We start from the raw sequence: 896966 nt of genomic DNA, 5'->3' as shown, positions 1-896966 counted from the left end.
GGCCCTGACCGTAGATCCAGCTGTTGGCGGCTTCCAGTGCCCGCGCGGCGCGGCGGCGTACGCCGAGAGTCTCGGGCAGCGAATAATAGGCGTCGATGAAGCTGCGGACCGCGACCTCCGCGGCCTCGCGTCCGCCCTTGTGGCCGCCGACGCCGTCGGCGACCGCGGCCACGACATCGCGGCGAAGCGTGCCCGGCTGGCCCAGACAGGCCGCGACATAATCCTCATTGGCGGCGCGCTTGCCGGTCTCGCTGGCGAAGCCTAAGCGAACGCCCAGATCCCTTTGCAGGTCCCGCTGCAAATGCCGTTGCGCGCCGTTCGCCACGTCCGAGCTATCCTCTCCCGAGGGAGCGGGCCGTCAGACGCGCGCTCCCGACACCGCGCCCCAGGTGGTGCGCCAGCGGACCTTGACCATGGCAAGTCCGATGAAGCCAAGCAACGCCAGCGCGCCGAAGAACAGGAAGCCGGCGCCGAAGCCGCCGGTCATGCCCTTGGCATAGCCGAGCGTCTGGGCGAGGAAGAAGCCGCCGATGCCGCCGGCGCAGCCGACCAGCCCGGTCATCAGGCCGATCTCGTGGCGGAAGCGCAGCGGGATCAGCTGGAACACCGCGCCGTTGCCCATGCCGAGCGCCAGCACGCCGATCGAGAACAGCAGCACCGAGACCCACGCGATGTGCGGCAGCTCAGTCAGCGCCCAGCCGCCCGGCGTCGCCGCCGCCGGTCCTTCGGGCATGAAGGCGATCACGACATAGGCGGCGACGACGACGCCGAACAGGATCGAGAGCGAACGGATGCCGCCGATGCGATCGGCGATCATGCCGCCGACCGGGCGGAATCCCGAGCCGAATGCCACGATCAGCGCGACCAGCATGCCGGCCGCGACGCCCGAGACATGATACTGCACCGTGAAATAGAGCGGCAGCGCGTTGGCGAGGCCGACGAAGCCGCCGAAGGTGATGAAGTAGAAGAACATGAACCATCGGCTGTCGGAATCCCTCAGCAGCGCGCCGTAGGCTTTCAGCGAAATCGGCTTGCGCTCGCCCGGTGCGTCCTTGGCCGCGAACGCATAATAGGCAAGCACCATCAGCATCGGAATCAGCAGGCATCCGAACACGGCCTGCCAGCCCCAATGCTCGGCAATCGTGGGCGCCAGCAGCGTGTCGAGCACGACGCCCATATTGCCGGCACCGGCGATGCCCATCACCACGCCCTGATATTGCGGCGGGTACCAGCGGCTCGCTTGGGGCAGGGCGACCGCGAACGAAGCGCCGCCGACACCGAGCGCCAGCCCGAACAGTTCGATCGCGAGCTTGCTGGTCAGTCCGAAATGCCACACCGCCGCGGTTGCCGCGATCACGACGAGCTGGGCGATGATGCCGGTGCGCTTGGCGCCGATGAGGTCGGCGAGAATGCCCATCGGCACGCGCAACAGCGCGCCTGCGAGCACGGGAATGGCGACCAGGGTGAACTTCTCGTTCACGGCCAGGTTCATGTCGCGCGCGATGTAGACGATCAGCGGCCCGAGCGCGACCCACGCCATGAAGCTGATGTCGAAGTAGAGGAACGCGGCAAGCAGTGTCGGCCAGTGACCTGCCTTCTTGAACTCGGCTAGCTTCATCGCAAGCGTCTCGCGTTGATGCGACGGAGGCAGCCGCTGAAGTGCGACGATCTCGGGCGCAGATAAATCGAATGTGGGTGAATGTGTGAGCGCGCTCGTCGTTGAGACGCACTCCGACAAGAAGTCAGGTCAGCAATTTGCGTGCCATCGAATCGATCGCGTCGCTTTGCCTTGCAGTCGCAAGACGTTGCCGCGAGATCGCGAGCCGTGTTCGGCGATCGGAATTGGCGTGGCTTGCAGCAGGCGGCGGCGCGCAAACGCGCACGCTGATGCTTTCTTGTGCGATGCGCCATCAGCGCGCGGTTACGCGTCGACAGCGGGTTCGCGATCGTCGTCGCGGCAGTTGATGCTGTGCTGCACAAGAGATCATCGGCGTGGCTAAAAAATCGGCCAGCCGTCTCGGTGGCGCGTCATCGGGCTGATTCGATGTCGCCGGAAACTGATTGATTTTGCTGACAGATTCGTTCGCGCCGAGTTGGCACGCGTTTTGAATATCAAGTCGTTAACGGAACATCGATCGTCATTGAGGACGGTCTGCGCCCGCGGCTGGGCTTCCTACAAATCCAAACCTTATCGGTGTCGATCAACGACGCGTGTCGCGTCGCTGGGCAGCGCCGTCGGAATTGAAAGGCAGACCATGCTCGACAAGGTGATCAAGCAGAAGCTCGTCGTGATCGGCAACGGAATGGCCGGCATCCGGACGGTCGAGGCGCTGCTGGAGCGCGCGCCCGATCTCTACGACATCACGGTGTTCGGCTCCGAGCCCTACGGCAATTACAATCGCATCCTGCTGTCGCCGGTGCTGGCCGGCGAGAAGACCGTCGACGACATCATGCTCAACACCGTCGACTGGTACGACGACAACAACATCACCCTGCGCAAGGGCGAGACGATCGCCATGATCGATCGCCGGACTTGCGAGGTGGTCACCGAGGCCGGCGATCGCGTTCCCTACGACCGCTTGCTGATCGCGACCGGCTCGAACCCGATCATGCTGCCGCTGCCGGGCAAGGAGCTGCCGGGCGTGATCGGCTTCCGCGACATCTATGACGTCGATCGCATGATCAAGGCCTCGACCGACTACCGCAATGCCGTCGTGATCGGCGGCGGCCTGCTCGGTCTCGAAGCGGCCAACGGGCTGATGAAGCGCGGCATGAATGTCACCGTCGTGCATCTGCTCGACACCCTGATGGAGCGTCAGCTCGATCCGGTGGCCGGCGGATTGCTGCGCAAGTCGCTGGAAGAGCGCGGCATGGTGTTCAAGATGCCGGCGCAGACCCAGGCCATCCTGGGCGAGGACCGCGTCACCGGCGTGCGTTTCGGCGACGGCACCGAGCTGCCGGCCGACTTGGTGGTGATGGCGGTCGGCATCCGCCCCAACTTCGAGCTCGCCAAGAAGGCCGGGCTCTACTGCGAGCGGGGCATCGTCGTCTCCGACACCATGCAGACCTATGACGGCCGCATCTACGCGGTCGGCGAATGCGTACAGCACCGCCGCCAGACCTATGGTCTCGTCGCGCCGCTGTTCGACCAGGCCAAGGTCTGCGCCAACCACCTCGCGATGAAGGGCTTTGCCACCTATGACGGCTCAGTCACCTCGACCAAGCTGAAGGTCACCGGCATCGACCTGTTCTCGGCCGGCGACTTCGCGCCGGGGCCGGACAAGGAGGAGATCGTGCTGCAGGACGCCAATCGCGGCGTCTACAAGCGCATCATCCTGAAGGACAAGAAGATCGTCGGCGCCGTGCTCTACGGCGACACCATCGACGGCCCCTGGTACTTCCAGCATCTGCGCGACGGCACCGACGTCTCGCATATGCGCGAGCGCCTGGTGTTCGGCGCTGCCAATCTCGGCGATGGCGGCGTCAGCGGCCAGAGCTCGGTTGCCGCGATGAGCGACGAGACCGAGATCTGCGGCTGCAACGGCGTCTGCAAGGGCGCGATCGTCAAGGCGATCAGCGAGAAGAAGCTGTTCACGCTCGACGACGTCCGCGCCCATACCAAGGCGTCGTCGTCCTGCGGCTCGTGCACCGGCCTGGTCGAGCAGGTGCTGGCGTTCACGCTCGGCGGCGACTATTCGGCGGCGCCGAAGGTCAAGCCGCTGTGCAAGTGCACCGATCACAGCCACGACGACGTCCGCCGCGTCATCGTCGAGCAGCAGCTCAAGACCATTCCGGCGGTGATGCGCTTCATGGAGTGGAAGACGCTCAACGGCTGCCATTCCTGCCGTCCGGCGCTGAACTACTATCTGCTCGCGACCTGGCCCGGCGAATATCGCGACGACCAGCAGTCGCGCTTCATCAATGAGCGCGTCCACGCCAACATCCAGAAGGACGGCACCTATTCGGTGGTGCCACGGATGTGGGGCGGCGTCACCACGCCGAGCGAGCTGCGCGCCATCGCCGATGTTGCCGAGAAGTTCAACATCCCGACGGTGAAGGTCACCGGCGGCCAGCGCATCGACCTGCTCGGCGTCAAGAAGGAGGACCTGCCGGCGGTGTGGGCCGATCTCAACGACGCCGGCATGGTGTCGGGCCATGCCTACGCCAAGGGCCTGCGCACGGTGAAGACCTGCGTCGGTTCCGAATGGTGCCGCTTCGGCACCCAGGATTCCACCGGCCTCGGCGTCAAGCTCGAGAAGTTCATGTGGGGCTCCTGGACGCCGGCCAAGGTCAAGCTCGGCGTCTCCGGCTGCCCGCGCAACTGCGCGGAGGCGACCTGCAAGGACGTCGGCGTGGTCTGCGTCGATTCCGGCTACGAGATTCATTTCGCCGGCGCCGCCGGCCTGCACATCAAGGGCACCGAGTTCCTGACCAAGGTCGAGACCGAGGACGAGACGCTCGAGGTGATCGTGGCGCTGACCCAGCTCTATCGCGAGGAGGGCTGGTATCTCGAGCGCATGTACAAATGGTGCGACCGCGTCGGTCTCGAGCAGATCAGGAAGCGGGTGGTCGATGACATCGCGAACCGCAAGGCGCTGTTCGCCCGCTTTGCCTATTCGCAGCAGTTCGCGCAGACCGACCCGTGGGCCGAGCGCGCCAGCCGCGGCGTCGACCGCAACGAGTTCGCGCCTCTCGCCGAATTGGAGCTCGCATGACCCAGTGGATCGAGATCGGCGCATTGACCGACATTCCGCGGCTCGGCTCGCGCGTGGTGCGCACGCCCGGCGGCAACATCGCGGTGTTCCGCACCGAGAGCGACGAGGTGTTCGCGCTCGACGACCGCTGCCCGCACAAGGGCGGGCCGCTGTCGCAGGGCATCGTGCACAACAAGCGCGTGACTTGTCCGCTGCATAATTTCGTCATCGAGCTTGCGAGCGGGCAGGCGGTCGCGCCCGACGAAGGCTGCACGCATACCCATCCGGCCAAGGTCGAGAACGGCGTTGTCTGGCTGTCGGTACGGCAGGCGGCTGCGGTGAGCTGAGCGGTCAGGCAATGCCCGTCAAGACCACGTGTCCCTATTGCGGTGTCGGCTGTGGCGTCATCGCGTCGAAGGACGCGGCGGGCGCGGTCCGGGTCGAAGGCGACAAGCAGCATCCGGCCAATTTCGGCCGGCTGTGCAGCAAGGGCTCGGCGCTCGCCGAGACCATCGATCTCGACGGACGTCTGCTCGAACCTGTCGTCGATGGTGCGCCGGCCACGTGGGACGACGCGCTCGGTCGCGTTGCCGACGGCTTTAATCGGATTATCAGGGAGCACGGGCCCGATGCGGTCGCGTTCTATGTCTCCGGCCAGCTCCTGACCGAGGACTATTACGTCATCAACAAGCTCGCCAAGGGCTTTGTCGGCACCGCCAACATCGACACCAATTCGCGGCTGTGCATGGCCTCCAGCGTCGCCGGGCACAAGCGCGCGTTCGGCAGCGATACCGTGCCGGGCTGCTACGAGGATCTCGAGCAGGCGGACCTTCTGGTGCTGGTCGGCTCCAACGCCGCCTGGTGTCATCCGATCCTGCACCAGCGCATGCTGGCGGCAAAGGAGAAGAACCCGGCGTGCAAGATCGTGGTGATCGATCCGCGCCGCACCGCGACCTGCGAGGGCGCCGATCTGCATCTTCCGCTGCGCTCGGGCAGCGACAGCGTGCTGTTCAACGGGCTGTTCGCATTCCTCGCCGGCAGCAACGCGGTCGACCGTGCCTTTGTCGGCAATTGCACGACGGGGGTCGTCGACGCGCTCAAGCAGGTGGGCGGCCAGACCGTGGCGCAGACCGCGGCAACCTGCGGCCTGACCGAAGGCGCGGTCGGACTGTTCTTCGACTGGTTCACCCGGACCGAGCGCGTCGTCACGCTGTATTCGCAAGGCATCAACCAGTCGTCGAGCGGCGTCGACAAGGTCAACGCCATCATCAATTGCCATCTCCTGACCGGACGCATCGGCCGTCCCGGCATGGGGCCGTTCTCGCTGACCGGCCAGCCCAACGCGATGGGCGGCCGCGAGGTCGGCGGGCTTGCCAACCAGCTTGCCGCGCATATGGAGATCGAGAATCCCGCGCATCGCGAGCTGGTGCAGCGGTTCTGGCGCGCGCCTGTGATCGCGGAGAAAAGCGGGTTGAAGGCGGTCGACATGTTCGACGCCATCGCTGACGGCCGCATCAAGGCGGTGTGGATCATCTCGACCAATCCGGTGGTGAGCCTGCCCGATGCCGACCGCGCGCGGGCCGCGCTCGAGGCCTGCGAGCTCGTCGTGGTGACGGATTGCATGCGCGACACCGACACCACGCGCCATGCCGACGTGCTGCTGCCGGCGCTGGCCTGGGGCGAGAAGGACGGCACCGTCACCAATTCCGAGCGCCGGATCTCGCGGCAGCGGCCGTTCCTGTCAGCGCCGGGCGAGGCGCGCGCCGACTGGCGCATCATCTGCGACGTCGCCACCCGGATGGGATATGCCGGCTTCGACTATACCTCGGCGGCCGAGGTGTTCCGCGAGCACGCCGAACTGTCGGGCTTTGAAAATCGTGGCCAGCGCGATTTCGACATCTCGGCGCTGGCTGCGCTAGACGACGGCGCCTATGACGCGCTGGCGCCGGTGCAGTGGCCGGTGACGTCAGAGCATCCGGCCGGCACGCCGCGGATGTTCGAGAGCCAGACATTCTTCACGCCCGACCGCAAGGCGCGCTTCGTGCCGGTCGCGCCGCGCGCGGCGCGCCACGCCACCAGCCGGGACTATCCGCTGGTGCTCAACACCGGCCGCGTCCGCGATCAGTGGCACACCATGACGCGGACCGGGAAGACCGGGCGGCTGCTGTCGCATGTCTTCGAGCCCTATGCCGAATTCCACCCCGAGGACGCGCGGCAGGCCGGCCTGCAAAACGAGGGACTGGCGCGGCTGACGAGCAACTGGGGCGAGATGATCGCGCGCGTCGTGGTCAGCGCCGACCAGCGTCGCGGCTGCGTGTTCGTGCCGATGCACTGGAACGAGGAGTTCGCCGGCGAGGGGCGCGTCAACGCGCTGGTCAATCCGGTGGTCGATCCGCTGTCCGGCCAGCCGGAATCCAAGCACACGCCGGTCAAGGCCGATCCCTACGCGCCGAAATGGCACGCCTTTGTCCTGAGCCGCGACGCGATCAAGCGGCCGGCAAGCGGCTATTGGGTTTACGGCAAGGCCGGCGATTGCATGCGGCTCGAACTCGCGCTCGACGTCCGCCCGGAGAGCTGGCGCGACTGGGCGCGGGCGCAGCTCGGCCTCGACGGCGTCGAGATCGAATGGATCGCCTACCGCGATCCGGCCGCCGGACGCTTCCGTTACGCGGCGGTGCGCGACGGCCGGCTCGCGGGCTGCGTGTTCATCGCGCCCGACCACACCCTGCCGTCGCGGGCCTGGCTGACCGGGCTGTTCGCCGAACAGCAATTGTCGGCCAATGCGCGGATGGCGCTGCTGGCAGGGCGGCCGTTCGGCGCGGGCGAGGACATCGGCCCGATCGTCTGCTCCTGCTTCAGCATCGGCCAGCATCAGATCACCGCCGAGATCAAAAAGGGCGCCGCCAGCATTGAGGCGATCGGCCGCTGCCTGAAGGCCGGCACCAATTGCGGTGGCTGCAAGCCCGAGATCGGCAAGCTGATCGGCGCCACCGCGCAGCCGCGGCAGGCGGCGATCGCGTCCTGACTCTCGAACGAGTCAGCAACCTCTGCAGATGCTCTTCAGCTTGCTGTTGAGCAGGCGGTCCTCCTCGTCGGAGGCTGCCTTGGCATAGGCGTCGTCGCCGTGGCGCTTGTCGGAAGCAAAGCCGCCGTGGACTGCGCCGCCGGCGTGCATGCCGTGACTGTGCCCGCCGCCGTGGCCGTGGCCGCCGCCGCGTGCATCCGCCGGCGGCATTGCGGCCGCAAGCAGGGTGAGCAGCAGCCCGGCCGTCGTGAACGTCCGCATGGTTTCCTCCTCGTCGCGTCAGAATAGCGTGGGCGCCGAGACAAATCGGTGTCGGCCGTCTTCACAATTTCGCGTGGCGGCAAGCGGCCCGATTCTGGTGACCGGTTCCCCCCGGCGGTCACCGGCGCGCCGCACATAGGCCGTCCGGGGATGGCTTCATGCCGACAATGCAGTGCTCACGGCACCAAAATGGTGTATCGGCAGGCTCTGGCGTGTCCAGGACACGGGCAAGACACCCGTCCCGCGCCGGACAATCAAGATTTGCAAAATATCGGAGGAAGGTTCATGTCGGCTCTGCCACTCTCGGGCATCAAGATCCTCGATTTGACGCGGGTGCTCGCGGGCCCGCTGTCGGCCCAGATGCTGGCGGATCTCGGCGCCGAGGTGATCAAGATCGAGCGGCCCGGCGGCGGCGACGATGCGCGCGCCTTTGGCCCGCCCTACCTTCCCGATCCCGAAGGCAAGGCGAACAACAACAACTCGTTCTACCTCTGCGCCAACCGCAACAAGAAGTCGGTCACCGTCAATATCGCCAAGCCCGAGGGGCAGGAGATCATCCGCGAGCTCGCCAAGTCGGCCGACGTGATGATGGAGAACTACAAGGTCGGCGACCTCAAGCGCTACGGCCTCGATTACGAGACCATCAAGAAGATCAACCCCGGCATCATCTATTGCTCGGTGACCGGTTTCGGCCAGACCGGACCTTACGCGCCGCGCGCCGGTTATGACGCGATCCTGCAGGCAATGGGCGGCCTGATGAGCGTCACCGGCCATATCGACGGCGAGCCCGGCGAGGGCCCGATGAAGGTCGGCCCCTCGATTGTCGACTACATGACCGGCATGAACACCTCGATCGGCATCCTCTCCGCGCTCTACCATCGCGATGCCAACAACGGGGAAGGGCAGCATATCGACGTCTGCCTGTTCGACACCGTGATCGCCTCGCTGTCGCACTGGCTGCAGATCTACCTCGTCAACGGCAAGATGCCGCCGCGCCGCGGCACCTGGGGCAATGGCGGCATGCCGGCCGGCGTGTTCCGCTGCACCGACGGCGAATTGATGCTGGTGGTCGGCAATGACGGCCAGTTCCAGCGCACCTGCGCGGTGCTCGGCGAGCCCGAGCTCGCCAACGACAAGCGCTTCGTCAAGAACAACGACCGCGTGGTGCACGGCAAGGAGATCATGGCGATCTTCGCCGGGCTGTTCCTGAAGCATCCAGTCGCCTACTGGCTGGAGAAGCTTGAGGAGGCCGGCGTGCCGTCCGGCCCGATCAACAATTTCGAGCAGGTGTTCAGCGATCCGCACGTGCAGTCGCGCGGCATGCGGGTCAAGGTCGATCACCCCTTCGAGCCGAACCTGTCGCTGATCCGCAACGCGCTGACCTTCTCGGGCACGCCGATCACCGAGTACCGCGCCCCGCCGCTGTTAGGGGCCGACACCAAGGATGTGCTGGCGAGCATCGGCTATGACGACGCCAAGGTCGAAGGGCTGAAGGCGCAGGGGATTCTGTAGACGCGCTCGACCCGGACAGGAGAGGGCGGCACGAGTCCAACCCCACGTCATTGCGAGCGAAGCGAAGCAATCCATCGCCCCGCATATGCGGAGGCATGGATTGCTTCGTCGCTATCGCTCCTCGCAATGACAAGGCGAACACACTTCGATCCATGTCGAATCATCATTGACACCAGCCCGCTAGATTGGCGCCATCGATCCCTCATCGAAGGTGCCAATCATGAAACGGGAAGTGGTCCGCGTCGAACCGATCTCGAGCTGGCTGGAGCGCTGGAAGGCGCCGGCGTCCGCAGTCACCCGCGCCGGCAACATGGTGTTCGTCTCCGGCCTGCCGCCGTTCGATCCCGCAACTGGCGAGATCGCTACCGGCGCCCCGATCGAGCAGCAAAGCGAATTGGTCATGGAGCAGTTGAAGCGGTGCTTGGAGGCCGCCGGCGCCTCGTTCGACAACGTGATGAAGTGCAACATCTTCTGCACCTCGGCAAAACACTTCGCGACCTTCAATACGATCTACCGGAAATACTTCGCGGATGACCTGCCGGCGCGGATCTTCGTCTGCATCCCGGAATGGACTGGCCCGTTCGACATCGAGATCGACTGCATCGCGATGGTGTAAGGGCAGGGCCCTTCACAAATCCTGGCGCGTCAGCCGGCCGTGCACCAGGACCGGCCGCGCGGCCGGCTTGTTCGGCACATCGCCCATCGTCAGCGCCATCACCGAGACCGTGACCACGCGATCGATGATGGCGCGGACGTCGTCGAGGTCGCACTTGCCTTCCGACAGCCGCAGCAGGCGTTCCTTCTCGCGGATGGTGTGGTGCGCCATCGCGAGCGCGAAGTGCAGGCCCCAATACAGTTCGGTGTCGTCCCGGCCGGGCATCGCGCGGCGCATCGCGGCGGCGAATTTGCGCAGATGGTCGACTTCGCGGTTCTTGATGCGGCGGATCGGCGGCACGGATTCGATCGAGGCGCGGATCATGAAGCGCGCCGCGGTCGAGCCCTCGCGGTCGGGTCCGAGGCAGCCGCGCAGAGTGGGGCCGACGAGGGCGCGCATGATGTCTTCGATCGCGGCGCGTCCGCCGCCTTTTTCTTCCGCCGCCCGCAATTCATTGAGACGCTCGCGGTTGGTCTGGATGCTGCGGGTGACGAACAGCTCCGCGATCAATTCGTCCTTGGAGCCGAAATGATAATTCACCGCGGCGAGGTTGACGTTCGCCTCCGCGACGATGTCGCGCAGCGTGACGTCGCCGAAGCCGCGGTCGGCATAGAGCCGCTCGGCGGCGGCGAGAATGGCGGATCGGGTCTGGTCGCTGGCCATGGCTTCGAACCTCCGGTCATTCCGGGGCGATGCGCAGCATCGAACCCGGAATCTCGCGCCACAACTCCTGGATTTCGGGTTCGGCGCTGACGTGCCGCCCCGGAATGACGACGACGCCCGGGAGTTGCTTTTCAAACATTTGTATGAAACTATCGTTTGAAGAGCCGGAAATGTCAATCCGCTGATCGCGGGCGGCGTTCTGGCACACCACCGCCGCCTGTCCCGCGAACGCCCTTGCGAGCCGCGGAGGCGGGGTCAACAATGTTGTCCAAACGGCCAAGGCCCTGAAGGCAAGGTCCAGAAGGCAAAGGCCCAAGTCTAGGAAACGAGGAGCGTCCCATGGATTTCACGATGTCGCCGAAGCAGAAGGAGTGGCTGGAGCGCGTTCAGGCTTTCATGAAAACGCATGTCCGCCCGGCGGTGCCGATCTACGAGAAGCAGGACGCCGAAGGCCCGCGCTGGAAGGTGATCCCGGTCCTCGAGGACCTGAAGAAGAAGGCGAAGGCCGAAGGCCTCTGGAACATGTTCATGCCGCCGTCCTCGCATGAGGACGACGAATTCCACGGCGCGGGATTGACCAACCTCGAATACGCGCTGCTGTCGGAAGAGATGGGCCACATCTCCTGGGCGTCGGAAGTATTCAACTGCTCCGCTCCCGATACCGGCAACATGGAAGTGTTCATCCGCTACGGCACCAAGGAGCAGAAGCGCAAATGGCTGCGCCCGCTGATGGACGGTGAGATCCGCTCCGCCTTCCTGATGACCGAGCCTGCGGTCGCGTCGTCCGACGCCACCAACATCGAGACGCGGATCGAGAAGGACGGCGATCACTACGTCATCAACGGCCGCAAATGGTGGTCGTCGGGCGTCGGCGATCCCCGCTGCAAGATCGCGATCCTGATGGGCAAGACCGACTTCAACGCCGCCAAGCATCAGCAGCAGTCGCAGATCCTGGTGCCGCTCGACACCCCCGGCATCAAGGTCGAGAAGATGCTGCCGGTGTTCGGCTTCGACGATGCACCGCACGGCCACGCCCAGGTGCTGCTCGAGAACGTCCGCGTGCCGAAGGAAAACATCCTGCTCGGCGAGGGCCGCGGCTTCGAGATCGCGCAGGGCCGTCTCGGCCCGGGCCGCATCCATCACTGCATGCGCACCATCGGCCAGGCCGAGGAAGCGCTGGAGAAGATGGTGAAGCGGCTCGCCTCGCGCACCGCGTTCGGCAAGAAGATCATCGAGCACTCGGTCTGGGAGCAGCGCATCGGCGAGGCCCGCACCGACATCGAGATGAATCGCCTGCTGTGCCTCAAGGCCGCCGACATGATGGACAAGGTCGGCAACAAGACCGCGCAGGCCGAGATCGCGATGATCAAGGTCGCAGCGCCCAACATGGCGCTGAAGATCATCGACCAGGCGATCCAGGCGTTTGGCGGCGGTGGTGTTTCCGACGACGCCGGGCTCGCCAAGGCCTATGCCCACATCCGCACGCTGCGCCTGGCCGACGGTCCGGACGAGGTGCACAATCGCGCCATTGCCAGGCTTGAACTTCGGAAGTATGCAAACACGTCGCACTGAGCATGATGCGGAACGCATGGCGTTCCCGCGTACATCGTGCTCAGAATGAAAAAGAGAAATGGGAGCGCCGGGCGGCGCTCCCGACAAAACTGAGTTGAGGGAGCGTCATCGTGGCGGACGGCGTCAGGAAAGACGAGGAATTTTCCGGGACAAGGGAAGTCGAGGAGCGCCATCGTATCAACGAGGCCAATCTCGCCGCCTGGATGAAGGAACACGTCGAGGGCTATCAGGGCCCGCTCAAGGTCCTGCAGTTCAAGGGCGGCCAGTCCAATCCGACCTACAAGCTCGAGACCCCCGGCCGCAATTACGTGATGCGCCGCCGTCCGTTCGGTAAATTGTTGCCGTCGGCCCATGCGGTGGATCGCGAGTTCCGCGTGATCGCGGCGCTCGGCAAGCAGAATTTCCCGGTCGCAAAAGCCTACGCGCTGTGCACCGACGACGCGGTGATCGGCTCGGCCTTCTACATCATGTCGATGGAGGAGGGGCGGGTGTTCTGGGATCCGACGCTGCCGAGCCAGGAGCCGGACGCGCGGCGGAAAATCTTCACCAGCAAGATCGAGACGCTGGCCAAGCTGCACATCCTCGATCCCGAAACAATCGGCCTCGGCGATTTCGGCAAGCCCGGCAACTATTTTGCGCGCCAGGTCGACCGCTGGACCAAGCAGTATCGCGCGTCCGAGACGCAGCACATTCCCGAATTCGAGAAGCTCGCCGAGTGGCTGCCGAAGACGGTGCCGGAGCAGAGGCGCGTCTCGGTCGTGCATGGCGACTATCGCCTCGACAACATGATCTTCCACGCCACCGAGCCGCGGGTGCAGGCGGTGCTCGACTGGGAATTGTCGACGCTCGGCGATCCCATGGCCGACTTCACCTATCTGTTGATGCAGTGGACCATGCCGGGCCTCGCCAACGCCGACCTCAAGGCGTTGAACATTCCGAGCCAGGACGAGGCCGCACAGATCTACTGCAACGTCACCGGCATGGCTGTGCCGGACCTGAACTGGTACTTCTCCTACAATCTGTTCCGCCTCGCCGGCATCACGCAGGGCATTGCGGGCCGGGTCCGCGACGGCACCGCCGCGAACGCCAAGGCCCTCGAGTCGGCCGCGCGCACCGTGCCGCTGTCGAAGGCGTCATGGGAATACGCGCAGAAGGCCGGCGCGATCTGACACGAAACGCGGCGCGATCCTCATGGTTCGCGCCGCTTCCGCGAGGTGCGGCATGTTTCCGCATTGTAGCCATCTGTGACTTGAGTTCGCAGCGCCGCTTTGGCAAGTCAGTCCAGTCAACGCTCGCGCCCTGGTCCTGATCGGACACTTTCATTTTGCCCCTTTCCTCGAATCTTCGCGGTAGCCTGTTCATGGCTGCGGCCATGGCCAGCTTCACGGTCAACGATACCATCACCAAGGCGGTGTCGGCGGAACTCAATATCGGGGAGGTCCTGCTGGTTCGCGGCCTGGTCGCGATCGTGCTGGTCGCGGCACTCGCGTGGTACCGCGATGCGCTGCGCAGTTTCAGCGCTCTCCTGATCTGGCCGGTCGGACTGCGCGTCGTCGGCGAGATCGGCGGCACACTGACTTATCTCTCAGCGATCTCGCAGATCCCGCTCGCCAACGCGTCGGCGATCTTCCAGGCGCTGCCGCTGGTCATCACGCTCGGTGCGGCGCTGGTGTTCGGCGAGCCGGTCGGCTGGCGGCGCTGGCTTGCGATCGCGGCCGGCTTCATCGGCGTGCTGGTCATCGTCCGGCCCGGCGCGGAAGGATTTAGCCAGGCCGCGCTGTTGGCGCTGGCGTCGGTCGGCTTCTGCGCGGTCCGCGACCTCGCAACCCGCCGCATCCCGAAGCACTTGCCGACCGTGTTCATCACGCTGCTCACGACCGTGACGGTGACGACGGCCGGCGCTGCCGTACTGGTCCCGCTCGGCGGCTGGAAGGCGCCGTCCGGCCATGCGCTCGGCCTGCTCGCATTCGCCGCCGTGCTGATCCTGATCGGCTATCAATGTATCATCGTGTCGCTCCGCACCGGCGACATCTCGGCGGTGGCGCCGTTCCGCTACACCGCGCTGCCATGGGCGATGCTGACCGGCTATCTCGCCTTCGGCCACAAGCCCGACGGCCCAATGCTCGCCGGCGCCGCAATCATCGTGGCGTCAGGTCTCTACGCCTTCTACCGCGAGCGCAAGCGCGACAAGCTCCGCCCGGCGGCGACGGGTCCCGGCCTGCCGCCGGACGGGTTGTAACGCATAACGGTCCGCAGGATAGGTGGAGCCAACGGGTCCGCGCAAGGCGCGGCCCGATGATAAACTCCGCGATACCCATCGATCCGAGTCCGCGGCCCGATGATGGGTTTCGCTTCGCTCTACCCATCCTTGCTACGCAACCATTTGCGGCATCACTTCGCGCAATGCGCGATCAGCCGTGCGACGAAATCTCCGCACGCCTCGAGCTGCGACATCTCGACGAACTCATCCGGCGTGTGCGCCTGCGCGATCGCGCCGGGGCCGACCACGACCGAGGGCACGTCCGCCATGCTGACGAACAGCCCAGCCTCGGTGCCGAAGGCGACCTTGGCGTGATCGTTGCGGCCGGCGAGCTGCTTGGCCAGCGTGACGACTGGATCGTCTGCCGCCGTATCGAGCGCGGGGTAGTCGAGGATCTCCTCGAAATCGATGCCGCAGTTCGCGTCGCGTTCGCGCATCCTGGGCTCGATCTCGGCCTTTGCCCAGGCGATGATCGCGTCCGTCACTTGCCTGGACTCGGTGATCCCGATGCCGCGGCATTCGAACTCCACGGTGCAATGGTCGGGCACGATGTTCAGCGCCGCGCCGCCATGCACGATGCTGGTGAGCAGCGTGGAATGCGGCACGTCGTAGAGACTGTCGCGCTCGCGTTTCGCCGCGAGCTGTTCGGCGCGGCAGCGGATTTCCGTGATAAGCTCGGCCGCATATTCGATCGCGTTCACCCCGTCGGGCGCGATCGAGGAGTGGCGCGCGAGCCCGCGGAACGTGGCGCGCACACCGTGCTTGCCCTTGTGGCCGGTGATCACCTGCATCTGGGTCGGCTCGCCGACGAAGCAGCCGAGCGGCTTCACCGGCTTGCGCGCGACCTCGCGCAGCATCGGCCGCACGCCGACGCAACCGATCTCCTCGTCATAGGAGATCGCGAGATTGATCGGCGTCTTGAGACCGGCTGCGAGCATCTCGGGAACCATCGCGAGGCAGACCGCGACGAAGCCCTTCATGTCGGTGGTGCCGCGGCCATAGAGCCGGCCGTCGCGCTCGACGAGTTCGAACGGGTTGTGGGTCCAGTTCTGTCCGGCGACCGGCACGACATCCGTATGCCCCGACAGCACGAGCCCGGCTCTGTCCTCGGGGCCGACCGTGACCCACAACGAGGCCTTCTGTCCGGTATCATCGACGATGCGCTGTGCGCCGACGCCGAGCGAGGCGAGATAGCGCTCGATGTAGTCGATCAGGGGCAGGTTGCTGCGGTCGCTGACGGTATCGAAGGCGACGAGGTCGGCCAGAAGTCTGCGGATGCGGTCGGGACGTGGGCTTTGCATGGATAGGGTCACTGGTGGGTATGGATCCCTGAACCATAACAATGAAAGCATGAAAGGGAAAAGAACTCGCCGCCCCGGCTGAGTGGGTTGTCCGGCCTGGACGACTCACAAGCCGCGCCAAAAGAGTGTGCGTCGTCCCGGCGAAGGCCGGGACCCATAACCACCGATGGGTATTGTTGAACGATGCTGGAACGACGAGTGCCTTTCACCATGCGTGCCGCGGCGTATGGGTCCCGGCCTGCGCCGGGACGACAGTGGTGAATGTGGCGCCGTTATCACGTCATCCGGACCTCGCCGGCACGGCGAACGGCGAGATAGCCCGTGCTAAATCGGCTTGCCCGTATACGGCATCGACGCCGTGAGGCCGCCGTCGACCGGGATGGCCTGGCCGTTGACGTAGGAGGCCTCGTCGCTCGCCAGGAACAATCCCATCGCGGCGAGTTCGTGCGGCTGACCGGGGCGCTTCAGCGGATTGAGCTGGCCAATCTTGTCCTGGGTGCCGCGCTCCTTGGCGCGATCGAACACCGGCTTGGTCATGCCGGTCTCGATCAGGCCCGGGCAGATCGCATTGATGCGCACACCGGTGCCGGAAAGCGAGTAGGCGGTGGTCTGCACCAGGCTGATGACGCCGGCCTTGCTCGCACCGTAGGGATGACCGCTGGCGCCGGACTTCAGGCCCGCGACGGATGCGGTGCAGACGATCGAGCCGGAACCTTGCTTCGTCATGTGCGGGATCGAATGCTTGATCGCGAGGAACGGGCCGATCAGATTGACGCGCAGCACTTCCTGCCAATGTTCGACGGTCTGGTCGGCGAGCGGCACGAGACCGCCGCTGACGCCGGCGTTGGCCCAGATCGCATCGAGCTTACCGTATTTCGCGACGGCCTTGTCGATGAACGCCTTCACGTCGCTCTCCGAGCCTGCGTCAGCTGTGACGGCTTCGACGGTACCGCCGGCATCGCGCACCAGCTTGGCGGTGTCGTTCACGGCATCGGTGCGATCGACCGCGATCAGCCTGGCGCCTTCCCTGGCGAACAGCAGCGACGCTGCGCGGCCGATGCCGCTGCCCGCGCCGGTGATGATGACGGATTTGCCTTCGAGGCGGCCCATAGGTTTCTCCCTGTTCACGTGATCCGCAACGCGTCTGCCGCGCGACGGAATTCAAACAAAATTTCAAACGTCAGAAGCACTTGAGACGATGTGCGGTGTGACGTACAGCGTGACGGGACACTATTGAAGGGCTCATCCGATGTCCAATCCAGAGAAGCCTAACGTGACGGTGACGCGCTGGTGGTGGGTTCGCCACGCGCCGGTGCGCAGCGATGGCGGCAACATCTACGGGCAGGAGGACATCGACTGTGACATCGGCGACGTCGAAGTGTTCGAGGCGGTCGCCAAGATGCTGCCGCGCAACGCGGTGTGGTATTCGAGCAATCTGAAGCGCACGCACAAGACCGCGGAAGCGATCTGGGCCGCCGGTTATCCGAGGCCGGCCGGCATGACGCATGAGCGCGACTTCGCCGAGCAGCATCTCGGCCGGTGGCAGGGCATGAACCGTGCGGCGATTCTCGCCAGCCGTCCGCCGGGCAGCGCCTGGTTCTCCGACGTCAACGAGCCCGCGCCGGGCGGCGAAAGCTTCATGGATCTCTACACCCGCGTTTGCCGCACCATCGTGCGGATCACGGCGGCGGAGGCGGGTAACGACATCATCGCCGCCGGCCATGGCGGCGTGATCAAGGCCGCGGTCGGACTTGCGCTCGGCGGCCAGCCGGATCGGGGCCTGTCCTTCGACATCGACAACGTCTCGGTGACGCGGCTCGATCATATCGCAAGCAATGGTCTGTCGACCTGGCGGCTGCCGATGGTGAACCAGCAGCCCTGGATCGCCGATCCCCGCCACGCCGCGATGCATCAGCCGGCCGGGCCTGAGGTACGGCCGGCCAGCAAGCTTGCGTGATTGCTGCTATCGCAACGCCGGACCACTGCTTAAGCTGATCGCAGAATTCAAACACCTTTAAACTCAAAACTCAGACTCGGGAGAGAAGCATGACCTTGTTCGACATGAAGGGAAAAGTCGCCGTCATTACCGGCTCGACGCGCGGCATCGGACGCGCGATCGCCGAGCGGATGGCCGAGCACGGCGCCAATGTCGTGATCTCCTCGCGCAAGGCCGATGTCTGCGAGCAGGTCGCGAAGGAGATCAATGACAGCTACGGCAAGGGCACTGCGGTCGCGATCGCGGCGAACATCTCCTCGAAGGAAAATCTGCAGAACCTGGTCGACGAGAGCAACCGCGCCTTCGGCAAGATCGATGTGCTGGTCTGCAACGCCGCGTCGAACCCGTATTACGGTCCGCTCGCCGGCATCTCCGACGATCAGTTCAGGAAAATCCTCGACAACAACATCGTCGCCAACAACTGGCTGATCTCGATGGTGGTGCCGCAGATGATCGAGCGCAAGGACGGCTCCATCATCATCGTGTCCTCGATCGGCGGCCTGAAGGGCTCGACCATCCTCGGCGCCTACGCGATCTCGAAGGCTGCCGACATGCAACTCGCGCGCAACCTCGCCTGCGAATACGGCAAGCACAATATCCGCGTGAACTGCATCGCGCCGGGCCTGATCAAGACCGACTTCGCCAAGGCGCTGTGGGACAACCCGGACAATCTGAAGGCCTCGACCGCGCGCTCGCCGCTGCTGCGGATCGGCGTGCCGGACGAGATCGCGGGCGCCGCCGTGATGATGGGCTCGCGCGCCGGCGACTTCATGACCGGCCAGACCATCGTGATCGATGGCGGCGCGACGATCAGCTGACCCGAAGCGTCATCCCGGGGCGCGCGTAGCGCGAACCTCAGATGTGCAACTGCACATCGGGGGATCTCGACATTGTTGCGCAAGATTCCGGGTTTAGCCCTGCGGGCTGCCCTGGAATGACAGCTTACTCCACCGCCGCGTAAACCCCGTTCCTCACCAGCGAGCGGGTATATTCACGTTGGCCCGGGCCCTGCATCATGAAGACCGTGATCAGGTCTTCGCTCGGATCGATCCAGAAGAACGTGCCGGCCATGCCGCTCCAGAAATATTGGCCGACCGAGCCGGAGAACGGCGCGATGCCCTGCTGCGTGCGTACGGCGAAGCCGAGGCCGAAACTGTGGCCGGGCGACACCAGCGTACCCTGGATCTTGACGCCGGCGCCGAGGTGGTCCGAGGCCATGAATTCGAGCGTCTTGCGGCCGATGATCCTGGTGCCGTCGAGCGAGCCGCCGTTGAGCAGCATTTGCGCGAAGCGGGCATAGTCCATCGTGGTCGACACCAGACCGCCACCGCCGGATTCCATCGCCGGTTTCTCCAGCATGTTGAACAGCTGCACCTTCTCATTGGTCCAGGGATCGTTGGCAAAGGCCTCGGCGAGCCGACCGGCATTGGCTTCGGGAGTGTGGAAGGCGGTCTCGTTCATCTGTAGCGGGGAGAGGATGTGGTCGGTGAGGTACGCGCCGAGCGTCTTGCCGCTGACGACCTCGATGATGCGGCCGAGGATGTCGGTGGAGCGGCTGTAGTTCCACTCGGCGCCGGGCTGGCAGACTAGCGGCATGCCCGCGAGCATGGTGGCGTGCTCGGCATTGGTGATCTTGCGGCTGCGCAGCCGCGACTGCTTGTAGAGCTCCTGCACCGGGCCGTTGCCGGTGTGGTCATACGTCAAACCCGACGTGTGCCGCAGCAGGTCCTGGATCGTCATCTGCCGCTGCACGGGGACCAGCTCGAGCTTGCCGTCGCGCTCGACGCCGACCTTGGTCTCGGCGAATTCGGGGATGAACTTGGCGACGGGATCGCTCAGCAGGAAGTGGCCGTCCTCCAGCAGCTGCATGATGCCGACCGAGACAATCGGCTTGGTCATCGAGAAGATGCGGAAGATCGTGTCATGCGTCATCGGCGCGGCGGCCGCCGGGCTTTGCCGGCCGATCGCGTCGAACCAGCCGACCTGGCCGCGCCGCGCCACCAGCACCGTGAAGCCGGGCGCGGTTCCCTTGTCGACCTCGCGGCGGAAGGTGTCGGACAACGCCTGCAGCCGCGCGCTCGACAGCCCGATCGATTCGGGCTTGGCGAGGGGGAGGGACGGGGTGGTCTGGCTGGCGGCGTGCTTGGTGGCAGTCTGGGCGTTCATGGTCTCTCCCTGGTTCTTGATTCTTGCGGCGAGGGCGCCGGCATGGGTGATGATGGAAGTCTGGCGCAGAAGTTTTGCAATGAACAGAAGCTTCGCTGCTTCGCCCTTGCAAACCGGCCATGCCCTGTGCTTGAAACGGCGCGAACCGGCGGCGACGCGGGTTCCCTGCAGGAGTGTAGCTCAATTGGTAGAGCACCGGTCTCCAAAACCGGGGGTCGCAGGTTCGAGCCCTGCCACTCCTGCCAGCTTTTACCCAATCATTTGAATGTGTTGGCCGAGGTCCTGGACCCCGGCCATGATCATATTCGGCTACTTGACGAGCGGGCAGCCGCCGTCCTTGAGCGGCCGGAACGCCTGGTCGCCGGGCACCTCGGCGAGCACCTTGTAGTAATCCCACGGCGCCTTCGATTCCTCCGGCTTCTTGACCTCGAACAGGAACATCGAGTGCACCATGCGGCCGTCCTCGCGCACCACGCCATTGTCGGTGAAGGCGTCGCGGACCGGCGTAGAGCGCATCTTCGCCAGCACCGGCTTGGTCTCCTTGGTGCTGGCCGCCTTCACGGCATTGAGGTAGTGCAGGGTGGCGCTGTAGGTCGCGGCCTGGTTCATGGTAGGCATTCGCTTCATCCGCTCGAAGAAGCGCTTGCCGAAGGCGCGGGTGCGGTCGTTGAGATCCCAGTAGTAGGCCTCGGTGATGATCAGGCCCTGCGCGAGCTTCAGCCCGAGGCTGTGGATGTCCGAGATGAACATCACGATGCCCGCCAGATTCTGCCCGCCCGCGACGATGCCGAATTCGGAGGCCTGCTTGATGGTGTTGATGGTGTCGGCACCGCCATTGGCCATGCCGATGATCTTGGCCTTCGAGGCCTGGGCCTGCAGCAGGAAGGACGAGAAGTCCGGCGTGTTGAGCGGATGCCGGGCGCTGCCGATCACCTTGCCGCCGGCCGCGCGGACCACGTCGCCGGTATCGCGCTCGATCGAGTGGCCGAACAGATAGTCGGCGGTGATGAAGAACCAGCTGTCGCCGCCGTTCTTCACGATCGCGCTGCCGACGGTGTGGGCGTTGGCGTAGGTGTCGTAGGTCCAGTGCAGCGTGTAGGGCGAGCAGGATTTGCCCGTGATGTCGGAGCTCGCCGCATCCGTCACGATCATGATCTTCTCGAACTGCTTCGACATCTCCATGCCGGCGAGCGCGGTCGCCGAGGTCGGCATGTCGATGATCATGTCGACGCCTTCGGCCTCGTACCATTTGCGGGTGATGGTGGCGGCGACGTCGGCCTTGTTGAGGGGATCGGCGGTGACGAGCTCGATCGGCTTGCCGAACATCGACCCGCCGAACTCCTCGATCGCCATCTTGGTGGCTTCGACATTCCCGGCGCCGCCGATGTCCGAATAGACCGACTGGAAATCGGTCAGCACGCCGATCTTGAGCGGCGTCTGCTGCGCGAGCGCAGGGCCCGCCAGCACTGCGGCGAAGAGGCCAGCGGCGGACAGACTCGTGGCGACGGATTTCATGGTGACGTGCCTCCCCAGGTGTTCTTATCAGTTTGTCCGACAAAGCTAGATTTGCCCAGTTCCGGTGTCAATTCTGTCAGTAGCTCGTGATCTGTCGCCTGTTTGTAGCTCGTGAAGTGTCGTGTTTTCGGTGCCCCGGAACGAGGGGGGCACGATGGGCACGGCATCCATTCACGAGGGTGTACGACGGATGCGGTTTTCAGATTTGCTGGAACGGACGGAGGCGAGGGAACTGACGCAGGAGGCTGCTGCGGAGGTTCTCGGGATCAGTGTTCGGACCTTCCAACGCTGGGCGGAGCGTTATGAGGCGGAGGGCGATGAGGGGCTGGTCGACCGACGCATGGGACGGCGATCGCCGCGGCGGGCTCCAGAGGAAGAACTGGAGCGGATGCTGGGACTGTTCCGGGACAAGTACGCGGACTTCACGGTGAAGCACTTCCACGAGCAGCTGCAAAAGCGGCATGACTATATGCTGGGCTATACGGTGACGAAGCTCGCCCTGCAGGCGGCGGGCCTGGTACGGAAGGCGCCGAAGCGTTCGGCGCACCGCAAGAAGCGCCCACGCCGGCCGCTGCCGGGGATGCTGTTGCACCAGGACGGGTCGCGCCACGTCTGGATCGAGGATCTGCCGGCGATGGACCTGATCGTGACGATGGACGATGCGACCAGTGAGGTCTACTCGATGCTGCTGGTCGAGGAAGAAGGCACGACCTCGACGTTCCAGGCCTTGCGCGAAGTGATTGGCGAGCGTGGCTTGTTCTGTGCGCTCTACACCGATCGCGGCAGCCATTATTTCCTTACCCCAAAAGCTGGCGAGAAGGTCTCGAAGACGCAACAAACCCAGGTGGGACGGGCTTTATCGCATCTTGGGATCGAGCATATTGCGGCCTATTCGCCGCAGGCGCGCGGGCGCTCCGAGCGGCTGTTTGGTACGCTGCAGGACCGCCTGCCAAAGGAGCTGCGGCTCGCCGGGATCAGGACGGTCGAAGCCGCCAATGCGTGGTTGAAGGCGCATTACATCGCCGAGCACAACGCCGCATTTGCGATCAAGGCCGAACAGCAAGGCACCGCCTTCGTGGCCGACCGCCACGAGGCCTGGCGCGAGGCGCTGTGCGTGATCGAGGAGCGAACCGTCGCCAACGACAATACCGTTGCATGGAACGGTCGGCGGCTGCAGCTGCCGCAGAGCCGGCTCAGGCCTCACTTCGTCAGGGCCTTGGTGCGAGTGCATGAGTATCCCGATGGCACCCTCAGCGTGTTCTTTGGCCCGCATCGATTGGCAAGGTTTGCGCCTGACGGACAGCAGCTCAGCCCCGACGCGCCTCAGCCTGGCAGCGTGCTCGGAGCCGTCAAGGACAAGCCCTGGCGGGCGCGCAAGCGCGCGTCCTTGACCGCTCCTGCGCGCGCCGCCGTCGAGAAAGCGCGGGTCGGGACGGAGAAACGGGCTTCAAATCGAACAAAGAAACCGACCCGCAGGGCTGACCAGACCCCTCTATCCATGGCATGACAAACTCGGCGCACCCGTCCACGCCTTCCGGGGGCGCCTAAAACTCCAAAACGAAGGCGACAGATCACGAGCTACAAAAACACGACATCTTCACCCGCTACGGACAGTTCCGGTGTCAATTCTTGGCCGGATGGGTGCGACAATCCGGCCGTAGAAGGTCGATTTGACGCTCCAAAAGGCTTCACCTACACTTTGTCGGACAAACGACAACCGGGAGTTCAGGGTGCCTGCCACGCCGCTGTTCCGGCGCATCGATGTCGCGCCGGCCTACCAGAAGGTCGCGGACGCGATCGAACGCGAGATCATCAACGGCCGGATCAAGCCGGGCGAGCCGATCGGCACCGAGCAGCAGCTCGTCGCGCAGTTCGGCGTCAATCGCTCGACGGTGCGCGAAGGCATTCGCGTGCTCGAGGAGGGCGGGCTGATCCGCCGCGATTCCAGCCGCCGCCTGCAGGCCTGCCTGCCGCGCTACAACAAGCTCGCCACGCGGCTGTCGCGCGCGCTGATCCTGCATGAGGTGACGTTCCGCGAATTGTTCGAGACCTCGATGACGCTGGAGGTCGCGAGCGTCGAGGGTGCGGTCGAGCGCGCCACCGAGGAGAACGTCGCTGAGCTTGCCGACAATGTCGTGCGCAGCGCTGATGTCGTCGGCAATCCTGCCGGGCTCGCCGAGCTCGACGCGGAATTCCACGTGCTGATGGCCAAGGCCTCGCAGAACCGCGTGCTGCAACTCGCCCGCGAGCCCGCCGCGCAACTGTTCTTTCCGACCACCGAGATGATCGTCGGCGGCGTGCCCGAGGGCGGCGCGCGCCTCGTCGAGGCGCATCGCCACATCCTCAATGCGATCAAGCGGCGCGACAGGGAAGCCGGCGTGCTGTGGACGCGGCGGCATCTGCAGGACTGGCGGCGCGGCTTCGAGAAGATCGCCTCGCTCGATCGCTCGGTCGAGCACACCTACATGGAACACGCCTACGCCGCCCGCCAATAGGGGACGGAGCGGCGAAGACAGACAAAAAGCACATTCGGGAGGGACTTCATGAGCGACAACATCGCAGCGACCATCCAGCGCGCCCGCGAGCACAGCATCGGCGACCTGTTGCGCCGGTCGGCCAAGCGCTATCCAGCCAAGACCGCGCTGATCTGCGGCGAGGTGAGCTGGAGCTTCGCGGAGATGGACGCGATCTGCAACCGGCTCGGGCGCGGCTTGCTTGGCCTTGGCGTTGCGAAGGGCGACCGCGTCGCGGTGCTGTCGCGCAACTCGCACGGCTTCGCCGCGCTGCGCTTCGCGGTGGGGCGGATCGGCGCGATCCTGGTGCCGATCAACTTCATGCTCAATCCGGACGAGATCAACTTCATCCTCGCCAATTCCGGCGCGAAGCTGCTCGCGGTCGGCCCCGATTTCGTGGAGACCGCACATGACGCTGCGGCCAAGGACTCGGCGGTCGAGACCCTGATCTGGCTGCCGAGCGAGGATCCGGCCACCGCGCCCGACGGCATCACCACGTTCGACAGCCTGCTGCATAGCGACGCCTCGGCGCCGGACGCCTCGGTCGACAGCCGCGATCCCGCGCAGATCATCTACACCAGCGGCACGGAGTCGCTGCCGAAGGGCGCGATCCTCACCCATGAGGCCGTGATGTGGCAGTATGTCAGCTGCATCATCGATGGCGGCATGGCGACCGACGACACCGTGCTGCACGCGCTGCCGCTCTATCATTGCGCGCAGCTCGACGTCTTCCTCGGGCCCGCGATCTATCTCGGCGCCACCAGTCTCGTTACCGGCAAGCCGGTGCCCGACAACGTCCTGGCGCTGATTGCAGCCCACAAGATCAACTCGTTCTTCGCGCCGCCGACGATCTGGATCGCGATGCTGCGCTCAGGCGCGTTCGATCGCACCGATTTGTCGACCCTGCGCAAGGGCTACTACGGGGCTTCGATCATGCCGGTCGAGGTGCTGCTCGAATTGCAGCGCCGGCTGCCCGACGTGAAGTTCTGGAACTTCTACGGCCAGACCGAGATCGCGCCGCTCGCGACCGTGCTGACGCCGGAGGACCAGCTGCCGAAGGCAGGCTCGGCGGGCAAGCCCGCGATCAATGTCGAGACCCGGGTGGTCAAGCCCGACATGACCGACGTTGGGGTCGGGGAGGTCGGCGAGATCGTGCATCGCTCGCCGCATCTGTTGTCCGGCTACTACAACGATCCGGTCAAGACCGCGGCCGCGTTTGCCGGCGGCTGGTTTCATTCCGGCGATCTCGCTGTTGTCGATGTCGACGGCTACATCACCGTCGTCGACCGCGTGAAGGACATGATCAAGAGCGGCGGCGAGAATGTCGCGAGCCGCGAGGTCGAGGAGATGATCTACCGGCTGCCGGCGGTGTCCGAGGTCGCGGTGGTCGGGCTGCCCGATCCGCGCTGGATCGAGGCGGTGACGGCGATCGTCGTGGTCAAGGCCGGCGAGAGCCTCGATGCCGACGCCGTCATCAGGCATTGTGCGGCGTCGATGGCCCATTTCAAGGTGCCGAAGCGCGTGATTTTCGTCGACAGCCTGCCGAAGAACCCGAGCGGCAAGCTGCTCAAGCGCGAGCTGCGGCAGCGCTATGTCGGCGGCGCCACGCTGGATCAGGCGGTGCAAAAGAGCTTTGCTGGCTAGGCCAGCTATTGACCGGCTGCCGCCGGCGCCTTGTCCGACCATTCCGGCGGCAAGCCAAGCCTGCCGGCAGCCATGCCGACCAGGCCGGGACTGCGGCCGAACGCCTCGCAGGCTGCATATTTCGGCTTGCCGCCAAGCGACGCCGCCATCTTGTCGAACGATGGCAACTCCGGCGCCTTTCCGAACGGTGTGCTGCCGGTGACGACAAGCTTGCTGAAGTCGTCGCTGAAGGAGGCGGCGAGATCGTACGGGTCGCCGGCGCTGGAGACCATCGGCGAGTTGGTGAATGAATTCGCGCCGCGGGCCCACACCATCGCCGCCTGCTGGCGGCTGGCCGGATCGCGCACCTCGGCTTCGACGGTCAGGCTGCCGAGCCCGATCGGCAAGCGCGGCACCGGTACGGGGGCACCGGCGCCGAGCGCGGTCGGCAGGATGCCGACCACCTTGGAGGCGCCCGCGGCGACTTCGTCGGTCGGCGCCGCCTGGGTGACGAGCGCATGCGCGGTCAGGTCCGCGGGCTGATCGGAGCCGACGACCTGAAGCCGCTCGCTCAGGCCCATGCAGAGCGAACGGTTGATCGCATTTGCCACCAGACTTCGCTGCTCTTGCGACAGCGTCGGCGACGCTGCTTGGGGGAAGGTCGTCGGTACGATCCGTACCGTCTTCGCGGCAAGCACGTCGTCCTTGTTGACGCGCACCAGCGATTTCGCCAGCAGCCCGTCGGACCGCGTCAGGTTGTCATAGGAGGCCAGTGATCCACCTCTGGTCAACGGCGCGCTGGCACAACCCGACAGCAACGTGACCGCGACCACAGCTCCGGCAAGCGAGCATGACCGGTTGCACCGGCTATCACGCCATGCCCGTCCCGTGCTCTGCGCATCTGCCGCAGCGCCGGGTCGAAACTCCACTTTCATGTCAGCCCTCGAACGACCGCTCACCCCGAGAACGATCGCGTCCCAACGATAGAGCGGGGCCGCCGAGATCGGGATTAAGAGATATTAAGTCAGATGTAGCGCGCGAAACCGTGCGACCTATTTGTGCCGCATTTGGCCGCGCACGCTTAACAAAACGCTATATTTGCACGCTGCGCATCCGCGGCAGACGCCTCTAAAATGCCGTGATGCAAATCCTGGAATACGACCTCGTGGCTTTCCCCGTCACCAACGCGCGCATCCTCTGCGTCGAGGACGATGGCGATATCGCGCGCATGCTGGCCGAGGTGCTTGACGATAGCGGCTTCAGGCCGGTGCTGGTCGGCTCTGCCGTGGAGATGGATGCGCTGCTCAAGCGCGAAAGTTTTGACGTCATCGTGCTCGACGTGATGCTGCCGGGCGAGGATGGACTGAGCATCTGCCGGCGCCTGCGCATGTCGTCGTCGATTCCGATCATCATGGTCACCGCGCGCGGCGAGGACATCGACCGTATCCTCGGCCTCGAGCTCGGCGCCGACGACTATGTCACCAAGCCGTTCAATTCGCGCGAGCTGGTGGCCCGCATCCGCGCGCTGTTGCGCCGGGTCGAGAGCGGCGCTGCGTCGCGCTCCCGGCCGCGCCCTTTGACCTTCGCCGGCTGGCGGATCAATCCCACCACCCGCGAACTGCATGATCCCGCAGGTGTCCGCATCACGCTGACCGGGGCCGAGTTCGATCTGCTGCTGGCATTCTGCCGCAATCCGGGACAGGTGCTGTCGCGCGAGCAACTGATCGAGCAGGCCTTCGGCGGCCTGATCGCATCGGTCGAGCGCAGCGTCGACGTCCATATCAGCCGCATCAGGCAGAAGATCGAGCCGGATCCAAAGGACCGCTCGATGATCAAGACGGTGCGGCTCGGCGGCTACTTGTTCACGCCTGCGGTCGAGCAGATCTGATGGGATGGGCGCAGCGGCTGATGCCGCGCAGCATCGCCGCGCAACTCATAAGCCTCGTCGCGCTCTCGGAGTTGATCGGCATCACGCTCGCCGCTGCGATCATCATCCTTTTGTTCGATTCTCCCTCGATCAATGACACACAGAAGTTTGTTGCGGGCCGGGTCGCGGAGCTCACGCAACTTCTGCGTTTTGCGAAGACGCCAACCGATGCGGATGAACTGCTGGCGGCAGCCAGGCGCGGCGGTCTCGACGTCAGGCGCGTCGCCCTTGGCGAACTCGTGCCCCGAACGGCCGGAGAGATGCGAACGTTTTCCATGAGAGGGTATCGGCAGCTGGCGGCCGAGCCTGGAATCGAGTTGCTGGAGGAGCTCCGCCATCCGGCAGGCTCGTCGTCACAGGTGGTCGTGAAGCTCGACGACGGCCATGCATTGATGGCCGACGTTGTGGTCAAGGGAGGCTTCTGGTCCTTTGTGCTCCGCCCGGCGGCCGCCGGCGCGATCATCGTGCTGATCTCCATGCTGTTGCTGTCGGTCTATGCGGTGCGCTGGATGATCGCACCGCTGGCGGACGTCGCGCGGGCCGCGACTTCGTTCGGCCGCTCGCCGCGGGCTCCCGAGGTGCTGCGCCGGCGCGGTCCGCTCGAAATCGCCCAGGTCGCCGACGCGCTGAACGACATGCGCACCCGCATCGCTGCGTTGCTCGACGACCGCACCCGCATGCTGGCTGCCATCAGCCATGACCTGCGGACACCGCTGACGCGGCTCCGCTTGCGCTCCGAGCGCGTCGGCGACGACACCCTGCGCCCGGCGATGCTGGGCGATATCGCCAAGATGACGCGCATGATCAACGAGACGCTGGAGTATCTTCGCGAGGATGCGCGCTCGGAGGCGGCCTCGTGCATCGACCTGCCGAGCTTCCTGCAGACCATCTGTTCAGAGTTCGCCGATACGGGCCACGCGGTTTCCTATGCCGGGCCGGCGCGGTTGCCTTACGCCTGCCGGCCTCGCGCGCTGTCGCGTGCCGTCACCAATATCGTGGAGAACGCGGTCAAGCATGGCAGCACGATCACGGTGGCGCTGCGGCCAGCGGCGTCCGATCACATTGCGATCGAGGTGGTAGACGACGGACCCGGCATCCCGCTGGCGCTGCGCGACAAGGTGTTCGAGCCCTTCTTCAAGGCCGACAGCGCGCGGCAGGATAGCGGCGGCTTCGGATTGGGGCTGTCGATTGCGCAGGATATTGCCAAGCGCCATGGGGGACGCATCGAGTTGAGTGCGGGGGAGCCGGGCGGATTGCGGGTCTCGATGCTGCTCCCGCCGCAGCCCGCGCTGGCCTAGGCGGGGCGGCGCGGCAACGAGCGACCTGCGGGGCTTCCGGCGCCGATGGCCAATTAACCCCCATCGCCGTAAAGGCTCGGGTTTAGCTTGCCTCGGCTTTCGCCCGTATCCTTGGCTAAGTCCTTGATTTCAGGTGGCCCGTTCCGGCCGGGCCGGGGCGGGGCGCGACGGCGCCGACCTTGACGTTTGGCCGCTCTCGCAGTAGATACCCGACACTCGCAGCCGGCCCGCTTTGATGGCGGATATCCGGCGCGGCCTAATTCCCCGAACATTCGAGCTCGTTTATCGGCTCAACCTTCCAAACGAGGGCTGGGTCCGCAAGGTCGGCTGTTCGGTTTCCTTGAAACGTTGCAATCGTCCGGAGACGGACGCGGATCTCACGATGGCTTTCAGCCCGTTCAAATTCCTGCAGGAAGTGCGCTCGGAGACCGCCAAGGTCACCTGGCCGACGCGCCGCGAGACGACCATCACCACCATCATGGTGTTCGTGATGGTGGCGCTGGCCTCGATCTTCTTCTTCGCCGCGGATCAGATCATCCGCTACCTCATCACCCTGATACTGGGCATCCACTGATGAGCATGGGAACTCAATTGATGGACAAGCGCTGGTACATCGTCCACGCCTATTCGAACTTCGAGAAGAAGGTCGCGGAATCGATCCGCGAGCAGGCCAAGCAGCGCGGCCTGGAAGAGCTGTTCGAGCAAGTGCTGGTGCCGACCGAGAAGGTCACCGAAGTGCGCCGCGGCCGCAAGATCGACGCCGAGCGCAAGTTCTTCCCGGGCTACGTGCTGGTGAAGATGAAGCTGACCGACGAGGCGTTCCATCTGATCAAGAACACCCCGAAGGTGACCGGCTTCCTCGGCGCGGAAAACAAGCCGATGCCGATCTCGGAAAACGAGGCGATGCGGATCCTGCACCAGGTGCAGGAGGGCGTGGAGCGTCCGAAGGCGTCGGTGTCGTTCGAAATCGGCGAGAACGTGCGCGTGGCCGACGGCCCGTTCGCCTCGTTCTCCGGCGTGGTGGAAGAAATCGACGAGGCGCGCTCGCGCGTGAAGGTCGCGGTGTCGATCTTCGGCCGCGCGACCCCCGTGGAACTGGAATTCGGTCAGGTCGAAAAGGTGGTCTGACCGGACGACGCGGGGTATATCCCCCGCGTCAAGTGAGGCCGTGGGAGGGAGGAGGCGGTCGCCAGCCCCTTCAACCGAACCACGGAACCTGAAACCGCCGGCACCGTCCGGCACAACAGGAGTGATAAATGGCAAAGAAAGTGACCGGATACCTGAAGCTTCAGGTCCCGGCCGGCGCGGCGAATCCTTCGCCCCCGATCGGTCCCGCGCTTGGTCAGCGCGGTCTCAACATCATGGAGTTCTGCAAGGCGTTCAACGCGCAGACCCAGAAGGAAGAGAAGAACACCCCGATCCCGGTGGTGATCACGATCTACGCAGATCGTTCGTTCACCTTCGAGATGAAGACCCCCCCGATGTCGTTCTTCCTCAAGCAGGCTGCCAAGATCCAGTCCGGCTCGAAGGCGCCGGGCCGCGACAAGGCCGGCCAGGTGACCAAGGCGCAGGTGCGCGAGATCGCCGAGAAGAAGATGAAGGACTTGAATTGCGACACCATTGAATCGGCCATGAAGATGGTCGAGGGCTCTGCCCGTTCGATGGGTCTGGAAGTTGCGGGGTAACGGGCCATGGCAATCGGAAAGCGTTTGAAGAAGGCCCGCGAGGGCGTCGATCGCGAGCACCTCTATCCGCTCGCGGACGCCATCAAGATGGTCAAGGAGCGCGCCAAGTCGAAGTTCGACGAGACGATCGAGATCGCGATCAATCTCGGCGTCGACCCGCGCCACGCCGACCAGATGGTCCGCGGCGTCGTCAACCTGCCGAACGGCACCGGCCGCACGCTGCGCGTCGGCGTGTTCGCGCGCGGCGCCAAGGCCGAGGAAGCCAAGGCCGCCGGTGCCGACGTCGTCGGTGCTGAAGACCTGGTCGAGAAGGTGCAGGGCGGTGCGATCGATTTCGACCGCTGCATCGCCACCCCCGACATGATGCCGCTGGTCGGCCGCCTCGGTAAGGTGCTCGGTCCGCGCGGCATGATGCCGAACCCGAAGATCGGCACCGTGACCATGGACGTCACCAGCGCCGTGAAGGGCGCCAAGGGCGGTTCGGTCGAGTTCCGCGTCGAGAAGGCCGGCATCGTGCAGGCCGGCATCGGCAAGGCCTCGTTCTCCGAGGACAAGCTGGTCGAGAACGTCAAGGCGCTGGCCGACGCGGTCTCCAAGGCGAAGCCGGCGGGTTCCAAGGGCACCTACATCCAGCGCGTGGCGGTTTCCTCCACCATGGGCCCGGGCGTGAAGGTCGAGCCGGGCACGATCCTCGGCTGAGGTCTTAAGGCCGTGACGAGATAAAGAGGGGCGGGATCGGGCAACCGGTTCCGCCCTTCTGTTTTTGTGCGTGAAGCCTCTCGTGGGAAACAATAACGATGCCCGATAAGGTTCTGGTCTATTCGCGCTTTCCCAAGGCCCAGCTGATCCGCTTCGGCGAGCGCTATGAGCTGTTGAACGCCGCAGGCAAACGGCTGGACGAAGCGTTTCCGGCGGCCGAGCTCGCCGCCATCCGCGCCATGATCACCGCGGGCGGCACGGCGCTCGGCGCCGATGCGATGGACAGGCTGCCGAAGCTCGGCGCGATCGTCTGCTACGGCACCGGCTATGACGGCGTCGATCTCACCGCTGCCGCCAAGCGCGGCATCGCGGTCGGCCACAGTCCGGGCGCCAATGCGGCGTCGGTTGCCGACACGGCGGTGACCTTGATGCTGGCGTCGGTACGGCGCCTGCTGGTGGCCGACAATTATGTCCGGAGCGGCGACTGGGCCGGAGCAAAACCGTCACCGATGATGCGGCCGCAGGCCGGCATGCGCGGCCGCAAGGTCGGCGTCTACGGCATGGGCGAGATCGGCCGCAAGATCGCGAGCCGCGTTGCCGCGTTCGAAACCGAGGTCGGCTATTTCAGCCGCACCAGATACGACCTGCCATATCAGTACCTGCCGAGCCTCGAGGCGCTCGCCGACTGGTGCAGCGTGCTGGTGATCGCAGTCCGTGCCGGCGCCGACAATACTCATGTGATCAACGCCGACATCCTGCGCCGGCTCGGCAGCGACGGCTTCGTCGTCAACATTTCGCGCGGCTCGGTGATCGATCAAACCGCGCTGGTCGCGGCGCTGACCGAGGGCGTGATTGCCGGTGCCGGCCTCGACGTCTTCGCCAGGGAGCCGCATGCGCCGGATGCGCTGACCGCGCTGCCGAACGTGGTGCTGTCGCCGCATCTCGGCGGCCATACGCTGGAATCGCACGTCGCGATGCAGGACTGCGTGTTCGCCAATCTCGACGCATTCTTTGCCGGCAAACCGCTCGCCTATCCAGTGGCAGCGGCCTGACCGGATCCTCAGTTCGGGCGCGGTGCGTGGCGCAGCTTGTCCGGGTTGCGGACGACGTAGATCGCCGCGATCCGGTTGGTCTCGCCGTCGATCGCCATGCTCAGCGTGTGGTCGACCTCGCCATCGAGGAAGATCAGCGCGCCGGCGCTGCCATTGACCATCATCGGTTCGATGCGAACCTCGCTGCCGGCGTTCTTGCCGGCAATGCTGATCACGAAGCGGACGATCTTCTCGGCCCCCTTGATCGGGTTCAGCGCCGCGAGCTTGCGGCCGCCGCCATCGGTGATGGCGATGGCGTCCTCACGCAGCAGCTCGGTCAGCGCGGAGACATCGCCGCCGGCGGCAGCCTTGCAGAACTCCGCCAGCAACCTCGCATGGCCTTCGGGCGGCTCGACCAGAGCCGGGCGGCTGTCGCGGACGGATTTGCGGGCGCGGGCGGCAAGCTGCCGGCAGGCCGCTTCGCTGCGCTCAAGCGTGCGCGCAACTTCCGCAAACGGCCGGTCGAACACGTCGTGCAGCAGGAACGCGGCGCGCTCGAGCGGCGTCAATGCGTCGAGCACCAGCATCAGCGCAAAGGAGAGGTCGTCGGCAAGCTCGGTCGCCGCCTCGGCCGACAGGCTCTCGTCGAAGACCGGCTCGGGCAGCCAGGCGCCAACATAGAGCTCGCGCTGGGCGCGGGCGCTCTTCAGCCGGTCGAGGCAGAGCCGGGTCACGACCGTGACCAGGAACGCCTCGGGATTGCGCACGTCGTCGGCTGCGGCGAAGCGCAGATAGGCGTCCTGCACCACGTCGTCAGCGTCGCCGCGGCTGCCGAGCATGCGGTAGGCGAGCCCGGTCAGCCGCGCCCGATACGGCCCCAGCGGGTCGCTCTCAGGCGGCCTGCTTGATGACATCGATCTGATGGCCGGCCACGGTCACGCGGCGACACTCCCTGGCATATCCCAGCGCCAGCTTGATCATGGGGAAGATGCGGCCGATTTGTAGGGCCATGGCGAGGTCGATCACGCCTTTTTCGCCCCAGCGTGCGCGAACCGCGTCGCGGCAGGCATCATCGTCGGCCGAGCGCTGCAGAACCGCGTCGGCGAAGTGGAAGCCGAGCGCGGTGTCCGCGGTCATCGCGGCAACATCGCGCCGTAGCACCGCCGCGACCTGCTGCTCCGCCATTCCGGCCTCGACCGCCATGTCGGCGACCAGTTGCGCGCAGGGACCGCAATCTTCCGCCAGCGCGCCGGTCAGCTTGGCGGCGTAGAAGGCCTCGACCGGTGCGACCTCGCGGCAGGCGGCCGCCTTCATCGCGCCTGCGAACTTGAAGAAGGTTGCGGGAGACTCTTTCAACATCATCTCGAGATAACTGGTGTCGTAACCGTAGCGCCTGGAGTAGGCGCGCAGCATGCTGCGCGCGATGAAACTACGCATGTTGTTCTCCTTGACTGGGCAGGGCGGAATAAAGCGCGAGCGCCGCGGGCAGGATGACCGCGACCAGGTCCGATGCGGCGTGGCGGTTATGGCCGCCGGCGATCATCAAGAGATGCAGCAGGGCGTGGCTGGCCAGAAACGCGGCACCCGCGATCGCCGCGGGCCACCAGGCCGGCCGCAAGGCTCGCGCCAGCAGGCCGAGCCCCGCCGCCATGAAGGCAATGCCGACGTCCTCGACGAAGTGCGGGTTGAATGGCCCGGTATCGGCGGCACCGGGAACCAGTGACCACCAGATGGAACCGGCTGTGAGCATCAACAGCCCGTTGCCGAGGTTGAATAGACCGAGAATTCCTGCAATCCATCGTTTCATGCGAGCCTCCAGCGCCCAGACGAGCGACGCGGCCGTCGCGTGACGTGCGCTCGCGAGAAATTTTTTGCAGGCTTCGGCCGGTCACCGAATTGGTCTGAAATTTGCTCTTGGCAAGTGAGGCAGGACCAGCTACATAGCGCCTTCCGGGCGTGCTGGCACTTGCTGGCATGTCCGTGCTCGCATTCCGAAAACCTGAGATGATAGGAGATCATTCCTTTCCGCATGCCCGCAAGGATGCTCGAAAGGAAGGGGACCCGTCGCCTCTGAACGGAGTGAGAGCAGGGGCCTTCAGCATGCTGAAGTGCCTCGATCCTGTCCAAGACTGCAGGCGCCCGCGAGAACTTCGTGTTTTCAACGGCTTAATCGCATGGCCTGCATAGACGGGTGAAGACCGGATTTTGCACTCCACGCTGCGGACTGTTCGCGGCTTGCGAGGCTGGTTTGGTTCGAACCTCGACAGCCCATGGCCGCAAGGCTCTGGGAGGGCAGGCTTCTAGATGTCGTCTTGCCCGGCATGTCCGAAGGGCCTTGCGCCCGACGGATCAGGTTTAGGGCGGGACGATGGGTGCAACCCGGCGGTCCTGCCTTCGCGGAAAGGCCGCCAACCGGAAAGAGCTTGCTGTGGAACGAGCGGCAAAAAAAGAGTCGGTCGAGCAACTTAACGAGGTCTTCAAGACCACGTCGGTTGCGATCGTTGCTCACTATTCCGGCCTCACCGTGGCCCAGATGCAGAAGCTGCGCATGCAGATGAAGCAGGCGGGCGCGTCGGTGAAGGTCTCGAAGAACCGTCTCGCCAAAATTGCTCTTGAAGGCACTGACGTCGCTGCCATCGGCTCCCTGCTGAAGGGACCGACCGTGATCGCTACTTCGAACGATCCGGTTGCGGCGCCAAAGGTTGCCATCGAATTCGCCAAAGCGAACGAGAAGTTCGTCATCCTCGGCGGTTCGATGGGTAAAACCGTCCTGAATGTCGACAGCGTGAAGGCGCTTGCCTCACTGCCGTCGCTCGACGAACTGCGCGGCAAGATCGTTGGCCTCCTCGTGGCGCCGGCGACCAAGCTTGCTCAGCTGTCCAACGCGCCCGCGGCCAAGCTCGCACGCGTCATTCAGGCTCATGCCTCTAAGGGCGAAGCGGCCTGACCCTTCGCTAATCTCAAACCTGGTTCGAACCAAACGTTTAAGGAAACAGATCAATGGCTGACTTGCAGAAAATCGTCGACGACCTCTCGAGCCTGACCGTGCTCGAAGCGGCCGAACTCGCCAAGCTCCTCGAAGAAAAGTGGGGCGTGTCCGCCGCTGCCGCCGTTGCGGTGGCCGGCCCGGCTGCTGGTGGTGGCGGTGCCGCTGCTCCGGCTGAAGAGAAGACCGACTTCACCGTCGTGCTGGCTGCCGCCGGCGACAAGAAGATCGAAGTCATCAAGGAAGTCCGCGCCATCACCGGCCTGGGCCTGAAGGAAGCCAAGGACCTCGTCGAAGGCGCTCCGAAGCCCGTCAAGGAAGGCGTCAACAAGGACGAAGCCGACAAGCTCAAGGCCCAGCTCGAGAAGGCTGGCGCCAAGGTCGAGCTCAAGTAATGCGCGATCCGGGAGCGCCACGCGGCGCTCCCGGGCCATGCACACGGCGTGCGACAGATTGTCGCGTAACGCGCCGGACACAAAAAAGTGTGGGGATCCGTGGACTTAACCCTCGAATCTCCTTTATTGCCGTCCCATATCGGGTTGGCAGCGGAAAAACACGGTAGGCGGCGGGGGCGGCAGGGCACCCGGCGGAAGCCGTTGGGAGACAGTCAGATTTCGGGGCTTTTTCAGTCCGTAGAGCGGAGCGTTTGGACGAGCGGGTGCAGTGATGCGCCCCGCGCGTCGTTTTGCGTTTTGGAGGCAATCGGGGCCGGGCCGGGGATTTAATTCCTGACTTTGCGCTTCGTTCCTTCGGGACGATTCGAAATTCAACCCGGGGCCGATGGCAGTCGCGTCCCGGAAGGTTCGCCCCACAAAGGCGACGAAAATGAGAGGCCACGATGGCGCAGCAGACATTCACCGGTCGCAAACGCGTACGCAAGTTTTTCGGTCACATCAAGGAAGTTGCCGAGATGCCGAACCTCATCGAGGTTCAGAAGGCGTCTTATGACCAGTTCCTGATGGTCGACGAGCCGGCCGGAGGCCGCCTCGACGAGGGTCTGCAGGCGGTGTTCCGCTCGGTGTTCCCGATCTCGGATTTCTCCGGCACCTCGATGCTTGAATTCGTGCGCTACGAGTTCGAGCAGCCGAAATATGACGTCGACGAGTGCCGCCAGCGCGGCATGACCTTCGCTGCGCCGCTCAAGGTGACGCTGCGCCTCATCGTGTTCGATATCGACGAGGAAACCGGCGCCAAGTCGGTGAAGGACATCAAGGAGCAGGACGTCTACATGGGCGACATCCCGCTCATGACGATGAACGGCACCTTCGTCGTCAACGGCACCGAGCGCGTCATCGTCTCGCAGATGCACCGTTCGCCCGGCGTGTTCTTCGACCACGACAAGGGCAAGACCCATTCGTCCGGCAAGCTGTTGTTTGCCGCGCGCGTGATTCCGTATCGCGGTTCCTGGCTCGACATCGAATTCGACGCCAAGGACATCGTGTTCGCGCGCATCGACCGCCGCCGCAAGCTGCCCGTGACCTCGCTGATGTACGCGCTCGGTCTCGACGGCGAGCAGATCCTGTCGACCTTCTACAAGAAGATCACCTACAAGCGGACCAAGGACGGATGGCGCGTGCCGTTCGACGCCAACCGCTTCCGCGGCTATTCGACCGTCAACGACCTGATCGACGCCGACACCGGCAAGGTGGTGCTCGAGGCCGGCAAGAAGCTGACCGTGCGCCAGGCCCGCCAACTGCAGGAGAAGGGCCTCAAGGCGCTGCGCATGTCGGACGACGAGCTCGTCGGCAACTATCTCGCCGAGGATCTGGTCAACCCGAAGACCGGTGAGATCTACGCCGAAGCCGGCGAGGAGATCACCGAGAAGTCGCTCAAGGTGCTGAACGAGCAGGGCTACAAGGACCTGCCGCTGCTCGACATCGACCACGTCAACGTCGGCGCCTACATCCGCAACACGCTCTCGGCGGACAAGAACATGACGCGTGAGGACGCGCTGTTCGACATCTACCGCGTGATGCGTCCGGGCGAGCCGCCGACGCTGGATTCGGCGCAGGCCATGTTCCAGTCGCTGTTCTTCGATGCCGAGCGCTACGACCTCTCCGCGGTCGGCCGCGTCAAGATGAACATGCGCCTCGAGCTCGATGCGCCCGACACCCATCGCACGCTGCGCAAGGAAGACATCCTGGCGGTCATCAAGACGCTGGTCGACCTGCGCGACGGCAAGGGCGAGATCGACGACATCGACCACCTCGGCAACCGCCGGGTGCGCTCGGTCGGCGAGCTCATGGAGAACCAGTACCGGATCGGCCTGCTCCGCATGGAGCGCGCCATCAAGGAGCGCATGTCGAGCGTCGATATCGACACCGTGATGCCGCAGGACCTGATCAACGCCAAGCCCGCCGCCGCCGCGGTGCGCGAGTTCTTCGGTTCCTCGCAGCTCTCGCAGTTCATGGACCAGACCAACCCGCTGTCGGAGATCACCCACAAGCGGCGCCTGTCGGCGCTTGGCCCGGGCGGTCTGACGCGCGAGCGCGCCGGCTTCGAAGTCCGCGACGTGCATCCGACGCATTACGGCCGCATCTGCCCGATCGAAACGCCGGAAGGTCCGAACATCGGCCTGATCAACTCGCTGGCGACGTTCGCGCGCGTCAACAAGTACGGCTTCGTCGAGACGCCCTATCGCAAGATCAAGGACGGCCGGGTCACCGATGAGGTGGTCTACCTGTCGGCGATGGAAGAGGGCCGCTACCGCGTCGCCCAGGCCAACGTGCCGCTCGATGCCAAGGGCCGCTTCACCGACGATCTGGTGGTCTGCCGTCACGCCGGCGAAGTGCTGCCGGTGACGCCGGACAAGGTCGACTACATGGACGTGTCGCCGAAGCAGCTGGTCTCGGTCGCCGCGGCGCTGATCCCGTTCCTCGAGAACGACGACGCCAACCGCGCGCTGATGGGCTCGAACATGCAGCGCCAGGCGGTGCCGCTGGTTCGCGCCGAGGCGCCGTTCGTCGGCACCGGCATGGAGGGCGTGGTCGCCCGTGACTCGGGCGCGGCGATCGCCGCGCGCCGCTCGGGCGTGATCGATCAGATCGACGCCACCCGCGTCGTGATCCGCGCCACCGAGGATCTCGATCCGACCAAGTCGGGCGTCGATATCTACCGGCTGATGAAGTACCAGCGCTCGAACCAGTCGACCTGCATCAACCAGCGTCCGCTGGTGAAGGTCGGCGACATCGTCAAGAAGGGCGACATCATCGCCGACGGCCCGTCGACCGATCTCGGCGAGCTCGCGCTCGGCCGCAACGTGCTGGTCGCGTTCATGCCGTGGAACGGCTACAACTTCGAAGACTCGATCCTGCTCTCCGAGCGGATCGTGAAGGACGACGTCTTCACCTCGATTCACATCGAGGAGTTCGAGGTGATGGCCCGCGACACCAAGCTTGGCCCTGAGGAAATCACCCGCGACATTCCGAACGTGTCGGAAGAAGCGCTGAAGAACCTCGACGAAGCCGGTATCGTCTACATCGGCGCGGAAGTCCGCGCCGGCGACATCCTGGTCGGCAAGATCACGCCGAAGGGCGAGAGCCCGATGACGCCGGAAGAGAAGCTGCTGCGCGCCATCTTCGGCGAGAAGGCCTCCGACGTCCGCGATACCTCGCTGCGCGTGCCTCCGGGCGTGCAGGGCACCATCGTGGAAGTCCGCGTGTTCAACCGCCACGGCGTCGACAAGGACGAGCGTGCTCTGGCGATCGAGCGCGAGGAGATCGAGCGCCTGGCCAAGGACCGCGACGACGAGCAGGCGATCCTGGACCGCAACGTCTACAACCGCCTCGCCGAGCTCCTGGAGAACCGCCAGGGCATCGCGGGTCCGAAGGGCTTCAAGAAGGATACCAAGATCACCCGCGCGGTGCTCGACGAGTATCCGAAGTCGCAGTGGTGGCTGTTCGCCTCGCCGAACGACAAGCTGATGGCCGAGATCGAGGCCATGCGGAAGCAGTACGACGAGTCGAAGAAGGGTCTCGAGCAGCGCTTCCTCGACAAGGTCGAGAAGCTGCAGCGTGGCGACGAGCTGCCGCCCGGCGTGATGAAGATGGTCAAGGTCTTCGTCGCGGTGAAGCGCAAGATCCAGCCCGGCGACAAGATGGCCGGCCGTCACGGCAACAAGGGTGTGGTGTCGAAGATCGTGCCGATCGAGGACATGCCGTTCCTCGAGGACGGTACCCACGCCGACATCGTGCTCAACCCGCTCGGCGTGCCTTCGCGCATGAACGTCGGTCAGATCCTCGAGACCCATCTCGGCTGGGCCTGCGCCGGTCTCGGCAAGCGCATCGGCCAGACCATCGACGCCTATTATCAGAAGCAGGATCTCAAGCCGCTGCGCGAGACCCTGAAGAAGATCTACGGCGAGGATGAAACCATCAGGTCGCTGAACGACAACGAGCTGGTGGAGCTTGGCCGCAACCTGAGCCACGGCGTGCCGATCGCGACGCCGGTGTTCGACGGCGCCAAGGAAGCCGACATCGAGGAGATGCTGAAGCTCGCGGGCTTCGACGCCTCCGGCCAGTCGACCGTCTATGACGGTCGCACCGGCGATGCGTTCGATCGCAAGGTGACGATGGGCTACATCTACATGCTCAAGCTGCACCATCTCGTGGACGACAAGATCCACGCGCGTTCGATCGGTCCGTACTCGCTCGTCACCCAGCAGCCGCTGGGCGGCAAGGCGCAGTTCGGCGGCCAGCGCTTCGGCGAAATGGAGGTCTGGGCGCTGGAAGCCTACGGCGCCGCCTACACGCTGCAGGAGATGCTGACCGTGAAGTCGGACGACGTCGCCGGCCGTACCAAGGTGTACGAGGCGATCGTGCGCGGCGACGACACCTTCGAGGCCGGTATTCCGGAATCGTTCAACGTGCTGGTCAAGGAAATGCGCTCGCTCGGCCTCAACGTCGACCTGCACAATTCCAAGGTGGGACCGGCGCCGACGTCGGAAGCGGCCGAGTAACGCTGTGATTGATGCCCGGCGCCAAAAGCGCGAAGCGCGTCTTCGCGTAGAGGCGCCGGGCCTTCGCGCTCCGTTCGGACGTTGAGCAGGGCGCGCGCTGACTAAAAGTTTCGAATTTGCTGCCGGTGACGATCGGCACGCGAGGAGAAGACCATGAATCAAGAGATTATGAATCTTTTCAATCCGACGACCCCGGCCCAGGTCTTCGACCAGATCCGGATTTCGATCGCGTCTCCGGAGAAGATTCTGTCCTGGTCGTACGGCGAGATCAAGAAGCCGGAGACCATCAACTACCGCACCTTCAAGCCGGAGCGTGACGGCCTGTTCTGCGCGCGCATCTTCGGGCCGATCAAGGACTACGAGTGCTTGTGCGGCAAGTACAAGCGGATGAAGTACAAGGGCATCATCTGCGAAAAGTGCTCGGTCGAGGTGACGCTGTCGCGCGTCCGGCGCGAGCGCATGGGCCATATCGAGCTGGCGGCGCCGGTCGCCCACATCTGGTTCCTGAAGTCGCTGCCGTCGCGCATCGGACTTCTGCTCGACATGACGCTGAAGGATCTCGAGCGGATCCTGTACTTTGAATACTACGTCGTGCTCGAGCCGGGTCTCACCGCGCTGAAGGACCGACAGCTGCTGTCGGAAGACGAGTATCTGAAGGCGCAGGACGAGTACGGCCAGGATTCCTTTACCGCCATGATCGGCGCCGAGGCGATCCGCGAGCTGCTCAAGGGTCTCGAGCTCGAGAAGCTCGAGGCGACGCTGCGTGCCGACATGGCGGAGACCGACTCCGACATCAAGCACAAGAAGCTCGCCAAGCGTCTGAAGATCGTCGAGGCCTTCCGCGTCTCCGGCAACAAGCCGGAATGGATGATCATGACGGTCGTGCCGGTGATTCCGCCGGACCTGCGTCCGCTGGTGCCGCTCGACGGCGGCCGGTTCGCGACCTCGGACCTCAACGACCTCTATCGCCGCGTCATCAACCGCAACAACCGCCTGAAGCGGCTGATGGAGCTGCGTGCGCCTGACATCATCATCCGCAACGAAAAGCGCATGCTGCAGGAGGCCGTCGACGCGCTGTTCGACAACGGCCGCCGCGGCCGCGTCATCACCGGCGCCAACAAGCGGCCCTTGAAGTCGCTCGCCGACATGCTGAAGGGCAAGCAGGGCCGGTTCCGCCAGAACCTGCTCGGCAAGCGCGTCGACTATTCGGGCCGTTCGGTAATCGTGGTCGGTCCCGAGCTGCGCCTGCATCAGTGCGGCCTGCCGAAGAAGATGGCGCTCGAGCTGTTCAAGCCGTTCATCTACTCGCGGCTCGACGCCAAGGGCCTGTCCACCACGGTGAAGCAGGCCAAGAAGCTGGTCGAGAAGGAGCGTCCGGAGGTCTGGGATATCCTCGATGAGGTGATCCGCGAGCATCCGGTGCTGCTCAACCGCGCGCCGACGCTGCACAGGCTGGGCATCCAGGCGTTCGAGCCGGTGCTGATCGAGGGCAAGGCGATCCAGCTGCATCCGCTGGTCTGCGCCGCCTTCAACGCCGACTTCGACGGCGACCAGATGGCCGTGCACGTTCCGCTGTCGCTCGAAGCGCAGTTGGAAGCGCGCGTCCTGATGATGTCGACCAACAACATCCTGCATCCGGCGAACGGCCAGCCGATCATCGTGCCGTCGCAGGACATCGTGCTCGGCCTCTACTACGTCTCGATCATGCGCGAAGGCCTGCCCGGCGAGGGCAAGATCTTCGGCGACATGGCCGAGCTCGAGCACGCCCTGCATTCGAAGGTCATCCACCTCCACACCAAGATCAAGTACCGGTGGGAAGGCATGGACGAGGAAGGCAAGCAGTCCAAGCGCTGGATCGAGACCACCGCCGGCCGCGTCATGCTCGGCAATTTGCTGCCGAAGAACCCGAAGATCTCCTACGAGATCATCAACAAGCTGATGACCAAGCGCGAGATCTCAGGCGTGATCGACCAGGTCTACCGGCACTGCGGTCAGAAGGAGACGGTGATCTTCTGCGACCGCATCATGGCGCTCGGCTTCTACAACGCCTTCAAGGCGGGCATCTCGTTCGGCAAGGACGACATGGTCGTGCCGGCGTCGAAGTGGAAGATCGTGGACCAGACCCGTACGCTGGCGAAGGATTTCGAGCAGCAGTACAATGACGGCCTGATCACCCACGGCGAGAAGTACAACAAGGTCGTCGACGCCTGGTCGAAGGCCGGTGAAGAAGTCGCCAAGGCGATGATGAAGGAGATCTCGTCGACCAAGAAGACGGCGGCGGGCGCGGATGCCGACATCAACTCGATCTACATGATGGCGCACTCCGGTGCGCGTGGTTCGCCGGCGCAGATGCGCCAGCTCGCCGGCATGCGCGGCCTGATGGCCAAGCCGTCGGGCGAGATCATCGAGACGCCGATCATTTCCAACTTCAAGGAAGGTCTGTCGGTGCTCGAGTACTTCAACTCGACCCACGGCGCCCGCAAGGGCCTCGCGGACACCGCGTTGAAGACCGCGAACTCGGGCTACCTGACCCGCCGTCTGGTCGACGTCGCGCAGGACTGCATCATCACGCAGACCGATTGCGGCACCACGCTCGGCATCAAGATGCGCGCCATCGTCGATGCCGGCACCGTGGTGGCCTCGCTCGGCTCGCGCATCCTGGGCCGCGTGGCCTGCGATGACGTGCGCGATCCCGCCACCAACGAGGTCATCATCAAGCGTGACACGTTGATGGAGGAGAGCCACGTCGACGCGATCCAGCAGGCCGGCATCCAGGAAGTGAAGATCCGCTCGGCACTGACCTGCGAGCTGATCAACGGCATCTGCGCCAAGTGCTACGGCCGCGACCTGGCCCGCGGCACTCCGGTCAACCACGGTGAGGCCGTCGGCGTCATCGCGGCGCAGTCGATCGGTGAGCCCGGCACGCAGCTGACGATGCGCACGTTCCACATCGGCGGCGCCGCCCAGCTCAACGAGCAGTCGTTCGTCGAATCGAACTTCGACGGCAAGATCGTGATCAAGAACAAGGCCATCGCCCGCAACAGCGAAGGCAGCCTGGTCGCGATGGTGCGCAACATGGTCGTTGCGATCGTCGATGCCGACGGCACCGAGCGTGCAACCCACCGTATTCAGTACGGTTCGAAGATGCATGTCGACGAAGGCGACATGGTCAAGCGCGGCCAGCGCATCGCCGAGTGGGACCCTTATACCCGCCCGGTTCTCACCGAAGTCGAGGGCACGATCGGGTTCGAGGATCTGGTCGAAGGCCAGTCGATCTCGGAAACGCTCGACGAATCGACCGGTATCGCCAAGCGCGTGGTCATCGACTGGCGCACGACGCGCGGCGGTTCGGACCTGCGCCCGGCCATCGTGGTCAAGGGCAAGGACGGCAAGGTGCTGAAGCTCGCGCGTGGCGGCGATGCCCGCTACATGCTTTCGGTCGACGGCATTCTGTCGGTCGACGTCGGCGCGAAGGTGATGCCCGGCGACATCCTGGCGCGTATCTCGACCGAGAGCGCCAAGACGCGTGACATCACCGGCGGTCTGCCGCGGGTGGCGGAACTGTTCGAGGCTCGCAAGCCGAAGGACGCGGCGATCATCGCGGAGACCGCGGGCACGATCCGCTTCGGCCGCGACTACAAGAACAAGCGCCGCATCTCGATCGAGCCGATGGACAAGACCGAGGAGCCGCGCGAGTACCTGATCCCGAAGGGCAAGCACATCCACCTTCAGGACGGCGACATCGTCGAAAAGGGCGATTTCATCGTCGAAGGCAATCCGGCGCCGCACGACATCCTGGCGATCAAGGGCATCGAGGAACTCGCTGCCTATCTGGTCAACGAAATCCAGGAGGTCTACCGGTTGCAGGGCGTGCTCATCAACGACAAGCACATCGAGGTGATTGTCCGTCAGATGCTGCAGAAGGTCGAGGTCACCGACCAGGGCGACACCGACATGATCTCGGGCGAGCAGGTCGACAAGATCGAGTTCGACGCGCTCAACACCAAGGCCAAGGAGGAGGGCAAGAAGCCCGCCACGGGGACGCCGGTTCTGCTCGGCATCACCAAGGCGAGCCTGCAGACCCGCTCCTTCTTCTCGGCGGCGTCGTTCCAGGAGACCACGCGCGTGCTCACCGAAGCTGCCGTCAACGGCAAGGTGGACCCGCTCGAAGGCCTCAAGGAGAACGTCATCGTCGGCCGCCTGATCCCGGCCGGCACCGGCGCCTCGATGGCGCGGATCCGCGAGGTCGCGGTCAAGCGCGACAAGCTGATCCTCGACGAGCGCGAGAAGCAGGCGGCGATCGTGCCGACGGCTCCGGAAGCGGAGCCGCTGGCGCTGCCGCCCGCGGAATAGGCCTCCGCAAGACTACGGTAATGGCGAGAAGGCCGGCGTTTTGCCGGCCTTTTTGCTGCATTCTTTCCCTGCTGCGGTGCAGGGACGCAGTTTGTTCATCTTCCCTTCAGGCAAAAAAGTGCTTTTGCTAGGGCGGCTTAGACCGGCTGTTTGGCTCGCGCCGGAGACGACGGAATCCATATGCTCGACTTGGCTATTGTAGGCGGCGGCCCCGGGGGGCTGATGAGCGCCTGGTATTTGAAGCGCAAACTCGGCGACCTCTGCCGCATCACCATCTTCGAGGCCTCGAACCGCCTCGGCGGCAAGATCGTCACGCGCAAATTCGACACCGCGCCCGCGATGTACGAGGCGGGCGTGGCCGAGATCTACGATTACTCGATGACGGGACCCGACCCGTTGCGTGAGCTGATCCAGCATTTCGGCCTGCAGACGATCCCGATGGACGCCGAACAGGTGCAGCTCGACGGCGAGCTGCTTGCCGACGTCCCGGGCATGCGCCGCAAATACGGCGCGAAGACCGCGGCCGCGATCGAGGCGTTCCGCAAGCGCTGCAGCGACCTGGTGTCGCCGATCGAGTATTACGAGGGCGTCGGCGCCCACGACAACGAACACCCCTGGGCCTACAAGACCGCCGAGCAGGTCCTTGACGAGGAGGTCGAGGACGAGACCGCCAAGCGTTTCTTCAAGGTGATGGCGCGCTCCGACATCGCGACCGAGAGCCACAACACCAACGGCCTCAACGCGCTGAAGAACTACGTGATGGACGTCGACGGCTATATCGGCCTGTATTCGATCCAGAACGGCAACGAGCAGCTGATCGACTGTCTGCGCTCGGAGGTCAACGCCGACATCCAGCTCAACCATCGCGTCCTCAAGGTCGGCAAGACCGAGAGCGGCCGCTATCAGCTCAACATGATGAACGGCAAGGGACCGGAGACGCGCGACTTCGACCTCGTCCTGGTCTGCCTGCCGCACTCCTGGCTCGCGACCATGCGCTGGGACGGCGAGACGCTGCGCAAGTCGATGGTCAAGCACGTCGCCTATTTCGACCGGCCGGCGCACTATCTGCGCGTCTCGATCCTGTTCGACGAGCCGTTCTGGGGCGAGAAGATCCCGGGCGCCTGGTTCATGTCGGAAGCGTTCGGCGGCTGCTGCGTCTACAACGAGGGCGCGCGCCACGATGTCGGCAAGCATGGCGTGCTGAACTGGCTGATCGCGGGCTCGGATGCGCTCGCCTTCGCCAATCTCAGCGACCAGGAATTGTTCGACGCCGCGCTGAAGTCGCTGCCGGCCTCGCTCGGCGATGCTCCGCGAGCACTTCCTTGAAGGCAAGATCCATCGCTGGCTGTCGTCCGTCAACGCGCTGCCGGGCGGCCTGCCGGTGCGCGACGTCATGACCAATCACCGCCCCGAGCCGAAGCAGCACCCCGGCATCGTGGTGGTCGGCGACTATCTGTTCGATTCGACGCTGAACGGACTGCTCGATTCCTCCGATGCCGCGACCGACATCATCGTCACCGAGATGATGCGGCTGCGCCGTGCCCGCGCCCAGGACGAGGGCGCGCTGTCGGACAAGATCGACCGCAGCTATTTCGAGAATTACCGCGGCGCCGGCCCCTACAGCGAGGTCTGGCGCGACTTCACCGACCCGGCCTACCTGACCGACCTGATCAAGACGGTCTGGGGCAGGGCGAAGGGCTACAAGCTGCTGATCGCCGGCTCGGCCAGCGGCGAATTGGTCGGCGCGCTGCGCGACCGGGGCATCGATGCCTGGGGCATCGAGAACAACCGCTACATCCACGGCAAGACGCCGAAGGCGCTCAGGAAGTACAACAAGCTCGGCTCGATCGCCGACATGCCGTTCAAGGACGAGGAGTTCGACTTCGTGTTCGAGACCTCGCTGTGCCATCTCGGCGAGAAGCAGGTGGTGCGCGGCGTGCGCGAGCTCAACCGCGTGGTCAAGACCGGCGTCGTGTTCGCGTCGGTCACCTCGGACATGGCGCCGGCGGTGATCGATCGCTACGACCTGCTGCGCGGGGTGAAGAAGCTCGGCACCTGGTGGGAGTGGTCGGAACTGTTCTTCGGCAACGGCTTCGACCTGTCGATGCACCGCCGCGACTGCACCGATGCGCTGTGGACGCTGACGCTGGCCGCCAACAAGGGGCCGGGACAGTGGTACGCCGACTCCGACAGCCTGCGTTATTCCTTCTTCGACAAGGTCGACGCCGACCTCGACGACTAGCGGCAACGATCAGGCACTTTGCGCAAGGCGATCCGCCTTGCGTCAACCAAACGTCAAGCGGCCGCGACGCCGTGATCCCTAGTCAACCGGATCGTGTGGCGCCGCGCCGCCCGTTCCAAACGCTTTGCCGAATTGATCCTGATCGCATAGGATCGCCGCCGCAGTGCTATCGGCTGCGGTTTCGATTTGCGGTCATGCCGGCCGTGGAGCATCGGTTGGTTTCATGGCGCCAAGACCTCCTGCATCAAGACCTCCTGCATCAGACGATCCGACGAGAGCGGCGGCCGACGAACTCGAGCTGAAGAAGAAGTCCGCGCCTGTTGCCGGCCCGCCTGCGGCGAAGCCAGCCGCGGTTCCTGCTGACGACGACGACGACGAAGAGGACGACGAGTTCGAGCTCGACGACGATGATGACGAGGACCTCGTCGTCTTCACCGCCAAGGAAGCCGCCGGCGCGCTGTCCACGATCTTCGGCTTCGTCAAGCCGATCCTGGCGAACTACAAGCGGCCATTGGCCTGTGTCGCCTTCGGTGTGCTGGTCGAGACGTTGTTCAACGTCATCATGCCGCTCAGCCTGAAATTCCTGATCGACGACGCGCTCGGCGAGGAGGACTTCGGGGCGCTCTACAAGATCCTCGGCGTGCTCGCGGTCGCCGGCATCGTCACCTCGATCATCGCGGTCTGGTACGAGCGCTGGGATGCGCGGCTTGGCGCCGGCATCATCGCCGACGTCCGGACGCGCATCTTCGAGCACGTCCAGAACCTGCCGTCGGCCTATTTCGCGCGCACCAAGCGCGGCGAGATCCTGTCGCGCTTCTCGATCGATCTCTCGGCCTTCGAGGGCTCGGTCAAGACCTTCGCCAACAGCGCAGCGTTGCCGGGCCTCGAGTTGATCGCCGGCATCATCCTGATGCTGTTCCTGAACTGGCAGCTCGCCGTGGTCGCCTTGCTGGTGTTTCCGATCACGCTGATCGGGCCGCGTATCCTGACGCCGAAGGCGGTGGAGGCCAACTACCAGCAGAAGCAGAACGAGGCCGCGCTGCTCGGAACCGTGCAGGAGAATGTCGCTGCGCAGGCAGTGGTGAAGGCGTTCAACCTGCAGCGCCGGGCGCTCGGCTGGTTCACGCTGCGCAACCGCGACGTCCGGACCAAGGCCGCATCGGCCATGTTCCTGTCGACCATGGTGGAGCGCACCGTCACCATCGCGGTGCTGCTGCTCCACCTCGTCGTGCTGGCGATCGGCGCCTATCTCGCCACCAAGGGGCAGATCACGGTCGGCACCTTCGTGACCTTCGAGAGCGCATTCTGGGAGGTGTCGTACAACATCGCCCACCTGATGCACTTCATTCCGGTATCGATCCAGTCGGCGGCGGCGGTGCGGCACATCCAGGAGCTGCTCGACGAGCCGACCCGCGGCGCCGACCGTCCCGGCGCGCCGGATCTGCCGCGCATCACCAACGACATCGCCTTCGAGCGCGTCACCTTCCAGTATGACGGGGCGCAGACGCCGGTGCTCGACAATCTCAGCCTCAAGCTCAATGCCGGCAAGAGCATTGCGATCGTCGGCCCCAGCGGCTCCGGCAAGAGCACGCTGATCAACCTGATCCTGCGGCTCTACGTGCCGGACGAGGGCCGGGTCGCCATCGACGGCGTCGACATCCGCCGGGTGACGCGCGAGTCGCTGCGGGCGAACATGGCGGTCGTGTTCCAGGAGAACATGCTGTTCAACATGTCGATCCGCGAGAACATCCGGCTCGGCAAGGAAGGCGCGACCGATGCCGAGGTCGAGGATGCCGCGAGGAAGGCCGAGATCCATCGCTACATCATGAGCCTGCCGCAGCGATACGACACGCCGGTCGGCGAGCGCGGCGATACCTTGTCCGGCGGCCAGCGCCAGCGCATCGCGATCGCGCGCGCGATCATCCGTAACCCGTCGGTGCTGCTGCTCGACGAGGCGACCTCGGCGCTCGACCAGACCACGGAGGCGGCGATCAATCGCACGCTGCTCAAGGTCGCCGCGGGCCGCACCATGATCTGGTCGACGCACCGTCTGACCTCGGTGGTCGAGATGGACGAGATCATCGTGATCTCCGGCGGCAGGGCGATCGAACGCGGCTCGCACGATGAGCTGCTGGCCAAGAATGGCGTCTACCGCAAGCTGTGGGACGACCAGGGACACCTGCATCACGACGCCGACGCCGAGGATGACGACGACGCGGACGACGATGAAGGCGATGAGGATGAGGACGAAGACGAGGATGAGGAGGCGTGAGGCGCCGCGGGCGATAGCCGCGCGCAAGCCTCGCCTGATCTCGCCTTACGCCCTGTCGGCCGCCTGCGGACGCTGCCGGAAGTGACCGGCCGGCCGCGTCGTTGACGGCGTCGCCGGCGAGCGGTGTGGCCGGCGCAGCCAGCCCCGGCCGAGATAGCCGAGGAAGCGCGCCCAGCGCTGGGCTTGCCAATAGGGCCCGCTGCCGATCGAGACCATGCGGAAGTTGAAGGCCTTGGCGTTCGACCAGGCGTCGCATTCGGTCTTGACCGGATCGTCGTAAAACGCGGCGATCTTCTCTTCGCCCATGCCGTCGGTCGCAAGCCAGGCCGGGATGTGGACATTGCAGAGCTGGGCCACGTCGGTGAACACCTTGTCGGTCCCGGTGCCGGTGACCGGGCAGGTGCTCGCGAAGGCATCACCGACCAGCACGACGCCGGCCTGCCGATAGCCGGTGCTGACATAGACGTCGGCGGGCCTGATCTTGATGTCGCCGGCGACGTCGAATTCGCCGGTCAGCCGGCGCAGCCGCGGCAGCGCGGCATTCAGCGTCTCGACCGGATTGCGGCGCATCGTCCGCAGCCAGGGATCGTCGGCCTGGCGGTAGGTGAAGAGGTTGGCGCGCATCCGATTCTCGACCGGAAACAGCGTGATGTAGGGGATGCGGTCGCTCGGCCGCTCCGAGAAATAGGTCATGGCCGCAAACGGGAAGGCGGGGCGGCCGACGGGGACGAAATCGAAGCCGATCGAGATCGAGTGGCAGACGCTGGTGACCAGCCGCTCGATGCCGAGCATCCGGCGCAGCCCGACATTCAGGCCGTTGGCGAGCACGATGAGGCGCGCCGAGATCTCCTCGCCGCCGGAGAGCACGAGCCGCTGCCGCTCGGAGCTGGTCGCGACATTGACCACCTTGTCGCAGATGAACTCCGCCGGTCCCACGATTTCGTTTCGAATCGCGGTGATCAGGGCGTCGTACATGATGCCGTACTGCCGGCTGGGCTGCCGGTCGAGCAGATGGCCGAATCGCGCGATCCAGTTCTCGCCGTCCAGCGTCGCCGAACGGAGCACGGATTCGGCAAGACCGGTCCGGGCGAATCGCTCGAGCTGGAGGTCGCCGCCGATCTTTTCGACGCGGAAATCGAACGGATAGACCCGGTGGGGATCGATCAGGACGCTCGGTATCCCGGCACGACCGAGCATGGCGGCCGCGGTCGAACCCGCAAGACCTCCGCCGATGATCGCTATATCGGTGTACCGCATGAAGGATTTCCGTGGCCGTAGACCCCGATTTTTGCGCTGCGAATGGCAAATAAAGGCTTAGTTTCGAAGTTTGCCTTCAGGACTAAGTTGGGGAGAGTTGTTTCTATTCTTATTTTACCCGGGTACAAAATGATCTCACCGCCGCGCCGGAGATTCGGGTATGGGCGAGGGGAGGTCCGGCGGCTGTCATATTTCGCCGCGTGATGGGCGTTGGCGAAATGCGAATTACGCAACTGCCAGAGGCGTTTCTTGGCTTGTCGTTTTGCTTGACTTCACTATCTCTCGATTATACAAGGCGCCCACTTAACGACAGGCGGTGAGCTACGCCAGCGTCGGAACGGAACACCCGAAGGTCCTTTTTCAGGAGCCGGACGGGCACCAACCTCGACGAATGCCGCTCAAACGCTGTCGATGATAGCTAGGCAATGCCAGGACGATACTAGTTCTCTTGAGCACGTCCTCTTGAGAGTGAATTCGGATGCATGACCTCGGTGGCGGACCGAACAGCGAACGCTGATCGGCTCGGGATCGCGGTCCTCTGTGGCGTCGAAGCGCTTTCCGCTCAGCGATGAGTGGTTGGCGCGATTTCGCTTTGCGCGGGTATTTCTCCCGTGTCGAGCGGGCCGTACGGGACGGCTGTTCCCGCGAAGAATTGGCGGAGCCATTCAAGGTTCCGCGCGAACTAAAGGGTGAAGGCTGCATGCCGACGATCAACCAGCTGATCGCGAATCCGCGTGAAGTACAGAAGTCGCGTAAGAAGGTGCCGGCGCTGCAGCAGTCGCCGCAGAAGCGCGGCGTGTGCACGCGCGTCTACACCACGACCCCGAAGAAGCCGAACTCGGCGCTTCGTAAGGTCGCCAAGGTGCGCCTGACCAACGGCTTCGAGGTGATCGGCTACATCCCGGGTGAGGGCCATAACCTTCAGGAGCACTCGGTGGTCATGATCCGCGGCGGTCGCGTCAAGGACTTGCCCGGCGTGCGCTACCACATCCTCCGCGGCGTGCTGGATACCCAGGGCGTCAAGAACCGTAAGCAGCGTCGTTCGAAGTACGGCGCGAAGCGTCCGAAGTAAGCGGGAAACGATCAGATGTCGCGTCGCCATTCTGCCGAGAAGCGTGAAGTTCTTCCGGACCCGAAGTTCGGGAACATCATCATTACGAAGTTCATGAACTCGGTGATGTACGCCGGGAAGAAGTCGGTTGCCGAAAACATCGTCTACGGTGCGCTCGGCATGATCGAGGCCAAGACCAAGCAGAACCCGCTCGGCGTGTTCGAGCAGGCGCTCGAGAACGTGATGCCGACCATCGAAGTTCGTTCCCGCCGCGTCGGCGGCGCGACCTACCAGGTTCCGGTGGAAGTGCGTTCGGTGCGCCGTCAGGCGCTCGGCATCCGCTGGCTGATCTCGGCCGCCCGTGAGCGCAACGAGAAGACCATGACGGAGCGCCTCTCGGCGGAGCTGCTCGATGCCTCGAACAACCGCGGCAACGCCGTCAAGAAGCGTGAAGACGTGCACCGGATGGCGGAAGCCAACCGCGCGTTCTCGCACTATCGCTGGTAAGGCGAACAACGGAATTTAAGGAACAGTCTGATGCCCCGCCAACATGCCATCGAGGACTACCGCAACTTCGGTATCATGGCGCATATCGACGCCGGCAAGACCACGACCACCGAGCGCATCCTGTATTACACCGGCAAGAGCCACAAGATCGGCGAAGTGCACGAAGGTGCCGCGACGATGGACTGGATGGAGCAGGAGCAGGAGCGTGGCATCACGATCACCTCGGCTGCGACCACCGCGTTCTGGAACGGCAAGCGCCTGAACATCATCGACACCCCCGGCCACGTCGACTTCACCATTGAAGTCGAGCGTTCGCTGCGCGTGCTCGACGGCGCCGTTTGCGTGCTCGACTCCAACCAGGGGGTCGAGCCGCAGACCGAGACCGTCTGGCGCCAGGGCGACAAGTACAAGGTTCCGCGCATCGTCTTCGCCAACAAGATGGACAAGACCGGCGCCGACTTCTTCAAGTGCCTGGCCGACATCGTCGACCGCCTCGGCGCCAAGCCGATCGCGATCCAGCTTCCGATCGGCGCCGAGAACAACTTCAAGGGTCTCGTCGACCTCGTGAAGATGAAGGGCGTCATCTGGAACGATGAATCGCTCGGCGCGAAGTTCGACTATGTCGACATCCCGGAAGATCTGGTCGAGCAGGCCAAGGAATATCGCGAGAAGATGGTGGAAGCCGCCGTCGAGCTCGACGACGACGCCATGGCCGCCTACCTCGACGGCAAGGAGCCGGACGAGGCGACCCTGAAGCGCCTGATCCGCAAGGCCGTGTTGACCGGCGCGTTCTATCCGGTGCTGTGCGGCTCCGCGTTCAAGAACAAGGGCGTGCAGCCGCTGCTCGACGCCGTCGTCGACTATCTGCCGTCGCCGATCGACGTGCCCGCGATCAAGGGCACCGATGAGGACGGCAACGAGGTCGTGCGCAAGGCGGACGACAAGGAGCCGCTGGCGCTGCTCGCGTTCAAGATCATGGACGACCCCTTCGTCGGCACCATCACCTTCTGCCGCATCTACTCCGGCATCCTGCAGTCGGGTACCGGCGTGGTGAACTCGACCCGCGAAAAGAAAGAGCGGATCGGCCGCATGCTGCTGATGCATGCGAACAACCGCGAAGACATCAAGGAAGCCTATGCCGGCGACATCGTCGCGCTGGCTGGCCTGAAGGAAGCGCGCACCGGTGACACGCTGTGCGATCCCGACAAGCCTGTCATCCTCGAGAAGATGGAATTCCCGGAGCCGGTGATCGAGATCGCGATCGAGCCGAAGTCGAAGGCCGACCAGGAAAAGCTGGGCGTCGCGCTGGCCAAGCTCGCCGCGGAGGATCCGTCCTTCCGCGTGTCGACCGACCAGGAGTCCGGCCAGACCATCCTCAAGGGCATGGGCGAACTCCATCTCGACATCAAGGTCGACATCCTGAAGCGCACCTACAAGGTCGACGCCAACATCGGCGCGCCGCAGGTGGCGTTCCGCGAGCGCGTGACCAAGAAGGCCGAAGTCAAGTACACGCACAAGAAGCAGACCGGCGGTACCGGTCAGTTCGCCGAAGTGTCGATCGTGGTCGAGCCGAATGAGCCCGGCAAGGGCTACGAGTTTGAATCCAAGATCGTCGGCGGCGCGGTGCCGAAGGAATACATCCCAGGCGTCGAAAAGGGTCTCAACAGCGTGATGGGTTCCGGTGTCGTCGCCGGCTTTCCGGTGGTGGACGTCAAGGTGCAGCTGGTCGACGGCAAGTACCACGACGTCGACTCGTCGGCGCTGGCGTTCGAAATCGCATCGCGGGCTGCGTTCCGCGAAGCGCTGACGAAGGGCAAGTCCGTTCTGCTCGAACCGATCATGAAGGTCGAGGTGGTGACCCCGGAGGACTACACCGGTTCGGTCATCGGCGACCTGAACTCCCGGCGCGGCCAGATCCAGGGCCAAGACATGCGCGGCAACGCCAACGTCATCAATGCGATGGTGCCGCTCATGAACATGTTCGGTTACGTGAACAACCTGCGCTCGATGAGCCAGGGTCGCGCGACCTTCACCATGCAGTTCGATCACTACGCCGAAGCTCCGGCGAACGTGTCGGCTGAAGTCCAGAAAAAGTTTGCTTGATTGTCGTTGGTTAGCAGCTAACGACTGAACGGAGAGTCAAATGGCCAAAGCAAAATTCGAGCGTAACAAGCCCCACTGCAACATCGGCACCATCGGTCACGTCGACCATGGCAAGACCTCGCTGACCGCAGCGATCACCAAGGTGCTTGCAGAAACCGGCGGCGCGACGTTCACCGCCTACGACCAGATCGACAAGGCGCCGGAAGAGAAGGCGCGCGGCATCACGATCTCGACCGCTCACGTCGAGTACGAGACGACCAACCGTCACTATGCCCACGTCGACTGCCCCGGCCACGCCGACTACGTGAAGAACATGATCACCGGCGCCGCCCAGATGGACGGCGCGATCCTGGTCGTGTCGGCTGCTGACGGCCCCGATGCCGCAGACCCGCGAGCACATCCTGCTCGCCCGCCAGGTCGGCGTGCCCGCGCTCGTCGTGTTCCTCAACAAGTGCGACATGGTCGACGATCCGGAGCTGCTCGAGCTCGTCGAGATGGAAGTCCGCGAACTGCTCTCGAAGTACGAATTCCCGGGCGATGACATTCCGATCATCAAGGGTTCGGCGCTCGCCGCCCTCGAAGACAAGGACAAGAAGCTCGGCCACGACGCGATCCTCGAGCTGATGCGCAATGTCGACGAGTACATCCCGCAGCCGGAGCGTCCGATCGACCAGCCGTTCCTGATGCCGGTCGAAGACGTATTCTCGATCTCGGGCCGCGGCACCGTCGTCACCGGCCGTGTCGAGCGCGGCGTGATCAAGGTCGGCGAGGAAATCGAAATCGTCGGTATCCGCGACACCCAGAAGACCATCGTCACCGGCGTCGAAATGTTCCGCAAGCTGCTCGATCAGGGCCAGGCCGGCGACAACATCGGTGCGCTGCTCCGCGGCACCAAGCGCGAGGAAGTCGAGCGTGGCCAGGTGCTGTGCAAGCCCGGTTCGGTCAAGCCGCACACCAAGTTCAAGGCTGAGGCCTACATCCTGACCAAGGAAGAGGGCGGTCGTCACACCCCGTTCTTCACCAACTACCGTCCGCAGTTCTACTTCCGCACCACCGACGTGACCGGTGTCGTGCATCTGCCGGAAGGCACCGAGATGGTGATGCCGGGCGACAACATCGCGATGGAAGTGCACCTGATCGTGCCGATCGCGATGGAAGAGAAGCTGCGCTTCGCGATCCGCGAAGGCGGCCGCACCGTCGGTGCCGGCGTCGTCGCCGCCATCATCGAGTAACTACGCGAATAGGGAATGGCGAGTAGCGGGTGGATCGATCCATTCGCTATTCGCTACTCGCCACTCACTAAAGAAAGAATACGGCAATGAACGGCCAAAATATTCGCATCCGTCTCAAGGCGTTCGACCATCGAATCCTCGATACGTCGACCCGTGAGATCGTGAACACGGCGAAGCGCACCGGTGCGCAGGTTCGCGGACCGATTCCGCTGCCGACCCGCATCGAGAAGTTCACCGTCAACCGTTCGCCGCACGTTGACAAGAAGAGCCGCGAGCAATTCGAGATGCGCACTCACAAGCGCCTCCTCGACATTGTCGACCCGACCCCGCAGACCGTCGATGCGTTGATGAAGCTCGACCTGGCCGCCGGTGTCGATGTCGAGATCAAGCTCTAAGGTTTTGGATTTTTACGTCCGCCGCTTGCGGACAGAAAGACAGGAAGCACGCCGATGCGCTCCGGAGTGATCGCACAAAAGGTCGGGATGACGCGGGTCTTTACGGAGACCGGCGAGCATATCCCTGTGACCGTGCTGAAGTTGGGCAATTGCCAGGTGCTGGGCCACCGCACGACCGAGAAGAACGGCTATGTCGCTCTGCAGCTCGGTTCGGGCGCCCGCAAGACCGTGTACATGCCCAAGGCCGAACGCGGCCAGTTCGCGGTCGCCAAGGTCGAGCCGAAGCGCAAGGTCGCCGAGTTCCGCGTGTCCGAGGACGCGCTGATCCCGGTCGGCGCGGAAATCCAGGCGGACCATTTCGTGGTCGGCCAGTTTGTCGACGTGACCGGCACCTCGATCGGTAAGGGCTTCGCCGGCGGCATGAAGCGCTGGAATTTCGGCGGTCTGCGCGCCACCCACGGTGTCTCGATCTCGCACCGCTCGATCGGTTCGACCGGTGGTCGTCAGGACCCCGGCAAGACCTTCAAGAACAAGAAGATGCCCGGCCACATGGGTGTCGACCGCATCACCACGCTCAATCTGCGCGTGGTTTCGACTGACGTCGAGCGCGGCCTGATCCTCGTCGAAGGCGCCGTTCCCGGCTCCAAGGGCGGCTGGATCTCGGTGCGCGACGCCGTCAAGAAGCCGCTGCCGAAGGAAGCCCCGAAGCCCGGCAAGTTCAAGGTTGCCGGCGGCGAGGCTGCCGAGCCTGTGGCCGAGAAGGAGGGTGTGTGAGATGGAACTGAAAGTCACCACCCTTGAAGGCAAGGACGCCGGATCCGTCGAGCTCTCGGACGCGATCTTCGGTCTCGAGCCGCGCGCCGACATCATTCAGCGCTGCGTGCAGTGGCAGCTGAACAAGCGTCAGGCCGGCACGCACAAGGCCCAGGGCCGCGCCGACGTCTGGCGCACTGGCAAGAAGATGTACAAGCAGAAGGGCACCGGCGGCGCCCGTCACGGCTCGGCCCGCGTGCCGCAGTTCCGCGGCGGTGGTCGTGCGTTCGGTCCGGTCGTTCGCTCCCATGCGACCGACCTGCCAAAGAAGGTGCGTGCGCTCGCGCTGAAGCATGCGCTGTCGGCCAAGGCCAAGGACGGCGGGCTCGTCGTGATCGACTCCGCTGCCGTCAAGGAAGCCAAGACCAAGGCGCTGCTCGGTCACTTCTCCGGCCTCGGGCTCACCAACGCGCTGATCATCGACGGTGCCGAGTTGAACGCCGGTTTCGCGACCGCGGCCCGCAACATTCCGAACATCGACGTGCTGCCGATCCAGGGCATCAACGTCTACGACATTCTCCGCCGCCACAAGCTGGTGCTGACCAAGGCTGCGGTTGATGCGCTGGAGGCGCGCTTCAAATGAAGAACATCGATCCGCGCCACTACGACGTCATCATCTCGCCTGTCGTGACGGAAAAGGCGACGCTCGCCTCCGAGCACAACAAGGTGCTGTTCAAGGTCGCCGGCAAGGCGACCAAGCCGCAGATCAAGGAAGCGGTCGAGAAGCTGTTCGACGTCAAGGTGAAGAGCGTCAACACTCTCGTTCGCAAGGGCAAGACCAAGGTGTTCCGCGGCAATCTCGGTTCGCAGTCGGACACCAAGCGCGCGATCGTGACCCTGGAAGAGGGTCACCGCATCGACGTGACTACCGGACTATAAGGCGCAACGACGATGGCATTGAAAACCTTTAATCCCACGACGCCGGGCCAGCGCCAGCTGGTCATGGTCGATCGTTCGGCGCTCTACAAGGGCAAGCCGGTGAAGACCCTGACCGAGGGCAAGCTCGGCAATGGCGGTCGCAACAACACCGGCCGCATCACCGTGCGTTTCCGCGGCGGCGGCCACAAGAAGGCATACCGTACCGTCGACTTCCGCCGCGACAAGGTGGACATGCCGGCGGTCGTGGAGCGGCTGGAGTACGATCCGAACCGCACCGCGTTCATCGCGCTGATCAAGTACCAGGACGGTGAGCTCGCCTACATTCTGGCGCCGCAGCGTCTGGCGGCGGGCGACACCGTCGTCGCCGGCAACTATGTCGACGTGAAGCCGGGCAACGTCATGCCGCTCGGCAACATGCCGGTCGGCACGATCGTGCACAACATCGAGCTGAAGATCGGCAAGGGCGGCCAGCTGGCGCGCTCCGCCGGCACCTATGCGCAGATCGTCGGCCGCGACCAGGACTATGTGATCATGCGCCTGAACTCGGGCGAGCAGCGTCTCGTGCACGGCCGTTGCCGCGGCACGATCGGCGCGGTTTCGAACCCGGATCACATGAACATCTCGATCGGCAAGGCCGGTCGTACCCGCTGGCTCGGCTGGCGTCCGCACAACCGCGGCGTCGTCATGAACCCGATCGATCACCCGCACGGCGGTGGTGAAGGTCGTACCTCGGGCGGTCGTCACCCGGTCACTCCGTGGGGCAAGCCGACCAAGGGCAAGAAGACCCGCACCAACAAGTCGACCAACAAATTCATTCTCCTCAGCCGCCACAAGCGGAAGAAGTAAGGAACGCCGGACATGGTTCGTTCAGTCTGGAAAGGCCCGTTCGTCGAGGGTTCTCTGCTCAAGAAGGCAGATGCCGCCCGCGCGTCCGGCCGTCACGACGTCATCAAGATCTGGAGCCGCCGCTCGACCATCCTGCCGCAGTTCGTCGGCCTGACGTTCGGCGTCTACAACGGCCACAAGCATGTGCCGGTGGCTATCAACGAGGAAATGGTGGGTCACAAGTTCGGCGAGTTCTCGCCGACCCGTACCTTCCACGGCCATTCGGGCGACAAGAAAGCCAAGAAGGCTTGAGGATTAACCGATGAGCAAACCAAAGCGCGAACGTAGCCTCGCGGACAATGAGGCCAAGGCCGTCGCCCGCATGCTGCGCGTCAGCCCGCAGAAGCTCAACCTGGTGGCGCAGCTGATCCGCGGCCGCAAGGCGTCTGCTGCGCTCGCCGACCTGCAGTTCTCGCGCAAGCGGATCGCGGTCGACGTCAAGAAGTGCCTGGAATCGGCGATCGCCAACGCCGAGAACAACCACGACCTCGATGTCGACGATCTCGTCGTTGCCGAGGCGCATGTCGGCAACGGCATCGTGATGAAGCGTTTTGCTCCGCGCGGCCGTGGCCGTTCGGGCCGTGTGTTCAAACCGTTCTCGCACCTGACCATCGTGGTTCGTCAGGTCGAGGCCGAGGCAAGCGCTTAAGAAGGGCGCAGGAGAAGACGATGGGTCAAAAGATCAATCCAATCGGGCTGCGTCTCGGCATCAACCGGACCTGGGACTCCCGTTGGTTCGCCGGCAAGCAGGAATACGGCAAGCTCCTGCACGAGGACGTCAAGATCCGCGAGATCCTGCACAAGGAGCTCAAGCAGGCGGCCGTCGCCCGCATCGTGATCGAGCGTCCGCACAAGAAGTGCCGCGTGACGATTCATTCGGCCCGTCCGGGCGTCGTGATCGGCAAGAAGGGCGCCGACATCGACAAGCTGCGCAAGAAGGTCGCCGACATCACCTCGTCGGACGTCGTGATCAACATCGTCGAAATCCGCAAGCCGGAGCTCGACGCGACCCTGGTCGCTGAATCGATCGCCCAGCAGCTCGAGCGCCGCGTCGCGTTCCGCCGCGCCATGAAGCGCGCCGTGCAGTCGGCGATGCGTCTCGGCGCCGAGGGCATCCGCATCAACTGCTCGGGCCGTCTCGGCGGCGCCGAAATCGCGCGCATGGAGTGGTACCGCGAAGGTCGCGTGCCGCTGCACACGCTGCGCGCCGACGTCGACTACGGCGTTGCTACCGCGTTCACGACCTTCGGCACCTGCGGCGTCAAGGTCTGGATCTTCAAGGGCGAGATCCTCGAGCACGATCCGATGGCCCAGGACAAGAAGATGGCCGAGGGCGACAACACGCCGCGTTCGCGCCGCGACGCCGCTTGAGGCAAAGCAGGAATTTGAGGGCTTAAAGCCATGATGCAACCTAAGAAAACGAAGTTCCGGAAGGCGCATAAGGGCCGTATCCACGGCGTTGCGACCTCTGGCGCGACGTTGGCGTTCGGCCAGTTCGGCCTGAAGGCGATGGAGCCTGAGCGCGTCACCGCCCGTCAGATCGAAGCCGCCCGCCGCGCGCTGACCCGTCACATGAAGCGCGCCGGCCGCGTCTGGATCCGAGTGTTCCCGGACGTGCCGGTGTCGAAGAAGCCCGCCGAAGTCCGCATGGGCTCCGGCAAGGGTGCGCCGGAATTGTGGGTGGTCCGGATCAAGCCCGGCCGCATGATGTTCGAGATCGACGGCGTGCCGGTGCAGACCGCGAAGGAAGCGCTGTCGCTCGCCGCCGCCAAGCTGCCGATCAAGACGCGCTTCGTTGCGCGCATTGCGGAGTAATCGCCATGGCCGAGATGAAAGTTGAAGACATTCGCGCGATGAGCGACGACCAGCGGGACGACGCGGTCCTGAACCTGAAGAAGGAACGCTTCAACCTGCGTTTCCAGCGCGCCACCGGGCAGCTGGAGAACACCTCGCGGATGCGGGAAGCTCGCCGCGATATCGCTCGTATCAAGACCATCGCCGCGCAGCTGCGCGCGAAGAAGAAGTAAGGGGCCTGCTATGCCGAAACGTACTCTGCAGGGCGTGGTCGTCAGCGACAAGCAAGCCAAGACCATCGTGGTGCGCGTCGATCGCCGCTTCACCCACCCGATCTACAAGAAGACGATCCGCCGTTCCAAGAACTACCACGCGCACGACGAGAACAACCAGTTCAAGCCGGGCGACATGGTCTGGATCGAGGAATCGAAGCCGATCTCGAAGCTGAAGCGCTGGACCGTGGTCCGGGGCGAACACAAGAAAACGGCCTGATTACCTCGGCCTGGCCGAAGTCATTCAGGGAAATTTTGAGCGCGCTAAAGCGCAGAAAGAGGACGAGGTGCATCAATGATTCAGATGCAGACCAACCTCGACGTGGCCGATAATTCTGGCGCACGCCGTGTCATGTGCATCAAGGTTCTTGGAGGTTCCAAGCGCCGCTATGCCACCGTGGGCGACGTTATCGTTGTGTCGATCAAGGAAGCCATTCCGCGTGGCAAGGTGAAGAAGGGCGACGTGATGAAGGCCGTCGTGGTCCGGGTCCGCAAGGACATCCGCCGCGCCGACGGTTCGGTCATCCGCTTCGACCGCAACGCCGCCGTGCTGATCAACAATCAGTCCGAGCCGGTTGGCACCCGCATCTTCGGGCCGGTGCCGCGCGAGCTGCGCGCCAAGAACCACATGAAGATCATTTCGCTCGCGCCGGAGGTGCTGTGATGGCTGCCAAGATCCGCAAGGGCGACAAGGTGATGGTGCTCACCGGCCGCGACAAGGGTCGCACCGGCGAGGTGTTCGAGGTGCGTCCGGACGAGAACAAGGCTCTCGTTCGCGGCATCAACATGGTGAAGCGTCACCAGAAGCAGACCCAGACCCAGGAAGGCGGCATCATCTCCAAGGAGATGCCGATCGACCTGTCCAACATCGCGTATGTCGGCAAGGACGGAAAGCCGACCCGCGTTGGGTTCAAGATTCAGGCCGATGGCAAGAAGGTTCGCGTTGCCAAGAGCTCGGGAGCAGAGATCGATGGCTGATACAGCTTACATTCCGCGTCTGCGCACGGAATACGACAAGAAGATCCGCGGCATGATGACCGAGAAGTTCGGTTATGCCAACGTGATGCAGGTGCCGCGCCTCGACAAGGTCGTGCTCAACATGGGCGTGGGCGATTCCGTCAACGACCGCAAGAAGGCCGAGACCGCCGCCGCCGAGCTGACCCAGATCGCCGGCCAGAAGGCGATCGTGACCTATTCGCGGATCGCGATCGCGACCTTCAAGCTGCGTGAGAACCAGCCGATCGGCTGCAAGGTCACGCTGCGCAAGACCCATATGTACGAGTTCATCGACCGCCTGGTGAACGTGGCGCTGCCCCGCGTCCGCGACTTCCGCGGCCTGAACCCGAAGAGCTTCGACGGCCGCGGCAACTACTCGCTCGGCATCAAGGAGCACATCATTTTCCCCGAGATCGACTTCGACAAGGTCTCGGAAGCGCGTGGCATGGACATCACGGTCTGCACCACCGCCAAGACCGACGACGAGGCGCGCGCCTTGTTGACCGCTTTCAATTTCCCGTTCCGGCAGTGAGTAGCTGAGCCAAAGCCACTCAAACGCGGATACCCAGGAGCCAAGCATGGCAAAGAAGAGTTCAGTCGAGAAGAACAACCGGCGCAAGCGGATGGCGAAGAACGCCGGCCCGCGCCGCGAGAAGCTGAAGGCGATCATCGCCGACAAGACCAAGCCGATGGAAGAGCGCTTCGCGGCGACGCTGAAGCTCGCCGAGATGCCGCGCAACTCGTCGCCGACGCGCATCCGCAATCGTTGCGAGCTGACCGGGCGTCCGCGCTCGAACTATCGCAAGAACAAGCTGTCGCGCATCGCGCTGCGTGAACTCGGCTCCAAGGGCCTGGTTCCCGGCCTCGTGAAGTCGAGCTGGTAAGGGAGGGTCGGAACAATGTCTACGCACGATCCGATCAGCGATCTCATCACCCGCATCCGCAACGCGCAGATGCGTTCGAAGTCCAAGGTCTCGAGCCCCGGCTCGAAGATGCGCGCCAACGTGCTCGAGGTCCTGAAGACCGAGGGCTACATCCGCGGCTACGCCAGCGTCGAGCACGCCTCGGGCCGCAGCGAGCTCGAGATCGAGTTGAAGTATTTCGACGGCGAGCCCGTCATCCGCGAGATCGAGCGGGTGTCGAAGCCCGGCCGCCGCGTTTACGCCTCGGTGAAGAACCTGCCGCGCGTGAACAACGGTCTCGGCATTTCGGTGTTGTCGACGCCGAAGGGAATCATGGCTGACCACGAGGCGCGCGACGCCAACGTGGGCGGCGAAGTTCTCTTCACGGTGTTCTGAGGAAGGATATTGCGATGTCACGTATCGGCAAAAGGCCGGTGGCGATCCCGTCGGGTGTGACGGCGACCGTCGAGGGCCAGACGGTGAAGGTGAAGGGGCCGAAGGGCGCGCTTCAGTTCGTCGTGCATGACGACGTCGAGGTGAAGTTCGAGAACGGCCAGGTCAAGGTCGCTCCGCGCGTCAAGACCAACCGCGCGCAGGCGATGTACGGCACCGCGCGCGCGCAGGTCGCCAACCTCGTCGAGGGCGTCACCAAGGGCTTCGAGAAGAAGCTCGAGATCACCGGCGTCGGCTATCGCGCCGCGATGCAGGGCAAGAACCTGCAGCTCGCGCTCGGCTACAGCCACGACGTGGTCTACGCGATCCCGGAAGGCATCACCATCGCGGTGCCGAAGCCGACCGAGATCACGATCACCGGCAACGATCCGCAGCGCGTCGGCCAGGTCGCCGCCGAGATCCGCGCCTACCGTCCGCCGGAGCCCTACAAGGGCAAGGGCGTGAAGTACGCCAACGAATTCATCTTCCGCAAGGAAGGCAAGAAGAAGTAACGGAGCCGGTCATGTCACTCAAGGTTACGAATGCCCGGCGCAAGCAGCGCGTGCGCCTTGCGCTTCGTCGCTCGGCTGGCGGCCGTCCGCGGCTGTCGGTGTTCCGCTCGTCCAAGCACATCTACGCCCAGGTCATCGACGACCAGAAGGGCGAGACGCTCGCTTCCGCCTCGTCGCTGGAGAAGACCATGCGCGACGCCGGCAAGACCGGCGCCGACATCGATGCGGCGAAGGCCGTCGGCAAGCTGCTCGCCGAGCGCGCGGCGCAGAAGGGTGTCAAGGAAGTCGTGTTCGATCGCGGCGCCTACATCTATCACGGGCGCGTCAAGGCGCTCGCCGATGCGGCGCGCGAAGGCGGGCTCAGCTTCTAAACGAATTTGAACGATTACGAGGAAAGAGGCGCTAGCCTCCTAGAGATTGGAAAACACCATGGCAGGTGAACGCGGACGCGAACGGAGCAGGGAGCGCGAGGAGCGCGACAGCGAGTTCGTCGACAAGCTGGTCCACATCAATCGCGTGGCGAAGGTCGTCAAGGGCGGCAAGCGCTTCGGCTTTGCGGCGCTGGTCGTGATCGGCGATCAGAAGGGCCGGGCCGGTTTCGGTCACGGCAAGGCGCGCGAAGTGCCGGAAGCGATCCGCAAGGCGACAGAGTCGGCGAAGCGCAATCTGACCCGCGTCGCGCTGCGCGAAGGCCGCACGCTGCATCACGACATCGCCGGCCGTCACGGCGCCGGTCGCGTCTATCTGCGCGCCGCTCCGGCCGGTACCGGCATCATCGCCGGCGGCCCGATGCGCGCCGTGTTCGAGACGCTTGGTGTCCAGGACGTGGTGGCTAAGTCGATCGGCTCGTCGAACCCCTACAACATGGTTCGCGCGACCTTCGACGCGCTGAAGCATCAGGATTCGCCGCGCTCGGTGGCCGCCCGCCGCAACATCAAGGTCTCCACCCTGCAGTCGCGCCGCGTCGGCGGCGACGCCGAAGTGGTGGCGGAATAACAACGCGCGCCTCTCGAAGCGCTATTCGGAGTTACTGTCATGGCCAAGGCCAACAATCAGGCCAGCAAGACCATCAAGGTCGAGCAGATCGGCAGCGCAATCCGCCGCCATCACTCGCAGCGTTCGACGCTGATCGGCCTCAAGCTCAACAAGATCGGCCGGGTTGCCGAGCTGCAGGACACCCCTGAAGTTCGCGGCATGATCAGCAAGGTTCAGCATCTCGTCCGCGTCGTCGGCGAGTAAGCAGAGATAAGGAGAAGGGCGATGAAGCTCAGCGATATCGCCGACAACGCCGGCTCGCGCAAGAAGCGCATGCGTGTCGGCCGTGGCATCGGTTCCGGCAAGGGCAAGACCTCGGGCCGCGGCGGCAAGGGCCAGACCGCGCGTTCGGGCGTCCGCATCAAGGGTTTCGAAGGCGGCCAGATGCCGATGCATCGCCGTCTGCCGAAGCGCGGCTTCAACAACATCTTCCGGCTCGACTTCGCCGAGATCAATCTCGACCGTCTGCAGGAAGCGATCGACAACAAGCTGGTCAACGCCAGCGAGACCGTGACCGTCGAGTCGCTGGTCAAGGCCGGCGTGCTGCGCCGCGCCAAGGACGGCCTGCGGCTGCTCGGCCGCGGCGAGATCAAGACCAAGCTGACAATCGAAGCGCACGGCGCTTCCAAGCCGGCCATTGCCGCGGTCGAGAAGGCCGGCGGCTCGGTCAAGATCCTGGCCCCCGCCAAGGACGAAGGCGAGGCGGCGTAACATCTGCGTCATTGCCCGCTGGCCACGCGGGCAATCCGCCGATCGAATGATGGACTTATCGAGGCCGAGCACCAGATAATGGCTGGTGTCTGCCGGCTGCCCAAACGGGGGCGCCGGCGAAAGGGGCTCCGGGAAGAAAGCCGAAACATGGTCTCAGCAGCCGAACAACTTGCCGCCAATCTCAATTTCGGATCGCTGGCGAAGGCCGACGAGCTCAAGAAGCGCATCTGGTTCACCCTGGGTGCGCTGCTTGTTTATCGGCTCGGCACCTACATCCCGCTGCCCGGCATCGACCCCAACATCTGGGAGCAGGTGTTCCGCAGCCAGTCCGGCGGGATCCTCGGCATGTTCAACATGTTCGCCGGCGGCGGCATCCACCGCATGGCGATCTTCGCGCTGAACATCATGCCGTACATCTCGGCATCGATCATCGTGCAGCTCTTGACCACCGTGTCGCCGCAGCTCGAGGCGCTCAAGAAGGAAGGCGAGGCGGGCCGCAAGACGCTGAACCAGTACACACCCGCTATCTGACGGTGATCCTGGCGCTGTTCCAGTCCTACGGCATCGCGATCGGCCTCGAAGGCGCCGGCAATGTCGTCAGCGACCCCGGCATGTTCTTCCGGATTTCGACCGCGATCACGCTGACCGGCGGCACCATGTTCCTGATGTGGCTCGGCGAGCAGATCACCTCGCGCGGCATCGGCAACGGTATCTCGCTGATCATCCTGTCCGGCATCGTCGCCGAGCTGCCGTCGGCGCTCGCCAACATGCTGGAACTCGGCCGGCAGGGCGCGATGTCGACCGGCCTGATCCTGATCGTCATCGTGATGGCGGTCGCCGTGATCGCCTTCATCGTGTTCATGGAGCGTGCCCAGCGCCGGCTGCTGATCCAGTATCCGAAGCGGCAGGTCGGCAACAAGATGTTCGAGGGCCAGTCCTCGCATCTGCCGCTCAAGCTCAACACCTCGGGCGTGATTCCGCCGATCTTCGCCTCGTCGCTGCTGCTGCTGCCGACCACGGTTGCGAACTTCAACGCCGGCAAGGGGCCGGAATGGTTCCAGTGGCTCACCACCCAGCTCAGCCACGGCCGCCCGCTGTTCCTGCTGCTCTATCTGGCGCTGATCGTGTTCTTCGCCTTCTTCTACACCGCGATCGTGTTCAACCCGACCGAGACCGCGGACAATCTGAAGAAGCATGGCGGCTTCATCCCGGGCATCCGGCCCGGCGAGCGCACCGCCGAGTACATCGACTATGTGCTGTCGCGCATCACGGTGCTCGGCGCGATCTATCTGGCGATCGTCTGCCTGATTCCGGAAATTCTGATTTCTTATGCCTCGGTCCCGTTCTACTTTGGTGGCACCTCGCTTCTGATCGTCGTCAGCGTGACGATGGATACGGTGTCGCAGGTGCAGGGCTATCTGCTCGCTCATCAGTATGAAGGGCTGATCAGGAAGTCGAAGCTCAGGGGAGGCCGCCGCCGCTGATCGCGGCGCGGCTTCGAACTCAAAACACAGGTGTGCGGACGTCGCCCACCTAGCCGGGGGGCGAAACAGATATGAGATTGATCCTTTTGGGGCCGCCGGGCTCGGGCAAGGGAACCCAGGCGCAGCGGCTGGTGCATCGGCACGGCATCGTTCAGCTCTCGACCGGCGAGATGCTGCGCGCGGCGGTTGCTGCGGGCACCCCGGTCGGCCTGCAGGCCAAGGAGATCATGGCCAATGGCGGCCTGGTTCCCGACGAGGTCGTGGTGGGAATCATCGCCGACCGGATCGAGGAACCGGACGCCAAGAAGGGCTTCATTCTCGACGGCTTCCCGCGCACCGTGCCGCAGGCCGAGGCACTGGACGAACTGCTCCGGAAAAAACACCTCAAGCTCGACGCCGTCGTCGAACTGCGCGTCAACGAGAGCGCGCTGCTCGCCCGCGTCGAGAAGCGCGCCGAGGAAACCCGCGCGCGCGGCGAGGAAGTGCGCCTCGACGACACGCCGGAGGTGCTGACCAAGCGCCTGGCGCAGTACCGTTCCCTGACGGAACCGCTGATTCACTACTATTCGGAGCGGCGGAAGCTGCTGACGGTCGACGGCATGATGACCATCGAGCACGTCACCCGCGAGATCAACCGGATCCTGACCGCGCTCGGCGCGCTGGAACCGAAGGAGCACGAGGAAGCCAAGATCGTCGCCAAGGCGGCCAAAAAGACCACCAAGTCGACGAAGAAGACCACCAGGAAACCGGCCAAGAAGGCAACCAAAGCGGCCAAAAAGCCCGCCAAACCCGCCCGGAAGGCCGCCAAGGCACCCGCCAGGGCCAAAGGGGCCCGGAAGGCTGTCAAGAAGGCCGCCCGCGCCGTGAGTGCCCGCAAGGGAGCCAAGACCACCAAAAAGGCCGCAAAAAAGCTCACGAAAAAGCGAGCTAAACGCTAGGAGCGGTTGACGAAACCGACATGAATCCTTTAATAAGCCCCGCATCCAAGTTGGATAGTTTTATGACGATGCCGGGCCCCAAAGGACACGAGGGGTGGGCGTCGTGTTCGCGTTTGTGGACACAAGCCCGCAAGTAGCAAGAACTTGAGAAGCCCGTATCCGTGATGGAGCGGCGACAGGAGAGAAGTCCGTGGCCCGTATTGCCGGCGTCAACATTCCGACCAACAAGCGCGTCCTGATCGCGCTTCAGTACATCCATGGCATCGGCCAGAAGAACGCGGCCGACATCATGGAGAAGGTGAAGATCCCGGTGGATCGTCGCGTCAACCAGTTGACCGACCAGGAGGTCCTCCAGATCCGCGAAGTCATCGACCGCGACTATCTGGTCGAGGGCGACCTCCGTCGCGAGGTCGGCATCAACATCAAGCGGCTGATGGACCTCGGCTGCTATCGCGGCCTGCGTCATCGCCGCGGACTGCCGGTGCGCGGCCAGCGCACCCACACCAATGCGCGCACGCGCAAGGGGCCGGCCAAGGCGATCGCCGGCAAGAAGAAGTAAGTTTTGCGAATTGCAGGTGGGGAGTAGCGAATCGAAATTCGCTACTCGCCATTTGCGTTTTGAGGTGTAGCCGCTGGCACTACGGCGGCGTTGAGATCACAGGAAAGGTTTGAAATGGGCAAGGAAGCCACCCGCGTACGCCGCCGCGAACGCAAGAACATCGCCTCCGGCATCGCGCACGTGAATTCGTCGTTCAACAACACGACCATCACCATCACCGACGCGCAGGGCAACACCATCGCCTGGTCGTCGGCCGGCACGATGGGTTTCAAGGGCTCGCGCAAGTCGACCCCCTATGCCGCGCAGGTCGCGGCCGAAGACGTCTCCAAGAAGGCGCAGGAACACGGCATGCGCACGCTGGAGGTTGAAGTGGCCGGCCCGGGTTCGGGCCGTGAGTCGGCGCTTCGCGCGCTGCAGGCTGCGGGCTTCACCGTCACCTCGATCCGCGACGTGACCACGATCCCGCACAATGGCTGCCGTCCGCGCAAGCGTCGGCGCGTTTGATCTGTAAGTCGCGGGCGGCCTCTGGCCGCCTGCGATGGTTTTTGGAATTGACCGCGCGGACTGTTCCGCGATCTCCAACGCCAGGCTCGGCCACTCGCGTGGCCCGAACGACCGGCAAAGGGTGAAAAAGTGACGATCCAGAAAAATTGGCAAGAACTCATTCGACCGAACAAGCTGCAGGTGACGCCGGGCTCGGACGCGAGCCGGTTCGCCACCGTGGTCGCCGAACCGCTCGAGCGCGGCTTCGGCCAGACGCTCGGCAATGCGCTGCGCCGCATCCTGCTGTCCTCGCTGCAGGGCGCGGCGGTGCAGTCGGTGCACATCGACGGCGTGCTGCACGAGTTCTCCTCGATCGCCGGTGTCCGTGAAGACGTCACCGACATCGTGCTCAACATCAAGGACATCTCGATCAAGATGCAGGGCGAAGGCCCGAAGCGCATGGTCGTGAAGAAGCAGGGCCCGGGCGCCGTCACCGCCGGCGACATCCAGACCGTCGGCGACGTCACCGTGCTCAACCCCGACCTGCAGCTCTGCACGCTGGACGACGGCGCCGAGATCCGCATGGAGTTCACGGTCACGACCGGCAAGGGCTATGTCGCCGCCGAGCGCAACCGGCCCGAGGATGCGCCGATCGGCCTGATCCCGGTCGACAGCCTGTTCTCGCCGGTCCGCAAGGTCTCCTACAAGGTCGAGAACACCCGTGAGGGCCAGATCCTCGACTACGACAAGCTGACCATGACGATCGAGACCAACGGCGCGATCACGCCGGAGGACGCGGTGGCCTACGCCGCGCGCATCCTGCAGGATCAGCTCAACGTGTTCGTCAACTTCGAAGAGCCGCGCAAGGAAGTCACGCAGGAGATCATCCCCGATCTCGCGTTCAACCCGGCGTTCCTCAAGAAGGTCGACGAGCTCGAGCTGTCGGTGCGTTCGGCAAACTGCCTGAAGAACGACAACATCGTCTACATCGGCGACCTCGTGCAGAAGTCGGAAGCGGAAATGCTCCGCACCCCGAACTTCGGCCGCAAGTCGCTGAACGAGATCAAGGAAGTGCTGGCCCAGATGGGTCTGCACCTCGGCATGGAAGTGCCGGGCTGGCCGCCGGAGAACATCGACGAGCTCGCCAAGCGCTTCGAGGATCACTACTGATCCGTTTCAATCATCATGGCCGGGCTGTCCCGGCCATGATTCTACCGGGCGAACGCAGGATGCCCACCTGCACTTGTCGCTGAACCACCGCGACAGAATGAAGAAGGAAGAAGTCAATGCGTCACGGCAAGGTTCATCGGAAGCTCAACCGCACCGCCGAGCACCGGCGTGCGATGTTCGCCAACATGGCGGCAGCGCTGATCAAGCACGAGCAGATCGTCACCACGCTGCCGAAGGCCAAGGAGCTGCGGCCGATCGTCGAGAAGCTCGTTACCCTCGGCAAGAAGGGTGGGCTGGCCTTGCGCCGCCAGGCTATCTCCGAGCTGCGCGACGTCGATCAGGTCAAGAAGCTGTTCGACACGCTGGCGACCCGCTACAAGGACCGCCAGGGCGGCTACACCCGCATCATCAAGGCCGGCTTCCGCTACGGCGACAACGCGGCGATGGCCGTGATCGAGTTCGTCGACCGCGACGTCGACGCCAAGGGCCAGGACTCCGGTCCCGCCCAGGGCAACGAAGCCGAGGCGGCGTAAGCCGGTCTCGAGCGAAAGTTTTGAAAGCGGCGCCCTCGGGCGCCGTTTTTGTTTGCGCCGTGGAACGGCATTCAGTGCGCACCGCTCTATCCACGTCATTGCGAGCGAAGCGAAGCAATCCATCGCGCCGCAAGCGGAGACATGGATTGCTTCGTCGCTATCGCTCCTCGCAATGACGATCGAGTGGGGGTGTTACATCCTGCGGGCCAAGGGGCTGGGTCAAGCAATCACCCGGCGCGGATGGTGGCGATGAAATTGTCGAGCTCCTGCTTCAGGCGGCTGTTGCCGTCCGACAGCAGCCGCGAGGAGCTCAGCACCTGCGACGAGGCGCTGCCGGTCCGCGAGGCGCCGCTCGCCACCTGTCCGATGCTGACGGCCACCTGCGAGGTCCGCTCCGAGGCGATCTGAACGTTTTCCGCGATGCTCCGCGTCGCGCTGCCTTGCGCGTCGATGGCCTTGGCCACGTCGGAGGCGATCTGCGCGATCCGCCGGATGATGCCGGCTATATCGCCGATCGCGCCGGCGGACTGCCGCGTCGCGGCCTGGATATCCGCGATCTGGCTGCGAATGTCCTCGGTGGCGTCAGCGGTCTGCCTGGCGAGCGTTTTCACCTCCTGCGCGACCACGGCGAAGCCCGAGCCTGCCGCGCCGGCGCGCGCGGCCTCGATCGTCGCGTTGAGCGCGAGCAGGTTGGTCTGCCGTGCGATTGCAGCGATCAGCTGCACCACGTTGCCGATGCGGTCGGCGGCGGAGGCGAGCTGCGCCATCCGCTCGTCGGTCTGCTGCGCCTGGGCGACGGCGCCGCTGGCGAAGCCGGCGGATTCGCCGACCTGGCGTCCGATCTCGGCAGCCGACGCGATCATCCGTTCGGTCGCCGCCGCAACCAGCCTGACATTGTCGGAGGCCTCCTCGGAGGCGGCCGCGACATTGGCGGACAGGTCCTGGGTGTGATGGGCCGTGTCGCTCAGGTCGCGGGCCGAAGCCGCAAGCTCCTCGGAGGCCGCCGATACCGTCGCGATGACGTTGCCGGCGCTGGCTTCGAATGCCGCCGCGAGCCGCGCCAGCTCGGCCTTGTGCCGGTCGGCCGCGCGGCGGTCTTCCTCCAGCCGGGCGTCGAGCTCGGCGCGCGCCTTGTCCTGCGCCCTGGTCTTGAAGCTCTCGACCGCGCGCGCCATGCCGCCGATCTCGTCGCTGCGCTCGAGGCCGGGCAGGACGACGTCGAAATGTCCGTCGGCGAGCTGGCGCATCGCCGCGCTCATCCGGCTGATCAGGCCCGCGACGCGCCGGCCGAACAGGATGGCGAACAGCGTCAGCACGACGGCGACGATCCCGATCAGCCAGGTGAAGGTCTGCCGGAAGGCGTCGGCCTTTTGCTGCGCGAGCTCGGCGCGGGCGTTGGCGGCATCGGCGACTTTAACCAGCGCCGGCCGGGTGCGGTCGAAAATCTGCGACAGGTCGTCGAGCTGATCGTCGAGCGTCTGGCGCGAGACGAGGAAGCCGGCGAAGGCGAGCTTGTAGGCGCGGGCGAGGCCGACGATCTCGGCCTTCGCGTCCGTCGACAGCGAGGTGGCCGCCAGCGCGGTCTCGAATTCGTCCTCGCGTTCGTTGAGCTGGTCGCCGAACCGTTCCTCGCCGCTCAGTGCAAAATCCTTCTCGAGCCGGCGCATCGTCAGCAGCAGGACAGTCAAACGCGGCTGATCGATCTGTCCGACCTTGGTCTCGAATTGCTGGACCGCATTGCGCAGCTTGCCCTGCAAGCCGTCATTCGGGTTCATGCCGAGGATGCGCTGGGCGCCGACGATATTCTGGAAGCGCGTCGCATAGAGGTTGATTCCGCTCCGCAGCGAGCCGACCTGCCGGATCGAATCGCCGTCCGGCGCGGTCGCAGCGAAGGCTTCGAGCTTGTCGAGCAAAGCGAGCTCGTCCGCAACGCGCCCGGACAGCTTCTTCGCCAGCCCCTCATCGCGCGACTTCAGGAAACGCGCCGCGATCTGCTGCGTCTCCAGGAATCCGTCCGAGAGCTCGGACAGCTGCGCCCTGAAGCGCATGCTGTCGTCGGATTCGCGCTGAACATTGGCGGCGTAGTCGAGGCCGCCGAGGCAGGTGACGCTGACGATGGCGACGCCGCCAATCCCGAGCATCGCGATCTGGCTTTTGAGGCTGGGACGAAATCGCTTCAGGACAGCAGCGGCGAACGGCTTGATCCTGGACACAACGAACATCTGATGCATTCCTGTCAGTCGCAGAGCTCCGGACGTCGTTATCGAAGAGAGGGGCGCGTCCGGTTGCCAACACAACAGCCCGGGCTGTTTGCGGCGACGCTTAGCGGCGGCCAATTGACAATGTGTGAAAGCAATCGGCGTGCGCGCGATGTTTCATATGAAGATTGGATGAAGGCCGGAGAGACGATGCATCAACCAAGATTGCGCGTGGCAATTCGGCTCGCTGCGAACATATGTAGCGTTCTTGCAGCGTCATCCGCGCGACATGGCTGGCGTCGGCCGCGGCCGGCGGTGTTAGGATGCTACCCGGCGCTTGCCGTGAATTTGCGCATCTGCCGTACGCGAACCCCGGTTGCATCGGCGCGCGCGCATTCCAAATATGCCTGACAGGCTGACAGGAGACCTCGCATGAAAATCGACCTTTCCGGAAAGACCGCGCTCGTGACCGGCTCGACCGCGGGCATCGGCAACGCCATAGCCAAGGGGCTGGCCGGGACCGGCGCCGAAGTCGTGGTCAATGGCCGCGGTCAGGCCAAGGTCGATGCGGCCGTTGCGGCGATCGGGAAGGCGGTATCGGGCGCGAAGGTTCGCGGCATCGCTGCCGACGTCTCGACCGCGACCGGCTGCAAGGCGCTGCTCGCGGCGCTGCCCGAGGTCGACATCCTCGTCAACAATGCAGGGATCTTCGAACCGAAGCCGTTCTTCGACATTCCCGACGAGGACTGGAGCCGCTTCTATGAAGTCAACGTGATGTCGGGCGTTCGACTGTCGCGCGGCTACATGCAGGGCATGCTGAAGCGCAACTGGGGCCGCATCGTCTTCATCTCCTCGGAATCCGGCCTCAACATCCCGACCGAGATGATCCATTACGGCATGACCAAGACCGCGCAGCTTGCGATCGCGCGCGGGCTCGCCGAGCTGACCCGCGGCACCGCGGTAACCGTCAACTCCGTGCTGCCCGGACCGACGATGTCCGAAGGCGTCGAGACCTTCGTCAAGGATCTCGCCAAGCAGAACGGCCAGTCGGTCGAGGAGGCGGCCGCCAACTTCGTCAAGCAGCACCGGCCGACCTCGCTGCTGCAGCGCTTTGCCAGCACCGGGGAGATCGCCAACATGGTTGTCTATGCCTGCTCGAAGGAAGCGTCTGCGACCAATGGCGCCGCGCTGCGCGCCGAGGGCGGCATCGTCAATACGATCGCGTGAGGCCGCATGGCGGCCTACGTGATTTCAGAGGTCGAGGTGCGGGAGGCTGCCGCGTTCGATGCCTATCGAACGCTGGCGGCGAAAACCATCGAACAGTATGGCGGGCGCTACATCGTGCGTGGCGGCGCCGTGGAAGTGGTGGAGGGCGGTCCGCCGTCCGACGCGATCGTCATCGTCGAATTTCCGACGATGGCGCGCCTGCGCGAATGGTACGCGTCAGCGGAATACGCAGAAGCGTTGAAGCTTCGCGCGACCGCGCTGGAGCGGCGGCTGTTGTTCGTCGAGGGCGTGCCACCGATCTAGCTATCCCTTCGCGCCATCAAGGAACTCGCTGAAACCGGCCGGACGGTAGGGGCCGAAGCATATCTGCTCCAGAACGCCGATGCCCGTTCGGTCACCCTGGCGGGCACGGACCACCTGCTGCACATGCACGTTCTCGCGGGCGAGCGGATCGAGCGTGGCGGGATCGAACGACTCGCCGCCGATTTCCAGCTCTCCCTTCCACATGCCCTGACCCCATTGCGGATGGCCGTAGCCGAGGCCCTTCATCTGGAATTTGAGGATCGGGTCGAGCGCGATGGTTGAGGTGTGGCCGTCGATATCGACAAGGTCGATCTCGGCCGACCGCGCCAGCCGGCTGTTCGGCACGTATTTGACACGATGCCGCGCGGTCGCCATGCGGCGGTCGAGCCCGTCGACGACGCCGGGAATTTCGGCCTCGCTCCGGTAGAGCGGGGCGGTGATGCCCTCGCGGACCAGCGCCTCGCCATGCGTGCCGTCGAAGAAGATGGCGTGCGAGATGTGGTCGTCCCACACCAGCGGCGCCCAGAGGAAGAACACGCTCGGCGGCGGCATCGGCGCGCCGCCGACATCGCGTTCGCCGACATTGCGCACGCCCCAGGAGCGGTCCTTGGTACCGTAGCAGGTGCGATCGTCGACCTTGATCTCGCCATCGGGGTGACGAACTACGCCGCTCCAGCGGCCGAACTGGTCGAATCGGGTTGCATCCATGGCGCGGCGATCGCCCGACCACAGCGTCTGCCGCGCTTCCTGGATCGCGGCCGTGCGCGCCGAGAAGGTGAGGTCGCAGGCGAGGCCCGTCGCATTGTCGTCGAGCATGACACGGGTGCGTAGCATCGGCTCGATGATCTCGAGCCTGAACGGGCCGACCTGCATCTCGGTGCGCTCGATCGGCGCCCGCCGCGACCCGTAGAAGCAGTGCTGCCGTCCGCCGCGCTCCACGACGCTGAAGGCACAGTCGAGGATCTTGCGGTGCGGGTAGATCGCGATGCCGATCCCGAAATAATACGCGCCGTCGGCGGTGTAGCCGTTGAACCAGGTCCGGTCATAGACGTTGCGGTCGCTGGTCGAGGGAACCGCGATCGGCTCCGGCGTCTGGTGGATGGGGAAGTCGTCAAGCTTGTTGAGCACGCAAATCCCTTTCGCTGCTAGTCCTGCCAGTATGAGAAACTGTCGTGATCCAGGGCTTGCGCGCAGGCGCCGCGGGTCATTTTCAGGAACAGCGCATCGCCGCGCTCGGAGCGCTGGACGCTCAGTGCGGAGACGACGCCCATCATGATGCCATGCAGCGTGTAGCGCCGGTAATCCCGCCAGCAGTCATCCCAGCCATAGCCCCGCACCCCGCGGCGGATCAGCTCGGAATGATAGAACCGCACCAGGTCGATTTCATGTAATCGCCGTTCGGACGGGTCGATGCCGGCCGACAGGAAGTAGGCCACGTCGACGATACCTGGCCCGATCGTCAGCGTCTGCCAGTCCAGCGTCGCCATCGGACGGGTGTTGCCGCGGACCTCGAACAGCAGGTTGTCGAGCCGGAAGTCCGCATGCTGCAGCGTTCGCGGCGTCGATCGATCGGACTGGTAGCGCAATATCGCGTCCGGAAGCCGGTCGATCAAATCAAGGAATTCCGGCTCGATCACGCCGCGATAACGCTCCTTGTAGGCATCGATGATGGCGGGCAGCACCGCGCGCAAATCCCTGCGCCGGCTCGCGGCAACCAGGAAGCATTGGACGGCGTCGAGCGTCGGATCGTTCCATCGCGGCGCATGCAACGCGGCGGCCTCGGTCATGGCTGTCAGGCAATCCTCGATCGCGCATCCGGCGAGCTGGTCGCCCGGGCGTGCGGGGGCCAGGTCTTCCAGGATCAGCGTGAAGTCGTCGGTCGCCGGATCGATCTCGGCGAGGATCGGCCGCGGGGTGTGAATGGCGACGGTCGCCGCCAGCTCGCGATAGAACGCGACCTCGCGGACATAGAGCGTGTGCGCGGAACCGGAACGGCGGCTGTCGGGATCTGCGGCCGGGAATTTGCCGACGACGCTCGCGGGTGCGCTCGGCTCGTCGCCGTCATAGCTCAAACGAAAGCGATAGCTGTCGCCGACGAGGCCGTTGCCGACCGGCGTGCAGGCGAGATCGGTGACCCTGGCCTGGTCGATCAGGCCGGCTTCGCGTAGCGCCCGCGTCATCCACTCCGGATCGATCCGCGACGGATCGGCCGTGAGCAAACTCATCGGTTTCCTCCCATCCCCGTGCACGTCACCACCGCTCCAGCCGCGTCTTGCGCAACCGGATTGAGGACGGGGCGATCGTTGCGCAAATCATACAGGCGATGGTGGTTTTGGCAAAAGCCACCGGCCGGCCTGTGGGGATATCTTGGGAGGTGCGTCGGGAAGGTTACGACCTTACGGCTTTGGTTAATACTACTGCGTCACAGGCCCCTCATGGTGAGGAGCGCGAAGCGCGTCTCGAACCATGAGGCCCGCTCTGTGGCCTACATCCTTCGAGACGCCCGCTCTGCGGGCTCCTCAGGATGAGGGGACAGGGCGCCTTCTGACGCAGTCGCGCCCGCCCTACGCATTCATCCGAATCTTCCTACCACCCCTCCAGCACGATCTTGCCCCGCGACTTGCCGCTTTCCAGCAGCGCGTGGGCGCGCTTGAGGTTCGCGGCGTTGATGGTGCCGAAAGTCTGGTCGAGCGTGGTGCGCAGCACGCCCTTGTCGATCAGGTCGGCCACGTCGTTCAGCAGATGATGCTGCGCGATCATGTCGGGCGTCTGGAACGACGACCGCGTGAACATCGATTCCCAGTGCACCGACACCGCCTTGCCCTTGAACGCGGCGACGTTGAATTCCGGCGGATCGTCGATCAGGCCGAACTTGCCCTGCGGCGCGATGAAGTCGGCGATCGACTTGTAGTGCTGGTCGGTGAAGGTGAGGCTGGCGACGAGGCCGACCGGCGGCAGCTTCAACTTTTCGATCTGCTCCTTCATCGGCTGCGAGTGATCGATCACCGCATGCGCGCCGAGGTCGCGGCACCATTTCTGCGACTCCGGCCGCGTCGCGGTCGCAACCACGGTCAGGCCGGTGAGGCGGCGCGCAAGCTGGATCAGGATCGAACCGACGCCGCCGGCGCCACCGGTGATCAGAAGCGTGCGCGGATCGAGGCTCTTGCCCGGCACCGCGCCGAGCCGGTCGAACAACAGCTCCCATGCGGTGATCGAGGTCAGGGGCAGCGCGGCGGCCTGCGCGAACGACAGCGAGGTGGGCTTGTTGCCGACGATGCGCTCGTCGACCAGATGAAACTCCGAATTGGTGCCCTGGCGCAGGATGGAGCCTGCGTAGAACACCTCGTCGCCGGGCTTGAACAGCGACACCTCGGGCCCGACGGCATCGACCACGCCGGCCGCGTCGAAGCCGAGGATCTTGTAGCCGCCGTCCGTCGGTGCCGCGCGCTTGCGCACCTTGTAGTCGACCGGGTTGGCCGAGATGGCCTTCACCGCGACGCGGATGTCGCGCCCCTTCGGTTCGGGCTTGGCGATCTCGAAATCGACGAGTGAATCTGCCGCCTCGATCGGCAGCGACTTTTGGTATCCGACGGCCTTCATGGCTGGTCTCCGTGGTGGGCGATTGCCTGCCGTTTAACTGTCGCGCTGGCGTCCTTTTGGCAAGTACTGTACAAACAGGGAACTAGTCCCTGTTTGTATACTATTGGGAAAAATCCCATGAAACGGAAGAACTTTGCGCGCCGTCCGGGCTGTGCGGTCGAGGCCGCGCTGGACCTGATCGACGGCAAATGGAAGGGCGTGATCCTGTACCATTTGCAGGCCGGCACCCAGCGCTTCGGCGAGTTGCGGCGGCGGATGCCCGGCATCACCCAGCGCATGCTGACCAAGCAGCTGCGCGCGCTCGAGGACGACGGCCTCGTGATCCGCAAGGTCTATGCCGAAGTGCCGCCGCGGGTCGAATACACGCTGTCCGAACTCGGCGAGAGCCTGCGCCCGGTGATCGATATCCTGAAAGCCTGGGGCGAGGGCCATCAGGAGCGGCTGTCCTGCGCGCCCGCGCCGGAGGTTGTCGTGAAAAAGCCGAAGCGCGCGGCGTAGCTCAAGATCAGTTTGAATTGAATCGGGCCGGATCCAATTCACCTCTCCCCGATGGAAAGATCGATAGTCCCGCATTCGCGGGCGTTTGCACAATTTCGGAATATTGGAAATCTACCTTTGAGTTGCCCGACGTGTCAAGTCGCTCTGTCGAGCGCCGCGGCCGCCGGCTCCTTTGCATGGGGTTGTTTTCGATATTTCGGCGGCGCGTACCTGCCGGGAGCGGTGTCGCTCCCGGCCGTTGCTCTTGGCGGCTGCGCAGATCAGCTCAGAACGCCACCTGCGTGCGCAGCGCGACCGCGTCGAACTTCGAGCCGACATCCGCAGGCGAGGTCGCCGAGGCCTGCTTGGCGATGTCGCCGTGCAGATAGTTCAGCATGAAGCGGACGTTGTTGTTGACGTACCAGTTCAGCGCGGCGGTGTAGACGGTCTGCCGTCCACCCGCGACGCCGACCGCCTGCGCGATCTGATCGTTCAGATCCATCGTGCTGACGCGGCCGGCGATTTCCCAGGCGCCCCAGCCGCCGCCGGCGAGCGAGAACGGATCATGCGGCTTGATCCCGCTATAGGAGGCCGTCGCCGGATTGTAGGCGTGGTTCTCGCCGGTCAGCACGTAGCCGACCTGCGCGTAACCGCCGTCGAATTTCAGGCTCGGCGCGCCGAACGGCGGCAGCCCGGTATTCGCGGAGCGGTCGACATTGAACCAGTAATATTCGCCCTGCGCGATGAACGGCCCGTAGGTCGCTGCGGCCTCGACGCCGTAGACCTGCGCGCTGGAGACGTTGGCGATCGCGCCGGTCGAGATCAGCGTGGTCGGATCGATGCGCAGCTCGGGCCGGTCGCTGAGCGTGAGCGTCTGCGCCTGCGTCAGCTGGTTGCGCGGCGGCTGCACCAGCCATTCCGCATCGGCACCGATATGCACCGAGTAGTTCTTGCCGCTGATCGGATTGCCGGCGATGCGGACGACACCGCCATATTGCTCCGACGTCCCGGCCGGCGCGGTCGAGGAGGCGGAGTGGATCGCGCCCGTCGTCGGTCCGGTGACGTAGCCGCCGATCCAGAGCTGGTCGTTCCACCAGCGCGTGCCGGCGCCCGAACGGAAGTCACCGGCCGCGATGTTCTGCGCGATGATGCCGACCGAGGCGCGCTCCATGAACAGGATGTCGTTGGAGCTGGTCGCTTCGTCCAGCGTCCACGGGATGTCCATGATGCCGCCTTCGATCGCCATCTTGCCGCCGAATGGCTTGAAACCGGTGTAGCTCAGATAGGCATTCTCGACGCCGGAAGTGCCGCCGCCGGGCAGCGAGCCCGGGGCCGCGCCGCCGAAGCCGTCGGACGAGCCGCCGAAGTCGTAGATCAGCGCGTAATTCCAGTCGCCGAAGAACTTGCCGACGATGCCGATGCGCGCGCGGCGGAGATTCTCGCCGCTGTCGAGCTTCTGCGGCGAGGTGCCGGCCGTGTTCGGACGATAGTCGTAGCCGCCGACGTCCCAGTGGATGCGACTCGTGATCGCGACGCAGTTCTGTTCGTCCGCGGTGCAGATCGTCGGCCGGTTGTTCGGCATCGTCACCACGACGCCCGACGGCGCGACCGGGCCCTTGACCGGGATCGCGGCGTTGGCGCTTGCGACGCGCGAGGCTCTGGCGTCCGCCGCCTTCGCATTGGCGTTTGCGCTGGCCGCAGATGCGGTATTGGCGTTGGTCTGCTTCTGCAACTTGTCGAGCTTCTGCTCGAGCATCTTGAGCTGCTGCTTCAGCAGCGCGATCTCCGCGTCGCTGCCGCCTCCGGCCGATTGCGAATAGGCCGGCGAGGCGGCGAGCGCCCCTGCAAGTCCTATGGCGATTGCACCAACTTTTGTCGCACCCATTGTGCACCCCTGTTGTGTTTGAAGTCCTCACTCACTCACTGAACGGTCCTAGGAGCTGAACGTGACTGACGCACGACAGCGCTTTCTGGCATCGCAGTTCCGCTTGTTGTCCGCAGGCAACAAGCGGAGCGGCGCAGTGAGATGACAGGCATCATAGAAGCTTGGCGGCGCGCTTCAACGCGACTGCTGCGGGTTTTGCACCGGTCCGGCGGGGGCCAGTTATCCGGCCGGGCGCCCTTCAATTGCCCCGCGAACGCGCCTATATTCCGGCGTTTTCCACGAGAGGTGAGAATGCTCCGACCTGTCCGCTTTGCTGCTCTATCCGCGCTGTGCACGTTGGTTTTGATGGGGAATCTCGGCCCGGCCGCGGCCCAGGACCGCCGGGTGCCGTCCTCGCAGGCCGAGCTGCAGCTGTCCTATGCGCCGATAGTGCAGCGGGTGCAGCCGGCGGTGGTCAATGTCTATGCCGCCAAGACGGTGCAGAACCGCAATCCGTTCCTGGACGACCCGATCTTCCGCCGCTTCTTCGGCGTGCCGGGGCAGCAGCCCGAGCAGATGCAGCGCTCGCTCGGCTCCGGCGTGATGGTCGACGGCTCCGGCCTCGTGGTCACAAACAATCACGTGATCGAGGGCGCCGACCAGGTGAAGGTCTCGCTCGCCGACAAGCGCGAATACGAGGCGGAGATCGTGCTGAAGGACAGCCGTACCGACCTCGCCGTGCTGCGGCTGAAGAATACCAGCAAGGAGAAATTCGCCACGCTCGACTTCGCCAATTCCGACCAGCTGCAGGTCGGTGACGTCGTGCTCGCGATCGGCAATCCGTTCGGCGTCGGCCAGACCGTGACGCACGGCATCATCTCGGCGCTGGCGCGCACTCAAGTCGGGATCACGGATTATCAATTCTTCATTCAGACCGATGCCGCGATCAATCCCGGCAATTCGGGTGGCGCGCTGGTCGACATGACCGGGCGGCTCGCAGGCATCAACACCGCGATCTTCTCGCGCTCCGGCGGCTCGCAGGGTATCGGCTTTGCGATCCCTGCCAACATGGTGCGCGTGGTGGTGGCCTCCGCCAAGAGCGGCGGCAAGGCGGTGAAGCGGCCGTGGCTCGGCGCGCGCTTGCAGGCGGTCACGCCGGAGATTGCGGAGACGCTCGGGCTGAAGCTGCCGACCGGCGCGCTGGTCGCCAATGTTGCGCCGAACAGCCCCGCAGCGAAGGCCGGGCTGAAGCTGTCCGACCTGATCGTCGGGATCGACGGCACGCCGATCGACGATCCCAACGCGTTCGACTACCGCTTCGCGACCCGTCCGCTCGGCGGCAATGCGGAGATCGAGGTGCAGCGCGGCGGCAAGCCGGTGAAGCTCACCGTGCCGCTGGAGACTGCGCCCGATAGCAACCGCGACGAGATCGTGCTGACCGCGCGTTCGCCGTTCCAGGGCGCCAGGGTCGCCAACATCTCGCCAGCGCTGGCCGATGAGCTGCATCTCGATGCCGGCGCCGAGGGCGTCGTCGTGACTGAGCTCGCCGATGACGGCACGGCGGCCAATGTCGGCTTCCAGAAGGGCGACATCATCCTGGCGGTCAACAACGAGAAGATCGCGCGCACCGGCGACCTCGAGAAAGCGTCGAAGTCGGGGACGCGGGTCTGGCGCATCACGCTGGTGCGCGGCGGCCAGCAGATCAACGTGACGCTCGGCGGATGAGCCCCAAACAACCGAGGGAGGCCGGCAATCTGTTCGCTGCGGCGGGGATGGAGCAGGATGCGCCACACCCGCTGCCGGACCGGCTGCGTCCGCGCACGCTGGCCGACGTGGTCGGGCAGGACCACATCCTCGGACCCGACGGCGCGCTGACCCGCATGCTGGAAACGCGCACGCTGGGCTCGCTGGTGTTCTGGGGACCGCCCGGCACCGGCAAGACCACGGTGGCGCGGCTTCTGGCCGACGCCACCGAGCTGCATTTCGAGCAGATCTCCGCGGTGTTCTCCGGCGTCGCCGATCTCAAGAAGGCGTTCGACGCCGCCCGTGCCCGCCGTGAGACCGGCAAGGGCACGCTGCTGTTCGTCGACGAGGTGCACAGGTTCAACCGCGCGCAGCAGGATTCCTTCCTGCCCGTGATGGAGGACGGCACGGTGGTGCTGGTCGGCGCCACCACGGAGAACCCGTCCTTCGAGCTCAACGCCGCGCTGCTGTCGCGCGCCCGCGTGCTGGTGTTTCACTCGCTCGATACGGCCGCGATCGAGAAGCTGTTTGCCAATGCCGAGAAGATCGAGGGCAAGAACCTGCCGCTCGATGCGGAAGCGCGCGCCGTGCTGGTGCGGATGGCCGACGGCGACGGCCGTGCCTCGCTGACATTGGCCGAGGAGGTCTGGCGCGCCGCGCGCAAGGGCGAGGTGTTCAACGCGGAGCAGTTGCAGGCGATCCTGCAGCGCCGTGCGCCGATCTACGACAAGTCGGCCGACGGCCACTACAACCTGATCTCGGCGCTGCACAAGTCCGTGCGGGGCTCCGATCCGGATGCGGCGCTGTATTATCTCGCGCGCATGTTCGACGCCGGCGAGGACCCGCTGTTCCTGGCGCGGCGCGTGGTGCGCATGGCGGTCGAGGACATCGGGCTGGCCGATCCGCAGGCGCTGGCGGTCTGCAACGCCGCCAAGGATGCCTATGATTTCCTGGGTTCGCCCGAGGGCGAACTCGCGATCGCGCAGGCCGTGGTCTATCTCGCCACCGCGCCGAAATCGAACGCGGTCTACACCGCGTTCGGCGCTGCGATGCAGACCGCAAAGCAGGGCGGCTCGCTGCTGCCGCCGAAGCACATCCTGAACTCGCCGACCAGGCTGATGAAGTCGGAGGGCTATGGCTCCGGCTATCAGTACGATCACGACATGCCGGACGCGTTCTCCGGCCAGGACTATTTCCCGGAAGCGCTGGGCCGCCAGACCTTCTACGATCCGCCTGATCGCGGCTTCGAGCGCGAGATCCGCAAGCGGCTGGATTACTGGAACAGGCTGCGCAAGGAGCGGGGCGGCTAAAAGAGCCTGTCATTGCGAGCGAAGCGAAGCAATCCAACTAGCCGCATATGCGGAACGATGGATTGCTTCGTCGCTTCAGCGCAAAATTGCTTCGCAATTCTGTCGCGAGCTCCTCGCAATGACGGCGATGGCGCTCTTCGACCAAGCCCCGTCATTTCACGCTTTTCGTAAACTCCAGGATCTCATCCGTCAGCCGCGTGTCCGGCGTGTTGATCGCATAGACCTCCGACATGTGGCTGTGCTGCGGCAGCATGAAGCTGCGGGCGCAGCCGCTTGGCCGCTTGCAGGTGGCCTGCTTCAACAGCTCGAACTGCTCGACGAAGCGCGGCGGATCGAGCTCGGCCGCGGTGATCAGGAACGGGATCGGGCTCGCGACCAGGCCTTGCAGCGAGGAGCGTTCGGCGTAGCGCGACGGGTCGGAGCCGAAATAGGCGAGCTCGGCGTCACCGGCCGGCGACGCCGTCAGATCGTAGATGCCCGACACCATGATCGCGGCGGCAAGGCCGCCGCCCTTCACCTTGTGGAATTCGCCATGCGAGACATAGCTCGCGACATGGACCGCGCCGGCCGACTGGCCCATCAGGAAGATGCGCTTGGGGTCGCCGCCGCGCGGCGCGATATTCTCCGTGACCCACTGCACGACCGCGCCGATGTCTTCGGCGCCTGCCGGCCACGGAAAGGCCGGCGCGAGGCGGTAGGTGGCATTGACGCCGACAAAGCCGCTCTTGGCGGCCCACAGCATGATGTTGTCGTAGAACGGGCTGCCGGGAGCGCGCTTGTTGCCGGCGACGAAGCCGCCGCCATGGATGTAGATCAACACCGGCCGCGGCGGCGCCGCGGTGTCCGGCGTGAAGACGTCGAGCAGATGGCGGTCGGCGGAGCCGTATTTGACGTCGCGCTCGACCTTGACGCCCTGATAGGGCTCCTTCTGTTGCAGCGGTGCGTAGAGCGCAGCGGTCTTCGGCGGGTCGACGACGCGGCCGAGTTCCAGCAGCTTCCAGGCCAAATCTTCGGGCATAGGGGCTGCCGGGCTCTGCTGGGCCAGCGCGGGGCCTGACAGCATCAGGGCCGTGGCCAAAGCCGATATCGCCAGTCTCATTCCCACGCTCCTTCCAAGCCTTCCCGCCGCCTGCCGAATGCGGCCGAACATGGCCGATGCTGCGCCGGATTCACACCGATTTCGCCGTGACGATTCGCGGCATTTGCGCTAGGCACAATGCAGGTCTGGAGCCGAAACACCGCCATGAGCCGCCGCATCAAGAGAACCACATCGCCGGGCGATCGCGCCAAAGGGCGCGACAAGGGCCGTGACAGGGACCGCGCCAACGATCGTGGCAAAGGCGGATCGGCGCAACGCGGCCACAAGCCGGACGATCGCAAGTTTGATGACCGCAAGTCCGGTGATCGCAAGACCGGCGATCGTCCGTTCGCGCACCGTGCGGCCGCCAAGCCCCCGCGCTTCGCCGAGCCACGCCGCGACCGGCCGGAGCCCGCCGCGGCGAAGCCAGCGGCCGAGCAGCCATTGCCGACCAAGGTGCAGACCGTCGTCGTCAGCGCCGACGAGAACGGCATGCGCGTCGACCGCTTCCTCGAGGCGCGGTTTCCCGGCCTGTCGTTCTCCCATATCCAGCGCATCGTCCGAAAGGGCGAGCTCAGGGTCAACGGCAAGCGCGCCGATTCCAAGGACCGGCTGGAGGAAGGCCAGAGCGTGCGCATCCCGCCGCTGCGGCTCGACACGCCGAAGACGGCCGGTGCGCTCTCGGATGCCGAGGCGAAGACGCTGCAGGCGCTGAAGGACATGACGCTGTACGAGGACGACGACGTGCTGGTGCTGAACAAGCCGGCCGGCCTTGCCGTGCAGGGCGGCTCCGGCATGACGCGCCATGTCGACCAGATGCTCGAGGTGATGCGCGACGCCAAGGGGCAGAAACCGCGGCTGGTGCACAGGCTCGATCGCGAGACCTCGGGCTGCCTGCTGGTCGCCAAGACGCGGTTTGCCGCCACGCATCTCACCGGCGCATTCCGCCATCGTTCCGCGCGCAAGATCTACTGGGCGCTGGTCGCCGGCGTGCCGAAGCCGAAGCAGGGCCGCATCTCGACCTATCTCGCCAAGGAGGAGAGCGAGGAGGACAGCATCATGCGGATCGCGGAGCATGGCGACGAGGGCGCGAGCCACGCCGTGACCTATTATGCGGTGGTCGAGACCTCCGCGACCAAGCTCGCCTGGGTCTCGCTCAAGCCGGTGACCGGCCGCACCCATCAATTGCGCGCCCACATGGCGCATATCGATCACGCGATCGTCGGCGATCCCAAATATTTCAACAAGGAGAACTGGCAGCTGCCGGGCGGCCTGCAGAACCGGCTGCATCTGCTCGCCCGCCGCATCGTGATTCCGCATCCGCGCGGCGGCGTGATCGATGCGACCGCGCCGCTGCCGCCGCACATGCTGCAATCCTGGAATCTGCTCGGGCTCGAGGCCGACCGGTTCGACCCGATCGAGAACGCGCCCGAGGAGTGACGGGCGGACGCTGCCTGGCGATATCCGTCGCGGACAGCAAGAACGATCAAAGCGACCTCATGCGCTGCGGCTATGTTGCCGCGCGCCGGGCAGCGCCGGCATGCAATCGTCAAGGAGGTTGTCCATGGCCGGGATCTGGCTGCGCTTAGCGCTTTTCCTCATTGGATCGGCTATCGCTTCGGTGGCGGCACATGCCGAGACCGTGGTGCTCCGTGGTGGTACGCTGTACGCATCGGCGGATGCGGCGGCGCTGCCGGATGCGGTGATCGTGATGACCGACGGCGTCATCAGCGCGGTCGGCAAGTCAGGCGATGTTCACCTGCCCACGGATGCGCGCGTGATCGATTGCACCGGCAAGACCGTGGTTGCCGGGTTCTGGAACAGCCACGTGCATTTCACCGAGAGTGCCTGGCACAACGCCGGCGAGGCGCCGGCGGCGCCGTTGACAGAGCATATGCAGGAGATGTTGACGCGCTGGGGCTTCACGACGGTGTGGGATCTGGGCTCGGATCCGAGGGACACACTGCCGCTGCGCAAGCGCATTGCCGCCGGCGAAGTCGCCGGTCCCAACATCTTCCTCGCCGGCAGTATTTTCCCGAAGGACGGCCATCCGGCCTATCTGCCCGCCGACATGCAGTTGCCCGAGGCATCGACGCCGGACGAGGCCACCCAACTGGCGCGCAGCTACATGGACCTCCACCTCGATGGCGTGAAGCTGTTCACCGGTGTCTTCAAGGGAAGCAAGCCGGTCGTGAACATGGACCCGGCGATCGCCGGGGCCGCGGTCGACGTGGCGCATGCGCAGGGAAAGCCGGTGTTTGCCCACCCGCAAAACAAGACCGGCGTCGAGACGGTGATTGCGGCCGGCGTCGATATCATGGCGCATACCGACCCGAGCGAAAGCGGCTATACGCCGGAGCAGCTGGCGCGGTTCAAGGCGCAGGGCATTGCACTGATCCCGACGCTGTCGCTGTTCACGACCGTCGTCCTCGACCCCGCCGTGACAAGCCGGCTGCTGACCGCAACCGTCAACCAGCTCAAGCAGTTCGCGGACAATGGCGGGCCGGTGCTGTTCGGCACCGATGTCGGCTTCACCAAGCTGTACGACACCATGCAGGAATTTCAGCTGATGCACCGCGCGCTGTCGGAGCGCCAGGTGCTGGCCTCGCTGACGACCAACCCGGCGCGCTTCTTCAAGGCGGTGAAGAAGGGCAGAGTGGAGCAGGGTTTCGACGCCGATCTCGTGGTGCTCGACGGCGATCCGCTCAGCGACGTCGCCAATCTCGCGAAGGTGAATACCACCATCCGGGCGGGTCACGTGATCTATCAGAAGCCGTGACGGCCGGCAGGCTTGTCCTCAAGGCCCGTGCTGACGCATGCTGTAATCACTTGAACCATGGACATCGCGTCACGAAATAGAGGCCATGAAGCGATCCCTGATTGTTGCCTGCACCTTGCTCTGGGCCGCGGGCGCGCCGATCGCCTCCGCGCAGATCATCCTGCCCGGCGGCTCGATCAACAATGCGCCGTTGCCGCCGCCGCTGCCGCAGCCGAAGATCGAGGTGCCGCCGATTCCGAAGATGGACGCGCCGCCGCAGCCGAGCCTCCGGTCCCCGCCGCGGACATCGTTCGGCGACCGCATCAGCCGATGCCTGGACGAGGCTGCGGCCGCCGGCCTGACTCAGTCCCAGCGCTCGGCCTATTCGCGCTCCTGCGCCAACACCCGCGACTGACGGGCGAAAGTCCCGGGATGCAGGCTTCGGTCTATTTGGCGGGAATGCGCAATGTGGCGAGGTCGGAGCCAACGATCGTCGCGCCCGTGAAGCCGCCTGCCTCGGCGGCGGTGCGATAATCCGCTTCGGTCAGCGCACCGCCGGGCACCTTGTACGGGCCGTGATGCGTCGCCCCGACCTGGGGCGCAAGGTGGGTCAGCATCAGGTATTTGGCGCCGGTGCGCTTCGCCATGGCGCCGAGGTCCGGCGTCAGGCTCTGGCGGTGGAAGAGCGGAAGCGGCATGCCGCTGTCGCGGTCCGGACCCATGATGGGATGCATGGTCGAGTGCACGATCACCTCGGCGCCTTGCGCCAGCAGGAGCCAGATGGCGGTGAGCAAGGCCGTCGGAAGAAGGAAGCGCCGCATGCGTCGGCTCCGGTGTCGTTCCGATCATCGCGGAGATTGGTGAAGTTCGCGCCGCACCACAAGCGTCCGGCCACATCGCATCGAGACCTTGTGATCACGCGACACGCACCGTTCCGGTGTTTGCGCAAACGAAATCCGCCGGCCTTTCGGGCCGGCGGATCGTTGCGTGATGAAAAGCGGGCGTCAGTTGTTCCAGTTGCCGCCCTGGTCGTTATCATCACCATGGTGATGGCCGCCGCCGTCGAAATCGAAGAAGTCGAACAGGTCGCTGAGCGCCGGGCTGTTGACCGGAACATAGGGATTGCCGGGCGCGGCAACCGGGTTCGGGTAGTTGTCGCGGCTGCGATGGGTGATCGGCTCGAGGCGCCAATTCCGCTCGATGAATTTGATGATCGAGACGTGATCGGCATATTCATGCGAGATGTGGCCCTGGCGCGCCAGCGGCGACACCACGATCAGCGGAATGCGGGTGCCGTCGCCGAAATAGTCGAGCGGCTGCACATAGCCCGAGTCGAAGTAGCCGCCGCCTTCATCGAAAGTGATGAAGATCGCGGTGTCCTTGGCGTAGTCGGAGCCCTCGACCTGGTCGACGATCTTCTTGGTGAAGCCTTCGAACAGGTTGAGCTTGGACGACGACGGATGGCCGTCGGTGAAGCCGCTCGGCTTGACGATCGAGACTGCCGGCAGCGTGTGCTTGGAGAGGTCGGAGTACAGATCAGCCGAGTCCTTGATATGGGCTGCGACCTGCTCGGGGTGCGACATGATCGAGGTGTCGTACTGGAACGGATTGCAGATGTTGCAGTACTCGTCGGCGGTCGGACCAGCCACGCCCCAGTTCAGCTGATAGGGATCGTTGACGTAGTTGTTCCACTGGTCGCCGTAATACTTCCAGGAGATGTTGCGCTCGTTCAGGCTGTCGCCGATGCTCTTGCGGGTCGACGGCGGGATCGTGAACGGCGTGTTGGAGGGATTGGTGTCGGTGTAGGCGTTCTTGCCGTTGCCGAAATAACCGGGATTGTAGTTGTTCAACAGATAATAGTGGCCCGGTTCGCAATTCGCGTTGATCCGGATGTTCTTCAGATAGTCCAGGATCGGCTTGACGCCGGGCTGGGTCGCATCCGAGCAGTCGCTGTAGGAGCCGCCGCCGGACACCGGGCTCGTCTGGTAGGGCGGCGCGAAGCCGCCATTGCCGCCGGCGCCGTAGCCGTCCTCGGTGTACCAGTTGTTGGTGCCCGTGGCCGGGTTCGGATTCTCGATCATATGGACGATGCCGGCGTCGGGCGTGCCGCCGAACACCTGGGTGCCGTTCGGCGGCACCGCGGCGTTGCCGTAGGCGTCGCTGAAGTAGAGCATGTCGGCATGACCGAACATGATGTGGTTGGCACCGGTGCCGCCGTTGACGGACTGGTGGAAGTTGTCGCTCATCGCGTATTTCTGCGCGAGCGAGGTGAAGTAGGGCACGTCGCCCTTCTGCACGTTGTAGAAGCCGAGCGCGGTCGAACCTTCACCCGTGGTCGTGGCGGTCGGCGAGTACTCAGTGGAGAAGTTGGAGGGTTGCGCTGCGCCGTTGGCGCCGGCGCCGACGGTCACTTCGACCCAGGCGAACAGATTGCCGCCGCAGCCCGACGGATTGTCGCGGCTGGCCGCCGAGTGGTTGCAGTTCAGCTGCTGCCACATCTGGTAGAAGCGATGCACCGGGCTCGCCGAATACGAGTCGTAGGGCATCGCATCGCTGTTGGTGAGCTGGAACGGACCGGCCGGCAGCGCGCTGACATTGGTGATGCGCTGGTCGGGGGTCTGCGAGGTCTGACCGGTGCCGCCTGAGAGCAGGTACTGGTAGTACTCGGACGGCAGGCCGGATTCCGACTGCTGCGCCAGCGCAAGCGACGCCTCGCAGGTGGTGATCGGCGAGCTGCCGCACTTGTTCGGGATGTAGGAGACCTTGGGGCCGCCGACCAGCGGAGACGGCAGCTGATCCTTCGGGAAGTTCTGCTTCGGCGGGCTCAGCAGGAAGGCATCGTTCGGGCCGTTATCCATGGCCGCCTGTTGATGCGCCTTTTCGAAGTTGGGCCCGGGGATCGCGTTCTTGTTGGCGTCGAGCTTGACGATGCCCTGCGACAGCAGGTTGAACACGCTTTCGCCGGAACGCTGCGGCACGTAGGTCGCGAACACGTGGTCGAAGCTGCGGTTTTCGCCGATGATGACGATCACGTGCTTGATCGGCGACCGGGTCTCGTGTCCACCGTGGTGATTCCAATCCTCCGCGAGCACCGGGCCGGCGGTGAATTGACCTAGCGCAAGCGCGCTGAGGGTGAGGCGGCAACCCTGCAGCCAACGTGACTTGTGCCTGTCGCGCATTAAAGCTCTCCTTTTTGCTGATTGAGCGGCTTGGTGGAACTTGCGGTGTCGCGCGGCACGACCTTGATCCGCCCCATCATGCCGCCGTCCTCATGCTCCAGGACGTGGCAGTGGTAGACGAAGGTGCCGACGATGTTGGGATCGCGGAAATCCATGCGCAGGCGCACGCTCGGATATTTCAGCATCCGTCCGTTGTAGTAGGGCACGTTGACGGTATCGCGCAGGAACGGCTCGTTGACTGCGACGCCGGACCAGTCGAGCAGCTGGAAGTGAAGCTGGTGGATGTGGAAGTCATGCAGCTCCATCGAGCGGTTCTCGATGATCCAGTCCTCGACGTCGCCTTGCCGCACGGTGATGTCGGGCACGTCCGACTGCGGATCGAACGGCTTCGGGGTCTCGCCGTCGAGGGTCATGAAGAACTTGGTCGGGCTGTTCGGATCGTTCGGATTCTCCGGCTGCTCGGAGAAGAACAGTTTCCTGACGCGCACCGGTGCGACGTTGCCGACCCACGGCCGCTCGGCGCGTGGCAGCGGCTCGGCGCGCGCGGGCAGCGCGGCCTGCGGTTCGCTTGCATCGGCTGAGGCAGTGATCGCGACCAGGGCGCGGTTGGGGTCGTTCTCGCCGGCGGGTCCGGCGTCGACCGCGCGCGTCACCAGCAGGGCCGAGGCGCCGGGGGGCGGGCCTTCGACGATGAACTCGGCGCGGGAGCCCGGCGGCAGGCCGATATGGTTGACCCATTGCACCGACGGCGACGGGCTGCCCTGGAACTGCAACGGCACGCCGTCGAGCCCGACGATGCCGATCTGCTGCGGCGCGCGGCCGACCAGCAAAGCGAGGTTGAGATAGGTGATCGCGGACGCGTTCAGCACGCGCCACAGCTGTCGCTCGCCGGGCTTCATCGTCAGCCTCGCCGGCGGATAGTTCGGGTAGGGCACCGGCACGAAGTTGACGGAGAGATCCTTCGACGGCTTGCCGAAGCCGGTGCCGGAATTGGCGACGTCGCCATCATTGTCGAGCTGGCTCTTGGTCATGACCGGCTCGAATTTCGACGGCGGTGCGTCGGGATTGACGAGGTCCTGGTCGCGGATCACCAGCACACGCTCGGGCAGGCCGGCGAGCTGTGGATCGGTGCGCTCGATGCCCTCGATGATGATGGCGCCGGAAGCGCCGCCGAGCACTTGCGTCTTGCTCAGGCCGTGCAGATGCGGGTGATACCAATAGAGCCCGGGCGGCGCGTCGTCGGGAATGCGTAGACGATATTCGAACGGCGCGTCGTCGGGCTGGATCGAGGTCTTCAGCACTTCATCCTGGTGGCAGACCGGCGGCACGGTCAGCCCGTGGAAGTGCAGATTGGTCGAGACCGGCGTCATCGCGCCGCTCGCGCAAGCGTCGACTTTCGGTCTCGTTGTGCAGATCGGTGCACCGGCGAGGGGGCGGTCGATCGCAGGCGTTGCCGTGTCGAGGTCGACGAGGTCGTTCTTGAAATGGATGACGAGCTGATCGCCCGGCTTCAGCCGCAGGGTCGGCGAGGGCTTGCCGTCGGGTGTCGAATAGCAATAGCGGCTCGTTCCATCCGGCAGTTTCTCGTCGTGGATGCTGAGGTCGGTTTCGAGCACGCCGTCGCGGCTGCGTAATTCGCCGGGCTCCGCGATCGGGCTTCCGGGCTCGGGTCTCGCACAAACGTCCTGTTGCGTTCGCGGCGCATCCTGCACGCCCGCTGCGGCGAGCCAGGCCGTCGCGCCGCTCGCGGCAAGCCCGAGGCAAGCCGCGGCGATGACACAACATGCGGTCGAAAGTCGTCGTGCCACGCCGCCCTGCCAATACGTCGCCATCGGCGCGCAAACGCGCTACCGGCGCCATGCGTGACGCCAGTCCACGTCTTGCGACCGCAATGGTCGACAAATGCTTCTGTTTGGTATGGGAAGGCTAGCGGCGCGTTGTTGCCGAAATCTGGCAGGTTTTTAACACGCAGATGACAGAAACTTGCGGCACTTCGACGCAGAACTGCGCGCGACGTTCAAACCTGTTGAGCGATCAATCGGATGAAGCATTCACGGACTCAATTGCGGAGATACGGAGACGCGCAGGCAATCGGCAGAAATTTTTTCGGTGTCGCTGTTCCTGTCATGTGAAGTCGATCGCGGCCGTTTGGTTCCAGCGAATTGTTTCGCGGCCGACACGATCGTGGCACGCGATTCGCAGATTGCTTGCTACCCCGCGACGGCGCTCGGAAGGAACTTGGCGTCCGCTTCGGCAGGCTCGCCCAGTTCGTTCTCCCATTTTGCAACCACGGCGGTTGCGACGCCGTTGCCGATGACATTGGTCATCGTCCGTCCCATGTCGAGGAAGGCGTCGATTCCGATCAGCAACACGAGGCCGCCGGCCGGCAGACCGAAGGTGGGCAGGGTCGCGGCGGCGACCACAAGCGACGCGCGCGGCACGCCGGCGATACCCTTGCTGGTGATCATCAGAAGCAGCAGCATCGCGATCTGGGTCGTGATCGGCATCTCGATGTTGAAGGCCTGGGCGACGAACAGCGCGGCGAAGGTCTGATACATCATCGAGCCGTCGAGATTGAATGAGTAGCCGAGCGGCAGGACGAAGCCGGTGATGCGCTCCGATACGCCGAACTTCATCAACTGCTCGATCATCTTCGGGAAGGCTGCCTCGCTGCTGGACGTCGAGAAGGCGATCATCATCGGTTGCCGGAGCAGGCGCAGCAGGTTCCTGATCGAGCCGCCGAGCACGACGCTGCCTGCGCCGATGATAATCACCCAAAGCACCAGCAGCCCGAAATAGAACGCGCTGACGAACTTTCCATAGGTGACGAGGACCCCAAGCCCCTGCGTGGTGATGACGGCGGCCATGGCCGCGAACACGCCAACCGGCGCAAAGCGCATGACGTAGTCGGTGAGCTTCAGCATGACCGGAACGATCTGATCGATCGACCGCGCGATGTCGGGGGCAAGCGTGCCTTTGACCGCGCTCAGCGCAAAGCCGAAGAACATCGCGAAGACGAGGATTTGCAGCACCTCGTTGCCGGCCATCGCCTGCACGACGCTGATCGGGAAGACGTGGGCGGCGAAATCCTTGACGTTCAGGCTGCTGGTTTGAACGTTGGCCGAGGCATTGGCGTCGGGAAGCGCGAGACCGAGACCGTGCCCCGGTTGCAGCAGGTTTGCGAGCACGAGCCCGACCGCGAGCGATATCACCGACGCGGTGATGAACCAGGCCAGCGACTTGACGGCAATGCGCGCGACGGCACCGCCGCTTGCGCCGAGACTGGAAATCCCCGACACGATGGTGGCGAACACCAGCGGCGCGATGATCATCTTGATCATGCGAAGGAAGATATCCGACAGGATGGCGAAATAGCCCGCGATCGCCTTGGCTTGTTCCGGGCTCGCAAGTGTGTTGCACGCGTAACCCACGGCGATGCCGAGAAACAGGCTCACCATGATGTAGGTAGTGAGCTTGCTCGAAGTCTGGACTCTGCTGCCTGCCTGCATGACGTGATCCTTCGCCACCGGAGAGTTGCGGCATCCGAGCTGTGGCGCGCCTGACTGGCGTCTCGGAGTGCCGCTAGAGCATGATCCGGAAAAGCGGATACCGGTTTTCCGACAACATCATGCTCAAAAAAGAGAGTTCGAACGGTGAGCCACTCCGGCTAACCGAGCTTGGACAGGACCGCCGTACGAGCCTGTATTGACGGCGCGTTGCGGGCGCGGATCGCCTCGACGAGGCGGTCGATATCGTCGGTGGTGTTGAACATGCCGAGCGAAACGCGGATGCCGTCGCGCTCCGGCGAGACACGGATGCCGTTCTGCGTGAAGTAATCCAGCCACTCGGTAGCCGGCAGCGCGATGACATAGATGTGCGGCGCGCGGTGCTGCCGCTCGCGCGGTCCGACCAGTCCGACATCGAGCCGGTCGAGGCGCTCGATCAGGTAATCGCCGAGGTCGAAGCAATGCTGCTGGATGTTCTCGATTCCGATCTGGTTGATGAGATCGATCGCCGCGCCCAAGGCCTGGACTGCCGGAAGGTTGAAATTGCCGAGCTCGAAGCGGCCTGCGGTCGCGGGCAGGGCCATGTTGTCCGGCCTCGCGATGAAGTCGTGCGGCGGTTCGGCAAGGCTGGCGGCCGCGAGGTAGGCCGGCTCCAGCTCGGTGCGCGTCGCGTCCCAGTAGAGCAGGCCGAGCCCTTGCGGCACCAGAAGGCCCTTGTGCGTGCCCGAGCCGATGAACGTGGCCTTGATGGCTTTGGCGTCGATCGGGACCACGCCGATGCCCTGCATCACGTCGACGACGAAGTAGAGCGAATGCTGTGCACAGAGTTCGCCCACGCTTTCCACGTCGAAGCGATGGCCGGCGTGGAAGGTGACCTGCGACATCGAGATCGCGCGCGTTCGCTCGTCGATATGCGGCCGGAAGCTCTCCGCATCGACCACTTCGGTCATCGGGATGAAGACGATCTCGACGCCCTTCTTGCGCAGATTGAGGAAGGCGTAGGCGTTGTTGGGATGATCGCCATGGATCATCAGAACCTTGTCGCCTGCACGGAGCGGCAGCGCGTTGGCCGCGATGTTCATGCTCTCGGAGGTGTTCTTGGTGAAGGCGATCTCGTGCGGCTTGACCCCGAGGAAATCAGCGACCTTGGCGCGGGTCTCTTCGAGGCGGTTGAGCCAGATCTGCTTGGGGCCGGCGTTTTCGAAGCCTTCCCAGAGAAAGCGTTCGAAGGCCTCCTTCACCGGGCGGGAGAGCGGCGTCTGAAAACCGCTGTCGAGGTAGACCACGTGCTCGGCGGCGGGAAAGTCCTTGCGGACGGCTGATACGTCGTAGTGCTGGCGCATGATCACTCCGGTGGCTCGGGCACGGCAAGGCGTCCCGCCGGACGGACCGGCGGTGGTCAGTTCTGGTGACGTCGAAGTGGACTTGAAGTTGACTTGGAAAGAACTGCCTAGATCGTGGTCAGCCCAATCATCTGCCGCAAGGATACACAGGATTGGCGTTAGATCGAGATTTCATTCATAAAATGAGAGTATTTATTCCGAAAAATGAGAATCTAACAAATCCTCTTCATGATCCTGTAAAATGGTCTCGGACAGCAGCGTCGCTGCCTCCTGCAAGGGGGCAATGAAGGCGTCGAGGCCTGCGAAGCCGACCCGCGCCGCGGGCACCGAAACGCCCAGGCATGCGATCAGATCGCCGGCCGGCGAGACGATCGGCACGGCGCAACCGACAACGCCGCGAACGAATTCCTCGTTGGTCTTCGCCCAGCCCCGGCGCCGCGTCTCCTCGAGCAAGGCCAGCAACGCGTCGGGGTCGGCGATCGTGGTCGGGGTGTAGCGGACGAGGCGGAGCGAATGGACCAGCCGCTGGCGGACCTTGGCGGGCAGACGGCTCATGTAGATCTTGCCGGTCGACGTGCAGTGGAGCGGTGCCGCTTCGCCCGGATTGAACTGCAGCGCCTGCTGCTGCTTGGAGCGAACGCTGTCGACATAGACCACGACGTTGTCGCGGACGACGCCGATCTCGCACTGTTCGCCGATACGGTCGGCCACCGCGCTCAGCACGGCGTGCCGGCGCACGGTCCGGAACGCCGCGCCGATGGTCTTGGCCGCGAGCGTGACGAGCTTGCTTCCCACCACATAGCGCTTGGTGCCGAGCGCCTTCTGGATCAGGCCCCGGGCTTCGAGATTGCCGATGAGGCGATGCGCGGTCGGAAGCGGCAAGGAAAGCGCGGCGGCGATCTCGGCGACCGACAGGGCCTTCTTCTGCTCGGCAACGAAGGTCAGGATCGCGATCGCCCGATCCAGCGGTCCGTCGTTGGAACTGTCAGCTTCGTTGGCCACGACCCAATCCTCTGCGTCGATCTCGTCCAATGCTTTTTACAGCAACACAAACGGAAAGGCTCCTTCCGGTTCGCGACCCGGTCGCGGATCGCTTCGGCCTACCGTCTGAACTGCGCGAGAAACATCCGCAAGGAATCGTGCGGGCTCTCGACATCCGCAATCACCCAGCCGTCGGGGCCGTTGACGACGATGAAGTTGAGCGTGACCGCGCGGCCCTCATTGTCGAAAGTGACCGTGACATCGGTCTTGTCGAACTGCCGGCGCGGGACTGCGATCGAGATCGGGCCGAGCCGCCAGCTCGGGCTCTGCACCAGGAAATCGTAGGGTGCGTCATGCAGGGCGGTCCAGGCGCCGCGCAGGGTGGGATCGAAGAACCGCCGGGCCGTCTCCTCGTCACGCGGCAGGCCATTCGAGAATTCGGCGCTGCCTCGCCCATAATGGGCGTAGACATTGCGGATCAGGGATTCCGGTGTACGGAACCCGGCACAGGCTGTGGCGGCTGCGAGAACCGCCGCAACCAGCGAAAAACCCGCGAGGAATTTGCCGCGTCCCATCAGCTTTATTTGCCGTTGCCGCTGACATATCTTGCAGGGAAATCCTTCGAAACGAAAGCCGGCCGGCGCGATGCGCGAACTCTTCGACGATATCCCTGAACAAGCTCCGCTCGATCCGCAGGAGGCGGTGCGGCGCCACATCCGCACACCCCAGCGCAAGCGCTTCTACACCAGCGCCGGCGTCGCTGACGCCGATGGCGGATTTGCGATCACGCTCGACGGCAAGCAGGTCCGTTCGCCCTCCGGCAAGCCGATCGTGGTGCCGACGCGCGCCATTGCGGATGCGGTCGCGGCGGAATGGAATGCGCAGGGCGAGACCATCGACCCTGTGACCATGCCGCTGACGCGGCTCGCCAACAGCGTGATCGAGGGGGTGATCGATCGCGTCGACGAGGTCGCCGACGACGCGGCAAAGTTCCTCGGCAGCGATCTGTTGTTCTACCGCGCCGGCCATCCCGAGACGCTGGTGGCGCGCGAGGCCCAGCATTGGGATCCGATCCTGTTCTGGGCGGCGGACGCGCTAGGAGCTCATTTCGTGATGGCCGAGGGGGTCATGCATGTCGGCCAACCCGAGCCCGCGATCAAGGCGGCGCGCGCCGCGTTCCCGGCCGATCCCTGGTCGGTCGCGGCGCTCCATGTGGTGACGACGCTGACCGGTTCGGCGCTGCTGGCGCTGGCACTGGCGCATGGTGTTCGCGATGCGGACCAGGTCTGGGCCGCCGCGCATGTCGACGAGGACTGGAACATCGAGAAATGGGGCGTCGACGAGGAGGTCGCCGCGCGCCGCGCCGCCCGGCAGGCCGATTTCAAGGCCGCCGCCGGCGTCCTCAGGGAGTTCAGGCCGGGTTAACGAGACCTTTACGGCGCCGGGCTAGCCTGCGGCACATCCCTCGTGCCTGGCCGAGATCTCCGACATGGCTATCGCCGTCAATCCCGTGCTGCCGGTGCTCGCCTCGAAGGAGGCGGACAGCGTCGCGCCGGACCTCACGCTCGAGGCGGGCAGCGTCGTCAATGCGCAGGTGCTGAAGGTGCTGTCCGCCGATCTGGTACGGATCGCGATCGCGAGCTTGTCGATCGATGTCCAGACCGAGGTGCCGCTGCAGCAAGGCCAGAACCTGCAGCTTGCGGTCTCGCAGAGCAATGACGGCATCCGCCTGCAACTGGTTGGATCGGGCGCGGACAGCGGCGATGCCGTGCGGCTGTCGCCGGCCGCCGCCAACGTCACCGATGCTGCGCAGCCGGTCGATGCGGCACCGAAGGCCGTGCTGACGCCGCTGGAGCGCGTCACCATCACGGCGACGGCGCAGCATGCGGCGGCGGTGCAGGGCAGCCAGGCGCCGCTGTTTGCCAATCTTGCGGCGATCGCCTCCGCCAATCTGCCGCCAAAGCTGCAGGCCGCGATCGCGCAGGTGCTGGCGCAGCAGACCGGCCTCGACGAGAATTTGAGCGGCGATGCGGTCAAGAGCGGCTTCCAGAAGTCCGGCCTGCTGTTCGAGGCGACGCTCGCAGCGGGCGTCACGCCCGCGAGCGGAGGCGCGCCCGATCTGAAGGCCGCGCTGATCGTGCTGCGCCAGGCGCTGACCTCGCTCGGCGCCGGAGATGCCGCAGGGTCTGCGTCCACGCCGCCGCAGCAACCGTCGCTGCCGGGCGCCGGCACGGCGCCGGGCCTCGTGCCGTCAGGCACGCAAGATCTCGAAGTTCTGGAGATCCTGCTGCCGCAGGCCCGCGTGCCGGTCGCCGAAGACGTGACCCGCGGCGCCACCGGGCTTGCCGGGGCGCTCGCGGAAGCGCTCGATGCCGGGCCGTCCTCGGGCGGTGCGCTCAATCTCATTCAGGAAGCGTTGCACGAACTCGGCAACCCCGCACGGCAGGGCGCCGCGCCGAGGGAGATGCTGCCCGGCGACGTGACCGTGCGCAGCAACACGCCGCCGCCGCCGTTCCACGGCGCGCTGCCATCGGCCCAGGCCATTGCGGAACCGTCGATTGCGCAGGGAGCACCGCTCGCAACCGCTGCGCATCGTCTCTTGGAAAACACCGACGCGGCGCTGGCGCGGCAGACGCTGCTGCAAGTCGCCTCGCTGCCAGACCGCGCCGATGCTGCGCGTCCGCAGCTCGATGCGATGGTGCCGCGCTGGAATTTCGAGATCCCGTTCCTGACCCAGCAGGGCACGGCGATGGCGCAGTTCGAGATCTCCCGCGACGGTAGCGGGGGGAGCGAAGTCGAAGCGGCCAAGCGGGTGTGGCGGGCGCGCTTCACGCTCGACGTCGAGCCGGCCGGTCCGGTGCACGCGCTGGTCTCGCTGAACGGCGAACGCACCTCGGTGCGGATGTGGGCCGAGCGTCCCTCGACCGCCACGCAATTGCGCGCCGGCGCCTCCGAGCTGAGCCAGGCGCTGAGCAGGGCCGAGCTCGTGCCTGGCGAGATCGAGATCCGCGACGGCAGCCCGCCCCAACCGGTACCCGCACGCGCCGGTCATTTCCTGGACCGCGCATCATGAGCGACGCGAAGAACCAGCTTGCGGTCGCCTTGCATTACGACCACGTCGGCGCGCCGCGCGTGGTGGCGAAAGGCAAGGGCGCGATCGGTGCCAAGATCATTGAGGTCGCCAAGGCCAACGACATCCCGATCGAGGAGAACGAGGTCTTGGCCGGCGCGCTCTCCAATGTCGAACTCGGCGACGAGATCCCGGCCGGGCTCTACAAGGCGGTCGCCGAGGTCTTGGTGTTCGTGCTGCGGATGTCGGGTCGGGCGCGGTAGCGTTTTCAATCGAAGACGCTTGTTGCCATCCTTTCACCAAGATGCCATCCACCATCGTCGTTACCCGAACCAACCCAAGGTCCCCCGTGATCCATCGCCGCCATGCGCTCGGTCTGTTTGCTGCCGCTTGCATCCTGCCACAGCGCAGCTTTGCCAACGTATCCTACCAGCGCAGCGAGTTTCGCGACGGCCTGCAAAAGCGGTTCTTCGATCTCGGCACCGAGGGTACCTTCGTCGGCTACAAGGTCGACGACTATCTGATCATCGCGAGCGACAAGGTGCGCTCCGGCGAGGGCAGGCTGCCGGCCTCGACCTTCAAGATCCCGAACGCGCTGATCGCGCTCGAGACCGGCGTGGTGCAGGGCCCGGACAAGGACGTCTTCAAATGGGACGGCGTTACCCGCAGCATCGAGGCCTGGAACAAGAATCACACGCTGCGCTCGGCGATTGCGGTGTCGGCCTTTCCGGTGTTCCAGGAGATCGCGCGCCGGATCGGCGAAGAGCGGATGAAGAAGTATCTCGACATCATCGACTACGGCAACCGCGACATCGGCGGCGGCATCGATCAGTTCTGGGTTTCCGGGAACTTGCGGATCGATCCGGTACAGCAGATCGATTTCCTCGACCGGCTGCGCCGCGGCGTGCTGCCGGTCGGTAAGCGCAGCCAGCAGTTGGTGTGCGACATCCTTCCGGTGACCAAGGTCGGGGACGCCGTCATTCGCGCCAAGACCGGATTGACCGACAAGGAGCACGGCTCGCTCGGCTGGCTGGTCGGCTGGTCGGAGAAGGGCAGCGATATCACGGTGTTCGCGATGAACATGGACTGCAAGACCCCGGCGCAGATCGACGCGCGGATGAGCGTCACGCAGCAATGCCTCACCGATATCGTCGCGCTGTGATGACCTGACTTCCGCGCATACGCTTTGCGTTTGCCGCGCGCGCGTAGCGGCTGGTGACCGCCGCGCCGCTCGACTAGCATGCCTGCGTCAAAAGCAAGAAACGGAGGAATCATGCATTCAGCAACAGTCTGGCTCTCGTCGCTCACGCTGGCCGCGGCCGGCGGCTGGCTCGCCGCCACGGTGTTTTCGGCGCCGGCCACCAGCAAGGAGCCGCGCTTCCCGCAGCTCACCATGGAGCAGCTCAACGACCTGCAGAAGCCGCTCGGCGAGCAGATCATGAGGGTGTCGAGCGTCGGCATCGGCGGTCCCTATAATCCGATGATTCGCAGCCCGGTGCTCGGCCAGCGCCTCTACGATCTGTTCTATTACCTGCGCTGGCAGACCTCGGTGCCGACCAGGCTCAACGAATTCGCGATCCTGATCATCGGACGGCAGTGGCGGTCGCAGGTCGAGTGGTTCGCGCATGCGCCGCTCGCGGCCAAGGCCGGGCTGTCGGCTGACGTCATCGCCGATCTCAAGGCCGGCAACCGTCCGTCGAAAATGGCCGACGACGAGGCCGTCGTCTACGACTTCGTCACCGAGCTGACCACGACGAGGAAGGTCTCCGACGAGACCTATGCGCGGGCCAAGAAGATCTTCAACGATCAGCAGATCGTCGATCTCACGGCGGTTGCCGGCAATTACGTGATGGTCGCGATGATCCTGGCGATGGCGGAGGAGACCGTGCCGCCGGGCAAGGAGGAGCCGTTCAAGGTCGGCGAGAAGTAGCATGATCCGGAAAAGTGCGAAGCGGGTTTCCGAGTAAGATCATGCTCAAAAAACAAGGTCAGGGCGCGATGACAACCTGATGTCATCGCGCCTCAGCGCCCGATCGCCCGCTGCAACGCCGGCATCAGCTTCGGGTCCCGGCATTGCGCGACGTTGAAGCGCATGAAGGCGGCGACTGTCTGCGAGGCGCTGAACACATTCCCCGGCGCCAGCACGACATTGTCCGCGAGCGCCAGGCGCGCCACGTCGGCGGAGTCGCACCCGTCGGGCAGTTGGCACCACAGATAGAAGCCGCCGCGCGGCATCAGCCAGGGCTCGATGCCGATACGCTGCAGCCTGTCGCCGACATCGCGGCGGGCGCGGGCGAGGCGTCGGCGCAGCTCCTCGACATGCTTGCGATAGAAACCGCTCGACAGCACGCTCGCGATGATTTCGGTCGCGACCGCGCTGGGGCCGCCGAAACCGGTCGCGACCTGGAGATCGACGAGATCCTCGATCCAGTCGGCGCGCGCGGCGATGAAGCCGCAGCGCACCGAGGCCGACAGCGTCTTGGAGAAGCTGCCGATCCGGATCACGCGGTTGAGCCCGTCGAGCGCGGCAAGCCGCGCCGACGCCTCCGGCTCGAAGTCGGCGAAGATGTCGTCCTCGACGATGGTGAGGTCATGCGCTGCGGCGGCGTTCAGCACGCGATGCGCGGTCTGCGGCGACAGCGTCGCGCCGGTCGGATTATGCAGCGCCGAATTGGTGACGTAGAGCCGCGGCCGCTCGGCGGCCAGCACCGCCTCGAAGCTTGCGACGTCGGGCCCCGACGCCGTGTACGGTACGCTCACAATGCGAACCTGATGCGCGCGCAGCAGTGCCCGGAAATTGAAGTAGCAGGGATCATCGACCAGCACGGTGTCGCCGGGCCGCAGCAGGAAGCGGCAGATCAGGTCGATCGCCTGGGTGCCGGACGCGGTCAGCAGCAGCTGCTCGGGTGGCACCTCGAGGCCCTCGTCGGCGAACCGCGCCATCAGGATCCGGCGCAGCGCGAGCGAGCCGCGCGTCGCGCCATAGTCCGAGAGCACGGCATCATCGGCGCGCGCCAGGCCACGCAACGCGCGCCGCAGCGCCTCGGTCGGCATCCACTCGGCCGGCAGCCAGCCGCAGCCCGGCTTCAGCGCGCCGGCCTCGGCATCGAGTGATTGCCGCGACACCCAGAACGGATCGACGGCGCGATCGCGCTGCGGCTGGTCTTTTGCCAGCGCGAGCGGCGGCAGCGCGGTCGAAGAGACATAGAAGCCGGAGCCGGGGCGGGGGCGGATCAGGCCCTCGGCCACCAGCCGGTCATAGGCTTCGACGACGGTGGAGGGCGAGACGCCCATGGTGGCGGCAAGGCCGCGGATCGAGGGCAGGCGGTCGTCGGCCACCAGCGCACGGCTCGCAACCTTGGCGCGGATCGCGTTCATCACGTCCGCGGTCCGCTTGGCTTTCGGCGGATCGGATTGCTGTTGCAAGTGTATGCCTACCTTTGCCCATACAGTTTGGCAGTATTGTACTGATCTGTAGCTGCCTTGGCGAGCCTCCGATCGCTATGCTCCGCGTTCGGAAGGCAAGGTACGGTGCAATGGACAAGGCTTCGATCGACGGCTGGGGCAGCGGCCTGCTCGGCGTGATTATCTTCAGCGGCTCGCTGCCGGCGACACGGGTGGCCGTGGCCGGGTTCTCGCCGCTGTTCCTGACCTCGGCGCGGGCGGCGATCGCGGCGCTGCTTGGTGCTGCACTGCTTGCGGTGCTGCGGCAGCCCTGGCCGCAGCGCAGGGACCTGGTGTCACTGACCATCGTGGCGCTCGGCGTCGTGATCGGCTTTCCGCTGCTGACCGCGCTGGCGCTCCAGCACATCACCTCGGCGCATTCGATCGTGTTCATCGGGCTGTTGCCGCTGTCGACCGCTATATTCGGCGTGCTGCGCGGCGGCGAGCGGCCGAAGCCGCTGTTCTGGCTGTTCTCCTGCATCGGCAGCGCGACGGTCGGGGCATTCGCCTTGTCGGGCGACGGATCGGCGTCGCTGACCGGCGACCTCCTGATGGTCGCCGCCATCATCGTCTGCGGCCTCGGCTATGCCGAGGGTGCAGCGCTGTCGCGCCGGCTCGGCGGCTGGCAGGTGATCTCCTGGGCTCTGGTGCTCTCGGCGCCGGTGGTGCTGCTGATGACGATCATGACGCTGCCGCCGAGCTGGCAGGGCATCGGCGCGCCGGCCTGGCTCGGGCTCGCCTATGTCTCTGTCTTCAGCATGCTGGTCGGCCTTCGTGTTCTGGTATCGCGGCCTTGCGATCGGCGGCATCGCGAGCGTCGGCCAGTTGCAGCTGCTGCAACCGTTCTTCGGCCTGGCGCTGGCCGGGCTGTTGCTGCATGAGCCGGTCGCCTGGTCGATGATCGCGGCGACCATGCTCGTCGTCGCCTGCGTCGTGTTCGCACGCCGCTTCGCTTGACCGCGGCTAGCCCAGCTTGAACAGCGCCTGCAGGAAATCGCTGACCGCCTTGCGGGCTTCGATCGCGGTGGTCGGGTTGCCGCCGACATGCGGACCGAACTCGACGCAGGCATCCTTGTAGCTGAACGGCGCCTGCGTCGACGCGTTCATCAGCACGCCGCCTTCGCCTTCCTTGATGGTGCAGTGGCGTACGGTCTGCGATCCCGTCGCCTCCACCACGGTGTTGTTGCCGATCAGGCCGGCGTCGAAGCCATGCGCGGAGTCGGGATATTCGGTCAGCACCACGTCGCGCTTGGCCTCTTGCAGGCGCGCGACATAGGCCTTGCAACTCGCCACCGGGTTATAATCATCAGGCGTGCCGTGGAAGATCCGGATCGGCTGTGCCGCGACCTGGGTATCGGTGAGGTAGCTGGTCGAGCAATCCGGGTAGAACGGGATGTAGGCCGCGAACTGTACGCCGGACTTGTTCCACAGCTTGTTGAAGCGATCGAGGCTCGCATAGAGCGTGGCCTGGCCGCCGCGCGAGAATCCCATCAGCACGATGCGCTCGGGATCGACCCTTGGATGTTTGGCGAGGATCTCCAGCGAATGGTAGATGTCGACGATGAAATTGAGCCGGCCGAGCAGGGCCTGGTTCGGCCCGGTCGCGGTCAGGCCGCGGCCGGAGAAGCCGTCGATCACGAAGGTCGAGATGCCCATGCCGTTGAAGTGGCGCACCCAGCCGTCCATGCCGGCGCCGACGCCGCTCGAGCCGTGCATCAGCACCACGACCGGCAGCCGGCCGGTGCCTTGCGCGATCCGGAATTCGCCGCCGACCGTCACCGCCTTGCCGTTGGGATCGCCGGTCAGGAACTGGTGGTCGGAGATCGTCAGCGAGGGGATGCCGTAGATTTCGGTGCGCGCCGCGATCTCCTTCGGGATCTGCTGCGCGCTGGTCTCGATACAGGCGAACAGGAGGGCGCTGAGAAGCACCGCGCCAATGGCGGCCAGGCGACCGTAGCTGAGCATGATTTCCCCCTGTGACCTCGCCGAAGTGTAAAGCGCGCGCTAACCATGCCAAGTGGTAATTCATGGCGCCGGCCGCGCGGCCCCGCATTGTTGCGGATCGGGTTTCAGTGATCCTTAAGCCGAACCGCCCACCTTGCGCGCTGACGCGACATCAGAGGGGCAGATGACCTTCAGGTTCATTGCGCCTGACGCGATCAGGTCGGCAAGCCAGCGTGCACTGTTGGTGCAGTGGGATCAACTGGCCGCCGGCCGGCCATTTCCCGCCTTCGCCGAACTGAAGCCGGATCCGGCGATCCATGATCCCCGGCAACTCGTTGCATGGGCGGTCGAAGGCGAAGGCCGCCTGCGCAAGTTTCGCGCGATGTATCAGGGCGAGAATGTCGCCGAGGCGTTCAATTCGGCCTGGGCCGGGAAGACCATGGAGCAGGTGGTCCCGATGTCGCTCCGGCGTATCACGCTGACGCCGGCGAAGGATTGCGCCGCAAGCGGCTGCGCGGTCTACATGGTGTTCTCCACCATCGACGCCAACGATCAGCAGGTCGATTGCGAGCGGCTGCTGCTGCCGTTCGGCAACGGCGCGAAGGTCCAGCATCTGCTCGCCTCCCTGCAATTGACGGCGGTCGCAAGCCGGCCTCGCATCGTCAAGCATTTCGACATGCAGGCGGACCTGCGGCTGCGGGGAAGGATCCGTTCCGGCTTCTCCGCGGTCGTGACAGAAGCTGCCGCCGGCGACCAGCGCAGGGCTTCCCGGCGCAATGTCGCGCGGGCGGCGCGGATCAGCTTCGCCCGGCGCAGCATGACCTGCATCGTCCGCAACCTCTCCGCGACGGGCGCTGCGGTCGAGGCAAGCAATCCGGCTGAGATCCCCGACAGTTTCCGTCTCGTGCTGGAGATGGAAGCGACCGAACGGCGCTGCCGCGTGGTCTGGCGCAGGAAAGGCCGGATCGGGGTCGCGTTCAGCTGAGCTCGCCGATCCGCCCGAGATGGGTGTAGCCGAACCCCTTCGCGTATTTCAGCCCGTAGCCGAGCGCGCGGTCGATCCCGATATGGGCAAGCCAGATCATCGCGATCGAGAGCACCAGCGGTCCTTCGCCGGCAAAACCCAGCGTCATCAGCGCGACCGGCGCCAGATAGGTGTGGGCGGCGTTGTAGGTGATGGCGCCGGCCCGCGGGCTGATCAGGTAGGCGGCAAAGCTCAAGTCCGGCACCAGGAACAGCAGGGCATAGACCAGCCAGGAGCCCTCCCACTTGTAATAGAGCACGGTCATCCCGAGGAACAGCACCAGCCCCTCCAGCCGGAGCAGGGTGCGCACCCCGCCGGTCGCGGCGCCGGTCTCGGCCGTGTTGGTGTCGGTCATCGTTGTCTCCCCCCAGATGTTGGAAAATCCTACCGTTTTTGCGCCCGAACCCGCCTACAAGCGGCTTTCCGGTTCCGAAATGGCCGTGCTAAAGCCATTCCGAACGAAGCGGATACCGGTTCGCGCCGGGACGCGGACTGTAGCTAACATGGGCGGAAACAAATGAAAGATATCCTCGACACCCTCGAAGAGCGGCGCGCCGGCGCCAAGCTGGGCGGCGGCGAAAAGCGCATCGAGGCGCAGCACGCGCGCGGCAAGCTGACCGCCCGCGAGCGGATCGAGCTTTTGCTGGACAAGGGCTCGTTCGAGGAATTCGACATGTTCGTCGAGCATCGCTCGATCGAATTCGGCATGGAGAAGAGCAAGATCCCCGGCGACGGCGTCGTCACCGGCTGGGGCACGGTCAACGGCCGCAAAACGTTCGTCTTTGCCAAGGACTTCACCGTGTTCGGCGGCTCGCTGTCGGAAACCCATGCGCTGAAAATCACAAAACTTCAGGACATGGCGATGAAGGCGAGGGCGCCGATCATCGGCCTCTATGACGCCGGCGGCGCGCGCATCCAGGAGGGCGTGGCGGCGCTCGCGGGCTATTCCTATGTGTTCCGCCGCAACGTCATTGCGTCCGGCGTGATCCCGCAGATCTCCGTCATCATGGGCCCCTGCGCCGGCGGCGACGTCTATTCGCCCGCGATGACCGATTTCATCTTCATGGTGAAGAACACGAGCTACATGTTCGTCACCGGTCCCGACGTGGTCAAGACCGTCACCAACGAGGTGGTGACCGCCGAGGAACTCGGCGGCGCCTCGGTGCACGCGACGCGCTCGTCGATCGCCGACGGCGCGTTCGAGAACGACGTCGATGCGCTGCTGCAGATGCGCCGCCTGATCGACTTCCTGCCGTCGAACAACACCGACGGCGTGCCGGAATGGCCGAGCTTCGACGACATCGGGCGGGTCGACATGTCGTTGGATACGCTGATCCCCGACAACCCGAACAAGCCCTACGACATGAAGGAGCTGATCCTGAAGGTCGTCGACGAGGGCGATTTCTTCGAGATCTCGGAGACCTTCGCCAGGAACATCGTCACCGGCTTCGGCCGCATTGCCGGCCGCACCGTGGGCTTCGTCGCCAACCAGCCGATGGTGCTGGCGGGCGTGCTCGACTCGGATGCCTCGCGCAAGGCCGCGCGTTTCGTGCGGTTTTGTGATGCCTTCAACATCCCGATCGTGACCTTCGTCGACGTGCCGGGCTTCCTGCCGGGCACGAGCCAGGAATATGGCGGCCTGATCAAGCACGGCGCAAAGCTGCTGTTCGCCTATTCGCAGTGCACGGTGCCGCTCGTCACCATCATCACCCGCAAGGCCTATGGCGGCGCCTTCGACGTCATGGCCTCGAAGGAAATCGGCGCCGACATGAACTACGCCTGGCCGACCGCCCAGATCGCCGTGATGGGCGCCAAGGGCGCGGTGGAGATCATCTTCCGCAGTGACATCGGTGATCCCGACAAGATCGCGGCGCGAACCAAGGAATACGAAGACCGCTTCCTGTCCCCCTTCATCGCCGCCGAGCGCGGCTACATCGACGACGTCATCATGCCGCATTCGACCAGGCGGCGGATCGCGCGGGCACTCGCGATGCTGAAGGACAAGAAGGTCGAGATCCCCGCGAAGAAGCACGACAATCTGCCGTTGTGATGGGAGCGTAGGGTGGGTTAGCGCAAGCGTAGCCCACCATCTTCGTTCGGCATGATCGGCGGCGGGTTACGGCTTCCACTTTCGCTCGCCGAGCTACGGCGGACGCAGTCGTCCAACCCGCCCTACAGGTTTCAGTCTCATGACCGAAGACGAGCCGATCGACGAGATCTCCGAGATCGAGGCGCAGATCGAGGAGCTTGCCGAGAGCGCCGAGCGATCGCGGCGGATCATTCTCGGCTCGAAGGTCGCAATCGCAGGTGGCTTCGCGTTGCTGATCATCGCGCTGCTCGGCCTGTTCGGATCGGGGCAGGTCGCGGCACTCGGATCGATTGCGCTGGTGCTCGGCGGCATCGTGTCGCTTGGATCGAATGTCAGCACGCTGCGGCAGACCGAGGCCGCCATCAGCACCGCCGAGGCGCGCCGCGCGCGGCTGATCGGCAACATCGACCTGCGCCTGGTGCACGATGCGCCACTGAAGCTGATGTGAAGGTTCAGCCGTGCGCTGATTGGGGGGCGGGCGGCCTCTCGGCTCAAGCACGGCCGCCTCTGGAATACTGGATCGCCTGCTTTCGCCGGTGATGGCACCGCGCTGTTTGACAACTTGAATCGAGAACCATCCTCCTCGTCGTCCTGGCGAAAGCCAGGACCCATCACCCCAATTGCCGATTGTTGCACGACGCTGGAGCGACGATCCTGCCTTCGCAGGGACGACGAGCGGAGAAATCGGCGCGCGCGCTTACTTCGACGCCAGCGGCACGTAGTCGTATTCCCCGACGCCTTGCAGGATCAGGAAGGTGAGCGACGTCGTGCCGGCGTTGGTGACGAGGTGAGGGCGGGTCGGCCTCACGGCATAGACCTCGCCGACCTTCAGGTTCACTTCCTCTTTCGGCTCCTGCAGGAACAAGCGCATCTGGCCTTCCAGCACATAGAACGTGTCGGAGATGTTGCTGTGGGTGTGCCATGGCACCTTCTGGGTCGGCGACAGCTGCAACTCCATGATGCGGAAGCCGGGGCGGGCGGCGTGCTGGGCGCGGCGCTCGACTTCGTAGAGGTGGCTGGCGTCCTTGAGCGGTTGTCCTGACTTCATGGCGGCCTCCGGCGATGTCGTTGTTGTGGCGCGATGCTAGTCCTGTCCGGGCATTCGTGAAACGGCCGGAATGGGCATGGCGGGTAGGACGCGATAGCGTGCGTAGGGCGGGTAACGCCAGCGCTAACCCGCCCGACAAGAAGACCTGGAGGAACCAATGCCGGCAGCCTATTTCATCGTTCGCGCCACCGTCGCCGATGCCACGAAGCGCGCCGCCTTCGACGCGTGGTATTCGCGCGAGCATCTGCCCGACGCAATGAAATCGTTCGGCGCGGAGCGGGTATGGCGATGCTGGAGCCTGAGCGATCCGTCGCTGCATCAGGCGACCTATCGGTTTGCCGACCAGGCGGCGCTCGAGCGCGCGGTGAACAGCGATGACATGAAGCGGCTGGCCGCCGATTTCAACCGCGACTGGCCGGAGGTGACGGCAGGATGATTGTGTGACGTCACAACGCGGCGAACATCGTCGCAACGCATCCAGTTCCATGAATGCGCGGTTCAGCGGCCATTCAGGTCGCGGCGAAAAAGATCGCGCATGCAGTTGATCCAATTCAGCAACAAAGGGAAACCATCATGGAACGCCGGGATATTCTGAAGATGGCCTTCGGTGTCGCCGTTGCAGCCGCGACGTTTACGGCGACGGCCCAAGCGGCGCCGCTGGCACCGCTCCCTCTCAACCAGGATGCACGTCCGGCCGCTGGCGGCGATGCGCATCCGGCCGTCTCCACGGGTGACGAGGTCGGTCGCCTGAAGCCCGAGCAGGTGCGCTGGCATCATGGCCATCGCGGTTGGCATCATCGGCATTGGCACCACGGGCATTGGCACCACAGGCACTGGGGCTGGCGCCACCATCACTGGCACCATCATCACTGGCGCCGCTGGTGATTGAACCGTCTGCCGTTCGAGTAAGACCTACTGTCGAGTGCGATCTGTTCAACGGAAAGGACTGTTCATGAAAATCATTGCTGCTTCCGTGCTCGCGTTCGGTCTCGCTCTGACGGCGATGTCGCCATCGCACGCGATGCCGGTGGCGCCGCTCGACCAGGCCGAGGCTGCGTCCGACACCATTCGCGTTGCCGGCGGCTGCGGGGCGCGTTGGCATCGCGGTCCCTATGGCGGCTGTCGCCCGATGTATAATTGCCCACCCGGCTGGCATTCGGGCCCGTTCGGCCGCCGCTGTTTCCGCAACTGGTAGGCGTTTGATCGCGGGCAGGATTGGCGGCGCGTGCCGCGCTCATCACAAAAGAAAAACCCCGCGCGAGGCGGGGTTTTGTTTGCGCAGGTCTGCCGCGATCAGATCGGGCGGCAACGGCCGTAGCGCCAGACGAAACCGTAGGGGCAGGCGCGGACACGCGGCGCCACCACGACGGGGCCGGGCGCGACGACGACGGCGCCCGGAGCGACGACGACGCCGCGATTGCGGACGCAGCCGCCGTAGGGACCGCGGTGCCAGCCGGGTCCACAGCCGCCGGCCGCTTCAGCGGCGCTGATGCCGGCGAATGCGGTCGTCACCAAAACTGCTGCTGCAAAAAGATACTTCATGTCTTCTCCTTTTTATGTGGGCCGCGCTGCGGCACCGCAACAAACTTTTCGCCTACCGATTCGCCCGGCCGGATCATTGCAGAAGCCGTGCCCGATGTCGCCGACCATAATGTTGTGGGCTGAATGCGACATGAATGTTGCAGGTCAAAACTGCGTCAGGGCGCCGCAACCACGCCAGCATCAATGCGAAACAATTTGCAGGCGCGGGCGCAATGGCGCGCAGAACGGCGAGGCCGCGAATGTATCGGAGAGCGAGACAAACGCGACGTTACTCGCCCGCGCCGAACAGCGCCGCGAAGCGCTTCTCGCCGTTCCGCGAAAAATTGACCACGCGGCTGCCCGGCGCCGTGTCGCGCGCGGCCCACTTCAGTTCCGTGAATCGGTCCATCATCGCAGCGCCCAGCGTGCCGGCGAGATGGTGCCGCCGCTCGCTCCAGTCGAGGCAGGCCTTGCACACCGGACGGCGCGGGTGCGTCAGCGCGTCGGCGTCGATCTGCAGCTCCTCGGCCATGAAGCGCCTCCCTTCGCCGGTGAGCTCGATCGCCTGCTTGCTCTGGCGGACCAGCTTCTGCCGCTTCATGCTGTCGAGCATCTGCACGCCGAGATCGCCGGCGAGATGGTCGTAGCAGATGCGGGCGCGGCGCAACGCCGGATCCTTCGGCCCGGTGCGCACGCGCATGTGGCCGGCGCGGGCGGCGATGCCCTGCAGGCCTTCGAGCACGTCGGCGACATCGGGATCGCTGAGGCGATAATAGCGGTGGCGCCCTTGCTTCTCGGGCTCGATCAGCCCGCCGGCCTCGAGCTTGGCGAGATGCGAGCTCGCCGTCTGCGGGGTGATGCCGGCCTCCTGCGCCAGTTCGCTCGCGGTCAGCGCGCGGCCGGTCATCAGCGCGGTCAACATGTTGCAGCGTGCGGGGTCGCCGACCAGAGCGGCGATCCGGGAAATGTCGGGTCCTGCTTTCATAGTTCGATGATAGCCGAAGCATCGCGGCCGGGCAAGGCGGTAGTCTTCACCGTGCCGTCATTGCGATCGCCCGCACTGACGGAACCACCGGGAGACCATCAATGACCATCACCGTCTTCATCCGCTACCAGCTCGATCCGTTCAAGCGGGCGATGTTCGAGGAGTATGCGCGGAACTGGCTCACGATCATCCCGCGCTGCGGCGGCGATCTCGTCGGCTACTGGATGCCGCACGAGGGCACCAACAACGTCGCCTCGGCGCTGATCTCGTTCGAAAACCTCGCCGCCTACGAGGCCTATCGTGCGCGGCTGCGCCAGGAAAGGGAGGGCGTGGCGAACTTCAACTTCGCGGAAGAAAACCGCTTCATCCTCGCCGAGGAGCGAACATTTCTGCGCAAGGTCGAGCTATAGTGGTGCGGCAACAACAAATGCGGAGGCGCCCATGATCGCCGTGATCTTCGAAGTCTGGCCGAAGCCGGAACAGCGGAATCGCTATTTCGACCTCGCTGCCGAATTGAAGCCGATCCTGCAGGAGATCGACGGCTTCATCTCGGTCGAGCGATTCGAGAGCATCACCGAGCCCGGCAAGTTCGTGTCGCTGTCATTCTTCCGCGACGAGGCTGCGGTGGAAGCCTGGCGCAACACCATCGAGCACCGCCGCACCCAGGCAAAGGGCCGCGCGCGGATCTTTGACAATTATCGTCTGCGCGTCGCGAGCGTGATGCGCGACTACGGCTTGAACGAACGCGACGAGGCGCCGACGGACAGCCGCGCGGCACATGGAGCGCACTAGCAGCGCGAACGCCGCATGCCTATCTGTGCGCGGCCAACGACTCCAGGGAGCGACCAATGCCACTGACAACTGCTGACAAACGCGCCGCCTTCAAGAAGCTGCACGAGAGCGGCTGCTTCATCATCCCGAATCCGTTCGATGCCGGCAGCGCCCGCGCATTGCAACATCTCGGCTTCAAGGCGCTGGCGTCGACCAGCGCGGGCTTTGCCTGGACCATCGCCAAGGCCGACAACCGCGTCACCATCGACGACGTCTGCAATCACCTGACCGCGGTGTGCGCGGCCGTCGATATTCCCGTCAATGCCGACTTCGAGGGCGGCTTCGCCGTCGAGCCCGAGAAGGTTGCGGTCAACGTCGCGCGCGGCGTCAAGACCGGCGTCGCCGGGCTCTCGATCGAGGACTCCACGGGCGACGCCGCCAACGTGTTGTACGAGCACAAGCTCGCGGTCGAGCGCATCAGGGCGGCGCGCAAGGCGATCGATACCGACAACAGCGGCGTGCTGCTCACCGGCCGCTGCGAGGCGTTCCTGTGGGGCAAGAAGGATCTCAATCTGGTGATCGAGCGGCTGCAGGCCTATTCGGAGGCCGGCGCGGACGTCTTGTATGCGCCGGGCATCTCGACCAAGGAGGAGATTACCGCGGTCGTGAAGGCGGTGGCGCCGAAGCCGGTCAACCTGCTGATCGGCGGCGCGTCCGACCTTTCGCTGCAAGCGGTTGCCGATCTCGGCGTGCGCCGGATCAGCGTCGGCGGGGCGCTGGCGCGGATGGCGTGGACCGGCGTGATGAAGGCCGCCAAGGAGATGGCCGAGAAGGGTACCTTCACCGAATTCGCCAACGGCTATCCCGGCGGCGAGCTCAACAAGATGTTCAAGTAGCCTCGCGCAAAAAAGCGGCGGGCCGTTTGGGCCCGCCGCTCGCGCCTGGTCATTGTCGTCAGTCGTTATTTCGAAGTCCCGGCCGGCGGAGCAGCCGGCTTGCTCATGTCAGACTTGTTCATGTCAGACTTGTTCATGTCAGACTTGTTCATGTCGGACGGCGGGCTGGCCGGTGCAGCGGGGCTTGCCGGCGCAGCGCCCGTGGTCGTGCCGGGCTGCGTGTTCGGCTTCGGCGTCACGTCGCGCATGCCGGGAGGCGGCGCGGCCGGATTGGCCGGCTGTTGCTGCGCGGTCTGCGTCGACGGCGTCGTGCCTGCCTCGTGCACCGACGTATTGTTCAACCCGTAGAACAGCGCGCCGAGCACCACGGCCACCGCAACTGCGAACATTGCGATCTTGGTGCTGCTGGCCGGTCCCTCCCGGAGTTCCGGATCCGGCTGCAACTCGTTGTCCAGGCTGTTGAAGCGCGCCTGACGGCGGATTTCGTCATCGGTCAGGTTGGCGCGATACGGATCGTCAGGGTTGTAAGCCATTGCAAAGTTCCTCCGTTAGCACCTCTAAGCTAGACGCAGAGGACAATGGCTGGCGCGTGAGGATGTTCCGCGCCAATGTTGCAACCTGTTCATGCAGGAACCGTCGATTCCTTGGGTTCCAAATTCGTTCCATGAGGCCTTTTCAATGTGGACCATGCCGCCCACCGATTCGGTGCTGCACGTGCTCTCGTTCATTGCGGTTGCGGCGCAGTCGATGACGGCGGCGCTCGCGGCCGGCAGGCGCAGCATGGATTGGGCGGGCGTCTGCATGCTGGGCGCGATCACTGCGCTCGGCGGCGGCACCATTCGCGACGTACTGCTCGGGCATTATCCGCTGGTCTGGGTCGCGCACCCGATCTACCTGGCGGTGGCGGCGGCCGGCGCCTTCGCCACCATCCTGCTGGCGCGGCTGGTGCACCGGCTCAATCTCGCGTTCCTGGTGCTCGATGCGATCGGGCTCGTGGTGTTCACCATGGCCGGCTGCGACGTGGCCTGGCAGGTCGACGCCTCGCTGCCGATCGTGATCGTTTCCGGCATGATCACCGGCTGTGCCGGCGGCGTGCTGCGCGACATCCTCTGCAACGAGGTGCCGCTGCTGTTTCGCAGCGAGCTCTACGCCAGCGTCTCCGTGGTGACGGGGCTGTTCTATGCGACCGCGTTCGGACTGAACCTCAACCCGCCGGCCTGGACCGTGCTGACCTTCGCGCTCGGCCTGAGCTTCCGGCTGCTCGCGATCCGCTACAAATGGGAGATGCCGAAATTCGTCTTCAGCGACGAGGAGCGGTGAGCCGCTATTTCGCCGTCCGCGCCTTCGCGACGTCGTTGGCCGTCACCGCCGGCGCCGCGTTGCCCCAGGAATTGCGGATGTAGGTCGCGACGTCCGCGACCTCCTGGTCGCTGAGCTTCGGATAGGCCGGCATCGAGCCTGAGTTGGGCGCGCGCGGCGTGGTCATGGTTTGCGCGCCGTCGAGAATGATGCGCAGCGTGCTCGCCGGATTGGCCGATTGCAGATTGGCGTTGCCGGGCAGCGGCGGATAGATCCGCGGGGCGCCGGAGCCGTCGAACTCATGACAGGCGACGCAGGCGCCACGGTAGATGCGCTCGCCGTTGCTCATCTGCACCGGCGAGGGCGGCGTGACCTGCGGCTCCGGCGCGCCGGCGGGCAGGCTCTTCAAATAGACCGCGATCGCCCGCACATCGGCGTCGCTCATCTTCGAGGTCGAATTGGCCACCACCTCGGACATCAGGGGGCCGGCATGGCTGTGCCCGTTGCGGCCGCTCTGCAGATATTCGGCGATGTCGGCCGCGCTCCACGACTTCAGCCCGCTGCGCTCGGCGCCGTCGAGCCTCGGTGCGAACATGCCCTGGACCATGCCGCCACTGAGCGCCTGGTCGCGCTTGTCGGCGCCGAAGGCATTCTTCGGCGTGTGGCAGGCGCCGCAATGGGCGAGGGCCTCGACCAGATAGCGGCCGCGATTCCAGTCGACACCCTTGCTCTGGTCCGGCTGGATGATGCCCGGCGTGAAGAACAGCGCGTTCCAGGCCCGCATCAGGACGCGGTAGCAATACGGCCAGCGCAACTGAGGCGATGGCGCCCTGTTGCTGACCGGCGCGAGCGTCGCGAGATAGGCGCGGATCGCCAGGATGTCGTCGCGAATCAGTTTCGTGAAATACGGGTAGGGGAAGGCGGGATAATAATGCTTCCCGTTCGGCGCGACGCCGGTGCGCAGCGCGCGGAGGAAATCGTCGTCGCTCCAGCCGCCGATGCCGGTATCGCGATCGGGGGTGAGATTCGCAGAGAATACCGCACCGAACGGCGTGTCGATCCGCTTGCCACCGGCGAACGGCTTTGCCGGGTCCGCCGTGTGGCAGCTCGCGCAGTTGCCGGCAATCGCAAGCGCCTTGCCGCGGGCGACGACGTCATCGGTCGGAGCGGCGGCAACTTCGCGGGCCGTGAACGCACTGCACAACAGCGCACCGGCCAGAATCGCACCCGTCGTTCGACGCTGTCGCCGCATCCAATCACCTTCCGGTCCACAAGACGCGTTACGCCATTTCGCCGCGGGCCTGTCCAGTGACAGAAACCGAAACGGCCCTCCGATATTCCCGGCACGAAATTGCGATTTTTGCGCAGCGGGCTTTGGCGCCCAGAATTGTGCTGCGCGGGCCGGAAAATCCGACATAGACTGGTTCTAACAAGCTCGGATGACTAGCTAAAAAGCAGTCGTCGCGACCAGCGCAAAGAGGGCTAAATGGGAATCAACCAAGGGCCTATCAGCCTCGACCAGAAATACACCCAAGGTACCGGCCACGTCTTCATGACCGGGATCCAGGCGCTGGTCCGCCTGCCGATGGCGCAGATCAGACGCGACCGCGCCGCAGGTCTCAATACGGCAGGCTTCATCTCCGGCTATCGCGGTTCCCCCCTCGGCGGCTACGACCAGCAGCTGTTCGCTGCCGGCAAGCATCTCGAACAGTACAACATCAAATTCCAGCCTGGCGTGAACGAGGACCTCGCGGCCACCGCGATCTGGGGCTCGCAGCAGCTCGGCCTGTCGTCCGGCGCCAAATATGATGGCGCGGTCGGCATCTGGTACGGCAAGGGCCCTGGCGTCGACCGCTGCGGCGACGTGTTCCGCCACGGCAATGCGGCGGGCTCCGCCAAGCATGGCGGCGTGCTCTGCCTTGCCGGCGACGACCATGGCGCAAAGTCCTCCACCGTTCCGCATCAGTCCGACCACGCCTTCATCTCCGCGCTGATGCCCTACCTCTACCCCTCCAGCATCCACGAAATGATCGAGATGGGCCTGCTGGGTATCGCGATGTCGCGCTACTCGGGCTGCTGGGTCGGCATGAAGGTGATCACCGAGACGGTCGAGACCACGGCCGAGATCGACCTCACCGACGAGATGACGCCGTTCATCATCCCGACCGATTTCGAGCTGCCGCCGGGCGGGCTGAACATCCGCTGGCCCGACGACCGCTTCGAGCAGGACCGCAGGTTGCAGGACTACAAGGGCTTTGCCGCGATCGCCTTTGCCCGTGCCAACAAGGTCAACCGCATCACCATGGATTCGCCGAACGCGCGCTACGGCATCATGGCCTCGGGCAAGAGCTACGAGGACATCCGCCAGGCGCTGCGCGAGCTCGGCATCACGCCCGAGATCGCCGCCAAGATCGGCATCCGCCTCTACAAGATCGGCATGCCGTGGCCGCTGGAGCCGGAAGGCGTGCGCAATTTCGCCGTCGGCCTCGAGGAGATCTTCATCGTCGAGGAGCGCCGCGAGATCGTCGAGAACCAGGTCAAGCAGGAGCTGTTCAACTGGCGCGACGACGTGCGTCCGCGCATCGTCGGCAAGATGGACGATCACGACAAACGCTTCCTGACCTTCGCCGCCGAGCTTTCCGTGGCGTCGCTTGCGAGCTCGCTGACCGAACGGCTGCTTCGACTTAATCTCAATCCTGAAATCGCCGAGATGCTGCGCGCCAAGGCCGACTGGTTCAACGGCCGCCAGTCGACGCAAATGCAGGCGACCGCACCGGTCAGCCGCACGCCGTATTTCTGCTCGGGCTGCCCGCACAACACGTCGACCAAGGTGCCGGAAGGCAGCCGTGCGCTCGGCGGCATCGGCTGCCACTTCATGGCGCTGTGGATGAACCGCTCGACCGAGACCTTCACCCATATGGGCGGCGAGGGCGTGCCGTGGGTCGGCATCGCGCCGTTCACCAACGAGAACCACATCTTCGCCAATCTCGGCGACGGCACCTATTTCCATTCCGGCATTCTCGCGATCCGCCAGTCGATCGCCTCCAAGGCCAACATCACCTACAAGATCCTGTACAACGACGCGGTCGCGATGACCGGCGGCCAGCGCCATGACGGCGACCTGTCGCCGCAACAGATCACCTTCCAGCTGCACGCCGAAGGCATCCGCGAAATCTACCTGGTCTCGGAAAATCCCGACGCCTATCCGGCCGATACCATCGCGCCCGGCGTCAAGCTGTTCCACCGCGACGAGCTCGAGAACGTCCAGAAGATGTGCCGCGACACCAAGGGCACCTCGGCGATCGTGTTCGTGCAGACCTGTGCCGCCGAAAAGCGCCGCCGCCGCAAGCGCGGCACGATGGAGGATCCGGCGCGCCGCGTGCTGATCAATCCGGAGGTCTGCGAAGGCTGCGGCGACTGCTCGGTGCAGTCGAACTGCATCTCGGTCGAACCGCTGGAGACGGAGCTGGGGCGCAAGCGCGCCATCAACCAGTCGACCTGCAACAAGGATTATTCCTGCGTGAAGGGTTTTTGCCCGTCCTTCGTCACGGTCGATGGCGGCACTCTGAAGCGGCGCGCGCCCACCGAGCTTGGCGATATCGGCGCCCTGCCGGAGCCGGCCTCGAAGCCCGCGCTCGATCGGCCCTACAACATCGCGGTCGGCGGGGTCGGCGGCACCGGCGTCTTGACCATCGGTGCGCTGCTCGGCATGGCCGCCCACATCGAGGGCAAGGCCTCGATGATCCTCGACATGTCCGGTCTTGCCCAGAAGGGCGGCGCGGTGCTGAGCCACGTGCGGCTCTCCGAGCACACCGCCGACGTGACCTGCTCGCGGATCGTGACCGGCACGGCCGACCTGGTGCTCGCGGCCGATGAAGTCGTGGCGGTGTCGAAGGACACCATCACGCTGTGCGAGCCGAGCCGCACGGTGGGCATCATCAACAGCCACATCATCCCGACCGCGGATTTCATCCTCAACCGCGACTTCAATTTCCAGAGCCGCAAGGTCACCGGCGTGCTGGAGACCGAGCTGCGCAAGGACTCCGCCTTCTTCGACTTCACCAAGCCGGCCGAGGCGTTGCTCGGCGACTCCATCGCCACCAACATCATGATGATGGGCTTTGCCTATCAGCGCGGGCTGCTGCCGCTGTCGGCGGAATCGATCCTGCAGGCGATCGAGGTCAACGGCGTCTCGATCAAGATGAACACCCAGGCGTTCCAGCTCGGTCGCCTGGCTGCGGCCGATCCGGCACGGCTCGCCGCGATGATGAAGGGGCAGGACGACGACGCAGCCCCGGTCAAGACGCTGGATGCGATGTCGCTCGACGAGATCATCGCCCATCGCACGGCGCTGCTGACCGACTACCAGAACGCGCGTCTGGCAAAGCGCTACCGCAAGCTGGTCGACCAGGTCCGCGACGCCGCCAGCAAGGGCGGCTATGGCGAGGTGCTGCCGCGCGCGGTCGCGATCAACTACGCCAAGCTGCTCGCCTACAAGGACGAGTATGAGGTGGCGCGGCTGTTCACCGACGGCCGCTTCGAGAAGCAGCTCCGCGAGCAGTTCGAGGGCGATTTCAAGTTCAACTTCAATCTGGCGCCGCCGATCCTCGGCGGCGGGCTCGACGCGCAGGGCCGCCCGAAGAAGCGCGCGTTCGGCTCGTGGATGATGTCGGCCTTCAGGGTGCTGGCGCGCTTCCGCTTCCTGCGCGGCACGCCGCTCGACATCTTCGGCTACAACGCCGACCGCAAGCTCGAGCGCGATCTGATCGCGGGCTACGAAAAGGATGTCGCCACCGTGCTCAACCTGCTGTCGCCGCTCAATCACGACATCGCGGTCGAACTGCTGTCGCTGCCCGATCGCATTCGCGGTTACGGCCCGGTGAAGGAGAAGGCGATCAGGGAGGCAAAGGTTCGCTACGCGCAACTCGCCGCCGACCTCGCCAACCCGCCACCCGCGCCGCGGCAGATGGCGGCGGAGTAGGGGTGGTCGCAAATTCGACGTCGTCCCGGCGAAAGCCGGGACCCATAATCATCGCACTTCGTTGTGGCGCGACGTTGAGGCCACAGCTCACTCCCACCACACACACCTGTGGTTATGGGTCCCGGCTTTCGCCGGGACGACGATTGAGTTGCAGATACAGTCTCGCCTGACGGAATATTTCCGCGCTTGCCAACGCCGCTACGTCGGTTCAGAAAAACGCTGAAGATGAAAAACGCCAGCGGAGAGCGATTTGACCATCAAGGGCAAGGCCTACATTGCCGGGATCTATGAACATCCCACCCGGCACGCACCCGATAAATCAACAGCACAGCTACACGCCGAGGTCGCCAAGGGCGCGATCGAGGATGCCGGGCTCACCAAGGACGACATCGACGGCTATTTCTGCGCCGGTGACGCGCCGGGCGGGCTGTGGCCGATGGTCGATTACCTTGGCCTCAACACCAGGAAGCTGCGTCACGTCGATTCCACCGAGACCGGCGGCTGTTCCTATCTGATCCATCTCGGCCACGCCGCTGAGGCGATCGCCGCGGGCAAGTGCTCGGTCGCGCTCGTCACGCTGGCGGGCAAGCCGCGCACCGGTCCGATGCCGCCGCGCGCCTCCGGCGCCGAGGCCGATTTCGAGTTGGCCTACGGGGCTACCACGCACAATGCCTATGGCATGTGTGCCATGCGCCATATGCACGACTATGGCACCACCTCCGAGCAACTCGCCTGGATCAAGGTCGCGGCCTCGCATCACGCGCAATACAATCCGCATGCGATGCTGAAGGAGGTCGTCACCGTCGAGGACGTGCTGAACTCGCCGATGATCTCGGATCCGCTGCACCGGATGGATTGCTGCGTCGTCACCGACGGCGGCGGCGCGATGATCGTCACCACGCCGGAGATCGCGAAGGGCCTGAAGAAGCCGCTGGTGCGGCTGATCGGCCATGGCGAGGCGATGAAGGGACCGCGCGGCGGCAAGGATCTCGACCTGACTTATTCCGCCGGCGTGTGGTCCGGTCCGCGCGCCTTCGAGGAGGCGGGCGTGACGCCGAACGATATCAAGTACGCCTCGATCTATGACAGCTTCACCATCACGGTGCTGATGCAGCTCGAGGACCTCGGCTTCTGCAAGAAGGGCGAGGGCGGCAAGTTCGTCGCCGACGGCAACTTGATCTCGGGCGTCGGCAAGCTGCCGTTCAACACCGATGGCGGCGGCCTGTGCAGCAACCATCCCGTCAATCGCGGCGGCATGACCAAGATTCTCGAGGCTGTGCGCCAGCTGCGCGGCGAGGCGCATCCGAAGGTGCAGGTGAAGAACTGCGACCTCGCGATCGCCCACGGCACCGGCGGTCTGCTCGGCGTTCGCCACGCCGCCTCAACCTGCATTCTGGAGCGTGCGTGATGTCTGAAGCGAAGAAGTACAATGCCCCGGTGACCAATCCGGAGACCGCGCCGTTCTGGGAAGCGGCGAAGGCAGGCAAGTTCATGATCAAGCGCTGCAACACCTGCGGCGAGGCGCATTACTTCCCGCGCGCGATCTGCCCGTTCTGCTTCTCCGACAAGACGGTGTGGGAAGAGTCGAGCGGCGAGGCCACGGTCTACACCTACAGCCTGATGCGGAAGTCGCCGACCGGTCCCTATGCGATCGCCTATGTGACGCTGAAGGAAGGTCCATCGCTGCAGACCAATATCGTCGATTGCGATCTGGAGCAGGTGAAGATCGGCCAGAAGGTCAAGGTGGTGTGGAAGCCGACCGACGGCGCCCCGCTGCCGTTCTTCACGCCGGCCTAAAAGGTACCTTCCCCCCTTGCGGGGGAAGGTGGCAGCGAAGCTGCCGGAAGAGGGGTCCTCTCCACGTGAGAAATGAATCCGTGGAGGCAACCCCTCTCCTAAACGAGTTTGCGTTTGATGCCGGTGCGGCCCTCTCCCGCAAGGGGAGAGGGCGCAATAATGGGCAGCGCTGAAGCAAGAAGAGTTCGGGGAGAAGACAACAATGCCAATCGTGTACGAACAGCTGATGGCCCTGAAGAATCTCGGCCAGAAATACAGCTACAGCGATCGCGACGTGATGCTTTACGCCTACGGCATCGGTCTCGGTGCCGATCCGATGGACGAGAAGGAACTCGCCTTCGTCAATGAGGGCGTGCTGACGCCGCGTCCCTTGAAGGTGGTGCCGACCTTCGCGTCGGTCGCAGCCTGGGGCGCCGGTCCCGGCGAGATGAACCTCAATCGCGTAATGGTGGTCGACGGCGAGCGCGACATCACCTTCCACAAGCCGTTCGCGACCGCAGCCCACATCACGGCCGACTCGACCGTGCTCGACGTGTTCGACAAGGGCAAGGACAAGGGTGCGGTGATCCGCCACCAGACCGTGCTGAAGGACGAGAAGGGCGAGAAGCTCGCCACGCTGGTGGCCTCGCGCTTCGCCCGCGGCGACGGCGGCTTCGGCGGCCCGTCCGACGGCCAGCCCGAGCCGCACAAGGTGCCGGAGCGCGCGCCGGACAAGGTCGTCGACATCGCGACACGGCCGGACCAGGCGCTGGTCTACCGTCTCTGCGGCGACCGCAACCCGCTGCACTCAGATCCCGAGTTCGCGAAGAAGGCCGGCTTCCCGCGGCCGATCCTGCACGGCATGTGCACCTACGGCATCACCTGCCGCGGCGTGCTGCAGACCTATGCCGACTATGATCCGTCGGCCTTCAAGCAGCACGCGGCGCGGTTCTCCTCGCCGGTGTTTCCCGGCGAGACCGTGACCATGGAGCTGTGGAAGGACGGCAACGTGGTGTCGTTCGAGGCCAAGGTGAAATCGCGCGGCGTCACCGTGATCAGGAGCGGCAGGACGGTGCTGGGTTAGCTCTCGTGCCCCGGACGCAGCGCAGCGCGCAAGCGGTGCGATGCAGAGCCGGGGCCTACGCGGGCCGGGCATGGGTCCCGGCACTGCGAAGCAGCGTTTCACGCTGCATCGCGTCCGGGACACGATAGAAAACAAGGGAGAAGAAACCATGGGATTACTCGACGGCAAGGTGGCGCTGATCACGGGCGCGGGCGGCGGACTTGGTGAAGCCTACGCAAAACTGTTTGCGCGCGAGGGCGCGGCCGTCGTGGTCAACGATCTCGGCGGCCCCCGCGACGGCTCGGGCTCCGACAAGTCGATGGCCGACAAGGTGGTCGACGCGATCAAGGCCGAGGGCGGCCACGCGGTCGCCAACGGGGCCGACATCTCGACGCTCGCCGGCGGCCAATCGGTGTTCGACGACGCCATCAAGCATTTCGGCCGCGCCGACATCCTGGTCAACAACGCCGGCATCCTGCTCGACGAGACCTTCCACAAGGCCAAGGAAGCGAACTGGGACAAGGTGATGAAGGTGCATCTGAAGGGCACTTTCTGCTGCACCCAGCCGGTGTTCAAATGGATGCGCGACAATGGCGGCGGCGTCATCGTCAACACGTCCTCGACCTCGGGCCTGATCGGTAATTTCGGTCAGACCAATTACGGCGCCGCCAAGGGCGGCATCTGGGGCCTTTCCAACGTGCTGGCGATCGAGGGCCGCAAGTACAACATCCGGATCTGGACGCTGGCGCCGGGCGCCTTGACCCGAATGACCGCAGACCTGCCCCGCTACAAGGAGAACCCGGGTGCGGCGCTCGGTCCTGACGGCATCGCGCCGGCGGTGCTTTACATGGTCAGCGATCTGTCGGGCGACCAGACCGGCAAGGTGCTCGGCGTTTCGGGCCCGCGCGGGGTCCGCGAGATGCGGATGATGGAAATGGAGGGCTGGAAGCCGCCCTTTACGGGCTGGAAGGCCGAAGACATCGCCACCCATGCCAAGGAGATCTTCTTCTCCGAGGAGCAGATCAAGATGGGCGCGCGGCGGTTCTGATGCTACCTGTCGTTCCGGGGCGTCCGCAGGACGAACCCGGAACGACGAGATTCCCCGGTGCGCAATTGCGCACCTGAGGTTCGATGCTGACGCATCGTCCCGGAATGACGGATAAGAGGATAGCCATGACCAAACTCACCGCCCAGGCCGCAGGAACCTTTGCGATCGCGCCGACCCCGTTCCATGACGACGGCCGCATCGACGAGGCATCGATCGACCGGCTGACCGATTTCTACACCGAGGTCGGCTGCGACGGCGTCACGGTGCTGGGTATCCTGGGCGAGGCGCCGAAGCTCGATGCCGCCGAGGCGGAGCAGGTCGCGCTGCGCTTCGTCAAGCGCGCCAAGAAGCTGCAGGTGATCGTCGGCGTCTCGGCGCCGGGGTTCGCGACGATGCGCTCGCTGGCGAAGAAGTCGATGGACGCGGGGGCCGCCGGCGTCATGATCGCACCGCCGCCGCATCTGCGCACTGACGACCAGATCATTGGCTATTTCAAGCAGGCGCAGGAAGCGATCGGCGACGATATTCCCTGGGTGCTGCAGGACTATCCGTTGACGCTGACCGTCGTGTTCACCCCCGCGGTGATCCGCAAGATCGTGATGGATTCGCCGTCCTGCGTGATGCTCAAGCACGAGGACTGGCCGGGTCTGGAGAAGATCTCGACGCTGCGCAACTTCCAGAAGGACGGTTCGCTGCGGCCGCTGTCGATCCTGGTCGGCAATGGCGGCCTGTTCCTCGATTTCGAGATGGAGCGCGGCGCCGACGGCGCGATGACGGGCTATGCCTTCCCGGAACTCCTGATCGATGTCGTCAATCTGTCGAAGGCCGGCAAGCGCGACGCCGCGCATGACCTGTTCGACGCACACCTGCCGCTGATCCGCTACGAGCAGCAGCCCGGCGTCGGCCTCACCGTGCGCAAATACGTGCTGCAGAAGCGCGGCATCATCTCGTCCAGCGCGCAGCGCAAGCCGGGTGCGGTGATCACGGCGCAGGCGAGGGCAGAAGTCGACTATCTCCTGTCCCGCGTGGCGCGGGTCGACCGCCGCGCCAATCTGCAACCGCAATCCAGTGCCGCGGGTTAGTCTGTCACTCCTCATGGTGAGGAGGCGCGAAGCGCCGTCTCTGGACGATGCTTCGCTCGCCAGGTGAACCATGAGGCCCGATCCTGCCGTCCATCCTTCGAGACGCGGCCTGCGGCCGCTCCTCAGGATGAGGTCCTGAGGAGTAAAATTCGTGACCGAAATCGTTGCCCCGCGCTTTGCCTCGACCGTGCTGCTGCTCCGTGACGGCGGCAGCAGCGAGATCGAAGTCTTCATGATGGTCCGCCATCACCAGATCGAGTTCAACTCGGGCGCGCTGGTCTTTCCCGGCGGCAGCGTCGACAAGAACGACAAGGAGATCGCCGCCAATCCGGCGCTCTACTCGGGCGCGGAAGGGCTCGACGGCGACGCGCTCGGCTTCCGGATCGCGGCGATCCGCGAAACCTTCGAGGAGAGCGGCATCCTGCTGGCGCGGCCGCAGGGGTCGAAGGACCTGGTCGATGCGAAGCGTGCGAACGAGATCGCGGCCGCGCATCGCGCGGCGTTGAACGAAGGCAAGATCAGCTTCCTCAAGGTGCTGACTGACAATGGCATGGTGCTCGCGCTCGACGAGCTCGTGCCGTATGCGCACTGGATCACGCCGGAGGGCATGCCGAAGCGCTTCGACACCTGGTTTTTCCTCGCCGCCGCGCCGCCCGAGCAGCTCGGCGCCCATGACGGCAAGGAATCGACCGACTCGATCTGGGTGTCGACGCGCGAGGCGCTGGAGGGCGGCGAGACCGGCCGCTTCAAGCTGCCGTTCCCGACCACGCGCAATCTGATCCGGCTCGGCAAGCAGCCGAATGTCGGCGCCGCGCTCGCCGACAGCCGTGGCAAGTCGATCGTCACGGTGACGCCCGTGATGACCAAGACCGCCACCGGCCGCCAGCTCCGCATCCCCAAGGAAGCGGGTTACGACGGCGAGGTGTTCGACGTCGGCGCGCTGGGGTAGGCTTTCACGAGCGGCGCAACACATTCGGTGTCGTCCCGGCGAACGCCGGGACCCATAGCCACAGGGTTGTGTTGTTGGAAAAGCGTGTAGCCGCAGCGTCGCGTAACAATGAAGATCGGTGGTTATGGGTCCCGGCTTTCGCCGGGACGATGATGGGATTCACACTTCGGTCTGAACCGAAGGATTGTCACCTCGCATCACTGTAGATTCCGTCTCCACCATCGAGTCGGAATCCTCAGCCCATGACCTCCATCCCACGACAGTCTCAGATGGGCCTCGAGCTGGGTCTGCTGCTCGCGCTCGCCACCCTCTGGGGCGGTTCCTATACCTTCATCAAGCTCGGCGTCGCGACCATCCCGCCGATCACGCTGATCGCGGCGCGCACCGCGATCGCGGGGCTGTTGCTCGTCGTCATCATGCGGATGCGCGGCGTGGCGATGCCGACCGATGGCGCGACCTGGCGCCGCTTCATCTTCCAGGCCTGCCTCAACAGCGTGATCCCGTGGACGCTGATCGCCTGGGGCGAGCGCTTCGTCGATGCCGGGCTCGCCACCATCCTCAATTCGGCCTCGCCGATCTTCACCTTCCTGTTCACCGCCGCGATCACCCGCCACGAGGCCGCGAGCCCGCGCAAGCTGTTCGGGGTGGTCGCCGGCATGGCCGGCATCTGCCTGATCGTCGGCGTCGACGCGTTCCGCGATCTCGGGCAGGGGATCGTGGCCGAGATCGCGATCGTGGCCGCCACCATCTGCTACGCTTGCGCCGCGATCTTCAGCCGCGGCTTCAAGGGGCTCGATCCGATGGCGCCGGCGGCCGGCTCGCTGCTCGCGGGCGCCGCGATCCTGATTCCGCTCGGCCTCGCCGTCGAACGGCCCTGGACGCTGACGCCGTCGACCAGCTCGCTCGGCGCACTGCTGGCGCTTGCGGTGTTCTCGACCGCGATCGCCTTCGCGATCTACTTCCGCCTGATCCAGACCCTCGGCTCGGTCGGCACCACCGCGCAGGCCTATCTGCGGGTGCCGATCGGGGTTGCGCTGAGCGTCGTATTTTTGGGCGAACGGCTGAGCCCGACGGCCTGGATCGGGCTCGCCTGCGTCGTCGTCGGCGTCGCCGCGATGACGATTCCTGCACGAAGGATCGCCACTGCATGAGGTCATCGCCGCGATGACGATCCCGGCGCGGAAAACAGCAACGTCCTGAAGTTTCGTCTTCCGAAACCGGCGGCTTGCTGCCGCCGGCCAATCCCTGCATCCTGTCCCCAACAAAGTCACAGGGCGGGAACAGGACGATGCTGCGGCGGATCAGCCTCATTGCCGGTGCGTGCATGGTGTTGCTGGCGATGGCGGGCGCGGTGCGAGCGCAGGACTTTCCGAGCCGGCCGATCCGCATCGTGATTCCCTATGCGCCCGGCAGCGTCGCCGACGTGTTCGCGCGCATCATGGCGCAGGACGTGCAGGAGCAGTGGAAGGGCACGATCGTCGTCGAGGCCAAATCCGGCGCCAACGGCTCGATCGCCGCCGAGGAGGTCGCGCGCGCCGCTCCCGACGGCTACACGTGGCTGCTGGTGACGACCTTCTTCACCGCCAGCCCGGCGCTGAACAAAGAGCTGCGCTGGGATCCGGTCAGGGATTTCGCACCGGTCGGCCAGATCTGTCTTGCCCCGAACTTTTTCATCGTGCCGACGTCGCTGCCGGTGAAGTCCGTCGCCGACTATGTCGCGCTCGCCAAGGCCAAGCCGGGCACGCTGAACTACAGCCATCCCGGCAAAGGCTCGACCGGCCATCTCGGCTTCGAACTGTTCAAGCGGCTCGCCGGGATCGACGTCACCGCGATCGGCTATCGCGGCTATCCGCAGATGGTGCCCGATATCGCGAGCGGGCTGATCACCTCGAGCTTCCTGTCGGCCAACCAGGCGCTGGCCCAGGTGCAGTCCGGCAGCATCCGGATCATCGCCGCGATCAGCGACGGCCGCTCGAAATACTTCCCCGAGGTGCCGACCATGGGCGAACAGGGCTTTGCCGAGGCGCAGGTGACGCCTTGGTTCGGCTTCGTGGTCCCGTCAGGCACGCCCCAGCCGGTGGTCGAACGCATCAGCGCGGCGCTGGAGAAGGCGCTCGCCTCCGCCGAGGTGCGGACGAAGCTCGACGTCGCCGGCTGCGACGCCAGGAGCGCGCCGCTCGGGCACTTCGCCGACATCATCAAGGCGGACGTCGCGCTCTGGGCCAGGGTGGTCAAGGAGGCCGGCATCCCGCCGGACTGAGCCCGCTTCCCTGTACCGGAAGCAGCCGCCGGCGGCCCCGTCCGGGTGATTCAGGTCACACCGCCGGCCGCCAAGTCATTCAGCATGTCCTTCAGCATGTTTCCCCAAAGCCCGTAATTTCCCGTATATTGGGGCGCATTGGACCCCGGCCTTGATGACATGACCGCTGAATTGCCGCCGAATTCGCAAGCGCCGCGTGCGTTCTCCCTGTCGATTGGCCAGCTCACGTTCGGCAGCTTCCTGCTGGTGCTGGCTGTGATCATCATCACATCCACGGCCAGCGTGATCGCGATCCGCCACATCGATACGACCTTCGCCGAGCTGCAGCGGCTGCAAAGCGTCGGCGACATCGCCGAGGACATCGACCGCCGGACCAACGAACTGCGGCTGGCGGCGCGGGACTTCGTCACCGAGCCCGGCAACCAGTCGGCCCAAGTCGCCCAGGCGGCCCAGTCGCTGAGCGAAATCCTGAAAAAGACCCGGATCGAGCTGGCGCCCGAGCAGCAGGACATGATCGACGGCGTCACCCAGCGGCTGGCGACCTATCGCGGCGGGATCGAGCGCATCTCGGCGTTGCTCAGCCGCCGCGCCGAGATCGTCGCCGGGCTGCCGCCGCTGCGCGAGGCCTTCGACAAGGCGGTCGTCGACAGCAATGACGCGGCGCTGGCCAATACGCTGTCGCAGATCCAGAGCCGCATTGCGACCGCGCTGCTGGCGCACAACACCTCCGCCGCCGAGCACGCCGCGCAAGGCATGCGGACGATGAACATCACCGATCCCGCGCTGCGCAGCGCGGTCGACAATTATGCCGAGGCGATCAGCGCGATCTCGGTGCGCGAGGGCCAGATCGCCGACATCGACCGCGAGGTGCTCGGCGCCGAAGGCCGCCTGATCCAGAAGGTCACCGAGCTGCTGCGCGAGCTCAGCTCGCGTCGCGGCCATGTGCTGTCGCGCGATTTCGCGCGGACGCTGGCTGAAGCCAAGTGGCAGAGCATCGTGCTTGGGACGGCCGGTGTGCTGATCGGCCTGTTTGCTTCGGTGCTGGTGGTTCGCCGCACCGTCCGGCCGCTCGCCAGGATCGCCGGCTCGATCCGCAAGGTCGCGGGCGGCGAAAAGAGCGCGTTCATTCCCGGCGCCGATCTCGACAACGAAATCGGCGACATTGCGCGCGCCGCCGAAGTGTTCCGCCAGACCCTGGTCGACGCCGACAGCGCGCGCGAGGCCGCGCTGCGCGCGCTCGCCGAGCAGCGTCTCGCCGAGGAAAGCTACCACAAGCTGTTCGAGGCGTCGGTGGAGGGCATCTATGTCACGACGCCGGGCGGCACGCTGCTCAACGCCAATCCGGCGCTGGCGCGGATGATGGGCTACGCCACGCCGCAGGACCTGATCAACGGCATCGACGACATCGCCACCACCGTCTATGTCGATCCGGCGGCACGCGAGCAGTATCAGCGGCTGATGCAGCGCGACGGCACGGTGCGCGATTACGAATACCAGGTGCGTTCAAGCGACGGCACCGTGCTGTGGCTCTCGGATTCGGCGACCGTCGTGCGCAACGACGAGGGCGAGGTGATCCGCTACGAGGGCACGGTGCGCGATATCACCGACCAGAAGCGCGCCGAAGATGCGATCGCCGAAGGCCGCCGCATGCTGCAGATGGTCATCGACACGGTGCCCGCGGTCATCAACGTCAAGGAGCGCAACCTGCGCTACGTGCTGATGAACCGCTACATGGCGGGAATCTTCGGCATCGAGCCGCAGGATGCGATCGGCCAGACCACCGCCGAGCTGATGTCGCGCTATGGCGCGGCCAAGACCGATGAGAACGACAAGCGGGTGCTGTCGGCGCGCCGCGAGCTTGGCTTTTATGAGGAAGAATACAAGGATGCCGCCGGCAACATGCGGCAATGGCTGGTCAACAAGCTGCCGATCCTCGATGCGCATGGTGAGATCGAGAACATCGTCACGGTTGCGCTCGATATCGGCGAGCGCAAGCGCTCCGAGCAGGAGATGCGCAAGGCGAGGGATTCCGCGGAGGCCGCGCTGCGCAATCTGCGGGAAACCCAGAATTCGCTGATCGAGGCCGAGAAGCTCGCCGCGCTCGGCCGGCTGGTGGCCGGCGTCGCCCACGAGGTCAACAACCCCGTCGGCATCAGCCTGACGGTGGCCTCCGCGCTGGAGCGCAAGACGGCGAATTTCGCGACCCAGATCGAGCGCGGCGACCTGCGCCGCTCCAGCCTCAACGATTTCCTGAACACGGCGCGGGATGCGTCGTCGCAGCTCGTCGCCAATCTCAACCGCGCCGCCGAGCTGATCCAGTCGTTCAAGCAGGTCGCCGCCGACCGCAATTACTCCGACCAGCGCACCTTCGATCTCGGCGATCTCACCGAGCAGGTGGTGATGAGTTTGCGGCCCGGGCTGCGCAAGCACAATCTGACGCTCAACATCGATTGCGAACCGAACCTGATCATGAATTCCTATCCTGGACCGTATGGCCAGGTGCTGACCAATCTGTTCCTCAACGCGGTCGCGCATGCGTTTCCGGACGGCAAGGCCGGCGAGGTCGAGGTCCGGGTCCAGGCGTCCGGCGGCGACAATGTCGAGGTGATCTTCGCCGACAATGGCTGCGGCATGAGCCTCGACGTGCGCCGCCGCGCCTTCGATCCGTTCTTCACGACACGGCGCGATCAGGGCGGCACCGGGCTCGGCCTGCACATCGTCTACAGCATCGTCACCACGCGCCTCGGCGGGCGGCTCTCGCTGGATTCCGCGCCGGGCAACGGCACCCGGATCCAGATGATCCTGCCGCGCGTTGCGCCGCTGGAGCAGGCCGCCGAGTAGGCGGCTCCGGCTCCAACTGCGTCATGCGTCAGCGTGCGGACAGCCGCTATTTCTTTGTCTCGCCGCCGGCCAGCAGGTTCTTGTAGACCTTGCCGTTCTTCATAATGACCAGGAAGTTCTTTGCGGGATCTTCAACTAGCCTGATGTTGTCGATCGGATTGCCGTCGACCAGCAGCAGGTCGGCCAGCGCGCCTTCCTGGACCACGCCAAGCTTACCGGGATATGGATTTCGCAGCCCGGACAGGCTGAGTAGTTCAGCGTTGGTCGATGTCGCCATCGTCAGCGCCTCGGCCGGCGTGTACCAGCGGGTGAGGTCGGCCAGCATGGTGCCTTGCCGGTCGGCCAACGCCTTCGAGAACAGGACATCGGTACCGAATGCCGTCTTGATCCGGTACTTCTTTGCCAGCGCATAGACCCGTTCGGTCCCGGCAACCACTTGCCGCATCTTGTCCTGCTCAGCAGGCCCCAATGCGGCGGCGCCCGCCAGATCGAGGAAGGGCTGCGTGCTCAGCCAAATTCCCTTCTCGGCCATCAGGCGAGCGGTCGCGTCGTCCATGAGGTGACCGTGCTCGATACACTTGACGCCCGCCGCGATCGACCGCTGGATCGCAACCGGCGTATAAGCGTGCACGGCAACGTAGGTACCCCAGTTCGCGGCGGCTTCGACCGAGGCACGCAGCTCCGGTTCGGTGAATGTCGATACGTCGAGCGGACTGAACGGCGATGCGACGCCGCCACCCGCGGTGAGCTTGACCTGCGAGGCCCCTTGCATGAGCTGCTCGCGCGCGCGCACGCGGACCTCATCCGGGCTGTCCGCGATCATGCTGCCGCCGATTCTTTCCATGCGGCTGAGCATGCCGCCGATCGTTCGCGGCAGATCGGACAGCTGCCGGAAATCGCCATGGCCGCCCGTGATGGTGATTATCGCGCCTGACGGGTAGATGCGCGGCCCGGCCACGAGCTCGTCGTCGATGGCACGCTTGAGCCCGAAGGTCGGCCCGCCCATGTCGCGAACGGTGGTGAAGCCCCGCATCAATGTGTCGGTCGCTTCCGCCGCAGCAAGCAGATTGTTGTAGCCGACGTCGCCCGCGATCGCTGCCGCCGGCGTCGGGCGCACCAGCATCGCATGCCAATGTGCGTCGATCAGCCCTGGCATCAGGACGCGCTCGCCGCCGTTGATCACCTGGGCATCGGCCGTGATCGCCGAGATCGAGATCTTCTCGATCTTGTTGTTGCGGACCAGCACATTCGATGGCGCGGAGAGTGTGGCATTGTTGCCGTCGAAGATGCGGACGTTCTGGAACAGGACCGCGGAATTCTGCGCCTGCGCGGCCGGAAGGGCGCCGAGGCTGATGCCGATCGCCGCCAGCAGCACGGAAACGCGGGCAATCCCGCTCTGCATTCTCACACCTGACACGATCGACCTCCGCCGGAATGATGCTAAGCCGGTCGGCCGGCGGGCCGCAAGGCATAGGTCAACCAGCCGATGCCGTGAGACATCAGATCGATGCCCAGTAACAATCCAAGCACCCAGAGCCCGGTTGCCGGAAATCCGCTCAGGATGATGAGGCCCGCAATGATGCCGAACACCCCGGAGGCCGCCAGGACCCAGCCGGACTGCCGCCAATGGCCGATGCCGATCGTCACGCGGACGAACCCGGAGACCAGGAGTATCAGGCCGAGGACGTAGGTCAGGATCAGCGCGCCGGTCACCGGCTGGCTCAGCAGCACGATCCCGGATGCAACATAGAGAGCTCCGAGCAGCAGCTGCCACAGGAAGCCTCCCCAACCCTTGGTCCAGAAAGCGTGCACGATCTCGAAGCCGCCTGCGAAAATCGCCGTCCAGCCGATGAAGATCGCGCTGACCACGGTGAAGAGCGCGACATCGCCGAGGACGAGGAGGCCCGCGACGATCATGGCGATCCCGAGCAGGACGCACATCCACATGGGCGGTGGCGCGATGCCAGTGAGACCCAACGCGGAACTGTTGTCAGTGGTCGCCATGTCATCCTCCTCAATTCCTGGGCAAAGAAGTGCGTCGCGGATTGCCGGTGGGCAATCCGCGCGTTCGAGCGGAGCAGGGAGCCGCGCCTGGGATCACCAGCGCCATCCGCAGCGACGTCGGCCGCGGTGCCACCAGCACGACCAGCGTCGCCGGCGATGCCAATGGCGGCGCGGTCGTCGCGGGGGTGGCCGTGGCCGCCGGCTGGTGGTGGCAACCGCATGAACCGGCGGACCGGCATCGTCCGCCTTGGCGCCGAAATCCTTTTCCAGCGCGAGCGGCAGCGCCTCCGCGGTTTCCGCCAACAGGATTGTACCAATGCCCGCGGCAACGACACCGCCGAGCATGCACCGCAGTGCCGTCCTGCGATCGATGTCATTCATGGTCTGCACCTTCCGTTGTTGCCGAGACGTCATTGTCTTGCTCCACCGGATGGTGTGCACGGGTCTGCCGGTCAGGCCGGATCAGCTGGCTCGTTCGCGGTTGTCCGCCGCGTTGTCATCCGGAATCTCTCCCGGCCGGTAGTTCGGCAACTGCCCCGCCGGAATGATTGCGAGGAGGGCGAGGCCCGCCATGATCAAAAGCCCGATCTTCAACGCCCGCAGCCGTGCTTCGGTGTTGACCCGGACCGCTTCCTCGACTTGCTGTGGCGTGCCGCTCGTCGCTTCGAGCACGCTGCGCAGCCGGTCATTGCTGACGAAGGTGATGTTGTTGAGGTCAACCTGGCTTTGAAGCTCCTTCGTCAGTACCGGACTGGCCGTGATCTTGCCGAGCGCGATCGTGCTCAGCAGACCAACGAGAAGCGCGCCGGCGACCGCCGTACCCACCGCGGCCGCGAGGTTTTGCGTGGTTCCGCGCAAGGACCCGACGTCTCCCGCCAGTGCCTTGGGCGAGGCTGTCACCAGGACGTTGAACAGCAGTGTCACCAGGGAGCCCTGGCCGATGCCGAACAGGACGAGACCAAGCAGAACGGGAATCTCGCTCCAGTCGTTGCGCACGACGAATGCGAGCCAGAGCAAGGCGATGGTGCAGAGCGCAAAGCCGAAACGTCCGATCTGGCGCGGTGTCAATCTGTCGTAGAGATTGACGATCAGCATCGCCGAGAAGAAGACCGTAAGGTTGAACGGCATCATCGCGATCGCGGTGGCGATCGGCGAACGTCCCTGCACGATCTGGATATAAAGCGGCACCGTGAAGTTCAGTGAAGCCTCCAGCGCGACCACCGCGAACAATGCATAGACCGCGCAGCGCTCCTCGGGCGAGTCGATCACCTCCAGCGCCAGCAGCGGGGTTTTACCCGCGGCCTGCTGCCGGTGCGTCCAGCTCAGAAATGCCTGCCCGAGCACGATGCCGATCACGATCATGATCGGCGCCGGCGAGACGCCCAGCACATCGAACGGCGCGTTGGGACGGGCGAGCGCCAGCCCCCAGCCGTTGAGATTGTTGAATCCGAAGCTGATCAGAATGATCGCGCTTGCAGCAAGAGCGACGCCAACCAGATCGATTTCGACGTCGGGGCGGCCGCGGTCGGGCTTCAAGCGGAAGCTCAGCAGGAAGACAATCGCCGACGCCGCGATCAGGATTCCAAACGTCGGCCGCCAGCCGATATAAGTTCCGAGCACGCCGCCGATCACGAATGCGAGTACGCCGGCGGCCGCACGCGCCGAGCCAAGCGCGCCGAGGGCGGTGGCCTGCTGGCGCCCTGCATAATTCTCGGCGATCAGGGCGACCAGCGAAGGCACGATCACCGCTCCGGCGGCACCGCAAAGCGCCTGTGCCGAGATCATGGTGGTGGCCGTGGGGCTGAACGTCATCAGGAGCTGCGATACGCAGAACAGGACGACCGCGATGCGGAACACCTGCAGCGCGCCAAATCTTTGCGCGAGTTTCGCGCCAAGCATGACGAAGCCGGCCACAAGCATGGAATAGGCCACGATTCCGGTCGCCACCGTGGTTGGGGGCACGCCGAAGCTTGCCACCATGCCGCCCATAGCAACCGGGAGCGATGCGACGTTGTACGACATGATCATCTGGCCGAGCGCAATCGCGATCATCGGAACCCATGATGCGCGCTCTTCCTGGTGGATGCCGCCGATCGATATTGTCTGCGCCATGGCGTCCTCCGATCTTCTCGGCTTCTGCGATCAGCCCGACCGTGGGAATGCCGATGTTGTGACGACTGCTCAGCCGTCCGGTTGCGACACGAGCAGATCCATCCCGAGTCGCTGCGACAGGAATTTTGCGGCGAGCTGGCCCCTCACGCTGTTGCCGGCCGCATCCAGCGGCGGGGCGAACGTGCCGAAGCCGCCTTTGCCGGGGGAGACCGCGACGATGCCGCCGCCGATGCCGCTCTTTCCGGGCAGGCCGATATCGTAGAGCCAATCGCCCGACGTCTCGTACAATCCGGCGGTGACCATCACTGCCAGGGCGTAGTGGCATACGGCTGCGTCGACCACGCGTTGCCTGGTCACCGGGTTCACTCCGCCGTCGGCCAGGGTCGCGCCCATCACGGCCAGATCCCTGGCGCTGACGTTTAGCGAACATTGCCTGGTATAGAGATCGGTCGCCTGCCTGGCGTCGCTGTAGATCCGCTCGTAGCTCTCGAGCAAACGCGCGATGCTTCGATTGCGGAAATTGGTCTCGGAGGCGGACGCATAGACCTCCTCGTTGAGCGAGAGAGGCCGGCCGGCGAAGCGCGACAACCCGTCCTGGATGAACTGCCAGCGTTCCTCGACGGACTTTCCCGGCGCGAGGCTGGTCGTCGCGATGGCGCCGGCGTTGACCATCGGGTTGGTGCGCCCGTTTCCCTGCTCGATCGCAGCGAGCGAGTTGAAGGGAAGACCGGTGGCGTTGGCACCGAGCTTGTCGCGTGCCGCTTCGGGCCCGATCGTCTCGCAGATCAGCGCAAACAGGAACGGCTTCGAGACGCTCATGATGGAGAATTCGTGGTCGACGTCTCCAGCGCCGTAGACACGACCGCCGGTTCCAACCACACAAACACCGAACAGCTCAGCCGGAACCCGGGCGAGTGCCGGGTAGACCTGCGACGTGGTTCCATCGGTGTTTGACTTGAAGCGCCGGTGCGCGTCTTCCACAAGCGTCTGCACCATCTCGGGCCCCGGCAAATGACCGGTGGAGATGTAGGCCTGCTCTCGTTGATCAACAGAAAGCGCCGCCATCGCATCACTCCGTCCGAACGGATCCAACCGTGACCGGTTCCATTCTGGAACACGATGCGTTCGGGCAGTGAGCGCCGAAGTTTTAGTCGAGTCAACGTACAACCATGGCCCGGTTCTGCAACGCAGCCATCAACATTTGCCAAGATTCCACTTGAGGTAATGTTCAAGTCAGTGAGGTTGACGCAATTGCTTTGCAACCGCCGACGCATTCGCGGTCGCTTCAGTTTGAATCAAACGGCGGACATCGGTGCGGTGCGCAATCAACGACCGATTGCAACGTTTTCGTTTGAGGGAGTACGATTGCGGTGCGCGTGCGTGCGAGCCGAGTGTGGGAGGCGCGGGGCAACAACCGTAGAAATGAGATCTACCATGGTGGCGCAAACGAGTGACGGACATCTGTTCCTGTTCAAGAAGCTTGGCGGCCTGTTCGCGATCATTGCCGGATGCCTACTGACAGCCATCGGTGTGACGTTTGAGTCCACCGATACGACGGTTGTCGGCATCCTGCTTCTGGTGCTTGGTGCCGTCTTGCTGGTGCTCAAGATCGTGAGACGGAACCAGCAGCCCGGATAGCCGGGCGGCATCAGCGTCTGCTGCGGCGCTGGCGAAGCGAGCCTCGAGGGATCAATGGCCCCGACGGCGGCTGTCGATCCCTCGAGACGGTGGTGTTGCGGCCGCCAGGCGCGCCTCATTGTGGTGAAGTCCGACGACACGATCTGGTTCACCGATCCGGTGTTCGGCATCGCCAGCGAGTGGGAAGGCTTCAAGGCCAAGCGTGAGCAGGACAACACCAACGTGTTCCGGATCGGCGCCGGTGTGATGGTGTTCAGCGCGCAGGGCAAGCCGCTCGCCTTCATCCGCCTGCCGGAGCGCTGCGAGAACCTGACCTTCGGTGGCCCCAAGAACAACCGCCTCTACATGGCGGCCTGCCATTCGATCTACGCGCTCCATGTCGAGGCGCACGGCGCGACGTGAGGGAGAGCTAGCGAGAAGAGCTACTGGCACGTACCTCTGTCCCCGTCATCCTGAGAGCTTGAGAAGCTATTCACCCCGTCATTGCGAGGAGCGATAGCGACGAAGCAATCCATGCTTCCGCGTATGCCGCGCGATGGATTGCTTCGCTTCGCTCGCAATGACGCGGATGGAGCTGCGCGCCCCGTCATCCCCGCGCAAAGGCTTCGCCTTTGTCGCTGGAGGTGCGAGCCTTGCGGCGCAATTGCGCCGCTGGGCGAGCCTCGAAGGATGCGCGGCCCCACTGTGGCCGATTCATCCTTCGAGACTCGCTGCGCTCGCACCTTGTACTGGATGACGGGTCTGATAGCCCCTAATTGATGTCTGCGAGCTTGTGCAGCGTGGCGCCGAAGATCAGGCTCGCCTTGCCGACCAGCGCGGTCCCGCTCATGTTGCCGCGGGTGTCGGTGAAGGTGCCGGAGACGCCGATGCCGACCGGTGCGGGCCCGCCGAACAGCGGGTTGTCGGTGTCGCGCGGCGTCGTGTGGCGCTGGACCAGCACCTCGCCCTTGAAGCTGTCGCCCTTCACCGTGTAGCTGCCGGTGTAATAGAGATAGGCGTCGCCGCCGAGAATCTGCCCGTCGCGGAAGAGAATCACACCGCTGCCCTTGCCGACGCGTCCGTCCAGCAGGGTGACGTGGATTGAGTACAGCCCGTTCTTCATAACGTCCCATGTACGGGCTGCTGCGCCCGCAGCAATCCAGATTGGTTTTTTATGCCAAAGCGCGCAACCTCGTGCAATGCGGCAGGTTGATTCCGGGTGTCCGGAGTGGCCGTGAACCCTCGGTTCCTGCCAGGCGGTGTGACGGCGCGATGACAGCGGACCGTGCGCGCGAATCGAACTGGCCCGCGAAATGCATGGCTCTGGTTGCACTGGCCGGCGAGTGCTGGAGCAACATACATGACAGACTGGTTGGAAGCCGGCGGCCGTTCGGCACGCCCCGATGACGATCCCGGAACCTTGGCCCGTCGTCGCGGCCGGATACGGGTGTCTCTGCCGCTTGGTCTCGTCGCGCTCTTGTCGGTGGCGGCTGTGCAGCTTGCGCAGGCGCGCGACCCCGACGGTCGCTACGCCAATTCGCCGCTCAAGGAATGGTTCGACGGTCTGCGCAGCGGCAAGGGGCCGTGCTGCTCGGATGCCGACGGCAGCGCGGTCAGCGACGTCGATTGGGAATCGAAGGACGGGCACTATCGCGTGCGCCTCGACGGGACGTGGATCGACGTGCCCGACGAGGCCGTGGTCACCGAGCCCAACCGGGCCGGCCGCGCGATGGTGTGGCCGATCCGCAGCTACATGGGTGTGACGATCCGCTGCTTCATGCCCGGCAGCATGACGTAGCGCCGTCGTCAGGCGCACGCGTACTTCTTGTCGCGCTCGAGCAATTCGATCGAGATGCCCTGCGGGCCGCGGATGAAGCAGATCCGCACGCCGGGGCGGATCGTGGTCGGCTCCTTGATGAACTCGACGCCCTTGGCCTTGATCTCGGCTGCGACCGCGTCGATGTCCTTCACCGTCAGCCCGAAATGATCGAGCCCCTGATATGGCGTCACCGGCGGGGCGTTGACGCCGTCGCCTTGCGTCACCTCCGCGATGAACACCTTGGCACCGCCGAGCTGGACGTCGATGCGGCCGGGGCCGCGGATGATCTCGCCGCCGAGAATGTCGCGCAGCCAGGTCGCGGTGGCCTCGGGATCGGGACTGCGCAGATGAACGTGGTCCCAGGTGACGACAGGCATGGCGATCTCCTTGTTGGTCTCGCGCCGCTCGGGTGTGCGACGCTCGCTCTCGGGCGGCGCGAACTTAGCGAGCGGTCGGCTGGGATGCCATCCCTCCGCGAATGTCAGCCGCAAGATTGTCGTCGCGGAATGAAACCATTCCGGCCGTCAGTGATTGTTTTCGCGTGGCCGCTCGACCTGCGGCCGTCCCCGGCTGCCGCATGGTGCGATGCCCGCGTGGCTTGTGGGGCGGCTTGATCGGGCGTCGAGGGTGAGGGCACGACGATGCGGATCGGCTTGGCGTCGTTTCGAAAGGTTGCCGCCGGGCGTCTCGTTGAGGGCGGCTTCTACGCCAGCCTGCTATTGTCGATGATCGCGATCGTCGGGATCGGCGCGTGGTTCATGCTCCCCGAGCCCAGCGATGCCGGCGACCAGGACGTCTGGCCGGTGTCCACCGTCGTGACCCGCGCCGCCCAGAACGCCACCGTGGAGCAACCCGCCCAGACGGCAAAGGATGCGCCGGCCGTACCGGCAGACGAGCCGGCTACCGTCGCGATGGCCACCGCCCCGCAGGTGTCGGACGAGGCCAGGCCGTCGGAGGCGGGCTCGGAAAGGTTGCCGCCGGACAAGCTGCGGATCGCCTCGCAATCGTGGCAGCGCGGCGGGCTCGGATCGAAGGCGCTGGTCACCCTGACGCTGCGCAATGCCAATGATTTCGCGGTGAAGGACATCGAGATCGCCTGCGCCTTCATCCGCCGCGACGGTAGCCCGGTGACCGAGCGCAAGCGCCTGCTTCCCGACACCATCGCCATGAAGAGCCGCAAGACCTATTCGCGGATGCTCATCGGGTTTGTAAATGTTAACGCAAACAAGGCGAAATGTACGGTCGTGACCGCCAGCCGCGTCTGAACGCGGCATCCCGTAAACCCTGCATCTCGAAAAAGTGAGCGGGAATTGACTTGCCGGGTGAACCGTAACGGCAGGGCAGGAACTAACTAATAAGCGGACCGTTAGAGAACGACCCGGGAGCGCGGATGGCGACTCTCCGGGTGATCATGCGCAGACGATGAATTCGCCGCGCGATGACTGATGTCGTCGTGCTGAGATGAACCGCGCCCGTAGCGCGGGGGGAGCTAACAGAATGCCTGTAGCGCGTTATTTTCTGTTCGTTGGTGGAGTGCTGCTCGCGCTGCTCTTCGTCGTCAACGTCATCGTCCCGCAGGAGACCGTGGTCCCTGGCCAAGGCCAGAGCGCCATCTCGTCGCCGGGTGTCGACAAGACCATGGTGCGCATCAGGTCGACCCAGAAATTGCCGGAGCGCGTGGTGTACGACACCAGCCTGCCGACCATCGTTCCGGCGCAGGTGAACGCCGTTGCCGCGGCGACGCCGCTGGCTCCCCGCGAATCGGCACAGTCCCGCGTCCGCGATACCTTCGCCCAGTTCATTCCGCCGGAGAAGGCTGACGCGCGCAAGGCTGCGGTCGTGGCCGAGGCTAAACCGGCTGAGCCGCCGGCCCCTGCACCGAAGAAGCGTAAGGTTGCGCGCTACCATCCCCATGCCCAGCAGCCGATGCGGTTCGCCCAGCCCGGAATGTATCAGCCCTACCGGGTCGCCCAGCAGCAGCCGCGGATGGGCTTCTGGGGTGGCTTCGGCACCTGGTAGGCAGGGCGCCGCCGCCGCCGCCGCCGACAATCGATCCGCCGCCGCAAGCACTTGCGGCGGCATTTTCATGTCCGGGATGACGAGCGGGCGACCGGATTCAGATCGGCATCCGGGCCGGCCGGTGTGATTAGCGCGGCAGGCGCGGAATCTTGTCGGCGAAGCCGTTGTAGCAGGTCAGCCGCTCGTCCTCTTCCTTCACGAACCGGCATTCGTTGACGCCCTTGGCCGGGGCGGCCTTCGGCTTGGGCTGCGGCTTGAATATCTCGTCGTAGCAGGTCAGCCGCTCCTTGGTGGCGTCGTCGATGTCCTGACAGGCCTGAAGCTTCTGGGCGACCGACTGCGGCTTGCCCGGCGCGGCTGCCTTCTCGCCCTTCTTGGCCGCCGACTTCTTGCCGACCTGGACCAGCGGCTTGTCGCCGACCATCGGTTGCGGGGTCGCCGCCGGCTTGTCGGCGGGGGTTGGGGGAGGAGGGGTGGTGGTGCCTTGAGCAAGCGCCGCGGCCGGGCACAGGAGCGCCAGCGCGAGGATGATATGTCTCATGTCGAAAATGTCCGAAATGGCGTGATGACCGGAAGGATGGCGCCGGGGATCGGAAAAGCCCGGCAAGCGCCGAGGCTTATCGCAACTCTGGCCCGAATCCTACCCCTCGGTTGGGCTACCCGGCACCGATCCACCGGCAAAAGGGAGGGCAATTCCTCGCCGCTTGACCGCCCGGCGGAGCGTGATTTGCCTTTGCCAGACCGGGCGGCTATGACGACGGCATCTGCGCGACTGGCGCTTGGATGGATCACCATCGGGGAGCGCAGAGACTGAACGCCGCGCGCCTGGGCACCGCTTCGAAACGGAGGTGCCATGACGGCGAACATTCTCGATGGGCATGCGCATGCCCAGATTGTCATCGACAACGTTGCATACGAACTGGACCGGCTGCGCCGCGCGCCCGGGCTCGCGGTCGTGCTGGTCGGCTGCGACCCGGCAAGCCGGATCTATGTCCAGAGCAAGGTCAGAATGGCCGAGCGGCTCGGCCTGCGCGGCGAGGTCGAACGCCTGCCGGATGATGCCGGCGAGGCCGATCTGCTAGCGACGGTCGAGGCGCTCAACGCGCGCGACGATATCGACGGCATCCTGGTCCAGCTGCCGCTGCCGGCGCATATCGACGCCTTGCGCGTGATGGCGGCGGTCGATCCCGCGAAGGATGTCGACGGCCTGCACGCGCTCAATGCCGGCCGGCTGTTTCACGGCGACGATGCGCTGGTGCCGTGCACGCCGCTCGGCTGTCTCAGGCTGATCAAGTCGATCCGGCCTGATCTCACCGGCGCTCATGCCGTGGTGATCGGCAACTCCAACATCGTCGGCAAGCCGATGGCCGCGCTGCTGCTGCAGGAGCAGGCGACCGTGACGCAGACCCACATCCACACCCGCGGCATCAACAACATCTGCCGCCAGGCCGATATCCTGGTGAGCGCGGTGGGCAAGGCCGGCCTCGTGCGCGGCGACTGGATCAAGCCGCAGGCCATCGTCATCGACGTCGGCACCACGCGCGTCGAGAAGCCGGACGGCGGCTACGCGGTGTGCGGCGACGTCTCCTTCGACGAGGCGGTGCAGGTCGCGGGCGCGATCACGCCGGTGCCGCGCGGTGTCGGCCCGATGACGATCGCCTGCCTGATGGAGAACACGGTGAAGGCCGCAAAGGCGAGAGCGGCGCGGCTGCAATAGCGCGGGGTGCGAGGGCGAGGCGCGAGCGGCGGTGTCGCTCGCGTGCCGTGCGCGAAGTTGATGACCTCAGAGGTAATGGAAAGCCCGCAGCGTTCGGCTATCGTCGCAAGACAGATGGAGGCGCGCGATGCTGTATGCGGAAGATCTCACCGAGGGCCAGACCTTCAAGCTCGGCAGCTACACGATCGGCGAGGCCGAGATCCTGGAGTTTGCCGGGAAATATGATCCGGTGCCGATCCATACCGATCCGGTCGCGGCGGCGGCCGGCCCGTTCGGTGGCCTGATCGCGAGCGGCTTCAACACCATCGCGATCTATCAGCGGCTCGTCGTGGAGGCGATCTGGAGCAAGGTGGCGGGCATCGTCGGGCGTAGCTTCGAGATCCGTCTGCCGAGCCCGGTCCGCCCGGGCGCCACGCTGACCGGCCAATCGGAGATCCAGAAGATCACTATCCGGCCGGAGCGGCGCGACGCCGTCGTGATCTTCAAGACCGAACTCGTCAACGACGAGCAGCGCCCGGTGCTGGTCCTCGTGCTCGACGCGCTGATCCACATGCGGCCAGGGGAGCAACAGCGGAGATAGGCTCGCGCGGGGCTCGATCTGGTCGCCGCGCATTGCTCCGGCTACTATGGCAAGCCTGCGGCCGAACTGCAGCGTATCGATGACGGCGGTCGTGCTGCCCAGCATTTGGTTCAGCCATGCGCCGAAAGGCGTTGGCCCGGCGGGTGTGCGGACGTGAAGCGCAGCAAGCAGACGCGTGGCGAGATCGAAGCCAGGCGGCGCGAGGCCGACGAATGGCGTCGCCTGCAAACCGATAAGGCTGCCGAAAAGCAACGGCTCCGCGACTACAAGATCGCGCTGGCGCGCGACGAGGTTGCCGTGGTGACGAGCGAACTCGCGCCATCCAACAGCTATTCGACTCCCGATTTCGTCGAACGCGGAACCTATCGACCCGAGCCGTTCGTCTGCAGGGACTGCGGCGTCGCCGACGTCTGGACGCCGTTACAGCAGAAATGGTGGTACGAGACCGCCAAGGGCGACGTATTCACCAAGGCGGTGCGTTGCCGGGCCTGCCGCAGCAGGGAGCGCGCACGCAAATCCGCCGTGCGCCGCGTGCATCAGGAAGGTCTCGGCAGCAAGAAGCCTTCCGCGTCGTAAGCGGCGGGTGGCGTGACGTCGCGCCGCACTTCGCACATTGATGGGCAAGGAACCCGCGCGCGTGCGGTCAATGCGTCGCGCGTGCGGAACGTTTCGTGGCCTGATCGGTTCGAGACTTCGAAGCCCCCGATGAGGGGTGCGGGCGGGGGAGGAACCAGCCAAGGAAACCCGTCAAGGAAACCTGTCACGGAAACACAGGCCGGAACCAATGAGAAGGAGCAGCGGATGAAGCTTAATGCCACGCAGGTCAAACAGACCATGACGCAATTGAATGCCCAGGTGCTTCCGGACGATCATCCGGCGGTGGCGCAACTGAACAGCGTGTTCGGCGAGCACACATTCTTCGTCGACACCAGCGGACTCAAGGTCCTCGAACCCGCCCAGACCTCCGACATGCCGGGGCAGACGGGCGAGGTGGTGAGCCTCGCCGAATGGAGCGATCCGGAGCTGACGTCGCTTCGGCCGCACGAGCCCGAGCCGACCGGCGTGCTCATCGCGCTTGAGCCCAGCAAGCACTGAAGCGTTTTCGAGCGAAGTGGGTACCAGTTCGCTCGGGGAATGCGACCAGACAAGGGGATCAAGAGCATGATCCGGCTCGATCGGATCATGCCCTGATTGCCGTATCGCTCAGTAAGGCGATCGGCCTCTCTCGATGGCGATGGCCCCCAACGTCGCATCAAGAGGTGCCGAAAGTCACATGGCAAATCAGCGCCGCCTGCGTATGCATCTGCTTGAGGTGGGTATCCAGGCGGTGAGGAGCAGATGGGGATCGTGCGGCGCTGGAGCTCTGACGAGGACGAGAAGCTCAGAGAACTCGCCAGGGCCGGCAAGAACGCTCTCGAGATCAGCAACGAATTGACCCGCAGCGCGTCCGCCGTGCGCCGGCGCGCCGAGGTCCTGTCGGTCCTCATCATGGCGAAGGCGTTTCGCGCGCGCCCGTCGCATGTCGCTACCCATCTCGAAAGGGTCGCGATCGATGCGATCCGCGGCCGCCGTCCGTTTCCCGCCGGTGTCGGCCCGAGCACCATTGCCGGAATGATCGAGAAGGGCTGGATCATCCCGGAAATGGGACGCAGATATCGCGTCACCGACGCCGGCGTGGAAGCGGTGCGGCGCAAGATCCCGAGCAGCTAGGCGGGCGGACGAAGGATGTGCCGCGGACAGACGCGATCAGCGGCGGGATGCAAGATTCTCCGCCCGAGACGGGCGCTTGCGCCGTTGAAGGAGCGGGGACACTGAGAGCCGGCGGTCTCCTGCGTGTCCAACCCACCGGCTGATTGCACCGATGCTCAACGTCCAGCAGGCTCCAGCCGACCGATACCAGCGTTTCGCCGATCTTGCGCCGTTCGTTCGAGACGCGATCGACATCATTGCCGCATTGACCCCGGCTCAGCGGCTGGATGTCGACTTCCTCGAACGGGAGTTCATCCCGGCGCTCGGGCTCAATGACGAACTGCTGCATGAGCAGCCGCCGGAACTGGCGCCGAGTTTCGGTAGGGGCCTTCACCTCTGGCAGTATCCGAACCAGCTTGCGCCGTATCTGGCCTGGCTGTCGCGCAACGCGTCCGGCATCACTTCCTACATGGAGATCGGCTGCCGCTGGGGCGGCATGTTCATCCTGGTCGCGGAATGGCTCAGGAACAGCGGTGCCGAGCTCAAGACCGTGATCGCGCTCGATCCGATCGCGCCGACGCCGTTCATCTCGACCTATTTCGATCTGCTCCAGCAGCAGGCCGATATCGAGCCGATTTACATGCAGGACTATTCGACGTCACCGCTGGTCGGCGCGCATGTCGACCGGCTGAAGCCCGACTTCGTCTTTATCGACGGCGATCACAGTCTGCGCGGCGCGATGCAGGACCATCTCCTGGTGCGTGCCCACGCCAGCATCATCGTGCATCACGACATCCACTCCCAGGCCTGTCCGGATACGACCTTCCTCTGGAAGGCGCTCAGGGAATTCGAGGCGCCGAGCTTCGACACGTTCGAATTCACCCGCCAGTATCCCTCCGTCAACGGCGCGTTTCTCGGCATCGGCGCGATGAAGCGGCGGTCGGTGCGGACGTAGGACGTGGAGCCGGTCGACCTGCGCAATCACGTCGTCGCTAGCCGGTCCCCCAGGTTCAGCTTGCTCTTGTCGCCGCCAGCCCAGGCCAGCGTCTTCGGATCCATCACGCGGAACCAGAGCGGTGGGATCGCAGCCAGCCCGAACATGCCGGTATAGCCGTTCGGCAGCCGCGGAATGTCGTCGAAATCGCGCAGCGACTGGTAGGGGCGCATCGGGTTGGCATGGTGGTCCGAATGACGTTGCAGATGGAACGTCATCAGGTTCGAGACGATGTGGTTGGTGTTCCAGGAGTGGCGCGGCTCAACTGCCTGGTAGCGGCCGTTCGGCAGCTTCTCGCGCAACAGGCCGTAGTGCTCGACATAGTTGGCCTGGGTCAGTGCGTACCAGCCGAGGAAATGATGCGCGACGATGAACGGCGCGACCTTCCAGCCGAACAGCGCAATCAGGATGGCGGCGACGACGAGCGTCAGCGCAAAACCCTGCAAGATCTCGTTGTTGACCGACCAGACCGGCTCGCCGCGCCGGGTCAGTCGTTCGGCCTCGTTGCGCCAGCCGCGCTTGAACGCGCCAGGCAGTTCGCGCGCTGCGAACGCATAGATCGATTCACCGAACCGTGCGCTGGCAGGGTCTTCGGGCGTTGCGACCCAAGTGTGGTGACCGCGATTGTGCTCGATGCGGAAATGCGCGTAGCCCACCGCGCAATTGGCGAGCATGCCGAACAAGATGTTGAGCCGGTCAGGCTTGTGGCCGAGTTCGTGCCCGATCAGCAGCGCGCCGCCATTGATGGTGCCGACGCCGAGCAGCAGGGCGACATAAGACCACCATGGCAGCTCCTGGGTGCCGAAGAAGGCGATCAGCGCGACGTAGTTGATCCAGGGAAACACCACGGTGATGCGCGCGAGCCGTAGGTAATAGGGATCGGCCTCCATCGCCTCGACCACTTCCGCCGGCGGATTGTGGGTGTCCTCACCGATCAGCATATCGAGCACCGGGATCAGGACGAAGATGAAGACGAAGGGGATCAGCGTCACCAGCGGATTGTGCGTCTGCAGGAACCACCAGTAGGACAACAGCGGGATCAGCGGCGGAATGAACGAGAGCATCCACAGATAGCGTTTGCCGTCCTTGTAGGTGATCGTTTCGCCAGCGGCATCGGTGCCCGTGAAGATCATCGTATTCCCTCCAGCATCTCTCTCGAGTCGGCATTCGCCGTTGTTGAGGTAAGCATGCCGCGAGGCGGGGTTGCGCCGCCAGTTCACAACAGGCCAATTTTGTGGCATTTTGCGCCAACCTGTTCGGCTGGACGTTCGCGGAGGGAGGGGCGCCAACGCAATGCAGGGATCGCAGGCGGATGCCCTTCGCACCCCGGTGTCCGCGAGCTATGCGCGGGCGCTGGTGCGGGCGTTCGGCAAGACGCGGGGCGAGCGCGACGAGCTGTTGAAGGGCACCGGCGTCGAGCAGGAGCTGCTCGACCAGCCGGGTGCCCACATGCCGGTCTCCGCGCTGGTGATCCTCGCCGCCAACATCACCCGCAGGCATGGCGAACTGTGGCCGCTGTCGGCCGCGGCGGTCTGGTCGACATCGCTGCAAGGGGCGCTCGACGTCGCGACCAGAACGGCGCCGACCATCGCGGATGCGTTGGGCACCGGCGCCCGCTTCGGGTCGACCCGCGCGCCGTTTCTCCGCAACCGGCTGCGCAAGACCGCGCGCTCGGTGCAGATTGAAATCTCTCCTGCGGTGCAGATGGATGGCCCGCTCTGGCGCGCCGTGGCGCTGGCCGTCAGCCTCAACATCCACGCGGCCTATGAGCAGTTGCTCGAGGATGCGATCGGGCAGGCGACGTTGCAATTTCCCTGGCCGCCGCCCGCGGGCGCGGAGCGGCTCATGCAGCATTATTCCTGCGCGGTGAAATTCAACGCGGCTGCCTTCATCTTCGACGTGCCGACAGAGCTGTGCGCGCGGCCGTCGCCGTTTGCCGATCCGGAGCTGCACGCCAAGGCCATCGAAGCCTTGGAAGCGACCGAGCAGCCGCGCCCGGACACCGCGGCGCTGGCGCGGATGGTCGTGAGTCTGATCGCGGCGCGCCTGCCGCAGCGTCTGGCAGAGGAGGAAGCCGCACGCCTGGTCGGCACCTCGCGGCGGACATTGGTGCGGCGGCTGGCGGAGGCGGGCATCGCCTTTCGCCCGCTGCTCGACGGCGTGTTGCGCGAGCGCGCGCGGACGATGCTCGCGGCGGGCAAGCAATCGCGCGATGAGATGGCGGCTGCGCTGGGCTATACCGATGCAACGAGCTTCAGCCGCGCTTGCAGGCGCTGGTTTGGGGAGAAGAGCGGACGGGGTTGAGCGGGTGTTGGCCGGTTCGGCTGACGACCAGAACGAGCCCGTTACCCAAGATATGCTGGCTTGGGTTGGCTTCGATGCTTTCGATAGCGATCGATGATGCGCCACGTGGTGCCATCAAACTCCAACAGATCGATGTCGATCCAATCCCCCTGATAGCCGATGATTTGTTCTCGTCGGAACGGCTGCGTCGGAGGAGGCGGTGGTTTGCTCCCTTTTTCGGCATCGTCACCTCGAAATGTCTTCACGAGCTGTCCGATCCCCGCGAGCAGGCCCGTTATCGCGCCAATCGCGGCTGTAAGCTTTCCGAGCGCATCGGCGGGACTGGAGACGGCGGCACCAGGACCTGCACGAAGATGCGGTCCGCTGCTCCCGACAATCGTGAACAAGACAAATAGACCAGCGCAGATCAGCGCGGTGACAAACAGCTTGCCGCGATGATTTGAGAGGGCATCGGTAACCGCCATGGCTGTACCTCTCGAAACGCTGCGTCTTTGTAGCGTAGAGATTACAATATATTGCAACTGAGGATTGTACAACTGTGCACCGGCTCGTTCAAGCCGGAAAGCAGGCTGCCGTAGTCAGCGTAAGTGGCGCCAGGTTGAGCAATTGGGGAAACTGAACTGATAGGTTACGCTCACCTGGTTGCCGCAGGCGGGTGCTGCGTAAGTGAACGTTGAGGCCGGGAGATTCAGGCCAAACGCCTGCCGGCTGGCATCGGTGGCGATCATGTCCGGTTTGGACGTCGCTCAATTTTGCGTTGTCGCCCGCGATATTGTCACGAGGGCGCTCGTGCTCATGCCATCAATGCGTATGCAGGGCGTCGTAGGCGTGGGCCGCAAAGACGATGGCACTGACGCACAGCAACGCGACGATCATCGCTTCCATCATGACACTTCCCCTTGTTAATTGGGTAGATGCTACCGCCCAAATGTTTCGGCAGGGTTTCGTGCGCTGAGGAAAATGGTTTCGTCGCTGCCCCTGGGCGTCTCGCTCTGGCGGGCCCTTTCGGGGCTTTGAGCGGTGCAGGGAGCCGGAGAGAGGCGGCTAAACGCTGGCGCGCCGCGGCCGATGAAGATGGGCACTTACTGCTTCGCCGTGGCGCTATTATGTCGAACCCTGCTCTCGGCTCCAATACGAAGGACCGCGATTGCCTGCGATCTTGTGCTACGTCAGCCAAGCTAGCCAGCCTCGGCTGTCGGTCTGCTCGAATAGCGCTCGCGGCGTCATTCCCGGGAGCCAAGACCGTGTGCAGATTTTCAACTACCGCTTCACTTGCACGGCGGCCGCCATTCGCCTGACAGCGTCAATCACGGTCTCCGGACGGTCCAGCTGAACATCGTGGCCGCTGCCTTGCGCGACAATCAAACTGCCCTGCGGAGAAAGGGTGGCGAGTTGCTGCTGAAGCCGCATCAAGGTCGGCTCCCATTCCCTGAAGTGGGGGCCATGATCGGTCGCAGCGATCACGGCGAGCGGCACATCCGGAAACGGACCGGCATTCCTGACCTGCTGGTTGCTCTCGGCAACACCCTCCTCCTCCAAATAGGCCGCTGTTCCCGGCACAAGCTTCGCACGCGTCTTCAACTCGCTGGGTGCCTCGGTGCTGGAGGATTCCAGCAAGACGACGCCAGACACTTCGGTCGGGTACTTTCGCGCGAACATCTGCATATAGAGACCGCCCAGCGAATGCCCGACCAGAATATAGGGCGGGCGGGTGTCGGCCGCAGCGAGCAGCGTATGCAGCCTACGAGCGACCGCGTCGGCGGTAATTGCGGCGCTGGTGTCCGTGAGCTGCGAGCTCTGACCGAGCCCGACGCGATCGTAGAGCACGACACGCGCGAAGGCTGAGATCGGGTCGGCGACCGATTTCCAGGTCGTGGAATCGTTGCCAAGGCCCGCTTCGAAGACGGCTGTGGGGCCGGACTCGCCGATCACGTCAACGTGGAGCCTGTCGCTGCCGACGGAGACGAGCGAATCGTGGGCCGATGCCACCACCGAAGCGAGAAAAACGAAAGTGGACGCCAGCCATGGGGCGACCAGTGCCATTTGTCGCTTGGTCAAAACCGGCTCCGATCTAACCCGCGCCTGCCCCGCCGAAGGTTGGGCCAATTGGGAGGTCGAGGTCAGTATAGGCGATTTCTTCAATCAGAACAGCCGGGCCGCGGGCGCGTCATCCCGCAAGTCGCGGATCATGCGACCATTGGCGGCCTGATGCGGCGGATGCGAACGGTGGGTGGGGACATCGTGCGAGATCGAAATGGCGCGCTCGGAGAGATTCGAACTCCCGACCCTCGGAATCGAAATCCGATGCTCTATCCAGCTGAGCTACGAGCGCGTTGCGGGTCGATTATCAGACTTGGGCTTTCGGGGCCAGCCGGGACGGCGCGGTGTCCGCGCGTGCCGGCCATCCGCCGACCTCAGAAGCAGGGATGCCGGCGGTGGTCCTGGCCGATATAGGCGGCCGCGCTCTGGTAGCACTTGTTGCGCGCCGAGCCGTCGTAATAGGCGAAAGTGCCCGGGGACAGGCCGGGGCCGTAATTGTGCAGATAGCTGATGTGATAGGGCAGGCCCCAATAAGCGTGCCGGTGATGGTGATGCCGGTGGTGCGGGTAGGCCGTCATGTCAGCCGCGGCCGCCGGGGTCAGGGCCGGAACGGCGAGGGAAACAGTCAAGGCTAACGCGGCGAAAAGCTTGGTCTTGGTCATCGGCGGCCTCCGGGCATTCATGCTGGAATCGGCCTCGTTGGCCGGTCCAGAATCCACTTAGCGGTTCATTTAACCCGGAATCCGGCCAAAAGCTGCGGGAAATCAGCCACAGCGCGCCAAATTTTGCCTCTTTGCGGATGCTTAACGGATTGCCAACACAGTCCGGCCAGAGTCTTGCGGTCAGGTCCGCCCCGGCCGTGTTTCCCTCGGTTTAGAACATTTTATGCGCATCACGCCCCTTGTCGCCTTGCTGCTCTCGGTTCTGGCGGTCACGCCAGCGCGAGCCGTTCTGCACATCACGCGTGATCACGGCGGCTATGTCGAGGAGTACAAGGCCAAGTACAAGCTGATCCGCGAGCGCCGCGAGCGGGTCGTCATCGACGGCATCTGCAACTCGGCCTGCACGCTGGTGTTCGGCATCGTGCCGCTGAACAAGATCTGCGTGACGCCGAGGGCCAGCATCGGCTTCCACCAAGCCTATTACGACAAGGCCTTCACCTTCGGCATCAAGGTCACCAGCCTCGAGGGCACCTCGGACCTGATGTCCTACTACCCCGATACGGTGAAGGACTGGATCCGCCGCAATGGCGGGCTCACCACCGAGATGAAGAAGATCAAGAACGGGATCGATCTCTGGAAGATCGTCGATCCCTGTCCGGAAGAGTGGTAGGCGAGTCGCTTCCGCTTCGGGTCTTGTCTTCAGGTCTTGGGCCTGACGTCACCATCCGACACCAGCAGCACTGATGCCTTCGACTTGCCGAGCACGGCGGCCGCGACGCTGCCGAAATTCAGCCGGTCGCCCTGGATGCGGTCGACGCCGATCACGACGAGGTCGGCCCGGCTTGCCGTGATCTCCTGCAGGATCGCGACCTCGGGCGCGGTGCTGGCGCGCAGCCGTGTTGCGACGTTGATGTCGTAGCGCGCAGCGGTCGCCGCGATCTCCTTCAGGATCGCTTCCTCCGGGGCCAGCGACATGCTCGGGCTGGTGCGGCGGGCGCCCTTGTCGCGCGTGGTCGAGACATAGACCACCTGCAGCGGCTCGGCGCTGAGGCGGGCCAGCGCGATCGCGACCTCGGCACCGCGCCGCGAGACGTTGCTGCCCGACACGGGCACCAGGATTTTCCGCGCATTGGCCGTCGGCTCGGTCTCGTGCAGGCCTCTGGCGGCTGCGATCGCCAGCGGGCCGTCGAAGCCGGAGGCGAGGTCGTCGATCCGCCGGTCGAAGGAGCCGTGGGGGCCTGCGACCTCGTCCATGCCGACCACCAGCAGGTCAAAGCCCTTCTTGGCTTCCTCGGCGATCGCCTCCGCTGTGGTCTCCTCGCGGGCGCGGCTGATGACGTCGAGATTGCCGCCGCCGCCATCGCCCTCGGCACCGGCCTCGGCGCTGGCCTTGGCCGCATTGATGACCGCCGCCTCCGGGCTCGCCTCGTCGTCACGGTTCTTCTCCTGCAGCTTGGCATGGGCGCCGACATGCAGCACCGTGATCGGCAGGCCGCGCCCGCCGGCGAGCAGGCCTGCGAGATGCGCTGCGAATTTCGCATTGCTGCTTTCGTCGACCGCGAGCAGCAGCCGCTCCAGATTGGCGACGAAGCCGCGCTGCTCATATTCCTCGCGCTCCAGCCGTTCCTTCTCGTCCTTGCCGAGCGGCAGCCGCGCCAGCGCGCTGCGCAGCATCGGCGGCATCGCCATCGTGGTCAGGATCGCCATGGTCACGATCATCGAGAACATGGTCTGGCTCAGCACGCCCATCGACAGGCCGATGGTGGCGATGATCACCTCGGTCGAGCCGCGCGCGTTCATGCCACTCGCCAGCGCGTAGGATTCCTGCCGCGTCAGCCCGCCCAGCGCGCCGCCGACGAAGGCGCCGCCGAACTTGCCGATGCTCGCGATCAGGATCAGGGCGGCGGTCAGCAGCAGGAGCGAAGGGTCCTTCAGCACGGTGAGGTCGGCGCTGAGGCCAGCGAGGCCGAAGAACACCGGCATGAACAGGCTCGAGATCAGCCCGCGCAGCCGCTCGTCGATCTGCTTGGTCAGGATCGGGGATTCCCCGACCAGCACGCCGGCGATGAAGGCGCCGAGCACGGTATGCACGCCGATCAGATGCGTGATCATCGCCATCACGCTCATCAGCAGCAGGATCACGGTGATGACCGCCGCCGATGAGACCAGATTGTCGTTGGCCCAGCGGATCAGCCGGAACACCAGCCGGCGGCCGATCGTGAAGCTGACGGCGAGGAAGGCCAGCGTGCCGAAGACCGCCTGCGCAATCGACGGCAGATCGAGGCTGCCGTGCGAGGCGAGGCTGAAGATCATGGCGATGATGATCCAGCCGATGGTGTCGTCGATGATTGTGCTCGCGACGATGATCTGACCGACATTGCGGCGCATGAAGTTCATCTCGCGCACCACGACGGCGACGATCTTCACCGACGAGATCGACAGCGCAGTGCCGAGGAACAGCGAGGCGATCAGCCGTGCCTCGGGATGCGGCAACAGGCTGTCCGGGAGAAATTCGCCGAGCACGAAGCCGCAGACGAACGGCACCGTGATGCCCGCGACCGAGATCGTCGTCGCGGCGCGGCCGACCTTGCGCACCAGCTTGAGGTCAGTCTCCATGCCGGTCAGCAGGAGCAGCAGCAGGATGCCGAACTGCGCGATGCCGTCGATCAGCGCCTTCTGCTCGCCGGACGGCGGAAACACGACGTCATGCGCCGACGGCCACAGCCAGCCGAACAGCGAAGGGCCGAGCACCAGGCCGCCGAGCAGTTCGCCGATCACGGAGGGCTGGCCGATCCGCTGCATCAGTTCGCCGAGGCCGCGCCCGACCGCAATCAGCAGCGTGATCTGGGCGAGCAGGATGAATTCGGAAGGTTTGTTCGCTCTGTCGCCGGCGGCATCGGCCGCCGTGACGGTCGCAAGCAGGATGATCGCCGCCCAGATCGTCGGTTGAAGCCGCCCCCGGCGGATCACCATCGCGTCTCCGATTCCTAAATTCCCGCGCGGCTCGGTCCGTTTGCCGCAGGCGGTCAACGCCCGGGTTCCGAAAGCGATCCACGGCGGTCAGATTTTGGAACCGCGGCCCGCGCCGTTCGTTTCCACTCATGCTGCGTTCATGCGCATGATGCGATTGTCTCCAGCGAGACTGACATGAGCGAGCCTGACCCCCGGAGCGGTTGCGTCATGGCTCACCCTCGGCTCGCGCGCACAGGAGGCTGCGATGGCAACCAGAAATCTTTCGAAGGCCGAGCTCGCGCGCAACGTTGCCGGCGCCACGTCAGCGTTGGTGCTGAGCGCGCTCGCCCTGTTCGTCGCCGCCCACCATCTGAGCGGAGGCTAGGGCAGGTGGGGCGCCAGCCCCGACGGTACGTTCATAGCAGGAAGGTGCCGATCAGCAGGCCGGCCGCAAATGCCCAGAGCCCAAGGGTACAGGCCGAGATGACCCGGACGAGATTGCGCAGATCCACGTCCTGCCAGCTGCTGTGGGATCGATACGTCAATGCAGGCACCCCCTGCGGCGGCCGCCTTTGCTTTTCCAGCCTGGCAGCCTGTTCCCGATAGGTGCCCAAATGAAGGCAACCGTGGTGACGCCCGATCACGCATTTGCGAGGCGCAGCGTCCGGTATTCCTTCCAGCAGGCATATGACGGTGCGCGCGGACCTCCCTGGCTACTTCGATCAGGGTGGTTGACCCTCCGCCTCGTCATCGTTCGGCTCGACGACCTCGAATCTGGACCGGCTGAAGCGGCCCAATCCGCTGAGCTCGTAATAGCCGTCACGTTCGCTTTCCCGCGTCACTTCGTAGACGCGCCCGAGCGAGAGCGTGTCCCGCTGCAACGTATTGTCGACGCAGCGAACGCGAAAAATCCTGCCGGTTTCGGCCATGCGCTCATCCTGAATTGTTGGTCTGGTTGGGCGTTACTTATCGCGCGACGTCGTGATCGCAATCGGTCAGCCCGCCGTCGGCCGATCACGAAATTTCGTTCGGCAGTTTCCGCCTGGATGCCGGTTCGAAGACGTCGCCGGGAATTTCCTTCATGTGATACCCGGCCGGGAGCTGCTGGCCCGGCGCCTCGCCGGAGACCGGTGCGTCGAAGATCAACCCGGAGACCAGCCCGTGTTCCCAGGCCTGCTTCTCCGTCGGAAAGTCCCCGCCGATCTGTTGGTCGCGATCAAACAGCGCGTAGGGCATCTCTCGTCCTTGAGCACGGGCTGGGTGCGGGCGGCTTGCATCCGGCGCGCCCGACAGCTCGAAAACGCCTGTGCCTGGCAGGCGTTCCTAATTTCGGCGGCGCCGCGCCGCCGTCGTCACGGAGCAGGGGAATTTGACGGGGCAGTGCTTGGCCGGAAACGATAACGTCACGTGCCGGCCGTAGAGGTGAGCCAAGGCTGTCCGGAGTACCGGGAGCCGCGTTCAAGGCGGGTTGGAAATTCTCGCGCTCTCCACGAGGATGCCGCATTGGTTCGAATAGATGCAGCTCCTCGGCAACGGGCGCCGCGCGGGGGGACGTCTATCGATCTGCTCAACCGCTACGCAAGTTGACGATCCATGTCGTCATAGTTATTGGCGTCCCCCATGCTGACCGCGCTCCTCATCGCTTCAGGTTTGATTCTGCTGTTTGCCTTGTGCGGGCGCGTGTTCTATCAGATCGGCTTTCGTGACGGACACGAGCAAGGCTTGACCGATTCCTACCAGCTCTACGCGACGAAGCCGCGCCCCTCGCAGGAAGCGGGGCCCGGTAAGCAAGACTCCGGGAAAGCCTCGTCCAGGATATTTGGCAATCCGCGTATTGTAGTCGGATCGACGCTGTTTGCCCTGGCGGCGAGCGCTCTCCTCTATGTGCTTCCTCCGAGCCCGATCGACAGAAACCTGGTCCGCGGTACCTTCTACTTCTTCAAGGGGCATGCGTACCAAATTCCCGTCAAGTATCTGAACGGCGAGCTCAGCGCCGCCCAATTGTATGAAGATGACAAGCTTCTCGGCCCGGCAAACAGCGATCGGGAAGAGATCATCACCAAGGGCGCCGGCCGCTTCCAATTTTTCCGAGACAACACCAACTTTTTCGGCCCGGTCCTGCTGCTCTCGACAAGCGATAATTCCGACCCGAATACCAACGGCAGAAAGTATCACCTCAGATGACCGTCTGATGGTGCGCGACGCCGGTAAAGGCGCCGGGCCGGTCGTCGGACCCGGTTCCAGGCGAGCTGCCAGCTTCCCGGCCGTTGACGGCGCCAACATTCTCGTCCGCCCCCATGCCGATACGCGGTCATCCGAAAGGATGACAGAAATTCGTCCGCACGAGCGCGCGGGTGCGCGCAGCGCTTTTGCGGAGGAAGCCCAGTCTCGCCGGAGAGAGCGCGTATATGCCGTAGCCCATCGCGCAGGGAAAGCCGGATTGCTCCGGTTACACCTGCGGGCTTTCGCGGGTGATGATACCGCCGATGCGATTGCTCCGACAACATTGCCTTGCGCAGGACGACGGTGTGCACGGGCCCGGGGCCACCAACCCCCGTTGAAAATTCGCGATTGCCGGTTGCCTCATCTTCAGGCAATGACGGCCTGCAATGAACAAGAGCTTCGAGGAAACTGCCGCTCGTCTGGCGCCGGCGATCTTTGTCGTGCTGTGGAGCACCGGATTTATCGGCACCAAATACGTCATCAACAATGCGGAGCCGCTGACCTATCTGGCGATCCGGATGGCGTTCGTGGTGGTGGTGATGGCTGTGATCGCCGCGATCGCGCGGCCGAAATGGCCGGACCGCACAGGCGTCTTCCACAGCGCGGTCGCCGGCATCCTGGTGCACGGCTTCTATCTCGGCGGCACCGCGATTGCGATCGCGCATGCGATTCCGGCCGGCCTTTCGGCATTGATCCCGGGGCTGCAACCGATCCTGACCTCGACGATCGCCAACCGTTGGTTAGGGGAGCGTGTCACGCCGCTGCAATGGGGCGGGCTGGTGCTCGGTCTCGCCGGCGTCGTGCTGATCCTGCACAACCGGCCGATGACCGGCGAAGCGGGGTGGGGCTGGCTCGCCTCCGGCGTCTCGCTGATCAGCATCACGCTCGGCACGCTCTATCAGCGCCGCTACTGCAACCGGATCGACTGGCGCGCCGGCAATCTGGTGCAGTACATCGCGGTCACGATCTTCTTCGGCATCGGCGCCTATCTGTTCGAGACCAATGTCGTGCACTGGACCACCGAGTTCGTGCTGGCGATCGCCTGGCTGGTGTTCGCGCTGTCGATCGGCTCGATCGGGCTGCTGTACTGGCTGATCCGTCACCATGCAGCGACCTCGGTCGCGAGCCTGTTCTATCTGGTGCCGGCGGTGACCGCGCTGATGGCCTATATTCTGTTCGGCGAGCGGCTGGATTATGTCGCGATCGCCGGCATGGCCGCCTGCGCCGCGGCCGTGCTGCTGGTCAATCGCCGCGCTTAATCCTTGCCACGGACTCTCGCATAGGCCGCAAGCGCGCGTTCGCGGCCCTGCTTGTGATCGATGATCGGTTGCGGATAGCTCTTGCCGAGCTCGACGCCGGCGCTGGCGAGTTCGATCGGCGTTGCGGTCCACGGCTGATGGATCAGGTCGTCGGGCAGGCGCGCCAGTTCCGGCACCCAGCGCCGGACATAGGCGCCATCAGGATCGAACTTCTCGCCCTGGAGGATCGGATTGAACACGCGGAAATAGGGCGCGGCATCGGCGCCGCAGCCGGCGACCCATTGCCAGTTCGCCGGGTTGGAGCCGGCATCGGCGTCGACCAGCGTATCCCAGAACCATTGTTCGCCGGCGCGCCAGCCGATCAGGAGATGCTTCACCAGGAACGAGGCGACGACCATGCGCACCCGGTTGTGCATCACGCCGGTGTGCCAGAGCTCGCGCATGCCGGCATCGACGATCGGATAGCCGGTCAGGCCGCGCTGCCAGGCCTTCAACGCGCGCGCGTCGCGTTTCCACGGAAAGGCATCGAACTGCTGCTGCAAATTCTGCTCTGCGAGGGCGGGGACGTCGAACAGCAGATGGCGGCAGAACTCGCGCCAGCCGAGTTCGCTCAGGAACTTGTCGATGTCGCCGGCCAGGCGCGGGTGCTCGGCGGCGGCGAAGCGGGCCGCGTACCAGAACTGCCGCGGGCTGATCTCGCCGAAGCGCAGATGCGGCGACAGGCGCGAGGTGCCGTCGCGGTCGGGGCGGTCGCGGTCTCCGGCGTAGCCCTTGATGCGGTCGTCGAGGAACGCCCTCAGCCGCGCCCGCGCGCCTGCTTCGCCCGGTGTCCAGCTCTCGCGCAGGCCGCCGGCCCAGTCCGGCTTGCTTGGCTCGAGCTTCCAGCCGTCAAGGGACTCACTCGCGATACCGCCAACCGAGGTGAGCTTGTACGGTGCCGGCAACGGCCCTGGCGGATCGCCGAGCGCTTGCACGAACCGCCAGAATGGCGTGAAGACGCGCAGCCCGCGGTTATCCTTGTTGCGGATCGCCTTGGGGTCGACCAGCAGGTCGCCCGGGAAAATTTGCGAGTCGATGCCGTCACTTGCGAGCGCGGATTCAACGTCCCCGGCAATCGCTTGATGCGGCGCCTGCGCAATGTCGTTCCAGAGCACGCGCTCGCATCGGTTTCGCGCGCTAGCGTGGCGATCACGTCAGCGGCCGGTCCCGACCGCAGCACCAGCCTTCCGCCGATCGCCTCAAGGCTCTTGCGAAGCGCGCGCAGTGATTGCGCCAGCCACCAGCGCGTCGCGCCCCCGAGGGGGCGCGCGGCTGGAGGTTTCAGGGCAAGGCTTGCTTCGTCGCGAACATAGAGGCCAACCACGGGCGCGCCGCGGCTGGCTGCTTCGTGCAGGGTCGTCGCGGAACCAGACGATAACAGGCTGTGCGCAGGCCACCCGGACGTTGCGTACCAACAGTTACTTCGGCTGCGGCACGATGCGGATGTAGGGCTTCGGCGCCTTCCAGCCTTGCGGGTAGATCGTCTTGGCCTCGTCGTCGCTGACCGAGCCCGCGATGATCACGTCCTCACCCTGCTTCCAGTCGGCGGGGGTGGCGACGCGATGCTTGGCGGTCATCTGCAACGAGTCGATCGAGCGCAGGATCTCCTGAAAATTCCGGCCCGTGGTCATCGGATAGACCATCACGAGCTTGATCTTCTTGTCCGGCCCGATCACGAACACGTTGCGGACGGTCTGGTTGTCGGCGGCGGTGCGGGTGAGGGGATCGCCCGAGGTCGAGGCCGGCAGCATGTCGTAGAGCTTCGACACGTTGAAGTCGGTGTCGCCGATCATCGGATAGTTCGGCGCCGCGCCCTGGGTCTCCTTGATGTCCTCCGACCATTTGGCGTGGCGGTCGACCGGGTCGACCGACAGGCCCATCAGCTTGACGCCGCGCTTGTCGAATTCCGGCTTCAGGCGGGCGAGCGCGCCGAGCTCGGTGGTGCAGACCGGGGTGAAGTCCTTGGGATGGGAGAATAAAAGCGCCCAGCTGCTGCCGATCCAATCGTGGAACTTGATCTTCCCTTCGGTGGTCTCGGCTTCGAAGTCGGGGGCGACGGCGCCAATCTGAAGTGCCATGATTTTACCTCATCTCTTTGAAGTTGCGGCCAAATTTGTATTTGAGGTGGTCTGTTCCAGTATAGGACGCAGAACGGCTTAAGTGAACGGGTTCTGAAAAAAGGTGAAACATTTCTCCTTGAGGGTGGAATTCCAAGCAACTTGTTTTGATCCGTATCCCTGCGGCGAAATATCAGCTGCGGCACAAAAGCCTGGAAATGCCCAGATAATGCCGCTTATCGCCGTCATCACGCCGGCCCCGGCTGCTATAGGACTGAACCATAACGGCTTCCAAGGCGACCAAATAGCAACCATCTAAAAATCTCGGAACCCAAGTTCCGAATCGGTAACCACTCGTTTACGCCGGCATGGAAAAGCTGGCCTGAGATAGGAATTGAAAGCTCCAACAATGTCTGCCCCAAGTACCAAGACCGCTGAGGATCTCAGCGGTGCGTTGTCCCCATCCTGCCGCAAGACCGCCGCCCATGCGCTGACCATCGTGCGCGACGGCGTCATCACCGGCGAAGGCCCGACCACCAAGGGCCGTATCCATTTCTCCCGGTCACTCGATGCCGATGACGCTGCCTGGTGCGCGCGCATCCTGACGGCGGCCGCGGTCGAGCATCAGCCGGTCAGCCGAGCCGAGATCGAGGCGCTGTTCGCGATCAACGAGGCCGCTGCCGAGCGCAGCGATGGCGGCCGGTTCGACGATCTACTCGCCAAGGCGATCGCCCATCATGCCGCGTCCGAGTCCGGCCTGCCGGTGCCGCCGCGCACCGTGGCGCTGTCGCCCGACACCGAGATCGATCGCTGGGCGCCGACGCAGGGTACGAAGATCGACACCAAGGTTCTGGAGTGGATCGCGGGTCAGATGCGCGGCAAACGCCGCTCCGGCCGCGCGCTCGCGGCGATGGTGGCGACGCTGGTCGGCGCCGCCGCGCTGCCGCTCGCGACGCAGCTGCCCAACGTGTTCGACATCGGGATGATGTGATCGTTCGGGATGATGCTTGCATCATCCCGAATGAACGGGTTTTCAAGCGACAGCGGCGGGGATCATTTCCCCGCCGTTTTCTGTTTGCCGCTGGTCTCCTCGAGCCCGAGCGTCCGCCCCGGGAACCCGGCGACGTCGAAATACCGGGTCGAGAGCACGCGCTGGAATTTCAGCACGGTGCGCAGACCGTTGGCCGACGGCTTCTTCGACATGATGGTGCCTTCGGCCATCTTCGGCACGATGCCGTTCGGCAGCGCCTCCGACGTCACCCGGCCGATCAGCCCGCCATTGTTCGGGGTGCGCAGGCCGAGCAGCTGGGCCGCGGTCATGCCGACATCGGCGTTGCTGACCGGCAGCGCATCGACATAGCCCGCCTTGAAGTCGGGGCCGATCGCTGCGGTGAAGTTGAAGGTGTCGCCGCGGCTGAAGCTGCCGTGCATGCCTTGGCCCTGGCGCAGCACGGTGTCGGCGATCTGCACCGAGCAGTTGGTCGGGATCGCGCAGCCGCTCGACCAGGAGCGGAAGTTGACGACGATCGACGGGTTCGGCGTCACCGCCTTGCCCTTCAGGTTGAGGTTCGACATCGGTAGCGTGCCGGGGAAATTGCCGAGCTTGTCATCGACGAATAGCCCGCTGACATAGTCCTGCTCGAGCAGCGCCTTGACGACGCGGTCGGCGAGCTTCTTGTCGCGGTTCGGCAGATAGACCAGGTCCGAGCCGCCATTGGTCGCGATCACGACGTCGGGCTTGGCCGGGTCCTGGCCGAGCACGCCGTTGCCGGCCTTCGGGTGGGCGTTGTCGGCGACCTTGGCGTTCTTGTCGTTGGGGTCGAACAGCGGCAGGTTGAGCGCCTTGGCGAGATCGATCGCCAAAAAGCCCATCGGCAGGAAATCCTTCGGCGTGTCGTCGTAGGCGATCTTGGCCGAGGGGCTGGTCTTGCTCTCCTTCGAGATCGTCGAGAAGCCGTGGTCGGAGGAGACCATGATGTTGGTGTTGGCGGACAGGCCGAGCTCGTCGAGCGCCTTGCGGAGCTGGGCGAGGTTGTTGTCGGCATTTTTGATGCCGGCCATCGAGGTCGGGCCGTTGATGCCGGGGGTGATGGTGTTGAGGCTGTCGCCGGTGTTGTGCTGGCTGCCGTCCGGATCGCGCGACCAGAACACCAGCACGAACGGCTTGTTGCGCGCCTTGAACATCGGCAGCACGACTTTGGTCGCGACGTCCGCCATGTAGGCCTGCTGCGCGATGTTGGCGACCGTGGTGCCGGGCGTCTTGGCGTCACCCGCCTTGGCGTTGTCGCCGCGGCTCGGGGTGGCGAGCGGCAGGCCCGCCTTTGTCAGCGCCTCCTTCATCTCGTCGGAGAGCGGCACGCCGGTTTTGCCGCCAGTGGAGTCGTCGACCACGATCGTGTTCTTGCCGCGATCGGTGTGGTCGAACAGCAGGGTCGGACCGACCTTGCCGATGGCGGCGGTGCTGAAACCCTGGCCGCGGGCCATCTTCAGCAGCGTCTCCTCGTTGAGGTAGTCGCCGTTAAAGTGATCGTCGACATCGGCGAGCACGGCGTCGTTCTCGATGAACGGCACCACGGTGTCGCCGGCCGGCACCGAGGTGTAGCCGGTATAGATGGTGTTGGAGAAGGTGCCGGTGTCGCCGAGATAATGGCCGGTCGACAGCGCCGAGCTGTTTGCCATCGTGAAGGTCGGGAACAGCGAGTGCGAATTCTTGAAGTTGACGCCCTTGTCGCGGATCTCGGCCATCGCCGGAGCCGTCTCCGGCGTCACGATCCCGCCGCGCAGACCATCGGGCACGAAGAGGATCAGGTTGCGGGGTTTTGCGTTCTGCGCGGAAGCGGCGCCCGCCGAAAGCGCGATCATGCTCGCGGACAACAGTGTGATGGCTCGACGCATTTCTTATTCCCCCTGATGAAGCCCCGCGGCAGCCCGCCGCCTGCCTTCGTTTAGTTTTGTCATATGACAGAATTGTTACAGTGATTTCTCCCAGTCAATACAGTCAGGCTCTGCCGCGGAATGCCGGTCAACAGGCCGTCATTCCGCGGGCTGAATCGCGGTCGCCTCATTGCGCGCAGCGCTGCCGGCATGCCCGTACCGTGCATAGAGCGCGGGCAGCACAGCCAATGTCAGCAGGGTCGCGCTGATCAGGCCGCCGATCACGACGGTGGCGAGCGGCTTTTGCACCTCGGCGCCGGTGCCGGTGGCGAACGCCATCGGCACGAAGCCGAGCGAGGCCACCAGCGCGGTCATCACCACGGGCCGGAAACGGGTGAGGGCGCCTTGCTCGATGGCCTCGCCCATCGGCACCCCGCGTTCGCGCAATTGGCGGACGAAGCTCAGCATCACCAGTCCGTTCAATACCGCAACGCCCGACAGCGCGATGAAGCCGACCGCCGCCGAGATCGAGAACGGCATGCCGCGCAGCCACAGCGCCGCGATGCCGCCGGTGAGCGCCAGCGGCACCGCGCTGAACACCAGCAGCGCATCGCGTGCCGATCCCATCGCCGCGAGCAGCAGCAGGAAGATCATCGCAAAACAGGCCGGTACGACGACGGCAAGGCGCTGGCGCGCCGCAGCGAGATTCTCCGACTGGCCGCCCCAGGTCATCCAGTAGCCGGGCGGCAGCCGCACCGATTGCGCGACCTTTGTCTGCGCTTCCTCGACCACCGAACCGAGATCGCGGCCGCGGACATTGGCCGTCACCACGATGCGGCGCTTGCCGTTTTCGCGGCTGATCTGGTTCGGCCCTTCGGTGAAGGAGAACTGCGCGACGCGGTTGAGCGGCAGGCTCTGCACCGGCGAGCTCGGCGTTGCCTTCGGCAATGCGACCGGCAGATTGCTCAGCGCCTCGAGATCGGAGCGCACGCTCTCCGGCAAACGCACCACGATGTCGAAGCTGCGATCGCCTTCGTAGACGACACCGGCATCCTGACCGCCGACCGCGGCGCCGATCACGTCCTGGACCGCGGAGACGCTGAGGCCGCGCCGGGCGATCGCCGCCTTGTCGACCTTGATCTCGAGCACGGGCAGGCCGCCGGCCTGTTCGACCTTGACGTCGGTCGCACCGCGCACGCCGCGCAGCGCGGCAGCGATCTGGTTGGCGGCCTTCTGCATCGGCCCGAACTCGTCGCCGAACACCTTGACCGCGATGTTGCCGCGAACGCCGGCCAGCAGTTCGTTGAAGCGCATCTGGATCGGCTGGGTGAATTCGTAGACGTTGCCGGGCAGCCGGCCGACCGCCTTCGAGATCTCCTCGATCAACTGCTCCTTGGTCAGCGACGGATCCGGCCACTGCGCGCGCGGCTTCAGGATGATGAAGGTGTCGGACGCGTTCGGCGGCATCGGATCGCTCGCCACCTCCGCGGTGCCGGTCTTGGAGAAGACGAACGACACCTGCGGGAAGCGACTGACGGCCTTTTCGACCGAGAGCTGCATCGCCTGCGACTGCGACAGCGCCGTGCTCGGAATCCTGAGCGCATGCATGGCGATGTTCTTCTCGTCGAGCGAGGGGATGAACTCCTGGCCGAGCCGGAAGAACCCGAACAGCGCGGTTGCGAACAGCAGGACCGCCGCGGCGATGACGAGAACGGGCGTCGCAATCGCACGCCGCAGCAGCGGGCTATACCAGCGCTTCAGTGTGGCGACGAGCCAGTTTTCCTTCTCCTGTACGCGGCCGGTGATGCCGATCGCGATCAGCGCCGGCACCAGCGTCAGCGACAGCACGAAGGCGGCAGCGAGTGCGAGGATCACGGTCAGCGCCATCGGCTCGAACATCTTGCCTTCGACGCCGGTGAAGGCAAGCAGCGGGACATAGACCAGCAGGATGATCGCCTGGCCGTACAGGCTCGGTTGAACCATTTCCACGGCGGAAGCACGCACAGTCGCCAGCCGTTCGTCGCGCGTCAGCACGCGGCCGAGCGCGTGCTGTTTCTCGGCGAGGTGACGCAGGCTGTTGTCGGTGATGATGACGGCGCCGTCGACGATCAGGCCGAAATCCAGCGCACCGAGGCTCATCAGATTGGCGCTGATGCGGCCCTGCCACATGCCGATGGCCGTCATCAGCATCGCGATCGGGATCACCAGCGCCGTGATCAGCGCCGCCCGGAAATTGCCGAGCAGCACGAACAGCACCGCGATCACCAGCAGCGCGCCTTCGGAGAGGTTGCGCGCCACGGTGCCGATCGTCGCGTCGACCAGCTGGGTGCGATCGAGCACCGTCTCGACCTCGACGCCCGCCGGCAGCGACGGCGTGATCGCCCGCAGCTTGGCGTCGACCGCGGCCGACACCGTGCGGCTGTTGGCGCCGATCAGCATCAGCGCCGTGCCGACCACGACCTCGCGGCCGTTCTCGCTGGCGCTGCCGGTGCGCGTCTCGCCGCCGATCGAGAGCGTCGCGAGGTCGCGGATCCGGACCGGGACACCGCCGCGCGTGGTGACGACGACGGCGCCAAGCTCCTCGATGTTATCGAGGCGACCGCCGGACCGCACTACGAATCCTTCGCCATTGCGCTCGATATAGCGCGCCCCGCGGCTGACATTGTTGCTTTCGATCGCCTTGGCGACGTCGGCAAAGGTGAGGCCGAGCGCGATCAGCTTCGCCGCATCGGGGTGGACCTGGTACTGCTTGAGGTAGCCGCCGATCGAATCGACGCCGGCGACACCCGGCACCATCTTGATCTGCGGCTTGATGATCCAGTCCTGCACCGTGCGCAGATAGGCGTCCTTCTCGACCTCGCTTTGCAGCACCTGGCCGTCCGCCGTGAGGAAGCGGCCGTCGCTCTGCAGGCCGGGCGCGCCGTCGGTCACCTTCTGTCCGGAGTAATGGACGGTCCACATGTAGATCTCGCCAAGGCCGGTCGAGGTCGGGCCGATCCGCGGCTCGATGCCTTGGGGCAGGCGCGCGCGCACTTCGGTCAGGCGCTCGCCGACTTGCTGGCGGGCGAAATAGATGTCGGTGGCTTCGCTGAACACCGCCGTGATCTGTGAGAAGCCGTTGCGGGACAGCGAGCGCGTGCTCTCCAGTCCCGGCGCGCCGGCCAGCGCCGTCTCGATCGGGAAGGTGATCTGCTTCTCGATCTCCGCAGGCGACAGCGCCGGAGCCACGGTGTTGATCTGCACCTGCTTGTTGGTGATGTCGGGCACCGCGTCGATCGGCAGTTTTGTCAGCGCGACGCCGCCGAGGACCATCAGGATCGCCGCGAGGGTGACGACGACCCAGCGCCGCTGGATCGCGAGACCGATGATGCGCTCAATCATGGCCGTGCTCCGCCTCGTCCTTTTCGACCTCCGCCTTCAGCGTGAAGGTGTTCTGCACCGCGATGGTCTCGCCCGCTGAAAGACCCGCGACGATCTCGATATCGTCGTCGTCCTCGCGGCCGGTGCGCACGGATCGTGCCTCGAATCCGTCGGCATCGCGCACGAACACGGTCGGCGTCCCCTTGATGGTTTGAATGGCCTTCTTCGAGACTATGACGGTCGACGGCGCGCCTGAGAGCGGGACCTCCGCGGTGACGAAGGTGCCCGGCTTCCAGCGGTGATCCTTGTTGGGCATGGTCGCGATCACCCGGGCGTTGCGGGTCTCGCGGTCGAGCAGGGGGCTGACGAAGATCACGCCGGCGCTGGCTTCGTCCTCAGTGCCGATCGCGCGGATCTTCACCGAAACACCCTCGCGGACTGCGCCGATGTCCTCCGGCGAGACTGCGAGGTCGACCCAGATATCGTCGAGATTGACGATGACGTAGAGCTCGCTTTCCTGGCCCTCGCGCCCGATCAATCCGCCGAGATCGACGCGCCGCTCGGAGACCCGGCCGCTGATCGGCGCCCGTAGGAACTGGGTCCGCAGGCTCTCCGGGGGCTTGTTGGGCAGGTCGGCGATCTCGCTCTCCGACAGGCCCAGCGCGAACAGCTTCTGCCGTGCGCCGTCGAGCTTGATCTGGGCGTCGTTCGCCGTGAGCCGCGTGCGCAGGAATTCGTTTTCCGACACGATGCGGGTCTCGACCAGCGTCTTCTGTCGCGCATAGAGGGTCTGTTGCAGATCGTTGGTCAGCCGGGCGGCGAGGTATTCGCTCTTCGCATCAGCGACCTCGCGGCTTTCGATCGCGGCGACGATCTCGCCCTTCTCGACGACGTCGCCGAGACGCTTGCGCAGTTCGGTGACAGTTGCGAGCACGCGCACCGAGACGCGGCCGATATGGTCGGCATCCGGGATCAACGATCCCGGCGCGAGGAAGTGCCGCTTCAGCATGCCGCCGCCGGTTTGCGCGAGGGTGATGCCGGCTTCGCGAATCTGGTCCTCGCTCAGTTCGACATGTCCGGGGGCCTCATGCTTGGCCTCGGCTTTGTGTTGGCTCGCGGACGCAGCTTCCGGCGCCGCGTCCGGGAGCTTGACCGGCCAGCCGATCCATCCGGCCGCGAGAACAACCAGTGCAATGCCGGCGGCCACGCCGGCGAAGAATAGAACAACCCGTTTCATATGCGCTTCTCCGCGGCGCAGGCCGGTGGCCATGCGTCGTCGCGACGTCGATCTGTGCGGAAGCGTGCGCGCGGCCGAACGGCAGCGGCACACGGCCGGTCATGTCGACCGGATCAGGCGCGGGGTGGTTTGAAGGGAGAGAGGCGGTCGGCCGATGCCGGCAGCTCGATGCTGCTGTCGCCGTAGCTATGCGGCGCGTAGGCAATCGGGAACGCCGTCTCCTGCGGAGCGACGGAGGCGACGTGCGTCAGGCAGTGATCGCCATGCAGGGAGGCCGGATGCGCAGGAGCCTTGCCGCCGGTGTCGTTGATCGACTGTGCGATCGCGAAGCCGGGAACAGCATCGTCATCGCCGTCGAAGGCCCAGCCGTGGAAGAACGACAGCACCAGCGCAAGCGAAATCAGTCCCGCAAGCAGGCTGCGCCAGCGGCGCGATCCCGTTGCACGAGAAGAGGACTGAATCATGGTGCCCGTCGCGTCCATGCGCCCTCATTAGCGCCGTGACCGCGCGCATTCAAGTTCAAGCCCGCGACAGATTGGCCGTGGATACTATAACGTTACACGCCTTCTGCGGCTCGGCGCAGCAGCCATCGACGCGCCGCGACGACGGCCCAGATCGCTTCGACGAGGCCGAACGGCCAGGCGCCCTGCAGGAAGCCGTAGGCCGAGCCGAGCGCGCAGGAGACGGCGAAGGCCAGGATGAACCAGGGGCTGCGATCTTCGGCCGCATAGCAGACGAGCATCATGGTCACGGCGAACAATCCGAACAGCGTCAGCGCATCCATTCCGCAGCAGAACTCCTGTTGTAACGCGGTTGATATCTGAGCATGCTTGGGATGGAATATCCATCCAGCGTCGCCGCCCGAAAGGACTGCCCCATGAAGCGCATGCATGTTCACGTCGCCGTCAAGGACATCCCGCATTCGGTCGGCTTCTACTCGGCGCTGTTCGGGGCCGAGCCGACGGTCGTGAAATCCGACTATGCCAAATGGATGCTCGACGATCCCCGCGTCAACTTCGCGATCTCGACCCGAGGCCGCGAGCCGGGCCTCGATCATCTCGGCATTCAGGTCGAAAGCGCTGAAGAGCTCGGCGAGGTCTACGGACGGCTGCGCAAGGCAGGCGGCGAGATCATCGAGCAAGGCCAGACGGTGTGCTGCCATGCCAAGTCCGAGAAGTCGTGGATCGACGATCCCGCGAGGATTGCGTGGGAGACCTTCCATACGACCGGTGAGAGCATCGTCTATGGCGACGGCACCGGCGAGCGGACCGCGCGCGTCGCGCACGAGAAGCAGGACGGAAAGCAAAGTGCATATTGCGCTCCACAGGCACAGGCGGCAACGCCGGAGGCTTCGGCTTGCTGCAGATCGTGAGCTCGGGGCGATCGCGCGTACCAAGGGTCGAAGCCCTTGTAGCCCGGATGAAGCGAAGCAAAATCCGGGAGCGCGCCTGGAGTGCACCCCAAAAGTGAGACACGGGAAATTAGGGACAGTTCTCTAACGGAGAACGGATGCCCAACAAATCACCCCGTGTTTTCAGCCGCGAGTTCAAGCTCGAGGCAGTCCGCCGCATTCTGGCGGGGGAGCGCATCAGGGCGCTTTCGCAAGAGCTGAAGGTGCTGCGCAAGGATCTGTACGCGTGGCGCGATCTGTTTCGTGCGGGCGGGGCGGAAGCCCTGCGACCGATCGGTCGGCCGCGCAAGAGCGATGCCGTTGCGCCGAGAGTGAGGGTGCGGGCGCGCGAAGTCGCGGCTGCTGACCCTGGTGCGCCGGAGCGGATTGCGGAACTTGAGCGCAAGATCGGCCAGCAGCAGATTGAACTGGATTTTTTTCGGCAAGCCTTGCGGCGGGTCAAGGAAGCACGCCGGCCGAGCAGCGAGCCTGGCGTGACGGGGTCTACGCGGTCATCCAAGCGATGACGGTCCCCTCGCAGCAAGGCGAACTGACGATCGAACGGATGTGCCGGTTGGCTGGTGTCAGCCGGGCCGGCTATTACCGGCACTGGGCGGCTTCCGCGCCACGTGCCGAAGAGGTTGGCGTGCGGGACGCGATCCAGCGGCTGGCGCTTTCTTACAGGCATTACGGCTATCGGCGGATCGCCGCGCAGTTGCGCCGCGAGGGCTTTGCGGTGAACCACAAACGCGTGCTGCGCCTGATGCGCGAGGATAATCTGCTGTGTTTGCGGCAGCGGCCGTTCGTGCCGGTTACGACGGACTCGCGCCATCCGTGGCGGGTGGTCCCGAACCTGGCCCGCGGCATGGTGCCTGATGGCCTCGACCAGCTCTGGGTGGCGGACATCACTTACATTCGTCTGCGGGAGGAGTTCGCCTATCTCGCCATCGTGCTCGATGCCTTCAGCCGGCGCGTGGTCGGCTGGGCCCTGGAGACGCATCTGGAAGCTCGTCTGGCGGTTGCCGCGCTCTCGATGGCGCTGGCGGCGCGCCAACCGACGCCCGGCAGCCTGATCCACCACTCCGACCGCGGGATCCAATACGCCTGCGGCAACTACACCGAACTGCTCCAGCAGCGCGACATTGCTCCCAGCATGAGCCGGGTCGGCAATCCCTATGACAACGCCAGGGCGGAGAGCTTCATGAAGACCCTCAAACAGGAGGAGGTCAACGGTCAGACCTACCGCGATGCGCAGCATGCCAGAAATGCGATCGGCGCCTTCATCGAAGACGTGTACAATCGTCAACGGCTGCACTCGGCCCTGGCCTACCGGCCGCCGGCCGAGTTCGAAGCAAACCTACCGCGACGCGGGGCTGCTGCGCAGCAGCCCCGCGTCGCGGCCCTAACCCATCAACCCGCCCAGCCGCACCAGGCGGTTGGCACCTGTCCCTGATTATCGTGTCTCACATCAGGGGTGCAGTTCACGCCGACCGCTGATACTGGTCCCCGGATTGCGCTTCGCTTCATCCGGGCTACTCCATCGCCGCGGCAGCTATCGCGCCGACGCAGCCGGTTACCGCCGTAAGCAAAGGCTTAATGCCTGCGACATATGATCCAGGCGACTATTCCCCTCCGTGCTAGCAGCCCCTCAACCATGCGGCTTTTGCCACTCAAGGATCCTGAGCGGTCCTGGCGTCATATCAAGGCACAATGGAAGAAGGACGCTGAAGGCGTCGGCGAGGATTTGGCCACCTTCGGCGGGATCGGGGCCTTTGAAGCGTTGACGGCCAGGGAAGGTGACGGTCAGGGACTGTATCACCTGACCGACGGGGAACGGGTTCATGCGGTCTGCCAGGTCAGGCGTCTCCTGATGAGCCGGTATTCGGCGCCGGCCCTCAGCGCGCGTTTCGTCAATGTGTCTCCGATCTACGATCTCGGCGTCGCGGGTAGCGGCGATTATGCGCAGATGCTTGTGGCGCTGTTCTCCGGCGTCGTCTGGCTGTCGCGTGACGCGCTGTCGGCCAACCACATCCGGTTTCTCCTGAAGAGCCCGGGCGACTCGCAATTCTTCGCGGCACTCAAGGCCGTGACGCCGCTCTCACCATTCTCGAAATTCACCATCGAAGGCGCGCTGATCGAGTGCAGCCTGAAGGAGGCGGCGGCTGCGGCCGCGTCCTGACGAATTTCCCGCCGATCGCCTCATGTCGGCATCCGCCTTAACCGTCCGATAACTGATTTTCCTAACGACCCCTTGGGTTGTGTTCCCGTAGAAGGGCACCCGCAGGGGCAGGAAAAATGTCGGTTATCTCAACCAACAGCATGATGCCGGAACACCGGCTGCTGTCGATCAAAGGTGTGTTGCGCGCTATCAGGCTGGGCGCCCTTCAGTGGCTCGTCTTGAGTGCCGCGCTGCTGGTGCTCGCGATCACGGTTGGCACCGGCTATCTGGCGCTGCAGTTTCGCGAGCGCACGCTGGAGATGTCCGAGCGCGAGCTCAACAACACCGCGCTGCTGCTGTCGCGGCATTTCGACCAGCAGCTCAGCGACCTCCAGCATGTCCACGACGACATCGTGAACTATCTGCGGTCGGAGCAGGTCGAGACCGCCGATCAGTTCGAAAAGAACATGTCGCTCCTGAGTGCGCACGAGATGCTGCGCACGCGGCTCGCGGCGCTGCCGCATGTCGGCGGGCTCAATCTGTTCAACGCCAAGGGATGGCTGATCAACTCGTCCGAGATGTGGCCGGTGCCCGACATCAGCATCGCGGACCGGCGTTATTTCCAGGAGTTTACGTCGGGACGGCCGACGTCGCCGGTCATTGTCGAGCCGGCGATGAGCAAGGTGAGCGGCAACTGGACCACGATCTTCGCGCGCAAGATCACCGGGCGCAATGGCGAGATTATCGGCTTTGCCAGCCGTGGCGTCGAGCCCAGCCATTTCGAGGACTTCGTGGCCTCGCTGGCGCTGAACGGCGACACCGTGATTTCGATGATCCACCGCGACGGTACCGTCATCGCACGCTATCCGCAGGATGCCGGCATGGTCGGCCGCAACATCAGTGACCAGTCGCTGTTCCGGAAGGTCATCGGCCTGGGTGGCAACACGTCGGGGCGGTTCGTCGGCGCGTCCGGCGAGGAGAATGTCGGCGCGGTGAGATCGCTGTCGCATTTTCCGATCCTGATCCTTGCCACCACCAGGACCGCCAGCGTGCTGGAGGACTGGCGCGCCCAGACCAAGCTGCAATTCTGCGCCGCGGTGCTCGCGGTGCTGATCGTCGTCATGACGATCTTCCTGATCGTTCGCCAGTTGCAGCGGCAGCACGATGCCGCACAACGCCGGCTGTCCGAGAAGAGCCAGCATCTCGACACCGCGATCAACACCATGACCCAGGGGCTCTTGCTGTTCGATGCCTCGGCGCGGCTCGTGATCTGCAACCAGCAATATCTCGACATGTTCGGCCTGTCGCCCGAAATCGTGAGGCCCGGCTGCCATCTGCGCGACCTGATCCTGCATCGCCAGGCGATCGGTTCGTTCGTCGGCGACGTCGATGAGTATTGCGCCCGCTTCACCAATCCCAGGGGTGACGAGGTCCGGGACTCCGTGATCATGACGCCCGACGGCCGCAGCATCCGCCTGATCTACAAGCGCGCACCGGACGGCGGCTGGGCCACCACGCTCGAGGATGTCACCGACGGACGGCGCGCGCAGGCGCGGATCGAGTATCTCGCGCACTACGACGCGCTGACCAGCCTGCCGAACCGGACGCTGTTCCAGCGTCACGCCGAAGGGCTGCTGCTCGAGCCTGCCGCGCGCGAGTTCGCGATCCACTACATCGATATCGACGAGTTCAAGCGGATCAACGACACGCTCGGCCATCTGATCGGTGACGAATTCCTCCGCCGCGTGGCCGAGAAGCTGCGCCAGTCGGTCGGGTCGAACGACTTCATCGCGCGGCTGGGCGGCGACGAGTTCGCGATCGTCCAGCACGACGTCACCTCGGACGACGATGTCAGCGGCCTGGTGGCACGCATCTATCAGTCGCTGCGCACGCCGTTCGACTGCCTCGGGCATCATTTGGCGAGCGATGCCAGCATCGGCATTGCGATTGCGCCGCGCCACGGCTCCGATCTGTTCGGCCTGCTCAAATGCGCCGATCTTGCGATGTACGCCGCCAAGGCGGCCGGCCGCAGGACCTATCGCTTCTTCGATCCGGCGATGGAGAAGCACGCCAATCTGCGCCGCGCGCTGGAGGCCGACCTGCGAACGGCTCTGGCGGAGGGCAGCTTCGAGCTGCACTATCAGCCGCTGGTCGACCTGCGCAGCGACGAGGTGACCGGCTGCGAAGCGCTGCTGCGCTGGCGCCATCCGGTGCGCGGCATGATCTCGCCTGTGGAGTTCATCCCGGTCGCCGAGGAGACCGGACTGATCGAGGAGATCGGGCAGTGGGTGTTGCGCACCGCCTGCATCGAGGCGGCGGCGTGGCCGGCGCATGTCCGCGTCGCGGTCAACGTCTCGCCGATCCAGTTCAAGTCGGAGACGCTGGCGCTGAAGGTTGCGAATGCGCTTGCCGAGAGCGGGCTCGACCCGCGCCGGCTCGAGCTCGAGATCACCGAGGCCGTGCTGATCGCCGATGACGATGCTGCGCTGGTGACGCTCGGCCAGCTCCGCGCGCTCGGGGTCCACATCGCGCTCGACGATTTCGGCACCGGATACTCGTCGCTGCAATATCTGCAACGCTTCCCGTTCGACAAGATCAAGATCGATCGCAGCTTCGTCAAGGAAGTGACCCGCAACTCAGGCTCGGCCTCGATCATCCGCGCGGTGGTCTCGATTGCCGCCGACCGCAACATGATCACGACCGCCGAGGGCGTCGAGACCGATCAGCAGCGCGACACCGTGCAAATGCTCGGCTGCACCCAGATGCAGGGCTATCTCTTCAGCAAGCCGGTTCCTGCGCAGGACGTCCGGACGCTGCTGGCGGCCGACAGCGTCGAGGACGCCGCCTGAGCGGACGGCGGTTCCGCTGCAGGGAAATCGACCGCCATACGCTTGCCGCCGAAAAGTTCCAAAAAATCGATCTGCCGGCACGCCGGACGCGGAACCGAAACCGTGGAACTGCGTTCCCTTGCGGGGCTCGACCGGCAGGCAATCAATGAAAACCGCAGCAACGTCCGCGGCCATGCTGCTTTTTGCCTCGTGCATGGCAAACGCAGAGAGTGGCCTTGCGTCCTATTATCATGGCATCGGCAAGAGTGGCGAGATGACCTGCGCGCATCGCAGGCGGCCGTTCGGCAGCATGGTCACCGTGTCCTATCGCGGGAAGGCGATCCGCTGCCGGGTCAACGACCGCGGCCCGTTCATTCGCGGACGGATCATCGATGTCTCGACCACCGCGGCCCGCGCGCTCGGTATCCTTCAGCTCGGCGTCGCGCATGTGGAGGTCCAGTAGGGCGTAGCCGGCGCGGTCAGGAGTTCGGAGCGGTCGCCCGTTGCTCGGCGATCGCCTTGCGGAGCGTGCGCGACAACGCTTCGACCGAATAGGGCTTCTGGATCAGCTCGAAGCCGCTGTGCGCATTCTCGGCGAGCACGTTGCTGTAGCCGCTGGTCAGCACCACCGGCAGGCCGGGAAAGCGGTCGCGGATGACGCCGGCGAGCTCGACCCCGTTCATGCCCGGCATGATCACGTCGGAGAACACGAGGTCTGCGGCGAACTCGTTCTCCGAGAGGATCGCGAGCGCAGCGCTGGCATTCGCCGCGCGCTTGACCGAGTAGCCGAGATCCTCGAGCAGTTCGGTGGAGAACTGGCCGACATCATCATTGTCCTCCACCACGAGGACGCGATAGCCGCGGCCGATCGAGGTCTGCTCGGTGCCCGCGCTGGTCGCAACCTTGGTGTCCACGGGGCGCATCGCCTGCGGCAGATAGATGGTGAAGGTCGCGCCGTGCCCGAGAGTGCTGGTGACCTCGATGTCGCCATCGGATTGCTTGACGAAGCCGAAAGCCTGGCTCAATCCGAGACCCGTTCCCTTGCCGACCTCCTTGGTCGTGAAGAATGGCTCGAAGATCGCGTCGAGATTTTCCGGCGAGATGCCGGTGCCGGTGTCTTGGATCGAAACCGTGACGAAATCGCCGCTGCGCGAAGCCTGGGCGCGCAGGGCAGGGATGTGCTTGACCTTCCTGACGCCGATCGTCAGCTGGCCTTCGCCGTTCATGGCGTCGCGGGCGTTGACCGCTAGATTGATCAGCGCGGTCTCGAACTGGCCGATATCGGCGATCGCAAAGCAGTCGGGGTCCTCGATCCTGACCTCGATGTGGATCCGTGCGCCGACCAGCGGACGGATCAGCTGCGTCACGCTATCGACCTGGGTTCCGACATTGAACACTTCGGGATTGAGCGGTTGCCGGCGCGCGAATGCCAATAGCTGCGCGGTGAGCTTGGAGGCGCGCTCCACGGTCTCGGAGATCGCGTCGATGTAGCGGCGGCGCCGTTCATCCGGCAGGTCGCGGCGGCGCAGGAAGTCGGTCGCGGAGCGGATGATGGTGAGCAGATTGTTGAAGTCGTGCGCGACGCCGCCGGTGAGCTGGCCGACGGCTTCCATCTTCTGCGATTGCCGCAACGCTTCCTCGCCGCGGCGCCGCTCGGTAATGTCGACGGCCTCCGGCACCGCGCCGACGATCGTGCCGTGCTGGTCCCGCAGCGGCCGCATCGCGAAATCGAAATAGCGCTCGCCGATCGGCAGCTGCAGTTGCAGCTCGATCTTGACGTCTTCGCCGCGCATCGCGTCCGCGAAGGCATTCTTGATCACGCGCGGCATGCCGTCGGTTACCGCGAACCACGGCGTGTCCCAGAACGGCTTGCCGACGACATCGGCGGCTTCGGTGCGGATACCGGCGAGCGCGGTCTGGTTGGTGTAGAGCAGGTCGCCGTCGCGGTTGAGCAGCATCTGGTATTGATGGCTGGTTTCGAGGATCGCGCGCGTCTGGGCCTCGCGGGATTCGAGCTGCGCGGTGCGCTCCAGGATGCGCCGCTCCAGCGACTCGTTGAGCTTGCGCAGCTCGATCTCGGCTTCCTTGGCCGCCGTGACGTCGTGGGCGACCCCGATGAAGCCGATATGCTTGCCGTTCGGGTCCCAGCGCGGTTGCGACTCCGAGCGCAGCCAGCGCCAATCGCCCTTGGCGTTCCGGTAGCGCGCCTCGAGCACGAACGGCTTGAGCGAGAGCTCGCCGGTGATCTGCTCCTGCAGGATCTGGGGCAGATCGTCCGGATGCAGCGCCTTGCGCCAGTCGAACACGATCGCTTCCTCGAACGGCAGCCCGAGGAAGTCGAGATAGGCTTGGTTGGCGAAGGAGCGGGTGCGGTCGAGCTTGGTCACCCAGATCGGGACCGGTGCGCTGTCGGCGATCAGGCGGAAGCGTTCCTCGCTCTCGCGCAGGGTCTCCTGCGCCAGCATCTGGTCGGTGACGTCGAGATCGGCGCCGACCAGCCGCAGCGCACGGCCGTTGCGATCGCGCTCGATCTTGGCGACGACGCGGATCCAGCGGCTCTCGCCGTCATTCGGACGGATGATGCGGTATTCGGCCGTGTAGTCCTCGCCGCCGGCCTTGAGCACGCCGAATAGATGCCTGATGGTCCGTTCGCGGTCGTCGGGATGGATGCGCGCGACCCAGTTCTCGTAGGTCTCGTTGACCTCCTCGGCCGGGAGGCCGTGCACCAGCAGATATTCGGGAGAGCGGCGGTTGCGCACGCCGTCGCGGAAGTCGATCTCGAGCCCGCCGACCCGCGCGATGCGCTGGATCCGCGCCAGCTCCGCCTCGCGCTCCTGAAGCTCACGATGGGCGCGATCGCGTTCGCGCGCGATCTCCTCAAGGTGCTGCCGCAGCCGTTCGGCTGCCGCAGTTTCGGGGAGCACATCAGAGGGATCGGGTGGGGTCATACGCGCCGGCAACCTCTTGGCGCAGTCTCACACAGGACGAGGCGGCTTTGCCAGCTAGATTTGCGGCGGTCGCTTGCCCTTCACTGATCTTCACTTGCTGTTCACTTGCTCTTGGGCGGACGGCAATTATAGGCCCGGCGGAACCCGGCGGCCTGGGCGTCGTCCTCGGAGCAGAACCAGCGATCCGGATTGCCGAGGCCCGGGTAACTGCGGCATGCCTGCAAATGATAGATGCCGATATTGCCCGTGACGCGGGCGCGCACGGCGTACTTGCCCTTGATGTTGCAGCTTGCCGGCATCGGCAGGTCGGCGGGGAAGAGCGCGTCGCGGATCTGCGTGTCGCGACCGGCCGGGCAGGCGTTGCCGAGCAGGGCGCCATCCTTCTTGGCGGTGCGAAAATCGCGCGGCGCCACGAAACAGCCCTTCCACAGCCCGGTGCGATTGTCCTTGGCGGTGGCTTCATCCGGCTTGAATCGGCCAGTGGCCGACCCCTCGACATTGAGGGCGTAGCCGTTCTGGACCAGCACCTGGCTGAGACTGGTCGGATCGCCCTCGATCTTGCAGACGCCGAGGCGGCGCTTCTTGAAGGTCGGATCGACGCCGATGTCGTCGCAATGAATCGGCTTGCCGCCGATCAGCTTGGTCAGCTGGTCGCGCGCTTCGACCCCGCAGGTCCAGACGTCGGCATGCTCGTCGATGCACAGCTGATCGAGCGCCGGCGCGTCGATGCCGTCGAGCCGATAGGTCGCGTTGCCGAGCTGAATGGTGCCGGCGTCCTTGATGATCGCCGTGGCGGAGGCGCCGGCGGTCGCGGACAGAGCAGGGCTCGTGGACAGGCAGGTCAGGAGAAGCGTCGTGATGACCGGATTTCGAAACCACATTTTCTCACTTCAGATCTTTGGCGGGCAGCTGGACTTCTAGCACACGCAGGTACGATCCAACCAAGGGCTGCTCGCGTCGCGTGCGCGCCGTCACATCCCGATCGGCATTCCGCGACGTAGAACGGCCGGACATTGCCATTGAAGGGATGCTGGTATGGCCGAGTTCATCATCAACGTGCTGGTCGACGTCGTCACCGACATCTGGACCCTGCAATGCCTCGCACGCTGGCGGCAGAAGAAAAAGCCGGCGCAGGAAGCAGCTTCCGATCAAAGATCCGATTGACTTGGCGAGAACAAAATAGGAACATGATGCGTCACCCGAATTCCGGATACCCATGATGTCTGCACGGCCCGAATCTGACGACGATGACGGGCTGGAAGCGGCTGTCGATCAGGCCATTTCCGCCTGCGGAGGCAACATGCGGGCGACCATCCGGGCGCTGATCGTGGCCAATGAATTCCTGGAGAATGAGGTCAGCGAGCTGATGAAAGCCGTCGCGAAGGCCCATGCCCGCGGCCGCTTCAAGACCTATTCGGGCTGAAATACCGCTCGGCGACCGTCAGGGTCGGGGCAGGGGTCTGCATTAGACCGTTGCCTCCGGGGCAATTTGCTGTACCAACGGAGTGGTTACGCCCAATCGCCCGTGCCGGATTGCGCGGGGAGGAATCCTGCCAAAAGCCCAAGTGCTAAAAAGCCCAAGAAGAGCATGTTCAAACGAATTCTGATCGCCAACCGCGGCGAGATCGCCTGCCGGGTCATCAAGACTGCGCGCCGTATGGGGATTGAGACGGTCGCCGTCTACTCCGAGGCCGACCGCGACGCGCTGCATGTCGAGATGGCGGACGAGGCCGTGCTGATCGGGCCGCCCGCCGCGGCCGAGAGCTATCTCTTGATCGACAAGATCGTCGAGGCCTGCCGCAAGACCGGCGCGCAGGCGGTGCATCCCGGCTACGGCTTCCTGTCCGAGCGCGAGGCGTTTCCGCGCGCGCTTCAAGCCGCCGGCATCGTCTTCATCGGCCCGAACCCCGGCGCCATCGCCGCGATGGGCGACAAGATCGAATCCAAGAAGGCCGCCGCGAAGGCGAAGGTCTCGACCGTGCCGGGTCATCTCGGCGTCATCGAGGACGACAAGCATGCCGTCCAGATCGCCGATGAGATCGGCTACCCCGTGATGATCAAGGCCTCCGCCGGCGGTGGCGGCAAGGGCATGCGCATCGCCCATTCGAGGGCGGAGGTCGCCGAGGGCTTCAACCTTGCCAAGGCCGAGGCGAAGTCGTCGTTCGGCGACGACCGCGTCTTCATCGAGAAGTTCATCGTCGATCCCCGGCACATCGAGATCCAGGTGCTCGGCGACAAGCATGGCAATGTGATCTATCTCGGCGAGCGCGAATGTTCGATCCAGCGCCGCAACCAGAAGGTCATCGAGGAGGCGCCATCGCCGCTGCTCGACGAGCAAACCCGCCGCAAGATGGGCGAGCAGGCCGTCGCGCTGGCCAAGGCCGTGAACTACGATTCCGCCGGCACCGTGGAATTCGTCGCCGGCCAGGACAAGAGCTTCTACTTCCTGGAGATGAACACCCGTCTGCAGGTCGAGCATCCCGTCACCGAGCTGATCACCGGCATCGACCTCGTCGAGCAGATGATCCGCGTCGCCGCCGGCGAGAAGCTTGCGATCGCGCAGAAGGACGTGACGCTGACCGGCTGGGCGGTGGAATCTCGCGTCTATGCCGAGGATCCGTTCCGCAACTTCCTGCCCTCGATCGGCCGCCTGGTGAAATACCGTCCGCCGGCCGAAGCCAGCCATGACGGCATCACGATCCGCAACGACACCGGCGTGCAGGAGGGCGGTGAGATCTCGATCCACTACGATCCGATGATCGCCAAGCTCGTCACCCACGCGCCGTCGCGCGCCGCCGCCATCGAGGCGCAGGCGACCGCGCTCGATGCGTTCTATGTCGACGGCATCAGGCACAACATCCCGTTTCTGTCGGCGCTGATGAATCATCCGCGCTGGCGCGAGGGCAGGCTTTCGACCGGCTTCATTGCGGAAGAATTCCCCAAGGGATTCTCCGCGCGTGCCCCTGAGGGCGAGATCGCGCGGCGGCTCGCGGCAGTGGGCGCCGCCATCGATCACGTACTGGGCGAGCGCAAGCGGCAGATCTCCGGCCAGATGGGCGGGCGCGTGGTGCTGCGCGAGCGCCGCCGCGCGGTGTGGCTCGACCGCGCCGAGATCGCGCTCGACGTCGCGCGCGAGGCCGACGCCATCACGGTGCGCTTCATCGGCGACGACGGGCTGCCCGGCAATCCGCACAATCTGGTGTCGAGCTGGGCGCCGGGCGAGCCGGTCTGGCAGGGCACCATCGACGGCAATTTCGTCGCCGTGCAGGTGCGCGCGATCAACAACGGCTTCCGCCTCGCGCATCAGGGCTTTGAGGTGCCGGTCTATGTCTTCACCGAGACCGAGGCGATCTCGGCGCGGCTGATGCCGGTGGTCTCGGCCGCCGACACCGGCAAGAAGCTGCTGTGCCCGATGCCCGGTCTCGTGGTGTCGATCGCGGTGACCGAAGGCCAGGAGGTCAAGGCCGGCGAGACCTTGGCGGTCGTCGAAGCCATGAAGATGCAGAACGTACTGCGCGCCGAGCGTGACGGCATGGTCAAGAAGATCCACGCCGCCGCCGGTGCCACGCTCGCGGTCGACGCGCTGATCCTGGAGTTTGCTTGAAGCTGTCATTCCGGGGCGATGCGAAGCATCGAACCCTCAGGTGCGCAATTGCGCACCGAGAATCTCGAGATTCCGGGTCGGGTGCTTCGCACCATCCCGGAATGACGAAGAAGTGGGACAAAGCACATGGCCTTCCGCAAACGCCGCGAAGCACTGCGATCGATCCTCACCGGATCAACCTGCATTCGCCCGGGCTCGGTCTATGACGCGACCTCGGTCCGGATCGCGGAAGATCTCGGCTTCGAGCTCGGCATGTTCGGCGGCTCGGTCGCCTCGCTCGCCGTGCTCGGCGATCCCGACATTGCGCTGATCACGCTGACGGAGTTTGCCGAGCAGATCCGCCGGATGTCGCGGGCCTCGACCCTGCCGGTACTCGTTGATGCGGATCATGGTTACGGCAATGCGCTCAATGTCCGCCGCACGGTTCAGGAAGTGGAAGCCGCCGGTGCCGCCGGTCTCACCATCGAGGATACGCTACTGCCGCAGGCGTTCGGCCAGGCCAAGACGCAGCTGATCTCGCTGGAGGAGGGCGTCGGTAAGATGAAGGCCGCGCTCGACGGGCGCAGCGATCCTTCGCTTGTCATCCTCGGCCGGACCGGTGCCGTCTCGATCACTGATCTCGACGATGCGATCGTGCGCGCCAGGGCCTATGAGGCGGTCGGCGTCGATGGGCTGTTCTTCACCGGCATCAAATCGCGCGGCGAGCTGGAGGCGCTTTCGGCCGCGACGACGCTGCCGATCGTGCTCGGCGGCGCGCCGGAGGAGATGACCGCGCTGGACTATCTGGCAAGCCAACGCGTCAGGATCGCGTTGCAAGGTCACGCGCCGTTCGCGGCCGCAACCCAGGCCGTCTACGAGACGCTGAAGGCGTTGCGCGAAGGTACTTCGCCGAGGAACCTGAAAGGTATCGCCTCGTCCGAACTGACCGGCCGCGTGATGCGCGAGGCGGAGACCAAGGCGCGCAGCGGCGAATTCCTCGGCCTGAAAAAGTGAGCGGCGTGATCTGCCACGTCACCATCAAAGGCCGCGTCCAGGGCGTCGGCTATCGCGCCTGGGTCGACGAGCAGGCCAACGCGCGCGGCCTCGAAGGCTGGGTCCGCAACCGTCGCGACGGCAGTGTCGAGGCGGTGTTCGCCGGAGCGGACGACGTCGTCGCCGACATGATTGCAGCCTGCCGCCGCGGTCCGATCTCGGCGCGCGTCGACAGCGTGCAGGCAGACGCCGGCACATCCGACCAGCTGAACCTGCGCGGGGCAGGGGAGCGGTTCGCGTTCCTGCCAACGCTCTGACCTGCGTCGTCACGCGACCGCCGAGATCACCAGCGCCTGAATACGGCCTTCGATGGCCCCGTTGCCGAAGCGGCGCGCGAGAGCCGCTGCGGCGTGCTCCGTCGCCGCGTCGAGGCCGATGCCGCCGCGCGCCTCGATCTCGCCGCGCAGCGGCGAGCCCTGGCAAAAGCCGATCGCGGGATCATGAGGCGCCTTCGCCCGGCTCTGCAGCCGGACGTCGTCGATCTCGATCTTGCTGAAGCCGGCGGCTTGAAGATCGGCCCGGATCGGGCCGGCCGCGTGGTGCCCATAAGGAGTGCGCGCCAGGAATCGCGGCGGATCGGCTGGAAAGACCTCTGCCAATGCCTGGGTCACCACGTCGGCAAATTCGTTGTCCTCGATGCGACCCCACATGTTGAACAGGAAACGGCCGCCGGGCTTCAGGACACGGCGAGCCTCCGAGTAACCCTTGGCCTTGTCGGGGAAGAACATCGCGCCGAATTGGCAGGCGACGACGTCGAAGCTCGCATTGTCGAACGGCAGGTTGAGTGCATCGGCTTGCCGCCAGGTGATGTCGGTGCCGCCCGGCATCTGCGACTTCGCGCGGTCGAGCATCGGTTCATTCAGGTCGGTCGCCACGATCCTTGTGTCGCGGCCGAGCGCTGACGACAACGCGCGGGTGACGGCGCCGGTGCCTGTGGCCGTCTCAAGCAGGTCGCGCGGGCCAAGTGCCTTGGCGCGTTGCGCCAGATCGCGTGCGTAGGGTTCAAAGATCATCGGCACGAGGAGCCGGTCGTATAGTTCTGGAATAGAACCGACGAACTCCTTGTCGGACGCTGTCATCGCTGATCCTCCTCACGGCAATGGACTATGCGTCCCACACTTCGGAGCGCAGCCCTAGAGTTTTCTGTCCCATCAGGCGGGTCGAAGGTTCGCTCTTTGCGAAGAAAAAGCTGCCTGCGATGGGTCGAGCTCAAACTCTCGTCACACAGGTCACCGGCGTGACCGCCGTATCGCGAGGCTCGAAAGCGGTCTTCTGCGGCCTTGACTTTCGCTCCGAATGGTCTGATATTTCTGTCATGACAGAAATAACCGCCAAGAAAAAACTCCCCGCTATCGTCGAGCGCTTCATCCTGCACTGGGGCGACATGGGCGACGAATGGGGCGTCAACCGCTCGGTCAGCCAGATCCACGGGCTGCTCTATCTCGCCGAAGCCCCGATGACGGCGGAGGACATCGCCGACACGCTCGGCATGGCGCGCTCCAACGTCTCCAACTCGATCAAGGAGCTCTTGTCCTGGGGGTTGATCCGGCGGGTGCCGATCCTCGGCGACCGCCGCGACCACTTCGAGGCCGAGACCGACATCTGGGAGGTCGCGGCCAAGATCGCGGCAGGTCGCAAGGAGCGCGAGATCGATCCCGCGCTGGCGGCGCTGCGCGCCTGCGTCTCCGACGCGGCCGACGATCCGGCCATCAGCCCGCTCGCCAGCAAGCGGCTGAAGGAGATGCTGACATTCACCGAGCTGGTCGACCGCTGGTACTCGCAGATGCTGAACGTGCCGCGGCCGCGCTTGGTCGCGCTGATCAAGCTCGGCGAGAAGATCGTGAGTTTCCTGCCCGCAGGCAGAGCCAAATAGGGGCGGCGGCGTAACGGGAGTGTGCGATGGCGTCAGCAAGGATATCGACCTTAAAGACAGCGCCGGCTTCCGATACGAAACTGCTCGACGATCACCGCTTCCGCGCATTGCTGTCGGATAAGGATTGGGGCCGGCTGCCGGTTGCGATCTGGCGGCGCTTCTCGAAGCGGTTCGAGGACGGCAACACCGTCGTCTATGTCGGCGAGGTCGAGGAGGCCTCGAGCAGCCGCGCCGGCTGGTGGCTGGCGCAGGTCGCACGGCTGATCGGCGGGCCGCTGCCGACCGGCACCGAGACGCGGGTGCCGATGATCGTCACCGTCACCGAGGACGCCGCGAGCGGCGGCCAGGTCTGGACCCGCATCTGCGCGCGCCGCGACGGTTTTCCGCAGGTGATCCATTCCGCCAAGCGCTTTGCTGGCCCGACCGGGCTCGAGGAGTATGTCGGTTTCGGCGTCAGCATGGCGCTCAAGATCGCGGTCGAGCACGAGACGCTGGTGTTTCGCAGCGTCGGCTATTCGCTGCAACTCGGTCCGTTTCGCCTGCCGTTGCCCGAATGGCTTACACCCGGCGCTCTCACCGTGACCCATTCCGATCTCGGCTGCGGCGACTTCCGTTTCACGCTGGAGATCATCCACCCGCGTTTCGGCCGGCTGATCCGTCAGTCCGCCGTGTTCAGGGAGGCCTCGTCATGACGCCGCTGCTGTGGACCCTGGTCGCCATCCAGATCGCGATGGGCGCATTCGACACCTTCTATCACCACGAGTTCACCGAACGGCTGGCCTGGCGTCCATCGCAACGTCATGAGCTTCAGCTGCACAGCGTGCGCAACATGCTCTATGCGCTGCTGTTCCTGGTGCTCGGTTGGCTGGAGGTGCACGGCATTCTTGCGATTGCCATCCTAGCGGTGCTGGTCGTCGAAATCGTCATCACGTTGATGGACTTCGTCGAGGAGGATCTGAGCCGCAAGCTGCCGGCGAGCGAGCGGATCAATCACACGCTGCTGGCGATCAACTACGGCGCCATCCTCGTGCTGCTGGTGCCGGTGCTGATCGACTGGGCGATGCTGCCGACCGCTGTTGCACCAGCCTATGCGGGCCTCCTCAGCGTCTTCGCGACCGCCGCAGCCCTCGGTGCCGCGCTGTTCGGCGCGCGGGACTTTGCCGCCGCAAGACGCCTCGGGCGGATAGCGAGCGTGCCGGCCGCGACCCTGGTCGAGAAATTGCCCGCGCGGCAGACCGTGCTGGTCACCGGCGCGACCGGCTTCATCGGCAGCCGCCTGGTCGCGAGCCTCACTGCATCGGGCCATCAGGTGATCGCGCTGATCCGCAATCCGGCGAAGGCCGAGATGCTGCCGCCGCCGGTGATGCTGATCACGAGCCTCGACCAGTTGCCCGCCGACACCGCGATCGACGCTATCGTCAATCTCGCGGGCGAGCCGATCGGCAACGGCCTGTGGACCGAGGCCAAGCGTCGCAGGATCATCGCCTCCCGCATCGACATGACGGCAGAGGTGGTCAAGCTGATCGCGCGGCTCGAGTGCAAGCCGTCGGTGCTGGTGAGTGGCTCCGCGATCGGCTGGTACGGGCTCTGGCAGGACCAGGTGCTGACGGAATCGGCAAAATCCCACGCCTGCTTCAGTCATGAACTGTGCGAGGCCTGGGAGAATGCGGCCAAGCCCGCCGCCGATCACGGCGTGCGCGTAGCGTATTTGCGGATCGGTCTCGTGGTCGGCACCGATGGCGGCTTCATCACGCGGATGCTGACCCCGTTCGAATTCGGTCTCGGCGGCCCGCTCGGCTCGGGCAAGCAGTGGATGTCATGGATCGAGCGCGACGACCTCGTGCGCCTGATCGCGCACGTGATCGCGAAGCCCGAACTGTCCGGTCCCGTCAACGCGACCGCGCCGATACCGGTGACCAACACCAAATTCACCGAGGAGCTGGGCCGCCGCCTGCACCGGCCGGCGATCTTCCGCGTGCCCGCCGCGCTGCTCCGCGCGGTCGGCGGCGACTTCGCCGAGGAGCTGCTGCTCGGCGGTCAGCGCGTGCTGCCGAACAAGGCGCTGAGCAACGGCTTCGTGTTCCGGCATGAAACCCTGCGCAGCGCGTTCGACGCGATCTTGTGAGGAGGCGTATATGTCCAGCACGTGTTGTCGTGCGTTCGGTGGCTGGCTCGCGGGCTGCGGCGCCGCGACCGCGGTTCTCGCGAGCGTTGTCCAGACTTTCCTGATGATTGGGTCCGGCGGCGACATCGCACGGCTCGCAGGAACGATCGTTGCCCTTCTGCCGCTCTCGTTCCTGACTTTCATCACCATGTGCTTCCTGACCGCAATTCCGGCTCTGATAGTCATTCGGCTCGCCGAACTGCTTCATGCGCAATCCGTCGTGTTCTTTGGCTGTGCCGGCGCCGCGGTCGGCGCGTTGTGCATCAGCCTGCTGGCACCGTCCGGCGCGATCTGGATGGCCGGCCTGGGAGAACTCTTCGTCGTGGCCGGGTTCGTCGCGGGCGCGACTTACTGGGCCGTTACGAGAGAAGATCTCGGTTACGCCCGCTCTCGCTAAGCTGCCGCGGCCACGCTGCGAAACGTCGCCGCCAGCGTCCGCAAGGCCGCCAGCTTCGTGGGATCGCTGACCTTCGAATGCAGCATCACCTTTGATGAGCCGAGCCGCGGCAGTCTGTGCGCGGGTCCGATATCGATCAGGCCCGGCGGCGCGATGCGGCGGACGAGGGGCGCGACCGCAAGGCCGGCAAGTGCGGCAGCGGCTACCGCGGTGACGCCGCCACCGACGAAGCTTTCGGTCCAGGCGATGCCTGCCTTGTCGAGCGCGCGCACGGCAAGGGCGCGCACCCCGCAGGGCGGCGCGAGTGTCGCGAGCGGCAAGGCATCGCCGCGCGGCCAGACGAAGCGCTTCGCCGCGAACCAGCCGAATTCGTCCTCGGTCAATTTCTCGCCGCCGCGCCGGCTGCCCTCCTGGCGCACGATCACGGCGTCGAGCTCGCCGGCATCGTAGGCATCGAGCATCTCGCGCGAGAAGCCGATGGTGACGGAGAGCGCGAGCTGGGAGGCCATCGCGTGCAGCCGCTCCAGCAGTGGCACCAGCTCGGGGCCGGCGGCATGATCGCTGATCCCGAGCGTGAGCTGCTGCCGCGCAGGCTTTTCACCGGACAGCGCGCGGTCATGCACCTCGATCAGTGCGCGCGCGTGGTGCAGGAACGCCGCGCCGTCGGCGGTGAGCCGCACCGCGCGCGGTGAGCGCTCGACCAGCCGCTTGCCGAGCACGGTTTCGAGCCGCTGCAACTTCATGCTGATCGCGGCCTGCGTGGTGCCGAGCGCCTCGGCGGCGCGAGTGAAGCCCTGCAGCCCGGCGACCAGGAGGAAGGCCTGCACCGTATCGATATCCAGCGTGGCGGTCATCATCAACAATAGTTATCATTGCTATCAATATGCATAAGATACCAAGATGATGCGGAAAGGTCTAGCTAGGGGAGGCGCGATTGACCCGCGCCAACCGAATTCAAGGAGACAGATCATGCCGCTCGTCACCGTCACCTACGCGACCTCGCGCGAGAAGCCGTCGCTGAAGTCCGACATCGCTGCTGCAGTGTCGGACCTGACCGCACGGATTCTGCACAAGGACCCCAAGGTCACCGCCATCATCGTGAAGTCCGCCGACGCCGCTGACTGGTTCGCCGGCGGCAGATCGCTCGCCGAGCAGGGGCTCGCGAGCTACTGGCTCGACGTCCATGTCAGCGAAGGCACCAACACCAAGGACGAGAAGGCGGCCTATCTCGCCGCGCTGTTCAAGCGGATGGCCGAACTGCTCGGGCCGCTGCACACCGAGAGCTATGCCCATGTCGACGAGGTGAAGGGCGATGCCTACGGCTTCGGCGGCCTGACCCAGGAGCGTCGCTATATCGCGGGCAAGCTCGAGGTGGCGCCGCAGAAGGCGGCGTAAATCCTACGCCGTCGTTTCCGGCAGGTGTGCCGCGGTGTCGCCGAACACCTCGGCAAAGGCCTGCCGGAGCGCGATGTCGACGTCGGCCATCGTGACAGGCAATCCGAGATCGACCAGCGAGGTGACGCCGTAGCGCGGATCGACCACGCCGCAGGGCACGATCGCCTGGAAGTGCGCGAGCTCGGGCTCGACATTGATCGCGATGCCGTGGAACGAGACCCAGCGGCGCAGCCGCACGCCGATCGCGGCGATCTTGTCCTCGAAGCCCGGGCCCTTGTCCGGGCGTTTCACCCAGACCCCGACGCGGTCCTCGCGGCGCTCGCCGCGGACATTGAAGGCCGCAAGGGTGCGGATGATCCATTCTTCCAGCGAGGCGACATAGGCGCGCACATCCGGCCGGCGCCGCTTGAGGTCCAGCATCACATAGGCCACGCGCTGGCCCGGGCCGTGATAGGTGACCTGGCCGCCGCGGCCGCTCTGGAAGGTCGGGAAGCGCGGGTCGAGCAGGTCGTCGGCCTTGCCGCTGGTGCCGGAGGTATAGAGCGGCGGGTGCTCCAGCAGCCACACCAGCTCCGCGGCCTCGCCCGCAGCGATCGCCGCCACCCGGGTATCCATCGCGGCGAGAGAATCGGGGTAGGGCACCGGACGATCCGAAATCCGCCATTCGACTGCTTCGCCGCCTGAAGGGCAGGCAAAGGTCGTCAAATCGAGGCTTTGGCGGTCGTTAACCATTAGCTAACCCTAACGTGGTCAGGTGATCCCACAATTTAGTTCCCGTTCGGCGGTTCAGAAGTGCCCACTCTCGATAAAGTCAGCGTCGATCTCATGGTGGTGCTCGGCACCACCACCATGCCGATTCACCAGGTCATGCGGCTATCCCGTGGCGCCATCATCGAACTGGATGCCACCGAGGCCGACGAGGTCAAGATCCTCGCCAACAACCTGCCGGTGGCCAGCGGCGTGGTTCTGGTCGACCGCAACCGGATTGCGGTCGAGGTCAAGCAGATGCTGCCGAAATCTCCCGGCGTTCGCAGTTAATTCGCGCATTAATCGCCTTGTCCCTGCATCCGTGATTTGTTACATGGCCCCGTCGATGCGGCGGCGCCTTAGGGTTCCATCCGACATCCTTAGCGCTCGTGGCGGAATTGGTAGACGCGCTGCCTTGAGGTGGCAGTGGGTAACACCGTGGGGGTTCGAGTCCCTCCGAGCGCACCACCTCTCATAAGTCGTTGATGCGACAAGACCTTTCGTGGTCCCCCATTGTCGAACTTGGCTTGATCAGGAGCGAACGGCTGCGCGCCGTCAAACGGTCAGACCCGCCTTGCGCAATCCATCGAGGAAGTGCTCGCGGTCCGCGGGATCGCGATATCGTTCGGCCCTGACCCGGGCGAGGTCGAGGGTCTTCGCGGGCACGGCCTCGCCATTCGCGTCGAGTTCGCGGCGTCGCTGGCTGACGAACGCGTCAGCCTCGGACTGCGCCTCGCCGAGCCGCCCCATCTGCGCATAGCAGGCCGCGAGCAGGCCATGCGACCACCTGTCAAACGATCGCGCCTCCATCACCGCTTTGACCGCCAGTTCGTATTCGCGCCCCGAATAAAGGGCGAGCGCGTGATACCAATGGTACAAATTGGGCGGAAAGGGATTGAGCCGCTTGGCTGTGCCGATCCAAATCAGCGCCTCGCGCCAGCGTCCCCAGTAGACCAGGATGTTGGCGAAGACGGCGGCGACATCGGCATCGTTCGGATTGAGCGCCAGCGCGCGGCTGAAATGGATTTCAGCCTTCGCGTCATCCTGCCGCAGAAACAGCAGCTGGGCGAAGACGCCATGAGTCCAGGCGTCGCCGTCCTCGATATCGAGCGCGGTCTCGATCTCGTGCAGCGCCTCGTCCAACGTCGCAGTGGTAGGCGATTCGAGAAACACGTCACACACGATGGTCCAGGCGATGTTGACGTGGGCGCGGGCATATTGCGGGTCGAGCGCGACGGCGCTTCGAAAATAGTCCCTGGCCTGCGCCATGGCCTTCGCGGTCAGCTGACGCCAGCGCTCGTTTCCGAGCAGCACCAGATCGTAGGCGGTAATGCTGGAGGTCGGCTTGCGCCTGGCGATCTCGCGACCGGCGTCCTCCAGACGGCCCGGCAGGGCCGCAACGATCGCCCGGACAATCTCGTCCTGCAGCGCGAAGATGTCCTCGAGGTCGCGGTCGTAGCGCTCGGTCCAGAGATTGTAGCCGCTCGCGGCATCGAGCAGCTGGATCGTCACCCGCACGCGGCTCCCGATCGTGCGCACACTGCCTTCGGCAACGTAGCGGACGCCTAGCTCGCGGCCGACGCGTTTGATTTCGGCCGTCTTGCCGCGGTAGGCGAAACTGGAGTGACGGGCGACGACGAACAATGACTTGAACCGCGACAGTTCGGCGATGATGTCTCCCGTGATCCCGTCGGAGAAATAATCCTGCGCGGGATCGCCGCTCAGATTCGACAGCGGAAGCACCGCGAGCGACGGCTTGTCGGACATCGCCGGCGCGGGTGATGCGGGCGAGCCCGACTCGGATAAGGTCGCAACCGGCGGGCCGACATAGCGATAGCCGCGGCGCGGCAGCGTCTCGATCCAGCTCGCGCCGCCGTCGGTGTCGGCGAATGCCCGCCGCAGCGCGGCGATCTGCACCGTCAGATTGCTCTCCTCGATCGCAAGTCCGGGCCAGGCCGCTTCCACCAACGCGTCCTTGGACACCGGCGCTCCGGCTCGCTCGACGAGCAGCCGAAGCAGCAACACCGCGCGCCGTCCGAGCGCGACCGGCTCGGACGCTCGAAACAGCATCTCGGCCTTTGCGTCGAGGCGGTAGGGACCGAATTCGTGGATCGTCGCCATGGCCCGCAGACTACATTTTTCGCAACTTTTTCGGAACGGATTCAGGACCTCCGGGAGGCCGGCGAACATGCTGCGGGCTGACAAACCGGAGGACTGCCCGATGCGCGATCCATACCATGCGGCGGAGACGAACGATCCGAGGGCTCCGGCGGTAATCTCCGATGCGCCGAACCGGCTTTGCCAGCTGCTCGAGACCGTCGAGGCGCTGGCCCCGCTGGTCGCCGAACAGCGCGACGAATTCGACGGTGGCCGGCGATTGCCGGATGCGGTTTTTGCGGCGATGGCCGATGCGGGTCTGTTCCGCCTGTGGCTGCCGCAAGCGCTCGGCGGGCCCGAGCTGTCTCCGTTCGACTTCATGCGCGTCGTCGAAGCCGCCTCGGCGCTCGACGGCTCGGTCGGCTGGCTGGTTGGCAACGGCGCCGGCATGAGCCGGATCGGGGGCTATCTCGACGAGGCCGTCGCGCGTGAGTGGTATGCCGACCCGCACGCCTTTGTCGCAAGCGCGACCGGTGCGGTCGGCACGGCGACCGTCGTCGCAGGCGGCTATCGCGTTTCCGGGCGTTGGCCGTTCGGCAGCGGCGCGCATCACGCCACGCGCTTTATGGCGCTGGCGAGCGTCAGGCCCGACGATCCGGCGTCTCCGCTGCTGTGCTGCTATCTCGACCGGGCAGATGTGACCATCATCGACAACTGGCATGTGTCCGGACTGCGCGGCACCGGCAGTTGCGATTTCGAGGTGCGGGACGTTTTCGTGCCGGCCGCTCACGTCCATCGGTTTCTCGGATTGCAGCCGACCCAACCGGGACTGCTCTACCGCATGCCGCCTTCGTCGGTGTTCGCGTGGAGCATCTGCGGGATGCCGCTCGGCATCGCGTCCGGCGCCATTGCCTCGTTCGCGGAGCTTGCCTGCGGGAAGGGCCGTCCGGGCACCCGGGCGCTGCTGCGTGATCGCGAGACCGTTCAGGCGATGGTCGGGCGGACGAGGGCGATGCTTCGCGCGGCCCGCGCCTTCCTGGTCGACGCCATGAGCGGATTGATGGCCGCCACCGATGTCGGCGGCCAACTGCTGGTGCAGGCACGCGCCGACATTCGGATCGCCAACGCACATGCGGCGGAGACTGCGATATCCGTCACCGACATGCTGGCCGCAAGCGCCGGCGCGGCCGCGATCTTCGAGACCTGCGCGCTGGAGCGTGCGGTCCGCGATGTCCGCGCCGCGGCGAAGCATGTCGCGATGAGTCCGAACAACTACGTCATCGCCGGCCGGCTCGCACTCGGGCTCGAACCCGGCGCGAGATTCTGACGTAACGCGACCGTCCAAGGGAGTTGTCCGATGTCTGTGATCTGCCGGCCAGCGCGTGCGCGGGATCTGGAAGTTGCCGACAGCCTCGTCGTTGCCAGCATCAACGATCTCACACAGCGGCATGGCTTCGGGCCCATGGCCGTCCGCTCGCCTCCCAAATTTCAGCTATTTTCCTTGCAGGACGATGCCCGCGGTCTCTGGGTCGCGGAGGAGGGCGAGCGGATGCTCGGCTTCGCCTGGAGTTGGGTCTGCGACGACATGTGGTTCCTGGCGCAGCTGTTCGTATCACCCGATCAGCAGGGGCGGAGCGTCGGCAACGAGCTGATCAAGCGGACGCTCGATCACGCCGAGATATCGGGCGCCTCCAACAGGGTGCTCATCACCTTCAGCTTCAACACGGTCTCGCAGGGGCTCTACATCCGCCACGGACTGCTGCCGCGATTTCCGATCTACAGCGTCAGCGTATCGCGCGAGCAATTGATCGGCAATTTGCGCGGATCGCGATACGACGTCACGCCGATCAAAGATGATGCTTCAACCCTGCGCCGCCTCGCGCAGGCGGACCAGCGCGTCCTTGGCGCCTCGCGCGAGAAGCACCATCGCTATCTGATCAATGAGGGCGGGGCGAGAGGGTTCAATCTCCATGACGGAATCGATTGGGTCGGTTACGCCTATGTGGACGCCGGCGGACATATCGGACCGCTCGCGGTCATGGAGCCCGCCGCCGTCGCTCCCGCCTTGCGAACCGCGCTGCACGTTGCGGCCGAGAGCGGCTCGTCGCAGGTCTCGGCGTTCCTGCCTGGCGCAGCCGAGGCGGCGCTCAACGTCGCGATGGCGCACGGCATGCGGATCAGGTTTCCGATGCTGCTGATGTCGTCGCGGGAATTCGGCAACTGGGCCCAGTACCTGCCGCGCAATCCGGGCTTCATGTGATCGCAACCGGTTGAGGCGCAGGGTGGGCCTCCTTCGTGATGCACATTGCCTGTTGCCAATCCAGGCAAATTGTTGAAGTGGAGGTGCCGGACGCTGCGATCCTGTAACACGGCTCGCGTAGTTTCGCGGGAGGCATCGCCCTGCCGGTTCGGAACTGCCGTCCGGAGGCCGCTGCTTCTCCCGGTCGCGCGGCCGCAAGCCTGCCCCACCGGAGCGCCTGATGATCCTTGCCAGCTACGTCTACCGTGCCGTTTCCAATTTCGTCTTCCTGGGGCTGGTCTATTTCACGCTGAACCTTCTGGAGAAATACGAGCAGCGCGCGACGGTCGCGATCCTGATCCTGGTCTATGCGGCGATGCATGCCGTGTCCGGGCTGCGCTCGTTCTATTTCTTCCAGCGCATCGAGCGCCTGGAAGGTGAGGCGCGGCGGCTCGCGGCTGCGGCCGGCGAGGGGCCCAATGCAGCTGCCTCGCGCAAGCAGATCGTCGCCGACGTCACCGAGCTCAGGCATGCCGGCGAGATCAAATCCTATATCGACATCTTCTTCCTGGCGCTGGTGATCCTGCTCTGCGTCGCCAAGATCGTGACGAGCTAGATCGCCTCAATCCGGCACGCGCTTGCTTGCTGCCGAGGCTTCGGCGCGAGGGGTGCGTTTGGCGACGTGGACCGTAGCATTGCTCGCATTGGGCGGCATGGCATGCGGGCCTCGGCCGTGAGTTGCGGCCGGCACCTGATGCGCGGCCTGCTTCGGATGCCTGGCCTGGCGCGCGGAGATCGCCTGCACCCGCGGCGCGCCGGCACCGATCGCCCGCTGTGCGAGGCGGCGATTGGCCGCCGAGCGGGCGGCGATCAGGGTCAGGTCCAGCGCTTCGGGCATGCGAAACACGTCGGCCGCCGGAACAGGCAATATTGGGACGGATGCGAGCTGCATGAGCTGCGGCTGCGGCCACAGCGTGCGGACGGGCGCGCCGACGCGCGCGCGTTGCGCGTGGTCGACGATGTCGGCATCGCGCCAGTCCATGTCGGCAAAGACAGGCGCCGGTAATGTCCGCGTTGCGGTGTAGACGAAGCTCGGAATTTTCGGCCAGCGCGAGATCGCCACCGTCTCGGTCGGCGGGTGCAGGAACCATTGCTGCGGCTGGGTCGGCGTCGCCGGGCGATCCGGCGTCGCGGGCACCACATGGACGATGCGATAGCCGCGCTCCTTCAGCGTGTTGAGGATGCGCGGCAACGCCGCGACGGTGCGCGGTTGGATGTCGTGCAGCAGCAGGATGCCCTTGTGCCTGGCCTCGATGCGCTGGATCGCGAGATCGTAGACCCGCTGCGGCGAGATGTGGCGCCAGTCGTCGGCCGGGAAGTCGGCGCTCCAGACCTGGATGCCCTGCGACGCCAGATAGGCTTCAGGGATCTCGGCGCGCATCAGGCCGGGAATCCGGAAGAACGGCGCCAGCTTGCTCTTGTCGCCGTTGAGGGCTGCGAGCGTCGAGGCGATGCCGTCGTCGACCTCCTTTTGCACCTTCTCGAGCGGCATCTTGTTCATCGTCAGCGGATGGTTCTGGCTGTGCGTGCCGACGGTATGCCCGGCCGCGACCAGCTTGCGCACGCCCTCCGGATTGAACCGGGCCTGCGAGCCGATGGTGAAGAAGGTCGCCTTGACGCACTGGCTGGCGAGGATGGCCAGCACCTGGTTGCTGTATTTCGGCAGCGGCCCGTCGTCGAAGGTCAGCACCACCTCGTGGTCGGCGAGGGGCAAGGTCTCCGGATACTGCATGGTGCCGATCCGCGGATGCTCCCTGGGATCGACGACGAGGGTCCGCGAGGTGCCGAGCGCATTGGGGTTAGGGCAATCGGCGGCGAGGGCTGCGTGCGGCGTCATGGAGCAGCAGCCCAGCAGCGCCGCGCCGACCACGGTCCGCGACCGCTTCCGGATCATCACCAGGACGTTTGCAATCATCGAATCTCGGCTGCAGTCCAAACGCACTGGCGAATCCTTAGGTGCGGCGCCATGAACGCCGCCTTAACAGTCTGTAGTCCAGCCAGGACGCCGGGTTCAATTTGTCCGGTCGGACATGGTCTTCATCGCCGCCGGGACGATGTGAACGACGCGGAAATTATGCTCCTGCATATACCTTAAAAAGGCCGGCAGCATCTCGGCTGTTCGCATTTGCGGGTCATGCAGCAGGATAATTCCCTTGCGGTGGCCTTCGAGCCGTCCGGTGAGCAGCTTGAGTTCCTCCTCAGGCGTCATCTTGTTCCAATCGCTGGCCCAGAAATCGGCTCCGAACACCGCGATACCGCGCTTTTCCAGATGGCCCAGCAGGGTGGGCGTCGACTCGAAATAAGGGAACCGGAAGAAGGGCGTGCTCGGGATTGTGCTCACGGTTCCCCGCAAGGCCTTCTGGACCGCTTCGATCCCCAGATTGATGTTGGCCTCGGCCTGATCCGTCGGGACCTTGTTGAGATGCGCGTGGTCCCAGCTGTGATAGCCGATGGTGTGACCGAGGCGCGCGATCTTGCGGACCATGTCGGGATGGTCCGCCGCGTTGCGGCCGACCATGAAGAAGGTGGCCTGCACGCATTCGGTCGCGAGCGCCGTCAGCACCTTGTCGGTAACGCCGGGCGTCGGCCCGTCGTCGAAGGTCAGCACGAACTCGCCATCCCGTAGCGGCAGGGTTTGCGGAAAGCTCTTGAGCCCGACGCGCGGATAGGTCGCGGGATCGACCTCGAGCACACGCGATGTGCCGAGCGCGTCCTTGCGCGGACACTCGGCGGCCTGCGCCGAGCCGATCAGCGCAAGAGGCGCGAGCGCAGCAAGCGGCGCGATCGAGATCAGCGTCGCGACGACGCGCAGGATCGGTCGCGGCGCGCTCGACATATTTCTCATTGCACTGGCCCCCGCCGATTAGGTAATCCGTTCCGCACTCATCCAACCAGTTTTTCCCCTTCTGTGAAACCGGCGAATCACGGCATGGCCGAGAATTTCGACGTTGCCGAACCTGCCCAGGCGGACCCGCTTGCCCGGATGCCGATGCGGGATGAGGAGGGCCAGCTCCGCCCCGAATTCGTCGCTGGCATCACCCGCGCCATCCACGCCGCCGACCGGCCGCTGCTGTGCGAGGTGGTGGCGGAACTGCACGAGGCCGATCTCGGCGACCTGATCGCGGCGCTGGAGCCGGATGACCGCGTCACCCTGGTCGAGATCACCGGCGCGGATTTCGACTTCTCGGCGCTCAATGAGGTCGACGAGACGGTCCGCGAGGAGATCCTCGAGGAACTCGAGCCGGAGACGGTGGCGGAGGGCGTCCGCGAGCTCGAATCCGACGACGCCGTCGAACTGTTGGAAAGCCTCGACGAGGAGGACCAGGACGAGATCCTCGAGAAGCTGCCGGCCGCCGAGCGCGAGGACATCGAGCGCAGCCTGCTGTATCCGGAGAATTCCGCCGGCCGGCGGATGCAGACCGAGTTCATCGCGGTGACGCCGGACTGGAATGTCGGGCAGGCGATCGACTACATGCGCGACACGCCCGATCTGCCGGACCGATTCTACGAGATCTACGTGGTCGACGCCGACAGGCACTTGCTGGGCGCGGTGCCGCTCGACGTGCTGCTGCGTACGCGCCGCCTGGTTCCGATCATGGATCTGATCAACGAGGACCGCCGCCGGGTCTCCGCGCTGGAGGACCAGGAACAGGTCGCGCGGATGTTCGGCAAGTACAACCTGGTCGCAGCTCCCGTGGTCGACACCATCGACCGGCTGGTCGGCGTGATCACCATCGACGACGTCGTCGACGTGATCGAGGAGGAGGCCGACGAGGATCTCAAGGCGCTGGGCGGCGTCACCCATCCCGAAGAGCTGTCCGACACGGTCTGGACCATCGCCCGCGGCCGCTTCAACTGGCTCCTGGTCAATCTCGCGACTGCGTTCCTGGCCTCGTCGGTGCTCGGCCTGTTCGAGGGCCAGCTCGAGAAGATGGTGGCGCTCGCGGTGCTGGCGCCGATCGTGGCGAGCCAGGGCGGCAATGCCGCGACCCAGACCATGACGGTCGCAGTCCGCGCGCTCGCCACCCGCGAGCTCGGCGCGTTCAACGCGATGCGGGTGGTGCTGCGCGAGACCATGGTCGGGCTCGTCAACGGCATCGCCTTTGCCATCATCACCGGTATCGCCGCGGTGGCCTGGTTCAAGATCCCCGGCCTCGGCATCGTGATCGGGCTTGCGATCATCTGCAATCTGGTCGCCGGCGCGCTCGGCGGCATCCTGATCCCGATGGTGCTGGAGCGGGTGCGGGCCGATCCCGCGGTTGCCTCGGGCACCTTCGTGACGACCGTCACCGACGTGGTCGGCTTCTTCTCGTTCCTTGGTATCGCCACGCTGTGGTTTGGGCTGAAGTAGCCCCACACCTGCGCGCCGGTTTATCGTTAATCGCGCCTTAACGGGGTTGGCGGATGATGCTGCCATCTCCAAAGGGGAGTCGATGGGGGCCATCATGCAGCGCTTGCGGCTCAAGGCGGACGGACGGATCGTCGAATTGCGCGACGGGCAGGAAATCCCGCTCGTGCCCGCGCATCCGGCGGCGCTGGCGCCTCCGGCCACGCAGCCGGCCGTGCGCGATCTGCGCCGCCGCGCCCAACTCACCCAGCTCGAATTCGCCGCCAAGCTCGGCGTGCCCGTGGAAACCATCCGCAACTGGGAGCAGGGCAAGCGCGCGCCGCGCGGACCCGCCCGCGCGCTGCTCGCGGTGATCGCCCATTCGCCGGAGACGGTGTTTGCCGCGCTGTCGAGCGAGCCGACGGCGGCGTGAGCTGATACGGCGGTCTTCGCCGGCACTGTCCACCGATGGATCAAGCTTTCACGCTGTATCCGCTGCCGTCGTCCTGGCGAAAGCCAGGACCCATAACCACCGCAGTTGCTGATGAGCGGGACGGCGGCCCCAGCGTCGCTCGACAACCGACATTTGGGGTAATGGGTCCTGGCTTTCGCCGGGACGACGATGGGGATGGTTCTCGCACGATACGACGCGCCATCACTGCCTCCCCAACTCCGGCGTCATCGCCCGGCTCGACCGGGCGATGGCAGATGTGGGTGGGGCGCAGCTTCGCCTTCTCGCGACATGAATCGTCAGAGTTTTCGTTCCGCCCTCTCTTGAACAGAGGGCGCTGGGAGAGCCGGCCGCAGCCTTGGCGCTCCCGGGACAGCACCATAGGGCTTGCCAGGAAGGCGGTTCGGCCGCTTTAATCGGACCATTGCAGTAATTTTTTATTTCCAAGCGTGGATTTTTCCCATGAATGCCATCGAGCAGATCATTGCCGGCTATGTGTCGCTGAAGGACCGTCACAGGCTGGAAGAACTCAGGGACCATCGCCAACGGCTGTTGGACGGTGTTCGAGCATACAGCGTCCCCGGTTTCAAACCGTCGGTCGTGAATGACATCCTCCGCGAGGAGATCGAGCTCATCGAGGCAGCCTTGGCTCGCTTCGATGAGGACGCTTAGCTGCGACCGCGGCGTGAGGCTGGCCGGTTATCGTTTTTTGGCGCGCCGGCCCGCGGTGACATTTTAAATCGGAGGACATTGCCATGCTGCGTATTGCCGTACTGCTTTTGCTCGCTTCCGCCACCACAGCTCACGCTGAGATCGTCCGCAAGGAATTGAAGCGCGCCGACGTGGCCGGGACCAACATGGAAGCCATCGAGGTCTATCTTGAGGTCCCGCCGGGGGAAAGTCTCCCGCGCCACACGCATCATGGCGAAGAGATCGTCTACGTCATTCAGGGGGCGACCTTGCTGCTGCCGGATGGTTCGCAAAGAGAATTGCCCACCGGCGCCGGCGTGATCAACCAGCGCGGCGTGCCGCATGCGGGCTTCAAGATCGGCGGCGACAAGACGCTGAAGCTGATCAACGTCTTCGTGGTCGACAAGGGCAAGCCTTTGACCGAAGTCGTTCAGTAGCAATCAGCCGCAGCAGGGCTGCTTGGCTTTCGGCGCGCAGCAGGATTGCTGTTCCTGCAGCCAGCGGTCGCGCGGCTTGCAACTCGACGGACGCGCCGAGAGGTAGACCCGGATCGCGGCGTCGCCGGCATCCATGCGCTCCGCACGATAGATTTGCATCGGCCGTACGCCGTCGCTCACCTCGAAGGTCAGCCTGGCCTGCCGATCGAAGCCGACCGCCTCCTCGACCTTACGGATGATTGCGAGGAATTTGCCTGCAGGCATGTGGCCGCGGTTTTCCTCCTCGATGTCCCAGAGCTGAATGAAGGTCTCGCTCCAGCTCTCGGGGTTTGCGCCGCAATCGAGCCCTCTGAATGAACCGGTTTTGACTTCGGTCACGTGGTAGCTGGGGCGGACGTCCCGGCCTTCGTAGCTGAAGATCAGCGGCTTCTCCTTGTGCGCCTCAAGGCTGGAAAGGAGCGCTGCGGACGACAGTTCTTCCACCGGGAGCAGGGCGCCGACGAGCGAACGGGTATTGGCAAGCGTGTTCACGGCTGCTATCCTTATTTCAATGATTATTGAATTGTAGGATTATCGAAAGATGGACGAGCGTCAAGCCCGAACCGCCTTCGGCGCGCTGTCTCAGGAGACGCGGCTGCGCATTGTGCGGTTGCTGGTACAGGCCGGTCCCGATGGAATGGCAGCGGGGGCGATCGCCGAGGCGGTTGAAGTCTCGCCGTCCAACGTGTCCTTCCATCTGAAGGACCTCGAGCACGCGCGCATGGTCGTGCCGCGTCGCGAAGCGCGTTCGATCATCTACTCGGCGGATTTCACCGGCCTGAGTGATCTCATCGCCTTCCTGATGAAGGATTGCTGCGCGGGCCACCCGGAAATCTGTGCGCCGGCGCTCGCCGATGCACAGTGCAGGCCCTCTGCGGCCAAGAAGAAGGTGCGTGCCTGATGCGCGGCTTCGATCTGCCGAGGCGCCTTGTGGCCGAGGGTTTTGGTACGCTGCTTCTGGTGGCGACTGTCGTCGGCTCCGGCATCATGGCCGAGACCTTGACCAAGGACGTGGCGCTGGCGCTGCTTGGCAACACGCTGCCGACCGGCGCCATTCTGGTCGTCCTGATCACGATCATCGGACCCATTTCCGGCGCGCATTTCAATCCGGCGGTCACGCTGGTATTCACGCTCAACGGCGAACTCCGACCGCCGCATGCCGCGCAGTACATCGCAGCGCAGGTGGTTGGGGGAATCCTGGGTGCAATGGTTGCGCATGCGATGTTTGGCTTGCCGCTTCTGGAGTTCTCCGCAAAGGCAAGGACCGGACTGCCGCAGTGGTTTGCGGAATTCGTTGCCGCGTTCGGACTGGTCGCAACGATCATCGGCGGCCTCCGGTTTCGTGAGGCTGCGATTCCGTGGCTGGTCGGGCTCTACATCACGGCCGCGTACTGGTTCACCGCATCGACATCTTTCGCCAATCCGGCGGTCGCCATCGCGCGATCATTCACCGACACGTTTTCCGGCATCCGCGCGCAGGATCTGCCGGGATTCATCGTCGCCGAAATTTTGGGAGCCATTGTCGCATTGGCATTCATGACCTGGCTGCTGCGGGGCGCGGAAACCACAAAGGAGGCGATCCGATGACGATCACGATCTATCACAATCCCGGTTGCGGGACCTCGCGTAACACTCTGGCGATGATCCGCCAGAGCGGGGAGGAGCCCGAGATCGTTGAATATCTCAAGAATCCTCCCTCGCGTGACACGCTTGTCTCGCTGATCGCTGCCATGGGCATCGCGCCGCGCGCGTTGCTCCGCGAGAAGGGCACGCCTTATGCGGCGCTCGACCTTGCCAACCCGAAATGGAGCGACGACGAGCTGATCGATTTCATGATGGCGCATCCGATCCTGATCAACCGGCCGATCGTGGTCTCGCCAAAGGGCGTCAAACTGTGCCGGCCGTCCGAGGCTGTGCTTGACCTGCTTGCCACCGACATCGGCCCATTCGTCAAGGAAGACGGCGAAGTGATTTCGCCCCGGACGGCGGGTTCGCGCGCTGAATGAGCCGCCGTGCTGACAACGCCCTGATCGTCGCGCTCGGCACCACGCAAACCCTTGCCTGGGCGTCGAGCTATTATCTGCCCGCCATTCTCGCGGACCCGATTGCGCGGGACCTCGGCATATCGACGAACTGGCTGTTCGCCGCTTTTTCGATGGCGCTGGTGATTTCCGGATTGCTCGGCCCACGCGTCGGCCGCCAGATCGACCGAATGGGCGGGCGCGAGGTGCTGTGCGCGTCCAATCTCATTCTGGCGTCGGGTCTGATCCTGCTCGGGCTTGCGCAGGGGGGCGGCCTGATGGCGGTGAGCTGGCTATTGCTCGGCGCCGGCATGGGCCTTGGCCTTTATGATGCTGCCTTTGCGGCACTCGGGCGCATCTATGGCGACGCCGCCCGGCGCTCCATCACCGGCATTACCTTGATCGCCGGGTTTGCCAGCACGATCGGCTGGCCGCTCAGTGCGTGGGGACTGTCAACCATCGGTTGGCGCTGGACCTGCTTCGGCTGGGCCGCCGCGCATATTCTGATCTGCCTGCCGCTCAACGGCTTGCTAATCCCCAAGCTGAAGCGCGAGCACCGGATCACGGCTGACGCGCCGAAGCCGCATATTCCGATCGACCGCGCGATGGTGTTGCTCGCCTTTGCCTTCGCGGCCGCCTGGAGCGTCACGTCGGCGATGGCGGTTCATTTGCCGCGAATCCTGGAGGCGCTCGGTGCGACGCAAACGCAGGCGATCGCCGCCGGCGCTCTGATCGGCCCGGCACAGGTGGCGGCGCGAATTGTCGAGGCGAGCCTGCTGAAGCGTTTCCATCCGCTATGGTCGGCGCGATTGGCCTGCATCACGCACCCTCTTGGCGCCTGCATCATCGGCCTGTTTGGCGGTAGCTTCGCCGGCATCTTCGCGCTGTTGCACGGAGCGGGAAACGGCATCCTGACGATTGCGCGCGGCACGCTGCCGCTGGCGATATTCGGTCCAAAGGATTTCGGCTATCGCCTGGGACTGCTCGGCGCACCGTCGCGGCTGTCTCAAGCCATCGCGCCCTTGGTATTCGGATTCCTGATTTCACCGCTCGGCGGCTATACGCTCGCGGTCACGTCGGCACTCAGTCTGGCCGCGCTTTTTGCGCTGCTTGCACTCAGGGCCGACCCGAAGACCCCCGTGCAGTAGCATCACGGCCCTTCATCCGCCGAACCGTCTCGATGAACGCCTTGATGATCGGGGAGTGGCCGCGGCCGCTGTGATGGGCGATGCTGTACTGGGTCTTGATGGTGCAGTCGCTGATCTCGAGCGCGCGCAGGTTCGGGTGCGGCACGAATTCGAAATCGGCGACGACGCTGATGCCGAGCCCGCGCTCCACCGCCTTCCAGACGCCCTCGCGGCTTTCGATCTCGAATACCGGCTCGATCCGGATGCCCTCGGCCTGCATCGTCGCCTCGAAGGCGCGCCGCGTGGTCGAGCCGCGCTCGCGCAGCACGATCGGCTGGTCAGCCAGCTCGCGCAGCCTGACCGACTTGCGCTTGAACCAGGGATGATCGCGGTTGACGAACACGATCACGCGATGGGTGCGGTAGGGGATCATGGTGACGCGCGGATCTTCCGGCACCTCCGCCAGGATCGCGACGTCGGCCTCGAAGTCGACGATGTGACGGAAGGTGCGTTCGGAATTGCCGAGCAGGGTCGAGATCTGCACCTGGGGATGATCGCGCTTGAAGGCGGCAATGATCTCGGTGGCATGAAACGGCCCCACCGTCGCCACCCGCAGATGGCCCTTGGTGGCCTTGCCGTGCGCGGCCAACAGCTCGTGCGCCTCGTCGCAGAATGTCATGATGCCGCGGGTGATCTCGAACAGCGCGGCGCCGGCTTCGGTCAGCTCGGTGTGCCTGGGCTTCCGGATCAGCAGCTCGACGCCGTAGGTCTCCTCCAGCTCCTTGACCTGGATGGTCAGCGTCGGCTGTCCGACATTGAGCACGCGCGACGCCGCGGTGAAGCCGCCATGGGCGGCGACCGCGTGGAAGGCGCGCAGCTGGCTGAAAACTATTGACATAATCAATAGAACGCATCCTTAGAATGAATTTGTCAATAGCAGCCGACGCCGTACCTTCGCGTCAAACGGAGGACGCGTGGATGGCCTGGACTTATTCCAACCCGGTGAGAATCGAATTCGGAGCCGACAGCTTCGAAAAGCTGCCGGCGCTTATCGGCAAGCGCGCCTATGCGCTCGTGACCTATGGCGAGCCGGTCTTTGCCGAACTGGAGCGGCGGCTGCGCGCTGCCGCGGGTCCGTCCGTCCTGACCATCCGCGACGTCGCGCCCAATCCGGACTACCGGCTGCTCACCGAGCAGACCGCGCGCTTTGCCGGGCTCGCAAAGCAGCCCGAGGTGATCGTCGCGCTCGGCGGCGGCTCGGTGATCGACTCCGCAAAGGTGTTCGCGGCGGCCGGCGGCGACTTCGCGACCGTCCAAACCTATCTGGAGACCCAGCAGGGCGCCGAGCGCCTCGCGGCGATCCCGATCATCGCGGTGCCCACCACCGCCGGTACCGGCAGCGAGGTGACATGCTGGGGCACGGTGTGGGACGAGGCCAACGGCAAGAAATACTCGCTGGCGCGGCCGTCACTCTATCCGACCCATGCGGTGATCGATCCGCGCCTGATGCTCGGCAAGCCGCGGCTGCTCACCATCAGCACCGGGCTCGATGCGCTGTCGCATGCGCTGGAGAGCATCTGGAACGTCAACAACAACCCGGTGTCCGCCAACCACGCGATTGCAGCGGCGCGCAGCATCCTCGACGTGCTGCCGCAGCTTGCGAGCGATCTCGGCAATCTCGAGCTGCGCAGCCGCATGGCGCAGGCGGCGCTGTTCGCCGGACTGGCATTCTCCAACACCAAGACCGCGATCGCACATTCGCTGTCCTATCCGATCACGCTGCGGCACGGCGTGCAGCACGGCATTGCCTGCTCGTTCTCGCTGCCGATGGTGTTGCGCAGCGTGAAGGGGGCGGGCGGGCTCTGCGAGGACAGCCTCGGGCAGATCTTTGGCGCCGACCTGGCGCGCGCGGCCGATGATCTCGAAGACTTCATGGCGCGGCTCGGCATCGCCTGCAATCCGGCCGCCTACAGGATCGAGCGCGCCGAATGGCACGCGCTGATCGCGGATTCGCTCGAAGGCGAGCGCGGCCGCAACTTCCTGGGGTCGAAGGAGCGGCTGATCGAGGCTTCGCAGACCCAGCGCATGCCGAGCGCGGTGAGCGCGTGACGGCGGCGCGGTGACAAGGAGAGACATCATGCAAGAGAACGACCAAGACAATCGCAAGACCATCACCGTCAACGGGCGCGATTACGCCGCGCCGACGCGGCCGACCGTCGTGATCTGCCTGGACGGATCGGAGCCCGGCTATATCGAGCAGGCGATCGAGGCCGGCGTCGCGCCGACCTTCGCGCGCTTCATGAATGAGGGCGCGCATGTCCATGCCGCCAGTGTGATCCCGAGCTTCACCAATCCGAACAACCTTTCGATCATCACCGGGCGGCCGCCCGCGGTGCACGGCATTGCCGGCAACTACTTCTATGACACGGCAAACAACGCCGAAGTCATGATGAACGATCCGAAATTCTTGCGCGCACCGACCATCCTCGCTGGGGTCCATGACGCCGGCTACAAGGTTGCCGCCGTCACCGCCAAGGACAAGCTGCGTACCTTGCTTGCGTACGGTCTGGACTATTCCAGCGGCCGCGCCATCGCCTTCTCGTCGGAGAAGGCCGACCAGGCCACCAAGGCCGCCAACGGCATCGACAATGTGCTCGACTTCGTCGGCCTGCCGCTGCCCGAGGTCTACTCAGCCGATCTGTCGCGCTTCGTGTTCGCGGCCGGCGTCAAGCTGGTCGAACGGCACCGTCCCGATCTGATGTACCTGTCGACCACCGACTACATCCAGCACAAGGTCGGGCTCGGCACCAAGATCGCCAACGACTTCTACGCGATGATCGACGATTATCTTGCGAAGCTCGATGCGCTCGGTTGCAACATCGTGGCGACCGCCGACCACGGCATGAACGACAAGTTCTTGCCTGACGGCAAGCCCGACGTGATCTACCTCCAGGACGTCATGGACGACTGGACGGGTACGGGCGCCGCACGCGTGATCCTGCCGATCACCGATCCCTATGTTGCCCATCACGGCTCGCTCGGCTCGTTCGCGACCATCTACACGCCGGAGGGCGCCGACGTCGACGCGCTGCTGTCGCGGCTGCGTGCGACCGGAGGCATCGAGGTGGCGCTGACGCGCAACGAGGCCTGCGCCAGGTTCGAGCTGCCGCCGGACCGGATCGGCGACATCGTCGTGATCTCGACCAGGCACAAGGTGCTCGGCACCAGCGAGTCGCGTCACGATCTGTCGGGCCTGACCGAGCCGCTGCGCTCGCATGGCGGGCTGACCGAGGAGCGGGTGCCGCTGATCGCCAACCGCAGGATCGCGCTGCCCGCCGGTCGCGCCCTGCGCAATTTCGACGCCTTCGACGTCGCGCTCAATCGCATCCAGTAACGCGCTGGTTAAGGACATTGCCATGAACATCCAGAGTCCCGCCGTTCGCCACGAGCAGATGCGGATCGCAGGCAGCCTCGTCGACACCGACGAGCATGTCGAGGTCTTCAATCCCTACACCAACAAGGTGGTGGGTACGGTGCCGGCGGCACGGCCGGAGCATGTGCGCAGCGCGTTCGCCAAGGCGGCTGCGTTCAAGCCGAAGCTGACCCGCTACGAGCGCCAGCGCATCCTGCTGCGCACTGCGGAGATCCTCGCCGGCCGCAAGGAGGAATTCGCGCGGCTGATCACCGCCGAGTCCGGGCTGTGCTGGAAGGACTCGCTCTACGAGGCCGGCCGCGCCTACGACGTCTATTCCTTTGCCGGCCAGCTCGCGATCAAGGACGACGGGGAGACCTTCTCCTGCGACATCAGCCCGCAGGGCAAGGCGCGCAAGATCTTCACGACGCGCACGCCGCTGCTTGGCGCGATCTCGGCGATCACGCCGTTCAATCATCCGCTCAACATGGTGAGCCACAAGATCGCGCCCGCGATCGCGAGCAACAACCGCGTGGTGCTGAAGCCGACCGAGCTGACGCCGCTGACCGCGCTCGCGCTCGCCGATGTGCTGTATGAAGCCGGGCTGCCGCCCGAAATGCTGTCGGTAGTCACGGGCAATCCGCATTCGATGGGCGATGCGATGATCACCGATCCGGAGGCCGATCTCGTCACCTTCACGGGGTCGGTCAGGGTCGGCAAGCACATCGCCGCCAAGGCTGGCTACAAGCGCCTGGTGCTCGAGCTCGGCGGCAACGACCCCCTGATCGTGATGGAGGACGCCGATCTCGAGAAGGCGGCGGAGCTTGCGGTCACCGGCGCCACCAAGAACTCCGGCCAGCGCTGCACGGCGGTCAAGCGCATCCTCTGCGTCGAAGCGGTGGCCGACGATTTCGCTGATCTGGTGCTGAAGAAGGCGCGCAAGCTGAAGTGCGGCGATCCGATGGACCCGACGGTCGACGTCGGCACCGTCATCCATGAGGGCGCGGCGAAGGAGTTCGAGCGCCGCGTCAATGCCGCCGTCGCCGACGGCGCCGAGCTCCTGCACGGCAACGGTCGCGAGGGCGCGCTGTATCCGCCGACGGTGGTCGACCGGATTCCCTACACCAGCGAGCTCGTGATGCAGGAGACCTTCGGGCCGGTCATCCCGATCGTCCGCGTGCCCAACGACATCGACAGCGTGATCCGGATTTCGAATTCGACCGCATTCGGTCTGTCGTCCGGCGTCTGCACCAACCGGCTCGACTACATCACCCGGTTCGTCAACGAGCTCGATGTCGGCACCGTGAATGTGTGGGAAGTGCCGGGCTACCGGATCGAGATGTCGCCGTTCGGCGGGATCAAGGATTCCGGCCTCGGCTACAAGGAAGGCGTGCAGGAGGCGATCAAGAGCTTCACCAACGTCAAGACCTACTCGCTGCCCTGGCCGGTCTAGAGCAGCGCCGACGAGGGGCCGCACGCGCAGAACAACAACATCGCGGCGGCCGGCAGAATCAATCAAACAAAGGGGAGGCCTCAATGTCGATCACGTTCAGTCCGTCGAGCGTCGGCTCGGTCGGAGTGCAGAATCCGGAGCTTGCGACATCGTTCCGCCGCGCGCAGTGGCGGATGCTGTTCGCGGCGATGTTCTGCTATCTGTTCTTCTACACCGGGCGGCAAACCTTCGGCTTCGCGATTCCCGGCATCCAGGCCGAGTTCGGCGTCACCAAGGAGGCTCTGGGCTGGGCCAGCGCGGCGCTGCTGTGGTGCTACGCGGTCGGGCAGGCCATCAACGGCAATCTCGGCGACAAGTTCGGCGGCCGCCGCGTGATGAGCGCGGGCGCGATCCTCTCCTTCATCATGAACTGGGCGACCAGCCTTTCGACCGGGATCGTCAGCCTGACCGCGTTCTGGGGCATCAACGGCTATTTCCAGTCGATGGGATGGGCGCCGGGCAGCCGGCTGCTGTCGAACTGGTGGGGCCGGCACGAGCGCGGCACGGTCTACGGGCTCTATACGTTCGCGGCCGGGCTCGCCTCGGTGCTGTCGTTCGTCACCTCGCTGGTCGTGGTCGGCTATTTCCAGCTCGACTGGCGCTGGATCTTCCGCATCCCGGTGGTGCTGCTGCTGCTCGGCGGCATCGCATTCTATCTGATCGCGCGCGAGAAACCCGAGGACATGGGCTTTGCCTCGCCGCATGACGAGGCCGACGACGTCGCGGTAACGGACGCCGCGGTCAGCGCCAATGAGGGCTCGCTGGCGCGCTACAAGGCGGTGCTGTCGAACTGGCGGCTGCTGGTCGCCGGCGTCTCGATCGGCTTCCAGAACGCGGCGCGCTATGGCTTGCTGGTGTGGGTCCCTGTGCACTTCCTCGGCAGCAACTGGGCCAAGGCGGGCGCGAGCTCGGTGGTCGATCCGCGCTGGATCAGCATCGCGCTGCCGGTCGGCATGGCGGTGGGTGCGTTCAGTAATGGCTGGATCTCGGACAAGGTGTTCGGCTCACGCCGCTACCTCGCGATCGTGCTCTACATGGTGCTCGCCGCGGTCACCGCGCTCTGCATGTATGCGATCCCGACTACCGACGTCTATCTCGGCATGACGGTACTGTTCCTGTGCGGCTTCTTCACCTACGGCCCGCAATCCTCGTTCTGGGCATTGTGCCCGGATCTGGTCGGGCACAAGCGGGCAGGGACTGCAACCGGCGTGATGAACTTCTTCGCCTATCTGTTCGCCGGTCTCGGCGAGCCGATGATCGGCCACTTCATGGACAAGCATAACCAGACGTCGCTTGTGTTCCTGGTGGTCGCGGTCTGCGCGACGTCGAGCGCGGTGGTGGCAGCGTTCATCCGCCGCTGACCAGCGGTCGAAATCACTGCTCGCGATCGGTCCGCGCTTCCCTGGAAGCGCGGACCGACTGCTTTCGGGGTGAGCAAAACGCCGCTGCACGCAATCGCCGCAGCCGCCGGCGACTTGCCGAGATCGCCGGCTCCAGGCGGTGACCTGACGCCCAATCGCTCATCACGGCTGACTAATAACGATGCTGCACCAGAAAAATATGACGTAATATCAATAGTATGCAATAAGTTGCATGCAGAATACAAAATGTGCTTGTCGCCTCGCGCCGGTTGAAGCAGACTTTGCGCCGGGCAGGAGAGGCCGATGATCTTCGATGACGAGGGTCGCGCCAGGGACAAAAATCTGCCGGGAGAGGAGCGTGCAATGAGCGATCAGGTGTCCACCATCGCAATGGCAGATGCGGCGAAGCCTTCCGGCGTACGCTGGAAGATCTTCCTGCTGATGCTGTTCCTGATCTCGATCAACTATATCGATCGCGCCTCGCTGTCGGTCGCGATGCCCGTCATCGCCAAGGAGTTCGACATCGACCCGGCGATGCAGGGGCTGATCCTGAGCTCGTTCTTCTGGACCTATGCGCTGATGCAGGTGCCGGGCGGCATGCTCGCCGACCGCTTCAAGCCGCGCATCGTGATCGCGCTGGCGACGCTGTTCTGGGGCTTCTTCCAGGCGCTGGCGGCGCTGTCCACCAGCTGGATGCTGCTGCTGATGACCCGGCTCGGGCTCGGCGCGTCGGAAGCGCCGATCTATCCGGCCGGCGGCAAGCTCAATGCGATCTGGATGACGCAGACCGAACGCGGCCGCGGCGCCACGCTGCTGGACGGCGGCGCGCCGCTTGGTGCCGCGCTCGGCTCGATCGTGATCGCCTGGCTGATGGCGGCGTTCAGCTCCTGGCGCGTCGCCTTCGTCGTCGCCGGCGTCGGCACCATGCTGTGCGGGCTGTGGGCCTGGTATTACATCCGCAACGTGCCGCGCGAGCATCCGTCGGTCAACGAGGCCGAGGCGCGCTATCTCGAGGAGGCGCATGCGATCGAGGACGCGGCGACGCCGCCGTCCTCGGGCGCAAGCTGGATGGCCTATTTCCGCTTTCGCTCGGTGTGGTGCATGTGCCTGGGGTGGATGTTCTTCAACACCACGTTCTATGGCCTGTTGACCTGGATGCCGACCTATTTGTTCAAGGTGCACGGCTTCGACATCAAGGCGCTCGGCGGCGCATCCTTCATCATCTTCTTCGCGGGCTTCGTCGGCGAACTGGTCGGCGGCTGGATCGGCGATAGCTGGCGCGAGCGGGGCGGGGCGCCGAACACCGTGTTCCGTACCCTGTTCGGCATCGCGGCGATCATGGCGACGATCTCGATCTTCCTCGTCGCCTATGTCACCAATGCGGTTGCGGTCGTGGTGCTGCTGTCGACGACGCTGTTCTTCCTGCGCTGGTGTGGCATGTATTGGGCGATCCCCTCGGCGCTGGCGGGCCGCGGCAAGTCCGGCTTCCTCGGCGGCTGCATGAATCTCGGCGGCAATATCGCAGGCATCACGACGCCCCTGATCGTCGGCTTCATCGTGCAGGCCACCGGCTCCTATTTCCTGGCCCTGATGTATTTCGCCGCCGCAGGCATTGCGCTGTTGATCTGCTCGACCCTGATCGATTACAGCCGCAAGCTCCCGGTCTAGAACGGAAGCGGCCAATGACACGTCCCGTCCGGCTCGGCATGCTGACGCCGTCGTCGAATACCGCACTCGAGCCGATCACCTGCGCGATGCTGGCAGGCGTCGACGGCGTCTCGGCGCATTTCTCGCGCTTCAAGGTGACGGAGATCGCGCTGTCGGAGCAGGCGCTGCGCCAGTTCGACGCCAGCGAGATCTTGCGCGCAGCTGAATTGCTCGCCCATGCCAAGGTCGACGTGATCGCCTGGAACGGCACCTCGGCGAGCTGGCTCGGCTTCGATCGCGACGAGAGCCTTTGCGAGCAGATCACGGCGGCGACCGGGATCAAGGCCTGCACCACGGTGTTGGCCTATCGCGACCTGCTGCGGCGGATCGGGGCCAAACGGATCGGGCTGGTGACGCCGTATCGTGAGGACGTGCAGGAGCGGATCATCGCCAACTGGAATTCGGAAGGGCTCCATTGTTTTGCCGAGCGGCATCTCGCGCTGCAGGACAATTTCTCCTTTGCCGAGGTCAGCGAGGCCGAGGTCGCAGGGATGATCGAGGACGTCGTGCGCGAGGGCTGCGATGCCGCCGTCGTGCTCTGCACCAACATGCGCGGCGCGGGCGCGGCCGAACGGCTGGAGCGGCAATTTGCCGTGCCGGTGCTGGATTCGATTGCGGTGACGCTGTGGGCGTGCCTGGTCGCGGCCGGCTGCGATCCGTCGCGCGTGCACGGCTGGGGCAACCTGTTCACGAACCCCGATCTGCGCGCGGCTGCCGCGATCCAATCATGACAAAGAGGGCGAGCCGTGACTGAAGCCCGAGCGACCAGACGCAGCAAGGACCCCAAGCGCGCGATGACAGCGCTGCAACGGCGTCGTTTGCGCGTGCCCCGGGTCGGGCTGCACGAGCAGGCGGCTGCGCGGCTGCGCACCATGATCGTGCGCGGCGATCTGGCGCCCGGACAATCGCTGGGCGAGGCGGATCTGTCCGACGCGCTCGGCATTTCGCGCACCCCGCTGCGCGAGGCGCTGAAGCAATTGGCGAGCGAAGGCCTGATCGAGCTCAGGCTGAACCATAGCGCCGTGGTGGCGCCGTTCCGCCGCGCCGAGCTCACCGAATTGTTCGAGGCGGTCAGCGGCATCGAGCGCTGCGCCGCCGAGCTTGCCGCGCTCCGCATGGAGGATGCCGACTTCGAGCGGCTCGAGGCGCTGCAAGACAAGATCGAATGGCACCACGGCCGCGGCGAGCTGCGCGACTATTTTCAAGTTAACCAGCTGATCCACTCGGCGATCGTGGGCTTTGCGCGCAACGCGGTGCTGAAGGCGACGCATGAGGCGCTGCTGGCGCGGGCCGAGCGCGCGCGCTTCTTCGCGCTCTCGGTGCTCGGGCGCTGGGATGAATCGGTGCGCGAGCACCAGGACATTCTGGCCGCGCTCAAGCGCCGGGATGCAGCCCGTGCCGGTCAAATGCTGGCCCAGCATGTGCGCCGCACCGGCGAGATCGTCGCCGAGACGCTGGATGCCAGGACGCCGGATGCCGATGCGGATGACGCCGCGGCAGCGCAGCTGAACGCCACGCCGCGCGGTCGCAAGACGAGGAAAGTTGCGCCATGAAGATCCTGCTGCTCAATCCCAACACGACGGCTGATGTGACGGATCTGCTGCATGCCGCCGGCAGCAAGGTGGCGTCGTCCGGCACCGAACTGGTGCCAGCGACGGCGACGCGCGGCGTGCCCTATATTGCGACCCGCGCCGAGGCGCAGATCGGGGGCGCGATCGCACTCGAGATGCTGGCCGAGGCCGGCTCCGGCATCGATGCCGCCATCATCGCCGCGTTCGGCGATCCCGGCCTGTTCGGCGCGCGCGAGCTGTTCGCGTATCCCGTCGTGGGATTGGCCGAGGCCGCCATGCTGACCGCCTGCATGCTTGGGCGACGGTTTTCGATCGTGACCTTCGCCGGCGCGCTGGCGCCCTGGTACGAGGAATGCGTCGCGATGCACGGGCTGAGTTCGCGCTGCGCCGGCATCCGCACGCTCGACGGCAGCTTCCGGTCGATCTCGGAGGTGCAGGCCGAGAAGGAGGAGCTGTTGGTCGCGCTCGCCAACCGCGCGGTCGAGCAGGATGGCGCCGACATCGTCATCCTGTCCGGCGCGCCGCTCGCCGGGCTCGCCGCAAAAGTCCGCGACCGCATTCCGGTGCCGGTGGTCGATCCGGTCGCGGCGGCGGTGCGCCAGGCGGAGACGCTTGCCGTGCTCAAGCCGCGCAAGGCGGTCGCCGGCACTTTCCGCCGTCCCGATCCGAAGCCGACAAGCGGGCTCGCCGAGCCGCTTGCCGCCATCATCGAACATCGCTCACCGAAGCAGGAGACCCGCTGATGTCGTTCGACACCATCATCCGTGGCGGCACCGTCGTCACCGCTGCCGATACCTTTGCCTGCGACGTCGGGATCCGCGACGGCAAGATCACGGCGCTCGGCCACGATCTCGGCAGCGCGACCACGATCATCGACGCCACCGGCCGGCTGGTGCTGCCCGGCGGCATCGACAGCCACGTTCATTTCGCCCAGCCGTCGGGCGACGGCATCGTGATGGCCGACGGCTTTGCCTCCGGCACCCGCTCGGCGGCGTTCGGCGGCAACACCACCGTGCTGCCGTTCTGCCTGCAGGAGAAGGGCCAGACGCTGCGCGAGGCGCTCAAGCATTACCATTCGCTGGCCGAAGGCGAGTGCCATGTCGACGTCGCCTTCCATCTCATCGTCACCGATCCGACCGAGCATGTGCTGGGCCAGGAGCTGCCAGCGCTGGTCGAGGACGGCTACACATCGCTGAAGGTCTTCATGACCTATGAGGGGCTCGCGCTGTCGGACCGCGAACTGCTCGAGACCATGTCGGTCGCGCGCGAGACCGGCGCGATGCTGATGGTGCATGCGGAGAATTTCGACGCCATCCGTTTCCTCACCGATCGGTTGGAACGTGCCGGCAATACGGCGCCGCGCTTTCACGCGACCTCGCGGCCGATCCCGGTCGAGCGTGAGGCCACCCATCGCGCCATTTCGCTGTCGGAACTCGTCGACGTGCCGATCATGATCGTGCATGTCTCGAACCGCGAGGCGATGGAGGAGATCCGGCGCGCCCAGCAGCGCGGGCTCCGCGTGATGGGCGAGACCTGCCCGCAGTATCTGATGCTGACCGAGAAGGATCTCGATCAGCTCAACATGGAAGGCGCCAAATACGTCTGCTCGCCGCCGCCGCGCGACGTCGCCAGCCAGCAGGCGTGCTGGGAGGGGCTGCAACAGAAGGTGTTTTCGGTGTTCTCGTCGGACCATTGCCCGTTCCGCTACGACGACCCGCAGGGCAAGCTCGCGTCCAGGGGCCGCACCAGCTTCCGCTGGGTGCCGAACGGCATCCCTGGCGTCGCGACGCGGCTGCCGATCCTGTTCTCGGAGGGCGTTGTTAAGGGGCGCATCGACCTCAACAGCTTCGTTGCCTTCAGCGCCACCAACCACGCCAAGATCTACGGCCTCTATCCGCGCAAGGGCACCATCGCGGTCGGCTCCGATGCCGACATCGCGCTGTGGGACCCGAAGCGCAAGGTGACGATCCGCCACGAGCTGATCCATGACGGCTCCGACTACACGCCCTATGAAGGCCTCGAGGTGACGGGCTGGCCGGTGCTGACGATGGTGCGCGGCAAGGTGGTCGTCGACGACGGCACCCTGGTCGGCAGCAAGGAGCACGGCACGTACCTTGCGCGCGCCAAGCCGCCAATAGGGGCGACCATCCCGTAACCCGTGCAACAAGAAGGCAGGAGACCACCATGCCCTATGCGACAACAGATGACGGCGTACGGCTCTATTTCGAGGAAACCGGGTCGGGTCATCCGGTGATTTTGGTGCACGAATTCGCCGGCGACCTGCGCAGCTACGAGCCGCAGATGCGGCATTTCGGCAAGCGCTTCCGCACCATCGCCTACAATGCGCGCGGTTTCCCGCCGTCCGATGTGCCGGATCAGGTGTCGTCCTATTCGCAGGCGCGCGCCGCCGACGACATCCTGGCGGTGCTCGATCACATCGGCGCACCGAAGGCGCATATCGTCGGCCTGTCGATGGGCGGCTTCGCGACGCTGCATTTCGGGCTCCGTCACCCGGCGCGGGCGCTGTCGCTGTGCATCGGCGGCTGCGGCTACGGCGCCGAGCTCGACAAGCGCGAGACGTTCCGCGCCGAGGCCGACGTGATCGCCGGCATGATCCGCAAGGAGGGCATGCCGGCCTTCGCCGAACGCTATGCCTACGGGCCAACCCGCGTGCAGTATGAGAACAAGGATCCGCGCGGCCATTCCGAGTTCAAGCGCATGCTGGCCGAGCATTCGGCGGTGGGATCGGCCAACACCCAGCAGGGCGTGCAGAAGGAGCGGCCCTCGCTCTACACCCTGGTCGACGAGATGAAGCGCATCGATGTGCCGACCTTGATCATCACCGGCGACGAGGATTGGCCGTGCCTGCTGCCGGGCATCCTGATGAAGCAGAGCATCCCGTCGGCCGCGCTCGCGGTGATGCCGAACTGCGGCCACGCCATCAACATCGAGGAGCCCGACGAATACAACCGGATCGTCGGCAATTTCCTGGCCCAGGTCGAAAGCGGCCGCTGGCCGCAGCGTGATCCCCGCGCCGTCAGTGCGTCGATCACGGGAATGAAGGACTAGGGCAGGCTGTCACCGGTCCGTTCGCGCGCACGGCAATGATCCCGGACACGCAGGGGCGCGTTCGCGATCTCACGATCCGGGAGAAAGCCCAACATGCGCGAGCATGCCGCGACCGCGACGCGCGTATATGCAGATCGTGCCAGAGTGCGTACATCCCTGAAATACCGGAACGAGGACCGTTGCTGAGGAATTGATCCGAACACCCTTGCAAGGAGCTCGGACATGCGACCAACCAAAGCCTTCCTGGTGCTCAGCTTCGTCGCTGCTGCAGCAACGATGCTTCCCTATGACGTACAGGCTCGCCGCTTCGGTGGCGGAGCGGCTCACTTTCACGGCGGCGGAATGCGGCCTGGCTGGCATGGTGGCGGCACGCGATGGCATGCCGGCGGAGGTGCGCGCTGGCACGGAGGAGGCGCGCGCTGGGCCGGCGGCGGCCGTTATTACCGTGGCGGTGGTTACTATCGTGGCGGTGGTTATTATGGAGGAGGTTGGGGCGCTGCCGCAGCCGGCCTGGCAACGGGCGCGGCGATCGGCGCCGCAACGGCTTATAACTCCTGCTATCAGACCAGAACCGTGTGGAACGGCAGCGCATACGTTCAGCAAAGCGTGAGGGTCTGCTAGGTCATCCGGAATGTCTGCATTGCCGGACTAACTCTCCTTTCGCCAATTCGAGATCACGGGCGGCCGGACCAACCTGGTCCGGCTTGCGCTCGCGCTGCTGGGGCGACGAGATCGTCGCAGTGTCGCGTCGTCGTGCGCAACACACGTCGGCTACGGCCCCGCAAGCGCGTTCAGCGGCGCGTTCACCTGCCATGTCGGACTGTCGCCGGCGCAATATGCGCGGCAGCAGATCGACTCATGACGCACGCGACCGCGTCATCGAGATAGCGATCAATCCAACATCGTTCGCATCTGCTGCAACCGGCGCGGGAATCAAAACGCGCGATGATGAATCGTTGTGACGATGTGTTGCTCGCACAAAACTTACACAGGGCTGTCATCGGCGATGGATAACTTGTCGCACGTCGACGTCATAAATCTGTAAAATCAAGGGGCACTACGGTGAAAGCCAAATTTCTTTCGACGGTCGGAGTCTGTCTGGTCGCCGCTGCTGCGATTGCGTGCAGCGCCGCCGCTCAGGACGACAAGGATCACGATCATCGTCATCCGCACGACATCCACACGGCAACGCCGATCAAGCATCTTGTCGTGATCTTCAACGAGAACCGCTCGTTCGATCATTATTTCGCGACCTACCCGAACGCAGCCAATCCGACCGGCTCGATCCCATTCAATCCGAAGCCGCATACGCCGAAGGTGAACAACCTGGCCAACGCCAATCTGCTGACCAACAACCCGAACCTCAATCCGGCCAACGGCACCGGCGCGACCAATCCGTTCCGTCTCGACCGCACGCAGGCCAACACCAAGTCGCAGAACCACGCCTACACGCCCGAGCAGCAGGCGGTCGACAACGGCAAGGAAGACCTGTTTCCGGAATTCACCGGTCGCGGCACCGCGGGCGGCGTCGGCGCCTTCGGCACCAACGGGCAGGTGATGGGCTATTTCGACGGCAACACCGTCACCGCGTTCTGGAATTACGCCCAGAACTTCGCGATGAGCGACAATAGCTGGACCGACACCTTCGGTCCGTCGACGCCCGGCGCGATCGAGGTGGTTTCCGGCCAGACCAACGGTGCGCAGAACATCGTCGGCACGTCGTCGTCGATCGCCGACGGCCAGGGCGGGCTGACGCTGATCGGCGATACCGACCCTGCCTACGACTCCTGCTCGAGCACGACCAGCCAGGTCCTGATGACCAGCAAGAACATCGGCGATCTGCTCAACGCCGAGCAGATCAGCTGGGGCAGCTTCATGGGCGGCTTCGACCTGACGCTCAAGAACAGCAACGGCACCACCAATTGCGGCCGCAGCACGTTCTCGAGCAACGTCAACGGCACCATCGTGGACTACATTCCGCACCACGCCTGGTTCCAATACTACAAGTCGACCGCCAACCCGACCCATGCGCGTCCGAGCTCGGTGAATGCGATCGGCCACACCTACCTGCCCGGCAGCAAGACGGTCGATCCGGCCAATCATGCCTACGACCTCGAGGACTTCTACGCTTCGGTGAAGGCCGGCAACTTCCCGGCCGTGTCCTACATCAAGATGCCGGCCTATCAGGACGGTCATCCCGGCAACTCCGATCCGCTCGACGAGCAGGCGGGCAATGTCGAGCTGATCAACTTCCTGCAGAAGCAGAAGGAGTGGGGCGAGACCGCCGTCATCGTCACCTATGACGACTCCGACGGCTGGTACGACCACCAGTACCTCGCACCGATCACCGCCTCGTATGATCCCACCGCTGACCAGGTCAACGGTCCCGGCCAGTGCGGCCGCGGCATCGGCAAGCAGACGCAGCCGAAGGGCCTCGAAGGCAAGCCGGTGAACGGCCGCTGCGGTCCCGGCACGCGCACGCCGTTCCTGGTGATCTCGCCCTTCGCGAAGCGGAACTACGTCAGCCACACGATGATTTCGCAGGCCTCCGTGGTGCGCTTCATCGAGGACAACTGGCTGCACGGCCAGCGTCTCGGCGGCGGCTCGTTCGACGAGAAGGTCGAATCGATCGCTGACATGTTCGACTTCGAACGCGGCCATGGTCAGGACCACGAGTACCGTCAGGACACGCTGTTCCTCGATCCGACCGCCGGCACGGTGATTGTCAGCCCGCCGGACGAGCATCACCACCACTAACGCTCTGGGATCACTGGACGTCATATGATCCGCCGCACTCTGTGGCTTCTCGGCGCCGGCCTGCTCTGCATGGCCGGCGCCGTTGCGGCAGTCGAAACGCAGCAGCTTCCGGATGTAAGGCAGCTTCCGGGAACCAATCCGAACCCGGTGCATCTCAGGCGTCCGCCTGTCGCTCCGCTGTCCGCGATGGCCCAGCTCGGCCAGAAGATCTTCTTCGATGCGTCGCTGTCGTCGTCGGGCGCATTGTCATGCGCATCCTGTCACAGTCCGGACCACGCCTATGGCCCGCCCAATGACGGGCCGGTGATGCTCGGCGGGCGCACGCAGTCCCGGCAAGGGACGCGCGCCGTACCTGGCCTGACCTATCTCGAGCGGCAGCCGAATTTCAGCATCGGGCCCGAGAAGGACGAGGACGACAACGTCGTCGACTTCGCGCAACTGGCCGCGGCAGGCCAGCAGGCGGTGCGGGCGAAGAAGGTCGCGACCGGCACGGCCGCGTCCGCGGTCAACATCGTGCCGCAGGGCGGCCTGTTCTGGGACGGCCGCGCCGATACGCTGCAGGACCAGGCGATCTTCCCGCTGCTCGATCCCAATGAGATGGATGGCGGTAGCATCGAGGTGGTGGCGCAGAAGCTGCGCCAGGCGAGCTATGCCCCGCGCTTTGCCGAACTGTTCGGCGCTGGTGTCTTCGACAATACGCGGCTGCTGGTCGCGGAAGCGATGTTCGCGGTCGCGCGCTATCAGGTGGAGGAGCCGAGCTTCCATCCCTACAACAGCAAGTTCGACTACTGGCTGGAGGGCAGGGCGCGGCTGAACGAGAGCGAGTTGCGCGGCCTGCAATTGTTCAATGATCCGGAGAAGGCCAATTGCGGCGGTTGTCATACCTCGCAGCCGACCCGCGACGGCCTGCCGCCACTGTTCACCGACCATCAGTATGAGGCGCTCGGTGCGCCGCGCAACACCGCGCTCGCCGGCAACGGCGATCCCGATCATTTCGATCTCGGGGTCTGTGGGCCGTATCGCACCGACATTGCCGAGCAGACGCAATATTGCGGGATGTTTCTGACACCGACCTTGCGCAACACGGCCACACGCCGCGTGTTCTTCCACAACGGCGTCTTCACCAGCCTCGAGCAGGTGCTCGATTTCTATAATTTCCGCGATACCAATCCGGAGAAGGTGTTCCCGCGTGCCGCCGACGGAACGGTGCGGAAATACGACGACCTGCCGGAAAGGTATCACGGCAATGTCGACGTCGCCGATCCGCCCTTCGAGCGCCATCGGGGCGACACGCCGGCGATGACGGCGCAGGACAAGGCCGACATCATCGCGTTCCTGAAGACGCTGACCGACGGTTACCAGCCGGAGCGGTGAGCCGTCGCGGCGGCCCATCGCGGAACCGATAGGTGAGTTGGCAGGTCCTCGTCATGCGCGCATAATGGACGCATGAATGTCGTCGAAGGCAACGGCGCCAAGATCCCCGCGATCGGGCTCGGGACATGGGAGTTGCGCGGGCGGACCTGCGCGCGCATCGTCGAGCAGGCGTTGCGGCTCGGTTACCGGCACATCGACACCGCCCAGATCTACGACAATGAGCGCGAGGTCGGCGAGGGGCTGCGCGCCTCCGGCATCAAGCGTGACGACGTGTTCGTCACCACCAAGGTCTGGACCACGCATTTCATGGCGAAGGATCTCGAACGGTCCGCCAAGGAAAGCCTGGCACGGCTCCGTCTCACCGAGGTCGATCTGCTGCTGCTGCACTGGCCCAATCCGCAGGTGCCGCTGGCCGAGACGCTCGGCGCGCTGGCGCGCGTCAGGCAAGCCGGCCTGGCGCGGCACATCGGCGTCTCGAACTTCAACGTGGCACTGATCGAGGAGGCGGTGGCGGAATGCCCCGAACCGCTCGCCTGCGACCAGGTCGAGTACCATCCTTATCTGGACCAGACCGATGTGATCGCGGCCTGCGCGCGCCATGGCATGGCGTTCGTCGCCTACAGCCCGATCGCGAAAGGGCGGGTCAAGAACGACCGCGCGCTGGCGCGGATCGGCGACCGCTATCGCAAGACGGCTGCCCAAATCTGCCTGCGCTGGCTGGTGCAACAGAACGTCTCCGCGATCCCGCGCACCTCGAAGCTCGAGCGGCTCCAGGAAAACATCGATATCTTCGATTTCGAGCTGTCGGATGAGGACATGCGCGAGATTTCGGCGCTCGGCAGCGCCGGGGCGCGATGATCGGCCCGGTGGCGCATCGGGGCGTCGCCTAAGGGGCAAGTCCAGGAAAAATGGCTGGGCGCCGATCCGGATCATGCTATTGCCCGCTGGCCGGTTGCGGCCTTGGCCCGAATGGGGATTGAGGCAGGCGGGTTCCGGCCGGTATTATTGCCGGCGGGGGAGACATCACTGATGTGATCGGGTGGGATGAAGTTTCGGCCAAACGCGGATCTGCTGGCATCGGTGTTCGTGCACCTGATGCTGCTCGCGCTGATTTTCCTTTATTCGGAGGTGCATCAGTTCGATCCCGTCGCCGCTGACACGGTGCCGGTCGAGATTGTGACGCCGCAGGAGGTCGCCAAGTCGGAGGTAACGCCCGACCCGGCGCCGAGTCCGTCGCCGACCCCCGAACTGCAATTGCCGTCGCTCGACAAGCCGGTGGACTCAGCCAAGCCCGAACCGTCAGCGCAGGCGCCCGCGCCAGAGAAGCAGCAGGCGGCACCACAGCCGGCACAGAAGCAGGCGACGCCGCCGGCGCCCAAGCCCAGCCCAACACCCCAACAGGCCGCGGCCGCGCAGCCGGCGGCTCAGACGCCGCCGATGCCCCAGCCGATGCCGCAGCAACAGGCACAGGCGGCGGCGCCTGCCTATACACAGCCGGAGCCTGACCTGTCGGTCAAATACAATGTCATGCTTGGCCTGCCGCCGGACATCTCCGTGAAGCCGCCCGCCGACGCGCCGTCCGGTCCCGGTCCCGGCAAGGACAATTTCGACGCCGCGGCCACCGAACAGGCCGACGTCGGCTCCAGCGTGGCGGCCGAATTCCGCCGCCATCTGAAGACCTGCCTGAAGCTGCCGCCGACGGTGAGCACGAGCGATGACGTCAAGATCAAGCTCAGGGTGTTCATGAAGCCCGACGGCAAGCTCGCTTCATCGCCCCAGCTGATCGAAGCCACTGCATCCGAAAAGGGGCCGCTGCTGCTCAAGAGCGCCACCGAAGCGCTGCAGGCCTGCCAGCCCTATGCGATGCTGCCGCGGGATCGTTACGGCGAATGGAAGGTGCTCGACCTCGACTTCAGCCCTCGCGATTTCGCGTCGTGAGGCGTGGCAAACGTCAACTTCCCATTGCCTGCCAGGCGTTCGAGGCGAACTGCCGGCGCCAGATCACGATCACGACCGCGGCTGTCGTGGCGAACAGCACCCAGGGGCTGACGAACCAGCCGAGATAGCCGAGCGCAAAGAAGAACGCGCGCTGGCCGCGGTTGAAGTGCCGGCCCGCGGTCTCGAACAGGCGGGTGGTGCGGATCACATGGGCTTCCGCCTCGGGCGTATCGCGCTGGCCGGCCGGCGGCATCGCGCCGAACAGGATCGCGACATAGTTGAACAGGCGATAGGCCCAGGCGAATTTGAAGAAGGTGTAGATGAAAATCAGGATCAGCCCGATGCACTTGACCTCCCACAGCGCGGGCGAGGGCGTCAGGTTGACCGGTAGCGCACCGAGCACGGCGAGCGCGTCATTGGTCGCGCGCAACAGCGCCAGCGCACCGCCGATCGCGATCAGGCTGGTGGAGGCGAAGAACGCGGTGCCGTTCTGCAAGCTCGCCATGATCTGCATGTCGACCATCCGCGCATCGCGGTGGAGCAGGTTCCTGACCCAGATCTCGCGATAGACATGCATCCGCGCCGACAGGCTGTCGCGGCCGTAGGCCGTGTGCTCCAGCGTGATGGCGTAGATCAGCCATTCCAGCGCGAAGAAGCTGACGGCTAGGATGTCGACCCAATAGCCGGTCATGGTGCCTTCCTTCGTGAATGCGCGGCTGCTGGTCCGCGCCGCATCCTGCGTCATGTACAGGTTGAACGCGTGCAATGCACTATGGCAAACTGGCGTGGCAACAGGATTCCCCGACCAATGCTCAAGCTCGTCATCGGCAACAAGAACTATTCGTCATGGTCGATGCGGCCGTGGCTGGCGCTGCGTGCCAACGACATCCCGTTCGAAGAGGTCTTCATTCCGCTCTATACGGACCAGGCCGACAAGGACCGCATCCTCGCCTTCAGCAAGGCCGGCAAGGTGCCGACGCTGATCGACGGCGACGTCACCGTGTGGGACTCGCTTGCGATCATCGAATATCTCGCCGAGAAATTTCCCGAGGCGAAGCTGTGGCCGTCGGATCGTGCCGCGCGCGCACACGCCCGCGCGATCTCGGCGGAGATGCACTCTGGCTTCGTGCCGCTGCGCAGCGAATGCGGCATGAACCTGCACCGGCCGATCCGCGCCATCGCGCTGTCGGACGATGCGCGGGCCAATGTCGCGCGCATCGAGGAGATCTGGGCCGCCTGCTACGCGCGTTACGGCAAGCAGGGGCCGTTCCTGTTCGGGACATTCTCCGCGGCGGACGCGATGTATGCCCCGGTGGTGCATCGATTCCGCACCTACGCGATCCCGGTGAAGCCCGAGGCGAAGCATTATTTCGATGCCATGATGGGGCTGCCGGCATTTCAGGAATGGACCCGGGACGGCGTCGCCGAGACGCTGCGGATCGAGCGGTTCGAGGACGTCTGACCGAGCTTCTTGTTTTGACGCGTTTTCTTCACGTGAACCGGTGTCCGCTTCGCTCGAAAACACTTCTTGCACTTCCGAACTGTGACAGCAGCCGCAAAGATCGCAGCTTGACGCCGCGGGGCCGAAGGCGTCGAATCCGAACGGCTGGTTTTGCAAGTCGTGAAAGGACTTACACCATGGGCATTCTCGATTCCCTGGAGAATTCGCCGGAGCTGAAAGGCATGCTTGGGCAGCTCGGGGCGGCGGTGATCCCCGTCGTGCTCGGCGAGGTGATGGGCAATGGCGGGCAGGGCGGCCTGTCCGCGATCGTCGCCAAGCTCGAGCAGGCAGGGCTCGGCGAGCAGGTCAAATCCTGGATCGGCACCGGCCAGAACCTGCCGATCACGGCCGACCAGCTCCAGCAGGTACTGGGCAGCGACACGGTCAAGCAGCTCGCCGCCAGGTTCAACATTCCGGTGGACCAGCTGTCCCAGGTGCTCGCCCAGCAACTTCCGGGTGCGGTCGATAGCGCGAGCCCGAACGGCAAGCTGCCGCATACCGCCTGAGCGCATGGAACCGGGTTCCGGAGGAGCCTGGCGGGCATTTTCCAGTTGGCACGCAAATTGCTGCCTATCGCCCTGAAAAACCTGCAAAAATCGCACCTTCGCCATGCCCCAATCCTGCTGGATTTGGGGCAGGGCGATGTGCTAGCTTGCCGCAGGGTTCTCAAAATGCCGGCTTGAGCTATCGGGACTGTCAGCTCAGCCAGCAATCTCTAAGAAAATGGAGAGGGCGTTGAAGCACAAGTACTCGATTGGCGAGACCGTCTATTTCACGGCCAGCAACGTGGCGCGCCCCGCCGCGAGCGGCACCTATCAAGTGATCCGCCTGCTGCCGACCGAAGGTGACGACTGCCAGTATCGCATCAAGAGCTCGACCGAAGCTTTCGAACGGGTGGCCAAGGAGAGTCAGCTGGCGCTGACCTGAACGAGTTATGCGCAAGCCGGTGGCTGGAGCGGGTTCCGCACCGCCGCCGTCAAAAGGCCCTGTTCGCAGAACCATTGTGCTGAAGGTTGGACGCCGGGGTGGCGGCGTTCGCCGCCGCCGATTGTGCTTACGCTGCGTTGAGGGACATCGCGCATGAACTGGGCTTCCTCGCTGGATCAGATCTGGCGCTCACCGACCTTCCCGATGTGGCTGACCTTGGCCGCGGCGGGGTTCTTTGGGATCGTCGTTCTGGTCACGCTGCTGCGTGCGGAAAAATCCGTCGCCAACGGCGCACTGACCGTCATCACGCTGTTGTCGATCGCGGTTGCGGTCGCTGCGACGATCCGCGGCTTTGGGCCGGCCGGGCAGGCGGCGCCGGCCGAAACGCGCACGGCGCAATCGACCGGCCAGTCGGCGCCGGCGCTGGCCTGCGTCGATGACCTCGCCGGAGATGCCGTTCTCAACGCCTGCGAGAAGGTGCTGTTCGGTTCATCTGATACCGCAGCAGCCGCGGTCAGCTATGCGGCGGCGCAGATCTCGCGCCTGACCGCGCTCGGCGACCTCGCGACCGCGGAGCGCAATTCGACCACCGAGGTGCAGGCGCTGCGCCGCGCCATCGAGCATGACCGCTACGGCCTGATGGCCTATGCGCTGATGGCGCGCGATCACTGCACGCCGACCGCGTGCCCGGCGTTCCGCTCGCTCGGCGACAACCATCAGATCATCGCCAACATGAACGAGCGGACCTACGAGAACCTGATCACGCGCTACGCAGCGTCGTGGAATGCGCCGGCCGGCGCTGCCCAGCCGTCGGCCGTCGGTCTGGTTGCAGGGCTGCCGCCGTCGATGCCGACCGGCAAGCCGACCAATGCGGAGTTTCCGAGTTCAGCGAACACGCCGCCGGTCAGCATCATGACGCCCGAACCGGCGAAGCCGGCCGCAGCGGCGCCGCCGCCCGCGCGCGCTGCCGCGCCCGCCGCGGCGCCGAAACGGGCTCCTGCCGCGAAACGTCCGGTCCAGATCGCGCCGGCCCCCGCGCCGGCTGCGGCGCCGCCGCCTGCCGCGAGTGCACCGGCGGCCGCGAACCAGGAATGAGCGCGATGACGGCGGCGTGAGCCGTCGTCATCGCACCCGTTCCGCGCGGTAATCCCGATATCCACTGCCGCTTTCATCGCTCCCTTTTCAAAGCCCGCGCCGGCCGCTACATCCGCGGTATGCCGCTTCATCTCATCAAGCTCGCCGTCGGTTGCGACTCCGTCAAGGAACTCAAGGGCTGGGTCGCCGAACGGATGGCGACCGCGAAGAAAAAGGGCCTGCCGCTCCGCCACGTCCACATCACGCGGATGACGCCGAAGCGCGACGAGGAGATCCTTGCCGGCGGCTCGCTGTATTGGGTGATCCGTGGCGAGATCGCCGCGCGCGAGAAGATCGTCGCGATCGAACCGTTCCGCGACAAGGACGGCATCGGGCGCTGCCGCATCGTGATGCAGCCCAAGGTGATCGCCGTCTCGCCGCGCCCGATGCGGCCGTTCCAGGGCTGGCGCTACCTGACCGCGGATTCCGCGCCGGCCGATCTCACCAAATCGAGCGCGGCCAGCGTCGCGTCGATGCCCGAGCCGATGCGCCGCGAGTTGCGCGACCTCGGATTGCTGTGAGCAATCGGACTGCCGCGATCGATCGCGCGGCCGTTGCCGCCGATCACTGGGTGACGAGATGCAGCCGGCCCCATTCGGACGCCGGGATCTCGACATAGCGGCCGCCCGCCTTGTTGACGGTGACGTCGAGCAGCTCGTGGTCGATCCCCATCTCGCCGAGATAGCGGCGGAACTGATCGGTGAAGATCGAGGTCAGGCTGTCGCGGTGCTCGGTCGAGACGTTGGGCGCGAGCCGGTTGTAGATCTCCATGCTGGCGGTCAGGACGACGCGATTGCCGGGCGGCAGGCTGCGTTGGACACCGCCCGCCAGCATCAGCACACAGGCAAGCTCGCAGGGAACATCGGAGGGCTTTTCCTTCGCGTCCAGCGGGCCCGATCGCCTCTGAAGGCCGCGATCATCCGTGCGTCACGGGCGCGGCGCAAGCACGACCCGGCCGCATGGATGAGGCCGGGCCCTCATTACCCGCTCGCATCGCATCTGCGCATGAACGGCATCACACTTTCCGGATGCCGCTCAGACCGCGATGTTATCGATCAGCCGCGTGGTGCCGATCCGTGCCGCCACCAGCATTCGCATCGGGCCGTCCTTGGGCGAGCCGATCGGCGCCAGGGAGGCGGCGTGGCGAACCTCGAGATAGTCGAGCACGAAGCCGGCCTTGGTGATGTCAGCGGCGCCCGCGGCCATGACGGTTGCGGTGTCCTCGCCGGCACGCAGGCGGCCGGCCGCTTCCTTCATCACGCGGTTGAGTTCGGGGGCGGCGCGCCGTTCCTCAGGCGAGAGGTAGACGTTGCGCGAGGACATCGCGAGGCCATCGCGTTCGCGCACCGTCCTGGATCCGATCACCTTGACGCCGAGGTCGAGGTCCGCGGCCATCTGGGTCACGACCCGGAGCTGCTGAAAGTCCTTTTCGCCGAAGATCGCGACATCGGGCCGGACCTGCGTGAACAGCTTGCCGACTACGGTGGCGACGCCGCCGAAGAAATGCGGCCGGAAGCGATCCTCGAGCCCGGCGGTGGCCGGCCCTTCCGGCACGATCCGGGTGGCGAAGCCGTCCGGATACATCGCCTTCACCTCGGGGTGCCAGACCAGGTCGACGCCTTCGGCGGCGAGCTTGGCGATGTCGGCCTTCCAGGTGCGCGGATACGAACCGAAATCTTCGGTCGGTGCAAACTGAGTCGGGTTGACGAAGATCGAGACGACGACCCGCTTCGCCCGGCGCTTGGCGAGCCGCACCAGCGACACATGGCCGTCATGGAGGGCACCCATGGTCGGGACCAGCGCGATGGTCGCCTTCTTGGCGCGCAAGGTGTCGACGGCGCGACGAAGGGCAGGGACGGTGCGGACGACGGCGGGATTTCTCGGCATCTGGTCTTTGATCTCTTGGTGCGGATTTTCGGCTGAGGCGAGTTGGTGAAGTGGTTCGGGCGAGGTGACTGGCATTCGGCGGGTCGTCCGAGCTTACCAAGACTGAAGCGCGGTCGGCAAACTGCTGCGACGGTACGACTGAGCGTCAGTTGCGCGCGGACCTGCGCCAAGTTGCCCCGATTGACGCAGCCGTGCTGGTTCGACGATTCATGATTAAGCGACATCGCGCTCGATTTCTGCTTTCTGTCATGCATTTCACTTGACCGCAGCCGTGCTCGATTTGAAGATCATTGCCGGGGTTTGAATCATGTTGGTGCAGGCTAGTCAGGGTCAATCCGGCTCCGCACATGTCGTTGTGCTGGGCAACGAGAAGGGTGGTTCGGGCAAGTCGACCACCGCCCTGCATATCGCCGTCGCGCTCATGAAGGCCGGACAGCGCGTCGCCAGCATCGATCTCGACTGCCGCCAGCAAAGCTTCACCCGCTATATCGGCAATCGCCGGGCCTGGGCACGGCGCACCGGACTCGACCTCGAACTCCCCACGCACCACTGCATCAGGTACGGCGAGACGATGCAGATCGAGGAGAACGAGAACGCCGAGTTCCAGCAGTTCATGGAAGCGGTGAGCGCGGTGGAACGCGCCTATGATTTCATCGTCATCGATACCCCGGGCTCGGACAGCTACCTGATGCGGCTCGCGCATTCGATGGCCGACACGCTGGTGACGCCGATCAACGACAGCTTCCTCGATTTCGACGTGCTGGGCACCGTCGATCCCGCGACCTATTCGGTGACCGGCGAGAGCCATTACGCGGAGATGGTGCGCGACGTCAGACGCAAGCGCCGCCAGCTCGACGGCGCCTCGACCGACTGGATCGTGGTGCGCAACCGGCTGTCGATGCTCGGCTCGCGCAACAAGCAGCTGGTCGCCGACGGCTTGAAGCAGCTGTCGCTGCGGCTCGGGTTCCGAGCGGTCGACGGCTTTGCCGAGCGGGTGGTCTATCGCGAATTCTTCCCGCGCGGGCTGACCGCGCTCGACGACATCGACGAGGCGACGCTCGGCACCCGCCCGAGCCTTGGGCACGTCACCGCGCGCGAGGAGGTGACGAGCCTGCTGCGCCAGCTCAAGCTGCCGCTCGACGAGCGCGGCCGCCGCCGGGCCGCCAACCGGGCCGAATGGTTCAGCCAGGTCGACAAGCCGCTCGAAGTCGACGACATCATCGGCAGCTAGCCGTCGTGAATTCATAGGGTCCGCTTCCAGGATCGCTCGCGCGAGAGGCGCGTGGCCAAAATATCGAAAACAACCCCATGCAAAGCAGCCGGTGGTGGCCAGCGTTCGACCAGGCTACTTGACACGTCGGGCAACTCACCGGTATTTTTCCAATATTCCGAAATTGCGCGCTCGTCCCGAGCGCTGATTGTGCGGGCCCTTGATGCACGGAACTGTTCCCCTGTAAGCCTCCACCCTAGAAGCCGGAGGGAGCGGTCCCGATCGTGAGCAGCAGTGCGTTGACGGCGATCGAGCTGGGGTGTCGGGGCGCCGTCGTCGGCCTGTCGTTGCTGATCGCAGCCGTGCTGCTGCGCGACCGCCGCGACACGTCGGCGCGTCTTGGCGTCGCTCTGTTGGTTGCGGTGGCGGCCTCCGCGATCTCGGATACGCCGGGATTTCCTCGGCCTTGGCCGTATTGGGCCCTGATCCTGCTGGCGTTGTCGAGCAGCGGGGCGGTCCTGTTCTGGTTCTGGGCGCGCGCGACGTTCGATGACGATTTCGAGCTCCGGCCCTGGCACGGCGCCGTGCTGGCCGCCGTCGTCGGCACGCAATTGTTCGACGTCTGGCCGACACGCGGCGAGCGCAGGGGCGATCTCGATCAAACCATGGCATTTATCTATCTCGGCCTCGCTGTGCTGGCGGCGGCGCAGACGCTCGCGACATGGCGGGCGGACCTGATGGCGGGACGGCGGCGGTTACGGGTACTCGTTCTGCTCGGCGCGGTGGCCTGGAGCGTCGCGGTTTTCTTCCACCAGGTTTGGCCGGCCTCGGTTGCCGGTCTCTCTGTCTGGAACGTTGCCAGCCCGGTTGTGACGTGCCTGCTGCTTGGGCTCACCGCATGGAGCCGGTTTCGGGCGGCCGAAATGCAGCAAGCCTCCGGAGCGCTGCCTGCCGCGCGTCACATTCCGGGCAATATCAATGACGCGCCGCCTGCACCGGAGGACAGGCCGCTCGCGGTCGACCCGGGACTGCTGCGCCGGTTGCAGCAACTGATGACCGTGCAACGCGCCTATCGGCGCGAGGGATTGACGATCGGCTCGCTGTCCGCCGAGCTCGGCGTTCAGGAGTATCGGTTGCGGCAGTTGATCAACGAGGGCTTGGGGTACCGCAATTTCAATGCCTTCCTCAATCACTACCGGCTCGAGGACGCCAGGAGCGCCCTGGCCGATCCCACCCAGAAGCAAGTGCCTGTGCTGACCATCGCCATGGACGCCGGCTTCCAATCGATCGGCCCGTTCAACCGGGCCTTCAGGGCGGCAACCGACCTGACGCCGACCGAATTCAGGCGGCTTGCACTGGCAGGGTACGCGCGCGCTTCGCTCAAACCGGGTGACGACCAAGCAATCGGCCAGCCGGACTGAGGATTCGGCCAGCCGAGTTCTGAATCCGGCAAGCGCTTGCCGAAAATTTCGGACAGTTTCTCCGAGCGATCGGTTCGGGTGGTCGCAAAGCCGGAGGATCGAATGGAACGGCGCCAGTTTATTTCGCTTCTCGGGGGGGCCGCGTTGGCACCGCTCGCCACATCGCCGGTGCGCGCGGACCCATCCGACGGCTGTGGTGTTCCGGTTGGTCGGGACGACGGCTGGTCCATAGCCTCCGTGACCGAGGACAAGCTCATCGACCGCCCTGCGCTGTGCAGCATGGCCGATCGGCTCGCCGCCTCGAGCGAGGCCAACTTCCATTCCGTGCTGGCCGTCCGCGGCGGCAGGCTGGTGTTCGAGCGGTACTTCAAGGGGGCCGATGAGGTACCCGGCCGCTTTTACGGCAGCCGGGTCGAAGACGTGACGTTCAATGCCGATACGTTGCACAATTTGAAGTCGGTCTCGAAGAGCGTTGCGTCGCTCGCCGTCGGGATCGCGATCGACCGCGGGCTGATACGCAGCATCAACGAGCCGATCCTCAGCTTCTTCCCCGAATTGTCCGACCTGCGATCCTCCGGAAAGGACCGCATCCAGCTCGTGCACGCCCTCACCATGTCGATGGGATTGAGGTGGGTGGAGGCAACACCCGCGACCGGAGACGACAACGACGAGGTGCGCATGCATCTGGCGCCGGATGCGTGCCGTTACGTCCTCGGTCTTCCGGCAACGGCCGCGCCGGGCGAAACGTTCTTCTACAACACCGGCGCGCTCGCGCTGGTGTCGGCCATCGTCCGCAAGGCGACCGGACATCCGCTCGACGAATTTGCGCGCACCGCGTTGTTCGAGCCTTTTGGGCATCACGGCGTTCGAATGGAGCCGGTTCAAAGGGGATAGCGACGCCGGTGGCGGATTGCGCCTGCGCCCGCGCGACATGGCAAAGATCGGCCAGCTTGTCCTCGCGGGCGGCCGCTGGAACGGCCGCCAGATCGTCCCAAAGGCATGGATCGAGAGCTCGACGGCAGCGAAGCTCAAGACGACGGACAACCAGTCGTATGGATACCTCTGGTGGCTCGGCCGCTCCCAGTTCAACGGGCGTGCCATCCAGTGGGTTGGCGCGCTGGGGCGCGGCGGGCAGTCGATCCGCATCGTCCCGGAGCTCGACCTCGTCGTCGTGGTGACTGCGGGATACTATCAAGACTACAGCCCGCAAGCGTTCAAAGCGCAGTATGGCGTCTTCAGGGACGTCTTGCGGGCGATCTCGCCTCCGGCCTGAGACCGGAGGCGCTAGCTCGACGTCAGCACCGTCATCCTGAACGGCCCGGAATTGGCCGCCGCGTGCGTGACTGCATCGTTGGCGTGATCGAGATCGAAGGTCGTGATCTCGAACTGATCGAGCCGCAGCAGCCCGGCACGGGCCAGATTGACGAGGCCGAATGCGGCTTCCGGCGGATACATCCAGACGCCGTGAATGCTGATGCATTGGCGCATGATCCAGGGGTAGGGCAGGTCGAGCCCCGGTCCGCCCAGCATCCCGACGCCGCCCATCAGCACGACCCGGCCATAGGGACGCACCGACATGATCGCGGCGCGCACGGTCGGGGTCGTCACCGATGGCGGCATCAGGTCGAGCATGCAGTCGATCGGACCGGGCGCGGCGCGCCGCATCCGCTCGCGATCGTCGTCCTCGTTGCCGCTGAGCGTCACGGTGCGCACGCGCGGTCCGAACCTGCGGACCAGATCGGACAGCACCTTTTCGTTGCGGCCGGGGGCGACCACGCAGGCCGCGCCCATTGCGAGCGCGACCGCGACCGCGGCGCTGCCGAAATTGCCGGTCGCGCCGCTCACCAGCACGGTCTCGCCCGGCTGCAGGCGCGCCGCCAGGAATCCGCCATAGGGCACGAGGCAGGTGCCGAGCGCGCACCATGACGGCGCATCGGCCGGATCGATCGCGCCAATCCGCTTGGCGTTCTCGGTCGGCACCAGCGTCTGCTCCGCAAACGTGCCGTGACGGAAATGCCGCTGCAGGCGCAGCCCGCCTTCGCCGCGCGCGCTCCAGCCCTGCAAGGTGATGTCCGGCGAGATGCTGTCGTCGCGCGAGCGGAAGGTCGGATCGCAGTACACCCAATCGCCGGCGGCGAGGTGGGTCGCGTCCGGCCCGACCGCGCGAACCCGTCCGATGGCGCCGAGTCCCGGAACGGCCGGCAACTCGAGCAGGTAGTTGCGCGCGCCGCTGAAGACCTCGTTGGCGCAGGACAGCACGCGCGTCGCGACCACGTCGACGAGGACTTCACCCGTGCCCATCACCGGTGCGGGGATCTCCTCGATCGCGAGCGGCGAGCCGAACGATTTCAGGATTGCTGCTTTCATCTGGTCGTGTCTCTGGTTGAGACCGGGATGATCAGCGCGCTCGCTGCGGCCAACAAGACCTGGTATTATCCTAGGATTATCAGACCCCCTCAGGAGGCCCGGTGATGGCCAGTCCGCGGCAAAGCGAGCTTGGAGATTTCCTGCGATCGCGTCGGCAGAAGCTCACGCCAAAACTGGTCGGCATCCCGGCCGGGCGGCGTCGACGGACGCCCGGCCTGCGCCGCGAGGAGGTGGCCGAACTCGCCGGCATCGGGGTCGACTGGTATGTGCGCCTCGAGCAGGGCCGCTCGGTGAGCCCGTCAACGGCGACGATCGATGCGCTGGCGCGAGCCCTGCGGCTGAGCAAGGCCGAGCACACGCATTTGCGCGCGCTCGCCAAGGACGGAGACCGGCGGCTGTTCGTGCCGGAGACCGTCCCGCCGGAGATCCGGCGCGCGGTCGAAGGCCTGAACCTGCCGGCCTATGTGACGGGACGGCGATGGGACGTGCTGGCGTGGAATGCTGCGGCCGAGGACATCTTCGCGTTCGGCCGGCTGCCCGAGGGCGAGCGCAACACCCTGATCTGCGTGCTGACCAATCCCGAGACCCGTGGGCTGTTCGGCGCCGGCTGGGCCGTGGAGGCGCAGAGAATGGTGGCGCAGTTCCGCAGGACACACGACCTCTGGGCTGGCGATCCCGCCTTCGTCGACCTGCTGGCCAGGCTCCGCCAGGGCTGTCCCGAATTCGACGCCTGGTGGGGAACCCATGACGTCGGCAGCAGCGTCGCCGGACGGAAGGTGCTCAGACACCCCAAGCGCGGCCGGCTCAGTTTTGAGTACGCCAGCTTCCAGGCCAACGACGATCCGGGCCTGAAGCTGAGCATTTACACCGAAATCGGTTGAATTCCGTGTTTTTCCGGAGGTTTTCGTCACAGCACGGCCAAAAAGCCGGAACAAAGGAGCCGGCATCCGGTTTCCCTAAACATCTGTCCAAAGCTCGAGCGGAACTTTGGCAATGCAACGTCTTAGGGTAACAGGAGTGCACGAGCCGTCGCGTGGGTCCTGTGCACCTGCACAAACTATAGGTGCGGCGCACAACGTTATGCCACTGAAGCCACAACATTTGGACTTCCTGTCACGGCGCTGTGACATATATTCTTAAAACGAGGCCGAAGAGCCTCCGGCCAAAAATCGCCTGTAAAAGGCGGGCACCTCGAGGACGTCATGAAGCGTGGAATTCTCGTTCTGCTTTCGCTCTCCGTGGTGATCACGGGCGCTTACTTTACTGCGAGCAAGTGGGCCATCCGTCACGAAACCCTCATGTTCAAGGATCCGACGCGCGATGAGCGGCCGGTCGCGGTCGACGTTGCCGTGCGCTTCGACAAGGAGATGCAGGCCGACGCTGGCATGATCACGCTGCCGGTTGCGATCCTCAATCATGGCAATACCGTCAAATTCACCGAATATTCCTTCCTCGCGAACGTGTTCGCGGCGCGCGGCTATCTGACCATCAGCATTCAGAACGACCTGCCGTCGGACGGACCGATGGTGACCAAGGTCGGCGAGCTCTATGTCGGACGGCTACCGCAGTATCAGCGCGGCATCACCAACATCAAATTCGCGATCGAGGAGATGAAGAAGCGTCAGCCGAACGCGGACTACAGCAAGCTGACGATGGTCGGCCATTCCAATGGCGGCGACATCGCGATGTATTTCGCCAAGCAGTATCCGGACGAGATCAAGAAGGTCGTCACGCTGGATAATCTGCGCGTGCCGTTCATGACCGACGGCAAGTTCAAGATTCTGTCGTTCCGCTCGCATGATCAGCAGTTCAAGCCCGATCCCGGCGTGGTGCCGGACGAGGAGCAGTGCGAGAAGGCCGGCATCACCGTCGTGAACACCAACTTCCAGCACAACGACATGCGCGACACCGGACCCGAGAAGGCCAAGGACTCGATCCAGGCCATGCTCGATAAATTCCTGGCCGATACCGACAGCGCTGTCGCGCCGGTCGACACCAGGAATGCGCCGCCGAAGATCCTGGAGCCCGGTCCGGTCTCCCTCTACGTGCCGGTCGAGAAGCCCTCTCAGACGTTCACCGAGAAGCTCAGGAAGTCGCTCTCGCTGACCAGGACCGAGACCAAGAAGGATCCGTCGATCACGAATTGACGGAGCTGCCCGGGATCCAGCCGGGCCGGTCACGTTGACCAATCCGACACGGCGGCCCACATAGTGTTTGCTGTACGAGGCAAGCGCTGATGGCCGGCAAGACGATCAAACCGACATCCGGAGGCGACGTACGTCGGGCCGATACGCCCGACGTACCGACGTCGAGCGCGAACGACATCGCCGCGTTCGTGGCGAAGGCGCGCGCGATGTCGCCGCATCGCGCCGGCGCGCGCGGCAGGCTGGTGTTCGCGCTCGATGCCACGATGAGCCGCCAGCCGACCTGGGACATGGCGTGCACGCTGCAGGCGGACATGTTCCGCGAAGCCGGCGCTCTCGGCAGCCTCGATATCCGCCTGGTCTATTATCGCGGCTTCCATGAGTGCCGGGCCACGGGCTGGATCTCCGACAGCGCGCAGCTCGCGCGGTTGATGAGCAAGATCGATTGCCAGGGCGGCAATACCCAGATCGCCAAGGTGCTGTCGGAGACGCGCCGCGAGGCGGTCGCCTCCGGCGTGCGTGCGCTGGTGTTCGTCGGCGACGCGATGGAGGAGAGCGCCGACGAGCTCTGCGCCAAGGCCGGCGAGCTCGGCCTGCTCAAGGTTCCGGTCTTCATGTTCCAGGAGGGCGCGGATGCAACTGCCGAGCAGACGTTTCGCGAGATCGCGCGGCTGACCGGCGGCGCATGGTGCAGGTTCGATCCCGGCGCGGCCGCGCAGCTCCGCGAGTTGCTGCGTGCCGCCGCGGCCTACGCGGCCGGCGGCCGCGAGGCGCTGCTGCAATTGGCGAAGACCACGAGCGGCGCGGCGCGGCTGATCGGCCAGATGAAATAGCGCGGCGACGCGTCAGGCTTTGCCCGACGTCGCGACTTTGGCAATTGTGCCGAGCAGCGTCGACATGTTGGCCGTGACCTGCCTGGTCGCTTCCGCAATGCCGTGCCGTTCCGCGAGCCAGGCCGGATCGTTGTAGGAGAGCCAGCAGTCGCCGGCCTCGTCCTGCCAGACCAGCGCCTTGAGCGGCAGATCGATCCCGATCGTCTGCGCCGCCTGCATCAGGGGCGTGCCGCCCTTGGCATTGCCGAAGACGAAGAGTTCGGTCGGGCGGAGCGCAAGACCGGCGGCGGCGGCACCCGCGGCATGATCGATCTGGGCAAACAGTGTCAGGCCGCTCGCCTGAAGTTCGGCCTTGAGCCGGTCGGCGGTTTCCTTCGGTCCGACATTGCTGCGCAGGCTGATCAGTCCGTCACTCGCCATCAAGTTTCCTTCGGTGCGGTTGCCGCAAGTTACCCAATCGCGGAAAGCAGCGCCACGCGGGTGCGCTTCACGCTCCGGTGAGATGAAGCTTTGCATGCTTTTTGCTTCGGGGCCGCTTATATTCCGCGCATGCCAACCCTGATCGCCGGCATCGTTGCCGTTGTCGTCCTTTATTCCGCGCTGCAGATGTTCCGTGCGGCCAATCCCGCCGTGCTCGCGCGCGCGATCAAGATCGGGGGCGGGGTGCTCGCGCTTGCGGTTGCGGCCTTCACCGGCGTGCGGGGCGAACTGGCGGTCGCCATTCCGCTCGGCATTTTCGGCGCCGGACTGCTCGGCTGGTCGCCGTTCGGAACGACCGGCCTTCCCAATTTCGGCGGCATGTTCGGCGGTGCGCGCACGCGGGGACAAAGCTCGCGGGTGCGCTCGCAATATCTCGATATGAGCCTCGATCACGGCAGCGGCGTGCTCACGGGACGGATCGTGGCCGGACCGCAGGCCGGCCGCATGCTCGACGAGTTCGACCTGTCGCAGCTGCTGGCGATGGTTCCGAGCTTCGACGCCGAAAGCGTCGCGCTACTTGAAAGCTATCTGGACCGCCGCTTTCCCGCCTGGCGTCAGGACGCACAGGGCGACCGGGCAGGGGGGCAGGGCCGCGCGGCGGCGGGCGGCAAAATGACGAACGAGGAGGCCTACCAGATCCTTGGCCTGCAGCCGGGAGCGTCGCGTGACGATATCGGCCGGGCTCACCGCAGCCTGATGAAGAAACTCCATCCCGACCAGGGGGGCTCGACGTACCTCGCTGCCCGTGTGAACGAGGCCAAGGATACTCTGCTTCGCACGCATCTCTGAACTCCGGCTACGCAACTGACGCCACGGCCGAGAGCTGTCTTCCGCTTCTGATTGATGCGCCCCGTCTGGCCCGCCGCTGTCCGGCGTGGCCGATCGTTCTTTCGGAAAAACTTAACCGTAAAATCTTGACGAGAAGTTTCATGGTTGCGCTGAGCGCGGCCATTCGTTCTCGCGGCCGCAGGCAAAAGCAAAAAGGGCCGGCGCTTGCGGCGCCGGCCCTTTGCGATCAGCAGATGCATGGACCGGAAAAGTGCGAAGCGGTTTTCCGATCAGACCATGCTCAGATAACAAGGCTGAAGCGCGCTTCAGCGTCGATCAGTTGCGAACGGTGATGCAGGAGATCTCGGCGCGCTTCAGCGTCTTGCAGGCCGCTTCGGCCTGATCGCGCTCCAGACCGGCAAAGCGGGCGCGATAGAGCTTGCGATTGTCCTTGGCGACGACCTCGGTGAAAGGATCCGCCTTGCTCAGCAGGCCGCGGGCCGAGCTGCGCGCGAGATCGATGCGCTTGTTGGCCTCGCCCTCGGACTCCAGCGCGCCGACCTGGATGATCCAGCCGGTGTGCGCGGCGCCCGGCTTGACCGCGCTGGTCTGCGGGGCGGCCTGCAGGCTGCGGGTGGGTTCGGTCGATGCCACGGCCTGCGGCGCCGCAGGAGCGGGCGCATGGACGGCCGAAGCCGGCAGCACGCCGAGGATGCCGTTGCCGGTGCCGAAATTGGCCGGCTGCGGCGGCATTTCGGGGCGGCCGGTCTCGGCGGCCCGCGCCATCATGGCATTCGAGGTCTCGGGGATCTCGCCACGCGAGGGGATCGTGCTGGTGATCGGGGGCGCCGACTGCGCCGGGCCGGCGGCGGCGAGCTTGATCTGGCCTGCCTTGACCTGCACGGTCTTCACCTTGACCGGCTTCATCGGTTCAGCCGAGCCCGGGATCGCGGCGAGCTGCTGGGTCTGGATCACGCCTGAGGTGAGCGGCGCCGGCTCGGGCTTGGCCTGCGGCTCCGGCTTTGCCGGGGGCGGCGGCAGCGCGGCGGCGGCCGCAGCGATCAGCGAAGGCTTGCTGGCCGGGCGCGGCGCCTGCATCGCGGCAGCCGCGGCGGGCTCCGATGCCGTAACCGGCGAGCTGTCCGCCGCTGCGCGCGCATTGTCGGCATCGGCAACCTCGACATTGGCTTCGGCCGGGTTGCGCTCGGTGATCGCTGCAGCGGTGCGGGTGGTGGCGCCCCTGCCGATGTTCTCGGCCAGCAGGTTGCGCATGATGGCGTCGCGGGAGCCGCCGCTGCGGCCGCCGAGCACTACGCCGACCAGGAAGCGATTGCCGCGGTGGATCGAGGTCACGAGGTTGAAGCCGGAGGCGCGGGTGTAGCCGGTCTTGATGCCGTCGACGCCCTCGACGCTGCCGAGCAGCCGATTGTGACCGGTGATGGTGTGGCCGCGGAAATTGAACGCCGTCGTCGAGAAGTAGCGATAGTAGCGCGGGAAGCGATCCTGGATGGCGCGGCCGAGGGTCGATTGATCGCGCGCCGTGGTGACCTGCTCGTCGTTGGGCAGGCCGGAGGCGTTGCGATAGACGGTCCGGCTCATGCCGAGCGCACGGGCCTTGCGGGTCATCATCCGCGCGAAGTCCTCTTCGCTGCCGCCGATCGCCTCGGCGATCACGACTGCGGCGTCATTGGCGGAGCGGGTGACGAGGCCCTTGATGGCGTCTTCGACCCTGATGGTCTGGCCGGGCCGCAGGCCGAGCTTGGTCGGGTCCTGTTCGGAGGCGTGCTCGGACACCGGCATTTCGGTGTCGAGCTTCATCCTCCCGGAATCGAGGCGCTCGAACAGCAGATAGAGCGTCATGATCTTGGTGAGCGAGGCGGGGTGGCGCAGGCCGTCCGGGCTGTTGGATGTCAGCACCGAACCGGTATTGCCGTCGACGATGATCGATGCGAATTGCGGGCTGTAGCTTTCGCGCGCTTCCTCGCTGTGGTGGTGACGAGCGACATGGCGACGGTGACGGCGCGCCTCGGCGCTGTCGCTGGTGATCAGGATCGCCGTCGTGACGGTTACGAGCCCAAGAACGCCAACTCGCAGCGCCCGCGAGGAGGCAAAGGTTGTACGAAGCATCTACTTCCCCGTCCCAATTTCTATCTAGATCACCGGCTCGTGAGGCGAAATTGTGCCCGGCGGCCATCGATCCTTGCCTGCGCAACAGACCACTTCGGGCAGAACCATCGGCCCGCGTGGCGGCTCAGGTCGCTCTTCTAGCTAAGGTGTTGTTCACAAACAGCTTTCGAGGCTGCCTGTCGGAAGGCGAACAAAGTCCGGGAATCAAGTTAGGCGGCCCGAGTTTCCAAAAGATTAAGCAACCGTTGCGTAGTCCCCCGGGCTTTATCGCAAATGCTGCAGATTCGCTCTGTGTGATCGGTGCGTGATTGTGCGTTGCACAATATTCGTTGACTCTATTGTGCGATGCGGTATTCTAATCAAGTCAGGGGGCCGGGAGCTTCCCGGCAATGGGAATTTGCGCCTTCAAGTCTGGGAAAAGGAATTCCAACCTATGGTCAAGATCGAAGACATTCAGAACTACGGCAAAGAGCACTTCGAGTCGGTCACTGCGTCTGCGAACAACCTGCAGAGCGGCGTCCAGGCGATCGCCACCGCCTATGGCGATTATGCCAAGAAGTCCTTCGAGGACACCAAGTCGTTCGTCGAGAAGCTGTCGGGCGTGAAGTCGCTGGACAAGGCGCTCGAGGCGCAGACCGAGTACCTGCGCTCGTCCTACGAGACCTTCGTTGCGGAATCGCAGAAGATCGCCGGCCTGTACAGCGACTGCGCCAAGCAGACCTTCAAGCCCTATGAGGGCCTGGTCTCCAAGTTCGCGCCCGCTGCTCAGTAAGCGCCGCCGACCAAGGCAATGAGCCAAACGAAAAGCCCGGCCGCTTCGGCCGGGCTTTTTTGTTGGGTCCGAAGCGGGCGGTTATTTCGCCAGCCGCAGCTTGCTCAGGGCCGTTCCGATCGTGTTGAACGTCGTCAGGATCTGGGTCGAGCTCGTCAGCATGAAGAACTTGTCGGGGCTGCTGGCGCAGTTCTTCAGCACGGTCGAGGTCGGATCGGCGGGCGAGCTGGTGTTCACCTGGATCGTGTAGATGGTGAACATCGGTGCGCCGTTGGAATCCTTCGCCGCCTGCAGGTTCTGGCACTGCAGCGCCTGCCTGGCATCGATCGGATTGCCGGAGGCCTGCGAGCTGCCGTCACCGTAGACCGGCCAGCGGTCCTCGGTGTTCAGACCGTCGGACAGCAGGATGATGACCCGGTTGTAGGTCGTGTTGGAGTCCTCTGCCGGCGTGTCCAGCGGGCCGCCCACCAGCAGCGACTGCCACGCCCAGGCCAGGCCGACCGACTGGTTGGTACCACCGGTCGGCTGCATGGCGTTGACCGCCGTCTTGAGCGCGCTCCAGTCGTAGCTGAGCGGAATGATCGGCTCCAGCGGTGTCGAGACAGCGCTGTTGCAGTAGTACGTGCTGTTCTCGTAGTACTCGTTGGCCGGGAACATCGTCGTCACATCGGACGTCGCCGGCAGCACGCCGCTCGCATCGTTCGGCTGCGTACGGTCGGTGATGCAGCCGGTCCAATTGCCGATCGGATTGGTGGATGCCTGCTGCCAGTTGTTCTGGACCGTCGGGGTCTGATTGGTCGAGGTCCACTTGTTGCTGGTCCAGCCCACCACGGCGCTCACGCGAGGCTGCATCAAGTTGTGAGTAAGGTCGTTGGGGCCCGGCTGGGTCCAGTCGTGGGTGTACAGATTGCCGGTGCACGACTTGGAGCTACCGCTGCCGGAGCAACTGCAGCCTGACACAGCGCCGCCGGTGGAGTCCGTAGGACAAGCGCAGGACGACGACCCCGAGCAAAATACGCCGGTGCCTGCCGCCGTGCTCACCCAGCAGCCGTTGTAACGCGAGTGGGAATTGTAGTCGACACTCGGGCAAATGTAGCCCGAATACGTTCCGCTTGACGGGATGTATGTGGTGTTCGACGTGCTGGTCGGGTTCTTCACGCAGGTAAAGCCGCCGTTGCTGTTGGTCCAGGGGCATCGTGCACCTGGTCCCACCGCATGCCAGTTCATGGGCAGCGTCGCCTGCAAGCTCGGGCTGCCCGTTCCCATGCTGCCGTTGTTGGGCTGCGTGGTCGGCGGATTGAGCCAGTCGGTCCAGTCGATCCAGTTCTTGGTGAGATTGCTGGTGCCGACATTGACGACCTTGGCGAACGGGATGACGGAGATGTAGACGTCGCCGTTGTTCTTGCTCAGCGCGCTGAGCTGGTCGATCAGGCCGCCGGTTCCCGCCACCGCGTTGCGCAACGCCGTGATCTTGCCGTCCTGGGCCATCGATCCGGTGTTATCGAGCGCGAGCGCGACGCGCATCTTGACGTTGCCCCAGGTGGTCGTCGTCGAGGCGCCGAAATTCAGCGTGGTCGGCGCGTTGCCGCCACCAGGAAGGAGCCTCACGAGTTGCATAAAATCATATTTGATGTAGCCGGACCCGGTCAGGAGAATGGTCGCCGCAGAGTTGGTGGTCGGGGTCGTGTAGGTGGCCGAGACGGAAACGCCTTGGCCGTCCTTGTTGGTGTAGAGGGCGCTGAAATAGCTCTGTGCCTTGCTTGGGATCTGCGCGGCCGTGATGCTGCCCATGGTCAGGTCCTTGGACAGCATCAGCGCCGTCGAATCGAGCGCCGACTGCATCGCGGTGCGGGCGTTGCTGGCGCGCGTGTAGTCGACTGCAGCGCCCACGAAGAGGAGCACCGGAATCGCCGCGAGCGTGAAGATCACCGCGATATTGCCGTCGGTTGCCCGGGAAAATCGGCGGGCAGCCGCGCGGCCGCGATTGAAAATGGCTGAACCAAGCATGGCGCTCTCATCGAAATGGATTGCGCGGCCATCTCGACGTGCACGGCTAAACAGATGGTGAATCGGGCCAGGGAAACCCGGCAGGTGGCCCGGCGGACGGATCAAAAGCAGGGCAAAAGTGTGCGCTATCCTGAATGTCCTCTAAATTGGGTGCCCTGATCCTTTGTCAAAGCGGGCAGAAATGATTAACCTTCCAAGGGTTGCCGCGCCGGGAGTCGGACCGGTGGACCGCGACGGGTCTGCGCTTGCGGCAGGGCCTCGCGAGGCCCATATTCGGGAGGTCGATCCGGCCGCCGGATCGGACCGGGAGCGGCAATCTGGAAAGCATTGCTGGGGTTCCGCGATTGGTCTTGCGGCAATCGCGACCACCTTCCAATTGCCATCCGGTTTCCCGCCGGCCTCCCATGGGGAATTCGAACGCCTGAGCCATGTTGCGATCCACGTTGACAGCCCTGATCTCCGAGCCGGTTTTGTCCATGCCGGCGGTGCCCGCCGTGCCGGCGCCGAAAATGAGCAATGATGACAACCGCAATGGTACGGGCAGCGGCCCGTCGACCTCGGTCATCACCAAGGTCAAGCCGAAGACCAAGCGTCCGAACCTGTATCGCGTCCTGATCCTGAACGACGATTACACGCCGATGGAATTCGTCGTTCACGTGCTGGAACGATTTTTCAACAAGGACGCCGAAGCGGCGACCAAGATCATGCTGCACGTCCACCATCACGGGATCGGCGAGTGCGGCGTGTTTACCTACGAGATCGCCGAGACCAAGGTGACGCAAGTCATGGACTTCGCGCGAAAGCACCAGCATCCACTGCAATGTGTGATGGAAAAGAAATAGTTCGCGGGAACGGTTGACCCGCCGCGGGAGCGGAACGGGTCTTGCATCGCGTTTTGTGACGGCAGCGAACGGCGTTCCCGTATGATCACGGGGCGCCGCTGCGCGACGTTCCGGCGCCCCGAATTTAGAAGAAAACCATCACCGCGGGACCGGCCTTTCGCCACGATCCGTCGTAACTATATCAATGGCGATCACGAAGGTTGTTATTGCCTGACCCGGTAATGGCGATCATGATGGCAGGGGGCCATAGAGGACGCGAATGCCAACTTTTTCTCAAAGCCTTGAACAATCGCTGCACCGTGCATTGGCGATCGCGAACGAGCGTCATCATCAGTACGCGACGCTCGAACATCTGTTGCTGTCGCTGATCGATGACTCGGATGCGGCGGCTGTGATGCGGGCCTGCAGCGTCGACCTCGACAAGCTGAGGACGAGCCTCGTCAACTATCTCGAGACCGAATTCGAAAACCTGGTGACTGATGGCGCGGATGACGCGAAGCCGACCGCCGGGTTCCAGCGCGTGATCCAGCGCGCGGTGATTCACGTCCAGTCGTCCGGTCGCGAGGAGGTGACCGGCGCCAACGTCCTGATCGCGATCTTCGCCGAGCGCGAGAGCCACGCCGCGTATTTCCTGCAGGAGCAGGACATGACGCGCTACGATGCCGTCAACTACATCAGCCACGGCATCGCCAAGCGGCCCGGCGTCTCCGAGGCGCGGCCGGTGCGCGGCGTCGACGAGGAAACCGAGACCAAGGGCAACGAGGACGCCAAGAAGAAGGGCGAGGCGCTCGAGACCTACTGCGTCAACCTCAACAAGAAGGCGCGTGACGGCAAGATCGATCCGGTGATCGGCCGCAATGCCGAGATCAACCGTGCGATCCAGGTGCTGTGCCGCCGCCAGAAGAACAACCCGCTGTTCGTCGGCGAAGCCGGCGTCGGAAAGACCGCGATCGCCGAGGGCCTCGCCAAGCGCATCGTCGACAGCGACGTGCCAGACGTGCTGGCGGCTGCGACCGTGTTCTCGCTCGACATGGGCACGCTGCTGGCGGGCACCCGCTACCGCGGCGATTTCGAGGAGCGGTTGAAGCAGGTCCTGAAGGAGCTGGAGGCGCATCCGAACGCCATTCTGTTCATCGACGAGATCCACACCGTGATCGGCGCCGGCGCCACCTCGGGCGGCGCGATGGACGCGTCCAACCTGCTGAAGCCGGCACTGGCTTCGGGCACGATCCGCTGCATGGGCTCGACCACCTACAAGGAATACCGTCAGCACTTCGAGAAGGACCGCGCGCTGGTGCGGCGCTTCCAGAAGATCGACGTCAACGAGCCGACGGTGGAAGACGCTATCGCGATCCTCAAGGGCCTGAAGCCCTATTTCGAGGATTACCATCGGCTGAAATACACCAATGAGGCGATCGAGGCGGCGGTTCAGCTGTCGTCGCGCTACATCCACGACCGCAAGCTGCCGGACAAGGCGATCGACGTGATCGACGAGTCCGGCGCGGCGCAGATGCTGGTCGCCGAGAGCAAGCGCAAGAAGACGATCGGCATCAAGGAGATCGAGACCACGATCGCGACCATGGCGCGGATCCCACCGAAGAGCGTGTCGAAGGACGATGCCGAGGTGCTGAAGCATCTCGAGCAGACCCTGAAGCGCACGGTGTTCGGCCAGGACAAGGCGATCGAGTCGCTGTCGGCGTCGATCAAGCTGGCACGCGCCGGCTTGCGCGAGCCGGAGAAGCCGATCGGCTGCTACCTGTTCTCGGGCCCGACCGGCGTCGGCAAGACCGAGGTGGCGAAGCAACTCGCGGCCTCGCTCGGCGTCGAGTTGCTGCGCTTCGACATGTCCGAATACATGGAGCGGCACACCGTGTCGCGTCTGATCGGCGCGCCTCCCGGCTATGTCGGCTTCGACCAGGGTGGTCTGCTCACCGATGGCGTCGACCAGCATCCGCATTGCGTGGTGCTGCTCGATGAGATCGAGAAGGCGCATCCGGATCTGTACAACGTGCTGCTGCAGATCATGGATCATGGCCGGCTCACCGACCACAACGGCAAGCAGGTCAACTTCCGCAATGTGATCCTGATCATGACCACGAATGCGGGCGCGCAGGATCTCGCTCGCCAGGCGTTCGGCTTCACCCGCTCGAAGCGGGAAGGCGACGATCACGAGGCGATCAACCGGCAGTTCGCGCCGGAATTCCGCAACCGGCTGGATGCGATCGTCTCCTTCGCACACCTCAATGGCGACGTGATCGGCATGGTGGTCGAGAAGTTCGTGCTGCAGCTCGAGGCGCAACTCGCCGACCGCGACGTCACGATCGAATTGTCCGAGCCCGCCAAGGCCTGGCTGATCGAGCACGGCTATGACGAGCAGATGGGCGCGCGTCCGATGGCGCGCATCATCCAGGAGCACATCAAGAAGCCGCTCGCGGATGAGGTGCTGTTCGGCCAGCTCAAGGGCGGCGGACATGTCCGCGTCATCCTGGTCAAGGACGAGGCGACCGCCAAGGACAAGATCGGCTTCGAATATGTCGAGGGCCCGGTCACGCCGAAGCCCGAGAACCTGCCGCCGCGCAAGCGCAAGCCACCGAAGGGTGGCCCGAACAACGGCGGCGGAGGCGGCACCAAGGGGCCGGTCTCGAAGGGACCGATGGTCAAGGTCTGAGGCGCGAGCGAACACAAATTGAAAAGGCCGGCTCAAACAGCCGGCCTTTTTGTTTTTGCGATGGTGAGGACGCGTCGCGGCGTCACTCGCCCTTCAGCCGCTGGCCCTCATGGACCCGCACCTGGTCGGCGCCACGGCTGCCGGCCGAGGATAGCCTCAGTGTGCTCAGCAGCGCGCCCACGACGGCGAAGCCGACGCCGACCATCAGCGCGATCCGCGTGCCGTCGGCCGGATAGCGCGCCAGCAGCAGCGCCACCAGCGCGGCGCCGATAGTCTGTCCGAGCAGGCGCGCGGTGCCCAGCATGCCGCTGGCGCCGCCCGAGCGCTCGCGCGGGGCGGCGGCGATCATGGTGCGGTTGTTCGGCGTCTGGAACAGGCCGAAGCCGGCGCCGGCGAGCGCCATGCGCCAGATCACGTCGATCGGTGCCGCATGGGCCGGCATCAGCGCCAGCGAGCCCAGTCCCGTCGCGAAAATCAGCAGGCCGATGCCGCCGAGCAGCCCGGCCGGATAGCGCTCGACCAGCCAGCCGGCGAGCGGGGCGGCGAACGCGACCGCGATCGGCCACGGCGTGATCAACAGGCCGATCTGCACCGCCGAATAGCCGAAATGGTTTTCCAGATAAAACGGCATCGCGACGAAGGCCAGCATCTGGCCGCAGAACGAGGCGATCGAGGTGCCGATCGAGAGCGCGAAGATCGGAATCCGCAAGAGGTCGACCGGCAGCAGCGGCGAGGGCAGATGCTGCTGCCGCCGGTACAGCAAATGCGATGCGACCGCAGCTACCGCGAATTCCAATGCGCAGACATACAGCGCCTCGCCATGGCCAGCGCTGTCGATTGCGCTGATGCCGAATCCGAACGCGATCGCGCTCATCCCTGCGCTCTGCCAGTCGAAGGCGTGAACCGCGGGCCTGGTGTGCGGCAGGAAGCGCCAGCCCAATGCCAGCGTGACGATGCCGAGCGGGACGTTGATCGCGAACAGATAGGGCCAGGTGCCGACCGCCAGGATGAACGAGGCGATGGTCGGGCCGACCGCGGCCGAGATCGCGACCACCAGCGCGTTGACGCCGATGCCGCGGCCGAGCTGCGAATGCGGATAGATGAAGCGCACCAGCGCGGTGTTGACGCTGAGGATTCCGGCGGCGCCAAACCCTTGCAGGATACGGGCGATCGTCAGCAGCGGCAGCGTATGCGAAAGCGCGCAGAACAGCGACGCCAGCGTGAACAGCAACAGGCCTGCCAGATAGACGCGGCGATAGCCGATAATCTCGCCGAGCGAGGCTAGCGGCAGCAGCGAGATCGTGATCGCCAGCTGATAGCCGTTGACGATCCAGATCGAGAATGCCGGGCTGGCGTCAAGATCCCGGGCGATGGTCGGCAGCGCCACGTTGGCGATCGAGCCGTCGACGACGGCCATCACAAGGCCGAGCGCGATCGTGAGAATGGCCCAATTGCGCTGCGGCTGCGGCAGCCCGTCGGGATGCTCAGTAATCGCGGACGACATGTCGTGAGGTTGCTTTCGGTTCCAGCTTGGCGGGCTTACCGGATGCTGGATTAACCTGACCTTTGCAACCCCCGAAATGTCCGCCCCGGGGTACACCGAAACGAGGCTGGCGAACGCGAAAAAGCTCAACCTTGGCCGAGCAGTTCCTTGATGCGACGCTGCAATTGCCACTTCTTGATCTCGCTGCGGCGGACCCGCTCGTCGAGATCGCTGACCGGCGTGTCCGAGGTCATGATCCGGAAGGCGAGGCCGACCCTGTTGGCTTGGCGCCAGATCAGGCGCGCCAGGAACGAGCGGCCCTTGCGCGCGATGTTAAGATTCACCTCTTCGGGTAAACGGGTGGCGTCGCCGAATTCAACGCAGGCGCCGCCTTCGCTGATATTGCGGACGACGCAATCCATCGTCGAGCCGCGTTCATTGATCTCCGCAACCGCACCGTAAAACACCTTGTCGCGTGGGCTCTGGCGCCGGTCCTGCACGGGAAATCCTCCTCAAATGAACGGCAGGACTGTACCGGTCGGCATCAGCGAAAAGAAGGGCGCCGGGGGAACCCGTTGGAGTTAGTGTAAATTGTTTGCATCTGTGATGGTCCGGATTCACGGCTACTTTTTGCGCCGCAAAGGGGCTCCCGGCGCCCAATCCTTCTTTTGACACGCTCTCCTTGCGCGAACCGGCATCCATCCCGCATCGAGTGCGGGACAGGCTTGGCTCGAAAACGCTTTAGTTCGGCAGCCGGCTGTGCCGCCAATCGCGCGGCGACAGGCCGTAATGGTCGCGGAACACGCGGCCGAAATGCGAAAGATCGTTGAAGCCCCAGGCGAACGCGATCTCGCTGACGTGGCGATGCGCGTGTGCCGGCGAGGCGAGGTCGCGCTTGCAGCGCTCCAGCCGCTGCGCCAGCACGAAGCGCTGGAACGAGGTGTCCTCGTCGGCGAGCAGGCTGTTGACATAGCGCGGCGAGATGCCGAGCGCGGCCGCGGTTTCGGTGAGGCTAAGCTCGGGGTTCGGCAGATGGGCGAGCACATGCGCCTTCAGCCGGTAGAGCAGGGCCGAGCGATGGGTCGAGGCCGGCAGCGCGCCGCCGCCGATGCGCTCGCTCATCGCCATCGCCAGCAGATCGGCGGCCTGATCGGCGAGGCGGATCGCGTTGTCAGAATCGAGCTTGTCGGCGATATCAGAAAGCCCGGTGACGAACTGCCAGGCGAGCCGCTGTACCGGACGATCCGATGTGAACGTCGTCGCCGTCAGGCCCTGGGTGCCGGCAAAGCGCCGGTGCAGCATCGCGCGCGGCACCTGGAAGATGGTCTGCGTGAAGTCGTCGTCGAAGCGCAGCTCGTAGGGCCTCGTTGTGTCGTAGAACGCGAACTCGCCCGGCTGGATCACGGTCTCGCGGTCGTCCTGCAGCACGGCGCCACAGCCACGCTGGCCGAGCGCGAACAGAACAAAATCCTCGCTGGTGCGCGCGATCCGCGACGGCGTGCGCAGCACGCGCTGCTGGCTCGACGAGACGACGGAGCATTTCACCGCGCCGAGTTGCGTGCTGGTGATGGCGCCGTGGAAGGCGGTGCCGAGGTCGGACTTGCAGTCGAGCTGCACGAACACGTCGCAGACGATATCGCGCCAGAGCGCCAGGCGCCGATGCGTGGGCGCGTCTTCCGTGGTGAACAGGGCCGGCATGATTTCCTCCCTTCACGAGTGCAAACGCTGGCCACGCAAACAAGCAAGCTCCGTACCGAGGGCCGCTGGGAGAATCTCCTCCGCAGTCGAATTTTCCTTCCGTCCTGGTCGAACGGTGGTCCCGGTTCCGGGGCAGCATGATGTCAGAAGCCGCTAGCGCCGATCAAGCACGAACCGGCCGGCAGCGCCGGCCGCGAGGAGGACATCATGGGCATCGAACATCCGAAATATCGCGTTGCGGTGGTGCAGGCGGCCCCTAGCTGGCTGGATCTCGACGCCTCCATCGACAAGTCCATCGCCTTGATCGAGGAGGCCGCCGCCAAGGGGGCAAAACTGATCGCGTTCCCTGAGGCCTTCATCCCGGGCTATCCCTGGTACATCTGGCTGGACTCGCCGGCCTGGGCGATCGGGCGCGGCTTCGTGCAGCGCTACTTCGACAACTCCTTGAGCTATGACAGCCCGCAGGCCGAGAAGCTGCGGCTCGCGGTGAAGAAGGCCGGCATGACCGCGGTGCTCGGCCTGTCCGAGCGCGACGGCGGCAGCCTCTATCTCGCGCAATGGCTGATCGGGCCCGACGGTGAGACCATTGCGAAGCGGCGCAAGCTGCGGCCGACCCATGCCGAGCGCACCGTCTATGGCGAGGGCGACGGCAGCGACCTCGCGGTGCATGACCGCCCCGGCATCGGCCGGCTCGGCGCGCTGTGCTGCTGGGAGCACCTGCAGCCGCTGTCGAAATACGCGATGTATGCCCAGAACGAGCAGGTGCATGTCGCGGCCTGGCCGAGCTTCTCGCTGTACGACCCGTTCGCGCCGGCGCTCGGCTGGGAGGTCAACAACGCGGCCTCGCGCGTCTATGCGGTCGAGGGCTCCTGTTTCGTGCTGGCGCCCTGCGCCACGGTCTCGCAGGCGATGGTCGACGAGATGTGCGACCGCGACGACAAGCACGCGCTGCTGCATGTCGGCGGCGGACACGCCGCAATCTACGGGCCGGACGGCAGCTCGATCGCCGAGAAACTGCCGCCCGATCAGGAAGGTCTGTTGCTCGCCGACATCGATCTCGGCGCGATCGGGATCGCCAAGAATGCCGCCGATCCGGCCGGGCACTATTCGCGGCCCGATGTCACGCGCCTGCTGCTGAACAGGAAGCCCTCGAAGCGCGTCGAGCATTTCGCGCTGCCGCTCGACATCGAGGAGATCGACGCAGCCGCAAGCTGAGGCAACACCAACCGGAGGCGACTGCCATGGAATCCGCGATTCCCCCTCATTTGCAGACAGAGCGGTCCCGTCATCGTCGCGTGCCCGACGACTATGCGCCGCCTTATCCGTCCTTCGTCGCGCGCCACAAGCCCGCGGTCGCAAGTGTCATCATGGCCTATTTCGGGGTGCAGCATCGTGGCGATCCGAGCGCCGCCGCGAACGAGGCGCTGACGCAGATCGCAGAGCGCTTCGCCACGGAGAACGGGCCGACGCATTGGGACCGCGCGCAATATGTCGACCAGGCCGGTTTCACCAACGTCGTCTCGGTCGCCTATTGGGACGATGCCGGGCGTTTCGACGCCTGGTTCGACCGCGCGCGCGAGGCCTGGACCGGCGGCAGCGCCGGGGACGGCGTCGGCCGTTTCATCGAGGTGCTGCGGCCGCATGTTGCGCGCTACGAGACGCTGTTCTCGTCCGTCGGCCGTCCCGAGGGCGTCGCTGTGCTCGCCGACGGCATGAGCGGAGAGGTGCAGGAGCACGCCTATTGGGGCGGCATGCGCGACCGCATTCCGCTGTCGCAGACCGACGCGATGACGCCGGGCGGCGAGCCGCGCATGATCCGCGACGGCACGCGCATCCGCGTGGTCGCGCATGACAATCTCTGCCTGATCCGCTCCGGTCAGGACTGGAGCGACACCGAGGCGTCTGAGCGCAAGATGTATCTCGACGACGTCGAGCCGGTGCTGCGCGAGGGCATGGATTTCCTGCGCGACGACGGCGTGCCGATCGGCTGCTACGCCAACCGCTACATGCGCGTGGTCGATGCCGAGGGACGGCCGACAGAAAAATCCTACGGCCAGAGCTGGTGGAAGAGTCTGGCGGCGCTGGAGCGCTGGGCGGAATCGCATCCGACCCATGTCAGGATCTTCGGTGCGGCGATGAAGTACCTCTCGACCCTGGGGCCGAGCGCGAAGCTCCGGCTGTATCACGAGGTCACGGTCGCGGCCGCCGACGAGCAGTTCTTCGAATATCTCGGCTGCCACGAGCGGACCGGCATGCTCAACGCGGTCGAGGTCGCGGCGGCGCCAGTCGCCTGACGCGCGAGCTACGGGCGCAGTCGGCCGGCATGCGTCGTGATGGCCTGCGCCAGCTCTGTGGCCGGACCGCGTCTGGTCCGGCGCGCGGTGCGGACCACGAACTCGACGCTACCGAGCGGCGGCAGTCCCGACGCCGGCATCGCTTCCAGTCCGTCCGGGATCAGGCCCTGCGCCTGCGGCGTGATGCCGAGACCGGCGAGCGCGGCGGCGCGCAGCCCGCTGAGGCTGCCGCTGGAGCAGACGATGCGCCAGGGCCGTCCGAACCGCTCCATCGCCTCCAGCACCACGCTGCGGCTGACGCTCGGCGGTGCATAGAGGATCAATGGCAGCGGCTGCCCGGGATCGAGCCGCATGCCGGGTGCGCCGGCCCACACCAGGCGGTCCTGCCATACCAATTGCCCCGGCGCATCGCCGGGCCGGCGCTTGCCGAGCACCAGGTCGAGCTCGCCGGCGTCGAGCTGCTGGTACAGCACGGCGCTGAGGCCGATGGTCAGCTCGAGATCGACCTGCGGGTGGCGGCGGACGAAGTCGCGCAGCAGATCGGGCAGGCGGGAACTGGCAAAATCCTCCGCGGCGCCGAACCGGACCTTGCCGCGCACCTGCGATCCCGCGAAGTAATCGCGGGCGCGCGCATTGGCGTCGAGGATCGGGCGCGCGAAGCCGGTCATGGCCTCGCCGTCGGCGGTGAGCACGACCGAATGGGTGTCGCGCACGAACAGGCGGCGGCCGGCGGCGGCCTCGAGCTTGCGGATGTGCTGGCTCACCGTCGACTGCTTCAGGCCGAGCCGGCGGCCGGCCTCGGTGAAGTTCTGGGTTTGCACGACGGTCAGGAAGGTTTCGAGCTGGGTCGGGTCGAGCATGCGCGATGATCCGTCATTACATACCGTAATGACAATAACATCGGTAAGTGCGGTTCACAATCGGCATGGGAAGGCGCACCTTCCAGTCAAGGAAAGGACGCCACCATGACCACCAGCCGCCTGCGATCATTCGTGCCTGTCGACCCCTACATCGCCGCCATCGTCGGGATGGTCGGCCTCGCCACGCTGCTGCCGCTGCACGGGCAGGGCACCGTGATCGGCGGCTACGCCACCGATGCCGCGATCGCGCTGCTGTTCTTCCTGCACGGCGCCCGGCTGTCGACCACGGAGGCGCTGGTCGGCGCCCGGCACTGGAAGCTGCATCTCGTGATCTTTCTGTCGACCTTTGCCCTGTTCCCGCTGCTCGGGCTCGCGGCGCATGCGCTGGCGCCGCATCTGCTGACGCCGGCGCTGTGGACGGGAGTGATCCTGATCTGCATCCTGCCGTCGACCGTGCAGTCGTCGGTCGCCTTCACCTCGATCGCGCACGGCAACGTGTCTGCAGCGCTGTGCTCGGCGACCGCCTCCAATCTGCTCGGCATCGTCGCGACGCCGCTGCTCGCGGGCGTGCTGCTCTCCAGCCATGGCGGGTTCTCCGGCAATGCCGCGCTCGACATCGTCGTGCAGCTCTTGCTGCCGTTCGTGGCGGGACAGTTGTCGCGGCCGCTGATCGGCGGCTGGGTTGCGAGGCACCATGCGATGCTCGGCCTGGTCGACCGCGGCTCGATCCTCCTGATCGTCTACACCGCGTTCAGCGATGGTGTCAGTCACGGCATCTGGCACCAGGTCAACGCGACGCAGATGGCCATCGTGCTCGGCCTCGATGCGGTGCTGCTGGCGACCGTGCTGCTGATCACCAGTTTCGGCAGCCGGCTGCTCGGCTTCTCGCGCGCCGACCGCATAGCGATCATGTTCTGTGGCTCGAAGAAGAGCCTTGCGAGCGGGCTGCCGATGGCGAGCGTGCTGCTTGCCGGACAGTCGGTCGGCCTGATCGTGCTGCCGCTGATGCTGTTTCATCAGATCCAGCTGATGACCTGCGCAGCGCTGGCGCGGCGTTATGCAAGCAACGAGGAGGGGACGTCAAACGACGCCGTCCCGGCGCACGCGTAGGCATTTCGCCCTCTGCTGTCGTCCCCCGGCTTGCCGCCTCCGCTAAAGCCTCGGCGCGCCCGCGACTCTTGGCCTTGTCGCAGCCGTGGCGAAGACGGGACCGGGACCCGGTACGCCGCGGCCTTTCCGCTACCGGCTGGTGTCTCTGAACTCTCGGCCTGACGCTACGCGACCCGCAGCCCCTTCGCGATTTCCTTCTGCGCGTCGAACTCGCGGCGCAGGCGCGCCAGCTCCTCGGCACTCAGCGCATCGGCGTTGCTGTAGTCGCGCTTCCAGGAATGATCCTCGCTCCAGCGCAGCGGCGACTGCACGGTGGTCTGCGGACCGGGGGCGGACTCCAGCACGCGCAGCGCGAGCTCCAGCGTGAGGGCCTGCGAGGCCTCGTCATGCGGCTTGCCGGCGGAGTTGCCGAGCGGGAAGTCGGAGAACAGGAAGCGCGGCACCGCGGCGTGCTCGACGATGTCCTTGGCGCAGCCCATCACGACGGTCGGGATGCCGTTGGCCTCGAGATGCCGCGCGACCAGGCTGACGGTCTGGTGGCAGACCGGGCAGTTCGGCACCAGCACCGCGGCATCGACATTGTCGTCACGGCAGCGCCGGAGGATTTCAGGCGCGTCGGTCTCGATGGTGGCGCGATGGCTGCGGTTGGTCGGGGCGCCGAAGAAGCGCGGCGCGACGTCGCCGATCGCGCCTGATGGGGCGAGGCGCTTGAGCTGCGCCAGCGGGAACCAGGTGCGGCTGTCGGTCGCCGCGGTGTGGGTACGGTCATAGGCGATGTGCGAAATCCGCAGATCGTGCTGCGCTGACGTGTCGCCGTCATAGACCGAATAGAACTTGGCCCCGCCATTGTATTTCGCGCCCGGACCCTGGTCGCCTCGGGCGGGATCGAATGGCGCCCGCCGTCGTGATGATGGCGATGCGGGACTGGTTCAGCGGCTTCTTCAGCGGCTGGAACGGGGCGGAGGTGTAGTGCGCCCAGCGGTAGGGGGTGGTGTAGCCGATGGCCGCGTAATAGTCGCGGGTCCGCTTCATGTAGCCGATCGGGGCGTCGTCGTCGGGGGCAAAGCCTGTTTGATCGTCCGACGCTGCGGCCATTTTGCGCTCCCTTTTGCGCGCCATCATTTCAGTCCATAGCTAGACCACGAGCTTGCGGTGTCAAGCCGCGTTCCGCGGGAACAGATTTGCCATGCGAACAGGTCTTTGCGCCGCATTGGTCCTGCTTGTGATGCTGGTACCGACGCCCGGCGCCGGCGCGGAGGACGCGCCTGCCGCAGCCCCAGCGACGCCGCCGGCCGCCGAGCCGCCGGCAACACCGCCTGCGGACAAGCCCGCTGCGCCGGCCGAAGAGCCCGCGGCACCGCCTGCGGAGCAGCCCGCGACGCCTCCGGGTACGCAGGCCGAGAAACCTGCTGCACCCCCAGCGGATACCCCCGCGGCGCCTGCCGACAAGCCTGCTGCGGCACCGGGCGATACGCCCGAGAAGCCGGCGGCCGCGACCGACAAGCCCGCCGACGACGCGCGCGAGACCGACACCCGCGAGGCGATGTGCCTGATGATCGAGTCGGCGGCGCGGGCGAACGATCTGCCGCTCGAATTCTTCGCGCGCGTGATCTGGCAGGAGAGCCGCTTTCAGGCCGACGCGATTGGCCCGATGACCCGCAACGGCCAGCGCGCACAGGGCATCGCGCAGTTCATGCCGGGCACCGCCAACGCGCGTGGGCTGCTTGATCCCTTCAATCCGGTGCAGGCGCTGCCGAAGTCGGCCGAATTCCTCAGCGAGCTGCGCAACCAGTTCGGCAATCTCGGCCTCGCGGCCGCCGCCTACAATGCCGGCCCGCGCCGGGTGCAGGACTGGCTCGCCGGCTCCGGTTACATGCCGCAGGAGACGCGCAACTACGTCTCGGCGATCACCGGCTCAAGCGTCGACGACTGGGCCGCGGCCGGCCGCAACGGCAAGATGCCGGAGCGCGCGCCGGCCAAGAGCTGCCGCGAGCTGATGGCGCTGTTGAAGCGTGCGCCCAATCCGTTCGTGGCCGGGCTCGAGCAGCACATCACGCTGTCGGCGGCGAAGGTCTGGGGCGTGCAGCTCGCCGCCGGCTTCAGCCGCGACAAGGCGCTCGCGATGTATGCCCGCGCGATGAAGCGGCTGTCGAACGTGATCGGCGACCAGGACCCGAGCCTGCTCAGCTCGCGGCTGCGCACTCGCGGCAGCGCGACGTTCTACCAGGTGCGGATCGGCGCCGACACGCGCTCCGAGGCCGACGGCCTCTGCAACCGCATCCGCAAGGCGGGCGGGGCGTGCTTCGTGCTGAAGAACCGAGCGTGAATTTGTAGCCCGGACGGAGCGAAGCGAAATCCGGGATGTGCGCGTCGCGATGGTCCCCGGATTGCGCTTCGCTCCATCCGGGCTACTGCATACCGGCCCTGTGTCGTCACTTGCTTGACCCTGCGTTGTCATCGCCCTAATCCGCCGCGATTGCAAAACCATCCGGTTCACCGTGGCGCTTCCTCCGCTCGAATCCCCGCAATGGCAGACCTCGTTCCGCGCCTTCCTGTGGGGCGCGCGGTCGATCGGCGCCACCGTGCTGACGCTGGTGCTGTTTGCGACCTATCTCGGCATCGGCGCGCTGGCGCATGATTCAGGCTTCTCGCTCGGTTGGACCCTGGCGAGCACCGCGTTCGTCTGGGCGGGACCTGCGCAGATCATCGTGATCACGACGCTCGGCTCCGGGGCCACCGTGCTGCAATCGGCGATCGCGGTCACGGTCAGCGCGATCAGGCTGTTCCCGATGGTGGTCTCGGTGTTGCCGTTGATGCGCACCGAACGGACCAAGCGCCAGCATCTGATCCTGGTGGCGCATCTCACGGCCGTGACGCTGTGGGTCGAATGCTACCGCTTCCTGCCGCATGTGCCGCGCAACCGCCGGATCGCCTTCATCCACGGGCTCGGCCTGGGGCTGGTCTCGGTCTGCCTGGTCGCCAACACGATCGGCTACACGCTCGCGGCCAATCTCACGCCGCTATTGGCCGCGGGCATGCTGATGCTGACGCCGCTGGCCTTCCTGTTCTCCACCGCGCGCAACTGCCGCGAGCTTGCCGACGTCATCGCGCTGGTGCTTGGGCTCTTGCTGTTCCCGCTGGCGGCGATGCTGAACAGCGGCGTCGACATCCTGGTCAGCGGAGTCGTCGCGGGAACCATCGCCTATGGCGTGCACCGCGTGCGGGCGGGCACGGTGAAAGCACGGGCATGAGCACCTTCATCGGCGATTGGCACGCGCTCGCGATCCTGTTCGTGGCAGGCGTGATCCCCAACCAGATCTGGCGCATGCTCGGCCTGTGGTTCGGCGGCGGTATCGACGAGAATTCCGAACTCCTGGTCTGGGTGAGGGCGGTCGCCACCGCGATCCTCGCCGGGATCATCGCGCAGATCGTGGTACAGCCGCCGGGCGCGCTCGCCAGCGTGCCGGACTGGCTGCGTTACGGTTCGGTCGCCGCCGGCTTTGTCGCGTTCATGCTGGCGCGGAAATCGATCTTCGCCGGCGTCATCGTAGGCGAACTCGTCATGATCGCGGGCAAATACTGGCTCGGCTGATTGCGGCGACCGCATTATCCGCTACTCTCGCTCCCCAACAACAAGACAACGGGGGAAACGGCATGCAGCGGCGCGCATCATCGCTATTCATTGTTGCTCTGACGGCGCTGCTGGCGGCGCTGCCGGCGCGCGCGGCCGACTATCCGACGCGTCCGATCAAACTCGTGGTGCCCTATGCCGCGGGCGGGCCGACCGATGTGCTCGGCCGCATCGTCGGCGAATATCTCGGGCGCGATCTCAAGCAGGTGGTGGTGGTCGAGAACAAGGCCGGCGCGCAGGGCGCGATCGGCGCCGAGGCGGTGGCGCGCTCCGATCCCGACGGCTACACGCTGTTCGTGACAGCGGCCTCGATCTTCGTGCTCAATCCGCTGCTCTACAAGAAGCTGCCCTACGATCCGGCCAGGGATTTCCGCCTGCTGTCGGTGGTCACGGATGCGCCGATGATCATGGAGGTGCATCCGTCGGTGCCGGCAAAGACGATCGCGGAGTTCGTCGCCTACGCGAAGAAGAATCCCGGCAAGCTCAATTTCGGATCGGCCGGCACCGGCGGCACGGTGCATCTCGCCGGAGAGATGTTCAAGCAGATGGCAGGCGTCGAGATGACCCACGTGCCCTACAAGGGCGCCGGACCCGCGCTGCAGGATTTGCTGTCAGGCAATATCCAGCTGATGTTCGATACGCTCGGCACCGCGCTGCCGCCGGTCAAATCTGGCATGCTGCGCGCGCTCGGCGTCAGCTCGACCGAGCGCATCGCGGATTTGCCCGATCTGCCGACGATCGCCGAGAGCGGCTATCCGGATTATGCGGTCAGCGTCTGGTATGGTATTGCAGCGCCGTCGAAAGTGCCTGACGAGATCGCCGGCAAGATCAAGGCGAGCCTCGACCGGGCCTTGAACGACGAGGCGTTCCGCGCTTCGCTGGTCAAGATCGGTTTTCCGCCGCTGCGCGCGAAGAGCCAGGCCGAGATCGACAAATTCGTGGACACCGATCGCGCGCGGTGGGCCGGCGTGGTCAAGGCGCTGAACATATCGCTGGATTGACACATGGTACGTGAAATGGAATTGCGCCAGGGCGAGGTCGCGGTCGACATGCCTTCGGCGCGCGATGCCGGGCTCGTCTTCATCGGCCGCATCCGCACGCCCTGGACCTCGCGGCTGGCGACGCCGCGGCAGGGGCGGCATGACGGCCCGGTGTGCCGGCTCGAGATCTTCGAGCCCTGGGTCGCCGCGATCAAGGGCGTCGATTTCTACAGCAATCTCGAAGTGCTGTACTGGCTGCATCGGTCGCGCCGCGACATCGTGCTGCAAAGCCCGAAGAACAACGGCAACACCCGCGGCACCTTCTCGCTGCGCTCGCCGGTACGTCCCAACCCGATCGGCACCTCGATCGTCAAGCTGGTCGGTGTTGAGGGCAACGTCATCCTGGTGCGCGGCCTCGACTGCCTCGACGAGACGCCGCTGATCGACGTCAAGCCCGACCGCTGCGAGTTCACCCCGCTGGCCCCGCCGCAGGCCGGGGATTTCGAGACGGAGTGAGAGCCGCGATGCCGTAGCCCGGATGAAGCGAAGCGAAATCCGGGGCGGTCTTGCCACGCGGCAAAGAGTCCTGGATTGCGCTACGCTTCATCCGGGCTACACAGTCTCGCGTGTGCGTCGCTATTTCAACGCCGCAACCAACTTCGCGGCATGCGCCTCGAGCACCTTGCCGTCTTCCTTGCGGCTCGCGGGCGGCAACAGGGCGACACCGTCCTTGCGCGGCATCACGTGCATGTGGAGATGGAAGACGACCTGGCCGCCGGCGGGCTCGATTGAATTGCTGCACGGTGATGCCGTCGGCTTCAAACGCCTTCATTCCGGCGGCGGCGATCTTGTGGGCGGCGCGCGCGACGTGAGCGTAGTCATCCGGCGAGATGTCGAGGATGTTGCGGGCAGGGGCCTTCGGGATGACAAGCGTATGGCCGGGCGAGCGCGGCATGATGTCGAGGAAGGCGAGCACGTGCTCGTTCTCGTAGACCTTGTAGGACGGAAACTCGCCGCGCAGGATTTTTGCGAAGGGGTTGTTGTTGTCGTAGGCGGACATGGCGGCGGCTCCTCAAACTTTGCAGCGGTAATTTCGCGGTCGTGGCGAAAACGTCAAGCGTCGTCGTCGGCGGTCTTCCGGAACGGCCCGGCCTCGCTGAGCTCGCGGCCGACTTCGGCGACGTAATCGCGCTCGCGCTTGAGGTAATCGGCGATGGCGCGGCGCAGTCCGGGATCGGCGATGAAATGCGCCGAGTATGTCGTCTGCGGCAGGTAGCCGCGCGCCAGCTTGTGCTCGCCCTGGGCACCGGCCTCGACCACCTTGAGGCCGCGCTGAACCGCGAAGTCGATCGCCTGGTAGTAGCAGACCTCGAAATGCAGGAACGGGTGGTGCTCGATCGCGCCCCAGTTTCGGCCGAACAGCGTGTCCGAGCCGATGAAGTTGATGGCGCCCGCGATCCAGCGCCCGTTGCGCTTGGCCATGACGAGCAGCACGTCGCGGCTCATGGTCTCGCCGATCAGCGAGAAGAACTGCCGGGTCAGATACGGCCGGCCCCATTTGCGCGAGCCGGTCTCCATGTAGAACTCGAAGAACGCGTCCCATGCATCCTCGGTGATGTCGGAGCCGGTCAGCCTGTGGATGGTGATCCCAGCGGCAACAGCCTCGCGCCGCTCGCGCTTGATGCCCTTGCGGTGGCGCGAGTTCAGCGATCCCAGGAAATCGTCGAAGGTCTTGTAGCCCTCATTGTGCCAGTGGAATTGCTGGTCGGTCCGCTGCAGGAAACCGTGCGCGCCGAGGAATTTTGCCTCGTCCTCGCGAGCGAATGTCACGTGCACGGAGGAGGCCTCGGTGGCGTTGCAGAGCGCGCGCAGGCCCCGTGCCAGCGCGGAGCCGATGACCTCGCGGTCGACGCCATCGCGGATCAGCAGCCGCGGCCCGGTCGCGGGCGTGAAGGGAACTGAAACCTGGAGCTTCGGATAGTAGCTGCCGCCGGCGCGGTGATAGGCCTCGGCCCAGCCGCGGTCGAACACGTATTCGCCCTGCGAGTGCGATTTCAGATAGCAGGGCACGACGCCGACGATCCGGCCATCGAGCTTCGCAATCAGATGCCTCGGTCCCCAACCGGTCCGCGGGCAGGCCGAATTGGAGGCTTCGGCGGCGGCAAAAAAGGCGTGGGAAACGAAGGGGTTATAGCTCGAACCTGCGGCGGTCTGGCAATCGCCTGCGGAACCGGGCGAGGCCAGAATCTCGAGGTCATGGACGCTGTCCGCGCCCGCCTTCGGATTGGCGCAGGCATCCCATTCGGCCGCCGGAATGGCGCCGATGTCCGCTACAGCCTCTAGGGTGATTTCAGAAGACGCCATCGAGAATGAAGACCGGTGCCTCGTTTGAGCATGATCTTTCCGGAACAGCTGGCTCCACTTCCGGATCATGCTCCGCATTCCGCCATCGCCGATGACGACCAAACGCTTGACCAACCCTTGACCAGCCCCTGTCAACATCGTGCGTCGCAGCGACGAGTTCAAGACTGCCGGTCACATGTCAGGTTCCCGGCACAAACCCTTCGAAAATGATCTGGTCGGCGTAGCGCGCCGCGCGTTCGCGCTGTTCCGCTGTCCGCACCGTCCAGGCCAGCAGCGGGCAGCCGAACACGTTGCGGGCGATCCAGGGCGCCGGCGCCGGTAGCTGGTTGACCCAGAAGGCGACGAAATGCGGCTCGGTCGTGAAGCCGTGGCGCAGATACAGCATGCCGTCGCGCTTTGCCGGGGGCAGCTTGTCCCAATAGCCGTCGTCATAGCTGCGCTGGGCGGTGATGCCGCGCGGCAGGTTCGGCATGATCTCGCGCAGCGCCAGCACCTGGTCGGGATCAAAGGACATGCCGACCACCGGGCCGGAATAGGACGACAGCACCTCGGCCATCCGGGCTACCAGTCTGCGGTCGCCGTCGAAATGGCTCTTCACCTCGACCACCAGCGGGACGCGGCCGGCGACCAGCGTGCAGAGATCGCCGAGCGTCATCATCTGCTCGGCGGTGTCCTTGAACTTGACCGCCTTCAGCTCGGCGGCCGTCTTGGTCGCCAGCAGGCCCGAGCCCTCGGTGAGGCGGCCGAGGGCATCATCGTGATGCACCATCGCCTCGCCGTCGGCGGTGAGCTGGATATCGCACTCGATCGCGAAATTGCCTGATACCGCGGCGCTGGCCGCGGCCGGCATGTTCTCGATGATGCCGCGTGCGGCATCGTGCAGGCCGCGATGGGCGACCGGCCGTTTCGTCAGCCAATCGGGGGCGCGCATCGATCAGGAGACTTCGAAGATGCCTTCGACTTCGACTGCGGCGTCGGCGGGCAGCGAGGCGACGCCGACGGTGGTGCGGGCATGGCGGCCCTTGTCACCGAAGGCAGCGACCATCAGGTCGGAAGCGCCGTTCAGGACCTTCGGCCCGTCGAAGAAATCAGGCGCGGAATTGATGAAGCCGCCCAATCGCACCACGCGCACGACCTTGTCGAGATCGCCGAGCGCGGCCTTGATCTGGGCCAGCAGGTTGATCGCACAGCCTTGCGCGGCGGCGACGCCTTGTTCGACCGTGACGCCGGCGCCGAGCTTGCCCTTGGCGATCAGCTTGCCTTCGGCGTTGAAGCAGACCTGGCCCGAGACGAACAGCAGGTTCCCGCTGCGGACGAAGGGGACATAGTTTGCGACCGGGGAGGTCGGCTCGGGAAGTGTGATGCCCTGTGACGCCAGTTTTTGTTCGACGGTACCCGCCATCTTTTATCCCCCAATTGGATTGCACGAAGCCTGAAACGCGGTCAGGGCCAAGTTTGTTTCGATTGTTTCGCGCATCGTGCCGCCGGTTGCAAGCGACTGTAAGGGGACGTGTAACGCTGCCGTGACGTACGGAATCGCAGGGAATATTGCCGAAAATGACGGCGATTTCGCTCGGCACATTGCCATTTTGTCAGACTTGCCCCAGTTGCGGCGCAATACCACCGTCACTATTGTGGCGAATCCCTGCCTGCTCGAGGACAACACATGAACCTTCCGTTTCGGAATCCGTCGCGTGCCCTGGTGCTGACGATCGCCGTTGCCGCAGGATCCGGTCTGGTTCAAGGGCCCGCCGCCGCTGCGGCCGGCGGGCCGTTTCTCGCGCATCAGGCGCTGTACGATCTCAGCCTGGTGAAATCGCGCGGCTCCAATTCGGTCAGCGATGCGCGCGGGCGCATCCTCTACAATTTCTCCGGCAGCTCCTGCGAAGGCTACACCTCCGAATTCCGCCAGGTGTCCGAACTCGACAGCGGCGAGGGCAAGGTGACGCTGTCGGACCTCCGTTCCAGCTCCTGGGAGGACGCGGCGGGCAAGAGCTACCGCTTCAAGATCGACACGCGGATGAACGACAGTGAATCGTCGCCGGTCGACGGCATCGCCGAACGCGTGGGCGATCATATCACGGTGAAATTGACCCAGCCGGTGAAGAAGACGTTCAACATCGACGGCAAGATCGTGTTCCCGACCGAGCAGATCCAGCACATCATCGCCGCCGCCCGCGATGGCAAATCGGTGCTCGAGCAGACCGTCTATGACGGCTCCGACAATGGCGAGAAGGTCTACAACACGCTGACCGTGATCGGCCGGCCGATCGCGGGCGACCGCGCGCCGTCATCGCCCGATCCGTCGACCGCGAGCGGTGCGATGAAGACTATGACGCGCTGGCCGGTGACGGTGAGCTATTACGACAGCGACGCGCGCGCGAAGGACGGCGAGCAGACGCCGGTCTATGCGATGTCGTTCGAGCTCTACGAGAACGGCGTCTCCCGCGCGCTGGTACTTGATTACAACGATTTCGTGATCTCCGGCGCGCTTGACAAGTTCGACGTCCGGGATTCCAAGCCTTGTAAGTGAGGGGCTGGCGATAGCCCACATTCAGTGTCGTCCCGGCGAAAGCCGGGACCCATAACCACCGAAGGTGGGTTTTGCGCGACGCTGGGGCCACAGCTTCCCTCAACAGCTGAACCCTGTGGTTATGGATCCCGGCTTTCGCCGGGACGCATTGGAAGGAGCCGGTGGACCGCTCTGGTCGAATGCGCCGGACCCGAGTACGCTTCCCAAAACATGCGTGTCAGGGAGGCACATCATGAGCAAGATCGATCATCTTCGCCCCAGCGGCCTGCATCACAATCCGGCTTACTCGCACGTCGTCGTCGCCTCGGGCGCGCGCACGATCTACATTTCGGGACAGGTGTCGGTCGATGAGGAGGGCCGCGTGGTCGGAGCCGGCGATCTCGCTGCGCAGACGACGCAGGTGATGCAGAACCTCGGCATGGCGCTGAAGGCCGCCGGCGCGAGCTACCGCGACATCGTCAAGATCACGACCTTCGTGGTCGGCTACAAGCCGGAGCTGCGCCCGATCATCGGCAAGGCGCGCTCGGCGTTCTTCGAGGGCATGGAGCCGCCGGCCTCTACGCTCGTCGGCGTGACGGCGCTGGCGGCGCCGGAATGGATGATCGAGATCGAGGCGGTTGCGGTCGCTGATTGAGGGCAGTCTTTCTCCGTCATTGCGAGGAGCGCAGCGACGAAGCAATCCATCGTTCCACATACGCTGAAGCATGGATTGCTTCGCTTGCAATGACGAATGCCGGGCCTGGCCAAGCGGCCATCACGACCTGCTACTCTTCCGCGCTCTTCTGCGGCCCCTCATAGGCAATGCCCCGGATCACGGCGGCATTGCCGAACTTCTTGCGCAGATTGTCCATCGCGCGTTCGGCGTGCGCCGAGCGGCGGTCGAGCATGTCGGAATCGCCCGCTTGCGCGCCCGGGCGCAGCGCGCTGACGCCGGTGCCCATCAGGCGGAAGGCGGTGCCGTCGATCTCTTTCGCCAGCATCTCGCGCGAGACCGCAAAGATCTTGGCGGCAAGCTGGGTCGGGGTCTGGATCGATTGCGAGCGGGTGCGCTGGCGGAAGTCCGCGGTCTTCAGCTTCAGCGTGATGGTGCAGCCGGAGAGCTCGCTGGTCTTCAGCCGCGCCGAGACCTTCTCGGACAGTTTCCAGAGCAGTTTTTCCAGCGTTGCGAAGTCACGGATGTCGGTCTCGAAGGTGGTCTCGCTCGAGATCGTCTTGGCGCCGCGATCGGCCACCACGGTCCGGTCGTCGATGCCGCGCGCCAGCCGCCACAGCCTGCGGCCTTCGCTGGCGAACTGCTTCATCAGTTCGTTCTCGTCGGCGCGCTGCAAATCGGCGATGATTCGGAAGCCGCGCTGCACGAGCTTTTCCTGCGTCGCAGGGCCAACGCCGTAGATGAACCCGACCGGCTTGCTGGCCAGCATCTCGCGCGCCTCGTCCTGGTCGAGCGTGGCAAAACCCCTGGGCTTGTCGAGGTCGGAGGCGATCTTGGCGAGGAACTTGTTGCAGGACAGCCCGACCGACACCGTGATGCCGATGTCGCGCTCGACCTCGCGGGCGAATTTGGCGAGCACCTTGGCAGGGATCATGCCGTGGACGCGCTGCGTGCCGGCGAGATCGAGGAACGCCTCGTCGATCGACAGCGGCTCGACCAGCGGCGTCAGCGCCTGCATCGCGTGGCGCACCTCGCGCCCGACCCGGACATATTTCGCCATGTCGGGCGGGATCACGGTCGCATCCGGGCAGAGTTCCAGCGCCTTGAACATCGGCATCGCCGAGCGGACGCCGTAGGTGCGGGCGATGTAGCAGGCGGCCGACACCACGCCGCGCTTGCCGCCGCCGATGATGACGGGGCGGTCGGCGATCTCAGGATTGTCGCGCTTCTCGACGGTTGCATAGAACGCGTCGCAGTCGATATGCGCCAGCGAAAGCGCGGTCAGGGCGCGATGACGCACCAGCCGCGGCGAGCCGCAATGGCTGCATCGCTTCACCTTGATATCGAGATCGCCGAGGCAGTCTCGGCAGAAACTGAGGGGGTCGTCGGGAGCTGCCGCCGCCGTCGTCACGGCACGTCGCGCTCCCATTTCGGGTCGCCAAGCACCTGACGCGCGGCTGCAATGTTGGTCGGATGCAGCTCGGAGGCGGCGGCGAATGCCTTCACTGTGGCATCGTCACGCATCACGAAATCGAGCACGCTCGCAAGAAATTGAGGATCGGATGCAGCGTTCCGCAGCGTCTCCGGGCCGATTCCGGTTTCGGCCAGGAACAGACCCAGCCGTTCGGGATCGCCGGCAATGAAGCCGAGCGCCTGAATCGCAACGATTTCAGCAACTTCCCGAGGGTTGTGAACAGGCTTTTTCAACGCGCCGGTTTGCCTTTCCGTTAACTTATGGTCTCTATTGAGAGGCCCATCATGCCCGAGTCTTCCGCGAGTGTTCAAGCAACGGAAACCACGCCGCGGGAGTTGGACTTCGGGTTAACGGGTTAGAGCGATTCTGGCGCTAGTTTGAATTCACATTTTCGACGCGTCCCGAGCGCGGCGCGTGAGGTGCCGCAGCCGGGCCCGTCTCCTGGGTTTGGGAGGGACGGGATGGCCAAAACCGTCCTGATCGTGGAGGACAATGAGCTCAACATGAAGCTCTTTCGCGATCTGTTGGAAGCGCATGGCTATCAGACTTCGGGCACCAGCAATGGCTTCGAAGCGCTCGACCTCGCCCGCAAACTGCGCCCCGACCTCATCTTGATGGATATTCAACTGCCCCAGGTTTCCGGCCTCGAGGTCACGCGCTGGATCAAGGACGATCCCGATCTGCGCACGATCCCGGTGGTGGCGGTCACTGCCTTCGCAATGAAGGGCGACGAAGAACGCATCCGCGAGGGCGGCTGCGAAGCCTATTTGTCCAAGCCGATCTCGGTCGGAAAATTCATTGAGACTGTCCGACGCTTTATCGGATAGGGGAGTTGTGGTGCAATGTCCGCGCGTATCCTCGTCGTCGACGACGTTCCGGCGAACGTCAAGCTGTTGGAAGCCCGTCTGTCAGCCGAATATTTCGATGTGCTGACCGCTTCCAACGGGACCGAGGCGCTGGAAATCTGCGCGCGCGCCGAGTGCGACATCATCCTGCTCGACGTCATGATGCCTGACATGGATGGCTTCGAAGTCTGCCGCCGGTTGAAGTCGAATCCGGCGACCCATTTCATTCCCGTGGTCATCGTCACCGCGCTCGACAGCCCGGCCGACCGCGTGCGCGGGCTCGAAGCCGGCGCCGATGACTTCCTGACCAAGCCGGTGTCCGACGTCGTGCTGATCGCGCGCGTGCGCTCGCTGACGCGGCTGAAGATGATGACCGATGAGCTGCGGATGCGCGCCATCACCTCGCTCGAGATCGGCATGCAGGCGCCCGAGCGCAGTGCGATCGCGGATCGCGGCACCGGCGGCCGCATCCTCCTGGTCGACGACCGGCCGTCGTCGTACGAGAAGCTGGCGCCGATCCTGTCCGCCGAGCACACCGTCGATGTCGAGACCAATCCGTCGGAAGCGTTGTTCCATGCCGCCGAGGGCAATTACGATCTCCTGATCGTGTCGCTCAGCCTCGATAATTTCGACGGCCTGCGGCTGTGCAGCCAGGCCCGCTCGCTGGAGCGCACGCGTCAGGTGCCGATCCTCGCGATCTCCGATGCCGACAACAACACGCGGCTGATGCGCGGGCTTGAGATCGGCGTCAACGACTATCTGCTGCGTCCGGTCGACAAGAACGAGCTCTTGGCACGTGCGCGCACCCAGATCCGCCGCCGCCGCTACACCGATCACCTGCGCGACAATGTGCAGAACTCGATCGAGATGGCGATCACGGATGCGCTGACCGGCCTCAATAACCGGCGCTACATGGAGAGCCACCTCGCGACCCTCGCCGAACAGGCTTCGATCCGCGGCAAGCCGCTGGCGCTGATGATCCTCGACATCGACTACTTCAAGGCGATCAACGACACCTACGGCCACGATGCGGGCGACGACGTGCTGCGCGAATTCGCCGTTCGCATCCGCAAGTCGATCCGCGGCATCGATCTCGCCTGCCGCTATGGCGGCGAGGAGTTCGTGATCGTGATGCCGGAGACTGATTTGCACGTCGCCGGCATGGTCGCCGAGCGGCTGCGCCGCTCGATCGCGGGCGAGCCGTTTGCCGTCGACAAGGGCGGCAAGCGGATCACGGTCACGATCTCGATCGGGCTCACCACGCTCGAGCGCAAGGGCGAGCAGGTCGCCGACGTGCTCAAGCGCGCCGACACCGCGCTCTATCGCGCCAAGCACGACGGCCGCAACCGCGTGGTTTCGGCGGCGGCTTAATCAGATTCTCGTAGCCCGGATGGGGCGAAGCGCAATCCGGGCTCTCTTGCCACTTGTACAACCGTCCCGGATTTCGCTGCGCTCCATCCGGGCTACGAAGCACCGTTAGCGCCCGCGCTTCACCGCGTCATAGGCCAGCCGCTTGAACTCGAACGAGAACGGGTGGACGAACGCCATCTGGCGCTGTGCCATCATCACGCCGGCGACGCCCGTTTTGGGCGAGATCCACCACTGCGTGCCCGCGACGCCGCCCCAGTAGAATTCGCCGGCCGCATCGGGATGATCGATCGGTGAGGGGTTGAGGATCAGGCCGCCGGCGAGCCCATGCGCCTTGCCGGGCTGCTCGCCCAGCATCGCGAAGCGGATCCATTGGCCTTCGGGCAACTGGTTGGACGTCATCGCCGCGATCGTGTCCGGCTTCAGCAGTGTCGGTCCGCCCGGCAGCAGGCTGCGGATCAGCGCCACCATGTCAGGCAGCGTCGATACCAGGCCGCCGCCGCCATTGAGCCTCGCCACCGGGCGCAGATAGGCGCCGGGGAAGGGCGCGTTGTCGGTGCGGGTGAGGCCTGGCTTCATCGGGTCCATCAGATCGGCACCGGCGTAGTAGGCGACGAGGCGACCCTGATCCTGTTGCGGAACGACGAAGCCGGTATCGACCATGCCGAGCGGATCGAGGATGCGCGCTTTGATGAACGCGTCGAAGCTCTGGCCGCTGACGACTTCCACCAGGCGCGCGACCACGTCGATCGCGAGCGAGTATTCCCACGAGGTGCCCGGCTGATAGATCAGCGGCAGGCCGGCCAGCACATCGGCCATCTGGGCCAAGGTCGTATTGGGATTGTGCACGCCGCGCTCGTTGAGCGCCTTGAAGATGACGGTGCCGGGATCGAAGAAGCCGTAGCTCAAACCGGCGCTGTGGCTCAGCAATTGGCGGATGGTGATCGAGCTCTGCGCGGGTTCGGTGTCGTCGATCGAGGTCGCGCCCGGCCGCAGCACTTTCCGGTTTCCGAGTTGCGGGATGAAGGTCTCGATCGGATCATCGAGCCGGAATCGGCCGTCCTCGAACAGCAGCAGCGCGGCGCAGGAGGTGATCAGCTTGGTGTTGGAGAACACCCGGAAGATATGGTCGGTGCGCAGCGGGATCTGCGTTTCCTTGTCGGCCCAACCGACGCAGCCCGTGTCAGCGATGTCGCGTCCAACCAGAACCGTCCAGGAGATGCCGGACAGGAGGTCATTGTCGATGTAGCGCTGCATGGCGGCGCGCGCCGGCGCGAAATCGTAGCCGGTGGCCGTTACCTTCAGATCTTCCATGGTCGCTCCCCAGTTGTGCCGCGCTGTTCGCGCGGTCGTCGACAATGTCGCGCGACGGAATATCCCGTCGGGCCATCGCGCGTGGTCGACGCTACCAACCAAACGGAACCCGTTTGCGCAACCGGATTTATCCGCCGCGTTTCTTGTCCGCGGGCGCGGCGCATGCGACCTTGACCCCGGCATTCGCCAGCAGCACGCGGGCGGCCTCCCTGGCCGCGCGCGCCATCGCCGGATCGTCCCGCACCAGGTCCTGCGCGATCGAGCCGTCGACCAGGAGCGTGAGCTGGGTCGCAAGCCCCTCGGCATCGGCGACGCCGAGCTGCCGCAGCAGATCGCGAAACCAGATCCGGCGGCTTTCCTTGAAGGCAATTGCGATGTTTCTGAAGGTGCGGTCCTCGTCATCAGGGCCAAGCTCGGCCACCGCATTCACGAACGGGCAGCCGCGGAAATCCTTCGCCGAGAAGCGCCGCTCCAGCGAATCGAAGGTCGCGAGAATCTGCTCGGCCGGCGGCTTGTCGGAGGGGCGGGGCTGCACGAAGCGGCGCTGCAGATAGGCCTCGATCAGCGCGTCCTTCGACGGGAAGTGATTGTAGAGCGTGCGCTTGCTGATGCCGATCTCGGCCGCGATGGTGTCGACGCCGATGGCGCGAATGCCCTGCAGGTAGAACAGTTTGTCGGCGGTCTCGAGGATCCGCTCTTTCATGGTCTGTTTTGGAGGCGGGGAAGCCATGCGCCGGCCGTGATCCTCGTCGCTTGACAGCAGCGCCTCTGTATAGCCTAATTACACAGGTCTGTGTACCTAAAATAAGCGGGAATCGCAGGCTGCGGCTATCGTGCCGCGCCCATTTGGGAGAACAAGAACAATGCCCCTGTTGCAGGTCCTGCGTCCCACGCTTCCCATTCTGATCGGTGCCTCCATCATGCTCACGCTGAGCATGGGGCTGCGGCAGAGCCTCGGCATCTTCATGCAGCCGCTGACGCACGACATCGGCATGTCGGTGTCCCACTTCACGCTGGCGCTGGCGGTGCAGAACCTCGCCTGGGGCTTCCTGCAGCCGGTCGCGGGCGCGATGACCGTGCGTTACGGCTTCCGCCCGATCATGGTGGTCGGCGCGCTGGCCTATATCGCGGGCCTCGTGCTGATGACGACGGCGCATGGGCTCGTCAGCATCATGATCGGTGCCGGTGTGCTGATCGGCATTTCGCTTGCCTGCACCGCGAATGCGATCGCGATGTCGGTCGCGGCGCGCGCGGTGTCCGAGACGGTTCGCTCGACCGTGCTCGGCATGGTCTCGGCCGCGGGCTCGCTCGGCGCGCTGCTGTCGGCGCCGATCGGCCAGATGCTCAATGAAGGTTTTGGCTGGCGCGTCGGGCTTGCCGGTTTTGTCATCCTGTCGATCGGGATGATCCCGGCCGCATTGTATGCCGGGCGCGTCGACAAAATTCCGCTGCCGAAGCCAACGGCCGATGATATCGGCAACGCCACGGCGGCGACCGCGGCGAAGACCGCGTTCGGCAACGCCTCCTTTGTGGTGATGACCTGCGCCTACATGGTCTGCGGCATGCAGCTCGTCTTCCTCACCACGCATCTGCCGTCGTATCTGGCGATCTGCGGGCTTGATCCGATGCTGAGCGCGCAGACGCTCGGCATGATCGGCGGCTTCAACGTGCTGGGCTCGCTGTTCTTCGGCTGGGCCGGCCAGCGCTGGAACAAGCTCGCGCTGCTCGGCGGGATCTACATCCTGCGTTCGCTGGCGCTTGCCTGGTACTTCATGCTGCCGGCGACGCCTGCCTCGACGCTGCTGTTCGGTGCCATCATGGGCTTCCTCTGGATGGGCGTCGGCCCGCTGGTCGCGGGCGCGGTGGCCGAGATGTTCGGGCTGCGCTGGCAGGCGATGATCCAGGGCCTCGCCTTCATGAGCCACCAGGTCGGCAGCTTCCTCGGCGCCTATGGCGGAGGGCTGATCTACGACTCGCTCGGCTCCTACACGATGGCGTGGCGCATCGGCGTGGCGCTGGGCCTTGCTGGCGGCATCATCCAGCTCGCATTCGCGCTGATCCGGCCGGCGCAACCGCCGCTGTTGAGAACCGCCTAGAAGACGCTCTAGAAATGCAAAACGGGGCCCAAGGGGCCCCGTTTGAACGTTGGAAGCAGGCGATCTTACTTGATCTTGGCTTCCTTGAACTCGACGTGCTTGCGCGCGACCGGGTCGTACTTCTTCTTGACCAGCTTGTCGGTCATGGTGCGCGAATTCTTCTTGGCGACGTAATAGAAGCCGGTATCGGCCGTCGACACGAGCTTGACCTTGATGGTGACCGCCTTGGCCATGTGCAAAACCTCGAAAATGCAGGGATATCGGGAGCCGGCCAAATCGGCCCGCGTTTGGCCGGGAAACTAGCCACAAACCGCCCAAAGTCAAGGATTTCTGACCCCAAACCATCCCGATTCCGGCCGATTACCCCTCGAAGAACTGATTTTTGGGCCGTGGCAGGCCCAAATTCTCCCGCAAGGTCCGTCCTTCGTACTCGGTCCGGAAGATTCCGCGCTTTTGCAGTTCCGGGACGACCTTGTCGACGAACTCGAACAAGCCCTGCGGCAGATAGGGGAACATGATGTTGAAGCCGTCGCTGCCGCGGCCGGTCAACCATTCCTCCATCTGGTCGGCGATGGTCTGCGGCGTGCCGACGAAGGCGAGCCCGCCATAGCCGCCGACGCGCTGGGCGAGCTGGCGCACGGTGAGCTTGTCGCGCGCCGCGACATCGACGAGGCGCTGCCGGCCGCTCTTGCTGGCATTGGTTTCCGGGATCGGCGGCAACTGCCCGTCGGGATCGAAGCCGGACGCATCGGTGCCGAGGATCACCGACAGCGAAGCGATCGCGCTGTCGTAATGCACGCGGCTGTCGAGCAGCGCGCGCTTCTCCTTGGCTTCCTCGACGCTGTCGCCGACCACCACGAAGGCGCCGGGCAGGATCTTCAGATGCTCGGGATCGCGGCCGACCTTCTCCATGCGACCCTTGATGTCGGCATACAGCTTCTGTCCATCGGCAAGGCTGCCGCCGCCGGTGAACACGGCTTCCGCCGTCTCGGCGGCAAGCTGCCGGCCGTCGTCGGACGCGCCGGCCTGCACGATCACCGGCCAGCCCTGCACGGGACGGGCGATGTTGAGGGGCCCACGCACCGAGAGATATTTGCCCTTGTGATTGAGCACATGCATCTTGTCGGGATCGACGAACAGGCCGGACTCGACATCGCGCACGAACGCATCGTCAGCGAAGGAATCCCAGAGGCCGGTGACGACGTCGTAGAACTCGCGGGCGCGCTTGTAGCGCTCGCCGTGCTCCATGTGATCGTCGAGGCCGAAATTGAGCGCCGCGTCCGGATTGGACGTGGTGACGATATTCCACCCCGCCCGGCCGCCGGAGATATGATCGAGTGATGCGAAGCGGCGGGCGACGTGATAGGGTTCGTCGAAGGTGGTCGAGCCGGTCGCGATCAGGCCGATATTCTCGGTGACCGCCGCGAGTGCCGACAGCAGCGTGAACGGCTCGAACGAGGTCACGGTGTGGCTGCGCTTCAGCGCGTTGATCGGCATGTTCAGCACGGCCAGATGGTCGGCCATGAAGAAGGCGTCGAACTTGCCGGCCTCGAGCTTGCGGATCAGCGTCTTGATGTGGTCGAAGTTGAAATTGGCGTCGGGCCAGGCCCCGGGGTAGCGCCAGGCGCCGGTGTGGATGCTGATCGGCCGCATGAACGCGCCGAGCTTGAGTTGATGCTTCGCCATAGCCCCGTTCCGTCCTTGATGTCGTTAGCGGAACAGATAGGGAGGCGTTTTGCGGCGCGCCATCCCGACGGCAGCAGAAGAATTTAACAATTTGAGCGATGGCAGGAGGATATTTCGACCGTCGCTCAACGGTCGTCATTGCGAGGAGCGATAGCGACGAAGCAATCCACGGTTCAGCATGTGGAGAAATGGATTGCTTCGCTGCGCTCGCAATGACTGCAGGCAGGGCTATGCGCCCAACACGTCCTTCTGCATCTTGCCGCCGTAGAAGTGGAAGAACGGCACCGGCGCGTCATGACGGAGCGGGCCGGTGGCGAGGCGGCGGTCGAGCTCGGCGAGCACGTTCTTGGTCATGGCATGCGCGTCGGCGAGCGGCTCGGAGCCGATCTCGACCCACACCAGCTCGACCAGTTCGGCATCGGCATGCACCACGCCTTCCACGCGATGCGCGATCGTCGAGGCATCGGCGGTGAAGAAGCGCGTGTCGAAGCGGCGGACGCGGCCGGGCGGGGTGATCGCGCGCGCGATCAGGAACAGGCCGGACGGATCGGGCAAGAGACCCGCGTCGGCGAAAGGCGCCCAGGGGCCGTCGAGCCTTGCTGTCTTCTCGACCTTGCGGCCGAGGCAGAGCCCGGTCTCTTCGCAGGCTTCGCGGATCGCCGCGTTGGCGAGTGCGCGCGCGCGGCCGGGCGTGATCTTCGGGCTGCCTTTCAGGAGATTGGCTTCGAGCTCCGGCGTGATCGGTGCTGCGACCGGCACGCGATTGTCGGCCTTGTCGACGCGGCCGCCGGGGAAGACGAATTTGCCCGGCATGAACACCACCTTGTCGTGGCGCTTGCCGACCAGCACTTTCGGCTTGGTGCCGGAGCGATCGATCAGGATCAGCGTCGCCGCATCCTTGGGCCGGAAATACGCATGATGATCGGCTTCTTTCTCGCCCTGGTGGACCACAGCGGCGGGTGCGGCAGCGTCAGTCATTTCATCCCTTCCATTTCTTCTTTGCGGCCCGGTTTAGCTAGACCGGCGGGATGTCGCTAGGGGGATTCTCGTCAAAGCCATGCATGCGCAGGGCCCATTGCAATCCGATCACGGCTCCCTTCACCGGCTGCAACAGTGCCAGCGATGCGAACAGCGTGAGCGGCAGATAGATCGCAAGCTGCAGCCACGCCGGCGGCGAATAGTTGGTCTCGATCCACAGAGCGGTCGGTACCACGATATGGCCGACAATGACGATGACGAGATAGGCGGGGAGATCGTCGGCGCGATGCGGTGAGAAATCGAGATCGCAGACCGGGCAATGGCCATCGCATTTCAGAAACTTGCGGAACAGTCTGCCTTTTCCGCAGCGCGGACAACGACTGCGGAACCCGCGCTTCATCGCGCTCCACACGTCGCGCTTCTCGGGATCGGCTGCGTCGCGAGTCCAGACCACTGTCGGCGGTGTCACTTCCATGACTTGCCTCGCTTCGATTTGCCGGACTTTTGTTTCGCCGGCTTGCGGTCCTTCTTGCTGCGCGCTTTCCGTTCCTTGTGCGCCTTCTTGCCGGATCCCTTCGGGCCCTTGCTAAATCCTGCGGAGCGGCGCTCGGTTCTCTTGCCGTCACGTTTTCTGTCACGCGGAATCGTTTGGCCGTCGGACATTAGCTCAAAGCGCAGTGCGCCCGCCACCGGCGCGGCTTCGACCAGCCGCACGTCGACGACGTCGCCGAGCCGATACATGGTTCCGCTGCGCGAGCCGATCAGGGCGTGGCGGGTTTCGTCGTAGTTGAAATATTCGCTGCCGATGGTGCGGATCGGGATCAGGCCGTCGGCGCCGGTGTCGTCGAGCTTCACGAACAGGCCGGACCGTGTCACGCCGGAAATGCGGCCCTGGAACGAGGCGCCGACCTTATCGGCGAGGAAATGCGCGATCAGCCGGTCGGTGGTCTCGCGCTCCGCCTTCATTGCGCGGCGCTCGGTGACGGAGATCTGCGCGGCGATTTCGGCCAGCGTCTCCACGCTCTCATCCGTCGGCAGCGCGCCTTCGCCAAGGCCGAGCGCACGGATCAGCGCGCGATGCACGATCAGATCGGCGTAGCGGCGGATCGGCGAGGTGAAGTGCGCATAGCGGCGCAGGTTCAAGCCGAAATGGCCGTAGTTCTCGGCGGAATATTCGGCCTGCGCCTGCGAGCGCAGCACCACCTCGTTGACCAGCGGCTCGTAATCCTCGCCCGCAACCTGCGCCAGCACGCGGTTGAATTGCGCGGGACGCAGCGCGCCCTGCTTGGTGAAGGGCAGGTCGAGCGTCTTGAGGAATTCCTGGAGGTTGTGCACCTTCTCCTGGCTGGGCTCGTCATGCACGCGATAGATCAGCGGCAGCGCCTTCTTCTCCAGCATCTCGGCCGCGGCGACGTTGGCCAGGATCATGAACTCCTCGATCAGCCGATGTGCGTCGAGCCGCTGCGGCACGATCACCCGATCGACGGTGCCGTCCGGCTTCAGCAGGATCTTGCGCTCGGGCAGATCGAGATCGAGCGGGTCCCGCTCGTTGCGCGCGAGCTTGACCAGTTCATAGGCCGCCCACAGCGGCTTCAGGATCGGATCGAGGATGGGGCCCGTCGTGTCATCCGGCCTGCCGTCGATCGCGGCCTGCGCCTGCGCGTAAGCGAGCTTTGCGGCCGAGCGCATCAGCACGCGGTGGAAGGTATGCGAGCGCTTGCGGCCGTCGGCGCCGATCACCATGCGCACCGCGAGCGCGCCGCGCGGCTCGCCCGGCACCAGCGAGCAGAGATTGTTGGAGATTTGCTCGGGCAGCATCGGCACCACGCGATCGGGGAAATACACCGAGTTACCGCGCTGGAGCGCGTCGCGGTCGAGCGCCGAGCCGGGCCGCACATAGAAGGCGACGTCGGCGATTGCGACATGGACGATGAAGCCGCCCGCATTGTTCGGATCGGTGTCGACCTCCGCATGCACGGCGTCGTCGTGATCTTTCGCGTCGGGCGGATCGATGGTGACGAGCGGCACGTCGCGCCAGTCCTCGCGGCCCTGCAGGGTCGCAGGTTTTGCCTCTTCGGCCTCGCGGAGCGCAGAAGATGAAAACACCTGCGGGATGTCGTGGGTGTTGATCGCGATCAGGCTGATCGCCTTTTCGCTCGCGATCGAGCCGAGCCGCTCCTTGACGCGGGCGGAGGCGAGCCCAAAGCTGCGGGTGCGGATCAGGTCGACGCTGATGAGGTCGCCGTCCTCGGCGCCGCCGGTATCTGGCTTGGCGATGTTGAGCTCGCGGCCGGCTTGCTTCTTGTCGACCGGGATCAGGCGGCCGCCGCCATCGGGATTGCGGCGGAAGATGCCGAGGATCCGAGTGCGGCCGCGATCGATCACCTTGATGACGCGGCCGCGATAGGGCGTGCCGTCTTGCTCGTCGGTCACCTCGACCCGCAGCAGCGCGCGGTCGCCGACGCCGGCGGTAGTACCGGGCTTCGGCCGCCGCGGCGTCTCGATGCGGATTTTCGGGGCGGTGCCGTTCTCTTCGCTGTCCCACTCGGCGGGCGTGGCGAGCAATTCGCCGTCGCTGTCACGGCCGGTGATGTCGGCAAGCACGGTCGGCGGCAGCGCCGCCGGCTCGTGGATCTTGCGGCCGCGTTTTGCAATTGTGCCGTCGTCGGCGAGATCGCGGAGCATCCGCTTCAGCTCGATGCGGTCGGCGTTCTTCAGGCCGAACTCGCGCGCGATCTCGCGGGTGCCGACCTTGCCTGGATTGGCGCGGATGAAGGCGACGATGGCGTCCCGGCCCGGAAAGCCATGGTCGGGTTTTCGTTTCACTTATCCTCGTGCCTTGCCGGCGCTTTTCTTCGCGGGCGCTTTCGCTGACGTCGATGACTTTGCAGGCGATGTCTTAGCCCCTGATGCGACCGGCGCGCGCGCCTTGCTGGTCGCATCCAATTTCGGTTTCGCGGCGGCCTTCTTCGCTGCCTTCTTGGCGGGCTTGGCCTCGGCGTCGTCAGTGTCGGCCGCTTCGGCCTTGGCCTTTTCAGATCTTGTTTTGGCTGCCTTGCCAGGCTTTTCCGCCTTCGCCTTCTTGACCTTCTTGCCGCCGCCCTTGGCCGCGCGCTCGTCGATCAGCGCGATCGCCTCGGCAAGCGTGACCTCGTCGGGCGTGCGGTCGCTCGGGATCGTCGCGTTGACGCCGCCGGCTGCGACATAGGCGCCGTAACGGCCATTCTTCAGCGCGACCGCGCCGAGCGTCGGGTGATCGCCGAGCGGCTTGCCGGGATCGGCGCCGAAGCGGCGGCCGCTCGGGCCCTTCGCGATCTTCTCCGCGATCAGCGTGACGGCGCGGTTCAGCCCGATGTCGAATACCTCGTCGCCGGCCTCCAGGCTGGCATAGGTCTTCTCGTGCTTCACGAACGGCCCGAACCGGCCGAGGCCGGCGGTGATCGGCTGCCCGGTTTCCGGATGCTTGCCGATCTCGCGCGGCAGCGACAACAGCTTCAGCGCCAGTTCGAGATCGACATCGGCAGGCGAGGTGGCCTTCGGAATGCCCGCGCGCTTCGGCTTCTCGCCTTCGGCGTAGTCCTTCTGCTCGCCGAGCTGGATGTAGGGGCCGAAGCGGCCGGCCTTCACCGTGACGTCGAACCCGGTGTCGGGATCGGTGCCGAGCACACGATCGGCGCTCTCGGCGCTGTCGGCCGCGAGCGGGCGGGTGTAGCGGCATTCCGGATAGTTCGAGCAGCCGACGAACGCGCCGAACTTGCCGGCCTTCAGGTTGAGCCGGCCGGTGCCGCAGGTCGGGCATTGCCTGACGTCGCCGCCATCGGCGCGCGGCGGATAGATGTGCGGGCCGAGCATCTCGTCGAGCGCATCGAGCACCTCGGCGACCCGCAGGTCCTTGATGTCGTTGACCGCGCCGATGAAGCCGCGCCAGAAATCCTGCAACACCTGCTGCCAGGCGATCTCGTTGTTGGAGATGCGGTCGAGCTGTTCCTCGAGATCGGCGGTGAAGTCGTATTCGACGTAGCGTGAGAAGAAGTTCTCCAGGAACGCGACCACGACGCGGCCCTTGTCCTCGCCGTGCAGCCGCTTCTTCTCCAGCTTGACGTAGCCGCGGTCCTTCAGCACCTGCAGGATCGAGGCGTAGGTCGAGGGACGGCCGATGCCGAGCTCTTCCATCCGCTTCACCAACGATGCTTCGGAGAAGCGCGGCGGCGGCTCAGTGAAATGCTGGGTGACGGCGAGGCTCTGGCGCTTCACGGCCTCGCCCTCGCTCATCGCGGGCAGGCGGCGCGAATCCTCGTCCTCCTCGTCGTCGCGACTCTCCTGGTAGAGCGCGAGGAAGCCGTCGAACTTGATGACCTGGCCGGAGGCGCGCAGCTCGAGTACGCGGGCGCCGGCCTTGGCTTCGATGTCGACCGTGGTGCGCTCGAGCTCGGCCGATTCCATCTGGCTCGCGATGGTGCGCTTCCAGATCAGTTCATAGAGCCGCGCCTGGTCGGCATCGAGCCTGCGGCCGATCGTTGCGGGACGACGGGAGAGATCGGTCGGGCGGATGGCTTCGTGCGCTTCCTGCGCGTTCTTGGCCTTGGCCTGATACTGCCGCGCATTGTCGGGCACATAGGCGTTGCCGTAATCCTCGCCGATCACCTTGCGCGCCTGGGTAATCGCCTCGGGCGCGATCTGCACGCCGTCGGTTCGCATATAGGTGATGAGGCCGGTGGTCTCGCCGCCGATGTCGATGCCTTCATAAAGCCGCTGCGCGATGCGCATGGTGTGAGCGGGTGCAAAGCCGAGCTTGCGGCTTGCTTCCTGCTGCAGGGTCGAGGTGGTGAAGGGCGCCTGCGGATTGCGCCGCGCCGGCTTGGCCTCGACGGTCGCGACCTTGAACAGCGCGGCCTCGATCGCCTTCTTGAAGTCCTCGGCTTCCGCGCCGGAGCCGATGTCGAGCCGCGCGATCTTCTTGCCGTCGGCGCCGACCAGCCGCGCCTCGAAGGCTTCGCCGCGCGGCGTCAGCAGGGTGGCGACCAGCGACCAGTACTCTCGGGGGACGAACTTCTCGATCTCGAGCTCGCGGTCGCACACCAGCCGCAGCGCGACCGACTGCACGCGGCCGGCCGAGCGGGCGCCGGGCAGCTTGCGCCACAGCACGGGAGAGAGGGTGAAGCCGACCAGATAATCCAGCGCACGGCGCGCCATATAGGCGTCGACCAGCGCGCCATCGATCTGGCGCGGTGCCTTCATGGCATCGGAGACGGCCTGCTTGGTGATGGCGTTGAACACCACGCGCTCGACCTTCTGGTCCTTCAGCGCGCGCTTCTCCTTCATCACTTCGAGCACGTGCCAGGAGATCGCCTCGCCCTCGCGATCAGGGTCGGTTGCGAGGATCAGGCGGTCGGCCCCCTTGAGCGCCTTGGCAATGTCGTTCAGCCGGCTCGCCGCCTTGGCATCGACCTCCCAAATCATCTGGAAATTGGCGTCCGGATCGACCGAACCGTTCTTGGCCGGGAGGTCGCGGACATGGCCGAACGACGCCAGGACCTCGTAGGAGGACCCCAGATACTTATTGATCGTCTTGGCCTTGGCCGGCGACTCCACAATGACGATATTCATGTCATTCCAATAGCTTACGGGAAAACTTGAAGGTGGGTTCCGCTAGACTCGCGGCCCGCCATGTCGGGGCGAACATGGGTGTTGGGGCGGTCGGTGTCAAATCGCCTGATATTGAAGGGAGAGCCGCAGCTGTGGAGTTCCTATCCCAAAGGTTGAAAAATGCGTCCTAGAGTTGCGGCCGGAAAGGGCGTACCTCTTTATATATAGGGCGGGAATCGGATTGGGCCTTGAGCACGACAGGGGGCGGCCGGAAGCCCGGATGACGCCTTGCTCCTGATCGCAGCGGCCGCGACCGAACTCGCCAAACTTGCCCAGCGCCACAAACTCGACGTCCTCGACCGTCTGCTCGCGATGACCCGGCTGGAGGCCGACTAGCAGCTGCGGGCGCGCAGCCGGCGGAAGCTGTCGTGAGGTCCACTCGTCGTCCTGGCTCTCGCCAGGACGACATCGAATATGTGTGTGGCGCTGCCTGCGCGGCGGCCCTCTCTCCATCCGTCATTCCGGGGCAGCCCGAAGGGCTGAGCCCGGAATCCATTGAGCTGTGCAACAAGTGGATGAATGGATTCCAGGCGCGTGCTTCGCACGCCCCGGAATGACGATTAGGCCGACACGCGCCGGGCCGTCTTCTTCACCGGCCGCGGCTTCAGCGTGGTGTCCGCCGCACCCAGCACGCGTCCGTCCTGCGAATAGAGTGCGAGATTCTTCACCGGCTTGCCCTTGTCGCGGTCGACCATGATGGTCGCGATTTCGTCCGGATGCTCGTCGAATTCCTCGCTCCATTGCCGGAGCGCGACCAGGATCGGAAAGATGCCGTGGCCCTTCGGCGTCAGCACATATTCCTGGTAGGCGCTGCCGTCGGAGGCGGGGATCGTCTTCAGAATGCCGCGGTCGACCAGCGTGCGCAGCCGTGTGGCGAGGATGTTCTTGGCGAGCCCGAGGCTTGCCTGGAATTCGCCGAAGCGGCGCCGGCCGAGGCTGGCGTCGCGGATGATCAGGAGCGACCACCAGTCGCCAAACACGTCGAGCGCGCGCGCCACCGGGCAGCTATCGCCTGCAAGGCTGGTTCGTTTCACGGCTGTCTCCGGGAATTTCGGCCATCACGATCTTGTGTGGTTGCAATATTAAACCTGATGCTCTAGCTAGGCAACGAAGTTTAATAATGCAACCACATTGGAGGCGGACCATGAGACTGGCAAACAAGACGGCATTGATCACCGGCGGCAACAGCGGCATCGGGCTTGCGACGGCAAAGCTGTTCATGGCGGAGGGCGCCAAGGTCGTCATCACCGGGCGCAACAAGGAGACGCTTGCGGCGGCGGCCAGGGAGTTCGGGCCGAACGCGCTCGCGGTGGTGGCCGATGCCACCGACGTCGCGGCGCTGGAAGCCGCAGTGAAGCAGGGCGCCGAGAAGTTCGGCAAATACGACGTGCTGTTTGCCAACGCCGGCATTCCCGGCCAGACGCCGGTTGGCGGCACAACACTCGCCGCATTCGAGAATGTGATCCGCACCAATCTCACCGGCGTGTTCTTCACCGTGCAGGCGGCCGCGCCCTATCTCAACGATGGCGCCTCGATCATTCTCAACGGCTCGGTGATTTCGGTGCTCGGTAATCCCGGCTACTCGGCCTATGCCGCGAGCAAGGCCGGCGTGCGCGCGATGGCACGCGTGATGGCGTCAGAATTGTCGCCGCGCAACATCCGCGTCAACGTGGTGGCGCCGGGCGCGGTGCGTACCCCGATCTGGGGCGCGGCGATCGCAACGCCGGAAGCCGAGAAGGCCTTCGAAAAGCGGATCGGCATGACGACCCCACTCGGGCGAATCGGCGAGCCTGATCACATCTCGAAGACCGTGCTGTTCCTGGCCTCCGACGACGCTGCGCATGTGCAGGGCCAGGAACTGTTCATCGATGGCGGTTCGACGGCGTCGCCCGCCGGCGCGCCGATCTATCGCGGCTAATTTGTTTCTCATTGTCGCGATCGGCCGGTGTGAAGCGCTTCACACCGGCCGATGTCGTACGCGACTATCATCGCTTCGTTGTCGAAGCATGATCTCCTCGGAAAACCGCTTCGCACTTTTCCGGACCATGCTTGAACCTTTGACGTATTCCCGGGACTCCTGAAAAGGGCGGGGAATTTTTTCACCACGGAATCATTTGGAGTGCCGTCATGCCGAAAGCAGCAGCCCGCATTTCGACGCCGATCCCGGTTTCGTCCGCATCCGAAAGTTCAGATACGACGCAGCTCGTGACGGTCGCGCTGTTTTCCGGCATTGGCCTGCTGATTTCGCTGGTCGCCGTCATCCTCGGCATTCAGGGCGTCTGGTTCTGAGTTCCATCCACTGAATGGCCTGCCGCCGCCAGGGGCGACGGCAGTTGCTCCATCACATCAGGCCGCGTTCAGGCTGCCCGCGGCCTGTAGCGCGCCCGCGACTGCCTTCTCGCGATGCTCGGGGCCAACCTGGATGCCGTCGGCGGGGATGAACTCAACATTCCTGACGCCGATGAAGCCGAACACCGCGCGCAGATAGGTCTCGAGGTGCTCGAGCGCCGCCATCGGCGTGTCGGCGCCGTAATAGCCGCCGCGCGAGATCGCGATGATGACGCGCTTGTTGCCCGCCAGTCCCTCGACGCCGCCGGCGCCGTACTTGAAGGTCTTGCCCGCGACCAGGATGCGATCGATCCAGGCCTTGAGCTGGGAGGGAATGGTGAAATTGTACATGGGCGCACCGATCACGACGATGTCGGCGGCGAGGAATTCGTCCAGAACCGTCTGGCCGGTTGCGATGTCGTCGCGCACCGACGGGTCCGGCGCCGCGCCATGGCTGGCAGCGAGGTGCAGGCCGGAGAGGTGGGCGAGCGGGGTCTGGGTGAGGTCGCGGTAGCTCACGACGAGGCCGGGATTGGCCTGGCGCAGCCGCTCGACGGCGGCGGAGGAGACCTGGCGGCTGACCGAATGGGGGCCGAGGACCGAGGAATCGAGGTGCAGAAGTTTCATGGCTGAGGTCACCTTTGGTATAGGTTTGTAACTGGCGCTATATGAGTGACCGCCCTAAATGTGCGCAAGAACGCACATTTTTGAAACCCGAGCACACCGATGAGACCCGAGCACATGCATGTAACCGACCCGCCGCTCAATCCGGCGGAGCATCAGGACTGCCGCGGCGTGGCCTCCGTGCTGTCGCGCGTCGGCGACAAATGGAGCGTGCTGGTCATCATGCTGCTGCGCGACGGACCGCGGCGTTTCAACGAGCTGAAGCGGATGATCAACGGCATCTCGCAGCGGATGCTGACGTTGACCCTGCGCGGGCTGGAGCGCGATGGGCTGGTGACGCGCACGGTGTTCCCGACCATTCCGCCGCGGGTCGACTACGAGCTGACCGATCTTGGCCGCGGGCTCGCCGTGCCTGTCATGGCGCTCGGCGAATGGGCCTTTGCGCATCTGCCGGAAATCGAGGGCGCACGCAGCAGATTCGACGCGCGGAATAGCGACGATTGAGTACTCAGTTCCTTCCACGTCATTGCGAGCGGAGCGAAACAATCCATCGCGCCGCAACGGGAGGAATGGATTGCTTCGTCGCCATCGCTCCTCGCAATGACGACGGGTAAAGCCCGCCCTAAATCATCGACACCAGTCCGCCGCCGTGACGCTCGAGCCTGCCGGCGAGCTCGAGCTCCAGCAGCACCGCACGGACGACAGCGGGCGAGACATCGGCCATCCGGATCAGATCGTCGAGGCTGATCGGGCTCGGGCCGAGCAGATTGATGATGCGGGCGCGATCGCCGCTATCTGTGGCGAAATCCAGCGGCTCATCTTCCTCGCGTACGCCGAGCATGATCGGCCGCTCCATGATCGGCGTGACCGCGCTGATGATGTCGGCGGCCTCGGTGACCAGCGTGGCGCCTTGCTTGATCAAATCGTTGGCGCCGGCGGCGCGCGGATCGATCGGCGAACCCGGCACCGCGAATACCTCGCGACCCTGTTCGGCCGCCATCCGCGCAGTGATCAGCGAGCCCGAGCGGTGCGCGGCTTCCACCACCACGACGCCGAGCGATGCCCCCGAGATCAGCCGGTTGCGGCGGGGGAAGTCGCGTGCCCGCGGCACGTGGCCGAGCGGCATCTCCGAAATCGCCGCGCCCCGCTCGAGCAGGGCGGCCAGCAGATCCTCATGCTCCGGCGGGTAGATCTTGTCGTGGCCGCCGGCGAGCACAGCGACCGTGCCGCTTGCGACAGTCGCGCGATGCGCCGCCGCATCGATGCCGCGGGCAAGGCCGGAGATCACGACAAAACCGGCATCACCGAGATCGCGCGCGAGTTGACCTGCGAATTTCAGCCCGGCGCCGGAGGCATTGCGCGAGCCGACGATCGCGATCATCGGCCGCATCATTGTGTCGCGCGCGCCGCGCACGCCGAGCAGCGGCGGCGCGTCGTCGATGGTGGCAAGCCGCGCCGGATAATGGGCCTCTTCCGGCGCGACGAGGTCGACGCCGAACTTGCGGCAGGCGGCGAGCTCGGCTGTGGCGTCGGCCGCGCTGCAGATCCGCCCGGGGCCCGCTGCGCCGCCGCGGCGGGCGAGATCGGGCAGGCGCTCCAGCGCGTGCGTCGCATCGCCAAAATGGCGGAGCAGCGATGCAAAGGTGCGCGGGCCGACATTGTCGGAGCGGATCAGCCGCAGCCGGTTGAGCCGCTCGGTGTCGGTGAGTTTTGCTGCGTCAGGGGACCGGTCATGCATGCGGGGTGCAGCTTCGCCCAACCTGAGATTGCGATCAACTGCGACATTGGCGCAGCGGCGCGTGACGCGCTAAAAGCGGCCGCCAAAGCCAGGGAAGCCGCCATGATCTCACTTGCCGACCTCAAAGCGCGTATCGAGCAGGGCGCGCTGTCGCCCGATGCCGCCATCGGCCAATCGCTGCAGGCGATCGCAGCGCTGGACAAGGCGATCGGCGCCTTCGTCCGCCATGACGCTGCGGCGCGCGCGCAAAGCGCCGGGCCACTGCGCGGCATTGCGGTCGGCATCAAGGACATCATCGATACCGCCGATTTCCCGACCGAGATGGGCGCTGCGATCTACCGCGGGCATCAGCCGCGCGCCGATGCGCCGGTCGTGATGGCGCTGAAGCAGGCCGGCGCCACCGTCATCGGCAAGACCACGACGACCGCGTTTGCGGCCAACGATCCGACCGCAACGCTCAATCCGCATAATCACGCGCATACGCCGGGCGGCTCGTCGTCGGGCTCGGCGGCCGCGGTCGCGGCCGGGATGATCCCGCTGGCGCTCGGCACCCAGACCGGCGGTTCGGTGATCCGGCCGGCGTCGTTTTGCGGCGTCGCCGCGATCAAGCCGAGCTACCGGCTGCTGCCGACCGTCGGCGTGAAGTGCTTTTCGTGGACGCTCGATACCGTCGGGCTGTTCGGCGCCGGCGTGCGCGACGTCGCGTTGGGGCTGGCGGCGATGACCAAGCGGGCAGAGCTGGTGGTGCCGTCGAAAACGGCCGCGCCCCGCATCGGCGTGGTGACGCAGGCCTTCGCCGGCGCGCCTGAACCTTCCGGCGCGGAGGCGTTGCAGACGGCCGCACGGGCCGCGGAGCAGGCGGGCGCAACCGTGCGCGAGCTCGCGATGCCCGAGATCGTTGCGGACGCCTGGCGGATCCATCCGGTGGTGCAGGAGTTCGAGGCGCATCAATCGTTCGCCTGGGAATACGGGCAGAACTACGATGCGATGCCGCCGCTGCTGCGCGGCCGGCTCGACGAGAGCAAGGGCGGTACGCCGGCGGAATATGACGCCGCGATGGACGTCACGCTCCGCGCGCGGCAGGCGCTGGCCGCGATCCTCGGCGAAGTCGACGTGCTGCTGACGCTGTCGGCACCGGGGGCTGCGCCGAGCGGCCTGGCATCGACCGGCGACCCCCGTTACAACCGACTGTGGACCTTGATGGGCGTGCCCTGCGTCAATGTGCCGACGCTGACGGCTGAGGGCGGATTGCCGGTCGGTGTGACCGTGATCGCGGGCTTCGGTGATGACGCGCGGGCGCTGGCGGCGGCGAGCTTCGTCGAGGACGCGCTGAGGAAATGATCACCGTCGTTCCGGGGCGCGAAGCGAACCCGGAACCTCGAGATTCCCCGATGCGCAATTGCGCATCTGAGGTTCGCGCTTCGCGCGCCCCGGAATGACGCTGTCCTACCTCTTCTCGCCGATCTTGCCTTCGGTGCCGGCCTGCAGGCGCTTGATGTTCTCGCGGTGCATGTAGAACAGCAGAAGCGTCAGCACGACGAACAGCGAGGCGAGCGCGTTGTGGCCGAACCACCACAGGAACAGCGGCGTTACGAACGCGGCGATCAGCGCCGAGAGCGACGAGTAGCGCGTGGTGTAGGCGGTGCCGAGCCAGATCGCGGCGAAGATCAGCGCCGCCGGCCAGAACAGGCCGAGCAGCACGCCGAGATAGGTCGCGACGCCCTTGCCGCCGCGAAAATTGAGCCAGACCGGGAAGAGGTGGCCGAGGAACGCGCCCAGCGCGGCCAGCATCGCGGCGTTCGGGCCGTCGATCGAACCCGCGATGATCACGGCGACCGTGCCCTTCAGCATGTCGCCGAGCAGCGTCGCCGCGGCGAGGCCCTTGCGGCCGGTGCGCAGCACGTTGGTGGCGCCGATATTGCCCGAGCCGATGGTGCGCAGATCCTGCGTGCCGGCGAGCCTGGTGAGGATCATGCCGAACGGGATCGAGCCCAGGAGATAGCCGATCAGAATGGCGACCAGCAGGAACGCGTCAGCAGCCATCGCGGTGGTCCCCTGGAGGGTTGGTTCGGTCCATTTCGGTCAATTCCGTCAATGAAATATTAACCATCAATCCGCACCATGGCGCCGGTAATGAAGGAGCTTATCATGGCTTCCGTTCGCAGGCGGCTGGAGCAGCTTTTCTTTGTGTTTTACGTCGCGGCCATCGTCGTCGGGACGACGATGGAAGCGATGTCACAATTTGCGGCGCACTGAGTTCCACTCCGATCGGGCATGATCTCCGCGCAAACGCCTTTGGCGTTTGTCGCGAGGGAAAACCGGTTTCCACTTTTCCGGATCATGCTTTAGACGTGCTCGTACACCGTCCGTCCGCCGACGATCGTCCGCGTCACGCGGCCCGAGAAGCGGGCGTCATCGAACGGCGTATTCTTGCACAGCGATTTGAGCTCGTCGCGGTCGAGCACCCAGGGCGTGTCGGCGTCGATCACGATCACGTCGGCCGGAGCGCCCGCGCGCAGCGTGCCGCCGGGCAGGCCGAGCAGTTCCGCAGGCCGTGTCGACATTGCCCGGATCAGCGTCTTGAAGTCCATCTCGCCATTGTGGATCAGCCGTAGCGCCGCCGGCAGCATGGTCTGCAGGCCGACCGCGCCGCTCGCCGCCTCCGCGAACGGCAGCCGCTTGACCTCGACGTCCTGCGGATTGTGATCGCTCATCACGACGTCGATCAGCCCGGACGCAAGTGCGGCGACCAGCGCCTTGCGGTCTTCCTCGGTGCGCAGCGGCGGCGCGAGCTTCAGGAAGGTGCGGTAGGGCCCGATGTCGTTCTCGTTCAAGGTCACGTGGTTGATCGAGACCGAGGCCGAGACGGTGTGGCCGGCATCGCGGGCCCGCTTGAGGATTTCCAGCGACTCCATCGAGGTCAGCGAGGCCGCGTGATAGCGCCCGCCGGTCAGGCCCGCGAGCCGCATATCGCGCTCGAGCATGATCGACTCGGCGGCGGTCGGAATTCCGGCCAGGCCGAGCCTTGTGGCGAATTCGCCTTCATTCATCACGCCTTCGCCGACCAGGTTCGGATCCTCGGTGTGATGCACGATCAGGGCGTCGAAATCCCGGGCATAGGTCAGCGCGCGCCGCATCACCTGGGCATTGGTGACGCTGCGGTCGCCATCGGTGAAGGCGACCGCGCCGGCGGCCTTCAACAGGCCGATCTCGGTCATCTCCTGGCCCTGCATGCCCTTGGTCAGAGCGGCCATCGGATGGATGTTAACGATCGCGGTGTCGCGGGCGCGGCGCAGCACGAAGTCGACGGTCGCCGAATTGTCGATCACCGGCGAGGTGTCGGGCTGGCAGACGATGGTGGTGATGCCGCCGGCGGCCGCGGCCTGGCTGGCGGAGGCGAAGGTCTCGCGGTGGCTGGCGCCGGGTTCGCCGACGAAGGCGCGCATGTCGATCAGGCCGGGGGCGACGATCTTGCCGGCGCAATTGACGATGTCGGTGCCTTCGGGGACGCCGGCGGCGCCGATGCCGCGCTTGGCGTCACGGATCACGCCGTCGGCGATCAGGACATCGCCCGGACCGTCGAAATCACGCGAGGGATCGATGACGCGGGCGTTGGCGAGCAGGATGGGGCGGCGATCGGTCAGCATTGGTCTCACGCGTTCGGCAGGTTGCGGGCGAGCGCTTCGAGCACCGCCATGCGCACCGCCACACCCATTTCAACTTGTTCACGGATCAGCGACTGCGCGCCGTCGGCGACGAAGGTGTCGATCTCGACCCCGCGGTTCATCGGGCCCGGATGCATCACAAGCGCGTCCGGCTTGGCGTAGCCGAGCTTCTTCTGGTCGAGGCCGAAATAGTGGAAATATTCGCCTGTCGACGGCACGAACGAGCCGTTCATGCGTTCGCGCTGCAGCCGCAGCATCATCACGATGTCGGCGCCGTTCAGCCCCTCGCGCATGTCGCGTGCGACCTCGACGCCCATCCGCTCGATGCCGGGCGGCAGCAGCGTGGAGGGGGCCACCACGCGGACGCGGGCACCCATCGTGTTGAGCAGGAAGATGTTGGAACGCGCGACGCGCGAATGCAGCACGTCGCCGCAAATCGCGATCGTGAGCCCCTCGAGTCGTCCCTTGTTGCGGCGGATGGTCAGCGCGTCGAGCAGCGCCTGGGTCGGGTGCTCGTGGCTGCCGTCGCCGGCATTGATCACGGAACCGTCAACCTTGCGCGCGAGCAGCTCGACCGCACCGGAGGCGTGGTGGCGCACCACCAGGATGTCGGGGTGCATCGCGTTCAGCGTCACTGCGGTGTCCATCAAGGTCTCGCCCTTGCGGGTCGACATCGACGACACCGACATGTTCATGACGTCGGCGCCCAGGCGTTTTCCGGCGATCTCGAACGAGGACTGGGTCCGGGTCGAGGCCTCGAAGAACAGGTTGACCTGGGTGCGGCCGCGCAGACTTGCGCGTTTCTTGTCGACCTGGCGGTTGAGCTCGACATACTCCTCGGAGAGGTCGAGCAGGCCCGTGATGTCGTCAGCGGAAAGGCCCTCGATGCCCAGCAGATGCCGGTGACCGAGGACAAAAGTCGATTTCAATGATGGGGTCATTAAAGCCAGAGCTATAGGCGCGGATGGCCGGTGGGGCAAGCGCGAAGAGGGCCCGGAGGAGTTTTCCCCGAGTAAGATGCGGCCGGGTTTCTCCGCTGTCATACTGGGGCTTCCACCGGGGCATCCGCGCCTTGCTTTTGCAGGTGTTTCCGGAACAAGACGTCGACGGTCGGGCTCAGGCCGAGCGGAGGCGGGGCCGTCCCTCGGACGGCCGTGCAGCCAGGACAGCGGAGCGAGAACTCGTGAAACTTGCCGTGATCGCATTGCTGGCCGTCGAGTTGGTCTCGGGGGCGATCTCGCCTGCCTTCGCTCAAAACCTCCCCGGCGACTTCGCGTTCCTCCGCGACATCGATCCCACCATCATCCAGGACATCCGCTACGCGACGTCCAATAACTTCCTGGGCCGGCCGATCGCGGGCTATGGCGCGGCGGAATGCGTGGTGAAGCGGGCGGTCGGGCTTCGCCTCAAGGCCGTGCAGCAGGAACTGGCCCGGCAAAAGCTGTCGCTGAAGATGTTCGATTGCTACCGGCCGGCCCGCGCGGTCGCCGATATGGTGGCGTGGTCGAAGAACGGCACAGAGACCGTCGCCGAGCGGCGCTACAACCCGGCCTTCTCGAAAGCGGACCTGTTCCGCCTCGGCTATATCGCCACCCATTCCGGCCATTCGACCGGTGCCGCGGTCGATCTCACGCTGGTCGATCTGACCGCGGACAATTCGGCAAAATTCGATCCGGCGCGTGCCTACGCTGACTGCACCGCGCCGGTCGGCGCCCGCGCGCCGGAAGGCAGTGTCGACATGGGTACCGGCTACGACTGTTCCGATGCGAAGGGCCATACCGCGGCGGCCGCGATCACGCCTGCGCAACGGCGCTGGCGGACCACGCTGGTCACGGCGATGGCCCGGCAGGGGTTCGTGAACTATTCAAAGGAATGGTGGCACTTCTCGCTGCCCGGAGTGGGCGGGACCGCCTACGACTTCCCGATCACGCGGATGCGCTAGGTGGTGTGGACACTTATCGTGTCCATAGGACGATTGCAGCGAGAGTGACGACGGCTCGGTAATTTCGGGCTGTCTTTTCGAAGCGCGTTGCGACGCGGCGGAACTGCTTGAGTTTGCTGAAGCAGCATTCGACGAGATGCCGCTGGGCATAGAGATGCTTGTCGAGCGGATGCTTGAGTGCACGTGACGGGTTGTTGGGGATGACGGCGAGCGCGCCCTTGGCCGCGATGGCTTGGCGCAAGTGATCGGCGTCATAGGCCGTATCGGCCATGACCACCTCGGCGGGCAATCCCTCAATCAAGGTGGCGGCTTGCGGTGCATCGCCCTTCTGGCCCGCGGTGAGCGTGAACCGCACGGGGCATCCCAAACCTCGGACGGCCATATGTATCTTGGTGCTCAAGCCGCCGCGCGAGCGGCCGATCGCCTGATCTTCAGACCCCCTTTTTTCGCCCCGGCGGCGTGCTGATGCGCCCGGACGATGGTGGAATCGACGATCAGATATTCGAAGTCCGGATCATCGGACATCGCCTCGAAGATCCGCAACCAGACACCCTTGGTGCTCCATCGACTGAAGCGCCGGAACACGCTGTTCCAATCCCCAAACGCCTCCGGAAGATCACGCCAGGGAGAGCCGGTGCGAACGATCCAGAGCACCCCTTCCACGAACATCCGGTTGTCGCGTCCGGTCGAACCCTTCTGGTCAGGCCGGCCGATGATGAGCGGCGCCATGCGCTCCCAAGCCGCGTCGCTCAACACCAAACGATCCATCACACCCAAGGCCGCCTCCCAAAAGAAGCCTTGAATCTGATTTGCCCTCAAAAGGGAATCCTTAGAGTCCACACCGCCTAGCGCGGGATTTTCCTTCAAATTCGAAGCACCTCGGCAACACAAAACTTGCCATCGCAAAAGTAGCGAAGCGCGTGTTCAACACTCCTTAATTGCGACCGGATGAAGTGCGGGCATTGCGGGAGCACGACACATGCGTCTAGCAGCCATTGCAATCGTTGCGGTCGGTGCAGCCGGCATCGCGATTTACGATCAGTACGACAAGAGCGCGAATTATCAGCGCGTCGATGCACGCATCAGCGGCGTCAGCGATCAATGCTATCTGGAAAAGGTCGAGCGCGGCGTCATCACCAAGACCACGTGGACCTCCGACCTGACCCGCTGCGAAGTGGCCGAGCTGCTGCGCAAGGAGCATCCGAAGTGGCAGGGCTATGACCTCAGGCACAAGATCGAGGTGCGCGTGGTCTACGTCTCGCCGGTCGACGGGGTCTCGCACCAGTCGAGCCTGCAGATGTCTTATTTCCCGAACGGCAAGCCGCTGCGCGCCGGCGACCTGTTTCCGGTGCTCGCGTCCAAGACCAAGGCGGACAAGACGCGCTCGATCTGACCGTCACGGCGGTTCGGCAGGATGGGAGTCCAACCATGCGTCTCGGCCTCTACGGGGTGATCGCAGTCGGCGTCGTCGGCTTCTATGCCTACAATGAGTTCGACAAGCGGGTGAACTTCCGGCCGATCGACGCGCGCGTCAGCAGCGTCAAGGAGCAGTGCTACATGGAAAAGACGGAAGGCAATCGGAGCTCGAGCTCCGATCTCCTGCCTTGCGAACTGACCGAGCTTCTGACCCGCAGCCATCCGAAATGGCAGGGCTACGACATCAGGCACAAGATCGAGATCCGGTTTGCCTACATCTCGCCGGTCGACGGGGCTGCGCACGAGTCGAACCTGCAGATGGCGGCATATCCCGACGACCGGCCGCTGCACGCGGGCGACATCTTTCCTGTCCAAGCGTCCCGGAAGGAAGCCAACAAGACCCGGGCCAGCGACTGGCTGGACCGGCGGCTCGGCCGCCATGCGCCGCGGCATGGAAGCATTTGACGGCGCATTTTTCGCTGCCCGGCACCGGCTCGCAGGCTTATGATCCCTCGATTCCACTGCGCCACGGTTGGCCCGGCCGTCCGGGCCGCATGCGCGCAGAATGACCGATCCCCGAGGAGACCATGACGCAGGCACCGTTCGCCACCCACGACGTGCTGAACCAGTCGCCGCCGTTCGAAAATGTCGACCTGTTCACGGTGGACGCGCCGCTCGCTGCGGCCGTTGCCGCCAATGGCGGGGCAGGCGCGACCGTCGAGCTGTCCGATTTCGGCAAGCATTGGGGATCGGAAGCGATGGCGGAGCGTGGCCGCGTCGCCAACGAGAATACGCCGAAGCTGCGTTTGTTCGATGCCAGGGGCAATCGCCGCGACGAGGTCGAGTTTCATCCAGCCTATCACGAATTGATGGCGCACTCGGCGCATGCCGGCGTGCACAACTCAACCTGGAATGCCCAAGGCAGGCCGACCGGCGGCGCGGCCGAAGTGGTGCGCGCGGCAAGGTTCTATATCGCGTCCCAGGTCGAGACCGGCCATCTCTGCCCGATCACGATGACGCGCGCCTCGGTGGCGGCGCTGGCCTCGCAGCTGGACATCCTGGCGAAGACGATGCCCGTCATCGGCACGCGCGCCTATGACCCGAGCTTTGCGCCGTGGTGGACCAAGCGCGGCATGACGCTCGGCATGGGCATGACGGAGAAGCAGGGCGGCACCGATGTGCGCGCCAACATGACGCGTGCCGAGCGTGCTGGCGACGCCTGGCGCATCACCGGGCACAAATGGTTCATGTCGGCGCCTATGTGCGACGCGTTCCTGGTGTTGGCGCAGACGGACGGCGGCCTGAGCTGCTTCTTCATGCCGCGCTTTGCGCCCGACGGCGCTGTCAACGCCATCCACTTCCAGCGCCTGAAGGACAAGCTCGGCAACCGCTCCAATGCCTCGTCGGAGGTGGAATTCCACGGCGCTCATGCCGAACTGATCGGCGAGGAGGGCAAGGGCATCCGCACCATCATCCAGATGGTGCAGCTGACGCGGCAGGACTGCGCGATCGCATCCGCAGGCCTGATGCGCTCGGGGCTGGCGCATGCGCTCAATCACGCGCGGCATCGCAGCGTGTTCCAGAAGCATCTCGCCGATCAGCCGCTGATGCAGGCGGTGCTCTCGGACATGGCGCTGCATGTCGAAGCGTCGGTGGCGCTGGTGATGCGGCTGTGCCGCGCCTTCGATCGCGCGCCAACCGATGCGGACGAGGCGGCGTACATGCGGCTGCTGACGCCGGCGATCAAATACTGGACCTGCAAGAGTGCACCCGGCTTCCTTTACGAGGCGATGGAGTGCCTCGGCGGCAACGGCTATGTCGAGGAAGGCATTCTGGCGCGTCACTACCGGGAATCGCCCGTGAATGCGATCTGGGAGGGCTCAGGCAACGTGATGTGCCTCGACGTGCTGCGCGCGCTCGGCCGCGAAGCCGATGCCGCGCTTGCCGTGCTGCGCGCTCTCGCCGACGAGACCAAGGGCCTGCCGGGCGCAGCAGAGGCTGTCGCATCGATCGGACGATCGTTCCGCCGGCCGGATAGCGAACGTGTCGCGCGGCTTGCGGTCGAGCAGCTGGCGCTGCTGGCGGCAGCCGCCGCGCTCAACCAGGTCTCCCCGAAAAAATGCCGAACTGTTCGCGGCGACCCGGCTTGCCGAACGCCACGCCGGCATGTACGGCGCGGTGGACCTCTCCGATACCGATCAGCGCGCGCTGCTGTCGCGGGCGCTGCCATGAAGGTTTGCTGATGGACGCTCTCAATCCCGATACATCGCCTGCCTCGATCGATCCTGCGCCACGCCCCCCGCGGGTCTGGAAGTTCTGGGGCACCGCGCTGTGGGGCCTTTTGATCTTCGCCGCGATGTTCCTCGGCCAGCTCGGGGTCATCATCTGGCGCATCATCGCGCAGGGCGGGGAGTTGTCGGCGGCCGGGATCACACATGTGGTGGCCGACGGTCTGACGATCTCGCTCTCGGTCCTCGCCGGCCTGCCGATGGTGCTCCTGGTGCTGTGGTTCGCGATCCGCCGGACCCGGATCCCGTTCGCCGATTATCTCGGGCTGCACTGGACGTCGTGGAAGAACGTCATCATCGGCGTGGTCGCGCTCATCATGCTGGTCGGGGTCTGGGACATGGTGTCCCGCGCCGCCGGCCGCGAGGTGACGCCGGGCTTCATGGGCGACGTGCTGAAATCGGCGCAGGAGCACAGCGCGCTGTGGCTGCTGGTGATCGCGTTCGCGGTGGCCGCACCGCTCTGGGAGGAACTGTTCGCGCGCGGCTGGCTCTATCGCGGCTGGTCGGAATCGAGGCTCGGTCCCGCCGGCGCGATCCTGCTGTCGTCGATCGTCTGGACCGTGATGCACCTGCAATACGACTGGTTCTTCCTCTGCCAGGTGCTGACGATCGGGCTTCTGTTCGGCTATTTGCGCTTTCGCACCGGTTCGACCTGGCTGACCATCCTGCTGCACGGGCTGAACAATTTTGCGGCGACGATCCAGACCTGGTGGCTGGCGGGGTGAGCTACATCGCAGGCATTCCATGAACTTATCCTTTAACGGGATCGACTCTGAAGTTGGCTCTGTCGAGCAACTCGGTCTTGAGCTAGATCGGTTCCACGAGCAGCAGCAGTTCGAATTGTGGCTATCAACCCCAATCGGCCAAGCCATCGCGATGCTTCGCAATGGAGAGCATGCTTGGCTCATGTATCTTCGCTTCAACGGTGACGACGGTTTTGTCACCAAAGGCGAAGACAATAGCGGGCAGATGGTCGGATATTGCTTGGCAAACGGAGAGCTTAATGAGCATCCGCTCTCTTGGTGCATCGATCTGGAGCAGTGTTATAAGGCGATCGCATACTTCTTTCAACATTGGCGAACGACTTGAATTCGTCTGCTGGCAAAAGGCTTGATGCACGCTGTGTGCCTTGAAGCGCCCGTTGCAATCACGATCGCCACGGTGATAGCGGCCAAGGCCGTCTGCAGCGCGATGAACTTGCGCGCGTCCTAATTTGCGGCAGCGAGCGTCCTGATCTGGGCGAGCAGCGGCGCGTCACCGCTCGTCGGAACCTGACAGAGGGGATGCCAGCACCCCCATCACAGTGCTATGATCTGGATCAATGAACGAGCGCGGGCTGGATCGAAACCAGGCAGCGGCGGCTGCCGTCGTGCGAGCTCTTCCCATGGCTACGTTGATCCGAATTCTTCTGGCCAGCGTCGTCGCGCTGGCATCCTTGGGCGCCATCACGCAGCGGGTGCGCGACCTCGGCGTTACCGATACCGAAATCCGGATTGGCAACGTCATGCCATATAGCGGCACGCTGGACGTTTTCGGCCAGATCGGCAAGGCGGAAGCCGCCTATTTCGAGATGATCAACGAGCGCGGCGGCATCAACGGCCGCAAGATCCGCTTCATGTCCTACGATGATCTGTCCGACGCTTCCAACGCCACGGACCTCACGCGGATTCTCGTCGAGACCGACAATGTGCTCCTGATGTTCGGTTCGTTCGGATCGCCGGGCAATCTCGCCGTGCGGAAGTATCTCAACGAACGGCAGGTCCCCCAGCTTTTTGTGGCCTCCGGCGATCAGAACCTCAGCGAGCCGTCGATCTATCCCTGGACCATGGGCTGGCAGCCCTCATACCGCGAGGAAGGGCGCATCTACGCCAATTACATCCAGGCGGTTTATCCCGGAAAGAAGATCGTGGCGCTCTGGGAGAATGACCAGTTCGGGCGGGAATTGTTCAAGGGATTGGAGCAAGGGCTGGGGAATGTCGCCCAGAACCTCAGGGTCGACATCGCCTATGATGTCGACGATCAGCATCTCGATGGTCACATATCGATCCTGAAGCAATCGGGCGCCGAGGTCTTCGTGTTTGCCGGGGTGCCGGAAAATGCCGCGAAGGTAATCCGGGCTGCGGCCGAGCACGACTGGCGGCCGGTGTTCATCGTGAACCAGATGGCGTCATCGATTGAGACGGTGCTCAAGCCGGCCGGCACGGAGAATGCGACGGGGGTCGTCACCGCGGCTTTCCTGAAGGATGCGAATGATCCGGCCTGGAAGGAAGAGCAGGGTGCCTGGCGCAGTTTTCTCGACAAGTATACCAAGGCCGGCGGCACTGATGACGCTGCCGCAGTCTATGGCTATGCGGCTGCCGAGACGCTGGTCCAGGTGCTCAGGCAATGCGGCAACGATCTGTCGCGAGAAAACGTCATGAAGCAGGCTGCGGCGCTCAGGGACTATCAGGCATCCGGCTTGCTCCCGGGCATCACGATCAACACCGGTCGCTTCCGACCGGTCGAGCAGTTGCGGTTGCTTCAGTTCGATGGCCGCGGCTGGCAGCCGATCGGCGATGTGCTCGATACGGCGTTCACCGGTTCGTCCGGAAAATAGCGGCGATCAGCGCACGAGCATGGACCACGCGCCTTACGGCCCAACCGCGGCGATCACGACCGGCATCGTGATCGCGGCCAGGATGGTCTGCAGCGTGATGATCTGGGCGAGCAGGGGCGCGTCGCCGCCCATCTGGCGGGCCAGCACATAGGCGGACGGCGAGGTCGGCACCGCGGCGCAGGCCGCGACGATGGCGAGATTGGCGCCGGTGACACCGAACCACACCGCGAGCGCGACCGTCAGCACAGGCATCAGGATTAGCTTCAGGACCAGCCCGACACTCGCGGCGAGGCTCGGGCGGAAGATGCCTTCCAGATGCAGCCCGGCCCCGGTCACGAGCAGGCCGATCGCCAGCGACGACCCGCCGAGCGCGTCGGCGACGTCGTACCAGATCTGCGGCAGCGGGATGTGCGCGACATTGATGGCGAGCCCGATTACGCAGGCCCAGATCAGCGGATTCTTGACGATCGTCATCACGATGGCGCCCGCCGAACGCTTCTCGGACGAGGCATATTTCGCCAGCACCGCGACGCTGAACACGTTGACCAGCGGGATGATCGCGACCATGGCAACGGATGCGAGCGCAAGCCCCATGCTGCCGTAGAGATTGCGCGACACCGACAGCGCGACATAGGTCTGCCAGCGGGTCGCCCCCTGGAAGATCGAGGTGAAGGCGGGACCGTCGACACCGGCACGGGCAAGCGGGGAGCGCAGCGCCAGACAAAGCAGCGACATCACCAGCGCCGCCAGCAGCAGCGCGCCACCGACGCCCGCGACCGGCACCGTGGTCAGGTCGGCCTTCACCAGCGTCTGCACCAGCAACACCGGGAACAGCACGTAGTAAGTGAGCTGCTCCAGCCCGTGCCATTGGCTATCGAGCCGCATCAGCGTGCGCTTCAGGACGAAGCCGAGCACGATCAGCAGGAACACCGGCAGCAGCGCCGCGATCACCACGGCCATCGTCAGCGCTCTCCGCGCAGTGTCGCGAGCCGGTCGAGCGCGCCTTGCAGGATGAAGATCGCGGCGTGCTCGTCGATCACCTCGGCGCGGCGGGCGCGGCTGACGTCCATCCCGATCAGCTCGCGCTCGACCGCCGCGGTCGACAGCCGCTCGTCCCACAGCCCGATCGCGAGCGCGGTGAGGCCAGCGAGATTGCGCGCAAAGGCCCGGGTCGATTGCGCGCGCGGGCCCTCGCTGCCGTCCATGTTGATCGGCAGGCCCAGCACGAAGCCTGCGGCATTGCGCTCGGCCGCGATCGCGAGCAGCCGCGCTGCGTCCACCTTGAACTGCTTGCGCTGGATGGTCTCGACGCCGGTCGCGAGCCGCCGGTCCGGATCGGAGACGGCGACGCCGATGGTCTTGGTGCCGAGGTCGAGGCCGATAAGCGCGCCGCGTTCGGGCCAGTGTGGCGCGGCTTCGATCAGGGGAAGGATGAGGGCGGGCATGGCGCTAGCGCTTAGCATGCGGCCGCGCGCCGAGGCAAAGGCCCGCGGCGGGCGGGCCTCCATGCGAAAACGCCACAGCGCGGAGAGCGGGCGGCCCGCGTAAGTCGGCGGCCGGCTCGGGCCACGGTCCCATCAACCGGCTTGGCCGCATACACCCAAAGCGTTCGTGCTGCGGCAAATTGTCGTTGTGATTGTGGTTCAGTTTGTGAGGGCAGTCACATGATACGCGTGAATTTCTGTTACGATATGACTTCAAATTGTGATCCGGGGGCAGCAATCGACCCGTTTCGGCCGGTCGTTTCATTAACTCGACCGCAGGCTCGGTGATGGTCCGATCAAGCGATTGACGCCAGATCTGCGATCGCGCCAAGTTCAAGTCATGTGCTGAAGCAATCGCAACCTTGCACGTAATTTTGCAGGAGTGAAAATGATTGAGAACCGCAAATCCTCTGAATTGAAGAAAACCTTCCGATCAGCGCAAGCCTCAAAGTTTCTCTCTAAGCATCATCTAACGCCAGAAGGCATCGATCGCTATCTAGACGCGCGCGATACGTTCGATACAGCGACGATTGTCAGCACTCCGCCAAACGTCAAAGAACCAGACTTTCCGATCATCGGAGCTAACACCGATCCGAAGACTCGGCGCACCGTCAACGATAGCAATTTCGAGGCCGACATGAGCACGGCTCTGAGCGGCTTGGGCGTTGCCGGGTACTCCATGCGCGTGCGTCGCCGCGGACAAACTGTATTCACCCTGAATGGCGGGTCAGCGAGGATTTCGCCTGACTCAGATGCAAAGAACTGGGACACGACTATCAAAATGCACGTAGCCAGCGTCAGCAAGCTTGTTACGTCGATGGCGGTTACGAAGCTCCTGCTCGACAAGGGTATCGATGTCGACACCTCGATAACAAATTTTCTGCCACGCCATTTTCGGGTTGCTCCGACCTCGCGGCAGATCACCCTCCGCCATCTGCTCACCATGACTTCAGGCTTTCGTCAGGTCCAATATGGAGGACTAAACGACGGCTATACTTATTACGATTTCAAGCAGTACGTCGAACGCGGCGTCGATCCGGCAAATTTCGGTCAGTGGAGCTATCATAACGGCAACTTCATCGGTCTTCGGATCGCAATGGCCGTCATGTCAGGCATGATCGATCCTAATGCTGAGTTTGGCGTTCCAGAAGACCCCGATGCACATGATACGCTTTGGGACGCCCTCTCGGTTGATGATTACGTCAAGTACGTGAGCCGCAATATTCTGAGGCCCGCCTCCGTCACTGCAAAAATCCATCCCGGCGACGAGGACAGCCTAGCCTATTCCGCATCACTTCGAGCGCCAGGCTGGAAAGCCGACCCCTGGTTGGGTGCCGGTACCGACGCCTGGTGGTTCTCTGTCGATGAAATTCTTAACATCATGTCGGCTTATTGGGACGGTGACGGGATTGTTCGCAAGTCCGCATCGCATCAAGCTCTTCGCTATAATTTCGGCCTTGACGACACGAAAGAGTGGCAGCTCTCGGACGGCGTACAGGACTGCTTCATGAAGAGCGGTTACTGGTCAGATGGCATGAGTCGAACGCAACAATGTTCGGTCACCTTCGCGCCAAATGATACTTTAATCGCTGTCTTCGTGAATTCACCCATCGCCTCGACGAACATCCCAAGCATCGTCGAAAGGCATCTGCAGGCCAACATTAGTTAGCGACCCAACGAACAAGAGCGCGCCACCGCAGCCGGCTGCGAGCGGAGCGGCTGGTGCCCGTCGCCTTTCAGGCGCTCATCCACAGAGACAACGGATTCTCCCCTCAATGGGACTTCCAGTAGTTCTGTTTGTGTGAAGACCGGTCGCGGAACGAGCGGCAAATCTCCAAGGTCAACAGATGTCTGCCTCGGTTAGGACCAGCCCGGGCATGACGAGTTTGTGGAGGCGCTGATCGTGCCGATCGCCCAAATGCGATTGCCCCGCCGATCAGGCAGCGATCACCCGATCGTTGCCGCCAAGGCACGCCGTAAGTCCCTGCAACGGACTGTACTGATGCGCGGTGCGGCGCTGGATGAACAGCGTCTCGACCAGCGCGTGCTGCGGGCCGAGCTTGTGGATATTGACGTCGCGCTGCACGTGATCGCGCTCGACCACCGCACGCGGCAGCAGCGTCACGCCCATGTCGGCGGCGACGCAGCCGACCATGCCGTCGAGCGTGCCGAACTCGAAGCGGACGGCCGATGGCCACCCGAACTCGGTGAACACCTGTTCGAGGCGCTGCCGGTAGGTGCAGCCGGTGCGGAACACCAGCGCGGTCGGGCCGGATTGCGGCGTGCCGGCGCGCAAGGCCGCGAGCGATGTCCAGCGCTGCGCGCTGACGAGCACCAGTTCCTCCGTGAAGGCTGATGTCGCGATGAGCTCGCCGTGCTCGATCGGACCGGCGACAAAGGCGCCGTCGAGCGAGCCGTCGAGCACGGCGGCGACGAGATCGGCGGTCGGCGCGGTGCGCAGTGTCAGGCGCACCGCCGGATAGCGGCGATGAAACTCGGCCAGCAGCGCCGGCAGCCGCACCGCGGCGGTGGTCTCCATCGAGCCGATCGACAGCGGTCCCTTCGGCTCGCCGTCGTCGCGCGCTGCAAGCACGGCCTCGCGCGACAGCGCCGCCATGCGCTGCGCATAGGGCAGCAGGCGGCGGCCGGCGCCGGTCAGCGACATGCCGCGGCTGTGACGCTCGAACAGCGCGGTGCCGATCTCGGCCTCCAGCGCCTTGATGCGCTGGGTGACGTTGGACTGCACGGTATTCAGCTCGTCCGCAGCGCGGGTGATGCCGCCGAGCCGGGCGACCGTGGAAAAGGTGAGCAGGTCGGTCAATTCCATCTGAGACCACCGTTTCAATTTAGAGATGGCTGCGTTCTCTAGTATTCATTATCCGAGAATGGTAGTCCCGCTTAGGCTGGAAGTCCAGCAAGGTCCGCAATAGGGAGCGAGCGCATGTCGGTCAGCACCGAATTGACGGCGCGTCTGGGCGTCGACCATCCGATCCTCGCGGCGCCGATGGCGATGATCACCGGCAGCCGGCTCGTCAAGGCGGTGAGCGACGCCGGCGGCTTCGGTATCTTGGGCGGTGGTTACGGCGACAGAGCGTGGCTCGAGGCGGAAGTTGCCGAGCTCAGGAAGTATGGCCGTCCGTTCGGCATCGGCTTCATCACCTGGAGTCTCGCCAAGCAGCCCGAGCTGATCGATATCGCGCTGCAGGCGAGGCCGCGCGCGGTGATGCTGTCGTTCGGCGATCCCGCGCCGTTCGCGCCCAAGATCAAGACGGCGGGCGCGCTGCTGATCTGCCAGGTGCAGAATGAAGAGCTCGCGCAGCAGGCGCTCGATTGCGGCGCCGATATCCTGATTGCGCAGGGCACCGAGGCGGGCGGTCACGGCGCGTCGCGCACCACGATGGACATCGTTCCGGCGATCATCGATTTCGCGGCCGGGCGCGTGCCTGTCGTCGCGGCCGGCGGCATCGCTGACGGACGCGGCCTGGCTGCGATGATGATGCTCGGCGCATCCGGTGTGCTGCTCGGAACACGGTTCTATGCCAGCGTCGAGGCCGACGCGCCCGAGCAGGCCAAGCAGCTGATCTGTGCAGCGAAGAGCGGCGAGACGGTGCGCGGCGTGGTGATGGACTGGTCGCGCAAGTTGATGTGGCCGGCACCATTCACCGCGCGTTCGCTTGCCAACGATCATCTGCGGCGCTGGTCTGGCCGCGAGATCGAACTGATGCAGCGTGTGGACGAGATCGCGGTGGAATACGCCGCCGCGAAGGCCGCGGGCAATTTCGACATTGCCGCGGTGTTCGCCGGCGAGTCCGTCGGCCTGATCCATGATATCGTTCCTGCGGCCGAGATCGTCGGCCGCATCGTCGCCGAGGCCGAGCAGTCGCTGCAGGGCCGGCGCAACTTTTCACCTTCTCCCCTTGTGGGAGAAGGTGGTGCGGATGCAATCCGCACCGGATGAGGGTCTGTCTCCGCGGAGGGAAACCCCTCACCCGACTTCGATGCTTCCGCATCGAAGCCACCCTCTCCCACAAGGGGAGAGGGTAATTCCGAGCAAGCAGGAAAGAGGCGCGCCATGTGGCCAGACCGTCGATTGATCGATCGCTTCAAGACCGAATTCCCGATCGTGCTGGCGCCGATGGCCGGCGTGATGGATGCGGAGCTGGTGATTGCGGTGGCGCAGGGCGGCGGGCTCGGCTCGCTGCCATGCGCGATGCTGTCGGCCGAGAAGGCGCGCGAGCAGGTCAACATCATCCGCCAGCGCGTCTCTGCGCCGATCAACCTCAACTTCTTCTGCCACAAGGCGGTCGATGCCGATCCGGCGCGCGAGGCGATCTGGCGGCAGCGGTTGGCGCCCTATTATCGTGAGCACGGCCTCGATCCGAATGCGCCGATCAACGCGGCGAACCGCGCGCCGTTCGACGCAGCGTTCTGCGCGGTGGTCGAGGAATTGAAGCCCGAGGTCGTCAGTTTCCACTTCGGCCTGCCGGAGCCGCAACTGTTGCAGCGGGTGAAGGGCACGGGTGCCACCGTGATGTCGTCGGCGACGACGGTGAAGGAGGCGATCTGGCTGGAGGAGAACGGCGCCGACGTCATTATCGCGCAAGGCGCCGACGCCGGCGGCCATCGCGCCATGTTCCTGACCAACACCATCGCCGAGCAGCCCGGCACGTTCTCGCTGCTGCCGCAGGTGGTGGATGCGGTGAAGGTGCCGGTCGTCGCAGCCGGCGGCATCGCCGATGGGCGCGGGATCGCGGCGGCGTTCGCGCTCGGCGCCTCCGGCGTGCAGGTCGGCACCGCCTATCTGCGCTGCCCGGAATCCAAGGTAAGCCCGCAGGGCCGGATCGCGCTGGCGCAGGCGAGCGACGAATCGACCGTCATCACCAATGTCATGACCGGCCGCCCGGCGCGCGGCGTCGCCAACCGCGTGATGCGCGAGGTCGGCCCGGTCTCGCCCGATGCACCGGCATTCCCGCATGCCGCAACCGCCCTCGGGCCGCTGAAGGCGGCTGCCGAAAAGCACGGCAAGGTCGATTTCACCAACCTGTGGGCCGGGCAGGCGGTGCGGATGGGCAAGGAAATGCCCGCCGCCGAGCTGACCCGGGCGCTGGCCGGCGCCGCGCTGGCGCGGATGGGGCAGCTCGGGGGCTGATTTCGCCCCGTTTTGCAGCGCGGTTGCGGCGCAAAACCGGCCTCTGCTATACGGCAAGCTGATCTTTCAGCCTGTCCACCCCGAGGCCATATATAATGTCCGTAGACGCCACGACCGTCCGCCGCATCGCGCATCTGGCGCGGATCGCGGTCAGCGACGCCGAAGTTCCCCATCTCCAGGGCGAGCTGAACGCGATGCTGGCCTTCGTCGAGCAGCTGTCGGAGGTGAATATCGACGGCGTCGAGCCGATGACCTCGGTGACGCCGATGGAGATGAAGAAGCGCAAGGACGTGGTCAATGACGGCGAGATCGCCGATGTCATCGTCCGCAATGCGCCCGACACCGTGAACGACTTCTTCCTGGTGCCGAAGGTGGTCGAGTAACGGATACCGGTTCGCCTGAACGAAACGCGTCAAACAAAAGCGACAAGGTCCAATGTGTCTGCTCTGCGACGATGAGAAGGCCTACAAGGCCTACATGGATTTCCTCGATGTGATGGAGCGCAAGGGGAAGGTCGCCGATCCCAACGAGGCGATCGACGCCGTGCTCGACCAGCTCGAAGCGCTCGACGCGGCGCGCGCCCAAGAAAACTCCAGGGTAAACAAAGCCCGCCTGGACGATCCCGCCAACGACAAGACCTTGTCTCCGTTCTTCTGCAGCCCGATCAATAAATGACCGATTTGACATCGCTGACGATCGCCGAGGCCCGCGAGGGCCTTGCGAGCAAGTCTTTCACCGCCCGCGAACTGACCGACGCGCATCTCGCCGCCATCGAAGCGGCGCGCGTGCTCAACGCCTATGTGCTCGAAGCGCCCGATCGCGCGCGCGAGATGGCCAAGGCCGCCGACGAGAAGATTGCAAAGGGCGAGGGCGGACCGCTCGCCGGCATTCCGCTCGGCATCAAGGACCTGTTCGCAACGCGCGACATCAGGACCACGGCGTGCTCGAAGATCCTCGGCAACTTCATTCCGCCCTACGAGTCGACGGTGACCTCGCAGCTGTGGCGCGACGGCGCGGTGTTGCTCGGCAAGCTCAACAATGACGAGTTCGCGATGGGCTCGTCGAACGAGACCTCCTGCTTCGGCCCGGTCACCAATCCGTGGCGGCGCGACGGCAGCAACACCACGCTGGTGCCGGGCGGCTCGTCCGGCGGCTCGGCCTCGGCGGTGGCGGCGCAGCTCTGCATGGGCGCGACCGCGACCGACACCGGCGGCTCGATCCGCCAGCCCGCCGCGTTCACCGCGACCGTCGGCATCAAGCCGACCTATGGCCGCTGCTCGCGCTGGGGCATCGTGGCGTTTGCCTCCTCGCTCGACCAGGCCGGCCCGATCGCGCGCTCGACGCGCGACGCCGCCATCCTGATGCGTTCGATGGCGGGGCACGATCCCAAGGACACCACCTCGGTCGACATCGCAGTGCCCGACTATGAAGCCGCGATCGGCAAGTCCGTGAAGGGCATGAAGATCGGCATCCCCCGGGAGTATCGGCTCGACGGCATGCCGGCCGAGATCGAGAAGCTCTGGAGCGAGGGCGCGCAGTGGCTGAAGGCCGCCGGCGCCGAGCTTGTCGAAGTGTCGCTGCCGCACACCAAATACGCGCTGCCGGCCTATTACATCGTGGCGCCGGCGGAAGCTTCGTCGAACCTCGCGCGCTATGACGGCGTGCGCTACGGCCTGCGCGATCCGGGCAAAAGCATCATCGAGATGTACGAGAACACCCGCGCCGACGGCTTTGGCGCCGAGGTGCGCCGCCGCGTGCTGATCGGCACCTATGTGCTCTCGGCCGGCTACTACGATGCCTATTATCTGCGTGCGCAAAAGGTGCGGACGCTGATCAAGAAGGATTTCGAGGACTGCTTCGCCAAGGGCGTGAACGCGATCCTCACGCCGGCGACGCCGTCGGCAGCGTTCGGCATCGGCGAGAAGGGCGGCGCCGATCCGGTCGAGATGTATCTCAACGACATCTTCACGGTGACCGTGAACATGGCGGGCTTGCCGGGCATCGCCGTACCCGCTGGCAAGGACGCGCAGGGCCTGCCGCTCGGCCTGCAACTGATCGGCCGCCCGTTCGACGAGGAGACACTGTTCTCGCTCGGCGAGGTGATCGAGCAGGCGGCCGGCCGGTTCACGGCGCCGAAATGGTGGTGAGCGATGGCGGATTTCCGCGCCAGTCTCGCTGACGCAGCGCCTGATGCGGCGCTGTCGCCGCCGCTCGCCGCATTGTGGTGGGCGAGGAAGGGCGATTGGGACCAGGCGCATCGTATCGTGCAGGACGAGAGCGACGCCAATTCGGCTTGGGTGCATGCCTATCTGCATCGCGTCGAGGGCGATCTCGGCAATGCCGGCTACTGGTATCGCCGCGCCGGCCAGCCGGTTGCTACGGACACCGTCGAGGCCGAGTGGGAGCGGATCGTCTCGGCGCTTTTGGCCTGAAGGAACGGTGCAGGATGCCGGTGTCTTGCCGGTGTCTTGGCACCGCGATGATTAACCGTGTTTCGGCCGCCATGCCGACGCCCAGATTGGCCGTGATAGGCTAATGGAACCGGGGCGGGGGCCAGCGGCAAAAGAGAGTGGTCGTGCGTGGGTCGGGCATAGGGGGATGGCTGTCAGCGCTGCTGGTGGCCGTGGTGGGAGCGGGCCTTGCCGGCTGCGCGTCCGTCTACAATCTCCCCGGCAATTTGCCGCTCGGTGCTGCGCTCGCCGACAACAACAGCGCCCGCGACTATCCGACCTACGAGGATGATCTGCTGCTCGCGCTGTCGTTCTCCGGCGGCGGCACCCGCGCTGCGGCGTTTTCGTTCGGCGTGCTGGAGGAGCTCGACCACACGCGATCGACTGTGGCCGGCACCAAGACGCTGCTCGACCGCGTCGACTTCGTCTCCGGCGTCTCCGGCGGCTCGATCACCGCGGCCTATTTCGGATTGAAGCGGCGTGCCGCGCTCGATGATTTCCGCCAGCGCTTCCTGCTGCGCAATGCCGAGGAGGGACTGAAGACCCGGATCTCGCTCGGCAATATCGGGCGCGCGCTGGGCGGCGGCGTCAACGACAGCCAGTTCACCGACTGGCTCGATCAGAACCTGTTCGACGGCGCGCGGTTCGAGGCATTGCCCGACGACCACCGGCCGCGGGTCTGGATCAACGCGTCCGACATCTACAACCGCACGCCCTTCGTGTTCGGCAAGACGTCGTTCGACGCGCTATGCAGCGACATCCGCTCCTATCGTGTCGCCGAAGCGGTGGCGGCGTCCGCCGCGGTGCCGCTCGCGTTCGCCCCGATCGTGCTGCAAACCTATCCCGGCGGCTGCGCGGCGCCGCTGCCGCCCTGGCTCGAGCGGGTGCGCAACGATCCGAACGCGCAGCCGCTGCTGCGCTCCTATGCCGAGGCCCAGGCGCACTACCGCGACGGCTCGATGCGCTACGTCAAGCTGCTCGATGGCGGCCTCGTCGACAATTACGGGCTGTCGGGGCTCACCATCGGCTTGCTCGCCGCGCAGCGTCCCTACGAGCCGCTGAACGAGCGGCAGGCGGCCAAGCTCAAGCGTATCCTGTTCCTGGTGGTCGATGCCGGCCGCGGCATCTCCGGCGACTTCGTGCAGACACTCGAGGGGCCGAATGGTGTCGAACTGGTGTCGGCCGCCGCCGACACCGCGATCGATGCCAGCGTGCGATCGAGCTACGCGGCCTTCACGGCGCTCGCCGAAGACTGGGCGGGCAAGCTGAAGCGCTGGCGTTGCGGCCTGTCGGCGGCGGATCGCTCCCGGCTCGGCGTCGGGACGGGGTGGAAATGCGGCGACGTCGCGATCTATGTCGAGCGGCTCGGCTTCGACCGGCTCGGACCGGACCGTGCCGGCATCCTGAACGCGATCCCGACGCGGCTTTCGCTGCCGCCGGAGCAGGTCGACCAGTTGATCGCGGGCGGCGCGGACGCGCTGCGTTCGAGCAAGGCCTATCAGCAGTTCCGGCGCGGGCTGTGATCTTGTTAGCCCTCATGGTGAGGAGCGCGGAACGCGCGTCTCGAACCATGCGGCCCGTCTGTGGCCTACATCCTTCGAGACGCCCGCTTTGCGGGCTCCTCAGGATGAGGCGTTAGGGCGTTTCGTGGGCTCACGCGCCGGCGCGGGCTGCAACGCGGCTTGACTGGCGCGATTGGTTGCGCGAAGCCCAAGCGACCCCAGATATAGCCTTATCCGGAAACCGAGACCCATGACTGCATCTGCCGCCCCGCACAAACTGATCAAGAGCGCCACCGGCGATTGGGAGGTCGTGATCGGCATGGAGATCCATGCCCAGGTCACTTCGAACGCAAAGCTGTTCTCGGGTGCATCGACCGCGTTCGGCGGTGAGCCGAACTCCCATGTCTCGCTGGTCGATGCCGCGATGCCGGGAATGCTGCCCGTCATCAACGAGGAGTGCGTCCGCCAGGCGGTGCGCACCGGTCTCGGGCTGAATGCGAAGATCAACCTGCGCTCGGTGTTCGACCGCAAGAACTATTTCTATCCGGATCTGCCGCAAGGCTACCAGATCAGCCAGTACAAGTCGCCGATCGTGGGCGAGGGCGAGGTGTCGCTCGAGCTCGACGGCGGCCGCAGCGTGACGATCGGGATCGAGCGGCTGCATCTGGAGCAGGACGCCGGCAAGTTGCTGCACGATCAGTCGCCGACGATGTCCTATGTCGATCTCAACCGTTCCGGCGTCGCGCTGATGGAGATCGTCTCCAAGCCGGATATCCGTGATGCCGAGCAGGCCAAGGCCTATGTGACCAAGCTGCGCTCGATCCTGCGCTACCTCGGCACCTGCGACGGCGACATGGAGAAGGGCAATTTGCGCGCCGATGTCAACGTCTCGGTGCGCCGCTACGGCGAGACCGCGTTCGGCACCCGCTGTGAAATCAAGAACATGAACTCGGTCAACTTCATCGGCCAGGCGATCGAGTACGAGGCACGGCGTCAGATCGAGATCATCGAGGACGGCGGCTCGATCGACCAGGAGACCCGGCTGTTCGACCCGAACAAGGGCGAGACGCGCTCGATGCGCTCCAAGGAAGAAGCGCACGACTACCGTTACTTCCCGGATCCCGATCTCCTGCCGCTCGAGTTCAGCCAGGCCTTCGTCGACGATCTTAAGGCGCAGCTGCCGGAACTGCCGGACGAGAAGAAGTCCCGTTTTATTACGGGCTTTGGTCTGTCGTCCTATGATGCGAGCGTGCTGGTCGCCGAGCGCGAGAGCGCGGAGTTCTACGAGACGGTGCTGTCAGGTCTTGCCGACAAGGCGCGCGACGGCAAGCTTGCCGCGAATTGGGTGATCAACGAACTGTTCGGCCGTCTCAACAAGGAGGGCGTCGAGATCGCGGCCTCGCCGGTGTCGGCACAGCAGCTCGCGGCGATCGTCGACCTGATCGGCGAGGGAACGATTTCCGGCAAGATCGCCAAGGACTTGTTCGAGATCGTATGGCAGGAAGGCGGCGATCCGCGCGCGCTCGTCGAGGCGCGCGGCATGAAGCAGGTCACCGACCTCGGCGCGATCGAGAAGGTGGTCGACGACATCATCGCGGCCAATCCTGACAAGGTCGAGCAAGCAAAGGCGAAGCCGCAAATGGTCGGCTGGTTCGTCGGTCAGGTGATGAAGTCGTCGGGCGGCAAGGCGAACCCACAGGCGGTCAACGACCTCCTGAAGTCGAAGCTCGGCATCTGAACCCGACAGGACAATGATGTTGTCCTTGGCGCGTGATCGAGCCGGATCATGCTCTCGCGCGGTCGCCTCTCGCGTCGTCGCGCGTGCGTGAACGCGGCGTGATCCTGGCTCACACCCTCCGTCGACGGGCGCGCTGACGCCCATTGGCTCCGAATCGCCGAAGCTGCGATTCGTTCGCGAATCCGGTCTTGGTGAGCTCAAACGAGGCAAAAGCCACCTTACCCACGAAAATTTTTTCGTTGCCAAAAATTACGACTCGGCGTCAGCGGCGCGCCGCTTTTTGTCTTCGCTCGCGACTCAACGCAGTCACGATCGCGCGTCGAACGATTGAATGCGAATTCAAGAAGTGCCTGCAATACGGGCGTTTCCTGCAACGTTGACAAATGCCGATGTCGGCCGCTGTTGCACTTCTTGCATCGGCACGCGAATGGATTGGCGATTTGAACCGCGTCGCGCGCTGTGCGCACTGCCACCGCTGCGTCAACACTTCCTTAAGCGGGACACTGTTTTTTTCGGTCTGTTGGTGTATTCGGGAAGTAGTGCATATCGATTCCCGAGTGCACGCAGCGAAGTAGAGCCATCTCACATACTGGAGGGCAACATGGCTAAGAAGGCTAAGAAGGCGAAGAAGGTTAAGAAGGCGAAGAGCGCAGTGAAGAAGACTGCGAAGAAGACCCGCAAGGTCGCCAAGAAGAAGTAAGCCTCTCGCCTTGAGAGGATTGTCGGCGGCTTGACGCCGGCACGTCGCGAGAGCCACGGACGGACTGCTGAGAGGCACATCCCATCCCAAGGCTCTGGCTGACGAAAGAGGGTGTCGGCGAGACATCAGGTCAAACGGCTGGATCGAATTTCGGAGAGGGCAACCTTGCCAAAACCGGTCCGGCAGAAGAAACAGAGATTTCTTCGTTCGGTGCGGAGCCCGCTTGGTTCCGCAATTTCACCGGCGAGAATGCCGAGTTGAAATCTGGTCCTGACGTGTTCGCCGACCCCCTCGTTCCGGCGGCCCGCGCAGTCCGCGCCCCGGCAGCCATTTTCCCCATCCCAGCTCTGGACCGACGTTAGGCCTGACGGCCTCGCGTTGCATTGGTCTATCGACCCGCCAACACGCCGTTCCGCGGAACGGCCGCCGGACGTGCCACCCCTCCATCAATTCGAGACTGATGGCTGCCGAGACCGGCGGGCGGCCCGCGGCATTGTCCGCCATGGTTATCGTTGTCCGAAATACCAGGGTAAACCGGCGTTCACGAATGCACAGAAGTGCTTGCGGCACAGGCACTTCTGCGATTCCGCGAAACGCCATCGGCGGCGCCGGTTTACATCCCGTTCATCGCGATACTTAAACCGCTCTTCAAATTTGATGGGCCATGATCATCCCAACAAGCCGGCAAACGGCGAGCGCATGATCCAAAGGATCAGCGCGGCGCATGATCCAAAAGATCGGCGCGGGGCATGATCAAGAGATCAGCCCGGGAATGACAGGGTAGTTCAACAGTGGACGGGGGCCGCGCTCGGGGGAGGGCGGCCAACAACAAAAAGGGGAATGACGACAATGTTTCAGGGGGTCATCGATCAAGAAAGCGCGGTCCCGGTTGCTGCGACTGCGATCCAGGACGTGCTGTTCGAACGCGGCATGTACTGGGCGAGCGGCCGCTCCGGCGTGGTCAATCTCGTCGCGGCGCACAAATGGTTCAATTTGGCGGCGCTCAAGGGACGTACCGACGCGATCGCGCACCGCCGCGAAGTCGCCGAGCAGATGTCCGATGTCGAGATCGCGGCCGCCCAGCGCGAAGCCCGCGCCTGGATCACGACGCACTAAATTATCGAGCTGGGAGCTCCGGCTCCCTCGCTCCATCTAGAACCAGTATCGCACGGCGTAGATCACGGTCATCACCGCTCCGGCCACGATGACGAATTGCCGGACGATGCGAGCGGGAAGAATCCGGATCAGATGGCCGCCGGCATAGCCGCCGACCATCGCGCCGAGCAGCATCGCCAACGTCTCCGGCCACCGCACCGCTCCCTGCACGACGAAGATCAAGGTGGCGGCGAGTGACACGCAGGTCGCGAGCAGGTTCTTCAACGCCTTGATCGCCCTGAGGTCGTTGGGCTCGGTGATCGACAGCACCGCGGTCAGGATGACGCCGAGTCCGGCGCCGAAAAAGCCTCCATAGACGCACGCCAACCCCAGGGCGGCACTGCTCGCACCGGTCGAGGGCAGCGCCGCGCCCGTTTGCCGCCCGTGGGTCCGTCCCTGGATCTGCGGCCCGAAGGCAAACAGCAGCGTTGCGAATGCGATCAGGCCCGGCACCGGCAGCACGAACAGCCGCTCGGGAAGCAGCAGCAGGACGCCGGCGCCGATTGCGCCGCCCAGCGTGGAGACGGCGCCGAAGCTGATCGTGCGGCGTGTCGGCCGCGGCAGCTTGCCGCGGTCGGCGAGCGCCGCGATCAGATGGCCGGGCGAGATCGCCACCGCATTCGACGCATTGGCGATGACGGCTGGCAAGCCTGCCGCGAGCATCGCCGGAAACGTGATCAGCGTCGCGCCACCCGCCAATGCGTTGATGATGCCTCCCGCGACACCGGCCGCGAGCAGCAAAAGACCAATCTGAGCATCCATGCTTCACCCCTTGCGCTGGGTGAGCAAGCTAGCGGGCCGAGCGCCGGCCGGTCTGGAACGCCTGTGACACCACTTCAATCGCGCCAGTAGACGCCCGGCGTCGTGCCAAAGGTACGGCGGAACAGGCGGGTGAGGTGGCTCTGGTCGGCAAACCCAGCATCGGCCGCAACGGCTGCGATCGGCTCACCGGCGCGCAGCAATGTCCGGGCAAGGTTGAGCCGGGCGAGCAGCCGGAAGGCATGCGGCGCGACGCCGAGCTCACGCCTCACCATGCGGCTGAAGCCCTCGCGGCTTCGCCCGAAGCCTGCGGCAATCTCGCCGATCGGCTGCACGCTCTCCGTCAGGGCGGTGCCGAGCTTCGTCCGATCGGTGCGCCCGGCCGATGGAGACGGCTCGCGCGCCAGGGTGTCGTCGGCGATCTCGAGGATGTGCTCGGGCGATATCTCGTCGTCGTTTCGCCAGCGAGCCCCGACGTTGGGGATCCGAAGCGATGAGCATGCTCGGTTCGCGGGAACATAGGCATTCAGGCAAATCGTTTCCTCGTCCCGGGTCGGCATCGGTGCATGCAGCATCCCAGCCGGAATGAGCGCGGCGTGGCCTGCCGGCACGGTGACGGTCGCGTCATCGATGCGAAAGGCGCGGGACCCCGAGAGCACCAGCACGATCTGGCTCTCGTCATGGAAGTGCGGCCTGAGGCCGAGCGAGCCGGCACCGCGCCACGATGCCAACTCGACGATGTCGTCGCGGCCGGTTCGCCGATATGTCCAGGCATTGGTCATGGCGAACCGGGTGATCGCGGAGCTCTCGAGCGGATGGGGTCGGTGATCCCCGAGCGTAGCACGGGAGATCACCGACCGTCATGAGGCCTCACGGCCGCGCGACCGAGGCGATCGGCGAGGCGGTTCGCATCGTCGCGACAGCGATGAGGGCGGCGACGAGGTTGGCGGCGGCGCTGATCGCGACCGGAATGAAGTAGCTGTGACTGACGTCGAACGCGAAGCCGGCGGCGCTCGGGCCGAGCAGCGTGCCAAACGCGACGCTGGTGTAGAGGATGCCGATGATGCCGCCGACATTGCGGCCGCCGAAATGATCGGTGACCACGGCGGGCAGGATCGCGACCCAGCCGCCATAGAACACGCCGAACAGCAGCGCGAACACCGTGAGCGACCAGAAGGTGCCCGCGATTGCCCAGATCGCCAGCGAGACGGCCATGCCGATATACATCGCGATCAGGAACGCATCGCGGCCGACCCGGTCGGCGATCCCGCCGAGGAAGAACCGGCCGGCGGTGCTGCCGACGCCGATCATCCCGAGCAGCAGCACGGCAAGCGCCGGCGCCACCTGATGGTCGACGGCAAACGGCACCAGGTGCACGAAGGGCACGAACACCCCGAACGCGCTGATCAGGCAGGCCGCATAGAGCCCGGCGAAGCGGGCGCTCCGCACCGCGGCGTGGATCGAGACGCCCTGGCGCAGCGGCGTGCCTGAAACCGCGTCAAGCGGATCGCCGTCCGGTCCGGTGCCGTAGCGGCGCGGATCGTCCGCGATCAGGAGCGATGCTCCGATCCCGGCGACGGCGGCGACGACGCCCAGCACGACATAGGCATCGCGCCAGCCGAGGCTCGTGATCAGCCACGTTGCGAGCGGCGGCATCACCAATGTTCCGACCCCGATGCCGCTGACGGCAAGGCCCGACGCAAAGCCGCGCCGCCGGACGAACCAGCGTTGCACCGCGCCCAAGGTCGGCACGTAAGCGCAACCGACGCCGGCGCCGATGCCGATGCTGTAGGCGGCGTAAACCTGAAGGATGGTCTGCGCTTGTCCGGCCAGCACCATGCCGAGACCGACCAGCGCCATTCCGATCGCGGCGAGCCTGCGCGCGCCAAAGCGATCGGCCAGCGGGCCGGAGATGATGCCGAGACCGAAATACAGGAAGCCCGCGAAGGAGAACACCAGCGACACCGAGCCGCGCGAGGCGCCGAACTCCCGCTGCAACGACTCGACGAAGGATGAGAATGTATAGGCGCTGCCGAAACCGATGAACGTCACGACGAAGGCCGCCGCGACGACATACCAGCCGTAGAACGGCTTTGCGCGTTGATAACCGGCGTGCATCACGGCGTTCCTCATGTTCGTTCTCCCTGTGTCGCGCGCGCGCCGGCCTTGGCCGGCGGATAGAGCAGCATCTGCGTGCAGCGAAACAGTGCGATGGTCTTGCCCGTCACGTCGCTGCGGATCTCGGCATCCCACACCTGGGTGGTGCGGCCGGCGTGCACGAGGCGCGCCGCGCAGCTCACGCCGCCTTCGCGCGCGGCGCCGATGAAATTCGTCTTCAACTCGCCGGTGGCGAAGCCGATCGCGCCGTCCGGCAAGGAGGCGAGGCAGCCGAACCCGCATGCGGTATCCGCCAGCGCGACGATGCTGGCGCCGTGCAACAGCCCATGCGGCGAGAAGTGTTTCGCGGCAATCTCGAAGCGGCCGCGGATGAGACCGCGTCCGGCTTCGAGCCATTGAAAGTCCAGCAAGCCGGGCAGGCTGCCGGCCTGCGATGCGTTGATGCAATCGACGAGTTGGTTGGCATCGCCGTCTGCGCCGATCGCGTGCAGGGCGAGTTTATTTGGCACCTCGGTCATGTCTGTCTTGGCTCCATCAGGGAACCGGAAACCGTCATTTGGGGCTGTCAAGTAAGATTAGAAAATCTAACTTTTCTGGCTTCGCTTTCTCTGCGTTGACGCGGCTTCCGGCATTGAGTTAGGCTGATAGGGCGCCCGGAGTGCCGGATTGGCAAACCAGATTTGCTGCGCAAATTGACTTAGAAAATCTAAATCATGGAAAGCAGGCTTCCACCCCTGAACGCGCTCAAGGCGTTCGAATCCGCCGCCCGCCATCTCTCGGTGAAACTCGCGGCCGAGGAGCTGTATGTGACGCCGGGCGCGGTCAGCCAGATGCTCAAGACGCTGGAAGCCCATCTCGGCGTGAAACTGTTCGAGCGGGTGCCGCGCGGCATCTATCTCACCGACGCCGGCCGCGACTATCTGCCGTCGATCCGCAACGCGTTCCGTCAGATCGCGGAAGCCTCGCGCCGCGTCGCTGCATCGGTTGATGTCGGCTCGCTGACGGTGAGCGTCACGCCGTTCTTTGCGTCGGCCTGGCTGGTGCCGCGCATGGCGTCGTTTCAGAACGCGCACCCCGAGATCGATCTGCAGATCGTCACCAGCAACACGCTGGTCGACTTCTCGCGCAGCGGCATCGACGTCGCGGTGCGCCATGGCCTTGGCCGCTATCCGGGGCTGCGCAGCGACCGCGTCGTCACGGTCGAGATGGTGGCGGTCGCAGCGCCATCGCTCGTCACGCGTCTCGGGCGGCCGATTTCACCCGGCGAACTCGCAGGTTGGCCGCAGGTGCATGACGCCGATCGCAAGGGCTGGAGCCTGTGGTTTCAAGCCAACGGCATCGCCGAGGTTCGCACGCCGCGCGGCCCGTCATTCGATGACAGCGGCCTGCTCCTGAAAGCCGTTCTGACCGGGCAGGGCGCGGGGCTGCTGCCGGCGGCGATGGTCGCAAACGAGATCGAGAACGGCGAGCTGATCCAGCTCTTGGACACCGCGCATATGGAGGAGTTCGCCTACTATCTCGTCTGCCCCGACAACCGGCAGGGGCTTCCGAAGATCGCAGCGTTCAGGGAATGGATTTTGGGACCGGCGGCCCAGTCGGCGCCTGATGAGCGCTAGGTCTTGGCCACGACCGCCTAGCGATAGAACGCGTTGGGCGGCACGCCAAAATGCCTGCGGAACATCGCGGTGAAGGCGCTCTGGCTGGCATAGCCGGCGTCGAGCGCGAGGTCGACCACCCGCGCGCCACGCGCGAGGCGTTCGAGCGCGAACAGCAGGCGCGCCTGCTGGCGCCATTCGCCGAATGTCATGCCGGTTTCCCTGGCGAACAGACGATGGATCGTCTTCGACGTCAGCTTCAGCCTTCGCGCCCATTGCTCGGCGGTGGAGGCATCGTCCGGGCGGGCCACCAGCGCCTCGCAGATCCGCGCGAGCCGTTCGTCGCGCGGCATCGGCAGATGCAGCGGCAGCACGTCGACCTCGTGCAACTGGTCGAGCAGCACGTGCATCAGGCGCTCGTCGGAGGTTGCGGGCGCATAATCCAGCGGGACGCGCATCGCGGCGACGAACAATTCGCGCAGCAGCGGCGACACCGCGAACACGCAGCTGGCCTGCGGGAGATCGGGCGCCGCGCCGGCATCGACGAACACGGTGCGGATTTTGACCGCGCCGCACATGCGGACCTCGTGCGCGAGATCGGCCACCAGCCACACCGCACGATTGGGCGGCACCACCCACGTGCCCTCGGCGCAGCGCACGATCATCACGCCTTCGATCGCGTAGAGCAGCTGACCGCGCGGATGCGTATGCATGCCGGTCGACGCGCCGCTCGGATAGTCGATCTCCATCGCCGCCGTCGGCCGTGCTGTGGCGTGATAGCCGAGGTGCCGTGTGATCAGCTCGTCCAGCACGTCTTCATCTCGAATGTCCCAATCTCGCTAGGTGAGGTCATTCTAGCGTGAGACGGACTTCTGCGCGACTGGTAGTTGCTGGTGTGTCCTCCACCAACGCGCTGCCAGGTCATGTTCAAGCCAAAAGCCGCACTGCTCTATCCCTTCGTTGCCATCGTGCTGTGGGCCGGCAACGTCATCGTCTCCCGCCTCTCGGCGCATGCGATCGGTCCGCAGGCGATCACCTTCTATCGCCTGCTGGTCGCGGTCTTGCTGATGTCGCCGTTCGTGGCGCGCGGCGCTTGGCGCAATCGTCGCGCGATCTGGCCGCATCTCGGGCCGCTCGCAATCCTCGGTTTCCTTGCGATGTGCCTGTTCCAGAGCCTGTCGTATCTGGCGGCCGAGACCACGACTGCGACCAACATGGCGGTGTTCACCGCGCTGACGCCGCTCTTGACGGTTGCGCTCAGCGCCGCGCTGCTTGGCGAGCAGCCGACGCTTGGCATGATTTGCGGCGCGCCGCTGTCGTTCGCGGGCCTCGTCTATCTCGTCAGCGGCGGCGATCTGTCGTCGCTGCTGCACAGTGGCGTTCATGCGGGCGACGCGCTGATGCTGCTGGCCGCGATGGTCTACGCGCTCTACGGCGTGCTGCTGAAGCGCTGGAATCTGCCGATCAGCGGATGGCAATCCACCTACATGCAGGCGCTGTGCGCGCTCGCCGTGATGTTTCCCGCGTACCTCGCGACGCCGGCGCCGCTGCGTCAGGTCAACGCCGAAACCTGGCCGCTGATCGTCTATGCCGGCGCGCTGGCCTCGGTGGTGTTGCCGTTCCTCTGGATCCGCGGAGTCGCCCAGCTCGGCCCGAACCGCTGCGCGATCTTCATGAACCTGCTGCCGGTGCTGACGGCCGCGGCCGCGATCGTGATGCTGGGCGAGCCTGTCAGGCCATTCCACGTCATCGGCGGCGGTCTCGCGCTGCTCGGCGTCGCCTGCGCCCAGGCCTTTCCGCGGCCGCTGAGGGCCGTGCGCGTTGCGCCGTAGCTCGCATGCCAAGGATTGCGATCTCGCCGTTTTGATCGCATGTGAGAGGCCAAGGCAGAATAGAGCGCTACGGTCGGGGATCACCTGTTCGGTGAAACGGAGTGATTGCGATGCGTGTTTGCCAGCGTACTTTCTTGCGCATTTCCTTGCGTATTTCCTTGGCCCTGACGTTGCCCCTCGCGGTCCTGTGGGGCGCGCCAGCGGACGCTGCAACGGCACATCACCGGCGCGTGCGGCAGCACCTCATCATCGGACCAAGCGAACAGGTGGCTCCCCCGACCTGGTACAGATATCCGGGCTTCGGGCCGATCCCGCCCGGCGAGAACCGGAATCTCGATCCATCAACGCGCGGCAGCGGCTGAGGTCGGTCACCGACGCAGGGCGGGGGGCCTGCTTCTGGCGAGCCCCTTTGCGTCCCAGGGACCGCGTTATGCTGCGCCGGTGACCAACTGCTGAGATCTCTCGGAGACCCGGTTTTCGAGGGTGGCGATGGTTCCCTTGAGATTGGCGTACCGCTCATTGAGCGACCTTGCCAGGATCGGATACCTTGCGTCCGATCGGTCATAAACTCCCGCGCGCTTTTCCTCGGTCGCGATGTCGGCTTCGATCTGCTGGCAGGCCAGGACAAGATCGGACAGCATCTTGCTGATCGTCGACTCTCGTCCGGTGCGTCCGCGAGCTGTCTCAAAACGATGATGCATGTTCATTTGCGTGCTCCGAATGTCTGAGTTCGGCACACCGAGAACAGCTGGCGCCGAACTATTCACTGGTACATGGCAAATTGCCTGCCAGGAGCGGGTCCGTAAGAATACTGTCGGGGTGGTCTGGCGCGGGATATGCCAACGGGTGATGTGTCCGGCTGACTATTCTCGCTGCCACGCCGGTATGCATGCGCCCAGCGTGACGCGCTTGTAGTCTCGAGCGGCGCCCTGATCCCCAACTTGTTCAGCAAACCTGACCGCTGCCTCCATGTCCTGGGCGGCGGACGCGCCGTCGCAGAACAGGCTGCGAATTTCAGCCCGGTATCGATAGGCCCTGTAGTTCATCGGGTTGTATGAAAGCGCCAGATTGTAATTGTCCTGCTCCTCAGTGGCTATCCGGCGCGCTTCGTCCGACTGGCTGTTGAAGTTGCTGAGGCGATTGAGCGACTGGAGTGAGCCGAGCTCCATGTAACGCAGCGACATCGCGCCAAGACTTGCAGGAAGTGCTTCGCCCGACGAAGGCTGCTTCGCCGCGGTGTTTGCGCGTTCGATTTCGATCTTCTTATACTTGATGGCGTTGTCGTAGTCCCGCAGGCCCTGGAACGTGCTGGATATTTCGCCATTGATCGGCGCAGTGGAGGCGGTCGAGAGCCGCCGATCGCTCAGCAGCTTGAGGCATGCCCGTATCTTTGCCTGCGGCGGCAAGACATCGCGACATTCCTTGTCAACCACACGCCGATCGTCCTGCGAATGCACTGTCGGCGGCGTCTGCGCGGCAGGCAGAACAAGAACCAGTGCGAAGCAGATCGCTAACCTGAGACCGCGACTTGGGCTATCCATCTCATTTCTTCGCCTTCAGCCCGATCTCGACCGGCCGGCGGCTCCTTCGTGCGGGGGCTTCATGATGATTTGATGCCAAATAATCAAGCCGAAGGGAAGTTCATGGATAAAAGTGAGGCCGTTCGTGACTGGGAAAGACCGAACGGCCCCAGCCGACCCGTAGTGCCAAAACGGAAGAAAGGGGCCGGCGCTCCAGCTACGGAGTCGCCGGGCAAATGGTTTCACCGGTCCATTGACGTCGCGACGTCCGACCCCTCGGGCTGCTGGATCAGATCACCTTGGCTTCCTTGGTGATGGCCGCAATCGAGGGACCCGATTTCCGGACTATTGAAGCAAACTGTTGATCAGAGACTCTTAGCCGTTTCTTCAATACCTTGACCTGGACCTTGTCGCGCAGATCCAGCGAATTGCGAAAATAGGCTTGCCTGCGTTTGTTCATGGGACCTTGGCTCACAAAGGAATATTGCTCGCGATGTTGCGGCATTGCGTCGGCATCAATCGCTCGACGACGGGACCGGTTGGTCTAGCGAGCGTGCCGTTGCCGCCTACGCAACGCCGGGCCGGCGGCAACGTTCCTTCAAGGGATGCGGCCGCCTGCTATGAGTGCGCAGGGTCGGCGTGACGGCAGGTCGTCAACACGAGCGCCGCCTTGCTGCATTGCCACTCGCTGCCAAGCGCCGCGCTCGAGACGGGCCGCGGGGCAGCAATCACCGCCAGCACAACAACCGCGCAAGCCAACGACGTTGCGATGACGAGCCGGCCTGCTTTGGCTGAGAAGCGCTGCCGTAACCAGGCCCCCAGGTCGGCGGATCGGCGAAGTTGCGCGTTACGCAAAACCTGGTCGAGATCCTGGAATTGAACGCCATCGTTGTGCTGCATGGCCTTACCCCGGAAATGTTCAGGTGAAAGAAAACAATGCGGGGATGCTGGGCGCAGTTTGTTTCGCGCTCGCTTCGAGGCGCCGGCAATGATGTTTCGTTCACGCGGAGGTGACTGCCGGTTCACACCGGGCGGGCCGAAGTCCAAATTTCTCCGCGGAGATACTTAGGGACCATCGTTGGGCAGCCGGTCGTGCGGCTGGCGGAGAGGGAGGGATTCGAACCCTCGATACAGCTTGAGACCGTATGACGCTTTAGCAAAGCGTTGCCTTCAGCCACTCGGCCACCTCTCCAATGGCGCCGATATGCCCGAGTGGGCGCTGAGCCGCAAGCGGCAGATTCAGATTGCGACAAGGTGATTTGGTGGCAGCTCGGGCGCCGGCCGCGCGGGAACGGCTGCCGAGCCTTTATACACCGCGCCGATCGGCAAACGCCGGCTCGCGCGAATGCTAAAAATATAAGCTATAACAACGAATTAGGCCGGGGCCGGAGGCGGCCGGTCCGAAGATCGTTGAAAACCGGCCGCGCCGGCTCATTCCACGCTGGCGCCGCGCCGCAGGTCGGCCTCGATCTGCAATCTCATCCCGCCACCGAAGCGGGCGCGATAGACCTGCAGGTTCTCCATGATCCGCTGAACGTAGTTCCGCGTCTCCGAGAACGGAATCAGCTCGACCCAGTCGACCGCGTCGACCTTGGGGTCGCGCGGGTCGCCATAGCGCTCGATCCACTTCCTCACGCTGCCGCGGCCGGCATTGTAGGCGGCGAAGGTCAGGATGTAGGAGCCGCGATAGTCCTCGAGCAGGCCGCCGAGCTCGGCCGCGCCCAGCGTCGCATTATAGACCGGGTCGGTCTTCATCCGGTTGAGGTCGAAGCCGATGCCGGCGCGCTTGCAGACATAGCGTCCGGCGTCCGGCGTCACCTGCATCAGGCCGTAGGCCTGGGCCGGCGACACCACCGCGGGATTGAACGCGCTCTCCTGGCGCGCGATCGCGTAGACGACGCTCTGCTCGACTTCCGGCCCGACCTGGCGGAACGACGGGATGCCGTTCACCGGATAGGCGTAGTGGTCGAACGGCAGGCCGCGATTGAGCGCGGCCTTGCCCATCAGCAGCATGCCGCGGGCATCGCCGTGGCGCGCGGTGAGCTCGCCGAGGCCGGCCAGCGCTTCGGGATCGCCATTGTCGCCGAGATCGCCGAAGATCGGGATCGCAAGTTCGCGCGCGTCGATCTCATAGAGCAGCGCCACCGCGCGCACGATCTCCAGCCGGTCGGCGCCGCGGCCGCGCGGCGCGCTGTTCAGCTCGATCTGCGGCAGGCCGAGCTTGGCGCGCGCGAGCTGGCCGTAATAGCTGGTCGACTGCTCGGCCGCGCGGGCATAGGCAGCGCGCGCTTCCTGGACGCGGCCGGCGGCCTCCGCGGCGCGGCCCTGCCAATAGCCGGCACGCGCCAGCGCAGTCGGGTTGGCGCTGCCGACGCCGATCCGCGCGAAATGCTGGGCGGCGAGGGAGGGATCGTCGAGAAAGCGCAGCGCGATCCAGCCCGAGGTGAATTCCTGCTCGGTCTTGTAGATGTCGCGCGCGGGCAGCGCCGCGTCGCGCGCGATCAGATAGGCGGTGCGAAACTCGTTGGTGTCGATCATCTTGCGCGCCAGCAGGCGGCGCTCGACCCACCATTCGTCGACGTTGTAGAGCCGCGCGGGGTCCTTCGGCGCGCTCAGCATCAGCCGCGCGGCTTCAGCGAACTTCTCCTCGCGGCGGAGCAGCTGGATCTTGGCGAACAGATAACCGGTGTCGCCGGTCAGTTCGCTCGGCACCGCCTCGAGCAGCGCGCGCAGGTTCGAGCCCTTGCGGTTGGCGGCGATCCGCGCCTTCGCCAGCGCCACATAGCCGGAGCCGAGACGCTTGGCCTCGCGGATGCCGGCAGCCTCGTTGTCGGTGCCGTAGAGCATGGCGTCCATGCGCGCCTTGTGGTCGCCGGCGGTCAGGAACGAGCCGAACAGGTCGAGCGCGGTGGTTTCGGTATCCTCGCTCATCCCGTCGTTGCGCCAGGCCTCGCGCACCAGGCGTTCGGCATTGCCGCGGTCGCCTCGCGCGATCATCACCTTGGCGAGCGCGAGCCGGCCCTTGGCCGAGACCGGCGATTCATTCTGGAACCAGGCCCAGACAGTGGTGTCGTCACGATGGTCGTCCCACAGCGAGGCCTCGATGCGGCGGCGCAGGAAGGTCTGCGACGGCCAGCTCGGGTTGGCGTCGAGGAAGGCGCGGTAGCGCTCGACCGAGGCGCCGTTGTCCTCGCTGCGCAGGATCAGCCATTCGGCCAGCTTGCGCGCGACCGGATCGGAGATCGCAGCTTCTGCCTCGGTGGCGTCGGACGGCCTGCGCTTGCGCAGCAGCTCGACGACGCTTGCGAGTGCCTCCTTGTCCGACTGCGACGTCGACGATGTCGCGGCCACTGCCGCCGGCACCACCGGCTTGCGCACGACCGGTGCGGCATGCTGGCGGGTCGCCGGAACCAGCGCGGGTGCCGCGGCGCGGGCGGGTGCCGGCTTGTTCGTCGGCAGGCCTCCCGTTGCAGCCGGCGAGGCGTGCTTGGACGTCGTGGACGTGGTGGTCTTGGATTCGGTGGTCTTCGGCGCCGCTGCTTTGTGACCCTCGGTCTTGGCAGGAGCGGTCTTGGCAGGAGCGGCCTTGGCTCCGTCGGTCTTGGCCGAACTGGACTTGGACGCGGTTGGCTTCGCTGCGTCGGTCTTGGCAGCGCTGGGCTTGGTCGCCGTTGATCTTGAAGCCGCCGCCTTGGGAGCAGTGGATTTGGGAGTATTGGATTTGGGCGTGGCGGTCTTCGAAGCAGCAGGCTTTGAGGAGGTGTCCTGGGCAGCCGGCTTGGCGGCTGGAACATCCTCGGCGGCCCATGCATCGGCCGTGATGGCGGCAAGACCGACAACGAGCGCCAGGCTCGTCGCCAGCGCCGTCGATCGCAATGTGCCTGCGCGGGCGGAACGGATCACAGAAGTCCTCTGCGGCCCCGAATCATCTGGTCGTTTGGGCCATGGGTTCTTATTTGATTGAAAACGTAGACAAAATACTAAGAAGCCTGCCGGTGCGGCTGTTTGCGCCGGCACAACGGCAAAATCGCGGCTGGAAGCGGTTTTGCGCGCCGCAGATTACCGTTGGGAATAGGTACGGTACGGCCCTTTCACCTGTCCGCCAGACCCGATATGAATTGCCTTTCATGGCGTTTCGCATCAACCGGGTGCCGGTTGCACGGACGTGAGCACGACAACAACAAGGTCCGTCGACCTAGCCTTTAGCCCGAAGCGTTTGGAGGAAGTCCATGGCAGCCAAGACAAAATTCCGGGGATCATTCACTGCCTTGGTGACGCCCTTCAAAAACGGCGCGGTCGATGAGGCGGCGTTCCGCGGGCTCGTGAGCTGGCAGATCGCCGAGGGAACGCACGGCCTGGTGCCGGTCGGCACGACCGGCGAAAGCCCGACGCTCAGCCATGACGAGCACAAGCGGGTGGTCGAGTGGTGCATCGAGGAGGCCAAGGGCCGGGTGCCCGTGATCGCCGGCGCCGGCTCGAATTCGACCAAGGAGGCGATCGAACTCGCCGAGCACGCCGAGAAGGCGGGCGCCAATGCGGTGCTGGTGGTGACGCCATACTACAACAAGCCGACCCAGGAAGGCATGTATCAGCACTTCAAGGCGATCAACGACGCGATCGGCATTCCGATCATCATCTACAACATCCCGCCGCGCTCGGTGATCGACATGTCGGTCGACACCATGAAGCGGCTGTTCGAGCTGAAGAACATCGCCGGCGTCAAGGACGCGACCGCGAGCATGGTGCGGGTTTCGCAGCAGCGCGCCGCGATGGGCGAGGACTTCAACCAGCTGTCCGGCGAGGACGCCACCATCATCGGCTACATGGCGCATGGCGGCCATGGCTGCATCTCGGTGACCTCGAACGTCGCGCCGCGGCTGTGCTCGGAGTTCCAGACCGCCTGGCAGAAGGGCGACGTCACCACCGCGTTGAAGATCCATGACAAGCTGATGCCGCTGCACACCAACCTGTTCATCGAGAGCAATCCGGCGCCGGTGAAATACGCGATGTCGCTGCTCGGCAAGCTCGACGAGAAGCTGCGTCTGCCGATGGTCCCGGTGACCGAAGCCACCCGCCAGGCCGTCCGCAGCGCCATGGTGCATGCCGGCCTGATCAACTAACGCGGTTTCGCCGCTCGCTCGCGCGCGATCCAGTAGGTAACGTCGAACCGAAGGGGATGGTATGCTGAAGGAATTCCGCGAATTCGCCATGAAGGGCAATGTCGTCGACCTCGCCGTCGGCGTCATCATCGGCGCAGCCTTCGGCGGCATCGTCACCTCGCTTGTGAACGACATCATCATGCCGATCATCGGCATGCTGGGCGGCCTCGACTTCTCCAACTACTTCGTCCCGCTTGCCAAGAACGTGACGGCCACCAACCTTGCCGATGCCAAGAAGCAGGGCGCGGTGCTGGCCTACGGCAGCTTCATCACGCTGATCGTGAATTTCCTCATCGTGGCCTTCGTGCTGTTCCTGGTCATTCGCGCTATGAACCAGTTCAAGCGCAAGGAAGAGGCCAAACCCGCCGAGCCGCCGAAGCCGTCCGACGAGGTCGTGCTGCTGACGGAAATCCGCGACCTCCTCAAGAAGAGCTAAAGTGGCCGAGAAGAACGAACGCCCGATCAAGGTTGTCGCCGAAAACCGAAAGGCCCGCTTCAACTACGCCATCGAGGACACGATCGAGGCCGGCATTTCGCTGACCGGCACCGAGGTGAAATCAATCCGCAGCGGCAAGAGCACGATCGCGGAATCCTATGCGGATTCCAAGAACGGCGAGCTGTGGCTGATCAACGCCAATATCCCTGAATATCTCCAGGCCAATCGCTTCAACCACGAGCCGAAGCGGCCGCGGAAGCTGCTGCTGCACCGCAAGCAGATCAACAAGCTGCTCGGTGCGGTCGACCGCGAGGGCATGACGCTCATTCCGCTAAAACTTTACTTCAACGAGCGCGGCCGTGCCAAACTGCTGCTCGCGGTCGCCAAGGGCAAGAAGCTGCACGACAAGCGCGAGACCGTGAAGAAGCGCGACTGGGGCCGCGAGAAGGGCCGCCTGATGCGGGCGCGGGGATAGCGCGCGGTGTGCGGAGCGCCGTCATGGCGACGGCGGCGGATGGAGATTGGTCCGATGACCCAGAGCAGCCTCACCGATGTCGACTGGAGCAAGATCCCGGCGCCCACCGATGATGGCGGCGCAGCGCATCTGACCGGCATGACGATCTCGCCGGTGACCTTGCGGGCCACCAACGACACCTCGGTGGCGCTGTCGGCGCTGACGGGCCGCACCGTGGTGTTCGCCTATCCGCGAACCGGCGAGCCCGGCAAGATCGGGCTGGTCGATGATTGGGACATGATCCCGGGAGCCCGCGGGTGTACGCCGCAGACCTGCGCGTTCCGCGACCTGTTCGCCGTACTGAAGGCGGCCGGTGCTGCCCAGGTGTTCGGGCTGTCGACGCAAAGCAACGCCTACCAGACCGAGATGGCGTCGCGGCTGCATTTGCCGTTTCCGGTGCTGTCCGACGAAGCGCTGGAGCTGACCCACACGCTGAGATTGCCGACGATGTCGGTGGCCGGCCTGACGCTGATCAAGCGGCTCGCGCTCGTGATCGACGATGCGCGCATCACCCACGTGTTCTATCCGGTGTTCCCGCCTGACCGGAACGCCGGTGAGGTGCTGGAATGGCTGAAGGACAATCCTCGACGGAACTAGCTGGAGCGCCGTCGCAGGGGGCGCTGCCAAAATATCGAAAACAACCCCATGCAAAGCAGCCGGCGGCGCCGGCGTTCGGCCAAGCGACTTGACACGTCGGGCAACTCAGGGATATTTTTCTTTTATTCAGAAATGATGCGGGCTTGCTGTGGCACTGCGGGCTTCGGATAGCGGCTCGCAAAGTGGATACCGCGAGCGCGCGCACTAGCCGAGCTCCTTGCGTACGGTCGCGAACACCTTGCGGAACATGTCGGTCGTCAGCACGCCGGTGTTCGTGTTGTAGCGCGAGCAGTGGTAGCTGTCGTAGAGCTTGAATTTGCCTGCGCTATGCACTGCGCCGTGCACAAAGGGTGCCGCGGCCAGGCGAACATCCAACGCCTTCAAGGTTGATTCGTGGGCGATTCGCCCGAGCAACACGACCGCGCGCAGCTTCGGCATCGTGGCGATGGTGGCGCGGAGGAATTGCCGGCAGGTGTTGATCTCGGCCGGCAGCGGCTTGTTCTGTGGCGGCACGCAGCGCACCGCGTTGCTGATCCGGGCGTCGACCAGCTTCATGCCGTCGTCCGGCCGCGCCTGATAGACGCCGCGGGCGAAGCCATATTCGAGCAGGGTCGCGTAGAGCAGGTCGCCGGCGTAGTCGCCGGTGAAGGGACGGCCGGTGCGGTTGGCGCCCTGCATGCCCGGCGCGAGGCCAACGATCAGCAACCGCGCATTCGGGTCGCCGAACGATTCCACCGGAGAGTTGAACCAGTCCGGGTTGCGCGCCCGGGCTTCTGCGCGGAAGTCGGCCAGCCTTGGACAGAGCTGACAGTTGCTGTCGGGACGCGTCGCAGCAGTGACGAGATTACTCGTCGAAATCGTCATCGGCTCCCCGTGGGGCCATCGTGGTCGCGCGCTGCAGGAATTGCGGGGAGTGGTGACGCGGTTCGCGGGGTTCGCGCGGGGCCGGACGTTCGGACGGATCGCGGCCAAGTTTGGATTGCAGCTCGACGAGGTCGGTGAAGACGTCGGCCTGGCGGCGCAGCTCGTCGGCGATCATCGGCGGCTGGCTGGCAATGGTGGAGATGACGGTGACGCGAACACCGCGGCGCTGCACGGCCTCGACCAGCGAGCGGAAGTCGCCATCGCCTGAAAACAGAATCATCTGGTCGATGTGCTCGGCCAGTTCCATGGCATCGACGGCGAGCTCGATGTCCATGTTGCCCTTCACCTTGCGGCGGCCGCTGGCGTCGATGAATTCCTTGGTCGCCTTGGTGACGACGGTGTAGCCGTTGTAGTCGAGCCAGTCGATCAGCGGACGGATCGACGAGTACTCCTGATCCTCGATGATCGCCGTGTAGTAGAACGCACGGAGCAGCGTACCGCGACTCTGGAATTCCTTGAGAAGGCGCTTGTAGTCGATGTCGAAGCCCAGCGTCTTTGCGGTTGCATAAAGATTGGCTCCGTCGATGAAGAGCGCGATCTTGTTGGAAACAGGTGACGACATCAAAGTGTTCTCGCGTGTTTGTTAGTGTTCTTAGCGCAGCGGCGATCGACCGCGCGCAATTTCCAGCGTTGCTGCCTAAAGTTCTGTGAATCTTTCCCCACGACAGTCACCACCGCAATTATGGTGAGGCGAGGGCAAAAAGCCTAGACTTTTGACATTGCAATGAAGAGATTTACTTGTCTGGGACAGCAACCTAGCCATGTCGTCAGACGCTCCGGCCCTTCTGGCCCCCGGTCTCCCGGGTTATCAGAGCCTGTCGGGAAGGCAAATCACAAATTTTACCTTGCGAAACCGGGGCTAGCCCTATAACTAACCCTCATAACCTACATGTTCGGTCCCTTGTACCACGGAGCGCCTCGAGATGGCTCGCGTCACCGTCGAAGATTGCATTGATAAGGTCGACAATCGCTTCGACCTCGTCCTGTTGGCCGCGCATCGCGCCCGGATGATCTCGTCGGGTTCGCAACTCACGGTTGATCGCGACAACGACAAGAACCCGGTCGTCTCGCTGCGCGAGATCGCCGATTCGACGATCTCGCCGGAAGACCTCAAAGAGGAACTCGTGCACTCCCTGCAGAAGTTCGTCGAGGTCGACGAGCCCGAGCCCGACACCGTGCCGCTGATCGGTTCCGCCGGTGCCAGCGTCGACGCCGACGACACCGAGGTCGCGGTCGAGCGGATGACCGAGGAAGAACTGCTGAAGGGCCTCGAGGGCCTCGCGCCCCCGGAAGAGCAGCCCGAGGAAGACGAGTAAGCGCGTCGCGCAGCTCCCCGTTTCGACTGGATTTGACGAAGGCCCGGACATCGCTCCGGGCCTTTGCTTTTGTTGACAATTTTGCTGTTACGGTGCGTCCTATGCGGACGCGGGAAATTGAATGGTTCCGGAGCCCGCGCGGGGTGCTGCTTCATTCGAAAGCGCACTAGATTGAGGAAAGCGGGACGTTCCGGTCCCGCGCGAGAGGCAACGAGTTCATGGCGTATCGACGCCGCAGTTCCATGCAGATGCAGGCTGCAACCGAAACGGTCGCGGTGGCGCCGGCGTCGTCCACCGCGGAGAGGCCGGCCAAGCCGCGGACGCGCATGATGCGACAATATGACCTCGTCGAGCGGGTCCGTTCCTATAACCCCGACACCAACGAGGACCTGCTCAACCGCGCCTATGTCTACGCCATGAAGGCGCATGGAACGCAGACGCGTGCCTCCGGCGATCCCTACTTCTCGCACCCGCTCGAGGTCGCCGCGATCCTCACCAACCTCAAGCTCGACGATGCCACCATCGTGGCGGCACTGCTGCACGACACGATCGAGGACACCGAGGCGACGCGGGCCGAGATCGACACCGTGTTCGGCCACGAGATCGGCGCGCTGGTCGAAGGCCTGACCAAGCTGAAGCGGCTGGAACTGGTGTCGCGCGAGGCCAAGCAGGCCGAGAATTTGCGCAAGCTGCTGCTGGCGATCGCCGACGACGTCCGCGTGCTGCTGATCAAGCTCGCCGACCGGCTGCACAACATGCGCACGCTGGAGTTCGTGCCGCCGGCCTCGCGCCGCCGCATCGCCGAGGAGACGCTGGATATCTATGCGCCGCTGGCCGGCCGCATGGGTATGCACGAGATGCGCGAGGAACTGGAAGACCTGTCGTTCTTCGTGCTCGATCCAGAGGCCTATGCCGTGGTCAAGCAGCGGCTCGATTCGCTGGCCGAGCGCAACCGCAATTTGATCGGCGAGATCGAAACCCAGCTCTCCAAGAATTTGCAGAAGAACGGCATCACCGCGCGGGTGTTCGGCCGCCGCAAGCAGCCGTTTTCGATCTGGACCAAGATGGAGCGCAAGTCGGTCGGCTTCGAGCAGCTGTCCGACATCTACGGGTTCCGCATCATCCTCGACGATGTCGGCGCCTGCTACCGTGCGCTCGGCATCGTCCACACCACCTGGCCGGTCGTGCCGGGCCGCTTCAAGGACTACATCTCGACCCCGAAGCAGAACGATTATCGCTCGATCCACACCACGGTGATCGGGCCGGGCAAGCAGCGCGTCGAGCTGCAGATCCGCACCGAGGACATGAACCAGATCGCCGAATTCGGTATCGCCGCGCATGCCTTCTACAAGGAGGGCGCGGGCTCGCCGCACGAGCGGCTGAAGCACGAGTCCAACGCCTTCGCCTGGCTGCGCCACACCATCGGCATCCTCTCGGAAAGCGCCAATCCGGAAGAATTCCTCGAGCACACCAAGCTCGAGCTGTTCCACGACCAGGTGTTCTGCTTCACGCCGAAAGGCAAGCTGATCGCGCTGCCGCGCAACGCCAACGTGATCGATTTCGCCTATGCCGTCCACACCGGCGTCGGCAACAGCGCGGTCGGCTGCAAGATCAACGGCAAGTTCGCGCCGCTGTCCTCCGAACTGCAGAACGGCGACGAGGTCGAGGTGCTGACCTCGAAGGCGCAGTCGGCGCCGCCGTCGGCCTGGGAAGCGCTCGCCCGCACCGGCAAGGCGCGTGCCGCGATCCGGCGTGCCACCCGCGATGCCGTGCGCGACCAGTATGCCGGGCTCGGCCGCCGCATCGTCGACCGCCTGTTTGCCCGCGCCAAGATCGAATATGCCGACGACAAGCTGAAGGGTGCACTACCGCGGCTCGCGCGCACCTCGATCGAGGACGTGATGGCCTCGGTCGGACGCGGCGAGATCAAGGCCTCCGACGTCGCGCGCGCGATGTATCCCGACTACAAGGAAGAGCGGATGGTGCGCTATGGCGCCAAGAAGGGGCTCGCCGCCAAGCTGAAGACGCAGGCGCCGCCGCACCCGGCGCGCGCCACCTCGGTGATCCCGGTGCGCGGCATCAATTCCGACCTGCCGGTGAAGTTCGCGCCGAACGGCGGCGCGGTGCCGGGCGACCGGATCGTCGGCATCGTCACGCCGGGCGAGGGGATCACGATCTACCCGATCCAGTCGCCGGCACTGAAGGATTTCGAGGAGGAGCCGGAGCGCTGGCTCGACGTGCGCTGGGACATCGACGAGACCATGCCCCAGCGCTTCCCGGCGCGCATCCTGGTCCACAATGTCAACGAGCCGGGCAGCCTTGCCCAGATCGCGACCGTGATCGCCGAGCACGACGGCAATATCGACAACATCCACATGTCGCGCCAGTCGCCTGATTTCACGGAGCTGACCATCGATCTTGAGGTCTATGACCTCAAGCATCTCAGCGCTATCATCGCGCAGTTGCGCGCCAAGGCCGTCGTCGCACGGGTCGAGCGCGTCAATGGGTAGACGCGCATACGCTGCCGACTCTCATGGTGAGGAGGCGCGCTTCGCGCCGTCTCGAACCATGTGGCCCGAGACGGGGCCACATCCTTCGAGACGCGGCGAAGGCGCCGCTCCTCAGGATGAGGGGATCATTCAACCGGTTTGTCAGAGAGTGATTTGATGTCCGCTCCTCCGCTGCGTCTCGGTATCAATGTCGATCACGTCGCGACGCTGCGCAATGCGCGGGGCGGGGCGCGGCCCGATCCGGTGCGGCTGGCGCTTGCCGCGATCGAAGCCGGCGCCGACGGCATCACCGCGCATCTACGCGAGGATCGCCGCCACATCCGCGACGAGGACATGGCGCGGCTCAAGGCCGAGATCTCCAAGCCCTTGAATTTCGAGATGGCGGCAACCGACGACATGCTGCGGATCTCGCTGGCCACCAAACCGCACGCGGTTTGCCTGGTGCCCGAGCGGCGCCAGGAGCTCACCACCGAAGGCGGCCTCGACGTGGTCGGCCAACACAATGCGCTGGCGCCGTTCATTGCGCGGCTCAACGATGCCGGCATCCGGGTCTCGCTGTTCATCGCCGCCGATCCCAGGCAGATCGAGATGGCCGCGCAGCTGAAGGCGCCGGTGATCGAGATCCATACCGGCGGATGGTGCGACGCCGTGGTCGACGGCCACAAGGACAAGGCGGACGCCGAATGGACGCGCATCGTCGCCGGCGCAAAGCTCGCGCACGCGGCCGGGCTCGAGGTCCATGCCGGCCACGGGCTCGACTATGAGACGGCGGAGGCGATTTCCGCGCTGCCCGATATCCGCGAGCTCAACATCGGCTATTTCATGATGGGCGAGGCGCTGTTCGTCGGCATCGCCGGGACGGTGCGCGAGATGCGTGCGGCGATGGACCGCGGCCGCGCCAAGGTCAGCGCATGATCATCGGCATCGGCTCCGATCTGATCGACATCACCCGGGTCGCGAAGGTGATCGAGCGCCACGGCGAGCGATTCCTCGATCGCATCTTCACCGACGCCGAGCGCGCCAAGGCGATGCGCCGCGCCAATAACGAGAGGATGGTGGTCGCCACCTACGCCAAGCGATTCGCCGCGAAGGAGGCCTGCTCCAAGGCGCTCGGCACCGGTATCCGGCGCGGGGTGTGGTGGAAGGACATGGGCGTGGTGAACCTGCCGGGCGGGCGGCCGTCGATGCGGCTGACCGGCGGGGCGCTGGCGAGGCTCCAGGAATTGACGCCCGAGGGCATGCAGGCGCAGATCGACCTTTCAATAACCGACGATTGGCCGCTGGCGCAGGCCTTCGTCATAATTTCGGCGGTTGCCCCGGCCAGATGAGCGCGCGGCGCCGGAATCCGCCGGAAAACTTCAGCAAACTAAAAAATCATTGATATTTCAATGAATTGCGAAGTTTTGAGGCGGCGATTGATTGCGCCCCTGCGAACAACCGTCTAAAACGCCGCAGGTTTATATCGAGCGAGACGCGGATTCCGGGTTCAGGCCGGAATTTGCCCTCAAGATCAGAATCAAGGCCATTTTCCTCACGCGAGGGTCGAACGCTTCGCGCGAAGAGAACGTTCTGCCACCGCGTGGACTTCAGTCCACGGGAATTGGGAAAGCAATGAGCGTGACCACCGGGACCAAATCTGAGAGCGGCTTGGGCGAGACCATCCGCGTCGTCATCCATGCTCTCCTCATCGCGCTCGTGATCCGCACCTTCCTGTTCCAGCCTTTCAACATCCCGTCGGGGTCGATGAAGGCGACGCTGCTGGTCGGCGACTATCTGTTCGTCTCGAAATATTCCTACGGCTACAGCCACTACTCGATCCCGTTCTCGCCGAACATCTTCTCGGGACGCATCTTCGGCTCGGAGCCGAGCCGCGGCGACATCGTGGTGTTTCGCCTGCCGCGCGACGACTCCACCGACTACATCAAGCGCGTCATCGGGCTGCCCGGCGACCGCATCGAGGTCAAGAGCGGGCTCCTCTACATCAACGATGAGCCGATCAAGCGCGAGCGCCTGAGCGATTTCGTCGGCGAGGATCCCTGCGGCTCGGCGGATGCCACCGCCCGCGTCAAGCGCTGGAAGGAGACGCTGCCGAACGGCGTCAGCTATGAGACGCTGGACTGCCAAGACAACAGCTACATGGACAACACCATCGTCTACACCGTTCCGCCCGGTCATTTCTTCATGATGGGCGACAACCGCGACAATTCCACCGACAGCCGCTTCCTGTCGCAGGTCGGCTACGTTCCGTTCGAGAACATCATCGGGCGAGCCCAGATGATCTTCTTCTCGATCGCGGAGGGTGAGCAGGCCTGGATGATCTGGCGCTGGCCGTTCGCGGTGCGGTGGAATCGCCTATTCTCCATCGTGCGATGATCGACGACACCGCAGCCATCAACGATCAGGCGCCCAACGGCGAGCCAAGCCAGACGCCTGCCGCCGAGAGCACGGCCGCGCCGAAGAAGCGGCGCAGCAAGGCGGCCAAGGCCGCCGAAGCGAAGGCTGCGATCGCGGGCACCGAGGCTCGTATCGGCTACACATTCTCCGACGCCGCGCTGCTGACCACCGCGTTCACCCACGTGTCGGCGCTGAAGCCCGCCACCCGCAACCGCGCCGACAGCTATCAGCGGCTGGAATTCCTCGGCGACCACGTGCTCGGGCTGATCGTCTCCGACATGCTGTTCCGGGCGTTTCCGAAGGCCGACGAGGGCGAGTTGTCGAAGCGGCTCGCCGACCTCGTGCGCAAGGAGAGCTGCGCCGACGTTGCCAAGTCGCTCGGACTGCTCGAGGACATCAAGCTCGGCATGGTCAAGGCGGTGGAGGGCGCGCGGCTGCGCAAGTCCGTGCTCGGCGACATCTGCGAGGCGGTGATCGGCGCGATCTTCCTCGACGGCGGCTACGAGGCCGCGCGTCAGTTCGTCGAGCGCAACTGGACCGAGCGGATGCACAAGCTGCGCCGGCCGCTGCGCGATCCCAAGACCGTGTTGCAGGAATGGGCGCAGGGCAAGGGATTGCCGACGCCGGTCTATCGCGAGGTCGAGCGCACCGGCCCGCACCACGATCCGCAATTCCGCGTTGCGGTTGATCTGCCGGGCCTGGCCTCCGCCGAAGGCCTCGGCGGCAACAAGCGCGCGGCCGAGAAAGCAGCAGCATCCGCGATGATCGAGCGTGAAGGCGTCGGCACCAATGACTGACGAGGCCAAAGGGCAGGGGGACGCGACGCGCTGTGGCTTCGTCGCGCTGATCGGTGCGCCCAATGTCGGCAAGTCGACGCTGGTCAACGCGCTGGTGGGCTCCAAGGTCACCATCGTGTCGCGCAAGGTGCAGACCACGCGCGCGCTGATCCGCGGCATCGTCATCGAAGGCAACGCGCAGATCATCCTGGTCGACACGCCCGGCATCTTCGCGCCGCGGCGCCGGCTCGACCGCGCCATGGTGTCGACCGCCTGGAGCGGCGCCCACGACGCCGATCTGGTCTGCGTGCTGCTCGACGCCAAGTCGGGGCTCGACGAGGAGGCCAGTGCGATCCTGGCCAAGCTGGAGTCGGTCGCCCATCCGAAGATCCTGGTGCTGAACAAGGTCGACCTCGTGCAGCGCGAGAAGCTGCTGGCGCTGGCGCAGGCCGCCAACGAGCGGATGCGCTTCGAGCACACCTTCATGATCTCGGCGCTGTCGGGCGACGGCGTCGCCGATTTGCGCGAGATGCTGGCGAAGATGGTGCCGGCGGGACCGTTCCTCTATCCCGAGGACCAGATGTCGGATGCGCCGATGCGGCATCTGGCGGCCGAGATCACCCGCGAGAAGATCTACAGCCACCTGCATCAGGAATTGCCGTACCAGTCGACGGTCGAGACCGACAGCTGGACCGACCGCAAGGACAAGTCGATCCGGATCGAGCAGACGATCTTTGTCGAGCGCGAGAGCCAGCGCAAGATCGTGCTCGGCAAGGGCGGCGCCACCATCAAGTCGATCGGCGCGCAGGCCCGCGCCGAGATCGCCGAGATCATGGGCGTGCCGGTGCATCTGTTCCTGTTCGTCAAGGTGCGCGAGAACTGGGGCGACGATCCCGACCGCTACAAGGAAATGGGACTGGACTTCCCCAAGGAATAAGAACCGGCGTTTGCATGAACGTGCCCAGAAACGTGCTGTGGTTTGAGGTGCTGCTCTATCTGTCGCTGACGCTCGATGCGTTGTCGGTGGCGTTCCAGGACCGCACGCCGACCTTCGAGAAGACCGAGCAGATGATCATGGGCGAAACCTTGACGGCTGGCTGCATGATCCTGCTCCTATTGTATTTCGTCCGGCTCGCCGCGCAGCACCGCAAGAACTGGCCGCGCTGGGCGCTGCTTGCGATGCTGGTGTTGTCGGTGCTGTCGCTGGTGCAGGTGATCGGCGAAAAGGGCCTGGAGATCGACAGCGCCATCGAGGTGGTGTCCTGCATCCTGACCTCGGCCGGGCTGTATTATTCCTTCACCGGCGATGCGCAGGGCTGGTTCAACGCGTAGGTACATCCCCCGCGCGTCATTCCGGGGCGATGCGAAGCATCGAACCCTCAGGTGCGCAATTGCGCACCGAGAATCTCGAGATTTCGGGTTCGCATCTTCGACGCGCCCCGGAATGACGTGTCTAGATCGCTGCGTTCATTCTCGGAATCCTGATAGACTTGGACCATGGAATGGACCGACGAAGGCATCGTGCTGGGGGTGCGGCGGCATGGCGAATCCTCCGCCATCGTCGAGCTGCTGACGCGCGAGCACGGCCGCCATCTCGGCCTGGTGCGCGGCGGCGCCAGCTCGCGGATGCGGCCGCTGCTGCAGCCCGGCAACAGCGTCACCGCGGTGTGGAGGGCGCGGCTCGACGAGCATCTCGGGATGTACGCGCTGGAGGGCACGCGGCTGCGCGCGGCGACGCTGCTCGCCTCGTCGCATGCGGTCTACGGCGTCACGCATCTGGCCGCGTTGGCCCGGCTGCTGCCGGAGCGCGATCCGCATGAAGACATCTACGAGATGCTGCAGGGGACGCTCGACGATTTCGACGACGCCGGCGTCGCCGCCGTGCACATGGTCCGGTTCGAGCTCGCGATGCTGACCGAGCTCGGTTTCGGGCTCGATCTGGAAAACTGCGCGGCCACCGGCGAGACCACCGACCTGGTCTATGTGTCGCCGAAATCCGGCGGCGCCGTGTCCCGCTCGGCCGGCGAGCCGTGGCGTGAACGGCTGTTGCCGCTGCCGGCGTTCCTGCGCGAAGGCGAGGGTGGCGCCAACAGCTGGTCGGACCAGGACCTGCTCGACGGCTTCCAGATCACCGGCCTGTTCCTGCTTCGCCACGTGCTGGAGCCGCGCGGCCAGGGCCATTCCGACGCCCGCGACGGATTTATCAACGCCGTAACCAGGCGGCGGAGCCGGACCGCCATTCCGTAAGGCCGATTCGGGACCTAAATTGCCGCTGATTCGCGGCTTGCCCGATTCACCGCCAAGGTTTAACGCGTCCCCATGGGAAAACGACAGATACCGCCGGAAAAGCCGGCCGAAATTCACGAGGTGCCGCTGCGTGACGCGCTCGAGGAGCGTTATCTCGCCTATGCGCTCTCGACCATCATGCATCGCGCGCTGCCGGACGCCCGCGATGGGCTGAAGCCGGTGCACCGGCGCATCCTCTACGGCATGGACCTGCTCGGGCTCGACCCGCGCGCCGCATTCAAGAAGTCGGCCAAGATCGTCGGCGACGTGATGGGCTCGTTCCATCCGCATGGCGACCAGGCGATCTACGACGCCATGGTGCGTCTGGCGCAGGACTTCTCCTCGCGCTACCCGCTGGTCGACGGCCAGGGCAATTTCGGCAATATCGACGGCGATAATCCGGCCGCCTACCGCTACACCGAAGCGCGCATGACCGAGGTCGCGCGACTGCTGCTCGACGGCATCGACGAGGACGGCGTCGAATTCCGCCTCAACTATGACGGCCAGTCGAAGGAGCCTGTCGTGCTGCCGGGCGGCTTCCCGAACCTGCTCGCCAATGGCGCGCAAGGCATCGCGGTCGGCATGGCGACCTCGATCCCGCCGCACAATGCCGCCGAGCTCTGCGACGCCGCGCTGCATCTGATCGAGAAGCCCGACGCCAAGTCGAAGGCGCTGCTGAAATGGGTCAAAGGCCCGGACTTCCCGACCGGCGGCATCGTCGTCGATTCCAAGGAATCGATCATCGAGGCCTACACCACGGGGCGCGGCTCGTTCCGCACCCGCGCGCGCTGGACGGTGGAAGAGGGCGCCCGCGGCAGCTGGGTGGTCGTCGTCACCGAGATCCCGTGGCTGGTGCAGAAGTCGCGCCTGCACGAGAAGATCTCGGAGCTTCTCGACCAGAAGAAGCTGCCGATGGTCGGCGACGTCCGCGATGAATCGACCGAAGACATTCGCTTCGTCATCGAACCGAAGTCGCGCACGGTCGATCCCAGCGTCATGATGGAATCGCTGTTCCGGCTGACCGAGCTGGAAAGCAAGATCTCGTTGAACCTCAACGTGCTGATCAAGGGCCGGATCCCGAAGGTCGTCGGCCTTGCCGAGTGCCTGCGCGAATGGCTCGACCATCTGCGCGACGTGCTGATCCGCCGCTCCAACTTCCGCAAGGCGAAGATCGAGCTCCGCCTGGAAGTGCTCGGCGGCCACCTCGTCGCCTATCTGAACCTCGACAAGGTGATCAAGATCATCCGCACCGAGGACGAGCCGAAGCCGGTCTTGATGAAGACCTTCAAGCTGTCAGAGATCCAGGCCGACGCCATCCTCAACATGCGGCTGCGCAATCTGCGCCGGCTCGAGGAGATGGAGATCCGCACCGAGGACAAGGACCTCCGCAAGGAGCTGAAGGGCATCGAGGGCCTGCTCGGCTCCGAGACCGAGCAGTGGGCCAAGGTCGGCGAGCAGGTGCGCAAGGTCCGCGACATCTTCGGGCCCAAGACGCCGCTCGGCAAGCGCCGTACCACCTTCGCCGATGCGCCCGAGCACGACCTCGCCGCGATCGAGGAAGCCCTCGTCGAGCGCGAGCCGTGCACCGTCGTGATCTCGGAGAAGGGCTGGGTGCGGACGCTGAAGGGGCATGTCGAGGATCTCTCGGGGCTGGCCTTCAAGACCGACGACAAGCTCGAGCACTCGTTCTTTGCCGAGACCACCTCGAAGCTGCTGCTGTTCGCCACCAACGGCAAGTTCTACTCGCTCGACGTGGCCAAGCTGCCGGGCGGCCGCGGCCATGGCGAGCCGATCCGCATGTTCATCGATCTCGAGCAGGACGCCGCGATCATCTCGCTGTTCGTCAACAAGGGCGAGCGCAAGTTCCTGATCGCGAGCAGCGAGGGGCAGGGCTTCGTCGTCAAGGAAGAGGACTGCGTCGGCAACACCCGCAAAGGCAAGCAGGTGCTCAATGTCGAGATGCCGAACGAGGCCCGCGCGATCACGACCGTGAACGGCGACACCGTCGCCGTCATCGGCACCAACCACAAGATGGTGCTGTTCGGTCTCGACCAGGTGCCGGAGATGGCGCGCGGCCGCGGCGTGCGGTTGCAGAAATATACCAGCGCGTCGCTCTCGGACGTCGCGGTGTTCGATGCCAAGGCCGGCCTGACCTGGAAGGATTCCGCCGGCCGCGAGCACAGCATGACCATGAAGGAACTGGCCGATTGGCGCGGCAACCGCGCCGATGCCGGCCGGCTCGCCCACGGCCTGCCGAAGTCGAACAAGTTCAATCGCGGCGTGGAGTAGTTGAACTGTAGCCCGGATGGAGCGAAGCGAAATCCGGGATTTCACGCCAAATGACCGAGTGGTCCCGGATTACGCTGCGCTCCATCCGGGCTACGGGTCTGCTCCGCGCGGTGTGATAGTATCCACATCTCGCCGCGCTATAACCGTCGCCGACACCAGCGGGCGACGGTTGCCATGGCGCACGATCACGACCACGATCACAGCGGTCATTCTCACGGACATTCCGACGCGGGGCATTCCCATGCCGGGCACAGCCATGCGCCCGACAGTTTTGGTACCGCCTTTGCGGTCGGCGCGTCGCTGAACACGGCCTTCGTCGTCGCGGAGCTGATCTTCGGCTATTCCGCCAACTCGCTGGCCCTGGTCTCCGACGCCGTTCACAATCTCTCCGACGTCATCGCGCTGCTGCTGGCCTGGTGCGGCGCGTGGCTGGCCGGCCGGCGCCCGACCGACACCCACACCTATGGCTACCGCCGTGCCTCGATCCTGGCGGCGCTGTTCAATGCCGGGCTGCTCCTGATCGCGGTCGGCGGCATCGCGGTCGAGGCGATCAACCGCTTCCGCGAGCCGGCGGAAGTTGCGAGCTGGACGGTGGTCTGGGTCGCGGCGCTCGGCATCCTGATCAATGGCGGCACGGCGCTGTTGTTCATGCGCGGCCGCGACAGCGACCTCAACGTGCGCGGCGCCTATTTGCACATGGCGGCGGATGCCGGCGTCTCGCTCGGCGTCGTGGTCGCCGCGCTGCTGATCATGGCGACCGGCTGGCAGTGGCTCGATCCGGCGATCAGCCTGGTCATCGCGGTGGTGGTGCTGCTGAGCGGCTGGGAGCTTGCCCGCGACAGCGTCAACCTCGCGCTCGACGCGGTGCCGAAGGGGATCGATCTCAAGCGGGTGCGGGACTATCTCGCCGCGCTCGACGGCGTCACCGAGGTGCACGATCTGCATATCTGGGCGATGAGCACCAGTGAGACCGCGTTGACCGCGCATCTGGTGCGGCCGGGCGGCCATGACGATGCCTTCCTGCATCACGTCTGCGCCGAACTGTCGGAGCGGTTCAGCATTCACCACGCGACGCTGCAGGTCGAGATCAGCAGCGAGACCTGCCGGCTGGCACCCGCGGAAATGGTCTAGCCCGCGGCGCCGCGCGCTTCCGACCAGCTTCGAAACAGCCGCGCGGTCTCCTCATTCATCGGAAAGAAGCTCTCGATGCGCAGCTCCTGCAAGGTGACGTCTTGCGGCGTTCCCAACGTCGCGATCGTGGTGAATAGCTGCAATCGGACGTCGCCCTTGCGGAACAGCATCGGCAGCACCGGACCGGATGTCGGAGGCGGCGCCGCCAAGGCGGCCTCGACGCCGTCATAGGCCAGCAGGCGCTTGAGCAATTCCGCCGTCGCTGTGGTGCCGTCGGCCGCGGCATCGGCCTCGACGCTGCGGATGAAATAGCCGGCCACCTCGGTCCAGTTGGTGAGGTAGGGCCGCAGCACGCCGGGCGCGACCAGCGCGTCGGCGAGATTGACCGGCGTGCCTGATACCAGCGGCCCGACCAGGAATTCCACCAGCCGCCCGGCGCCTGAATTCGCGAGCAGCAGATTCCAGTGCCGGTCGACCACGACCGCGGGGAAGGGCTCCTGCTGCGCCAATATGAAATCGAGCGCGTGACGGATTTGCGCGAGCTCGGGCGCGGCAAGATCGGTTTGCCGCCACACCGGCGCGAAGCCGGCCGCGACCAAGAGCGCGTTCTGCTGGCGCAGCGGCACGTCGAGTGCCGTGGCGAGCCGGATCACCATGTCACGGCTCGGTGTGGCCCGCCCGAGCTCGAGGAAGCTCAGATGGCGCTGCGAGATATCCGCACGTCCGGCGAGCTCGAGTTGCGAGTGGCCCTTGCGTTGCCGCCACCAGCGCAGGCTGGCTGCAAAATCGCGCTGCTGCGACATGAATACCTACCAGGTAGTTGCCGGAATGATCGCGCTCGGCAAGATGCCACAAACGAACGCGAAACGCATGAGGACCGGGATGGGCGAGTGGATCGGCGTTGCGATTGCCTTGGTCTCGAGCTGCCTCGGCGGCACGGCGGCCGCGATCACGCGCTACCTGGCCGGTAACGCCGATCCGATCACGCTTGCGATCCTGCGCTGGGCGATCGGCTTCCTCTGCGTGCTCCCCGCCGCGGTCCTGCTCGGCGCCAAATGGCCGCGGCGCGAGGATCTGCCGGCGGTCGTCGCGCTTGGCATCGCCTTCTTCGGCGTGTTCTTCGTGCTCTACAACATTGCGATGTCCTACACGACGGCGGCGCGCGCCAGCCTGGCGCTGGCAACGCTGCCGCTCTCCACCATGGTGGTCGGCGCCGTGCTCGGGGTCGAACCGTTGACGATGCGCAAATCGGCCGGGGTCTCGATTGCAGTGCTCGGCGTGGCGGCCGCGTTGGCATCCGGGCTGTCGGCGGCGCCATCGGGCGCGTGGCGCGGCGAGCTGATCATGGCCGCCGCAGTCCTCTGCATGGCGTTCTACAACGTGCTGTCGCGACCGTTCATCCGCCGCTCCAGCGCGCTCGGCTTCCTCGCTGTGGGCATGGGCGCGGGCGCGGCGGCCCTGGTGGCGGTCGGGACCTTCACCGGCAGTCTGGCGACGCTGCGCGATTTCGGCGCATCGCAGTGGATCGCCGGGCTCTATCTCGGAATAGCCGGCGGCGCGCTGGCCTTCATCCTGTGGGTGCTGGCGCTGGAGCGGGCCTCACCGACCCGCGTCGCCAATACCATGACGGTCAATCCGATCGCCGCCGGGCTGCTCGCGAAGCAGCTGATCGGGGAGCCGATCACGACCAATCTGGTCGTCGGCCTGATCGCGGTCTTCGCCGGGATCTGGATCGCGACATCGGAGAGCAGATCGGCCTGATCAGCTGCGCGGGGCGGCCGGCGTGGTCACCGATGGGGCAGGCGAGTGCGTCTGCTTCAGCGTGCCGGCGTAGAACGACAGAACAAACACCAGGATAAGACCGACAAGATAGACCCCATAGGATTGCGGCGGGGTGATCGCCCATTGCATGAGGCGTCGGATCGGGTTTGGCGGGCCAGCGTCGTTGTCCATGCGCTGTTGTGCGCGAAGGGGTGGACAAAAGGAAGCGGAATCGGCGTCTTTCGGCGACCGTGTTCCGCGCGATATGGTGAGGCGGGCGGCCTTGCAATGCCGCATTGGCATCCGCATCTGTGACGCGACAACCAGCCCTTCCTCCCGCACCAATTGCCCGGCATAATCCGTTGATGGAACTGACGCCCCGTTTGCGCCTCATGAATTGGCTGGTCCGCCAGGGTCTGACCGGCCTGCCGGAAAACGACCTGTTGCGCGGCTTCTGCGAGCGCTGCCGGGCCGCCGGCATGCCGCTGTCGCGTGCGATCGTCTTCATCGACACCCTGCATCCGATCTTCGAAGGGCGCGGCTTCCGCTGGAATGATGGCGAGAGCAACGAGGCCGACATCTTCGAATACGGTTCGACCAGCACGGGCGAGGCCAACCAGAACTGGCGGCGGTCGGCGTTCCACTACATGCTCGAAAACGGTCATGACGAGATGGTGATCGATCTCGCCGGGACGCACGATTTCTCGATGATCGGCGAACTGGCCGAAAAGGGTCACAAGCATTTCGCCGCCTTCGTGCATCGTTTCGGCGAGGCCGGCACGATCGGCGAGATGGACTGCTTCTATTCCTACTACACCACGCGGCATTCGGACGGGTTCGGCGAACATCACATGGCGGCGCTGCGCGATCTGGTGCCGGTGCTCGGGCTTGCGATCAAATCGGCCGCGCAGGTCGAGATCGCCCGCACGCTCGGGCGGGTCTATCTCGGCCGCGAGACGGCGGAGCAGGTGCTGCGCGGGCGCATGCAGCGCGGCATCACCGAGAAGATCAAGGCCGTGCTGTGGTACTCCGACGTCCGCGGGTCGACTGCGATCAGCGAACGCATCGGTCCGGACGAGATCATCCCGTTCCTCAACGACTATGCGCAGGCCTCGATCGACGCGATCCATGATGCCGGCGGCGAGGTGCTGAAGCTGATCGGCGACGGCGTGCTGGCGATGTTCACCGGCGAGAATTTGGCGGGCGCCAAGCGCGCGGCGCTGCGGGCCGAGCACAAATTCCGCAGCAACATGGATGCGTTGAACGAGCGCCGCGCCGCCGACGGCCAGCCGACGACGACAGCCTATGTCGGCCTTCATGTCGGTGAAGTGTTTTACGGCAATATCGGCAGCGAGGATCGGCTGGACTTCACGGTGGTCGGGCCTGCCGTCAACGAGGTCAGCCGGATCGCCTCGATGTGCGCCTCGGTCGATCGCGAATTGCTGACCTCGACCGCGTTCCGCGCCGGGCTCGACGCCGCCGGCCGCAACTACCTGGTCTCCACCGGCCGCTTCGTGCTGCGCGGCATCGGCCATGCGCAGGATCTCTACACGCTGGATCCGGCCGTTGCCGCCGACGAGGTCGTTGGCGGCAAATATGAGCGCTACCTGGCCGGGTAGGGCCTTCTTTGTCATTGCGAGGAGCTCGCGACAAAATTGCAAGGCAATTTTGCGCTGAAGCGACGGAGCAATCCATCGTCCCGCATATGCGGAAAAATGGATTGCTTCACTCCGCTCGCAATGACGGCTGAGAAACCCCAGGATCAGCAGCGCGCGGGCTCGCCGACCATGTCGGGCTGCCGCGTCAACGACACCGCGGGCGACAGCAGGATCACCAGCGCCTGGGCGGCGAAGATCGCGGCCGCGAGATAGAGGCAGGCTTCGGCGCCGTAGAGCCCGCCGACGACGGCGCCGAGCGCGGAGCCGAGCGGGCGGGCGCCGTAGCTCATGATGTTGATCGCCGAGACGCGGCCGAGCAGCGACGGCGGCGTCACCGATTGCCGCAGCGTGGTGGTCGAGATCACCCACAGGATCGGGCCGACGCCGAGCAGGAAGAAGCCGAGGCCGGCGAGCAACGGCGTCGCGAGCCAGGTCGTCAGCGCCATCACGATGGAAGCGACCAGACCGGTGACCGGGCCGAGCCCGATCACGGTGCCGAACGCCAGCCGCTTCATCACGCGGGTTGCGAACAGCGCGCCGACCACCATGCCGACGCCGTACATTGCGAGCGTGGTGCCGACACCGGTCGCGCTGAGCCCGAGATGGCGCACCGCATAGGGTACGAACACGGCGAGCAGCAGGAACGACGCGGTGTTGAAGATGAACTGGGTGATGAACACCGGCCGCAGCAAGGCGTGGTGCATCACGAAGGCCGCGCCTTCCTTGATGTCCTGCAACGGGTGACGCCGCGGCGCGGGCGCGCGCGCCGGTTCGTAGAGGCCGGCGAGCAGCACGACCGCGATCGCCGACAGCGCTGCGGCGAAGCCGAACGCGGGCGCGGCGCCGACCCAGCCGACCAGCACGCCGCCGAGCGCGGGCCCGCTGGCGAAAGCGACGGTACGCGCCAACTCGATGCGGGCGTTCGCGGCCGGCAATTGCTGTGACGTCACCAGCGAGGGGACCAGCGCGGGTGCGGCGACGCTATAGGCAACCGTGCCGCAAACCGCGATGAAGCCGAGCAGCGCGAGCAACGGCAGCGTCATTGCGCCGAGCCACAGCAGCAGCAGGATGGCGGCAAGCGCGGCGGCGCGCAACGCTTCGGAGCCTGCCATCACCCAGCGCCGTGACACGCGGTCGGCGAGCAGGCCCGCCGGGATCGCAAACAGGATGAAGGGCAGCGTCAGCGCAGTCTGCAACAGGCCGGTCTGGCCTTCGCCGACACCAAGCACCAGCACGGCGACGATGGGCGCAGCCGCAAGCGCGATCTGCTCGGCCGATTGCGCGGCGAGGTTGGACCAGGCCAGGCGATTGAAAGTGGCCGGCAGGCGAGGCGTATCGGCGGACATGGCAAAATCCTTGGGAGATTCGATCTGGCCATAGTGTGTGGTTGGATGACGTTTGATCCCACCCGTTTCCCGACAACGCGCTGTGCGTCCTCGCCGTGCGAATGTTGTCGCGTGTGAAATTGGAGCTCATGCTGCCGGATATCTCTCACGGCAAATGTTCTGCAAATGGCTCCGGGACGAACACGGCATCGATACCGACGCTCTCCCTGCCTATCTTATGAGGATGGCAGGCGCGTCTGGCCCAAGGCTCCCCCCGATCAGTTGCTCGCTGACTTCCGGCGCCAGTTCAGGAAGAGTAGCTGCCAAACCGCGCCATCGAATACTTTAGGCCCCGCGACAGCGAAGCACCCAATTCCTGCCCAAGTTGATTGCGGCCAACAAGCCGAAGAAGCTCAACTGATCCATGCAATGACGCGCCTTCGCACGGTACACACCTGCGAGGCCCCGAAAGAAACGGCCCCAGCGAGTGGGCACAGACTGGGGCCGCAAGTTTACACTTTGGTCGTCCCGATGCTGCCGGCAGGGACAGCATCCGAACGTGTGACAAGCAAGCGCGCGTCGCGCTCGTTCCTATTCCGGACGGCCCGCATAGCCCGCAAACGGGGCCGTAGTCTTGCGGGCAAGGGAACCCGGTTTAGGGCATGCATCTCTATGCAATTTGTGCCAGATTTTACCCATCAGGATTTTGCACTCCTTCCTGGGGCTAGAACTCGACGCCGTCCGCCGAATTTCAATGCGGGCGGCGTTGTGTTGTGAGGTGTCTACCTCCGGCCCGCAAGGCTGATGTCAGCGGCTTCGCGGTTGTCGGGCGCCGGTGTTCTACCCCTTCAGAGGTATTAAACCTTCTAATGCTTCGTGCAGACCAACTCTTGCCAGGATTTTGCAAATCCTTCCTGGGGCTAGAGCGAACGCCGCCCGCGTGTATTTTAAGCGGGCGGCGTTTGTGCATTCTGAGTTTGTTGCAAACAGCAAGAAGCCCCGACGGGGGCTAGCGCGTCAGGGCCTCTTTCAGGGTAGTGGTCACACTCCAGAGCGCATACTTAACGCACGATCTGGCCGCGGCATTGTACCGGGAACATCAGCAATCGTGACTGCCCTCCCGGATTACCTCACTTTACAAGTGGCCTAATTCCCACTCGACAGTGTCCGAATTGGGACAGCACCGAGGGTAGCGGGCTTGCGGCGGCACGCCCGCTAGCAACGCAGGCAGTGGTCGCGCCATCGTGAGGCTAGATGCAGTTGCAAATGAGTTGCAATAACGGGAGAGATCAGCCATCCTGCCGGCATGGATGCCCGGACCCCTGAAATGTCTTCCGTTTCCGTTCCCCACGCCGTGCCAGGCGGCTGGCGGGACGATGCCGGGCATGCCCGCAGCCTCCCGGAGGTGAACGCGACCGTCGCCGTGCCCTCCGGCGGCCTGTGGTGGCGCCGGCTGCTGGCCTTCGCAGGACCCGGCTATCTGGTCTCGGTCGGCTACATGGACCCCGGCAACTGGGCCACCGACCTCGCGGGCGGATCGAAGTTTGGCTACACGCTGCTGTCGGTCATCCTGCTCTCGAACCTGATGGCGATCCTGTTGCAGGCGCTCGCCGCGCGGCTCGGCATCGCCACCGACCGGGACCTGGCGCAGGCCTGCCGCGCGACCTATTCGCGGCCGGTCAATCTGCTGCTCTGGCTCGCCTGCGAGGCGGCGATCATCGCCTGCGACCTCGCCGAGGTGATCGGCACCGCGATTGCGCTGAAGCTCCTGTTCGGCATTCCCCTGATCGGCGGCGCGCTGCTCGCGGCGCTCGATGCCTTCCTGCTGCTGTTCCTGATGAACCGCGGCTTCCGCTTCCTCGAAGCCTTCGTGATCGCGCTGTTGATCGTCATCGCGGTCTGCTTCGTGGTCCAGATCGCCGCCGCCGCGCCGCCGATTGCCGGCGTGCTCGGCGGCTTCATGCCCTCGCGCGAGATCGTCACCAATCCGGAGATGCTCTACATCGCGATCGGCATCATCGGCGCGACCGTGATGCCGCATAACCTCTACCTGCACTCCTCGATCGTGCAGACCCGCGCCTATCCGCGCACCGAGGAGGGCCGGCGCGACGCGATCAAATGGGCGACGACGGATTCCACCATCGCGCTGATGCTGGCACTGTTCGTCAACGCCGCGATCCTGGTACTGGCCGCTGCGACCTTTCACAAGAGCGGCCATTCCGACGTCGCGGAGATCGATCAGGCCTTCGAACTGTTGTCGCCGCTGCTCGGCCTCGGCATCGCCTCGACGCTGTTTGCGGTGGCGCTGCTGGCATCGGGCCTCAACTCGACGGTGACGGCGACGCTGGCGGGGCAGATCGTGATGCAGGGCTTCCTCGATCTGCGGCTGCCCGACTGGCTGCAGCGGCTGGTGACGCGCGGCATCGCGATCGTCCCGGTCGTCGTGGTTGCGGCGCTCTATGGCGAGAGCGGCACCGCGCAACTGCTGGTGTTCAGCCAGGTCGTGCTGTCGATGCAGCTGCCGTTCGCGGTGATCCCGCTGGTGCGCTTCGTGTCCGACAAGCGCAAGATGGGCGCCTTCGCGATCTCGGTGCCGGTCGCGGTGGCGGCGTGGATCGTCGCCGGCCTGATCGTGATCCTGAACGTGAAGCTGTTGATCGATACGTTCTTCGGGACCTAAATCGTAATGCGTTTCCACGGAAACGCATCACGATCTCGTCTCTTTGTTTGAGCATGATCTTTTTGTTTGAGCATGATCTTTTCGGAAAACCGGTTTCCGCTTTTCCGGATCATGCTCTAGAGCGCGCGCCTTAGTCCTGCGGCTCGGCCGGCACTTCGCCGGTGGCATCGACGCGCAGCCAGCCCGACGGCGCGAGCCGCTGCTGCGGCAGGAAGCGGCCCTTGTAGTCCATCTTCTTGGAGCCCTCGATCCAGTAGCCGAGATAGACGTAAGGCAGGCCCAGCCGGCGGGCGCGGGCGATGTGATCGAGGATCATGAAGGTGCCGAGCGAGCGGGCCTCCAGCCCCGGCTCGAAGAAGGAATAGACCATCGACAGCCCGTCGCTGAGCACGTCGGTCAGCGCCACCGCCATCAGCTCGTCGCCGCGACCGGTGATGGCGCTGTCGGCGTTGCGCTTGCGGTACTCGATGATCCGGGTCTCGACATGGCTGTCCTCGACCATCATCGCGTAGTCCAGCACGGTCATGTCGGCCATGCCGCCGTTGCGGTGGCGGCGGTCGAGATAGGCCCGGAAGACCGAATATTGCTCAGAGGTCGGCACCGCCGTGCGCTGCTCGCCGATGATGTCGGCGTTGCGGGCCAGCACCTTGCGGAAGTTGCGGGAGGGACGGAATTCGTTGGCGACCACCCGGACCGAGACGCAGGCCCGGCACTGGTCGCAGGCCGGGCGGTAGGCGATCGACTGGCTGCGGCGGAAGCCGCCATGGGTTAGCAAGTCGTTGAGATCGCCCGCTTTGTCGCCGACCAGATGCGTGAACACTTTCCGCTCGTGGCGGCCCGGGAGGTACGGGCAGGGCGAGGGTGCCGTCAGATAAAACTGCGGGGTATCACGCGAGTGTTGGGTCACGTCAGGTCGTCGGGCTCCACAAACAATACAGGCAGCCGAGCTAGCATCGCCCCCCGGAGGCTAACGGTCAATTGGTTTAGGCGGGCCTAATAAGAGGCCCGCGCGGCCGGGGATACCTGGGTCCGGACCGAGCTATTGATAATAACGGTTCCGAGGATCACGTCGTGCAGCAGCCGGCGACGGCCGTTCAGAAGCCCAACCAGCAGCACCAGCGGCGACAGGAACGAGATCGTCACCCAGAACAGCACCGCGTGGGTGGCGCCGAGCACGAAATAGCCGCGCGCGCCGTACCAGGTGCGCAGTTCCAGATCCATCATGCGCATACCAATGGTGGCCGAGTGCTGGCCGCCGATCGAGGCGCCGTAATAGACGATGGCCCAGACGATCGACGCCGGCGACACCAGCCAGAACAGGGCCCAGCCGAGGCCGAGCGTGACGACACCGAAGATCGCAATGAAGATCACTGCCAGGATCACCGGTACCGACAGCACGAAGAGGTCGATCAGGAATGCAAACACGCGCCGCGTCAGCACGCCGCGGAACAGCTCCGGCTGCATCATTGGATCGAACGCATGCGGAGGAACGCCGCCATCGTTGCGCCAGGCATCGTTATGCCTAGTGCCGCCGTCATTGCCGTAGGACATGACCAACCTCCGATGAAAGTCCCGCGCAGGACATGGGAACAGGAGACGCGTCTGCCAAGCCTGCGCGAACATTAACTAGCCGAAATATTCCGGCGATTCGGCGGCCATAGGCGGTCGCGGAACGTGTATGTTACGTCCGGCAAGCCGAGAGGAACCCATGAGCACACGGATCGGGCTGCGCTGCAGGTGCGGAGAGGTTTTCGGTGTCGTCTCGAACCCGTCGCCCCAATCGGCCAATCGCGTGACCTGTTACTGCGACGACTGCCAGGCGTTTCTTCATCAACTCGGCCGCGCCGATCTGCTCGATGCACACGGCGGCACCGACATCGTCCAGGTCGCGCCGTCGTCGCTCGGCTTCTTGCAAGGGCAAGACAAGATCGCAGGCGTTCGGCTGACGCCGAAGGGGCTGTTCCGCTGGCACACGACCTGCTGCAAAACGCCGGTCGGCAATACGCTGACGCCGCGGGTCCCGTTCGTCGGAATTGTCGCGCAGGCGTTCGACGGCGGCGCGCCGCGAGCCGACGAAACGTTCGGCAAGCCGGTCGGCGCGATCCTCGGGAAATACGCGGTTGGCGAGGCGCCGAAGGGCTCGACCGGATTGAACCTGTCGCTGATCGCCCGCGCCATCGGCAAGGTGCTGGGCTGGCGCTTGCGCGGAAAGGCGTGGCCGCATCCGTTCTTCCAGCGCGAGACCGGCGAGCCGATCTATCCGCTGACCGTGCTGACGCAACAGCAGCGCGACGCATTGCGTCCGCTGTGCGGCCCGCATCCGACCGCGCAGGCCACCGGCCAGACCTAGTCTACGATTCCGCCTTGATCTTCTCGGCGGCCTTCGGCGCGAAATAGGTCAGGATGCCGTCGGCGCCGGCACGCTTGAAGCCGACCAGGCTTTCCATCATCGCTCGCTCGCCATCGATCCAGCCATTGGCGGCAGCGCCCGCGATCATCGCGTATTCGCCGGACACCTGGTACACAAAGGTCGGCATCGCGAAATGGTCCTTCACGCGGCGCACGATGTCGAGATAGGGCATGCCCGGCTTCACCATCACCATGTCGGCGCCCTCGGCGATGTCGAGTTCGACCTCGCGCAGCGCCTCGTCGGAATTGGCGCTGTCCATCTGGTAGGTGCGCTTGTCGCCGGTCAGCGTCTTGGCCGAGCCGATCGCGTCGCGGAACGGGCCGTAGAACGCGGAGGCGTATTTCGCCGCATAGGACATGATCTGCACGTCGCCGAAGCCGTTGTCGTCCAGCGCCTCGCGGATCGCGCCGATCCGGCCGTCCATCATGTCCGACGGCGCGATCACGTCGCAGCCGGCTTCGGCCTGGGTTAGCGCCTGCTTGACCAGCACCGCAACCGTTTCGTCGTTGAGGATCTTGCCGCCTTCGATCAGCCCGTCATGGCCGTGGCTGGTGAAGGGATCGAGCGCGACGTCGCAGAGCACGCCGATGTCGGGAAATTCCTTCTTGATCGCGCGCACCGCCTGGCAGACCAGGTTGTCGGGATTGAGCGCCTCCGATCCCTGCTCGTCGCGGAGGCCCGGCTCGGTGAAGGGGAACAGCGCGATGCAGGGGATGTTGAGTTTTGCCGCGCGCTCGGCGTCGCGGACGATCTGGTCGACGGTGAGCCGCTCCACGCCGGGCATCGAGGCGACCGGCGTGCGGGCGTTGTGACCATCGACCACGAACATCGGCCAGATCAGATCATTGGTGGTCAGCACGTTCTCGCGCACCAGGCGGCGGGCCCATTCCGTCTTGCGGTTGCGGCGCATCCGGATCGAGAGGTCGAGCGAGGGGGAGGCGAGGGCATCGGTCTGGCGCCGCGGTGTGTCGCGCAATTCGATCGGGCGCCCGAATTTGATCGCCATGTCTTGTTCTCCTCGACGGCCGGCTGGTCTGGACCTGATATAAGTCGAGTTCTAGCACCTAGCAGGGGCGCCGTCATTGCGCCGCCATTGCGTCCTGTGCGCCCTTGATTTGCCGCAACGGCAATTGATTTTGCGTCCCCGGCGGGCCAAGACTGCGCCATGAACCCCATTTTGCAGCCGTTGCGCGGCGATTCGGATGTCTGACTCCTCTGCACGCGATCAGGCGCGGGACAACGCCATCTCGGTGAACGCGATCTCGTCCGACCGGATCGAGCCGGACGACAATGCGTGGACGCGGCGCCTCGTCATCTTCCTGCGCATCATGGCCGTCGTCTCGGTCGCCAAGGGCCTCTATCACTGGGCCCAGGTGACGGGCTTCGTTGGCGGCGAGGAGGAGGCCTTCGAGAACCAGTCGATGGCCTGGCAGACCGCCACGATCTATTTCGCCGTCATCGAACTCGTCGCCGCCGTCGGGCTCTGGCTCGCGACGCCGTGGGGCGCCGTGGTCTGGCTGACCACCGTGGTGTCGATGGCGGTCATCGAGCTGATGTTTCCGGGCATCTACGGCGGCAGCCTCACGGTGGTCGGGCTCGAGGCCGTGATGCTTGCCGCCTATCTGGCGCTCGCCTGGATGTCGGCGCGCGAACGCCCACCATAGGCTCGCGCGCAGCGATGGCCTGCTGCAGTGTTGCCCGGCTGCGACAGCGTGACGAATAGCCGACGGCGCCTGCCGATATTTGACAGCGGTGCGCGCAACGAGAAGACAGCGGCGCTGGTTCTGCTAGGTGGATGCCGACAGATCGGATCCCCTTCGAGGCGCCCCGTTTCCGGAGCATCTCCACGGGACCTGCCGTCGGGATCCATTTCACCGGATCTCGGTGCGTGTGCCGGCCGGCTTTGCGCGGGCCGACGGCGGAACCGGTCTGGCTGCCGCAATATCCGGCTGCCGCAATGAATGAGCGCCGCTTGCGCGCATCGCGCGCACGCCGTGCCGATGCACCTCGATAAAGTTTTCAAAGAATTTTCCGGTAACCGATCGGTCACCGTAAAGGGTTCCCTCACACACCTTACGCCGTCGTTTCGAATTCAGACGATGCTGTTTCCGAATGTGACAGGGCGGGCAGACGAAGCGTGAACAAAGGGGCCGCCACCGTCAATGAAGAGTTGCGGAAAGTCCTTGATCGATGGGCTTAATCCACGATTCACTGTCTTAAATTCATGATCTCTTTATTCTCTTATTTAAGCGGATATTCAAACGGCCCCCTTACGTTGGACCTATCAGGCGGGACACAAGTTTCGTCGAATAAAGTCGATAAAAACGACAAACAGGGGAAGTGTCATGATGAAAGCCGTTGCGACAACGGCGGCGGATGCCGCTGATCGCGCTGCCGGTCAAGCTCCGGTGCAGCCGCTCTATCTCGAAGCCCTGACTTTGGTGGAGCGGCTGCATCGCCGGCTCCTGGACGTCATCAAGGACGAATTCGATCGTCGCGGGCGCGCCGACATCAATTCGGTGCAGGCACTGCTCCTGTACAACATCGGTGACAAGGAACTGACCGCCGGCGAGCTGCGCACCCGCGGCTACTATCTCGGCTCCAACGTCTCCTACAATCTGAAGAAGCTCGTCGAGCTCGGCTTCCTCGATCATCAGCGCTCGCGCGTCGATCGCCGCTCGGTCCGCATCCGCCTGACCCCGCAGGGCCAGGAAGTGCGCCGCATCGTCGATGCGCTCTATCAGAAGCACGTCAAGACGGTGGAGCAGGTCGGCGGCATCTCGAACGAGGAGTTCGCGAGCCTCAACAAGTCGCTGCATCGCCTCGAGCGCTTCTGGACCGACCAGATCCTGTACCGCCTCTGAGCCTTCCTCTCTTCGCCTGATGGCCAAGCCGGCCGCGTGAGAAGACCGGCAGCCTTCCTCAAGTCCAGCCTTGCTCCAGTTGACGCATCGGTCATGCCCGGCCGATGCGTTTTTCATGCTGCAACTGCGAAAAAATGGGTCCTGGCGAGGAACCAAGGCGTTCTCCGGAGCTTATCCCTCGGCCAACAGAGAGGCCGGATATGCTACTCGAGCGCGAGATAGAGGTGCTGAACGTCGAGATCGTCGGTGACGCCTATGCGATCGCCTCGAACTATCTGCGCAAATCCGGCACTATTCCCGACACTTTCGCCACCAATGAACGCCTGCTGGGCATCATCGTGAAGCTGTTCCAGCGCGGTGAGATGAACCGGCTCCGCCTCGCCAACAAGGCGATCGCGAAGTTCGAAGCCGAGACGCTGGTGGTCGCCTGAGCGTCAACCCGGAGACTTCAATGGAAGCCGCGATCGATCGCATCATGCAGACGTATGATCTGCTGCTCAACCGCACGGCCGCAGCTAGCGACGAAGCGCGCGCCAAGGTGACGGAATATGTGCGGACGCTGGTCGAGGCCGGCGAGACCGACACGCATCGGCTGACGGTGTGCGGGCTGACCTATCTGCGCCAGCTCGACGGCAGCACCGACCACGTGAAGGCCGGGTACACCGGGCTGTAGCGGTCCGCCGGGTTTCGCAGACTGTCTCCGCGTCATTGCGAGGAGCCATGGACTGCTTCGTGGAGCCTGTCATCGGGCGCGCATTCGCGCGACCCGTCGGCTCGCAATGACGCGTGGATCGCTCGGTTTACATGTCAAACAGCTCGTTCGGTGCGTACCACAAGACGTCTTGCAATGTTTGGGGGCGGTCGGAATAATGGTGCGCTTTTAAGCTGCAGTCAGGCACTGCAAAAGGCTCTCGGCTTCGCGTCGGGAGCCTTTCGCATTTGGACCGGCGTCACTCGGCCAGACGGAAATCTCGCGGCGTTAGCTTTGATGCCCGTCGCTCCGGCGGCTTGCTGGGCGGCTGACCCACGTCCCAAGGCGTACCGGTATCCGGATCAGAGCAAGTGAAAAACAGAAGGCGAGGTGCGGCGATTTGCAGCACGCGGTAGTTGCGCCGCCGGGCTTGCCGAAGGCTGTGGCGAATGGTCGCTAGGGACACGCAGACGCGAGACCGGCGAGCGATTCCTTTGATCCTGGGACCGCGCTTTCCGATTGGCGAAGCGACCACATGACCGGATGCGGCCAGCGATCGGCGGCGTCTGAAAATCCAGGAGGAAGCCCATGATCTCGTCCCACATGCGCCTGTTCGGCGCGGTCGTCGCGCTGTTGCTTGGGGCGAGTGGTCCGGCGCCGGCGCAGCAACTCGAGCTCAAGCTGATGGCGCCGGCGGCACCCGGCGGCGGCTGGGATCAGACCGCGCGTTCGATGCAGCAGGCGCTGGTCGCCGCCGGTGTTGCGCGCAGCGTCCAGGTCACCAACGTTCCTGGCGCCGGCGGCAGTGTCGGCATCGCGCAGTTCGTCAACGGCGCCAAGGGCGACGGCAACCAGATGATGGTCAACGGCTTCGTCATGGTCGGCGCGCTCGCCATGAACAAGTCGCCGGTGACGCTGGAGCAGGTGACGCCGATCGCGCGCCTGACGGAGGAGACTCAGGTCATCGTCGTGCCGGCGAGTTCGCCGCTCAAGACGGCGCAGGATCTTGCCGCCGCGGTCAAGGCCGATATCGCCAAGGTGACCTTTGCCGGCGGCTCGGCCGGCGGCGTCGACCACGTGATGGCGGCGCTGTTCGCGGGGACGGTCGGCGCCGATGCCAAGAAGATCAACTACATTCCGTTCTCGGGCGGCGGCGAGTCGCTCGCCGCCATTCTCGGCGGCAAGGTCACGGCCGGCATTTCCGGGCTCAGCGAATACGAGGGCCAGATCAAGGCCGGCAAGCTGCGCGCGCTCGGCGTCACCTCGGCGCAGCGTTTGCCCGGCGTCGATATCCCGACCTTCAAGGAGCAGGGCATCGATCTCGTGCTCGCCAATTGGCGCTCGGTGGTCGCACCTCCAGGCATCACGCCGGAGCAGCGCAAGGTGCTGAGCGATGCCGTCGAGAAGATGGTCAAGTCCGACGCCTGGAAGGAGATCCTGAAGCAGAAGGGCTGGGATGACGCCTATCTCGGCGGCGATGCGTTCGCGGATTTCCTGAAGAAGGAGATCACCCGCGTCACCGAGGTGCTGAAGTCCGTCGGTCTCGTGAAGTCATGACGCCGGACACGGCTTCGGAAAACCTTCCGCGCGAGCCGGTGCGGCGGGTCGACCGCGCCGGCGTCGTGATCGCGGCGGCGCTCGCCGTGCTCGCCGCGGTGCTGGTGTGGGACGCGAGCAAGCTGCCGTCCACCACGATGTACGGAATGGGCCCGGAGGCGATGCCGATCGTCATCGCGGTCGGCCTCGTCATTCTGGCGGTCGGCAACCTGATCGACGCGCTGCGCGGCAACCTGCCGCCGCGGGAGAGCATGGATCCGAAACCGGTGTGGCTGATCATCGGCGGCCTGGCGCTCCTGATCGCCATCATCGGCTTCGGCGGCGGCTTCATCCTCGCGACCTCGGCGCTGTTCGTCACCACGTCGGCCGCGTTCGGCCGCCGCGCCGTGCTGGCCGACACCGTCATCGCGCTTGTCATCACGACCCTGATCTACCTCGCGTTCGACAGACTGTTGACGCTGAGCCTTCCCGCCGGCCCGCTGGAGCGACTGCTGTGATGGATACGTTCGCCGCGCTGGCGCATGGCATGGCGGTCGCCATGCAGCCGATGAACCTGCTTTACGCCCTGATCGGCGTGTTCCTCGGTACCGCAGTCGGCGTGTTGCCGGGCATCGGTCCGGCGTTGACGGTCGCGCTGCTGCTGCCGGTGACCTACAAGCTCGATCCCGGCGGCTCGCTGATCATGTTCGCCGGCATCTATTATGGCGGCATGTATGGCGGCTCGACCACCGCGATCCTGATCAACACGCCGGGCGAGAGCGCGTCAATGGCGACCGCGCTCGAGGGCAACAAGATGGCCAAGGCCGGCCGCGGCGGCCCGGCGCTGGCGACCTCGGCGATCGGCTCGTTCGTGGCGGGCACCATCGCCACCATCGGCCTCGCATTCCTCGCGCCATGGCTGGTCGACGTCGCGGTGCGCTTTGGTCCCGAGGACTATTTCGCGCTGATGTGCGTCGCCTTCGTCACGGTGTCGGCCACTTTCGGCGACTCGCCGGTCCGCGGCCTCACGAGTCTCTTCATCGGCCTCACGCTCGGGCTGGTCGGCATCGACAAGCTCACCGGTCAGGCGCGGCTTGCGTTCGGCATCCCCGAACTGCTCGACGGCGTCGAGGTGACGACGCTCGCGGTCGGCCTCTTCGCGGTGGGCGAGGCGCTCTATGTCGCCTCGCGCCGCCATCATGCCGAGGAGAAGCTCGAGCCGGTGCGCGGCTCGCTGTGGATGACGCGGGAGGATTGGCGGCGCTCCTGGAAGCCGTGGCTGCGCGGCACGTTGTTCGGCTTTCCGATCGGTGCACTGCCGGCCGGCGGCGCCGAGATCCCGACCTTCCTGTCCTATTCCACCGAGCGGCGGCTGACCAAGCATCCGGAGGAGTTCGGCAAGGGCGCGATCGAGGGCGTCGCCGGACCCGAAGCCGCCAACAACGCCTCTGCCGCCGGCACGCTGGTGCCGCTGCTGACGCTCGGGCTGCCGACCTCGGCCACCGCGGCGATGATGCTAGCGGGCTTCCAGCAATACGGCCTGAATCCGGGGCCGCTGCTGTTCGCGGAGCGGCCGGATCTGGTGTGGGGCCTGATCGCGAGCCTGTTCATCGCCAACGGCATGCTGCTGGTGCTCAACCTGCCGCTGGTGGGCTTGTGGGTGAGGCTGCTCGCGATCCCGCAGCCCTGGCTCTATGCCGGCATCCTGGTGTTCGCGACCATGGGCACGATCGCGGCCAAGCCGTCGGTGGTCGAACTGTCGATGCTGGCGGCATTCGGCGTGATGGGCTTTCTGATGCGACGGTTCGATTTCCCGATCGCGCCCGTCGTGATCGGGCTGATCCTCGGGCCGATCGCCGAAAGCCAGTTGCGCCGCGCGCTGGCGATCAGCCTCGGCGATCCCATGGTGCTGCTGCAAAGCCCGATGTCGGCGACGTTGCTCGGCATCGCGCTGATCGCGCTATTGGCGCCGTTCGTGCTGAAGGGGCTTGGGCGGTTCAGCGCCAACGAGGACTAGGCGGCATAGTCAGGCACTAGCTTTGCTACGCCGCGTTCGATGCTTGCCCAAGGCGCGGCTCCGTCCCGGCCAGCAGCCGTTGAATGTTCGCGCGATGGCGCGCGATGACGTAGAAGCTGCCTGCAATGACCAGCAGCCGATAGGGCAACGGTTGTTCCGGGCCACAGACCAGCGCGGTCGCGGTGACCGCGGCCAGCATCGAACTGAGCGACACGATCCGGGAGATCGCCAGCACGACGCCAAATGCTAGGGCGGCGCCAAGGCCGACCGGCCAGGACATCGCCAGCAACACGCCAAGTCCCGTTGCCGCGGATTTGCCGCCCGTAAAGTTCAGCCAGATCGAACGGCTGTGCCCCAGCAGGGCGGCAAGTCCGGCCAGGCAGACAACCCAGGGCAGCGATGTCTGGAGATCAAGCGCTGCCGGTGGCGTGACCGACGGCAATGTCGCGAGCCAGGGATAGAACCAGCGGGCAAACGCGATCGCCGCCAAGCCTTTGAGCACATCGACCAGGAGGACGACCAGAGCAGGCCACTTCCCCAGGGTGCGCAACACGTTCGTTGCGCCGGTGGATTTGGAGCCATGCTGGCGGATGTCGATGCCTTTGAGCAGTTTGCCTGCCAGATAGCCCGCGGGCGTGGCGCCGAGGAGATACGCAACGGCCAATCCAACCAAACCTGCTATCCAGAAAATCATGCGCTTGCCCTCGATGCTCGAGTGTCGGGCAATCGTCGTTTCGAGTCTACCGCTCGGGCTGATTGATGTCGTGTCGTGGCATCGCCGCTGTTCGTGCCCGGGAACGGGCAGGGCGATCTATGTCGGTTGCGATATCGATGGTCCGCGAGGAGCAAATCGCGCGGCGACACGGCGCGCAACGGTTGCCGCGATGGCCTCTGCCTTGGAAAACCTCGGCACGTAAAAGGCCCGCTCCGGGGCTCGCATTTCGGAGCGGGCCAGTCTGGGCGCGGCAAAATGCTGCCGCGGCGCGAACCTAACGCGACATGCTGACACCACCCTTACGGCGGTCAAAAAAGAGAGGCGGCTGAACGCCGCCTCTCTCAACGGTATTTTCGCGAACCGGACAGTCAGCTCACCATTTGTAGGAGAGGCTTGCCGTGAAGCGGCGGCGATCGCCGTAGTAGCAGGAGGTGATCACCGCGCAGCTTGCGACGTAGATCTTGTCCGTGACGTTCACGACGTTGAGCGCCGCGCGCCAGTGGTTGTCCCACTCGTAGTGCAGAGCGAGATCGCCGAGCACGAAGGCGGGGACGCGCGCAGTGTTCGCCTGGTCTGCAAAGGACGAACCGACGTAGCGCACGCCGCCGCCGAGGCCGAAGCCGGCGAGCGGACCTTCGCGGAACGTGTAGTCGGTCCAGACCGAGGCGAAGTCGCGCGGCGTATTGGTCGGAACGGTGCCGATCAGCGCCGGATTGAGGTCCTTGCTGACGAACAGGTCGTAGTTGGTGTAGCTCGCCACCAGCTTGAAGTCGGGCGTGATGTTCGCGACCGCCTCGAGCTCGACGCCGCGCGAGGTGACCTCGCCGTTCTGGGTCTGGAACATCGGGTTGTTCGGATCGGTGGTCAGCGCATTCTTCCGCTTCAAGTCGAAATACGCGACGCTGAACCGTGCATTGAGCCCGACCGGCTCGTACTTCACGCCGACCTCGCTCTGTTCCGAGGTCTCCGGCAGCAGCAGCTGGCTCGCCGCATTGAGCCCGATGATCGGGTTGTAGCCGGTCATGTAGGAGACGTAGGGCGCAACGCCGTTGTCGAAATTGTAGATCGCGCCGACGCGGCCGGAGAACTGGCTGTCCTCGCGGCTCTGGTCGGGCCCCATCCGGTTCTGATTGACGAGATCGACCCAGTCCTGACGTCCGGACAGCACCACGGTCAGCCGGTCGAGCTTGACCTGGTCCTGCAGATAGAGCCCGGCCATGCCCTGGTTGAGATAGGCGTTCTGATACAGCGGACCGCTATAGGGCGAGTTGGTGCCGTAGACCGGATTGAGCAGGTTGAGATTGGTGCCCATGCCAAAGCCCTGGCGATCGTCGATGCCGTAATGCTTGAGATCGACGCCGAGCAGGGCGGTGTGCTGGAGGATGCCGGTGTTGAAGCGGTACTCGAGCTGGTTGTCGAGGTTGAACTGCAGCGCGTTGCCGCGGGCGTAGAAATTGCCGCGGGCGAGTTCGGCGGCGGCCGGCGTCGTCGCGTAGCCGAGGCCGTAGAGCCCGGTGTAGTACACGTCGACATGCGCGGCGCGCGCGTTCTGGCGGAAGTCGACGCTGTCGGTCAGACTCTTCTCGAACTTGTAGCCGACGGTTTCCTGCTCGCGGCGGAACTGGTCGGCACTGGGATCGCCGGTGAACAGGCTGGTCGAGATGCGGCCGAACGGCGCGTTGGTGACGGTGCCGACATAGGGCAGGAAGTTCTCCGCCCGCGTGTTGTTGTGCGCGGCGGTGGCGTACACGGTGACGCTGGTGTCGGCATCACGCCAGGTCACCGACGGGGCGAAGAAGAAATTGTTGTCGTAGGTGTAGTCGGTCTGGGTGCCGCCGCCCTGCGCCTGGCCGACGAAGCGGTACAGCACCTGTCCGTTGCCGGACTGCGGGACCACGCCGCCGATGTCGAACGCAGTGTAGCCGTTGCCGAAATTGTTGACGCCGGCCTCGATGTAGCGAATGGGCTCGGCCAACGGCAGCTTGCTCACCGCGTTGACGAGGCCGCCCGGCGCCGAGCCGCCATACAGGATGCTTGAGGGGCCGCGCAGCACCTCGACGCGCTCGAGGTTGAAGGGCTGCAGCTTCCAGCTGGCATAGGAGGTGTAGAACAGCTGCAGGCCGTCGAGGAACAGCGACTCGTTCTGTGCCGGGAAACCGCGGATCAGGAACCAGTCGTTGCGGAAGTCGGAGCCGTAGGTGCCGCCGATCACGCCCGGCGAGTAGCGCAGCACCTCGTCGAACTTGCTGACGATCTTCTGGTCGCGGATCTGCTCGGCGCCGATGACAGTCACCGATTGCGGGGTCTGGATGATCGGCGTGCTGGTCTTGGTGCCGCTGGAACTCAGCCGCGCCAGATAGCCGGTGACCGGACCGTCGGCGCGCTCGTGTCCGCCGCCGGCCCCTGCGGCCTGCTGTGCGGCCTGTGGCGGCGTGGCCACCGGGGCGGCCGTCGCGCGGCGGGAGGCACTGCGGGCGCGCGTCGCGGTCCGTTGCGAGGGCTGCTGCGATCGTGCCGTTTGCCGGTGCGGTGCATCGACCGTCACGGAGGGCAATTGCGTCTGCGCGAAGGCGTCTTCCGCACCAGCAACCGAGAGCACCACCAAGGCCGAAGCAGCAATCCGCTGCGGCCGATTCCATCCGTCCGACATTCAACGCCCCCAAAAGAGAAATTTCTTCGGCGTCGTTATCACGGTGATGTTCGTTGACAGCCCGCGCGCGATTAGAAGCTGTCGAAGCTGCGCGCTAAGCTCGCATGTGTGACCGCGAGACCACGGAGTACGTCGCGTTGTTGCACGCATCGCGTGAGAGTTTTGAATCGATCCAGTATTGAACGATTCAAAATTCGAACGATTCAAAATTCGTCTCGCGGATCATCGTCTCGTGACGCGATACATCACGATCGAGCGCGCCACGCGCGAGAGCCTCGCAGGCTGCGGTTCTGTTCTTGCGAAGTGAGCGGGGGACGAACGCCTCGATCTCCGGCCCGTGCGTGTGCAGTCCCCGGTCCGTGCGTGTGCGCGATCGGGCAGGGGGCCGTCTCGTTCCATCCGGCGGTCGCCCGTACCATGCCGCGCCGGACGGCTGGAACCCGGGCAACGGCGGCTGGACGGCAAGGGCCGGCCCCGGACCGCTGGCATTCCCGCCATCCCCACCATATCTGGCATAATTGACCGCCGGGGACCGCAACCGCTTGGCCATTTTGGGGTGATGTGATAACGCTCTGAAACCAGCTTCGACCGCCACTCGTGACCGTCCGCATCCTCAAGTAAGGGCTTGCGGCGGTGGAGATATTTCGCCGATGACCTCATCCTCCAAGACCGCTTCCGCGCCCGATTCCTTCTTCACGGCGACCCTCGCCGAGGCCGATCCCGAGATCGCCGCAGCGATCAAGGGCGAACTCGGCCGGCAGCGCCATGAGATCGAGCTGATCGCCTCGGAAAACATCGTCAGCCGCGCCGTGCTGGAGGCGCAGGGCTCGGTGATGACCAACAAATACGCGGAAGGTTATCCGGGCGCGCGCTACTACGGCGGTTGCGAGTGGGTCGACGTCGCGGAGAATCTCGCGATCGACCGCGCCAAGAAGCTGTTCGGCGCCGGCTTCGCCAACGTCCAGCCGAACTCCGGCAGCCAGATGAACCAGGCGGTGTTCCTGGCGCTGCTGCAGCCCGGCGACACCTTCATGGGCCTCGATCTCGCCGCCGGCGGTCATCTCACCCACGGCTCGCCGGTCAACATGTCCGGCAAGTGGTTCAAGGCCGCGCACTACACCGTGCGCCGCGAGGACCAGATCATCGACATGGACGAAGTCCAGAAGCAGGCCGAGCAGGTCAAGCCGAAGCTGATGATCGCCGGCGGCTCGGCCTATTCGCGCGCCTGGGACTTCAAGCGCTTCCGCGAGATCGCGGACTCGGTCGGCGCGTATCTCTTGGTCGACATGGCGCACTTCGCGGGCCTCGTCGCCGGCGGCGTGCATGCCTCGCCGGTGCCGCACGCCCATGTCACCACGACCACGACGCACAAGTCGCTACGCGGTCCGCGCGGCGGCCTGATCCTCACCAATGACGAGACGCTGGCCAAGAAGCTGAACTCGGCGATCTTCCCGGGCCTGCAGGGCGGCCCGCTGATGCATGTCATCGCGGCCAAGGCGGTGGCGTTCGGCGAAGCGCTGCGGCCGGACTTCAAGGTCTACGCCAGGAACGTGGTGGAGAACGCCAAGGCGCTGGCCGAGACGCTGCGCGGCCACGGGCTCGACATCGTCTCCGGCGGTACCGACAACCACCTGATGCTGGTCGACCTCCGGCCGAAGGGCCTGAAGGGCAACGTCTCGGAGAAGGCGCTGGTGCGCGCCGCCATCACCTGCAACAAGAACGGCATCCCGTTCGATCCTGAAAAGCCGTTCGTCACCTCGGGCCTGCGTCTCGGTACGCCGGCTGCGACCACGCGCGGCTTCGGCGTCGCCGAGTTCAAGCAGGTCGGCGGCATGATCGCGGAAGTGCTGAACGCGCTGGCGCAGTCGCCCGATGGCAAGGCGCCGCTGGTCGAGGCCGCGATCAAGGAGCGCGTCAAGGCGCTGACCGATCGCTTCCCGATCTACCAGTAACATACAGGGTCGCTGTCAGAGGTCCCGTCGGATGCGCTGCCCGAGCTGCAATTCTCTCGATACGCAGGTCAAGGACTCGCGTCCGACCGAGGACTCCGCGGTCATTCGCAGGCGGCGTGTGTGCATGGCCTGCAATTTCCGCTTCACCACGTTCGAGCGGGTGCAGCTGCGCGAGCTGACTGTCATCAAGCGCAACGGCCGCCGCGTGCCGTTCGACCGCGACAAGCTGGTGCGCTCGCTGCAGATCTCGCTGCGCAAGCGCCCGGTGGAGTCGGAGCGGGTGGAGAAGATGGTCTCCACCATCGTGCGCGAGCTCGAAAGCGGCGGCGAGGCCGAGGTCTCCTCGGAGGCGATCGGCGAGATCGTGATGGAGCATCTGCGCCAGCTCGACGACGTCGCCTATGTGCGCTTCGCCTCGGTCTATCGCAATTTCCGCGAGGCCAAGGACTTTGAGGCCGTGCTCGACGAGTTGACCGGCGAAGAGGATCCGCGGCTCGCAACGTTGCGAAAATGATCTTTCGCATTCTCGAAGACCAGTTCGCGCAGAAATCCAAAGAGGCCAAAGCCGCCGATCTGCGCTTCATGCAGCTTGCGCTGGCGCTTGGCCGGCGCGGGCTCGGGCGGACCTGGCCCAATCCGGCGGTCGGCGCGGTCATCGTCAAGGACGGCGTCATCGTCGGCCGCGGCTGGACGCAAGCAGGCGGCCGGCCGCATGCCGAGGTCGAGGCGCTCCGGCGCGCGGGCGACGCCGCGCGCGGGGCCACGCTCTATGTCACGCTCGAACCGTGCTCGCATTTCGGCCGCTCGCCGCCCTGTGCGGACGCCGTGGTCGCGGCCGGGCTGGCCCGCGTGGTTTCGGCGATCGAGGACCCCAATCCGGAAGTCGGCGGGAAGGGGCATGCCAAGCTGCGCGCCGCCGGCATCGCGGTCGATATCGGGCTGTGCCAGGCGGAGGCCGCGCGCGACCACGCCGGACACTTCCGCCGCATCCGCGACAAGCGCCCGCATGTGATCCTCAAGCTCGCGGTCTCCGCCGACGACAAGATCGCGGCCCACGGCAACAAGCCGGTTGCGATATCAGGCGAGGCCGCGCGGACCCGCGTCCACCTGCTGCGCGCGCAGTGCGACGCGATCCTGGTCGGCATCGGCACGGTCAAGGCCGACGATCCGCTCTTGACCTGCCGGTTGCCCGGCATGGCGGCGCGCTCGCCGGTCCGCGTGGTGCTTGACCGCGCGCTGCGGATCTCGGGCGACAGCCGCCTAGTGCATTCCGCGCGCGAGACGCCGCTCTGGGTGATGACCTCAGACATGGCCGAGGCGCCCGCCGCGGTGAAGCTCGGCGCGGCCGGCGCGCAGGTGATCCGCGTTGCCTCCGCGCCCGCGGGGCTCGAGTTGTCGGCCGTGCTGCATGCGCTGGCGGAGAAGGGGATCACGCGGCTTTTGGTCGAGGGCGGCGCGCGCGTGGCAAATTCTTTCGTGGCAGCCGGTCTGGTCGATGAAATCTGGCTGCTGCGCGGACCTGAGGCGATCGGTGCCGATGGCGTTCCCGCGCTGGACGCAATGCCGCTCGACGCAATCACGCAGTCGCCCGCCCTCGCCCTTCGTGCTAGCGAAACCCTCGGCAACGACAGTCTCAATATTTACGAGCGTGCGTAATGTTTACCGGAATTGTCACCGACATCGGTGAGATCGTAAGCCTGAAGCCTGTGGCGCAGGGGCAGTTGCACCGGATGCGGATCGCCTGCGACTACGACCAGACCACGATCGCCGACGGCGCCTCGATTGCCTGCAACGGCGTCTGCCTCACCGTGGTCGCCTCCGGCACCGCTGACGGCAAGACCTGGTTCGATGTCGATGCCGCGGCCGAGACGCTCGGCATGACCACCGCCAGGCACTGGGCGCAGGGCGGCCGGCTCAACCTCGAGCGTGCGCTGAAGATCGGCGACGAGCTCGGCGGTCACATCGTGGCCGGACATGCCGACGGCATCGCCACCATCGTCAAGCGCGACGACCTGCCCGACATGGCGTGGTTCGAGCTTAGAACCACCCGCGAACTGGCGCGCTTCATCGCGGCAAAGGGCTCGGTCACGCTGGACGGCGTGTCGCTGACCGTGAATACGGTCGACGACGTCACCTTTTCGGTGCTGATCATCCCGCACACGCTTCAAGTCACGACCCTGAGCGGCTGGAAGGCCGGCAGCGAGGTCAATATCGAGGTCGATCTGATGGCCCGCTACGCCGCGCGGCTGTCGGAGATGAAATGACGGCATAGCCGATACGCAGACGTCATTCCGGGCTGATGCGTCAGCATCAGACCCGGAATCTCGAGATTCCGGGTTCGATGCTGTCGCATCGCCCCGGAATGACAATATCTGACGCATTCGTGCTTGGAATACCGCATTGCGGCGACTAAAACACGCGCGTTGACAAATTACCTGGGCGTTGATTGTCAACATGCGGAACAACCGGATCGAACACAATGGCTGACGCGCGGCGCGCACCTCTGAAGGACCAGACCGACATATCAGGCGCACGCGTGCTGATCGTCGAGGCCCGGTTTTATGACGACATCCAGGATGCGCTGCTGGAAGGCGCGCTCGCCGAGCTGAGGACGGCCGGCACCAGCCACGACGTGATCACGGTGCCGGGCGCGCTGGAGATTCCGGCCGCGATCGCGATTGCGATCGATGCCGCGGCAGCGAACGGCAAGCCGTATGAGGCGGCGATCGCGCTCGGCTGCGTGGTGCGCGGCGACACCATCCATTTCGAGATCGTCTCGCAGGAGTCCTCGCGCGGATTGATGGATCTGGCGGTGAGCCGGAAATTCCCGCTCGGCAACGGCATCCTCACCGTCAACACCGAGGCGCAGGCCTGGGCGCGGGCGCGCGCCAGCGAGTTGAACAAGGGCGGCGACGCGGCGCGTGCGGCGATCGCGATGCTGCGGATCAAACGCCGTCTGGCAAAGGCCTGACCATGGCTGACAACAGCAAACCCGGCAAACCTGCTGACAGGAAAGCCAACCGGCGCGGCGCGGCTCGGCTCGCCGCCGTGCAGGCGCTTTACCAGATGGACATCGGCGGCGCCGGCATCAACGACATCTTCGCCGAGTTCGAGAGCCACTGGCTCGGCAACGAGGTCGAGGGCGACAAATATCTACCGGCGGAAGCGGCGTTTTTCCGCGACGTGGTCTCCGGCGTGGTGCGCGACCAGGCCAAGCTTGATCCCCTGATCGACGACGCCTTGTCGAAGGGCTGGCCGCTGAAGCGGATCGACGCGATCCTGCGCGCGGTGTTGCGAGCGGGCTCCTATGAGCTGGAGCACCGCAAGGACGTACCGGGCCGGGTGGTGGTGTCCGAATATGTCGACGTCGCGCATGCCTTTGTCGAAAAGGACGAGACCGGCATGGTCAATGCCGTGCTCGACCAGATCGCGCGCCAGTTCCGCGGCGACGAATTTGTGCGGAGCTGAATCGAGACATATGATCGTTTGACCGTCACCCTGAGGAGGCCGCGCAGCGGCCGTCTCGAAGGGCGACGGCCCGGCTGGGGCCGTGCATCCTTCGAGGCTCGCTCCGCTCGCACCTCAGGATGACGGGTCTGCTATCGTGACGCAGAGCGACAAACGAGTATCCGGCGAAGACTCCCTGATCGCGCGCTATTTCAAGCCGCTCGCGACGGACCCGGGCGCGTTCGGTCTCGATGACGACGCCGCCGCGCTGAGGGCAGCCGGCGAGGACATCGTGGTCACCACGGATGCCATCGTCGAAGGCGTGCATTTCCTCAGCAACGATCCGCCCGACACGCTGGCGCGCAAGGCGCTGCGGGTGAACCTCTCCGACATCGCGGCCAAGGGGGCGGAGCCGGCGGGCTTCGTGCTGACGCTGGCGGTGCGCAAAGTCGATGAGAGCTGGTTGAAGCCGTTCGCCCGGGCGCTTGGCGAGGACGCGGCCGATTTTGGCTGTCCGCTGCTCGGCGGCGATACCGTTTCCACGCCGGGGCCGCTGATGATCTCGATCACCGGATTCGGCCGGCTGCCGCAGGGCAAGATGGTGCATCGCGCCGGCGCGCAAGCGGGCGACCGCGTGTTCGTCACGGGCACGATCGGCGATGCCGCGCTCGGTCTCGATGTGCTCCAAGGAGGTCCGGTCGCGGGGGCGCTGGCGGACGATGCCGCCGCGCGGGATTTTCTTGCCGCCCGCTACCGTGTTCCGCAGCCGCGCAACGCGCTTGCCCGCGCCGTCCGTGCCCACGCCAGCGCGGCGATGGATGTGTCCGACGGTCTCGCCGGCGATCTGGCCAAGCTTTGTGCAGCCAGCGGTGTGACGGCCGTGATCAACGTGCCGAGCATCCCGTTGTCATCATCGGCCGCGGGGCTCGTCGCACGCAAGGCGGTTGGGATCGAGATCCTGGTCGCCGGCGGCGACGACTACGAACTTCTCTGCGCGGTGCCTGGCGATCGCGCAGACGCCTTCCTGCGAGAGGCACGCCAGGCCAAGGTCACCGTGACCGCCATCGGCGGCCTCATTGCCGGTTCGTCACCACCAAGCTTTCTCGACGGGCAGGGCAGGGAACTGAAGTTGCAGCGCCTGTCCTACAGCCATTTCTAGAATTCCCGGCCGGACTGCGCCGATTTTCTCTCTAAATAGCTGCCGATATCGGCGGTTTCGGCCACAGGTGGCGTTGCGCAGCGGTAACGATTTTGGCAAGGTCGCGCCCGATTTGAGGCAATCCGTTTTTGGGGAGGATTGTCCTCGCAAAATAAGCGCCTGCCGCCCCCTAGCGGCACAAGAAGGCGCGGGGGTTACATCAAGGATCTGAGGCAACATTCAATGACAGCTTTATGGTTGATTGTGCTCTGCGGGGCGCTTTCCATCGTCTACGCGATCTGGGCGACGCAGTCGGTCTTGAACGCGGATGCGGGCAATGCCCGCATGCAGGAAATCGCGGCCGCGGTGCGCGAGGGCGCACAGGCCTATCTGCGGCGGCAGTACACCACGATCGGCATGGTCGGTATCGTGATCTTCGTGGTGCTGGCCTACTTCCTCGGCCTGCCGGTGGCGATCGGCTTTGCGATCGGCGCCATCCTGTCGGGTGCGGCCGGCTTCATCGGCATGAACGTCTCGGTGCGCGCCAACGTCCGCACCGCGCAGGCGGCGACCACCTCGCTCGCCGGCGGCCTCGAGCTTGCGTTCAAGGCCGGCGCGATCACCGGCATGCTGGTTGCCGGTCTCGCGCTGCTCGGCGTCACCATCTACTTCATGATCCTGGTCAAGTTCATGGGTCTGGAAGCGGGCAGCCGCACCGTGGTCGACGCCATGGTGGCGCTCGGCTTCGGCGCCTCGCTGATCTCGATCTTCGCCCGTCTCGGCGGCGGCATCTTCACCAAGGGTGCTGACGTCGGCGGCGACCTCGTCGGCAAGGTCGAGGCCGGCATCCCCGAGGACGATCCGCGCAACCCGGCCACCATCGCCGACAACGTCGGCGACAATGTCGGCGACTGCGCCGGCATGGCCGCCGACCTGTTCGAGACCTATGCGGTGACCGCGGTCGCCACCATGGTGCTCGCGGCGATCTTCTTCGCCAAGACCCCGATCCTGGTGAACATGATGACGCTGCCGCTCGCGATCGGCGGTATCTGCATCATCACCTCGATCATCGGCACCTTCTTCGTCAAGCTCGGTGCCAGCCAGTCGATCATGGGCGCGCTGTACAAGGGCCTGATCGCCACCGGCATCCTGTCGCTGATCGGCGTTGCCGCCGTCATCAACTGGCTGATCGGCTTCGGCAAGCTCGACGGCGTCGACTTCACCGGCATGGCGCTGTTCTGGTGCGGCGTGGTCGGCCTCGCCGTCACCGGCCTGATCATCTGGATCACCGAATACTACACCGGCACCGACTATCGCCCGGTGAAGTCGATCGCCTCCGCCTCGGTCACCGGTCACGGCACCAACGTGATCCAGGGTCTCGCGGTCTCGATGGAAGCGACCGCGCTGCCCGCGATCGTCATCATCGCCGGCATCCTGGTGACCTACAGCCTGGCCGGCCTGTTCGGCATCGCGATCGCGACCGCCACCATGCTGGCGCTGGCCGGCATGATCGTCGCGCTCGACGCCTTCGGCCCGGTCACCGACAACGCCGGCGGCATCGCCGAGATGGCGGGTCTGCCGAAGGAGGTGCGCAAGTCGACCGACGCGCTCGACGCGGTCGGCAACACCACCAAGGCGGTGACCAAGGGCTACGCGATCGGCTCCGCCGGTCTCGGTGCGCTGGTGCTGTTTGCGGCCTATAACCAGGACCTCAAATTCTTCATCAGCGACGCCAACGCCCATGCCTACTTCAAGGGCGTCAACCCGGACTTCTCCCTGAACAACCCGTACGTCGTGGTCGGCCTGCTGTTCGGCGGCCTGCTGCCGTATCTGTTCGGTGCGATGGGCATGACCGCGGTCGGCCGCGCCGCAGGCGCGATCGTCGAGGAGGTGCGCCGTCAGTTCCGCGAGAAGCCCGGCATCATGCAGGGCACCGACAAGCCCGACTACGGCAAGGCGGTCGACCTGCTGACCCGTGCGGCGATCAAGGAGATGATCATCCCGTCGCTGCTGCCGGTGCTGTCGCCGATCGTGGTCTACTTCCTGATCTACTTCATCGCGGGCGGCGGCGCGGCCGGCAAGTCGGCAGCGTTCTCCGCGGTCGGCGCCATGCTGCTCGGCGTCATCGTCACCGGCCTGTTCGTCGCGATCTCGATGACCTCCGGCGGCGGCGCATGGGACAACGCCAAGAAGTACATCGAGGACGGCCACTACGGCGGCAAGGGCTCTGACGCCCACAAGTCCGCGGTGACCGGCGACACCGTCGGCGATCCCTACAAGGATACGGCGGGCCCGGCGGTGAACCCGATGATCAAGATCACCAACATCGTGGCACTGCTCCTGCTTGCGATCCTGGCGCACTGAGCCGCGACACGAACGAATGCAAAACCCCGCGGCGAAAGCCGCGGGGTTTTTGCTGAAAGAACCAGACGCGAACAACACGGAGATCGATCGATGTCGCTCTCATCCGCACGCAACTATGCGCTCCGCGCCGCCAAGTCGCAGGATCAGAAGGAGGCGATCGAGCTACTGTCGCAGGCGATCATGGAGCTGGCGATGTCGATCGAAGCCACCGACGCCAAGGTCAAGAAGGTCAACAAGTCGTCGTAAATCAGCCGCAGCGTGCTCCGGTGATTGTTATTTCACCTCCATCTGGAGTCCTTCCTTCTCGATGATCGCGGCGAACTTCTTCGTCTCGGCATCGACGAAATCGGAGAATTGCTGCGGCGTGCCGTAGTCGGCGCGGGCGCCCATGCCACTGATGTTCTTCCTGACGTCGTCGCGCTCCAGCATCGCCTTGACCTGGCGGTTCAGCTCGTCGAGCACGGGCGCGGGCGCGGTCTTCGGCAGGAAAACGCCGAACCAGGACGCGACGTCGAACTTGGCGAGCTCCGGTGCGCCTTCGCGCATCGTGGGCAGATTGGGCGCGGACTCGCTGCGCTCGGTCGTGGTGACGCAGAGCCCGTTGAGCTTGCCGTCCTGCACCTGCGGCAGCGACGGATAGAGATTGTCGAACAGGATCTGGATGTCGCCGGCGAGCCCGGCCTGCAATGCGGGGCCAGCACCGCGGAACGGCACATGCGTCATCTTCAGCCCAGTGAGCTGCAGGAACCAGGCGCCGGTGAGGTGAGGGCTCTGTCCGGTGCCGGACGAACCGTAGGTGAGCTTGTCGGGGTTTTTCTTCAGATAGGCGATCAATTCGGGGATCGACTTGATGCCGGTCGACGGATGCGCCGAGACGATGTTCGGGATCCGGATCATGTTGGAGACCGCCTGCAACTGGTCGGCCTTGTAGGTCAGGTTGCGGAAGATGCTGTAGGCGATCGCGTTGGGGCCGGGATTGCCGATCAGGATGGTGTGGCCGTCGCCCTTGGCGCGCGCGACCTCTGATGTGCCGATGGTGCCGCCGGCGCCGGAGCGATTCTCGACGACAACCGACTGACCCCAGAGCGGCTGCAAATGCGCGGCCAGCAGTCGCCCCATCACGTCGGTCGAGCCGCCGGCCGCGGCCGGCACGATGATCCGGACCGTCTCGGTCGGGCGCCAGTCGCCGGCGCCGAGGCTCGTGCGCGGCAGGATCGACGCGGCCGTCACTGCGGCCGCGCCCGACAATACCGTACGACGGGAAAATCCCTTGGTTCTCATGCGCTTATCCCCCTAGTCAGGCTCTTGTTTGCGAGCAAGCCTAGGGGAGCGCCTGCCCGTCGGGCAAGCGCGACAACTTGGCGCAGCGGCTTAGGGCCTATCCTTTGAGCATGATCTTGTCGGAAAACCGCTTCGCACTTTTCCGGATCATGCTCTAGTTGAAGCTCAGCAGCTTGAAGAGCGGCGTCAGGTAGGACATTTCCTGGCCCGACGTCGGCGTCGTGCGGCTGACGAAGTCGAAGATCTTGCCGTCCTTCAGGCCGTAATTGGCGAGCCGGCGCACCTGGCGGTTCTTGTCGAAATAGACCGCGATCACGCGCTGGTCGATCACGCGCTGATTCATGAAGGCGACCGGGCGCGAGGTTCGCTGCGAGATGTAATAAAACACCTCGCCATCCAGCGTCGCGACGGTCGAGGGCGTGCCGAGCACGATCAGCACCTGATCCTGGCTCGCTCCGATCGGAATCTGCTCGAGCGCCCCATCGGGCAGGATGTAGCCCTTCTGGAATTGTTCGCCGGTGCAGCCGCCGAGTGCGGCGGTGCAGACGAGGCCAACGACCGCGAAGGCGCGGAAGCGCGAAAAGAACCTGCGCGCGGAAGCCGCGCGAGGCTGTCTTGAAAGAGTATGGTTCATCGGCGGAACTGATCCGTCCCCTTGCATCGGCCGAGGCATTGACGTACCGGGCAGCTCAATGGATTGCAATAATGCCGAACTCCAATGGACGAATCCTCAACAGGCGTCCTTTGGGGGACCGGCAGCCGGAACCCGTCATGCTTTGGCCGTTCAATCACTTCAGAAGACCCCGGGTGCCCGCGCGCAGCACCATTGAGACCATCTATGGCATGATCGTGACGCAGGCGCGAGAACCGTTATTTTACCGTGACTTGGGCGTTCCGGACACGGTTAATGGCCGTTTTGACCTGCTTCTGATGCATCTGTGGCTGGTGCTGCGGCGACTCAAACCCCTCGAGGGCGGGCCCGAGCTGTCGCAGGCGCTGTTCGATCACTTCTGCATCGACATGGACGACAATCTCCGGGAAATGGGAGTCGGCGACCTCACGGTGCCGAAACGCATGCAGGCGTTCGGCGAGGCCTTTTACGGTCGCACCGCGGCCTATGATCTGGCGCTGACCGAGAGCGAGGAGGCCTTGGCCCAGTCGTTCTGCAAGAACATCCTCAATGGCCAGAACATCGACAAGGCCCGCGAACTCGCCGCCTATGCCCGGGAGGCGATGGCGGCGTTGGCGAGCGCCGACCTCGCGACGTTGACCAAGGGTGCGTGGCGCTTTCCTGTCCCGCAGGTAGCAGGGAGTGCGGCATGAGCGGCGGCACCACGGGGCGACCCGACCGCGATCCCTGGCGCGTGCTGGTCAATGTCGCGCAGATTCCCGAGACCGGCCTGCATCGCGAGATCGCGGCCGACGAGGCGGCGCGCAAGGCGATGGCCGAGCTCGCGGAGTTGCGCGAAGTCATTTCCGCGAAGGCGGCGTTCGATCTGCAGCCCAAGCGTGACGGCAGCTATCACGTCACCGGCCGGGTGCAGGCGAGGATTGGACAGACCTGCGTGGTGACGCTCGATCCGATCGAGAACGAGATCGATGAGTCGATCGATGTGATGTTCGCGCCGCCCGAGCAGATTCCGCAGATGGCGGACCTGGTCGACGACGCCGAGGACAGCGATGAGGAAACGCCGGATCCGCCGGAGCCGATCGTCGGCGGCTTCATCGATATCGGCCGGCTCGCGACCGACGCGCTGTTTCTCGGCGTAGACCCCTATCCGCGCAAGGTGGATGCGGTCTTTGAGCAGGCGGTTGAAGCGCCTGATCCGGAAAGTCACCCTTTTGCGGCGCTGAAGGCGCTCAAGGACAAGGCCGACGGCAAGAAGCCCAAGAAGGGCAATTGAGGGCAACCGAAGGCAGCTCAGGTCACATTTGCGGGGATGGCTTGCCTGCACCCCCGCGCGAACGGTGTCCTTAGCTACTTCAAATAAGTGTCACAATACATTGAAATACAATGTATTTCTGATATATTCTGATGTGTTGCGTGACGGTTCGGCCACTCCATCGTTTGCGGCCAAGAGGTTGTGTCGGACCGCGGACACGCTATTGTCGCGGCCCGGCCGGGACGCGAGTTGGTGTTTCGCCGCGCGCCGTAGATGGCGGTGACTTCAAGCTCGCGGTCTTCGTCTGAAGGGCTGTGGGAGAGCAGGCTTCCGGGACGTTCATGCCTCAAAAGGTTCGAATCGCGCTTGACGCCATGGGGGGCGATGTCGGCGCATCCGTGGTCATTCCCGGCGCCGCGATTTCGTTGAGCCGTCATCCCGACAGCGAATTCCTGCTGGTCGGAGACCGAGCCCAGATCGAGCCGGAGCTCGCCAGGCATCCTGCACTGAAGGCAGTGTCGAAGGTGATTCATACCGACGTCGCCGTAAAAAATGACGAGAAGCCAAGCCAGGCGCTGCGGCGGACCCGTCGTGCCTCCTCGATGTGGCTTGCGATCGACGCCGTGAAACATGGCGAGGCCGATGTCGCGGTCTCCGCCGGCAACACCGGCGCGCTGATGGCGATGGGGGGGCTCAATCTGCGGACGCTGCCCGGCGTTGACCGCCCGGCGCTCGCGGCGGTGTGGCCGACGCTGCGCGGCGATTCGGTGGTGCTCGACCTCGGCGCCACGATCGGCGGCGACGCCCGGCACCTGACCACGCTGGCGGTGATGGGCAGTGCGATGGCCAGCGTGCTGTTCAATCTGGAGCGGCCGACCGTCGGCCTGCTCAATATCGGGTCCGAGGAGATCAAGGGCCACGAGGAGATCCGCGAGGCGGCCGGAATGCTGCGGGCGATGGACGCGTCCCAGTTCAACTATGTCGGCTTCGTCGAGGGTGACGGCATCGCCAAGGGCGCCGCCGACGTCATCGTGTCGGAAGGCTTCTGCGGCAACATCGCGCTCAAGACCGCCGAGGGAACTGCCCGCCAGATGTTCGAGTTCCTGCGCGAGGCCATGTCGTCGAGCTGGCTGGCGCGTATCGGCTATTTGTTTGCTCGTGGCGCGTTCCGCAAGCTGCGCGACAAGCTCGATCCCAACAAGTCGAACGGCGGCGTGCTGCTCGGCCTGAAAGGCGTGGTGGTCAAGAGCCATGGCGGCACCAACGCGGAAGGCTTTGCCTATGCGGTGGATGTTGGCTATGAGATGGCCCACTACGATCTCCTCACCAAGATCAATCAGATGCTTAATCGCGACGGCAGCGCGCTGGGACAGGCGCAGACCGCGCAGGAGGCTGTCTCGTGACTGCGATACGTTCGGTAGTGCTCGGCTGCGGCTCATATTTGCCGGAGCGGGTTTTGACCAATGCCGAACTGGCGACGCGAATTGACACATCTGATGACTGGATCGTGCAGCGCACCGGCATCAGTGAGCGCCACATCGCAGCCGATGACGAGTTTACCTCGCATCTGGCGATCAAGGCGGCGCAGGCCGCGCTCGCCGATGCCGGGATCGACGCCCAGTCGATCGACCTGATCGTGCTGGCGACCTCGACGCCCGACAACACCTTCCCGGCCACGGCGGTCGCGGTCCAGCACGGGCTCGGCATCAACCACGGCGTCGCCTTCGACCTTCAGGCGGTGTGCTCCGGCTTCGTCTTCGCGCTGACCACAGCCGACAATTTCCTGCGCGCCGGCCATCACAAGCGGGCGCTGGTGATCGGTGCCGAAACCTTCTCGCGCATCCTCGATTGGAACGACCGCGGCACCTGCGTGCTGTTCGGCGATGGTGCCGGCGCCGTCGTGCTCGAGGCGCAGCAACTGTCCGGCACGATCGAGGATCGCGGCGTGCTGACGACGCATCTGCGTTCCGACGGGCGCCACAAGTCGAAGCTGTACGTCGATGGCGGTCCCGGTTCGACCAAGACGGTCGGCTACCTCCGGATGGAGGGCCGGGAGGTATTCAAGCACGCCGTCGGCATGATCACGGACGTGATCGTCGATGCGTTCAACGCCACCGGCTTTACCGCCGAGGACATCAACTGGTTCATTCCGCACCAGGCCAACAAGCGAATCATCGATGCGTCGGCGCACAAGCTCCATATTGCGCCGCAGAAGGTCGTCCTGACCGTCGACAAGCACGGCAACACCTCGGCGGCCTCGATCCCGCTGGCCCTGACGGTTGCCGTCAGGGACGGGCGGGTCAAGAAGGGCGATCTGGTGTTGTTCGAGGCGATGGGCGGCGGTTTCACCTGGGGCTCGGCGCTCGTGCGCTGGTAGCGCGCCGTCAAACAGTGCCGACAGGTTGCCGGTATCTTTCCTGCGTCCAGGTGCTGGTCGCTGTTGACCATTGCGCGCTAAGCTTTTAATTTCAGTCAAGAAATTGTTCGCCGAGAGTGCGGGGCAGGCGATGACCACGGGAACCGGAAAAACAGTTACGCGCGTCGATTTGTGTGAGGCGGTCTACCAAAAGGTGGGCCTGTCGCGTACGGAATCGTCGGCTTTTGTCGAGTTGGTGCTGAAGGAGATCACCGATTGCCTGGAAAAGGGCGAGACGGTGAAGCTGTCCTCGTTCGGCTCCTTCATGGTGCGCAAGAAGGGCCAGCGTATCGGCCGTAATCCGAAGACCGGCACCGAGGTGCCGATCTCGCCGCGGCGTGTGATGGTGTTCAAGCCGTCGGCGATCCTGAAGCAGCGGATCAATGGCCACGCCGTCACCAACGGCGATGGCAGCAAGGCCGACTAAAGCGCGGTCGCGCTTTAGCTTGTTGTTTGAGCGTGATCTTTTCGGAAAACCGCTTCGCACTTTTCCGGATCATGCTGTAGCGCGTTTTCAAGCGAAGTGGATTCCCGGTTCGCGTGAAGAAAGCGCGCCGAAACCAGCATCTGGAGCCCGGTTCCGCTTCAATCGGAGCGGACGAGCCTCCAGGCATTGAAGCCAGAGGAGCGGGCATTTGGACAAGGCGCCGGATGCGTTCCGTACCATCAGTGAAGTCGCAGACGAGCTCGATATTCCCCAGCATGTGCTGAGGTTCTGGGAAACGCGCTTCGCGCAGATCAAGCCGATGAAGCGTAGCGGCGGCCGCCGCTACTACCGCCCCGACGATGTCGATCTGCTCAAGGGCATCCGCCGGCTGCTCTATGGCGAGGGCTACACCATCCGCGGCGTGCAGCGGATCCTGAAAGAGCACGGCATCAAGTCCGTGCAGGGCATCGCCGACCAGAGCGCGGCCGTCTCGTTCGGCGCGGTCGAGGAGGCGGTCGGCAACAGCATGGCCGAGCTGGACGAGCGCGACGGCAATGACGGCCTCGATTTCGACGGCGAGGAGGGCGACGGCGACGAGCAGGGAATCGACTACCGATTCGTCGATCCCGACGAGGACCCGATCCTGTCGACCTACAAGGCGCATGCCCAGCCGGGCAAGGCGTCCGCTGCGCCGCCGGTGCGCCCCTCCGTTCCGTCAGCGGATCGGGAGCGGCTCGAGCGCGTGCTGCAGGAGCTGGTCGCCTGCCGGCAGATGATCGACACGGCGATGAAGGACGGCTGAGTCCGGGGAACCAACCGGTGCCCGGAATGCAGCCTTTGAAGGCCTGCCCCGCCTTGCGCGAACGCAGGATCGCGGCTAATGGAACGGCATCGGAGCGTGGCGCAGCCCGGTTAGCGCACTAGTCTGGGAGACTAGGGGTCGGAGGTTCGAATCCTCTCGCTCCGACCATTACTCGGCCGGACTTCAGGGCGTCCGGATTTCATTCAGCAGACCGGATCAAGCAGCGCGTCCGCAATTGATGTGCGACACAGCTGCATCCGCGAATCCATGCATGTCCGACGGGCCGACCAAATCGATCGTTTGGTCGTGACACCAAGTCCCGCCGCCCGAACACGGCGGTAGTTTTACGGGTTTGTTGGGCGCCTGCCGAATGAGGCTATTCCGCTCGGCGAATCAAGACGTTGACGTCGAAACTTCTACGAGGGCACGAACCGTTGCCCTTGGGAAACCGCAATTTCCTTCAGTATCTGGTTAAGGATCACTGCGCATCCTCCGCTCGCGCTTTCGGTGCATGAGCGACGGGAAGTCAAATCGGGCTTCGATGGGCGATCCAAAGCTGGAACGAGCGATGACATCCACGGCCGGATTGCAAAGGGATCAGGACAGCGGGACGCCGGCGCCTTACAGCGCGCCACCGACGCCGGTCGTCCTTCCTGATGAATCGATCGAGGCACAGGCTGCGGTGAGCGGCTCCGGCTCGGGCGGCGTCGGTTCTGTCGTCGCGGAGACCTCCGGCGGGCTCACGATCAACCTGATCTTCGACGCCGCCGCGATGGCGGCGCCTGCCAGCTTCCGAACAGGTATCGAACAGGCGGCAGCGCTTTTGAGTGCGGCGATCACCGACAAGATCACGCTCAATTTCAATGTCGATTACAGCGGCACCGGTGGTGGCGCTGCGGGCGGCCCCGACAGTGGACAGTGGCTCAGCTATTCGACGGTCAGGGCTGACCTGGTGAACAACGCGTCGCCGGGTGACAAGACCTTCAACGCGCTGCCGACCGGCACGTCGATTCAGGGCCAGTCTTCGGTTGCGGTGTGGAACGCGCAACTGAAGCTCTGGGGGGTGATCGGCGCGAACGATACAACGACCGACGACGGCAGCCTGACCTTTGCCACCGACATCAGTCCCGGCCTTCTGGTCGGCGTCGCGCTGCACGAACTCACGCACGCCATGGGCCGCGTTCCCTACGGACCGCAGCCGGATATTTTCGATTTCGATCGCTTCACCAGCTCCGGCGCCCGGTTGCTCTCGGACAACATTCCGACATCGGCGGCCTATTACTCCCTGGACGGAGGCGCCACGAAGCTCGCGGACTACGGCCAGAGCTCGGATCCGAGCGACTTCCTCAACAGCGGCGTGCAGGGTGCAAACGATCCCTTCAACGAATTTTACACCGGCAGCACGTTGCAGTCGCTCACCGCGATCGACCTGCAGCAGCTCGATTCGCTGGGGTTTCACATCAAGGCGTCGTCTGCACCGGCGGCCATCCAGACCACCAATGTTGCCGCGCAGCTTGCGGACGGTCAGATCGACCTCTTGCAGTACAGCTCCGGCAATCTGATTGGCTCGTCGCTCATCCCGCAGAGCTTCTGGAAAGTCGTCGGCAACGTTGATTTGGACTCGTCCGGCAGCGGCGAATTCGTCACGCAATCCAATGGTCAGGTCGACCTGCTCTGGTTTTCCGGAGGCAAGCTCTCTGCATCGCTTCTGCTGGTCGGCAGCTATGCGGACATCGAGGGCGCGGGTCACTTCAGCGGGCAGGCGAACCCCGGCTTCGTCACTCAGGTGAACGGCGGCCAGATCGACTTTCTCTGGTTCAATTCCTCCGGCCACCTGACTGCAAGCTATCTCACCAGCCAGGCGTTCTGGAACGTCGTTGGCGTTGCAGACGTCAATGGTGACGGTCGTTCCGACGTCATCACGCAATCCGCGGGCGGCCAGATCGACATCCTGTACTTCGACCAGGGCAAGCTGATCGGAAGCAATCTGTTGCCGGGCAACTACGATCCGGTTCACGACGTCAAGGACATGACGGCGGGCATCGCAGAATTCATCACCCAGAATGGTGCCGGTCAGGTCAACGAGCTCGCGTTCGACGGCAGTCACGTCACCCAGGTTGCGTCGGTTGGATCTTCCGGGATTCCGTTGATTCAGGCAGGCGCGGCGTCCGACCAGTTCTTTGCGTCAGCGGCGCAGGCTCACGTGGTTCCTTCGGACCCCGCTTCGAATGCCGCTGCATCGGCTAGCTTCGACGGCACGACGTTGGACCTGCAACGGCCGTCCACATTCAGCGGCCAGTTGATCGGGTTCAGCGGCGATGGCGGCGAGGGGGCCGACCAGATCGACCTGCACGGCATCAATTTCAACAGCGTCCATTCCAGCTTCGACGATGGCTCCGGGGTGCTGTCAGTGAGCGATGCGGTGAGCACAGCCACGCTCCATTTCCTCGGAGGCTATGCGCAGGACGATTTCAAGTTCGCCAATAACGGGAATGGAGGAACATTGGTGGTCGCGGCGGCGGCGCCGGCTCAAAGCGGCAACCTGCTTTCCGATGCGGCAGCGCAGGACACATTCGTGTTCGCGGAAAACTTCGGCCATGTGACCCTCGCGAACTTTTCGCCCGCGACCGATTCGCTGCAATTCAGCAAGAGCGTGTTTGCGGACCAGAACGCTCTGGTCGCAGCCACCCATGACGACGCATCCGGCAACGCGGTCATCACCGATGCCGCGAACGACACGATCACGCTCCAGCACGTCACGACGGCAGAGCTGCTCGCGCACCAGGGCAGCTTCCACATCGTCTAGATCCCCGCCGCCCGGATTGCCGTGGGGCAAGCCGCATTCAACGCAAACCCCGGGGTTCACGTCCCCTGGGTTCCCTTCGGCTCGTCGGGGCAGGTGGACCCAACGCCGGCTTCAGGTCTCGAATGCCATCGCGGCGATCAGGCACGCCTTTTCGAGGCGGTTGTTGAGGACCGCAAGCTTGGCCGTGAACTCGGCCAGCTCATGCTCGCTGAACTCCTCGAAGACGGTTTTCTTGAACGCCTTGTGCTGTTCGGCGAGGCTCGCCAGATGCTTTCGGGTCTTGTCGGTCAGCGACAGCCGGACCACGCGTGCGTCAGCAGGCGAGGGGGCGCGCCGCAGCAGTTCCTTCTGCTCGAGCAGCTTGGACTGCGTGGTCACGAACGACGGATCGACGTGCAGCAGCTTCGACACCACGTTGATCGGCACGCCGTCATCCTTGTCGAGATCCGAGATCGCAATGAGAATCATCCACTGCGGACCACTGACGCCAAGCGCCTTGCCCCAGACCTGACGGACTCGCTCGAGATGCGAGTTGATGGATGAAATCTCGAGGGTAAATCGCTTGATGATGTCGAGATGTTCGATGGCGCGCTGGCGCGTCGTATCCTTCCTTGTCACTGACACAGCTTCCTCTTCCCCAGGTGCCGACTCAGCTTTGCGCTGATTTATTTCTTGTTTCCCGCACCGCAGCGGGATTTTTCTAGTAAGCCGCCCACGAACGCAAGTGAACGTAAAGTAATTATAACGGTCGTATGACGACTGGACTATTTAGGGTGTGACAAGTTTCCTCATATGGGCAAGGGGCTTACGGGCAGCGTTGCCGGCGAGCCACAGTGTGGCCCCATTCGCATTCCTGACTTTATAAACTATTTTGATTGGCGAACTCGCCAATGCATATTGAACCCCGGCGGTAGGGGAATCTCGATCGTCCCGTTGCGGTGATCGTTCAAGTCCGTCGCACACCACAGATTGATCTGAGGGTGCGGGGTTTGGGGAAAACGGTCTTGGACAATGCGGGAGGATCACGGGGCGCTCGCGGCCTCGGACTCTCCGCATATGAGCAACTTGGAGGTTTAAAATGAATTTGAAGAGCCTTATCCTGGGCTCGACGGCTGCGCTGGTTGCGGTCGGCGGGGCACAGGCGGCCGATCTTCCCGTAAAGGCCAAAGCGGTCGAATACGTGAAGGTTTGCTCCCTTTACGGTCCGGGCTTCTACTACATCCCCGGCACCGACACCTGCATCAAGCTGGGCGGCTACGTCCGTGCCGACGTTGTGGTCAACGGCAACAGCGTGTACGGCCCGAACGTCAACGGCGCCAGCGGTGCCAACAACCGCTTCACCAACGGCTACACCTGGCGTTCGCGTGAAGACCTGAACATCGATACGCGCACCGCGACCGAGTACGGCGTGGTCCGCACCTATTTCGATGCGGTGTTCACCTGGACCTCCGACACCTACACCGGCCAGGGCAACGGCTCGACCGTCTATTCGGCGATCGGCAGCTCTCCGGCTCCGAACAACGCTGGTGCGGGCAACGTCGCTGCTGGTTCGGTCGGCGTCTACTACGCCTTCATCCAGTTCGCCGGCTTCACCATCGGTAAGGCGGTCTCGCAGTTCGCTGCTCCCTGGAACGGCTATCCGGGCAACAACTACGACGCTCTCGTCGGTGGCGTGAACACCACCAACGGCATCAACCAGTTCACCTACACCGCGCAGTTCGGCAACGGCGTGTCGCTGGCTCTGTCGGCGCAGGACCAGGTTGCCTACATGCAGGCTGGCGTGAACAACCTCGGCGTCGGTGGTGCTTACGGTTCGAGCGACTACGCCGGCACGATCGCGCCGGACTTCGTCGCTTCGCTCAAGGTCGACCAGGCTTGGGGTATCTTCCAGGCGTCGGTGGCCGCGCATGACAACCATGCTGCCTACTACGGCGGCACCGAGTTGACCGGTCATCCCGACGACAAGTGGGGTTGGGCTGGTGCACTGGCCCTGTCGATCAAGAACATCCCGACCGGACCTGGTGACACCATCAACGTCCAGGGCGTCTACACCGACGGTGCGACCCGTTACAACATCCAGGAACTGGCCAGCAACCTCAGCTCGATCGCCATCTATGGCGGTACGAACCTGGCCGGCGCCTACCAGAGCGTTGGCTTCGGCACGGCACCCGACACGGTGTTCGGCCCTGGCGGTCAGCAGCAGTCGATCAAGACCTGGGGCTTCCGTGGCGCGTACACCCACAACTGGGATCCCTACTGGAACACCAGCTTGTACGGTGCCTTCGCTTCGGTCATGTACAACGACACGGCGAAGTCGCTCATCTGCGGCATCGGCGGCGTCGGCGGCACGTTCCGCACGGCCTTCGGCAACGGCGTGACCAGCTGCAACCCCGACTACAACATCTCGCAGATCGGTATCATCACCCGTTGGACCCCGGTCAAGAACCTGACCTTCTCGGCCGACGTGACCTACCTCCACCTCGATCAGAAGTATGCCGGCACGGTCACGACCTCGTCGACCGGTATCGGCAAGCCGACCGCGACCTACGAGCTGAAGGATCAGGACACTGTCCAGATGCTCTTCCGCGCTCAGCGCAACTGGTAATACCGGTTGATCTGATCACGATCCAACAGAACCCCGGCAGGCGACTGCCGGGGTTTTTCTTCGAGAGAAATCGACCGCAAGAGACGGGAACGTCTTCGAGCGAAGTGGATACCGGCTCAGTTGAAGAAACGCGTCAAAGAGGCTGTGGCTGCGTCATTCTGGTCTACGCGGACAACGAAGACGAGCCATGCGATTCATTCGCCTGCAAACTTATTTACTTACCTGATCTACTAAACTATATACGGCGTGGCCAACACATTGAATGATGGCTCTTAGCTTGATGCTAAGCCTCCCAAACCTCCGGCAATGCCCTGCCGGAGGTTTTTGATTCGATGTCGTCAAGATTTGACGGAATCGATCCGCAGTGCATTCTCGTCGTTCATGGGACGCTTCAAGAACAGCCGCCTGGCGCGTATGAGCAGCGGCCACTACTGCCTGATACGGGATCTCGGGCTGGTTAAGGGCGGCAAGGGATTGCGGCACCATGAGGTGGTGATCGACTTCTCATGGCGCGGCTTGTTCAAGCTCGCGCTGAGCGCCGGCACCGGCATCCTGCGGCGGCGCGCGCCTGCGCACATCGAGACCGCCGAATAGTGCCGGATCATGCCGCGACGCGTGATCGATGTTCGCGAACCCGCGGGATGGAAGAGCCGCGGACGTCGCTCGGGTCAAGTTCGATCATCATACGACGTCCACGCGCTTTGGCACGCTGTCCGACGTCGCTGATCAGCGTGACCCGTCGCGCGGCTTCGGCGGCGTTACCTCGACGGCGGCCGCAATGGAGATTCCGGCTGCAATCGCCATCAGCGTTGTCGCAACCAGTCTGTTCAGGGTGTTCACGATCATCGTCTCCGATTGTCGATGTCGGATTGTTCGCAACGCGGAATGATTTCGTTACGCCGCCGGCTGCCTCAATCTGCTGCACGCGGCTCACTTGCGCGTGAGGGGCGGGCGGCGTTGCTGCGCGATAATTCGGTGATGTAGAGTGCCGCAGCCAAGCGGTTGGAACAGCGATCCATGCCCCAGCCGAAACAAACAAGAAGCAGGGAAGGAACGGATCTCACATGAAGGATTTCGCCGGAAAGATTGCCGTCATCACCGGTGGCGGCACGGGCATGGGGCGCGAGCTCGCACGGCAGCTTGTTGCCGAGGGCTGCAATGTCGCGATGTGCGACGTCTCGGCCGAGGCGATGGCCGAGACCAAGCGGCTGTGCGAGGTCGAGAAACTGCCGCAGGGCCTGCGCATCACCACGCATGTTGCCGACGTCTCGATCGAGGATCACTACAGGCTTTTCCGCGACGAGCTGATCGAGCAGCAGGCGACCGACAAGATCCATCTGCTGTTCAACAATGCCGGCATCGGCGGTGGCGGCAGCCTGTTCACCAATACGCGCGAGCAGTGGGAGCGCACCTTCAACATCTGCTGGGCCGGCGTCTATCTCGGGGTCCGTACCTTCCTGCCGCTGCTGGTGAAGGCCGACGAGGCGCACATCGTCAACACCTCGAGCGTCAACGGCTTCTGGGCCTCGGTTGGGCTCGGCGTGTCGCACACCGCCTACAGCGCGGCAAAGTTCGCGGTGAAAGGCTTCACCGAGGCGATGATCAACGATCTCCGCCTCAACGCGCCGCATGTGAAGTGCTCGGTCGTGATGCCCGGCCATATCGGCACCTCGATCGTGTCGAACTCGCGCAAGGTGCAGAACGGCTCCGACCAGCTCAATCCCGACGAGCTCAAGCAGGCCCGCCAGCGTCTGCAAGGGCAGGGCGTCGATGTCGCCAAGATGTCGGATGCCGATATCCAGCAGATCGCGCTCGACCGCGCCCGCATCTTCCACGACGAGGCACCGACCTCGGCGGCAGCCGCCGCCAGGATCATCCTCGACGGCGTCAAGGCCGAGCGCTGGCGTATCCTGGTCGGCGACGATGCGCATATGCTCGACGAGCGCGTGCGCAAGACACCCGAGCAGGCCTACACGCCGGAATTCTACCAGGACCTCGTGGCGGCGACCGGCTGGAAGGTCGGGTGATCGGTGCTCCATAAGATCCGTCATGCCTGCGCAACGGCTTTGCCGTTGTCACAGGAGACCGCGGAACGCGTGTCTCGAAGCATGCACGGCCCGGCTAGTGGCCGTCGATCCTTCGAGACGGCCGCGTTGCGGCCTCCTCAGGATGACGGGGTTAGCTACCCGCGCATCGTGCGCTGGCGTGACCCCGCCTGATAGGCGAGGCGGTAGTGCCCCGAGCAATAGGGCATGCCGCCGAGCGGCGTGTTGCCGCAGAAGCAGAAATCGTCGGCGCCCGGGCTGCTGATCGGCCAGCGGCAGCGCTGTTCGCTCAATTCGAACAGCGAGCAGCTGTTGGCGCTGACAACAGGCGCATCGACGGGCTCTTGCTCGTAGACCGCCTGAAGCAACCGGAGCTGCTGCTTGGCGGTCGCCCGTTGCGCGGCGTGGGCGGCGGATTTCTTGCGCCGCGCCCGGCGTTCGTCCGGCGTCGTGCGCGTGAGGTTCAGCCGCGACAGCTTGCCGATCACCGCGTTGCGGCTGACGCCGATATTGACGGCGATGTCGCGGCAGGAGAGGCCGGCTTCGAAGTAGATCTTGAGTTGGTCGACGCGCTCCGGCGTCCAGGTCTCTTGGTTGACAATCATCTGACGGTTCCACGTTCTGTGTTGAACCGCCGCGCCGGCACATGCGCCCTTAGCTCTTGAGCTCCGCGCAAACGCTGTGCGTTTGTCGCGAGGATTATGCTCTCAAGGCGTGCGTCCGTTGTCGCGGATTGCAAGCAACCCGTCCTTGATGGCGAGCCGAATGCCTTCCTCGATCAGTGTCCGTGCGACGCCCGGGACGCTCGTACCGTGTGTGCCCTGTCGCACCAGCTTCTCGAGATAACCAATCGTCGAGAGCGCCAGCGTGACCGGGACGCGGTCGGTTTCGGCCTTTTCCGTAGCCATGAAGAGACGCTTAACCCTGAACGGTTGTACTGAAAAGTATCTATTTAGAGTCTATTTAGGGATAAGGCAGTTCGTCAAGCCGTGGGCGGAAAAAAGCGGACGACCGAATCCGGTCGCGCCGGAGCTGGTTCCGGAGCGGCGTTTTCGTCAAATTACTGTGAATAATGAAGGTGTTAGGACCGCAACTCGACCCTGACCGGGAACGTCTTGAGAAGCCGCTCAGCCGTTTCGGCCTTCTCCGGAGGTGCACTCACGCTGAGGTACAGCCCACGGGACGGGTCGGTGATGGCGTCGACACTCACCTCGCCGGACAATCCTTCCCGTGCCAACAGCTCGCGGGCGGCCTCGCCGGCGGCGATCTCGCGCAGCTTCGGCTTGAAGATCTTGCCGACCGGGGTGACCGGCATCTCGGGAATCACCGACACCACGCGCGGCCGTGCCGGCGGCTCCAGGATGTTGTCCTGCACAAAGGCGGAGAGCGCCTGCGGATCGAGGTGCACGCCGGGCTGCGCCGAGACGAACAGCATCGGCACTTCACCGGCATAGCTGTCCGGACGTCCGACGGCCGCGGCCAAGGCGACGCCCGGAAATGCCAACGCGGCGTCCTCGATCGCGCGCGGGTCGATGTTGTGGCCGCCGCGGATGATGACGTCCTTGGCGCGGCCCATGATGTAGACGAAACCATCGGCATCGATCCGGCAGATGTCGCCGGTGCGCAACCAGCCGTCCCGGAACGCGTCCTCGGTCTGCTTCTTGTCGACATACCCGGCGAACACCTGCGGGCCTCTGGTCAGGAGCTCGCCGACCGGCGAGGGCCACGGCCCGGTGTGCAGTCTGCCGCCCTCGAGGATCGCGAGCTCGACCAGCGGATTGCGGGTGCCGACGCTCTCGGCGCGCGGCTTCACGCCGTGCACGTCATGGGTGATGGCGCCGGCGAGCTCGGTCATGCCGTAGAGCTGCTGGATGCAGGCACCGCCCCAGGTCGCCAGATAGCGCCGCTCGATCTCCGGCGGGCAGATCGAGGCGCCGGTGGCGGTGACGCGCAGGGTCGAGATGTCGCTGTCCGCGACCGGGATGTCGGCCAGCGCCCCGAGCGTGGTCGGCACGTTGCCGGAAATGTTGACGCGGTATTTCTCGATGATCTTCCAGAAATGCGTGATCAGCGCGGGATCGCGCGCGCCGGCGGGGCCGGGGATGAAGATGGTCGTGCCGGCCGCCAGGCAATTGGCCGTCGTGCAGAACAGGCCGCCGACATGGAACAGCGGCATCGTGATCATCGCGCGCTCGCCGCGATGGAAGTCGAGCGCCATGCGCGAAGACACGGTGGACGCGACCATCGCGCGGTTGGTGAGCCGCGCCACCTTGGGATGACCGGTGGTGCCGCCGGTCGGCAGCATCACCGCGACGCGGTCGGCCTCGCTCATGTCCGTCGACTTGCCGTAGTCGTCGCGCCAGGCAGGATCAGGCCGCAGCACTTCGCCGTCGAAGGAAATGCTGCCGTCGAGCGGCACGATCACGATGCGCTTGAGCGACGGCACCTCGCGCTGCAAGCCCTCGACCCTCTCATAGAGGCCGGCCGGCATGCCGGGCGGCGGCGCCAGCAGCAGTTTTGCGTTGATCGCATTGAGCTGGGCGATGATCGCTTCCCGCGTGAACAGCAGGTTCAGCGGCTCCGCGACGCCGCAGGCTGCCGCGCCGAAGATCGCGACCACGGTCGCCGGGCATGCCGGCAGCAGGATCGCGACCGCATCGTCCTTGCCGATGCCATGGCCGCGGAAATAGTTTTCGGCGGCCTTGATGCAGCCCATCAACCGATCGTTCGAGATCACGACCGGGTTGGGATCTAGCGGCGAGCGCAGATAGATCGCGGCTTCGGCGTCCGGCGCGCCCTGCGGGCCGCGGGCAATGAGATCGAGGATGCGCGGGCAGGCGGCGAGCGTCTCCTGCATCTCCTTGTCGCGCACGGCCTCGTCGGCCGGCGAAAGCCTGTCCTTCAGCATATCCGTCCCCGTCCATTCTTGTTCGTTGGGAGGGGGATTGTATCGAGCCGCGCTTGCGGAACACAAGTGCGGCTTATCGACCGCCGGTCAGCCGTGAACCACCGATTTGGCGATCATGCAGTGAATGCCCTTGGAGCCGTTGACCGTCTGCGTCACGCGCAGGTCGGCGGCCAGGCTGCACAGCGTGTAGGCGTCCTCGCGCGACAGATTGCGCTTCTCGCCGAGCAGCACGATCATGTCGCGCAGCGCGCGCACCACGCATTGGTCGAGGTCGGGATCCATTGCCATGGTCATGTAATGGTCTGATGTCTCGGCGCGCGGGTAGGCGAGCTTGATATCCTTGCGCAGGGTCAGGCGGAAGCGCCCGGTGAGCGCGGTCTCGATCGCGGTAACGCAGACCTCGCCGTCACCCTGCACGCCATGGCCGTCGCCGCAGGAGAACAGCGCACCCGGCACGAACACCGGCAGATAGAGCTTGGCGCCGGCGCCGAGCTCCTTGTTGTCGAGATTGCCGCCCATCGCGCGCGGGATCAGCGAGGAGATGCGGCCCCAGGCCGGCGGCGGTGAGACGCCCATCACGCCGAAGAACGGCTTCAGGGGCAGGTCGAGCCCCCATGGCATGCGGCCGACCATGCGCGCGCGATCGAGCGGGATGTTGAGAATGCGCGTCTCGTGGAAATCGTCGGGCAGGGTGCCGGACAGCGGCTTGATCAGATTGTAGCCCCAGTCCTGGCGAAGCTGGACGTCGAGGATGTCGACCTCGAGCACGTCGCCAGGTTCGGCGCCGCTCACGGCGATCGGGCCGGTCAGGATGTGCCCGGGCACCATCCGCTCGCTCTTCGCATGGATCGCGTCGAGCTCGGGCGGGACATGGAAGTTGCTGCGGTCGGGCACCACGTCGGCGCCGCCGCTGACGGTCTCGATCGTGACCTCGTCGCCACTGGCGACGGTGAGAACCGGTTTCAGCTTGGCTTCAAAGAAGCCCCAATGGCAGGTTTCGGGGCTGGACTTCAGGTGATGATGGGTCATGTGACGTCTTTTGATTGGTTTCCCAGCAGCGTATGACGCTGTAGCAGAACTTCGCAGAGGCTTCCCTTGTTTTTTGTGCTCTCCAAGACGCTCGGCATCATGCTGCTGCCGATCAATTTCCTGATCGGGATCGGCGTGATCGGCGCCGTCCTGCTGCTGACGCGGTTTGCCCGCTTCGGCCGCAGGTTGATGGTCGCATCGCTGCTGCTGCTTGCGATCTGCGGCTTCTCGCCGCTCGGTAATGTCCTGATCTCCACTCTGGAACAGCGCTTCCCGCCATGGGACGCTTCGCGCGGCGCGCCCGACGGCATCATCGTGCTCGGCGGCTCGATCGATGCCGATCTGTCGGTCGCGCATGGTACGCCGGTGGTGCGCAGCGCGGCCGATCGCGTGATCGCTGCGGCCGCGCTCGCGCGCAAATACCCGAACGCGCGGCTCGTGTTCACCGGCGGCAGCGCAAACCTGATCTCGAACGATGCGCGCGAAGCCGACTACGCCGCCGAGATGTTCGAGAGCCTCGGGATTCCCAGATCGCGATTGACCATCGAGCGCCGCTCGCGCAACACGGTGGAGAACGCCGAGTTCTCCAAGGCGCTGGTCGACCCCAAGCCGGGCGAACGCTGGCTGCTCGTGACCTCGGCCTATCACATGCCGCGCTCGGTCGGGCTGTTCCGCAAGACGGGATTCAATGTCGAGGCCTATCCGGTCGATTGGCGCGTCGGCAATGTCATGAGCTTCGCGACGCTCGCGATCGAGGGCCTGTCGCGCACCGATCTCGGCACCCGGGAGTGGATCGGGCTTGTGGCCTATCATCTGGCCGGCAAGACCGATGATCTGCTGCCGGGGCCGGCGCCGCGCTGAGGCGTAAGGCACTTGTCGCGTCGTCCGACCAATCCGGCTAACATAGGTGCAACAGGCGGCGCCAAGCCGCGATCACGGGAGTTCACGCCATGCAACAGCAGACACCGCCGGAACAGTTCGACCTCGGCGCGCTCGTTTCCGATCTGAACAACCTGCTGCGGCTGAAGACCACGGTCATCGGCATCAAGATGTTTGCGCGCGTCGAGGAGATGGAGGCGATCCCGAAGATCCGCCGCCCGTCGGCGGTGCACACCACGGATCAGATCGTCAGCATGGCCTCGCGGCTCGGCTGGACCGTCGGCATCACCGGTGACGATCTGGTCGGCGCGCAGTGCCGCGCGGTGATCGGGCTCGCGCCGCAGGACGAGAAGTGGCTCGCCGGCGAGAACTATGTCGGCGTCTGGCACGGCACCGCCGAAGACGCGCGCAAGCGCCAGGAGGCGCTCGACGTGGTGCCTTACGGCCAGTACCAGGCGATGGCGGTGAGCCCGCTGACCAGCGGCCGTCTCAATCCGCCTGACATCTGCCTCGTCTATGCGACGCCGGGCCAGATGATCATCCTGATCAACGGGCTGCAGTACACCGGCTACAAGAAGTTCGAGTGGGGCGTGGTCGGCGAGACCGCCTGCGCTGACTCGTGGGGGCGGGCGCTGAAGACCGGCGAGCCGAGCCTGTCGCTGCCGTGCTTCGCCGAGCGCCGCTACGGCGGCGTGCCCGACGAGGAGATGCTGATGGCGCTGCCGCCGGCCTATCTGGTGAAGGCGATCGCGGGGATGAAGCAGCTCGCCAGGAACGGCCTGCGCTATCCGATCGCACCCTACGGCATCCAGGCCGACGTGCGCGCCGGCATGGGCGTGTCGTACAAGAAGTAGGGCAAGCGTCATTGCGAGCAGCTCGCGACAAAATTGCAAGGCAATTTTGCGCTGAGGCGACGACTTGTCCGCCGAAGCCTTAGCGAAGGCAGAAGCAATCCATCGCTCCGCACACGCGGTGAAATGGATTGCTTCGCTTCGCTCGCAATGACAAAACGGGGCAAATTTCGTTGTGTAGGAGCCTGATCCATGTCCTCGTCGAAACTCGATATCGTCGTCTACGGTGCGACCGGCTTCACCGGTCAGCTCGTCGCCGAATATCTCGCGGCGCATTATCGCGACGGCAGCCTGAAATGGGCGATGGCCGGGCGCAGCAAGGACAAGCTCGCCGCGGTTCGTGATGCGATCGGCGCGCCTGCCGACACGCCCTTGATCGTTGCCGACGCCAGCGATGCTGCTTCGCTGAAGGCGATGCTGGCACAGACCAAGTCTGTGATTTCGACGGTTGGTCCGTATCAGCTCTATGGCAACGAGCTGATCGCGGCCTGCGTGGAAAGCGGCTCCGACTATTTCGATCTCTGCGGCGAGCCGGTCTGGATGCGGCAGATGATCGACAAGCACGAGGCCGCGGCGAAGGCCAGCGGCGCGCGCATCGTGTTCTCCTGCGGCTTCGACTCGGTGCCGTTCGAGCTCGGCGCGTTCTTCGTCCAGGAGGAGGCCAAGCGCGTGTTCGGCGCGACCGCGCCGCGCGTCAAGGGCCGCGTGCGCGACATGCGCGGCACGCTGTCCGGCGGCACGGCCGCAAGCGCCAAGGCAACCTTCGATGCGGTCGCCAAGGATCTCAGCCTGGTCGCGATCCTCAACAATCCGTTCGCGCTGACCCCGGGCTTCGAGGGGGCGAAGCAGCCGCGCGGCAGCAAGCCGGCTTATGAAGAGGATCTGCACTCCTGGACCGCGCCGTTCATGATGGCGCTGATCAACACCCGCAACGTCCACCGCTCCAACATGCTGATGGGCTTTCCCTACGGCCGGGACTTCGTCTACGACGAGATGGTCCTGACCGGCCCGGGCGAGAAGGGCGAGGCCAATGCAAAGAAGGTGATGGCGCTGAATGCCGAGAAGACCGGCCCGAGCGCGCCGAAGCCGGGCGAGGGACCGTCAAAGGAAGAGCGCGAGAACGGCCACTACGACCTGCTCTATCTCGCGGTCGCGCCCGACGGCCGCATGGTCCGCGCCGGCATCAAGGGCGATCGCGATCCCGGCTACGGCTCGACCTCAAAGATGATCTCGGAATGCGCGATCTGCCTGCTGCGCGACACGCCCGACGTTGCCGCCGGCTTCTGGACGCCGGGCGCCGCGATGCGCGGCAAGCTCATCAAGCGCCTGGTCGATCACGCCGGGCTGACGTTCGAGATCGAGAAGTAGCTTCTCGCAGCTTTTCTCGATGTCATCGTCCGGCTCGCCGCCTCCGCTCGAGCTTCGGCGCGCCGGGGATGCGTGGCCTCGTCGAAGCCTTGGCGAAGGCGCGACCGGGCGATCCAGTACTCCGCGGCTTCTCGGCTCAAGCATGGCCGTCTCGGGAATACTGGATCACCCGCTTTCGCTTTCGCGGCTGATGACAGCCAAGGCTACGCCGTCGCCCGCGGATTATACGCGTACATAAAATCCATGCCCTTGGACGACACCGGCAGCAGCAGCTTCAGCATGTGATCGCGCAGCCAGGCGCCGGTCGGGCTGAACTCGCGCTTGCTGTTGCCGTTGCGGCGGGCGATCGCCACGATCTTCTCGGCGCGCGGGCGTCGCTCGTGCTCGAAGGCCTGGAACGTCATGCCGAGCTCCTGGCCGTCGCGCATCAGCATGCCGAGCCGCAGCGCGTCTTCGAGCGCGAGCGACGCGCCCTGGCCGGCATGCGGGCTGGTAGCGTGGGCGGCGTCGCCGATCAGGAGCGTCCGCTTGCGCGACCAGGTCGGCAGCGTCGCGACGTCGAGCGTGTCGGTCACCACGATGTTCTCGGCGGCCTCGATGATCTCGGGGATCGGCGCGTGCCAGCCGGCGTGGAAGTCACGCACGTGCTGCTTGATGGCGTCCTGGCTTTGCTGCCGCCAGGCCGCCGCGGTCATGCCGTGCGACGGCTGCGTGCTCCACCACATCGCGCCTGTGTCCGGATCGGGGCTGCACAGGCCGTAGCCGAAGAAGCCGCTCTGTCCGAATGTGGTCTCGACCTTCCGGCCGATCGGCAGGCGCTCGAACATCGCCCGCGGCACGAAGCCGCCGAAACCGATCAGCCCGGTGTCAAATGGCGTCGGCCCGTCAGGGATCACATGCCGCCGCACCGCCGAATGCACACCATCGGCGCCGATCACGAAATCGCCCTCGGCGGTGGTGCCGTCGGCGAAATAGGCGATGACGGGCTGGTCGCCGCGGTCCTCGATCTTCACCAGCTTCTTCTCGAAGAACACCGAGACGTTGGAGCCCCAGGCCTTGTCGATCAGCGTCTCGTTCAGGGTCGCGCGGCACATGTTCACCGCGGGCTGGCCGAAGCGCTGCTGCATGTTCTGGTTCAGCGAGCCGAGCTTCTTGCCGCTCTGCGAATAGAAGTCGAAGGATTCGGCGATCGAGCCGCTGCGGATCAGTTCATCGGCAAGGCCGAGCTCCGCCAGCACGTGCATGCCGTTGGGGGCGATCTGCAACCCGCCGCCGATTCCGGTGGAGTACGGCCAGGCTTCATAGAGCTCGGCTTCGATGCCGGCGCGGGTCAGGAACATCGCGGTGACCGGACCTGCGATGCCGGCGCCAATGATCAGAGCTTTACGGGGACGTGAGGTCATGCCTTGCTCCATGCATCCGTGTGGGCTACGAAAGGTTAGTTGCTAATTATCTTAGTTTATAAGATATTAGGCGAGTAAGATATAGGAGCAGCTTTGTCAAGTGCGAAGTCGCGCCAAGCGCTGATGCAGGAACTCGAGGAGGCGATGCGCCGGTCGTCGGCGCAGGGTGTAATGTACGGCCAAGCCGTTGCAGAAGTTGCCGGAATTTCGAACTCCGACATGGAGTGCATGGACATCCTGATGCTGGAGGGGCGCGTCACCGCCGGCCGCCTCGCCGAGGTGACCGGGCTGACCACCGGCGCCATCACGGGTGTGGTGGATCGGATGGAGAAGGCGGGCTATGTGCGCCGCGAGCGGGACGAGAGCGACCGGCGCAAGGTCTTCATCTCGGTGATCGAGGAAAAGGCCGCCGAGATCGGCAAGTTCTACGTGCCGATGCAGGAGGCGATGCTCAAGGTCTGGAGCGGCTACACCGACGACGAACTGCGGCTGCTGCTGCGCTTCGCCAATGACGGCTACAAGGGCGTGCTGGAGGCGACCAACGCGCTGAAGAGCGTGATCGACACGCCGCCGGAGCAGCGCGCCAAGCTCAAGATGCCGCCTAAGTCTCGTCGCTGACTTCGATCGCGGTCGCGCGGTAGCGCTCGGCCGCCGCGTACATGCCCCACATCGTGCCCAGCATCATCCAGAAGTGCCGCCAATGGTCGGTATCGATGATGAAGCTTTCGCCGACGATGCCGAGGAACGCCGAGAAGATCGCGAGATAGTCGCGCTGCCACGGCACCCGCATGTAGATGTAGCGGAAGCCGATGATCGCGCTGACGAACACCAGCGCCGGATAGCAGATGCCCGAGATCCAGCCGCCCGACATGAAGGCGTTGAGGAAGGAGTTGTGGGTGTCCTCGGGGAAGTAGGTGTGGAATTGCAGCGGCCCGATGCCGAATGGCAGTTCCAATGCCATCTGGGCGCCGAGGATATGGCGGCCGAACCGGCCGAAGCGGCCTTCGTCATAGCTCTGGTCGAAGCTCGCGCGCTGCTTGAACATGTCGGCGACCGAGCCGATCGAGAGCAGTACCGCAATCAGCGCAACGGCCAGGATCGCCGCGATCAGGGTCATCACGATGATGCGCGAGCGCTGCGCCTGCGAGCGGCTGGTGAACACCATCAGCGCCAGCATGAAGGCCGCGGTGATCACGAGGCCGCCCCAGGCGGCGCGGGAGAACGACAGCAGGATCGCAAGCGAGATGATGCCGAACGCGATGGCGTTGCGGAACGCCTTGCCGAAACGGTCGGACACGACGCTTTGCAGCGTGAACAGCGCGGGCAGGATCAGGAACGCGCCGAGCACATTGGGATCCTTGAAGGTGCCGCGGGCGCGATCGTACAGCGTCAGCAGGTCGTAGCCACCGGGCACCAGGTGGAAGTATCCGGCGATGCCTGCGAGCGAGGCGATCATCGCGCCGACGATCAGGCCGCGGCGCAGCATGTCGAGCCGCGCCCCGGTATCCTCCGACATCACCATCGCGAAGAAGATTACGGTGACGGCCATATACCAGGAGGTGAGCACCCAGTTCACCACCTCCGGCTTGTCGAGGAACGGCACCGCGCCGATGCTGTAGCCGACATTGAGCACGATCAGCGCGAACAGCAGCGGCATGAACACCAGCCGCATCCGCAGGCCGGTGGCGAAGAACAGCACGCAGGCGGTCAGTGTGACGAGTTCATACGGACTCGGCTCGATGAACACGATGGCGACCGACGCGCCGGCCAGCCACACCAGCGCCCGCTGCAACGCCAGCACGCCTGACGGCGCTGATGTCAGCGATTGGGATGTCCCGGCTGTCGCCGCATAGGCCATCGGATACTCACGCAACACGATACAAACACTCAGTCCACTGCTTCGTCATTGCGAGGAGCGAAGCGACGAAGCAATCCACCCATCCCCGAGTCGCAGCATGGATTGGTTCGCTACGCTCGCAATGACGGCAGTCAATCTCGAATCTAGTACGCGTTCTCGCTCTTGGTGAGCAGCGAGAACGGGGTCTTGAGCAGGATGTAGAGGTCGAACAGCACCGACCAGTTCTCGATGTAATAGAGGTCGTATTCGACGCGCTTCTGGATCTTCTCGTCGGTATCGACCTCGCCGCGCCAGCCGTTGATCTGGGCCCAGCCGGTGATGCCGGGCTTGACGCGGTGGCGGGCGAAGTAGCCGTCGACGGCCTCGTCGAACAGGCGGTTCTCCAGCTTGCTCTGCACGGCGTGCGGACGCGGGCCGACCAGCGAGAGGTTGCCCTTCAGCACGACGTTGAACAGCTGCGGCAATTCGTCGAGCGAGGTCTTGCGGATGAAGCGGCCGACGCGGGTGACGCGCGGATCGTTCCTGGTCACGACCTTGGAGGCGGTGGGATCTGCCTGGTGGTGGTACAGCGAGCGGAATTTGTAGACGTCGATCCGCTCGTTGTTGAAGCCGAAGCGCTTCTGGCGGAACAGCACCGGGCCGGGGCTGTCAAGCTTCACCGCGAGCGCCACCAGTCCCAGCACCGGCAGCGCCGCAATCAAGGCCAGGCCGCCGACCACGCGGTCGAACAGCCATTTCAGCACCAGATCCCAATCGGTGATCGGCGCCTCGAACATGTCGAGCGTCGGCACCTTGCCGAGATAGGAGTAGGAGCGGGGGCGGAAGCGCAGCTTGTTGGTGTGGGCCGACAGGCGAATATCCACCGGCAGCACCCACAGCTTCTTCAGCATTTCCAGGATGCGGGTCTCCGCCGAGATCGGCAGCGCGAACAGCACGAGGTCGACGCGGGTGCGGCGGGCGAACTCGACGACGTCGTCGACCTTGCCGAGCTTCGGCGAGCCGGCACAGGTCTCCATGGCGCGGGCGTCATTGCGGTCGTCGAACACGCCGAGCACGTGGATGTCGGAATCGTCCTCGGCGTTCAGCGCCTCGATCAGCTGCTCGCCGTTCTGGTCGGCGCCGACGATGATGGTGCGGCGGTCGAGCCGGCCGTCATGCGCCCAGGCGCGCACCATCGAGCGCAGCGCCAACCGTTCGGCGATCAAGACCGCAAGGCCGACGCAGAAGAACGACGACAGCCAGACCCGCGACACCTCGCCGCCGAGCTTGACCAGGAAGGAGACGCCGATGAACAGCAGGAACACGAACGCCCATGACGAGATCATCCGCGTCATCTGGCGGAGCTGGCCGCGGAAGATCTGCACCTGGTAGATGTCCGCCGCCTGGAAGCAGACCACGGCCGCGGCCGACATGCCGAGGATCGAGGTGATATATCCCCAATGGATGCCGCCGCCGGCGAGCGGCCTGACATAGGCGAGATAGAGAGCGACGCCGACCAGGCTGAGCAGCACGAAATCGGCGAGGCGCACCGCGCCGGCGATCACGACCGGCGAATAGGCGCCGCGAACTTTTTGATTGGTGACGGCGAGTGCGGCCGGCGACAGGCGGCGGCGGCGTTCGACCTGCGGCTGAGCGGCCGCCGCAGACGTAGCCGCATCCAGCATCGAGCGTGCGTTAAACGGTTCCACGAGTCCACGTCCATTCCTGCGCATGCAGATGGGCATCCGCGCGCAGCAGCGAAATTCCCCCGGACGTGACTTAAGGGGACAAATCGGAAGAAACGGTTACGTGTGCAAGAAGTGGTTAACGTTTGGCAAATGCGTCGCGATAGCCGGCCAGCACGCCCTCGACCATTGCGCTCTGCGAGAAATGTTCGGAAATCCGCTCGCGCAGTTTCCCGGCGCGAACTGCGGTCGCGGTGGGATTGTCGAGCGCGGTCTTGATGGCGTCGGCCATCGCCCCCGCATTGCTGGGCGCGAACAGGGCGTCGGTGTGGGTATCGAAGATCTCCGGGATGCCGCCAACATTGGCGGCGATCATCGGAACGCCGGCCGCGCCCGCCTCGATCACCACATAAGGCATGGAATCGCCGCGCGAGGGGACGACCAGCAGGCTGCCCTTGGAGAAGCCGTAACGCGCCTTGACGTGGCCGATGAAGCGAACGGCATCGCCGAGCGACAGCCGCTTCACCTGTTCCTTGAGGCGCTCGAACTCCTCGCCGTCGCCGCCGAGCGTCAGTGTCACCGGATTGCCGTCTGCGCGCAGCTTGGCGACCGCGTCGATCAAGAGGTCGGCGCCCTTGATGCGGCGGAATTCGCCGACATAGGCCACGTCGGTGGCGTCGTCGGCCTTGGCGACCGGCTCGAATTCCTCCGACGTGACGCCGTTGAAGACGCAGCGGACGAGGCCAGCGGGCTTGCCGACGGTACGCTGATAGGTGTCGCGGGCAAATGCGCTCTCGAACAGGAACAGGTCCGTGCTGTTCATCAGCGTGCGCTCGAGCTGGCTGTAGAAGCGGCCCTTCCAGGTGTCGAGCGGATAGTGCAGCGAACCGCCATGCGGCGTGTAGACCCGGATCACCTTGTTCGACCGCCGCCGCAGCCGGACATAGGCGCCGGCCTTGGCGCCATGGCCGTGCACGACATCGGGTTGCAGCTTGCGGATCAGGCCGGCGATATGCGCCCAGACCATGAAGTCGGCGAAGCGCGGCTCGCGGCGGATCGCGACCCGGTGCACGCCGAGCTTGAGGCGCGGCCCGATCTCGGCCAGCACCGCGTCGGCACGCGCGCCGCCGGTCAGGCTGTCGGCGACGATGCCGACATGATGGCCGCGCTCGACCTGGCCGTTGGCGACATCGAGGATGTGACGAATGATGCCGCCGACCGGGGCGCGGACGACATGCAGGATGCGTAGCTGTTGCTGATCTTGCTGCTGCGCCATCGATCAGAACCAGCGCTCGCTGACGAACACGGTGTCGCCGGGTCCGATCGGCGTGCCCAGCGGGGCGACGAAGCGGCCTGCGCCCGATGCATCGGTGTGGGTGAGGGTGACCTGGTCGCGCCTGGCGCGCGGCGAGAAGCCGCCGGCGATCGCCACAGCGCTCTCGACCGTCATGTTGGGCACGTAGGGATACTGGCCGGGAGCCTGGACTTCGCCGAGGATGAAGAACGGCCGGTAGGCCTCGATTTCGACCGCGACCGAAGGCTCGCGGATGAAGCCGTTGCGCAGCCGTGCGGTGATCTCGGCGGCGAGCCTGGCCGGCGTCCGGCCGCGCGCCGGTACCGAGCCGATCAGCGGCATGGTGATCGCGCCGGCGGCATCGATCGCATAGGAGTTGGTGAGGCCTTCCTGGCCATAGACCACGACGCGAAGCCTGTCGCCGGGGCCGAGATTGTAGGCCTCGCGCGAGGGGGCCGGCTCTGCATAGGCCACGGACATGGCGAGGGACGGCTGTCCATAGGCCATCGAGTCGAGGGCGGGGTCGCCGGCGACCGGCGACGTCCGTCCCATGCAGCCCGACAGCGCGAGCGCAGCGAACAGACAAGCAAGGGCAGCGCGCAGATCGCGCATGTGAGGAATCCCGAGATAATATCGGCCCCGATTAACGGCACTCATGGTTAACAAACGATGACGGCCGGGTGGTGACCGGCGTATCCGTCAACCCCGCCGATTAACCCAGCAGCAACCTTAATGGACTGTAATCGCCCGCATTGATGGAGTCGCGGCGTCCGCGGGAGTTCGTTATGCGTTTTGCATTCTGGCGTAGAGGCAAGGAAAAGGCCGTCGTGCAGCGGGCGTTGCCGAAGTCCGCGCCCGTTGCCGACGAAGCTATTGCGAAGCCGGCTTCGCCCAAACCGATTCCTGATAAGCCGGCACCTCTATCGGAGGCGGCTGATCTCGATCTGCATGTGCTCGGACGCGCGCTGGCGCGCAAGCGCGGCTGGATCATCGTGCCGACCGTGCTGGTGTTTGCGTTGTCGCTTGCCGTCGTCAACGTCGTGACGCCGCGCTACAAGTCCGAAGCGCGGATCCTGATCGACAATCGCGAGAACGCCTTTCTGCGCCCGAACGGCGAGCGCGACCTTGAGCGCACTTCGCTCGACGCCGAGGCCGTGACGAGCCAGGTGCAGCTCGTGATGTCCCGCGATCTCGCGCGCGACATCATCAAGAAGAACAAGCTTGCCGAGCGTCCGGAGTTCGATCCGGTGCTGCGCGGCTTTTCCCCGCTGAAGTCGCTGCTGGCGCTGTTCGGCATCGGCCGCGATCCGTTCAGCCTGACCCCGGAAGAGCGGGTGCTCGATGCATATTACGAGCGCTTCCAGGCCTTTGCGGTCGACAAGTCGCGCGTCATCGTGATCGAATTCCAGTCGGAAGATCCCGATCTCGCCGCGCGCGTCGCCAACTCGATCGCCGACGGCTATCTCGTGCTGCAGCAGGCGGCGCGGCAGGACCAGGCCAAATCCGCCAGCACCTGGCTGCTCGGCGAGATCGACAAGCTGCGCACCAAGGTTGCGGACGCGGATTCGCGTGTCGAGGAATTCCGCTCGAAGTCGAGCCTGTTCGTCGGCACCAACAACATCCCGCTGTCGAACCAGCAGATGGGCGAGCTGAACACGCAGCTCAACAATGCCCGCGCGCTGAAGGCGGACGCCGAGACCAAGGCGCGGCTGATCCGCGAGATGCTGCAGAGCGGCAAGCCGATCGAGGCGTCGGAAGTGCTCAACTCCGAGCTGATCCGGAGGCTGGCCGAACAGCGCGGCACGCTGCGCGCACAGCTCGCCGAGCAATCGTCGACGCTGCTCGACAACCATCCGCGCATCAAGGAATTGAAGGCGCAGATCGCCGATCTCGACCGTCAATTGCGCGAGGAGGCGGGCAAGATCTCGCGCTCGCTCGACAACGACGCCCGCGTTGCCGATGGCCGCGTCATGGCGCTGTCGGTGAGTCTCGACCAGTCGAAGAAGCAGGCGGCCTCGAGCAACGGTCAGGACGTGCAGCTGCGCGGGCTGGAGCGCGAGGCCAAGGCGCAGCGCGATCTGCTGGAAGCCTATCTCGCCAAGTATCGCGAGGCGACTGCACGCGAGAACATCGAGGCTGCGCCGACCGACGGCCGCATCATATCGCGCGCCACCGTCTCGAACACGCCGGCCTATCCGAAGAAGCTGCCGATCGTGCTGATCGCGACGCTGGCGACGCTGCTGCTGTCATCCGGCATCATCGTCACCGGCGAGTTGCTGCGGATCTCCGCGCCCGGTGCGGTCGGCCGTGCCTTCGCGCCGGCCGCCGCCGTGATCCGGCGCCGCGAGCCGGTCATGGAGACCGCGGCCCAGGACGAGCCGGAGCCGAGGCTGCCGCCTGAACCCGCCTTCGCCGCGCCGGTTGCACCCAAGCCGGCGATGGAGCCTGAACTGCCGCTGGAGCCCGCGGTGGCGCATGAACCTGCCATCGACGAGCCGCAGCCCGTGCCGGCCCAGGCCGTCGATGAGATCGACGAGCTCGCGGAGCGCCTCGTCGCGGCAGGTCCGGCCGCCCACAAGGTCACGGTCCTCGGCCCGGCGGCCGGTGAGAGCGTCACGTGGACCGCGCTGACGCTGGCGCGTCTGATGGCGCGCCAGGCCAAGGTCGTGGTGGTCGATCTCGTCGCGTCCTCGCCGGTGTTGACGGCGGCGACCGTCGACCCCGCAGCGCCCGGCCTCGCCGAGCTGATGCAGGGCGAGGCGACGTTCGCGCAGATCATCACCAAGGATCGGCAGTCGCGCGTGCAGATCGTCAGCGCCGGGCGTCCGGGCTTCGACCGCTCGCATCTGCAGTCGCCGCGGCTCGGGCTCGCGATCGACGCGCTGCTCAGGGTCTACGACCACGTGCTGCTAGATGCCGGCTCGGCCGTCGACCTGCCGGCCGAGCTGCTGACCACGAAGGCGCAGGCAGTCGTGGTGCCCGATGCCGCCATGGCGCAGGACGCGCGCCGCTCGATGGTCGATCAGCTCAGGGCCGTGGGCTTTTCCGAAGTGACGATGCTGAGCAAGCCCTGCGCGCCGTCGGAGACCGCCGCGCCGGGCCCGCGGGTGGTGGCGGCCTGACCGTCACCGTCAGCCGGCGGGGGTAAATCCGGTTGCCTCCACGATCGCTTTCCAGCGCGCGGATTCTGTGGCGAGCAGGCGGGCAAAATCATTCATCGCGATCGCGTCGACATCGACGGACAGTTTGGCCATGCCGGATTTGACCTCGTCGGTGCGAAGCGATGCCTGGATCGCGTTGTTGAGTTGCGCAACGATTGCCGGGGGTGTGCTCGCCGGCAGGAAGATGCCGAACCAGGTCAGGTCCCGAAGCGCGGGGTAGCCGGCTTCCGCCACGGTCGGCACGTCGGGAAGAGCGTTGAGCCGACGGGGACCTGTCGTCGCCAGCGCGCGCAGCTGCCCGGACTGAACCTGGCCCAGCAGGCTGTCGACCGGCATCACTGCCGATGCGATCTCGCCTTTCAAGAGATCCTGAACCGCGCCTCTGCCCTGATAGGGGACATGGAGATACTCGAAGGCTGCGGTCCGGCCGAGCATGGCACCGATGAAATGCAGCGTGGTGCCGACGCCCGGCGTGCCGTAGGTCGCCTGCGTCGGGTTGGCACGGCACCAAGCGACGAAGTCGGCGAGGCTCCTGACGTCGTTTGGGACTCTCGGCCCCACGGCCAGCAAGGTCGCGAACGAGCCGACCGTCGATACAGGCGCGAAATCCTGGGCTGCGTATCCGAGCGTCTTGTAGATGTGCGGAAACAGCGCGATGAACCCGAGCGGCGCGAGCAACATGACCGATCCATCGGCCTCGGCGCTCCTCACAGCTTCGATCGCGATACGCCCACTGGCGCCGGGGCGCGTCTCAACGACGATCGAGTCTGCATAGTCCTTCATTTGTCCGGCGACGAGTCTTGCCACGGCGTCCGGTAATCCGGGGCTGTAGCCGGTCAGGATATGAGCGGTCTTCAGGCGGGGTTGGGCCGCGAGTGGCCGTATCGTCTGGCCGGTAGCCACCAGGGCGATGCCGGCGGCTGATGCGGTCATGATGTCGCGACGGGTCAACATGCGGGCCTCAGGGGTCATAGAGCCGCGCCATCCGGGGGCGCGACGATCTGCGTCATCGCACGCGGAGGATGCGTGAGGCGGCGACCAACGTCCAATGCTAGTGTCTGAGGCGTCCATAACCGTTTTGGTAGGGGATCGCCGATGCAGGACATTGAGCGTGCCCGGCGCCGGGTCAAGCTGCGCGATCTGCACATCCTGCTCGTCGTCGCGCAGCGTGGCAGCATGGCAAAGGCCGCAGCCGAGCTCGCAATGTCGCAGCCAGCGGTTTCTCGCGCCGTCGCCGACATGGAGCACGCGCTCGGCGTCCGGCTGTTCGACCGCTGCCGCAGCGGCATCGAACTGACGACCTATGGCCATGCTCTGGTCAGGCGCGGGGTCTCGATCTTCGACGAGCTGACCCAGGGTCTCGAGGAACTCGCGTTTCTTGCCGATCCGACCGTCGGAGAGTTGCGGATCGGCAGTTCGGAAAGCATCGCGGCGGGCTTGCTGCCGGTGGCGGTCGACCGGTTCACGGGGCAGCATCCCGGGATCCGCATCAATGTCGCGCAAACCGTTCTCAGCAATTTGCGCTACCACGAATTGCGCGAGCGCAGCATCGATCTGTTGCTGGGATGGACGCCGACGCCGTTCGACGAGAAGGATTTGGCGGTCGAGCCGCTGCTGAATGATCCGCGCGTCGTGGTCGCGGGGAGCAGAAGCAAATGGGCGCGCGCATCCAGGCTGGACCTCGCCGAACTCGCCAACGAGCGCTGGGTGTTGCCTCCGCCCGAAACCTTTCCAGGCTCCGCAGTGATGGACATGTTTCGCGAGAATGGAATGGTGACGCCGGGCGCGCCGGTCACGACACTGTCGCTTCACTTGTGCTGCCGGCTGGCGGCGACCGGCCGCTTCATCACCCTGCTGCCGGCGTCCGTCGCGCGGCTTGGCGGCCGCGATCTCGGGCTGAACATCCTTCCGGTTCGGCTTCCGCGAACGGCCGCGGTCTCGGCCGCGATCGTCACCCTGAAGGGCCGCACGTTGGGGCCGACGGCGGAGCTGTTCGTCGCCTGCATCCGCGAGGTCGCCAGGCTGGCACCAAGCAGGACGGCGGCTCGCGAATGAATTGGCGAGCGCCCTTTATGCTCGCACAGGTGTCTGGTATCTAGTGCGCCATGATCGGCTCGCGTGCGGCCCGCTCGAGGACCGGATCGATCCGCAGCCTGATCGTCACCAGCGCGCCGATCAATCCCACCGCCGCAAGCAGCAGCAGGCCTGCGGTGAAGCCGCCGGTCAGGTCCTTCAGATAGCCCATGGCAAATGGGCCGGCGAAGCCTGACAGGTTGCCGAGCGAGTTGATCGCGGCAATGCCCGCCGCCGCCGAGGCCCCGGTCAGGATGCCGGCCGGCATCGGCCAGAACATCGGCGGCACCGCCGACACGCCGATCTGCGCGATGCAGAGCAAGGCGACGATCAGCACCGGACTGGATACGACGCCGGCGAGGCCTATGCCGACCGCTGCAAGCGTCAGCGCGCCGGCGACGTGATAGCGCCGTTCACCGGTCTTGTCGGAATGGCGGCCGAGCAGCACCATGCCGATCGCGCCGAACACGAAGGGCAGGGCTGCGATCAGGCCGGTCTGGGTGTCGGTGACGCCGAACGCCTTGATGATCGTCGGCAGGAAGAAGGCGACGCCGTAGCTCGCCGCGTTGAGGCAGAAATACACCAGCGCGCAGGCCAGCACCCGCGAGTCCGTGAGCGACTGCAGCACCGAGATGTGCTCCACGGCTTCGGTCTTCTGGCGCTCAAGATCGAGCGTGGTCTGGACCCACTTGATCTCGTCGGGCTGCAACCAGGTCGCCTGGCGCGGGAAGTCGGGCAGGAGGGCCAGCACGGCGATGCCGACCAGGACGGACGGCAGCGCTTCGCAGATGAACAGCCACTGCCATCCGGTCAGACCGGCTCCCGACAAATTGAGCAGCAGGCCCGAGATCGGCGACCCGATGATGCTGGAGATCGGGATCGCCAGCATGAACAGGCTGATGACGCGGGCGCGATAGATCGCCGGGAACCAGAGCGTCAGATAGAAGATGATGCCGGGGAAGAAGCCGGCCTCGCAGGCGCCGAGCAGCAGGCGCAGGAAGTAGAAGATCCATTCGTTCGAGATGCCGCTCGCAGCCGACATCTGCGGGATGAATGCGAATGCCGCCGAGACGACGCCCCAGCTGATCATGATGCGGGCGATCCAGCGCCGCGCGCCGAACCGTTCCAGAAGGATGTTGGAGGGCACTTCGAAGAAGAAGTAGCCGACGAAGAAGAGACCCGCGCCGAGCCCGTAGGCGGCTTCACTGAGGCCCAGCGCCTCATTCATGTGCAGCTTGGCGAAGCCGACATTGACGCGATCGAGATAAGCCACGAAGTAACACAGGATGAGGAACGGAATCAGCCGCCGCATCATCTTTCCAACCGCGCGCTTCTCGACATCGTCGCTCATCATTCCCGTCCCTTCTGGTTTTTCGATTCGGCGTACGGCCACAGCGCTGTCCGGGGCGTCACCTGGTGCGCCCGCAGCGATCCGTCGCCGTGCCCTGGTTGCCCTTGCAAGTCTCCTTGCAAGCCTTGCATTCAATGTTGTGTAATGGATGGCCGCGTGACTAATGGCATTTGGGAATGGAGCCACGGCGAAACTGTCATGATGCACCGCGGTATGAGCGCGGGAACCCCAAGCGTTTTCCCGCGAAATGGGTACCGGTTCGCGTAACGAAAACGCGTCGCAGCAGAAACTAGAGTCCGTGCCGATTTAATCGGAACGGAAATGGCTCTAGTCGGGCAGAATGGTGGCAGGCCGTGATCAATAATCTGAAATTGCGCCAGTTGCGCCTGCTGGTCGCGCTCGACACCGAGCGCAAACTGCAGCTCGCGGCCGAACGATTGAGCATCACCCAGTCTGCGGCATCGAAGATGCTCGCCGAGATCGAGGCCGTGGCGCGGGTTCCGCTGTTCGAGCGAACGGCGCGCGGCGTCGAGCCGACGGCCTACGGCTCGATCCTGATCCGTGGCGGCAGGAGCGTGCTCGCCGACCTCGACCGGGTCACCGATGAGTTCGCCGGTTACAGGTCCGGCGAGCTCGGGACGGTGTCGGTCGGAACGGTCGCCAAGCCCAGCATCGATCTTGTCGTCGACGTCATGCAGTATCTTGGCGAGAAGCTGCACCGGGTGAACATTTCGCTCGATGTCAGCACCAGCCCGCCGCTGATTGCGCGTCTGCTCGCGCTCGAGCTCGACTTCGTCGTTGCGCGCATTCCGGCCGGCGTCGATTCCGCACAGTTCGACTATCACGAGATCGGCGCCGAGCAGGCCGGCCTGCTGGTTCGCGCCGAGCATCCGCTGGCGGCCCTCGACAGCGTCAACCTGGAAGACACGGTCGACCTGCAATGGATCTCCCAGCCGCGGGAATCCTTCATGCGCCAGGGGCTCGAGCGGCTGTTCTACAGCCGGGGCATTGCGCCGCCCCGGCGCATGATCAACACCGAGTCATTCTTTGCCTCGCTCGGAATTGCCGCGGGCATCGACGCGATCGTGCCGGTGCCTATGCTGGTGTTCGATCTGGTCGATCCGCAGCGCTTCAAGATGCTGCGCATCCGCGACCAGCTGATGCTCGAGAGCTACGGGCTGATCAAGCTGCGCAAGCGCGCACTGTCGCCGGCCGCGATGCTGGTGTTCGACGCGATGATGCGGCTCGGCGTCGCGAGCGGCCGGCCGGCATCCGATAACCCGTCCGCGTAGCGCCGCCCGCGGCTCTCAGCGGAACATGCTGCGCAGGTTCTGCGCAATCTCGAACAGCGCGGGATTCTGCTTCACGGCGCGCTTGGCGCGGCTGATTGCCGCCAGCGCGCCGGCCGCGGGCTTGCCGCGCAGGCTGAGCGGAATGAAGCTGTCGACGATCGGCTCGTCGTCCTTGCAAAACAGCCGCTTGTACTCGTCCGAGCCGATGCCGAGGTCGAAGGCGCGGTAGTTCAGGCCGGCATGACGATCGATGATGTCGCGCATCAGGATCAGGCCGGGGCTGAACTTGGAATTGGCCGACATCGTATAGGTGTTGAACATCATCGAGAAGCGATGACCGTCGGACACGCCGGCGAAGATCGCGATCACTTCCTCGTCGCATTCCAGCGCGTGGATGTCGATCGCATAGCCCCTGCCGTCGGCGCGCGGCGCAAGGCAGGCGCTGCGGATGAACTGCTCGACGTCCGGCTCGGCGAACACGTTCGGCAGCTTCTGCTCGGCCATGCGCTGCGGCTTGACGCGGAAGAACCAGTCGAGCAGGCGGCAGACGTCGGCGCTGTTATCAGCGACATGATAGCGGTAGCCGGGCAACGGTTGCAGCTTGCGCTCCTTGCCCTTGAGACGGCGGCGGAACGAATTGCTGATCAGCGCCGCGGGTGCCGCGCCGGGCTCGATCACCAGCAGCGGGCAGTCGTTGACCGAGGGCTGGCGCGGCAGCAGCGCCAGCGGATTCGGCAGATCCTGCCAGCGCAGCGGCTGTTGACACAGCACGAGCGCGTCGACGCGCGAGCGTTCGGCGATTGAACCGGTCAAAGCTGCGACGTCGGCCTCGGTCGCGTTGGCCGCGAAATCCTTGTCGCACAGCGCCATGTTGAAGGTCGCATGCTTGCCGCCCATGAAGCCGGCGCAGGTCGCTCCAAGGCGGGACTCGACCGCAAGCGGCAGCAGCAGCAGCAGCCGCCGTTCGCTGTCATGCGCGACGACGATGAAGGGCCGCAGGCCCTCGCGCTCGCCGACCTGGCGCTGCCAGCTGGCGAGGAAGTCGAAGCGCTGATAAGGCGTGTAGGAGTGTTGCGGTGTCTCGAAACTGCGCCAGGTTGCCTCGGCCGCAGCGAGATCATGAAAGATGTCGACGCCGGCAACGCGGATTGCGTTCGGCCACGTTCGCGTCCCCACCGTCTGGCCTTCGATTGCCGCCGCCATGGTCATCTCGGAACCTAAATTTTTTAAGGTATTAATTTACAGTTCTCGGCTAGGGCCGACCTTCGCAGGGAAATGTCAACAAAGAGTAATAAACAGTCTCTTGGCGGTGTGCGGGAACCGCCGGACGGGACGGGGATCTTGGTGCCGGATAACGGGATTTTGCGGCGGGCCCGGATGGAGCTCGCATATTTCAGCGGCGCGTTCCGGCTGCGGCAACGCGAGGCCGGCGGCGCCGGGGTGATCCTGCGCTTCGCGCGCGTCCGCCCCGCACACCGGGCGCGATTTCAGCCGCTGAAGTCGCAGGAGATCACGCCGGCATTTCTCGATCGCACCATCCGCGCGCTGAAGCGCTGGCGGTACGACATCGTGGGGATCGATGAGGCCTGCCGCCGCGCGGTGACCTTGCCGGAGCGCCGGCGCTTTGCCAGCCTGACCTTCGACGGTGTCAGCAAGGACATCGTCACCCATGCCTATCCCGTGCTCGCCAAGCACCGCGTGCCTTTCACCGTCTATTTGCCGACGGCCTTTCCCGACGGTGTGGGTGTGGCGTGGTGGCTGGCGCTCGAGGACATCATCGCCCGCGAGAACCGCATCAGCCTGATGATCGATGGCCGGGAGCGGCACTTCGAGGTCTCGCAACTGTCGGACAAATACGAGCTGTTCGATTTCCTGTCCGGCTGGCTCCGCAAGCTGCCGCCGTCGGAGCTGTCCTATGCGGTCAGCGATCTCGGCACGCGTTATGCCGCCGCTGCGGCGCTGATGGCGCGCAGCGCCTCGCTCGACTGGGCGGATCTGGCGAAGCTTGCGGCCGATCCGAACGTGACGTTCGGCAGCGCCACCGTGAACCATCCGGCGCTGTCGAGCCTCCGGGACGCCGACGCGCAGCGCGAGATCATGATGGGAAAGGCGGTGGCCGAGAGCGCGCTGCGGCGGCCGATCAGGCATTTCGCGTATCCGTTCGGGGACCGCGACGCGTTCCGCCGGCCGCATGTGGTCATGGCGGAGGAGGCTGGGTTCGCCAGCGCGGTGTCGACCATCTCCGGCGTCGTCGAGGCGCAGGGCCGCACCAATCCTTACGTGCTGCCGCGCATCGCATGGGACGGCCGCGTGCGCTCGCTGCGGATGATGCGGGTGCTGCTGTCGGGCGTGATGTTCGCGCCGGTGCGGCCGACGAGGAGCGCGCATGATGCCAACTCCTGAACTTGAACGGCAGTTCGGCCGGAAGCCTTCGGAGCGGATCCCGCAGGCTACGATGCGGCGCGGCCCGACTATCCGGACTGGGTGCTCGATACGCTCAGTTCGCGATGCGGGCTGGGGCGAAAGACCGCGACGTTCGAGATCGGTGCAGGAACCGGCAAGGCGACCCGGCGCCTGCTCGGACTCGGCGCCGATCCTCTGACGGTCGTCGAGCCAGACCAGCGGCTGTAGCCGAGATCGGCCGCATCGCCCGCGATGAGTTCGGCGGCCGGGTGATCAGAAACATGACGACGAGCCTCTACATCGCGCGCTGGTCGCGATGAACAGCGGCAGTCAGCCCTCGGCGCGGTCGGGCCGCGACATCCAGGCCACGATCGGCATCGCCGGCAGCACCCAGCCGAGGCCAGCGACGACGTAGAAGATCGCCTGCAGCAGGCCGGAATTGGCGAGCCATGGCGTCTGGGCGACCGTCATGCCAAGCAGCGACCACACCACCACCAGAATGAGCAGGAAAATGGTTCCGAGCAATTTGCGGGTTCGTATGGCCATGACGGATATGTGCGACTCGTGATCCAGCGCGTTGAGGCGGCGCTTGCGCCGCGGGCGCGCCGGACTATAAGGGGCTCGAAAATCCAATCAAGTCAGGGCGAAATGGCCGGTATTTCCGCAAAGACATCGCAGCTTCGTGCCGTCCGGATCTGGCTGCTCGCGGTCGCCGGCCTGATCGCGCTGATGGTGCTGGTCGGCGGTGCCACGCGGCTCACCGAGTCCGGCCTGTCGATCGTCGAATGGAAGCCGGTGACCGGCGCGCTGCCGCCGCTGACCGAGGCGCAGTGGACCCAGGCCTTCGAGGGCTATCAGAAGATTCCGCAATATCGCGAGCTCAACGCCGGGATGACGCTTACGGAGTTCAAGACGATCTTCTGGTGGGAGTGGAGCCACCGGCTGCTCGGCCGCGTGATCGGCGCCGCCTATCTGCTGCCCTTCCTGTATTTCCTGTGGCGCGGCACGGTGAGCGGCGAGCTCGGCCGGCGGCTCTGGGTGATCTTCGGCCTCGGCGCGCTGCAAGGCGGCGTCGGCTGGTGGATGGTGGCGTCCGGTCTCTCGGAGCGCGTCGAGGTGTCGCAGTATCGGCTGGCGACGCATCTGGTGCTGGCGCTGCTGATCTTCGCGGCGATCGTCTGGACGCTGCGGCGGTTGACGGACCGCCCGTCCGTGATCGCGCCGCTCAGGCTGAAGATCACGAGTGCGGTGCTGCTGTTGCTGACCTTCGTGCAGCTCTATTTCGGTGCGCTGGTCGCGGGCCTGCGCGCGGGCAGGGTCTACAACACCTGGCCCGACATCGACGGCGGCTTCATCCCGTCGGCTGACCGTCTGTGGTTCGAGACGCCGTGGTGGCGCAATCTGTTCGACAACACGCTGACGGTGCAGTTCGAGCATCGCATGACCGCCTATCTGCTGTTCGCGCTTGCGATCGCACATGCGATCGATGCGGTGCGCTCGCGCGCCGGCGGTGGCGTGATCGCGGGTGCATGGTGGCTGGTTGCGGCGATCACGCTGCAGGCGACGCTCGGCATCCTGACGCTGCTGCATCAGGTGCCGATCGATCTGGCGCTGACGCATCAGGCGGTCGCGATCGTCGTGCTGACGCTCGCGGTTCTGCAGGCCGAGCGCTTCGCCGCGCGCCGCACCGAACAGGGCCAGCCGAACCTGGTTCCGGCCGGCCAACCCGGTTGATGAATCAACCGGGTTGATGCATCAACCGGGCTGATCGATCAGGATAGATAATCGAGCCCGATATCGAGCGCGGCAGAGCTGTGGGTCACCCAGCCGACCGAGATCAGATCGACGCCGGTGGCGGCAATCGCCGCGGCGGTCGCAGCGGTGATGCGGCCGGACGCCTCGGTGATCGCCTTGCCGCGCGCCATACCGACCGCCTGGCTGAGCTGCTCGGTCGTCATGTTGTCGAGCAGCACCGCGTCGACGCCGAGCGCCAGCGCTTCTTCGAGCTGCGACAGCGTGTCGACCTCGACCTCGATCTTCACGAGATGTCCGGCATTGGCCTTGGCGCGCTCGATCGCGGTGCGGATGCCGCCGGCGAGCGCGATGTGGTTGTCCTTGATCAGCATCGCATCGTCGAGCCCGAAACGGTGATTGCCGCCGCCGCCGGCGCGCACCGCATATTTCTCCAGCGCCCGCAGTCCCGGCGTGGTCTTGCGGATGTCGACGATCTGAGCGCGCGTGCCCGCGACCGCTTTCACCAGCGTGGCGGTCGCGGTCGCGACGCCGCTCATATGGCAGAGGAAGTTGAGTGCGGTGCGCTCCGCGGTGAGCAGGCTGCGCGCCGGGCCGTCGATGATCGCGATGACTTCGTCGGGCTCGACCGCGCTGCCGTCGGGCCGCTCGGCGCGCAACTCGATCGTTGGCGAAACCATCTGGAACGCGGTGCGCGCGACGTCGAGGCCTGCGATCACGCCAGGCTGTCGCGCCCGCATCACCAGCCGCGCCTGCTGGCCGGCCGGGACGATCGCGTCCGCCGTGATATCGCCGGCGCGGCCGAGATCCTCGCGCAGGGCGGTCTGCACGATCGGCTCGTAGAGCAGCGGCAACAGGGGATTGAGGGTCATGATAGGGCACTCCTGGCTGAAAGCTCGGATTCAACGATGTCGCGCGCGGCGGCGAGCGCCTCGGCACGGGTGAGGGAGGATGGGGACGCCGACAGAGCGGTGTGCGGGAAATCGGTGCGGAAATGGCCGCCCCGGCTTTCCTCACGCCTGATCGCGGCAACCGCCATCATCAATCCGATCAACGCAGGGTCGGACGCTGCGCTCTGGCCGCGCGCGAGCGGATAGAGGCTGCGGATCGCGCGCTCGATCCCGTCGCGGTCGCGCAGCACGCCGAGCCCCTGGGTGAGGATCGGACGCACCGCGGAGGGATCGGAGGCCGGCGGCATCGCGTCGTCGCGCAGCATCGCGCGCGGACCCGCGCTGACGCCTTCGATGCTCTCGGCGACCCAGCGCGCGCAGACGATCGCTTCCATTAGCGAGTTGCTGGCGAGCCGGTTGGCGCCGTGCAGGCCGGTGCGCGCGGCTTCACCGCAGGCCCACAGGCCCTGCACCGTGCTGCGGCCAAAACCGTCAACCGCGATGCCGCCCATGTGGTAGTGGACCGCGGGCCGGATCGGGATCGGATCATGGGCGGGATCGATGCCAGCCATCTTGCAGAATGCACTGATCACGGGATAGCGCTGCGCGAATTCCGCGCCCGGATGCTTGCGCGCGTCGAGGAAGGTGCGATGTCTCGCGGCGCGGTGGCGCCACACGGCGCGCGCCACGATATCGCGCGGCGCAAGCTCGGCGCCGGGCTGGTCGGCCATGAAGCGTTGGCCGGTCTCGTCGATCAGGAAAGCGCCGTCGCCGCGGATCGCTTCGGTCAGCAGCGGCATCGGCCGCGACGGCCCGTCGAAGGCGGTCGGGTGAAACTGGACGAATTCGATGTCCGACAGTTTTGCGCCGGCATGTGCCGCGAGCGCCAGCCCCTGGCCGAAACATCCGCCGGGATTGGTGCTGTCGGCAAACAGGCCGCCGATGCCGCCGGTCGCGATCACGACGCGGTTGGTGGCGATCGTAAGCCGGCCGCGGTCGCCGGCGGCGAGCACGCCCCTGACCGCATTGTCCTCGACCAGCAGCCGGCGCGCCTCGACGCCTTCCAGCAATGTGATCGACGGCGTCCGGCGCACCGCCGCGATCAGCGCGCGCATGATCTCGCGGCCGGTGCCGTCGCCGGTGGCGTGCACGATGCGGTTGCGGCCGTGCGCGGCCTCGAGCCCGAGGCGCCAGCTGCCGTCGGCGCGGCGGTCGAAGGCGACGCCGAGCTCGGCGAGATGCTCGACGGCGGCAGGTGCGGCGTGGACGATCCGCGATGCCGAGGCCGCATCGCACAGGCCGGCACCGGCGGCAAGCGTATCGGCGAGATGCAGGGCAGGGCTGTCATCCGCGCCGACGGGCGCGGCAAGTCCGCCTTGCGCCCACATGCTGGAGGCTTCCGCGCCGAGCGGCGATTTCGACAGCAGCACGACCGGCTCGGGCGCGAGTTGCAGCGCGGTCATCAGCCCCGCGGCGCCGCCGCCGATGATGACCGGGCGGCCGTTGAGATCGGAAATATCGGTACTCATATCGCCAGCATCCTTTCGACGCTCTTGCGCGCGCGCTCGGCGATTGCGGGGTCGATCGTGACCTCGTGCTGATTGGTCTCCAGCGCGTGACGGATGTTCTTCAGCGTGATCCGCTTCATGTGCGGACAGAGATTGCAGGGGCGGATGAAGTCGACATCGGGATTGCGCGCCGCGATGTTGTCGCTCATCGAGCATTCCGTCAGAAGCACGACCCGCGGCGGACGCTTGGTCTCGACGAACGACTGCATCGCGGCCGTCGAGCCCGCGAAGTCCGCTTCGGCGACGACGTCGGGAGGGCATTCCGGATGCGCCAGGATGGTGACGTCAGGGTGATTTTCGCGGAGCTGGCGCACGTCATCGGCGGTGAACAACTCGTGCACCTCGCAATGGCCTTTCCAGGCAATGATCTTCTTGCTGGTCTGCTTGGCGATGTTCTGCGCCAGATATTCATCCGGCAGCATGATGACGCGCTCGGCGTCGAGCGATTCAACGACCTTCAGCGCATTGCCCGAGGTGCAGCAGATGTCGGACTCCGCCTTGACCGCGGTCGAGGTGTTGACATAGGCGACGACGGGCGCGTCCGGATAGCGCGCGCGCATCAGCCGCACGTCCTCTGCCGTGATGGAATCCGCCAGCGAGCAGCCGGCCGCAAGATCAGGGATCAGCACGGTCTTGGCCGGATTGAGCAGCTTCGCCGTTTCGGCCATGAAGTGCACGCCCGCGAGTACGATGACATCGGCGTCGACCTTGGTCGCTTCACGCGCGAGCAAGAGGCTGTCGCCGACGATATCGGCCACGCCGTGGAAGATCTCCGGCGTCTGGTAGTTGTGCGCGAGCACCACCGCATTGCGGCGACGTTTCAGCGTCAGAATCGCATCGACGTCCTCGGCGAAGGTCGCCCATTCGAACGGCGGGATGACGCGCTTGACGCGCTCATAGAGCGGCGCGGTGCGGGTGAGAAGATCGGTATCGAGCAAGGCCATTTATACTCTCCGTGAGCATAAGATGGCTTATACTTATCCTGAGCATAAGACCTGTCAAGTGCGCGAAAGCGGAAGCTTGGTGCCGGCGGCGGCCCGTTCGGCCAGAACGGCGTGGCGGAAGCGGAACAGCTTGGCCGGCCGTCCGACGGTATCGGCGGCCATTGCACCAGTCTCTTCAACGAGTTCCTGCTGCTCGATGAGCCGCCGGAAATTCTGCTTGTGGACCAGTCGGCCTGCGAGCGCCTCAACACTGCGTTGCAGTTGCAGCAGGGTGAACTCGGCCGGCATCAGCTCGAAGACCACCGGACGGTATTTGATCTTGGCGCGCAGCCGCGCGATTCCGGTTGCGAGGATGCGGCGATGATCCGCCGTCATCGGCTTGCCCGGCACGACCGGTGCTTCACGGCCGCGCGAATAGTTGGCTTCCGGGATCAGCGATGCCTCCCAGAGCAGCTCATAGCGCTGCAACACCAGTTCTTCGTTCCAGTCGCGATCATCGAGACCGAAGGTGATGGCGCAGCGCTGCCAGCGCTCGCGCTGCAAGGTCGGTGACGGCGCTGCCTTCGCCCAGGCTTTCAGCTTCGGCGCGATCGTCTTGGCGAGGCAAGCCGGCGCGCCGGCGCGATGATCCTCCCAGGGGAAGTAGTCGTACCAGCCGGACCAGTGCGCCTCGAAGCCTTCGCCGACCCGGTCCTCGCGGGTCAGGCCGAGATAGCTGATCGAGACGCTATGCGGCCCCTTGACGTCGCCGGAGCGCCCGCGGTCGGCGAAGGTGTAGAGCTGCTCGACGTAGCCGAGCGGATGGCCGGTCTGGGCCTCGACCCAGGCCCGCAGCGCGGTCTGCAGCGAGCGGTGGGTGAACTCGAACGGACCGCTCGGCAGCGCCGAGCCGCCGGCGATGGTCATGGTCTTCGGCGTGCCGTCGGTGACGGCGACCAGCACCGCGACGAGGTCGGCGGTGACAGCGTTTCCCGAGGCCGGTGCGCTGGATTTCTGCGGCGATCTGGCCACGCGATGGTTCCGCGCTAGCAGTAGCCGTAGACGCCGCAGGCGTAGGGCAAGCGGTCCCAATAGGTCACATAGGCGCCGCCGTAGTACGGGCCGAGATAGCTGTAGGAGCGAGCGTCGCCGTAATAGCCGGGTAGTGCCGCCGATCCGGGCAGCAGCGGTTCGCCAGGCGGGAACACGATATACGGCTCAGAATTGAGCGGGATCACCACGGGCTCAACGACCACGGGCTCGACGACCACGAGCTGGCGCCCACGCCGCACATAGGTCGGCCCCGTAATGGTGGTGCGGTAGGCGTAGTGCCGGCGCGGCAGGCCGGCCGGCAGCTGGCGTGCAGCCTTGACGGTGGCGGGCTTAGGGGCGTCGGCGGCCTCGGCGGGCGGAAGCGCAAACAGCGCGATCGCGAGCGGCAAAATCCAGCGCAGCATCAATGGTCTCCCGAATCATCCGGAGCCTATCACTGCCACTTTAAGCCGGATTGAACGTTAACGAGAGACCTGTCGGTATTAAGCGTTAACGAGATCGTCGGGGAAAATTGCCGGAGCGATGCGGGCGCACCGCTCCGGAACCGTCGGCCGGATCAGGCGCGCAGGGCCTGGTCGAGGTCCGCGATCAGATCTTCCTTGTCCTCGATGCCGATCGAGAGCCGCACCACCTCGGGCGCCGCGCCCGACTTCACCTTGGCGGCGTCGTCGAGCTGGCTGTGCGTGGTGGAGGCCGGATGGATCACCAGCGAGCGGGTGTCGCCGACATTGGCGAGATGCGAGAACAGTCTCAGGTTCGACACCAGGTTGACGCCCGCGTCATAGCCGCCCTTGAGGCTGAAGGTGAACACCGCACCGGCACCCTTCGGCGCGTATTTGCGCTGCAGGGCATTGTACCTGTCGCCGGGCAGGCCGGCATAGTTCACCGCCGAGACGGCGGGGTGGGTGGAGAGGAATTCCGCCACCGCCTTGGCATTGTCGCAGTGCTTCTGCATGCGCAGCGGCAGCGTCTCGATGCCCGTGAGGATCATGAAGGCGTTGAACGGCGACAGCGCGGGACCGAGGTCGCGCAACCCGAGCACGCGGCAGGCGATCGCGAAGGCGAAATTACCGAAGGTCTCCTGGATCCGGATGCCGTGATATTCCGGGCGCGGCTCGCTCAGCATCGGATATTTGTTGTCCTTCGACCAGTCGAAGGTACCGGCATCGACGATGATGCCGCCGAGCGAATTGCCGTGGCCGCCGAGGAATTTGGTCAGGGAGTGCACGACGATGTCGGCACCGTGATCGATCGGCTTGATCAGGTAGGGCGAGGCCAGCGTGTTGTCGACGATCAGCGGCACGCCGGCCTTGCGCGCGACGGCCGCGATCGCCTCGATATCGGTGATGCTGCCGGCCGGGTTGGCGATCGACTCGATGAAGATCGCCTTGGTGTGCGGCGTCACCGCGCGTTCGAAGGTTTCGATTTCGTCCGGATCGGCCCAGGCCACATTCCAGCCGAACGCCTTGAAGGCGTGGGTGAACTGGTTGATCGAGCCGCCATAGAGCTTGCGCGCGGCGATGATCTCGTCGCCGGGTTTCAAGAGCTGCTGCAGCACGACGAGCTGCGCCGCGTGGCCGGAGGCAACCGCCAGCGCCGCCGTGCCGCCTTCGAGCGCCGCGACGCGTTCCTCGAGCACGGCGTTGGTCGGGTTGCCGATGCGGGTATAGATGTTGCCGAAGGCCTGCAGGCCGAACAGCGAGGCGGCATGGTCGGCGTCGTTGAAGACGAATGACGTGGTCTGATAGATCGGCGTCGCCCGCGCGCCGGTGGTGGGATCAGGCTGCGCGCCCGCATGCACGGCGAGGGTGGAAAATCCCGGAAGGCGATCGGTCATTCTTTTGTATCCTGTTGTGGCCTGGTCGAAATGCGCGGCATGCTGATGGCGGTCACGCCCGCCGTCAAGCCGCGTCGGTACGCCCTCCGCGGCTTGAAACGGGCATGCTGCGCTCGATCGGATGATCGCGACGATTATTCCGCGGAAACGTCAGGGCGTCTCGGTTTTGTTTTTCGCCGCGCGGTCCGATGCCGCAGTCTGGCCGCCGCCAAAGCTCGTGCGGTTGAGGGACAACCGCATGCCCTGGGTCGGGATCGGCGCGCGCTTGGAACTGAGCGTGCGGGAATTGACGCCCATCCACGAGATCTCCGACGACAGCCGGCCATACTCGATCTTCGGGCAGCGATTCATCACCACCTTGAGGCCGGCGGCCTCCGCCTTTTCGGCCGCGGCATCGTCGCGTGCGCCGAGCTGCATCCAGATCACCTTCGGCAGCGGTGACAATTTCAGCGCCTCCTCGACGACAGGCATGATGTGGCTCGAATTGCGGAAGATGTCGATCATGTCGATCGGGCGGCCGATATCGGCAAGCGAGGCGACGAACGGCTTGCCCATCAGCTCCTTGCCGACATGGCCGGGGTTGACCGGGATCATGTCGTAGCCGCGCTGCGCCAGATATTTGAAGGCGAAATAGCTCGGCCGCACGTTGACCGGCGAGGCGCCGACCATCGCGATCGATTTGACGTTGTTCAGGATGCTGCGGATGTAGTTGTCGTCGTAGGCGTCGTGATTCATCTGCTTTCCTTAGATCCTCATGGTGAGGAGCGCGGAACGCGCGTCTCGAACCATGAGGCAACATACGGGCCTGCATCCTTCGAGACGCCGCTGGCGCGGCTCCTCAGGATGAGGATTATCGATCCTGCCACTTCGGATCACGCTTCTCGATGAAGGCGCCGATACCTTCCTCGGCGTCGCGCGCCATCATGTTTTCGGTCATCACCTCGGCGGCGAAACGATAGGCGTCGGCGAGGTTCATCTCGGCCTGGCGATAGAACGCCTCCTTGCCGAGCTTGACGGTGTAGGCCGATTTCAGCGCGACCTTCTCGGCCAGCGCGATCGCGGCGTCGCGTTCGGTGCCTGCCGACACCACGCGGTTGACGAGACCGATGCTCTGCGCCGTCGCCGCGGAGACCGGTTCACCGGTCAGCAGCATTTCCATCGCCTGCTTGCGCGGCACGTTGCGCGACAGCGCCACCATCGGGGTCGAGCAGAACAGCCCGATGTCGACGCCCGGTGTCGCGAACGCCGCCGCATCGGAGGCGACCGCGAGGTCGCAGCTTGCGACGAGCTGGCAGCCGGCGGCGGTGGCGACGCCCTGGACGGAGGCGACCACCGGCTTCGGCAGGCGCACGATCGTCTGCATCATCGCGCTGCAGGCGTTCATGATCTGCGCGAAATAAGCGCGGCCGCGATCGGCGTCGGTGCGGCGCGCGGTGAGCTCCTTGAGGTCGTGGCCGGCGCAGAACGCCGGACCGTTGGCGGCGAGCACGACGGCACGAATGCGCTTGTCGCCGCCGATATCGTTCAGCGCAGCGTGCAGCTCGCCGATCAGGCCTTCGGAGAGGCTGTTGCGCGCCGCCGGGCGATTGACCGTCAGGAGCGCGATACTGCCGACGGTTTCGCGCAGCAGGATCGGCTGGTGTTGTGGCGCTTCCGCGCGGACGGCCTGGGCGGACATGACGAAATTCCTCTATCGTGTCTGTGACAATTTAATGTAACAGGCAGGCTGAAGCGAGGGCAGGGACCGCATGGCGATTGCGAAAATGAGCGTGGCTGATCTGGAGGAGTTCCTGCGCAAGGAATTTCCGCAGGCGTTCACCCACGACGACATCAGGATCGAAAGCGCCGACGGCGAGACGGCCCTGCTGCGCCAGCGCTTCAGCGAGCGCATGTTGCGCCCGGGCGGCACCGTGTCCGGGCCGACCCTGATGGGGCTGGCGGATTTCGCGATGTATGTGGTGCTGTTGTCGGCGATCGGGCCGATCGGCCTCGCCGTCACCACCAACCTCAACATCAATTTCCTGCGCAAGGGCCAGCCGGGCCAGGACGTGCTCGCGGTCGCCAAACTGCTCAAGCTCGGCAAGCGGCTTGCGGTCGGCGAGGTGAACCTGCTGTCCGGCACTTCGCCCGATCCGATCGCGCATGTTACGGCGACCTATTCCATTCCAAATCCATAGTCTTTTTTGCGGTATTATTGCACCATATTTTTAAGTCATTGTTTTTTCTGATGTAATTATGGTGTGTCGACGTTGACGCGCGGCTACGGCTTCTCTAGAAAGCCGCCAGTTCGGCGCATACGGCGCCGATTTCCTTTTCACGGATTTCACACATGAGCACGTTCTCGGCCAAGCCCGCCGAAGTGACGAAGAAGTGGGTTGTGATCGACGCCAAGGGTCTGGTCGTCGGTCGTCTCGCCACGCTCGTCGCGATGCGCCTGCGCGGCAAACACCTGCCCACCTACACCCCGCATGTCGATTGCGGCGACAACGTCATCATCGTCAACGCCGCGCATGTGGTGCTGACCGGCCGCAAGCGCGACCAGAAGACCTACTACAAGCACACCGGCTTCATCGGTGGCATCAAGGAGCGCACCGCGAAGCAGATCCTCGAGGGTCGCTTCCCCGAGCGCGTCGTCGAGAAGGCGATCGAGCGCATGATCCCGCGCGGCCCGCTCGGCCGCATGCAGATGGGCAACCTGCGCGTCTATCCGGGTGCCGAGCATCCGCATGAAGCCCAGAGCCCCGAGAAGGTCGATATCGCTTCCCTGAATCGCAAGAACACGAGGGCCGCATAATGTCCGATACGTTGCAGTCCCTCGACCAGCTCTCGCAGGTCAAGCCGGCGGCGCCCGACGCGCCGAAGTACGTCAAGAAGGTCGACAAGTACAACCGCGCTTACGCCACCGGCAAGCGCAAGGACGCGGTCGCCCGCGTCTGGGTCAAGCCCGGTTCGGGCAAGATCTCGGTCAACACCCGCGAGTTCGAAGTCTACTTCGCCCGCCCGGTGCTGCGCATGATGATCCAGCAGCCGCTGGTCGCGGCCGCGCGTAACGGCCAGTACGACGTGATCTGCACCGTCGCCGGCGGCGGTCTGTCCGGCCAGGCCGGTGCGGTTCGCCACGGCATCTCGAAGGCGCTGACCAACTTCGAGCCCGAGCTGCGCGGCGTCCTCAAGAAGGGCGGCTTCCTGACCCGCGATAGCCGCTCGGTCGAGCGCAAGAAGTACGGCAAGGCGAAGGCCCGCAAGTCCTTCCAGTTCTCGAAGCGCTAATTCGAGTTCTAAAATTCGCGGCAATTGCCGCGCGCATCGAGTTGCAGAGGGCGCCGCGAGGCGCCCTTTTTGCTGCGCCTGGCGGCGTGTGCTTCGACGAATTAGCGCAGTTTTTCATGAAAACTTGCGTGTGCGTGCAAACGAAATTGGAACTCGGGCCTTCTAGCGTGACATCTCGCACTGGCGCTGCATCACCGTATTAATTGCGCCTGCGAACGTTGCATCACCGGGCTGGGGTGACTTTATGTCGTTCGATCCATCGACACTGTATTTGTTCGCCACCATGGTCGCGGGCATGCTCGGCGCCATGCTCTGGTTGTTCGGCAGGCAGGAGAACATTGCCGCGCTGAAATGGTGGGGCACCGCCTATCTGCTCGGCGCGACGTCGGTCGCGCTCTGGACGGTCGGCAGCACGATGCTCGATCCTCTCGTCCTGCTGGGCCTCAACGCGATCGGCTTCGTCGCCTGCGGCATGGTGTGGAATGCCTCGCGCATCTTCCACGGCCGCAAGGCCAATCTGCCGGGCCTCGTGCTCGGCCCGGTCGCGTGGATCGGTGCCGTAACGACGGTGGAAGATCCGGCTCTCCGCCTGACGATCGGCGCCGCGATCGTCGCGATCTACGCCGCGCTGACCGCCTCCGAACTCTGGGGCGAGCGCCGCCGCGCAATGCAAAGGCGCTGGATTGCGATCGTCATCCCGGTCGCCCATGGCTGCGTGCTGATGCTGCCGATCCTGATCGGCGACCTGCTGCGACTTAACGGCCAGAATTTGGTCTCCAGCTTCTGGGTCACGCTGTTCTCGATCGAGCTCGTGCTGTACGCGATCGGCACGGTGTTCGTGATCTTCATGATGGTGTCGGACCGCGCGGTGGCCGTGCACAAGACCGCCGCGTCGATCGATCCCTTGAGCGGCATGCTCAATCGCCGCGGCTTCTCCGAGGCCTGCGCGCGCGTGATCGAGCGCGAGGCCGACGGCGGCCGGCCGGTCACGGTGATGATCTTCGACCTCGACCACTTCAAGTCGATCAACGACCGGTTCGGCCATCCCGCGGGCGACGAGATCCTGAAACTGTTCTCCGCCGTGGTGGTCAACAATCTCAGGATCAGCGATCTGTCGGGCCGGATCGGCGGCGAGGAGTTCGCGGCGCTGCTGCCGTGCTCGCTGGAGGAGGGCGTGCTGGTCGCCGAGCGCGTGCGCGAGGCCTTCGAGAACAGCAACATCAGCTGCGAGGAAGGTGCGGTCGACACCACGGTCAGCATCGGCGTCGCCGGCGGACCCGCCGGGACCGAGCTCGAGGTGCTGCTGGCCGCGGCCGATACCGCGCTCTACCAGGCCAAGCGCGGCGGCCGCAACCGCGTCGAGGCGGCGGAGGAATTGCCGCTCTCGCTGGAGAACTGGCGGCGCAAGACGGCGGGCCTGCCGGCATCGGAGCGGCAGAAGCCGGCGATCGCCCGGATATAACAGCGGTAACGACTGGTTAACCATTCGATCCCATGCTTTCGGCATGGAGTCGATCAGCACCCGCAATCCGCAATCCGCCCTGATGTCGCTCGAAGCCGACGCGGTTTCGGCGCGCGGCGGCTTCGCATGCCTGTTCGCGGACTCGCATGAATACGAGACGGCGCTGATCGCCGAACGGCGTGCGCAGGGGCGGTATGAACCGCCGAAGAGTCGGTGGCCGCTCGTGATGCTGCTCGGCGTGATGCTGATGGTCATCGGTACAGTCCTGCTGTTCCGTTGAGCCGCTGCAAGATCGGCGGAGGAGGCGCCCGCGCGGGCGCCTTTTGCTTTTGGGCCGGCTGGGCTAGAGACGGGGCCTTTCCCAAGGGATGCCAAAAGGGAGGCCACGGCCCGATGATCACGGAAATCGCACAGATCGACGTCAAGCCCGGCAGCGAGAAGGATTTCGAGGCCGCGGTGGCCAAGGCGCGCCCGCTGTTCCTGCGCGCCAAGGGCGGCAAGGGGTTCGAACTGCACCGCTCGATCGAGAAGCCGTCGCGCTACCGGCTGGTGGCCAAGTGGGAGACGCTGGAGAACCACACCGTCGATTTCCGCGGCTCCGAGGATTTCACCGCCTGGCGCGCGCTGGTCGGCCCGTATTTCGCGGCGGCGCCCGAGGTCGAGCACACCGAGACCGTGCTGACGACTTGAGGTTGGTTTACGCTGCCTTTGCAGGCGCTTGGTCCTCCGCCTTGAAGTGATCGATCATCACCTTGGCGATCGCCATCAGCGGCAGGGCCAGCGCCAGCCCCCAGATGCCGAACACAACGCCGAGCAGGATCTGGAACGCGAACAGCGTTGCCGGCGGAATGTCGAGCGCCTGGCGCTGGATGATCGGCGTCAGCACGTAGCTTTCCAGCGCGTGAACGCCGAGGAACAGGACGAAGGCGGACAGCGCCGCGATCCACCCCGTGGCGAGGCTCGCCAGCACCACGATCAGCCCGCCGAGGATCGCGCCGACCGTCGGGATGAAGGCGAGCAGGCCAGCCTGGATGCCGAGGATGAACGAGCTCGGAATGCCGATGACGGCAAGGCCGATCCAGGTCACGAGGAACACCGCGGCCATGGTGATGATCTGTGCGATCAGCCAGCGCTCCAACGTCTCGCCGATCCGGTCGACGATGATGGTCACCTGCGCGCGCCATTTGGCCGGCGCGATGAACAGCAATCCGGCGCGGTAGATGCTCGGCTGGGCCGCGAAGGCTAGCCCGAGGAACAGCACGATGAAGAAGTTGCCGACGACACTGACGGTGCCGAGCAGCACCTTCAGCGTCTGGCCGATGATGGCGCCGCCGCTCGAAGCCAGCGCGCTGGCGCCGGGGATGCCGTGGGACTGGGACGTCGGGGACTGCGACGTTGCGGGCGTCGTCGTCGTCGTGGTCGTCACGGCGGTGCCTTCGCCCTTGGCATCGCCGGCGGCGTTGGTGAAATCGAGATAGCTGGTGTCGACGCCATGCTGCTCGAGGAAGTCCTTGACGCTGCCGAGCTGCGATTTGATCGTGTTGCTCAAGACCGTCGCCTGCTGGGCGATCGTGGTGCCGCCGAGGAACACGATGCCGGACAATAGCCCGGCCATCGCCAGGCAGACGATCGCAAGCCGCAACGCGTGCGGCAGCCCGGTCAGCCGGCCGAGCAGGGTGGTCATGGCGTTGAGGGCGACCCCGAGCAGCATGCCCGCGAACAGCAGGAACAGGGTCGCGGCGAAATGCCAGGCGAAGCTCAGGAGGGCAGCGAACAGCACGGCGCCGATGCCGCCGACGGCGATCGCCCATGCCAAGTCGTTGCGGGCCTGCAGGCGATTGTCAGCCGAGTCTGTCACGGGTGATTCCCCCTTCGCGACGTGTCCGGAGCAGTCTTTGGCGAAAATCCCGCCGGGATCAAGTTGCCGAGGCCGTGCCGGTTTGCCGCTGACGGCCCTGGCGCCGGGCAAGACCGCCGGGCCTCCGGCTCGTTTTGGGGCCCTTGGCCCTGCGAATCTGTGCAGGACTGCAAGCCCCCCTGTGCAGATATAGACAGTTGATCCGGCGGGAACTCGAAGGCATGATCCTCTCCGCAACGTCGCAAACTTAGAAGAAACATTGCGCGAGACTTCGATAATGAGACGGCCCGTGGTTGGCGTGATCGGAAACGCCCATCGCATAGAAAATCGTTTCACAGTCCAGATGGTCGGGGAGCGCAACCTTCGCGCGGTTGCCGAGGTGTCGGGTGCCGTGCCGCTGATGTTCGCGGGCAGTCCCGAGATCACCGAGGTGGGCGCCTTGCTCGACGTGGTCGACGGCGTCGTCCTGACCGGAGCCCGCGCCAACGTTCATCCGACCCGCTTCAATACCGAACCCTGCGCGGCGCACGAGCCCTACGACATCCACCGCGACGACGTTGCGCTGGCGCTGTCGGAGGCCTGCGTGGCGCGCGGCGTGCCGATCTTCGGCATCTGCCGCGGCCTGCAGGAGATGAACGTCGCGTTCGGCGGCTCGCTGCATCCGGAGATCCGCGAGATTCCCGGCCGCATGAACCACCGGATGCCGCGGCTTGAGAACGGTGAAATCCATCCCGATCCCACCGTGGTGTTCGCCGACCGTCACGACGTCGCGCTCACGCCCGGTGGCGCATTTGCAAAGATCCTCGGCTGCGAGAGCATTCGGGTCAATTCGTTGCACGGCCAGGGCATCCTCGAGCCCGGCAAGCGCGTCGTGATCGAGGGCGTCGCCGAGGACGGCACCATCGAGGCGATCCGCATTGCGGATGCGCCCGGCTTTGCGCTCGGTGTGCAATGGCACGCCGAATACGATCCGCAGCGCAACCCGATCAACCGCGCGCTGTTCGAGGCCTTCGGCGACGCGCTGCGCGAGCGGCGGGCGGCGTAGGGGCTGCGGCGGTACTAAACCTCGTCATTGCGAGGACGCGATAGACGGCTGTGGATGGGGATGCAGCTTCGCGTTCTCGCGACATGATTTGCCGTCGGGTTGTTTTGTCGCACCGTCACCGGCCGGGATGCGTCTCAATGGTCGTTTTGGCCTTTGCAATCGCCTCTTGAGTGCTCGGGTAGGTTTGCGTCCTGATCGACGGTCCTCCGGCAAGAGGCGCGATCTCGACCAGATAACCGCCGCCGCGCTGCTCGACGATCTTTAGCTGGTAGCCCTGGTATTCGATCCGCTCGGCTGACATGTCGAATCCGTCAATCACACTCCCGACCTCTGGCGAATGCAGTCTTCCAATGACGAGCACGCGGTTCCGTTCCTAACGAACATTACGCAAGGTGCAGTTGTCCGCTGCCGAACGGGATAGGCCAGGGCGGGAACCCGTCCCGGGAAACCAAGGACACCGGTTCTGACCGACATGGACTATCCCGTGGCGGCCCCGGATCAATCGGCCCCGGGAAAGAGGCGTACTTATTGCGATACGAAAAGTGGCGGATTGCCGTGCCGGACTCGGCTAAGCAACAGCGGAAAGCCACCCGATATTGCCCGGCGCCAACAATACCTTTCCGACTGTTTTCCTTCTCCTGCTCGCGCCGGGCTTCATCCATGGCGTCACCTTGCCGGGCATTCTGCTCGCGGGCGGCGCGATGCTGCTCCATATGATTTTCGGTCCCAGCTAACGCGGTAACGGCGTGATGTTTTGAAGCGGCGGAGATCATGCGCGCTCGCTGGTTGGCAAGCCGATCAAGGTGCACATATTCTCTTTAGCTATCGCAGAGCGACCATAACTTGCATCAACGCGCCGACCATGGCCATGGCGACGGTTGCGGGTTGTTGGGGCGCGGCCGCGCCGCGGGCGGTGCCGGCTTGCGCGTCTGGGCGACACTGCTCGACGGCCGCGGGCGCGGTACTGGCGGGCGTGGTATTGCTATGTCCGAGTTTGCGGTTGCCTGTTCAGGACTCACTTTCGGCTGTTCGGAGCTTACCTTCGGCTCTTCGGGCATCACCTTTGGCACGGACACGTTGGCGATGACACCGGCCAGTTGCTCTTGGCTTGCATTGAGCCGGTCGGTGATCGCCTGGCTTTCGCGTGCCATCTGAGTCTGGTTTGCCTTGATCTGGTCGATGACAGTGTTGTTGCGTGTCAATTCCGCCTGGCTCGTCTTGAGTTGGCTTGCTAGGTCTTCATTGTCGCGGACCAATTGTTGCTGCCTTGCCTCAAGCTGTACGACCGCTTGCCTCAAGGCGGCGAGATCGCGCGCCATCGACGCGTGCTGCTGAGCCAGGTCGGACGAAGGGGCAGCGTCCTTCGGTGCAACCTCTTTCGGCGTGCTTTGCGCAACGGGTGAGGGGCCGGCGGGAGCCACGATCGCCGTCTCACCGGATGACGACCACCACCAGGCAGCGGCACTAATGGATGCTGCCGACAGAAAACCGATAACAGCAAAGTGGCGCCAATCGGCCAATCGAAGGAACGTTGCTGGCCACGCGCGAAACGCGTTCACGCCGGTCGGCCGGCCCGAAGGACTGATTTCAGCTTCGCGCGCGAAATTCGCAAGCTGCTCTTCCAAGCTCGCGAGCCGCCCCTTCACGACCTTGTCGTCCAGCATGGAATCCATTTTGTGCTCCGCATCAAATGCGCGTCGCCCGCCATGAGCGCAGGTCTGCTCTTCGGCGAGCTAACATTTAACGGCACGCAGGTGGGGCATTTGCAGCTTACCCGAGGATGAGCATGCAGCCTGCACGTCACATCGGCTTTTTCCTATTAATTCACTCCGCCGGAATTGTGCGGGATTTTGGCCGAGATCTTGCTGGTCCGCAATGCTACGGCATGATTGCGCTTGAGCGATGGCAGTTCGATCGGGAACGCTGTTTGCGCCCCATGCACCCCCCGGGCGCCGAACAGGCCCCCGATCCTCGCGGCGCCACGATAGCGCGACGGTCTGGTTCCTGGTCGCCTGCATCGACAGCGTCGCCAAGCGCCGGAGAGATCGGGCCGGACCCGCGGATACGGGCATCGGGCACGCACCGAAACTGCTTCTTCTCCGTACTAATACGGATACGAAAGTGGCGGATTGGCAGGCCGGACTCGGATAAGCAACAATGATATTGCTCCGGCACAGACGACGACCTGTCCGAATACTGTTTTTCCTTTTTCATTTTCGTGTGCAGCCGACACGATGAGTTGGTCGTGATGAATTTGTCGGGTCGTCTGGCGATGGGAATGATGCTTCCCGTCGTCGCGCTCCTGTTCGCGCTGGGCTTCATCCATGGCGTCACCTGGCCGGGCATTCTGTTCGCGGGCGGTGCGGTTGCGGTGGTGTTGATGACTGCTGAGATGATTGCGAGGTCGCTGTCCGGGAAGCCCGCCCAGATGGTGCGGGCGGGGGAGGCGCTGTCGCGCAGCCAGCAGACGGCGACGGGTACCGCCGGCCATGACGAGACGACCCAGCTCGCCGCCACGCTCGCTGAGCTGTCGGCGCAATTGGGCAGCAGGCAGCACCTGCTGGAAAAAACCGTCGAGAGCATCCGCGATCCGGTGGTGGTCGCCGATGAGCACGGGATGGTCGTGATCGTCAACGCCGCCGCGCGGCGGCTGTACAGCGTCGAGCCCGGTTTTGACACCATGACCGGCGTTCGCGCGTTCCAGAACTATTATGCCGACGGCACGACCGAGATGCCGATTTCGGACACGCCGATGGCGCGTGCGCTGCGCGGCGGTGACGTCGACGATTTCGAGCTGATCGTAAAGCCTCACCAGCCGGAACCGGCCGTCTGCCTCGTCGTCAACGCCCGGCCGCTGCGTGACGAGGCCGGCAATCTGCGCGGCGCGGTCGCCGTGCTGCACGACGTCACCGCGCAACGGCGGGCGCATCAGGCGCTGGTCGAGAGCGAGCAGATGGCGCAGGCGATCGTCAGGACCGCGCTCGACGCCTTCGTGCAGACCGACCAGGACGGCATCATTCTCGACTGGAGCCCGCAGGCCGAGGCGCTGACCGGCTGGACGCGCTCTGAGGCGGTCGGTTATCGCGTGGTCGAACTGGTATTCCCGGAAGAGCTTCGGGTTGCGCATCGCCAGCGCATCACCCGCTTCCTGCAGGAGGCCGCAGGCGGCGGCATGGGCATGCGCTATGAAACCGCCTCCGTGCATCGCGACGGCCACCGTTTCCATGTCGAGGTGTCGCTCAATGCGCTGCGCCGCGGCGATGGCTGGATCATCAATTCCTTTGTGAGGGACATCACCCAGCGCCGGATCGCCGAGGAGCAGCTGATCCAGGCGCAGAAGACGGAATCGCTCGGGCGGCTGACCGGCGGCATCGCGCACGACTTCAACAACATGCTGACGGTGATCACCGGCACGGTTGAGATCCTTGCCGACGGGGTCAAGGACAACCCGCAGCTTGCCGCGATCGCCAAGCTGATCAGCGATGCCGCCGATCGCGGCGCGCAGCTCACCTCGAGCCTTTTGGCGTTCGCGCGCAAGCAGCCGTTGCAGCCCGCCGAGACCGACGTCAACGACCTGATCGGCGAGGTGGTGCGGCTGCTGTCGCAGACGCTCGGCTCGCAGACCGAGATCAGGACGGAGCTTGCCCGCAACGCCTGGCTCGCCTTTGTCGACCGCAGCCAGCTTGGCGCGGCGCTGGTCAATCTCGGCATCAATGCGCGCGACGCGATGCCGGACGGCGGCACGCTGACCTTTGCGACCCGCAATATCCAGCTCGGGATTCCCGAAGCCGTGGCGCACGGCGTCGAGCGCGCCGGCGACCATCTCGTGATCGAGGTGGCCGATACCGGCACCGGAATTTCGCCGACGCATCTGGAGAAGATCTTCGATCCTTTCTTCTCCACCAAGGAGGTCGGGCAGGGCACCGGGCTCGGGCTCAGCATGGTGTTCGGCTTCGTCAAGCAAAGCAGCGGCGGCATCGAGGTCAGGAGCGAGCAGGGGCGCGGCACCATCTTCAGGATCTATCTGCCCAAGGCGGACGGCACCGCGCAGCGCGCGACCGAGGAGGACGATCTGCCGGTCAGGGGCGGCGACGAGACCATCCTGTGCGTCGAGGATGATCCTACGATCCGTGACTACGTCATGGGGCAGCTCGAAAGCCTCGGCTACAAGGTGCTGACGGCGGCCAACGCAGATGCGGCGCTCGCGATCGTTGGCCGCGGCACCGCGTTCGATCTCCTGTTCACCGACATCGTGATGCCCGGCAGCATGAACGGCCGGCAATTGGCGGAAACGCTGATGGCGGGGCGCCCGGCGCTGCGGGTGCTGTTCACTTCCGGCTACAGCGATGGCGTCCTGCCGGCCCAGCAGGGGCGCGGCGGCCACGGCATTCCGCTGCTGACCAAGCCCTACCGGCGCAGCGAACTGGCGCGGGTGCTGCGGCGCTGCCTTGATCTTCAGGTCGACTTCCAGGGCGATCCGGTTCCGCAGCCTTACTCCGTGCAGCCCGATCTCGAACGCTTTTTGCGCGAGAATCCGCCGGAAAAAAGCTAGGATCGGGACCCGCTGACAAGCGCGGCGGCGCAGCGATCATCGCGCGCCGCAAATCCACCAGCCGTGGCGCAGCCAATGCGCGCCAGGGAGAGACCTGTAATGAACATCACGATTACCGCCTTTGAGCGGTCGCCGGACGGCGGCAAGGGACTGGCGCGGGATACACGGGTGCGGTGGGCGCTTGAAGAGGTCGGGCAGCCCTACGCGGTTCGCCTGGTTTCGTTTCGGGCGATGAAGGAGCCCGCGCATCTGGGGCTGCATCCGTTCGGCCAGATACCAACCTATGAAGCGGACGGTCTCGCCCTGTTCGAGACGGGGGCGATCGTGCTCCACCTCGCCGAGCGCCATGCCGGCTTGCTGCCTGACGACGCGAATGCCCGGGCGCGCGCAATTTCGTGGATGTTCGCTGCGCTCAATACCGTGGAGCCGCCGATCCTCGAATTCGTAACTGCGTGGCTGTTCGAGCGCGACAAGCCGTGGCACGAGGCGCGCCTGCCGCTGGTCAAGGATCGTGTCCGGCAGCGGCTGGATCAGCTGTCGGATCGTCTGGGCGACGCCGACTGGCTCGACGGTGCGTTCAGCGCGGGTGACCTGATGATGGTGTCGGTGCTGCTCCGGCTGAAGCCTTCGGGCATGCTCGACGGACATCCTGTCCTGGCGGCCTATGTCGCCCGCGGTGAGGCGCGGCCCGCCTACAGGCGCGCTTTCGCGGCTCAGTTGGCGGTCAACAATCCGCAAGTCGCCAGCGACGCCTGATTCAGCGCGATGTTCCGTATGATGGGTATCGCTTCGCTCCACCCATCCCACAGCGGCTCGGCGAAGGAGAGCAGAGCGGTGCAGGACCACAGCAGGATCGCGATCTTCGACGGCCACAACGACGCGGCTCAGCACCTCATTGAGTATCGGGAAGACGGACGCGATTTCCTGGTGCGCTCGGAGCAAGGCCATCTCGATCTGCCGCGCGCCCGGGAGGGCGGCATGGTGGGCGGCCTGTTCGCGATGTACGCCAAGGCCGAACGACCGCTGGCAGACGCGTTCAGGCGGACCGCCGATGGATACGAGGTACGTCTCGCGGAACCGCTCGATGCGGCCTATGCGCGCCGTACCATCGAAGCCCAGTTGAGTGGGCTCGAGGCCATGGTGGGCCGCGCCGACGGACAAATCCGATGGGCGACGACCGTGGATGACATCGAGGCAGCACGGCGGGACGGGGCATTTTCAATCGTACTGCACCTGGAGGGCGCTGAGGCGATCGACGCCGATCTGGACGGGCTGGCACGGCTCTACGCCCGCGGCCTGCGTTCGCTCGGTCCGGTCTGGAGCCGTCCCAATATCTTCGGCCACGGCGTGCCGTTCGCCTATCCGCGTTCGCCGGACACCGGTCCCGGTCTGACGGATGCGGGGAAGGCGCTGGTGAAGGCCTGTAACGAGCTCGGAATCATGGTCGACGCAGCCCACCTCAACGAGCGCGGCTTCTGGGATCTGGCGACGCTGAGCACCGCGCCCATCGTGGTCACCCACGCCTGCGCGCATGCGGTTTGCCCCGCGACCCGCAACCTTACCGACCGGCAGTTCGACGCCATCAAGGCGTCAGGCGGCGTCGTCGGCTTCAATTTCAGCGTGTCCGAAGTGCGCCCGGACGGGCACCGTGACCCGGATGCTCCGATCGAGACGGTCGCCGACCACCTCGGCTACCTGGTCGAACGGATGGGTGACGATCACGTCGCCCTTGGGTCCGACTTCGATGGTGCGGTGATGCCGCTTCCGCTCAGGGACGCAAGCCATCTGCAGAATTTGATCCAGGCGTTGCGCGAGCGCGGCTTCGATGAGAGCACGCTGCGCAAGATCGCTTTTGACAACTGGATGCGGGTGTTGCGCCAAAGCTGGCGGTGATCATGGAGCGGAGCGAAACCCATCATCTCTCATGCGGCCGCTTTTTGATGGGTATCGCTTCGCTCTACCCATCCTGCGCGCTATGCTGCCTTGACAATGGCGCGGCCGGTCAACGGCCCGATCTCAGGGAGTGGATGGATGCAGGACCGCAAATGGTCGAGACGCGACTGGCTCAAGGTGACGGCGGCGGCCGCGACCGGCATGGTGTTCGCCGAACCGCTGCGAGCGGCGGCGCCGCCGGCGGAAGCCGTGACACCGGAGCTGATCGCCGCGGCGAAGAAGGAGGGCAAGATCTCGTTCTACAGCGCGCTGGAACTGAACACCGCCGAGCGCCTCGCGCGCGACTTCGAGCAGAAATATCCCGGGATCAGCGTCCGGGTCGAGCGGTCCGGCGCCGAGCGGATCTTCCAGCGCATCGCGCAGGAACAGGGCAGCGGCATCAATGCCGTCGACGTCGCCAACTCGACCGATCCCGCGCATTACCTCGACTGGAAGAAGAACGACTGGCTCGCCGCCTACATCCCGGAGGACGTCGCAAAGCATTTTCCGGTCGACCAGATCGATCCCGACGGCACGTCGGCGACATCCTGCGCCTGGTTCGAGGTGATCGGCTACAACACCGAGCAGGTGAAGCGCGAGGAGGCGCCGAAGAGCTACGCCGACCTGCTCGATCCGAAGTGGCGCGGCAAGATCGTCAAGGGCCACCCGAGCTATTCCGGCGCGATCATGACCGCGACCTTCGTGCTGGCGCGCGATCTCGGCTGGCCCTATCTGGAAAAGCTTTCGCAGCAACGGGTGATGCAGGTGCAGTCCGCGGCCGATCCACCGAAGAAGATCCTGCTCGGCGAGCGCGCCGTGATGGCGGACGGCAACGACTACAATCTCGTGCTCGCAAGGGATCAGGGCAAGCCGGTCGAGGCGGTCTATCCGACTGAAGGCGCGCCGCTGATCATCGTGCCGAGCGGCATCTTCAAGAGCGCGCCGAACCCGAATGCGGCGCGGCTGTTCCAGAGCTATTTCTTCAGCGCCGAGACCCAGCAGATGCTGGCCGACGAGTTCGCGCACCGCTCGTTCCACGGCAGGGTGAAGGAAAAGGCCGGGCACGTGCCGCTGGACAAGCTGAAGATGCTCAAGGCCGATCCGGCCCAGGTGCAGGCGCAGAGCGAGGAGATCAAGGCGCGCTACGCGAAGCTGTTCCGGGTGTAGGCGTTCGCCGAGCGAAAGCTAGTAGCGTCATTGCGAGCCACCGGTCGGCGCGGAGCGCCGCCGGATGACAGGCTCCGCGAAGCAATCCATCTCTCCGCGTGCGCGGATGCATGGATTGCTTCGTCGCGGAGTTTATCATCGGGCCGGCCAAAGGCCGGACCCGTTGGCTCCCCGCAACGACGGGGACAGTGCTCGGACAGCCCTAGGCCGCGCAGTGAGTGGCCGAGGTCAGTTACCCTCCTACCTCCGCACTGAGCATGGGCCCGAACAGCTCCCATCTCTCGCCCTTCAGTCGTCTGAGCTGCATCTGCTTGATCGGTGCGAAATCGATCGGGCTGGTGTTCATCGTGATTCCGGGCAGCAGGTTGTTGGTCCGGAAGCCCTTCAGGTTCGCCGCCTGCTTCATCACGTTCTCGCGCGTGAGATTGTCGCCGCACTGCTTCAGGACCTGAACCAGGGTCTGCGCCACGTTATAGCCCGTCATCACCAGGCCGTCGGCCCGATTGCCTTCGGGGAAATATTTGGCGAGATACTCGTCGAACGCCTTCATGCCGGGGTCGTCCTTCCACTGCGGATCGAGCGGATCCATCAGATAGGCCACCGAAACGATGCCCTGCGCGTTCTCGAAGCCGGCAGGCTGGATCACGGCGCCGAGCGAGGAGCCGACCGAATTGAGGATGTGCAGCGGCTTCCAGCCGATCTCCGCCACCTTCTTGATGGCCTGTGCCGCGAATTTCGGCGTGGCAATGTCGACGAAGACGTCGGCATTCATCGATTTCATCTTGACGATGTGCGTGTCGATCGTGGGCTCGGCCACCTCATATGCATCCTCGGCGATGATCATCGACGCCGCCTTGTCGCCGAGGCCGTCCTTCAGGCCCTTGAGATAGTCCTTGCCGTAATCGTCGTTCTGGTAGAGCACGGCGATTCTGCCATGCGGCTTTTCCTTCAGGATGTGCTTGGCGTAGATCCGGCCCTCGGCCTGATAGCTGGGCTGCCAGCCCATGGTCCACGGGAAGTTCTGCGGATCGTTCCACTTGGTCGCACCGGTCTGGATGAACAGCTGCGGCACCTTCTTCGTGTTCATGTACTTCTGGATGGCGCTGTTGGATGCCGTGCCGAGGGAGGCGAAGATCAGCAGGACCTCGTCGCCTTCGACGAGCTTGCGCGCCTGCTCGACCGTTTTCGGCGGACTGTAGCTGTCGTCGTAGGAGATGAAATTGATCTTGCGGCCATTGATGCCGCCCTCGGCATTGACCTTACGGAAATAGGCCGCCTGGGCGCGGCCGTTGGTGCCGTAGGCCGATGCCGGCCCGCTGTAGGGCATAATGTTGCCGATCTTGATTTCAGTATCGGATACGCCCGTGTCGTATTTCTTCTGGGCAGAGGCGCTGCCTGCACCGGCAGCGAGGATGATGACGGCAGTCGAAAGCGCCGCCATTCGTCGTGCGACGAAAGACATCTCGTTTCTCCCAAATGCAAGAATGAATGTGATTGTTTTATCGGGGGCCGCTTTCGGGTCCTTACGACCAGTGAACACCCGACCTCGGATATTGTCGATCCAGAACATCGCGCCTTGCGTGCGGCGTCCCGCCACTTCGGAGGGTTTGTCAGCGCTACTGACCGTAATCTTCCGGAAGTTCCGCGCCTACGCCGCGCGCATCGATCGCTGCGCACGGTAGGCTTGCGGCGACAGCAGGGTGAGCTTGCGAAAAGCCTTGCGAAAGCTGCCCTCGTCCTCATAGCCGGTGGCGCGGGCGATCGCCTTGATCGGCTGCGCCGTTGTCTCCAGCAGCGTGCGGGCGTGCTCGACGCGGCGGCGCGTGATGAAGGCCTGCGGCGGCTCGTGGGTCAATTCGCGGAAGCGGCGGTTCAGCGTGCGTTCGCTCAGGCCCAGTGCGTGGGCGAGGCCGCGCACCGTGATCGGCGCCTTGCCGGTGCGGCGCACCAGCATGTCCGCCTTGATCAGCAGCGGGTCCTGTCCGAGCATGTAGCCGAGCGGCATGAAGATCGCCTGCGTGCGCTGCGCGGTGTCGATCACGGCGTAGTCGGCGCAGACCTTTGCGACCTCGGGGCCTTCGACGAGCTCGATCAGCCGCAGCAGCAGATCGACCCACGACATCGGGCCGGCGGCGCAGACCAGGCGATCGGCCTGCGTGATGACGGCGTCGCTGGCGAGGTCGATCCTGGGATGGCGGCGGCGGAGCTCGCTCTGCAGCCACCAGGTGATGGTGGCGCGGCGCCCATCGAGCAGCCCGGCATTGGCGAGCAGCAGCACGCCGCTGCAGAAGGCGCCGATCAACCGGCCGCTGGCATGCTGCTGGCGCAGCCAGGCGCCGGCGCGGTCATATTGCGGTTGCAGGCGCTCGGCGGTGAGATGGTCGACGAGGCTGCCCGGCACGATGATCGCGTCAAATGCCGCTCGCTTGGTCACGGCGCCATCGACGGCGAGCAACTTGCCGCCGCCGGCGCGCACCGCCTTGCCGTCGAGCGAGAGTGTCTGCCAGCTGAAGCGCGCCTTGCCGCCGCGGAGCTGCATCACATGGTTGCCGAGCGTGAGGATGTCGGCGATGCCGGCGACCGCTGATTGCATGCAGCCTTCCAGCGCGAGGATCGCAAGCTTCATGGGACCTCCGGAGTTTTGCCGTCATCCTACCCGACCGGCGCGATCAGGCGGTGGCAGATATTGCCCGATCTCTGTCTGATCGGCCACTGCCTGGCGGCGTGCCGCCGGTGCATCTTCGTTGCGTTGTCACACCCTCAGCAATGGAGAGAGACCATGCCTTACGTCACCATTTCCACCGTACGCGGCATCTTCGATGTCGCGCAGAAGAAGGCGCTGCTGGAGCGCGTCACCGATCTCATGGTCGAGGTCGAGGGGCAGGGTGACCCGGACTTCCGCAGGAACGTCTGGGTCAAGATCGAGGAGGGCGAGCCGGCGAGCTGGTCGGTCGGCGGCATGATGCCGACGCCGGACATGATCGCGAGCAAGTTCGGCGCGCTCGACGCCGGCGGCCGGCGGGTCGCGAAGGCGAAGGTGTAAGCAGCGTTCCAACCCAGCGTCATTGCGAGCGCAGCGAAGCAATCCATCTCGGAGCACGTGGAGGCGTGGATTGCTTCGTCGCTTCGCTCCTCGCAATGACGGATACCTCAAAAAACGAAAGGCGCTTCCATCGGAAGCGCCTTTCGCAATTCGTCGGTGCCGTAAAACTTACAGCGAGTAGTACATCTCGAACTCGACCGGGTGCGGGGTCATTTCGAAACGCGCGACCTCGGTCATCTTCAGCTCGATATAGGCGTCGATGAAGTCGTCGTCGAACACGCCGCCGTTCTTGAGGAACGCGCGATCCTTGTCGAGGCTCTCGAGCGCCTCGCGCAAGCTGCCGCAGACGGTCGGGATCTGCTTCAGCTCTTCCTTCGGCAGATCGTAGAGGTCCTTGTCCATCGCCGGACCCGGATCGATCTTGTTCTTGATGCCGTCGAGGCCGGCCATCAGCATCGCCGCGAAGCCGAGATACGGGTTGGCCATCGGGTCGGGGAAACGCACCTCGACGCGCTTGGCCTTCGGGTTCGCGGTGTAGGGGATGCGACAGGACGCCGAGCGGTTGCGCGCGGAGTAGGCGAGCAGCACCGGCGCCTCATAGCCCGGGACCAGACGCTTGTAGGAGTTGGTCGACGGGTTGGTGAAGGCGTTGATCGCCTTGGCGTGCTTGATGATGCCGCCGATGTAGTGCAGGCAGGTCTCCGACAGGTCGGCATACTTGTTGCCGGCGAACGTCGGCTTGCCTTCCTTCCAGATCGACTGGTGCACGTGCATGCCCGAGCCGTTGTCGCCGTAGACCGGCTTCGGCATGAAGGTGGCGGTCTTGCCGTAGATGTGGGCGACCTGGTGGATGCAGTACTTGTAGACCTGCATCTGGTCGGCCATCAGCGTCAGCGTGTCGAACTTCATGCCGAGCTCGTGCTGGGCCGAGGCGACCTCGTGGTGATGCTTCTCTACCTTGACGCCCATCTTGGCCATCGCGCCGAGCATCTCGGAGCGCATGTCCTGCACCGAGTCCTGCGGCGGCACCGGGAAGTAGCCGGCCTTGGTACGGATGCGGTGACCGAGGTTGCCGCCTTCATACTCGGTCGACGAGTTGATCGGCAACTCGGAGGAGTCGAGGCGGAAGCCGGTGTTGTAGGGGTCGGCCGAGTAGCGCACGTCGTCGAACACGAAGAACTCGGCCTCGGGGCCGACGAACACGGTGTCGCCCACGCCCATCGACTTCACCATCGCCTCGGCCTTCTTGGCGATGCCGCGGGGATCGCGGTTGTAGGGCTCGCCGGTGGTCGGCTCGAGCACGTCGCAGGTGATGACCATGGTGGTCTCGGCGAAGAACGGGTCGATCGTCGCGGTGACCGGGTCGGGCATCAGGCACATGTCGGATTCATTGATCGCCTTCCAGCCGGCGATCGACGAGCCGTCGAACATCGTTCCCTCGGCGAAGATGTCATCGTCGATCATGCTGACGTCGAACGTGACGTGCTGCCACTTGCCGCGCGGATCGGTGAAGCGCAGGTCGACGTATTTGACGTCGTTGTCCTTGATCGATTTCAGGACGTCTTTGGCGGTCTTCATGAATACCCCTTATGGATGTGCGGGTGTGTTTCCGGCGGTGGGCGACGTTATTCCCGTTTTGGGCGGGTTCGTGTGACTGCTCAAACGAAATCAGGCTGCCGAAGCAGCCTTTTTTCTCTTTTGCCGTCAGAAAATCCGGATAGCACCGCCCTTAAATAGCGTCCAGCCCGGATTCGCCGGTCCGGATGCGGATGGCTTCCTCGATGTTGGAGACGAAGATCTTGCCGTCGCCGATCCGCCCGGTCTGGGCCGCGCGGCGGATCGCGTCGATCGCCTTCTCGACCAGGTCGTCGCCGATCACGATCTCGATCTTCACCTTGGGCAGGAAGTCGACGATGTATTCCGCACCGCGATAGAGTTCGGCGTGGCCCTTCTGGCGGCCAAATCCCTTGGCCTCGGTCACGGTGATGCCTTGCAGTCCGACTTCCTGGAGCGCTTCTTTCACCTCGTCGAGCTTGAAGGGCTTGATGATGGCTTCAATCTTCTTCACTGAGCGCCTCCCGGGCATTGCAGATTGCAGGGTCGAGTTCGATGCGCGTGGGGCGCAGTCTGGTTGTCTTAAGCCTTCCGGCTACCGGCCGGAAACACGCGCAATGGTCGCTTGGAGCGGCCTTGCGCGCGGCTTCCTCAAAAGCAGGGTCTATGCCAAGTTGTTAAGGTCCCCGATTTCGGAATGTTATCAGCCTTTTAACAGGCAGTCGGCTGATATCGAACCACATGGGCTATGATATCCAAGCCTAACAAATAGGCAAATAGATCAATCTATATGCAAACGGCCAGTAGAAACCCCGCGAACGTCACAGGAATTGCCTCTCGAAAAGGCGAAGCGATTGAGGATTCGGCATGGACGTTCTGACCACCACCGAGATGGAACGCGCCGACCGGCTGACCATCGCAGCCGGCACGCCGGGCTTCGCGCTGATGATGAGCGCCGGCCAGGCCGTCGCCGAAGCGGCGATGGACCTGGTCGAGCAGGGTCCGATCGTCGTGGTCGCCGGTCGCGGCAACAATGGCGGCGACGGCTTTGTCGCCGCCGCCGAGCTCGCCGCGCGCGGCCGCGAGGTCTCGGTGATCCTGCTCTGCGAGCGCGACAGCCTGCAGGGCGACGCGGCGCTGGCGGCGAAGGGCTGGAAATATCCGGTGCTGCCGTTCAACCCGCAGGCGCTCGGCAAGCCGGCGCTGATCATCGACGCGCTGTTCGGCGCAGGCCTCAACCGGCCGGTGAAGGGCGATCCGCTGGACATGATCGCGGCCATCAACGCCAACGGTACGCCGGTGCTGGCGGTCGACCTGCCGAGCGGCGTCAACGGCACATCGGGCGCGGTGATGGGGGCGGCCGTGCAGGCCACCGAGACCGTGACCTTCTTCCGCAAGAAGCCCGCGCATCTGCTGCTGCCGGGCCGGATGTATTGCGGCCGGGTGCGGGTCGCCGATATCGGCATCGATCCGCGGGTGCTCGACGAGATCAAGCCGCTGACCGCGGAGAACGTGCCGCAGGCGTGGCGCTTGTCGTTTCCGGTGCCGCGGATCGATGGCCACAAATATGCCAGGGGACACGCCGTCGTGGTTTCGGGCGACATCGCCTCGACCGGGGCGGCGCGGCTCGCCGCGCGGGCGGCGCTGCGCGCCGGCGCCGGCCTCGTGACGCTGGCCTCGCCGCGCGATGCGCTCGCCGTCAACGCGGCGGCGCTGACCGCGGTGATGGTGCGCGCGGTCGACAATCCGATCCAGTTCGCCGAGCTGCTCGACGACCGGCGGCTCAATGCCTGCGTGATCGGTCCGGGCGCCGGGGTCAGTGCGCGCACCCGCGACTTCGTCCACACCGCGCTGTCGGCGCAGCGGCACCTGGTGCTCGACGCCGACGCGCTGACCAGTTTTGCCGGCACGCCGGACCGGTTGTTCGAGGCGATCAAGGCATCCGACGGCCAGCAGGTGGTGCTCACTCCGCATGAGGGCGAGTTTCCGCGGCTGTTCAGCGACATCTCCAACAAGCATCCCGGCCGCTCGAAGCTCGAGCGCGTGCGCGCCGCGGCCGAGCGCTCCGGCGCGGTGGTGCTGCTGAAGGGCGCCGATACGGTGGTCGCCTCTCCCGACGGCCGCGCCATCATCGCCGGCAATGCGCCGCCTTGGCTTGCCACCGCCGGCGCCGGCGACGTGCTGTCCGGCATCATCGCCGGCTTCCTGGCGCAGGGCGTCGCGGCTTTCGAGGCGGCCGGCATCGGCGTGTGGCTGCATGGCGAGGGCGCCAGCGAGGCGGGGCCCGGGCTGATCGCCGAGGATCTGACCGAGGTGCTGCCGGCCGTGTTCCGCCGGCTCTATGACGAGTTCGAGATTGAATATTAGGCGGCTCGCGCTTGCCGACATGGACGCCGCCGCGCGCGTGCATCGCGCGGCGTTCGATCATGCGCTGCCCTGGCTCACCGGCCTGCACACGCCCGACCAAGATCGCTGGTTCTACCGCGAGCGGATGTTCGCCGCCTGCGCGCTGTGGGGTGCGTTCGACGGGGAGGCGATGGCTGGCCTGATCGCGTTCCACGACGTCTGGATCGAGCAGCTTTACGTGCTGCCGGCCGCGCAGGGCCGCGGTATCGGCGGCGCACTGCTTGCGATCGCGCAGCAGGGTGCGGACCGGCTGCAACTCTGGACCTTCCAGCGCAATGCGCGGGCGCGCGGCTTCTACGAAAAGCACGGCTTCGTGCCGGTCGAGGAGACCGACGGCAGCCGTAACGAGGAGAAGGAGCCGGACCTGCGCTATCTCTGGACCCGCACGGCCGCCGGCTGATCCGGATTGATCGGGTCAGCTGAACAACTGGTTAGATATTTGCGTTTCTGCGATCGGTCCGGCTGGCCTATATCATCGGCATCGTCTCCAAGCGCGGAACCGTCAGATGATCGCACCGAGCAGCCAGCTCTCCACCAGCTCACGGACCGCCGGTCCGCCTCTCGAAGACGTGGACCCCAGAGTCCTATCGTGCGGCCATGCGCCATCATGCCGGTGCGGTGACGATCCTGTCCGCAGGCAGGCCGGGTGACCGGACCGGGATGACGGCGACATCGGTGTGCTCGCTGTCCGATACGCCGCCGCGGCTGATCGCCTGCGTCAACCGCTCGGCGAGCGCGCATGGCCTGATCCGGCGCACGGCGGCGTTCGGCGTCAACATGCTGCACGCCGACCAGGCGGAACTGGCCAACGTGTTCGCCGGCCGCCGCGGCATCGAGCGGGACGACCGCTTCAGTGAAGGCGATGGCTGGCTGGCGCTTGCAACGGGAGCGCCGATCCTGAAGGCCGCGCTGATCGGGCTCGACTGCGAGCTGATCGACGAGCATGCGCATGACACGCATTCGATCTTCGTCGGCGCGGTGCGCGCGATGCATCTCCGCGAGGGCGAGACGCCGTTGATCTATTTCGGCGGCGCGTTCCGCGCGCTCGCCGCGGCGAGGTAGTTGACGGCTACCAGGTTCATTGCCGCGGCTTGAGGAACTTGTGAACCACAGACGTCAGCGCGCTGGCGGCCGGCGAGAACGATTGTCCGCGCAGCGAGACGATGCAGACGGTGCGCTCCAGCGTCGGATTGACGATCGGCAGCGCCTGCATGGTCTTCCTGACCGGCCGCGGCAGGGCGACCTTGGGCAGGATGCCGACGCCGAGGCCGGCGCCGGCCAGCGCGGCGAGCGTATAGCTGTGCTCGACTTCGAACTTGATCTTCATTTGCAGGTTACGCATGGCGAGCGCGCGCTCCAGCATCGAGCGCAGCGCCGCCGACTTGGAGTTGAGCAGGATCGGGTACGCGGACAGCTCGGTGAGGTCGACCGCGCTGCGCTTGCGGAACGGAAACGCTCGCGTCGCCAATGCGTAGATCGGATCCTTGAACAGCGGCGTGAACTGAAACTCGGTTGAGCCGTCCATCTCCGGGCCGATGCCGAAATCGGCCTCGCGGCGGCGCAGGCAGTCCAGCATGTCCTCCGCAGCAAGCTCGCGCAGATTGATATTGATGCCGGGATAGCTCGCCTGGAAGGCGTGCAGCGCCTGCGGCAGGATCGTCGCGGCAATGGTCGGCACGCAGGCGAGCGACAGCGTGCCGCGCTGGATGTCGATCACCTCGCGGATCTCGCGCAGCCCGTTCTCCCATTCGCCGAGTGCGCGCCGTGCATGTGTGAGCAGCTGCAGTCCCTCGGCGGTCAACTCGACGCGGCGCGTCGTGCGGTGAAACAAGGCGGCGCCGACCTGGTCCTCCAGCAGCTTGATCTGCATGCTGACCGCGGATTGCGAGCGGTTGAGCTGCTCGGAGGCCTGGCGAAAGCTCTTGTTCTCGGCCACCGCGATGAACATGTGCAGCAGCTTGAAATTGATCTGCGACATCGATTGGCCTCTCGCGGGCGGTCCGCTGGTTAATCGGAAGAACTGAACAGTTCTTAAGATAATCTCGTTAGAAAGATCAGTGTCGGACATCTAGCATGATTGCATTGGCCGCGGGAGACGATCCTGCGGCGCGCCGCAGAAAAGATGCTCCAATGTCCTTCACCGTCACCAAGCCGCGCACGCGCCGCGTCCAGCGTTCCGAGCTCGCGGTTCCCGCGACCTCGACCCATTTTTTCGAACGGGCGGCAAACAGCGCGGCCGATTTCGTCTTTCTCGATCTGGAGGACGCGGTTGCGCCGCCTCGCAAGCCCGAAGCGCGCGAGATCGCGATCGACGCGCTGAACCGGATCGACTGGGGCAGCAAGACGCTGGCGGTGCGGATCAACGGCCTCGACACCGAATGGGCGCATCGCGACATCATCGAGATCGTCAGCCGCGCGCCGCGCCTCGACCTCGTCATGGTGCCGAAGGTCGGCACCGCGTTCGACGTCCGCTTCGTCGACGCGCTGCTGACCGGGCTCGAGCGCGAGTTCCCGCGCGCAAGGCCGCTCGGTATCGAGATCCTGATCGAGACCACGCTCGGGCTCGCCAATGTCGAGGACATCGTGCAGGCGTCGGAGCGGCTGGAGGCTGTCATCTTCGGCATCGGCGATTACTCGATCGACCTGCGCACCTGCGGCGAGATCATCGGCGCCTCCGATCCGCGCTATGCTGTTCTCACCGATGCCGACGAGGGCGGTGCGCGGCAGGTGCACTGGAACGACCAGTGGCACTTCGCGCTCGCCCGCATCGCCAATGCCTGCCGCGCCCATGGCGTGCGGGCGATCGACGGCCCCTATGCCAATTTCGGCGATGCCGCGGGATTTCGCGCCAGCGCCGCGCGGGCGGCAGCGCTCGGCTTCGAAGGCAAATGGGCGATCCATCCGTCGCAGCTCGAGACCGCCAACGACGTGTTTTCGCCGACCGCTCGGGAGATCGGCTGGGCGCGCGAGATCACGGCCAAAATTCAATCCGCCAGTGCGGGCGGCGACGGCGCCTTCGGGCAGGACGGCGTGCTGATCGATCTGGCGGTGCTGAAGCGCGCGCAGGCGATCATCGACCGTCACGAGGCGATCGCCGATCGGGCGGGCAGGGCAGGAGCGCGCGATGTCGCATGAGCCGCCGCTGGCCGGAATTCGCGTGCTCGACGTCGCAACCTTCGTGGCGGCGCCGTTCTGCGGGACGGTGCTGTCCGATTTCGGCGCCGAGGTGATCAAGATCGAGCAGCCGGGCACAGGCGATCCGCTGCGCCGCTTCGGCACGCCGAGCGAATGCGGTGACACCTATGTCTGGCTCAGCGAGGCCCGCAACAAGAAGTCGGTCACGCTCGACCTGCGCAACGAACAGGGGGCTGCGCTGTTCCGCGAGCTGGCTCGCCAGTCGGACGTGGTGCTGGAGAATTTCCGGCCGGGCACGCTGGAGAAATGGGGGCTCGGCTTCGAGGCGCTGCGCGAGATCAACCCAAAACTCGTGATGCTGCGCATCAGCGCCTACGGACAGGACGGCCCGCTGCGCGACAAGCCCGGCTTTGCCCGGATCGCACACGGCTTCAGCGGGCTCGCCTACCTCGCGGGCGAGGCGGGGCGCCAGCCGGTGATGCCGGGCTCGACCTCGCTCGCCGACTACATCTCCGGCCTGTGGGGCGCGCTCGGCGTGCTGCTGGCGCTGCGCCATGCCGATGCCACCGGGCACGGCCAGGTGGTCGACATCGGGCTCTATGAATCGGTTTTCCGTCTGCTCGACGAGATGGCGACGGTGTTCGCCAAGACCGGCTTCGTCCGCGAGCGGCTCGGCGCCGACACGGTCAATGTCGTGCCGCACAGTCACTACCAGACCGCCGACGGCAGATGGGTGGCGCTGGCCTGTTCGAGCGACAAGATGTTCGAGCGTCTGGCGCAGGCCATGCAGCGCCCCGAACTCGCGACCGACCCGCGCTACGCGGCCATGGCCGGCCGGCTGGAGCGGCGCGAGGAGGTCAACGCGTTGGTCGCCGGCTGGATCGGCGCCATGCCGCTCGAGACGGCGCTTGCGGAGTGCGAGCGCTACGACGTGCCCTGCGGGCCGATCTACAGCATTGCGGACATCTTCGCCGATCCGCAATACCGCGCCCGCGGCAACATCGCCGAAGTCGCTTCGCGCGCCGGGCCGATCGCGGTGCCGAGCGCGATCCCGAAGATGTCCCGTACGCCGCCGCAGTTCAAACATGCCGGCGTCGCGCTCGGCGCGCACACCGACGAAGTATTGAGCTCGCTTGCGGGCGCAACGGCGGCGGCACTCGCCGCGCTGCGCCGCGACGGGGTGATCTGACATGAAGCCATTCTCCCGCGGCCACGAAGGAACGACGCCATGACCAGACAGATGAAACTGATCGGCTTCCTGCAGGCCCAGAATTGCTCGAACTATCCGGCCTCCTGGCGTCATCCGGACTCGAAGCCGAACTGGTTCTCGCGCGACTATTATCAGGAGATCGGCCGCACGCTGGAGCACGGCAAGTTCCATCTCGCCTTCTTCGACGACCGGCTCGCGATCCCCGATCGCTTCGGCGATGATTTCCGCGAGACCATCCGTCACGGCGTGCGCGCGGCCAAGCTCGATCCGGTCTCGGTTGCGCTCACCATGGGATTGGCGACCGAGCGGCTCGGCATCGGCGTGACCTATTCGACCACCTATTACGAGCCGTTCCATGTCGCGCGGGTGTTCGCGACCATGGATTTGTTGCTGAACGGCCGCGCGGCCTGGAACGTCGTGACCTCGCTGAACGATTCCGAGGCAGCAAATTTCGGCGCCTCGCAGCATCTCAGCCACGATCTGCGCTACGACCGCGCCGACGAGTTCATGGAGGTCGTGCTCGGCCACTGGAACAGCTGGGAGGACGGCGCGGTCCACTTCGACCGGGAGAGCGGCCTGTTCGCGGATCCTACCAAGGTGCACCGGCTCGACCATCACGGCCAGTTCTTCCGCTCGCGCGGGCCGTTCACGGTGCCGCGCTCGCCGCAGGGGCATCCGGTGATCATCCAGGCCGGGCAGAGCGGCCGCGGCAAGACGTTCGCGGCGCGCTGGGGCGAGCTGATCTTCGTGATCTATCCCAATCTCGATATCGCGAAGAAGCAATATGCCGATCTGAAGGGAACGCTGGCGAAGACGGGCAGGGACATCAGCATCGCGCCGGCGGTCTATCCTGTCGTCGCCGAGACCCGGGCCGAGGCCGAGGACAAGTTCGCGGCGATCAACGCCCTCGCCAAGCCGATCGATGCGCTGACGTTGCTGTCGGAGGTGTTGAACTACGACTTTGCGGCCAAGCCGATGGACGAGCCGTTCACGTCGGACGAGCTGGCGTCGATCAGCGGGCTGCAGGCGATCCGCGACCGCGTCATGAATCTCTGCGGCAAGCCCAATCCGACCCCGCGCGATTTCGTGCAGTTCAGCGGCCGGGGGACGCTTGCCGAACTGCCGGCCTTCGTCGGCTCGCCCAGGACGGTCGCCGATCAGATGGAGCGCTGGTTCTCCGAGGGCGGCTGCGACGGCTTCGTCGTCGCCGCCACCCATGTGCCCGGCACCTATCAGGACTTCGTGCGCCTCGTCGTTCCCGAGCTGCAACGACGCGGCCTGTTCCAGCGCGAGTATGAGGGCGACACCTTGCGCGAGAACCTCGGCCTGCCGCGGCCGCAAGCCGCGCATGCAGCCGCCGATGAGGAGGCACGCGTCTCGACCGGATGACGCCGGCAAGAAATCGGCGCAGACAACGATCAAAACAAAAATCAAAATCAGGGAGGCTGAATTGACCACCACAGGCGTCAACGCGGGGGGCCGGCTCGACAGATTGCCGATCGGCGGATTTCACTACCGGATATTTGCGCTGATCGGAGCCGGGCTGTTCGTCGACGGCTTCGAGATATTCCTTGCCGGCAGCATCCTTGGTGCGCTGGTTCAGTCCGGATATTCGGACCTCGCCCAGAATGCGCGCTTCATCTCCGCGACCTTTGTTGGAATGCTGATCGGCGCCTGGCTGGCCGGCATTGCCGGCGACCGCTTCGGCCGCAAATTCGCCTACCAGGCCAACCTCCTGATCTTCGGCATCAGCGCGTTGGCGGCGACGCTCGCACCGTCGATGAACTGGCTGATCGCGGCGCGCTTCGTGATGGGTCTCGGGCTCGGCGCCGAGATCGTCGTCGGCTATGTCGTGCTCAGCGAGTTCATCCCGCCGCAGCAGCGCGGCCGCTGGGGCGCGGCGCTCGCGACCTGCACCAACGGCGCGCTGTTCGTCGCGACGCTGGTGGGCTGGGCCGTCATTCCGCATCTCGGCTGGCGCTGGATGTTCGCGCTGTGCGGCATCGGGGCGATGATCGTCTGGTTCCTGCGGCGCTCGCTGCCGGAATCGCCGCGCTGGCTGGAGACACAGGGCAAGAGCGCGGAAGCGGAGACCGTGCTGGCGGCAATCGAGCAGCAGGTCGGCAAGGGCAGGACGCTGCCGGCGCCGACCTATCAGCCCGCTCCGGTGCGGCCCGATACGAGCTTCACGCGGCTGTTCTCGCGGGCGCTGATCGCGCGAACCATCGTCGGCTGCCTGATCCTGATCGGGCTCAACACCGCGGTCTACGGCTTCATCGCCTGGATCCCGACGTTCTTCGTCAAGCAGGGCATCAACCTGTCGTCCTCGCTCGGCTACACCATGCTGATGACGCTCGGCAGTCCGCTCGGCACGCTGTCCGGGATGTGGATCGGCGAGAAGATCGACCGCAAGCCGTCGCTGATCGTGCTGTCGCTCGCGGCGGCCGGGCTCGGGCTGATCTATCCGATGTTCATCAATCCCGTCGCCTTCGTCGTGATCGGCTTCCTTTTGGTGTTCACGGTGGCGGTGATGCTGGCGCTGGCCTGGGGCCTCTACATCCCCGAGCTGTTCCCGACCGAGCTCAGGATGCGCGGGTCCGGCATCTGCAACACCGCCGGGCGCCTGATGTCGATCGTGACGCCGTTCATCGTGGTCGAGTTGTTCACCCGGTTCGGTGTCACCGGCGTGGTCTCTGTGGTGGCCGGGCTGCTGGTGGTGCAGGCGATCGCGGTCGCGGTGCTCGGCATCGAGACCCGCAAGCGCCCGCTGGAGACGTTGCGGCCGGAGGCGATGGATGGCGAGGCATCAGGTGCGCAGGTGCGGCTGCAACCGAGCGCCGGCGTATCCGGTGGGGAGTAGGCGCCATCCCGGAAATCGGTGTGACCCTGCGATGTCCGCGCGGTGACGCGGACATCCGTGGCCGAGCTTCGCTACGGCGACGGTGTCGAATTGCGCGTGAAGTAGAGCGGCGTCCTCAGGGTCAGCTGATAGGTCGGCTTCGGCACCCACATGATCTGGGCCGTGACCCCAAACAGCCGATTGTCGTTGTCGTCCATCCGATCGAGGTCAAGCCGGATGATGGGTTGAGTGAAGGACTGAACCGACGTCAGGTTCAGGAGCTGTGCGCCGCCGAAATGCTGGACCCCGACGCGGCCGGTGAACTTCCAGTTGTTGGGCCACTGATAATAGCCGCCGACATAGCCGATGATGTTCGGATGGATGCGGGCAAGCGCGGTCGCCAGTTCGGCGCGGGTGTCCTGGATGCCGGCCAGCACGCCGCGCGTCTCGTCCTCGTCGAAGGCGTAATCGAGCTCGAGAAGGTTGTTGAACGTCGTGGTTCCCGCCGGCCCATTGGGGATCGACTGGGTGATCGTGGATTGCCAGGTGATGGTCGGAATCGAGCCGCCATTCTGGCTGTAGAGATCGGCCTGGAACCCGACGTTCCAGCTGGTGATGTCGAACGACGACCAACCCTGCGTCTGCGCGTTGGTCGTGGTGCCCGACACTCCGGCATAGAGCGAGACCGTATCCGTGACATCCACCGTCAGCGGAAGATCGACGGCGAGGGATTGTCGGGACGACAGCGGGACGCTCGTCGGAAGCGTGGTGCCGTTCGCCAGCGCCAGCGATTGGAGCGCGGTAAACAGGGCCGATCCGCCGAAGCCGATCGGCAAGGCGCCGGCCGGCACCGTCGCGTAGCTGGTTCGCAAATCGAGATAGATGTTCGGCGGAGCATTTGTCGCATGCGACGCGTCGCTGTTGGCAGCTTCGCCGAACGCAGGTCCGGCGAAGCACGAGCCGATCAGGCACGCCAACGCAAGCCCCGGCCAAAGCCGAGACCGAGCCGCGTTCGAGACGCTGGCGGACATTCGCACGAGCAGTGGGCACCCTTCCGTAATCAAATAGGCGCGATACCTTGCAGGCCCCGCATCAGGAAGCCCAGCTTCAGCCGCTTCATTCCGCTGCGGAAATCAGCGCGGACTGGTTCACCCGCGTCTCACCCTTGAGATTGTCGACGGCAACGTAGGTGTCGTACCAGGTCAGCCGCGGCCGGGCTCCGAACCGTTCGGTGAGCTCGGCCAGCTTGGCCTCGGTGAACCACGCCTCGGCCGCTTCGTAGACGCCGCCAGTGCCGGCATCGCCATTGAGGTAGTCCTTGCGGATCAGCCCCTTTGTCGCGAGGTTTCGGTAAATGGGGGCGGTGCCCGTGCCGCCCTTGATGGCCTGTTCTTCGGTTCGTTTCGGAAGATCGAATTGAACGATAACGATGCACTGTGCCATCCCTGTTCTCCGATCCGGGTCACTTGGTGTCAGGTTGGTTCGGCGGCACGCCGATCGGGTCCGACAATACAGGATGAATCGCGGGCTTGTCCCGACTGGCTTCGTTTCGCGTCGGGCCAAGGCTCGTCTGCGTATGTCGAGCTTCACGAGACTTTTGGTGGACGCATGGGGAGATGCGGGCTAAAGCCCAGCGACATTCCCCTTGCATCCCGTGAATCTCGCTCGTGAGTGGCAGGCAGAACAATTTCCTCGCTCAGGCGCTGCAACAAGGCGCATCGGCGTTGCGGTCGGGGCAGCTTGCTCAGGCAGAGCAGATCGCGACAGGCATCCTGAAATCAAACCGCACGGACAGACATGCCGCGCTTCTGCTCGCGCACTCGCTGATGGGGCAGAATCGGGGCGGGGAGGCGATCGCTCCGCTCGAGCGGGTTGCACGCCGCGGCGATGATGGCGAGGTCGAGACCTTGCTCGGCGCGTTGCTGTGCGGCGCCGGGCGCGCCACGGACGGCATCGCGCAGCTTCGGCGCACGGCGGCGCGCCGTCCGCCATATTTCCCTGCCTTCCAGGAACTCGCCGGGCAGATCGCCAAGACCGGCCAATACGACGAGGCGATCAGCACGATAGAGGCCGGCCTTGAGCTCGCGCCCGACAGCGTCGATCTGAAGCTCGACCTCGGGCGCCTGTTGCATGAGACCAATGACATTGCGCGGGCCGTGAGCGTCCTGACGGCCGCACGCGATGCTGCGCCCGGACGCCCCGACGTTCTCAACCAGCTCGGGCGGGTCCTGATCCTTCATGGCGACTACGCCGCAGCCGCGGATGCTCTGTGCCGCGTGCTCGCACTGTCTCCGGACGATCGCCCGACCCGCGCCCATCTCGCGACGTGCCTGTTCGAGCAGGGTGAGCGCGACGCCGCGGAGGCGGCGCTGCGCGCCGTCACGCGCGGTCAGCCCCAAGCTGCTGGGACGCGCGGCCGTCGTGATGGCCTCAGGATCGCACGGTCGCTTCTTCTTCGCCCAGAGCGACGCGGCAAAATTCCTCGGCGCGTAGTGAGGCTGGCGTATCGGACGACATCTCGTCGCGCCTTAAGCCCTGAAGTTTCTCCGGTAGAGGTTGGGCTGCCGCTTGAGCTCACCGCGGAATTCGCCGACGCGCCTGGCTTCTTCAGCAGTGAACGGCGACGCCTGCGCGGTCCAGCTGTCTCGCTTGACCGGAATGCATTGCGCGATCGGCGTCCCCTTGGGGAGGACACCTTTGAAATTCCTGTCGTGCCAATACGCCGGGAAGTGCACCCAATTGTCGGTATAGAGGTCGGAATTGACCAGGCCGCTGAGTGTGGTGAAGGGCAGGTCGAAGCGGTTGACCGGATGCGTGAAGTAGACCGCGTAGCCCTCCGGGGCTTCGACGGTCCACAGATTGTGGAATTTGAGGAAGAAGCGGCCCTCTTCGAACAGCGGGGTGCCGGAGACTTGGCCCGGATCGTGGAAGCCGATCGGCGAGCGCGGAAATTCGGGCGTGCCTCCAGGCGGCAGGTCGTGGTCCCAGGTGATTTCGCCGTTCTCCACTTTCAGGTCGCAGACCAGCGGCAGCAAAAACCCGCAGGTCATCGCGTCCAGGAACGGCGGGCAGCGCTTGATGGTGTCATCGTCGTGCAGGTTGATCGAAGAGAAGGCCGTCGCCGGCATGGCCTTGAGCCAGTCGGGAACGCCCTGCGCCGCCGTTATGGGGGCCGGTATCAGTCCGTCAAGCTCCGTCGGACAACGGAATTTGAGCGTCAGCTTGTTGTTGGTGGGCATTGGGCGCTCCGATGTCCTGACGGACTACATGAATGCTCAGCAAAGGTGAAGCGGGCAGCCACCACTCCATCGAACTCGTAGGATCGGTAGAGCGAAGCGAAACCCATCCTACGGTTCACGGTCCGCCGCTAGCTCACGAGATACTTTGCAACCGCCGGCTCGTTCCACTCGATGCCGAGCCCGGGACCGTGGGCGGTCACGGCGCCGTCGATGATCTCGGCAGGCTTGGCAAGGATCGCGCCGGCGAAGTCGAGGAACTCAAGCCAGTGCGCGGTCGGCGTCACTGCGAGCAGATGTGCGCTGACTTCCGCGAACAGATGGCTCGACATCGGGATCGAGGCGGCGTCGGCCTGTCCCGCGACCTGCATCCAGCCGGTGACGCCGCCGACCTTCATCACGTCGGGCATGATGAAGTCGGATGCGCCGGCCGCGATGGCCTCGGCAAAGCCGCGCGGAAACCACCAGTTCTCGCCGGCCTGGATCGGCGTCGGCGAGGTCTCGCGGACCTTGGCGTGGCCGGACAGGCTCTCCTGCGGCACCGGCTCCTCGATCCAGTGCAAATCGTAGGGCGCAAGGCGGGCAATGCGGCGGGTCGCCTCCGCCGGATCGAGCGACTGGTTGAAGTCGATCATCAGTGCGATGTCGGGGCCGAGCAGGGCGCGCACGCCCTTCACGACGCGCTCGTCATTGGCGGCATCGCCGTCGCCGCCCTTGATCTTGATGCCCCGAAAACCCTGGTCGAGCGAGCGGCGCAGCGCGCGCTCATCCGCGTCAGGATCGACCACGCCGTAGCTGTCATAGGCCTTGATCGGTTTCACCGAGCCGCCGAGCAGTTCGACCAGCGGCCGGCCGGCGAGCTGGCCGAGTGCATCCCAATAGGCCATGTCGAGACCCGACACGGCCATGCCGACCAGGCCCTGCCAGCCGAGCAGCCGGAATTTGGCGTCCATCGCCTTGATCAGATCGAACGGCGCGACCGGCTTGCCGACGAGCTCGCGGCCGATCTCTTCGATCAGATAACAAAGCGGGTGAAGTGTGAGCCTGCTGTAGGCGAAAATGTAGGTGCGGCCAGTAACACCCTGATCGGTCTCGACATCGATCAGGACCAGCGGGCCGGAATCGATCACGCCGAAGGCGTTCTTTACTGGACGCTTGAGCGGCACCACGACGCTTCGTGCCTTTACTCCGCGGATCGCTGCAACTGGCTGGCTCATCGGTGTTTCCTTGCGGTTTCCACTTCTCGTTATTGGACACTGTACCATCGGATGAGCTGTGGCGCGGACCAATCGGTCGCGACCTGCTCGATCAGATAGCGGCCTGGATATTCGGCGAGGAAGGCGATGCGCTGGGTCTGGCCAGGTTCGACGGCGAGCGTGTCGAGCCAGAACGGCTTCCAGCCGTCGTCGAGCTTGTCGAGCAAACGGAAGTGATGGCCGTGCAGATGAAAGACGCTCGCGATCGTGCCTCGGTTGGTCAGGGCCAGCACGACCGCCCGGCCGGCCTTGGCCTGAAAGGCCGGAGCCGTCGTCGGCTTGAAGTCCGCCGGGCGGAACCAGTCGGTCGGTGTGCCCAGCGCCACGTCGAATCTTGCCGCCCCCTTGAGATCGAGCTGGGCCGGCATGTCGTTGCCCGGAAGCGGCGGAGCCGGCGGGAACGGCGCGGTGCGGGTCGGCGGTTCGTTCGAGACGACCAGTCCGCCGACCGGGCGGACCTGCTTGCCGTCGTGCAGCAGCATCGCGAAGCCCGTTCCGGCAGGCCCCGCCGCATCGACGAAGACATCCGTGCGGCTGCCTGGAGCCAGTATCAGCGCACCGTTGCGGGCCGGGAACGGCTCGGCCGGCTGCCCGTCGATGGCCATCACCCTGACGTCGAGGGTCTCCAGCTTGACCGCCAGCACGCTGCGCTGGCTGCCATTGATAAAGCGGAGTCTGAGCCGGGCGTTGGCCGGTGCCGAGATTTCGTATGAGGTTTTGCCGTTAATCGTATGAATTGGCGTCGAATCTTTTGGATCGATTCCAGGCGGGATCGCGGTTCCGTCCGGCCGCATGCGCCACTCCTCGATCAGCAGCACCTCGTCGCGATCGACTGCGACCGGCGAGGTGCCGGTGACGATCAGCGGTCGCGGCCGGACCGGCGCGGTGTCGCCGTCGGCGAACAGCGGGGCGCACAGGAAGGTGCCGGCGTGCCGAAGCGGGAGCTGGAAGGTATCCTTTGCCCCCGTGGCCAGCGGCGCCCGGGAGGCGAATGGCTCGGCGGCCGGGATGCCGTCGAGCCCGCGGCAATCCAGCGCGGCCGCGGCCGGCAGTTCGTTGCCGAACGTCACGTCGAGGATTTCGCCGCGCTTGAAGTGGAGGTTGCCGCTGCCGAGCGACCAGACCAGGGTCTCCGGTGCGCCAGCACCCGGTCCGTCGCCCGGGCGAAGCGAGACGCGGTCCGCCTTGGCCTGGAGCGCGACCGCCGTCCGGCCCTGCGCGGCGCCGGCGGCCGGCCATACGGGGCAAAGCGCCGCGGTGCCGAGGGCGGTCATCAGGTCGCGCCGGGAGAGGGAAAATCGGGGGCTTGTTACGGGACTTGCCATGCGGCCGATGCGGACCATTTTCAAGTGTACCTGTCCAGTCGCGATCGGTCGCAGGGCGGGCTCTCCAGCGGCCATTTTTTTGCTGCGAACCGGTGGGCGCATGTTATAAGCCCGGCCGCCCGCGGCATCGCGGCCGAACTGGGATGCTTTTCGCGCGGGCGTGGCGGAACTGGTAGACGCGCCGGATTTAGGTTCCGGTGATGAAAGTCGTGGGGGTTCGAGTCCCTCCGCCCGCACCAAGCGCTTACAGCGTTTGCATGACGAATTCTTGGAGAACCTTTGGCCCCGATGGGGATGACGGTTCGCCGAACCCACAGACGTCAGGCCGCAAGGCTTAAGCGTCGAACAGATTGAACACTGCCACGGCCGCTCGGGCCGCGGCAAAAGCGGAAGAAGATTGATACCATGCAGGTCACCGAAACCCTCAACGAGGGATTGAAGCACGAGTTCAAGATCAGCGTCCCGGCATCCGATCTCGATGCCAAGGCGGACGCCAAGCTGGTCGACCTCAAGGACAAGGTCCGTCTCAACGGCTTCCGTCCCGGCAAGGTGCCGGTGGCGCATCTCAAGAAGATCTATGGCCGCTCGGTGATGGCCGAGACCATCGACCAGACCATCAGCGACACCAACAAGCAGATCTTCGAGGATCGCGGCTTCCGCCTCGCCGGCGAGCCGAAGATCACGATGCCGACCGAGAAGGACCAGGTCGAGGAGCTGCTTTCGGGCAAGACCGACCTGACCTACACCGTCGCGATCGAAGTCGTGCCGCAGATCCAGCTCGCCGACTTCAAGTCGTTCTCGGTCGAGAAGCCGGTGGTCGACGTCTCCGACGCCGACGTCGACGATGCCATCAAGCGCATCGCCGAAGGCAGCCGTCCGTACAATGCCAAGGCCGAGGGTGCGAAGGCGGAGAAGGGCGACCGCGTCACCATCAGCTTCAAGGGCACCATCAACGGTGAGGCCTTCGAGGGCGGCACCGGCGAGGGCATCCAGGTCGTGATCGGCGCCGGCCAGTTCATCCCGGGCTTCGAGGAGCAGCTGATCGGCATCGGCTCGACCGAGACCCGCACGCTGAAGGTCTCGTTCCCGAAGAACTATCTGAATGAGAAGCTCGCCGGCCAGCCGGCCGAATTCGAGACCACCGCGACGCTGATTGAGGCGCCCGGTGAGACTACGATCGACGACGAGTTCGCCAAGACGCTCGGCCTCGAGTCGCTCGACAAGCTGAAGGAAGCCGCGCGCGAGCGCCTGACGGCCGAGTTCGCCGGCGCGACCCGCCAGAAGGTCAAGCGCGCGCTGCTCGACCGGCTCGACGAGAGCCACAAATTCGAGGCGCCGCCGTCGCTTGTCGCCGAAGAGTTCAACCTGATGTGGAACTCGATCAAGGCCGAGATGGACTCGTCCGGCAAGACGTTCGCGGACGAGAACACCACCGAGGATGCGGCCAAGGAAGAGTACCAGAAGATCGCCGACCGCCGCGTCCGCCTCGGCCTCGTGCTGTCGGAGATCGGCGAGAAGAACAAGATCACCGTGACCGACGACGAGATCTCGCGCGCCGTGATCGAGCGCGCCCGCCAGGTGCCCGGCCGCGAGAAGGAAGTCTGGGACTACTACCGCAGCAACGCCCAGGCGCTGGCCCAGCTCCGCGCCCCGATCTACGAGGACAAGGTCGTCGACTTCGTGCTCGAGCTCGCCAACGTGACCGAGAAGAAGGTCACCAAGGACGAGCTGTTCAAGGATGAAGACAGCGAGAAAACTGCCGCTTAATTCCGGCACCTCGCGTTAATGATGAACCGCGAAAGCGCGCCCGGCGCGGGTCCCCGTCGCTAGGCGCGCCGCCGCGAATCGGCTTGAACTTCCGCGACCTGCCCAGATGGGTAGTGCGGCCAGTTGCCCGGTCTTGTCGGCCGGAAATTGGCCCATATCTGGGTTAAGCCTTAAGCCAAGTTCTGCATCACCCCTAACCCTTGGGTTCTTTCATGCGCGATCCCGTTGAAACCTACATGAACCTCGTGCCGATGGTCGTCGAGCAGACCAATCGCGGCGAACGCGCCTACGACATTTTCTCGCGCCTCCTGAAAGAGCGCATCATCTTCGTCACCGGCCCGGTGGAAGACGGCATGTCGACGCTGATCGTCGCGCAGCTCTTGTTCCTCGAGGCTGAGAACCCGAAGAAGGAAATCTCGATGTACATCAACTCGCCGGGCGGCGTGGTGACGTCGGGCCTTGCGATCTACGACACGATGCAGTTCATCCGTCCGCCGGTGTCGACGCTGTGCACGGGGCAGGCGGCCTCGATGGGCTCGCTGCTGCTGGCAGCCGGCGAGAAGGACATGCGCTTCACGCTGCCGAATTCCCGCATCATGGTGCACCAGCCCTCCGGCGGCTTCCAGGGCCAGGCCACCGACATCATGCTGCACGCGCAGGAGATCCTGAATCTCAAGAAGCGCCTCAACGAGATCTATGTGAAGCACACCGGCCAGACCTACAAGGCGATCGAGGACGCGCTCGAGCGCGACAAGTTCCTCACCGCCGAGGACGCCAAGGCGTTCGGCCTCGTCGACAAGGTGATCGACAAGCGCCCGGACGACCCGGCTGCGGCCAAGGCCGCGTAACAGGGCTGCCTGATCTGCACAGGCTTCCCCAGGCGTCGGTGTGATCTCCACATTGACGCCTCACATAACCGGCAAAAGCAGGACGGCGGAGTACCCCGCAAGTGGATACGCATGGGCGCAAAGTTCCGCTTTCGTGCTCATTGCCCGGCGTGGTAATCCCGCAACGTTCCGTGGATTTCGACGCGTATTCCGCGTGCGATCGTTGAAAATCACGGTATTGTCACGGTCTTGAGCCGGCCATCCGATTAGCGAATTCTTGATAGTCGGGTGCCAGCATGGTTGGCTGTGATGCAGCGGCTATGATCGCGGAGATTCGAATAAACCGTGATTGGTACGGTCAGTATTGCGTAGGGTCTTTTTTGGTACGGAATTTGCTCTATCTACCCAATACGCCGGTTATGTGCCGGATTGGGTCGATCTGGCAAACGAGATCGAACGGCGGACGGAGATAATGAATGAGTAAGGTCGGCACGAGCGACGCCAAGAACACGCTATATTGCTCGTTCTGCGGCAAGAGCCAGCATGAAGTTCGCAAGCTGATTGCCGGACCGACTGTCTTCATTTGCGACGAGTGTGTCGAACTCTGCATGGACATCATTCGCGAGGAGAACAAGTCCTCGCTGGTGAAGTCGCGCGACGGCATTCCGACACCGAAGGAAATCTGCAAGGTCCTGGACGACTACGTGATCGGCCAGAGCCATGCCAAGAAGGTGCTGTCGGTCGCCGTCCACAATCACTACAAGCGCCTTAACCATCAGACCAAGCACAACGACGTCGAACTGGCGAAGTCGAACATCCTGCTGATCGGTCCGACCGGTTCGGGCAAGACGCTGCTCGCGCAGACGCTGGCCCGCATCCTCGACGTTCCCTTCACCATGGCTGACGCGACGACGCTGACCGAAGCCGGCTATGTCGGCGAGGACGTCGAGAACATCATCCTGAAGCTGCTGCAGGCCGCCGACTACAACGTCGAGCGTGCGCAACGCGGCATCGTCTATATCGACGAAATCGACAAGATCAGCCGCAAGTCGGACAATCCCTCGATCACCCGTGATGTGTCGGGCGAGGGCGTCCAGCAGGCGCTGCTGAAGATCATGGAAGGCACGGTGGCCTCGGTCCCTCCGCAGGGCGGCCGCAAGCATCCGCAGCAGGAATTTCTGCAGGTGGATACCACCAACATCCTGTTCATCTGCGGCGGCGCCTTCTCGGGCCTTGAGAAGATCATCTCCGCGCGCGGCCGCTCGACCTCGATCGGCTTCGCGGCGCAGGTGCTCGCGCCGGAGGACCGCCGCACCGGCGAGATCTTCCGTCACGTCGAGCCGGAAGATCTGCTGAAGTATGGCCTGATCCCGGAATTCGTCGGCCGTCTGCCCGTCGTTGCGACGCTGGAGGACCTCGACGAGACCTCGCTGAAGAAGATCCTGACCGATCCGAAGAACGCGCTGGTGAAACAGTACCAGCGGCTGTTCGAGATGGAGAACATCGAGCTCACCTTCGCCGACGAGGCGCTTGGCGCGGTCGCCCGCAAGGCGATCGAGCGCAAGACCGGCGCGCGCGGCCTGCGGTCGATCCTGGAGAGCATCCTGCTCGAGACCATGTTCGACCTTCCGGGCCTGGAAGGCGTCGAGGAAGTCGTGATCTCGCGCGAAGTTGTCGAGGGAACGGCGCGTCCGCTCTATATCTACGCGGATCGTTCCGATCGCGCCGTCGAGAGCAGCGCGAGCGCCTGACCGCGCTCGTCTCGACCCGTCAAAATTGCACGGCTGCCGGGCGATCCGGCGGCCGCCGTTGCGCAGCAACAGCGACCATTTTGGCATTGCAGTAAATGCCTGTTTAGCCTGAATTTCCGGGCACTTCTCAGACTTGACACCCCCCGGCCTGATAGCCACCTAATGCTATCGGCGAGGGATCTCATGCGTTGAGATTCGTCGCTTTACGATGCGGAATAAGCGGCTGCTGACGGCAATCTTTTTCCGGATCACCAAGGCACCTTGTGGCGGTTGCGCAAGCAGGCGGACTGCGAGCAAGGGGGCAAAACAAAAGGATAAGGCCATGACGACCTCAAAACCCCGGCCAACGATCGTCCACGGCGAAAGCCACTCCTATCCGGTGTTGCCGCTCCGCGACATCGTCGTCTTCCCGCACATGATCGTGCCGCTGTTCGTCGGCCGCGAGAAATCGATCCGCGCCCTCGAAGAGGTGATGAAGAACGACGCGCTGATCATGCTCGCGACGCAGAAGAACGCGTCCGATGATGATCCGGCACCCGATTCAATTTACGAGACCGGTACGCTCGCCAGCGTCCTGCAGCTCCTGAAGCTTCCCGACGGCACCGTGAAGGTACTGGTCGAGGGCCTCGAGCGCGCGCGCGTCGAGAAGTATTCCGATCGCAGCGAATATTACGAAGCGACCGCGGTTGCGCTCGCCGACACTGACGCCAACTCGGTCGAAGCCGAGGCGCTGGCGCGGTCGGTCGTGTCCGACTTCGAAAGCTACGTGAAGCTCAACAAGAAGATCTCCGCCGAAGTCGTCGGCGTGGTTCAGGCGATCACCGATTTCGCCAAGCTCGGCGATACCGTTGCCTCGCATCTCGCGGTCAAGATTGCCGATCGGCAGGCGATCCTGGAGACGTTGTCCGTCACGCAGCGCCTGGAGAAGGTGCTGGGCCTGATGGAGAGCGAGATCTCGGTGTTGCAGGTCGAGAAGCGCATCCGCTCGCGCGTCAAGCGCCAGATGGAAAAGACCCAGCGCGAGTATTACCTGAACGAGCAGATGAAGGCGATCCAGAAGGAGCTCGGCGACGACGAAGGTCGCGACGAGCTGGCCGATCTGGAGGAGAAGATCTCCAAGACCAAGCTCAGCAAGGAAGCGCGCGAGAAGGCGCAGCATGAGCTGAAGAAGCTGCGCCAGATGTCGCCGATGTCCGCGGAAGCGACCGTTGTGCGCAACTACCTGGATTGGCTGCTGTCGATCCCGTGGGGCAAGAAGTCCAAGGTCAAGAAGGACCTCGAGGCCGCGCAGGCGGTCTTGGACTCCGATCACTACGGGCTCGAGAAGGTCAAGGACCGTATCGTCGAGTATCTCGCGGTGCAGTCGCGCGCCAACAAGCTGACCGGACCGATCCTGTGCCTGGTCGGGCCTCCCGGCGTCGGCAAGACCTCGCTCGGCAAGTCGATCGCCAAGGCGACCGGCCGTGAGTTCGTGCGCGTGTCGCTCGGCGGCGTGCGTGACGAAGCCGAGATCCGCGGTCACCGCCGCACCTATATCGGTTCGATGCCCGGCAAGATCATCCAGTCGATGCGGAAGGCGAAGACCTCGAACCCGCTGTTCCTGCTGGACGAGATCGACAAGATGGGCGCCGATTTCCGCGGCGATCCGTCGTCGGCGCTGCTTGAGGTCCTGGACCCCGAGCAGAACTCGACCTTCAACGACCATTACCTGGAGGTCGATTACGACCTGTCCAACGTGATGTTCATCACGACCGCGAATACGCTGAATATTCCGGGCCCGCTGATGGACCGCATGGAGATCATCCGGATCGCCGGTTACACGGAGAACGAGAAGGTCGAGATCGCGCGCAAGCATCTGATCCCGAGCGCGCTCTCCAAGCACGGTCTGGACTCCAAGGAATGGTCGATCGACGACGCGGCCTTGCTCTTGATGATCCGCCGCTACACCCGCGAAGCGGGCGTGCGCAACCTGGAGCGTGAGCTCTCCACACTCGCCCGCAAGGCGGTGAAAGAGCTGATGATCTCCAAGAAGAAGTCGGTGAAGGTTACCGAGGCGAACATCGAAGAGTTCCTCGGCGTTCCGAAGTATCGCTTCGGCGAGATCGACGACGAGGATCAGGTCGGTATCGTCACCGGCCTGGCGTGGACCGATGTCGGCGGCGAGCTGTTGACCATTGAAGGCGTCATGATGCCCGGCAAGGGCAAGATGACCGTCACGGGCAATCTGCGCGACGTGATGAAGGAGTCGATCTCGGCGGCGGCGTCCTACGTCCGCTCGCGCGCGATCGTCTACGGCATCGAACCGCCGATGTTCGATCGGCGCGACATCCACGTTCACGTGCCGGAGGGAGCAACCCCGAAGGACGGTCCGTCCGCCGGTGTCGCGATGGCCACCGCGATCATCTCGGTCATGACCGGCATTCCGGTCCGCCACGATGTCGCGATGACCGGCGAGATCACGCTGCGCGGCCGCGTGCTGCCGATCGGCGGCCTGAAGGAGAAGCTCCTGGCTGCCGCCCGCGGTGGCATCAAGACGGTGCTGATCCCGGAGGACAACGCCAAGGATCTCACGGAGATTTCCGATGCGATCAAGGGCGGCATGGAGATCATCCCGGTCTCCCGGCTGGATGAGGTCGTTGCCAAGGCGCTGGTCCGCGTGCCCGCGCCGATCGTCTGGGAAGAGGAGACCAGCAAGGTCGACGTCAAGCCCGACGCGTCGGACGAAGCCTCCGGCGGCCTGACGGCGCACTGAAGCGGCTTCAATCTGAAACATCAAACGGCGCCTTCGGGCGCCGTTTTTGTTTGGGGATCCGGGCGTGAGGCGCGGGGCCGAACTCCTTCGTCTCCACAGTCACTCGATGACTGCGGCAGGGGCCGGGCGGCGCCTCTCCTTCTTCTCGACCACGAAATTGCCGATCGCGCCCAACGCCATCAGCACGCTGGTGCCGAGGAACACCGCGCGCATGCCGATATGGCCGCCGATGAATCCGCCGGCGAGAGGGCCGATCACCTGGCCGGCATATTGCGCCGAGATCGAATAGCCCAGCATGCTGCCGGTGACCGCATCAGGCACGTTGTGCCGGATGACGCTGGCAATGCAGGGCAGCAGGCCGCCGAGCGCCAGCCCCATCAGGAAGCGGAGCAGGATCAGCTGCCAGCCGCTGACCACGAAGGCTTGCGGGATCAGCAGCAGCGCGGAGGCTGCCAGGCAGATCGTGATGATCCGCCAGTGGCCGACGCGATCGGCGAGCTTGCCGAGATGCGACGACGACAGCAGGCTGCCGAAGGCCGCCGCCGACATCACGAGGCCGGCGACGAACGTGACCTGCGGCGCCTCGACCAATTGTGCGACGTAGACCGTGATGATCGGTTCGATCGACATGTTGGCGATCATCAGCAGCAGGCCGGTGCCCCACATCGCGATCACCGGGCGCTTGTCCGGAACCAGCGCCCAGCCGCCACGCGACTTGCTGCCGCCTGCCGTCTTGGGCCGTGCGCCCTCGCGGATCAGGAACGTGGTGCCGAGGAAGGTGATGAAGATGACGCCGCCGATCAGGAAGAAGGACTCGCGGATGCCGATCAGCCCGGGCAGCACGCCGCCGATCAAGGGACCGACTAGGCTGCCGGCCATGATGCCGGCGGACAGCACGCCGATCGCCCAGCCGGAGCGCGCCTTCGGCGTCTGCGCTGCGACCAGCACCGTCGAACCCGACGCGTAGCCGCCGAGCAGGCCGGTCAATAGCCGCAAGCCGACCAGCTCATAGACATTGTGCGCCATGCCGATCAACGACATGGCAACCGCCATGCCGAGGCTTGCGCGGATCAGCATGAGCTTGCGGCCGTAGCGGTCGGCGAGCCGTCCCCACAGCGGCGCGGTCAGCGCCGCGCTGAAGAAGGTCGCGCCGTAGGCGATGCCCGACCACTGCACGATGGCGGCATGATCGGTGACGCCGAGCTGCTCGACATAGAGCGGCAGGAATGGCAGCAGCAGCGTCATCCCGACGATGGTCGTGAACGAGCCGAACACGCAGACGATCAAATTGCGCTTCCAGGGGCCCGCGTCGAGCAGGGCCTCGCGATCGACTTCGATGTTCATGTCAGCGCAGTCCGATGACGGCGAAGCCGCGCGCCCGCAGGCCGCGACGGTCCTCGTTGAGCGAACGCAGCAGCCGATCGCGGGTGTCGGTGATGTGATCGGCGGCCTCGCGCGCGGCTGCCTCTGCATCCTTGGCCTTGATGAAGCCGAGGATGCGGCGGTGCTCGCGCCAGGCCTGCTCGCGCGACGGTTCGGTCCACACTTCGAGCCAGCGCGCCCGCGACAGCCGGGTCATGGCGCCGGCGATCGCCTTGACGATGAAAGGGTTGCCGGAGAGCCGCGCGATCTCGACATGGAAATCGGTGCCGACACGGTGCCATTCCTCGCGCGGCGCGCCGGACTGGCAGGCATCGAGCATCTCTTCGACAGCGGCGATGTCGGCCTCGTTCGCCCGCGCGCAGGCGAGGCGGACGGCCGTCGTCTCCAGCGGGATCCTGAACTCGGCCAATGCCTCCAGTTCGCCGAGGTCGATCGGCGCGACGATCCAGTTGCGGCCGTCGCGGCGCACCAGCTCTTCGCCTTCGAGCCGCACCAGCGCGGCGCGGATCGGCGTGCGCGATCCCTCGAAGCGGCTCTCCAGCCAGCGCTCGGTCAACCGCTCGCCGGGGCCGAGGTCGAGGGAGAGGATCATCTCCCTGAGCTGGTCGTGGATCTGGAGCATCTGCGACATGGAGGGTCTCCGGCTTGCCCCGACGGGCGCCACAGGATGGAGGTTGTGTATCCCGATTTGGTATCCCAAACTAGGCCACTACGGGATACCAGAGTTGCTCCCTGACATGTCAATCGGGGGGCGGGCTGGATGCGTTGCTGTGGCGCGATGGAACGACGCCCCGGCCGCAAGCTTTGCTCGACGGGCCGAACCGGGAGAGTGCGGCATGCAGATCGACGGACAATGTCATTGCGGGGCGGTGACCTATCAGGCCGAGATCGATCCCGAGCTTGTGTCGGTCTGCCACTGCACGGACTGCCAGGCGCTGACCGGCTCGCCCTATCGCGCCACGGTGATCTGCGCCGCCGAGCAGGTCCGGCTGACCGGAGGTGCGCCGAAAATCTACGGCAAGCGGGGCGACAACGGCCGGATTCGCTTCCAGCATTTTTGCGGCGATTGCGGTTCCCCGCTGTTCACGAGCGGCGAGGACGGCGGTCCCGACGACTTTGGCATCCGCTGGGGCAGCATTCGCCAGCGCGGTCAATTGATCCCGCGACGCCAGGTCTGGTGCCGCTCCGCCGCATCCTGGATCAATGATCTCAAGGGATTGTCGGCACGGGCCATGGATTGAGGCTCTGCGACCTTGCGCCTCGGGGGCAGGCGAGGCTAAAGAGGCGCGCAGGTAAGGGCGGCTAGCTCAGCTGGTTAGAGCATCTCGTTTACACCGAGAGGGTCGGGAGTTCGAATCTCTCGCCGCCTACCAGCCTTCGCCCAGCGGGCTACGGCTTGGCAAGCCAGCCTTTGCGGATGAACTTATCCGTGTGTTCGGTGCCGCAGGGCGAAGACTGTCGCGCCGTAGCTCGCAGAGCGAAGGCGGACGGAAGACGTCACAGCATTCAGCCCCAGGTTTGCAGCATCTTGATCGTCGAGATCGGCCACTTGCCGATGTGCCCCCTGATCGAGATGCGCAACCCATGCAACTCGTCCAGGAACACGCCCTCGACGGTCCCCGCAGTCCCATCGGTGAGGACCGCGGCCCTTCCAACAAGCTCGGCTTCCGCTTGCACATGCTCGCGCAGGATGACGGTGGCGCGGTGTTTCACGAGCTGCAAAGCCGCCTCTGGTTGAAGAGCCCTGCGTAGTAAGACCATGCTCGGCCCTCCGTGAGCGCGTGGAGAGGGCGCGATCCCGCCGTGGTCTGGATGGGGTGGCCGGGACCGCGCTTGCTCCGCGCTGGTGTGGCGAGTGTCAGTCGATACCTGACGGCGTGAAAGGTGCCGAAAGTCACGCGTTCGCCGTCGCGCGGGGACCGGTTCCTGTCGGCGCGATACGGATGGGGTTTGGCGCCGACGCTGTAGCAATGCTATTGTCTCCGCCTCACCGGGAACTTGATACATGCGCAAACTCGCCGCGATTTTTCTTCTCGCCATGATGACCGGACCTGCATTCGCGGAGTCGGATCACGTCCAGCGCTATCGCGAGGAGGTCGAGAAGTCGCCGGCTGATACGGCCAACGAGGCGCGGGCGCAGCGGGCTTATCAGCGCGCGCTGAGCGGTGTGCCGGACCAGAAGCCGACCGATCCGTGGGGCATAGCGCGTCCCAATGAAGGCCAGGCCCCCAAGGCGAATGCCGCCAAACCCAAGCAGGCCAAGCCGGCGAGCGCGGCCGCCAAATAATCTCGAGCGCGGACCCGGTCGATGAAATACTACGTTTGCAAATTGACCGGACCGCGCCCGACCTTTCCGCAGGACATGACGCCGCAGGAAGCCGCAATCATGCAGGCGCATGTCGCCTATTGCGGCGAATTGCTCACGGCCGGCAAGGCGCTGATCTTCGGACCGGTGGCCGATCCCGCCGGTGTCTGGGGCCTCGGCGTGCTGCAACTGCCTGACGATGCCGATCCGCAGGAGATCGTCGCCAACGATCCCGTGACCAGGGCCAATGCCGGATTCAGCTATCAGGTCACGCCGATGTTGCGCGCTGCGACCCGCGAGACCTGTTAGGGTCGCCAAAATTTCGCAACAAGGTTCGATCGCATGAACGCTGGCCATCCGCAGAACGCCGATCAGATTGCCTATTGGAACGGGCCGGGCGGCCAGCGCTGGGCTAGCCGGCAGGCCGCGCAGGATATCGTGCTGCAGCCGGTGCTCGATCTGCTGATCGATCGCGCGGCACCCAAGGCCGGCGATCGCGTCGTCGATGTCGGCTGCGGCAGCGGCGCCTCGACGTTTGCGCTGGCGGCCAAGGTCGCGCCCGATGGCCACGTGCTTGGCGTCGACGTCTCGGAGCCGATGCTGACGCGGGCACGGCAGAGCGCGCCGCAGGGATTGCCGGTCGAGTTCGCGCTTGCCGACGCGACCGTCTATCCGTTCGCGCGCGACAGCTTTGATCTATTGGCCTCGCGCTTCGGCGTGATGTTCTTTGCCGATCCGGCGGCGTCCTTTGCCAATTTGCGCAAGGCGATGAAGCCGGCGGGCCGTCTTGCTTTCGCCTGCTGGCAGGAGCCGCGCGAAAATCCGTTCTTCATGGCGCCGTTGCAGGCGGTCTACAAGCACGTGCCGAAGCTGCCGCAGCTCGGCCCCGAGGATCCCGGGCCGTTTTCGTTTGCCTCCGAGGCCCGGGTGAAGCGGATCCTGGGCCAGGCCGGCTTTTCCGGCATTGCCATGGAGCCGTGCAAGGTCGAGCTCGATGTCGCAACCGGGCGCGGCATCGATGCGGCGATCCAGGGCGCGCTCGAGATCGGGCCGGCCAGCCGCGCGCTGGAAGGCCATCCGGACGACGTGCGCTCCGCCGCGATCGCGTCGATGCGCGAGGCGCTGGCGCCGTTCGTCAAGGGCGAGTCGGTGCTGCTGCCCGGTGCGATCTGGATCGTGACCGCGCGGGCTTAGCGCACTCCGTCATTGCGAGCGTCAGCGAAGCAATCCACCGCGCGGCATATGGCGGGAGCATGGATTGCCTGGTTACTTCAGCGCAAAATTGCTTTGCAATTTTGTCGCGAGCTCCTCGCAATGACGGAAGTAAGAAATCCTGACTCCTAAGCGCGCTCTTCCCAGATCATCGCCAGATGCACGATGGTCTGCACGGCTTTTTCCATGTCCTGCCGACTGACCCATTCGAGCCGCGAATGGAACGCGTGCTCGCCGGCGAAGATGTTGGGGCAGGGCAGTCCCATGAAGGACAGCCGCGAACCGTCGGTGCCGCCGCGGATCGAGGTTTTCACCGGCGTCAGCCCCGCGCGCTCGATCGCCTCGATCGCATAGGCCACGATCTGGGGGTGGCGATCGATCACCTCTTTCATGTTGCGGTATTGCTGCTTGACCTCCATGCGGAAGGTCGAGCGCGGATATCCCTTCATGACATCCTTCACGATCGCCTCGAGCAGCGCTTCCTTCTGCTTCAGGCCGGCCTCGGTGAAGTCGCGCACGATGAAGTCGATCCGCGCGTTTTCCAGCGCACCCGAGATCGCGACCGGATGCAGGAAGCCCTCCTTGCCTTCGGTGGTTTCGGGCGAGCAGGTGTCCTTGGGCAGGCGGTCGACGATGGCGGCCGCGATCTTGATCGCGTGCTCCATCTTGCCCTTCGCAAAACCCGGATGGGTCGCGACGCCCCCGATGATGATGCTGGCGCCGTCGGCCGAGAAGGTCTCGTCCTCGATATGGCCGGCGGTCTCGCCGTCCATGGTGTAGCCGAAATCGGCGCCGAGCTTCCTGATGTCGACCTTGTCGACGCCGCGGCCGATCTCCTCGTCCGGCGTGAACAGGATCCTGATGGTGCCGTGCTTGACCTGCGGGTTGGTGACCAGGAAATGCGCGGCATCCATGATCTCGGCGAGGCCGGCCTTGTTGTCGGCACCGAGCAGGGTGGTGCCGTCAGTCGTGATGATGTCGTTGCCGATCTGGTCGGCCAGCGCTTCGTGCTCGGAGGCGCGGATCACCTGCGAGGCATCGGCGGGCAGCACGATGTCGCCGCCGCGGTAGTTCTTCACGACCTGCGGCTTGACGTTCTTTCCGGTGCAATCGGGCGAGGTATCCATATGCGAGCAGAAACAGATCACCGGCACCTTTTTGTCGGTGTTGGCCGGGATCGTCGCATAGACGTAGCCATGCGGATCGAGATGCGCGTCGGAGATGCCCATCGCCTGCAACTCGGCGACCAGTAGGCGGCCGAGATCCTTCTGCTTCTCGGTGGAGGGGCAGGTCGGTGAATCCGGGTCGGACTGGGTGTCGATCACGACATAGCGCAGGAAGCGCTCGGTGACGGTGTGCTTGAAGTCGAGAGCCGGTGCCAGCATGAAGACCGCTTTAAATTGAGGAAAAGGAACAAAGCGCTTTGGCGAAGTTGGTTCGCGCGAGCGAGCCGCGTCAAGGCGAGCCTCGAGAGACAATTCTATAACAGAAAAGCGCCACTCCGGGGCCGCGTCACGAGCCGGAATGGCGCTTTGATATCAACGGAAAGTAAAGTCTTAGACGGCTTCCTTCAGCTCCTTGGCGGCGCGGAAGGCGACCTTCTTGCTCGCCTTGATGTGGATCTGCTCGCCGGTCGCCGGGTTGCGGCCCATGCGGGCGGCACGCTTGCGGACCTGGAGGATGCCGAGGCCGACGATCCTGATGCGCTCGCCCTTCTTGAGGTGCTTGGTGATCCTTGTGACCATGTCGGTCAGGATCGCCTCGGCCTGCTTCTTGGACAGCTCCTGCTCTTCGGCGATGGCCGCCGCGAGGTGCTTCAGCGTGATCGTCGCCGGGGTCGCTGCTTTCTTCGCCATGTGTGGCCCTCCTCTTTGCTGAATGGCTGGATTGCTTGCTTTGCGCGAATGGCGTGCCGTTCGCGTCGGGAAAACGGTCCGGAAAAGTCCTGAAACCGCCGGTTCTGGGAACGGGCAGCGCCGGGCCAGCCACAGGAAACCCAGACGTATCAGGCCTTATTTGATTCGGGGCTTTGCTGACTACGCCGTTTCGCCTGAAAACAGGCTACAACTCGCGCCCTCGGCACAAAAGCGCCTGTGCTGTGCAGGGATCCGCAACGAGCTTGACTATCCAGATGCGGGCCTTTATGCCCTCGGTCCTGCGCGGATCAATCCGATGATCGGCATCCGCGGGAGTAGCTCAGTTGGTTAGAGCGCCGCCCTGTCACGGCGGAGGCCGCGGGTTCGAGTCCCGTCTCTCGCGCCAGTCTTATCAAGCACTTAGCCCAGGTTCCAGATTTAAGAAGTGTCGAACGGCGCGCCGTGATGACACCTTTGAACGCGCTTTCGTCGGGGCCTCCTGCACGCGTCCGGGCGACGCAACAACGGCCTCGCGCCGATGCGCTCCCGGATCTCTCAGACAATCTCGATAGCTGGTTCGCTTCCGGCAATCGCATGATCATCATTCACGCGCGCGATCAGGCGCTCCGCCACGCCTGACACGATCAGCCACGTGTCCGGCTTCGCGCCTTCTCCGATGACCACGGTTGCGTCCTGATCCCGGAGTGCCTGGAGTGCTTTGACGAGTTCGCGGACTTTCATCGACATGCTTCCTGGAGGCCGCCCGCCCAAGGCGAGCATCATACGGGCGAACGCGGTAGTGACGATCGTCACCCAGGGCAGTGAGAAACCGAAACAGAGCAGGTCTCGGTTTACGTGCGCAGCGTAACGCGCCAGCCTGACGCCAGGCTTACTCGCGTCCAGCGCGATGGAAGTTGACGGAACATATCGAAGCGCTGCGGCACGTCGTCTGTCGGTGTCAGCGTTGATGACAGCGGTCGCATGTCTCTGGAGCAGGAACGGCGTTCGCGGTTCCGCCCGTGTTCCGGCGCTCACGCTTTTGATGTGTCTTAAAGTTGCCGGACATACCAGAGACAGTCTCGGAACAAACGACGCCGGCGCGGCGGGCGCTGATGAAGCGCGCATAAGAAAAGGAGTGCGGATGAACTGGAGCCTGTGGCTGAACGAATACTACAAGGACGAACTCGAAAGAACGGATGCCGCCTGCGCAAGGGGAGAGTCAGTCTACGAGGCATTCAAATGGATCGACGATCCCTATCTTTGGAATGTGCTGCTCTGGAAGAAATATGAAGGCTTTGCGGCGATCAAGGCCGCCATTCCCGAACCGCCGGATGCCGGGACCCAGAAGAACTGGAGCGGTCGTGCCGGGATGGAGCTCGGTGCAGCCGTTATCGAAACCTATCGGCTCTTGCACGACAAGCTAAGGCAGCACCTGGACAAGCCGTTCGATGAGTGCTCGGTGCTGGACTATGGTTGCGGCTGGGGCAGCGTGCTCAGATATTTCATGAAGGATGTGCCACTGCGCAATCTGCATGGCTGTGATCCTCACAAGGGCATCATCCAGGTCGCCCAACGCTCCAATCCTCATGCCAAGATCATGCTGTCGGACAGCCTGCCGCAACGCCTTCCGTTCAACCAGAAATTCGATGTCGCCTACGCCCTGTCGATCTGGACGCATCTCTCGCCGATCGCGAGCGACGTATGTTTGGCCGCGGTGCACGCTGCGCTGGAGGATCGTGGTCTTTTCCTGCTCACAGTTCGGCCGCCGGCCTACGCATTCTATGAGCCGATTTCCAAATTGCCCGGCTGGGATCAGCAGAAGATCACCGAAACCGTGCGGCGAGACGGCTTCTATTTCTATCCGCTGAGCTATCCGGTCGACGGCGAAATGACATACGGCGAGACGATCATCACCAAGCGCTACATCGAGGAGCACTGGACCGACCGGTTCGACATCGTCGACGTCGGCATGAACGGGATTTCGCCCTATCAGAGCCTTATCGTGCTTCGAAAGAAGGCGAGGCTGCATTAGCAGGTCGCTCTCACCCAGGGGCTGGCATCGCAGCCCGCCGCGTCGCGGCGGGCTGCGATAATTCAGGACGCCGCGAGGCCCATGACGCCGACCGGCTGGGTGGCTTGCACCGGACTGCGGGATAATTCCGCGCGCTGTTCCGGCGTCAGCCACCAGAGCAGGAACAGCAGCGCAATCCCGTTCGACAACAGGCTCGTCGTGAGCGGCACGTTCATGATCGCCTGAACGGCGATCCCGGACGACACCGCGATGAAGCGCGGTGAGAGATGCCGCGAGACCATCGATCCCACCGAGAGGACCAGGCCGCACACCAGCGCCGAAATCGGCGCGAGCACGAGGCCGACCGATGCGATGCCTTCGGTGGCGAGGAAGGATGCGTTGAAATTGCCGTCCCGATAGATCGCGCCGAGCGTCGGGCCGAGTTCGCCATACGGGCAGGCGGTCATGTGTCGCAGGACGGTGATCTGGCAGAACCAGGTCAGCTCGCGATGCGCAAAGAAATCGGCATATTGATCGAGCGCGAGTGACGGGATTGCGAGGAAGCGCAGATTGATCGCACTGAACAGGACGTAGTTCCTGTCGGCGACGAGAACGAAGAAGGCCGTCAGGCCGATGATCATCGGAATGAGAAAAGCGAGCACCGTGGCCAGCCGCGGGTCGAACCGGCCGAACAGCCAGAGCAGAAACGGCAGCCAGATCGGCAACAACAGCACGGTCTTGTTGTTGACGACCGGATAGAAGCAGAGCGCGAACAGCAGCACGCCTGCCGCCGCCATCGATCGCTGGCGCGATGCGAAATGCGCGAACAGATAGGGCAGGACCGCGCCGATCATGATTCCGGTGAGATAGTTCAGCAGCGCCGGCCGCACGACGGCGTTGCGCGCTGTGCCATAGGGATCGCCAAGGCTCGCCCCGTAGCGGATGTCGCCGATCAGCACGGCGAAGGACGCCACCAGCAACAGCAGTGCGACGCGCGCGATCGCTGCTTCCGGCAGGTCGGGTCGCCAAAGCGGCTTGTTCTGGAACAGGAGGGGGATGATCGCGGCGGCCAGCGCGGCGATCATGGCCCAGCGCGCGATGGCGTGCGGATAATCGAACGCGCTGAAATAGCTGAGCCAGACGAAGCCGAACACGGCTGACAGCAGCGAGAAGCCCACCAGATAGCCGAAGCTGAATCGTCCCGCAACGAACGCGGGAATGAAGACGACCATGACGGCGGTGCCGAAAACGGCCCGTGCCGTAATGGTGGTTCGCCAGAAGTGCATCGCCGGAAACGCCTGCCCGCAGGCCATCATCGAGGCGACACTGAGGACGAAGAACCCGAGGATCGTGGCTCCGACAACCAGGTCATCGCGCATCAATTTCGTGGATCGTCCGATTCGAAAGCCGGATGGCAGCTAGCCAGCCGGCCTCGGACGACGCAAGTTAAGCAAAGTTAAGCCAGGCGGAAGTGACGTCTCGGTCTATGTTGTTATGTTTCCGCCGGCCGATTTGTCACTGCGCCGCCATATTGAAGCCATCGACAGCAACAGGTTGTGACGGCAACACATAGTCTTGATCAGGCAAAGAATGCCGCGACCGCGATCAAGTCGGATTGCCCCGGAGCCTCGCCGCGCAAATTTGCGTCGATCACGCGGCGGCAGGCGTCGACCGTGTTTGTATCGCCCAATTCGTTGGCGGCTTCGAGGATCGACCAGACCGTCTCCATCGGAACGTCGTTCTGCATGGTCGCATTCGGGTCTGACAGCATCGGCGGCGCCGGGGTTAGAATTCGAACAGGTCGCGGCCGCGCCGCGCCAGGGTGTGGAGGTCTGCCATCGTGCCGCGCACTGCGTTACAGCGGCGGCATTCGATGATGGTGTCGCCGGATGCGTGCGCGGGATCGGCGATCTTGATCGCCAGGCTGCCGCAATCCGTGCAGATGATCTTGAAACCGGTCGAAATTACTTGCTGCTGCAAATTCATTGTGGGCCTGCGCCTCTGTTGACGCCGACCTTAACCGAACAATTTTTAAGGCTGGGGTCGCGGAGCGAATTGCAATCGAACGACCGCGTTAGGATGGGGTTAAGATTTTTCCGCCGTGCTGCCCGGCAGATGCAGCGTCGGCCTGCCGAGCCCGGCCGCGGCGGCGCGGACGGCCTCGCGGGCATTGACGGTGATGATGCCGGCGGCGTGCGCCCAGACCGGGAGATCGGACGCGCTGTCGCCGGCGTAGATGAAGCCCGCGGGAAAGTTCTTCCGCAGCAGAGCGGCCTTGTTCGCGCCCTTGAGATTGTGTGCGCCGTCGGAGGCGAGCACCTGGTCGATCCAGGGCAGCCGCGATGCCAGCCTGTCCGCGAGCAGCGCGTCGGCCGCGGTCGCCAGCACGACGCGGCGGCCGGCGGCATTCTCGCGCTCGGCCAGCACGACGACGTCCTGGTGGAGTTCGATCCGGCCCCAGTCGATACGCTGGCGCAGCGCGAGCTGGCGTTTCAGCGCAGCGCGGCCGCGCGTCAGCCACGCGGCGCATGAGACGACGATCAGCGGATTGCGGCGCAGGATCGAGAAGAAGCTCAGATATAGCAGATCGCCTTTGATCAGCGTGCCGTCGAGGTCGAGCACCAGCGGCAGCGATGTTGGCAGCCCGAGCAGAGCAGGCGACCCGTCGGGACCGGAAGCGTTCTGCAGATTGGTGTCGCCGGAGAGGCGAGGCTCAGTCATTCGCGGCGCTCAGCCGGGTTGCGACCTTGCACACGGCGATCTCGCGTGCCCCGGTCTCGGTGGTCCTGCAATCGCGGTAACCGAACTCATCGGCAAACGCCACACCATCTCGGTCGGAACTCGAGACGATCAGGACCTGCGGTGCGCCGTGATTGGCGGCTTGGAACTTGGCGACCGATGCGACGTCGGGCGTATCCTGCCAATCCGGCGTGGCGCGCATGAAATCGCGCGCCTCGACATATTGCAGCGGGAAGTAGCCGAAATAGCGCGTCGACGGCAGCGGCGAGGACAGGCCGACGCCGCGGCCTGCAAGGGCTGCGGTTTGCGCGGCATGCAGGGTCGGGCGGATGCGCCAGGCGAACAGATGGCTGTTGCGCTGGGCGATCAGGTCGGTATTGGCAAAGCTCTGGCCGGGATTGTCGCGGCCGGCGGCGAGCTCGCTCTCCAGCGTCGGCGCCCAGCTCTTGTAGGCGACCGCGCGGACCGCGGTCTGTCCGATCAGGCCGGCCAGCGCGGCGATGCAGAGCACGCGTGCCAATGCCGGCGCGGGCTGGCGGCTTGCGATCGCGAGCACGATCGCAATCCCGCTATAGGGCGCAAGGCGCTCCGACAGCAGCGCCGAGCCGGTCTTGAGATTGAGCAGCGACAGCACGACTACGAGGACGAGGAAGACCGGCCACAGCAGGTCGCCGGAACGGAAGCGGCGCAGCGCGATGATGACAGCGAGTGCGATCGCGCCCAGCACGGGGCCGAGTGCAATGACCTCCCACCAGGTGAAGGTGAACAGATAGGTCGCCGCGACGATGCGGCGGATGATCTGGGCGATGCCGCCCTCGGTGCTGGCAGTCTCTCCGGCAATGTTCTGGTAAGCGAGCAGGAAGCTTGCAATCAGCAACAGGACCGGCAGCGCCGCCGCGGCAGCCCACGCACCGTCGCGCAGCAAGCGCTGCGCAGCGGCCTTGGTACCCTGCCGCTCGAATGCCGCAACAGCGCGCGCAATGCCGTCGGCGGCAAGCAGCAGGCAGGCCGCGACGACCGAGGTGATATGGGTGAGATAGAGCGCGGCCAGGAACAGCGCCGTCGAAATGAATGCCAGCACGTCGCGGCGTCCGTCGAGGCCGCGCCAGAAGCGCGCGAACAACAGGAACAGCGGAATGCCGAGCGCGAAATTGTAAAAGCCCCAATGGATGAAGACGCCGAAGGCGATCGGCAACAACAATAGTGCCGGCAGCAGGGGCCGCTCGGTCTCCGCGCGGCTCGCAGCGAAGGCCGCCACGATCCAGACCAGTCCATAGAGGCTGAGGAACAGGCTGTTGGCGACGAGCGCGTCGCCGGTCAGCCGGATCAGCGCGGCGAGCAGGAGATAGATCGCCGAGTTCGGCTCGATCCGCGGATTCCATTGATAGAAAGACGCCGCCGGTTCTTGCAGCGTGCCGCCCCAGCCGAAGCGGGCGATCAGGTCGGCCTGCGCCAGATGCACCGGCCCGTCCTGGGTCGGCACCAGCTTCACCAGCCAGATCGGACCGTCCAGCAGCACGAGCAGCGCGGCAAACAGCAGCGCCACGGCGACGACGCCGAGATTGGCCTTCGGCGTCTCGAACGGGGTTGCGATCGACATGTCAGCGGATCCCGCCGAGACGGATCAGGTCCGAGCTCGTGAGGCTGTTCAGCCAGGGCAGGTCGACGAAGGTCAGCACGCCGAACAGCGCCATGGTGACCGCGGCCGCGATCAGCATCGCCGGCTGCCGCATCAGTTCTTCCGGCCGTGCCGCGGCGGAATCCGGTGTCAGCGCGAGCCGCATATAGGCCGCGAACAATGCGATCAGCATCGGCACGACGACGAGATATTCGATGCGGTACTTCAGCAGGAAGATCGCCATCATGAAGGCGAAGCCCTGGGCATAGACGAGGCAGCTCGTGACCAGGCTCGAATGGGTATAGACCGCGAAGGAGGGGCGATAGGCCGCGAGGTTGGCAGTGCCGCCGGCCTCGACGATCGCACGATGCTCGGAGACGCGCTTGGCGGCCATCAGGAAGGCGCCGCCGAACCAGTAGGCGAGCAGGATCGACACCGGCGGTGCGATGCTAGGCACCACCGCGAACCAGCCGAACAGGAAGCGCAGCGGATTGTTGAGCGACTCGACGATGACGTCGACGAAGGCGCGATCCTTGGCGCGGATCGGACGCACATTGTAGATCACGCCGAACACCGCGAATACGGTTGCGGTCGAGGCGAAGGCGTAGCCGAGCCGGTTGGCCGCCCAGATGCCGACGGTGGTCAGCAGAACATACTGCGCAAGCACGATGGTCGGCGACATCGCAGTCTGCACCGCGGGGCGCGCGCGCTTGGTCGGGTGCATGGCGTCGAACGGGGCATCGAGCCATTCATTGATCGTGTAGTTGGCCGATGACAGCGTCATCGCGGCGAACAGGCAGATGATGAGGCGCTCGGCCAGCGTCGCAAGCTCGATCGGCCCGGTCTGCGACATGATCAACGCAAACGCGACGCCCGGGATGATCAGCACATGCTTGATCCAGTGGTCGGGCCTCGCGATCGCAATGTAGTCGGTGATGCCGGCGGCCGGCTGGGCGTGGTTGGTGACGGACATCGCAATCCTCCAAACTCTGCCTGTCCCGCATCGGGGCGCGAGCGGGGGGAGGCGGTCTGCAGGGGCAGCGATCATGCCGCGCCGCGTGAAGTCGTCGCGGGTCGAGGCGCCAGGCGTGCAACGCGGTTAACGCCGGTAGCGGAGGATGGAGTTGGCGCTGTTTCCAGCTTGCTCGGCCGGCACCCCGCTGGGGCAGGCCAGGCACCGCCGCTTTGGTCTTCCTATCCGCTTTTGCGCCGTCTGCGCCGGAATGGGACAGCTGTTTCAGTTCGGCTGCGCGCAACAAAAAAGCCGCCCGAAGGCGGCCCTTTTTGTCTGCCGAAGGCTGAACAGATCCTAGCGGACCGTCGAGGCACCCGACGAGGTGATCGCCACCGGCTTGCCGGCCTTGATGACCTGGTTGGTCTGGGCAGTCTGGGTGAAATCCGCGTTGTTCCGCGCCGAGATGCCGAAAGCCGCAATCCCGATACCTGCAATGAGGGCGACTACCACAATCTTGAGGTGGGTCGCGCGGTCAGCTGAATGGATCGAGTGGTTCATCGTCGCCTCCGGGCGTCTGTGCGCCGTCTATGGCAGGTACTGGTAAGCCGCATCTGTTTCCGGATCGTTTCGTGAGTTCCCGGAAATGGTTTCGTGCCACGGGCGGATTGGTTTCACCGTGCCTTGCGTCACACAGGCGGACGGCTAAAACAGATCCTAGGCGCCGACTGCGCTCGGGAGAAAAACAATAATGAAAACAATCAGGATGACCCGTCGCCGGGTGCTGGGAACTGGTTCGGCTGCACTGGCCGCCACGATGTTTGGTAAGCCAGCCCTTGCCACCGCCGAGTTCGACTTCAAGCTCGGCGTCAACACTCCGGAAACCCATCCGCTAACAATGCGTCTGGCCGAGGCCGCCAAGGCGGTCGGCGCGCAGTCGTCCGGCCGGGTCAACATCACCGTGTTCGCCAACAGCCAGCTCGGCGGCGATCCGGAGATGCTGTCGCAGGTCCGGGCCGGCGGGATCGAGCTTTTGGCCGCGCCCAGCATGACGCTGTCGACGCTGGTGCCGTTGTCGGGGCTGCCCAGCATCGGCTTCGCCTTCCAGTCCTACGACCAGGTCTGGGCGGCGATGGACGGCGGCGTCGGCGACATCGTGCGCGAGGCGATCACCAAGACCGGCGTCGTGCCGCTGAGAAAGGTCTGGGACAACGGATTCCGCCAGATCACCTCGTCGTCGAGCCGGCAGCTCAATAGTGTCGACGATCTCAAGGGCTTTAAGATCCGCGTGCCGGTGACGGCGCTGCTGACCTCGCTGTTCTCGGGGCTCGGTGCGCTGCCGTCGAGCATCTCCTACAGCGAGCTCTATTCGGCGCTGCAGACCCACATCGTCGAAGGGCAGGAGAACCCGCTGGCGCAGGTCTCGACCGGAAAGCTCTACGAGGTGCAGAAATACTGTGCGATGTCGAACCATTGCTGGAGCGGCTACTGGATTCTCGGCAACCGCCGCGCAATGGCGGGGCTGCCGCCCGATCTGCTCGAACTCATCAATGCCGCGTTTGACGCCGCAGCCGTGAAGGAGCGCGCCGATCTGGTCGAGATGGACCGCTCGTTGCAGGCTGAGCTCACCGAGAAGGGCATGACCTTCAACAAGCCCGACCCCGTCCAGTTCAGGGCCGCGCTGGTGAAGGCCGGCTTCTACACCCAGTGGCAGAAGACCTATGGTGCGGACGCCTGGGCGGCGCTCGAGAAGTATACGGGCAAGCTAACGTAAGCGTTTGTGACGCTTTGCGCGCGATGACGGGGATACACTGCCGTCAATCCCGAGATCAAACGGAGTCAGGCGTGTGCCCGGCCGAGGCGGGTGCTAGCTGGCGCGCGCGATATCGGCACGGATCGAGCGCGCCGCCCAGACGAACAGCAGGGCGCCGAGCGTCGTCGTCACCGCCGCAGACAGCAGCGAGTAGCGAACGGCGTCGACACCGTACGCGCCCTTCAGCGCGTCGTTGATCATGCCGACGGCGAGGGGGCCGACACCCTGGCCGAAGCAGGTGGCGGTGAGCAGCACGATCGCCGACGCCAGCGCCCGCATGCTGGGTTTTGCCACGGTCTGGGCGATCGCGAAGATCGGGCCGAGATGGAAGCCGACCATGAATGACGTCAGCGCCAGGGTTGCGACCATCAGCGTGAAGCTTGGCGTCAGCATGCACAGCGCGAACACCGGCCCGGCGAGGCCCGACATGATCGCGGGCGCCCACAGCTTCCAGCGATCGTCGCGGCGGCCGATCTGCGCCACCACGAGGCCGCCGATCAGCGTTCCGGCCATGCCGGCGAGACCCTTGAAGGTGCCGGCGTAGGTACCGATCTCGGCGCTGGTCAGATGATGGATGCGTGCCAGGAACGGCGGGATCCACACCGCGGTGGCGTAGTTGGTGTAGGTCGTTAGACAAAAGCCGACCAGCACGATGACGAAGCTCGGCTGCGAGGCCAGGAAGCGCAACGTCGGCCCGATCGGCTCAGCCTTGAAGGTCTCGGCCATCGCGCCGCGCTTCGGCTCCGAAATCGTCAGCCACAGGATCGCCGCGAGCGCGATGCCGGGCAGGCCCGCGGTGAAGAACGCCATCCGCCAGCTATAGTGCTGGTTGACATAGCCGCCGATGAAATAGCCGAGGAAGACGCCGAGATAGGTGCCGATCGCGTAGATGCCGAGCGCGCGCGGCCGCTCGTTCTTGTCGAAGAGATCGGCGATCATCGATTGCGATGCCGGCGTGCCGGCGGATTCCCCGATGCCGACGCCGATCCGCGCGAGGGCCAGTGTCGTGACGTTGGAGGCGAGGCCGCACAGATAGGTCATCGCGCTCCAGAACGCGAAGGCGACCGCGACGATGTTGCGGCGGTTGAGACGATCGGCCATCCGAGCGATGGGAATGCCGAGCAACGAGTAGAACAGCACGAAGCCGAACCCGGCGAGCAGGCCCATCGTGGTGTCGCTGAGTGCGAACTCCTTCTTGATGGGCTCGATCAGCACGTTGAAGATCGTGCGGTCGAGGAAATTCAGGGCGTAGATGATCGTGAGCAAGGCGAGCCATAGTAGCGACGCGCGGCAGGCCTGGCGCCAATCTGCGTTTGCGCTGCCGCTTGCGGTGCGACATCGACCATGACTTCCTCCCCCGACTTTCTTTTTTGTTTGTTTGCGCGCAGGCCTTACGCCTCGCGGATGTAATTCCCCGCCTCGAACTCGACTGGCCTTGCGTCGGCATCGTACGACACGCCGATCGGGTCGCGGCCGGCGGCCAAGGCCTCGAGCTGGTCAGAGAGCATCCGGCGGATCATCAGGATGCCGCGGTCGCTCTGGCCAAAGTGCTCTTCAGAATGGATCGTCACCGGTCCCTGGCCGACCTGGGCCTCGTAATCGCCGGGGAATTGCTGGTGCTCGCGCTCCGTCATGTCCCACCAGAACTTGCCGTTGAACTTCGAGCGCATGCGGCCGATGTCGCCCGACTGCTTGACCCGGCCGGCGACATAGATGCGGAACGAGGTGTCGTCGATCGGCAAGGTCCAGCCGATCGATTCGACACGGGCGAATTGCGCGACGCGTGGATTGGGCACGACGCGGAGCGTGGGGAGGGCGGCCTCGGTGACGCGGTAGAACACCTTGCCGTCGTCCTGCCTGCGGATCGAGCGCACCGCGACGCCGCGTGGTGACATCTCGAACTTCACCTCGGGCATCGAGGCCATCATGGTGGTGAATTGCGGACCTGAGAACGAGCCGTGCAGCACCGGCACATGGTAGGGGTCGGCGACGTTCTCGAAATGCTGCAGCCAGTTGCAGGGGATCACCGCCGGGCCGCCGCCGCCGATCGAGGAATCGTCGGCCTCGACGAACTCGCCGTCGTCCATGGTCTCCAGGCACTCGTAGCGCGGCAGCACCGGCTGCTTCTCGGCCGGACCCATGTAGGCGAAGATCAGGCCGTAGCGCTCCTGCACCGGATACCAGGGCTGGCGCACCTTGTCCTTGAACAGGCCGCCTTCGGGCTCGCAGGGCTGTTCGAGGCAGTGGCCCTCGGTGTCGAACTTCCAGCCGTGATAGCAGCAGCGGATGCCGTCGTCCTCGACCCTGCCATAATAGAGCGTGGTGCCGCGATGGCAGCAGCGCGCGTGCAGCAGGCCGGCGCGGCCCTGCCGGTCGCGAAACAGGATCAGGTCCTCGCCGAGCGCGCGGACTTTTCTGGGGATATCGGTGGCGTCGCCGGCGAGGCCGATCGGGTGCCAGTAGCGGCGCAGCAGCTCGCCCATCGGCGTGCCGCGGACGACCGAGGTGAGCTCGGTCCGGGTGGTGGACGGCTTCATCGCATAGGCCGTACCGAGGTCGCGGTCCCGCTGGGTGATCGTCATGTTTCCTCCTCGTCGCTGATCTGGCGCCAGCGGCCGATCTATCGTTGATGAAGTCAACGATAGATCGATGACAATGTCAACGATTTCGATTAGCTTGGCAGCGAATGGCTTTGTTGGCAGAGGTTGGCGATGACCGAGAAGCTCAGGACTGAGAGGGCCTTGCCGCCGGAGGCGATCGCCGATGCCGAGCTGGCGCCGGTCACCGCGATGATGTCGTCGCGGCTGATGGTGCTGGCCAATCTGCTGAGGCGCGGCGCGATGCTGCGTTACAAGCGCCTGACCGGACTGTCGTCGGTCGAGTTCGGTCTGGTGGTCTCGCTCGGCCGGCGGCCGCCGATGAGCGTGGTGCGGCTTGCGGAAGCCGTCGGCATGGACAAGGGGCAGATCAGCCGGGCGCTCGCCGAGCTCGTGGCACGCAAGCTGGTGTCCAAGGCGGCCAACCCGCGTGACAATCGTGAGACACTGATCTCCCTGACCAAGGCTGGCCTGGCCGCCCATGACGCCATCGTGGCCGGTGCGCAGGAGCGAAACCGGCGCCTGCTGGAACAGCTTGATCCACAGGAACTTGAGCTGCTGCTCGGACACATCGACCGGCTGACCGCAACCGCTGCCGAGATGCTCGCTGCCGAGCGGGAGCTGGGCTGATATGGGGAGCGTGCAGGGCACCGGATGGCCGCCGCGGCGTTGCCCAAAGAGGCAAGCGCATCCGCCTGACGAGGCGAAGAGCCCGCGGGATCGACGGTAAAAGCGTCAAAATAGCTTGTCTTGCGCCCCCTGTTGCGCTGCGCTAAAGCCTCAAGAACAATTCCAATCAACGAATCTGCGGCACGTCCGAAACCGCAGCAAGAAGGCCTCGCCGATGACCGGCATCCTGCAGAATTATCTCCCACTTGTGGTCTTTATCGGGGTCGCCAGCCTGATCGGTCTGGCGCTCCTGATCGCCCCGTTCCTGGTCGCGTTCCAGTCGCCGGATCCGGAAAAGCTGTCCGCCTATGAATGCGGATTCAACGCTTTTGACGACGCCCGCATGAAGTTCGACGTCCGCTTCTATCTGGTGGCGATCCTCTTCATCATCTTCGATCTCGAAGTGGCGTTCCTGTTCCCGTGGGCCGTGGCATTCGGGAAGCTCGGTGCGACCGGCTTCTGGTCGATGATGGTGTTCCTGGCCGTGCTGACGGTCGGGTTTGCATATGAATGGAAGAAAGGTGCGCTCGAATGGGATTGAGCCCCACCGCCGCATCCTCGCAGCCGGCGATTGCCAAACCTGATATCGCAATGGCTCCGAAGGGTATTCTCGATCCGTCGACCGGCAAGCCGGTCGGTGCCAACGATCCGTTTTTCCTCGAGGTCAATCACGAGCTGTCCGACAAGGGCTTCTTCGTCGCCGCGGCCGATGATCTCATCACCTGGGCGCGCACCGGCTCCTTGATGTGGATGACCTTCGGTCTCGCCTGCTGTGCGGTCGAGATGATGCAGGTCTCGATGCCGCGCTACGACGTCGAGCGTTTCGGCTTTGCGCCGCGCGCGTCGCCGAGGCAGTCCGACGTGATGATCGTTGCGGGCACCCTGACCAACAAGATGGCGCCCGCGCTGCGCAAGGTCTACGACCAGATGCCGGAGCCCCGCTACGTCATCTCGATGGGCTCCTGCGCCAACGGTGGCGGCTACTACCACTACTCCTACTCGGTGGTGCGCGGCTGCGACCGCATCGTGCCGATCGACATCTACGTGCCGGGCTGCCCGCCCACGGCGGAAGCGCTGCTCTACGGCGTGCTGCTGCTGCAGAAGAAGATCCGCCGTATCGGCACTATCGAACGCTAAGGTTTTTACGTCATGGACGACGGCAAGCTCGACGCCCTTGGGCAGACGATCGTGAGCGCGCTTCCGGGCGCCGCCACGGCGCACTCGGTCGCGTTCGATCAACTCACTATCGACGTCGAGATTGGCAGAATCGTGGACGTCGTCACTTTTCTGCGTGACGATGCCGGCTGCCGTTTCGTCAACATCACCGACGTGACGGCGGTCGATCATCCGAGCCGCGAGAAGCGCTTCGACGTCGTCTATCATCTGCTGTCGCCGACGCTGAATGTGCGCATCCGGCTGCGCGGGCAGGCCGACGAGACCACGCAGGTGCCATCGATCATCGGCGTCTTCCCGGGCGCCGACTGGTTCGAGCGCGAGACCTACGACCTCTATGGCGTGATCTTCACCGGCCACCCGGACATGCGCCGCCTGCTGACCGATTATGGCTTCGACGGCCATCCGCTGCGCAAGGATTTCCCGCTCACCGGCTTCGTCGAGGTTCGCTACGACGACCAGGAGAAGCGAGTGCTGTACGAGCCGGTCCGGCTCAACCAGGAATTCCGCAAGTTCGATTTCCTGTCTCCGTGGGAGGGGGCTGACTACCCCTTGCCGGGTGACGAAAAGGCGAAGGCGGAACCGAAGGCCTGATCATGAACGAACAGAATCTTCGTAATTTCACCATCAACTTTGGACCGCAGCACCCGGCCGCTCACGGCGTTCTGCGTCTCGTGCTCGAATTGGACGGCGAAGTCGTCGAGCGCGTCGATCCGCATATCGGCCTGCTTCACCGCGGCACCGAGAAGCTGATCGAGCACAAGACCTATCTGCAGGCGATTCCGTATTTCGACCGGCTCGATTACGTCGCGCCGATGAACCAGGAGCATGCGTTCTGCCTCGCGGCGGAAAAGCTGCTCGGGATCACCGTGCCGCGCCGCGGCCAACTGATCCGCGTGCTGTATTGCGAGATCGGCCGCATCCTGTCGCATCTGCTCAACGTCACCACGCAGGCGATGGACGTCGGCGCGCTGACCCCGCCGCTGTGGGGCTTCGAAGAGCGCGAGAAGCTGATGGTGTTCTACGAGCGCGCCTCGGGCTCGCGCATGCACGCGGCGTTCTTCCGCGTCGGCGGCGTGCATCAGGACCTGCCGCCGAAGCTGATCGACGATATCGAGGCGTGGTGCGATCCGTTCCTCAAGGTCGTCGACGACCTCGATCGGCTGCTCACCGGCAACCGCATCTTCAAGCAGCGCAACGTCGATATCGGCATCGTGCCGCTGAAGGAGGCCTGGGAGTGGGGCTTCTCGGGCGTGATGGTGCGCGGCTCGGGCGCGGCCTGGGATCTGCGCAAGTCGCAGCCCTACGAGTGCTACGCCGAGATGGATTTCGACATTCCGATCGGCAAGAACGGCGACTGCTACGACCGCTACCTGATCCGCATGGAAGAGATGCGCCAGTCGGTGCGCATCATGAAGCAGTGCGTCCAGAAGCTGAAGGCGGCCGACGGGCAGGGCCCGGTCGTGGTCGAGGACAACAAGATCGCGCCGCCGCGCCGCGGCGAGATGAAGCGCTCGATGGAAGCGCTGATCCATCACTTCAAGCTCTACACCGAAGGCGTGCACGTGCCGGCCGGCGAGGTCTACGCCGCCGTCGAGGCGCCGAAGGGCGAGTTCGGCGTCTATCTCGTCGCCGACGGCACCAACAAGCCCTACAAGTGCAAGATCCGCGCGCCAGGCTTCGCCCATCTGCAGGCGATGGATCACATCTGCAAGGGCCATCTGTTGGCCGACGTTTCCGCCATCCTTGGCTCGCTGGACATCGTGTTCGGCGAGGTCGACCGGTGATGATGTCCGCATCCGCACCGCGCGCTAATTGAGAGTTTGATCGATGTCCGTCCGCCGCCTTGCCCCGAAGGAATTGCAGCCCGCGAGCTTCACGTTCACGGACGAGAATCTGGCCTGGGCCAAGAAGCAGATCGAAAAGTATCCGCCGGGACGCCAGGCGTCGGCTGCGATCGCGATCCTGTGGCGCGTCCAGGAGCAGCATGACGGCTGGGTCTCGGAAGCGGCGATCCGCGCCGTCGCCGACCTGCTCGAGATGCCGCATATCCGCATGCTCGAGATCGCGACCTTCTACACCATGTTCCAGCTCTCGCCGGTCGGCAAGAAGGCCCACGTGCAGGTGTGCGGCACCACGCCGTGCCGGCTGCGCGGCGCCGCCGACCTGATCGAGGTCTGCCAGCATCGCATCCATCACGATCCATTCCAGCTGTCGAAGGACGGCAACTTCTCCTGGGAAGAGGTCGAGTGCCTCGGCGCCTGCGTGAACGCGCCGATGGTGCTGATCTGGAAGGACACCTATGAGGACCTGACCAAGGAAAGCTTCGGCAAGGTGCTTGACGGTTTTGCCGCCGGCAATCCGCCGAAGCCGGGCCCGCAGATCGACCGTCAGTTCTCGGCCCCGGCAGGCGGGCCGACCACGCTGAAGGAAGTCACCTGATGGGGGGCATTCAGGTGCAGACGAACGGGACGGGGAGGGCGGCTTCGATGAAGGCCTGGCGCATGATCGCGCTGCATACCGTTGTCGCGGCCGGCTTCATGTTCCTGCTGCAACGTTACGGCCTCAGCGCCACGCTGGAATCCAGCCTGCTGTGGGCAATCGTGTTCGGCGGCTGCGCCGCCGGGCTCGCTTATTCGCAAGCCAATCGGTGATGTTCGGAAAGTTTTTGTTATGCTCGACGACAAGGACCGCATCTTCAAGAACCTCTACGGCCTCCATGATTGGGGCCTCGAGGGCGCGCGCCGCAGAGGCGCCTGGGATGGCACCAAGGGGATCATCGACAAGGGCCGCGACTGGATCATCAACGAGATGAAGGCGTCGGGCCTGCGCGGCCGCGGCGGTGCGGGCTTCCCGACCGGCATGAAGTGGTCGTTCATGCCGAAGGAATCCAAGGACGGCCGTCCGAGCTACCTCGTCGTCAACGCGGACGAGTCCGAGCCCGGCACCTGCAAGGATCGCGAGATCATGCGGCATGATCCGCATCTCCTGATCGAGGGCTGCCTGCTCGCGAGCTTCGCGATGGGCGCGCATGCCTGCTACATCTATGTCCGCGGCGAGTTCATCCGGGAGCGCGAGCACCTGCAGGCCGCGATCGATCAGGCCTATGATGCCAAGCTGGTCGGCAAGGACAACACCAACGGCTGGCCGTTCGACATCTACGTCGCGCACGGCGCCGGCGCCTATATCTGCGGCGAGGAAACCGCGCTGCTGGAGAGCCTCGAAGGCAAGAAGGGCCAGCCGCGGCTGAAGCCGCCATTCCCGGCCAATGTCGGCCTCTATGGCTGCCCGACCACCGTCAACAACGTCGAGTCGATCGCGGTCGCGCCCGACATCCTGCGCCGCGGCGCCGCCTGGTTCGCCGCCATCGGCCGGCCGAACAATGTCGGCACCAAGCTGTTCTGCGTGTCCGGTCACGTCGAGCGGCCATGCAACGTCGAAGAGGCGATGGGGATTCCGTTCCGCGAGCTGATCGAGAAGCATTGCGGCGGCATCCGCGGCGGCTGGGACAATCTGAAGGCCGTCATCCCCGGCGGCTCGTCGGTGCGCATGGTGCCGGCCGAGCAGATCATCGATACGCCGATGGATTTCGACAGTCTGAGCAAGCTGCGCTCGGGCCTCGGCACCGCGGCCGTCATCGTGATGGACAAGTCGACCGACCTGATCCGGGCGATCGCGCGGATCTCGTATTTCTACAAGCATGAGAGCTGCGGCCAGTGCACGCCGTGCCGCGAGGGCACAGGGTGGATGTGGCGCGTGCTGACCCGCATGGCCGACGGCCGCGCCCACAAGCGCGAGATCGACATGCTGCTCGAGGTCACCAAGCAGGTCGAAGGTCACACGATCTGCGCGCTCGGCGACGCCGCGGCGTGGCCGATCCAGGGCCTGATTGCGCACTTCCGTCACGAGATCGAAGAGCGCATCGACCAGTATTCGCACAAGGCCGATCTCGACGATCAGGGCGTTCGTGATCCCGTCCATATGGTCGCGGCGGAGTAGAGAAGAGACATGAGCAAGATCATCGTCGATGGCAAAGAGATCGATGTGCCGCCGGAGTACACGCTGTTGCAGGCGTGCGAGGCGGCGGGCGCCGAGATTCCGCGCTTCTGCTATCACGAGCGGCTGTCGATCGCCGGCAATTGCCGGATGTGCCTGGTCGAGGTGAAGGGCGGCCCGAAGCCGGTCGCAAGCTGCGCCTGGGCCGTGCGCGACTGCCGTCCGGGCCCGAAGGGCGAGCCGCCGGAGATCTCGACCCGTTCGCCGATGGTGAAGAAGGCGCGCGAAGGCGTGATGGAGTTCCTGCTGATCAACCATCCGCTGGACTGTCCGATCTGCGACCAGGGCGGCGAGTGCGATTTGCAGGACCAGGCGATGGGCTACGGCGTCGACACCAGCCGTTTCGCCGAGAACAAGCGCGCGGTCGAGGACAAGTATCTCGGCGCGCTGGTCAAGACCTCGATGAACCGCTGCATCCAGTGCACGCGCTGCGTCCGCTTCTCCGCCGAAGTCTGCGGCGTCCCGGAAATGGGCGCGACCGGTCGCGGCGAGGACATGGAGATCACCACCTATCTCGAGCAGGCGCTGAGCTCAGAGCTGCAGGGCAATCTCGTCGACATCTGCCCGGTCGGCGCGCTGACCTCGAAGCCCTATGCGTTCGCGGCGCGGCCGTGGGAGCTCGGCAAGACCCAGTCGGTCGACGTCATGGACGGCGTCGGATCTGCGATCCGCGTCGACACCCGCGGCCGCGAGGTGATGCGTATCCTGCCGCGCATCAACGAGGCTGTGAACGAGGAGTGGATCTCCGACAAGACCCGCCACGTCGTCGATGGCCTGCGCACGCAGCGCCTCGACCGGCCCTATCTGCGCGAGAACGGCCAGCTCAGGCCCGCGACCTGGCAGGAAGCCTTCGCCGCAATCGCCGCCAAGGCCGGCCGCAGCGACGGCAAGCGGATTGGCGCGATCGCCGGCGATCTCGCCGCGGTCGATGAAATGTACGCGCTGAAGGAGCTGCTGGCTGCGTTCGGCTCGGTCAATCTGGCGGTGCAGGGCGGCGACGCCTTCGACGCCAAGGCAGGCCGCGGCTCCTACATCTTCAACCCCACCATTGCCGGCATCGACCAGGCCGATGCGATCCTGATCATCGGCTCGCATCCGCGCAAGGAAGCCGCGGTGCTGAACGCGCGGATCCGCAAGCGCTGGCGCACCGGCGGGCTCAAGGTCGGCATGATCGGCGCGAAGGCCGATTTCACCTATGACCACGACTATCTCGGCGCGGGCACCGACACGCTCGCCGACCTCGTGGCAGGCAAGCACTCCTTTGCCGACGTGCTGAAGAACGCGCAGCATCCGATCATCCTGGTCGGCGCCAGCGCCTACACCAGGCATGACGGTGCTGCGGTGCTGGCGCAGGCGGCCAAGCTCGCCGTCGACGTCGGCGCCCTGAAGGACGGCTGGAACGGCTTTGCCGTGTTGCAGGATACGGCGTCGCGGGCCGGCGCACTCGATATCGGCTTCTCGCCGGCGGCCGGTGGCCTGACCACCGCGCAGATGACGACCTTCGGCACGCTCGACGTGCTGTTCCTGCTCGGCGCCGACGAGATCAAGGCGCCGGACGGCACCTTCGTCGTCTATATCGGCACCCATGGCGACCAGGGCGCGCACCGCGCCGACGTCATCCTGCCCGGCGCGGCCTACACCGAGAAGTCCGGCATCTACGTCAACACCGAGGGCCGGGCGCAGATCGCCAATCGCGCCGCGTTCCCGCCGGGCGAAGCCCGCGAGGACTGGGCGATCATCCGTGCGCTGTCCGACGTGCTCGGCAAGAAGCTGCCGTTCGACTCGCTGCAGGCGCTGCGGCAGGCGATGTTCAAGAGCTATCCGCATCTGATGCGGCTCGACCAGATCGAGGCCGGCAAGGCCTCCGACGTCAAGGCGCTGGCCGGCAAGGGCGGCAGCGTCGACAAGGCGGCCTTCAAGCCGACCGTCGAGGACTTCTATCTGACCAACCCGATCGCGCGGGCCTCTGCCGTGATGGCGGAATGCTCGCGGCTGGCGTCGGGCCGAATGCTGACGGCAGCGGAGTGAGCGTGACCTGATGGCTGAATTCTTCGCAAGCTCGTTCTGGACCGGCTTCCTCTGGCCGCTGATCATCATGGTCGCGGAGAGCCTGTTGCTGCTTGTCGTGCTGCTGATCGCGATCGCCTACATTCTGCTCGCCGACCGCAAGATCTGGGCGGCGGTGCAGATTCGCCGCGGCCCCAACGTGGTCGGGCCATTCGGATTGCTGCAATCCTTCGCCGACCTCTTGAAATTCGTGTTGAAGGAACCGGTGATTCCGTCCGGCTCCAACAAGGGCGTGTTCCTGCTGGCGCCGCTGGTCTCGTGCGTGCTGGCGCTGGCCGCCTGGGCCGTGATCCCGTTCAATCTCGGCTGGGTGATTTCCGACATCAATGTCGGCGTCCTCTACATCTTCGCGATCTCGTCGCTGTCGATCTACGGCATCATCATGGCCGGCTGGTCGTCGAACTCGAAATATCCGTTCCTGGCGGCGTTGCGCTCGGCGGCGCAGATGGTGTCCTACGAGGTTTCGATCGGCTTCGTCATCATCACCGTGCTGCTCTGCGTCGGCTCGCTGAATCTCTCGGCCGTGGTCGAGGCGCAGAACACTCGCGGGCTGGCGCACCTGATCGGCCTGCCGCAGCTCACCATCCTGAACTGGTATGTGTGGCCGCTGTTCCCGATGTTCGTCGTGTTCTACGTCTCGGCGCTGGCGGAAACCAACCGTCCGCCGTTCGACCTGGTCGAGGCCGAATCCGAACTCGTGGCCGGCTTCATGACCGAATACGGCTCGACCCCGTATCTGCTGTTCATGCTCGGCGAGTATGTCGCGATCACCACGATGTGCGCGCTGGCTTCGATCCTGTTCCTGGGCGGCTGGCTGCCGCCGGTCAATCTGCCGCCGTTCACCTGGATTCCGGGCATCGTCTGGTTCGCCCTGAAGGTGTTCTTCATGTTCTTCATGTTCGCGATGGCGAAGGCGATCGTGCCGCGCTACCGCTACGATCAACTGATGCGGCTCGGCTGGAAGGTGTTCCTGCCGCTGTCGCTGGCGATGGTGGTGATCGTGGCCGGCGTGCTGCAGTTCGCCGGCATCGCGCCGAAGTGAGGCCGTCATGAGTGTCAATGTCAACGCAACAGCCCGCTCGCTCCTGCTCTCGGAATTCGTCTCGGCGTTCTTCCTGGCGATGCGCTATTTCTTCCAGCCGAAGCCGACGCTGAACTATCCCTTCGAGAAGGGCCCGATCTCGCCGCGCTTCCGTGGCGAGCATGCACTGCGCCGCTACCCGAACGGCGAGGAACGCTGCATCGCCTGCAAGCTGTGCGAGGCGATCTGCCCGGCGCAGGCGATCACCATCGAGGCCGGCCCGCGCCGCAACGACGGCACCCGCCGCACGGTGCGCTACGACATCGACATGGTGAAGTGCATCTATTGCGGCCTGTGCCAGGAGGCCTGCCCGGTCGACGCCATCGTCGAGGGACCGAATTTCGAATTCGCGACCGAGACCCGCGAGGAACTCTACTATGACAAGGCGAAGCTGCTCGCCAATGGCGACCGCTGGGAGCGCGAGATTGCGAAGTCGATCGCGCTCGACGCGCCGTACCGGTGAGGTGAGGGCATGATCCTTCCGGCGCTGTTCTTCTATCTGTTTGCCGCGGTCTGCGTGGCCTCGGCGGTCATGGTGATCGTCTCGCGCAATCCCGTGCACTCCGTGCTGTTCCTGATCCTGGCCTTCGTCAACGCGGCCGGGCTGTTCATCCTGATGGGCGCCGAGTTCCTCGGGATGATGCTGATCGTGGTCTATGTCGGCGCGGTCGCGGTGCTGTTCCTGTTCGTGATCATGATGCTCGACGTCGACTTCGTCGAGCTGCGCGAGGGCTTCATCCAGTATCTGCCGATCGGCATCGTGATCGGCGGCATCTTCATGTTCGAGCTCTTGCTGGTGGTCGGCGCCTGGGTGATCAACCCGCAGGTCACCAAGACGATCACGGCGGCGATCCCGACCAATGTCAGCAACACCGAGGCGCTCGGCCTCGTGCTCTATACGAAGTACATCCATTACTTCCAGCTCGCCGGCATGGTGCTGCTGGTCGCGATGATCGGCGCCATCGTGCTGACGCTGCGCCACAAGGCCAACGTCAAGCGGCAGAACATCAACGTGCAGAACGCGCGCACGCCCGAGATGGCGATGGCGATGCGCAAGGTGGCGTCGGGGCAGGGCCTGCAGGACGCCGATGCGGCGGAGTGGGTGAAATGACGATCGGGCTGGGGCACTATCTGGCGGTCGCCGCGATCCTGTTCACGCTCGGGATCCTCGGCATCTTCCTCAATCGCAAGAACATCATCGTCATCCTGATGTCGATCGAGCTGATCTTGCTGTCGGTCAACATCAACCTGGTGGCGTTCTCGACCTTCCTCGGCGACATCGTCGGCCAGGTGTTCGCGCTCCTGGTGCTGACGGTGGCGGCCGCCGAGGCCGCGATCGGCCTCGCCGTGCTGGTGGTGTATTTCCGCAACCGCGGTTCGATCGCGGTTGAAGACGTCAATCTGATGAAGGGCTGATCCGGCGATGATACAGGCAATCGTCTTCCTGCCTCTGCTGGGAGCCATTCTCGCAGGCATCATTGCGCTGACGGGCGCGCATGCGCGCTGCCCGAGCGGCGACACCGTCGACCATCACGACGACGCGCATGGCCACGCCCATGTTTCGACGGCCCATGATGATCACGGCCATGACGACCATGGTCACGATGACCACCACGTCTCCGAGCCGGCTGCCACGGGTTCCCGGCTGGCCGAGCTGATCACCACCGGCCTGCTGTTCGTCTCGGCGGCGCTGTCCTGGTTTACGCTGGTCGACGTCGGCTTCATGCACCACGACGCGCGCGTCGTGCTGCTGCCCTGGATCACCTCGGGCGACCTGCAGGTGGCCTGGTCGCTGCGGGTCGACACCCTGACCGCCGTGATGCTGGTCGTGGTCAACACCGTGTCCGCGCTCGTCCACCTCTATTCCATCGGCTACATGGACGAGGACCCGAACCGGCCGCGCTTCTTCGGCTATCTCTCGCTGTTCACCTTCGCGATGCTGATGCTGGTGACGTCGGACAACCTCGTGCAGCTGTTCTTCGGCTGGGAGGGAGTCGGTCTGGCGAGCTATCTCCTGATCGGGTTCTGGTACCAGAAGCCGTCGGCCAACGCGGCGGCGATCAAGGCCTTCGTGGTCAACCGCGTCGGCGACTTCGGCTTCGCGCTCGGCATCTTCTCGATCTTCGCGCTGGTCGGCTCGACCGACTTCGAGACCATCTTCCATGCCGCGCCCGGACTGACCGGCAAGACCATCGACTTCTTCGGCTGGCAGGCCGATGCGCTGACGCTGACCTGCCTGCTGCTGTTCATGGGCGCGATGGGCAAATCGGCCCAGTTCCTGCTGCACACCTGGTTGCCGGACGCGATGGAAGGCCCGACGCCGGTGTCGGCGCTGATCCACGCCGCGACCATGGTCACCGCCGGCGTCTTCATGGTGGCGCGGCTGTCGCCGCTGTTCGAGCTGTCGCCGACCGCGCAGGCGGTGGTGATGTTCTTCGGCGCCACCACGGCGTTCTTCGCCGCCACGATCGGCCTGGTGCAGAACGACATCAAGCGCATCGTCGCATACTCGACCTGTTCGCAGCTCGGCTACATGTTCGTGGCGATGGGAGCAGGGGCTTATTCGGTCGGCATGTTCCACCTGTTCACGCACGCCTTCTTCAAGGCGTTGCTGTTCTTGGGCTCCGGCTCGGTGATCTATGCGATGCATCACGAGCAGGACATCCGCAACATGGGCGGCCTGTGGCGCAAGATCCCGTACACCTTCGCGGTGATGTGCATCGGCACGCTGGCGCTGACCGGCTTCCCGCTGTTCGCCGGCTATTTCTCCAAGGACGCGATCATCGAGTCGGCTTATGCCGCGCACAACCCGTTCGCGACCTACGCCTATCTCTTGACGATCGCGGCCGCCGGCCTGACCTCGTTCTACTCCTGGCGTCTGATCTTCAAGACGTTCTTCGGCGAACCCCACGACCAGAAGCACTACGAAGCGGCGCATGAGAGCCCGGTGTGGATGCTGGTGCCGATCGGCGTGCTCGCCGCCGGCTCGATCCTGGCGGGCCTGCCGTTCAAGGAGCTGTTCGCCAGCCCGCACGGCGTCGAGGAGTTCTTCCGCGAATCCGTCAAGATGAACCCGCACATCCTCGAGAATATGGAGCACATGCCGGGCTGGCTCGCGCCGCTGCCGACCGTGATGATGGCGCTCGGCCTGTTCGTCTCGTATATGTTCTACATCCGCAGGCCGTATCTGCCGGTCGAGCTCGCCGAGCAGCAGCCGATGCTGTACCAGTTCCTGCTCAACAAATGGTACTTCGACGAGCTGTACGACTGGATCTTCGTGCGCCCGGCGAAGTGGCTCGGCTACACGCTCTGGAAGAAGGGCGACGGCTTCATCATCGACGGCTTCGGTCCGGACGGCGTCTCGGCCCGCGTGCTCGACGTCACCCGCAACGTCGTGAAATTGCAGACCGGCTACCTCTATCACTACGCATTCGCGATGCTGATCGGGGCCGCCGGATTGATCACCTGGTTCATGTTCGGCTTGGGAGGCCAGTAAATGACAACCTGGCCCATCCTTTCGGTCACGACCTTCCTGCCGGCGGTCGGCGCGATCCTGGTTTACCTGCTGGCGCGGGGCGGCGACGAGACCGCGAGCCGCACGGCGCGCTGGATCGCGCTGTGGACCACGCTGATCACCTTCGCGGTGTCGCTGATCCTGGTGGCGCGTTTCGATCCCGCCTCGACCGACTTCCAGTTCGTCGAGAAGGCTTCCTGGCTCGCCACCGGCATCACCTATCACATGGGCGTCGACGGCATCTCGCTGCCGCTGCTCATCCTGACCACCGCGATCATGCCGCTCTGCATCATCGCGAGCTGGAGGTCGGTGACGCAGCGCGTCGGCGAATACATGATGGCGTTCCTGATCCTGGAAACGCTGATGATCGGCACCTTCTCGGCGCTCGACCTCGTGCTGTTCTATCTGTTCTTCGAGGGCGGCCTGATCCCGATGTTCCTGATCATCGGCGTCTGGGGCGGTCCGCGCCGGGTCTACGCGTCGTTCAAGTTCTTCCTCTACACGTTCCTCGGCTCGGTGCTGATGCTGCTCGCCATCATGGCGCTGTACTGGAACGCCGGCACGACCGACATCCCGACCCTGATGCACACCGCGGTGCCGCGCGGCATGCAGACCTGGGCGTGGATAGCCTTCTTCGCCTCGTTCGCGGTGAAGATGCCGATGTGGCCGGTGCACACCTGGCTGCCTGACGCGCATGTCGAGGCGCCGACGGCGGGCTCGGTGATCCTGGCTGCGATCCTGCTGAAGATGGGCGGCTACGGTTTCCTGCGCTTCTCGCTGCCGATGTTCCCGCTGGCCTCACACGACTTCGCGCCGTTCGTGTTCACGCTGTCGGTCATCGCCATCATCTACACCTCGCTGGTGGCGATGATGCAGGAGGACATGAAGAAGTTGATCGCGTACTCCTCGGTCGCGCATATGGGCTTCGTCACCATGGGTATCTTCGCGGTGACCACCCAGGGCGTCGCCGGCGGCATGTTCCAGATGGTCTCGCACGGCATCGTCTCGGGCGCGCTGTTCCTCTGCGTCGGTATCGTCTACGACCGCATGCACACCCGCGAGATCGCGGCCTATGGCGGCCTCGTCAACCGGATGCCGCTCTATGCGATGACCTTCATGGTCTTCACCATGGCCAATGTCGGTCTGCCCGGCACGAGCGGCTTCGTCGGCGAGTTCATGACGCTGCTCGGCACCTTCAAGATCTCGCTGCCGACGGCGTTCTTCGCCACCACCGGCGTGATCCTGTCGGCCTGTTACGCGCTCTGGCTCTACCGCAAGGTGGTGTTCGGCGCGCTGGTCAAGCCGTCCTTGATGTCGATCAAGGATCTCACCTTCCGCGAATGCGTGACGCTGTTCCCGCTGATCGCGCTGACCATCCTGTTCGGCGTCTATCCGAAGCCGGTGCTCGACATGTCGGCCGCCTCGGTGCAGCAGCTCGTCAACAATTACCAAACCGCCGTGACTGCCGTGAAGGCAGCCGCGCTGACCGTCCAGTAAGGCCCTCGTCATGAGCTTTTCCAGTGCAGGTTATCAGTTGCAGCCGGTGCTGCCGGAGCTGGTGCTCGCGGTCGGCGCCATGGTGCTGTTGATGATCGGAGCCTATCGCGGACAGGGGACGACGCGGCTGATCACGGCGCTCGCCGTGCTGCTGCTGGTCTTGACCGGTTTGCTGGAGCTCTGGCTGCCGGCCGGCAAGCTCGTGACCTTCGGCGGCAGCTTCATCGTCGACGATTTCGCCCGCTTCCTGAAGATCCTTGCGCTGATCGCATCCGCAGCGACGCTGATCCTGTCGACCGAGTATCTGTCGCAGCCGTCGAGCCGCAACTTCGAGTTCTCGATCCTGGTGCTGCTGTCGACGCTCGGCATGATGGTCTTGATCTCGGCCGGCGACCTGATCTCGCTCTATCTCGGCCTCGAGCTGATGAGCCTCGCGCTCTACGTCGTCGCCGCCAGCCAGCGCGACAATGCCAAGTCGAGCGAGGCCGGCCTGAAGTATTTCGTGCTCGGCGCACTGTCGTCGGGCATGCTGCTGTACGGCGCCTCGCTGATCTACGGCTTCACCGGCACCGTCAGCTTCGCCGGCATCGCGGCCGCCGCGACCACCGGCAGCATCGGCATCGTGTTCGGCCTGGTGTTCCTGCTCGCCGGCCTCTGCTTCAAGGTCTCCGCGGTGCCGTTCCACATGTGGACGCCCGACGTCTATGAGGGTGCGCCGACACCGGTGACGGCGTTCTTCGCCTCCGCCCCGAAGGTCGCGGCGCTCGCCGTGTTCACCCGCGCGACGCTGACCGCGTTCCCAGGCATCGTCACCCAGTGGCAGCAGATCCTGGTGTTCGTGGCGATCGCCTCGATGGCGCTGGGCTCGTTCGCCGCGATCGGCCAGACCAACATCAAGCGGCTGATGGCCTATTCCTCGATCGGCCATATGGGCTTCGCCCTGGTCGGCCTGGCCTCCGGCACGGTCGAGGGTGCGCAGGGCGTCTTGATCTACATCGCGATCTATGTCGCGATGACGCTCGGTTCTTTCAGCATCATCCTGGCGATGAAGCGCAACGGCCAGGCGCTGGAGCAGATCAGCGATTTCGCGGGCCTGTCCCGCACCAACCCGCTGATCGCCTTCGTCTTCGCGATGCTGCTGTTCTCGCTGGCCGGCGTCCCGCCGCTCGCCGGCTTCTTCGGCAAGTGGTACGTGTTCGTCGCCGCGATCAAGGCCAACCTGTTCACGCTCGCCGTGATCGGCGTACTGACCTCTGTGGTGGGCGCGTTCTACTACCTGTCGATCGTCAAGGTGATGTATTTCGACCAGCCGCTCGGCAAGCTTGACCCGGTCCGGGTCGAGCTGCGCACGGTGCTGGCGGTCGCGGGCATCTTCAACATTTTCTACTTCGCCTATCCGGGCCCGCTGGTAAGTGTAGCCACGGCGGCGGCGAAGTCGTTATTCTGACGCGCATGATCCGAAACGAGGAGACCGGCTTTCGGAAATGATCATGTGCCAACTCCCAAAATGACGTTCGCGCTCGGACCCCGGGCCATTGCGGCGGGCACCAAGCTCGCCGCCTTCGATCAGATCGGCTCGACCAATGCCGAGGCGATGCTGCGCGCCCGCGACGGCGAGCAGGGGCCGATGTGGTTCGTGACGCCGGAGCAGACCGCAGGCCGCGGCCGCCGCCAGCGGGTCTGGGTCGCACCGCGCGGCAACCTCGCCAGCACGATCCTCGAGGTGACGGACGTTCAGCCGGCGGTCGCCGCCACCCTCGGCTTTGCCGCCGGGCTGTCGCTCGAGGCCGCGCTGCGGAAGGTCTCGATCGAGGCGGCGCTGCGGCTCGGGCCGGACAGCCCGAAGTTCACGCTGAAATGGCCGAACGACGTGCTGGCCAACGGCAAGAAACTATCGGGCATCCTGCTGGAGGCCGAGGCGGTCGGCAGCCGGCTGGCGGTCGTGGTCGGCATCGGCACCAACGTCGTTGCAGCGCCCGAGGGGACGCCGACGCCCGCCGTGTCGCTCGCCGGGCTCGGCATCCAGATCGGGGCGGAAGAGCTGTTTGCCGCATTGTCGGACGCCTGGGTCGAGTTTCGCGGCATCTGGGACGATGGCCGCGGCTTCCCGGAGATCCGCCGGCTGTGGCTGGAGCGCGCGGCCGGGCTCGGCGAGCGGGTCGCGGTCCAGACCGGCACGGCGACGCTTGAAGGCACCTTCGATACGATCGACGACACCGGCTGCCTGATCGTCCGCACCGCGAGCGGCGAGCGCCTGCCGGTGACCGCCGGCGAGGTCTATTTCGGCAGCGCCGCCTCCGTGAGGGTAGTCTGATGGCGCGTCCCGACGAGCTCACCTTTGCACCGCTCGGCGGTGTCGGCGAGATCGGCATGAACCTGTCGATCTATGGCCTCGGCAACCGCCACCAGCGCTCGTTCCTCGCGGTCGATCTCGGCGTCTCCTTCGGCGACGAGGAGCATCTGCCGGGCATCGACCTGATCATGCCCGACGTCCGCTTCCTCGAGAAGGAGCGCAACAACCTGATGGGCCTCGTGCTGACCCACGCCCATGAGGACCATTTCGGCGCGATCATCGATCTCTGGCCCAAGCTCGGCTGCAAGATCTACGCAACGCAGTTCTCCGCGGCGCTGTTCGAGGCCAAATGCGCCGCCGAGCGCAATCCGCCAAAGATCCCGGTCACCGTGATTCCGTCGGGCGGGCGGGTCGACATCGGGCCGTTCAATGTCGAGTTCATCCCGGTCGCGCATTCGATTCCGGAATCGCACGCGCTGGCGATCAGGACCGATGTCGGCACCGTGCTGCACACCGGCGACTGGAAGATCGATCCGACCCCGGTGATCGGCCAGCCGACCGACGAGCGGCGGCTGCGCGAGCTCGGCGACGAGGGTGTGCTGGCGCTGGTCGGCGATTCCACCAACGCGGTGCGCGACGGCCGTTCGCCCTCGGAGACCGAGGTTGCTGCTACCATCAAGAAGCTGGTCAAGGCGGCCAAGGGCCGGGTCGCGGTCACGACCTTCGCCTCGAACGTCGCCCGCGTGAGGGCGGTGGTGGACGCCGCCAACGCCGCCGACCGCGAGGTCGTGGTGGTCGGCCGGGCCATGGAGCGGGTGGTGCAGGTGGCGCGCGAATGCGGCTATCTCGACGGCTCGCACAAGTTCCGCAGCCCCGACTATTACGGCCATTTCCCGGCCGACAAGGTGCTCGCGCTGTGCACCGGCAGCCAGGGCGAGCCCCGCGCGGCGCTGGCGCGGATCGCCAACAACGACCATCCGCAGGTGACCCTGAACAAGGGCGACACCGTGATCTTCTCCTCGCGCACCATTCCCGGCAACGAGAAGGCGGTCGGCGGCATCATCAACGGCTTGGTGACGCAGGGCGTCGATATCATCACCGACCGCGAGCACCTGGTGCACGTCTCCGGCCATCCGCGCCGCGACGAGCTGCGCGACATGATTTCCTGGGTCCGGCCGCAGCTCCTGATCCCCGTGCATGGCGAGGCGCTGCATCTCGCCGAGCATGCCAAGCTGGCGCGCGCCGCCGGCGTCCCCAAGGTCCTGACCTGCCGCAACGGCGACCTCGTCAAGCTCGGGCCCGGCGAGCCCAGCATCGTCGGCGAAGTGCCGGTGGGCCGGCTCTACAAGGACGGAACCATCCTTGAGGATGCCAAGTCGCGCGCCGTGGTGGAACGGCGGAGAATGGCCTTTGCCGGCTGCGCCTTCGTCGCCATCGCCATGACCGCGCAGGGCGAGCTCGTCGACGATCCCGAGGTTGATCTCGTCGGCATGCCGGAGAACAATGCGGCGGGCGAACTGCTCGACGACATCGTGTTCGACGTGGTGGTATCGACGATCGAGGGCCTGCCGAAGCCGCGGCGGCGCGATCCGGACGCGCTCGGGGAATCCGTCCGGCGTGCGGTGCGGGCCGCGCTGAGCGAGCAATGGGGCAAGAAGCCGATCTGCGTCGTGCACGTTCTGACGGTCTGACGCGCGCATTTCAGACCCGGACAAAGACAAGGGAGAGAAACATGCTGGGCCGGCTCAATCACGTCGCCATCGCGGTCAAGGACGCCAAGCACGCCGCGAAGATCTACGGCACCGCGTTCAACGCCGAGATTTCCGACGCCGTGCCGCTGCCGGAGCACGGCGTCATCACCGTGTTCGTGACGCTGCCCAACACCAAGATCGAATTCATCGAGCCGCTCGGCGACGCCTCGCCGATCGCGAAATTCGTCGAGCGCAACGCCGACGGCGGCATCCACCATGTCTGTTACGACGTGCCCGACATCATCGCGGCCCGCGACCGCATGGTCGCCGAGGGCGCCCGCGTGCTGGGCGACGGCCAGCCGAAGATCGGCGCGCACGGCAAGCCGGTGCTGTTCTTCCACCCCAAGGACTTTTCCGGCGCACTGGTCGAGATCGAACAGGCCTGAGACCATATGGCGTACCAGATCTCCACAGGGCTTGCGATCTACTTCGTGCTTTGGTGGCTCGTGCTGTTCCTGACGCTGCCGTTCGGCGTGCGCAGCCAGCACGAGGATGGCGTCGGCGCCCCCGGCACCGACCCCGGCGCGCCGATCCTGGCGCGGATGGGCCGCAAGCTGCTGTGGACCACGCTGATCTCGGCCATACTCTTCGCGATCGGGATGTGGGCCTATTATGCCGGCTATCTCTCGGTCGAGCGGCTGTCGCGACTGATGGGGGTGCCGGAGTTTCACAACTAAGAAGGCCGGGAATCGGCCCACGGCGGGAGTGAGGAATAACCTCACCTCGGGACCAGGCGGAGGAGACACCGATGAACCTGCAGGCGCAACCAGCCTCCGGGCAGAGCGCATATCGAATCCTGCGGGAGGCCGATCTGCGCGACTATCTCGCGGGCCTTCCTGCCATCGTGACGCAACTTGGCGGAGCGCCGGCCGACTGGTCGATCAGCGAGGTCGGCGATGGCAATCTCAACCTCGTCTTCATCGTCAAGGGCAACAGCGGCGGCATCGCCGTCAAGCAGGCGTTGCCCTATGTGCGGCTGGTCGGCGAAAGCTGGCCGCTGCCGCTGTCGCGCGCGCACTACGAGCATCTGGCGCTGGTGCATCAGGCGCGGCTGGCACCCAAGCTCGTGCCGGCGGTGCTGCATCACGACGCGTCGCTGGCGCTCACCGCGATGGAGCTGCTCGAACCGCACATCATCATGCGCAAGGGCCTGATCGAGGCGGTGCGTTATCCGCGCTTTGTCGAGGATATCTCGACCTTCCTGGCGCAGACGCTGTTCTTCTCGTCCGACCTCGCGCTGTCGGCCGCGGAGAAGAAGCAGGGCATCGCCGACTTCGCCGGCAACCATGCGCTCTGCAAGATCACCGAGGATCTCATCTTCACCGATCCCTATCGCGTCGCCGAGCAGAACCGCTGGACCGCGCCGTATCTCGACGCGACGGCGGCGGCGTTCCGCGAAGACCTCGATCTCCATGTCGCGATTAGCAGGCAGAAGCTGAAATTCATGGCGAGTCCGGAGGCGCTGCTGCACGGCGATCTGCACACCGGATCGATCATGGTCACCGAGAGCGAGACCAAGGTGATCGATCCCGAGTTCGCCTTCTACGGCCCGATGGGCTTCGATATAGGCGCCGTCATCGGCAACCTCCTGATGGCTTATCTGGCCTCCGCCGGCCACGAGCGCACGCCGGGCGAGCGCGCATCGTTCGAGGCGTGGCTGTTGGAAACCATCGAGGGTGTCTGGACCGGGTTCTCGCAAAAATTTCTCGCGCTATGGCGCAGCGACGCAAAGGGCGACGGCTATCCGGTGTCGCTGTTTGCGGGCGAAGCCGGCGCCGCGCGGCTGGAGGCGGAACGACAGGCCTACATGGCGCGGCTGTTCCAGGACACGGTCGGCTTTGCCGCCGCCAAGACCATCCGGCGCATCCTCGGCCTCGCGCACAACATCGATTTCGAGTGGATCGCGGACGAGAAACAGCGCGCGATCTGCGAGGCGCGGGCCCTCAAGCTCGCGCGCAACATGATGCTGGAGACGCCGTCCTACACGACGATCGGCGCCGTCACCTACGCCGCCCGCGAACTGCGCCACTGGCAGCCGGATTTTGCGAGGTAGGTCTGGCCGACCGGCCTATTTCGAGATCGCTTCGTAGACCCTGATGCTGGTGATGTAGGGATTGCCTTCCGCCATCCGCTGGGCCTCGTCGATGCTGTCTGCCTCGACGATGATGAACCCGGTTATCGACTCAGGTCCCAACGGCAAATGGGCGGTGCCGGCCCGCGAGATTTCGCGCCCCTCGGCGAGGCGCCCCATCTCGACCATGTTGTTCTTGATTGATGCGAACCATTTGCCCCAGGCTGCCATGATCTCCGGCGTCGGGGTATCGAATCCATACGTCAGGAACACAAACCTCTTCACCGCATCCTCCGTCCGATCCGTCGGCGATCGACTTTGCCGCGCATCGTACACCTCGCGACCGCGCACGCCAATGGTTTGGCGCACGTTGACTACAGTTTTTGTTATGTGTACTATAAAAAATGTAGTAAGCGGAAGGACGGGCGATGTCGATCGTTGCCGCGGGAGAAAGGGCAGGAATGGGCCGCGGCTTCTGGCTCGGCGTCGCCGCCTATCTTGTTCCGACATTCCCGCTAGGTTTTTTCTGGCATCTGGTCTGGTTCGAGGGGCACTACAGCGCGCTGGCGATCTATCGATCCGATCCGATCATTCCATTGGGGCTCGCCTCCATGGCGATCCAGGCCGTGATTTTCTCATGGGCTTTTCCGCGTCTGTATGCCGGTCGCCGCGGTTGGGCCGGTCTGTCGTACGGGCTCGCGATGGGGCTGCTGTCGTGGTCATTCACGACGCTGGCAGTCGCTGCCAAGCATCCCGTCGCTTCGATTGCGGATTACATGCTGCTCGAGACCGGCTTCACTGCTGTGCAATTCCTGATCGTTGGTCCCTTGATCGCGTTGGCATACCGAAATTGACCTTGCAGGCCGACGCAGTCATCATCTGGAGATGAGTAGCACGACCTATCGTCAATTTTGCGCGCTCGCTCGCGCGGCCGAGATCGTGGGCGAGCGATGGACGTTGTTGATCATCCGCGAGCTGTTGATCGGTCCAAAGCGCTTCAGCGACCTGCTCGGTCACCTCAACGGCATGAGCCCGACATTGCTCACGTCGCGGCTTGCTGCGTTGATCGAAAGCGGCGTCGTCAGGAAGATCGACTGGCCGGGGCCGGTGACCGCGCAATTTTACGAATTGACGGAGTCCGGCCGGGAGATCCAGCCGGCGATCCGGGAGTTGATCCGATGGGGCGGTCGCTTTCTGTTCCCGCCGCGCGCCGACGACGAATTCGAGCCCGATTGGGTGCTGCTGGGGCTGGACGCGATTGCCCGGCGAACCCCCGTGCCGGCGATCAAGGTCGGCCTGGTGGTCACCCACGGAAAGAAATCGGCGGGATTTACGGTTGCGGGCGGCGACCTCGGAACGACCATTGTGCGAGGTGAGGCGGGCTGCAAGGCGGTTCTACAGGCTCCGTTTGACGCCGTGCTGCAAATCGTCGGCAAGCGCGTCTCGATCGACAAGGCGCTCGCCGAGAAACGGGCGACGCTGGTCGGACCCGCGGCCCCGGTACGACGGCTCCCGCTGCTGTTCGATCTTGCCGACCGGCTGTAAGCCACAGCGGCATGATTAGCTTTCGGCCGGACGCACGAAACAGAGAATGCCGGCCTCCGGCGTGAAACAGACCACGGCGCGGTTCGTCGGATTGTCGGTTCTGTTGATGATCCTGTTCGGCGGGACCCGCAGCCAGAATGGAGACGACAGCTTCCAGCGACCATCGATCAGCACCTCGTAGCCGTCCCGGTCCTGCCGAAATTCGACCGTTCGGCAATCCGCAATCGAGCAGCACGACGCACCGGTGCCCGGTTGCTTCAGGCTCTCAAACCATGGGGCAAGCGCGGGATTGGGGTTGTCGGGCGGTGCTGCACCCGCGGCCTGGCTCAGGGTAAGTCCGACTGCAACGGCGATCGTCTTGCCGAACCTTCCGCCCATCTCCCGATGTGCTGTTGACGGTGACAAAGGCGCAACCCTCCGCTGCCCGCCAGAGATTAGCGCCGGCTCGGCGGACCTGTTCAGAAATTTTTCACGCAATTGCTGCAGGGCATCTCAGCTGTCATCGCCTGGCTCGACCGGGCGATCCAGTACGCCGCGGCCTCTCTCCAAGCACTACTGTCTCTGGAATACTGGATCACCCGCATTCGCGGGTGATGACACCGCGTGCTTGTACCTTGAATCGAGAAACCCATCTTCATCGTCGTCCCTACGAAAGCAGGGGACCCATAACCACAGGCATTTATTGTTGAGCGATGCTGGAGCGACGAGTCTTGTTCACAACTTTCGCCGCGGAGTATGGCTCCCTGCTTTCGCAGGGACGACGAACGGAGAGAGCTGCAAGCTCATCTCCAGCTCCTCAATCCGCCGCTTGCTCCCGCAGCCGCTGCGCATAGACGTTGATGATCAGCGCGGCGAGCAGGATCAGGCCGCGGATCAGGATCTTCAGGAAGCTGTCGATATTGACGTGGTCGAGGCCGTTGTTGAGCACGCCAAGCACGAACAGGCCGACGATGGTGTTGCCGATGCCGCCGCGGCCGCCGAACAGGCTGGTGCCGCCGACCACCACGGCGGCGATCGAATCCAGCAGGTAAGTGTCGAACTCGTTCTGTTGCGCGCTGCCGAAATGGGCGACGCCGAGCATGCCGCCGATCCCCGAGCAGACCGCCGAGATCACCATCACGCTGCCGAGGATGAGCTTGACGTTGAGTCCGGCAAATTCCGCGGCCTCGCGGTTGCCGCCGACCATGTAGACGTAGCGGCCGAACCGCGTGTAGGTCAGCACCAGATGGCCGCCGAGCAGCATCACGGCCGCGACGATCACGATCCAGGGGATGCCGCCGATCGAGCCCGAGCCGAGCGTCGTGATCAGGTCCGGCACCTTGTAAGCGATCTGGCCGCGCACCAGGAGCGCGGAGACGCCGGCCGCGATCTGCATCATGGCTAGCGTCATGATGAAGGAGGGGATGCCGATCACGGTCAGCCCCAGCGCGTTGACGACGCCGAGCAGCGCGCACAGCGCCAGCGCCAGCAGGATCGCGGCAAAGCCCGGCATCGGGACGTTGGCGATGTTGACGTAGGATTCCTGCAGCGTGAAGTACGCCACCGCAATGCCGGTGACGTTGGCGATGCTGGCGATCGACAGGTCGATCTCGGCGCACAGGATCACGAAGGTGAGGCCGACGGCGATGATGCCGGTGACCGACACCTGGGTCAGGATGTTGCCGACATTGTCGATGGTCGCAAACGACGGGCTCGCGATCGCGAAGAAGGCGCTGAGGAAGATCAGCGTCAGGAACGGCGCGATGTTGCGCATCTGCGAGCGCAGGAAAGGCGCCAGCCCGCGCGACCGCTGGTGATCCGTTCGCGCCGTCGCGCTGTCACTGCTTGTCATCATTCCGCTCCATCATGCCGCCTCCAGCAGCCGATCCTTGCTGACTGCTTCGCCGGCGAATTCGCGCACCACCGCGCCGCGCTTCAGCACCAGGATCCGGTCGGCCAGCGACAGCACGGTTTCCGGCTCGGTCGACAGCACGATGATCGCCAGTCCCTTGGCGCGGAGATCGCGCACGATATTGATCACGTCGTTCTTGGCGCCGACATCCATGCCGCGGGTCGGTTCGCACAGCACCAGGACGCGCGGCGGGTAGGTCAGCCATTTCGCCAGCGCCACCTTCTGCTGGTTGCCGCCGGAGAGCATACCGAGGTCGAGGCCGACCACCGGCGGCCTGATCTGCAGCTGCTCGACCTGGCGCTGGGCGATGGTGCGCTCGCGCGCCGGCTTGAGCAGCAGTGCCGAGATCCGCTCGAGGACGCTGATCGAGATGTTCTTGTAGACCGGCTCCTGGTGGAACAGCATGGCGCGCCGGCTCTCCGGCACCAGCGCAACGCCGGCCCGCCGCGCCGCCGCGGTGCTGCGGAAGGTTTTTGCGGAGCCGTCGACCGCGAGCGTGCCGTCGTCGGGCCGGAGCTTGCCGAACAGGATGCGCGACAGCTCCAACTGTCCGCAGCCCATGAAGCCGTAGATGCCGAGCACCTCGCCGGAACGGGCCTCGAACGAGACGTCCTGGAGGCTGCGGCGAAGCGAGAGCTGATCGACCTTCAGCACCGCCGGGCCGCCGCCCGATGGCGGCAGCATCAGGTCGTCGGTATAGCTGTGTTCCAGCGCCTCGCCGCCGCGGCCGATCATGGCCTCGATCAGCGCACCCTTGGTGGTGTCTCTGGACGCGGTCTCGGCGATCTTCCGGCCGTTGCGAAACACGGTCACGAGGTCGGAGACCCGCAGGATGTCCTCGATGAAGTGCGAGATGAAGACGATGCTGGTGCCTTCGTCGCGGAGCTTGTGCAGGGTCGCGAACAGGCGTTCGACCTCGGGCGGGGAGAGCGCGGAGGTCGGCTCGTCGAGGATGATGATGCGGGCGCCCGAGAACAGCACGCGGGCGATCTCGATCAGCTGCTGCAGCCCAATCGGCAGGTCACCGAGCCGCGTCATCGGATCGACGTCGATGCCGAAGCGGGCGAGCTGCTCGCCGGCCTCGCGCGCCATCCGCCGCCACTGCACGAAGCCGAGGCGGTTGGTCGGCTGGTTGCCGAGGAAGACGTTCTCGGCGACGGTGAGATCGGGCGCGACGCTGAGCTCCTGATGCACCATGCCGATGCCCGCGGCATGCGCGTCGCGGGTGGAGCGGAAGCGGGTCTCCTTGCCATCAAGCATGAAGCGGCCGGAGAACTCCGGGTGCACGCCGGCGATGATCTTCATCAGCGTGCTTTTGCCGGCGCCGTTCTCGCCGACGAGACCGTGGATCTCGCCGGCGTGAAGCGCGAAGTCGACCCCACGAAGGGCTTCGACACCGCCGAAGGCCTTCGTGATCTGGTTCAACTCGAGGATCGGGGAGCGTCCCTGCGACATGAGGACCGCTCAGATCAGGAAGTGATCCTCCATCCATTGCATGCCGGCGGCGTTGGCCTTGGTCACGACGGGACCATCGGTCACGACGTTCTTCGGAATGCCCTGGCCGGTCTTCTCGCCGTTCACCACGGCGGCAACGCCCGCGATGATCGCGCCGCCATGGATGCGGCAGGACGGATTGCGGACGGTCGCGAACATGCGGCCTTCGCTGACTGCCTGGATCGCCGGCGGCATGGCATCGACGCCGCCGATCAGGATGTTGGTGCGGTTGTGCGCCTTCATGATGTTGTAGGCTGCGAGCGCCATGTCGTCATTGTGGAAGAACGCGGCATCGATCTGCGGATATTTCGTGAGATAAGTCTCCCAGAGCCGGGCGGTCTTGGAGACGTCCCAATCGGCGGGCTGGGTGTCCAGCACCTCGATGTTCGGGAACTGCTTCACCACGGAGTTGAAGCCCTTGGCGCGGCCCTGCGCGCCGGTGTGGCCGAGCGCGCCCTGGGTCATGATCATCTTGCCCTTGCCGCCGATCGCGTTGCACAGCGCCTGGGTCACGGAAGCGCCCATGAACTCGTTGTCGGGCGCCAGGAACGAGTGGACGTTGATCTGGTCGAGCGGCGCAATCAGCGTGTCCATGTCGATCACGGGGGTGCCGGCGTCGATCATCTTCTGCACCGGCTGGGTCAGCGTGCCGATGCCGAACGCCTGGATCGCGACGAAGTCCCATTTCTGCGACGCCATGTTGTCGATCGCGGCGCGCTGCTTGACGGCATCGAGCTGGCCGTCGAACCAGGTGACCTCGACGTTGAACAGCTTGCCCCAGAACTCCGCGGCCTTCTTGCCCTGCGCGCACCATGTGGCCTGCAATCCGGCGTTGGAGAATGCGGCCTTCAGCGGCTTTTCCGAGCGTCCCATTTCGGCTGCGAGCGCGGACGTCACGCCCATTCCGCCGAACAGGCCGGCTGCAGCTCCACCTGCCGCCGCCATCTGCAGAAGGTCGCGACGCGTCGTCGACGCCTTGTCCATCCCCTTGTCGGTCCCTGGCATTGCTTGCTCCCTCTTCATTTTTCTGACCGTTCGGCGTCAGTTGCACGCGCCGCGGATGAAGGGAGTTTGTCACAATCGGAACGGTGGCGCTACGCCCTCTGATCCGCGAGATGTTTCTGTTGCAGCACGATCGCCTCGACGTCCCGCAACAGCTTGTGCCATGCAGCATCGATCTCCGTAGACCATCGCGTGCCGAGCAGTTCGTGGAGCGTATCGGCGATCACGCCGAAGAACGCGGCGAACAATTCGCGCGGTGTCCCGTACGCGTCGTGCGACGACACTTCGCATTCGATCAAGCGGAAGCGTCCACTGCGCTCACCGGCAAGATCAAGGATCGCTTCGATTGTCAGCTGCAGCATCGCGCCTTTCACCGACGCGCTGCCTTCGCTGCGAAACATCGCGCTTGTCTCGGGATACTCGCGATGCAGACGCTCATAGACGAGCGGCGTCAGATCATCGCAAGCCGCTGCCGCGAGTTCAAAGCTGCGTTCGATTGGATTGGACGATGACGTCATAGCGGATCGCGATCACCAGACAAAAAAAGAGCAGGGCTCAAAGCCCTGCTCCAAAAATTGTGTCGACCCTATTTGCCCCAAAAATTCGATTTGATCTTGATTGATGGGGTGACGCTGCTTGTGCGCGTCGGGCTCCTCCCGAGACTTGGACCACCAGGACATCACCTCGCGGCTGGCCTGAGCCCGAATTGGTAGACCATCTTTCCAGGCTTGTCATCATTTTCGGCAACGATTGTTCAAATTTCGAGCAGTTTGCGAAATGATTGGGATGGCGCCACTGCCGGTTGTGACAACCACTTGAAAACACGTGATCAAGTAAGGAGATAAGGCCGCTTCCGATACGCCGTGGCGCAACGGCCACGCCGGGCTATTTCCGTCAGCTGGCAGAAACCGGGCGCGTCGGCGACCTCGACTTCCGACGCCCGTGGTGGTTAGTTCCGTCCCGGATGGGTTTTGCGATGCGCCGGCGGCTGAAGAATTTTCTGCCCATAGTCCTGGTTGCCCTGCTGGTGCAGATTTTTGCACCGATCGGGGCCTGCTGGGCGGCGAGCCTTGCCGCGTCGGACCCGCTCGCGGCCGCCACCATCTGCCACGGCGATGCCGGCCTGGGGGCCGGGCATGGCGACCAGACCGGTCATGATGCCCATGACGGCTGTTGCTCCGCGTGCAGCGTGCTGCAGACCGGTGCGCCCGTTGATAGTCCGCAAGTCGCGGCGCGGGCCGTCGAGCGCCTGCCGAGCCGGATCGCCTGGCTTGATTTTGCCGCCGAGTTCGATCGTTCGCCGGCTGGCCGCTCCGCGCAGGCCCGCGCGCCGCCGCTGTTTTCCTGACGACGACGTCGCTGCCGGCGCATCCCGCGCCGGCGAGTGCCCTTGAATAAGCCGGCCGGAGAGCCGGTGTCAGGATTCATCCATGTTTCGGTTACACCCGCGGGGTGGGGCAAGCGCGCTGATGCTGGGCGCCGCCCTTGCCACGATCGCGTCCTGGGCGAAGGCCCAGACCGCACTGCCTTCCGTCACCGTCGAGGCGCCCCGGACGGCAACCCGTGCCAAGCCCGCGGCGCCCAAACCGCGCGTTCGTGCGGCATCCGCCCGGCGACCGGCCGGGCCGCGCGCGGCGCCGTCGATTGCCGCGGACGCCGCGCACGGACCGAGGCCCGGGGAGACGGCAGGCGCGGCCCGGGACGGCCTGAACCGGGCGCCGGCCGGCCAGACGCAGACGACCATCGACCGCAGCCAGTTCGATAACCGGCCGGCATTCTCCGTTGCCGATGTGTTGCGTGACAGCCCGGGCATCTCGATCAAGCAGGGCAACGGCCCGCGCGACTTCGGCATCTCGATCCGCGGCTCGAACGCCCGCAACGGCTTCGGCATCCGCAATCTGGTCATCTTCGATGACGGCTTCCCGGTCACCCAGCCGGACGGCCTGTCGCGCAGCGATCTGATCGATCCGCACGCCTATGGTGCGATCGACGTGGTCCGCGGGCCGTCATCGGCGCTCTACGGCAATTACGCGACCGGCGGCGCGTTGAATTTCCGGACCCGTCCCGGCGGGACGATCGACGGTGTCGAGTACGGCGTCGACGGCGGCAGCTTCGGCTATCTCAACAACTATCTGGCCGCAGGCAAGAAGGTCGGCAATTTCGAAGCGTCCCTATTCGCAAGCGACGCGCGTGGCGATGGCTTCATCCAGAATAGTTGGTTCAACACGCAGACGGTGAACTTCCTTGCGACCTTGCAGGCCACTCCGGACGATCGCTTCACATTCAAGCTGATCAACAACGACCTCGACGCGCGACTGCCGGTCAGGCTTTCGCTCAACCAGTTCTACCAGAATCCCTTCCAGAGCGGATGCAACGTACCCGGCGGGCTCGGCTGCGGAACAGTGTCTCTGTTCAATAACGGCTTCAATGGAACCAAATCCACAGAGACCGCGCTTCAGGCTGGCCTCGGCCGGGATGACCGCCGGACGATCGTTGGGGGCCGTTGGGAACACGATTTCGACAACACGACGACGTGGCGCAACCAATTCGTCTTCGATGACAGGAATATCAATCAGCCCACGGGATCGACCAGCGCGTTGGGTGACTATCCCTCGTACAACTTCATGAGCGATTTGACCAAGCGCGGCGAATTGTTCGGAATGGATTCGACCACGATGGTCGGGGGTTGGTACAACACCCTCACGACGACCGGTACGACCTGGAACGTTGCGCCCGGGGGCAATGCGACACTCGGACTGCCACAGAGCAGGCTGTATCAATCGACAACCAATTACGGCGTCCGGGCGCGGGAAGAAATCAAGCTGATTCCGTCGGTGACGGCGGTCGCCGGGGTCGGCTGGGAAACGACCACGCTGAACGGTGTCAACACTGCGCTGTCCTATCCGGTCATCAACAATCCCGCGATCGTGGGAGCGACCGTGACGCAAGCGGCGCCTGTGTTCACCAACACCGCGCCGGAGTTCGCGCTCGTCTACAAGCCGGATAACGAATGGCAGTTACGTGCTCGCGTGGCGACCGGCTACGGTACGCCGCAAGTCAGCAATCTGTTCGTTCTGCCGAGTGGGCTATCGGGCAACAACACATCGCTCAAAACCCAGACCAACCTGGGCTACGACCTCGGCGCGGATTGGTCGCCCAACAAGAGCGTGAAGGTTAGCGCCACCGCCTTCTACGAATTCTTCAAAAACGAACTTGTCTCCCAGGCCACGCCAGTCTCTGGTATCACCTACACCTTCAACGCCCCGCGCTCGGAACATCGCGGCGTTGAACTCGCCGCTCAATGGGGCTTTTATCGGGGGTGGCAGCTCACGGCGGCCTACACCTATCTAGACGAGGTATATACCGACTACACGGAAAGCATCAGCGGCTTCACATTCAATCGGGTCGGGAACAAGATTCCCGGCGTCTCGCCGAATGAGCTGACGACACGGCTTGGCTATGACGAGCCGTCAGGGCCGTTCCAGGGACTCGGCGGGTTCGTCGAAGTCCAGTGGAAGGATGGCTTCTACATGGACAACGCCAATCTGCTGCGGGCGCCGGGTTATGAGCTCGTCAACCTCAACCTGCACTACAAGACGGATCTGATCTCCGACTACTTCAAGACACTGAACCTGTATTTCGAGGTTCGGAACGTGTTCGACCGGACCTACGTCGCTTCCGCGAACAATATCGCGAACTCGGTGACGGCGGCGGGCGTTCAAAATCCTGCGAGCATACTGGCGAATACGACCGGCTCGATCTATGCCGGATCGCCGCGGGCGTTCGTGGCGGGCATGAAGATCGCGTTCAAATGAGGAGCGCATCGATGACGTCTCGCAAATCTGCTGTTCGGGTCGCGCTCGCGACCGCCATGCTTGCGGCCTTGCCGAACCTCGCCAGGGCGCAGATGAGCCACCACCACGCCTCGGAAGCGGCGTGCGAGGAAATCGTCCTGCGTTGCGCGACCAAGGTCACGCCCGCCTTCGCGCCGGATGGGACGCTATGGCTGGCGTGGATGGCCGGAGGACAGATCTCGGTCGCGAACTCGAAGGATCAGGGCAAGAGCTTTTCCGCGCCGGTGCAAGTGACCCGGGACCGGCTCAACCTGGATTGGGGACCGGATGCGCGGCCGAAACTTGCGATCGACGCCAAGGCGAACATCGCGCTGGCCTTCTCGATCTTTCGCGATCAGGCCTTCAACGGTCAGGTGCTGACCACGCGCTCGACGGATGGCGGGAACAGCTTCGATCCGCTGAAGCCGGTCACCGCAAACAACGAGAGCCAACGGTTCGAGGCGATCGGGTTCGATCCGGCGGGTGCCGCGTTCGCGGTCTGGCTCGACAAGCGCAACCGGGTGCCGGCGCAGCAGCGCGGCGAGAAGTACGACGGTGCAGGATTGTTCTTCGCGTCGTCGAAAGATGGCGGCGCGACCTATTCGGATGCGCGGCTCGTGGCTGACAACACCTGCGAATGCTGTCGTCTCGCGCTGGCGTTCGACGGCGCCGGCCATCCGGTGGTGGTGTTTCGGAACATCTTTGAAGGCGGCGTGCGCGACCATGCGATCGTGACGTTCACCGATCTGGCCACGCCCGGCGAGGTGCGCCGGGTGAGCCGCGATGACTGGCAGATCGCGGCATGTCCGCACCATGGTCCCAGCCTGACCATTTCGCCCGAGGGGACCTATCACGTGACGTGGTACACCAACGGCAAGGTGCGGAAGGGATTGTTCTACGCCCGCTCGCGCGATGGCGGCAAAACCTTCTCCGATCCGCTTCCTGTCGGTCAGCTCAACCGCAGCCCGTCGCGGCCGCAGGTCATCGCGGGCCCCCAGGGGCTTGTGATGGCCTGGAAGGAGTTCGATGGGCAGAAGACCTCGATCAACATGATGACATCGCACGATGACGGCGCGACCTGGTCGAAACCCACCGTGATCGCCGACACCGCCGACAGCTCCGACCATCCGCTGCTCGTGACCGACCGCCGGCAAACCTATCTGTCGTGGATGACGAAGGCCGACGGCTACCGCTTTCAAGCGATCGAGGGCGAACCATGAAACGCCATTTCCTCGCTGCGCTGATCCTGCTCGCAACGCTGCCCTCCGGACTCGCGGCCGAAACGGGCGCGCCAAAACCGTTCGAACGCGGCAGCTGGCAGAAGCTCCTGCATGCGCATGCCGGCCATCCGACACTGGTGCACTTCTGGGGAGTGACCTGCGGACCATGCAAGGTCGAGCTGCCGCAGCTCGGGCAGTTCATGAAGGATCATCCTGCCATCGACGTCGTCACCATCAGTGCAGATCTCGTCCCGAACCTGCCGGAGGCAACCCGGTCTATGCTGAACGGCGCCGGGCTCGGATCGGCCGAGAACTGGATCTTCAACGACGGTTTCGCCGAGCGATTGAGATTCGAGATCGATCCGTCCTGGCAGGGCGATATCCCGCGAACCATGCTGATTGCCCGTGACGGGACCGTCACGACGATCGAAGGCTCGGCCGAGATCGCCGACCTCAACAAATGGTCTGACGCCCAGGCCGCAGCAACCCGCTAACACGACGACTTCAACCTGAAAGGAATCCGTCGCCATGAAAACGCTCTCCCGCATCCTCGCTCTCGCGGCGCTGACCGCAGCGCTCGCGTCCACCTCCGTACGCGCCGAGGACGTCAAGGCCGGCGACCTCGTGATCACGCAGACATGGACGCGCGCAACGCCGAACGGTGCCAAGATCGGCGGCGGCTATCTGACGATCGAGAACAAGGGGACGACGCCTGACCGGCTGGTGTCAGGGTCCGCCGACGTCGCCGGCAAGGTCGAAGTCCACGAGATGTCGATGGACAATGGCGTGATGAAGATGCGGGCGCTCGACAAGGGCCTGACCATCGAGCCGGGCAAGACCGTGAAGCTCGCGCCCGGCGGCTATCATTTGATGATGTTCGACCTGAAGGCGCCGCTGAAGCAGGGCGACAAGGTGCCGGTCACGCTCGAATTCGAGAAGGCCGGCAAGGTCTCGGTCTCGCTCGACGTGCAGGCGGTCGGTGCGCAGGCGCCGGGTGGCGGCGGTCACTCCGGTCATGGCGACCATTCCGGTCACATGGACATGAAGAAGATGTGAGGCATACATGCGGTCACACATGCTGCTCATTGCCACGGCGGCGCTGCTCGCAGCGGCGCCCGCAATCGCGCACATCACGCTGGAGGGAAAGCAGGCGCCGGTCGGATCGTACTACAAGGCGGTGTTCGCCGTGCCGCATGGCTGCGCGGGATCCGCGACGACCAAGATCCGCGTGCAGATTCCGGAAGGCGTCATCGGGGTGAAGCCGATGCCGAAGCCCGGCTGGACGCTCGATACGGTGACCGGCAAATACGCCGCCCAGTACGATTATCACGGTGCCAAACTCTCCGAAGGCGTCAAGGAAGTCGCCTGGAGTGGTGGTAAGCTCGCGGACCAGAACTACGACGAGTTCGTGATGCAGACCTTCCTCACCGACACGTTGAAGCCCAACACCACGCTGTATTTCCCTGTCGTGCAGGAATGCGAGCAGGGCGTCAGCCGCTGGATCGATATCCCACCTGACGGGCAGGGCGGCGGGCACGACCATGGCAGCAAGACACCGGCGCCCGGCGTCAAGCTGCTGCCGAAGTCCTAAAGCCGTGCGGTCGGTCGCAAGATTTGTAGCAGCAAGTCTTGCCGCGCTGCTCTCGGCGCTGTTCCTGGCTGTGTTCTGGGCGCTGTGCCTTGCGACCGCGGCGCAAGCGCATGCCGTCCTGCTCGGCACTGAGCCCGCAGACGGCAGCGTGCTGGCGGAGGCACCCAAGACGATGGTGCTCCGCTTCAACGAAGCGGTGGCGCCGACGGCGGTCAGCCTGCTCGACGCGACCGGCAAACCGCGCGACGTCGCGATCCGTGCCGTCGACCAGTCGGTGATCGTGACGCTGCCGGCAGGCCTGCCACAAGGGACGCAGGTGGTCAGCTATCGCGTGGTGTCGCAGGACGGCCATCCGGTCGCGGGTTCGGTGTTGTTCTCGATCGGCGTCGTCACGGGCTCGGCGGTGCCATCCGGCGACGGCGTCCTCCATGCCCTGATCTGGCTGGCGCGGCTCGGGCTGTATCTGGGGCTGTTTGCCGGCGTCGGTGGCGTGTTCTTCGCCGCCTGGATCGGGCAAGGCCCGGCGGGCGAACGTCTGATCATGTGGTCGCTGAAGATCGGCCTCATCGGCGCGATCGTCTCGCTTGGCTTGCAGGGCGTCGACCTCTTGAACCTGCCGCTCGCGGGCCTCCTGACATGGGCGGCATGGTCCGGCGCCGCCGGCACCAGCCTGTTTCCTGCCCTGCTGCTCGCGATTGCCGCGATGTTGATCGCAGCGATTGCCTGGCGGAGCCCATCGTTCGGCGCAGCCTTCAGCCGCACTGCGATCGCGATGATCTGTGTCGGGCTGTCGTTTGCGGTCAGCGGTCACGCCGCCACGGCCTCGCCGCAATGGTTGACGCGGACCGCGCTGTTCATCCATGGCGTTGGCCTCGCCTTCTGGATGGGCGCGCTCGCGCCGTTGGCGGTGCTGGCCTGGCAGCGCAAGGACTCGCTGCTGCGGGTGCTGCGGCGTTTTTCGACGCTGGCGGTGCCGGTGGTCGCATTGATCGCCTTGTCGGGTCTCGCGCTCGCCGTCGTCCAGCTCGAAAGTTTCGGAGCCCTGATCGACACCGAATACGGCAACATTCTCGTTGCGAAACTCGTGCTGGTGGCGCTGCTGCTCGCCTTCGCCGCGCTGAACCGTTGGGTCTTCACGCCGGCCATCGCGCGCGAGTTTCACCGGACGCGGCCGCTGCAGCGTTCGATCGCGGTCGAATTCGTGCTGATGATCGCCATCCTCGGCCTCGTCGCACTCTGGCGCTTTACGCCGCCGCCGCGCGTGCTGGCGATGTCGGAGGATGTTCCGCTCGCGGTTCACATTCACACCGATGCCGCGATGTTCCAGGTGCTGATTGCACCGGGCAAGGTCGGGCAGAACGATTTCGTGCTGCAGCTGATGAACGGCGATGCCAGCCCGTTCACGGCGAAGGAGGCGACGTTGACGGTGAGCCTGCCCGCGCGCGGCGTTGAGCCGATGGAACGCGGCGCCACGCTCGGATCCGACGGCTACTGGCACGTGAAAAAGGTGCCGTTGCCGGTCCCGGGCCGCTGGCACATGCAGATCGATGCTCTGGTGAGCGATTTCAAGAAGGTGACGCTGGAAGACGATTTCGAGGTCAAGTGACGCTGCCGTCGGCGCACATGGCAGTTCGGTGGGACGCAATTCGTTCAAATGGCCGAAAATCGGCTGATTTGAAGGCTTTTTCTTATTGGTCGGCCTTGTGTTTTCACACCCGATCCGGTTTCACTGCAGCTCTTCCCAGGCTTTCCTGATTCCCGAGTAACGCCATGCGATTGTCGCGGTTTTTCCTGCCCATCCTGAAAGAAAACCCGAAAGAGGCGGAGATCGTCTCGCATCGGCTGATGCTGCGCGCGGGCATGATGCGGCAGGAGGCGGCCGGCATCTATGCCTGGCTGCCGCTCGGCTTCCGGGTGCTGAAGAAGATCGAGCAGATCGTGCGCGAGGAGCAGGATCGTGCCGGCGCGCTCGAACTCTTGATGCCGACGCTGCAGCTTGCCGATCTCTGGCGTGAAAGCGGCCGCTACGACGCCTATGGGCCTGAGATGCTGCGCATCCTCGATCGCCACAAGCGCGAGCTTTTGTACGGGCCGACAAACGAGGAAATGATCACGGAGATATTCCGCTCCTACATCAAGTCCTACAAGAACCTGCCGCTCAACCTCTACCACATCCAGTGGAAGTTCCGCGATGAGCAGCGTCCGCGCTTCGGCGTGATGCGCGGTCGCGAATTCCTGATGAAGGACGCCTATTCGTTCGACCTCGACGAGGCCGGCGCGCGGCGCTCCTACAACAAGATGTTCGTGGCCTATCTGCGCACCTTTGCGCGGATGGGCCTGAAGGCGATCCCGATGCGAGCCGAGACCGGCCCGATCGGCGGCGATCTCAGCCACGAATTCATCGTGCTCGCGGAGACCGGCGAGTCCGGCGTCTTCATCAACCGCGACGTGCTCGACCTGCCGGTGCCGGGCGAGGACGTCGACTATGACGGCGATCTCACGCCGATCATCAAGCAGTGGACCTCGGTCTATGCTGCGACCGAGGATGTCCACGAGGCGGCGCGCTTCGAGCAGGAAGTGCCCGAGGCAAAGCGGCTGAACACCCGCGGCATCGAAGTCGGCCAGATCTTCTATTTCGGCACCAAATATTCCGACGTCATGAAGGCGATGGTGGCGGGGCCCGACGGTGTCGACGTGCCGATCCACGGCGGCTCCTACGGTGTCGGCGTGTCGCGTCTGGTCGGCGCGATCATCGAGGCCTGTCACGATGACGCCGGCATCAAATGGCCTGAGGCGGTCGCGCCGTTCCGCGCCGCGATCCTCAACCTCAAGCAGGGCGATGCCGCGGTCGATGGCGCCTGCGAGCAGCTCTATCGCGAGCTGACGGCGAAGGGCGTCGATGTGCTCTACGATGACACCGATCAGCGTGCCGGCGCCAAGTTCGCCGCAGCCGATCTGATCGGCATCCCCTGGCAGATTCTGGTCGGGCCGAAGGGGCTCGCGGAAGGCAAGGTCGAGGTGAAGCGTCGCAGCGACGGTTCACGCGACAATATGAGCCCCGCCGACGTGGTCGCGAAGCTCGCGGGTTAAAGTTTATTCACGCCGCGCTATCGGCGGGGTAATCCGGCCACATTTGGCCCGAATCATGGGATTATCGAGAGATGGATGAGACCATGAGCGAGCCAGTCCGTACCCCGCCTTTTGCGCCATTCGAATGGCTGCTGTCCGGACGCTATCTGCGCGCGCGCCGCAAGGAAGGCTTCATCTCGGTCATCGCCGGCTTTTCCTTCCTCGGCATCATGCTCGGCGTCGCCACGCTGATCGTGGTGATGGCCGTCATGAACGGCTTCCGCAAGGAACTGCTGGACAAGATCCTCGGCCTCAACGGCCATCTTCTGGTGCAGCCGCTGGAATCGCCGCTGACCGACTGGAAGGACGTCGCTGACCGCATCAGCCAGGTCCAGGGCATCCGGCTGGCCGCGCCTGTCGTGGACGGGCAGGGGCTCGGTTCGTCGCCGTTCAATGCGGCCGGCGTCTTCATCCGCGGCATCCGCGCCGACGATCTCAACAACCTCACCTCGATCGCCAAGAACATCAAGCAGGGCACGCTCGAGGGCTTTGACGAGGGGCAGGGGGTCGCGATCGGCCGCCGCCTTGCCGATCAGCTCTCGCTGCATGCCGGCGACATGATCACGCTGGTCTCGCCGAAGGGCGCGGTGACGCCGATGGGCACCACGCCGCGCATCAAGCCCTACAAGATATCAGCGGTGTTCGAGATCGGCATGTCGGAATACGATTCAACCTTCGTGTTCATGCCGCTCGCCGAGGCGCAGGCCTATTTCAACCGCAACAACGACGTGTCCTCGATCGAGGTGTTCACCACCAATCCGGACAAGATCGACACCTACCGCAAGCTGGTGACGGAGGCGGCCGGGAGGCCGGTCTTCCTGGTCGACTGGCGGCAGCGCAACTCGACCTTCTTCAACGCGCTGCAGGTCGAGCGCAACGTGATGTTCCTGATCCTGACCATGATCGTGCTGGTCGCAGCCCTCAACATCGTCTCCGGGTTGATCATGCTGGTGAAGGACAAGGGCCAGGACATCGCGATCCTGCGCACCATGGGCGCCTCGCAGGGCTCGATCATGCGGATCTTCCTGATCACCGGCGCCTCGATCGGCGTGGTCGGAACGCTGACCGGCTTTGCGGTCGGCATGCTGATCTGCCTGAACATCGAATCGATCAGGCAGTTCCTGTCATGGCTCACCAACACCGAGCTGTTCTCGCCCGAATTGTACTTCCTCTCCAAGCTTCCGGCCGAGGTCGATTTCGGCGAGACGCTCGCCGTCGTGATCATGGCGCTGACGCTGTCCTTCCTCGCGACGCTCTACCCGTCGTGGCGCGCCGCGCGCCTCGATCCGGTCGATGCGCTCCGGTACGAATAAGGAGCCCACATGGCGGAGGGGGCGGAAGACGTACCGGTCGTCTATCTTCATGATATCAAGCGGGAATACCGACAGGGCGAAGCGACCCTGACGGTCCTGAACGGCGCCAAGCTCGCGCTGTGGCCTGGTCAGTCGGTGGCGCTGGTGGCGCCGTCGGGCTCGGGCAAGTCGACGCTGCTGCACATCGCGGGCCTGCTGGAAAGCCCCGATGACGGCGAGGTCTATGTCGCGGGCACGCCGACGTCGCAGATGTCCGACGTCGACCGCACGCAGATCCGCCGTTCCGATATCGGCTTCGTCTATCAGTCGCACCGGCTGCTGCCGGAGTTCTCGGCGCTCGAGAACGTCATGCTGCCGCAAATGATTCGCGGCCTCAAACGCTCCGAGACCGTGAAACGGTCGACCGAGATCCTCTCCTATCTCGGTCTCGGTGACCGCATCACCCATCGTCCGGCCGAGCTTTCGGGCGGCGAGCAGCAGCGCGTGGCGATCGCGCGCGCGGTCGCCAACGCGCCGCGGGTGCTGCTTGCGGACGAGCCGACCGGCAATCTTGATCCCGGTACGGCCGACCACGTCTTCAGCGCGCTGATGCAACTCGTGAAGGCGACCCGCGTCGCGATGCTGATCGCAACGCATAATCTGGATCTCGCCGCCCGGATGGATCGTCGGGTCTCGCTCTCGAACGGTCAGATCGTCGAGCTCGAATAGTGCATTGTCGAGCGAAGTGGGTAACGGCTAGCGTGAAGAACGCGCGCTAAAGCCAGGAAACTAAAGCCCTTTCCGTTCAGCTTCGATCGGGACGGAAAGGGCTTGAGCGCTCAATAGGCCGGATGGCGCCGCCTGCCGGGCTCCCTCGGCCGATGGTCGATCGGAGGCCCCGCATAGTAGGGGTTGTTGCTGCAAATCGCGGCCAGGCCGGACGCCGAGGCCTGGCACTGCGCGATCGACGTGTAGCCGCAGTCGGTATCCTCGCCGCCCCATCGGTAGTTGGTTTTGCAAACCGGCGACGTCGAATCGTATTTCTGGGCGTTGGCTGACGCGATCGCGACAGCCCCTAGAGCCAACAGGACCAGAATCAGGCTGCGCATCAGAAAATCTCCAGTCGATCAGACGCTCGCAACGTTCATGCTTGAGCGTGCGCGTGAATAGGCATCTGCCTCGGCGCGCATCAACTCACATTCCCGCGCCGTCGGCTTGTCAGTGGATGAACAGGTCGAAGAAATTGCCCTCGCGACGATCCCGCGGCGGAACGTTCAGATAGGAGCGCGGGTCGTTGTCGCCGGCATAATAGGGGTTGGCGATGCAACTCTGACCGATGCCCGAAGCGGTGGCCAGGCACGCCTCATACGACGGATAGGAGCAGTTGCTCAGGCCGGGATATCGATCGCCCTGAATGCAGAACGGGTAGCGCACACCGACCGCCTGCGCGGACTCAATACCCAGCGTTGCGAATGCGACCGCGGACGCCGCAGCAGCAAGAATCATCGTCCGCATGTGCATTCCTGCGTAATCCGAAGCAAGCCGGCCACTGATTCCGACGCAACCCGGCCACCGATTCCGACGGAAGTCGGCCACCGATTCCGATCGAAGCCGGCCACCCTGTTGAGACCGGCCTGACGCTCTCGAAGACGGCGATCGAATCGCGGACCAGCCCCCCTTTGCGGCCGAGCAAGGGGAGGTCTGATGCCCGCCGAGAGAGCGCCGATGCGGAAGGTTCGAGAAGTTTTGAGACTGCGGCACGCCCTTGGCGTGAGCGAGCGGCAGATCGCCGTCACCGTCGGCATCAGCCGATCGACGGTTGGCGAGTATCTGCGGCGGGCTGCCGTGATCGGCATCACCTGGCCGGTGCCGGAAGGGATGGACGACGGCGAGCTCGAGCGCCGGCTGTTCACGCCGCCGACATTCGAGGAGAAGCCGGCGCGGCCGTTGCCCGACTGGACGGCGGTGCACCGGGAGCTGAAGCGGCGCAGCGTGACGCTGCTCTTGCTGTGGGAGGAATATCGCGCGGAGCACGCGGACGGCTATGGCTACAGCCGGTTCTGCGATCTCTACCGGAAATGGAGCGAGACGATCTCGCCGACCATGCGGCAGGCGCATGGGCCTGGAGAGAAGCTGTTCGTCGACTTCGCGGGCGACACGGTGCCGGTGTTCGACGCCGCTACCGGCGCGCAGCGGCTGGCCCATGTCTTTGTCGCCGTGCTGGGAGCATCCAACTACACCTTTGCCGAGGCGCGCTGGTCGGAGGGGTTGGCTGACTGGATTGCGGTGCACGTCAATGCTTTGCGGGCGATCGGCGGCGTGCCGAAGGCGATCGTCTGCGACAATCTGAAATCCGGCGTCACCGCCACCTGTCGCTATGAGCCGGGCATCAACCGCACCTACCAGGAGCTGGCCCAGCATTACGGCACCGCGATCCTGCCCACGCGTCCGCGCAAGCCGCGCGACAAGGCGAAGGTGGAAGTGGCGGTGCAAATCGTCCAGCGGTTTGTGCTGGCGAGGCTGCGGAACCAGCGCTTCTTCTCGCTTGACGAACTCAACGCGGCAATCCGCGAGGCGATCGCCGACCTCAACGCCAAGATCATGCGCAAGCTCGGCGTGAGCCGCAATGAGCTGTTCGCGCAGATCGACAAGCCGGCGCTCAAAGCCCTACCGCCGATGCCGTATCAGTATGCCGAGTGGAAGAAGTGCCGGGTCGCGCCCGACTATCACGTCGAGCTCGCCGGTCACTACTACTCGGTGCCCTCACGTCTGATCCGCGAAGAGCTCGAGGCGCGCATAACCGACAGGACGATCGAGATCCTGCACAAGGGCATCCGGGTGGCCAGCCACGCCCGCTCTGACGTGCCCCATCGCCACACCACGATCCCGGAGCACATGCCGAGCGCGCACCGGCGCTATGCCGAATGGACGCCGGCGCGGATCAAACGAGAAGCCGCCAAGATCGGCCCCGCCACGATCGCTCTCGTCGAGGCGATCATGAGAGCCAAGCCACACCCCGAGCAGGGCTTCCGGGCTTGTCTCGGCATTCTGCGGCTCGCACGCAGCTACGGCTCGGCCCGCATCGAGGCCGCCTGCCAGCGCGGCAACGACATCGGCGCGACCACCTACGGCTCGATCAAGTCGATCCTGCAGCACGGGCTCGATCGCGCCTACGCGAATGAACAGCCGCCGGACGGGCCACCAATCCGACACGGCAACATCCGCGGCACCGATTACTACCACTGAAGAAAGGAGAGACGATGTTGACACATCCCACTCACGAGCGCCTCGTCGCGCTCGGGCTCAATGGCATGGCGAAGGCCCTCGACGAACAGCAACGACAGCCTGACATCGCCGCGCTGGCCTTCGAGGAGCGCCTCGCGCTGCTCGTCGACCGCGAGGCGACCGAGCGCGAGAACAAGCGCCTGGTCGCCCGGTTGCGGTTCGCAAGCCTCCGGCAAAACGCCGTCGTCGAGGATATCGACATGAAGGCGCCGCGCGGACTCGACAAGCCGCTGTTCCAAAAGCTCGTCGCCGGCGAGTGGATCGACCGGCATCAAAACCTGCTCATCATCGGCCCGACCGGCGTCGGCAAGAGCTGGATTGCTTGCGCCTTGGGCCACAAGGCCTGCCGGGACAACCGCTCCGTGCTCTATCAACGGCTGCCGCGGCTGTTTGAGGCGCTCGCCCTCGCGCGGGGCGACGGCCGCCATGCTCGCCTCCTCAGGACCCTGGCGCGCGTGGAACTCCTGATCCTTGACGACTGGGGGCTTGCCTCGATGACGGCCGAGCAACAACGCGACCTGCTGGAGATGATGGAGGATCGCCATGGCCGCGGCTCAACCGTGGTGACAAGCCAGCTCCCGGTCGAGCATTGGCATGAACTCATCGGCAACCCAACCATTGCCGACGCCATCCTCGATCGCCTCGTGCACAACGCCCACAGGCTCACCCTCAAGGGCGAGAGCCTGCGCAAAGCCGCCGCCAAGCGTCAGACGCTTGACGACGAGGCCGCCAACTGACCTGATGACGACGTCGTCGCGAGAGCCCGCCTCGGCAGGCGGCCGGGATCATCGGAATCCCCGGCCGGCTTCCATCGGTACAGGCGGCCGGCTTCGCTCGGAATCCACGGCCGACTTCATCGGAATGCGCATGCATTCCTTTTGGCTCGCGAAGATTCGATCTCGGCGAGGATCCAAATCGGACAAGCCGGTTCCGGTCAACACGATCCTACGGGCAACCGCGCAGGCCGATCTCAATTGTGAAAATTGTGCGGCAACTATGTGGCAAAAGTTCCAAGAAGTGCCTTGTAATACAGTATTAACTTCAAATTTGAGCGAAGTCGTTTGGCCCTGTCTGTTGCAGCGAAGTTACAGCAATTCCGACGTGGGCTGCTATGACAGTGTCTCGCGGCCTTGGGGGCCTGTAGAAAAAGTTGGAACGGGAAAATGAAAAAGATTTTGCTTGTCACCGCCAGCATGATCGCGCTCAGCGCGACGGCTGCCTCTGCGGCTGACCTCGCGGCTCGCCCTTACACCAAGGCTCCGCCGCCCATGGTTGCCGCTGTTTATGATTGGACCGGCTTCTACATCGGTATCAACGGTGGTTGGGGCCAGAGCCACGACAACCGTTCGGTCGACGGTCTCGGCCAGGCCGCCAGCTACGATGCCAACGGCGGCACCGTCGGTGGTCAGATCGGCTACCGCTGGCAGGCCGGCGGCTGGGTGTTCGGTCTGGAAGCTCAGGGCAACTGGGCTGACCTGACCGGCAACGCCTCGAACAACTTCGTCGCCGGCGGCGTCGTCCGTTCGAAGACCGATGCGTTCGGCCTGTTCACCGGCCAGATCGGCTACGCCTGGAACAACGTCCTGCTCTACGCCAAGGGCGGTGCTGCGGTCACCGATCGCAACTACCAGTTCCTGGCTCCGGGCGGCGCGCTCGCTTCCGAGACCGGCTTCGACACCCGTTGGAGCCCGACGGTCGGTGTTGGCCTCGAATTCGCCTTCTCGCAGGGCTGGTCGCTCGGCGTCGAATACAACCACATCTTCGAAGACACGCATGGCGCGACCTTCGTCACCCCGGCTGGCGTTGCCGTGGCTGGCTTCCACACCGGTGGCGACACCGACATGGTTCTCGGCCGTCTGAACTACAAGTTCGGTGGCCCGATGGTGGCGCGCTACTGATCGCTCGCTTCACGCAAGCAGCGTCGAAAACCCCGGGCCTTGGCCCGGGGTTTTTTGTTAGCTCGATTGACTATTGGCCACGCAAGTCACGCCGGCTTCCCTGGCTCGGTTCGCCGCGCCGCCGACCGGGGCAGGGGTTTCCAACCGGCGGTCGACGCCGCATATTCAGGGCATGACCGAACCCCGCCTGATCTCGGAGCTGACCTGCCCATCCTGCGGCCACGTCGCTGCCGAGACCATGCCGACCGATGCCTGCCAGTTCTTCTATGACTGCAAGGGCTGCGGCATCCGGCTGAAGCCGAAGGCAGGCGATTGCTGCGTTTACTGCTCATACGGAACGGTCCAGTGTCCGCCAATGCAGGCCGGAAATTGCTGCGGGTGAGGCGCCGCGCGACCGCTCAAGTTTGATTATGGCGGTCGGCGGGGGTGGTAAATAACCGACTCTGGGGACATATTTGCTTTCATGGGACAGTGGCTAAAAGTGGCGTTGATCATTTTCGGCCTGTGCGCCGGATGGGTGGTCATTGGCTACTTGGATGATGCCGATGACGACGATGTCGTCCAAGCCGCTATGGCGCACAAATCGTAGCATACAAATGACCCCAAAACGCCCCAGAGACCCAGCAGTGGGAGCTGGCGAACTTCAAACCCGAATATCAATTCGTGGTCCGGCAATATGCCATCGGCAAGGGTCACTCGGTTAGTGTCCTGTGGCGCGGCGGCGAGGTGGACAGCATCTCTGGATTTGCCAGCGAGCATGATGCCTGGAATGGATCAGGGAGAAGTCGCAGGCATGGCTGCTAAGCAATCGCAGTAAGCTCTGATGTTGTCGGGTCCAACGCCCACTTGAACTTGATCTTTATTGCCGCGGCTCGGGCTTCTTTCGCAGAAACCGAGATCGTCAAGTAATAATCGCCAGCGTTTTTGAACATTCCCGGCCAATCAACCACCTGAGATTTGTATCCTTGGATAACGTGAATAATTCCGCTGTTCGCATTAGCTGACAGAAAGTCCAAAAACTCAAACAAGTAGGGCGCTGCCATCGCGCCAGAAGTCCAAAATGAACGACCAAATTTTTCTAAGCAACGGGCAAACTTAGACGCAGGTTCCCATCCGGGGCGAGTCCCGGCCCGAACGTCCCCGGAATTAACCAAGGACATTCTTTCAGGCTCAGTTTTCAAACTGACCCACTACCCTTGCTTGACTCCTAGAACAAAAAAGGAACATTGTTCTGCATACGTTCCAGTTCAGGGAGAGCGGCCATGTTGAAGATTTTCGTGCAGGAAGCTGCAGCGCTGGCATCGATCACGCTGTTCGTCGGGATGATCGCGGTTTGGGCCCAGCTGATCACCCAGTTCTGAAAATGTGCCCGCGGGGGCGGTGGGATAGCCCTTGGGGAAAAGCGGGACGACCTGCCGCCACGCCGCGTTCGGCGTGGACTTGGCCGGGTGAAGGCCCCACGATGGGGATGCGAGTCGGGTCTGACGCTTTTGGATTCCGGCCTCGGCGCTCGCTCCATCCCTGACTCTAAGAGATCCCGTAAGCAGCCATGCCGAATGCCGGATTCGTTCACCTTCACGTTCACTCCGCCTATTCGCTGCTGAAGGGCTCGATCAAGATCGCCAAGCTCGGCGAGCTCGCGAAGGCCGACCGCCAGCCGGCGCTGGCGCTCACCGATACCGACAACATGTTCGGGGCGCTGGAATTCTCCGACAAGATGGCCGGCTACGGCATTCAGCCGATCGTCGGCTGCGAGCTGGCGGTGGATTTCGGCGACGTTGATCCGAATACGCGCAGCATCCTGGCGACGACGGGACCGGCGCGGATCGTGCTGCTGGCGGCGCGCGAGCGCGGCTATCAGAACCTGATGCGGCTGAACTCGCGGGCGTTCCTCGAGACCCCGGTCAACCAGACCCCGCACATCAAGTTCGACTGGCTCGCCGACAACGCCGAGGACTTGATCGCACTGACCGGCGGCCCCGACGGGCCGATCGCGCTGGCGCTGCGCGCCGAGCAGGCGGCGCTGGCGGCCACCCGCTGCGAACGCCTGGCCGGCCTGTTCGGCGACCGCCTCTACATCGAATTGCAGCGCCACGGCGCCGACAAGGAGCGCCGCACCGAGGGCGGCCTGATCGATCTTGCCTATGCGAAGGGCCTGCCGCTGGTTGCGACCAACGAGCCGTATTTCGCCAGCAATGACGACTACGAATCGCATGATGCGCTGCTGTGCATCGCCGGCGGCCATCTGATCGCCGAGACCAATCGCGAGCAATTGACCCCGGATCACCGCTTCAAGACCCGCGCGGAGATGGCGGTGCTGTTCGCCGATATTCCGGAGGCGCTGGCCTCGACGGTGGAGATTGCCGAGCGCTGCTCGTTCCGGCCGAAGACCCGCAAGCCGATCCTGCCGTTCTTCACCGTCGGTGCCGCACAGAGTTCCGATGCTGCGGCCGACGAGGCTGCCGAGCTGAAGCGCCAGGCCGAGGAGGGCCTCGCCAACCGCCTGCGGGTGCACGGCCTCTCGCCGGGCATGACCGAAGAGGACTATGCCAAGCGGCTTGCCTTCGAGCTCGACGTCATCACCCGCATGAAATACGCGGGCTACTTCCTGATCGTGTCGGACTTCATCAAATGGGCGAAGGCGCAGGGCATTCCGGTCGGTCCGGGCCGCGGCTCCGGCGCCGGCTCGCTGGTCGCCTGGGTGCTGACCATCACCGACCTCGATCCGATGCGGTTTGCGCTGCTGTTCGAGCGCTTCCTCAATCCGGAACGCGTCTCGATGCCGGACTTCGACATCGACTTCTGCCAGGACCGCCGCGGCGAGGTGATCCAGTATGTGCAGGAGCGCTACGGCCGCGACCAGGTGGCGCAGATCATTACCTTCGGTACGCTGCAGGCGCGCGGCGTGCTGCGCGACGTCGGGCGCGTGCTGCAGATGCCGTACGGGCAGGTCGACAAATTGACCAAGCTGGTGCCGCAGAATCCCGCGGCTCCCGTGACGCTGGCGCAGGCGATTGAAGGCGAGCCCAAGCTGCAGGCGTTCCGCGACGAGGATCCGGTGGTGGCGCGTGCGTTCGACATCGCGCAGCGCCTCGAAGGCCTGACGCGCCACGCCTCGACCCACGCCGCAGGTATCGTGATCGGTGACCGGCCGCTGAGCGAGCTGGTGCCGATGTATCGCGATCCGAAATCCGACATGCCGGTCACCCAGTTCAACATGAAGTGGGTCGAGCCGGCGGGGCTCGTGAAGTTCGACTTCCTCGGCCTGAAGACGCTGACGGTGCTCGACGTCGCCGTGAAGCTGCTCAAGCAGCGCGACGTCCATGTCGACCTCGCGACGCTGCCGATCGACGACGCGCCGAGTTATCAGATGCTGGCACGCGGCGACGTGGTCGGCGTGTTCCAGGTGGAAAGCCAGGGCATGCGTCGCGCGCTGATCGACATGCGGCCGGACCGCTTCGAGGACATCATCGCGCTGGTGGCGCTGTATCGCCCAGGCCCGATGGCGAACATTCCGACCTATTGCGCGCGCAAGCACGGCGACGAGGAATCGGAATATCTGCATCCGATCCTGGAGCCGATCCTGAAGGAGACCTTCGGCGTCATCATCTACCAGGAACAGGTGATGCAGATCGCGCAGCAGATGGCCGGCTACTCGCTCGGCCAGGCCGACCTGCTGCGCCGCGCGATGGGCAAGAAGATCCGCGCCGAGATGGACAAGCAGCGCGACATCTTCGTCGCCGGCGCGATGAAGAACGGCGTGGCCAAGGGCCAGGCCGAGACGATCTTCGAGCTGCTCGCCAAGTTCGCCGACTACGGCTTCAACAAGAGCCACGCGGCGGCCTACGCGCTGGTGTCGTACCACACCGCCTACATGAAGGCGCATTATCCGGTCGAGTTCCTCGCGGCGTCGATGACGCTCGAACTCAACAACACGGACAAGCTGTCCGAATTCCGTTCCGAGGCGCAGCGGCTCGGCATCAAGGTCGAGGCGCCCAACATCAATCGCTCCGGCGCGACCTTCGAGGTCTCTGACAACACGATCTACTACGCGCTCGCCGCGCTGAAGGGCGTCGGCATCCAGGCAGTCGAGCAGATCATCGAGGAGCGCAAGAAGGGCGCCTTCACCTCGCTCGCCGATTTCGCCGCGCGGGTCAGCCCGCGTGCCGTCAACAAGCGGATCATTGAGAGCCTCGCCGCAGCCGGCGCCTTCGACACGCTGGAATCCAATCGCGCGCGCGTCTTCGCGGGCGCCGATTCCATCCTCGCGGCCTGCCAGCGCAGCCACGAGGCGGCGACCTCGGGACAGAACGACATGTTCGGCGGCGCGGCGGATGCGCCCAGCATCATGCTGCCGCAGGTCGAGCCATGGCTGCCCGCGGATCGGTTGCGGCGCGAATATGATGCGATCGGCTTCTTCCTGTCGGGCCATCCGCTCGACGACTATGCCACCGCGCTGAAGCGGCTGCGCGTGCAGTCATGGGCGGAATTCTCGCGCGCGGTGAAGACCGGCGCCACGGCTGGCAAGGTCGCGGCAACCGTGGTCTCGCGCATGGAGCGGCGCACCAAGACCGGAAACAAGATGGGCATCATGGGCCTGTCGGACCCGACCGGGCATTTCGAGGCGGTGCTGTTCTCGGAAGGGCTTGCGCAGTATCGCGACGTGCTCGAGCCGGGCGCGGCCGTGCTGTTGCAGCTCGGCGCCGAGCTGCAGGGCGAGGACGTGCGGGCGAGGGTGCTGCACGCCGAGCCGCTGGACCACGCCGCGGCCAAGACGCAGAAGGGCCTGCGGATCTTCGTGCGCGACACCAAGCCGCTGGATTCGATCGCCCGCCGCCTCAACATGCCGGACGCCGCACCCGCGCCGGGCGGCGCTGCAAAGCCGCCGGCGGCGGTCAGGCCCGCGCCTGCAGCCGCGCCGCCGGCAGGTGCAGCCGACGGCGACGTCTCGCTGGTGATGATGCTGGACCTCGAAACCGAGGTGGAGATGAAGCTGCCCGGCCGCTACAAGGTCTCGCCGCAGATCGCCGGCGCGATCAAGGCGGTCGCGGGCGTGGTCGACGTCCAGACCCTGTAGGGGCAGGGCGAGGGGCGGTTGCACGATTTCGGAATATTGGAAATGTATCCCTGATTTGCCCGACGGGTCAAGCTGCTCGTCCAACGCCGGTCGCCGCCAGCTCCTTTGCATGGGGTTGTTTTCGATATTTTGGCCGCGCGCACCTGCGATAGCCCTTGGGCCGCCAAACAGGGCCATTTCGGCACCATTTGGGCCCATCCGGCCGGTGTAACCGGCCGTATTTCCTTGCTTCTGGCGCAAATCGCGCTATATAGCGCGCCATCTCACACGGAAACATGGCTCTCAAGGCCGTCCGGTGGCAACCGGGCCATTCAGGCGCGTTTGCTCACACGTTTCCGGAGGAACCAACCGGAGAATTAGATCTATGTCGCTGCCCGAATTCAACATGCGTCAGCTTTTGGAAGCTGGCGTTCACTTTGGCCACCAGGCCCACCGCTGGAACCCGAAGATGCAGGATTACATCTTCGGCGCCCGCAACAACATCCACATCATCGACCTCGCGCAGACCGTGCCGATGCTGCACCGTGCCCTGCAGGCGGTCAGCGATACCGTCGCCAAGGGCGGCCGCATCCTGTTCGTCGGCACCAAGCGCTCAGCCCAGGACGGCGTTGCCGATGCCGCGAAGCGTTCTGCGCAGTACTTCGTCAATTCGCGCTGGCTCGGCGGCACGCTGACCAACTGGAAGACGATCTCGGCCTCGATCAAGCGCCTGCGTCATCTCGACGACGTGCTGTCGTCGGGCGAAGCCAACTCCTACACCAAGAAGGAGCGGCTGACGCTGCAGCGCGAGCGCGACAAGCTCGACCGTTCGCTCGGCGGCATCAAGGACATGGGCGGTCTTCCCGACATGATCTTCGTGATCGACACCAACAAGGAAGACATCGCGATCCAGGAAGCCCAGCGGCTCAACATCCCGGTCGCGGCGATCGTCGACACCAACTCGGACCCGAAGGGCATCACCTATGTGGTGCCGGGCAATGACGACGCCGGCCGCGCGATCTCGCTGTATTGCGATCTCGTGGCGCGCGCCGCCATCGACGGCATCTCGCGCGCGCAGGGCGATTCCGGAATCGATATCGGTGCGTCGGCTGCGCCGATGCAGGAAGAGCTCCCGGCGGCTGCGCCGTCCGGCTTCCAGGGGCTGGCTGGCCCGCGCGGCACCGCCGACAACCTCAAGAAGCTCACCGGCGTGTCCGGTGCGATCGAGAAGAAGCTCAACGACCTCGGCGTCTTCCACTACTGGCAGCTCGCCGAGCTCGACCACGACACCGCGCACAAGATCGGCGAAGAAGTCGGTCTGCCGAGCCGTGCCGACGCCTGGGTTGCCCAGGCCAAGACGCTCGCCGAAGCGGAATAAAAGTTACGCGGCGTCGCCGGGTCTCGTCCGGCCGCCGCTTCTATTCCACGAACAACGATTTCCCTGCTGCAGACGGCGGCGCCATCGGGCGCCGCGGTTTCTGTACAGGCAAGAAGGGCATTCAACGATGGCAACGATCTCTGCAGCGATGGTCAAGGAACTCCGCGAGTCGACCGGCGCGGGCATGATGGATTGCAAGGCGGCGCTGACCGAGACCGACGGCGACATGACCGCGGCGCAGGATTGGCTGCGCAAGAAGGGCCTCTCCAAGGCCGCCAAGAAGGCCGGCCGCGTCGCTGCCGAGGGCCTGATCGGCGCGCTGACCTCGGGCACCAAGGGCGTGCTGGTCGAGGTCAATTCCGAGACCGACTTCGTTGCGCGCAACGAGCAGTTCCAGGGCCTGGTCAAGATGATCGCGCAGGTCGCGCTGAAGCACGGCTCCGACGTCGAGGCCATCAAGGCCGCCAAGGTTGGCGACTTCACGGTGGAGCGGGCGATCTCGGACGCGATCGCCACCATCGGCGAGAACATGTCGCTGCGCCGCGCGGCGTCGCTCGAGGTGAGCAAGGGCGTTGTGTCGAGCTACGTCCACAACGCCGTGATCGAGGGCGCCGGCAAGATCGGCGTGATCGTGGCGCTGGAGTCCGCCGGCAAGACCGACGAGCTCGCAGTGCTCGGCCGTCAGCTCGCCATGCACGTCGCCGCCGCGAAGCCGCTGGCGCTCGACCCGGCCGGGCTCGATCCGGAGACCGTCAAGCGCGAGAAGGACGTGCTGGCCGACAAGTACCGCCAGCAGGGCAAGCCGGAGAACGTCATCGAGAAGATTGTCGATTCCGGCCTGAAGACCTACTACAAGGAGGTCTGCCTGCTCGATCAGGCCTTCATCCACGACAGCGGCAAGTCGGTTGCCCAGGCGGTGAAGGAAGCTGAGGGTAAGGTCGGCGGGCCGATCAAAATCGCTGGCTTTGTGAACTATGCTCTCGGTGAGGGAATCGAGAAGCAGGAAAGCGACTTCGCCGCCGAAGTCGCGGCCGCCAGCGGCAAGAAGTAACCGCTGACACAGGCGTCCGGCGCTTTGCGCCGGAGGCCTGCCTGCGCGGGATAAGAAAGCGATCGCATCATGGCTGAGCCGATCTATCGTCGCGTGGTGATCAAGCTGTCCGGCGAATATCTGGCCGGCTCCCATGGGTTCGGTATCGATCAACCGACGGTCGACCGCGTCGCCGACGATCTGATCGCGGCGCGCAAGCTCGGTATCGAGGTCGCCGTCGTGATCGGCGGCGGCAACATCGTCCGCGGCGTCGAGGTCTCCTCGCGCGGCGTGTCGCGGCCGACCGGCGACACCATGGGCATGCTTGCGACCATGATGAACTGCCTCGCGCTCGAGGCCGCGATCGAGCGCAAGGGGACCCCGGCGCGTACCCTGTCGGCATTCGTGATGCCGGAGATCTCCGAGCTGTTTACCCGTAGTGCGACGCACAAATATCTCGCCGAAGGACGGATCGTCCTGCTCGGCGGTGGAACCGGCAACCCGTTCTTCACCACCGATACCACCGCCGTGCTCCGCGCGGCCGAGATCGGTGCGCAGGCGGTGCTGAAAGCCACCAATGTGGACGGCGTCTACAACGCCGATCCGAAGAAGGACCCCAAAGCCAAGCGCTTCGACCGCCTGACCCATTCGCAGGCGATCGAGGGCGGTTATAAGGTCATGGACGCGACCGCTTTCGCGCTTGCCCGCGAGACGTCGCTGCCTATCATCGTGTTCTCGATCGCAGAGCCCGGTTCGATCGGCGCGATTCTGCGCGGTATCGGACACGGCACGGTCGTCGCAGGCTGATTGCCGCGCCTCCGGGTCCGGACTTTGGACCCGAGGGCGTCGACAGCCGGTTTCTAGTGAAGGGAGAACGTCATGGCCGCACCTGGTTTTGACATTAACGACGTGAAGCGCCGCATGCAGGGCGCCACACAATCGCTCAAGCACGAGCTCGGCGGTCTGCGCACCGGCCGCGCGGCGGCCTCCATGCTGGAGCCGGTCCAGGTCGAGGCTTACGGCTCGCATATGCCGCTCAACCAGGTTGCGACCATCAGCGTGCCCGAGCCGCGCCTGCTCTCGGTGCAGGTCTGGGACAAGACGATGGTGAAGGCGGTCGAAAAGGCGATCGTCGATTCCAATCTCGGCCTGTCGCCGGCGACCGAAGGCCAGGTGCTGCGGGCTGCGCATTCCCGAGCTCAACGAGGAGCGCCGCAAGGAGCTCGTCAAGGTCGCGCACAAATACGCCGAAGCGGCCAAGGTCGCAGTGCGCCATGTCCGCCGCGACGGCCTCGACGTGATCAAGAAGCTCGAGAAGAATCACGAGATCTCCGAGGACGATCAGGAGCGCCTGTCGAACGAGGTGCAGAAGGCGACCGACGGCATGATCGTCGAAATTGATCAGCTGCTTGCCGCCAAGGAAAAGGAAATCCTGACGGTCTAAGACGGTACAGGAACAGCCGATGTCGAACGCCGCCGCCCCAGCAACCGACGGACCGGATCGCTCCGGCAGTCCGTTGCATGTGGCGATCATCATGGACGGCAACGGGCGCTGGGCCGCTTCGCGCGGCCTGCCGCGCGTCGAGGGCCATCGCCGCGGCGTCGAGGCGCTCCGCCGCGTGGTGCGTGCGGCCCATGAGCTCGGCATCGTCTACCTCACGATCTTTTCGTTCAGCTCGGAAAACTGGTCGCGACCCGCGAGCGAGATCGGCGATCTGTTCGGCCTGCTGCGCCGCTTCATCCGCAACGATCTGGCGACGCTGCATCGTGACGGGGTGCGGGTGCGCGTGATCGGCGAGCGTGACGGGCTCGACAGCGACATCTGCGCGCTGCTCAACGAGGCCGAGGAGCTGACGAAGAACAACGACAAGCTCAACCTCGTGGTCGCCTTCAACTACGGTTCGCGAGCCGAGATCGCCGCGGCCGCGCGGCGCCTTGCGCGCGAGGTCGCCGAAGGCAAGCGCGACGCCAACTCCATCGATGCCGACACGCTCGGTCAGCATCTCGATGCGCCGGACATTCCGGATCCCGATCTGATCATCCGCACCAGCGGCGAGCAGCGCCTGTCGAACTTCCTGATGTGGCAGGCCGCCTATAGCGAACTGGTGTTCGTGCCGATTCACTGGCCGGATTTCGACAAGGCGGCGCTCGAAGGCGCGATTGCGGAATACGGCAAGCGCGAGCGCCGGTTCGGCGGTCTCGCCGTGAAAACCGGCTCGTGACCGAGGGCGAAGCCGCGCCGGCGGCAGCAAGCGAGCAACCGCCTGCAGCAAGCGAGCAGCCGCCGGCAGCAAGCGAGCAGCCGCCGGCAGCAAGCGAGCAGGGGTCGCGCAACCTCGTGACGCGCGTGGTCGCAGCGCTGGTCCTGGCGCCGGTCGCGATCGCACTGGCCTATCTGGGCGGCTTCGCCTGGTCGCTGCTGGTGACGCTGGCGGCGGTCGGGCTGTTCGCGGAATGGGTTGTCGTCACCGGGTTCGGACGCGAACTCCGCGTCGTGGTGCCCGGCGCCGTCGCACTGCTGCTGATCGGATTTTGCCTGATGGCGGGCCGTATCGATGCGGCCCTGGACGTGCTCGTGGTTGGTGTGGTCGCGGTGGCGCTGACGTCGGGCGCGCGGCGCAACTGGGCCGTTGCGGGATTGCTCTATGCGGCCGCGGCCGAAATCGCAGCGGTCGTGCTGCGCCTCGATACGGCGAAGGGCTTTGCCGCGCTGATGTTCGTGTTGCTGATCGTCTGGGTCACCGACATCGGCGGCTATTTTGCAGGGCGCAGCATCGGCGGGCCGAAGCTCTGGGTGCGGGTCAGTCCGAAGAAGACGTGGGCCGGCGCGGTCGGCGGCTTCGTGGCGAGCCTGCTTGTTGCGGCCGGCTTTGCCGCCTTCGAAATCGGGACGACCGGGCCGCTGTTGCTGCTCGGCGCCGTGTTGTCGGTGGTCTCGCAACTTGGCGATCTCTTCGAATCCGCAGTGAAGCGGCGGTTCGGGGTGAAGGATTCAAGTCACATCATTCCCGGCCATGGCGGCCTTCTGGACCGCCTGGACGGATTTGTCGCAGCCGTCATTGTGGCGGCGATTTTCGGCTTTCTCCGTGGTGGCGCCGATGGCGTTGGACGCGGTCTTATGGTTTGGTGATGAGATGAGCGCAGTTCCGTTGCGTAACAACAAGGCCCCGGCGGCATCCGCCGTGCGGACCGTGACCGTCCTCGGTGCCACCGGCTCAATCGGCGACAGCACGATGGATCTGCTGCGTGGCGCGCGTGACCGTTACCGGGTCGAGGCGCTCACCGCGAACAGCAATGTCGAGGGTCTCGCCAAGCTCGCCAGGGAGTTCGGCGCGCGATTCGCCGCCATTGCCGATCCGACGAAGCTTTCGGACCTGAAGGACGCGCTGGCCGGAACCCGGATCGAATGCGGGGCCGGGGAGAACGCGATCATCGAGGCCGCCGCGCGGCCGGCGGATTGGGTGATGGCGGCGGTCAGCGGCGCCGCCGGACTGAAGCCCGCGCTTGCCGCGGTCGATCGCGGCGCCACGGTGGCACTTGCCAACAAGGAGTGCCTGGTCTGCGCCGGCGACATTTTCATGGAGCGCGCCAAGAAGGCCGGCGCCTGCATCCTGCCGGCGGACTCCGAGCACAACGCGCTGTTCCAGGCGCTGGCATCAGGCAATCGCGAGGAACTGACGCGGGTGATCATCACCGCATCCGGCGGGCCGTTCCGCACCTGGGCCCCCGCCGACATCGAGCAGGCGACGCTGGAACAGGCGCTGAAGCATCCCAACTGGAGCATGGGGCAGAAGATCACGATCGATTCCGCGTCGATGATGAACAAGGGTCTCGAGGTGATCGAGGCGTCCTATTTGTTCGCGCTGACGCCGGACGAGATCGACGTGCTGGTGCACCCGCAGTCGATCATCCACGGCATGGTCGAGTTCTCCGACCGCTCGGTGGTCGCCCAGCTCGGCACGCCCGACATGCGAATTCCGATCGCGCATTGCCTGGGCTGGCCCGACCGCGTCGTCGGCCCGTCGGCCAAGCTCGATCTCGCCAAGATCGGACAGCTCACCTTCGAGGCGCCGGACTTCGAGCGCTTCCCGGGGCTGCGGCTGGCTTACGAGGCGCTGCGCATGGGGCACGGCGCCACGACGGTCTACAACGCCGCGAACGAGATCGCGGTTGCCGCGTTTATTGCTGGCAAGATCAAGTTCGGGGCCATCGCCCGGCTGGTCGAGGCGACGATGAACGATTGGATCAAGTCCGGGAATCAGCCACCACTGCACTCGGCGGATGATGCGATTTCCGTTGACCATATCGCGCGAAATAAAGCTGCCGCCCTATTGCCTCAAATTGCCTTAAAGGCAACCTAGAGGGTTGGGGACGGAGCCTTTAGGCTCTTGTCGAGGGAAAACGAATGCCCGAGTATTTTCTTCATAGTATCAATGCGTTGAGCCATGGGCTCCTCGGCTATATCATTCCCTTCCTATTCGTCCTGACCATCGTTGTCTTCTTTCACGAGCTCGGCCACTTCCTGGTTGCGCGCTGGGCCGGCGTGAAGGTGCTGACATTCTCGCTCGGCTTCGGGCCGGAGCTTGCCGGCTTCAACGACCGGCACGGCACGCGGTGGAAGATCTCGGCGATTCCGCTCGGCGGCTACGTCAAGTTCTTCGGCGACGACAGCGAGGCATCGACGCCGTCCACGGAGTCGCTCGCCGCCATGACGGCGGAAGAGCGCGAAGGCAGTTTCCATCACAAGTCGGTCGGAAAGCGCACCGCCATCGTGGCGGCTGGCCCGATCGCGAACTTCATCCTCGGCGCCTTGATCTTCGCGGGGATGGCGCTCTATTACGGCAAGCCGAGCACGATTGCCCGGGTCGACGGCCTGGTCGCCGAAAGCGTCGCCGCGAATGCCGGCTTCAAGGTCGGCGACGTCGTCGTGGATATCGACGGCAGCGCGATCCAGAGCTTCGCCGACATGCAGCGGATCGTAGCTTCGAATGCTGGCTCAGAGCTTGGCTTCAAGGTGAAACGGGATGGCGCGGTCGTCTCGCTGAAGGCGACGCCGGCGCTGAGGGAGGTCAAGGACCCCTTCGGCAACGCACACAAGATCGGCGTGCTCGGCATCGAGCACAAGGCTCAGGTCGGTGAAGCCACCAGCGCCTCGGTCGGCGTGCTGGAGGCCATGAAGATCGGCGTCGAGCAGGTTTGGTACATCATTGCCAGCACGTTCAAGTTCCTTGGGTCGCTGTTCGTTGGAACCGGCAATCCGGGAGAGGTGAGCGGGGTCATCGGAATCGCCAAGCTGTCGGGGCAGGCCGCGAGCGCCGGGTTCCAGTTCGTGGTCAACCTTTGCGCCATCCTGTCGGTCTCGATCGGCCTCTTGAACCTGTTCCCGATCCCGCTTCTGGATGGTGGGCACCTGCTGTTCTACAGCGCGGAGGCGCTCCGTGGCCGTCCGCTTTCGGAGCGGACGCAAGAGGTGGGTTTCCGAATCGGGCTGGGTTTGGTTCTGATGTTGATGGTGTTTGCGACGTATAACGACATCCTCAGGATCGCCGGGTCCTGAAACGGGGCTTTTTTGTGGCGTTGCCGATGGGCAACGTCTTGGAACGAAAATGGAAATGTTCAGCTGTAGTAAGTTTGCCCCCTAGGCAAATTTGGTTACAAGCTGAGCGGCAGGTTGGGAATCTGTCGGGTCGTTGGGGAACGATCCGGCATCGTTAAGATAAGGGCGCGTTGCGCATGATGTTTGGAATGCGAGTGAGGGGGGGCCTGTTCGCCGCCTTGGTCATGTTCGCCGTGCCGGTGGCTGCCACCTTGGCGGCCGTAGCTGTCTCTGCGCCTGCGTATGCGCAGACCGTTGATTCGATCACGGTGGAGGGGAACCGCCGCGTTGAAATCGAAACCATCCGCTCCTACTTCCATCCCGGACCGGGCGGTCGGCTGGGTCAGGCGCAGATCGACGACGGTCTGAAAGCGCTGATCGAAACCGGCCTGTTTCAGGACGTCCACATCGACCAACGGGGCGGGCGCCTCGTCGTGGTCGTGGTCGAGAACCCGGTGATCGGCCGCGTTGCCTTCGAAGGCAACAAGAAGGTCAAGGACGAGCAGCTCACCGCCGAAGTCCAGTCCAAGCCGCGCGGCACGTTCTCGCGCCCGATGGTCCAATCGGATGCGCTGCGCATCGCCGAAATCTACCGCCGCTCCGGCCGCTATGACGTGCGGGTCAATCCGCAGATCATCGAGCAGCCGAACAACCGCGTCGACCTGATCTTCGAGGTCAATGAAGGCGTGAAGACCGGCGTGCGGTCGATCGAGTTCATCGGCAACAATGCCTATTCGGCGTCCCGTCTGCGCGACGTCATCAAGACCCGCGAATCGAACATCCTGAGCTTCCTCGGCGGCAACGACGTCTACGACCCGGACCGGGTCGAGGCCGACCGTGACCTGCTGCGCCGCTTCTACCTCAAGAACGGTTATGCCGACGTCCAGGTGGTGGCCGCGCTGACCGAATACGATCCCGACAAGAAGGGCTTCCTGGTCACCTTCAAGATCGAAGAGGGCCAGCAGTACCGCGTCGCGTCCGTCAACTACACCTCGTCGATCGCAACGCTTAATCCGGAAGCGCTGCGTTCGTACTCGCGCGTCAATGTCGGCTCGCTCTACAACGCCGAGGCGCTGGAGAAGTCGGTCGAAGAGATGCAGATCGAGGCGTCCCGCCGCGGCTACGCGTTCGCGGTGGTCCGGCCGCGCGGCGATCGCAATTTCGACAATCACACGGTGTCGATCACCTTTGCGATCGACGAAGGTCCGCGCACCTATATCGAGCGCATCAACATCCGCGGCAACAGTCGCACGCGCGACTACGTCATCCGCCGCGAATTCGATATCTCCGAAGGCGACGCCTACAACCGCGCGTTGGTCGACCGTGCCGAACGCCGGCTGAAGAACCTCGACTTCTTCAAGACGGTGAAGATCACCACGGAGCCGGGTTCCTCCAGCGATCGCGTCATCCTGATCGTCGATCTCGAGGAGAAGTCCACCGGCGACTTCTCGGTGTCGGGCGGCTATTCGACCACCGACGGCGCGCTGGCCGAAGTCAGCGTCTCCGAACGCAACCTGCTCGGCCGCGGCCTGTTCGCGAAGGCGTCGGTCACCTACGGCCAGTATGCCCGCGGCTATTCGCTATCGTTCGTCGAACCCTATCTGCTCGACTACCGCGTCGCACTCGGTCTCGACCTCTATCAGCGCCAGCAGCTGTCCAACAGCTACATCGCCTACGGCACCAAGACGCTGGGTTTCAGCCCGCGCCTCGGCTTCAGCCTGCGGGAAGATCTCTCGCTGCAGTTGCGCTACTCGATCTATCAGCAGGAAATCACCCTGCCGTCGGCGCTCAACAACTGTAACAACGTGCCAACTATGACCTTGGCGGACGGTACCGTGGTCCCCAATCCCGCGTTCAATCCGAGCCCGGCCTATGCCAACCTGAACGGGATCAGCTTGGTGTCGACCAACGGTCTCGGCTGCTTCTTCGACGGCGAAGCCTCGCTACCGGTCCGCAAGGAACTGGCGGGCGGCAAGACCCTGACCTCGGCGCTGGGCTACACGCTGAACTACAACACCCTCGACAACAACAAGAACCCGACCGACGGTCTGATCGTCGACTTCAAGCAGGACTTCGCCGGCGTCGGCGGCGACGTCAGCTATATCAAGAGCGCAATCGACGCGAAGTACTACACCCCGCTGGTCTCCGACATCGTCGGCGTGATCCATGCGCAGGGCGGCATCCTGAACAAGCTCGGGAGCGACGATCTGCGCATGCTTGATCACTTCCAGATGGGCCCGAATCTGGTCCGCGGCTTCGCGCCGAACGGTATCGGTCCGCGTGACATCAACCCCTACGGCACCATGGACGCCGTCGGCGGTACCAAGTACTGGGGCGTGTCGGCGGAACTGCAGATGCCGTTCTGGTTCCTGCCGAAGGAAGTCGGGCTCAAGGGCGCGGTCTATGCCGACGCCGGCGGCCTCTACGACTACAAGGGCCCGACCTCGTGGGCGGCGACCGGCGAAGTCAACCAGCCCGGCTGTATCAAGCCGACCAACAATCCGCCGTCCCCGGGCACCTGCCTTGGTTTGAGTTATGACGACAGCAAGGTTGTCCGTACCTCGGTCGGTGTTGGTCTGATCTGGCAGTCGCCGTTTGGTCCGCTGCGCTTCGACTACGCCGTACCGCTGACCAAGGGTGCGTATGACCGCGTGCAAGAATTCCGGTTTGGCGGCGGTACGACTTTCTAAGTCCGCGACCCGACCGGACTGCGACGGATGGAATGGCGCAGCCGATCTTCTTCAAGAGACCTCCTTCGTCATCGCTGGCTGAAATAGCCGCGCTGACGAAGGCGCAACTGGTCGACCCCGAAAGGGGCGCGCTTCAGATCAGGGGGCTGGCCTCGCTCGACGAGGCCGGTCCGATGCATCTCGCCTTTTTCGACAATCTCAAATATGCCGACCAGCTCGCCGCGACCAAGGCCGGCGCCTGCCTGGTCAGCCCGCGTTTCGAGGCGCAGGTGCCGAAGGGCACCGCCGTGCTGCGCGCGGCGAAGCCGTTCCAGGTGTTCGTCGAGCTCGCCCGCGAATGGCACGCCGACGCGCTGCGGCCGCAGTCCTGGTTCGACACCGAGGGCATCGCGCCGTCGGCGATCATCGATCCCACCGCGCGCCTCGAGGACGGCGTCATCGTCGATCCGCTGGTCGTGATCGGCCCGCGGGTCGAGATCGGCTCGGGCACCATCATCGGCGCCGGCGCGGTCATCGGTGCCGACGTGAAGATCGGCCGCGACTGCAATGTCGGCGCCAAGACCACCATTCAGTTCGCGCTGATCGGCAACAACGTGCTGATCCATCCCGGCTGCAACATCGGCCAGGACGGCTACGGCTTCATCTTCTTCGGCCCGGCCGGGCACGTGAAGGTGCCGCAGACCGGCCGCGTGGTGATCCAGAACAATGTCGAGGTCGGCGCGGCCTCGACCATCGACCGCGGTTCCCTGCGCGACACCGTGATCGGCGAGGGCACCAAAATCGACAATCAGGTCCAGATCGGCCACAATGTGACGATCGGCCGGCACTGCCTGCTCGCGGCCCAGATCGGGCTCGCCGGCAGCCTGACGATCGGCGACAATGTCGCGCTCGGCGCCAAGGTGGGCATCAACAACCATCTCAAGATCGGCGACGGCGCCCAGGTGACGGCGATGAGCGCGGTCAAGGACGACATCCCTGCGAACGGCCGCTGGGGCGGGCATTTCGCCAAGCCGACCAAGCAGTGGTTCAGGGAAATTCTCGCGGTGGAGCGCCTGGTGCGCGACAACGAAGGCAAAGGCAAGGAACAGGAGTGATGGAGGAGGCACCGGTCAAATTCGAGCTCGTGGATATCAACGATATCCTGAAGACGCTCCCGCATCGCTTTCCGATGTTGCTGATCGACCGGGTGATCAATATCCGCACCGATTACAGCGGCATCGGCATCAAGAACGTCACCTTCAACGAGCCGCCGTTCCAGGGGCATTTCCCGGAACGTCCGGTCTACCCCGGCGTCATGATGATCGAGGCGATGGCCCAGACCGCCGGCGTGATCGGCATCAAGTCGGTCGAAGGCACCGAGAAGCCGCGCGCGGTGTATTTCCTCACCATCGACAAGTGCAAGTTCAGGAAGCCGGTGATGCCCGGCGACACCATCGAATACCACATGCGTTCGCTCGGCCGCCGCAAGACGATGTGGTGGTTTCACGGCGATGCCAAGGTCAACGGCCAGGTCGTCGCCGAGGCCGATGTCGGCGCGATGCTGACCGACTAGAGCGTTTTCGAAACGCGGAGGTCAGGACGCGCGGCAGGCGTATCGGCCGTCCGCACCTGCGATCCGCAACACGCGGTTGAGATAGATGCCCATCGACGGCGCGATCATCAGTGCGTCGAAGGTCTCGGCTGGGACGCCGCAATAGTGCTGGTAGCTGCCCCTGACCGCGACCAGCAGCCTGCGCTCGCCGGCGCTGTAGCAGACCCGCTGGACGATCGTGCTGCGATTGACGTCGCGGCAGTCGAAGGTCGAGAGATCGACGGTCGTGCTGTTGCCAAGATCGACCGTCTCCGGGCGGATCGGCACAGAGAGCAGGCTGAGGATCAGCGCGGCGGCCCGGACCATCGATCGGTTGCGACCTTCTCGTTTGCAACAGGCGGTCATGATACGTCACTGGACAGGACGGTCAAAGTCGCGCTAACGACCGCCCCAATCGACAGCATAGTGCTTTGGTGCCATTAACGAGTTCCGGATCGAAACTTCATGAGCATGATCGACCCCACTGCGCGGATTGCGGATGGCGCTGTGATCGGGGCCGGCACCGAGATCGGTCCGTACTGCATCATCGGCCCCAATGTCGTGCTCGGCGAGAACTGCAAGCTGATCGCGCATGTCACGATCAGCGGGCACACGAAGATCGGCGCCGGCTGCATCATCTCGCCGTTTGCCGCACTCGGCGGGCCGCCGCAGGATCTCAGCTATCGCGGCGAGCCGACGCGTCTCGAAGTCGGCGAGGCCTGCACGATCCGCGAGGGCGTGACGATGAACGTCGGCACGGTCAAGGGCGGCGGGCTCACCCGCGTCGGCGATCGCGGCTTCTTCATGAACAACAGCCATGTCGGCCATGACTGCATGGTCGGCAACGGCGTGATCTTCGCGACGTCGGCGACGCTCGGCGGCCACTGCGAGATCGGCGACTTCGTCTATATCGGCGGCCTGTCGGCGGTGCACCAGTTCACCCGCGTCGGTTCGCAGGTGATGATCGGCGGCGTCTGCGGCGTGCGCGGCGACATCATCCCGTTCGGGCTTGCCAACGGCCAGTACGCGGTGCTCGAAGGACTCAACATCATCGGCATGCGGCGCCGCCAGTTCACCAAGGCGCGGCTGGCGACGGTGCGTGCGTTCTATCAGAAGCTGTTCCACGGTCCCGGCGTCTTCGCCGAGCGTCTCGCCGCGGTGCAGCCGCTCGCGGGCGAGGATCCCGCGATCGCAGAAATCCTCGCCTTCATCGAGGGCGGCAAGCTGCGGCCGCTCTGTCTTCCCGCCGATACCAAATGAGCAGGGGATGGCCGCCAGCATGACGTCAGCGGCGCCCTCGCTTTCCTCGCCGGTCGGCGTGATCGCCGGCGGCGGTGCCATGCCGTTCGCGGTCGCGGACTCGCTCACCGCGCGCGGCATCACGCCGGTGCTGTTCGCGCTGCGCGGCGCCTGCGATCCCGCGCGCGCACAGCGGTTTCGTCACCGCTGGATCTCGGTCGGCCAGCTTGGCCGGGCGACCCGGCTGTTCCGCGATGAAGGCTGCCGCGACCTGATCTTCATCGGTACGCTGGTGCGTCCCGCATTGTCGGAGATCCGGCTCGACTGGGGCACGCTGCGGCTGCTCGGCCATGTCGTGCGCGCGTTTCGCGGCGGCGACGATCATTTGCTGTCGAGCGTCGGCCGCATCCTCGAGCAAGAGGGATTTCGCATGGTCGGGATCAAGGATGTCGCGCCCGACCTCCTGATGCCGGAAGGCACCGTGACGCGCACGACGCCGGACAGCGCGGCGCTCGCCGATATCGCGCGCGGCCGCGGGGTGCTCGATGCGCTCGGCCCGTTCGACATCGGCCAGGCCGCGGTGGTGATCGACGGCCACGTGGTTGCGGTCGAGGATATCGAAGGCACCGACGGCCTGCTCGCGCGCGTGGCGCGGCTGCGCGCCGGGGGCCGCATTCGCACCAAGGCGGGCCGCGGGGTGCTGGTGAAGGCACCGAAGAGCAGGCAGGATCTGCGCTTCGATCTGCCGACCATCGGTCCGCGGACGGTCGAAGGCGCGGCGGCGGCGGGCATCGCCGGGATCGCCGTGATCGCCGGCAACACGCTGGCCGCCGATCCGCAGGCCCTGGTCGAGACTGCCGACGCCAAGGGGCTGTTCGTGATCGGATTGGCGGACTGATGCAGGCGCCCAGTCCCAGCCGCCGCCGCAAGATCTTCCTCATCGCGACCGAGGAATCCGGCGACCGCCTTGGTGCGGCACTGATGAAGGTGCTGCGAGAGCGGCTCGGCGACGCCGTGCAATTCTCCGGCGTCGGCGGCCGGGCGATGACCGGCGAGGGCATCGCGCCGCTGTTTCCGATCGAAGAACTCTCGATCATGGGCTTTGCCGCCGTCGTGAAGCAGTTGCCGAAGATCCTGCAATTGATCCGCCGCACCGCCGATGCCGTGCTCGCCGACGCGCCCGACATGCTCGTCATCATCGACAGCCCCGATTTCACGCATCGCGTTGCTCGCCGTGTTCGCGCGCGCAATCCGGACATTCCGATTATCGACTATGTGTCGCCGTCGGTGTGGGCCTGGCGGCCGGGCAGGGCGCGCGCGATGCGGCGCTATGTCGATCACGTGCTCGCGCTGCTGCCGTTCGAGCCTGAGGAATATCGCAAGCTGCAGGGGCCCCCGTGCAGCTATGTCGGCCATCCCCTGACCGAGCAGCTCGGCTCGCTGCGGCCGAACGAGGATGAGCAGAAGCGGCGCGATGCGCAGCCGCCGGTGCTGCTGGTCCTGCCCGGAAGCCGACGCAGCGAGATCGGGCATCATCTGGCGCTGTTCGGCGCGGCGCTCGGCCAGCTCAACCAGCAAACGCCGTTCGAGCTCGTGCTTCCCACCATGCCGCATCTCGAGACGATGGTGCGCGACGGCGTCGCGTCGTGGCCGGTGGTGCCGCGGCTCGCGATCGGCGAAACGGAGAAACGCGCGGCGTTCCGCGTGGCGCGCGCGGCGCTGGCAAAGTCGGGCACCGTGACGCTGGAGCTCGCGTTGTCGGGCATTCCGATGGTGACGGCCTATCGCGTCGGCGCGGCCGAGGCCTTCATCCTGCGCCGCGCGATCCGGGTGTCGTCGGTGATCCTCGCCAACCTCGTGATCGGTAGCGATATCATCCCGGAGTTCCTGCAGGAGAACTGCACGCCGGACAAGCTCGCGCCGGCGTTGAGCGAGGTGCTTGCGGATACCCCGGAGCGTCTGCGGCAGCTCGTGGCGTTCGCCACGATGGACGGCAAGATGTCGACCGGCGACAAGCCGCCGAGCGTCCGCGCCGCCGAGATCGTGCTGGCGGAACTGGACCGGCGTTCGACCTAGCCAATCGATGATGCCCTCGCTCAGCGGCGACATACGGCCGCAACGGTTCCGCTTGCCTTGAAGTGTTAGATGTCGCTAATATTAGCAATATCTAATATAGATGCGGAGCCCTCCATGAAGATCGATCCCGTCGCCTATGTCGGAGCCGTCATTCGCGAAGTCGCCGTCCGGGAACGCGATGGCAAACCGGCGCGGGCGGTGATCGCGACCCGCAGCTACGACACCGACATCGCCGACCTCTGGGACGTGCTGACCAATCCCGAGCGTATCCCGCGCTGGTTCTTGCCCGTCTCAGGCGACCTGAGGCTTGGCGGCCGCTATCAGTTCAAGGGCCATGCGGGCGGCGAAATCACAGCGTGCGAGCCGCCGCGCCGGCTTGCCGTCACGTGGGAGTCGATGGGCACGGTCAGCTGGGTTACCGTGACGCTGGCCGAGAATGGCCCTAACTCCACACGCCTGGAATTGGAACACCTCTCGGTGATCGAGGGCGACTTCTGGGACCGCTACGGAGCAGGCGCGGTCGGTCTTGGCTGGGATCTCGCGCTGCTCGGGCTCTCGCTCTATCTGGCCATGACCCCCGGCGAGGAATTCGACCGCGCCGCCGCGTCGGCGTGGCCAGCCACCAACGACGGCAAGGATTTCATCCGCCGCACCAGCGAAGCCTGGTGCAGGGCCTCGATCGCGGCGGGCACCGAGGAGGCTGCGGCGAGGCGATCGGCTGCAAATGCCACGGCAGCCTATTGCGGCGAGCCTGAGCCGGGGAGCGGAGGCTAGCGAGCGTGCACGCTTTCGACATCCTGGGCGACCCCGTCCGCCGGCGTATCCTGGAGCTGCTGGCGACCGGCGAGCACAGTTCTGGCGACGTCGTTACGGTCGTGCACCGCGAATTCGGCATTACCCAATCGGCGGTCTCGCAGCAGCTCGGGATCCTGCGGGAGGCCGGCTTCGCGTCGGTGCGGGCCGACGGCACGCGCCGCATCTATTCCGTGGAGCCCGCGCGGCTGCGCGAGGTCGACGACTGGCTCGACCGGTTCCGGGCATTCTGGCTGCCGCGTCTCGATGCGCTGGCGACCGAAGTCGCGCGGGGCAAACGAAAACGGCGCCGTCAGGAATGACGGCGCCGTCTGGATTCTCTTGAGGACGAAGCTTACTTGCGCTTGTCGATCGCGACATAGTCGCGGCGCGCGACGCCGGTGTAGAGCTGGCGCGGACGGCCGATCTTCTGCTGCGGATCCTCGATCATCTCGCTCCACTGGCTGATCCAGCCGACGGTGCGGGCGACCGCGAACAGCACGGTGAACATCGACACCGGAAGGCCCATCGCCTTCAGCGTGATGCCCGAATAGAAGTCGACGTTCGGGTAGAGCTTGCGGTCGATGAAGTAGGGGTCGTTGAGCGCGATCTTCTCGAGCTCCAGCGCGACCTTGAGCATCGGATCGTCGCCGTGGCCGGTCTCCTTGAGCACCGCGTGACACATCTTCTGCATGATCTTGGCGCGCGGATCGTAGTTCTTGTAGACCCGGTGACCGAAGCCCATCAGGCGGACTTCGCTGTTCTTGTCCTTCACCTTGGCGATGAAGTCCGGAATGTTTTCGACCTTGCCGATGCCGTAGAGCATGTTGAGCGCGGCTTCGTTGGCGCCGCCATGCGCCGGGCCCCACAGGCAGGCGATGCCGGCCGCGATGCAGGCGAACGGGTTGGCGCCCGACGAGCCGGCGATCCGCACGGTCGAGGTCGATGCGTTCTGTTCGTGGTCGGCGTGCAGGATCAGGATCTTGTCCAGCGCGTCAGCGAGCACCGGATTGATCTTGTAGTCCTCGCAGGGCACCGCGAAGCACATGTTGAGGAAGTTCTCGGCAAACGAGAGCGAGTTCTTCGGATACACGAAGGGCTGGCCGACCGTGTACTTGTAGGCCATCGCCGCCAAGGTCGGGATCTTCGCGATCATGCGGATCGAAGCGATCTCGCGCTGCTTCGCATCGTTGATGTCGGTGGAGTCGTGATAGAACGCGGCGAGCGCGCCGACCGCGGCAACCATGATCGCCATCGGGTGAGCGTCGCGGCGGAAGCCCTGGAAGAAGCGGGCCATCTGCTCGTGCACCATGGTGTGGTGCGTGACGGTGTAGTCGAAATTCTTCTTCTGCGCCGGGGTCGGAAGCTCCCCGTAGAGCAGGAGGTAGCAGGTCTCGAGGAAGTCGCCGTGCTCGGCGAGCTGCTCGATCGGGTAGCCGCGGTATTCGAGAACGCCGGCGTCGCCGTCGATGTAGGTGATCTTCGACTGGCAGCTGCCGGTCGAGGTGAAGCCCGGGTCGTAGGTGAACACCCCGGCCTGGCCGTAGAGCTTGGCGATGTCGATGACATCAGGCCCAACCGTGCCGCTCAGGATCGGGAAATCGTAGTTCTTGTTGCCGATGGTGAGTGTGGCTGTCTTGCTGGATTTTGCGTCCATCGTGATATCCCCGATGAATTCGTTGCGAAAACCGACCATGCACAGTCGCTAATTTGCGGCCCATGGCGGGGCGGAACGGCTTGTGGAGAAAGCGTCCGGGATTGGGTAGCTCATTGCCATGTGCGCTGCAAGATGGACCCTGGAGGGGGTCCATGCACGATCACGCCGCCTGATCGGCGAGACGGGCCAGACACTCCCGGCGTCCCAGGACGGCCAGCACGTCGAAAATCCCCGGCGACGTGGTGCGTCCCGTCAGCGCCACCCGCAGCGGCTGGGCGACGGCACCGAGTTTAAGGCCGTTCTGCTCGGCGAAATTCCGCATGGCGGTCTCGGTGGTTTCCGCCGTCCAGTCGTTCACGGCTTCCAGCGCTGTGCGCAGCCGGCCTATCAATGCACGCGTTTCGGGCGTCAGCACCGCAAGGGCTTTCGGATCGAGCTCCAGTGGCCGATCGGCGAAGATGAAGTAGGCGGCCGAGATCAGCTCGATCAGCGTTTTGGCGCGCTCCTTCAGGCTCGGCATCGCCCGCAGCAATTGCGCGCGGGTGGTGTCGTTGAGCTTGGCCTTCAGCGCGGCGCCTTCGGGAACATAATCCAGCACGCTCTCGAACTGGGTCACGAGGGATTGATTGTCGCTCTGCCGGATATAATGACCGTTGAGGTTCTCCAGCTTGGCGAAATCGAACCGTGCCGCCGAGCGGCCGATGCCCGGGAGGTCGAACGCATCGATCATCTCCTGGGTCGAGAAGATCTCCTGATCGCCATGGCTCCAGCCGAGCCGGACCAGGTAATTGCGCAAGGCGGCCGGCAGATAGCCGAGCGCGCGGTAGGCATCGACGCCGAGCGCGCCGTGGCGCTTCGACAGTTTCGAACCATCGGGACCGTGGATCAGCGGAATGTGGGACATGCTCGGCAGCTCCCACTCCAGCGCGTCGTAGATCTGCTTCTGACGCGCGGCGTTGATCAGATGGTCGTCGCCGCGGATGATGTGGGTGACGCCCATATCGTGGTCGTCGACCACGACCGCGAGCATGTAGGTCGGCGTGCCGTCGCCGCGCAGCAGGACGAGGTCGTCGAGGTTCTCGTTCTGCCAGACCACGCGGCCCTGGACCTGGTCCTCGATCACGGTCTCGCCGGTCTGCGGCGCCTTCAGGCGAATGGTCGGCTTGACGCCCGCAGGCGCCGTCGCCGGATCGCGGTCGCGCCACATGCCGTCGTAGAGGCGGGTGCGGCCCTCGGCGCGCGCCTTCTCGCGCATCGCTGTGAGCTCCTCCGGCGTAGCGTAGCAATAGTAGGCGCGCCCGGCGGCGAGCAGGCCCTCGGCGACCTCGCGATGGCGCGCGGCACGGCTGAACTGGTAGGTGACGTCGCCGTCCCAATCGAGCTCGAGCCATTTCAGGCCGTCCAGGATGGCGTCGATCGCCTCCTTGGTGGAGCGTTCGCGGTCGGTGTCCTCGATCCGGAGCAGCATCTTGCCGCCGAGCTTCCTGGCATAGAGCCAGTTGAACAGCGCGGTACGGGCACCTCCGATATGGAGGAAGCCGGTCGGTGAGGGGGCGAAGCGGGTAACGACGGAATTGGTCATGATCGAGCGAGACGTATGCTGGGACGGCGGTGGTGTATAGCAGGAACCGGACATAACTAAAGCCTCGGTTGACCTTTTGCCCGCCAAACCAGGCCTGAAACCGGACTTCAAACCGGACTTCAAACCGGACTTGGCCGAGCGGCGCGAATTTGGCAGAAGGTTGAGCTTAATCCTCCAGGGAACCCTTTGATGACGACCGACACGACGGCAGAGGCAGGGCGCGATTTCATCCGCGACATCGTCCAGGCCGATCTCTCCTCCCACAAGCACGACCGGATCGTGACCCGCTTTCCGCCGGAGCCGAACGGCTACCTGCATATCGGCCACGCCAAGTCGATCGCCCTGAATTTCGGCATCGCGCAGGAGTTCGGCGGACAGTGCAATCTGCGCTTCGACGACACCAATCCGACCAAGGAGGAGCAGGAGTACATCGACTCCATCCAGGCCGATGTCCATTGGCTCGGCTACGACTGGGGCAAGAACCTGTTCTTTGCGTCGGATTATTTCGAGCGCCTCTATGATTGGGCCGAGGGCCTGATCAAGGCGGGCCATGCCTATGTCGACGACCAGTCGCAGGAGGAGATCCGCGCTTCCCGCGGCACCCTGACCGAGCCCGGCAAGAATTCGCCGTTCCGCGACCGTTCGGTCGAGGAGAACCTCGACCTGTTCCGCCGCATGAAGGCCGGGGAGTTCTCCAACGGCGCCCGCGTGCTGCGCGCCAAGATCGACATGGCAGCCGGCAACATCAACCTGCGCGATCCCGTGCTGTACCGCATCCTGCACGCCCACCATCCGCGCACGGGCGACAAGTGGTCGATCTATCCGAGCTACGACTACGCGCACGGCCAGTCGGACGCGATCGAGGGCATCACCCATTCGATCTGCACGCTGGAGTTCGAGGATCACCGTCCGCTCTATGAATGGCTGCTCGACAAGCTGCCGGTGCCGTCGAAGCCGCGCCAGTACGAAATGGCGCGGCTGAACCTGACCTACACGCTGCTGTCCAAGCGCGTGCTGACCCAGCTCGTCCGTGACGGGCATGTCTCGGGCTGGGACGATCCGCGGATGCCGACCGTCGCCGGGCTGAAGCGGCGCGGCGTGCCGCCGGCCGCGGTGCGCGAATTCATCAAGCGCATCGGCGTCGCCAAGGCCAACAGCGTGGTCGATGTCGGCATGCTCGAATTCTGCATTCGCGAGGAGCTGAACCGCACGGCGCTGCGCCGCATGGCGGTGCTGCGCCCGCTCAAGGTGGTGATCGAGAATTATCCGGAAGGGCAGGTCGAGGAGATCGAAGCGATCAACCATCCCGACAATCCGGAAGCCGGCACCCGCAAGATCGCGTTCGGCCGCGAGCTCTATATCGAGCGGGACGACTTCATGGAGAACCCGCCGAAGAAGTTCTTCCGTCTTTCGCCCGGCAACGAGGTGCGGCTGCGCTATGCCTACTTCATCAAGTGCACCGGCGTGATCAAGAACGACGCCGGCGAGATCACAGAGCTCCGCGCGACCTACGATCCCCTGACCAAGGGCGGCAACGCGCCCGATGGCCGCAAGGTGAAGGCGACGATGCACTGGTTGCCGGCGGCGCAGTCGAAGCCGGCGGAGATCCGCATCTACAATCAGCTGTTCGCCAATCCGAGCCCGAACGCGGCCGATTTCGCCGCCGACCTCAACCCGCAGTCGCTGGAAGTGCTGACGGACGCGCGGGTCGAGCCGGCGATCGCCGAGAGCAATTCGCCCGACGCGATGCAGTTCGAGCGTCAGGGCTATTTCGTGCGCGATGCGGATTCGACGCCGGAGAAGCTGGTCTTCAATCGCACCATCGGCCTGCGCGACACCTTCGCCAAGGAAGTCGGTGGCAAGGGCTAGCGTCGTCAGGCGCGGACAACAGACGGAGGCGATCGATGCCTGACGAAGCCCACGATATCGCCTCCGCCATCATCGCAAGATGGTCAGCGGGTTTCGGCAAGCTCGACGCGAACGCGCTCGCCGCGCTCTATTCGAAGAGCGCGTTCTTCTTCGGCTCCAACCCGACGCTGTATCGCGGCCGCGACGGCGTCAAAGCCTACTTCGATGGCCTGCCGCGTTGGCCCGCGCCGCGCGCTCAGTTCAGCGAAGTCCGGACGGAGCGCATCAACGACGGTCTCGTCAACATGGCGGCTATCGTATCCTTCTTCCTCGACGGCGATGCGCCTTCGCTCATAGTCAAGATCACCTGGGTGATCGCGCGCGAGGACGGCGACTGGAAGATCGTCTGTCATCACGTCTCGTCGCAGACGCCATTGATCTAGGCGGCGCCGCGCTGGCGCGCGACGGATGAGGGCCCGCCGGGATGGCGTCTGGGCGCCTTGCCAGCGGCAACACATCGCAGGCCGGAGGTATCCCTTTCCCGCAGCGGCTCACCATATCGAGGAACAGAGGGAGGTGAGCATTATGCGCATTCAACACTGGCAGGACGTTGCCAGTCTGTTGGTGGGTGTGTGGCTGGTCGTGTCGCCGCTGATCCTTGGATTCTCCGGAGCGGCCGTCTGGCTGACTATCGCGCTAGGGCTGGGCGTTATCCTGTTTTCCGTCGAGGCATTCGTCATTCCATCCTATCTGGAGGAATGGGGAGAGATGCTGATCGGCCTGGCTCTCGTGCTGGTCCCTTGGACGATCGGCTACGAGCACGTCTCGACGACGGCAAACAGTGTCGTGTCGGGCATACTGGTGATCCTGCTTGCTGGCTGGGAGCTGACGACGGATCGTGACTTCACCACGTGGTGGCACGACCGCTGGCACCACCGAGCCGGCTGAAGGATCCGCGCCGGGCAATCATATCCGGGCCGCTATTGCATGGCGGCCGGAGCCGGGGATGCTGTTTCGCGCACACCGCGATCCCGCGGCGCGCAATGGGATGGCGCCCGCAGCACCGTATGTTTGCCGACGGATGACTTCATGCGTTGCCGCGGGACCTGACGGCCCTGCAGCAATTTGTTAGCCTGACGATGCCGTTCTCGGCTCGATCGGTTGCCAGATGCTGATCTTGCGCGTCTCCGGCATCAGGAACACGGCGAGCACGAAGCAGGCCGCTGGCACAGCAATCGGGTAAATCAACGCATACCCGACACTGCCGGTTGCCGCGAATGCCGCCGACGTGACAAACGGCACCAGGCCACCGCCCCAGCCGTTGCCGATGTGATAGGGCACCGAGACTGATGTGTATCTGATCCTGCCGGGAAAGAATTCCGCCAGGAACGCACCGACCGGCCCGTAGACCATCCCGACGTAGCAAACCAGGATGAAGACGATGAAGATCGCGGCCGGATAATTGATGCTCCCGGGCTGGGTGACCGTTCCGAGCCACAGATACAGCGGATAGTAGGTGATCGCGGCGAGCAGCATGCCGCCAAGGATCACCGGCTTGCGGCCGATCTGGTCCGACAGCCAGCCAAAGAAGATCAGGCTCGGTGTCGCAATCAGCAATGCCGCTCCCACGATGTAGGCCGAGGTGACAGGATCGACCTTGGAGACCTGCTGCAGGAAGTACAGCGCCCAGAATTGCCCGCTGTACCAGACCACGCCTTGTCCGATCAGGACGACGATCGCGATCAGGATGTATTTCAGGTTCGAGCTCAAGAACGCTTCCTTCCAGGGATTCCTGGTCATCTGACCGCGCGCCTTGATCTCCTGGAAGATTGGCGTCTCCTGGAGCTGGAGGCGGATGTAAATGGCGATGGCCACCAGCAGGAACGACAGCAGGAACGGAACTCGCCAGGCCCATTCATCGAACGCCTTGTTGCCGAACCATGTCCGAGTCAGGACGATCACGGCGAGCGACACCACGATGCCCAGCGTCGGCGATGTCTGCAGCCAACCGGTGTAGTAGCCACGCCGATCGTCCGGCACATGCTCGGCAACATAGGTGATGGCGCCGCCATATTCGCCGCCCAGGCACAGGCCCTGGATCATGCGCAGGCCGAACAGAACGAACGCGGCGGAGAGGCCGATCGATTGGTACGTTGGAATCAATCCGATGGCCCCCGTGCCTAATCCCATTCCGGTCAGCGTGATGAGAAAGGTGTATTTGCGACCAACCCGATCGCCCATCCATCCAAACAGGAAGGCTCCCAAAGGACGGATCAGGAAGCCTGCCGTGAACAGCGCGATCGTGCTCAACAGAGCGGCGACCGGGTGGGATTGCTCGAAAAACTTGACCGACAGAACTGCGGCCAGGCTGCCAAAGATATAGAAATCATACCATTCGATGATGTTTCCGACCGACGCAGCGATAATCACGCGGCGAAAATCATGCGGAATTTGCATTGCCATTTGCTGCTCCTATCAATTCAAAGAATCTCCTCGCGTTTCAGCGATCAATTCGCTCGCGAAAGGCGCTTGATGCGCGACGCTACCGGCGTGACTGCGAGTTGCGTGCGCAACACCTGGTCTCAGGGATGTTCAAAGCCACCTGAGAAGAGCTCCAGCGGATTTTCCTGCCGCGAGCCGACAAATTGTGTCTGTCATCCGACGTCGGGGAACAGACGTACAGCGACAGTCTAATCCCCAACGGATCGCCGCATTATGCGACTTTCGGCGCAATCAACGCGGATGGCGGCGAAGGCGCAGTTTCCGCCGCATTCTGCATCTGTTCCGCTATCCCACGGATGGCTACGTCCGGTAGCTTTGCGCCCCGACAGCGATCGCAAGGCGAGAGATGGCGGAGCAGGGCACGACGCCGGGCGGCAAACGGGGCTATGCGGGGACGTGGCCGCCCCGCGCGGCTGCGCCAGCCGGTGGCTATGCCCCGGTGCGGGTCAGCATCTGGCAGCCGTTCGTCGAGACGCTGCGGCAATGGGCGCGCGCGGAGGCAGGCGCTGGCCGGCTGCTGCCGTGGGTGCCGGTCGCGTTCGGCACCGGCATCGCGTTCTATTTCGCGGCTGAGCACGAGCCGGTGCTGTCGGTCGCGGCTGCCGTCGCGATCGTGCTCTGCCTGCTCGCGCTGCTGTTGCGCCGGCACGGGGTATTTCCCGTCATCGTGATGCTGGCTGCGGTCGCGGCGGGCTTTGCGACGGCGACCTGGAAGACGGCGCGGATCGCCCATGGCGTGCTGGCGCGGCCGATGTTCTCGGTGGCGCTGACGGGCTTCGTCGAGACGCGGGACATCAGGGAGAAGACCGATCGCTTCGTGCTGCGCGTGGTCTCGATCGAGAGTCCGCGCGACAACACCAAGTTGGAGCGGGTCAGGCTCTCGGTGAAGAAGGGTACCGCGCCCGAGGTCGGTAGCTTCGTCGAATTGAAGGCACGGCTGATGCCGCCGCTCGGGCCGCAGCGTCCGGGCTCCTATGATTTCGGCCGTGACCTCTATTTCCAGGGCATCGGCGCCTCCGGCTTCGTGATGGGCGCGGTCAGGACGAAGGAGCCACCCGCGGCCGGCGGCTTTGCGCTGCGCTATGCCGCTTTCATGCAGGGCCTGCGCGATGCGATCGATGCACGCATCCGCACCGCGCTCGACGGCGATCAGCGCGCAATCGCAACCGCACTGCTCACCGGCCGGCGCGATGCGATCACGACGCCGGTCAACGATGCGATGTTCATCTCGGGGCTCGGCCATGTGCTGTCGATCTCCGGCTACCACATGGCTGTTGTCGCCGGCGTCGTGTTCTTCACGATCCGCGCGCTGCTTGCGCTGTTTCCTACGCTGACGGCGGGACATCCGATCAAGAAATGGGCGGCAGCGGCCGCGCTCATCGCTGCGGCGTTCTATCTGCTGCTGTCGGGAGCCGAGGTCGCGACGCAGCGATCCTTCTTCATGACGGCGGTGGTGCTGATCGCCGTGATCGTCGACCGCCGCGCGATCACCTTCCGCACGCTGGCGGTGGCGGCGCTGATCGTGCTCGCGATCGCGCCGGAGGCGCTGGTCCACCCCAGCTTTCAAATGTCGTTCGCCGCGACGCTCGGGCTGGTGGCGCTGGTGCAGATCGGACTGCCGAACCTGCTGGCGTCGCCCGACCATTCGGCGACTGCGCGCGTTGCGCTGTGGGGCGGGCGTGAGCTCACGATGCTGATGCTGGCCTCGCTGGTGGCGGGGCTGGCGACGACGCCCTACGCCGCGTTCCATTTCCACCGCGTGACGCCCTACGGGCTGCTCGCGAACCTCGCGGCGATGCCGGTGGTGTCGGCGGTCGTGATGCCCGCCGGCCTGCTCGGGCTCGTCGCCATGCCGTTCGGATTCGACGGCGTGTTCTGGGCGATCATGGGGTTCGGCATCGACTGGATGATCCTGGTGACGCAATGGGTCGCCGCGTTGCCGGGCGCAGTCGGGCGGATGGCGGCGTTCGGTGTCGGGCCGCTGATCGCGGCGAGCACCGGCATCATCCTGCTCGGCCTGTTGCGCACGCCGCTACGCTGGTCGGGGGCGATGCTGCTGGCGGTGGCCTCGGTCTGGGCAGTGCGGGTGCCGCTGCCGGACGTGCTGATCTCCGCCGACGGCCGGAACGTCGCGGTGCGCGGCGGCGACGGGCGGCTGCACCTGATGCACAGCGCCAAGGATGCTTTCCTGGTCAAGGAGTGGCTGGCGGCCGACGCCGATGCGCGGACCGCCACCGATGCGTCGCTGAGCGAAGGCGTCTCCTGCGATCCGAGCGGCTGCGTGACGCAAGGGTCCGGCGGCGGCTTCATCGCGCTGGCGACACGGCCGGAGGCGCTGGCCGACGATTGCGAGCGCGCAGGCTTGATCATAACGGCGCGGCCGGCGCCGCGGGGCTGCGCGGCCTCGGTGATCGATGCCGAGCGGCTGCGGCGCCACGGGGCGCTGGTGCTGCGGCGGAGCAGGGACGGCTACACCATCGATGCGGTGAAGCCCGGCGGGATCGACCGGCCGTGGTCGCCGGCGGTTCCCGGCGACGGCGAGGCCGAGACCACGTTGCGCGTGCCCGCCACCGCGCCGCGACCGGCCGTCGATGCGACGCCGGCCGAGAGCGATCTGCAGGGCGAGGATTAGGCGTTGTCGGGTGAGGGGCCCGTGGGCAGCTCGAACAGGCCGAGATGGTATTCGTCGGAGTCTGGGCCGCCGTCGGACTTCTTGACGAGGGTGAAGGCCGCCTCGGGAAACTGCTCCCAGACCTTCAGGTCGTCAGCCGTGACCGTCAGCCAGCCGAACCGGAACATGTAGCGGCCCGGTTCCGTGACGCGTCCAGCCTTTTGCCATGTGACCTTATCGACCACCGCGCACGTCCTCCGTGCACGATGATGCGCCAAGGCGCCCGCCGACGCAAATCTCCTTCTGCGCCCCGGAACCGGATGTCCGGGGTCGCTCGAAATCGCTTAGGTCACTCGCCGCCGAATGGCTCATTCCACGGCGACGATGCGTTCAACCCAAAAACAGCGACGCGAATGCGGAGGGCCGCCGCTCCACGACCTTCGGCTTCTGCTCGACCGGCGGGTGCAGGGCCGGCAATTGCAGCACGCTGACGCGCTGTCCCTCGACGAGCTGGGTCACCAGCACATGGCTGCCGTCGGGGAATTCCACCGCGTCGTGATGGCGATCAGGAACGTCGGGCTCGACTTCGTTGAACACGCCGACGCGGAAGTTCATCGTCTTGGTCCAGATCCAGCGGCTGTCGTAGCGAACGTTCTCGGCGAAAGCGAGCTCGGTGCCCGGCAGCATGCAGACCGCGACAGTAGGATCGTTCTCCGAAGCAAAGCCGCGGGTCGACGTTCCGCGGAAGGTCGTCGTGATCAGCGTCTCTCCAACAATGGCGGGGCGCGATGCCACGGCGTGCAGACTATAGTCACACATCGGATGGCTCCTCATTGGAGGTAGCGACCCGTGCCTCTCCTTGAGGCATTGGCCTCTACCAGAGTGGACGATAGCGAACGAGTGTCTGCTCGTTTCTGGGCGATTGTACGACTGGTCCGAGACAGCTCCGATCACAAACACGCGACGCTGCGCGAGAGGTATCGGACCGCACCGGGCAGGCCGCTTGCTGCGCTATCCTCCAAAGGAACGATCCGACCTCTCGCTCGTTCCTCGCCGCCGCAAGTATTTGCTATTCAGTATTTGCGATAAAGGCCGATCAGCTTGCCCTGGATGCGGACCCGGTTCGGCGGCAGGATGCGCACCTCATAGGCGGTGTTGGCCGGCTCGAGCGCGATCGATGCACCGCGGCGGCGGAAGCGCTTCAGGGTGGCTTCCTCCTCGTCGATCAGCGCCACCACGATGTCGCCGGTGTTGGCGACGTCGTTGCGCTGGATCAGCGCCATGTCGCCGTCGAGGATGCCGGCATCGACCATCGAGTCGCCGCGCACCTCCAGCGCGTAGTGCTCGCCAGCGCCGAGCATGTCGGGCGGCACGCTGATGGTGTGGCTGCGGGTCTGCAGCGCCTCGATCGGCGTACCGGCGGCGATCCGGCCCATCACGGGGACCGCGACCGGACGGTTGCCGTCGTCCTCGGCGATCGGCGGCGTCGAGGGGCGCTTGCCGAGGGTGCCTTCGATGACGCTCGGCGTGAAGCCGCGGCGGCCGTTACCGCCGCCGGCCGAGAGCTCGGGCAGCTTGATGACCTCGATGGCGCGGGCGCGGTTGGGCAGGCGGCGGATGAAACCGCGCTCCTCCAGCGCAGTGATCAGGCGGTGGATACCGGACTTCGAGCGCAGGTCGAGCGCATCCTTCATCTCGTCGAAGGAGGGCGGTACGCCGGCCTCTTTCAGACGTTCATTGATGAAACGCAGAAGTTCGTACTGTTTGCGCGTGAGCATCTCGAGTATTCCCCCGGTTGATAGCGTCGTTCGATTCCGAGACTCTTCAGTGGGGCCTGCAGGCCGGGCCTGACCTCAGGAGCATTGTGCTTGTTGCAAGCGCTCCCTGGCGGCCTCCCGTTTGTAGACACCAGTACTCGAAACAAATCATGAACGGACACTATATGTTCGATATGTGTTCCGCAACCACTTAATTTCCGGTGAACGTGTTCGGCGATGCGCAATCGGCGCGCCCGCGAGAGCCTCATTCAGGCAGTGTCAGGATCTCGCATTCAGATCCTTTGACCGCGGCCGGCGCAAACGGCGGACGCACGAGAAGTGCCCGTGCCGCAGCGAGATTCCCGAGCAGCGATGAGTCCTGCTGCATCACGGGCGTGGCGATCAACGTGCCGTCCTCGCGCGCCTCGAGACGCGCCCGCAGATAGTCCTCGCGCTGGTCGTTGGCGGCGAGGTCGCGGCCGAGCAGCGCGGCCGCGCGTGCGTGATGAATCGTTTTTCGACCGCTCAGTGCCCGAATCAACGGCGCCAGAAACAGGAAGGCGCACACATAGGAGGACACCGGATTGCCGGGCAGGCCGATCACCCGCATGGCGCCGAGCCGGCCGTGCATCATCGGTTTGCCCGGACGCATCGCGATCCGCCAGAACGCCATCTCGACGCCCTCGGCCTCCAGCGACTGCTTGACCAGGTCGTGGTCGCCTACCGAGGCGCCGCCGGTCGTGATCAGGATGTCGGCGCCGGTCTCGCGGGCCCGGCGGATGCCGGCGGTGGTCGCGTCCACGGTGTCGGCGGCAACCCCGAGATCGACGGTCTCGGCCCCTTCGGCGCGGGCCAGCGCCCGCAGCGCATAGCCGTTGGAATAGACGATCTGGCCGGGACCGGGCCTTGATCCCGGCATCACCAGCTCGTCGCCGGTCGCCAGCACCGCGACCTTCGGACGGCGGTGCACCGCAAGCTCCGGATAGTTCATGGCGGCCGCCAGCGACAGCGCGCGGTCGGAGAGGCGGCTGCCGGCGGCGAGCAGCACGTCGCCCTCACGGAAGTCGACTCCGGCGGGGCGGATGTGCCGTCCGGCGGTTGCCGTCTCGGTGATTGCGATGTGGTCGCCGTCAGTCCGGGTGTCTTCCTGGATGATGACGGCGTCGGCGCCATCGGGGATCACGCCACCGGTGAAGATCCGCACCGCTTCGCCGGCGCCGACCGTCCGTTCGAACGGCCGGCCGGCGGCGACCTCGCCGATCACCCTGAGCCGGGCCTTTAGGTCAGCCGCATCGGCGGCACGCACCGCGTAGCCGTCCATCGCCGACATCGGCTGCGGCGGCTGGGTGCGCAGCGCGGCGAGGTCCCGCGCCAGGGTGCGGTGGTAGGCGGCATCAAGCGCGACCATCTCCTCCGGCAGCGGCGCGGCACCGGCGAGGACGGCGGACAGGGCATCGGCAACCGGCATCAAGGCCACGCTCGGAGCTCCTTCATTCGCAGTGTTCAAATCCCAAGTGCAGTGAGAGCCCTCGCCACGTCATCCGTCGATGTCACGTGGATGGCATGAAGGCCGCGCGCCCGCGCGCCTTCGATATTGGCCGCCAGATCGTCGAAGAACAGGATCCGCGACGCCGGCACGCCGATGGCTTTTACCACATGATCGTAGGCCTCGGCGTCCGGTTTCCGGAAGCCGATGCTCGAGGACAGGAAGACGGTCCGGAAATGGCTGAGCAGCTCGGCATGGATGACCGAGAAATGCGCGACGTGGGCCGGATTGGTGTTGGAGAAGGCGTAGAGCGGCATTCGTTTGGCTGCCGCCGCAAGCAGCGGGGCGATGCCGGGCATCTCGCCGGCGAAGATCGCGTTCCAGCCTTCGAGGAACTCGGCATCGGTGATGTCGATGCCGAGCGTCCGGCGCAGGTTTTCGAAGAACGCCGCATCGTCGATCCGGCCGATCTCGTGATGCCTGTAGCTGTCGTCGACGACAAAGCGCGTGGCGAGCTCGGCCGGCGCGCAGCCGGCATGCCGCGCCCAGTGCGCCATCACCTTCCCGAAGTCGATGTCGAGCACGACGCGGCCGATATCGAACAGCAGCGCGTCGACGGAATTGGGGGAGAGTTGCGAGGTCATTGCATGAAACGGTGTACGAGAATTGCGGGCAGGCGGCAATGTCCCCGATTTGTGCAGCAGTCACGCGACCATACGCATGCGACCAACCTCCCGCCATCCTGCGAAAGGACCTGTACGGCGCGGCTGACATGCAGGCGGGTCTCTCCGTTCGTCGTCCTGGCGAAGCCCTGGACCCATAACCAGGTCCAGTTGTTGAAGTGAGCTGTGGTCCCAGCGTCGCACGACAATGTACAGCTCGGGTAATGGGTCCTGGCCTTCGCCAGGACGACGGCGGTGGATGGTTCTCGATTCAAGATGTCAAACAATCGGTGTCATCACCGCTTTCGCGAAAGCGGGTGATACAGTATTCCAGAGGCAGTCGTTATGTTGCGCAATCGGCGTTCACCGCATCTCGACCCGCGTCCGTGACGATCGCGATCCGCCCCTCGATCGGGTGAGATTTCGGATTTATGGCATTGAGTGACGCTTCTGATAAAGCGAAGTATTTCTACTGCGGGGGCTTGCGCCGCCGAGCAAATCAGTGATTGGCCATTCGGGCGTTGGCGCACCAGGCGAGTTGGTGACTTGACGGGCCGGCGTTCTACATCCGGGACAGCGCCAGACCGAAATAAGCGATCAGCGCGCCGGTGCTGAGAACGATGACGACCAGCGCTTGCTCCGAGCGTGCCTGCAAGGTTTTCCGGGTCACGGCGATGACGCTCCATCTTCGTAAATCATTCTATCCAACTAACGTGGGTTAGCATCCGTTCCGGTTCCTGTCCGGGAACATGTCCATCAGCCTTGCGGGCACGTCGAGTCCCGAAATGAGCAACATCGGTCGCATTGAGATACGGCGGACGGCGTTGGCTCTGGCCCCAGAGGGATGGCAAAAACCTGACCTGTACGGATGTATGAGGGCAACGGGGTTCACGACTTCGACCCGTATGACTCCGGTACTCCAAAGGAGCCGAGCCATCTGTCGGAGCAAGGTCTAGGATGGCGTAACCAAGTTGCTTTGGCCTCAGCGTGTGCCCCCTCGCTGGGGCCTTTCTTTGGGACGCCGATGTCGATGGGCGACGACGAACATCGCCGGGTGGCGTTGCCGCGGGATCACCGTTCGCCCAGATCGATCTGCGTCAAGATGCCCTGTCGGAGCGCGAGGCGGACCAGCTCGATATCCGTGCCGACGCCGAGCTTGTCCTTGATCATGGAGTGCAGGTTCGCGACCGTCTTGGGACTAAGGTGCAGCGTCTCGGCAATCTCGTCGGTGGTGTTTTCCGCGAGCAGCATACGCAGCACCTCGAACTCCCGCGCGGTCAGGAGGTCTGCGGCTGCGGCCTCGCCGGCGAGGTGGCTGAGCGCGAGTTCGTGGCCGATATCCGGGCTGATCGCGATCTTGCCTGACAGCGCATCCATCACGGCATGCACCAGCGTCTCCGGCGGGCTGGTCTTGGTGACATAGCCGCTGGCGCCGGCGCGGATCGCCTGCACGGCGAAGGCCGCGTTCTGGTGCATGGTGAACACCAGGATCTTTGCGCGCTTGTCCCATTGCCTGAGGCGCCGGATGGCCTCGATGCCGCCGATGCCGGGCATCGACAGGTCCATGATGACGAGGTCGGGCCCGGTCTCCTTGTAGAGCCGGTATGCCTCGACGCCGTCGGAGGCTTCGGCGATGACCGAGAGGCCCGGCTGCTTCTGCAGCATCGACCGGTAGCCCTCGCGAACGACGGCGTGGTCGTCGACCAGCATGATGGTTCGCGCTGCATTGCTCATGCCGCGCGCTCCACGGTGTCGGCATTTGAGCTGGCAGCGACGGGGACGACGACGCGGAGCGAAGCGCCGTTGGGCTGTCCGGCCTCGAAGCTCAGCCGCCCGCCCAGCGCCGCGACTCGCTCGCGCATGCCGAGCAAGCCCATGCCGGACTTGAACAGGGGATCGCCGGAGGAATCGCCAAGCCTGCCATCATCGTCGATCGCGAGCACGATTTCGCCGTCGCCGCCATCGGAAGCCGCTTCGCGCATCTGAAGCCGCAGCAGCACGCGCGTGGCGCCGGCATGTTTGGCCGCGTTGGTGAGCGCCTCCTGCACGATGCGGTAGAGATTGGCGCTGACCGAGGAGGGAAGGTGCGCGAACGATCCCGATGTACTGATCTCGAATCGCTGATGTCCCCGGCTGCGGCCGTTCCAGCCGGCGATCAGCCCTTCCAGGCTGGCCGCAAGTCCGAGTTCGTCGACATCGGGCGGACGCAACCGGAAGAGGGCGCCGCGCAACGTCTCCATCATGTCGGTCGCGGTCCGCGCGATGCCGTCGCATTCGGCGAGCAGGGGCGGGCAATCCTCGGCCGCGGTCAGGCGCGCCGAGGCGGCGAGGGCGCGGATGGCGGCCAGCGACTGCCCGAACTCGTCATGCAGCTCGCGCGCGAGATGCGCCCGCTCCTCGTCCTGCACCAGGATCAGTTTTTGCGTCAATGCGTTGCGCTCGGAGAGCGCGGTGGCGAGGTGCTCGGCGAGCTGGTTGAAGACACTGCCGATCGCCGACAGTTCGGCGAGATCGAACGGCGGCAGGCGCGCGGCGAGGTCGCCTGCGGCGATCCGCTCCAACCCGTCGCGGATCAGACGCGTCGGACGCAGCGCGCGCGACAGCGCCGCGTAAACCATTGCACAGAGCAGCGGCAGCGCAATCATGAGCACGGCCATCAGCCGGCCGGCGTCGTGCCAGGCTTCGGCGGTCAGCACCGCCGGATCGACCCAGACCACGGCCTCGCCGATCGCCTGCCCGCGCGCAACCACCGGGCGCACGGCCTCGCGGCCGGGATCGAACAGGCGGCGATAGAGCGCCGCAAAGGCCTGCGGCGGCGCGGCCGTATCGGTCTGCGCGCCGCCGCAGAAGCGCTGGCTGATCTCGCCGCCAGTGCTGCGAAATGCGAGGCACAGCCCCGGCGCCATCGCCGAGGCCGCGACGCCCTCGAGATTGGGGAATTCGGCGCGCGCATTGTTCAGCCATTGGGTCTTGCTCTGCTGCAGCTCCAGCGTCCTGGCGGCGACATCGGCAACGGCAGCGATCCTGGCGCGCACCGCGCGGTCGGCGTCGATCAGGAAGTAGCCGGCGATGGCTGCAAAGCAGAGCGTCGACACGGCGGCCACGCGCAGCGTCAGCCGTAGTTTCAGATCGCGTCCGGACCAATTCCACATTGGCGTATCCTTGAGGTCGCAGACGGGCCTTGCGCCCGGTTGCGGGCAGGGCCGTCGCGCGCATTAAACGGCAGAACGGACGGGTCGAGAAGCGCCGCCTTGGGCGTTCTTTGGGTGCGGACCGCTGTCGTGAAATTTTCCCGGCACCGGCCGGGAGGCGCTCCGCTGCGGCCGCGGCGCCCGCCGGACTACGACCGACTTGTCCGCACCAGAACTCGAAAGGCCCCGATCATGCGCTCCCGTCTCGTCTTGCTCGCCGTCGCTTTGAGCGGCCTCCTGATCGGAATCGTTCCGCTACGCGCGGAAACCGGCGCGGCGGCGGCACCCCCGCTCAGCGTCAGCATCGAGGATTTCAGCTATCTCGACACCTCGGGCGAGGCGATCGACCAGACCGCTGCACATCGGAAGCGGCTCGATGCGTTCACGCATGCCCTGCGCGCCGATGTTGCCGCGGAGCCGCGCTATCGGCTGGTCTCGCCCGCAGACGAGGCCCAGATCAAGGTGGTCGGCGGCGTGCAGAAGATGAGCACGCTGGTTCAGTGGGCCAAGGTGGCGGTGATCGACGTCGGCGCGAGCCGGGTCCTGTACGAGAAGCTCTACACGTTTCGCGGTGACAATGACGAGGCATGGGACCATGCGCGGATATTCGTGTCGCGCGAGGTGCGTGGCGCGCTTGCGGCCGCGCTGCCGCAGGCACAGACCGCAGCCTCAGAGCCGACCGGGCTTGCGGTGTTCGAGTTCGAGCTCGAGGATAACTCAGCGGCACCGGGGGCAGGCGCTAACGGCTCCGACGCCGTCACTCTGGCCGACGTGACCAAGGGCGTGCGAGACCGGCTTGCGCAGTCGGGCCGCTACCGCCTGGTCGATATCGGCAGCGCGATCACGGAGCCGGTCAAGGCGCACGCGCTGCGCGATTGCGACGGCTGCGAGGCCGCGATTGCGCAGAAGCTCGGCGCAGATCAATCGCTGATCGGCGTGATCAGGCGGGTCAGCCGGACCGAGTACACGATCGGCTTCCAGGTCCGCGACGCGCGCAGCGGCGCGGTCGTCGCGCGCGGCGACAGCGGCCTGCGGATGGGCGCCGATTATTCCTGGACCCGCGGCGCGGTCCGCCTGGTCGGCGACCGCCTCCTCGAGGACGGGACGCAGCGGTAGTCGCACCATAGCAAAGCGCGATAGCTGCTAGACACACCGTCAGCTATCGCCGGGCTCACGTGTGGGCTATCACGTCGGCTGATCACCGCACAGGAGCCGCCGATGCGTTTGCCCGCCGTCCTTTTCGCTTTCACGCTCGCCGCAGGCCCTGCGGCGGCCGAAGAGCTGTCGGGCACGTTGCAGAAGATCAAGGAGACGAAGAAGGTCACGCTCGGCTTTCAGGAAGCCTCCGTTCCCTTCAGCTATCTCGACGATAGCCAGCGGCCGATCGGATTCGCGCTCGACATCTGCCTCAAGATCGTCGATGCGGTGAAGAAGGAGCTCGGCCTGCCTGATATCGTCGTCGACTACCTTCCCGTGACCTCGTCGAACCGCATCCCCCTGATGGTCAACGGCACGATCGATCTGCACTGCTCGGCGACCACCAACAGCGCCGACCGCCAGAAGCAGGTGACCTTCACCAACACGCACTTCCTGAGCGCAACACGGTTCGCCGCCAAGAGATCCCTCGGCATCAATGCGATCGACGACCTGAAGGGCAAGTCGGTCACCGCCGTTGCAGGCTCGGTGAACCTCACGCAGCTGATCAAGGTCAATACCGAGCGCAAGCTCGGCATCAACGTCCTCCCGGCCAAGGACCAGGCCGAGGCGTTCCTGATGCTGGAGACCGATCGCGCCCAGGCCTACGCGCTCGACGACGTCCAGCTCGCCGTCGCGATCGCGCGATCGAAGGAGCCTTCGCTCTACATGATCAGCGATGAGGCGTTCTCGAAAGCGGAGCCGTTTGGCGTCATGCTGCGCCGGGAGGACGCGCCGTTCAAGGCGCTCGCCGACCGCGCCACGGCGGAGCTCTACCGGAGCCCGGAGATCGAGGTGATGTACAGGAAGTGGCTGGAAGCGCCGACCCCGCCGAAAGGCATCAATTACAACGTTCCGATGTCGGCGGCGCTGCGCAACGCGTTCGCTCACCCGAGCTCGAGCTTTGATCCTGACGTCTACGAGGTCGCGAAATAGCGCGGCAATGGCCTGTTGTAGCTTCCGCTGCGGCAATCTGGTCTTGTCGTGTGACGTCCGATACGATCATTCGCATGGGACAGAACAGCCTCTACAGCCGCCCCGATTTGTATGACGTGATGGCGCCGCACGATCCGGTGCTTGAACACTTCTACGTCGAGTTGGCTCGCGAACGAGGCGGTCGGGTTCTGGACCTCGCCTGTGGGAGCGGTCGTCTTACCGTGCCACTCGCCCGGGCCGGTTTGCAGGCGACCGGCGGCGATCTATCCGCCGAGATGTTGCAGCACGCACGCCGCCGCGCCCGGGCCGAGGCCGTCGCTCTCGATCTTGTCGAACTCGACATGCGCGACTTCGATCTGAAGGGCCGGACCTTCGAGACCATCATTGTCGCGATCTATGCGGCCGCGCAGGTGGCCGAAACCCATCTGCCGTTGCGGGACATCCTCGACCAGTTCGCCCGTCGCAGCGACGATTTCTCGCTCGCCGGCGTGACATCAGATGTGCCGGAGACGCATCAGAAGGTCGCCGACACCTTCCTCAAGCTCGGCGTGCTCGACGCGGCGCACGGAGGTCGGAAAATTCTGGGACACGAGTTTCAACGACGTGATCGCCGCGGGTGCGGCCAGTCTCGCGCGGACATGAGGGCCGTCATGCGGATGTAGCCCATATGGGCTAGTGCGCAGACGCCACGTCATCGGGCGCGCGGTTCCCGCCGGCGCGGCCAGCGGGTGCCGTTCTGCCATGCAGATCGAAAAGGTTGCAGGCTGCACCCAGACCGTACCATGATGTTGCCGGCCATCTCGACTCGAAGGTCCTCAGGGGCCGCATTCTGCTTGACCTGATTTCCCCCGCTGATGCCGAGTGTTGTTCGGAGCTGACATTGAATCACGACGCATTGGCCAAGCTCACCGTCACCATCATTGTCCTGGTCGCGCTGCTGGTGTGGCGTGTCGCCGACCAGAAGAAGTCGATTGAATGTGGAACAAACTGCCCGACCGACTTGTCGGCCAGCCGCAAGCCCGCGCAATAGGATGAGAGCAACTCCGATCAATCGCGCGTGCGAAACTGCGCCGATCCGGCCTGGCGCGTTCCGCCGGCGCTGTCTCGCTTCACGCGTATCCGATCAGCAATGGCGCAATGCTAACGCTTTTCAGGCGGACCGCTCTTGTTGCCGGGCAGTCCCTTGATGTTTGACGAATCCTGTTGCCGGACATGCTGGTTTTGCGAGTTTGAACCCACCGTTCCTTGCTTTGCAGCCGGCCCGTTCTTGTTGCCCGGCGCGCCGGCGATCCCGGTTCCAGAATTTTGTGCACTCGGCGATGTCGCAGCATCCGTGGACCCGGCGGCGGTATCAGGGCGTCCCGGGGCCGTTGCGGCCGCGCCGGGCCTCTGCTGGTCTCCGACATAGCCGGATTCGCCGGAGTTGCGCGTCTTCGCGCCCTTGTCGGCCTCGTTTTGCAGGTTCTGGGCGGCCGCATGTTGAACCAGGATCGGGCCGGTTGCCATAGCACCGGCGATAAGCAGTGCGATTGTGCGGTTCCTCATGAGTGTCCTCCTCAAAGATCACCCAGGACAACACGCAGCGCGATCATGATTTCCTAGGTCCGCAAAAATTTGCTGCGCGGGAACAGGCGCGCCGAGCGCGCGCCTCTATCGGCCATTGCGCGGGGCGTATATCGTCGACACCAAACACAAGATCGGCCCGCGCACGCCGGGTAACGACGTCAAATGAGGAAGCGATGTCCGACAGACTGCTGTTTTCGCCGATGACCATCCGCGGCGTCACGCTGAAGAACCGCATCGTGGTGCCGCCGATGCACCAGTATTCCGCCGAGAAGGGTTTTCCGACCGACTGGCATCTGATGAATGCCGGCAAGTTCGCTGCCGGCGGCGCCGGCCTCGTGATCGTCGAATCGACCAAGGTCGAGCGGCGCGGCTGCGGGACAATCGGCGATCTCGGCATCTGGGACGATAAGTTCATCGCGCCGCTCAGCCGTTTGGTCGGCTTCATCAAGCAGCAGAACGCGGTGGCCGGCATCCAGCTCGGCCATTCCGGCCGCAAGGCGCGTGCGAGCAGGCCCTGGGAGGGCGATCGCCCGCTTCAGCGCACGCATGAGATTGAGGATTGGGATGCCTGGACGCCGGTGGCGCCGAGCGCGATCGCCCATAGCGAGCGCTGGCCGGTGCCGCGGGCGCTGGAGACGCACGAGGTGAAGGATCTCGTCGCCGCCTGGGGGCAGGCGGCGCGGCGCGCGCACCAAGCGGGATTCGAGGTACTGGAACTGCACGGTGCCCACGGCTATCTCGTGCACGAATTCCTCTCGGGGCGCTCCAACCAGCGCAGCGACGAATATGGCGGCTCGGAAGCCAACCGGATGCGCTTCCTGATCGAGGTGACCGAGGCCGTGCGCGCGCACTGGCCGGATCACAAGCCCTTGTTCGTGCGTCTGTCGGTCGAAGACAATGCCGGCTGGGGTCCGGAGCAGAGCGCGCGGCTGGCTGTGATCCTGAAGGCGAAGGGCGTCGACGTGATCGACTGCTCGTCGGGCGGAATCAGCGAGATGGCGCCGATCCTGGGCAAGGAGATCAAATACAACTATCAGGTGCCGCTTGCGGAATATGTCCGCTCCCATGCCGATATCATGACCATGGCGGTCGGCTTAATCATTCACGGAGACCAGGCCGAACAGATCCTGCGTGACAAACAAGCAGATTTGATCGCGGTCGGCCGGGAAATCCTCAATAACCCCAACTGGCCGATGGACGCCGCGTTGAAACTCGGGGTTGAAGGGCCATTTCGTAATGTTCCTCCGCAGTTTGGCTATTGGCTGGGCACGCGGGCCAAGCGCGGATTCGGGACCCAGCCGTCGACCTGGCAGAACGGTTTGCGGGAGGCTGGGCCAGAGGCCGACCGGGAGCTGACGTGAGGCTGACTTTGAAACGGCTTGGGAACGACTAGATGCTGATTTCGGGCTGGCCGGTACATTGTAACGGGACCGTAATGGTCCGGTGACGCCATGGCCTTGATCCGACCAAAAAGCCGTTGTGTGGTGCCCCGCGTCGGGGTGAGGCGGGCCGAATGTTGCCAAACGTTGCCGGCCGCTAGGGAAAAGGATCGCGGATAATGCGCAAACATGTTGGCTTCTTCCTCGGAACGGTTGCGGGAGCGTGTCTCACCCTGCTCGTGGCCTCGCCGCAGGGGGCGCATCTGTTCGCCGTCGCCAATGCCGCCGCGCATTCCGATAACAGCAACACCTATTCGCAGCTCAACCTGTTCGGCGAGGTGTTCGAGAAGGTCAAGAGCGACTACGTCGAGAAGCCCGAGGACTCCAAGCTCGTCGAAGGGGCGATCAACGGCATGATCTCCTCGCTCGATCCGCACTCTCGTTACATGAACGAGAAGGGCTGGACGGAGATGCAGGAGACCACGCACGGCGAGTTCGGCGGGCTTGGCATCGAGGTCACGATGGAAGACGGCTTCGTCAAGGTGGTGGCGCCGATCGACGATACGCCGGCCTCGCGCGCCGGCATCATGTCGGGCGACGTGATCACCTCGATCGACGACGACCAGATCCAGGGCATGACGCTCGACCAGGCCGTCAACAAAATGAAGGGCGCACCCAACAGTTCGATCCGGCTGAAGATCATCCGCAAGGACGCCGACAAGCCGATCGAGCTCTCGATCACCCGCGAGATCATCCGCGTCCGCCCGGTGAAGTATCACGTCGAGGGAGGCGATATCGGCTATATCAGGATCACCTCGTTCAACGAGCAGACCACCGAGGGGCTGCGCAAGGCGATCGGCGATATCCAGAAGCAGGTCCCGCAGGACAAGCTCGCCGGCTATGTCGTCGACCTCCGCAACAATCCGGGCGGCCTGCTCGACCAGGCGGTGTCGGTGACCTCGACCCTGATGCAGCGGGGCGAGGTGGTCTCGACCCGCGGCCGCAATCCTGAAGAGACCCAGCGCTTCACCGCCCATGGCGGCGACATGACCAAGGGCAAGCCGCTCGTCGTGCTGATCAATGGCGGGTCGGCCTCTGCCTCCGAGATCGTTGCCGGCGCGCTGCATGACCACAAGCGCGCGACCCTGATCGGCACCCGCTCGTTCGGCAAGGGCTCGGTGCAGACCATCATTCCGCTCGGCACCGGCAATGGCGCGCTGGCGCTGACCACGGCGCGTTACTTCACGCCGTCGGGCCATTCGATCCAGGCCCTGGGCATCAAGCCCGACATCGAGGTGCTGCAGGACGTGCCGGACGAGTTCAAGACCCGCTCCGAGATCATGAGCGAGGCCAAGATGCGCGGCCATCTCGCAGCCGAGGGCGCCGAGCAGACCGGCTCGCAATCCTATGTCCCGCCGGACGAGAAGAACGACAAGGCTCTGGCCGCGGCGTTCAACCAGTTACGCGGCGTCACCGTCAACGCCGACGCCAAGAACGCCGACAAGGCCGCGCAGAAGCGGCCGGTGCCGAACTAGGACCTGACACGCGTAGCCCGGATGACGCGAAATCCGGGCTATGCCCCCTGGAAAGTTCTGCCGCCGGCGGCAAGATTTTCCGCCCGCATTGCGATCGGCGAAAACGGAATATCAGCCCTATCAATCGCTTGCATCCTGGCACGGTGATTGCTCGCGCGTGCTTCAGAGCGCGAGGGACACCATGATTACGAGTATGGCAGCACCGGGAGTTACCAGCGTGCTGCGCAATCCTACCCATCGGCGGCGACATTGACGCCGGCGGACGCATCGCCGGTGGCTGCCGGCGCAGATGCAAAAGCGGTCGGAAGTGGGCAGCAGGGGATTCCGGTTTCGACTCTGAGACAGCTCGACACTTCGCGATTGAAGTTCATCTCGGTCAGCGACAACCCCGAGCTTCGCGACAGGATGGCATCGGCGTGGCTGAACATGCACTCTGCCGCAGCTGCCACTGCCACCGACGTTCCGGACAACGCACCGCAAAACATCTATGCGACCGTCAAGGTTGACGGCCGAGTCGTTGCGACCCTCTATAATGGCGGCTCTTCGGCGATGAGCGGCGAGGCTGCTGCAAGGGTCGGAGACCTGCCGGAGCCGGGTCCGGACGGTGGCCCAAACCTGGCGCAGTCGCGCGCGGAATATATTGCGAAGGCCATCGGAGGGACGATTGAGAAGGCGTCCACCGCGATCACGCAGTCGCAATGGACGCCGCGCCAGAGCATTTCGCAGAACTACACGCGCGAGCAACTGGACGCCGCGTTCCAGGCCATGATTGCGGAAGGTCAGAAGGCCATTGCGTCGCGGTCCGCGGGCTATTCAGCCCCGCATCAATCTTCCGGTGGCTCCACGGATTTCAGCGCCTAGAGCACGATGAATTTGGATCGACTTGGTTCGGCAACGGCTTCGTTTCACCTCTCCCCAGCGGGGAGAGGTCGATTTGCGCAGCAAATCGGGTGAGGGGCCGCGGCGCTAACGAGAGACCGTAATCCCTCACCCGGCGCTCCGCGCCGACCTCTCCCAAGGGAGAGGTGAAACCCTGCCGCCGCTCCAGTTCAACCTGATCTCATCGCGCTTCGGACGCGATCTACAGACCGTCGTATCGGGCATGATCACGCCGCGCCGGCGACCGGCTTGCGCCGGCGCGTGGCGGCCGTACCCGCAGCGGGCCCGCGGCGATGCCCGGCCAGGAGTTCGCGGATCTGGGCGGCCGGCTTCGGCGCGCTGAACAGATAGCCCTGCATCTCCGAACAGCCGAGCTCACGCAGCAATTGCTGCTGCTGCGCGGTCTCGACGCCTTCCGCTGTCGTCGTCATGCTGCGCTCGGCAGCGATGTTGACGACGGCCTCGACGATGCCGGCCGAGCCGTGCGGATCGGCGATGTCGGTAACGAAGCAGCGGTCGATCTTGATCTTGTCGAACGGGAAGCGCTTCAGATAGCTCAGCGACGAATAGCCGGTGCCGAAATCGTCGAGCGCGATCCGGATGCCGATGGCGCGGAGCTGATGCAGCGCGGCGAGCGCGGTCTCGTCGTCGCGGATCAGCACGGCCTCGGTGATCTCGAGCTCGAGCCGGCTCGCCGACAGTCCCGATGCCGCGAGCGCCGCGATCACCTTGAGCGCCAGCGTGCCGCTGCGGAACTGGACCGGCGAGACGTTGACGGCGAGCCTGACATGGTCGGGCCAGTTCACGGCCTCCTTGCAGGCCGTCATCAGCACCCATTCGCCGAGCTGGTTGATCAGTCCGGTCTCCTCGGCGATCGGCACGAACTCGGCCGGCGAGATCATGCCGCGCACGGGATGGCGCCAGCGCACCAGCGCCTCGCAGCCGGTGATCTCGTTGCTGCGTAGGTCGACGCAGGGCTGATAATGCACTTCGAGCCCGCTGCCGGTCGAGATCGTTTGCCGCAGCTCCGTCTCGAGCTCGCGGCGGGCACGGGCGTCGGCGTCCATCGAAGGCTCGAAGAAGCGCGAGACGCGCCGGCCGGCCGATTTCGCCGCATACATCGCAAGGTCGGCGTTCTTCATGATCTGGTCGAGATCGGTGCCGTCCTTCGGCACCAGCGCGATGCCGATGCTGGCGTCGGTCGTGACCTGGTGGCCGAGGCATTGATAGGGCGAGCGGATCACCTCGTAGATGCGCCCGACGAGGTCGGTGACCTCGTCCTCGCTCTTCACGCCGGTCTGCACGATCGCGAATTCGTCGCCGCCGAGCCGGGCGACGAAATCGCCGTCGCGGATCACTCCGCTCAGGGTCCTGGCGACCGATTTCAGCAGCTCATCGCCGACCATGTGGCCGAGCGAGTCGTTGACGCCCTTGAATTCGTCGATGTCGATATAGAGCACCGCAAGCTGGCTGTCGGGCGCAACATGCAGCAGCTCGCGCTTGATCTCCTCGTGGAACAGCGCGCGGTTCGGCAGGTCGGTCAGAGCGTCGTAGTGGGCGAGATGCGTGATGCGTTCCTCGGCGCGGCGGCGCTCGGTGACGTCCTCGTGGGTCGCAAGCCAGCCGCCGTCGGCCAGCGGCTCGTTGACGACCTGGATCGAGCGGCCGTCGGGCGTCGTGATCACCATGGTGTTGCGGATGCCGACGTCGCGGAGCACGAGGTTGACGTAGCGATCGACGTCGCCCTGGAACGAGCCGGTCTGCTGGCGATGCGCGATGACGTCGCGGAAGCTGCAGCCGGGCTTGATGACGTCGGCCGACAGGCCGTGCATCTCGATGTAGCGCTTGTTGCAGATCACCAGGCGCTGCGCGGCATCGAACAGCAACAGCCCCTGCGTCATGTTGTTGACGGCGGTGTCGAGCCGGAGCTTCTCCAGCGTCAGGCGCTGCTGCTGGGCGCGATGCTGCTGCACCAGCTTGCGCACCACGAGCGTCAGCAGGATCGCGATCGCCAGCACCGATACCGCGGTCACCGCGATCAGGATGCCCATCTGCTCGCGCCAGATGGCGAGCGCCGCTTCGGTGGTCGTCGTGGCGACGACGACGATCGGGAATTTGGTCAGCGCCCGCGACGACACCAGGCGGTCCTTGCCGTCGACCGGGCTGGCCAGTCGGGTGGTGCTCTGCGGCAATTCGAACACCTGCTGCTGATTGGCCGGGCCGCTGCGGAAATTCTTCCCGATCAGCTCCTCGACATGGGGATAGCGCGCCAGCAGCGTGCCGTCGCGATGGTGCATCGAGATCGCGGCGCCTTCGCCGAGCGCGACGGTGGAGAAGAATTTCTCGAAGGTCGCCGGCTCGATGCCGCGGCCGACCACGCCGAGGAACTCGCCATACGGGCCGGTGACCTTGCGGACAATGATGGTGGTCCAGCCGCCGTTGATGCGGCTGACCACCGGCGCGACCTGCATGTCGGGCGAGTAGGGGCTCGATTTGAAGATCTGGAAATAGCTGCGATCGGCGATGCTGACCTGCGGCAGCGGCCAGGCACCGGAGCTGTTGATCAAGACGCCCTCGGCGTCGAACACGTTGAGGCTGCCGACATTGGACAGCGCGTCCATCTTGGACTTGAGCATGGCATGGATGTCGGCGGCCGACATCCGGCGCTTGTAATTCTCCTGGGTCGCGATGCCGTTGTCGCGCATGAACGCGATCAGGTCGCGCTGGACGACTTCGAGATCGTCGAGCTGCTGGTCGAAATGCCGCGCCAGCAGCAGCACGGTGTTCTCGAGCTCGCGCTCGCTGTTGTGCAGGGCGCGCTCGCGGAAATTCTCGGCCATCAGGGTCGCGCCGATCGCGATCGCGGCCATCAGCACGGCGCCGCCGAGGATCAGCCAGCGGATCGGACCGCTGCCGATCACCGAGGTGATGTTGAACGAGGTGCCGCCGTTTGGATTCATCTGTCGCAATCGCATCCCCGCGTTTCGCCCGGAAGTAGCTTTGGTGTACCTCCGGCCCGCGAAAGTCGTATCGAAACGAGATGGAGCAGCGGTTAGCGAGGTTGGTTAACGAAGCGTTGCGGGCATCCGCGAAAGCCCGATCGCGAAGCGGCCTGCCACCGCCACGCGGTCCATGCCGGCCAGACCAGCGCCGCCAGGATTGCAATCAGCCAAATCTTGCGTCGGCTGCGCATCGATCGCGATCATGCGCCGGCGCGATAGTGCCCGGACTTGCCGCCGATCTTCTCGACGAGATGAATGCCTTCGATGCGCACGCCGCGCTCGACCGCCTTGATCATGTCGTAGATCGTCAGGCACGCGACCGAAACCGCGGTCAGCGCCTCCATCTCGACGCCGGTCGGCCCCGTCACCTTGACGCTGGCGCGAACGACGCAGCCGGGCAGCTCGGCCTCGGTTGCGATGTCGACCGTAACCTTGGTCAGCGCCAGCGGATGGCAGAGCGGGATCAGCTCGGAGGCCCGCTTCGCGGCCATGATGCCGGCGATCCGCGCGGTCGCCAGCACGTCGCCCTTCTTGGCCTGGCCGGTTTCGATCAGCGCGAGCGTGGCCTTGCTCATCAGCACGCGGCCTTCGGCGACGGCGGTCCGTTCGGTCGCGGGCTTGGCCGAGACGTCGACCATGCGCGCGTCGCCCTTGGCGTCGATGTGGGTGAGGGCGGGGCCGGATGGCTCCCCCTTGGTCTTGGTCTCGGCTTTGGACTTCCGCGCCATTGCGTCAGCGCGTTGCGGTGGCGCGCGGCGAGGCCTGCCGCGTCAGCAAGGTGCGGGTCGCCGCGGTGACGTCCTGCTGCCGCATCAGGCTCTCGCCGACCAGGAAGGTCGACATGCCGACGCGCTCGAGCCGGGCGAGATCGTCAGGCGTGAAGATGCCGCTCTCGCCGACCATCAGGCGGTCGCGCGGGATCAGCGGCGCCAGCGCCTCGCTGGTCGCAAGCGTGGTCTCGAAGCTGCGCAGATTGCGGTTGTTGACGCCGATCATCGGCGAGCGAAGTTTCAGTGCACGGTCGAGCTCGGCACGGTCGTGGATCTCGACCAGCACGTCCATGCCGTAGCCGAGCGCCGCGTCCTCGATCTCGCTGGCCGCTGCGTCATCGAGCGCGGCCATGATGATCAGGATGCAGTCGGCGCCATGGGCGCGCGCTTCCGCCACCTGATAGGTGTCGAACATGAAATCCTTGCGCAGCACCGGCAGGCTGGTCGCCGCGCGGGCCGCGACCATGTAGTCGAGATGGCCCTGGAAGGAGGGCGCATCGGTCAGCACCGACAGGCACGCCGCGCCGCCGGCCTCATAGGCTTTTGCCAGCACGGGCGGATCGAAGTCGGAGCGGATCAGCCCCTTCGAGGGCGAGGCCTTCTTCACTTCAGCGATCAGCGCGTAATCGCCGCGTGCGTGCTTGTTCCTGAGCGCGCGAACGAAGCCGCGCGGCGGCGAGGCCGATTTCGCCTGCGCCTCGACGTCGGCGAGCGAACGCGCGCGTTTCGCAGCGGCGATCTCCTCGCGCTTGTAAGCCTCGATCTTGGTCAGGATGTCGGACATCTCTGCACTCTCAACCGTTGGAAACCGCAACCAGATGCTTGAGCCGCGCCGCGGCGGCGCCGCTGTCGAGCGACTGGGCGCCGATCGCAACGCCTTCCTTCAGATCCTTGGCGCGGCCCGCCACCATCAGGGCGGCAGCAGCGTTCAGCAAAGCGACGTCGCGATAGGCGCTCGGCTTGCCCTGAAGCACGCTGGAGAGCGCGACCGCATTGGCGTCGGCATCGCCGCCCTTCAGCGCCTCGCCGCCGACGCGGCCGAGGCCGGCATCTTCCGGCGTCACCTCTGATGTCCTGATCTCGCCGTTCTCCAGCGTGGCAACGAAGGTCGGGCCGGTCAGGGTGATCTCGTCGAGGCCGTCGGAGCCGTGCACGACCCAGACCTTGTCCGAGCCGAGGTTCTTCAGCACCTGCGCCAGCGGCTGCACCCACTGCCGCGAGAACACGCCGACCATCTGGCGCTTGACGCCGGCCGGGTTCGACAGCGGGCCGAGCAGGTTGAAGATGGTGCGGGTGGCGAGCTCGACCCGGGTCGGACCGACATTCTTCATCGCCGGATGATGAGCGGGCGCGAACATGAAGCCGATGCCGGCCTCCGAGACGCAGCGTCCGACCTGCGCCGGCGTCAGATCGAGCTTGACCCCGAGCGAGGCCAGCACGTCGGCCGCTCCCGAACGCGACGACAGCGCGCGGTTGCCGTGCTTGGCGACGGGCACGCCGGCGCCGGCCACGATGAAGGCGGCGCAGGTCGAGACGTTGACCGAGCCCGAGCCGTCGCCGCCGGTGCCGACGATGTCGACGGCCTCCGCCGGCGCCGTGACCGGCAGCATCTTGCCGCGCATCGCGGTGACCGCGCCGGTGATCTCCTCGACGGTCTCCCCGCGCACCCGCAGCGCCATCAACAGCCCGCCCATCTGCGAGGGCGTGGCCTCGCCCGACATCATGCTGTCGAAGGCGGACGCCGCTTCTTCACGCGTCAGCGTGGCGCCGGTGGCGACTTTTCCGATGATCGATTTCAGGTCGTCCATTCGCTGGCTCAGGGTCTGTTGTTGGAGCTTGGTTCCGGACGGCACGTTACCGCGCCCTCCGGATGATGCTCAATTATTCGCGCCTGTCACCTGTGCGAAGGCTGCCTGGTTGACGGTCACGCCGATGTCGGACTCGATCTTGGTGACATATTGCGCGACCTGCTCGTCGCTCAGCGAGCGCCGCAGCGCCTCGGTGAGCTGCTTGGCGGCGTCGGAGGCGAAGTCGACCGGCGGCACCGTCACGTCGGTGACGCGGAAGACCACCCACTGGCTGCCGCCGGCGACCGACGTCTGTCCGTCGCCATCCTTGGCGGTGCGGAACGCCGCTGCGGCCACGCCAGCCGGCACGCCGGGCGGCGTGGCCTCGCGGTTGAAGTTCGCGGCAGTCTCGACCTTCACGCCGGCAGCAGCGGCCTCGTCGGCGAGCTTGGCGCCGCTGTCGAGCTTCTGGACGATCTCGGTCGCCTTGGCGCGCAGCTTGGCCGAGATCTGGTCCTCGCGCCACTTCGCCTCGACCTGGTCGCGGACCTCGTCGAGCGTGCGTTCGCGCGACGGCGTTATGCCGAGCACATCGTACCAGACATAGCCGTTGTTGAACTGGATCGGGTCGTTGTCGACGCCGACGTCGCTGTTGAAGGCCTGCGACACCACGTCGAGACCGCGCGGAATATTGCTGGCGACCTGGCCGTTCGGCAGACGCCCCGAGCGATCGACCGCGTCGATCGTGACGGCGGTCAATTTCAGCTTCTGCGCCGCATCGATCACGCTGGAGCCGCCGCCGCGCTCGTCTTCCATCTTGTCGCGCAGCTCCGCGACCTTGGCGCGGGCGCGCTCGGTCGCGAGGTCGCTCTTCACCCGCGCCGCGAAGCTCTCATAGCTCGGGGTCACGCCGGGCTCGATCTTGCCGACCTTGACCAGCGCGACGCCGAAGCGGCCTTGGACCGGCTGGCTGACTTCGCCCGAGGGCAGCGAGAAGGCGGCATCGCCGACGGCCGGATCGAGGATCGCCGACTTCGCGACCAGGCCGAGATTGACGTCGGCCAGGTTGAGCTTGCGCTCCTTGGCGATGTCATCGAACGAGGTGCCCGAGGTGATGCGGGCGCGGGCCGCCTGGGCCTCGCCGGCGTCAGGAAACACGATCTGCGAGACCTCGCGCTTCTCCGGCGTGCTGAGCCGGTCCTTCTGCGCGTCGAAGGCCTTCCTGGCATCCTCGTCCGACACGGTTTCCCACTTGCCGATTTCCTCGGGCGTGATCGCGACGAAGGAGATCTTGCGGTATTCGGGCGCGCGGAACTGGACCTTGTGGTCCTCGAAATAGGCGGCGAGCGCCTCGGGCGAGGGCGGATCGATGGTGCCGGCCTGCGCCGCGCCGAGCGTGACGTAGTCGATCGAGCGCTGCTCGTTCTGGAAACGGGTCAGCGCCTCGACCATCGATTTCGGCGGCTCGATGCCTGACGAGATGGTGCCGGCGATCTGCCGCCTGAGGCCCACGCGGCGCTGCTCGGCGATGTAGCGGCCTTCGGTGTAGCCATAGTTGCGGATCACGGCCTGGAAGCGCTGGGCGTCGAACTGGCCGTTGAGGCCCTTGAAGTTCGGATCGTTGTAGATCGCGCGCAGCACCTCGGCGTCGGACACGTTGAGGCCCATGCGGCGCGCTTCCTCGTCCATCGCGGCTTCCGCCAGGGTCTGCTGCAGCACCTGGCGGTCGATCCCGAAGGTGCGCGCCTGCTCGGGCGTCAGCGGACGGCCGAACTGGCGGCCGAGCTGCTGCAACCGGTCGGTATAGATCTGGCGGAACTGCTCGGCCGAAATCTCGGTCCCGCCGACCTTGGCGAAGGTCGACTGGCCAAATCCCTTGAAAATGTCGGCAATGCCCCAAATTCCGAAACTGACGATCAAAACGCCCATCACAACGGCCATAATCGTCTTGCCGAGCCAGTTTGATGAGGCTTTCCGCATTCCTCGAAGCATGGGTCCAACTTGTTTTACAGGAGGGGAACCGGGTCGTGCCCAAATGGGACTAAAAGTCGGGACTTTTTGTCCGGCAGCGGGGCGTCACCGAATTGAAAACGCTTATAAAGTGGCTCGGGTCCCCCCGCAACCTTGGCCGCGCGGGCGGAAGCGTCGCACGGTGGACGCGAACCCGTGCTCTGGAAGTCGCGGTCCGGCTCTGATAGCGCAGGACAACGCTCGATTGATGGGAATCCTGACATGACCAATGCCATCCGGCCGCTGATCGCCGGCAACTGGAAAATGAACGGCCTGAAATCCTCTTTTGCCGAGTTCGACGCGATGCTGGCGGGTGCCGGCGGTGTCGCCGGGAAGGCCGATCTCTTGGTCTGTCCGCCGGCGACACTGGTCGGGCCCTTTGCCGACAAGGCGCGCGGCTCGAAGGTCGCGGTCGGTGCCCAGGACTGCCATCCGAAGGCATCGGGCGCCCACACCGGCGACCTGTCGGCGGAAATGTTCAAAGACCTCGGCGCGGTCGCCATCATCGTCGGCCACTCCGAGCGGCGCGCCGACCATGGCGAGACCGACACCTTGATTCGGCAGAAGGCGGAGGCGGTCTGGCGTGCCGGGCTGACCGCGATCGTCTGCATCGGCGAGACGCGCGAGCAACGCGACGCCGGCAAGACGCTCGATGTCTGCGGCACCCAGCTTGCGGGCTCGCTGCCCGATGGCTCGACCGCAACGAACCTCGTGGTGGCCTATGAGCCGGTCTGGGCGATCGGCACCGGCCTGACCCCGACCGCTGGGGATGTCGAGGAAGTTCACAGGTTTATCCGGGGACAGCTCACCGATCGCTTCAAGGGCGAGGGAAACCGGATCAGGATCCTCTATGGCGGCTCGGTGAAGCCGTCGAACGCAGCCGAGCTGATGGCCGTCGCCAACGTCAACGGCGCGCTGGTCGGCGGCGCCAGCCTGAAGGCGTCCGATTTCCTGGCGATCGCCGCGGGCTGCTGAGGGGGCGTCCGCTGACCTTTCACCGTCATCCTGAGGAGGCCGCGTAGCGGCCGTCTCGAAGGATCGACGGCCCGGCTGGTGGCCCGTCGATCCTTCGAGACGCGCGCAAGAGCGTGCTCCTCAGGATGACGGGATTGGCACTGCAGCGGCGCCGATCCGCTTCCAGTAGATCAACGTCCCGGTGAGGCCGCCATGCGGCTTCAGCGCGTAATCCGGGATCAGGCCGGTGAGTTGGAAGCCCAGCCTTTCATAAAGCGGAGCGGCACCGTCCTGTTCGGCGGTGTCGAGCACCAGCAGCGTGCGACCATGCGCGATCGCAAGCTGCTCGGCTTCGCGCATCAAGGCTGTCGCCGCGCCGCGATGGCGGTGCGCGACACGCGTCATCATTTTTGCAATTTCCGCGCGATGCGGCTGGTTCGGCGGCAGCTTCAAGAGCAGCGTCACGGTGCCGATCAGGTCATTGCCGTCGAACGCGCCGAGCACGATGCGCTCGCCGCGTGCGGCGGCCCCGAGCGAGTCCTGCCAGAACGCGTCGGCGTCAACGCGCGCCAGCGGATGCATGAAGCTGACCGAGCCGCCGCTGGCGACGGTCTCGATCAACAGCTCGCTGAGTGCGCGGCGAATCTCGGGCCTATCTTCGAGCGGCTTGATGGCAAAGTGCGACATGCGTCAGCTCCGGGCCAACGTGACCACGTAGGTGCAGGCGGCGCCGGCTTCGTTGGCGAAGGTCGTGTCCGCCGGCGGGCCGAAGCCGAGGCAATCGCCGGAGCTAAGCACATGGCGTGCGCCGCCTTCGGTGATGACCAGGCTGCCGCTTAGCACCCAGACCAGTTGGCGGATATGGGCGTAGGAGGAGGCGGGCAGGGTCACGGTCTGCTTGGGCGGCAGCTCGACCCGCACCAGTTCGACCGGATGATCGGGACGGCTGAATACCTGACGGCGCAGGTAGCCGGTTTCCGGATCACGCCAGATCGGTTGCGCGGCGGCGCGCGACAGCCGTTCGCCCTCGCCCTCGGCGCGCAGCATAAGGCCAGCCAAGGTGAGGTCGAAAGCCGAGGCGAGGCGCACCAGCACGACCGCGGTAGGACTGACCTCGGCGCGCTCGATCTTGCTGATCGTCGCCTTGGAGACGCCGGCGCGTTCGGCAAGGTCGGCCAGCGACCAGCCCCGGCCGTCGCGCTCGAGCCGGATTCGCTGCGCCAGCCGCTGGCTCAGATCGTCCACCAAAGTGTCCATTTGTCAATTATAATGGAAAATACCGATTCCGATCAAGGCCCGGATGCGCGCAGCCGACGCTGCTTGAGGTCATCGCCATTGCGACTATCTCGGGGGTGACAACGCCCGGTCCAATCGTGTAACAGGGCGCGACTTCACGAAAACCCGCAAAGCCCGATAGCGCCGTTTGTCTGGCCGCTTGGCGGCTTGTGACGGAAGGCTTGCGATGCAGACTGTCGTTATCATTATTCATCTCATGATTGTCGCCGTCATGATCGGCGCCGTGCTGCTGCAGAAATCCGAAGGCGGCGGCCTCGGCATGGGCGGCGGCGCCGGCTTCATGTCGAGCCGCGGCACCGCGAATCTGCTGACGCGGACCACCGCGATCCTCGCGGTCGGCTTCTTTGTGACCAGCCTGTTCTTGTCCTGGTACGCGGGCTACGACCGCAAGCCGAGCTCGATCATCGGCACCGGCGCACCGGCGCAGACCCAGCCTGCCGGTGGTACGCCGATGAATGCGCCGACCTCGGGCGGCATCCTCGATTCGCTGAAGAAGGCCGACGAGCAGCAGGGCCAGCAGGCCCCGAGCGGCCCGCAGGCGCCACGGTCGCAATAAAGCAGGGTGGCCATGCAGGATGCCCGGCTGGCGTCCTGTATCAGGAACCCCCATTAATATTCTGAAATCGCTCTCAATTTAACGTAACCCACAGCCCGGTGATTTGTTTGCCGGGAACAGCCGATTCGTTTTGCGAATCGCAGGAAGCGGCTTAAAGGTAAAGTCCCATGGCGCGGTACATCTTCATCACCGGCGGCGTGGTCTCCTCGCTCGGAAAGGGTCTGGCATCGGCGGCGCTCGGCGCTCTGCTGCAGGCCCGGGGCTACAAAGTCCGCCTTCGCAAGCTCGATCCCTATCTCAACCTCGATCCCGGAACGATGTCGCCGTATCAGCACGGCGAAGTGTTTGTGACCGACGACGGCGCCGAGACCGATCTCGATCTCGGCCATTACGAGCGTTTCACCGGCCGTCCGGCCACCAAGGCCGACAACATCACGACCGGGCGGATCTATCAGGACATCATCACCAAGGAGCGCCGCGGCGATTATCTCGGCGCCACCATCCAGGTGGTCCCGCACGTCACCAACGCGATCAAGGAATTCGTGCTCGAGGGTAACGACGAGTACGATTTCGTGCTGGTCGAGATCGGCGGCACGGTCGGCGACATCGAGGGCCTGCCGTTCTTCGAGGCGATCCGCCAGCTCAAGAACGAGCTGCCGCGCGATCACGCCGTCTATATTCACCTGACACTTTTGCCGTACATTCCAAGTGCCGGTGAACTCAAGACAAAGCCGACGCAGCATTCGGTGAAGGAGCTGCGCTCGATCGGCATCCAGCCGGACATCCTGCTGTGTCGCACCGACCGCGAAATCCCGAAGGAAGAGCGGCGCAAGCTCGGCCTGTTCTGCAACGTGCGCGAAAGCGCCGTGATCGAGGCGCGCGACGTCGACAACATCTACGCCGTGCCAGAGGCCTATCACGCCGCCGGGCTCGACGACGAGGTGCTGGCCGCGTTCGGCATCACGGCGAAGATCCCGCCGGCGCTGCAGAGCTGGAACGTGATCAACGAGCGCGTCCGCAATCCGGAAGGCGCGGTGACGATCGCGATCGTCGGCAAGTACACCGGCATGAAGGACGCCTACAAATCGCTGATAGAGGCGCTGTCGCATGGCGGCATCGCCAACAAGGTGAAGGTCAATCTCGACTGGATCGAGAGCGAGGTGTTCGAGAACGAGGACCCGGCGCCGTTCCTCGAGCACGTCAACGGCATCCTGGTGCCCGGCGGCTTCGGCCAGCGCGGCGCCGAGGGCAAGATCCGCGCGGCGCAGTTCGCGCGCGAGCGCGACGTGCCGTATTTCGGCATCTGCTTCGGCATGCAGATGGCCGTGATCGAGGCGGCGCGCAATCTGGTCGGCATCGAGGAGGCCAACTCCACCGAGTTCGGCCCGACCAAGGAGCCGCTGGTTGGCCTGATGACCGAATGGCTGCGCGGCAACGAGCTCGAGAAGCGCTCGCAGAGCGGCGACCTCGGCGGCACCATGCGGCTCGGCGCCTATCCCGCGGCGCTGAACCGCGGCAGCCGCGTCTCGCAGGTCTATGGCGGCGCGACCGAGATATCCGAGCGGCATCGCCACCGCTACGAGGTCAACACCGCCTACAAGGATCGGCTCGAGCAGCACGGCCTGCGCTTCTCCGGCATGTCGCCCGACGGCGTGCTGCCGGAGATCGTGGAATACGAGGACCATCCCTGGTTCATCGGGGTCCAGTTCCACCCCGAACTGAAGTCGCGGCCGTTCGAGCCGCATCCGCTGTTTGCGTCCTTCATCCAGGCCGCGGTCGTGCAGAGCCGGCTGGTGTAGCCAGCATCCGCTGCGCCGTCACACGGCGGCGCAGTCCTCGCTCGCCCGGCGTTCTTTCTTCACTTGTGCAACGCCTGCATCGGCCGCCGGCGCGGCGTCACGCGTGATCAGCTTGTATTGCGGGCGTCGTGTCAGTCGGTAGACCGCGGCGGGCGGCACGTTCATGATCGCGCGATCGACCAAGGTGGCGCGCAGGCCGAGCCGGTCGAGGATCGGCCGCGGCACCGGGCAGCGCATGCCGTAGGTGAATTGATAGAACGCGCCGCCGGGACGCATGTAACTGAACGCGCCGCTGACGATCGAGATCACCTTGCGCGGCGACATGTTGAGCAGCGGCAGTCCGCTGACGACGGCGCCGACCGGTGCGCCATCGTAGAGCCGTTCCGAGGCCAGCCGCGCCGCGTCCATCCACAGCACGCGCGCGCCGGGAAATCGCAGCTGCAACAGCCGCATGAAGTCCGAACCGTACTCGATCAGCGTGAGGTCCTGCTGGCGCACGCCGCGCTTCAGCAGCTGATAGGTGAATGCGCCCGTGCCCGGACCGAGCTCCAGCACCGGACCGGTATTGGCGCTGATGTCGCGCGTGATCAGTTCGGCGAGCGCCGCGCCCGACGGCGCGATGGCACCGACGCGGCCGGGGGCTGCCATCCACGCCGTGAAGAAAGAGAGGAGGTCATTTGACATTGGGATTCCCAGCAAGGTGTCGCAGCGCTTCGACTCGATTGCGAAGCGTGATGCCTTGTTTGCGGGACCCGCATTGCGACAACATTGCGCGATGTTGCGCGCGTTACGATGCAAATGGCGCCGGCGGTAATGTGAGGCGGAAGCATGCGCCGCCCTTCGGTCCGTCGAGCACGGAGACGTGACCGCCGTGCAGCCTTGCGATCTCGCGGACCATGTTGAGACCGAGGCCGGCGCCGCGATCGAGCGGCGCGAGCCGGTAGAACGGATCGAAGATCCGCGCGCGCTGGTCCTGCGGAATGCCGTCGCCTTCGTCGGTCACATCGATGGTCGCGGCGCTGCCGACATGGATCGTGATGGTGCCGCGACGGCCGCCATGCTGGATCGCATTCTGCACGAGATTGGTCAGCGCGCGCTCCAGCGCGGCGCGGTCGCCGAGCGTTTCGACGCGATCGGTGGCGGTATCGAGCGAGAGTTCGTAGCCGGCCGCGATCGCGAGCGGCGCAAGGTCGGCGGCGACGCTGCGCGCGACCGCGACGAGATCGACGCGCCCGAACGGATTACGGCACTGGTCGAAGCGCTGGATGTCGAGCAGCTGCTCGGCCAAGGTCGCAAGCCGTGCTGAATCCTCGAGCAGGCGGGTTCTCTCTGGGCCCGCGGGCAACGACTCCAGCCGCGTGTTGAGGATTGCGATCGGGGTGCGCAATTCGTGCGCGGCGTCGGCGACGAAGCGCTGGTGGCGCGAATAGCCGTCGTCGAGCCGCGTCAGCGCATCGTTGACGGCGGTCACCAGCGGCGCGACTTCGAGCGGCAGATGGTCGGCCGACAGCCGGCTGCCGCGCTGGCGGAAGTCGATCCGGCGCGCCTCGTCGGCCGCGGTGTCGAGGCCGGCGAAGGCACGCTTGACCACCATCGGCGTCGCGATGAACGTGGCGCATGCCATCAGAAGCAGGCCGGGCAGGGCAATGGCGAGGAATGCCAGCGTGGTGGCGAGTGCGGTCTTGACGCTCGACGTCGGCCCCTGCGTGGCTGTGAGCACCTGCACGGGGCCGGCGTCTGAAGTGACGCGCTTCAATCGCGCCGGCGCCTTGCGCGGATCGTCCTCGAACATCTGCCAGCCGAGCCTCGCCTGGCTGATCTGATCGAGTGCATCGCCGATCCTGGCAAATTCGGCCGGCACCGCGCCTTCCGACAGCGAATGGCCTTGCCGGTCGCGCACCAGGAACCAGAGGTCGGGCGTTGTGTCGCGAAGTTGCTTGAGTTCGGCCGTCGGGCGCAAGATCAGGTCGCCTTTGCCGCCGCGCGCGACCGCGCCCTGCACGATGGAAATGACGTGATCCTCGTCGCGCGGAACGATCAGGAAACCGGTGGCGCACAACGCGCTGATCAGGCAAACGATCAGCATGGCAAGCAGCAACGCCTGAAGGGTCACCAGTCGCCAGCTCAGTTTCGAGCGCAGGCAATAGTGATCGGCTTGTTCGCTCATGAGGTCTGCTTCAGGAGATAGCCGACGCCGCGGATGCTGTGGATCTCGACGCCGGCATCGCTGTCCGCGAGCTTGCGCCGCAGCCGCGAGACGTGGGCATCGAGCGCGTTGGACTGGATCTCATCCTCGAAATTGTAGACGGCTTCTTCCAGCGTCGCGCGCAGCACGGTGCGGCCCATACGGCGCAGCAAGGTCTCCAGCACCAGCAGCTCGCGCCGCGGCAGCTCGAGCGGATGGCCGTCGACGCTGGCTTCGCGATGGCCGCAATCGAACGCCACGCGGCCTGCCTTGATGATCTCGAGCTGCAAACCGGCGGGACGGCGCAACACCGCGCGCAGCCGCGCCAGCAGCTCCTCGACGGCGAAGGGTTTTGCCAGATAGTCGTCGGCGCCGCGGTCGAGCCCGGTGATGCGGTCGGCGAGGTCGCCGCGCGCGGTCAGCACGATGATCGGAACGCCGTCCGCCTTGGCGCGCAGTTTCGGGATCAGCGTGAGGCCGTCGCCGTCGGGAAGCTGACGGTCGAGCAGGACTGCGCCATGCACGTCGGCGCAGATCGCTTCCTCGGCCTCGGCAAGGGTCGGCACATGGTCGACCACCATGTCGTAGCCCTTCAGCGCCTGCGACAGCGCCGCCGCCATTTCGGCCTCGTCTTCAACCAGCAGTATCCGCATGTCCTCTTGGGTCCAGGTCCCGAACGGCGCCGGTACTAAAGCGCGATCAGGCGCGCTTTAGCCTTTTGATTGAGCATGATGTTTTCGGAAAACCGCTTCGCGCTTTTCCGGATCATGCTTTGAGCAAGTAACATTGCAACAACATTGCGGAAATGGCGGCTCCCGATCAGCAGGGGTGCCATGTTGTCACCCCCTCAAGACAGTCCGCAAGGCGCTGGCTATAACCGCCCGCACACAAATCTGGGAGGACTGCCAATGATCTACGAGACCCGCGTCTATCGCTGCCTGCCGGGCCGGTTGCCGGCGCTGCTCAAGCGCTTCGAGACCATCACACTGAAGCTCTGGGACAAGCACGGCATCAGGCAGGCCGGCTTCTTCACGACGCTGGTCGGCGAATCCAACCAGGAACTGACCTATCTGCTCGCCTGGGAATCGCTCGCCGAGCGCGAGAAGAAGTGGACTGCGTTCGCGACCGATCCGGAATGGATCGCCGCGCGCGCCAAGACCGAGGAGGACGGCCAGATCGTTCTCAACATCGTCAACCAGCTGCTGGTGCCGACGTCGTTCTCGTCGGTGAAATAGTGCATCACCTTTCGTCATGCCCGGGACAAGCCCGGGCATGACGGCAATTGGGATATGAGGAGCGTATCGGTTATTGCGCGCAGCCGGAGGTCTGATCGCCTTCGCGGACCATCGGTTTGCCGTTGATGAAGACGCCGTGGCTGCCGGAGGTCGTCTTGCCGCCGCAATGCGTGCGATCGCCCATGACCACCGCCGGCTTGCCGTTGATCAGGACGTTGGGCACGCCCTCAACCAGCGGACCGCCATTGCTGGTGGTGTCGCCGCTGCGCGCCGCCGGCTTGCCGTTGACAGTGACGCCGGCGGCGCCGCTGGTGACGACTCCGGGCTGGCTGCTGGCCTGGCCATAGGCCAGACCCGACATCGCCGACAGGGCGGCCAAGGCTCCGATCACCATCGAAATGCGCATGTCGTTCCTCATTGGGAATCTGTTCCGTGCCAGTCTATAGGAGCGGTTAGGGCGGGATTGTGATAGCACGACGCACCCACGGCGTCAGCGCAACCCCCTTAATCGTGCGGGATGGCTTGATCCCTCCCGCGCGGGATTGCATGGTCGCCGGCAAAAGGATGCAGCATTTTGACCAATCAGGTTTCCGCGCAAGCCGCTGCGCCGATCGTTGCCGTCGGATCGGCCAAGTTCGGCAATGCCTTGCCTATCTCGATCATCGCCGGTCCCTGCCAGCTTGAGAGCCGCGCGCATGCGCTTGAAGTGGCCTCCGCGCTGAAGGAGATCGCGGCCCGGCTCAAAATCGGTCTGGTGTACAAGACCTCGTTCGACAAGGCGAACCGCACCAGCGCGTCGGCCGCGCGCGGCGTCGGGCTGAAACAGGCGCTGCCGATCTTCGCCGAGATCCGTTCCTCGCTGGGGCTGCCGGTGCTGACCGACGTGCATGAGCCCGACCAGTGCGCTGGGGCGGCAGAGGCCGTCGATGTGCTGCAAATCCCGGCGTTCCTGTGCCGGCAGACCGATCTCCTGCTGGCCGCGGCCGCGACCGGCAAGGTCGTCAACGTCAAGAAAGGCCAGTTCCTAGCACCGTGGGATATGACGAATGTGGTCAGCAAGATCACCGGTGCCGGCAACGCCAATGTGCTGGTCACCGAGCGCGGCGCATCGTTCGGCTACAACACGCTGGTGTCAGACATGCGCGCGCTGCCGATCCTGGCGCGCACCACCGGCGCGCCTGTCATCTTCGACGCCACCCATTCGGTGCAGCAGCCGGGCGGCAAGGGCACCTCGTCAGGCGGCGAGCGTGAATTCGTGCCGGTGCTGGCGCGCGCCGCGGTCGCGGTCGGCGTCGCCGGCGTGTTCATCGAGACCCATCCCGATCCGGATCATGCACCGTCCGACGGCCCCAACATGGTGCCGCTCCGCGACTTCGAATCCCTCGTCAAGCGGCTGATGCAGTTCGACGCGCTGGCCAAGACCGCAGCCTGACGGGAGTGACGACGACATGACCGCAACCAGCGGCATGCCGCCGGCCCTCAACGTCATCACGCTGGCGACCTTTGCGGCGAGCCTGTCGGTGAGGGCGCTCGATCCGGTGCTGCCGCATGTCGCTGATGATTTCGGCGTCAGCATCGCGACCGCGGCGAGCTTTGCCGCGGTATTCGCCTTCACCTTCGCCGCGGTCCAGCCGGCGATCGGCGCCGCCGCCGATCTGTTCGGCAAGGCGCGGCTGATGACGATCTGCCTCGGGCTGCTCGGCGTCGCCAACATTCTCGGCGCGCTCTCGACCTCGTTCCCGATGCTGTTCGTGACCCGCGTGCTCGCCGGCATCGGTTCGGGCGGCGTGTTTCCGGTGGCGCTGTCGCTGACCAGCGATCTGGTCGGCCCTGACAAGCGGCAGCTCGCGATCGGGCGAACGCTTGCGGGCTCGATGACCGGCAATCTGCTCGGCGCCACGGCCTCCGGTCTGATCGGCGATTTCCTCGGCTGGCGCGGCGTGCTCGCGGTGCTCGGCGGCCTCGTGATCATCGTCGCGCTGGCGGTCGCGGCCGGCTTCCGCGGCGCGGCGCTGAACCGTCCGCCGCGCACCAGCCTGAAGGCGCTGCGCCACGGCTATCGCACCATCTTCACCAATCCGAACGCGCGCATCTGCTATTCGGCGGTCTTCATCGAAGGCTGCTGCGTGCTCGGGCTGTTTCCCTTCATCGCCTCGTTCCTGTTCGAGCTCGGCGAGACCTCGCTGTCGATCGCCGGCATCGTGATCGCGGGCTTTGCGATCGGCGGATTGATTTACACGCTGACGGTGTCGCGCCTGCTGCCGTGGATGGGCGTACGGGGCATGATGATCACAGGCGCGACGCTGGTCGCCATCCAGCTGGTCGGCGTCGCGTTCGGGCCGCACTGGAAGCTGCAGATGGCGGGCCTCCTGGTGATGGGCCTCGGCTTCTACATGATCCACGGCTGCCTGCAGGTGTTCGCCAGCGAGCTGTCGGTCGAGGCGCGCGCCACCGCGCTGTCGCTGCATTCGTTCTTCTTTTTCATGGGCCAGACCGTCGGCCCGATCGCCTACGGCTTCGGCCTGCAACGCGCCGGCAAGACGGCGACGCTGGTCTCGGCCGCTGCCGTGATGGTGGTGCTCGGCTTCATCTGCGCGAGATTCCTGAAGCAGACTCGGCCGGCGGATGCCGCCGCGCGGCCGGACGTCGAGGCTTAAGGGACGAAGCTATTACCCCCGCCCGCGGTACGTCGCGACGCCCTGATCGGGAACCCAGAGGCCCTTCGGCAGGCGGCCGGTCTGGAAGAATACGTCGATCGGGATGCCGCCGCGCGGATACCAGTAGCCGCCGATGCGCAGCCATTTCGGCTTGATCTCGTCCGTGATCCGCTTGCCGATCATGACCGTGCAATCCTCATGGAATGCGCCGTGGTTGCGGAAGCTCGCGGCGAACAGTTTCAGCGATTTGGATTCCAGAAGCCAGCGGCCCGGCACATAGTCGATTACCAGATGCGCGAAGTCCGGTTGGCCCGTCACCGGGCAGATCGAGGTGAATTCCGGTACCGTGAAGCGCACCAGATAATCGGTACCAGCCTGCGGGTTGGGCACGCGGTCGAGCTGCGCCTTTTCCGGCGCGTCGGGCCATTCCACTGCACGGCCGAGTTGCAGGCCGGGGGAGGTCGTTGATTTGCTGGATTTCTTTGCCATTGGGATCTCCGTTTGGGTCTCATAGAGCATGATCCGGAAAAGTGGAAACCGGTTTTCCTGCAAAACAACCCCATGCAAAGGAAGGCCATGCGGGGGGGCCCGTCACCCGGCCTTTTCCCCCTCGATGCATTGCGGTAGAAGCACCGCCATCTGCCCCCCTCACTGCCATAAGAGGTTCTCATGACTGACATCGTCGACATCATCGGCCGCGAAATCCTGGACAGCCGCGGCAACCCCACCGTCGAGGTCGATGTCGTGCTGGAGGATGGGTCAATCGGTCGCGCGGCGGTGCCGTCGGGCGCCTCCACCGGCGCCCATGAGGCGGTGGAACTGCGCGACGGCGACAAGTCGCGCTATCTCGGCAAGGGCGTCGAGAAGGCGGTTGCCGCCATCAACGGCGAGATCTTCGAGGCGCTGAGCGACCAAGCCGTCGAGGAGCAGGTCGCGATCGACCAGATCATGATCGAGCTCGACGGCACGCCGAACAAGAGCCGGCTCGGGGCCAACGCCATCCTCGGCGTCTCGCTGGCCTGCGCCAAGGCCGCCGCGGAATCCTTCGACATGCCGCTGTATCGCTATGTCGGCGGCACCTCGGCGCGGACGTTGCCGGTGCCGATGATGAACATCATCAACGGTGGCGTGCATGCCGACAACCCGATCGACTTCCAGGAATTCATGATCCTGCCGGTCGGCGCCAATTCGTTCGCCGAAGCGCTGCGTTGCGGTTCGGAAATCTTCCACACGCTGCGCGGCGAACTGAAGAAGGCCGGCCATAACACCAATGTCGGCGACGAGGGCGGCTTCGCGCCGAACCTGCCGTCGGCCGATGCCGCGCTCGACTTCGTGATGAACGCGATCGGCAAGGCCGGCTACAAGGCAGGCGACGACGTCGTGCTCGGCCTCGACTGCGCCTCGACCGAATTCTTCAAGGAAGGCTCTTACGTCTACGGCGGCGAGAACAAGACCCGCTCGCGTTCGGAGCAGGTGAAGTATCTCGCCGATCTGGTCGGCCGCTATCCGATCGTGACGATCGAGGACGGCATGTCGGAGGACGACATGGACGGCTGGAAGGAACTGACGGATGCGATCGGCAACAAGTGCCAGCTGGTCGGCGACGATTTGTTCGTCACCAACGTCACGCGGCTCGCCGACGGCATCAAGCACGGCCGCGCCAACTCGATCCTGGTCAAGGTCAACCAGATCGGCACGCTGACCGAGACGCTTGCGGCGATCGAGATGGCCTACAAGGCCGGCTACACCGCCGTGATGTCGCACCGCTCGGGCGAGACCGAGGACTCCACGATCGCCGATCTCGCGGTCGCCACCAATTGCGGGCAGATCAAGACCGGCTCGCTGGCGCGCTCCGACCGTACCGCCAAGTACAACCAGCTGCTGCGCATCGAGCAGCAACTCGGCACCCAGGCGAAATACGCGGGCAGGACGGCCTTGAAGGCCCTGGCGTAACGCCCCAACTGATCGGAACCAACAAACGCAAAATGGGAGGTCGGGATGAGCGACGGCAAGAGCGGTCTGCAACTGCGTTCGCTGCTCAAGAAGGATGGCGAACTCGAACTGTCGCTAGTCAATGTCCCGACCCCCGAGCCCGGCCCCGACGAAGTCGTGGTCCGGGTCGAGGCCGCCCCGATCAATCCGTCCGACCTCGGCCTGTTGATCGGTCCGGCCGACATGTCGGCCGCCAAGGTCACCGGCAGCAGGGAATTGCCAGTGGTGACCGCGCGCGTGCCGGAAGCGGCGTTGCCGGGTCTCGCCGCGCGGCTCGACGAGTCGATGCCGGTCGGCAATGAAGGCGCCGGCGTCGTGGTCAGGACCGGTTCATCGGATGCCGCGAAGGCGCTGATGGGCCGCACCGTCGCGATGATCGGCGGCGCGATGTATGCGCAATACCGCACGTTGCGGGTCACCGAATGCCTGCCGCTGCCCGAGGGCACCACGCCGGCGGAAGGCGCGTCCTGCTTCGTCAATCCGCTGACCGCGCTCGGCATGACCGAGACGATGCGGCGCGAGGGACACAAGGCGCTGGTGCACACCGCGGCAGCGTCCAATCTCGGCCAGATGCTCAACAAGATCTGCCTCAAGGACGGCATCGGCCTCGTCAACATCGTGCGCAACAAGGAGCAGGCCGACATCCTGCACAAGATCGGCGCCAGGCATGTCGTCGATTCCAGCTCGCCCGATTTCATGGACAAGCTCACCGGCGCGCTGGTCGAGACCGGCGCGACCATCGCCTTCGATGCGATTGGCGGCGGCAAGCTCGCAGGCCAGATCCTGGTCGCGATGGAGACCGCGATCAACAAGACCGCCAAGGCCTATAGCCGCTACGGCTCGAACGTGCACAAGCAGGTCTATGTCTATGGCAGCCTCGACACCCGCTCGATCGAGCTGCCGCGCGGCTTCGGCATGGCCTGGGGCGTCGGCGGCTGGCTCTTGTTCCCGTTCCTGATGAAGATCGGCCCGGAGGCCGGCAACAAGCTGCGCCAGCGCGTGGTGGCCGAGCTGAAGACGACCTTCGCCAGCCACTACACCAAGGTGGTCTCGTTGCAGGAGACCCTGCAGCTCGACAACATCGTCGTCTACAACAAGCGCGCCACCGGCGAGAAATTCCTGATCAACCCGAGCAAGGGTGCCTGACGGCGCAAGGCACCGGAAGCCCCGCTACTCGCGGTCAAACGCCAGGCTCCTGGAGCGCCTGTGACGCTCCAGGGCATGCTCGATCAGGACATCCATCAGCTCGGATTGCGGCAGGCCGCTGGCCTCCCACAGCCGCGGATACATGCTGATGTTGGTGAAGCCGGGCAGGGTGTTTGCCTCATTCACGAATGCCTGTTCGCCGTGCAGGAAGAAGTCGATCCGCGCCATGCCTTCGCAGCCCAGCACGCCGAACGTCCTGATCGCGAGCTCCCTGATGCGATCGGCGACGGCAGGCGGGACGCCGGCGGGCACCTGAAGCAGGGCGCCTTCGGCATCGAGATATTTCGCGTCGTAGGAGTAGAAGCCGTGCTTGTCGGACGGCACGATCTCGCCGAGCTCGGAGGCGCGGATGCGACCCTCGGCATCCTCGAGCACCGAGCACTCGACCTCCCGGATCGGCGCGACACAGCGCTCGATCAGGATCTTGGTGTCGAAGCGGAGCGCCAATCTGCAACCGGCCTCGAACTCCTCCGCGTTGCGCGCCTTCGACACGCCGACCGATGATCCCATGTTGGCGGGCTTGATAAAGACCTCGTCAGAGCCGAGGGCGCCGATCGCGTCGTGATAGCTGACGGGAGCCGCAGCCGACATCGCGACAAAGGGGACGATCGGCAATCCGGCCTCGCGCAGCAGGCGCTTGGCGATGTCCTTGTCCATGCCAGCCGCCGAGCCCATTACGCGCGAGCCGACATAGGCCACGTCGGACAATTCCAGCGCACCCTGCACCGTGCCGTCCTCGCCATTGGGGCCATGCAGGACCGGGAAGACGACATCGAAGGCCGGCAATTCCGCAGGCACTGCCTCAGGTCCCGGAAGCACCACGACGCGGCCCTGTCCTCCCGGCAGCAAGGCGAGTTGTGGTCCATGGTCCGGAATGGTGAGCGCCCCGCCACCCGCGCCGGTGCCGTTTCCCGCATCGGCGACGATCCAGCGGCCGTCCCGGGTGATGCCGATTACCGCGGCGTCGTAGCGATCCGGGTCGAGCGAGCGAAGCACGTTTGCCGCCGACGCCCGCGAAACGTCGTGTTCGGCCGATCGCCCGCCGAACAGGATTGCAACCCGTGTCTTGCGCTCTGCCATTACCTGCTCTTCGCCCGGCTGGGTGGTGCGTGGAATCAGCGCACAGTATGGTTGGAGGAAGTTGTCGACAATTGGCCCCAGGGTCGTGCCCGATGGGGCTTTCCTTCCGGCGCCGAGCTGCCGACGCTTGAGGGCCGCCTCACGGCCGTTCGGTCAAATTTCGTGAACGCTGCGTTTCCGGAATTGGGCGATCCATGCACTTGCATCTTTCTTGCCGCGCCGGTAGGTGAGGTGCACGCGTTTCACGCGCAACCCGAGGGGAAATTGCTATGGCCTATAACATCGTCACGATCGTCGGCAGCATCCGCAAACAGAGCTTCTCGCTCAGGATTGCAAATGCGTTGGCCAAGCTCGCGCCGACATCGCTGAAGCTCGATGTGACGACGCTTCAAGGCATTTCCTTCTTCAACCAGGACCTCGAGGCGGCGCCGCCGGCGGACTGGCTCGCCTTGCGCGAGAAGCTGCAGAAGTCGAACGGCGTTCTGTTCGTGACCCCCGAGTACAACCGCTCGATCCCGGGCGTGCTGAAGAACGCCATCGACGTCGCTTCGCGGCCCTACGGCAAGAGCTCGTTCATCGGCAAGCCGGTCGGCATCATCGGCAATTCGCCCGGGCCGCTCGGCGGCGTCAGCGCGGTGAAGCATCTGCAGAACATCCTGCCGGGCATTGCCGGCCCGATCCTCGGTCAGCCGGAGACCTATCTCAACGGCGTCGGCGATGCCTTCGACGACAACGGCGAACTGACCAAGGAGTCGCTCAAGGGCGTGTTGCAGCAGTACCTCGACGCGTTTGCGGCCTTCATCGAAAAGCAGAACCGCTGACAGCATGATCCGGAAAAGTGCGCAGCGGTTTTCCGGACAGGATCATGCTCAAACAATAGCGCTTTAGCACTCCGTTAACCCCCATGGCCGCATCTTCGCGGCCATGGTTTCCCGCACACGCCTCAAATCGATTCTGACCGGGCTCGCCCTTTACACGCTGGCGGCGCTGATGGTCGGCTATTTCGGCGTCAACGCCTACACCGGCAAATACGGCCTGAACGCGCGGCAGGAGCTCGATCAGGAAATCATCGCGCTGACCTCGGAGCTGGCGCGCTTGAAGAAGGAGCGGGCCGAGGGCGAGCAGCGGGTGTCACTGCTGCGGTCGGACCGGGTCGATCCCGACATGCTGGACGAGCGCGCGCGCTTCCAGCTCGACTATGCCAACCCGCGTGATCTCATCCGGATCAACAAGTCGAACTGACGCGTTCTCAAATTTCAAAAACATTCGCGCGATATCACAAAAGTGTCGCGCCGCGCTGCACTGCGGCATAGCAAAATTCCATCGGGCGAACGCAATCCTTCCAAGGCGATTTGAGTTAGGTTAGAGAGGGTTCTTCGACTTCTCTCACCCGGAATTGCCATGGCCACACCCAAGAAAACCGTCGCAAAAGAATCAGGGCCGGAGAAGGCTGGTTCTCCCCCCGAATTCTCCAAGGAGCAGGAGCTCAAGGCACTGCGCGACATGCTCCTGATCCGGCGCTTCGAGGAGAAGGCCGGTCAGCTCTACGGCATGGGTGCGATCGGCGGCTTCTGCCATCTTTATATCGGCCAGGAAGCGGTCGTGGTCGGCATGCAGATGGCGCTGAAGCTGGGCGACGAGGTCATAACGGGCTACCGCGACCACGGCCACATGCTCGCCTGCGACATGGAAGCCAGGGGCGTGATGGCCGAACTGACCGGCCGCCGCGGCGGCTATTCCCGCGGCAAGGGCGGCTCCATGCACATGTTCAGCAAGGAGAAGCATTTCTACGGCGGTCACGGAATCGTGGGCGCGCAGGTGTCGCTCGGCACCGGCCTTGCGTTCGCCAACCGCTATCGCGGCAACGATAACGTCAGCGTGACCTATTTCGGCGACGGCGCGGCCAACCAGGGCCAGGTCTACGAAAGCTTCAACATGGCCGAGCTGTGGAAGCTGCCGGTGATCTACGTCATCGAGAACAACCGCTACGCCATGGGCACCTCGGTGTCGCGTGCGTCCGCGCAGCAGGATTTTTCCAAGCGCGGTGCGTCCTTCAACATTCCCGGCAAGCAGGTCGACGGCATGGATGTGCGCGCGGTCAAGGCCGCCGCCGATGAGGCCGTGGCCTGGTGCCGCGGCGGCAATGGTCCGATCATCCTCGAAATGCAGACCTACCGTTACCGCGGCCACTCGATGTCAGATCCCGCCAAGTACCGCACGCGCGAGGAAGTCGAGAAGGTTCGCCACGACCAGGACCCGATCGAGCAGGTGCGCAACCGCTTGCTGGCGTCGGGCGTCAGCGAGCAGGATCTGAAGGCGATCGACGCCGAGGTGCGCGAGATCGTCAACGAAGCCGCCGACTTCGCGCAGCACGATCCGGAGCCCGATGCGTCCGATCTCTACACCGACATTTACCGCTGATCCCACCGCGCAGACAAATTTCAAGACCGATTTCGGGAGCCGATATGCCCATTCAAGTGCTGATGCCTGCGCTGTCGCCCACCATGGAGAAGGGCAACCTCGCCAAATGGCTGAAAAAGGAAGGCGAGACCATCAAGTCCGGTGACGTGATCGCCGAGATCGAAACCGACAAGGCGACGATGGAGGTCGAGGCGACCGACGAGGGCACGCTTGGCAAGATCCTGATTCCGGAAGGCACCACCGACGTCCTGGTAAACACGCCGATCGCCACCATCCTGGCCGACGGTGAAAGCGCCGCCGACCTCGCCAAGGCGCCGGCCGCGCCGACGCCGCAGCCGAAGGCCGCGGAAGCGGCGCCTGCCGAAGCCAAGGCCGATGCAAAGGCGGAAGCGCCGCAGCCCGCAGCCAAGGCTCCAGCCGCGCCTGCGACCGAGCCGCTGCCCGATCCGGAGATTCCGGCGGGTACCGAGATGGTTACGCAGACCATCCGCGAGGCGCTGCGCGATGCGATGGCCGAGGAGATGCGCCGCGACGGCGACGTCTTCATCATGGGCGAGGAGGTCGCGGAGTATCAGGGCGCCTACAAGGTGACGCAGGGCCTGTTGCAGGAGTTCGGCGCCCGCCGCGTGATCGATACGCCGATCACCGAGCACGGCTTTGCCGGCGTCGGCGTCGGCGCGGCGATGGCCGGGCTGAAGCCGATCGTCGAGTTCATGACCTGGAATTTCGCGATGCAGGCGATCGACCAGATCATCAACTCCGCTGCCAAGACGCTCTATATGTCCGGCGGCCAGATGGGCTGCTCGATCGTGTTCCGCGGCCCGAACGGCGCCGCCGCGCGCGTCGCTGCGCAGCATAGCCAGGACTACGCCGCCTGGTATTCGCAGATCCCGGGCCTCAAGGTGATCGCGCCGTACTCGGCCGCCGACTACAAGGGCCTGCTCAAGGCTGCGATCCGCGATCCCAATCCGGTGATCTTCCTCGAGAACGAGGTGCTGTACGGCCACACCGGCGAGGTGCCGAAGCTGCCCGATTTCGTGCTGCCGATCGGCAAGGCGCGGATTGCGCGCGCCGGCAAGGACGTCACCATCGTCTCCTGGGCGATGGGCATGTCCTATGCGCTGAAGGCCGCCGATGAACTTGCCAAGGAAGGCATCGAGGCCGAAGTCGTCGATCTCCGCACCATCCGTCCGATGGACACCGAGACCATCATCAACTCGGTGAAGAAGACCGGCCGCGCGGTGACGGTGGAGGAGGGCTGGCAGCAGAGCGGCGTCGGCTCCGAGGTCGCCGCGCGCATCATGGAGCATGCCTTCGACTATCTCGATGCGCCGGTCGCGCGCGTCTCCGGAAAGGACGTGCCGATGCCCTATGCCGCGAACCTCGAAAAGCTCGCTCTTCCCTCCGTCGCCGAGGTGGTCGCGGCCGCCAAGGCCGTGTCCTACCGGTAACGCCGATGGCCGGTCCCAAGGAGCAGCCGCTGCCGCCCGACGTGCTGGGCCGCGACGACGCTATCGAGGTGCTGCGTGCCTTCGTCGTCGACGGCGGCCTGTCGATCGCGTTCCAGCGCGCCTTCGAGGAGCCGGACATGTGGGGGCTGATGCTCGTCGACATCGCCCGCCATGCCGCGCGCGCCTATTCACGCGAGAGCGAATACACCGAGGACGAGGCGCTGGCGCGCATCGTCGAGATGTTCGAAGCCGAAATCGCCCGGCCGACCGACATGGGCCAAACCAAACCGCGGTCGCAACAAGGTCACTGACAATGCCGATCAATATTCTCATGCCCGCGCTGTCGCCGACGATGGAAAAGGGCAACCTCGCCAAGTGGCTCAAGAAAGAGGGCGACAAGGTCAAGTCCGGCGACGTGATCGCGGAGATCGAGACCGACAAGGCGACGATGGAAGTCGAGGCGGTCGACGAGGGCACGATCGCCAAGATCCTGGTGCCCGAGGGCACCCAGGACGTGCCGGTCAATGACGTCATCGCGGTCATGGCCGGCGATGGCGAGGATGTGAAGGCCGCTGCCAGCGCCGGAGCAGGCGCCGCACCCGCGGCCAAGCCCGCCGAGGCGCCGAAGCCGGCCGCGCAGGCCGCGCCTGCTGCTGCACCCGCGCCAGCGGCTGCGCCCGCACCGGTGCCGGCCGCAGCGCCGGCGCCTCAGCCTGCTGCGGCGCCCGCTGCGCAAGCCAACGGCCACGCCCGCGTCTTCTCGTCGCCGCTGGCGCGCCGATTGGCAAAGGAAGCCGGCATCGATCTCTCTCGCATCACCGGCACCGGCCCGCACGGCCGCGTCATCGCGCGCGACGTCGACGACGCCAAGTCCGGCAAGGGCCTGAAGGCGCCGGCGGCCGCGCCCGCCGCGGGGCCGAGCATCGCGCCCTCGATGTCGGACAAGCAGATCCTCGCGCTGTTCGAGCCGGGCTCCTACGAAGTGGTGCCGCATGACGGCATGCGCCGCACCATCGCGCAGCGTCTCACCGCCTCGGTGCAGAACGTCCCGCACTTCTACCTGACGATCGACTGCGACATCGGCAAGCTGCTCGCCGCGCGCGAGGAGATCAACGCGTCGGCGCCGAAGGACAAGGAGAAGAAGCCGCTCTACAAGATCTCGGTCAACGACTTCGTCATCAAGGCGATGGCGGTCGCGTTGCAGAAGATTCCGAACTGCAACGTCAGCTGGACCGAAGGCGGCATGCTCAAGCACAAGCATTCCGACGTCGGCGTCGCGGTGGCGATGCCGGGCGGCCTGATCACGCCGATCATCCGCAAGGCCGAGACCAAGACGCTGTCGACCATCTCCAACGAGATGAAGGATTTTGCCGCGCGCGCCCGCGCCCGCAAGCTGAAGCCGGAGGAATATCAGGGCGGCACCACGGCGGTCTCCAATCTCGGCATGTACGGCATCAATCACTTCACCGCCGTGATCAATCCGCCGCACGCCTCGATCCTCGCGGTCGGCACCTCGGAGGAACGTCCGGTGGTGCGCGGTGGCAAGATCGAGATCGCGCACATGATGAGCGTGACGCTGTCATGCGATCACCGCGCGATCGACGGCGCGCTCGGCGCGGAGCTGATCGGCGCCTTCAAGCAGCTGATCGAAAACCCTGTCATGATGATGGTGTGACGGGCATCAGCCATGTACGCGATGTCAGGTCCGTACGTTCTGCTCGCCGCCATCGCCGTTGCGCTGCTCGTCGCGGTCAACCGCGACCTGATATCGACGGTCCAGTTCCGGATCATGATGATCGGCGCCGGTGTGTTGGCGCTGGCGTGGACCGTATTCCTCGGCGCGGTATGGCAGGAGTACCGATGAATGGCCGGCACGGCCCGCACGCGCTGGCCATGGATCTCGCTCTTGCTGTCGGCCGTGCTGGTGCTCAACCCGGTCGGGTTGGATCTTCTGCACTCCGCGTTCTTCGCCGGCGAACAGCTGGCGCGGAACATTGCCCAGCCGATCGTGCTGACGGCCCTGGCCACCATGGCCGTGGTGATCGGGCTCGAATGGCTGGTCAGGTCGTTGATCGCAAGACGCCGCGACCGCGGCGTCACAGATTGAGTTGAATGGGAGCCGCCATGGCCGACACATCTTTTGACGTCATCATCATCGGCTCCGGCCCCGGCGGCTACGTGACCGCGATCCGCGCCGCGCAGCTCGGCTTCAAGACCGCGATCGTCGAGAAGTCCTATCTCGGCGGCATCTGCCTGAACTGGGGCTGCATCCCGACCAAGGCGCTGCTGCGCTCGGCCGAGATCTATCACTACATGCAGCACGCCAAGGACTACGGGCTGTCGGCGGACAATGTCTCGTTCGATCCGAAGGCCGTGGTGCAGCGCTCGCGCGGCGTCTCGAAGCGCCTCAATGACGGCGTCGGCTTCCTGATGAAGAAGAACAAGGTCACGGTGATCTGGGGCGAGGCCACGATCGATGCGCCCGGCAAGATCACGGTGAAGAAGTCGGCGGTCGAGGCGCCGAAGGGCGCGAGCGGCGAGGGCACCTACCAGGCCAAGCACATCATCATTGCGACCGGCGCGCGGCCGCGCCTGTTGCCCGGGCTCGAGCCCGACAAGAAGCTGATCTGGACCTATTTCGAGGCGATGGTGCCGGAGCGGATGCCGAAGTCGCTGCTGGTGGTCGGCTCCGGCGCGATCGGTATCGAGTTCGCGTCGTTCTTCCACACCATGGGCGCCGACGTCACCGTGGTCGAGGTGCTGCCGCAGATCCTCCCTGTGGAAGACGCGGAGATCGCCGGTCTCGCGCGAAAGCGCTTCGAGAAGATGGGCATCAAGATCATGTCCTCGACCAAGGTGACGAAGCTGGAGAAGAAGGCCGACAGCGTGGTTGCGACCATCGATGACGGCAAGGGCCAGCCGCAGACCAAGGAATTCGAGCGGGTGATTTCGGCGGTCGGTGTGGTCGGCAACATCGAGGGGCTCGGGCTGGAAAAGCTCGGCGTCAAAACCGACCGCGGCTGCATCGTGATCGACGGCCTCGGCAAGACCAACGTCCCCGGCATCTACGCGATCGGCGACGTCGCGGGACCGCCGATGCTCGCGCACAAGGCCGAGCATGAGGGCGTGATCTGCATCGAGGCGATCAAGGGCCTGCATCCGCATCCGATGGACAAGCTGATGATCCCCGGCTGCACCTACTGCAACCCGCAGGTCGCCTCCGTCGGCCTCACCGAGGCCAAGGCCAAGGAAGGCGGCCGCGAGATCCGCGTCGGCCGCTTCCCGTTCGTCGGCAACGGCAAGGCGATCGCGCTCGGCGAGGATCAGGGCCTCGTCAAGGTTGTGTTCGACAAGAAGACCGGGCAGCTGCTCGGCGCGCACATGATCGGCGCCGAGGTCACCGAGCTGATCCAGGGCTATGTCGTGGCGATGAATCTGGAGACCACGGAAGAGGAACTGATGCACACCGTGTTCCCGCATCCGACGCTATCCGAAATGATGAAGGAAGCGGTGCTCGACGCCTACGGGCGGGTGCTGAATATTTGAGACCACGGACGGCGGTCACGGTCCCTCATCCTGAGGAGCGCGGAGCGCGTCTCGAAGGATGCACGGCCCGGATCGAGCAGCGGGGCCTGTCGCCCTTCGAGACGGCCGCTTCGCGGCCTCCTCAGGGTGACGGGTCTGATACTTGGTGAAAATGAAGAGCAAGAAAGAGAACGCCTCGTGAAAGACAACGACAACCTGACCATCGAACGCCCGACCTTCGTCACCCACCTCGAATGCGCGATGGAGGGCGATCATTATCCGGCCGACCAAGTGTACAACCTCTCCAAGGCCGGCAAGCCGCTGCTGGTGCGCTACGACCTCGCCGGGGTGAAGAAGGCGCTGACGAAGGACGCGCTGGCCCAGCGCCCGGCCGACCTGTGGCGCTATCGCGAGCTGCTGCCGGTGCGCAAATGCAAGGATATCGTCAGCCTCGGCGAGGTCACGACGCCGCTGATCCGGCTGCCGCGGCTCGGCGCCAGGCTCGGCGGCGGCGAGATCATCGTCAAGGACGAGGGGCGGCTGCCGACCGGCTCGTTCAAGGCGCGCGGCCTCGTGATGGCGGTGTCGATGGGCAAGGCGCTCGGCATCAAGCACATGGCGATGCCGACCAACGGCAATGCTGGTGCTGCGCTCGCGGCGTATGCGACCTCGTGCGGCATCAAGACCACGATCTTCTGCCCGGCCGATACGCCGGAGGTGAATGTCAGCGAGATCGAGCTGCAGGGCGCCACCGTCTATCGCGTCAACGGCTATATCGATGATTGCGGCAAGATCGTCGGCGAGGGCAAGGCCAAGGTCGGCTGGTTCGATACCTCGACCCTCAAGGAGCCGTACCGGATCGAGGGCAAGAAGACGATGGGCCTCGAGCTCGCCGAGCAGCTCGGCTGGGACGTGCCCGACGTGATCTTCTATCCGACCGGCGGCGGCACCGGCCTGATCGGCATGTGGAAGGCGTTCGACGAGCTCGAGAAGATCGGCTTCATCGGCTCCAAGCGCCCGCGCATGGTCGCCGTGCAGGCCGCAGGCTGCGCGCCGATGGTGCGGGCGTATGAGGCCGGCACCGAGCATGCGGCGCGCTGGGAGGACGCCCACACCATCGCCTCGGGCATCCGCGTGCCGCAGGCGATCGGCGACTTCCTCATCCTGCGCGCGGTGCGCGAGAGCAACGGGTTTGCGATCGCGGTCGATGACGACAAGATCAGCGCTGCCCTCAACGAGGTCGCGCGCGAGGAGGGGCTGTTGCTGTGTCCCGAGGGGGCCGCGACCTACGCCGCCTACAAGGAGAGCCTCGCCGACGGCCGCGTCAGCAAGACCGACCGCGTGATGCTGTTCAATTGCGCCAGCGGCCTGAAATATCCGCTGCCGCCGGTGACCCGTGCGCTCGACCGGCACAAGCCGATCGATTTCACGCAGTTCTGATGCCTCATCCGAAGGGCCATCTTGTCGAGAGATGGCCCTTCAAAAATAATCAGAAACAAGAAGATCGAGGGAGAGCGTGATGCGGAAGCTGATGCTGGCCGTGCTGGCGATATTGGCGTTCACGGGGACCGTGTCAGCGGAAACCTATCCCGCGCACCCCATCACCATCGTGGTCCCGTTCGCCGCCGGCGGCCCCTCGGATGCAATGGCGCGCATCCTCGGCGAGCGGATGAAGCAGTCGCTCGGCGAAGTGCTGCTGATCGAGAACGTGACCGGGGCGGGCGGTTCGATCGGCGTCGGCCGCGCGGTGCGCGCGGCGCCCGACGGCTACACCATCTCGTTCGGCCATCTCGGCACCCATGTCGCGAACGGCGCGATCTACAAGCTCGGCTACGACCTCGTCGCCGACCTCGAGCCGGTGGTGCTGCTGCCGAGCAATCCGATGATCATCGTCAGCAAGAACGCCGTGCCGGCGAAATCGTTGAAGGAACTCCTGGAGTGGCTGAAGTCGCGGCCTCAGCCGCCGACCGCGGGCACCGCCGGCGCCGGCAGCGGCAGCCACATCGCCGGGCTGTATTTCGAGAACGTCTCCGGCATCAAGCTGCAATACGTGCCGTATCGCGGCACCGGGCCGGCGCTGAACGACCTGGTTGCCGGCCAGATCGACATCATCGTCGACCAGACCTCGAATTCGATCAACCAGGTCCGCGCCGGCAATATCCGCGCCTATGCCGTCACCGATTCCAAGCGGGTCGCGAACGCGCCCGAGGTCCCGACGGTCGACGAGGCCGGCCTGCCGGGCTTCCACATGACGCTGTGGTCCGGCCTCTGGGTGCCGAAGGGCACCCCGAAGGAGATCGTGGCCAAGCTCAACGCCGCGGCGGTCCAGGCGATGGCCGATCCGGCCGTGCAGAAGCAGCTCGAGAATTTAGGCTTGCAGATGCCGCCGAAGGACCAGTTGACGCCCGAAGCCCTCGGCACCTGGCAGAAGTTCGAAATCGCAAAATGGTGGCCGATGATCAAGGCCGCCAATGTGAAGGTGGATTAAGTCTCAGTGTCGTCCCGGCGAACGCCGGGACGACACTGCATTACTGCGGCGGTGTGGTCTCACCCGGCGCCGCGTTGCTTTCCTGCGTCACGACGCGCCCGCCGTCCTTTGCCATCGCGGTGCCAGCGTCCTCGAAGCGGGCCTGATAGACCGCGAAATTCTCCATCACGCGCTGCACGTAGTTGCGGGTCTCCGAGATCGGGATCCGCTCGACCCAGTCGACCGGATCGACCTTGGGGTCACGCGGATCGCCGTAAGCCTTGACCCAGTCGCGAACGCGGCCGCGGCCGGCGTTGTAGCCGGCAAACGTCATGATGTGGCAGTTGCGGTATTCCGACAGCAGCGCGCTGAGCTCGGCTGCGCCCATCTGGGTGTTGTAGACGGGATCGGACACCATCCGGCTCCAGTCATAGCTGACGCCGAAGCGCTTGGCGGTGTCGCGGCCGGCTTCGGGCGTCACCTGCATCAGGCCGACGGCGTTGGCCGGCGACTTGTCGCGCTGGTCGAAGGCGCTTTCGGTGCGCGCAATCGAATAGGTCATGCTGCGCCCGATGTCGGGTGCGATCGGGGTGTGCTTGGGAATGCCGATGACCGGGAAGGCGTAGTGGTCGAGGGCAAAGCCACGAGCGAGCGCGATCTTGCCGATCTGCAGCATGGCGCGGGCATCGTTGCGGCGGCCGGTGAGCTCGCCGAGCGCCTCGAGCATGCCGACATCGACGCTCTCCTCGGCGAGATCGGCGACGAAATAGAGCACGATGTCGGGCTCGCCGATCGCATAGAGCATGTCTGCGGCGCGGACCCGCTCGTCAGTGGCCGTACTGCCGCCGTTCGCAGCCGGCGAAGGCCCGCGCAGCTCAACGCCGTCACGGCCGAGCTTGGCCAGCGCGAGCTGGCCGTAATAGGCGGTCGGGTAGCGTGCAGCGGCCTGGTAGTCGGCCCGCATCTCGGCAGAATTGCCGAGCGCCTCGGCGGCGCGGCCGCGCCAATAGGCGGCGCGCGCCAGCACGGTCGGATTGGTCTGGCCCTCGTCGATGTGGGAGAAATGCGCCGCGGCGGTCTTGGTGTCGTTGAGATAGCGCAGCGCGATCCAGCCGCGCATGAAGTGCATGTCGGAGCGGTAATAGGGATTGTCCGGCGCCGCCGCGGGCCGGATCACGTCATAGGCGGCCTGGTACTCACCCTGATCGAGCAGCTTGCGCGAGAGGATGCGGCGCTCGCGCCACCATTGGTCGGTGTCCTGCTGCGCCATCGTCTCGGGCGCGGCCGCAATCGTCACACGCGCCGCATCGTCGATCCTGTTCTTCGCGAGCAGCCACTGGATCCGGCACAGCGTGTAGCCGAGATCGCCGCGGGCATCGGAAGGCACGTCGTTGAGCGCGTCCTCCGCCTTGCTGGATTGTCCGCGGACCGCGGCGCAGGCCTTCACGATGGCCAGATCGTCGCTGCCGAGGTGCTGCGCCGCGCGCCTTGCGCCGGCGAGATCCTTGGCGCCGATCCGCTTGTCCATGCGTGCGCGGTGGTCGTCGCGCGTCAGCAGGTCCTTGAATGCGTCGTAAGCGTCGCTCTCGGTACGGTCCAGCAGTTCGTCCGAGCGCCAGGCCTCGCGCACCAGCCGCCTGGCGCCGTCGCGGTCGCCTTCGACCAGCAGCGTGCGGGCGAGCGCGAACTTGCCCTTGGCGCTGATCGGCTGGTCGAGCGTGAAGCCATGCACCGTGGCCGCATCGCTGCGCTCCTGCCATATCCGCGCCTCGGCCCGTTTGCGCAACAGCGTGACGCTGGGCCAGTCCGGGTTGGCTGTGATGAACGCCGCATAGCGGCTGAACGGCGCATTCGATTCCGAGTGGCGCAGCAGGTACCATTCGACGAGTTTCCGCCCGACCGGGTCGGTGATCTTCGCCTGGATGTCGGTCGCGTCGTTGGTCCTGCCTCTGCGTGCGGCAAGGATCGCGTCCCTGATCGTGGCGAGATCGCCGGACAATTGCGGCCCGGCGGGCTTCTCCGGCTCGGCGGCCTTCGTGGTTTCAGTGGATTTGGATGGAACGGATTTGGATTTCGCGGATTTCCGTTTGTCCGCGCCCTTGGCATGCCTGCGCTTGCCGGAGGCGTTGTCGCGCGCGGATTTGGTGCCGGACTTGGCACTGGACTTGGCACCATGCGCCTTCTTATCCCCGTGGCCGCTCTTGGCCTGGTGCTGGTGATGCGACTTGGCGGTCACCTGGACGGGAAGCAGCGCGAGCGCTGCGGCGGTGGCGAAGCACGCCAGCGGACGTAGGCAACGGTTCATTCCCTGGTCCCCCCTGAGAAACCATGAGGCACAACAGAACGCGTCATACGGCGGCACAACCACCGCAGATTACCACTACCCTCGATTCTCGAGTGTTAATGCTGCCTGCAACTCAACAGGGAAAACACGGCGAAATATAGAATGTGACGTGCGGAACCCGCGGGAACCGGGGTTTTTACGGGCGGAAAAAGACAAGCAGGCTCGGCACCTTGCTCGGTTCCTTCTGCGATGTAGTGTCGTTGAAGGTGCACCGCGGGGCCTGACAATGTCGCTGACGGATCAGTTTTTGCCAGACGGGGCGTCATGACAGGCCGCCTCAGAACCATCCTCAACGGCGGCCGCTATTTCGAGGGCCCGCGCTGGCATCGCGGGCGGCTCTGGTTCGTCGACTGCATGGCGCGGACGCTGCTCAGCATCAGCGCATCGGGCGAATTGCTGGAGCATGCTGTTGTGACGGACGACACGCCGTATGGGCTCGGCGTGCTGCCTGACGGCCATATCGTCGTGCTGACGATGTTCAGGAAGCGGCTGCTGCGGTTTTCCGATGGGGCGCTATCGCTCTATGCCGACCTCTCCAGCGTCGCGATCGGCACGATCGACGACATGATCGTCGACGGACAGGGGCGCGCCTATGTCGGCGATCTCGGCTTCAATCTGCCGCCGCCGGAGGGCCGCGGCGCAGTCGGCCGCATTATCCTCGTGATGCCCGACGGCGGCGCCCGCGTCGTCGCGGAGGGCCTGCGCTTTCCCAACGGCATTGCCGTCTCCTCAGACCATCGCCGGCTCGTCGTCGCCGAGATGGATGGCGCTGGTCTTGCCGGCTACGACATCGCACCGGACGGCGGCCTGAGCCTGCGGGGGCGGTTCGGCCACGTCAATGATCCCGATGGCATCTGCCTCGATCGCGACGGGGCGGCCTGGGTCGCGTCGTTCACCGAAGATGCTTTTGTGCGGATCGATCGCACTGGTGTGGAGCGCGAGCGCATCACCTTGCACGGCCGCCGCGCGCTCGCCTGTGCGCTTGGTGGCCCGGAGCGCAGGACGCTGTTCTGCCTGAGCGCAGAGACGTCCTACGAAGACCTGCGGAAGGGCAAATCGGTGTCGCGGATCGATGCGGTCGAGGTCGATACGCCGGGTGACGGCTATCCCTGAGCCGCGCCCAGGGAGCCAATGCGACGTGAGAGAGCCAAGGCTACTTGAAGGCTACTTGGCAGGTTCTTTCTTCCTCCGCTTCTCTTTCTTCTTCAGGATCTCGGCCTGGCTCCTGAAGGCGCGGGCGAGGGAGCGCATCTGGTTGGCGACCACGGCGTCGGCCGTCGTTGTCGCCACTCGCTCCGCGGTCTGCGCCTGCTTGCGAATTGCCTTGGCCATTTTCATGAAAGAGCAAATCCGGCCGCGCCAGTCTGGTTCCAGCGCATGCTACGGCAGCTTGGGGTCTTGAATGTTGTTCTTGTTTCGTTCATATTGGCGCGTCCTGGGAGAATGCCGCCATGGACGCCGAGCGAGACCGCGAAATCATCAGGCTGTGGAATGAGCTGCGCCGGCTGCAGCGCGAGGGCCGTCCGACGGAATTGATGATCCGCCGGATCGAGAAGGCGCTGGCGGCGAGGGAGCAGGAGGCGGCCTGACGCCCCGCCGCCTCGCTCGAGATGCGCTAGCGCCCGCCGTCCGGCCCCATCACCAGATTTGGCAGCGCGGTCGAGATCTCCGGGAAGAAGCAGAGCATCAGTACTGCGAACATCATCAGCAGCACGAACGGCAGCGTGCCCCAGATCACCTCGCTCAGCGGGATGTCGGGCGCGACATTGCGGATGACGAAGATGTTCAGTCCGACCGGCGGGTGGATCAGGCCCATCTCCATCACGATGGTCATGACGACGCCAAACCAGATGATGTCGAACTCGGCCGCCCTAAGCGGCGGCAGGATGATCGGCGCGGTCATCAGGATGATCGAGACTGGCGGCAGGAAGAAGCCGAGCACGATCACCATCACGAGGATCGCAAACAACAGCTCCCAGCGCGGCAAATGCATCGCGACGATCGCTTCGGCTGCCGACTGCGAGATGTGCAAATAGCTCATCACGTAGGAATACAGCAGCGACATGCCGATGATCAGCATCAGCATGGTGGATTCGCGGATGGTCGACTTCAGGATCGGCGACAGGTCGCTGGGTTTCCACACGCTGTAGATCACGGCGATCAGCCCGAGCGCCAGCAGGCCGCCGAGACCCGCGGTCTCCGACGGCGTGGCATAGCCGCCATAGAGCGCGATCATCACGCCGGTGAGCAGCAGCACGAACGGGATCACCCGCGGCAGCGCGCTGAAACGTTCGGCCATGGTGAACTCGTCGCGCTGCAGGATCGCCGCATCCTTGCCGGTCGCGTCATAGGCGGCCTTGGCCATGGCGTATTCCTTGCGGAAGCGGAACACCGCGTAGAATCCGAACAACGACACCAGCAGCAGGCCCGGGCCGATGCCGGCGAGGAACAGCCGCCCGAGCGATTTCTCGGCTGCGACCGCGAACAGGATCATCGTGATCGAGGGCGGCAGCAGGATGCCGAGCGTGCCGCCGGCGGCGATGATCCCCGCGGCAAAGCCGCCGGAATAGCCGCGCTTGCGCATCTCCGGAATCCCGGCCGAGCCGATCGCCGAGCAGGTTGCGGGCGAGGAGCCGGCCATCGCCGCGAACAGTGCGCAGGCGAATACGTTGGCGACGCCGAGGCCGCCGGGCACGCGGTGCAGCCAGGCATGCAGCGCCGAATAGAGATCCTGGCCGGCGCGCGATTTGCCGATTGCTGCACCCTTGAGGATGAACAGCGGGATCGACAGCAGCGTGATCGAGGCCATCTCCTCGTAGACGTTTTGCGTCACGGTATCGAGCGAGGCCGCCGGCATGTAGATCGCCATGAACACGACGGCGACGGCGCCAAGCGCGAACGCGATCGGCATGCCGGAGAACATCGCAAACAGGGTGGCAAGCCCGTAGGAGATGCCAATACCAAACACGGTCATCGGCGCGCGCCACCGGTCAGCGGAATGATGATCTGCAAAAGCAGCTGGACGCAGAGCAGCGTCATGCCGAGCGCCATCAGCCCGTAGGGGATGGCGAGCGGCGGCGACCACATCGAGTTCGACACCTGGCCGTCGACATAGGCCTCGTGCGCCAGGGTCCACGACTTCCAGGCGAAGAAGGTGCAGAACGCGAAGCTCGCGAGGTCGACCAGCCACAGCCTGATGCTGTTGGCGCGCGGCGAGAGCAGGCCGACGAACGCTTCGATGCTGACATGGCCACGCTGGCTCTGCACATAGGCCGAGGTCATGAAGGTCGCGCCGACCAAGAGGAACACGGCGGCCTCGTCCTGCCAGTAGTTCGGGCTGTGGAACAGGGCGCGGCCGAGCACGCTGTAGCTCAGGATCACGCAGGCCGCGATCAGCGCGACCGCGGCGAACACCACGATGATGTTGTTGCAGACGGACAGCGCGCGCCCAAGCAAGGCCACAGGCGAATTGCCCGTGGCGATGCTTGCGCTTTCGGCTTGATCCGCGACCGGACCATGCATCATGCGGCGACGTCGCTTGCGAGCTTCAGCAGATTGGCTGCGGTCGCCGTCTTGGCACCATAGTCCTTCCAGGCGGTGTCGCGCGCGATGTCGCGCCACTTGCCGACGGTGGCGGCGTCGAGCGCGCTGACCTTGGCGCCGGCCTTCTCATAGACCTTGGCGACCTCGGCATCGTCGTCCTGCGCGCCCTTGCGGCCGAAGGCCTCGAGCTCGGTGCCGACCGCGAGGATGATGTCCTGCTGGTTCTTCGGCAGCTTGTCGAAGATCGCCTTCGACATCATCAGCGGCTCCAGCATGAACCAGTAGGAGGCGCCGGCGCCGGAGGTCAGCGACTTCGCGACCTCCTCGAGGCGGAACGAGATCAGGCTGGTGGAGGAGGTAATGCCGGCATCGCAGGCGCCGGTCTGCATCGCGGCGTAGATCTCGTTGGACGGCACCGACAGCACGGCGGCACCGGCGGTCTGCAGCACCATGTCCATCTCGCGCGACCCGCCGCGTACCTTAAGGCCCTTGGCATCTTCGGGCGCCACGATCGCCTTGGAGCGGCTGGCGACACCGCCGGCCTGCCAGACCCAGGAGATCAGCAGGATGCCTTTGTCGGCGAGGAAGTCGCTCAAGGCCTTGCCGACCGGCTCCTTCTTCCAGCGCAGGCCCTGGTCGTAGGTCGTGACTAGGCCCGGCATCAGGCCGATATTGGTCTCCGGCAACTCGCCGCCGGCATAGGGCATCGGGTAGAGGCTAAGGTCGAGCGCGCCCTTGCGCATCGCCGAGAACTGCGCGTTGGTCTTGATCAGCGACGAGTTCGGATAGACCTCGGCAGTGAGGTCGCCGCCCGAGCGCTTGGCGACCTCGGCCGCGAACATCCGGCATAGCCGGTCGCGGAAGTCGCCTTTGTCGACGGTGCCGCCGGGGAACTGGTGCGAGATCTTCAGCGTGGTCGCGGCATGCGCGGTCCCGATGCCCATCCGCAGGACGGCGGGTGCGGCGAGGGCGGAAGCGAGGACGTGGCGGCGTGTGAGCATTGTTCTCCCCTGAGAGCTTCTTGGGTGGCTGTTAGGCCGGCGCTGAGCCTTAGCTTAGCCGGACTTCGCGTGAATATTCTCTAGTCTGATAGTTCGAGGCGCCCTGATAGTGCGAGCCGCTACGCGGCTGCAAGTCCTGGTGTTGAAGTCCTGCCGTTGCTGCGGCGCACACTGCACCGGCACAGTGCGCAACCCTCGCGCGAGCAGCCGTCGGGGCGGTGGCACGCCTCAAGAATTTGTTATTGGAGGTAACAACGGGCGGCGCAACTGCGTCGAGTAGAGAGCGGCAAGTCGTCGCGCTCACAACTCGACCACACAAGGGATCATCATCATGACCACCAAGACCCGCCTCGGCCTTTCCGCCGCGCTGCTCTCGTTCAGCCTGGCGCTGGCGCCCGCCGCCTTTGCTCAGGACAAGATGGGCAAGGACGACGCGATGAAGAAGGACTCGATGTCCAAGGATGCGATGTCCAAGGATGCCATGAAGAAGGACGACGGCATGAAGAAGGATGACGCCATGAAGAAGGACGGCGGCGCGATGATGAAGAAAGACGACGGCATGAAGAAGAACTGACTGCCGTCATCGCTCATCGTCCGCAGGCCCGCCGTTGCGGCGGGCCTGGTTGCGCCTCACCGCTTCTTCTTTCCGCGTTCCTTGCGCGCCGCGTAGCGGGCGTCGCGCTTGGCCTTCTGCTCGGCGAGCAGCGCCTCCTCGCGGGCGGCCGCCTCTTCCTTCTCGCGCGCGATGCGGGCAGCCTCGGCTGCTTCGGCTTCTTCCGCAATTCGCTTCTGCTCGGCCTTCTCGGCCTCACGGGCTTCCTTGGCCTTGGTGCGGCGTTCGGCGATCGCCGCGCGCTCGTCGGCACGTGCCTTCACAGCGGGATCGTCAGCTCCCGGCTGGGCGCGAAACTTGTTGAGGAGGTTTTGCCGTGCCTGCAGGGCCGCCTTTTGGCGGTCGGCAAAACCCGGTTCCTTGAAGCCACTCATAGAGGAAGCCTTGCTGCTTTCTGTTCGGGTGATGGATGGGGTTGGTTCGGCGTTTCAATAAGTGAACGGCGGCGAAAATGCCAGTGGCGAACGGAGGGCTGTGGAGCAAGGGAGATATGAGCGCACAGCAAATGGCCGATGGCGATGCTTGCCCGCGCCCGGCCGCCGGCGTGGTGAGTGGTTGGTCACCGAATCTGCCGGCAAGCCTGGGATCTGCCGACGAGCCTAACCGCGCAGCAGCGGCTCGCGCCGCCTGTCGCTCAGGACCTTGGTGCCCAGGACCTTGGCGACCGTCTCGGCAGTCATTGCGCTCCGGTCCGAGGTGCGCTGGGCCTCCAGCCTGTCGCGCGCCTTTTCGCTGATCAGCAGACTGATCAGCCGCAGCCTGCTTGTCTCGTCGACAGCTTCCGAAAGCAGTTGCCTGTAACGCTGATGGTCGTAGGTCGCTTCTTGCTCGCTCACTGGCACGCTCCGCACACGCGCTCCACTTCGGCGAGCAGTTTTCCGCGACTCGCGGAAACCCGCAACGGAATTGCGACGCCCATGGCTGAGGGCTCGCGTTTCATTGCGCGACTGTTGCAGAATTGATCGCACGCAACCGTGCAAACGGTCATGATGCGGGCTGTGGCAATCGGGAACCGAAGCGGGCATGAACGAATCCGAAGACGGCGGCAACCGCCGCGGCGCGCTGATCGGACTGCTGGTCGCGGCGATCATGCTCGCGGTCGGTCTTTGGCTTGCGCATGACCTGACGGCGGCGAGCAAGATGCAGGACTGCCTGATGTCGGGCCGAACCAACTGTAATGTGATCGAGCCGGCACGCTGACCTCGCCTTGCGGCAATGCAATATCGATCCCACATCTCGCGCAAAGACTCGGGCTGAACTGTTTGATCCCGGTTGTGATTTCGGTCACACGCGGGCGGACGGGTCGCCTTTGCTATTCCCAGAAATCGGCGGGAACCAAGGCCATGATGTCCAAGCTGTGGTCCGTAAAGGGCGCGGCGCTGGCTGCCGCAGGTGCGGCGGGTGCCGTTTTGGTTGCGTATCTATCCCTGACGCTGGCGTCGCCTGAGCCGGTGACCAGCGCGGCGCTCGGGCCGGACTGGCAATGCAGCCGGATGGCTCTCGTGCTGACAACGTGCACCCGGTCGACCGAGGCTGACGGCTTGGCCAAGGCTGAACGCGCGGCCAGGGCTGAACGCGAGGTCAAGGCTGAACGCGAGGTCAAGGCTGAACGCGAGGTCAAGACTGAGGGTGAGGCCAAGGCGATCCCGGTGCGTGCAAAGGACGATTGTCCGCCCGAACCCTAGATCTCGCTTCTGGTGCGTTTACTCTACGCCAACCAGTGCCCATTTGGGCCGGCGAGACCGCCGCAGCGGCTGTATTTCAGGTTATTTCTTGGTGGCGCTGCGCGGCTTGATCGACAGACCGAGCCGCATGGCCATCTTCTTGATTCGCTCCGGCGAGCGCCCGGTCGCCTTCACGACCTCCTCAAGCGTCTTTGAGGAGCGTGCCAGTTCCATCAGTCGTCGGTCCTCCTTGAACGACCACCGCGGCTTTCGGGCCATCTTGTTGGTATCCTTGTACATTGCTGGGCAACAAAGCCGCCAGGCGGGGTCGCCTGACGGCCTTGCCGGTGTGGGCCCGGACCTTGGGGAAATGTCCGGTGGATAAGCAATACTGCTTCCGGATAAGGTCGCAATTGAAACCGGAATTTAACCTAACCCATCAAGGTTACTGAGGTTTACGCGCGCCAGGAGGCCTTATGCGCAAGGTCGCCATTTTGAGTGCCGCAGCATTTTTACTGTCCGGTTGCTGGTCCGACCCGGAGGTCACGGGATCGACCAACAGCTGCGTGGCCAATCTGTATAGCCAGTACAATCCCAAGGTCATGGACCAGTGCGTCAATGCGTGCATCAAGTGTGAGCGCGGCAACGTCACGACCTGCACCACCTCCTGCACGCTGAAGGGCGCGCGGTAATCGATCCGCGGATGCACTGAGGCGAGCGAACCTGGCGGCGGCGTGGCTTGCGCGGCGCGTTGAACGCCGTTATCGCGTCCGGGAAGCGGCGCGGTTCGTCGCGCCGGAAACCGAGAGCGTGGAACGGAGCGCGATGAGCGGGCCCTGCTATGTCGCGGTCGATTGGGGCACCAGCAGCTTCCGGCTCTGGCTGATGAACGCCGGCGGCCAGGTGCTCGGTGAACGCCGCAGCGACCAGGGCATGACCGTGGCCGCGAGGGCCGGCTTTGCGCCGGTGCTGCAATCGCATCTCGACGCGCTCGGCGTGGCGGCCGATCTACCGGTCGTGATCTGCGGCATGGCTGGCGCGCGGCAGGGGTGGGTCGAGGCCGGCTATATCGACACACCCGCGCATCTCTTCGACATCCTCAAGGGCGCCGTCGTGGTCAGCGGGCAGGCGCGCGACATCCGGATCCTGCCTGGAATCGCACAACGCGATGCTGCGGCACCCGATGTGATGCGCGGCGAGGAGACCCAGTTGCTCGGCGCGCTCGGTCTGGACGCGCCGGGTGAGGCTCTCGTTTGCATGCCGGGAACGCATTCCAAATGGGTGCGCGTCCGCGGCGGAACGGTCGAACGCTTTGCGACATTCATGACCGGAGAGCTGTTCAGCGCGGTAGCGCGCGACACCATCCTGTCGCACGCCGTCGCCGGCGCGGAAGAGGCGGTCGATGCCGACGCGTTCGGCGCGGCCGTCGCGGGAGCGTTCGCCGCGCCGGCGCTCTCGGCCAACCTGCTGTTTCGTGTGCGCTCGCGGCAGTTGCTGTTCGGCGGCAGCGCGCAGGCCGCGCGCGAGACGATCTCGGGCACGCTCATTGGCGGCGAGCTGGCAGCGGGGCTTGCCGGGCGGGAGCAGGCAGCGCCGGTGACGCTGATCGCGTCGGGCCGGCTGCAGCGGCTCTATCAGATCGCACTCGGACGCCTTTCGATCCCGTTCAATGTCATGGACGCGGAGGAGGCGGTTCGCCGCGGCCTCGCCAGTGCGGCGGCGGCGATCTGGAACAATTGAGGGATCAACGCATGAGCATTCCGTTTCCACCGATGAAGCGTCCGCTGGTCGCGATCCTGCGCGGCATCAGGCCGGACGAAACCTCTGCCATCGTCAGCACGTTGATCGAGGCTGATATGACCGCGATCGAGATTCCGCTGAACTCGCCCGAGCCGTTCCGTTCGATCGAGATCGCGGCGAAGCGTGCGCCTGCCGGGGTGCTGATCGGCGCCGGCACGGTGCTGTCAGCGGCCGACGTCGATCGTCTCCATGACGCCGGCGGCCGCCTCATGGTCTCGCCCAATGTCGATGTCGATGTGCTGGCGCGCGCGCGGGATCATGCGATGGTCACGATGCCCGGCGTGTTCTCGCCGACCGAAGCGCTGCTCGCCGCACGCGCGGGCGCGTCGAGCCTGAAGTTTTTTCCGGCGAGCGTGCTCGGCGCCGCCGGCATCACTGCGATCCGCGCCGTGCTGCCGCCTGATGTGATGATCGCCGCAGTCGGCGGAGTCTCGGACCAGAATTTCGCCGAGTACGTCAAGGCAGGCATTCGCGCCTTCGGTCTCGGCAGCAGCCTCTACAAGCCTGGCATGACGGCCACCGATATTGCTGTCAGGGCACAGGTGACGATCGAGGCATATGACAGGGCCGTGCAGGCAGGCTAGGTTCGATGCCCAACCTTTGACCGCGCGCTAATCGTCGCGCTTGCCGCCGTCGATCACCCTGAACAGCGGCGCCGCCTCGCGGGGGCTCTCGAGCAGTTCCTCGACCATGGCGATCGCGGCCGCGACATATTTCTCGGTCGCGGCGTCCAGCGGCCGTTCGGCTTCGTCCGACAGCGCGAGCCTGGCGCCTTCGAGCAGCTTGCGGGTGCGGATGGCGGACTCGTCGCCGGCGGTGAGGGCGGCGCGGGCGATCGATCGCAGCACGAACAACTCGCCCTCCAGCCGCAGCAGGCGGTCGTTCAGCTTGCTCAGGACAGTGTTCAGGTTCCGCATGACGTCCCCTCCGGGCGTTGGACCCGTCTTCCATACACGGTCATTCCTGACGAAATTCTTGTGGGGTGGTCATACACCGTCTGGCTCGTTGCATGGCGTCTCCGGTTCCCCTCATGTTCCCGGCGGCCCGCGCAGGTGTTGTGGCATGTGGTGTCATCTGCCGGAGCGGTTTGTGGATCACGGCGCATGGCCCTAGTAGAGTGACAGCGCTCGCGCCCCGGCAGAGCTCCAGGGGAGCATCAGCTTCACATCACAACGAAGGAACGCACATGAAGATAGTCGTCGAAACGACCGTTGCCGCGCCGATCGCGGATGTTTGGCGCGCCTACACCACGCCCGACGACATCAAGCAGTGGAATGCGGCTTCCGACGATTGGCACACAACCGCCGCGACCGTCGACCTGCGCGCCGGCGGCGCCTTCTCGTCGCGGATGGAAGCCAAGGACGGCAGCATGGGGTTCGATTTCGCCGGCACCTACACCAAGGTCGAGGAGCCCCGGCTGCTCGAATACTCGTTCGGCGATCGCGCCGCGCAGGTCGCGTTCACGCCGGAGGCCCGCGGCGTCAGGGTGCAGGTCTCCTTCGACAGCGAGGACACCCATTCGGTCGAGCAACAGCGCGGCGGCTGGCAGGCGATCCTGGACAATTTCAAGCGCTACGTCGAAGCCAGGTCGCGGTCCTGATCCGTCGACTGGGGCCGGCGTGACATTGAAACGACCCCGCGCGACGATGCCGGCGAGCCTTCGTCGCGAACTCGACAATGCCGGCGTGATGCAGGCGTTCAAGGAGCGCCCGCCCTATCAACGCAACGACTATCTGCACTGGATCGACCGCAGCGTGCGAGCTGCAACGAAGCGCAAGCGGATCGACCAGATGCTCGCGGAATTGAAGGCAGGCGGGATTTACATGGGAATGGCGCATCGGCCGAGTAAGCGTGCGCGGTGAGAACCTCGCGAACCGAGCTGCCGGTGTTATCAATGGCCGGCGGAACTTTGTTCACGCACGGAGAACTACGGAGGGAATCGTGCGCTGAATGAGAAAGAACGGTCCGTGACCTCAGAGCAGACCGTGAGCATCGAAAAGAGAGGCCTCAGCGCGTGGGCCACGCTGAGGCCAAGTTGACACTTTGGTCGTGAGGCACCGTCGCCGGCGCCCCGCAGTTAACCTACCTTCGTTTCTGTCTTCGCAAATAGCCCATTTGGGCCATGCTCGTTGGCGGCGCACGTGCAGACTCGGAGTCGTCAGGATGTTGCACCACCTTCCTGGGGCTAGAGCCAACGCCGTCCGCATCTATTTCAAGCGGGCGGCGTTGCGTTTTCATGCGCGCAATCTCGATGAGCAAATGGCGCCGCTATCAGCGTTTCCTGGAATGCGGCACGACGAGCTTCATCGCGTTGCGCACGAGATCGGCGCGTTGACCGTGCCGGTCTTGCCATAGCGCGATCTCGTAGAAGGCCGAGACGAGACACGCGGCGAGGCAGCCACAGAATGCTTGTTCAGCATTGCCCATGACGTCACGGAACGAGAACGCCGGGCATCGGCCTCGTCGGCAGCGGAGCAAACGCGCGCGGTTGACCGCGCAGCATCGCAAGAACAGTGAACACCGCTACGGTGACCGTCAAAAGCTTGATCATGGAAATTCGTCGGCAAAAATGACTATAGGAATGCTCGCAGTATACCACCTGGTTTGCGATGCTCCTGTGAATCCCCTCACAGGACCACGAAGATCGCTGACCGGCAGCGTGTGCAACCGGGCAGAATGGCGAGCGCTGCATTCTGCGGAAAACGAGTTCCAGTCCGGACAGTTCGCGTCGCGCGTGATAGCCAATTTGGGACATGCGCCTTGGGCACAAAGTGTACATATTTGGAACCGTCAGGATTTTGCATCACCTTCCTGGGGCTAGGGCCGACGCCGTCCGCATTTATTTCAAGCGGGCGGCGTTGTGCATTTTGGCCGGTGTCAGCGATCCACCGGCCGAAGCTCGAGGTTGTCGATTTTCACGGGCGGGGTTGAGGCCTCGTTCTGCTCGTCCGGCGGACGCAACGTGATTGGAGCATTGGCGCCGCCGACGAGCACATTGGCGCCGGCGCCGCCGGCATGGCTGTAACCGCCGGTGAGGCCGTCGAGCCCGAGCCACGGCACCGCCGCCATCACCTTCCAGGTCACGGCGAATTCCTCATCTCCGATGAAAATACCGAAGTTGCGAATGGCCGCGACGTAGCGACTGTCCGGCGCGCTATCGACGTGCAGCACGCAATCGAGATTGGTCACCGGGCCCACAATGAAACCGGTATCGGGGCCGCCACGACACTCGAGCGTTCCGGCCTGCACCTGCTGTGCGTCGGAGGTTGAAATGGGCGCCACGAGTACCGCTGCGCCACACACAGCAGAGACGATCCAATGGCCCGTTGTGCGCATGGTGCCGTACAACGCGCAGAGGGACGCAATCGGCCCACGACCTCGTGCACGGCCTTCGCGTGTGGTTAAGGGAGGCTTAGAATCCGGAGTTGGTTGCCGCGGACAAAAGGCGCCACCCGTTCTGGCATGGACACCAGGCCGTTCGCATCAGCGACAGTTTGCCTGTCCCGGAAAACTACGCCGCCGGGCTCGAAATGCATTGTCCCGGCGGCGCCCTGTTCCAATCTGGGCCCGCAATCCCAGTGATGTTCTGTTTGCAAAAACGGCGCCAAGGTTCGAAGCCACCGTAGTGATACGGGCGCCGGCGTCCGGCGATAGATTAGGGGCTGGTCGCTGACCTTCCTGTGCGCAGGAAATTTGCCCGGAGGCCGGCCAAGGGCGGTCGTCGACCGCGCTCCGCCCGATCAGATGTGATGCTCGAGCTTCCGCATTTCCTGCAGGCGAGCCAGGCAGAAATCGCGATACAATTCGTTGATGAAATCCCACATGACCGAATCCCCTTTTGGTCCAATGTTGAGATGCTACGCCGGGTCTGTTTCCGCCCGGCTTCGCGCGTTCTGGAAAATGGTTTCGTTGAGGGGAGTGGCGTGGCGATCCCGGCAGGATTCGAACCTGCAACCCGCGGAGTAGAAATCCGCTACTCTATCCAGTTGAGCTACGGGACCGTCGGCCGCCTTGTAGCACCGCCAATATGAAAAATCCGCTTTTCCGCCAAGTCCGCCCGAACCGATTTTTGTGGTCGGACGACAAAGGCGAGCAGGGGTCCCGCCCTGCGTTGGCCTGCCCAGTCCGCCGAGCCGGCCCGACGCTGCCGCCGGGGCTGGTCAAAGGAATGTTGGCAATGCGATCTGCGACGTTTTCGTCCGTTCATGTCCGCGCCTTCACTCCGTCACCTTTCGCGCATTTTTTAGCCCCAGCGCGGCGTTCGACCGCGGGGCGTTCAGGAGCTCCATCATGATCGGATTGGTCCGTGCCGCCGCAATTTGCGCCACGCTGGCACTCGCCCTGGTGAGCGCCCAGGCCGCGGACAAGGCCTTCAAGCGCGACGATCTCGCCGATTCCGCGATCAAGCTGGAGGCCCAGATCAAGAGCGAGGCCGGCGCGGTCAACAAGTCGGCCGCGACCCTGCGCACCGACGCGGACGCCGCCTTCAGGCGCAATGATTTCCGCGGCGGGCTGACGATCCTCGGCCAGATCGCGGCGACCGCGCCCGAGGACGGCGCGAACTGGCTGCGGCTTGCCAAAACCGTCTTCCAGATCCGGTCGGCGAGCTCCAGCGAACAGACCTTTCTGATGGAGCGCGCCTCCACCGCCGCCTACATCGCCTACCAGCGCGCCGGCAATGCGGGCGAGGAGGCCGACGCGCTGGCGGTGCTCGGCAGGGCGCTCGCCGAGCGCAAGCTATGGCGTCCGGCGCTCGATAGCTTGCGGCTGTCGCTCGACCTGCGCGAGGTCGCCGATGTCCGGGGCCAGTATGAGAAGATGCGCGACGAGCACGGCTTCCGGCTGCTCGATTATACCGTCGATTCCGATGCAGCCTCGCCGCGAGCCTGCTTCCAGTTCTCCGAGGAATTGGCCAAGCGCGTCGACTTCGCGCCGTTTTTGGCGCTGGCCGGCACCGACAAGCCGGCCCTGTCGGCGGAAGGCCAACAGCTCTGCGTCGACGGGCTCAAGCACGGCGAACGCTACAACATCAACCTGCGCGCCGGCCTGCCGTCGACCGTCAAGGAGACCCTGCCGAAGTCGGCCGAGTTCAACATCTATGTCCGCGACCGCAAGCCGTTCGTGCGCTTTACCGGGCGGGCCTATGTGCTGCCGCGGACCGGCCAGCGCGGTATCCCGGTGGTCAGCGTCAACACGCCCGCCGTCACGGTCGACGTCTTCCGGATCGGCGACCGCAATCTGATCAACACGGTGATCGATTCTGACTTTCAGAGCACGCTGAGCCGCTACCAGCTCTCCGACCTCGGCGACCAGCGCGGCGTCAAGGTGTGGTCCGGCGAGCTTGCGACGGCGACCACACTGAACCAGGACGTCGTCACGGCATTTCCGGTCGACCAGGCGCTGGGCGACCTGCAGCCGGGTATCTATGTCATGACCGCCGCGGCCAAGGGTCCGGGCACCGATGATGACGGCACGCTGGCGACGCAATGGTTCATCGTCTCGGACATGGGCCTGTCGGCCTTCTCCGGCAATGACGGTATCCACGTCTTCGTCAACTCGCTGGCCTCGACCGAGCCGGTCGCCAATGCCGAGGTGAAGCTGGTCGCCCGCAACAACGAGATCCTGGCCACCCGCAAGACCGATGCCGCCGGCCATGTGCTGTTCGAGCAGGGGCTGGCGCGCGGCGAGGGCGGCCTGTCGCCGGCGTTGCTCACGGTGATGGGGGAGAAGGCTGACTACGCCTTCCTGAGCCTGAAGACCAACGCCTTCGACCTGACCGATCGCGGCGTCGCCGGCCGCGCCATCCCGGCCGGCGCCGACGCCTTCGTCTATGCCGAGCGCGGCGTCTACCGCTCCAACGAGACTGTCTATCTCACCGCGCTGCTGCGCGACGGGCAGGGCAACGCCCTGACCGGGACGCCGCTGATCATGGTGATCGAGCGCCCCGACGGTGTCGAATTCCGCCGCGCCGTGCTGCCCGACCAGGGCGCCGGCGGCCGGATGCTGGCGGTGGTGCTCAATTCGGCGGTGCCGACCGGCACCTGGCGCGCCCGCGTCTTTACTGACCCGAAGGGCTCTTCGGTCGGAGAGACCACCTTCATGGTCGAGGATTATATCCCTGAACGGGTCGAATTCGATCTGACCAGCAAGGAGAAGGTGATCAAAGCTGAAGTTCCAGTGGAACTTCAGGTCTCCGGCCACTTCCTCTACGGCGCGCCGGCCTCGGGCCTGCAGCTCGAGGGCGACATGCTGGTCGCGCCTGCGGCGAACGGGCGTCCTGGCTATGCCGGCTACCAGTTCGGCGTCGACGACGAGCAGACTGCGAGTAACGAGCGGACCCCGATCGAGGACCTGCCGGAGGCCGATGCCAATGGCGCGGCGACCTTCCCGGTGAAGCTCGACAAGGTGCCGGCCTCGACCCGGCCGCAGGAAGCCCAGATCTTCATCCGCATGGCGGAGACCGGCGGTCGCTCGGTCGAGCGCAAGATCGTGCTGCCGGTGGCCCCTGGCGCCTCGCTGATCGGCGTCAAGCCGCTGTTCGGCGACAAGAGCGTCGCCGAGGGCGACAAGGCCGAGTTCGACGTCGTGTTCGTCGCGCCCGACGGCAAGCAGCTGCCGCGCAACGGGCTGCGCTACGAGTTGCTGAAGCTGGAGTCTCGCTATCAGTGGTACCGGCAGAATTCGTCCTGGCAGTATGAGCCGGTCAAATCGACCCGCCGCGTGTCCGATGGCGACGTCAACCTCGCGGCCGACAAGCCGATGCGCCTGACTTTCCAGCCGCAGCCCGGCCGCTACCGGCTCGACGTGAAATCGACCGACGCCGACGGTCCCGTGACCTCGGTGCAGTTCGACGTCGGCTGGTATTCCGACGGCAGCGCCGACACGCCCGATCTGTTGGAGACCTCGATCGACAGGCCGGAATATGCCTCAGGCGACACCATGACGGTGTCGGTCAACGCGCGCACCGCCGGCAAGCTCACGGTCTATGTGCTCGGCGACCGCCTGCTGACGACCCAGAGCGTCGACGTCACGGAGGGCACCCAGCAGGTCAAGCTGCCGGTCGGCAAGGACTGGGGCACCGGCGCCTACGTCATGACGACGCTGCGCCGTCCGCTCGATGCCGCCGCCGGGCGCATGCCCGGCCGCGCGATCGGGCTGAAATGGTTCGGCATCGACAAGAAGGCGCGCACGCTTGCCGTCGAGCTGTCGCCGCCCGCCTTGGTGCGGCCCGGCTCGACGCTGAAGATCCCGGTCAAGCTCGGCGGGCTCAACCCTGGCGAGGACGCCAAGGTGGTGCTGGCCGCTGTCGACGTCGGCATTCTCAACCTGACCAACTACAAGCCGCCGGCGCCGGACGACTACTATCTCGGCCAGCGCCGTCTGACCGCCGAGATCCGCGACCTCTACGGCCAGCTGATCGACGGCATGCAGGGCACCCGCGGCCAGATCCGCAGCGGCGGCGATTCCGCCGGCGCCGAGCTGCAGGGCTCGCCGCCGACCCAGAAGCCGCTCGCGCTGTATTCCGGCATCGTCACGGTCGGCCCTGACGGCACCGCCGAAGTGAGCTTCGACATCCCTGAATTCGCCGGCACCGCGCGGGTGATGGCGGTGGCATGGAGCGCCACCAAAGTCGGCCGCGCCAATGTCGACGTGATCGTGCGCGATCCCGTGGTGCTGACCGCGACATTGCCGCGCTTCCTGCTGACCGGTGACAAGGGCACCATCAGCATGGATATCGACAATGTCGAAGGCGCCGCTGGCGATTACAAAATCAGCGTCAAGTCGAGTGGCCCGATCAAGGCCTCGGGCAACTCGACCACCACCGTGAAGCTCGCCGCCAAGCAGCGCAACTCGCTGTCGCTCGGTCTCGAGGCGGGGGGAGCCGGGCGCGCCGATTTCGACGTCGACATCTCCGGGCCGAACGGGCTGACGCTGGTGCGGCACTACGCGCTCGACGTCAAGCCGGCCACGCAAGTGCTGGCGCGCCGCTCGATCCGCACACTGGCGAAGGGCGAGAGCCTGACGCTGACCTCGGACATGTTCTCCGATCTCGTGCCGGGCACCGGCAGCGTCTCGATCTCGGCGAGCCTGTCGACCGCGCTCGATGCCGCGAGCATCCTGAAGGCGCTCGATCGCTACCCGTATGGCTGTTCCGAGCAGATCACGAGCCGCGCGCTGCCGCTGCTCTATGTCAACGATCTCGCCGCCGGCGCCCATCTCGCGATGGATACCGCGGTCGACCAGCGCATCCGCGACGCGATCGAGCGGCTCCTCGCTCGACAAGGGTCCAACGGTTCGTTCGGCCTGTGGTCGGCGGGCGGCGACGACGCCTGGCTCGACGCCTACGTCACTGATTTCCTGACCCGGGCTCGCGAAAAGGGCTTTGCGGTGCCGGACGTGCTGTTCAAGAGCGCGCTCGACCGCGTCAGGAACTCGGTGGTTAATGCCAACGAGCCGGAGAAGGACGGCGGCCGCGATCTGGCCTATGGCCTCTACGTGCTTGCGCGCAACGCCGCCGCGCCGATCGGCGACCTGCGCTATCTCGCCGATACCAAGCTGAACAATCTGGCGACGCCGATCTCGAAGGCGCAGCTTGCCGCGTCGCTGGCCTTGGTCGGCGACAGAGCGAGGGCCGAGCGGGTCTATGGTGCCGCGCTCGACGCGCTGAACCCCAAACCGGTGATCGAGTTCGGCCGGGTCGATTACGGCTCGGCGCTGCGCGATGCCGCCGCGCTGGTCTCGCTCGCGGGCGAGGGCAATGCGCCGCGCACCACGCTGACGCAGGCGGTGCTGCGGGTCGAGGCGGCGCGAGGGCTGTCGCCCTACACCTCGACGCAGGAGAATGCGTGGATGGTCCTGGCGGCGCGCGCGCTCGCCAAGGAGACGCTGGCGCTCGACATAAACGGCCAGCCAGTCAAGACCGCGGTCTATCGCAGCTACAAGACCGAGGAGATGACGGGCCAGCCGCTCAAGATCACCAATACCGGCGACGCGCCGGTGCAGGCGGTGATCTCGGTGTCGGGTTCGCCGGTAACGCCGGAACCGGCGGCCTCCAACGGCTTTAAGATCGAACGCAGCTACTTCACGCTCGACGGCAAGCCGGCCGATGTCACCAAGGCGAAACAGAATGACCGCTTCGCGGTTGTCCTGAAGGTCACGGAAGCCAAACCGGAGTTTGGGCACATCATGGTGGCCGACTATCTGCCGGCCGGGCTCGAGATCGACAACCCGAACCTGGTGTCATCAGGGGATTCCGGCACGCTCGGGTGGATCGAGGACGGTGTCGAGCCGAAGAACACCGAGTTCCGCGACGACCGCTTCACCGCGGCCATCGACCGGGGCGCCAACGACAAGTCGGTGTTCACGGTCGCCTATGTCGTGCGCGCGGTGTCGCCCGGCAAATACGTGCTGCCGCAGGCCTATGTCGAGGACATGTACAATCCTTCGCGCTACGGCCGCAGCGGCACCGGCGCGGTCGAGGTGAAGCCGGCGAAATGAGCAAGGAAGGACGCCCAAAACTGTCCCCGTCATGGCCAGGCTTGACCCGGCCATCCACGGACGCGTCCATTGGGGTGAAAGACGTGGATGCCCGGGTCAAGCCCGGGCATGACAAGCGTCGGCGGCGGTTGGCGCTTCGCGTCGCCGCTGCAATCGCCGTCGTGCTCGTCGCGATCACCGGCGCGTTCGCCGCCTGGGTCGTGTCGCTCGGGCCGCTGCCGCTCGACAAGGCGCAGCAGGTCTCGACAACAGTCGTCGATCGCAATGGAAAGCTGTTGCGTGCCTATGCGATGGCGGACGGACGCTGGCGGTTGCCGGTCGACGCAAGGACGTCAGTCGATCCCGGTTATCTGAAGCTGTTGTTCGCCTATGAGGACAAGCGCTTTTACGAGCATCACGGCATCGATCCGCTGGCGCTGTCGCGCGCAGCATTCCAGCTGCTCACCAGCGGCCATATCGTCTCGGGCGGTTCGACCATCACGATGCAGCTGGCACGGCTGATCGAGCCGCGGCACCAGCGCTCGGTCTACGCAAAGCTCCGGCAGATGGTGCGCGCGGTTGAACTCGAGCGGCAGCTCTCGAAGGAGCAGATCCTCGACCTCTATCTTGCGCTGGCGCCGTTCGGCGGCAATCTCGAGGGCGTGCGCGCCGCCTCAATCGCCTATTTCGGCAAGGAGCCGAAGCGGCTCTCGCTCGCCGAAGCGGCGCTCTTGGTGGCTTTGCCGCAATCGCCGGAGCGGCGGCGGCTCGACCGTTACCCGGACGCCGCCCATGCCGCGCGCGACCGCGTGCTCGACCGCATGGTCGAGGACGGCGTGGTGTCAAAGGACGATGCCGCGCAGGCCACCGCGACGGCAGTGCCGAAGATGCGCAAGCAGATCCCGATCCTGGCGCCGCATTCGTCGGATCAGGCGATCGCGACGATGAAGGACACCCCGGTCATCAAGCTGACGCTGGACGCCACGCTGCAACGGAACCTGGAGGCGCTGGCGCGCGACCGCGCCATCGCGCAGGGGCCAGACGTTTCGGTTGCGATCGTCGTGGTCGACAATGAAACCGGCGACGTGCTCGCGCGGGTCGGTTCGGCGGATTATTTCGACGAGCGGCGGGCCGGGCAGGTCGACATGACGCGCGCGGTGCGCTCGCCGGGCTCGACGCTGAAGCCATTTATCTACGGCCTCGCTTTCGAGGATGGCTTTGTCCATCCCGACAGCCTGATCGAGGACCGGCCGATCCGCTTCGGCAGCTATGCGCCGGAAAATTTCGACATGACGTTCCAGGGCACGGTGCCGATCCGCAAGGCGCTGCAATTGTCGCTGAACGTGCCGGCGATCGCGCTGCTCGACCGGGTCGGCGCGAGCCGGTTGTCGTCGCGGCTGAAGCAGGCCGGCACCAGTCTCGTGCTGCCCAAGGACGAGGCACCGGGCCTTGCGATGGGTCTCGGCGGCGTCGGCGTCACGCTGCAGGATCTCGCCCAGCTCTATTCGGGCCTGGCGCGGCTCGGCGCCACCAAGCCGCTGCGCGAGATCATGCAGGAGAATGATCGCCGCGACACGATGCGGCTGATGGATCAGGCCGCGGCCTGGCAGGTCGGCAACGTCCTGCTCGGCACGCCGCCACCGGAGAACGGCGTGCATAACCGGATCGCGTTCAAGACCGGCACCAGCTACGGCTATCGCGATGCCTGGTCGGTCGGCTTCGACGGCCGCATCACGATCGGCGTCTGGGTCGGCCGTCCCGATGGTGCGCCGGTGCCGGGTCTGGTCGGTCGCACGGCGGCGGCGCCGATCCTGTTCGACGCCTTCGCGCGCACCGGAAAAATGCCGGCGGCGTTGCCGAAGCCGCCGCGGGGCGTGCTGGTCGCCTCCAACGCTAAGCTGCCGCCGCCGCTGCGCCGCTTTCGGCCGCTCGGCGAACTGGTCCGCAGCGGCAGCGACCAGGCGCCGCACATCCAGTTTCCGCTGAACGGCTCGCGCATCGACGTCGATCAATCCGAGGGCGGCCGCAATGCCGCGCTGCCTGTCAAGGTCGCCGGCGGGGTGCTGCCGCTGACGGTTCTTGTCAATGGTGTCTCAGCCGGGGACATCGACAGCCGGCGCCAGCGCCTGATCGAGCCGCCCGGGCCGGGCTTCGCGCGGCTTACCGTGATCGACGCCACAGGGGCCGCGGATACCGTTGTGATCCGCGTGCAATGATCGCGTGGGAAAGCGAAGCGGCGCGGTTGGAAAGCGGAACAGCACGGTTGTTTGCGGTGCGGTTTCATCGTATGCGAAACCCATGGTGGATAGCCTCCAACCCCGGCGCTTCGGAGCAGGGCAACAGTCTGTAAAACCTGCGCATTCGAGCCGCAGGCTGTTCATGGCGTTCGAGTTCGCAACGGCCAGCCAATGGCGTTCGATCCTGTTCCTGACGCTGACCTGCCTGGTTCTCTTCCTGCCGGGCTTCTTCACCATCCCGCCGATCGACCGCGACGAGGTGCGCTTTGCCCAGGCGACCAAGCAGATGGTCGAGAGCGGCGACTTCGTCGACATCCGCTTCCAGGACGACGTCCGCTACAAGAAGCCGGTCGGCATCTACTGGATGCAGGCGGCGGCGCTGAAGACCATCTCGGCGCTCGGCGTGCCGCGCGCCCAGGTCCGCATCTGGGTTTATCGCCTGCCGTCCTTGATCGGCGCCATCGGCGCGGTGCTGCTGACCTATTGGACGGCACTGGCCTTCGTGACGCGACAGGGCGCCGTGCTCGCCGCCTTGATGATGGCGAGTTGTGTTCTGCTCGGGATTGAAGCGCGTCTCGCCAAGACCGACGCGATGCTGCTGTTCACGGTCACCGCGGCGATGGGCGCGATGGCGAGGGTCTATCTGTCCTGGCAGCGTGGCGAGGATCCGGCGCATCCGTCCTGGGGGCCGCCCGCGGTCTTCTGGACGGCGTTGGCAGTCGGCATCCTGCTCAAGGGACCGCTGATCCTGATGTTCGTCGGTCTCGCGATGGCCGGGCTTGCCATACTCGATCGTTCGGCGGCCTGGTTCTGGCGCATGCGCCCGGTCTGGGGCCTGATGTGGACCCTGGTGCTGGTGCTGCCGTGGTTCGTCCTGATCTTCCTGCGCGCCGGCGAGACCTTCTTTGCCGACTCGGTCGGCGGCGACATGCTGAGCAAGCTCGGTGCACAGGAATCCCACGGCGCGCCGCCCGGGCTCTATCTGCTGCTGTTCTGGATCACGTTCTGGCCCGGCGCTCCGCTTGCCGGCATGGCGGCGCCGGCGATCTGGCGCGCGCGGCGCGAGCCCGGCGCACAGTTCCTGCTGGCCTGGCTGATTCCGTCCTGGATCGTGTTCGAGGCCGTGCTGACCAAGCTACCGCATTACGTGCTGCCGCTCTATCCGGCGATCGCGATCCTGACGGTCGGTGCACTGGAGCGGCGCGTGCTGTCGCGCTCGCCCTGGCTGTTGCGCGGTGCCGCCTGGTGGTTCGCGATCCCCGCGTTCGGCGCAGTGCTGGTGATCGTCGGTGCGATCAAGGCGATCCATCAGCCGGTGTTTCCGGCCTGGCCGCTGTTTGCGGTGGCGATGGTGTTCGGCCTGGTCGCGTGGTGGATGTTCGAGGACAGCCGCGCCGAGCGCTCGCTGCTCAATGCGGTGATCGCCGCGGCGCTGATGGCTGCCGCGACCTACGGCGTGGTGTTGCCGCGGCTGACCACCGTATTTCCGAGCCAGGAAGTCGCACGCGCATTGCGCAACGTGACCTGCGTCGGCCCGAAGGCCGCGGCCGCCGGCTTCCACGAGCCGAGCCTCGTGTTCATGACGGACACCTCGACGCTGCTCACCGACGGATCCGGCGCCGCAGATTTCCTCGGGCAGGGCTCCTGCCGCTTCGCGCTGGTCGAGCAGCGCTCCGAGCGCTCCTTCGTGCAGCGCGCCGAGGCGATCGGCCTGCGCTACAACGCGCCGGTGCGCATCGAGGGTTACAACATCTCACAGGGCAAGGCTGTCTCGATCGCGATCTTCCGTTCCGAAGGGACGGAATGACATGTCGGCGCCGCCAGCCATCCCGGAATCCGCCAACTATTTCGGACGATTGCTGACGCTGGTCTGGCTGTCCTTTGCCCAGCTCGTGCGCGCGCCGTCGCATTCCCGCCGGGCCGAGGCAGCGCGACGCTCCGCGCGCCACGTGCTGTTGCTCTTCGTCATCGTCGGCGCCGTCATCATCACGCTGATGTATGCAATCGATGTCGCCGAGATCAGCCTGATGCCGCCGCGCGGCACGCCGAGCCTCTGGTGGGTGAAGATACTCACCGATTTCGGCAAGGACGAGTACGTGCTATGCGCGCTGGGTGTGCTGTTGATTGCCGTCGCATTGATGGCGCCTGCACTGCGCGGTGTGCCGCGCGCGACTTTGCTCGGCCTCGGAACGAGGCTGCAATACCTGTTCCTGTCGGTCGCGCTGTCGGTGGCGGTGGGAGAGGTGATCAAGTGGATGGTTGGCCGCGGGCGACCGTTCGTCGGCGGCAAGGCCAATGCGTTCAATTTCCAGCACTTCGCCGGCACCGAGGCCTATGCGAGCTTTCCGTCGGGACATTCGATCACGGCGTTTGCGCTGGCCTTCGCCGTGTCGGCAGTCTGGCCGCGCGCGCGGGTTGCGATGCTGGTCTATGCGCTGATCATCGTCGCGACGCGGCTGGTGCTGCTGGCCCATCATCCGAGCGACGTGGCTGCCGGCGCGCTGGTCGGCGTGATCGGCGCAATGGCCGTGCGCTACTGGTTCGCCGCCCGCCGCCTTGGTTTCGCCATTGATCGCGATGGCACGGTCGTGGCCCTGTCGGGACCCTCGGAAGGACGTCTCAAAAGGGTTGCGAGGAGCGCTTTCGCCCCATAAAAGCGGTCGCCCGGCGGCCGGATCGGGTGGGTCCCAGCCGCGAACCCCATATCAACCACGAGTGCCGAATTGCCTGTTTCCGACCAGACGCCGGTCGCCGTTTCCATCGTCGTGCCTGTGCGCAACGAGGCGGACAATATCGCGCCGCTGATCGCCGAGATCGCGGCCGCGCTCGACGGGCGTTGGGCCTACGAGATCATCTACGTCAATGACGGCTCGACCGATGCCACCGGCGAGCGCCTGAACGCGATCATGGCGCAGCGGCCCAACCTGCGACAGCTCCGCCATGCGGCCTCTTCGGGCCAGTCGGCCGCCGTGCGCAGCGGCGTCCGCGCCGCGCGGGGAGCGATCGTGGCGACGCTCGATGGGGACGGCCAGAACGATCCTGCGTTCCTGCCCAATTTGATTGCGGCGATCGAGAGCGGCAATGGCCGCGTCGGCCTGGCTGCCGGCCAGCGCGTCGGGCGCAAGGACACCGGTTTCAAGAAACTGCAATCGCGCATCGCCAACGCGGTGCGCAGCATCATCCTGCGCGACGGCACCCGCGACACCGGATGCGGCCTGAAGGCATTTCCGCGCGAGGTGTTTCTGGCGATGCCTTATTTCGACGGGCTGCATCGCTTCCTGCCGGCGCTGGTTCGCCGCGAGGGATTTGCAATTGCCTATGTCGATGTCGTCGACCGCCCGCGCCATTCCGGCGTGTCGAACTATGGATTCTTCGACCGGCTCTGGATCGGGATCATGGATCTTGCCGGCGTGTGGTGGCTGATCCGCCGCAAGAAGCCGACGCCGGTCGCCACTGAAGTGCCGGTCGTCGCTGACGTGCCGGCCGGACCGAGGTGAGATAATGCTGATTCAGTACGGCCAGGCGCTGGGCACCTACTTCTACGACGTGTTCGTCGCCAAGTTCGACTTCTGGCTGGCGTTCGGCCTCGTCGCGCAATTGTTCTTCACCGCACGATTTCTCGTGCAGTGGATTTCCAGCGAGCGCGCCGGCCAGAGCGTGGTGCCGATGGCGTTCTGGTTCTTCTCGATGGGCGGCGGTCTGATGACGCTGGTCTACGGGCTCGCCAAGCGCGAGCCTGTCATCATCATCGGGCAGGGCCTCGCCACGCTGATCTATATCCGCAACATCATGCTGATCGTGAAGAACCGCGGTAGCGCGTCGAAGACGCTCGACAGCTGATTCTCGCGCTCGTCAAATGCGGCGAGCGGGTATGCGGGCTTCCCGAGCAGTTTCGACCGATTCCAGCGGCGAGCTGAGCTCCGCATCAATTGCGGCCGAATCTGAACGACGGTCAAACAATCGCCTCAAGGCGTATGGCATCTACGGTCTGCCGTGGGCGTGGCGGCAGACCTCGACCGTGCGCCAAGGGAATATGGGGCGTTGATGACCAGCCGTGGCGAAGCGACGAAGGCGGATGGTCATCGATCGCGCGTCCACGATGTCCCGTTGCTTGACGAGCCGCTATTGACCGGCGAGCGCGCGTTGCCGGACCGGCGTGCAGTCAGTTTCCGCTGGATGGCGGCGACGGTTCTGATCGGGACCGCCGCTCTCGCTCTTCTCAGTGGTGCGCTTCGCGGAGCCCTCGGCGATCACACGCGATTTGCGGCATCGCCGGTCGTTTCACTTCCGCGCTCGACGGCGCAGGTGGTTGACGAGGCGCGGCGCGGCGACCGTTTGGATCGCAGGTCCGGCGCGCAGGACAGTCCCTCGGCGCTCAAGATCGAGCAGCTCAGCGATGCCGGCGCGGTCCGTCCATTCACCCGCGTGTCGGCTCGCCTCGCGGAGATCGATCCCGAACCGCAACCGGATCATCGTCTCGAAGCCTCGGGAGACGGCAAGGACGATCAGCGCGCGAACGCGCAAAGCACTCCGCCGTCGGAGCTGCCGCCCATCATACGGGCGGGTCGATCACGCCCGGTGCTGCCAGGCGGCACCAGCGCCTATGCTGACGGCGAAGATGTGCCGCATCTGCCGTCGCCGATCGGCGAGGCCGTCAACGTAACCAGCCTTCGGAAGTCGCCTTCGCCGCCTCATCACCACCGACACGTGATCATCGCCAGGAGCGGTGACACGCTGTCCGCCATCCTGAAGGCGTTGGCTGCGGCCGCGGCGGACGCGCCGGCGATCCTTGCCGCTTTTCCGTCGCCAGGCGGTCGGCAGACACTGTCCGGCGGCGAGAAGATCACGATCGTCGAACGAAGCGGAGACACCGGCTCGCCTCGCAGCTATATCGCGAAAGTGTCGGTCGAGCGGGCAGACTCCAGCGTGTCGGCTGTCGGTCGCACCGACGGCGGCCAATACCAGGCGATCGTGCCTGAGCTGCCTGACATCGCCCAGCGGAGCGCGAGCTTGCTGCGTGAGTCGATCGACACGCACTCCGTCCCCGGCGAAACGCTGCGAGACGGCCTTAACGCGCTGGCACGCTCCAGTCATGTCGACGCGGGGATCGTCGCGGAGCTTCTGCGCCTTTGCGGCCGCGATTTCGACCTCGACGGACCGCTCGGCGACACCGATGCCGCCAAGATCATCTATGCTCCCAACGACATCGGCCAACCGGAGTTGGTCTTCATCGACCTGACGGCGGGCGGGCAAACGCGCCGGTACTACCGCTTCACGGCGCCGGATGACGGCAGCTCCGACTTCTATGATGAGGACGGCCAGTCCATCACCAAATTCCTGTTGCGCAAGCCGGTCGTCAGCGGGCGTCTCGGCGATGGTTTCGGCTGGCGCATTCATCCGATCCTTGGCGACCGCCGCTTCCATGAGGGCGTCGATTACGCCGCGCCCTATGGTTCGCCTGTCGCGGCCGCCGGCGCCGGCGTTGTCGAGATCGAGGGATACGAACGCGGGTACGGTAAATATGTCCGCATACGCCACGATCGCGGTTACGAGACGACGTATGCCCACATCGCGAGCGTCCCGCCCGGGCTGAAGATCGGAGACCGTGTTCGTCAGGGCGAGACGATTGCCTATGTCGGATCGACCGGGCTCTCGACGGGGCCGCATCTCTATTATGAGGTGCGGATCAACGGCCGCAATGTCGATCCGCTTCGGATGAAATTGTCAGGCGGCCGGCTGCTGCAGGGCGAGCTCCTCGGGGCCTTCGATCGCCAGCGCGACAGCATCGATCAGCTTGCTGCCGCGTCCGCGTTTCCACAGCGGAATCCCGGCGCCGAACACCGGCCGCCGACGTAGCGCAACTCGTTCGATCAAAGCCGCCCGGGCGCCGGAAGTTCGGCTGCATCCACCGCCTTCTCGCGATCGGCGGCGGTCTCGCCGGCGGCGTCGAGCACGGGATAGGCGACCGAGCAGATGTGCGAGTGGATGCGGCGCAGGTCGCGCAGCACGTCGAGATGCAGCGACGTGGTCTCGATGGTCTTGGGCAGCCCTTCGCGCAGGCGCTCCAGATGGCGCTCGACGGCGGCCAGTTCGGCCGCGCGCAGCGCCGCCTTCTCGGTGAGCAGCTTGCGCGCCTCGCCGGCGTCGCCTGACATGAACACGCCGAACGCGATCCGCAGTGAGTCGATCGTGCGCTTGTGGAACGCCGACAGTTCCTCGGCGCCTTCGGCCGAGAACTGCAGGCGATGCTTGATCTTCTTGGTCGCGAGCTCGCTCAGATTCTTGTCGATGATGTCGCCGACATGCTCGAGATTGATCGCGAACGCGACGATCTCCATGGCGCGCTGCCCCTCGCGCTCGTCCAGGCTGCCGCGGGTGAGCTTGGTGACGTAGAGCTTGATCGCCTCGTTCAGCCGGTCGACGATGTTGTCCATCTTCGAGACCTGGTCGACCAAAGCGCGATCGTTGGTCATCATCGCCGCCATCACCTTGCGCAACATCGCCTCGGTGTGATCGCCCATATGCAGCACCTCGCGCGCGGCATCGGCCAGCGCAAGCGACGGCGTCTCCAGCGCGCTCTCGTCGAGATAGCGCGGCCGCGACGGATCGCTCTCCTGCGCCCGCTTCGGCAGCAGACGCTCGAGCAGCCGTGCCATCTGGTCCAGCACGCCGATGAACAGCAGCGCGGTCGCAACGTTGAAGGCGATGTGGAACAGCGCGGTCGCCTTCGCGAGATCGGGCTGCCAGGCGTAGATGGTTTCGGTGATCGGGCGCAGGAACGGCGTGACCAGCAGGATGCCGACAAGGCGGTTGACGAGGTTGCCGACCGGCAGCCGGTAGCTCGCCGGATTGTCGCGCCGTGCGCCTTCCAGCAATGGATTGACGGCGCTGCCGAGGTTGGCACCGAGCACCAGTGCGAACGCGGCATAGGGCGAGATGAACTGGGAATAGGCCAGCGACATCACCAGCAGCACGCTGGCGACGCTGGAATGGACCAGCCAGGTGACGACGGCGCCGATCAGGATGCAGAGCACGGGATCCCCGGTGATCGCGCCCAGGAACACGCGCACGCCCGGGGCGTTCTCGGCGGGCGCCATCGTATCGAGCAGGATGTGCAGCGCGAGCAGCATCAGGCCGAGGCCGATCGAGACCCGGCCGAGATCCTTGATCCGGGAGCGCGGTCCGCTGCGGAACGCGACGAGGCCGGTGATGAACAGCACCGGGGCCACGGCTGCGACGTTGAACGACAGCACCTGCACGATCAGCGTGGTGCCGATGTTGGCGCCGAGCATGATCGCAAGCGCCGGAACCAGGCTGACGATCTCCTCGGCGGCGAAGGAACTGGTGATGAGGGCGGTCGCGGTCGAGCTCTGGAGCAGGGCGGTCAGACCGAGGCCGGCGCCAAGGGCGGTGAAGCGGTTGTTCAGCGCCCTGGCCAGCAGCAGCCGCAGATCGGGCCCGAAGGCACGCAGAATCCCGCTGTGGACCATGTGCAGGCCCCACAGCAGGAGAGCGACGCCCCCCATCAGATCAAGCAGAACAATGCTTCCCATACTTCTTGGATATCCCGCAAATTCGAGTCGAAGGGCGCACGCTATCGCCAAATGACCTGCAATCAACCTCTTTTTGTTCCCGTTGGAACCGGCTGGCGGGCAGGGTCTGTAACGAAAGAGGCCGCCAATTGAGGCGACCTCTTTCGGACTCGGACATCTATAACCTCAGGCCAACCCCTTGGTTCCCTCCGGATGACACGGGGCGTACCCGGTAAACGAATCTCGAAAATGTCCGCTCAATTGCGATTGGTTCCACTAGGCAGTTCCCAATCTTTCCCGGTTATGACGGTACGAACGAGAAGACTGTCAAGAAAGCCTTGGGGATCAGAATGTTTATGAATCGCCGCAAGAGCGAACGCCGCCCGTGCCGGAGCGTCGCTAAAATTCAGTTGGGTACGGGGTCGCTGCCGCGAGATTGCATGATCACCGATATCTCCGCAGGCGGCGTCAAGGTGATCGCCGAATATCTGGAGATTCCGCCGGAATTCACCATCATCCTGTCGACCGGCAGTCCGCGTCAATGTCGTCTGGCCTGGCAAATCGGGCACGAATTCGGCGCCCAGTTCGTCGACTGATCCAGCCGCCCGGCTGGTTTCCCGTGACGCATCCGGCCTGCATCTGGGCCGGATGAGGGCGAGATGATGGCATCCTTAACCGGAACTTAGGGTTAAGCTGTGAGCATCCCGGAACCTTCGCTGTTCCGAGTCCCGTTGATGTCTGAGAAACTACCCCGACCTTTGGGCCGTGCGCGCCGCCTTGCCGGCTCGGTATCTGCTGTAATTCTGCTGGTCGGGCTGTCCGCCTGCCAGACCTCGGGTCCATCCGACATCACTGGGTCATTGGGCGACACGGCAGAGGCCACGCCGGCCCCAGCCGATCCCCGGCGCGACATCGCGACCTACCATGAGCGCGTCCGCGCCAACCCGAAAGACATCGACGCCGCCCTGAAATACGCCCGGGCGCTGCGCGCCACCGGCCAGCGGGCGCAGGCCGTCGCGGTCATGGAGCAGGCCGTGCTGGCGCAGCCCAGCAACAAGGCGCTGCTCGCCGGCTACGGTCGGGCGCTCGCCGACAACGGCAATTTCCAGCAGGCATTCGACGTGCTCGGGCGCGCCCACACCCCGGAAGATCCGGACTGGCGCATCTTGTCGGCGCAAGGTGCCGTGCTCGATCAGCTCGATCGCCACGACGAAGCTCGGCAATATTACGCGAGCGCACTGAAGATCGTGCCCGACGATCCGTCGGTGCTCTCCAATCTCGGCCTGTCCTATCTGCTGTCGAAAGACCTGCCGAAGGCCGAGGAGACGCTGCGCCGCGCCCGCGAACGCGCACCGGGCGACATGCGGGTGCGAACCAATCTCGCCGTCGTGGTCGGCCTGCAGGGCCGCCAGTCCGAGGCCGAAACCATCATGAAAACCGATTTGCCGCCGGAGCAGGGCTCCGCCAATGTCGCGGCGCTGAAGCGGCTCCTGGCGCGCAGGGACGCGAGCCGGACCGATACGGACAAGATCCCGGTCGCGACCAGCCGTCGCGACTAAGAGTGTTTTCAAGCGACGTGGATCCTGACGTCGGGGACGCTAGCCGGCGGCGCGGCGTCCATCGTTGCGGCGCGACTGCAGCTTCCTGAGGATCGGCGACAGGAACGACTCACGCGTCTCGGCGAGATCGGGGCGGCCGGTGAGGCGTTGCGCGATCTGCAGGAACGTCCTCGTGGTGCGGTGACGTGCGGAGACCTCCGCGATCATCTGGCCGTTGTTGGCGGCTTCACCGAACAGCCTGCAATCGAACGGGATGGCCGCGATCGGCTGGCTCTCGATCGTCTTGGCGAAGTCCTTGACCTCGATCTCCGGACGCTTCGACATGCCGACCTGGTTCAGGCAGTAGAGCGGCGGCCGGTCGTTCGGACGCGCGGTGCGCAGCAGGTTCATCATGTTCTTGGTGTTGCGCATGTTGGCGAGGTCGGGTTCGGCGACGATCAGGATGTCGTCGGCGCCGACCAGCACGCGCTTGGTCCAGGCGGTCCATTGATGCGGGACGTCGAGCACGATGCAGGACGTGGTCATCCGCATCGTATCGAAGATGGCGTCGAAGGCTTCGGCGCCGAAATCGTAGACCTGGTCAAGCGTGGCCGGCGCCGCCAGCAGGCTGAGATGATCGCCGCATCTTGCGAGCAGCCGGTCCATGAAGGCGCTGTCCGGACGTTCGGGCGAGAACACGGCGTTGGCGATGCCCTGCACCGGATCCTGGTTGTAGTCGAGGCCGGCGGTGCCGAAGGCGAGGTCGAGATCGATGACGACCGAATCCAGCCCGAGGTCGCGCGCGATGGTCCAGGCGACATTGTGGGCGATGGTCGAGGCACCGACGCCGCCCTTGGCGCCCGCCACCGCGATCAGGCGGCCGACCGAGACAGCCTCCGAGGACGAGAACAGGCCGCAGATCGAGCGCACGACATCGAGCACCTTGACCGGCCCGATGACGTAGTCGTTGACGCCGCGCCGGACCAGTTCGCGATAGGGCGCAGTCTCGCCGGCCGAGCCGAGCACGACGACGCGGGTGCCGGGATCGCAGACCGTGGCGAGCTCGTCGAGGCCGGCGAGCAAATCGCTGTCCGGCTCGGTCTCCAGCATGATGACGTTGGGTGTCGGCGCCTTGTGATAGGCGTCGATGGCCGCGGCGATGCCGCCCATATGGACGGAAAGGTGGGCCTTGGCGAGCCGGCGGTCGTCGGCGGCGGCGCGCGCCGTCGCGGCGGTCGCGACCGTGGCGCAGAAGGCCTGCACCGAAATCCGCGGCGCCGGCGCGATGTGGTCGTTGGCGTGCTGCGGCTCGTCTTGTTGTTCGGTCATTTCGCGGCGTCGCTCAGCTTGGCTTTATCGGTTTCGGGGTAGGTTGTCGCGGTGGTCTCACCCTTGCGGTATTTCTCGAACGCGATCGTGCGGCGCGGTGTGTAGGCCGCGGTCTCGGTCCGCGGCTGCTCGAGGTCGGAGGGATTGGCGACCATCGCGGCGAGATTGCGCTGCGTGGCGCAGCCGAAATTGTCGTACTGCTTGTTCTCGTTGTAGCTCGGATTGTAGATCGAGGGGCCAAGATCGGTCGGCCACAGGCCGCAGGGGCCGGCGACCGCGGCCATCTTCGGATAGCTGAGACGGATGGTCGGCAGCGCGCGCGGATCGTCGACGTGATACGCGCGCTTGGCGATGGCGTGGGAGGGCACGCCCATCGACGCGAGCACGCCGCGGATCTCCTGGTACACCGCCTGCGCCGAGCGCGAATTCGAGGTGTCGGCCGGAACGTCGATCGCGATCGCGCCGGTGCCTTCACGGCGCCAGCTGCGGGCGAGCCCCATGACGTCGTCGCGCTGCGTCTCGGTGAGATTGCCGCGGGTGCGGCCCACGAACACGACGATCGACTGCTCACCCTCGGTGACCGCGATCGGATGCCGTTGCCGGTAGTCTTCGGGCACCGTGCCGGTGACGACATCGCCGGTCAGGTTGCAGCCGCCGAGCGCGATCGCTGACGTGACGAGGGCGCCGAACAGCGACAGCGCCCTGGCATGACCGGCTTGTGTGTTGCGTGTCATCATAGGATCCCCCAACCCCTTCAGGTCCGCGCCTCAGTCGATGATGAAGCCGAAATTCACCGGCGTGGCGCCGATCGGCTCGGCACGGGCGGCAACGCCGTAGATGCGATTGACCCGTGCCAGCAGCGCCGACTGCGCGTCGGAGGCGGGAGCAAACCCGTCGTCGGGACGCGACAGCTCCTTTTGCGCGACCGCGCGCACCACATAGGGCGTCACGATGACCATGAGCTCGGTCTCGTTGTTGACGAAGTCCTGGCTCCTGAACAGCTGCCCGAGCACCGGGATCTGATCGACACCGGGCATGCCGTTGATGGCCTGCTTGGTCTGCTCCTGGATCAATCCGGCCATCGCGATCGAGCCGCCGGAGGGCACCTCCAGCGTGGTGTCGGCGCGGCGGGTCTTGATCGAGGGAATCGTCGTGCCGTTCTGGCCGCCGGTCAGCGCGTTCTCCATCGAGACTTCGGAAACCTCGGTCATCACCTTCAGGCTGATGCGTCCCTCGGACAGCACCACCGGGGTGAAGTTGAGCGAGATGCCGAATTTCTTGAAGCTGACGGTCTGGACGCAATTGCCGATCGTACCCGACGTCGTCGTCTGACAGGTGACGCCGGTCGGAATTGGAAACTCGCCGCCCGAAATGAAGGTCGCCGACTCGCCCGAGATCGCCGTGAGATTGGGTTCCGCCAGCGTCTTGACCACGCCCGCGCTCTCCATCGCGCGCAGCGTCGCGGTGACGGTCGGCACGCCGAGCTTGTTCAGGGCCGCGCCGGTCAGCCCGTTGCCCGGGGCGAGCGCGCCGTTGTTGGCGGTGAAGGCGTTGGCGTTGTTGAAGACCACCGCGGCGGTGCCGTAGTTCATGTTGGCGCTGAGGTCGACACCGAGCTGCTTGATGACATCCCGGCGCACCTCGGCGACGGTGACCTTCAGCATTACCTGGTCGCGGCCGCGCACCACGATCGAGTTGACGACCTTGTCGGGGCTGCCGACCAGCTTTGCGGCAATGTCGCCGGCCTGCTGGGCTTCCACCGGGCTCGCCACCGTGCCGGTCAGCACGACGCTTTCTCCGACGCCCTCGATCTGGACTCCAGGCAGCATCTGCTTCAGCGCGGCGCGCATGCCGTTGAGATCGCGCTTGATCGCGATGTCGTAGGAGGCGACCTGGTTGCCGTCGGCGTCGAAGAACACCACGTTGGTCTGGCCGACCGCCGCTCCGATGATGTAGGCGCGCTGGGCCGAGCGAATCACGGCGTTGGCGATCTTGGGATCGGCGACCAGGACGTCCTTGGCCTCGCGGGGCAGGTCGACCACCACCGACTTGCCGACGCCGAGCGACACGGAGCGTGTCTTGGCGGCGATGCTGCTCGTTACCGCGACGTCTGCGTTCTTGTCGGGATCGGCTGCGCTGGCGAGGGCAGGGATCAGCATCAGGGCGGTGACCGCCGAGAATGACAGTGAGCGGGCCAGCGTGGTCCGCGTCAGTTGTTTTGCACCGGTTGTCATATCGAAGCCCCCATCACTTCTGTGTCACCTGAGAGCTCGGGATGCCGAAGCGCACCACCCTGATGCTCTCGCCCCGCTTCGGGGCATGGTCTCTGGTCTCGTCGGTCTTCTCGTTGACGTCGGCGATGCTGCGCAGTGCCAGCGCCAGCGTGCCGCTCTGCCGTGCGCGCGCGAGCGTCTCGGCCTGTTCTGGCTTGAGCTCGAGGGTCACGGTCTTGCCGACGAGGGAGTTGTTGCCGTCCTTCTCCTTTGGCGCCTGGTCGATCGCCAGCACGCGAACGTTGGACAGCACGATTTCGGTCGTGATGACGTCGCGGGCGCCTTGCTGCTGATCGGGATTCTTGTCGCGGCGCGACAGGATCACGTCGACGCGGTCGTTCGGCAGGATGAAGCCGCCGGCGGCGGTCTCCGGCGAGATTTCCGTGGAGATCGCGCGCATACCGGACGGCAGGATCGCGGCCATGAAGCCGCTTCCGTTGGCCTTGACCAGCTTCTGCTCGCGGATCGGTTCGCCGATGATGAAGGGAGCGCGCGCGATCGAACCGATGACGTCGTTCATGGCGTCGGCATTGGTATCGTGGCGGATGAATGCGCTGCTTGCGGTTTCAGCCGGCCAGCGCTGCCATTGCACGTCTTCGGGTTTGACCGACTGACCGAGCCCGATGTCGGCTTTCGCCACCAGCACTTCGACAGTCGGAAGTTGCGCCACTGGCGGCGCGACCGGCGCCGGTTTGCGATCGCCGACGCTCGCGAGATACATGGCCGCGAGGCCTGCGACGCCGGCGATGCCGAGGACCACGATGCGTGCCGTCTTCATGCGATTGTCTGAATGCCCTTAACACAGGGCAGTCACGTCCTTACGGCACTGACAGCCCTTCCCGAGGGCATCACTACGGCCGCAAAAGTATAAGGGAACTTGATGGAAGGTCCGGACAATTAAGGGATTGGTGGGGATGGTGAACGGCGAGTTATCGGCGCCGTCGCATCTCCGCAGAATCCCGGAGATCGTGCGTGCTTAGCGCGTGCGACGTCGGTCGCAACGCGGCGTCGCGGCCGACCGGTCGTGGTTAATGTCGTCTGATGCGCAAGCCGCCGCGCAGGGACGCGCGAGGATCAGAGCGCAGCCTTCAGCGCCGCAAACCCGCGATCGAGATCGGCCTTGAGGTCGTCGAGATTCTCGAGCCCGATATGCAGCCGCAGCGTCGGTCCGCCCGGTGCCCATTTGGTCGCGGTACGATAGTCGCTGCAGTCGAACGGGATGGCGAGGCTCTCGAAGCCGCCCCAGGAAAAGCCCATGCCGAACAGCCTGAGCGCGTTGAGCATCGAATCGACCGCGCTCTGCGGCACCGGCTTCAGCACGATGCTGAACAGGCCGGAGGCGCCGGTGAAGTCGCGCTTCCAGATCGCGTGCCCCGGATCGGTTTCGAGGGCAGGGTGCAGCACGCGATCGACCTCCGGCCGGGCGCCAAGCCAGCGCGCGATCTCGAGCCCGGAGCGGTGATGCTGCGCAAGCCGTACCGACAAGGTACGGACGCCGCGTAGCGCCAGATACACGTCGTCGGGGCCGGCGCAGACGCCGAGCAGGCGGATCGCCTCCTGCACCAGCGGCCACGCCTTGGCGTTGGCCGCGATGGTGCCGAACATGATATCGGAATGGCCGCCGATATATTTGGTGCCGGCCTGCATGCTGATGTCGACGCCCTGTTCCAGCGAGCGGTGATAGAGCGCGGTCGCCCAGGTATTGTCGTCGATCACGAACGCACCGCGGGCGTGCGCCACGGCCGCCATCGCTCGTATGTCGGGCATCTCGAAGGATTGCGACCCCGGCGCCTCGAGCAGCACCGCGCGGGTGTTCGGCTTGAACAGCGCCTCGATACCGGCGCCGACCAGCGGATCGAAATAGCTGGTCTCGATGCCGTAGCGCTTGAGCATGTTGTCGCAGAAATTGCGGGTCGGCCGGTAGGCGTTGTCGCACACCAGCAGATGATCGCCGGCCTTCAGCACCGCGAGCAGCGTGGTGCTGATCGCGGCCAGTCCGGACGGGGCGAGGCCGACGCCGGCGCATTGCGGGCCTTCCAGCGCCATCAGCACGTCCTGCAGCGCCCGCGTGGTCGGGCTGCCGTGGCGGCCGTAGGTGAATTCGGCGCGGTGGGCGTGGAGGTCCTCCGCGGTCGGATAGAGCACGGTCGAGCCGTGAAATACCGGCGGATTGACGAAGCCCTTCTGAGCCTTGGTGTCGCGGCCGGCCGTGACCAGGCGGGTCGCGGCGTCTTGCGGGTGGGTGGGCGTGGAGCCGTCGGAGGAGGTCATGGATCGCTGCCGTTAGACTTTAGACTTTTTGCCGCGGCCGTACCGCGTCGGGAAGCCGGGGGCTACGCCGGGAGATGCTACTAACAAGAGGTAGAAGACATGCGTCAACCCCTTGACCCGGCACGTCAGTCGCTATGTGATGCGGCGCAACTACCAGTCGCCGCACGTTGAGGGGCCTGCCGCGACCTACGATCCGTTGCCTGACCGGTTTTCATGCAAACTGCCGGTCCGATCAGCATTTTCGTGCTGCAGCGGTTCATTGGGATGGCCCGTGAACGCGAGGCGATCACAAAGCAAACGTCCAACGGACGACCCTGAAAGGCCCCTGCCCATGAAACGCGTATCCCTGGCTGTCATCCTTGCCGCTGCCGCCGCCTTGTCGGTCCAGGCGGCGTCGGCGCAAACCCTCAAGACGGTCAAGGACCGGGGCCAGCTGTCCTGCGGCGTCAGCCAGGGCCTGCCGGGCTTCTCGTCGCCGGACGACAAGGGGAACTGGACCGGAATCGACGTCGACGTCTGCCGGGCCATTGCCGCCGTGGTGCTCGACGACCCGACCAAGGTCAAGTTCGTGCCGCTGTCGGCCAAGGATCGCTTCACCGCGCTGCAGTCCGGCGAGATCGACGTGCTGTCGCGCAACACCACCTGGACGGTGTCGCGCGACACCTCGCTCGGCGCCAATTTCACCGGCGTGACCTATTATGACGGGCAGGGCTTCATGGTGAAGAAGTCTCTCAAGGTCAATTCGGCGCTCGAACTGAACAGCGCTTCGGTCTGCGTGCAGACCGGCACCACCACGGAGCAGAACCTCGCCGACTTCTTCAAGGGCAACAACATGAAGTACGAGGTGATCGCGTTCGGCAGCATTGACGAAGCGGTCAAGGCCTATGAGTCCGGACGCTGCGACGTCTTCACCGACGATGCCTCCGGGCTTTATTCCAGCCGTCTGAAGCTTGCGAACCCCGCCGATCATATCGTGCTCCCGGAAATCATCTCCAAGGAGCCGCTGGGGCCGATGGTGCGCCACGGCGACGACCAGTGGTTCGACATCGTGAAGTGGACGCTGTTTGCGATGATCAATGCCGAGGAACTCGGCATCACCCAGAAGAACGTCGACACGATGCTCAAATCGGACAAGCCGGAGGTGAAGCGGGTGCTCGGCACCGACGGCAATCTCGGCGAACAGCTCGGCCTCACCAAGGACTGGGTGGTGCGGATCGTGAAGGCGGTCGGCAATTACGGCGAAACCTTCGAGCGCAATGTCGGCACCGGCTCGCCGCTCGGTATCGCCCGCGGCGTCAACAATCTCTGGAACAAGGGCGGTATCCAGTACGCGCCGCCGATCCGCTGATCGATCGCGCCGACGGTTGCGGCGATGAGCATCGCGCCCCGCAAACCACCGCTGCAATTCGCGCTCAGGCTGAAGCGTGCGCTTGGCGGCAAGGCCGGCTGGAACGGATTGGCCGCCCAGATTGTTTTCGCCGCGATCCTGGCCTGGATCGCCTACGAGATCGTGGCCAATGCGCGCACGAATCTGGAGACCCAGCACATTGCGTCGGGCTTCGGCTTCCTCAATTACAATGCGGGCTTTGACGTCAATCAGAGCCTGATCGCCTACAACAATTCCGACACCTACTGGCGGGTGTTCTTCGTCGGCTTGTTGAATACCATCCTGGTCTCGGTGATCGGCATCGTGTTCGCCACCATGATCGGCTTCATCGTGGCGCTGTGCCGGTTGTCGCCGAACTGGCTGCTGTCGCGGATCGGCGGCATCTATGTCGAGATCGTCAGGAACCTGCCGCTCCTGTTCCAGATCCTGTTCTGGTATCTCGCGGTGCTCGCAGCGCTGCCGGCGCCGCGGCAGAGCATCTCGATCTTCAGCGCGTTCTTCCTCAACAATCGCGGCCTGATCGTGCCGCAGCCGGTCAGCGAGCCGGGGCTCTATCCGTTCCTGGCCGCGCTCGCGGTCGGCATCGTCGTGGCGCTGGGCTTGCGGCGCACCGCGCGACGCGCACTGTTCCAGCGCGGGCAGATGATCCGGATCTGGCCCTATGTGCTGGGTTGCCTGGTGGGTCTGCCGCTGCTCTCGATGCTGATGTTCGGCTGGCCGCTGAAGTTCGAGCTGCCGCAGCTGAAAGGCTTCAACTTCGCCGGCGGTGCGCGGATCATCCCCGAATTCGTTGCGTTGACGGTCGCGTTGTCGACCTACACGGGGGCCTTCATCGCCGAGATCGTCCGTGCCGGTGTCATGTCGGTCCACAAGGGACAGATGGAGGCGGGCTCGTCGCTTGGCCTGAGCCGCGCCGCGACGCTGCGGCTGATCGTTGTGCCGCAGGCGATGCGCGTCATCGTGCCGCCGCTGACCAGCCAGTACCTCAATCTCACCAAGAATTCGTCGCTCGCGGTGGCGATCGGCTATCCGGATCTCGTCTCGGTGTTCGCCGGCACCGCAGTGAGCCAGACCGGGCAGGCGATCGAGATCATCGCCATGACGATGGGCGTCTACCTGCTGCTCTCGCTGACGACAAGCGCGCTGATGAGCGTCTATGGCTGGCGCATCAACCGGAGCATCACGGCATGACGAACATCTCCGCCTCGTCCTTTGTCCGGCAGGAACTGGTCGCCGAGCGTGCGGCGCCGGCGACGACCACCGGCTTCGTCGGCTTCCTGCGAACGCGGCTGTTCAACTCGCCGGGCAATATCCTGCTCACGGTCGTCGGGGTGCTGCTGGCCTTGTACATCGTGATCCCGACCGTCAAATTTCTGCTGGTCGACGCGGTGTGGGCCGGCAAGGATCGCACCGCCTGCCTCGCCGAAAAGGCCGGGCACGAGGTCGGCGCCTGCTGGCCCTACATTCAGGCCAAGTTGACGCAACTGATCTACGGCTTCTATCCGGAAGCCGAGCGCTGGCGCGTCAATCTGACCTATGTGCTCGGCGCCGCGCTGTTGCTGCCGCTGCTGATGCCGCGCCTGCCGGCCAAGGGCCTGAACTCCGGCCTGTTCTTCTTCGCGTTTCCGGTGGTGGCGTTCTTCCTGCTGCATGGCGGCGGCATCGCGGGATTCGGCGTGAGCTGGACGGCGCGCCTGTTGCAGCTGTTCGAGCAGAGCATTGGCGGCGCCGGCGATCTCCTGGTCAATCTCAGCAAGAGTTCGGCGATCGCCCCGCTGCTATGGGTCCTGGGCAAGGTGCTCGTCCTGGTCGGCCTTCTGATCCATTGGCTGATCTTTCCGCTGACCTGGCTCCGCGATCAGTTGCAGCTCTCGTCGCTGCCGGTGTGGGGCGATTTCCTGGTCACCGCCGTGATCGTTTCCGCCGTGCTGTTCATGCTCGGAGGCGGCGTGCGGACCGGCCGCAGGGCGTTGATCGGCAGCCTGCTGGCTTTTGCCGGGATCGCCGTCGGCATCAAGGCGATGGGGCTCGATCGCGGCGGCTTTCCCATCGTCGACACGCGGCTGTGGGGCGGCCTCCTGGTGACGCTGGTGATCGCGATCACCGGCATCGTCGCCTCGATGCCGATCGGGATTGCGCTCGCCCTCGGCCGTCGCTCGACCATCCCGCTGATCCGGATATTCTCGATCGCGTTCATCGAATTCTGGCGCGGCGTGCCGTTGATCACGGTGCTGTTCTTCGCCACCTACATGCTGCCGCTGTTCGTGCCGGGGAACTTCGCCGTCGACGGCCTGCTGCGCGCCGTGATCGGCGTCGCGATCTTTACCGGCGCCTATATGGCCGAGGTGATCAGGGGCGGGCTGGCTGCGGTGGCGCGCGGGCAGGCGGAGGCCGCGTCGGCGCTCGGCCTGTCCTGGTGGAAGACGACGTCGCTGATCGTGCTGCCGCAGGCGCTGCGCTACGTCATTCCTGGTATCGTCAACAGCTTCATCTCGCTGTTCAAGGATACCTCGCTGGTGTCGATCGTGGCGCTGTTCGATCTGTTGGGTTCGCTGCGGGCATCGTTCGCGGACCCGAACTGGTCGACGCCGACCACCGCCTTTACCGGCTTCGCTTTTGCGGGAATGATCTATTTTGCGTTCTGCTTTGGAATGTCGCGTTACTCGCTGTTCGTCGAAAACCGGCTCAACGCCCACCGCCGCCACTGAACAAGGTCACCATGTCCACAACCCCGATCGTCAACATCTCCGCCCTCAACAAATGGTACGGCGACTTCCATGTGTTGCGCGACATCAACCTTACGGTCGGCAAGGGCGAGCGCATCGTGATCTGCGGCCCGTCCGGCTCGGGCAAGTCGACCCTGATCCGCTGCATCAACGCGCTGGAGGAGTTCCAGGAGGGTGAGATCGTGGTCGACGGCATCGATCTCGGCCCCAACCTGCGCCGCGTCGACGAGGTTCGCCGCGAGGTCGGCATGGTGTTCCAGAGCTTCAACCTGTTCCCGCATCTCACCGTACTCGACAATTGCACGCTGGCGCCGATCTGGGTGCGCAACATCCCGAAGAAGGATGCCGAGGCGACCGCGATGAAATTCCTCGAGCGCGTCAAGATCCCGCATCAGGCCAACAAGTTTCCCGGCCAGATGTCAGGCGGTCAGCAGCAGCGCGTCGCGATCGCCCGCGCGCTGACCATGAATCCCAAGGTGATGCTGTTCGACGAGCCGACCTCGGCGCTCGACCCGGAAATGGTCAAGGAGGTGCTCGACACCATGGTCGATCTCGCGAGGGAAGGCATGACCATGCTGGTCGTAACCCATGAAATGGGCTTTGCGCGCGAGGTCGCCAACCGCGTCGTGTTCATGGACGCCGGCCAGATCATCGAGTCGAACACGCCGCAGGAATTCTTCGCAAACCCGCAGCATGCGCGGTCGAAGCTGTTCCTCAGTCAGATCTTGCGTTGAGCGAATACGGAGTAGCGAATGGCGAATAGAGTTGCGCTATTCGCTACGCACCATTCGCTATTCGCTCCCTAGATCGTAATGCGTTTCCACGGAAACGCATCACGATCTCATCTCTTTGTTTGAGCATGATCTTTTCGGAAAACCGGTTTCCACTTTTCCGGATCATGCTCTAGCTAGACGAACGGCAGCTCGATCTTGCTGCGCTTCTCGAGCCAGGTCGGCTCCGGCAGGTTCTTCGAGCGCATGAACTCCGGATTGAACAGCTTTGACAGATAGCGGCTGCCGGAATCGGCGAGGATCGTGACGATCGTCTTGCCGGGGCCGAGCTGCTTGGCGAGCTGGATCGCGCCGGCGATGTTGACGCCGGTCGAGCCGCCGAGGCACAGGCCTTCGTGCTCGAGCAATTCGTAGATCACGCTCACGGCATCCGTATCCGAGACCAAAAACGCCGTGTCGACCTTGGCGGTCTCGACCACCGGGGTGACGCGGCCGAGCCCGATGCCTTCGGTGATCGAGTTGCCCGGCGTCAGCTTGGGTTCGCCATTCTTGAACAGTTCATACATGGCGAAGCCATGCGGATCGGCGCAGGCGACCACGACGCCGTTGTTCTTTTCCTTCAGGTAGCGGCTGGTGCCCGCCAAGGTGCCGCCCGTGCCGACCGAGCAGACGAAGCCGTCGATCTTGCCGCCGGTCTGCTCCCAGATTTCAGGGCCGGTGGATTCGTAATGCGCCTTGGCATTGTCGAGGTTGTTCCACTGGTCTGCGAACAGCACGCCGTTCGGCTCGCTCTTGCGCAGCTGGTCGGCCAGCCGCTTGCCGAGATGCTGGTAGTTGTTCGGGTTGGAGAACGGCAGCGCCGGCGCCTCGACTAGCTCGGCCCCGCACAGCCGCAGGAAGTCCTTCTTCTCCTGGCTCTGGGTCTCCGGGATCACGATCAGGGTGCGGTAGCCGCGGGCGCTGGCCACGACCGCAAGCCCGATTCCGGTATTGCCGGCGGTCGACTCGACCACGAGCCCGCCGGGCTTCAGCGTGCCGCGCTTCTCGGCCTCCAGGATCATCCATTTGCCGGCGCGGTCCTTCACCGACTGGCCCGGATTCATGAATTCGGCCTTGCCGAGGATGGTGCAGCCGGTCAGTTCGGATGCGCGCTTCAGCTTGATCAGCGGCGTGTTGCCGATCGCTTGAATGACGTCTTGGTTGAATGCCATGTCAGGGAATTTCTTTTGCCCGGCTGTGTCTTGCTTGCCGCGAACCTAGTGTGCTGATCGAAAAAGGGAAGGGCTTTTGCACTGCGGCAAATGGCGGGTTCATCACGCTTTACCTCGCGAGTGCGGATGTCGCGGGGTGTGGGAGAACGGTGTTTTGCGGCGGCTGGGTCGCCCGGCAAGAATCACCTGTAGCCGCCGGATTTGCGTCGGTGTGCGCGGCAGACCAATTCGGCACCCGACGGCAACCGAGATCGCCGTTGCTCCGGCACGCAGCTTGCGGATTCGGTGCAACAGGAGCTGAGAAATCCCCATGAAATCTTCGTAAGAATGGTGACTTCCGGCACGGGTCCGGAATGTGCGGGAATGCAGTAAAAATAGGGAAAAGTCGGCATTTCGGGTAGCCACGAATCGCTTGCGGTGCAACGTCGTGCAATCGTGACAGGGCTGTCCGCCCCATCGTCCCAAGGGTAGGATGGGACAGGCAAGTTCCATTGGAAGCATCATCTCGTGAACGTCACCCAGACCATCGCTGAACGCGTCGTTCGAGCGCCATGGGCGAAGTCTGGCTGCGGCGGAGCACGGGTGTGACCCAGCCCGCGTCCGTGATGGTACCTGGAGGCCGGTTCGGCCTCGCTGTCCGCATGCGACGGCTCGCGGGGCGGTCTCTGGTCGCGTTCGGCCTGGTTGCCGGCTCCGCCGGCTGCATCCTGACCCAGGATATCCCCGATCCGGCGCTCGACGTGCCGCAGGGCTACAAGGCCGCGCGGCTCGGCCGGCCGGGCGATGCGCTTCCCACGCTCGATTGGTGGCGAGGCTTCCGCTCCAAGGAGCTGACGCAGCTGATGGAGGAGGCGCAGACCGTCAACCTCGACATCGCCGCGGCGGTTGCGCGCTTCCGCCAGGCCGATGCGCTGGCGCGGCAGGCCGGCGCAGCGCTGCTGCCGACCCTCAATCTCAATGGATCGGAAACCTACTCGCGCACCTCGGGCTCCAGCGCCAGCGGCCTCACCAATGGCGGGCGCGAGGTGGTGAACTACAGCGCCTCGCTGAGCGCCAGCTACCAGCTCGACTTCTGGGGCCAGAATCGCGACGCCGCGCAGGCGGCGGAGGAGACCGCCGTTGCCGACCGGTTCGACCGCGAGGTGGTCGCGCTGACCACGCTGGCGAGCGTCGCCAATGCCTATTTCACGGTTCTCGCCACCCAGGACCGGCTGCGCACCGCGCAGCGAAACATCGCCAGCGCCGAGCGCATCCTCAATGCGATCACCGAACGCTTCAAGGCCGGCACCGGCACCGATCTCGACGTCGCGCAGCAGGAGACCGTGCTCGCGAACCAGCGCGCGCTGGTGCCGCCGCTACGGCAGACGCTCGACCAGAACATCAACGCGCTCGCCGTGCTGGTTTCGCGGCCGCCGGAAAGCGTGCGCGTCGCCGGCGGCTCGCTCAACTCCGTTGCGATCCCGCGCGTCACGCCGGGCCTGCCGTCCGAATTGCTGACCCAGCGTCCCGACATCCGCCGGCAGGAGGCGCAGCTTGCATCCGCCACCGCCAATGTCGGCAGCGCGCGGGCGCAGTTCTTCCCGAGCATCCAGCTGACCGGGACAGGCGGCTACCAGAGCCAGGCGCTGGTCTCGCTGTTCCAGCCGCATGCCGCCTTCTTCAATCTGGTCGGCGGCATGACCCAGCCGATCTTTGACGGCGGCCGGATCCTCGGCAATTTCGAAAACGCGAAGGCGCGGCAGGACGAGTTGCTGCAGACCTATCGCAAGACGGTCGTGCAGTCGTTCACCGACGTCGACAACGCGCTGGTCGCGATCCGTGAGAGCACGCGGCGGCTGCAGCTGCAGCGCGACGTGCTGTCGTCGTCGCGGCGCGCCTTCGACCTGGCGGAGAAGCAGCTCAAGGCCGGCACCGCCGACATCGTAACTGTGCTAAACACGCAGCTGACCCTGTTCCAGGCGGAAGATGCTCATTCCCAGGCCCAGCTGGCCCGGCTATTGGCGATCGTGAGCCTGTATCAGGCCTTGGGAGGCGGCTGGGAACCGAAGATGGAAAGACCGGTCGATGCTCTTTAGGCCCGACTCCAAGGAAAACGGCAAGGACGACGAGAAACGCACTGCGCCGCGCAAGCGGAGCCTGGTCTCGCGCCTGCTCGGGCGCATGGTGTCGCTGCTCATCACGCTCGTGATCCTCGGCGGGCTCGGCTATCTCGGCTGGCTCGCTTTCCAGCCCAAGCAAAATGGCGGCGGCGGACGCGGCGCGGGCGCGCGGCCCGATTTGCCGGTGCCGGTGCTTGCAGCCATGCCGCATGTGCAGGACGTGCCGGTCTATCTCGACGGCGTCGGCTCGGTGAAGGCACTGAACACGGTCACCGTGCGCTCGCAGGTCGACGGCAAGCTGCTCAAGGTGAATTTCGTCGAGGGCCAGGACGTCAAGAAGGACGACGTGCTGGGCGAGATCGATCCCGCGATCTATCAGGCGCAGTACGACCAGGCCGTCGCCAAGAAGGCGCAGGACGTCGCTCTGCTTGCCAACCAGAAGCTCGACCTCATCCGCTATGAGCAGCTCGCTTCCAGCAATGCGGGCTCGAAGCAGCAGGCCGACACCCAGCGTGCGCTGGTCGCGCAGCAGGAGGCGCTGATCAAGGCCGACCAGGCCGCAATCGACAATGCGGCGGCGACGCTGAGCTACACCAAGATCGTTGCTCCCATTGCAGGACGCGCCGGCTTGCGCCAGGTCGACCAGGGCAACATCATCCACGCCTCCGACACCACCGGGCTCGTGATCCTGACCCAGCTGCAGCCGATCGCGGTATGGTTCAGCCTGCCGCAGCAGCAGATCATGCGGGTGAACGCCGCCGCTGCAAAGGGCCAGCTTGCGGTCGACGTGTTCGGCAATGACGGCGTCACCGTGATCGACACCGGCAGGCTGACCGGCATCGACAACCAGGTCGATCCGACCACCGGCACGCTGAAGCTGAAGGCCGAACTGCCGAATGCCAGCTATCAGCTCTGGCCCGGCCAGTTCGTCAATGTACGCCTCAAGGTCGAGACCCTGCCGCAGGCGATCGTGGTGCCGACCTCGGCCGTGCAGCGCGGTCCCGCCGGCACGTTCAGCTATGTGATCGGCGAGGACAATGTCGTCACCGCCAAGCCGGTCACGGTCACGCAGCAGAACGAGCATGAGGCCGTTATCGCCAGCGGCCTGACCACGTCGGACCGCGTGGTGACGACGGGCTTTGCCAATCTCTCCGATGGCGCAAAGGTTGTGGTCGGCAAGGACGACGGACCGCCGGCCGTCGATCTCGCGCCGCGCAAGCGCAGCCGCAATCCCGACGGCAAGCGCACAGGGCAGGGTGAGGGCCAAGGCAAGGACGGCAAGAAGGACTCGCAGGGCAATAACGGCGAGCATCGCGGCCGGCACGAGCACAGCGAAGGCGACCAGAAGGGGCAGACCGGACCGGCGCCCGCGCCGGCCGCAGGGGGCGAACAGTCGGGCGGCGCGCCGAAGGGGCAGCCATGACCGACATCCTGACCTCGTAATGTCCGATCCTGCAGTGAGCACGCAGCCATGAGCGTCTCCGAACCGTTCATCCGCCGGCCGATCGCCACCTCGCTGCTCGGCATTGCGCTGATGATCGGCGGCGCGCTGGGTTACTGGGCGCTGCCGGTCTCGGCGCTGCCGCAGGTCGATTTCCCGACCGTGCAGGTGACGACGCAGCTGCCGGGCGCGAGCCCCGATGTGGTGGCCTCGCTGATCACGGCGCCGCTGGAGCGGCAGCTCGGCCAGATCCCGTCGCTGTCCTCGATGAACTCGACGAGCTCGTTCGGTGTCAGCCAGATCTCGCTGCAGTTCGACCTCAACCGCGACATCGATGGGGCCACCCAGGACGTGCAGGCCGCGATCAATGCCGCTGCCGGTATCCTGCCGAAGACGCTGCCGTACCCGCCGGTCTACGCCAAGGTGAACCCGGCGGACGCGCCTGTCATGACGCTGGCGCTGACCTCGGACACGATCTCGCTGCGGGCGATGAGCGATCTCGCCGATACCATCCTGGGCCAGCGGCTGAGCCAGATTTCCGGCGTCGGCCGAGTCTCGATCCTCGGCGGCCTGAAGCCGGCAGTGCGTGTGCAGGCGGATCTCGCCCGGCTTGCCGCCTATGGCATCGCGATGGAGGATCTGCGCAACGCGATCGCCGGCGCCAACGTGTCGGGGCCGAAGGGCTCGCTCGACGGCGCCCAGCAATCCTACACCATCGCCGCCAACGACCAGATCGCCGCCGCCGACGCCTACCGGCCGATCATCATCGCCTATCGCAACGGCTCGCCGGTCACGATCGGCGACGTCGCGCAGATCGTCGACGGGCTCGAAAACGACCGCACCGGCGGTTGGTACCAGGGCACGCCGGCCGTCATCATCGATATCCAGCGCCAGCCCGGCGCCAACGTCATCGACGTGGTCAAGCAGATCCGCGCCGAGATCCCGCGGCTGCAGCGGTCGGTCCCGGCCGGCGTCAAGCTGACCGTCGTCTCCGACCGCACCGTGACAATCCGTGCCTCGGTCCACGACGTGCAGTTCACGCTGATCCTCAGCGTGGTGCTGGTGACGCTGGTGGTGCTGTTGTTCCTGCGGTCGCTACGCGCGACCCTGATCGCCGGCGTGGCGCTGCCGCTGTCGCTGATCACGAGCTTCGGCATCATGTATTTCGCCGGCTTCAGCCTCGACAATCTGTCGCTGATGGCGCTGACCATCGGAACCGGCTTCGTGGTCGACGACGCCATCGTCATGATCGAGAACATCGTCCGCCACATGGAAGAGGGCGAGACGGTGATGGAGGCCGCACTGAAGGGCGCCAGCGAGATCGGCTTCACCGTGATCTCGCTGACGGTGTCGCTGATCGCGGTGTTCATCCCGCTGCTGTTCATGTCGGGCCTGGTCGGCCGCATGTTCCGCGAGTTCGCGCTGACCCTCACGATCGCTGTCGTGACCTCGGCGATCGTCTCGCTGACGCTGACGCCGATGATGTGTTCGCGGCTGCTCAAGAACATCCATGAGGAGATGGCGGTCCCGGGCCTGGCCGCGGTCAGCCGCTTCATCGACCGGATGGTGGAGTTCTACCATCGCACGCTGCTCTGGGTGCTGCAGCGCCAGCGCGCGACGCTCTTGGTGACGTTCGCCACCATCGCGCTGACGCTGATCATGTATGTGCTGGCCCCGAAGGGCTTTCTGCCGTTGCAGGACACGTCCTCGATCACGGCGGTGACCGAGGCCGGCCCCGACGTCTCGTTCGCCGAGATGCAGCGGCGGCAGAGCGCGGTCTCCGACATCATCAAGGCCGATCCCGACGTGGTCGGCGTGGTGTCGGTGATCGGCTCGGGATCGGTCAATCCGACCACCAATGTCGGCCGCCTGGTGATGACGCTGAAGCCGCTCGACCAGCGGCGCGACGGCGTCGTCAAGGTGATCGAGCGCCTCAAGCAGAAGATCGCGGCGGTGCCCGGCATGACCGTCTACTTCCAGCCGGTGCAGGACGTGCAGATCTCGACCCAGTCGAGCCGCTCGCAATACCAGTACACGTTGACCGCGACCGATGCCGCCGAGGTCTCGCAATGGGCGCAGAAGCTCGTCGCCGAGATGCGGCGCGATCCGATCTTCCGCGACGTCTCCTCGGAGGCACAGGAGGGCGGCCTGCGCGCGGCGCTCGATGTCAACCGCCAGCGTGCGGGCCAGCTCGGCGTCAATCTGCAGGGCGTCACCGACACGCTGAACGATGCCTTCGCGCAGCGCCAGATCTCGACGATCTACGGCCAGGCCAACCAGTACCGCGTGGTGCTGGAGGCGCTGCCGATGTACCAGCGCGACCCGTCGATCCTCGACAAGCTCTATCTGCCCGGGGCGAACGGCGCGCAGGTACCGTTGTCGGCGGTGGCAACGCTGGTCCGCACCACCGCGCCGCTCGCGATCTCGCACCAGGCCCAGTTCCCGTCGGTCTCGCTCAGCTTCAACCTGGCGCCCGGCGAGGCGCTCGGCGACGCGGTCGAGGCGGTGAAGGCGATCGAGACCAGGATCGGGATGCCCGGCAGCATCGTCGGCATCTATTCGGGCGACGCCGCCGAATTCGCGCGCTCGCTGGCCGGGCAGCCCTGGCTGATCCTGGCTGCGATCATCACGATCTACATCGTGCTCGGCGTGCTCTATGAGAGCTACATCCATCCGATCACCATTCTCTCGACGCTGCCCTCGGCCGGCGTCGGCGCCATCCTCGCCTTGATGCTGTGCGGGCAGGACCTTTCGGTGATCGGGCTGATCGGCATCATCCTGTTGATGGGCATCGTCAAGAAGAACGCGATCATGATGATCGACTTCGCGCTGGAGGCCGAGCGGCATCAGGGCATGTCGTCCTACGACGCCATCGTGCAGGCCTGCCTGCTGCGGTTCCGGCCGATCATGATGACGACGCTGGCGGCGCTGTTCGGCGCGCTGCCGCTCGCGATCGAAAGCGGTACCGGCGCCGAGCTGCGCTTCCCGCTCGGCATCTCGATCATCGGCGGCCTGCTGCTGAGCCAGCTGCTGACGCTCTACACCACCCCGGTGATCTATCTCGCGCTCGACCGGCTCAATCGCCGGATCGAGCGGGCCGTGCCGGAGCCAGGCCCGAGCGGCCCGCCGATCGCCGGTGCCACCGAGGGCATGCAGTGATCTCGATCTCGGAGCCCTTCATCCGCCGGCCGGTGGGCACCACGCTGCTGGCGATCGGGCTGTTCCTGGTCGGAATCGTCGCCTACGAGTTTCTGCCGGTGTCGTCGGTTCCGAATGTCGACTTCCCGACCATCCGGGTGTCGGCGACGAGGCCCGGCGCCGATCCCTCTGTCATGGCCGCGACCGTCGCAGCGCCGCTGGAGCGCAAGCTCGGCACCATCTCGGGCGTCGACCAGATCACCTCGACGAGCTCGCTCGGCACCACCAGCATCCAGGTGCAGTTCTCGATCGGCCGCAACATCGACCGCGCCGCGCGCGACGTGCAGGCCGCGATCAACGCCTCGCTCGCCGACCTGCCGAGCGACCTGCCGTCGCTGCCCAAGTTCCGCAAGGCCAATCCGGCCGCGTCACCGGTGTTCGTGCTGGCGCTGACCTCGAAGACGATCTCGACCAGCGCGATGTATGACGTCGCCGACACCGTGCTGGCGCAGCGCATCTCGCAGGTGCCGGGGGTCGGCGAGGTCACCGTCAGCGGTGCTGACCAGCCGGCCGTGCGGATCGCGCTCAATCCGGTGTCGCTGGCCAACGCCGGGATCGCGACCGACGACGTCCGGCTCGCGATCATCAATGCCAATCCGCTTGGCCCGGTCGGCATCTTCAATGGCGACCGGCTGAGCGAGACGCTCTCGATCAACAAGCAGATGCGCACCGCGGCCGAGTTCCGCGACATCGTCATCAAGAGCTCGAGCGGCAATTTCGTCCGCCTCTCCGACGTCGCCGAGGTCGAGGATTCCGTGCGCAATTCGCGCTCGATCGCCTGGTTCAACAAGCAGCCGGCGGTGCTGATCCAGATCACCAAGCAGGGCGACGCCAACGTCATCGACACCGTCGACGGCGTTCGCCAGATGCTGCCGGAACTGAAGAAGTGGATCCCGGCCGGGGTCGAGATATCGACCCTGGTCGATCGCACCGGGACGATCCGCGCCAGCGTCGAGGACATGCAGTTCACGCTGCTGGCGACCGCCATGCTGGTCATGGTCGTGGTGTTCGTGTTCCTGCGCCGGATCGTGCCGACGATCGCCGCCGGCGTCTCGGTGCCCTTGGCGCTGGCCGGCACCTGCGCCGGGATGTGGCTCGCCGGCTTCTCGATCGACAATCTGTCGCTGATGGCGCTCGCGATCTCGGTCGGCTTCGTGGTCGACGACGCCATCGTGATGATCGAGAACATGTACCGCAATCTCGAGCAGGGCATGGCGCCGTATCCGGCCGCGGTCGAGGGCGCCAAGCAGATCGGCTTCACGGTGCTGTCGATCTCGCTGTCGCTGATCGCGGCCTTCACGCCGCTGATCTTCATGGACGGGATCGTCGGCCGGCTGCTGCGGGAGTTCTCGCTGACCCTGACGTTTGCCATCATCGTGTCGACCCTGGTGTCGGTGACGATCACGCCGATGATCTGCGCGCACTACATCAAGGAGGCGACCTCGGAGCACGCCACCTGGTACGACCGCGCCATCGAGGGCACGCTGTCCCGGGTCGTGGCGTTCTATACGTCGACGCTGCGGATCGTGCTCGGCTATCCCTTCCTGACGCTGGTGGTGTTCTTCGCCACCGTCGCGCTGACGGTGACGCTCTACATCAAGACGCCGAAGGGCTATTTCCCGACCGACGACAGCGGTTTTGTCATCGGCTCGACGCGGGCCTCGGCGGATATCTCGTTCCAGGCGATGCTGCAGCTGCAGCAGCGGCTCGCGGACATCGTGATGGCCGACCCCGCGGTCGCCGGCATCGGTTCGTCGGTCGGCTCCGGCGGCGGCCCGGGAGGCGCCACCTCGAACCGCGGCATCATGTACATCAGCCTGAAGCCGCCGGAGGAGCGGGGAGGCCTGTCGACCGCGCAGGTGATCGACCGGCTGCGCCGCAATCTGTTCATGGTGCCCGGCATCCGCCTGTTCATGTTCGCCGCCCAGGACATCCGCACTGGCGGCCGGCAGAGCGATTCCGACTACCAGTACACGCTTGCCTCGACCGACCTCGACCTGTTGCAGAAATGGGCGCCGCTGGTCGCCAAACGCATGGAGACGGTGGAGGGCATCACCGACGTCTCCTCCGACCGCGATCCCGGCGGCCTGCAGCTCAACCTCGTGATCGACCGCAAGATCGCCTCGAGCCTCGGCGTCCGAGTCCAGGACATCGATAACGCGCTCAACAACGCCTTCTCGCAGCGGCAGATCTCTTACATCTACACCCAGCGCAATCAGTACGTGGTGGTGCTCGAGATCGATCCGAAATTCCAGAGCGACCCGTCGAACCTCGAGCGCATCTATGTCGCAGGGGCCAATGACGTACAGGTGCCGCTCTCGGCGCTGGTGCACTACCAGCGCGGACTGTCGGCGCTCGCCGTCTACCATTCCGGCGGCTTCCCCTCGACCACGGTGTCGTTCAACCTGCTGCCGGACGTGCCGCTGGAGGTCGCGACGACGAATATCCAGCAAGCGGTCAACGAGCTGCACATGCCGGAGGGCATTCGCGGCAGCTTCGACGGCAATGCCGGCGACTTCAACAAGACCAGCGGGCGGCAGCCGCTGCTGATCCTCGGCGCGCTGATCGCGATGTATATCGTGCTCGGCGTGCTCTATGAGAGCCTGGCGCATCCGATCACGATCATCTCGACGCTGCCGTCGGCCGGCCTCGGCGCCTTGCTGGCGTTGCAGGTGACCAACACGCCGCTGACGGTGATCGCCTTCGTCGGCATCATCCTGTTGATCGGCATCGTCAAGAAGAACGGGATCATGATGGTCGACTTCGCGCTCGAGGCCGAGCGGCATCAGGGCCTGTCGTCGCGGGAAGCGATCTTCGAGGCCTGCCGGGCGCGCTTTCGCCCGATCCTGATGACGACCATGGCGGCGCTGTTCGCCGGCATCCCGCTGGTGATCGCGACCGGCCCGGGCACCGAGCTGCGCCGGCCGCTCGGCATCACCATCATCGGCGGCCTGTTCGTGTCGCAGATCCTGACGCTCTATACCACGCCGGTGATCTATCTCTTGATCGACCGGCTGCGCCAGCGCCGCGAGCCGTCAGGCGTGCACGCCCCGGCGGAATAGTTTGAATTGCGCCAATGCAAGCGTATAGCGGAGCGATGTCCGAACCGACCGACGCAAAAACCGACGTTGTCGCCGAGATCGAGGAGTGCCCGCATTGCGGCAAGCCGCTGCCGCTCTGCATCTGCGACAGCGTCACACCGATCGCGAGCCGCATCCAGCTCCTGATCCTGATCCACCCACAGGAGCAGGACAGGGCGCTCGGCACTGCGCGGCTGTTGGCTCAACATTTCGAGAACGCCGTGGTGCGGATCGGATTGTCGTGGCCGAGCCTGTCCAAGGCGCTGGGCCGGCCGGTGCCCGATCCGTCGCGCTGGGCGGTGCTCTATCTCGGCTCGGCCAAGGTCGAAGACCTCGATACCGAAGCCGAGATCGTCGCGATCAACCGCAAGGGCGAACTGGAGCCGCATCAGCGCGCGATCCTCTCCGACATCGAGGGTATCGTGCTGCTCGACGGCACCTGGAGCCAGGCCAAGGCGCTGTGGTGGCGTAACGCCTGGATGCTGAAGTGCCAGAGGGTGATTCTTGGACCGAAACGGCCGTCGCTCTACGGCAAGCTGCGCCGGGAACCGCGGCGCGACGGTTTGTCGACGATCGAGGCGGCCGCGATCCTGCTGGCGGGGCTGGAGAAGCGGCCGGATATCGCCGCAACGTTAACGGCTAGTTTCGAGCGGATGCTGGCCAGATTCCGCGAAGTGCAGGCCAAAATGCCGGAATTGGCGCCAAAACCGAAGAAGCGGGATTTCCGGAGGCGCCGACGGAGCTAACTGGCTTGGTTGCCTATCGGAGAGAGGGCGTATATGAAGTGCGCCGCAAGGGGCCACGTGGCGGAGTGGTTACGCAACGGTCTGCAAAACCGTGTACACCAGTTCAATTCTGGTCGTGGCCTCCACTCATCTTATCAATGGCTTGCAGCCAATAAATGAGAAGCCGCATTAGCTCGCGGCGAACCAACCTTCAGGAAACGGAATCAGCGGCCACGGCGCCTGGTTGTCATTGGCGGCGCGCGGCGGCGGCTGGATGCGGGGCGAGGGCTGAGCCACGAAGTCCTCCTGAGCAATAGGCGCGATCGCCGTACGCACGGCGTCCAGCAGCAGATCAAATTCGACTTCGCTCATCGCGCTCTCCGAGGTTCGAGAGCGCCATGGTCGCAAAACCGTCTTCGGTCCGGATTGAGCGATTCGTTCGAATTTTATGAAAAGAACGATGACGCTCGCGTTGGTTAATAAAGTGCCGACAACCCTTTTCGGGAACCTAGGTCGGCATGGCCGCACCTCGTGTGAAACAAATCACATCTGTCGAAAAACTCCGGCCGGATTTTCCGGCGCAATTCATAGCGGTCAAATATCGCAGGAATTTTAGGAAGCCGTGACAGTAGCGCCAAGCATCGCAGGACGGTCGTCGGATGCTTTATCGCTTCCGGGCAGGAGAAATTCCCGACGTTGGCGCGATCGCGGTCATGCGAGCCCTGCGAGGTCGTGCGGCAGCATGGTCTTGAACTGAGTCAGCGCCTGCCGCGCCTTCTTTGGTGGCAGCGTAATCGCGTGGCGCACCGCGGCGGCGATCAGCGTCATCGTCAGTGCCGAGAATGTCGAGAGCGTCGCGGCCGGGATGGTGGGCGCAACCCGACTGATCGCGTCGGACAAGAGGCCGGAGAGCACCGCCATGTCGTCGGCATCGAGCTTTTGCAGGGCGCGGTCGGCCTGCGTCGCCTGCCAGATGTCGCGCATGACCGGCTCGCGCATGAACATCTCGTAGAAGCTGTCGACGATCCGGCACAGCGCCGGGTGCAGGTCGCGCGCGGCCCTGAGCGCGGCGAGGTCGCGCCTGACGCAATCGCGCCCGACGGCGTTATGCCGTTCCGCCAGCGTGCCGATGATCGCGGCCTTGTCCGGGAAATATTGGTAGAGCGAGCCGAATGCGACGCCGCTGCGTTCGACGATGTCGCTCATGCGGAAGGCCTCGCGGCCTTTCTCCACCATGATCTCGGTCGCGCAGGCGAGGATGCGCTCGAAGCGCTCGCGGCTGCGCTGCTGCGTCGGGGCAAGCCGCGCCAGCCCGGGGCAGGGGCGCGTCCGCCCCGGGCGCGGCCCTTGCCGCTGCCCCGGTCGCGGCCTTTCGTCTCGCCATCTCTCTCCTCCGCAATCGGGGTTGACGTTTCTAATACGAGAGTTTATCGCATTTTACAAATACGAGTATTTCTCGCATTTGGAGCGGAACGATGCGCAATATCCTCACCCAGGGCATGCTGTGGTTTTCCGCGCTCGGCTGCGGCGTGATGGCCGGCGTCTATTTCGCGTTCTCGGCGTTCGTGATGACCTCGCTCGGCCGTATCGATCAGGCCGCGGGCATCTCGGCGATGAACGCGATCAGTGTCGACATCGTGCGCTCGCTGTTCATGCCGGTCTTCCTCGGCACCACATTCTCCTGCGCCGTGCTGGTGGTGCTCGGCGGGCTCGGATGGCAGGAGCCCGGCGCGATTGCGATGGTTTGCGGCGGCGTCCTCTATTTGCTCGGCATGTTCGTCGTCACCATGGTCTTCAACGTGCCGCTGAACGATCAGCTTGCGGCCACCGACCCCGCGAGCAGCGCGGCCGCGCCGGTCTGGGCGCGCTATCTGACCGGCTGGACCTTCTGGAACCACGTGCGGACCATCACCTCGCTTGCGGCGACCGCGCTGTTCATCGTCGCGATCGCTGCGTGATCGGGCGTTTGCCCGCGCTAGAATCGCAGGGCATAGCGCAATGGCCGCGCCGGTTGCGATCCCCGGCGCCGGGCCGGCGGCGCCGATAGCGGGACAGCCGGGACAGCCCTGCATCGCCCTGGGATGCCGGCAAACCCTTACACCGCAGAGGTTTACTGTCCCGCGCTAAAGTTTTGCCGGAGGGCCCATTTGGTTCTTTGCAAGCTCGAAAGGCTTTGTTATACGCTGCCCGCTCGCGAACGAATGTTCGCCTATTCCTCGGTAGCTCAGCGGTAGAGCATTCGACTGTTAATCGAATGGTCGCTGGTTCGAATCCAGCCCGGGGAGCCAGCTCGTTCTGGCCCCATCGACGTCCCATCAATTGTCAATCACAAGCCCGTGGTCCGCCGCGTCTGGGCCAAAAACGTCGTCAAATCGACTCAATAGCCTTCGACACTTGCGCTGTCGGGTCTTGAGAGGTGATTTTGATGACCATTAACCTGATCGACCTGTCGATGCCGCAGCCGACGCTCGTTCCGAATGATGCCCCCGAAATCAGCGATGATGAGTGCGTCCGCCGGCTCGCAAAGGCGGTTGAGGAGCGTGATTCCGAGCATCTCGATGAAGTGGCCCGCCTGATCGGCCGGCTCGCTGTCACGATCGAATAGGCCGCGCCGCGGAGCGCGTTTTGCCCGCCAACGGCGTGTTGCGTTTTGGCGGAGCTTGTTCCAAAAGATGGCCCTGTTCTAGCTTCCCCAGCGGCAATGCCGCCACTTGCAGGGTCCCCGCCAATGACCGGTTTTTCGACCGCGCGCCAGTACATGGTCGATGGTCAGGTGCGTCCGAGCGACGTGACCGATGATCGCATTCTCGAAGCCATGCTGAATGTGCCGCGCGAAGTGTTCGTGCCGGCCAGCAAGCAGGCACTCGCCTATCTGGACCTCGATCTCGACGTGAGCGAGGCCGGGGCGGCGAAGCAGCGCTGCCTGATCACGCCCGCGCTGCTTGCCCGGATGCTCCAGGCCGCCGAGATCAAGGCCACCGACCGCGTCCTGGTGGTCGGCTGCGCCACCGGCTACGCCGCCGCCATTGTGGCGCGCTTCGCCGCCGAGGTCAGCGCGACCGAGAGCGATCCGGCGCTTGCCGCAAAGGCGACCGCCGCGTTCGCCCAGCTCGGCATCCAGAATGTGACCATCAGGACCGCCGCGGCTGCCGATGGCGATGCCGCGGGCGCGCCGTTTGATGTCATTGTGCTCAATGGTGCGACCGAAATCGTCCCGACCGGCCTGTTCGGCCAGCTCAAGGAGGGGGGACGGCTGGTCGGGGTGTTCGGCCTGACGCCTCCGCCGCGCGCCACCCTGGTGTCGCAGTCCCACGGGGATTTCGGGCATCGCGAGCTATTCGACGCCACCGCCCCGGTTTTGCCCGGATTCGAGCGGCTTCCCGCCTTCGTCTTCTGACGGCGGCCGCGGGACAGCGGCTGATAAAATCCCGTTCCGAATCAGAAGTGTGGCCCGTTTGCCCCATGTGAAGAGTTTCGACCGTGTTCCGTTGCGGGGTAGTTCCGTTGCCCCTAGCTGCAGATTAAGGTGAGGCAGGACTCACTTCGTCTGAAGCGACCGCCGGACTTACATGCGTGTGGAGACGGCGACTACAATGATTGGATTACCGGGGATGCGTGGGGTGAAGGTTAACACCGCGGCTGCGATTGCGGTCCTTCTGTTGGCTGAGGTGGGCCCTGTGCCAGCTCTTGCCGATACTATCGAGGCCGCGCTGGTGCGGTCCTACCAGAACAATCCCCAGCTGAATGCGCAGCGCGCGCTGGTGAGGGCGACCGACGAAAACGTTCCGCAGGCGCTGTCGGGTTATCGTCCGAGGGCCGCGCTGACGGTGAGCGGCGGCTATCAATACACCGACACGCAATTGGGACAGGGAACCGCTGCGGTCCATGGCACCCAAAACCCGGCCAGTGCGGGCCTGACGGTGAACCAGTCGCTGTACAACGCTCAGACCGCGCCAAAGGTGCGCGCGGCCGAAAGCCAGGTGTCGTCTGCGCGCGAGGGTCTGCGCGTGCTCGAGCAGACCGTGATCCTGAACGCGGCCACGATTTACATGGACTATCTGCGCGACTCGGCGATCGTCGAGGTCCAGCGCAGCAACACGCGGGTGCTGGAACAGACGCTGAAGCAGACCCAGGACCGCTTCAATGTCGGCGAGGTCACCCGCACCGACGTCGCGCAATCCGAGGCGCAGCTTGCGGCCGGCCGAACCCAGCAGCTCACCGCGGAATCGAATCTGACGACGACGCGATCGAATTTCCGCCGCATCATCGGCAACGAGCCGCAGAATCTTGCACCCGGCTCGCCGGTCGATCGCTTCCTGCCGCCGTCGCTTGCCGCCGCTGTCGAGCTTTCCCTGACCCAGAATCCGGCCGTCACCTCCGCGATGTACGGCGTCGACATCAATTTCCTGCAGACCAAGGTTGCCGAAGGTGCGCTGCTGCCGACCGTTGGGCTGCAGGCTTCGGTGACCGAAGGCTACCAGCAGCAATTGTCGGTGAACCGGCTCTTCAATGCGGCGGCGCAGGTTCAGGTGTCGGTGCCGATCTATCAGGGCGGCGCTGAATATTCGCTGATCCGCCAGTCCAAGGAATCGCTGGCGCAGCAGCGCCTAGTGCTGGAACAGACCAGGGATCAGGCCCGCGCCAACGTTGTTACCGCCTGGGGCCAGCTGGTCGCCGGCAAGTCGCAGGTGGCGTCGGCACAGGCTCAGGTCGCCGCAGCCGAAATCGCGCTGAACGGCGTGCGTGAAGAGGCCAAGGCCGGCCAACGCACCACGCTCGACGTGCTCAACCAGCAGCAGGCGCTCGTCAACGCCCGCAACTCGCTGGTGACTGCGCAGCACGACCGCGTCGTCGCGTCATACAATGTGCTGAGTGCTGTTGGCCGGCTGTCGCCGCAGGTGCTCGGCCTTTCGACCAATGTCTACGATCCGAGCGTTCACTACCAGCAGGTTCGTGACAACTGGGCCGGCGTCCGCACGCCCGACGGCCGCTAATCATCTTCACGTCATCATCGCTTGTCGCGCCATGTTTGTTGTCCTGAGTTAATCAGGACCACAAACAGGCGCGTTTGCTTGCAATCGATAATTGGCCTGACATACCGTTTTGTCGGGCAGCAAAGCGATTCGCGGCGCGCCGCAGTAGCGTGATGAAGGTGCGACGCCACCTATGATCACGCTGCATTGGGCGACACGAAGCTTGCACATAGCCTTGGGCAGGCTTGATCTGGGGACAAGTCGGGCGGGAGTAATGAAAAACTCCGCTCGCATCATCGGAACCGGCGAATCCTCTCGGGCTTGATGTAAAATAGTTTCGATGTGGAGTCGGAGATGACGCAACCTGCGAAGGTCCAAGAGCCCTCGATGGAGGAGATTCTGGCGTCGATCCGTCGCATCATTGCCGACGACGAGGCAAAACCGGCTGCGGCCGAGAAACCTGCTGCTGCCGCTGCACCACAGCCGCCAAAGGTCGAGCCGCCGCCAGCAGCCAAGCCAGCGGTGAAGAGCCCACCGCCTGCAGCGCCACCGGCCGTGAAGGCCGTTGCACCCGCGCCGAAATCACCTGCACCGGCAGCAGGCAACAGTCAGGACGACATCGATTCACTGCTGGCCAGCCTCGACGAGGCGACGCCCGCGGCTGAGATCAGGCCGTCGCCGCAGCCCGAAGCCGACGTGTTCGAGCTCACCGATGACATGGCGCTGCCGGATCCGCCTTCCGCTGCGGCGGCCGCGCCGTCCTTCCGCAAGGTCGAGCCGCAGGACGATGTCGAGTTCACGGAAGCGCGGTCCCGGGCGCCGGAACCGACGCGGGAGCCGCCGGCGATCGAGTCCGCGCCGATGCAGCAGATCATCTCGGGAACCACGATGCGCGCGGTCGAGTCCGCCTTCAACTCACTGGCCAACACCGTGCTGAGCAACAACGCTCGGACGCTGGAGGATCTGGTCAAGGAGATGCTGCGGCCGATGCTCAAGGCCTGGCTGGACGACAACCTGCCGGGGCTGGTCGAGCGCATCGTCAAGGCCGAGATCGAGCGGGTATCCCGCGGGCGCTAGCTCCGCCGCGGGGGACTAGCTCCGGCCGCAACGGCCTGGCAACCCGCACTCAGCCCCCCAAATGCGCCAGAGTTTCTTGTTTTGACGCGTTTTCTGCACGCGAACCGGTGTCCACTTCGCTCGAAAACGCTCGCCACGCCGATTTGACGTGCCGGTCCGGTTGACTTGGTGCGCTCCGGCGGCTTTCTAACGTTTCCCCAGAGGCCCACAGCGCATTGTCATGATCGAGAAAAACTACCAGCCCGCCGATATCGAGCTCCGGATGGCCCAGATCTGGGAGGAGAGCGGTGCGTTCAAGGCCGGCCGGCCTGAGCGCAAGGATGCCGCACCTTTCACCATCGTGATCCCGCCGCCGAATGTGACCGGCTCGCTGCACATGGGCCACGCGCTCAACAACACGCTGCAGGACATCCTGTGCCGCTTCGAGCGGATGCGTGGCCGCGACGTGCTGTGGCAGCCCGGCACCGATCATGCCGGCATCGCGACCCAGATGGTGGTCGAACGGCAATTGATGGAGCGGCAGGAACCGGGCCGCCGCGACATCGGCCGCGCCAAGTTCCTCGAGCGGGTCTGGCAGTGGAAGGCCGAGAGCGGCGGCACCATCGTCAACCAGCTCAAGCGCCTCGGCGCATCCTGCGACTGGTCGCGCGAGCGCTTCACGATGGACGAGGGCCTGTCGCGCGCCGTCGTCAAGGTGTTCGTCGAGCTGCATCGCGATGGCCTGATCTACAAGGACAAGCGCCTCGTCAACTGGGACCCCAAGCTGCTCACCGCGATCTCCGACCTCGAGGTGCAGCAGGTCGAGGTCAAGGGCCATCTCTGGTACCTGCGCTATCCGATCGAGGGCCGCACCTTCAGCCCGGACGATCCGAAGTCGTTCATCGTGGTCGCAACCACCCGTCCCGAGACGATGCTCGGCGACACCGCGGTTGCGGTGCATCCGGACGACGAGCGCTACACCGATCTGGTCGGCCAGCATGTCATCCTGCCGCTAGTCGGCCGCAAGATTCCGATCGTTGCCGACGACTATTCCGATCCGGAGAAGGGCTCGGGCGCGGTCAAGGTGACGCCGGCGCATGACTTCAACGATTTCGAGATCGGCAAGCGCCACGGCCTGCCGCAGATCAGCGTGCTCGACCAGGAAGGCTGTCTCAGCCTGGTCGGCAACGAGGACTATCTGCGCGGGCTGCCGATGGCCGCGGACGAGTTCGCCGCCGAGTTCGACAAGATCGAACGCTTCGCCGCGCGCAAGAAGATCGTGGCGCGGCTGGAGGAGTTCGGCTTCCTCGAGCGGATCGAGCCCAACACCCACATGGTGCCGCATGGCGACCGCTCAGGCGTCGTGATCGAGCCGTACCTCACCGACCAATGGTATGTCGACGCCAAGACGCTGGCGCAGCCGGCAATGGCGGCGGTGCGCTCGGGCGAAACGACGTTCGTGCCGAAGAACTGGGAAAAGACCTACTTCGAGTGGATGGAGAACATCCAGCCCTGGTGTATCTCGCGCCAGCTCTGGTGGGGCCATCAGATCCCGGCCTGGTATGGACCTGACGGCAAGGTGTTCGTCGCCGAGACCGAGGAAGAGGCGGTCGGCAATGCGCTCGGCTATTACGTCGAGCAGGAAGTCATCACGCCGGAGCAGGGCCACGACATGGCCACTGATCCCGCCAAGCGCGAGGGCTTCATCACACGCGACGAGGACGTGCTCGACACCTGGTTCTCGTCGGCGCTGTGGCCGTTCTCGACGCTGGGCTGGCCGGACGACACGCCGGAGGTCGCGCGCTACTACCCGACCAACACGCTGGTCACGGGCTTCGACATCATCTTCTTCTGGGTCGCCCGCATGATGATGATGGGCCTCCACTTCATGAAGCAGGCGCCGTTCTCGACCGTCTACATCCACCGTCTCGTCCGCGACGAGAAGGGCGCCAAGATGTCGAAGTCGAAGGGCAATGTCATCGATCCGCTCGGCGTGATCGACGAGTACGGCGCCGACGCGCTGCGCTTCGCGCTGACCCGCGAGGCGGCGCAGGGCCACGACATCCGCCTGTCGCCGCATCTGGTCGAGACCAACCGCAATTTCGCGACCAAGTTCTGGAACGCGTGCCGCTTCGCCGAGATGAACGAGTGCGTGAAGCCGGACGGTTTCGATCCGAAGGGCGCCAAGGAAACCTTGAACCGCTGGATCGCGCACGAGACCTCGCGCGTCACCCGCGAGGTGACCGAGACGATCGAGGACCACCGCTTCAACGATGCCGCGGGCGCGATCTACCGCTTCGTCTGGAACGTGTTCTGCGACTGGTATCTCGAACTCGCAAAGCCGGTGCTGATGGGCGAGGAGGGCGCGGCCAAGGCCGAGACTCGCGCTATGATCGCCTGGGCGCGCGACGAGATCCTCAAGCTGCTGCATCCGTTCATGCCCTTCATCACGGAAGAGCTGTGGGCCGTGACGGCAAAGCGCGACGGCCTGTTGGTGCTGGCGCCCTGGCCGCGCAGGTCGGGCGTGACCGGCGAGCAGCTCGCGGCGATCGCGACCGCCGGGCCGGTCGTCGATCCGATCATTCCGCCCGTCATTGCCGCGCTCGACGCGGACGATTTCAGCGATCCCGCGGCAGAGGCCGAAATCGGCTGGGTGGTCGATCTCGTCACCGCGATGCGCTCCGTGAAGGCGGAGATGAACATCCCGCCGTCGACGCTGACGCCGCTGGTGATCGTGACCTCTTCCGACGAGACGCGCGACCGCGCGCAGCGCTGGAACGACACCATCAAGCGCCTCGCGCGGTTGTCGGATATCTCCTTCGCGGACGCCGCGCCGGAAGGCGCCATGCAGCTTCTGGTGCGCGGTGAAGTGGTCGCGCTACCGCTGAAGGGCGTGATCGATCTCGCGGCCGAACGGACGCGGCTGGAAAAGGAGCTCGGCAAGGCCGACGCCGACATCAAGCGGGTCGACGCCAAACTCTCCAACGAGAAGTTCGTGGCCAATGCGCCGGAAGAGCTCGTCGAGGAAGAGAAGGAAAAGCGCGCGGCTGCGCAGGAGCGCAGAGCCAAGATCCTCGAGGCGATCGAGCGGTTGAAGAAGGCGTCATAGTTAGAGCCCCGTTCCGATTGAATCGGAACGGGCTCTAGATTGTTCTGACACGTTTTCTTCAGCGAACCGGCGTCCATTTCACCGGAAAACGCTCTTGCAACGTCGTGGCGCTCAAAACCGTTTGCTGAGGAATTTCGATCCCCTCACGCCGTAGCGCCAGGGCAGTTCGACGGCCTTGGTGATGCCGATCCGTATCCCGGTGACGATGTCGGGCGTCTCGGTTCGCTCGTGCAGCGCGATCGGGGGACGGTCGAGCGGCAGCTCGCTGTGCGCGATGGTGATGCCGAGCGCCTCACAGAGCTTGCCGGGCCCCGAGCACAATGCGCGCTCGTCTTCCAGCCCGCGTCGCCGCCGCATCGCGGCGAGCCCATGGGTCGGCTCGAGCGCGCGGATCAGCACGGCGCTGGCCGAGCCCGGCTTCTCGCAGACGAAATTGACGCACCAATGGATGCCGTAGGAGCGGTAGACATAGGAGAAGCCCGGTGGGCCGAACATCACCTGGTTGCGCGGCGTCGGCCCGTTGAACGAGTGGGCAGCCGGTTCGGTGTGATGATAGGCCTCGACCTCGGTAATGATGCCGCCGACGCCATCGACCAGGAAGGTCGCGCCGATCAGCTCGGGCGCGACCTCATGGACGCTGCGATCGAAGAAGGAGCGCTTCAGCGCCTTGCCGAGGCGCGCGCGCGGTCGCACGGGTCGATCGGGGATTTTGAGCCATTTTGAGATGGGAATCGGCATGGAACGGACCGCAACACTGCCAATATATGGGCTGATCTGCTAGGGTCGCGGAGCGGGTTGCGAGCCGCGGCAACACCGATTAGCTATGGTTTCTCGCGACTTGCAGGCACCTATGGTCACCATCGTCGACACCATCTCCATCACTCAACTCCGCCCGCGTCACCCCGAAAAGGTGAACCGGCCCGATGCCGTGTCACCGCCGAAGCCGGACTGGATCCGGGTCCGCGCGCCGAACACGCGCGGTTACGCCGACACGCGCCGGATCGTGAAGGAGAACGGGCTCGTCACGGTGTGCGAGGAGGCGGGCTGCCCCAATATCGGTGAGTGCTGGGACAAGAAGCACGCCACCTTCATGATCATGGGCGACACTTGCACGCGCGCCTGCGCGTTCTGCAACGTCAAGACCGGCATGCCCGGCGCGCTCGAGGCGAGCGAGCCGGACTATGTCGCCGAAGCGACGGCGAAGCTCGGGCTCACCCATGTCGTGGTGACCTCGGTGGATCGCGACGATCTCGCCGACGGCGGCGCCGAGCATTTCGCGCAGACGATCCGCGCCATCCGCGCGCGCTGCCCGACCACCACGATCGAGATCCTGACGCCAGACTTCCTGCGCAAGGACGGCGCGCTTGAACGCGTGGTCGCGGCCAAGCCCGACGTCTTCAACCACAATCTGGAAACCGTGCCGTCGCGCTATCTGACGGTGCGCCCCGGCGCCCGCTATTTCCATTCGATCCGGCTGCTGCAGCGGGTCAAGGAGATGGACCCGACGATCTTCACCAAGTCGGGCATCATGGTCGGCCTCGGCGAGGAGCGGCATGAGGTGCTGCAGGTGATGGACGACCTGCGCTCGGCCGACGTCGACTTCCTGACCATCGGGCAGTATTTGCAGCCGACCCGCAAGCATCACGCCGTGATGCGCTACGTGACGCCGGACGAATTTGCGGGCTACGAGCGCGTCGCCTACACCAAGGGCTTTCTGATGGTGTCGGCCAGTCCGCTGACACGCTCGTCGCATCATGCCGGCGAAGATTTTGCGAAACTGCAGGCGGCACGCACGGCCCGCGGCCGCTAGATCTTGTAAACGGCGGTAAGCCGGCGCCATCACGCGCCGTTGCCTGATCGGGCCTTGCCCGAACCTTGACCCAATCTTGGACTGGACCAATGCAGCGCGTTCTGGTGATGGGATCGTCGGGATCCGGCAAGTCGACCTTTGCCCGCCGGCTGTCCGCCATGACGGGCATTCCGACCGTGTCAATCGACGCGCTGTTCTGGAAGCCGGGCTGGGTCGAGTCCGACAAGGACGAATTCAACCGCCGCATGACCGCAGCCGCGCGAGAGCCGCGCTGGATCATGGATGGGAACTACACCAAGAGCGGCGCAGGTGAGCTGCGGCGCGAGCTGTCCGATACGATCATCTGGTTCGACCTGCCGCGATCGACTTGCATGCTCGGAATCCTGGGGCGCATTGCCGGCAGCTATGGTCAGGTCCGCCCCGAGATGGCGGAAGGCTGCCCGGAGAAGATCGATCTGGAATTCTTCCGTTATGTCTGGACCTACCGCCAGCAGCAGCGGCCGAGACTGCTCGAATACTTTTCAGGATTGCGCCCGGATCAATCGCTGGTCTGCTTTACTGCTCGAGCCCAGGCGGACGCTTATCTGAAGCGCCTCGCACTCATGCGAAACCGTGCGAGTATCCACTGATGCCACGATTCTCCAGCAAGCGGCGGGTCCGCCACACCGCACCTCAAATGTTCGATCTGGTCGCCGACGTCGAGCGCTATCCGGAATTCGTGCCGCTGTGCCAGGCGCTCAAGATCCGCCAGCGGACGCCGAACGACGACGGCACCGAGGTCGTGGTGGCCGACATGACGGTCTCGTTCAAGCTCGTGCGCGAAACCTTCACCAGCAAGGTGACGCTCGACCGGCCCAATCTGAAGATCCTGGTCGAATATCTGCGCGGTCCGTTCAGTAACCTGGAGAACCGCTGGACCTTCGAGCCGAAATCGGAAACCGAATGCGATGTCGGCTTCTTCCTGAATTACGAATTCAAGAGCCGGGTGCTGGCGATGCTGATGGGCTCGATGTTCGACGCCGCTTTCGGGCGGTTTGCCCACGCGTTCGAGAAGCGCGCGGACCAGGTGTACGGGAAGCCCCAACTGTCGACCTGATGATGGATTGACCAAGGCCGGCGATCTCTCCACGCGTCATGGCCGGGCTTGGCCCGGCCATCCACGTCTTTCGTGCAATTGGCGACAAAGACGTGGATGCCCGGCACGGGGCCGGGCATAACCGAGAGTTGCGTCGTCGGGTTACGGGCAGGAACGACGCACGCCGCCGGACGCGATGTAGGTGCCCGAAGCCGGGTCGTAGCTGCGGAAACGCTGGGAGCAATAGGCGTCGTTGTTGGCCTTGGCCTGGCTCGCGGCGATCGCGCCACCGATGATCGCACCGGCCGCAAGGCCGCCGATGACCGCAGCGCCGTTTCCGCCGTCACGGTAGTAACCACCGCGGTAACCGTACCCGCCACGATAGCCGTAGCCGCCGCGATAGCCGTAACGCGGCCCACCATGCCAGTGACGGTATTGCACATGCTCGACGGAGGTAGGTTGGTTCTGCAAGCGGGCGGCGGGCGCCAGCGGCGCGGCAAGCGAGGGGACAGCAGTCGTCAGCGTCATGGCGCCAGCGGTGATTGCGGCCGCGACCAAAGTTCCCAACTTCATCATTTTCTCCTTGTTGTGGGATTTTGCCGTTTGAGGAAGCAGCTGAAACGGCAGAGTTGGAGCAACATTAAGTGGCGAAGCGACGTCAGGGTTCCACCTGACATGGGTGGCACTGGGTCGCAGTTGACTTGAGGGTATCGCGAGGTCGGGCCCTGATGCGACTCGACTTCAGTCGACCTATCCGCGTGGTGGCCGCCGCCGTTTCGCGGCGTGGCTTCGCGGCGAACGGGCAACCCTCGGCCGCAACCGGGTGGCGGTCTCGCGGCGGGGCTTTGCGGCCTGCGGCGGCCGCGCCAGCTCCATCAGCATGCGCAGGGCTTCCACGACCGAGCGCTGACGCACGGTGCTGCGGCCGATCGCGCCGAAGCGCTGCTCACGATGCAGGATGCGGCCGTCGCGCGCGGCGACGGCGAAGTGTACCAGGCCGACCGGCTTGCCCGGCGTCGCGCCGCCGGGGCCGGCAATGCCCGTGATCGAGACCGCAAGATCAACGCCGGCCTTTTCCAGCGCGCCGATCGCCATCGCGGTCGCGGTTTCTTTGCTCACCGCGCCGAACGTCTCCAGCGTCGCCGCCTTGACGCCGAGCATCACCCGCTTGGCTTCATTCGAATAGGTGACGAAGCCGCGATCGATGACGTCGGAAGAGCCGGGGATATCGGTGAGCGCGCCCGCGACCAAGCCGCCGGTGCAGGATTCCGCGGTCGCGATGGTTAGCTTGCGCATCCGGCACAGGTCGAGCAGCGAGCGGGAGAGGGCACGAGCGTCGCTGCCGCCCATGTCAGGCACTCCAGCCGTTTTCATCCCAGGGCAGGCGGACCGTCGCGCTTGCGGTCGCCGCGATGCCTTCCTCGCGGCCGGTGAAGCCGAGTCGCTCGCTGGTGGTGGCCTTGACCGCCACGCGCGAGATGTGGACGCCGGAGATCTCCGCGATCTTCGCCCGCATGGTGTCGCGCAGCGGGCCGATCTTCGGCCGCTCGCAGATCAGCGTCACCTCGAGATTGGCGATCCGTCCGCCGCGTGCGGTGACGCGCTCGACGGCGTATTTCAGGAACTGGTCGGAGGAGGCGCCCTTCCACTTGGCGTCGCTCGGCGGGAAATGCGAGCCGATGTCGCCGTCAGCCAGCGCGCCGAGGATGGCGTCGACCAGCGCATGCAGCCCGACGTCGCCGTCGGAATGGGCCAGGAATCCCTTTGTGTGCGGCACGCGCACACCGCAGATCATGACATGGTCGCCATCGCCAAAGGCGTGCACGTCGTAACCGGTGCCGGTCCGGATGTCGCCGAGCTGGCTTGCGAGCCGCGCTTCCTCGCGCACGAAATCTTCGGGTGTTGTGAGTTTCATGTTGGCAGGATCACCCTCAAACGTCGCAACCGTCAATCCCGCCCATTCAGCAAGCGCGGCATCGTCGGTGAAATCGCTGCGGCCCTCGCGCGCGGCACGACGATGCGCCTCCAATATTACGTCGAAACGAAATGCCTGCGGCGTCTGCGCGATCCTTAGCCGCGCGCGCTCCGGCGTCGCCTCGACATCGCCGGTATCGCCGGTGAGCTTGATCGTGTCGGTGACGGGAATCACGGGGATCGCAGCGCCGGTCCGGCCGGCCGCAGCGATCGCACGCGAGATCACGGCTGCGGTGACGAAGGGCCGCGCGGCATCGTGGATCAGCACGATGTCGGGCTTTTCGCCGGCAAGTGCCTCGAGCCCGGCATGGACCGAGGCCTGCCGGGTCGCACCGCCCGGCGTCGGCGGCTGATGGCGCAAGCCGGCAACGGCTTCGCGAAACAGCGCGGCATCGTCAGGATTGACCACCGGCTGCACCGCGAAGACATCCGGATGTCCGGAGAACGCCTCCATGGCGCGGTAAATCACCGTCTGTCCGCCGATCGTCCGGTATTGCTTTGGTCCGCCTGCGCCGGCGCGCAGTCCACGGCCGGCTGCGACAAGGATGGCTGCGGTACGCTCAGGCTTCGGCATTTTGAACCAGTGACAGACGAATCGGGGATGGGGGGGACGGCTGATATCGCCGCGCACAGCCCTTAGCATGACCGCTGCGCAAAAACAGAGCGTTTGCCGATGACTGTGGGAAAAGCAGATTTTGTTGCAGTGCACTTGCGCAAATGGTAGAAATGTCTAAACCGTAGGCATGAGCCTTGACTGCACAAGAATTGTGCGCAGAATAGACGATGTCAGCTGCAATGGCGTGGCTGACAAAACCACGAGACCGCTGTGACCGGCGTGCAAAGTACTCCTCGTAACCCATTGAAGATCGGCGATATTGCTGTCGCCAACCGGGTTCTCCTCGCGCCCATGTCCGGCATCACCGACGCGCCTTTCCGGCGACTCGCCGCCGGTTTGGGCGCCGGGCTGGTGGTCTCCGAGATGACCGCCAGCGACGATCTGGTGAACGGCAAGCCGGTGTCGAAGCTGCGCTGCGAGGCAGCCGGGATCGGGCCGCATGTGGTTCAGCTTGCGGGCTGCGAGGCCCGTTGGATGGCGGAGGGCGCCCGGATCGCCGCGGGCGCCGGCGCCGATATCATCGACATCAACATGGGCTGCCCGGCCCGCCACGTGACCGGCGGCCAGTCCGGCTCGGCGCTGATGCGCGACCTCGACCACGCAGTGACGCTGATCGAGGCGACGCTGTCGGCTGTCAAGGTGCCGGTGACGCTGAAGATGCGGCTCGGCTGGGACGACCGCTCGCTCAATGCGCCCGACTTGGCGCGCCGTGCCGAGGCCGCGGGCGTGCAGATGATCACCGTGCATGGCCGCACCCGCTGCCAGTTCTACAAGGGCGAGGCGAACTGGAACGCGGTGCGCGCGGTCAAGGACGCCGTCACGATTCCGGTCGTGGTCAATGGCGACATCACCTCGTTCGACAAGGCTGTCGGCGCGCTTGAGAAGTCGGGCGCCGACGCCGTCATGATCGGCCGCGGTGCGCAGGGGCAGCCCTGGCTGCCGGGCCAGATCGGTCGGCGGCTGGAGACCGGGGTCGCCGAAGCCGCGCCGTCGCTCGCCGAGCAGCTCAAGCATGTTCGCGCGCTCTATGACGAGGTGTGCAGCCATTATGGCCTGCGCATCGGGCTCAAGCATGCGCGCAAGCATCTCGGCTGGGCGTTGGAGACCGCGGCGGCCTATAGCTGCGCGCCGGCGGCGACATTGAAGACGTGGCGGCAAACGATCCTGACCTCGGAGGAGCCGTCCAGCGTGCATCGCGCGCTCGAGGACGCCTACGACGATTTTGCCTGGAGTGCTGCCGCATGACGTCAGCCATGGAGTTTCGCCGGCCCGTGCCCACCGACGGCGAGGCCATCCTCAATGCGCTGCCCAATCCGGTGCTGCTGGTCGCACCCGACGGACGGATCGTCGATGCCAACATTGCCGCGGAATCCTTCTTCGAGATCTCGGCGCAGTTCCTGCGCCGGCAGTCGCTGAAGGAACTGGTGCCGTTCGGCAGCCCATTGCTCGCGCTGATCGAGCAGGTGCGGGCGAGCGGCTCGCCGGTCAATGAATACAAGGTCGATCTCGGCACGCCGCGGATCGGCGGCGATCGCCAGGTCGACCTGCACGTCGCACCGCTGACCGAGCGGCCCGGTCACATCGTGGTGATGCTGCAAGAGCGCACCATTGCCGACAAGATGGATCGCCAGCTCACGCATCGCAGCGCGGCACGTTCGGTGATCGCGCTGGCCGCGATGCTCGCACACGAGATCAAGAATCCGCTGTCGGGCATCCGCGGCGCCGCGCAGCTGCTGGAGCAGCAGGCGTCCCCCGAGGACCGGCTGCTGACGCGGCTGATCTGCGACGAGGCCGACCGCATCGTGACGCTGGTCGACCGCATGGAAGTGTTCGGCGACGACCGCCCGGTGGCGCGCGGCCCAGTCAACATCCATTCCGTGCTCGATCACGTAAAGCGGCTGGCGCAGTCCGGCTTCGCGCGCAATGTCCGTTTCATCGAGGACTATGATCCGTCGCTGCCGCCGGTGCTCGCCAACCAGGACCAGCTGATCCAGGTGTTCCTCAATCTGGTGAAGAACGCAGCCGAAGCGGTCGCCGATCTCGGCACCGATGCGGAAATCCATCTTACCACGGCGTTCCGGCCGGGCGTGCGACTGTCGGTGCCCGGCAAGAAATCGCGGGTCTCGCTGCCCCTGGAGTTCTGCGTCAAGGACAATGGCTCGGGCGTGCCGGAAGACCTGCTGCCGAACCTGTTCGATCCCTTCGTCACCACCAAGCAGACCGGCAGCGGGCTCGGCCTCGCGCTGGTCGCCAAGATCGTCGGCGATCACGGCGGCATCATCGAATGCGAGTCGCAGCCGCGCAAGACCATCTTCCGCGTGCTGATGCCGATGTACAGCGCCGCCAAGCAACACGACCAAAGCAACCGCGATGACGTTCCGGGTACGTCCTCGCCTGCCTCTCAGGATGCACGATGAGGAACACCAATGCCTGCAGGTAGCATACTTGTCGCTGACGACGACACAGCCATCCGGACCGTCCTGAACCAGGCGCTGTCGCGCGCCGGGTATGAGGTGCGCCTCACCGGCAACGCCGCAACGCTGTGGCGCTGGGTCAGCCAGGGCGAGGGCGACCTCGTCATCACCGACGTGGTGATGCCGGACGAGAACGCGTTCGACCTCTTGCCGCGGATCAAGAAGATGCGGCCCAATCTGCCGGTCATCGTGATGAGCGCGCAGAACACCTTCATGACCGCGATCCGCGCCTCCGAGCGCGGCGCCTACGAATACCTGCCGAAGCCGTTCGACCTGAAGGAGCTGATCACCATCGTCGGCCGCGCGCTGGCCGAGCCGAAGGAACGGGTGTCCAGTCCGGCCGACGACGGCGAGTTCGACTCGATCCCGCTGGTCGGCCGCTCGCCGGCGATGCAGGAAATCTACCGCGTGCTGGCGCGGCTGATGCAGACCGATCTCACCGTGATGATCTCCGGCGAGTCGGGCACCGGCAAGGAGCTGGTCGCCCGCGCGCTGCACGATTACGGCCGGCGTCGCAACGGCCCGTTCGTCGCCGTCAACATGGCGGCGATCCCGCGCGACCTCATTGAATCGGAGTTGTTCGGCCATGAGCGCGGCGCGTTCACCGGCGCCAACACCCGCGCCTCCGGCCGCTTCGAGCAGGCCGAGGGCGGCACGCTGTTCCTCGACGAGATCGGCGACATGCCGATGGAGGCGCAGACCCGTCTGCTGCGCGTCCTGCAGCAGGGCGAATACACCACCGTCGGCGGCCGCACCCCGATCAAGACCGACGTCCGCATCGTCGCGGCCTCCAACAAGGACCTGCGCATCCTGATCCAGCAGGGCCTGTTCCGGGAGGATCTGTTCTTCCGCCTCAACGTGGTGCCGCTGCGGCTGCCGCCGCTGCGCGAGCGCATCGAGGATCTGCCAGACCTCATCAGGCACTTCTTCTCGCTCGCCGAGAAGGACGGCCTGCCGCCGAAGAAGCTCGACACCCAGGCGCTGGAGCGGCTCAAGCAGCACCGCTGGCCGGGTAACGTCCGCGAGCTGGAGAATCTCGCCCGCAGGCTCGCCGCGCTCTACCCGCAGGACGTCATCACGGCCTCGGTCATCGACGGCGAACTGGCGCCGCCGGCGGTCACCTCGGGTGGCACCGCAACGGTCGGCGTCGACAATCTCGGCGGCGCGGTCGAGGCTTATCTGTCCTCGCACTTCTCCGGCTTCCCGAACGGCGTGCCGCCGCCGGGGCTGTACCACCGGATCCTCAAGGAGATCGAGATCCCTTTGTTGACCGCCGCGCTGGCGGCGACCCGCGGCAACCAGATCCGGGCCGCCGACCTGCTCGGATTGAACCGCAATACCCTGCGCAAGAAGATCCGCGACCTCGATATCCAGGTCTACCGCAGCGGCGGGTAGGCGTTCTCGAGCCGAGGGCGTTGAAACAAAGGGCTGGAGCTTCGGTTCTTGACCGGAAGCGAAGCTCCAGGAACTCCTAAGCGGGTCACCGTTATTGAGTAGTCACAAATGGTTTTGCGGACACGTCGCCGCATCGCTGTTTGCGCCGCGGAAATGTCGCAATTCGGCAACATTGTGGTATGATTGCATCAGTTCGCAATTCCCGCGGGCGATCGCTCCCAGCTCAATTGCCGGTATGACCAGCGCAGACACGACCGCTTCAACGATCCACGCGTCACCGGCCGAGCCCAATACAGAGGCCCGGGGCTTCCCCTTGCGCCGCTGGCTGGCGCCGTTCGCCGTGGCGATCGCGCTGCTGTCCGCCTTCCTGACCTTCGTGGTTCTGACCGGCCTGACCCCGATCGAGCCCACCTCCGAGGTGGTCCGCTCCTTCCTGATGATCAACGCCGGCACGATCCTGCTCCTGGTCGGCATCATCGTCCGGGAAGTCTGGCAGATGGTGCAGGCGAGGCGGCGGGGCCGGGCGGCGGCACGGCTGCATGTGCAGATCGTCGGCCTGTTCTCCGTCATCGCGGTGCTGCCGGCCGTGCTGGTGTCGATCGTCGCCAACGTCACCATCGAGCGCGGTCTCGACCGGCTGTTCTCGGGTCCCACCAAGCAAGTGATCCAGAACTCGCTGACGATCGCCAGCGCCTACATGCAGGAACACGCCCAGCTCATCAACGGCGACACGCTGGCGATGGCCAACGACCTCGCCCATGCCCGGCCGCTGTACGACCAGGATCGCATGACGTTCCTGCAGCTGATGACGGCCGGCGCCGAGTCGCGCAACCTGCCGGTCGCGGTGCTGATGGACAAGGACGGCAAGATCGTCGCCAGCGCGGAAACCGGCGTTCGCCTGAACTATGAAGCGCCGCCGCCCGACATCCTGAAGGACATCAACGAGACCGAGCCGAAGATCTCGGTGTTCCCGGAAAACTACGTCGCCTCCGTGGTCCGCCTGCGGGCCTATGACGACATGTTCCTGTATGTCGCGCGGCTGCTCGATCCGGCCGTGGTCGCCCAGCTCAAGCAGACCCAGACCAGCGCCGCCGAATATGCCCAGCTCGAGACCCGCAGGCTCGGCATCCAGGTCGCGTTCGCGCTGATGTTCGCGGTGATCGCGCTGACCATCCTGATGGCCTCGGTGCTGATCGGGCTGAACTTCGCCAACGGGCTGGTATCGCCGATCCGCCAGCTGATGGGCGCGGCGAGCGAGGTCTCGACCGGCAATCTCAACGTCCAGGTGCCGGTCCACAAATCGGAGAGCGACCTCGCGCTGCTCGGCGAGATCTTCAACAAGATGACGCAGGAGCTGCGCACCCAGCGCAACGAGCTGGTCGACGCCAGCGAGACCATCGACAGCCGCCGCCGCTTCATCGAAGCGGTGCTGTCGTCGGCCTCTGCCGGGATCATCGGGGTCGACGCGTCAGGCACCATCGGCGTGCTCAACCGCTCGGCCGAGAAGCTGATCGGGCATGCCGAGTCGGAGACGCTCGGCCATCCGCTCTCCGACGTGCTGCCCGAGCTCGACGAGATGATGAAGACCGCGCGCGAGGGCACGCAGCGCCTGGTGCAGGGGCAGGTGACGATCCTGCGCGACGGCAATGAGCGCAACCTGTCGGTCCGGGTCTCGGCCGAGCAGACCAGCCAGTCACGCGACAGCTACATCATCACGCTCGACGACATCACCGAGCTGGTATCGGCGCAGCGCACCTCGGCCTGGGGCGACGTCGCCCGCCGTATCGCCCACGAGATCAAGAACCCGCTGACCCCGATCCAGCTCTCCGCCGAGCGCATCCGCCGCAAGTTCGGCAAGACCATCACTGAACAGAAGGACAAGTCGATCTTCGAGCAGTGCACCGACACCATCGTGCGCCAGGTCGACGACATCAGGCGGATGGTCGACGAGTTCTCGCGCTTTGCGCGGATGCCGAAGCCGGTGATGGAAGGCGAGGACGTCGCCGACGTGGTGCGCCAGGCGGTGTTCCTGATGAAGGTCGCGCATCCCGATCTCGACATCGAGGCGGACATCAAGCAGTCGCCGCTGCCGGCGCAGTTCGACCGCCGGCTGATCTCGCAGGCGCTGACCAACATCATCAAGAACGCGACCGAGGCGATCGAGCAGGTGCCGCCGGAGGAGCTCGGCAAGGGCCGCATCGACGTCGTCGCGCAGCGCGAGAAGGACGACATCCTGATCGACGTCGTCGACAACGGCATCGGCCTGCCCAAGGTCGCGCGCGCGCGCCTGCTCGAGCCCTATGTCACGACGCGGGCCAAGGGCACCGGTCTGGGACTTGCGATCGTCGGCCGCGTTCTGGAGGACCATGGCGGCCGCATCGAGCTCAAGGACGCCTCAGATTTCCGCGAGGGCCAGCGCGGTGCTTGGATGCGGCTGCGCTTTGCCGTCACGGGCCAGGCGGCCAAGCCGGAGACCAAGCCCGAGAGCAAGGAGCAGAAACCGGACGTGAATCCGGAATCGACCGGCCCCGACAGCGAAAAAAAACCGCCGCAAGAGCCGACCAACGGCCCGGCACCGGCGACCAACAATGAACCAAAAATCCAAGAACCAGTCCAAGAACCAAATCACCAAGAACCAGGCAATCAAGAGCCAAATGCTCAAGAGTCGAAGATCCAAGAGCCAAGATTCCAAGAGCCGAAATTCAAAACCGCGACGGGCGACTGACAAGGCAGGTGTAACCCATGGCCAGTGACATTCTGATTGTCGACGACGAAGCAGACATTCGCGACCTCGTTGCGGGTATTCTGGACGACGAGGGCTTTTCCACGCGCACCGCGCGCGACAGCGACTCGGCGCTCGCCGAAATCGCCAACCGCCGTCCGAACCTGGTCTTCCTCGACATCTGGCTGCAGGGCTCCAAGCTCGACGGTCTGCAGCTGCTCGAGCAGATCAAGAAGGACAATGCCGATCTGCCCGTCGTGATGATCTCCGGCCACGGCAACATCGAGACGGCGGTCGCCGCGATCAAGCGCGGCGCCTACGACTTCATCGAGAAGCCGTTCAAGTCGGACCGGCTGATCCTGGTCGCGACCCGGGCGCTGGAGACCTCGCGGCTCAAGCGCGAGGTGAAGGAGCTCAAGCAGCTCGCGCCTGCGGCGAGCGTCCTGACCGGCCGCTCGGCCTGCATGAACCAGCTGCGCCAGACCATCGACCGCGCCGCCAAGGCCAACAGCCGCATCCTGATCGTCGGTCCGTCCGGCGCCGGCAAGGAGCTTGCCGCGCGCACGCTGCATCATGCCTCCGGGCGCGCCGAGGGGCCGTTCGTGGTGATCAATGCGGCCGCGATCACGCCGGAGCGCATGGAGCTCGAACTGTTCGGCGTCGAGGGATCGAACGGCGAGCAGCAGCGCAAGGCCGGCGCGCTGGAAGAAGCGCATAGCGGCACGCTGTTCATCGACGAGATCGCGGACATGCCGCGCGAGACCCAGAACAAGATCCTGCGCGTGCTGGTCGATCAGACCTTCCAGCGCCAGGGCGGCACCAGCAAGGTGCATGTCGACGTCCGCATCATCTCCTCGACCGCGCGCAACCTCGAGGAGGAGATCGCGGCGGGCCGTTTCCGCGAGGACCTCTATCATCGCCTCTCGGTGGTGCCGATCCGGGTGCCGCCGCTGTCGGAGCGCCGCGAGGACATCCCCGAGCTGATCGACTATTTCATGGACCAGATCTCGGCCGCGACCGGCCTGCCGAAGCGGCAGATCGGGCAGGACGCGATGGCAGTGCTGCAGTCGCATGTCTGGCCGGGCAATGTCCGCCAGCTCCGCAACAACGTCGAGCGCGTGATGATCCTGGCCGGCGGCGGGCCGGAGGCGATCATCACCGCCGACATGCTGCCGCAGGACGTCGGCTCCATGGTGCCGGCGATGCCGACCTCCAACAATGGCGAGCACATCATGGGCCTGCCGCTGCGCGAGGCGCGCGAGGTGTTCGAACGCGACTATCTGATCGCCCAGATCAGCCGCTTCTCGGGCAACATCTCGCGCACCGCGGAGTTCGTCGGCATGGAGCGCTCGGCGTTGCATCGCAAACTAAAGGCGCTCGGGGTCGGCTGACCCCGGACCGGCGGGAGGCCCGGGGCACAGCCCCGGCGACGACCCGCCGGGGAGTCGGGGCCCGGCTCTCAGGTCCGGGCAGGGACGGGACGGTCGGCGAGGCGAGTATGGGGCCGGTACAACCCGGGATTTATCCACTCTCCACGAGAATATTCGTCTCTTTCCCCGCCGTTTCTTAGAATTGCCACCGTGTTCCTACCGACTGCACCGCGAACCGCTTGCCTAAAAACCGCGCGTAGCCTCTAATCCTACCGCTACGCCTGCCAGAGGGGGATCTCAGGGCAGGTGGGCAGCCGGAGGAGGCTCCGTCAGAGAGCCGCAACCGGTTCAATAAAAAGAAGCACAAGCTTGCGGGACAAAAACAATGGCGGCAGACCGCGCACAAAATCTACAAGACACCTTCCTTAATCACGTTCGTAAAACCAAGACGCCACTGACGATATTTCTGGTCAACGGAGTAAAGCTGCAGGGCATTGTCACATGGTTCGACAACTTCTGTTTGCTGCTGCGGCGCGACGGACATTCGCAGCTTGTCTACAAGCACGCGATCTCGACCATCATGCCCGGAGCTCCGATTCAGTTGTTCGAAGGTGGTGAGGACGCACCGGCTTGAGAGTGAACTGATTGGAACCCTTCAATCGTGAAGGGGGCGCCGACCGGACCAAGTCTAAGCCCGGGTCGGCGGGGAACGGCAGCACCGGGCGGGTGATCGTCATCGGCCCGTACCTGCGCACGCGCCGTGGCGACGGTGATGCGCAAACGGATTCCTCTGTCCGCGACTATGAAGCGCGGATCGAGGAGGCCGCCGGCCTCGCCGGTGCGATCGACCTCACCGTGGTGGAAAGCGTCATCGCGCCGATCAGCCAGATCCGGCCCGCGACCTATCTCGGCAAGGGCAAGGTCGAGGAGATCAGCGGCCTCATCGCCAGCAACCAGGTCGAGCTCGTGGTGATGGATTGCGCGCTGTCGCCGATCCAGCAGCGCAATCTCGAGAAGGCCTGGAGCACCAAGGTGCTCGACCGCACCGGCCTGATCCTGGAAATCTTCGGCCGCCGCGCCAAGACCAAGGAAGGCGCGCTGCAGGTCGAGCTCGCCCATCTCAACTACCAGCGCAGCCGCCTGGTGCGGTCATGGACCCATCTCGAGCGGCAGCGCGGCGGCTTCGGCTTCATGGGCGGTCCCGGCGAAACCCAGATCGAGGCCGACCGCCGCCTAATCAGCGAGCGCATCACCAAGCTCGAGGGCGAACTGAAGAAGGTGCAGGCGACGCGGCGGCTGCATCGCGCCGGACGCCAGCGCGTGCCGTACCGCGTGGTGGCGCTGGTCGGCTACACCAATGCCGGCAAGTCGACCCTGTTCAACCGCCTGACGCGGGCCGACGTGCAGGCCGCCGACATGCTGTTTGCGACGCTCGACCCGACCTTGCGCGCGCTCAACCTGCCGCATGGCGGCAAGGCGATGCTGTCGGACACGGTCGGCTTCATCTCCAACCTGCCAACCCAGCTCGTGGCCGCCTTCCGCGCCACACTGGAGGAGGTTTTGGAAGCCGACATCATCCTGCATGTCCGCGACATCTCGCATGAGGACGCGGAAGCGCAGGAGCGTGACGTCGAGGGCGTGCTGCGCCAACTCGGCATCGATCCCGACGCCGACGGCGGCCAGCGCATCATCGAGGTCTGGAACAAGATCGACCGCTTCGATCCCGAGGAGCGGGACAATCTGCGCAACATCGCCGCGCGCCGGCCGCCGGAGCGGCCCTGCTTCCTGGTCTCCGCGGTGACCGGCGAGGGGATCGACGCGCTTTTGACCGCGATCGAGGACCGGCTCGCGGCCAAGCGCTCGACGCTGCAGCTTTCGATCGACGCCTCCGACGGCGCCGGCATCAGCTGGCTGCATCGCAACGCCGAGGTGCTGAACAAGGAGCTGCATGGCGAGCGCTTCGACATGACGGTGCGCGTCGACGAGACCAAGCGCGACATCGTGGTGAGCCGGTTCGCCGCGGTGCCCCACGAGGCATAGACGCGGCAGGCGGACGCCTCGCAATCTCCCGAAATATGACGACGCCGTGACTGGGCCTCACTCGCCCGCGCCTGCGACGCGCGGTCGCACTTTCCGTTTGAAATCTGCGCCGCCTTGGTTCATTGCGCTGCGAGACGCAAAGCCGAGGCCGATCGATGCAGGACACCGAGACCATCACCCACGAGACGCCCGCCGGCCAGCACGGCGATCTCGCCCATGCGCGGGCCCCCGAGATCGTCGATGCGCTCAACGCCCAGGAGCCGGCGGATGCGGCAAAGCTGCTGCGCTCGCTGCCGGCCGAGAAGGCGATCGAGGTGCTCGACCTGCCCGGGCTCGACAACACCTGCGAGATCCTGGCCGAGCTGCCGACCGACACCGCGGTGTCGCTGCTGTCAGGCGTCTCCGACGACCGCGCCGCCGACATCTTCAAGGAGCTGGTCGAGCCGTTGCGCACGACGCTGCTGAACGGCCTCAACCCGGAGACCCGCAACGTCATCTCGGGGCTGTTGGCATATCCCGAACGCAGCGCCGGCAGCATCATGACGACCGAGTTCGTCAGCGTGCCCTCGACCTGGACCATCGCCGAGGTGCTGCATCACATCCGGATGGTCGAGCGCACCCGCGAGACCGTCTATTCGATCTTCGTGATCGACCCGGCCAAGAAGACCCTGATCCAGGCCGTGCCGCTGCGCCGCCTGATCTCGGCCGATCCGCACGCCAATGTGCTGACCGCGGCGCCGGCGCGGAAGCCGCTGATGATCGCCCCCGAAGCAGACCGCATGGAGGCGGCGCGGCTGATCTCGCGCTACGACCTGCTCGCGGTCGCCGTCGTCGACGGCCCCGGGCATATCCTCGGCATCGTCACGGTCGACGACGTCATCGACGCCATCGTCGAGGAATCGACCGAGGACGCCCAGAAGTTCGGCGGCATGGAAGCGATCGACGAGCCATACTTGCGGATCGGCTTCGGCGAGATGATCAAGAAGCGCGCCGGCTGGCTGTGCGCGCTGTTCCTGTCGGAAATGCTGACCGCGACCGCGATGCAGTCGTACCAGAGCGAGCTCGAGAAGGCGATCGTGCTGACGCTGTTCATTCCGCTGATCATGAGCTCCGGCGGCAACTCCGGTTCGCAGGCGACCTCGCTCTTGATCCGCTCGCTGGCGCTGCACGAGGTGCGGCTGCGCGACTGGTGGCGCGTCGCCGTGCGTGAACTGCCGACCGGCATCGTGCTCGGCGCCATTCTCGGCCTGATCGGCATCATCAGGATCACGCTGTGGCAGACGCTCGGCCTGTTCGACTACGGCCCGCATTGGGTGCTGGTGGCCGCCACCGTCGGCGCTGCGCTGGTCGGCATCGTCACCTTCGGATCGCTGTGCGGCTCGATGCTGCCGTTCATCCTCAAGCGCATCGGCTTCGATCCGGCGAGCGCATCCGCGCCGTTCGTCGCGACGCTGGTCGACGTGACCGGTCTCGTGATCTATTTCGGCGTGGCCGCGGTTATCCTGCGCGGGACGCTGCTGTGAGGTGAGGGGCGGCGTATTTTAACGCGGCCGTGTCCACACACTCGATGTCGTCCCGGCGAAGGCCGGGACCCATATGTGGACGGCCCCCGTGGCACAAGAGGTTTCTGGAACTGGTCGGATCGCTGTCATCCATATGTCCGGCCTGTTTGATGCGGTCGGATTGACCGCTGGGCCAAGATGGTTTCCGCGACGCGAGTGCCAAACAACCTGGCGACCTTCTGAAGGCCAATGGGTCCCGCGGCTTGTCTCGCGTGCTGGATCGATCGATCATTCCATCTGCTCTTGCAGCTCCGGTTCGGCCGGCGAGTGCAGCGTCCGGCCGGCCAAACTCTTAGGTGACGATTGCCGGCGCGGCATTGATCCGTGCGGCGTCGTAGTTCTCGCCCGTGACCATCAGCTTCCAGGCGATGCGGGCAACCTTGTTGGCGAGCGCCACCGCCGCCAGCTTCGGCGGCTTACGCTTGAGCAGCGCAACGAGCCAGCGCGAGGGCTGGCCGCGTCCGAGCCTTGCTTGCCGGATCACCGCAGTGGCTCCTGCCACGAGCAGCCGACGCAGGGTCTCGTCGCCGGCGCGGGTGATCTTGCCGAGCCTGGTCTTGCCGGCGGTGGAATGGTCTTTGGGTGTCAGGCCGAGCCAGGCCGCGAACCACCGGCCGGAGCGGAACGCGTGCGGGTCGGGGGTCTTCATCACCAACGCCGTCGCAATGATCGGACCGACCGAGGGGATCTGGGCCAGACGGCGGCTCGTGGCGTTGGCCCGGTGCCAGGCCAAAAGCTTGGCCTCGATCGTCTTCAGTTCGCCCTGCAGCTGCGTGTAGTCGCGGCCCTGCATGGCGAACAGCTCACGCGCCAGCGCCGGAAGGCTCTCGTCCTGCGCAATCCGTGCCAGCAGCGGCTCGATCTTGTCCAGTCCCTTGGCGGCGATCAGGCCAAACTCCGCCGCATAGCCGCGGATCGCATTGCTGAGCTGGGTGCGGCGGGCGATTAGCCCGTCGCGGACGCCCGTCAGCATCAGCGCGGCCTGCTGCTCGGCGCTCTTCACCGGCACAAACCGCATCCGCGGCCGGCTCATCGCTTCGCACAGCCCGTCCGCGTCTCGCCCGTCATTCTTGTTGCGTTCCACATACGGCTTCACCAGCTGCGGCGCCATCAGCTTCACCTCATGGCCGAGCTTGCCAAGCTCCCGAGCCCAGTAATGGGCCGCACCGCACGCCTCCATCCCGACCACGGTCGGCGGCAGTTTGGCAAAGAACTCCAGCACCTGCTTGCGCGACAGCTTCTTGCGCAACACCGCCTGCTCCGCCGCATCAACCCCATGCAGCACAAAAATATGCTTCGACGTATCCATTCCAATGCGGATAATCTCTCTCACGGACGGCTCCCTTGTCTGAGATTTGCAACAACCTCATTCTGGCACACTGATGCCGTAGGGGGCCGTCCACCCCATCAACCACCGGCCGTCGTTGTTGAGCACGGCCGAAGTTTAGCGTTGCAACGGCGACTGGCCGTCGCGAGGTACTGCCACCGTCAGCCTATCGACAGATCACGCGGTATGGGTCCCGGCCTTCGCCGGGACGACAGCGTCATTTGCGGATTTTGCTTCATTCCACAACGCGTCCATCTCCTCCAGCGTCGCGTCATCGAGCGAGCGCCCCTTCGCCGCCAGCACTTTCTCGATATAGGCAAACCGCCGCTCGAATTTCGCGTTGGTCGCGCGCAGCGCGGTTTCCGGATCGGCATCGACGTGGCGGGCGAGGTTGACCAGCGCGAACATCAGGTCGCCGGTTTCCTCCGCGATCTCTTGCCTGTCGTTGCGGTCGAGCGCTGCCTCGATCTCGTCGGCCTCCTCGCGGATCTTGGCGAGCACCGCGCGCGGGTCGTTCCAGTCGAAGCCGACGGTGGAGGCCTTGCGCTGCAATTCCATCGCGCGGGTCAGGGCAGGGAGGCCGGCCTTGACGCTTGCCAGCAGCGATTTGTGCGCGGCGTCCTCCGGCGGCCGCCGCGCCGCGCGCTCGGCCTTCTCCTCGGCCTTGATGCGCTCCCAGGCGCTCTTGACGCCGGCCGGCTGGATATTGCCGTTCTTGTCGGCAAACACATGCGGATGGCGGCGGATCATCTTCCGCGTGATCGCCTCGACTACGTCGCCGAACGCAAAGGCGTTCTGCTCCTCGGCCATCCTCGCGTGATAGACCACCTGCAGCAGCAGGTCGCCGAGTTCCTCGCGCAGATCGTCGAGATCGCCGCGCGTGATCGCGTCCGCGACTTCATAGGCCTCCTCGATGGTGTAGGGCGCGATGGTCTCGAAGTTCTGAATGAGATCCCACGGACAGCCGGTGACCGGCGTGCGCAACGCAGCCATGATCTCGATCAGCCGGGAAATGTCGCGGGAAGGGGTCATGGGACACCGGACTGTGAAGGGTAGAACGCGTTATGCCAAATCGGGCTTGTCGATCCCAGCAAAACGCGCCGAAATCGCGGCGCTGTCCACCAATTGGCGGTGAACCCAATGAGTGGTAAAGCGCGTTCCATGACCAATCAGACCACTTCCGACACCGCGCTGGTGCTGTTTTCCGGCGGCCAGGATTCCACGACGTGTCTTGCCTGGGCCTTGTCGCGTTTTGCGCGAGTCGAGATGCTCGGCTTCAGCTATGGCCAGCGCCATTCGATCGAGCTCGATTGCCGCGATCGGCTGTTGGCCGGCATCAAGACGCTGCGGCCGGACTGGGCGGCCAAGCTCGGCGACAGCCACACGCTTGCGATCCCGACGCTGTCTGACATCTCCGACACCGCGCTGACCCGCGACGTCGCCATCGAAATGGGCGTGGACGGTCTGCCCAACACCTTCGTGCCCGGCCGCAACCTCGTGTTCCTCACCTTCGCCGCGGCGCTGGCCTATCGGCGCGGCATCCGCCACATCATCGGTGGCATGTGCGAGACCGACTATTCCGGCTATCCGGATTGCCGCGACGAGACCATCAAGGCGTTGCAGTCCGCGCTCAACCTCGGCATGGCCAAGGACTTCGAGCTGCACACGCCGCTGATGTGGCTCGACAAGGCCGCGACCTGGCGGCTCGCGCACGAGCTCGGCGGGGCAGGGCTGGTCGACCTGATCCGCGAGCACTCCCACACCTGCTATCTCGGCGAACGCGGCGCGCAGCATGATTGGGGCTACGGCTGCGGCGAATGCCCGGCCTGCAGCCTGCGCGCCAAGGGGTGGCGGGAGTATGTCGCGCAGGGTGGTGGCGCCAGTCACTGATTTGTCCAACGGCGCAAGCTCCCGCGGCGATCGCATCCAACGCCGCGTCGCAAGGGCGCTCTGCCAAAATTTCGAAAACAACCCCATGCAAAGTCGCCGTCGGCTGTCGGCGTTCGACACGCCCCCCTTGACACGTCGGGCAAATCAGCCGTATTTTTCCATTATTCCGAAATCGCGCACCCGGCCCGGGCTACCGCCTATGGCATTTGCAGAGTTCTGCAACTAACCTTGCCACGCTGCAATCGCCAAGCTGCGGGAGGTGGCCGAAAACTTATGCTTTCGGAGCGCCGATAGCTGTGAATGCTACTCGAAATCCTTCGCCGTCAGCACGATCGGCTGGCCGTGCGGGGTGCGATCGGCGGCGTGGTCCCAGGCGTCGCGGTAGCGGTGCAGCGCGTCCTTCGTCGTGACACCCTTGGCGGCCACGAGGTGTTCGAGCGTCGCCAGCCAGTGCTGGTAATAGGTCTCGCCGGTGTCGGGATCGCCAGCCGCCTGCGCACGCTTGATCTGGTCGGCAAGCGCCGCGGCCCATTCGGGCCAAGTGAACACGCCACGGTCATGCAGCGTCAAGGCCATCGCGAACGCCTGCGCCTCCCAGGGCGCGCGGAACACTGGGCCGTCCTGATCGCGGGGAATGCTGGACACGGCGCTGGTCGCGCGCGCGGCGGCGCCGGCATCCATCAGACGGCCTCCAGATACGGCTCGAACGCGTCGATCGAGACCTTGATGGTCGGGTCGGAATCCGGTCCCCACAATTCGCGTCCGTCGAACACGACGGTGTACAGCCATTGCGGATGCTCGCCGGCGTCGTTCGCCGCGGTATCGGGGAACACGTGACAGCCATGATCGCGCTCGACCACGCCGACATGACCACGCACGTAACGCGGCAGCCGCGTGTGCGTGGCGGGATGGATGTTCTTCGCCCCGCACCCGATCGCCGGCCTTGAATTTCGCCGGTCCCGGCGCGGCGCGGCCGAACCTGCCGCGCACCATGATGCGCTCGATGTCGGCGGTCGAGAACTTGCCGTGCTTGAGCGCTTTCGCCGGCGCGACGGCATGTCCGGCGGCGACGTCGTCCTTGGAGATGTAGCCCCTGTCGAGCAGCAGGGCTTCCAGCCCAAGGAACCATTTCTTGTAGTAGGAGCTCGACAGATAGACCTGCGGGGGCAGGGTCTCGCGATAGAAGCGCGAGGCGTCGATGTTGAAGGCGCCGGCCGCGCCCATCGCGCGGACCATCGCCAGCACCCGCGATTCCCATTCGGTATGGAACATCGGCTCGTTCGGCTCGGGCTCGACCTTGCCGAACCCGTCCATGCCGCCCATGTCATGGACGCCGTTCACGACGGCGCTCCCGGCGTCTTCGGGAAGCCGGTACCGATCATGGAATCACGCGTCACAAGCTCGGCGAGCTGTTCCTCGCTCCAGCCTTCGGTGCCTGCGGGCCGCATCGGCAGCACCAGGAAACGCGTCTCCGCCGTCGAATCCCAGACCCGGATTTCCGTTTCCGTCGGCAGGCTGACGCCGAAATCGGCGAGCACGCCGCGCGGATCCTTGACCGCGCGCGAGCGATACGGCGAGGCCTTGTACCAGACCGGCGGCAGCCCGAGCATTTCCCAGGGGTAACAGGAGCACAATGTGCAGACGACCATGTTGTGGCGGCCAGGCGTGTTCTCGATCGCGACCAGATGGTCGCCGACACGGCTGACATGGCCGAGGGTGCCGACCGCCTTGCTGGCGTCCTCGAGCAGCGCCTGCTTGAAGGCGGGATCGCTCCAGGCCTTGGCGACGACACGTGCGCCGTTGTGCGGGCCGATCTTGGTCTCATAGGCCTGCACGATGGCGTCGAGCGCGGCAGCCTCGACATAGCCCTTCTCGGTCAGGATCGATTCCAGCGCGCGGACGCGCAGTTCGGTCTCCGACAGTTCGGAATGGTCGTGATCGTGGTGGTGGTGATCATGTTCGCTCATGCCAAGAGAATAGGCGAAACCGCCGTGCTATGTCGAGGCAAGCAGTACACAACAATGCGAGCAGGGAGGTATGCGTGGCTGACCATGTGACGATCGAGAAGGGCCTCGGGCCGGAGGGCCGCATCGCGGTGGTGCGGTTCGACCGCGGAGACGGGATCAACGCGCTGTCGCCGGAAGCGCTGCGGCAGCTGACCGATGCGGCACGCAGTTTCGAGGACGACGGCGACACCTCGGTGGTGGTGCTGACCGGCGGCGCCAGATCGTTCAGCGCCGGCTTCGACTTGAAAGATGCCGAGGGCCGTTCGCGCCAGACCATGGACATGGGCACGCTGCGCCGGCACCTGAAGCTCGGGCCGCGGCTGACGCGCGCCTGGCAGGAGATGGAACAGGTCACGATCGGCGCGATCGAGGGCTTTTGCGTCGGTGGCGGCGTGGCGCTCGCGGTCGCGCTGGATTTCCGCATCATGGCGCGCGACGCGCATCTACGGGTGCCGGAGATCGCGCTCGGCATGAACATGAGCTGGCAGAGCGTGCCGCGCATGCTGCATCTGATCGGCCCGGCGCGCACCAAGCAGGCGGTGATCCTGGCCGACGACCGGATCTCGGCCGAGGAGGCCTATGAATGGGGCCTGGTGGAGCAGGTGACTGCAACAGGCAAATCATTCGAGGCCGCGATGGCGCTGGCAGCCAGGGTCGCGGCCCAGCCGCCGATTTCAGTGGCGATGACCAAGCTGACGGTCAACCGGCTGGCGCATGCGCTCGATGATCTCGCCAGCCACATGGATCTCGACCAGTTCGCGCTGGCGAGCCTGACCGACGATCACAAGGAAGGCGTCGCGGCCTTCCTCGGACGGCGGAAGCCGCGCTTCAGGGGCCGCTGACGGGCGTCACCGGCGTTTGGCGATATCGCTGCTGGAGAGGTTGGCCTCCCAGCCGAACACCGAGCGGCCGTCAAGGGCCGGCGAACGGGCGCGCTCGTTGGCAACGAAAGCATCGAAGGACGGGCCGGTTGCGGTCAGCTCAAGCCTGCGCGCCTGATCGTCCAGCCGCTTCAACGCCTGCATCTCCTCGTCGCGGCCGAGTTTCGCCTGCTGCACCGCCGATTTCAGCACGCCAATGGTTTCATCATAAACCTTGATCGGCACCGGAAACGGATGACGGTCCTTGCCGCCATGCGCGAGCGAGAAACGTGCCGGATCACGGAAACGGTACGGCGTACCGTGGACGACCTCGGCGACCATGGCGAGCGACTCGACGGTACGGGCGCCGACGCCGGGCGTCAGCAGCAGCTCCGGAAAATCCAGCGGCCCGCGCTCTGCGGCGGCGGCGAGGGTGCCGTGCAGGCGACGGATGAAGACGTCGCTCGAGCGCACATCGTGATGCGCGGGCATGATCAGGTGCAGGAGATCGCCCTGCGCCTCCACCTTCTCGGTCAGCTCGGCATATTCATGCGCAATGCCGTCGGGACCGAGCACGGCGAGCAGATCGAGCTGCGCCTGGCGCGAGGCATCGGCGCGGTGGTCGGTGAGATTGACGATCTCGCCCTGCGTCGGTCCGTCGATCGCGCTGTGCGGTTCGTCGACAAAGCTGCGCAGGCCCTCGGAATGCCAGTGGTAGCGCCGCGCTTGCCGCTTGTGGTCGTTCATGCCTTGCTGGACCACGGTCCATTTGCCGTCCGCGGTGACGAAGAAGCCGTGCAGATAGAGTTCGAAACCGTCCTGGACCGCGGCGCTGTCGACCTTGGCGACCAGACGGCTGGCACGGGTGAGGGCCACGCCGTCGAAACCGGTCCGTTCGCCCAGCGCCGTCAGCTCGTCGGGCGTCCGTCGCGAATGCTTGCCGCGGCCGCCGCAGACATAGATGCCCAGTTCGTCTTGCAGCGGCGCCAGCCCGCGTTTGAGCGCGCCGATGACGCTCGTGGTGATGCCCGACGAATGCCAGTCCATGCCCATCACGGCACCGAACGACTGGAACCAGAACGGATGCGACAGCCGCTGCAGGAACGCGTCACGGCCGTAGTGATGGACCACGGCCTGCGCGATGATGGCGCCCAGCGTCGCCATGCGCTCCGCCAGCCACGGCGGCACGCGTCCACCATGAAGCGGCAGGTCGGCGCTGCCGGTTCGTCGTGCCATCGGTCTCCAAGCCCTGGCTAGCCCTTGGATCAAGCCCCGACGCGGTGTCCCTGAGTCGAGGGCAGACCATCAGGCCAACCCGCGAACCCGGGCGTCAAGTTGCCCGGACGCCCATATCCGTAATTCGCATAAGGTATATTATGGAATATTTATATCTACAATTGGATCAGATATTTAGTGGGAAATCTTCGCACCCGACCGCAGCATGGCCGATCCCGACCACCGGTCCGGGCTCGTCCCGAGAGCGCAACGATCCACGCACAAGCATCTCGTCAGAAAGCCGATATTGCCGCGGCGTACGGACGCTGCAATAAGCCCCAGCTGTGCAGAGATCGCTGGTGACCCCGCGACATCAGGTCCGTATAGGATGGCATCTCAGAACAACAACAAGCCTCTCGAGGGAGCAACACCAATGAGCTTTTCACGACGCACGCTACTGAAGGTCTCCGCCGCTTCCGCCGTCCTGGGCGGAATTGGCGCGCCGTATGTGGCGCGCGCCCAGTCGGCCGAATTCACTTACAAGTTCGCCAACAACCTGCCGGAGTCGCATCCGTTCGTGGCGCGCGCCCGGGAGATGGCCGCGGCGATCAAGACCGAGACAAACGGCCGGTTTGACCTCCAGGTGTTCCCGAACAGCCAGCTCGGTTCCGATACGGACATGTTGAGCCAGGTGCGCTCCGGCGGCGTCGAGTTCTTCACGCTATCCGGCCTGATCCTGGCAACGCTGGTGCCGGCCGCCTCGATCAACGGCATCGGCTTTGCGTTCCCTGATTATCCCACGGTCTGGAAGGCCATGGACGGCGAACTCGGCGCCTATGTGCGCGGCGAGATCAACAAGGCCGGCCTCGAGGTCATGGAGAAGATCTGGGACAACGGCTTCCGCCAGACCACGTCGTCAACCAAGCCGATCACCGGTCCGGACGACCTCAAGGGCTTCAAGATCCGCGTGCCGGTGTCGCCGTTGTGGACCTCGATGTTGAAGGCGTTCGATGCTTCGCCCGCCTCGATCAATTTCAGCGAGGTCTATTCGGCGCTGCAGACCAAGATCGTCGAAGGCCAGGAAAACCCGCTGGCGCTGATCTCGGCCGCGAAGCTGTACGAGGTGCAGAAGTACTGCTCGATGACCAACCACATGTGGGACGGCTTCTGGTTCCTGATGAATCGCAGAGCCTGGGCGGCGCTGCCGGACGATATCAAGGCCATCGTCGCCAAGAACGTCAACGCGGCCGCCGTCAAGGAACGCGAAGACACCGAGAAGCTGAACGCCAGCGTGAAGCAGGAACTGACCGGCAAGGGCCTGGTGTTCAACCAGCCAGAGGTCGGGCCGTTCCGCGACAAGCTGCGCGCCGCCGGCTTCTACGCCGAATGGAAGGGCAAGTACGGCGAAAAGGCCTGGGATCTGCTCGAGAAGTCCGTCGGCAAACTGTCCTGATCGTTCAAGCGGGAGGCTCGCCAGCGGAGATTTGCTATGGCTCATGTCGAGATGACGCCGGCCGTGGCCGGCGAGGCGGCGTCGCAGTCCCCTCGCCGCCGCTCTGTCCTCGGTTCCATCGACGCGGCGCTCGGATGGCTGGTCGAGATCCCGGCGGCGATCCTGGTCGTCGCCGAGGTCGTGATCCTGTTCGCCGGCGTGGTGTCGCGTTACGTGCTGCACGCGCCGTTGATCTGGTCCGACGAACTGGCGTCGATCCTGTTCCTGTGGCTCGCGATGCTCGGCTCGGCAGTGGCGTTCCGCCGCGGTGAGCACATGCGCATGACGGCGCTGGTCGCGAGCGCCGGACCAAGGCTGTGGGCCTATCTCGACGTGGTCGCGACCTGCGCCGCGCTGGCGTTCCTGATCCTGATCGTGCGGCCGGCCTATGAATATGCCTACGAGGAAAGCTTCATCACCACGCCGGCGTTGCAGATATCCAACACCTGGCGTGCTGCCGCGCTGCCGGTCGGCACCTGTTTGATGGCGCTGTTCGCGCTGCTGCGGCTGGCGCGGGTCGGCGATGTCAAAACCTTCCTGCTGGCCGTGTTCACCGTGGCCGCGTTGATCGGCGCATTCTGGCTGGCGCAGCCACTGTTCCGGCCACTCGGCAACCTCAATCTGATCATCTTCTTCGTCGGCGTGGTCGGCTTCTGCGTGTTCGCCGGCGTGCCGATCGGCTTTGCCTTCGGCATGGCGGTGTTCGGCTATCTGGCGCTGACGACGCGGACGCCGCTGATGGTGCTGGTCGGCCGGATGGACGAGGGCATGAGCCATCTGATCCTGCTGTCGGTGCCGCTGTTCGTCTTCCTCGGGCTCCTGATCGAGATGACCGGCATGGCGCGGGCGATGGTCGCGTTCCTGGCGAGCCTGCTCGGGCATGTCCGGGGCGGCCTGCATTACGTGCTGGTCGGCGCCATGTACCTGGTCTCCGGCATTTCCGGATCGAAGGCCGCCGACATGGCCGCCGTCGCACCGGTGCTGTTCCCGGAAATGAAGCAGCGCGGCGCCAAGCCGGGCGACCTGGTCGCCCTGCTCGCCGCGACCGGCGCCCAGACCGAAACCATTCCGCCGAGCCTCGTGCTGATCACAATCGGCTCGGTCACCGGCGTCTCGATCTCGGCGTTGTTCACCGGCGGCCTGCTGCCGGGTGTGGTGCTGGCGATCACGCTGTCGGGGCTGGTGTGGTGGCGCTACCGCGGCGAGGATCTGAGCCACGTCCAGCGCGCCACCGGCAGCGAGATCGGCAAGGCGTTCGTGTTCGCCCTGCCCGCATTGGCCCTGCCCTTCGTGATCCGCTACGCCGTGGTCGAAGGCATCGCGACGGCGACCGAAGTCTCGACCATCGGCATCGTCTACGCCTTCGTCATTGGCCTCCTGATCTATCGCAAGTTCAGCTGGCGGCGGCTGTTGCCGATGCTGATCGACACGGCCTGCCTGTCGGGCGCGATCCTGTTCATCATCGGTACCGCGACCGGCATGGCCTGGGGCCTGACCCAGTCCGGCTTCTCGCGGGCGCTGGCCGCGGCGATGACCGGGCTGCCCGGCGGTTCGGCGACCTTCATCGCGGTCTCGATCCTGGCCTTCGTGATCCTCGGCAGCGTGCTCGAGGGCATCCCGGCGATCGTGCTGTTCGGGCCGCTGCTGTTTCCGATCGCGCACCAGGTCGGCGTCCACGAGGTGCACTACGCCATGATCATCATCCTGGCGATGGGCATCGGATTGTTCGCGCCGCCGTTCGGCGTCGGCTATTATGCCGCCTGCGCCATCGGGCGCGTCGATCCGGCCGAGGGTATCCGGCCGATCTGGGGGTACATGCTGGCGCTGTTGATCGGCCTGATCATCGTCGCCATCTTCCCCTGGATATCGATCGGTTTCCTCTAAGCACCTTGCGGATCGGATAGAGCCATGAGTGCAGCTCAAAACCAGTACTCGATCGGGCTGGACAAGACGCCCGCGAACTACGTGCCGCTGACGCCCCTGAGCTTCCTGGCGCGCTCGGCCGCCGTCTATCCCGGCCACATCAGCGCGGTCTATGAGGGCCGCAGCTTCACCTGGAGAGAGACCTACGAACGCTGCAAGCGGTTCGCGTCCTATCTCGCGCGCCATGGCATCGGCCATGGCGACACGGTCGCGGCGATGCTGCCGAACATTCCGGCGATGAACGAGCTGCACTTTGCGGTGCCGATGACCGGCGCGGTGCTGAATGCGCTGAACATCCGGCTCGATGCGGCATCGATCGCGTTCCAGCTCGATCATGGCGGCGCCAGGATCATCCTGGTCGATCCCGAATTCTCCGGCGTCATCGCGGAAGCCTTGACCCTGATGAAGGGCGCAAAGCCGTTCGTGATCGACGTTGACGATGCCGCCTTCAACGGCGGCAAGCGGATCGGCGAGATCGAATATGAGGCGGCGGTCGCGCAAGGCGATCCAGCTTTCGTGGAGCGGCCACTGGGCGACGAATGGGATGCGATCGCGCTCAGCTACACGTCCGGTACCACGGGCAATCCCAAGGGCGTGGTGACGCATCATCGCGGCGCCTACCTCAACGCGGTCAGCAACATTCTCGCCGGCAATCTCGGCCAGCATCCGGTCTATCTCTGGACGCTGCCGATGTTCCACTGCAACGGCTGGTGCTTCCCCTGGACGATCGCAGCGACCGCCGGCGTCAATGTCTGCCTGCGCAAGGTCGATCCGGCCAAGATCTTCGAGCTGATCCCGAAGCACGGCGTCACCCACATGTGCGGCGCGCCGATCGTCTACAACACGCTGATCAATGCGCCCGGTGCGCCGAAGGGTGGCAAGGCGAAGCCGGTCATCGGCCTGATCGCGGGCGCTGCGCCGCCGGTTGCGGTGCTCGAGGGCGCCGAGCGCATCGGCGTCAAGCTGACGCATGTCTACGGGCTGACCGAAGTCTATGGCCCCGCCTCCGTCTGCGCCGAGCAGCCGGGCTGGGAAGAGTTGTCGGCCGATGCGCGCGCGCAGCTCAAGCGGCGGCAGGGCGTGTCGTATCCGCTGCAGGAAGGCGTCACGGTGCTCGATCCCGAGACCATGCGCGAGGTGCCGCGTGACGGCGAGACCATCGGCGAGGTCATGTTCCGCGGCAACATCGTGATGAAGGGTTATCTGAAGAACGAGAAGGCGACGCAGGAAGCGTTTGCCGGCGGCTGGTTTCACACCGGCGATCTCGGCGTGCTCGACGAGCACGGCTACGTCATCATCAAGGACCGCTCCAAGGACATCATCATCTCCGGCGGCGAGAACGTCTCCTCCGTCGAGGTCGAGGACATCCTCTACAAGCACCCCGCCGTGCTGTTCGCCGCTGTGGTCGCCAAGCCCGATCCGAAATGGGGCGAAGTGCCCTGCGCCTTCATCGAGCTCAAGGACGGCGCCAAGGCGACCGAGGCCGAGATCATCGCCTATTGCCGCGAGCACATGTCGGGCTTCAAGACGCCGAAGTCAGTGGTGTTCGGCGTGATCCCCAAGACCTCGACCGGCAAGATCCAGAAATTCCTGCTGCGCAACGAGGTCGGCTCGGCCAAGGCGATCTCGGCCTGAGGCCTCAGCCTAAAGCGGGATGAAGTTAGGTTGAGCTGGAACGGCGTCGAAAGTTCACCTCTCCCCAACGGGGAGTGGTGAACCAAGACCGCGCCAAGCTGATTCAACCAAAACTCATCGCGCGCTAGACTAGCCTGCCCGGTCGAGCGTCAGCCGCATGCCGTCATAGGCCGGGATCACGCCGGCCGGCAGGCTCTGCCGCAGCACCTCGTAGTCGAGGTCGGAATGCATGTTGGTGATGACGGCGCGCTTCGGCTTGAAGCGCTCGATCCATGACAGCGCGTCCGCAACGCTGAAGTGACTGGGATGCTGCGCATAGCGCAGGCCGTCGACGATCCAGAGCTCTAGGCCTTGAAGTGCCGGCCAGCTCTGCTCGGGAATGTCGTGCAGATCGGGCGTGTAGGCGGCATCACCGATGCGGTAGCCTAGCGCCGGAATCTGGCCATGCTGCACCAGGAAGGCCTCCAGCTTCAGCGGACCGCCCTTCCCTTGAACCGCGTGGCTCTCGCCGGCCTCGATCGAATGTCTTGTCAGGATCGGCGGATAGTCACTGCCTTCCGGCGAGATGAAGCAATAGGAGAACCGCGCCATGATGTCCTTGGCGGTCGACTGGTTGAAGTAGACCGGGATGCGGCGGCGCTGGTGCAGCACGACCGAGCGCAGATCGTCGATGCCGTGGGTCTGGTCGGCATGCTCATGCGTCAGGAACACCGCGTCGATATGCTCGACATTGGCGTCGATCAACTGCTCGCGCAGGTCGGGCGCGGTGTCGATCACGACCCGCGTGGTGCCGTGCTCCATGGTGCGCTCGGCCATGATCGAACAGCGGCGGCGTCGGTTTTTCGGATTGTTCGGATCGCAGGCGCCCCAGCCGAGCGCCGGGCGCGGCACGCCGGCGGATGAGCCGCAGCCCAGGATTGTCAGTGTCAGCGTCATGCAGCAGCCTTCGGCGCCGGCACCTTGGAGAACAGCCGGAAGAAGTTTTCGGTGGTCTGCCGCGAGATCTCCTCCAGCGAGACGCCGCGGGTTTCCGCGAGCACCTGGGCGACCTCGACGACGTAGGACGGCTCGTTGCGCTTGCCGCGGAATTTGCCGGGCGCAAGATACGGCGCGTCGGTCTCGACCATGATGCGGTCGGCCGGCAATTCGGCGGCCAGCGCGCGCAGGGCATCCGACTTCTTGAAGGTCAGGATGCCCGTGAACGAGATCGACAGACCGAGCGCGATCGCCCTCATCGCGAGCTCGCGGCCGCCGGTGTAGCAATGCAGGACGGCCTTGAAAGGCCCCTTCGCGACCTCGTCCTCCAGGATGCGGCCGCAATCCTCGTCGGCCTCCCTTGTGTGGATGACGAGCGGCAGGCCGGTTTCGCGCGCCGCCGCGATGTGGGCGCGGAAGCCGCGCTCCTGGGCTTCGCGCGAACCGTGCTCGTAGAAATAGTCGAGCCCCGCTTCGCCGAGCGCCACGACCTTCGGATGCTTCGTCAGCTCGATCAGCTCACCGGCCGGAATGCCGTCCTCTTCATCGGCGTGATGCGGATGGGTGCCGACCGAGCAGTAGACGTCCGGGAAACGCTCCGTGATCGCAAGCAGGCCGCCGAGCCGCCTCACCCGCGTCGAGATCGTGACCATGCGGCCGATGCCGGCCGCTTCGGCACGGCCGACGATGCCGTCGAGATCGTCGGCGAAATCAGGAAAATCGAGGTGGCAGTGACTGTCGACCAGCATGAATTTCGAACCGCTCACTCGGCTTTCGGTTCCACGTAGCGTGGAAACACGCCAACGGGTGCAGGAAGAATTGATCCTGGCTTGATCCGCTCGGCGATTGCAGCAAAGCCGCGTGCATCCGCTGATATGCCGAGGCTGTCGAGCATCTTGGCGCAGGACTCCGGCATCACGGCCTGCGCCATGATTGCGATCTGCCGCACGACTTCGGCGGTGACGTACAGCACCGTCTTCTGACGCTCCGGATCGGTCTTCGCCAGCGCCCACGGCGCCTCGCCGGCAAAGTAGCGGTTGGCCTCGGCGACCACGGCCCAGACCGTATTGAGCCATTGATGGATCTGCTGCGTCGCCATCGCGGTCCGCGACGTCTCCAGCATGGCGTCGGCCTGCGCCAGGATCGCCCGGTCATTCTCACTGAACTCGCCGGGCTCCGGCAGCACGCCGCCGAGCTGCTTGGCGATCATCGACAGCGAACGCTGCGCGAGATTGCCGAAATCGTTGGCGAGGTCGGCATTGATGCGCGCGACGATGGCCTCGTGGTTGTAGTTGCCGTCCTGGCCGAACGGCACTTCGCGGAGGAAGAAGTAACGCACCTGGTCGACGCCGTACTGGTTGGCCAGGTTGAAAGGATCGACGACGTTGCCGACCGACTTCGACATCTTCTCGCCCCTGTTGAACAGGAAGCCGTGCGCGTAGACCCGCCTCTGCAAGGGGATGCCGGCCGACATCAGGAAGGCCGGCCAGTACACCGCGTGGAAGCGGATGATGTCCTTGCCGATGATGTGCACGTCGGCCGGCCAGTAGCGCCAGCGCTCGTCGCCCTCGTCGGGATAGCCCACGCCGGTGATGTAGTTGGTCAGCGCGTCGACCCAGACATACATCACGTGCTCTGGATCGTCGGGCACCTTGACGCCCCAGTCGAACGTGGTGCGCGAGATCGAGAGGTCCTTCAGTCCGCCGCGCACGAAGCTCATCACCTCGTTGCGGCGCGAATCCGGGCCGATGAAATCGGGCTGGCTTTCATAGAGGTGCAGGAGCTTCTCCTGGTAGGCCGAGAGCTTGAAGAAATAGCTCTTCTCCTCGACCCACTCGACCGGCGTGCCCTGCGGGCCGCGGCGGACGTTGTCCTCGCCGACCGTGGTTTCATCCTCGGCGTAATAGGCCTCGTCGCGCACCGAGTACCAGCCCGCATAGGTGTCGATGTAGATGTCGCCGTTATCCTGCATGCGGCGCCAGATCGCCTGCACCGACTCGTGGTGCGCAGGCTCCGAGGTGCGGATGAAGCGGTCGAACGAGACGTTGAGGCGCTCGTCCATCTCCTTGAAGCGCGCGGCGTTGCGGGTCGCGAGATCGTACGGCGTCATCCCCTCGCCCTGTGCGGTCTGGATCATCTTCTGGCCGTGCTCGTCGGTGCCGGTCAGGAAAAACACATCCTTGCCGTCGAGGCGCTGGAAGCGCGCCAGCGCATCGGTCGCGATCGCCTCATAGGCGTGGCCGATATGCGGCTGGCCGTTCGGATAAGCGATAGCGGTCGTGATGTAGTAGATGTTGCCACGATCCGCGGCAGGTGCCGAAACGGGCGCAGGAGCAGCCGCAGCAGGCTTGGGCTGCTTCGGCGTCGCCGGCTTTGCAGCCGGAGCCTTGGGAGCCTTTTTGGGAGACGGAGCCATCTCGGCGACCGCCGCCTTCGCGACCGGCGCGCTGGTCTTGGCGCTGGTCTTGGCCGTCGCCTTCTTCGCCGAGCCCTTCTTGGCCGCTTTCTTCGTCACCTTCTTGGCGACCTTGCGGCCGGCCTTTTTTGCCGCGGCTTTCCTGCCCGATCTCTTGCCGGATTTCTTGCCCGATTTCTTGCCCGATTTCTTCGCAGCTTCTTTGGCAGCTTTCTTGCCCGCCTTCTTCGCGGCGCCCTTGGATTTGGTCGCGCGCGTCTTGGCGGCCGCCTGCTTTGCAGCGTCCTTCTTGGCTTTCTTCGCTTTCTTGTCCGCTTTCTTGGACGATTTCTTAGCCTTCTTGGCCACCACAAAATCCTTTGCAGACCGAAACGGGATTGTCGGGAGTGTTGTCGGACAGATTGTTTTCAGATTTGGCGTCTATCGGGTCGCATCCGCGAGCATCGAAAACACCGAGAAAACCAGCGGCTTGCGCTCCAGATTGTAGGCTTCGGTATCGCGCGCGGCGCGGACGATCTTTTCCCATACCTCCGCCAGCCGTGCAAGGCGCGGCAGATTGGCATTGGCGTCGCCGCTGCGCATGCGCTCGCTCATCCAGCGATCGATGCCGTCGATGAAAGCGGCGAGCGCGACGCGGTCGCTGGTGCCGAGCGCATCGCCCAACGCATGCAGTTCACGCGGATCGACGCTCGGAAGCGTCGCCAGCAGCGCGGCTGTCCGCTGCTGCAGCTTCAGCGCATCGCCGCCAAGCAGCGACAATGCCCGCCCAACGCTGCCCTCGGAAGCTGCCGCGGCTTCAGCCAGCGCCGGATCGTCGGCATCGATATCGGTTGCGGCCGCGGCTGCGCGCACCACATCGCTCGTCTCCAGCGGCCGCAGCAGCAATTTGCGGCAGCGGGACAGGATGGTCGGCAGTACCCGCGACGGCGCGTGGCTGACCAGCAGGAACAGCGACTGCTGCGGCGGCTCCTCGAGGATCTTCAGCAGCGCGTTCGCGGCGTTGGGATTGAGCTCGTCGACGGTGTCGACGATGCAAACGCGCCAGCCGTCGACCGCGGCCGTCGAGCCGAAGAACGAGATCGTCTCGCGCGTCTCGTCGACCGTGATCACGGTCCGCATCACGCCGCGGTCGTTGAGGCCGCGTTCCAAGACCAGCAGCCCGCCATGGGCGCCCGCCGTGATTTGCCGCGCCACCGGATCGGACGGATCGACGCGCAGCGCCGGCGCCTGCTGGACCTGGGACGATTTCGGATTGCGGAACGCCAGCACGAAGCGCGCCATGCGGTAGGCCAGCGTCGCCTTGCCGATGCCTTGCGCGCCGCCGATCAGCCAGGCATGCGGAATGCGCCCGCTGCGGTAGGCATCGAGCAAGGCGGTCTCCGCCTCGCGATGCCCGAACAGATCGGGCGTTTCGCGCGGATGGCGAGCGGCGCTTTCCTGTTCGACCTTGCGCGCGCTCATGCAAGACTGTCCGCCGTCAGCGTTGCACGCAGATGTTCGCGCAGCGCGGCCCATATCCTGGCCGTGACCGTGTCCTGGTCGGCCGTGGCGTCGACCAATACGCAACGCTCAGGATCTTCGGCCGCGATCCGGCGGTAGGCGTCACGCAGATCCTGATGGAATTTGATGCCCTCGGCCTCGAAGCGATCGGCCGTGGCGTCGCCGCGTCGCGCGGCGGCGCGTTGCAGCCCGACCTCGACCGGCACATCGAGGATGAAGGTCAGATCGGGCTTGAGATCGCCGATGGTCACGCGCTGCATGGCGTTGACGAGTTCGGGCGACACCTGCCCGAGCTGGCCCTGATAGGCGCGCGTGGAATCGAAGAAGCGATCGCATAGCACCCAGATGCCCTGGTTGAGCGCCGGCAGGATCACGGTGCGGACATGGTCGTCGCGCGCGGCGGCAAACAGCAGCGTCTCGGCCTCCGGCCCGAGCAATTTCCCCATCCCGGACAGTACGAGGTGACGGATGATCTCCGCCCCTGGCGATCCGCCCGGCTCGCGGGTGACGATCGCGCGCAACTTGGCGGCGTCGAGCCGTTCGGCGAGCTTGCGGATCTGGGTCGATTTTCCCGACCCCTCGCCGCCCTCAAAGGTGATGAAGCGACCGCGCAAGCTCGGCCGTTGGACTGCTGTTTCCGCCATTTCAGAGCTTTCCAACCCCGGCGCGGATCATGCCGATGACAAGCTCCTGGGCGCCGTCGAGCGCGCGGCGCATCGTCGATCCGGTCCCGACCGCATCCGCCGCGAACACCGGCGCCTCCATCGCGACATTGCCGCCGCGCCAAACGCGCACCACGCCGATCTGCTGGCCGGCGGTGATCGGCGCCTTGACCGGGCCGCTATAGATCACGCGCGCCAGCAGCTTGTCGTTGCCGTTCTTCGACACCATCACCTTGATGGGATCGGGGCTGACCAGCTTGACCGCGCGGGTCTCGCCACCGAACACCCGCGCATAACCGACCGGCTGGTTGGCCGCGATCAGGACCCGGGTCTCGAAGCTGCGGAACCCCCATTCCAGCATCTTCTTCGCTTCGGTCGCGCGGTCCTCGGAATCTTCCAGCCCGTTGATCACCACGATCAGACGCGTGTCGTTCTGCACGGCGGAGCCGACCATGCCGTAGCCGCCCTCCTTGGTGTAACCGGTCTTCAACCCGTCGGCGCCGGGCAAGGCATTCAGCAACGGATTGCGGTTCTGCTGGCGGATCTTGTTCCAGGTGAATTCCTTCTCGCCGAACAGCTTGTACCGGTCGGGATAGGTCAGGATGATGTGGCGCGCCAGGATCGCGAGTTCCCGCACCGTCATCTTGTTGCTCGGGTCGGGCAGCCCGTTGGAATTGCCGAACGTCGACTTGGTCATGCCGAGCTCGCGGGCGCGCTTGGTCATGAAGTCGGTCGCAAAGGCATGCTCGTTGCCGGCAATGCCCTCGGCAAGCGCGATGCAGGCGTCATTGCCGCTCGGGATGATGGCGCCGTGCAGGAGGTCGTCGACCGAGACCTTGCTGTTGATGGCGGCGAACATCGTGGAGGTCCCGGACGGCGCGCCGCCCCGCCGCCAGGCATTCTCGCTGATCCGGTATTCGTCTGACAGCTTGATGTCGCCCTTCTTGATGGCGTCGAACACCACCTCGGCCGTCATCAGTTTCATCATGCTCGAGGGCGCGCGCAGCTCGTCGGCGTTCTTCTCGAACAGCACGCTGCCGCTGGAAGCCTCGACCAGGATCGCGGTCGGTGCATCGCCGTCGAACCCGCCCTCTTCCTTCTTGGCGCCCTGGATGCTGTTGTTGGCGGCATAGACCACCCCGCCGCAGCCGATAGCCAGCGCAACCGTGGCCGCGACCAGGCCACGCCAGCAACGCCCGGCGCGAGCTAACAACGTGCTGGGAACTGCGGTCTGGGCTGGCATCGGCGATGTCCTGAAAGACAGCGTTCTAACAGTTGGAAGTATCGCAAACAACTGAGGTTTCCGCGCTTGTACACCGCCGGCTGGATTGCCGGCGGCGTCGAACGTCCGTATCCTTGGAACCGGCTAGCGACAGCAGAACCGGCAAACAAGGCGGAAACGCGAATGTCATCCTCCCGCACCATTTCCGCCAACGGCATCGACATGTTCGTGCGCGAGGCCGGCCAAGGCCCGCTGGTCGTGCTCTGCCATGGCTGGCCGGAACTGTCCTACTCGTGGCGGCACCAGATCGCAGCGCTGGCCGCGGCGGGCTTCCGTGTCGTAGCCCCCGATATGCGCGGCTTCGGCCGCACCACCGCGCCGGCCGACGTCAGCGCCTACACGATCTTCGACACTGTCGGCGACATTGTCGCGCTGGTGGCCGCGCTCGGCGAGAAGAGGGCTGTCATCGTCGGTCACGATTGGGGAGCGCCGGTGGCTTGGCACGCCGCCCTGTTCCGTCCCGACGTCTTCACGAAGGTCGCCGGCCTCAGCGTGCCGCCGCCGTTCCGCGGCCGCGGGCGGCCCCTCGAAACGCTGCGCGAGAGCGGCATCACCAATTTCTATTGGCAATATTTTCAGCCGCCCGGCGTCGCGGAGGCCGAGTTCGAGCGCGACATCGCCCACACCATGCGGCTGGTGCTCGGACGCGGCGTCTCCGATCCGAGCTCGATGTTCGTCGACGAGGCCAAGGGCTTCCTCGGCAAGCTGCCGTCCGGAACGCCGCTGCCGGCCTGGATCACCGAGGCAGACATCGCCGAATTCGCCGAGGGCTACCGGCAGTCCGGCTTCCGCGGCGGGCTGAACTGGTACCGCAATCTCGACCGCAACTGGGAGCTGACCGCGCCCTGGCAGGATGCCCAGATCCATCAGCCGTCGCTGTTCATCGCCGGCTCGAACGACTCGGTGATCACCGGGCTGATCGGCGCCAAGCGGGTGGCGGACATGGAGCGCGTGCTGCCGAACCTGAAACAGAAGCTGATCATCGAGGGCGCCGGCCACTGGATCCAGCAGGAGCGCCCCGACGAGGTCAACGCGGCGCTGATCGCGTTTCTGAGATGATCAGGCCAAGCGCTTGATCGAAAGCTTGATTCAGTAGAGCCCGCGCCCGCTCAGGACTTCGGCCGGCCCGCGCGCGTCGATCGGCACATAGGCTGCCGCGGGGCTCGGGGTTGCGGCGTAGCGCGAGTCACCCTCGTAGGAGACTTCGCGCGGATTGTTCGGGGCGCGGCGGTGCGACCGGCTCGAGGCCGACATTTCGGAGGTGGCGCTGACCGAAGCATAGTCGGCCTGGGTGTTGCCGAGGCTGTAGGGGCGTCCCTCGGGCAGCGGAACATCGCCGCGGATCCGGCCCGCCGAGGACGGCATCTCCGGCACGAACGACCGTGCCGAGGCGACCCGCACCATCGACGGGGACGGTGCTGGCGTCCCGGTCCGCAAGGTCGCCATCAGCTGGCGGTCGTCGGACCCTTCGAGCGGCGCCCGGCCGACATACTCGACGCGGACGCGGGCCACGCCATTACCTTTGAATTCAAGCAGTTCGGCGGCTTTGTTCGAGACGTCTATGAGGCGGTTGCCGTGGTACGGACCGCGGTCATTGACGCGGACGATGAGCGACCGGCCGTTGCTCAGATTGGTTACGCGCGCGTAGCTCGGCATCGGCAGGGTCGGATGGGCGGCCGTCAGCGAGCCCATGTCGAACACCTCGCCATTGGCGGTCAGGCGGCCATGGAAATCGTCGCCATACCAGGACGCCGTGCCCTCGGCGCGGTAATTCTCGTTCTCCTCCGGCACGTAGGTGCGGCCGCCAACGACATAGGGCTTGCCGATGCGGTAGGTGCCGCCGCCCTTCGGCACGGGGTCGCCCAGCGCCACGACGCGCGGGCTCGACGACACGCCGTATCTGGGATCGACGCGGCTGGCAAACTTGTTGGAAGAGGCGCAATTGGCGAGGACGAGGCACGTCGCCACCGCGACGGCGCCGCGCGCCGTCCGGATCATCGAATCTGGCCGTCTAGTCCCCATCTGCCCCAAGTACCATTCTGCCGGATCCGCGCCTACTCCGAGACGTCTGGATCGTTTCCGTCACTGTGCGGCCCACCTCCGCACCAGAGCTTGACGATATCGCAACCGGAACACGGCGGAAATGGGGAGAGGCTTAACGCTATGGCACCTTGGTAAACCGCCTGTTGCGCCGCCTCAGTTGTTCTACGGAGCTTTGCCTCCGCAAGACGCCCCTCGCCTGTCCCGCTATCAGACACACTGTTGCAGCAAATCATCAGTCGGGGGGCATCTTGGATTCAAACAATTGAATCTTTTTGACTGTGCAAGGCTGCAATCGTTCTCTCATCCGCGTGGGGCGCAAAGGAAGTTTGCGATGATCGAGACGGTTACAGCGGTGATGGGCCTGGTGAGTGCGGCGATCTTCTTGGCGCATGCCGTGGAAGGCTACCGGTACCGGGCCTGACGGTCCGTTGAAGGCGGAAAGACGCGTCACCTCTTTCCAGGAGAGAATGTTCGGAAAGCTTTAATCAATTCGGATGAGCATCGGTTGAAGGCAGGTGTATCATGCGTAATCACGATTTGGTCTCCGACGGGTTTCTAACCCTGACCGCGGCAAGCCTCGTGCTGCTGTGCTCGAGCCTGCTGGCGTTCGCTTTCGGCTGAACCTTATCGAGTCGGCGCTCGGCCCTGCATCCCGTAAGGCCGCCCGCGAACTCTCAAGCGAATAAATGGCCGGCGGCGTTTGCCGCATGAACAAGCGAAAGGCCGACAGCGTCCAGCGCATGTGTGCTTGTGACGTGGGTGCCGTCGAACACCAGCTCGGTCTGTATTCCCGAGGCGCTCTCGGTCAAAAGAACCGCTGAACCGTTCTTCATGTCGGCGACGTCGACAACGGGATCGTAGTTGCCCGGTAGCAGGTTGCTTGCAACGAACTTGAAATTGTCAAAGTAGAGCAGATTGATCGCGCCCGACGACGACTGCGTTACGACGTCGGCGTGCCCGTCTCCGTTGACGTCTGCAACCCCGACGACATTCCAGAACGCCTGACTGGTTAGCAGGCTCGTGGTGAGCTTGCCCGCGCCGCTGAAACCCAGGAAGTCAATCTGCCCGTTGGACGACTGAGTGACGAATTCGGCATTCGTGGCTCCGCTGAACGAGCCGGCGCCCTTGACGTCCCAATAGCTCCCCGTCATCAGCAGCGAGCCCGTCAGCTGACCTCCACTGAAGTTGAGCAGGTCGATCTGGCCATTGGACTGGCTAATCAGGCTAGGGTTTCCGTTGGATGCAAAATCGACGTTGCCTACGACCTTCCAGAATGACTGCTGCGTCAGGAATGAACTCGTGAGGTGTCCGGACGTGTCGTATTGCAGGAAATCCAGCCGTCCATCGGCGAGCTGGCCAGCGGTCGAAACCGCGACACCGGGAAGCACGCCGTAAAGTGCCCGCACACCGTCGATGTCGGATTGGGTGAGATCCGTGACCGCGGGATTGATGACCGCGTTCATGATCGCCGGACTGACATTGTAGTGGTCCAGCCCCAGGCTATGCCCGATCTCGTGGAGCGCAACGATGTAGAATGAGACGCCGCCGTTGCTGACAAGCTGGCCATTGACCAGGTGCCAGCCCTCGTCCAGGTCGAACGTGATATCGGCGGCAATCTCCGTGCCGCCCCAATACGAGCTCTGTTCCTCGCCAACGACGTTGTTCAGGCCATCTATGTGGCTCAGCCCAAGGCGTATTTGATTGCTGGCGGCGTCGGAGACTTCGTGAAAGTCGATGTTGGCCACCGACTCCCACCTGTCGAATGCCTCCCTGATCTCGGTCTGGAACATTCCGGTCAGGAAGCTATCGAACTGAAAGAATTGACCAGTGAGGTTCGCTGTTGCGAAGCTCCAATCGATCTCACCGGAGGGGGTGCCAAGTGCGCTGGAGCCCCATTTGAAGCCTTCGAGAACGTAGTCGGTCATCTAAATTATTGCCCTTGGCTCAATGATGCCCCGTGGCTTGAGGGATCCCCCCATCGATGCCAAGAGACGCATCCGATCAATCAATGCATACAATCACTGCAAGATGCATGTTCTCATCGACGATTGTCGATTCTGGCCATGTTCGCGTCGCCCATCTTGACAGTATTGCCCCGGACTTTCCAGCTTGGGCTGGCCGTGAATGACGGCAACGAGGCCGGACCGAGCAGCACCGTGACCGCAAGGTCACACGGATCCGAGGAAGGGGGATCACTGATGGGCGACCGTGTCAGAGAAGGAACATCTGCGCTTCTCATCAGCACCGATGGCCGCTTGCTCATGCAGCTGCGCGACAACCTTCCCCATGTGTCGGATCCCGGGAAGATCAGTCTATTTGGCGGCCGGCGAGAGGGAACCGAGTCCTTCCTTGAGTGCGTCGTTCGCGAAATCCACGAGGAGATCGGCTACTATCTGCCCCCCGAGCGCTTTGAGCTGATCGGCCAATATTCTGGAATGGATCACTTGACGCCAAACGGCACCCTGCACGGCGAGGTGTTCCTGGCGCGAGACGTGCCGATCGATCAGTTGACCGTGACGGAAGGCCGTCTCGAGATCGTCGCCATCAATAATCTCGAACGTATCAGCGGCAAGCTCGCCCGCCCCGCGGCGTATGCACTGGAGATCTTCCTGAAGCGCGAACCGATTACCTGAGCGACGAGACCAGCTCGCGGACGCGATCGTCGAGCATTGCCAGCGCCACGGACGGATGCGCCACGTCGATATCGTCCACGTGCCAATAGGTGATCCTGTCGGCAACCTCCGGGAACCGGCGCTCGATCAGCGGACGATGTTCGGCCTCCTTGAGCGCGATCACGAGGTCTGCGTCGTCGAAGTCGGCCAACGAACACGGCTGCGGGTAGCGCGCGGCCCCCTCCGGAGCGATGCCCGTTGCGCGCAGACGATCAGCAGCGAGGACTGACATCGGCCCGACATTGTCGGGCGAGCCTCGTTCGGCCGCGCCTCTGGAGGACGCGCGCCACGCCAGCTGTTCTGCCCTTGCAAGATGATTGAACAGCTCTTCTGCATAACGGCTTCGGTAGTAGTTGCCGGTGCAAAGGAAGAGAACATGTTTCATGGCCGTCATGATGGCCAGCCTCGGCCCTTGCGGTCAACGGCGTCGCGTGCATGCGCGATTGATCCGCGGCGCGGAGCTGACGGCACCGGCAGAATACGAGGCCGGCACCGCGATCAAATCAGCCCCGTTTCGGCGCGTCGGCCCGCCAGTGACCGGCCGCCGTCGGTTTCGCCGCCAAGTTCGCGTTGCGTTCGGCGCCGCCTACGCTAAGGGCCCGATCCGACTGAACCGGAAGGGTGGCCGAGTAGTTTAAGGCACCGAAATACAGTTCGGTCATCCCTCCCCGTCATCGTCAATCCGCAAACGTCCTATTTTGTTGGTGATTGTGGATTGCCGATGCAGCACCTGTACAGGCTGATATCGGCCCGCCCCTTCACGTTGGGTGCCAATTCCGGTGCCAAAAAGAGTTCGACCGGGACGTGCCCCGGCATTTCGTTATGTCATCCAAATGCAGAGCGACCCCGGTGTGGGCGGCACGCCCGGGGTCGCCATTCTGGCTTCCGGCCGGGTTTGGGGATCGAGAGCCGGGAGCAGAGCTAAAGAGCTAGAATTATGTCCCTCGTTTCAAATCCGCGGAGTGCCATTAGGAATTACTACTACCGCCTGGTTTGCCGAAAACCGCTGTCGATTTCATGAGAGGTTCGGCCGATCTCCTGTCGACGAAAGCGAGCCGTTAGCAAACCAGCAACTAGGTCGGCGCACGCTTCTCTATGGGACGGGACCGTGGGGACATATCGCGGACCGTTTCGGGAAGAGCTGGCGTGCCGGCCCTGGCGCCAGCTCTTCTTCCTAAACTGGTGCACTAGGCAACAGACGTTAAGCGAATAATTCGCGCCTATGGATGGTAGGGAGCGTTTCCAGTGAAGGGGCTATTGATCGCTATCGGCGTCATTCTGGTCCTTTACATAGGTGACCAGCAATTTGCTCAAGGTCGACACACTGATGCCGTCCGGCGCATGGCGGTTCAGATGAGGCATTCGTTCGGAATTTGATGCCGCGTCTACGCTCTCTCCGAGCCGCGCTTCAGCCGGGCAATCCGCCTGTAATCGATCCACAATTCAATGAACTCGTGCTCATCCAGATAATCCTTGGCTCGACGCTTCGCTTCTTCGTCGTCGTTGCAACGAAATTCGTAGGTTGCGCGCGCGATGCCCGCAGGATCGACGCCGAATGCCACGTAAGGTTTGAGTCCTTCAATCATTTTGTCCTCATGACCTAATGTAATCAGATTGACAGGCAACTGCCGTGTCGACGCGCCTCTGCAAAAAATGAAGAGGCCGCTGGCCGCCGACAGCGACCTCTTGGACCCGATCTAAAAATGAATGTCTTGGAAATAAAAATCGCCGCCGCAGGTCCGACTTTCTTAAACGATGGATTTGCAATTCCGTGAAGTCAAGAGAGGCCTATCCACAAAGGGAACAGTTGTGACGTTGTGAACGCGACACACTTCTGTGACCTCGGAGCGATTCCGCTCTGCTGATTGAGCGCTGGGGCCGCTCAACCAAGATAATACGACGCCTGCCTTGTCACCCTGACTTTGCTCAAGACCGGGGCATTCTTATGACGGCCGCATAACCCGTTTGGGATAGCCCCTTGAACAACCCGAAGTGCATTGTTGTCCACAGTGTGGATTACGCCACACCGCGCGGGCGTGAATCGCCGTACCCTAAGCTTCAGGAGTACTTTACTCCCTGGGTCTCGAACCCGTCGCGACTGGCAGCTATCCTTTGATGGCTTACACATGGGCAGCCGGCGCTGATCGAGCACCCGCCTGACAATTGCAAATACGACGCATTCCGGTTTCGCGAATGCAAGAGCAGCCATCATTTCCAAAACCGATTGCGCGGCACCGTGGATCTATTTCGAGCTGAGAAGATCGCAACTGTCCCCGATCGATCACATCATGACTGCCGCTTTTGCGGAGTGAAGCTCACCCTCGTCAGAACGATTATGGAATCTGAAAGCGGGGTCGTCATTCATACGTTTGAATGCGAGCGATGCGGAGACCGAACTTGGACCGACTAAGTTGAAATGTTGAAGGTGCCCGCTGTCTGGTCGATCGCTCGCCAAACTTTCCGGTTTTGGGGCACGGTTTCTACCCCGCTCCTGCGGCTCCATCGGAAAAGCATGCCGGCTCGAAGCGGCTCGGGCACGCAAAGCCGGACATCACCTTGCGCGTCTGCGCCCACTTGTTTAGGAACGACGATGGCAAGGCGGAGGCGCCGATCAATGCGGCGCTGGCGCGTTAGGTGCCAATCGGGTGCCAAATTTCGCGGTTCGTTCTCTACGACCATACCGCTAAGCACTTGAAATTATTGGTTTGGAAGGGTGGCCGAGTGGTTTAAGGCACCGGTCTTGAAAACCGGCGTGCCCGCAAGGGTACCGTGGGTTCGAATCCCACCCCTTCCGCCACAACTCATTGAATTTACTGATATGTTCTTGTTGCGGATCGTGCGTACAATTCGCTGCACAATGACGAACGACCTGCCCTGGCTCGCCGAAAACCGATGCCGATTTCTTCAGGGTTTAGGAACCATATGATTTTAGAATAATTGTGCGAAAAGCTTACTCGGAGTCCAACGTATGTCGGACGAAGATCTCGCTCTCCAGGCGGTGAGCGCCGCACAGGAAATACTCGAGGAATACCTGGAGCCTAGGCCGCGCTCCAACGAGCGGATGATCCTCGACAGGCTTGTCGAGGTGCTTGAGCGGCCAGACCTGGTCGTCGTGGTCAGTCGCCGAATGCAGCGCTGGAAATAGCAGACCGCCGCCGCCACGCTAGATTTCGAGCCCGGCGGCGTGGTTTGTTTACGATCTGCTGTTATCCTGTCTATCTTGAGCGAACCCAGCACGGCGCGAGCCCGTTCGGGCAACGGATCCTCATCAAAAAACGGCATGCGCGCGCCGCTCGTCAATGGGCAGATGGCATGCCTGACGCCTCTCTCGCGTGCACACATCTCTCACGGACGAGGTGATCGACTTCCCGAAGGGAGTCTCGGGCTGAGAGTATCTAAGCCCATCCGCATCCGATGGAGCTGTTCGGGAATATCCCGCCACTGCAGGGGTTGCAGTCGGAGGGAGGTCGGCAAGCCATGAAAAGCGAAAGCACGCTTTCAACGGGCGGGACCATGTTGGAAGCGTTGGCGCTCGGCGAACCAGTCATCATCGCGCTCGCCATCTGGGCCACAGCATGCGCCGCACACTTCGTCGCAGCGTCGGTATGCTATCGGCGTGGACAGAACAGCCCGGAATGGGTGGGCGCTCTTGCGATTTTCGCCTACTGGCCGATCCTGTTATCGGTTGTTTGCCTCGGCCTCGCTTTCAAGTACCTGCTCCGACGTCCACTTGTCGGGCTAAGGAAACTGTTTCGGTGATATGTTCCAGTTGATGCGGTGATCGGGCGCGCTCGACGTGGGTGGCTCAAAAAACGAACATGGCGATGATCGCCAATGAAGCCAATAAGATTACCAGGCATCCCGCGACGGTGATCCAGTCAGGGCGAATTCTCTTCATTCCAAAGTCCATGGCCCGACTGAGACCCAGGTCGAGAGTCCTAGGACCGTAAAGCATCGATGGCGTGGGCAATCAAAACGCCGACGCTCACAATAATCAAAAGCGCAAGTATGACGTTAAACATGGACTGCACGGAAACGTCTAGCCCGCGATCAGTCAAAAGATTTTCGTCATTAAGGTTGCTTGTTGTCCATGACTGATGCGCTCAAGACACGCGGTTCTGTCGATACAAGGAATTAGTTCCTCGTCTTGCTGGCAGCTTCGATTTCAACGTGTCGCAGCGCGCGAGTTCGCACCGCCTTGAAGTTCTTGTCGATCGTCGCGACGACCAACGCGCGGATGCACTCTGATCGCTCGTCTTCGTCGCCGAACTTTGTCCAAGAAATCGTTGGGCGAAATTCCTCTTCCATCCGGTCAATCTCGCCGATTGGATTGCTGCAGTTCGCAACGGAGCCCGACGGGAAGCCGCGGAAAGGCAACTCTAGCGCGATCAACCGGGCTTCCAAATGTTCAACGCAGGTCGCTTCCATCACATGATGCCTGTTGCGATCTGGGCGCGCGAGCCGTCGCAGTTGCGAGGGGTGTTGCAACGGCGCTCTTCGGATGGTCCTACTGGACCGGTCGCCGTTCGGCACCGGCAACGGCCGCTGGATCGACCAGACTCTGACGTATTTCTCTGACTCGCAGGTTGGTTCGACCGGCCCCTGTCCGTTCAACCGGACATCCAGTCAGCCTGCGATACTGTCGGAAGCAGCTACCGGCTCAATTGCGCCGGCTGCAGCTGCCGAGGAGTTCTACGAGGACCATGGCTGTCCTTGTGTTTATCGTCATGCGCCTGCAGCCCGGCTGGCAAACAGCAGTCGGGTATCTTTCCAACGGCTCCCGATCTGCGGCACTCGAGACGGCGATCTCGGCGGAATGCACGATGTGATATGCGCGGGCCGAACCGGCGCACCGTGCCCACGCAATCGATCGGACACGCGGTCAGGTCTGCCGGATGAACTCCGTAATCAGGCCGGCGATTTCCTGCGGCGTATCCTCGAAGCAGTAATGCCCGACGCCGGCAAGGCGCTTGATCGGCGCCGCGGGCCAGATTGCGTAATCCGAAGCAAGCCGGCCACTGATTCCGACGCAACCCGGCCACCGATTCCGACGGAAGTCGGCCACCGATTCCGATCGAAGCCGGCCACCCTGTTGAGACCGGCCTGACGCTCTCGAAGACGGCGATCGAATCGCGGACCAGCCCCCCTTTGCGGCCGAGCAAGGGGAGGTCTGATGCCCGCCGAGAGAGCGCCGATGCGGAAGGTTCGAGAAGTTTTGAGACTGCGGCACGCCCTTGGCGTGAGCGAGCGGCAGATCGCCGTCACCGTCGGCATCAGCCGATCGACGGTTGGCGAGTATCTGCGGCGGGCTGCCGTGATCGGCATCACCTGGCCGGTGCCGGAAGGGATGGACGACGGCGAGCTCGAGCGCCGGCTGTTCACGCCGCCGACATTCGAGGAGAAGCCGGCGCGGCCGTTGCCCGACTGGACGGCGGTGCACCGGGAGCTGAAGCGGCGCAGCGTGACGCTGCTCTTGCTGTGGGAGGAATATCGCGCGGAGCACGCGGACGGCTATGGCTACAGCCGGTTCTGCGATCTCTACCGGAAATGGAGCGAGACGATCTCGCCGACCATGCGGCAGGCGCATGGGCCTGGAGAGAAGCTGTTCGTCGACTTCGCGGGCGACACGGTGCCGGTGTTCGACGCCGCTACCGGCGCGCAGCGGCTGGCCCATGTCTTTGTCGCCGTGCTGGGAGCATCCAACTACACCTTTGCCGAGGCGCGCTGGTCGGAGGGGTTGGCTGACTGGATTGCGGTGCACGTCAATGCTTTGCGGGCGATCGGCGGCGTGCCGAAGGCGATCGTCTGCGACAATCTGAAATCCGGCGTCACCGCCACCTGTCGCTATGAGCCGGGCATCAACCGCACCTACCAGGAGCTGGCCCAGCATTACGGCACCGCGATCCTGCCCACGCGTCCGCGCAAGCCGCGCGACAAGGCGAAGGTGGAAGTGGCGGTGCAAATCGTCCAGCGGTTTGTGCTGGCGAGGCTGCGGAACCAGCGCTTCTTCTCGCTTGACGAACTCAACGCGGCAATCCGCGAGGCGATCGCCGACCTCAACGCCAAGATCATGCGCAAGCTCGGCGTGAGCCGCAATGAGCTGTTCGCGCAGATCGACAAGCCGGCGCTCAAAGCCCTACCGCCGATGCCGTATCAGTATGCCGAGTGGAAGAAGTGCCGGGTCGCGCCCGACTATCACGTCGAGCTCGCCGGTCACTACTACTCGGTGCCCTCACGTCTGATCCGCGAAGAGCTCGAGGCGCGCATAACCGACAGGACGATCGAGATCCTGCACAAGGGCATCCGGGTGGCCAGCCACGCCCGCTCTGACGTGCCCCATCGCCACACCACGATCCCGGAGCACATGCCGAGCGCGCACCGGCGCTATGCCGAATGGACGCCGGCGCGGATCAAACGAGAAGCCGCCAAGATCGGCCCCGCCACGATCGCTCTCGTCGAGGCGATCATGAGAGCCAAGCCACACCCCGAGCAGGGCTTCCGGGCTTGTCTCGGCATTCTGCGGCTCGCACGCAGCTACGGCTCGGCCCGCATCGAGGCCGCCTGCCAGCGCGGCAACGACATCGGCGCGACCACCTACGGCTCGATCAAGTCGATCCTGCAGCACGGGCTCGATCGCGCCTACGCGAATGAACAGCCGCCGGACGGGCCACCAATCCGACACGGCAACATCCGCGGCACCGATTACTACCACTGAAGAAAGGAGAGACGATGTTGACACATCCCACTCACGAGCGCCTCGTCGCGCTCGGGCTCAATGGCATGGCGAAGGCCCTCGACGAACAGCAACGACAGCCTGACATCGCCGCGCTGGCCTTCGAGGAGCGCCTCGCGCTGCTCGTCGACCGCGAGGCGACCGAGCGCGAGAACAAGCGCCTGGTCGCCCGGTTGCGGTTCGCAAGCCTCCGGCAAAACGCCGTCGTCGAGGATATCGACATGAAGGCGCCGCGCGGACTCGACAAGCCGCTGTTCCAAAAGCTCGTCGCCGGCGAGTGGATCGACCGGCATCAAAACCTGCTCATCATCGGCCCGACCGGCGTCGGCAAGAGCTGGATTGCTTGCGCCTTGGGCCACAAGGCCTGCCGGGACAACCGCTCCGTGCTCTATCAACGGCTGCCGCGGCTGTTTGAGGCGCTCGCCCTCGCGCGGGGCGACGGCCGCCATGCTCGCCTCCTCAGGACCCTGGCGCGCGTGGAACTCCTGATCCTTGACGACTGGGGGCTTGCCTCGATGACGGCCGAGCAACAACGCGACCTGCTGGAGATGATGGAGGATCGCCATGGCCGCGGCTCAACCGTGGTGACAAGCCAGCTCCCGGTCGAGCATTGGCATGAACTCATCGGCAACCCAACCATTGCCGACGCCATCCTCGATCGCCTCGTGCACAACGCCCACAGGCTCACCCTCAAGGGCGAGAGCCTGCGCAAAGCCGCCGCCAAGCGTCAGACGCTTGACGACGAGGCCGCCAACTGACCTGATGACGACGTCGTCGCGAGAGCCCGCCTCGGCAGGCGGCCGGGATCATCGGAATCCCCGGCCGGCTTCCATCGGTACAGGCGGCCGGCTTCGCTCGGAATCCACGGCCGACTTCATCGGAATGCGCACCAGATCGCGGCAAACAGCGGCAGGAAATGATCCGCGTGCAGCGTGCGGTCCGCCTCACCCCAGATCGCGAGCGCAGGCTTGCTGCGGATCGCGCGGTCGGCCGCGAGATCGGGTATCGCGAAGTGATGCGCGCCGGTGGCAAAGCCCTTGGCCCATCCGATCGCGCCGAGGCAGTCGGCGGGACGTGCGAAGGGCGCGCCGTAAGCCGCGAGCCATGCATCGGTGATGACGGCGTGGTTCTCGAAGCCGTTGAGCTTGAGCGTGCTCAGGATGTTGAAGCCGAGTTGTTCGAGAACCGGCTCGAGCTCGCCGCTCGCCTCAGCCCTGGCGATCCATTGAAACCAGGGCGACGCCAGCGCATTTGCGGTGACGCGCTCGAACAGATCGGCCTGCCCGAACGGCGTCGGTCCGTTGGCGGAGATGATCCGGCGGATGCGATCCGGACGCCGGGCTGCGAGGCCCATGCCGACCGGACCGCCGAAATCATGCATCACCAGCGTGATGTTGCCGAGATCGAGTGCCAGGATCAGCGCCTCGAGATTGTCGACGTGGTCCTGCAGCCAATAGCTGCGCTGCGCGGGCGTCGAACTTTTTCCAAAACCCATGTGATCCGGAACGATCACGCGGTGCGTCGCGCTCAGGGCCGGCACAAGGCGACGGAACAGATAGCCCCAGGTCGGCTCGCCGTGCAGGCAAAGCGCCACCTCCCCGTCCCGCGGACCCTCGTCAACATAGTGCATCTGAAAACCTGGGGCCGCGCTGAAATGCGGGGCGAAAGGAAAGGTGCCGTCGAACGTGGTGTCGGAGTGGACCATGGCAAACCTCGATTGGTTTTAATCTGCAACCATCCTCTATCGCTTGAGGTTTCACCTTGCAACCGATATATCGAGCTCGCGATGGTGGTGGCGGATCCCTCCGGCCGCCGCACCATGGGGTCGATCGAGACGCGAGATGAGAAGCGATGGCCAAGAGAGTGAGCCACAGGGATTCGATGTGCGGCGTGGCCCGGCCGCTGGATGCGATCGGCGACTGGTGGTCGCTGTTGATCGTCCGCGATGCGTTCGATGGGCTGCGCCGGTTCGGCGAGTTTCAGAAGAGCCTCGGGCTCGCCAAGAACATCCTCTCGGCACGGCTCCGCAATCTGCTGGCGCACGGCATCATGGAGACCGTGCCCGCAACGGACGGCAGCGCCTACCAGGAATATGTGCTGACCGAAAAGGGCCGCGGCCTCTTCCCTCTCCTCGTCGCGCTCCGGCAGTGGGGGGAGGATTTCTTCTTCGAGCCCGACGAGGCGCATGTGCTCCTGGTCGACCGCAAGAATGGCCTGCCGGTGCGGCGGCTTGAATTGCGCGCCCAAGACGGACGCGTCGTGGGTGCGGAAGACACGATGGTGCGGCTGCCATCGGCTTCATCTGAGAAAGGGACCATGTGAGAAGCGAGCGCGTCGCGCGAACGCTGCCACCCGCAACCGGATGTTAACCCGCCTTGCCACAGCATCCGCTGCGTGGAGGTTCAACCAATGCAGACATTCCGGATTTCGCTGAGCGATGGGACGCGGCAATTCCACACGGCGATTCAGGCGCCGGATCCCGCATCCGCGCGCATCAAGGCCGCCTACTTCTTCGACATCTCGAAGTGGCGGATTTTGAGCGTGTCGCCGAGCGGGGCCAGTGCCGCGGCGGCATAGTCGCTGCGCGCCCTACGCCATCCGGTCGAGCTCGGCCGCGGCAAGGCTTGCAATCCGCAGATCGATCTCGGCGAGCGGATCGCCGTCCCCCAGAAACCAGGCCGCCGACAAGCCGGTCCAGGCGACGATCCATGACAGCAGGCGCCGGCGATCGAGCCGCGCCGCTTCAACGACAATGTCGAGACGCCGCGCAAAGCGCCCGGGTTCGGTCGCGACCGGCCGCGTCGGGTCCGCAAGGTCCGGATTGGTGAAGATGTTGGCGAAGTCGAAGCCACGCTCGCCGACGAGATGCTTTGGATCGATCGCGAGCCAGCCGCGCGCGCCGAAGTCGAGCACGTTGTCGTGGTGCAGGTCGCCATGCAGGACCACGATCTCGCGCTGATCGCCCAGCAGAGCTTCGGCGACGAATGCGGACCGGTGCAGGATGCCGCCATGGGCCCGCGCCGCGGGCCAGAGCTCGCGAAACCAGTACGTCAGCGGCGTCAGATTCGGCCGCGGATTGGCGCGTTCAGCGTGAAGCCGATCGGCCGTAGCGCAGAGAATCCTGCAGGCCTCGTCGTCCCGGCCGGTGCGCGCCATCTCGCTGAGCGAGGCCGAACCCATCGCCCTTTCGAGCAGGAGTGCATCGCCGTCGCGGGCAAGAACGCGGGCCGCGCCGTCGCCGTCCCACCACTCCATGACGATTGCGCCGAGCCGTTCGTCCGGCTCGTGCGAGAGTTTCAGCATTGCAGGCTCGCCGTGCCGCCGCACCGGCAGCAGCCTTGCTGCGTGCGTCATGATCGGATTGCCGTCGGGGGCGAGGTTCCAGGCTGACAGATACGGTTCGAACATGGCTGGGACTGACGGACGACAACGCGGGTGACCACCGTTCTAATCATCGCCTGCCCGCGTTGCCATGCTGGGTTCCCTGCGGCGCTTGGTGGCAGCACAGCGCCAACCGGAATTGCGCACCCTGCCCATGTTGGCTGATGACAGCCCCCACCCATCTCGCGTTACAATGTCGCAGCCGGTGGTACGGAGGGTTTTGGTGATGCCGCGAAAGGGAATTACCGGACACGACGATTGGGTGGTCACAGAGGCCCTGGCCACGGCGCTTGTCGCGCTCGAACAGTTGCCGTCGAAGCATCAGCCGCGCGCGCATATGGAGGACGTCCGAAAGATCCTGACCGCGAGATGCGAGGCAGGCGCCGTGACGCTGCATCTTGCGCAGGCCAAGTGCCGCTTGTTTCCCGATACCAATCCCCTCACCATCTACGAGGAATACGGCCTCAAGGACGGACTTGGATAGCTGCAGCCACCTACCGAACTTCTAGTCGTGGCTCACGCGCCAGATCGTGCCGTTGCCGTCTTCGGACACCAGCAGGGCGCCGTCGCGCGCCACGGCCACGCCGACCGGGCGGCCCCAGACCTCATTGTCACCGACGACAAAGCCGGTGACGAAATCCTCATACTCGCCGGTCGGCATGCCGTCTTTCAGCCGGATGCGAATGACCTTGTAGCCGGTGCGCTTCGACCGATTCCACGAACCATGTTCGGCAGCAAAGGCGTCGCCGCGATACTCGGCCGGAAAGCTGCTGCCGGTGTAGAAGGTCAGGCCGAGCGAGGCCGAGTGCGCCTGCAACAGCACGTCGGGTACAGTCACCTTGTCCTTGAGATCGGGCCGCGCGCCGGCATGTGCGGGGTCTTCGTTGGCGCCGATGTAGTACCAGGGCCAGCCGTAGAACGCGCCTTCGCGAATTCGCGTCACATAGTCAGGCACCAGGTTGTCGCCGCGGCCATCGCGCTCGTTGGTCGAGCACCATGGCGTGCCGCTGCCGGGCTGGATCGCCAGTCCCACACAATTGCGGATCCCGGTGGCAAACAGCTTCTGGTTCTTGCCGTCGGGATCGAAGGCGAGCACGGCGGCGCGGTCGGTCTCGTCGCCCCAGGCAGCGCCAAGTGCATGGTTGCGGCTCCAGGCCTCGATGCCATCCGGCGGCCGGCCAAGGCCCTCACCTGCGTTGCCGGCCGAGCCGACCGACACCAGCATCCGCTTGTCGTCGGATGTGAACACGATGTCGCGGGTGGAATGACCGTAGCCGTGCGGCAGCCGGGCGACGATGGTCTTGGGCTTGCCCGATGACTTGCGATCGCCGTTGCGGTAGGCAAAGCGCACCACGCTGTCGGTGTTGGCAACATAGAGCCATTGCGGGTGGTCGCCGCTCGGGAAGAACGCGATGCCGAACGGCTCCTTCAATCCGGACGCATAGACCTCGTTGGTCGCAGGCTTGGCCGCCCCGTCGGCGCTGCGCAGGACACGGATGCGGCCAGAGCCGCTCTCCGCGACGAAGACATCGCCATTGGGCGCAGCCCGGATGATCCGCGGCCCGCTCAGCCCGCTCGCAAACAGCTCGATCTTGAACCCGGCCGGCACCTGCGGCACCGCAGACGCAGGTCGCTTCATGACGCGCGACATATTGCTGCTGGAGGGCGTCGCCCCTGGCCTTGGCAAGTCGTGCGGTGTGATCAGTCGCACCGTGCCCGGTCTGTCGCGCTGCCAGTCGCCGAACGCCGCCGCGCCTTTCAGCACCGGCTCGGCACCAGACCGCGTGACGCTGGTCGCTACGAGGAAAACGACAGACAGACTCACGCTCACGCCGGCGGCAAGATTTGTCTTCAGCATAAGACTCCTCGCCTGATGTCCGTTCAGGCACGCAATTCATAGCGTGGTTCAACCGCCGGCGGCGTTCACAATGTCGTCGGCTCTAATGTCCCTTGGACGGCGCCGTCAGATCGACCGGCTTGATGATCAGCGCGAGCGGGATCATCACCAGGCCGATGATCGAGAGCATCCAGAACACGTCGATGTAGGCAAGCAGATCGACCTGCCGCTGCAAGGTCTGGCCGACCCAGGCGATCGCCTGGGCCGCCGCGTCCGAAGCATTCGACCCCTGCGACTGGAAGTAGCGCGTCATGGTGTCGATGGTCTGCTGATACCCGAGATCGGACGGTGCGGCGTGCTCGATGAGCCGACTCTGGTGGAATTGCTGGCGTTGCGCCAGCGCCGTCTGGGCCAGCGCGACGCCCACCGAACCTCCGATATTGCGCGCGACGTTGATCAGCGCCGAGGCCTGGTTGGTCTTGTCCGGCGGCACGCCGTCATACGATGCGGTCGTGACCGGCAGAAACAGGAACGGAAGCCCGGCGGAGAGGAAGATGCGGGCGAGCGCGGCGTAGCCATAGGTGATGTCGCCGTTCAGTCCGGTCAGATGCCACATCGAGAATGCGACGATGCAGCCTCCGACCGCGATCAGGTATTTCGGCTGGACGCGGCTGACGAGATTGCCGACCACTGGCATCAGGATCAGCGTAACGATGCCGCCGGGGGACAGCGCGAGCCCCGCAAGCAGTGCGGTATAGTTCAGCTCGGTCTGCAGCAGCTGCGGCAAAATCTGCGTCGATGAGATCAGGACCGCGCCGGTGCACAGCATCACCAGAAAGCACGCTCCGAACTGGCGGCGCCCCAGCAGGCGGAGGTCAACGATCGGGTCCTTGCGCGTCAGCTCCCAGGGGATCAGGGTGATCAAGCAAACCGCCGAGGCCAGTGCGAAGCCCGTGATCATGTCGGACCCGAACCAGTCCTTGCGCTGGCCCTCGTCGAGCACGAATTCGAGCGAGCCGAGTCCGATCGCGACCAGCACGAAGCCGATATAGTCGACGCGCAGGCCGTCCTTGAGCAATTCCTTGCGCTCCTCTTCGGCTCCTGACGGCTCCTTGACCAGCGCCCCGACCAGGAACAGCGAGAGCAAGCCCATCGGCACATTGATCAGAAAAATCCAGTGCCAGCTATAGGTGTCGGTGATCCAGCCGCCGAGCGTCGGCCCGATCACGGGGGCCACCACCACCGCGACGCCGTAGATCGCAAAGGCCTGGCCACGCTTGGCCGGCGGAAAGGAGTCGGCCAGGATTGCCTGCTCGCTCGTCGCCATTCCGCCGCCGCCAAGGCCCTGGATGATCCGGAACAGGACCAGCGCCTCGAGGCTCCAGGCGAGCCCACACAGCAGCGAGGCAAATGCGAACGTGCCGACGCAGATCATGTAGAAGCGCTTGCGGCCGATCACGGTCGAGAGCCAGCCCGAGATCGACAGCACGATGGCGTTGGCGACGAGATAGCTGGTGATGACATAGGTGCTTTCGTCGAGGCCGACGGCCAACCCGCCCGCGATATGGCGCAAGGCGACGTTCGCGATCGTGGTGTCCAGCACCTCCATGAACGTCGCGATCGAGACGACGAAGGCAATCAGGTACGGATTGTGTCCACCGGCTGCCGAACGCTCCGGCGACCAGGCCGCGCCGCCGCCTGCCGCAACGTCACTCATCGCACCCTGGTCCAGGGCACGACCGACATGCCCGGCCCGACCGGCACATCCGCCGGCCAGTTGTCGACCACGATCTTCACGGGAACACGCTGCACGACCTTGACGAAATTGCCGGTCGCGTTCTCGGCCGGCAGCAGGCTGAACGCGGTGCCCGAGCCCGGCTGAACCGACGCCACGCGGCCGGTGAGCTTGCGGTCCGGGTATGCATCGATCCTGATCTCGACCGGCTGGCCCGGACGCATGTCGGTCAGCTGCGTCTCCTTGTAATTGGCGGTGATCCAGACCTCGTCGGGCACGAGCATCATGACGCTCTGCGCCGGCGCGACGAAGGTCCCGACCGCGCCGCTCAATTTGACGACCCGTCCGGACTGCGCCGCGACGATGCGGGTATATTGCAGGTTCAGCCTGGCCTGATCGAGCTGCGTCTGCGCCTGCTCCAGCGATGCCTTGCTGCTCTTGAGCTGAGCCTCGAGCGTCTTGACGCCGAGCTCGGCCGCGGTCACCGCCGTCCGCGTGCGGCTGGCATTGGCCTGCTGCGCGTCGAGGTCGGAGCGCGTCTGCTGCTGGCGCTGCACGGTGCCTGCGCCCTTCTCGACGAGGTCTTGCGCGCGGGCGGCCTCTTGCTCAGCAAATTTCAGTTGCGCTTCGGCCTGTTGTTCCTGCGCCTTGGCTTCCTTGATCTGCTCCTGCTGGCTGTCGATCTGCGCCTGGACGTTGCTGATATTCGCTTCGGCGATCGCAACCTGGGCGCTGGCCTGATCGACCGCGATCTTGTAGTCGCGCTCGTCGATCCTTGCGAGCAGATCGCCGGCATTGACGTGCTGGTTGTCGGTGACGGGGACCTCGACGACATAGCCGCCGACCTTTGCAGCCACGGCAAAGCTGCGCGCAGCCACGAAGGCGTCATCGGTCGATTCATAGTGACGAATATTGAGCCAGTAGCTCGCGCCACCGATGATCGCGAGCAGGAGCAGACAAGCGACGGCGGCCGCAAGCATCCAGTGCTCGCGCAGCCGATCGCGCATCGACGGCTTGCGGTCGGTCTCCTGCTGCGGCGAGGACGCGCGGTCAGGCCGCGATTTCTGCTTGGGGGCGCGCTCAGGCTGCCGCGGTTCTTCCACGGACGGCCCGCGCTCTCGGGTTTGGGCATCCACGGCAGCACCTCAAGCCACGAACGGGAGCGATCAGCCCTCGTTAACCGCAGGCTCCGCTGCATGGTTCCTGTTTCCTGGGATGCGCTACACCGCCCTGGAACTGACCATCGGCTTGCTTTCGGCCGGCGATGGTTCGCGGTAAGCCGCCGCATCTCCGACAAGCGCCTTGAGAGGAACCGTGAGCCGGCAGATCAGGCCCTCGGCGCGCCAATCGAAGTCGGCCCGTCCACCAAGCTGGGTCTCGATGCTGGCGATCACGCTTCTGGTACCAAAGCCCTTCTGCTTCGGCTTGGTTACCGGAGGCCCGCCGGATTCGACCCAGGCCAGGATCAGCGTGTCATCCTGCACTTCCCAGGTGATCGCGAGCCGGCCCGACAGCACCGACAGGCTGCCGTATTTCGCGGAATTGGTGACGAGTTCATGCAGCGCCAGCGCCAGCGTCTGGGCGGTCGCGGGCTGCAACTGCACCTCCGCGCCCTCGATCTGGATCTGCCCGGCCTCGGAATACGGCGCGATCTCCTCGGTCACCAGCCGGCGGATTTCGGCGCCCTGCCAGCTCGACAGCGACAGCACGGTGTGGACGCGCGCCAGCGCGGTGATGCGGCCCTCGACCGCGCGCACATAGGCGGTCACGTTCTGCGCGCGCGTCAGCCGCACGATCGATTGCGCCAGCGCAAGTGCATTCTTGGCGCGATGGTCGACCTCGCGGGTCAACAGGCTCTGCCGTTCCTCCGCCTTCTTGCGATCGGTGATGTCGACGGTGACGCCGCTCACCCGCACCACCCTGCCGTTCCTGTCGCTGGTGGCGGCGGCGGTGCCGACACACCAGCGTAGTTCACCGTCCGGCCGCACGACACGGAATTCCGCTTCATACGATGTCCGGCCATTGCCGAACCCGGTCCAGGCCTGCCGGAGTTCCTCGACATCGTCGGGGTGAAACAGCGCCTGAATATTGTCCGACGTCAGCGCGAAGGTGTTTGGGTCGACGCCAAATATCTTGTACTGCCCCTCGTCCCACATCCAGTCGCCGTTGACCCAATCCCAGTCCCACGAGCCCATCTTGCCGGCGGCGATCGCCATGCTGCGGCGCGCCTCGCTCTCGACCAGCCGCGTGGTCGACTGCTCGAGCTCGGCGGTGCGCGCGCGCACCCTGTCCTCGAGCTCGGCGTTGAGGCGTTCAAGCTGCCGGGTCTTGCGATAGAGCTCGGCGAACACGCGGATTTTTGCGCGCAATACTTCCGGCACGACCGGCACCGGGACGTAGTCGACCGCGCCCATCTCGTAGCCGCGCAGCCGGTCGATATCGCTGACCTGGATGGCCGAGATGAAGATCATCGCGGTCTTCTGGAAGCGCGGGTGCTCGCGGATCATCGCCGCGAGCTCGAAGCCGTCGAGCTCGGGCATGCAGACGTCGACCAGGATCACCGCGACTTCGTTCTTGAGCAGGAACTCGAGCGCCTCGCGGCCCGACGATGCGGCAACCAGCGTCTCCCCGAGCTCCTTCAGGATGACCTCATAGGCGAGCAGCTTCGCCGGCTGGTCATCGACCAGAAGGATGTTTACCTTTTCATGGTCCATCATGTTCGATCGCCGATCAGCGGTGCAGCCACATGCGGATCGCCAGCAGCAGTTGCTCGGTGTTCACGGGTTTCGCCAGATAGTCGGACGCGCCTGCTTCCAGGCATTTCTCACGGTCGCCTTTCATCGCCTTCGCGGTCAGCGCGATGATCGGCAGCCGCGCGAAGGCGGGATTTTGCCTGATGGCGCCGATGGTCTGGTAACCGTCCATCTGCGGCATCATGATGTCCATCAGCACGATCGCGATCTTCGGATTTGACTCGACCAGCGAGATCGCCTCGTGACCCGTTGTCGCAGTCAACACCTTCATACCTCGCCGCTCCAGCACGCTCGACAGGGCGAAGATGTTGCGGGCGTCGTCGTCGACCAGAAGCGCGGTCTTGCCAATCAGATCCTCGTCGGAACTATTGAGCTTCTCCAGCATCCTCTGTTTTTCGACGGGCAATTCCGTGATCACACGGTGCAGGAACAATGACGTTTCGTCGAGCAGACGCTCCGGCGACTCCACGCCTTTGACGACGATGCTGCGCGCCATCGTGTGCAGTTCCGCGTCCTCTTCTGCCGAGAGTTCCCGGCCCGTGAACACGACAACGGGAATATTGGAGAGCGTCTCGTCCTTGCGGATCTGATCCAGCACCTCGAATCCGCTCATGTCGGGCAACCGCAGATCGAGCACGACGCAGTCGCACGGATTCTCGCGCAGCATCGACAGCGCCCCTGCTCCGGTGCCGCTGGTGACGATCTCGATGTCCTCGTGCCCGAGCAACTCGGTGATGCTGAGCTGCTCCGCCGCATTGTCCTCCACGATCAGCAAGCGCTTGCGACGCGGTCGCGCATATTCCTTGATCTGCGACAGCGCCGCGCTGACACCCTCGGTCGTGGTCGGCTTGTTGACGAAGGAGAACGCTCCGCGTGCCAGCGCGTGCTGCCGGTCCTCGTCGAGCGTAATGATCTGGACCGGAATGTGACGGGTCAACGGATTGTGCTTGAGCTGGCTCAGCACGGTCCAGCCGAGCATGTCGGGCAGGAAGACGTCGAGCGAAACCGCGCTTGGCTGGAACTGCTTGGCGAGATCGAGCGCCTCGGCGCCGCGGCTTGCGACCAGAACCTTGAAGCCCTTGTCGCGTGCCAGATCGATCAGCACCCGCGCGTAATGCGGGTCGTCCTCGACGATCAAGAGGATGGTGTCGCCGGGCTCGAGATTGAGCCGGTCGTCCGGCAACTGCTCGATCGTGCGCTCCTGCGCGCCCGTTGCCTGCAGCGACGGCGCCGGCGTGTGCGGCATCGGTATCGGCTGCCCCTGCGGCCGCAACGCCACCGATGGTCCGGCATATTTCAGCGGCAGATAGAGCGTGAAGGTCGAGCCCTTGCCAGGCGCGCTGCGCAGATGAATCTCGCCGCCGAGCAGGCTCGCGAGCTCGCGGCTGATCGCGAGTCCAAGACCGGTGCCGCCATATTTGCGGCTGGTGCCGGCGTCGGCCTGCTGGAACGCCTCGAAGATCAGCTTCTGCTTGTCCTGGGGAATGCCGATGCCGGTATCCGACACCTCGAACGCAACGACGGCGGGGGCGGCGTTGAGGATCTGATGCTCCACGCTCCAGCCGCCGAGCGCGGCCGACACGGTCAGGCTGACGCCGCCTTCTGCGGTGAACTTGAACGCGTTCGACAGCAGGTTCTTCAGCACCTGCTGCAACCGCTTGGAGTCGGTAACCATGCTGCGCGCGAGGTTGGCGTCGACATCGATGCTGAAGGAGAGATGCCGGTTCTCGGCCTCGTGCCGGAACGGCCGTCCGACCGTCTCAAGCAGGCTCGAGGTCAGGATCTCCTCGGCATCCACCGTCACGGTGCCGGACTCGATCTTGGACAGATCGAGAATGTCGCTGATCAGGTTCAACAGGTCGGTGCCGGCACCGTGAATGGTGCGGGCGAACTCGACCTGCTTGCCGGACAGATTGCCGTCGGGATTCTCCGTGAGCTGCTGGCCGAGGATCAGGATCGAGTTGAGCGGCGTCCGCAATTCGTGCGACATGTTGGCGAGAAATTCGGACTTGTACTTCGAGGTCAGCGACAGCTCGGTCGCCTTCTCTTCCAGCGCGCGCCGCGCCTGCTCGATTTCCTGGTTCTTGCGCTCGACGTCGACGTTGCGCTCGGCGAGCTGCTGGGCCTTCTGCTCGAGCTGGTCGTTGGTCTGCTGCAATTCTTTCTGCTGGGTCTGCAATTCGCCGGCGAGCTGTTGCGACTGCTTGAGCAGCGCCTCGGTCTGCATCGTCGCCTCGATACTGTTGAGCACGATGCCGATGCTGTCGGTCAATTGTTCGAGGAAGCTGATCTGCGACGTCGTGAACGACGATATCGAGGACAGCTCGATCACCGCCTTGACCTGGTTCTCGAACTGCACCGGAAATACGACGAGATTCTTCGGCATGATCCGCATCAGCGCCGAATTGATCGGCACCGCATCACCCGGAATGTCCGAGACCAGGCGCTGGCGCTTGTCGAGTGCACATTGCCCGATCAGTCCCTCGCCGAACTGCACGATCTGCGGATGCGGATTGCTGCTGTCGCTGGCATAGGCAGACAGCAGGCGCAGCTGCGCATTCTCGGGATTGTCGACCTGGTAAATCACGCCCATATGCGCGTTGATCAGCGGCGCAAGCTCGGTCAGCAGCAGGCGGCCGACGGTCGCGAGGTCGCGCTGGCCCTGCAGCATGTTGGTGAAACGCGCCAGATTGGTCTTCAGCCAGTCCTGCTCGGTGTTGCGCTCCGTCGTGAGACGGAGGTTGCCGATCATCGTGTTGATATTGTCTTTCAGCTCCGCGACCTCGCCGCGCACGTCGACCTGGATCGAGCGCGTCAGGTCGCCCTTGGTCACGGCGGTCGCGACTTCCGCGATCGCGCGCACCTGGGAGGTCAGGTTGGCCGCCAGCAGGTTGACGTTGCCGGTGAGGTCCTTCCAGGTACCGGCGGTGCCGGGCACGTTGGCCTGACCGCCGAGCCGTCCCTCGACGCCGACCTCGCGCGCCACGCTGGTGACCTGCTCGGCGAAGGTCGCTAGCGTCTCGGTCATGTTGTTGATGGTGTCCGCGAGCGCCGCCACCTCGCCCTTCGACTTCACCGTGAGATTTTGCTTTAGGTCGCCGTTGGCGACCGCGGTCACCACCTTGACGATGCCGCGCACCTGCTCGGTCAGGTTCGCCGCCATGACGTTGACGGTGTCGGTGAGGTCCTTCCAGGTGCCGGCCACGCCGCGCACCTCGGCCTGGCCGCCGAGCTTGCCTTCGGTGCCGACCTCGCGCGCCACGCGCGTCACCTCGCCAGCGAACGCGTTGAGCTGGTCCACCATCGTGTTGATGGTGTTCTTCAGCTCGAGGATTTCGCCCTTCACGTCGACCGTGATCTTGCGCGACAGGTCGCCGCGCGCCACCGCGGTGGTGACTTCTGCGATGTTGCGGACCTGAGTCGTCAGGTTCGCGGCCAAGAGGTTGACGTTGTCGGTCAGGTCCTTCCAGGTGCCGCCGACGCCGGGCACCACGGCCTGGCCGCCCAGTCGGCCCTCGGTGCCGACCTCGCGCGCCACGCGCGTCACTTCGGCGGCGAACGAGCGCAGCTGCTCGACCATTGTGTTCAGGGTGTCCTTGAGCAGCAGGATCTCGCCGCGCACGTCCACCGTGATCTTCTTCGACAGATCGCCGCCGGCGATCGCGCTCGCCACCTCGGCGATGTTGCGGACCTGCGCGGTCAGGTTCGACGCCATGAAGTTGACGTTGTCGGTCAAATCCTTCCAGGTGCCGGCGACGCCGGGCACTTCGGCCTGGCCGCCGAGCTTGCCTTCGGTACCGACCTCGCGCGCCACGCGGGTCACCTCGCCCGCGAAGGCGTTGAGCTGGTCCACCATCGTGTTGATGGTGTTCTTCAGCTCGAGGATTTCGCCCTTCACATCGACCGTGATCTTGCGCGACAGGTCGCCGCGCGCCACGGCGGTGGTGACTTCCGCGATGTTGCGGACCTGGGCCGTCAGGTTGCCGGCCATCGAGTTGACGTTGTCGGTCAGATCCTTCCAGGTGCCGGCAACGCCGGGCACGTTGGCCTGGCCGCCCAAGCTGCCGTCGGTGCCGACCTCGCGCGCCACGCGGGTCACCTCGCCCGCGAAGCGGTTGAGCTGGTCGACCATCGTGTTCAGCGTTTCCTTCAGCTGAAGGATCTCGCCGCGCACGTCGACCGTGATCTTGCGCGACAGGTCGCCGCCGGCGATCGCGGTCGCGACTTCGGCGATGTTGCGGACCTGCGCAGTGAGATTGCCGGCCATCGAGTTGACGCTGTCGGTCAGGTCCTTCCAGGTGCCGGCGACGCCGGGCACCTCGGCCTGGCCGCCGAGCTTGCCGTCGGTGCCGACCTCGCGCGCCACGCGCGTCACTTCGCCCGCGAATGCGTTGAGCTGGTCCACCATCGTGTTCAGCGTTTCCTTCAGTTGAAGGATTTCGCCCGACACGTTCACGGTGATCTTCTTCGACAGGTCGCCCTTCGCCACCGCAGTCGCGACCTCGGCGATGTTGCGGACTTGCGCCGTCAGGTTCGAGGCCATCGAGTTGACGCTGTCGGTCAGGTCTTTCCACGTACCGGCGACGCCGCGCACCTCAGCCTGGCCGCCGAGCTTGCCTTCGGTGCCGACCTCGCGCGCAACGCGGGTCACTTCGCCGGCGAAGGCGTTGAGCTGGTCGACCATCGTGTTGATGGTGTCCTTCAGCTCCAAGATCTCGCCGCGCACGTCCACCGTGATCTTCTTCGACAGGTCGCCATTGGCGACCGCGGTGGTGACGCCGGCGATGTTGCGGACCTGGGCGGTCAGGTTCGAGGCCATGAAGTTGACGTTGTCGGTCAGGTCCTTCCAGGTGCCGGCGACGCCGAGCACGTTGGCCTGGCCGCCGAGCTTGCCTTCGGTGCCGACCTCGCGCGCCACGCGCGTCACTTCCGACGCGAAGGCGTTGAGCTGGTCGACCATCGTATTGAGCGTTTCCTTCAGCTGAAGGATCTCGCCCGACACGTTCACCGTGATCTTCTTCGACAGGTCGCCGCCGGCGATTGCGGTCGCGACGTCGGCGATGTTGCGGACCTGGGCGGTCAGGTTCGACGCCATGAAGTTGACGTTGTCGGTCAAATCCTTCCAGGTGCCGGCGACGCCGGGCACCTGGGCCTGGCCGCCGAGCTTGCCTTCGGTGCCGACCTCGCGCGCCACGCGCGTCACTTCCGAGGCAAACGAGTTGAGCTGGTCCACCATCGTGTTGATGGTGTCCTTCAGCTCGAGGATTTCGCCGCTGACGTCGACCGTGATCTTGCGCGATAGGTCGCCGCGCGCCACCGCCGTGGTCACGTTGGCGATGTTGCGGACCTGGGCGGTCAGGTTGCCGCACATCGCGTTCACCGAGTCGGTCAGGTCCTTCCAGGTGCCGGCGACGCCGGGAACGATCGCCTGGCCGCCGAGCTTGCCGTCGGTGCCGACCTCGCGGGCGACGCGCGTCACTTCCGAGGCGAATGAGCGCAGCTGGTCGACCATCGTGTTGATGGCCTCCTTGAGCTGCAGGATCTCGCCGCGGACGTCGACCGTGATCTTCTTGGACAGGTCGCCGTTGGCGACCGCGATCGTCACCTCGGCGATGTTGCGGACCTGGCCGGTCAAATTGTTGGCCATCGAGTTGACGCTCTCGGTCAGGTCCTTCCAGACGCCGGTCACTTCCGGCACCTGGGCCTGGCCGCCGAGCTTGCCCTCGGTGCCGACTTCGCGGGCGACGCGCGTGACCTCGGAGGTGAACACCGAGAGCTGCTTGATCATCGTGTTGACGATGTTCGCCGATTGCAGGAATTCGCCGCGCAGCGGCCTGCCCTCGACGTCGAGCTGCACGGTCTGCAGCAGGTCGCCCTGCGCCACCGCGGCGACGGCGCGGGTGACTTCGCGGGTCGGCCACAGCAGATCGTCGATCAGCGTGTTGACCGAGCTCTCCATGTCGGCCCAGGCGCCGCTGGCGAGGCCGAAATTGACGCGCTGGCGGGTCTGTCCCTCGCGGCCGACGACCTGTCCGACGCGCGCCAATTGCTGCGCCATGCGCTCGTTGGCGGCTGCGATTTCGTTGAAGGCGTCCGCGATCTTGCCGTCGATACCGAGATAGTCGCCACGCATGCGAACCGAGAAATCGCCGCCGCGCATCGCCTGCAAGGACTGCAGCAGATCGTGCGAGGAATCGAGGCTTCCGTTCGATGACTGGGCGCGGCGTGTATCAGCACGGGGACGAGGCGACGAACCGAGATCGGTCATGTAAATTCCCCTACGCGCTGGCCACGAATCCACGGACTCGGAAACGCCAGTGTGACCATAAGAGTGACTGCCCGTGATCTATTCAAGCGGGAAAACGCAATAACCCCGATTTGTGACGCAAACCGAGTGGCTTAATGGTGAATGGAACCAAAAGTTCCAACCAAGAATGAAAGTTTTTCGCGAAACGGTGCTAGCGTTCCGCGGGCCAGCTTCGCCGCACCAACTGGACCCGCTCGATGCGGCTGCATTGTTCGCAGCGGTACTGAAGAATATCCCTGCCCTCGCTGCCCGGAGAGCTGCTCTCGAGACGCATCGTCCTGATGCAGCTGACGCAGGAGATCAGCGTCAGCAGCGGGCTGCGATCGTCATTCATCGATGCCCGCGGTGGCGCGGTCGGATCGGCGATCATGGCGCTGGGCGATGCTATGGTATTGGCTCTCACCACAAGAAAATGCCGATCCCGCGGCTCGGGTTCCTGCCCCGAAACCCGATTTGCGCTCACGATAGTTTATCAAGTCCGTCGGGCGACCTGATCACACCTTGGCGTTACCGCGGCCCCGCACTGTGGCTCGGCTTGGGCCTGGCCTTGTCCGACTTGACGGGGGTCGACTTGCCGGCCGCGACCGGGCGATCTCCGTAGCTTCGGCTCAGCCGCTCCCGGACCGTCGGCAGACGTTCGCCGCCGCCGGCGGCTTTCCAGCGGCCGATCAGTTCGGCCACTTCGGCGCGCATCGCCATCAGCCGGTACGACGCTTCGCTGCAATCGAGATCGCGGTTGACCTGGTCGCGGATCGACGCCTCGATCAGGCTCATCTCGGCCCGCAAGATGCTGATCTTCCGACGAATTTCATTAATTTTATTGTCCATGGCTTGTTAGAACAAAAATAGAACATATTGTCAAGTCACGATCCAGCAAGCGAGGTGAGCGATGAGCATGGCAGCGGTGAGATTTGGCGGGGTTGCGGAGCGCCTTGGCGGGCTGATGACCCGTGCCCAGGCGCTGCGCTTGAGGAACCTTGCCGAGGAGGCCTACCAACCGAACCAGTACGCGCGTGACCTGACGTCCGAGGAAGCCGAACGGCGCATCGATGCCCTGAAGGCGGAGATCGCGCTCGCGGACTCTTTCTGAGGCGCCCACTCCAGCCGGACACCCCCTTAAGGCTTTGATATAGCGGCGCAGCTAGTGCTGTTCCTGCTATTGCTGGTTGTCGCTGCTTTGCCTTGGGGGAGCCTTACGTGCCGGAGCTGGAGATGCGGTCGCCGCTTGCGTTCCCGATCACGCTGAAGGACGGCCGAACGCTCGCGACCGTTGGTGACGCCGCCGACTACCTGTCCACGTTGAATATTGATCAGCGCGAGCGCGGCTACTGGAAGACGGCGATCATGATGTTCAACAATGCCATGCGCGAACCGAGCTATCTGAGGATCGCAACCATGAACATCCGGTCCGCGCTTGTGTATGACCGCCTCGTCGACGACGCCCGCCCCTGATTGTGGTGCCGCAGCTACAGCCGAATCGACGGTCGTTTCGTAAGGCCTGCTCGTTATGGCCGCAAACAAGGTAACGGCGGTACACGCGACGGCCGGACGCGCAACGCGCTTCGGCCGGACTCTCGGGCCGCCTCGGAGGGCCAAGGCGGCCCATTTCTTTTTCAGATCCTTTTCAGAGCAATCTTGCGCGGACGAACAGCGTCCGCAGCGCGTTGGTTGCCTGCACCGTCAGCATGCCGTTCCCGGCCGCTCGTTCCAGCGCAAGCACGGCATCGTCGTGCAGTGAGCGGAACTCCATCCATTCGACGGCGCTGAGATTGCTGATGAAGCTATAAGCCTGACCGACGGTCGCGAGCGTCACCGTCTCGCCGTTCAGCCGCACCTTGAATGTCGCCTTCAGCGGCGTGTCGGATTTGGATACGTCTCCCATGGCGCGGTTGTGCGCCGCGCGGCGTTAATGTCAATCTAATTTCTCGGCTCGCGCCCCGGCGCGTCGGCTCCACTGAATCGCAATGTCTGTTAGCGTTTGGTGGGGGTGATTCGTGCCTGATCTTGCCAACACGGCCTATCTCGATGCGCTCAATTCCGAGCAGCGCCGCGCCGTCGAGCACGGGGTCGGCAAGGATTGCATCGTGGGCGCGCCGCTGCTGGTGATCGCGGGCGCGGGATCCGGCAAGACCAACACGCTTGCGCATCGCGTCGCGCACCTGATCGTCGCCGGCGCCGATCCGCGCCGCATCCTGTTGATGACCTTTTCGCGGCGTGCCGCCGCCGAGATGGCCGGCCGCGTCGAGCGCATCGCACGGCGCGTGCTCGGCGATCGCGCCTCGATCATGACCGACGCACTGAACTGGGCCGGCACGTTCCACGGCATCGGCGCGCGGCTGTTGCGCGAATTCGCGGAGCGCATCGCCCTCGAGCCGGCGTTCACGATCCATGACCGTGAGGACTCCGCCGACCTGATGAACCTGGTCCGCCACGACCTCGGTTTCTCCCGCACCGAAAGCCGGTTCCCGACCAAGGGGACCTGCCTTGCGATCTATTCCCGCTGCGTGAACGCGGAGATGCCGATCGAGGCCGTGCTCGGCCAGTTCTTCCCCTGGTGCTCCGGCTGGGCCGGCGAGCTGAAGCAGTTGTTCGCGGAATATGTCGAAGCCAAGCAGCGGCAGAACGTGCTCGACTACGACGACCTCCTGCTCTACTGGGCGCAGATGGTGACGGACACGGCGCTCGCCGAGGAGATCGGCGGCCGCTTCGACCATGTCATGGTCGACGAATATCAGGACACCAACCGCCTGCAGTCCTCGATCCTGCTCGCGCTCAAGCCGATGGGGCGCGGGCTCACCGTGGTCGGCGACGATGCGCAGTCGATCTATTCGTTCCGCGCCGCCACCGTGCGCAACATCCTCGACTTCCCGTCCCAGTTCAGCCCGGCGGCCGAGATCGTCACGCTCGACCGCAACTATCGCTCGACGCAGCCGATCCTGTCGGCGGCCAATGGCGTGATCTCGCTCGCCAAGGAACGCTTCACCAAGAACCTGTGGACCGACCGGACCTCGACCCGCAAGCCGTTGCTCGTCACCATCCGAGATGAGGCCGATCAGGCGCGCTACATCGTCGAGCAGGTGCTGGCCAACCGCGAGGAAGGCACGTTGCTGAAACACCAAGCGGTGCTGTTCCGCACCTCCTCGCACAGCGGTCCCCTGGAAGTAGAACTGACCCGCCGCAACATCCCCTTCGTGAAATTCGGCGGCCTCAAATTCCTCGACGCCGCGCACGTCAAGGATTTGCTGGCGCTGCTGCGCTTCACCGCCAATCCGCGCGATCGGGTTGCCGGCTTTCGTATCCTGCATCTGTTGCCCGGCGTCGGGCCGGCCTCGGCACAGCGCGTGCTCGACCGCATGGCCGAGGCCGCCGACCCGATCGCCGCGCTCGTCGCGCTGCCCGCCCCACCCCGCGCCGGCGCCGACTGGCGGCTGTTCGTCGAGACCATCGAGAACCTCCGCTACTCGGAATGGCCGGTCGACATCGAGCGCGCGCGGCTCTGGTACGAGCCGCATCTCGATCGCATTCACGAGGACAGCGAGGTCCGCCGCGCCGACCTCATTCAGCTCGAGCAGATTGCCGCCGGCTACCCGTCACGCGAGCGCTTTCTCACCGAACTCACGCTCGATCCGCCCGACGCCACCAGCGACCAGGCCGGCGTCCCCCTGCTCGACGAGGATTACCTGATCCTGTCGACGATCCACTCCGCCAAGGGGCAGGAGTGGAAATCCGTCTACGTGCTCAACGTCGTCGACGGCTGCATGCCCTCCGATCTCGGCGCCGGCACGTCGGCGGAACTCGAGGAGGAGCGCCGCCTGCTCTATGTCGCCATGACGCGCGCCAAGGACGATCTGCACCTCATGGTGCCGCAGCGTTTTTTCGTCCATGGCCAGGTCGCCAAGGGCGACCGCCACATGTACGCCTCGCGCACCCGTTTCATCCCGGAACGGCTGCTGCCGATGTTCGAGCGAACCGCATGGCCGTCCGCCTCCGCCGCGCAGGGCCTCGACCGCCAGCCGCGCACCGCCGATCGATATCGGCGCCCGGATGCGCGGCATGTGGCGCTGACGCCCGGCTCCCCAAAAAGAAAAATTCCAACGGCCAGGAACAAGGCTGCCGACCCCGCGTTGGCGAGATGTTCGTAATCGGCAAACGACCATCCCAGACGGCTTCGGCGCAGTATTGCGCTGGAGCCGTCTTTTTTTGCGCCACGTCAATCACGCAGGAAACAATGTCACGGGCTGGTCGAAGCCCTTCAGCGCGTGGTCGGAACCGGCTGCCGTGATCATGTCGCGGTTTCGATCGCGCACGGCTGATGTGACCAGGATCTCGCCGGACTTCGCGATCGCCTGGGCGCGCGCGTTCATGATCTTCGAGAAGGCCATTTTGCAGATCGTGCAGGTGTTCGGGTTCATGCGGCTCGGCCGGACTCCGAACAGGCGGAACGGCGCCGACAGGCGGCCGCGCAACGGGATCGGCATATGCACAGGCTTGCCAGCAGCCGAGGCAGATCGTTGCAGGTTCCGGAGTCGTCGGCCCGATCGTCCGCTGTTCCAGCGACGAAACTGATCCACCCTCTCACGCAGGTTCACGGGCGTCCCCAACCGAGATTGCCGCGCTCAGGCGGTCGTCACGAAACTCAGTCCAATCCGCGTCTTCTTGCTCCAGATCACCTGGCATTCGTAGACAACCGAGGGGTCGTTGGCCATCACCAGACGGAAGCTGTGCGGGACGAAGGCGGGATTCTCGACCTCGATGGCGGCCCCGTCCGGGGATATGTTCACGATCGTGCAACGCATGACCGAACCGCCCGACGAAACATAGCCGGGTTCATTGACCTCCGTTCGCGGATGCCTGCGCTTTTCCTCCATCCGGCCTGCCCTTCAGCGTTTCCCCCGGGGCGAACGTGGGCGATCGGCGTTGCAGAAGTCAACGGCTCCCGCACCTCACTGCGGGCTTTCGCACCATGATTTGTGCGCAGCAGTAAGCCGAATTGCTTATCGCGTCCCTGCAGATGAGCCCCGCGTCGACGCGGGCTTGCCGTTCGCGACGGCGCGAGGATAGCCTCATCCCATGAGCGATGCGCTGGCGCAACGCACGCTCCCGAAAACAACGAACAGGCGCCATGGGGAGACGCGCCATGTTCGAGATTCTCGATCGCCGGACGACTCTGACCGGCAACCAGATCAAGATCCTTGCGGCGGCCATCATCGGCGATGCGCTGGAATTCTTCGACTACTTCCTGATCGGCTTTGTGCTCGCGTTTCTGATCGGGCCCTGGAAACTCACCTTTGGCCAGTCGGCCACGGTGCTGATGAGCTCCGGCATCGGCGCCATCCTGGGCGCCTATCTCTGGGGCTGGCTCGCCGACCGTATCGGGCGCCGCATCGTCTTCATCGGCACGGTGCTGAACTTCTCGATCGCGACCGGCCTGCTCTATTTCACGCCCGACAATGGCTGGGTTTACCTCGCGATCCTGCGCTTCTTCGTCGGCACCGGCGTCGGCGGACTCTATTGTGTCGACCTGCCGCTGGTGCAGGAGTTCATGCCCTCGCACAAGCGCGGCTGGATCGGCGGGCTCGTTACCTGCGTGATCCCGCTCGGCGTCGGCCTTGGCGCGGTGCTTGGGGCCGTCATGGGCACCGATCAGTGGCGGCTCCTGTTTGCGATCGGCGTGCTGCCGTCGGTGCTGGTGCTGCTGGTCCGGCTCTGGGTTCCGGAATCGCCGCGCTGGCTATGCCGGCAGGGCCGCTATGACGAAGCCCGCAAGTCGCTCGCCTGGGCCCTGCAGGTGCCGCCGTCCGAACTGCCGTTGCCGAGCGCGGCCGACGCAGGTCCGGTCGTCACGACCAGCTGGTTCGACCTGTTCAAATATCCGCGCAGCCTGATCGTCTCCTGGCTCGGCAATGCCGGCGCCCAGACCGGCGTCTACGGCATCACGCTCTGGGCACCCGCACTGTTCGTGCTGCTCCTGAAGGTCACGCCGCAACAGGCCGCCAAGATGATGATCCTGCTCAGCATCACCGGTTTCATCGGCCGCGTGTCCTTCTCTTATTTTTCCGAGCTGATGGGACGGCGCGTTGCCGGCGGCCTGCTCGGCTTCGGCGCCGGCGCGCTGACGATCATTGCCGGCTATCACTACGATACGACGCTGTTCGGCATGTCGGCGTTCTGGCTGCTGCTCGCCGCCGCCTTCTTCTTCGCCGACGGCGGCTTTGCGATCGTCGGGCCCTATGCCGCGGAGGTCTGGCCATCACATCTGCGCACCACCGGCATGGGCTCGGCCTACGGCTTCGGCGGCATCGGCAAGATCCTCGGGCCGGTCGGCCTTGCCGTGATCGTCGGCTCGAACAACTACCTCAAGCCGGACGTGCCGCTGACCCAGATCCCGACCGCCTTCGTCTATCTCGGCTGCTGGTTCCTGATGGCGGGCGCGGTCTATCTTTTCTTCGGGCTTGAGACCCGGGGCAAGTCGATCGAGCAGATCGACAAGGAGCTCAACGCGACGGCTGACGTCGCGGCCTCGGCCAAGATCCGGCGCGCCTGAGGGAGGCGGACATGAACGTGACTTCAGCCGATCTTGCCGGCGATCCCAACGTGATCGCCCGCGCCGAGGCAATCCGGGACGCGGTTGCGGCCGCCTCCGACGACATCGAAACGACGCGCCGGCTGCCGTCCGATTTGCTCGACCGGCTGCACGAGGCGCGGCTGTTCCGCCTGCTGCTGCCGCGCTCGGCCGATGGGATCGAGACCGATCCCGTCACCTTCTTCCACGCCATCGAGACCATCGCCAAGGCCGATGCCTCGACGGCGTGGTGCCTGAGCCAGGCCGGCGGCTGCGCGATGTCGGCCGCCTATCTCGACCTGCCGGTCGCGCAGGAGGTGTTTGCCGACCCGCGCGCTGTGCTCGCCTGGGGGCCCGGCCCCAAGGTCAAGGCGATCGAATGCGAGGGCGGCTACCGCGTCACCGGGATCTGGTCGTTTGCCTCAGGCGGACGGCAACGCCACCTGGCTCGGCGCGCACTGCCCGATCTATGCCGCGGACGGCTCGCCGCGCCGCGACGCCAATGGCGAGCAGCTCGAACGCACCATGCTGGTGCGCACCGAGGACGTTGAATGGACCGACATCTGGAACACGGTCGGGCTGCGCGGCACCGCCAGCGACCAGTTCGCGCTGAAGGACGTCTTCGTCCGATCGGACCATTCGATCACCCGCGAGTTCGACCGCGAGTGTCGCGAGGACGGGCCGCTGTACCGGATGAGCAACCACACCTGCTATCAGATCGGCTTTGCCGGGGTCGCCTGCGGCATTGCCCGCAGCGCGCTCGACAATTTCGTCGACGTCGCCCGCAACAAGGTGCCGCGCGGCATGAAGAAGACGCTTCGCGACAATGCGGTGGTACAGTCCGGCCTCGCCCAGGCGGACGTCAATCTGCGCGCCGCCCGCGCCTTCCTGCTGCAGTCGATGGCCGACATCTGGAAGGATCTGGTTGCGGGCCACAGGATCACGGTCGCGCAGCGCATGACGATCCGGATGGCGGCAACCCACGCTATCCACAAGGCGCGGGAGGCTGTGGATTTCGCGTATAACACGGCCGGCGCCACCGCGATCTTCGACGGCCATCCGCTGGAGCGGCGCTTCCGCGACATCCACACCGTGACCCAGCAATTGCAGGGGCGCTTCAGCCATTTCGAAACCGTCGGCGCCTGGATGCTGGGCGCCGATGCCGACCTCAGCTTCGTCTAATCTGAATTCTCAAGGAGAAGAACCATGCCATTGGGCGGACTACAGCATTACACCATCGAACCGCAGGATCTCGAGCGCACCAAGGAGTTCTATTGCGAGGTGCTCGGGCTCGAGAACGGCGACCGGCCGCCGCTCGATTTCCCCGGCTACTGGCTCTATTCCGGCGGCCAGGCCACTGTCCATTTAATGGGCACCCGCAAGCCGCGCGACGGCATCGTCGTGCGCGGCACCGCGAAGAAATACGACGACACTGGCCGCCTCGACCACATCGCCTTTGCCGCTACCGACGTCGATGCCGTGCGCAAGCGCCTGCAGGCCAAGAACGTCACCTTCCGCGAGCAGATCGTGCCGCGCACCGGCGACACCCAGATATTCCTCTACGATCCCGACGGGGTCGGCGTGGAGCTGAACTTCACGAAGAGCTGAGCGCGGCATCCTTCGGATCGCGGTGCCCCCTGTGGATGGTTCCCGACAAGGCCCAGACTCGGCCATTAGTCGGGCGTGATCCGGTCCGTTTTTCTTCAACATTGAATGACGAATTAGCCGGGCCGCGCCGCTGCGGCAGAATAGCCGGGTGCTGCGCCTTTAACCTACCCCAGGGCCTGGTGGCCCGGCTATTCGTCCCCACTTCGCCTGCGACGGAGCGTTTTCAAGCGAAGTGGGTGCCGGTTCACGTGAAGAAACGCGTCAGATCCGGAATCCAGAGCCCCGTTCCGATTTCACCAGAGCGGAATGGCTCTAATCGAGCCCGCGTTCATGGCTGAGGCGGACCATTTCGTTGATGAAGGTTTGTTTCTGCTTGTCGTCGAGGCTCGCGAAGAGCGGCTCGGCGGCATCGGCGACGCCGCGCTGATCGACCGCGCGGTCATTGAGGAACTGGGCCTCGTTACGCATCTGCTCGATGATGTCGTCAGGCGGATCGCGCTGCGCGCGCGCAATGCGCAGGTTGAGACGGTCGGCGCCGTTATGGCCGAGATAGTGCATCGCACTGTTGAAGCCGGCCCAGTTCTTCTCCTGCTCCGGCGTCAGGTTGAGCTCCTTCTTGATTCGCTCGATGTTGGCGTCGCTGTTGGCGACAATCTGTTCCGCGGTGAGCTCCGGTGCACCAGCCTGGGTCAGCACCGTCGGCGCCTGCTTCGCCGCCTTGTCCTTGGCGGCCTTGGCCGACTTGCTGGCCTTGGCGCCCTTTTCGCCGGGGGCCTGTGCGTTCTTGCCGTTGCCGGCATTGGGGCTGGCACTATTGGCATTGTTGCCGGTGAACACCCCGGTCACGCCGGTCACCACCCCGACAACGCCACCGATCGCTCCGCCCAGCACGCCGCCAACCGGTCCGGCCGCCTTGTTGCCTTCGCGCGCGCCGTTTTGAACGCCCTGCACAATCTGCGCATCGACCATATGAGGCACAGCCAGCAGCGTGATGGTGGCGGCCCCAACCGCGACGCACAATCTCCAGCGTGCTCGCAGCTTCGCTACCGGGTTGAGCATGATCGGGTCTCCGTGATCGATGGTGGATTGCAGATTTGATGCGGGGGGTAGGTCCGAGAATCCCGACTCTATCGTTTCCGGCTTCGGCAAGTCTATCGGCCGCGCGGGGCATCAACATGACGGAACACGGCCCGCCGGCTCGACCGGAAACCTGCGGCTCAACCGCGCACCGGCTGTGAACGCGTCGGCGTCAGACGTTGCGTGCGTCGCAGCATGATCGTGCGAAGCACAGCAAACCGTCTGCAACTGCAATGACGCCGACGACACTGCCTGCAATTTGACCACAACGTTAGTACTACGTGGGACAGCCATCTCGTTTCTCGACAGCAGCCGGCAATTCTGTTCTGATCGGCGCCAACGAGATCCCGCGACGTCGCGCGAACGCGGCGCACAAAACAACAACGGGATGCAAAGTCTTAGTCCGTCGGCTGCCAGGGAGGGATCGCCATGTCACGGAAGAAGCTTTCACGCCGAGAATTCGTTGCAGCGACAGCGCTGTCATCGGCCGCGCTGATTACAGCCCCCTACGTACGTGGCGCATACGCAGCCGGAAAGCTCTCGATGGGCTTCTGGGATCACTGGGTTCCGGGCGCAAACAGTGCGTCGACCGAGCTGGTCAACGAGTGGGCCGCCAAGGAGAAGGTCGAGGTCCAGATCGACTACATCACCAGCCAGGGCAACAAGAACATCGTCACCATCGCCGCCGAAGCGCAGGCGAAATCCGGTCACGATATCTTCCAGATGCCGACCTGGTGGCCGCAGGCCAATGCCGAACTGCTCGAGCCGGTCAACGACATCATGGACCCGCTCATCAAGCTGAATGGCGAGGTCAACGGCACGGTGAAATATCTTGGCCAGACCGACGGCAAATGGCTCGGCGTTCCCGCCAGCGTCGGCAGCCAGATCAAGGGTCCCTGCTCCCGCATCGACCTGATGAAGAAGTATGCCGGCATCGACGTGCAGGAGATGTATCCGGCCGGCAGCCCGCCGAAGGCTGACAACTGGACCCTCGATACGTTCCTCAAGGCGGCTGAAGCCTGCCACAAGGCCGGCTTCCCGTTCGGCATCGGTCTCGGCGAAACCAGCGACAATGTCGACACCGCCGGCGCCATCTTCCAGTCGTTCGGCGCGCAGCTGGTGGACGCCAAGGGCAACCTCACCGTCAAGACCGACGCGGTGCGCCAGTCGCTCGAGTTCTACAAGAAGCTGCTCGCCTTCCTGCCGCCCGATGTTTCAGCCTGGGATGACGCCTCCAACAACAAGTGGCTGGTCGCGGGCAAGGGCGCGATGATCATGAACCCGCCAAGTGCATGGGCGGTCGCCAAGCGCGACGCCCCGCAGGTCGCGGAGCAATGCTGGACGCACGGGTTCCCGGCCGGACCGAAGGGACGCTTCGCGCCCTATCTGCCGTTCTTCTGGTCGATCTGGTCGTTCTCGAAGAACAAGGAAGCGGCGAAGAGCCTGCTGTCCCATTTGTCGCAACCCGCATCGATCGAGAAGATGGTGGTCGCGAGCGGCGGCTATGACCTGCCGGCCTACGAAAAGCTCACGACATTGAAGGTCTGGGAGGAGATCGGGCCGCCGAAGGGCACGCTCTATCACTACCCGAATCCCTTCAAGCACCAGACACTGTCGATTGCGGCCTCACCTGCGCCGCCCAAGGTCGCGCAGCAGATCTACTTCCAGGCCACGCTGACCAAGATGTGCCTGCGATACTACCAGGGTGAAAGCATGGAAAAGACGCTCGCCTGGGCCGAGGGCGAGTGTGAAGGCTTCATGCGAAGCTGACGACAAGCGGGCTCTCGCGCTGGCCATCCACGGCGGTGGCCGCGCGAGGTTTCGTCTTCGTATCCGGCCGCCGAACCGGCGAGCCGTGCAACCAACCCGCGCGAGGGACCTGCGTTATGGTTGATGTCGCATTCCAATCCAACCGCGCAGCTGCGGCCCAGACGGGGCGAAGGCGCGTCGGCCTGCGCAACGCGCTGCGGCGCAAGTCGATGTCGGCGTTCCTGATGACGCTGCCGCTGATCCTCCTCATCGCCGTGCTGGTGATCTATCCGGCGATCTATTCCCTGCACCTCGCGACGCTGAACAAGGCGATGACGAAGTTCGTCGGCTTCGGCAATTTCGAGTTCCTGTTCAAGCGCGAGACCTTCTGGCTCGTGGTCAAGCAGTCCTGCATTTTCGCGATCTCGGCCGTGGTCTTCAAAGCGCTGATCGGCTTCATCGTCGCGCATTTCGTCCACAACGTACCTGCCAACAAGCAGCGCAAGTGGCGGGGCATGCTGCTGGTGCCATGGGTGATCCCGCCGGCCATGAGCACGCTGGCCTGGCTGTGGCTGTTTGACCCGTCCTACAGCGCCTTCAACTACACGCTGTCCTTCTTCGGCATCGGGCCGATCCCGTGGACCGGCGATGCGATGTGGGCGCGCTTCTCGGTGATCCTGGTCAACGTCTGGTACGGCGCGCCGTTCTTCATGATCATGTATCTGGCGGCGCTGAAATCGGTGCCCGAGCAGCTCTATGAGGCGGCCGCGATCGACGGCGCCAATTGGTGGCAGCGCATCTGGTACGTGACCTTGCCGATGATGCGCAACATCATCGCGATCACCACGCTGTTCTCGCTGATCGTCACCTTCGCCAATTTCGACATCGTGCGCATCCTGACCGCGGGCGGGCCGCTCGACCACACCCACATCTTCGCGACATGGGCATTCCGCGTCGGCATCGAGGGCAGCGACATTCCGCTCGGCGCCAGCGTCTCGCTGTTCATGGTGCCGATCCTCGCGGTCGCCGCGATCTTCATCCTGCGCGACATCACCAAACGCGGGAACGAAGCCTGATGAGCACGATGACGATCGACAAGTCCGGACCGAGCCGTAAGGTCAAGTACGGCAGCATGAGCCGCGATCGGACCTGGGCGCTGCGCTGGTCCTATTTCTTCCTGATCCTGTTTGCGATCTTCTCGCTGACGCCGCCGCTCTACATGCTGATCACCTCGCTGAAGAGCAGCGCGGAGATCTCGGCAGCGACCAATCCGTGGTGGGTATACCACCCGACACTCGAGAACTACATCCAGCTTCTGACCTCGAACCAGTTCCTGCGCTTCTTCTGGAATTCGGCCTGGGTCTCGATCATCGTGGTCACCATCACGATGCTGATCAGCGTGCCAGCGGCGTTTGCGCTGGCGCGGATGAAGTTCTGGGGTTCGGCGACGCTCGCGACCGGGGTATTCCTCACCTATCTCATCCCGGATTCACTGCTGTTCATTCCGCTGTTCAAGATGTTCGCCGTGTTCGGCGACTGGACCGGCGTCCAGCTGGTCAATCGCTGGTATGTGCTGCTGTTCATCTATCCGACGCTGACGGTGCCGTTCTGCACCTGGATCATGATCGGCTATTTCGCCTCGATCCCGAAGGAGCTCGACGAGGCCGCGATCATCGACGGCGCGAGCTGGTTCCAGACGCTGACGCGCATTTTCATCCCGGTCGCCCTGCCCGGCCTGATCGCGGCGACGATCTTCGCCTTCACCGTCTCCTGGGCCCAGTTCCTCTATCCGCTGGTGTTCACCACATCGACCGACCAGCTCGTGCTGCCGGTCGGCATCATCACGACCCTGATCAAGGGCGACGTTTTCAACTGGGGACAGATCATGACCGGCGCCCTGCTCGGCGCCGCGCCGCCACTGATCATCTACGCCTTCCTGATGGACTACTACATTGCCGGCCTGACCGCCGGTGCGACAAAGGGTTGAACGCGACAAAGGTAGGATTCATGGCCGACGTCAGTTTGCGCAAGGTGGTGAAACGTTACGACGAGGTCGAAGCGGTGCGCGGCATCGACCTCGATATCGCCGACCATGAGTTCGTGGTGCTGGTTGGGCCGAGCGGCTGCGGCAAGTCGACGACGCTGCGGATGATCGCGGGTCTCGAGGACATTTCCGACGGCGACATCATGATCGGCGGCGACGTCGTCAACGACGTGCCGCCGAAGGACCGCGACATCGCGATGGTGTTCCAGAACTACGCGCTCTATCCGCACATGACCGTCGCCGAGAACATGTCGTTCGGGCTGCGGCTGAAGAACTATCCCAAGGCCGAGATCAAGAGCCGGGTCACGGAGGCCGCCCGGATGCTCGACATCACCGACCTGATCGACCGCAAGCCGAAGCAGCTCTCCGGCGGCCAGCGCCAGCGCGTCGCGATGGGACGCGCGATCGTGCGTAACCCGAAGGTGTTCCTGTTCGACGAGCCGCTGTCCAACCTCGATGCCAAGCTCCGCGTGCAGATGCGGATCGAGATCAAGAAGGTGCATCAGAAGGTCCGCACCACGACCGTTTACGTCACCCACGACCAGGTCGAGGCGATGACGCTGGCCGACCGCGTCGTGGTGATGAACCACGGCAGGATCGAGCAGATCGGCACGCCCAACGAGCTCTATCACATGCCGGCGACGCGGTTCGTCGCAAGCTTCATCGGCTCGCCCGCGATGAACTTCGTGCCGTGCCGGCTGGAAGACGTCGGCGGCAAGCTCAACGTGCGGCTGACCGATCGCCTCGCCTTCGCGCTGCCGCCGGCGCGGGCCGCCCGCTACCAGGCTCTCTCCCGCGCCGACAAGCTGCTGCTGGGCATCCGCCCCGAGCATGTCATGGAGGCCCGGCCGCATGCCGAACCCGGCGTCGAGCCGTTCGACACGGTGCTCGACGTCACTGAGCCGATGGGGATGGAGACCCTGGTCTATTTCACGCTCGAAGGCACCCAGGTCTGCGGCAGGGTCAACCCCAATGCCGGCGCGCAGGATGGCAGCCCGCTCCGATTGGCTGTGGACCTCAACAATATGCATTTGCTAAACGAGGTGACCGGCGCCGTCCTTTGACGGCGCACAAGAAACCTCAAGGGCAGGAAATGGCCACCAACAAGAAGAAGATTTTCGTCACCCAGACTCTGTCTCCGGGAGCACGGGCACTCCTCAACGAGCGGGACGACGTCGAACTCATCGAATTTCCCAACCTGATCTCGGCCACGGACTTCCAGGCGATGCTGGCACAGCATGCGCCGGTCCATGGCGTGGCGCTCGGCGCGACCCGTTTCGGCGAGGCGGAGCTGGAAGCATCCAAGGACATGCTGGTGGTGACCCGGATCGGCGTCGGTTATGACGCCGTCGACGTGCCGGCGCTGTCCCGCCGCAAGGTGCCGCTTATGGTCGCAGGCACCGCGAACTCACCGTCGGTTGCCGAACAAGCCCTGTTCATGATGCTGACGCTGGCCAAGCGCGCGCAGGAAATGCATGCGATGGTCAAGGACGGCACCTGGGCGAGCCGGCTCGGCGTGCTGCCGTTCGACCTCTACGGCAAGACCGTCCTGATCGTGGGCTTCGGCCGCATCGGCACCCGCACCGCGAAGCGCTGCCTTGCGATGGAAATGAACGTGCTGGTCTACGATCCCTACAAGCCTGCCAGCGAGATCACCGCGGCCGGCTGCGAGGCCGTGCCGAGCCTCGAAGCGGCGCTGCCGCGGGCGGATTTCGTCACCATCCACTGCCCGAAGAGTTCGGAGACGGTCGGCCTGTTCAACGCGGCGCGGATCAGGCTGATGAAGCCGACCGCCTATCTCATCAACACCGCCCGCGGCGGCATCGTCGATGAGAAGGCGCTGCACGATGCGCTGGTGTCCGGCAAGCTCGCCGGCGCCGGCCTCGACGTATTCGAGGTCGAACCGCCGCCGGTCGGCCAGCCCCTGCACGCTCTGCCGAACGTGATCATGGCACCGCATGTCGCCGGCGTGACCGTCGAGGCCGTCGACCGCATGAGCGAGCAGACCGCGCGCAATATCCTGAGCGTGCTGGACGGCGATCCGCTGCGCCAGAACGTGATCAACCAGGACGTTCTCGGCTGAGCTTCAGCCTTCCCAAAAGCGCGATGAGGTCGTCGCGCTTGAGTTTGTCGTTTGAGCACGAGCTTTTCGGAAAAACCGCGTCACACTTTTCCGGATCGTGCTCTAGTCGCGCCGCGGCCGACCTTGCGAGGTCGGCCCGGCGATGCGGAGCATGCACATGGCCTTCAAGGAATTCGGCAATTACGATGCGGTCGGTCTCGCCGAGCTCGTCCGCAACAAGGACGTGACGCCAAAGGAGCTGCTCGACGAGGCGATCGCGCGCACGGCCGCGGTCGACCCGAAGATCAACGCCGTTGTCGTCAAGCATTACGACTATGCCGAGCGCCAGATCGCCAACGGGTTGCCCGACGGACCCTTTACCGGCGTGCCGTTCCTGCTGAAGGATCTCGATCTGCTCGAGGGCACCCGCACCACCTCGGGCGCCAGCCTGCTGAAGGATTTCGTCGCCGACCACAATGGCACGCTGACCCAGCGCTTCCTCGACGCCGGTCTTGCGATCTTCGGCAAGAGCGCGAGCCCGGAATTCGGCCTGATGCCGACGACCGAATCCCGCCTGTTCGGCCCGACCCGCAATCCCTGGAATCTCGATCATTCCTCCGGCGGCTCGTCCGGCGGCGCCGGTGCCGCGGTCGCAGCCCGCGTCCTGCCCGTCGCGCATGCCAGCGACGGCGGCGGCTCGATCCGCATTCCGGCGTCCGCCTCCGGCGTGTTCGGCATGAAGCCGACGCGCGCCCGCAACCCCTGTGGACCTGACCGCGGAGAAGGCTGGGGCGGTTTCTCCGTCGGCCACGTGCTGAGCATCAGCGTCCGCGACAGCGCGGTCATGATGGATGCGATCCATGGTCCGGAGCCGTCGAGCCTCTACGTCGCGCCGCCGCCGGAGCGGCCGTTTTCCCAGGAGGTCGGCCGCGATCCCGGTCATCTGCGCATCAGCTTCACCGACAAGTCGCCCTATGGCGATGCGATCGATCCCGAGATCGCGGAAGCAGTCCGCGACGTTGCCAGGCTGCTGGCTAGCCTCGGCCATCACGTCGAGGAACGCGCGCCGCCGCTTGCCGCCGATCCCGCCGCGGTCATGACAACGATCGTCGGCGGTAACACCGCGCTGACGATCCGTACGCTCGAGCAGCGCGTCGGGCGCACGCTGACTTCGGACGATGTCGAACGGTTGACGCTCGCCAGCGGCCAGAACTCGGCCAAGATGAACCCGGCCGACTATGTCGCCGCGCAGCTTGCGGCGTTCCAGATCTCGCGCGCGCTCGCGACCTTCTTCGAAGGCTGCGACATCTTTCTCAGCCCGACGCTGTGCGCGCCGCCGCTTCGTCTGGGCGAGTTGAACACGATGTCGGAGGACCTCAGCCATATCGCGCCGGTGCTGCGCCGCTACATGCCGGGCACCTCGATGTTCAACATGTCCGGCCAGCCGGCAATGTCGGTGCCGCTGGCCTGGAACAAGGCCGGATTGCCGCTCGGCATGATGTTCGCGGCCAAGCTCGGCGACGAAGGCCGCCTGTTCCGCCTGGCCGGCCAGCTCGAGCAGGTCCGTCCCTGGAAGGACCGCCGCCCGCCGGTTTGCGCGTAGCTGACAAAGGGTAGTCAGATCAGGTAGATAGGAAGGACGTCGGCGCGATTCCGACGGCGTCATGCCTGGGAGACCGAACCGTGAGTGACCCGACCGACAATGCGCTTGCCGCGATCGCGAGCATTCTCGATCAGACGACGACACCTCCCGATACGGCCAAGTCTTCCGAGAAGGATAAGTCTTCGGAGACGGACAAGTCATCCGACAAGCCCGCAGACAAGGCATCTGAGGACGTCGAGGCGCCGCCGGTCTCGATAGCGATGCCACCGCCCCTGCCTCTTTCCGCCACAGTCGCGTCCATCGAAGCCGTGTCTGTCGAGAGCGCGCCCGCCGAGCCGGCGGCGGTCGAACCGCCTCCGATCGAAGAGCCTGAGCCAATCGAAGCCGAACCGGTTGAGCCTGAACCGAGCGAGCCGGAGCCCGCTCAGCCACCTCAACTGGTCGAGGCTAACGGCTACTCCAAGTCCGGCCCGGGTCCAATGGCTGCGCTTCGCTTCCGCTGGACGGTGCGCCAGGACGGCGCCCAATACTATGTCGACGAGACCGTCGGTGAGGGATCGACCCCGCTCGTCAGCGGCCCCATGGACGGCGACGCAGCGATCAAATTCGTCGATGCGCGCGAGGCCGAGGCGCGGCAACGCTTCGAGCATTTCAAGCACGAGATGCTCAGCCGCGCGGCGACCGCGATTGAGGCGGCCAAGGACGGCGACGAGGCCTAGCCCTGTGGCGGCCGAGGCGGTCCCAGAAAATCCTTCTTGGCGAGATCGACGCCGGCGTGACGCAGGATGTCGTAGGCCGTTGCGACATGGAAGAAGAACTGCGGAACGCTGAAGGTCAGGATCAGCGACTTGCCGGTGAATGGCCTGGTTGCGCCGCTCCGAAAGGTGAAGACGACATCCTTGTCGCTGGCCGCGTCGATCACGGCTTGCGGCAGGCCCTGCGCAAAGTCGATCGTGGCGGCAATCCGCGCCTTCAGTTCGGCAATGCCGGGCTCTGCCACCGCGAACGCCAGCGGCGCGCATCCCGCCAGCAAGGCACAGCTCAGCACGACATGCCGGTTCGCTTCACCGACCTGCTGGCGCAGGCTGTACATGTTCGGAGCGAGCCGTATTCCGAGCAGCACGTCAGGATCGATCTTGCGAGCTCTCGCGTGGGCCTCCGCATGATCGAGCAACGCGGACAGATTGCGCAGATACGGCACATAGACGCCGACAGATGCTTCGTGGAGCGAGATGGTCACTTTTGCGCCCGCCATGCTGGCTCGATCGTTCCATCTGGTCTAAACGCTCCGCAACGACATGTCACCGGGATTGACGGAGAAATCGAATGTTTCGCGCGCTGGCCGGCCTCGCTCTCGCTTTGCTTCTGTCCGCCGCGCATGCGCAGTCAGCACCGTCCCGGCTCGACGAGATCGTCAAGCGCGGCACGCTGCGCGTCGGCATGACCGGCGACTACCTGCCCTTCACCGCACTCGACAAGGAGACGAAAACGTTCCGCGGTTTCGACGTCGACATGGCGCAGTCGCTCGGCAAGGCGCTCGGCGTCAAGGTCGAGTTCGTGCCGACCTCGTGGCCGCAGATGATGAAAGATTTCGAGGCCGACGATTTCGACATCGCGATGGGCGGCATCTCCATCACCTTCGACCGGCAGAAGAAGGGCCTGTTCTCTACGCCGATCATGCGCGAGGGCAAGACGCCGATCGCGCGCTGCGCCGACAAGCGCAAGTACGACACGCTCGCCGAGATCGACAAGCCCGGCACCCGCGTCATCGTCAATCCCGGCGGCACCAATGAACGTTTCGCGCGGGCCAATGTGAAGACCGCCGACATCCGTGTCTTCAACGACAACACAAAAATCTTCGACGAGATCGCCAAGGGCGACGCCGACCTGATGATGACCGATGCGTCCGAGACGCGCTATCAGCAGAAGCTGCACCCCGGCGTGCTCTGCGCCGTGCATCCCGACCGGCCGTTCGACTTCGCCGAGAAAGCCTACTGGATGCAGCGCGACGTCGCCTTGAAGGCGTTCGTCGACCAGTGGCTTCACATCACGCACGAAGATGGCAGCTACGCGAAGATCTATGCTGCGTGGTTCGAATAGCCTGCGTCGAACGCGCGCGCAGATAAATTGACAGGCACGGCCTGAAACCAAACCGCAATCCGTGATTTGAACCTAAGCCGCAAGGGCACGACTCATGTTCTGACCGTGATTTGGGACACGTTCAACAAGGCGGTCACCAGCTAGCCTTGCGAACGGGGTTCCCTGCACCGGAGGTTATGATGAGAAAGCTTCTGGCCATCGCCACGCTCGTGCTGGCGAGCACGGCCGCAGCACAGGCGCAGTACACGTTCGATTACGGCGGCCGCACCATCCGCATCGATCCGGATCGCGGAACGGTTTCGATCCCCGGCGTCTACGATAACACCGGACATCGCAACAGGCGCGAGAACGCCGAACAGAAGCGCAAGCCGGCTTCGAAGGACGCCAAGACGGGCTCTGCTAAGACGGACTCGCAAGCTGCGCCCGGCGCACCGGCCGCCCCGACTGCCGCTGATCAGGCTGCTGCCCCGACAGCGCCGGCGACAACGACAGAGCCTGCCAATCCAAGCGTCGCGGTTACGCCGCCTGCGGCTACGACGGCGACGCCGCCGCCAGTTGTGCAGCAGAGCGCTGCACCCGAGGCAAAGCCCGCCCCTGCGGCAACGGTCGGCGCCGCACCGCCTCCCGCCGCTCCCGTGCAGAAGCAGGCCGCGAACCCCGTGCAAGCAGCGAACTCGCCACTCGGCGTCTGGCTCACTGAAGAAGAGGAAGGCAAGGTCCGCATCGAGCAATGCGGCGCCAATCTCTGCGGCTACGCCGTCAACAAGAAATCGAACGGCAATGGCGAGCAGGTTCTGATCAACATGAAACCAGGCAAGGACAAGTGGAGCGGCCGCATCTTCGATCCGAACAGCGGCAGCACCTATGATTCCACCATCGCGATGAAGAGCCCGGACACGCTGCGCGTCCAGGGCTGTGCGTTCGGCGGCATGTTCTGCGGCGGCCAGACCTGGACGCGGGTGAATTGACGCGGACCACGTAGCCCGGATGAAGCGCAGCGAAATTCGGGATCTTCGCCGCGGGAGAGATTGCCCCGGATTGCGCTTCGCTCCATCCGGGCTACACACAAAAAAGCCCCGCGGCGTGCGGGGCTTCTTATTGGCTCGCAGCCGCGGCGTCAGCCGACCTTGCCGTTGTATTCCTCGTCGGTGACGTGCTCCATCCAGGTCGAGAACACGCCGTCGAGTGCCTCCTGCATGGCGATATGGGTCATGCTGTTGTCAGGCGAGGCGCCGTGCCAGTGCTTCTCGTTCGGCGGAATCCAGACCACGTCGCCGGGGCGGATTTCCCGGATCGGGCCGCCCTTGGCCTGCACGCGGCCAATGCCCGAGATCACGTACAGCGTCTGTCCGAGCGGATGGGTGTGCCAGGCGGTGCGCGCGCCGGGCTCGAACGACACGCGCGAGGCGTTCAGCCGCGCCGGCGCCGGCGCCATGTTGATTGGGTCCTGCAGCACGCTGCCGGTAAAATTCTCCTTCGGCGCGCGGCGGGTCGGCCGCGAGCCGGAAACGTGGATATCCATGGGGTTACCTCCCTCTCTTGACGTTATTTCTTGGTTGCGGCGTAGCGCGCCTTGGTCTCGGCATTCATCGGATACAGGCCGGGCAGCTGGGCGCCATTGTTCACCTCGTTGACGATCCAGGCTTCCATCCGTTCCTGCTCGGGCCCTTCGGCCAGCACGTGGTCGAGGAATGCCTGCGGGATCAGCACCGCGCCGTCCTGATCGGCCACCACCACGTCGTTCGGAAACACGGCAACGCCGCCGCAGCCGATCGGTTCGCCCCAGCCGACGAAGGTCAGACCTGCAACCGACGGCGGCGCGGCATAGCCGTCGCACCAGACCGGCAGGCCGGTGCCGAGCACGCCCTCGACGTCGCGCACCACGCCGTCGGTGATCAGCGCCGTCACGCCGCGCTTGACCATGCGCGCGCAGAGGATGTCGCCGAAAATGCCGGCGTCGGTGATGCCCATGGCGTCGACCACGGCGATGCAGCCCGCCGGCATCGCCTCGATCGCGGTGCGGGTCGAGATCGGCGACGACCAGGATTCCGGCGTCGCCAGGTCCTCGCGCGCCGGCACGAAGCGCAGCGTGAAGGCCGGGCCGACCAGCCGCTTCTGCCCAGGCTTCAGCGGCTTGGTGCCGCGCATCCAGATGTTGCGCAGGCCCTTCTTGAGCAGGACGGTGGTGATGGTGGCGGTTGAGACGTGCGACAGCGTTGCGATCGCATCAGTGGACAGTGACATCTGGAAAGCTTGCTCCGATGGGAGGAAAAGACCGCCGCATGTTGCCGGGCAACGGCCGTGCGTCAAGGGCTGCGAAAGAATCCTCCGATCATCCAAACTTATCGCCGGCATGCCGATTAATTTATTGAAGTTGCTGTATCTTTTTGTACGAAGCGAATTCCGTTTGGCGCCGAAACACGCTAGCTTGATGGCGACCCAAGTCCGCTTGATCCAATGGCCGAAACCTTAAGTCCTCCCCGCCTTTTGCCGAGTGGCGACAGCGCCATCACGGTGGAATTCAGCCGCACCATCGACGACGCCGCCAACCGGCGGGTGCTTGCGCTCGACCGCGTGATCGCCGCCGAACCGATCGCCGGCATCACCGAGACCGTGCCGACCTACCGCTCGCTGCTGGTGCATTACGACCCGATGCAGGTCACCTTCGACGCGCTCGGCGAGCAGCTGCTTTCGCGCGCCGCAAAGGCGCCGCCGTCCGAGACCGGAACGCGGCGCTGGCGCATCCCCGTCACCTATGGCGGCGAGCATGGCATCGATCTCGAGGATGTCGCAAAGGCGCTCGGAACCACGCCAGATGAAATCGTCGCTCGCCATGTCGCCGGCGACTATCGCGTCGCCATGATCGGCTTCACGCCGGGCTGGTCCTATCTCAGCGGGCTGGAGAAGTTCCTGCACATGCCCCGGCGCAAGGATCCGCGGCTCTTGACCCCGGCCGGCACGGTCTCGATCGGCGGCATCCAGACCGGCGTGCAGTGCCTCGCTGGCCCGAGCGGCTGGCACCTGCTCGGCCGCACCCCGGTACGAACCTATCAATTGCATCGCGATCCCACCTTCCTGCTGGAGCCCGGCGACGCCATCACCTTCACGGCGGTCGACGCCAAGACGTTTGCCGAACAGGACCGCGCCGCCGAGGCCGGCGCGCTCGTCGCAGAACTGGTGACGCCATGAGCAAGCTCGTCGTTACCTCGATCGGCCCGGCGAGCTCGGTGCAGGATGGCGGGCGTCCGGGCTCGCAGCGCTACGGCTTGGTGCCGAGCGGTGCGATGGACCGGCTTTCGCTGGCGGCTGCCAATACGCTGGTCGGCAACGCGCCGCTCGCCGCGGCCGTCGAGATCGGCCCGTTCGGCGCCAGCTTCACCGCGCGCGGCGGCACCGTGCGCATAGGCCTCGCCGGCGCGCCGCGCAGCGCAGATATCGGCGGCCGTCCGGTCGCGTTCGACAGCTCGGCGACGCTTGCCGAAGGCGAGACGCTCAATCTCGGCTTCGCGCGCGGCGGATCGTTCAGCTATCTCGCAATCGAGCACGGCATCGAAGGCGAGCCGATGTTCGGCAGCCTCGCCGTCAATGCGCGCGCCGGGCTCGGCAGCCCCTACCCGCGCCCGCTGCAAAGCGGCGACGAGTTGAAGACGCAGGCCGCCAGAACCGCACCCGAGCGCCGCATCGAATTGCCGGCCGCGACGGATGCGCCGATCCGCATCGTATTCGGCCCGCAGGACGACGAGTTCGCCGAGGACAACAAGAAGCTGTTCCTCGACAGCGAGTGGAAGATCTCGGCCACCAGCGACCGCATGGGCTACCGCCTCGAAGGGCCTGTCATCAAGCACCTCGACGGCCACAACATCGTCTCCGACGGCACCGTGAACGGCAGCATCCAGGTGCCCGGCAACGGCCAGCCGATCGTGCTGATGCCGGATCGCGGCACCAGCGGCGGCTATCCGAAGATCGCGACCGTGATCACGGCCGATTTCGGCCGCTTCGCGCAGATCTCCGCCGGCCGGCCGTTCCGCTTCAAGGCGGCGACGATGGCGGAAGCGCAGGCCGAGGCGATCAAGTTCCACGCGCTGCTGCATTCCCTGCCCGACCGCCTCCGCGGCATCGAGGATTTCGGCCTCAACATCGAGGCGCTGCGGGATGCGAATGTCGCGGGTCAGGCCGTCAGCGCCGTCGATGTGACGACCTGGCAGGTTGCGGTACCCTAGAGCATCGTCGGGAAAAGTGCGAAGCGGTTTTCCGATACGACGATGCTCTACGAGATAAGATGATGGGCAATCAAGAGAGCCAACAGCAACAACAAACGGATCGATCGTCATGACCTCAACCATCGACCTCAATTGCGATCTCGGCGAAAGCTTCGGCCCCTGGGAAATGGGCAATGACGCGGCGATGATCGAGCTTGCGACCTCGGTCAACGTCGCCTGCGGCTTCCATGCCGGCGATGCCGACATCATGCGCAAGACGGTCGAGCTCGCGAAGGCGCGCGGCGTCAGCGTCGGCGCGCATCCGGGTTATCGCGACCTGCACGGCTTTGGCCGCCGCCCGATGCCGGGGCTCACTTCTTCAGAGATCGAGAACCTGATCGCCTACCAGATCGGCGCGTTGCAGGCGATCGCGACCGCGGCCGGCCACAAGGTGACCCATGTGAAGGCCCATGGCGCGATCTCCAACGTCGCCTGCGAGGACGACATGACGGCGCGGGCGATCGCCAATGCGATCAAGGCCGTCGATCCAACCCTAGTCTTTGTGGTGCTCGCCAACTCGAAGCTGGTGCGCGCCGGCGAAGCCGCCAATCTGCGGATGGCGCATGAAGTGTTCGCCGACCGCGCCTATGAGGACGACGGCAATCTGGTGTCGCGCAAGAAGCCCGGCGCGGTGCTGCACGATCCCAAGGCGATCGCCGAGCGCGTGGTGCGGATGGTGCAGGATGGCGCGGTCGTCTCGGTCACCGGCAAGGTGATCAAGATGCAGACCGATACCGTTTGCATCCACGGCGACACCCATGGCGCCGTGGAGATTGCGCGCGATCTGCGCGCAGCGCTGAAGCAGGCGGGCATCACCGTTGCGCCGTTCAAGACCGCGCATTGAGCCGCGAACACATCGATTCGGAAGGGCCGGCGATCGCGCCGCCCCTTTAGATTCCGTTAAGAGTCTTCTTAAACCCAAACTTGCCGTTTGATTGCTAGGTGCAGCTTCCGAGCCTTTGATTATCCTCTCAGGAAATTGGGTACGAAAGCATGTTCCGCACCAGCCTCTCCCTCGCAATTGCAGCGGTTGCCACGACCGCCCTCACCAGCGCGGCATCCGCCGGCTGCTACGGCTGCTATGCGCCGCCGCCCCAGCCCTGCACGACCTGCTATCAGGTGCAGACTGTGCCGCCGCAATATCGCACGGTGCAGGAAACCGTGATGGTGTCGCCGGGCCGCGTCGTCGCGCATCGCACGCCGGCGCAGTATCGCACCGTGATGGTGCCGAGGACCGTGATGGTCGCGCCCGAAGGCGTCGCCTATGAGCGCATCCCGCCGCAATTCGCGACGCAGGCGCGTACCCAAATGGTCTCGCCGGGCTATTCCTACTACGCGCCGGTCCAGCCGACCTGCAACACCTGCGGCGGCGGTTACAGCTATGGATACGGTTACGGCTACTGAGCCGTCAGCATCCAGCCAACACAAAGCCGCCGCCTGAGGACATCAGACGGCGGCTTTTGAATTTTCTGAAGACGTCAGAACGGGTGGACGGACAGCGTGCCGAACACGATGGCCGCGATCACTGCAAAGGCGCTGTAGAGCGCCGCAGTCTGAATTCCGGTCCCGGATTTCCTTGAAATTTGTCGCGCATAAAGGTGCAGGCGGGCTTCCGCCGATAGCTCGCGCATGGTCGATCTCCAACGCCCCATTCTTGGCCATATGGAATATCGTTGGCGCGCAGTTTCAAGCGGGCAGCAAAAATAGTGATGCCGCCGCCTCCGGGAACTCGGTTCCGAGAGGAATATTCCTTCTCAGGCACGGGGCCGAGAATCTTATTCGTTGCAATTCGAGGCGTCGGGAACCCGCGCCGGTCCCGCAACAATCGAAAATCTCGAAAACAACCCCATGCAAAGGAGCCGGCGGCGGCCGGTGCGTCGCATTCAGGGCTTCCAGCGCCCGATCTTGAATGCCGCAAGGTGGCCCGGAACGTCGCTCGGATCGAACGGCGGACCGGCGAACGCGCCGATGGCGTTGGAGGCACCAGGCGGATGCCCTGACGCGGCGTCGTAGAGGTCGGGCCGGAACACGGCCATGGCGGCCTTCAGCGCCTCCGGCCGGTACGGCGTCTGGCCCCAGCGAACCATCTGGGCGTAGAGCCAGGCCGCCTGCCCCGGGTCCGGTCGCGCGGCCGCTTCGCGTCCGACCAGCAAATAGCGATCGCTTTCGCGCATGGCGCCGTCGGGCGAGATCTTCAGCCGGCCGTCGAGCGTGCGCTGGATGACGCCGGCATCGACGCCGAGCCGTTCGGGTGAGCTGAGGATGCGCGCGACCTCGCCCCGGTTCTCGGGCTGCTCGATGAACTCCGCGGCGCGCAGATGTGCGCGCACCAGCGCGGCCACGGTTTCGGGATGCTTCTCCGACCAGGTCTGGCGTACGGCGAGCACCTTTTCCACCGCGCTGAGCAGGATGTCGGAGACGAAATGCAGGATGTGGCCGATGCCGAGATCGACCGCGATCGAATTCCAGGGCGCTCCGACACAGAACGCGTCGACATGCCCGTTGGCGAGACTGTCGACCATGTAGGGCGGCGGCAGCACCACGAGCTGGACGTCCTCGTCGGGATCGACACCGCCTGCAGCCATCCAGAACCGCAATTGATAATTGTGGGTCGAGAACGGGAAGGTCATGCCGAAGGTGAGCGGCTCCGCCCCGCTCTTCCGCCGTTTGGCGACCACACGGGCGAGCGCGTGCGAGGTGACCATCGGATCGAAGCGGTCGCCGTCGACCTCCTCCATCAGCGCGGCGTGCAGCGCGGGCGATACCGTGATGGCGTTGCCGTTGAGCCCGAGGTTGAAGGGCGCCGCGATCGGCACCTTGACGTGGCCGAGCCCGAGGTGTGAGGCGATCGCGACCGGCGCCAGCAGGTGGGCCGCGTCGAACAGGCCGATATTGAGCTTGTCGCGGACGTTCGACCACGACACTTCACGGACCAGCGTGACGCCGAGGCCCTCAGCCGCGGCAAAGCCCTTGTCTGCGGCGACGATCAATGCGGCGGCGTCGACCAGCGGAATGAACCCGATGCGCAACGGTGTGGTCATTTCAGGAGCTCCGATGCCGTCAGGATCGATTGCGCGATCTCGCCGATCTTCTTCTTCTCTCGCATCGCGGTCGAACGCATCAGCACGTAGGCCTCCTCCTCGGTCAGCCCCTTCACCTTCATCAGGATGCCCTTGGCACGGTCGATCACCTTGCGCTCCTCCAGCGCATGCTTGGTGCGGTCGAGCTCGTCCTGCAGCTTGGCGAAGGCATTGAAGCGCGACACGCAGAGATCCAGGATCGGTTTAATGCGCTCCTTCTTGAGGCCGTCGACGATGTAGGCCGAGACGCCCGCCTCCACCGAGGCCTGGATCGAGGCGGCGTCGCTCTGGTCGACGAACATCGCGATCGGCCGGCGCACCGCGCGGCTGACCTGGAACATTTGTTCCAGCACGTCGCGGCTGGGGTTCTCGAGGTCGATGACGATGATCTCGGGATCGAGCGCATAGATCCGCGAGAGCAGGCTCTGCATCTCGCTGATATGGGCAACGTCGGTATAGCCGGCCTCCCGCAGTCCCTCCTCCAGGATGGCCGCACGGATCGGGCTCTCGTCGACAATGACGATCTTGGGAGACGATTCAGCGCTCATCGACAACTCTTAAGGCCCGGCAAGATGCATCCATATCACGCCGGGAGCGCTCGGAAAGGGTTGTAATTCTCGGCAATTGGGACTAGCTCCTGCCCATCAATCAGGCAGATTTGGGAAGATATGCAAGAGGCCGCCGCGCCGAAAGTGAGCTTTGTGTCCTTGGGTTGCCCCAAGGCGCTGGTCGATTCCGAGCGCATCATCACCCGGCTGCGCGCGGAGGGCTATGAGCTGGCGCGCAAGCATGACGGCGCCGACATCGTCATCGTCAACACCTGCGGCTTCCTCGACAGCGCCAAGCAGGAATCGCTCGCCGCGATCGGCGAGGCGATGGCCGAGAACGGCAAGGTCATCGTTACCGGCTGCATGGGCGCCGAACCGGAGCAGATCGAGAGCGCCTATCCCGGCGTGCTCTCGATCACCGGGCCGCAGCAATATGAGAGCGTGCTGGACGCCGTGCACCGCGCGTTGCCGCCGGCGCACAATCCGCATATCGACCTGGTGCCGCCGCAGGGCGTCAAGCTGACGCCGCGCCACTATGCCTATCTGAAGATCTCCGAAGGCTGCAACAACCGCTGCAGCTTCTGCATCATCCCGAAGCTACGCGGCGATTTGGTGTCCCGGCCGGCCAATGACGTGCTGCGGGAGGCCGAGAGACTGGTGAAGGCCGGCGTCAAGGAATTGCTGGTCATCTCGCAGGACACCTCGGCTTACGGCGTCGACCTGAAATATGCCGAGAGCCCGTGGCAGGACCGCAGCGTGCGCGCCAAGTTCTTCGACCTCGCCAAGGAGCTCGGCGAGCTCGGCGCCTGGGTGCGGCTGCAGTATGTCTACCCCTATCCGCATGTCGACGAGGTCATCGGCCTGATGACCGAGGGCAAGGTGCTGCCCTATCTCGACATCCCGTTCCAGCATGCGAGCCCGGACGTGCTGCGCGCGATGAAGCGCCCGGCCGCGCAGGAGAAGACGCTGGCACGCATCCAGAAATGGCGTGAAGCGTGCCCGGAGCTGACGCTGCGCTCGACCTTCATCGTCGGCTTCCCCGGCGAGACCGATGCCGATTTCGCCTATCTGCTCGACTGGCTCGATGAAGCCGGGATCGACCGTCTCGGCTGCTTCAAGTACGAGCCGGTCGCCGGCGCCGCGTCGAACGCGATTCCCAATGCCGTGCCCGACGAGGTCAAGCAGGAGCGCTGGAATGCGCTGATGGCGCGACAGCAGAAGATCTCGGCGCGACGCCTCAAGCGCAAGGTCGGCACCCGCCAGCAGGTGATCATCGACGAGGTCGGTCCGACGGTGGCGAAGGGCCGGTCAAAGGCCGATGCGCCTGACATCGACGGCGCCGTCTACCTCACCAGCCGGCGCCCGCTCAAGGTCGGCGAGATCGTCACCGCCAAGATCGAGCGCTCCGACCAATACGACCTGCACGGCAGCGTCGCGGGCTTCTGACCCGCGCACGCCACGACCTGCCCGCGCCCTCTATCGTGCTAGCGGGAACTGTTCGCTATCGCCCGGGCAAGGGCGCGGCCGATGCAATCATAACCTTCGGCCGTATTGTGCAGCCCATCCCAGGACACGAGCGCACCTTGCGTGACGCCGGCGTCGATCGATTTCTGCATCAGAACGAAACGAGAAAACAACCCGACGCGCTCCTGCCTTGCGACATCGGCGATGATGGCCTGTGCCGTCGTGTAGTGAGCTGAACCGAGCACCATCGGCGCATACTGCAGATCCATCAGCACGACGTCGATCGACGCGGCCTTGAGCGCCTTGACGCCGTCGACAACCATGTCCTTGAGATGCTGGTCCGGCCGGCCACCCCAAACCACGTCATTGGTGCCGAGCTGCCATACGACGAGATCGGGATTGTGGGCGAGAACGTCGCGCTCGAACCGCGCGACGTTGGCCCCGACCGTGTCGCCGACCCGACCGCTGTTGATGACATTGATGGTCGCGTTCGATCTCAACCTCATGAGCTCTCGGCGCATCACCTCGGGATATGTCGCCGCCGATGTGAGCACCCAGAGGCCGACGGTCGAGGATGAGCCGACGGCTACGATCGTCAGCGGCTGATTGGACTTCAGACGGGCAGCCGTGCGGGGCAAGCGTGCGCCCAGCGAGAGGTTCGGATTTGCCGCAAGGCACCTTTCGGCGGTCGGCACGGTCGCTTGTTCCTGGGAACAAGCTTCGCCCGACATCGCGGCAAGCATCGCCGCGCCGACCGACGCCATTATGCCAGCTCTGACGGCATGAGATAAAATGCCGCTAACCGTCCACAGAACAAGGGCGAAATAGCCCGATCCGGGTTTCCTCTGTGATTTGGCCGAATTTCTATTGACAGCTATTGCCGCTAGACGCTCAGGTGGCAGTGATTGCAACTGTTGATCTAGCGAAAGATGCTCGGTCCGAACACGACGGTCATTCGAAGAATGCGTAGGTGGAAGAATGGCAAAAACCGGCATCGCCAAGAGGCTGGTGCTCCATGTGGGCGGCTACGATCCAATCACGCCGTATGCCGGTGCGCAACGGCGCTTTGTGCGTGAGCTAGGCCGGTTTCAGACGACATGGTCGGTGAAGGCCTCCATCGACGGTCTGCATGATGGTGCCGACTACTCGAAATGGCGCGTGACGACGACTGGTCCGAATTGGCAGGTCGAAACCGACTATCGTCTCGTTCGCTGGGACGACGTGATCCAGGCCTACGGCCGTCAAACGATTTTCTCGCGCATTCTGCGCGGTGTCGTCGCCTTTCTGGATTTCATCGTGTCCGGCGCGCTCTGGGGCTATTTGCGGACCAATTGGCACTACGCCGTCTTCTTTCTGTTTCCGTTCGTCATGCTCGCGGTCTTCGTCCTCGCCGCGTTGCTGATCGGCGTGCTGGCCGCAAAGACGAGCGCATCGATCATTGCCGGGATCGTCGCGAGTGTCCTGCTGTTCGCGGCGCTTCTGGTCGGCCCCTGGCGCTGGTTGCACCTGGACGCTCTGTTCGACGATTGGATTTTTTCTCACGAATACATTCGAAACGGTAATCCCACCCTCGAGGAGCGACTGGACAGACTTGCCACGGAGGTCGTTGCAGCGGCCAAAGACCGTGACGTGGATGAAGTGCTGGTCATCGGACACAGTCTCGGCGCCGTACTTACGGTGCATCTTCTTGATCGAGCGTTGGCGCTGGACCCCGCACTCGGTACGCGCGAAGATCCGGTCACGTTCCTCACGATCGGGTCCTCGATACTCAAGATCGGACTGCACAGCGGGGCGACCCGCTTGCGCGCAGCAGTGGGCCGTGTCGCGCAGTCGCCCGGCATCTTCTGGGGCGATTACCAGGCTCGCGTCGACATCATGAACTTCTACAACATCAACCCGATGGTCTGGTTGGCGTTGCCTGCGGAAGACGGCCCCGTCGTCAGGCTGGTCGAAATCGGTCGAATGCTCGAGCGTGAAATATACCGGCGCATTCGGTTGAGATTCTACCGGTTGCACTGCCAGTTCATCAGCGGAAACGACAAGCGCGCATCGTACGACTACTTCATGCTGACATGCGGCCCGGCATCGGCCAGATCGCAAACGATCGCTTCAGACGGCGCCGTTTCGATGATCGAGAAGGACGGAGCGCTCAGCGGCGCGCTGCCCGCCTGTGACGAGCCGTCGGCTGAGCCGGCGCGGCGGGCTGGTCCACGATGACGCCGGCGCTCTCCAAGTTCGTATTCGTCATGCTGGCGATCGGTTGGTACCTCATTCGGTACGAATATGCGCGCCGCTCCCGGCGCGAAAAGGTTCAGCGGAGCGACCGCGGTCCACGCGAAACGGCGCTGTTGCTCATATCCCTCACCGGTCTCGGCATTCTGCCGCTGTTCTACGTTGCGACCGGCATTCCCCGTTTCGCAGCTTACGACTTCCATCCCGTCCAGGCCTGGCTCGGCGTTTTCGCAGCCGTTGCGGCGCTGGTCATGTTTCATCTGACGCATCGCGCACTCGGACGAAACTGGTCGGTCAGCCTCGACGTGCGAGAACAGCACGAACTCGTCACGGCGGGCATCTATCAGCGAATCAGGCACCCCATGTATTCGGCATTCTGGCTCTGGGCCGTCGCTCAGGCGTTGCTGTTGCCGAACTGGGTTGCCGGCTTCTCCGGCCTGATCGGCTTTGGAACTTTGTTCTTTGGCCGCGTCGGAAGGGAAGAGCGCATGATGCTGGAGACCTTCGGCGACAGCTACCGCGCGTATATGGCGCGAACAGGCCGCATTTTCCCCTCAATCTTCTAAAGTGGCGCTCTGCAACGGCTCGTTGAGGGGCGCAACCTCCCCGTGCCATTTTTGCAACGTTCGTCGAAAAACGACCTCGAAACAGCCGGTTTGCTGCACTGGTTTATTGGCCCTTAGCAAACGTCAAGTTACTTTGGCGTCGATGGATGGCAGCAGGAGATTCCTATGTTGAAGTCAGTAATCGTTGGGGCCGCGCTCTTCGCGTTCGTTGGAACCGCCGTAGCGGCGGACCTCCCTCGTCCGCAGCCGGTCGTGCAGTCGGGACCGATCGGTAAGTATCCCGTCGGCAAGTACCCGGTTGGCAAGTACCCCGTTGGTAAGTCCCCCGTTGGTAAGTACCCGACCGCTCCGGCGGTCGTGACCAAGGGTTGATTCTGGGACCACTCGACAGCGACGCGCCTTCGGCCTTAGGGCCGGAGGCGCAGTCGTCAAATCAACGGCAAACGACTTAAATTTGGTCGATTAAATTGGGTTGATGGGAGTCTGATAGTGGCGCAAGCGAAACGGAGACCGCCCGCTCTGTGGGCTTTGGTTGGAGCGAGCTTCCTCTCAGCCTATCTGGGCCTGGGAGTTGCGAGCAGCAGCGCCCAACAGGTGGCGGCAAACCCTGATCCCCAGCAGCAACGCGACACTCCGCGCAAGCCGGCGGCAAAGCCCCGTTTGATGACGGCGAACGCCGCGCTGAGCGAATCACCGACGGCAGATCCGAAACCAATTCGCAGGACCACTGCGGGCAAGGGTCCTTACTACGTGGATTTCCGCGCCCGCACGGCAGCATCGTATGGCCATGCCTTCGTGTGGTACGGCAAGACCAGTCAGAAGGCGGTCGAAGTTGCCGGCCTGCACCCCGCGGGCGACACCATGCCCTACGTGCTCGGGCACCTCATGTTTGTGCCTTCGGAGACGGGTGCGAGCTACGGTGATCTCGACGAGCAGTACCTCACCGCAAACTATCGCGTCTATCTGAGCGAACCAGACGCCAAGAAGGTCTTCGCTTACATCAAGCATCTTCAAGCGACTTCACCGGTATGGAATGCCGAGACCACGAACTGCACCGCCTTCATCGGTCAGATCGCGAATTTCATGGGATTGAAGACCCCGTTCCATTTGCAGAAGCCTGAGGAATACGTGAATCAGCTCAAGGCCATGAACGGCGGACGCCAGACGGTTCAGCTGGCCCCCGAGACCACTAATTAGTCCTTGGCTCTTGGCTCGTTGCCGGGCGCCGGCAACTGCTCGGAACGCGCGTGATATCCGGAGTCGCCGCAGCGACAACCCGCCGCGCGTTTCGCTGACCAGTAGCGGCTGAAGCGGCGGGCTTATGCCGTCATCAAGATCGCAGAGCGACTTGCTGCGCGCCAACTGACGCGCTCCCGATATTTCTTGGATTCGGAACGCCATATCGGCGGTGATCGGCAAGTTGCGGCCTGCCGCTTGAATTTGCTCCCTTGACAGCGCCGGGCCTTCGGCTGTATCGCCCTGCGCCATGAAATTGAACCGGACCCACCGCCGCGCCATCTGCCGTCGTCGCACCCGCGACGATGCTGGGCTGCGCCGTGTCCGACGCCATCGCTGATTAGCTAGAATCAGCCAGGGTTTTCGAGAAGGCCGCGCCCCCAAGGCGCGGCCTTCTCGCTTTTCGGCCCGCCCTTTCCCGACACCGACCCCAGAGGAGATCGACATGACAGACGCTACCCATCCGTTCGACGCGCTGATGGACATCACCGCCCGCCCCGAGGTCGTGTTCGTGCGCGGCGCCGATTCGTATCTGTGGGACAGCAACCGCAACCGCTATCTCGATTTCGTGCAGGGCTGGGCGGTGAACCCGCTCGGCCACTCGCCGGTCATCGTGGCCGACGCGCTGGCCGCGCAGGCCAGGCGGCTGCTGACGCCAAGCCCGGCCTTCTACAACGAGCAGAGCCTGAAGCTGGCGAAGATGCTGGTCGACGGAAGCTGCTTCGATCAGGTGTTCTTCGCCAATTCCGGCGCGGAGGCCAATGAGGGCGCGATCAAGCTCGCGCGCAAATACGGCGCGAAATACAAGAACGGCGCGCACGAGATCATCACCTTCGAGGGCGGCTTCCACGGGCGCACGCTCGCGACCATGTCGGCCTCGGGCAAGAAGGCGTTCGAGCCGCTGTTCGAGCCGAAGGTCCCGGGGTTCCGAAAGGCCAAGCTGAACGACATCGAATCGGTGCGGCGCCTGATCACGCCGTCGACGGTCGCGGTCATGCTGGAGCCGATCCAGGGCGAAGCCGGCGTGTGGCCCGCGACCGATGAATTCCTCAGGGAGTTGCGCGCGCTGACCCAGCAGCGCGGCCTGCTCCTGATCGTCGACGAGATCCAGACCGGCATGGGCCGGACCGGAAAGCTGTTCGGCTACCAACATGCCGGGATCGAGCCCGACATCATGACGCTCGGCAAGGGCATCGGCGGCGGCGTGCCGCTCGCGGCGCTGCTCGCGACCGAGCATGCCTCGTGCTTCGATCACGGCGACCAGGGCGGCACCTTCAACGGCAATCCGCTGATGTGCGCCGCAGGGATCGTCGTGCTCGATCAGATCGGCCGGCCCGATTTCCTGAAATCGGTCACCGACACCGGGTTGCTGCTCGAGCGCGAATTGCAGCGGTTGTCGGCCCGGCACGGGCTCGGCGAGATCAGGGGCCGTGGCCTGCTGCTCGCGCTCGATCTCAAGATGCCGATCGGCGCAGCAGTCGTCGCCGAGGCGCTTGCGGCCGGCGTGCTGATCAACTCGCCGCAGCCTGACACGCTGCGCTTCATGCCGGCGCTCAACGTCAGGCGCGAGGAGATATCCGCCGTCATCGATTGCCTGGACACGGTGCTGACCAAGGTCGGGGCAGCGCGACGGGTGGCATAACAGCCACCACGTCCGTCATTGCGAGCGAAGCGAAGCAATCCACCTCTCCGCATATGCGGGACAATGGATTGCTTCGTCGCTTCGCTCCTCGCAATGACGCCGAGAGCTACGGCCGCAGAATCGCGGCGCCCGTGGTCGCCCGGCTCTCCAGATCGATATGCGCCTTCGCCACATCCTTCAGCGCATAGGCGTGGTTGATCGGCACGTGCAGCTTGCCGTTGATCACGGCGGCGAACAGCGTGTCGGCGCCTTCGAGCAATTCCTTTCGGGTGCCGACATAGTCGTTGAGCTTGGGCCGCGTCGCGAACAGCGAGCCGTGGTTGTTGAGCTCGGCGAGCGGGAACGGCGGCACCGGGCCCGATGCGTTGCCGAAGCTGACGAACAGGCCGCGCGGCCTGAGGCAGGACAGCGAGCCCGGGAAGGTGGTCTTGCCGACGCCGTCATAGACCACGTCGCAGAGCTCGCCGCGGCTGATCTGCTTGACGCGTTCGACGAAGTTTTCCTCGTTGTAGAGGATGACGTGATCGCAGCCATTGGCGAGCGCGAGGTCGGCCTTGGCCTTCGAGCCGACCGTGCCGATGACATGCGCGCCGAGCGCCCGCGCCCACTGGCAGGCGAGCAGCCCGATGCCGCCGGCGGCAGCATGGATCAGCACGCGGTGGCCCTGCTCGACCTTGAAGGTCTTGTGCAGCAGGTACCAGACCGTGAGCCCCTTGAGCATCAGCACCGCGCCCTGCTCGTAGGTGATGTGGTCGGGCAGTTTTACAAGTTTGTCCGCCGGAATGACGCGCTCGGAGGCATAACCGCCAAGGTTGTAGTAGTAGGCGACGCGATCGCCGGGGTGGAAATTGGTCACTCCCGGACCGACAGCCAAAACCTCGCCCGCGGCCTCGTTGCCGGCGATGAACGGCAGGCCGGGCGCCTTGTAAAGGCCGGTGCGGAAGTAGACGTCGATGAAGTTCAGCCCGACCGCGTGCTGGCGGATGCGGACCTCGCCGTTCCCCGGCGGGCCCACCTCGACGTCCTCATAGGTCAGGACTTCCGGGCCCCCAACCTTGTGCACGCGCACAGCCTTGGTCATGTCGTCGCTCCCCTCAGAAAACTCGCGTCAAACGAGCGAATGCCATCGGGCCCGCCTTGTCAACCGAGCGGCCCGGAACCCGGGTTATCGCGCCGGCTTCCTGCGGTTGCGCTTGGCCATGACGTTGAACGCCTCGACCGCGGCCGAGAATGCGATCGCGAAATAGATGTAGCCGCGCGGAATGTGGAAACTGAATCCGTCCGCCACCAGCGCCACGCCGATCAGCACCAGGAAGGCCAGCGCCAGCATCTTGGTGGTCGGATGCTCCGCGACGAACCGCGCCACCGGCCCCGACGAGATGTACATGATCGCGCAGGCGATCACGACCGCCGCGATCATGATCTCGATGTCCTGCGCCATGCCGATCGCGGTGATGATCGAATCCAGCGAGAACACCAGGTCGATGATGATGATCTGCACGATCACCCAGAAGAACGCGCCGGCGCTCGGCCTGTCGTCGGCCTCCGCCTCGCGCGCCTCGACCTCGCCATGGATCTCGTGGGTCGCCTTGGCGATCAGGAACAGGCCGCCGCCGATCAGGATGATGTCGCGCCAGGACAGCGCGACGTCCCTGACGGTGATCACCGGCTGCGTCAGCCCGATCAGCCAGACCAGGATGCTCAGCAGGATGATGCGGAACACCAGCGCGAGGATCAGGCCGATCTGCCGGGCGCGTTTGGCCTGCGCGGGCGGGATCCGCGATACGATCACCGAGAGGAAGATGACGTTGTCGATGCCGAGCACGATTTCGAGCGCAGTCAGGGTCAACAGCGCCGCCCAGGCTTCCGGGCTGGTGATCAATTGCATCATGCTCTGAAGGCTTTCATCCGGCGGATCACGGTATCGCTGCCGATGATATAAACGGCGATGGCGCAGAGACCGAAGGTGATCGGGGCTCCGACCACGAAATCGTTGGCGAGCGTGTACATGCCGAGCAGCGCCCAGGCGCCAAGCAGCCACAGCGTCAGCCAGCGCAACCGCACCACGCGGAGCGGATGCAGCACGTGGAACGGGGCAAAGGTCAGCGCGATCAGGGCCGCGACCGCGATCGTCGACATGACCGGCGGCAGATGCAGCAGGAACAGATAGAACGCCGCTGCATTCCAGAGCGCCGGGAAGCCGCGGAAATGGTTGTCGTCGGCCTTCATGCGGCGGTCGGCAAAATACAGCGCGCTGGAGACAACTATGCCGATGCCGAGGATCGGCGCCGCCAGCGGCAACAGCATGCCGCTCGCGGTGATCGCATAGGCCGGCACGAACACATAGGTGACGAAATCAACCACCAGGTCGAGCACCTCGCCCGACCAGTTCGGCTGCAGCCGCACCACGTCGAGCCGGCGCGCCAGCGGGCCGTCGATCCCGTCGATGATCAGCGCCACCCCGAGCCAGGCGAACATGTTGGCCCAGTGCTCGCGCACGGCCTCCAGCATCGCCAGCAGCGCCACCCCGGCGCCGAGCGCCGTGAAAATATGAACGGAGAATGCGGCGGTCCGCATCCGTTCTGGCAGCGCATCCGGCTGGCTCGAGTGCTCCATCGGCCGAGTGCTATCAGGAATCGGCCCACTTTGCATATGCGGTCTTGCGGCGTTCCGCCGCGCAAATCGCCGGAAACTTCTGGTAGTTACCGATGGCTTGAAAATCCGGCCAGCCATGTCAAATGTCCTGATATGACCGACAGCGTGCAGGATTATGACGTTATCGTAATAGGCGGCGGCCCGGCCGGATTGACGGCTGCGATCGCGCTTGCGGATGCCGGCGCGCGGACCGCGCTGCTGGCGCGCCGCGTGCCCTATGCCGACAACCGGACCACCGCGCTGCTCGGCGCCTCCACCGAGATCCTGGAGCGGCTCGACGTCTGGCGGCGCTGCAGCGACAAGGCGGCGGCGCTCAAGACGATGCGGCTGGTCGACGACACCGGCCGCCTGATCCGCGCGCCGGAAGTGCGGTTCTCCTCCGACGAGATTGGCCGCGCGCAGTTCGGCTTCAACATCGACAATCGCGCGCTGGTTGCAGCGCTCGAGGACCGCGCCGTCGAACTGGCCGCGCTGACCCGGTTCGACGACGAGGCCGCCTCGGTGCAACCGGACGATGCTGGCGTCACCGTGACGACGCGGCGGGGCCAGCCGCTCCGGGCCCGGCTCGTGGTCGGCGCCGATGGGCGCAATTCATTGTCCCGCGAGGCTGCCGGCATCGAGGTGGTCAGCCGCGAGCTCGGGCAATCCGCCCTCACCTTCAACATCGCCCACAGCCGCCCGCACCAGAACATCTCGACCGAATTTCATACCGAGCACGGCCCCTGCGTGTTCGTGCCGCTCAGCGGCAACCGCAGCAGCGTGGTCTGGGTCTCGTCGCCCAGGGAGGCCGAGCGGCTGATGGCGCTCGGCGACGCCGAATTGTCTGATGCGGCGGAGCGCCAGGCGCATTCGATCCTCGGCCGCGTCGAGGTCCAGGGCGGCCGTCACGTGTTTCCGCTCGCGATCGAGCGGCCCCGGCAGTTTGCAAAAGACCGCATCGCGCTGGTCGGGGAATCCGCCCATGTGCTGCCGCCGATCGGGGCGCAGGGCCTCAACATGGGGCTGCGCGACGCCGCCGATATCGCCGAGATCGCGGGCCAGGCGATCGGCCGCGGCGAGGATCCCGGCGCACCGAATGTGCTGTCACGCTACCGGGCGGTACGGCGGCCCGATGTCGCCAGCCGGACCTGGGCGATCGACATCGCCAACCGCTCGCTGCTCAGCGATTTCCTCGGCGTGCAGACGGCGCGTGCCGCCGGCCTGCACCTGCTCGGCGCCTTCGGCCCGCTGCGGCGGCTTGCGATGCGCGAGGGTCTTTCGCCGTCCTGGCGGCGGTAACCAAAGCGTTTTCGAGCGAAGTGGGTACCGGTTCGCGCTAAGAAAGCGCGTCAACTAAGAACCCTTCCTCTACGGAAACACCAGCCGTCCGCTCTGGATGAACCACATCACGCTGGTCAGCGTGACCACCGAGGCGAAGGTGCCGATCAAGACCGCAACCGACGCCGGCTCGATCCAGGTGTCGTTCTGCCGCGCGATCACGAACACGTTGAGCGCCGGCGGCAGCGAGGCCATCAGCACCGCGGTCGCCGCCCATGGCTGCGCGAACGGCCCGAACAGCAGCATCAGTCCGAGCGCCAGCAGCGGATGGATCAGGAGCTTGATCGCGACCACGCCCGGCACCTCCCACGGCACCCGCTCGAACGGCCGCAGCGCCACGGTGACGCCGAGCACGAACAGCGCCATCGGTGCCGCGGCGTTCTGCAGGAACTGGATGGTGTGGTCGAGCGCTGTCGGCAGCGGAATGTGAAACGCCGCGACCAGCGCGCCGAACACGGCCGACATGATCAGCGGGTTCTGCACGATCTGCTTCAGCACCACGCCGAAGGCGTGCAGCAGCGAGGGATGGTCGCGGTCGGTCAGCTCGATCAGCAATGGCACGATCGAGAACAGGAAGATGCTGTCGCAGCAGAAGATCAGCGCGGTCGGCGCCGCCGCCTTGGCGCCGAGCACGGCGAGCGCCAGTCCCGGACCCATGTAGCCGATATTGCCGTAGGCGCCCGACAGGCCGGCGAGCGTCGCCTCGCGCAGCGTCAGCCCTCCCATCAGCTTGCCCGCGACCATCGCCAGGAAGAACGCGATCACGGTTCCGAGCGTGGTGGCGATCAGGAACGGCGGGTTGTTCAGCTCCGCGAACGGCGTCTTGGACATGATCCCGAACAGCAGCGCCGGCAACGAAACGTAAAGCAGGAAGAAATTCATCCAGGCGAGCCCGCTCTCGGGCAAACCCTTGGCCTTTCCGCACGCATAGCCAATGAAGATCAAGCCGAAATACGGCAACGCCAAATTGAGGATATCGATCATTCTGAAAGTAGTTTCTCGGCCGGGTTTGGGGTTGTTTTGGTCCGGCCAGAATCGGTAAACCGGGGGGTTAATTCGCTTCCTTGCCCCTAGCATCGGCCACAATGTTGGTCTATCGACGAACCATGATCAAAGCGCGCACCGCCAAATTCCAGATCGGGCAGATCGTCCGTCACCGGGTGTTCTCCTTCCGGGGCGTGATTTTTGATATCGACCCGGAGTTCAACAACACCGAGGAATGGTGGCTGTCGATTCCCGAGGACATGCGGCCGCACAAGGACCAGCCGTTCTACCACCTGCTGGCGGAAAACTCGGAGACCGAGTACGTCGCCTATGTCTCGGAGCAGAACCTGTTGCCCGACGATTCCGGCGAGCCGATCCGCCATTCGCAGGTCGCCGAGATCTTCATCAAGGACAAATCGGGCGGCTACCGTCCGCGCAATCCGTCGCTGAACTGATCCTCGGCGTCTGACGGCGCCTTGCCTGCTCATACGCCCTCGCGCTTGGCCAGCACCGCCGCGATCGCCCAGACGACAAAGCCCGCCAGCGCCAGTCCCGCACCGACCAGACCGGTCGACGTCCAGCCGTAGCCCGCCGCGACCGCCATGCCGCCGAGCCACGGCCCCAGCGCATTGGCGACGTTGAAGGCGGAATGGTTCAGCGCCGCAGCGAGGCTCTGCGCCTCGCCCGCGACATCCATCAGCCGGGTCTGCAGCACGGTCGCGAGCGCCCCGCCGAGCCCGATCAGGAACACGTCGGCGCTCAGCGTCCAGACATTCATCGCCGCCAGCGGATACAGCGCCAGCGTCGCCGCCGACCACAGTAGCAGGCCGCCCGCGGTCGCCATCAGCGCGCGGTCGGCAAAGCGCGGCACGATGATGTTGCCGGCGGTGAGGCCGGCGCCGAACACGCACAGCGTCACCGGCACCAGCGCCGGCGATGTGTGCGTCACCGCCAGCATGGTCGAGGCAAGATAGGTGTAGACCGAGAACAGCCCGCCGAACCCGATCGCGCCGATCGCGAGCGTCAACCAGACATGCTTGCGCCCGAGCGCCGAGAGCTCGCGCAGCGGGCTCGCATTGCTGCTGGCGGCGTCACGCGGCGCGAAGACCAGGACCAGGATGGCGGTCAGGAGCGCCAGGCCGGCAACGATCGCGAACGCCCAGCGCCAGCCGATCGCCTGCCCCACGCCGTTGGCGAGCGGCACGCCGATGGTGGTCGCGATGGTGAGGCCGAGCAGGACGCGGCCGACGGCGGCCGTGCGCTTGTCCATCGGCACGAGCGAGGCCGCGACCAGCATGGCGATGCCGAAATAGGCGCCGTGCGGCAGCCCGGCGAGGAAGCGCAACACCAGCATGGTGTGGTAGTCGGGCGCGAGCCCCGAAAGGCCGTTCATCAGCGCGAAGAAGCCCATCAGCGCGATCAGGAGCGTCCGCCGCGTCATGCGCGCCGACAGCACCGCGATCACAGGCGCGCCTACCACGACGCCGAGCGCGTAGGCGCTGATGGCGTGACCGGCCTGGGGCTCGCTGACGTTGAGGTCGTGGGCGAAGAACGGCAGCAGGCTCATGGTCGCGAATTCGGCGATGCCGATCGCAAAGCCGCCCATCGCCAGCGCGAGATGGACGATGCCCGGATGAAAGGCACCGGGGATGTTGTCCTGGTCGACGCGGATGCCGGCTTCGACCGCAGCATCGCCGGTCGGTTGCTGCAAATCCTCGTTACTGGGCCGGGAGCGTGGTTCCCGCCGCTGCGTGCTGACTTGCTGGGACATTCGGCGACTTCCATGACTGCGAGCGGCGGCCAAGGGTCGCGGAGAACCACGCGCGCATTCGCGCATCGAAGGCGCTGTCCGCGCTTTCGCCTGGCCTCCCGTATCGGATTTTTGATTGTGCTTCGACGCCGGACTTGTCCGGACAAGGCGCTGACGATGCGCGCTCGCAATCGCAGTCCTCTCCAACAAACATTGCACACGATTTGCATGATCACCAGCGCGGCAGGCTGCCATCAGCCAGTCTGTTTCGCATGACGAAAAAGGCGCCCTTCCGGGCGCCTTCTGCTTGCGATGATCTCGCGGTGTCTTGAAACGTTCGACTTGAACGCTTTACTTGGCCGCCGGGTTGGCCGGCGCCGGAGCCTGCGCAGCGCCGCCGCCCGCGCCTTCCAGCTTCTTGCGCTGCTCTTCGGCGCGCTTCTGCAACTCTTCCTGCAGCTTCTTCGAGTTTTCCTCGAACACCTTCGGATCGGTCGGCGGGCCGTCATAGGCCTTGGCGAATTCGGTGTTGAGCGGCAGCGGCAGCGTCAGCGGCGCGCCGTTGGAATTGATCGCCTGAACAACGAGGTTCTGGCCCTTCTTCATGTTGGCGATCAGCTCGGGGGTTGCCTCATAGTCGGACATGCAGCCGTTCTGGAAGCAGATCACGTAGGGCGCCTGCTGCGGCGGGTTGCCGTCGACGATGATGCGGGTGCCGTGCACGAGCTGCATGCCGAGCGGCAGCGTGACGCGCAGGATCTTCTTGGGCTCGCCTTCCGGCTCGATGATCACGGCGGCGATGACGGGCTGACCGGACTCGATGCGGCCGTCCTTGCCGGTGAAGCAAACCTGCTTGGCGTTGGCTTCCTGGCCCTTCAGGCAGAACTTGGTCCAGGGGGCGTAGATGAGCTGGATCTGCTGATCCTGGGGCGCCTGCTGGCCGGCCGCAGCGGGCGGCTGGCCTGCGGCCGGTGCTTGGGCTGCCGGTGCCTGGGGTGCCGGAGCCGGCGCCTTCGGAGCTGCCTTGGGTGCCGCCTTGGGCGCAGCCTTCGGTGCCGCAGGCGCTGCCGGCTGCTGGGCCTGAGCGGCAGGAACCAGGAGCGCTGCATACAGAGCCGTTGCCGCCATCAGGGCGATAACTCGCCCATGCGGCCGGACCGGGGCGGCCAAGATACGGAAATTCATTGCGGAAAACCCTTTCTGAACGGCAGCGCCCGAAACCGCTGCAGGCGCCGACACATAGCCGTTTGGGCGGCTGTCTCCTAGTGAATTGGGGCGGATACGTGACAGGCGTTCCCGCCCTCCAATTGCACGCCTTCAATACAGCGGCGCGCGGAAAGATCAATGCCGACAAGCGTATTTGCGCCCATGCGACGGCGAGTTTCAGCGGCCTGTGATAAACCTCCCGATGTGACGTTTCGCGAATCAAATCCGGCACCTCACGCAGGTGTTCCCGGGCACGTTAGGTGCGCCGCATTGGCGACCGTCCGGCTCGCCTTGGCAGTCGTCCTGGCATTTGTTGTGGCCCTGCCGGTGAGCGGGTTTGCTCCTGCAACCGCTGCCGAGAGCCATGCGATTGCGATGCACGGCGCCCCGGCATTGCCTGCCGATTTTACCCACCTGCCCTATGCCAATCCGGACGCCCCCAAGGGCGGCCGCCTGGTCCAGGGCGTGATCGGTACCTTCGATAGCCTCAACCCGCTGATCATCAGGGGCGTTCCGGTCCAGCAGGTCCGGGGCTACGGCTATGAGCGCGGCTATGTCTACGAAAGCCTGATGGCGCGCGGCAATGATGAGCCCTTCACCCTGTACGGCCTGCTCGCGCGCAGCGTCGAGACCGACGACGCCAGAAGCCATGTGACGTTCCACATCGATCCGCGCGCCCGCTTCTCCGACGGGCAGCCCGTGCTCGCCGACGACGTGCTGTTCTCGCTGGCACTGTTGCGCGATCACGGCCGTCCGATGCACCACCAGTATTATTCGAAAGTCGCAAAGGCCGAAGCGATCGACCCGCTGACGGTCCGGTTCGATTTCGGCGGTGTCGCAGATCGTGAACTGCCGCTGATCCTCGGCCTGATGCCGATTCTGCCGCGGCACGCCATCGACCCCGAAAAATTCGAGGAAACCACGCTGGCGCCACCGACCGGGTCCGGTCCCTATCGCGTGACGGCGGTCAAACCCGGCGCCAGCGTGACCTTCACGCGCGATCCGAATTATTGGGGCCGCGATCTGCCGGTGAACCGCGGCCTCTGGAACTTCGACGAGATCCGGCTCGACTACTACCGCGAGGCCAACGGCATGTTCGAGGCCTTCAAGCGCGGCCTGTATGATTTCCGGACCGAGACCGAACCGCTGCGCTGGCACGAAGGCTATGACTTCCCGGCGGCGCGCAACGGCGAGGTGATCCGCGACGTCATCAAGATCGGCACGCCGCGACCATCCGAATTCCTGGTGTTCAACAGCCGGCGGCCGAAATTCGCCGACGTCAGGGTGCGACAGGCGCTGGCGATGCTGTTCGATTTCGAATGGGTCAACCGCAATTATTATTTCGGGCTGTTCTCGCGTGCAGGCGGTTACTTCGCCGGCTCGGACCTGTCCGCCTACGGGCGCCCCGCCGACGATCGTGAGCGCGAACTGCTGAAGCCCTACCTGTCGCATATCCCGCCCGACATCCTCGAGGGCCGCTATCGTCTCCCCGTCACCGACGGCTCGGGACGCGACCGCACCATCCTGCGCAACGCGCTCGCGCTGTTGTCGGAGGCGGGCTACGCGCTCGACGGCACGGTGTTGAAGCAGCGCTCGACCGGAACGCCACTCCGGATCGAGATCCTGGTGACGACACGCGAGCATGAGCGGATCGCCCTCGCCTACCAGCGCGACCTCAAGCGTGCCGGCATCGAGGCCGCCGTGCGGGTGGTCGACGCGGTGCAGTTCGAGCAGCGCCGAGTCGCCTATGACTTCGACATGATCCCCATTCGCTGGGACCAGTCGCTGTCGCCGGGCAACGAGCAGTGGTTTTACTGGGGTAGCCAAGCCGCCGACGTGCCGGGCACCCGCAATTACATGGGCGCCAGGGATCCGGCGATCGACGCCATGATCGCGGCGCTGCTGGCGGCGCGGGAGCGACCGGCCTTCGTTTCGGCAGTGCGCGCGCTGGACCGGTCCTTGATGTCGGGCTTCTACGCTATCCCCCTATTTAACTTGGGAGAGCAATGGATCGCGCGCTGGAATCGGATAGAACGGCCTTCGACCACGGCGTTGACGGGTTACCTGCCGGAGACCTGGTGGCAGAAGCCCGCCGCGCAATCCAAGTAGCCTGCCAAGTGACCTGCCAGATGATGCGAGCGGACGCCGTATGATCTGGTCTGATCGAAGCGATGCAACCGACGTTGAACCTGTGAACCAGTCGATCACCTCGCCGACGCTCGACACCCTGTTCAAGCGCACGCTGGCGCGGCAACCCGAAGCGCTGGCGCTGGTCGACCCGCTCAACAAGCAGCGCATCACCGGCCAAACCCGCAAGCGCCTGACCTATGCGCAGGCCGACCGCGCGATCTCGGCGATCGCGGCCCATTTCGTCGAGAGCGGATTGCCGGCCAATACGGTGATCGCGGTCCAGCTTCCGAGCACGGTCGAATTTGCCCTGACGGTGCTTGCCGCCCATCGGGTCGGCCTGGTGGTGGTGCCGTTGCCGCTGCTGTGGCGGCAGGCCGAACTGACCTCGGTGCTCAACCGCACCGCGGCACGGGCGATCGTGACGTGCGCCAGGATCGACGGCGTCTCCTATGCCGACATCGCCATGAACGCCGCCGCGGAAGCGTTCTCGATCCGCCACGTCTGCGGCTTCGGGACCGATCTGCCCGAATGCATGGCGTCGCTCGATCAGGCGATCCTGCAGGACTCCCGGACCACGCGCCGCATGATCGAGGACGGCCGCAAGCCGGCGCTGATCTCCTTCGACGTCACCAGCGAAGGTTTTCGTCCGGTGCCGCGCGCCCATTTCGGCCTGATCGCCGGCGGGCTCGCGATGTCGCTGGAGAGCGACCTCGCACAAGGCGCCACCATCATGTCGGCATTCGCCCCGATGTCGTTTGCCGGCATCTGCTCGTCGCTGGTGACCTGGCTGCTGTCGGGCGGAACGCTCGTCATGCATCACCCGTTCGACGAGGAGTCTTTCGAAACCCAGTTCAGCGATCACGCCTGCGACACGCTGATCGCGCCGGCGCAGCTCGCGCTGCGGCTCGACGAGCGCGGCCTGTCGGAGCGGCTGCCCACCCTGCGCAAAGTGATCGGCCTTTGGCGGACGCCGGAGCAGGTCGCCTCCAGTGCGCACTGGACGTCGCGACGGGTGACCATGACTGACGTCTATCTGTTCGGCGAGGCCGGCCTGTTCGGCGCCCGCCGCAACGCCGAGGACGGCGCGCCGGCCCCGATCAAGCCCGGGCCGCACAGCGCGCCGCGCGAAGCACCGGGTGCATCGATCGCCGGCGAGATCCTGCTGACCCCGAAGGGTACGCTCGGCCTGCGCGGGCCCATGGTGCCGGTCGCCGCCTATGCGCCTCCGCCGCCTCCGGGCGATACCCTGATCGCGCCGCCGCCGCGCGATTTCGTCGACACCGAATACGCCGCGCGGCTCGATCGCGCGACCGGCGCGATCAACATCACCGCCCCGCCTTCCGGGGTCATGACCGTCGGCGGCTACCGCTTCCTTGCCCAGGAGCTGCAGGAGTGGTCGCGCCGCCTCGGCCAGGGGGCGCTGTTGACTGCATTGCCGGACCGCCTCAGCGGCCACCGGCTGGCCGGACGGGCGCAGGACAACGCGCGGGCCCGCGACGCGCTCACAGAACTTGGGCTTAACCCGTTGATGGTCGAAGCTTTTCGCGACCGCGGCGGCGCCGGGATGAGTTAAAATCTTATCATTGCGTTAGTCTTATCATTGTGTTGACGCCGCATTAAGCCATGCGAACTAGCATCGCAGCCGTTGCTGTTCCTAAGCATTGGTTTCGAGCGTTCGAATGTCTCAACAAGGTCCGGTCCTCATCGTATCGGCGTCGGCAAAGCCGCCGTTCGCCGCGGTTCTCGATGAGACAAAGCTGTTCCCGGTCGTGGTCACCGACTGGAACGAGGTCGGACGGGCGATCGAGCAGGTCAAGCCGGCGGCGATCATCGCGGCCACCGAGGGCGTCGACTTCGTCACCCTGTCGGGTCTGGCCAAGCGCGCCGCCGCCCGCGCTCCCTATCTGCCGCTGATTGCGGTCGATCCCGCGACCACCCTGCCCGATACCGTGATCGCATTTTTCCAGCGAAAGGGCCTGCCGGACCGCCTGGTCGCCCGGCTCAACGCGTCCTTACGGGTTCGTGCGCTGCATGCCACCGTGATGCGCCGCCTGGTGCCTCCGGTACCGATCGCCATGTCGGACATCGATCCGGTCGGAGAGGCCACCACGCTGCTGATCGGCCGTGGCGGCGCCTACCCGACGCTGTCGGTCGCGCTCGGCGAACGCGCCGGCGTGGTCGGCGCGCTCAGCATCGAGGCCGCGGCCAAGCATCTCTCAAGCCGCGACATCGACGGCATCGTGCTGGGGGAAGGCTTCACGCCGCGTGTGATGGATGCTTTCCTGACGGTGCTGACCGAGGACGTCCGCTTCCGCCCATTGCCCGTGATCGTCACCTCCGGCGAACTGACGCCGCGTTACGAATTGCCCAATCTCGAGATCGTCACCGCTGGACCCACGCGCGTCGCCGACATGGCGCTGCCGATGATCCGGCAGCATGCCTTCGAGGCGCGGCTCGGCCGCATGCTCAAGGCGATCGACGCCAAGGGCCTGATCGATGCCCGCACCGGTCTGTTGACCAAGGCCGCGTTCGAGCGCGACTTCGCGACCACCGTCTACCAGACCGCCGAGCGCGGCGGCGCGCTCTCGGTGGCGCGGTTCACCTTCGACAACGCGCAACCGCGCGCGCAATTCGACGGCGCGCGGATCATCAGCCGGCTGATGCGCCAGGCCGATTTCGGCGCGGTGCATGACGATCGCTCGATCGTGGTGGCGTTCGCAGGCACCGACCTGCGCAACGCGCAAGCCATCACGCGGCGCCTGGCCAGCGTGATGCGCCATACCCAGAACGGCCGCCGCGACGTCAGAGCCGAGCCCGCCGTCAGCGTCGCCACACTGCTGCCGGGCGATTCCGCTATCTCGCTGCTCGGACGGCTGTTCGGGATGCCGGAGCGCGCGGCGTCGTAACGTCCAGATCGCGCCACACCGTCATTACGAGCGAAGCGAAGCAATCCACCTCTCCATGTATGCGGGACAATGGATTGCTTCGTCGCTTCGCTCCTCGCAATGACGCGGATAGGTCCGCGCCTCACGCCGCCTTCTTGCTCTCGGCGAGATTGGCGAGCTGCCGCAAAATCTCGGTGGTGCCGGCGAGCCGCTCTTCCGGCGTATCCCATTCCTGGAAGAACACCACCTTCATGTCGGGCCGCACCTTGGCGGCCTGGCCGTGCTGGCGGATGAAGGTCACCAGCCGCTCCGGATGCGCAAAGCTGTTGTCGCGGAAGGCGATCACGGCACCCTTCGGTCCGGCATCGACCTTCCCGACATTGGCGCGGCGGCAATAGGCCTTGATCGCCGCGACCTTGAACAGATAGCGCACTTCGTCCGGCAGCACGCCGAAACGGTCGCGCATCTCGGCCGCGAAGGCGTCGATATCCTCGTCGGTGTCGAGATCGGCAAGTCTGCGATAGAGCGACAGCCGCACGCTGAGATCGTTGACGTAATCCTCGGGGATCAGGACCGGCATGCCGATCGTGATCTGCGGCGACCAGCGGTCGGCGGCAGGCTCGGCGACGCCGGCCTTGAGGTTGACGATCGCCTCCTCCAGCATCGACTGGTACAGCTCGAAGCCGACTTCCTTGATGTGACCGGATTGCTCTTCGCCGAGCAGATTGCCGGCGCCGCGGATGTCGAGATCGTGCGAGGCGAGTTGGAAGCCCGCACCCAGCGTCTCCAGCGATTGCAGCACCTTGAGCCGCCGCTCCGCCTGCGCCGTGATCTTCTGCTGCGCCGGCAGCGTGAACAGCGCATAGGCGCGCAGCTTGGCGCGGCCGACGCGGCCGCGCAGCTGGTAGAGCTGGGCAAGGCCAAACATGTCGGCGCGGTGCACGATCAGCGTGTTGGCGTTCGGGATGTCGAGACCGGACTCCACGATCGTGGTCGACAGCAGGATGTCGTATTTGCCGTCGTAGAACGCGGACATGATGTCCTCGATCACGGTCGGCGGCATCTGGCCGTGGGCGACCGCGACCTTCATCTCCGGCACGTTCTTGTCGAGGAAATCCTTGACGCCGGCGAGGTCCTCGATCCGCGGCACGACGTAGAACGCCTGCCCGCCGCGATAGCGCTCGCGGAGCAGCGCCTCGCGGATCATCAGGGGATCGTGCGGCGCGACGAAGGTGCGGACCGCGAGGCGGTCGACCGGCGGCGAGGCGATGATCGAGAGCTCGCGGACGCCCGTCAGCGCCAGTTGCAGCGTGCGCGGGATCGGGGTCGCCGACAGCGTCAGCACGTGGACCTGGGCGCGCAGCTGCTTCAGCCGCTCCTTGTGGCTGACGCCGAAATGCTGCTCCTCGTCGACGATCAGAAGACCGAGGTCTTTGAACTTGATGGCCTTGCCGAGCAGCGCATGGGTGCCGACCACGATGTCGACGCTGCCGTCGGCGAGCCCCTTCTTGACCTGGTTTAATTCCTTGGTCGAGACCAGCCGCGAGGCCTGCGCGACATTGACCGGGAAGCCCTTGAAGCGCTCCGTGAAGGTGCGCGAGTGCTGGCGCGCCAGCAGCGTGGTCGGTACCACGACCGCCACCTGCCTGCCCTCCAGCGCCACGGCGAACGCCGCGCGCAGCGCCACCTCGGTCTTGCCGAAGCCGACGTCGCCGCAGATCAGCCGGTCCATCGGGCGGCCGATCTCGAGGTCCTTCAGCGTCGAGGTGATGGCGCCAAGCTGATCCTCGGTCTCCTCATAGGGGAAGCGCGCGCAGAACTCGTCATAGACGTGCGGCTGCAACGGGAATTTCGGCGCCTCGTGCAGCTGCCGTTCGGCGGCGATCTTGATCAGCTCGCCCGCGATCTCACGGATGCGGTTCTTGAGCTTGGCCTTGCGCGCCTGCCAGCCGCCACCGCCTAGACGGTCGAGCTCGACATTGGCGCTGTCGGAGCCGTAGCGCGACAGCAGCTCGATGTTCTCGACCGGCAGGAACAGTTTTGTCTCGGCCGCATAATGCAGTTCGAGACAGTCATGCGGCGCGCCCGAGACTTCCAGCGTCTGCAAGCCGACGAAGCGGCCGATGCCGTGCTCGACATGGACCACGAGGTCGCCGGTCGCAAGGCTCGTCACCTCCGAGATGAAATTGTCGAGTTTGCGGCTCGCCTTGCGCGGCCGCACCAGGCGGTCGCCGAGAATGTCCTGCTCGCTGATGACGGCGAATTCGTCGGTCTCGAAGCCGGATTCCATGCCGAGCACGGCGAGCATGGTCTCGTTGCGCGGCGTCGCCTGCACGATCCGCCAGGTGTTGACGCTCGTGGTGTTGAGCAGCTTGTGATCGCGCAGCATCGCGCCCATGCGGTCGCGCGAGCCCTCGCTCCACAGCGCCACGATGACCTTCTTGCGCTGCGACTGCAGCGCGCCGATGTGGCCGACCACGGCCTCGAACACGTTGACGTTGGTGTCGGCACGCTCGGGCGCGAAATTGCGGCCTTGCCGCGCGCCGGCATCGAACACTTCGGTCGAGCCTTCCGGTACCGCGAACGGCGTCAGCCGCGCCAGCGGCGCGTCGCCGAGCAGCCTGGTCCATTCGGCCTCAGACAGATAGAGCTGGTCCGGCGGCAGCGGCTTGTAGATCGCGCCGCTGCCGGGATGCTCCAGCGCCTCGCGCCGCGCGTCGTAATAGTCAGATATCTGCGAGAAGCGTTCGCGCGCGGCGTCCTCGCCCTGCGGCTCGATCGCAATCGTCGCGCCGTCGAGATAGTCGAACAGCGTGTCCATCCGCTCCTGGAACAGCGGCAGCCAGTGCTCCATGCCGGGATGGCGGCGTCCCTCGGAGACCGCTTCATAGAGCTGGTCGTCGCGCCCCGGTGCGCCGAAGGCTGCGACATAGCCCATGCGGAAACGGCGAATGGTTTCGGTGGTGAGCTGGAATTCGGAGACCGGCACAAGGTCGAGCCCGCGCATATCGAGATGCGTGCGCTGGGTCTCGGCATCGAAGGTGCGGATGGATTCAAGGCTGTCGCCGAAGAAATCGAAGCGCACCGGCTGGTCGAGGCCGGCCGGAAACAGATCGAGGATACCGCCGCGCACGGCGTATTCGCCGGGCTCGCGCACCGTGGACGAACGGGTGTAGCCATTGTGCTCGAGCCAGGCCACGACCGAATCCATCGGCACGACATTGCCGGGCGCAACCGACAGCGCTTGCGCTGCGACCTGATCGCGCGCCGGCACCCGCTGCACGGCGGCGTTCACGGTCGTGAGCACGATCAGCGGCTTGTCGCTGCCGACGAGGCGCGACAGTTTCGCCAGCGCGGTCAAGCGCTGCGCCAGGATGCCGGAATGCGGCGAGACGCGGTCGTAGGGCTGGCAGTCCCAGGCCGGAACCTGCATCACGGCGATATCGGGCGCGAAGAACTCCAGCGCGCGGGCAAGCTGCTGCATCCGGGCGCCGTCGCGGCACACCACGGCAAGGCTGACAGCCGACCGCTTCGGTTGCGCGGCGATGGCGCGCGCCAGATCGGAGATCACGAGCCCTTCGGCGCCCTCGGCGACGTTGGCGATGGTCAGCACCCGGCCGGGCGCGAGCATCGCGGCCGGCGATTTCATCGGCTGTTTCATGCGCTGGAATCCGCGACCCGGAACGCCTTGATACGGGCAAACAGCGCGGTCGCGTATTCGGCCGGCAGCACCTTGTCGCCGGTCAACGCGGCATAGAGGTCGGGGTCCGGCACCTCGATCAGGTGCTCGAGCTCGCCGATCTCCTGATCGGACAGATCCGCAATGGTCGCATCGGCAAAGCGGCCGAGGATCAGGTCCATCTCCCGGGTGCCGCGGTGCCAGCAGCGAAACAAAAGCCGCTTGCGGCGGTCATCGAGCCCCTGGCTCGATCGTGTCGATCCCGTCATGTCCCAAAATCCATCGAACGCCAAAAGCCCGGACGTGCCGGGCGGGCCTTGATATAGCGATGGCAATGGCCGATGTCAGCCCTTATCCGCCGCCTTTTGGGGTTTCCTGGCGCGCATGACGCGAGTCGTGTGTTAGAGGACACCGATGCGCCCAGCCCTGCTCAATCCGCTGTTTGCCCAGGTCACGACGCTTTCGGGTGTCGGCCCGAAGCAGGACAAGCTGCTGCGCTATTTGCTCGACCGCAGCGAGACGCCGCGGCTGGTCGATCTGCTGCTGCATCTGCCGGCGAGTGTGATCGACCGCCGCGCCCGGCCGAAGATCCGCGACGCCGCGGTCGGAACCATGGTGACGCTGGAGGTCACCGTCGACCGCCATCGCCCGCCGCCGCCGCGCAACTCGCGCGCGCCCTACCTGGTCTATGCCAGCGACGACACCGGCGATGTGGTGCTGACCTTCTTTCGCGCCCAGCCCGGCTATGTCGAGAAGCTGCTGCCTGTCGGCGAGAAGCGCTACGTCTCCGGCACGCTGGCGATGTATGACGGCATCCCGCAGATCGTGCATCCCGATCGCGTCGTCGACGAGGCCGGCTTCGCCAAACTCTCCGGAATCGACCCGGTGTATCCGCTGACCGAAGGGCTCGCGATCGGCTCGCTCCGCCGCGCCATCGCGCAGGCGCTGACCAAGCTGCCGGACCTGCCGGAGTGGATCAGTCCCGGGGTGCTGCGCCGCTGCAACTTCCCGCCGATCAGGGAGGCGCTGACCCGCGTCCACGTTCCGGTCGAGCTGACCGACATCCTGCCCGATGGCCCGTTCTGGTCGCGCCTTGCATTCGACGAACTGCTCGCCGGCCAGCTCGCGCTGGCGCTGATCCGCGCCACGTTGCGCCGCCCCGCCGGCGTGCGCAACGCCGGCGACGGCCATCTGCGCAACAAGATCATCGACGCCCTGCCCTATGCGTTGACCAAATCGCAGCAGGACGCGGTCGCAGCGATCATCGCGGACCTGCAGCAGCCGGTGCGGATGCTGCGCCTCGTGCAGGGTGATGTCGGCTCCGGCAAGACCGTGGTGGCGCTGCTCGCGGCCGCAGCCGTTGCGGAAGCCGGCAAGCAGGCCGCGCTGATGGCGCCGACCGAGATCCTGGCGCGGCAGCACATCAAGACCATCGCGCCGCTCGCCGAGAGCGCCGGCATGCGGGTTGCGATCCTCACCGGCCGCGAGAAAGGCAAGGAGCGCCGCGAGCTCCTGGCGCAGCTCGAGGCCGGCGAGATCGATCTTCTAGTCGGCACCCATGCGCTGATCCAGGACGACGTGATCTACAAGGCGCTGGCGCTCGCCGTGGTCGACGAGCAGCATCGCTTCGGCGTCCGCGAGCGCCTCGCGCTGACCTCGAAGGGCGAAGCCGTCGACGTGCTGGTGCTGAGCGCCACGCCAATTCCGCGCACGCTGGTGCTGACTTACTTTGGCGACATGGACGTTTCGGAGCTGCGCGAAAAGCCCGCCGGCCGCCAGCCGATCGACACCCGCGCGGTGCCGATGAGCCGGATCGAGAACGTCATGGACGGCGTCGGCCGCGCGCTTGGCGCCGGCAAGCTGGTCTACTGGATCTGCCCGCTGGTCGATGAGTCGGAGGCCGAGGGCACCGAGCACCTCACCAACGCCACCGAGCGCTTCGACAGCTTGCAGAAGCGGTTCGGCGATCGTGTCGGCCTCGTGCACGGCCAGATGAAGGGTACCGAGAAGGACCGCGTGATGGCGCAATTCGCCGCGCACGAGATCGGCCTGCTGGTCGCAACGACCGTGGTCGAGGTCGGCGTCGACGTGCCGGCGGCGACCATCATGGTGATCGAGAACGCCGAGCGCTTTGGTCTCGCGCAGCTGCATCAATTGCGCGGCCGCATCGGACGCGGCTCGGAGGCCTCGACCTGCCTCCTGCTCTACAAGGAGCCGCTTGGCGAGATGTCGAAGGCGCGGCTCAAGGTGATCCGCGAGACCACCGATGGCTTCAGAATTGCCGAGGAGGATCTGAAGCTGCGCGGCGAGGGCGACGTGCTCGGCATCCGCCAGAGCGGCCTGCCCGGCTACCGCATCGCGCGCTCCGAAGTGCACGGCCAGCTCATCACCCAGGCCCGCGACGAGGCGTTGCGGATCATGAAGGACAATCCGAAGCTGAAGGGCGAACGCGGCGAAGCGCTGCGCGTCCTGCTCTATCTCTACGAACGCGACGAAGCCGTGCCGCTGATCGGCGCGGGGTGAAGGATCAGCCCTCGACCTTCGCCGGCGCGGGCTGTGTGGCCGGCTGCAGCGAGGCCTGGTTGGCGATCCGCGCGGCATTGGCCATGCCGGCGAGCGCCGCAGCGCGCTTCTGATCGGTGGAGCCGGGCTGCACCACGCCGGCCGACATGATCAGTGTCGCGGCATCCTCGGTGCTCATCTCGATCTCGATGATCTTGCTCTTCGGCACGTAGAAGAAGAAGCCGGTGGTCGGGTTCGGCGCGCACGGCAGGAACACCGAGATATGCTCCTCCCCTCCGGGGAAGCTGGCCGCGAGCTCGGCGCTCGGCGCCTGCGAGATCAGCACGATCGACCACATGCCGGGCGACGGAAACTCGACGAGGCCGACGCGGCGGAAGCTCGAGCCGTTGCCGGAAAACAGCGTCTCGAACACCTGCTTCAGGCCGCGATAGATCGCACGCACCGCAGGAATTCGCCCGAGCAACCGCTCGCCGAGATCGACCAGGGTTCGCCCGATCAGGTTGGCGGTGAGGAAGCCGAGCAGCGTCAGCGCGATGACCGCGACGATCAGGCCGGAACCGGGCAGCCCGAACGGCAGATAGGTTTCCGGCCGGTACGCCGTGGGCACGAACGGACGGACCAGATTGTCGACCCAGTTCACGAACCACCAGGTCAGATAGAGCGTGATCGCAACCGGCCCGGCCACCACGAGGCCGGTCAGGAAATAATTGCGAAAACGCGCCATCAGCCCGCGCGGGGCATCCGGGGGCAAATCACCCGTGACGGGAGGTACTTGGTTGGAAGTCATTGCGGTTCCAAGGTCGTCGAAGCGGCGTCGAAACGGCCGTTGTCCACCATCCAGCTAAGCCATTCTGACGCATTTTTGAAGGGGCCGCGTGACCGCCCTGCTTGCGACTATTCGACCGTGACCGATTTGGCCAGATTCCGGGGCTGGTCGACGTCGGTGCCCATCACAACGGCGGTATGATAGGCGAGCAGCTGCACCGGAACGGCGTAGACCATCGGCGCGAAGGTCGCTCCCATGTCCGGCATCACGATCGTCACGAGCGACTGGATGGTCGCCTCCGATGCCCCCTTGGCGTCGGTCATCAGGATGATCTTGCCGCCGCGGGCGGCGACCTCCTGCATGTTGGATACGGTCTTCTCGAACACCTTGTCGTAGGGCGCGATCACCACGACCGGCATGTGCTCGTCGATCAGCGCGATCGGCCCGTGCTTGAGCTCGCCGGCGGCATAGCCCTCGGCATGGATGTAGGAGATTTCCTTCAGCTTCAGCGCGCCTTCCAGCGCCAGCGGATAGCTGGTGCCGCGGCCGAGATAGAGCACGTCGCGCGACTTCGAGATCTCGCGCGCCAGCTTCTCGATCTGCACTTCGGTGGTCAGCGCTTCCGACATCAGGCGCGGAATTTCGACCAGCCCGTGCACCAGCTTGGCTTCATCGGCATCGGACAGCTCGCCGCGGGCCTTGCCGGCGGCGACCGCGAGCGAGGCCAGCACCATCAGCTGGCAGGTGAACGCCTTGGTCGAGGCGACGCCGATCTCGGGACCGGCCAGCGTTTGCAGCACGGTCTCGCTCTCGCGCGCGATCGTCGAGGTCGGCACGTTGACGACCGAGAGCGTGTGCGCGCCCTGCGCCTTGGCGTAGCGCAGCGCCGCGAGCGTGTCGGCGGTCTCGCCCGACTGCGAGATGAAGATCGCAAGGTCGCCCTTGCGCAACGGCGCCTCGCGGTAGCGGAATTCGGAGGCGACATCGAGCTCGACCGGCAGCCGCGCCAGCCGCTCCAGCCAGTATTTCGCGACGAAGCCGGCATAGCTCGCGGTGCCGCAGGCGGTGATCGAGATGCGCTGGATATCCTTGAAGTCGAACGGCAGCTTGACCGGCATGATGACGCGCTCGGTCGCCATATCGACGTAACGGGCGAGCGTGTGGCCGACCACTTCCGGCTGCTCGTGGATCTCCTTCGCCATGAAGTGGCGATAGTTGGCCTTGTCGACCAGCGCGGTCGCCGTCGTATGCTTGATCGCCTCGCGATGGACGATGGCGTTGTCCTTGTCGAAGATCGTGGCGCCCCTGCGGTTCAGCACCACCCAGTCGCCGTCCTCGAGATAGCTGATCGTGTCGGTGAACGGCCCGAGCGCGATCGCATCCGAGCCGAGATACATCTCGCCCTCGCCGTGGCCGATCGCAAGCGGCGGGCCGTTGCGGGCGCCGATCATCAGGTCGTCATTGCCGGCGAAGATGAAGCCGAGCGCAAACGCGCCGCGCAATTGTGACAGCACCGCCCGCACCGCCTCGACCGGCGCGACGCCGCCCTTGAGCAGGTTGTCGACCAGATGCACCACGACCTCGGTGTCGGTCTCGGTCGCGAACACCGCGCCCTTGGCCTCGAGTTCCTCGCGCAGCTCGCGGAAATTCTCGATGATCCCGTTATGCACCACGGCGACGCGTTCGGTGGCGTGCGGATGCGCGTTGTTCTCGGTCGGCCTCCCGTGGGTGGCCCAGCGGGTGTGGCCAATGCCGGTGTGGCCGCCGAGCGGCTTGGCCTCCAGCCGGGTCTCAAGATTCTTCAGCTTGCCCTCGGCGCGGCGCCGCGCCAGCGAGCCGTTCTCGAGCGTGGCGACACCTGCGGAATCATACCCGCGATATTCGAGCCGCTTGAGCGAATCCACCAATTGCTCCGCGACCGGAGCGCGTCCAAGAATGCCGACGATGCCGCACATGCGGTTCAATGTCCCCAAAAATCGCCGAAAATTTGCCAAAGCGGCGACACGGTCCCTTAACGGGAATCGCCGGTCGCAAGATACTCAATAATTATTGCCGATTGCGACAGTCTTAAACGGCAGGTGGACGCGAAAGGCTGGTTAATCGGGGCTAACCATGCCGGCACAAAGTCGCATCGCGAGGGCCCGTGCCTCGACTATCGAGGTACACGTTAAGGATGTGATAAGCCCTCCACGGCAACCGTAGCCACAGCGCGAAACAACAAGCCACGATCAATCACACTTCGCGTTGCACGCCAAGAGTGCCTTCCGGTCGGAGGCCAAGTGAACCACAGGAACAATTTCGACGTTCTCAGGCTGTTTGCGGCCTGCAACGTCTTGCTGCAGCATGCGGCCTATCTGCAAGTTCCATGGCCCAGGCCGCTGCCCCTGCTGGTCGTTTACACGTCCGGCGTGCCGGTCTTCTTCATCATCAGCGGCTTCCTGATCACGGCCACCTTCTTTCGCCACGATGGCGACGTCCTCGCATACCTTCGTAATCGCGGCCTGCGGATCTACCCGGCGCTGTGGTTCACGCTCGCAATCGTCCTCGCGATGCTGGTGGCGTTCGGCGCATTGCCGATCGGGTCGATCCTGAGCCGGGAGTTTCTGCAGTACTGGACGGTCATCCTCGCAACCGGCTCCGACTCCTTCGCCAACCGGCTGCTGGCGCCGTACCCCTTCGCCTGGAACGCCGCGCTGCCGTTCCTGCCCACCGCCGCGCTGTGGACCATCGTGCTCGAGTTGGGGTTCTACCTGATCGTGCCCCTGATCTTCCTGCCCCCAATCAGGCGCCGCCGCTGGGCCTCGCTCGCCGTGGTGCTCGCCGTGACCGTCTATTCGCACCATTTGGCCAATGTCACGACGGACGAGGCCACAGCAGTTACAAACCCTCTGTTCTATTTCTGGTTCTTCGGCATCGGCTCGATCTTGTCGCTGCTGTGGCCGCGAATTGATCGGCTGTTCCGCGGCAAGTTCATCCTGTGGGCCCTGCTCTATGCCGAGATGATTGCCCTCGTCGGCGACCAGCGCGGCATCGTCTACGATCATCCGACAGTGCAATCGACCGCACTCACGATCCTCCTTGCCTGCTGCGTCATTTCCGCAGCCTTCACCTGGACCAGTCTGTCGAAGCTCCTCGCGGGCAACGACCTGTCGTACGGCATCTATCTGCATCACGTGCCGGTCGTGATTGTCCTGCACGCCTACGGATGGCAGGGCTTCCCGGCCGCGGCCCTCCTGATCGTGACAACGACCATCGCGGCGTTTGCGACGTGGCGCGTCATCGAGCGGCCGGCCATGCGATTCAAAATTCATTCGGCCCGAAAAGCTTCGACGTCCGACGAGCACCAGTGCCCGGAAGCATTGGACAACCCGGCGTATCGCGCCGGCTAGTTCCAGCCAACTTGCAGCCGGATTGCTGAGGCGCGCGCGAGCATTATCGGCACCTGGGCCGGATCGGACGGCTGGTTAATCGGGGCTAACCAATTTGGCACGAGTACGTCACCCCGACCGACGCCATTGGCCTCCGGCAGCGCAGCGCTTCAACACCGGCCATTCCACCATCGACTGCACGGTGCGCGGCCAGTCGCGCGACACCGCGACGATCGAGGTGATTTCGACCTCGGGCATTCCGGACCACTTCAAGCTTGCCATCGCAGCGGACGCGCTATCTCGGGTGTGCCGGATCACCGCGAAGGCCGACAACCGGATCGAGGTCGCCTTCACCTGAGCGTAATCTCCGATCGCCATTCCGGAGCTCGCGCCAAGAGGCGCGCGCCGGAATGGCGAGAGGACAGCTCGCGTCGCACCAGCGCCCTAATTCTCGACCCGGTAGAGCCGCCATCGCTCCGGCACGCCTCTGAGCTGATGCGCGCCGCGATCGCTGAAGCGGATTTCGGTCTCCGACATCAGATCCTTGACCGCACTCGAGACCAGGACTTCCCCGGCACGCGCTTTCGCGGCGACGCGGGCGCCGATGTGAAACGCAAGACCGATGACCTCGGCCCCGCTCACCTTGTACTCGCCAGCATGCAGCCCCACCCTGATCTCCAGCCCGAGCGTGCGCACGGCCTTGACGATCGCGGTCGCGCAACGGACCCCGGCCACCGGTTTGCCGAACGTCGCCAGCACGCCGTCCCCCGTCGTCACGACTTCCTTTCCGCGCAACGCCTTCAGCTCGCGGCGGACGGCTGCGTAATAGTGATTCATCACTGTCGCCCAGCGCGAGTCGCCGAGCCGCGCGGCCTTTTCGGTGGATCGGACGATGTCGACATAGAGGATGGTGGCGAGCGCCTGCTTGAGCTCCGAGCCCCGAGCGGCGGTTCGACGCCGGTTCGCGATATTTCCAACCAGCGGCTCATAGCGATGGCTGCGTCGCCGCGCGATGGCGGCCTTGGTATAGACCTGGGCGCGCTGCACCGTGCGGCAGCGGACGGTTTTTTCCTGCGGCGGGAACGTCCAGTAGACTTTTCGCCCCGCTCCAGCGCCCTGAACCTCCACGGCGCCCCATTTCAGGAAGACCGTCGAGCCAGTCCGTCGTATGCACCATGCCTTGGACGTGTATCCGGAGACGTTCGACTGATGGACTCCGATGCGAAGGAATTTGGGCATGAGCGTCCGGCCGAGAGCGCTTGGGGTCCTAGCTCCGGTGAAGCGTAGTCAGACATTCGCGCGTTGGCAACAGGACGCCTTTGCGGGCTAACCGATCGCCTGCCCGTTCGATCCAGCGTCGCTATCGACGGCCAGGATCGCCTGCGCTTCCGCTATCGGCTGTCGCTCATCGTGAAATCGCGCAGGGGTCAGCCGGCTGCGATCGACCGTCAGGCCAAAGATGTCGAAGCGGTTGTAGTAGCCGACCACGTCGTGAAATTGCTTCGGCTCGACGCATCGATTGAGATCGATCTCCGCGTAGGCGATCCCCTCCCGGTCCTGCAATTCATCACCGAAGACGACCCCGGTCGGATCGACGAAGAAGCTTGCCGCACGCGGCGTCCGGTCGATCACGTCGGCGATCGTTCGATCGCGCTCAATGAGGAAGGCACGCATCGGCTCGTCCATGTAGCCGGCGGTGACGATCCCGAATACCTTGGCTTCGAAGCAGTGGGCGCTGGCCCGGATGCGATTGGCGGCGACGTTGTCGAAATTGCCGCCGCCGGCCGGGCGCCTTGTCGGCCACATCGGCGGCCAGCTCGAGATGTGCACCTGTTCGCCCTGCGCCATCAGCGCGAAGCGGGCCAACGGGTTGGTGTTCTCGCCGCAAATCAACCCGCCGATGCGGCCCTGCCGCGTCTCCGCGACGACGAGGCCCGCACCATCCCCCGACGACCACACCAGCTTCTCATAGAAGGTCGGAACCAGCTTGCGGTGATGGACCAGGATTTCGCCGGTCTCGCCGATCAACAGGTTCGAGTTCCAGAGCCCTCCGACGCTGACGGCCGAGCGCTCGCTGATCCCGATCGAAACGGTGACGCCGAGGGCGCGCGCCTCGGCGCAAAGCCGCGCCACTTCCGGTCCGTCCACCAGCACGGATTGCTCGGCCATGCGCACGAACAGGTCGTGATTGTCGATCGGCGGCCACAGTGCGGCCCAGACCGGAAACGCAGGAATATAGGTCTCCGGAAACGCGATCAGCTCGGCGCCGGCCCTGGCCGCCTCGCGGATGATGGCGATCGCCTTCTCGGTGGTGGCCCGGCTGTCGAGGAAGACGGGCGCGGCGTGGACGGCAGCGGCCTTGAAACGAGGGAGCATGTCGAAAATCCCGGCTAGGACTGGGGGAGCGAAGCGGTATCATCCCTGCCTTCGCGGCATGCATGGGAATTGTCGCAAGGCCGGTTGCGAGGGATCGGAGCCACCGCGTGTTGGAATGGGAATTGCTTTGCTGACAAGGGCAGCAATCCGGAGGCAGGTCATGTTCGATACCATCAACTGGGACGATCTTCGGGTATTCCTCTGCGCCGCTCGCGCCGGGAATCTCAGCCAGACGGCGAAGCGGCTGCGGCTCGACCATTCCACCGTCAGCCGGCGTATCGCCCAGATGGAGGCGTCGCTCGGGATCGCGGTGTTCGAGCGCCACCGCACCGGGCTCAAGCTCAATGAAGTCGGCGAACGGTTGCTGCGTCATGCCGAGCGGGTCGAGAGCGCGGTGATCGCCATTCGCGAGGAGGCCAGCGCCAGCGACACCCAGGAGCTGGTCGGGACCGTGCGGCTCGCCACCATGGAGGGGATCGCCTCGCTCTATCTGGCGCAACGCTTTGCCAATCTGCGGCGCACCGCGCCGCAACTCTCCGTCGAGCTCGTCACGTCCGCCCAGACGGTCTACGTCCATAAGCGCGAGGCCGATCTGTTCGTGTCGTTCTTCCGGCCACCCGGGCCGGGCCTGATCTCGGAGCGCATCGGCAAGTTTCGGCTGGGGCTATTCGCGAGCCAGGACTATCTCGACAATCACGGCATGCCCAAAACCCTGCGCGACCTCGGCGATCATTGGTTCGTCTCCTATATCGAGGACCTGGTGCAGGTCGATTCGGTGCGCTGGCTCGCCGACGTCATCGAGGAACCGAAGATCGCCTTCCACTCCAACAGCATGATCGCACAGATGAATGCCGCGGCAGGCGGCCTCGGCATCGTGATGCTGCCGAGCTTTGCCACCAGGGACCGCCCCGACCTGATCCCCGTGCTGCCCGCCCTCGCCGGCACCGTTCGCGAGGTCTGGCTCAACGTCCACAGCGACCTGCAATTTGCCCCACGCATCCGCGCCGTCCGCGCCTTTCTGAAAAATACCCTGAAGCAGGACCCCGACATGCGGGTCACGCTGGCCGATGCCCTGCCGCAGCCGCGCACGGCAGATTGCAAAAATCCATAATTCCCTTCCGGCCGAGCCCGGCTGAAGCTCGTCCGATTGGCGCAAGGCAGAGCGCGCTGAAACTTTGAGGGGGCCGATATGAACGTGGTTATTCGCGGCAATGCCGATCCGGCGCCGAGCGGCGTCGCATTGGCCGAAAAACTGGCCAAGGAGCGGCTGACAGTCGCGCTCATTCTCAGCGCTGCGATGATCGTGATCTATTTCGGTTTCATGGGGCTTTTCGCGTTCGACAAGCCGCTGCTCGGAACCATGCTGATGCCGGGCCTGTCGCTTTGCATCGTGCTCGGCCCGCTCGTCATCATCTCCTCCTTCGTGCTCTGCCTGGTCTACGTGCTGTGGGCAAACCGGGTGTTCGATGCCGGCGTTCGCAAGCTTCGCTGAAGGGACAGGGCAAAAATGGGCAGCAGCGCGCTTTCGATCGGGTTCTTCTTTGCCTTCATGGCGTTGACGCTGGCGATCACCTATTGGGCCGCGCGGCGCACGCGCACCACCGAGCACTTCTTTGCTGCCGGCGGGCAGGTCACGGCGTGGCAGAACGGTTGGGCGCTGGCGGGAGACTTCCTGAGCGCCGCTGCCCTGCTCGGCATTGCCGGCATCGTCACCTCGAACGGTTTCGACGGCATGATCTATTCGATCGGGTGGCTGGTCGGCTGGCCGATCATCCTGTTCCTGATCGTCGAGCCGTTGCGTAACGTCGGCCGCTTCACCTTCGCCGACGTCGTGGCCTATCGCCTGCGCCAGCGCCCGGTGCGCCTTGCCGGCGCCGTCGGAACGCTTGCCGTCATCCTGTTCTACCTGATCGCCCAGATGGTCGCGACGGGATCGCTGATCAAGCTGCTGTTCGGCCTGCCCTATACCTGGTCGGTCGTCGTGGTCGGCAGCGTGATGCTGGTCTACGTCCTGTTCGGCGGCATGCTGGCGACGACCTGGGTGCAGGTGGTGAAGGCTGCGCTGCTGATGGGCGGCGGCATCCTGCTCGCCTTCCTGGTGTTGACCCATTTCGACATGAACCCGCTGAAGCTGTTCGCCGCGGCGTCCGAGAAATACGGCACCAAGGTGCTGCAGCCGGGATCGAAGGTGGTCTCGGGCCAATGGGACGCCATCTCGCTCGGGCTCGGCCTGATGTTCGGGACCGCCGCGATGCCGCATGTGCTGATGCGCGCCTATACGGTGAAGGATGCCAAGGCCGCCCGGCTGTCGATCCTCTATGCCACCGGCCTGATCGGCGTCTTCCATCTCATGGTCTTCATCATCGGCTTCGGCGCCATGGTGCTGGTCGGCGCCGACGCGGTGGCCAAGGCCGGAGGCGGCGGCAACATGGCCGCGCCCCTGCTCGCGCTCGCCGTCGGCGGCAACGCCTTCTTCGGCTTCATCTGCGCGGTCGCGTTCGCGACCATGCTCGCCGTCGTCGCCGGGCTGACGCTGTCAGGCGTCGCCACGCTCTGTCATGACGTCTGGACCAACGTGATCCGGAACGGCACCGCTTCGGAGGCCGAGCAGCTCAAGGTCGCGCGGGTCGCGACCGTCATGATCTCCATCTTCGCCATCATTCTTGGCATCGCGTTCGAAGGCCAGAACGTCGCCTTCATGGCGGGACTTGCGTTCTCGATCGCCTGCGCCGCGAATTTTCCCTCGCTCGTGCTCGCCATCACCTGGCGCCACTTCACGACGCCCGCGGCCGTAGCGAGCATCCTCGTCGGCACGCTGAGCTCGCTGGTGCTGATCTATCTGTCGCCGACCATCCAGGTCGACATTCTCGGCAAGCAGCTCTCCGCGATCGAGCACCAATGGTGGTTCGTGTCGCTGCGCAATCCTGCGATCATCAGCATGCCGCTATCCTTTGCGGTCGCGATCCTGGTCTCGCTGGTCACGCGGGAGAAGAACGCAAATCTCGCCTTTGACGAGATGCAGCGGCGCATCCTGCTCGGACCGGTCCAGCCGAGCAGCAACGAGCCCGGCCGGGCAAGGAGTGCGGCCTGAACCGCGTCGTGCAGGACGGCTGCCCTAACGCAAGCCTCGGAAAATGTGCCGCGAGAAAGCGGGCGTGTGACTCACGAGCCGCGCCACCCACTCAGTGTCGTCCTGGCGCCAGGACGACGATTGGAGAGATCGCGGGCTCGCACCGATTGCCGTCATGTTGATGAGACCACGAAGCGGTCGTCTCCGAGCACAGGTTGGCCGGCTCGCTCCCGCGCTACTTCCCCTTCGCCGCCTTCTCTTTCGTCTTCGCCGCGCGATAGCGCGCGGCGCCGCCCTCACGGATCGATTGTTCACTACGCTCAATGGCCATCGCGTCGTCGGGGACGTTCCTGGTGATGACGGAGCCCGAGCCGATATAGGCGCCCTTGCCGATCGTCACCGGCGCTACCAACGACGAATTGGTGCCGACGAAGGCGCCCTCGCCGATCAGCGTCTTGTGCTTGAGGAAGCCGTCATAGTTGCAGGTGATGGTGCCGGCGCCGAGGTTGGAATTGGCGCCGACATGGGCGTCGCCGACATAGGACAGATGGTTGACCTTGACGCCGGCCTCGAGCACGGCGGCCTTGGTCTCGACGAAATTGCCGATCCGCGCGCCGTCGCCGAGCGAGGTGCCGGGCCGCAGCCGCGCATAGGGACCGACCGACACCTTCTTGCCGATGCTGGCCTCGACGATGTGCGAGAAGGAATGGATCACGGCGCCGTCGTCGATCGAAACGCCCGGACCGATCACCACGAACGGCTCGATCGTGACGTCCTTGCCGAATGTGGTGTCGGCGGCGAGATAGACCGTCTCCGGTGCGATCAGGGTCACGCCGGCCTCGAGCGCAGCCTTGCGCAGCCGCGCCTGCATCACGGCCTCCGCCTCGGCGAGCTGCGCCTTGGTGTTGATGCCGCGCACTTCGTCTTCGCTGGTTTCGATCACGACGGCCTCCAGTCCGAGTTCCCTGACGATGCCCACGGCATCGGTCAGATAATATTCGCCCTTGGCGTTGGCGTTGCCGATCTTCTCGATGATCGCGAGCGCCTTGCTGCCGTCGAACGCCATCACCCCGGCATTGCACAGCGTGATCTTGCGCTCCTCCGCACTGGCGTCGGCCTGCTCGCGGATCGCGACCAGCTTGCCGTTCTCGACCACCAGCCGGCCGTAGCCGGTCGGGTCGGCGGCGTGGAAGCCGAGCACCGCAAGCGCGGCGCCGTCGCGCAGCGGTGCCCGCATGCGGGCAAAGGTCTCCGCCGAGATCAGCGGCGTGTCGCCGAACGCGATCAGCAGGTCGTCGGCGCCGCGGGCGATCGCCTCGCGCGCGGCCAGCACCGCATGCGCCGTGCCGAGCCGCTCGCGCTGCACGAAGGTCTGCGCATCGGGCCGCACTCGGCGTGCCTCGGCGGCGACCGCCTCATGGTCCGGGCCGATCACGACCGCAAGCTGCGATCCCGCACCGGAGGCGGCGGCGTTGAGCACATGCGACAGCAGCGGCTGTCCAGCCACGGGATGCAGCACCTTCGGCAGCGACGAGCGCATCCGCGTGCCCTCGCCGGCCGCAAGCACCACTGTCAGGCTGGTTCGCGCAGTCATTCGAAATCCCCGGTGTCTCGCGCAGGTCGCTGCGCAAACTTTGTCTTGGACGCCGTCTTTAATTGTTTTCCCCGGCAGAAGAAACCGATTCGCCCCCGTGGCGCTCCGGATTCAAGTTCCCGATCCATTTCCTGTTAATCTTTGCCTCGTGATTCGGCGGGCCTTGAGGAGGGCCAAGCGGGCTTTGGCCAAAGATCGCGACAATCTGGCGGCGGATTTGGACACCGAGAGCACCACCGGCTTTTTGGCCGAGGAGGATGCTTTCGATCGCCGCATGCTGTGGCGGCTCGGGTCGTGGGGCGTGGCCGCGGTCGGCGCCGTCACCATTGCCGTGATGGCCAACCAGTCGGCGTTGACGCTGCGCCGCGACCAGGTCGCCGCGTCGGATCTTGCGCGCCAGGCCCAGCAGTTGCAGACGCTGGCGAAGGAGAGCCACAACGAGACGCGCCGGCTGGCCTCCGCGATCGATACGCTCAACGGCGACCGCGACCGGCTGTATTCGCGCGTCACCACGCTGGAGCAAGGGCTCGACTCCGTGACCGGCGCGATCGCCCGGCAACCGGCAGCGGCGGTGTCCTCCTCGGCCGCAGCACAAGGCGCGCCGGCCGCGACGGCCAATGCGTCGCCGGCGCCCCCGGCCCTTGCCGTCGCGGCTGTCGCGACGATGCCGCCTGCCGCATTGGACAAGCCGGCGGCAACTGACAAGGGACCCGCGTCCGCCGACAGCAAGCCACCTGCACCGGTCGAGAAGCCGGTTGCCTCGGCCGAAAAGCCCGCGGCGGCCGACAAGAAACCGGCACCCGCCGCGATCCGGCAGCAGGCCGCCGCGGAGAAGCCGCCAGCCTCCGACAACGCGCCACCGGCTGCCGCCTCCACTCCATCCGTCGCCAGCCCGATGAGCGCTGCGGCCGCGGCCAATGCCGAGGATGCACAAGCGGCCGCGCCGGTGCCGGTCGCGGACAAGCCCCCGGCCGAGAAGCCGCTCGTGGCATCGCTCGATCCCGCGACGAACAAGCCGGCCGGACCGGCCAAGCCGCCGGTCGCCAACGATGTGAGCGCCGCCCCGATCCCGCCGCTGGTGATCACGTCCGACCCGGATTCCGGCATCGACGACGATGCCGGCGCGCCGAAGGCGCAGATCCAGCGCACCGAGTTCGGCGTCGATCTCGGCACCGCGAATTCGGTCAATGGACTACGCGCGCTGTGGCGCGGCCTCCTGAAATCCAAGGCCAACGCGCCGCTGGCCGCGCTGCGGCCGATCATCGTGATCAAGGAAAACGGCAACGGGCTCGGCATGCAGCTGCGGCTGGTGGCCGGACCGCTGAACGACGCCGGCACCGCCGCCAAGATCTGCGCCGGCCTCAGCCTGGTGCAGCGGACCTGCGAGACTGCGATCTATGATGGCCAGCGGCTGGCCCTGAACGAGCCGCCCGCGGGAGCCAAGCCGGCTTTGCCGCACCGGCGCGCCGTGCCGAAGCGCACCGTCGCCCCGCCGCCGCAACCGCCTGTCGCCGAGGAAAAGAAGCCCGAGCCGACCACGATCTCCTCGATGTTCCGGCGGAATAGCCAATAATCATGCCGGGCGAAGGGATTGCGGCCAAATTCTCAACCGATTTCGCTGCTTTGACCGCGCCTTGTCCCAGACCCCGTTCCCGACCATAGTGCCGCGATGACAAAACCTCCGTTCCGCCTCTCCCCATACCAAGTCCAGTTCCTGCTGGTCGTGGGCTTCGTTACCGTCGGCTACGCGCTCTACGTGCGCTATCTGGCCATCGAGTTCTCGCCCGTTGCGCTGGCGTGCGATGCCGGCACGCAGACCATGATCTGCAAGGCACGTTCGCTGTCGACGGTGCTGTTCAAGAACTCGGTGTTCGGCATCACGGCGCTGGTGATCGCGGTGTTGAACCTGATGCGGCCCTCGATCGTGCTGCTCACCGGCGGGCTGATCGCCGCCGGGCTCGGGATCGTGCTCTACAACGTGGTGCTGTCGGGGCTCGCGATCGGGCTGTTCATCCTGGGTTTTGCGCGGCCCGCGCCCGCCACAGCGTAGCTGCCAACAGCAGGTATATCGCGCAGGTCCAGTTCGACTGCCAGTTGATCGTGCCCTCGTTGTAGATCGTGTAGGCGGCTGCGATCGCCAGAAGGCCGGCGAACACGGATTCCGCGAGCGGCCGGATCCCTTCCTTCGGACGGTTGAGCATGGTCAGCAGCGCGAACGGCACGACGGCCATGGTCAGCGAGGCGTAGGGGAAATCGCGGTAGCGCGGATCGAAGGCGAAGCCGAGCGCGGTTTCGGCCGCGATCACGGTGGTGATGGCCAGCACGATCGCCAGCACCGCACCAAACATGCCCTTGCCGCGGTAGTCGCGCGGCCCGACCAGTTCCAGGAAGGTCGGCAGCGAGCGCCCGGCGATCAACGCGTGGGCGGCCAGCAGGGGCGCGGCGATCCCGGCCGCGAGCAGCGCGCCCCAATGCAGCCAGCCGCTGACGCCGTAGCTCTCATAATACATTTTGTCGCCGGCGATCCCGAGCAGCGCGCCCGCCGTCGTCGCCGAAATGCCGACCGCGATCCAGGCCGACGGCCGCGGCGTCCAGGGCCGGCGCCGCAGCGTCAGCCAGGCCACGACGAAGGTGGCAACCGACAGCGCCATGCCGCCCGCCATCTGCGGCTTCCAGTCCGGATAGTTGGTGATCGCAACGCCCGGCGGATACTTCACCTGTCGCCTGACCGAATCGAACAGGCCCCAATTGCCGCCGACGGTGCCCTCGAGCCTGCGCTTCCAGGGCTGGTCATAGGCCTCGATCAGGTTGACGCGAAAACCTTCGCGCTTGGCGAGGTCGAGGATCTCGGAGACCACTCGCGCCTGGTTGGTGCGCGACGGCAAGGCACCCTCCCGCATCCGCCCTGCGCTCGGCCAGCCGGTCTCGCCGATCAGGATCTCCTTGCCGGGGAACGTCACCGCCATCCGCTTGCGGATGTCGTCAACATGCGCGGCGGCGTATTTCGCCTTGATCGGCACGTCCTCCCAATACGGCAGGATGTGAATGGTGACGAAATCGACCGCGTCATAGATCTCGCGGTTCTTCAGCCAGTATTCCCAGACGTCGGCATAGGTCACCGGGAGATTGCCCGCCGCCGCCTTCACCGCGCGGATGTTGCCGGCCAGATCGGTGGCCGTCATCTCGCCGCGCAGCAGCACCTCGTTGCCGACGATCAGCGAGGTGACCACACCCGGATATTCCTTGGCGAGCCGCACCGCGATCGCGATCTGCTGCAGGTTCTTGAAGCGGTTGCTGCTGAGCCAGATGCCCTGCATCACCTTCAAGCCGACCTTGGCCGCGACGCCGGGGACCTGGTCGAGGCCGTTCTCGATCGAATAGGTGCGCACGCAATCGGTGACCTTGGCGAGATCGGTGAGATCCTGCTCGATCTGCTCGACCGGGACTTGCGTGCTGGGATCCAGCGGGGTCTGTTCGCCGCGGAACGGGGTGTAGGACACGCATTGCAGCTTTGCGGCCGGATCGATCGGCGCACGCGGAAGCGTAATCGGCGTGGCGAGCCACCACCACACGGATGCAATCACGGCGAGCGAGATCAGGAGAAGCGCCAGCGGCGTACGAAGCGAAATCGGTTCCATCCTCCGGGGGACCGTCGAATTAGCCGGTCACAGCCCGTCTGCCAAGTGTAGGATTAGGTCAATACCATGGTTGTCCGGCGACAGTTTTGCGCTGGATTGATAAAGTTGTGAGTTTGCTGGACAAAATACCAAATTCCAGTCATCTGACTCCGCCAGAGTCTCCGCCGCACTGGAGACCTATTTGGACGGCATCACGCGAGCCGTTAGGATGATCCCGCGGGGGCATGGAACATTATCGGGGAATACATGCGTCGACGGCTGCTTGAGTTGAAGAACACTGCTTTGCGTCATTTTGCCGTAACGGGCCTTGTCGCTGGCCTTGCGCTCCTGAACGGGGCCGGTGGCGCTTTCGCCCAGAGCGGCACGCCCAATCCGCCCGACCAGGCCAAACAGCAGCCCGGACAACCTGACGCCAATGCCAATGCGCTGCGCGAGGCCAACCAGCGCAAGGTCGAGGAATTCGTCGAGGCCCAGCAGGCCATCAATGGTCCCGCCGGCAACCCGGAATGCGTCTGGCTCGGCCGCCGCGTGGTCCGCCTGATGTGGAACGACGACCTCGATACCGCGTTCCGCCATCTCGACCTGTATGACCGGTTCGGCTGCCCCGGCGGTCATGTCCAGGCCACGTTCCGCTGCCTGACCCGGTTCGGCGCCCAGATCGACGACAAGGTGCGCGGCAGTCTCGACGGCCGTATCCACGCCTGCTGGATCAATCCGGGCGCCCAGCCGCAGGCCGCGGCAGCCGCCGCCGGGCCGACCCCGGCGCCGACGACGGCGGGCAATGCTGCGCCTGCGCCGGCAGCGTCGCCCTCGCCTGCCCCGAGCCCGTCGGCGACCCCGGCACCGGCGTCGAAATAGCCGCGTCGCGCGATCGGGGCCGGCCGCGAATTTTTTCGCGGCTGGAACGGCTTGCGCCCTTAAAACGCCATCGCGGCATACCAGTTGTTAAATCGTATGGCGGAGATATCTTTCCGTCCGCCGACGTGTTGGTCGAACCCAGGGGACGGGTTCGCTTAGTCCTCAATCTCAGGCCCCGTATGGTTTAACCGCGATGCGCGCCGTCGTCGCCGTCCTGTTGCTTGTCACCGCCGCTCACGCCGCACTGTGGGGTCTCTTCCAGGAGAAGCAGTCGGCGCCGGATTTCCGCGGCACGCTGCCGAGCCTGTCCTACGCCCCCTTCGAGCCAGGGCACACCGTCGCCGACCTTGCTGCCGACACCGAGAAGGTGCGCGCCGATCTGAGGAAGCTGTCAACGCTTACAAAAGCGGTCCGCCTCTATTCGTCGACCGAGGGCAACGAACTGGTGCCGCCGGTCGCCGCCGAGTTCGGCATGAAGGTCACGGTCGGCGCGTGGATCGACAAGGACGCCAACCGCAACAACCGCGAGATCGACGCCGCGATCAACCTCGCCAAGCGCAACAGCAACGTCATCGGCATCGTGGTCGGCAACGAAACCGTATTCCGCGGCGAGCAGGTCCCGCTGGAAAACCTCGGCGCGGTTCCGGAGATCGGCGTGCCGCCGGAGGAATCCGAGCGGATCCTGCGCGAGGAAGCGCAGCGCCTGCACGACGCCGAAATGGTGACGGACAACGAAAATGGCAGCAGCGGCCTGAGCAAGCGTGCCGAGGCGATCAAATGGGCGATCGCCGAGAACAACGTGCACCGCCTGATCAAGGTGATCCAGCGCGTCAAGAAGTCGGTCAACGTTCCCGTCACCACAGGTGAAATCTGGAACATCTGGCGCGACCATCCGCAGCTCGCCAATTCGGCCGACTTCATCGCCGCGCACGTGCTGCCCTACTGGGAAAACTTCACCGACAAGCAGGCGGTGGATCAGGCGGTCGACCGCTACAACCTGTTGCGCGACTCCTTCCCCGGCAAGCGCATCCTGATCGCCGAATTCGGCTGGCCGAGCCAGGGCTACAATCTGCGCAGCGCCGTGCCCGGTCCGTTCCAGCAGGCCACGGTGCTGCGCAACTTCGTCACCCGCGCCGAAGCCATCGGCATGGACTACAACATCGTCGAAGCGATCGATCAGCCCTGGAAGTTCAATGAAGGCGGCGTCGGTCCCTACTGGGGCATCCTCAATGCCGACCGCGAGGCGAAGTTCGCCTGGACCGGTCCGGTCACCGATCCGAACTACTGGAGGATCGCGCTGGTCGCGGTCCTGGTCGGGCTCTTCATGTCGCTGCCGATCCTGCGGCTGGACCAGCCGACCGTGATGCAGGCGCTGCTGCTCTCGGCCGCGGCGAATGGCGTCGGTGCCTGGGTCGCGACCGTGTTCTCGTACTGGACCACGCACTATTTCGTCTGGGGCTCCGCCTTCGCGCTCAGCCTCGGCCTGGTGCTGCTGGTTCCGCTGGTGCTGATCGCGATGGCGCGGATCGAGGAGATCGCGGCGGTGGCGTTCGGCCGCGGCCCGCGCCGGCTGATCGGCAGGAGCGCGCCGCTGGCGCCGGCCACGATCGGCGAGAACGTGAAGTTTCCGAAGGTCTCGATCCACATCCCGGCCTATTACGAGCCGGTCGAGATGCTGAAGCAGACGCTCGATGCGGTGTCGCGGCTCGACTATCCGAATTTCGAATGCGTCTGCATCATCAACAACACGCCCGATCCCGACTTCTGGCGGCCGATCCAGGATCACTGCCGGCTGCTCGGCGAGCGCTTCAAGTTCATCAATGCCGAGAAGGTGCAGGGCTTCAAGGCCGGCGCGCTGCGGATCGCGATGGACCGGACCGCGGCGGATGCCGAGATCATCGGCATTATCGACGCCGACTATGTCGTGCATCCGGACTGGCTGAAGGACCTCGTGCCGGCGTTCGCCGATCCGCGCGTCGGCCTGGTGCAGGCGCCGCAGGAGCATCGCGACGGCGACCGCTCGCTGATGCACTACATCATGAACGGCGAGTATGCCGGCTTCTTCGACATCGGCATGGTCCAGCGCAACGAGTTCAACGCCATCATCGTGCACGGCACGATGTGCCTGATCCGCCGCGCCGCGATGGACAAGGCCGGCGGCTGGTCCAGCGACACGATCTGCGAGGACACCGATCTCGGCCTCTCGATCCAGCAGCAAGGCTGGCTCACGCACTACACCAATGTGCGTTACGGCGAAGGCCTGCTGCCCGACACCTACGAGGCCTTCAAGAAGCAGCGGCATCGCTGGGCCTATGGCGGCTTCCAGATCGTCAAGAAGCACTGGCGGCGCTTCCTGCCGGGCGCGAGCCGGCTGACGCCCGATCAGCGCCGTGAATTCTCGCTCGGCTGGCTCAACTGGCTGGGCGCCGAAAGCCTCGGCGTCGTGGTCGCGATTCTCAACCTGATCTGGGTCCCGATCGTCGCCTTCGCCGACATCGCGATCCCCGACAAGATTCTGACGCTGCCGATCATCGCCTCCTTCATCGTTTCGCTGGTGCATTTTGTCGCGCTCTACCGGCTGCGCGTGAACATCAAGGCCGGCCAGATGCTGGGGGCCATGATCGCGGCGATGAGCGTGCAGTGGACGGTGTCGCGCGCGGTGGCGCAGGGCCTGATTACCGAGCATCTCGCGTTCGCCCGCACCTCGAAGGGCGGCCTGTCGCGGATGTCGATCGAATTCCAGGCGTTCTGGGAAGCCGTGATCGGCGTGCTGCTGCTGATCGGCGCCGTCGTGCTTGTCGTGACCAACGGCTACAAGCAGGTGCGGGAGATCTACATCTTCGCGGGCGTGCTGGTGTTGCAGAGCCTGCCGTTCCTGGCCGCGGTCTCCATCGCGATCCTGGAGAATTCGCGGATCAACGAGTTCTCCTTCTGGCGCAACAGCGCGATCCGCACCGCGGAACTGATCGGGTTGCGCCCGGTCAGCCTGCCCTCGGTCGCCGCCCCGTCGCAGCCGGTCGGCTCGGAAATCCGCCACGACAGCTGAACCTACTTCAAGAGGCGGCCCTAACCATAGGTGCCGGAACAGCAAATCCGGCGCGAGCGGTACACAATTGACCGCCCCTCGGCTATTGACCCGATGGGCCCTGCCCCCTACACAGCGCGGACTGCAGCACGAACCGGGTGCGGGCAACCCGCCGACGTCCGGATCCGTTGTTCAGGTGAGTGAGCGCGTAGCTCAGGCGGTAGAGCACGTGACTTTTAATCATGGGGTCGAGGGTTCGAGTCCCTCCGCGCTCACCAAATAATTCCACCCGGCCGCTGACCAGGTCAACGAACCGGCGGGTTGTAGCGATCCCAGATGACGGTTCTCGAGACACCCTGCGTCGATCGCGGGATGGCGTCGTCGAACTTGTGATAGTGGTCGAGCTGCTGCTGCTCATTGCGCAGCTGCGGCGCCTGGGCAGACGGGTAAGGACTATTCGTACCGTTCCAATGGTCAGATCCCGACACGACACAACCCCGTCTTGGTTCAGATACGGGCTGGTTAGCATCGTTGCGCTTGTATCTCTGTATCGTCGCCGCAACAGCGCCGGCAAACCGCGCAAATATGAGCACACGGATTGTTTCCGCGGTTCTTCGTGCGTGAACGGTGCTCTAACCTTTGCTTCCGTGACGATACTGCAAAATGCGATGCCGGGAGCCAGCACATGAAACCTGCCTGGGCAGTCGCAGTTTGGCTTGCGCCTTGCGTGCTTGCCGCAACCGCCAATGCGCAAAGCTGCCTCACGGGCCCCACCAAAACGAAGGACGGCACGTTGCAGACGTGGACTGTCGTCAATCGCTGCGGCGCACCGGTAACACTGCGCTATTTGCTCAGAGGTCCCCTGGGCAAAGAGCCAAAAAGCGCAATCGTCTCCGCCTGCAGCAGACAGCAGATTCTTCAGACCTTCGAGACAGATCAGATCGATTTTCTAGACACGGCGTACGGTCCAGGCTGGGAGAAGATTTGCCCATCGTTGGACGATGAGGCGCGCCCCAAGAAGCGACCCGAGAAATCAACCAACGACACAGATCAGATCCCGTTTCCATCCATTAGCCCTCCGCCCTTGGCGGGTCCCAAGCCAATAGGTCCTGCGGGAGGAAAGCCGATTCCCAAAGGATAGCCAGGGCGCTGGTTGCTCGGTGTGCCTCCACGACCCGCAGTCACAATCTGGATGCGCCCGCGGCTGTTGAATCAATCGGGCATGCTTTGCGCCGCGGCCAGCACAGCGGCCGGATCAGCGTCGACCGAAGTCCATGCTGTAACGGCCTGCCGCACGGGCGGCACAGACCTGTGCATTTCAGGCGGTGTTGGGAATTCCAGTGCCCTGGTTCACAAATGAACTGCCGTCCAGCGTGTATTTTGCAGACAGGCAACCGGACCAATCGGGAGGTATCGTTGAGGCATGCAGCGCCCCTACAGGCCAGGTTCGTCGTTCGGCGAGGAAGCATCGACTGGATGGTCTATGATCGAGCACTCAAAGGGCCGGCACAGGTGAAAAAAGACGGCAATTTCGCCGAGAAGCTGACGAAGGAACAGGCCGAACACATCAAGCAGGCATTGACGGACGCCCTCAAGCCCGGGCCGTGATCAGGTATCACGGGTCCGAATACCCCGATTGGGGGGACACAAACCGTCAACAGACGAGACCTGTGTTACCTCGTAAGGTATATGAACAGAGTTGGGCAAAGCGAACGAGGCGCGGCAAAAAGGCGGCGCATCGGTGGAGCAAGTTAGGCCATCGCGAAATTGGTCTTTGATCACCGGACGTTTGCCCAAGCTCCTGTCAGCCGAACGATCCGGGAACAGCTCAAAGGCAGAGCCGCAATGGCCGTCCGAGACCTGCGTCTAGCGCTTCAGCCGGGCGATCCGCCTGTAATCGATCCACAACTCAATGAACTCGTGTGCATCCAGATAATCCTCAGCTCGACGCTTCTCTTCTTCGTCGTCGTAGCAACGAAATTCGTAGGTTGCGCGCGCGACGCCTGCAGGATCGACGCCGAATGCCACGTAAGGTTTGGGTCCTTCAATCATTTTGTCCTCATGACCTAATGTAGTCAGATTGAGAGGAAACCGGCGTCGAACGTTTCCCTTTGCAAATAAATGAAGAGGCCGCCGGCCGCCGACAGCGGCCTCTCGGACCCGATTAAAAATGAACGTCTTGGAAATGAAATCGCCGCCGCAGGTCCGTCGTTCTTAAACGATGAATCTGTAGGTCCGTGAAGTCCAAAACAGCTCATCCACAGTGGGAACTGTTGTGACGTTGCGAGCCCGACACACTTTCGGTCGCCGTGAGAGCTTGGCGACGGCGTCGCCGACGCAAGTAGCCGGTCAAGCTGGGCTTCCCTGCCCAGCTATCGCCGACCGAACAACGTGTCAGGTGCACCTGGCGGCCGGGAGACCGAGAGCGCATCGGCCTGCCCAAGAAGGGTATCCGTCAGCGATTGCCTGACATGTTCGGCCTGTTCTTTCGTCAGTCTCTCGGCGAAGCGGCCATTCTTTTTCAGCTGCGCTGGCCCCTTCAGTTCCCGATCATAAACCATCCAGTCGGTGCTTCCTCGCCGAACGAGGAACCTGGCTTGTAGCGGCGCTGCGTAGCTCATTGATTCTCCTACATTGGCAGATGCAATTCACTAGTTGGCTCCCGGAAGATACAGGCTAAGCCTGACAACTATCTGACGGTAAGCCGGCAGCAAAATACGCACTCAAAAGAACCAGCCCGCTTCCGGAGTTGGTGTTGGAAGTGGTGGGCGTGTAGCGTTCGCCCCGTTGCGGGTCTTATCCAAAGTCTGCCTTCGCGAGGCAATGCGAAATTGTTCTGTTGGTGAATCCGCACGGGTCTTCCGATCATGCCGTTAACCAGAAAACCCATCCAGGTTCCGCTGAAGCCCATCCCCAAAGGGCACGAAGCTCCGGCTTGCCGAGTCCTTGAGCTGCTCGAACTGATGCGATGATTGGGCCGGCCCGCATCCTTTGTGGTGACACCCGGCATGGCTTGTTGCCGGCCTTGCTTCATTCACCCTAAGATCGCGGCGCCTGTGTGTGTCAGGCCAACTACCTTTGCAATGACTTCCGACCAGATCAGTGGAGCAGCCTGCGCGATGAGCCCTATCGGCATGGTTGAACATCTAAGTGGTGGAGCTGGCAGCGACTGGCCAAATCTCGGTCAATACCGAGACAGCAATGCTGCGATAGCAGCACCACTTCGCGCGGTGTTCATCGGAGATTCCCTGACCGAGGCATGGCCTCGCATCGATCCCGAGTTGTTCTCAAACGGGATAGTTGGACGTGGCATCGCCGGCCAGACGTCGCCTCAGATACTGCTGCGTTTTATGGCAGACGTCGTCGCACTCAGGCCGAAGGTGGTTCACATTCTGTGCGGCTGCAATGACATCGCCGGCAATACCGGACCAACAACCTTCCGCGACTATCAGAACAACGTGCTGGCGATGCTGACACTCGCCGATGCGCACGACCTCCGCGTTATCCTGGGCAACTATGCCGATTACGACCAGTTTGCATGGGCGCCAGAAATAGATCCAAAACCTTGGATCCGGCGCATGAATGCCTGGATCGAGGATACCGCGAGAATGCGGGGGTACGTCTTCGCCGACTATCGAGCCGCACTTGGAGAGATCGACGACGCTGGAAAGGCGGCGATCATGCCAGATGGTGTCCATCCCAATGTCGCGGGTTATGCCTTGATGCGGCCCATCGCGCTCCGCGCACTTGAGCTGGCCTTCGAACGGACGGGTGCATAGCGGAGAACAAAGCGCCCGTTCTTCTTCTACTCAGCCATTTCTTGTTCGCTATTCTCGACAGAACGCCGCCTGCGCATTCTCGCAATCAGACCAAGCAACACCAGCGCTACTGCGTAATCCGAAGCAAGCCGGCCACTGATTCCGACGCAACCCGGCCACCGATTCCGACGGAAGTCGGCCACCGATTCCGATCGAAGCCGGCCACCCTGTTGAGACCGGCCTGACGCTCTCGAAGACGGCGATCGAATCGCGGACCAGCCCCCCTTTGCGGCCGAGCAAGGGGAGGTCTGATGCCCGCCGAGAGAGCGCCGATGCGGAAGGTTCGAGAAGTTTTGAGACTGCGGCACGCCCTTGGCGTGAGCGAGCGTGCGGCGCGGCAATCAGGATGGAAGTGGAGCGTCAATCAGGATGAGAGAGCTTCGCCGGGCTCGTGACGCAGGGAGGGCGTAGCCCGACCTGAGTTACGAGCCCGGCGACGGCGCGATCCACAGGGGACCGCGCCGTCTGGTGATCGCGGCCGGCTGGTTATGCAAGTGGTTCTTCCGCCAAGAGGAATCACTCGCGTGCCCGGCCGACACATCAATGATCACCAGATGAGGCTCTACATGAAGTACCGTCAGACCGATAGCCCGCCAGGGGCCGCTGCCAAGGCGTCGTTCAGTCCGTCAACCGCGTATCGGATCGAGAAGGATCCCCGCCTGCCATCGCAGAAGAAGGGTGAGCGCGGCCGTCGCCGGCCGGACCCGTTGGCCGATGTGTTTGAGACAGAGGTGGTGCCAATGCTCAAGGCCGCCCCCGGCGTGCGGCCGGTTGCGATCTTCGAGGAGATGTTGCGGCGCCATCCTGAGCTCGGAGCTGGAATCCGCCGCACGCTGGAGCGCCGGATCCGCGCCTGGCGGGCGATCCACGGCGAGGAGCAGGAGGTCATCTTCCGCCAGACCCACGAACCGGGCCAGGTCGGCCTGTCCGACTTCACCGACATGGGCGAGCTTGGGGTCACCATCGCTGGCGTGCCGCTCGATCATCGCCTCTATCACTTCCGGTTGGCCTATTGCGGGTTTGAGCACGCCCATGTCGTGCTTGGTGGCGAGAGCTTCGTCGCTTTGGCCGAAGGGCTGCAGAATGCCCTGTGGTCGCTCGGTGGGGCACCGCGGGAGCATCGGACCGACAGCCTGTCGGCCGCCTTCTGCAATCTCGATCGCAATGCGAGGGACGATCTGACCCGGCGGTACGAGGACCTCTGCGCCCATTACGGCATGCGGCCTTCCCGCAACAATCGCGGCATCGCCCACGAGAACGGGGCGATCGAGAGCTCGCATGGCCATCTCAAGCGGACGATCGCCGATGCGCTGCTGTTGCGCGGCACTGCCGACTTCGATGATCTCGCCGCCTACCGCGGCTTCATCGACGAGATCGTCAGCCGCCGCAATGCCCGCAACGCCAAGCGGATCGACCACGAGCGCGCCACCCTGCAGGCGTTGCCAGATCGCCGCACCTCGGACTACGAGGAGGTGATTGTCCGCGTGACGTCAAGCGGCGGCTTCACCTTGCGCAAGGTGTTCTACACCGTGCCGTCACGCCTGATCGGCCACCAGCTGCGGGTGCGCCTTTACGATGATCGTCTCGACGTGTTCGTCGGCGGCACTCATCTCGTCACCCTGCCGCGTGGGCGGCCGCATCCCAACGGCAAGCACGACCAGGTCGTCGATTATCGGCACGTGATCCATTCCTTGCGGCGCAAGCCGATGGCGCTGCTCAATCTGGTCTACCGTGATCGGCTGTTCCCGCGCGAGGCCTATCGTCGAACCTTCGACTCCTTGCGCGAACGGCTGCCGGACAAGAAAGCCTGCCGGCTCATGGTCGATCTGCTCGCGCTGGCGCATGAGCGCGGTTGCGAGGCCGACCTCGCCGGTCAGCTCGCGGCTGACCTTAACGCTGGCCAACTGCCCGACCTCGGACGGCTGCGCGCCCACTTCGCGCCCGATCCTGCCTGCGTGCCGCAGGTCATGGTGCAGCTTGCCCCGCTCGCCAGCTATGAGTGCCTCATCGGCGCCGGCCAGATCGGAGACGCCGCATGAACACGGCCAACACAGTCGACACTGGGCGCCTCAATCTGTTGCTCAACGAGCTGCGGCTACCCGCCATCAAGGTGCTATGGCCACAGTTCGCCGAACAGTCCGACAAGGAAGGTTGGCCGGCGGCCCGCTTCCTCGCCACCATCGCCGAGCATGAGATCGCCGAACGCGGCCGCCGTCGCGTCGAGCGCCATCTCGTCGAGGCGCGGCTGCCCGCCGGAAAGACCTTCGACAACTTCGACTTCGAGGCCGTGCCGATGATCTCCAAGGCGCAGGTGACTGCGCTCGCCGCCGGCGACAGCTGGTTGGGCAAAGGTGCCAATCTGCTCCTGTTCGGCCCGCCCGGCGGCGGAAAGAGCCACTTGGCGGCAGCCATCGGTCTCGCCCTGATCGAGAACGGATGGCGCGTCCTCTTCACCCGCACCACCGATCTCGTCCAGAAGCTCCAGGTGGCGCGGCGCGAGCTCAACCTCGAGGCCGCCATCAATCGTCTCGATCGCTTCGATCTCATGATCCTTGACGACCTCGCATACGTCACCAAGGATCAGGCCGAGACCAGCGTGCTGTTCGAGCTCATCAGCGCACGCTACGAGCGGCGTTCAATGCTGATCACTGCCAATCAGCCATTTGGCGAATGGAACAGGGTCTTCCCGGACCCCGCCATGACCCTCGCCGCCATCGATCGCCTCGTCCACCATGCCACCATCGTCGAGATGAACGTCGAGAGCTATCGCAGGCGCACCGCGCTCGAACGAAAGCGCGGTCCAGGACGGCCGCCTTCGCACGCGACACCCAAAACTGTCGCTGATTGACGCTCCGCGACAATCAGAGTTCAACAAAACTCTTGCGCGCGACAATCATCGCGGCAATCATCACCACGCCGCGACACCGACTCGCCATCCTGATCGTCGCGCGCTTCCCACCCAGATTGTCGCGCTATACGAGCGGCAGATCGCCGTCACCGTCGGCATCAGCCGATCGACGGTTGGCGAGTATCTGCGGCGGGCTGCCGTGATCGGCATCACCTGGCCGGTGCCGGAAGGGATGGACGACGGCGAGCTCGAGCGCCGGCTGTTCACGCCGCCGACATTCGAGGAGAAGCCGGCGCGGCCGTTGCCCGACTGGACGGCGGTGCACCGGGAGCTGAAGCGGCGCAGCGTGACGCTGCTCTTGCTGTGGGAGGAATATCGCGCGGAGCACGCGGACGGCTATGGCTACAGCCGGTTCTGCGATCTCTACCGGAAATGGAGCGAGACGATCTCGCCGACCATGCGGCAGGCGCATGGGCCTGGAGAGAAGCTGTTCGTCGACTTCGCGGGCGACACGGTGCCGGTGTTCGACGCCGCTACCGGCGCGCAGCGGCTGGCCCATGTCTTTGTCGCCGTGCTGGGAGCATCCAACTACACCTTTGCCGAGGCGCGCTGGTCGGAGGGGTTGGCTGACTGGATTGCGGTGCACGTCAATGCTTTGCGGGCGATCGGCGGCGTGCCGAAGGCGATCGTCTGCGACAATCTGAAATCCGGCGTCACCGCCACCTGTCGCTATGAGCCGGGCATCAACCGCACCTACCAGGAGCTGGCCCAGCATTACGGCACCGCGATCCTGCCCACGCGTCCGCGCAAGCCGCGCGACAAGGCGAAGGTGGAAGTGGCGGTGCAAATCGTCCAGCGGTTTGTGCTGGCGAGGCTGCGGAACCAGCGCTTCTTCTCGCTTGACGAACTCAACGCGGCAATCCGCGAGGCGATCGCCGACCTCAACGCCAAGATCATGCGCAAGCTCGGCGTGAGCCGCAATGAGCTGTTCGCGCAGATCGACAAGCCGGCGCTCAAAGCCCTACCGCCGATGCCGTATCAGTATGCCGAGTGGAAGAAGTGCCGGGTCGCGCCCGACTATCACGTCGAGCTCGCCGGTCACTACTACTCGGTGCCCTCACGTCTGATCCGCGAAGAGCTCGAGGCGCGCATAACCGACAGGACGATCGAGATCCTGCACAAGGGCATCCGGGTGGCCAGCCACGCCCGCTCTGACGTGCCCCATCGCCACACCACGATCCCGGAGCACATGCCGAGCGCGCACCGGCGCTATGCCGAATGGACGCCGGCGCGGATCAAACGAGAAGCCGCCAAGATCGGCCCCGCCACGATCGCTCTCGTCGAGGCGATCATGAGAGCCAAGCCACACCCCGAGCAGGGCTTCCGGGCTTGTCTCGGCATTCTGCGGCTCGCACGCAGCTACGGCTCGGCCCGCATCGAGGCCGCCTGCCAGCGCGGCAACGACATCGGCGCGACCACCTACGGCTCGATCAAGTCGATCCTGCAGCACGGGCTCGATCGCGCCTACGCGAATGAACAGCCGCCGGACGGGCCACCAATCCGACACGGCAACATCCGCGGCACCGATTACTACCACTGAAGAAAGGAGAGACGATGTTGACACATCCCACTCACGAGCGCCTCGTCGCGCTCGGGCTCAATGGCATGGCGAAGGCCCTCGACGAACAGCAACGACAGCCTGACATCGCCGCGCTGGCCTTCGAGGAGCGCCTCGCGCTGCTCGTCGACCGCGAGGCGACCGAGCGCGAGAACAAGCGCCTGGTCGCCCGGTTGCGGTTCGCAAGCCTCCGGCAAAACGCCGTCGTCGAGGATATCGACATGAAGGCGCCGCGCGGACTCGACAAGCCGCTGTTCCAAAAGCTCGTCGCCGGCGAGTGGATCGACCGGCATCAAAACCTGCTCATCATCGGCCCGACCGGCGTCGGCAAGAGCTGGATTGCTTGCGCCTTGGGCCACAAGGCCTGCCGGGACAACCGCTCCGTGCTCTATCAACGGCTGCCGCGGCTGTTTGAGGCGCTCGCCCTCGCGCGGGGCGACGGCCGCCATGCTCGCCTCCTCAGGACCCTGGCGCGCGTGGAACTCCTGATCCTTGACGACTGGGGGCTTGCCTCGATGACGGCCGAGCAACAACGCGACCTGCTGGAGATGATGGAGGATCGCCATGGCCGCGGCTCAACCGTGGTGACAAGCCAGCTCCCGGTCGAGCATTGGCATGAACTCATCGGCAACCCAACCATTGCCGACGCCATCCTCGATCGCCTCGTGCACAACGCCCACAGGCTCACCCTCAAGGGCGAGAGCCTGCGCAAAGCCGCCGCCAAGCGTCAGACGCTTGACGACGAGGCCGCCAACTGACCTGATGACGACGTCGTCGCGAGAGCCCGCCTCGGCAGGCGGCCGGGATCATCGGAATCCCCGGCCGGCTTCCATCGGTACAGGCGGCCGGCTTCGCTCGGAATCCACGGCCGACTTCATCGGAATGCGCAAGCGCTACCCCCGCAGCGATCATGATAGCGGCAGCGACCGTTTCCCAATCCGAGATTAGTGCTCTCACTCGTTTGCTCGCCGCTCACCCTTGACCGTCATCATCCTCAAGCGGACTTCACCGAACACTTCCGCAATACATTCGGCCTAGCGCGGGCGAGCCCCAGCTCAGGGGGTGAGCTGGGGCTGCCGGGGCTATGGAGGCTGTAGCGGCCAGCCTCGCGGCTATGACGCTACGACGACTTCCCGAGATTCAGCCACCAGAAAACGCAATTGCTGCGGCGCCCTACCACTTATGCGTCAAACGAGTGCGTCCTTGACGACAATTTCTAGCTCTTAGCGGCGGCCTCATAGCTCATCTGAACCATGTCAGCTGGCACAAGACGTATGACGCAAGCGGGCTAGGCTTTTGAGGCTCCGAGGACCTGGATCATGTCGCTGACGCAAGAAAGCTAAGGCCTGATAGGTCTTCTCAACGAAGCCGCCAGCCCGCGTTGGCGTTCGCACCGAGACCGACTTCGGCCCGGTTCCTTCGACGGAATGCCGGACCGTCTCACCTGCTGCCGGCATGCCGTTTCCATTCGAGCGTCGCGCGAACCGGGAATTCTGGATTCTCGCCGTTGACCTCGAATTCATCTCCGCATCGAGCGCACCACGGACCGCGCGCGCCAAGCGTGGTGCGATGTCCGAAACCGATCGGCCGCACGGGCGGCACAGACCTTGCTGTTTAGCTGATACGGGGAGTTCCAGTGTCCCACTTCAGGAATAAACCGTTGCCCGGTGTGTATTCCAGAGACGGGCAAGCGAACCAAATTGGGAGGTATCGTTGACCCACACAGCGCCTCTACAGGCCAGGTTCGTCGTTCGGAAGGGAACCATCGACTGGATGGTCTATGATCGAGAACTCAAGGGGCCGGCACAGTTGAAAAAGGATGGCCGTTTCGCCGAGAAGCTGACGAAGGAACAGGCCGAACAGGTAAAGCAGGTGCTGACGGACGCCTTGGAGTCCAGGCCGTGCCCCAAGTAGAACCAACTCGAAAAGGCCGAGGGAACATACCGTCAACAGATGACCCCAGTGTTACCTCGTAAGGTATATGAACAGAGTTGGGCAAGACGAACGGGGCGTGGCAAAAAGGCTCCGCATCGGTGGACCAAGTTAGGCCACGGCGAAATTGATCTTTGAACACCTCGCGTTTGCTCGAGAACGCGACGAGACTCTTGACGTCAGCCCAGCGGCAGCTCGCCCTGGCCGCCCGTCCAGTCGATGATGTCGACCTGGAGCCCGCGCTTCAGCATCTCGGCCTCGAGACTGCCGGCGTGCCGTTTCCACTCGGGCGTCGCGCGAACCCGGAATTTTGGCTCTTCGCCGATGGCCTCGAATTCATCGTCGGCCTTCAGCGCACCGCGGACGGCTTCGTACATCATCGTCAGGCTGGCGTCGGTGAAGGCGCCGTAGTCCATCGGTCGTCTCCTTCGCACGGTGACACGCAAAAGGCCGCCACGTGTTCACTCGTGGCGGCCTTCTGCAAGCGGCCCATCCAGACGGCCTGCGACGAGGTTGCGCGAGTCGGGTTAATGAACCGTTGTTCGTGCTGCCTGCGCTCAGATCGTGATGCGGTCGAAGTCGACGGCGACCCGGCTGTTGGCGAAGGTTTTCGTTGCCTCCGCCAGAATGTCCTCGTCCGCGTAGCGGCCCGAGATATGGGTGAGGACGAGCTGCTTGACCCCGCTCTGTGCCGCAAGCGCAGCAGCTTCGCTCGCCGTCAAATGCCCGTAGTCGCGCGCGGTGACGGCGTCGCGCGCGAGAAACGTCGCTTCGATCACCAGCAGATCGGCGTCCCTGACATGATCGGCCAGACCATCGGTGGTTTCGGTGTCGCCGACAATGACGAGCTTCCTTCGCCCCTGAGCCGGGCCAAGTACATGTTCCGGATCGATGGTGCGGCCGTCGTCCAACCTCACCTGTCGTCCCTCCGCCAGTTCCTTGCGCACCGGCCCATCAGGCACGCGCAGCGCGAGCAGCCGGTCCGGGAGCAGATGCCGGCGTATCGCGCTCTGAAAGGAGAAAGCGAAACTGTCCGTGTCCCTGTGGCGGACCGGAAAGCACTCGACGGTGAATTCGCCGGCGTCGATGAAGCGCCCCTCGGTCAATGGCACGAGATCAAGCGGGATCGGCGCTCTGCCCTCGCCCCAGAGGCCTGCCAGCATCCGGACAACGACATCGAGCGTGCCAGGCCCGGCATGGATGGTCATCGCATCCGGGCTCTGCCGCAACCGGAGGGTCGAAAACAACCCGGGAATGCCGAGCACATGATCGAAATGTCCATGCGTCAGCAACAGGTGATCGAGCCGTCGAAAGCCGGCGCCGCTCCGCAGCAGCTGGCGCTGCGTTCCCTCGCCGCAATCGACCAGGATACGGGTGCCGCCTGCCTCGACGAGGATGCCCGGGTGATTGCGCTCGGAAGACGGCACGCTTGCCGAGGTCCCCAGAAAAGTCAGCGCGAACATCGCAGCACCTCTGCTTCGCCATCTGCCGACGGCTGCATGCCACCGAGACGAAGCATCTGATGGCAGCCTCGCTTCGCGTCTTCAAGTGCCCACGACGATGGTGGGGGGCCGACGACGCGCCGTGCTCGGCGCGCCGATGTTGGCGGGACAGCCAGGCCTCGAACCTGGAGCCTCCGGGGTTGGAAACCGGCGCTCGTCCACTTGAGCTTCACTCCCGAATTGGTCCCGCCTGTCGGAATCGAACCGAGCGTTCCCGGGTCCACAACCCGATGTCCTGACCACTAGACGAAGGCGGAGAGATTGGTCCCGACGGGCGAGGTCGAACCGCCGACTGGCGCGACTTGTGCGGCCGCCGCTCTGCCACGGAGCGACATTGGGCAGATGGCAGGCGCGGCAGGACTCGAACCTGCGGAATGTCGGATTCAGAATCCGATGCCTTGGCCAGCTTGGCTACGCGCCTGTGAGACGGCGCTCCCTATCGGACTCGAACCGATGCTCCTGGCTCGAAAAGCCAGTGTCCTGACCGCTAGACGAAGGGAGCAAAATACTGGAGCCCACGGCAGGATTCGAACCTGCGTCCTCCTCGTCCGTAGCGAGGCGCTCATCCATTGAGCTACGTGGGCAATTGGCACTGCCTGCGGGACTCGAACCCGCGTCAACCGGCCGAGAACCGCAAACTAGTTCTGTTCGATAACAATGTTCCTCGATACTCAATCAGGAGAGTACGCTTGCCTCGCATTGGTCAGGACGAAGATTATGCGCAAACTTCTTTTGAGCTCGCTCGCAGTCGCGTCATTCGCCGCCGCCTTCCATACCACCGAGGCGAATGCAGTGTTCTGGCGCGGCGTCACCGCGCCGACGAATATCGACATCCACGGCTACCCGATCATCAAGGAGCCGCCGCCGAGCCCATGCCAGCTCATCCATGTGAACGGCTACTGGGTCCGGCAGTGCCTGGATTTGTCGCGTCGCGGGTGGTGGTAAACCGAGGCGGCTGCCGGCTGGACGGCTGAGCGACGCCTCTTTCAGATGGTGCCCGGAAATGGAATCGAACCACTGACGCGCACGCCTTCAACGTGCCGCTCTACCGCTGAGCTATCCGGGCGAAGTTGCGAAGCATCCGCGAATTGGTGCGCAGAGACGGAGTCGAACCGCCACAGGTTTAACCGGCGCGTTTACAGCGCGTTGGGCTCGCCACATGCCACAGTGTCTGCGCGTGATATGACGCCAGGTTCAGTCGGAGCGACGGTCCTCAGGCCCACTGGCGGACCATCCCGCACTCTCCAATGACATGGCTGCCCCGGCACTATTCGAACGTACGGCCGCCGCCTTCGCACGGCGGCGCTCTGCTCCACTGAGCTACGGGGCAAAAGGATGACCGGCGGCAAACCTGCCGCCGGCCATCACTTCTCGAGTTCGACGTCCCAGTACAGGAAGTCCTGCCAGGACTCGTGCAGGAAGTTCGGCGGAAACAGACGCTGCGCCGCCACCAGATCGTGCTGCGTCGGCTCGTACGGCGCCCGCAACGGCTTCTGGCGGAAGCGGTCCTTGCGCGCGTTGCACGGGCTGCACGCCGCGACGATGTTGGTCCAGCAGGTCTGGCCGCCATCGGCGCGCGGCACGACGTGGTCGAACGTGAGCTCACCGCGCAGGTGCTGCTCGTCGCAATACTGGCAGCGGAAGCGATCGCGGAGGAACACGTTGAAACGCGTGAAGGCAACCCGCGTCCGCGGCTTCACGTAGTCGCGCAACGCGATCACCGACGGCAGCCGCATCACCGTCGACGGGCTGCGGACGACCTGGTCGTATTCCGCGACGACGACGTGCGATCCACGCACCACCGCCTTCACGGTGTCTTCCCAGCCGAACAGGGACAGCGGGAAATAGGACAGCGGCTGGAAGTCGGCATTCAACACCAGCGCCGGATTTGCGGCGAACATCGTCGACCTCCTTGTCGGTTGGTGATTGCGGTGCAGTCCTTGCAAACATAGTGGCGCCTCCGACGGGAATCGAACCCGCCAATGCTCGATCGACAGTCGAGTCCCGTCGCCAGCTGGGTCCGGAGGCAATCTGGTGCGGCCGCCGAGACTTGAACTCGGATGCACGAGGCGCGCGCCTCTCAAGCGCGTGTGTCTACCGTTTCCACCACGGCCGCGCATGAGTGTTTGGTGCACGCTGCTGGAATCGAACCAACTGCCACTCGCTTATCAGGCGAGGCCCTCACCGGTCGGACTAACGTGCGTTGATGGTGCGCGCTGACAGGATCGAACGGCCGACATCCTGCTTGTAAAACGGGCGCTCTCCCGCTGAGCTAAGCGCGCGAATGTGGTGCCCCAGGCCGGATTCGAACCGGCAAGAGAAACTGCTTTTGAGGCAGCGGCGTCTACCATGTTCCGCCATCGGGGCAATGGCAGCGCATTGGAATTGCAATGGTGCGGACGGAGGGACTCGAACCCACATGCCGAAGCGCCGGCGTCTGAGACCGGTGCGTCTACCAAATTTCGCCACGTCCGCAATCGATGCTGCCGGCACAGGTCGCGCGCGATCGCGTTACGCGTGCGCTGCGTCCACGCCGGCGAGAGAAAATTCACAAACAGCCGGAACGAGCCCGGCCAATCAGAAAACCTCCGCTGCCTGAAACCACCGTTTGCCGCTCCACCGAAGGAGACCGGTACCGGTCAGCGGATCGCCTTATGTCCTTGCGGGGGCGATCATCCCGTATCGAATTCGCTTCACGCAAGCGAACGCTCGCCGCGTCGATGCGGCTGAGTTCGGTTGACGTAATCGAGATAGATCTTGCGGGCCTGGGCCTCGGTGACCTGGCGGCGCGCCACGACGATACGCACGAAGGCGCGCGCGACCGGCGAGGAGAAGATCCTCTGCTCGGCACGGTTCTCGAGTCCTGTGGTGGTCTTGGTGCGGGCCATCTGCCCTCTCCGCCTGATTTGGCGGAGGGTCAATTCCCGCCGCCGGTTACGCTCTTGCTGGTATTGCTAGCTCTGCATCGGCCAGATAGTTCGGACCTGGCTTCGTCACGGTCAGGCACGACCAATCGCTCGACCGGGTAAACGGACGTTCGATGGCGGCGAGCGCGACGAGATGTGAGCGTAGGCGCAACACGGTTCGGTCCTCAGAGCGCAGGCAATCATTTGCCGGCGGATTCGATGGGGCAGCGGTATGCGCAGAAGTCGGCGAATCCGTCAAGGCCCCCGGCGCCACGCAGTCACCCGACGCAGCGCTCGTTCAAGAGCGCCGCACGCGGTTTGGCGCGGCGGCTAACTGCCTCAAGATATGGGCGATTTGACCGGGGTACAGCGCCCTGCCTTCACTGCGACATCATGGCCAAAAAAAATTCGCCGAAAGCTCTCGCGCGCACCCGAAAATCGATGGCCGGGCGCACCGGTTCATGTATTTGCCATGGCGGAGTCCGTGTCGGCCGGACGCGCGCCGCGTCCTTGTCACTCGCTCAAGGGGTCACAGCTTCAGGCGTCGAAACAGTTGCGCCAGCGCGGTGTTGGCGGATTGCGCGCGGCACTCGAGAAGTTCGGCTGCGGTGGCGTAGTTGTGCGCGAGGATCTGAAGCGCGCGGCGGGCATCCGGCAGCGTCGATTGCTCCGCCATCTCCAGGCACTGGTGCTCGAAGTATCTGAGCTCCTCAAGTTCGGTCATTGCGATTCGTCCGATTGGGTTCCGTATTCTCGAACTCAGTGCCTCCGCGAACCAGTGAAAGTTTGGCAAGATTGTTACAGGCGCCGGACGATGTCGCCGCAATGTTTCTGGACGCATGATTTGACAATCACTGCTCCGTGACCGGGCGGGTGCGTGCTGCGCGGGTCGACAAGCGCGTTCAACCGTTTCAGAATATGCGAGTCTTGCTTCGCACGCAGCAGTGATTTGACCGAGCGCGGGCATGGTTGCGGCACTTCGTGTTTGTTCTGACAGTTGCGCTGGCGAAGCATGGCGTTGAAGCAGGCCGCAGACGGCGCTGCATCGAGTTGGCCTTGTTGAACCAGATGAAGAAACGCGATTGGGCCTTCGTGGCGGCCTGTGTAGCAGGCGCTCTGCTGTTCGGTGTCTGGAGTTTCCAGATGGGGATCGCGTTTCATCGATCCCAGCAGGCCGCAACGGACCTCTCCAGCTCGCACCGGCGGAGCCACACCCCGGACTAGGCCCAGGCCAGTCCGGCAACGACGGCGGGCTCGTCGTCGTCGGACTTGGCGCGCGTGAGCCGGCGGCGGCGCGTGACATCCTTCGCCCGACGATGGCGAATGTCAAATCCGCGCAGTGCCGTCGCTAGTTGCCGCGGCATGCCGCGCATCAGATCGATGGCCTGCCGGACGACGGCCACCACGGTGGCAACGCGCGTCAACAGGCCGATCAGAAAGATCATCGAGAAGATGTCGATATAGGCTAGCACATCGCCGACCAGCATCAACTCGGGCGGAAGCGGAATCCGGTGCAGATAGGCGCCGATCACGATGACGACCGGAATCAGCGCAATCAGCCTGCGTAACGTCAGGCGGTCGAGCAAGGCGGCGAGTTCAACGACCAGGATCTGCCAGAGCCAATCGCCCAGTGCGGCCGGCTTGTCGATCGTCCAGATCTGCCACAACCGTTTCCACATCGCAGCGCTCGCGTTGTCCTGCGGGCAACCAAAGTCCGGGGGCAATAACGGCGGCTACGGCTTCGACGACGCCTCGCCTGCGTCGCCCTCGACCGAGGCGCCCTGCCCATCAGCGGAATCGGCCGACGGAAAAATGCGCTCGTAGTTCGCCCGGGCTTCGCGGATCAGACGCGCGCGCTCCCGTTCGGACTTCGAAATGAACCTGATGATCTCACCCATGTGCTCTCCAAAGTGCGCTCCAAGGCAGGGGACAATTGTCCAACCGCCAGCAATGCAACCATCGTGCCTGATGGTCGCATCGCCGATGTCCTGGCGGCCGCTTACCGGATCGGCCGCGGCGCTATCCGCTGCTGGCTGAACGCAACGCGCGGATTGATGCCGCAATAGGCATCGCGGCCTGACGCCGACGCCTCGCATTGCTGATAGGTCCGGTAACCGCAATAGCCGGGATATCCCTCCTGCCTGCCCTGGATGCACCAGGGATAGTCATAGGGATCGGCTGCCGCCGGCTGTGCGGAGCCGACAATCCAGCTTGTTCCGAGCGCCGCGAACGCCAGAATTGCCCAATTCGACCTGCGCATGATCCTGCTTCCTTCCACAATCGGCACCCAGCCGTTGATCTAGGTACGCCAGCAGGATCTGCGAGGTTTCCGGTCGCGGCCTCAAGAAGCTGTGACCCGATCCTCCGGGCGCTCCCCGCCGCCCCGGCGCACCTCGGAAGCCGATGCGCATCGTCCGCAACGGACTTGGACCAAACAAAAGCTTGGACCAAACAAAAGCTTGGACCAAACAAAAACTGGGACCAAACAAAAAAACGAGGCCCGGTGTGCCTAGGAGACCGGGCCTCGTTTCTGATGTCCCCCGCCTCGTGGCGGATCAGGTGTATTGGTTACGCGAGCTTGTCCGCGCGATCCATCCCGGATGACTACGGGGTCGGACGCGCGCAGATCTCACTTGCTGTAGCTGTAGAACCCCTGCCCGGTCTTGCGGCCGAGATGGCCGGCATCGACCATCTCCTTCAAGAGCGGCGCCGGCCGGTACTTGGGATCGTTGAAGCCGGTGTAGAACACCTCCATCACCGACAGCATCGTGTCGAGCCCGATCAGGTCGGCAAGCGCGAGCGGGCCGATCGGATGATTGCAGCCGAGCTTCATGCCGGCATCGATCTCCTCGGCGGTCGCAATGCCTTCCTGCAGCGCGAAGATCGCCTCGTTGATCATCGGACACAGGATGCGGTTCACCGCAAAGCCCGGGCTGTTCTTCGCCGTGATCGCGACCTTGCCGACGCGCTTGGCGAAGGCTTCGGCCTTGGCGACCGTGTCGTCAGAGGTCTGCAAGCCCTTGATCAATTCGAGCAGCGCCATCACCGGCACCGGGTTGAAGAAGTGCATCCCGATGAAGCGGTCGGGACGATCGGTCGAAGCCGCAAGGCGGGTGATCGAGATCGACGAGGTGTTGGTTGCGACCAGCGCGCTCGGCTTCAACCCGGCGCAGAGATCCTTCAGGATCTTGATCTTCAGCTCCTCGTTCTCGGTCGCGGCCTCGATCACGAGATCGCAGGCGGCGAGCTTCGACTTGTCGGTGGTCGCAGTGATGCGCCCGAGCGTCGCGTCACGGTCGGCCGCGGTCATCTTCTCCTTGGCGACCAGGCGATCGAGACTGGTCCCGACCGTCTTCAGGCCGCGTTGCACCGCCGCGTCGGAAATATCCACCATGGTGACAGCAAGTCCCGCCGCCGCGCAGACCTGCGCGATGCCGTTGCCCATGGTCCCCGCGCCGATAATGCCAACCGTCTCAATCATGCGTTCGTCCCTCGTCGCTTGCGCGGCCGCTCGGCCGCATCGTCAAAAACGGCGGACCGTGGGGTCCGCGGATGGCGCATGAATAGCAGTCCGGCCCTACGGCCGATACAGCAGATGGCGGTATTCTGGTGGGTCTATTCGGGGCGCGGCGGGTGCGGCCGCCGCGACGGAACGGCGGTGCGGGGCGGCACTTCGGTCCGGGACGGCTCGGCCCTGCGCGACGGCTCGAGCACGCGATTGAGGCGCACGATCCACCAGGCAAACCGCCCGTAGCTGCGGCGCAGCGCCGGTACGAGCCCCTCGTCGATATCCTGGTCACGATCCATGCCCCTATCGTTAACGTGGATCCTTGAATGAACGGTGTGTGCCATCACCTGCCGCGCCGGCAATCGTTAGGAACTCGGCAACTATTTAGCGCGAGTCTCGATGGGTTAACGGCGGCGAACGCCGGAATTGCATACGGAAGACCTTGCGCCGCAGCATAGCAATGCCGGCGCGACTCGCATTTAGTTGATCGAATTTTCTGCGGAGCGCCGCGACACAAGGACATTAGACGACGAGGGCTACGCCCATGCTTGCTGAAAAATTCATTTTGCTTCTCGAGACGTTGCTGAGCGGCCAGACCCATTCCGACGGAAGCCCGCGTGTGGTGAGCTCCTCGCCCCACATCCCGATCGAGCTTCCGAGCGCAAGCCGGCCGGAAGGCAACCTGCCTCGCTAGGCCTCTTGCCGGCGCAAGGTTAGCCGTCGCAGCCATAGCCTGCGCGGAATGCTGGTCGCGACATTGCCTGCGCGAGCCCGCGGTCATCGCCGTGACGCACGCGACCGACTGCAAGCATCGTCGTCGCAACCTGCGCCGCTGACGCGAGCAACAACGCGCCTGCCGCATCCGATCGCCCCTGCACACGCCCGAGCAAGATAAAGCTAGGTGAAGCGACGCGAATCAGCGTTACTTTGCAACTGATCACTGCGTGGGATTTGGCGGCATGACCCGACCCGACGTCCTCGATCAGAGAGTTCTGGATCAGAAGGTTCTGGATCAGAACATTCGCGAGTTGCAGGAGTGGCTGCGCAAGGCCTGGCAGCAACTTGCGGACCCCTCGCTCACGGCCTTCTCCCGGCGCGAACTGCGCAACCAGATGAAGCAATGCAACGCCGATTTGCGCATCCAGCTGCGGGCCGTTGCCGAACGAGCTGCGATGCAGCCTTCTTCGTCTGCCAAGACCTTCGTCAGGCCGGAGCTGCGGATACTCGCCTAGGACTTGTCCGGCTGTCGCGAGCGCCGGCGCGCCAAAATGCCGCGATCTCCTGCTACATGCGCGCCATACGCACCCTCTGCTTGTGCGGGGACATCGGACGGGGCACAGCAAAACTGCCCCGGTATGCCTATATTGGGCGCCGTACAGCGGCCAGCGCCGCCAACGTTTAGGGACTCCCGTGTTATATCTGGAACTTGCGATCGTGGCGGTCTTGATCGTCGTCAACGGTCTGTTGTCGATGTCGGAGCTTGCGATCGTGTCCTCGCGCCCGGCGCGCCTCGCGGCGCTGGTCGAACGCGGCGTCAGCGGTTCGCGCCGCGCGCTTGCGCTGGCCTCCGATCCCGGAAAATTCCTGTCCACGGTGCAGATCGGCATCACGCTGATCGGCGTGCTGTCGGGCGCCTTCTCGGGCGCCACGCTCGGCCAGCGGCTTTCGCAATGGCTGTTCGAGCTCGGGGTGCCGGCCAACGTCGCCGACGCGGCCGGTGTCGGCATCGTCGTCGGCGTGATCACCTATGCCTCGCTGATCGTCGGCGAGCTGGTGCCGAAGCAGATCGCGCTGCGCGATCCCGAGGCGATCGCGGTGCGGGCCGCGCCGGCGATGACGGTGATGGCAAAACTGTCGCTGCCGGTGGTTTGGCTGCTCGACCGCTCCGGCAAGGCGTTGCTGTGGCTGCTGGGGCATCGCGAGGATGCGCAAGACCGCGTCAGCGAGGACGAGATCAAGACGCTGGTGGTGGAAGCCGAAAACGCCGGTGTGCTCGAGCCCGGCGAAAAGGAGATGATCGCCGGCGTGATGCGGCTCGGCGATCTTCCGGTCGGCGCCGTGATGACACCGCGCCACGAGGTCAGCCTGATCGACCTCGCCGCCCCCGCGCCCGAGATCCTGTCGACGCTGCAGAAGAGCAGTCACTCGCGCTGCGTGGTGTTTGACGGCAACCGCGATCATGCGCTCGGCATCGTGCAGGCCAAGGACGTGCTCGACGTCTACCTCGCCGGCCAGACGCCCGACATCCGCGCGCTGACGCGCGATGCGCCGATCATCCCGGAGACCGTCGATGCCCGCGACGTGGTCGCGATCCTGCGTGACTCCGCGGTCCATATCGGCCTCGTCCACGACGAATACGGCACCTTCCAGGGCGTCGTCACCAGCGCCGACATCCTCGAGGCCATCGTGGGCGCCTTCCATACCGAGGAAGGCCCGGCCGAGCCCGCCTATGTCAGGCGCGCCGACGGCTCCTACCTGATCTCGGGCTGGATGCCGGCGCTCGAGTTCAGCGAACTGCTCAACATCGTGCTGCCCTCGCCGCGGCCCTACCAGACCGCGGCCGGCTTCCTGCTGCATGAATTCGGCGCGATCCCCGATGTCGGCGCGAAAACCGCCGCCCAAGGCTGGGAATTCGAGATCGTCGACCTCGACGGCCGGCGCATCGACAAGGTTTTGGCCGGCAAGCAGCCGGCGGCCTGACATTTGCCACCCGGCCGTCCTGTTGATAAGCGGCAAGACAGCGAAACGGGCGGCCGCGGTGTGCTATCGGCATTAGCGGCAGCCCGGCCAAATCCCCGAGTAAACCCCACGGAAGTGATCCCCATGCGCATTACCCTTGTCGGTTCCCGCCATTTCGGCGTGACGACCCTGAACATGCTGCGCGAACACCACGTCACGCTGGTCAGGGTGGTTGTTCATGACGGCGAGGACCGGCTGGCGGCGGCGGCCAGGGCGGCCGGCATCGAGGTCGTCGTTCAGGCCGATCCCAAGCTGGTGACGGCCGCCGAGATCGCGCCGGGAACCGACCTGATCGTGACCGCCCACAGCCACGCCCGCGTCAGCAAGGAGGCGCTTGCCGTGGCCAAGCTTGGCGGCGTCGGATACCACCCGTCGCTGCTGCCCCGCCACCGCGGCATCGCGGCTGTGGAATGGACCATCAAGGAAGGCGATCCGATCGCCGGCGGCAGCATCTATCACCTTGCCGATCGCATGGATGCCGGCGCTATCGCCGCCCAGGACTGGGTGTTCGTCAAGAAGGGCGAGACCGCCCGCGAATTGTGGGAGCGCGCGCTGGCGCCGCTCGGTCTGCGCCTGCTCGCCGAGGTGATCGACTACGGCAAGGTCAACGGATCGCTGCCGGCCAAGCCGCAGGATGAGCAGTTTGCGACCAAGGCGCCAAACCTGAGCCCGACCAAGCACTAAGCCGAAATAAGGTAACACAGCACCACAACGGCGCGGGTCGATTTTTCGTTCCGCGCCGGAACCAAATTCACTACGATGTGTTTGAGTTCGCAGGAACTTTCCGGGGTTCCTGCGGTGCAGCAAAGTTTGAACACATTGTTCCCGGATAAGCCGCGTCATCTCACCCAAATGACAGGAATTTGATTCATGCGTCCGATCCGCATTCGCGACCTGCTTGTTGCATCGCTCGTCGCCTCCGCAGCCATTGCCGCCGCCGCTCCCGTGTCCGCCCAGCAGCCCTATGACGGCCTTTGGAATGTCACCGTCGTCACCAAGACCGGCAGCTGCGAGCCGTCGACCCGCTCGACCGTGACCGTCGCCGAAGGAAAGATCTCGGCGCAGGGCGCGGCGATCTCCGGCACCGTCGGCAGCGGGGGACTTGTGCGAGTCTCGATCAATGGTGCATATGCGAACGGACAACTCAGTGGCAACTCCGGATCGGGGAAGTGGAATGGGGCATCAGCTGGCGTACCGTGCAGCGGCCGATGGGAAGCGTCCCGTCAGTAAGTTCAGCGCATCGAAATTCTTCGCCAAATCGCGGCGGCCAGCATTTGCAGCCGCCGTTTTTTTCGTGACTGCGTTGGCTAGCACCGCCGGCCATGCGCAGTCCGGTCCGTTCGCCGGCATGGCGGGCACCTGGTCGGGCGCCGGCTCGGTCACGCTGGACGACGGCTCAAGCGAGCGCATCCGTTGCCGTGCGACGTATCACGTCGGCGGGCCCAGGATGACCATGAACCTCACCTGCGCCAGCGACGCCTACAAGTTCAATTTGGCCGCCGACGTGCAGGCCGAAGGCAGCGCGGTCAGCGGCAACTGGAGCGAGTCCAGCCGCAATGTCAGCGGCGACCTGCGAGGTCGCGGCGGCGGCGGCAATTTCCAGGTCGTTGCCAGCGCCCCCGGCTTCAACGCCGACATCTCGATGCGCACCAGCGGCAACAAGCAGTCCGTCACGATCAGGGCCGACAGCCAGTTCCGCGGCGCCAGCATCACGCTGACGAAGTAACCGGCCTTCAGACAACAACGCCCCCGGGACCGAGATCTCGGGGGCGTTTTTCATTGGCCATGCGCTTGCTATCCCGTGCGTGGCTTGCCAAGATTCTCGGCGGTCTGCTGGATGGTGCGGGCGATCAACAGCGCCTGCTCCTTGGTGACCGCAAAGTCGTGCACACCTTTGTCAGTCGTCATGGAGATCACCATGATATCCGGCTGTTGCTCCGGCCAGCCGGTCGCGAACCCCGTGAGGAGCTCAGGCGCCTTTCGCATGTTGCTCTTGTTCATCGCTGAAGGTCCTATGCTGCGGGAATGAATGCCGTGACCTCGATCTCGACCTTGGCGCGCTGATCGACCAGCCCGTCGATATAGAGCAGCGTGGATGGCGGGAAATTGCGCCCGAGCGTCTCCTTCCACGCCGCGCCGATACCGGCGCCCGCAGCCTCGTATTCGCTGCGGCTGGTCAGGTACCAGGTCAGCCGGACGATGTGCTCGGGACCGGCGCCGGCTTCGTGCAACAGCTTGATGATGCGCTTCAGCGCGGTGCCGACCTGGGCGGCCATGTCGGGGGCATAGTCGCCCTTCTCGTCGCCGCCGGTCTGCCCTGCGAGCACGATCCATTGGCCTGGCGCGTCGAACGCGACCCCGTGCGAAAAGCCGCGGGGTTTCGACCATTCGGCCGGTTGCAAGACACGCATGAGCAGATCCTCCTGATGTGATTATTCCCGACCTGCATAGCATCGATCGCGCGCCCGGCGCACCACCACGTCTGCAGAAATGCGCGTTGCAAATTCGTGTGAGCTCGCCGATACCGGGCATCCCTCCTCACGTCGTTTTTCCGTCATGGACCGCACGCCCTCAAAGACCCGCGCAGCGCTATGGATGTCCGGCTGGCTCGCGCTGATGCTGATCGTGGCGGTGGCCGGCCGCGAGGCGACGCGCGAGGTCAATGTCTTCCAGCTGATGGCCGTGCGCGGCGTGCTCGGCTTCGTGATGCTCTACCCGCTGATCCACATCAATGGCGGGCTTGCGATCGTGAAGACCGCGCGCGTGCACGTCCATATCGCGCGCAACCTGATCCATTTCTGCGCGCAGCTCGGCTGGTTCTATGCGCTGACCTTGATCCCGATCGGCCAGGTGGTCGCGATCGAATTCACGATGCCGATCTGGACCGCGATCCTGGCGGCGAGCTTCCTCGGCGAACGGATGACGTCCTGGAAAATCGTCGCGATCGTGCTCGGCCTGGTCGGCGTGATCGTGATCGTGCGGCCCGCGACCGGTGCGATCAATCCGGGCCAGCTGATCGCGCTCGGCGCGGCGGTCGGCTTCGGCATCTCGGTTGCCGTGGTCAAGTCGCTGACGCGGACCGAGCAGACGCTGACGATCATGTTCTGGATGCTGGTGGTACAGTCGCTCGCGAGCATCGGGCCCGCGCTCTATGTCTGGACCTGGCCGCCGCTCACCACCTGGGGCTGGCTCACGGTGATCGCGTTCTGCGGCACCTTCTCGCACTACTGCATGGCGCGCGCCTTGCTCCACGCCGACGCCACCGTGGTGATCCCGATGGATTTCATCCGCGTGCCGCTGACGGCGATCGCCGGCTGGCTGATCTACGCCGAACGGCTCGACGCCTACACGGTGCTCGGCGCGGCGATGATCCTGGCCGGCAACCTTCTGAACCTGAAACCGGGCGCAAAGGCGTCGCCACGCGCAAGGTGACGCGCGCGTTGCGACGCGGCCGGCGCCGCCGCACCACGACAGCAAAGAGCCCGGGGATCATCCCGGGCTCCTTTGTCTCGATGTGTGCTACTTGCCGGCGGCCTTGCGCAGCGCCGCGTTGATGCGGTCCTGCCAGCCCGGACCGCCCTCCTGGAAGTATTCCAGCACGTCCTGATCGATCCGCAGTGTGACCTGCTCACGGACGCCGGGGACGGCCACCGTCTTTGGCGGCGCGTCAGCGACCTTGGTGGTGGCGCGCTTGAACGCCGCCTCGGCCTCGCTGCGGGCATCATTCAGGGTACGCGGTCGCCTCGGCTGATCGGCCATATCTCAAATTCCTTCAAACAACGCCGTCGAGAGATAGCGCTCCGAGAACGACGGCACAATCGCCAGAATGGTCTTGCCCGCAGCTTCCGGCCGCTTGCCGATCTGCATGGCGGCCGCGATCGCGGCACCCGACGAAATACCGCCGGGGATGCCTTCGTTGCGCGCCAGCGCGCGCGACGTTTCGATCGCGGTCGCGCTGTTGACCTTGACGATCTCGTCGATCACGGAGCGGTCGAGGATGTCAGGAATGAAGCCCGCGCCGATGCCCTGGATCTTGTGCGGCGTGTGCTGGCCGCCCGACAGCACCGGGCTCTCCTCCGGCTCCACCGCGACAATCCGCAGCGACGGCTTGCGCGGCTTCAGCACCTGCCCGACCCCGGTGATGGTGCCGCCGGTGCCGACGCCGGCAACGAAATAATCGATGTTGCCGCCGGTGTCGTTCCAGATCTCCTCGGCCGTGGTGCGGCGATGGATTTCAGGATTGGCGAGGTTCTTGAACTGCTGCGGCATCACGGCGTTCGGCGTCGTGCGCACCAGTTCTTCCGCGGTCGTGATCGAGCCTTTCATGCCCTGCGCGGCCGGGGTCAGCACGATCTCGGCACCGAGGAAGGCCAGCATCCGCCGCCGTTCGATCGACATCGATTCCGGCATCACGAGCTTCAGCCGGTAGCCGCGCGATGCCGCGACATAGGCGAGCGCGATGCCGGTGTTGCCCGAGGTCGGCTCGATCAGCACGGTGTCGGCGTTGATGATGCCGGCCTTCTCCATCGCCACGATCATCGCCGCGCCGATACGGTCTTTCACGCTGGCCGCCGGGTTGAAGTATTCAAGCTTGGCGAGGATCGTTGCGTTGACACCGTTGGCTTCCGGCAGTCTGCGCAGCCGCACGATCGGCGTCGAGCCGATCGCATCGACGATGGAGTCAAAGACGCGTCCGCGTCCGGGTTGCACTGCACTCGTTGTCGACGGCGCGTCCATCAAGCGGCTCCTGTTGCGGGATGTACTGGAAATATGCGGTCTTCTCTCATTAGAAGCGGCGCATCACGACGCGCAAGTGAGAAACCGCAGCGACGCAAATTCGTTGCATCGCAAAATCAGAACCTGCGTAAATAACGTAAAACCTACGCATTTGTGTTGCGACAAGGTCAAACAATTCAGGCTATATACTTAAGTCAGGTGCAGCTCAGAACGCAAAGGAGGTCACATGCCAGCTCTCGCTGAAGTTCTGTCGACCACGGCGTCTCGGCCCGATCCGCGCGGCAGCGATTTGCCGACCTGTCCGGTGTGTGCGGACTCCATGGTGGCGGCGGAAGCGTCCGCGTACCTCTACGACAATTTGATCAGCTATCTCTGGACTTGCGACACCTGCGGTTACGGGTTCGTGACAAAGCACGCGGTCAAACCGATCGTGTGCAACTGATCACTTAAGCTCACCTCGGAGCGATGTCACCGCGCGCCCAACCGGCGCGCGTTTTCGCTCGAAAGTCCTCGAATGTGCCGTTTGCGACCGCGCCGCGGATGCCCTGCATCAGCTGCTGGTAATAGGCGACGTTGATTTCGGACAGCAGCATTGCCCCAAGCGTTTCGCCTGAGCGCACCAGATGGTGCAGATAGGCGCGCGAATAGCCGCTCGCCGCCGGCCACGGGCTCTCCTCGTCGAGCGGACGCGGATCGTCGACGTGCCGGGCGTTGCGCAGATTGATCTGCCCGAATCGGGTGAACGCCATTCCGTGCCGTCCGTTCCGTGTCGGCATCACACAGTCGAACATGTCGACGCCGCGCGCCACCGCCTCCAGAATGTCCTCCGGGGTGCCGACGCCCATCAGGTAGCGCGGCCGATCGGACGGCAGCGCGGGCGCGGTCTCCTCGATCATCGCCAGCATCACCGCCTGCGGCTCGCCGACCGCGAGCCCGCCGATCGCGTAACCGTGAAAACCGATGTCGGTGAGCCCGCGCGCGCTGGCGTGCCTGAGGTCGGGCACATCGCCGCCCTGCACGATGCCGAACAGCATGTAGCCGTCCGGCGCCGCCTCGAAGGCGCGCTTGGAGCGTTCGGCCCAGCGCAGCGAGAGCTGCATCGCGCGATCGATGTCGGCGCGGTCGGCCGGCAGCCGGACGCATTCGTCCATCTGCATCGCGATGTCGGAGCCGAGCAGCCGCTGCACCTCGATCGACCGCTCCGGCGACAGTTCGACCTTGGCGCCGTCGATATGCGAGCGGAAGGTCACGGCCTTCTCGGTCACCTTGCGCAGCTCCGACAGCGACATCACCTGGAAGCCGCCGGAATCCGTCAGCATCGGCCCGCCCCAGCCGGTGAAGCGCTGCAGACCGCCCAGCGCCGCGATGCGCTCGGCGCCCGGGCGCAGCATCAGATGATAGGTGTTGCCGAGCACGATATCGGCGCCGGCGTCGCGCACCTCGCGCCAATGCATGCCCTTCATCGCCCCCGCGGTGCCGACCGGCATGAAGGCGGGCGTCCGCACGACGCCATGCGGCGTGGTCAGGCGCCCGGTGCGGGCGGCGCCGTCAGCTGCCAGCAGCTTGAAATGATTGGGAAGTGTCATGCGGCTGCTTATTGCGTGTCACCGACGCCCGATCAACCCGTCGGGTAACGCGTTGCGCGCGACTTCGTGAACGTGGACGGCCGGACGGAAGCTTGCCCCGGACCGGCGCCGGCATTAAACAAAACGAAACCGTATCGTTTTATGTCAAGAATAAGGCGACGGACCTTCCCGCCGCGACTTCAATCCGCGCGAAACCTGACCGAGATGTCCTCCCCCTGCAGCGCCCGGCCTGACGGCATCCGCCATCGGATGATGACGGCCGCCCGCGCGCTCCGGCAGGCGGTGCTGATCTGCGGCCTCGCCGTCGCGCTGGCGGCCTGCAGCACGCTGCCGCGGATGCCCTACACGGCCGCCGACGCCGCCGATTCGCGGGTGCTCGATCTCGACGGGCTGCGCCGCTATGCCGACGAGCCTGCGTCCAAATTCAAGCTCGAGAAGAGCGACCTCGCCCCGATCAAGACCTATCTCGCCCTCTCCGGCGGCGGCGCCGACGGCGCCTATGGCGTCGGCGTGCTGAACGGCTGGACCGCGGCCGGCAACCGTCCGAACTTCTCGGTCGTCTCCGGCGTCAGTACCGGCGGGCTGATTGCGCCCTTTGCATTCCTTGGGCCTCGCTACGACGACACGCTGAAGGAGGTCTACACGTCAGGCATCGCCGAGAGCCTGCTGCAGGATCCGAGCCTGATGCGGGTGCTGTTCGGCTCCGGCCTGTTCGGCAACAAGCGGCTGCGCGAACTGGTGGCGCGCTATGTCGGCCCGGACATCCTGACCGAAGTGGCGCGCGAAAACGCCAAGGGCCGGAAGCTCCTGGTCGTCACCACCGATCTCGACACCCAGCGCACGGTGATCTGGGACATGGGGCGGATCGCCGCCGTCGGAACGCCCGAGGCGCTGCAGCTGTTTCGCGACGTGATGGCCGCCTCCGCCTCGATCCCGCTGGTGTTCCCGCCGATCATGATCGACGCCGAGGGCCAGGGCCGGCGCTTCCAGGAGATGCATGTCGACGGCGGCGTCACCGCGCCGGTGCTGACGCTGCCGGACGCGCTGATGTTCCGCGAACGCGCCTGGCCCGCCAATGGCCGCATGAACATCTACATCCTCGTCAACAAGAAGCTCGAGGGCAATTTCCAGCTGGTGTCGAACTCGACGATCGACGTCGCCTCGCGCAGCATTTCCGCGATCACGCAGGCGCAGACCCGCTCGGTCATCCTCTCGACCTATGATTTCGCCCGCCGCAACCGGCTGGGCTTTCACCTGTCCTACATCGAGCGCGACTACCCGGCACCGGAAACGCAGGGCTTCGACACCGCCTATATGCGCGCGCTGTATCAGTACGGCTACGACAAGGCCGCCGCCGGGCAGGCTTGGACCGCGACGCCGCCCTGAGCGGCCTGCCCCAGATACCACCGAATGGACGAATCCGGGCCGCGCGGGTTATAGACCGGGCGGACCTTTCCGACGCACAACGAGATGAATGGGCAAATGGGATTGACGGCATCCAGGGCCAAGGCGTCCAACAAGGCGGCCAAGCGCGGCGTGATCAAGTCCCGCGGCGGCCGGCCAACGCGGGACGCCGCGATCGAGCGCGACCAGCGGCTGATCGAGGTCGCCACCCGGCTTTTCCTCGAGCGCGGCTTCGATGCGACGTCGATCGACGCGGTGGCCGAGGCCGCCCGCGTCAGCAAACCCACCGTCTATGGCCAGTATGGCGACAAGCGCGGCCTGTTCACCGCGGTGCTCCGGCGCGAGATTGCCCGCTGGCTCGCCCCGCTCGCCGCCGCCGCGGCTGAAGCGCAGGGCGACGGCAATTGCGAAGGCTCGGCCGAGGAACGGCTGATCGAGCTCGGGCGCCAGTTATTGGTGCTGAATTGCAGCGCCGACTCCATCGCCTTCAGCCGCATTCTGACCGCGCAGGCGATCAATTTCCCCGAGGTCGCCAGGCTCGCCGTCGACGAGGGCTGGTCGAAGGCGGTGTTCACGACCGCGGATTTCTTCGACCATCTGGCCGACAAGGGCGTCCTCGATCTCGAAGACACGACGATCGCGGCCGAGACCTTCCTCAACATGGTGGTCGGCCACACCCATCGGATGGCGACATTCGGGATTCCGATCGACATGAAGACCGCCGAGACCCGGATGGAAGTGTCGATCCGGCTCTTCCTCGCGGGCGCCGTCGGACCGCGGGACCGGCTGCGTGACGCCGCCAGGGCGACCGCCAAGGAAACGGCAAAGGGCCGCCGCCGGCCGGCGCGCTGACAGTTTTTAGGATCGTTTCATCGCCTTACACGTTGCCGTGATGAGCCTTGAATAAACAGAACGAAACCGTATTGTTTAGTTGCAAAGAGACTCGGAACCCCAGTTCAGCCCCCCAAGGGGTTTTGCGTCGCCTTGTAAACTTCGACCGTCACGACGGAGCCGCCGCCATCGCTCCGTCTGAACGTTCGGCGGCCGACCTCTGACTAACAAAGGTCGGCCGCTTCTTCTCCGCCTCGACGGCGGTTCGACGCGACGGAAGCGATCATGACGACGGGACGATCACACGCACTGCGGCGTTGGGCATTCGGAACGCGGCTGCTTGCGGCCGTGCTGCTGGCCGCGCCCGTGAGCCTTCCCTTGGCGTCGCCGGCCCATGCGGCCACGGGCTCGGCGGCCGCAGCGCTCACCCCGCAGGACGATGACAGCGCGCTGGACGCCCACGCGGTTCGCCGCGAGCTCGACAGTTTCCAGGCGGCCCAGATCTCGCTGCGCAAGGCGATGGCGATTGCCGAGGCACTGCACTCCGGTTCGATCACCGCCGACATCAGCTTCGACGGCGGGTCGGAGCCCGCGGTCTACCGGGTCAAGACCATGCAGCAGGACCGCATCTGGCGCCATTCCATCGATGCCGCGACCGGCAAAGTGATCGGCGACGAGGCCGCCTCGCCGCTGACATCGCTCGGGGACGAAGACCGCGGCAACCTCATGGTGCTCCGGGCACTCCGGCATCGCCTCGGCGATGCGGTGCGCGTCGCCGAGCACACGACCTCGGGCAAGGCGATCAGCGGCGGCCTGATGCGCGAGCGCGGCAAGCTCAATTTCGTCATCGTCGTGCTCACCGGCAGCGATCTGAAAGAGGTCATCCTCGAGCCGCCCGGCGTGCGCAGGCGCTGAGGCCCGCTTTGGGCGTTGCCGGATTTTCGCCCAAAAGCCGTTGACGGACGCCGATCTCTCCCGCATAAGTCCGCACCATGATCACCGCGACCAAACGCACCACCAAAACCACCAAGCCCTCCGGGGCCTCGGGAGGCGTGCGCGCGTAGTCGGTCGTACCGCATCATCTCTGCCCGAAGCCCCGCCTGATGAAGGTCCGGGGCTTTTTTATTGCCTGCAGCACAACAGCATGGTCCGGAAAAGTGGGAACCGGTTTTCCGATCAGATCATGTTCAACCGAGACTCGAATGGAGGACAAAGTGAGTAACGATCCCGTCGTCGCGATTGTCGGCGTCACCGGCGCAGTCGGCGCCGAATTCATCGCCACCATGGACAAGCGCGGCTTCCGCGTCGGCAAGCTGAAGGCGCTGGCGAGCGCCCGCTCGGCCGGCAAGACCGTCACCTTCCGCGGCCAGCCTGTCGTGATCGAGGAATTGACCGATCGCGCCTTCGAGGGCGTCGACATCGCGCTGTTCTCGGCCGGCAGCGGCATCTCGAAGAAGTTCGCGCCTGCCGCGGTGAAATCCGGCGCCGTCGTGGTCGACAATTCTTCGGCGTTCCGGATGGATCCGAACGTGCCGCTGGTGATCCCCGAGATCAACGCCAACCGCATCCGCGACCACAAGGGCATCATCGCCAACCCGAACTGCGCCGCCATCACCGCGCTGGTGCCGCTGTGGCCGATCCACCAGAAGAACCGCATCAAGCGCGTGATCATCTCGACCTACCAGGCCGCGAGCGGCGCCGGTGCCGCCGCGATGGACGAGCTCGTCGAGTCGACCCGCGCCAATCTCAATGGACAGGTCTACACCCCGAAGGTGATGCCGCACCCCTACGCCTTCAACCTGTTCAACCACAACACCGCCGTCGATCCGGAGACCGGCTACAACGACGAAGAGACCAAGGTCATCAAGGAGACCCGCAAGATCTTCGAGGACGAGAAGATCGCGATCGGCGTCACCTGCGTGCGGGTGCCGGTGCTGCGCGCGCATTGCGAGGCGATCACCCTCGAATGCGAGAGGCCGATCACCGAGGATCAGGTGCGCGCGATCATGGCGCAGGCGCCGGGCGTCAAGATCGTCGACGATCGCGTCAAGAACTACTTCCCGATGCCGATCGACGCCTCCGGCCAGGACGACGTGCTGGTCGGCCGCATCCGCAAGGATCTCAGCGATCCCTCCGGTCACTCGATCTCGATGTTCGTCGCGGCCGATCAGCTCTTGAAGGGCGCTGCGCTGAACGCGGTGCAGATCGCCGAGCTGTTGCCCGAACGCGCGATGGCGTGAGAGGCGACGCGGCGACGCTAAACCCGTCATCCTGAGGAGCGCGTCGCGCGTCTCGAAGGATGAATCGGCCACAGCCGGGCCGTCGCCCCTTCGAGACGGCCGCGTTGCGGCCTCCTCAGGGTGACGGGTCCATCCCGTCATTGCGAGAAGCGAAGCGACGAAGCAATCCATCTTTCCACATACGCGGAGCGATGGATTGCTTCGCTCCGTTCGCAACGACGAACAAGGACCCGTCATCCTGAGGAGCGCGAAGCGCGTCTCGAAGGATGCGCGGCCCCAGCTGGGCCGTCGCCCTTCGAGACGGCCGCTGCGCGACCTCCTCCGCGACAACGGCAAAGCCGTTGCGCGGGGGTGACGGTGACATGGCTGTGCTTGCGGACCTAGCTCTTGGCCCGAAACAGCAAGCACGCATCGCCATACGAATAGAACCGGTAGCCGCTCTTGATCGCATGCGCGTAGGCGCTTTGCATGGTCTCGAGGCCCGAGAAGGCCGAGACCAGCATGAACAGCGTCGAGCGCGGCAGATGGAAATTGGTCAGCAGGATATCGACCGCGCGGAAGCGGTAGCCCGGCGTGATGAAGATCGAGGTTTCCGCCGCGAACGGCTGGACGGTGCCGTCGGCATTGGCGGCGCTCTCCAGCAGCCGCAGTGAGGTGGTGCCGATTGCGACGATCCGGCCGCCCTTTGCCCGCGCGGCGTTCAAGGCGGAAGCGGTCTCTGCGGTGATGCAGCCCCATTCGGCGTGCATCCTATGCTCGGAGGTTTCGTCCACCTTGACCGGCAGGAACGTCCCTGCCCCGACATGCAGCGTCAGCCGGTGCAGATCGACTCCGCGGCTCTTCAGCACGGCCTCCAGCGCCGGCGTGAAGTGCAGTCCCGCGGTGGGTGCGGCGACCGCGCCTTCATTGGCCGCGAACATGGTCTGGTAGTCGCTGACGTCCTGGTCGTCGGGCGTCCGCTTGGAGGCGATGTAGGGTGGCAGCGGCGTGGCGCCGACATCGGCGATGGCCTGGTCGAGCACCGGGCCGTGGAACGAGAATGACAGCGTCACCTCGCCCTCCTGCCCTTTGGACTCGACCTCCGCATCGAGATTGCCGAGCAGGCAGACCCTGCCCTCATTGCCGAAGCGGATGGTGTCGCCGGGCGCAAGCTTCTTTGCCGGCTTCACCAGCGCCTGCCAGCGCGAGCCGTCGAGCCGTTTGATCAAGGTCGCCTCGATCTTCGGCTCGGTCTCGCGCCCGATGCGGCGGCCCCTGAGCTGGGCTGCGATCACCTTGGTGTCGTTGACGACGATCTGATCGCCCGGCTCGAGCCAATGCGGCAGGTCGGCAATGGTGGCGTCGCGCAGCACGCCGTCGGGATGCACCACCAGCATGCGCGCGGAATCACGTGGGCTCGCGGGGCGAAGCGCGATGCTCTCGGGCGGCAGTTCGAAATCGAAGAGGTCGGTGCGCATCAAGGCCCAGCCACGCCGTTCCGGGACGATGCGCAGCATCGAACCCGGAACCTCGAGATTGTGGCGCGAGATTCCGGGTTCGTCGCTTTCGCGACGCCCCGGAATGACAGCGTCAGTTACGCCGCGTCGGCGGCCATGCGCGCCGTCACGATCTTATCCGGGTTCTGCACCGGCTCGCCGCGCTTGATCTTGTCGACGTTCTCCATGCCCTCGGTGACCTTGCCCCAGACCGTGTACTGGCCGTCGAGGAAGGACGCGTCGTCGAAGCAGATGAAGAACTGGCTGTCGCCGGAATCCGGATTGGCGGCGCGGGCCATCGAGGCGGTGCCGCGGATATGCGGCTCCTTGTTGAACTCGGCCTTCAGCTTCTTGCCGGAGCCGCCCATGCCGGTGCCCTGCGGGCAGCCGGTCTGCGCCATGAAGCCGTCGATCACGCGGTGGAACACGATGCCGTCGTAGAAGCCCTCGCGCACCAGCTCCTTGATCCGCGCGACGTGGCCGGGCGCGAGATCCGGACGCATTTCGATCGTGACCGGGCCCTGGGTGGTTTCGAGGATCAGAGTATTTTCGGTAGCAGCCATGCTCGCTTCTCCTGGCTTCGGGGTGGATATTTCTTATTCCTGAACGGGATCGCGAATGGGCGGCCAGCCACCGCGCCGCCGAGACTCTCGGTAAATGGCAACGGCGTGCAGCGCTGCAACGTCTCCATCACCGCGACCCGGTACGCAATCCGGTCGTTGTCGGTCGCCTCCTGCGATTCATAGCTGATCCTGGGATGCCCGAGGATCGCGCCCTCACGGTTGAAGCTCACAATGACCGTAATGTCGATCGGCCCGGCCTTGTCCGCCGGCGGCGGCCGCCAGCAGCGGTGAATGGCCAGAACAACGTCCCGGATCGTATTGAGTTGCTCCGGCTCGGCCCGCGCCGGCGTCGCCAGCGCAAGGCAGATCAGCGGCGCGGCGAACCAGGCAAGTGGTCTGCTGCGCGCCGCCATCGCCATCACTTGATGTCGGATGCGACCTGCACCTTCACCATCTTGTCGGGATCGGTGACGGCACCGCCGGGTGAGCCCGCGGGAGCCTTCTTCAGCTTGTCGACCACATCCATGCCCGACACCACTTCGCCGATCACGGTGTACTGGCCGTTGAGGCTCGGTCCGTCGGCGAACATGATGAAGAACTGTGAATTGGCGCTGTCGACGCTGTCGCCGCGCCGGGCCATGCCGACGATGCCGCGCTTGAACGGGACCTGCGAGAATTCCTGCTTCAGATTCGGATATTTCGAGCCGCCGGTGCCGTTGAAATTCTGGCCGTCGCCGGTCTGCGCCATGAAGCCGTCCATCACGCGATGGAACGGCACGTTGTTGTAAAAGCCTTCGCGCGCCAGCTGCTTGATGCGCTCGGCATGGTTCGGCGCGATGTCGGTGCGCAGCTTGATGACGATGCGGCCCTTGGTGGTGTCGATCACGATCGCATTGGCCTTGTCGAGATTGGCGGGCAGCGGCTGCGCGACCGCGGGCACGACGCAAAGCAGCGCAGCAACGAATGCAAGAATGCGGATCATGGAAACTCCGGATCTCTGTAACGTTCGGGATATGGCAGCCGCCGGTATCAGGGGGCGAACTTGGCCTTCAGGCTAGCGGCGACTGATGACGGCACGAATGCAGAGAAGTCGCCGCCCATCTGGGCGATTTGGCGCACCAGTGTGGCGGTGATCGGGCGGACCGCGACCGACGCCGGAACGAACACGGTATGCACTTCGGGCGCCATGGCCTCGTTCATGCCGGCAAGCTGCATCTCGTAGTCGAGATCGGTGCCGTCGCGCAGGCCGCGAATCATCAACGTGGCCTTGGCCGCGCGGGCCGCCGCGACCGTGAGATTGTCATAGGTCGCGCTCTCGAACGCGCAGCCCGCCTTCTGGGCGATGGGGCCGAACACCTCGTGGACCATGGCCAGCCGCTCCTCGGTGGAGAACAGCGGCTTCTTGCCGGGATGGACGCCGATGGCGACGATCAGGCGGTCACAGAGGAAGACCGCCTGTCTCACCACGTCCAGATGGCCGTTGGTGACGGGATCGAAGGAGCCTGGGTAGATCGCGATACGGGACATGGTCCCTCCTAACCCGCCCCGCTCGCCCCGGCAAGCCGCCCGGGTTCCGCCGGTTGCGCGAAATAAATCCCTGCTCGTCCAGTGAACGAGTCCTGGGATGCCAGCGTCTACGAGGGTGAATGTTTCGTCGGCCGTTGGCGGACGAAACAAAACCGGCCGGCGATGAAACCATTTCCTGGGGTGGCGAAGACACCAGGAAACTTGCGGCCGGTAGACACTGGACAACGAAACGACGGGCCCGGTCGGGCCCGATCACATAGGGACCGTCATGATCAAGGCACTTTCCGCCATCGCTGTTGCCGCGTTCATTGCCGCCGCGCTCACCGTTCTGCCGGGCTTTGCGCCGCAGGTCGAAGCCTCCACCCCGCAGCCGCTGGCGAAGGCCGACCGCCTCAACGTTCACCCGGCCGGCAAGGACTGCTCGCAGCAGGCCTGGCCGAATTTCGAGGCCTCCTGCCTGCGCGGCGCCGGCAGCAACACCGTTGTCCGCGAAGCCCGCCTCGTCACCGCCGACCGCACCCCGTAGAGCATTTCAGGCGAACCGGACGCCGGCTCGTCTCGGAGAAATCTCCTCAAAATATCTCAGAGCATTCCGTTCCGACGCGATACGAGCGGAATGGCCGTCACTGTCAGCCTGACGTAAGGTCAGGTCCGTCACGCAAAACCCAATGGTAATTTGCGACGTCCCGTCGCAGACTATCGTCTAAGGCGCCCAGGCCGGATGACCCGGCGGGCGCAAGCCATCGGGGGATTGCCGTGACCAGTACGCCCGCCGTCGTTTCCTCTGGCCACCCACCCAGCAGCCCGATCCCGTTTGCCATCACGCTCGGTGCGTTGGGCGTCGTCTATGGCGACATCGGCACCAGCCCCCTGTACGCCCTGAAGGAAGCCGCTAAGGCTGCCGCCCGTGGCGGACCGCTGACCGAAAGCGCCGTGCTCGGCGTGGTCTCGCTGATCCTGTGGGCGCTGATCCTGATCATCTCGCTCAAATACGCCATGCTGATCCTGCGCGCGGACAACCGCGGTGAAGGTGGCATCGTCGCGCTGCTGGCGCTGCTTTCGGCGCGCAACGCGGCGCCCGGCACCTGGCGCGCTCATCTGCTGGTCGTCGGCCTGGTCGGCGCCGCCCTGCTCTATGGCGACGGCGCGATCACGCCCGCGATCTCGGTGCTGTCGGCGATCGAGGGCCTCAAGGTCGACGCGCCCTCGCTGACGCCCGCGGTGGTGCCGCTCACGGTCGTCATCCTGATCGGCCTGTTCATCATGCAGAAGCAGGGCACCGGCTTCATCGGAAGGATATTCGGCCCGGTGATGCTGTTCTGGTTTGCGGTGCTCGCAGCGCTGGGCATCCACGGCATCGTCAAGGCGCCCGGCGTGCTGGTTGCGCTGAGCCCGTTCTATGCCTTCGATTTCCTGGTCCATCAGGACTTCCACGTCAGCTTTGCCATCCTCGGCGCCGCGTTCCTCGCGGTCACCGGCGGCGAGGCGATGTATGCCGACATGGGGCATTTCGGCCGCTTTCCGATCCGGCTCGCCTGGTTCGCCATCTGCCTGCCCGCGCTGGTGCTGAACTATTTCGGCCAGGCCGCAGAACTGATCAGCGACCCGAACTCGCTCGACAACCCGTTCTTCCAGCTCGCTCCCGACTGGGCGCATTATCCGCTGGTGCTGCTCGCGACCGTCGCCACCGTGATCGCCTCGCAGGCGATCATCTCCGGCGTGTTCTCGCTGACCCAGCAGTCGATCCAGCTCGGCTTCCTGCCGCGCATGCACATCGAGCACACCACGAGCGATGCGATCGGGCAGATCTATGTGCCGCTGGTGAACTGGCTGCTCGCGGCCGCGACGCTCGGTGCGGTGCTGGCGTTCGGCACCTCGGACGCGCTCGCCGGCGCCTACGGCATCGCGGTGTCGCTGCTGATGGCGATCACGACGCTGCTCGCCGCGCTGGTCGCGATCCAGTGGGGCTATTCGCCGATCCTCGTCATCGCGGTGAACGGCTTCTTCTTCATCATCGACGCGATCTTCTTTGCGGCCAACACCGAGAAATTGTTCGAGGGCGGCTGGTTCCCGCTGCTGCTCGCGGCAGCCGTGGCGTTCCTGATGATGACCTGGCGCGGCGGCGTGAAGCTGGTCGAGAAGGCGCGCGGCAAGCTGCGTCAGCCGGAAGAGGACCTGATCGAGACCGCCGTCAACAAGTGCAGCGCCCGCCTGCCCGGCACCGCCGTGTTCCTGGCATCCGCCCCGAACGGCGTGCCGCTCGCGCTGACGCAGTTCGTCAAGCACAACCACGTGCTGCACCAGCGCGTGCTGCTGGTCACCGTGCAGATCGAGGAGCAGCCGCGCATCCCAGACGAGGCGCGTGCCGACGTGATCGAGATCAGCCCGGGCATCACGCGGATCATCCTGCATTACGGCTTCATGCAGTACCCGACGATCTATGAGGGGCTGCAGCTCGCCTGCCGGCAGAGCAAGCTGCCCGGCATCGATCTCTCCGAGGTGACCTACTACATCGGCCGCGAGACCATCATCCCGCGCGAGGACGTGCCGGGCATGTGGGTGTGGCGAGAATCGCTGTTCGCTTTCCTGCAGCGCAATGCCGAGCGGTCGGCGGCCTTCTTCGGCGTACCGACCGGTCAGGTCGTGGAGTTCGGCACCGAGATCGAGATCTGATTTCACGATCGGCGTAGCCCGGATGGAGCGAAGCGTAATCCGGGACCATAGATGCCGCTTCGCAAGCCCCCCGGATTTCGCTTCGCTGCATCCGGGCGACAGGTGATCTCCGGGAATGTCAGACGATCCGCCGCTTCAGCTCAAGCCGCGGCTGGCGATCTCGATCGACCAGGCGCAGGCCATCGTCAGCCGCGTAGCCCCGCGCGCTGTGGTGTGCAACGTCATCGAACTGCGCGGTGGCGAGATCAGCACGATCGTCGAAATCGCGCTGGTCGACGCACCGAGCTACATTCTCAAGGTCTACCCCGCGCAGCTGCAATGGAAGATGGCGAAGGAGGTCTACGTCCTCGGCACGTAGGCTGATATCCGCGCCGGGAGCCTGACTCTTTTCGGAGACGTCGATCGTCTTGGCTTCACACAGACATGGGAGCCAACAGATGAGCCTCAAGAATAAAGTCGCCGTCGTCACCGGTGGGAGCCGCGGTCTCGGCCTGGGCCTGGTTGAAGCGCTTGTTGCCGAAGGAGCGAAAGTCACGGTCGTTGCGCGCGGAACGGACTCGCTCAAGGCTACCCGCGACCGGCTCGGAGTAGCGACGGTCTCGGCGGACGTGACCGATCGCATCGCCGCCAATCGCATCCTCTCCGACATCAAGCCGGATATTCTGGCGCTCAACGCGGGCATCACGCCGCGGATGGGCCGACTGGATCAATTGAGCTGGGAGGACTTTTCGGCCGCCTGGGAAACCGACGTCAAAGCGGGCCTGTTCTGGCTTCAGGCGGCACTCAATCTCCCGTTGAAGCCGGGCAGCACAGTTCTCGTGGGATCAAGCGGCGCCGCTGTAACCGGATCGCAGATGTCGGGCGGTTACGGCGGCTCCAAGCGAATGCTATGGTTCATGGCCAAGTATGCCAACGGTGTTTCGCAGGAATTGAATCTCGGCATCCGCTTTCAGGCCATCGTACCGCGGCAGATGATCCTGGGGACCGGGATCGGAGATGCCGCTGCCGGTGCCTATGCGGGCTCGATGGGGATTACGCCCGAACAGTTTGTCGCGCGCTTCGGCGCACCCATGCCTCCCCGGAAGTTCGGTGATCTGGTGATCTCGATTTTGAAGGACCCGCAATACGCCGACGGCATCGTATTCGGCCTCAACGGCGATGCCGGCGTGACCGTCATGGAGGGAGCGGCAGCTTGACCGGCTACCTTTCGAGCACCAACCGGTGGGCCGCGCTGCTCGCACTCGCTGAAGAATTGCGGCCCGAGCTTCACCGCTATTGTTCGCGTCTGGTGGGCTCGGTGATCGAGGGCGAGGATGTCGTGCAGGACACCTTCGCCAAGGCCTTCGTCGCCATGGAGGCAATGGCCGAATTGCCCCAACTTCGCGCGTGGCTGTTCCGCATCGCTCATAACCGAGCATTGGATGTCTTGCGCAGCAAGGCCATCCGCGCCGCCGAGCCGATCGAGGCGGCGTACAACGTTGTCGACGGAACGAGCCCTGATCCTGAGGAGCAGTTGATGCATCGGGAAGCGGTGCGGACGGCGGTATCGCGCTTTGCGGAGCTCCCGATTCTGCAACGCAGTGTGATCATCCTGAAAGATGTCCTCGATGAGCCGCTCGCCGACATCGCCTCCCTGCTCGGTCTCACCGTCGATTCCGTCAAGGCGCATCTTGCGCGGGGGCGTGCGCGTCTCCGCGAGATCAACGCGACCGCATCCAGCCCGCCGGACGTCAGATCGCCCTCCGCAGCGGTCATGCGGTACGTCACCCTGTTCAACCAGAGAGATTGGGACGGGTTGCGCGCGATGCTGGCGGATGACGTGAGGCTCAATCAATCAGCTCACCCCGTCCGGGTCGGACGGACCGACGTTGGGATGTTCTTCAGCATCTACGGAAAAATGGATCGGGTAAGGCTGGCGCCCGCCTGGTTGGAGGGCCGGGAAGTCATCGCGGTGTTCGAGGGCGACATGGAAACCAAGCCGAGCTACTTCATGTGGCTCGAGTGGCGCGGCGACGAAATTACGCTCATCCGCGACTACAGATACGTCCGCTACATCATGGCGGACGCGGAGCTCATCATCTCAAGGAGCGATGGAGCGCAAGCGTAGAGAACGGTGTGCCCCGGCCAACCAGAGAGCGCGACACAAGCCTTCGCGTAGCCCGGATGCAGCGAAGCGTAATCCGGGATGGAAGTGCCGCATCGAGAGCCCCCCGGATTTCGCTACGCTTCATCCGGGCTACGAGACTGCGGCGGCGCTAGCCGCCGTTGCCGTTCTCGCCGTTTTCCTCTTCCGGAATGTGCTCGACGGAGACCACGTGCTCATCCTCGGCGGTGTCGAACACGATGACGCCCTGGGTCGAGCGGCCGGCGACGCGGATGTCGGCGACCGGGCAGCGGATCAACTGGCCCTTGTCGGTGACCAGCATGATCTGGTCGGCATCCTCGACCGGGAACGACGCCACGAGCTTGCCGTTGCGGTTGTTGACGCTCATCGCGACGATGCCTTTGCCGCCGCGGCCGGTGGTGCGGTACTCGTAGGACGAGGTCCGCTTGCCGTAGCCGTTGACGGACACGGTCAGCACCACCTGCTCGGCTGCCGACAACTCGGCATATCGCTCCTGCGACAGCTGGATGGCGTCGTTCGCGGTCTCTTCGCCCTCGGCCTCGACCGGCTCCTCGGCCACGGCCTCGCCGGCCACCGCGCGGCGCATCTTCAGATAGGCCGAGCGCTCGTCCGAGGTAGTCTCGACATGGCGCAGGATCGCCAGCGAGATCAGCTTGTCGGCCTCGGCGAGCGCAATGCCGCGCACGCCCATCGAGGTGCGGCCGGTGAAGACGCGCACATCGGTGACCGGGAAGCGGATGCACTGCCCGCCGGAGGCGGTCAGCAGCACGTCGTCGCGCTCGGTGCAGATCTGCACGTCGACGATCGCCTCGCCCTCCCCGAGCTTCATCGCGATGATGCCGGAGCGGCGGACGTCGACGAAGTCGGACAGCTTGTTGCGGCGAACCGTGCCGCCTGTGGTCGCAAACATCACGTCGAGATTGGCCCAGGAGGATTCATCCTCCGGCAGCGGCATGATCGTGGTGATGCGCTCGCCCTGCTCCAGCGGCAGGATGTTGATCAGCGCCTTGCCGCGCGCGTTGGGAGCCGCCATCGGCAGCCGCCAGACCTTCTCCTTGTAGACCTGGCCGCGCGACGAGAAGAACAGCACCGGCGTGTGGGTGGAGGCCACGAACAGACGCGAGACGAAATCCTCGTCGCGGGTCTGCATGCCGGCGCGGCCCTTGCCGCCGCGGCGCTGCGCCCGGTAGGTCGACAGCGGCACGCGCTTGACGTAGCCGGCATGCGACACGGTGACGACCATGTCCTCGCGCTGGATCAGGTCCTCGTCCTCGACCTCGCCTTCCTGCTCGATGATCTCGGTCTTGCGCGGCGTCGCGAACTGCTGCTTCACCTCGGCGAGCTCGGTCTTGACGATGCCTTGTACGCGCGCGCGCGAGCGCAGGATGTCGAGATAATCGGCAATCTCGGCCGCGAGCTTGTCGAGCTCCTCGGATATCTCGTCCCGTCCCAGCGCGGTCAGGCGCTGCAGCCGCAGGTCGAGGATGGCCCTGGCCTGCTCCATCGACAGCCGGAGCGTGCCGTCATCGTTGATGCGATGCCGGGGATCGTCGATCAGCGTGATCATCGCCTCGACGTCGCGCGCCGGCCAGTCGCGCGACATCAGGGCTTCGCGCGCGGTGTTGGGATCGGGCGAGGTTCGGATAACACGGATCATCTCGTCGATGTTGGCGACTGCGATCGCCAGGCCGACCAGGATATGGGCGCGGTCGCGCGCCTTGCCGAGCAGGAACTTGGTCCGCCGCGTCACCACCTGCTCGCGGAACGCGACGAAGATGGTCAGCAGATCCTTCAGGGTCATCGTCTGCGGACGACCGGAATCCAGCGCCAGTATGTTGGCTGGGAAATTCGTCTGCAGCGGCGTGAACTTGTAGAGCTGGTTCAGCACCACGTCCGGCACCGCGTCGCGCTTCAATTCGATCACGACGCGGTAACCGTCGCGGTCGGACTCGTCGCGCAACTCGCCAATGCCTTCGATCTTCTTCTCGCGCGCCAGCTCGCCGATGCGCTCGACCATCGAGGCCTTGTTAACCTGATACGGGATCTCCGTGATGACGATCGCTTCGCGATCCTTGCGGATGGTATCGATCGTCACCTTGCCGCGCATCACGATCGAGCCGCGGCCGAGATGGTAGGCACTGCGAATGCCCTGCCGTCCCAGGATGATGCCGCCGGTCGGGAAGTCCGGTCCGGGGATGATGTCGATCAGCTCGTCGATCGTGAGCGCCGGATTGTCGATCAGCGCCACGCAGGCATCGACGACCTCGCCGAGATTGTGCGGCGGGATGTTGGTGGCCATGCCGACGGCAATGCCGCCGGCACCGTTGACCAGCAGGTTGGGGAACCGGGCCGGCAGAACCGACGGCTCCCGCTCGGAATTGTCGTAGTTCGGCTGGAAATCGACGGTGTCCATGTCGATGTCGGCGAGAACGGCAAGCGCCGCCTTGGTCAGCCGCGCTTCGGTATATCGATAGGCCGCCGGCGGATCGCCGTCGACCGAACCGAAATTGCCCTGGCCGTCGATCAGCGGCACGCGCAGCGAGAAATCCTGCGCCATGCGGACCATCGCGTCGTAAATCGACTGGTCGCCGTGGGGGTGATATTTACCGATCACGTCGCCGACGACGCGCGCGGATTTGACGTATTTCTTGTCCGGCGTATGCCCCTGCTCATGCATCGAATACAGGATGCGCCGGTGCACCGGCTTGAGCCCGTCGCGCGCATCGGGCAGCGCACGCGACACGATCACGCTCATCGCGTAATCGAGGTAGGACTTCTTCATCTCGTCGAGAATGGAAACGGGACGAATATCTGAGGGCCCCGGCTGCTCGCCGGGCTTGTGGTCGTCGTTATCGGACAAAGGGGAAATCCGGTCAGTTCTACTGGGGAATCATATAGCGTATCGGGGGCCCGAAAACCACCCTTGCGCGGCTCCGGACAGCCGATTTTCCCTTCGTTTTTTCATGGACTTACCGGCGACGTTGCGGGCTTGCGACGAGCCCGCTTTGCGCTGCGATCGCCGGCCGGCAAAGACCGCATGGAACCGGCCGCCGCAACGCCCTCATTGACCCGTCCAGTGGCCGAAAATCACGGCATGCATGATCCGCCCGGGCACGAAGGTGAACAGCCCGGCGATCACCAGCGCGCCGAAGAAGACGCCGATCATCGTGTATTTGTGGCGGCGGACGTCGTGGCTCCGCGCGGCCCTGACGCCCAGCACCAGCATCGCCAGCGTGAAGATCGACAGCAGGTGGATCGGGCTCCACGGGCCCAGCAGCCGGATCTGGTGGATCCAGAACGAGCTCAGCGCGACCGCGAGCATCAGGATCACCCAGATCCAGCCCAGCGTCCGGTGCGGCAGCGTGCCCTTGGGTGCGGCGAGCTGGATCGAGCCGAGCACGAAGGCGGCCATCGCGGCAAAGGCATGGAACGGGATCGCAGGCGCGGCGTCGAGCAATGGCGCGAGGCTCATCTTGGCGGCCCTCGAGTAAGCGCGCGGCCAGACGTCGCTCGCCGCAGGCCAATGTAAATATCATTCACATCCGCCTGTGTCAAAGTCCGGGGAACTTGCCTCGGCGACCTCCAGAATTTGGAGATCCGGCAAATAGCTCTGGAGTTATCCTCATAATTCACATGAGGAAATTGCCATCATGCATAATGGCGGCCGCTCATGGAAATGATCTTCACGGAGCGGCGCGCTCAGGACCTCGGGATTGCGACGTCCGATCAGAACGGGATGTCGTCGTCCATATCGCTGTTGCGGCTGCCGCCGCCGGCGGCGACTGCGCGGCGCGGCGCCGAGCTGACCGGACCGGACGAGCCGAAATCGCTGCCGCCGTCATCGGAGAAGCTGCCGCCTCCACCGCCACGCCCGTCGAGCATGGTGAGGTTGGAGTTGAAGCCCTGCAGCACGACCTCGGTCGAGTACTTCTCGACACCTGACTGGTCGGTCCATTTGCGGGTCTGCAACTGACCCTCGATGTACACCTTGGCGCCCTTCTTCAGATACTGCTCGGCGACCTTGCAGAGACCTTCGTTGAAGATCACGACGCGATGCCACTCGGTCTTTTCCTTGCGCTCGCCGGTGCCCTTGTCGCGCCAGGTTTCCGAGGTGGCGATGGAAAGATTTGCGATCGGACGGCCGTCCTGCGTCCGCCGGATTTCCGGATCCTTGCCGAGGTTTCCGACCAGGATCACCTTGTTCACGCTTCCTGCCATCGCATCATCTCCACTCAAAAACCGGGCGACCGGACATCGGCCGCCACTCTCAACCTTCGCCACTTACATCGCAGGCGTCGTGGATGACCCTATACGCCGGTGCCGGCTCGCCGCCTTTGCCGTCGCGCGGTTATCCACGATTATCGAGATATAGCATCGCGGCCGGCATTGTTCCAGTTTTGTTCGCCACACCAGCCGTAGAGGCAGCCGGCGGCGATCGCGTGGCAACCGATCTCGGTCCCGGTCGCTGGCCGGCTCCGACACCTTAGAAAAAGACTAAATAAATCAGTATCTTGCTTTGAACACACTTCTTCCGCGAGTGTGGCTTTTCTTCCGCGAGTGTGGCTTTTGGGAGACGGCGGTTGCGGTTGAATCAGCGTATAGATGCCACCCATGACGTGGGCGCTCGCGTCTGAGATCGTGCTTCGGGACCGTTTGGAAGCCGATCGCCGGGGAGCTGGGAGACTGATTATGAAGAAGTTTTTGCTCGGTACGGTTGCTCTGATTGCGTTTGCGGCGCCAGCCGCGGCGGCCGACCTCGCTGCGCGCCCCTACACCAAGGCGCCGCCGATGATCGCCGCCGTCTATGACTGGAGCGGCTTCTACATCGGTGCCAACGGCGGCTGGGGCTCGAGCCACAATTGCTGGGACCAGGCCCCGGGCGGCACCTTCATCGGCTCGGATGGTTGCCATGACGCGACCGGCGGCGTCGCCGGTGGTCAGATCGGCTATCGCTGGCAGGCCGGCACCTGGGTGTTCGGCCTCGAAGCGCAGGGCGACTGGGCTGACCTGAAGGGCAGCAACAACAGCGCGATCTTCCCCGGCCTCTTCACCAACCAGAGCAAGATCGACGCGTTCGGCCTGTTCACCGGCCAGCTCGGCTACGCCGCCAACAACGTGCTGCTCTACGCCAAGGGCGGCGCGGCGCTGACCGACAACCGCTTCAACACCTACTTCACGCCGACCGGCGTGCTCGCCGGCAGCGCCAGCGACACCCGCTGGGGCGGCACCATCGGCGCCGGCATCGAAGTCGGCTTCGCGCCGAACTGGACCGCCGGTATCGAGTACGACCACCTGTTCATGCAGGACAAGACCTACAACCTCACCACGCCCACCGGCACGCTGTTCAGCAACGTCCGCGACCGCCAGGACGTCGACCTCGTCACCGTCCGCGTGAACTACAAGTGGGGCGGCCCGGTCGTCCCGCGCTACTGATCGCGCGACGCGGATTTACCCAGACCAAAGGCCGGCCTCGCGCCGGCCTTTTTATTTGTGCGGCCGATCAGCCTGCTCGCGGCGCACGAATGAAAACGATCGCTCGAAGCGGAAGGACGGCTCTACACCGTCAAGCTCGCCATCAATTGCCGCTTCAACGCAGCGGGCCCCGTCGTCGCAGCGAATGCTGAGCGCGCCGCCGATCGCGCGCCGCTGCGTTCGCGTCGAAATCAAGAGCCGGCCTCGCGCCGGCTTCTTCGCTGCGTGCGAGCGCGCACCGCTGCGGGACTGTTTTCAGTGCATTGTGGTTTCCCGGATACACAACTTCCGGGATTTCTATGTAGAAGCACGCATACGTCACGCAACACTGCTTTGACGCTCCCTTCAAATGTTCGAAGGGAGACAACGAGAAAATGAGCAAGAAAAACGGGATTTGGACTTTGAAAATCAGGAATGTTTTGCTGGCCTCGGCCGGCATGTTTGCACTGAACGCTTTTGCACCGGCCATGGCTGCTGATATGGCGGCCCGCGCCCCCTACGTGAAGGCTCCGCCGCCGGCCGCGATCTACAACTGGACCGGCTTCTACCTCGGCGGCTTCGGCGGCTATGCCAGCGAGGACTCCGGCAATCCGAAGATGGAAGGCGGCTTCGGCGGCGGCACCATCGGCTACAACTGGCAGGCCGGCAACATCGTGTACGGCCTCGAGGTCGACGCTGCCGGCGGTGACATCGACGCTTCGATTTCCGCGCTGGGCATCACCGCCCGCAGCAAGATCGACTCGCTCGGCACCGTTCGCGGCCGCTTCGGCTTCGCCGTCGACAAGGTGCTGTTCTACGGCACCGGCGGCTACGCCTGGGCCAACAACGAGCTCAGCGTCACCGCGCTCGGCGTGACTGCCTCGCAGAGCAACTTCCACTCCGGCTGGACCGTCGGCGCGGGCATCGAGGCGTTCATCGCCCCGCAGTGGTCGATCAAGGGCGAGTACCTGTATCGCAGCCTCGGCGGCGAGACCTATTTCGGCGTCCCCTCCGCCGACATCAACCTGCACACCGTCCAGTTCGGCGTGAACTATCACTTCGGCGGCCCGATCGTCGCCAAGTACTAAGCTCGACAGTGATCTGACGAGATCGGATCGTTAAGGAAAGGCCGGCCTCGCGCCGGCCTTTTTTGCATCTCGGAACCGGCCCTGCTGACGGCTGCTGCCATCCGGCAAACTATCCGTTGATGGACGCTATTCAGCACTGGAAATTGTCGACCGTTCTTCCTACGTTCCAGTCCTCACACCCCATCGGCGCAAGCTCCCGGCAGCACCGGCGATGCGCGCCCAAAAAGGCGCCCGATCATGCGCCCGGAATTGTCGCTATGGATGAAGTGCTCAAGGCGAAGCGCCAACAGAACGCGGGCTCCTCATCGCGCGCCATCACGATCCGCGGCGCGCGCGAACACAATCTGAAGAACATTGACGTCGAGATTCCCCGCGACAAGCTCGTGGTGTTCACCGGCCTGTCCGGCTCCGGCAAATCCTCGCTCGCGTTCGACACCATCTACGCCGAGGGCCAGCGCCGCTACGTCGAGTCGCTGTCGGCCTATGCGCGGCAATTTTTGGAGATGATGCAGAAGCCGGATGTCGACCAGATCGACGGCCTGTCGCCGGCCATCTCGATCGAGCAGAAGACCACCTCGAAGAACCCGCGCTCCACCGTCGGCACCGTCACCGAGATCTACGACTACATGCGCCTGCTCTGGGCCCGCGTCGGCGTGCCCTATTCGCCGGCCACGGGCCTGCCGATCGAGAGCCAGATCGTCTCGCAGATGGTCGACCGGGTGCTTGCGCTGCCGGAAGGCACCCGCCTCTATCTGCTGGCGCCGGTCGTGCGCGGCCGCAAGGGCGAGTACAAGAAGGAGCTCGCCGAATATCTCAAGAAGGGCTTTCAGCGCGTCAAGATCGACGGCACCTTCTATGAGCTGGCGGAGGCGCCCGCGCTCGACAAGAAATTCCCGCACGACATCGACGTCGTGGTCGACCGCATCGTGGTGCGCCCTGACCTCGCCCAGCGCCTCGCCGAAAGCTTCGAGACCGCGCTGAAGCTCGCCGAGGGCCTCGCCGTGATCGAATACGCCGACGCGCCCGCGGCGGCGGCAGACGAGAAGAAAGACGACAAGAAGAAGACCGCAAAGATCCACGACAAGAGCGGGCCCGAGCGCGTCCTGTTCTCGGAAAAATTCGCCTGCCCGGTCTCCGGCTTCACGATCCCCGAGATCGAGCCGCGCCTGTTCTCGTTCAACAACCCCTATGGCGCGTGCCCGGCCTGCGGCGGCCTCGGCGTCGAGCAGCATATCGACGAGGATCTGGTCATCCCGGACAAGGAGCTGACGCTGCGCAAGGGCGCGATCGCGCCCTGGGCGAAATCGTCCTCGCCCTATTACATCCAGACCCTGACCGCGCTCGGCAAGCACTACAAGTTCACGCTCGACACCAAGTGGAAGGACCTGACCAAGAAGGTGCAGGCCGCGCTGCTGCACGGCTCCGGCGACGACGAGATCAAATTCTCCTATGAGGACGGCGTCCGCTCCTACGACACCAAGAAGCCGTTCGAGGGCGTCATCACCAACATCAATCGGCGCTACCGCGAGACCGAGAGCGAGTGGGCGCGCGAGGAGCTCGGCAAGTATTTCTCCGACGTGCCCTGCGCCGGCTGCAACGGCCATCGGCTGAAGCCGGAGGCGCTGTGCGTCAAGATCGGCGGCAAGCATATCGGCGAGATCTCCGAGCTCTCGGTGAAGCGCGCCGGCGAATGGTTCGAGACCGTGCCGGAAGCGCTGAATGCGCAGCAGAACGAGATTGCGACCCGCATCCTGAAGGAGATCCGCGAGCGGCTGACCTTCCTGCTCGACGTCGGCCTCAATTACCTGACGCTGTCGCGCTCCTCGGGCACGCTGTCCGGCGGCGAGAGCCAACGCATCCGCCTCGCCTCGCAGATCGGTTCCGGCCTGACCGGCGTGCTCTACGTGCTGGACGAGCCCTCGATCGGCCTGCACCAGCGCGACAATGCCCGGCTGCTCGACACGCTCAAGAGACTTCGCGACCTCGGCAACACCGTGGTCGTGGTCGAGCATGACGAGGACGCGATCCGCCTTGCGGATTACGTGCTCGACATCGGGCCCGGCGCCGGCATGCATGGCGGCCACATCGTTGCCGAAGGCACGCCCGACCAGATCATGCGCAACCCGAAATCGCTGACCGGCAAGTATCTGACCGGCGAGCTTTCGGTCCCGATCCCCGACCGGCGGCCGCCGAACCACCGGCGCACCATCAAGGTCGTCAACGCCCGCGGCAACAATCTGAAGAACGTGTCGGCCGAGATCCCGCTCGGCCTGTTCACCTGCGTCACCGGCGTCTCCGGCGGCGGCAAGTCGACCTTGCTGATCGACACGCTCTACAAGTCGATCGCCCGCAAGCTCAACAACGCCAGCGAGGGTGCCGCCCCGCACGACCGCATCGAGGGTCTGGAGCACATCGACAAGATCATCGACATCGACCAGTCGCCGATCGGCCGCACGCCGCGCTCCAACCCCGCGACCTATACCGGCGCCTTCACGCCGATCCGCGAATGGTTCGCCGGCCTACCCGAGGCCAAGGCGCGCGGCTACGAGCCTGGGCGCTTCTCCTTCAACGTCAAGGGCGGTCGCTGCGAGGCCTGCCAGGGCGACGGCGTCATCAAGATCGAGATGCACTTCCTGCCCGACGTCTACGTCACGTGCGACACCTGCAAGGGCAAGCGCTACAACCGCGAAACGCTGGAGGTGCTGTTCAAGGGCAAGAGCATCGCCGACGTGCTCGACATGACGGTCGAGGAAGCCGCCGAATTCTTCAAGGCGGTGCCGCGCGTGCGCGAGACCTTCCAGACCCTGCACCGGGTCGGCCTCGACTACATCCATGTCGGCCAGCAGGCCACCACGCTGTCCGGCGGCGAAGCCCAGCGCGTCAAGCTGGCAAAGGAATTGTCGAAGCGCGCCACCGGCCGCACGCTCTACATCCTGGACGAGCCGACCACCGGCCTGCACTTCCACGATGTCGCAAAACTGCTCGAGGTGCTGCACGAGCTGGTCGCCCAGGGCAACACGGTGGTCGTGATCGAGCACAATCTCGAAGTCATCAAGACCGCCGACTGGGTGATCGACCTCGGCCCCGAAGGCGGCGACGGCGGCGGCGAGATCGTCGCCTGGGGCCCGCCCGAAGATATCGTCAAGGCACCGCGCAGCTACACCGGCAAGTTCCTGGCGCCGGTGCTGAAGAAGGCCAACAGCAAGCCGAGGAAGAGCAGCAGCGCGAGCGAGGCGGCGGAGTAGGCGCAGACCAACTGGTCTACGATCCAACTCCGCCTATCTACGGCTCGGCTGAGGCATTGGCCTTGAACACCAGTGGCTTCCTGACAAGCCAGATCGACCAATCAACGAGAAGCAAAATACAAGAGAAGACTGCGGCCGAAAGAATCCACCACTCAAAGTCATCCAGCCCCGACGTACGGTCTTCGTACCAACCATTGATCGTGAAGCATTCATAAGGGATGTTGCCCGCCGTGTGCAGCCATCGACGCCGTTATCAAGGCCAAGATCACGTTTGTCGCAACAACAACAACGCTGCGCGCGAATAGAAGCGGCAACGCAACAATGATTATTGTGATGACATCTTGGGCGAACGACGGCGGTCCGCCGGCGAAAACCATCCCTTGGCTTGAGCATAGTTCGTTATAGGCCTTCGCCGCTAGCGGATATAGGTGGTGGGGCACAGGAAGCGAAAGCGCGTAGAGAGAGAAGCCGAATATTCGAAGAATGATTTTGTAGTGGCCTATCAGATAAGCCATCTTCCCACCTCATCATCGCACGCCGGTCCAATATTGACAGATCGAGGCTAACGTACCTTACCGGCTAACTCACTTTTTCCGGTACGTAGCAATCTGCCAGACGTTTGCCCAGGGATCCCGGACCATCGCGCGTCTGTCGCCGTAAGGCGTATCCGCGGGCATCTCGATCGCCTCAGCGCCTGCCGCGATCGCCCGCCGGTAGGTCTCGCCCGTGTTCTGAACATAGACGTAGAGGAACGCCGGCATCGCCTCACGGGTGCTTCCGCCGTCGCTGATCAGGATGATCGAGTCTCCGATCCGGATTTCCGTGGGCACGCCGGACCGAACTTCGCCTTCGGCGCCGAAAACATCGCGCAGGAATCCGGCGAGCCCGATGAGGTCGCTCGTGACAATCCTCGGGATGACGGAAGGCCAGCCGAACGGTTTGTATTGGATCATGTGCCTGACTTTGACTAAACAAGTAGCCGGATGCGCAATGCGATATTCGGATTGTCGGCCGGACGCGTTGATCGTTTCCGCATGTCATCGGGCGCGCCTTCGCGCGATCCGTTGACTCATGCGGGCTACAACACCGCCCTCACCTCCGCGCTACACCGCCCAATAGTTCGGGTGCGTATACGTCTGCGAGCGGTCGCCCCAATCGAATTCGTCGCCGTCGAATTCGGACGGCCCGGCGCGCAGATCCTCCATCGTCACCTCGACCTCGAAGGCCTGCCGCGCGGGATCAAAGCGCAACGCGGTCCATCTGACGGGATAGTGGTGGTGGGTACTCAGCACGCCGCCTGTCCTGATGATGGCGTAGGCAACCGTTCCGCTCACCTTGTCGAGCATCAGCCGCTCGATCGACCCGAGCTTCGTGCCATCGCGCCCAAAGACGCAGACATGCTCGACCCGGTCACTGGGCACCAAGGTATGATGCATTGCATCCTCCCTTTGTTCCGTGCATTTGCCCGATAATATATGCCTGCCGCGCTGGTGAGCCAATGGGGCACGGCTCGGCGACAGGCCGCAGGAGCGATTGGCTATCGCGCGGCGGCGGACGCCTGCACTATTTCGGAATAATAGAAATGTAGCACTGATTTGCCCGACGCGTCAAGTCGCTTTTCCGAGCGCCGGCGGCGACCCGCTCCTTTGCATGGGGTTGTTTTCGATATTTTGGGACGCGTACCATTGCCGCCGCCCCTATTCGGTCCTTCTCAGGAACGCCCCGAACGCGCGCGGGCCGTCGCCGACCTTGACCTCGCCCGTGACCTTCAGCTCGACGGCATCGATCACGCTGAGCGTATTGCTCTCCCAGTTCGCGACCAGGATCCGCTTGCCGTCGGCGGTCGCCTCGATGCCCTCGGGGTAGTCGCCGACCGTGATCCGCTTCACGGGCTGCAAGGTCGCGAGGTCGAACACGCTGACCTTGCCGTCATACTGGTCGGTGACGAAGCCGCGGCCTTGCGCCAGCGCCACCGCATAGGGGCGCAGGCCGACATGCACGCGGCCGATCTCGCGTGCGGTCGCGATGTCGATCACGGAGACGTCGTTGGAGCCGACATTGGCGGTATAGGCGCGCTTGCCGTCGGCGTCGATGGTGACGCCGAACGGGCGCGTGCCGACCTTCACGATCCCCCTCCGCTCATGCGAGGCGGTGTCGATGATGGAGACGCTGTCGTCGTCGCGATCCGCCGACAGCAGCAGCAATCCGTCCGGCGTCACGGCGAGCCCGGACGGCGACGCGCCGACCGCGATGCTTGCGGCGACACGTTGCTCTTTGGCATCGATCACCCGCACCGCGGCGGCGTACCAGTCGGCGACATAGACCGTCGCGCCGTCGGGTGCCACCGCGATGCCGAGCGGCCCGCCGCCGACCTTGACCCGGCCGACCACCTTGCGCGAGGACGCGTCGACCACCGTGACCACCTTGGCATCCGGGCTCGTCACATAGGCGAAGCGGCCGTCATTGCTGACGGCAACGCCGGCCGGCTTGCCGCCGATCGCAATCGTCGCGACCGGCTTCGCTGTCGCGAGATCGACCACCGTGAGATCGTCGCTGAGCTGGTTGGTGACGAACGCCTCCTCGGCCCGCGCGCCCGCGCCGCCGAGGCTGACGAGCAGCGCCAGCAGCGCGATCGCACGCATGATCAGGTGCCGCTCTCGATCTTCTTCTTTAGCGCCTCGAGCCCGGCCTTGTAGAGCCCGCTCACCGCCTTCACCGCGGCCTCGTCGCTCAATTCCAGCGGCGGGTCGTTGTTGGGAAAGCCGCGGTAGAACGCGCCCGCCCATTCCAGCTTCGACTTGCCGCCGGACGCCGGCGACACGGTCAGCGTCGAGGAATAGTTGGTGACTGGCAGCACCTTCACGTCGACCGCCGTGATCCGGTACGAATAGCTCATCATCTCGGGCTCGTATTTGTAGAGCTCCTCGTCGACGGTGGCGCCGGGCGCCAGGGTCAGCCGGCGCGTCGCGCCGATCTCGTTGCCCTTCTCGCCCTCGGTCTTGCTGACGCCGGCGAGCCAGCTCATGTCCTGGAAGTTGCCGATCACCGCCCACACCTTGGCCTGCGGCGCGTCGATCTCGATGGATTCCCGCACCTTCTGGCGGGTCGGCCCGTGGGCCCACGCGGCCCCCAGTGCAGCCAATGCCAACACCACGACGCCAGCTCGCGCGATCGTCCGCCTCATCCTTGTCCTCTCCCGATGTCTGTCGGCGATGCGCCGCCGGGCGCGTGCCGCAGTTTATGGGTCGACTTTTAGACCGGATTGGGGACCGCCTTCTTGCACCAGAGCGAAGTCAGAACTTCCCCGTGGGGCAAGTCCAGCGCGAAACAAAGGCGGGGGCGTCAGTTATGCTAAGAGCCCGGAACAATTCTGGATCGCCGGATGCCCATGCCCCGCAAGGTCGACATGCCCCGCAAGGCCGACATGCCCAGCAAGGCCTATGCCCTCTTCCGCAAGGCCGTCAGCACCGAGCAGCAGGTGGTCTGCATCTATCACGGCCGGCGGCGCGAGCTCTGCCCGCACATCATCGGCCGCAACAAGAACGGCGAAGAGGTCGTGCTGGCCTGGCAGTTCGCCGGCGACAGTTCCGGCAAGCTGCCGCAATGGCGCTGCCTGCGGCTCGCCAATGTCAGCGCCATCAGCCTGCGCAAGGGCCCGTGGCACGAAGGCGGCTCGCACCGCACCGAACAGACCTGCGTCAGCGCGGTCGACCTCGACATCAACATCCATGTGCGCAAGCGGCGGTGATCCGCCGGCCACCATGTCGCGAGAGTCCGGATGTGTGTCTCTTACAGGCGGCGCCACACACTCGCTGTCGTCCCGGCGAAGGCCGGGACCCATAACCACAAATGCCGATTGTTATGCACCGCTGGAGCCTACGGCCGCTCAGCCTCCTCCAGCACCTCCAGCACGAGCTCCATCGTCATCAGCACCGGATTGTCGCCGCGCACCAGCCGTCCCTCGGCGATACCGCCGAGATAATCCACCAGCGCGATGTCGACGGCGGCGCGCAGGCGGCGATTGGCATCGGGCGCGATCTGTCCCGCCGTCACTGCAAGCTCGGTCGCGAACGGCACCACGCTGTGGCCGTCGGTGAGGACGGCGCCGATGGTCGAGCCGACGCCGCCATGCAGCCGCGCGCGCAGGATGCCGTGCTGGCGGCAGAAGCCTTCCAGCGCGCAGGCAAAATCCTGGTTCGGCCGCAGCCGCAACGCAAAGGCATGGCTCGAGGTCTTAGCCCCACTCGGCGTGCTGGCAACGGGACCGAACAATTTGAAATTGGTCTCGCTGTCATGCTCGGCCAGAAACGTCGCGCCGTCGATCCCGAACGCGCTGACCTCGAACGGCTCGGCGACGATGGTCTGGTCCGGCAGCATGTGGCCGCCGTTGAAGCGGCCGTCTGCCTCGGTCCACAATCCGTGGCAATGGAAGAACGGCGCGCCGTCGCGCTCGCCGAAGGTCAGCGCCGCGAGCTTCAGCCGCGTCACGCCGTCGGGACGAAACGTGTCGCTGTAGAACGCGGCGTTGGCGCCGTCCTTCGACAGCGCCGGCATCACATAGGCGAACGGCCCGAGCGCCCCTCCTTTGGCGCTCAGCACGCCGCCGGAAAAGCCCTCGGCCGCAAAGCCGCGGCGCACCGCCTCGAGCAGGGGAATGCCAGGCTCGAGCATGAATGAAAAGGCGCGGCCGCGCGCGGCGACCCATTGGATGCGCTCCGGATGTGGAGCGCCGGGCTGGGCGATGCTCCGCATCGCCTCACGCGCCCGGCGATTTGGCGATCACCTCGAGCAGCCCGCGCGCCTCGAGTTCGTCGCGGATCAACCGCTTCGGCACCTTGCCGTAGCCGGACTTCGGCAGCGCCTCCCAGAAGAAGAAGCGCTTCGGCATCTTGTAGCGCGGCACTTTTGGCGCGAGGTATGCCGCAAGCTCGGCTTCGGCAACCGCCGCGGTGCCCTCGCGCGCGACGCAGACGGCGACACCCACCTCGCCCCAGAACGGATCGGGCACGCCGAGCACCGCGACCTCGCCGACCGCGGGATGCGTCAACAGCTTCTCCTCGATCTCGCGCGGATAGATGTTGGAGCCGCCCGAGATGTACATATCGGAGGCGCGGCCGGTGATGTAGACAAAGCCCTCCTCGTCCATGTGGCCGAGGTCGCCGGTGCGGAACCAGCCGTCGCGAAACGCCTTCGCATTGGCGTCGGGGTTGTCGTAATAGCCCGCGAACACGCCGGGCCCGATCACGCAGATCTCGCCGGTCTCGTGCGCCTTCAGCTCACGGCCGTCGTCGCCCTGGATCGAGACCTGCATGCCGGTGCGCTCAAACCCGCAGGTGCCGATCCGCGCATGCGGCCCGTCCTCGGGATCGTGCAGGCCGGGCGGCAGCACGGTGATGTTGCCGGTCACCTCGCCGAGGCCGAAATACTGCACGAGCACACCGCCGAGCTTGTGCAGCGCCGCCTTCTGATCCTCGCGATACATCGGCGCGCCGGCATAGATGATGTAGCGCAGCGAGGAATGATCGTGCTGGTCGGCGGCGGGATGCTCGACCATCATCTTCAGGATGGTCGGCACCGTGAACATATTGCTGACGCGGTGCCTTGCGATCAGGCGAAATGCCTCGGCGATATCGAACTTCTCCGACGGCAGCAGGATGGTCGCCACGCCGCGCGCGGTCTGCACCAATTGATGCACGCCGGCGCCATGCGACAGCGGCGCCACCACCAGCGAGGCGTCGTCTTCTGTGGTCCCGGGCATCAGGTCGGCGAGATGGTTGGTGATCACGAAGGCCATCTGGCCGTGGGTCAGCACCGCGGCCTTGGAGCGGCCGGTGGTGCCGGAGGTGAAGAAGAACCAGCAGGGATCGTCGTACTCGACGGCAACGTTCTCGACCACAGCGCTCGCATGCCTGGCAATGACGTCGCCGACGGTCGCCTCGCCGAAGGTCCCCTCTTCACCGATCCGCCAGACGAATTCGAGCGCAGGATTGGCGGCCGCCTTGGCGTGCTCGGGGAAGTCGGCGTGACACAGAAACGCCTTGGCGCCAGAGGCTGCCGCCAGATAGGCGACCTCGTCCGGCATCAGGCGGAAATTGGTCGGCACCCAGACCGCGCCGAGCCGGAACGCCGCGAACATCGACCAGAACATCTCGTCGCAGTTCTTGGAATGCACCAGGATGCGGTCGCCCTTGACGACGCCGCGGGCGGCCAGCGCCGCCGCCAGCGCCGAGACGTTCTGGTCGATATGGCGCCAGGACCAGGCCTTCTCGTTCCAGATGAAGCCGGGACGATCGCCGTGGCGGCGGGCGTTCTGGGTCAGGATGTGGGCGAGGTTCATCACCCGGCGCGACACCCGCGCGATCCCGCCGCGCGGCGCGGTCCCAGCCGACCCGCTCATTGCCGCCCCGCCGATACGCACAACAGACAGGGCATGGTCAGGACGGTCATCGGGTGTTTCCTCGGTCAGAACCGGGCGTCTTCAAGCGCCGCAAGGGATGGTGCTGTCCGGTTTATCGCCAAGCAGCGCGCCTCGGCAAGGCCTGCCGCCCGCGGCACGAAGATACCGCGTGCCGACGGCAACCAATCCGTTGCTTTCCGCCCAGACCGCTACTGCGGATGCTTGGCGAGGTCCTGCTCGCTCAGGTTCCAGTCCTGCCAGAGCTGCAACGCGCCGATCAGGGCAACCAGCGCGCCGAGCAGGATGTGCCAGAGCTGCAGCGTCTTGTCTTCCGAATAGCCGAAGATGTTGGGCGACGCGATCAGCCAGAGGCCGAGCAGAATGCTGGCCACCTCCTCCCAGCGATGCAGCGCGACATATTCGAGCTGGGCGAGACCCAGCACCAGCATGCCGACCACGAAGCTGTTGAGCACCAGATGGCTGCGCTCGACATCGACGACGTCGCTGACCTGCATGGGGAACCAGGGCGAGACCATGATCAGCACGCCGAGCAGCATGCCGAGCCAGTCCTCCCAGGAGCGGTGTGTGCCGAAGAGACGATTGTCCGACATGACGAACCTCCTTGCGACAAGGGGCATACGTCAGCGGCCGGTCCCATCCTCCGTACCAGACGACCACCGGGCCGCATCAGGGGCGTATGTCTGCCATCAAGCCTAATCGAATTGCATCCGCCCGCAAGGCCGATCCGCGTGTGTGCGATGCGGCAGAAGCGCCGGCCGCCGCCTACGTCACCGTGCACCGTCGAGACGCGCCAGCGCCTCCTTGGCGGTCTTTAGATCGGGCCGCAGCTCGAGCGCCTTGCGGAAGTCGGCCGCCGCGCCCTTCTTGTCGCCGAGCCGCAGCTTGGCCTGGCCACGGTTGTTCCAGGAATAGACGTCCGCGGGATCGTATTGCAGGGCCTTGTCGTAATCGGCGAGCCCGCCCTTGTTATCGCCCTGAAACAGCCGGATCATGCCGCGGTTGCGCCAGCCGCGCGCGTCGGTCGGCGCCATCTTCGCCGCCTCGCCGTAGTCGGCGGCGGCGCGATCAAGCTGCTCGGCATCGCGGTAGACGTTGCCGCGGTTGATGTAGGCGAGCACGTTGGGATCGAGCTTGATCTCGGTGGTGAAGTCGGCGATCGCATGCGCCGCGTCATGCTTGCGGTAGTAGACGAAGCCGCGATTGCCATAGGCCGTGGAGAGCTGCGGGTTGTATTGGATGGCGAGGCTGAGATCGGCCAGTGCGCGGTCGAGATCGCCCTTGTTGAGCCAGGCGTCGCCGCGGTTGTTGTAGGCCATCGCAAAGCCGGGATCGATGCGGATCGCCTCGTCATAGTCGGCGATGGCATGATCGAAATCATTCTTGAAGGCATAGACGCGGCCGCGATTGGTATAGGCGCAGGGAAACGCGGGATTGAGCCTGATGGCCTCGTTGAGGTCGGCGAGCGCGGCGTCAAGCTCGCGCTTTTCGGTCAGTCCATGGCCGCGGTTGCAATAAGCCCCGGCCAGCCGCTTGCCGGTCTCGGTCTTGCCGTCGATTACCACCGTGCAGGCACGCACGCGGTCGCTGGGCGCCGTCGTCCGGCCGATGCAGGTCTGCCGGCTCGGATCGTCGGCGGCCGCCGCTTGCGGAGGATTAGCCAGCGTCAGGGCGCCGCCGATCAATGCGGCGGTCAGGCAGGCCAAAATGCGCATATCAACAATCCACAAATGCCAATATGCGGGTTGGTCGCGGCTTTGCGCCGGCGGGTTCACGCGCTTAGATCAGGGCAAGTGATTCAACCGGGATTTTGCCATGGCCGCCGTCCGCGACAACAGGGACCAAAACCGCTTCGAGCTCGACACCGAGGGCGGCACAGCCTTTGCGAATTACCGGCGGACGCCCTCGGCCGTAATCATCACCCATACCGAGACACCGCGTGCCCTGCGCGGCCGCGGCATCGCATCGGAGCTGGTCAAGGGTGCGCTGGAACTGATCCGCGCCGACGACCACAAGGTGATCGCCGGCTGCGGCTTCGTGGTGGACTACCTCAACAAGCATCCGGAATACGCGGATCTTGCTGCCTAGAGCATGATCCGGAAAAGTGCGAAGCGGGTTTTCCGAAGAGATCGTGCTCATCGCGCTTGAGCGCCCTGCCCGTCGTCAGACGATCTTGATCGACATGTCGGGCAAGCCCTCGAGCTTGCACAGCAGCACGTCGCCCTTGACGACCGGGCCGACATTCTCCGGCGTGCCGGAATAGATGATGTCGCCGGCCTTCAGCTCGAAGGCCTCGGAGAGCTTGGCGATCTGCTCGGCGACGCTCCAGATCATGTTCTTCAGGTCCGAACTCTGCCGCACCGTGCCGTTGACCGCGAGCGAGATCGCGCCCTGCGTGAAATGGCCGGTCTTGGTTGCGGGATGGATCGGCCCGAGCACCGCCGCGTGGTCAAAACTCTTGCCGATCTCCCACGGCTTCTTCTCCGCCGCCATGCCGTTCTGCAGATCACGCCGCGTCATGTCGAGACCGAGCGCGTAGCCGTAGACGTGATCGAGCGCCTTGTCGGCGGGAATGTTGGTGCCGCCGGATTTCAGCGCGGCGACCAGCTCGACCTCGTGGTGGTAGTTCTTGGTCAGCGACGGATAGGGATGATCGGCGACCGTGCCGATCGCGACGTTCTGGATCGCGTCGGTCGGCTTCTGGAAAAAGAACGGCGGCTCGCGGGTCGGATCGGAGCCGCGCTCGAGCGCATGCGCCGCGTAGTTGCGGCCGATGCAATAGATGCGGCGGACCTGGAACACCTCGGTGGCGCCGACGATCGGGATCGTGACGGGTGGGACCGGAAACATCGCCTTCGGCGCGGTCTCGGCATGGGCCGGCACGGATTGCGCGGCGGCGCCGGCCAGTGCGAGGGCGCCGGTCGCAAGCATGGTCCGGCGATCGAGATCAGTCATGAGCGTTCTCCTTCTTGTTCGCCGATCTATAGATGTTCGCCGTCCCAGAAAAAAGGGCCCGCGCTGGCGCGGGCCCTGGCCGTGTGCGGGATGAAGATCCCGTCAGTGCTTGATGTCTGCCGGCAGCACGCCGCCATTGGCCGCGAGCTTGGTCATCACCTGCTTGTGCAGCCAGATGTTCATGCTGGCGGAGTCGTTGGTGTCGCCGCTGTAGCCGAGCTCCTTGGCGAGCTCCTTGCGGGCCGACAGGCTGGAGTCGATGTCGAGCGCCTTCATCAGGTCGACGATCGAGGTCCGCCACTCGAGCTTCTCGCCCTTGGCGGCAACCGCCTTGTCGAGGATCGGGGCGACGTCGACCGACTGCGCGGGCGCCGCACCGGCGGGCACGGCGGCAGGAGACGGCGATGCGCTGCCGGATCCACCGGCGGGAGCTGCGCTGGTGGCCGTTCCGCCGGCGGGCGTTGCGCTGGCGCTGCTACCGAAGATCGCGCCCATGATTTTTCCGAAAATGCTCATCGTTCGCTCCCAAGAGAGTTGAGATGTGAAGGCCAGACGGCGCTGGGACGGCTGACCGAGGTCGCAGTTCAAGTCTATCGCCCCCTCCATAGCTTGCCAATGCGACATTCACTTAAGCGTGAGTGCTTTTGGCGCGGTTTGGGAGTAGCCTCACTGCACAGTTCGCGACACGGCCAGTTCCCTGCTCTGTCTTTCGCGTCTGGCTTGCTCGTGATCGCTTCGAGAGGCGGTACGTTTGTGCCCGCGTGCCGGGCGCAGAATGCGCCCGCCCAGAGGGAGACAACGACCATGGCCACACCAATCCAAGGCAATGTCACATCGATGACGCAGAGCGGACAAGGCACCGCGTCTGCGCCCGTTATCCGCACCATCGCCCTGTCCAATCTGCATCATGCGCTGCAACTCGGCTGGGAAGACTTCAAGGCGGTGCCGAGCCACGCAATCGTCCTGTGTCTGATCTACCCGGTGCTCGGCCTCGTGCTCGCGCGCCTCGTGCACGGCTACACTGTGCTGCCCCTGCTGTTTCCGCTCGCCGCGGGCTTTGCCCTGCTCGGCCCGTTTGCCGCCATCGGCCTCTACGAGATGAGCCGCCGCCGCGAGGACGGCGGAGAAGCATCCGCATGGGATGCCCTGGAGGTATTCCGCTCGCCGTCATTCGGCGCGATGCTTGGGGTCGGAACGCTCTTGTTCGCGCTGTTCGTGACCTGGATCGCCACCGCGCAGGCAATCTACACGGCGGTGTTCGGCTATGAGACCGCGGCCAACATTCCGGATTTTGCCGAGCGCGTGCTGACCACCCAGCAAGGCTGGTGGCTGATCGTGGTCGGCTGCGGCGTCGGCTTCCTGTTCGCGCTCGTCGCGCTTTGCATCAGCGTGGTCGCCTTCCCCATGATGCTCGATCGCCAGGCAACCGCGGGCGAAGCCATGGTGACGTCGATGCGCGCGGTCGCGCAGAACCCGGTGCCGATGGCCGCCTGGGGCCTGATCGTCGCGGGGCTGCTGGTGCTCGGTACGATCCCGTTCTTCCTCGGGCTTGCCGTGGTGATCCCGCTGCTCGGTCACGCCACCTGGCATCTCTATCGCGAGGTCATCGTCAAGGATCCGAACGCACGGCCGGTGATCCCCGAGCCGCGTGAGCGCAAGCCCGCCGCCGATTTCCCCGCCAATCTGTTTCCGTGGCGGCGCAGCGACCGCGGATGAGCGCCCGCTGAATCTGACCTCGTAAACGTCATGGCAACCGCCGGCCGATATGCTCGGTCGGCGGTTTGTCGTCGCGGACCGTCAAATGGATGTGAAGTTGGCGTGGCATTTGCAGCGCTGCCTGAGATAAACGGCTCGACCACGAGCCTTGTTTTGGCCGCTGTTGCCGCGAACATACCCGCCGCCTTTCGCGACCAATCGAAGACATCGCAGCCTCCGGAGTGGATTGCCCTATGACCTCTCGATTTTACTTTCGCGCGCTTGCTATCGGCGCGTGGCTCGTGACCTCGACCGCCTCGGCACTGGCCGCCCAATGCGGCACGGGCACGTTCGAGTCATGGCTCGACGATTTCAAGAAGGAGGCTGCGTCGAAGGGCATTTCGCAGAACGCGATCCAGGCCGGATTGAACGGCGTCGCGCAGGACAAGGCGATCCTGGCGCGCGACCATTCGCAGCAAGTGTTCAGCCAGACATTCGAGCAGTTCTCGGGCCGCATGGTGCCGCCTCGCCTCAATCGCGGCTCCGACATGATGAAGCGCTATGGCTCGGTGCTGTCGCGAATCGAGGAGGCCTACGGCGTGCCCGGCGAAATCCTGGTCGCGATCTGGGGGCTGGAGACCGATTTCGGCGTCAACACCGGCAAGTTTCCGACGATACGCTCGCTGGCAACGCTGGCCTATGATTGCCGTCGGTCCGACATGTTCAAGGCCGAGTTGATGGATGCGCTGCGCATCGTCGAGCGCGGCGATCTCGCGCCGCAGGAGATGCGTGGCGCCTGGGCCGGCGAGATCGGCCAGACCCAGTTCATGCCGTCGTCCTACATCAAGTTCGCGGTCGATTTCGACGGCAACGGCAAGCGCGATCTCCTGCACAACGTGCCTGACGTGCTGGCGTCGACGGCGAATTTCCTGAAGAGCTATGGCTGGAAGCGGGGCAAGGGCTGGGAGCCCGGCAGCGAGAATTTTACGGTGATCCAGCAATGGAACAAGAGCGAGGTGTACGCCAAGACGATCGGCTACTTCGCCACCCAGCTCGCCAAGGCGCCATAAGGCATTGGGCGCTCCGCAGGCGCCCTCTTGCCGTTCAGGATCGCCGACCAGCCAGCGGCGAACCGCGGATGGAGCATACGTAGGGCGCTTTGACAGAGCCGAGTCATTGGCTGCAAGCCCTGCGTCGTGTGCGTTTGTTGCCGCCGAACCGGGGCGCCTTGTTGAACGAGACGCGGCAATTCGGCGACGCATGGTGCGACAGCCTGAGTTTTCCGATGACCTCGTCGGCCGACGACGTTGCACTTTCCCGGTTTTCCCTGGAAGATTTTGCCGAGCAGAACCGTATGGCCGCATGGCGTGATCTGTACGGTCGGCTGGTGCTGAAGGCCGACCTCGATTGCTCGTCAATCCGCGCTACGCCGATCGGCCTGTGAGCGCGGTCGCCTTTGAGGTTGGTTTCGGCGACCTGTCCTATCTCAATCGCGCCTTTCGCCGGCACTACGGAGCGGCCCCTCGGACGTTCGTGAATTGGCGCGACGAGGACTGATCATCGGCACTTCATCCGGAACACGCGAAGGGCATGCGATCGGGGCGCTCTCGCGGGACATGCCGGCTGCCACCGGAATAGGACGATTGCATCGAGCGTTTGATCGCGGGCGACAAAGCTTGATCGCGAACAACAGTTCCTGATTCAATCCGGGCCGATTACGCTCCGGCCAAATCAAAGGGCCGATTGCCCCAGGCAATCGGCCCTTGTCGTCTTGATCAAAAGCTTACTTCGCCATGCTGGCTTCTGCTGCCCTGCCGAGGTGCGCGCCGCATTCGCCCCACTTGTTGTTCAGCATCGCGTCCTGGGCGAGCGAGACTTCCTTCTCCGCCGCGAATTTGACTTCGTTGTCAGCCATGGCTTCGACGGCGGCTTCGGTCTTGCCGAGATTGGCACCGTTGCAGCCCATGCCGGCTTGATGGCGATGAGCGGCCTGTGCCGGAGCGACAGCGAAAGCAACCGCAGCCACGGCGGCTGCGGCGATGAATGTTTTAATCATGGGATGATCCATCTCTTGTTCTTGGACAGATGCCAGCGTGATTGCGGAATCTGCAGAACAATTATTCGCTGTTCCCGGCACCGTTCAGAATGAACTTCACGCGATACGAATGTGATCGGCGCTGCGCGCGGATCGCGCATGCGTTGCATAATGTTTTGATTACCAGGCCGTAAGGAAGCGCCGCCGCAATAGCTCTGCTTCGATTGTTCACTTCAACCGAAATGGATTTCCGATAAACGGCAGAGCGTTCCACGCGACCTGCTGCTCACGACGGAAATCCCGCAGGCGGCAGGGCCGAATTACCTTCTTCGTCAATGCGACTGATTGACGCCATGCCAAATGACGGCTGGCGACCGCCGCATGATGAATATATATTCATTCTAATGTCAGTTGTTTGCATGCGAATCGCGCATGGAACACATCGATGTGATCCTCCCTGCAGGTCAGCTCCCGAGCTTGAAAAAGCGGTCCGTAATTACCACATGAGGTGAGCGGAAAGATCCGACGAAATCCTTTTAACCAACTGATCTCAAGAAGTTTTTTGTTCAATATTCGGGATCGGCGCAACTTCCGCCTACCGGCCGGTTCCCCATGCGCCAAACGGTTAATCGAAACTTACCGCCGCCATGCATTTTTGGCTTAGCTGCATCGCAACATCGGAACTACCGCACTGCACTATATCATCTATATTCACTTCAACGATGAGGCTTTGGAAAAGCTGAATCTGAACTACTAGGAGACTACCATGTTGCTCTCGCTCATCCGCATGATCCAGGCTTTCCGGGATTATCAGCGCAATGTCAGCGAACTGTCCCAGCTCAGCGATCGCGAACTGGCCGATATCGGCCTCGACCGCTCGGACATTCCGCGCGTTGCCGCCGGTACCTACAACGGCTAATCGGCCGCAAGCCATCTGATGACGGATAACGCCCGCTTCCACAGCGGGCGTTATCGTTTGTGGTGCGGTTTCAGATGCATGTGGTCTCGAAACGCGCTAACGCTGCGCGATGACACCGCATCAATCCTCTTCCCAACCCGTGCACATCGTGGGCGCGGGGCTCGCCGGCTCGGAGGCCGCCTGGCAGGTCGCCAATTCCGGCGTCCGCGCCGTCCTGCACGAAATGCGCCCGCAACGGATGACCGAGGCGCACCGGACCGACGGCTGCGCCGAGCTGGTCTGCTCGAACTCATTCCGCTCCGACGACGCGGCCAACAACGCCGTCGGGCTGCTGCACGCCGAGATGCGGCGGCTGGGCTCGCTCATCATGCGCTCGGCCGATGCCAACCAGGTGCCCGCCGGCGGCGCGCTCGCCGTCGACCGCGACGGCTTTTCCGCCGCCGTCACCAAGGCGCTCAACGAGCATCCGCTGATCGAGATCAGCCGCGAGGAAGTCGCAGGCTTGCCGCCGGCCGACTGGAGCAACGTCATCGTCGCAACCGGTCCCCTCACCTCGGCACCGCTCGCCGACGCCATCAGGCAGCTGACCGACGAGAACGCGCTGGCCTTCTTCGATGCGATCGCGCCAATCGTGCACAAGGATTCCATCGACATGTCGGTGGCCTGGTTTCAGTCGCGCTACGACAAGGTCGGCCCAGGCGGTACCGGCGCCGACTACATCAACTGCCCGATGACCAGGGAGCAATATGACGCCTTCGTCACGGCGCTGCTCGACGGCGAGAAGGTCGACTTCAAGGATTGGGAGACCAACACGCCGTATTTCGACGGCTGCCTGCCGGTCGAGGTGATGGCCGAGCGCGGTCCCGAGACGCTGCGTCACGGGCCGATGAAGCCGGTGGGGCTGACCAATCCGCACAATCCGACGGTCAAGCCATATGCGATCGTCCAGCTGCGGCAGGACAACAAGCTCGGCACGCTCTACAACATCGTCGGCTTCCAGACCAAGCTGAAGCATGGCGCGCAACAGCGCGTATTCCGCACCATCCCGGGCCTCGAGAACGCGGAGTTCGCCCGCCTCGGCGGCCTGCATCGCAACACCTTCCTGAACTCGCCAAAGCTGCTCGACGCCCAGTTGCGCCTGCGCGCACAGCCGCGGCTGCGCTTCGCCGGACAGATGACGGGCTGCGAGGGCTACGTCGAGTCGGCCAGCGTCGGCCTGATTGCCGGCCTCTGCGCCGCCGCCGACATGCGCGGCGCTGCGCTGACGCCGCCGCCGGCCACCACCGCGCTCGGCGCGCTGCTCGGCCACATCACCGGCGGCCATATCGAAACCATCGAGGCCGGGTCGCGCTCGTTCCAGCCGATGAACGTCAATTTCGGCCTGTTCCCGCCGCTGGCGAGTGCGCCGACCAAGAAGCCGGACGGCTCGCGGCTGCGCGGCAACGAGAAGACCGTCGCCAAGAAGCAGGCGATCAGCGCCCGGGCGCTCGCCGACCTCGACCACTGGATCGCAGAACATCTGCGCGTTGCGGCAGCGGCCTGACAGTCATGAGCTTGCCGAAAGAGGACGACGCCACCTTGTCGGCGCGATGGAGCCAGGGCGTGCTGCTCAAGCGCGACGTGTTCTCGACCGTCGAGCGCGGCCGCTTCCGTGCCGACGACGGCGAGGTCGACGGCGTGCTGCGCCGGCTCGATCAGGTGCCGTTCTGGTCGTTCGCCCTCGCGCTGCACCTGTTCTCGCGCGAACGCCGCGCGCTCACCCTGGCGCGCGACCTCGACGTCGGGCCAAAACTGTTGTGGGCCGGCCGGCGCGCATTGGTGCGCGGCTTCATCGACGGGGCTGCGCTGCATCTGGCGAAGCCGCATGGCGACGTCGCCTATTTCCGCTCCGCCAAGGCGGCGTTGCGCAAGCTGCATCGCGCCGGCATCTGCCACAACGACCTCGCCAAGGAACAGAACTGGCTGGTCGGCCGCGACGGCCGCGCCTACCTCACCGACTTCCAGCTCGCCGCCTGCTTCAAGACCCGCAGCCGGCTGTTCCGCATCGCGGCCTATGAGGATCTGCGGCATCTCTTGAAGCACAAGCGCAGCTACGCGCCCGAGGCGCTGACGCCGATGGAGCGCAAGGTGCTCGCGAAAAAGTCCGCGGCCGCCAGCATCTGGCTCAAGACCGGCAAGAAGGTCTATCAGGCGATCACGCGCGGCATCTTCAATTTCACCGACCGCGAGGGCGGCGGCCGCCGGCTGGTCAACGACGCGCCGGTGCTGATCGATTTGATCCGCAGGAATCCGGACGTGCGCGACACCGCGATCGTCGCCTTCGCCGACCGCCGCGTCGGCGTCGGACTCTACGCCTTCGTCGAGGCGGACCGGTCCACGCTGGAAAGGACGCTGCGCAGCGAACTTGCCGCAGCCAAGGGCGTCAAGCCGCCCGAACACATCCAGATCGTGCACGCATTGCCGCGCGATGCGACCGGCAAGCCGCGCACGGAAATCCTGCAGCTCGTCGCCATGAACCAGATCGACCTGATTGAGCCGATGATGCGCAGCGACGCCGATCGCGAGTTCCTCAAGGACATCCTCGAACAACGCAAGAATCTGCGCGATCGCTTCAATTTTGAAGTGGCCGAGATGGATCGGCCGGCGGGCTAGATCACGCGCCGTCGCCGATGCGGGGCCTCTCGACAAACGCGTCCCGAAACCCCACTGTTTGGGGACTAGCGCGCTCAAGGGACAAGCTTAATGCCACTCACCCGTGGCCGTATCGGGGGATATGATTCCGAACGACTGGCGTTCGGATTCACCATGATGAACGGCGATCAGGAAGTTGAATGCCAGATCAGCGACGCCGCAATGGACGAGCTGGCCGGCACGCGCGGAACGGCGAGCATGGCGCGGCAGGCGCAATTCATCGCGCTGCGCGACGCGGTCGAACAGATTGCATCCGACATTTATGACAGCGGCCCGATGGTCAAGGGCGTAACGGTCCGGATCTTCACCAAGCACATCGCCAAGGAACCGAGCTGAGGAACAGTGCTGAGAGACCAGCTCTAGCTGCCGAACTCTTCCGTGCGCGCGGCGCGCCACAACGTCCAGAGCGTGCGCAGGCGTGACACCGGCTTCGGCAGGAACGGATCGTTGTCGACCCGCTTCGCCCGCTTCAGCTCGCGCCTGACGTGGGCGAGCGGCAGGAAGATCGGCCTCACGCCGGATGGCACGTCCGCAAGCAGCCCGAACGCGGTCTTGAGATGGGCCTGGGCCTCGTCCGCAAGCCGATCGACCGCAGCACGGAGCTTCGGCGTTACCTTGCCGGCGAAAACCTCCTCCTTGCTGCTGCCGTGCTGCTGAAGCAGCTGTAGCGGCAGAAACAGCTGCTGCCGCGCGGCATCGCGGCCCAGCGTCGCGATCACATGCGCCATGCCCTGGGCGAGGCCGGCATGACGGGCCAGATGATCGATCGCCTCCGAGGGCCGCGCCACCACGCGCGTGGCCTGCGAGAACAGCGCCGACACCGTGGCGTCGAGATAACCCTCGAGTGCGGCAAGCGTGGGCATCGGGTCGTTGTAGAGATCGAACTGGTGCTCCTCGACCAGCCGCGAGAATGGCGAGACCGGCAGGCGGTGATTGCGGATCGCATAGAGCAATTCCGCCGCGACCGGATTGCCCTCGACGCCGCCGTGTCCGGCGCCCGCCAGCATGTCGGTCCACCATTGCAGCCGCATCTCGCCGGGCAGCGGCTGGCTGACCTGCTCGTGCACGCGCGAGACCTCGATGTTGAAGGCGTAGATCGCGAGCAGCGCCCGCCGCTCCGGCCCCGGCAGGAACAAGGTCGAGGCGTAGCGCACGAAGTCATGGCTCCGCACCAGGTCGGCGCAGAACGCCGCGCCGTCCTTCGGCGCCTCCGCCGCGCTCATGGCACCGCGATCAGCGCCGCGGCGACGCGCCGCCGCTCGCCCAGCATGATGTTGTAGGTACGGATCGCGGGGCCGGTCTGCATCGGGTCGAGCACCACCCGCACCGCGCGCAAGGCCTCGCGCAAGGCCTTTGGCGGGACCCAGACCTCGGTGCCGCTGCCGACGATCAGCGTGTCGATCGCATTGGCGGCCGCGAACACCTTCTGCAGCGAGCATTCGTCGATCTCGTCCGGCCTGGTGACCGGCCAGGCCCAGATCGAGTCAGGCAGGCACAGCAGCGAGCCGCGATGCGACATATCGGCAAACGCGAAGCCGCCCTTGCCGTAAGCCTCGATCGGCGCCGACCTCGGAAGATGGGGAGCGTCCGAGGAGTTGCTCATGACCCGCTACTTCTTGGCTGCCGCCGCGTCCGGCTTCTTGGCCGGCGACGTGTCCTGCGCCTCGCCCCGCGTGGTGTGCACGCCGAGATAGATCAGGATCGGCGCCGCGATGAAGATCGAGGTGTAGGTGCCGACCAGCACCACGCCGAACATCATCACGGCGGTGAAGCTGTGGATCGCCTGGCCGCCGAACAGCAGCAGCGCGAGCAGCGCCAAGGTCACGGTGACGTGGGTGATGATCGAACGCGACAGCGTCGAGTTGATCGATTCGTTCAGGAGCTGCGGCATCGGCATCTTCTTGTAGCGCCGCAGCATCTCGCGGATGCGGTCGTAGATCACGACGGTGTCGTTCAGCGAATAGCCGAGAATGGTCAGCAGCGCCGCGATGCTGGTGAGGTCGAAGTCGACCTGGGTGATCGACATGAAGCCGATCGTCAGCACGATGTCGTGGACGTTGGCGATCATGGCGCCGAGCGCGAACTGCCACTCGAAGCGGAACCAGAGATAGATCAGGATGCCGACGATCGCGAGCATCAGGCCGAGCATGCCGAACGCCAGCAGTTCGCCGGAGACCCGCGGTCCCACCACTTCGACGCGGCGGTAGTCGACGGATTCGCCGAGCGCGCCGCGCACTTTCGTCACCGCGTCCTGTTGCGCCTGGTCGCCGCCGGGTTGCTCGGCGACGCGGATCAGGACTTCGGCCGGACCGCCGAACTGCTGCAACTGAACCTCGCCGAGGCCAAGGCCGTTCAAGGTCGTGCGCATCGCGGCAATGTCGGCCGTACTGGACTTGGATCGCACCTCAAGCAGCGTGCCGCCCTTGAAGTCGATGCCGAAATTCAGGCCGTGGGTGAAGAACAGCGTGATCGCGAAGATCGAGAGCAGCGCCGAGATCGGGAAACTGATGCGGCGAAATCGCGTGAAGTCGAAATGCGTATCGTCCGGCACGATGCGCAGCGACGGCAGCAGGCCGAGCGCTGCGACCACGGTCAGCACGGCGATCAGGATGCCAAGGCCAATGAGAACGGTATGAGTCACGAGAGGCCTCTCAGATCGGCACGGTTTGCGGCCGCTTCCACCGCACCCATGCCGCGACGATCAGGCGCGTCAGGGTAAAGGCGGTGAACACCGTGGTGATGATGCCGATGCCGAGCGTCACGGCAAAGCCGCGAACCGGCCCGGTGCCGATGTAGAACAGCACGGCGGCGGCGATGAAGGTGGTGATGTTGGAGTCGAGGATGGTCGCCAGCGCCCGCTTGAAGCCGGCATCGATCGCCGAGATCGCGTTGCGGCCGCCGCGCAATTCCTCGCGGATGCGCTCATAGATCAGCACGTTGGAGTCGACCGCGATGCCGACCGTCAGCACGATTCCGGCGATGCCGGGCAGCGTCAGCGTGGCATTGAGCAGCGACAAGAGCCCAAAAATCATCGCGACGTTGATGGCGACCGCGATGTTGGCGAACACGCCGAACAGCCGGTAGGTCAGCAGCATGAACACGATGACCAGGATCGAGCCGACATAGGCCGCGAGCTCGCCCTTCTCGATCGAATCCTGCCCGAGCCCGGGACCGACGGTGCGCTCCTCGACCACGGTCAGCGGCGCCGGCAGCGCGCCGGCGCGCATCAGGATCGCCAGATCGTTGGCCGACTGCACGGTGAAGCTGCCGGAGATCTGGCCCTGTCCGCCGGTGATCGGCTCACGAATGACGGGTGCCGAGATCACCTTGTTGTCGAGCACGATCGCAAACGGCTGGCCGACATTGTCGGCGGTCGCCTGCGCGAATTTGCGCGCGCCTGACGTGTTGAATTTGAAGCTGACGATCGCCTCGCCGGTACGCTGGTCAAAGCCGGGTTGAGCATCGGAGAGCTCGCCTCCGGAAACCAGGACCTGCTTCTTGACGACGTACGGAACCGGCGGCGGCGACGCGCTCATCAGCAGTTCGGAGTCCGGCGGCACCCGGCCCTGCTGGGCCTGGTCAGGCGACACCGACGTGTCGACCATGCGGAATTCCATCTTCGCGGTCTTGCCGAGCAGCTCCTTCAGATGGGTCGGGTCCTGCAGGCCCGGCACCTGCACCAGGATGCGGTCGGTGCCCTGGCGCTGGATCACCGGCTCGACAGTGCCGAGCTCGTTGACGCGGCGCTCGACGATCTGGATCGACTGCTCGATGGTCTTGCGCATCCGCTCGACCATCGCAGGCTGCGACACGGTCAGGCGGATCAGGCCGCCGCCCGCGTCGGTCACGTCGACATCGCGCTGGCCGCTGGAGCCGAGCAGACCGCCGATCGGCTGCGCGACTTCCCGCAGCTTGGCCAGCGCCGCCGGAACATCGCTTTCCTTCGTGATCCGGGCCTCGACGGCGTCGTTGCGGATCTGCACGCCGCCGGTGAACTGGATCTTGGCGTCACGCAGCGCCTTGCGAGCATCGTCGCGAACCTGTTCGAGCTTCTCCTTTTTCACATAGTTGGCGTCGACCTCGAGCAACAGATACGAGCCGCCCTGCAAATCGAGGCCGAGCACGAGACGTCGCTGCGCCCAGGCCGGCCAGGTCTTCACCTGCGCTTCGGGGAAGAAATTGGGCACGGCGCACAGGCAGACCACCAGCGCTATCAGGATGATCCCCAGCGCTCGCCACCGCGTGAAATACAACATCGAACTGACCTGTCAGATTCCGAAAGGCGCCGCGGCGATCAGCTCGCGGACGCCTCGTCCTTGGCGTCGCCCTTCGCCGGCTCACCCTTGGTCCGCACGCCCGAAATCATCTGCCGCATCTGGCGCACGCGCACACCGTCCGAGATTTCAAACTCAATCTGATCGTCGTCGACCACCTTGGTCACCTTGCCGACGAGGCCGCCCGAGGTCACCACGGTGTCGCCGCGGCGGATGTTCTTCACGAGATCCGCATGATCGCGCACCTTCTTCTGCTGCGGGCGCAGAATCAGGAAGTACATGATGACGAAGATCAGTGCGAATGGCAGCAGCGACATCAACATGCTGCTGGTGTCACCACTTGCTCCGGCCTGAGCAAACGCAGGAGTAATCAGCATTCGGACGATCCTCGGATAAGACGGGAAAGAACCGGCAGCGCCCTCGGATTCGGGGCGGTATGGCGGTCCGGACAAATTCGCGCGGACTATAGCGGCCGCGGTCCCAATTGCAACGTTAACGGACCTTCATTTAGGGCGCTTGCGGGACCGCCGCCAGCCCGATAAGGCTGCGCCGTCAGGAACTGGACAAATGCCGAAAAAAGCCAAGAAAACCACTGGTAAAACCACCAGCAAAACCGCCCCCAAAGCTGCCGCCAGGCGAGCCGCAAACGCCGCGACAAAACGCCCGGTAATGACGCTCGACGGCGCGGCCGCCGAGCGGATCGCGAACGCCCTGGAGGCCATTGCCGGCCGCCTCGCCGACGCCTCCCCCGCCTCCGATCCGGCCGCGACGTTCGGCGCCGCGGACGCCTTTGTCTGGCATCCGGACGGACGCCTCGTCCCGGTGCCGCGCGTCAGCCGCGTCGAGATCGGCCTGCTCAAGGGCGTCGACCGGATGCGCGACATCCTGATGGAGAATACCGAGCGCTTCGCCGACGGCCTGCCCGCCAACAATGCGCTGCTCTGGGGCGCGCGCGGCATGGGCAAGTCGTCGCTGGTCAAGGCCACCCACGCCAGCATCAACCTCGACCGCAAGCCGGTCGACCGGCTCAAGCTGATCGAGATCCACCGCGAGGACATCGAGAGCCTGCCCGGCCTGATGGAGCTGCTGCGCAGCTCCGCCTTCCGCTTCATCGTGTTCTGCGACGATCTCTCCTTCGACGGCAACGATGCCTCGTACAAATCGCTGAAGGCCGTGCTGGAAGGCGGTATCGAGGGACGCCCCGACAACGTCATCCTCTACGCGACCTCGAACCGGCGGCACCTGCTGGCGCGCGAGATGATCGAGAACGAGCGCTCGACCGCGATCAATCCCGGCGAAGCGGTCGAGGAGAAGGTGTCGCTGTCGGACCGCTTCGGCCTCTGGCTCGGCTTCCACCGTTGCAGTCAGGACGAGTACCTCGCGATGGTGAAGGGCTATTGCGACCATTACGGCATCAAGATCGACGACGACGACCTCGAGCGCGAGGCGCTCGAATGGTCGACCACCCGCGGCTCGCGCTCGGGCCGCGTCGCCTGGCAGTACACCCAGGAGCTCGCCGGCCGGCTCGGCGTGCGGCTGAGCGGGAAGTAATCGTCGTCGCAATCGTCAAAACAAAACGGGGGAGGCTTGCGTCTCCCCCGCTGTCTTTGTTGTGAGACTTGGAAGTCCCTTGGAAGTCCGGACGCGTAACTTACGCGCCGTTGAGGAACTGGAGCGGATCGACCGGGGACGATCCCTTGCGAATTTCGAAGTGGAGCTGCGGCGAGCCCGCCTCGCCTGACTGGCCCGACTTGGCAATCACCTGGCCGCGCTTGATGGTGTCGCCGCGCTTCACGAGAATTTCGCTCGCATGGGCGTAGGCGGTGACGTAGCCGTTGGAATGGCGCACCAGCACGAGATTGCCGTAGCCCTTCAGCTCATTGCCCGAATAGGCGACGACGCCATCTTCGGCTGCCTTCACCGGCGTGCCTTCGGGCACCGCGACGTTGATGCCGTCATTGACCTTGCCGTTGGTCTTCGAGCCGTAGGCGGTGATGACCTTGCCGCGCACCGGCCAGCGGAAGGTCGGCAGCGCACTGGTGGTCTCGGCCGGCTTGGCGGCCGGTGTCTCCGCGACCGCTGCCGGCTGTTCGACGCTGGCGGTCGGCTGGACCAGCCGGGCACTCTGCTGCGGCAGCGCGCTGGCGACGACCTTCGGGGCCGCCACGGCCGGTGCCGGTGCCACGGTGGCGACCGGCGCAGCAGCAACGGGTTGCGCGACAGGCGCGGGAGCCGCCATGGCAGTCTTGGCACCGGGCACGACCAGCTTCATGCCGAGGCTGAGCCGGGCCGACTGGTCGAGATTGTTGGCGCGTGCGAGCTCGGCCACCGGGATGTGGTGCTGGCGCGCGATGCTGTGCAGCGTGTCGCCGCGATTGACGTAGTGGACGCCGGCGGGCGCGGCGGCCATGGCGACGGGCCGCGTGGCAGGTGCTGCCATCGCCGGCGCCGCGGCGACGGCTCCCGGACGCGGAATGATCAGCTGCTGGCCCGGCGACAGGGCCCGCGGCCCCTTGTAGCCGTTGGCGCGCAGGATCTCGGCCGACGAGACGTTGTAGCGGCGCGCCAGCACTTCCAGCGTGTCGCTGGTGCCGACGATGATGGTGGTGCCGCTGTGCCCGGCATGGGCTGCCGCAACCGAATGCGGAACGGTGCCGGTGGCTTCGATCTGCGGGCGCGCGGGCGGCGGTGTGTAGGACGAAACCCCGCGCCCTCCCCCGGAGACGCCGGCATTGGCGACCGGATAGGACTGCGGCGCCGCGACCGGCGGCGGCAACGGCTGCGACTGGTACTGCGAATACTGCGGCTGGGTTCGCGGCCGCGCATATTGCGGCAGCTCGCGCGGCGGCTGTTGCTGCACCGTGCCGGTCGGCTGCGGGTCAAACGCAAACGGATTTTGCGAGTAGGAGCTTTGCGAGAAGCGCGACGACATGTCGGCGCTGCAACCGGCAAAAGCCATGGACATCAGCGTCAGCACCGCAACCTGCGGTACGCGACGCGAGCGAAGCAACTCAACAACCCCAGACATGGTTACTCACTCGTACGCAACAAAAGACTGTTTTGAGTAAACACGTCGCGAGTAAATAACCGCTTAACCCTGCGAATAAGGCGTTGGTGCCAAGCAGCAAATCGCCAAATCTACAATTCGCGCGCGATTCCGGGCAGCGCCGGCACAAAGCGGACGTCGACCAATTCCTTGCGGTCGAAGCCGTTCTCCGTCCGTACCATGCGGACCAGGGTCTGGGTGCCCTGATGCGGCCCGACCGGGGCGATCAGGATCCCGCCGGGATCGAGCCGCTCCAGCAGCCTTTCCGGGATCTGCTCCATCGCCGCGGTGACGATGATGCGGTCGAAGTCGCCGGCGCCCGCCGGGATGTCGAAGCCGTCGCCGAGCAGCACCTCGATATTGTAATAACCGAGCTTTTCGAGGCGCTTGCGGGCACTATCGGCCAGCGTACGGTAGCGCTCGATGGTCAGGACCTGCTTGCACAGGCGGGACAGGACGGCCGCCTGGTAGCCCGAGCCGGTGCCGATCTCGAGCACCCGATGGTTCTTCTGCAGCTGCAGCTGCTCGGTCATGTAGGCCACGACGAAAGGCTGGCTGATGGTCTGCCCGCAGGCGATCGCAAGCGCACTGTCGCGATAGGCCTCGTTGCGATCGCGCGGATCGACGAACACCTCGCGGGGCACCTCCTCCATGGTGCGCAACACGGCCTGATCGCTCACCCCTCGCCGACGCAGCGTGAGCTGAAACATCATCTTCTCGGTCGGATCTGGGTTCACGGCCATGTTCATCAGCGTCTCTTGGACAGCAGCGCGCAATCTTGCTCAGCTTGATGCCATTGAAATCCGAAATACCGCGTTAAGGAAAAATTTCCCGTCACTTTTTGTTCCTGCCCAGGAACCGGCACACCGATTTCGTGTTGGTGCCGGCCCCGTAGCTTCCCATATAATCGACCGCGAAGCGCGGCTAACGCCCAAGTGGAGCGGACCAGGCGCTCTGGTTGAGCCGTCACGCGCCGGGTTCTGGACGAATCCCGCGCAACTTGTCAGTTAGGCGGCGCGGCGAACAGCGGTTGCGCGCTGGAAACGGACCAATTCCCAAACGTTTGCGTTGCGCCTTGTAATGTTATTTGCGAGCCTATTTCAGGGACGGGCAAGGATTCCATCATGACAGCGATACGGCCGGCGGGCTGTTCAGTTTTCCTCGTGGAGGACGAGGTCATGATCCGGATGATGGTTGCCGATATGCTGGAGGAACTCGGCCACAGTGTCGCGGCCGAGGCCGGCGAGATCGGCGAAGCGGTCAAGCTCGCGCAATCGTCCGAATTCGACCTCGCGATCCTCGACGTCAACGTCAACGGCAAGGTGATCACCCCGGTCGCGGAGCTGATCAACGCCCGCAACCGCCCCTTCATCTTCGCGACCGGCTACGGCTCGTCCGGACTGCCGCCGGAATATCGCGACCGGCCCGCCCTGCAAAAGCCCTTCCAGCTGGAGACACTGGCCCAGATGATCTCGAGCGCGATGAAGAGCGCGCCGGTCTGATCATTTGCCGGACGCGTAGCCCGGATGAAGCGCAGCGCAATCCGGGAAATCATCCATGCATTGAGAGCGGCCCCGGATTTCGCTTCGCTCCATCCGGGCTACGAAGGTCATTTCAGCGTCGCGGTCAGCGTTTCCGAGAACGCCTCATCGGTGCGGTCGAGCCTGAGCGGCGTCACCGAGACGTAGCGCGCGGCAAGCGCGGCGAGATCGGTGCCTTCGGCCGGCGCGTCCATCATCGCCGCGCGCTCGAAGCCGATCCAGAAATACGGATTGCCGCGTCCGTCGTGTCGGCGATCGATCTTCAGGAAACCCTGATTGCGCTTGCCCTGCCGCGTGATCCGGATGCCCTTGACGTCGTCGGGCATGCAGGACGGAAAGTTGACGTTGATGACGGTGTTCCTCGGCACGCCTGCGCCGATCACCTTGCGGATGATGTCGGGTCCGAATTTCAACGCGGTGTCCCACAGCGGCGCGTTGCGGGTCTCGATCGAGAATTCCTGCGACAACGCGAATGACGGAAAGCCCAGGATGGTGCCTTCCAGCGCGCCGGCGATGGTGCCGGAATAGACCACGTCCTCGGCGACGTTGCGGCCCTTGTTGACGCCGCTTAGCACGAGATCCGGCAGCTTGTCTCCGAGAATGTGGCGCGCGCCCATGATAACGCAATCGGTCGGCGTCCCACGCACCGCGAAATGACGCGGGCTGACCTCACGCAGACGCAGCGGATCGTTGAGCGATAGCGAATGCGAAACGCCGGACTGATCGAGCTCGGGGGCAACGATCCAGACATCATCGGACAGCGCACGTGCGATCTGCTCGACGACCTGCAGGCCTGGAGCATGGATGCCGTCATCATTGGTGCAGAGAATTCGCATCCGTCAAAGGGCCTTTTCCGATTCGACGCAGGTTTCTTGACCTGCGGTTTCTTGAGTTGATTGCCGTCTTAACCGGCTAGGGGCGCGGAGGCAAACCGGGCCCGCGCCATCTGGGCGATGCCACACGCCACGGACGCACAAATCTGCCGCTGCCGGCGATCTTGCGCTCGAACACCGGCCAGGCCGGTCTGGCTCGCGCCGCCGGCGGCGGATTCCGGACGACCACGACGGCGGGTGTCGGCACGGACGGCGCCGGCTTGGCCGGTGCCGTCTCGCGAACTTCGGACTTGAGAGCTTCGGACCTGAGGGGCTCCACCTTCGGAGCTTCAGGCTTGGCAACACCAGGCTTGGCAACACCAGGCTTGGCCGCGACAGGTTCGGCAGTGACAGGTTCGGCAGGCTCAGCTCGGGCCGGTTCAACCTTGAGCGGTTCAACCCTCCGGGCATCAGGCCCGGGCGGATCGTGCGTGACCGGTGAGGGTTGTTGAGTTTCAGGCTTGGGAGGCTTCGGAAGCTCCGATTTGGCGCTCTCGGACCTGATGGGCTCGGCTCTGCGAGGCTCGGGCCTGGGCGGTTCGGCCTTGGGCGGCTCCGGCGCGGGTGCCTCGGCAGGCTTTGCGACCGGCGCCGGTGCAGCCGATTTCGATTTCAGCCGGGCCAGCAGTTCCTCGATCGAGGGCACCGATGTCGCGTCAAGCGAAGCGCGCGGCGCGGGCGGCGGCGTCCGCACCGGAGGCGCCGGCGCCGCAACCGATGGCGGCAGACCGGCCGGCGCCAATTGGGCGAACTTGCCGCGCGCGATCTCCAGTGCCTTGTCGAAATCGGGCCTGTCGACCCAGGCCTTGGTTTGCACCTCGGTCACGCGCGCTTCCCACAAGCGCGCGGCCTCGATGTCGTAGTAGCCCATCTGCTTCTGGTTGATGAGCTGCAGACCATGGCCGGTGACCGCCCATTGTCGGCCAAGCCAGTGGATGTCACGGTGCAGCGGCATCACACTGGCCCTCGCTCTACATACCGTGCTCGATGACCTTGAGCCCGCCCATATAGGGCTGCAGCACATCGGGCACCGCGATCGAACCGTCCTGCTGCTGGTAGGTCTCCATCACGGCGATCAGGGCGCGCCCGACCGCCGTGCCGGAGCCGTTCAGCGTGTGCACGAAGCGCGGCTTGCCGTCGGGGCCGCGGGAGCGCGCGTCCATGCGGCGGGCCTGGAAATCACCACACACCGAGCAGCTCGAAATCTCGCGATAGGCGCCGCCATCACCCTGCCCCGGCATCCACACCTCGATGTCGTAGGTCTTCTGCGCCGAGAAGCCCATGTCGCCGGCACACAGCGTCATCACGCGATAATGCAGGTCGAGCTTCTGCAGAACCTGCTCGGCGCAGGACAGCATGCGCTCGAGCTCATCCTTGCTGGTTTCCGGCGTCGTGATCGACACCAGCTCGACTTTTGTAAATTGGTGCTGCCGGATCATGCCGCGCGTATCGCGTCCGGCCGCGCCGGCTTCGGCGCGGAAGCACGGCGTCAGCGCGGTGAGCCGCATCGGCAGCTCTTTCTCGTCGAGGATGGATTCGCGCGCGAGATTGGTCAGCGAGACTTCGGCGGTCGGAATGAGACCCAGGCGTTCGCTGCGCAGATCGGCATTGGGTGTCGCGAGCAATTCGCCCTTGATCGCCCAGAACTGGTCATCCTCGAATTTCGGCAATTGCCCGGTGCCGAACATCACGGCGTCGCGCACCAAGAGCGGCGGATTAATCTCCGTGTAGCCGTGCTCGCCGGTGTGCAGGTCGAGCATGAACTGCCCGATCGCACGCTCGAGCCGCGCCAAGCCCTTCTTCAGCACGACGAAGCGCGCGCCGGACAGTTTCGCCGCCGCCTCGAAATCCATGTAGCCGAGCGTAATGCCGAGATCGTCGTGCAGCTTCGGCGCAAAGCCGTAGTCGCGCGCCTTGCCGAATACGTGGTGCTGGACGTTACCGTGCTCGTCGGTGCCGTCGGGCACCTCGTCGAGCGGCAGATTGGGGATCGACGACAGCTCCTTCGTCAGCTCCTCGTCGGCCGTCTTCGCCGCAGCCTCGAGCTCCGGCATCGTCGTCTTGAGCTCGGCGACCTCGGCCATCAGCTTGGCCGCGCGCGCCTCGTCCTTTGCCTTCTTGGCGTCGCCGATCTCCTTGGACGCCGCATTGCGCCGCGCCTGGGCCTGCTCGGACGCCAGGATCGCAGCACGCCGTTTCTCGTCGATCGCCAAGAGCGACGGCGACAGGGGCCCAAGCCCGCGGCGTTTCAAGCCGGCGTCGAAGGCTGTCGGGTTGTCGCGGATCGCTTTGATGTCGTGCATAGGTCAGTCCTGGCGGGCTAGGCGTTGATAAACAACGGTCATGTTGTCAATCAACGTTCCACTACCACTGCCAAGGCGGGCGATCCAGTATTCCAGAGGCGTCCATATCTGACGGAGGAGCCGCAGCGCACCCGATACCCCGCTTTCGCGGGGTACGACACCGGGTATGTGGCTTAAGCCACCCTACTCGGCCGGATTGGTCGCCCCGGACGAGGCGCTCGAGGTCGCGGCCTTCTTCTCCACGATGCGGACCGCGATGATGGCGCCCTCATAGAGCGCGAGCAGCGGGACCGCGAGCGACGCCTGGCTCAGCACGTCGGGCGGCGTCAGCACCGCGGCGATGATGAAGGCGATCACAATGAAGTAGCGCCGCTTCTCCTTCAGCATCTTCGAGGTGACGATGCCGATACGGCCGAGCAGCGTCAGGATCACCGGCAGCTGGAACGCGATGCCGAAGGCGAAGATTAGCGACATCATCAGCGAGAGATATTCGCCGACCTTGGGCAGCAGCTGGATCTGCGCCGTCTCCGCGCCGCCGGCCTGCTGCATGCCGAGCGAGAACCGCACCAGCATCGGCAGCACGACGAAATAGACCAGCGCCGCGCCCATCACGAAGAACACCGGGGTCGCGATCAGGTACGGCAGGAAGGCGTTGCGCTCATGGCGGTAGAGGCCGGGCGCGACGAATTTGTAGATTTGCGTCGCCACGATCGGAAACGAGATGAAGCCCGCGCCGAACAAAGCGAGCTTCAGCTGGGTGATGAAATATTCCAGCAGCGCGGTGTAGATGAACTTCGAATTCTCGGGTCCCGCGATCCAGACGAACGGCCAGACCAGCACGTTGTAGATCTGCTTGGCGAAGAAGAAGCAGATGATGAAAGCCACGCCGAAGCCGAGCAGCGCCTTGATCAGCCGCGAGCGCAGCTCGATCAGATGATCCATCAAGGGGGCCTTTGAGGCCTCGATGTCTTCGTCGCTCATGACGCCCTCGCGTCCTTGAGCACGTCGGGCTGTGCCGCCGTCGCGTCCTGCGGCTCAGGCCCGGGCTTCACCTCATTGGTGATCGCGAGCGGCTCGCCGGTAGCTGCGTGCGCCTCGGCCTCGACGAAGGTTTCCGGCGTCGGCTCGACCGGCGTCGTCGGCGTGACCGGCGTGTCGCTTGACGTCACCGGCGCGTCGATCGCGGAGGCGACCTGGGCATCGACCGGCTTGTCGATCTGCAGGGCGTCGCTGACGTCCTTCTGCAGCGAGGTCATGATGTTGCCGCTGGTGATGCCGGTTGCGGCTTCCTTGACCTCGTCAAAGCTCTTCTTGAGGTCGGCCATCTCGGCCTCGCGCATGGCTTCCTGGAACTGGCCCTGGAATTCGGCGGCCATCTTGCGGGCCTTGCCCATCCATTGCCCGACCATGCGCAGCACGCCCGGAAGTTCTTTCGGGCCGATGGCGATCAGCGCGACGACCGCGATGACGACCAGTTCACTCCACCCGATATCGAACATGAATTCTTCCGCCTAAGCGCGCCGCCATCGGCCCCATCGCTCCTGACAGGATCTGGGGCTGCCGGCGCCTTTTCTCAATCGGCGTCCATAGCGCGTCTGTGCGACGGCGTCACCGTTTCGCGCAAAGAAAAACGTCGAAATATGCGTCAATACAAGCGCGTTAGACGGCCTTGCTGCCGACGTCCTGGCGCGCGGCCGACGGCGACGCATTGTGATCGATCGACTTGGTGGGCTCGGTCTTCTCCGCGACCTTGTCGTCGTCCTGCATGCCCTTCTTGAACGCCTTGATACCCTGGGCGACGTCACCCATCAGGTCCGAAATCTTGCCGCGTCCGAACAGCAGCAGGACCACTGCGATCACGACGATCCAGTGCCAAATGCTAAGCGAACCCATCCTGCAACCCTCCAGAAATGGCCGGTGGACCGGCCTGAACATGGCCGGAAGTTAGGCCCGCGGGGTGTCAAAAACAAGGACCTCTGCCGCGGCAAATCGCTGTCGCAGCTACGTAATATTGCTAGGCTTAACCGGGAATATTTGAGGGCTACTCGCCCTTCTCCTCGGCGCCGTCGTGATCGCCCGCATCGGCGGCGCGCTCATCCGGCTCATCCGCCTCTGGTTCGGCGGCATCCACCTCGACGGCAGCTTCCGCCTCGGCCTCGGCAACCGTTTCAACCTCGGCTGTCGTTTCAACCTCGGTAGCCGCTTCGCTCTCGGTCTTCGGTTCCTCAGTTTCCTGCTCGACGGCCGGCGCCAGCAGCAGTTCCAGCGTATCGCCGGGCTCGAGCGCCTCCTCGTCCTCGCGCAGCGCCGCATCATCAGACGGCGACGGAACGGAGAAGCCGGTCGGCAGCCGCGAGTCGAGCAGACCCGTGCCCTTCAGCTCCTCGAGCCCCGGCAGGTCGCCGAGCGCTTCGAGGCTGAACTGCGACAGGAAGCCGTCGGTGGTTCCGAAGGTCAGCGGACGGCCCGGCGTCTTGCGGCGGCCGCGCGGGCGGATCCAGCCGGTCTCCAGCAGCACGTCGATCGTTCCCTTCGAGGTGACCACGCCGCGAATCTCTTCGATCTCGGCGCGGGTCACCGGCTGGTGATAGGCGACGATCGCGAGCACCTCGATCGCGGCACGCGACAGCTTCCTTGTCTCGGTGCTCTCGCGCGTCATCAGCCACGACAGATCGCCGGCGGTGCGGAACGTCCACTTGTTGGCGACCCGAACCAGATTGACGCCACGCGGCGCGTATTCGGCCTGCAACTGCGCCAGCGCCGCCTTGATATCGACGCCGTCGGGCATCCGCTTCGCGAGCGTTGCCTGATCGATCGGCTCGGCCGACGCAAACAACAGGGCTTCCAGGAGCCGCAATTCCTCAGGACGCGCCACCGGATCCATAGGAGAAACCTCCTCCTCGAGCTCTTCTCTGCGCACTTCCGCCAAGCTTGCCATGGGCTTGCTCTCCTTCTTCCACTTACTCAACCGACAGGTCCGGCGCGGCCATTGCGGCTTGCGCTTGACGCTTTCGGAAATAGATCGGCGCGAACGCCTGCTTCTGGTTGATCTCCATCTCGCCTTCGCGAACCAGCTCGAGAGCCGCGGCGAAGCTCGATGCGAACACCGTCGCTTTCTGGGTCGGATCGGCGACGTAGTTCATCAGGTACTCGTCGAGGCAACTCCAGTCCTCGGCGATGCCGACCAGCCGCTCCAGCGAGGCGCGGGCTTCGGCGAGCGACCACACTGTCCGCTTGGCCAGATGCACCGAGGTCAGCACGCGCGACTGGCGCTGCGTGGCATAGGCCGACAGCAGGTCGTACAAGGTCGCGGTGAACTTCGGATGCTTGATCTCGGCGATCGATTCCGGATTGCCGCGCGGAAAGATATCGCGCTGGAACTGCGGCCGGTTCATCAGCCGGTTCGCCGCCTCGCGGATCGCCTCCAGTCGGCGCAGCCGGTTGGCGAGCGCCGTCGCCATTTCCTCGGCGCTCGGCCCCTCTGCGCTCGGCGGCTCGGGCAGCAGCAGCCGCGACTTCAGGAACGCAAGCCAGGCCGCCATCACCAGATAGTCGGCCGCAAGCTCGAGACGGATCTTGCGCGCCGCCTCGATGAACGAAAGATATTGATCGGCGAGCGCAAGGATCGAGATCTTCGACAGGTCGACCTTCTGCTGCCGCGCCAGCGTCAACAGCAAGTCCAGCGGGCCCTCATAGCCCTCGACGTCGACCACCAGCGCCGGTTCGCCCTCGGCGAGGTCGGCCGGCCGCCCGGTATCAAACGATAGAATTTCAGCGGTCATGCCGTCCCTACCCGATCCAACAACGCATCCAGTTCAGCCCGTGCCGCCTGCCGGTCGAGCGGCTCAGGCGGCTTCCGCGCGGCGAGCGCGGCCTCGGCGCGCTCAAGCGCCTTGCCGGTCAGTTCCGGCGTCTCGCGCGCGACCTCGCGCATCTCGTCGATATTGCCGTTGCAGTGCAGAATCATGTCGCAACCGGCGGTGACGATGGCGCGGGTCCGTTCGGCAATCGATCCGGCCAGCGCATTCATCGACACGTCATCACTCATCAACAAACCCTGAAACCCGATCAGGCCGCGAATCACCTGTTCGATGATTGTCGCAGAAGTCGTCGCCGGATGGGCGGGGTCCAGCGCGCTAAACACAACATGTGCAGTCATGGCCATCGGCAGGTCGGCAAGCGGCCGGAACGCGGCAAAATCGGTTCGTTCCAACTCGGCATTGGCCGTATCGACCGTCGGAAGCCGGAAATGGCTATCCGCCGTGGCCCGGCCATGGCCGGGGATATGCTTGAGAACCGGCAGCACACCGCCCTGTTCCAGCCCGTCCGTGACTGCCCGCGCAATGGCCGCGACCTTGCCCGGTTCGGTTCCATAGGCCCGGTTGCCGATCACCGCGTCGGCGCCGGCCACCGGAACATCGGCCAAAGGCAGGCAATCGACCGTGATGCCGAGGTCGATCAGGTCGGCCGCAATCAGCCGCGAGCTGATCCGGGCGGCCGCAAGGCCGAGCTTCGGATCGAGGTCGTAAAGTGCGCTGAAGCTCGCGCCAGGCGGATAGACCGACCAATGCGGCGGGCCGAGCCGCTGCACCCGCCCACCTTCCTGGTCGATCAGGACCGGAGCGTCGGCAACGCCGCCAGCGGACCTGAGTTCCCCAACAAGAGCCGCCACTTGGGCAGGACTCTCGATGTTGCGCTTGAACAGGATGAAGCCCCATGGCCGCTCGGCGCGAATGAATTCGCGTTCAACGTCATTGAGGGTCAGCCCGGATACGCCCGTGATGAATGCGCGGTTCGTCATCCGGCCGATTAGGCCGTATGCAGCTCACGGGTCAAGGAAACCGCCTTTAATTTCTTTGGATGAGGCACTGCGGCCCACCCGCCGACATCAGGCTCCGGCACACTTGGTTCGCCTCTTCCGATGACGCAAACGGGCCGGCGAAGGCGCGGTAGTAGACGCCCTTCTCGCCGAGATCGACGCGTTTCACCACCAAGGGCTGCGAACCGAGCACATTGCGGTATTTGCCCTGCAGCGTCCGATAGGACGACTGCGCATCGGCCTCGTTCTTCTGCGACGACACCTGAACCAGATATCCGCCGCCGCCAACCGAGGCGGTCGAGGTCGATGCCACCCTTGTCGGAGGCGCGGCGGGCGCCGGGTCGGGCTGGCCCGGAGCGAGCGACATCGGTGCGTTCGCGCTGGCATTGGCCGCAGCCGGGTTGCCGCGCGAAATCGGCGGCTTCGCAGCCGGAGGCTTGGTCGCCGTGGCGGTCGCGGCGGGCGCGCCATCAGGTCCATCGCCCTTGACCGAGAGGGTGCGGATCTTGCGCGGCTCGTTGTTCGGCAAGGTTCCGTTCGCGGTGAGCGGCGCCGGCGAGGGCTGCGCCGTCTGCACGCTGGCGGCCGGCGGCGGATTGGCATTGGCGTTCAGCGGCGGAAACACCACGCGCGGTCCGGCGGTCTTCGAATTGACGTCGACCGGGGTCTCTTCACGCGACACGATCTTCTCGGTGCCGTCGCCCGGCGCCATGCGATCCGGCATCTTGGCCGGCGCATCGGCCTGGGCCGGCATCACCTTGGTCGGCGTGTTGTCGGCCTTGATGATCGGCGGCTCACCTGTGCGGGGCGAGCCGACATAGTTGCGATACGCGAGGGCACCGCCGGTGCCGACCACCGCAAGCGCCACGACCGCGGCCACCGTCATCAGCCCGCTGCTTCGCCGGCGCGGCTCGGGCTCCTCTTCCTCATAGCCCTGATAGGCATAGGGATCGTCCGGATAGGCCGGCTCGCGCTGCAAATCCTGCTCGCCGGCTTCCAACTGGCCGTACAGCGCGTCGTCGTAGCGCGACGGATCCTGGCTCTGACCGCCGCTCTGATAGGACGGCTCGTCGTCGAAGGCCTCGGGCTGTTGCCGCGGGGGCTCGACCGGCCGATAGGTTGCGACCTGATCGGGCGCGGGCTGCGCCTGCTGGGTCGCATAACGATGCAATGGATGCACCGGCCTCGGCTGGTAGTCCTGCTGCTCAGGCTCTTCGTACTCGGTGTGCTGCACCGGCGGCGGAGCGACCGCCTCCTGCCGCGCGCGCTGCATCCAGGGCGGCGGGCCGGCGGGCGGCGTATCGTCCTCGTCCGCCTGCGGCTCATACTGTTGCGGCCGCGCATTGGCGCGCGATTGCAGCGGCCGCGGCGGCGGCTTGTTGGCGGTGCCGAATGGATCCGTCTGGCCGATCAGCCGGGCCAGTTCGGCAAGCGGATCGCCCTCGGCCTTGGGAGCCGTGTCGGCGGGAAAATGTCGGTCCTGATATCGATCAGCCATTGTGATGATGCATCCCCTTCGGGACAGCGCCAAGATCGCCGGCACAGCCGGTCCGAACGAGTTGGCCCCTGCCAGATGCCCTCACAAATCCCCACTCGTGAGGGCCAAATGCCCCTACCTACCGCATCTCGGTTGGAGCCTGGACGCCTAGAACAGCTAAGCCCGATGCCAGAACCGAGACGACGCCCTGAACCATTGCCAGTCGCGCCCTCGTGACTTCTGCATCATTATTGATAATGAAGCGTAAATAGGGCAAATCGCGCCCCTTGGTCCAAAGCGCATGAAATTCACTGGCCAAATCATAGAGATAAAAAGCGATTCGGTGCGGCTCATGTGCCACCGCCGCAGCCTCGATCATCCGTGGATAAAGCGCAAGCCGCTTGAGCAGGTCAAGCTCGGCCGGATCGATTAACCGTTCCACCGTAGCACTACGGAGATACGCCAACCGTGCCTCGTCTGTCTCCGGCAAATCGGGAACCGCTTCCTCTCGCGCGTTGCGGAAGATCGAATGGCCGCGGGCGTGACCGTACTGGACGTAGAAGACGGCGTTGTCTTTGGACTGCTCGATCACCTTGGCGAGGTCGAAATCGAGCACCGCGTCGTTCTTACGGAACAGCATCATGAACCGCACCGCGTCAGAGCCGACCTCGTCGACCACCTCGCGCAGCGTGACGAACTCGCCTGACCGTTTCGACATCTTCACCGGCTCGCCGTCGCGCAACAGCTTCACGAGCTGCACGATCTTGACGTCGAGCACGGCCTTGCCCGCGGTCACCGCCTTCACCGCCGCCTGCATGCGCTTGATGTAGCCGCCGTGATCGGCGCCGAACACGTCGATCAGGTTGGTGAAGCCCCGCTCGAATTTGTTCCGGTGGTTAGCGATGTCGGAGGCGAAGTAGGTGTACGAGCCGTCCGACTTGATCAGCGGACGATCGACGTCGTCGCCATAGGCGGTGGCGCGGAATAGCGACTGCTCGCGGTCTTCATAATCCTCGACCGGTTTGCCCTTCGGCGGCGGCAGGCGGCCCTCATAGATGTCGCCCTTGGCGCGCAGGAAATCGATGGTCTCGGCGACCTTGTTGTTGCCGGACATGATCAGCGAGCGCTCGGAGAAGAACACGTCGTGATGGATGTTGAGCGCGGCGAGATCGCCCTTGATCATGTCCATCATCATGGCGATGGCCTTGTCGCGCACGATCGGCAGCCACGCGGCTTCCTTCATCTCGCGCAGTTTCTCGCCGTATTCCCTGGCGAGCGCCTCGCCGACCGGCACCAGGTAATCGCCGGGATAGAGCCCTTCCGGAATCGCCCCGATGTCCTCGCCGAGCGCCTCGCGGTAACGCTGGAACGCCGAGCGCGCCAGCACGTCGACCTGGGCGCCGGCATCGTTGATGTAATATTCGCGGCAGACGTCGAAGCCCGCAAATTGCAGCAGGCTGCACAGCGCGTCGCCGAACACGGCGCCACGGCAATGGCCGACATGCATCGGCCCGGTCGGGTTGGCCGAGACGTATTCGACATTGACCTTCTCGGCCTTGCCGATGTCGCTGCGTCCGTACGCTGAGCCGGCCGCCAGCACGGCGCGCAACGCATCGGCCCAGACCTGCGGTTTCAAGGTCATGTTGATGAAGCCGGGCCCGGCGACATCGACCGAGGCCACCAGCGCGTCGGCGCGCAGCCGCTCGGCGATCTTGTCGGCGAGTTCGCGCGGCTTGGCCTTGGCATCCTTGGCGAGCACCATCGCCGCATTGGTCGCCATGTCGCCGTGGCTGGCATCGCGCGGCGGCTCCACCACGACGCGGGACAGGTCGATGCCGGCGGGCCAGTTGTCCTCGGCGGCGACAGCGGCACAGATCGCGTGCACGCGCGTCAGCATGTCGGCAAAAAGGTGTGATGAAGCAGTGGTGTCGGCCATGGCAGGGCGCTAACGCAAATCCGGGGTCGAGTCAAAAAGCCTTTGGTGTTCGATCAGGGCGAAACGGTCGGTCATCCCAGCAATGAAATTGCCGATCCGCCTGTTCCGCGCGCCGGCGGTCTCGTGCACGCTGCCCTCGATCCATTCCGCCGGCAGGTCGCCGGGCGATTGCCGGTAGCGCTCAAAGAGATTGCGGACCACCTGCTCCGCCTCCCGCATGACCAGCATCACCCGCCGGTGCCGATACATCCGCCGGAACAGGAACGCCTTGATCGCCGCCTCCTGCTCCGCCACCTCCGGCGGAAACGCGATCAGCGGCGCATTGTGGCGGCGCACGTCCTGGGCCGATTGCGGCTGGGCGGCCGCGAGACGCCTGCTCGCCTCGTTGAAGACCGCGCTGATGAAATGTGAGATCAGCTCACGCACCAGCTCGGCGCCGCGCCGGACCTCGTCGAGCACGGGATAATGGCGGTCGATCTCGGCGATGATCTCCGATGTCAGCGGCATTTCCTTGAGGTCGTCGACGGCGAACAGGCCGGCGCGCAGGCCGTCGTCGATGTCGTGGGCGTCATAGGCGATGTCGTCGGCGAAGGCCGCGATCTGGGCCTCGAGCGAGGCATAGCTCCACAGCTCGAGGTCGTAGGTCTTGTTGTAGTCGGCGATCCCGACCGGAATGCCGCTTTGCAGATAGCGGCCGGCCGGCGCGCCGTTGCGTTCGGTCAGCGGGCCGTTGTGCTTGACGATCCCCTCGAGCGATTCCCAGGTCAGGTTCAGCCCGCCGAACTCGGGGTAGCGATGCTCCAGCGAGGTGACGACCCGCAGCGCCTGCGCATTGTGGTCGAAGCCGCCGTCATCTTTCAGGCAGTCGTCGAGCGCCCGCTCCCCGGCATGGCCGAACGGCGGATGACCAAGGTCGTGCGCGAGCGCCAGCGTCTCGGTCAGATCCTCGTCGACACCCAGCTGGCGCGCCAGCGCGCGGGCGATCTGCGCCACCTCCAGCGAATGGGTCAGCCGGGTGCGGTAGTGATCGCCCTCGTGGAAGACGAAGACTTGGGTCTTGTGCTTGAGGCGGCGGAACGCGGTGGAATGGATCACCCGGTCGCAGTCGCGCCGGAACGGGCTCCGGGTCCGGCTCGGCGGCTCCACCGCCAACCGGCCACGGCTACGGTCGGGATCGCAGGCATAAGGCGCACGGGGGGCAGCCATTCCGACCGACACGGTATTTTAGTCCTTATCCATTTGATTCCATGGTCCGACGCACTTAACTATGTCTGAGGCGGCCTACCAAATGAAATGGGTATGACGCTGTCTACCGGAGACCGACCATGACTGCTGCCATCACCGTCAGCGAACGGGCCGCCCGCCGTATCGGGCAGATCCTCAGCAAGGAAGGCGACGGCGCCAAGCTGCGCATTTCCGTCGAAGGCGGCGGCTGCTCCGGTTTCCAGTACAAGTTCGACGTCGAGCGCACCCAGGCCGATGACGACCTCGTGATCGAGCGCGACAGCGCCGTGGTGCTGATCGATCCGGCCTCGGTCCCGTTCCTCGCGGGCTCGGAAGTCGACTTCGTCGACGACCTGATCGGCGCCTCTTTCCGCGTCGTCAATCCGAACGCCACCGCCTCCTGCGGCTGCGGCACCAGCTTCTCGATCTAACGCCCAACGCGCTCACGGGTTTCTCGACACGAACCGGACTCCGGTTCGTGGAGGGCGCTGCTATTCCGCCGCCACCACCTGCGGCCGCTCGACGTCGCTATCAGCCTCCGCCTGCGGATCGAGCCTGCGCCGCAGCCTGCGGTCGATGCGGTCGAGATAGATGTAGATGACCGGCGTGATGAACAGGGTCAGCAGCTGCGAGACGCAGAGGCCACCGACCACGGCGACGCCGAGCGGCTGACGCAGCTCGGCGCCGGCCCCTGCCCCGAGCGCGATCGGCAGCGTGCCGAAGATTGCCGCGAATGTCGTCATCATGATCGGGCGGAAGCGCAGGAGCGCCGCCTCGCGGATCGCATGCTCGGCGCTCAGCCCGACGCGGCGGCGCTCCAGCGCGAAGTCCACCATCATGATGGCGTTCTTCTTGACGATGCCGACCAGCATCACGATGCCGATCATCGCGATGACAGATAGCTCCATCCCGAACAGCATCAGTGTCAGGATCGCGCCGATGCCGGCCGACGGGAGGCCCGAGATGATCGTGATCGGGTGGATGAAGCTCTCGTAGAGAATGCCGAGGATCACGAAGGCTGCGAACACCGCGGCGAGGATCAGGACGCCCTGCCCGCGCAGCGAATCCTGGAACACCTGCGCGGTGCCGGAGAAGCCGGTCGCGATCGTCGGCGGCAAATTCGCATTCTGCTCGAGTTCGGTGATCTTGTCGACCGCGTAGCCGAGCGAATTGCCCGGCGCGAGATTGAACGAGATCGTCACCGCCGGCTGCTGGCCCTGGTGATTGATCTGCAGCGGCCCGACCGTCGGCACCAGCTTAGCCACCGCATCCAGCGGAATCGTCTGTCCGTTCGCGGTCTTCACGTAGAGCTTCGAGAGATCGGACGGATCGACGCGGAACCGCGGCTGCACCTCCAGGATGATCTGGTAGTCGTTGGAGGGCATGTAGATGGTGCCGACCTGCCGCGCGCCGTACGCGTTGTAGAGCTGGTTGCGGACCTGGTCGACGGTGACGCCGTAGACCGCCGCCTTCTCGCGGTCGATGTCGACCGTCATCTGCGGGTTCTTGATGTAGAGGTCGGTGGTGACGTCGAGCAGGCCCGGGATCTTCTCGATCTTGTCGCGCATCTCCGGCGCCAGCCGGTACAGCGACTCGGTGTCGCCGCTCTGCATCACATACTGATACTGGCTCTTGGAGATGCGCCCGCCGATGTTGAGGTTCTGGACGCTCTGGAAGAACGCCTGCATGCCCGGGATCTCGCGCGCCTTCTGGCGCAGCCGCCCGATCACGACGGTGGCGTTGTCGCGGGTCTTCTGCGGCTTCAGCGCGATGAACAGGCGGCCGTAATTGGTGGTCGGATTGGGGCCGCCGGAGCCGACGGTGGAATTGATGTAGTCGACCGCCGGATCGGTCCGCATCACCTCGACCAGCGCCTGCTGGCGCACCTTCATCGCCTCGAACGAGGTATCGGTCGCCGCCTCCGTGACGCCGATCAGGAATCCGGTGTCCTCCTGCGGGAAGAAGCCTTTCGGCACGATCATGTAGAGATAGATGGTGCCGCCGAGCGTCGCGAGCGTGACCAGCAGCATCAGGGCCTTCTTGGCCAAGACCCAGTCAAGCGCCCATTCGTAGGCCCGCAGCCAGGCTTCGAACATCGCCTCGAACGCCCGCAGCACGATGTTGGGCCGCTTGGTCGCATCATGGGCGCGCAGCACGCGGGCGCACAGCATCGGCGTCAGGGTCAGCGACACGAAGCCGGAGACGATGATGGCGACCGAAATCGTCACGGCGAACTCGCGGAACACGCGGCCGACGATGCCGCCCATCAAGAGCACCGGGATGAACACCGCGATCAGCGAGAAGGTGATCGAGATGATGGTGAAGCCGATTTCGCGGGCGCCCTTCAGCGCCGCCTCGAACGGCTTCATGCCGTGCTCGATGTGGCGGACGATGTTCTCCAGCATGACGATGGCATCGTCGACCACGAAGCCGACCGAGAGAGTCAGCGCCAGCAGCGTCATGTTGTTGATGGAATAGTCCAGCGCGTACATCGCGGCGCAGGTGCCGAACAGCGAGATCGGCACCGCCAGCGCCGGGATGAAGGTCGCGGACGCCGAGCGCAGGAACAGGAAGATCACGAGGATCACGAGCCCGATCGCGATCAGCAGGGTCTCCTCGACGTCGCTGACCGCCTGCCGGATCGAGACCGAGCGGTCCATCATAACCTGCATGGTCACCGAAGGCGGGATCGCCGCGCGCAGCGACGGCAGTTTTGCGAGGACGGCATCGACCACCGCGACCGTGTTCGCGTCGGGCTGCTTCTGGATCGCGAGCACGATCGCCCGCTCGTCATTCATCCAGGTCGCGATCTTGTCGTTCTCGACGCTGTCATAGACCTTGGCGATCTCGTCGAGCCGGACCGGCGAGCCGTTGCGCCAGGCGACATAGATCTGGCGGTAGTCGGCCGCCTTGTCCATCTGGCCGGAGGCCTGCAGCGCGACGTCCTGCTTGGGGCCGTTCAGGGTACCGACCGGCGTCGAGGAATTGGCGCGCGACACCGCGGCGCGGACATCCTCCATCGAGACGCCGCGGGCGGCCGCGGCCTCAGGGTCGGCCTGGACGCGGATCGCGAATTTCTGCGCGCCGTAGATCAAGACCTGGGCGACGCCCGGCAGCTGCGACAGCGCCTGCCCGATCGTGATGTCGCCGTATTCATTGACGCTCGACAGCGGCAGCGTCGCCGACCCCAGCGAAACGAACAGCACCGGGAAATCCGCCGGGTTCACCTTCCGGAAGCTCGGCGGGATCGTCATCTCGATCGGCAGCCGACGCTGCGCGATGGTCAGCGCGGTCTGCACGTCGAGCGCGGCGGCATCGATGCTGCGGTTGAGGTCGAACTGGATGGTGATGACGCTGGTGCCCTGCGACGAGTTCGAGGACATCGAGGAGATGCCGGCGATGGTCGAGAGCTGGCGCTCGATGATGCCGGCGACCGAGGCGGCCATGGTGTCGGCGCTGGCGCCCGGCAGGGTCGCGGTGACCGCGATGGTCGGGAAATCCACCTTGGGCAGCGCCGAGACCGGCAGCAGGCGGAAGCCGAACACGCCGAACGCGATGATCGACGCCGTGATCAGCGTCGTCATGACCGGGCGGCGGATGCAGAGCTCGGAGAGCGTCATCGGTCAGGCTCCGGCCTTGCGCGCCCGCGGTTCGACCCGCGATCCCTCCGACAGCAAGAGCTGGCCGTCGACGACGACGCTTTCATCGCCCGCCAATCCGTCAGCAATCACCGATGAGCCCTGAAAGGTGCGGTCGACCTTGACCGGCTGGACCCTGGCGACGCCGTCCCTGACGACGAAAACGAAATTGCCGTTCTGGCTGCGCTGGACTGCAACCGTCGGCACCACGACGGCGTCCTCGCTGCGGATGATCAGCTTGGTCTGCACGATGGTGCCGGGCCACAGCGTCTCGCTGGCATTGTTCATGATGCCGCGCACGGTGACCATGCCGGTGGTCGCATCGACGGCGTTCTCGACCATCGCAACCTTGCCGCTCTCGGAGCGCTGGTGGCCCGGGATGGTCGCGATCACCTTGGAATCGCCCTTCCCCATGGCATCGCGCAGATCGACCAGCGCACGCTGGGGGATCGCGAAGGTGACGTAGACCGGCGCCATCTGGTTGATGACGGCGAGCGGCTGGGTGTCGGCGGGACGCACGAAGTTGCCGACCTTGACATTGGCGGCGCTGATCCGCCCCGCGAACGGTGCGCGGATCACGGTGTAGCTCTTCTGGACGCGGAGATTCTCCAGCGCGAACTGGTCGGCCTTGATGGTGCCGATCAGGACGTCGGACTGGGTCTTGGCGTTGTCGAGATTGACCTGGGTGGTCGCGCCCTTGCCGACCAGTTCGGTGTAGCGGCGGAGGTCGCGCTGCGCGCCCTCGAGCTGGGCCTGGTCACGCGCCAGCACGCCCTCGGCCTGCTCGATCTGGGCGTCGACCTGCCGCGCGTCGAGCATGAACAGCAGGTCGCCCTCATTGACCCTGGCGCCGTCCTCGAAATGAACCGAGACGATGGTGGTTTCCAGTCGCGACTTCAGCGCCACGCTCGAGATCGGCGTGACCGTTCCGATTGCGTCGACATCGACCGGAACCGATCGGCGCTCCGCCTTGGCCAGATCCACCGAGACCACGCGTGGCCGCGGCGTCCCTTGCGCGGTGGCGGGACCGCCACCCATCCATGAAGAGCGGGTCATGTAGGCCGCCCCGGCCGCAATGCCGAGAACGGCGACAGTCAGAACCAAATTGCGTTTTTTCATAAGTTTTGCACGTGCGCCACAGGCCACCCTTGAAGGCCGGGACGCGTCGTCACTCCCCCGTCGGCAATTGTTACGCCTTGTTTCCGGACAGGGTTAGCACAGGCGGACAGCCCATGGTATGCCACATAAGTGAAATAGTGCGGCCCTTGGTCCTGTCCTCGGCGTGCGTATCGCCGGACGTTCGGGCGTACCATTTGCCCTGCAGGCCTTCCGAATCGTCACCTCATGTCCGCCTCAGTCCTCATCTGCCCCTGGGAACAAGCCCGCGAACGCGCCGCTGCGATCCGGTACCACGTCTTTGTCGAAGAACAGGGCGTGCCGGTCGAACTGGAGTGGGACGACATGGACATTGCGAGCTGGCACGCGCTGGCGTTGACTGACGAAGGTACCGCCGTGGCGACGGGCCGGTTGCTGCCCGACGGCCATATCGGTCGCATGGCCGTGCTCAAAATGGCACGCGGCACCGGCGTCGGCGCCCGGGTGCTGGACGCTCTGATGGCCAAGGCGGCCGAACTCGGCTATCCCGAACTGATCGTCAACGCGCAGACGCACGCGATACTGTTCTACGCGCGCGCCGGGTTCGAACGGGTCGGCGACGAGTTCGACGACGCCGGCATCCCACACATCGAGATGCGGAAACGCTTGGCCCAGGCGGGACGCGAACCCCTCAATGAGATGATAAAGGACTCCCGATGACCGTTCGCATCGCCACCTGGAACGTCAACTCGGTCCGGCAGCGGATCGAGCTCCTGGTCAGTTGGCTCAAGGAGTGCTCCCCCGACATCGTCTGCCTGCAGGAGATCAAATGCGTCGACGACGCGTTTCCGCGACTCGAGGTCGAGGCGCTCGGATATAACGTCGTCACCCACGGCCAGAAGACCTTCAACGGCGTGGCGCTGCTCTCCAAGCTGCCGTTCGACGAGACCAAATCGGGCCTCGCCGGCGACGACGAGGACGCCCACGCGCGCTTCCTCGAAGGCGTGGTTACGCTGAAGCAGGGCGTGGTGCGGGTGGCGTGTCTTTATCTGCCCAATGGCAATCCGGCCAATACCGACAAATACCCCTACAAGCTCAAATGGATGTCGCGGCTTCTTGAGTACGCGAAGGAACGGCTTAAGGCCGAGGAGCCACTGATCCTGGCCGGCGACTACAACGTCATCCCGGCCGCCCGCGACGTCTACAATCCGCCCGCCTGGGCCGATGACGCCCTGTTCCGGCCTCAGACCCGCGAAGCCTTCCAGTCGTTGCTCGGCCTCGGCCTGACCGACGCGCTGCGCGCGGTCAATGACGAACCCGGCCAGTACACCTTCTGGGACTACCAGGCCGGCGCCTGGCAGAAGAACTGGGGCCTGCGCATCGACCATCTCCTGATGTCGCCGCAGGCCAGCGACCGCCTGATCGATGTCGGGATCGACAGCTATGTCCGCGCCTGGGAGAAGCCGTCCGACCATGTGCCGGTCTGGGCCGATCTCGATTTCGAGACCGCCTGAGCCTCGCCGGCCAGCGATTGCCGGCCGTCCGGGATATCAGTCCCGGCGGCCTCTAATCGCGACGACCCTGCACCCAGTGCTCAAGCATCTGCAGCGCCATCGCGCGATCGTCCTCGGAGGCCTTGGCGATCGCCCGGTTGTAGCTTTCCTTGATCCAGGCCTCGTCCGGCGTCGCGCTGTCGCGCGCCAAGGTCAGCCACATCAGGCCACGGGCCCGCTGCGGCGGCAGCCGGTCGCCGTTGAACAGCATCTGGCCAAGCAACGCCTGCGCCTGGTGCTGGCCCTTCTGGGCGGCGAGCCCAAGCCAGCGTGCGCCATAGCGGAAATCGTCCCGCGAGGCGTCCGGCGTCTTCAGGTACAGCCGGGCAAGGTCGTACTGGGCGTCGGCGTTGCCGAAATAGGACGCCGCATAGGAGAACATCTCCCGCGCCCGCTCGGTATCCACCTTCACCTTGGAATTGGGAATGCCGCTCAGATAGTAGCGGCCGAGCGCCACGAAGGCGTTGGCCACGATCGAGGCCTGCGGCGCCGACGGCGAGTCCTCGGCATGCGCATTGGCGATCCGGCTGAAATATTCGAAGGCGCGCATGTCGTCCTGGATGACGCCGTCGCCCTCGGCGTACATCTTGCCGAGCTTCCACTGCGCCACGGGATGACCGCCCTCGGCCTGATACTGCAACGTGCTGAAAGAGGAGGTCGGCGACGTTGCGGTCGGCGTCACCGGCGCTGTGCCGGCCCGCTTCAGCGCGGCGGCCGTCCCCGGCTGCGGGGAAACCACAGGAAGAACCGTATCCTGTGGGCTGACCGGCGCGCCGTCGAATCCGAATCCAGGGCCCGCCACCGGAATGGCCCCTAACGCAAACGCCAATATCGTACGCCTAAACGTCCGCATAACACTGTTTCTCGTACGCGCCACCCGGATGGGTGACTGCGCCATCCACCGCCCGCCCCACTTGCTCGGCGTACTTCCACAGCGCACCAGATGTATGGTTCGTCGCGCGAGGGGCCCATTTGGTCTTACGATTTGCGAGCTCGGCGTCGCTCAATTTTACGTTAAGGGTGCCGGCGACCGCATCGATCTCGATGATGTCGCCGTCTTGCAACAACCCGATCGGCCCGCCGACGGCCGCTTCAGGTCCAATATGTCCGATGCAGAAGCCACGGGTGGCGCCGGAGAACCGGCCATCGGTGATCAGGGCAATCTTGCCGCCCATCCCCTGCCCGGTCAGCGCCGCCGTGGTCGCCAGCATCTCCCGCATGCCGGGACCGCCCTTCGGCCCCTCGTAGCGGATCACGATCACCTCGCCTTCCTTGTAGGTGCGCTTCTGCACCGCCTCGAAGGCGTCTTCCTCGCGGTCGAAGCACCGGGCCGGACCGGTAAACCTCAGGTTGGACATTCCCGCGACCTTCACGATCGCACCCTCCGGAGCGAGATTACCCTTCAGACCGACAACACCACCTGTCACGGTGATAGGCTTGTCGGCCGGCCGCACCACATCCTGGTGCGGATTCCATTTCACGCTTTTGAGGTTTTCGGCGATCGTTCGGCCAGTGACGGTCAGGCAATTCCCGTGCAAGTGGCCATTGTCGAGCAGCGTCTTCATCAGCAGCGGAATGCCACCTACTTCAAACATGTCTTTGGCAACATAACGGCCGCCCGGCTTCAAATCCGCGACGTAAGGAGTCTTTTTGAAGATTTCGGCAACGTCGAACAAATTGAATTTAATGCCGCACTCATGGGCGATGGCCGGCAGGTGCAGCGCAGCATTGGTCGAACCACCTGAGGCTGCAACGACAGCTGCAGCATTCTCAAGGGCTTCGCGGGTGACGATGTCGCGGGGCCGGATGTTTTTCTCGATCAGCTCCATCACCTTCTCGCCGGCGGCGGCACAGAAGGAGTCGCGGATCTCGTAGGGTGCCGGCGCCCCGGCCGAATACGGGAGGGCCAAGCCGATCGCCTCGGAAACGGTCGCCATGGTGTTGGCGGTGAACTGGGCGCCGCAGGCGCCCGCCGACGGGCACGCCACCCGCTCGATCTCGTCGAGGTCCTCGTCCGACATGGCGCCGACCGAGTGCTTGCCGACCGCCTCGAACATGTCCTGCACGGTCACCGGCTGGCCGCGGAAATTGCCCGGCAGGATCGAGCCGCCATAGATGAAGATCGAGGGCACGTTGAGCCGGACCATCGCCATCATCATGCCCGGCAGCGACTTGTCGCAGCCGGCGAGCCCGACCAGCGCATCATAGGAATGGCCACGGACGGTCAGCTCGACCGAATCGGCGATGCATTCGCGCGACGGCAGCGACGAGCGCATGCCGTCATGGCCCATCGCGATGCCGTCGGTCACGGTGATGGTGCAGAACTCGCGCGGCGTGCCGCCGGCCGAAGCCACGCCCTTCTTCACCGCCTGCGCCTGGCGCATCAGCGAAATGTTGCAGGGAGCAGCTTCATTCCAACATGAAGCAACGCCGACAAAGGGTTGATGAATCTGGGCTGTCGTCAGTCCCATCGCGTATAGATAGGAACGATGCGGTGCGCGCTCGGGGCCCTCCGTCACATGACGGCTCGGCAGCCTGCCCTTGATGCTCGTCTTGGCGTCCATCGCGACCCTGTTCCGACGCTCTTTTCCCGCGCTCTTTCCTCCATCAACGCCGGAACCCGTAAAAATGTCCCGTCGTCGGAGCGCTGGATATTCAGCTTGGTGAACATCCTTTCATGTCAGGGTGTGGCTAAAAAGCGGCGCGACCACGGATGGGCTGCTTTTAGGGTTAAATGTTCAGATACCGTTGCAGAAGCGCAACAATCGTGGCTCTGGCGCAACCATGTATTACCGGTCCTTATGGGAACCTGACGCGCGGCCGACGGGGTGGTCAGCAAGAAAGTTCCAGCAGCCGAACTCGTCCGAGTTGTGAGATTGAAGGACAGCCCTTGCTTACGGATTCAATTGTCGGACAGCGCGTCCTCGGTGTCATCACCCACGAGAGCGGGTGATCCTGCAGCAGTGCTTGAGCCGCGAGGCCGCGGCGAACAGGATCGCCGGTCAAGCTAGGCGACGACGCAGCTCCACCCATCCGACAATTCACCCCGCCGCCAGCTTCGGCGGAGCGGGAGGCGCCCAGCACTCGGTGCGGTTCCGGCCGCGCTCCTTGGCGTGGTAGAGCGCGGCATCGGCTGCCTTCATCAGCGCATCGATCCCGGGCATGCTGGTGAGGGCCTCCGCAGCGCCGACGCTCACCGTGAATGACACCCGGCGGTCATCCGCCGCCAATGCCAACGCTTCCACCCGCTTGCGAATGCGCTCGGCGACGGTCCGAGCGCGCGACAATGTCGTTTCCGGCAGCAGGACCGCGAACTCCTCGCCTCCGACACGGCCGACGACGTCGGACTTGCGTTTGCCGCGAATGCAAATCTCGGCCACGGCCTTGATGGCCTCGTCACCGATCGCATGACCGAACCGGTCGTTGATGCTCTTGAAGTGATCGATGTCAACCATCAGGACGGAGACCGACCGATAGTAGCGCTGGAACCGGCTCCACTCCGCATCCAGCGTCGCCAGGAAGTGCCTGCGGTTGAACAGTCCGGTGAGCGGATCGGTGGTCGCGAGCACCTCGAGCTGCCGCGCGTTGCGGACGAGATCGGTGACGTCGACAAAAGTCAGCATCCGGCCGCCGTTGGCCATCGTCGAGCAATGCACCCTGATATTGCGGCCGTCCGGCGTCTGGACATCGCGCTTGTGATCGCCCGCCTTGATCTCCGCGATCCGCTTCGCCGGAAAGGCCCTGATCTGCTCCGCCGTCGCGCCCGCCGGGACGGCGCGGCGATTGCGCGAGAGCAGCGTGACGTATGGCGGATGCCGTGCCACCTCCTCCTCGCTCACCTCCCAGAAGTCCCGCATTCTCCGATTGAGGAAGACCGCATTGAGATCGCGGTCGAGCAGGACGACGCCGTCCTCGACATTCTCGAGCGCACCGGTCAGCACCTTCAGCTTGTCCGATGCGCGCACGATGTCGGTCACGGGCGTGTAGCTCACCATCCGGCCACCATCGGGCAGCGGCGTGCACTGGCACCGAACCACGTCACCATTGCTGCGCCTGAGATCGATCGGGTTGGTGTCTCCGACGCTCACGAGGCGAACCCGCTCGGCAAGGTAGGCCTCAAGCTCCGCGGCCGGCAGCTCGTACGCCATGGTCTTGCAACCGTGACGCATCAGATCGGTGAAGGTAGGGGTGCGGTCGGCAACCGCATCCGGAAGCACCCACATGTTCCGGAATGCGCGGTTGATGAACAGAGCCTTCAGCTCAGCGTCCAACAACAGGATGCCGACCGGGATCTGATCGAGCGCCGCACGCAGCGCCAGCATGTGCCCCCGCAGAATATCGCCGCTGCGCCGCTCCGGAACGGTGGCCGGTGCAGGAGCCGCCGACGCGGGAGCAGCGGGCGCGGGAGCCGCCGCGCTCGTGCGCTGCTCCTCAAAGACGAGGCCCAACTGCCGGTCCGATTGCCACAGCCGCTTGCACGGCCTCACCTGATTGGTGCCGACGATCAATAGCTGGACGTGGTCGGGAATGCCGATGGTGGTTTCGAGTTCGACGGTCGCTCCCGCATCGGTGAGCTGCCGGACCGTGCAGTCGAAGGCCGACCGACCGAAGTTGAAGACGATCTTTCCGGCCAGGAAAGTTCGGCCGCGAGACGCTGACACCTGTCCGGACATGACTGGAACCCACCTGGAGCAATTGCGAGCTGTCTCACCTCAGCACTTTTGAGTCACCAAGCCATGAATGCTTTCGGGGAATTTGATCGGGAACCGAGACAAAGGCTGCGTGCGCCGCAAAACGGGTTCCATTCGGCGAGTCCGCACACATCCTTTCCGTCATTCCCCGGTGCGCAATTGCGCACCTGGGAATGACGACGGACGGACGTCGGTCGTCGTTCGTGGGATGGGTGGAGCGCAGCGATACCCATCATTTGCGCCGCGGATGCGAAGTGATGGGTTTCGCTGGCGCTCTACCCATCCTTGCATTCACGATCCGCTGAGGCGCTTCTGTTTCGCGTTCAGCGCGGAGGCGACACGGCTGACCGGCGGGCGGCCGAGCAACCCGGCGACTTCGTTCGTCGTGGCCAGCAGCCTTTCCATGTCGATGCCGGTTTTCACGCCCATGCCTTCCAGCATGTAGACGACATCCTCCGTCGCAACATTGCCGGTGGCACCGGGCGCATAGGGGCAGCCGCCGAGGCCGCCGGCGGCGGCATCGATGACGCGGACACCCTGCTCCATGCCGGCATAGAGATTGGCGAGCGCCTGGCCATAGGTGTCGTGGAAGTGCATGGCGAGGTTGCCTACCGGCAGCTCCGCGCTGACCGCACGGAGCATCTCCCTGGCCCTGGTCGGCGTGCCGACGCCGATGGTGTCGCCGAGCGAGATCTCGTAGCAGCCGAGATCCCACAGGGTCACGGCGAGATCGGCGACCGCCTTCGGCTTGATCTCGCCGTCGAACGGACAGCCCAGCACGCAGGAGATATAGCCGCGCACCTTGACGCCATCGGCCTTGGCGCGGGCGAGCACCGGCCTGAAGCGCTCGATCGACTCCGCGATCGAGCAGTTGATGTTGGCGCGCGAAAAGCCTTCGGAGGCGGCCGCGAACACCGAGACTACCTGGGCGCCGGCGGCACGCGCGGCGTCATAGCCCTTCTCGTTCGGCACCAGCACGTGGAATTCGGCGTTCTTGATGTGGCTGACGCCGCGCAGCACCTGATCGGAGTTCGCCATCTGCGGGATCGCCTTCGGCGACACGAAGGCGCCGACCTCGACGGTGGAGAGCCCCGCCGCCACCAGCGCCTCGACGAAGGCGATGCGGGCCTCGACGCTGACCGGCGTCTTCTCATTTTGCAGGCCGTCGCGCGGCCCCATCTCGACGATGTGGATCTGATCGCTCATGACGCGGCCTGAGCCTCCACTTCGGCAAGCTCGACGCCTTCGCCGACGATGTCGCCGACCTTGCATTTCAGCTTCTTCAGCACGCCCGCATAGGGCGCCCGCAGCGTCTGCTCCATCTTCATCACTTCCAGGGTCAGGATCGGCGCCCCCTTCTCCAAGGTCGCGCCCTCCTCGGCCAACAGCGCGACAACGGTGCCCGGCAAGGGAGCGACGATCTTGTCCTCGCCGACCTGCTCCTCGCTCTCGCCGCCGAATGGATCGACCCAATGCAGGTCGAAGCGGCCGTTGCGGGTGCGCAGATAAAGCTCGTGGCCCTCGATCACGGAGGCGACGCGCGATTTGAGGCCGTTCAGCGTCAGGTCGAAGCCGTCATCGCCCGGCGATGAGATCGCAAACGCCAACTCGCGCCCGCCGACCGACAGCGTCGACGGTCCGTTGCCATAATGCAGCGTGATGGTCTGTGGCGGCTCATGGCCCTGCCGGAGCGAGAACACCCGCTGGCGGCGGCCGACCGGCATCCAGCCGAAAGCCTGCCAGGGCGAGTTCGCCTCGCTCCTCGCCGCGCTCTGCTCATCATTGACGATTGCAGCCACCGCCGCGCAGAGCTCGAACTCGCCGGCCGCGCCGTAGCCTGCGGTCAGGTTCTTCAGCTCGCGCTCGATGAAGCCGGTATCGATCGCATTGGCGCGGGTCGCCGGATGCGTCACCAGCGCCGACAGGAACGGGATGTTGGTGACGATGCCGCGGACGTCGGTCTCTTGCAGTCCGCGATTGAGCTTCTCGATCGCGCCCTCGCGCGTCGGCGCCCAGGCAATCACCTTGGCGAGCATGGCGTCGTAGTACGGCGAGACGCTGTCGCCGCTGCGGTAGCCGGCATCGATGCGCAGGCCACAGCCCTCCGGCGGCGTGCGCCAGGTCTTGATGCGGCCCACTGAAGGCATGAAGTTCTTCTGCGGGTTTTCGGCGTAGACGCGCGCCTCGATGGCGTGGCCGTTCAGCCTGATCTCGTCCTGCTTCAGCGGCAGCGCCTCGCCGAATGCGACGCGCAGCTGCCATTCGACGAGATCGACGCCGGTGATCAATTCAGTGACGGGATGCTCGACCTGTAGACGCGTGTTCATCTCGATGAAGAACACGTCCTTGCCGTCGGAGACGAACTCGATGGTGCCGGCGCCGACATAGTTCACCGCGCCGGCCGCCTTGCGGGCGGCCTCGCAGACGGTGTCGCGCTGCGCGGCGTTCAGCGTCGGCGACGGCGCCTCCTCGATCACCTTCTGGTGCCGGCGTTGCAGCGTGCATTCGCGCTCCCACAGCGAGAGCAGGTTGCCGTGGCTGTCGCCGATGATCTGCACCTCGATGTGGCGCGGGTTCTGTACGTATTTCTCGATCAGCATCCGGTCGTCGCCGAACGCCGCCTTGGCTTCGCGCTTGGCGCTGGTGATCGCTGTCGCAAGCTCGGCCGCCGCGTTGACCACGCGCATGCCACGGCCGCCGCCGCCGGCCGACGCTTTGACCAGTACCGGGAAGCCGATCCGGTTGGCGGCTTCCGCCAAGGTCCCCTCGTCCTGCGCTTCGCCATGATAACCGGGCACCAGCGGCACGCCGGCCTTCTCCATCAGCGCCTTCGAACCGGACTTCGAGCCCATCGCCGTCATCATCGCGGCGGTCGGGCCGACGAACACCAAACCAGCGTCAAGACAGGCCTGCGCGAACTCGGCATTTTCAGACAGGAAGCCGTAGCCGGGATGGACGGCCTCGGCACCTGTCTCCTTGGCGGCGGCGATCACCCGCTCGATGTTGAGATAGCTGTCGCGCGCCCGCGCGGGGCCGAGCAGCACCGCCTCATCAGCGAGCGCGACATGCATCGCATCGCGGTCGGCCTCGGAATAAACCGCCACGGTGCGCAGCCCCATGGCACGCGCCGAGCGGATGACGCGGCAGGCGATCTCGCCGCGGTTGGCGATCAGCAGCGTGCGGAAACGCCGATAGAGTTTTGAGCGGTCCATGATCACATCCTGAACAGGCCGAATTTCGTGGGCTCGATCGGCGCATTGGCGGCGGCCGACAGGCCGAGCCCGAGCACCAGGCGGGTGTCGGCGGGATCGATCACGCCGTCATCCCACAGCCGCGCGGTGGCGTAATAGGGATTGCCCTGCTTCTCGTATTGCGCGCGGATCGGCTCGCGGAACTTGTCTTCCTCCTCCGCCGACCAGCTCTCGCCCTTGGCCTCGATGCCGTCACGCCGAACTTGACTGAGCACCATCGAGGCCTGCTCGCCACCCATCACAGATATGCGAGCGTTCGGCCACAGCCAGAGGAAGCGCGGGCTGTAGGCGCGGCCGCACATGCCGTAATTGCCGGCGCCATAGGAGCCGCCGATCACGACGGTGAATTTCGGCACGCCGGCGGTCGCAACCGCCGTCACCAGCTTGGCGCCGTCGCGCGCAATGCCGCCGGCCTCGTACTTCTTGCCGACCATGAAGCCGGTGATGTTTTGCAGGAACACCAGCGGGATGCCGCGCTGGCAGCACAACTCGATGAAATGCGCGCCCTTCAGCGAGCTCTCGCTGAACAGGATGCCGTTGTTGGCGATGATGCCGACCGGATAGCCCCAGATGTGAGCGAAGCCGCAGATCAGCGTGGTGCCGTAGAGTTTCTTGAATTCGTCGAACTCGGAGCCGTCGACGATCCGCGCGACGATATCGTGCACGTCGAACGGCTTTCTTCCGTCGGCGGAGACTACGCCGTAGATCTCTTCGGCCGGAAACAGCGGCTCCTGCGGGGGGCGCATGTTCAGCCGGGCCTTCGCCGGCTGCTTCAGCGTGCCGACGATGCGCCGCGCGATCCCGATCGCGTGCGCATCGTTCTGCGCATAGTGATCGGTCACGCCCGACTGACGGGAATGAACATCGGCGCCGCCGAGCTCTTCCGCGGTGACGACCTCGCCGGTCGCAGCCTTCACCAGCGGCGGGCCTCCGAGGAAGATCGTGCCCTGGTTGCGCACGATGATGCTCTCGTCCGACATCGCCGGCACATAGGCGCCGCCCGCGGTGCAGGAGCCCATCACGATCGCGATCTGCGGAATGCCCTGCGACGACATCTGGGCCTGGTTGTAGAAGATGCGGCCGAAATGCCGCCTCGTCGGGAAAGATCTCGTCCTGCAGCGGCAGGAAGGCGCCGCCGGAATCCACCATGTAGACGCAAGGCAGATTGTTCTGCCGCGCGATGTCCTGGGCGCGCAGATGCTTCTTCACCGTCATCGGGTAGTAGGTGCCGCCCTTGATGGTGGCGTCGTTGGCGACGATGATGCATTCGCGGCCCGCGATGCGGCCGACGCCGGTGATGACGCTCGCCGAATGCACGTCGCCGCCATAGAGGCCATTGGCGGCGAGCGGCGACAGTTCCAGGAACGCGGTGCCGGGATCGACCAGGAGATCGACGCGGTCGCGCGCCAGCATCTTGCCGCGCGAGGTGTGGCGCTTGCGCGAGGTCTCGCCGCCGCCGCCGGCCACCTGGCTGAGTTTGTCGCGAAGCTCCGCGACCAGGCCGCGCATCACCTCGGCGTTGCGGGCGAATTCGGAAGATGTGGGATCGATCGTCGAATGAAGCGGCATCTCGGTTGCAACGTTTCGTTGGAGTGGCCGACAGGATTTGCGGAATGCGAGGCCATCGCGCAGTGGCGCGATGGCCGGCGCGAAGCTCAGGCCGTCTTCGCGAACAGCTCGCGGCCGATCAGCATGCGGCGGATCTCGCTGGTACCGGCGCCGATCTCGTAGAGTTTTGCGTCACGCAGCAGCCGGCCGGTCGGATAGTCGTTGATGTAGCCGTTGCCGCCGAGCAGTTGGATCGCATCCAGCGCGCATTGGGTGGCCTTCTCGGCGGCATAGAGGATCGCGCCGGCGGCGTCCTCGCGCGTGGTCTCGCCGCGGTCGCAGGCCTTCGCCACCGCATAGACATAGGCACGCGAGGCGTTCATCGTGGTGTACATGTCGGCGATCTTGCCCTGCACCAGCTGGAACGAGCCGATCGGCTCGCCGAACTGCTTGCGCTCGTGGACGTAGGGCAGCACCACGTCCATGCAGGCCTGCATGATGCCGATCGGCCCTGCCGCCAGCACTGCGCGCTCATAGTCGAGGCCCACTCATCAGCACGTTGACGCCGCGGCCGACCTCGGAGAGCACGTTCTCCTCCGGCACCTCGCAATCCTCGAACACCAATTCGCAGGTGTCGGAGCCGCGCATGCCGAGCTTGTCGAGCTTCTGCGCGGTGGAAAAGCCCTTCATGCCCTTTTCGATGATGAAGGCGGTGATGCCGCGCGGGCCGGCATTCGCATCGGTCTTGGCATAGACCACCAGCGTCTCGGCGTGCGGACCGTTGGTGATCCACATCTTGTTGCCGTTGAGCACGAAGCGGTCGCCCTTCTTCTCGGCGCGGGTCTTCATCGAGACCACGTCCGAGCCGGCGCCGGGCTCCGACATCGCCAGCGACCCGACATGCTCGCCCGAGATCAGCTTGGGCAGATATTTGCGCTTCTGCGCCTCGCTGCCGTTGCGGCGGATCTGGTTGACGCAGAGATTGGAATGTGCGCCGTAGGCCAGCCCGATCGAGGCGGACGCACGCGAGATCTCCTCGACGGCGACGCAGTGCTCGAGATAGCCGAGGCCGCTCCCGCCATATTCCTCCTCGACCGTGATGCCGTGCAGGCCGAGCGCGCCGATCTTCGGCCAGAGGTCGCGCGGAAAGGTGTTGGAGCGATCGATCTCGTCGGCGCGCGGCGCGATCTCGTTGGCCGAGAAGTCACGCACCGTCTCGCGGATCGCATCCGCGGTCTCACCAAGGTCGAAATTGAAGATTGCCGCCTGGTTCGAGGCCATGATCCCTCCCGTGAGATTCATCTTGCAATTAAACGATCATACGTTTTTTTCTTGGCTTCGCAAGCAACCGTGCTATGGTTCAGGCATGAAATCCGCAGTTCGTTGAATCTGCTGGGATTTCGTGCGACATACATACGGTCGTTCGCTTGTTTCCTGTTCTCCCAGACAAGCCAACACCCTCCGAGGCCCCGATGGCACGCACGATCGGCTCACATGGCCCCACGACGCTGGAGGCGATCCGCAAGGCCGGCGTGCGCCTGATCTTCGAGCACGGCTACGAGGCGATGAGCCTGCGCCAGCTCGCCGCCGAGGTCGGCATCCAGGCAGGCTCACTCTACAACCATATCGCAACCAAGCAGGACCTGCTGTTCGACCTGGTGCAGGACCATATCAACGATTTGCTGCGCGAGCTTGATCTCGCGCTCGCGGGCAAGGCCGATCCGGTCGAGAAGCTGCGCGCCTTCGTCGCCTTCCACGTCACCTATCACATGACCCGCAAGCGCGAGGTCTTCATCGCCAATTCCGAGCTGCGCAGCTTAGACGCCAAGAACTACGACGCCGTGGTGGCGCTGCGCGGCGCCTATGAGGCGCGGCTGGCGCAGATCCTCGCCGACGGCGTGGCCGAGGGCGTGTTCGAGGTCGTCGACATCCAGGTCGCGACCTTTGCGATCATCGCGCTCTTGACCGGGCTGTGCACCTGGTACCGCCCCGGCGGTCGCCTGACCCGCGACGGCATCATCGCCGCGCATGAGAAGCTGGTGCTGTCCGGTGTGGCGCCGCAGGCCTCCGCCGGCCAGGTCCAGAGCGGCCGCAAGAGCCCGCGGACTGCGGTTGCGGGCTCGTGACCGTGACAGAGCGCCCACAATTCGATGACATCGATCTTCGGATCCTGTCCGAATTGCAGCGGGACGGCCGGATCAGGATCAACGAGCTCGCGGAGCGGGTCGGCATCACGGCCCCACCCTGCCTGCGCCGGGTCCGCGCCTTGCGCAGCCGCGGCGTGATCCAGGCGGTCCGCGCCACGCTCGACGAGCGGATGCTGGGCTACGAGGTGACGACCTTCGTGCTGATCCAGCTCGGCAGCCAAAACCTGGCCGCGATCGAGGCGTTCGAGGCCGCGGTGGCGGCGGTGCCGCGCTTCCTGCAATGCTGGCGGATCTCGGGCGACGCCGACTTCATGCTGCGATGCGTCGCGCCCAGCGTCGACGACATGCGCCAGCAGCTGCTGCAATTCGCCGGCCTGCCCAATGTGCGCAAAATCAGGAGCTTTCCGGTGCTCGGGGTCTCCAAGGACGCGGCGCTGCCGATCCCGGGCGCCCTCGCCGCGCCCAGCCCGGCGAGCTGATCGGGGCGTCCCACGGGACTCGTCATGCCCGGCCTTGTGACATCCAAGTCGCTTCTTCTCCCGGATAGCAAAGACGTGGATGGCCGGGACGTAGGCAAGCGGAAGCGACGCCGTCCTTTGGACGGCCATGCCCGGCCCATGACGAAAGACTTGCTTTGTGGCTGTTATGCTGACCCTAGTGGGTCCAGGGCTCCCAGCGGCGGAACGCGAAATTGTCGGCGTAGGCGATCTGGCGGTGCGCCGAATCCTTCGGCTCGATCACCTGGTAGGCGATGCCCTTGCGCTCGCAATAGGCCACCGCCTCCTCCTTGGTCTCGAAATGCAGCGTCAGCTGCTGCTTCATGTCGGTCGACGAGGTCCAGCCCATCAACGGCTCCACGGTGCGCGGCTGCTCCGGCTCGTAATCCAGTTGCCACTCTTTGGTCTTGGCCCGTCCCGATTGCATCGCGTTTTTGGCGGGCTTAAAAATGCGTGCGGTCATGGATGGTCGGCCCCGTGGGATATGCGACATGGAAGCGATTTGAAGGAAACCGCCGGGATAGTATAGAGACACCGTTCAACGTTCTGATCGGTGATTCCTCGATCTCGGAGGTAGCCTTCGCCGGACCGGTATAGTCATTCTACCGCGCTGTGACAATCTGGCCCCGGGAGGCTTCCTTTGGAGTCCCTCGGGCCCACGGCCAGATTGCCGCGGCACGGTCTTCTCGACAGCATCATCTCGAGGAAGCGGCGCGCCCCATGGAAATCCACGCTCACCTGCCCGAAAAAGGACGTGACCTCCGGCTCGACCTGTTCCGCGGGATCGCGAACTGGGCGATCTATCTCGATCACATCCCCGACAACGTCGTGAACTGGATCACGACGCGCAATTACGGCTTCAGCGACGCGGCGGACCTGTTCGTCTTCATCTCCGGCTATACCGCATCCTTCGTCTATGCCCGCATGATGCTGGAGCGCGGCTTCATCGTCGGCGCGACCCGGCTGACCAAGCGGGTCTGGCAGCTCTATGTCGCCCACATCATCCTATTCGTGATCTACATCGCCTCGATCAGCTACCTGGCGCTGCGCTTCGGCGATTCCGAGATCATCAACGAGTTCAACGTCGCCGGCCTCGTCGACAACGCCACCGAGACGCTGCGCCAGGGCCTGTTCCTGAAGTTCAAGCCGGTCAATCTCGACGTGCTGCCGCTCTACATCGTGCTGATGGGCCTGTTCCCGCCGGTGCTGTGGTTCATGCTGCGGCAGCCGAACTGGACCATGCTGGCCTCGATCGCGCTGTGGCTGGTGTCGCGCCATTTCGGCTGGAACCTGCCGGCCTACCCGGCCGGGAGCTGGTACTTCAACCCGTTCGCCTGGCAGGTGCTGTTCGTGTTCGGCTCGTGGTGCGCGATGGGCGGCGCGCGCCAGAGCATGCACATCATCAATTCGCGCTACACGCTGTGGTTCTGCATCGCCTATATGATCTTCGCGCTGATCATGACGATGGCCGGCCGCTTCCCGGAATTCGGCGCCCAGTTCCCGGACTGGCTGTATTCGGCTTTCAACCCGAACGACAAGACCAACCTCGCGCCGTACCGCTTCCTGCACTTCGTGGTGATCACGGTGCTGGTGATCCGCTTCGTCCCCAAGGACTGGGCGGCACTGGAGTGGAAGGTGTTCGATCCGCTGATCGTCTGCGGCCAGCAGTCGCTCGCGGTGTTCTGCGTCGGCGTGTTCCTGTCCTTTGTCGGACATTTCGAGCTGTCGATGAGCTCGGGCTCGCTGTTCGCGCAGATCTTCGTCAGCATCTCCGGCATCGCGATCATGACGATCGTGGCCTATTACATCTCGTGGTCGAAGCGGCAGGACAAGCCGGTCAAGCCGCCGGCGCCGAAACCGGCGGCACCAGC

Annotated in this window: 854 protein-coding genes, 25 tRNA genes, 20 pseudogenes and 1 riboswitch (2 of these 900 cut by a window edge); of the genes and pseudogenes, 528 read left to right on the top strand and 371 right to left on the bottom strand. The window is 64.9% G+C overall.

Annotated features, from left to right (window positions below; all coding sequences use genetic code 11):
• Both ACVILL_RS36280 and ACVILL_RS36275 read right to left on the bottom strand, forming a co-directional pair.
• Window positions 1-325: the beginning of a protein kinase domain-containing protein gene (locus tag ACVILL_RS36280; RefSeq protein WP_456733415.1), read on the bottom strand. Its footprint begins 1403 nt before the window's first position; only the first 325 of its 1728 coding nucleotides appear in the window; its start codon is at window positions 323-325; the stop codon falls past the left edge of the window.
• A gap of 33 nt (window positions 326-358) precedes the next feature.
• The gene (locus ACVILL_RS36275; RefSeq protein ID WP_456733414.1) at window positions 359-1618 is read right to left on the bottom strand and encodes an MFS transporter; all 1260 of its coding nucleotides are present in this window, start codon (window positions 1616-1618) and stop codon (window positions 359-361) included.
• A gap of 652 nt (window positions 1619-2270) precedes the next feature.
• Here ACVILL_RS36275 and nirB point away from each other — a divergent pair.
• The 3 genes from nirB to ACVILL_RS36260 are packed head-to-tail and all read left to right on the top strand — an operon-like array spanning window position 2271 to window position 7719.
• Window positions 2271-4715, top strand: a complete 2445-nt coding sequence (gene nirB, locus ACVILL_RS36270) for a nitrite reductase large subunit NirB (protein ID WP_456734442.1) — start codon at window positions 2271-2273, stop codon at window positions 4713-4715.
• On the top strand, window positions 4712-5041 hold the full coding sequence (nirD, locus tag ACVILL_RS36265; protein WP_028335429.1) for a nitrite reductase small subunit NirD: 330 nt from the start codon (window positions 4712-4714) through the stop codon (window positions 5039-5041). Before nirB ends, nirD begins: the two co-directional genes overlap by 4 nt.
• A gap of 11 nt (window positions 5042-5052) precedes the next feature.
• The gene (locus tag ACVILL_RS36260) at window positions 5053-7719 is read left to right on the top strand and encodes a nitrate reductase (protein ID WP_456733413.1); all 2667 of its coding nucleotides are present in this window, start codon (window positions 5053-5055) and stop codon (window positions 7717-7719) included.
• A 12-nt stretch (window positions 7720-7731) separates the two neighbouring features.
• On the opposite strand, the gene ACVILL_RS36255 is transcribed toward ACVILL_RS36260, so the two are convergent.
• Complete coding sequence (locus ACVILL_RS36255; RefSeq protein ID WP_456733412.1) at window positions 7732-7980, bottom strand: hypothetical protein; 249 nt, start codon at window positions 7978-7980, stop codon at window positions 7732-7734.
• Window positions 7981-8265: 285 nt separating this feature from the next.
• Here ACVILL_RS36255 and ACVILL_RS36250 point away from each other — a divergent pair, with 285 nt between their 5' ends.
• Both ACVILL_RS36250 and ACVILL_RS36245 read left to right on the top strand, forming a co-directional pair.
• Entirely contained in the window at window positions 8266-9492 is a 1227-nt protein-coding gene (locus ACVILL_RS36250; RefSeq protein ID WP_456733411.1) for a CaiB/BaiF CoA transferase family protein, read from the top strand.
• Between the two features lie 220 nt (window positions 9493-9712).
• Complete coding sequence (locus tag ACVILL_RS36245) at window positions 9713-10108, top strand: RidA family protein (protein WP_456733410.1); 396 nt, start codon at window positions 9713-9715, stop codon at window positions 10106-10108.
• 12 nt (window positions 10109-10120) lie between these two features.
• On the opposite strand, the gene ACVILL_RS36240 is transcribed toward ACVILL_RS36245, so the two are convergent.
• On the bottom strand, window positions 10121-10810 hold the full coding sequence (locus tag ACVILL_RS36240; RefSeq protein WP_456733409.1) for a TetR/AcrR family transcriptional regulator: 690 nt from the start codon (window positions 10808-10810) through the stop codon (window positions 10121-10123).
• Window positions 10811-10826: 16 nt separating this feature from the next.
• Window positions 10827-11069, bottom strand: a complete 243-nt coding sequence (locus ACVILL_RS36235; protein ID WP_456733408.1) for a hypothetical protein — start codon at window positions 11067-11069, stop codon at window positions 10827-10829.
• Between the two features lie 80 nt (window positions 11070-11149).
• Here ACVILL_RS36235 and ACVILL_RS36230 point away from each other — a divergent pair, with 80 nt between their 5' ends.
• From ACVILL_RS36230 to ACVILL_RS36220, 3 genes are all read left to right on the top strand, one after another.
• Window positions 11150-12382 (top strand): acyl-CoA dehydrogenase family protein, encoded by a 1233-nt coding sequence (locus ACVILL_RS36230; protein WP_456733407.1) that lies wholly within the window; start codon window positions 11150-11152, stop codon window positions 12380-12382.
• 110 nt (window positions 12383-12492) lie between these two features.
• Entirely contained in the window at window positions 12493-13551 is a 1059-nt protein-coding gene (locus ACVILL_RS36225; RefSeq protein ID WP_456733406.1) for a phosphotransferase family protein, read from the top strand.
• Window positions 13552-13706: 155 nt separating this feature from the next.
• On the top strand, window positions 13707-14621 hold the full coding sequence (locus ACVILL_RS36220; protein ID WP_456733405.1) for a DMT family transporter: 915 nt from the start codon (window positions 13707-13709) through the stop codon (window positions 14619-14621).
• Between the two features lie 152 nt (window positions 14622-14773).
• Here ACVILL_RS36220 and argE read toward each other — a convergent pair whose 3' ends face one another.
• Together argE and ACVILL_RS36210 are read right to left on the bottom strand one after the other, a co-directional pair.
• Window positions 14774-15943, bottom strand: coding sequence for an acetylornithine deacetylase (gene argE / locus ACVILL_RS36215; protein WP_456733404.1), 1170 nt, complete (start codon window positions 15941-15943; stop codon window positions 14774-14776).
• A gap of 324 nt (window positions 15944-16267) precedes the next feature.
• The gene (locus tag ACVILL_RS36210) at window positions 16268-17053 is read right to left on the bottom strand and encodes an SDR family NAD(P)-dependent oxidoreductase (RefSeq protein WP_456733403.1); all 786 of its coding nucleotides are present in this window, start codon (window positions 17051-17053) and stop codon (window positions 16268-16270) included.
• 139 nt (window positions 17054-17192) lie between these two features.
• On the opposite strand from ACVILL_RS36210, the gene ACVILL_RS36205 reads away from it, so the two are divergent.
• Window positions 17193-17900, top strand: a complete 708-nt coding sequence (locus ACVILL_RS36205) for a histidine phosphatase family protein (RefSeq protein ID WP_456733402.1) — start codon at window positions 17193-17195, stop codon at window positions 17898-17900.
• Window positions 17901-17989: 89 nt separating this feature from the next.
• Complete coding sequence (locus tag ACVILL_RS36200) at window positions 17990-18757, top strand: SDR family NAD(P)-dependent oxidoreductase (protein ID WP_456733401.1); 768 nt, start codon at window positions 17990-17992, stop codon at window positions 18755-18757.
• A gap of 124 nt (window positions 18758-18881) precedes the next feature.
• Here the strand turns inward: ACVILL_RS36200 and ACVILL_RS36195 are convergent, their stop codons facing one another.
• Window positions 18882-20105, bottom strand: coding sequence for a serine hydrolase domain-containing protein (locus ACVILL_RS36195; protein WP_456733400.1), 1224 nt, complete (start codon window positions 20103-20105; stop codon window positions 18882-18884).
• 169 nt (window positions 20106-20274) lie between these two features.
• Between ACVILL_RS36195 and ACVILL_RS36190 the strand changes: the two genes are divergently transcribed.
• Window positions 20275-20350, top strand: a tRNA-Trp gene (locus tag ACVILL_RS36190).
• Window positions 20351-20414: 64 nt separating this feature from the next.
• Here ACVILL_RS36190 and ACVILL_RS36185 read toward each other — a convergent pair.
• A complete protein-coding gene (locus tag ACVILL_RS36185; protein WP_456733399.1) occupies window positions 20415-21620 on the bottom strand; it encodes an ABC transporter substrate-binding protein in 1206 nt (401 codons plus the stop codon).
• Window positions 21621-21810: 190 nt separating this feature from the next.
• On the opposite strand from ACVILL_RS36185, the gene ACVILL_RS36180 reads away from it, so the two are divergent.
• From ACVILL_RS36180 to ACVILL_RS36170, 3 genes are all read left to right on the top strand, one after another.
• A complete protein-coding gene (locus ACVILL_RS36180; RefSeq protein ID WP_456727712.1) occupies window positions 21811-23127 on the top strand; it encodes an ISNCY family transposase in 1317 nt (438 codons plus the stop codon).
• A 223-nt stretch (window positions 23128-23350) separates the two neighbouring features.
• A complete protein-coding gene (locus ACVILL_RS36175; RefSeq protein WP_456733398.1) occupies window positions 23351-24115 on the top strand; it encodes a FadR/GntR family transcriptional regulator in 765 nt (254 codons plus the stop codon).
• Between the two features lie 48 nt (window positions 24116-24163).
• Window positions 24164-25777, top strand: coding sequence for an acyl-CoA synthetase (locus tag ACVILL_RS36170; RefSeq protein WP_456733397.1), 1614 nt, complete (start codon window positions 24164-24166; stop codon window positions 25775-25777).
• Between the two features lie 5 nt (window positions 25778-25782).
• Here ACVILL_RS36170 and ACVILL_RS36165 read toward each other — a convergent pair whose 3' ends face one another.
• Window positions 25783-26691, bottom strand: coding sequence for a DUF3313 domain-containing protein (locus tag ACVILL_RS36165; RefSeq protein WP_456733396.1), 909 nt, complete (start codon window positions 26689-26691; stop codon window positions 25783-25785).
• 206 nt (window positions 26692-26897) lie between these two features.
• Between ACVILL_RS36165 and ACVILL_RS36160 the strand changes: the two genes are divergently transcribed.
• From ACVILL_RS36160 to ACVILL_RS36130, 7 genes are all read left to right on the top strand, one after another.
• On the top strand, window positions 26898-27644 hold the full coding sequence (locus ACVILL_RS36160) for a response regulator (RefSeq protein WP_456733395.1): 747 nt from the start codon (window positions 26898-26900) through the stop codon (window positions 27642-27644).
• Between the two features lie 71 nt (window positions 27645-27715).
• Window positions 27716-28981 (top strand): ATP-binding protein, encoded by a 1266-nt coding sequence (locus ACVILL_RS36155; protein WP_456733394.1) that lies wholly within the window; start codon window positions 27716-27718, stop codon window positions 28979-28981.
• 382 nt (window positions 28982-29363) lie between these two features.
• Window positions 29364-29555, top strand: coding sequence for a preprotein translocase subunit SecE (gene secE / locus ACVILL_RS36150; RefSeq protein ID WP_016840554.1), 192 nt, complete (start codon window positions 29364-29366; stop codon window positions 29553-29555).
• A 20-nt stretch (window positions 29556-29575) separates the two neighbouring features.
• Window positions 29576-30109, top strand: a complete 534-nt coding sequence (nusG, locus tag ACVILL_RS36145; protein WP_050625731.1) for a transcription termination/antitermination protein NusG — start codon at window positions 29576-29578, stop codon at window positions 30107-30109.
• A 128-nt stretch (window positions 30110-30237) separates the two neighbouring features.
• Window positions 30238-30666, top strand: a complete 429-nt coding sequence (gene rplK, locus ACVILL_RS36140; RefSeq protein ID WP_066499365.1) for a 50S ribosomal protein L11 — start codon at window positions 30238-30240, stop codon at window positions 30664-30666.
• 6 nt (window positions 30667-30672) lie between these two features.
• Entirely contained in the window at window positions 30673-31365 is a 693-nt protein-coding gene (gene rplA / locus ACVILL_RS36135; RefSeq protein WP_456733393.1) for a 50S ribosomal protein L1, read from the top strand.
• 98 nt (window positions 31366-31463) lie between these two features.
• Window positions 31464-32417, top strand: a complete 954-nt coding sequence (locus ACVILL_RS36130) for a 2-hydroxyacid dehydrogenase (RefSeq protein ID WP_456733392.1) — start codon at window positions 31464-31466, stop codon at window positions 32415-32417.
• 8 nt (window positions 32418-32425) lie between these two features.
• On the opposite strand, the gene sigJ is transcribed toward ACVILL_RS36130, so the two are convergent.
• The 3 genes from sigJ to ACVILL_RS36115 are packed head-to-tail and all read right to left on the bottom strand — an operon-like array spanning window position 32426 to window position 34203.
• Complete coding sequence (gene sigJ / locus ACVILL_RS36125; RefSeq protein WP_456733391.1) at window positions 32426-33310, bottom strand: RNA polymerase sigma factor SigJ; 885 nt, start codon at window positions 33308-33310, stop codon at window positions 32426-32428.
• The gene (locus ACVILL_RS36120) at window positions 33288-33833 is read right to left on the bottom strand and encodes a hypothetical protein (RefSeq protein ID WP_456733390.1); all 546 of its coding nucleotides are present in this window, start codon (window positions 33831-33833) and stop codon (window positions 33288-33290) included. The genes sigJ and ACVILL_RS36120 overlap by 23 nt, the downstream gene beginning before the upstream one ends.
• On the bottom strand, window positions 33826-34203 hold the full coding sequence (locus tag ACVILL_RS36115) for a hypothetical protein (RefSeq protein ID WP_456733389.1): 378 nt from the start codon (window positions 34201-34203) through the stop codon (window positions 33826-33828). The genes ACVILL_RS36120 and ACVILL_RS36115 overlap by 8 nt, the downstream gene beginning before the upstream one ends.
• 621 nt (window positions 34204-34824) lie before the next feature.
• On the opposite strand from ACVILL_RS36115, the gene rplJ reads away from it, so the two are divergent.
• The 6 genes and pseudogenes from rplJ to ACVILL_RS36085 all read left to right on the top strand — a co-directional run bounded on the left by rplJ (window position 34825) and on the right by ACVILL_RS36085 (window position 49206).
• Window positions 34825-35343 (top strand): 50S ribosomal protein L10, encoded by a 519-nt coding sequence (gene rplJ / locus ACVILL_RS36110; RefSeq protein WP_028335452.1) that lies wholly within the window; start codon window positions 34825-34827, stop codon window positions 35341-35343.
• Window positions 35344-35396: 53 nt separating this feature from the next.
• Entirely contained in the window at window positions 35397-35777 is a 381-nt protein-coding gene (gene rplL / locus ACVILL_RS36105) for a 50S ribosomal protein L7/L12 (RefSeq protein WP_456733388.1), read from the top strand.
• 443 nt (window positions 35778-36220) lie between these two features.
• Window positions 36221-40339, top strand: coding sequence for a DNA-directed RNA polymerase subunit beta (rpoB, locus tag ACVILL_RS36100; RefSeq protein ID WP_456733387.1), 4119 nt, complete (start codon window positions 36221-36223; stop codon window positions 40337-40339).
• 153 nt (window positions 40340-40492) lie between these two features.
• Window positions 40493-44692, top strand: a complete 4200-nt coding sequence (gene rpoC / locus ACVILL_RS36095) for a DNA-directed RNA polymerase subunit beta' (protein WP_456733386.1) — start codon at window positions 40493-40495, stop codon at window positions 44690-44692.
• Between the two features lie 180 nt (window positions 44693-44872).
• A pseudogene (locus tag ACVILL_RS36090) lies at window positions 44873-46934 on the top strand (FAD-dependent oxidoreductase).
• Window positions 46935-47157: 223 nt separating this feature from the next.
• Window positions 47158-49206 carry an ABC transporter ATP-binding protein gene (locus ACVILL_RS36085; RefSeq protein ID WP_456733385.1) on the top strand — a complete coding sequence of 683 codons (2049 nt, stop codon included), beginning with the start codon at window positions 47158-47160 and terminating at the stop codon, window positions 49204-49206.
• Between the two features lie 45 nt (window positions 49207-49251).
• Here ACVILL_RS36085 and ACVILL_RS36080 read toward each other — a convergent pair whose 3' ends face one another.
• On the bottom strand, window positions 49252-50463 hold the full coding sequence (locus ACVILL_RS36080; RefSeq protein WP_456733384.1) for an FAD-dependent oxidoreductase: 1212 nt from the start codon (window positions 50461-50463) through the stop codon (window positions 49252-49254).
• Window positions 50464-51163: 700 nt separating this feature from the next.
• Between ACVILL_RS36080 and rpsL the strand changes: the two genes are divergently transcribed.
• The 31 genes and pseudogenes from rpsL (at window position 51164) to rplQ (ending at window position 70149) form a co-directional block, all read left to right on the top strand.
• On the top strand, window positions 51164-51535 hold the full coding sequence (gene rpsL / locus ACVILL_RS36075; protein ID WP_006611834.1) for a 30S ribosomal protein S12: 372 nt from the start codon (window positions 51164-51166) through the stop codon (window positions 51533-51535).
• A gap of 15 nt (window positions 51536-51550) precedes the next feature.
• On the top strand, window positions 51551-52021 hold the full coding sequence (gene rpsG, locus ACVILL_RS36070; RefSeq protein WP_016843741.1) for a 30S ribosomal protein S7: 471 nt from the start codon (window positions 51551-51553) through the stop codon (window positions 52019-52021).
• A 30-nt stretch (window positions 52022-52051) separates the two neighbouring features.
• The gene (gene fusA, locus ACVILL_RS36065; RefSeq protein ID WP_456733383.1) at window positions 52052-54124 is read left to right on the top strand and encodes an elongation factor G; all 2073 of its coding nucleotides are present in this window, start codon (window positions 52052-52054) and stop codon (window positions 54122-54124) included.
• Window positions 54125-54164: 40 nt separating this feature from the next.
• Window positions 54165-55356: pseudogene (gene tuf / locus ACVILL_RS36060) on the top strand (elongation factor Tu).
• An 86-nt stretch (window positions 55357-55442) separates the two neighbouring features.
• The gene (rpsJ, locus tag ACVILL_RS36055; protein WP_002712302.1) at window positions 55443-55751 is read left to right on the top strand and encodes a 30S ribosomal protein S10; all 309 of its coding nucleotides are present in this window, start codon (window positions 55443-55445) and stop codon (window positions 55749-55751) included.
• Between the two features lie 54 nt (window positions 55752-55805).
• A complete protein-coding gene (rplC, locus tag ACVILL_RS36050) occupies window positions 55806-56525 on the top strand; it encodes a 50S ribosomal protein L3 (protein ID WP_456733382.1) in 720 nt (239 codons plus the stop codon).
• A 1-nt stretch (window position 56526) separates the two neighbouring features.
• Entirely contained in the window at window positions 56527-57147 is a 621-nt protein-coding gene (gene rplD, locus ACVILL_RS36045) for a 50S ribosomal protein L4 (RefSeq protein ID WP_456733381.1), read from the top strand.
• Window positions 57144-57443, top strand: a complete 300-nt coding sequence (locus tag ACVILL_RS36040; RefSeq protein WP_016843746.1) for a 50S ribosomal protein L23 — start codon at window positions 57144-57146, stop codon at window positions 57441-57443. The genes rplD and ACVILL_RS36040 overlap by 4 nt, the downstream gene beginning before the upstream one ends.
• Window positions 57444-57455: 12 nt before the next feature.
• The gene (gene rplB, locus ACVILL_RS36035; protein WP_456733380.1) at window positions 57456-58289 is read left to right on the top strand and encodes a 50S ribosomal protein L2; all 834 of its coding nucleotides are present in this window, start codon (window positions 57456-57458) and stop codon (window positions 58287-58289) included.
• Between the two features lie 12 nt (window positions 58290-58301).
• Entirely contained in the window at window positions 58302-58580 is a 279-nt protein-coding gene (rpsS, locus tag ACVILL_RS36030) for a 30S ribosomal protein S19 (protein WP_024578574.1), read from the top strand.
• Window positions 58581-58590: 10 nt separating this feature from the next.
• Window positions 58591-58977 carry a 50S ribosomal protein L22 gene (gene rplV, locus ACVILL_RS36025; RefSeq protein ID WP_018272136.1) on the top strand — a complete coding sequence of 129 codons (387 nt, stop codon included), beginning with the start codon at window positions 58591-58593 and terminating at the stop codon, window positions 58975-58977.
• A gap of 20 nt (window positions 58978-58997) precedes the next feature.
• Window positions 58998-59699, top strand: a complete 702-nt coding sequence (rpsC, locus tag ACVILL_RS36020) for a 30S ribosomal protein S3 (protein ID WP_018272135.1) — start codon at window positions 58998-59000, stop codon at window positions 59697-59699.
• A 30-nt stretch (window positions 59700-59729) separates the two neighbouring features.
• Complete coding sequence (gene rplP / locus ACVILL_RS36015; protein WP_456733379.1) at window positions 59730-60143, top strand: 50S ribosomal protein L16; 414 nt, start codon at window positions 59730-59732, stop codon at window positions 60141-60143.
• Window positions 60144-60148: 5 nt separating this feature from the next.
• Window positions 60149-60355: a 50S ribosomal protein L29 gene (rpmC, locus tag ACVILL_RS36010; RefSeq protein WP_212309665.1), complete on the top strand. Its 207-nt coding sequence runs from the start codon at window positions 60149-60151 to the stop codon at window positions 60353-60355.
• A 10-nt stretch (window positions 60356-60365) separates the two neighbouring features.
• Window positions 60366-60614, top strand: a complete 249-nt coding sequence (gene rpsQ, locus ACVILL_RS36005; RefSeq protein ID WP_016843754.1) for a 30S ribosomal protein S17 — start codon at window positions 60366-60368, stop codon at window positions 60612-60614.
• Window positions 60615-60689: 75 nt separating this feature from the next.
• A complete protein-coding gene (gene rplN, locus ACVILL_RS36000) occupies window positions 60690-61058 on the top strand; it encodes a 50S ribosomal protein L14 (RefSeq protein ID WP_011473865.1) in 369 nt (122 codons plus the stop codon).
• A complete protein-coding gene (gene rplX, locus ACVILL_RS35995; RefSeq protein ID WP_456733378.1) occupies window positions 61058-61372 on the top strand; it encodes a 50S ribosomal protein L24 in 315 nt (104 codons plus the stop codon). The genes rplN and rplX overlap by 1 nt, the downstream gene beginning before the upstream one ends.
• Entirely contained in the window at window positions 61365-61922 is a 558-nt protein-coding gene (gene rplE / locus ACVILL_RS35990) for a 50S ribosomal protein L5 (protein WP_029878722.1), read from the top strand. Before rplX ends, rplE begins: the two co-directional genes overlap by 8 nt.
• A gap of 46 nt (window positions 61923-61968) precedes the next feature.
• A complete protein-coding gene (gene rpsN / locus ACVILL_RS35985; protein WP_016843757.1) occupies window positions 61969-62274 on the top strand; it encodes a 30S ribosomal protein S14 in 306 nt (101 codons plus the stop codon).
• A 15-nt stretch (window positions 62275-62289) separates the two neighbouring features.
• Complete coding sequence (rpsH, locus tag ACVILL_RS35980; RefSeq protein ID WP_456733377.1) at window positions 62290-62688, top strand: 30S ribosomal protein S8; 399 nt, start codon at window positions 62290-62292, stop codon at window positions 62686-62688.
• Between the two features lie 14 nt (window positions 62689-62702).
• On the top strand, window positions 62703-63236 hold the full coding sequence (gene rplF / locus ACVILL_RS35975) for a 50S ribosomal protein L6 (protein ID WP_050402254.1): 534 nt from the start codon (window positions 62703-62705) through the stop codon (window positions 63234-63236).
• 11 nt (window positions 63237-63247) lie between these two features.
• Window positions 63248-63607: a 50S ribosomal protein L18 gene (gene rplR, locus ACVILL_RS35970; protein WP_016843760.1), complete on the top strand. Its 360-nt coding sequence runs from the start codon at window positions 63248-63250 to the stop codon at window positions 63605-63607.
• A gap of 58 nt (window positions 63608-63665) precedes the next feature.
• A complete protein-coding gene (gene rpsE, locus ACVILL_RS35965; RefSeq protein ID WP_456733376.1) occupies window positions 63666-64232 on the top strand; it encodes a 30S ribosomal protein S5 in 567 nt (188 codons plus the stop codon).
• A gap of 39 nt (window positions 64233-64271) precedes the next feature.
• A complete protein-coding gene (rpmD, locus tag ACVILL_RS35960; RefSeq protein WP_173637154.1) occupies window positions 64272-64475 on the top strand; it encodes a 50S ribosomal protein L30 in 204 nt (67 codons plus the stop codon).
• 21 nt (window positions 64476-64496) lie between these two features.
• Entirely contained in the window at window positions 64497-64982 is a 486-nt protein-coding gene (gene rplO, locus ACVILL_RS35955; protein WP_456733375.1) for a 50S ribosomal protein L15, read from the top strand.
• 147 nt (window positions 64983-65129) lie between these two features.
• A pseudogene (secY, locus tag ACVILL_RS35950) lies at window positions 65130-66466 on the top strand (preprotein translocase subunit SecY).
• 71 nt (window positions 66467-66537) lie between these two features.
• On the top strand, window positions 66538-67404 hold the full coding sequence (locus ACVILL_RS35945; protein ID WP_456733374.1) for an adenylate kinase: 867 nt from the start codon (window positions 66538-66540) through the stop codon (window positions 67402-67404).
• A 190-nt stretch (window positions 67405-67594) separates the two neighbouring features.
• Window positions 67595-67963: a 30S ribosomal protein S13 gene (gene rpsM / locus ACVILL_RS35940; RefSeq protein WP_016843766.1), complete on the top strand. Its 369-nt coding sequence runs from the start codon at window positions 67595-67597 to the stop codon at window positions 67961-67963.
• 114 nt (window positions 67964-68077) lie between these two features.
• Window positions 68078-68467 carry a 30S ribosomal protein S11 gene (gene rpsK, locus ACVILL_RS35935; RefSeq protein ID WP_006021048.1) on the top strand — a complete coding sequence of 130 codons (390 nt, stop codon included), beginning with the start codon at window positions 68078-68080 and terminating at the stop codon, window positions 68465-68467.
• Window positions 68468-68596: 129 nt separating this feature from the next.
• Entirely contained in the window at window positions 68597-69616 is a 1020-nt protein-coding gene (locus ACVILL_RS35930) for a DNA-directed RNA polymerase subunit alpha (RefSeq protein ID WP_018272129.1), read from the top strand.
• Window positions 69617-69732: 116 nt separating this feature from the next.
• Window positions 69733-70149 (top strand): 50S ribosomal protein L17, encoded by a 417-nt coding sequence (rplQ, locus tag ACVILL_RS35925; RefSeq protein ID WP_456733373.1) that lies wholly within the window; start codon window positions 69733-69735, stop codon window positions 70147-70149.
• A gap of 227 nt (window positions 70150-70376) precedes the next feature.
• On the opposite strand, the gene ACVILL_RS35920 is transcribed toward rplQ, so the two are convergent.
• Complete coding sequence (locus ACVILL_RS35920; RefSeq protein ID WP_456733372.1) at window positions 70377-72371, bottom strand: methyl-accepting chemotaxis protein; 1995 nt, start codon at window positions 72369-72371, stop codon at window positions 70377-70379.
• A 408-nt stretch (window positions 72372-72779) separates the two neighbouring features.
• Here ACVILL_RS35920 and ACVILL_RS35915 point away from each other — a divergent pair, with 408 nt between their 5' ends.
• On the top strand, window positions 72780-73574 hold the full coding sequence (locus ACVILL_RS35915; protein WP_456733371.1) for an SDR family NAD(P)-dependent oxidoreductase: 795 nt from the start codon (window positions 72780-72782) through the stop codon (window positions 73572-73574).
• Between the two features lie 6 nt (window positions 73575-73580).
• Complete coding sequence (locus ACVILL_RS35910) at window positions 73581-73877, top strand: DUF1330 domain-containing protein (protein WP_456733370.1); 297 nt, start codon at window positions 73581-73583, stop codon at window positions 73875-73877.
• On the opposite strand, the gene ACVILL_RS35905 is transcribed toward ACVILL_RS35910, so the two are convergent.
• From ACVILL_RS35905 to ACVILL_RS35895, 3 genes are all read right to left on the bottom strand, one after another.
• The gene (locus tag ACVILL_RS35905) at window positions 73878-75005 is read right to left on the bottom strand and encodes a hypothetical protein (RefSeq protein WP_456733369.1); all 1128 of its coding nucleotides are present in this window, start codon (window positions 75003-75005) and stop codon (window positions 73878-73880) included.
• Between the two features lie 17 nt (window positions 75006-75022).
• Entirely contained in the window at window positions 75023-76102 is a 1080-nt protein-coding gene (locus tag ACVILL_RS35900) for a phosphotransferase (protein ID WP_456733368.1), read from the bottom strand.
• A 361-nt stretch (window positions 76103-76463) separates the two neighbouring features.
• Window positions 76464-77477 carry a zinc-binding alcohol dehydrogenase family protein gene (locus tag ACVILL_RS35895; RefSeq protein WP_456733367.1) on the bottom strand — a complete coding sequence of 338 codons (1014 nt, stop codon included), beginning with the start codon at window positions 77475-77477 and terminating at the stop codon, window positions 76464-76466.
• A gap of 117 nt (window positions 77478-77594) precedes the next feature.
• Between ACVILL_RS35895 and ACVILL_RS35890 the strand changes: the two genes are divergently transcribed.
• Window positions 77595-77975, top strand: a complete 381-nt coding sequence (locus tag ACVILL_RS35890; RefSeq protein WP_024578593.1) for a winged helix-turn-helix transcriptional regulator — start codon at window positions 77595-77597, stop codon at window positions 77973-77975.
• Between the two features lie 265 nt (window positions 77976-78240).
• Here the strand turns inward: ACVILL_RS35890 and ACVILL_RS35885 are convergent, their stop codons facing one another.
• Entirely contained in the window at window positions 78241-79839 is a 1599-nt protein-coding gene (locus ACVILL_RS35885) for an OprO/OprP family phosphate-selective porin (protein WP_456733366.1), read from the bottom strand.
• 345 nt (window positions 79840-80184) lie between these two features.
• On the opposite strand from ACVILL_RS35885, the gene ACVILL_RS35880 reads away from it, so the two are divergent.
• Both ACVILL_RS35880 and ACVILL_RS35875 read left to right on the top strand, forming a co-directional pair.
• The gene (locus ACVILL_RS35880) at window positions 80185-81543 is read left to right on the top strand and encodes a DegQ family serine endoprotease (protein ID WP_456734441.1); all 1359 of its coding nucleotides are present in this window, start codon (window positions 80185-80187) and stop codon (window positions 81541-81543) included.
• Window positions 81540-82871: a replication-associated recombination protein A gene (locus ACVILL_RS35875; protein WP_456733365.1), complete on the top strand. Its 1332-nt coding sequence runs from the start codon at window positions 81540-81542 to the stop codon at window positions 82869-82871. Before ACVILL_RS35880 ends, ACVILL_RS35875 begins: the two co-directional genes overlap by 4 nt.
• A 151-nt stretch (window positions 82872-83022) precedes the next feature.
• On the opposite strand, the gene ACVILL_RS35870 is transcribed toward ACVILL_RS35875, so the two are convergent.
• Window positions 83023-83970: an alpha/beta hydrolase gene (locus tag ACVILL_RS35870; RefSeq protein ID WP_456733364.1), complete on the bottom strand. Its 948-nt coding sequence runs from the start codon at window positions 83968-83970 to the stop codon at window positions 83023-83025.
• Between the two features lie 144 nt (window positions 83971-84114).
• Here ACVILL_RS35870 and ACVILL_RS35865 point away from each other — a divergent pair, with 144 nt between their 5' ends.
• The 3 genes from ACVILL_RS35865 to ACVILL_RS35855 all read left to right on the top strand — a co-directional run bounded on the left by ACVILL_RS35865 (window position 84115) and on the right by ACVILL_RS35855 (window position 87122).
• Window positions 84115-85389 (top strand): RluA family pseudouridine synthase, encoded by a 1275-nt coding sequence (locus tag ACVILL_RS35865; protein WP_456733363.1) that lies wholly within the window; start codon window positions 84115-84117, stop codon window positions 85387-85389.
• 124 nt (window positions 85390-85513) lie between these two features.
• A complete protein-coding gene (locus tag ACVILL_RS35860; protein WP_456733362.1) occupies window positions 85514-86728 on the top strand; it encodes an amidohydrolase family protein in 1215 nt (404 codons plus the stop codon).
• A gap of 85 nt (window positions 86729-86813) precedes the next feature.
• Window positions 86814-87122 carry a hypothetical protein gene (locus ACVILL_RS35855; RefSeq protein ID WP_456733361.1) on the top strand — a complete coding sequence of 103 codons (309 nt, stop codon included), beginning with the start codon at window positions 86814-86816 and terminating at the stop codon, window positions 87120-87122.
• Between the two features lie 31 nt (window positions 87123-87153).
• Here ACVILL_RS35855 and ACVILL_RS35850 read toward each other — a convergent pair whose 3' ends face one another.
• From ACVILL_RS35850 to ACVILL_RS35820, 7 genes are all read right to left on the bottom strand, one after another.
• On the bottom strand, window positions 87154-87528 hold the full coding sequence (locus ACVILL_RS35850) for a hypothetical protein (protein WP_456733360.1): 375 nt from the start codon (window positions 87526-87528) through the stop codon (window positions 87154-87156).
• Window positions 87529-87711: 183 nt separating this feature from the next.
• Window positions 87712-89886, bottom strand: coding sequence for an alkaline phosphatase family protein (locus tag ACVILL_RS35845; RefSeq protein ID WP_456733359.1), 2175 nt, complete (start codon window positions 89884-89886; stop codon window positions 87712-87714).
• Window positions 89886-91694 (bottom strand): multicopper oxidase family protein, encoded by a 1809-nt coding sequence (locus ACVILL_RS35840; RefSeq protein WP_456733358.1) that lies wholly within the window; start codon window positions 91692-91694, stop codon window positions 89886-89888. Before ACVILL_RS35840 ends, ACVILL_RS35845 begins: the two co-directional genes overlap by 1 nt.
• A 402-nt stretch (window positions 91695-92096) precedes the next feature.
• On the bottom strand, window positions 92097-93395 hold the full coding sequence (locus ACVILL_RS35835; RefSeq protein WP_456733357.1) for a dicarboxylate/amino acid:cation symporter: 1299 nt from the start codon (window positions 93393-93395) through the stop codon (window positions 92097-92099).
• A gap of 158 nt (window positions 93396-93553) precedes the next feature.
• Window positions 93554-94735, bottom strand: a complete 1182-nt coding sequence (locus ACVILL_RS35830; protein ID WP_456733356.1) for an aminotransferase class V-fold PLP-dependent enzyme — start codon at window positions 94733-94735, stop codon at window positions 93554-93556.
• Between the two features lie 192 nt (window positions 94736-94927).
• Window positions 94928-95737, bottom strand: a complete 810-nt coding sequence (locus tag ACVILL_RS35825) for an IclR family transcriptional regulator (RefSeq protein WP_456733355.1) — start codon at window positions 95735-95737, stop codon at window positions 94928-94930.
• Between the two features lie 98 nt (window positions 95738-95835).
• Complete coding sequence (locus ACVILL_RS35820; RefSeq protein ID WP_456733354.1) at window positions 95836-96291, bottom strand: hypothetical protein; 456 nt, start codon at window positions 96289-96291, stop codon at window positions 95836-95838.
• Window positions 96292-96361: 70 nt separating this feature from the next.
• Between ACVILL_RS35820 and ACVILL_RS35815 the strand changes: the two genes are divergently transcribed.
• The 5 genes from ACVILL_RS35815 (at window position 96362) to ACVILL_RS35795 (ending at window position 100716) form a co-directional block, all read left to right on the top strand.
• Window positions 96362-97141: an ATP12 family chaperone protein gene (locus ACVILL_RS35815; RefSeq protein WP_456733353.1), complete on the top strand. Its 780-nt coding sequence runs from the start codon at window positions 96362-96364 to the stop codon at window positions 97139-97141.
• A gap of 64 nt (window positions 97142-97205) precedes the next feature.
• Window positions 97206-98789 (top strand): flagellar hook-length control protein FliK, encoded by a 1584-nt coding sequence (fliK, locus tag ACVILL_RS35810; protein ID WP_456733352.1) that lies wholly within the window; start codon window positions 97206-97208, stop codon window positions 98787-98789.
• Entirely contained in the window at window positions 98786-99049 is a 264-nt protein-coding gene (locus ACVILL_RS35805; RefSeq protein WP_456733351.1) for an EscU/YscU/HrcU family type III secretion system export apparatus switch protein, read from the top strand. Before fliK ends, ACVILL_RS35805 begins: the two co-directional genes overlap by 4 nt.
• Window positions 99050-99135: 86 nt before the next feature.
• Complete coding sequence (locus ACVILL_RS35800; RefSeq protein ID WP_456733350.1) at window positions 99136-99948, top strand: penicillin-binding transpeptidase domain-containing protein; 813 nt, start codon at window positions 99136-99138, stop codon at window positions 99946-99948.
• Window positions 99949-100059: 111 nt separating this feature from the next.
• Entirely contained in the window at window positions 100060-100716 is a 657-nt protein-coding gene (locus tag ACVILL_RS35795) for a carboxymuconolactone decarboxylase family protein (protein WP_456733349.1), read from the top strand.
• A 92-nt stretch (window positions 100717-100808) separates the two neighbouring features.
• Here ACVILL_RS35795 and ACVILL_RS35790 read toward each other — a convergent pair whose 3' ends face one another.
• Window positions 100809-102164: an aminotransferase-like domain-containing protein gene (locus ACVILL_RS35790; RefSeq protein ID WP_456734440.1), complete on the bottom strand. Its 1356-nt coding sequence runs from the start codon at window positions 102162-102164 to the stop codon at window positions 100809-100811.
• A gap of 158 nt (window positions 102165-102322) precedes the next feature.
• Between ACVILL_RS35790 and ACVILL_RS35785 the strand changes: the two are divergent.
• Window positions 102323-103187: pseudogene (locus ACVILL_RS35785) on the top strand (DMT family transporter).
• Between the two features lie 6 nt (window positions 103188-103193).
• On the opposite strand, the gene ACVILL_RS35780 reads toward ACVILL_RS35785, so the two are convergent.
• Entirely contained in the window at window positions 103194-104195 is a 1002-nt protein-coding gene (locus ACVILL_RS35780; RefSeq protein ID WP_456733348.1) for a dienelactone hydrolase family protein, read from the bottom strand.
• A 163-nt stretch (window positions 104196-104358) separates the two neighbouring features.
• On the opposite strand from ACVILL_RS35780, the gene ACVILL_RS35775 reads away from it, so the two are divergent.
• Window positions 104359-105159, top strand: coding sequence for a PilZ domain-containing protein (locus ACVILL_RS35775; protein WP_456733347.1), 801 nt, complete (start codon window positions 104359-104361; stop codon window positions 105157-105159).
• On the opposite strand, the gene ACVILL_RS35770 is transcribed toward ACVILL_RS35775, so the two are convergent.
• Window positions 105152-105553, bottom strand: a complete 402-nt coding sequence (locus tag ACVILL_RS35770; protein ID WP_456733346.1) for a DUF4260 domain-containing protein — start codon at window positions 105551-105553, stop codon at window positions 105152-105154. The two genes, ACVILL_RS35775 and ACVILL_RS35770, sit on opposite strands and share 8 nt — an antisense overlap.
• A gap of 162 nt (window positions 105554-105715) precedes the next feature.
• Here ACVILL_RS35770 and ACVILL_RS35765 point away from each other — a divergent pair, with 162 nt between their 5' ends.
• Both ACVILL_RS35765 and ACVILL_RS35760 read left to right on the top strand, forming a co-directional pair.
• Window positions 105716-107248: an acyl-CoA carboxylase subunit beta gene (locus ACVILL_RS35765; RefSeq protein WP_456733345.1), complete on the top strand. Its 1533-nt coding sequence runs from the start codon at window positions 105716-105718 to the stop codon at window positions 107246-107248.
• A gap of 139 nt (window positions 107249-107387) precedes the next feature.
• Window positions 107388-107735 (top strand): hypothetical protein, encoded by a 348-nt coding sequence (locus tag ACVILL_RS35760; protein ID WP_456733344.1) that lies wholly within the window; start codon window positions 107388-107390, stop codon window positions 107733-107735.
• Window positions 107736-107984: 249 nt separating this feature from the next.
• Here the strand turns inward: ACVILL_RS35760 and ACVILL_RS35755 are convergent, their stop codons facing one another.
• Window positions 107985-108335: a cupin domain-containing protein gene (locus ACVILL_RS35755; RefSeq protein ID WP_456733343.1), complete on the bottom strand. Its 351-nt coding sequence runs from the start codon at window positions 108333-108335 to the stop codon at window positions 107985-107987.
• Between the two features lie 157 nt (window positions 108336-108492).
• Here ACVILL_RS35755 and ACVILL_RS35750 point away from each other — a divergent pair, with 157 nt between their 5' ends.
• The 3 genes from ACVILL_RS35750 (at window position 108493) to ACVILL_RS35740 (ending at window position 109530) form a co-directional block, all read left to right on the top strand.
• Window positions 108493-108771 (top strand): hypothetical protein, encoded by a 279-nt coding sequence (locus ACVILL_RS35750; protein WP_456733342.1) that lies wholly within the window; start codon window positions 108493-108495, stop codon window positions 108769-108771.
• Between the two features lie 53 nt (window positions 108772-108824).
• Window positions 108825-109220 carry a twin-arginine translocation (Tat) gene (locus ACVILL_RS35745; protein WP_456733341.1) on the top strand — a complete coding sequence of 132 codons (396 nt, stop codon included), beginning with the start codon at window positions 108825-108827 and terminating at the stop codon, window positions 109218-109220.
• 67 nt (window positions 109221-109287) lie between these two features.
• A complete protein-coding gene (locus tag ACVILL_RS35740) occupies window positions 109288-109530 on the top strand; it encodes a GCG_CRPN prefix-to-repeats domain-containing protein (RefSeq protein ID WP_456733340.1) in 243 nt (80 codons plus the stop codon).
• A 98-nt stretch (window positions 109531-109628) separates the two neighbouring features.
• Here the strand turns inward: ACVILL_RS35740 and ACVILL_RS35735 are convergent, their stop codons facing one another.
• Together ACVILL_RS35735 and ACVILL_RS35730 are read right to left on the bottom strand one after the other, a co-directional pair.
• Window positions 109629-109877, bottom strand: a complete 249-nt coding sequence (locus ACVILL_RS35735; RefSeq protein ID WP_456733339.1) for a GCG_CRPN prefix-to-repeats domain-containing protein — start codon at window positions 109875-109877, stop codon at window positions 109629-109631.
• A gap of 268 nt (window positions 109878-110145) precedes the next feature.
• The gene (locus ACVILL_RS35730) at window positions 110146-110841 is read right to left on the bottom strand and encodes an ArsR/SmtB family transcription factor (RefSeq protein WP_456733338.1); all 696 of its coding nucleotides are present in this window, start codon (window positions 110839-110841) and stop codon (window positions 110146-110148) included.
• 101 nt (window positions 110842-110942) lie between these two features.
• Between ACVILL_RS35730 and ACVILL_RS35725 the strand changes: the two genes are divergently transcribed.
• The 3 genes from ACVILL_RS35725 to ACVILL_RS35715 are packed head-to-tail and all read left to right on the top strand — an operon-like array spanning window position 110943 to window position 112508.
• Window positions 110943-111251, top strand: coding sequence for an NIPSNAP family protein (locus ACVILL_RS35725; RefSeq protein WP_456733337.1), 309 nt, complete (start codon window positions 110943-110945; stop codon window positions 111249-111251).
• Window positions 111252-111282: 31 nt separating this feature from the next.
• Complete coding sequence (locus ACVILL_RS35720) at window positions 111283-111633, top strand: antibiotic biosynthesis monooxygenase family protein (RefSeq protein ID WP_456733336.1); 351 nt, start codon at window positions 111283-111285, stop codon at window positions 111631-111633.
• A 56-nt stretch (window positions 111634-111689) separates the two neighbouring features.
• The gene (locus ACVILL_RS35715; protein ID WP_456733335.1) at window positions 111690-112508 is read left to right on the top strand and encodes an isocitrate lyase/PEP mutase family protein; all 819 of its coding nucleotides are present in this window, start codon (window positions 111690-111692) and stop codon (window positions 112506-112508) included.
• A gap of 65 nt (window positions 112509-112573) precedes the next feature.
• Here the strand turns inward: ACVILL_RS35715 and ACVILL_RS35710 are convergent, their stop codons facing one another.
• Window positions 112574-113041, bottom strand: coding sequence for a hypothetical protein (locus tag ACVILL_RS35710; RefSeq protein ID WP_456733334.1), 468 nt, complete (start codon window positions 113039-113041; stop codon window positions 112574-112576).
• Window positions 113042-113186: 145 nt separating this feature from the next.
• Between ACVILL_RS35710 and ACVILL_RS35705 the strand changes: the two genes are divergently transcribed.
• Window positions 113187-113828 carry a trimeric intracellular cation channel family protein gene (locus tag ACVILL_RS35705; protein ID WP_456733333.1) on the top strand — a complete coding sequence of 214 codons (642 nt, stop codon included), beginning with the start codon at window positions 113187-113189 and terminating at the stop codon, window positions 113826-113828.
• A 4-nt stretch (window positions 113829-113832) separates the two neighbouring features.
• Here ACVILL_RS35705 and ACVILL_RS35700 read toward each other — a convergent pair whose 3' ends face one another.
• The gene (locus tag ACVILL_RS35700; RefSeq protein ID WP_456733332.1) at window positions 113833-115059 is read right to left on the bottom strand and encodes a cytochrome c; all 1227 of its coding nucleotides are present in this window, start codon (window positions 115057-115059) and stop codon (window positions 113833-113835) included.
• Window positions 115060-115293: 234 nt separating this feature from the next.
• On the opposite strand from ACVILL_RS35700, the gene ACVILL_RS35695 reads away from it, so the two are divergent.
• The 10 genes from ACVILL_RS35695 (at window position 115294) to ACVILL_RS35650 (ending at window position 129807) form a co-directional block, all read left to right on the top strand.
• Entirely contained in the window at window positions 115294-118788 is a 3495-nt protein-coding gene (locus ACVILL_RS35695; protein ID WP_456733331.1) for an indolepyruvate ferredoxin oxidoreductase family protein, read from the top strand.
• A gap of 250 nt (window positions 118789-119038) precedes the next feature.
• Window positions 119039-120196: a thiolase domain-containing protein gene (locus ACVILL_RS35690; protein WP_456733330.1), complete on the top strand. Its 1158-nt coding sequence runs from the start codon at window positions 119039-119041 to the stop codon at window positions 120194-120196.
• Window positions 120196-120585, top strand: a complete 390-nt coding sequence (locus ACVILL_RS35685) for a Zn-ribbon domain-containing OB-fold protein (protein ID WP_028337616.1) — start codon at window positions 120196-120198, stop codon at window positions 120583-120585. Before ACVILL_RS35690 ends, ACVILL_RS35685 begins: the two co-directional genes overlap by 1 nt.
• Window positions 120586-120787: 202 nt before the next feature.
• Window positions 120788-121648, top strand: coding sequence for a MaoC/PaaZ C-terminal domain-containing protein (locus tag ACVILL_RS35680; protein WP_456733329.1), 861 nt, complete (start codon window positions 120788-120790; stop codon window positions 121646-121648).
• Window positions 121649-121796: 148 nt separating this feature from the next.
• Complete coding sequence (locus ACVILL_RS35675; protein WP_456733328.1) at window positions 121797-122675, top strand: SDR family oxidoreductase; 879 nt, start codon at window positions 121797-121799, stop codon at window positions 122673-122675.
• Window positions 122676-122800: 125 nt separating this feature from the next.
• Window positions 122801-123757 (top strand): dihydrodipicolinate synthase family protein, encoded by a 957-nt coding sequence (locus ACVILL_RS35670; protein WP_212023458.1) that lies wholly within the window; start codon window positions 122801-122803, stop codon window positions 123755-123757.
• Between the two features lie 151 nt (window positions 123758-123908).
• Window positions 123909-124706: an NUDIX hydrolase gene (locus ACVILL_RS35665; RefSeq protein ID WP_456733327.1), complete on the top strand. Its 798-nt coding sequence runs from the start codon at window positions 123909-123911 to the stop codon at window positions 124704-124706.
• A gap of 269 nt (window positions 124707-124975) precedes the next feature.
• Window positions 124976-125857: a DMT family transporter gene (locus tag ACVILL_RS35660; RefSeq protein ID WP_456733326.1), complete on the top strand. Its 882-nt coding sequence runs from the start codon at window positions 124976-124978 to the stop codon at window positions 125855-125857.
• A 137-nt stretch (window positions 125858-125994) separates the two neighbouring features.
• Complete coding sequence (locus ACVILL_RS35655; RefSeq protein WP_456733325.1) at window positions 125995-126966, top strand: Bug family tripartite tricarboxylate transporter substrate binding protein; 972 nt, start codon at window positions 125995-125997, stop codon at window positions 126964-126966.
• Between the two features lie 159 nt (window positions 126967-127125).
• A complete protein-coding gene (locus ACVILL_RS35650) occupies window positions 127126-129807 on the top strand; it encodes a PAS domain S-box protein (protein ID WP_456733324.1) in 2682 nt (893 codons plus the stop codon).
• Between the two features lie 46 nt (window positions 129808-129853).
• On the opposite strand, the gene ACVILL_RS35645 is transcribed toward ACVILL_RS35650, so the two are convergent.
• From ACVILL_RS35645 to glsA, 5 genes are all read right to left on the bottom strand, one after another.
• Window positions 129854-131209, bottom strand: coding sequence for an amidohydrolase family protein (locus tag ACVILL_RS35645; RefSeq protein WP_456734439.1), 1356 nt, complete (start codon window positions 131207-131209; stop codon window positions 129854-129856).
• 38 nt (window positions 131210-131247) lie between these two features.
• Complete coding sequence (locus tag ACVILL_RS35640) at window positions 131248-131811, bottom strand: HdeD family acid-resistance protein (RefSeq protein WP_456733323.1); 564 nt, start codon at window positions 131809-131811, stop codon at window positions 131248-131250.
• A gap of 93 nt (window positions 131812-131904) precedes the next feature.
• Window positions 131905-132192, bottom strand: a complete 288-nt coding sequence (locus tag ACVILL_RS35635) for a hypothetical protein (RefSeq protein WP_456733322.1) — start codon at window positions 132190-132192, stop codon at window positions 131905-131907.
• Window positions 132193-132273: 81 nt separating this feature from the next.
• Window positions 132274-133923 carry an MFS transporter gene (locus tag ACVILL_RS35630; protein ID WP_456733321.1) on the bottom strand — a complete coding sequence of 550 codons (1650 nt, stop codon included), beginning with the start codon at window positions 133921-133923 and terminating at the stop codon, window positions 132274-132276.
• 69 nt (window positions 133924-133992) lie between these two features.
• A complete protein-coding gene (gene glsA, locus ACVILL_RS35625) occupies window positions 133993-134988 on the bottom strand; it encodes a glutaminase A (protein ID WP_456733320.1) in 996 nt (331 codons plus the stop codon).
• 369 nt (window positions 134989-135357) lie between these two features.
• Between glsA and ACVILL_RS35620 the strand changes: the two genes are divergently transcribed.
• Window positions 135358-135561, top strand: coding sequence for a hypothetical protein (locus ACVILL_RS35620; RefSeq protein ID WP_456733319.1), 204 nt, complete (start codon window positions 135358-135360; stop codon window positions 135559-135561).
• Window positions 135562-135615: 54 nt separating this feature from the next.
• Window positions 135616-135963 carry a hypothetical protein gene (locus ACVILL_RS35615; protein ID WP_456733318.1) on the top strand — a complete coding sequence of 116 codons (348 nt, stop codon included), beginning with the start codon at window positions 135616-135618 and terminating at the stop codon, window positions 135961-135963.
• Window positions 135964-136312: 349 nt separating this feature from the next.
• On the opposite strand, the gene ACVILL_RS35610 is transcribed toward ACVILL_RS35615, so the two are convergent.
• Window positions 136313-136663: a GrlR family regulatory protein gene (locus ACVILL_RS35610; protein ID WP_456733317.1), complete on the bottom strand. Its 351-nt coding sequence runs from the start codon at window positions 136661-136663 to the stop codon at window positions 136313-136315.
• Window positions 136664-136900: 237 nt separating this feature from the next.
• On the opposite strand from ACVILL_RS35610, the gene ACVILL_RS35605 reads away from it, so the two are divergent.
• On the top strand, window positions 136901-137338 hold the full coding sequence (locus tag ACVILL_RS35605; protein WP_456733316.1) for a hypothetical protein: 438 nt from the start codon (window positions 136901-136903) through the stop codon (window positions 137336-137338).
• Between the two features lie 8 nt (window positions 137339-137346).
• Here ACVILL_RS35605 and ACVILL_RS35600 read toward each other — a convergent pair whose 3' ends face one another.
• The gene (locus ACVILL_RS35600) at window positions 137347-137736 is read right to left on the bottom strand and encodes a VOC family protein (RefSeq protein ID WP_456733315.1); all 390 of its coding nucleotides are present in this window, start codon (window positions 137734-137736) and stop codon (window positions 137347-137349) included.
• Window positions 137737-138084: 348 nt separating this feature from the next.
• Here ACVILL_RS35600 and ACVILL_RS35595 point away from each other — a divergent pair, with 348 nt between their 5' ends.
• A complete protein-coding gene (locus ACVILL_RS35595; RefSeq protein ID WP_456733314.1) occupies window positions 138085-138624 on the top strand; it encodes a hypothetical protein in 540 nt (179 codons plus the stop codon).
• 232 nt (window positions 138625-138856) lie between these two features.
• Window positions 138857-139378, top strand: a complete 522-nt coding sequence (locus ACVILL_RS35590) for a hypothetical protein (protein ID WP_456733313.1) — start codon at window positions 138857-138859, stop codon at window positions 139376-139378.
• 127 nt (window positions 139379-139505) lie between these two features.
• Here the strand turns inward: ACVILL_RS35590 and ACVILL_RS35585 are convergent, their stop codons facing one another.
• The gene (locus tag ACVILL_RS35585; protein WP_456733312.1) at window positions 139506-139919 is read right to left on the bottom strand and encodes a hypothetical protein; all 414 of its coding nucleotides are present in this window, start codon (window positions 139917-139919) and stop codon (window positions 139506-139508) included.
• Window positions 139920-140136: 217 nt separating this feature from the next.
• Window positions 140137-140216: riboswitch (ZMP/ZTP riboswitch) on the top strand.
• A gap of 15 nt (window positions 140217-140231) precedes the next feature.
• Between ACVILL_RS35585 and ACVILL_RS35580 the strand changes: the two genes are divergently transcribed.
• The 6 genes from ACVILL_RS35580 (at window position 140232) to ACVILL_RS35555 (ending at window position 144319) form a co-directional block, all read left to right on the top strand.
• A complete protein-coding gene (locus tag ACVILL_RS35580; protein WP_456733311.1) occupies window positions 140232-141095 on the top strand; it encodes a bifunctional 5,10-methylenetetrahydrofolate dehydrogenase/5,10-methenyltetrahydrofolate cyclohydrolase in 864 nt (287 codons plus the stop codon).
• 127 nt (window positions 141096-141222) lie between these two features.
• Window positions 141223-141675 (top strand): MaoC/PaaZ C-terminal domain-containing protein, encoded by a 453-nt coding sequence (locus ACVILL_RS35575; RefSeq protein WP_456733310.1) that lies wholly within the window; start codon window positions 141223-141225, stop codon window positions 141673-141675.
• Between the two features lie 153 nt (window positions 141676-141828).
• A complete protein-coding gene (locus ACVILL_RS35570; RefSeq protein WP_456733309.1) occupies window positions 141829-142251 on the top strand; it encodes a zinc-ribbon domain containing protein in 423 nt (140 codons plus the stop codon).
• Between the two features lie 225 nt (window positions 142252-142476).
• On the top strand, window positions 142477-142770 hold the full coding sequence (locus ACVILL_RS35565; protein WP_456733308.1) for a hypothetical protein: 294 nt from the start codon (window positions 142477-142479) through the stop codon (window positions 142768-142770).
• 243 nt (window positions 142771-143013) lie between these two features.
• Complete coding sequence (locus ACVILL_RS35560) at window positions 143014-143385, top strand: hypothetical protein (protein WP_456733307.1); 372 nt, start codon at window positions 143014-143016, stop codon at window positions 143383-143385.
• A 151-nt stretch (window positions 143386-143536) separates the two neighbouring features.
• Window positions 143537-144319 (top strand): hypothetical protein, encoded by a 783-nt coding sequence (locus ACVILL_RS35555; RefSeq protein ID WP_456733306.1) that lies wholly within the window; start codon window positions 143537-143539, stop codon window positions 144317-144319.
• Between the two features lie 26 nt (window positions 144320-144345).
• Here the strand turns inward: ACVILL_RS35555 and ACVILL_RS35550 are convergent, their stop codons facing one another.
• Entirely contained in the window at window positions 144346-145491 is a 1146-nt protein-coding gene (locus ACVILL_RS35550) for an alkane 1-monooxygenase (RefSeq protein ID WP_456733305.1), read from the bottom strand.
• Between the two features lie 160 nt (window positions 145492-145651).
• Between ACVILL_RS35550 and ACVILL_RS35545 the strand changes: the two genes are divergently transcribed.
• On the top strand, window positions 145652-146662 hold the full coding sequence (locus ACVILL_RS35545; RefSeq protein ID WP_456733304.1) for an AraC family transcriptional regulator ligand-binding domain-containing protein: 1011 nt from the start codon (window positions 145652-145654) through the stop codon (window positions 146660-146662).
• A 41-nt stretch (window positions 146663-146703) separates the two neighbouring features.
• Here the strand turns inward: ACVILL_RS35545 and ACVILL_RS35540 are convergent, their stop codons facing one another.
• The 4 genes from ACVILL_RS35540 to ACVILL_RS35525 form a co-directional block, all read right to left on the bottom strand.
• Window positions 146704-147126: a hypothetical protein gene (locus ACVILL_RS35540; RefSeq protein WP_456733303.1), complete on the bottom strand. Its 423-nt coding sequence runs from the start codon at window positions 147124-147126 to the stop codon at window positions 146704-146706.
• A gap of 796 nt (window positions 147127-147922) precedes the next feature.
• Window positions 147923-148705, bottom strand: a complete 783-nt coding sequence (locus ACVILL_RS35535) for an alpha/beta fold hydrolase (RefSeq protein ID WP_456733302.1) — start codon at window positions 148703-148705, stop codon at window positions 147923-147925.
• 212 nt (window positions 148706-148917) lie between these two features.
• Window positions 148918-148994: transfer RNA gene (locus ACVILL_RS35530), tRNA-Arg, on the bottom strand.
• A gap of 82 nt (window positions 148995-149076) precedes the next feature.
• Window positions 149077-149364 (bottom strand): hypothetical protein, encoded by a 288-nt coding sequence (locus ACVILL_RS35525; RefSeq protein WP_456733301.1) that lies wholly within the window; start codon window positions 149362-149364, stop codon window positions 149077-149079.
• Between the two features lie 223 nt (window positions 149365-149587).
• Between ACVILL_RS35525 and ACVILL_RS35520 the strand changes: the two genes are divergently transcribed.
• Complete coding sequence (locus tag ACVILL_RS35520; protein WP_456733300.1) at window positions 149588-150034, top strand: hypothetical protein; 447 nt, start codon at window positions 149588-149590, stop codon at window positions 150032-150034.
• A 29-nt stretch (window positions 150035-150063) separates the two neighbouring features.
• Here the strand turns inward: ACVILL_RS35520 and ACVILL_RS35515 are convergent, their stop codons facing one another.
• The 4 genes from ACVILL_RS35515 to ACVILL_RS35500 all read right to left on the bottom strand — a co-directional run bounded on the left by ACVILL_RS35515 (window position 150064) and on the right by ACVILL_RS35500 (window position 153552).
• Window positions 150064-152337, bottom strand: coding sequence for a cation:proton antiporter domain-containing protein (locus ACVILL_RS35515; protein ID WP_456733299.1), 2274 nt, complete (start codon window positions 152335-152337; stop codon window positions 150064-150066).
• Between the two features lie 395 nt (window positions 152338-152732).
• Entirely contained in the window at window positions 152733-152930 is a 198-nt protein-coding gene (locus ACVILL_RS35510; protein ID WP_456733298.1) for a hypothetical protein, read from the bottom strand.
• A 108-nt stretch (window positions 152931-153038) separates the two neighbouring features.
• A complete protein-coding gene (locus tag ACVILL_RS35505) occupies window positions 153039-153245 on the bottom strand; it encodes a hypothetical protein (RefSeq protein ID WP_456733297.1) in 207 nt (68 codons plus the stop codon).
• A gap of 85 nt (window positions 153246-153330) precedes the next feature.
• The gene (locus ACVILL_RS35500) at window positions 153331-153552 is read right to left on the bottom strand and encodes a hypothetical protein (protein WP_456733296.1); all 222 of its coding nucleotides are present in this window, start codon (window positions 153550-153552) and stop codon (window positions 153331-153333) included.
• Window positions 153553-153936: 384 nt separating this feature from the next.
• On the opposite strand from ACVILL_RS35500, the gene ACVILL_RS35495 reads away from it, so the two are divergent.
• Complete coding sequence (locus ACVILL_RS35495) at window positions 153937-154500, top strand: hypothetical protein (protein WP_456733295.1); 564 nt, start codon at window positions 153937-153939, stop codon at window positions 154498-154500.
• Window positions 154501-154925: 425 nt separating this feature from the next.
• Window positions 154926-155798, top strand: a complete 873-nt coding sequence (locus ACVILL_RS35490) for a DMT family transporter (protein WP_456733294.1) — start codon at window positions 154926-154928, stop codon at window positions 155796-155798.
• On the opposite strand, the pseudogene ACVILL_RS35485 reads toward ACVILL_RS35490, so the two are convergent.
• Window positions 155795-157234: pseudogene (locus ACVILL_RS35485) on the bottom strand (cryptochrome/photolyase family protein). The gene ACVILL_RS35490 and the pseudogene ACVILL_RS35485 sit on opposite strands and share 4 nt — an antisense overlap.
• Window positions 157235-157255: 21 nt before the next feature.
• Entirely contained in the window at window positions 157256-157915 is a 660-nt protein-coding gene (locus ACVILL_RS35480; RefSeq protein WP_050420497.1) for a peroxiredoxin, read from the bottom strand.
• Window positions 157916-158303: 388 nt separating this feature from the next.
• On the opposite strand from ACVILL_RS35480, the gene ACVILL_RS35475 reads away from it, so the two are divergent.
• Window positions 158304-158885: a hypothetical protein gene (locus ACVILL_RS35475; protein ID WP_456733293.1), complete on the top strand. Its 582-nt coding sequence runs from the start codon at window positions 158304-158306 to the stop codon at window positions 158883-158885.
• Window positions 158886-158947: 62 nt separating this feature from the next.
• On the opposite strand, the gene ACVILL_RS35470 is transcribed toward ACVILL_RS35475, so the two are convergent.
• The 5 genes from ACVILL_RS35470 to ACVILL_RS35450 form a co-directional block, all read right to left on the bottom strand.
• Window positions 158948-160789 carry an alkaline phosphatase family protein gene (locus ACVILL_RS35470; protein ID WP_456733292.1) on the bottom strand — a complete coding sequence of 614 codons (1842 nt, stop codon included), beginning with the start codon at window positions 160787-160789 and terminating at the stop codon, window positions 158948-158950.
• Window positions 160790-160927: 138 nt separating this feature from the next.
• Entirely contained in the window at window positions 160928-164149 is a 3222-nt protein-coding gene (locus ACVILL_RS35465; RefSeq protein WP_456733291.1) for an efflux RND transporter permease subunit, read from the bottom strand.
• On the bottom strand, window positions 164142-165365 hold the full coding sequence (locus ACVILL_RS35460) for an efflux RND transporter periplasmic adaptor subunit (RefSeq protein WP_456733290.1): 1224 nt from the start codon (window positions 165363-165365) through the stop codon (window positions 164142-164144). Before ACVILL_RS35460 ends, ACVILL_RS35465 begins: the two co-directional genes overlap by 8 nt.
• A 113-nt stretch (window positions 165366-165478) precedes the next feature.
• The gene (locus ACVILL_RS35455; RefSeq protein ID WP_456733289.1) at window positions 165479-165847 is read right to left on the bottom strand and encodes a hypothetical protein; all 369 of its coding nucleotides are present in this window, start codon (window positions 165845-165847) and stop codon (window positions 165479-165481) included.
• A 74-nt stretch (window positions 165848-165921) separates the two neighbouring features.
• On the bottom strand, window positions 165922-166149 hold the full coding sequence (locus tag ACVILL_RS35450) for a hypothetical protein (RefSeq protein ID WP_456733288.1): 228 nt from the start codon (window positions 166147-166149) through the stop codon (window positions 165922-165924).
• Window positions 166150-166242: 93 nt separating this feature from the next.
• On the opposite strand from ACVILL_RS35450, the gene ACVILL_RS35445 reads away from it, so the two are divergent.
• From ACVILL_RS35445 to ACVILL_RS35420, 6 genes are all read left to right on the top strand, one after another.
• Window positions 166243-166737 (top strand): ArsI/CadI family heavy metal resistance metalloenzyme, encoded by a 495-nt coding sequence (locus tag ACVILL_RS35445; protein ID WP_456733287.1) that lies wholly within the window; start codon window positions 166243-166245, stop codon window positions 166735-166737.
• A 137-nt stretch (window positions 166738-166874) separates the two neighbouring features.
• A complete protein-coding gene (locus ACVILL_RS35440) occupies window positions 166875-167282 on the top strand; it encodes a transposase (RefSeq protein WP_456731051.1) in 408 nt (135 codons plus the stop codon).
• Complete coding sequence (locus ACVILL_RS35435; protein WP_456731050.1) at window positions 167279-168208, top strand: IS3 family transposase; 930 nt, start codon at window positions 167279-167281, stop codon at window positions 168206-168208. Before ACVILL_RS35440 ends, ACVILL_RS35435 begins: the two co-directional genes overlap by 4 nt.
• A 156-nt stretch (window positions 168209-168364) precedes the next feature.
• The gene (locus ACVILL_RS35430; RefSeq protein ID WP_456733286.1) at window positions 168365-168934 is read left to right on the top strand and encodes a hypothetical protein; all 570 of its coding nucleotides are present in this window, start codon (window positions 168365-168367) and stop codon (window positions 168932-168934) included.
• A 116-nt stretch (window positions 168935-169050) separates the two neighbouring features.
• Window positions 169051-171762, top strand: coding sequence for a bifunctional diguanylate cyclase/phosphodiesterase (locus tag ACVILL_RS35425; protein WP_456733285.1), 2712 nt, complete (start codon window positions 169051-169053; stop codon window positions 171760-171762).
• A 193-nt stretch (window positions 171763-171955) separates the two neighbouring features.
• A complete protein-coding gene (locus ACVILL_RS35420) occupies window positions 171956-172204 on the top strand; it encodes a septal ring lytic transglycosylase RlpA family protein (RefSeq protein ID WP_456733284.1) in 249 nt (82 codons plus the stop codon).
• Between the two features lie 16 nt (window positions 172205-172220).
• On the opposite strand, the gene ACVILL_RS35415 is transcribed toward ACVILL_RS35420, so the two are convergent.
• The gene (locus tag ACVILL_RS35415; RefSeq protein ID WP_456733283.1) at window positions 172221-174689 is read right to left on the bottom strand and encodes a PAS domain S-box protein; all 2469 of its coding nucleotides are present in this window, start codon (window positions 174687-174689) and stop codon (window positions 172221-172223) included.
• 101 nt (window positions 174690-174790) lie between these two features.
• Window positions 174791-175570: a thermonuclease family protein gene (locus tag ACVILL_RS35410; RefSeq protein WP_456733282.1), complete on the bottom strand. Its 780-nt coding sequence runs from the start codon at window positions 175568-175570 to the stop codon at window positions 174791-174793.
• Between the two features lie 154 nt (window positions 175571-175724).
• On the opposite strand from ACVILL_RS35410, the gene ACVILL_RS35405 reads away from it, so the two are divergent.
• The 5 genes from ACVILL_RS35405 (at window position 175725) to ACVILL_RS35385 (ending at window position 179582) form a co-directional block, all read left to right on the top strand.
• Window positions 175725-175853 (top strand): hypothetical protein, encoded by a 129-nt coding sequence (locus tag ACVILL_RS35405; protein ID WP_456733281.1) that lies wholly within the window; start codon window positions 175725-175727, stop codon window positions 175851-175853.
• A 52-nt stretch (window positions 175854-175905) separates the two neighbouring features.
• On the top strand, window positions 175906-176112 hold the full coding sequence (locus tag ACVILL_RS35400) for a hypothetical protein (RefSeq protein ID WP_456733280.1): 207 nt from the start codon (window positions 175906-175908) through the stop codon (window positions 176110-176112).
• A gap of 165 nt (window positions 176113-176277) precedes the next feature.
• Window positions 176278-178293, top strand: coding sequence for an acetyl-CoA carboxylase biotin carboxylase subunit (locus ACVILL_RS35395; protein WP_456733279.1), 2016 nt, complete (start codon window positions 176278-176280; stop codon window positions 178291-178293).
• A gap of 126 nt (window positions 178294-178419) precedes the next feature.
• Window positions 178420-179286 (top strand): isocitrate lyase/PEP mutase family protein, encoded by an 867-nt coding sequence (locus ACVILL_RS35390; protein ID WP_456733278.1) that lies wholly within the window; start codon window positions 178420-178422, stop codon window positions 179284-179286.
• Window positions 179283-179582: an acylphosphatase gene (locus tag ACVILL_RS35385; protein ID WP_456733277.1), complete on the top strand. Its 300-nt coding sequence runs from the start codon at window positions 179283-179285 to the stop codon at window positions 179580-179582. Before ACVILL_RS35390 ends, ACVILL_RS35385 begins: the two co-directional genes overlap by 4 nt.
• 9 nt (window positions 179583-179591) lie before the next feature.
• Here the strand turns inward: ACVILL_RS35385 and ACVILL_RS35380 are convergent, their stop codons facing one another.
• Window positions 179592-180404 (bottom strand): class I SAM-dependent methyltransferase, encoded by an 813-nt coding sequence (locus ACVILL_RS35380; RefSeq protein WP_456733276.1) that lies wholly within the window; start codon window positions 180402-180404, stop codon window positions 179592-179594.
• A 236-nt stretch (window positions 180405-180640) separates the two neighbouring features.
• Here ACVILL_RS35380 and ACVILL_RS35375 point away from each other — a divergent pair, with 236 nt between their 5' ends.
• Genes ACVILL_RS35375 through ACVILL_RS35360 form a run of 4 tightly spaced genes read left to right on the top strand, consistent with a single transcriptional unit; the run spans window position 180641 to window position 183759 of the window.
• Window positions 180641-181198: a GbsR/MarR family transcriptional regulator gene (locus tag ACVILL_RS35375; RefSeq protein WP_456733275.1), complete on the top strand. Its 558-nt coding sequence runs from the start codon at window positions 180641-180643 to the stop codon at window positions 181196-181198.
• Window positions 181199-181224: 26 nt separating this feature from the next.
• The gene (locus ACVILL_RS35370; RefSeq protein WP_456733274.1) at window positions 181225-181890 is read left to right on the top strand and encodes a DUF4166 domain-containing protein; all 666 of its coding nucleotides are present in this window, start codon (window positions 181225-181227) and stop codon (window positions 181888-181890) included.
• Window positions 181887-183323, top strand: a complete 1437-nt coding sequence (locus tag ACVILL_RS35365) for a TIGR01777 family oxidoreductase (RefSeq protein ID WP_456733273.1) — start codon at window positions 181887-181889, stop codon at window positions 183321-183323. Before ACVILL_RS35370 ends, ACVILL_RS35365 begins: the two co-directional genes overlap by 4 nt.
• Window positions 183324-183333: 10 nt before the next feature.
• The gene (locus tag ACVILL_RS35360) at window positions 183334-183759 is read left to right on the top strand and encodes a hypothetical protein (RefSeq protein WP_456733272.1); all 426 of its coding nucleotides are present in this window, start codon (window positions 183334-183336) and stop codon (window positions 183757-183759) included.
• Here the strand turns inward: ACVILL_RS35360 and ACVILL_RS35355 are convergent.
• Window positions 183756-184613: a LysR family transcriptional regulator gene (locus tag ACVILL_RS35355; RefSeq protein ID WP_456734438.1), complete on the bottom strand. Its 858-nt coding sequence runs from the start codon at window positions 184611-184613 to the stop codon at window positions 183756-183758. The two genes, ACVILL_RS35360 and ACVILL_RS35355, sit on opposite strands and share 4 nt — an antisense overlap.
• A gap of 115 nt (window positions 184614-184728) precedes the next feature.
• Between ACVILL_RS35355 and ACVILL_RS35350 the strand changes: the two genes are divergently transcribed.
• The gene (locus tag ACVILL_RS35350) at window positions 184729-185154 is read left to right on the top strand and encodes a tautomerase family protein (protein WP_456733271.1); all 426 of its coding nucleotides are present in this window, start codon (window positions 184729-184731) and stop codon (window positions 185152-185154) included.
• A gap of 3 nt (window positions 185155-185157) precedes the next feature.
• On the opposite strand, the gene lipB is transcribed toward ACVILL_RS35350, so the two are convergent.
• Window positions 185158-185886 carry a lipoyl(octanoyl) transferase LipB gene (gene lipB / locus ACVILL_RS35345; protein WP_456733270.1) on the bottom strand — a complete coding sequence of 243 codons (729 nt, stop codon included), beginning with the start codon at window positions 185884-185886 and terminating at the stop codon, window positions 185158-185160.
• Window positions 185887-185946: 60 nt separating this feature from the next.
• Between lipB and ACVILL_RS35340 the strand changes: the two genes are divergently transcribed.
• Entirely contained in the window at window positions 185947-186192 is a 246-nt protein-coding gene (locus ACVILL_RS35340) for a FliM/FliN family flagellar motor switch protein (protein WP_021080574.1), read from the top strand.
• Window positions 186193-186284: 92 nt separating this feature from the next.
• Window positions 186285-186369: transfer RNA gene (locus tag ACVILL_RS35335), tRNA-Leu, on the top strand.
• 87 nt (window positions 186370-186456) lie between these two features.
• Here ACVILL_RS35335 and ACVILL_RS35330 read toward each other — a convergent pair.
• Window positions 186457-188022 (bottom strand): winged helix-turn-helix domain-containing tetratricopeptide repeat protein, encoded by a 1566-nt coding sequence (locus tag ACVILL_RS35330; RefSeq protein ID WP_456733269.1) that lies wholly within the window; start codon window positions 188020-188022, stop codon window positions 186457-186459.
• Between the two features lie 100 nt (window positions 188023-188122).
• Here ACVILL_RS35330 and ACVILL_RS35325 point away from each other — a divergent pair, with 100 nt between their 5' ends.
• The 3 genes from ACVILL_RS35325 (at window position 188123) to ACVILL_RS35315 (ending at window position 190853) form a co-directional block, all read left to right on the top strand.
• Window positions 188123-189325 (top strand): acyl-CoA dehydrogenase family protein, encoded by a 1203-nt coding sequence (locus ACVILL_RS35325; protein ID WP_456733268.1) that lies wholly within the window; start codon window positions 188123-188125, stop codon window positions 189323-189325.
• Between the two features lie 30 nt (window positions 189326-189355).
• Window positions 189356-190258, top strand: coding sequence for an N-acetyltransferase family protein (locus ACVILL_RS35320; protein WP_456733267.1), 903 nt, complete (start codon window positions 189356-189358; stop codon window positions 190256-190258).
• A 220-nt stretch (window positions 190259-190478) separates the two neighbouring features.
• On the top strand, window positions 190479-190853 hold the full coding sequence (locus ACVILL_RS35315; RefSeq protein ID WP_456733266.1) for a hypothetical protein: 375 nt from the start codon (window positions 190479-190481) through the stop codon (window positions 190851-190853).
• Window positions 190854-190859: 6 nt separating this feature from the next.
• Here ACVILL_RS35315 and ACVILL_RS35310 read toward each other — a convergent pair whose 3' ends face one another.
• Entirely contained in the window at window positions 190860-192212 is a 1353-nt protein-coding gene (locus ACVILL_RS35310; RefSeq protein WP_456733265.1) for a polysaccharide deacetylase family protein, read from the bottom strand.
• A gap of 96 nt (window positions 192213-192308) precedes the next feature.
• Entirely contained in the window at window positions 192309-193142 is an 834-nt protein-coding gene (locus tag ACVILL_RS35305) for a polysaccharide deacetylase family protein (protein WP_456733264.1), read from the bottom strand.
• A gap of 84 nt (window positions 193143-193226) precedes the next feature.
• On the opposite strand from ACVILL_RS35305, the gene mgtE (ACVILL_RS35300) reads away from it, so the two are divergent.
• The 4 genes from mgtE (ACVILL_RS35300) to ACVILL_RS35285 all read left to right on the top strand — a co-directional run bounded on the left by mgtE (ACVILL_RS35300) (window position 193227) and on the right by ACVILL_RS35285 (window position 196202).
• A complete protein-coding gene (gene mgtE / locus ACVILL_RS35300) occupies window positions 193227-194648 on the top strand; it encodes a magnesium transporter (RefSeq protein ID WP_456733263.1) in 1422 nt (473 codons plus the stop codon).
• Between the two features lie 94 nt (window positions 194649-194742).
• On the top strand, window positions 194743-195057 hold the full coding sequence (locus ACVILL_RS35295; protein WP_456733262.1) for a helix-turn-helix domain-containing protein: 315 nt from the start codon (window positions 194743-194745) through the stop codon (window positions 195055-195057).
• A 480-nt stretch (window positions 195058-195537) separates the two neighbouring features.
• Complete coding sequence (locus ACVILL_RS35290) at window positions 195538-195747, top strand: hypothetical protein (RefSeq protein ID WP_456733261.1); 210 nt, start codon at window positions 195538-195540, stop codon at window positions 195745-195747.
• An 83-nt stretch (window positions 195748-195830) separates the two neighbouring features.
• Complete coding sequence (locus ACVILL_RS35285) at window positions 195831-196202, top strand: cupin domain-containing protein (RefSeq protein ID WP_076858128.1); 372 nt, start codon at window positions 195831-195833, stop codon at window positions 196200-196202.
• 3 nt (window positions 196203-196205) lie between these two features.
• Here the strand turns inward: ACVILL_RS35285 and ACVILL_RS35280 are convergent, their stop codons facing one another.
• Entirely contained in the window at window positions 196206-196733 is a 528-nt protein-coding gene (locus tag ACVILL_RS35280) for a DUF6428 family protein (protein ID WP_456733260.1), read from the bottom strand.
• Window positions 196734-196782: 49 nt separating this feature from the next.
• Here ACVILL_RS35280 and ACVILL_RS35275 point away from each other — a divergent pair, with 49 nt between their 5' ends.
• Genes ACVILL_RS35275 through ACVILL_RS35260 form a run of 4 tightly spaced genes read left to right on the top strand, consistent with a single transcriptional unit; the run spans window position 196783 to window position 199410 of the window.
• The gene (locus tag ACVILL_RS35275; protein WP_456733259.1) at window positions 196783-197142 is read left to right on the top strand and encodes an ArsR/SmtB family transcription factor; all 360 of its coding nucleotides are present in this window, start codon (window positions 196783-196785) and stop codon (window positions 197140-197142) included.
• Complete coding sequence (locus tag ACVILL_RS35270; protein ID WP_456733258.1) at window positions 197142-197828, top strand: aquaporin; 687 nt, start codon at window positions 197142-197144, stop codon at window positions 197826-197828. Before ACVILL_RS35275 ends, ACVILL_RS35270 begins: the two co-directional genes overlap by 1 nt.
• A complete protein-coding gene (arsC, locus tag ACVILL_RS35265) occupies window positions 197825-198247 on the top strand; it encodes an arsenate reductase (glutaredoxin) (RefSeq protein ID WP_456733257.1) in 423 nt (140 codons plus the stop codon). The genes ACVILL_RS35270 and arsC overlap by 4 nt, the downstream gene beginning before the upstream one ends.
• Window positions 198244-199410 (top strand): MFS transporter, encoded by a 1167-nt coding sequence (locus tag ACVILL_RS35260; RefSeq protein ID WP_456733256.1) that lies wholly within the window; start codon window positions 198244-198246, stop codon window positions 199408-199410. Before arsC ends, ACVILL_RS35260 begins: the two co-directional genes overlap by 4 nt.
• Here ACVILL_RS35260 and ACVILL_RS35255 read toward each other — a convergent pair.
• Window positions 199379-200287 (bottom strand): LysR substrate-binding domain-containing protein, encoded by a 909-nt coding sequence (locus ACVILL_RS35255; protein WP_456733255.1) that lies wholly within the window; start codon window positions 200285-200287, stop codon window positions 199379-199381. The genes ACVILL_RS35260 and ACVILL_RS35255 overlap by 32 nt on opposite strands.
• A gap of 80 nt (window positions 200288-200367) precedes the next feature.
• Between ACVILL_RS35255 and psrA the strand changes: the two genes are divergently transcribed.
• The 15 genes from psrA (at window position 200368) to ACVILL_RS35180 (ending at window position 218070) form a co-directional block, all read left to right on the top strand.
• The gene (gene psrA / locus ACVILL_RS35250) at window positions 200368-201498 is read left to right on the top strand and encodes an iron-containing alcohol dehydrogenase PsrA (RefSeq protein WP_456733254.1); all 1131 of its coding nucleotides are present in this window, start codon (window positions 200368-200370) and stop codon (window positions 201496-201498) included.
• A gap of 28 nt (window positions 201499-201526) precedes the next feature.
• Window positions 201527-202783 (top strand): phosphonoacetate hydrolase, encoded by a 1257-nt coding sequence (gene phnA / locus ACVILL_RS35245; protein WP_456733253.1) that lies wholly within the window; start codon window positions 201527-201529, stop codon window positions 202781-202783.
• A gap of 22 nt (window positions 202784-202805) precedes the next feature.
• Complete coding sequence (gene phnY, locus ACVILL_RS35240; protein ID WP_456733252.1) at window positions 202806-204254, top strand: phosphonoacetaldehyde dehydrogenase; 1449 nt, start codon at window positions 202806-202808, stop codon at window positions 204252-204254.
• 83 nt (window positions 204255-204337) lie between these two features.
• Window positions 204338-205654 carry an MFS transporter gene (locus ACVILL_RS35235; RefSeq protein ID WP_456733251.1) on the top strand — a complete coding sequence of 439 codons (1317 nt, stop codon included), beginning with the start codon at window positions 204338-204340 and terminating at the stop codon, window positions 205652-205654.
• Between the two features lie 363 nt (window positions 205655-206017).
• Window positions 206018-207322 (top strand): MFS transporter, encoded by a 1305-nt coding sequence (locus tag ACVILL_RS35230; protein ID WP_456733250.1) that lies wholly within the window; start codon window positions 206018-206020, stop codon window positions 207320-207322.
• Between the two features lie 14 nt (window positions 207323-207336).
• On the top strand, window positions 207337-208092 hold the full coding sequence (locus ACVILL_RS35225; RefSeq protein ID WP_456733249.1) for a maleate cis-trans isomerase family protein: 756 nt from the start codon (window positions 207337-207339) through the stop codon (window positions 208090-208092).
• Between the two features lie 15 nt (window positions 208093-208107).
• Window positions 208108-208914: a GntR family transcriptional regulator gene (locus ACVILL_RS35220; protein WP_456733248.1), complete on the top strand. Its 807-nt coding sequence runs from the start codon at window positions 208108-208110 to the stop codon at window positions 208912-208914.
• On the top strand, window positions 208911-209675 hold the full coding sequence (locus tag ACVILL_RS35215; RefSeq protein ID WP_456733247.1) for an aspartate/glutamate racemase family protein: 765 nt from the start codon (window positions 208911-208913) through the stop codon (window positions 209673-209675). Before ACVILL_RS35220 ends, ACVILL_RS35215 begins: the two co-directional genes overlap by 4 nt.
• Window positions 209675-211087 (top strand): dihydropyrimidinase, encoded by a 1413-nt coding sequence (hydA, locus tag ACVILL_RS35210; protein ID WP_456733246.1) that lies wholly within the window; start codon window positions 209675-209677, stop codon window positions 211085-211087. Before ACVILL_RS35215 ends, hydA begins: the two co-directional genes overlap by 1 nt.
• Window positions 211088-211116: 29 nt before the next feature.
• Entirely contained in the window at window positions 211117-212001 is an 885-nt protein-coding gene (locus ACVILL_RS35205; protein ID WP_456733245.1) for an alpha/beta fold hydrolase, read from the top strand.
• Window positions 212002-212223: 222 nt separating this feature from the next.
• Complete coding sequence (locus ACVILL_RS35200; protein ID WP_456733244.1) at window positions 212224-212622, top strand: hypothetical protein; 399 nt, start codon at window positions 212224-212226, stop codon at window positions 212620-212622.
• A 441-nt stretch (window positions 212623-213063) separates the two neighbouring features.
• Entirely contained in the window at window positions 213064-214758 is a 1695-nt protein-coding gene (locus tag ACVILL_RS35195) for a phospholipase C (RefSeq protein ID WP_456733243.1), read from the top strand.
• Window positions 214759-214782: 24 nt separating this feature from the next.
• Window positions 214783-216132, top strand: a complete 1350-nt coding sequence (locus ACVILL_RS35190) for a cytochrome-c peroxidase (RefSeq protein WP_456733242.1) — start codon at window positions 214783-214785, stop codon at window positions 216130-216132.
• Between the two features lie 72 nt (window positions 216133-216204).
• Complete coding sequence (locus ACVILL_RS35185) at window positions 216205-216990, top strand: aldo/keto reductase (RefSeq protein ID WP_456733241.1); 786 nt, start codon at window positions 216205-216207, stop codon at window positions 216988-216990.
• A gap of 186 nt (window positions 216991-217176) precedes the next feature.
• A complete protein-coding gene (locus tag ACVILL_RS35180; protein ID WP_456733240.1) occupies window positions 217177-218070 on the top strand; it encodes a hypothetical protein in 894 nt (297 codons plus the stop codon).
• A gap of 13 nt (window positions 218071-218083) precedes the next feature.
• Here the strand turns inward: ACVILL_RS35180 and ACVILL_RS35175 are convergent, their stop codons facing one another.
• Complete coding sequence (locus tag ACVILL_RS35175; protein WP_456734437.1) at window positions 218084-218761, bottom strand: DUF599 domain-containing protein; 678 nt, start codon at window positions 218759-218761, stop codon at window positions 218084-218086.
• Between the two features lie 117 nt (window positions 218762-218878).
• On the opposite strand from ACVILL_RS35175, the gene ACVILL_RS35170 reads away from it, so the two are divergent.
• From ACVILL_RS35170 to ACVILL_RS35150, 5 genes are all read left to right on the top strand, one after another.
• Entirely contained in the window at window positions 218879-219532 is a 654-nt protein-coding gene (locus ACVILL_RS35170; protein WP_456733239.1) for a glutathione S-transferase family protein, read from the top strand.
• Between the two features lie 176 nt (window positions 219533-219708).
• Window positions 219709-220077, top strand: coding sequence for a YidB family protein (locus ACVILL_RS35165; RefSeq protein ID WP_456733238.1), 369 nt, complete (start codon window positions 219709-219711; stop codon window positions 220075-220077).
• A 217-nt stretch (window positions 220078-220294) separates the two neighbouring features.
• On the top strand, window positions 220295-220498 hold the full coding sequence (locus ACVILL_RS35160) for a hypothetical protein (protein ID WP_456733237.1): 204 nt from the start codon (window positions 220295-220297) through the stop codon (window positions 220496-220498).
• A 153-nt stretch (window positions 220499-220651) separates the two neighbouring features.
• Window positions 220652-221593, top strand: a complete 942-nt coding sequence (locus ACVILL_RS35155) for a hypothetical protein (RefSeq protein WP_456733236.1) — start codon at window positions 220652-220654, stop codon at window positions 221591-221593.
• 119 nt (window positions 221594-221712) lie between these two features.
• Window positions 221713-222153: a DUF1489 family protein gene (locus tag ACVILL_RS35150; RefSeq protein WP_456733235.1), complete on the top strand. Its 441-nt coding sequence runs from the start codon at window positions 221713-221715 to the stop codon at window positions 222151-222153.
• A 43-nt stretch (window positions 222154-222196) separates the two neighbouring features.
• On the opposite strand, the gene ACVILL_RS35145 is transcribed toward ACVILL_RS35150, so the two are convergent.
• Together ACVILL_RS35145 and panC are read right to left on the bottom strand one after the other, a co-directional pair.
• Window positions 222197-222472 carry a hypothetical protein gene (locus tag ACVILL_RS35145; protein ID WP_456733234.1) on the bottom strand — a complete coding sequence of 92 codons (276 nt, stop codon included), beginning with the start codon at window positions 222470-222472 and terminating at the stop codon, window positions 222197-222199.
• A 195-nt stretch (window positions 222473-222667) separates the two neighbouring features.
• Window positions 222668-223519 carry a pantoate--beta-alanine ligase gene (panC, locus tag ACVILL_RS35140; RefSeq protein WP_456733233.1) on the bottom strand — a complete coding sequence of 284 codons (852 nt, stop codon included), beginning with the start codon at window positions 223517-223519 and terminating at the stop codon, window positions 222668-222670.
• Between the two features lie 307 nt (window positions 223520-223826).
• On the opposite strand from panC, the gene ACVILL_RS35135 reads away from it, so the two are divergent.
• The 4 genes from ACVILL_RS35135 to ACVILL_RS35120 all read left to right on the top strand — a co-directional run bounded on the left by ACVILL_RS35135 (window position 223827) and on the right by ACVILL_RS35120 (window position 227423).
• Window positions 223827-224750 carry a division plane positioning ATPase MipZ gene (locus tag ACVILL_RS35135; RefSeq protein WP_456733232.1) on the top strand — a complete coding sequence of 308 codons (924 nt, stop codon included), beginning with the start codon at window positions 223827-223829 and terminating at the stop codon, window positions 224748-224750.
• A gap of 278 nt (window positions 224751-225028) precedes the next feature.
• On the top strand, window positions 225029-226150 hold the full coding sequence (locus ACVILL_RS35130) for a helix-turn-helix domain-containing protein (RefSeq protein ID WP_456733231.1): 1122 nt from the start codon (window positions 225029-225031) through the stop codon (window positions 226148-226150).
• Window positions 226151-226252: 102 nt separating this feature from the next.
• Complete coding sequence (locus ACVILL_RS35125) at window positions 226253-227044, top strand: serine hydrolase domain-containing protein (RefSeq protein WP_456733230.1); 792 nt, start codon at window positions 226253-226255, stop codon at window positions 227042-227044.
• Window positions 227001-227423, top strand: a complete 423-nt coding sequence (locus tag ACVILL_RS35120; protein WP_456733229.1) for a serine hydrolase — start codon at window positions 227001-227003, stop codon at window positions 227421-227423. The genes ACVILL_RS35125 and ACVILL_RS35120 overlap by 44 nt, the downstream gene beginning before the upstream one ends.
• Window positions 227424-227434: 11 nt before the next feature.
• Here ACVILL_RS35120 and ACVILL_RS35115 read toward each other — a convergent pair whose 3' ends face one another.
• The gene (locus ACVILL_RS35115; RefSeq protein WP_456733228.1) at window positions 227435-228517 is read right to left on the bottom strand and encodes an alcohol dehydrogenase catalytic domain-containing protein; all 1083 of its coding nucleotides are present in this window, start codon (window positions 228515-228517) and stop codon (window positions 227435-227437) included.
• A 104-nt stretch (window positions 228518-228621) separates the two neighbouring features.
• Between ACVILL_RS35115 and ACVILL_RS35110 the strand changes: the two genes are divergently transcribed.
• The 3 genes from ACVILL_RS35110 to ACVILL_RS35100 all read left to right on the top strand — a co-directional run bounded on the left by ACVILL_RS35110 (window position 228622) and on the right by ACVILL_RS35100 (window position 231494).
• Complete coding sequence (locus ACVILL_RS35110; protein WP_456733227.1) at window positions 228622-229398, top strand: helix-turn-helix transcriptional regulator; 777 nt, start codon at window positions 228622-228624, stop codon at window positions 229396-229398.
• Window positions 229399-229719: 321 nt separating this feature from the next.
• Window positions 229720-230664, top strand: coding sequence for an alpha/beta hydrolase (locus ACVILL_RS35105; protein ID WP_456733226.1), 945 nt, complete (start codon window positions 229720-229722; stop codon window positions 230662-230664).
• An 89-nt stretch (window positions 230665-230753) separates the two neighbouring features.
• Entirely contained in the window at window positions 230754-231494 is a 741-nt protein-coding gene (locus ACVILL_RS35100; protein WP_456733225.1) for a VWA domain-containing protein, read from the top strand.
• Between the two features lie 12 nt (window positions 231495-231506).
• Here ACVILL_RS35100 and ACVILL_RS35095 read toward each other — a convergent pair whose 3' ends face one another.
• Entirely contained in the window at window positions 231507-231914 is a 408-nt protein-coding gene (locus ACVILL_RS35095; RefSeq protein WP_456733224.1) for a DUF302 domain-containing protein, read from the bottom strand.
• A 129-nt stretch (window positions 231915-232043) separates the two neighbouring features.
• Between ACVILL_RS35095 and ACVILL_RS35090 the strand changes: the two genes are divergently transcribed.
• Window positions 232044-232763, top strand: coding sequence for a DnaJ domain-containing protein (locus tag ACVILL_RS35090; RefSeq protein ID WP_456733223.1), 720 nt, complete (start codon window positions 232044-232046; stop codon window positions 232761-232763).
• 315 nt (window positions 232764-233078) lie between these two features.
• On the opposite strand, the gene ACVILL_RS35085 is transcribed toward ACVILL_RS35090, so the two are convergent.
• Entirely contained in the window at window positions 233079-234869 is a 1791-nt protein-coding gene (locus ACVILL_RS35085) for a serine hydrolase (protein ID WP_456733222.1), read from the bottom strand.
• A gap of 433 nt (window positions 234870-235302) precedes the next feature.
• Between ACVILL_RS35085 and ACVILL_RS35080 the strand changes: the two genes are divergently transcribed.
• On the top strand, window positions 235303-235641 hold the full coding sequence (locus ACVILL_RS35080; RefSeq protein WP_016844841.1) for a phasin family protein: 339 nt from the start codon (window positions 235303-235305) through the stop codon (window positions 235639-235641).
• A gap of 81 nt (window positions 235642-235722) precedes the next feature.
• On the opposite strand, the gene ACVILL_RS35075 is transcribed toward ACVILL_RS35080, so the two are convergent.
• On the bottom strand, window positions 235723-237648 hold the full coding sequence (locus ACVILL_RS35075; RefSeq protein ID WP_456733221.1) for a pilus assembly protein TadG-related protein: 1926 nt from the start codon (window positions 237646-237648) through the stop codon (window positions 235723-235725).
• Between the two features lie 509 nt (window positions 237649-238157).
• Between ACVILL_RS35075 and clpS the strand changes: the two genes are divergently transcribed.
• Window positions 238158-238490: an ATP-dependent Clp protease adapter ClpS gene (gene clpS / locus ACVILL_RS35070; protein WP_026192863.1), complete on the top strand. Its 333-nt coding sequence runs from the start codon at window positions 238158-238160 to the stop codon at window positions 238488-238490.
• Window positions 238491-238749: 259 nt separating this feature from the next.
• Complete coding sequence (clpA, locus tag ACVILL_RS35065) at window positions 238750-241158, top strand: ATP-dependent Clp protease ATP-binding subunit ClpA (RefSeq protein WP_456733220.1); 2409 nt, start codon at window positions 238750-238752, stop codon at window positions 241156-241158.
• Window positions 241159-241240: 82 nt separating this feature from the next.
• On the opposite strand, the gene ACVILL_RS35060 is transcribed toward clpA, so the two are convergent.
• The 3 genes from ACVILL_RS35060 to ACVILL_RS35050 all read right to left on the bottom strand — a co-directional run bounded on the left by ACVILL_RS35060 (window position 241241) and on the right by ACVILL_RS35050 (window position 244339).
• Window positions 241241-242662: an MFS transporter gene (locus tag ACVILL_RS35060; RefSeq protein WP_456733219.1), complete on the bottom strand. Its 1422-nt coding sequence runs from the start codon at window positions 242660-242662 to the stop codon at window positions 241241-241243.
• 125 nt (window positions 242663-242787) lie between these two features.
• Complete coding sequence (locus ACVILL_RS35055; protein ID WP_456733218.1) at window positions 242788-243141, bottom strand: PilZ domain-containing protein; 354 nt, start codon at window positions 243139-243141, stop codon at window positions 242788-242790.
• Between the two features lie 241 nt (window positions 243142-243382).
• On the bottom strand, window positions 243383-244339 hold the full coding sequence (locus ACVILL_RS35050; protein WP_456733217.1) for an AraC-like ligand-binding domain-containing protein: 957 nt from the start codon (window positions 244337-244339) through the stop codon (window positions 243383-243385).
• Window positions 244340-244546: 207 nt separating this feature from the next.
• Between ACVILL_RS35050 and ACVILL_RS35045 the strand changes: the two genes are divergently transcribed.
• Together ACVILL_RS35045 and ACVILL_RS35040 are read left to right on the top strand one after the other, a co-directional pair.
• Entirely contained in the window at window positions 244547-245554 is a 1008-nt protein-coding gene (locus tag ACVILL_RS35045) for a carbon-nitrogen hydrolase family protein (protein WP_456733216.1), read from the top strand.
• A 26-nt stretch (window positions 245555-245580) separates the two neighbouring features.
• Window positions 245581-246633, top strand: a complete 1053-nt coding sequence (locus tag ACVILL_RS35040; protein ID WP_456733215.1) for a phenylacetaldoxime dehydratase family protein — start codon at window positions 245581-245583, stop codon at window positions 246631-246633.
• Between the two features lie 8 nt (window positions 246634-246641).
• Here the strand turns inward: ACVILL_RS35040 and ACVILL_RS35035 are convergent, their stop codons facing one another.
• The gene (locus ACVILL_RS35035) at window positions 246642-247493 is read right to left on the bottom strand and encodes a LysR family transcriptional regulator (RefSeq protein WP_456733214.1); all 852 of its coding nucleotides are present in this window, start codon (window positions 247491-247493) and stop codon (window positions 246642-246644) included.
• Between the two features lie 120 nt (window positions 247494-247613).
• Between ACVILL_RS35035 and ACVILL_RS35030 the strand changes: the two genes are divergently transcribed.
• Entirely contained in the window at window positions 247614-248603 is a 990-nt protein-coding gene (locus tag ACVILL_RS35030) for a bile acid:sodium symporter family protein (protein WP_456734436.1), read from the top strand.
• Between the two features lie 164 nt (window positions 248604-248767).
• On the opposite strand, the pseudogene ACVILL_RS35025 reads toward ACVILL_RS35030, so the two are convergent.
• Window positions 248768-249698: pseudogene (locus ACVILL_RS35025) on the bottom strand (glycine/sarcosine/betaine reductase selenoprotein B family protein).
• A gap of 91 nt (window positions 249699-249789) precedes the next feature.
• Between ACVILL_RS35025 and ACVILL_RS35020 the strand changes: the two are divergent.
• The 5 genes from ACVILL_RS35020 to tsaA all read left to right on the top strand — a co-directional run bounded on the left by ACVILL_RS35020 (window position 249790) and on the right by tsaA (window position 253730).
• Window positions 249790-250929 carry a lytic transglycosylase domain-containing protein gene (locus ACVILL_RS35020; RefSeq protein ID WP_456733213.1) on the top strand — a complete coding sequence of 380 codons (1140 nt, stop codon included), beginning with the start codon at window positions 249790-249792 and terminating at the stop codon, window positions 250927-250929.
• Between the two features lie 172 nt (window positions 250930-251101).
• The gene (locus ACVILL_RS35015) at window positions 251102-251854 is read left to right on the top strand and encodes an AzlC family ABC transporter permease (protein ID WP_456733212.1); all 753 of its coding nucleotides are present in this window, start codon (window positions 251102-251104) and stop codon (window positions 251852-251854) included.
• Window positions 251851-252195, top strand: coding sequence for an AzlD domain-containing protein (locus ACVILL_RS35010; protein ID WP_456733211.1), 345 nt, complete (start codon window positions 251851-251853; stop codon window positions 252193-252195). Before ACVILL_RS35015 ends, ACVILL_RS35010 begins: the two co-directional genes overlap by 4 nt.
• 62 nt (window positions 252196-252257) lie before the next feature.
• Window positions 252258-253235 (top strand): Bug family tripartite tricarboxylate transporter substrate binding protein, encoded by a 978-nt coding sequence (locus tag ACVILL_RS35005; RefSeq protein WP_456733210.1) that lies wholly within the window; start codon window positions 252258-252260, stop codon window positions 253233-253235.
• Between the two features lie 3 nt (window positions 253236-253238).
• Window positions 253239-253730, top strand: coding sequence for a tRNA (N6-threonylcarbamoyladenosine(37)-N6)-methyltransferase TrmO (gene tsaA, locus ACVILL_RS35000; RefSeq protein ID WP_456733209.1), 492 nt, complete (start codon window positions 253239-253241; stop codon window positions 253728-253730).
• A 120-nt stretch (window positions 253731-253850) separates the two neighbouring features.
• Here the strand turns inward: tsaA and ACVILL_RS34995 are convergent.
• The 4 genes and pseudogenes from ACVILL_RS34995 to ACVILL_RS34980 form a co-directional block, all read right to left on the bottom strand.
• Window positions 253851-254274 (bottom strand): annotated as a pseudogene (locus tag ACVILL_RS34995) (HIT family protein).
• Between the two features lie 53 nt (window positions 254275-254327).
• Window positions 254328-255578: a GNAT family N-acetyltransferase gene (locus ACVILL_RS34990; protein WP_456733208.1), complete on the bottom strand. Its 1251-nt coding sequence runs from the start codon at window positions 255576-255578 to the stop codon at window positions 254328-254330.
• A gap of 178 nt (window positions 255579-255756) precedes the next feature.
• A complete protein-coding gene (locus ACVILL_RS34985) occupies window positions 255757-256509 on the bottom strand; it encodes a glycerophosphodiester phosphodiesterase (protein ID WP_456733207.1) in 753 nt (250 codons plus the stop codon).
• A gap of 3 nt (window positions 256510-256512) precedes the next feature.
• Window positions 256513-256980 (bottom strand): RidA family protein, encoded by a 468-nt coding sequence (locus tag ACVILL_RS34980; RefSeq protein WP_456733206.1) that lies wholly within the window; start codon window positions 256978-256980, stop codon window positions 256513-256515.
• Between the two features lie 264 nt (window positions 256981-257244).
• Here ACVILL_RS34980 and ACVILL_RS34975 point away from each other — a divergent pair, with 264 nt between their 5' ends.
• Both ACVILL_RS34975 and ACVILL_RS34970 read left to right on the top strand, forming a co-directional pair.
• A complete protein-coding gene (locus ACVILL_RS34975) occupies window positions 257245-258111 on the top strand; it encodes a cell envelope integrity EipB family protein (protein ID WP_456733205.1) in 867 nt (288 codons plus the stop codon).
• Window positions 258112-258343: 232 nt separating this feature from the next.
• On the top strand, window positions 258344-258745 hold the full coding sequence (locus ACVILL_RS34970) for a RidA family protein (RefSeq protein WP_456733204.1): 402 nt from the start codon (window positions 258344-258346) through the stop codon (window positions 258743-258745).
• Window positions 258746-258875: 130 nt separating this feature from the next.
• Here ACVILL_RS34970 and ACVILL_RS34965 read toward each other — a convergent pair whose 3' ends face one another.
• Both ACVILL_RS34965 and ACVILL_RS34960 read right to left on the bottom strand, forming a co-directional pair.
• A complete protein-coding gene (locus ACVILL_RS34965; protein WP_456733203.1) occupies window positions 258876-260192 on the bottom strand; it encodes a DNA polymerase IV in 1317 nt (438 codons plus the stop codon).
• Window positions 260171-260470 carry a DUF3572 domain-containing protein gene (locus ACVILL_RS34960; RefSeq protein ID WP_456733202.1) on the bottom strand — a complete coding sequence of 100 codons (300 nt, stop codon included), beginning with the start codon at window positions 260468-260470 and terminating at the stop codon, window positions 260171-260173. Before ACVILL_RS34960 ends, ACVILL_RS34965 begins: the two co-directional genes overlap by 22 nt.
• Window positions 260471-260698: 228 nt before the next feature.
• Between ACVILL_RS34960 and ACVILL_RS34955 the strand changes: the two genes are divergently transcribed.
• Together ACVILL_RS34955 and ACVILL_RS34950 are read left to right on the top strand one after the other, a co-directional pair.
• Entirely contained in the window at window positions 260699-261064 is a 366-nt protein-coding gene (locus tag ACVILL_RS34955; RefSeq protein ID WP_456733201.1) for a response regulator, read from the top strand.
• A gap of 15 nt (window positions 261065-261079) precedes the next feature.
• Window positions 261080-262453, top strand: a complete 1374-nt coding sequence (locus ACVILL_RS34950) for a PleD family two-component system response regulator (protein WP_456733200.1) — start codon at window positions 261080-261082, stop codon at window positions 262451-262453.
• Window positions 262454-262558: 105 nt separating this feature from the next.
• On the opposite strand, the gene ACVILL_RS34945 is transcribed toward ACVILL_RS34950, so the two are convergent.
• Both ACVILL_RS34945 and ACVILL_RS34940 read right to left on the bottom strand, forming a co-directional pair.
• Window positions 262559-263764, bottom strand: coding sequence for a serine hydrolase domain-containing protein (locus tag ACVILL_RS34945; RefSeq protein ID WP_456733199.1), 1206 nt, complete (start codon window positions 263762-263764; stop codon window positions 262559-262561).
• Between the two features lie 127 nt (window positions 263765-263891).
• Complete coding sequence (locus tag ACVILL_RS34940; protein ID WP_456733198.1) at window positions 263892-264494, bottom strand: TetR/AcrR family transcriptional regulator; 603 nt, start codon at window positions 264492-264494, stop codon at window positions 263892-263894.
• 133 nt (window positions 264495-264627) lie between these two features.
• On the opposite strand from ACVILL_RS34940, the gene ACVILL_RS34935 reads away from it, so the two are divergent.
• Complete coding sequence (locus ACVILL_RS34935; RefSeq protein ID WP_456733197.1) at window positions 264628-265860, top strand: MFS transporter; 1233 nt, start codon at window positions 264628-264630, stop codon at window positions 265858-265860.
• A gap of 65 nt (window positions 265861-265925) precedes the next feature.
• Here the strand turns inward: ACVILL_RS34935 and rpmG are convergent, their stop codons facing one another.
• The 7 genes from rpmG to ACVILL_RS34900 form a co-directional block, all read right to left on the bottom strand.
• Entirely contained in the window at window positions 265926-266093 is a 168-nt protein-coding gene (gene rpmG / locus ACVILL_RS34930) for a 50S ribosomal protein L33 (RefSeq protein WP_018271988.1), read from the bottom strand.
• Between the two features lie 127 nt (window positions 266094-266220).
• Window positions 266221-267546, bottom strand: a complete 1326-nt coding sequence (locus ACVILL_RS34925) for an LLM class flavin-dependent oxidoreductase (RefSeq protein ID WP_456733196.1) — start codon at window positions 267544-267546, stop codon at window positions 266221-266223.
• A 228-nt stretch (window positions 267547-267774) separates the two neighbouring features.
• On the bottom strand, window positions 267775-268524 hold the full coding sequence (locus tag ACVILL_RS34920) for an NUDIX hydrolase (RefSeq protein WP_456733195.1): 750 nt from the start codon (window positions 268522-268524) through the stop codon (window positions 267775-267777).
• Between the two features lie 37 nt (window positions 268525-268561).
• Window positions 268562-268999, bottom strand: coding sequence for a DUF983 domain-containing protein (locus ACVILL_RS34915; RefSeq protein ID WP_456733194.1), 438 nt, complete (start codon window positions 268997-268999; stop codon window positions 268562-268564).
• Entirely contained in the window at window positions 268990-271350 is a 2361-nt protein-coding gene (rnr, locus tag ACVILL_RS34910) for a ribonuclease R (protein WP_456733193.1), read from the bottom strand. The genes ACVILL_RS34915 and rnr overlap by 10 nt, the downstream gene beginning before the upstream one ends.
• Window positions 271351-274131 carry a type I DNA topoisomerase gene (gene topA / locus ACVILL_RS34905; protein ID WP_456733192.1) on the bottom strand — a complete coding sequence of 927 codons (2781 nt, stop codon included), beginning with the start codon at window positions 274129-274131 and terminating at the stop codon, window positions 271351-271353. It abuts the gene before it with no gap.
• 599 nt (window positions 274132-274730) lie between these two features.
• Window positions 274731-275204, bottom strand: coding sequence for a winged helix-turn-helix transcriptional regulator (locus ACVILL_RS34900; RefSeq protein ID WP_456733191.1), 474 nt, complete (start codon window positions 275202-275204; stop codon window positions 274731-274733).
• 110 nt (window positions 275205-275314) lie between these two features.
• Here ACVILL_RS34900 and ACVILL_RS34895 point away from each other — a divergent pair, with 110 nt between their 5' ends.
• On the top strand, window positions 275315-276088 hold the full coding sequence (locus ACVILL_RS34895; RefSeq protein WP_456733190.1) for an SDR family NAD(P)-dependent oxidoreductase: 774 nt from the start codon (window positions 275315-275317) through the stop codon (window positions 276086-276088).
• A gap of 209 nt (window positions 276089-276297) precedes the next feature.
• Window positions 276298-276459: a hypothetical protein gene (locus tag ACVILL_RS34890; RefSeq protein WP_456733189.1), complete on the top strand. Its 162-nt coding sequence runs from the start codon at window positions 276298-276300 to the stop codon at window positions 276457-276459.
• A gap of 57 nt (window positions 276460-276516) precedes the next feature.
• Here ACVILL_RS34890 and ACVILL_RS34885 read toward each other — a convergent pair whose 3' ends face one another.
• Window positions 276517-277125: an FMN-dependent NADH-azoreductase gene (locus ACVILL_RS34885; RefSeq protein WP_456733188.1), complete on the bottom strand. Its 609-nt coding sequence runs from the start codon at window positions 277123-277125 to the stop codon at window positions 276517-276519.
• A 99-nt stretch (window positions 277126-277224) separates the two neighbouring features.
• On the opposite strand from ACVILL_RS34885, the gene ACVILL_RS34880 reads away from it, so the two are divergent.
• Window positions 277225-277626, top strand: coding sequence for a winged helix-turn-helix transcriptional regulator (locus ACVILL_RS34880; protein WP_456733187.1), 402 nt, complete (start codon window positions 277225-277227; stop codon window positions 277624-277626).
• A 118-nt stretch (window positions 277627-277744) separates the two neighbouring features.
• Here the strand turns inward: ACVILL_RS34880 and dprA are convergent, their stop codons facing one another.
• Complete coding sequence (gene dprA, locus ACVILL_RS34875; RefSeq protein WP_456733186.1) at window positions 277745-278860, bottom strand: DNA-processing protein DprA; 1116 nt, start codon at window positions 278858-278860, stop codon at window positions 277745-277747.
• 102 nt (window positions 278861-278962) lie between these two features.
• Here dprA and ACVILL_RS34870 point away from each other — a divergent pair, with 102 nt between their 5' ends.
• Window positions 278963-280201, top strand: coding sequence for an amidase (locus tag ACVILL_RS34870; protein ID WP_456733185.1), 1239 nt, complete (start codon window positions 278963-278965; stop codon window positions 280199-280201).
• A 105-nt stretch (window positions 280202-280306) separates the two neighbouring features.
• Here the strand turns inward: ACVILL_RS34870 and plsY (ACVILL_RS34865) are convergent, their stop codons facing one another.
• From plsY (ACVILL_RS34865) to ACVILL_RS34855, 3 genes are all read right to left on the bottom strand, one after another.
• Window positions 280307-280903 carry a glycerol-3-phosphate 1-O-acyltransferase PlsY gene (plsY, locus tag ACVILL_RS34865; protein WP_456733184.1) on the bottom strand — a complete coding sequence of 199 codons (597 nt, stop codon included), beginning with the start codon at window positions 280901-280903 and terminating at the stop codon, window positions 280307-280309.
• Between the two features lie 302 nt (window positions 280904-281205).
• Window positions 281206-282507: a dihydroorotase gene (locus tag ACVILL_RS34860; RefSeq protein ID WP_456733183.1), complete on the bottom strand. Its 1302-nt coding sequence runs from the start codon at window positions 282505-282507 to the stop codon at window positions 281206-281208.
• 5 nt (window positions 282508-282512) lie between these two features.
• A complete protein-coding gene (locus ACVILL_RS34855; RefSeq protein WP_456733182.1) occupies window positions 282513-283466 on the bottom strand; it encodes an aspartate carbamoyltransferase catalytic subunit in 954 nt (317 codons plus the stop codon).
• Window positions 283467-283708: 242 nt separating this feature from the next.
• On the opposite strand from ACVILL_RS34855, the gene ACVILL_RS34850 reads away from it, so the two are divergent.
• Entirely contained in the window at window positions 283709-284467 is a 759-nt protein-coding gene (locus ACVILL_RS34850) for a M15 family metallopeptidase (RefSeq protein ID WP_456733181.1), read from the top strand.
• Window positions 284468-284480: 13 nt separating this feature from the next.
• Here ACVILL_RS34850 and ACVILL_RS34845 read toward each other — a convergent pair.
• Window positions 284481-285196: pseudogene (locus ACVILL_RS34845) on the bottom strand (IS5 family transposase).
• Between the two features lie 250 nt (window positions 285197-285446).
• Between ACVILL_RS34845 and ACVILL_RS34840 the strand changes: the two are divergent.
• The 6 genes and pseudogenes from ACVILL_RS34840 to ACVILL_RS34815 all read left to right on the top strand — a co-directional run bounded on the left by ACVILL_RS34840 (window position 285447) and on the right by ACVILL_RS34815 (window position 290767).
• Window positions 285447-285860: a hypothetical protein gene (locus tag ACVILL_RS34840; RefSeq protein ID WP_456733180.1), complete on the top strand. Its 414-nt coding sequence runs from the start codon at window positions 285447-285449 to the stop codon at window positions 285858-285860.
• A 35-nt stretch (window positions 285861-285895) separates the two neighbouring features.
• Window positions 285896-286348 (top strand): hypothetical protein, encoded by a 453-nt coding sequence (locus ACVILL_RS34835; RefSeq protein ID WP_456733179.1) that lies wholly within the window; start codon window positions 285896-285898, stop codon window positions 286346-286348.
• A 122-nt stretch (window positions 286349-286470) separates the two neighbouring features.
• Window positions 286471-288115: pseudogene (locus ACVILL_RS34830) on the top strand (acyl-CoA dehydrogenase family protein).
• 10 nt (window positions 288116-288125) lie between these two features.
• Window positions 288126-288896: a CPBP family intramembrane glutamic endopeptidase gene (locus ACVILL_RS34825; RefSeq protein ID WP_456733178.1), complete on the top strand. Its 771-nt coding sequence runs from the start codon at window positions 288126-288128 to the stop codon at window positions 288894-288896.
• 19 nt (window positions 288897-288915) lie between these two features.
• Complete coding sequence (locus ACVILL_RS34820) at window positions 288916-289260, top strand: hypothetical protein (RefSeq protein ID WP_456733177.1); 345 nt, start codon at window positions 288916-288918, stop codon at window positions 289258-289260.
• Window positions 289261-289555: 295 nt separating this feature from the next.
• A complete protein-coding gene (locus tag ACVILL_RS34815) occupies window positions 289556-290767 on the top strand; it encodes an ABC transporter substrate-binding protein (RefSeq protein ID WP_456733176.1) in 1212 nt (403 codons plus the stop codon).
• A gap of 33 nt (window positions 290768-290800) precedes the next feature.
• Here ACVILL_RS34815 and ACVILL_RS34810 read toward each other — a convergent pair whose 3' ends face one another.
• Window positions 290801-291727 carry an AEC family transporter gene (locus tag ACVILL_RS34810; RefSeq protein WP_456733175.1) on the bottom strand — a complete coding sequence of 309 codons (927 nt, stop codon included), beginning with the start codon at window positions 291725-291727 and terminating at the stop codon, window positions 290801-290803.
• A gap of 2 nt (window positions 291728-291729) precedes the next feature.
• Window positions 291730-292212, bottom strand: coding sequence for a Holliday junction resolvase RuvX (gene ruvX, locus ACVILL_RS34805; RefSeq protein ID WP_456733174.1), 483 nt, complete (start codon window positions 292210-292212; stop codon window positions 291730-291732).
• A gap of 427 nt (window positions 292213-292639) precedes the next feature.
• Here ruvX and ACVILL_RS34800 point away from each other — a divergent pair, with 427 nt between their 5' ends.
• Window positions 292640-293920 carry a serine hydrolase domain-containing protein gene (locus tag ACVILL_RS34800; RefSeq protein ID WP_456733173.1) on the top strand — a complete coding sequence of 427 codons (1281 nt, stop codon included), beginning with the start codon at window positions 292640-292642 and terminating at the stop codon, window positions 293918-293920.
• A gap of 267 nt (window positions 293921-294187) precedes the next feature.
• Here ACVILL_RS34800 and ACVILL_RS34795 read toward each other — a convergent pair whose 3' ends face one another.
• Complete coding sequence (locus ACVILL_RS34795) at window positions 294188-295078, bottom strand: LysR substrate-binding domain-containing protein (RefSeq protein WP_456733172.1); 891 nt, start codon at window positions 295076-295078, stop codon at window positions 294188-294190.
• A gap of 96 nt (window positions 295079-295174) precedes the next feature.
• Between ACVILL_RS34795 and ACVILL_RS34790 the strand changes: the two are divergent.
• The 9 genes and pseudogenes from ACVILL_RS34790 to ACVILL_RS34750 all read left to right on the top strand — a co-directional run.
• A pseudogene (locus ACVILL_RS34790) lies at window positions 295175-296209 on the top strand (NAD(P)H-dependent flavin oxidoreductase); the annotation flags it as partial.
• A gap of 114 nt (window positions 296210-296323) precedes the next feature.
• Window positions 296324-297400, top strand: a complete 1077-nt coding sequence (locus ACVILL_RS34785) for an NAD(P)H-dependent flavin oxidoreductase (protein ID WP_456733171.1) — start codon at window positions 296324-296326, stop codon at window positions 297398-297400.
• A gap of 95 nt (window positions 297401-297495) precedes the next feature.
• Window positions 297496-297783, top strand: coding sequence for an Asp-tRNA(Asn)/Glu-tRNA(Gln) amidotransferase subunit GatC (gene gatC, locus ACVILL_RS34780; RefSeq protein ID WP_456733170.1), 288 nt, complete (start codon window positions 297496-297498; stop codon window positions 297781-297783).
• A gap of 52 nt (window positions 297784-297835) precedes the next feature.
• Window positions 297836-298075 (top strand): hypothetical protein, encoded by a 240-nt coding sequence (locus ACVILL_RS34775; protein WP_456733169.1) that lies wholly within the window; start codon window positions 297836-297838, stop codon window positions 298073-298075.
• Window positions 298072-299547: an Asp-tRNA(Asn)/Glu-tRNA(Gln) amidotransferase subunit GatA gene (gatA, locus tag ACVILL_RS34770; RefSeq protein WP_456733168.1), complete on the top strand. Its 1476-nt coding sequence runs from the start codon at window positions 298072-298074 to the stop codon at window positions 299545-299547. The genes ACVILL_RS34775 and gatA overlap by 4 nt, the downstream gene beginning before the upstream one ends.
• Window positions 299548-299550: 3 nt before the next feature.
• On the top strand, window positions 299551-299832 hold the full coding sequence (locus ACVILL_RS34765; protein WP_456733167.1) for a hypothetical protein: 282 nt from the start codon (window positions 299551-299553) through the stop codon (window positions 299830-299832).
• Between the two features lie 179 nt (window positions 299833-300011).
• On the top strand, window positions 300012-301373 hold the full coding sequence (locus tag ACVILL_RS34760) for a patatin-like phospholipase family protein (protein ID WP_456734435.1): 1362 nt from the start codon (window positions 300012-300014) through the stop codon (window positions 301371-301373).
• A gap of 229 nt (window positions 301374-301602) precedes the next feature.
• Window positions 301603-303090, top strand: coding sequence for an Asp-tRNA(Asn)/Glu-tRNA(Gln) amidotransferase subunit GatB (gatB, locus tag ACVILL_RS34755; RefSeq protein WP_456733166.1), 1488 nt, complete (start codon window positions 301603-301605; stop codon window positions 303088-303090).
• A gap of 1549 nt (window positions 303091-304639) precedes the next feature.
• Complete coding sequence (locus ACVILL_RS34750; protein WP_456733165.1) at window positions 304640-304906, top strand: hypothetical protein; 267 nt, start codon at window positions 304640-304642, stop codon at window positions 304904-304906.
• A gap of 36 nt (window positions 304907-304942) precedes the next feature.
• Here the strand turns inward: ACVILL_RS34750 and ACVILL_RS34745 are convergent, their stop codons facing one another.
• The 4 genes from ACVILL_RS34745 to ACVILL_RS34730 form a co-directional block, all read right to left on the bottom strand.
• Complete coding sequence (locus ACVILL_RS34745; RefSeq protein WP_456733164.1) at window positions 304943-305707, bottom strand: sulfite exporter TauE/SafE family protein; 765 nt, start codon at window positions 305705-305707, stop codon at window positions 304943-304945.
• Between the two features lie 74 nt (window positions 305708-305781).
• Complete coding sequence (locus ACVILL_RS34740; RefSeq protein WP_456734434.1) at window positions 305782-306486, bottom strand: helix-turn-helix domain-containing protein; 705 nt, start codon at window positions 306484-306486, stop codon at window positions 305782-305784.
• 88 nt (window positions 306487-306574) lie between these two features.
• Entirely contained in the window at window positions 306575-307837 is a 1263-nt protein-coding gene (locus tag ACVILL_RS34735) for an MFS transporter (RefSeq protein WP_456733163.1), read from the bottom strand.
• Window positions 307834-308340: a PaaI family thioesterase gene (locus ACVILL_RS34730; protein WP_456733162.1), complete on the bottom strand. Its 507-nt coding sequence runs from the start codon at window positions 308338-308340 to the stop codon at window positions 307834-307836. Before ACVILL_RS34730 ends, ACVILL_RS34735 begins: the two co-directional genes overlap by 4 nt.
• 195 nt (window positions 308341-308535) lie before the next feature.
• Between ACVILL_RS34730 and gcvA the strand changes: the two genes are divergently transcribed.
• Complete coding sequence (gcvA, locus tag ACVILL_RS34725) at window positions 308536-309438, top strand: transcriptional regulator GcvA (RefSeq protein WP_456733161.1); 903 nt, start codon at window positions 308536-308538, stop codon at window positions 309436-309438.
• A 17-nt stretch (window positions 309439-309455) separates the two neighbouring features.
• Here the strand turns inward: gcvA and ACVILL_RS34720 are convergent, their stop codons facing one another.
• Complete coding sequence (locus ACVILL_RS34720) at window positions 309456-310229, bottom strand: AraC family transcriptional regulator (RefSeq protein ID WP_456733160.1); 774 nt, start codon at window positions 310227-310229, stop codon at window positions 309456-309458.
• 111 nt (window positions 310230-310340) lie between these two features.
• On the opposite strand from ACVILL_RS34720, the gene ACVILL_RS34715 reads away from it, so the two are divergent.
• Entirely contained in the window at window positions 310341-311249 is a 909-nt protein-coding gene (locus ACVILL_RS34715; protein ID WP_456733159.1) for a DMT family transporter, read from the top strand.
• 428 nt (window positions 311250-311677) lie between these two features.
• On the opposite strand, the gene ACVILL_RS34710 is transcribed toward ACVILL_RS34715, so the two are convergent.
• The 6 genes from ACVILL_RS34710 to ACVILL_RS34685 all read right to left on the bottom strand — a co-directional run bounded on the left by ACVILL_RS34710 (window position 311678) and on the right by ACVILL_RS34685 (window position 316669).
• Window positions 311678-311956 carry a hypothetical protein gene (locus ACVILL_RS34710; protein WP_456733158.1) on the bottom strand — a complete coding sequence of 93 codons (279 nt, stop codon included), beginning with the start codon at window positions 311954-311956 and terminating at the stop codon, window positions 311678-311680.
• Between the two features lie 156 nt (window positions 311957-312112).
• Window positions 312113-312790: a hypothetical protein gene (locus ACVILL_RS34705; protein ID WP_456733157.1), complete on the bottom strand. Its 678-nt coding sequence runs from the start codon at window positions 312788-312790 to the stop codon at window positions 312113-312115.
• 268 nt (window positions 312791-313058) lie between these two features.
• Window positions 313059-313274 (bottom strand): DUF3606 domain-containing protein, encoded by a 216-nt coding sequence (locus tag ACVILL_RS34700; protein WP_456733156.1) that lies wholly within the window; start codon window positions 313272-313274, stop codon window positions 313059-313061.
• Window positions 313275-313387: 113 nt separating this feature from the next.
• Window positions 313388-313669: a hypothetical protein gene (locus ACVILL_RS34695; protein ID WP_456733155.1), complete on the bottom strand. Its 282-nt coding sequence runs from the start codon at window positions 313667-313669 to the stop codon at window positions 313388-313390.
• Between the two features lie 199 nt (window positions 313670-313868).
• Window positions 313869-313961, bottom strand: a tRNA-Ser gene (locus ACVILL_RS34690).
• A 239-nt stretch (window positions 313962-314200) separates the two neighbouring features.
• Window positions 314201-316669 (bottom strand): transglycosylase SLT domain-containing protein, encoded by a 2469-nt coding sequence (locus tag ACVILL_RS34685; protein WP_456734433.1) that lies wholly within the window; start codon window positions 316667-316669, stop codon window positions 314201-314203.
• 329 nt (window positions 316670-316998) lie between these two features.
• Here ACVILL_RS34685 and dapA point away from each other — a divergent pair, with 329 nt between their 5' ends.
• The 4 genes from dapA (at window position 316999) to ACVILL_RS34665 (ending at window position 319475) form a co-directional block, all read left to right on the top strand.
• On the top strand, window positions 316999-317889 hold the full coding sequence (gene dapA / locus ACVILL_RS34680; protein ID WP_456733154.1) for a 4-hydroxy-tetrahydrodipicolinate synthase: 891 nt from the start codon (window positions 316999-317001) through the stop codon (window positions 317887-317889).
• A 61-nt stretch (window positions 317890-317950) separates the two neighbouring features.
• A complete protein-coding gene (mscL, locus tag ACVILL_RS34675; RefSeq protein WP_456733153.1) occupies window positions 317951-318364 on the top strand; it encodes a large conductance mechanosensitive channel protein MscL in 414 nt (137 codons plus the stop codon).
• A 1-nt stretch (window position 318365) separates the two neighbouring features.
• Window positions 318366-318839 carry an SsrA-binding protein SmpB gene (gene smpB / locus ACVILL_RS34670; RefSeq protein WP_016843999.1) on the top strand — a complete coding sequence of 158 codons (474 nt, stop codon included), beginning with the start codon at window positions 318366-318368 and terminating at the stop codon, window positions 318837-318839.
• A 54-nt stretch (window positions 318840-318893) separates the two neighbouring features.
• Complete coding sequence (locus tag ACVILL_RS34665) at window positions 318894-319475, top strand: peroxiredoxin (protein ID WP_456733152.1); 582 nt, start codon at window positions 318894-318896, stop codon at window positions 319473-319475.
• Window positions 319476-319679: 204 nt separating this feature from the next.
• Here ACVILL_RS34665 and ACVILL_RS34660 read toward each other — a convergent pair whose 3' ends face one another.
• Together ACVILL_RS34660 and ACVILL_RS34655 are read right to left on the bottom strand one after the other, a co-directional pair.
• Window positions 319680-320339: a uracil-DNA glycosylase gene (locus tag ACVILL_RS34660; protein ID WP_456733151.1), complete on the bottom strand. Its 660-nt coding sequence runs from the start codon at window positions 320337-320339 to the stop codon at window positions 319680-319682.
• Window positions 320320-320961 carry a LabA-like NYN domain-containing protein gene (locus ACVILL_RS34655; RefSeq protein WP_050422617.1) on the bottom strand — a complete coding sequence of 214 codons (642 nt, stop codon included), beginning with the start codon at window positions 320959-320961 and terminating at the stop codon, window positions 320320-320322. The genes ACVILL_RS34660 and ACVILL_RS34655 overlap by 20 nt, the downstream gene beginning before the upstream one ends.
• A 361-nt stretch (window positions 320962-321322) precedes the next feature.
• Here ACVILL_RS34655 and rpoZ point away from each other — a divergent pair, with 361 nt between their 5' ends.
• From rpoZ to ACVILL_RS34600, 11 genes are all read left to right on the top strand, one after another.
• Window positions 321323-321715, top strand: coding sequence for a DNA-directed RNA polymerase subunit omega (rpoZ, locus tag ACVILL_RS34650; protein WP_016844003.1), 393 nt, complete (start codon window positions 321323-321325; stop codon window positions 321713-321715).
• Window positions 321716-321933: 218 nt separating this feature from the next.
• On the top strand, window positions 321934-324225 hold the full coding sequence (locus ACVILL_RS34645; RefSeq protein ID WP_456733150.1) for a RelA/SpoT family protein: 2292 nt from the start codon (window positions 321934-321936) through the stop codon (window positions 324223-324225).
• 156 nt (window positions 324226-324381) lie between these two features.
• A complete protein-coding gene (locus tag ACVILL_RS34640) occupies window positions 324382-325140 on the top strand; it encodes a pyridoxine 5'-phosphate synthase (RefSeq protein ID WP_456733149.1) in 759 nt (252 codons plus the stop codon).
• The gene (gene acpS / locus ACVILL_RS34635; protein ID WP_456733148.1) at window positions 325137-325553 is read left to right on the top strand and encodes a holo-ACP synthase; all 417 of its coding nucleotides are present in this window, start codon (window positions 325137-325139) and stop codon (window positions 325551-325553) included. The genes ACVILL_RS34640 and acpS overlap by 4 nt, the downstream gene beginning before the upstream one ends.
• A 283-nt stretch (window positions 325554-325836) precedes the next feature.
• On the top strand, window positions 325837-326598 hold the full coding sequence (lepB, locus tag ACVILL_RS34630) for a signal peptidase I (RefSeq protein WP_456733147.1): 762 nt from the start codon (window positions 325837-325839) through the stop codon (window positions 326596-326598).
• On the top strand, window positions 326595-327416 hold the full coding sequence (rnc, locus tag ACVILL_RS34625; protein WP_456733146.1) for a ribonuclease III: 822 nt from the start codon (window positions 326595-326597) through the stop codon (window positions 327414-327416). The genes lepB and rnc overlap by 4 nt, the downstream gene beginning before the upstream one ends.
• Window positions 327409-328332, top strand: coding sequence for a GTPase Era (era, locus tag ACVILL_RS34620; RefSeq protein WP_456733145.1), 924 nt, complete (start codon window positions 327409-327411; stop codon window positions 328330-328332). Before rnc ends, era begins: the two co-directional genes overlap by 8 nt.
• Before the next feature lie 14 nt (window positions 328333-328346).
• Window positions 328347-328727 (top strand): hypothetical protein, encoded by a 381-nt coding sequence (locus ACVILL_RS34615; RefSeq protein ID WP_456733144.1) that lies wholly within the window; start codon window positions 328347-328349, stop codon window positions 328725-328727.
• A 165-nt stretch (window positions 328728-328892) separates the two neighbouring features.
• Window positions 328893-329642: a DNA repair protein RecO gene (gene recO, locus ACVILL_RS34610; RefSeq protein ID WP_456733143.1), complete on the top strand. Its 750-nt coding sequence runs from the start codon at window positions 328893-328895 to the stop codon at window positions 329640-329642.
• Between the two features lie 72 nt (window positions 329643-329714).
• Window positions 329715-331970, top strand: coding sequence for a DNA topoisomerase IV subunit A (parC, locus tag ACVILL_RS34605; protein WP_456733142.1), 2256 nt, complete (start codon window positions 329715-329717; stop codon window positions 331968-331970).
• Window positions 331971-332144: 174 nt separating this feature from the next.
• A complete protein-coding gene (locus ACVILL_RS34600) occupies window positions 332145-333101 on the top strand; it encodes a cation diffusion facilitator family transporter (RefSeq protein ID WP_456733141.1) in 957 nt (318 codons plus the stop codon).
• Here the strand turns inward: ACVILL_RS34600 and ACVILL_RS34595 are convergent.
• Window positions 333098-333904: a helix-turn-helix domain-containing protein gene (locus ACVILL_RS34595; RefSeq protein ID WP_456733140.1), complete on the bottom strand. Its 807-nt coding sequence runs from the start codon at window positions 333902-333904 to the stop codon at window positions 333098-333100. The genes ACVILL_RS34600 and ACVILL_RS34595 overlap by 4 nt on opposite strands.
• Window positions 333905-333983: 79 nt before the next feature.
• On the opposite strand from ACVILL_RS34595, the gene ACVILL_RS34590 reads away from it, so the two are divergent.
• A complete protein-coding gene (locus ACVILL_RS34590) occupies window positions 333984-334862 on the top strand; it encodes a DMT family transporter (protein ID WP_456733139.1) in 879 nt (292 codons plus the stop codon).
• Here ACVILL_RS34590 and ACVILL_RS34585 read toward each other — a convergent pair whose 3' ends face one another.
• On the bottom strand, window positions 334863-335054 hold the full coding sequence (locus ACVILL_RS34585) for a hypothetical protein (protein ID WP_456733138.1): 192 nt from the start codon (window positions 335052-335054) through the stop codon (window positions 334863-334865).
• Between the two features lie 173 nt (window positions 335055-335227).
• On the opposite strand from ACVILL_RS34585, the gene ACVILL_RS34580 reads away from it, so the two are divergent.
• Window positions 335228-336481: an adenylate/guanylate cyclase domain-containing protein gene (locus ACVILL_RS34580; RefSeq protein WP_456733137.1), complete on the top strand. Its 1254-nt coding sequence runs from the start codon at window positions 335228-335230 to the stop codon at window positions 336479-336481.
• Window positions 336482-336624: 143 nt separating this feature from the next.
• On the opposite strand, the gene ACVILL_RS34575 is transcribed toward ACVILL_RS34580, so the two are convergent.
• Window positions 336625-337866, bottom strand: a complete 1242-nt coding sequence (locus ACVILL_RS34575; protein WP_456733136.1) for an MFS transporter — start codon at window positions 337864-337866, stop codon at window positions 336625-336627.
• Between the two features lie 1285 nt (window positions 337867-339151).
• Between ACVILL_RS34575 and ACVILL_RS34570 the strand changes: the two genes are divergently transcribed.
• Entirely contained in the window at window positions 339152-340525 is a 1374-nt protein-coding gene (locus ACVILL_RS34570) for an Nramp family divalent metal transporter (protein WP_456733135.1), read from the top strand.
• 130 nt (window positions 340526-340655) lie between these two features.
• Here the strand turns inward: ACVILL_RS34570 and ACVILL_RS34565 are convergent, their stop codons facing one another.
• Together ACVILL_RS34565 and ACVILL_RS34560 are read right to left on the bottom strand one after the other, a co-directional pair.
• The gene (locus tag ACVILL_RS34565; RefSeq protein WP_456733134.1) at window positions 340656-341432 is read right to left on the bottom strand and encodes an arginyltransferase; all 777 of its coding nucleotides are present in this window, start codon (window positions 341430-341432) and stop codon (window positions 340656-340658) included.
• An 86-nt stretch (window positions 341433-341518) separates the two neighbouring features.
• A complete protein-coding gene (locus ACVILL_RS34560) occupies window positions 341519-342076 on the bottom strand; it encodes an RDD family protein (RefSeq protein WP_456733133.1) in 558 nt (185 codons plus the stop codon).
• A 157-nt stretch (window positions 342077-342233) separates the two neighbouring features.
• On the opposite strand from ACVILL_RS34560, the gene ACVILL_RS34555 reads away from it, so the two are divergent.
• Window positions 342234-342875 carry a DUF6151 family protein gene (locus ACVILL_RS34555; RefSeq protein ID WP_456733132.1) on the top strand — a complete coding sequence of 214 codons (642 nt, stop codon included), beginning with the start codon at window positions 342234-342236 and terminating at the stop codon, window positions 342873-342875.
• Between the two features lies 1 nt (window position 342876).
• Here the strand turns inward: ACVILL_RS34555 and hemB are convergent, their stop codons facing one another.
• Complete coding sequence (hemB, locus tag ACVILL_RS34550; protein WP_456733131.1) at window positions 342877-343941, bottom strand: porphobilinogen synthase; 1065 nt, start codon at window positions 343939-343941, stop codon at window positions 342877-342879.
• A gap of 196 nt (window positions 343942-344137) precedes the next feature.
• Here hemB and ACVILL_RS34545 point away from each other — a divergent pair, with 196 nt between their 5' ends.
• The 7 genes from ACVILL_RS34545 to ACVILL_RS34515 all read left to right on the top strand — a co-directional run bounded on the left by ACVILL_RS34545 (window position 344138) and on the right by ACVILL_RS34515 (window position 350043).
• Entirely contained in the window at window positions 344138-344599 is a 462-nt protein-coding gene (locus ACVILL_RS34545) for a DUF6163 family protein (RefSeq protein WP_456733130.1), read from the top strand.
• Between the two features lie 681 nt (window positions 344600-345280).
• Entirely contained in the window at window positions 345281-345799 is a 519-nt protein-coding gene (ldtR, locus tag ACVILL_RS34540; RefSeq protein ID WP_146985601.1) for a transcriptional regulator LdtR, read from the top strand.
• A 200-nt stretch (window positions 345800-345999) separates the two neighbouring features.
• Entirely contained in the window at window positions 346000-346230 is a 231-nt protein-coding gene (locus tag ACVILL_RS34535; RefSeq protein ID WP_456733129.1) for a hypothetical protein, read from the top strand.
• Window positions 346231-346250: 20 nt separating this feature from the next.
• Window positions 346251-346472: a hypothetical protein gene (locus ACVILL_RS34530; RefSeq protein ID WP_139483136.1), complete on the top strand. Its 222-nt coding sequence runs from the start codon at window positions 346251-346253 to the stop codon at window positions 346470-346472.
• 606 nt (window positions 346473-347078) lie between these two features.
• Window positions 347079-348047 carry a Bug family tripartite tricarboxylate transporter substrate binding protein gene (locus ACVILL_RS34525; protein ID WP_456733128.1) on the top strand — a complete coding sequence of 323 codons (969 nt, stop codon included), beginning with the start codon at window positions 347079-347081 and terminating at the stop codon, window positions 348045-348047.
• Window positions 348044-348544 (top strand): tripartite tricarboxylate transporter TctB family protein, encoded by a 501-nt coding sequence (locus ACVILL_RS34520; protein WP_456733127.1) that lies wholly within the window; start codon window positions 348044-348046, stop codon window positions 348542-348544. The genes ACVILL_RS34525 and ACVILL_RS34520 overlap by 4 nt, the downstream gene beginning before the upstream one ends.
• The gene (locus ACVILL_RS34515) at window positions 348544-350043 is read left to right on the top strand and encodes a tripartite tricarboxylate transporter permease (RefSeq protein ID WP_456733126.1); all 1500 of its coding nucleotides are present in this window, start codon (window positions 348544-348546) and stop codon (window positions 350041-350043) included. The genes ACVILL_RS34520 and ACVILL_RS34515 overlap by 1 nt, the downstream gene beginning before the upstream one ends.
• A 25-nt stretch (window positions 350044-350068) precedes the next feature.
• Here the strand turns inward: ACVILL_RS34515 and plsY (ACVILL_RS34510) are convergent, their stop codons facing one another.
• Together plsY (ACVILL_RS34510) and ACVILL_RS34505 are read right to left on the bottom strand one after the other, a co-directional pair.
• Entirely contained in the window at window positions 350069-350737 is a 669-nt protein-coding gene (plsY, locus tag ACVILL_RS34510) for a glycerol-3-phosphate 1-O-acyltransferase PlsY (protein WP_456733125.1), read from the bottom strand.
• A 394-nt stretch (window positions 350738-351131) separates the two neighbouring features.
• Window positions 351132-353408: a TonB-dependent siderophore receptor gene (locus ACVILL_RS34505; protein WP_456733124.1), complete on the bottom strand. Its 2277-nt coding sequence runs from the start codon at window positions 353406-353408 to the stop codon at window positions 351132-351134.
• 650 nt (window positions 353409-354058) lie between these two features.
• On the opposite strand from ACVILL_RS34505, the gene glyA reads away from it, so the two are divergent.
• From glyA to ACVILL_RS34460, 9 genes are all read left to right on the top strand, one after another.
• Window positions 354059-355360 carry a serine hydroxymethyltransferase gene (gene glyA / locus ACVILL_RS34500; protein ID WP_456733123.1) on the top strand — a complete coding sequence of 434 codons (1302 nt, stop codon included), beginning with the start codon at window positions 354059-354061 and terminating at the stop codon, window positions 355358-355360.
• A 31-nt stretch (window positions 355361-355391) separates the two neighbouring features.
• On the top strand, window positions 355392-355874 hold the full coding sequence (nrdR, locus tag ACVILL_RS34495; protein ID WP_016844999.1) for a transcriptional regulator NrdR: 483 nt from the start codon (window positions 355392-355394) through the stop codon (window positions 355872-355874).
• Window positions 355871-357016, top strand: a complete 1146-nt coding sequence (gene ribD / locus ACVILL_RS34490) for a bifunctional diaminohydroxyphosphoribosylaminopyrimidine deaminase/5-amino-6-(5-phosphoribosylamino)uracil reductase RibD (protein WP_456733122.1) — start codon at window positions 355871-355873, stop codon at window positions 357014-357016. The genes nrdR and ribD overlap by 4 nt, the downstream gene beginning before the upstream one ends.
• Window positions 357016-357624 (top strand): riboflavin synthase, encoded by a 609-nt coding sequence (locus tag ACVILL_RS34485; protein ID WP_456733121.1) that lies wholly within the window; start codon window positions 357016-357018, stop codon window positions 357622-357624. Before ribD ends, ACVILL_RS34485 begins: the two co-directional genes overlap by 1 nt.
• Before the next feature lie 215 nt (window positions 357625-357839).
• Entirely contained in the window at window positions 357840-358331 is a 492-nt protein-coding gene (gene ribH / locus ACVILL_RS34480) for a 6,7-dimethyl-8-ribityllumazine synthase (protein WP_456733120.1), read from the top strand.
• Window positions 358332-358333: 2 nt separating this feature from the next.
• Window positions 358334-358828 (top strand): transcription antitermination factor NusB, encoded by a 495-nt coding sequence (nusB, locus tag ACVILL_RS34475; RefSeq protein ID WP_456733119.1) that lies wholly within the window; start codon window positions 358334-358336, stop codon window positions 358826-358828.
• A 136-nt stretch (window positions 358829-358964) separates the two neighbouring features.
• Window positions 358965-359966 (top strand): thiamine-phosphate kinase, encoded by a 1002-nt coding sequence (gene thiL / locus ACVILL_RS34470; RefSeq protein WP_456733118.1) that lies wholly within the window; start codon window positions 358965-358967, stop codon window positions 359964-359966.
• Between the two features lie 222 nt (window positions 359967-360188).
• A complete protein-coding gene (locus tag ACVILL_RS34465) occupies window positions 360189-362309 on the top strand; it encodes a sodium-translocating pyrophosphatase (protein WP_456733117.1) in 2121 nt (706 codons plus the stop codon).
• Window positions 362310-362399: 90 nt separating this feature from the next.
• Window positions 362400-362555 (top strand): hypothetical protein, encoded by a 156-nt coding sequence (locus ACVILL_RS34460; RefSeq protein WP_456733116.1) that lies wholly within the window; start codon window positions 362400-362402, stop codon window positions 362553-362555.
• Between the two features lie 27 nt (window positions 362556-362582).
• On the opposite strand, the gene ACVILL_RS34455 is transcribed toward ACVILL_RS34460, so the two are convergent.
• Window positions 362583-363590 carry a Bug family tripartite tricarboxylate transporter substrate binding protein gene (locus tag ACVILL_RS34455; RefSeq protein ID WP_456733115.1) on the bottom strand — a complete coding sequence of 336 codons (1008 nt, stop codon included), beginning with the start codon at window positions 363588-363590 and terminating at the stop codon, window positions 362583-362585.
• Between the two features lie 154 nt (window positions 363591-363744).
• Entirely contained in the window at window positions 363745-364224 is a 480-nt protein-coding gene (locus ACVILL_RS34450; RefSeq protein WP_456733114.1) for an outer membrane protein assembly factor BamE, read from the bottom strand.
• Window positions 364225-364361: 137 nt separating this feature from the next.
• On the opposite strand from ACVILL_RS34450, the gene ACVILL_RS34445 reads away from it, so the two are divergent.
• The 8 genes from ACVILL_RS34445 (at window position 364362) to ACVILL_RS34410 (ending at window position 371924) form a co-directional block, all read left to right on the top strand.
• Window positions 364362-364913: a ubiquinol-cytochrome C chaperone family protein gene (locus ACVILL_RS34445; protein ID WP_456734432.1), complete on the top strand. Its 552-nt coding sequence runs from the start codon at window positions 364362-364364 to the stop codon at window positions 364911-364913.
• Window positions 364910-365494 (top strand): YceD family protein, encoded by a 585-nt coding sequence (locus ACVILL_RS34440; RefSeq protein ID WP_456733113.1) that lies wholly within the window; start codon window positions 364910-364912, stop codon window positions 365492-365494. Before ACVILL_RS34445 ends, ACVILL_RS34440 begins: the two co-directional genes overlap by 4 nt.
• Window positions 365495-365814: 320 nt before the next feature.
• Window positions 365815-366876: a phosphate acyltransferase PlsX gene (plsX, locus tag ACVILL_RS34435; protein ID WP_456733112.1), complete on the top strand. Its 1062-nt coding sequence runs from the start codon at window positions 365815-365817 to the stop codon at window positions 366874-366876.
• Window positions 366873-367850 (top strand): beta-ketoacyl-ACP synthase III, encoded by a 978-nt coding sequence (locus tag ACVILL_RS34430; protein ID WP_456733111.1) that lies wholly within the window; start codon window positions 366873-366875, stop codon window positions 367848-367850. The genes plsX and ACVILL_RS34430 overlap by 4 nt, the downstream gene beginning before the upstream one ends.
• Before the next feature lie 130 nt (window positions 367851-367980).
• The gene (locus tag ACVILL_RS34425) at window positions 367981-368316 is read left to right on the top strand and encodes an integration host factor subunit alpha (protein ID WP_021079083.1); all 336 of its coding nucleotides are present in this window, start codon (window positions 367981-367983) and stop codon (window positions 368314-368316) included.
• A gap of 208 nt (window positions 368317-368524) precedes the next feature.
• Complete coding sequence (locus ACVILL_RS34420) at window positions 368525-369118, top strand: MerR family transcriptional regulator (protein ID WP_456733110.1); 594 nt, start codon at window positions 368525-368527, stop codon at window positions 369116-369118.
• A 90-nt stretch (window positions 369119-369208) separates the two neighbouring features.
• Window positions 369209-369286 (top strand) — tRNA-Pro (locus ACVILL_RS34415).
• Window positions 369287-369686: 400 nt separating this feature from the next.
• A complete protein-coding gene (locus ACVILL_RS34410; RefSeq protein ID WP_456733109.1) occupies window positions 369687-371924 on the top strand; it encodes an NF038122 family metalloprotease in 2238 nt (745 codons plus the stop codon).
• Window positions 371925-372035: 111 nt separating this feature from the next.
• On the opposite strand, the gene ACVILL_RS34405 is transcribed toward ACVILL_RS34410, so the two are convergent.
• Complete coding sequence (locus ACVILL_RS34405) at window positions 372036-372548, bottom strand: MarR family winged helix-turn-helix transcriptional regulator (protein ID WP_456733108.1); 513 nt, start codon at window positions 372546-372548, stop codon at window positions 372036-372038.
• Window positions 372549-373002: 454 nt separating this feature from the next.
• Between ACVILL_RS34405 and ACVILL_RS34400 the strand changes: the two genes are divergently transcribed.
• From ACVILL_RS34400 to ACVILL_RS34385, 4 genes are all read left to right on the top strand, one after another.
• Window positions 373003-374529: a porin gene (locus ACVILL_RS34400; protein WP_456733107.1), complete on the top strand. Its 1527-nt coding sequence runs from the start codon at window positions 373003-373005 to the stop codon at window positions 374527-374529.
• A gap of 414 nt (window positions 374530-374943) precedes the next feature.
• Window positions 374944-375123: a hypothetical protein gene (locus tag ACVILL_RS34395; protein WP_456734431.1), complete on the top strand. Its 180-nt coding sequence runs from the start codon at window positions 374944-374946 to the stop codon at window positions 375121-375123.
• Window positions 375124-375151: 28 nt separating this feature from the next.
• On the top strand, window positions 375152-375418 hold the full coding sequence (locus ACVILL_RS34390; RefSeq protein ID WP_456733106.1) for a hypothetical protein: 267 nt from the start codon (window positions 375152-375154) through the stop codon (window positions 375416-375418).
• 175 nt (window positions 375419-375593) lie between these two features.
• Window positions 375594-376556, top strand: a complete 963-nt coding sequence (locus ACVILL_RS34385; RefSeq protein WP_456733105.1) for an SDR family NAD(P)-dependent oxidoreductase — start codon at window positions 375594-375596, stop codon at window positions 376554-376556.
• 155 nt (window positions 376557-376711) lie between these two features.
• Here ACVILL_RS34385 and ACVILL_RS34380 read toward each other — a convergent pair whose 3' ends face one another.
• From ACVILL_RS34380 to ACVILL_RS34365, 4 genes are all read right to left on the bottom strand, one after another.
• On the bottom strand, window positions 376712-377179 hold the full coding sequence (locus tag ACVILL_RS34380) for a GcrA family cell cycle regulator (protein WP_456733104.1): 468 nt from the start codon (window positions 377177-377179) through the stop codon (window positions 376712-376714).
• A gap of 102 nt (window positions 377180-377281) precedes the next feature.
• Window positions 377282-377482, bottom strand: coding sequence for a hypothetical protein (locus tag ACVILL_RS34375; RefSeq protein ID WP_016844973.1), 201 nt, complete (start codon window positions 377480-377482; stop codon window positions 377282-377284).
• Between the two features lie 173 nt (window positions 377483-377655).
• Window positions 377656-379482: an AMP-binding protein gene (locus ACVILL_RS34370; protein ID WP_456733103.1), complete on the bottom strand. Its 1827-nt coding sequence runs from the start codon at window positions 379480-379482 to the stop codon at window positions 377656-377658.
• An 87-nt stretch (window positions 379483-379569) separates the two neighbouring features.
• Window positions 379570-380511 carry an acetamidase/formamidase family protein gene (locus ACVILL_RS34365; protein WP_456733102.1) on the bottom strand — a complete coding sequence of 314 codons (942 nt, stop codon included), beginning with the start codon at window positions 380509-380511 and terminating at the stop codon, window positions 379570-379572.
• Between the two features lie 66 nt (window positions 380512-380577).
• On the opposite strand from ACVILL_RS34365, the gene ACVILL_RS34360 reads away from it, so the two are divergent.
• The 3 genes from ACVILL_RS34360 to ACVILL_RS34350 all read left to right on the top strand — a co-directional run bounded on the left by ACVILL_RS34360 (window position 380578) and on the right by ACVILL_RS34350 (window position 383609).
• Entirely contained in the window at window positions 380578-381372 is a 795-nt protein-coding gene (locus ACVILL_RS34360; protein WP_456733101.1) for a YdcF family protein, read from the top strand.
• 89 nt (window positions 381373-381461) lie between these two features.
• Window positions 381462-382244: a DUF169 domain-containing protein gene (locus tag ACVILL_RS34355; RefSeq protein ID WP_456733100.1), complete on the top strand. Its 783-nt coding sequence runs from the start codon at window positions 381462-381464 to the stop codon at window positions 382242-382244.
• A gap of 189 nt (window positions 382245-382433) precedes the next feature.
• Entirely contained in the window at window positions 382434-383609 is a 1176-nt protein-coding gene (locus tag ACVILL_RS34350) for a saccharopine dehydrogenase family protein (RefSeq protein WP_456733099.1), read from the top strand.
• 203 nt (window positions 383610-383812) lie between these two features.
• Here the strand turns inward: ACVILL_RS34350 and ACVILL_RS34345 are convergent, their stop codons facing one another.
• A complete protein-coding gene (locus ACVILL_RS34345) occupies window positions 383813-385012 on the bottom strand; it encodes an FAD-dependent oxidoreductase (protein ID WP_456733098.1) in 1200 nt (399 codons plus the stop codon).
• 123 nt (window positions 385013-385135) lie between these two features.
• Here ACVILL_RS34345 and ACVILL_RS34340 point away from each other — a divergent pair, with 123 nt between their 5' ends.
• The gene (locus ACVILL_RS34340; protein ID WP_456734430.1) at window positions 385136-385630 is read left to right on the top strand and encodes a MarR family winged helix-turn-helix transcriptional regulator; all 495 of its coding nucleotides are present in this window, start codon (window positions 385136-385138) and stop codon (window positions 385628-385630) included.
• Here ACVILL_RS34340 and ACVILL_RS34335 read toward each other — a convergent pair.
• From ACVILL_RS34335 to ACVILL_RS34320, 4 genes are all read right to left on the bottom strand, one after another.
• Window positions 385614-386870, bottom strand: coding sequence for an O-antigen ligase family protein (locus ACVILL_RS34335; RefSeq protein ID WP_456733097.1), 1257 nt, complete (start codon window positions 386868-386870; stop codon window positions 385614-385616). The genes ACVILL_RS34340 and ACVILL_RS34335 overlap by 17 nt on opposite strands.
• Window positions 386871-387013: 143 nt before the next feature.
• Complete coding sequence (locus ACVILL_RS34330) at window positions 387014-388558, bottom strand: undecaprenyl-phosphate glucose phosphotransferase (protein WP_456733096.1); 1545 nt, start codon at window positions 388556-388558, stop codon at window positions 387014-387016.
• 115 nt (window positions 388559-388673) lie between these two features.
• Window positions 388674-389810, bottom strand: coding sequence for a glycosyltransferase family 4 protein (locus tag ACVILL_RS34325; protein ID WP_456733095.1), 1137 nt, complete (start codon window positions 389808-389810; stop codon window positions 388674-388676).
• A gap of 3 nt (window positions 389811-389813) precedes the next feature.
• Window positions 389814-390440: a polysaccharide biosynthesis/export family protein gene (locus tag ACVILL_RS34320; protein WP_456733094.1), complete on the bottom strand. Its 627-nt coding sequence runs from the start codon at window positions 390438-390440 to the stop codon at window positions 389814-389816.
• A gap of 173 nt (window positions 390441-390613) precedes the next feature.
• On the opposite strand from ACVILL_RS34320, the gene ACVILL_RS34315 reads away from it, so the two are divergent.
• A complete protein-coding gene (locus ACVILL_RS34315) occupies window positions 390614-392950 on the top strand; it encodes a GumC family protein (protein WP_456733093.1) in 2337 nt (778 codons plus the stop codon).
• A gap of 9 nt (window positions 392951-392959) precedes the next feature.
• Here ACVILL_RS34315 and ACVILL_RS34310 read toward each other — a convergent pair whose 3' ends face one another.
• The gene (locus ACVILL_RS34310; protein ID WP_456733092.1) at window positions 392960-394135 is read right to left on the bottom strand and encodes a Bug family tripartite tricarboxylate transporter substrate binding protein; all 1176 of its coding nucleotides are present in this window, start codon (window positions 394133-394135) and stop codon (window positions 392960-392962) included.
• On the opposite strand from ACVILL_RS34310, the gene ACVILL_RS34305 reads away from it, so the two are divergent.
• Complete coding sequence (locus tag ACVILL_RS34305) at window positions 394085-395044, top strand: LysR family transcriptional regulator (protein ID WP_456733091.1); 960 nt, start codon at window positions 394085-394087, stop codon at window positions 395042-395044. The genes ACVILL_RS34310 and ACVILL_RS34305 overlap by 51 nt on opposite strands.
• A 40-nt stretch (window positions 395045-395084) precedes the next feature.
• On the opposite strand, the gene ACVILL_RS34300 is transcribed toward ACVILL_RS34305, so the two are convergent.
• A complete protein-coding gene (locus ACVILL_RS34300; RefSeq protein ID WP_456734429.1) occupies window positions 395085-396413 on the bottom strand; it encodes an MFS transporter in 1329 nt (442 codons plus the stop codon).
• A 353-nt stretch (window positions 396414-396766) separates the two neighbouring features.
• On the opposite strand from ACVILL_RS34300, the gene ACVILL_RS34295 reads away from it, so the two are divergent.
• Window positions 396767-397705, top strand: coding sequence for a LysR family transcriptional regulator (locus ACVILL_RS34295; protein WP_456733090.1), 939 nt, complete (start codon window positions 396767-396769; stop codon window positions 397703-397705).
• A gap of 15 nt (window positions 397706-397720) precedes the next feature.
• Here the strand turns inward: ACVILL_RS34295 and ACVILL_RS34290 are convergent, their stop codons facing one another.
• Window positions 397721-398914 carry a GNAT family N-acetyltransferase gene (locus ACVILL_RS34290; protein WP_456733089.1) on the bottom strand — a complete coding sequence of 398 codons (1194 nt, stop codon included), beginning with the start codon at window positions 398912-398914 and terminating at the stop codon, window positions 397721-397723.
• A 168-nt stretch (window positions 398915-399082) separates the two neighbouring features.
• On the opposite strand from ACVILL_RS34290, the gene ACVILL_RS34285 reads away from it, so the two are divergent.
• Complete coding sequence (locus ACVILL_RS34285; RefSeq protein WP_456733088.1) at window positions 399083-400108, top strand: polysaccharide deacetylase family protein; 1026 nt, start codon at window positions 399083-399085, stop codon at window positions 400106-400108.
• A gap of 330 nt (window positions 400109-400438) precedes the next feature.
• On the opposite strand, the gene ACVILL_RS34280 is transcribed toward ACVILL_RS34285, so the two are convergent.
• Window positions 400439-400654 carry a DUF2842 domain-containing protein gene (locus ACVILL_RS34280; RefSeq protein WP_456733087.1) on the bottom strand — a complete coding sequence of 72 codons (216 nt, stop codon included), beginning with the start codon at window positions 400652-400654 and terminating at the stop codon, window positions 400439-400441.
• Between the two features lie 102 nt (window positions 400655-400756).
• Between ACVILL_RS34280 and ACVILL_RS34275 the strand changes: the two genes are divergently transcribed.
• Window positions 400757-401842 (top strand): COX15/CtaA family protein, encoded by a 1086-nt coding sequence (locus tag ACVILL_RS34275; protein ID WP_456733086.1) that lies wholly within the window; start codon window positions 400757-400759, stop codon window positions 401840-401842.
• Window positions 401843-401880: 38 nt separating this feature from the next.
• On the opposite strand, the gene nadC is transcribed toward ACVILL_RS34275, so the two are convergent.
• The 8 genes from nadC to ACVILL_RS34235 form a co-directional block, all read right to left on the bottom strand.
• Window positions 401881-402732 carry a carboxylating nicotinate-nucleotide diphosphorylase gene (nadC, locus tag ACVILL_RS34270; protein WP_456733085.1) on the bottom strand — a complete coding sequence of 284 codons (852 nt, stop codon included), beginning with the start codon at window positions 402730-402732 and terminating at the stop codon, window positions 401881-401883.
• Complete coding sequence (locus tag ACVILL_RS34265; RefSeq protein ID WP_456733084.1) at window positions 402729-404279, bottom strand: L-aspartate oxidase; 1551 nt, start codon at window positions 404277-404279, stop codon at window positions 402729-402731. Before ACVILL_RS34265 ends, nadC begins: the two co-directional genes overlap by 4 nt.
• Window positions 404276-405262, bottom strand: coding sequence for a quinolinate synthase NadA (nadA, locus tag ACVILL_RS34260; RefSeq protein ID WP_456733083.1), 987 nt, complete (start codon window positions 405260-405262; stop codon window positions 404276-404278). Before nadA ends, ACVILL_RS34265 begins: the two co-directional genes overlap by 4 nt.
• Before the next feature lie 54 nt (window positions 405263-405316).
• Window positions 405317-406273: an NUDIX hydrolase gene (locus ACVILL_RS34255; RefSeq protein WP_456733082.1), complete on the bottom strand. Its 957-nt coding sequence runs from the start codon at window positions 406271-406273 to the stop codon at window positions 405317-405319.
• Window positions 406274-406287: 14 nt separating this feature from the next.
• On the bottom strand, window positions 406288-406698 hold the full coding sequence (locus tag ACVILL_RS34250; protein ID WP_456733081.1) for a hypothetical protein: 411 nt from the start codon (window positions 406696-406698) through the stop codon (window positions 406288-406290).
• Window positions 406699-406850: 152 nt separating this feature from the next.
• Complete coding sequence (locus ACVILL_RS34245; RefSeq protein ID WP_456733080.1) at window positions 406851-408131, bottom strand: O-acetylhomoserine aminocarboxypropyltransferase; 1281 nt, start codon at window positions 408129-408131, stop codon at window positions 406851-406853.
• Window positions 408132-408281: 150 nt separating this feature from the next.
• On the bottom strand, window positions 408282-408866 hold the full coding sequence (locus tag ACVILL_RS34240) for a CoA-binding protein (protein ID WP_456733079.1): 585 nt from the start codon (window positions 408864-408866) through the stop codon (window positions 408282-408284).
• Window positions 408867-408981: 115 nt separating this feature from the next.
• Entirely contained in the window at window positions 408982-409809 is an 828-nt protein-coding gene (locus ACVILL_RS34235; RefSeq protein ID WP_456733078.1) for an enoyl-CoA hydratase, read from the bottom strand.
• Between the two features lie 70 nt (window positions 409810-409879).
• On the opposite strand from ACVILL_RS34235, the gene ACVILL_RS34230 reads away from it, so the two are divergent.
• The 6 genes from ACVILL_RS34230 (at window position 409880) to ACVILL_RS34205 (ending at window position 413553) form a co-directional block, all read left to right on the top strand.
• Entirely contained in the window at window positions 409880-410308 is a 429-nt protein-coding gene (locus ACVILL_RS34230; protein WP_456733077.1) for a PaaI family thioesterase, read from the top strand.
• Between the two features lie 152 nt (window positions 410309-410460).
• Entirely contained in the window at window positions 410461-410925 is a 465-nt protein-coding gene (rplM, locus tag ACVILL_RS34225; RefSeq protein WP_021079117.1) for a 50S ribosomal protein L13, read from the top strand.
• Entirely contained in the window at window positions 410925-411401 is a 477-nt protein-coding gene (rpsI, locus tag ACVILL_RS34220; RefSeq protein WP_028333930.1) for a 30S ribosomal protein S9, read from the top strand. The genes rplM and rpsI overlap by 1 nt, the downstream gene beginning before the upstream one ends.
• Window positions 411402-411645: 244 nt before the next feature.
• Window positions 411646-412863, top strand: a complete 1218-nt coding sequence (locus ACVILL_RS34215; protein WP_456733076.1) for a GGDEF domain-containing protein — start codon at window positions 411646-411648, stop codon at window positions 412861-412863.
• 43 nt (window positions 412864-412906) lie between these two features.
• Window positions 412907-413143, top strand: coding sequence for a hypothetical protein (locus ACVILL_RS34210; protein WP_456733075.1), 237 nt, complete (start codon window positions 412907-412909; stop codon window positions 413141-413143).
• Window positions 413144-413256: 113 nt separating this feature from the next.
• Complete coding sequence (locus ACVILL_RS34205) at window positions 413257-413553, top strand: antibiotic biosynthesis monooxygenase family protein (RefSeq protein WP_076857811.1); 297 nt, start codon at window positions 413257-413259, stop codon at window positions 413551-413553.
• A 7-nt stretch (window positions 413554-413560) separates the two neighbouring features.
• Here ACVILL_RS34205 and ACVILL_RS34200 read toward each other — a convergent pair whose 3' ends face one another.
• Window positions 413561-414721, bottom strand: coding sequence for an AI-2E family transporter (locus ACVILL_RS34200; protein ID WP_456733074.1), 1161 nt, complete (start codon window positions 414719-414721; stop codon window positions 413561-413563).
• A gap of 277 nt (window positions 414722-414998) precedes the next feature.
• Between ACVILL_RS34200 and ACVILL_RS34195 the strand changes: the two genes are divergently transcribed.
• Window positions 414999-415766 (top strand): gamma-glutamyl-gamma-aminobutyrate hydrolase family protein, encoded by a 768-nt coding sequence (locus ACVILL_RS34195; protein WP_456733073.1) that lies wholly within the window; start codon window positions 414999-415001, stop codon window positions 415764-415766.
• A gap of 115 nt (window positions 415767-415881) precedes the next feature.
• On the opposite strand, the gene ACVILL_RS34190 is transcribed toward ACVILL_RS34195, so the two are convergent.
• On the bottom strand, window positions 415882-416085 hold the full coding sequence (locus ACVILL_RS34190) for a hypothetical protein (protein ID WP_456733072.1): 204 nt from the start codon (window positions 416083-416085) through the stop codon (window positions 415882-415884).
• A gap of 277 nt (window positions 416086-416362) precedes the next feature.
• Between ACVILL_RS34190 and ACVILL_RS34185 the strand changes: the two genes are divergently transcribed.
• Window positions 416363-416500 carry a hypothetical protein gene (locus ACVILL_RS34185; protein WP_456733071.1) on the top strand — a complete coding sequence of 46 codons (138 nt, stop codon included), beginning with the start codon at window positions 416363-416365 and terminating at the stop codon, window positions 416498-416500.
• Between the two features lie 114 nt (window positions 416501-416614).
• Here ACVILL_RS34185 and ACVILL_RS34180 read toward each other — a convergent pair whose 3' ends face one another.
• A complete protein-coding gene (locus ACVILL_RS34180) occupies window positions 416615-417439 on the bottom strand; it encodes a hypothetical protein (protein ID WP_456733070.1) in 825 nt (274 codons plus the stop codon).
• A 605-nt stretch (window positions 417440-418044) separates the two neighbouring features.
• Here ACVILL_RS34180 and ACVILL_RS34175 point away from each other — a divergent pair.
• From ACVILL_RS34175 to ACVILL_RS34160, 4 genes are all read left to right on the top strand, one after another.
• Window positions 418045-420318 carry a PAS domain S-box protein gene (locus tag ACVILL_RS34175; RefSeq protein WP_456733069.1) on the top strand — a complete coding sequence of 758 codons (2274 nt, stop codon included), beginning with the start codon at window positions 418045-418047 and terminating at the stop codon, window positions 420316-420318.
• 99 nt (window positions 420319-420417) lie between these two features.
• The gene (locus ACVILL_RS34170; protein ID WP_456733068.1) at window positions 420418-421074 is read left to right on the top strand and encodes a glutathione S-transferase family protein; all 657 of its coding nucleotides are present in this window, start codon (window positions 420418-420420) and stop codon (window positions 421072-421074) included.
• Window positions 421075-421152: 78 nt separating this feature from the next.
• Window positions 421153-422211, top strand: a complete 1059-nt coding sequence (locus tag ACVILL_RS34165) for a dipeptidase (RefSeq protein ID WP_456733067.1) — start codon at window positions 421153-421155, stop codon at window positions 422209-422211.
• 138 nt (window positions 422212-422349) lie between these two features.
• The gene (locus tag ACVILL_RS34160) at window positions 422350-423417 is read left to right on the top strand and encodes an extracellular solute-binding protein (RefSeq protein ID WP_456733066.1); all 1068 of its coding nucleotides are present in this window, start codon (window positions 422350-422352) and stop codon (window positions 423415-423417) included.
• Between the two features lie 232 nt (window positions 423418-423649).
• On the opposite strand, the gene ACVILL_RS34155 is transcribed toward ACVILL_RS34160, so the two are convergent.
• Together ACVILL_RS34155 and ACVILL_RS34150 are read right to left on the bottom strand one after the other, a co-directional pair.
• A complete protein-coding gene (locus ACVILL_RS34155; protein ID WP_456733065.1) occupies window positions 423650-424879 on the bottom strand; it encodes an ABC transporter substrate-binding protein in 1230 nt (409 codons plus the stop codon).
• A 186-nt stretch (window positions 424880-425065) separates the two neighbouring features.
• Window positions 425066-426043: a GlxA family transcriptional regulator gene (locus ACVILL_RS34150; protein WP_456733064.1), complete on the bottom strand. Its 978-nt coding sequence runs from the start codon at window positions 426041-426043 to the stop codon at window positions 425066-425068.
• Between the two features lie 153 nt (window positions 426044-426196).
• Here ACVILL_RS34150 and ACVILL_RS34145 point away from each other — a divergent pair, with 153 nt between their 5' ends.
• Entirely contained in the window at window positions 426197-426460 is a 264-nt protein-coding gene (locus tag ACVILL_RS34145) for a tautomerase family protein (protein WP_456733063.1), read from the top strand.
• 168 nt (window positions 426461-426628) lie between these two features.
• On the opposite strand, the gene glnA is transcribed toward ACVILL_RS34145, so the two are convergent.
• Window positions 426629-428038 carry a type I glutamate--ammonia ligase gene (glnA, locus tag ACVILL_RS34140; protein WP_456733062.1) on the bottom strand — a complete coding sequence of 470 codons (1410 nt, stop codon included), beginning with the start codon at window positions 428036-428038 and terminating at the stop codon, window positions 426629-426631.
• Window positions 428039-428189: 151 nt separating this feature from the next.
• Entirely contained in the window at window positions 428190-428528 is a 339-nt protein-coding gene (locus tag ACVILL_RS34135) for a P-II family nitrogen regulator (protein WP_011441447.1), read from the bottom strand.
• Between the two features lie 353 nt (window positions 428529-428881).
• Between ACVILL_RS34135 and ACVILL_RS34130 the strand changes: the two genes are divergently transcribed.
• The 3 genes from ACVILL_RS34130 to ACVILL_RS34120 all read left to right on the top strand — a co-directional run bounded on the left by ACVILL_RS34130 (window position 428882) and on the right by ACVILL_RS34120 (window position 431482).
• A complete protein-coding gene (locus tag ACVILL_RS34130) occupies window positions 428882-430381 on the top strand; it encodes an NAD(P)H-hydrate dehydratase (protein ID WP_456733061.1) in 1500 nt (499 codons plus the stop codon).
• The gene (locus ACVILL_RS34125) at window positions 430356-430820 is read left to right on the top strand and encodes a GNAT family N-acetyltransferase (protein WP_456733060.1); all 465 of its coding nucleotides are present in this window, start codon (window positions 430356-430358) and stop codon (window positions 430818-430820) included. Before ACVILL_RS34130 ends, ACVILL_RS34125 begins: the two co-directional genes overlap by 26 nt.
• 197 nt (window positions 430821-431017) lie before the next feature.
• The gene (locus tag ACVILL_RS34120; RefSeq protein WP_456733059.1) at window positions 431018-431482 is read left to right on the top strand and encodes a flavin reductase family protein; all 465 of its coding nucleotides are present in this window, start codon (window positions 431018-431020) and stop codon (window positions 431480-431482) included.
• A gap of 16 nt (window positions 431483-431498) precedes the next feature.
• On the opposite strand, the gene ACVILL_RS34115 is transcribed toward ACVILL_RS34120, so the two are convergent.
• Entirely contained in the window at window positions 431499-432398 is a 900-nt protein-coding gene (locus ACVILL_RS34115) for a LysR family transcriptional regulator (RefSeq protein WP_456733058.1), read from the bottom strand.
• Between the two features lie 152 nt (window positions 432399-432550).
• On the opposite strand from ACVILL_RS34115, the gene ACVILL_RS34110 reads away from it, so the two are divergent.
• From ACVILL_RS34110 to ACVILL_RS34095, 4 genes are all read left to right on the top strand, one after another.
• Entirely contained in the window at window positions 432551-433555 is a 1005-nt protein-coding gene (locus ACVILL_RS34110; RefSeq protein ID WP_456733057.1) for an HpcH/HpaI aldolase/citrate lyase family protein, read from the top strand.
• Window positions 433545-434744, top strand: a complete 1200-nt coding sequence (locus ACVILL_RS34105) for a CaiB/BaiF CoA transferase family protein (protein ID WP_456733056.1) — start codon at window positions 433545-433547, stop codon at window positions 434742-434744. Before ACVILL_RS34110 ends, ACVILL_RS34105 begins: the two co-directional genes overlap by 11 nt.
• 39 nt (window positions 434745-434783) lie before the next feature.
• Window positions 434784-436154: an LLM class flavin-dependent oxidoreductase gene (locus tag ACVILL_RS34100; protein ID WP_456733055.1), complete on the top strand. Its 1371-nt coding sequence runs from the start codon at window positions 434784-434786 to the stop codon at window positions 436152-436154.
• A 61-nt stretch (window positions 436155-436215) separates the two neighbouring features.
• Complete coding sequence (locus tag ACVILL_RS34095; protein WP_456733054.1) at window positions 436216-437625, top strand: MFS transporter; 1410 nt, start codon at window positions 436216-436218, stop codon at window positions 437623-437625.
• Window positions 437626-437696: 71 nt separating this feature from the next.
• Here ACVILL_RS34095 and ACVILL_RS34090 read toward each other — a convergent pair whose 3' ends face one another.
• The gene (locus ACVILL_RS34090; RefSeq protein WP_456733053.1) at window positions 437697-438581 is read right to left on the bottom strand and encodes a hypothetical protein; all 885 of its coding nucleotides are present in this window, start codon (window positions 438579-438581) and stop codon (window positions 437697-437699) included.
• Window positions 438582-438720: 139 nt separating this feature from the next.
• Window positions 438721-439047 (bottom strand): monooxygenase, encoded by a 327-nt coding sequence (locus ACVILL_RS34085; RefSeq protein WP_456733052.1) that lies wholly within the window; start codon window positions 439045-439047, stop codon window positions 438721-438723.
• A gap of 224 nt (window positions 439048-439271) precedes the next feature.
• Here ACVILL_RS34085 and ACVILL_RS34080 point away from each other — a divergent pair.
• Window positions 439272-439949: pseudogene (locus tag ACVILL_RS34080) on the top strand (tetratricopeptide repeat protein); the annotation flags it as partial.
• Between the two features lie 183 nt (window positions 439950-440132).
• Here the strand turns inward: ACVILL_RS34080 and ACVILL_RS34075 are convergent.
• From ACVILL_RS34075 to ACVILL_RS34065, 3 genes are all read right to left on the bottom strand, one after another.
• On the bottom strand, window positions 440133-440843 hold the full coding sequence (locus ACVILL_RS34075; protein ID WP_456733051.1) for a hypothetical protein: 711 nt from the start codon (window positions 440841-440843) through the stop codon (window positions 440133-440135).
• Between the two features lie 128 nt (window positions 440844-440971).
• On the bottom strand, window positions 440972-442057 hold the full coding sequence (locus tag ACVILL_RS34070; protein WP_456733050.1) for an enolase C-terminal domain-like protein: 1086 nt from the start codon (window positions 442055-442057) through the stop codon (window positions 440972-440974).
• Between the two features lie 29 nt (window positions 442058-442086).
• Window positions 442087-443439 carry a multicopper oxidase domain-containing protein gene (locus tag ACVILL_RS34065; protein ID WP_456733049.1) on the bottom strand — a complete coding sequence of 451 codons (1353 nt, stop codon included), beginning with the start codon at window positions 443437-443439 and terminating at the stop codon, window positions 442087-442089.
• Window positions 443440-443575: 136 nt separating this feature from the next.
• On the opposite strand from ACVILL_RS34065, the gene ACVILL_RS34060 reads away from it, so the two are divergent.
• From ACVILL_RS34060 to lon, 5 genes are all read left to right on the top strand, one after another.
• A tRNA-Leu gene (locus ACVILL_RS34060) sits at window positions 443576-443660 on the top strand.
• 166 nt (window positions 443661-443826) lie between these two features.
• The gene (gene tig, locus ACVILL_RS34055) at window positions 443827-445188 is read left to right on the top strand and encodes a trigger factor (protein ID WP_456733048.1); all 1362 of its coding nucleotides are present in this window, start codon (window positions 443827-443829) and stop codon (window positions 445186-445188) included.
• A 212-nt stretch (window positions 445189-445400) separates the two neighbouring features.
• Entirely contained in the window at window positions 445401-446036 is a 636-nt protein-coding gene (locus ACVILL_RS34050) for an ATP-dependent Clp protease proteolytic subunit (protein WP_016847729.1), read from the top strand.
• A gap of 455 nt (window positions 446037-446491) precedes the next feature.
• Window positions 446492-447766 carry an ATP-dependent Clp protease ATP-binding subunit ClpX gene (gene clpX / locus ACVILL_RS34045; RefSeq protein ID WP_018271869.1) on the top strand — a complete coding sequence of 425 codons (1275 nt, stop codon included), beginning with the start codon at window positions 446492-446494 and terminating at the stop codon, window positions 447764-447766.
• A gap of 322 nt (window positions 447767-448088) precedes the next feature.
• Entirely contained in the window at window positions 448089-450518 is a 2430-nt protein-coding gene (lon, locus tag ACVILL_RS34040) for an endopeptidase La (protein WP_097673522.1), read from the top strand.
• Window positions 450519-450617: 99 nt separating this feature from the next.
• Here the strand turns inward: lon and ACVILL_RS34035 are convergent, their stop codons facing one another.
• Window positions 450618-451862 carry an MFS transporter gene (locus ACVILL_RS34035; protein ID WP_456733047.1) on the bottom strand — a complete coding sequence of 415 codons (1245 nt, stop codon included), beginning with the start codon at window positions 451860-451862 and terminating at the stop codon, window positions 450618-450620.
• 1 nt (window position 451863) lies between these two features.
• Window positions 451864-452532, bottom strand: coding sequence for a GntR family transcriptional regulator (locus ACVILL_RS34030; RefSeq protein ID WP_456733046.1), 669 nt, complete (start codon window positions 452530-452532; stop codon window positions 451864-451866).
• A gap of 205 nt (window positions 452533-452737) precedes the next feature.
• Here ACVILL_RS34030 and ACVILL_RS34025 point away from each other — a divergent pair, with 205 nt between their 5' ends.
• Complete coding sequence (locus ACVILL_RS34025; protein ID WP_456733045.1) at window positions 452738-453142, top strand: GFA family protein; 405 nt, start codon at window positions 452738-452740, stop codon at window positions 453140-453142.
• Window positions 453143-453197: 55 nt separating this feature from the next.
• Window positions 453198-453274, top strand: a tRNA-Val gene (locus ACVILL_RS34020).
• A 133-nt stretch (window positions 453275-453407) separates the two neighbouring features.
• Here ACVILL_RS34020 and ACVILL_RS34015 read toward each other — a convergent pair.
• Window positions 453408-453623 carry a PRC-barrel domain containing protein gene (locus ACVILL_RS34015; protein WP_456733044.1) on the bottom strand — a complete coding sequence of 72 codons (216 nt, stop codon included), beginning with the start codon at window positions 453621-453623 and terminating at the stop codon, window positions 453408-453410.
• Window positions 453624-453906: 283 nt separating this feature from the next.
• Here ACVILL_RS34015 and ACVILL_RS34010 point away from each other — a divergent pair, with 283 nt between their 5' ends.
• From ACVILL_RS34010 to ACVILL_RS34000, 3 genes are read left to right on the top strand one after another with little or no spacing between them, the layout of a single operon-like run.
• On the top strand, window positions 453907-454188 hold the full coding sequence (locus ACVILL_RS34010) for a hypothetical protein (RefSeq protein ID WP_456733043.1): 282 nt from the start codon (window positions 453907-453909) through the stop codon (window positions 454186-454188).
• Window positions 454189-454209: 21 nt separating this feature from the next.
• Window positions 454210-454515 carry a YciI family protein gene (locus tag ACVILL_RS34005; protein ID WP_456733042.1) on the top strand — a complete coding sequence of 102 codons (306 nt, stop codon included), beginning with the start codon at window positions 454210-454212 and terminating at the stop codon, window positions 454513-454515.
• A 33-nt stretch (window positions 454516-454548) separates the two neighbouring features.
• Window positions 454549-455400: a class I SAM-dependent methyltransferase gene (locus ACVILL_RS34000; protein WP_456733041.1), complete on the top strand. Its 852-nt coding sequence runs from the start codon at window positions 454549-454551 to the stop codon at window positions 455398-455400.
• Between the two features lie 146 nt (window positions 455401-455546).
• Here the strand turns inward: ACVILL_RS34000 and pepT are convergent, their stop codons facing one another.
• Window positions 455547-456803, bottom strand: a complete 1257-nt coding sequence (gene pepT, locus ACVILL_RS33995; RefSeq protein WP_456733040.1) for a peptidase T — start codon at window positions 456801-456803, stop codon at window positions 455547-455549.
• A 171-nt stretch (window positions 456804-456974) separates the two neighbouring features.
• The gene (locus tag ACVILL_RS33990; RefSeq protein WP_224924859.1) at window positions 456975-457298 is read right to left on the bottom strand and encodes an HU family DNA-binding protein; all 324 of its coding nucleotides are present in this window, start codon (window positions 457296-457298) and stop codon (window positions 456975-456977) included.
• 305 nt (window positions 457299-457603) lie between these two features.
• Here ACVILL_RS33990 and ACVILL_RS33985 point away from each other — a divergent pair.
• Window positions 457604-457680, top strand: a tRNA-Asp gene (locus ACVILL_RS33985).
• Window positions 457681-457829: 149 nt separating this feature from the next.
• Here the strand turns inward: ACVILL_RS33985 and ACVILL_RS33980 are convergent.
• Window positions 457830-458015, bottom strand: coding sequence for a hypothetical protein (locus ACVILL_RS33980; RefSeq protein ID WP_456733039.1), 186 nt, complete (start codon window positions 458013-458015; stop codon window positions 457830-457832).
• 226 nt (window positions 458016-458241) lie between these two features.
• Between ACVILL_RS33980 and ACVILL_RS33975 the strand changes: the two genes are divergently transcribed.
• Entirely contained in the window at window positions 458242-459306 is a 1065-nt protein-coding gene (locus tag ACVILL_RS33975; protein WP_456733038.1) for a class I SAM-dependent methyltransferase, read from the top strand.
• A 62-nt stretch (window positions 459307-459368) separates the two neighbouring features.
• Here the strand turns inward: ACVILL_RS33975 and ACVILL_RS33970 are convergent, their stop codons facing one another.
• The 7 genes from ACVILL_RS33970 to ACVILL_RS33940 all read right to left on the bottom strand — a co-directional run bounded on the left by ACVILL_RS33970 (window position 459369) and on the right by ACVILL_RS33940 (window position 465155).
• Window positions 459369-460664, bottom strand: a complete 1296-nt coding sequence (locus ACVILL_RS33970; RefSeq protein ID WP_456733037.1) for a hypothetical protein — start codon at window positions 460662-460664, stop codon at window positions 459369-459371.
• A 200-nt stretch (window positions 460665-460864) separates the two neighbouring features.
• Window positions 460865-461056 carry a hypothetical protein gene (locus ACVILL_RS33965; RefSeq protein WP_456733036.1) on the bottom strand — a complete coding sequence of 64 codons (192 nt, stop codon included), beginning with the start codon at window positions 461054-461056 and terminating at the stop codon, window positions 460865-460867.
• Between the two features lie 14 nt (window positions 461057-461070).
• Window positions 461071-461271 (bottom strand): hypothetical protein, encoded by a 201-nt coding sequence (locus tag ACVILL_RS33960; RefSeq protein ID WP_456733035.1) that lies wholly within the window; start codon window positions 461269-461271, stop codon window positions 461071-461073.
• 99 nt (window positions 461272-461370) lie between these two features.
• Entirely contained in the window at window positions 461371-462006 is a 636-nt protein-coding gene (locus ACVILL_RS33955; protein ID WP_456733034.1) for a haloacid dehalogenase-like hydrolase, read from the bottom strand.
• Window positions 461999-463624, bottom strand: coding sequence for a hypothetical protein (locus ACVILL_RS33950; RefSeq protein WP_456733033.1), 1626 nt, complete (start codon window positions 463622-463624; stop codon window positions 461999-462001). Before ACVILL_RS33950 ends, ACVILL_RS33955 begins: the two co-directional genes overlap by 8 nt.
• Window position 463625: 1 nt before the next feature.
• A complete protein-coding gene (locus ACVILL_RS33945) occupies window positions 463626-464615 on the bottom strand; it encodes a UbiA family prenyltransferase (RefSeq protein ID WP_456733032.1) in 990 nt (329 codons plus the stop codon).
• A 336-nt stretch (window positions 464616-464951) separates the two neighbouring features.
• Entirely contained in the window at window positions 464952-465155 is a 204-nt protein-coding gene (locus ACVILL_RS33940; protein ID WP_456733031.1) for a hypothetical protein, read from the bottom strand.
• Window positions 465156-465411: 256 nt separating this feature from the next.
• Here ACVILL_RS33940 and ACVILL_RS33935 point away from each other — a divergent pair, with 256 nt between their 5' ends.
• Window positions 465412-466368, top strand: a complete 957-nt coding sequence (locus ACVILL_RS33935) for a TRAP transporter substrate-binding protein (protein WP_456734428.1) — start codon at window positions 465412-465414, stop codon at window positions 466366-466368.
• 93 nt (window positions 466369-466461) lie between these two features.
• Here the strand turns inward: ACVILL_RS33935 and ACVILL_RS33930 are convergent.
• Together ACVILL_RS33930 and ACVILL_RS33925 are read right to left on the bottom strand one after the other, a co-directional pair.
• A pseudogene (locus tag ACVILL_RS33930) lies at window positions 466462-467753 on the bottom strand (spinster family MFS transporter).
• Between the two features lie 45 nt (window positions 467754-467798).
• Complete coding sequence (locus ACVILL_RS33925) at window positions 467799-468989, bottom strand: Rieske 2Fe-2S domain-containing protein (RefSeq protein WP_456733030.1); 1191 nt, start codon at window positions 468987-468989, stop codon at window positions 467799-467801.
• Between the two features lie 129 nt (window positions 468990-469118).
• On the opposite strand from ACVILL_RS33925, the gene ACVILL_RS33920 reads away from it, so the two are divergent.
• The 21 genes from ACVILL_RS33920 (at window position 469119) to mtnK (ending at window position 489158) form a co-directional block, all read left to right on the top strand.
• On the top strand, window positions 469119-469634 hold the full coding sequence (locus ACVILL_RS33920) for a MarR family winged helix-turn-helix transcriptional regulator (protein WP_456733029.1): 516 nt from the start codon (window positions 469119-469121) through the stop codon (window positions 469632-469634).
• Window positions 469635-469848: 214 nt separating this feature from the next.
• Window positions 469849-470214, top strand: a complete 366-nt coding sequence (locus ACVILL_RS33915) for an NADH-quinone oxidoreductase subunit A (protein WP_018271860.1) — start codon at window positions 469849-469851, stop codon at window positions 470212-470214.
• Window positions 470205-470810 carry a NuoB/complex I 20 kDa subunit family protein gene (locus tag ACVILL_RS33910; RefSeq protein ID WP_106317657.1) on the top strand — a complete coding sequence of 202 codons (606 nt, stop codon included), beginning with the start codon at window positions 470205-470207 and terminating at the stop codon, window positions 470808-470810. Before ACVILL_RS33915 ends, ACVILL_RS33910 begins: the two co-directional genes overlap by 10 nt.
• A gap of 12 nt (window positions 470811-470822) precedes the next feature.
• Window positions 470823-471440: an NADH-quinone oxidoreductase subunit C gene (locus ACVILL_RS33905; RefSeq protein ID WP_456733028.1), complete on the top strand. Its 618-nt coding sequence runs from the start codon at window positions 470823-470825 to the stop codon at window positions 471438-471440.
• 2 nt (window positions 471441-471442) lie between these two features.
• Window positions 471443-472633 (top strand): NADH-quinone oxidoreductase subunit D, encoded by a 1191-nt coding sequence (locus ACVILL_RS33900; RefSeq protein WP_456733027.1) that lies wholly within the window; start codon window positions 471443-471445, stop codon window positions 472631-472633.
• Window positions 472634-472676: 43 nt separating this feature from the next.
• Entirely contained in the window at window positions 472677-473288 is a 612-nt protein-coding gene (nuoE, locus tag ACVILL_RS33895; protein WP_456733026.1) for an NADH-quinone oxidoreductase subunit NuoE, read from the top strand.
• A 47-nt stretch (window positions 473289-473335) separates the two neighbouring features.
• Window positions 473336-473500, top strand: a complete 165-nt coding sequence (locus tag ACVILL_RS33890) for a hypothetical protein (protein WP_456733025.1) — start codon at window positions 473336-473338, stop codon at window positions 473498-473500.
• 19 nt (window positions 473501-473519) lie between these two features.
• Window positions 473520-474845 carry an NADH-quinone oxidoreductase subunit NuoF gene (nuoF, locus tag ACVILL_RS33885; protein WP_456733024.1) on the top strand — a complete coding sequence of 442 codons (1326 nt, stop codon included), beginning with the start codon at window positions 473520-473522 and terminating at the stop codon, window positions 474843-474845.
• A gap of 9 nt (window positions 474846-474854) precedes the next feature.
• On the top strand, window positions 474855-476930 hold the full coding sequence (gene nuoG / locus ACVILL_RS33880) for an NADH-quinone oxidoreductase subunit NuoG (RefSeq protein WP_456733023.1): 2076 nt from the start codon (window positions 474855-474857) through the stop codon (window positions 476928-476930).
• A 10-nt stretch (window positions 476931-476940) separates the two neighbouring features.
• Window positions 476941-478011, top strand: coding sequence for an NADH-quinone oxidoreductase subunit NuoH (gene nuoH / locus ACVILL_RS33875; protein WP_456733022.1), 1071 nt, complete (start codon window positions 476941-476943; stop codon window positions 478009-478011).
• A gap of 7 nt (window positions 478012-478018) precedes the next feature.
• Entirely contained in the window at window positions 478019-478513 is a 495-nt protein-coding gene (gene nuoI / locus ACVILL_RS33870) for an NADH-quinone oxidoreductase subunit NuoI (protein WP_018271854.1), read from the top strand.
• 9 nt (window positions 478514-478522) lie between these two features.
• A complete protein-coding gene (locus ACVILL_RS33865; protein WP_456733021.1) occupies window positions 478523-479161 on the top strand; it encodes an NADH-quinone oxidoreductase subunit J in 639 nt (212 codons plus the stop codon).
• A complete protein-coding gene (nuoK, locus tag ACVILL_RS33860) occupies window positions 479158-479466 on the top strand; it encodes an NADH-quinone oxidoreductase subunit NuoK (protein WP_016841823.1) in 309 nt (102 codons plus the stop codon). The genes ACVILL_RS33865 and nuoK overlap by 4 nt, the downstream gene beginning before the upstream one ends.
• Before the next feature lie 7 nt (window positions 479467-479473).
• Window positions 479474-481546, top strand: coding sequence for an NADH-quinone oxidoreductase subunit L (nuoL, locus tag ACVILL_RS33855; protein ID WP_456733020.1), 2073 nt, complete (start codon window positions 479474-479476; stop codon window positions 481544-481546).
• The gene (locus ACVILL_RS33850; protein WP_456733019.1) at window positions 481547-483061 is read left to right on the top strand and encodes an NADH-quinone oxidoreductase subunit M; all 1515 of its coding nucleotides are present in this window, start codon (window positions 481547-481549) and stop codon (window positions 483059-483061) included.
• Between the two features lie 10 nt (window positions 483062-483071).
• On the top strand, window positions 483072-484508 hold the full coding sequence (nuoN, locus tag ACVILL_RS33845; RefSeq protein WP_456733018.1) for an NADH-quinone oxidoreductase subunit NuoN: 1437 nt from the start codon (window positions 483072-483074) through the stop codon (window positions 484506-484508).
• Window positions 484509-484568: 60 nt separating this feature from the next.
• Window positions 484569-485375, top strand: coding sequence for a biotin--[acetyl-CoA-carboxylase] ligase (locus tag ACVILL_RS33840; RefSeq protein WP_456734427.1), 807 nt, complete (start codon window positions 484569-484571; stop codon window positions 485373-485375).
• Complete coding sequence (locus tag ACVILL_RS33835) at window positions 485375-487045, top strand: ribonuclease J (protein ID WP_456733017.1); 1671 nt, start codon at window positions 485375-485377, stop codon at window positions 487043-487045. The genes ACVILL_RS33840 and ACVILL_RS33835 overlap by 1 nt, the downstream gene beginning before the upstream one ends.
• 41 nt (window positions 487046-487086) lie before the next feature.
• On the top strand, window positions 487087-487491 hold the full coding sequence (gene mce, locus ACVILL_RS33830; protein ID WP_456733016.1) for a methylmalonyl-CoA epimerase: 405 nt from the start codon (window positions 487087-487089) through the stop codon (window positions 487489-487491).
• A gap of 6 nt (window positions 487492-487497) precedes the next feature.
• Window positions 487498-487782 (top strand): DUF1467 family protein, encoded by a 285-nt coding sequence (locus tag ACVILL_RS33825; RefSeq protein ID WP_456733015.1) that lies wholly within the window; start codon window positions 487498-487500, stop codon window positions 487780-487782.
• Window positions 487783-487853: 71 nt separating this feature from the next.
• Window positions 487854-489158 carry an S-methyl-5-thioribose kinase gene (gene mtnK, locus ACVILL_RS33820; protein ID WP_456733014.1) on the top strand — a complete coding sequence of 435 codons (1305 nt, stop codon included), beginning with the start codon at window positions 487854-487856 and terminating at the stop codon, window positions 489156-489158.
• A gap of 15 nt (window positions 489159-489173) precedes the next feature.
• On the opposite strand, the gene ACVILL_RS33815 is transcribed toward mtnK, so the two are convergent.
• The gene (locus ACVILL_RS33815) at window positions 489174-489545 is read right to left on the bottom strand and encodes a YciI family protein (RefSeq protein ID WP_456733013.1); all 372 of its coding nucleotides are present in this window, start codon (window positions 489543-489545) and stop codon (window positions 489174-489176) included.
• A 92-nt stretch (window positions 489546-489637) separates the two neighbouring features.
• Here ACVILL_RS33815 and ACVILL_RS33810 point away from each other — a divergent pair, with 92 nt between their 5' ends.
• Window positions 489638-490030: a hypothetical protein gene (locus ACVILL_RS33810; protein ID WP_456733012.1), complete on the top strand. Its 393-nt coding sequence runs from the start codon at window positions 489638-489640 to the stop codon at window positions 490028-490030.
• A gap of 31 nt (window positions 490031-490061) precedes the next feature.
• Window positions 490062-490721, top strand: a complete 660-nt coding sequence (locus tag ACVILL_RS33805; protein WP_456733011.1) for a winged helix-turn-helix transcriptional regulator — start codon at window positions 490062-490064, stop codon at window positions 490719-490721.
• Window positions 490722-490736: 15 nt separating this feature from the next.
• On the opposite strand, the gene ACVILL_RS33800 is transcribed toward ACVILL_RS33805, so the two are convergent.
• The 5 genes from ACVILL_RS33800 to ACVILL_RS33780 all read right to left on the bottom strand — a co-directional run bounded on the left by ACVILL_RS33800 (window position 490737) and on the right by ACVILL_RS33780 (window position 495626).
• Window positions 490737-491099 (bottom strand): hypothetical protein, encoded by a 363-nt coding sequence (locus tag ACVILL_RS33800; RefSeq protein WP_456733010.1) that lies wholly within the window; start codon window positions 491097-491099, stop codon window positions 490737-490739.
• 418 nt (window positions 491100-491517) lie between these two features.
• On the bottom strand, window positions 491518-492555 hold the full coding sequence (locus ACVILL_RS33795; protein ID WP_456733009.1) for an ABC transporter permease: 1038 nt from the start codon (window positions 492553-492555) through the stop codon (window positions 491518-491520).
• A 9-nt stretch (window positions 492556-492564) separates the two neighbouring features.
• Window positions 492565-494067, bottom strand: coding sequence for a sugar ABC transporter ATP-binding protein (locus tag ACVILL_RS33790; protein ID WP_456733008.1), 1503 nt, complete (start codon window positions 494065-494067; stop codon window positions 492565-492567).
• 9 nt (window positions 494068-494076) lie between these two features.
• Window positions 494077-495111: a sugar ABC transporter substrate-binding protein gene (locus ACVILL_RS33785; RefSeq protein WP_456733007.1), complete on the bottom strand. Its 1035-nt coding sequence runs from the start codon at window positions 495109-495111 to the stop codon at window positions 494077-494079.
• Between the two features lie 89 nt (window positions 495112-495200).
• Window positions 495201-495626 (bottom strand): globin, encoded by a 426-nt coding sequence (locus tag ACVILL_RS33780; RefSeq protein ID WP_456733006.1) that lies wholly within the window; start codon window positions 495624-495626, stop codon window positions 495201-495203.
• Between the two features lie 446 nt (window positions 495627-496072).
• Here ACVILL_RS33780 and ACVILL_RS33775 point away from each other — a divergent pair, with 446 nt between their 5' ends.
• From ACVILL_RS33775 to ACVILL_RS33730, 10 genes are all read left to right on the top strand, one after another.
• Entirely contained in the window at window positions 496073-496456 is a 384-nt protein-coding gene (locus ACVILL_RS33775) for a DUF2946 domain-containing protein (RefSeq protein ID WP_456733005.1), read from the top strand.
• 82 nt (window positions 496457-496538) lie between these two features.
• Window positions 496539-498923 carry a TonB-dependent receptor family protein gene (locus ACVILL_RS33770; protein ID WP_456733004.1) on the top strand — a complete coding sequence of 795 codons (2385 nt, stop codon included), beginning with the start codon at window positions 496539-496541 and terminating at the stop codon, window positions 498921-498923.
• A gap of 11 nt (window positions 498924-498934) precedes the next feature.
• Window positions 498935-500161 (top strand): sialidase family protein, encoded by a 1227-nt coding sequence (locus ACVILL_RS33765; protein ID WP_456733003.1) that lies wholly within the window; start codon window positions 498935-498937, stop codon window positions 500159-500161.
• Complete coding sequence (locus ACVILL_RS33760) at window positions 500158-500655, top strand: TlpA family protein disulfide reductase (protein ID WP_456733002.1); 498 nt, start codon at window positions 500158-500160, stop codon at window positions 500653-500655. The genes ACVILL_RS33765 and ACVILL_RS33760 overlap by 4 nt, the downstream gene beginning before the upstream one ends.
• A 34-nt stretch (window positions 500656-500689) precedes the next feature.
• Complete coding sequence (locus ACVILL_RS33755) at window positions 500690-501217, top strand: copper chaperone PCu(A)C (RefSeq protein ID WP_456733001.1); 528 nt, start codon at window positions 500690-500692, stop codon at window positions 501215-501217.
• Between the two features lie 7 nt (window positions 501218-501224).
• Entirely contained in the window at window positions 501225-501752 is a 528-nt protein-coding gene (locus ACVILL_RS33750; protein ID WP_456733000.1) for a YcnI family copper-binding membrane protein, read from the top strand.
• Between the two features lie 4 nt (window positions 501753-501756).
• Window positions 501757-503358: a copper resistance CopC/CopD family protein gene (locus tag ACVILL_RS33745; RefSeq protein ID WP_456732999.1), complete on the top strand. Its 1602-nt coding sequence runs from the start codon at window positions 501757-501759 to the stop codon at window positions 503356-503358.
• Window positions 503359-503522: 164 nt separating this feature from the next.
• Complete coding sequence (proS, locus tag ACVILL_RS33740) at window positions 503523-504842, top strand: proline--tRNA ligase (protein ID WP_456732998.1); 1320 nt, start codon at window positions 503523-503525, stop codon at window positions 504840-504842.
• A 71-nt stretch (window positions 504843-504913) separates the two neighbouring features.
• The gene (locus tag ACVILL_RS33735) at window positions 504914-506194 is read left to right on the top strand and encodes a lipoprotein-releasing ABC transporter permease subunit (RefSeq protein WP_456732997.1); all 1281 of its coding nucleotides are present in this window, start codon (window positions 504914-504916) and stop codon (window positions 506192-506194) included.
• A 9-nt stretch (window positions 506195-506203) separates the two neighbouring features.
• Window positions 506204-506902 carry an ABC transporter ATP-binding protein gene (locus ACVILL_RS33730; protein WP_456732996.1) on the top strand — a complete coding sequence of 233 codons (699 nt, stop codon included), beginning with the start codon at window positions 506204-506206 and terminating at the stop codon, window positions 506900-506902.
• A gap of 110 nt (window positions 506903-507012) precedes the next feature.
• Here the strand turns inward: ACVILL_RS33730 and ACVILL_RS33725 are convergent, their stop codons facing one another.
• Together ACVILL_RS33725 and ACVILL_RS33720 are read right to left on the bottom strand one after the other, a co-directional pair.
• Window positions 507013-507282, bottom strand: coding sequence for a DUF3551 domain-containing protein (locus ACVILL_RS33725; protein WP_456732995.1), 270 nt, complete (start codon window positions 507280-507282; stop codon window positions 507013-507015).
• Between the two features lie 109 nt (window positions 507283-507391).
• On the bottom strand, window positions 507392-507688 hold the full coding sequence (locus ACVILL_RS33720; RefSeq protein ID WP_456732994.1) for a DUF3551 domain-containing protein: 297 nt from the start codon (window positions 507686-507688) through the stop codon (window positions 507392-507394).
• A 210-nt stretch (window positions 507689-507898) separates the two neighbouring features.
• On the opposite strand from ACVILL_RS33720, the gene istA (ACVILL_RS33715) reads away from it, so the two are divergent.
• The 5 genes and pseudogenes from istA (ACVILL_RS33715) to ACVILL_RS33695 form a co-directional block, all read left to right on the top strand.
• Entirely contained in the window at window positions 507899-509419 is a 1521-nt protein-coding gene (gene istA, locus ACVILL_RS33715; RefSeq protein ID WP_456727992.1) for an IS21 family transposase, read from the top strand.
• Window positions 509420-509433: 14 nt separating this feature from the next.
• The gene (istB, locus tag ACVILL_RS33710) at window positions 509434-510195 is read left to right on the top strand and encodes an IS21-like element helper ATPase IstB (RefSeq protein WP_456727991.1); all 762 of its coding nucleotides are present in this window, start codon (window positions 509434-509436) and stop codon (window positions 510193-510195) included.
• Between the two features lie 426 nt (window positions 510196-510621).
• Complete coding sequence (locus ACVILL_RS33705; protein ID WP_456732993.1) at window positions 510622-511356, top strand: outer membrane protein; 735 nt, start codon at window positions 510622-510624, stop codon at window positions 511354-511356.
• Window positions 511357-511528: 172 nt separating this feature from the next.
• Window positions 511529-511738, top strand: a complete 210-nt coding sequence (locus tag ACVILL_RS33700; RefSeq protein WP_456732992.1) for a GDCCVxC domain-containing (seleno)protein — start codon at window positions 511529-511531, stop codon at window positions 511736-511738.
• A 239-nt stretch (window positions 511739-511977) separates the two neighbouring features.
• Window positions 511978-512180, top strand: a pseudogene (locus tag ACVILL_RS33695) (hypothetical protein); the annotation flags it as partial.
• Here the strand turns inward: ACVILL_RS33695 and ACVILL_RS33690 are convergent.
• On the bottom strand, window positions 512157-512399 hold the full coding sequence (locus ACVILL_RS33690; protein WP_456732991.1) for a hypothetical protein: 243 nt from the start codon (window positions 512397-512399) through the stop codon (window positions 512157-512159). The pseudogene ACVILL_RS33695 and the gene ACVILL_RS33690 sit on opposite strands and share 24 nt — an antisense overlap.
• A 506-nt stretch (window positions 512400-512905) precedes the next feature.
• On the opposite strand from ACVILL_RS33690, the gene dnaE reads away from it, so the two are divergent.
• From dnaE to fabZ, 12 genes and pseudogenes are all read left to right on the top strand, one after another.
• Window positions 512906-516433, top strand: coding sequence for a DNA polymerase III subunit alpha (dnaE, locus tag ACVILL_RS33685; protein ID WP_456732990.1), 3528 nt, complete (start codon window positions 512906-512908; stop codon window positions 516431-516433).
• A gap of 364 nt (window positions 516434-516797) precedes the next feature.
• On the top strand, window positions 516798-517790 hold the full coding sequence (locus ACVILL_RS33680; protein WP_456732989.1) for a 30S ribosomal protein S2: 993 nt from the start codon (window positions 516798-516800) through the stop codon (window positions 517788-517790).
• Window positions 517791-517917: 127 nt separating this feature from the next.
• Window positions 517918-518841: a translation elongation factor Ts gene (gene tsf / locus ACVILL_RS33675; RefSeq protein ID WP_456732988.1), complete on the top strand. Its 924-nt coding sequence runs from the start codon at window positions 517918-517920 to the stop codon at window positions 518839-518841.
• Window positions 518842-518910: 69 nt separating this feature from the next.
• Entirely contained in the window at window positions 518911-519627 is a 717-nt protein-coding gene (gene pyrH, locus ACVILL_RS33670) for a UMP kinase (RefSeq protein WP_456732987.1), read from the top strand.
• Between the two features lie 72 nt (window positions 519628-519699).
• Window positions 519700-520264 (top strand): annotated as a pseudogene (gene frr, locus ACVILL_RS33665) (ribosome recycling factor).
• Window positions 520265-520283: 19 nt separating this feature from the next.
• Window positions 520284-521042, top strand: a complete 759-nt coding sequence (locus tag ACVILL_RS33660) for an isoprenyl transferase (protein ID WP_456732986.1) — start codon at window positions 520284-520286, stop codon at window positions 521040-521042.
• Window positions 521039-521950, top strand: coding sequence for a phosphatidate cytidylyltransferase (locus tag ACVILL_RS33655; protein ID WP_456732985.1), 912 nt, complete (start codon window positions 521039-521041; stop codon window positions 521948-521950). The genes ACVILL_RS33660 and ACVILL_RS33655 overlap by 4 nt, the downstream gene beginning before the upstream one ends.
• Before the next feature lie 4 nt (window positions 521951-521954).
• Window positions 521955-523181: a 1-deoxy-D-xylulose-5-phosphate reductoisomerase gene (gene dxr, locus ACVILL_RS33650; protein ID WP_456732984.1), complete on the top strand. Its 1227-nt coding sequence runs from the start codon at window positions 521955-521957 to the stop codon at window positions 523179-523181.
• Between the two features lie 44 nt (window positions 523182-523225).
• Window positions 523226-524377 carry an RIP metalloprotease RseP gene (gene rseP, locus ACVILL_RS33645; RefSeq protein WP_456732983.1) on the top strand — a complete coding sequence of 384 codons (1152 nt, stop codon included), beginning with the start codon at window positions 523226-523228 and terminating at the stop codon, window positions 524375-524377.
• A 176-nt stretch (window positions 524378-524553) separates the two neighbouring features.
• Entirely contained in the window at window positions 524554-527106 is a 2553-nt protein-coding gene (gene bamA / locus ACVILL_RS33640; RefSeq protein WP_456732982.1) for an outer membrane protein assembly factor BamA, read from the top strand.
• A 32-nt stretch (window positions 527107-527138) separates the two neighbouring features.
• A complete protein-coding gene (lpxD, locus tag ACVILL_RS33635; RefSeq protein WP_456732981.1) occupies window positions 527139-528200 on the top strand; it encodes a UDP-3-O-(3-hydroxymyristoyl)glucosamine N-acyltransferase in 1062 nt (353 codons plus the stop codon).
• Window positions 528200-528658 carry a 3-hydroxyacyl-ACP dehydratase FabZ gene (fabZ, locus tag ACVILL_RS33630; protein WP_050423841.1) on the top strand — a complete coding sequence of 153 codons (459 nt, stop codon included), beginning with the start codon at window positions 528200-528202 and terminating at the stop codon, window positions 528656-528658. Before lpxD ends, fabZ begins: the two co-directional genes overlap by 1 nt.
• A 21-nt stretch (window positions 528659-528679) precedes the next feature.
• Here the strand turns inward: fabZ and ACVILL_RS33625 are convergent, their stop codons facing one another.
• The gene (locus tag ACVILL_RS33625; RefSeq protein ID WP_456732980.1) at window positions 528680-529003 is read right to left on the bottom strand and encodes a KTSC domain-containing protein; all 324 of its coding nucleotides are present in this window, start codon (window positions 529001-529003) and stop codon (window positions 528680-528682) included.
• Between the two features lie 138 nt (window positions 529004-529141).
• On the opposite strand from ACVILL_RS33625, the gene lpxA reads away from it, so the two are divergent.
• The 5 genes from lpxA to ACVILL_RS33600 all read left to right on the top strand — a co-directional run bounded on the left by lpxA (window position 529142) and on the right by ACVILL_RS33600 (window position 533106).
• Window positions 529142-529936: an acyl-ACP--UDP-N-acetylglucosamine O-acyltransferase gene (gene lpxA, locus ACVILL_RS33620; protein WP_456732979.1), complete on the top strand. Its 795-nt coding sequence runs from the start codon at window positions 529142-529144 to the stop codon at window positions 529934-529936.
• Between the two features lie 19 nt (window positions 529937-529955).
• Complete coding sequence (locus tag ACVILL_RS33615; RefSeq protein ID WP_456734426.1) at window positions 529956-530813, top strand: LpxI family protein; 858 nt, start codon at window positions 529956-529958, stop codon at window positions 530811-530813.
• Entirely contained in the window at window positions 530813-531991 is a 1179-nt protein-coding gene (lpxB, locus tag ACVILL_RS33610) for a lipid-A-disaccharide synthase (protein ID WP_456732978.1), read from the top strand. The genes ACVILL_RS33615 and lpxB overlap by 1 nt, the downstream gene beginning before the upstream one ends.
• Before the next feature lie 114 nt (window positions 531992-532105).
• The gene (locus ACVILL_RS33605) at window positions 532106-532765 is read left to right on the top strand and encodes an SRPBCC family protein (RefSeq protein ID WP_456732977.1); all 660 of its coding nucleotides are present in this window, start codon (window positions 532106-532108) and stop codon (window positions 532763-532765) included.
• 5 nt (window positions 532766-532770) lie between these two features.
• Window positions 532771-533106: an ArsR/SmtB family transcription factor gene (locus tag ACVILL_RS33600; RefSeq protein WP_456732976.1), complete on the top strand. Its 336-nt coding sequence runs from the start codon at window positions 532771-532773 to the stop codon at window positions 533104-533106.
• Between the two features lie 32 nt (window positions 533107-533138).
• Here ACVILL_RS33600 and gltA read toward each other — a convergent pair whose 3' ends face one another.
• Both gltA and gltX read right to left on the bottom strand, forming a co-directional pair.
• Window positions 533139-534440, bottom strand: coding sequence for a citrate synthase (gene gltA / locus ACVILL_RS33595; protein WP_456732975.1), 1302 nt, complete (start codon window positions 534438-534440; stop codon window positions 533139-533141).
• Window positions 534441-534600: 160 nt separating this feature from the next.
• Window positions 534601-536022 carry a glutamate--tRNA ligase gene (gene gltX / locus ACVILL_RS33590; protein WP_456732974.1) on the bottom strand — a complete coding sequence of 474 codons (1422 nt, stop codon included), beginning with the start codon at window positions 536020-536022 and terminating at the stop codon, window positions 534601-534603.
• Window positions 536023-536211: 189 nt separating this feature from the next.
• On the opposite strand from gltX, the gene ACVILL_RS33585 reads away from it, so the two are divergent.
• From ACVILL_RS33585 to ACVILL_RS33575, 3 genes are all read left to right on the top strand, one after another.
• On the top strand, window positions 536212-537891 hold the full coding sequence (locus ACVILL_RS33585; RefSeq protein WP_456732973.1) for a glutamine--tRNA ligase/YqeY domain fusion protein: 1680 nt from the start codon (window positions 536212-536214) through the stop codon (window positions 537889-537891).
• A gap of 35 nt (window positions 537892-537926) precedes the next feature.
• Window positions 537927-538313 carry a YybH family protein gene (locus tag ACVILL_RS33580; RefSeq protein WP_456732972.1) on the top strand — a complete coding sequence of 129 codons (387 nt, stop codon included), beginning with the start codon at window positions 537927-537929 and terminating at the stop codon, window positions 538311-538313.
• Window positions 538314-538455: 142 nt separating this feature from the next.
• On the top strand, window positions 538456-538818 hold the full coding sequence (locus ACVILL_RS33575; RefSeq protein WP_456732971.1) for an SPW repeat domain-containing protein: 363 nt from the start codon (window positions 538456-538458) through the stop codon (window positions 538816-538818).
• Between the two features lie 180 nt (window positions 538819-538998).
• Here the strand turns inward: ACVILL_RS33575 and ACVILL_RS33570 are convergent, their stop codons facing one another.
• The gene (locus ACVILL_RS33570) at window positions 538999-540333 is read right to left on the bottom strand and encodes an MFS transporter (protein ID WP_456732970.1); all 1335 of its coding nucleotides are present in this window, start codon (window positions 540331-540333) and stop codon (window positions 538999-539001) included.
• A gap of 385 nt (window positions 540334-540718) precedes the next feature.
• On the opposite strand from ACVILL_RS33570, the gene ACVILL_RS33565 reads away from it, so the two are divergent.
• A complete protein-coding gene (locus tag ACVILL_RS33565) occupies window positions 540719-543004 on the top strand; it encodes a ComEC/Rec2 family competence protein (protein WP_456732969.1) in 2286 nt (761 codons plus the stop codon).
• Here ACVILL_RS33565 and ACVILL_RS33560 read toward each other — a convergent pair.
• The 7 genes from ACVILL_RS33560 to ACVILL_RS33530 all read right to left on the bottom strand — a co-directional run bounded on the left by ACVILL_RS33560 (window position 543001) and on the right by ACVILL_RS33530 (window position 550040).
• The gene (locus tag ACVILL_RS33560) at window positions 543001-543228 is read right to left on the bottom strand and encodes a hypothetical protein (protein ID WP_456732968.1); all 228 of its coding nucleotides are present in this window, start codon (window positions 543226-543228) and stop codon (window positions 543001-543003) included. The two genes, ACVILL_RS33565 and ACVILL_RS33560, sit on opposite strands and share 4 nt — an antisense overlap.
• A gap of 145 nt (window positions 543229-543373) precedes the next feature.
• Complete coding sequence (locus tag ACVILL_RS33555) at window positions 543374-543802, bottom strand: hypothetical protein (protein ID WP_074130078.1); 429 nt, start codon at window positions 543800-543802, stop codon at window positions 543374-543376.
• 254 nt (window positions 543803-544056) lie between these two features.
• Entirely contained in the window at window positions 544057-544761 is a 705-nt protein-coding gene (gene lexA / locus ACVILL_RS33550; protein ID WP_456732967.1) for a transcriptional repressor LexA, read from the bottom strand.
• Between the two features lie 244 nt (window positions 544762-545005).
• The gene (locus tag ACVILL_RS33545) at window positions 545006-546217 is read right to left on the bottom strand and encodes a molybdopterin molybdotransferase MoeA (RefSeq protein ID WP_456732966.1); all 1212 of its coding nucleotides are present in this window, start codon (window positions 546215-546217) and stop codon (window positions 545006-545008) included.
• Window positions 546218-546243: 26 nt separating this feature from the next.
• Window positions 546244-546870, bottom strand: a complete 627-nt coding sequence (locus ACVILL_RS33540) for an HAD family hydrolase (protein ID WP_456732965.1) — start codon at window positions 546868-546870, stop codon at window positions 546244-546246.
• 1089 nt (window positions 546871-547959) lie between these two features.
• A complete protein-coding gene (locus ACVILL_RS33535) occupies window positions 547960-548622 on the bottom strand; it encodes a response regulator (protein WP_456732964.1) in 663 nt (220 codons plus the stop codon).
• A complete protein-coding gene (locus tag ACVILL_RS33530) occupies window positions 548619-550040 on the bottom strand; it encodes a histidine kinase (protein WP_456732963.1) in 1422 nt (473 codons plus the stop codon). Before ACVILL_RS33530 ends, ACVILL_RS33535 begins: the two co-directional genes overlap by 4 nt.
• A 231-nt stretch (window positions 550041-550271) precedes the next feature.
• Between ACVILL_RS33530 and ACVILL_RS33525 the strand changes: the two genes are divergently transcribed.
• The 4 genes from ACVILL_RS33525 to ACVILL_RS33510 all read left to right on the top strand — a co-directional run bounded on the left by ACVILL_RS33525 (window position 550272) and on the right by ACVILL_RS33510 (window position 553239).
• Window positions 550272-551195, top strand: coding sequence for a DUF2380 domain-containing protein (locus ACVILL_RS33525; RefSeq protein ID WP_456732962.1), 924 nt, complete (start codon window positions 550272-550274; stop codon window positions 551193-551195).
• 102 nt (window positions 551196-551297) lie between these two features.
• Window positions 551298-552209: an amino acid ABC transporter substrate-binding protein gene (locus ACVILL_RS33520; RefSeq protein WP_456732961.1), complete on the top strand. Its 912-nt coding sequence runs from the start codon at window positions 551298-551300 to the stop codon at window positions 552207-552209.
• Between the two features lie 74 nt (window positions 552210-552283).
• Window positions 552284-552871 (top strand): class I SAM-dependent methyltransferase, encoded by a 588-nt coding sequence (locus tag ACVILL_RS33515; RefSeq protein WP_456732960.1) that lies wholly within the window; start codon window positions 552284-552286, stop codon window positions 552869-552871.
• A gap of 218 nt (window positions 552872-553089) precedes the next feature.
• Entirely contained in the window at window positions 553090-553239 is a 150-nt protein-coding gene (locus ACVILL_RS33510; RefSeq protein WP_456732959.1) for a hypothetical protein, read from the top strand.
• Window positions 553240-553349: 110 nt separating this feature from the next.
• Here ACVILL_RS33510 and ACVILL_RS33505 read toward each other — a convergent pair.
• A pseudogene (locus ACVILL_RS33505) lies at window positions 553350-553541 on the bottom strand (hypothetical protein); the annotation flags it as partial.
• Between the two features lie 407 nt (window positions 553542-553948).
• Between ACVILL_RS33505 and ACVILL_RS33500 the strand changes: the two are divergent.
• From ACVILL_RS33500 to ACVILL_RS33490, 3 genes are all read left to right on the top strand, one after another.
• Window positions 553949-555136 carry an NADH:flavin oxidoreductase/NADH oxidase gene (locus tag ACVILL_RS33500; RefSeq protein ID WP_456732958.1) on the top strand — a complete coding sequence of 396 codons (1188 nt, stop codon included), beginning with the start codon at window positions 553949-553951 and terminating at the stop codon, window positions 555134-555136.
• A 197-nt stretch (window positions 555137-555333) separates the two neighbouring features.
• Window positions 555334-556689, top strand: a complete 1356-nt coding sequence (locus tag ACVILL_RS33495; protein WP_456732957.1) for a S41 family peptidase — start codon at window positions 555334-555336, stop codon at window positions 556687-556689.
• Between the two features lie 147 nt (window positions 556690-556836).
• Entirely contained in the window at window positions 556837-557550 is a 714-nt protein-coding gene (locus ACVILL_RS33490; RefSeq protein ID WP_456732956.1) for a hypothetical protein, read from the top strand.
• A 245-nt stretch (window positions 557551-557795) separates the two neighbouring features.
• Here ACVILL_RS33490 and ACVILL_RS33485 read toward each other — a convergent pair whose 3' ends face one another.
• The 6 genes from ACVILL_RS33485 to ACVILL_RS33460 all read right to left on the bottom strand — a co-directional run bounded on the left by ACVILL_RS33485 (window position 557796) and on the right by ACVILL_RS33460 (window position 565119).
• A complete protein-coding gene (locus ACVILL_RS33485) occupies window positions 557796-560528 on the bottom strand; it encodes a bifunctional diguanylate cyclase/phosphodiesterase (protein ID WP_456732955.1) in 2733 nt (910 codons plus the stop codon).
• Window positions 560529-560633: 105 nt separating this feature from the next.
• Window positions 560634-560774: a hypothetical protein gene (locus ACVILL_RS33480; RefSeq protein ID WP_456732954.1), complete on the bottom strand. Its 141-nt coding sequence runs from the start codon at window positions 560772-560774 to the stop codon at window positions 560634-560636.
• A complete protein-coding gene (gene moaC, locus ACVILL_RS33475; RefSeq protein ID WP_456732953.1) occupies window positions 560771-561298 on the bottom strand; it encodes a cyclic pyranopterin monophosphate synthase MoaC in 528 nt (175 codons plus the stop codon). The genes ACVILL_RS33480 and moaC overlap by 4 nt, the downstream gene beginning before the upstream one ends.
• Before the next feature lie 4 nt (window positions 561299-561302).
• Complete coding sequence (trpC, locus tag ACVILL_RS33470; protein ID WP_456732952.1) at window positions 561303-562124, bottom strand: indole-3-glycerol phosphate synthase TrpC; 822 nt, start codon at window positions 562122-562124, stop codon at window positions 561303-561305.
• A 10-nt stretch (window positions 562125-562134) separates the two neighbouring features.
• Window positions 562135-563148 carry an anthranilate phosphoribosyltransferase gene (gene trpD, locus ACVILL_RS33465; protein WP_456732951.1) on the bottom strand — a complete coding sequence of 338 codons (1014 nt, stop codon included), beginning with the start codon at window positions 563146-563148 and terminating at the stop codon, window positions 562135-562137.
• A gap of 69 nt (window positions 563149-563217) precedes the next feature.
• Window positions 563218-565119 (bottom strand): SurA N-terminal domain-containing protein, encoded by a 1902-nt coding sequence (locus ACVILL_RS33460; protein WP_456732950.1) that lies wholly within the window; start codon window positions 565117-565119, stop codon window positions 563218-563220.
• Between the two features lie 240 nt (window positions 565120-565359).
• Between ACVILL_RS33460 and tpiA the strand changes: the two genes are divergently transcribed.
• Window positions 565360-566112, top strand: coding sequence for a triose-phosphate isomerase (tpiA, locus tag ACVILL_RS33455; RefSeq protein WP_456732949.1), 753 nt, complete (start codon window positions 565360-565362; stop codon window positions 566110-566112).
• Between the two features lie 120 nt (window positions 566113-566232).
• On the opposite strand, the gene ACVILL_RS33450 is transcribed toward tpiA, so the two are convergent.
• Both ACVILL_RS33450 and ACVILL_RS33445 read right to left on the bottom strand, forming a co-directional pair.
• Window positions 566233-566778, bottom strand: coding sequence for a GNAT family N-acetyltransferase (locus ACVILL_RS33450; protein ID WP_456732948.1), 546 nt, complete (start codon window positions 566776-566778; stop codon window positions 566233-566235).
• Between the two features lie 3 nt (window positions 566779-566781).
• Window positions 566782-567348, bottom strand: coding sequence for a helix-turn-helix domain-containing protein (locus ACVILL_RS33445; protein WP_456732947.1), 567 nt, complete (start codon window positions 567346-567348; stop codon window positions 566782-566784).
• 205 nt (window positions 567349-567553) lie between these two features.
• On the opposite strand from ACVILL_RS33445, the gene secG reads away from it, so the two are divergent.
• Window positions 567554-567943: a preprotein translocase subunit SecG gene (gene secG, locus ACVILL_RS33440; protein WP_456732946.1), complete on the top strand. Its 390-nt coding sequence runs from the start codon at window positions 567554-567556 to the stop codon at window positions 567941-567943.
• A 167-nt stretch (window positions 567944-568110) separates the two neighbouring features.
• Window positions 568111-569742, top strand: a complete 1632-nt coding sequence (locus ACVILL_RS33435; RefSeq protein WP_456732945.1) for a CTP synthase — start codon at window positions 568111-568113, stop codon at window positions 569740-569742.
• 18 nt (window positions 569743-569760) lie between these two features.
• Here the strand turns inward: ACVILL_RS33435 and ACVILL_RS33430 are convergent, their stop codons facing one another.
• The 4 genes from ACVILL_RS33430 to ACVILL_RS33415 all read right to left on the bottom strand — a co-directional run bounded on the left by ACVILL_RS33430 (window position 569761) and on the right by ACVILL_RS33415 (window position 572762).
• A complete protein-coding gene (locus ACVILL_RS33430) occupies window positions 569761-570426 on the bottom strand; it encodes a class I SAM-dependent methyltransferase (protein ID WP_456732944.1) in 666 nt (221 codons plus the stop codon).
• A 103-nt stretch (window positions 570427-570529) separates the two neighbouring features.
• A complete protein-coding gene (locus tag ACVILL_RS33425; protein WP_456732943.1) occupies window positions 570530-571909 on the bottom strand; it encodes a sensor histidine kinase in 1380 nt (459 codons plus the stop codon).
• A complete protein-coding gene (locus ACVILL_RS33420) occupies window positions 571906-572580 on the bottom strand; it encodes a response regulator (RefSeq protein ID WP_456732942.1) in 675 nt (224 codons plus the stop codon). Before ACVILL_RS33420 ends, ACVILL_RS33425 begins: the two co-directional genes overlap by 4 nt.
• A gap of 35 nt (window positions 572581-572615) precedes the next feature.
• On the bottom strand, window positions 572616-572762 hold the full coding sequence (locus ACVILL_RS33415) for a hypothetical protein (RefSeq protein WP_456732941.1): 147 nt from the start codon (window positions 572760-572762) through the stop codon (window positions 572616-572618).
• Between the two features lie 73 nt (window positions 572763-572835).
• Here ACVILL_RS33415 and ACVILL_RS33410 point away from each other — a divergent pair, with 73 nt between their 5' ends.
• Window positions 572836-573162 (top strand): NIPSNAP family protein, encoded by a 327-nt coding sequence (locus ACVILL_RS33410; protein WP_456732940.1) that lies wholly within the window; start codon window positions 572836-572838, stop codon window positions 573160-573162.
• A gap of 70 nt (window positions 573163-573232) precedes the next feature.
• Here ACVILL_RS33410 and ACVILL_RS33405 read toward each other — a convergent pair whose 3' ends face one another.
• Window positions 573233-573568, bottom strand: a complete 336-nt coding sequence (locus ACVILL_RS33405; RefSeq protein WP_456732939.1) for a PAAR domain-containing protein — start codon at window positions 573566-573568, stop codon at window positions 573233-573235.
• A 168-nt stretch (window positions 573569-573736) separates the two neighbouring features.
• On the opposite strand from ACVILL_RS33405, the gene kdsA reads away from it, so the two are divergent.
• Window positions 573737-574594, top strand: coding sequence for a 3-deoxy-8-phosphooctulonate synthase (kdsA, locus tag ACVILL_RS33400; RefSeq protein WP_456732938.1), 858 nt, complete (start codon window positions 573737-573739; stop codon window positions 574592-574594).
• A gap of 16 nt (window positions 574595-574610) precedes the next feature.
• The gene (locus ACVILL_RS33395) at window positions 574611-575819 is read left to right on the top strand and encodes an MFS transporter (protein ID WP_456732937.1); all 1209 of its coding nucleotides are present in this window, start codon (window positions 574611-574613) and stop codon (window positions 575817-575819) included.
• A gap of 12 nt (window positions 575820-575831) precedes the next feature.
• Here ACVILL_RS33395 and queF read toward each other — a convergent pair whose 3' ends face one another.
• Entirely contained in the window at window positions 575832-576308 is a 477-nt protein-coding gene (queF, locus tag ACVILL_RS33390) for a preQ(1) synthase (protein ID WP_076857627.1), read from the bottom strand.
• Window positions 576309-576488: 180 nt separating this feature from the next.
• Between queF and eno the strand changes: the two genes are divergently transcribed.
• Together eno and ACVILL_RS33380 are read left to right on the top strand one after the other, a co-directional pair.
• Window positions 576489-577772 carry a phosphopyruvate hydratase gene (gene eno, locus ACVILL_RS33385; protein ID WP_456732936.1) on the top strand — a complete coding sequence of 428 codons (1284 nt, stop codon included), beginning with the start codon at window positions 576489-576491 and terminating at the stop codon, window positions 577770-577772.
• A gap of 45 nt (window positions 577773-577817) precedes the next feature.
• Complete coding sequence (locus tag ACVILL_RS33380) at window positions 577818-578957, top strand: zinc-binding dehydrogenase (RefSeq protein ID WP_456732935.1); 1140 nt, start codon at window positions 577818-577820, stop codon at window positions 578955-578957.
• A 24-nt stretch (window positions 578958-578981) separates the two neighbouring features.
• Here ACVILL_RS33380 and ACVILL_RS33375 read toward each other — a convergent pair whose 3' ends face one another.
• Complete coding sequence (locus tag ACVILL_RS33375; protein ID WP_456732934.1) at window positions 578982-580097, bottom strand: D-alanine--D-alanine ligase family protein; 1116 nt, start codon at window positions 580095-580097, stop codon at window positions 578982-578984.
• Between the two features lie 269 nt (window positions 580098-580366).
• On the opposite strand from ACVILL_RS33375, the gene ACVILL_RS33370 reads away from it, so the two are divergent.
• The 11 genes from ACVILL_RS33370 (at window position 580367) to ACVILL_RS33320 (ending at window position 589982) form a co-directional block, all read left to right on the top strand.
• Complete coding sequence (locus tag ACVILL_RS33370; protein WP_456732933.1) at window positions 580367-580918, top strand: NADPH-dependent FMN reductase; 552 nt, start codon at window positions 580367-580369, stop codon at window positions 580916-580918.
• A gap of 103 nt (window positions 580919-581021) precedes the next feature.
• Window positions 581022-581339 (top strand): FtsB family cell division protein, encoded by a 318-nt coding sequence (locus ACVILL_RS33365; RefSeq protein ID WP_456732932.1) that lies wholly within the window; start codon window positions 581022-581024, stop codon window positions 581337-581339.
• Between the two features lie 159 nt (window positions 581340-581498).
• Window positions 581499-582518, top strand: coding sequence for a pyruvate dehydrogenase (acetyl-transferring) E1 component subunit alpha (gene pdhA, locus ACVILL_RS33360; RefSeq protein ID WP_456732931.1), 1020 nt, complete (start codon window positions 581499-581501; stop codon window positions 582516-582518).
• A gap of 44 nt (window positions 582519-582562) precedes the next feature.
• Complete coding sequence (locus ACVILL_RS33355; protein ID WP_456732930.1) at window positions 582563-583969, top strand: pyruvate dehydrogenase complex E1 component subunit beta; 1407 nt, start codon at window positions 582563-582565, stop codon at window positions 583967-583969.
• Between the two features lie 5 nt (window positions 583970-583974).
• Complete coding sequence (locus ACVILL_RS33350; protein ID WP_456732929.1) at window positions 583975-584280, top strand: DUF5076 domain-containing protein; 306 nt, start codon at window positions 583975-583977, stop codon at window positions 584278-584280.
• Between the two features lie 2 nt (window positions 584281-584282).
• Window positions 584283-585644 (top strand): pyruvate dehydrogenase complex dihydrolipoamide acetyltransferase, encoded by a 1362-nt coding sequence (locus ACVILL_RS33345; RefSeq protein WP_456732928.1) that lies wholly within the window; start codon window positions 584283-584285, stop codon window positions 585642-585644.
• Between the two features lie 12 nt (window positions 585645-585656).
• A complete protein-coding gene (locus ACVILL_RS33340; RefSeq protein ID WP_456732927.1) occupies window positions 585657-585833 on the top strand; it encodes a hypothetical protein in 177 nt (58 codons plus the stop codon).
• Window positions 585834-586076, top strand: coding sequence for a hypothetical protein (locus ACVILL_RS33335; protein WP_456732926.1), 243 nt, complete (start codon window positions 585834-585836; stop codon window positions 586074-586076).
• A 17-nt stretch (window positions 586077-586093) separates the two neighbouring features.
• Window positions 586094-587515 carry a dihydrolipoyl dehydrogenase gene (gene lpdA / locus ACVILL_RS33330; RefSeq protein ID WP_456732925.1) on the top strand — a complete coding sequence of 474 codons (1422 nt, stop codon included), beginning with the start codon at window positions 586094-586096 and terminating at the stop codon, window positions 587513-587515.
• 177 nt (window positions 587516-587692) lie between these two features.
• Window positions 587693-588934 carry a threonine synthase gene (locus tag ACVILL_RS33325; RefSeq protein WP_456732924.1) on the top strand — a complete coding sequence of 414 codons (1242 nt, stop codon included), beginning with the start codon at window positions 587693-587695 and terminating at the stop codon, window positions 588932-588934.
• A gap of 79 nt (window positions 588935-589013) precedes the next feature.
• Window positions 589014-589982, top strand: coding sequence for a tripartite tricarboxylate transporter substrate binding protein BugD (locus tag ACVILL_RS33320; RefSeq protein ID WP_456732923.1), 969 nt, complete (start codon window positions 589014-589016; stop codon window positions 589980-589982).
• Window positions 589983-590022: 40 nt separating this feature from the next.
• On the opposite strand, the gene ACVILL_RS33315 is transcribed toward ACVILL_RS33320, so the two are convergent.
• A complete protein-coding gene (locus ACVILL_RS33315) occupies window positions 590023-592266 on the bottom strand; it encodes a lytic transglycosylase domain-containing protein (protein ID WP_456732922.1) in 2244 nt (747 codons plus the stop codon).
• Window positions 592267-592569: 303 nt separating this feature from the next.
• Between ACVILL_RS33315 and ACVILL_RS33310 the strand changes: the two genes are divergently transcribed.
• Window positions 592570-593418 (top strand): SMP-30/gluconolactonase/LRE family protein, encoded by an 849-nt coding sequence (locus tag ACVILL_RS33310; protein ID WP_456732921.1) that lies wholly within the window; start codon window positions 592570-592572, stop codon window positions 593416-593418.
• 51 nt (window positions 593419-593469) lie between these two features.
• Here ACVILL_RS33310 and ACVILL_RS33305 read toward each other — a convergent pair whose 3' ends face one another.
• Window positions 593470-593643, bottom strand: a complete 174-nt coding sequence (locus tag ACVILL_RS33305) for a hypothetical protein (RefSeq protein WP_456732920.1) — start codon at window positions 593641-593643, stop codon at window positions 593470-593472.
• Window positions 593644-593756: 113 nt separating this feature from the next.
• On the opposite strand from ACVILL_RS33305, the gene ACVILL_RS33300 reads away from it, so the two are divergent.
• Window positions 593757-593894: a hypothetical protein gene (locus ACVILL_RS33300; RefSeq protein WP_456732919.1), complete on the top strand. Its 138-nt coding sequence runs from the start codon at window positions 593757-593759 to the stop codon at window positions 593892-593894.
• A gap of 26 nt (window positions 593895-593920) precedes the next feature.
• Here the strand turns inward: ACVILL_RS33300 and ACVILL_RS33295 are convergent, their stop codons facing one another.
• Genes ACVILL_RS33295 through ACVILL_RS33285 form a run of 3 tightly spaced genes read right to left on the bottom strand, consistent with a single transcriptional unit; the run spans window position 593921 to window position 596849 of the window.
• On the bottom strand, window positions 593921-595279 hold the full coding sequence (locus ACVILL_RS33295) for a TRAP transporter large permease (protein WP_076859350.1): 1359 nt from the start codon (window positions 595277-595279) through the stop codon (window positions 593921-593923).
• Entirely contained in the window at window positions 595276-595830 is a 555-nt protein-coding gene (locus ACVILL_RS33290; RefSeq protein WP_456732918.1) for a TRAP transporter small permease, read from the bottom strand. Before ACVILL_RS33290 ends, ACVILL_RS33295 begins: the two co-directional genes overlap by 4 nt.
• Window positions 595827-596849, bottom strand: a complete 1023-nt coding sequence (locus tag ACVILL_RS33285) for a TRAP transporter substrate-binding protein (protein WP_456732917.1) — start codon at window positions 596847-596849, stop codon at window positions 595827-595829. Before ACVILL_RS33285 ends, ACVILL_RS33290 begins: the two co-directional genes overlap by 4 nt.
• 331 nt (window positions 596850-597180) lie before the next feature.
• Here ACVILL_RS33285 and ACVILL_RS33280 point away from each other — a divergent pair, with 331 nt between their 5' ends.
• Entirely contained in the window at window positions 597181-597423 is a 243-nt protein-coding gene (locus ACVILL_RS33280; protein ID WP_456732916.1) for a pentapeptide MXKDX repeat protein, read from the top strand.
• Between the two features lie 56 nt (window positions 597424-597479).
• Here ACVILL_RS33280 and ACVILL_RS33275 read toward each other — a convergent pair whose 3' ends face one another.
• Together ACVILL_RS33275 and ACVILL_RS33270 are read right to left on the bottom strand one after the other, a co-directional pair.
• The gene (locus tag ACVILL_RS33275) at window positions 597480-597836 is read right to left on the bottom strand and encodes a DUF6481 family protein (RefSeq protein WP_456732915.1); all 357 of its coding nucleotides are present in this window, start codon (window positions 597834-597836) and stop codon (window positions 597480-597482) included.
• 225 nt (window positions 597837-598061) lie between these two features.
• On the bottom strand, window positions 598062-598298 hold the full coding sequence (locus ACVILL_RS33270) for a hypothetical protein (RefSeq protein ID WP_456732914.1): 237 nt from the start codon (window positions 598296-598298) through the stop codon (window positions 598062-598064).
• A gap of 187 nt (window positions 598299-598485) precedes the next feature.
• On the opposite strand from ACVILL_RS33270, the gene ACVILL_RS33265 reads away from it, so the two are divergent.
• Both ACVILL_RS33265 and ACVILL_RS33260 read left to right on the top strand, forming a co-directional pair.
• Complete coding sequence (locus tag ACVILL_RS33265) at window positions 598486-598662, top strand: hypothetical protein (RefSeq protein ID WP_456732913.1); 177 nt, start codon at window positions 598486-598488, stop codon at window positions 598660-598662.
• A gap of 143 nt (window positions 598663-598805) precedes the next feature.
• Window positions 598806-599147 carry a hypothetical protein gene (locus ACVILL_RS33260; RefSeq protein ID WP_456732912.1) on the top strand — a complete coding sequence of 114 codons (342 nt, stop codon included), beginning with the start codon at window positions 598806-598808 and terminating at the stop codon, window positions 599145-599147.
• 81 nt (window positions 599148-599228) lie between these two features.
• Here the strand turns inward: ACVILL_RS33260 and ACVILL_RS33255 are convergent, their stop codons facing one another.
• Window positions 599229-599405, bottom strand: a complete 177-nt coding sequence (locus ACVILL_RS33255; RefSeq protein ID WP_456732911.1) for a hypothetical protein — start codon at window positions 599403-599405, stop codon at window positions 599229-599231.
• A 197-nt stretch (window positions 599406-599602) separates the two neighbouring features.
• Here ACVILL_RS33255 and ACVILL_RS33250 point away from each other — a divergent pair, with 197 nt between their 5' ends.
• The 3 genes from ACVILL_RS33250 to ACVILL_RS33240 all read left to right on the top strand — a co-directional run bounded on the left by ACVILL_RS33250 (window position 599603) and on the right by ACVILL_RS33240 (window position 601510).
• Window positions 599603-599818, top strand: coding sequence for a hypothetical protein (locus ACVILL_RS33250; RefSeq protein ID WP_456732910.1), 216 nt, complete (start codon window positions 599603-599605; stop codon window positions 599816-599818).
• A 133-nt stretch (window positions 599819-599951) separates the two neighbouring features.
• Window positions 599952-600866 (top strand): 2-dehydro-3-deoxygalactonokinase, encoded by a 915-nt coding sequence (locus ACVILL_RS33245; protein WP_456732909.1) that lies wholly within the window; start codon window positions 599952-599954, stop codon window positions 600864-600866.
• An 11-nt stretch (window positions 600867-600877) separates the two neighbouring features.
• Complete coding sequence (locus ACVILL_RS33240) at window positions 600878-601510, top strand: 2-dehydro-3-deoxy-6-phosphogalactonate aldolase (RefSeq protein ID WP_456732908.1); 633 nt, start codon at window positions 600878-600880, stop codon at window positions 601508-601510.
• Window positions 601511-601537: 27 nt separating this feature from the next.
• On the opposite strand, the gene ACVILL_RS33235 is transcribed toward ACVILL_RS33240, so the two are convergent.
• The gene (locus tag ACVILL_RS33235) at window positions 601538-601843 is read right to left on the bottom strand and encodes a hypothetical protein (RefSeq protein WP_456732907.1); all 306 of its coding nucleotides are present in this window, start codon (window positions 601841-601843) and stop codon (window positions 601538-601540) included.
• 269 nt (window positions 601844-602112) lie between these two features.
• Here ACVILL_RS33235 and ACVILL_RS33230 point away from each other — a divergent pair, with 269 nt between their 5' ends.
• From ACVILL_RS33230 to ACVILL_RS33220, 3 genes are all read left to right on the top strand, one after another.
• Complete coding sequence (locus ACVILL_RS33230) at window positions 602113-602526, top strand: SRPBCC family protein (protein ID WP_456732906.1); 414 nt, start codon at window positions 602113-602115, stop codon at window positions 602524-602526.
• Between the two features lie 19 nt (window positions 602527-602545).
• Window positions 602546-602788 (top strand): YdeI/OmpD-associated family protein, encoded by a 243-nt coding sequence (locus ACVILL_RS33225; RefSeq protein WP_456732905.1) that lies wholly within the window; start codon window positions 602546-602548, stop codon window positions 602786-602788.
• Between the two features lie 301 nt (window positions 602789-603089).
• A complete protein-coding gene (locus ACVILL_RS33220) occupies window positions 603090-603281 on the top strand; it encodes a hypothetical protein (RefSeq protein WP_456732904.1) in 192 nt (63 codons plus the stop codon).
• 522 nt (window positions 603282-603803) lie between these two features.
• Here the strand turns inward: ACVILL_RS33220 and ACVILL_RS33215 are convergent.
• Window positions 603804-604262, bottom strand: coding sequence for a DUF992 domain-containing protein (locus tag ACVILL_RS33215; RefSeq protein ID WP_456732903.1), 459 nt, complete (start codon window positions 604260-604262; stop codon window positions 603804-603806).
• 588 nt (window positions 604263-604850) lie between these two features.
• Window positions 604851-604927, bottom strand: a tRNA-Arg gene (locus ACVILL_RS33210).
• A gap of 289 nt (window positions 604928-605216) precedes the next feature.
• On the opposite strand from ACVILL_RS33210, the gene ACVILL_RS33205 reads away from it, so the two are divergent.
• From ACVILL_RS33205 to ACVILL_RS33175, 7 genes are all read left to right on the top strand, one after another.
• Window positions 605217-610424 (top strand): alpha-2-macroglobulin family protein, encoded by a 5208-nt coding sequence (locus ACVILL_RS33205; RefSeq protein ID WP_456732902.1) that lies wholly within the window; start codon window positions 605217-605219, stop codon window positions 610422-610424.
• Between the two features lie 83 nt (window positions 610425-610507).
• Entirely contained in the window at window positions 610508-612619 is a 2112-nt protein-coding gene (gene pbpC, locus ACVILL_RS33200; protein ID WP_456732901.1) for a penicillin-binding protein 1C, read from the top strand.
• Between the two features lie 82 nt (window positions 612620-612701).
• Window positions 612702-614447: an ArnT family glycosyltransferase gene (locus ACVILL_RS33195; protein WP_456732900.1), complete on the top strand. Its 1746-nt coding sequence runs from the start codon at window positions 612702-612704 to the stop codon at window positions 614445-614447.
• A 1-nt stretch (window position 614448) separates the two neighbouring features.
• A complete protein-coding gene (locus tag ACVILL_RS33190) occupies window positions 614449-615294 on the top strand; it encodes a phosphatase PAP2 family protein (RefSeq protein WP_456732899.1) in 846 nt (281 codons plus the stop codon).
• Window positions 615295-615363: 69 nt separating this feature from the next.
• Window positions 615364-616137: a glycosyltransferase family 2 protein gene (locus ACVILL_RS33185; RefSeq protein ID WP_456732898.1), complete on the top strand. Its 774-nt coding sequence runs from the start codon at window positions 615364-615366 to the stop codon at window positions 616135-616137.
• Between the two features lie 4 nt (window positions 616138-616141).
• Complete coding sequence (locus tag ACVILL_RS33180; protein WP_456732897.1) at window positions 616142-616480, top strand: lipid-A-disaccharide synthase N-terminal domain-containing protein; 339 nt, start codon at window positions 616142-616144, stop codon at window positions 616478-616480.
• 495 nt (window positions 616481-616975) lie between these two features.
• Window positions 616976-618496: a M23 family metallopeptidase gene (locus ACVILL_RS33175; protein ID WP_456732896.1), complete on the top strand. Its 1521-nt coding sequence runs from the start codon at window positions 616976-616978 to the stop codon at window positions 618494-618496.
• A 14-nt stretch (window positions 618497-618510) separates the two neighbouring features.
• Here the strand turns inward: ACVILL_RS33175 and ACVILL_RS33170 are convergent, their stop codons facing one another.
• Window positions 618511-620193 carry a Na/Pi cotransporter family protein gene (locus ACVILL_RS33170; RefSeq protein WP_456732895.1) on the bottom strand — a complete coding sequence of 561 codons (1683 nt, stop codon included), beginning with the start codon at window positions 620191-620193 and terminating at the stop codon, window positions 618511-618513.
• Between the two features lie 329 nt (window positions 620194-620522).
• Between ACVILL_RS33170 and ACVILL_RS33165 the strand changes: the two genes are divergently transcribed.
• Both ACVILL_RS33165 and ACVILL_RS33160 read left to right on the top strand, forming a co-directional pair.
• Entirely contained in the window at window positions 620523-620768 is a 246-nt protein-coding gene (locus ACVILL_RS33165) for a PilZ domain-containing protein (RefSeq protein ID WP_026192789.1), read from the top strand.
• Between the two features lie 138 nt (window positions 620769-620906).
• The gene (locus ACVILL_RS33160) at window positions 620907-621731 is read left to right on the top strand and encodes a tetratricopeptide repeat protein (RefSeq protein ID WP_456732894.1); all 825 of its coding nucleotides are present in this window, start codon (window positions 620907-620909) and stop codon (window positions 621729-621731) included.
• A 39-nt stretch (window positions 621732-621770) separates the two neighbouring features.
• Here ACVILL_RS33160 and ACVILL_RS33155 read toward each other — a convergent pair whose 3' ends face one another.
• The 5 genes from ACVILL_RS33155 to metC form a co-directional block, all read right to left on the bottom strand.
• The gene (locus ACVILL_RS33155; RefSeq protein ID WP_456732893.1) at window positions 621771-623039 is read right to left on the bottom strand and encodes an AAA family ATPase; all 1269 of its coding nucleotides are present in this window, start codon (window positions 623037-623039) and stop codon (window positions 621771-621773) included.
• Window positions 623036-623773, bottom strand: coding sequence for a CpaD family pilus assembly protein (locus ACVILL_RS33150; RefSeq protein WP_456732892.1), 738 nt, complete (start codon window positions 623771-623773; stop codon window positions 623036-623038). The genes ACVILL_RS33155 and ACVILL_RS33150 overlap by 4 nt, the downstream gene beginning before the upstream one ends.
• 33 nt (window positions 623774-623806) lie before the next feature.
• Window positions 623807-625273 carry a type II and III secretion system protein family protein gene (locus tag ACVILL_RS33145; RefSeq protein ID WP_456732891.1) on the bottom strand — a complete coding sequence of 489 codons (1467 nt, stop codon included), beginning with the start codon at window positions 625271-625273 and terminating at the stop codon, window positions 623807-623809.
• A 13-nt stretch (window positions 625274-625286) separates the two neighbouring features.
• Complete coding sequence (cpaB, locus tag ACVILL_RS33140; RefSeq protein WP_456732890.1) at window positions 625287-626090, bottom strand: Flp pilus assembly protein CpaB; 804 nt, start codon at window positions 626088-626090, stop codon at window positions 625287-625289.
• Between the two features lie 296 nt (window positions 626091-626386).
• Window positions 626387-627583, bottom strand: a complete 1197-nt coding sequence (metC, locus tag ACVILL_RS33135) for a cystathionine beta-lyase (protein WP_456732889.1) — start codon at window positions 627581-627583, stop codon at window positions 626387-626389.
• 331 nt (window positions 627584-627914) lie between these two features.
• On the opposite strand from metC, the gene ACVILL_RS33130 reads away from it, so the two are divergent.
• Genes ACVILL_RS33130 through ACVILL_RS33115 form a run of 4 tightly spaced genes read left to right on the top strand, consistent with a single transcriptional unit; the run spans window position 627915 to window position 632430 of the window.
• The gene (locus tag ACVILL_RS33130) at window positions 627915-628931 is read left to right on the top strand and encodes an amino acid ABC transporter substrate-binding protein (protein ID WP_456732888.1); all 1017 of its coding nucleotides are present in this window, start codon (window positions 627915-627917) and stop codon (window positions 628929-628931) included.
• Between the two features lie 24 nt (window positions 628932-628955).
• Complete coding sequence (locus tag ACVILL_RS33125) at window positions 628956-630161, top strand: amino acid ABC transporter permease (RefSeq protein WP_456732887.1); 1206 nt, start codon at window positions 628956-628958, stop codon at window positions 630159-630161.
• A complete protein-coding gene (locus tag ACVILL_RS33120; protein WP_456732886.1) occupies window positions 630158-631678 on the top strand; it encodes an amino acid ABC transporter permease in 1521 nt (506 codons plus the stop codon). Before ACVILL_RS33125 ends, ACVILL_RS33120 begins: the two co-directional genes overlap by 4 nt.
• Window positions 631679-631689: 11 nt before the next feature.
• Window positions 631690-632430 (top strand): amino acid ABC transporter ATP-binding protein, encoded by a 741-nt coding sequence (locus ACVILL_RS33115; protein ID WP_456732885.1) that lies wholly within the window; start codon window positions 631690-631692, stop codon window positions 632428-632430.
• A gap of 173 nt (window positions 632431-632603) precedes the next feature.
• Here ACVILL_RS33115 and ACVILL_RS33110 read toward each other — a convergent pair whose 3' ends face one another.
• Window positions 632604-633638, bottom strand: coding sequence for a cysteine synthase A (locus ACVILL_RS33110; RefSeq protein ID WP_456732884.1), 1035 nt, complete (start codon window positions 633636-633638; stop codon window positions 632604-632606).
• A 641-nt stretch (window positions 633639-634279) separates the two neighbouring features.
• Between ACVILL_RS33110 and ACVILL_RS33105 the strand changes: the two genes are divergently transcribed.
• From ACVILL_RS33105 to ACVILL_RS33080, 6 genes are all read left to right on the top strand, one after another.
• Window positions 634280-635713 (top strand): efflux transporter outer membrane subunit, encoded by a 1434-nt coding sequence (locus ACVILL_RS33105; RefSeq protein ID WP_456734425.1) that lies wholly within the window; start codon window positions 634280-634282, stop codon window positions 635711-635713.
• Complete coding sequence (locus ACVILL_RS33100) at window positions 635703-637160, top strand: efflux RND transporter periplasmic adaptor subunit (protein WP_456732883.1); 1458 nt, start codon at window positions 635703-635705, stop codon at window positions 637158-637160. Before ACVILL_RS33105 ends, ACVILL_RS33100 begins: the two co-directional genes overlap by 11 nt.
• 48 nt (window positions 637161-637208) lie before the next feature.
• Complete coding sequence (locus ACVILL_RS33095; RefSeq protein WP_456732882.1) at window positions 637209-640337, top strand: efflux RND transporter permease subunit; 3129 nt, start codon at window positions 637209-637211, stop codon at window positions 640335-640337.
• Window positions 640334-643438: an efflux RND transporter permease subunit gene (locus ACVILL_RS33090; RefSeq protein WP_456732881.1), complete on the top strand. Its 3105-nt coding sequence runs from the start codon at window positions 640334-640336 to the stop codon at window positions 643436-643438. Before ACVILL_RS33095 ends, ACVILL_RS33090 begins: the two co-directional genes overlap by 4 nt.
• Window positions 643439-643473: 35 nt before the next feature.
• Window positions 643474-644202: a tRNA-uridine aminocarboxypropyltransferase gene (locus ACVILL_RS33085; protein WP_456732880.1), complete on the top strand. Its 729-nt coding sequence runs from the start codon at window positions 643474-643476 to the stop codon at window positions 644200-644202.
• A gap of 51 nt (window positions 644203-644253) precedes the next feature.
• Window positions 644254-644327, top strand: a tRNA-Cys gene (locus ACVILL_RS33080).
• A gap of 43 nt (window positions 644328-644370) precedes the next feature.
• On the opposite strand, the gene ACVILL_RS33075 is transcribed toward ACVILL_RS33080, so the two are convergent.
• On the bottom strand, window positions 644371-644553 hold the full coding sequence (locus ACVILL_RS33075; RefSeq protein WP_456732879.1) for a hypothetical protein: 183 nt from the start codon (window positions 644551-644553) through the stop codon (window positions 644371-644373).
• A 339-nt stretch (window positions 644554-644892) separates the two neighbouring features.
• Window positions 644893-645492 carry a TetR family transcriptional regulator gene (locus ACVILL_RS33070; RefSeq protein WP_456734424.1) on the bottom strand — a complete coding sequence of 200 codons (600 nt, stop codon included), beginning with the start codon at window positions 645490-645492 and terminating at the stop codon, window positions 644893-644895.
• A 164-nt stretch (window positions 645493-645656) separates the two neighbouring features.
• Here ACVILL_RS33070 and ACVILL_RS33065 point away from each other — a divergent pair, with 164 nt between their 5' ends.
• From ACVILL_RS33065 to ACVILL_RS33035, 7 genes are all read left to right on the top strand, one after another.
• The gene (locus tag ACVILL_RS33065) at window positions 645657-646139 is read left to right on the top strand and encodes an anthrone oxygenase family protein (protein WP_456732878.1); all 483 of its coding nucleotides are present in this window, start codon (window positions 645657-645659) and stop codon (window positions 646137-646139) included.
• Window positions 646140-646394: 255 nt separating this feature from the next.
• Window positions 646395-646469: transfer RNA gene (locus ACVILL_RS33060), tRNA-Asn, on the top strand.
• A 137-nt stretch (window positions 646470-646606) separates the two neighbouring features.
• Window positions 646607-646786 carry a hypothetical protein gene (locus ACVILL_RS33055; RefSeq protein WP_456734423.1) on the top strand — a complete coding sequence of 60 codons (180 nt, stop codon included), beginning with the start codon at window positions 646607-646609 and terminating at the stop codon, window positions 646784-646786.
• Window positions 646787-646909: 123 nt separating this feature from the next.
• A complete protein-coding gene (locus tag ACVILL_RS33050) occupies window positions 646910-647578 on the top strand; it encodes a protein-L-isoaspartate O-methyltransferase family protein (protein WP_456732877.1) in 669 nt (222 codons plus the stop codon).
• A 214-nt stretch (window positions 647579-647792) separates the two neighbouring features.
• Window positions 647793-649175 (top strand): TolC family outer membrane protein, encoded by a 1383-nt coding sequence (locus ACVILL_RS33045; protein WP_456732876.1) that lies wholly within the window; start codon window positions 647793-647795, stop codon window positions 649173-649175.
• Between the two features lie 333 nt (window positions 649176-649508).
• Entirely contained in the window at window positions 649509-650231 is a 723-nt protein-coding gene (locus ACVILL_RS33040; RefSeq protein ID WP_456732875.1) for a PopZ family protein, read from the top strand.
• 220 nt (window positions 650232-650451) lie between these two features.
• Window positions 650452-653319 (top strand): valine--tRNA ligase, encoded by a 2868-nt coding sequence (locus tag ACVILL_RS33035; protein WP_456732874.1) that lies wholly within the window; start codon window positions 650452-650454, stop codon window positions 653317-653319.
• Between the two features lie 111 nt (window positions 653320-653430).
• On the opposite strand, the gene ACVILL_RS33030 is transcribed toward ACVILL_RS33035, so the two are convergent.
• Complete coding sequence (locus ACVILL_RS33030) at window positions 653431-654057, bottom strand: DNA-3-methyladenine glycosylase (protein WP_456732873.1); 627 nt, start codon at window positions 654055-654057, stop codon at window positions 653431-653433.
• A gap of 112 nt (window positions 654058-654169) precedes the next feature.
• Here ACVILL_RS33030 and lipA point away from each other — a divergent pair, with 112 nt between their 5' ends.
• The 3 genes from lipA (at window position 654170) to ACVILL_RS33015 (ending at window position 656225) form a co-directional block, all read left to right on the top strand.
• Window positions 654170-655129 carry a lipoyl synthase gene (gene lipA / locus ACVILL_RS33025; RefSeq protein WP_456732872.1) on the top strand — a complete coding sequence of 320 codons (960 nt, stop codon included), beginning with the start codon at window positions 654170-654172 and terminating at the stop codon, window positions 655127-655129.
• Window positions 655130-655287: 158 nt separating this feature from the next.
• Window positions 655288-655758 carry a DNA topology modulation protein gene (locus ACVILL_RS33020; RefSeq protein ID WP_456732871.1) on the top strand — a complete coding sequence of 157 codons (471 nt, stop codon included), beginning with the start codon at window positions 655288-655290 and terminating at the stop codon, window positions 655756-655758.
• On the top strand, window positions 655758-656225 hold the full coding sequence (locus tag ACVILL_RS33015) for a type II toxin-antitoxin system RatA family toxin (protein ID WP_456732870.1): 468 nt from the start codon (window positions 655758-655760) through the stop codon (window positions 656223-656225). Before ACVILL_RS33020 ends, ACVILL_RS33015 begins: the two co-directional genes overlap by 1 nt.
• 141 nt (window positions 656226-656366) lie before the next feature.
• Here the strand turns inward: ACVILL_RS33015 and ACVILL_RS33010 are convergent, their stop codons facing one another.
• From ACVILL_RS33010 to ACVILL_RS33000, 3 genes are all read right to left on the bottom strand, one after another.
• A complete protein-coding gene (locus tag ACVILL_RS33010) occupies window positions 656367-656780 on the bottom strand; it encodes a BA14K family protein (protein WP_456732869.1) in 414 nt (137 codons plus the stop codon).
• 174 nt (window positions 656781-656954) lie between these two features.
• Complete coding sequence (locus ACVILL_RS33005; protein WP_456732868.1) at window positions 656955-657554, bottom strand: CinA family protein; 600 nt, start codon at window positions 657552-657554, stop codon at window positions 656955-656957.
• 1 nt (window position 657555) lies between these two features.
• Window positions 657556-658752, bottom strand: a complete 1197-nt coding sequence (locus ACVILL_RS33000; protein ID WP_456732867.1) for a bifunctional 2-C-methyl-D-erythritol 4-phosphate cytidylyltransferase/2-C-methyl-D-erythritol 2,4-cyclodiphosphate synthase — start codon at window positions 658750-658752, stop codon at window positions 657556-657558.
• Window positions 658753-659037: 285 nt separating this feature from the next.
• Between ACVILL_RS33000 and dusB the strand changes: the two genes are divergently transcribed.
• The 8 genes from dusB to mgtE (ACVILL_RS32960) all read left to right on the top strand — a co-directional run bounded on the left by dusB (window position 659038) and on the right by mgtE (ACVILL_RS32960) (window position 670318).
• Entirely contained in the window at window positions 659038-660039 is a 1002-nt protein-coding gene (gene dusB, locus ACVILL_RS32995) for a tRNA dihydrouridine synthase DusB (protein WP_456734422.1), read from the top strand.
• The gene (locus ACVILL_RS32990; RefSeq protein ID WP_456732866.1) at window positions 660036-661211 is read left to right on the top strand and encodes a two-component system sensor histidine kinase NtrB; all 1176 of its coding nucleotides are present in this window, start codon (window positions 660036-660038) and stop codon (window positions 661209-661211) included. The genes dusB and ACVILL_RS32990 overlap by 4 nt, the downstream gene beginning before the upstream one ends.
• Window positions 661212-661220: 9 nt before the next feature.
• Window positions 661221-662663 (top strand): nitrogen regulation protein NR(I), encoded by a 1443-nt coding sequence (gene ntrC, locus ACVILL_RS32985; RefSeq protein ID WP_456732865.1) that lies wholly within the window; start codon window positions 661221-661223, stop codon window positions 662661-662663.
• A gap of 235 nt (window positions 662664-662898) precedes the next feature.
• Window positions 662899-665388 (top strand): ATP-binding protein, encoded by a 2490-nt coding sequence (locus ACVILL_RS32980; protein WP_456732864.1) that lies wholly within the window; start codon window positions 662899-662901, stop codon window positions 665386-665388.
• Between the two features lie 17 nt (window positions 665389-665405).
• Window positions 665406-666776, top strand: a complete 1371-nt coding sequence (gene ntrX, locus ACVILL_RS32975; protein ID WP_456732863.1) for a nitrogen assimilation response regulator NtrX — start codon at window positions 665406-665408, stop codon at window positions 666774-666776.
• Window positions 666777-667140: 364 nt separating this feature from the next.
• Complete coding sequence (hfq, locus tag ACVILL_RS32970; RefSeq protein WP_006020546.1) at window positions 667141-667389, top strand: RNA chaperone Hfq; 249 nt, start codon at window positions 667141-667143, stop codon at window positions 667387-667389.
• An 11-nt stretch (window positions 667390-667400) separates the two neighbouring features.
• Complete coding sequence (gene hflX / locus ACVILL_RS32965) at window positions 667401-668795, top strand: GTPase HflX (protein WP_456732862.1); 1395 nt, start codon at window positions 667401-667403, stop codon at window positions 668793-668795.
• Between the two features lie 155 nt (window positions 668796-668950).
• Window positions 668951-670318, top strand: a complete 1368-nt coding sequence (gene mgtE, locus ACVILL_RS32960; RefSeq protein ID WP_456732861.1) for a magnesium transporter — start codon at window positions 668951-668953, stop codon at window positions 670316-670318.
• 331 nt (window positions 670319-670649) lie between these two features.
• Here the strand turns inward: mgtE (ACVILL_RS32960) and ACVILL_RS32955 are convergent, their stop codons facing one another.
• Together ACVILL_RS32955 and mazG are read right to left on the bottom strand one after the other, a co-directional pair.
• Entirely contained in the window at window positions 670650-671690 is a 1041-nt protein-coding gene (locus ACVILL_RS32955; RefSeq protein WP_456728609.1) for an IS110 family RNA-guided transposase, read from the bottom strand.
• Window positions 671691-671861: 171 nt separating this feature from the next.
• Window positions 671862-672716, bottom strand: coding sequence for a nucleoside triphosphate pyrophosphohydrolase (gene mazG, locus ACVILL_RS32950; RefSeq protein WP_456732860.1), 855 nt, complete (start codon window positions 672714-672716; stop codon window positions 671862-671864).
• A gap of 129 nt (window positions 672717-672845) precedes the next feature.
• Here mazG and queC point away from each other — a divergent pair, with 129 nt between their 5' ends.
• Window positions 672846-673574 (top strand): 7-cyano-7-deazaguanine synthase QueC, encoded by a 729-nt coding sequence (gene queC, locus ACVILL_RS32945; protein WP_456732859.1) that lies wholly within the window; start codon window positions 672846-672848, stop codon window positions 673572-673574.
• Window positions 673575-673877: 303 nt separating this feature from the next.
• Here the strand turns inward: queC and ACVILL_RS32940 are convergent, their stop codons facing one another.
• The 3 genes and pseudogenes from ACVILL_RS32940 to nthA form a co-directional block, all read right to left on the bottom strand.
• On the bottom strand, window positions 673878-674255 hold the full coding sequence (locus tag ACVILL_RS32940; protein ID WP_456732858.1) for a nitrile hydratase accessory protein: 378 nt from the start codon (window positions 674253-674255) through the stop codon (window positions 673878-673880).
• Window positions 674255-674915, bottom strand: a pseudogene (gene nthB, locus ACVILL_RS32935) (nitrile hydratase subunit beta). Before nthB ends, ACVILL_RS32940 begins: the two are co-directional and overlap by 1 nt.
• Window positions 674912-675541 (bottom strand): nitrile hydratase subunit alpha, encoded by a 630-nt coding sequence (gene nthA / locus ACVILL_RS32930; protein WP_456732857.1) that lies wholly within the window; start codon window positions 675539-675541, stop codon window positions 674912-674914. Before nthA ends, nthB begins: the two are co-directional and overlap by 4 nt.
• Before the next feature lie 74 nt (window positions 675542-675615).
• Here nthA and ACVILL_RS32925 point away from each other — a divergent pair, with 74 nt between their 5' ends.
• The gene (locus ACVILL_RS32925) at window positions 675616-676422 is read left to right on the top strand and encodes an enoyl-CoA hydratase/isomerase family protein (protein ID WP_456732856.1); all 807 of its coding nucleotides are present in this window, start codon (window positions 675616-675618) and stop codon (window positions 676420-676422) included.
• A gap of 6 nt (window positions 676423-676428) precedes the next feature.
• Here the strand turns inward: ACVILL_RS32925 and ACVILL_RS32920 are convergent, their stop codons facing one another.
• On the bottom strand, window positions 676429-677676 hold the full coding sequence (locus ACVILL_RS32920) for a DUF763 domain-containing protein (protein ID WP_456732855.1): 1248 nt from the start codon (window positions 677674-677676) through the stop codon (window positions 676429-676431).
• 412 nt (window positions 677677-678088) lie between these two features.
• On the opposite strand from ACVILL_RS32920, the gene ACVILL_RS32915 reads away from it, so the two are divergent.
• From ACVILL_RS32915 to ACVILL_RS32905, 3 genes are read left to right on the top strand one after another with little or no spacing between them, the layout of a single operon-like run.
• Window positions 678089-679108 carry a TRAP transporter substrate-binding protein gene (locus ACVILL_RS32915; RefSeq protein WP_456732854.1) on the top strand — a complete coding sequence of 340 codons (1020 nt, stop codon included), beginning with the start codon at window positions 678089-678091 and terminating at the stop codon, window positions 679106-679108.
• A gap of 36 nt (window positions 679109-679144) precedes the next feature.
• Complete coding sequence (locus ACVILL_RS32910; RefSeq protein WP_456732853.1) at window positions 679145-681031, top strand: TRAP transporter large permease; 1887 nt, start codon at window positions 679145-679147, stop codon at window positions 681029-681031.
• Window positions 681032-681055: 24 nt separating this feature from the next.
• Complete coding sequence (locus ACVILL_RS32905) at window positions 681056-682705, top strand: acyl-CoA synthetase (RefSeq protein ID WP_456732852.1); 1650 nt, start codon at window positions 681056-681058, stop codon at window positions 682703-682705.
• A gap of 129 nt (window positions 682706-682834) precedes the next feature.
• Here ACVILL_RS32905 and ACVILL_RS32900 read toward each other — a convergent pair whose 3' ends face one another.
• The 6 genes from ACVILL_RS32900 to ACVILL_RS32875 all read right to left on the bottom strand — a co-directional run bounded on the left by ACVILL_RS32900 (window position 682835) and on the right by ACVILL_RS32875 (window position 689501).
• Complete coding sequence (locus ACVILL_RS32900) at window positions 682835-683641, bottom strand: MBL fold metallo-hydrolase (RefSeq protein ID WP_456732851.1); 807 nt, start codon at window positions 683639-683641, stop codon at window positions 682835-682837.
• Window positions 683638-684429: a TatD family hydrolase gene (locus ACVILL_RS32895; RefSeq protein WP_456734421.1), complete on the bottom strand. Its 792-nt coding sequence runs from the start codon at window positions 684427-684429 to the stop codon at window positions 683638-683640. The genes ACVILL_RS32900 and ACVILL_RS32895 overlap by 4 nt, the downstream gene beginning before the upstream one ends.
• Before the next feature lie 14 nt (window positions 684430-684443).
• Window positions 684444-686444 (bottom strand): methionine--tRNA ligase, encoded by a 2001-nt coding sequence (metG, locus tag ACVILL_RS32890; protein WP_456732850.1) that lies wholly within the window; start codon window positions 686442-686444, stop codon window positions 684444-684446.
• A 72-nt stretch (window positions 686445-686516) separates the two neighbouring features.
• A complete protein-coding gene (locus ACVILL_RS32885) occupies window positions 686517-687557 on the bottom strand; it encodes a DNA polymerase III subunit delta' (protein ID WP_456732849.1) in 1041 nt (346 codons plus the stop codon).
• The gene (gene tmk / locus ACVILL_RS32880) at window positions 687554-688240 is read right to left on the bottom strand and encodes a dTMP kinase (RefSeq protein ID WP_456732848.1); all 687 of its coding nucleotides are present in this window, start codon (window positions 688238-688240) and stop codon (window positions 687554-687556) included. The genes ACVILL_RS32885 and tmk overlap by 4 nt, the downstream gene beginning before the upstream one ends.
• A gap of 1 nt (window position 688241) precedes the next feature.
• A complete protein-coding gene (locus tag ACVILL_RS32875; RefSeq protein WP_456732847.1) occupies window positions 688242-689501 on the bottom strand; it encodes a D-alanyl-D-alanine carboxypeptidase family protein in 1260 nt (419 codons plus the stop codon).
• Between the two features lie 162 nt (window positions 689502-689663).
• Here ACVILL_RS32875 and ACVILL_RS32870 point away from each other — a divergent pair, with 162 nt between their 5' ends.
• The gene (locus ACVILL_RS32870) at window positions 689664-690599 is read left to right on the top strand and encodes an alpha/beta fold hydrolase (RefSeq protein WP_456732846.1); all 936 of its coding nucleotides are present in this window, start codon (window positions 689664-689666) and stop codon (window positions 690597-690599) included.
• Window positions 690600-690629: 30 nt separating this feature from the next.
• Here the strand turns inward: ACVILL_RS32870 and ACVILL_RS32865 are convergent, their stop codons facing one another.
• Window positions 690630-691562 (bottom strand): septal ring lytic transglycosylase RlpA family protein, encoded by a 933-nt coding sequence (locus ACVILL_RS32865; protein ID WP_456732845.1) that lies wholly within the window; start codon window positions 691560-691562, stop codon window positions 690630-690632.
• Between the two features lie 695 nt (window positions 691563-692257).
• Window positions 692258-693508 (bottom strand): matrixin family metalloprotease, encoded by a 1251-nt coding sequence (locus ACVILL_RS32860; protein ID WP_456732844.1) that lies wholly within the window; start codon window positions 693506-693508, stop codon window positions 692258-692260.
• 138 nt (window positions 693509-693646) lie between these two features.
• On the opposite strand from ACVILL_RS32860, the gene ACVILL_RS32855 reads away from it, so the two are divergent.
• Complete coding sequence (locus ACVILL_RS32855) at window positions 693647-694216, top strand: NUDIX domain-containing protein (protein WP_456732843.1); 570 nt, start codon at window positions 693647-693649, stop codon at window positions 694214-694216.
• On the opposite strand, the gene ACVILL_RS32850 is transcribed toward ACVILL_RS32855, so the two are convergent.
• Both ACVILL_RS32850 and ACVILL_RS32845 read right to left on the bottom strand, forming a co-directional pair.
• Window positions 694209-694649: an arsenate-mycothiol transferase ArsC gene (locus ACVILL_RS32850; protein ID WP_456732842.1), complete on the bottom strand. Its 441-nt coding sequence runs from the start codon at window positions 694647-694649 to the stop codon at window positions 694209-694211. The two genes, ACVILL_RS32855 and ACVILL_RS32850, sit on opposite strands and share 8 nt — an antisense overlap.
• Window positions 694650-695640: 991 nt before the next feature.
• Window positions 695641-695841, bottom strand: a complete 201-nt coding sequence (locus tag ACVILL_RS32845) for a hypothetical protein (protein WP_456732841.1) — start codon at window positions 695839-695841, stop codon at window positions 695641-695643.
• A gap of 1121 nt (window positions 695842-696962) precedes the next feature.
• On the opposite strand from ACVILL_RS32845, the gene ACVILL_RS32840 reads away from it, so the two are divergent.
• The 3 genes from ACVILL_RS32840 (at window position 696963) to ACVILL_RS32830 (ending at window position 698014) form a co-directional block, all read left to right on the top strand.
• Window positions 696963-697052 (top strand) — tRNA-Ser (locus ACVILL_RS32840).
• Between the two features lie 171 nt (window positions 697053-697223).
• Window positions 697224-697400, top strand: coding sequence for a hypothetical protein (locus ACVILL_RS32835; protein ID WP_456732840.1), 177 nt, complete (start codon window positions 697224-697226; stop codon window positions 697398-697400).
• A 332-nt stretch (window positions 697401-697732) separates the two neighbouring features.
• Entirely contained in the window at window positions 697733-698014 is a 282-nt protein-coding gene (locus ACVILL_RS32830) for a hypothetical protein (RefSeq protein ID WP_456732839.1), read from the top strand.
• Between the two features lie 375 nt (window positions 698015-698389).
• Here ACVILL_RS32830 and ACVILL_RS32825 read toward each other — a convergent pair whose 3' ends face one another.
• The gene (locus tag ACVILL_RS32825) at window positions 698390-698683 is read right to left on the bottom strand and encodes a hypothetical protein (RefSeq protein WP_456732838.1); all 294 of its coding nucleotides are present in this window, start codon (window positions 698681-698683) and stop codon (window positions 698390-698392) included.
• Between the two features lie 454 nt (window positions 698684-699137).
• Window positions 699138-699320 carry an alpha/beta fold hydrolase gene (locus ACVILL_RS32820; RefSeq protein WP_456732837.1) on the bottom strand — a complete coding sequence of 61 codons (183 nt, stop codon included), beginning with the start codon at window positions 699318-699320 and terminating at the stop codon, window positions 699138-699140.
• A gap of 129 nt (window positions 699321-699449) precedes the next feature.
• Between ACVILL_RS32820 and istA (ACVILL_RS32815) the strand changes: the two genes are divergently transcribed.
• Window positions 699450-700970: an IS21 family transposase gene (gene istA / locus ACVILL_RS32815; RefSeq protein WP_456727992.1), complete on the top strand. Its 1521-nt coding sequence runs from the start codon at window positions 699450-699452 to the stop codon at window positions 700968-700970.
• A 14-nt stretch (window positions 700971-700984) separates the two neighbouring features.
• The gene (gene istB / locus ACVILL_RS32810) at window positions 700985-701746 is read left to right on the top strand and encodes an IS21-like element helper ATPase IstB (protein WP_456727991.1); all 762 of its coding nucleotides are present in this window, start codon (window positions 700985-700987) and stop codon (window positions 701744-701746) included.
• A gap of 116 nt (window positions 701747-701862) precedes the next feature.
• Here istB (ACVILL_RS32810) and ACVILL_RS32805 read toward each other — a convergent pair whose 3' ends face one another.
• Window positions 701863-702693, bottom strand: a complete 831-nt coding sequence (locus ACVILL_RS32805; protein ID WP_456732836.1) for an alpha/beta fold hydrolase — start codon at window positions 702691-702693, stop codon at window positions 701863-701865.
• A gap of 146 nt (window positions 702694-702839) precedes the next feature.
• Between ACVILL_RS32805 and ACVILL_RS32800 the strand changes: the two genes are divergently transcribed.
• On the top strand, window positions 702840-703310 hold the full coding sequence (locus ACVILL_RS32800) for a winged helix-turn-helix transcriptional regulator (protein ID WP_456732835.1): 471 nt from the start codon (window positions 702840-702842) through the stop codon (window positions 703308-703310).
• 87 nt (window positions 703311-703397) lie between these two features.
• Entirely contained in the window at window positions 703398-703565 is a 168-nt protein-coding gene (locus ACVILL_RS32795; protein ID WP_456732834.1) for a hypothetical protein, read from the top strand.
• A gap of 12 nt (window positions 703566-703577) precedes the next feature.
• Here the strand turns inward: ACVILL_RS32795 and ACVILL_RS32790 are convergent, their stop codons facing one another.
• A complete protein-coding gene (locus ACVILL_RS32790; RefSeq protein WP_456732833.1) occupies window positions 703578-704396 on the bottom strand; it encodes an aminoglycoside phosphotransferase family protein in 819 nt (272 codons plus the stop codon).
• A 199-nt stretch (window positions 704397-704595) separates the two neighbouring features.
• Here ACVILL_RS32790 and ACVILL_RS32785 point away from each other — a divergent pair, with 199 nt between their 5' ends.
• The gene (locus tag ACVILL_RS32785; RefSeq protein ID WP_456734420.1) at window positions 704596-704853 is read left to right on the top strand and encodes a hypothetical protein; all 258 of its coding nucleotides are present in this window, start codon (window positions 704596-704598) and stop codon (window positions 704851-704853) included.
• A gap of 21 nt (window positions 704854-704874) precedes the next feature.
• On the opposite strand, the gene ACVILL_RS32780 is transcribed toward ACVILL_RS32785, so the two are convergent.
• From ACVILL_RS32780 to ACVILL_RS32750, 7 genes are all read right to left on the bottom strand, one after another.
• Window positions 704875-706227 (bottom strand): PQQ-dependent sugar dehydrogenase, encoded by a 1353-nt coding sequence (locus ACVILL_RS32780; protein WP_456732832.1) that lies wholly within the window; start codon window positions 706225-706227, stop codon window positions 704875-704877.
• A gap of 82 nt (window positions 706228-706309) precedes the next feature.
• A complete protein-coding gene (locus ACVILL_RS32775; RefSeq protein ID WP_456732831.1) occupies window positions 706310-707923 on the bottom strand; it encodes a DHA2 family efflux MFS transporter permease subunit in 1614 nt (537 codons plus the stop codon).
• On the bottom strand, window positions 707920-709077 hold the full coding sequence (locus tag ACVILL_RS32770) for an HlyD family secretion protein (RefSeq protein ID WP_456732830.1): 1158 nt from the start codon (window positions 709075-709077) through the stop codon (window positions 707920-707922). Before ACVILL_RS32770 ends, ACVILL_RS32775 begins: the two co-directional genes overlap by 4 nt.
• Window positions 709078-709161: 84 nt before the next feature.
• A complete protein-coding gene (locus ACVILL_RS32765; protein ID WP_456734419.1) occupies window positions 709162-710655 on the bottom strand; it encodes a sensor histidine kinase in 1494 nt (497 codons plus the stop codon).
• 16 nt (window positions 710656-710671) lie between these two features.
• The gene (locus tag ACVILL_RS32760) at window positions 710672-716962 is read right to left on the bottom strand and encodes a HAMP domain-containing protein (protein WP_456732829.1); all 6291 of its coding nucleotides are present in this window, start codon (window positions 716960-716962) and stop codon (window positions 710672-710674) included.
• Window positions 716963-717152: 190 nt separating this feature from the next.
• Window positions 717153-717371, bottom strand: a complete 219-nt coding sequence (locus tag ACVILL_RS32755; RefSeq protein WP_456732828.1) for a hypothetical protein — start codon at window positions 717369-717371, stop codon at window positions 717153-717155.
• A gap of 137 nt (window positions 717372-717508) precedes the next feature.
• Complete coding sequence (locus ACVILL_RS32750; protein WP_456732827.1) at window positions 717509-717775, bottom strand: hypothetical protein; 267 nt, start codon at window positions 717773-717775, stop codon at window positions 717509-717511.
• A gap of 115 nt (window positions 717776-717890) precedes the next feature.
• Here ACVILL_RS32750 and ACVILL_RS32745 point away from each other — a divergent pair, with 115 nt between their 5' ends.
• Window positions 717891-718091, top strand: coding sequence for a DUF3072 domain-containing protein (locus ACVILL_RS32745; protein WP_456732826.1), 201 nt, complete (start codon window positions 717891-717893; stop codon window positions 718089-718091).
• 107 nt (window positions 718092-718198) lie between these two features.
• On the top strand, window positions 718199-718453 hold the full coding sequence (locus ACVILL_RS32740; RefSeq protein WP_456732825.1) for a hypothetical protein: 255 nt from the start codon (window positions 718199-718201) through the stop codon (window positions 718451-718453).
• Window positions 718454-718625: 172 nt separating this feature from the next.
• On the opposite strand, the gene ACVILL_RS32735 is transcribed toward ACVILL_RS32740, so the two are convergent.
• Window positions 718626-718883, bottom strand: coding sequence for a hypothetical protein (locus ACVILL_RS32735; protein ID WP_456732824.1), 258 nt, complete (start codon window positions 718881-718883; stop codon window positions 718626-718628).
• A gap of 112 nt (window positions 718884-718995) precedes the next feature.
• On the opposite strand from ACVILL_RS32735, the pseudogene ACVILL_RS32730 reads away from it, so the two are divergent.
• Window positions 718996-721066: pseudogene (locus ACVILL_RS32730) on the top strand (ATP-dependent helicase).
• A gap of 149 nt (window positions 721067-721215) precedes the next feature.
• Here ACVILL_RS32730 and ACVILL_RS32725 read toward each other — a convergent pair.
• On the bottom strand, window positions 721216-721479 hold the full coding sequence (locus ACVILL_RS32725; RefSeq protein ID WP_456732823.1) for a hypothetical protein: 264 nt from the start codon (window positions 721477-721479) through the stop codon (window positions 721216-721218).
• A gap of 138 nt (window positions 721480-721617) precedes the next feature.
• Window positions 721618-721869: a PilZ domain-containing protein gene (locus tag ACVILL_RS32720; RefSeq protein WP_456732822.1), complete on the bottom strand. Its 252-nt coding sequence runs from the start codon at window positions 721867-721869 to the stop codon at window positions 721618-721620.
• Between the two features lie 269 nt (window positions 721870-722138).
• On the opposite strand from ACVILL_RS32720, the gene ACVILL_RS32715 reads away from it, so the two are divergent.
• Genes ACVILL_RS32715 through ACVILL_RS32700 form a run of 4 tightly spaced genes read left to right on the top strand, consistent with a single transcriptional unit; the run spans window position 722139 to window position 725171 of the window.
• Window positions 722139-723545 (top strand): MFS transporter, encoded by a 1407-nt coding sequence (locus ACVILL_RS32715; protein ID WP_456732821.1) that lies wholly within the window; start codon window positions 722139-722141, stop codon window positions 723543-723545.
• A gap of 11 nt (window positions 723546-723556) precedes the next feature.
• Window positions 723557-724114 (top strand): acyl-CoA dehydrogenase family protein, encoded by a 558-nt coding sequence (locus ACVILL_RS32710; protein ID WP_456732820.1) that lies wholly within the window; start codon window positions 723557-723559, stop codon window positions 724112-724114.
• The gene (locus ACVILL_RS32705) at window positions 724089-724745 is read left to right on the top strand and encodes an acyl-CoA dehydrogenase family protein (RefSeq protein WP_456734418.1); all 657 of its coding nucleotides are present in this window, start codon (window positions 724089-724091) and stop codon (window positions 724743-724745) included. The genes ACVILL_RS32710 and ACVILL_RS32705 overlap by 26 nt, the downstream gene beginning before the upstream one ends.
• 24 nt (window positions 724746-724769) lie before the next feature.
• A complete protein-coding gene (locus ACVILL_RS32700) occupies window positions 724770-725171 on the top strand; it encodes a VOC family protein (protein WP_456732819.1) in 402 nt (133 codons plus the stop codon).
• Window positions 725172-725483: 312 nt separating this feature from the next.
• Here ACVILL_RS32700 and ACVILL_RS32695 read toward each other — a convergent pair whose 3' ends face one another.
• Window positions 725484-726230, bottom strand: a complete 747-nt coding sequence (locus ACVILL_RS32695) for a Spy/CpxP family protein refolding chaperone (protein ID WP_456732818.1) — start codon at window positions 726228-726230, stop codon at window positions 725484-725486.
• 447 nt (window positions 726231-726677) lie between these two features.
• Here ACVILL_RS32695 and ACVILL_RS32690 point away from each other — a divergent pair, with 447 nt between their 5' ends.
• The 7 genes from ACVILL_RS32690 (at window position 726678) to ACVILL_RS32660 (ending at window position 734425) form a co-directional block, all read left to right on the top strand.
• Window positions 726678-728018 (top strand): ABC transporter substrate-binding protein, encoded by a 1341-nt coding sequence (locus tag ACVILL_RS32690; protein WP_456732817.1) that lies wholly within the window; start codon window positions 726678-726680, stop codon window positions 728016-728018.
• A gap of 116 nt (window positions 728019-728134) precedes the next feature.
• Entirely contained in the window at window positions 728135-729073 is a 939-nt protein-coding gene (locus ACVILL_RS32685; protein ID WP_456732816.1) for a carbohydrate ABC transporter permease, read from the top strand.
• The gene (locus ACVILL_RS32680) at window positions 729073-729984 is read left to right on the top strand and encodes a carbohydrate ABC transporter permease (protein ID WP_456732815.1); all 912 of its coding nucleotides are present in this window, start codon (window positions 729073-729075) and stop codon (window positions 729982-729984) included. Before ACVILL_RS32685 ends, ACVILL_RS32680 begins: the two co-directional genes overlap by 1 nt.
• A 20-nt stretch (window positions 729985-730004) precedes the next feature.
• Complete coding sequence (locus ACVILL_RS32675; protein WP_456732814.1) at window positions 730005-731105, top strand: ABC transporter ATP-binding protein; 1101 nt, start codon at window positions 730005-730007, stop codon at window positions 731103-731105.
• A 29-nt stretch (window positions 731106-731134) separates the two neighbouring features.
• Window positions 731135-732124 carry a hydroxyacid dehydrogenase gene (locus ACVILL_RS32670; protein ID WP_456732813.1) on the top strand — a complete coding sequence of 330 codons (990 nt, stop codon included), beginning with the start codon at window positions 731135-731137 and terminating at the stop codon, window positions 732122-732124.
• Between the two features lie 157 nt (window positions 732125-732281).
• Complete coding sequence (locus ACVILL_RS32665) at window positions 732282-733706, top strand: amidase (protein ID WP_456732812.1); 1425 nt, start codon at window positions 732282-732284, stop codon at window positions 733704-733706.
• Window positions 733707-733786: 80 nt separating this feature from the next.
• Window positions 733787-734425 (top strand): hypothetical protein, encoded by a 639-nt coding sequence (locus tag ACVILL_RS32660; RefSeq protein WP_456732811.1) that lies wholly within the window; start codon window positions 733787-733789, stop codon window positions 734423-734425.
• Here the strand turns inward: ACVILL_RS32660 and ACVILL_RS32655 are convergent.
• Window positions 734422-734961 carry a DUF1993 domain-containing protein gene (locus tag ACVILL_RS32655; RefSeq protein ID WP_456732810.1) on the bottom strand — a complete coding sequence of 180 codons (540 nt, stop codon included), beginning with the start codon at window positions 734959-734961 and terminating at the stop codon, window positions 734422-734424. The two genes, ACVILL_RS32660 and ACVILL_RS32655, sit on opposite strands and share 4 nt — an antisense overlap.
• A gap of 71 nt (window positions 734962-735032) precedes the next feature.
• On the opposite strand from ACVILL_RS32655, the gene ACVILL_RS32650 reads away from it, so the two are divergent.
• Together ACVILL_RS32650 and ACVILL_RS32645 are read left to right on the top strand one after the other, a co-directional pair.
• Window positions 735033-735806, top strand: a complete 774-nt coding sequence (locus tag ACVILL_RS32650; protein WP_456732809.1) for a transporter substrate-binding domain-containing protein — start codon at window positions 735033-735035, stop codon at window positions 735804-735806.
• Window positions 735807-735985: 179 nt separating this feature from the next.
• Complete coding sequence (locus tag ACVILL_RS32645) at window positions 735986-736774, top strand: DUF2147 domain-containing protein (protein ID WP_456732808.1); 789 nt, start codon at window positions 735986-735988, stop codon at window positions 736772-736774.
• Between the two features lie 149 nt (window positions 736775-736923).
• Here ACVILL_RS32645 and ACVILL_RS32640 read toward each other — a convergent pair whose 3' ends face one another.
• Together ACVILL_RS32640 and ACVILL_RS32635 are read right to left on the bottom strand one after the other, a co-directional pair.
• Window positions 736924-737328, bottom strand: coding sequence for a (R)-mandelonitrile lyase (locus ACVILL_RS32640; RefSeq protein WP_456732807.1), 405 nt, complete (start codon window positions 737326-737328; stop codon window positions 736924-736926).
• Window positions 737329-737351: 23 nt separating this feature from the next.
• Window positions 737352-738050 (bottom strand): ribonuclease activity regulator RraA, encoded by a 699-nt coding sequence (locus tag ACVILL_RS32635; RefSeq protein ID WP_456732806.1) that lies wholly within the window; start codon window positions 738048-738050, stop codon window positions 737352-737354.
• A 213-nt stretch (window positions 738051-738263) separates the two neighbouring features.
• Between ACVILL_RS32635 and pxpB the strand changes: the two genes are divergently transcribed.
• The 4 genes from pxpB to ACVILL_RS32615 all read left to right on the top strand — a co-directional run bounded on the left by pxpB (window position 738264) and on the right by ACVILL_RS32615 (window position 741469).
• A complete protein-coding gene (gene pxpB / locus ACVILL_RS32630; protein WP_456732805.1) occupies window positions 738264-738995 on the top strand; it encodes a 5-oxoprolinase subunit PxpB in 732 nt (243 codons plus the stop codon).
• Window positions 738992-740026, top strand: a complete 1035-nt coding sequence (locus ACVILL_RS32625; protein ID WP_456732804.1) for a 5-oxoprolinase subunit C family protein — start codon at window positions 738992-738994, stop codon at window positions 740024-740026. The genes pxpB and ACVILL_RS32625 overlap by 4 nt, the downstream gene beginning before the upstream one ends.
• Before the next feature lie 109 nt (window positions 740027-740135).
• Window positions 740136-740909 (top strand): LamB/YcsF family protein, encoded by a 774-nt coding sequence (locus ACVILL_RS32620; protein WP_456732803.1) that lies wholly within the window; start codon window positions 740136-740138, stop codon window positions 740907-740909.
• 149 nt (window positions 740910-741058) lie between these two features.
• Window positions 741059-741469, top strand: a complete 411-nt coding sequence (locus tag ACVILL_RS32615; protein WP_456732802.1) for a hypothetical protein — start codon at window positions 741059-741061, stop codon at window positions 741467-741469.
• A gap of 74 nt (window positions 741470-741543) precedes the next feature.
• Here the strand turns inward: ACVILL_RS32615 and ACVILL_RS32610 are convergent, their stop codons facing one another.
• The 3 genes from ACVILL_RS32610 to ACVILL_RS32600 form a co-directional block, all read right to left on the bottom strand.
• On the bottom strand, window positions 741544-741696 hold the full coding sequence (locus tag ACVILL_RS32610; protein ID WP_456732801.1) for a hypothetical protein: 153 nt from the start codon (window positions 741694-741696) through the stop codon (window positions 741544-741546).
• A gap of 252 nt (window positions 741697-741948) precedes the next feature.
• Window positions 741949-743106 carry a CmpA/NrtA family ABC transporter substrate-binding protein gene (locus ACVILL_RS32605; RefSeq protein WP_456732800.1) on the bottom strand — a complete coding sequence of 386 codons (1158 nt, stop codon included), beginning with the start codon at window positions 743104-743106 and terminating at the stop codon, window positions 741949-741951.
• Entirely contained in the window at window positions 743103-743693 is a 591-nt protein-coding gene (locus ACVILL_RS32600; RefSeq protein ID WP_456732799.1) for an ANTAR domain-containing response regulator, read from the bottom strand. The genes ACVILL_RS32605 and ACVILL_RS32600 overlap by 4 nt, the downstream gene beginning before the upstream one ends.
• A 120-nt stretch (window positions 743694-743813) precedes the next feature.
• Between ACVILL_RS32600 and rimO the strand changes: the two genes are divergently transcribed.
• Window positions 743814-745139, top strand: a complete 1326-nt coding sequence (rimO, locus tag ACVILL_RS32595; RefSeq protein ID WP_456732798.1) for a 30S ribosomal protein S12 methylthiotransferase RimO — start codon at window positions 743814-743816, stop codon at window positions 745137-745139.
• 38 nt (window positions 745140-745177) lie between these two features.
• Here the strand turns inward: rimO and ACVILL_RS32590 are convergent, their stop codons facing one another.
• Window positions 745178-745921: an SGNH/GDSL hydrolase family protein gene (locus ACVILL_RS32590; RefSeq protein ID WP_456732797.1), complete on the bottom strand. Its 744-nt coding sequence runs from the start codon at window positions 745919-745921 to the stop codon at window positions 745178-745180.
• A gap of 214 nt (window positions 745922-746135) precedes the next feature.
• On the opposite strand from ACVILL_RS32590, the gene ACVILL_RS32585 reads away from it, so the two are divergent.
• The 4 genes from ACVILL_RS32585 (at window position 746136) to ACVILL_RS32570 (ending at window position 750833) form a co-directional block, all read left to right on the top strand.
• A complete protein-coding gene (locus tag ACVILL_RS32585) occupies window positions 746136-747374 on the top strand; it encodes a hypothetical protein (protein ID WP_456732796.1) in 1239 nt (412 codons plus the stop codon).
• A complete protein-coding gene (locus tag ACVILL_RS32580; RefSeq protein WP_456732795.1) occupies window positions 747371-747955 on the top strand; it encodes a protein-S-isoprenylcysteine O-methyltransferase in 585 nt (194 codons plus the stop codon). The genes ACVILL_RS32585 and ACVILL_RS32580 overlap by 4 nt, the downstream gene beginning before the upstream one ends.
• A 663-nt stretch (window positions 747956-748618) precedes the next feature.
• Entirely contained in the window at window positions 748619-749152 is a 534-nt protein-coding gene (locus ACVILL_RS32575; RefSeq protein WP_456734417.1) for a hypothetical protein, read from the top strand.
• Window positions 749153-749636: 484 nt separating this feature from the next.
• Window positions 749637-750833: an acetylornithine transaminase gene (locus ACVILL_RS32570; protein ID WP_456732794.1), complete on the top strand. Its 1197-nt coding sequence runs from the start codon at window positions 749637-749639 to the stop codon at window positions 750831-750833.
• A gap of 106 nt (window positions 750834-750939) precedes the next feature.
• Here the strand turns inward: ACVILL_RS32570 and ACVILL_RS32565 are convergent, their stop codons facing one another.
• From ACVILL_RS32565 to pcsA, 3 genes are all read right to left on the bottom strand, one after another.
• Complete coding sequence (locus ACVILL_RS32565) at window positions 750940-751914, bottom strand: quinone oxidoreductase family protein (RefSeq protein ID WP_163160279.1); 975 nt, start codon at window positions 751912-751914, stop codon at window positions 750940-750942.
• An 84-nt stretch (window positions 751915-751998) separates the two neighbouring features.
• Window positions 751999-752724 (bottom strand): TerC family protein, encoded by a 726-nt coding sequence (locus tag ACVILL_RS32560; protein ID WP_456732793.1) that lies wholly within the window; start codon window positions 752722-752724, stop codon window positions 751999-752001.
• A complete protein-coding gene (gene pcsA / locus ACVILL_RS32555; protein ID WP_456732792.1) occupies window positions 752721-753449 on the bottom strand; it encodes a phosphatidylcholine synthase in 729 nt (242 codons plus the stop codon). Before pcsA ends, ACVILL_RS32560 begins: the two co-directional genes overlap by 4 nt.
• A gap of 132 nt (window positions 753450-753581) precedes the next feature.
• Here pcsA and ACVILL_RS32550 point away from each other — a divergent pair, with 132 nt between their 5' ends.
• Window positions 753582-754766: a UbiH/UbiF family hydroxylase gene (locus tag ACVILL_RS32550; protein WP_456732791.1), complete on the top strand. Its 1185-nt coding sequence runs from the start codon at window positions 753582-753584 to the stop codon at window positions 754764-754766.
• A 69-nt stretch (window positions 754767-754835) separates the two neighbouring features.
• Here ACVILL_RS32550 and ACVILL_RS32545 read toward each other — a convergent pair whose 3' ends face one another.
• Window positions 754836-755789: an AEC family transporter gene (locus ACVILL_RS32545; protein WP_456732790.1), complete on the bottom strand. Its 954-nt coding sequence runs from the start codon at window positions 755787-755789 to the stop codon at window positions 754836-754838.
• 122 nt (window positions 755790-755911) lie between these two features.
• Between ACVILL_RS32545 and hspQ the strand changes: the two genes are divergently transcribed.
• On the top strand, window positions 755912-756244 hold the full coding sequence (hspQ, locus tag ACVILL_RS32540) for a heat shock protein HspQ (RefSeq protein ID WP_050406639.1): 333 nt from the start codon (window positions 755912-755914) through the stop codon (window positions 756242-756244).
• Window positions 756245-756273: 29 nt separating this feature from the next.
• Here the strand turns inward: hspQ and ACVILL_RS32535 are convergent, their stop codons facing one another.
• Entirely contained in the window at window positions 756274-757560 is a 1287-nt protein-coding gene (locus ACVILL_RS32535; protein ID WP_456732789.1) for an MFS transporter, read from the bottom strand.
• Between the two features lie 330 nt (window positions 757561-757890).
• The gene (locus ACVILL_RS32530; RefSeq protein WP_456732788.1) at window positions 757891-758724 is read right to left on the bottom strand and encodes an invasion associated locus B family protein; all 834 of its coding nucleotides are present in this window, start codon (window positions 758722-758724) and stop codon (window positions 757891-757893) included.
• Between the two features lie 159 nt (window positions 758725-758883).
• Between ACVILL_RS32530 and ACVILL_RS32525 the strand changes: the two genes are divergently transcribed.
• From ACVILL_RS32525 to ACVILL_RS32515, 3 genes are all read left to right on the top strand, one after another.
• On the top strand, window positions 758884-760854 hold the full coding sequence (locus ACVILL_RS32525) for an extracellular solute-binding protein (RefSeq protein WP_456732787.1): 1971 nt from the start codon (window positions 758884-758886) through the stop codon (window positions 760852-760854).
• A gap of 40 nt (window positions 760855-760894) precedes the next feature.
• Complete coding sequence (locus tag ACVILL_RS32520) at window positions 760895-762448, top strand: AMP-binding protein (RefSeq protein WP_456732786.1); 1554 nt, start codon at window positions 760895-760897, stop codon at window positions 762446-762448.
• Between the two features lie 106 nt (window positions 762449-762554).
• On the top strand, window positions 762555-763781 hold the full coding sequence (locus ACVILL_RS32515; RefSeq protein WP_456732785.1) for a GGDEF domain-containing protein: 1227 nt from the start codon (window positions 762555-762557) through the stop codon (window positions 763779-763781).
• A 121-nt stretch (window positions 763782-763902) separates the two neighbouring features.
• Here the strand turns inward: ACVILL_RS32515 and mfd are convergent, their stop codons facing one another.
• A complete protein-coding gene (gene mfd, locus ACVILL_RS32510) occupies window positions 763903-767421 on the bottom strand; it encodes a transcription-repair coupling factor (RefSeq protein ID WP_456732784.1) in 3519 nt (1172 codons plus the stop codon).
• Window positions 767418-767708 (bottom strand): FAD assembly factor SdhE, encoded by a 291-nt coding sequence (locus ACVILL_RS32505; RefSeq protein WP_456732783.1) that lies wholly within the window; start codon window positions 767706-767708, stop codon window positions 767418-767420. The genes mfd and ACVILL_RS32505 overlap by 4 nt, the downstream gene beginning before the upstream one ends.
• A 145-nt stretch (window positions 767709-767853) precedes the next feature.
• Between ACVILL_RS32505 and recG the strand changes: the two genes are divergently transcribed.
• Window positions 767854-769962 carry an ATP-dependent DNA helicase RecG gene (gene recG / locus ACVILL_RS32500; protein ID WP_456732782.1) on the top strand — a complete coding sequence of 703 codons (2109 nt, stop codon included), beginning with the start codon at window positions 767854-767856 and terminating at the stop codon, window positions 769960-769962.
• A 4-nt stretch (window positions 769963-769966) separates the two neighbouring features.
• Here recG and ACVILL_RS32495 read toward each other — a convergent pair whose 3' ends face one another.
• Window positions 769967-770686 carry a DUF502 domain-containing protein gene (locus tag ACVILL_RS32495; RefSeq protein ID WP_456732781.1) on the bottom strand — a complete coding sequence of 240 codons (720 nt, stop codon included), beginning with the start codon at window positions 770684-770686 and terminating at the stop codon, window positions 769967-769969.
• A 170-nt stretch (window positions 770687-770856) separates the two neighbouring features.
• Entirely contained in the window at window positions 770857-772683 is a 1827-nt protein-coding gene (gene glmS, locus ACVILL_RS32490) for a glutamine--fructose-6-phosphate transaminase (isomerizing) (RefSeq protein ID WP_456732780.1), read from the bottom strand.
• A 324-nt stretch (window positions 772684-773007) separates the two neighbouring features.
• On the opposite strand from glmS, the gene ACVILL_RS32485 reads away from it, so the two are divergent.
• Both ACVILL_RS32485 and ACVILL_RS32480 read left to right on the top strand, forming a co-directional pair.
• Window positions 773008-774117 carry an acyltransferase family protein gene (locus tag ACVILL_RS32485; RefSeq protein ID WP_456732779.1) on the top strand — a complete coding sequence of 370 codons (1110 nt, stop codon included), beginning with the start codon at window positions 773008-773010 and terminating at the stop codon, window positions 774115-774117.
• Between the two features lie 94 nt (window positions 774118-774211).
• Window positions 774212-774454, top strand: coding sequence for a PilZ domain-containing protein (locus ACVILL_RS32480; RefSeq protein ID WP_456732778.1), 243 nt, complete (start codon window positions 774212-774214; stop codon window positions 774452-774454).
• An 86-nt stretch (window positions 774455-774540) separates the two neighbouring features.
• Here ACVILL_RS32480 and ACVILL_RS32475 read toward each other — a convergent pair whose 3' ends face one another.
• Window positions 774541-775335 carry an adenylate/guanylate cyclase domain-containing protein gene (locus ACVILL_RS32475; RefSeq protein WP_456732777.1) on the bottom strand — a complete coding sequence of 265 codons (795 nt, stop codon included), beginning with the start codon at window positions 775333-775335 and terminating at the stop codon, window positions 774541-774543.
• Between the two features lie 87 nt (window positions 775336-775422).
• Entirely contained in the window at window positions 775423-776472 is a 1050-nt protein-coding gene (locus ACVILL_RS32470) for a carbon-nitrogen hydrolase family protein (protein ID WP_456732776.1), read from the bottom strand.
• A gap of 160 nt (window positions 776473-776632) precedes the next feature.
• Between ACVILL_RS32470 and ACVILL_RS32465 the strand changes: the two genes are divergently transcribed.
• From ACVILL_RS32465 to ACVILL_RS32455, 3 genes are all read left to right on the top strand, one after another.
• Entirely contained in the window at window positions 776633-777583 is a 951-nt protein-coding gene (locus ACVILL_RS32465) for a LysR family transcriptional regulator (RefSeq protein WP_456732775.1), read from the top strand.
• Window positions 777584-777661: 78 nt separating this feature from the next.
• A complete protein-coding gene (locus ACVILL_RS32460) occupies window positions 777662-777964 on the top strand; it encodes a DUF485 domain-containing protein (protein WP_456732774.1) in 303 nt (100 codons plus the stop codon).
• Between the two features lie 15 nt (window positions 777965-777979).
• Window positions 777980-779563, top strand: a complete 1584-nt coding sequence (locus ACVILL_RS32455; protein WP_456732773.1) for a solute symporter family protein — start codon at window positions 777980-777982, stop codon at window positions 779561-779563.
• 214 nt (window positions 779564-779777) lie between these two features.
• Here the strand turns inward: ACVILL_RS32455 and glmU are convergent, their stop codons facing one another.
• A complete protein-coding gene (glmU, locus tag ACVILL_RS32450; RefSeq protein WP_456732772.1) occupies window positions 779778-781136 on the bottom strand; it encodes a bifunctional UDP-N-acetylglucosamine diphosphorylase/glucosamine-1-phosphate N-acetyltransferase GlmU in 1359 nt (452 codons plus the stop codon).
• A gap of 184 nt (window positions 781137-781320) precedes the next feature.
• Between glmU and ACVILL_RS32445 the strand changes: the two genes are divergently transcribed.
• Together ACVILL_RS32445 and ACVILL_RS32440 are read left to right on the top strand one after the other, a co-directional pair.
• Window positions 781321-782709, top strand: coding sequence for a hypothetical protein (locus ACVILL_RS32445; RefSeq protein WP_456732771.1), 1389 nt, complete (start codon window positions 781321-781323; stop codon window positions 782707-782709).
• Window positions 782710-782805: 96 nt separating this feature from the next.
• Window positions 782806-783186: a hypothetical protein gene (locus ACVILL_RS32440; RefSeq protein WP_456732770.1), complete on the top strand. Its 381-nt coding sequence runs from the start codon at window positions 782806-782808 to the stop codon at window positions 783184-783186.
• Here ACVILL_RS32440 and ACVILL_RS32435 read toward each other — a convergent pair.
• A complete protein-coding gene (locus ACVILL_RS32435) occupies window positions 783146-784774 on the bottom strand; it encodes a glycoside hydrolase family 17 protein (protein WP_456732769.1) in 1629 nt (542 codons plus the stop codon). The genes ACVILL_RS32440 and ACVILL_RS32435 overlap by 41 nt on opposite strands.
• Before the next feature lie 246 nt (window positions 784775-785020).
• Here ACVILL_RS32435 and ACVILL_RS32430 point away from each other — a divergent pair, with 246 nt between their 5' ends.
• The 4 genes from ACVILL_RS32430 to ACVILL_RS32415 all read left to right on the top strand — a co-directional run bounded on the left by ACVILL_RS32430 (window position 785021) and on the right by ACVILL_RS32415 (window position 790265).
• Window positions 785021-785632: a beta-1-3, beta-1-6-glucan biosynthesis protein gene (locus tag ACVILL_RS32430; RefSeq protein ID WP_456732768.1), complete on the top strand. Its 612-nt coding sequence runs from the start codon at window positions 785021-785023 to the stop codon at window positions 785630-785632.
• Between the two features lie 193 nt (window positions 785633-785825).
• Complete coding sequence (locus tag ACVILL_RS32425; RefSeq protein WP_456732767.1) at window positions 785826-788678, top strand: glycosyltransferase; 2853 nt, start codon at window positions 785826-785828, stop codon at window positions 788676-788678.
• A 181-nt stretch (window positions 788679-788859) separates the two neighbouring features.
• Window positions 788860-788935: transfer RNA gene (locus ACVILL_RS32420), tRNA-Lys, on the top strand.
• A gap of 1198 nt (window positions 788936-790133) precedes the next feature.
• Entirely contained in the window at window positions 790134-790265 is a 132-nt protein-coding gene (locus tag ACVILL_RS32415) for a hypothetical protein (RefSeq protein WP_456732766.1), read from the top strand.
• A 258-nt stretch (window positions 790266-790523) separates the two neighbouring features.
• Here ACVILL_RS32415 and ACVILL_RS32410 read toward each other — a convergent pair whose 3' ends face one another.
• Together ACVILL_RS32410 and ACVILL_RS32405 are read right to left on the bottom strand one after the other, a co-directional pair.
• On the bottom strand, window positions 790524-790709 hold the full coding sequence (locus tag ACVILL_RS32410) for a hypothetical protein (RefSeq protein WP_456732765.1): 186 nt from the start codon (window positions 790707-790709) through the stop codon (window positions 790524-790526).
• 320 nt (window positions 790710-791029) lie between these two features.
• Complete coding sequence (locus ACVILL_RS32405) at window positions 791030-791278, bottom strand: hypothetical protein (protein ID WP_456732764.1); 249 nt, start codon at window positions 791276-791278, stop codon at window positions 791030-791032.
• Between the two features lie 498 nt (window positions 791279-791776).
• On the opposite strand from ACVILL_RS32405, the gene ACVILL_RS32400 reads away from it, so the two are divergent.
• The 6 genes from ACVILL_RS32400 to ACVILL_RS32375 all read left to right on the top strand — a co-directional run bounded on the left by ACVILL_RS32400 (window position 791777) and on the right by ACVILL_RS32375 (window position 798855).
• Entirely contained in the window at window positions 791777-792436 is a 660-nt protein-coding gene (locus ACVILL_RS32400; RefSeq protein WP_456732763.1) for a GDSL-type esterase/lipase family protein, read from the top strand.
• Between the two features lie 563 nt (window positions 792437-792999).
• Entirely contained in the window at window positions 793000-794514 is a 1515-nt protein-coding gene (istA, locus tag ACVILL_RS32395; RefSeq protein WP_456727940.1) for an IS21 family transposase, read from the top strand.
• Window positions 794511-795323, top strand: a complete 813-nt coding sequence (istB, locus tag ACVILL_RS32390) for an IS21-like element helper ATPase IstB (RefSeq protein WP_456727939.1) — start codon at window positions 794511-794513, stop codon at window positions 795321-795323. The genes istA (ACVILL_RS32395) and istB (ACVILL_RS32390) overlap by 4 nt, the downstream gene beginning before the upstream one ends.
• A gap of 115 nt (window positions 795324-795438) precedes the next feature.
• Window positions 795439-796923 carry an IS21 family transposase gene (gene istA / locus ACVILL_RS32385; protein ID WP_456734416.1) on the top strand — a complete coding sequence of 495 codons (1485 nt, stop codon included), beginning with the start codon at window positions 795439-795441 and terminating at the stop codon, window positions 796921-796923.
• 14 nt (window positions 796924-796937) lie between these two features.
• Window positions 796938-797699, top strand: coding sequence for an IS21-like element helper ATPase IstB (gene istB, locus ACVILL_RS32380; RefSeq protein ID WP_456727991.1), 762 nt, complete (start codon window positions 796938-796940; stop codon window positions 797697-797699).
• Between the two features lie 955 nt (window positions 797700-798654).
• Window positions 798655-798855, top strand: a complete 201-nt coding sequence (locus tag ACVILL_RS32375) for a hypothetical protein (protein WP_456732762.1) — start codon at window positions 798655-798657, stop codon at window positions 798853-798855.
• Between the two features lie 197 nt (window positions 798856-799052).
• Here ACVILL_RS32375 and ACVILL_RS32370 read toward each other — a convergent pair whose 3' ends face one another.
• From ACVILL_RS32370 to ACVILL_RS32340, 7 genes are all read right to left on the bottom strand, one after another.
• Window positions 799053-799289 carry a hypothetical protein gene (locus ACVILL_RS32370; RefSeq protein WP_456732761.1) on the bottom strand — a complete coding sequence of 79 codons (237 nt, stop codon included), beginning with the start codon at window positions 799287-799289 and terminating at the stop codon, window positions 799053-799055.
• A 141-nt stretch (window positions 799290-799430) separates the two neighbouring features.
• Window positions 799431-800336 (bottom strand): ribonuclease Z, encoded by a 906-nt coding sequence (locus tag ACVILL_RS32365; protein WP_456732760.1) that lies wholly within the window; start codon window positions 800334-800336, stop codon window positions 799431-799433.
• Between the two features lie 220 nt (window positions 800337-800556).
• Window positions 800557-800632 (bottom strand) — tRNA-His (locus ACVILL_RS32360).
• Window positions 800633-800637: 5 nt separating this feature from the next.
• Window positions 800638-800714, bottom strand: a tRNA-Val gene (locus ACVILL_RS32355).
• Between the two features lie 4 nt (window positions 800715-800718).
• Window positions 800719-800796 (bottom strand) — tRNA-Gln (locus tag ACVILL_RS32350).
• 9 nt (window positions 800797-800805) lie between these two features.
• A tRNA-Glu gene (locus ACVILL_RS32345) sits at window positions 800806-800877 on the bottom strand.
• A 7-nt stretch (window positions 800878-800884) separates the two neighbouring features.
• Window positions 800885-800959, bottom strand: a tRNA-Arg gene (locus ACVILL_RS32340).
• Window positions 800960-801092: 133 nt separating this feature from the next.
• Between ACVILL_RS32340 and ACVILL_RS32335 the strand changes: the two genes are divergently transcribed.
• A complete protein-coding gene (locus tag ACVILL_RS32335) occupies window positions 801093-801320 on the top strand; it encodes a hypothetical protein (protein ID WP_456732759.1) in 228 nt (75 codons plus the stop codon).
• Window positions 801321-801366: 46 nt separating this feature from the next.
• Here ACVILL_RS32335 and ACVILL_RS32330 read toward each other — a convergent pair.
• The 16 genes from ACVILL_RS32330 to ACVILL_RS32255 form a co-directional block, all read right to left on the bottom strand.
• A tRNA-Phe gene (locus ACVILL_RS32330) sits at window positions 801367-801441 on the bottom strand.
• A gap of 187 nt (window positions 801442-801628) precedes the next feature.
• Window positions 801629-801705, bottom strand: a tRNA-Arg gene (locus ACVILL_RS32325).
• A 34-nt stretch (window positions 801706-801739) separates the two neighbouring features.
• The gene (locus ACVILL_RS32320; protein WP_456732758.1) at window positions 801740-802276 is read right to left on the bottom strand and encodes an HNH endonuclease; all 537 of its coding nucleotides are present in this window, start codon (window positions 802274-802276) and stop codon (window positions 801740-801742) included.
• Between the two features lie 51 nt (window positions 802277-802327).
• Window positions 802328-802403 (bottom strand) — tRNA-Asp (locus ACVILL_RS32315).
• 4 nt (window positions 802404-802407) lie between these two features.
• A tRNA-Leu gene (locus ACVILL_RS32310) sits at window positions 802408-802491 on the bottom strand.
• An 11-nt stretch (window positions 802492-802502) separates the two neighbouring features.
• Window positions 802503-802577: transfer RNA gene (locus ACVILL_RS32305), tRNA-Ile, on the bottom strand.
• 85 nt (window positions 802578-802662) lie between these two features.
• A tRNA-Leu gene (locus ACVILL_RS32300) sits at window positions 802663-802742 on the bottom strand.
• A 24-nt stretch (window positions 802743-802766) separates the two neighbouring features.
• Window positions 802767-802850: transfer RNA gene (locus tag ACVILL_RS32295), tRNA-Leu, on the bottom strand.
• 218 nt (window positions 802851-803068) lie between these two features.
• Window positions 803069-803263: a hypothetical protein gene (locus tag ACVILL_RS32290; protein WP_456732757.1), complete on the bottom strand. Its 195-nt coding sequence runs from the start codon at window positions 803261-803263 to the stop codon at window positions 803069-803071.
• 547 nt (window positions 803264-803810) lie between these two features.
• Window positions 803811-804005, bottom strand: coding sequence for a hypothetical protein (locus ACVILL_RS32285; RefSeq protein ID WP_456732756.1), 195 nt, complete (start codon window positions 804003-804005; stop codon window positions 803811-803813).
• A gap of 74 nt (window positions 804006-804079) precedes the next feature.
• Window positions 804080-804442: a hypothetical protein gene (locus tag ACVILL_RS32280; RefSeq protein ID WP_456732755.1), complete on the bottom strand. Its 363-nt coding sequence runs from the start codon at window positions 804440-804442 to the stop codon at window positions 804080-804082.
• 59 nt (window positions 804443-804501) lie between these two features.
• Window positions 804502-804960 (bottom strand): hypothetical protein, encoded by a 459-nt coding sequence (locus ACVILL_RS32275; protein ID WP_456732754.1) that lies wholly within the window; start codon window positions 804958-804960, stop codon window positions 804502-804504.
• Window positions 804961-805014: 54 nt separating this feature from the next.
• Entirely contained in the window at window positions 805015-805179 is a 165-nt protein-coding gene (locus tag ACVILL_RS32270) for a hypothetical protein (RefSeq protein ID WP_456732753.1), read from the bottom strand.
• Window positions 805180-805280: 101 nt separating this feature from the next.
• Window positions 805281-805541 (bottom strand): DUF3551 domain-containing protein, encoded by a 261-nt coding sequence (locus tag ACVILL_RS32265; protein WP_456732752.1) that lies wholly within the window; start codon window positions 805539-805541, stop codon window positions 805281-805283.
• A gap of 369 nt (window positions 805542-805910) precedes the next feature.
• Complete coding sequence (locus tag ACVILL_RS32260; protein WP_456732751.1) at window positions 805911-806762, bottom strand: 3-hydroxybutyryl-CoA dehydrogenase; 852 nt, start codon at window positions 806760-806762, stop codon at window positions 805911-805913.
• 134 nt (window positions 806763-806896) lie between these two features.
• Window positions 806897-807088, bottom strand: a complete 192-nt coding sequence (locus ACVILL_RS32255) for a hypothetical protein (protein WP_456732750.1) — start codon at window positions 807086-807088, stop codon at window positions 806897-806899.
• A 660-nt stretch (window positions 807089-807748) separates the two neighbouring features.
• On the opposite strand from ACVILL_RS32255, the gene ACVILL_RS32250 reads away from it, so the two are divergent.
• The 5 genes from ACVILL_RS32250 (at window position 807749) to ACVILL_RS32230 (ending at window position 811254) form a co-directional block, all read left to right on the top strand.
• Window positions 807749-808021, top strand: a complete 273-nt coding sequence (locus ACVILL_RS32250; RefSeq protein ID WP_456732749.1) for a hypothetical protein — start codon at window positions 807749-807751, stop codon at window positions 808019-808021.
• A gap of 178 nt (window positions 808022-808199) precedes the next feature.
• On the top strand, window positions 808200-809489 hold the full coding sequence (locus tag ACVILL_RS32245) for a hemolysin family protein (protein WP_456732748.1): 1290 nt from the start codon (window positions 808200-808202) through the stop codon (window positions 809487-809489).
• A gap of 123 nt (window positions 809490-809612) precedes the next feature.
• Window positions 809613-810212 carry a formyltransferase family protein gene (locus ACVILL_RS32240; RefSeq protein WP_456732747.1) on the top strand — a complete coding sequence of 200 codons (600 nt, stop codon included), beginning with the start codon at window positions 809613-809615 and terminating at the stop codon, window positions 810210-810212.
• A gap of 186 nt (window positions 810213-810398) precedes the next feature.
• A complete protein-coding gene (locus tag ACVILL_RS32235; protein ID WP_456732746.1) occupies window positions 810399-810758 on the top strand; it encodes a hypothetical protein in 360 nt (119 codons plus the stop codon).
• Window positions 810703-811254: a hypothetical protein gene (locus ACVILL_RS32230; RefSeq protein ID WP_456732745.1), complete on the top strand. Its 552-nt coding sequence runs from the start codon at window positions 810703-810705 to the stop codon at window positions 811252-811254. Before ACVILL_RS32235 ends, ACVILL_RS32230 begins: the two co-directional genes overlap by 56 nt.
• 68 nt (window positions 811255-811322) lie before the next feature.
• Here the strand turns inward: ACVILL_RS32230 and ACVILL_RS32225 are convergent, their stop codons facing one another.
• Window positions 811323-811529: a hypothetical protein gene (locus tag ACVILL_RS32225; RefSeq protein ID WP_456732744.1), complete on the bottom strand. Its 207-nt coding sequence runs from the start codon at window positions 811527-811529 to the stop codon at window positions 811323-811325.
• A gap of 11 nt (window positions 811530-811540) precedes the next feature.
• Window positions 811541-811939: a RidA family protein gene (locus ACVILL_RS32220; protein ID WP_456732743.1), complete on the bottom strand. Its 399-nt coding sequence runs from the start codon at window positions 811937-811939 to the stop codon at window positions 811541-811543.
• Between the two features lie 145 nt (window positions 811940-812084).
• On the opposite strand from ACVILL_RS32220, the gene ACVILL_RS32215 reads away from it, so the two are divergent.
• Window positions 812085-812960 (top strand): DMT family transporter, encoded by an 876-nt coding sequence (locus ACVILL_RS32215; RefSeq protein ID WP_456732742.1) that lies wholly within the window; start codon window positions 812085-812087, stop codon window positions 812958-812960.
• An 87-nt stretch (window positions 812961-813047) separates the two neighbouring features.
• Here ACVILL_RS32215 and ACVILL_RS32210 read toward each other — a convergent pair whose 3' ends face one another.
• The gene (locus tag ACVILL_RS32210; RefSeq protein ID WP_456732741.1) at window positions 813048-813287 is read right to left on the bottom strand and encodes a BrnA antitoxin family protein; all 240 of its coding nucleotides are present in this window, start codon (window positions 813285-813287) and stop codon (window positions 813048-813050) included.
• A gap of 3 nt (window positions 813288-813290) precedes the next feature.
• Complete coding sequence (gene cysK / locus ACVILL_RS32205; RefSeq protein WP_456732740.1) at window positions 813291-814265, bottom strand: cysteine synthase A; 975 nt, start codon at window positions 814263-814265, stop codon at window positions 813291-813293.
• A gap of 226 nt (window positions 814266-814491) precedes the next feature.
• Here cysK and ACVILL_RS32200 point away from each other — a divergent pair, with 226 nt between their 5' ends.
• A complete protein-coding gene (locus tag ACVILL_RS32200) occupies window positions 814492-814707 on the top strand; it encodes a hypothetical protein (protein WP_456732739.1) in 216 nt (71 codons plus the stop codon).
• A gap of 10 nt (window positions 814708-814717) precedes the next feature.
• Here the strand turns inward: ACVILL_RS32200 and tgt are convergent, their stop codons facing one another.
• Window positions 814718-815851 (bottom strand): tRNA guanosine(34) transglycosylase Tgt, encoded by a 1134-nt coding sequence (gene tgt / locus ACVILL_RS32195; RefSeq protein WP_456732738.1) that lies wholly within the window; start codon window positions 815849-815851, stop codon window positions 814718-814720.
• Window positions 815852-816100: 249 nt separating this feature from the next.
• On the opposite strand from tgt, the gene ACVILL_RS32190 reads away from it, so the two are divergent.
• From ACVILL_RS32190 to ACVILL_RS32175, 4 genes are all read left to right on the top strand, one after another.
• The gene (locus tag ACVILL_RS32190; protein WP_456734415.1) at window positions 816101-817237 is read left to right on the top strand and encodes a patatin-like phospholipase family protein; all 1137 of its coding nucleotides are present in this window, start codon (window positions 816101-816103) and stop codon (window positions 817235-817237) included.
• Between the two features lie 96 nt (window positions 817238-817333).
• Window positions 817334-818107 carry a TetR/AcrR family transcriptional regulator gene (locus ACVILL_RS32185; protein ID WP_456732737.1) on the top strand — a complete coding sequence of 258 codons (774 nt, stop codon included), beginning with the start codon at window positions 817334-817336 and terminating at the stop codon, window positions 818105-818107.
• Between the two features lie 357 nt (window positions 818108-818464).
• Complete coding sequence (locus ACVILL_RS32180) at window positions 818465-819001, top strand: PepSY domain-containing protein (protein WP_456732736.1); 537 nt, start codon at window positions 818465-818467, stop codon at window positions 818999-819001.
• A 287-nt stretch (window positions 819002-819288) separates the two neighbouring features.
• Entirely contained in the window at window positions 819289-820326 is a 1038-nt protein-coding gene (locus ACVILL_RS32175; protein ID WP_456732735.1) for an aspartate-semialdehyde dehydrogenase, read from the top strand.
• Window positions 820327-820706: 380 nt separating this feature from the next.
• On the opposite strand, the gene queA is transcribed toward ACVILL_RS32175, so the two are convergent.
• The 5 genes from queA to coaD all read right to left on the bottom strand — a co-directional run bounded on the left by queA (window position 820707) and on the right by coaD (window position 823891).
• Window positions 820707-821783 (bottom strand): tRNA preQ1(34) S-adenosylmethionine ribosyltransferase-isomerase QueA, encoded by a 1077-nt coding sequence (queA, locus tag ACVILL_RS32170; protein WP_456734414.1) that lies wholly within the window; start codon window positions 821781-821783, stop codon window positions 820707-820709.
• A gap of 116 nt (window positions 821784-821899) precedes the next feature.
• Window positions 821900-822364 carry a peptidylprolyl isomerase gene (locus ACVILL_RS32165; protein WP_456732734.1) on the bottom strand — a complete coding sequence of 155 codons (465 nt, stop codon included), beginning with the start codon at window positions 822362-822364 and terminating at the stop codon, window positions 821900-821902.
• Window positions 822340-822777: a hypothetical protein gene (locus tag ACVILL_RS32160; protein ID WP_456734413.1), complete on the bottom strand. Its 438-nt coding sequence runs from the start codon at window positions 822775-822777 to the stop codon at window positions 822340-822342. Before ACVILL_RS32160 ends, ACVILL_RS32165 begins: the two co-directional genes overlap by 25 nt.
• A gap of 5 nt (window positions 822778-822782) precedes the next feature.
• Window positions 822783-823346, bottom strand: a complete 564-nt coding sequence (locus ACVILL_RS32155) for a peptidylprolyl isomerase (protein ID WP_456732733.1) — start codon at window positions 823344-823346, stop codon at window positions 822783-822785.
• Window positions 823347-823393: 47 nt separating this feature from the next.
• Window positions 823394-823891 (bottom strand): pantetheine-phosphate adenylyltransferase, encoded by a 498-nt coding sequence (gene coaD, locus ACVILL_RS32150; protein WP_456732732.1) that lies wholly within the window; start codon window positions 823889-823891, stop codon window positions 823394-823396.
• A gap of 268 nt (window positions 823892-824159) precedes the next feature.
• Between coaD and ACVILL_RS32145 the strand changes: the two genes are divergently transcribed.
• The 5 genes from ACVILL_RS32145 (at window position 824160) to ACVILL_RS32125 (ending at window position 828671) form a co-directional block, all read left to right on the top strand.
• Window positions 824160-824417 (top strand): hypothetical protein, encoded by a 258-nt coding sequence (locus ACVILL_RS32145; protein WP_456732731.1) that lies wholly within the window; start codon window positions 824160-824162, stop codon window positions 824415-824417.
• Window positions 824418-824710: 293 nt separating this feature from the next.
• On the top strand, window positions 824711-826564 hold the full coding sequence (locus ACVILL_RS32140) for a potassium transporter Kup (RefSeq protein WP_456734412.1): 1854 nt from the start codon (window positions 824711-824713) through the stop codon (window positions 826562-826564).
• A 115-nt stretch (window positions 826565-826679) separates the two neighbouring features.
• The gene (locus tag ACVILL_RS32135; RefSeq protein WP_456732730.1) at window positions 826680-826922 is read left to right on the top strand and encodes a hypothetical protein; all 243 of its coding nucleotides are present in this window, start codon (window positions 826680-826682) and stop codon (window positions 826920-826922) included.
• A gap of 79 nt (window positions 826923-827001) precedes the next feature.
• Window positions 827002-827760, top strand: a complete 759-nt coding sequence (locus ACVILL_RS32130) for an SDR family oxidoreductase (protein WP_456732729.1) — start codon at window positions 827002-827004, stop codon at window positions 827758-827760.
• The gene (locus tag ACVILL_RS32125; RefSeq protein ID WP_456732728.1) at window positions 827757-828671 is read left to right on the top strand and encodes a sigma-70 family RNA polymerase sigma factor; all 915 of its coding nucleotides are present in this window, start codon (window positions 827757-827759) and stop codon (window positions 828669-828671) included. The genes ACVILL_RS32130 and ACVILL_RS32125 overlap by 4 nt, the downstream gene beginning before the upstream one ends.
• Window positions 828672-828819: 148 nt before the next feature.
• Here ACVILL_RS32125 and gyrA read toward each other — a convergent pair whose 3' ends face one another.
• The 3 genes from gyrA to ACVILL_RS32110 form a co-directional block, all read right to left on the bottom strand.
• The gene (gyrA, locus tag ACVILL_RS32120) at window positions 828820-831549 is read right to left on the bottom strand and encodes a DNA gyrase subunit A (protein WP_456732727.1); all 2730 of its coding nucleotides are present in this window, start codon (window positions 831547-831549) and stop codon (window positions 828820-828822) included.
• Between the two features lie 201 nt (window positions 831550-831750).
• The gene (locus ACVILL_RS32115; protein WP_456732726.1) at window positions 831751-832161 is read right to left on the bottom strand and encodes a DUF2306 domain-containing protein; all 411 of its coding nucleotides are present in this window, start codon (window positions 832159-832161) and stop codon (window positions 831751-831753) included.
• Window positions 832162-832415: 254 nt separating this feature from the next.
• A complete protein-coding gene (locus ACVILL_RS32110) occupies window positions 832416-832907 on the bottom strand; it encodes a single-stranded DNA-binding protein (protein WP_021081257.1) in 492 nt (163 codons plus the stop codon).
• Between the two features lie 471 nt (window positions 832908-833378).
• Between ACVILL_RS32110 and ACVILL_RS32105 the strand changes: the two genes are divergently transcribed.
• Complete coding sequence (locus tag ACVILL_RS32105; protein ID WP_456732725.1) at window positions 833379-834122, top strand: outer membrane protein; 744 nt, start codon at window positions 833379-833381, stop codon at window positions 834120-834122.
• A 51-nt stretch (window positions 834123-834173) separates the two neighbouring features.
• On the opposite strand, the gene ACVILL_RS32100 is transcribed toward ACVILL_RS32105, so the two are convergent.
• A complete protein-coding gene (locus tag ACVILL_RS32100) occupies window positions 834174-834356 on the bottom strand; it encodes a hypothetical protein (RefSeq protein WP_456732724.1) in 183 nt (60 codons plus the stop codon).
• Window positions 834277-834630, bottom strand: a complete 354-nt coding sequence (locus ACVILL_RS32095; protein WP_456734481.1) for a hypothetical protein — start codon at window positions 834628-834630, stop codon at window positions 834277-834279. Before ACVILL_RS32095 ends, ACVILL_RS32100 begins: the two co-directional genes overlap by 80 nt.
• Between ACVILL_RS32095 and ACVILL_RS32090 the strand changes: the two genes are divergently transcribed.
• Together ACVILL_RS32090 and uvrA are read left to right on the top strand one after the other, a co-directional pair.
• A complete protein-coding gene (locus tag ACVILL_RS32090; protein ID WP_456734411.1) occupies window positions 834569-835228 on the top strand; it encodes an outer membrane protein in 660 nt (219 codons plus the stop codon). The genes ACVILL_RS32095 and ACVILL_RS32090 overlap by 62 nt on opposite strands.
• A 257-nt stretch (window positions 835229-835485) precedes the next feature.
• A complete protein-coding gene (gene uvrA / locus ACVILL_RS32085) occupies window positions 835486-838473 on the top strand; it encodes an excinuclease ABC subunit UvrA (protein ID WP_456732723.1) in 2988 nt (995 codons plus the stop codon).
• A gap of 209 nt (window positions 838474-838682) precedes the next feature.
• Here the strand turns inward: uvrA and ACVILL_RS32080 are convergent, their stop codons facing one another.
• The 5 genes from ACVILL_RS32080 to ACVILL_RS32060 form a co-directional block, all read right to left on the bottom strand.
• A complete protein-coding gene (locus tag ACVILL_RS32080; RefSeq protein WP_456732722.1) occupies window positions 838683-838988 on the bottom strand; it encodes a hypothetical protein in 306 nt (101 codons plus the stop codon).
• Window positions 838989-839057: 69 nt separating this feature from the next.
• Window positions 839058-839426, bottom strand: coding sequence for a VOC family protein (locus ACVILL_RS32075; protein ID WP_456732721.1), 369 nt, complete (start codon window positions 839424-839426; stop codon window positions 839058-839060).
• A gap of 150 nt (window positions 839427-839576) precedes the next feature.
• Window positions 839577-839909, bottom strand: coding sequence for a PRC-barrel domain-containing protein (locus ACVILL_RS32070; protein WP_456732720.1), 333 nt, complete (start codon window positions 839907-839909; stop codon window positions 839577-839579).
• Window positions 839910-840170: 261 nt separating this feature from the next.
• Window positions 840171-841115, bottom strand: a complete 945-nt coding sequence (locus ACVILL_RS32065; RefSeq protein ID WP_456732719.1) for a YVTN family beta-propeller repeat protein — start codon at window positions 841113-841115, stop codon at window positions 840171-840173.
• 2 nt (window positions 841116-841117) lie between these two features.
• Entirely contained in the window at window positions 841118-841657 is a 540-nt protein-coding gene (locus tag ACVILL_RS32060) for an SRPBCC family protein (protein ID WP_456732718.1), read from the bottom strand.
• A 198-nt stretch (window positions 841658-841855) separates the two neighbouring features.
• Here ACVILL_RS32060 and ACVILL_RS32055 point away from each other — a divergent pair, with 198 nt between their 5' ends.
• Window positions 841856-842221 (top strand): hypothetical protein, encoded by a 366-nt coding sequence (locus ACVILL_RS32055; protein WP_456732717.1) that lies wholly within the window; start codon window positions 841856-841858, stop codon window positions 842219-842221.
• A gap of 128 nt (window positions 842222-842349) precedes the next feature.
• On the opposite strand, the gene ACVILL_RS32050 is transcribed toward ACVILL_RS32055, so the two are convergent.
• The 4 genes from ACVILL_RS32050 to ACVILL_RS32035 all read right to left on the bottom strand — a co-directional run bounded on the left by ACVILL_RS32050 (window position 842350) and on the right by ACVILL_RS32035 (window position 846603).
• Complete coding sequence (locus ACVILL_RS32050) at window positions 842350-843225, bottom strand: PCC domain-containing protein (protein ID WP_456732716.1); 876 nt, start codon at window positions 843223-843225, stop codon at window positions 842350-842352.
• 4 nt (window positions 843226-843229) lie between these two features.
• Window positions 843230-844870: an acyl-CoA synthetase gene (locus ACVILL_RS32045; protein ID WP_456732715.1), complete on the bottom strand. Its 1641-nt coding sequence runs from the start codon at window positions 844868-844870 to the stop codon at window positions 843230-843232.
• Between the two features lie 209 nt (window positions 844871-845079).
• Complete coding sequence (locus tag ACVILL_RS32040) at window positions 845080-845481, bottom strand: SPW repeat protein (RefSeq protein WP_456732714.1); 402 nt, start codon at window positions 845479-845481, stop codon at window positions 845080-845082.
• A gap of 177 nt (window positions 845482-845658) precedes the next feature.
• Window positions 845659-846603: a tetratricopeptide repeat protein gene (locus ACVILL_RS32035; RefSeq protein ID WP_456732713.1), complete on the bottom strand. Its 945-nt coding sequence runs from the start codon at window positions 846601-846603 to the stop codon at window positions 845659-845661.
• Between the two features lie 100 nt (window positions 846604-846703).
• Between ACVILL_RS32035 and ACVILL_RS32030 the strand changes: the two genes are divergently transcribed.
• A complete protein-coding gene (locus ACVILL_RS32030; protein WP_456732712.1) occupies window positions 846704-846976 on the top strand; it encodes a GNAT family N-acetyltransferase in 273 nt (90 codons plus the stop codon).
• Between the two features lie 75 nt (window positions 846977-847051).
• Here the strand turns inward: ACVILL_RS32030 and ACVILL_RS32025 are convergent, their stop codons facing one another.
• Both ACVILL_RS32025 and ACVILL_RS32020 read right to left on the bottom strand, forming a co-directional pair.
• Entirely contained in the window at window positions 847052-847843 is a 792-nt protein-coding gene (locus ACVILL_RS32025) for a fumarylacetoacetate hydrolase family protein (RefSeq protein WP_456732711.1), read from the bottom strand.
• Window positions 847844-847945: 102 nt separating this feature from the next.
• Window positions 847946-848359, bottom strand: coding sequence for a DUF3597 domain-containing protein (locus ACVILL_RS32020; protein ID WP_456732710.1), 414 nt, complete (start codon window positions 848357-848359; stop codon window positions 847946-847948).
• 288 nt (window positions 848360-848647) lie between these two features.
• Between ACVILL_RS32020 and ACVILL_RS32015 the strand changes: the two genes are divergently transcribed.
• The 4 genes from ACVILL_RS32015 to ACVILL_RS32000 all read left to right on the top strand — a co-directional run bounded on the left by ACVILL_RS32015 (window position 848648) and on the right by ACVILL_RS32000 (window position 851095).
• Window positions 848648-849559: a DUF2189 domain-containing protein gene (locus tag ACVILL_RS32015; RefSeq protein WP_456732709.1), complete on the top strand. Its 912-nt coding sequence runs from the start codon at window positions 848648-848650 to the stop codon at window positions 849557-849559.
• 233 nt (window positions 849560-849792) lie between these two features.
• Entirely contained in the window at window positions 849793-850608 is an 816-nt protein-coding gene (locus ACVILL_RS32010) for a lytic murein transglycosylase (RefSeq protein ID WP_456732708.1), read from the top strand.
• Window positions 850609-850769: 161 nt separating this feature from the next.
• Window positions 850770-850982 carry a hypothetical protein gene (locus tag ACVILL_RS32005; protein ID WP_456732707.1) on the top strand — a complete coding sequence of 71 codons (213 nt, stop codon included), beginning with the start codon at window positions 850770-850772 and terminating at the stop codon, window positions 850980-850982.
• Entirely contained in the window at window positions 850979-851095 is a 117-nt protein-coding gene (locus tag ACVILL_RS32000; RefSeq protein ID WP_456732706.1) for a helix-turn-helix domain-containing protein, read from the top strand. Before ACVILL_RS32005 ends, ACVILL_RS32000 begins: the two co-directional genes overlap by 4 nt.
• A gap of 226 nt (window positions 851096-851321) precedes the next feature.
• On the opposite strand, the gene ACVILL_RS31995 is transcribed toward ACVILL_RS32000, so the two are convergent.
• Window positions 851322-851606, bottom strand: a complete 285-nt coding sequence (locus ACVILL_RS31995; RefSeq protein ID WP_456732705.1) for a hypothetical protein — start codon at window positions 851604-851606, stop codon at window positions 851322-851324.
• Between the two features lie 733 nt (window positions 851607-852339).
• Here ACVILL_RS31995 and ACVILL_RS31990 point away from each other — a divergent pair.
• From ACVILL_RS31990 to ACVILL_RS31975, 4 genes are all read left to right on the top strand, one after another.
• Window positions 852340-852492, top strand: coding sequence for a DUF1127 domain-containing protein (locus ACVILL_RS31990; protein WP_016846063.1), 153 nt, complete (start codon window positions 852340-852342; stop codon window positions 852490-852492).
• A gap of 109 nt (window positions 852493-852601) precedes the next feature.
• Window positions 852602-854035, top strand: a complete 1434-nt coding sequence (trmFO, locus tag ACVILL_RS31985) for a methylenetetrahydrofolate--tRNA-(uracil(54)-C(5))-methyltransferase (FADH(2)-oxidizing) TrmFO (RefSeq protein ID WP_456732704.1) — start codon at window positions 852602-852604, stop codon at window positions 854033-854035.
• A 5-nt stretch (window positions 854036-854040) separates the two neighbouring features.
• Window positions 854041-855144: a serine/threonine protein kinase gene (locus ACVILL_RS31980; RefSeq protein ID WP_456732703.1), complete on the top strand. Its 1104-nt coding sequence runs from the start codon at window positions 854041-854043 to the stop codon at window positions 855142-855144.
• Window positions 855145-855234: 90 nt separating this feature from the next.
• The gene (locus tag ACVILL_RS31975; RefSeq protein ID WP_456732702.1) at window positions 855235-855519 is read left to right on the top strand and encodes a DUF1488 family protein; all 285 of its coding nucleotides are present in this window, start codon (window positions 855235-855237) and stop codon (window positions 855517-855519) included.
• 23 nt (window positions 855520-855542) lie between these two features.
• On the opposite strand, the gene ACVILL_RS31970 is transcribed toward ACVILL_RS31975, so the two are convergent.
• Genes ACVILL_RS31970 through yajC form a run of 5 tightly spaced genes read right to left on the bottom strand, consistent with a single transcriptional unit; the run spans window position 855543 to window position 859834 of the window.
• A complete protein-coding gene (locus ACVILL_RS31970; protein WP_456732701.1) occupies window positions 855543-856406 on the bottom strand; it encodes a phytoene/squalene synthase family protein in 864 nt (287 codons plus the stop codon).
• Window positions 856403-856786: an Mth938-like domain-containing protein gene (locus ACVILL_RS31965; protein ID WP_456732700.1), complete on the bottom strand. Its 384-nt coding sequence runs from the start codon at window positions 856784-856786 to the stop codon at window positions 856403-856405. Before ACVILL_RS31965 ends, ACVILL_RS31970 begins: the two co-directional genes overlap by 4 nt.
• A gap of 6 nt (window positions 856787-856792) precedes the next feature.
• Window positions 856793-857824 (bottom strand): protein translocase subunit SecF, encoded by a 1032-nt coding sequence (gene secF, locus ACVILL_RS31960; RefSeq protein ID WP_456732699.1) that lies wholly within the window; start codon window positions 857822-857824, stop codon window positions 856793-856795.
• 10 nt (window positions 857825-857834) lie between these two features.
• A complete protein-coding gene (gene secD / locus ACVILL_RS31955) occupies window positions 857835-859439 on the bottom strand; it encodes a protein translocase subunit SecD (protein ID WP_456732698.1) in 1605 nt (534 codons plus the stop codon).
• Window positions 859440-859477: 38 nt separating this feature from the next.
• A complete protein-coding gene (gene yajC, locus ACVILL_RS31950; RefSeq protein ID WP_050630551.1) occupies window positions 859478-859834 on the bottom strand; it encodes a preprotein translocase subunit YajC in 357 nt (118 codons plus the stop codon).
• Between the two features lie 190 nt (window positions 859835-860024).
• On the opposite strand from yajC, the gene ACVILL_RS31945 reads away from it, so the two are divergent.
• Window positions 860025-861008, top strand: coding sequence for an ATP-binding protein (locus ACVILL_RS31945; protein ID WP_456732697.1), 984 nt, complete (start codon window positions 860025-860027; stop codon window positions 861006-861008).
• A gap of 100 nt (window positions 861009-861108) precedes the next feature.
• Here the strand turns inward: ACVILL_RS31945 and ACVILL_RS31940 are convergent, their stop codons facing one another.
• Both ACVILL_RS31940 and ACVILL_RS31935 read right to left on the bottom strand, forming a co-directional pair.
• Window positions 861109-862485, bottom strand: coding sequence for a peptidoglycan DD-metalloendopeptidase family protein (locus tag ACVILL_RS31940; RefSeq protein ID WP_456732696.1), 1377 nt, complete (start codon window positions 862483-862485; stop codon window positions 861109-861111).
• 110 nt (window positions 862486-862595) lie between these two features.
• The gene (locus ACVILL_RS31935; protein ID WP_456732695.1) at window positions 862596-863252 is read right to left on the bottom strand and encodes a protein-L-isoaspartate(D-aspartate) O-methyltransferase; all 657 of its coding nucleotides are present in this window, start codon (window positions 863250-863252) and stop codon (window positions 862596-862598) included.
• Between the two features lie 375 nt (window positions 863253-863627).
• On the opposite strand from ACVILL_RS31935, the gene ACVILL_RS31930 reads away from it, so the two are divergent.
• Window positions 863628-864005, top strand: coding sequence for a response regulator (locus ACVILL_RS31930; protein WP_456732694.1), 378 nt, complete (start codon window positions 863628-863630; stop codon window positions 864003-864005).
• A 107-nt stretch (window positions 864006-864112) separates the two neighbouring features.
• Here the strand turns inward: ACVILL_RS31930 and surE are convergent, their stop codons facing one another.
• The 12 genes and pseudogenes from surE to ACVILL_RS31870 all read right to left on the bottom strand — a co-directional run bounded on the left by surE (window position 864113) and on the right by ACVILL_RS31870 (window position 876669).
• Window positions 864113-864880, bottom strand: coding sequence for a 5'/3'-nucleotidase SurE (surE, locus tag ACVILL_RS31925; protein ID WP_456732693.1), 768 nt, complete (start codon window positions 864878-864880; stop codon window positions 864113-864115).
• Between the two features lie 76 nt (window positions 864881-864956).
• A complete protein-coding gene (locus ACVILL_RS31920; protein WP_456732692.1) occupies window positions 864957-865871 on the bottom strand; it encodes a hypothetical protein in 915 nt (304 codons plus the stop codon).
• Between the two features lie 16 nt (window positions 865872-865887).
• Entirely contained in the window at window positions 865888-867219 is a 1332-nt protein-coding gene (serS, locus tag ACVILL_RS31915) for a serine--tRNA ligase (protein WP_456732691.1), read from the bottom strand.
• 183 nt (window positions 867220-867402) lie between these two features.
• Complete coding sequence (tatC, locus tag ACVILL_RS31910; RefSeq protein ID WP_456732690.1) at window positions 867403-868200, bottom strand: twin-arginine translocase subunit TatC; 798 nt, start codon at window positions 868198-868200, stop codon at window positions 867403-867405.
• Window positions 868197-868718 carry a Sec-independent protein translocase protein TatB gene (gene tatB, locus ACVILL_RS31905; RefSeq protein WP_456732689.1) on the bottom strand — a complete coding sequence of 174 codons (522 nt, stop codon included), beginning with the start codon at window positions 868716-868718 and terminating at the stop codon, window positions 868197-868199. Before tatB ends, tatC begins: the two co-directional genes overlap by 4 nt.
• Before the next feature lie 160 nt (window positions 868719-868878).
• Window positions 868879-869112: a twin-arginine translocase TatA/TatE family subunit gene (locus tag ACVILL_RS31900; RefSeq protein ID WP_456732688.1), complete on the bottom strand. Its 234-nt coding sequence runs from the start codon at window positions 869110-869112 to the stop codon at window positions 868879-868881.
• 166 nt (window positions 869113-869278) lie between these two features.
• A pseudogene (gene scpB, locus ACVILL_RS31895) lies at window positions 869279-870157 on the bottom strand (SMC-Scp complex subunit ScpB); the annotation flags it as partial.
• A 22-nt stretch (window positions 870158-870179) separates the two neighbouring features.
• On the bottom strand, window positions 870180-871001 hold the full coding sequence (locus ACVILL_RS31890) for a segregation and condensation protein A (RefSeq protein ID WP_028332137.1): 822 nt from the start codon (window positions 870999-871001) through the stop codon (window positions 870180-870182).
• Complete coding sequence (nagZ, locus tag ACVILL_RS31885; protein ID WP_456732687.1) at window positions 870998-872020, bottom strand: beta-N-acetylhexosaminidase; 1023 nt, start codon at window positions 872018-872020, stop codon at window positions 870998-871000. The genes ACVILL_RS31890 and nagZ overlap by 4 nt, the downstream gene beginning before the upstream one ends.
• A 46-nt stretch (window positions 872021-872066) precedes the next feature.
• Window positions 872067-873536: an SPOR domain-containing protein gene (locus tag ACVILL_RS31880; RefSeq protein WP_456732686.1), complete on the bottom strand. Its 1470-nt coding sequence runs from the start codon at window positions 873534-873536 to the stop codon at window positions 872067-872069.
• Window positions 873537-873654: 118 nt separating this feature from the next.
• The gene (argS, locus tag ACVILL_RS31875) at window positions 873655-875451 is read right to left on the bottom strand and encodes an arginine--tRNA ligase (protein ID WP_456732685.1); all 1797 of its coding nucleotides are present in this window, start codon (window positions 875449-875451) and stop codon (window positions 873655-873657) included.
• A 9-nt stretch (window positions 875452-875460) separates the two neighbouring features.
• Entirely contained in the window at window positions 875461-876669 is a 1209-nt protein-coding gene (locus tag ACVILL_RS31870) for a deoxyguanosinetriphosphate triphosphohydrolase (RefSeq protein WP_456732684.1), read from the bottom strand.
• A gap of 107 nt (window positions 876670-876776) precedes the next feature.
• Between ACVILL_RS31870 and erpA the strand changes: the two genes are divergently transcribed.
• Window positions 876777-877106 (top strand): iron-sulfur cluster insertion protein ErpA, encoded by a 330-nt coding sequence (erpA, locus tag ACVILL_RS31865; RefSeq protein ID WP_021081206.1) that lies wholly within the window; start codon window positions 876777-876779, stop codon window positions 877104-877106.
• A 60-nt stretch (window positions 877107-877166) separates the two neighbouring features.
• Here erpA and ACVILL_RS31860 read toward each other — a convergent pair whose 3' ends face one another.
• Entirely contained in the window at window positions 877167-880295 is a 3129-nt protein-coding gene (locus ACVILL_RS31860; RefSeq protein WP_456732683.1) for an efflux RND transporter permease subunit, read from the bottom strand.
• 3 nt (window positions 880296-880298) lie between these two features.
• The gene (locus ACVILL_RS31855; protein WP_456732682.1) at window positions 880299-881432 is read right to left on the bottom strand and encodes an efflux RND transporter periplasmic adaptor subunit; all 1134 of its coding nucleotides are present in this window, start codon (window positions 881430-881432) and stop codon (window positions 880299-880301) included.
• A 225-nt stretch (window positions 881433-881657) separates the two neighbouring features.
• Between ACVILL_RS31855 and ACVILL_RS31850 the strand changes: the two genes are divergently transcribed.
• Both ACVILL_RS31850 and xth read left to right on the top strand, forming a co-directional pair.
• Window positions 881658-882128 (top strand): GNAT family N-acetyltransferase, encoded by a 471-nt coding sequence (locus ACVILL_RS31850; RefSeq protein WP_456732681.1) that lies wholly within the window; start codon window positions 881658-881660, stop codon window positions 882126-882128.
• Window positions 882125-882922 carry an exodeoxyribonuclease III gene (gene xth / locus ACVILL_RS31845; protein ID WP_456732680.1) on the top strand — a complete coding sequence of 266 codons (798 nt, stop codon included), beginning with the start codon at window positions 882125-882127 and terminating at the stop codon, window positions 882920-882922. The genes ACVILL_RS31850 and xth overlap by 4 nt, the downstream gene beginning before the upstream one ends.
• Before the next feature lie 52 nt (window positions 882923-882974).
• Here xth and ACVILL_RS31840 read toward each other — a convergent pair whose 3' ends face one another.
• The 7 genes and pseudogenes from ACVILL_RS31840 to ACVILL_RS31810 all read right to left on the bottom strand — a co-directional run bounded on the left by ACVILL_RS31840 (window position 882975) and on the right by ACVILL_RS31810 (window position 893732).
• Window positions 882975-883814, bottom strand: a complete 840-nt coding sequence (locus ACVILL_RS31840) for a tetratricopeptide repeat protein (RefSeq protein ID WP_456732679.1) — start codon at window positions 883812-883814, stop codon at window positions 882975-882977.
• Window positions 883801-885525, bottom strand: coding sequence for a dihydroxy-acid dehydratase (gene ilvD, locus ACVILL_RS31835; protein ID WP_456732678.1), 1725 nt, complete (start codon window positions 885523-885525; stop codon window positions 883801-883803). Before ilvD ends, ACVILL_RS31840 begins: the two co-directional genes overlap by 14 nt.
• 477 nt (window positions 885526-886002) lie before the next feature.
• Window positions 886003-887634 (bottom strand): diguanylate cyclase, encoded by a 1632-nt coding sequence (locus tag ACVILL_RS31830; RefSeq protein WP_456732677.1) that lies wholly within the window; start codon window positions 887632-887634, stop codon window positions 886003-886005.
• A gap of 309 nt (window positions 887635-887943) precedes the next feature.
• Window positions 887944-888858 carry a hydroxymethylglutaryl-CoA lyase gene (locus ACVILL_RS31825; protein WP_456732676.1) on the bottom strand — a complete coding sequence of 305 codons (915 nt, stop codon included), beginning with the start codon at window positions 888856-888858 and terminating at the stop codon, window positions 887944-887946.
• Window positions 888855-890864 carry an acetyl/propionyl/methylcrotonyl-CoA carboxylase subunit alpha gene (locus ACVILL_RS31820; RefSeq protein WP_456732675.1) on the bottom strand — a complete coding sequence of 670 codons (2010 nt, stop codon included), beginning with the start codon at window positions 890862-890864 and terminating at the stop codon, window positions 888855-888857. The genes ACVILL_RS31825 and ACVILL_RS31820 overlap by 4 nt, the downstream gene beginning before the upstream one ends.
• 2 nt (window positions 890865-890866) lie before the next feature.
• Window positions 890867-892472, bottom strand: a pseudogene (locus ACVILL_RS31815) (carboxyl transferase domain-containing protein).
• A gap of 86 nt (window positions 892473-892558) precedes the next feature.
• A pseudogene (locus tag ACVILL_RS31810) lies at window positions 892559-893732 on the bottom strand (isovaleryl-CoA dehydrogenase).
• Between the two features lie 191 nt (window positions 893733-893923).
• Here ACVILL_RS31810 and ACVILL_RS31805 point away from each other — a divergent pair.
• Together ACVILL_RS31805 and ACVILL_RS31800 are read left to right on the top strand one after the other, a co-directional pair.
• Complete coding sequence (locus ACVILL_RS31805; protein ID WP_456732674.1) at window positions 893924-894577, top strand: TetR/AcrR family transcriptional regulator; 654 nt, start codon at window positions 893924-893926, stop codon at window positions 894575-894577.
• Window positions 894578-894579: 2 nt separating this feature from the next.
• The gene (locus tag ACVILL_RS31800) at window positions 894580-895077 is read left to right on the top strand and encodes an Lrp/AsnC family transcriptional regulator (protein ID WP_456732673.1); all 498 of its coding nucleotides are present in this window, start codon (window positions 894580-894582) and stop codon (window positions 895075-895077) included.
• A 175-nt stretch (window positions 895078-895252) separates the two neighbouring features.
• On the opposite strand, the gene ACVILL_RS31795 is transcribed toward ACVILL_RS31800, so the two are convergent.
• Window positions 895253-895558 carry an ETC complex I subunit gene (locus ACVILL_RS31795; RefSeq protein ID WP_223967722.1) on the bottom strand — a complete coding sequence of 102 codons (306 nt, stop codon included), beginning with the start codon at window positions 895556-895558 and terminating at the stop codon, window positions 895253-895255.
• A gap of 257 nt (window positions 895559-895815) precedes the next feature.
• Between ACVILL_RS31795 and ACVILL_RS31790 the strand changes: the two genes are divergently transcribed.
• A protein-coding gene (locus tag ACVILL_RS31790; RefSeq protein WP_456732672.1) for an OpgC domain-containing protein crosses the window boundary here: on the top strand, window positions 895816-896966 show its 5' portion. It continues 13 nt past the right edge of the window; 1151 of the gene's 1164 nt are visible here — the first part of the coding sequence; its start codon is at window positions 895816-895818; its stop codon lies off the right edge, out of view.

The organism is Bradyrhizobium sp. USDA 3364, assembly GCF_054056355.1.
The sequence above is the reverse complement of the archived record's forward strand: the minus strand, read 5'-3'. Positions and strand labels throughout refer to the sequence as shown.

Bases quoted from the DNA above. Each gene is read 5' to 3' on its own strand.
- ACVILL_RS36275 (WP_456733414.1), bottom strand. From the start codon at position 1,618: ATGAAGCTAGCCGAGTTCAAGAAGGCAGGTCACTGGCCGACACTGCTT.
- nirD (WP_028335429.1), top strand. From the start codon at position 4,712: ATGACCCAGTGGATCGAGATCGGCGCATTGACCGACATTCCGCGGCTC.
- ACVILL_RS36260 (WP_456733413.1), top strand. From the start codon at position 5,053: ATGCCCGTCAAGACCACGTGTCCCTATTGCGGTGTCGGCTGTGGCGTC.
- ACVILL_RS36255 (WP_456733412.1), bottom strand. From the start codon at position 7,980: ATGCGGACGTTCACGACGGCCGGGCTGCTGCTCACCCTGCTTGCGGCC.
- ACVILL_RS36250 (WP_456733411.1), top strand. From the start codon at position 8,266: ATGTCGGCTCTGCCACTCTCGGGCATCAAGATCCTCGATTTGACGCGG.
- ACVILL_RS36245 (WP_456733410.1), top strand. From the start codon at position 9,713: ATGAAACGGGAAGTGGTCCGCGTCGAACCGATCTCGAGCTGGCTGGAG.
- ACVILL_RS36240 (WP_456733409.1), bottom strand. From the start codon at position 10,810: ATGGCCAGCGACCAGACCCGATCCGCCATTCTCGCCGCCGCCGAGCGG.
- ACVILL_RS36230 (WP_456733407.1), top strand. From the start codon at position 11,150: ATGGATTTCACGATGTCGCCGAAGCAGAAGGAGTGGCTGGAGCGCGTT.
- argE (WP_456733404.1), bottom strand. From the start codon at position 15,943: ATGCAAAGCCCACGTCCCGACCGCATCCGCAGACTTCTGGCCGACCTC.
- ACVILL_RS36210 (WP_456733403.1), bottom strand. From the start codon at position 17,053: ATGGGCCGCCTCGAAGGCAAATCCGTCATCATCACCGGCGCGGGCAGC.
- ACVILL_RS36205 (WP_456733402.1), top strand. From the start codon at position 17,193: ATGTCCAATCCAGAGAAGCCTAACGTGACGGTGACGCGCTGGTGGTGG.
- ACVILL_RS36200 (WP_456733401.1), top strand. From the start codon at position 17,990: ATGACCTTGTTCGACATGAAGGGAAAAGTCGCCGTCATTACCGGCTCG.
- ACVILL_RS36195 (WP_456733400.1), bottom strand. From the start codon at position 20,105: ATGAACGCCCAGACTGCCACCAAGCACGCCGCCAGCCAGACCACCCCG.
- ACVILL_RS36185 (WP_456733399.1), bottom strand. From the start codon at position 21,620: ATGAAATCCGTCGCCACGAGTCTGTCCGCCGCTGGCCTCTTCGCCGCA.
- ACVILL_RS36180 (WP_456727712.1), top strand. From the start codon at position 21,811: ATGCGGTTTTCAGATTTGCTGGAACGGACGGAGGCGAGGGAACTGACG.
- ACVILL_RS36170 (WP_456733397.1), top strand. From the start codon at position 24,164: ATGAGCGACAACATCGCAGCGACCATCCAGCGCGCCCGCGAGCACAGC.
- ACVILL_RS36165 (WP_456733396.1), bottom strand. From the start codon at position 26,691: ATGAAAGTGGAGTTTCGACCCGGCGCTGCGGCAGATGCGCAGAGCACG.
- ACVILL_RS36160 (WP_456733395.1), top strand. From the start codon at position 26,898: ATGCAAATCCTGGAATACGACCTCGTGGCTTTCCCCGTCACCAACGCG.
- secE (WP_016840554.1), top strand. From the start codon at position 29,364: ATGGCTTTCAGCCCGTTCAAATTCCTGCAGGAAGTGCGCTCGGAGACC.
- nusG (WP_050625731.1), top strand. From the start codon at position 29,576: ATGGACAAGCGCTGGTACATCGTCCACGCCTATTCGAACTTCGAGAAG.
- rplK (WP_066499365.1), top strand. From the start codon at position 30,238: ATGGCAAAGAAAGTGACCGGATACCTGAAGCTTCAGGTCCCGGCCGGC.
- rplA (WP_456733393.1), top strand. From the start codon at position 30,673: ATGGCAATCGGAAAGCGTTTGAAGAAGGCCCGCGAGGGCGTCGATCGC.
- ACVILL_RS36130 (WP_456733392.1), top strand. From the start codon at position 31,464: ATGCCCGATAAGGTTCTGGTCTATTCGCGCTTTCCCAAGGCCCAGCTG.
- sigJ (WP_456733391.1), bottom strand. From the start codon at position 33,310: ATGTCATCAAGCAGGCCGCCTGAGAGCGACCCGCTGGGGCCGTATCGG.
- ACVILL_RS36120 (WP_456733390.1), bottom strand. From the start codon at position 33,833: ATGCGTAGTTTCATCGCGCGCAGCATGCTGCGCGCCTACTCCAGGCGC.
- ACVILL_RS36115 (WP_456733389.1), bottom strand. From the start codon at position 34,203: ATGAAACGATGGATTGCAGGAATTCTCGGTCTATTCAACCTCGGCAAC.
- rplL (WP_456733388.1), top strand. From the start codon at position 35,397: ATGGCTGACTTGCAGAAAATCGTCGACGACCTCTCGAGCCTGACCGTG.
- rpoB (WP_456733387.1), top strand. From the start codon at position 36,221: ATGGCGCAGCAGACATTCACCGGTCGCAAACGCGTACGCAAGTTTTTC.
- rpoC (WP_456733386.1), top strand. From the start codon at position 40,493: ATGAATCAAGAGATTATGAATCTTTTCAATCCGACGACCCCGGCCCAG.
- ACVILL_RS36085 (WP_456733385.1), top strand. From the start codon at position 47,158: ATGGCGCCAAGACCTCCTGCATCAAGACCTCCTGCATCAGACGATCCG.
- ACVILL_RS36080 (WP_456733384.1), bottom strand. From the start codon at position 50,463: ATGCGGTACACCGATATAGCGATCATCGGCGGAGGTCTTGCGGGTTCG.
- rpsL (WP_006611834.1), top strand. From the start codon at position 51,164: ATGCCGACGATCAACCAGCTGATCGCGAATCCGCGTGAAGTACAGAAG.
- rpsG (WP_016843741.1), top strand. From the start codon at position 51,551: ATGTCGCGTCGCCATTCTGCCGAGAAGCGTGAAGTTCTTCCGGACCCG.
- fusA (WP_456733383.1), top strand. From the start codon at position 52,052: ATGCCCCGCCAACATGCCATCGAGGACTACCGCAACTTCGGTATCATG.
- rpsJ (WP_002712302.1), top strand. From the start codon at position 55,443: ATGAACGGCCAAAATATTCGCATCCGTCTCAAGGCGTTCGACCATCGA.
- rplC (WP_456733382.1), top strand. From the start codon at position 55,806: ATGCGCTCCGGAGTGATCGCACAAAAGGTCGGGATGACGCGGGTCTTT.
- rplD (WP_456733381.1), top strand. From the start codon at position 56,527: ATGGAACTGAAAGTCACCACCCTTGAAGGCAAGGACGCCGGATCCGTC.
- ACVILL_RS36040 (WP_016843746.1), top strand. From the start codon at position 57,144: ATGAAGAACATCGATCCGCGCCACTACGACGTCATCATCTCGCCTGTC.
- rplB (WP_456733380.1), top strand. From the start codon at position 57,456: ATGGCATTGAAAACCTTTAATCCCACGACGCCGGGCCAGCGCCAGCTG.
- rpsS (WP_024578574.1), top strand. From the start codon at position 58,302: ATGGTTCGTTCAGTCTGGAAAGGCCCGTTCGTCGAGGGTTCTCTGCTC.
- rplV (WP_018272136.1), top strand. From the start codon at position 58,591: ATGAGCAAACCAAAGCGCGAACGTAGCCTCGCGGACAATGAGGCCAAG.
- rpsC (WP_018272135.1), top strand. From the start codon at position 58,998: ATGGGTCAAAAGATCAATCCAATCGGGCTGCGTCTCGGCATCAACCGG.
- rplP (WP_456733379.1), top strand. From the start codon at position 59,730: ATGATGCAACCTAAGAAAACGAAGTTCCGGAAGGCGCATAAGGGCCGT.
- rpmC (WP_212309665.1), top strand. From the start codon at position 60,149: ATGGCCGAGATGAAAGTTGAAGACATTCGCGCGATGAGCGACGACCAG.
- rpsQ (WP_016843754.1), top strand. From the start codon at position 60,366: ATGCCGAAACGTACTCTGCAGGGCGTGGTCGTCAGCGACAAGCAAGCC.
- rplN (WP_011473865.1), top strand. From the start codon at position 60,690: ATGATTCAGATGCAGACCAACCTCGACGTGGCCGATAATTCTGGCGCA.
- rplX (WP_456733378.1), top strand. From the start codon at position 61,058: ATGGCTGCCAAGATCCGCAAGGGCGACAAGGTGATGGTGCTCACCGGC.
- rplE (WP_029878722.1), top strand. From the start codon at position 61,365: ATGGCTGATACAGCTTACATTCCGCGTCTGCGCACGGAATACGACAAG.
- rpsN (WP_016843757.1), top strand. From the start codon at position 61,969: ATGGCAAAGAAGAGTTCAGTCGAGAAGAACAACCGGCGCAAGCGGATG.
- rpsH (WP_456733377.1), top strand. From the start codon at position 62,290: ATGTCTACGCACGATCCGATCAGCGATCTCATCACCCGCATCCGCAAC.
- rplF (WP_050402254.1), top strand. From the start codon at position 62,703: ATGTCACGTATCGGCAAAAGGCCGGTGGCGATCCCGTCGGGTGTGACG.
- rplR (WP_016843760.1), top strand. From the start codon at position 63,248: ATGTCACTCAAGGTTACGAATGCCCGGCGCAAGCAGCGCGTGCGCCTT.
- rpsE (WP_456733376.1), top strand. From the start codon at position 63,666: ATGGCAGGTGAACGCGGACGCGAACGGAGCAGGGAGCGCGAGGAGCGC.
- rpmD (WP_173637154.1), top strand. From the start codon at position 64,272: ATGGCCAAGGCCAACAATCAGGCCAGCAAGACCATCAAGGTCGAGCAG.
- rplO (WP_456733375.1), top strand. From the start codon at position 64,497: ATGAAGCTCAGCGATATCGCCGACAACGCCGGCTCGCGCAAGAAGCGC.
- ACVILL_RS35945 (WP_456733374.1), top strand. From the start codon at position 66,538: ATGAGATTGATCCTTTTGGGGCCGCCGGGCTCGGGCAAGGGAACCCAG.
- rpsK (WP_006021048.1), top strand. From the start codon at position 68,078: ATGGGCAAGGAAGCCACCCGCGTACGCCGCCGCGAACGCAAGAACATC.
- rplQ (WP_456733373.1), top strand. From the start codon at position 69,733: ATGCGTCACGGCAAGGTTCATCGGAAGCTCAACCGCACCGCCGAGCAC.
- ACVILL_RS35920 (WP_456733372.1), bottom strand. From the start codon at position 72,371: ATGTTCGTTGTGTCCAGGATCAAGCCGTTCGCCGCTGCTGTCCTGAAG.
- ACVILL_RS35915 (WP_456733371.1), top strand. From the start codon at position 72,780: ATGAAAATCGACCTTTCCGGAAAGACCGCGCTCGTGACCGGCTCGACC.
- ACVILL_RS35910 (WP_456733370.1), top strand. From the start codon at position 73,581: ATGGCGGCCTACGTGATTTCAGAGGTCGAGGTGCGGGAGGCTGCCGCG.
- ACVILL_RS35900 (WP_456733368.1), bottom strand. From the start codon at position 76,102: ATGAGTTTGCTCACGGCCGATCCGTCGCGGATCGATCCGGAGTGGATG.
- ACVILL_RS35895 (WP_456733367.1), bottom strand. From the start codon at position 77,477: ATGAAGGCCGTCGGATACCAAAAGTCGCTGCCGATCGAGGCGGCAGAT.
- ACVILL_RS35890 (WP_024578593.1), top strand. From the start codon at position 77,595: ATGAAACGGAAGAACTTTGCGCGCCGTCCGGGCTGTGCGGTCGAGGCC.
- ACVILL_RS35885 (WP_456733366.1), bottom strand. From the start codon at position 79,839: ATGGGTGCGACAAAAGTTGGTGCAATCGCCATAGGACTTGCAGGGGCG.
- ACVILL_RS35880 (WP_456734441.1), top strand. From the start codon at position 80,185: ATGGGGAATCTCGGCCCGGCCGCGGCCCAGGACCGCCGGGTGCCGTCC.
- ACVILL_RS35875 (WP_456733365.1), top strand. From the start codon at position 81,540: ATGAGCCCCAAACAACCGAGGGAGGCCGGCAATCTGTTCGCTGCGGCG.
- ACVILL_RS35870 (WP_456733364.1), bottom strand. From the start codon at position 83,970: ATGAGACTGGCGATATCGGCTTTGGCCACGGCCCTGATGCTGTCAGGC.
- ACVILL_RS35865 (WP_456733363.1), top strand. From the start codon at position 84,115: ATGAGCCGCCGCATCAAGAGAACCACATCGCCGGGCGATCGCGCCAAA.
- ACVILL_RS35860 (WP_456733362.1), top strand. From the start codon at position 85,514: ATGGCCGGGATCTGGCTGCGCTTAGCGCTTTTCCTCATTGGATCGGCT.
- ACVILL_RS35855 (WP_456733361.1), top strand. From the start codon at position 86,814: ATGAAGCGATCCCTGATTGTTGCCTGCACCTTGCTCTGGGCCGCGGGC.
- ACVILL_RS35850 (WP_456733360.1), bottom strand. From the start codon at position 87,528: ATGCGGCGCTTCCTTCTTCCGACGGCCTTGCTCACCGCCATCTGGCTC.
- ACVILL_RS35845 (WP_456733359.1), bottom strand. From the start codon at position 89,886: ATGCGCGACAGGCACAAGTCACGTTGGCTGCAGGGTTGCCGCCTCACC.
- ACVILL_RS35835 (WP_456733357.1), bottom strand. From the start codon at position 93,395: ATGCAGGCAGGCAGCAGAGTCCAGACTTCGAGCAAGCTCACTACCTAC.
- ACVILL_RS35830 (WP_456733356.1), bottom strand. From the start codon at position 94,735: ATGCGCCAGCACTACGACGTATCAGCCGTCCGCAAGGACTTTCCCGCC.
- ACVILL_RS35820 (WP_456733354.1), bottom strand. From the start codon at position 96,291: ATGGGACGCGGCAAATTCCTCGCGGGTTTTTCGCTGGTTGCGGCGGTT.
- ACVILL_RS35815 (WP_456733353.1), top strand. From the start codon at position 96,362: ATGCGCGAACTCTTCGACGATATCCCTGAACAAGCTCCGCTCGATCCG.
- fliK (WP_456733352.1), top strand. From the start codon at position 97,206: ATGGCTATCGCCGTCAATCCCGTGCTGCCGGTGCTCGCCTCGAAGGAG.
- ACVILL_RS35805 (WP_456733351.1), top strand. From the start codon at position 98,786: ATGAGCGACGCGAAGAACCAGCTTGCGGTCGCCTTGCATTACGACCAC.
- ACVILL_RS35795 (WP_456733349.1), top strand. From the start codon at position 100,060: ATGCATTCAGCAACAGTCTGGCTCTCGTCGCTCACGCTGGCCGCGGCC.
- ACVILL_RS35790 (WP_456734440.1), bottom strand. From the start codon at position 102,164: ATGAACGCGATCCGCGCCAAGGTTGCGAGCCGTGCGCTGGTGGCCGAC.
- ACVILL_RS35780 (WP_456733348.1), bottom strand. From the start codon at position 104,195: ATGCTCAGCTACGGTCGCCTGGCCGCCATTGGCGCGGTGCTTCTCAGC.
- ACVILL_RS35775 (WP_456733347.1), top strand. From the start codon at position 104,359: ATGACCTTCAGGTTCATTGCGCCTGACGCGATCAGGTCGGCAAGCCAG.
- ACVILL_RS35770 (WP_456733346.1), bottom strand. From the start codon at position 105,553: ATGACCGACACCAACACGGCCGAGACCGGCGCCGCGACCGGCGGGGTG.
- ACVILL_RS35765 (WP_456733345.1), top strand. From the start codon at position 105,716: ATGAAAGATATCCTCGACACCCTCGAAGAGCGGCGCGCCGGCGCCAAG.
- ACVILL_RS35760 (WP_456733344.1), top strand. From the start codon at position 107,388: ATGACCGAAGACGAGCCGATCGACGAGATCTCCGAGATCGAGGCGCAG.
- ACVILL_RS35755 (WP_456733343.1), bottom strand. From the start codon at position 108,335: ATGAAGTCAGGACAACCGCTCAAGGACGCCAGCCACCTCTACGAAGTC.
- ACVILL_RS35750 (WP_456733342.1), top strand. From the start codon at position 108,493: ATGCCGGCAGCCTATTTCATCGTTCGCGCCACCGTCGCCGATGCCACG.
- ACVILL_RS35745 (WP_456733341.1), top strand. From the start codon at position 108,825: ATGCGCGGTTCAGCGGCCATTCAGGTCGCGGCGAAAAAGATCGCGCAT.
- ACVILL_RS35740 (WP_456733340.1), top strand. From the start codon at position 109,288: ATGAAAATCATTGCTGCTTCCGTGCTCGCGTTCGGTCTCGCTCTGACG.
- ACVILL_RS35735 (WP_456733339.1), bottom strand. From the start codon at position 109,877: ATGAAGTATCTTTTTGCAGCAGCAGTTTTGGTGACGACCGCATTCGCC.
- ACVILL_RS35730 (WP_456733338.1), bottom strand. From the start codon at position 110,841: ATGAAAGCAGGACCCGACATTTCCCGGATCGCCGCTCTGGTCGGCGAC.
- ACVILL_RS35725 (WP_456733337.1), top strand. From the start codon at position 110,943: ATGACCATCACCGTCTTCATCCGCTACCAGCTCGATCCGTTCAAGCGG.
- ACVILL_RS35720 (WP_456733336.1), top strand. From the start codon at position 111,283: ATGATCGCCGTGATCTTCGAAGTCTGGCCGAAGCCGGAACAGCGGAAT.
- ACVILL_RS35715 (WP_456733335.1), top strand. From the start codon at position 111,690: ATGCCACTGACAACTGCTGACAAACGCGCCGCCTTCAAGAAGCTGCAC.
- ACVILL_RS35710 (WP_456733334.1), bottom strand. From the start codon at position 113,041: ATGGCTTACAACCCTGACGATCCGTATCGCGCCAACCTGACCGATGAC.
- ACVILL_RS35705 (WP_456733333.1), top strand. From the start codon at position 113,187: ATGTGGACCATGCCGCCCACCGATTCGGTGCTGCACGTGCTCTCGTTC.
- ACVILL_RS35700 (WP_456733332.1), bottom strand. From the start codon at position 115,059: ATGCGGCGACAGCGTCGAACGACGGGTGCGATTCTGGCCGGTGCGCTG.
- ACVILL_RS35695 (WP_456733331.1), top strand. From the start codon at position 115,294: ATGGGAATCAACCAAGGGCCTATCAGCCTCGACCAGAAATACACCCAA.
- ACVILL_RS35685 (WP_028337616.1), top strand. From the start codon at position 120,196: ATGTCTGAAGCGAAGAAGTACAATGCCCCGGTGACCAATCCGGAGACC.
- ACVILL_RS35680 (WP_456733329.1), top strand. From the start codon at position 120,788: ATGCCAATCGTGTACGAACAGCTGATGGCCCTGAAGAATCTCGGCCAG.
- ACVILL_RS35675 (WP_456733328.1), top strand. From the start codon at position 121,797: ATGGGATTACTCGACGGCAAGGTGGCGCTGATCACGGGCGCGGGCGGC.
- ACVILL_RS35670 (WP_212023458.1), top strand. From the start codon at position 122,801: ATGACCAAACTCACCGCCCAGGCCGCAGGAACCTTTGCGATCGCGCCG.
- ACVILL_RS35660 (WP_456733326.1), top strand. From the start codon at position 124,976: ATGGGCCTCGAGCTGGGTCTGCTGCTCGCGCTCGCCACCCTCTGGGGC.
- ACVILL_RS35655 (WP_456733325.1), top strand. From the start codon at position 125,995: ATGCTGCGGCGGATCAGCCTCATTGCCGGTGCGTGCATGGTGTTGCTG.
- ACVILL_RS35650 (WP_456733324.1), top strand. From the start codon at position 127,126: ATGACCGCTGAATTGCCGCCGAATTCGCAAGCGCCGCGTGCGTTCTCC.
- ACVILL_RS35645 (WP_456734439.1), bottom strand. From the start codon at position 131,209: ATGCAGAGCGGGATTGCCCGCGTTTCCGTGCTGCTGGCGGCGATCGGC.
- ACVILL_RS35640 (WP_456733323.1), bottom strand. From the start codon at position 131,811: ATGGCGACCACTGACAACAGTTCCGCGTTGGGTCTCACTGGCATCGCG.
- ACVILL_RS35635 (WP_456733322.1), bottom strand. From the start codon at position 132,192: ATGAATGACATCGATCGCAGGACGGCACTGCGGTGCATGCTCGGCGGT.
- ACVILL_RS35630 (WP_456733321.1), bottom strand. From the start codon at position 133,923: ATGGCGCAGACAATATCGATCGGCGGCATCCACCAGGAAGAGCGCGCA.
- glsA (WP_456733320.1), bottom strand. From the start codon at position 134,988: ATGGCGGCGCTTTCTGTTGATCAACGAGAGCAGGCCTACATCTCCACC.
- ACVILL_RS35620 (WP_456733319.1), top strand. From the start codon at position 135,358: ATGGTGGCGCAAACGAGTGACGGACATCTGTTCCTGTTCAAGAAGCTT.
- ACVILL_RS35615 (WP_456733318.1), top strand. From the start codon at position 135,616: ATGGCCCCGACGGCGGCTGTCGATCCCTCGAGACGGTGGTGTTGCGGC.
- ACVILL_RS35610 (WP_456733317.1), bottom strand. From the start codon at position 136,663: ATGAAGAACGGGCTGTACTCAATCCACGTCACCCTGCTGGACGGACGC.
- ACVILL_RS35605 (WP_456733316.1), top strand. From the start codon at position 136,901: ATGACAGACTGGTTGGAAGCCGGCGGCCGTTCGGCACGCCCCGATGAC.
- ACVILL_RS35600 (WP_456733315.1), bottom strand. From the start codon at position 137,736: ATGCCTGTCGTCACCTGGGACCACGTTCATCTGCGCAGTCCCGATCCC.
- ACVILL_RS35595 (WP_456733314.1), top strand. From the start codon at position 138,085: ATGATCGCGATCGTCGGGATCGGCGCGTGGTTCATGCTCCCCGAGCCC.
- ACVILL_RS35590 (WP_456733313.1), top strand. From the start codon at position 138,857: ATGCCTGTAGCGCGTTATTTTCTGTTCGTTGGTGGAGTGCTGCTCGCG.
- ACVILL_RS35585 (WP_456733312.1), bottom strand. From the start codon at position 139,919: ATGAGACATATCATCCTCGCGCTGGCGCTCCTGTGCCCGGCCGCGGCG.
- ACVILL_RS35580 (WP_456733311.1), top strand. From the start codon at position 140,232: ATGACGGCGAACATTCTCGATGGGCATGCGCATGCCCAGATTGTCATC.
- ACVILL_RS35575 (WP_456733310.1), top strand. From the start codon at position 141,223: ATGCTGTATGCGGAAGATCTCACCGAGGGCCAGACCTTCAAGCTCGGC.
- ACVILL_RS35565 (WP_456733308.1), top strand. From the start codon at position 142,477: ATGAAGCTTAATGCCACGCAGGTCAAACAGACCATGACGCAATTGAAT.
- ACVILL_RS35560 (WP_456733307.1), top strand. From the start codon at position 143,014: ATGGGGATCGTGCGGCGCTGGAGCTCTGACGAGGACGAGAAGCTCAGA.
- ACVILL_RS35555 (WP_456733306.1), top strand. From the start codon at position 143,537: ATGCTCAACGTCCAGCAGGCTCCAGCCGACCGATACCAGCGTTTCGCC.
- ACVILL_RS35550 (WP_456733305.1), bottom strand. From the start codon at position 145,491: ATGATCTTCACGGGCACCGATGCCGCTGGCGAAACGATCACCTACAAG.
- ACVILL_RS35545 (WP_456733304.1), top strand. From the start codon at position 145,652: ATGCAGGGATCGCAGGCGGATGCCCTTCGCACCCCGGTGTCCGCGAGC.
- ACVILL_RS35540 (WP_456733303.1), bottom strand. From the start codon at position 147,126: ATGGCGGTTACCGATGCCCTCTCAAATCATCGCGGCAAGCTGTTTGTC.
- ACVILL_RS35535 (WP_456733302.1), bottom strand. From the start codon at position 148,705: ATGGCACTGGTCGCCCCATGGCTGGCGTCCACTTTCGTTTTTCTCGCT.
- ACVILL_RS35525 (WP_456733301.1), bottom strand. From the start codon at position 149,364: ATGACCAAGACCAAGCTTTTCGCCGCGTTAGCCTTGACTGTTTCCCTC.
- ACVILL_RS35520 (WP_456733300.1), top strand. From the start codon at position 149,588: ATGCGCATCACGCCCCTTGTCGCCTTGCTGCTCTCGGTTCTGGCGGTC.
- ACVILL_RS35515 (WP_456733299.1), bottom strand. From the start codon at position 152,337: ATGGTGATCCGCCGGGGGCGGCTTCAACCGACGATCTGGGCGGCGATC.
- ACVILL_RS35505 (WP_456733297.1), bottom strand. From the start codon at position 153,245: ATGGCCGAAACCGGCAGGATTTTTCGCGTTCGCTGCGTCGACAATACG.
- ACVILL_RS35500 (WP_456733296.1), bottom strand. From the start codon at position 153,552: ATGCCCTACGCGCTGTTTGATCGCGACCAACAGATCGGCGGGGACTTT.
- ACVILL_RS35495 (WP_456733295.1), top strand. From the start codon at position 153,937: ATGCTGACCGCGCTCCTCATCGCTTCAGGTTTGATTCTGCTGTTTGCC.
- ACVILL_RS35490 (WP_456733294.1), top strand. From the start codon at position 154,926: ATGAACAAGAGCTTCGAGGAAACTGCCGCTCGTCTGGCGCCGGCGATC.
- ACVILL_RS35480 (WP_050420497.1), bottom strand. From the start codon at position 157,915: ATGGCACTTCAGATTGGCGCCGTCGCCCCCGACTTCGAAGCCGAGACC.
- ACVILL_RS35475 (WP_456733293.1), top strand. From the start codon at position 158,304: ATGTCTGCCCCAAGTACCAAGACCGCTGAGGATCTCAGCGGTGCGTTG.
- ACVILL_RS35470 (WP_456733292.1), bottom strand. From the start codon at position 160,789: ATGCGTCGAGCCATCACACTGTTGTCCGCGAGCATGATCGCGCTTTCG.
- ACVILL_RS35465 (WP_456733291.1), bottom strand. From the start codon at position 164,149: ATGATTGAGCGCATCATCGGTCTCGCGATCCAGCGGCGCTGGGTCGTC.
- ACVILL_RS35460 (WP_456733290.1), bottom strand. From the start codon at position 165,365: ATGAAACGGGTTGTTCTATTCTTCGCCGGCGTGGCCGCCGGCATTGCA.
- ACVILL_RS35455 (WP_456733289.1), bottom strand. From the start codon at position 165,847: ATGGACGCGACGGGCACCATGATTCAGTCCTCTTCTCGTGCAACGGGA.
- ACVILL_RS35450 (WP_456733288.1), bottom strand. From the start codon at position 166,149: ATGGATGCGCTGACGCTGTTCGGATTGTTCGCCGTGACCATGATGCTC.
- ACVILL_RS35445 (WP_456733287.1), top strand. From the start codon at position 166,243: ATGAAGCGCATGCATGTTCACGTCGCCGTCAAGGACATCCCGCATTCG.
- ACVILL_RS35440 (WP_456731051.1), top strand. From the start codon at position 166,875: ATGCCCAACAAATCACCCCGTGTTTTCAGCCGCGAGTTCAAGCTCGAG.
- ACVILL_RS35435 (WP_456731050.1), top strand. From the start codon at position 167,279: ATGACGGTCCCCTCGCAGCAAGGCGAACTGACGATCGAACGGATGTGC.
- ACVILL_RS35430 (WP_456733286.1), top strand. From the start codon at position 168,365: ATGATCCAGGCGACTATTCCCCTCCGTGCTAGCAGCCCCTCAACCATG.
- ACVILL_RS35425 (WP_456733285.1), top strand. From the start codon at position 169,051: ATGTCGGTTATCTCAACCAACAGCATGATGCCGGAACACCGGCTGCTG.
- ACVILL_RS35420 (WP_456733284.1), top strand. From the start codon at position 171,956: ATGGCAAACGCAGAGAGTGGCCTTGCGTCCTATTATCATGGCATCGGC.
- ACVILL_RS35415 (WP_456733283.1), bottom strand. From the start codon at position 174,689: ATGACCCCACCCGATCCCTCTGATGTGCTCCCCGAAACTGCGGCAGCC.
- ACVILL_RS35410 (WP_456733282.1), bottom strand. From the start codon at position 175,570: ATGTGGTTTCGAAATCCGGTCATCACGACGCTTCTCCTGACCTGCCTG.
- ACVILL_RS35405 (WP_456733281.1), top strand. From the start codon at position 175,725: ATGGCCGAGTTCATCATCAACGTGCTGGTCGACGTCGTCACCGACATC.
- ACVILL_RS35400 (WP_456733280.1), top strand. From the start codon at position 175,906: ATGATGTCTGCACGGCCCGAATCTGACGACGATGACGGGCTGGAAGCG.
- ACVILL_RS35395 (WP_456733279.1), top strand. From the start codon at position 176,278: ATGTTCAAACGAATTCTGATCGCCAACCGCGGCGAGATCGCCTGCCGG.
- ACVILL_RS35390 (WP_456733278.1), top strand. From the start codon at position 178,420: ATGGCCTTCCGCAAACGCCGCGAAGCACTGCGATCGATCCTCACCGGA.
- ACVILL_RS35380 (WP_456733276.1), bottom strand. From the start codon at position 180,404: ATGACAGCGTCCGACAAGGAGTTCGTCGGTTCTATTCCAGAACTATAC.
- ACVILL_RS35375 (WP_456733275.1), top strand. From the start codon at position 180,641: ATGACAGAAATAACCGCCAAGAAAAAACTCCCCGCTATCGTCGAGCGC.
- ACVILL_RS35370 (WP_456733274.1), top strand. From the start codon at position 181,225: ATGGCGTCAGCAAGGATATCGACCTTAAAGACAGCGCCGGCTTCCGAT.
- ACVILL_RS35365 (WP_456733273.1), top strand. From the start codon at position 181,887: ATGACGCCGCTGCTGTGGACCCTGGTCGCCATCCAGATCGCGATGGGC.
- ACVILL_RS35360 (WP_456733272.1), top strand. From the start codon at position 183,334: ATGTCCAGCACGTGTTGTCGTGCGTTCGGTGGCTGGCTCGCGGGCTGC.
- ACVILL_RS35355 (WP_456734438.1), bottom strand. From the start codon at position 184,613: ATGACCGCCACGCTGGATATCGATACGGTGCAGGCCTTCCTCCTGGTC.
- ACVILL_RS35350 (WP_456733271.1), top strand. From the start codon at position 184,729: ATGCCGCTCGTCACCGTCACCTACGCGACCTCGCGCGAGAAGCCGTCG.
- lipB (WP_456733270.1), bottom strand. From the start codon at position 185,886: ATGGTTAACGACCGCCAAAGCCTCGATTTGACGACCTTTGCCTGCCCT.
- ACVILL_RS35330 (WP_456733269.1), bottom strand. From the start codon at position 188,022: ATGGCGACGATCCACGAATTCGGTCCCTACCGCCTCGACGCAAAGGCC.
- ACVILL_RS35325 (WP_456733268.1), top strand. From the start codon at position 188,123: ATGCGCGATCCATACCATGCGGCGGAGACGAACGATCCGAGGGCTCCG.
- ACVILL_RS35320 (WP_456733267.1), top strand. From the start codon at position 189,356: ATGTCTGTGATCTGCCGGCCAGCGCGTGCGCGGGATCTGGAAGTTGCC.
- ACVILL_RS35315 (WP_456733266.1), top strand. From the start codon at position 190,479: ATGATCCTTGCCAGCTACGTCTACCGTGCCGTTTCCAATTTCGTCTTC.
- ACVILL_RS35310 (WP_456733265.1), bottom strand. From the start codon at position 192,212: ATGATTGCAAACGTCCTGGTGATGATCCGGAAGCGGTCGCGGACCGTG.
- ACVILL_RS35305 (WP_456733264.1), bottom strand. From the start codon at position 193,142: ATGAGAAATATGTCGAGCGCGCCGCGACCGATCCTGCGCGTCGTCGCG.
- mgtE (WP_456733263.1), top strand. From the start codon at position 193,227: ATGGCCGAGAATTTCGACGTTGCCGAACCTGCCCAGGCGGACCCGCTT.
- ACVILL_RS35295 (WP_456733262.1), top strand. From the start codon at position 194,743: ATGCAGCGCTTGCGGCTCAAGGCGGACGGACGGATCGTCGAATTGCGC.
- ACVILL_RS35290 (WP_456733261.1), top strand. From the start codon at position 195,538: ATGAATGCCATCGAGCAGATCATTGCCGGCTATGTGTCGCTGAAGGAC.
- ACVILL_RS35285 (WP_076858128.1), top strand. From the start codon at position 195,831: ATGCTGCGTATTGCCGTACTGCTTTTGCTCGCTTCCGCCACCACAGCT.
- ACVILL_RS35275 (WP_456733259.1), top strand. From the start codon at position 196,783: ATGGACGAGCGTCAAGCCCGAACCGCCTTCGGCGCGCTGTCTCAGGAG.
- ACVILL_RS35270 (WP_456733258.1), top strand. From the start codon at position 197,142: ATGCGCGGCTTCGATCTGCCGAGGCGCCTTGTGGCCGAGGGTTTTGGT.
- arsC (WP_456733257.1), top strand. From the start codon at position 197,825: ATGACGATCACGATCTATCACAATCCCGGTTGCGGGACCTCGCGTAAC.
- ACVILL_RS35260 (WP_456733256.1), top strand. From the start codon at position 198,244: ATGAGCCGCCGTGCTGACAACGCCCTGATCGTCGCGCTCGGCACCACG.
- ACVILL_RS35255 (WP_456733255.1), bottom strand. From the start codon at position 200,287: ATGTCAATAGTTTTCAGCCAGCTGCGCGCCTTCCACGCGGTCGCCGCC.
- psrA (WP_456733254.1), top strand. From the start codon at position 200,368: ATGGCCTGGACTTATTCCAACCCGGTGAGAATCGAATTCGGAGCCGAC.
- phnA (WP_456733253.1), top strand. From the start codon at position 201,527: ATGCAAGAGAACGACCAAGACAATCGCAAGACCATCACCGTCAACGGG.
- phnY (WP_456733252.1), top strand. From the start codon at position 202,806: ATGAACATCCAGAGTCCCGCCGTTCGCCACGAGCAGATGCGGATCGCA.
- ACVILL_RS35235 (WP_456733251.1), top strand. From the start codon at position 204,338: ATGTCGATCACGTTCAGTCCGTCGAGCGTCGGCTCGGTCGGAGTGCAG.
- ACVILL_RS35230 (WP_456733250.1), top strand. From the start codon at position 206,018: ATGAGCGATCAGGTGTCCACCATCGCAATGGCAGATGCGGCGAAGCCT.
- ACVILL_RS35225 (WP_456733249.1), top strand. From the start codon at position 207,337: ATGACACGTCCCGTCCGGCTCGGCATGCTGACGCCGTCGTCGAATACC.
- ACVILL_RS35215 (WP_456733247.1), top strand. From the start codon at position 208,911: ATGAAGATCCTGCTGCTCAATCCCAACACGACGGCTGATGTGACGGAT.
- hydA (WP_456733246.1), top strand. From the start codon at position 209,675: ATGTCGTTCGACACCATCATCCGTGGCGGCACCGTCGTCACCGCTGCC.
- ACVILL_RS35205 (WP_456733245.1), top strand. From the start codon at position 211,117: ATGCCCTATGCGACAACAGATGACGGCGTACGGCTCTATTTCGAGGAA.
- ACVILL_RS35200 (WP_456733244.1), top strand. From the start codon at position 212,224: ATGCGACCAACCAAAGCCTTCCTGGTGCTCAGCTTCGTCGCTGCTGCA.
- ACVILL_RS35190 (WP_456733242.1), top strand. From the start codon at position 214,783: ATGATCCGCCGCACTCTGTGGCTTCTCGGCGCCGGCCTGCTCTGCATG.
- ACVILL_RS35185 (WP_456733241.1), top strand. From the start codon at position 216,205: ATGAATGTCGTCGAAGGCAACGGCGCCAAGATCCCCGCGATCGGGCTC.
- ACVILL_RS35180 (WP_456733240.1), top strand. From the start codon at position 217,177: ATGAAGTTTCGGCCAAACGCGGATCTGCTGGCATCGGTGTTCGTGCAC.
- ACVILL_RS35175 (WP_456734437.1), bottom strand. From the start codon at position 218,761: ATGACCGGCTATTGGGTCGACATCCTAGCCGTCAGCTTCTTCGCGCTG.
- ACVILL_RS35170 (WP_456733239.1), top strand. From the start codon at position 218,879: ATGCTCAAGCTCGTCATCGGCAACAAGAACTATTCGTCATGGTCGATG.
- ACVILL_RS35165 (WP_456733238.1), top strand. From the start codon at position 219,709: ATGGGCATTCTCGATTCCCTGGAGAATTCGCCGGAGCTGAAAGGCATG.
- ACVILL_RS35160 (WP_456733237.1), top strand. From the start codon at position 220,295: ATGGAGAGGGCGTTGAAGCACAAGTACTCGATTGGCGAGACCGTCTAT.
- ACVILL_RS35155 (WP_456733236.1), top strand. From the start codon at position 220,652: ATGAACTGGGCTTCCTCGCTGGATCAGATCTGGCGCTCACCGACCTTC.
- ACVILL_RS35150 (WP_456733235.1), top strand. From the start codon at position 221,713: ATGCCGCTTCATCTCATCAAGCTCGCCGTCGGTTGCGACTCCGTCAAG.
- panC (WP_456733233.1), bottom strand. From the start codon at position 223,519: ATGCCGAGAAATCCCGCCGTCGTCCGCACCGTCCCTGCCCTTCGTCGC.
- ACVILL_RS35135 (WP_456733232.1), top strand. From the start codon at position 223,827: ATGTTGGTGCAGGCTAGTCAGGGTCAATCCGGCTCCGCACATGTCGTT.
- ACVILL_RS35125 (WP_456733230.1), top strand. From the start codon at position 226,253: ATGGAACGGCGCCAGTTTATTTCGCTTCTCGGGGGGGCCGCGTTGGCA.
- ACVILL_RS35115 (WP_456733228.1), bottom strand. From the start codon at position 228,517: ATGAAAGCAGCAATCCTGAAATCGTTCGGCTCGCCGCTCGCGATCGAG.
- ACVILL_RS35110 (WP_456733227.1), top strand. From the start codon at position 228,622: ATGGCCAGTCCGCGGCAAAGCGAGCTTGGAGATTTCCTGCGATCGCGT.
- ACVILL_RS35105 (WP_456733226.1), top strand. From the start codon at position 229,720: ATGAAGCGTGGAATTCTCGTTCTGCTTTCGCTCTCCGTGGTGATCACG.
- ACVILL_RS35100 (WP_456733225.1), top strand. From the start codon at position 230,754: ATGGCCGGCAAGACGATCAAACCGACATCCGGAGGCGACGTACGTCGG.
- ACVILL_RS35095 (WP_456733224.1), bottom strand. From the start codon at position 231,914: ATGGCGAGTGACGGACTGATCAGCCTGCGCAGCAATGTCGGACCGAAG.
- ACVILL_RS35090 (WP_456733223.1), top strand. From the start codon at position 232,044: ATGCCAACCCTGATCGCCGGCATCGTTGCCGTTGTCGTCCTTTATTCC.
- ACVILL_RS35085 (WP_456733222.1), bottom strand. From the start codon at position 234,869: ATGCTTCGTACAACCTTTGCCTCCTCGCGGGCGCTGCGAGTTGGCGTT.
- ACVILL_RS35080 (WP_016844841.1), top strand. From the start codon at position 235,303: ATGGTCAAGATCGAAGACATTCAGAACTACGGCAAAGAGCACTTCGAG.
- ACVILL_RS35075 (WP_456733221.1), bottom strand. From the start codon at position 237,648: ATGCTTGGTTCAGCCATTTTCAATCGCGGCCGCGCGGCTGCCCGCCGA.
- clpS (WP_026192863.1), top strand. From the start codon at position 238,158: ATGAGCAATGATGACAACCGCAATGGTACGGGCAGCGGCCCGTCGACC.
- clpA (WP_456733220.1), top strand. From the start codon at position 238,750: ATGCCAACTTTTTCTCAAAGCCTTGAACAATCGCTGCACCGTGCATTG.
- ACVILL_RS35060 (WP_456733219.1), bottom strand. From the start codon at position 242,662: ATGTCGTCCGCGATTACTGAGCATCCCGACGGGCTGCCGCAGCCGCAG.
- ACVILL_RS35050 (WP_456733217.1), bottom strand. From the start codon at position 244,339: ATGCCGGCCCTGTTCACCACGGAAGACGCGCCCACGCATCGGCGCCTG.
- ACVILL_RS35045 (WP_456733216.1), top strand. From the start codon at position 244,547: ATGGGCATCGAACATCCGAAATATCGCGTTGCGGTGGTGCAGGCGGCC.
- ACVILL_RS35040 (WP_456733215.1), top strand. From the start codon at position 245,581: ATGGAATCCGCGATTCCCCCTCATTTGCAGACAGAGCGGTCCCGTCAT.
- ACVILL_RS35035 (WP_456733214.1), bottom strand. From the start codon at position 247,493: ATGCTCGACCCGACCCAGCTCGAAACCTTCCTGACCGTCGTGCAAACC.
- ACVILL_RS35020 (WP_456733213.1), top strand. From the start codon at position 249,790: ATGCGAACAGGTCTTTGCGCCGCATTGGTCCTGCTTGTGATGCTGGTA.
- ACVILL_RS35010 (WP_456733211.1), top strand. From the start codon at position 251,851: ATGAGCACCTTCATCGGCGATTGGCACGCGCTCGCGATCCTGTTCGTG.
- ACVILL_RS35005 (WP_456733210.1), top strand. From the start codon at position 252,258: ATGCAGCGGCGCGCATCATCGCTATTCATTGTTGCTCTGACGGCGCTG.
- tsaA (WP_456733209.1), top strand. From the start codon at position 253,239: ATGGTACGTGAAATGGAATTGCGCCAGGGCGAGGTCGCGGTCGACATG.
- ACVILL_RS34990 (WP_456733208.1), bottom strand. From the start codon at position 255,578: ATGGCGTCTTCTGAAATCACCCTAGAGGCTGTAGCGGACATCGGCGCC.
- ACVILL_RS34985 (WP_456733207.1), bottom strand. From the start codon at position 256,509: ATGCGCGCCCCCGATTGGCTGACGAAACGGCCGGTCGCCCATCGCGGC.
- ACVILL_RS34980 (WP_456733206.1), bottom strand. From the start codon at position 256,980: ATGGCGGGTACCGTCGAACAAAAACTGGCGTCACAGGGCATCACACTT.
- ACVILL_RS34975 (WP_456733205.1), top strand. From the start codon at position 257,245: ATGAACCTTCCGTTTCGGAATCCGTCGCGTGCCCTGGTGCTGACGATC.
- ACVILL_RS34970 (WP_456733204.1), top strand. From the start codon at position 258,344: ATGAGCAAGATCGATCATCTTCGCCCCAGCGGCCTGCATCACAATCCG.
- ACVILL_RS34965 (WP_456733203.1), bottom strand. From the start codon at position 260,192: ATGGGAGCGCGACGTGCCGTGACGACGGCGGCGGCAGCTCCCGACGAC.
- ACVILL_RS34955 (WP_456733201.1), top strand. From the start codon at position 260,699: ATGGCCAAAACCGTCCTGATCGTGGAGGACAATGAGCTCAACATGAAG.
- ACVILL_RS34950 (WP_456733200.1), top strand. From the start codon at position 261,080: ATGTCCGCGCGTATCCTCGTCGTCGACGACGTTCCGGCGAACGTCAAG.
- ACVILL_RS34945 (WP_456733199.1), bottom strand. From the start codon at position 263,764: ATGGAAGATCTGAAGGTAACGGCCACCGGCTACGATTTCGCGCCGGCG.
- ACVILL_RS34940 (WP_456733198.1), bottom strand. From the start codon at position 264,494: ATGGCTTCCCCGCCTCCAAAACAGACCATGAAAGAGCGGATCCTCGAG.
- ACVILL_RS34935 (WP_456733197.1), top strand. From the start codon at position 264,628: ATGCCCCTGTTGCAGGTCCTGCGTCCCACGCTTCCCATTCTGATCGGT.
- rpmG (WP_018271988.1), bottom strand. From the start codon at position 266,093: ATGGCCAAGGCGGTCACCATCAAGGTCAAGCTCGTGTCGACGGCCGAT.
- ACVILL_RS34925 (WP_456733196.1), bottom strand. From the start codon at position 267,546: ATGGCGAAGCATCAACTCAAGCTCGGCGCGTTCATGCGGCCGATCAGC.
- ACVILL_RS34920 (WP_456733195.1), bottom strand. From the start codon at position 268,524: ATGACTGACGCTGCCGCACCCGCCGCTGTGGTCCACCAGGGCGAGAAA.
- ACVILL_RS34915 (WP_456733194.1), bottom strand. From the start codon at position 268,999: ATGGAAGTGACACCGCCGACAGTGGTCTGGACTCGCGACGCAGCCGAT.
- topA (WP_456733192.1), bottom strand. From the start codon at position 274,131: ATGAATATCGTCATTGTGGAGTCGCCGGCCAAGGCCAAGACGATCAAT.
- ACVILL_RS34895 (WP_456733190.1), top strand. From the start codon at position 275,315: ATGAGACTGGCAAACAAGACGGCATTGATCACCGGCGGCAACAGCGGC.
- ACVILL_RS34890 (WP_456733189.1), top strand. From the start codon at position 276,298: ATGCCGAAAGCAGCAGCCCGCATTTCGACGCCGATCCCGGTTTCGTCC.
- ACVILL_RS34885 (WP_456733188.1), bottom strand. From the start codon at position 277,125: ATGAAACTTCTGCACCTCGATTCCTCGGTCCTCGGCCCCCATTCGGTC.
- ACVILL_RS34880 (WP_456733187.1), top strand. From the start codon at position 277,225: ATGAGACCCGAGCACATGCATGTAACCGACCCGCCGCTCAATCCGGCG.
- dprA (WP_456733186.1), bottom strand. From the start codon at position 278,860: ATGCATGACCGGTCCCCTGACGCAGCAAAACTCACCGACACCGAGCGG.
- ACVILL_RS34870 (WP_456733185.1), top strand. From the start codon at position 278,963: ATGATCTCACTTGCCGACCTCAAAGCGCGTATCGAGCAGGGCGCGCTG.
- plsY (WP_456733184.1), bottom strand. From the start codon at position 280,903: ATGGCTGCTGACGCGTTCCTGCTGGTCGCCATTCTGATCGGCTATCTC.
- ACVILL_RS34860 (WP_456733183.1), bottom strand. From the start codon at position 282,507: ATGCTGACCGATCGCCGCCCCATCCTGCTCGCCAACGCCCGCGTCATC.
- ACVILL_RS34855 (WP_456733182.1), bottom strand. From the start codon at position 283,466: ATGACCCCATCATTGAAATCGACTTTTGTCCTCGGTCACCGGCATCTG.
- ACVILL_RS34840 (WP_456733180.1), top strand. From the start codon at position 285,447: ATGCGTCTAGCAGCCATTGCAATCGTTGCGGTCGGTGCAGCCGGCATC.
- ACVILL_RS34835 (WP_456733179.1), top strand. From the start codon at position 285,896: ATGCGTCTCGGCCTCTACGGGGTGATCGCAGTCGGCGTCGTCGGCTTC.
- ACVILL_RS34825 (WP_456733178.1), top strand. From the start codon at position 288,126: ATGGACGCTCTCAATCCCGATACATCGCCTGCCTCGATCGATCCTGCG.
- ACVILL_RS34820 (WP_456733177.1), top strand. From the start codon at position 288,916: ATGAACTTATCCTTTAACGGGATCGACTCTGAAGTTGGCTCTGTCGAG.
- ACVILL_RS34815 (WP_456733176.1), top strand. From the start codon at position 289,556: ATGGCTACGTTGATCCGAATTCTTCTGGCCAGCGTCGTCGCGCTGGCA.
- ACVILL_RS34810 (WP_456733175.1), bottom strand. From the start codon at position 291,727: ATGGCCGTGGTGATCGCGGCGCTGCTGCCGGTGTTCCTGCTGATCGTG.
- ruvX (WP_456733174.1), bottom strand. From the start codon at position 292,212: ATGCCCGCCCTCATCCTTCCCCTGATCGAAGCCGCGCCACACTGGCCC.
- ACVILL_RS34800 (WP_456733173.1), top strand. From the start codon at position 292,640: ATGATTGAGAACCGCAAATCCTCTGAATTGAAGAAAACCTTCCGATCA.
- ACVILL_RS34795 (WP_456733172.1), bottom strand. From the start codon at position 295,078: ATGGAATTGACCGACCTGCTCACCTTTTCCACGGTCGCCCGGCTCGGC.
- ACVILL_RS34785 (WP_456733171.1), top strand. From the start codon at position 296,324: ATGTGGCCAGACCGTCGATTGATCGATCGCTTCAAGACCGAATTCCCG.
- gatC (WP_456733170.1), top strand. From the start codon at position 297,496: ATGTCCGTAGACGCCACGACCGTCCGCCGCATCGCGCATCTGGCGCGG.
- ACVILL_RS34775 (WP_456733169.1), top strand. From the start codon at position 297,836: ATGTGTCTGCTCTGCGACGATGAGAAGGCCTACAAGGCCTACATGGAT.
- gatA (WP_456733168.1), top strand. From the start codon at position 298,072: ATGACCGATTTGACATCGCTGACGATCGCCGAGGCCCGCGAGGGCCTT.
- ACVILL_RS34765 (WP_456733167.1), top strand. From the start codon at position 299,551: ATGGCGGATTTCCGCGCCAGTCTCGCTGACGCAGCGCCTGATGCGGCG.
- gatB (WP_456733166.1), top strand. From the start codon at position 301,603: ATGACTGCATCTGCCGCCCCGCACAAACTGATCAAGAGCGCCACCGGC.
- ACVILL_RS34750 (WP_456733165.1), top strand. From the start codon at position 304,640: ATGTTTCAGGGGGTCATCGATCAAGAAAGCGCGGTCCCGGTTGCTGCG.
- ACVILL_RS34745 (WP_456733164.1), bottom strand. From the start codon at position 305,707: ATGGATGCTCAGATTGGTCTTTTGCTGCTCGCGGCCGGTGTCGCGGGA.
- ACVILL_RS34740 (WP_456734434.1), bottom strand. From the start codon at position 306,486: ATGACCAATGCCTGGACATATCGGCGAACCGGCCGCGACGACATCGTC.
- ACVILL_RS34735 (WP_456733163.1), bottom strand. From the start codon at position 307,837: ATGAGGAACGCCGTGATGCACGCCGGTTATCAACGCGCAAAGCCGTTC.
- ACVILL_RS34730 (WP_456733162.1), bottom strand. From the start codon at position 308,340: ATGACCGAGGTGCCAAATAAACTCGCCCTGCACGCGATCGGCGCAGAC.
- gcvA (WP_456733161.1), top strand. From the start codon at position 308,536: ATGGAAAGCAGGCTTCCACCCCTGAACGCGCTCAAGGCGTTCGAATCC.
- ACVILL_RS34715 (WP_456733159.1), top strand. From the start codon at position 310,341: ATGTTCAAGCCAAAAGCCGCACTGCTCTATCCCTTCGTTGCCATCGTG.
- ACVILL_RS34710 (WP_456733158.1), bottom strand. From the start codon at position 311,956: ATGAACATGCATCATCGTTTTGAGACAGCTCGCGGACGCACCGGACGA.
- ACVILL_RS34705 (WP_456733157.1), bottom strand. From the start codon at position 312,790: ATGGATAGCCCAAGTCGCGGTCTCAGGTTAGCGATCTGCTTCGCACTG.
- ACVILL_RS34700 (WP_456733156.1), bottom strand. From the start codon at position 313,274: ATGCCGCAACATCGCGAGCAATATTCCTTTGTGAGCCAAGGTCCCATG.
- ACVILL_RS34695 (WP_456733155.1), bottom strand. From the start codon at position 313,669: ATGCAGCACAACGATGGCGTTCAATTCCAGGATCTCGACCAGGTTTTG.
- dapA (WP_456733154.1), top strand. From the start codon at position 316,999: ATGGCAGCCAAGACAAAATTCCGGGGATCATTCACTGCCTTGGTGACG.
- mscL (WP_456733153.1), top strand. From the start codon at position 317,951: ATGCTGAAGGAATTCCGCGAATTCGCCATGAAGGGCAATGTCGTCGAC.
- ACVILL_RS34665 (WP_456733152.1), top strand. From the start codon at position 318,894: ATGACCCAGAGCAGCCTCACCGATGTCGACTGGAGCAAGATCCCGGCG.
- ACVILL_RS34660 (WP_456733151.1), bottom strand. From the start codon at position 320,339: ATGACGATTTCGACGAGTAATCTCGTCACTGCTGCGACGCGTCCCGAC.
- ACVILL_RS34655 (WP_050422617.1), bottom strand. From the start codon at position 320,961: ATGTCGTCACCTGTTTCCAACAAGATCGCGCTCTTCATCGACGGAGCC.
- rpoZ (WP_016844003.1), top strand. From the start codon at position 321,323: ATGGCTCGCGTCACCGTCGAAGATTGCATTGATAAGGTCGACAATCGC.
- ACVILL_RS34645 (WP_456733150.1), top strand. From the start codon at position 321,934: ATGGCGTATCGACGCCGCAGTTCCATGCAGATGCAGGCTGCAACCGAA.
- ACVILL_RS34640 (WP_456733149.1), top strand. From the start codon at position 324,382: ATGTCCGCTCCTCCGCTGCGTCTCGGTATCAATGTCGATCACGTCGCG.
- acpS (WP_456733148.1), top strand. From the start codon at position 325,137: ATGATCATCGGCATCGGCTCCGATCTGATCGACATCACCCGGGTCGCG.
- lepB (WP_456733147.1), top strand. From the start codon at position 325,837: ATGAGCGTGACCACCGGGACCAAATCTGAGAGCGGCTTGGGCGAGACC.
- rnc (WP_456733146.1), top strand. From the start codon at position 326,595: ATGATCGACGACACCGCAGCCATCAACGATCAGGCGCCCAACGGCGAG.
- era (WP_456733145.1), top strand. From the start codon at position 327,409: ATGACTGACGAGGCCAAAGGGCAGGGGGACGCGACGCGCTGTGGCTTC.
- ACVILL_RS34615 (WP_456733144.1), top strand. From the start codon at position 328,347: ATGAACGTGCCCAGAAACGTGCTGTGGTTTGAGGTGCTGCTCTATCTG.
- recO (WP_456733143.1), top strand. From the start codon at position 328,893: ATGGAATGGACCGACGAAGGCATCGTGCTGGGGGTGCGGCGGCATGGC.
- parC (WP_456733142.1), top strand. From the start codon at position 329,715: ATGGGAAAACGACAGATACCGCCGGAAAAGCCGGCCGAAATTCACGAG.
- ACVILL_RS34600 (WP_456733141.1), top strand. From the start codon at position 332,145: ATGGCGCACGATCACGACCACGATCACAGCGGTCATTCTCACGGACAT.
- ACVILL_RS34595 (WP_456733140.1), bottom strand. From the start codon at position 333,904: ATGTCGCAGCAGCGCGATTTTGCAGCCAGCCTGCGCTGGTGGCGGCAA.
- ACVILL_RS34590 (WP_456733139.1), top strand. From the start codon at position 333,984: ATGGGCGAGTGGATCGGCGTTGCGATTGCCTTGGTCTCGAGCTGCCTC.
- ACVILL_RS34585 (WP_456733138.1), bottom strand. From the start codon at position 335,054: ATGGACAACGACGCTGGCCCGCCAAACCCGATCCGACGCCTCATGCAA.
- ACVILL_RS34580 (WP_456733137.1), top strand. From the start codon at position 335,228: ATGGAACTGACGCCCCGTTTGCGCCTCATGAATTGGCTGGTCCGCCAG.
- ACVILL_RS34575 (WP_456733136.1), bottom strand. From the start codon at position 337,866: ATGTCCGCCGATACGCCTCGCCTGCCGGCCACTTTCAATCGCCTGGCC.
- ACVILL_RS34570 (WP_456733135.1), top strand. From the start codon at position 339,152: ATGGATGCCCGGACCCCTGAAATGTCTTCCGTTTCCGTTCCCCACGCC.
- ACVILL_RS34560 (WP_456733133.1), bottom strand. From the start codon at position 342,076: ATGTCCTACGGCAATGACGGCGGCACTAGGCATAACGATGCCTGGCGC.
- ACVILL_RS34555 (WP_456733132.1), top strand. From the start codon at position 342,234: ATGAGCACACGGATCGGGCTGCGCTGCAGGTGCGGAGAGGTTTTCGGT.
- hemB (WP_456733131.1), bottom strand. From the start codon at position 343,941: ATGGCGATCAAATTCGGGCGCCCGATCGAATTGCGCGACACACCGCGG.
- ACVILL_RS34545 (WP_456733130.1), top strand. From the start codon at position 344,138: ATGTCTGACTCCTCTGCACGCGATCAGGCGCGGGACAACGCCATCTCG.
- ldtR (WP_146985601.1), top strand. From the start codon at position 345,281: ATGATGAAAGCCGTTGCGACAACGGCGGCGGATGCCGCTGATCGCGCT.
- ACVILL_RS34535 (WP_456733129.1), top strand. From the start codon at position 346,000: ATGCTACTCGAGCGCGAGATAGAGGTGCTGAACGTCGAGATCGTCGGT.
- ACVILL_RS34530 (WP_139483136.1), top strand. From the start codon at position 346,251: ATGGAAGCCGCGATCGATCGCATCATGCAGACGTATGATCTGCTGCTC.
- ACVILL_RS34525 (WP_456733128.1), top strand. From the start codon at position 347,079: ATGATCTCGTCCCACATGCGCCTGTTCGGCGCGGTCGTCGCGCTGTTG.
- ACVILL_RS34520 (WP_456733127.1), top strand. From the start codon at position 348,044: ATGACGCCGGACACGGCTTCGGAAAACCTTCCGCGCGAGCCGGTGCGG.
- ACVILL_RS34515 (WP_456733126.1), top strand. From the start codon at position 348,544: ATGGATACGTTCGCCGCGCTGGCGCATGGCATGGCGGTCGCCATGCAG.
- plsY (WP_456733125.1), bottom strand. From the start codon at position 350,737: ATGATTTTCTGGATAGCAGGTTTGGTTGGATTGGCCGTTGCGTATCTC.
- ACVILL_RS34505 (WP_456733124.1), bottom strand. From the start codon at position 353,408: ATGTCGGACGGATGGAATCGGCCGCAGCGGATTGCTGCTTCGGCCTTG.
- glyA (WP_456733123.1), top strand. From the start codon at position 354,059: ATGACCTCATCCTCCAAGACCGCTTCCGCGCCCGATTCCTTCTTCACG.
- nrdR (WP_016844999.1), top strand. From the start codon at position 355,392: ATGCGCTGCCCGAGCTGCAATTCTCTCGATACGCAGGTCAAGGACTCG.
- ribD (WP_456733122.1), top strand. From the start codon at position 355,871: ATGATCTTTCGCATTCTCGAAGACCAGTTCGCGCAGAAATCCAAAGAG.
- ACVILL_RS34485 (WP_456733121.1), top strand. From the start codon at position 357,016: ATGTTTACCGGAATTGTCACCGACATCGGTGAGATCGTAAGCCTGAAG.
- ribH (WP_456733120.1), top strand. From the start codon at position 357,840: ATGGCTGACGCGCGGCGCGCACCTCTGAAGGACCAGACCGACATATCA.
- nusB (WP_456733119.1), top strand. From the start codon at position 358,334: ATGGCTGACAACAGCAAACCCGGCAAACCTGCTGACAGGAAAGCCAAC.
- ACVILL_RS34465 (WP_456733117.1), top strand. From the start codon at position 360,189: ATGACAGCTTTATGGTTGATTGTGCTCTGCGGGGCGCTTTCCATCGTC.
- ACVILL_RS34460 (WP_456733116.1), top strand. From the start codon at position 362,400: ATGTCGCTCTCATCCGCACGCAACTATGCGCTCCGCGCCGCCAAGTCG.
- ACVILL_RS34455 (WP_456733115.1), bottom strand. From the start codon at position 363,590: ATGAGAACCAAGGGATTTTCCCGTCGTACGGTATTGTCGGGCGCGGCC.
- ACVILL_RS34450 (WP_456733114.1), bottom strand. From the start codon at position 364,224: ATGAACCATACTCTTTCAAGACAGCCTCGCGCGGCTTCCGCGCGCAGG.
- ACVILL_RS34445 (WP_456734432.1), top strand. From the start codon at position 364,362: ATGCTTTGGCCGTTCAATCACTTCAGAAGACCCCGGGTGCCCGCGCGC.
- ACVILL_RS34440 (WP_456733113.1), top strand. From the start codon at position 364,910: ATGAGCGGCGGCACCACGGGGCGACCCGACCGCGATCCCTGGCGCGTG.
- plsX (WP_456733112.1), top strand. From the start codon at position 365,815: ATGCCTCAAAAGGTTCGAATCGCGCTTGACGCCATGGGGGGCGATGTC.
- ACVILL_RS34425 (WP_021079083.1), top strand. From the start codon at position 367,981: ATGACCACGGGAACCGGAAAAACAGTTACGCGCGTCGATTTGTGTGAG.
- ACVILL_RS34410 (WP_456733109.1), top strand. From the start codon at position 369,687: ATGACATCCACGGCCGGATTGCAAAGGGATCAGGACAGCGGGACGCCG.
- ACVILL_RS34400 (WP_456733107.1), top strand. From the start codon at position 373,003: ATGAATTTGAAGAGCCTTATCCTGGGCTCGACGGCTGCGCTGGTTGCG.
- ACVILL_RS34395 (WP_456734431.1), top strand. From the start codon at position 374,944: ATGAGCAGCGGCCACTACTGCCTGATACGGGATCTCGGGCTGGTTAAG.
- ACVILL_RS34390 (WP_456733106.1), top strand. From the start codon at position 375,152: ATGTTCGCGAACCCGCGGGATGGAAGAGCCGCGGACGTCGCTCGGGTC.
- ACVILL_RS34385 (WP_456733105.1), top strand. From the start codon at position 375,594: ATGAAGGATTTCGCCGGAAAGATTGCCGTCATCACCGGTGGCGGCACG.
- ACVILL_RS34380 (WP_456733104.1), bottom strand. From the start codon at position 377,179: ATGATTGTCAACCAAGAGACCTGGACGCCGGAGCGCGTCGACCAACTC.
- ACVILL_RS34375 (WP_016844973.1), bottom strand. From the start codon at position 377,482: ATGGCTACGGAAAAGGCCGAAACCGACCGCGTCCCGGTCACGCTGGCG.
- ACVILL_RS34370 (WP_456733103.1), bottom strand. From the start codon at position 379,482: ATGCTGAAGGACAGGCTTTCGCCGGCCGACGAGGCCGTGCGCGACAAG.
- ACVILL_RS34365 (WP_456733102.1), bottom strand. From the start codon at position 380,511: ATGACCCATCATCACCTGAAGTCCAGCCCCGAAACCTGCCATTGGGGC.
- ACVILL_RS34355 (WP_456733100.1), top strand. From the start codon at position 381,462: ATGCAACAGCAGACACCGCCGGAACAGTTCGACCTCGGCGCGCTCGTT.
- ACVILL_RS34350 (WP_456733099.1), top strand. From the start codon at position 382,434: ATGTCCTCGTCGAAACTCGATATCGTCGTCTACGGTGCGACCGGCTTC.
- ACVILL_RS34345 (WP_456733098.1), bottom strand. From the start codon at position 385,012: ATGACCTCACGTCCCCGTAAAGCTCTGATCATTGGCGCCGGCATCGCA.
- ACVILL_RS34340 (WP_456734430.1), top strand. From the start codon at position 385,136: ATGCAGGAACTCGAGGAGGCGATGCGCCGGTCGTCGGCGCAGGGTGTA.
- ACVILL_RS34335 (WP_456733097.1), bottom strand. From the start codon at position 386,870: ATGGCCTATGCGGCGACAGCCGGGACATCCCAATCGCTGACATCAGCG.
- ACVILL_RS34325 (WP_456733095.1), bottom strand. From the start codon at position 389,810: ATGGCGCAGCAGCAAGATCAGCAACAGCTACGCATCCTGCATGTCGTC.
- ACVILL_RS34320 (WP_456733094.1), bottom strand. From the start codon at position 390,440: ATGCGCGATCTGCGCGCTGCCCTTGCTTGTCTGTTCGCTGCGCTCGCG.
- ACVILL_RS34315 (WP_456733093.1), top strand. From the start codon at position 390,614: ATGCGTTTTGCATTCTGGCGTAGAGGCAAGGAAAAGGCCGTCGTGCAG.
- ACVILL_RS34305 (WP_456733091.1), top strand. From the start codon at position 394,085: ATGCAGGACATTGAGCGTGCCCGGCGCCGGGTCAAGCTGCGCGATCTG.
- ACVILL_RS34300 (WP_456734429.1), bottom strand. From the start codon at position 396,413: ATGAGCGACGATGTCGAGAAGCGCGCGGTTGGAAAGATGATGCGGCGG.
- ACVILL_RS34290 (WP_456733089.1), bottom strand. From the start codon at position 398,914: ATGACCATGGCGGCGGCAATCGAAGGCCAGACGGTGGGGACGCGAACG.
- ACVILL_RS34285 (WP_456733088.1), top strand. From the start codon at position 399,083: ATGGAGCTCGCATATTTCAGCGGCGCGTTCCGGCTGCGGCAACGCGAG.
- ACVILL_RS34280 (WP_456733087.1), bottom strand. From the start codon at position 400,654: ATGGCCATACGAACCCGCAAATTGCTCGGAACCATTTTCCTGCTCATT.
- ACVILL_RS34275 (WP_456733086.1), top strand. From the start codon at position 400,757: ATGGCCGGTATTTCCGCAAAGACATCGCAGCTTCGTGCCGTCCGGATC.
- nadC (WP_456733085.1), bottom strand. From the start codon at position 402,732: ATGACCCTCAATCCCCTGTTGCCGCTGCTCTACGAGCCGATCGTGCAG.
- ACVILL_RS34265 (WP_456733084.1), bottom strand. From the start codon at position 404,279: ATGAGTACCGATATTTCCGATCTCAACGGCCGCCCGGTCATCATCGGC.
- nadA (WP_456733083.1), bottom strand. From the start codon at position 405,262: ATGGCCTTGCTCGATACCGATCTTCTCACCCGCACCGCGCCGCTCTAT.
- ACVILL_RS34250 (WP_456733081.1), bottom strand. From the start codon at position 406,698: ATGCTGCGCTGGATTTTGCCGCTCGCGATCGCGCTGTTTGCGCTTCCG.
- ACVILL_RS34245 (WP_456733080.1), bottom strand. From the start codon at position 408,131: ATGACCGATCGCCTTCCGGGATTTTCCACCCTCGCCGTGCATGCGGGC.
- ACVILL_RS34240 (WP_456733079.1), bottom strand. From the start codon at position 408,866: ATGAATCACGACGCCTACGACGACAACTACATCCGCAGCATCCTGAAC.
- ACVILL_RS34235 (WP_456733078.1), bottom strand. From the start codon at position 409,809: ATGTCCGCCCAGGCCGTCCGCGCGGAAGCGCCACAACACCAGCCGATC.
- ACVILL_RS34230 (WP_456733077.1), top strand. From the start codon at position 409,880: ATGGCGATTGCGAAAATGAGCGTGGCTGATCTGGAGGAGTTCCTGCGC.
- rplM (WP_021079117.1), top strand. From the start codon at position 410,461: ATGAGCACGTTCTCGGCCAAGCCCGCCGAAGTGACGAAGAAGTGGGTT.
- rpsI (WP_028333930.1), top strand. From the start codon at position 410,925: ATGTCCGATACGTTGCAGTCCCTCGACCAGCTCTCGCAGGTCAAGCCG.
- ACVILL_RS34215 (WP_456733076.1), top strand. From the start codon at position 411,646: ATGTCGTTCGATCCATCGACACTGTATTTGTTCGCCACCATGGTCGCG.
- ACVILL_RS34210 (WP_456733075.1), top strand. From the start codon at position 412,907: ATGGAGTCGATCAGCACCCGCAATCCGCAATCCGCCCTGATGTCGCTC.
- ACVILL_RS34205 (WP_076857811.1), top strand. From the start codon at position 413,257: ATGATCACGGAAATCGCACAGATCGACGTCAAGCCCGGCAGCGAGAAG.
- ACVILL_RS34195 (WP_456733073.1), top strand. From the start codon at position 414,999: ATGAGACGGCCCGTGGTTGGCGTGATCGGAAACGCCCATCGCATAGAA.
- ACVILL_RS34180 (WP_456733070.1), bottom strand. From the start codon at position 417,439: ATGGATTCCATGCTGGACGACAAGGTCGTGAAGGGGCGGCTCGCGAGC.
- ACVILL_RS34175 (WP_456733069.1), top strand. From the start codon at position 418,045: ATGATGCTTCCCGTCGTCGCGCTCCTGTTCGCGCTGGGCTTCATCCAT.
- ACVILL_RS34170 (WP_456733068.1), top strand. From the start codon at position 420,418: ATGAACATCACGATTACCGCCTTTGAGCGGTCGCCGGACGGCGGCAAG.
- ACVILL_RS34160 (WP_456733066.1), top strand. From the start codon at position 422,350: ATGCAGGACCGCAAATGGTCGAGACGCGACTGGCTCAAGGTGACGGCG.
- ACVILL_RS34155 (WP_456733065.1), bottom strand. From the start codon at position 424,879: ATGTCTTTCGTCGCACGACGAATGGCGGCGCTTTCGACTGCCGTCATC.
- ACVILL_RS34150 (WP_456733064.1), bottom strand. From the start codon at position 426,043: ATGAAGCTTGCGATCCTCGCGCTGGAAGGCTGCATGCAATCAGCGGTC.
- ACVILL_RS34145 (WP_456733063.1), top strand. From the start codon at position 426,197: ATGCCTTACGTCACCATTTCCACCGTACGCGGCATCTTCGATGTCGCG.
- glnA (WP_456733062.1), bottom strand. From the start codon at position 428,038: ATGAAGACCGCCAAAGACGTCCTGAAATCGATCAAGGACAACGACGTC.
- ACVILL_RS34130 (WP_456733061.1), top strand. From the start codon at position 428,882: ATGGACGTTCTGACCACCACCGAGATGGAACGCGCCGACCGGCTGACC.
- ACVILL_RS34125 (WP_456733060.1), top strand. From the start codon at position 430,356: ATGACGAGTTCGAGATTGAATATTAGGCGGCTCGCGCTTGCCGACATG.
- ACVILL_RS34120 (WP_456733059.1), top strand. From the start codon at position 431,018: ATGCGCCATCATGCCGGTGCGGTGACGATCCTGTCCGCAGGCAGGCCG.
- ACVILL_RS34115 (WP_456733058.1), bottom strand. From the start codon at position 432,398: ATGTCGCAGATCAATTTCAAGCTGCTGCACATGTTCATCGCGGTGGCC.
- ACVILL_RS34110 (WP_456733057.1), top strand. From the start codon at position 432,551: ATGTCCTTCACCGTCACCAAGCCGCGCACGCGCCGCGTCCAGCGTTCC.
- ACVILL_RS34105 (WP_456733056.1), top strand. From the start codon at position 433,545: ATGTCGCATGAGCCGCCGCTGGCCGGAATTCGCGTGCTCGACGTCGCA.
- ACVILL_RS34100 (WP_456733055.1), top strand. From the start codon at position 434,784: ATGACCAGACAGATGAAACTGATCGGCTTCCTGCAGGCCCAGAATTGC.
- ACVILL_RS34085 (WP_456733052.1), bottom strand. From the start codon at position 439,047: ATGGCACAGTGCATCGTTATCGTTCAATTCGATCTTCCGAAACGAACC.
- ACVILL_RS34075 (WP_456733051.1), bottom strand. From the start codon at position 440,843: ATGCCCACCAACAACAAGCTGACGCTCAAATTCCGTTGTCCGACGGAG.
- ACVILL_RS34070 (WP_456733050.1), bottom strand. From the start codon at position 442,057: ATGAGCCAGCCAGTTGCAGCGATCCGCGGAGTAAAGGCACGAAGCGTC.
- ACVILL_RS34065 (WP_456733049.1), bottom strand. From the start codon at position 443,439: ATGGTCCGCATCGGCCGCATGGCAAGTCCCGTAACAAGCCCCCGATTT.
- tig (WP_456733048.1), top strand. From the start codon at position 443,827: ATGCAGGTCACCGAAACCCTCAACGAGGGATTGAAGCACGAGTTCAAG.
- ACVILL_RS34050 (WP_016847729.1), top strand. From the start codon at position 445,401: ATGCGCGATCCCGTTGAAACCTACATGAACCTCGTGCCGATGGTCGTC.
- clpX (WP_018271869.1), top strand. From the start codon at position 446,492: ATGAGTAAGGTCGGCACGAGCGACGCCAAGAACACGCTATATTGCTCG.
- lon (WP_097673522.1), top strand. From the start codon at position 448,089: ATGACGACCTCAAAACCCCGGCCAACGATCGTCCACGGCGAAAGCCAC.
- ACVILL_RS34035 (WP_456733047.1), bottom strand. From the start codon at position 451,862: ATGAACATCGAAGTCGATCGCGAGGCCCTGCTCGACGCGGGCCCCTGG.
- ACVILL_RS34030 (WP_456733046.1), bottom strand. From the start codon at position 452,532: ATGTCGCAGATGCTCCAGATCCACGACCAGCTCAGGGAGATGATCCTC.
- ACVILL_RS34025 (WP_456733045.1), top strand. From the start codon at position 452,738: ATGCAGATCGACGGACAATGTCATTGCGGGGCGGTGACCTATCAGGCC.
- ACVILL_RS34010 (WP_456733043.1), top strand. From the start codon at position 453,907: ATGCGCAAACTCGCCGCGATTTTTCTTCTCGCCATGATGACCGGACCT.
- ACVILL_RS34005 (WP_456733042.1), top strand. From the start codon at position 454,210: ATGAAATACTACGTTTGCAAATTGACCGGACCGCGCCCGACCTTTCCG.
- ACVILL_RS34000 (WP_456733041.1), top strand. From the start codon at position 454,549: ATGAACGCTGGCCATCCGCAGAACGCCGATCAGATTGCCTATTGGAAC.
- pepT (WP_456733040.1), bottom strand. From the start codon at position 456,803: ATGCTGGCACCGGCTCTCGACTTCAAGCACACCGTCACCGAGCGCTTC.
- ACVILL_RS33980 (WP_456733039.1), bottom strand. From the start codon at position 458,015: ATGAAAGTCCGCGAACTCGTCAAAGCACTCCAGGCACTCCGGGATCAG.
- ACVILL_RS33975 (WP_456733038.1), top strand. From the start codon at position 458,242: ATGACAGCGGTCGCATGTCTCTGGAGCAGGAACGGCGTTCGCGGTTCC.
- ACVILL_RS33970 (WP_456733037.1), bottom strand. From the start codon at position 460,664: ATGCGCGATGACCTGGTTGTCGGAGCCACGATCCTCGGGTTCTTCGTC.
- ACVILL_RS33965 (WP_456733036.1), bottom strand. From the start codon at position 461,056: ATGCTGTCAGACCCGAATGCGACCATGCAGAACGACGTTCCGATGGAG.
- ACVILL_RS33960 (WP_456733035.1), bottom strand. From the start codon at position 461,271: ATGAATTTGCAGCAGCAAGTAATTTCGACCGGTTTCAAGATCATCTGC.
- ACVILL_RS33955 (WP_456733034.1), bottom strand. From the start codon at position 462,006: ATGACTGAGCCTCGCCTCTCCGGCGACACCAATCTGCAGAACGCTTCC.
- ACVILL_RS33950 (WP_456733033.1), bottom strand. From the start codon at position 463,624: ATGTCGATCGCAACCCCGTTCGAGACGCCGAAGGCCAATCTCGGCGTC.
- ACVILL_RS33945 (WP_456733032.1), bottom strand. From the start codon at position 464,615: ATGTCCGTCACCAACCACGCCCAGCCGGCCGCCGGCATCACCGACTAC.
- ACVILL_RS33940 (WP_456733031.1), bottom strand. From the start codon at position 465,155: ATGAACCACTCGATCCATTCAGCTGACCGCGCGACCCACCTCAAGATT.
- ACVILL_RS33935 (WP_456734428.1), top strand. From the start codon at position 465,412: ATGTTTGGTAAGCCAGCCCTTGCCACCGCCGAGTTCGACTTCAAGCTC.
- ACVILL_RS33925 (WP_456733030.1), bottom strand. From the start codon at position 468,989: ATGACGATCACCCAGCGGGACCGCGACCTCGGTACGGCCTATGCGATG.
- ACVILL_RS33920 (WP_456733029.1), top strand. From the start codon at position 469,119: ATGACCGAGAAGCTCAGGACTGAGAGGGCCTTGCCGCCGGAGGCGATC.
- ACVILL_RS33915 (WP_018271860.1), top strand. From the start codon at position 469,849: ATGACCGGCATCCTGCAGAATTATCTCCCACTTGTGGTCTTTATCGGG.
- ACVILL_RS33910 (WP_106317657.1), top strand. From the start codon at position 470,205: ATGGGATTGAGCCCCACCGCCGCATCCTCGCAGCCGGCGATTGCCAAA.
- ACVILL_RS33905 (WP_456733028.1), top strand. From the start codon at position 470,823: ATGGACGACGGCAAGCTCGACGCCCTTGGGCAGACGATCGTGAGCGCG.
- ACVILL_RS33900 (WP_456733027.1), top strand. From the start codon at position 471,443: ATGAACGAACAGAATCTTCGTAATTTCACCATCAACTTTGGACCGCAG.
- nuoE (WP_456733026.1), top strand. From the start codon at position 472,677: ATGTCCGTCCGCCGCCTTGCCCCGAAGGAATTGCAGCCCGCGAGCTTC.
- ACVILL_RS33890 (WP_456733025.1), top strand. From the start codon at position 473,336: ATGAAGGCCTGGCGCATGATCGCGCTGCATACCGTTGTCGCGGCCGGC.
- nuoF (WP_456733024.1), top strand. From the start codon at position 473,520: ATGCTCGACGACAAGGACCGCATCTTCAAGAACCTCTACGGCCTCCAT.
- nuoG (WP_456733023.1), top strand. From the start codon at position 474,855: ATGAGCAAGATCATCGTCGATGGCAAAGAGATCGATGTGCCGCCGGAG.
- nuoH (WP_456733022.1), top strand. From the start codon at position 476,941: ATGGCTGAATTCTTCGCAAGCTCGTTCTGGACCGGCTTCCTCTGGCCG.
- nuoI (WP_018271854.1), top strand. From the start codon at position 478,019: ATGAGTGTCAATGTCAACGCAACAGCCCGCTCGCTCCTGCTCTCGGAA.
- ACVILL_RS33865 (WP_456733021.1), top strand. From the start codon at position 478,523: ATGATCCTTCCGGCGCTGTTCTTCTATCTGTTTGCCGCGGTCTGCGTG.
- nuoK (WP_016841823.1), top strand. From the start codon at position 479,158: ATGACGATCGGGCTGGGGCACTATCTGGCGGTCGCCGCGATCCTGTTC.
- nuoL (WP_456733020.1), top strand. From the start codon at position 479,474: ATGATACAGGCAATCGTCTTCCTGCCTCTGCTGGGAGCCATTCTCGCA.
- ACVILL_RS33850 (WP_456733019.1), top strand. From the start codon at position 481,547: ATGACAACCTGGCCCATCCTTTCGGTCACGACCTTCCTGCCGGCGGTC.
- nuoN (WP_456733018.1), top strand. From the start codon at position 483,072: ATGAGCTTTTCCAGTGCAGGTTATCAGTTGCAGCCGGTGCTGCCGGAG.
- ACVILL_RS33840 (WP_456734427.1), top strand. From the start codon at position 484,569: ATGACGTTCGCGCTCGGACCCCGGGCCATTGCGGCGGGCACCAAGCTC.
- ACVILL_RS33835 (WP_456733017.1), top strand. From the start codon at position 485,375: ATGGCGCGTCCCGACGAGCTCACCTTTGCACCGCTCGGCGGTGTCGGC.
- mce (WP_456733016.1), top strand. From the start codon at position 487,087: ATGCTGGGCCGGCTCAATCACGTCGCCATCGCGGTCAAGGACGCCAAG.
- ACVILL_RS33825 (WP_456733015.1), top strand. From the start codon at position 487,498: ATGGCGTACCAGATCTCCACAGGGCTTGCGATCTACTTCGTGCTTTGG.
- mtnK (WP_456733014.1), top strand. From the start codon at position 487,854: ATGAACCTGCAGGCGCAACCAGCCTCCGGGCAGAGCGCATATCGAATC.
- ACVILL_RS33810 (WP_456733012.1), top strand. From the start codon at position 489,638: ATGGGCCGCGGCTTCTGGCTCGGCGTCGCCGCCTATCTTGTTCCGACA.
- ACVILL_RS33805 (WP_456733011.1), top strand. From the start codon at position 490,062: ATGAGTAGCACGACCTATCGTCAATTTTGCGCGCTCGCTCGCGCGGCC.
- ACVILL_RS33800 (WP_456733010.1), bottom strand. From the start codon at position 491,099: ATGGGCGGAAGGTTCGGCAAGACGATCGCCGTTGCAGTCGGACTTACC.
- ACVILL_RS33795 (WP_456733009.1), bottom strand. From the start codon at position 492,555: ATGATGACAAGCAGTGACAGCGCGACGGCGCGAACGGATCACCAGCGG.
- ACVILL_RS33790 (WP_456733008.1), bottom strand. From the start codon at position 494,067: ATGTCGCAGGGACGCTCCCCGATCCTCGAGTTGAACCAGATCACGAAG.
- ACVILL_RS33785 (WP_456733007.1), bottom strand. From the start codon at position 495,111: ATGCCAGGGACCGACAAGGGGATGGACAAGGCGTCGACGACGCGTCGC.
- ACVILL_RS33780 (WP_456733006.1), bottom strand. From the start codon at position 495,626: ATGACGTCATCGTCCAATCCAATCGAACGCAGCTTTGAACTCGCGGCA.
- ACVILL_RS33775 (WP_456733005.1), top strand. From the start codon at position 496,073: ATGGGTTTTGCGATGCGCCGGCGGCTGAAGAATTTTCTGCCCATAGTC.
- ACVILL_RS33770 (WP_456733004.1), top strand. From the start codon at position 496,539: ATGTTTCGGTTACACCCGCGGGGTGGGGCAAGCGCGCTGATGCTGGGC.
- ACVILL_RS33765 (WP_456733003.1), top strand. From the start codon at position 498,935: ATGACGTCTCGCAAATCTGCTGTTCGGGTCGCGCTCGCGACCGCCATG.
- ACVILL_RS33760 (WP_456733002.1), top strand. From the start codon at position 500,158: ATGAAACGCCATTTCCTCGCTGCGCTGATCCTGCTCGCAACGCTGCCC.
- ACVILL_RS33755 (WP_456733001.1), top strand. From the start codon at position 500,690: ATGAAAACGCTCTCCCGCATCCTCGCTCTCGCGGCGCTGACCGCAGCG.
- ACVILL_RS33750 (WP_456733000.1), top strand. From the start codon at position 501,225: ATGCGGTCACACATGCTGCTCATTGCCACGGCGGCGCTGCTCGCAGCG.
- proS (WP_456732998.1), top strand. From the start codon at position 503,523: ATGCGATTGTCGCGGTTTTTCCTGCCCATCCTGAAAGAAAACCCGAAA.
- ACVILL_RS33735 (WP_456732997.1), top strand. From the start codon at position 504,914: ATGGATGAGACCATGAGCGAGCCAGTCCGTACCCCGCCTTTTGCGCCA.
- ACVILL_RS33730 (WP_456732996.1), top strand. From the start codon at position 506,204: ATGGCGGAGGGGGCGGAAGACGTACCGGTCGTCTATCTTCATGATATC.
- ACVILL_RS33725 (WP_456732995.1), bottom strand. From the start codon at position 507,282: ATGCGCAGCCTGATTCTGGTCCTGTTGGCTCTAGGGGCTGTCGCGATC.
- ACVILL_RS33720 (WP_456732994.1), bottom strand. From the start codon at position 507,688: ATGCGGACGATGATTCTTGCTGCTGCGGCGTCCGCGGTCGCATTCGCA.
- istA (WP_456727992.1), top strand. From the start codon at position 507,899: ATGCGGAAGGTTCGAGAAGTTTTGAGACTGCGGCACGCCCTTGGCGTG.
- istB (WP_456727991.1), top strand. From the start codon at position 509,434: ATGTTGACACATCCCACTCACGAGCGCCTCGTCGCGCTCGGGCTCAAT.
- ACVILL_RS33705 (WP_456732993.1), top strand. From the start codon at position 510,622: ATGAAAAAGATTTTGCTTGTCACCGCCAGCATGATCGCGCTCAGCGCG.
- ACVILL_RS33700 (WP_456732992.1), top strand. From the start codon at position 511,529: ATGACCGAACCCCGCCTGATCTCGGAGCTGACCTGCCCATCCTGCGGC.
- ACVILL_RS33690 (WP_456732991.1), bottom strand. From the start codon at position 512,399: ATGGCAGCGCCCTACTTGTTTGAGTTTTTGGACTTTCTGTCAGCTAAT.
- dnaE (WP_456732990.1), top strand. From the start codon at position 512,906: ATGCCGAATGCCGGATTCGTTCACCTTCACGTTCACTCCGCCTATTCG.
- ACVILL_RS33680 (WP_456732989.1), top strand. From the start codon at position 516,798: ATGTCGCTGCCCGAATTCAACATGCGTCAGCTTTTGGAAGCTGGCGTT.
- tsf (WP_456732988.1), top strand. From the start codon at position 517,918: ATGGCAACGATCTCTGCAGCGATGGTCAAGGAACTCCGCGAGTCGACC.
- pyrH (WP_456732987.1), top strand. From the start codon at position 518,911: ATGGCTGAGCCGATCTATCGTCGCGTGGTGATCAAGCTGTCCGGCGAA.
- ACVILL_RS33660 (WP_456732986.1), top strand. From the start codon at position 520,284: ATGTCGAACGCCGCCGCCCCAGCAACCGACGGACCGGATCGCTCCGGC.
- dxr (WP_456732984.1), top strand. From the start codon at position 521,955: ATGAGCGCAGTTCCGTTGCGTAACAACAAGGCCCCGGCGGCATCCGCC.
- rseP (WP_456732983.1), top strand. From the start codon at position 523,226: ATGCCCGAGTATTTTCTTCATAGTATCAATGCGTTGAGCCATGGGCTC.
- bamA (WP_456732982.1), top strand. From the start codon at position 524,554: ATGATGTTTGGAATGCGAGTGAGGGGGGGCCTGTTCGCCGCCTTGGTC.
- lpxD (WP_456732981.1), top strand. From the start codon at position 527,139: ATGGCGCAGCCGATCTTCTTCAAGAGACCTCCTTCGTCATCGCTGGCT.
- fabZ (WP_050423841.1), top strand. From the start codon at position 528,200: ATGGAGGAGGCACCGGTCAAATTCGAGCTCGTGGATATCAACGATATC.
- ACVILL_RS33625 (WP_456732980.1), bottom strand. From the start codon at position 529,003: ATGGTCCGGGCCGCCGCGCTGATCCTCAGCCTGCTCTCTGTGCCGATC.
- lpxA (WP_456732979.1), top strand. From the start codon at position 529,142: ATGAGCATGATCGACCCCACTGCGCGGATTGCGGATGGCGCTGTGATC.
- ACVILL_RS33615 (WP_456734426.1), top strand. From the start codon at position 529,956: ATGACGTCAGCGGCGCCCTCGCTTTCCTCGCCGGTCGGCGTGATCGCC.
- lpxB (WP_456732978.1), top strand. From the start codon at position 530,813: ATGCAGGCGCCCAGTCCCAGCCGCCGCCGCAAGATCTTCCTCATCGCG.
- ACVILL_RS33605 (WP_456732977.1), top strand. From the start codon at position 532,106: ATGAAGATCGATCCCGTCGCCTATGTCGGAGCCGTCATTCGCGAAGTC.
- gltA (WP_456732975.1), bottom strand. From the start codon at position 534,440: ATGGACGCAAAATCCAGCAAGACAGCCACACTCACCATCGGCAACAAG.
- gltX (WP_456732974.1), bottom strand. From the start codon at position 536,022: ATGACCAATTCCGTCGTTACCCGCTTCGCCCCCTCACCGACCGGCTTC.
- ACVILL_RS33585 (WP_456732973.1), top strand. From the start codon at position 536,212: ATGACGACCGACACGACGGCAGAGGCAGGGCGCGATTTCATCCGCGAC.
- ACVILL_RS33580 (WP_456732972.1), top strand. From the start codon at position 537,927: ATGCCTGACGAAGCCCACGATATCGCCTCCGCCATCATCGCAAGATGG.
- ACVILL_RS33575 (WP_456732971.1), top strand. From the start codon at position 538,456: ATGCGCATTCAACACTGGCAGGACGTTGCCAGTCTGTTGGTGGGTGTG.
- ACVILL_RS33570 (WP_456732970.1), bottom strand. From the start codon at position 540,333: ATGGCAATGCAAATTCCGCATGATTTTCGCCGCGTGATTATCGCTGCG.
- ACVILL_RS33565 (WP_456732969.1), top strand. From the start codon at position 540,719: ATGGCGGAGCAGGGCACGACGCCGGGCGGCAAACGGGGCTATGCGGGG.
- ACVILL_RS33555 (WP_074130078.1), bottom strand. From the start codon at position 543,802: ATGTGTGACTATAGTCTGCACGCCGTGGCATCGCGCCCCGCCATTGTT.
- lexA (WP_456732967.1), bottom strand. From the start codon at position 544,761: ATGCTCACGCGCAAACAGTACGAACTTCTGCGTTTCATCAATGAACGT.
- ACVILL_RS33540 (WP_456732965.1), bottom strand. From the start codon at position 546,870: ATGACCTCGCAACTCTCCCCCAATTCCGTCGACGCGCTGCTGTTCGAT.
- ACVILL_RS33535 (WP_456732964.1), bottom strand. From the start codon at position 548,622: ATGAGCAATGCAGCGCGAACCATCATGCTGGTCGACGACCACGCCGTC.
- ACVILL_RS33530 (WP_456732963.1), bottom strand. From the start codon at position 550,040: ATGTGGAATTGGTCCGGACGCGATCTGAAACTACGGCTGACGCTGCGC.
- ACVILL_RS33525 (WP_456732962.1), top strand. From the start codon at position 550,272: ATGCGCTCCCGTCTCGTCTTGCTCGCCGTCGCTTTGAGCGGCCTCCTG.
- ACVILL_RS33520 (WP_456732961.1), top strand. From the start codon at position 551,298: ATGCGTTTGCCCGCCGTCCTTTTCGCTTTCACGCTCGCCGCAGGCCCT.
- ACVILL_RS33515 (WP_456732960.1), top strand. From the start codon at position 552,284: ATGGGACAGAACAGCCTCTACAGCCGCCCCGATTTGTATGACGTGATG.
- ACVILL_RS33500 (WP_456732958.1), top strand. From the start codon at position 553,949: ATGTCCGACAGACTGCTGTTTTCGCCGATGACCATCCGCGGCGTCACG.
- ACVILL_RS33495 (WP_456732957.1), top strand. From the start codon at position 555,334: ATGCGCAAACATGTTGGCTTCTTCCTCGGAACGGTTGCGGGAGCGTGT.
- ACVILL_RS33485 (WP_456732955.1), bottom strand. From the start codon at position 560,528: ATGAATCCAAACGGCGGCACCTCGTTCAACATCACCTCGGTGATCGGC.
- ACVILL_RS33480 (WP_456732954.1), bottom strand. From the start codon at position 560,774: ATGATCGCGATCGATGCGCAGCCGACGCAAGATTTGGCTGATTGCAAT.
- moaC (WP_456732953.1), bottom strand. From the start codon at position 561,298: ATGGCGCGGAAGTCCAAAGCCGAGACCAAGACCAAGGGGGAGCCATCC.
- trpC (WP_456732952.1), bottom strand. From the start codon at position 562,124: ATGTCCGACATCCTGACCAAGATCGAGGCTTACAAGCGCGAGGAGATC.
- trpD (WP_456732951.1), bottom strand. From the start codon at position 563,148: ATGGACGACCTGAAATCGATCATCGGAAAAGTCGCCACCGGCGCCACG.
- ACVILL_RS33460 (WP_456732950.1), bottom strand. From the start codon at position 565,119: ATGCTTCGAGGAATGCGGAAAGCCTCATCAAACTGGCTCGGCAAGACG.
- tpiA (WP_456732949.1), top strand. From the start codon at position 565,360: ATGACCAATGCCATCCGGCCGCTGATCGCCGGCAACTGGAAAATGAAC.
- ACVILL_RS33450 (WP_456732948.1), bottom strand. From the start codon at position 566,778: ATGTCGCACTTTGCCATCAAGCCGCTCGAAGATAGGCCCGAGATTCGC.
- ACVILL_RS33445 (WP_456732947.1), bottom strand. From the start codon at position 567,348: ATGGACACTTTGGTGGACGATCTGAGCCAGCGGCTGGCGCAGCGAATC.
- secG (WP_456732946.1), top strand. From the start codon at position 567,554: ATGCAGACTGTCGTTATCATTATTCATCTCATGATTGTCGCCGTCATG.
- ACVILL_RS33435 (WP_456732945.1), top strand. From the start codon at position 568,111: ATGGCGCGGTACATCTTCATCACCGGCGGCGTGGTCTCCTCGCTCGGA.
- ACVILL_RS33430 (WP_456732944.1), bottom strand. From the start codon at position 570,426: ATGTCAAATGACCTCCTCTCTTTCTTCACGGCGTGGATGGCAGCCCCC.
- ACVILL_RS33425 (WP_456732943.1), bottom strand. From the start codon at position 571,909: ATGAGCGAACAAGCCGATCACTATTGCCTGCGCTCGAAACTGAGCTGG.
- ACVILL_RS33420 (WP_456732942.1), bottom strand. From the start codon at position 572,580: ATGCGGATACTGCTGGTTGAAGACGAGGCCGAAATGGCGGCGGCGCTG.
- ACVILL_RS33415 (WP_456732941.1), bottom strand. From the start codon at position 572,762: ATGGCACCCCTGCTGATCGGGAGCCGCCATTTCCGCAATGTTGTTGCA.
- ACVILL_RS33410 (WP_456732940.1), top strand. From the start codon at position 572,836: ATGATCTACGAGACCCGCGTCTATCGCTGCCTGCCGGGCCGGTTGCCG.
- ACVILL_RS33405 (WP_456732939.1), bottom strand. From the start codon at position 573,568: ATGCGCATTTCGATGGTGATCGGAGCCTTGGCCGCCCTGTCGGCGATG.
- ACVILL_RS33395 (WP_456732937.1), top strand. From the start codon at position 574,611: ATGACCGCAACCAGCGGCATGCCGCCGGCCCTCAACGTCATCACGCTG.
- queF (WP_076857627.1), bottom strand. From the start codon at position 576,308: ATGGCAAAGAAATCCAGCAAATCAACGACCTCCCCCGGCCTGCAACTC.
- eno (WP_456732936.1), top strand. From the start codon at position 576,489: ATGACTGACATCGTCGACATCATCGGCCGCGAAATCCTGGACAGCCGC.
- ACVILL_RS33380 (WP_456732935.1), top strand. From the start codon at position 577,818: ATGAGCGACGGCAAGAGCGGTCTGCAACTGCGTTCGCTGCTCAAGAAG.
- ACVILL_RS33375 (WP_456732934.1), bottom strand. From the start codon at position 580,097: ATGGCAGAGCGCAAGACACGGGTTGCAATCCTGTTCGGCGGGCGATCG.
- ACVILL_RS33370 (WP_456732933.1), top strand. From the start codon at position 580,367: ATGGCCTATAACATCGTCACGATCGTCGGCAGCATCCGCAAACAGAGC.
- ACVILL_RS33365 (WP_456732932.1), top strand. From the start codon at position 581,022: ATGGTTTCCCGCACACGCCTCAAATCGATTCTGACCGGGCTCGCCCTT.
- pdhA (WP_456732931.1), top strand. From the start codon at position 581,499: ATGGCCACACCCAAGAAAACCGTCGCAAAAGAATCAGGGCCGGAGAAG.
- ACVILL_RS33355 (WP_456732930.1), top strand. From the start codon at position 582,563: ATGCCCATTCAAGTGCTGATGCCTGCGCTGTCGCCCACCATGGAGAAG.
- ACVILL_RS33350 (WP_456732929.1), top strand. From the start codon at position 583,975: ATGGCCGGTCCCAAGGAGCAGCCGCTGCCGCCCGACGTGCTGGGCCGC.
- ACVILL_RS33345 (WP_456732928.1), top strand. From the start codon at position 584,283: ATGCCGATCAATATTCTCATGCCCGCGCTGTCGCCGACGATGGAAAAG.
- ACVILL_RS33340 (WP_456732927.1), top strand. From the start codon at position 585,657: ATGTACGCGATGTCAGGTCCGTACGTTCTGCTCGCCGCCATCGCCGTT.
- ACVILL_RS33335 (WP_456732926.1), top strand. From the start codon at position 585,834: ATGGCCGGCACGGCCCGCACGCGCTGGCCATGGATCTCGCTCTTGCTG.
- lpdA (WP_456732925.1), top strand. From the start codon at position 586,094: ATGGCCGACACATCTTTTGACGTCATCATCATCGGCTCCGGCCCCGGC.
- ACVILL_RS33320 (WP_456732923.1), top strand. From the start codon at position 589,014: ATGCGGAAGCTGATGCTGGCCGTGCTGGCGATATTGGCGTTCACGGGG.
- ACVILL_RS33315 (WP_456732922.1), bottom strand. From the start codon at position 592,266: ATGAACCGTTGCCTACGTCCGCTGGCGTGCTTCGCCACCGCCGCAGCG.
- ACVILL_RS33310 (WP_456732921.1), top strand. From the start codon at position 592,570: ATGACAGGCCGCCTCAGAACCATCCTCAACGGCGGCCGCTATTTCGAG.
- ACVILL_RS33305 (WP_456732920.1), bottom strand. From the start codon at position 593,643: ATGAAAATGGCCAAGGCAATTCGCAAGCAGGCGCAGACCGCGGAGCGA.
- ACVILL_RS33300 (WP_456732919.1), top strand. From the start codon at position 593,757: ATGGACGCCGAGCGAGACCGCGAAATCATCAGGCTGTGGAATGAGCTG.
- ACVILL_RS33295 (WP_076859350.1), bottom strand. From the start codon at position 595,279: ATGACCGTGTTTGGTATTGGCATCTCCTACGGGCTTGCCACCCTGTTT.
- ACVILL_RS33290 (WP_456732918.1), bottom strand. From the start codon at position 595,830: ATGATGCATGGTCCGGTCGCGGATCAAGCCGAAAGCGCAAGCATCGCC.
- ACVILL_RS33285 (WP_456732917.1), bottom strand. From the start codon at position 596,849: ATGCTCACACGCCGCCACGTCCTCGCTTCCGCCCTCGCCGCACCCGCC.
- ACVILL_RS33280 (WP_456732916.1), top strand. From the start codon at position 597,181: ATGACCACCAAGACCCGCCTCGGCCTTTCCGCCGCGCTGCTCTCGTTC.
- ACVILL_RS33275 (WP_456732915.1), bottom strand. From the start codon at position 597,836: ATGAGTGGCTTCAAGGAACCGGGTTTTGCCGACCGCCAAAAGGCGGCC.
- ACVILL_RS33265 (WP_456732913.1), top strand. From the start codon at position 598,486: ATGAACGAATCCGAAGACGGCGGCAACCGCCGCGGCGCGCTGATCGGA.
- ACVILL_RS33260 (WP_456732912.1), top strand. From the start codon at position 598,806: ATGATGTCCAAGCTGTGGTCCGTAAAGGGCGCGGCGCTGGCTGCCGCA.
- ACVILL_RS33255 (WP_456732911.1), bottom strand. From the start codon at position 599,405: ATGGCCCGAAAGCCGCGGTGGTCGTTCAAGGAGGACCGACGACTGATG.
- ACVILL_RS33250 (WP_456732910.1), top strand. From the start codon at position 599,603: ATGCGCAAGGTCGCCATTTTGAGTGCCGCAGCATTTTTACTGTCCGGT.
- ACVILL_RS33245 (WP_456732909.1), top strand. From the start codon at position 599,952: ATGAGCGGGCCCTGCTATGTCGCGGTCGATTGGGGCACCAGCAGCTTC.
- ACVILL_RS33240 (WP_456732908.1), top strand. From the start codon at position 600,878: ATGAGCATTCCGTTTCCACCGATGAAGCGTCCGCTGGTCGCGATCCTG.
- ACVILL_RS33235 (WP_456732907.1), bottom strand. From the start codon at position 601,843: ATGCGGAACCTGAACACTGTCCTGAGCAAGCTGAACGACCGCCTGCTG.
- ACVILL_RS33230 (WP_456732906.1), top strand. From the start codon at position 602,113: ATGAAGATAGTCGTCGAAACGACCGTTGCCGCGCCGATCGCGGATGTT.
- ACVILL_RS33220 (WP_456732904.1), top strand. From the start codon at position 603,090: ATGTTGCACCACCTTCCTGGGGCTAGAGCCAACGCCGTCCGCATCTAT.
- ACVILL_RS33215 (WP_456732903.1), bottom strand. From the start codon at position 604,262: ATGCGCACAACGGGCCATTGGATCGTCTCTGCTGTGTGTGGCGCAGCG.
- ACVILL_RS33205 (WP_456732902.1), top strand. From the start codon at position 605,217: ATGATCGGATTGGTCCGTGCCGCCGCAATTTGCGCCACGCTGGCACTC.
- ACVILL_RS33195 (WP_456732900.1), top strand. From the start codon at position 612,702: ATGGTGGATAGCCTCCAACCCCGGCGCTTCGGAGCAGGGCAACAGTCT.
- ACVILL_RS33190 (WP_456732899.1), top strand. From the start codon at position 614,449: ATGTCGGCGCCGCCAGCCATCCCGGAATCCGCCAACTATTTCGGACGA.
- ACVILL_RS33180 (WP_456732897.1), top strand. From the start codon at position 616,142: ATGCTGATTCAGTACGGCCAGGCGCTGGGCACCTACTTCTACGACGTG.
- ACVILL_RS33170 (WP_456732895.1), bottom strand. From the start codon at position 620,193: ATGGGAAGCATTGTTCTGCTTGATCTGATGGGGGGCGTCGCTCTCCTG.
- ACVILL_RS33165 (WP_026192789.1), top strand. From the start codon at position 620,523: ATGTTTATGAATCGCCGCAAGAGCGAACGCCGCCCGTGCCGGAGCGTC.
- ACVILL_RS33160 (WP_456732894.1), top strand. From the start codon at position 620,907: ATGTCTGAGAAACTACCCCGACCTTTGGGCCGTGCGCGCCGCCTTGCC.
- ACVILL_RS33155 (WP_456732893.1), bottom strand. From the start codon at position 623,039: ATGACCGAACAACAAGACGAGCCGCAGCACGCCAACGACCACATCGCG.
- ACVILL_RS33150 (WP_456732892.1), bottom strand. From the start codon at position 623,773: ATGACACGCAACACACAAGCCGGTCATGCCAGGGCGCTGTCGCTGTTC.
- ACVILL_RS33145 (WP_456732891.1), bottom strand. From the start codon at position 625,273: ATGACAACCGGTGCAAAACAACTGACGCGGACCACGCTGGCCCGCTCA.
- cpaB (WP_456732890.1), bottom strand. From the start codon at position 626,090: ATGAAGACGGCACGCATCGTGGTCCTCGGCATCGCCGGCGTCGCAGGC.
- metC (WP_456732889.1), bottom strand. From the start codon at position 627,583: ATGACCTCCTCCGACGGCTCCACGCCCACCCACCCGCAAGACGCCGCG.
- ACVILL_RS33130 (WP_456732888.1), top strand. From the start codon at position 627,915: ATGAAACGCGTATCCCTGGCTGTCATCCTTGCCGCTGCCGCCGCCTTG.
- ACVILL_RS33125 (WP_456732887.1), top strand. From the start codon at position 628,956: ATGAGCATCGCGCCCCGCAAACCACCGCTGCAATTCGCGCTCAGGCTG.
- ACVILL_RS33120 (WP_456732886.1), top strand. From the start codon at position 630,158: ATGACGAACATCTCCGCCTCGTCCTTTGTCCGGCAGGAACTGGTCGCC.
- ACVILL_RS33115 (WP_456732885.1), top strand. From the start codon at position 631,690: ATGTCCACAACCCCGATCGTCAACATCTCCGCCCTCAACAAATGGTAC.
- ACVILL_RS33110 (WP_456732884.1), bottom strand. From the start codon at position 633,638: ATGGCATTCAACCAAGACGTCATTCAAGCGATCGGCAACACGCCGCTG.
- ACVILL_RS33105 (WP_456734425.1), top strand. From the start codon at position 634,280: ATGCGACGGCTCGCGGGGCGGTCTCTGGTCGCGTTCGGCCTGGTTGCC.
- ACVILL_RS33100 (WP_456732883.1), top strand. From the start codon at position 635,703: ATGCTCTTTAGGCCCGACTCCAAGGAAAACGGCAAGGACGACGAGAAA.
- ACVILL_RS33095 (WP_456732882.1), top strand. From the start codon at position 637,209: ATGAGCGTCTCCGAACCGTTCATCCGCCGGCCGATCGCCACCTCGCTG.
- ACVILL_RS33085 (WP_456732880.1), top strand. From the start codon at position 643,474: ATGTCCGAACCGACCGACGCAAAAACCGACGTTGTCGCCGAGATCGAG.
- ACVILL_RS33075 (WP_456732879.1), bottom strand. From the start codon at position 644,553: ATGAGCGAAGTCGAATTTGATCTGCTGCTGGACGCCGTGCGTACGGCG.
- ACVILL_RS33065 (WP_456732878.1), top strand. From the start codon at position 645,657: ATGCGCAATATCCTCACCCAGGGCATGCTGTGGTTTTCCGCGCTCGGC.
- ACVILL_RS33055 (WP_456734423.1), top strand. From the start codon at position 646,607: ATGACCATTAACCTGATCGACCTGTCGATGCCGCAGCCGACGCTCGTT.
- ACVILL_RS33050 (WP_456732877.1), top strand. From the start codon at position 646,910: ATGACCGGTTTTTCGACCGCGCGCCAGTACATGGTCGATGGTCAGGTG.
- ACVILL_RS33045 (WP_456732876.1), top strand. From the start codon at position 647,793: ATGCGTGGGGTGAAGGTTAACACCGCGGCTGCGATTGCGGTCCTTCTG.
- ACVILL_RS33040 (WP_456732875.1), top strand. From the start codon at position 649,509: ATGACGCAACCTGCGAAGGTCCAAGAGCCCTCGATGGAGGAGATTCTG.
- ACVILL_RS33035 (WP_456732874.1), top strand. From the start codon at position 650,452: ATGATCGAGAAAAACTACCAGCCCGCCGATATCGAGCTCCGGATGGCC.
- ACVILL_RS33030 (WP_456732873.1), bottom strand. From the start codon at position 654,057: ATGCCGATTCCCATCTCAAAATGGCTCAAAATCCCCGATCGACCCGTG.
- lipA (WP_456732872.1), top strand. From the start codon at position 654,170: ATGGTCACCATCGTCGACACCATCTCCATCACTCAACTCCGCCCGCGT.
- ACVILL_RS33020 (WP_456732871.1), top strand. From the start codon at position 655,288: ATGACGGGCATTCCGACCGTGTCAATCGACGCGCTGTTCTGGAAGCCG.
- ACVILL_RS33015 (WP_456732870.1), top strand. From the start codon at position 655,758: ATGCCACGATTCTCCAGCAAGCGGCGGGTCCGCCACACCGCACCTCAA.
- ACVILL_RS33010 (WP_456732869.1), bottom strand. From the start codon at position 656,780: ATGATGAAGTTGGGAACTTTGGTCGCGGCCGCAATCACCGCTGGCGCC.
- ACVILL_RS33005 (WP_456732868.1), bottom strand. From the start codon at position 657,554: ATGGGCGGCAGCGACGCTCGTGCCCTCTCCCGCTCGCTGCTCGACCTG.
- ACVILL_RS33000 (WP_456732867.1), bottom strand. From the start codon at position 658,752: ATGCCGAAGCCTGAGCGTACCGCAGCCATCCTTGTCGCAGCCGGCCGT.
- ACVILL_RS32990 (WP_456732866.1), top strand. From the start codon at position 660,036: ATGACGTCAGCCATGGAGTTTCGCCGGCCCGTGCCCACCGACGGCGAG.
- ntrC (WP_456732865.1), top strand. From the start codon at position 661,221: ATGCCTGCAGGTAGCATACTTGTCGCTGACGACGACACAGCCATCCGG.
- ACVILL_RS32980 (WP_456732864.1), top strand. From the start codon at position 662,899: ATGACCAGCGCAGACACGACCGCTTCAACGATCCACGCGTCACCGGCC.
- ntrX (WP_456732863.1), top strand. From the start codon at position 665,406: ATGGCCAGTGACATTCTGATTGTCGACGACGAAGCAGACATTCGCGAC.
- hfq (WP_006020546.1), top strand. From the start codon at position 667,141: ATGGCGGCAGACCGCGCACAAAATCTACAAGACACCTTCCTTAATCAC.
- mgtE (WP_456732861.1), top strand. From the start codon at position 668,951: ATGCAGGACACCGAGACCATCACCCACGAGACGCCCGCCGGCCAGCAC.
- mazG (WP_456732860.1), bottom strand. From the start codon at position 672,716: ATGACCCCTTCCCGCGACATTTCCCGGCTGATCGAGATCATGGCTGCG.
- queC (WP_456732859.1), top strand. From the start codon at position 672,846: ATGACCAATCAGACCACTTCCGACACCGCGCTGGTGCTGTTTTCCGGC.
- ACVILL_RS32940 (WP_456732858.1), bottom strand. From the start codon at position 674,255: ATGGATGCCGGCGCCGCCGCGCGCGCGACCAGCGCCGTGTCCAGCATT.
- nthA (WP_456732857.1), bottom strand. From the start codon at position 675,541: ATGAGCGAACATGATCACCACCACCACGATCACGACCATTCCGAACTG.
- ACVILL_RS32920 (WP_456732855.1), bottom strand. From the start codon at position 677,676: ATGGCACGACGAACCGGCAGCGCCGACCTGCCGCTTCATGGTGGACGC.
- ACVILL_RS32915 (WP_456732854.1), top strand. From the start codon at position 678,089: ATGAGCTTTTCACGACGCACGCTACTGAAGGTCTCCGCCGCTTCCGCC.
- ACVILL_RS32910 (WP_456732853.1), top strand. From the start codon at position 679,145: ATGGCTCATGTCGAGATGACGCCGGCCGTGGCCGGCGAGGCGGCGTCG.
- ACVILL_RS32905 (WP_456732852.1), top strand. From the start codon at position 681,056: ATGAGTGCAGCTCAAAACCAGTACTCGATCGGGCTGGACAAGACGCCC.
- ACVILL_RS32900 (WP_456732851.1), bottom strand. From the start codon at position 683,641: ATGACGCTGACACTGACAATCCTGGGCTGCGGCTCATCCGCCGGCGTG.
- ACVILL_RS32895 (WP_456734421.1), bottom strand. From the start codon at position 684,429: ATGCTGGTCGACAGTCACTGCCACCTCGATTTTCCTGATTTCGCCGAC.
- ACVILL_RS32885 (WP_456732849.1), bottom strand. From the start codon at position 687,557: ATGAGCGCGCGCAAGGTCGAACAGGAAAGCGCCGCTCGCCATCCGCGC.
- tmk (WP_456732848.1), bottom strand. From the start codon at position 688,240: ATGGCGGAAACAGCAGTCCAACGGCCGAGCTTGCGCGGTCGCTTCATC.
- ACVILL_RS32875 (WP_456732847.1), bottom strand. From the start codon at position 689,501: ATGCCAGCCCAGACCGCAGTTCCCAGCACGTTGTTAGCTCGCGCCGGG.
- ACVILL_RS32870 (WP_456732846.1), top strand. From the start codon at position 689,664: ATGTCATCCTCCCGCACCATTTCCGCCAACGGCATCGACATGTTCGTG.
- ACVILL_RS32865 (WP_456732845.1), bottom strand. From the start codon at position 691,562: ATGGGGACTAGACGGCCAGATTCGATGATCCGGACGGCGCGCGGCGCC.
- ACVILL_RS32860 (WP_456732844.1), bottom strand. From the start codon at position 693,508: ATGACCGACTACGTTCTCGAAGGCTTCAAATGGGGCTCCAGCGCACTT.
- ACVILL_RS32855 (WP_456732843.1), top strand. From the start codon at position 693,647: ATGTTCGCGTCGCCCATCTTGACAGTATTGCCCCGGACTTTCCAGCTT.
- ACVILL_RS32850 (WP_456732842.1), bottom strand. From the start codon at position 694,649: ATGACGGCCATGAAACATGTTCTCTTCCTTTGCACCGGCAACTACTAC.
- ACVILL_RS32845 (WP_456732841.1), bottom strand. From the start codon at position 695,841: ATGATTGAAGGACTCAAACCTTACGTGGCATTCGGCGTCGATCCTGCG.
- ACVILL_RS32835 (WP_456732840.1), top strand. From the start codon at position 697,224: ATGTCGGACGAAGATCTCGCTCTCCAGGCGGTGAGCGCCGCACAGGAA.
- ACVILL_RS32830 (WP_456732839.1), top strand. From the start codon at position 697,733: ATGAAAAGCGAAAGCACGCTTTCAACGGGCGGGACCATGTTGGAAGCG.
- ACVILL_RS32825 (WP_456732838.1), bottom strand. From the start codon at position 698,683: ATGGAAGCGACCTGCGTTGAACATTTGGAAGCCCGGTTGATCGCGCTA.
- istA (WP_456727992.1), top strand. From the start codon at position 699,450: ATGCGGAAGGTTCGAGAAGTTTTGAGACTGCGGCACGCCCTTGGCGTG.
- istB (WP_456727991.1), top strand. From the start codon at position 700,985: ATGTTGACACATCCCACTCACGAGCGCCTCGTCGCGCTCGGGCTCAAT.
- ACVILL_RS32805 (WP_456732836.1), bottom strand. From the start codon at position 702,693: ATGGTCCACTCCGACACCACGTTCGACGGCACCTTTCCTTTCGCCCCG.
- ACVILL_RS32800 (WP_456732835.1), top strand. From the start codon at position 702,840: ATGGCCAAGAGAGTGAGCCACAGGGATTCGATGTGCGGCGTGGCCCGG.
- ACVILL_RS32795 (WP_456732834.1), top strand. From the start codon at position 703,398: ATGCAGACATTCCGGATTTCGCTGAGCGATGGGACGCGGCAATTCCAC.
- ACVILL_RS32790 (WP_456732833.1), bottom strand. From the start codon at position 704,396: ATGTTCGAACCGTATCTGTCAGCCTGGAACCTCGCCCCCGACGGCAAT.
- ACVILL_RS32785 (WP_456734420.1), top strand. From the start codon at position 704,596: ATGCCGCGAAAGGGAATTACCGGACACGACGATTGGGTGGTCACAGAG.
- ACVILL_RS32780 (WP_456732832.1), bottom strand. From the start codon at position 706,227: ATGCTGAAGACAAATCTTGCCGCCGGCGTGAGCGTGAGTCTGTCTGTC.
- ACVILL_RS32775 (WP_456732831.1), bottom strand. From the start codon at position 707,923: ATGAGTGACGTTGCGGCAGGCGGCGGCGCGGCCTGGTCGCCGGAGCGT.
- ACVILL_RS32765 (WP_456734419.1), bottom strand. From the start codon at position 710,655: ATGGACCATGAAAAGGTAAACATCCTTCTGGTCGATGACCAGCCGGCG.
- ACVILL_RS32760 (WP_456732829.1), bottom strand. From the start codon at position 716,962: ATGACCGATCTCGGTTCGTCGCCTCGTCCCCGTGCTGATACACGCCGC.
- ACVILL_RS32755 (WP_456732828.1), bottom strand. From the start codon at position 717,371: ATGATCGCCGATCCGACCGCGCCACCGCGGGCATCGATGAATGACGAT.
- ACVILL_RS32750 (WP_456732827.1), bottom strand. From the start codon at position 717,775: ATGAGCCTGATCGAGGCGTCGATCCGCGACCAGGTCAACCGCGATCTC.
- ACVILL_RS32745 (WP_456732826.1), top strand. From the start codon at position 717,891: ATGAGCATGGCAGCGGTGAGATTTGGCGGGGTTGCGGAGCGCCTTGGC.
- ACVILL_RS32735 (WP_456732824.1), bottom strand. From the start codon at position 718,883: ATGGGAGACGTATCCAAATCCGACACGCCGCTGAAGGCGACATTCAAG.
- ACVILL_RS32725 (WP_456732823.1), bottom strand. From the start codon at position 721,479: ATGCCGATCCCGTTGCGCGGCCGCCTGTCGGCGCCGTTCCGCCTGTTC.
- ACVILL_RS32720 (WP_456732822.1), bottom strand. From the start codon at position 721,869: ATGGAGGAAAAGCGCAGGCATCCGCGAACGGAGGTCAATGAACCCGGC.
- ACVILL_RS32715 (WP_456732821.1), top strand. From the start codon at position 722,139: ATGTTCGAGATTCTCGATCGCCGGACGACTCTGACCGGCAACCAGATC.
- ACVILL_RS32710 (WP_456732820.1), top strand. From the start codon at position 723,557: ATGAACGTGACTTCAGCCGATCTTGCCGGCGATCCCAACGTGATCGCC.
- ACVILL_RS32705 (WP_456734418.1), top strand. From the start codon at position 724,089: ATGCTGGTGCGCACCGAGGACGTTGAATGGACCGACATCTGGAACACG.
- ACVILL_RS32700 (WP_456732819.1), top strand. From the start codon at position 724,770: ATGCCATTGGGCGGACTACAGCATTACACCATCGAACCGCAGGATCTC.
- ACVILL_RS32695 (WP_456732818.1), bottom strand. From the start codon at position 726,230: ATGCTCAACCCGGTAGCGAAGCTGCGAGCACGCTGGAGATTGTGCGTC.
- ACVILL_RS32690 (WP_456732817.1), top strand. From the start codon at position 726,678: ATGTCACGGAAGAAGCTTTCACGCCGAGAATTCGTTGCAGCGACAGCG.
- ACVILL_RS32685 (WP_456732816.1), top strand. From the start codon at position 728,135: ATGGTTGATGTCGCATTCCAATCCAACCGCGCAGCTGCGGCCCAGACG.
- ACVILL_RS32680 (WP_456732815.1), top strand. From the start codon at position 729,073: ATGAGCACGATGACGATCGACAAGTCCGGACCGAGCCGTAAGGTCAAG.
- ACVILL_RS32675 (WP_456732814.1), top strand. From the start codon at position 730,005: ATGGCCGACGTCAGTTTGCGCAAGGTGGTGAAACGTTACGACGAGGTC.
- ACVILL_RS32670 (WP_456732813.1), top strand. From the start codon at position 731,135: ATGGCCACCAACAAGAAGAAGATTTTCGTCACCCAGACTCTGTCTCCG.
- ACVILL_RS32665 (WP_456732812.1), top strand. From the start codon at position 732,282: ATGGCCTTCAAGGAATTCGGCAATTACGATGCGGTCGGTCTCGCCGAG.
- ACVILL_RS32655 (WP_456732810.1), bottom strand. From the start codon at position 734,961: ATGGCGGGCGCAAAAGTGACCATCTCGCTCCACGAAGCATCTGTCGGC.
- ACVILL_RS32650 (WP_456732809.1), top strand. From the start codon at position 735,033: ATGTTTCGCGCGCTGGCCGGCCTCGCTCTCGCTTTGCTTCTGTCCGCC.
- ACVILL_RS32645 (WP_456732808.1), top strand. From the start codon at position 735,986: ATGAGAAAGCTTCTGGCCATCGCCACGCTCGTGCTGGCGAGCACGGCC.
- ACVILL_RS32640 (WP_456732807.1), bottom strand. From the start codon at position 737,328: ATGGATATCCACGTTTCCGGCTCGCGGCCGACCCGCCGCGCGCCGAAG.
- ACVILL_RS32635 (WP_456732806.1), bottom strand. From the start codon at position 738,050: ATGTCACTGTCCACTGATGCGATCGCAACGCTGTCGCACGTCTCAACC.
- pxpB (WP_456732805.1), top strand. From the start codon at position 738,264: ATGGCCGAAACCTTAAGTCCTCCCCGCCTTTTGCCGAGTGGCGACAGC.
- ACVILL_RS32625 (WP_456732804.1), top strand. From the start codon at position 738,992: ATGAGCAAGCTCGTCGTTACCTCGATCGGCCCGGCGAGCTCGGTGCAG.
- ACVILL_RS32620 (WP_456732803.1), top strand. From the start codon at position 740,136: ATGACCTCAACCATCGACCTCAATTGCGATCTCGGCGAAAGCTTCGGC.
- ACVILL_RS32615 (WP_456732802.1), top strand. From the start codon at position 741,059: ATGTTCCGCACCAGCCTCTCCCTCGCAATTGCAGCGGTTGCCACGACC.
- ACVILL_RS32610 (WP_456732801.1), bottom strand. From the start codon at position 741,696: ATGCGCGAGCTATCGGCGGAAGCCCGCCTGCACCTTTATGCGCGACAA.
- ACVILL_RS32605 (WP_456732800.1), bottom strand. From the start codon at position 743,106: ATGACCACACCGTTGCGCATCGGGTTCATTCCGCTGGTCGACGCCGCC.
- ACVILL_RS32600 (WP_456732799.1), bottom strand. From the start codon at position 743,693: ATGAGCGCTGAATCGTCTCCCAAGATCGTCATTGTCGACGAGAGCCCG.
- rimO (WP_456732798.1), top strand. From the start codon at position 743,814: ATGCAAGAGGCCGCCGCGCCGAAAGTGAGCTTTGTGTCCTTGGGTTGC.
- ACVILL_RS32590 (WP_456732797.1), bottom strand. From the start codon at position 745,921: ATGGCGTCGGTCGGCGCGGCGATGCTTGCCGCGATGTCGGGCGAAGCT.
- ACVILL_RS32585 (WP_456732796.1), top strand. From the start codon at position 746,136: ATGGCAAAAACCGGCATCGCCAAGAGGCTGGTGCTCCATGTGGGCGGC.
- ACVILL_RS32580 (WP_456732795.1), top strand. From the start codon at position 747,371: ATGACGCCGGCGCTCTCCAAGTTCGTATTCGTCATGCTGGCGATCGGT.
- ACVILL_RS32575 (WP_456734417.1), top strand. From the start codon at position 748,619: ATGACGGCGAACGCCGCGCTGAGCGAATCACCGACGGCAGATCCGAAA.
- ACVILL_RS32570 (WP_456732794.1), top strand. From the start codon at position 749,637: ATGACAGACGCTACCCATCCGTTCGACGCGCTGATGGACATCACCGCC.
- ACVILL_RS32565 (WP_163160279.1), bottom strand. From the start codon at position 751,914: ATGACCAAGGCTGTGCGCGTGCACAAGGTTGGGGGCCCGGAAGTCCTG.
- ACVILL_RS32560 (WP_456732793.1), bottom strand. From the start codon at position 752,724: ATGATGCAATTGATCACCAGCCCGGAAGCCTGGGCGGCGCTGTTGACC.
- pcsA (WP_456732792.1), bottom strand. From the start codon at position 753,449: ATGGAGCACTCGAGCCAGCCGGATGCGCTGCCAGAACGGATGCGGACC.
- ACVILL_RS32550 (WP_456732791.1), top strand. From the start codon at position 753,582: ATGACCGACAGCGTGCAGGATTATGACGTTATCGTAATAGGCGGCGGC.
- ACVILL_RS32545 (WP_456732790.1), bottom strand. From the start codon at position 755,789: ATGATCGATATCCTCAATTTGGCGTTGCCGTATTTCGGCTTGATCTTC.
- hspQ (WP_050406639.1), top strand. From the start codon at position 755,912: ATGATCAAAGCGCGCACCGCCAAATTCCAGATCGGGCAGATCGTCCGT.
- ACVILL_RS32535 (WP_456732789.1), bottom strand. From the start codon at position 757,560: ATGTCCCAGCAAGTCAGCACGCAGCGGCGGGAACCACGCTCCCGGCCC.
- ACVILL_RS32530 (WP_456732788.1), bottom strand. From the start codon at position 758,724: ATGAATTTCCGTATCTTGGCCGCCCCGGTCCGGCCGCATGGGCGAGTT.
- ACVILL_RS32525 (WP_456732787.1), top strand. From the start codon at position 758,884: ATGCCGACAAGCGTATTTGCGCCCATGCGACGGCGAGTTTCAGCGGCC.
- ACVILL_RS32520 (WP_456732786.1), top strand. From the start codon at position 760,895: ATGATCTGGTCTGATCGAAGCGATGCAACCGACGTTGAACCTGTGAAC.
- ACVILL_RS32515 (WP_456732785.1), top strand. From the start codon at position 762,555: ATGTCTCAACAAGGTCCGGTCCTCATCGTATCGGCGTCGGCAAAGCCG.
- mfd (WP_456732784.1), bottom strand. From the start codon at position 767,421: ATGAAACAGCCGATGAAATCGCCGGCCGCGATGCTCGCGCCCGGCCGG.
- ACVILL_RS32505 (WP_456732783.1), bottom strand. From the start codon at position 767,708: ATGACGGGATCGACACGATCGAGCCAGGGGCTCGATGACCGCCGCAAG.
- recG (WP_456732782.1), top strand. From the start codon at position 767,854: ATGCGCCCAGCCCTGCTCAATCCGCTGTTTGCCCAGGTCACGACGCTT.
- ACVILL_RS32495 (WP_456732781.1), bottom strand. From the start codon at position 770,686: ATGGCGCGTTTTCGCAATTATTTCCTGACCGGCCTCGTGGTGGCCGGG.
- glmS (WP_456732780.1), bottom strand. From the start codon at position 772,683: ATGTGCGGCATCGTCGGCATTCTTGGACGCGCTCCGGTCGCGGAGCAA.
- ACVILL_RS32475 (WP_456732777.1), bottom strand. From the start codon at position 775,335: ATGCCCAAATTCCTTCGCATCGGAGTCCATCAGTCGAACGTCTCCGGA.
- ACVILL_RS32470 (WP_456732776.1), bottom strand. From the start codon at position 776,472: ATGCTCCCTCGTTTCAAGGCCGCTGCCGTCCACGCCGCGCCCGTCTTC.
- ACVILL_RS32465 (WP_456732775.1), top strand. From the start codon at position 776,633: ATGTTCGATACCATCAACTGGGACGATCTTCGGGTATTCCTCTGCGCC.
- ACVILL_RS32460 (WP_456732774.1), top strand. From the start codon at position 777,662: ATGAACGTGGTTATTCGCGGCAATGCCGATCCGGCGCCGAGCGGCGTC.
- ACVILL_RS32455 (WP_456732773.1), top strand. From the start codon at position 777,980: ATGGGCAGCAGCGCGCTTTCGATCGGGTTCTTCTTTGCCTTCATGGCG.
- glmU (WP_456732772.1), bottom strand. From the start codon at position 781,136: ATGACTGCGCGAACCAGCCTGACAGTGGTGCTTGCGGCCGGCGAGGGC.
- ACVILL_RS32440 (WP_456732770.1), top strand. From the start codon at position 782,806: ATGACAAAACCTCCGTTCCGCCTCTCCCCATACCAAGTCCAGTTCCTG.
- ACVILL_RS32435 (WP_456732769.1), bottom strand. From the start codon at position 784,774: ATGGAACCGATTTCGCTTCGTACGCCGCTGGCGCTTCTCCTGATCTCG.
- ACVILL_RS32430 (WP_456732768.1), top strand. From the start codon at position 785,021: ATGCGTCGACGGCTGCTTGAGTTGAAGAACACTGCTTTGCGTCATTTT.
- ACVILL_RS32425 (WP_456732767.1), top strand. From the start codon at position 785,826: ATGCGCGCCGTCGTCGCCGTCCTGTTGCTTGTCACCGCCGCTCACGCC.
- ACVILL_RS32415 (WP_456732766.1), top strand. From the start codon at position 790,134: ATGGTCTATGATCGAGCACTCAAAGGGCCGGCACAGGTGAAAAAAGAC.
- ACVILL_RS32410 (WP_456732765.1), bottom strand. From the start codon at position 790,709: ATGATTGAAGGACCCAAACCTTACGTGGCATTCGGCGTCGATCCTGCA.
- ACVILL_RS32405 (WP_456732764.1), bottom strand. From the start codon at position 791,278: ATGAGCTACGCAGCGCCGCTACAAGCCAGGTTCCTCGTTCGGCGAGGA.
- ACVILL_RS32400 (WP_456732763.1), top strand. From the start codon at position 791,777: ATGAGCCCTATCGGCATGGTTGAACATCTAAGTGGTGGAGCTGGCAGC.
- istB (WP_456727939.1), top strand. From the start codon at position 794,511: ATGAACACGGCCAACACAGTCGACACTGGGCGCCTCAATCTGTTGCTC.
- istB (WP_456727991.1), top strand. From the start codon at position 796,938: ATGTTGACACATCCCACTCACGAGCGCCTCGTCGCGCTCGGGCTCAAT.
- ACVILL_RS32370 (WP_456732761.1), bottom strand. From the start codon at position 799,289: ATGGACTACGGCGCCTTCACCGACGCCAGCCTGACGATGATGTACGAA.
- ACVILL_RS32365 (WP_456732760.1), bottom strand. From the start codon at position 800,336: ATGTTCGCGCTGACTTTTCTGGGGACCTCGGCAAGCGTGCCGTCTTCC.
- ACVILL_RS32335 (WP_456732759.1), top strand. From the start codon at position 801,093: ATGCGCAAACTTCTTTTGAGCTCGCTCGCAGTCGCGTCATTCGCCGCC.
- ACVILL_RS32320 (WP_456732758.1), bottom strand. From the start codon at position 802,276: ATGTTCGCCGCAAATCCGGCGCTGGTGTTGAATGCCGACTTCCAGCCG.
- ACVILL_RS32290 (WP_456732757.1), bottom strand. From the start codon at position 803,263: ATGGCCCGCACCAAGACCACCACAGGACTCGAGAACCGTGCCGAGCAG.
- ACVILL_RS32285 (WP_456732756.1), bottom strand. From the start codon at position 804,005: ATGACCGAACTTGAGGAGCTCAGATACTTCGAGCACCAGTGCCTGGAG.
- ACVILL_RS32280 (WP_456732755.1), bottom strand. From the start codon at position 804,442: ATGAAACGCGATCCCCATCTGGAAACTCCAGACACCGAACAGCAGAGC.
- ACVILL_RS32275 (WP_456732754.1), bottom strand. From the start codon at position 804,960: ATGTGGAAACGGTTGTGGCAGATCTGGACGATCGACAAGCCGGCCGCA.
- ACVILL_RS32270 (WP_456732753.1), bottom strand. From the start codon at position 805,179: ATGGGTGAGATCATCAGGTTCATTTCGAAGTCCGAACGGGAGCGCGCG.
- ACVILL_RS32265 (WP_456732752.1), bottom strand. From the start codon at position 805,541: ATGCGCAGGTCGAATTGGGCAATTCTGGCGTTCGCGGCGCTCGGAACA.
- ACVILL_RS32260 (WP_456732751.1), bottom strand. From the start codon at position 806,762: ATGATTGAGACGGTTGGCATTATCGGCGCGGGGACCATGGGCAACGGC.
- ACVILL_RS32255 (WP_456732750.1), bottom strand. From the start codon at position 807,088: ATGGATCGTGACCAGGATATCGACGAGGGGCTCGTACCGGCGCTGCGC.
- ACVILL_RS32250 (WP_456732749.1), top strand. From the start codon at position 807,749: ATGACCCGACCCGACGTCCTCGATCAGAGAGTTCTGGATCAGAAGGTT.
- ACVILL_RS32240 (WP_456732747.1), top strand. From the start codon at position 809,613: ATGCGCATTACCCTTGTCGGTTCCCGCCATTTCGGCGTGACGACCCTG.
- ACVILL_RS32235 (WP_456732746.1), top strand. From the start codon at position 810,399: ATGCGTCCGATCCGCATTCGCGACCTGCTTGTTGCATCGCTCGTCGCC.
- ACVILL_RS32230 (WP_456732745.1), top strand. From the start codon at position 810,703: ATGGGGCATCAGCTGGCGTACCGTGCAGCGGCCGATGGGAAGCGTCCC.
- ACVILL_RS32225 (WP_456732744.1), bottom strand. From the start codon at position 811,529: ATGAACAAGAGCAACATGCGAAAGGCGCCTGAGCTCCTCACGGGGTTC.
- ACVILL_RS32220 (WP_456732743.1), bottom strand. From the start codon at position 811,939: ATGCGTGTCTTGCAACCGGCCGAATGGTCGAAACCCCGCGGCTTTTCG.
- ACVILL_RS32215 (WP_456732742.1), top strand. From the start codon at position 812,085: ATGGACCGCACGCCCTCAAAGACCCGCGCAGCGCTATGGATGTCCGGC.
- ACVILL_RS32210 (WP_456732741.1), bottom strand. From the start codon at position 813,287: ATGGCCGATCAGCCGAGGCGACCGCGTACCCTGAATGATGCCCGCAGC.
- cysK (WP_456732740.1), bottom strand. From the start codon at position 814,265: ATGGACGCGCCGTCGACAACGAGTGCAGTGCAACCCGGACGCGGACGC.
- ACVILL_RS32200 (WP_456732739.1), top strand. From the start codon at position 814,492: ATGCCAGCTCTCGCTGAAGTTCTGTCGACCACGGCGTCTCGGCCCGAT.
- tgt (WP_456732738.1), bottom strand. From the start codon at position 815,851: ATGACACTTCCCAATCATTTCAAGCTGCTGGCAGCTGACGGCGCCGCC.
- ACVILL_RS32190 (WP_456734415.1), top strand. From the start codon at position 816,101: ATGATGACGGCCGCCCGCGCGCTCCGGCAGGCGGTGCTGATCTGCGGC.
- ACVILL_RS32185 (WP_456732737.1), top strand. From the start codon at position 817,334: ATGGGATTGACGGCATCCAGGGCCAAGGCGTCCAACAAGGCGGCCAAG.
- ACVILL_RS32175 (WP_456732735.1), top strand. From the start codon at position 819,289: ATGGAGGACAAAGTGAGTAACGATCCCGTCGTCGCGATTGTCGGCGTC.
- queA (WP_456734414.1), bottom strand. From the start codon at position 821,783: ATGCGCACCGACCTCTTCGATTTCGAACTGCCGCCCGAGAGCATCGCG.
- ACVILL_RS32165 (WP_456732734.1), bottom strand. From the start codon at position 822,364: ATGGCTGCTACCGAAAATACTCTGATCCTCGAAACCACCCAGGGCCCG.
- ACVILL_RS32160 (WP_456734413.1), bottom strand. From the start codon at position 822,777: ATGGCGGCGCGCAGCAGACCACTTGCCTGGTTCGCCGCGCCGCTGATC.
- ACVILL_RS32155 (WP_456732733.1), bottom strand. From the start codon at position 823,346: ATGATCCGCATTCTTGCATTCGTTGCTGCGCTGCTTTGCGTCGTGCCC.
- coaD (WP_456732732.1), bottom strand. From the start codon at position 823,891: ATGTCCCGTATCGCGATCTACCCAGGCTCCTTCGATCCCGTCACCAAC.
- ACVILL_RS32145 (WP_456732731.1), top strand. From the start codon at position 824,160: ATGATCAAGGCACTTTCCGCCATCGCTGTTGCCGCGTTCATTGCCGCC.
- ACVILL_RS32135 (WP_456732730.1), top strand. From the start codon at position 826,680: ATGTCAGACGATCCGCCGCTTCAGCTCAAGCCGCGGCTGGCGATCTCG.
- ACVILL_RS32130 (WP_456732729.1), top strand. From the start codon at position 827,002: ATGAGCCTCAAGAATAAAGTCGCCGTCGTCACCGGTGGGAGCCGCGGT.
- ACVILL_RS32115 (WP_456732726.1), bottom strand. From the start codon at position 832,161: ATGAGCCTCGCGCCATTGCTCGACGCCGCGCCTGCGATCCCGTTCCAT.
- ACVILL_RS32110 (WP_021081257.1), bottom strand. From the start codon at position 832,907: ATGGCAGGAAGCGTGAACAAGGTGATCCTGGTCGGAAACCTCGGCAAG.
- ACVILL_RS32105 (WP_456732725.1), top strand. From the start codon at position 833,379: ATGAAGAAGTTTTTGCTCGGTACGGTTGCTCTGATTGCGTTTGCGGCG.
- ACVILL_RS32095 (WP_456734481.1), bottom strand. From the start codon at position 834,630: ATGGCCGGTGCAAAAGCGTTCAGTGCAAACATGCCGGCCGAGGCCAGC.
- uvrA (WP_456732723.1), top strand. From the start codon at position 835,486: ATGGATGAAGTGCTCAAGGCGAAGCGCCAACAGAACGCGGGCTCCTCA.
- ACVILL_RS32080 (WP_456732722.1), bottom strand. From the start codon at position 838,988: ATGGCTTATCTGATAGGCCACTACAAAATCATTCTTCGAATATTCGGC.
- ACVILL_RS32075 (WP_456732721.1), bottom strand. From the start codon at position 839,426: ATGATCCAATACAAACCGTTCGGCTGGCCTTCCGTCATCCCGAGGATT.
- ACVILL_RS32070 (WP_456732720.1), bottom strand. From the start codon at position 839,909: ATGCATCATACCTTGGTGCCCAGTGACCGGGTCGAGCATGTCTGCGTC.
- ACVILL_RS32065 (WP_456732719.1), bottom strand. From the start codon at position 841,115: ATGCGTGCGATCGCGCTGCTGGCGCTGCTCGTCAGCCTCGGCGGCGCG.
- ACVILL_RS32060 (WP_456732718.1), bottom strand. From the start codon at position 841,657: ATGAGGCGGACGATCGCGCGAGCTGGCGTCGTGGTGTTGGCATTGGCT.
- ACVILL_RS32055 (WP_456732717.1), top strand. From the start codon at position 841,856: ATGCCCATGCCCCGCAAGGTCGACATGCCCCGCAAGGCCGACATGCCC.
- ACVILL_RS32050 (WP_456732716.1), bottom strand. From the start codon at position 843,225: ATGCGGAGCATCGCCCAGCCCGGCGCTCCACATCCGGAGCGCATCCAA.
- ACVILL_RS32045 (WP_456732715.1), bottom strand. From the start codon at position 844,870: ATGAGCGGGTCGGCTGGGACCGCGCCGCGCGGCGGGATCGCGCGGGTG.
- ACVILL_RS32040 (WP_456732714.1), bottom strand. From the start codon at position 845,481: ATGTCGGACAATCGTCTCTTCGGCACACACCGCTCCTGGGAGGACTGG.
- ACVILL_RS32035 (WP_456732713.1), bottom strand. From the start codon at position 846,603: ATGCGCATTTTGGCCTGCCTGACCGCCGCATTGATCGGCGGCGCCCTG.
- ACVILL_RS32030 (WP_456732712.1), top strand. From the start codon at position 846,704: ATGGCCGCCGTCCGCGACAACAGGGACCAAAACCGCTTCGAGCTCGAC.
- ACVILL_RS32025 (WP_456732711.1), bottom strand. From the start codon at position 847,843: ATGACTGATCTCGATCGCCGGACCATGCTTGCGACCGGCGCCCTCGCA.
- ACVILL_RS32020 (WP_456732710.1), bottom strand. From the start codon at position 848,359: ATGAGCATTTTCGGAAAAATCATGGGCGCGATCTTCGGTAGCAGCGCC.
- ACVILL_RS32015 (WP_456732709.1), top strand. From the start codon at position 848,648: ATGGCCACACCAATCCAAGGCAATGTCACATCGATGACGCAGAGCGGA.
- ACVILL_RS32010 (WP_456732708.1), top strand. From the start codon at position 849,793: ATGACCTCTCGATTTTACTTTCGCGCGCTTGCTATCGGCGCGTGGCTC.
- ACVILL_RS31995 (WP_456732705.1), bottom strand. From the start codon at position 851,606: ATGGATCATCCCATGATTAAAACATTCATCGCCGCAGCCGCCGTGGCT.
- ACVILL_RS31990 (WP_016846063.1), top strand. From the start codon at position 852,340: ATGTTGCTCTCGCTCATCCGCATGATCCAGGCTTTCCGGGATTATCAG.
- trmFO (WP_456732704.1), top strand. From the start codon at position 852,602: ATGACACCGCATCAATCCTCTTCCCAACCCGTGCACATCGTGGGCGCG.
- ACVILL_RS31980 (WP_456732703.1), top strand. From the start codon at position 854,041: ATGAGCTTGCCGAAAGAGGACGACGCCACCTTGTCGGCGCGATGGAGC.
- ACVILL_RS31975 (WP_456732702.1), top strand. From the start codon at position 855,235: ATGCCACTCACCCGTGGCCGTATCGGGGGATATGATTCCGAACGACTG.
- ACVILL_RS31970 (WP_456732701.1), bottom strand. From the start codon at position 856,406: ATGAGCGCGGCGGAGGCGCCGAAGGACGGCGCGGCGTTCTGCGCCGAC.
- ACVILL_RS31965 (WP_456732700.1), bottom strand. From the start codon at position 856,786: ATGAGCAACTCCTCGGACGCTCCCCATCTTCCGAGGTCGGCGCCGATC.
- secD (WP_456732698.1), bottom strand. From the start codon at position 859,439: ATGTTGTATTTCACGCGGTGGCGAGCGCTGGGGATCATCCTGATAGCG.
- yajC (WP_050630551.1), bottom strand. From the start codon at position 859,834: ATGCTGATTACTCCTGCGTTTGCTCAGGCCGGAGCAAGTGGTGACACC.
- ACVILL_RS31945 (WP_456732697.1), top strand. From the start codon at position 860,025: ATGCCGAAAAAAGCCAAGAAAACCACTGGTAAAACCACCAGCAAAACC.
- ACVILL_RS31940 (WP_456732696.1), bottom strand. From the start codon at position 862,485: ATGTCTGGGGTTGTTGAGTTGCTTCGCTCGCGTCGCGTACCGCAGGTT.
- ACVILL_RS31935 (WP_456732695.1), bottom strand. From the start codon at position 863,252: ATGAACATGGCCGTGAACCCAGATCCGACCGAGAAGATGATGTTTCAG.
- ACVILL_RS31930 (WP_456732694.1), top strand. From the start codon at position 863,628: ATGACAGCGATACGGCCGGCGGGCTGTTCAGTTTTCCTCGTGGAGGAC.
- surE (WP_456732693.1), bottom strand. From the start codon at position 864,880: ATGCGAATTCTCTGCACCAATGATGACGGCATCCATGCTCCAGGCCTG.
- ACVILL_RS31920 (WP_456732692.1), bottom strand. From the start codon at position 865,871: ATGCCGCTGCACCGTGACATCCACTGGCTTGGCCGACAATGGGCGGTC.
- serS (WP_456732691.1), bottom strand. From the start codon at position 867,219: ATGCACGACATCAAAGCGATCCGCGACAACCCGACAGCCTTCGACGCC.
- tatC (WP_456732690.1), bottom strand. From the start codon at position 868,200: ATGAGCGACGAAGACATCGAGGCCTCAAAGGCCCCCTTGATGGATCAT.
- tatB (WP_456732689.1), bottom strand. From the start codon at position 868,718: ATGTTCGATATCGGGTGGAGTGAACTGGTCGTCATCGCGGTCGTCGCG.
- ACVILL_RS31900 (WP_456732688.1), bottom strand. From the start codon at position 869,112: ATGGGTTCGCTTAGCATTTGGCACTGGATCGTCGTGATCGCAGTGGTC.
- ACVILL_RS31890 (WP_028332137.1), bottom strand. From the start codon at position 871,001: ATGACCGCTGAAATTCTATCGTTTGATACCGGGCGGCCGGCCGACCTC.
- nagZ (WP_456732687.1), bottom strand. From the start codon at position 872,020: ATGACGAACCGCGCATTCATCACGGGCGTATCCGGGCTGACCCTCAAT.
- ACVILL_RS31880 (WP_456732686.1), bottom strand. From the start codon at position 873,536: ATGGCTGATCGATATCAGGACCGACATTTTCCCGCCGACACGGCTCCC.
- argS (WP_456732685.1), bottom strand. From the start codon at position 875,451: ATGGCCGACACCACTGCTTCATCACACCTTTTTGCCGACATGCTGACG.
- erpA (WP_021081206.1), top strand. From the start codon at position 876,777: ATGACTGCTGCCATCACCGTCAGCGAACGGGCCGCCCGCCGTATCGGG.
- ACVILL_RS31860 (WP_456732683.1), bottom strand. From the start codon at position 880,295: ATGACGCTCTCCGAGCTCTGCATCCGCCGCCCGGTCATGACGACGCTG.
- ACVILL_RS31855 (WP_456732682.1), bottom strand. From the start codon at position 881,432: ATGAAAAAACGCAATTTGGTTCTGACTGTCGCCGTTCTCGGCATTGCG.
- ACVILL_RS31850 (WP_456732681.1), top strand. From the start codon at position 881,658: ATGTCCGCCTCAGTCCTCATCTGCCCCTGGGAACAAGCCCGCGAACGC.
- xth (WP_456732680.1), top strand. From the start codon at position 882,125: ATGACCGTTCGCATCGCCACCTGGAACGTCAACTCGGTCCGGCAGCGG.
- ACVILL_RS31840 (WP_456732679.1), bottom strand. From the start codon at position 883,814: ATGCGGACGTTTAGGCGTACGATATTGGCGTTTGCGTTAGGGGCCATT.
- ilvD (WP_456732678.1), bottom strand. From the start codon at position 885,525: ATGGACGCCAAGACGAGCATCAAGGGCAGGCTGCCGAGCCGTCATGTG.
- ACVILL_RS31830 (WP_456732677.1), bottom strand. From the start codon at position 887,634: ATGTCCGGACAGGTGTCAGCGTCTCGCGGCCGAACTTTCCTGGCCGGA.
- ACVILL_RS31825 (WP_456732676.1), bottom strand. From the start codon at position 888,858: ATGAGCGATCAGATCCACATCGTCGAGATGGGGCCGCGCGACGGCCTG.
- ACVILL_RS31820 (WP_456732675.1), bottom strand. From the start codon at position 890,864: ATGGACCGCTCAAAACTCTATCGGCGTTTCCGCACGCTGCTGATCGCC.
- ACVILL_RS31805 (WP_456732674.1), top strand. From the start codon at position 893,924: ATGGCACGCACGATCGGCTCACATGGCCCCACGACGCTGGAGGCGATC.
- ACVILL_RS31795 (WP_223967722.1), bottom strand. From the start codon at position 895,558: ATGACCGCACGCATTTTTAAGCCCGCCAAAAACGCGATGCAATCGGGA.